The sequence below is a fragment of the Peteryoungia algae genome, from assembly GCF_030369675.1.
In the GTDB taxonomy this organism is placed as follows: domain Bacteria; phylum Pseudomonadota; class Alphaproteobacteria; order Rhizobiales; family Rhizobiaceae; genus Allorhizobium; species Allorhizobium algae.
On record NZ_CP128477.1, the window covers coordinates 1,692,887 to 2,365,000 of the forward strand.

A 672,114-nucleotide genomic window follows, 5' to 3' on the forward strand; every position below is an offset into this window, starting at 1 on the left:
CATGCGGCGGCTGCCACCGGCCAAGGCGCGACCGGAAGGCGTCTTGATGTCGATCAGAGGCCCCTCGATCAGGCCGACGACCTGCTCGATGCGGTAAGCCACCCGTTCCTGCAGGTCCTTGGCATCCAGATTGGCAAGGCCACGTCCCATCATTCGCGACAGGAAATCCCGATAGGTCATGCCCACCAGCGGCACAGGCGGATCGAGTTCCAGCATTTCCACGACGGCAGGATTGGCGAAAGAGATCGTCAGGTCGGCGCCGAGCACGATGATGCCGACCGGAAGCGACGCCATGAGACTCTGGAGCTGCAATTGCAGCGCCTCCGACTCCTGTCGCGCATCTTCCAGCATCTTCTGTTCACGCCGCAGCGGGGATAGATCGGTGATGGAACCGACGATGTAGCGCGCTCCATCGGGACCGGTCACGGCACCGGTCCGGGTGATAACCGGCACCTGCGTGCCGTCTGCACGGACGAAGGTTTCCTGAACCTCTTCCGTGATGCCGCTTTCGAGTACGCGGCTATTTTCCTCGAAGTAGTTCTGCCCCAGGCTCTGGAAGTTCTCCTGCTCGGTGCGACCAAGCAGTTCGTTGATCGGACGCCCGACGATTTCGGCATAGGCACAATTGGCAAAAAGCAGCCGGTGATCGGAACTGCGCACATAGGTCGCGATCGGATACTGCTCCAGGACAGCCTGAAACAGAGCAGCAGGCGGCAAAGCGACAGCGGTCGCAGACGCAGACGAGCCCACGGCAACGCTCTCTTCCATGAAGCCGAACAAATACATCCGGTCGTCGTCGTCGAAAAAGCGCTCGATCCGCAACATCTGGGCCGGACCGTCCGGAGACGGCGTCAGGCGAAGCTCTTCCTCGTCACCGAAAACCAGCACGCGCCGTTCGCGGTCGTCGCGGTGGCCGTCCAGTTCATTGCCGAAGATCTCCCGGTCGCTGCGTCCGGTGAAGCTTTCGGGGACGAGATTGTGAAGTTGGGCGAAGGGTGCGTTGACCGCGACATAGCGCAGCTCGCTGTCCTTGACATACGAAGGCAGGTCAAGCGCGGCAATCTTGTCGCGGACTAGGTCGAGCAAGTCGCTTCCCCGGATCAAATCTCTGTTCACACTTCGATAAATGACTGGTTTCGGTAAACAGCCGGTAAGCAAATCACGATCTGACGCTTCAAAATAGGAGACCGGGGCATACTCAGCTCGTGAAATCCTGCCGCCCCTCTCACTGTTCCAGATGAGCCGGGTTTTCGTCGCAAACGGCAATGCCTTTTGGCTTCCGAACCTGCGAGACTTGATGTCGAGATTGACACAATGGATCGACCATGAGCGACATCATAAGCCCCGCCTTGTCCGAGACTGAACCACAAGCCGCAGGCGGCGAGCGCCGCAGACGCACCGGCGGCCGCGGTGGAGAGCGCAGCAGGAGTGCAGCCCCAGGCAAATATCGCAATCTCGTCAATCGTCTGAGCAAGACCGAGCTTCTCGATCCCTCGGCCCTCGACGAAATGCATGAGGCGTCGCTGACCATTCTCGAAGAGATCGGCATGGATGTCATGCTGCCGGAAGCGCGCGCGATCATGAAGGCGCATGGCGCAGACGTGACGGAGGGATCCGATCGCGTCCGCTTCGACCGCAACCTGATCATGGACATGATTGCGTTTGCCCCACGCGAATTCCAGATGTTTGCCCGCAATCCCGAGCGCAACGTCAAGATGGGCGGCAACAACCTGGTCTTCGCCCAGATCGCCTCGGCCCCCTTCGTCGCCGATCGGGAAGGCGGACGCCGCGCCGGCAACCAGGAAGACTTCCGCAAGCTGGTCAAGCTCGCCCAGTCCTATGACGTCATCCACACGACGGGCGGCTATCCGGTCGAGCCGATCGACATCCACGCCTCGGTGCGCCATCTCGACTGCCTGTCGGACATGGTGAAGCTGACCGACAAGGTGTTTCACTGCTATTCGCTCGGCAAGCAGCGCAATCTCGACGGAATCGAGATCGCCCGCATCGGCCGTGGCGTGACGATGGAGCAGATGGAGAGCGAGCCCTCGCTCTTCACCATCATCAACTCCTCCTCGCCGCTCCGGCTTGACGGGCCCATGCTCCAAGGCATCATCGAAATGTCGTCGCGCGGCCAGGTCGTGGTCATGACGCCCTTCACACTGGCCGGAGCCATGGCCCCGGTGACCATCGCCGGCGCCGTCGTCCAGCAAAATGCCGAAGCCCTTTGCGGCATCGCATTTACGCAAATGGTCAAGCGCGGCGCGCCCGTCGTCTACGGCGGCTTCACCTCGAATGTCGACATGAAGACCGGCGCGCCTGCCTTCGGCACACCCGAATACATGAAGGCGGTCATCGTCGGCGGCCAGCTCGCCCGCCGCTACGGCATTCCCTACCGCACATCGAATACCAATGCCGCCAATACGCTGGACGCCCAGGCTGCCTACGAATCCGCTTTCTCGCTATGGGCGCTCACCCAGGGCGGTGGCAATTTCATCATGCATTCGGCCGGCTGGAGCGAGGGCGGCCTGACGGCCTCCTTCGAAAAATTCATCCTCGACGTCGATATGCTGCAGATGGTCGCCGAATTCCTGACGCCTCTCGATGTCAGTCAGGACGCGCTGGCACTCGACGCGGTTCGCGAAGTCGGCCCCGGTGGCCACTTCTTCGGCACGGCCCACACGCTCGCCCGCTACGAGACGGCCTTCTATTCGCCGATCCTCTCGGACTGGCGCAACTTCGAGACCTGGACGGATGCCGGCCGCCCGACAACCTACGATCACGCCAACCGCGTGTTCAAGGAAAAGCTGGCAAGCTACGAGCGTCCGCCGATCGATCCAGCCGTCGAGGAAGAGCTCGACGCCTTCGTGGCGAAACGCAAGGCCGAAGGCGGCGTTGCGACGGATTTCTGATCCGTCACGAGAGCGTCCTCAAATACGCCTGGTAGGTCTGGTGCAAGTCCGGCTCGAACCGATCCACCATCACCTTCCAGTCCTCGACCCGGTCGAGGCGGAAGTCACGGAAGCCATTGCGCATTTCGCACCAGGCGGTCATCACCCAGATCGCCCCGAAGGCGGCGAACCCCAGCGGCCAGACGACTCGCTGGCTGCGCTCGCCGGGCAAGGAATGATAGGCAATCCAGACCTTGCGTTTGGCCGACAGCGCCGAGCGTACATCCCCCAGGCAATCCGGAACCACCGGCTGCGCCGACGACCGGAAGGCATGGATGGGTGCTGAAATCAGCCGCTCGGCGTGCTCCTTCGGCAGCATGCCGAGCATCTTCTCCTTCGCCTCACGCGCCGCCTGGCCGAGCCGGGGATCGCCGAGCATTTCGACGGCGCGCAGCCCGAAGGCCAGGGCCTCAAGCTGCTCGAAGGTAAAGGTGAGTGGCGGCGCATCGAAGGCCTCGCGCAGCATGTAGCCCACGCCGCGCTCGCCCTCGATCGGCGCGCCCGAGGCCATCAGATGTTCCATGTCCCGGTAGATGGTGCGCGGTGCGACCTCCATCTTCTCGGCGATTTCGGCAGCGGTCATGGCACGACCCGTCGATCGCATCAGCTGGATGATCCGGAAGAGCCGGTCGGCGGGGCGCATGCGTGCCTCCTTCGCAGGTAATGGCCAGAAGGTTGTCAGTTGACCCATGTTAGGTCAAGCCGTGATCAACCACGGGAGCCCCTTATGCGCACCACCACCATCCTAGAACTGGCCGTCTGCACCGTAACCGACAAGCCCGCGGCAGAAGAGGCACGACGCTCCGCCATGGCTGCGGTCAGGACCTATGCCGGCTTCGTCAGCTGGCGGGCGCTCACCGCCCTCGAACAGGGCGACATGATTGCCGATCTCGTCGAATGGGCCGACAAGGCGAGCGCCGATGCCGCCGCCGCCAAGGTACAGGTCGATCCGGCCTTTGCCCCCTACATGTCGGCGATCTCGGGTGTTACCCTGATGCAGCATTTCGAAACGCAAGACACGATCTGACCGATGGCCGAACCGCTGAAACATCTGATCGGCGCCCACACCGCCCGCGACACGGCCAACGCCGTGGCGCGGGCCTGGGGCAAGTTCGACCACCAGGGCTTCCTTGCCGACACCCTGCCGGCCCTCGAGACCCTGGAACTGATGCAGCGCGGACAATGCATTGCAGACGCGCTGCACCGTCACCTCCCGGAGGATTTCGGGTCGGCGGCGGCAATCCTGCATGCCTGCCTGCCAACGCCGAACCACACAGGCCTGAGCGGCTGGGCACTACTTTCCTTCAACCAGTATATCGCCGCGCATGGGCGCGGCGAGCTCAAGACTGCCCTTGGCCTTCTGAAGGCACTGACGCCGCATTTCACCGCGGAATTCGGCATTCGCCCCTTGATCGCCGAGGAGCAGGAGGCAGCACTTGCGATCATTTCTGACTGGGTGACCGATGCGAACCACCATGTCAGGCGCCTCGCCAGCGAGGGAACACGCCCTCGCCTGCCTTGGGCGATGCGCCTGCCCGCCCTGGTCAAGGATCCCTCCCCGATCCTTCCGATCCTGGAAGCGCTGATCGACGACGACGAGGACTATGTTCGCCGCTCCGTCGCCAACAGCCTCAACGACATCGCCAAGGATCACCCGGATCTGGTCGCCGATTTCGTCGAACGTCACAAAGATGGCGCATCGAAGCATAGGCTCTGGCTGCTCAAGCACGCCTCGCGAACCCTGATCAAGAAGGGCCACGGCAAGGCGCTCGCCAATTTCGGCTTCGCAGCACTCACCGATGTGACGGTGACGCTCGCCTTGACGAGTGAGCGCGTCACCTTTCCCGGCGACCTCGGCTTCGAGATCAGCCTTTCCAACAATGGCAGCGCGGCGCGCCCGGTACTGATCGATTACGCGATCCATCACAAGAAGAAGGATGGCGCGTTGTCGCCCAAGGTCTTCAAGGGCAGGAGCCTGACGATTGCCGCAGGTGAAAGCGTGATGATGGCAAAGCGCCATGCCTTTCGGCCGATCACCACGAGAGCCTACAATGCCGGCGGGCACCGGCTGGAAATCCTGTTGAACGGCACAAGCGTCGCAAGCGCCGATTTCGACCTCGTCATGCCGCAGGAAGCGACAGCATGAGCGAGGACGGCCATTCGATCCATTTCGAGGCCGAGGTCATCCGCTTTGACGCGCCCGGCGGCTGGCATGCCGTCTTCCTGCCGCCGGATGCTGCAGCCGAAGCGCGCTTCTTCGGCCGAGCCAACGGTCTGGGCGCAATCGCGGTTCAGGTGCTGATCGGCACAACAAGGGTCCGCACCTCGCTCTTTCCCGACAAGCGCCGCGACAGCTTTCTGTTGCCGCTGAAGGCAGACCTGCGCCGCTGCGAGAACATCAAGGTGGGCAGCCGGATCCCGGTTCATCTGACGCTCAATGCGTGACCCGTGGACGCAGACGTTCACGTTGCATCGCAAAAGAAATCTTGACTTCTGTCGCGAATGGGCCCATTTCCAACTCAGCTTTTACCTTCCGGCCGCCGCGTGAGCGTGCCCAGCGACAACTGAGACGCGACGAAGGATAAGGCGCATGACATCTGGGCGGACATTCCGCCGATGCGCTTGGAAAGCTTTTTTCCAACTTGCAAGTTCCCAAATCACGCGGGGTTCTTGACGCCAATGCCAACCGGTTCGCGAAGAACGCGTTCCGGGGTTTGTGCATTTGGCGCCCCGAAAGGTATGACTTTGACAACTTTCGATGATCTTGGCCTCTCCAAGAATATCGTCGCGACGCTGACTACGCTCGGCTTCACGACCCCCACTCCGATCCAGGAGAAGGGCATCCCCGTCGTTCTCGGCGGCCGTGACCTGATCGGTCTCGCCCAGACCGGCACTGGCAAGACGGCGGCCTTCGGCCTGCCGATGATCGAGATGCTTCTCAAGGATGAGAAGCGCCCTGACAACCGCACCACCCGCGCCCTCATTCTTGCCCCGACCCGCGAACTGGTGAACCAGATCGGCGAGAACCTGCGCAGCTACCTGCGCCGCCTGCCGCTGAAGATCAACCAGGTCGTCGGTGGCGCCTCCATCGGCAAGCAGCAGCTGCAGCTTGAAAAGGGCACCGACATCCTCGTCGCGACGCCTGGCCGCCTGCTCGACCTGATCTCCCGCAATGCGATTTCGTTGCGCGCCGTGCGTTACCTCGTTCTCGACGAAGCCGACCAGATGCTGGATCTCGGCTTCATTCACGACCTGCGCAAGATCTCGAAGATGGTCCCGCCGAAGCGCCAGACCCTGCTCTTCTCGGCCACCATGCCGTCGTCGATCGCAGATCTTGCCGCAAGCTTCCTGACCGACCCGCTCAAGGTCGCCGTGTCCCCTCCGGGCAAGGCCGCCGACAAGGTCGAACAGCATGTGCATTTCGTCGCCGGCCAGAATGCCAAGACGGAAATGCTCAAGAAGATCCTCAACGACAATCCGGATGGCCGCTCCATCGTCTTCCTGCGCACCAAGCATGGCGCGGAAAAGCTGATGAAGCATCTCGACGCCACCGGCTACTCGGTCGCCTCGATCCACGGCAACAAGAGCCAGGGCCAGCGCGAGCGGGCACTGAAGGGTTTCCGTGACGGCGAGATCAAGACGCTGATCGCCACCGACGTTGCCGCCCGCGGCATCGACATCCCGGCCGTCAGCCACGTCTTCAACTACGACCTGCCGGAAGTTCCGGACGCCTATGTCCACCGCATCGGCCGTACTGCCCGTGCCGGCCGCGACGGCATCGCGATCGCGTTTTGCGGTCCCGATGAAGGTCGCCTGCTGCGCGACATCGAAAAGCTGATGAGCATCGACATTCCGGTCGCCTCCGGCGAAGCCCCGGCAAACCTCGCACGCCCGGCCCGTCCGCAGCGTCGCGGCGGCGGTGGCGGTGGCGGTGGCAACAACCGCAATCACCAGGCCCCGGGCCAGGGCCGCGGCAAGCCCGAAGGCGGCGCCAAGGCCGATGGTCGTCCGGCCAAGTCCGGTCACCGCAAGGGTAGCAATGGCGGCGGACAGAACCGCAGCGCCAATGGCGGCCAGGGCCGTCCCGGCAATGGCAATGGCCAGGCACGCCCGGCCCGCTCCGGCACTGCCGGCGGACGCCGCCGCGAAGCCTGAGTTTCGCGATTGGCCGAAGTTTGAGAATCACGATGGCGCGGTCCCCACCGCGCCATTTTTGGTGTCGTCAGTCTTTCAGAATGATCGGTTGAGCCTTGCTCTTGCGGTTGATGAGATAGACCCCGACCATGACCACGCAGGTGCCAATCACCATAGGCACGGTCAATTCTTCTCCAAAGGCGATGGCCGCCTCCAGCGCTGCAAGCGGCGGAACGAGATAGATCAGCGATGCCGCCTTCGACACGTCCCCGCGACGGATGAGATAGAGCAGGAGCGCGATCGCCCCCATGGATATGCCGATCACCGACCAGGCAAGCGTCGCAAAGAAACCGAGACTCCAGTCGACACGCAGGTCTTCCAGCGCAAGCGCGGCGGGGACTGTCACAATCAGCGCCCCGACATATTGCAGCGTGGCGACAGCCCTCAGGTCGCCATCCTTCACCAGACGCTTCTGATAGATCGTGCCTGCCGTGACGCAGACCATGGCAAGAACATTCACGGCAACCGCATAGGCCGGTATCGACGCCGAATCGATCGCCAGCATCTTGGGCAGCACGGCGATCGCGACGCCCAGGAACCCGATCACGAGCCCGACCCGCTGGCCGGCGTTCAGCTTTTCGCCGACGAAATAGGCCGCAGCAACCCCGGTCATGAGCGGTTGCAGGCCGGCAATGATGCCCGAGAGTGCCGCCGGCACACCCTGCCCGATCGCCCACCAGACCATGCCAAGATAGAGCCCGTGCAGGAACATGCCGGATATGATGGCATGCAGCCACCCGGATCGCTGCTTCGGCCAGGAAACGCCGCCCAGCCGACAGACGATGTAGAAGAGCACCACCGCCGTGCCGTAGCGTACGACGAGGAAGGTCAGCGGCTCGGCGAAGAAGGTCGCGTATTTGGCAGAGATCCAGCCCGTCGACCAGAGAAGAACGAAGAGAACGGGCGCGAGCCGGGCAAGGGTCATGATATCGCTGTCTTTCCTGCACCGGAACGCATACCGCCGGCGGTGCGCCTCGATACTGCGGCACCGTCGCGCGGTCAAAAGAGTTTTCTTGCAGGCAAGGATGAATTCCGTGCACGCGAAGAAAGAATTATTCCGGAAAGATTGCCTAAAATTTCAGCGAAGGTCCGAAACCCGGAGCCTGAGAACTTGACGATATGCCAAATCACGCAGGAGTAGAGAGCCGTCAACAGCCAATCGGACAAGATTTTCGCACAAATTTTGCGCTTTTGCCCGATTTTCGACCACTATTGGTCCCCGGCATTTCTGCAAGGTCGGCCCTTGAACATGCTTGCATTGCCAAAATGGTTGTATTCAAATGACAAAAAAAGGGATGGCGTCATTGGCATTTGATGAAATGATCACTGCGGACAACGATCCGCGCGGACCTTACCAGAACTATTTCGATTGGTATTCCAGTCAGGACCCGGCAAGGCTTCTGGCAAAGTCGAGAGATGCCGAAACCATCTTCCGCAAGACCGGCATCACCTTTGCCGTCTATGGTCATGCAGACAGCGCCGAAAAGCTCATTCCATTCGACATCATCCCGCGCATCATTTCCGGCCGCGAATGGCGCAAGCTCGCCCAGGGCATCGAACAGCGCGTGCTGGCGCTCAATGCCTTCCTCGACGACATCTACCACAAGCAGGAGATCATCAAGGCCGGCCGCATTCCACGGGAACTGATCGAGAAGAATGTCGCCTTCCTGCCCGAGATGATCGGCTTTCGTCCGCCGGGCGGCGTCTATACCCATATCGTCGGCACCGACATCGTGCGCACGGGCGAAGACCAGTTCTACGTCCTGGAAGACAATGCCCGCACGCCTTCCGGCGTCTCCTACATGCTGGAGAACCGGGAAACCATGATGCAGATGTTCCCGGAGCTCTTCCAGCTCAACAAGGTACAGCGCGTCGAGGATTACCCCTATCTGCTGCGCCAGTCGCTCGCCTCGCTCGCGCCTCCCGGCTGCAAGGGCAAGCCGCGCGTCGCGGTTCTCACCCCCGGCATCTACAACTCCGCCTATTACGAGCACTCCTTCCTTGCCGACATGATGGGCGTGGAACTGGTCGAAGGCTCGGACCTGCGCGTGATCGACGGCAAGGTGAAGATGCGCACCACGCGCGGCTACGAGGCGATCGACGTGCTCTACCGCCGCGTCGATGACGATTTCCTCGACCCCCTCACCTTCCGTCCGGATTCGGCGCTCGGCATCCCGGGCATCATGGATGTCTACCGCGCCGGCCAAATCACCATCGCAAATGCGCCGGGCACCGGCATTGCAGACGACAAGGCAATCTATTCCTACATGCCGGAGATCGTCGAATTCTACACCGGCCGCAAGGCGCTGCTCGAAAACGTGCCGACATGGCGCTGCTCGGAAGCTGACAGCCTGAAATACGTGCTCGAGCATCTCGAAGAGCTCGTCGTCAAGGAAGTCCACGGCTCGGGTGGCTATGGCATGCTGGTCGGCCCGACGGCATCGAAGAAGGAACGCGCCGAGTTCGCCGAAAAGCTGAAGGCGCGACCGTCCAACTACATCGCCCAACCGACCCTGTCCCTCTCGACCGTGCCGATCCTCGTGAACAAGGGCATTGCGCCGCGCCACGTCGACCTGCGTCCCTATGTCCTCGTCTCCGACAAGGTGCAAATCATCCCCGGCGGCCTGACCCGCGTGGCCCTGAAACAGGGATCGCTCGTGGTCAATTCCAGCCAGGGCGGCGGCACCAAGGACACCTGGGTATTGGAGGACTGACATGGTCATGCTCGGAAGAACCGCCAACGGCCTCTTTTGGATGTTCCGCTACATCGAAAGGGCCGAAAACATTGCCCGTCTCGTCGATGCCGGCCTGAGAATGTCGCTGACCCGCAGCGGTGCCTCGGACGAAGACTGGGACGCCGTCTTGAAAAGCGCCGACGTGCGCCCGCTCTTTGCCGAACGCCATGGCAAGGTCACGGCATCGGACGCCATCGACTTCATGCTGCGTGATCCTGCCAATCCGTCGAGCGTGGTGTCCTGCATCGACGCCGGGCGCAACAATGCCCGCATGGTGCGAACGGCGCTCACCCGCGAAACCTGGGAAGCGACGAACGAATGCTGGATCGAGCTGAAACAGGTGCTCGCCCGCAAACTGAAATCCGCCGACCTGCCCGAGGTCATCGACACGGTGAAACGCCGTGCCGGCCTCATTCGCGGCGCCTTCCACGGCTCCATGCTGAGGAACGAGATCTACAACTTCGCCCGCATCGGCACCTTCATCGAGCGTGCCGACAACACCAGCCGCATCCTGGACGTCAAGTATTACGTGCTTCTGCCGGCGATCACCCATGTCGGCTCCTCGCTCGACAACATGCAGTGGGAATCGATCCTGCGCTCCGTCTCCGCCCACCGCTCCTATCGCTGGGTCTATGACGGAGAATACAAGGCGGCCAACATTGCCGACTTCCTGATCCTCAACGGCCAGATGCCCCGCTCGCTCGCCTATTGTTACGAGAAGATCACCTCCAACCTCGGCTATCTGGCACGGGACTATGCACACCAGCTGCCGGCGCATGAGACGGCGGACAATGTCTTGACCACGCTGAAGTCGACGACGATCGGCACCATCATGGACCAGGGACTGCACGAATTCCTCGACGACTTCATCGCCAGCAACAACAAGCTGGGCAATGAAATCACCGAGGGTTATCGGTTCTACAGCTGAGCAGGAATGATCCCATGCGTCTGCGGATAAGCCACACCACCGAATATCGCTACGACGATCCCGTCCAGTATTCTCTGCAACGGCTCCGGCTGTGCCCGCTCGACGGGCCCGGCCAGAAGGTTGTGTCGTGGAACATCGCGGTCGATGGTGCAACGGTCGAGGCCGGCTTCAACGATCAGTTCGGCAACCACACGCACCTCGTATCGACCGAGGGCGACAGCCACAGCGTCCACATCGTCGCCTCCGGCGAGGTCGAAACGGAGGACCGCTCCGGAGTCTTCGGCCCGCATCAGGGATGTGTACCGCTCTGGCTTTACCTGCGCGAGACGCCACACACGAAGCCCGGCAAGCTCACCCGCGAGCTCGTCCGCAGTCTGACCGGCGACAACGAGCTCACCAAGATGCACGACCTCATGGGCAAGCTGCATTCAGCGATCGCCTTTGAACCCGGCACGACCGGAACCGAAACCACCGCCGAACAGGCCCTGGAGGCCGGGCGTGGCGTCTGCCAGGACCACGCGCATGCCTTCCTCGCCGCCGCCCGGACCATGGGGCTTCCGGCCCGCTACGTCTCCGGATACCTGTTGATGGACGATCGCGCCGAGCAGGTCGCGACCCATGCCTGGGCCGAGGTCAATCTGTCGGGTCTCGGCTGGGTCGGCTTCGACGGCGCCAACAATCACTGCCCGGACGCCCGCTACGTCCGGATCGCGACCGGCCTCAGCTACGCTGATGCGGCGCCTGTTTCCGGCATGCGGATCGGCGTCGCCGGCGAAGACCTGACCGTCACGCTCGTCGTCGAGCCCAGCCAGAGCCAGAGCCAGACGCAAAGCTGACCGCCCCGGGGACAGCAGCGCGCGGCACAAGCCCCGCACCACGTCGATATGGTGATGTCAGGCCGAGACGCGGCTGGGCCGCAGCGGAGGTCGAGGCACATATGCTGTTCGGAAAATCGCTCTTCCAGTCGGTTGTCGACAGGCTCGGCGAAGAGGCGAAGGAAGATGTGCCATCAGAGGACGTGGCCTTCCGCGTCAAAGGACTGGCATCGAGCTTCATTCCGATGACACCGGCAAGCGGCTCCACACCCGTGGATCCCGGCACGGATCAACGGCTCGACGCCTATCTCTTCCTGATGCCCGAAGACCGCGAGCCAGAACCGCCCGAGCCCCCCGCTCCGCCGCAACCGCCGGCCTGGATCAACCGCCTGTCGCCGGAGGAGATTGCAGCCGACCTCGGCCTCGATCCCGGCGATGATCGCGAACGCCTTCAGGAACGCCGGCGCGCATTTGCCCGAGACAACCATCCCGACCGTATCGCCGCAGATTTCCGCGAGGAAGCCACCATGCGCATGAAGATCGCCAACCGGCTCATCGACGACGCGATCAGCCGGTTCGCTACAGGTCTCGGCCGTTAGGGATCAGTCGTAGAGCCGCCGCAAGAGCATGTTGACCGTGTCCCGCTCGGCAACGCCGCCGAGCTGGTCCAGCACCCACTGTTCGTGATCGAGCCAGATTGGCATCAGCTCTTCGAGATAGGCGTCCCCCGCCGGCGTCATGTAGAGCGACTGCACGCGGCGATCGGTCTCCGACTTGCGGCGCTCGATGAACCCCTTGCTCTCGAGCCCGTCGACGATCGCGACAAAGTTCGCCCGCTGGATGCCCAGCGCTTCGGCCACTTCGCTCTGCTTGGCACCCTGATTGTTGGTGAGCAGAAGCAGCACGGCAAAATCGGTCGGACGCATTCCCTTGGAAGAAAACGCTTCGTTGAAATGCTGAAACACCGCGAGTTGCGCTCGCCTCAAGCGATATCCCACGGCGTCGTCCATCATCGAGAAGTCGAGCCTGGACGGGTTGGGTATCAATTCATTCATTGTAAGTTCCGGCATTTCCCCTGCCATTCTTGTATTTTCCCCTCAGCCGGCCCGCTGTTTTCCCCTGCGAGCCGACATTCCGATACTAACCGTTTAAACCCCCGTCACAAGGCGCAACCGCCCTTGCCTTCCCGTAAAACGCCAATTCCTGCGCTTTAGCCACGGGGTTTAGCCGGCATCAACAGCCCAGACCGGCCGGCCAGTCCCCGATCAGCTTGCGATTCGGCCATCCGGCCGCACCATTTGCGCCGATGCGGGATGATTCCGCCGGAGCCAAGTGTTTTTTCCGATTGAAGCTGCCAATCGACTGCGCTATGACCGCTTCAGGAACGGCGAGTCAAACCGTCGTCGGAAGCACCCGTAGCTCAGCTGGATAGAGTGTTGGATTCCGATTCCAAAGGTCACAGGTTCGAATCCTGTCGGGTGCGCCATTTTTCTCCATCAAAATATTGATTTCCTTCGCATCCAGGTGCTGACGGCACTCGGAATTGCCGAGGGCGCTGTCCTCCCTTCCGCTCGCCAAACAAAAAACCCCGCCTCGAAAGGCGGGGTTGCTGTTCCTGCACCGGGTATATGCCGCGGGCTGCTGCTGTCCCGGCCTTAGAGGGCCTGGTAGGCGGCGACGATGGCTTCGACCTGGGCCGCATTCATCGCCTGGATCTGGGCGGTGGTGATCGCCTGGATCTGGTCGCTGGTCAGGTCACCGATGTCGTCGGTCGACAGACCGGCGATGGCGGCTGTGCTGATGGCGGCGATGTCCTCGATCGAGAACTCGACCAGGTCTTCGCTCCCCAGTGCACTGATCGAAGCAGAGTTCAGCGCCGCGACCTGGGTCGAGGTCAGGGCCTCGATCTGGTCCGTGGTCATGGCGACCAGCTGGTCGGTCGAGAGAGCGCCAACGGTCCGCGAACCGAGTGCCGCAATCTGATCCGTCGAGAAGGACACCAGACCGTCGGTCGAGAGGCTTCTCGCCTGCGTCGATGTCAGCGCCGCGATCTGGGCGGTCGAGAAACCGTCGATCTGGTCGGAGGTCAGGGTCTCAACCTGGGCGGATGTCAGCGCAGCCACTTGGCCCGATGTGAGGCCGGCGAGCTGTTCCGAGGTGAGTTCGGCGAAGTTGTCGGTCGACAGTGCCGCGATGGTTCTCGTGCTCAGCAAGCCGAGTTCCGTCGAGCTGAAGGTCGCCATGTCTTCGGTTTCAAGACCGGAGATGGCAGCCGTGCTGAGCGCTGCGAGCTGACCGCTGGAGAGCACCCCGATCTGCTCGGAGGTCAGTGCCGTCACCTGATTGGAGGTCAGGCTTGCAAAGACCCGCGTTCCAAGGGCCGCGACCTGATCGGTCGAGAACGATGCGAGGTTGTCGGTCGACATGGCAGCGACCTGGGCACTCGTCAATGCGCTGACCTGCAGCGTGTTGAGACCGTCGATGTCGTCCGTGGTCAGCACCCCGATCTGCGCCGTGGTAACGGCGGCGATCTGGGCGGTGGTCAGACCAGCGAGCTGGGTCGAGTCGAGTGCGGCGAAGTTCTCGGTCGACATGGCAGCCAAAGCCCGGGAATTGAGGGCTGCGACGTCGGTCGGCGCGAATGTCGCGACATCTTCGGTCGAAAGACCCGCAATGCCCGCAGAGCTGATCGCTCCGAGCTGCGCTGTCGAGAGATAGTCGAACTGGCTGGACGTCAGCGCAGCGATCTTGTCAGAGGTCAGGCTGGCGATACCGGCCGTTGCCAGGCCCGGCAGCTGATCCGAGGTCAGTGCTGCGAGGCTATCGGTCGACAGAGAAGCAATCTGCGTCGACTTCATGGCGGAGATCTGGGCAGAACTCAGACCGGCGACCGTCGTGCTGTTGAGCGTGGCGATCTGTGCCGTCGTCAGTGCTGCGACCTGGGCAGTCGTCAGCCCGGAGAGCTGTGCCGAGTCGAGAGCGGCGAAGTTCTCGGTGCTGAGGGCAGCCAGCGTTCGGGTCTGGAGAACCGCGAGTTCAGCAGAGTCGAGCGTCGCAAGATCTTCGGTTGCAATGCCAGCCACCGCGGCAGAGCTCAGCTGCGAGAGCTGGACCGTCGAGAGGGCTGCGAACTGCGCCGTATCGAGCACCCCGACCTGGCTGGCCGTCAGCGATGCGACGGCGCGGCTGGAAATGGCCGCGACCTGATCGGTGTCGAGCCCGGCAATGGCATCCGTAGACAGGCCGCTGATGGCTGCCGACGAGATCACCGCGATCTCGTCCGTCGAGAACGTGGCGATATCGGCGGCGGAAAGGGCGGCGAGGTCAGCAGAGCTGAGGGCCGCGATCTGACCGGAGGTCAGCGCCAGAACCTGATCGGTGCTCAGTGCATCGAGCTGTTCGGACGTCAGCGCACCGACAGCGCGGGAGTTGAGCGCCGCCACCTGATCCGTCGAGAGCGAGGCAATGTTGTCAGTCGACAGGGCCAGGATCTGCAGGGAGCTGAGGACGCCCGCCTGGGCGGCCGTCAGGCCATCGATCTGGGTTGAGTCGAGCGCGCCGACCTGGGCAGTCGTCAGCGCAGCGACCTGGGAGGTCGTCAGGCCGGAGAGCTGCAGGCTGTCGAGCGATGCGATGTTCTCGGTCGAGAGGGCTGCGATTGCCCGCGAATTCATCGCCGCGAGGTCCGTCGATTCCAGTCCGTCGAGATCCTCCGTCGTGAGACCCGCGACAGCGGCAGTCGAGAGGGCTGCAAGCTGGGCCGTGCTCAGGACGCCGATCTGATCGGACGAGAGGGCGGCAACCGCGTCAGAACCGAGTGCGGAGACGGCGCGGGTATTGAGCACAGCCACCTGATCGGTCGAAAGCGAAGCCAGCGCGTCGGTGGTCAGAGCGCGGACCTGCGAGCTGGAGAGCATGGCGACCAGTGCGGTCGTCAGGCCATCTAGCTGGTCGCTGATCAGCGTTGCGACCTGTGCAGTGGTAAGCGACGTAACCTGGCTGGTCGTCAGACCGGAGAGCTGGGTCGAGTCGAGGGAAGCAAAGTTGTCCGTCGAGAGCGAAGCGAGAGCCCGGGAGTTGAGCGCCGCGAGGTCCGTCGATGCAAAGGCATCGAGGTCTTCGGTCGTCAGGCCGGCGACTGCGGCACTCGTGAGGGCAGCGAGCTGTGCCGTCGACAGCACACCGATCTGGTCGGACGAGAGCGCGGCAATCGCATCAGACCCGAGCGCTGCAACGGCGCGCGTGTTGAGGACAGCTACCTGATCTGTGGAGAGCGATGCCAGAGCATCCGTGGTCAGCGCGCGGACCTGCGCGCTGGAAAGCAGAGCGACGACATCGGTGGCCATGCCATCCAGCTGATCGCTATCGAGCGTGCCGACCTGTGCGGTCGTCAAGGCCGCAACCTGGCCGGACGTGAGACCGGAGACCTGTGCCGAGTCGAGCAGGGCGATGTTGTCGGTCGACAGGGCTGCGATTGCCCGACTGTTGAGAACCGCGATTTCGGCGGAGGTCAGCGTGCCGATGGCGTCGCTGTTGAGACCGCGAACCGCAGCCGAGGTCAGGGATGCCAGCTGGGCGGTCGAAAGTGCGTCGAACTGTGCCGAGCTGAGGACGTTCAGCTGCGCAGACTTCAGCGAGGCGATGGCGCGCGTGCTGATCGCACCCAGCTGATCGGTGCTGAGAGAGGCAACTGCATCGGTGGTCAGGGCGCCGAGCTGGACTGAGGAGAGCGTGGCGATCTGGGCGGTCGTGAAGCCATCGAGCTGGTCGCTGCTGAGCGTGCCGATGATGGCCGTGGACAGCGCCGCGATCTGCGCCGATGTCAATCCGACGAGCTGGTCCGAGGTGAACGATGTGAACTTGTCGCTCGAAAGGGCAGCCAGCGAGCGGGACTGCAGGGCAGCGAGGTCAGCCGAGTCGAAGGTTGCGAGATCTTCGGTCTCAAGGGCTCGGGCTGCCGTCGAGCTGATGGCGCTCAGCTGGGATGTCGACAATGCGCCGATCTGATCGGACGTCATCGCGGCGATCTGGGTGCTGTCGAGAGCCATCATGGCCCGCGTATTGATCGCGGCAATGAGGTCGGTCGACAATTCGCCGATCACGGCGGAGGTGATGCCACGGATGGCAGCAGAGCTCAGCGTTGCGAACTCGGCGGTGGTGAAGGTTGCGATATCCTCGGACGACAGGGCAGCGAGGTCGCTGGACGTCAGGGCCGAGATCTGGGCGGAAGACAGAGCCTCAATCTGATCGCTCGTCATCGCGCTCAGCTGAGCGGTCGTCAAGGCGGCAACGGCGCGGCTGCTGAGAGCGGCAACCTGATCGGTCGACAGCGAAACCACATTGTCGGTTCCGAGCGCGACCACCTGGGCAGAGCTCAGAGCCGCAACCTGGGCCGTGCTCAGGCCGTCGATCTGGTCGCTGTCGAGGACGGCAACCTGAGCGGTGGTCAGGGCAGCGATCTGAACGCTGGAGAGAGCCGTCAGCTGCTCGGATGTCAGGACAGCGACGTTGTCGGTCGACAGGGCGGCCAGCGAGCGGGAGTTGAGCGCTGCGAGCTCTGTCGATGAGAATGTGCCGACATCTTCAGCTTCGAGGCCCTTCACTGCGGCCGAGCTGAGGGCTGCGAGCTGCGAGGTGGTGAGGGCCGCAACCTGGTCGCTGCTGAGTGCGGCGACCTTGTCGGATGTCAGGACTGCGATCACACGGCTGCTCAGGCCTGCGACCTGATCGGTGGAAAGCGATGCCAGTGCATCGGTGGTCAGGGCCTTCATCTGGGCGCTGGTCAGGCCGGCGAGCTGAGCCGTGCTCAGGCCGTCTGCCTGATCCGAGGTCAGCGTGGCGATCTGGGCAGTGCCGAGAGCGCCGATCTTGGCGGCAGTCAGGCCGGCAAGCTGGGTCGAGTCGAGCGATGCGAAAGCGTCGGTCGAAAGGGCAGCCAGGCTGCGCGATGCGAGAGCGGCCACGCCGTCCGAAGTCAGCGTGTCGATGTCGTCGGCGCCGAGGCCCTTGACGGCGACGGAGCTGAGGGACGCGAGCTGGCTGGTCGTCAGTACGCTGATCTGGTCGGTTGTCAGCGCTTCGACCTGGGTCGACTTCAGGACTGCGACAGAGCGGCTGTTGAGGGCCACGATCTGGTCGGTCGAGAAGGAAGCGAGATTGTCGGTCGAGAGGGCCGGGATCTGGCGCGAAGTGAGCGCCGAGATCTGCAGCGAGGTCAGACCGTCAATCTGTGCGGAAGTGAGGCTGGCGATGACAGTGGTCGAAAGGGATGCGATCTGCGCGGTGGTCAGGCCGGAAATCTGATCACTGTTGAGGGCAGCGAAGCTGGCGCTCGACAATCCGGCGAGTGCGCGGGTGCTGAGCACCGACAGTTCGGCGGAGGTCAGCGTTCCGATGTCTTCGGCCTCGAGGCCGGCGAGCGCCAGGCTTCCGAGCGCCGTGAGCTGGGCGGTGGACAGTGCGTCGAACTGCTCGGAGCTCAGCGCGGTCACTTGCGCGGATGTCAGGGCGCCGAGGACGCGGCTGCTGAGCCCGACCATCTTGGCGCTGTCGATGACGGCGAGCTGATCCATCGTCAGACCGCGGACAGCGACGCTCGAAAGGGCGCCGAGCTGGCTGGAGCTGAGACCGTCGAAGTCGTCTGTCTGCAGAGCGCCGACCTGGGTCGACGAGAGTGCCGCAACCTGAGAGGTGCTGAGGGCAGCAACGTCGTCGCTTGTGAAGTTAGCGATCGTCGCAGTGGACAGCGCCTTGATCTGGGTAATGCTCAAAGAAGAGATAATCGAAGTCATATGACGCGCGCCTTCAACGTTTGCGGTTGGCCGTTGCATTCCTTGCCACCGATCAGGGGGGAGCGCATGAGGGCGCCGACCGTCACGACCTCGGGAGCATCCTGCGCCCTGAGTGGCTGCTATCCGCGCACAGACGATCGTCTGGTAACGTCTGTGCACGGTGTCCTTGCGGACGAAATTTTTGCTGGAACATGGCTCGACCGAGCCGGCGTTGGAGAGGGCATCATGCAGCAGAGTTGACCTCTGCTTCCCACACCTTGAAAGGCTCGCATCCGGATCCGGACACGGACCTTGCCTCACCGCACCATGAACAAACGGGTGGGGTGAGACGAGTCTTGCCCAGATGATTAGGGCTCACACTCTAATTTTCCATTAACAGACGGCCCTGTAACGCACTGAACTATTCTTGGGCGTGAGTTACGTTCGTCCTGCCTTTCCGGAAATTCTATCGCGAAGGCGAAGTGATTTGGCAAGCCTCAAGTTTTAGCCGGACTCGTTCACGCAAGCCCAAAGCAAGCTAAGCCGAATAGGTGTTGCTCAGACACCGCTGCGCGGGAACGAAACCTGGCCTCTTGGCCGCCAACAGATGTGATGTCGATGGTGATACATACAGCATTCGCCCCGGAGCAGAACGCACAGCTTTCAGCAGCAACAGACAAGGCAAGACGCCAGAAGCTCTCCCTGCTCGAAGTTCTGCAACTCGCAGAGCAGTGGGGCGCCGCAGGGCAGGCAGCCCTCTCCGCCGAGCTCTACAAGACCTGGACCGCTTTCAACGACCAGAGCCCGCTGCTCCACCTCGCCTTCTTCAACTATTCTGTCATCCTGAAGCAACTCGGTGACACGCCCGGCGCTATCAACGCCCTCAAGGCGGCCCTGAAGGCCTCTCCATTGATGGGTCAGGCGCATATCAATCTCGGCCGAACCTATGAGGATTGCGGACTGGGCGCCCAGGCAATCCAGCAGTGGCGCAATTACGTCGACGCGACCGCGGAAATCACCCCCGACAAATCCGTCCACCGCCTGATGGCACTGCAGCACATCGGACGCGTGATGGAAGGCGCAGGGCTCCTTGAAGAGGCCGAGACCGCGTTGTGGCAGGCGATTGAACTGAGGCCCGACAAGCCGGAGGCAGGCCAGCACTGGATTTCGGTGCGCCAGCATCAGTGCCGGTGGCCGGTGGTCCAGGGTTCGGAATTCGTCACGAAGCGCCAGATGCTCGATTCGATTTCGCCGCTTCCGCTGGCTTGCTATGCAGACGATCCCCTGTTCCAGATGGCAAAGGCCTATCGCTACTACAAGATGCTCGCCGGCCGGCCTGAGCCCGCACATCTCAACAAGCCGGAACCGCGCAAGAAAACCGGCACCGACCAGCGTCTGCGCATCGGTTATGTCTCCTCGGACCTCCGTGACCACGCAGTCGGCTTCGCGCTCAGCGAAGTGCTGGAGCTGCACGACAAGTCTTCGGTCGAGGTCTATGCCTATTACATCGGCGAGGCCCGCAGCAACGACGCGACCCAGACCCGCATGAAAGCGGTCATCGATGTCTGGCGCGACGTCACCGCCATGTCCGACTTCGAGGCAGCTCGGCAGATCATGGCCGACGAGATCGACGTGCTGATCGACGTCAACGGCTATACCAAGCTGGCCCGCACGAAGATCTTCTCCTACCGCCCGGCCCCTGTCATCGTGAACTTCTGCGGCTATCCAGGCACCATGGCGAGCCCGGTCCACCAGTACATCATCTCCGACGAGCAGATCATCCCGCCCGGCAACGAGATCTACTACACCGAGAAGGTTCTCCATATCCCCTGCGATCAGCCGGTCGACCGCAAGCGCGTCATCGGACCGCGCCCGACCCGGGCGGATGTGGGCCTGCCCGAGGATGCCTTCGTCTTCGCCTGCTTCAACGGCATGCAGAAGATCACCGCAGCCGTCTTCACGCGCTGGATGGCCATTCTGACCGCTACGCCCGGCAGCGTTCTCTGGCTACTCGGGGGATCGGACACCGTAAACCAGCGCCTGCGCGATCTGGCGACCTCGGCGGGTGTCGATGCCGCACGGCTCTACTTTGCCTCCAAGGTGCCGAACCCGAACCACCTGGCACGCATCGCGATCGCCGATCTCTTCCTCGACACCTTCCCCTACGGCGCCCATTCAACGGCATCGGATGCGCTGACCATGGGTCTTCCGGTCCTCACCATTCCCGGCAAGACCTTTGCGTCCCGCTTCTGCAGCAGCATTGTGAAATCGGCTGGCATTCCCGAACTGATCTGCGCGACACCGGACGACTATGTGAGGAAGGCGATCACACTGGCGAAGGACAAGGCCGCGCTCGGCCAGATTCGAGCCTCGCTGCAGGCCCAGCGCGACACCTGCGCCTTGCGTGACATCCCTCGCCTCGTACGCCGCCTGGAAGAACTCTACTGGCAAATGCAGGACGAGCGCGAGCGTGGAGAAACGCCGGTTCCAGATCTTTCCAACATGGATATGTACTACGAGATCGGCGCCGAGGTCATGCTGGCGGAAGTCGAGTTCGAAGACGAGGCTGCCTATCGCAAGCGCTACCGGGACCGGATTGCCGACTGGCATGCGTTTCACCCGGTCCCATCAGACACGCGCCTCTGGCAGTCGCAGGACGCATGACCGAAAGCAGACAGACTGACTGACCATTGGGCCGGGAGAGAAGTGTGGCGCCTGTAATACTCGTGACTTTCGCCGGCCGTGAAGCCCGCATGGAGATCCTGACGCGCTATGTGCGCGCGGCAATGGCCGACGGCCTGATTGACGAATGGCATGTGTGGGATTTCACCCGCTCGGACTCCGACCATCAATGGGTGACCCGTGAGTTTGGCCCGGCCCGCTACATGGGCCATGCGGTCGGCTATCAGCCCTGCGGGACGATATCACGTCGCGCGCCGCTCAGGCTGGAGGCCCTAATCAGCAATGATCTACACCTGGCCATCCTGCCGAAAGACGATCAGGAAACGCTCTACGAAGTGGTCGTCGGCGGGTGGAACAACCAGCAGTCCGTGATCCGCAAGGTCTCCCGCGAACGACTGAACGATGCCGACAGAAGCGATGCTACAATGACCTGGGCAAGGCTGACCCCGAGCGTTCTGTCGCCGGGTCGGGCGAACGACATCATCCTGTCGGTCGACGGAACGGGCACGCCGGAATTGACGGTGAACGGCGTCGTGCTCGGCCGCTGGCCGGAGATTTCCCTGTCTGCCGGCGCCGACGTCATGATCCGCGGCGGCTGGGGTGCGGCTCTGGAACTCTGCCACGTCAACGAGCCCGTGCGCCGCTATGTCGGCAATCCCGGCGAACAGTTGCCGTATTTCCAGGCCTATCAATACTACGCCGAGCGGCTCGCCGATTTCGCCGACGCGCTCTTCCTCAAATGCGACGATGATATCGTCTACATGGACCTGGACGGGCTGGCCGGCTTCATCGATCATCGCCGCAAGAACCCGCGCTACTTCGTGACTTCGGCCAATGTCGTGAACAACGGCGTGTGCGCCTATTTTCAGCAGGTCTCCGGTGCCCTGCCGGCTTCACTCGGCCATTTCGAGCGCCCCCCCGGGGGCTTCGGCGGCACACTCTGGACAGACCCCGACAAGGCGAACAACCTGCACGACTTCTTCCTGGCGACGCCGAAGAAGGAGTTCCCCCTGCCCTCGAAGGTCGTCGACTGGCAGGAGCGCCAGTCGATCAACTTCATCGCTTGGCTGGGCCGCGACCTGCAGCACATGGCCTTGGCAAGGGGCGACGACGAAAAGATGCTGACGGTTGACCTGCCGGCTTTCCTCGAACGTCCGACCGCGATCTATTCCGACTTCACCGTGAGCCATCTGAGCTTCGGGCCACAGGAAGAGGGCGTCGACGTCAACCGTTTGATCGCCGCCTATGATAAGCTGATGCGGGAAAAGCTCGCGCTCTGACGGCAACATACATCGACCGGCGGGCAGGCCCGCCGGACCAGACAGGAACGGATGAGGCACGGCAGGCCGGAAGGGCTGGAACCCCGCCCACCCCACAAGCTTGAGGAACATCCAGGTGACGGCACAGGGTCAGAAAATCGGTATCGTCGGCGCAGGCCTGTCCGGCGCCGTGATTGCGCGCGAACTGGCTGAGGCCGGCTTCGAGGTGGAGGTCTTCGACACGCGCCCGCATATCGGCGGCAATTGCCACACGGAACGCGATGCCGACACCGGCGTCATGGTCCACATCTACGGCCCGCACATTTTCCACACCGATGACGCGGAAGTCTGGGATTACGTCAACGGCTACCAGACTTTCCTGCCCTACAAGAACCGGGTGAAGACCACGAGCCAAGGCCAGGTCTATTCGCTGCCGGTCAACCTGCACACGATCAACCAGTTCTTCGGCAAGACCTTCCGCCCGGAAGAGGCCCGTGCCTTCATCGAGGAACAGGCCGACAAGACCATAACCGATCCGCAAACCTTCGAGGAACAGGCACTGCGCTTCGTCGGCCGCGACCTCTATGAGGCCTTCTTCAAGGGCTATACCGAAAAGCAATGGGGCTGCTCACCGACCGACCTGCCGGCCTCGATCCTGAAGCGTCTTCCCGTGCGCTTCAACTATGACGACAACTATTTCTTCCACAAATTCCAGGGCATGCCGGAAAACGGCTATACCGACATGATCGCAAAAATCTTCGACCATCCGAAGATCAAGGTGACACTCGGCCAGCATTTCGATCCGCGCGCGCGCCATGACTATGCGCACCTCTTCTATTCCGGCCCGCTCGACGGCTATTTCGGCTATGAATTCGGCCGCCTCGGCTATCGCACGCTCGATTTCGAGCGTTTCACCTATCAGGGCGATTATCAGGGCTGTGCGGTAATGAACTACGGCGACGCGTCCGTACCTTATACCCGCATCACCGAGCACAAGCACTTCTCGCCGTGGGAAAGCCATGAGGGCTCGGTCTGCTACCGCGAATTCTCCCGCGAATGCGGTGAGGAGGACATTCCCTATTACCCGATCCGTCTGGTCGACGAGAAGGCGCAGCTGGCCGATTACGTCACCCGTGCCAAGGAAGAAAAGGCCGTCACCTTTGTCGGCCGGCTTGCAACCTACCGCTATCTGGACATGGACGTGACGATCCGCGAAGCACTGGATACGGCGCGCCTGTTCCTCGCCAAGGCAAAGGATGCGGCAGCCATGCCCGCCTTCGTCCATTCTCCGCTCTAAGCAGGAAAACGCGCATGACTGCGACACCCATCCTTGTTGTCGGCGGCGCCGGCTATATCGGCTCCCACACCTGCCTCGCGCTCTCCGAGCGTGGCTACCTGCCTGTTGTCTACGACAACTTCACCTCCGGCCATCCGGAATTCGTCAAATGGGGCCCGGCCGAACAGGGTGACATCAGAGACAAGGCCCGGCTCAGGGAAGTGCTCGCCAAGTACCAGCCAAAGGCCGCCATGCATTTCGCCGGCCTGATCGAGGTCGGCCAATCCTTCAAGGAGCCGGAGCATTTCTACGACGTCAATGTTTCAGGCACGCTGAGCCTGTTGCAGGCCCTGAGCGACGCCGACATCCGGAACTTCGTCTTCTCCTCGACCTGCGCCACCTATGGCGCACCGGAATATCTGCCGCTCGACGAGAAGCACGGCCAGAAGCCGATCAACCCTTACGGCCGCACCAAGCACATTGTCGAGCAGGCGCTGGGCGACCTCAACCTCTGCGGCCGCATGAAATCCGTGATGCTGCGCTACTTCAATGCTGCCGGCGCCGATTTCGAAGGCCGCATCGGCGAGTGGCACTCGCCCGAGACCCATGCCATTCCGCTCGCCATCGATACAGCCCTTGGAAGACGCGAATTCTTCTCGATCTTCGGCGAGGACTATGACACCCGCGACGGGACCTGCATTAGAGACTACATCCACGTCAACGATCTCGCCGACGCCCATGTGCGCGCCGTCGAGTATCTGCTGAACGGTGGCGAGACGATCGCCATCAATCTCGGCACCGGCAACGGCACCACCGTCAAGGAACTGATTGCGGCGATCGAAACCGTCTCCGGCCGCCCCATGCCGATCAAGCGCACCGAGCGCCGCGCGGGCGACCCGCCAGGCCTCGTCGCCAGCAATACGCTCGCCCGCGAAGTCCTCGGCTGGGACCCGAAGCATGGCATTGACGACATCATCCGCTCGGCCTGGAAATGGCATTCAACCTTCAATGGCCATTCCGACTGAGGTCGGCCGCCCACGGATCGGACCTCCCCTAAAAAGGCGTCTGAACGGCCTGTACGGCAGGCTGAAACACCTTGACGCGCCGTGATCCATCCGCTTTTCGTCGTGCAGTTTTTGCCGGAGCCCAAACCATGCGCGACAAGCTGAAGAAGATCCTCTCCTCGAACGCGTGGGAGCGGGTAATCATCACGGTCATCCTGATCAATTCCGTGACGCTCGGTCTCGAGACATCCCCCGCCGTCATGCAGGTCATGGGACCGCTACTGCTCGCAGTCGACCGTATCATTCTGACGATCTTCGTCGCGGAGATCGCCGCGCGTCTCTACACCTTCCGCTTCGGCTTCTTCCGCGACCCGTGGAGCATTTTCGACTTCGCCATCGTCGCAATCGCACTCATTCCGGCGAGCGGACCGTTCCAGGTGCTGCGCGCGCTGCGCGTCCTGCGTGTCCTGCGGCTGATCTCCATCGTGCCGTCGCTGCGGCGGGTGATCGGCGGCCTGATCGCCGCCCTTCCCGGCATGGGCTCGATCATCATTCTGTTGTTCATGCTGTTCTACGTCTCGGCCGTCATGGCGACCAAGCTCTATGGCGCAACGTTTCCCGATTGGTTCGGCAGTCTCGGCGCGTCGACCTATTCGCTCTTCCAGATCATGACGCTCGAAAGCTGGTCCATGGGCATCGTTCGGCCGGTGATGGAGGTGCACCCCTATGCCTGGCTGTTCTTCGTGCCCTTCATCCTGCTCAGCACCTATTCGGTCCTGAACCTCTTCATCGGTGTCATTGTTTCGGCGATGCAGGAGCAGAGCATGGCCGATACCGACGCGGACCTGAAAACGCTACACATCGACAACGCCGATCTGCTGCGCGAGATGCAGGCCCTTCGTTCCGAAATCGCGGCACTCCGGACCGAGAGGCCCGCAAACGGCGCCTGAGCGCCGCCGTACCGGCCTTTTCCATGCTCTAGCTGCGCAGACCCGGCGCCTCGTGGCCTGTGCGCTCGACATATTCCGTGTAGCCGCCGCCATACTGGAACACCCCTTCCGGGGTGATCTCCAGAACGCGGTTCGACAGCGCCCCGAGAAAATGCCGGTCGTGGCTGACGAAGAGCATGGTGCCCTCGTATTGCGACAGCGCCTTGATCAGCATTTCCTTGGTATCAAGGTCAAGGTGGTTGGTCGGTTCGTCGAGGACGAGCAGGTTCGGCGGATCGAACAGCATGATCGCCATGACGAGGCGCGCCTTCTCGCCACCGGACAGAACCCGGATCCGCTTGTCGATGTCGTCGCCGGAAAAGCCGAAACAGCCGGCAAGCGCCCGGAGCGGCGCCTGGCCAGCCCGCGGGAATGTCGTCTCCAGCATTTCGAAGATCGTCATCTCGCCATCGAGCACGTCCATCGCATGCTGGGCGAAATAGCCCATCTTCACGCTGGCGCCAATCGCAACAGTGCCCTGGTCCGGCTTCGAATCGCCAGCGACGAGCTTCAGGAGCGTCGACTTCCCGGCCCCGTTGATGCCCATGATGCACCAGCGCTCCCTCCTGCGGACCATGAAGTCGAAGCCGTCATAGATGACCTTGTCGCCGTAACGTTTGGAAACGTTCTTCACCGTGACCACATCTTCACCCGAGCGCGGCGCAGGCTGGAATTCGAAGGCAACCACCTGGCGGCGCTTCGGTGGTTCGACCCGGTCGATCTTTTCCAGCTTCTTCACCCGGCTCTGCACCTGGGAAGCATGGCTGGCGCGCGCCTTGAAGCGCTCGATGAACTTGATTTCCTTTGCCAGCATCGCCTGCTGGCGTTCGAACTGCGACTGCTGATGCTTCTCGTTCAGGGCGCGCTGCCCCTCATAGAAGACATAGTCGCCGGAATAGCTGTTGAGCTGGCCGGCATCGATCTCGATGATCTTGTTGACGATACGGTTCATGAACTCGCGGTCATGCGAGGTCATCAGCAGTGCGCCCTCATAACCTTTGAGGAACTGCTCGAGCCAGATCAGGCTTTCGAGATCGAGATGGTTCGACGGTTCGTCGAGCAGCATCACATCGGGACGCATCAGGAGAATGCGGGCCAGCGCCACGCGCATCTTCCAGCCGCCCGACAAGGCGCCCACATCACCATCCATCATGCTTTCAGAAAAGGAGAGACCGGCCAGCACTTCGCGCGCCCGTCCGTCCAGCGCATAACCATCGAGCTCCTCGTAGCGCGCCTGCACCTCGCCGTAACGCTCGATGATCTGATCCATCTCGTCCATGCGATCGGGATCGACCATGGCGGCCTCGAGTTCGCGCAGTTCGGCCGCGACTTCGCTGACCGGCCCTGCCCCATCCATCACCTCGGCCACGGCCGAGCGACCGGCCATGTCGCCGACATCCTGGCTGAAATAGCCGATCGACACGCCCTTATCGACGGAGACCTGGCCTTCGTCGGGCAGTTCATGGCCGATGATCATGCGGAAGAGCGAGGTCTTGCCCGCCCCGTTCGGCCCGACGAGACCGATCTTCTCGCCGCGGTTGAGCGCGGCGGACGCCTCGATGAACAGGATGCGATGGCTGAGCTGCTTGGAGATATTTTCGATACGGATCATGGACAAGGACGCCTGAAGGGAAATCGGCGCCCTTATGGCATGCCGTGGCCCGTCTGTCCCCTGCTTTTGTTGCAGGGCAGCAGACCGGCTATCCGATCAGGCACCCACCGACACAAGCGACGCCCGATCTCCCGCCGACTGCTCCCGCCGCCGCCTCAGCGCCCGGCAAAGCGTCGCACGGCTGATCCCTTGCCGACGTGCGGCATCGGCCAATGACAGCCCCTCGCGCGCCATCCCGTCGAGCGCCATCTCGACGTCCCCGGGCCGGAGCTTCACGGGTCTGCCGATGCTTTGCCCCCGCAATTTTGCAGCCGCCATACCGGCCGACGTGCGCTCCGAAATCAGGCCACGCTCGAACTCGGCCAACGCCCCCATGATATGGAAGATCAACAGACCACCGGCCGAGCCGGTATCAATCGCTTCGGTCACAGAATACAGCGCGACCCCGCGGCTTCCGAAGTCGTTGACCACGTCGATCAGATGCGAAAGTGAGCGGCCGAGGCGATCAAGGCGCCAGATCACCAGCGTATCCCCAGGCTGCAGGGCCTCCAGGGCTTCGGCCAGTCCTGGTCGAAGCCGCTGCGCGCCGGAGTGACCCAGATCGCTGAAGATCTGCTCACAGCCACAGGAGACCAAAGCTTTAAGTTGCATATCCACGTTTTGGTCCAGCGTCGATACACGCGCATAGCCTATCCGCATGACCTCTCCGATTTTCAGGGAAAACATAAGGTTGTGGCGAAATCTCCACGCGGGAGATCGGGCGGAACCGTATCATAATGGTTCCCTTTTAAGCACAGCGCCAGGATTAGGTCAACACAAAATACTCGCATAAGATGTATATACTTTTCCCCGTGAAAGCCGTGCTTCGGACGGTCGATCGAGCGGATTCACGCCACATCCAGCCACCAACTACAGGCCACTGAACGGGAATTCCGGGTTGCGCAAATGGGAACGGTTTCGAGACGCCGGAAAGCGTCCATCAGGACCATGGATCAATCCGACACCAAGGAGGACTTCCGCATGCCCAACTACTCACTCACCCTCAACATCGACCCGACGGACCTCAACGTGATCAAGGCCGCCGGCCAGCGCATCACGCTTGCCAAGCCGGTCGGCTCCGGCGACCCGAACGTTGTCTGGCTGTCGATCGATCCCTTCCAGTCGACCACGGTCGAGTGGACGGAAGACTACTGGATCTACTCGTCTACCACCGCCATCTCGCAGGGTGCCGCGATCACCAAACTTTCGGAGGTAACGCCGGGCCCGGCAATCGATGCAGGCTACTATCCGTTCACGCCTGCGGCGACCTTCGGCGTCTTCCAGAACGATCCGAGCGTCAATTCCGGGACCTTCGCCGCCGTCAACAACATGCCCTACACCCAGTATCCGACGCTGACATTCGGCCTTTCCCAATCGGCGATGGTCAACAAGACGCTGGCCGAGCGCAAGCCGATCTCGGCGCAGCTGGTGCCGTCGCAGAACCAGATCCAGATGACGCCCTTCACCACGGTCTATGTGTGGCTCCAGAGCCAGTTCGCCAGTGAGACAATCATCACCAAGATCACCAGCAATACGGCTGTCACCAAGTTCGGCGGCGGCGTCAGCGACATCACGCTGAAATACGAGCCCACGCGCGGCGTTTTCATGCCGAGCACGGGTGCAGCGAAAATGCTGGAAATGGGGCTGATCGAGCTGCGCACCCCTCTTCTGCTCTGATCCCCACAGAGATGCGGCTCGACGGTGAGCCGCATCTCGCCATCGTCATCTCCAAACAGCAACAGCGGCGCGCGACCGCGGTGGCGCGATTTGCCGACCTGAAAAAGGAAATCAGCCATGCCCAAGATCGCCAATGCGACCTGCATCGCCCTGCTGAGCCTTGCCTCGGCAACGGGGGCAAGGGCCGCCCCGACAATCGAAAACCTGAAGAACCCGAACATCGGCAAAATGTCTGCAGAGGAAATGACAGATGCAGAGCCCATGCCGCTGCCGGCGATCACGCAGGAAGAGCACGACGAGATGAAACGCCGTTTTCGCGAGCTGAACCCGGCCATTCCCGATCAACGTCCGTTACCAGGCGATCGCGGCGCAATCGCCACGCCCGGCATTCTGGAAAAGATCGCGGCTCCGGACGTATCTGCCCCGTATTGGAGTGCCGGCCGCCTGAGTTTCCGGGATGACACCGGCAAGGCCAGATGGTGTTCGGCGCAGTATGTCGATGATCTGAAGGTCATTCTCACGGCTGCCCACTGCGTCATCAATCACGCAAGCGGTGTCTGGCATTCCGATTTCAGCTTTGCCCGCGCGAGTGTCGATGGCGACTCGCCGCAAACGATCGACTGGCGCTGCATCTCGATCTTCGACGCCTATCACAGACCGAGCGTGAACTACGCTTATGACTACGCCTTTATCCTGGCGAGAAGCGACGACGAGCGCCCGCCGCTGGAGCTTGCAAGCGGGATACCGGCCTCGACCGACCTGACGGCGATCGGCTACCCATCCACGCCGGATCGAGGTCGCTATCTCTACAAGGTCGACGGCTCCTGGCTCGGGGTCGCCGGCGGCATTGTCACCATGGCGGACAATCCGCTGACGGCAGGAAGCAGCGGCGGGGCATGGTTTGCCGATTTCGAGGCGGGCGGCAGCGGCGGCAAGAACCGGGTCGTCAGCCTGAACTCGCATCGGCTGACCAACGATACGCAGACCCTTGGACCGCTCTTCACGAATGACACGCTTGCGCTGAAGAACCATGTCCGGGACGCGCGCTGCCTCGACTGACGCCTCCCGCCCGGCAACCGACAGGGCCGGCCCGGATCGCAACGAAGATATACGGGAATACCGCATATTGCCGCAGCGACTGGCCGGCCGTTTTCCTCGGGCCGAGTTTCGGTTATGAACGCGTCCATGACCGAGACCACACCCCAGGCCGAGCCGGAGACAATCACCCTCTACGAAGCGATCGGCGGAGACCCGACTGTCAGGGCCCTGACGCGCCGCTTCTACGAGCTGATGGACACCCTGCCCGAAGCCGCCCATTGCCGGGCGGTTCATCCGGCGGACCTGACCGGCAGCGAAGAGAAATTCTACGAATATCTGACCGGCTATCTCGGCGGTCCGCCGGTCTACATGCAGAAGCGTGGCCATCCCATGCTCAGGCGCCGCCATTTTGCCGCCGAAATCGGTCCGCTGGAGCGGGACGAGTGGCTGCTCTGCTTCCGCCGTGCCCTTGAGGAAACGGTCGCACATCCCAAGCTGCGCGAAGTCATCTGGCCGCCGATCGAGAAGCTGGCCTTTCACATGCAAAACAGGGAATGAGGTCGATGGCAATCACGCGGGACAATCGTTGGGCCGCGATGGCGGCTGGACTGATCGGCGCTGCCGGCGTGGGTCTTGCAGCGGCTGCGATCCATGCGGGCGGCGATGCCCTGCTTCGCCCGGCCTCGACGATCTGCCTCGCCCATGCGCCGGCATTGATCGCACTTTCGCTGGCTGGCGATCGGATCCGGTTCTCCGGCCTGGCAGCACTCGCCATGCTGGTCGGAACGTTGCTGTTTTCGGGAGATCTCGTCTCCCGTCACGTCCTCGGCACGGGACTATTCCCCATGGCCGCACCCACTGGCGGCATGACGCTGATCGCGTCCTGGCTCCTTCTGGCGGTCGGCGCCGCCATGCGACCGCGCCCCTGACCCTGGAGCGCCAGTCGAGTTGACGGCTCTCGTCCGGCGGACGGCCTCAATGGGCGACGGCAGTCGGCCCCATCCCGGAAAACATCAGCAGGTTTCCATGCGGGTCCCGCACGTGAAACCGGACATCGCCGCCCTGGGTATCGGACGGGCAGATGGCCTCGATCCCCCGTTCACAGAAATCACGATAGATTTCACCGGGCGCCGTTGCCCGAAAGAATACCGAGCTGTTCTGACACTGAAGCGGATCGTCGCTCAGCCAGAAGTGAAGCTCCATCCCGCCGCGCCGAACAACGAGATAGTCGAGGCAATCGAGGCCCACCTCTTCGAAACCGAGATTCTCGACATAGAAATTGCGGGTTTCGACAAAGTTCAGCGAGGGAAGAATAGGAACTGCATTGAGGACAGTCGTCGCAATCGGTTGCTGGGCGTTCATGCGGAAAGTTCCTCTGCTTCCCGCATGATTGGCTCACGAAACGACTACGACCTGGCGTTGGCGTTCCGCTGCCATCGTGGCGCGGGAAAGTCTATGACGAGGGCGGGGGCCCGGTTTGATTTCGGGTAGTTGGTAGTGCGCTCGCCTACGTGCAAGCCCGGCAAAGTGATGATTTCGCATTTCGTCACTTCACGTTCTCGCGAGCGTTGCAGGATTGCATCGGCAAGCTCCGGAAGAAGACCTTCCCCATGCTCTCGCGCAAGGCTGGAGCCTACACCAAAACCGCCCTTGTCGAAACCGTCTCTGCTCATCCGTTCGAATTCCTTTCATTGAGGGTCTGCAGCGCGCGCTCGAGACTGGACTTCGAGCCATTCCGCAGCGGAATGAAAGTCTTGCCGAATTTCTTACACCCACTTTTCACCCGCAGACACGCGTCGTGGCTGATACAGTCGATCGGGCAGAAGACGCAGTCGACAGAAGGCAGCACCGTGTCGATCCGCGAAACCGCTTCCCTCAAACCACCGTCATGATGAATGAGTTCCGCGCCGAAATTGCTGGCGATCTGGCGAAGATGCGCCACCTGGCAGTCGCGACCGCCGACATAAAGGAAACTGCGCACTTCGGCGGGTGTCGGGAAGCGGCCGACCTTGGCCGGGTTCTCCGCAGGCGCCTTTTTGTCCGTATGCTTCTTCTTGTGCTTGGCCATCTCGTCCCTCTCCTCGAATCCACCTGAGCCGCAACGCGCCGCTCTGCTCTCCGGCTAGCCATACAAAACATGACAAACAGAGTAAAGTATATAGTTGACGACAATACTCATGTTTTATCGCCGCCGCTGGCAGTGCTCGATAGGGCACGGGATCTTCAAAGCTGAGCAGGAGAAGAAGACCGAGTTTTGCGGGCTTTTCCGGCCGGATCCGGCAAATTTTTACCGTTTGATAAAACTTTATTCCTGAGCTACTTTCTCCGTATCGCTTCGAAAATAAAAGAGGGAACTGCGATGCGAAGACTGGAACCGGGCCTCAAGGCCGGGCGGCTTGATGCTGCCGATTATGCGAAGAATTTCTCCGACCTCCACCCCCGCCTCGGCGGCCATGAATCCCTTGTCGCATCTGACAGATGCTATTTCTGTCATGACGCGCCCTGCATGACGGCCTGTCCCACCGCCATCGATATCCCGATGTTCATCCGGCAGATATCGACTGGCAATCCGCTTGGTGCCGCCAAGACCATTTTCGACCAGAACATCCTCGGCGGCATGTGCGCGCGCGTTTGCCCCACCGAAACGCTCTGTGAGGAAGCTTGTGTGCGCAACACGGCCGAGGAGCGCCCGGTCGAAATCGGTCGCCTGCAACGATACGCCACCGACATCGCAATCGAGGAAGGCCGCCAGTTCTACCATGCGGCCGCATCGACCGGTAAAACCGTCGGCGTCGTCGGCGCCGGCCCGGCCGGTATTGCCGCCGCCCATCGCCTTGCCCTGCACGGCCACCAGGTAACGATCTACGAAGCGCGCGAGAAGGCCGGCGGCCTCAACGAATACGGCATCGCGGCCTACAAGACCCCCAATGACTTCGCCCAGAAGGAAGTCGATTACATCCTCTCGCTCGGCAATATCGATGTGCTGGACGGTCAGGAAATGGGCATCGACTTCAAGCTTGCCGATCTCCAGGCCAAGCACGACGCCGTCTTCATCGGTGCCGGCCTCGGCAACGTCAACGGCCTCAACATACCAGGAGCCCAGATCAACGGTGTCATCGATGCCGTCGAATTCATCGCCCATCTTCGCCAGGCAGACGACAAGGCAGATGTGCCCGTGGGCCGCGACGTGGTCGTCATCGGCGGCGGAATGACCGCGATCGATGCCGCCGTGCAGGCCAAGCTTCTCGGCGCCGAAAACGTGACGATCTGCTATCGCCGCGGCAAGGAACACATGAACGCCTCGGAATTCGAGCAGGATCTCGCAACCTCGAAGGGCGTCCATATCCGCCACTGGCTGCAGCCGAAGGAAGTGGCCCATCATGGCGGCCACTGTTCGGCGATCACCGTCGAATATACCCATCTCGAAAACGGCCTGATGAAGGGCACCGGTCACACGACCGAGATCAAGGCCGACCAGATTCTGGTCGCGATCGGCCAGAAGCTCGATGCCCAAGGTCTGGACGGCTTGAAAATCGAAGGTGGCAAGATCGCCGTGGACGCCGAGGGACGCACCTCGCTCCCTGGTGTCTGGGCCGGCGGAGACTGCGCCTTCGGCGGCCAGGACCTGACGGTATCGGCCGTCGCCATGGGCCGCGACGCGGCCGAAAGCATCAACCGCTCTCTCGCCGTTTCAACGGCGGGCGTAACAGCTGTCGCATGACGCACCGCTTGGAGAGGATTTGAAAAATGGCTGATCTCAGGAATAACTTCGTCGGCATCAAGTCGCCCAACCCCTTCTGGCTGGCCTCTGCACCACCGACCGACAAGGCCTACAACGTCGAGCGCGCCTTCAAGGCCGGCTGGGGTGGCGTCGTCTGGAAGACACTGGGCTCGGAAGGCCCGCCTGTCGTCAATGTCAACGGCCCGCGCTACGGCGCGATCTGGGGCGCAGACCGCAGACTTCTTGGCCTGAACAACATCGAGTTGATCACCGACCGTCCCTTGCAGATCAACCTGCAGGAGATGAAGCAGGTCAAGATGAACTGGCCGGACCGGGCACTTGTCGCCTCGATCATGGTGCCTTGCGTGGAGGAAGAGTGGAAGGCGATCCTGCCGCTGGTCGAAGAAACCGGCGCCGATGGCATCGAACTCAACTTCGGCTGTCCGCACGGCATGTCCGAGCGCGGCATGGGGGCGGCCGTCGGCCAGGTTCCGGAATACATCGAGATGGTCGTGCGCTGGTGCAAGCAGTATTCCCGCATGCCCGTTATCACCAAGCTGACGCCCAACATCGCCGACATCCGCAAACCGGCTCGCGCGGCAAAGGCTGGCGGCACCGATGCCGTCTCGCTGATCAACACGATCAACTCGATCGTCTCGGTCGACCTCGACAGCTTTGCGCCCTCGCCCACCGTTGGCGGCAAGGGCACCCATGGCGGCTATTGCGGCCCGGCCGTCAAGCCGATCGCGCTCAATATGGTGGCCGAAATCGCTCGCGATCCGGAAACCTATGGCCTGCCGATCTCGGGCATTGGCGGTGTCACGACCTGGCGGGATGCAGCCGAGTTCCTCGTGCTGGGTGCCGGCAATGTCCAGGTCTGCACGGCAGCCATGACCTATGGCTTCAAAATCGTTGAGGAGATGATTTCTGGCCTCAACGACTGGATGGATGCCAAGGGTCATGCGAGCCTCGACGACATCTGCGGCCGCGCCGTACCGAACGTCACCGACTGGCAGTATCTCAACCTCAACTACATCGCCAAAGCCCATATCGATCAGGATGCCTGCATCAAATGCGGCCGCTGCCACATTGCCTGCGAGGACACCTCGCACCAGGCAATCACCAGCATGGTCGACGGCGTCAGGAAGTTCGAGGTGATGGAAGACGAATGCGTCGGCTGCAATCTCTGCGTCAACGTCTGTCCGGTGGAGAACTGCATCACCATGGTGGCGCTGGACGCAGGCACGCTAGACCAGCGCACCGGGCGCCCAGTCGATCCCAACTACGCCAACTGGACGACCCATCCGAACAATCCGATGGCCGTTCAGGCAGCTGAGTGACAGCACACAAGACTTGGCCCGCGCTTCGGATGACGGCGGGCCAAGTCACCCGATCAATAGACTACGAAGTGGGGGAGAGATTCAGAATTTATTCAACGCTTGCTTGCATGATAAACACCGGATTTATTGAACGCCCCCAATATTAGAGGCTTGTAAATTGCAGGATGCTGGTGAGATGCCGGGAACGACCCGAGACATAGTCGATGTCTCCGCATGGCGGGCGCGCATGCAAATCATCATTCCGAGCGTCCTCGTCTGCATCCTTGTCGTCCTATCCGCCTTCTATGCGGACCTGCAGCAGCAACAACTTTCCCTTCATGAGAGCCGCCACGAGGTCCAGCAGCGCCTCGGCCTGATCCGCACCAAGATCGAAGCCAATATCAACGCCAACACCAAGCTCCTGCAGGGCCTCGTCGCGGTGATCGCAACGGAACCGCAAATCGAAAAGACACGGTTCGAGGCGCTCGCAGAAAGTATATTCCAGATTCACTCACAGATCCGGACGGTCGTCGCGGCCCCCGATCTGATCTCGACATACGCCTATCCGCCGGAAATCAATTCTCCATTCACGGATCGGCCGATCCTGCAGGTCTGGGACCGGGACGCCCTGCTGCGCGACATGGTCGAAAAGGGAAAAGCGGTCATCACCGGCCCGACCCACCTCAACAACGGCACGCAGGGACTGGTCATCAGCATCCCCGTGCGCATCGGGAATGACAGCGGACAAATGCAGTTCTGGGGTGCCGTACTCGGTATCCTCGACCTGCCACGCCTTTATGACGACAGCGGACTTCTCGCCAACGAATTGCCGATCGAGGTCGTGATCACGGCGGAAAACAGTGTCAGCGGCGAGTCGGCGGTGATATTCGGGGACGTCAACATCCGGAACTTCGATCCGGTTCTCATGAACATCGATCTGGCGAACCGGCAATGGACGATATCAGCCATTCCGCGCGGCGGCTGGGACGCAGCGTCCAACCGGAGCGAACTGAGCCGCATCGCGATCTTCACGGCAGCGACCCTGATCTGCGGCATCATCGTATGGGTCGCGATGCTGATGAACGAGCGGCAACGCAACTTCAGGGCACTGCACGAGCGCGAAGAAGATCTGCGCACCATGTCCCACCGGCTGGGTGTCGCACTGGAATCGTCGAGAATCGGTGTCTGGGAATTGGATGTCGCCACCGGCGCGATGCAGTGGGACGAGCGGGTTTGCCAACTCTACGGCCTGCCTGCCGATACACCTATCACCATGGATCTGTGGCGCGGCATGGTGCCGGTGGAAGACATTCCGCAGATCGAACGCACGATGAACAGGGCCATAGTCCGGCAGGGTTCCTATACGGGCCAGTTTCGCATCCGGCGGGCGGATGATGGCAAGATTCGGCACATGCGCACTGTCGGCACCACCTATCGCACCCGGGATGGCGCCGTGAAGGCGCTGGGCGTCAATTGGGACGTTACGGAAGATGTCATTCTGCAGGACAATCTGCGTGCCGCCCAGATCCAGACCGAGGAACAGAATGCCGCGCTCGAATCCGCCCGCCAGAGGATGGAGCACAACGCGCTGCACGACGCCTTGACCGGCCTGCCGAACCGCCGCTACCTCGATCAGCGACTGGCGGCCCTTGATGTCCAGGACCAGCCAGGCCCGCAGCTCACCGTTCTGCATCTGGATCTCGACCGGTTCAAGGAAATCAACGACACCATGGGCCATGGGGCCGGCGACGCGATCCTGCGCAATGTCGCCACCGCCTTGCGCACCAATGTCCGCGACCATGATTTCGTCGCCCGTATCGGCGGTGATGAATTCGTCATCGTCTGTTTCGGCGAACCCGGCCAGGATGACTTCGGATCGCTGGGCCAGAGGCTGATTACCGCCGTCAACACACCGGTCCTCTACAACGGCCATGAATGCCGCGTCGGAGCCTCCATCGGGATCGCGACCAAGACCGAAGCGCATCTGGCCGCCGAGCAGGTTCTCGTCAATGCCGATATCGCACTGTACGAAGCCAAGCGCCGGGGTCGCAATCGCGTCGAGTTTTTCAACGACCACCTGCGGGCACAAACGATCAACATCAAGCAGACCGCCGATGCCATCTTGCGCTCCCTCGGAGACAAGGACTTCGTCGCATTCTATCAGCCGCAGTTCGACGCTCGAACGCTGGAGATCAACGGTGTGGAAGCCCTCGCCCGCTGGAACCACCCCCAGCAGGGCCTGCTGCCCCCTTCGGCCTTCCTCGAAATCGCCGAGAGCCTCAATGTCGTCTCGCAGATCGACGCGAGCATTCTGGATCAGGCGCTGTTGCAGCTCACTCGCTGGCGTGCGGCCGACCTCGGCATCGAACATGTCTCGGTGAACATTTCCGCCCAGCGCCTCTTCGAGGATCGCCTCGTCAGCCATCTGGAAACGCTGTCGCTGAAGCCGGGCAGCCTGTCATTCGAATTGCTGGAATCGATCTCCTTCGACGACAAGGCGGACGCCGTGGCCGAGAGCCTCGAGCGTATCCGTGCCCACGGCATTGCCATCGAAATCGACGATTTCGGCACCGGCTATGCCTCCATCCTGTCGCTGATCAAGCTCTCTCCCAGCCGCCTGAAGATCGACCGGCAGCTTGTTGCACCGATCATCGACAATCTCACGCAGCGCCGCCTGATCAGTTCGATCGTCGATATCGGACGATCCTTCGGCATCGGCATCGTCGCGGAGGGCGTCGAGACCATGGAACATGCCGCAATCCTGCGCGATCTGGGCTGTCAGACGCTGCAGGGCTTTGCCCTGGCTCGACCGATGAGCGCCGACGCCCTGATGGACTTTGCCCGCAAGCATGCCCTGGAGCGCGAAACTCTCTGGCAGCAGATGGCCTGAAGGCAGCTGGCGCCCTCAGCCCGTGAGACTGCTGCCGGCCGCATAGGCCACCCAGGCGAGACCACCGAAGTAGAGGATTGTCAGGACCACCAGAAGGTGGCCAGCCAAAACGACACCACCGTCGCGCTGCGAAATCCCCGTGGAAAGCAGCAAGATCGCGACGCCCGGCAGCGTGTTGGAAAACGGGATGAAGCTCAGCGGCATCATCAGGAGCACGGCGGCCAAGGTCAGAACCAGGCCGTTGATCCGGTTGACGAGACCACCCGTGGTCAGCCCCAGAAGACGCGGTCGCACATACCGGTCGACCTTGCGCAGAATCGTCAGCCCGCGCTCCAGCACCGGCACCAGCTTGCTGCGCTCGATTTTACGATCCGCCAGTTTCGACGGAAGCCAGGGCAAGCGATTGAAGGTCACGGCAATGCCGATCAGGACGATACCGGCACCGAAGACGGTCGACACGCCCGGAATGGAAACCGGCACAAGAAATGGCAGCGACAAGAGCCCGCAGAGAAGCAGGAGACCACTTTCCCCCATCTTCTCGAGGATCTGGCGGAGCGTTACATGCTCTTCGTCCATGGAACGGATCACGTCCTCCAGCACAGCGCTGGTGCTCTTGTCCGTGTCGGTAAAGCCGATCGTCGTTGTCATCAGGTCCGCTTTCGATTAACTGCCGTGGCAAGATCTGTGAAGGGTTATGCCGAACGGCATCGCCTCCCGCCGCAGATGAAGGAGAATACCGGTCCGGTCAAGTCACGCCCCGAGATGGCGATCGAGATTGGTCCTCACAAGGCAGATCATGACAGACCAGGTCCAGCGCAGCGCTCCCGCCCAGAACCGTCACACCATCCACGCCACCGGCCGCGAAAAGCTGAAGGCGCATGCGGCCATGCTGCTCTTCGCCGCCCTGATCGCCGGCTCCTTCTCCTTCGGCGGCATGGCGGCCCAGCATCTTGAGGCAGGCCCGCTGACGCTCTGGCGCTATCTGATGACGATGGTGGTCATGGGCATCCTGACCTTCGGCATCCTGCGCGTCCCCTTCACAATCCCCCGCCGCGTCTGGCGCTACGCCCTCCTGGGCGGCCTGATCGCGGTCTATATGCTGACCATGTTCGCGGCACTGGAATTCACCAGCCCGGTGCAGACGGGCGCCGTCTTCACCCTGATGCCGCTGATCAGTGCAGGCTTCGCGCTCCTCTTCATCGGCCAGAGGACCCGTCCCGACGTGATGGTCGCCCTTGTCATTGCGGCACTTGGCGCAATCTGGGTGATCTTTCGCGCCGATATGGCCGCTATCCTGTCCTTCGATGTCGGTCGGGGAGAGTTGATCTATTTCGTCGGCGTCGTCTGTCACGGCGCCTATGTGCCTTTGATCCGGCGATTTGGCCTCGGAGAAAATCCGGTCGCCTTCGGCTTCTGGGTTGTGGTCTTCACGATCCCCTGGCTGCTCCCGACCGGTGGGGTGCCGCTCGCCACCACCGACTTCGCCGCCCTGCCGATGACCGTCTGGGCAACGATCGCCTATCTCTCGATCGTGACGACTGCGATCACCTTCATGCTGTTGCAATACGCCTCCATGCGCCTGCCAGCCCCCAAGGTCCTCGGCTATGGCTACCTGACGCCGACCTTCATCATTCTGCTGGAAGGCCTGCTCGGCCATGGCTGGGCAAGCCCCGCCGTCTTTCTCGGCGCCCTGGTGACGGCGGCAGGCCTGCTGGTGATGGGTCTGCTCAGGGACTGACGGCTGGCTTGAGGATGAGGCCGCTGACAAAAAGGCCTTCCAGGAAGTTTGCCGCCTCGGCGAAGCGATCTGCGCCGTCACGTCCCCCCAGAACCGCCTTCACCTGCACGTCGAAATCCGCATAGTGTTGGGTCGTCGACCAGATCGAGAAGATCATGTGATGCGGGTCGCAGTCGCGTATCTTTCCGTTCGCGATCCAGGCCCGGATGACCTCGGCCTTCTCGTCCACCAGTTCCTTGAGAGGCCCCGCCAGCAGCGCTGCGATATGCGGCGCGCCCTGCAGGATCTCGTTGGCGAAGAGGCGACTTTCGCGCGGGAATTCTCGGGCCATTTCCAGCTTGCGCCGGATGTAGGAGCGAATCTCCTCCTCCGGATCGCCCTCGGCATCGAAGGCCTGCAGCGGCTCCAGCCAGTTCTCCAGCACCCGGTCGATCAGCGCCCGGTGCATCGCTTCCTTGGTGCGGAAATAGTAGAGGAGATTGGGTTTCGACATGCCGGCGACCTCGGCGATCTGGTCAATCGTCGAGCCGTGGAATCCCCGATGCGAGAATACCTCCAGCGCGGCTTCGAGGATGAGCTCTTCCTTCTCCTCCTGTATCCGCGTCCGCCTCTGGGTCTGCGCCGCTCTCGGTATGGCCATCTTCGAGTTGTTTCCAGCTAAACAATTGAACTCACACAAGAATACACGAGCCCAAATTCTGGGCATCTGCTCGATATTTTGTCGCAGATTTTTACCGATTTCGTCTTGAGTGCCGTGACGGAAGTTGTAATGTTTTACCAGTCGGTCAAATTATTGGACAGATGTCAATTAAAGGCAACTGCCGATACGACAGCGGAAAAGACAAACATAAGCCGCTGTCGCTGACCCCGGGAACAAGGGGAACGGGCGGAAGATCCGGGTCCCCGAAAAACAGGTGAGGATCTGCAATGACGGCGCAACCCGGCACAAACCTTCGCGTGAACGGCGATCGGCTCTGGGACATGCTCATGGAGATGGCGAAGATCGGCCCCGGCGTGGCCGGCGGCAACAATCGCCAGACCCTGACGGACGAAGACGCAGAGGGCCGTCGCCTGTTCCAGCGCTGGTGCGAGGATGCCGGGCTCACCATGGGCGTCGACACCATGGGCAACATGTTCATGACCCGCCCGGGCACGGATCCGGACGCTCTTCCCGTCCATGTCGGCAGCCATCTCGACACTCAGCCGACCGGCGGCAAGTATGACGGCGTCCTCGGCGTGCTCGCCGGCCTCGAAGTCATCAGGTCGATGAACGACCTCAACATAAAGACCAAGCACCCGATCGTCGTCACCAACTGGACCAATGAGGAAGGCGCCCGCTTCGCCCCGGCCATGCTGGCGTCCGGCGTCTTCGCCGGCGTTCTGACGCAGGATTATGCCTATGCCCGCAAGGACATGGACGGCAAAACCTTCGGCGACGAATTGAAGCGCATCGGCTGGCTGGGTGACGAAAAGGTCGGCGCACGCAAGATGCACGCCTATTTCGAATACCACATCGAACAGGGACCGATCCTCGAAGCCGAGGAGAAGCAGATCGGCGTCGTCACCCACTGTCAGGGCCTCTGGTGGCTGGAATTCACGCTCACCGGCCGCGAAGCCCATACGGGCTCCACCCCGATGAACCTGCGCGTTAATGCGGGCCTCGCCATGGCCCGGATCATGGAAATGGTCCAGGAGGTCGCGATGAGCGAACAGCCCGGCGCTGTCGGCGGTGTCGGCCAGGTCAAGTTCTCGCCCAACTCCCGCAACGTCCTGCCCGGCACGGTTGTCTTCACCGTCGACATCCGCACGCCAAGCCAGGAGAAACTCGACCGCATGCGCGCAACGATCGAGGCGAAGGGTGCCGAGATCTGTGCCGAACTCGGCGTTGGCTGTTCGGTCGAGGCGGTCGGCCATTTCGACCCGGTCACCTTCGACGAAAAACTCGTCGCCTCCGTGCGCAAGGCAGCGGAAGACCTCGGCTACAGCCACATGAACCTGATCTCCGGCGCTGGCCACGACGCCTGCTGGGCTGCCAAGGTCGCGCCCTCAACCATGATCATGTGCCCCTGCGTCGGTGGATTGAGCCACAACGAGGCGGAGGAGATCTCCAAGGAATGGGCAACGGCTGGCGCCGACGTCCTGCTGCGGGCGGTGCTGGAGACGGCGGAGATTGTCGGGTGATGATATCGACGCTATGTTGGGGGCTTGATGGTCCGATGGAGCACGCAACATGTCCTCGTCCACAGACAATCTTGTCCTCGAACATCTGCGCGCGATCCGCGGCAAGATGGATCGCCTCTCGGACGACATGTCAGAGGTCAAGGCCCGCCTTGGCGTTCTCGAATACCAAATCGGCGGCCTCACTGCACAGAATGCCGGTTTTTCCAATCGACTCGACCGACTGGACGACCGCCTCTCGCGCATTGAGAAACGTCTGGATCTTGTCGACGTGTAGCGTCCACACTCACAGCGCATTCCAAAAACTTCAGGAGGTCGCTCATGAAGTTGGATGAATTCGTCAAACAATCCCTGTTGGACATCTCAAAGGGCGTTGCGGCCGCTCAGGAAACCTCACTGCTTTATGTCGCTCCGGGCTACGTCAACAAAATTCGTCAAGACGGCGCCCAGAACGTGAAATTGGAGGTGGCGGTCACCGTCAACGCAGAGGGCGGCGGCGGGATATCCGTTCTTTCTTTTGGAGATCTGAAAGGATCGATTGCCCGAGAGACCGTGAGCCGTGGCAGCTTCGAGGTACCCGTCCATTTCACAGCGCCCACTATCCACAACAAGCGCCATCACAAGAATGAGGGGCCTCTGGACCCTTTGAAAGAATAGGGAGAGAGCAAATGACCACAACAGTCATCAAGGGCGGCACCATCGTCACCGCCGATCTGACCTACAAGGCCGACGTCAGGATCGAGGGTGGCGTGATCGTCGAGATTGGCCCGGATCTCTCCGGCGACACCGTGCTCGACGCGACTGGCTGTTACGTTATGCCGGGTGGCATCGACCCGCATGTGCATCTCGAAATGCCGTTCATGGGCACATATTCCGCCGACGATTTCGAAAGCGGCACACGCGCTGGCCTTGCCGGCGGCACGACCATGGTTGTCGACTTCTGTCTGCCGGGCCCCGACCAGTCCCTGCTTGAAGCGCTGCAGATGTGGGACAACAAGTCTGGCCGCGCCACGGCCGATTACTCCTTCCACATGGCCATCACCGGCTGGAACGAACGCATCTTCGACGAGATGAAGACCGTCGTGCAGGACAAGGGCATCAACACCTTCAAGCACTTCATGGCCTATAAGGGCGCACTGATGGTAAATGACGACGAGATGTTCGCCTCGTTCCAGCGCTGCGCCGAACTCGGAGCGCTTCCCCTCGTCCATGCCGAGAATGGCGATGTCGTTGCCTCCATGACGGCAAAGCTGCTCGCCGAAGGCAATAACGGCCCCGAAGCACACGCCTATTCCCGCCCCCCGGAAGTCGAGGGCGAAGCGACCAACCGCGCCATCATGCTGGCCGATATGGCAGGCGTACCGCTTTACGTCGTGCACACCTCCTGCGAACAGGCGCATGAAGCGATCCGCCGCGCCCGGCAAAAGGGCATGCGCGTCTATGGGGAGCCGCTGATCCAGCACCTGACGCTCGACGAAAGCGAATATTCCAACCCCGACTGGGATCATGCCGCCCGCCGCGTGATGTCGCCGCCCTTCCGCAACAAGCAGCATCAGGACTCACTCTGGGCCGGTCTGCAGTCGGGCTCGCTCTCGGTCGTCGCCACCGACCATTGCGCCTTCACCACAGAGCAGAAGCGCTTTGGCCTCGACAGCTTCGCCAAGATCCCCAACGGCACCGGCGGGCTCGAAGACCGCATGCCGATGCTCTGGACCTATGGGGTTGCGACCGGTCGCCTGACGATGAATGAATTCGTTGCGGTCACCTCGACCAACATCGCCAAGATCCTGAACGTCTACCCGAAAAAGGGCGCCGTCCTCGTCGGCGCCGATGCCGACCTCGTGGTCTGGGATCCGAAGCGCACGAAGACCATCTCCGCCAAGACCCAGCAGTCGTCGATCGACTACAATGTCTTCGAGGGCAAGGAAGTCACCGGCCTGCCGCGCTACACCCTGACCCGCGGCCATGTTGCGATCGAGGAGGGCACGATCAAGACCCGCGAGGGCCATGGCAAGTTCGTGCGCCGCGAGCCGTTCACGGCGGTCAACAAGGCGCTGTCGACCTGGAAGGATCTGGTCGCCCCGCGCAAGGTGGAACGCTCGGGCATTCCGGCAACGGGGGTATGAGCAGGTCGATGTCGGTCGCGCTTGTGTTCAGCCCCCTCTGTCACCTGGTGACATCTCCCCCACCCCGGGAGAGAGCGAGCCCGCGCGCCGACAGACGCGGAAACCCTCACTCAGGCGAAACCGGCATCCGCTTCGCGCCCCCTCAAGCGGCGCTGCGCGTCCCCTTCTCCCCGCTGGGGAGAAGAACAAGGTCATACCTCGACCAGCCCATCGAGCTCCGGCAAAAGCACGACGCTCTCCTGCTCGTTGGGATCTGTACGCGCGATGATCGCCGTGCAGGGCGCATTCGACAGGTTGGCGGGCAGATGCGGCACGCCGGCCGGAATATAAAACAGCTCGCCAGCGTGAACCACGACATGGTTTTCCAGCCGCTCGCCATACCAGGTATGCGCCTGGCCGGAGAGCATGTAGATCGCCGTCTCGTGGCTCTCATGCAGATGCGCCTTGGCGCGCGCACCCGGCGGCATGGTCAGCACATGCATGCAGATGCCCTTGGCACCCACGGTCTCGGCGGCGATCCCCGCAAAATAGCTCAGCCCCTGCTTGCCCTCATAGGTATGGCCGGGTTTGACGAGCCGGCAGGTGGGTGTCGCTGATGCGTCCATTGTCTGATCCTCGTCCCTTCGGCGGCAAGGCCGCCACTCCCGGTCCGCTACATCCGAGCGACCTTGTCCACGAAGAATGCAAGAGCCCAAAAGTCTTTGCAAGAAACCCGATTGGTTCCCGCGCATGAATGACCCTTATTCCGTCGTCTCGGCAAAAGATCTGAGCCTCACATTCGAGACCGATGACGGCCCGGTCCACGCCCTCTCCAATGTCGACCTGGACGTGAAGAAAGGTGATTTCGTCTCCTTCATCGGCCCGTCCGGCTGTGGCAAGACCACCTTCCTGCGCGTCATTGCCGATCTGGAAAAACACACGGGCGGCGGGATCACCGTCAACGGCATGACGCCGGAGGAGGCCCGCAAGGCACGCTCCTACGGTTATGTCTTCCAGGCAGCCGCCCTCTATCCATGGCGCACGATAGAAAAGAATATCGCCCTGCCGCTCGAAATCATGGGCTACAGCGCCGACGAGAAGAAAAAGCGCATCGAGCAGACGCTCGATCTGGTCAACCTCTCGGGCTTTGCCAAGAAATATCCCTGGCAACTGTCCGGCGGCATGCAGCAGCGCGCCTCGATTGCCCGCGCGCTCGCCTTCGACGCCGACCTGCTGCTGATGGACGAACCTTTCGGCGCGCTTGACGAAATCGTCCGTGACCACCTGAACTCAGAACTGCTCAAGCTCTGGTCCCGCACCAACAAGACGATCTGTTTCGTCACCCATTCGATCCCCGAGGCGGTCTATCTCTCGACCAGGATCGTCGTCATGAGCCCGCGTCCGGGTCGAGTGACCGACATCATCGAGTCAACGCTGCCCAAGGAACGCCCGCTCGATATCCGCGAGACGCCGGAGTTTCTGGAGATTGCACATCGGGTGCGGGAAGGCCTGAAGGCGGGGCATTCTTATGAAGAATAACATCCACCGGGAGAACTCGGTAATCCCCCTCTGCCCTGCCGGGCATCTCCCCCAAAAAAGAAGCGAGTGGAATGCGATTGCCATATCGCGCCTGTGGCAGAGCGCCAGCCTTCACCTATCCCCCTTGCGGCAGAAAGGTCACGGAGTGACAGTGGGGGGTAACGCAGCCTCCAACGGAGGAAGAACCACCCCATGAACCCCAGCTTCCTCCTCTGGCTCGGCGCCGCCATGGCAACCTTTCTCGGTGCCGCCACAGTTTCCCGCGCCTATGTCGACAACGGCAAGGTCTGGGTTCTGCTCGCCTCGCTCGCCCTTTACTGCCTTGGCAATCTGGTCATGGTGAAACTGATGCGCGAGGGCGGCCTCGGCCTGGCGATCTCGGCCTCGGCCATCGCCCAGCTGGTCCTCATCAACGTCATCGCCTTCCTGCTCTTCGGCGAGCGACTGAGTTCCATTCAGGTCGCCGGCGTAGCGCTGGGCATGGTATCCATGGCCCTGATGCTCTTTCCGGCCAAGGGAGGCGTATGACCATGGCCCAGCCATCGAGCTTCCGCGACCGCATCCTCCCCGTCCTGACAATCCTGCTGGCCATCCTCGTCATCTGGCATGTCTTCGTGGTCTATCTGAATGCACCCTTCATCCGCGACCAGGCGGCCCGCGCCAATGAGGCAGTCACCTTTGCCCAGATTGTCGAGCGCAGCTTCGCTCAGGAACGTCCGATCCTGCCAGCACCGCACCAGATCGTTGCCGAGCTCTGGGACACCACCATCAACAAGGCCGTGACCTCCAAGCGCAGCCTCGTCTATCATGCCTGGATCACGCTCTCGGCAACGCTCATGGGCTTTGCCATGGGCACGGTGCTCGGCATCGTGCTCGCCATTGCCATTGTCCATAACCGGGCCATGGACAAATCGCTGATGCCCTGGGTGATCGCCTCCCAGACCATTCCCATCCTCGCGATTGCGCCGATGATCATCGTTGTCTTGAATTCCATCGGCGTCTCAGGTCTCATGCCCAAGGCGCTGATTTCCACCTATCTTTCCTTCTTCCCGATCGTCGTCGGCATGGTGAAGGGCCTGCGCAGCCCCGATACCCTGCTGATCGACTTGATGCACACCTACAATGCCAGCCAGACCCAGACCTTCTGGAAACTGCGCTGGCCCGCTTCGATGCCCTATCTCTTCACCTCGCTGAAGGTGGCCATCGCGATCTCGCTCGTCGGCGCGATCGTCGGCGAACTGCCAACGGGTGCCGTCGCCGGCCTCGGGGCCCGCCTGCTCTCGGGCTCTTACTATGGCCAGACCATCCAGATCTGGGCGGCCCTCTTCATGGCGGCGGGCTTGGCCGCCCTGCTCATCTCGATCGTCGGCATGGCCCATACACGGGTTCTCGCACGCATGGGGGTCAAGCCATGAACGGTTACCTCGTCTTCGCCCTGGTTTTCTGGCTCGGCACCTGGGGTTTGAACCAGTGGCTGGTCGCAAGACATCCAAAGGCCCCATCGACCCGGCGCGCGATCGGGATTGCCGTGCCGCTGCTCTTCGGGATCACCCTTCTCGTCATCTGGGAATGTCTGGTTCGCGGTTTCGACATCCCCTCGATCCTGCTCCCTGCGCCCTCGATGATCTGGGCCCGCATCCTCACCTCCACCCACATCCTCTGGGCGGATTTCCAGCAGACCTTCCTCAAGTCGGTGATAACAGGGTACGTCGCCGGCTGCGGCCTCGGCTTCGTCGTCGCAATTCTGATCGACCGCTCGCCTTTCCTGCAGAAGGGCCTGCTGCCGATCGGGAATTTCGTCTCGGCCTTGCCCGTCGTCGGCATCGCCCCCATCATGGTCATGTGGTTTGGTTTCGACTGGCCGTCGAAGGTCGCGGTCGTCGTCATCATGACTTTCTTCCCCATGCTGGTGAACACGGTTCAGGGTCTGGCTGCCGCGAGCCACATGGAGCGCGACCTGATGCACACCTATGCCGCCAACTGGTGGCAGACACTGGTGCGGCTCCGGCTTCCCGCAGCCTGGCCTTTCATTTTCAATGCGCTGAAGATCAACTCCACCCTCGCGCTCATCGGTGCGATCGTGGCAGAATTCTTCGGCACCCCGATTGTCGGCATGGGCTTCCGTATCTCGACAGAGGTCGGACGCTCGAATGTCGACATGGTCTGGGCCGAGATTGCGGTCGCCGCACTCGCCGGCTCGGTCTTCTACGGATTGGTGGCACTGGCAGAACGCCGGGTCACCTTCTGGCATCCGTCCGTCCGTGGTGGACGGTCGTGAACTGAACCAAAAACAAAAGAGGGAACTGAAATGACTGTCAAACTCGCATCCCTGCTGCTGTCTGCCGCGGTCTCGCTGACCGCCATGCAGGCCGCCGCCGCCGACAAGGTGACCCTCCAGCTGAAATGGGTGACCCAGGCCCAGTTCGCCGGCTATTACGTCGCCAAGGACAAGGGCTTTTACGAAGAAGAAGGCCTCGACGTTGAAATCAAGCCGGGCGGCCCTGATATCGCACCGCCGCAGGTTCTGGCCGGTGGCGGCGCTGACGTGATCGTCGACTGGATGCCTTCCGCACTCGCCACCCGCGAAAAGGGTGTTCCGCTGGTCAACATCGCCCAGCCCTTCAAATCCTCCGGCATGATGCTGACCTGTCTCAAGGAAACCGGGATCACCAAGCCCGATGACTTCAAGGGCAAGACGCTCGGCGTCTGGTTCTTCGGCAACGAATATCCGTTCCTCTCCTGGATGAGCACGCTCGGCATCAAGACCGACGGTTCGGAAGGTGGCGTGACGGTTCTGAAGCAGGGCTTCAACGTCGATCCGCTTCTCCAGAAGCAGGCCGCCTGCATCTCCACCATGACCTACAATGAATACTGGCAGGTCATCGACGCCGGCATCAAGGAAGACGAACTGGTGACCTTCAAGTATGAAGACGAAGGTGTCGCCACCCTCGAAGACGGTCTCTACGTTCTCGAGGACAAGCTCGCCGACCCGGCCTTCAAGGAAAAGATGGTCAAATTTGTCCGCGCTTCGATGAAGGGCTGGAAATATGCGGAGCAGAACTCCGACGAAGCAGCCGAGATTGTTCTTGAGAACGACGCTTCGGGTGCCCAGACCGAAAGCCACCAGAAGCGCATGATGGGCGAAGTCGCCAAGCTGACCGCCGGTTCTGCGGGCGCGCTCGACAAGGCCGACTACGACCGCACGGTGAAGACCCTGCTCGGCGGCGGTTCCGACCCGGTCATCACAAAGGAACCGACAGGCGCCTTCACCACCGAAATCACCGACGCGGCCCTGAAATAGTCTTGGCGGACCAAACCACAACTTGGACACGGGGGGCGACCCCCGTGTCTTTTTTGTAAGTTATACTGATCAATAGTTCGGCACTAGGTCTGGCAAATCGGCAACACTACCGTTCTATATTGAACAATTTTCAAAGCCCGCGTGCGATTCGCGCGCGACTCCTCTTGCAAGCGGTTTTGCAATCCCCCACCTCTCTCGCAAGTCTTCAAATGTCGCAAATGTGATGTAGGATACTACCGTCTGAACGGACCACGGCGATGAGCTGACCCAGCCTCCACGGCGTATCAGGCCATAAATTGCGAAAATTATTCTTTGGGAAGGGTGTTATGTTTCGAAACACGAGCACGAAGGCCGTACTGATGGCCGCGAGCATGGCCTTGTCGGCGTCTGTCGCATGGGCACAGGAGTCCTCTCCCGCACCGGCTCAGAACCTTCCCGCCATTATTGTCACCACGGCAGTTAACCGTGACCTCGTTGACCGCATTGTCGCCACGGGCACCATTGCGGCGGAAGAGGAAGTCCAGATCCAGCCCCAGGTCGAAGGACTGCAGATCAAATCACTGGATGCCGATGTCGGCGACACCATTCAAGCCCAGGCCGTCGTCGCCAAGCTGAACGAGGACACGCTTTTGCTCCAGCGCAGCCAATACGTTGCCAACCGGGCGAAGGCGGAAGCCGCACTCGCACAGTACCAGGCACAGCTGGTGGAAGCCGAAGCGAGCCTGAACGAGGCTGAGCGGCAGTTTGAACGTGCAACGCGCCTGGCCTCTTCCGGTTCCGTCTCCACCTCACAAAAAGAACAGGCGGAAACGGCACTCGCCAGTGCCACGGCGCGCACCGAAACCGCCCGCCAGGCCATTACGGTGGCCGAAGCTGATATCAAGGTGGTCGACAGCCAGATTGCAGACACCGACCTTCGCCTCGCCCGAACCGACGTCAAGTCGCCGGTGACGGGTACGATCTCCGTGCGCAATGCCCAGATCGGCGCCATCGCCACGGGCGCTGGCCAGCCGCTCTTCACCGTCATCCGCGACGGACAGATCGAACTGGTGGCCGATGTGCCCGAACTCCAGATCCTGCGTCTGAAGCCGGGGCAGAAGGCCGCGATTTCCATTGCCGGCAGCACCGAGCCCCTGACGGGCTCCGTTCGCCTTGTCTCCCCGATCGTTGACCCCGTCAGCCGCCTGGGTGCTGTTCACATCGCGCTCGATGACGATGCTGCAGCCCGGGCCGGGATGTATGGCAACGCCGCGATCACCGTGACGGAAGCTGCAGGCATCGCCCTGCCCCTTTCGGCCATCACCACGGAACAGGGTGTGACGACCGTACGCAAGGTCACCGACGGCACCGTACAAATGGTCGAGATCAAGACCGGAATTCAGGACGGCGCCTATATCCAGGTGATCGAGGGTCTGGACGAAGGCGACAAGGTCGTTGCCAAGGCCGGCGTCTTCGTCCGGGACGGCGACCGCATCAATCCCGTCGAAGAAACCAGCAGCGTTTCCAACTGAGAGGCGAGCACGCCATGAATTTCTCTGCATGGTCCATACGCAATCCAATTGCGCCGATCCTGGCCTTCTTCCTTCTGATGGTCGTTGGGATCCAATCGTTCAACGCGCTGCCGATCACGCGTTTCCCGAACATCGACGTCCCCCTGGTCGCCATCACCGTCAGCCAGAGCGGCGCCTCCCCGGCTGAGCTCGAAAGCCAGGTGACGAAGGAAGTCGAAGACGCCGTGGCCTCGATCACCGGCGTGGACGAAATCAACTCGACCGTGACGGACGGCAAGTCCCAGACGCTCGTCATGTTCCGCATGGAAGTGCCGACGGAACAGGCTGTCCAGGACGTCAAGGATGCGATCGACCAGGTCCGCGGCGACCTGCCGGCCTCTGTCGACGAACCGATCGTCACGAAGATCGATGTCGAAGGACAGGCGATCCAGAGCTTCGCGGTCTCTTCTCCCAACATGAATCTCGCCGAACTGTCCTGGTTCGTCGATGACACCGTCAAGCGCGCCCTGCAGGGCCAGCCGGGCATTGGCCGGGTCGATCGCTACGGCGGCTCCGATCGCGAAGTGCGCGTCGAACTCGATCCCAATCGTCTCGATGCACTGGGCGTAACGGCCTCGGACATTTCGAGCCAGTTGCAGGGCACCAATATCGATCTCGGCTCCGGTCGCGGCCAGGTTGCGGGCGCGGAACAGTCGATCCGTACGCTCGGCGACAATCGTGATGTCGAAAGCCTTGCCAACACCACGATCGCCCTGCCCGGTGGCCGCTTCGTCAAGCTGTCTGACCTCGGACGGGTCTTCGACACCTATGAGGAACAGAAGTCCTTTGCCCGGCACGATGGCAAGCCGGTCGTCTCCTTCGCCGTCTTCCGCGCCAAGGGCGCGAGCGAAGTCACCGTCGCAGAGACGGTCGCCGAGAGCCTGGCCCAGGTGCGGGCGGAGAACCCCGACGTCCAGATCGAAATGATCGACGATTCGGTCTATTTCACCTACGGCAACTACGAAGCCGCCATGCACACCCTCGTCGAGGGCGCGATCCTCGCCGTCATCGTGGTCCTGCTTTTCCTGCGCAACTGGCGCGCAACGCTCATCTCTGCCGTGGCGCTTCCGCTCTCTGCCATCCCCACCTTCTGGGTCATGGACATGATGGGCTTTTCGCTGAATCTCGTCAGCTTCCTGGCGCTCACGCTCGCGACCGGTATTCTCGTCGACGACGCGATCGTCGAGGTGGAAAACATCGCCCGCCACATCAAGATGGGCAAGACGCCCTATCGCGCCGCGATCGAGGCGGCCGACGAAATCGGGCTGGCCGTCATCGCGACGACCTTCACGATCATCGCGGTCTTCGTACCCGTTTCCTTTATGCCGGGCATTCCGGGCCAGTATTTCATCCAGTTCGGCCTGACGGTCGCCTTCTCCGTCTTCTTCTCGCTGCTTGTCGCGCGCCTCATCACGCCGATGATGGCCGCCTATCTGATGCGGGCCGAAGACGCGATGGACGATCATCACGACAATGACAGCCTGCCGCTGAAAATGTACACGAGGCTCGTGCGCTTCACGACGCGCCACTGGTATTCGCGCCTCGGTACCCTGGCGGCGGCCATCGCCTTCCTGATCGGCTCCATCATCCTTCTCGCCGGCGTTCCCGGCAGCTTCATTCCCCCGGAAGATGCTGGCCGTATCGTCCTGTCGGTCGAACTGCCGCCTAACGCGACGCTCGACGAAACCGAGCGCAAGACGGATGAGATCTACGCGGCGATCAAGGACGTGCCCGATGTCGCGAGCGTCTTCATCCTCGGCGGTTCTTCGCCGCGCGGCGAGCTGGAGCTGCGCCGCGCCAGCGTGACGATGAACCTTGACCGCATCGAACACTCGCTCAGCAAGACGCTGGTGAACGATGGTCTTGGCGGATTGCCCCTGATCGGCGATTACCTTCCAAAGCTGCCCGAAAACGGCCGTACGCGTCCGCAGTGGGATATCGAGGAAGACGTCTTCGCCAGACTGGCCCCGATTGCCGATATCCGCGTCATCAAGCTCAACGACCGCGGCGAACGCGACATCACCTTCAACTTCCTCTCCAAGAACGAGGAGGAACTGAACCAGGCCGTCGGCATTCTGGAAGCCAAGCTTCGCCAGGCGCCGGAACTCGCCAATGTCAGCGCCGACGGCGCCCTGCCCCGACCGGAACTGCAGATCCGCCCAAGGGCCGACGAGGCAGCCCGCCTTGGCATCACGGCGCAGCAGATCGCACAGACCGTCCGCGTCGCAACCATCGGCGATATCGACGCGGCCCTGCCGAAGATCTCGCTCGACAACCGGCAGATCCCGATCCGCGTTCAGGCTTCGCTGGACTTCCGCACCGATCTGGCGGCCATTCGCAACCTGAAGATCCGCACCTCAAGCGGTGCCACGGTACCGCTCGCAAGCGTCGCCGACATCGACTATGCGGAAGGCGTTTCCTCGATCAAGCGCAACGACCGCAACCGGGTTGTTTCGATCGGTGCCGGCTTGCCGCAGGGCGTAGCACTCGACACGGCGACCGCGGCCTTCCGCGACACGGTGGCGACGGCCGAGATCCCGGAAAGCGTGCGCCTTGCCGAAAGCGGTGACGCCAAGATCCAGGCCGAGATGCAGCAGAGCTTCCTCAACGCGATGTTGCTCGGCCTGCTTCTGGTGCTGACTGTGCTGATCCTGCTCTTCAAGGACGTGATCCAGCCCTTCACCATCCTCTTCTCGCTGCCGCTTGCAATCGGCGGCGTGGCGGTCGCGTTGATCATCACCAACAACGCGCTGTCCATGCCCGTCTTGATCGGCATCCTGATGCTGATGGGGATCGTGACGAAGAATGCCATTCTGCTGGTGGACTTCGCCATCGAGATGCGCCGCCAGGGCATGCATCGCCTCGAAGCCATGGTGGAGGCCGGCCGCAAGCGCGCCCGTCCGATCATCATGACCTCGATCGCCATGTCTGCCGGCATGCTGCCCTCGGCGCTGGGCGTCGGCGAAGGCGGCTCGTTCCGCGCCCCGATGGCGATTGCCGTCATCGGCGGCATCATCGTCTCGACCGTGCTCAGCCTTGTCGTCGTTCCGGCCTTCTTCCTGATCCTCGACGACCTCTCCAGCCTGCTCGGCTGGGTCTTCAGCCGCTTCGTCGGCAAGAAGGAGGAAGAGGAAGAGCCGCTTACGCCGGAAGTCCTGTCCTTCCTCACCCGCAAGAACGTGCAGGCGCTGGAGGCGGTGGAGAGGCGGGTCGCGGCTGTCGAGCGCAGCCAGCCCGCAAGTCGCAAGAGCGACGGCAGCGGCAACGGCAACGTGATCAATCTGCCGCCACTCGCTGCGGAGTAAGATAGGTTCATCACACCAAGAGGCCGGGCTTAGTGCCCGGCCTCTTGCGTTCACATACCGAACCTCACTTTAGGCAATCCTGATTTGCCACCGGATCGATTGATCGAAATCAATCCGAACTTCCCCACCTCGCTATATCGTGACCGGATTGGAAAGGGCGCAATCACCCGGACCTGCAGGCGAAGCGCTTATCGGACAAGGCCGCAGGCCGGCGCGACGACCGCAGCGGTGCATGCCCGAATGCCATTATGGATGGGGAGCCGTGACGACCGTGAACAAGATCCTGAGACTGAACACGCGCGACAAGAACACGCTTCTGCGAACGTCGTTCTTGTCTCAACTCGGCCCGGTGGCCATGGCCTCGATGATGGAGATTGCAAACATCTCCAACTACGAGGCGCGAGATGTGCTCTTCCGCGAAGGCGAGCCCGCCGACTCCTTCTACAGCGTCCTGAGCGGGTATGTCCGGCTCTACCGTCTCAACAAGGATGGCCGCGAAGCCGACATCCGCATTTGTGGCCCCGGCGACACCTTTGCCGAATGCCTGCTCGCCATGGGCGACAAGTATTTGTACAATGCTCAGGCCGCAGAAAACGTGACGCTTGCCCGCTTCGACCTGCAGCGCGTGCGCGCGCTCGCCGAACAGGAGAAGGACATCGCTAAGGCGATCATCCGCTGCCTGTCGGATCATCTGCGCACGACGATGGACTGCATCGCCAATGATCGCCTGCAAACGGCGCCTCAGCGGGTCGCGCACTATCTCCTCACCCATTGCGCAACCGACGGCGGACCGGCGTCCATCCGCCTGCCCTTCCAGAAGAGCCTGCTTGCCGGCAAGCTCGGTCTGGCACCAGAGGCATTGTCACGGGCCTTCTCGAGCCTGCGCCGTGCCGGTGTGACGGTGCGCGGCCGCACGATCCAGATCAGCGACGTCAACACCCTCCGGCAGATCTGAGCGCGGCAAGCCGTGAGCCAGCCTTCCGCTCAGAGCCCCCCGCTCTGCTGCAGGAAGCTGACGATCCGGTCGACGCCCGCGCCGCGCTTGAGATCGGTGAAGACAAAGGGGCGTTCGGAGCGCATGCGCCCCGCATCCCGCTCCATGACCTCGAGATCGACGCCGACATGCGGCGCGAGATCGGTCTTGTTGATGACAAGCAGATCCGACCGCGTAATCCCCGGCCCACCCTTGCGCGGGATCTCCTCGCCCTGGCAGACTGAGATGACATAGAGCGTGATATCGGCAAGATCGGGCGAGAAGGTTGCAGCCAGATTGTCGCCGCCCGACTCGATGAAGACGACGTCGAGATCCGGGATTCGGGCGTTGAGGTCGGCAATCGCCTTCAGATTGATCGAGGCGTCCTCGCGGATCGCCGTGTGCGGACAGCCGCCCGTCTCTACCCCCACGACACGATCAGAGGTCAGGGCCTGCATGCGGATCAGCGCATCGGCGTCCTCACGGGTATAGATGTCATTGGTGACCACGGCGATGGAATAGTCGTCGCGCATGGCCTTGCAGAGTTTTTCCGTCAGCGCTGTCTTGCCGGATCCGACCGGCCCGCCAATGCCGACGCGGAGGGGACCATTCTTCGATTTCATCATGTTCATCCTGTTGGCTCCCACATTCAGGGAGTAGATGGGCTAGGACTGGAAGAGACGTGAATACTGAACCTCATGCCGCATGCTGAGTGTATCCGCGACGATGGTGGCCGACCCGAGATCGTCGAGCCCCAGTCGGCTCACCTCTAAGGCGGCATCAAGGATCGGTGCCTCTGCGGCAGCGAGGATGGCAAGCCCGCGCGTCTGTCCGATGACACCGAGGCGGATCGCCACCGACACATATTGCGAGACCTGGGCATGCAGGAAGGCCGCGATGGCATCCAGCTTGGACACGCCATGCGCCGAAGCGATCGCGCCTACCGCAACACCATAGGGCACGGGCCCCGCAAGCGAATCGATCACCGGATGCGGCCAGGCCGCAGCGGCCTTGACGAAGGCCTCGCCGAGGCGGGTGGTTTCCGCATGCCGTTCGGCAGAGCCGGCCAGCGCCGTAGCGAGCGAGACGATCTCTGCGAGTGTTTGGCCCTCACGGTGAACACGATGCGCCACGGCAAGCAGGATCGCATCATTGCGCAGGCCGCCATGCGCAAGCAATAGCCCGAGCCAGGCCTCGACCCCGTCACCATCGCGCACATGTTCTTCGACGACAGCGCTTTCCAGTCCCGCCGAATAGGAAAAGCCGCCGACCGGGAAGGCGGGCGAAAGCCAGGCCATCAGCCGCAACAGCCCCTGACTACCGGCCCGCTCTTCGGCATGCAGCTCAGCCATGGCCGGTCTCGTGGTGACCTCCAGAATGTCCATGCCCGCCATGCGCGTGATAGGCGCCACGAACCGGCTGGAACGGCTCGATGATTTCGCTGACCGTGGCACCCAATCCGGCAAGCATGTCGCGGATGACATGATCGCGCTGGATCAGGATACGATCGGTCTCGATCTGGGCGGCGAGATGCCGGTTGCCCAGGTGCCAGGCGAGCTCGATCAGATGAAGCGTGTCGCGCGCACGGATCTCGAACAACCGCTCCTCGGCCGCCTGAATCTCGATCGTGGTCCCATCGTCGAGAAGCAGCCTGTCGCCATGGTGGAAAAGCACCGCCTCCTTGAGGTCGAGCATGACCATCTCGCCATTGTCGAGATGCAGCAATTTGCGCCTCAGATGGCGTCCGTCATGGGGAAGAACGACAATCCCCTCGGGCGCATCCGTGATGAACCCGGCAGGTTTGAAAGACGTCGCGCGCTGCATGAATACTCCGACATGGCTGTTTTTTGAACCATGCACAGGAATGAGGCAAGCAGCAAGATGGTTCTTCAGCCTCGTGGCAGCGACGCACGGGAATTGCGCGTGAGGTCTCCCTCCGCAATGACTGGAGCCGCGTCAACGGGCAGGTTCCGCTCATGGATCACTCTGTTGCGCCCGCAGCCCTTGGCGAGATAGAGAGCCCGGTCGGCAGCGGCATAGACCCCCTCCACGCGCCGCCCGGATATGAATTCGGCAACCCCGATCGAGACCGTCACGGCCAGTTCCTTGTCGTGGAATACACCGATGTCGGCGGCCACGATCTGGCGGACCTGTTCCAGCATGGCGAGCCTCTGCTCGATCTCGCCGCCAATGAGGATGACACCGAATTCCTCGCCTCCCAGCCGGGCCACGAGAGGCATGTCACCGAACACGCGGCCAAGAATGATGGCGATCGCCTGGATGACCTCATCCCCCGTCTGATGGCCGAACCGGTCATTGATGCGTTTGAACCGGTCGATGTCGATGATGGCAAGCGATGCGTCGCCATCATCGCCATCGAACGTGGCGAGTGCGTCGTTGAACGCGCGCCGATTGGCAAGCTCGGTCAGGCTATCCGTCTGGCTGAGATGCTCGAATTCGGCGCGAGAACGGTCGAGATCCCGGATGACGTTTCCGGCAACATAGGCCAATGCGCCAGAGAGAACACCGCCGAACAGCCAGGAGAATGCAATGACGAGCCTGGCCATCTGCTCGAGCGGCAGCGTCAGAACATGCAGTCCATAGAGCAATGGCAGCGTAGCGAAGCCTGCAATGCTGGTGGCGATGACGGATCGGAAACTGACCGCAAGGGCGAAATGCCAGACCGCGCCCGGGGCCTCGAAGCCACCAGGATCAATCCTTTGCCAAAGCCAGTTGCAGACACGAATCACCGGATGCTCCCTCATGAACATGAGCACTGGGATAGGCCCGGACACTTCCACAAATCTTAATACAATCTTTCAAATGCGAGCGATCGGGCATTTGAATGCGACCCGACCTAAAATGGCCTGAGGCATCACGAGCGTGGAGGTTGCCTGCTCCATCCCGGCCGTCCCGCGAGCCCGTCAGGCGCCCTGATGCAGATCGATCGACAGGTCCAGCAATTGCGGCAGTGGCGTCCACCAACCGGTTCGAACACCGCCGGCGCGAAGCATGGCTGCGGTCCAGATGTTGCAGCCGAGGAAGGCATTGAACGCCCCGTTCGCCTCGAAAAAGGAGTCGTCAGGGCCGTAGGACGCGCCAGAGATGACAATGGGGATATTGTCCTCCCGCACGAAGCTTGCACGGATCGCGGCGATCATCCGGCTGCGCCCCTCAACTGTGGTGGCAAGGAGACGAACCGTCGGGTGAGACAGATCGATTGGCCCTGCGACCGAGACATGCATCACCGAACGGTCAACGGTCAGTGCTCGCAGAACCGGCAGCGGCCGGATGTCACCCCAGCTCTGCGTCTCGATGTAGAACGACCGACCACCCCAGCCAAAGACGAGATAGTCGACACCGGGCATGTCGACCGGCAAACCGGCCGGGATGAGATCGGCAAACGCGGCGCGCACCTCCTCATCCACAGGCAGGGCGATGTCTGTATGGATCGGATTGGCCAGAAGCAAGATCTCACGGCCGTCACCGGCCGCTGCCGCAGCAGCTGGTGCCAGGGGGCGGGGAACGGCCGTGCCCAGCACGATCAGGATGGCCACCACACCTAGGGTGTAAGCCAGCCCCTTCATAAAATGCTTCATCTCGGTTCGGTTCAATCCACAAGTTCGAGCGGATTCTCCATCCTGCGTACCGCGTCAGCCAACCGGTCCCGGCGCGGACCGTGTTCGGCCACGGCATGTCTCCATCTTCGCACCGCCGAGGATACACCCGCAAACGATGACCGCAACGATGGAGAGATCAACCGCGCATCGGACGCGCGCTGCCTGTCGTCAGAACAGGAAATAGCGCTGCGCCATCGGCAGCTTGGCTGCCGGTTCGCAGGTCAGCAGCTCGCCATCGGCGCGCACTTCATAGGTTTCCGGATCCACTTCCACATGCGGCGTCAGGTCGTTGTGGATCATCGACTTCTTGGAAATGCCGCCACGCGTGTTCTTGACGGCCACGAGTTGCTTGGCGACACCGAGGCGATTGCCGAGACCGCCATCTATGGCAGCCTGACTGACGAAGGTGACGGATGAATTCGTGCGCGCCTTGCCATAGGCGCCAAACATCGGACGGTAATGCACCGGTTGCGGCGTCGGGATCGAGGCATTCGGATCCCCCATGGGTGCTGCCGCAATCATGCCCCCCATCAGGATCATGTCCGGCTTGACGCCGAAGAAGGCCGGGTTCCAGATCACCAGATCGGCGCGCTTGCCGACTTCGACCGAGCCGATCTCGTGGCTCATCCCATGGGCGATCGCCGGGTTGATCGTGTACTTCGCCACGTAGCGCTTGGCGCGCATGTTGTCGTTGTCGCCGGTCTCAGACGGCAGGGCGCCGCGCTGACGCTTCATCTTGTCAGCCGTCTGCCATGTGCGAATGATGACTTCGCCGACGCGGCCCATGGCCTGGCTGTCGGACGAGATGATCGAGAAGGCACCGATGTCGTGCAGGATGTCTTCCGCCGCAATCGTCTCCTTGCGGATGCGGCTTTCGGCAAAGGCGATGTCTTCCGGGATCGAAGACGAAAGGTGGTGGCACACCATCAGCATGTCGAGATGCTCGGCGATGGTGTTGACCGTGTAGGGCCGCGTCGGATTGGTCGACGACGGTATGACATTCATCTGGCCGCAGATCTTGATGATGTCGGGCGCATGACCGCCGCCTGCCCCTTCCGTGTGGAAGGCATGGATGGTGCGGCCGCGGATGGCATTGACGGTGTCCTCGACGAAGCCTGACTCGTTGAGCGTATCCGTATGGATCATCACCTGCACGTCGAATTGGTCGGCAACGGACAGGCAGCAATCGATGGCACCGGGCGTCGTGCCCCAGTCTTCGTGCAGCTTGAGCGAGGTGGCGCCGCCCAGCACCATTTCCTCGAGTGCGCCGGGCAACGAGGCATTGCCCTTGCCGGCAAACGCAAGGTTCATCGGGAAGGCATCGGCCGCCTCGATCATCCGTGCCAGGTGCCAGGGACCCGGCGTACAGGTGGTCGCAAGCGTGCCATGCGCCGGACCCGTGCCGCCGCCGAGCATGCAGGTGAGGCCCGACATCAGCGCTTCCTCGATCTGCTGCGGGCAGATGAAGTGGATATGCGCGTCCATGCCGCCAGCGGTGATGATCTTGCCTTCGCCTGCAATCGCTTCCGTGCCGGGGCCGACAATGATGTTGACGTTGGGCTGGGTATCCGGATTGCCGGCCTTGCCGATCGCGACGATACGACCGTCCTTGAGACCGATGTCGGCCTTCACGATGCCCCAGTGATCGAGGATCAGCGCATTGGTGATGACAGTGTCGACGGCGCCATCCGCACGCGTCACCTGGCTCTGCCCCATGCCGTCGCGGATGACCTTGCCGCCGCCGAACTTCACCTCTTCGCCATAGGTGGTGAAATCCTTTTCCACCTCGATGAACAGTTCCGTATCGGCAAGACGCACCTTGTCGCCCGTGGTCGGACCGAACATCGAAGCATAGGCGGCGCGGGACATCTTGAAGGACATGGCATCAGGTTCCTTGGCTTAGGGAGGAAGCGAAGAGGGGTTGCAACCGCATCACGCGGCCGCTGGCAATGAGCTGATCGACCAATCGGCGCTCGGCTTCGAAGGGATGGCCGTCCCAGCCACTATGGCCGAAACCGGCGAGGATGATCGTGTCGCTGGCATGCCGGGGATCGGACAACAGCGCCTGGATCACGACCATGCCGCTGGACGGCACGACATAGGGTTCCGCACCAAGCCCGAAGAGAGTTTCATCGAGTGCTTCATGCACCGAGCGGTGGATGATCCGGTGTTGCTTGCCGTTTGCCGTCGCAAACGCATCAAAGCCATCGGTGTAATCGTCGCAGAAGTCATCCAGTTCGGGATGGCTGATCGCGAGATCCGGCTTCAGGGCGGCAAACAGGTCGGGATCGCGCACCGACCAGATCGCGGCCGCGCGGCCGACAGCCTCGCTGTCGCGCCAGGCGGCATCGGCGAGCATGCCAGCACCCGGGCGTCCCGTATTGCAGACGGCGATCACATCGGTCTTGCGGCCGGCGGCGCCAAAATTGCGGCTGCCATTGAAGCGGATGACCATGTCGGCCGTGTCGATCAGGGGACCTGCCCCCTCATCCACCGCACCATTGCCCACGATCATGATCTGTCTAGCCCGAGCCATCGCCTCACACCCTCAATAGAGCCCGACCAGCGATTTCAGTTCTTCCGTACGGCGCGTGGTCAGCTCCGCAAGGCAGGACGAAATCGTCAAAGGCTGCATCGAACCACCCTGGACCGAGTAACCTTCGACATCGCAGGCCGCATCGCGATAGGCGAGCCAGGCGCGTTGCGAAACAAGAAGCCGCTTGGCAGCACCTTTCTGGTCCGAAGGTGGCGACGCCTTGTCCCATGCGAGCATGGCGGCGCGTGTCTCGGCCCATTGGGCATTCATCGCGGCATCGGCGTGTCGATAGTCCTCGGCCGCACATTGGTTCATGTCGACCTGGGTCATGGCATTGTTGCAATCGACGTCCCGCACGTCCTCGCCTGAGGCCGGCGCGTCTTGCAGCAATACGCAACCGCACAGCACGAGGATCACGCCCCAATTCATCGCCCGCACCATGATCGGCCTCCCACCTCCTGCATGTTACAGGCTGCCCATGACCTGCTGGCGGAATCCGTAGACTTCGCGCTTGCCCGAGAGCGGGATCAGCGTCACCTGCCGCGTCTGCCCCGGCTCGAAGCGAACGGCCGTCCCAGCGGGAATGTCGAGCCGCATGCCGCGCGCCTTGTCGCGTTCGAAGATCAGCCCGGCATTGGTCTCGAAGAAGTGGTAGTGGCTGCCGACCTGCACCGGACGATCGCCGCTGTTGGAGACTTCGATCGTCACGGTCGGATGGCCGGCATTCAGTTCGATTTCGCCTGGCGCGGCAATGATTTCCCCGGGGATCATCGATCTCTCCTTCAGCAGGTTCAGGCAGCACGCGAGGGCTGGCAGCCCTCGGCTTTGAGGATGCGTTTGGTCGAGGCCGGGTTCTTGGCGAGCTTGGCCGCAGGACGGATCGGCCGGCGCACCAGTTCACCGCCGCAGTTCGGGCAGATGCCGGCAAGCGTGGTCGAGGCGCAGTCGGCGCAGAAGGTGCATTCGAAACTGCAGATCATCGCCGGGCTCTCCGGCGGCAGATCCCGGTCGCAGCATTCGCAGTTCGGCCTCAGTTCCAGCGCCATCATCAGCTCCTCAACGAATGGGTTCGTGCACGGTCACGAGCTTCGTCCCGTCAGGAAAAGTCGCTTCGATCTGCACATCGTGGATCATCTCGGCAATGCCTTCCATCACCTGGTCCCGGGTGATGACATGCGCGCCGGCCTCCATCAGATCGGCCACCATGCGGCCGTCACGCGCGCCTTCGACGACGAAATCGGTGATCAGCGCGATCGCTTCCGGATAGTTGAGCTTCACGCCCCGCTCCAGCCGGCGACGGGCCACCATGGCGGCCATGGCGATCAGCAGTTTGTCCTTTTCCCGCGGCGTCAGATTCATGCGTGCTCCAATAGCGTGATCGTCAGAGGTTCCAGACTTTTGGCACAGAAGCGCCCCCGCGCAAGGCTGAAATGATGGGTAGAAGTATTTTTCTCAAGGCAAATCCGTCGCTGGCCGAGACACGGGCAACAAGCTTGCCTTGCCAATGACTTACGCCGCCCATTTCTTCACCGATCTGCTCACGGATTGGGCGGATCAGCGCTTCGGCGCGCGGGCTGACAAGGATGAGCGTGGCAAAGGCGACGCGACCGGCAAGGACGGCGGGCGCTGCCACGAGGCCAGCGACATCTCCCTCCAGCTTGAGGTCTTCGGCATGCAGCAATTGTCCGTCACGCCGGATCCGCCAGCGGTCGCGCACGAGGCCCCGGCTCATCGCCTCGCCCATGGCCTTGCGACCGAGCAGGATCGCCTCGACGGCGAGGAACTCGGCGTCTTCGGCAAGATCGACGTCCAGTCGGCGGGTGAGAGATGCATTGTCGAAGAGGATGCTTTCCTGTGGCAGCCAGTGCATTTTGGCGCCCGGGCCCACCTCGATACGGGTGGTGATCTGGCCGGTGCCGGCAGAAGCCTTGTAGATCTTCTCGCAGGCCTGCGTCGTCGCGGTGAGAAAACAACCAGGACCCGCCCTGAAATTCCAGTCGAACTGGTCACCGCCGGTGATGCCGCCAGCGGTGTTGATGATGACAGCCTCCAGTTCGTCGCTGAAGGTCTCGGGGAGGCGGATCTTCGCCGCCCCTTCCTGATAGAGCTCGGCGATGCGCGTGCGCCCACCGAGCGACTTGGTTACAAGTCGTCCGACACCAACGGCACGTTGCTGTCTGGTTTGCTGGTTCGCGTGCACCTTGCCCCCTGCCCGCCATCGCTGATCGCGGCGGTTTTCTGTGTGTCGGCGCAGGCAGCATCGATCGCGACCGTCGCAATCATTTCGCCGCCCGACGCCTTGAAGAACTCCCACATTCTATCGGTCGCATCAACCTCGCGGATCGCCTTGTCGTCTTTGCTGGAGGCAAGCTGGAACCGGATCGTCCGGGCGGGCCAGGCATGATCGGCACTCGCGATCACATAGGAGACGACGCTGGTGCCCGCGCGGCAATCGGTATGGGTCGATACGTCAGCGTTCTCGCCCGCCTCGAGGGCTGCCCGCGTCGCGCAGCCATTCAGTTCCGCCCAGCGATTGAGCGCCACTTCGCCGCCATAACGCCAATAGGCCCGTCCACCGCCCTCGAACGGATTGACGTGATCCTTCCTGCCCGAGAAGGCGATGATCGATACGGGCCGGCTCGGCTGGCAGCTTTCGCGACGCGGCTGCCAAACGCCGTTTTCCTCCACCGGCGTGCCGGCACGAAGCCCCATGACGAAGCCAGCCGCGGCAAAGTCGCCAAAGCCGTTGCAGATATACTGAGACAGCATCCGTCCGCCACCGGAATAGCCGGAAGCGTAAACCTTCGTGCCGTCGATGCAGAGCGTTTCCTTCGCAAGCTTCAGAAGCTGACGGATAGCGGCGGATTCATCTGCTCCCTGACCTGCGGTAACACCGGGCACGTTCCAGGCATGCGTATTGGGCAATTCGCCCTTCAGACTTCCGGCGAGCGCCATGACCACGAAGCCCTCGCGCTCGGCAACCTCGTTCCAGTGGCTGCGACCGATCTGAACCGCCGGATTGCTGTTCGAACCGTGGAAATCGAGGACCAGCGGAACCTTCTTCTTCCCTGAGTAATTTGAGGGAATGACATAGATCGCCTCGCGTTCGACGCCTCCGGACTGGAAGGTCAGCCTATGCTGGCCGGGCTCGATCGGCTCTCCGCAGCCTGCCGCATGGGCGGCAACGCTGGAGACTCCCAAGAGAAAAAGCCCCGCGACCACGCGCAATATACCGCGTGCCCGCACGTGTGGGAAAACCGTGCTGGTTGTCATGGATGTGCCTTCTGTTCGCAGATGCGCGTTCAATACCACGCGTGTCCCCAGCATCAACCCGACTTCGCTAATAAATCATCAACCCTGTCTTGCAAAATCATACGGTCAGGTGACGCCGCGCCTCCGGCGTATCGAGCGTTTCGGCCGCCCCCTGATGCACGATCTCGCCGCGATCCATGATGTAAACATGGTCGGCCAGCTCCCGGCAGAAATCGAGATATTGTTCGACGAGCAGGATCGCCATGCCGGTCGTATCGCGCAGATAGCGGATCGCCCGACCGATATCCTTGATGATGGATGGCTGGATGCCCTCGGTCGGTTCGTCGAGCACCAGGATCTTCGGCCGCGTCACCATGGCCCGCCCGATCGCGAGCTGCTGCTGCTGCCCACCGGACAAGTCCCCACCACGCCGCGACAGCATCGTGTCCAGCACCGGGAAGAGAGCAAAGATATCATCCGGGATAAAGCGGTCCTTGCGCTCGAGCGGAGCATAGCCGGTTTCGAGGTTTTCCTTGACGGTCAGAAGCGGAAAGATTTCCCGGCCCTGCGGCACGTAACCCACACCCGTGCGCGCCCGGTTGAAAGGCGCCATGCCGTTGAGCTTTTCGCCGTTGAAGCTGATCGTCCCGGCCGTCACGGCATGCTGGCCTGTGATGGCGCGCAACAGCGACGACTTGCCGACCCCGTTACGGCCGAGCACGCAGGTGATCTTGCCCATCTCGGCATTGATCGACACACCCCTGAGAGCCTGTGCGGCGCCGTAGTGCAGATTGACGTTTTCGACTGTCAGCATGATGCGGGATCCTCGCTTGGTTGGTGCAAGGGGTCACCCCCTGTGTGGGAGAGGCCCGGCAGGGCCGAGAGGCGTAAGCCTGGAAGTGCGCCCATCGTCACCGCCCCAGATAATTCTCGATGACCTTCTGGTCATTCGAGACGTAATCGATCGAACCTTCCGCCAGCACCGAGCCTTCCGCCAGGCACGTCACCTTGACGCCGAGATCGCGGATGAAGCCCATGTCGTGTTCGACCACGACGACGGAGCGGGTCTTGGCGATTTCCTTGAGGAGAATGGCCGTTTCCGCCGTCTCGGCATCCGTCATGCCCGCCACCGGCTCGTCGACCAGGAGAAGCTTCGGCTCTTGGGCGAGCAACATGCCGATCTCCAGCCACTGCTTCTGGCCATGGGAAAGGTTGGCAGCGAGCTCGTCCTTGCGATGGGTCAGGCGCACTGTCTCCAGAATTTCCTCGATGCGCGCCTTGTCCTGCGCCGTCAGGCGGTAAAACAGCGTTGCGAACACGCCGCGCTTGCGGTTGAGCGCCAGTTCGAGATTGTCCCAAACCGTATGGCTGTCGAAGACGGTCGGCTTCTGGAACTTGCGGCCGATCCCGAGCTGGGCGATCTCCGCCTCGTCGCGACTGGTCAGGTCGATCTTTCCTCCGTCGAAAAAGACCTCGCCACTGTCGGGCCGGGTCTTGCCGGTGATGATGTCCATCATCGTCGTCTTGCCGGCGCCGTTCGGGCCGATGATCGCCCTGAGCTCGCCAGGCTCTACGATGAACGAAAGCGAATTCAGCGCCTTGAAACCGTCAAACGAGACGGAGACACCGTTGAGATAGAGCAGGCTGGACGTTGTCTTGTCGCTCATGGTCTCACTCCGCAGCCACGGGGGCCGGTTGGGGTTTCACGTCGCCGTTGGCCACGTCCTTGTCCGCCTCGCGGGCATAATCCTTGCGTTTCGCAAGACTGGCCTGAACCGTTCCGACAATGCCCTTCGGCAGGAAGAGCGTGACGAAGATGAAGAGACCGCCCAGTGCAAACAGCCAGAGATCAGGGAAGGCGCCGGTAAAGTAGCTCTTTCCGACATTGACGAGGATGGCACCGATGATTGGCCCGATCAGCGTGCCGCGACCGCCCACGGCCGTCCAGACGACCACTTCGATCGAATTGGCGGGGGCGAATTCACCGGGGTTGATGATACCGACCTGAGGCACGAAGAGCGCACCGGCAATGCCCGCCATCATTGCGGAAACGACGAAGGTGAAGAGCTTGATGTTCTCGACACGATACCCGAGAAAGCGTACGCGGCTTTCCGCATCGCGCACACCGACCAGCACCTTGCCGAATTTTGACCGGGTGATGCCGGAGGCGATGACCAGGCAAAGCGCCAGGAAGATTGCCGAGAGCGCAAAGAGCACCGCACGCGTCCCGTCCGCCTGGACGGAAAAGCCGAGGATTTCCTTGTAGTCGGTCAGGCCATTATTGCCGCCGAAACCCATGTCGTTGCGGAAGAAGGCGAGCATCAGCGCATAGGTCATCGCCTGGGTGATGATCGAGAGATAGACGCCGTTCACTCTCGAGCGGAAGGCAAACCAGCCGAAGACGAAGGCCAGCAGGCCGGGAACGATCAGCACCATCGCCATGGCAACCGGGAACATGTCCATGCCGTACCAGAACCAGGGCAGTTCCTTCCAGTTCAGGAAGACCATGAAATCGGGCAGGATGGGATCGCCATAGACGCCGCGGCTGCCGATCTGCCGCATCAGATACATGCCCATGGCATAGCCGCCGAGCGCGAAGAAGGCGCCGTGGCCGAGCGACAGGATCCCGCAATAGCCCCAGACGAGGTCGAGCGCGAGCGCCAGAAGCGCATAGCAGAGATATTTGCCGAGCAGCGACATGATGTAGGTCGGCACATGCAGGGCGCTGTCAGGCGGCATCAGCAGGTTGAGGGCCGGAATGAGCAGCGCAAAGGCTACGAGAATGCCGGCGGCAATGAGGATCTTGCCTTCGAGTGCACGCAGGATGAAGCCGGTAATCATGCTTCCACCGCCCTTCCCTTGAGCGCGAACAGGCCGCGCGGTCGTTTCTGGATGAAGAGAATGATCAGCACGAGCACGAGGATCTTGCCGAGCACGGCGCCGACCGAGGGTTCGAGGAACTTGTTGAGAATGCCCAGCGACAAGGCGCCGACCAGCGTGCCCCAGAGATTGCCGACGCCCCCGAAGACCACGACCATGAAGCTGTCGATGATGTAGGACTGACCGAGATTGGGCGAGACATTGTCGATCTGGCTGAGCGCCACACCGGCAATACCGGCAATGCCCGAGCCGAGCGCAAAGGTGAAGGCATCGACCCAGGGTGTGCGGATGCCCATGGAGGACGCCATGCGACGGTTCTGGGTGACGGCTCGCATCTGCAGGCCGAAGGCGGAGCGCTTCATCAGTGCCAGAAGCGCAAAGAAGATGGTGAGCGAAAAGAGCACGATCCACATGCGGTTCCAGGTGATCGTCAGACCACCCAGCGCAAACGAGCCGGACATCCAGGACGGGTTGCCGACTTCCTGGTTGGTCGGGCCGAAAATCGTGCGCACGGTTTGCTGCAGGATGAGCGAAATGCCCCAGGTGGCGAGCAGCGTTTCCAGCGGCCGGCCATAGAGGAAGCGGATCACGCCGCGCTCGATGACCAGCCCGATTGCCGCCGTCACCAGGAAGGCAACGGGAAGCGCGATCGCGAGCGACCAGTCGAAGAGCTCGGGATAGCCGGTACGGATGACCTGCTGCACCATGAAGGTGGAGTAGGCCCCGATCATCACCATCTCGCCATGCGCCATGTTGATGATGCCCATCACGCCGAAGGTGATGGCAAGGCCGATGGCCGCGAGCAAAAGCACGGAGCCCAGAGAGATGCCGTACCAGACATTCTGGCCCATGTCCCAGAACAGAAGGCTGCTCTCGATTTTGGCAATTGCCGAGTCGAGATCGGGTGTGAGGCTTTCGTCGATGGTCGATGACACCGACATTAGGATGCCAATGGCCTCCCGTCCGCCAAGCGAGGCGACAGTATCGATCGCCGCACGCTTCTCATCGACTGAACGATCGGAGGCGAGCACCGAGACGGCGCGCGCCTCTTCCATGCGCGCCTTGACTTCCCGGTCCTGTTCGGTGGCGAGTGCCGTCTCGACCAGATCGAGGTTTTCGGCGCTCGGCGACTGTAGAACGGCCTGTGCGGCAGCAAGCCGAACGTTGCGCTCGGGGCTGAGCAGCGTCAGGCCGCCAAGTGCGGAACGGATTGCCCGTCGGAGATTGTTGTTGACCCTGATCTTGGTGAAGGCGCCTTTCGCCTCCTCGGCGATCGTCTCGCCCGTCAGCGGATCGATGGCCGCAAAATTGCGGCCGGCGGCTTTGGTGATGACCACCTGATTGTCCGACTTGCGGACATAGAGATCACCTTCGGCAAAGGCTTCGAGCGCCGGCACGACACGCGGATCACCCGTTGCGGCGATCTGGCCGAGCAGTTCTTCGGCCTGCTTGAAATTGGCCTTGCCGAGTGCGTTCAGGAGGTCGCGCGGCTCGCTCTGCGCGAACGAAGGCGCGGCAAGCGAGAAAAATAACAAAGTGAGTGTGATGAAACGAATGAGCATTCTCTTGTCCCCCGGATGGCTGGCAGCGGAGCCTGAGGAGCCCCTCATCCGCCGGCCGGCACCTTCTCCCCGCAAACGGGGAGAAGGAAATTTGCCGCGCCCTCGCCCATCGCGACCAGCATGCTGACTGGCCGTCCCCTCTCCCACGCTTGCGGGAGAGGTCGGAGCAACACGTTGCTCTGGAGGCGAGGGGCTGAGACCCAAAGGCTAGCTGATCAGCTACCCTTGCCGCCGCACTTGCCGGTAGCAACGTTGAAGTTGCCGCATTCCATCGGCTTGCGCCAATCGGAGATCAGGTCCTTGGAGTCAGGCAGGTAATCGGACCACTCGTCACCGACGACAGACGGGGTCTGCTGCACGATTTCAAACTGGCCATCCGCCTGGATTTCACCGATCAGGACCGGCTTGGTGATGTGGTGGTTCGGCATCACGGTCGACGTGCCGCCGGAGAGGTTCGGAACGGCCACGCCAATGATCGAGTCGAGAACGGCATCGGTCTCGGTGGTGCCGGCAGCTTCGACGGCAGCAACCCAGGCCTGGAAGCCGATGTAAGCGGCTTCCATCGGGTCATTGGTGACGCGCTTGTCGTTCTTGGTGAAGGCGTGCCAGGTATCGATGAATTCGGCATTCACAGGCGCATCGACGGACTGGAAATAGTTCCAGGCGGCGAGATGGCCGACCAGCGGAGCCGTGTCGAGACCGGCGAGTTCTTCTTCACCGACGGAGAAGGCGACGACCGGAATGTCTTCGGCCTTGATGCCCTGGTTGCCCAGTTCCTTGTAGAAAGGAACGTTGGCGTCACCATTGATGGTTGAGACGACAGCAGTCTTCTTGCCTTCCGAGCCGAACTTCTTGATGTCGGATACGATCGTCTGCCAGTCGGAATGACCGAACGGCGTGTAGTTGATCATGATGTCGGCTTCGGCAACGCCCTTGGACATCAGATAGGCTTTGAGGATCTTGTTGGTCGTCTGCGGATAGACGTAGTCGGTACCGGCCAGAACCCAGCGCTCGACGCCTTCGTTTTCGGCGAGATAGTCGACGGCCGGGATGGCCTGCTGGTTCGGAGCGGCACCCGTGTAGAAGATGTTGCGCGAGGATTCTTCACCCTCGTACTGGACCGGGTAGAAGAGGATCGAGTTCAGCTCTTCGAAGACCGGCAGGACGGATTTGCGCGAGGACGAGGTCCAGCAACCGAAGACGGCCGCGACCTTGTCCTTTTCGATCAGTTCGCGGGCCTTTTCGGCAAAGAGCGGCCAGTCGGAGGCCGGATCGACGACGACGGCTTCGAGCTTCTTGCCGAGAACGCCACCCTTCTTGTTCTGCTCTTCGACGAGCATCAGCATGGCGTCTTTCAACGTGGTTTCAGAAATTGCCATTGTGCCGGACAGCGAATGCAGGACGCCGATCTTGATGGTCTCTTCCTGGGCGAATGCGCCGTGGAAGGCCGTCGTCGACAGCATGGCGCCGAGCAGGGCGCCGGTCAGTTTCATCTTCATGGACATTGTTGTGATCCCCTCTTCTTGGTCGCAACCGGTCGGTTAATGAGTGTTAACCGTTGCTGAAGGGGACTATCGGATGCTGCGACGCAAAAACGTATACGTCGTTTAACGTAGGTCGGGGGGTAAAAGACGGAACCGGCGCCCTCGAATGCCGGTCTCCAACACATAGCGTGGCACGAATACGATAACGGGTTGTTCGCGAGGGCGGCGAGCTTCTATATGGGAAGGGACCAAGTAAGGAAGCATCATGGAATTACCGCCGCGCCGAAGCGCCCTCAAGGAAGCAACATGGAACGCCCATATGGCGCTCGATGCGCTGGTCGGCGGTTTCGCGACGGCTGCCGACTATCGTCGCTATCTCGCAGGGATCGCCGCCTTTCGCCTGCCGGTCGAGGCTTGGCTCTCCCAGCATGCCCTGCCCCAGGCCTTTTCCGACTGGGAACCGGGTCTTGTCCGGGACGAACTGAGGGCCGACCTGTCAGATCTCGACACACCGGAGCCTGAGGCGCCCCGCGCCTTCGCGCCGCCCCAGGGTGACGGTATCGTCGGCTTGCTTTATGTGCTGGAAGGCTCCTCGCTCGGAGCCCGCCTCCTTGCAAAACGTGCAGAAGCCCTTGGCTTTTCAGCCGACTACGGCGCCCGACATCTTTTTTCACAAGCACGGAACTTTTCGAACTGGCGTGCGTTTTCCGAGCGTATGGAGAACGTGTGTGTATACGATGCCCGGGCAGCCGCGGACTGGGCAAACACCGCTTTCGACTATGCCCGTGATGCCTTCGAAAGCGCGATGAATGCTGACCACGCCGTCCGTTGACCTGACCAATTGCGATCGCGAGCCGATCCATATCCCCGGCGCCATACAGCCGCACGGATGTCTTATGGCCTGCGACCCCGCCATCACGACGGTCCGCCGTTACTCGGCCAACGCGCCTGACATGCTTGGCTTGCCGCAGAGACTGGAAGGGCAATCCATAGCGGACCTGTTCGGTGCCGACGTAACCCACGACATCAGAAACGCCATTGCTGCAGCACCCGATGCGAGCCGTCCGGCGGTCATCGCCCATCTGCCGCTCGCCAACGGCCAGCATTTCGACGTTGCCGTCCATCGCCAGGTACAGGGCGCGATCCTCGAATTCGAACCGTCTCTGAGGCGCACCCAGCCCCTGCAGCTTGCGCGCGAAATGATCGGCAGGATCAGGGACATCAACGATATCGATCTCCTGATCTCCGCATCGGCGAAACTTGTTCGCACGGTGCTCGGCTACGACCGCGTGATGATCTATCGGTTCGAGGACGACGGTTCGGGAAAGGTTGCGAGCGAGGCCAAGCGGCACGATCTGGAGAGTTTCCTCGGCCAGTATTTTCCAGCGACCGACATCCCCCGCCAGGCGCGCGTCCTTTATATGCAAAACCCGATCCGGGTCATCTCGGATGCCCGGGGCCTGCGGGTAAATCTGCTGCCGGCGGCAGACGAAGTCGTTGCCCCGCTTGATCTCTCCTTTGCCCATCTGCGCAGCGTCTCGCCGATCCACTGCGAGTATCTGCGCAATATGGGCGTTGCGGCCTCCATGTCCATCTCCGTCATCGTCGATGACAGACTATGGGGCCTGATCGCCTGCCACCACTACGCGCCAAAGACGCTCACTTTGTCGGAGCGGATCGCGGCGGAAATGTTCGGCGAGTTCTTTTCGCTGCACCTCCTTGCGCTCAAGCAGAAGCGCAAGCTCGACATCGCGAACGAGGCCCGCCGCTCGCTGGATCGGTTTCTGCAGGCGGCCTCCCACCACACGGACCTCGACAATATCCTGACGAAAGCCCTGCCGGAGTTTCAGTCGCTCTTTGCCTGTGACGGCGTGGGCATGTGGATGAACGGACGCTGGACCGCCATCGGCGCCGCCCCGCCGCACGGGCGGGAAGTTGATCTCACTCGATTCGTCGGGGAAGTCGCTGACGGCCGCATCTGGTCGACGAAGGCGCTGTCGCGAGACTATCCTCCGGCTGCGGACTATTTCGAGGACGTCTCCGGCGTCATGGCAGTTCCTCTGTCGCAAATTCCGCGTGACTATCTCTTCTTCTTCCGCAAGGAGCGGCTGCAGACCCTGAACTGGGCCGGCAATCCGGAGAAGACCTATGAAAGCGGTCCTCTGGGCGACCGGCTGACCCCACGCAAGAGCTTTGCCATCTGGAAGGAAACCGTGCAGCGTCAGGCGACGCCCTGGCGCGATTCCGACTTCGAGATCGCTGAAGCGATCCGCTCGGCCATCGTCGAGATCGTCCTGCGCCATAACGAACTGATGCATGAGGAGCGCAGCAAGTCGGACGTCCGCCAGCGCATGCTCAACGAAGAGCTGAACCATCGGGTGAAGAACATTCTTGCGGTGATCAAATCGCTCGTCACCTCCCCCTCGCAGGAGGATGGACCGATCCAGGATTACATCGGTTCCCTTCGCGGCCGCATTCACGCGCTGTCGCATGCACATGACCAGTTGACCCGAGGTGGCGGCGGCGGCACGCTGAACGACCTGCTCGACGCAGAACTCCTGCCCTACCGCGCCGGTCGCAGCACGATCGTCGTCAAGGGACCACGCGCGACACTCGACGCCCGCGCCCATGCCGTGGCAGCCCTGGTTATCCACGAATTATGCACCAATGCTGCCAAATACGGCGCCCTGTCTCGCGATGGGGGAAGGCTTGAGGTCACCTGGCAGGTAAATGACGGTGGTAATTGTGTGCTTCACTGGAGTGAGACCGGTGGCCCACCCGTCGGCCCGATCGGCCGAAAGGGCTTCGGTTCGGCGCTGATCGAGCGTAGCATACCCTACGATCTCGGCGGCACGAGCCGGCTGGAATATCGTCCGGAAGGCCTCGATGCAGAGTTCTGCCTGCCGGGACGCTTCCTCACCTGGGAGAGTGAACCGGTGCATGCGGAAAAACTCCTGGAAGCCGAAGGCGGTGTGCTGGCGGGTCCCCAGAGCATCGCGGGCTTGCAGGTGCTGCTGGTGGAAGACCAGGTCCTCATTGCCATGGATGCCGAGATGATGCTTGCCGATGCGGGCATCGAGACGGTCGTCACGGCGAGTTCGAGCGGCGATGCCCTGAACCGCCTGAAGTCGTTTACGCCGTCCATCGCCGTGCTCGACATCAATCTCGGACGCGACACCTCGGTGCCCGTGGCCGAGGAATTGGTGCGCCGTGGCATCCCCTTCGTCTTCGCAACAGGTTATGATGATCGCTCGCTGGTGCCCGACGAACTCCTCTCGGTGCCGGTCGTCCGCAAGCCCTATGACGCCAGCGCTCTCGTCAGGGCCCTCGCGGATCGCCTGGCAGCCACATTGAACTCCTGAGGCAAGGCGGAACCATCCGCTCAGCGATTGTCGCAACGCCGCGGCCGCTGGCGACCATGGTTTCATCGGCACGGAGCGCATCCTCGTCGACGGCCGGATCGCCTATCGGCTGGACTACCACGGTGGCCTGATCAAGCCCTGACAGCCCTTGCTATTCTGGACAATCCCGTGAAAATGCCTAAAGGAAAGCCACCCATAACAAGGCGCTAGATTTTAGGCATGGCCGCACGCCAACGCATCATTCCCGTACGCCGCGAATACAATCGCTGGGTGGCGAACCAGACTCTCGAAGACTATGCCCTGCGCTTCACGGCCAAGAGCGCACGTCAGTTTTCCTCGAGCCGGATTTCCCAGACCGCGATCGGGGCGATTTCCTTTCTCGCACTGGAAGCGATCGGCGGAACGATCACCATCGCCTACGGCACGACCAATGCCTTCTTCGCCATCGTCGTTGCCGCGATCCTGATGCTGCTGGTCGGCGTTCCCATCAGCAAATATGCAATCCGCCACGGCGTCGATATCGACCTCCTGACCCGCGGCGCCGGCTTCGGTTACATCGGATCAACCATCACCTCGCTGATCTATGCCGCCTTTACCTTCATGCTCTTTGCCATCGAAGCCTCGATCATGACCAAGGCGCTGGAACTCGCCTTCGGGATTCCGCTCTGGCTCGGCTACATCATCTCGGCGATCGTTGTTCTGCCGCTCGTCACCTATGGCATCCGGATGATCTCGAAGTTCCAGCTGCTGACGCAGCCTTTCTGGATCATCCTCAATATCCTGCCTTTCGTCTTCATAGCCTTTCTCGACTGGGAGAAGATCGATCTCTGGCGCGCCTTTGCCGGCATCGACCACACCAATGCCAATCTGGGCCAGCCGGCCCCCTTCAACCTGCTGGAATTCGGTGCAGCCTCGGCGGTCATCCTTGCCCTGATGCCGCAGATCGGCGAACAGGTCGACTTTCTGCGCTTCCTGCCGCCGGAAGGGGCCCGCAAACTGCATCACCGCATCGCCATCTTTCTTGCCGGCCCCGGCTGGGTTGTCCTGGGCGTCCCCAAGCTGCTTGCCGGCTCCTTCCTCGCCGTGCTGACGCTCTCCACCGGTGTCCCGATCAGCGAGGCCGCCGACCCCGCGCATATGTATGTCGCAGCCTTCGGCTACATGCTGCCGAACGAGACGGCAGCCATGCTTCTGATGGCCGGTTTCGTGGTCGTCTCCCAGCTCAAGATCAACGTGATGAATGCCTATGCAGGCTCGCTCGCCTGGTCGAACTTCTTCTCGCGCCTGACCCACAGCCATCCGGGCCGTGTCGTCTGGCTGGTCTTCAATGTTGCCATTGCCCTCCTGCTGATGGAGCTTGGCATCTACGGGCTGCTTGAGGAGACGCTAGGGATCTTCTCGATCATCGCCATGAGCTGGCTCTGCGCCATCTCCGCCGATCTCTTCATCAACAAGAAGCTAGGCCTTTCACCGCCCGGCATCGAGTTCAAGCGCGCCCATCTCTACGACATCAATCCGGTTGGCTGCGGCACGATGGCGCTTTCCGCGAGCCTGGCACTGGCCGCCCATTTCGGCGCCTTCGGCTCAACCATGGCCTCGCTCTCGACCTATGTCACGCTTGTCGCCTTTGTCATTTCGCCGTTCTTAGCCTGGCGGACGGAGGGCAAGTACTACCTCGCCCGCAAGCCGCGCCACAGCTGGAAGAACCAGACCGATATCACCTGTTCGATCTGCGAACACCCGTTCGAGCCGGAGGACATGGCCTGGTGCCCCGCTTATGCAGCCCCGATCTGTTCGCTCTGCTGCACGCTCGACAGCCGTTGCCATGACATGTGCAAGCCGCATGCGAAGATCAACGCCCAGGCCGCAACCGTCGCCCGCGCCCTGCTGCCGAAATCGGTGATCGAGACTTTTGCCACACGCCTTGGCCGCTACGCCATGACGGCCATGATCTCGATTTCCGTCATCGGCGTGATCCTTGCGGTCATCGCCCATCAGGTGAATGCTGCAACGCCCGAAATGACCGATGTGGTCAACCGAACCGTGACCGTCGTCTTCTTCATCTTCGCCATCATCGCCGGTATCGTCACCTGGTTCTACGTGCTCGCCCATGACAGCCGCGTCGTGGCAGAAGAAGAATCGTCCCGCCAGAACACGCTTCTGCTCAAGGAGATCGCCGCCCACCGAAAGACGGATGCCGCTCTGCAAAATGCCAAGGAGACGGCGGAGGCCGCCAACCGCGCCAAGAGCCGCTATGTCGTCGGCCTCAGCCACGAACTGCGCACCCCGCTCAACGCCGTGCTGGGCTATGCCCAGATCCTCGAGCGGGATGAAACCATCCCCGTTCCGCGCCAATCCGCGATCAAGGTCATCCGCCGTTCGGCCGACCATCTCTCCGGCCTCATCGACGGCCTGTTGGACATTTCCAAGATCGAGGCCGGCCGCCTGCAGGTCTTCTCCAATGAAGTCAATATCCAGGACTTCCTCGACCAGTTGATAGACATGTTTGCCCCCCAGGCTGCAGCCAAAAGCATTCTTTTCGAACATCAGCGCTCCCGGAACCTGCCGCTCTATGTCCGAACGGACGAGCGTCGCCTGCGCCAGATCCTCGTCAACCTGCTTTCGAATGCAATCAAGTTCACCGACGAAGGCACGATCCGGTTCGATGTCGACTATCGTAGCCAGGTCGCGACCTTCACGATCAGCGACAGTGGCCGTGGCATCTCGGAAACGGACCTGAACCGGATCTATGAGCCCTTCCAGCGCGGCGAAGCAGACAATGTCCGCCCGATGCCGGGGCTGGGGCTGGGGCTGACGATCACGAAACTCCTGACCAACACCCTGGGCGGCGAGATAGCCGTCACCAGCGAACGCGACAAGGGATCCACCTTCAAGGTTCGGCTGATGCTGTCTGCCATCGACCGCCCGAACACCGCCCCGGCCCCGGAGCGCCGGATTGTCTCCTACACGGGGCCCCGGCGAACCATCGTCGTCGTCGACGACAACGAGGATCACCGCGAACTGATGCGCGAAGTCCTGGCCCCGCTCGATTTCGTCGTGCTGACGGCGGCAGGTGGACCTGAATGCCTGACGCTGATCCATGGCGTCAAACCGGATCTCTTTCTCGTCGACATTTCCATGCCCGGCATGAACGGATGGCAACTGGTCGAAAGACTGCGCGACGCCGGTCAGAAGGCACCGATCCTGATGCTCTCTGCCAATGTCGGCGATGCCCCGGCAGCCGATGGCGAAGGCCATGACGACGCCATTGCAAAGCCGGTCGACATCTCCCGCCTGCGCGACAAGCTCGCGCGTTTCCTCGGCCTCGACTGGATCTATGCCGACAATCCGCGCCTCTTGCAGCAGACAGTCCGCCAGGATCGGCCACTCTCGCCGGGCGCGCTGCATCTGGAGGAATTGATCAGTCTCTGCGATATCGGCTATGTGCGCGGCATCGAGGCGAAGCTCGCCGAACTCGGAAGCATGGGAAGCAATGCCGCCTTCATCGAAACCGCCCGCGCTTATGTGCGAGCCTTCGACATGGCGGGTCTGCGCAACTTCCTGACCTCGTTTGAAACCGGCAGGGAGTCGATCCATGGCTGAGGCGAATCGCCGAGACATCGTGCTTCTGGTGGACGACAGTCCCGATGCTCTCGGCTTCCTCACCGAAGCTCTGGAGGCCTCGGGCTATTCCGTCCTGATCGCCACCTCCGGCCACGGCGCCCTGTCGATCGTCGCCCGCATCAGTCCCGACCTCATTCTGCTCGATGCCGTCATGCCTGGCATGGATGGGTTCGAGACCTGCCGCACCTTGAAGGCGGATCCCGCGGTCGCCCAGGTGCCTGTCATCTTCATGACGGGTCTGACGGAAACGGAACATGTCGTGAAGGCATTGGAATCCGGCGGTGTGGATTACCTTACCAAGCCGATCAACATCGACGAATTGCGCGCCCGCATCCGCGTCCACCTGTCGAATGCCCGCTCCGCCCAGAGTGCGCGCGTGGCGCTCGATGCTGCCGGCCGGCATCTGCTCGCCATCCGCGGTGACGGTCAGGTGCACTGGACGACACCTCAGGCGAGCCGCCTGATCGAAACCGCGATCGGCCATGCCGACGGCATTGGCGAAGTCGCAAAGGCCGCAGCCGCCTGGCTCTCCCATCGCCGCGCCAGCACGGCCGCGCAATCCGAATCAAATTTCCCCTTCCCCGGTGCCACCGGGCTGCCACTCACACTCTCGCTGCTGGGCACGATCGGCGCGGACGAATATCTCTTCCGCCTGACCTCCGCCAACCGTCAGAGCGAAGACGAGATGCTGCGTGAACGCTTCAGCCTCACACACCGCGAAAGTGAAGTCCTGCTCTGGATTGCCAAGGGCAAGGCCAATCGCGACATTGGCGAAATCCTGGGGCTCTCGTCCCGCACGGTGAACAAGCATCTCGAACAGATCTATTCCAAGCTCGGTGTTGAAAACCGCGCCTCGGCAGCCGTGAAAGCCGCAGACGTTCTGCGGGAGACGTGAGAGACAGCAGGCAGCAGGCAACTCGCCAGCCGAAGCAATGCCGCTAACACCAATTCGAAGGCTTGCCATCACGCGCCCGGGCGATGGCCAGATCTCGGCCGGCCTCCCGCCTGCTGCTCATTGGCTACGGCCCTTCTCCTACCCTCCAGAAACGCAGAAAGCCCGGCGCGAGGCCGGGCTTTCCGTCGGTCCGATGAAGGATCGAATTAGTCCTGGAAGTACGAGTACTTGCCGTCCTCGCCCTTCTTCCAGGTGTACATGACGTAGTCCGGACGGGTGATGTCGCCCTTGGCGTCGAAGGACAGTTCGCCGATAACGGTCGTGTACGGACCCTTTTCCTTCAGCGCCGTGGCAACGGCTTCCGTGTCGGCCGAGGCAGCAGCCTTGGCGGCGTCAGCGATGACCTGGAGAGCAGCGTAGGAGTACAGCGTGTAGGCTTCCGGCTCGAAGCCGGCATCGCGGAACTTCTTCACGGCGTCAGCAGCGTTCGGGTTCTTGCGCGGATCCGGCGGGAAGGTCATCAGAGTGCCTTCGACTGCGTCACCGGCGATCGAAGCAAGTTCGTTCGAGGTGATGCCGTCGCCGGACATCAGGGTCGCGTCCAGGCCCTGGCTGGCCATCTGGCGCATGATGAGACCGGCTTCAGTGTGCAGACCGCCGAAGTAGACGACGGATACGCCGGCTTCCTTCATCTTGGCGATCAGAGCCGAGTAGTCCTTTTCGCCGGCAGTGATGCCTTCGTAGATGACTTCGGTCACGCCGAGTTCGTTCATGGCCTTCTTGGTTTCGTCGGCAAGACCCTGGCCGTAAGGCGTCTTGTCATGAACGACGGCAACCTTGGCGTCCTTGAAGTTGTCGGAAATGTACTTGCCGGCAACGGCGCCCTGCTGGTCGTCACGACCGCAAACGCGGAAGGTGTTCCACAGGCCGCGCTCGGTGTAGTTCGGGTTGGTCGAAGCAGGCGTGATCTGGAGGATGCCGTTTTCGGCATAGACTTCAGAAGCCGGGATCGAGACGCCCGAGTTGAAGTGACCGATGACGAATTTCACGCCGTCAGCAACGAACTTGTTGGCGACGGAAACACCCTGCTTGGCGTCCGACACGTCGTCGCCGAGGACGACCTTGATCATTTCGCCGTTGATGCCACCGGCAGCGTTGATGTCGGCAGCAGCCTGCTCGGCACCCTTCTGGAGCTGTGCACCGAAAGCCGCGTTCGGGCCGGTCAGCGGGCCGGCGACGCCAACCAGGATATCGGCGTAAGCGTTGCCGCCGAAGGCAACCATGGCCGTCAGCGCAACTGCCGAAAGAAGAGACTTCTTCATATTGTTACTCCCAAGTTTTTTGTGCGGGTTAGGTTGAAAACCCTGCGCAATACCCGCTGCGACTGCGCCGGAAAACTGTTCCACTCTTTGTATACGGCCGAGGCCTTGTCTTATCGCAAGTCGACGTCCTCTGCCGGCAATCTGCGACAGAAAACAACAACTTGTCAATCTTTGTTCTTCCACGAGAAATACGATGTTCTCTCGTAGAGCCAGTAGTAGTTGTCGACCATCTGCGTGGTGCGGCGCGACCGGAAACCGGCCACGGCAAACACCATCAGGATGACCACGTCGAGCACGTAGAAGAAGGGGCTGACGAAGGGACCCGCAAACAGCGAATAGTGCAGGAACCGCATCGCGAAGCCCAAGCCCAGCACGTAAACGAGCACCGTACCATAGCCGCTCCAGCCCTCGGCTGCGGCCTTGCCGGTCCGCCACGCGGTCCATATGCCAAGCAGCATCACGAGGAACCGCAGCACGAGCCGAACGGTGGTGTCGCTTTCGAAAAACAAACCTTGCATGTCAAATTCTCCCCGCGCTCAGTGATGGCCGCCTTCGAGATAAGCCGCGCGAACCGATGGATCGGCCAACAGCTGCTTACCCGTGCCACTCATCGTCACCTTGCCATTGACCATGACATAGGCACGGTCGGACAGCTTCAGTGCGGCGAAAGCATTCTGCTCGACCAGGAAGACGGTCAGACCTTCTTCCTGATTGAGCCGCTTGATCTGTTCGAAGATCCCCTTGACGATCAGCGGTGCGAGACCGAGCGAGGGTTCGTCAAGCAGAAGCAGCTTCGGCCGCGACATCAGCGCTCGGCCGATGGACAGCATCTGCTGCTCGCCACCCGAGAGCGTACCGCCACGCTGGCTCTGACGCTCCTTCAGGCGGGGGAACATGGTGAAGATCTTCTCCACGTCCTCCTTGAAGTACTTCAGATCGTCGAGGCCGGCCCCCATCTGCAGGTTTTCCAGCACCGTCATGCGCGGAAAGATCCGGCGACCTTCCGGGGACTGGGCGATACGGCGGCGTGCGATGAGATGGGTCGGGATCTTGGTGATGTCTTCACCGTCGAAAACGACCTGTCCGCTGCGCGCCTGCGGATTGCCACAGATGGTCATCATCAGCGTAGACTTGCCAGCGCCATTGGCGCCGATCAGCGAGACGATTTCACCCTTGTGGACCTCGACATCGACGCCCGCGAGCGCACGGATATTGCCGTAATAGGTTTCGACACCGGAAACCTTGAGAAGCGGTTCAGAGGACATCAGGCTTCCCCCCCGGCAATCGCTTCGACTTCGTGGATCACTTCGTCCAATTCTTCATCCTCGACACCCAGATAGGCCGCGATGACCTTCGGGTCGTTCTTCACGTGATCGGGCGAGCCGTCAGAGATCTTCTGGCCATATTCCAGCACCACGATATGGTCGGAAATCTGCATGACGACCGACATGTCGTGCTCGATCAGGAGCAGCGATGTGCCTTCGTCGCGGATGTTGCGCAACAGCGAGTTGAGCACCAGGGATTCCTTCGGATTGAGACCGGCCGCCGGCTCGTCCAGACACAAAAGCTCAGGTCCGGTGCACATGGCGCGGCAGATCTCGAGACGGCGCTGGGCCCCATAGGGCAGATCGCCCGCCGGATCGTCGGCGCGATCGGTGAGATCGGCCTTGTCCAGCCAGTAACGGGCCTTCTCGATCGCGTCGTTTGCGGCCTTCTTGTAGGCCGGCAGTCCGAGCAGACCGAGCACGGTGTAACCGGAGGCCTTCATCAGCGCATTGTGCTGGGCCACCAGCAGATTTTCCAGAACGGTCAGGCCCGAGAACAGACGAATGTTCTGGAAGGTCCGCGCGACCTTGGCCTTCTTGGGGATCTCGAAGTCCGGCAACCGTTCCAGGAGAAACTCCTGGCCGGACTTGTGGCGCAACGTGATCATGCCCATCGTCGGCCGGTAGAAGCCGGTGATGCAGTTGAAGACGGTGGTCTTGCCGGCGCCGTTGGGGCCGATCAGCGCGGTGATCTCACCGCGCCGGGCTTCGAAGGAGAAGTCGTTGATGGCCATCAGACCACCGAAGCGCATCGACAGATGCTCGACTTTCAGGATGGTGTCATTGCTCATTGTATTGTTTCCGGAGATCATCAGCCGTGACCTTCCTTGGTAAAGCTACCCGAGACGGTCTTGCGCTCCTTGAGGAAGGCCGTCGGCTCTCTGCTGCCCACGAAACCGCGTGGCTTGAACAGCATGACGATGACCATGGCCAGGCCGAAGAGCAGCATGCGATAGAGTTCAGGCGTGAAGTCGGATCCGAAGATGTGCTTCAGGAACTCCATTTCGCGCAAGGCCTCGGTGCCACCGATCATGACGATCGCAGCGACCGCAATACCGGTCAGCGACCCCATGCCGCCGAGAACGACGATGGCGAGGATGACGGCAGACTCGAGGAAGACAAAGCTTTCCGGCGAGACGAAGCCCTGACGGGCGGCGAAGAAGGAGCCGGCAAACCCGCCGAACATCGCCCCGATCGAAAACGCGGTCAGCTTCGTCGTCACGGTATTGATCCCGAGCGAACGGCAGGCGATTTCGTCTTCGCGAAGCGCTTCCCAGGCCCGACCGATCGGCATGCGACGCAGGCGGATCGTGACATAGGCAGTCAGGCAGCAGAGCGCCAGGATGACGTAGAACAGGTAGATCTTGTAGTAGGCCGACGACATCGGCAGATCGAACATCTTGGCAAAACCGCCAGCTGAGGCGTCGAACGGAATGCCGAAGAAGGTTGCCTTGGGAATGCTGGAGATACCAAACGTACCCTTGGTCACGTCCTGCCAGTTGATCAGCACCAGTCGAATGATCTCGCCAAACGCCAGTGTGACAATGGCGAGGTAGTCGCCCCGCAACCGCAAGACCGGGAAGCCGAGGATGATGCCCCAGAAGGCGGCAAGGATGCCGGCAAGCGGCAAGAGCAGCCAGAAGGACAAGCCAAAATTCTGTGCGAGCAGAGCATAGGAATAGGCGCCCACGGCATAGAAGGCCACATAGCCCAGATCGAGCAGGCCGGCGAGGCCAACGACGATATTCAGACCCCAGGCGAGCATGACATAGATCAGGATCTGGATGCCGAAGTTATCGACATATTTGAGCGATCCCTGCACACCCGTCAGCGCCAGAATCACCGGCGGATAGAGGACGAGCGCGAGAAGCGCGATCTTGAGGAAATGCGTCTTGAAGAAGCTCGGCTTCGCATCGATGTCATGCACCGGCACCGAAGCGGACTTCTTCTCCTTGCGCGCCTGGAACCAGGGCGTGATGAAGGCGACCAGGGCGAAACGACCGACAGCGGCAATCGCGACGAAGGATGCAAGAAGCCCCCAGCGCGGGTACCAGATCAATTCATTCGCCATGTTCTGATCGGTTTTGATGCCGATATAGAGAATGAAGAGGCCGAGCGTGATGACACCAGCAAAGAGACCTTCCTTGATGGCGCGCGTCATCGTGCCGGAAGATACGGCACCATTTACATTTACGGGTTCTGTCATCGGATCAAACCTTCTCGACTTCCGGTCGACCAAGAATGCCGGTCGGCTTGAAGATCAGCACGAATGCAAGGATACCGAATGTAGCGACATCCTTGTAGGCGATGCTGAAGTAAGCGGACCACAGCGACTCGATCAGGCCGATCAACAGCCCACCGAGAACAGCACCTGGAAGCGAGCCGATACCTCCAAGTACCGCCGCCGTGAAGGCCTTGACGCCCGGAATGAAGCCGTCATTGAACGAGGCGACACCATAATACATCAGGTACATCGTGCCAGCGACCGCCGCGAGTGCAGCGCCCATCACGAAGGTCACGGAGATCGTCCGGTCGACATCGACGCCAAGCAGCGCGGCCATCTTGCGATCCTGCTCGGTGGCGCGCTGAGCACGCCCGAGCGGAGTCTTGTTGACGATATACCAGAAGGCGGCGAGCAGGGCGGCGGTCACCACGACAATGATCACCTGCTTCAGCGCAATGGTGACATTGCCGATATGCAGGACATCACTGACCAGAGGCGGGATCGGCTTGTTGCGCGGCCCTTGCGAGATCTGGATGAAGTTGGACAGCACGATCGACATGCCGATCGCGGTGATCAGCGGCGCAAGCCGGAACGAACCGCGCAGCGGCCGGTAGGCCACGCGCTCGATCGTCCAGTTCCACAACCCGGTCATCAGCATCGCGACGATCAGCATGATGAAGAGCGCGAGCGCCACCGGAATTCCGGCGAAAAAGGATGTCAGGATGAGGAAGACGATGAGTGCGGCGAAGCCGCCGAGCATGAAGATATCGCCATGGGCAAAATTGATCATGCCGATGATGCCGTAGACCATCGTATAGCCGATAGCCACGAGGCCATAGATGGATCCAAGAGTCAGCCCGTTGATGAGCTGCTGGATGAAGTACTCCATATATTATCCCCCGGACGCCTGTTTGTTGCGTCTCATTTTGTTGTCCCTTGCGGGCGTAGGCGTTGGAGGATTCCATATCGTTTTGTCCGAAAATGTGAAGCCAAAAAGGCGGATCGGGGACAAAATGTTGCTGTTAACGAGGCAGTTGACCCCGGATTCAACAGGCGACACAAAAAAGCAGCAGAAAAAGCCCACGAAATCAGCAGGTCGCCTCGGGCGACCCGCCGTCGTTGCGATGGAACTAATGCAAGCCCATTTTTGCGAAAAACAGATCAGCTTCTCATTCGCGACCCATTCGCGTCGAAAAGCGACAGAGGCTGCAGCCGGGCGGACAGGATTTCCCCAAGAATTTCCACGCCCCACCCCTCCATTTCGTCGGCAATCTCCTTGGGAACATAACCGAGGGCGACAGACACGCCGCTCGGATGGGCGAAGCCACCGGACGTGACCCAGCCCCGAACCTCGCCATTGTACGAGATCGGCTCGTCGCCGATGACGTCGGCATCCTTCGCCTCGATGATGAAGGTGCGCAGGCGAAGCGTCCCGCCCGACAGCTTTTCTTCGAGCGCCGCCTGCTTGCCGACGAAACTCGCCTCCTTCTTGAGCCCCACGAAACGCGAGAGCCCGGCTTCGAGAGGCCCGTAAAGCGGACGGTATTCGCGCGACCAGCTACCGAAGCTCTTCTCCAGTCGCAGCGCATTGAGCGCCCTCAGCCCGAAGAGCGAGATGCCGAACTCCGCACCGGCCTCCATCAGCGTGTCGAAAACATAGCGCTGGTATTCGGGACGCATCCAGATCTCATAGCCGAGATCGCCGGTATAGCTGACACGGCCCAGAATGACCGGTGCCATGCCGAGATCCATCTCACGGATCGCCATAAAGGGCAGAGCCGCGTCGGACATGTCGAGATGGGTGAGCTTGGAGATCACATCGCGTGACTTTGGCCCGGCGATCGACAGGCCCACGAGGTTGAGGTTCAGCGCCTCGATATCCACCGAGCCGTCATCGGGCAGGTGGGTTTCGAACCAGCGCATGTGGTAATCCTCGGCGATGCCCGAGCCGATCACGAGGAAATCTTCGTCATCGAGATTGGCGACCGTAAAGTCGCCGATCAGCTTGCCGGCCTCGTTGAGCATTGGTGCAAGCGCCATGCGCCCGACCTCCGGCAATGTGCAGGCGAGCATATGGTCGAGCCAGCTGCGAGCCCCCTCCCCGCTCACCATGTACTTGGCGAAGCCGGAGGTTTCCATCAGGCCGACGCTCTCGCGAACGGCCTTGGCCTCGCGACCGACAGCTTCGAAGTCGGTCGAACGGCGCCACGAAAAGGCATCCTCGACACCTTCAGGCGCAAACCAGAGCGCCGTCTCCAGGCCGTAAGACGCCCCGAATACGGCGCCCGCGCTCTTGAGCTTGTCATAGATCGGCGTGGTGAGCAGCGGACGCGCACCCGGCAGCTCCTCGTTCGGATAGCGGATCGAGAAGCGGCGGGAATAGTTTTCGCGCACCTTGGCATTGGTATAGGCCAGCGTCGCGTAATCGCCGTAGCGGCAGACGTCCATGGCAAAGACATCGAAGCCCGGATCGCCTTCGATGATCCAGTTGGCGAGCGCCAGACCCACGCCGCCGCCCTGGCTGAAGCCGGCCATCACTGCGCAGGCCGACCAGTAATTGGTCATGCCGCGCACCGGACCCACGAGCGGGTTGCCATCTGGCGAGAAGGTGAAGGGGCCGTTGATGATCTTCTTGATGCCGGCATTGTTGAAGGCCGGGAAATGCCGGAAACCGATTTCGAGTTCGGTGGTGATGCGTTCCAGGTCTTCGGCCAGCAATTCATGGCCAAAGGTCCACGGCGTCTCGATCGGCGACCAGGGGCGGCAGTCCTTTTCATAGGTGCCCATCAGCATGCCGTTGCGCTCCTGGCGGATATAGATCTCGCCGTCGAAGTCGACGCAGTGCATCAGTTCCTTGCCCGTCGTCTTGTTGAACTCGACGACCTCGGGCATGTCCTCGGTGATCAGATACATATGCTCCATGGCGAGCACGGGCAGTTCCAGCCCGACCATGCGACCCACTTCGCGCGCCCAGAGGCCGGCAGCATTGACGACATGCTCGCACCGGATCTCCCCCTTGTCGGTGATCACCCGCCATGTGCCGTCTTCCAGCTGCACCAGATCCTCGACCTTGGTGTGCAGGTAGATGTCCGCACCATTCTTCTTGGCCGACTTCGCATAGGCATGCGTCGTGCCGTAAGGGTCGAGATGACCTTCATGCGGATCGAAGACGGCGCCGACGAACTGCTTCGGATCCAGGAGCGGCATCATTTCATAGGCTTCCTGCGCCGAAATGAGCGTCGCTTCACCGCCGGCATACTTGCCCTTGGCCAGGAGCGACTTCATCCAGTCGAAGCGCTCCTTGGTGGCGGCCAGCATCAGGCCGGATGTCATGTGCAAGCCGATGTCCTGGCCGGAATATTCCTCGATCTCCTTGTAGAGCTCGACCGTATATTTCTGCAGCTTGGCGACGTTCGGATCGCCGTTGATCGTGTGCATGCCGCCGGCCGCATGCCAGGTCGAGCCGGAGGTGAGCTCCGAACGCTCGAGCAACACCACGTCGGTCCAGCCGAACTTGGTCAGGTGGTACAGGACCGAACATCCGACGACACCCCCGCCGATAACGACGACACGCGCATGGCTCTTCATGGAAAACGCTCTCCTTGGCGGCAAACATTGATGCGACAAAGCTAGATTGCGCACGTGAAAGCCAGAAGACCATGCTGCGACGAAACATGTCGCATCGATAACACCAAGTGTTCTCTGGGCGGCGTGTCACAGCCACGGCCGGGGCGCCTGCAACCGGGGGCCTTCCAACGAGCAAGTCAGCAAGTCAGGTCTGGCGAGGGTTCTGCGCCGCCGACCGCAGCGTAAACTCGGTCAGCTCCGCCGGCACACCGATCCTGAGCGCAAAGCCCGGCCAGAGCCCCGTACCGTTGCTGACGTAGAGCTTCATGTCTCCGACCTGGTAGAAGCCGGAAACATAGCCATTGTTTGCCCGGGCGACGAGCCGGTCGAGACCGCGCACCATGCCGCCATGGGTATGGCCCGAAAGCTGCAGCGTAACGCCCCTCTTCGCGGCCCGCTGTGCCATATGCGGCTGGTGGTCGAGAAGGATGACCGGGGCAGAAGCTGGCGCACCATGAAGCGCCCTTTCCAGATCGGGCTCGACAGCGCCGCTAAACCGCGCCGAAAGATCGGTCACACCGGCAATCACAAGCCGGCCCTCGCCGCGCTCGATGACCGCATGGTCATTCGCAAGGATCCGCATGTTGAGTTCTGGGAAATGTGCCAGCCAGCGGTCGACATCGAAGAAATATTCGTGATTGCCCGGCACTGCCAGCACGCCGTGATGGGCCTTGAGGCCCGCCAGTGGCGCAATGTCGTCGCGCCGGATGTCGAGACTTCCATCAATCAGATCGCCGGTGATGACGATCAGATCGGCATTCAGCGCATTGGTCTTCTCGACGACGGCCTTTGCCCAGGCGGCCGTAAACAGCCGGCTGATATGCATGTCGGTCAGTTGCACCATCCGATAGCCGTCCAGATCAGGCGCAAGACCGGGGATCTCAACCTCGATGCGCTTCACCCGGGGCACGCGGATCGCTTGGCTGATGCCGAAGCTTGCGAGCAACAGCGCGGCAATGCCCATCGTGTAGCGCACCTCAGGCGGCACGACCGGAAACGACCAGGTGACGGCAAAGATCAGGATACCCAGCAGATCGAGGATCACCTGCATGGCCGCCAGCAGCACGATGGCGCCGAAGAACAGATTGAAGGCAATCACCAGTGGTCGAGGAAATTCCGGCGCAAAGACTGATCCCGACGTGAACCGGCTGAACAGATGATATTGCGAGGCAAACAGCAGGAAGACGGCGAGCGAGAGCTTCGCCCACCACGGCCACGGCAAGGGGGCGATGAAGCGGGTTGCCACGATAAGCCATGGCAGCGAAAACATCAGATGAAACATGCGGGGGCGGGGTCCTTTGCGCGGCGAACGCCGAAACGGTCCCCGCAATTCACTGCGAAGAATACACGGTCAGGCGCTCACGCAAACCCCGCCGTCAGCGCAAACTCGCGGCCCATCTCGCAGATCTCGTCGAACAGGAAGCCGGCAAAACTGCGCATGACAGTGATTTCGAACGCATCGTGGCCCGTGCGGGCAAGGTTGGCGGCGACATGGCAGATCTGGCAATTGCTCGACTGGCCGATTTCGAAGAGGTCGGAATGCAGGTCGAGTGCCATGCATTTGGCAAGGATCGCCCGGACCTTCGGGCCCTGGATGCGCAGCACCACGCGGCCGTCGCTCTGGTCGACGAAGGAGGCACCGGCAGCGCCGAGATCTGCGAGCTGGCGGGCAATCGTGTCGGCCGGAACGGTCTCACTGACGACAAGCCATTCGCCGGGGCCGCAGACGCGGACATGCACGTCCTCAAGATTGTCCAGCGCCTCCTCGACATCGCTTTCGTGGCCGGCATGGGCCAGCACCGAGAAGACGACCGGCGAACGCAGGATCGCGAGATGATGCGGATTGGGCGTCGCTTCGAAACCGGAAATGTGGTCCTCGAGCACGTGACGGGCGGTAAAGGTCACCGGCATGGTCGGATCCTCACAGGTTCAGTTTCTTGTTGTCGGGGTCGTAGAAGACCGGGCTGACGACCTCGGCCAGCACCTCCCCGCCCCGCAGGCCGTCCCAGACGACAATCTTCTCGCCCAGTCGCTCGCGGCCGGATTTGAGGAAGGCGAGACCGATCATATGCCCGAGTGTCGGCGAATGGCAGACGGAGGAGACCCAACCCTGGTCATTGAGCGTCGACGGCTTGACGTTCTCTTTCAGCAGATGCGCACCCGCCTTGAACTCCTTGTCGTGGTCGACAGGCTTCAACCCGACGAGTTGCGGACGGTCGGCGGCGGTGAGGCCAAAGCGGCTCGACAGGCGTTTGCCGATGAAGTCGGGCTTTTGCGTCGAGAGCATTTTTCCCAGGCCAACATCGTCAGGCGTCGTGCGGCCGTCGATTTCGCTGTGCGTGATGAAACCCTTTTCGATTCGCAACACGTTGAGCGCCTCGACACCATAGGCGCAGATGCCATGGGCCTTGCCGGCCGCCATGATCGCATCGGCGACGGCTTCGCCGGTATTGGCCGGCACCGCCACTTCAAAGGCCAGTTCGCCCGAGAAGGAAATGCGGAACAGCCGCGCCTTCAAGCCCCCCTTGAGCAGCACTTCGCGGGCCGAGAGGAAGGGGAAGGCCTCGTCGGAGATATCGTCTTCGATAATCTGTTCGAGGATGATCCGCGCCTTGGGACCCGCAACCGACATCTGCGCCCACTGATCGCTGGAGGAGACGAAGCGAACGTCGAGATCCGGCCAGAGAACCTGTGAGCAGAATTCCAGATGCGTCATCACCTCGCCGGCATAGGCCGTCGTTGTGGTCATGAAAAAATGCTCGTCCGACAGCCGGCTCGTCGTGCCGTCGTCGTAGATCATGCCGTCTTCGCGCAGCATCAGCCCGTAACGCGCCTTGCCGACGGGAAGCTTGAGGACGGCGTTGGAATAGATGCGATTGAGGAATTCAGCCGCGTCCTTGCCGAAGATCTCGATCTTGCCGAGCGTCGAGACATCGCAGATCCCGGCGTTGGCCCTGACATTCAGCACTTCCCGGTCGACCGCCTCGCGCCAGGTCTTTTCGCCATCACGCGGGAACCAGGAGGAGCGGTACCAGAGGCCGGATTCGACGAAGACCGCACCGTTGCGCTTCGCCCAGCCATGCAGCGGCGAGGTGCGCACGGGCCGCGAGTGTTCTCCGCGCGAGGTACCCGCCATCGCCCCGAAGGAGACGGGCGTATAGAAGGGACGGAAGGTCGTGGTGCCAATCTCGGCCGGTGAAACACCGCGCATGCCAGCCATGATGCCGATAGTCGCGACATTACCGAGCTTGCCCTGGTCGGTCGCCATGCCGCCGGTCGTGTAGCGCTTGGTGTGCTCGACATGGCCCATGGCCTCGCTCTGGGCAAGGCCCAGGTCCTTCACATGCACATCGTTCTGGAAATCGACAAAGGCTTTTGCCCTGGCCCCGGGCACATACCAGAGCGGCGCGAAGGCAGCGTCGTATTCGCCCTCGACTTCAGGCACGTCGACCGTACCGACAAGGCGACCGAGATCACCAACCGCCTCATGCGCCTTCTCCGCTCCGTCGCGCAGCACAGCGGCAAGCGAAGCAAGCCCGGCAGCGGCGCCGGCAATTCGCAGCCCCTGGCCGACATCGGGCGCAAGAAAAGCCTGATGTTCGTCGGACCAGACAGGCTTGGCGCCGCGCTGGCAGGCGAGATGGACGATCGGGCTGTAGCCGCCGCTCATGGCCAGCGCATCGCAGGCAATGTCTTCCTGATGGCCCATGCGCTCGACGAGCAGGCCCTTGATCCGGTGATAACCCTTGGTGTCGACGACGGCCCCACCGGTGATGATCCGCACGCCAGCGGGCGCAACATCCGAAGACTGGGCACGCCCGTCGATGATAGCAGCAACGCCAACACCGGCGGAGACCAGATCGGCGGCCGTGCGATAGCCCGCACCGCCATTGGTGAAGATGGCGACATTCTGGCCGGCGGCCACGCCATAGCGATTAAGATAGGTGCTGACGGCACCCGACGTCATCACACCCGGTCTGTCATTACCGCCGAAGACCAGCGGCCGCTCTTCCGCACCGGAAGCCAGGATCGCCCGCTTGGCGACGATGCGCCAGACACGCTCGACCGGAAGCTCGCTGGTTGGCTGCGCAACATGCTTCTGCACCTTTTCGACGGCACCGAAGACATTGTCGTCATACCAGCCGAACACGGTGGTGCGCGGCATCAACGTGACATTGGAAAGGCTCTTCATTTCCGCGACGACGGAGGCTGCATAGTCTGCGGCCGGCACGCCGCCGACAGTGACGCGCTCTGACAGCAGCGAACCACCCAGCACGAAACCTTCATCCGCCAGGATGACCCGAAGACCAGCCCGGGCCGCAGCCCGCGCCGCCATCAGACCGGCGGGGCCTGCCCCGATTACCAGCAGGTCGCAATGCGCCCAGGCCTTTTCGTAGCGATCGGGATCCGGCAGGAACGGCGTCTTGCCGAGGCCGGCCGCCTTGCGGATGATCGGCTCGTAGAGCTTCTCCCAGAAGGCTTTCGGCCACATGAAGGTCTTGTAGTAGAAGCCGGCCGAGAGAAATGGCGACAGCAGGCTGTTGACCGAGCCGATATCGTATTTCAGGGACGGCCAGCGGTTCTGGCTGTGGGCCTCGAGCCCCTGATAGAGCTCGGCGACAGTGGCCCGCGTATTGGGCTCCGTGCGACCGTCCTTGCCGATCGTGACGAGCGCATTCGGTTCCGCCGAACCCGCCGTCACGATACCGCGCGGGCGGTGATACTTGAACGACCGCCCGACCAGCATCTGGTCATTGGCGATCAAGGCAGAGGCCAGCGTATCGCCTTCATAGCCCGTGTAAGTCTGGCCATCGAACGAGAAAGAGAGGGTGCGGGCGCGGTTGACGAGCCCGCCGGATGAGAGGCGATATCCGGTCATCGCGCGGCCTCCCTGGCGTATCCGCTCGCGTCGGTGACACTATAGACCTCGTGGCTCGCGGCATTGCCCCGCTCGACCACCAGCCAGCGGCGGCAGCCGGCCGAGTGGTGCCAGTGCTCCATGATCCGGCCCTTCGGATTATCGCGGAGGAAGACGTAAGCGTTCCAGGCATTGTCAGGCGCACCGGGCGCCGGACGGACCGGGCTCGCATCGCCACGAATGCTGAACTCTTCCTTGGGACGGACGCCGCAATGCGGACAGGTGATCAGGCTTGCCATGGCGATTGTCTCAATGCAGGTTCGGTTGTGGACCCTTGCCGCCTTCGTCGACGGCAAAGCCGCGTTCGAAGCGATCAAGGCGCAAGAGGCGGGCCACGGGATGGGCCTCGTTCTTGGCGATCAGATGCGCAAAGCAGAAGCCCGACGCCGGCGTCGCCTTGAACCCCCCGTAGCACCAGCCGCAATTCAGGTAGAGATTGTCGATCGGCGTGCGATCGATGATCGGCGAGCCATCCATCGACATGTCCATGGCGCCACCCCAGGCCCGCAGCACGCGAACCCGCGACAGGCCGGGGATCAACGACACGCCCTCCTCGATCGTATGCTCGACGGTCGCGAGATTGCCGCGCTGGGCATAGGAGGAATAGTAATCGATATCGGCGCCGAAGACCAAGCCGCCCTTGTCGGACTGCGAGATATAGAAGTGTCCTGCGCCATAGGTGATGACATTGTCGATGACGGGCTTGATGCCTTCCGACACGAAGGCCTGCAGCACATGAGTTTCGATCGGGAGATCGAGGCCCGCCATCTTGCCGGTGACGGAGGTGTGGCCGGCGGTCGCCATTGCCAGCTTGTTGCAGCCGATGAAGCCCTTTGTCGTCTCGACGCCGGTCACTTGCCCGAGTTCATCGCGTCGGATGCCGGTCACTTCGCAATGCTGGATCAGATCGACACCACGCTCGTCCGCCCCGCGCCCATAGCCCCAGGCAACGGCATCATGGCGCGCCGTGCCGCCGCGCTTTTGCAGGAGGCCACCGAGGATGGGGAAACGCGCATGGTCGAAGTTGAGATAGGGCATCATCGAGCGCACCTGCTCGCGGTCGAGCAATTCGGCGGCGACCCCATGCATCATCATCGCATTGCCGCGCCGCGCATAGGCGTCGCGCTGCCCGTCCGTGTGGAAGAGATTGACGATACCACGCTGCGAAACCATGGCATTGTAGTTGAAGTCCTGCTCCAGCCCTTCCCACAGCTTCATCGACAGCTCGTAGAAGGGCTCGTTGCCCTCCAGCATGTAATTCGAGCGGATGATCGTGGTGTTTCGCCCGACATTGCCGCCGCCGAGATAGCCCTTCTCGATCACGGCGACATTGGTAATGCCGAATTCCTTGGCAAGGTAGTAGGCGGTCGCCAGACCATGCCCGCCACCACCGACGATAACAACGTCGTAATGCGGCTTGGGCTGCGGCTCACGCCACATCGGCGCCCAGTTCCGGTTGCCGGAAAGCGCCTGGCGGAAGATCGAAAGGGCGGAATAACGCATCGAACAACCTCTGCAAATGTCGCGTCACATTCGCATAGGCATCATAAAGAGCAAGCGCGATCAGGACAAAAACCATGCTGTTTGAGACATGCGCCACAGGTTTCGTCGCAGTGCAGCACAGAAACATCAGACGAGTTTGGCTTGCTACGACAACGCGCACTTCCAAAGTGCATGCCACAGCGGTAAACCGGAGACATGACGCTCGGGAGCCCGATGCAGGTGCATGACAAGACAGACATTCTGAAACTCTTCGAAGACAGCGCGATCGCCGCAGGCCACCTCATCCTCGACGTTTACAGGGCGGGCGCCGAGGTCCGCCTGAAGGGCGACAGGTCGCCTGTGACGGAGGCCGACGAGAAAGCCGAACGCCTGATTCTGGACGCGCTCTCACGCCATCTGCCCGGCATACCGGTCGTCGCGGAGGAAGAAGTCGCAGCCGGCCGCATCCCCGACATTTCCGCCGGTCGCTTCATTCTGGTCGACCCACTCGACGGCACCCGCGAATTCATCGGCGGCCACGACGATTTCACCGTCAACATCGCGCTGATCGAATATGGTGCGCCCGTCTTGGGCGTCGTCCATGCCCCTGCCCTCGGCACGCTTTATCTGGGCGGCACGGGCAAGGCCGAGAAACTTGCAATCGATGCCGAAGGCCGCGTCACGATGCGCCACGAGATCGCCGTGCGCTCGCAACATACCAGGCCCTCCGCACTGGTTTCCCGGTCCCACAATTGCGATGCCACCGACGCCTATATCAAGAAAGCGGAGATCCTGGAGCGCAAGGCGGTCGGATCCTCGCTGAAATTCTGCCTCGTCGCCGAAGGAGCCGCCGATATCTATCCCCGCTTCGGACCCACGATGGAATGGGATACGGCTGCCGGCGACGCCGTGCTGCGGGCGGCGGGCGGCATGGTGTCGACCGAAGACGGGGCACCGCTCACCTATGGCAAACGATTGCCTGGCCTCCGCGCCTTCGAGAATCCGGCCTTCATAGCAACCGGGCATCCGCAGGAGCGGGGATGACTTCGAGATAAAGGCAAGGAAAATCAACGGGGAGACGTGGTTTTCATCCCCCGCCTCCCGACATGCCTCAGACTTTCTCCTTCCATCGCGCTGCGTCTCGCAGCCCAACCGTGAAGGAGAGACCATGACCGACGCCACAGCCAATCTCGACTTGCCCTTCATCCTGCCCGCCCAGGCGCAGAAGCACGTGACACACAATGAGGCACTCCAGCGGCTCGATGCCTTGGTGCAGCTGGTTGTTGCGACAAGTGCTGAGAGCCCTCCGGCCGACCCCGCCGAAGGGCAGATCCATTGGGTCACGGCCCCGGAGACCGGCCCCTGGACCGGCAGAGCAGAAAGCCTTGCGCTCTTTCAGGACGGTGTCTGGGTCTTCATCCCTCCACGACAGGGCTGGACCGCCTTCTTCCTCGACGATGCAAGGCTGAAGATCTTCAACGGAGCCGAATGGATCGAGCAGCCGCTGCCGACGGAAACCCAGTTCGAGCGGCTGGGCATCGCGGCCACGCCAGACAGCTACAACAGGCTCTCCCTGTGCTCACCCGCGAGCCTGTTCAGTCACGCCGGCGGCAGCCACCGCCTGACAGTCAACAAATCAGGCATTGCGGAAACGGCAAGCCTGATCTTCCAGTCCAATTGGCAGGGGCGGGCCGAGATGGGACTTGCGGGCGAAGACCGATTCTCCCTCAAGGTCAATGGCGACGTGACAGGCTGGCGCCAGGCGGTGAGCATCACGCCGGAAGGTTATGTCCGCCACGACCAGCGGCCGCTTGTGCGCGCCTCACTTGCGCCAGCAACACTCACGCCGGCAGCCGGCAGCTTCACCGGCTTCGATATCCTGCACCTCTCGGGCGGCGATATCGCCCTCGGCTCTCCCCTGCCGTCGGGCAACGGACATCCCCTCGTCGTTCCCGCGTCAGGCTATTACCTGCTCTCGCTCACGGTCGCTGCGATCAGCATCGGAAGCCATAAGCTGCATGTCAGCCGCAACGGCTCTGCCGATATTTTGAGCCACGTTGGCGGCGCAGGAACATCCAGCACGATGGCACTGGTCTGGCTCGATGTCACCGACACTGTGGCACTGCGCCACGAGGGCACGACCCAGTATGAGTTCGGTTATGGCAAGACGGAGATCAGTCTGGCCTTGCTGTGAAAGCAGACGCCGGAACGACAAAGGCGCCGCTGAGATGGCGGCGCCTTTGTATATAATGCGGAATCTGTCCGCCCTCAGAGCAGGCGATATCGACAGGCGCGCGCAACCGCCTGCATGCGGTTGACCGCCTCAAGCTTGCGCATCGCACTCTTCAGGTAGCTGACGACCGTATGGCTGGAAATGTCGAGAATGATGGCGATTTCGTCGCTGCTCTTGCCCGCCGCCGACCAGCGCAGGCATTCGACCTCGCGGGCGGACAGCTTCTCCTTCGGCCCGAGCCTTGGAACAAGTGCCTCGACGCCGGCATCGAGCAACTCCATCACGCTCAGCAGAAGTTCCGCGATTTCCTTGCGGTCCGGCGCGGTCTCCCGTCCGGAAAAGACCAGAACATACTGGGTCTGGTTCCGGTCATACAGGCCGTAGGCCAGCGAGCCACCAAGGTCGAATGGCTGGAAATGCGGCGCAACAGGCTGGCGCGCCTCCGAGCCAGCGGTCCCAAGGAAAAGATTGTCCTCGGTATAGATTGGCAGGAGCGAATTCTTGATCCGTGCAACAAGCTGGCTTCGGGCATAGACCTCCGCCGCCTCATAGGCGAGTCGCAGTTCGTCCGGCCAGGTGCAGACGATCAGGTTTGCAGAAAACTCCGGGCTGTCCGCCTTGGGAAAGCGTGCGAGCATGCAGTGTCGGAAACCGTGCTGACGGCCGAGCGCGAAGAGTTCGCGTCCCCACGTACCCGTGGAGAGCGCTTCGCTCTGAAAAACGGCGTCACCGTCACCAAAACTGTGACTGCGCGTCACATCGGTTGGCCTGAACATAGAACTCCTTTTCGACCGGACGCATCGTCCGATCGGGATATGAATGTTTATGGACATTGCTTCGTTCCACGAAGGAACGGGTATCGGCTGGGCCTGTCGCCGGTCTTGCGGTCCATATGTGGACCGCCATGCATGACAGATTTACGCTGGACCGACAGGTCGATCCGCGCCCTTGGCATTGAAGAGACACCAATGCCACAGATGCCGCAAGCGGACCAGTCACCCTTCACGCATAACTCCTATGCAATTGCCGCAAGTTTAATCAAGTTGTCGCAATTCGGGCGAACCCCGTCAGGGGCATGGTCAGGGAAATTATTATCAAATGCTTACAATGCGCTTAGGCAAATTTTAAAGCATCGGTCCTAGGATGAGGGTGTGTGGTCTTGAGTATGTATAGAGAGTCCAATGACCGAAATGATCCGCCCACGAGTGAAATATGTCATCGGCCCCGATGGCAGCCCCCTGACGATTGCCGATCTTCCACCGGCCAACACGCGCCGCTGGGTGATCCGCCGTAAGGCCGAGGTTGTCGCGGCTGTGCGTGGTGGCCTGTTGAGCCTGGAAGAAGCGTGCGAGCGCTATACCCTGACGGTCGAGGAATTCCTCTCCTGGCAGTCTTCGATCAATGATCACGGCCTTCCCGGCCTGCGCACCACCCGTATTCAGCAGTATCGCCATTGATCAATTAGGTGCCGGCTGGCCCGGCACGACAAGCCAATTTTTCCAGACCCCATCCTGAACCGGCACGGCGCACCCCGCCTGCCGGTTTCATGTTTTCTGGATGCCTCCGCGACGTCCAAGGGCACTCAAAGCCGCGACGGCGAGGCTGGAGCCGGCATAGAACCACAGGCCCGGCTGCGTAAAAGCCTCCGCCAGACCACTGGTTTTTGTCGCGAAGATGACGATCGCCACCAGAAGAACGTCCATCATCGACCACTTCGACAGAGCCGGCAGAAGCCGCGCCAGCGCGTCAGGCCGGGCCGGCTGGCTGCCGGCGATCTCCTCGGCGGCGACGAGAAGGATCTTGACGAGCGGAAAGACGACGGAAACCAGCGCCACCAGGACCGCAAGCGCACCATCACCTCCGTCCCACAGCGAAACGACCACCTCGATCAGTGAAGCATCCGTCGAGAAAACGTAGAAACTTTCGAACCGCATCAGCGGCAGGGTGATGCCGAGGGCGAATGAAATCGAAGCCCCGATGAGAAGAAACGCCTTCAACCAGATAAGCAAGCCGTTCCCCTTCTCCGTCGAACACAGCGTCACCCGCAGACGCGTTGCCGGCCGGCGCGGGCGGATGTTAATCAGAAGCGATCAAATCCGGCAACAAGAGGCTGATATGCAGATCAACAGCGAAGAAGCAGGCTCCGGCGGCCGCTATGTCGGACGAATCGATGGCATTGAGGATCCGGCCATCATGACCTTTTCCCGTGCCTCGGCGACACTGATCATCATCGATCACACCGAGGTCCCCGGCGCGATGCGCGGCCAGGGTGCCGGGCTGGCACTCGCGGAATTTGCCGTCGAGGCGGCCCGCAAGGGCGGCTGGAAGATTATCCCGCTCTGCCCCTTCATGAAGGCGCAGATGGATCGTCACCCCGATTGGAACGACGTGCGCCAATAATACACGGTCAGTAGCCCCATAGACGAACGAAGGCGGACGCAGGGTAACCCGCGACCGCCTTTCTTATGGAAATCACAACCAGTCTGAACCGTTTCAGCTCAGGCCCGGACACGCATCTGGCCATCGCGCTCTTCGAGAGCCGCCGCCTTCTGGTACTCCGCTTCTGCCTCTTCCAACGCCAGTTCTGCTGCTTCCTGCTGGACCTTCAGTTCCCGGATCGAGACCTGGAGATTGTCCGCGCGCTGGCGAGCTGCCTTGGCGAAGGTGGGGTAGGCGAAATGATTGGGATCAGAGATGCCCGACTTCTTCTCTTCGATGCCGATCTGAGCTTCGAGCTCCTTCGCCATCCGTTCGAACTCTGACATCATCGACTGCAACTGCTGCAATTGCCGACGCTTTTCGGTAACCTGAAATCCTTTCAGGCGTACCAGGCTCTCACGCGACTTCATACGCAATACTCCCGTGATGCGAGACCCCCCGCCACACTTGCTACTCAACACGCCCGCCACCGATTCGTCCAAAAAAAGTCTTCGGCGTTAACAAAAAGCTACCTTTGGTAACCTTTCGTTTACGGGCATCGTTAATGATAAGCCCGATCACTTAAGGGTCAGTAAATGCCAGAGCCCGAAAAAAGCTCGTGACAATGATGAGTCAAATGAATCGGTTACGGGGTTTCCCTAAGGCGCAGATTCAAGTGTGGCGATGACCGAAAACACATGAAGAATCAGGAGGCTAAAATCTTTGCTTAATAAATTCGATACACCTTGCCAGAGGGAATCAGAATTTGTTAACCAATTGGTGGCAGCCTTCAAATCAGGCAACGACTGGATCCGTATCGCGTAGGGGGCCATCTTGACCTTTCGGCGGCGGTAAAGGGGATAAATATGCGGGTTCTACTCATTGAAGACGATAGCGCGACGGCGCAGAGCATCGAACTGATGCTTAAGTCCGAGAGCTTCAACGTCTACACAACCGATCTCGGCGAAGAAGGTGTCGACCTCGGTAAGCTCTACGACTACGATATCATTCTGCTCGACCTGAACCTGCCCGACATGTCCGGCTATGAGGTACTGCGTACCCTTCGCCTGTCGAAGGTGAAGACGCCGATCCTGATCCTGTCCGGCATGGCAGGCATTGAAGACAAGGTCCGGGGCCTCGGCTTTGGCGCCGACGACTACATGACGAAGCCGTTCCACAAGGACGAACTCGTTGCCCGCATCCATGCGATCGTCCGCCGCTCCAAGGGTCATGCCCAGTCGATCATCATCACCGGTGAGCTGATCGTGAACCTGGATGCCAAGACTGTCGAAGTCGGTGGCCAGCGCGTCCACCTGACGGGCAAGGAATACCAGATGCTGGAGCTTCTTTCGCTCCGCAAGGGTACGACACTGACGAAGGAAATGTTCCTGAACCACCTTTATGGCGGCATGGACGAGCCGGAACTGAAGATCATCGACGTCTTCATCTGCAAGCTGCGCAAGAAGCTCGCAAATGCGGCCGGTGGCGCAAACTACATCGAGACTGTCTGGGGCCGCGGCTACGTGCTGCGCGAGCCGGATGGCGCGGAATACCAGGAAACGGCTTGAGCCTTTTCTGATCTCCTTACAAAAGGCCCGCGTCCCTGACGCGGGCCTTTTGTCTTTGAGCATACCGCCGTCAACTGCCTGAGCCATGAACATGAAAAAGGCGGCGCTCATGGCACCGCCTTCCGGAATTTCTCTCAGTTCTATTGCGATCAGGCAGCGATTGCCTTGTCGCCGAAAGTCTTGGTCAGGATTTCGCGGTCAAAGGGCTTGAGCAGGAAGTCGCTTGCACCGGCTCTCTTGCCAGCCATCATCACCTTCAGCTCGGCTTCGACAACGCAATAGTAGATCTTGACGGCCTTGCCATCGGGAAGGGCACGGACGTTGGAGATCAGATCGAGAGCGTCAGCCATGCCCGCATCGACGATCATGACGTCGGGAAGTTCCCGCTCGCAGCGCGTGAGGCCTTCACGCCCGGAAGCAGCCTCCGAAACCTGATAGCCAAGCTCCGACAGGATCCTCTTGCCGACCTTGCGAACGATGTCGGAACCGTCTGCGATCATCAAGCGCTTCATGGTCAACTCCCCTCCCCTCGAATGGGGATATCATTGTATTGGCCAGCATACGGAGCCTCGCCTAAGGAAAGGTTACCGGTTGCATCGCCTCACCGTCCCGAATCGGGACGGCTCAGGACATGACTTCCGCTGTGAAGGCGATCTCGCCTTCGCTGGGCAGGCATTTCAGCTCCATGCCGCATTCGTCGGCAAGAAGAATGGTGTAATAGGGCTGGATCGTATGGGCGTCGACGGCCTCTTCGAGGTTACCGGAGAGGATCTCCTGATACTTCGGCGGCACCCGCAGCATGCGTCCCTTGGCGACGATCTTGAACTTCGCGTCGGTCTCTGGATTTTCCAGCGAAATGTCGAGCGAGCCGCCGCGCGGAATGGCGCCGTAGGCGACCAGGAAGAGGTTGAGCAGCAGCTTCACCCGGTTCTTCGCGATGATTGCACGCGGTCCGCTCCAGGTGACCTCCGTCTTCTTCTCGGCAATGGCGAAATCCTTGGCGGCCTTCTCGGCCTCACCCGTGTCGATCGAGGCGCCGACCGATCCGGAGGCGCCGAAGGCGAGCCGGGCAAACTTCAGCCGGACCGAAGCATTCAAGGCGCTGGTGCGGATGAGATCCATGGCATCGGCATCGGCGCCGCCCTCGTCGAGCAGTTCCAGGCCGTTGTTGATCGCACCGACCGGCGAGATGACGTCGTGGCAGACGCGGCTGCACAGCAGCGCCGCGAGGTCGGGACCTGCGAGCGTGAGGTTGGGATTCTTCGCCATGATCGTCTCCAGAAGATGTGGACCCTCAGCGCAACAAACGGACCCAGGTCCGCAGGCGCGACTTGGTCGGATGCCGTTCGGTCATAATGACACCATATTTGGTAAACCGATTATTAAGACGATGCTCGCTAGGTTTAATTACCCCCAAGGAAGACGCCGAATCCGTCGGCTTCGCATTCAGGAGGCACCATGCATCACCTGTCCCACCGCTCCATGCCGTCTCTCAAGGCCATGGCCCTGGCCGTTTTGGCGATGCTCAGTGTCGTCATGACACAGCGCCCGGCCGAAGCCGCCGGCGAATACACAATTCAGGAAGTGGTCGATGCCGGCCATGGCTTCTTCGGCGAAACGAGCGGCGCGCTGGCCAAGGTGATCGAGCAGGCCTTCCAGCAACATGGCCTGCCCAACGGCTATATCCTCGGACAGGAAGGCTCGGGCGCCCTGATCGCCGGCCTCACCTATGGCGAAGGCATGCTCTACACCAAGAATGTCGGGCAGCATGACGTCTTCTGGCAGGGCCCGTCACTCGGCATAGACTATGGCGGCAACGGCACACGGGCCATGATGCTGGTCTACGATCTGCCGGATGTCGACACGCTCTATGCGCGCTATGGCGGCGTCAGTGGTTCTGCCTATATCGTTGCCGGCGTCGGCATGACGGTACTGAAGAGCCGCGATGTGATCCTCGTGCCGATCCGCACGGGCATTGGCGCACGGCTGGGCGTTAATGTCGGCTACCTCAAGCTGACCCGCTCCCCGACCTGGAACCCCTTCTGACGTTTCGGGGAGCGCAGCACCCTCAGGCTCACGCAAGCTCATTCTGGTCTGACGTTAGCCATATTCGTTGATGGACGCGGCCCTGCGAGCCCTTCTGCTTGCCCGGCCGCCGTCTGCATGCTTAACTATCTGCTAATTCTTACCGAGTGCAGTGGCCAGACCGTGATTGAATACGCCCTGATTTTTGGACTGGGATTTATGGCGGCGGCGCTGCTGGTGATGCTTGTCGCCCCGGCGGTGCATCAGCGAGTTGTGGTCTATACGGAGAACCGGTTGAAGGCGACCATGCCGCTCAGCCCGCAGGAGATCCGCGCCCAGAAGGACTTGGTGCGCGCTGTCTACGCCGCCGAGAATGCCCGCACCCAGCATGAACTGACCCGCGAGCGCGAAAAATCGATCGGCATCAAGCTGCAGAACGAGGCCCTGAGCAGCGAAGCTGCGCGTCTCGTGTCCGACAGCAAGGAGCTCAAGAACCAGATAGAGGAGATGAGCACGGAAGCCGCCGACCTGCGCTCGAGGCTCCGCCGTGGCGATGTTGAAATCACCTCGATCCGCGAGACGCTGAAGCGCGTCGAAATCGCCGCCGCCGCCAAGGATATGGAGCTTGAGGTTCGCGCCCACAGGATCGCGCGCCTGATGAGCGACATGGACACGATGCGCATCGAGGCGATGAGCCGGGACACCGAGATCGACACGCTGAAGACACGCATTCAGGATATGCGCGACGAGCGCGAGGAACTGCGCCGCGAGAGCAAGCTTCTCGGCAAACGCGCAAAGGATGCCGAGTTGCGCCTCACCCAGGAAGAGCACAAGGTGCTGCGGCTGGAGGACATCCTTGCGCGGGGTGCGGCCGACCGCGCCGATGCGGGTTCGCTGCTCGAACGCCGGACGCGCGAACTCACGGAGCTTCGCGGCAAGCTCAAGGCCGCCACGGCACAGCTGCGCAATGCTCAGCGGGTTCTCCGGGAAGCCGGTCTCGCCTTGCCCGAGACGAAGGATCTGTCCATGGTTGACGAAGAGATTGCCAATTCCAACCTCGCCCTGGATCCGATCGCCCTGGAAAACGACATCCGGCGCAGTCAGACGGCCCTGACTGAACGCCTACTAATGGCAAAGGCCTCGACCGAGGATGATGCCCTGCGCGAGGAGTTGGGCGATATCGCCGCGAAGATGATTGTGCTGACGGCGGCACGCGAACCCGATCAGACGGCCATAGCCGACATCATCTCTGCGCAACCCAAAGCGCTCGAGAAGCCGAAAAGCCTCGTCGATCGGGTGCTCAAGATCGAGCCGTCGATTGGCCGCGGAACCGGCATGGCGAGCCCCGCCGAATAGGCTGATGCGCCGCTCAGCCCTAGGTCAGCCGAGCCTGCCCATGGCACGCGCGATATTGTAGAGTGCAATTCCACTCGCCGTCCCGACATTCAGACTGTCCAGTCCAGGCGCCTGTGCGATGCGGGCGGACAGGAAATGATCGAGGATAACAGGGGGAAGCCCCTCGCCTTCCGTGCCCATGACCAGCGCGACGCGCCGCCCCGGCGTGATGGTGTCGATCTCGACAGTGCCGGCGGGCGACAGCGCCCATATTTCGAATCCTGCTTCAGCCAGCGATCCAAGCACGTCCTGTGCCGCGCCCTGCCGCGCATACGGCACGGCAAGCACAGAGCCGACCGAGACGCGCAGCGCCTTGCGGTAGAGCGGGTCACAGCAGGTCTCGTCGAGCAGCACGGCATCCGCCGTGAAACCGGCGGCATTGCGGAACAGGGAGCCGATATTGTCATGATTGGAGATGCCGCAACCGACGAGCACGAGAGCATCGTCGGGCAAGGCTCCGATCAGTGCGGCGAGATCAGGTGGTGCAGTCCGACTGCCGAGCGCCAGCACTCCACGATGCAGGTGAAAACCCACGACGGCATCGAGCACGGCGGCATCAGCCACATAGACGGGCACATCCTCGGAGAACTGCGCCAGCAGGTCCGATAGCCCCGCCACACGGTTCTTGAGAAGGAGAAGCTTTTCGGCCTTCACCGGCCCGGCCCCGGCATGCGCCTTGGCGAGCATGGACAGCACCACCGTACCTTCGGCGATGAACTGTCCCTGGCGGCCCGTCAGATCGCGTTCGCGGATCGAGATGAATTCAGCGATCCGGACATCGCCGGGATCCGTGATGTCGATAAGGCGCCCGGGCTCCACGTCTGCCTCAGTCGCCGGCAAGCGTGACGTCGGCGATGATCCGGCCGAGCGCGAGATCGAAGACAAAGGCCTTGCGTTCGCCGGATCCCATCTCTCCATAGATCAGCATCTGGCTGCCCGAGAGCGACGTCTGACCCACGCGAAAGCCGGCTGGCAGATTGGCGGTGAGGCTCAGCGGCTGGTCGGACGGAACCGCGAAGGAGGGTGCAGCCGCCGTCACTGGTTCGGCGCCGCCTTCGTCGCGCGTCAGCTTGTAGAAGATCGATACCAGCACCGCGAGGAAGAGCACCGCCATGATGCCGCCGGAGATCAGCTGCAGCTTGACCATCTTGCGCCGCACGCTCTCCATCGCCGGATCGAGCGGCTTGTCTTCCTGGTTTTCGTCGTCCATTTGCGCCATGGCAGCAGTCGTTTCCCATTGCGTTCGCATTGATCCCGACACTTTTTCCGATGCGAACGATCCGGAGAAAATTGCCGGGTCGACCGGCTGTCGATTGTCCCAAAGCCCGGTCTGTGCCAAATGGCAGCAACCAGGGCCGCAGCATCGGCCACCGTGAAACGGGATGACATGATGACCGACCCCTTTAACGAAGCCGCCGCATCAAGGAAAGAGCTGATTGCCGATAGCGATGCCCAAGGCCGCATCGACGCCTGGCTGACGGCAGCCCTTGGGGCCGAATTTTCCCGCAATCGCGTCAAGGCGCTGATCGAACAGGGCGCGGTTCAGCTGAACGCCGCACCGCTCGATTCTCCCAATCGCAAGATCAAGCCGGGCGACACCGTCATCATCGACCTGCCGGCGCCGGAAGACCCGCAGCCGAAGGGCGAGGACATTCCGCTCGAGGTTCTCTACGAGGACAAGGATCTGATCGTCATCGCCAAGCCGCCGGGCCTGGTCGTCCATCCGGGCGCCGGCAATTGGCATGGCACGCTGGTCAATGCGTTGATCTACCACTGCGGCGACACGCTCTCCGGCATCGGCGGCGTCAAGCGCCCCGGTATCGTCCACCGCCTGGACAAGGATACATCAGGCGTCATGGTCGTTGCCAAGAACGACATCGCCCACCGCCACCTCGCCGAGCAGTTCGCCGATCACGGACGGACCGGCCCTCTGGAGCGCGCCTACCGCGCCGTGGTCTGGGGACGTCCCCGCTCGCTCGCCGGCACGATTGACGCAGCGCTCGGCCGCTCCGGCGCCGATCGCACCAAGCGTACGGTGAAGCGCGAAGACACCGACGACGCCCGCGAGGCGATCACGCATTACACCGTGCTGGAGCGCTATGGCGAGAAACCGGACGCCTCCTGCCTCGCCTCACTGGTCGAATGCCGGCTCGAAACCGGACGCACGCACCAGATCCGCGTCCATATGGCCCATATCGGCAATCCGCTGATTGGCGATCAGGAATACGGCGCAGCCTTCAAGACCAAGGCAAACCTGTTGCCGGAAGATGCCAAGCGGGCGGTGAACAAGTTCCACCGTCAGGCCCTGCACGCCTACCTGCTCGCCTTCGAGCACCCGACCACGGGCAAGACCATGCGCTTCGAGGCCCCGATTCCGGCGGATCTGCAGAAGGTGATCGATGCACTGAAGGGAATGTGAGGCCGCCAGGGGCCACAACCAAGCACAATTGAATTGCACGCAAATTATTTTTGGGTTTCACGGCCTCGTGACGGAACGCAAATCTTGTATCGCCGTTTTGCCATACTTATCTGACATACGGATTTCTGTGGGATAGAGAGATCCACGGAGATGGGACTCGCCGGTTTTTGGGAGTCCAACGAAGAAAGAGGGGTGCTATATGGCCCGCAGCAGTTTGCCGTCCATCACCGCCGGAGAAGCCGGCCTCAATCGCTACCTGGACGAGATCCGCAAGTTCCCCATGCTGGAACCCCAGGAAGAATACATGCTTGCCAAGCGTTATGCCGAACACGGCGACCGGGACGCGGCGCATCGCATGGTCACAAGCCATCTGCGCCTCGTGGCGAAGATCGCCATGGGCTATCGCGGCTATGGCCTGCCGATCGGCGAAGTCGTCTCGGAAGGCAATGTCGGCCTGATGCAGGCCGTGAAGAAATTCGATCCCGAGCGCGGCTTCCGCCTGGCGACTTATGCCATGTGGTGGATCAAGGCGTCGATCCAGGAATACATCCTGCGCTCCTGGTCGCTGGTGAAGATGGGCACGACCGCCAACCAGAAGCGGCTGTTCTTCAACCTGCGCCGTCTCAAGGGCAAGATCCAGGCCATCGAGGAGGGTGACCTCAAGCCTGATCAGGTGACCGAGATCGCGACCAAGCTCAAGGTGTCTGAGGAGGAGGTCATTTCGATGAACCGCCGCCTGTCGGGCGACGCATCGCTGAACGCCCCGCTGCGCGCGGCGGAAGGCGAGAGTGGCCAGTGGCAGGATTGGCTCGTCGATGACCATGAGAGCCAGGAAGCGGTCCTGATCGAACAGGACGAGCTGGACACCCGCCGCAGCATGCTGAAGCGTGCGATGAGCGTGCTCAACGACCGCGAGCGTCGCATCTTCGAGGCCCGCCGCCTGGCAGAAGATCCAGTTACGCTGGAAGAACTCTCGTCCGAGTTCGACATCAGCCGCGAACGCGTCCGCCAGATCGAGGTCCGCGCCTTCGAGAAGGTGCAGGAAGCCGTTCAGAAGGATGCGCTGGAAAGCGCCAAGGCGTTGCGGGTCGTCGAGGCCTGAGCCGCCACCGGATCCTTGAGAACGAGAAATAAGCCGCCCGATGAACCGGGCGGCTATCTTTATATCGGTGAAATGATCGATCTCGCCTATTCGACGGCGAGTTGTTGCCGCGAGAACACCGCCAGTCCAAGCCCGTTCAGCACGACGAGCCAGCCCAGCAGAACGGCAAAGCCCAACATTGCCGGGACTTCGGAGCCACCTGCAAGCAACCAGTCGCGGAGCGCCTGGGCAGCATAGCTCGGCAAGGGCAGCCGATCCGCATCCGCCCCCAGGTAAAGCTGTAGCAGCGTCGACCCGATCGCCAGCAGAAAGGCCGACAGCACAGCGGCGATCATCGAGCGGAAGATGACGACGATCACCGCGACCAGCGAAGCAAGCACGGCAAGTTCGAGGAATGCGATTCCCGCAGCGATCAGAAGCAGCGAGAACGAACCCGAAGTGACCAGGAGTGCGCCACCACCCTGCCCCTTGATCAGCGAGAACAGCAGGTTGAGCGCCATGTCGCCCAGCACGACGACGAGGAGCCCCAGCGCAAGCCAGGCGAGGCAGACGATGAGTTTGGCTGCATAGAGTTCGAAACGGGCATGGCGCGGCACCAGAAGGCGCCATGTCGAGTAGCGGTATTCAAGAAAGAAGACCGAAGCGACGCCCAGCGCAAACAGAAGATGCCCGAGGGAATTGCCGGACAGGCTGAGACCTCTTGCCGCCGACAGGAAAAGATCGACGTCTCCGGCACTCCGGTGACCCATGCGAAAAAGAAGGAAGCCCTCGATCACGAGTTTGAGCAGAACCGCCACCAGCGGCACCACGAGAAAGCCCCAGAACAGGATCGCGGGCTGCCGAACGAGCTTCAGCATTTCGGTCGGGATAAGGGTCCCCATCATTTCATCTCCCGCGTCTGCGACAGGAACACCGTTTCGAGGTCCGGTTTGATCCATTTCGCCTCGTGGATGCGCACACCCGACACAGCGAGCGACCGGATCAGGTCCGGCACCTCGGATTGATCGATGCGAACATAGACACCACCGTCGGCTGCCTGGCCGCGGCCGTCCAGCTGCGTAACCAGCCCGTCCGGATGATCGACCCGCAACCAGAAGCGCCCCTCCTGATCGAGGAGATCGGCAACCGCACCTTCGGCGATGAGTCTTCCATGCTGCAGAATCGCCACCCGGTCGCAGACCCGTTCCACCTCATCCAGCAGATGGCTGGAAAGCAGCACGGTCAACCCGTCCCGATGCACCAGATCGTGGATCAGGGCGCGCATCTCGAGAATGCCGTCCGGATCGAGACCATTTGTCGGTTCGTCGAGAATGATCGCCTCTGGTTCCGTGACCAGCGCGCAACCGATGCCGAGGCGCTGCTTCATGCCAAGCGAAAAGCCGGACACAGCCTTGTCCGCTGCCTTCTGCAATCCGATCCGCTTGAGCACCGGCTCCACCAAAGAGGATGTCGCGGAACTGTCCGCCAAGATCCGCAGATGTTCTCTGGCCGTCAGGAAAGGATAGAAGCTCGGCGCCTCGATCAGCATGCCGAGCCGCCGCCGTCCGGCAGGTGTTGCCGCATCGCCGAAGATCCGGACTTCGCCGCGATCGGGCCGGAGAAGCCCTGCCAGGATCCGCAGCAGCGTACTCTTGCCCGCTCCGTTGGGGCCGAGCAGACCATAGACTACACCGCGCGGGATCGAGAGACTGAGCCCGTCGAGCGCCTGCACCGCGCTGGCACCTCGGCCGAAACCCTTGTGCACAGAAACGAAGTCGATCGCCGGGCTCCCGGTCGTCGACATGGGGGCCGTTGCCACACTGGTCTGTGTCATTGCTGCGATCACACCCTAACCTGCACTTGTTGCTCTATGCGGACGCGCGGAAAGGAAGTGCCTTCCTGATCCGCCACCTTCACGCCAGCTCGATATGAAAAATCCGCCGGAAAATTCCGGCGGATCTGGAAGAGACTTGGGAGGGCGACCCTCAATTCGCCGGCGCTGCCGGGGTCAGCGCTGCCCATTCGCGCAGCACCTGCTCGAAGACATTGCCGCCCGTCGTGCCCTTGTCGAGCGTGATCAGCGCCCGGCGACCGTTGCGGTAGGTGAGCGGAATGTCCATCCAGCCGCGGGTCGAGAGCAGTTCGACATTGCGCTTGACGACATCCTCGAAGTCGTTGAGCGCAACCAGATAGGTGTCGTCGGTGACCTTGGCGGTGACAGCGACGAGCGGGTCACCACGATCCTGTTCGGTACGCTTCATGGCGATGCGCTGCAGGTTCTCGATCGCGCCACCTTCAAAGTCCGGTGGCACCGAGAAGACGACCTCGATGATATGGCTTGCCGGAAGAGAATTGTCGGTGTTGCGCTTGATCGTCAGGAGGGCCGTGATACCGCGCTCCGGCACGTTGATGCGCCCCTGGATCTGCGGGTCGGGTCGTCCATCGGCACCGTTCTCGCGAACGGCGGTCCAGCTGATCGAGCCCGGCACGGCAACCGGAGTCGCCTGGCCGATGCGCTCTTCGTAAAGGAAGAGCTTCTCGCCTCCAGCGATCGCTGCAGCATCCCCGGACGTGGCCGGGCTCTGCGTGGCGGCAGCGCCATTGGCGGCAGCCGGTGCATCGCTTGGCTCGACGGCCGAGGCGACCGTCTGGGCGGAAACCGAGCGGCCCTCGGCCGGTGCACCTTCGATCGGCGCAGACCCTGCACCCTCGTCGATTTCGGTGCCATCGGGACGCAGGCGCTGGGTGAACTTCTGGTCGGCAGCCGTCGCAGCGGCAGGCGGAGTGGCGGCCTCTTCGGTCACCGGTTCGGCCGGTGTCTCGGAACCGGCCGGCGTGGTGGCCGGCGGGGCCGTCGTCTCTTCTGCCGGCGCAATCTCGCCGGTCAGGTTGGCGACCATGCTGCCGATATCATCACGCATGCTCCAGGCGAGGTAACCACCGCCAGCAAGCAGGGCAACGATCAGGCCACCGATGATGAGAGGCGCAAGATTACGCCGCTTCTTCGGCTCCAGCCGATAGGAAGGCTGCTGTCCATAACCGCTGACCAGGGTCTCCATGCCGTCGGCCTGTCCGGCAGCGACATCGACCTGGGCACCCTTTGCGCTCGGCGCAAAGCTGTCGATATGCTCGTCCCACTCGGTCGGAGCAAGCGATGCGCCCTGTGCAGACCCAACGTCACCCTCGCGCGGCGAAGCCTTGGCCTCCTCCGCGTGATCCTGGAACCACTGGCTGAAATCGTCTGGTTCAATGTTCGCTGCAGCCGGAGGTTCGCCGATCGTCCCGAGTGTCGCGGGGTCAGCATCCGGAAGGCTGAGCCCCTCCGAAGCGAGGAAGTCATGGCTCGCTTCGACACGAACCGGCTCCTCATAGGCAGGGAATTCGTCGGTCGGTGTATAGGATACGGCCGCAGGGGCCATGTCGATTTCCGGAACTTCCGGCACGCGGTTCGCGGCCGTCTCGGTCGCGACAGGAGGATCCCAGCTCGCAGCGGGGATCGTCGGCAGCGGATCCTGGGCACGGCTCTGCAGCCAGTCATCGACCGAATCGACCGGTACGGCGGCGGCTGGCGTTTGCGCTGCGAGATCGGGTTCGGGTTCCGGCTGGACCTCGGCGGCCAAGAGTTCGGGTTCAGCACGTTCGGGTTCAGCGGCTTCGGGCTCGGCAGGCGGCTCGACCGCCCAGGCCGGCGTGGTCGGCTCGGGCTCGTCCTGCTGCGACCAGGTTTCCTCGGCTGTCGGGGCCTCCTGGAAGGGCTCGGCTTCGGCGGGGGCTTCAACCTCTGCCGGGCTCTCCGGCTCGGCGGCAACGGGCTCTTCGGGACGGTCGTCGTAGAGGCGCTCGTAATCGGTGTCCTGATCATCGGCACCGAATGTCGGCTCGACCCGCCAGCCTGCGTCAACCGGCGCGGCGTCATCCGCAACGGGTTCCGGTTCCTGAACCGGCTCTGCGCGATAGACTTCGAGACTTTCAGGCTCTGGCTCGGCAGCCGGTTCCGCCATATGGGCGTCGGCCCAGTCGTCACCGGTCACAGAGGGACCGTTCTCGGCATAGGTCTCGACGGGCTCGTTGACCGGTTGGACCGCTTCGGGCAAGGCCTGAGCGTCTTCAGGGCCGGCCGCAGGCTCTTCCTCGGCTGCCGGAACAGGCTCGGCCCAGGCGGGCGAAGACGCGGCAACGGCACCAGTCGTTGCCATGTCTGCCGTACCGGCCGCCTCTGGAGGCGCCTCGGCAACGACCGGCACTTCGTCGATGGCTGGCAAGGCTTCGGCATGTTCGGCCTCGACCTCACGGATCGCGGCATCGAGCTTGTCGAGCTGGCGCTGAAGCATGTGTTCGGGCGGGCGCGGCGACATGTTCTCAAGCTGCCGAACGACAGCGGCCCGGGCCTTTTCATAGACCCGTACGCGCATCTCCGGAGTGTTGTTCGAGAGCCCGTCTACGGCCCGTCGAATTACCGCGATAAAGTCTGCCATCAGCACTTTCTCTTGAGAGCCGGCCCGCCACGCCGGCAAAACTTCATTAAAATACTAGATTAGTCCTCGAAAGGGTCCGTCACAAGTATCGTGTCGTCGCGTTCGGGACTTGTCGACAGGAGGGCGACCGGCGCACCGATCAGTTCTTCCACCTGGCGGACATACTTGATCGCCTGAGCCGGCAAATCCGCCCATTTGCGGGCGCCGACAGTCGATGTCTTCCAGCCTTCGAGCGTGATGTAGATCGGCTCGACTCGCGCCTGGGCAGCCTGGGCAGCAGGCAGATAGTCGATTGCCTGACCGTCGAGCTTGTAGCCGACGCAGATCTTCAGCTCTTCGAGACCGTCGAGAACGTCGAGTTTGGTAAGCGCGATGCCGGTGATTCCATTGGTCGCGACCGACTGGCGCACCAGGGCTGCATCGAACCAGCCGCAACGGCGTTTGCGGCCCGTCACCGTGCCGAATTCATGCCCCTTCTCGCCCAGGAACTGGCCGATCTCATCATGCAGTTCCGTCGGGAACGGGCCTTCGCCAACGCGGGTCGTATAGGCCTTGGTGATGCCGAGGATATAACCGAGCGAACCCGGGCCCATGCCAGAACCTGCAGCGGCCTGGCCTGCGACCGTGTTGGACGAGGTCACGAAGGGATAGGTGCCGTGGTCGATGTCGAGCAGCGAGCCCTGCGCGCCTTCGAACAGGATGCGCGAGCCCTTGCGGCGCTCCTTGTCGAGCAGCACCCAGACCGAATCCATGAAGGGCAGAACACGATCGGCGATCGAAGTCAGTTCCTCCATGATCGTCTTGTGCTCGATTTCGGCCACGCCGAAGCCGCGACGCAGCGCGTTGTGATGGGTGAGGATCCGCTCGACTTTTCCGTCAAGCGCGTCGAGATCGGCGAGGTCCATCACTCGGATCGCACGACGGCCGACCTTGTCCTCATAGGCAGGGCCGATACCGCGGCGAGTCGTGCCGATCTTGGTGCCGCTGTTGGAAGCCGCATCTTCGCGCATGCCGTCGAGTTCGCGGTGCAGCGAGAGAATCAGCGTCGCATTTTCAGCGATGCGCAGATTGTCCGGCGTCACTTCGACGCCCTGCTCCTTCAGACGGCCGATTTCGGCGATCAGCGCATGCGGGTCGACGACGACGCCATTGCCGATGACGGCCTTCTTCCCAGGGCGCACGACACCCGAGGGAAGCAACGACAATTTGTAGGAAACGCCGTCGATGACGAGCGTGTGGCCGGCATTGTGTCCGCCCTGGAAGCGAACCACGATGTCCGCACGTTCGGAGAGCCAGTCGACAATCTTGCCCTTGCCCTCGTCACCCCATTGCGAACCAATCACCACGACATTCGTCATCACATAATCCTGTATATCGCGCAGTGTCTGCGCCCTACCCAAACCCGCGCATCTATACTGTGTTGTTTTTCGGAAATCGACCCGTCTTGAGGCCAGATTTGGCTTTTTGCGTGACAAAGCATGCCCCCTCGCCTAATTCGGAGGCAATTCGCGCTGCGCCGGACCAAAGCGATATGGTTTCGGCAACCAGCGGCCGCCTGCAGGGAAGTGATGCCTTTGCCCATACGCGCATACAGCTTTCTCGTCATCACCACCCTCCTTTGGGGTGGCAATACCATCGCCGGCAAGCTCGCGCTCGGCCATGTAAGCCCCATGGTCCTCAGCTTCGGACGCTGGGCGCTCGCGACCCTGGTCATTGCCTCGATCGCGATCCCGCAGATTCGCAAGGACTGGAGCGTCCTCAAGGCCAATTGGAAGCTGCTGATCTTCTACGGTGCAATTGGTTATGCCGCCTTCAACGGTTTTCTCTATACCGCACTCAAATATACCAGCGCCGTCAACGGCGCGATCGAACAGGGTGCAATTCCGGTCCTGATCTTCGTCATCAATTTCCTTTTGTTTCGCATTCAGGTCTCGGCCATCCAGATCCTCGGCTTCCTGATCAGCTTCGTCGGTGCGGCCGTCACGGCCTCGCATGGCGATCTGCAGACGCTGCTGACGCTCACCCTGAACCACGGCGACCTGCTGATGCTCTTTGCCGGCATCTCCTATGCGATCTACACCGTTTCGCTGCGCTGGAAACCACCCGTGCACTGGAAGAGCCTGATGGCCGTCCCGGCACTCGCAGCCGCCGTCACCTGTCTCCCGCTTCTCTGGTGGGAAGCGGGTCGTGGTGAGTTGATCCTGCCCGACATGCGCGGCTGGCTGATCATCCTCTATGCCGGGCTCTTCCCGTCGCTGATTTCGCAGATCCTCTACATCAAGGGCGTCGAAGGTATCGGTGCCAACCGTGCCGGTTTGTTCATCAACCTCGTGCCCGTCTTCGGAACTCTGCTGTCGATCACCATTCTCGGTGAAACGCTGGAAGTCTTTCACGTCGTGGCACTGGTTCTGGTTCTGGGCGGTATCGCGATCGCCGAATGGGGAAAGCCGGCGGTCGAAAAACCGGCCCGCTGAACGGATGGCCTCCCGATTCAGCCAGGCCCGCCGACCGACAGGATCGTGACATCCCCGTCCACAACACGCGCGGCTGCCAGCCGTCCGGTGCGATAGCAGTGGGTGTCGAGGCTCACCCGATCAGGCCCGACATCAGGCTCTTTCACAGGCGTGTGGCCGTGGAAGACGCGTAGGGGAAGACCGGGCCCGAGATCGAGAAACGACCGGCGAATCCACATCAGGTCTTCGTCGGTCTGTTCGGAAAGCGGGCGTCCGGGCCGAATGCCGGCATGGACAAAGACATCATTTCCGACGGTCAGCAGCACCGGCAGACTTCGCAGAAAGTCGACATGGCTTTGCGGAACAGTAGTACGGACCATCTCCCGCAAAGGGCGGCTGGCACCCCGCAATGGATGGTCGTCAACTTCGACGCCATAGGACCGAAACGTCTCTTTCGCACCGTGATCGAGAACCCAATTGCCCGCAGGGTCACCTTCCACAAAGGCAAGAAACGCATCGTCGTGATTGCCGCGCAGGCAGATACGATCGAACCCGACAGGTGGCGCGGCTGTGAGATGATAGAGGACCGCCGCAGACTTCGACCCGCGATCAACATAGTCACCCAGCATCACGATCAGTTTTCGCCCTTCGATCGAGGCCGCATCCTCGCGGATACGCTCCTCGAGGTCGACCAGAGGCTCGAGACAGCCATGCACGTCGCCAACGGCATAGATTGCTGCGTAACGCAGCGGATCGATGGCGAGACGTGACGCACCTGCCCCCTGTGCTACCGCCAGTCCGACATCACCCATCGTCTGTCTCCCTTGATCCGTGGGGAAGATCCCAACAATGCCCAACCAAACGCGAAAGGCCAGCCACCAGCGGTAGCTGACCTCTCAAAGACTGCCTTAAATGATCAAGGCGTTGTCGTCGGCGGCGTCGCCGGGGCCGGTGCCGCCGGGGCGGGGTCAGCCGGGGCCGGATCAGCGGCCGGCGGGGTCGCCGGAGCGGCCGGGGCGGCATCAGTTGCTGGTGGCGTTGCCGGTTCTGCCGGGGTGGTCGATTCCGTGGCCGGCGTCATTGGCGAATCGGTGTCTGCACCACCGCCGAAGATGAAGAAGGCACCGGCGGCGATTACGACGATCAGCAGCACCGCGATACCCCAGCTCGCGCCACTCGTCGTGGTCTGCTGGGTAACATGCGGCCGCTGGTCAAGGCGGGGATCGGGACGTTGATCCATGGTATTTCCTCCTGGATGGGCTGCCAACTGCTGTGCGGCGGCAGCGCGTTCATTCTTTTGCTGAAGTCTTTCGTCCTTACTGGACGACCCCAACAACGACATAGGTCTGTGGGTCGACGATCACGCGCTGGTTGTTGACCACCGCATAGGCATAGGCCGGATCTTCAGGGATCGTCGTCAGGACGATTTCCTGCGGCAAAGGCTCACCGACAACCACCTGTCGTTCGATCACGACGGGCTGCGCGGGCACGGGCTGCTGCTGAACATAGGTGACGACCCTCTGGGGTGGCGGATCGACGGCGGTGCCGGCAATTGCACCGACCACACCACCCACCGCAGCCCCAACCGGGCCACCGACAATAGCACCGGTGACGGCGCCGCCTGCAGCGCCCGTAACAGTGCCTTCCTGCGCCGCGACTGGCGATGCCACGGCACCGATGAGAATGGCTCCGAGAGCAATGATCTTCGTCTTCATGGCTGGATCCTTTCCGTTGTCTGCCATTGACGGAAAGAACGGGCATCACGGGAAATTGTTCCACGCACGCCTTTAGAGCCTGATACTGCAAGCGATTGGAAAAATAGACAAAATTGAGGCAGGCGTGCAGACTGGTCCGCACGCTTTACTTCAGGTGGCAGGCGAGGGCTTGACGCCCCGAGGCGAGTTTACCTGCCGGCAACCGTCCGCGACGCCCGACAGGCTCGCGGTCACTCACCCCAGCCGACGATACCCTTGACTTCGAGGAAATCGTGAATGGCCCAATCGGCATATTCGCGACCATTGCCCGATTGCTTGTAGCCGCCGAAGGGAGCGGCCGTATCCCAGTCGGGATAATTGAGATAAACCGAGCCCGCCCGCATCCGGGCCGCCACCCGGCGCGCATGTTCGATGTTTTCGGACTGCACATAGGCTGCGAGACCATAAACGGTGTCATTGGCGATCTCGATCGCCTGCTCTTCCGTCTCGTAGGGCATGATCGACAGCACCGGCCCGAAGATCTCCTCGCGCGCGATCGTCATGTCAGGCGTGACATGGCCGAAGATGGTCGGGCGGACATAATAGCCGCGATTGAGCCCCTCGGGACGCCCGGGACCACCGCTGACGAGCAGCGCGCCCTCCTCGATCCCCACCTCGATCAGCCGCTGGATCTTGTCGTATTGCATGTCGCTGACGACAGGTCCGAGCACTGTATCCGGTGCCTGGGGATCACCCACCTTGTATTTCTCGGCGGCCTGTCTGGCGATCTGCAAGGCCTCGTCGTGGCGGTCCGCCGGCACCAGCATGCGGGTCGGCGCATCGCAGGACTGGCCGGAATTGCCGAAGCAGCCCTCGACGCCCTTGCTTACCGCCGTGACAAGATCGGCATCCGGAAGAATGATATTGGCGGACTTGCCCCCCAGTTCCTGCGCGACGCGCTTGACCGTATCGGCGGCCGTCTTGGCGACAATGATACCGGCGCGGGTCGATCCGGTGAAGGAAACCATGTCGACATCGGGATGACCCGCCATGACTTGACCGACCTCCAGGCCGCGACCATTGACGAGGTTGAAAACGCCCTTTGGTGTACCGGCAGCTTCCATGACCTCGGCGAAGATCAGGCCGGAAATCGGCGCGATCTCGGACGGTTTGAGAACCACCGTGCAGCCCGCGGCAATGGCCGGGGCGACCTTGCAGACGATCTGGTTGAGGGGCCAGTTCCAGGGCGTAATCAAGGCACAGACGCCGATTGGCTCCCTGACGATCCGGGTCGTGCCGCGCTGCTCGGAAAAATTGAAGGTCTTGAAGGCCGCGATCGTCGCTTCCAGATGCGCCCGTCCTGCCCAGGCCTGCGAGTCCCGGGCGAAGGCAAGTGGCGCACCCATTTCCCGACTCACTGCCTGCGCAATATCCTCGAAACGAGCGTTGTAGGCCTCGAGAATCCGTTCCAGCAGCGCCAGTCGCTCCGCCCTGTCTGTCTGCGAGAAGCTTGTGAACGCCGCCTTTGCCGCAGCCACGGCGCGGTCCACATCGGCCTTGGCCCCGACAGAGATCGTCGTGAACGGCTCCTCTGTCGCCGGATCGGAGACGTCGAGGACAGCCGGGACAATGGGATCCACCCAAGCGCCGTCTATGAAGAATTTCAGATGCTTGGACATACAGACTCCACTTGGGGAAGAATTGACTGTTTCGAACTATTCTTCACGGGATCGATCTCGGCAAGTCCGCAAGACGGCTCGTTGCCCTTTTTCCCAACGAGAATGGAAAGATCAGCGTTCCAGACCATCGAGCAACCTGTACCAGGCAACATGGGCGGCAATCCCGATGCGCCGAAAGCGATTGAGGGGGATGCCGTGAAGCGGCGAGATTGGCAGGGGCAGCATGCCGGGGTCGCCTGTCGCGACATAGTGCGCAATCGGCTCACCGAGCGAGACCATGAGCCCGATGCCTCGCCCCTGGCAGCCGGCCACCATGAGCAGCCCAGGCTCCGGCTCGTGCAGATGCGGAAGATGATCGGGCGTCATGGCGACACGCCCGAACCAGCGATGCGAAATCGCAACGTTGGACAGCATCGGATAGAGCCGCAGCAACGCCCGCTCCAGATGCACCCAGTCTTCGGCCGTGCGCGGCGGACGCATCGACCCGCGACCACCCAAGACGAGGCGACCATCCGGGCTGCGACGGTAATAGACGAGGATCCGCCGACTGTCGGACACCGCATGACGACCCGGCAGGATGGTGTCGAACTCTGGCGGCAGCGGCTCGGTGGCGATCTGGAAGGAATGCAACCAGACGAGGCTTCGTGCGAGCTTCGGGGAAAGCAGGCCGGAATAGGCATTCGTGGCAAGCAGCACTTTCCGGGCGCGAAGCGAGCGTCCGCTCCGGGTTCCCACCCGCCACGACGTCCCGTCACGGACGAGCGATGTCACCGGATCGCGGGTGGCAAGATCGGCGCCCGCCTCCGTCGCGATCCTCGCCAGTTCGTGCACCAGCGCCAGGGGATTGACGACACCCGCGCGCCGGTCAAGGAAACCGCCGCGATAGCCCTCGGAACCGATCAGCAGTGCGATCTCCGCCTGATTGAGCAATGCGACGTCAGCGCCCTGGGCTCGCCATTGGCGATTACGCTGCATGGCGGCCTGCAGTGCGGCTTCCGTATGCGCGGCCTGGATCCAGCCACAGCGCATGTGCTCGACGTCCAGCCTTTCGCGCGCGATCAGGTCGAAGACGACGTCGGCCGTCCTGGCGGCAAAGCGGGTGAGTTGCTTGCCGTCTTCGTCGCCGAACAGGGTGATCAACAGCTCCGGATCCTGCTTCAGCCCGGGGATGACCTGTCCGCCATTGACCCCGGATGCGCCCGTGCCGATGTCGCCCGCCTCGATGACCTGGACCGAAAGCCCCGCGCGCGCAGCATGCAGCGCGGTCGAAAGCCCCTGATATCCGGCGCCGACCACGACGAGATCGACAGTGCCCTCGGCGAACCGGCAGGCAATCGGCGAAACGGGCCGTCGCCAGACAGGCGAAACCGACAATGAGGGCTGCATGAAGCTTAGACCTGCGCCACGATGGAAAGATCGTGGCGCAATCTGCATTGGCTGAAAAAAAGAGACAATAGACGTCAGGCTGTATTTTGGCGCCACGGTAGAGTGAAGCATCGCTACTTAAGAAGAGCGTGAAAGACTTTTCGCGAAACGATATCAGGGCGTCGCGGGCAATTGCCAATCAATGGCGTTTCTGCCCTGCGCCACCAGATAATCATTGGCCTGAGAGAAGTGGCGGCAGCCGAAGAAGCCGTTATGCGCAGACAGCGGCGAAGGATGCGGCGCCGTCAGCACCCGATGCCGCGCCCGGTCGACGAAGGCGGCCTTCTTTTGCGCATAGGCCCCCCAGAGCATGAAGACGACATGTTCGCAGTCCAGATTGACGGCCCGGATCACCGCATCGGTGAATGTCTCCCAGCCCTTCCCCTGATGGGAGGCCGCACGGGCTTCTTCAACCGTGAGCACGCTGTTGAGCAGCAGGACGCCCTGCCGGGCCCAATGTTCGAGGAAACCGTGGCGCGCTGGCGGGATGCCGAGATCGCTCTGCATCTCCTTGTAGATGTTAACGAGAGACGGCGGGACCCGCACGCCCGGCTGCACACTGAAGCAGAGGCCATGGGCCTGGCCCGCGCCGTGATAGGGATCCTGCCCGAGGATCACCACCCTGACGTCATCGAGCGGCGTGAGGTCGAGCGCACGAAAATACTCCACGCCCTTCGGGAAGATGTGCTTGCCATCAGCCTTTTCCCGCTGCAGGAAGGTCTTGAGGCCCTGCATGTAGGGACGACTGAACTCATCGCCCAGCGCGGCTTTCCAGCTGTCACCGAGCCTGACGTCCGCTTCGACCATTGCCGCCACTCCCCGTTCTCGGTTAGAAGGCAAGGATAGAATCCCCGTGACCGGGTCTGTCAACCTTCCGTCGACCGGAGCACACAAGAGAACCGTGAAGCCTTTCCTCAGACTGTGGCGCCGCCACCGGATCCTCACTTCGGCCTTCGTGCTGGCGATGGCGCTCGCGATCTTCTTCGCCGGGCGGACAATCCTGTTCGTCATCTACTGGGCAGACCCGGCGCGTCAGGAGCTGCCGCCCGAACCCTGGATGACGATCGGCTATGTTGCCCATTCCTGGCACGTGCCGGTAGAGAAGCTCGCCGGTGACCTCGATCTTCCGCCCCCGCCCAAGGACGGCCCCCGCCCGTCGCTGGAGCGGCTTGCCGACGAGCGCGGCCAGAGTTTTGAAGAATTCAAGGCTGAGATCGAGGATTCGCTTGCCGATCTCCGCCGCCGAGGTCCGCCGAAATGACCCTGACCGAGACGCTGCTCGCGTCGCTGCCGTCCTACGGACTGTCCCTGCTCGGTCTCGTTGTCTGCGCCAGCTGCCTCGGCGCACCGCTGCCAGCCTCCATCGTGATGATGCTGATGGGCGCCCTTGCCGCAGCCGGCGACTTTACCCTCTGGATCGTGATTGCGGTCGCCCTCGCCTCGGCCGTCTTCGGCGACCAGTTGGGCTATATGCTGGGCTGGACCGCAGGGCGTCGGCTGGTCCCGATCGTCGCCCGCAATCCGGCGCGACGCAAGGCGATCGAACGGGCGCAGCGCGAAATGGACGAGCGCGGCAATATGGCCGTCTTCCTGACGCGCTGGCTGCTCTCTCCGCTCGGCCCCTATCTCAACCTGATGGCTGGCGCCTCTGGCTTCTCTTGGGCGCGCTTCACACTGGCCGGCATCCTCGGCGAAACGGTCTGGGTCGGGCTTTATACGGGCCTCGGCGCGAGCTTCAGCGAAAGCGTCACCGAGATCGCGGAAATCAGCGGCAGCATCAGCGGTTTCCTGGCCGCGGGCGCGGTTGCGGCGATCCTCGGCTTCAAGTTGCTGCAGGCGCTGCGATCCAAGGACTGAAGCCTGCGACTTTGCGGGCCGCTACGGGCTTCGCCGAACTGTCACACAGCGATGTTATCCGAAGCTGAGATACCGGAGACTCGCCATGACACTATTGATCTGGTTCGCCGCGCTCGCACTATTCGCCCAGCTGGCAAGCATCGCCCTCGTCATTGCGGTCAAACTGCGCCACCGGGAGCGCGAACACCGTCCCTCGGCCCGCCCGCCGGTCACCCTGATCCGTCCGATCTGCGGCCTGGAAAACAATCTCGAACGCTGCCTCGCCTCAACCTTCGAACTTGACTGGCCCGTCTATGAAATTCTCTTCTGTGTCTCCAGGGCCGATGACCCCGCAGCATCCCTCGCCCGCCGGCTGATTGCAGAGCACCCGCATATTGCAGCGCGCCTGCTGGTCGGCGAAGACCTGTTCAGCGCCAATCCGAAGCTGAACAACGTGGTCAAGGGTTGGCGCACCGCTCGCCATGACTGGATCGTCATGACCGACAGCAATGTCCTGATGCCGTCGGACACCATCGAGCGAATGATGGCGCGTTGGGACAGCGAGACGGGCCTCGTCTGCTCGCCACCGGCCGGCACCGAGCCGGAGAATTTTGGCGCCCGTCTTGAAAGCGCCTGGCTCGACAGTTTCCAGGCACGCTGGCAGCTTTTTGCCGATGCCGCGGGCTTCGGCTTCGCCCAGGGCAAGTCGATGCTGTTCAGCCGCCAACTGATCTCGCATCTCGGCGGTTTCGAGCGGCTCGGCGAAGAGGTGGCCGAAGACGCCGCCGCGACGATCCTGATCCGCAGTGTCGGCCTCAAGGTCCGCCTCGTGCACCAGCCCTTCCCGCAACCGCTCGGAAGGCGCGACATTGGAGCCGTCTGGAAGCGCCAGCTGCGCTGGGCGCGCCTGCGCCGCGCCTCCTTCCCGGTCTATTTCTTGCCGGAAATCCTCATCGGCGGCGCCCTGCCGACAGCAGCCGTCATCGCACTGGCCGCAACCGGCACCCTGCCTGCCGCAGCTCCACTCGTTTACCTCGCCGCCTGGTATGCCGGCGAGCTCCTGCTCGCCCGTACCTATGGCTGGCCCAGCGAGTGGCGCATCCTGCCGGCCATGCTGACCCGCGACCTCCTGTTGCCAGCCCTCTTCGTCACCGCCTGGTTCGGCAGCGGTTTCGAATGGCGCGGCAATGCCATGACGGTCGCCGACAATGACAATACCCGCAGCGCACGCCTCCGAAAGGCCGTAGCCCGCACCAGGGACAAGGCCCGCGAGAAAGCCCGCGCGCTCGTCACCGCCCGCAGCCACTGACTACCCCTATCGGACAGACAAAAAAGCGGGCAGGACCGCACGTCACGATCGCTGCCCGCAGCAGGGAGGTAGTCTTTGCCGGTCAGATGCTGCCTTGGCCCATCTGTTCGGCGATGTAATCCGCCTGACGGATCGCAAGAGAGACGATCGTCAGGGTCGGATTCTCGGCTGCCCCGGTGGTGAACTGGCTACCATCGGAGACGAAAAGGTTGCTGATGTCGTGGCTCTGGCCCCACTTGTTGACGACGCCATCCTCAGCCTTCTCGCTCATGCGGTTGGTGCCGAGATTATGGGTCGACGGATAGGGCGGCGTCGGGAAGGCACGGGTTGCGCCAACGGCTTCATAGATTGCCACACCCTGTTTGTAGGCATGGTTGCGCATGGCCTCGTCGTTCGGATGGTCCGTGAACCAGACATCAGGGATGGGCATGCCGTATTTGTCCTTCAGCTCGCCATGCAGCTTTACCGCATTCTGTTCCTGCGGCATGTCCTCGCCGACGATCCACAGACCCGCCATATTGGCATACTGGTCCATGGCGGACGCGAACGACCGGCCCCAGCCGCCCGGATCGAGGAAGGCTGCCATGAAGGGGATGCCGAGCGCCAGCGTCTCCAGCTCATAGCCGCCGACGAAGCCGCGCGACGGATCGTGCCGGGCCTCGTCACGGACGATGCCGGCCATGGTCGTGCCGCGGTAGAAATGCACCGGCTTTTCGAAAACTGCATAGACCGAGCCGGTCGTGTGGCGCATGTAGTTCTTCCCCACCTGCCCCGACGAGTTGGCCAGACCATCGGGGAACCTGGACGATGCGGAGTTGAGCAGCAGGCGCGGGCTTTCGATCGAATTGCCGGCGACGCAGATGATCCGGGCCTTCTGGCTCTGCAGATTGCCATCCTTGTCGGCATAGACGACCGCCGTCACCTTGCCGCTGTCATCATGCTCGATCTTGACGACGTGCGAATTCGGCCGGACTTCCAGCTTGCCCGTGGCCTCCCCCTTCGGGATTTCGGTGTAGAGCGTCGACCATTTGGCGCCCCACTTGCAGCCCTGGAAGCAGAAGCCGGTCTGCTGGCAGCTCATCCGGTCGTCGCGATCAGCCGAGTTGATCGCCATATTGCCGGTGTGACACTCCTTGTAGCCAAGCTTGTCGGCACCGGCCTTCAGGATCTTGAAGTTGTTGTTGCCCGGCAGCCCCTCGATACCGTTGGTGCGGGTCACTCCCATCTTGTCTTCGGCCTTGGCATAATAGGGCTCGAGGTCGGCCAGCGTGATCGGCCAGTCGAGCAGATTGGCGCCTTCCACCTTGCCGTAATTCGTCAGCGTCTTGAATTCATGCTCCTGAAAGCGGAGCGAGGCCCCCGCCCAGTGGGTGGTCGTGCCGCCGACGGCTTTGACGATCCAGGCCGGCAGATTGGGAAAGTCCTTCGAAACCCGCCAGCCACCACCGGTGGTGCGGTTGTCCAGCCAGGCGAGCTGGGAAAAGCTTTCCCATTCGTCATTGATGAAATCCTCGTATTCGATGCGGGCGCCGGCCTCGAGCACGACCACATCGATGCCCTTCTGGGCAAGCTCGTTGGCAAGCGTGCCGCCGCCTGCACCGGAACCGATGATGACGACCACGCTGTCGTCGTTGAGATCATAGGGCGCTGCCATGTTTTCCTCCCGGGAAATCGGTCATTGGGGTAAGCGCCGCCGTTCCCATCCGCGATGGGCCTCCTTCCGGCGACGATGAATGCGTGTCCTGGGGCTAGCTCAGAGCCAGGTGATGTCGTCGAATCCGCGCTCGATATAGCCGCCCTTGGAATAGGACTCGCCTTCGTAGCCGAAGATCGGCCAGATCTCCTTCTGGTTATAGAGGCTGACCACGAGGTCGCCTCGCACCGCCTGGAAGAAGGGTGTCGTCTCGATGTCGCGCAGGATGGCGACACGATCGTCTTCCCAGCCGAGGCCGCGATAACCACCGGCACCGGCTCTGCTGTCGAGATCGGCAATGCCCTCTTCGATCAGCATCTTGTGCTTCTCGTCCTTGCCGGCCATCGTGTCCTGGCCCTTGACGGCCGCGGCATAGAAACGGTCGGCAAGCTGGTCATGCGGATAGATGTCGCGCGCCATCTTGATCAGCGTCGCGAGCGTGTCCGGCTTCAAAGCCGTTGCTTCCAGGCCCCAGGCCTGGTCGGGACAGATGACCGCCGTGCCCGTGACCATCAGCACGGCACCGGCCGCACCCGTCTTCAGAAGCTGGCGACGGGACATGCCCCCGCTCTTGTCGAGTATCGTAACCACGTCATTCTCCTCCCATGAGATGATGCGCGACGGCGTTGCACCGTCACCCTTGGAAGGCGCGATCCCGCGCCCGCCGGCTGCTGGAAAATGAGGCCGAGGGCTCCTCTTCCCCCGGCCTCACGATCACTTGTACCGTCCGTGCCGCTGCAAGACCTCGATCTTGTAGCCGTCTGGATCCGTGATGAAAAAGAAGCGAGCGAGCAGCGCCCCGTCCCGGTTGAACTCGACGATCTTGTTCGGGTTCAATCCCAGATCCGTCAGGCGCTTGTGCTCGGCATCGAGATCGGAAACGCTCAACGCCAGATGGCCGTAGCCATTGCCGAGCTCATAGGCCTCCTCGCGGCCCTTGTTGACCGTGAGCTCCAGCTCGAACTCGCTTTCCGAATTGCTGAGATAGATGAGCGTGAAGGTTTCAAAGTCGAGACGCTCCGCGATCTCGAGGCCGAAGGCCTGAGTGTAGAAGGAAAGCGAGCGCTCCTCCTCCAAGACGCGGATCATCGAATGGATCATTTTCGCCAATGGGCTGCTCCTCGCATGCTGACAGCTGTCATGGAAAGAGGATGTCGCGATTTGCCGGAAGGCTGGTAGCAGCCCATTACCGCAGCCGAATTTTTTCGCCGACAGATGTGTCCATTCTTCGCACCCGGGCGAGGCAGTTTAGAAAAGACGGAAATTGACCACAGCAGCGGCGCGCAACATAATGCTCAAAAGACTGCAGACCGAAAAAACGGATACCAGGGAGGAGCATGCCATGTGTGAAGTCTTCGCAGGACAGGACCCGTCCCGCTACCGCGCCGTCAACCGCTCGGTCCGCATCGGTGGCCATTCCACCAGCATCCAGCTCGAAGCCGCCTTCTGGGTGCTGATCGACGAGATCGCAGCCAGCCAGAATTTCTCGACATCCCGCTTCCTGTCGACGCTCTACGACGAAGCCCTTGAGATCAATGGCGCAGTGTCGAACTTCGCCTCGCTCCTGAGAACGAGCTGTCTCATCTACCTGATGAGCAAGGCGCAGAACCCGGGTGCCCCGCAGGAATTCCACATCATCGCCGCCGAGTGATCTGAGCAGGGAAACGCGGCACGCTCAGGCAATCGCCTGGATGGCCGCGACGACCTCGTCCTCGATCGTGATGCCCGCGACCGCGGCGCTCCGGGACAGATCCTGCCCGCGCCGCCCGGGAATGCGCGTCCCCTCCTGCGCACCGATCTCCTCGGCCAGCAAAGCCAGTCGCGACAACACGCCGGGGCCACCCGTCGCCACCGGATCGATGGCGATGATCGTCTGGCCAAGCGCCACCGGCGGCCCCCGGTCGTCGAACAGCGAAGATGCCTCGAAGGCATAGTTGGCGCCGGTGAGGCCGGCCGAGAGGATCTCGACCATCATCGCGAGGGCAGCCCCCTTCGCGCCCCCGAGGGGCGCCATGAAGCCGTCCATCGCAAGGTTCGCATCCGTCGTCGGTTGACCATCGGCATCGAAGGCCCAATCGTCGGGAATAGCCTCGCCCTTCTGTCGTGCCGCCATGATCTTGCCGCGCGCCACTTTCGAAAGCGCCAGATCGACAATAACAGGATCGCCATTCTCGATCGGCACGGCAAAGGCGATGGGGTTCGTGCCGTAAAGCGCCTTGTTGCCGCCCCAGGGCGCCATGGAGGCCGGCGCATTGGCAAACATCATCGCCGCCAGACCTTGCTCGGCAAAGCGCGCGACCGTCAGGCCCATGACCCCGGCATGGTGCGAGCGGTGAATGGTGGCGATCGCAATGCCCTGCTCGCGCGCGATGGCGGGCAGCATCTCGACCGCAAGATCGAGCGCCGGATAGGCATATCCGTTCATTGCATCGATGGTCAGCACACCCGGCCTCGGGCGCTGGGCCCGGGGCTCTGCCCCGCCATCGACCTTGCCGGCCCGCGCCTGGGCGCTATAGGCCTCGACCCGGCGCAGACCATGACCACCCTGCCCGGCGGCTTCGGCGGCCACCAGTGCGCGAGCGACGGAGCGGGCATTGGCATCATTGACGCCGCAACGGGCAAGGGCGCCGACGATCAGCATCTCGGCTTCTGCAAGTTTGAGTTTCATTGAAGATCCATGGACATGTGGCGGGAAAGCAGGATCAGCCGCGCATCGACGCTGCGAGATTGGCGGCCGCCGCGGCCAGGAGACTGACATCGGTCGAGGAGGCGAGGAAACGGATGCCGGCCTTGCGCGCCATGGAGAGCATGGCGGGATCGCCGGACATGATGCCGGCCGGTTTGCCTGCAGCGACGGCCTTGCCGATCACGGTTTCGACCGCCTGCATGACCTCCGGATGCGTGGGATTGCCACGATGGCCCATGTCGGCCGCCAGATCTGCGGGGCCGACGAGGATCGCATCCACACCCGACGTGGCAATGATCGCATCGGCATTTTCGACCCCGAGCCGGCTCTCGATTTGCGCGATGAGGCAGACCTCGGCATTGGCTGTCTCGGCGTAATCGCTGATTCGGCCGAAATCCGAGGCACGGCCGAGGCTCGCGCCCATGCCTCTGACGCCCTCGGGCGGATACCGGAACGCCTTGGCCAATCGCTCGGCCTCTTGCCTTGTCTCGACCATCGGGATCATCACCGTCTGTGCGCCGATATCCAGCGCCTGCTTGATCAGCCAGGTCTCGCCGACCGGCAGACGCACGACCGGATGGGCCGGATGGCGGGCAACGGCCGCCAGCTGGGCGGCCATCAGCGGAATGTCATTGGGTCCATGCTCACCGTCGATCAGGATCCAGTCGAAACCCGCACCCGCGCAGACTTCAGCGACATGCGGGCTCGCCAGCGCCACCCAGAACCCGACAAGGATGTCGTCCGTCTCGCGCAGGGCGGCCTTGAAGGCATTCTTGGGGGCGGGCATGGGCATTCTCCTGCTGCGGAAGGTGATTGGGCGCGGCGTGTTCGATGCGCAAGATGCGCCTCGGCTGACGGGAACCGCAAGGGCCAATCGAGCGGCTTCGGTACGGACGACAATTGCAAGCGGAGTTGAAGCCGGACGGCGCTCCGTGATAGGGGCAGCCGATCATCACGGCAGGAATTGACCCATGCTTCCCTGGATCCAGCTCGATACGGCCAAGATACCCGGAGGCGGCGAATTGCGCCTAAAGAGCCGGGGATCGGAATTCTCCATCATGCTCGGCACCAACGAGCTGATGAACAGCCGCCTCAGCGGCTCGGAGGAGGCGCTCGCCACCCTGGCTTTCGAGCGGATCTCCAACCATAAGCGCCCGCATATCCTGATCGGCGGCCTCGGCATGGGCTTCACGCTGCGCGCCGCTCTCGACGTCCTGCCTGAGGTTGCCAAGGTCACCGTCGCCGAACTCGTGCCCGCCGTCGTCGACTGGGCGCGCGGACCTATGGCCGAGATCCATGCCGGCAGCCTCGATGACCCGCGCGTGACTGTCCATGTAGGGGACGTGGGCGCCTTGATTTCGAAATCAAAGGGCCAGTTCGACGCCATCCTGCTCGATGTCGACAATGGCCCTGATGGCCTCACACGGGAGGCGAACGACGGCCTCTATTCCCATGATGGGCTACGCAAATCCAGGGACGCGCTTACCCGAGGGGGCGTGTTGGGGGTCTGGTCACAGGGTCCCGATCAACACTTCACACGCCGCTTGAAGGACTGCGGCTATGGCGCAGAAGAGATTCCGGTCCGCGCCGGAAAAACCGGTCGCGGCAAGAAGCACATGATCTGGATGGCGACGAACGGGCCCCTGGCTCAGAAGGGCTGACGTCAGCCCCAAAGTCCGCGCGGCGGCAGCGGCATGATCGCGCCGTCATAGGCAATGGCCGGCTCGCGATCCCGCGCCAGAAGCAGCGGTCCGTCGAGGTCGACAAAGGCGGCCCCCTGCCCGATCAGGAAGGCCGGGGCCATGGCAAGCGAGGTGCCGACCATGCAGCCGACCATGATCTCGAAACCGGCCTCGACCGCCGCATCGCGCATCAGAAGCGCCTCGGTCAGCCCGCCCGTCTTGTCGAGCTTGATGTTCACCGCATCATACTTGCCCTTCAGGCCGCCAAGCGACGCCGTGTCGTGACAGCTCTCGTCGGCACAGACCGGCAGGATGCGTTCGAGGCCGCGCAGGGCCCCGTCATCGCCGGCCGGGAATGGCTGCTCCACGAGCATCACCCCGAGATCGAGAAAGACCGGCGCCAGCGCCTTGTATTGATCGATGCTCCAGCCCTCGTTGGCGTCGACGATGATGGCGGAGTTCGGTGCACCCGTCCTGACGGCCCGGATGCGCTCGACATCACCCTCGCCGCCCAGCTTGACCTTCAGCAGCGGTCGGTGCGCCTCCTTCTTTGCCGCCGCCTGCATGCTGTCTGGCGTGCCGAGCGACAGCGTGTAGGTCACCGACAGCGGCTTCGGCTCTTGTAACTTTGCAAGTTGCCAGACCGGCAGCCCCGCTTGCTTCGCCTCCAGATCCCAGAAGGCGCAGTCGAGCGCATTGCGCGCCGCCCCGGGCGTAAGCCTGCTCTGCAACCCCGACCGGTCGAGACCTGCGGCCACATCCGACACGAGTGCTGTGAGCTGCGCGACGACACTCTCTACCGTCTCGCCGTAACGCGCATAGGGCACGCATTCGCCCTGCCCCACATGAACGCCATCCGTCAGCCGGACCGTGACCACCTTCGCCTCGGTCTTCGAGCCGCGCGAGATCGTGAAGCTGCCTGATATCGGAAAGCTCTCACGGGTGACGGTCATCTGGACGGGCATGCTGGGTCCTCCTTGCGGGTCACCCCGCGAATCGCTGCTCTTGCACGAAGAAGCAATCCTTTCTATATCCGTCAACTAAAGGACCGGTACCGGCAGCGCGCGAATACGCCCGCAAGGCCTGAAGCCAGATCCCCGCAATGGGCGGGATAAACGGTCGCATGAAGCACAGAGACGAAGCCCGTGAACACGCTGGATTTTGACAAGAGACCGGAAGATACGCGCGTTGTCGTCGCCATGTCGGGCGGCGTGGATTCCTCCGTCGTCGCCGGCATCCTGAAGCGCGAGGGTTATGACGTCCTCGGCATCACGCTGCAGCTCTACGACCATGGCGCCGCCGTCCACCGCGCCGGCTCCTGCTGCGCCGGCCAGGACATCGACGATGCCCGCCGCGTCTGCGAAACGCTCGGCATTCCACACTACGTGCTCGACTACGAACAGCGCTTCCGCGACACGGTCATCAACCCGTTCATGGAAAGCTATGTTGCCGGCGAAACGCCGATCCCCTGCGTTGCCTGCAACCAGACGGTCAAGTTCGCCGATCTGCTCGCGACCGCAAAGGAACTCGGCGCCGACGCACTCGCGACCGGCCATTACATCCGCTCGAAATCCGTGCCGCTCGCCAATGATCCCGGTCACCGCGCCCTCTTCCGGCCGATCGATTCGGAGCGCGACCAGAGCTATTTCCTCTTTGCCACCACGCAGGAGCAGATCGACTATCTGCGCTTCCCGCTCGGCGCCATGTCGAAGGCGGAAACCCGTGTGCTCGCCGAAGACATGGGCCTCGTCGTCGCCCAGAAGGCCGACAGCCAGGACATCTGTTTCGTGCCCCAGGGCAAATATGCCGACGTGATCAACAAGCTGAAGCCGAATGCAGCACTTGCCGGTGACATCGTGCATCTCGACGGTCGCGTACTCGGCAACCACGAAGGCATCCTGCATTACACGATCGGCCAGCGGAAAGGCCTGGGCGTCGCTACCGGTGAGCCGCTCTACGTCATCTATCTCGACGCCCGCTCGCGCCGCGTCATCGTCGGCCCGAAGGAAGCGCTGGAAACCCACCGCGTCTATCTGCGCGATATCAACTGGCTCGGCGACCGCACGCTGGCCGAAGACGCGGCCGAAGGCCTCGCCTGCTTCGCCAAGGTCCGCTCCACCCGCCCGCCGACACCGGCAGTCCTGCATGCCGACGACCGCGGCATCTATGTCGATCTCGAAATCGGAGAAGCCGGCGTCGCCCCCGGCCAGGCCTGCGTGCTCTATTCGGCAACCGGCGCCGACGCGCGCGTCTATGGCGGCGGCTTCATCGAGCGCTCGGAACGCTCCGGCGCCGCGGAAGCCTCGCTGAAGGCGCTTCTCGCCAGCCCCGTCGCCGCCTGAGGCCAAGGCATTCGGGCCGCAACGGAGGACTTCTCCCAAGCCAGTGGAAAGCCACGCTGTTTTTGGCCAAACCGCGCTTGACTTTGATCGGAGCCTCGCCTTATAAGCCGCCCATCGCTTCGGACGGGCCGCCACGGCCCATCAGGTTTCCGAATGTGTGGCGGGATAGCTCAGGTGGTTAGAGCGTGGGATTCATAACCCCAAGGTCGGCGGTTCAAGTCCGCCTCCCGCTACCAAAATCTCCTCAGTTTCCAAATGCTTGAGACGGTTCATTGAATCGGCGCAGCATTGCCGCGCCGTTCATCGTTTGCGATTCTTGACGCCCAACCCATTTCCCGCAAGGATTGCACCAGTCGTTGTTGAAACGCGATTGGATGATATGACATGGCCAACAATACGCCGAAGCGCCGCGTTCCGATGGCAGCCGCCTTGAAAGACAGTGATGGGGGTGGCACATTTGATGCCATGGAACAGCGCGTCAAAGCTTTCGAAGACGACATGAAGCGGGTCCTGCAGGACACAGCCGAGATCAAGGGCATGCTGCGCGCAGCCCCGTCCGCGATCGAATTCGGCGAGTTGAAAGGCCGCGTGAACAGCCTGCCCACCATGGGCAAGGCCGCTGCCATGCTGTCGATTGCAACGGCCGTGATTGTCATCCTGAACAACTAGACGGCAGTGCGTTCCTGGCTGGTCGGCTAGGCCGCCCTCACCGCGCCGCCCAAACCAACCCCCGCCGCACGATCTCCCGCATCTGCGGCACCTCGAACTCCGCCGCCTGGTGGCCGAGCGAGGAATAGAACACCCGGCCCTGCCCGTGGCGACGCTTCCAGACGACCGGCATCACATGCCCGTCGATCCAGGCATCATGCTCGCCGGTAAAGGTGGTTGTTGCCAGGACCTCGTTGTTGGGGTCGACATGCATGTAATACTGCTCGGAGCGATAGGGGAAATCGCCGATGCCGGAGACGAGCGGGTCCTCGGGCTTCACGATATTGACCGTGTAATCATAGATATTGCCGGGATGGGCGACCCACTGGCCGCCGATCATGTATTGATACTGCACGCAGTCGCGAAAGCTGTCGCCTGCCTGGCCGTGGAAGCCGCCGAGCCCGACGCCGCCGCGGATGGCGAGCTCCAGGTTCTCGATTTCGGGCTTCTCGATTCTGGTCATCGTCAGCATCGGCACGATGAGGCTGTAGTCGCGGATATCAGGGTCGGCAAAGGCCTCCGTGCCCGCTTCGACGCGAACGGAAAAGCCCTCCGCTTGCAGCATGTCGGAGACGACGGCGGCGCATTGTTCGGGCTCGTGTCCATCCCAGCCGCCCCAGCAAATCAGAACCTGACGCATGTGAAATTCCCTGTTTTGTCTTTAGCGGCCGATCAGGCCATCGATGAGCGACTGTTCAAGCGGCGCCGGCCGCTCAACGCTGGTGGTGATGGCGACCGTCTCGCCCCGGTCCGAGGCCGTCTGGAAGGCCTCCATGACCTCAAGCACATGCAGCGCCAGATCGCCATTCGCCCGATGCGGCCGGTTCGACAGAATGGCATGCGCCATGTCGGCGACGCCGAGCGAGCGCCAATTCCCATCGGAGTAGGGCAGCGTTACCGGCTTGCCTTGCGCCTCGCCGGTCAGCGGCAGGACGAAGACATCGCCGCCGAAATGATTGGGATCCGGCACGATCAGCGTGCCATCGGTGCCATAGACTTCGAGCGGCTTGTGCCCGTGGGCGGCGACATCGAAGCTCATGGAGATCTGCACCACAGCCCCATTCGCAAAGGACATGAGCCCCGCGACATGGGTCGGCACATGCACCGGGATCGTCTCGCCCCGGCGCGGCTCGCTGCCGATCTTCCTGATGTCCCGCACCTTGGTGGCAAAGCCCGCGACCTTCGCGACCGGGCCGAAGAGATTGACGAGATCGGTGATGTAGTACGGCCCCATGTCGAGCATCGGCCCGCCACCCGCCTCGTAGTAGAAATCCGGATTGGGATGCCATCGCTCATGGCCGGGGCACATGAAGAAAGCCGTCCCACCAATCGGCTGCCCGATCACGCCCTGGTCAATCAGCCCGCGTGCCGTCTGATGCGCGCCGCCGAGAAAGGTATCGGGCGCCGAGCCGACCCTGAGATTGAGCGACTTTGCTGTCTCGACGAGCCGCTTGCCCTCGGCAAAAGTGACGCCGAGCGGTTTCTCCGAATAGACATGTTTGCCGGCGGCAAGCGCCTTCAGACCCACATCGACATGCGCCTTGGGGATCGTCAGGTTGACGATGATGGCAATGTCGGGATCGGCATGAAGCTCATCGATGGTGCGCGCGGGCACGCCGAATTCCGCGGCCCGGCTTGCGGCGAGATCGCTGTTCAGATCGGCAATGCCGCAAACCTTGAGAATAGGAAAATGCTGGAGCGCCTTGAGATAGGCGCCTGAAATATTGCCGCATCCGATGATGCCGACGCCGACGTGCTGCATGCCTTGGAATCCTCACTCCCGGACCGGGGTCCACCTGCGATCGACGGGCAAGGACGTGTTCGTCCCTCCTCGTTGCCCGAAGATCGGCCGGCAGACTGGGTGCAAATGCGACGGAGGTCAACGCCTCATTGTATTGGATTGACCGTCTGTCGACAGGCATCTTCGCAGGCCCGGCAGGCCTCCGCACAGATCCGGCAATGGGCATGCATCTCGGCATGGCGGCCGCATTCCTCGGCGCAGGCCGCACAGGCGCGCGCGCAGGCTTCAACGAGCCCCTGCAGCACCTGCGCATTGCGCCCCGTGCGGCGGATGGCGGCCCGTCCGGTGGCAAGGCAGATATCGGCACAGTCCTCATTCAACCGGACGCACTGGCGCAGATCGGCCACCATGTCTTCTGCAAGGCAGGCATCCGCGCAGGAGATGCACGTCTGCGCACACTCGAAGCAGGCATCGATGCAGGCGATCAGCGCATCATTTGCCTCCCCATTCATCGAGGGGTGGGTTTCGATCATGGCTCGGATGGACATGGGTCTCGTCTCCTGTCTGTTTTCGGTCATGGAAGGGGAACCCGGGCGGGCGCGCAGTGTTCCACACCCCGGATCGGGGGAGGCGAGATCAGGGGCCAAAGGGAAAACCTTTCGTTAAATTTTAATGAATAGAATGGCAGGCCTGTAGCGAGGTTTTGTCATGCGTACCGCTCTCATATCCGCCCTCGGCGTCATGCTGACGCTGTCGGCCTGTGCCAAGCCGCCATCCCAGACCCGCAATGCCTGCGCGATCTTCGAGCAGCGCGACGGGCTGTTCAACAACTGGCGCCGCGCCGCCGTTGCCACCGAGCGCGAATACGGGGTCCCGGTCCCGATCCTGATGGCGACGATCTATACGGAATCGAGTTTCCGCCACAACGCCAAGCCCCCGCGCAAGATGATCCTCGGCTTCATTCCGGGCAAGCGTGCGTCTTCGGCATACGGCTATTCGCAGGCGCTTGATGGCACCTGGGAACGCTACCAGAAGGAAACCGGTCGCTGGGGTGCCCGCCGCACCGACTTCGCCGACGCCATCCGTTTCATCGGCTGGTACCACCGCGAGAGCGCGACAAAGGTCAACATCCCGCTCAACGACCCCTACAAGCTCTACCTCGCCTATCACTCCGGCCACACCGGCTATCTGCGCGGCGCCTACAACAAGCGCCCCGAGGCTCTGCGCGGTGCAAAGCGCTTCACCGACATCACCTATACCTACGCCAAGCAATTGCAGCAGTGCCCGGGCTAAGGGTGCCGGGGTCGATCAGGTCTGCACGCTAAAATGCAAAAAGCCTCCCCACCGTGACCGATGGGGAGGCTTTTTCATTCAATAGCGTAAGGATCAGTTGGCGCTCTGGATCGCCGAAATCTGCCACAGGGTGGATGGACGACGGGCAAAGGTCCAGAGCTCGACCGACTCCGCCGGCGTGTTCGGATCACCCTCGACGACTGCACCCGTCTGACGGTCGACGACATAGTCGATCGCTTCGTAGCGCATGGCAACGGTGGCATACTCCATCTTGTCCTCGGCCCAGCTTTCCGCCACGTCGCCTTGAACCAGACGGACGTCGCGCACCGTGTTCCGGACGCCCTTCGTCGCGTTCTCGCTCAATTCCTCGGCGAGATAGGACATGGCTTCAGGCGTCGTGATCCGGCGCAGCGCGCCGTAATCTTCCTCCGCATAGGCCCGCTGCATCTCCTGCAGCAATTCCTCGAAGCGCTCCAGATCGCCAGGCGTAATACCGAGTTCATCGGCCTTACCCGAACGGGCGGCAGAAGCGCTGGCGGCGGCACCGCCACCGATCTTCGGGATCTGGAAGCTCGGACGCGGCTGGTCGCCGCTCTGATTGTCGCGTGACATGCCGCCAAAGCCACCGAAGCCCGGCGCATTGCCGGCGCCGGACGCTTCAGGCTGGCGATTGGCGAACATGCGCATGGCAAAGCGGATCAGGAAGAAGATCAGCAGGCCCTGCAGGAGAAGGCCGAGGAAGCCGAAGCCGCCGCCGAAACCCGTTCCCATCAGCATGCCGAACAACCCGCCGAGAAGCAGACCGCCCATCAGACCGCCGGCAAGGCCGCCGAACAGGCCACCCGGACGTGCTGCCTGGTTGGCCGCCGTCGACTGGGCAGCACCGGGCTGTGTCGCATTGGTGCGTGGGGTCATCGTCCGCTCGATCGGAGCGGATGGCGTCGGCGCCGTGCGCGTGATCGCAGGCTGATTGAAGGTGCGCGTGCCACGGCTGCCGAAGCCGCCTGAAGCGCGACGCGCTTCGGCGAAATCGACGGCCATCAGTGTGACCATCATGCCGAGCGCGAGCGTCGCTGAAATCTTTGCGTATTGCCGCATGCGTGTTTCCTGTCCTCCTCGAAACAGTCCCGATGCCCTATGGAGGGCTTGGCTCCCATATGGAGAGAGCTCACTCTCTTTTGAAGAGTGAGCCCTGCGATTTCCATTGAATTTCAAGTGATCGGGATCAGCCATTGAGCCAGAACTTGATGATCAGTCCGATGATCGAAATGGCAAGGACCCCGCCGGCCCAGAGGCCGACGAACCACAGGAGACGGCTGGCAATGATGCGCTTGTCCATCAGTGATAGCCCTCGTCCGGATCGAGCTTGCCGCGGAAGACCCAATAGGCATAGGCCGTATAGCCGAGAATCATCGGCACGAGCACGACCGCTCCATAGAGCAGGAAGGCCAGACTTTCATCCGGCGCTGCCGCCTCCCAGATCGTGACGGAGGACGGCACGATGTAGGGATAGAAGCTGATCCCGATCCCGGCATAACCAAGCACGAAGAGCCCGAGAGCCGCAAGGAACGGCCTGGCGTCGTGCCCCGCCTTCAGCCCGGTGACGATCAGGTAGAGGCAGCCCAGCACGAGCGCGGGCACGATGATCGAGAAGATCAGGGTCGGGTAGCCGAACCACCGCTCAAAATAGATTGGCTCGAGCCAGGGGGTCCACAGGCTGAAGATGCCCATGGCGCCGACGGTGGCAAAGGACAAGGGAAGCGCCAGGGATCGGGCACGTTCAGCCAGATCGCCACTGGTCTTCATTACAAGCCATGTCGCCCCGAGAAGCGCATAGCCGATGACCAGCGCCAGGCCGGTCGCCAGCGAAAACGGGGTCAGCCAGTCCCACCAGCCCCCCGCATAGGCGCGGTTCTCGACGGGAATGCCCTGGACCAGCGCGCCGAGCGCCACCCCCTGGAAGAAGGCCGCGACGACAGAGCCACCGGTAAAGGCCCAGTTCCAGAGATACTCGGCCTTTTTTGTCCGCCAGCGATATTCGAAGGCGACGCCGCGGAATATGAGACCGAGCAACATGAGAACGATCGGGGCATAGATCGCGGGCAGGATCGTCGCATAGGCGAGCGGAAAGACGGCGAGCAGCCCTCCCCCGCCGAGCACCAGCCAGGTCTCGTTGCCGTCCCAGACGGGCGCCACCGAGTTCATCATCAGATCCTTCTCGTGCTTCTCCGGGAAGAAGGGAAAGAGGATCCCGACCCCGAGATCGAAGCCGTCAAGGATGACATAGGCGAGCACCGCAAAGGCGATGATGCCGGCCCAGATGAAGGGAAGATCAATGGGCATGTTTGCCTCCATGGTGACCGGGCTGCGCCGCCGGCGTAATGCCGGAAGAACGGATCGGGCCATCGTCGAGATCCGGCATCGGATCGTGCGGCAGGCGGCCCATCAGGCGCAGAATGTAGAAGGTGCCTGCACCGAAGACGATGAAATAGACCACGATGAAGGCGATCAGCGACGCCGCAACCGCAGGGGCCGCGATCGGCGAGATCGAATCCGCCGTCAGGAGGTGGCCATAGACCGTATAGGGCTGCCGGCCGACCTCGGTGGTGATCCAGCCGGCGAGCACGGCGACGAAGCCGGAGGGGCCCATGACGAGCGCGACACGATGCATCCAGTGGTTCTCGTAGAGCGTCCCCTTCCACCGGCACCACAAGGAAAACAGACCGACGCCGAGCATGGCGAATCCGATCGCCACCATGACGCGGAAGGACCAGAAGACGATGGCAACCGGCGGTTCCTTGTCGTCGGGGATCGTGTCGAGGCCATCAAGCGGGGCATTGAGATCATGCTTCAGGATGAGGCTCGAAAGCTTCGGGATCTGGATCGCGTAGTCGATGCGTTTCTCTTCCGTGTTCGGAATACCGAAGAGGATCAGTGGCGCGCCCTCCGGATGGCTGTCGAAATGGCCTTCCATGGCCATGACCTTGACCGGTTGATGCTCCAGCGTATTCAAGCCATGCGCATCACCGGCTGCGATCTGGATGGGGGCAACAATCGCCGCCATCCACATCGCCATCGAGAACATCACGCCCGCACGGCGTGGCGCCGTCCCCTTCAGCAGATGCCAGGCGCCGACCGCGCCGACGACAAAGGCGGTGGTGAGATAGGCGGCGATGACCATATGGGTCAGGCGATAGGGGAAGGAGGGGTTGAAGACGATCTTCCACCAGTCGACCGGCACGAACTGCCCGACATCGTTCATGGCGAAACCGTCCGGCGTCTGCATCCAGGAATTGACCGAGAGGATCCAGGTGGCCGAGATCAGCGTGCCGAAGGCAACCATCAGCGTGGCGAAGAAATGCAGACCCGGCCCGACTCGCTTGCGCCCGAAGAGCATGACGCCGAGGAAGCCGGCTTCCAGGAAGAAGGCAGTCAGCACCTCGTATCCCATCAGTGGTCCGATAACCGGTCCCGCCTTGTCGGAAAAGACCGACCAGTTGGTGCCGAACTGGTAGGACATCACGATGCCGGAGACGACCCCCATGCCGAAGGCGACCGCAAAGATCGTCTTCCAGAAGTCGAAGAGCTCCAGATAGACCTTGTCCTTTTTCCAGAGATAGAGGCCTTCGAGCACGGCGAGATAGCTCGCAAGCCCGATGGAAAAGGCGGGGAATATGATGTGGAACGATACGGTAAAGGCAAACTGTATGCGTGCCAGGAGTTGTGCGTCGAAGTTTTCGAACATGATCTGTCCTTTCCTCCTCTCCTCCCGGAGATGACGGTCATCAATTATAGCCTCGCATCGGAAAAACAATGCGACAAGCCGCCATGCGTCACATCAACGCATAGCGTTTTCCATATATTATGGAAACTGAGCCACCACCCGCAACAAACAAAGACGGCGCGGGTTTGATCCCGCGCCGTCTTTGTTGATGCATGATCGAACGTCGGTCAGTCGACGTTGAACACCAAAGGCTTGGCCTGCTTGACCGCCGGGTTGGCAATCAGCTGGTCGAGCACGGACTGATCCACCGGGCCGTCGACATAGAGAAGCGCAATCGCGTCGCCGCCTTCCTGGTCACGACCGAGCTGGAAATTCGCGATGTTAACCTTGGCATTGCCGAGCGTCGTGCCCATGAAGCCGATCATGCCGGGAACGTCGGTGTTGGAGATGTAGATCATGTTCTGACCGACATCGGCATCCATGTTGATGCCCTTGATCTGGATGAAGCGCGGCTTGCCGTCGGAGAAGACGGTGCCGGCGATCGACCGGGTCTGCTTCTCGGTCGTGACGGTGAGCTTGATGTAACCGTCGTAGACGCCTGTCTTGTCGCGCTTCACTTCCGAGACGATAACGCCCTTTTCCTTGATCATGATCGGCGCCGAAACCATGTTGACGTCGGCCACCTGCGGGCGAATGAGACCGGCCAGCAGCGCAGACGTCAGCGCCTTGGTGTTCATGCCGGAGGTCACACCGTCATAGAGGATCTCGATTTCCTTGATCGGGTTCTCGGTCATCTGGCCGGCAAAGGAGCCGAGCACGTCCGCAAGACGGATGAAGGGCTTGAGGATCGGCGCTTCCTCGGCGGTGATCGACGGCATGTTGATCGCGTTCGAGACGGCACCCTTGATGAGGTAGTCCGACATCTGCTCGGCGACCTGAAGGGCAACATTCTCCTGGGCTTCCGTGGTCGAGGCGCCGAGATGCGGCGTGCAGACGACGTTGGGCAGGCCGAAGAGCGGGCTTTCGGTTGCAGGCTCGACTTCGAAGACGTCGAAACCGGCACCGGCGACATGGCCGGACTTGATGGCATCGGCAAGGGCTGCCTCATCCACGAGACCACCACGGGCGCAGTTGATGATGCGCACGCCGGGCTTCGTCTTGGCAATGTTGTCCTTGCCGAGAATGCCGCGGGTCTTGTCGGTCATAGGCACATGCAGCGTGATGAAATCGGCGCGCGGCAGAAGCTCGTCCAGCTCGACCTTTTCGACGCCCATTTCCTGGGCACGCTCGGTCGACAGGAAGGGGTCATAGGCGATGACATGCATGCCGAGCCCGATCGCCTTCTTGCAGACGATGCCGCCGATATTGCCGGCACCGATCACGCCCAGCGTCTTGCCGGTGATCTCGACACCCATGAACTTCGACTTTTCCCACTTGCCGGCCTGGGTCGAGGCATCGGCCTGCGGCAGCTGGCGGGCAACGGCAAACATCAGGGCGATTGCGTGTTCGGCTGTTGTAATCGAGTTGCCGAAGGGCGTGTTCATCACGATGATGCCGCGCTTGGAGGCAGCCGGGATATCGACATTATCGACGCCGATGCCGGCGCGACCGATGACCTTGAGGTTGGTCGCAGCGGCGATCAGCTTTTCCGTCGCCTTGGTGGCGGAACGGATGGCGAGGCCATCATAGTTGCCGATGATTTCGGCGAGCTTTTCCTTGTCCTTGCCGAGCTTCGGCTGGAAGTCCACTTCAACGCCGCGATCACGGAAGATCTGGACGGCGGTTTCAGACAGTTCGTCGGATACGAGAACGCGAGGTGCCATGACGAGGCCTCCTTCAGAGAGTTCGTTTGAATGAGATGATGAGAATTCCGGGGCTCCGCCTCTGTGGCGGAGCCGAATTGATCAAGGATCAGGCGGCAGCCTTGGCCAGGGACGCCTTCTGCGTCTCGTAGGCGAAGGAAAGCCAGGGCATCAGCGCTTCCATGTCTGATGTCTCGATCGTCGCACCGGCCCAGATTCGAAGGCCAGCCGGCGCATCGCGGTAAGCACCGATGTCGAAGGCAACACCCTGCTTTTCAAGCGTGCTGGCAATGCCCTTGGCAAAGGCGGCCTGGGCATCCGCGTCGAGTGCTGTCACTGCGGGATCAACGATCTTGACGCAGACCGAGGTGTTGGAGCGCGTGGCATCATCAACGGCCAGATTGGCGATCCAGTCGTTCTTTTCGATAAAGTCGAAGATCACCTTGGCGTTCGCATCGGCACGGGCGATCAGCGCTTTGAGGCCGCCCAGCGACTTTGCCCACTTCAGCGCATCGACATAGTCCTCGACGCAGAGCATCGAGGGCGTGTTGATCGTCTCGCCGACGAAAATGCCTTCGATCAGCTTGCCGCCCGAGGTCATGCGGAAGATTTTCGGCAGAGGCCATGCCGGCACATAGGTCGTCAGGCGCTCGACAGCGCGCGGGGAAAGGATGATCACGCCGTGACCGCCCTCACCGCCCAGAACCTTCTGCCAGGAGAAGGTCGTGACATCGAGCTTGGAGAAATCCAGATCCTGCGCGAAAGCCGCGGAAGTGGCGTCGCAAATGGTCAGGCCCTTGCGGTCAGCCGGGATGAAGTCGGCGTTCGGAACGCGGACGCCCGAGGTCGTGCCGTTCCAGGTGAAGACGACGTCGCGGTCGAAATCGACAGCGGCGAGATCCGGCAGCAGGCCGTAATCGGCATTGAACTTGCGGACATCGGCGAGCTTCAGCTGCTTCACCACATCGGTGACCCAGCCAGCGCCAAAGCTTTCCCAGGAAAGCATGTCGACGCCACGTTCGCCGAGCAGCGACCACATGGCCATTTCGACGGCACCGGTGTCGGAGGCCGGAACAATGCCGATGCGGTAGTCAGCGGGCACGTTCAGAATTTCGCGGGTAAGGTCGATGGCCAGCTTCAGCTTTTCCTTGCCGACCTTGGCGCGGTGCGAACGACCGAGCGGGGCATCGGAAAGCGCATCGAGCGACCAACCGGGGCGCTTCGAACATGGGCCAGACGAAAAATGAGAGTTTGCCGGACGCGCGGCAGGGGCGATCACATCAGCCATATAGATACCCTTCCAGGTAATTAGCCTCTCGTTGGGGAGAGGTGTCCCGCCGTCGGAACTACTCTTGTCGGGCATGTCAGTCAAGCCGGCTCGCGTCGCGAAATGCCAAATTTTTGTTCCCTCCGCGCCCTGGGCAGCGAAAGAGCAGAACGCAAAAGGGCCGCCCGAAGGCGACCCTGTGCTCAATCTCGGAAGAGAGATTACTTGTAGACCGGCAGTTCGACTGGCGGTTCGTAGGCAACAGGAGTTTCGCAACCACCGAAGACATAACGGGCACCGGCATGGACGCTGTGGCTGTAGAAGCCCTTGTCGTAGCCTGGGCCGCCATTCGAGGCGTAGCCGAACATATCGCCACCCATGGTGTGGCGGAAGCGATAGCCGAGGTCAGCCTTGACGTTGCAGGTCACGTCGATCGAGGCGCCGGCCATGAGCTGGTAGGCGAAACGCCAGCTGCCCTTGCCGCCATGTTCAACGGTGGGATCGCAGTTCGATGGATCACCGGTTTCGCATGACGTGTTGCGCAGCTTGTCCCACTTCACATAGGAGCCACCAATACCGCCGCCGACATAAGGCGTGAAGTACGCGTAGGTTCCGAGGTCGACATAGGCGTTGGCCATCAGTGTGTAAGCCTTCAAGGCAGCGACGTCTGCAGAGGTACAAGCGACAGCAACACCGCAAGAGCCCGTCGTCGAGCCCTTGAAGTCAGACTTGAACATGTAGTCGAAAGTCAGGTCGGTGCGCAGATGGCTGTTGACCTGGTAACCGACACCGGCGCCAACCCAAAAGCTGTCCTTGATCGACGAGGTCGTGAAACTGGCTTCGTCGGCATTGGAGCCCTGGAAGAATTTGGCGCCGCGCAGTTTGTTGAAATTGTAACCGAGGTCACCGCGCAGGTACCAGCCGGACGTTTCGGCGACGGCAACTTCCGGCGCGTCGATGTAAGCCGGCTGCGGCTCGGGCTGATAAACGTCTGCGGCATAGGCGGCCGAGCTGGCGAGCAGCGCAGCCGCTGCCACGGTAAGAATGGTTTTGGTCATGACAGGATACTCCAAAGTCCCAGCGTTGTCGCGTCAGGCCGTCTCAAGCCAGACATCCTGAATTGAGACAAATAATGGAGCGGAAAGGTTAAGTTGCGATTAACTACAGATCTTAACTCTAACCCTTATCCAATTGCTTACCTTGATACTTGTGTCGAACTGAACAAAAGCGAAAGGCGCGGCTCCCGAAAGAGCCGCGCCTTGCATCTATTCGCTGCGGTCGTCTCGCCTCAGGCGGCGTGACGGGAAACCGGTGGGCGAACTGTCTCCAGATTGAACTGCCCCAATTGCTGATCCATTTCACGAGCCTCGCCTGCCAGCCTGTGGATCGCCGCGGTCGTCTCCTCGACCATGGCCGCATTCTGCTGGGTCATGGCGTCCAGCTGGTTCACCGAGGAATTGATGTCGACCAGGGTCTGCGCTTCCTCGCGAGTGGATTCCATGATCTCGCCGATATGGCTGTTGATCGACAGAACATGCGAACCGATGCCATCGAGGGCATTGCCCGCCTTTTCGACAAGCTTGACGCCGTGATCGACTTCGCCGCGTGACTTGGTAAGCAGGTTGGCGATCTCCTTGGCCGCACTCGACGAACGCTGCGCGAGTTCGCGCACTTCCTGAGCGACCACGGCAAAGCCCTTGCCGCTCTCGCCTGCACGCGCAGCCTCCACCCCGGCATTCAGGGCCAGCAGATTGGTCTGGAAGGCGATCTCGTCAATGACGGAGACGATCTTGTTGATTTCCTGCGAGGATCCCTGGATCGCCTCCATGGCGGCGATCGTGTCACGCATGATCAGCCCGGACGTCGCCGTGTCGTCCTTGGCGGCACGTGCGATACGTTCCGCCTCCTCGGCGCGGGCAATCTGCGTCTGCACCGCGACGGTGATTTCCTGGATCGCAGAGGCCGCCTGCGAGATGGCTGCGGCCTGGCGCTCCGTGCGTTCGGCGAGCTGGTCTGCCCCTGCCCGCATCTCCTCGGATCCCTCGCGCACCGCCACCGAATTGCCACCGATACCGCCGAGCGTCGTGCTCAGGGTTTCGATCGCCTTGTTGAAATTGGAACGCAATCCCTCGAGATCCGCTGGGAAACCGCGCTCGATCCGGAAGGCCAGATCGCCGGCGGCAAGCCTGTCCAGCCCGTGGTCCAGCGTTTCGACGACCTCCTGCAAGGTCCGGGCCTCGCTGTCACGTTCCGCCATCCGCTGCCGGCGCTCTTCATCGGCGCGCGCCCGCTCTTCACGACGCTCGGCGGAAAGCCGTTGCTGTTCGATCAGGCCGAGCCGGAAGCGTTCCAGCGCCCGGGCCATGCTGCCGATCTCGTCCTGCCGCTGCTGATTTTCCACCGGCTGCTCGATTTCTCCATCCGCGACGGCACCGGTGAAGGCGACGAGGCGATCGAGCGGGGCAAACAGGCGCCGCGTGAAGATCCAGGTTGCGACGGCGAGCACCACCAGCGCAACCAGCCCGGTCAGGAACAGCGTGGCCGCGATGCTCAGCGAACCGGCTTCCAATTCGGCCGTGGTCAGGCTCTCCGTCACGACGAAATCCTGGCCCGCGAAAGTGATCCGTCGCCCATAGACGACTGCGGGGCCCTCCGGGCGCTGGCTCGACTGCACGGCGACCCCATCACCCGAAATCGGGAAATCGGCACGCACATCGACAAGTTTGCCTGCATCATCGAGTGCAATCCCGGCACCAGAACCCGACAGGATCGACGCCCTCTGACTGCTGCCGGCAATGATCCCCTTGGACAGAAGATTGGCGAAAACCTCGGGCTGGACCTGAAACATCAGGCTGCCCTTGTAGCCCCCGAGCTTGACCAGGGGCACGGCAAAATAGATGTCCGGCGCGGTGGCATCCGAACCCACGGCAAGGCCGGAGAAATTCACGCCGACGACGTCGTCCACGGCATTTGCAGCCGCTTCAGCCGACTGCTGGTAAACGCGTCCGAGACCCGTCGCAGCCCAATTCCCTTGTTTCAGGTTCTCTCCGAAGGCCGGACCTTTTCGGAACGAATAGATGACGTTGCCGTTCTGGTCGGCGATCAGCATGTCGAGGAAAGCCGTGCCGGCCAAATAGGCGCCGACCTGCGTCTGGGTCGTTTCATGGGTCGAATAGTAAAAGCCACTCGGTCCCTCGGGCTTGATCAGTTTCTCGCGCTCCCCGACGGGGTGCGGATTTTCGGAAACAAACACACGCTGCAATTCGGCTTTCGCGTCACCGCTGCTCTTGGTGATGGTGTTCCATCCGCTCTTCAGTCCGGTCATGGACTGCTGCAGAGTCTCGATCTTGGCAATCGAGGCTGCCTGGTTCTGAAGCGAGCCCAGCTTCTCGATCAGGAGGTCTCCCCGAAAGGTCAGCGTGCTGGTCATCGCCTTTTCCGTCTGCTCTCCGAAAAGCGCGCTGGAACCCCGATAGGCGAAGATGTTGAGAAGCGCGACGGAGAGGAACGTCAGCAAGAGAAAGACGGCGATGAGTTTGAAGGAAAGCGAATGAATGCGAGCGGTCATGATTGTTGTCCCCTGAGCCGACACGTAGCGGCCGGCACCACCAGGATCAGTCCACCGAACCGAATTCGACGGACTTCCCCATTTTTATACTGAGACAATCAACCCAAAGCGCTTAATCACCGGTAAAAGATCGGGGGCGAAACCCCACATTCCATCAACCCACAATCCATCGGATTGTCATGCGGGCTGGGAAGCCCGCTGAGCAAGGCCCGCAAAGAGCTCGACAGAACGGATCCGCGCCTGAAGGTCGTGGATCGGCGTGGAGACGATGATCTCGTCGGGCCTGACATCCGCGATGAAGCGCGAGAGCTTGTCCGCAGCAGTCTCGGGCGATCCCACGATCGCATAGCGCAGCGTATGCTCCACACCGATGCGCTCGATTTCACTCCAGACCCCTTCCATCGTCTCGACAGGCCGCGGGAACGAGCGGCGGATGTCGCGACGCAGATTGACGAACTGCTGCTGTGCCGAGGTGAAGAGACGGCCGGCCTCGCGATCCGTCTCGGCAATGGCCGCCATCGTGCCGACCATCACATAAGGCTTCTGCAGGCCGGCCGAGGGCTGAAAGCGTTCCCGGTAGATTTCGACAGCATCAAGCAATTGATCGGGGGCGAAATGCGATGCGAAGGCGTAAGGCAGGCCCAGTGCTGCAGACAGATGCGCGCTGTAGAGGCTGGAGCCGAGCAGCCAGATCGGGACATGGCTGTTCATGCCGGGAACGGCGATCAGGCCGCCTTCGTCATCCGGCGCTCCCAACAGCCGCTGCAGTTCGAGGATGTCGTGGGGGAAGCTCTCCGCCCCCGCTTCCATGTTGCGGCGCAGGGCCCGGGCGGTGCGCATGTCCGTGCCCGGCGCGCGACCGAGGCCAAGCTCGACCCGACCGGGATAAAGCGCCTCCAGCGTTCCAAACTGTTCGGCGATGACCAGCGGCGAGTGGTTCGGCAGCATGATCCCGCCGGATCCCACCCGAATGCTCTGCGTCCCGGCCGCCACATGCGAAATGACCAGTGCCGTCGCCGCGCTGGCAATGCCCGGCATTCCGTGGTGTTCGGCGAGCCAGAAACGGCGATACCCGTTCTTTTCCGCCACCTGAGCCAGGCTGCGCGAGGCGTCCAGGGCTTCCCGGACAGAATGTCCGTCGGCGACGGGAGAGAGATCGAGTATGGAAAACGGTATCATGACAACGGCCCTGTTCGGAGTACCCCTTTCATGTAGTCAGGCCTCGCAGTGGTCCCAAGAGGGGAAGCCAACAAATCGCAATCACTTCGCCTGTTTTCGTTTTGTTCACATTTCGCTGGCACATCTGCCCCAGACTGCATTAGGGTTTCTCATGACTTCCGCGATTCGCATTATCGGCATAGACCCCGGACTCCGCCGCTGCGGCTGGGGCGTCATCGAGACGATCGGCAATTCGCTGCGTTTCGTTGCATCGGGCACTGTGACCTCCGACGGCGACATGGATCTCGCCTCCCGACTTTGCCAGCTGCATGACGGGCTCTCCGAGGTCGTGCATGCCTACACGCCGGACGAAGCCGCCGTCGAACAGACCTTCGTCAACAAGGATGCGGTTGCCACGCTGAAGCTTGGCCAGGCCCGCGGCATCGCCATGCTGGTACCCGCCCGCGCCGGCCTGCCGGTTGCGGAATACGCTCCCAATGCGGTCAAAAAGGCCGTCATCGGCGTCGGTCATGGCGAAAAGGCGCAGATCCACATGATGCTGAAGATCCTGATGCCCAAGGCCGAATTCAAGGGCAACGACGCCGCCGACGCGCTCGCCATCGCCATCTGCCACGCCCACAATCGCGGCGGCGACCGCATGCGCAAGGTGCTGACCCGCGCCTGATTTGTTCTTGACTTGTTCCGATGGCGACCGTAAGTAAGACTTATGAGGTATTACCATGCGCGTTACCGAAAAAGGTCAGGTCACAATCCCCAAAGAGATCCGCGATCGACTGGGCATCAAGCCGGGGTCGAATGTGGAATTCGTTGTTGCCGATAAAGGCGTCATGCTGGTCAAGAATGGCGATGCGACGGATGCATTCGAGGATTTCGATGCGTGGGCGCGGAGTGTCGAGGGGACATTCGACACGAATGGAATGACAGCAGACAACTACATTGATTGGCTGCGAGGACCGCGTGATGACCTCGACCGTCATTGACACCCATGCGCTGATCGATGTGCTGGGGCCGGGAAGCGAGACGCGCTCCTGGTCGCTAGATGCAATGAAGCGATGCTTCCATGAAGGCCCACTGGTGATAAACCCGATCATCTGGTCAGAGCTTGCCGCCTCCCCCTTGAGCGAGCAGCAACTCAGCCATGCACTCGATTGGCTCGATCTGAAGAGGGAGCCGATCTCCTACGACGTGGCGTTCCGCGCGGGTAAGGCACACCTTCTGTATCGAAGGAACGGCGGCCAGCGGGAACACACCCTCCCGGACTTCCTGATCGGGGCGCATGCTGCCGTCCGGTCTCACCGTTTGCTGACGCGGGATGCTGCGCGCTATCGAAGCTACTTCCCCGACCTCGACATCATCTCCCCCGAAACCCACCCCCTGTAATGCGACGGACGCTCCCATGATCGGCAAACTCAAAGGCACCATCGACGAAATCGGCGACGACTATGTGCTCGTCGATGTCCACGGCGTCTGCTACATCGCCCACTGCTCCTCGCGCACCCTCGGCCGGATCGGCTCGGCGGGCGAGGCAGTTGTTCTCTTCATCGAGACCTATGTGCGCGAAGACCAGCTGAAGCTCTTCGGCTTCATGAGCGCACTGGAGCGGGAATGGTTCAACCTCCTGCAAAGCGTTCAGGGCGTCGGCGCCAGGGTGGCGCTGGCCGTCCTTTCCACCCTCACGCCGTCAGAACTGGCCAATGCAATTGCCCTGCAGGACAAGGCGGCGATCTCCCGCGCCCCCGGCGTCGGTCCGAAGGTGGCCCTGCGCCTCGTCACCGAATTGAAAAACAAGGCGCCTGCCTTTGCCGGCGAGGCCTCGGCCAATATCGGCCTGAAGCAGGAACTTGGTGAGGGCGTGGCTTCGGCCCCGGTCGCCGACGCAGTCTCGGCGCTGACCAATCTTGGCTATTCCCGCGATCAGGCGGCCAATGCCGTGGCAGCGGCCTTGAAGAACGGCGGCGAAGGAGCCGACAGCGCCAAGCTGATCCGGCTAGGCCTGAAAGAGTTGTCGCGGTGAGAACTGTTCCGCAGCAGCAATGTCGCTATAAGAAAAAGAAGCAGCCCGGCCCGATCCGCATGGAACTCCTCGCATGACCGCTGACAACCCGATCCTGACCCCGGAAAAACGCGGCGAAGACCTGGACGCCGCACTCCGCCCGCAGACGCTCGACGACTTCACCGGGCAGGCGGAGGCCCGCGCCAATCTGAAGATCTTCATCGAGGCGGCGAAGAACCGCGGCGAGGCGCTGGATCACGTGCTCTTCGTCGGCCCGCCAGGGCTGGGTAAAACCACGCTCGCCCAGATCATGGCGAAGGAACTCGGCGTCAACTTCCGCTCGACATCGGGCCCCGTCATCGCCAAGGCCGGCGATCTTGCGGCCCTCCTCACCAATCTCGAGGAGCGCGACGTGCTCTTCATCGACGAAATCCATCGCTTGAGCCCCGCGGTGGAGGAAATCCTCTATCCGGCCATGGAGGATTTCCAGCTCGACCTGATCATCGGCGAAGGCCCGGCTGCCCGTTCGGTGAAGATCGACCTGTCGAAATTCACCCTGGTTGCCGCGACCACCCGTCTCGGCCTGCTGACCACCCCGCTGCGCGACCGCTTCGGCATTCCGGTACGTCTGAATTTCTATACCGTCGAGGAACTGGAATCGATCGTCCGCCGTGGCGCCCGCCTGCTCAATCTTCCGATGACCGAGGACGGCGCCCGCGAAGTCGCCCGCCGCGCCCGTGGCACGCCACGCATCGCCGGCCGGCTGTTGCGACGTGTGCGTGACTTCGCCGAAGTCGCGCGTGCCGAAGCCGTCACCCGCCAGATCGCGGACGAGGCACTGACACGCCTCAACGTCGACAATATGGGCCTCGACCAACTCGACATGCGCTATCTCTCGATGATCGCGGTGAATTTCGGCGGTGGACCGGTCGGCATCGAAACGATTGCTGCGGGCCTCTCGGAGCCGCGCGACGCCATCGAGGACATCATCGAGCCCTACATGATCCAGCAGGGTTTCATCCAGCGCACCCCGCGCGGCCGTGTTTTGACCGCAAACGCCTGGAAGCATCTGGGGATGCAGCCGCCCAAGGATCTGGAAGCTGCCCAATTCCGGCTGACGCTCGAGGACGAATGAGACCGTGTCCAAACGCACTCTGATCACCATCAAGGATGGCCAACGGCGCTTCAACCACCGCATCGCCGGGCTCGCCTTCCGCGACGGTCATGTGCTGGTGCACCGCGCGATCCACGAGACCTTCTGGACCTTCCCGGGTGGACGGGCGGAGATCGGTGAGACCTCGGCGGAAACCCTCATGCGTGAAATGCAGGAGGAACTCGGTGTCGACGCCGTAATCGGCCCCCTGCTCTGGATCGTCGAGAACTTTTTCGACTACGAGGGCAAAGCCTGGCATGAACTCGGCCTGTACTACCGCATGGAGGTCCCGGACCACTTCCCCTTCCATCCGTCCGACATCATCCATCGCAACGAAGACGGCAAGAACAGCCTTGAGTTCAAATGGGTCCCGGCAACGCGGGAAGCACTGATCGCCCTCGACATCCCGCCCTATTTCATTGCCGACGAGATCGAGGCCCTGCCGGCCTCGCCGAAGCATATCGTCTGGCACGATGGAGATCTGGACGACAAATGACCGACCCGCGCCGCAGCTTCATCAAACTTGCCTACAACAACAGGCTCGCCAATGAACGGCTGCACGAAGCGGTCTCCATGCTCCAGCCGGGCGAATTCGAAGCACCACGCACCGGCTTCTTTCCCTCGATCCAGGCGAGCCTCAATCACATCCTGGTCATTGACTGGTTCTACGTGGATGCCCTCGAAGGCGGCAGACTGGGACCGAAAGCCTGGGCCAATGAAATCCCGTTCCCCCATCCTGAAGGACTGCGTGAGGCGCAGGCGGCCGTGGATCAGCGGCTCCTGAACTTCTGTCTCTCGCTCGACATTGACGCCCTGGCGAGCGAGGTTCAGATCCACAGGGGCACCCGCGTTCAAACCGAACGCGTGGACGATGTCTTGAACCATCTCTTCCAGCATCAGACGCATCATCGGGGCCAGGTCCACGCGATGCTGTCCGGCACCAGCGTCGCACCTCCGCAGCTGGACGAGTTCATCGTCTCTGACGACGCTGCTTCTCGGGCAGCAGAAATGCAGCACCTTTCGATCACCGAAGCCGACCTGATGTTGCTGGACAGATCGGCCTGACTTCGGATAGCCACCGGATTTCGGCACAGAAGACTGATTGGCAGGACAAGGCAGGATCAGGCATGACGACCCACAATCACCCGCTGGCGGGCGAAATCATCGACGGCGTGCACCACCTCATCCAGCGCGTCTATTACGAGGACACCGACTTTTCCGGCGCCGTTTACCATGCCCGCTACCTCCACTTCATGGAGCGCGCCCGCACCGATTATCTGCGCTGCCTCGGGGTCGAGCAGTCGAACCTGTTTGCGAGCTCGGACGAAGGCCTCGCCTTCATGGTTCATCGCATGGAGATCGACTTCAAGGCTCCTGCCCGGATGGATGATGTTGTCAGGGTTCTCACCCGCACGGAGAAGGCTGGTGGCGCCAAGATGATCCTTGAGCAGGAAATCCGCCGTGGCGAGCAATTGCTGATCGCGGCAAGGGTGATCATCGCCGTCGTCAATCGCAACGGCAGGCCCCGTCGCCTTCCGGACGATCTCGCCAGACAGTTCCTTGCCTGAGTTCACAAAGCCCGGATCAAGGCCTCGGTAACGCCTTTTTAACCTTAATAGGGTCTTACTCCGAGCCTGGAAGATTGTGCAATGCACGCCTTCCTTTGACCAAATTTTCATCCCAGAAGCACTCTGGGAGCTAAGGCGGGAAAAGGGTTTCGGCGGCTGCGACCGCGCAAGTTTTCCACCAGTTGAGCTCATGTCGCCGCCCGGTCCAACCCACCGGGCGTTTGGATTTCGGGGAATTTTAGGCGATGGAACAAGTTGGAATGGCTGCAGCGACCCATGATGTGAGCCTTTGGGGCCTCTTCATGCAGGCGGGCTTCATCGTCAAGCTCGTGATGATCGGCCTGATGGGCGCCTCTGTCTGGACCTGGGCCATCGTCATCGACAAGTATTTGAGCTACGCTCGCGCCCGCCGCCAGTTCGACCAGTTCGAACAGGTCTTCTGGTCGGGCCAGTCCCTGGAAGAACTCTATCGCACACTCGCCGAGCGCAACAATACGGGCCTCGCGGCGATCTTTGTCGCTGCCATGCGCGAATGGAAGAAGAGCTTCGAACGCGGAGCCCGCTCGCCGATTGGCCTCCAGATGCGCATCGACCGCGCCATGGACGTCACCATGTCGCGCGAATCGGAAGCGCTCGAGTCGCGTCTCTCTTCGCTTGCCACCATCGGTTCGGCCGGCCCGTTCATCGGCCTGTTCGGCACTGTCATCGGCATCATGACCTCGTTCCAGGCGATCGCCGGCTCGAACAATGCAAGCCTTGCAGTCGTCGCCCCCGGCATTGCCGAAGCACTGCTCGCAACGGCCATCGGCCTGGTCGCCGCTATTCCCGCCGTCATCGCCTACAACAAGTTCTCCGGTGAAGCAGGCAAGCTGGGCGCGCGCATGGAAGGATTCGCAGACGAATTTTCCGCCATCCTCTCGCGTCAGATCGATGAAAAGCTGCAGCCCCGCCAGGCTGCCCAGTAAGGGCTGAGGAGCAGGAGACGCATCATGGGCATGTCGATCGGATCGGGAAGCAAGGGCGGCGGACGCCGCGGACGTCGGGGCAGCAGGAAAGCCCTCGTCAGCGAGATCAACGTCACACCTTTCGTCGATGTCGTGCTCGTGCTGCTGATCATCTTCATGGTCGCCGCGCCGATGATGACCGTCGGCGTACCGATCGACCTGCCGCAGACCCAGGCCGGAGCGATGACCAGCGAAAATCAGCCGATCACCGTTTCGGTCAATCCGGAAGGTGAGATCTATCTGCAGGAGACCGCGATCCCGATCGAGGAAGTCGTGCCCAAGCTGCAGGCGATCGCCACCACCGGCTACAATGAACGCATTTTTGTGCGGGCCGACACCGCCGCCACCTATGGCATCGTCATGCAGGTCATGGCGCGGATCTCATCCGCCGGTTTCACCAATATCGGTCTCGTGACCTTGCAGGAACAGCAGAACTGATCGGACGGACATGAAGGGCAGCCTCTTCACATCCAGCTTTCTGCATGGACTGGTGCTCACCGCAGCACTGGTCAGCCTAGGCGCGCCCGAAAAGCTCGAAATCGCACCGATGGAAAGCCTGCCGGTCGACATCGTCCCGATCGAGGAATTCACCCAGATCCAGAAGGGCTCGAAAGACGCACCGATGGCGGAGAAATCCGCACCCGTGCCCACCAAGAAACCTGCGATCGCCGAGCCTGCCGAGAATGTCGGAGACAACGAGGTGGACCTGAAGGCTCCGCCGACACCGTCGAAGCGACCGGTCGAACAGGAAGTGGCCGCAGCCCCGGAAAAAGTCGAGACGCCGGCACCGACGCCTGATGCCAAGCCGAACGAGGTGAAGGAAGTCGTCAAGGAAGAGACGGCACCGCCACCCGAACCGGAGCCGCAGCCCGCGGAACCCGCACCGGCGGAGGCAAAGCCTGCGGAACCCGTCCCTGCAGAAACGGCGGTTGCGGAAGAAATCCCGCTGCCCGAAAATGCACCCGTACCGCCCTCGCGGCCGGAGCCGGAAATCGCCAAGCCCGTCGAGAAGAAGCCGGAACCGAAGGCAACCGCCAAGGCGGATGCCAAGCAGGACACCAAGACCCGCGAGACCGCGAAATCGAAGCCGCAGATGGAAAGCGATTTCAACGCCGACGAAGTGGCAGCCCTTCTCAACAAGACGGATGCGGCCGGCGGTGGCGCGAAGCGTTCCACCGATCCCGAAGCCTTGGGCGGCAAGACCGATACCGGCGGCTCGACACTCAGTCAGAGCGAGATGGATGCATTGCGCGGCGTCATCCAGCAGAACTGGCTGATCACGCCGGGCATGGCGGACGCGGCCGATGTCCGTGTCCGCGTCACCTTCCGCCTCGACCAGAGCGGTGCTCTGGTCGGCGACCCCGAAGCGACTGCAACCGGCGGCTCACCCTCGGCGCAGCAGGTCCTCATGAGCGGCGCCGTGCGCGCCGTTCGCAAGTCCGCCCCGTTCACCAATCTTCCCCCGGACAAATATGACGCATGGTCTGAAGTTGTCGTCAATTTCGACCCCAGCGAACTGATGTAAGAGCTGAAAGGCTTGGTAAGAATGAAAACTCTCCTCCTCCGACTTCTGCTGGTCTGTGCCGGCATCGCAGGTGCCTATGTTGGCCCCGCAAGCGCTGCCGTCGAAATCAACATCAACCGCGGCAACGTGCAGCCCCTGCCGATTGCCATCACCGACTTCATCTCGGCTGATGGGATAGGCGCCCAGATTTCTGCCGTGATCGAGGCCGACCTCAAGCGCTCCGGTCTCTTCGCGCCGGTCAGCCGCGCCGCATTCATCGAGAAGGTGCAGAACCCTGACCAGCCGCCGCGCTTCGAGGACTGGAAGGTCCTTAAAGCCGAAGCCCTGGTGGTCGGCCGTATCGTGCGCGAACCCGATGGTCGCCTGCGCGCCGAATTCCGCCTCTGGGATACCTTTGCGGGCCAGCAGATGATGGGCCAGCAGTTCTTCACCGATCCGAAGAACTGGCGCCGCGTCGCCCATATGATCGCTGACGCCATCTATGAGCGGATCACCGGTGAGAAGGGTTACTTCGACACACGCATCGTCTTTGTTTCGGAAAGCGGACCCAAGATCGACCGCAAGCGCCAGCTTGCGATCATGGACCAGGACGGCGAGAACGTGCGCATGCTGACCAACAGCAACGACATCGTCCTCACGCCCCGCTTCTCGCCGAGCCGCCAGGAAATCACCTACATGTCCTTCGAGGGCCAGCAGCCGCGGGTCTTCCTGCTGCAACTGGAAACGGGCTCTCGCGAGGTGGTCGGCAACTTCCCCGGCATGACCTTTGCGCCCCGCTTCTCGCCGGATGGCCAGCGGGTCATCATGAGCCTGCAGCAGGACGGCAATGCCAACATCTACACGATGGATTTGCGCTCGCGAACGACAACGCGTCTCACGTCCACCGCTGCGATCGACACCTCGCCCTCCTATTCGCCTGACGGTAGCCAGATCGTCTTCGAGAGTGACCGTGGTGGCCGCCAGCAGCTCTATGTCATGGGTGCCGATGGTTCCGGCCAGCGCCGCATCTCGTTTGGCGACGGCTCCTACTCCACGCCGGTCTGGTCACCGCGCGGCGATCTGATTGCCTTCACCAAGCAGTCCGGTGGCAAATTCTCGATCGGTGTGATGAAGACGGACGGCTCCGGCGAGCGCATCCTGACGACGGGCTTCCACAACGAGGGGCCGACCTGGGCGCCGAATGGCCGCGTGCTGATGTTCTTCCGCCAGAACTCCGGCGCCGGTGGCCCGCAGCTCTATTCGATCGACCTCTCCGGCTACAACGAGCAATTGGTGAAGACCCCGACCTTCGCCTCCGACCCGGCCTGGTCGCCGCTAATGGATTGATGACGGCAAAGGGGCGCAATTGCGCCTCTTTCTTGCCGCAAACCGTCTGCATTCGACCCGTTCACTACGTGATTTGACAGTTTCTTAACCATGATTGTTGGAGCCCGGTTAACCGCGATTGGTTAAGGTCAGGCAACCCTAACAAAGAATTCAAGGAGACCGGCGATGAGCCGAATTCATTCCCCGGCCACGAGCCGTCTGCAGAAAATGGCAACCAACCCGGCCATGATCGCCTTCGCCATGGCTCTGGCCCTCGCAGGCTGCGCGAACAAGAAGAACCTGCCGAACAGCGCGGGTGAACTCGGCCTCGGCGCCGGCGCCGGTGCGGCCACCCCGGGCTCTGCCCAGGACTTCACCGTCAATGTCGGCGACCGCATCTTCTTCGACACCGACTCGACCTCGATCCGTGCCGACGCCGCTCAGACGCTCGACCGTCAGGCCCAGTGGCTGCAGCGTTACCCGAACTACGCAATCACCATCGAAGGCCATGCCGACGAACGCGGCACGCGCGAATACAACCTGGCGCTCGGCGCACGCCGTGCAGCCGCCACCCGCGACTACCTCGCCCAGCGCGGTGTCCCGGCCCAGCGCCTGAAGACCATTTCCTACGGCAAGGAACGCCCGGTCGCCGTCTGCGACGACATTTCCTGCTGGTCTCAGAACCGCCGTGCCGTCACCGTTCTCGGTGGCGCCGGCATGTGATCCGGATAGACCCGCGATCACCAGAGCTTGAAGGCGGCCCCAGGGCCGCCTTTTACTTTTCTCCTTACTTTGGCCGAACTTGGTTGCTTTTTGCAGGCAATTGGGAAAACTCCTGTCGGCGCTGGTTCGGCGCAATTCGTCGCGAATACAGGAAAAGGAACATGAACAAACTTGTGATGGCCGCTCTGCTAACGACGGCCACGCTGACGGGACTGCATGGCAGCGCAAGCGCATTCCAGCTGTTTCCGAACGTGCAGCTCGGCCAGAAGAATGCGCCCGGGCACTCGCGGAAGGCCGAGGTCCAACTGGCCCAGGTCACGGATCCGACCTTGCGCGTCCAGCAGCTCGAGGAAGAGATCCGCGCCCTGAACGGCCGGATCGAGGAAATGAGCTTCCAGCTTCTGCAGATGCAGGAAACCATCCGCAAGCAACAGGAAGACAACGAGTTCCGCTTCCAGGATCTTGAGAAGAAGAGTGGCTCGCTGACCCGTCCCGTGACCGGTGGCGAGCAGCAGGACTCGGTTGCCGAGATCATCACCGAAACCCCGGACGTCGGCGCAATCGCCGACGCTTCCGGCGCCGGCCAGGCACCCGGAACAGCCCCCGGTGAACAAACGCTCGGATCGATTGCTCTCGACGAAAGCGGCTTGCCAGCCACAGCGACGCTGAACCCGGATGCTCTGGACAATGGCTCGGGCGCCCTGCCCGGCGTCGACACCGGCGTGACGGCCACCGCACCAGCTGCCCCCCAGCAGACCGCCTCGCTGAATTCCGAAGGCGACGTCTACCAGGTTGCCTATGCGCATGTTCTATCCGGCGACTACAGCCTGGCTGAAAGCGAATTCCGCGACTTCATTGCGGCCTATCCGAGCAGCGCGAAGATCGCGGATGCCCATTTCTGGCTGGGCGAAGCGCTCTACTCCCAGGGCAATTTCAACGAGGCGGCCAAGACGTTCCTCAATGCCCATCAGACCTACAATGCGTCTCCCAAGGCACCCGAAATGCTTCTGAAGCTCGGCATGTCGCTCGCCGCGCTCGAAAACACCGAGACCGCTTGCGCCACCTTGCGCGAGGTCTCCAAACGCTATCCCAAGGCTTCCCGCGCCGTCGTCTCCAAGGTCGCGAGTGAGCAGAAGCGCCTCAGCTGCTGATGGCCGCTCCGCTCGCGGCAGGCTGTTCCCTGCCCGAACTTTCGCCCGAAGCGGCGATCAACCATTTTCTCCACACACTCCGCCGCCCGACACGTCTCCTGATCGGCATTTCCGGCGGCAGCGATTCGACCGGATTGCTGGTCACATTGGTAAGGGCCATTGCCGGGAACGGCTTTGCACACAGCCATACGCTGACCGCCGCCACCATCGATCATGGTCTGAGGCCCGCTTCGGCCGAAGAAGCCCGGCAAGTCTCCAAACTCTGTGAACATCTCGGCATTCCGCATCGGATCCTGCAGTGGACCGGCGAGAAGCCCGCAACCGGCCTGTCCGCTGCAGCCCGCCTCGCACGCTACCGATTGCTCTCAGACGCGGCGGCCTCCCTGGGGGCAGATGCGATCGTCACCGGACATACATTGGACGACCAGATCGAGACAGTCGCCATGCGGTCGGGCCGCTCGGCGAGCGACGCTCCTGGCCTGGCGGGCATGGCCCAGGCGACGCTGTATGCGGGCCGTCACTGGATCCTCCGGCCCTTCCTGCACACACGCCGAAACGCGATCCGCGACCATCTGCACGCCCAGAACATTGGCTGGATCGACGACCCCAGCAACGAGGACCCGCGCTACGAGCGGGTCCGGATCCGCCAGTCCGCGCCCGACACCGATCCGGAAATGATCGTCCGGGCCGGACACCGGCGCGAAACGCTGTCGGCAGAAGCCGCCGCCTGGCTGAGCGGACACATGGCGGCAATGCCGGGACCGGTCGCGATCATTTCACAGTTACATGATGGCCTCACCCCCACCGACGCGCGGGATCATGCGCTCGCCGCCCTTATCGCCGTGCTCGGGGGCAAGCCTCACCGCCCCGCAGCTGCGAGCCTTGCCCGGCTCTGCGCAGCATTGGACGATGGCTCCGATTTCCGCCTGACACTATCGGGCACACTGGCACTCCGCCGCCGCAACCAGCTCTTCCTGCTCCGCGAAAGGCGCGGTCTTTTGCCGCTGTCGCTCGTCCCCGGCGAAAGTGGCATCTGGGATGGCCGCTACGCGATCGGGAACAAAAGCGACGTGGAAATCACCGTCATGCCCGGACCAATGCGGGAGATCGACGCGGATCTACCGGGAGCGGTGCGTGCGACACTGACCGGAACCACACCGCAAGTGCTTGTGAGAAATGGGCTTCTTCCCTCGCGATGCGAGCAGGTGTCAATCAACCCCCGCCTCTCGCTATATGCCGATTTCCTGCCGCTCTTCGACCTTGCCCTCGCTCAGGCCCTCGCAACACGGCTGGGCGCAGAACCGGCACCGCCGGCCCCCGTTTAACACTTATTGACAGAAAACGGTCCAAGGCCGTCCGTTTACCTTGGCAAGGATGCGGCGCGATCCTATGTTAGATGATAATTCTGCGGAACCGAGTTCCGCACTACAGGTTCGGGGAGTTCAATGAACCCAAATTTTCGCAACTTCGCGCTCTGGGCGATCATCGCCCTTTTGCTGATCGCCTTGTTCAGCATGTTCCAGACGTCGCCGTCTCAGACGGCCTCGAGCGAGGTACCCTATTCGCAATTCCTGCGCGAAGTGGATGCTGGGCGCGTTCGTGAGGTGACAGTCACCGGCAACCGCGTTCTCGGCAAATACGCAGAGTCCGGCACCGCCTTCCAGACCTACGCACCTGTTGTCGACGACAACCTGCTGTCCAAGCTGGAAGCCGAGAATGTCATGATCGTGGCCCGCCCGGAAACGGACGGCTCCTCCGGCTTCCTGAGCTATGTCGGGACGCTTCTCCCCATGCTGCTCATTCTCGGTGTCTGGCTCTTCTTCATGCGCCAGATGCAGGGTGGCTCGCGCGGTGCGATGGGCTTCGGCAAGTCCAAGGCGAAGCTGCTGACGGAGGCCCATGGCCGCGTCACCTTCGAGGATGTCGCCGGCGTCGACGAAGCCAAGCAGGACCTGGAGGAAATCGTCGAATTCCTGCGCGATCCGCAGAAGTTCCAGCGGCTCGGCGGCAAGATCCCGCGCGGCGTTCTGCTCGTCGGCCCTCCTGGCACGGGTAAGACGCTGCTCGCCCGCTCCGTCGCCGGTGAAGCCAACGTCCCCTTCTTCACCATTTCCGGTTCGGACTTCGTTGAAATGTTTGTCGGTGTCGGCGCAAGCCGCGTGCGCGACATGTTCGAGCAGGCCAAGAAGAACGCGCCTTGCATCATCTTCATCGACGAAATCGACGCCGTCGGTCGCCATCGTGGCGCCGGTCTCGGCGGTGGTAATGACGAACGCGAACAGACGCTGAACCAGCTGCTCGTGGAGATGGACGGCTTCGAAGCGAATGAAGGCATCATCCTGATCGCCGCGACCAACCGTCCCGACGTTCTCGATCCTGCCCTGCTGCGTCCGGGTCGTTTCGACCGTCAGGTCGTCGTGCCGAACCCCGACATCGTCGGCCGCGAGCGCATCCTCAAGGTCCACGCCCGCAACGTGCCGCTGGCACCGAACGTCGATCTCAAGGTTCTCGCCCGTGGTACACCCGGCTTCTCCGGTGCCGACCTGGCAAACCTGGTCAACGAAGCCGCACTGATGGCCGCCCGCCGCAACAAGCGCGTCGTCACCATGGCCGAATTCGAAGACGCCAAGGACAAGATCATGATGGGTGCGGAACGCCGCTCCTCCGCCATGACCGAAGCCGAGAAGAAGCTGACCGCCTATCACGAGGCAGGTCATGCCATCACCGCGCTGAAGGTGCCGGCTGCCGACCCATTGCACAAGGCGACCATCATTCCGCGCGGCCGTGCCCTCGGCATGGTCATGCAGCTCCCCGAGGGCGACCGCTACTCGATGAGCTACAAGTGGATGGTCTCGCGCCTCGTCATCATGATGGGCGGCCGCGTCGCCGAAGAACTGACCTTCGGCAAGGAGAACATCACCTCCGGCGCCTCCTCCGACATCGAGCAGGCAACGAAGCTGGCCCGCGCCATGGTCACGCAATGGGGCTTCTCCGACGTGCTCGGCCAGGTCGCCTATGGTGAAAACCAGCAGGAAGTCTTCCTCGGCCACTCCGTTTCGCAGTCCAAGAACGTCTCAGAATCGACCGCCCAGAAGATCGACACGGAAGTCCGTCGTCTGATCGACGAGGCCTATACCGAGGCGCGCCGCATCCTGACCGACAACCACGACGCGTTCGTCGCGATTGCCGAAGGTCTGCTCGAATACGAGACGTTGTCTGGCGAAGAAATCAAGGCCTTGATCCGAGGCGAAAAGCCGTCCCGCGACAGCGGTGACGACAGCACGCCAAGCCGTGGTTCGGCCGTTCCCTCGACCGGGCGCAAGGACGCCCCCAAGGGTGGCGAGCCGGAAGGCGGCTTGGAACCGCAGCCGCACTGATCACGATACGATCCGAGATCGACAAAGAGGCCACCCCTGCGGGTGGCCTTTTTTTTCCGTTCGGGGCGTGCCAAACCTTGAGAATTCAGTGGAAGCCACGCCCGTGGTAACGTCGTGTAATCGATTTTAGCGCTATTTTACGTGTCCTCGACAGCGTTCTGTGGCATGAGCAGCACACCACGGATCCCCGCGCGATCGCTGATGGGCGATGATCTTGCGCAGCGGGTGAGATCGACAGGACTTGAAGGAACACTCGATGACACGTCGTTACTTCGGCACGGATGGCATTCGCGGCCTCTCCAACCGCTTCCCCATGACGCCCGATCTCGCCATGCGGGTCGGCATCGCCGCTGGCACGATCTTTCGCCGCGGCGGCCATCGCCACCGCGTCGTGATCGGCAAGGATACGCGCCTCTCCGGCTACATGCTGGAAAACGCCATGGTGGCAGGTTTCACCGCCGCCGGCCTCGACGCCTTCGTGCTCGGCCCCATTCCCACCCCCGCCGTCGCCATGCTGACGCGCTCGCTGCGCTGCGATCTCGGCGTGATGATCTCGGCCTCGCACAATCCCTTTGCAGACAATGGCATCAAGCTCTTTGGCCCCGATGGCTACAAGCTCTCCGACGAGCTGGAACTGCAGATCGAGGACATGCTCGAGAAGGACATCTACGGCCAGCTTGCAGCTCCGAACGATATCGGCCGCGCCAAACGCATTGACGGCGTGCATGACCGTTATGTCGAATTCGCCAAGCGCACCCTGCCCCGCGATGTGACCCTGCATGGCCTGCGTGTTGCCGTCGACTGCGCCAATGGCGCCGCCTACAAGGTGGCACCCGAAGCCCTCTGGGAGCTGGGCGCCGAAGTCGTCACGATCGGCAACGAGCCGAATGGTACGAACATCAACCTCGAATGCGGCTCGACCCATCCGGAGACATTGCAGAAAAAGGTGCACGAGACCCGCGCCGACATCGGCATTGCGCTCGATGGCGACGCCGACCGCGTCATCATCATCGACGAGAACGGCACGGTGGTCGATGGCGACCAGCTGATGGCCGTGATCGCCGAAACCTGGGCACAGGACCAGACACTGCGCGGCGGCGGTATCGTGGCCACAGTCATGTCGAACCTCGGCCTGGAACGCTTCCTCGGCGACAAGGGACTGACACTGGCCCGCACCAAGGTCGGCGACCGCTATGTCGTCGAGCATATGCGCAGCCACGACTTCAACATCGGTGGCGAACAGTCCGGTCATATCGTGCTCTCCGACCATGGCACGACCGGCGACGGCCTCGTTGCCGCCCTGCAGGTCCTCGCGGCGGTCAAGCGCACTGGCCGAACGGTCAGCGAACTCTGCCATCGTTTCGAGCCCGTACCGCAGCTCCTGCGCAATGTCCGCTTCTCCGGCGGCAAGCCACTGGAAGACGCCGTGGTCAAGCAGGCAATCGCGGATGCCGAAGCCGAACTGGCCAAATGCGGCCGCCTTGTCATCCGCCCCTCGGGCACCGAACCGCTGATCCGCGTCATGGCGGAAGGCGACGACCGCGAACAGGTCGAACGCATCGTCAACGAACTGGTCGATGTCATCGGCAGCGTGCGCAGCGTCGCTGCATAATCGGATCAAGATCCGTTGAAACGAGAAAGCCCGGCTGCGAACCAGCCGGGCTTTCTTGTTTTAGGGTATCATCTCTGGCGATCAGGCCGAGAGCTTCGCCATGACCTCATCGGACACTTCGAAGTTCGAGTAGACATTCTGCACGTCGTCATCGTCTTCCAGCGTATCGATCAACTTCATCAGCGAGGTCGCCTTTTCCTCATCGACTTCGATCGTGTTCTGCGGCTTCCAGATCGCCTTGACGGACTCGGCTTCACCGAGCACCGCTTCCAGCGCCTTCGACACTTCGTTCATGTCTTCGAATGCGCAGTAGATCGTGTGGCCGTCTTCATCCGAGACGACGTCTTCGGCACCCGCTTCGATCGCCGCTTCCATGACCTTGTCCGCATCGCCAACGGAGACCTTGTAGGTGATCTCGCCGACATGGTCGAAGGAGAAGGAGACAGAACCGGTTTCGCCCAGCGCACCGCCAGCCTTCGAGAAGGTCGATCGGACGACGGAGGCCGTGCGATTGCGGTTGTCAGTCAGCGTCTCGACGATGACAGCAACGCCGCCCGGACCATAGCCCTCGTAGCGGATCGCATCATAGGTCTCGGCATCGGCACCGGAGGCCTTCTTGATGGCGCGCTCGATATTGTCCTTCGGCATCGACTGCGCCTTGGCGTTCTGGACAGCGAGGCGCAGGGCCGCGTTCATGGTCGGATCGGGCAGCCCGGTCTTTGCAGCAACCGTGATTTCGCGCGCGAGCTTGGAGAACATCTTCGAACGGATACCGTCCTGTTTCCCCTTGCGGTGCATGATGTTTTTAAACTGTGAATGGCCAGCCATGGCACCCCTGATCAGGTCTGAATATTGGGAATGGGCGCCTTATAAGGGCGAAACCGGCCCTGTTCAAGCCCAAGCAGCCGCGACGATGGACCTGTCGCGACAGGAACAAGTCAGCTGCGAACTCGTTGCCTCCCCGAAGAAACGTCAGGGAGACAGACGATATGGCAAGCTTCAGCGAAGCCCGCAAAAACCCGGTTGAACAGCTCTGGGAAGAAATCGACGATGTGCATGCCGGCATGCTCGGCCTTGTCGGTTCCGATCAAGCCATGCGCCCCATGGCGCCGCAGGCCGACCGGTCGACACACACCATATGGTTCTTCACCAAGACGGATACCGATCTCGTCAAGGCCTTGCGCCCGGGCAGTCGCGCGCAGTTCTGCCTTGTCGGCAAGGACCACGACTATCATGCGTCGCTGACCGGCAACCTGACCGTCATGAAGGACCAGACGAAGATAGACGAATACTGGAATTCGGTCGTGGCCGCCTGGTATGAGGGCGGCAAGTCCGATCCGCTCCTGACCATGCTGGCCCTTTCATTGGAAGAGGGCGAGATCTGGGCCTCGACCGGCAGCACGGTCAAGTTCGGCTGGGAAATCGCCAAGGCAAACCTCAACCCGGAAAAGCTGCCGGATGTCGGTGTACACCGCCATGTCCGCTTTGCCTGAGGTGACCCCTCACACCCCCTGAAGCACGAGGATCAGCGGCTTCTTCGGCAATGTCCGCATGGACACGGTGAAGCCGCGGTTCTCCGAAATCTGCGTATCGAACCCACCGTCGAACATCGACAGGAACGTCTCGATCGGGGGACCTCGCCGATGCATCGGCAGGACCACCGCGGAACGCAATCGCTTGACAATGCGGCTCATGCTGTCGGCGCCCAGCGTCAGCCCGCCATCCACGGGCACCATAAGGATGTCCAGCCGTCCGATTTCGCCGTAATGGGTATCGGTCAGTTCATGATGCAGGTGGCCAAGATGGCCAATGCAGAGACCGGCAACCTCGACAATGAAGATCGAATTCCCGTTTGGCTCCATCTCGCCGCCCCAGCTGCGGATGTCGGTGGACACATTGCGCACATAGGCGTCCCCCGCCACGAGCTTGTGCTCGATCGGCTGACCTGGCTCGGCCTCGTTCCATCCCTGCAGCACGGCGCCGATCGCCGGATCCGGATTGAGCGTGTAGTGGCTCGAATGTGCCTTGTTCATCGTCACCACGTCAGGCGTGCGTGAGGTTCGAAGCCAACCGTTGAAATCCGTGGCAATGGAAACGCCGCCGGGTGTGTCGATCTGAAAGGTGGAATGCCCGAGATAGGTAATGACGACATCTTCCTGAACCTGAACCAGCGTCCGTTTCGGCGCCCCGGAGGCCGACGGCGTGTAATTGGCATATTGAACATCAGGGATCTTCTCGGCGATCAGCTGGCACTGGCTCACCTGCGGCCGCGCGGCTTCCTGGGCGAATGTGCCGCTGGCCAGAGCCGCAAGCACCATCGTGGACAACACCAGTCTCAGCATCATGCCGCTCCCTGCACCGTATCCAGATCGAAGCCCAGAGAATGAGCCAGCTTCCACTCGGGGTAAAGACGACCTCTCCTGCGGGGACCTCAATTTGCCGTTATCTGGACGCCACGAAAATGCGTCCGGGCGGTTAGTATGCTTAATCGATCGTTAAGCGCTTATGGTCAATTGTGGCTCTCCCGAGGGAACACAGGTTCCCGCCAAATCGAGAGGAAGATACCATGCCGGCGGCGCAGGCCCTGTTTGATCAAGATACACCGACCACCGGCCATGCCCTCCTGGATTGTATCGAAGCAGCCCTCAAAGATGATTTCAGCAAGATCCCCTCGGGGACAGACGAACTGGACCGTGCAGTCGCCAGTCTGATTGCCCGTTGCCAGGAGCGATCCGCCGTCCAATTGAAGGATGTCGTTGATGTCTCGATCAATCTGAACGAAACCGCGACAATGTCCGCCAACCTTCTCTATGACCTGAAACAGGTCGATCACCGGACCCACGACATAGCGACCGCTGCGGAGGAAATGGCATCGACCGTCGACGAAATCGCACGCCATGGCCAGGAAATTTCTGTCGGAACCCGCAAGGCCGGTGCGGCCTGTGACGAGGCGCGGCAGGCAGCTCTTGAAACCCGCAGCACCGTGGTCGACATCAACCAGGCACTCGGCGACGCCAACGACCGGATTTCGGTGATTCAGACCCTGGGATCACGCATCTCGGAAATTGCCGCCAACATCAAGAAGATTGCCTCTCAGACCAACATGCTGGCAATCAATGCTGCCGTCGAGGCAGCACGTGCGGGCGAGGCCGGCAGAGGCTTTGCCGTCGTCGCGTCCGAGGTGAAGGCACTGTCGGATCGCACGGCCAATGCCACGACGGAGATCTCCAAGATCGTCCAGGATCTTGAACATGGGCTTTCCTCGATGAATGAGGCCATGTCCACCAGCCGCTCGTCTGCGGACGCTGGAGCAACCTCGCTGGACAAACTCACGGCGCGGCTGTCCGATGCGCTTCGGCAGGTCACCGAAAGCGCCGACAGCGCGACCCAGATCGCGAGCGCCCTTGTCGAACAGAAGACGGCGTCGTCCAGCGTCGCGAGCGGCATTACCCACATCGCGACGAGCGCCGGTGATGCCACGCGGCAACTGGGCCGCGTCATGGACGCCGTCTCCCGCGCCCAGTCAGGTCTGGACCGACGGCTGAAGGCACTCGCCGAAGAGGATATCCCTGGCAAGGTCGTGCTGCTGGCACAGTCGGACCATGTGATCTGGAAGCGGCGCCTGGCCAATATGATCGTCGGGCGTGAAACGCTCGACGCCCGCGAGCTCGCCGATCACAAGAACTGCCGGCTCGGAAAGTGGTATCTCGGCGCCCGGACGACGCCCCTCGGACAGGACGCCGATTTTGTCGAACTCGACGAGCCGCATTGTCGGGTCCACCAGCACGGCATCGAAGCCGTTCGGAGCTTCAATGCAGGCGATATCGGGGCGGCTCTCAAGCAGTTGCAATGTGTCGAGGTCGCATCAGGAGAAGTACTGCAGAAGCTCGGCCGCCTGGAACGCAAGACTTCTCGGCGCTAGCCGCTCGTCGCCCTTCAAACCAAAAAAGGATCCCGTCGTCAGGCCCAGAACGGCGGGATCGTTTCAGCCAGTCGCGGGCCCATCCGGAGCGGCGCGATCTTTTCCGCAAGCCCCGTTGCATCGGAGATTTCGACACCGACTCCGCATATGGTCGCCGGACCGCTCGCAGCCTCGAAGCGACCCTTGGGCATTTTCGAGATGAAGCGGTTGAGCGGCTCCTCCTTCTCCATGCCGAGCGAGGAATCGTAGTCGCCACACATGCCGGCATCCGACATATAGGCGGTGCCCCCGTTCAGGATCTGGTGATCCGCCGTTGGAACATGCGTATGCGTGCCGACGACGAAGCTCGCGCGGCCATCGACGAAATGGCCGAAGCACTGCTTCTCGCTGGTCGCTTCCGCATGGAAGTCGAAGACGATCACATCCGCCTGTTCCTTCAGCGGGCATGCCGTCAGGATCGTTTCTGCCGACTTGAAGGGGTCGTCGAGTTCGGGATGCATGAAGACGCGGCCCATGATGTTGGCCACCAGCACCCGCGCGCCGTTGCGGGCATAATAGAGGCCGGATCCCTTGCCCGGTGTACCGGAGGGATAGTTGGCGGGGCGCAGGAATTGGTCGTGCCGGGTGCAGAAGGAAACCGCTTCCTTCTGGTCCCAGACGTGATTGCCTGTCGTCACCACATCGGCGCCGGCATTGATCGTCTCGAGATAGATGTCCTCGGTGATGCCGAAGCCGCCGGCAGCGTTCTCGCCGTTGACAATGACGAAATCGAGCTTCAGGTCGGAGATGAGGCCCGGCAACCGCTCCCACACAGCCGTTCGTCCGGTCTTGCCCACCATGTCTCCGAGGAACAGAAGTCGCATATTCGTCCAATCAATCCGTGAATGTTTTCAGCCCGCTTTCAGTCAGCACGGCCTCCAGCCGGACATCATGAGCCTCGAAGGGCACTTCTGCCACCTCCTGGCAGTCGAAGGCAATGCCGATCAATCGCGGATGCCGGCCTTTTTCCCTCAGACGCGCGATCGCCCGATCGTAATGGCCCGCGCCATAGCCAATCCGATTGCCGGAAGAGTCGAAAGCCGAAAGCGGCACGAGCAGCATGTCGGGATCGAGAACGGCCGCATCCGGCCCAGGGCCGCACGTGCCGAAGCCGGTGTCCACAAGGTCAGCACCGGGTACGAGTTCGCGGAAGACGATCGTCTGCTTGTCCATGACGACAGGCAGACAGAGGCGTGCACCGCGCGCCCTCAGCCGCGCCATCAGCGGGCGAATATCCGCCTCGGACCGGATCGGGAAGAAGCCTGACACGACGAGGCCCGGCTCGACCGGGAGAGTGTCTCCCGCAAATTCGGCCATGGCGAGGCTATGCTCCAGCCTGACATCCGCTGGAATACCATCGCGAGCCGCCAGTCGGGCCTTTCGGAGGTCTGCCTTCAATTCCCGCTTAGCAATCATCAAAATGCCTTTCGACGGCCAAAACCCGCCAATTCTGAGAGGTGCTCAACGAAAACCACGAAATTGTCGATCGTCAAGCTTGTTTCCATTCCCCCTGAAAAACAAAGAGTTAACCCAAGGCCCTTACACTGCCTGCAAGTCAACGCTTCAGGGGCACCAATCTATGCAGTTCTTCTCGCGCTTCGGCATCACGAAAACAATCACTGCGACGACGGTCTTGATCCTCGTCGCGTCACTGGCCGCGGTCGCGTGGGTCATCTCCGGCAGCATCCAGACGCGCATCCAGGAGCAGGCCATCACGGGCCAGGATGCGAGCCTTCGCACCGCCGCCACGATCATCGAACGGGACCTGCCCGGCACCCAGGTTACATGGGCCCAGGACGGCAATGTCCAGCGCATCGTGATGGAAGCGATCCCGACGGAATTCACGGAACACGGCATGATCGACACCATCGGGCGGATGACCGGCCAGACCGTGACGATCTTCGCCTGGGATGCCGAGAGCAAGGACTTCTGGCGTCGCACGACGAACATCATCAAGCCCGATGGCAACCGCGCCGTCGGCACGGCACTCGGCCAGACCGGCGCCGTCTATCCCTTCGCAGTGAAGGGCCAGGTCTATCGCGGCGAAGCCGTCATCCTGGAGACCCCCTATTTCACGATCTATCAGCCGATCTTCTCGCCGGCAGGTGATGTGCTCGGCATTCTCTACGCCGGCGTCCGAAAGGCTGATATCAACAGCATCGCGACCGAAATGACCTATGCGATCGGCACCACGGCGCTGATCGTGCTCCTGATCGCAGCAACGCTCATCGCCCTGCTCGTCCGTCGCATCGTCGGATCGCTGCCGCGCCTGACCGCCGTCGCCGAGCGTCTGGCGTCCGGTCAGCTTGAGACCTCGGTCCCGGGTCAGGAACTGAAGAACGAGATCGGCGCCCTCGCCCGGGCGATCAATGTTTTCCGCGAAAGCGCCATCCAGAAGATCGAGATCGAGCGCGATGCTGCCGAGGCGGCTGCGCAGGGTGAGAAGGACCGCGCCGAACGGGAAGTTGCAAAGGCCGATGACGCCCGCGCCGTGCAGGATGCCGTCGACTGTCTCGCAGACGGCCTCAACAAGCTGAGTGACGGCGACCTGACCGTGCGCATCGACCGCACCTTCGCCGGCAATCTCGACCGCCTGCGTGTCGACTTCAACGCCTCTGTCGAGAAGCTCAGCAGCACGCTCTCGCAGATCCGCGGGGAAACCTCCGGCATCGAGGCAAGCTCTGCCGAGATGCGCTCTGCGACCGACGACCTGTCGAAGCGGACGGAACAGCAGGCAGCCTCGCTCGAAGAAACCTCTGCCGCACTGGAAGAGATCACCTCCACGGTTCGCGGATCCTCCGCCAAGGCCGACGAAGCCGCCACCATGGCGACCAAAGCCCGCCAGAGCACCGAAACCTCCAGCAAGGTCGTGTCTGACGCGATCGAGGCGATGAGCCGCATCGAGCAGGCCTCGAGCGAGATTTCCAAGATCATCAACGTGATCGACGAAATCGCATTCCAGACCAACCTTCTGGCACTGAATGCCGGTGTCGAGGCAGCCCGCGCCGGGGAAGCCGGCAAGGGCTTTGCCGTCGTCGCCCAGGAAGTCCGCGAACTCGCACAGCGTTCGGCAAACGCTGCCAAGGACATCAAGGCGCTGATCCACAAGTCGGGCGAAGCAGTCGCTGGCGGCGTGTCTCTGGTCCAGCAGACCGGCACGGCACTCGGCGAGATTTCCAACCAGGTGGCCGTCATCAACGACCACATCACGGCGATCGCGTCTGCGGCGCGGGAACAGTCCACCGCGCTCAACGAGATCAACGGTTCGGTCAACCACATGGACCAGTTCACCCAGAAGAACGCCGCCATGGTGGAAGAGGCAACTGCCGTAACTCACCGCCTGGCCGACAGCGCCCACAATCTCGGCGCCTTTGTCGCACAGTTCCGGATCGCCGGCGGCACGAGCCACACCCCCGCCTATCAGCCGGCAGCCCCCGCTCCGCGCGCCGCAGCACCACGCCCGGCCGCAGCACCCGCACAGGCCCGTCCGGTCGCTTCTCCGGCACGCAAGATGGTCGGCAGCCTGGCCAAGGCCTTCGGCGGCGGCAGTTCCGCTGTAGCGACCTCGCAGGACAATTGGGAAGAATTCTGAGCCCAGCCTTGGAAACAAAGACAAGCCGTCGCGAGCGATCGCGGCGGCTTTTTCGTTTCGTCTCGAAGAAGAAGGGTGCGATCCACGGCAACCGATGGAGGTTTACGATCCTGGGTGCCTACAAACGTAGGTGGGCGCCGTATGTCCGAGCCCACGGGCCCGGCCAGGGACAGCTCCCTTTGGATCGAGTATGGCCCCAGGGATTGTGGTTCCTGTCGTGAGGCGCAGATCGCTTGTCAGATATAGGTGCTTCGCACGCACTGCGCCAGTGGGCTTGGCAAATAGTCCTCAGGCCTGCGGCTGGGGTGCGGGCCGCTGGGTGAGCTTGCGTGTGATGCCATTCAGCCGGTCCGCGAGATCGACAATCGCATGGGCCACGGCTTCCTCCCGGTCATGGACACCTGATAGCACTGTGTCTCGCCCTTCGCGCAGATTTGCGAGCTCCGCCTCGGCGGCGGCCAGGCGTCGAGTGATCTCGGCCATTTCGTCCATGACCATGATTCCGGCCATCACGGTAATCCTGAGATCGCCGATTTCGCCGAACTGTCCCTTCAGGTGACCGACGTAACGGTCGAACTGACCCGCAAGCTCGGTCAGATGGTCTTCCTGACCTTCCTCGCACGCCATGCGATAGGCTTTTCCGTCAATCGTGACTGAGACCTGCGCCATCGGCATTCCAACTCTTTTCTACGCGTGGCGCCGCAGCGCCCTAAGCAAACAGGGGCCATCCGGCCCGCGATCAGCGGTCGAGCACCGCCCGGATCGTCTCCATGGCCGTGACCAGGCGACGCGACACCTCGCGATTGACCTCTTCGAGCCTGTTGGCCCGAAATTCCGACTGGTCGAGTTCTTGGGCGAGCCGCGAGCGATCAGCATGCACCCGCCGGACCTCGCCGTCGATCTCCGTACTCTCGCGTTCCGCCTCGAAGCGCATGTCGACGGCGTTCTCCAACCCGGCGACAGCCTGGCGAAGCGCCGTGAGCGCGGCATCCACCGAATTTTCCGCCGGCATGATTTTGCCCCTGCTTCACTGACGTCTGTTCGCTACACGAATCGTCGTAGCTGTCGCGATGATCTGAGCCGGGACAGTAAGCCCCGGCCTTGCCGCGCGTCAATAAAGTGCAAGTCATCAGGAGAAGCCAATTCTGTGGAAGACTGACACAAATTGCCGCCCGGAAACTCATGGCGCATTTTCGCACAAGAATGAGGCACAGCGATGATTTCTTGGCTCCGGAAACGCCAGAAGCCGGGCCATTTGTTGACTTGCGCGATGCACCTGCTAAGGATCAGCCCCGTTCAGGCGGCCCACCCCGGCGGGCCGCGTCTCGAAGCCCCCGGAACAAGCGGAAAAGCCATGATTTCTCCCGAAAAACATCAGCGGATGGCGAATGCGATCCGTTTCCTCGCCATGGATGCAGTGGAAAAGGCCAATTCCGGCCATCCAGGCATGCCCATGGGCTGCGCCGATGTCGCGACTGTTCTCTTCACCCGCTATCTGAGCTTCGACCCCAAGAACCCGCTCTGGCCCGACCGCGACCGTTTCGTCCTGTCGGCAGGCCATGGCTCGATGCTGATCTACTCGCTCCTCTATCTCACGGGCTATGAGGACATGACGATCGAGGACATCAAGTCCTTCCGTCAGCTCGGCGCCAAGACCGCCGGCCATCCCGAATACGGTCACGCATCGGGCATTGAGACGACCACCGGTCCGCTTGGCCAGGGCATTGCCACGGCCGTCGGCATGGCGCTGGCCGAAAAGAAGCTCGAAGACGAGTTCGGCTCCGACCTGCAGAACCACTATACCTACGCGCTCGCCGGTGACGGCTGCCTCATGGAAGGCATCAGCCAGGAAGCGATCACGCTCGCCGGCCACCTGAAGCTCAACAAGCTTATCGTCTTCTGGGACGACAATGGCATTTCGATCGACGGCGCAATCTCTCTCGCCGACTCGACCGACCAGCATGCCCGTTTCCGCGCCGCCAACTGGAACACGATTGCCATCGACGGCCATGATCCGGAAGCGATCGCCGCGGCCATCGAGACCGCCAAGAAGTCGGACAAGCCGACCATGATCGCCGCCAAGACCGTCATCGGCTTCGGCGCGCCGAACAAGGCCGGCACCCACAAGGTTCACGGTTCGCCGCTCGGCGCCGACGAAATTGCCGCCACCCGCAAAGCGCTCGGCTGGGAAGAGGAAGCCTTCTCCATCCCGGCGGACGTGCTCGACGCCTGGCGCCTCGCCGGCCTGCGCTCGACCAAGACCCGCAAGGACTGGGAAGCACGCCTCGCTGAGGCCGATGCCGAAAAGCGCGCCGAATTCAACCGCCGCTTTGCCGGTGAACTGCCGGGCACGCTGGCCGGTGCCGTCGACGCTTACAAGAGGAAGCTCGCCGAAACCAAGCCGACCGTTGCGACCCGCAAGGCTTCGGAAGACGCGCTGGAAGTCATCAACGGTGTGGTCACCGAGACGCTCGGCGGCTCGGCCGACCTGACCGGCTCGAACAACACCAAGACCAGCCAGACCAAGTCGATCACCCCGACCGATTTCTCCGGCCGCTACATTCACTACGGCATCCGCGAGCACGGCATGGCAGCTGCCATGAACGGTATTGCGCTGCATGGCGGCCTGATCCCCTATTCAGGCGGCTTCCTGATCTTCTCGGACTATTGCCGTCCGTCGATCCGCCTCGCTGCCCTGATGGGCATCCGCGTCATCCACGTCCTGACCCATGATTCCATCGGTCTCGGCGAGGACGGCCCGACCCACCAGCCGGTCGAGCACATGGCCGCCCTGCGCGCCATCCCGAACCTCATGATGTTCCGTCCGGCGGATGCCACGGAAACAGTGGAATGCTGGCAGGTCGCGCTGGAAACCAAGGATCGCCCCTCGGGTCTTGCGCTTACGCGCCAGAACCTGATCCCGGCCCGCACAGAATATGAAGAACGCAACCTCTGCGCCCAGGGCGCATACGAGCTGATCTCGGCCAGCGACGCCCAGGTTTCGATCTTCGCCTCGGGTTCGGAAGTGGAAATCGCGATCAAGGCCCAGCAGCAGCTGGAAGCCAAGGGCATTTCGGCCCGCGTCGTTTCCGTCCCCTGCTTCGAACTCTTCTTCGAACAGGATGCCGCCTACCAGGAAGCGATCATCGGCAATGCGCCGGTCAAGATCGCCGTCGAAGCCGGCATCCGCCAGGGCTGGGACGCGATCATCGGCTCCACCGGCACCTTCATCGGCATGAAGTCCTTCGGCGCCTCGGGGCCGGCCAAGGAACTCTACAAGCACTTCGGCATCACGGCGGACGCCGTCGTTGCAGCCGCCGAAGCCAAGCTTGCCTGACACCATCCCGCCAGGGCGCTCCTGAGGCGCCCTGACATTGCCCAAGAGCTCAATATTCAATCGGGAGTGCACCCATGACTGTGAAAGTTGCCATTAACGGCTTCGGCCGTATCGGACGTAACGTTCTCCGCGCCATCGTCGAATCCGGCCGCACCGACATCGAAGTCGTTGCGATCAACGATCTCGGCCCGGTCGAGACCAACGCGCATCTGCTGCGTTACGACTCGATCCACGGCAAGTTTCCGGCCACGGTCAAGGTCGAAGGCGACACGATCATCGTCGGCGGCGGCAAGCCGATCAAGGTCACCGCGATCAAGGATCCGGCCACGCTTCCGCACAAGGAACTCGGCGTCGACATCGCCATGGAATGCACCGGCATCTTCACCTCGCGTGACAAGGCAGCTCTGCATCTTCAGGCAGGCGCCAAGCGCGTCATCGTCTCGGCACCGGCCGACGGCGCCGACCTGACCGTCGTCTTCGGCGTCAATGACAAGCATCTGACCAAGGACCACCTGGTCATCTCCAATGCATCCTGCACGACGAACTGCCTGGTTCCTGTCGTCAAGACGCTGGACGACGCCGTCGGCATCGACCACGGCTTCATGACCACGATCCATTCCTACACGGGTGACCAGCCGACGCTCGACACCATGCACAAGGATCTCTATCGCGCCCGCGCGGCAGCCCTGTCCATGATCCCAACCTCGACGGGTGCCGCCAAGGCTGTTGGCCTGGTCCTGCCCCACCTCAAGGGCAAGCTCGACGGCACCTCGATCCGCGTTCCGACGCCCAATGTTTCGGTCGTCGATTTCAAGTTTGTCGCCAAGCGGAACACCACGGTTCAGGAAATCAACGATGCCATCATCGCTGCCTCGGACGGCGCACTGAAGGGCATCCTGGGCTACACCGACGAGCCGCTGGTTTCCCGCGACTTCAACCATGACAGCCACTCGTCGATCTTCGCTCTCGATCAGACCAAGGTGCTCGAAGGCAACTTCGTTCGTATCCTGACCTGGTACGACAACGAGTGGGGCTTCTCCAACCGCATGTCGGACACCGCGGTGGCACTGGCCAAGCACATCTGATAAGACACGGACGTCGTCTCGCATGAAGGCGGGCCAGTATTGGCCCGCCTTTTTTCGTTTTTGGGGATCGCCGCGATCGCGAAATAATTTGTTCCGATCGGGAACAATTGGACCGCTCGCAAGTTGCCTCTCCAAATTGTGGCGCAAATGCGGCTTTTTTCGACAGGCCCGCGCTACCCATCTGGTGCATCACTGCGCCACCTCGGGGCCTGATTGCCCCGTCTCATATCGAAAGGATACCAGAACATTGGCTCTCACACCGACCGAGTCCCCTACAGCCGTCGCCGAAGACGCGATACCGGCAGCCGTCGCCGAAGACGCGATACCGGCGCCCGAAGGGCGGACCGAGATCATCGACACGACCTATGAGATCGGTCAGGACAACATCAATTTTCGCCGCCGCTTCGTTTTCGAACTCGATATTCACAATATTGTCTTCAGCGTGTCGGCAATCGCAATCGTGCTCTTCACCTTCCTGACGCTGGCATTTCAGACCACGCTGGAGCCCGTTTTCACCGGCGTGCGCGCCTTCCTGACAGGCAATCTCGACTGGTTCTTCCTGCTCACCGGCAACATCCTGGTGCTCGTCTGCATCGGTCTGATCCTGTCCCCGCTCGGGCGGATCCGTCTCGGCGGCCCGGATGCGCGTCCGGACTACAGCAGCCTCTCCTGGTTCTCGATGCTGTTTGCCGCCGGCATGGGCATCGGCCTGATGTTCTACGGCGTGTCGGAGCCCATGGGCCACTTCACGGCGGCCCTCGGCGGCCCCGTCTTCGAAGATGGCCTGCGCACGGACTGGGCACCGCTCGGCGGCGCAGCCGGCGATCCGGAAGCCGCACGTCGTCTCGCCATGGCTGCCACCATCTTCCATTGGGGCCTGCACCCCTGGGCGATCTATGCCGTGGTCGCGCTTGCGCTGGCACTCTTCTCCTTCAACAAGGGACTGCCACTCACCCTGCGTTCGATCTTCTATCCGATCTTCGGCGAACGGGTCTGGGGCTGGCCGGGCCATGTCATCGACATCCTCGCGGTCTTCGCGACCATCTTCGGCCTGTCCACCTCGCTCGGCATCGGTGCCCAGCAAGCGAGCGCCGGCCTTGAATTCCTCTTCGGCATTCCGGCCACGCAAACCACGATGATCCTGCTCGTACTGGCGATCACGGGCATCGCCATCGCCTCTGTGGTGGCGGGCGTCGACAAGGGCGTGAAGCTGCTCTCGGAAGTCAATCTCGGCCTCGCGGCTTTGCTGCTTGTCTTCATTGTTGCCGTCGGCCCAACCATGCAGATCGCCAAGGGCTTTTTCTTGAACCTGTCCGCCTACGCGACCTACCTGCCGGCGCTCTCCAACCCGTTCGGCCGCGAAGACACCAACTTCGCTCAGGGCTGGACGGCCTTCTACTGGGCCTGGTGGATCAGCTGGTCGCCCTTTGTCGGCATGTTCATCGCCCGCGTCAGCCGTGGCCGAACGGTTCGTGGCCTTCTGACGGCTGTCCTGCTTGTGCCTTCGCTTGTCTCCGTCCTCTGGATGACGGCACTCGGCGGCACGGCGATCAGCCAGGTTGTCAATGATGGTCTGACCAGCGTCCAGGATGCGGCTCTGGAACTCCAGCTCTTCGAAATGCTGGCCCATCTGCCGATCACGTCGGTGACCTCCTTCATCGGCATCATCCTCGTCGTCGTCTTCTTCGTGACGTCGTCCGATTCGGGCTCGCTGGTGATCGACACCATCGCTGCCGGCGGCAAGGTAAACGCTCCGGTTCCGCAGCGCGTCTTCTGGGCGACCTTCGAAGGCCTCGTTGCCGTCGCACTCCTACTCGGCGGTGGCCTCGTCGCCCTCCAGGCGATGGCGGTCTCCACGGGTCTCCCCTTCGCCATCGTGCTTCTTGGCGCGAGTTATGCGCTGATCAAGGGCCTTCTCTCCGAGCCCAGATAAAGTTTTGTGGGGCGGATTAAAGATTTTAAATTCGCCCCACAATCATCATGATCTTGTTCCATTTCCTTCAGGCCGTTCGGCAAGCACACCATGTCCTGTCTGAAAATCTGCCCGTCTCGGGATGAGAAACGGCGACCATCGGTTTGACACGTTGATGGCCGCGCTAGACAGTGGTGGGTGTTGCCGCTCGGCCGGCATCGGGAAAGGGGGACAGGGTTGAGTGAGTTCTACGCGGTCACGCTGGTTGCAACGGCCCTGGTCTTTCTGGCCGCCTTTTCGAGCCTGATCGCCTTTCGCTTCGGCGCGCCTCTCCTTCTTCTCTTCCTCACGATCGGACTTGGCGCGGGTGTCGATGGTCTGGGGATCGAATTCTCCAATTTTCCCCTCGCCTATGTCGTCGGTTCGCTTGCTCTTGCAGTCGTCCTCTTTGATTCCGGCTACGGCACGTCCCTGCAGTCCTTCCGTCTGTCGGCAGCGCCGGCGCTGACACTCGCCACATTCGGCGTGCTGCTTACGACATTCCTTCTCGGCCTCGCCGCCCATATCCTGTTCGGCTTCAGCTATCTGGAAGGCTTTCTGCTCGGCGCCATTCTTGCTTCGACGGACGCCGCAGCCGTCTTCTTCCTGCTGCGCATCGGCGGCATCAATATCCGTGACCGCGTGCGCTCCACCCTGGAAGTCGAATCCGGCACCAACGACCCGATGGCGATCTTTCTTGCCATAGCCCTCGTCGAACTCATCGCCAGTGGCGGTGGATCGGAGGGGCTCTCGCTCGAATTGTTCAGGCTCTTCGTCGAGCAGATGGGGATTGGCCTCATCCTCGGCCTCGCCGGTGGCGCATCGATCGCCCTGATTCTGCGCCGATTGCATATCGAGCAGGGCCTCGCCCCGATCTTCATGCTGGCGCTCGCCCTGATGATCTTCTCGTTTACCGGAATGATCGGCGGCAGCGGCTTCCTCGCGGTCTATGTCGCGGGCATCTACGCTGGATCTCGCAAGCTGCCTGCAACGGTCGCGATCAAGCGTTTCCAGGATGGCATGACTTGGCTCGCCCAGATCATCATGTTCCTGGTGCTCGGGCTTCTCGCGACGCCGTCGCAATTTCCGGAAATCCTGTTACCGGCCGTCCTGCTTGCCCTGTTCCTCGTCTTCGTCGCACGTCCGATTGCCGTCTGGCTCTGCCTCCTGCCCTTCGACTTCACCCAGCGCGAAACCGGCTTCATCGCCTGGGTCGGTCTGCGCGGGGCCGTGTCGATCCTGCTCGGCATCGTACCGGTCGTGGGCAAGATGGAGAATGGCGAGACCTTCTTCAACACGGCGTTCATCGTGGTGATGATCTCACTCGTGCTTCAGGGCTGGACCATCAAGCCGCTCGCCAAGCGCCTCGGCCTGATCATCCCGCGGCGCATCGGCGCGATCGACAAGGTCGAGCTCGACCTTCCGGGCACGGCGAACCACGAACTGCTCGCCTACCGCGTGGTCGCGGGCAGTCCCGTGCTGCGTGGAGAGCGCATCCCGCGCTGGGCCATGCCGTCACTGGTCATTCGCGACGGCAAGTCGATGCGCTACCAGTATGCCGGACGCCTGCGTGAGAACGACCAGGTCTATCTGTTCATCGCGCCGAGCTATTCCAAGCTGCTCGACCGCCTCTTTGCCACGGAGGCACCGGTCGCGGAGGATGACGGGGAATTCTTCGGCACGTTCGCCATCTCGCCCTCAAGCCATGTCCGCGACATCGATGAGGCCTATGGCCCACTCTCGATCTCTGACAGCGAACGCGGCAAGACAGTCGCCGACCTGATCACGCAGCGCGTCGGCGGTCGTCCAGACTATGCCGATCGCGTCCGCCTCGGCACGATCGTGCTCATCGTTCGCGACATAGACGAACACGGTCACATCGCCTCCGTCGGCGTTTCGATGGAGCCGGTAGAGCCAGCCACGACATGGCCGATCTTCCTGAATATCCGCGAACTCGCCAATGCGCTGCGCGACCACCTGCGTCGCAAACGGGCCGCGATCAGCTCGCAGCAGACCGGCGAAAAATGAGGCGGCGCGCCTTGCGCCGTCACACGAGCGGTGTAAGGTCCGGCCCGTCAGCCCAGTTCAACAGCATTCTAGACGGGTAAATCCATGCCGGCTTTCAAGACACTCGACGATCTCACCGATATCGCAGGCAAGCGCATTCTTGTCCGCGTCGACCTCAACGTTCCCGTCACGGACGGCAAGGTTTCCGACACGACACGCATCGAACGCGTGGCGCCGACGATCCTCGAACTGTCTGAAAAGGGCGCCAAGGTCATCCTGCTCGCGCATTTCGGCCGCCCGAAGGGCGAACCGGTTGCCGACCAGTCGCTGTCGCTGATTGCCCCGTCCGTCGAAGAAGTGCTCGACCAGCGCGTCGCCTTTGCCTCCGACTGCATCGGTGATGCAGCCGCCGCGGCAATTGCCGAAATGAATGACGGCGACGTCCTCCTGCTCGAGAACACACGCTTCCACAAGGGCGAAGAGAAGAACGAAGCCGGCTTTGTCAGGGAACTCGCAAAGAACGGCGACATCTATGTCAACGACGCCTTCTCTGCCGCCCACCGCGCCCATGCATCCACCGAGGGCATCGCCCATCACCTGCCCGCCTACGCCGGTCGCACCATGCAGGCCGAACTGGAAGCACTGGAAAAGGGGTTGGGGCAGCCCACCCGTCCAGTCGTTGCCATCGTCGGCGGCGCCAAGGTCTCGACCAAGATCGACCTGCTCTCCAATCTGGTGAGCAAGGTGGACGCACTCGTGATCGGCGGCGGAATGGCCAACACCTTCATCGCCGCCCAGGGCATCGATGTGGGCAAGTCGCTCTGCGAACATGACCTCGCCGACACCGCCCGCGCGATCATGGAAAAGGCAAAGACCGCCGGTTGCACCATCGTCCTGCCGGTCGACGGCGTCGTCGCCCGCGAATTCAAGGCGAATGCCGAAAACGAGACGGTCGACGTGACGGCGATCCCGGCCGATGCCATGATGCTTGATGTCGGACCGCGTTCGATCGAGCTGGTTAATGACTGGATCGGCAAGGCTGCAACGCTGGTCTGGAACGGCCCGCTCGGCGCTTTCGAGATCCCTCCCTTCGACAAGGCGACCGTTTCGGCCGCCCTGCATGCCGCCGAACAGACCAAGGCCGGCAAGTTGGTCTCCGTCGCTGGCGGCGGCGACACGGTCTCGGCCCTGAACCATGCCGGCGTTGCCGGCGCCTTCTCCTATGTCTCGACGGCCGGCGGCGCCTTCCTCGAATGGATGGAAGGCAAGGAATTGCCGGGCGTCGCGGTCCTGACCAAGGGCTGATCGGCCAACCAGCGGCTCAAATGACATTAAACCGCGTGCCCCCGGTGCGCGGTTTTTTCGTGTCTGGCGTCATGCACTTATATCTTCGCGCGGGCCGCGTCGGCCCACGAAGTAGATCCGCCTTTTCAATGAGTTGTTCCAATCCAACTGGCGCCGCGCCAACCCCACGTCTGGCTTGAATTGAAACAGATTTAAAATTCTTCGAATTTTCAAACGATTGAAATGATTTCAATCGTTTCAGTAGCTTAGCCTGCCATTTTCCGATCATGGAAGTTCTGTTATCGCCGATGTCATCGCAGTCTTGAGAGACTGGAAACGTGCAGGGAGTGATCAGGTGGGCGCTGCCGCCTGGTTGAGAGCGCAAGGAAAACGTGGACGCGTCGCGCGCCACGGTCACGGACAGGAGTGAAGTATGGTGGACGCAAAGATGTTGAACACGATGAGCTCGGCGCCTGGTTTTATCGCGGCGCTGGACCAGAGCGGTGGTTCGACACCGAAAGCGTTGAGCCTCTACGGCGTGTCCGAAAGCGACTACCAGGGCGAGGAGGAGATGTTCCGCCTCATGCACGCCATGCGCGTCCGCATCATGAAGGCGCCCGCCTTCACCGGTGAAAAGGTGATTGGCGCGATCCTGTTCGAGCGCACCATGGACGGCGACGTCGATGGCGAGCCGGTGCCTTCCTTCCTTTGGGGCAAGCGCGGCGTCGTGCCATTCCTGAAGATCGACAAGGGCCTGCTCGACGAAGAGAATGGCGTCCAGCTGATGAAGCCCATGCCGGAGCTCGACGCTTTGCTTGTTCGCGGTCGTGAGAAAGGCATCTTCGGCACCAAGATGCGCTCCGTGATCGCCCATGCCGACAAGACGGGCATATCTGCTGTTGTTCGCCAACAATTCGAAGTCGCACGCCAGATCATTGGCCAGGGCCTCATGCCGATTGTCGAGCCGGAAGTCTCGATCAAGAGCCCCACCAAGACAGAAGCCGAGGCCATCCTGCGTGACGAAATCGCCGCCGAACTCGACAAGCTGCCGGCCGGCGACAAGGTCATGCTGAAGCTGACCCTCCCGACGGTCGCTGATTTCTATGCGCCGCTCGTCTCGCACAAGTCCGTCGTCCGGGTCGTCGCGCTATCGGGCGGCTACAGCGCCGCGGAGGCTTGCGAAAAGCTCAGCCACAACCACGGCATGATCGCGAGTTTTTCGCGGGCCCTGACCGAAAGGCTGCGTACCTCCATGAGCGATGCAGAATTCAACATGAGCATTGCCGAGACCATTGACCAGATTTACGCAGCCAGCGTCACCAAGAGCTGATCGGGTTCGACGGTCCCATCTATCCATCAAGACACGAAAGCCCGGCCACGCGCCGGGCTTCCTGCATCATGGCAAAGCATGGAGCCTCGGGCGCCCGCCGACCGGACAACCCACAGTCCTATTTGCTTTTGCTGAAAAGATCGGCGGCCAATTCTTGCCGCTTTCGGCCTTTGTCCCTATATGCCTTGGCGAGGACGACCTCCCCCTTCAGGGCCATTATCGATTTGCGGGACGACCCGCTTGTTTTCCCGGAGGGAAGAACATGCGCACCGCCGCAGACCGCATTCGCCACGCCATCAGCTTCGAACTACTCGGCCTTGCCCTGATCGTACCGATCGGCAGCTGGGCGTTTTCTATGCCAGTCGCCGACATCGGCATCGTCGGCCTCGTCAGCGCCACCCTCGCAACGGCCTGGAACTACATCTACAATCTCGGCTTCGATCACCTGCTGCAGCGCTATACCGGAACGACCCTGAAGACTGTTGGCATGCGGATCTTTCATGCCGTCCTGTTCGAGGCGGGACTGCTGACGATCCTGATGCCCTTCATCGCCTGGTATCTGGGCATCAGCCTCTGGCACGCCTTCGTCATGGACGCCGCCTTCGCGATTTTCTACATGGTCTATGCCTTCGTCTTCAACTGGGGCTATGACCGCCTCTTCCCCTTGCCGGAATGGCAGAACAAACCGGAAGCGGGCAAGATCTGAAGCTCGTCAGGGCCGAATCAGCAGCGTGACCGACCATGTCACGAAAGCCACCACCGCGAGCTTCCAGAAGTCGCCCCGGCGCCGCAGCCCCGGCAGGCCGATCGGCTTGATCAATTGGACGATCATTGCGAGGATCAGAAAGGCGGATATGGCCTTGGTCATCGACATTCCCTGTGGACGTGCATCTGCGAACGGCTCGGACGGCGCGTGAAGCTGCAGTGCGAGCCACAACCACGTCACATTTGCGCGCCAGAAACTTATCTTGCAAGCGCCAAGCGTCGCATTCAGCTTACGGTAGGAAGATCAGTCTACTGTGAATCAAACGCGCTTCTCCTTCCGGACGCCACCCACTCCAATCGACAAGAATGCCATGAGACGTAATCTTCTGCCGGTAATGGCCCTGCTCCTGGGCACGCTTTTCCTGTTTCTCGGAAACGGCCTTCATGGTCTGCTCTTGCCTGTGCGGGGCGCTGCCGAGGGATACTCGAACGAAGTGCTCGGCTTCTTGGGGACCACCTGGGCCGCCGGCTTCGTGCTTGGCTGCTTCGTCTCCCCGAAGCTCGTGATGCGTGTCGGCCATGTCAGGGCCTTCTCCACCTTCGTCGCGCTCATCTTGGTCAACGCCTTGCTGACAGGCATCATTGTCGACGCCTATTGGTGGGTTGCGCTGCGCGTGATCACCGGTTTCTGCACAGCCGGAACCTCGATGATCATCGAAAGCTGGCTGAACGAACGCGCGACCAATGAAAGCCGTGGCATGATCTTCTCCTTCTACATCTCGATCACGTTGATCGGGGTCGTGGGGGGACAGATGCTGGTCGGCGTCTTCGATCCGGCCACGACCATCCTCTTCATGATCTGCGGCATCGTCTATGGCTTTGCGGTCATGCCGACGCTGATGTCGACCGCAGCCACACCGCAGCCGCTCCGGTCGATCAAGCTCGACTTGCCACTGCTCTACCGCAACTCGCCCGTTTCCTTCGTCGGCATCCTCATGATCGGCATCGCCAATGGCGCCTACGGCACGCTGGGGGCCGTCTTTGGCTCGCGCGTCGGTCTCGATCCGTCGACGATAGCACTGCTGCTCTCGGTCACGATCTTCCTCGGCGCCATCATGCAGTTTCCGGCCGGCAAACTTTCCGATCGCATTGATCGCCGCTACGTATTGGCAGCTCTCTCGGCGCTTGCCGCAGCCGCGGCACTTGCCATGGTCGCGACCACGCCCTCCGATCCGCTGTTGATTTTCATTTTCGTCGGCATTTATGGCGCCGCCGCCAATGCGCTCTATCCGATTGCCGTGGCCCATGCGAACGACTTCGCCAAGCCCGACGAGTTCGTGAAGGTGTCAGGCGGCCTGCTGCTGCTCTTTGGCATCGGGACGATCATCGGGCCGACGCTCGGTGGCCCCGTCATGACGGCTGCTGGACCCTACGCGCTGTTCGCAGTGACCGCGGTCGCACACCTGCTCATTTCAGCTTACGCGATCTATCGCAGCCGCACACGCGCCGCGATCCCCGCCGAGGATCGTGAAAACGTGCCGAACCTGCCTATTTCCGCATCGCCGATGAGCAGCACGCCGGAAGGCTTGAGCCTCGATCCGCGCGCAGCGCCCTTTCCGGAAGAGGAACCATTTGAGGAGCAGGAGCGGAGGGAGGAGCACCCATGATATTGGACGAGGAACCCACCAAGCGGAGCAAAGGTCACGAACTTGGCTGTGACCTGTCGGCCATTTCTTCCGATGAGTTGTGGCACCGGGTCACCCTGCTCGAGGCAGAGATCATTCGAATCAAAAACGAGATCGAGCGCAAGGATGCCGGAAGGAAGGCAGCCGACAGCCTTTTCGGCCCTAAAGTATAACGGGTCAGAAGTTCAGAAACGTCCGGAAATAAACGGCTTCTCACATTTGCGTTTACTGCGTGTTAAGCATTTTACGGGAAACTCTGTTCATCCAGTTCACCTGGATTCAGGCAGTTCATCTCATTCGGTGAGCCTCTGATTTTCCCTGTTTTACCTTGAGAGCCGCATTTGCGGCTCTTTTTTTGTCCCACTTGCCAAAGGTTTCACGAAATTGTGGGAATTAACCTTTCCTTAAGTTTCACCTTGCGGATTTGGGCTATTGGTAGCATCGTAGCCTCACAAAATGCGGCAGGAACAAGTTTGTACCACTGTCGTTAAAAGCCTTAAGTGATGCGTTTACAGGGAAACATCCATGTCGGAACTCGGTATGAATACGGTTAGCTTCGCCGGACGCGTCGCAGCGTCCAGCCAGTTCAAGGCGACCTATGCCGAGGGCATGGGTCTGGTCGAAGAAACGGCTGCCTATCTCGATGGCCCCGGCCGCGCAGCCGCAAAGGTTCTGCCGCGCCAGGCATCGGTCCTCTACGCGGCCGAATCCATGCGCCTGACCACTCGCCTGATGCAGATGGCTTCCTGGCTGCTGTTGCAGCGCGCCGTCAACAATGGCGAGATGAGCCGCGATCAGGTTCTCTCGGAGAAGAGCAAGGTGCGCCTTGACGGCTTCAACGTCGATCGTGCAGCCCCCGGCTGGAACGACCTGCCGGAAGCCTTCCGCGATCTCGTCGAACGCTCGCTTCGCCTGCAGAACCGCATCGCGCTGCTCGACCGCGAAATCTATCGTCCGGCTGAGGAAGAATTCCAGCCCGACAATGAAAACAGCGTTCAGGCTCAGTTGAACCTGCTGCGTACGGCCTTCAACGCAGGCTGATCAAGCCAGCAAGCACCACCTTCAACCCGGCCAGCAAAACCTGGCCGGGTTTTTTGCTGCCATTTTTCATAAAACTGATTGTATGCACCTCATATTTACAACTTTAAATATTATGCGACACTGATCCCGTTCCAGACATCGGGAGAGCGTCCATGACCAAATTCATCCTATCCATTGATGGTGGCGGGATCAGGGGGGTGATCCCTGCCGCCGTGTTGACAATTCTGGTGAAGAAGCTGGCGGACAGGAACAAGACCCTGCCGCTGCATCGCTACTTCCACCTCATCGCTGGCACCTCGACGGGCGCGATCATCGCAGCAGGCCTCACCTGCCCCCGCCCCGGCCACCCCAAGGAGCCCGCAGCCGATCCGCAGACGCTGCTTGCCCTCTACAAGGAAAAAGGCCCGGAGATCTTCGATGTTGGACTGTTCCGGAAGATGGCCAATCTGGGCGGCCTGTTCGATGAACGCTACAGTGCTGCGGCACTTGAGAAGATCCTGATCGACATGCTGGGCAAGAAGGCGGAGATCAGGGACGCGCTCGCCAAGGTTCTGATTACGGCCTACGACATCCACGCACGCCGGGCCGTGTTCATGACCAATGCCGACAAGGGCCACGAGCGTTTCTACGTCTGGCAGGCGGTCCGCGCCTCTTCGGCAGCACCCACCTATTTCGAACCGGGTCTCGTCGAGGATCTCGCGCGCACGGCCCATGGCCAGACGCCGACGCTTCCCTTGATCGACGGTGGCGTCTTCGCCAACGATCCCGCCATGGCCGCCTATGTCGAGGGATCCAAGCTTGGCTGGCGTGAGAACGGCGATGAGATGGTGATCCTGTCGCTCGGAACCGGTTCCGCAAACCGGAAGATCCCGTATCAGCAGGCCAAGAGCTGGGGCGCTGGCGGCTGGATCAACCCGGCCAATGACACGCCGCTGATCTCCGTCCTCATGCAGGGGCAGTCGAGCACGGCATCCTACCAGCTGAACAAGCTGCTCAACCGCGAGCCTCCTTCTTTTGCCGAAGGTGCAACGGTCGTGACCCTCGCGAATCGCAAGGCCCTCAACTACTTCCGGCTCGATGCCCCGCTCGTCGGTGCGAATGACGCCCTTGATGACGCCACGCCGGGCAACATTGCAGATCTCGAGAGATTCGGGCGCACGCTCGCGCAGAAACACGATCTCGCACTGGAAGAGATTGCCGACCGCATCACGGCGATCTGATCCCCGTCCTTCGCAGCCTGTCCTTCACAGCCTGCCCGAAACGACAAAGCCCGGCACGAAGGCCGGGCTTTTCATATGCGAATCGTTCGAAACGATCAGAGGCCGAGGCCACCGAAGCGCTTGTTGAACTTGGAAACGCGACCACCACGGTCCAGCATAGCCTGGTTGCCGCCGGTCCATGCCGGATGCGAGGTGGGATCGATTTCGAGGTTCATGACGGCGCCTTCCGAACCCCAGGTCGAACGGGTTTCGTATTCGGTGCCATCGGTCATGACGACCTTGATGACGTGGTAGTCGGGATGGATGTCAGCCTTCATCGCTCTATTCCTGCTGTGCCGTGGGGTCCATATGCCGCAATTGCCTCGGCAGAACCTATTCAATAGATGAAGCCGCAGTCCGTCTGGGCTACGGCTTCCCAATTCGATGCCGTGCCTATACATGAAGGATGCAAGGATAACAAGTGCCATGGCGCGAAAGCCCGTGAGCGCTGAAGGAGCATGACAGAGTGACCTCGGACGCCAAAAATACAGACAAGAAACGCCGCTCTCTGAAGCCTCTGACCAGTCTCTTCCCCTATTTGAGGAACTACCGCGGACTGGTTGCCGGGGCCCTGATCTTCCTGTGCCTCGCGGCCGCAACAACGCTTGCCCTGCCGATAGCTATCCGTCGCATGCTCGACCACGGCTTCCAAGCCTCCGACAGCACCTTCATCAACCGATACTTCGCCATGATGATTGTCATGGCCATCGTTCTCGCGATTGCGAGTGCCCTGCGCTACTATTACGTGATCACCATCGGGGAGCGCGTGGTCGCCGACCTTCGCCGTGATGTCTTTGCCCATGTCACCCGGCTGTCGCCCTCCTTCTTCGATGTCAACCAGTCGGGCGAGATCGTTTCGCGCCTGACCGCCGACACAACCCAGCTGAAATCCGCGGTCGGTGCGACCGCATCGCTTGCACTGCGCAATACGATTCTCTGTCTCGGCGCCGTCGTGATGATGATCGCGACGAGCCCCAAACTCTCGATCATGGTGCTTGCCGCGATCCCGGTCATCGTCTTTCCGCTGGTCGGCTTCGGCCGTTCCGTGCGTCAACGCTCGCGCGCCGCCCAGGACACGCTGGCCGAAGCCTCCTCCTATGCGGGCGAGGTCATCGGAGCGGCGCGCACCCTGCAGGCTTTCAACGCCGAAGACGCCGCCCGGGAACGCTACGCCTCATCTGTCGAGAGCGCCTACGAGGCTGCACGCTCGGCGATCCGCTCGCGTTCGCTTCTGACGGGTGTCGCCATCGCCCTCGTCTTCGGCAGCGTCGTCGGGGTCCTCTGGTATGGCGCCCAGAGCGTGCTGGCCGGCTCCATGAGCGGCGGCACGCTCGGCCAGTTCCTGCTCTATTCACTGATCGCCGCAGGTTCTCTTGGCACCCTGTCCGAAGTCTTCGGCGAACTCTCCCAGGCAGCCGGCGCCGCAGAACGTCTGCATGAACTGCTCGAAGAACATCCGGCAATCGCCGCACCTGCCCTGCCCCAGTCGCTACCCGAACCGGCCCAGGGCAGCGTCACCTTCGACGATGTGCATTTTTCATACCCGTCCGCCAAGACCAAGTCCGCGCTCAACGGCCTTTCCTTCTCGGTTGCCCATGGTGAGACGGTCGCGATCGTCGGTCCGTCCGGCGCCGGCAAGAGCACGATCTTCTCGCTGATCCTGCGTTTCTACGACCCCGCCACCGGCACGATCCGCCTCGATGGCGTCGATATCCGCGAGGCCGATCCGCAAGCCGTGCGCGCGCGCATCGCGATAGTCCCGCAGGACACAACGATCTTTGCCACGTCGATTCACGAGAACATAGCCTTCGGCTCGCCCAGTGCGAGCCGCGAGATGGTGGAAACGGCGGCAGACGCTGCCCAGGCCACCGAGTTCATCGGGCGTCTGGAAAATGGCTTCGACACCATCGTCGGCGAACGCGGCGTGACGCTGTCGGGCGGCCAGCGCCAGCGCATTGCGATTGCCCGCGCCCTGCTCCGCGACGCGCCGCTTCTGCTCCTCGACGAAGCGACCTCGGCGCTCGACGCAGAGAGCGAGACGCTCGTTCAAATGGCGCTCGACGGTCTGATGCGCGACCGCACGACAATTGTCATCGCCCATCGGCTGGCAACTGTCCTGAAGGCCGACCGCATTCTCGTGCTCGACGACGGCCGGATCGTCGAGGAAGGCACCCATCAAAGCCTGATCCAGCAGGGTGGGCTTTATGCGAAACTCGCTCGCCTGCAGTTCGAGACCGGCGGTCGCGACTTCACGGCCGCCGCTCAATAGGTCCAGGTCTCGATTCTGGTAACCTCTGGGATCGGCTCGACCGGCCTTGCTGGCTGTAACAGATCCGAAGAGCGATGCTGTCAGTCTTTGTCATCGAGCCATGCCATAAGAGCAGTCGGGCTCACCGCCCTGCATTTCGCCCCGCCGCAAGGCCGGAAAACAGGCAGCCTCCAAGGAAAGTGCCTTCCAGGGCATTGTAGCCATGCATGCCGCCACCGCCGAAACCTGAGACCTCGCCGGCTGCATAAAGCCCCGGCACCGGCTTGTTTTCGCGGTTGAGCACGCGGGCCTCCAGATCGGTGTGCAGCCCGCCCAAGCTCTTGCGGGTGAGGATATGCAGCCGAACCCCGATCAGCGGCCCGGCCGCCGGATCGAGCAGCCTGTGCGGCTTTGCCGTGCGCATCAGTTTGTCGCCGAGATAATTGCGGGCGCCTCTGATGGCCACAACCTGCGCATCCTTGGAGAAGCGATTGTCCATCTGCCGGTCGCGCGCCTCGATCTGGGCGCGGACATGGTGGATGCCGAGGCGATGCTCACCGGTGAGTTCGTTCATACCGGCAATCAGATCCTCGAGATTGTCGCGAACGACGAAATCCTCGCCCTTTTCCATGAAGGCCTGCACGGGACCCGGCGGGTTCTTGCCCAGTCGTTTCAGCAGCAGGGAGATGTTCTTGTCCGTCAGGTCCGGGTTCTGTTCGGAGCCCGACAAGGCGAATTCCTTTTTGATGATCGCCTTGTTCAGGATGAACCACGAATAGTCGTGGCCGCGCGACCGGATCGCTTGGAGTGTCGCGAGCGTATCGAAGCCCGGCATGGCCGGCGGCGGGAAACGATTGCCATCGGCATCGCACCAGAAGGACGACGGGCCCGGCAGGATGCGGATGCCGTGGTTCGGCCAGATCGGATCCCAGTTCTTCAGGCCCTCCGTATAATGCCACATCCGGTCGCCATTGATGATTTCGCCCCCGGCCGCTTGGGCGATGGCGAGCATGCGCCCGTCGACATGGACAGGCACGCCTGCCACCATCTTCTTCGGCGGGGTCCCCAGGCGCTCCACCGGCCAGTTCTTGCGGACCAGATCGTGGTTGCCGCCGATACCGCCCGAGGCCGCGATCACGGCACCGGCCCGCACTTCGAAATCGCCGACGACATTGCGCGAGCTGGAACCGCCCCTTGGCGTCGCGTCGCCGGCCAGCAGCACGCCTGCCACTCCGGTCACGGCGCCGTTGGAGACGACCAGTCGATCGACCTGATGGCGGAAGAGGAAGGTAAGCTTGCCCTGGTCGGAGGCTGCCCTGGCGCGGCGCAGGAAGGGTGCGAGCACACCGGGTCCGGTGCCCCAGGTGACATGGAAACGCGGCACGGAATTGCCATGTCCGTGGGCATGACCGCCGCCCCGCTCCGCCCAGCCCACGACGGGGAACCACCTCACACCCTGGCTCCTCAGCCAGCTGCGTTTTTCTCCGGCGGCGAATTGCAGATAGGCTTCCGCCCATTGCCGCGGCCAGAAATCCTCGGTGCGATCGAACCCTGCCGATCCGAACCAATCCTGCCGTGCCAGCTCGAGACTGTCGCGAATCCCCATGCGTCGCTGTTCCGGACTGTCGACCAGAAAGAGCCCACCGAGCGACCAGAAGGCTTGCCCGCCGAGGTTCTGCTCCCCCTCCTGGTCGATCAGGCCAACGCTCAGTCCACGGTCAGTCGCCTCCGTGGCGGCCACAAGACCGGCGAGCCCCCCACCGATGACGACGACGTCGAATTCCAGCATGGCACCCTCCTACTCCGTCACGACCTTACCTTTACGCGCACGTAATACATCCCACAAATTGCGTGCGGAGCAAACGAATTTGCGCAATTCAACGCTCGGTGAGCTTCAGCTCGATGCGGCGGTTCTGGGAAAGGACGTCGGGCGTGTCGCCCTCGGCAATCGGCTGGAATTCCCCGAAGCCCGCAGCAACCAGTCGATTGGCCGGAACGCCTTGGGAAATCAGGTACTTGACCACCGACGTGGCGCGCGCGGAAGAAAGCTCCCAGTTGTCCCGGTAACGTCCCGTCCCTGTCAGCGGCGACGCATCCGTGTGCCCGTCGACACGAAGCACCCAGTTGATCTCGGCGGGTATTTCCTGCGCCAGCTCCAGAATGGCCGCCGCCAGCTTGGCCATCTCCGCCTGGCCCGCGGTGTCGAGATCCGCACCACCGACCGGAAACAACACTTCCGACTGGAAGACGAAACGGTCGCCGACGATCCGGATATTCTCGCGATCCGATAGGATCTCGCGCAGACGGCCGAAGAAGTCGGACCGATAGCGATTGAGTTCCTGGACGCGCTGGGCGAGCGCCACGTTGAGACGACGGCCGAGATCGGAGATCCGGGCTTGCGACGCCTCGTCCTTGGCCTCGGAGGCCTGAAGCGCCTGCTCCACTGCTGCGATCTGCGCCCTGAGGGCTGCGATCTGCTGGTTGAGAAGCTCGATCTGGCTCATCGCCCGGGCGCTGACCTGTCGCTCGGCATCGAGTTCGCCCGTGAGACGTCCTACTTTTTCATTGGCGATATCGGCGGTGCCGGCGCCGCTTTCCAATAACTGCTGAAGTCGCGTCCGCTCGCTTTCCGAGGAAGAGAGCGACGATTGCAGCGAGGCGAGTGCATCTTCCAGATCCTGCTTGCCGCTCTTCTCGAGCGCGAGCAGCTGCGTGAGTTCGGCAATCTGGCTGTTCAGCCGGTTCAGAACCTCGTCCTTGCCCGAGATTTCGCGGCTCAGGATGAACTGGGCGACGACGAAAACCGTGAGCAGGAACATGATGGCGAGCAGGAGCGTCGACAGGGCATCGACGAAGCCAGGCCAGTAATCGACCGCGCGATCACGGCGGCGGTTGCGCCCGAGCGCCATTTACTTCGCCCCGCTGATCTTGTCGTTCAGACGGTCGAGGGTCTTGCGCATGGCGCGGGCGTCCTCCTGCTGGGCTTCGATCCAGTCGCGCAGCATCTGCTGCTCGTTGCGCATGTTCTTGACCAGACCCTGAATGCCTTCGGCAAGGCCGGCGATCGCGGCGACGGAACGCTCATTGCCCTCCCGGCTCCCGAGCTTCTGGATCTCCGCGACGAGCAACTGGATGTCCTCGCTGACAATGGCACCACTGGCGTCGGACACAACTGCCCGCTCCGAATCCACATCGGTAACAGAGGAAAGCCAGTTTTCGAGCTCGACGTAGAACCGGTTCTGCGCACGTCCTGCCTGCAGGTCGAGGAAGCCGAGGATCAGTGAACCGGAAAGGCCGAGCAGCGAAGACGAGAAGGCCGTCCCCATTCCGGCGAGCGGCGCCGTGAGGCCGGACTTCAGCGATTGCAGGATGTCATTGCCATCGCCCGATGCAGGATCGAGATTCTGGATGACATCATTGATCGAGCTGATCGTTCCGAGCAGACCCCAGAACGTGCCGAGAAGGCCGAGAAAGACCAGGAGGCCGATGAGGTAGCGGCTGGTGTCACGCGATTCGTCGAGACGCGTGCCGATTGAATCGAGGATGGAGCGCAAGGCGGTGGTGGATATTGCCATCGCGCGGCGACCGCCGATCAGGGCCCGCATCGGTGCCAGAAGCTTCGGTTCGCGTCCGACCAGAGAGGCATTGTCGCCAGCGGCACGGAAAGAATTGAACCAGCGCACTTCGGGCCGAAGCGCCAGCACCTGGGTGAACACCAGAATGATCCCGACGGCAAGCACGCCGAGGATCAGGCCGTTCAGCCCCGGATTGGTCACGAAGGCCGCATGCGCCTGACGATAAAGAATGGCCGCGATGAAACACACGATGATCAGAAAGATCACCATAGTCGTGAAGAAGGGCATCGGGCTTGAGAGTTTCTGGCCGTATGCACCGGGGCGGGTTTCCCCGACCTCGAGGTCCTCCAACTTCACTTTCACCATAATACGCTCGACCTCCGGAGAATCTTGCTCCGAAGGCTAGTGGAAAATTGCGACGAATTGAAGCCGCGAAGGCAGGATAATTTTCCTGCAGGCTTCCGATCAGCCCTGCGGCACCGGACGATTGACCACTTCTTCCAGCGCTTTACGGATGTATTCGTTGCCAGCAAGAACGGTTCCGTTGTCGAACATGTCCTGGCCACCCTTCATGTCAGAGACGAAGCCGCCGGCTTCCTTGATCAGCAAAATACCGGCCGCGATGTCCCAGGAATTGAGCTGCGCTTCCCAGAATCCGTCGAGACGACCCGCTGCGACATAGGCGAGATCGAGTGCTGCAGCCCCCATGCGGCGAACGCCGGACACTTCACCCATGACATGACGCAATTCGACGAGGAATTTGCCGTGCTGGCCACGACCGAGATGCGGGACGCCGCAGCCGATGACGCAATCGGAGAGCACCTTGCGCGCACCGACGCGAATACGGCGATCGTTGAGGAAGGCGCCGCCGCCCTTTTCCGTCGTGTAGAGTTCATCGGTGGCCGGATTGAAGATGACGCCGGCGACGATCTCGCCATTGCGCTCGAGCGCGATGGACACGGCGAATTGCGGGATGCCGTGCAGGAAGTTGGTCGTGCCGTCGAGCGGATCGACGATCCAGCGATGCGCACCGTCGGTGCCCTTGATCTCTTCACCTTCCTCGCCGAGGAAACCATAGGTCGGACGGGACTTCAGCAACTCTTCGCGCACGATTTTCTCAGCGCGAAAATCGGCCTGCGAGACGAAATCGCCAGGGCCCTTGACCGAAACCTGCAGGTTCTGCACTTCGCCGAAATCGCGCGAAAGCGACTTGCCGGCCTTGAGTGCCGACTGGACCATGACGTTGAGAAGGGCGGAGCGGGCCATAGATAGAATTCCTTGAAACTGGGAGCGCCGGAAGGCGGCAACGGGCAAGCGCGCGTCAGCGGCGGTGTTTGGCGGGTTCAAGACCACAAATGCCGCTGGAATTCAAGGGGGATGGCCGCTCCGGTCCATGCGCGCTCGTCAGACGAGACCTGCAGCAAACGTCACGGCGACGCCCGAGACCACAGCCAGCAGGGATATGGCGGCCAGCCTCAATGCAAAGCCACGGCTTCCGACCGCAGCGGCATAGACGACCTTGGCCAACATGTTGGCTGTGACGGCTATTCCGGCGGCTGTGATTGCAACATCGAGCGGGAGGCCCGGCAGCATGCCGGCGACGGTGACGGTCATCGCATCGACATCGGCGAGTGCAGTCAGGCCGGAGACGAGGTAAAGGCCGCCGTCACCGAAGATCTGGCTCGCCGCGCGTGCGATGAAAGCGATCACGGTGATCAGCAGTGCCATTTTGATGACCTGCGAAAGCTCGAACGGATTTCCGGGCAAATCTGCCCTGGAAGGTCCGGTCCGCGCGACGAGCGCAATCGCGCCCACCAGCATAATTCCTGCAGCGACAAGGAGGCCGGGCAACAGCCGTTCGGCAAGCGCTGGCGCAAGTGCGAAGAGCACGAGCGCCGTCCGGATGAGGGAGACGCTTCCCGCCGCCATCGCGCCGGAAGAAGGACCGGCCGCGTCGACCGCCAGCTCGCTCTGGCGCGCCATCGCGAGCGTTGTAGCGGTCGAGGAGACGAGACCGCCCACGGCGCCGGCGACAAGGTCACCGCGTCCGCCACCGATCAGGCGCACGGCGACATAGCCGGCATAGGAGATCGATGCGAGCAAGATGACGAGAATGACGAGGCTGCGCGGCGACACCCCGCCGAAGGGGCCGGAGAGATCGACAGGAATGAGCGGCAGCAGAACAAAGCTCATCGCGAGCAGGATGACCGCCGAACGCAGCTCTATCCATGTCAGGCGCCTGATCGCGCCATGCAGGAATTCACGGCTGGCAAGTACCGTCACCACAGCGGCACCGGCCGCAGAGGCCACGGCCATATCACCCGTCACGGCAAGCGCTCCGAGGGCAAAAGTGGTGATGCCCGCAATGACGGTGGTCGCACTGAAGGACCCTTCTGCGCGTGCCTCCATCAGTCCGAAGCGCAGCAGGACGACGGCAATCGCAATCAGGAAGCTCGCCACGATCAGGCCGGAAAGGCTGCCCGGTGTGAGGCCGGCATCGAGCAGACCCGCAAGCCCGCCGGTCGTGCCGATCAGCGTGAAGGTGCGAATGCCAGCGATCCGCGCACCTTCCGGCGCATCGCGCTCACGCCAGTGGCGTTCCACTCCAACCGCCGCACCGATCGCGATGGCAAGCCCGAACCGCTGGAAGATGTCGATAAGATCCATGACGGCCGCCTCCCCCGAAGCGGCAGAGCGAGGCCGCCTCAGGTGCGCCGGAACCGGTTGGCGCGATCGATGGCCTGTTTCTGCTGTTCTTCGGTAAGGCCGAGATAGAAATCCTCGAGGCCGGGATCCTTGAGCCCCGCCCGCCGCGACAGGACATACCACTTGGCAGCCTCGATCGGATCGGGAGCCGTGCCGAGCGCGTTGATGTAGAGATGCGCCAGACGGTTCTGCGCCACCACATTGCCGCGCGCGGCGGCAATGCTGAGCCAGCGATACCCGGCCTCGTAGTCGCGCGGCCCGTTATAGCCATTGACGAGCCAAAGCCCCATGTCGAGCTGCGCCGTGTCGAAGCCGGCACGCGCGGCACGCGTCATCCATTCCCGGGCGCGCGCCTTCTTCTCGGCCGGTACGTCCTTGAGTGCCGAATAAACCTGGGCCAGCGCATATTGCGCATCGGCGATGCCCTGTTCCGCAGCCTTCTCGTAATAGGGCATGGCCGCAGTCAGCCCGCGCACTCCGGGCGTGCCGGCAACCAGGATCTGCGCCCAGTTGAACTGGGCCGAAGCATTGCCCGCATCGGCAGCGCGACGCATGTAATCGTCGGCCTTCTCCCTGTCCTGCGGGACTTCCTTGCCCTCCATCAGGAGCAGGGCATATTTGAACATCGCAGCCGGATCACCGCCCTGGGCGGCCTGACCGTACCAGAATGCCGCGCCCTTGAGGTCGCGTTTCACCCCGAGTCCCCGCGACATGATCTCCGCCAGCAGCGTCTGCGCAGCGGGATCGCCGAGCTGGGCACGCGGCAGCGCCCTGTCGACGGCCGTCAGGAAGAGCCCGCGCTGAAAGGCGCCGTAAGCGGTGTCGGGTTCTCCTTCATAAGGTTTTTCCGGTGGCACGTCGGGCAGCGGCGTGCCCATGCGCAGATAGATGTTGATGCCCTGCAGTGCGTCGGGCTCGCCACCGACCATGGGCTTGTCGCCCTTGGTCACGGGCGGCGCGGAATCCCTCTCACCTCGATCGAGCCTGTTTGCGTCACCCGTGCTGCTGCTCGGCCGTGCACCGCGTTCGATCTCGCCTGCGTCCGATGGATCCACCGGCATGATCGCCGGCGCATCGCCGATCTCCAGACCGTCCTCAGCCTCCTGCCCGATCGCCGGACTGGCGAGCGCAAGGCATGCCCCGGCAAGCACGGCGAGAATCAGGCGATGGTGAGACGGGATTGAACGCATGACCTGGTTCAATCTGCAAACCGTGGCGCTTTTTCGTCAAGCTCTGCATTCACACGGGTCACAATCGCAGCGGCTTGCGACGGATCGGCGAAGACCGCCTTGCCGAGCGCCACGAACTCCACCCCGCTTTCGGCAACCGTCACAGCCGAAGACGGGTCCTGTCCGCCCATCACCATGCAGGGGATCTCGATCATCGATGACCACCACTCGCCCAGTGCCACATTCTTCGTATGGGCCTCCGGCTTGATGTCCCCGTCGATCTTGCCGAAGAAGATGTAGTCCGGCTGGATCTCGCCGATCTCCAGCGCATGATGGCGATCCATCGCATTGCCGCCGCCGACGATGAGCTTCGGCGTATGCTTCTCGAACTCTTCGGCCAGCGTCGCCGCATTGCCAGACACATGCAGGCCGTCCGCCTTGACCCGCCCGGCGACCCGGCTGTTGTCGACGACGAGTGCTGCAGCACCCGCTTCCTGGACCACGGGCACGAGCAGCTCGGCATGTTTCTGGAAAACGGTATCGTCCAGACCGTATTGCGGGATGATCACCGAGGCGACGTCACCGCCGCGCAGGGCATTGCGCAGCATCTCGCTGCGCTCGGCGGGATCGGCGATATCGGGAACGATGAGGACGAGGCGGCAGCGATTTTCGGTCATACGCGATGTTTCCGTGTGCGGGACAGGTCCGATAAGGCGGATTCCGTCCTCGTTTTCTCTGGATGAATCCGATAGACCGCTCTTCCGAAAGGATCAACCGCGCAATGCTGACAGACCCGAACTTCTATGCCGTCGCCATTCCCGCTGTTGCCCTTGTCGGCCTTTCGAAAGGCGGCCTCGGCGGAGCCTTCGCACTGATCGGCGTGCCGTTGCTGGCCTTCGCCGTGCCGCCCATGCAGGCCGCCGCGATCTTTCTGCCGATCCTGCTCGTCATGGATGCCGTCGCGCTCTGGGCCTGGCGCGGCTACAATGACCGCAAGACACTTCTGGTCATGTTGCCCGGCGCGGTGATCGGCATCACCCTCGGCTGGGCGACATCCACCTATGTCTCTGCCGATGCCATGCGCCTCGTCCTAGGCGGCATCTCCGTCGTCTTTGCCCTGAAATACTTCCTCGAAAGCTGGGCGGCTTACAAGGGACAGGTGACGGCAGCAGCCAGCCAACGCCCCGTCGCCGGCTCTTTCTGGGGCTCGCTTGCGGGCTATGCCAGTTTTGTCGCCCATGCCGGCGGCCCACCCTTCCAGATCTACGTCCTCCCGCTGAAGCTCGACCCGCTCACCTATACCGGCACATCGACCCGCTTCTTTGCGATGCTGAATGCGATCAAGGTCATCCCCTATTTCGCGTTGGGAGAACTGGACGCCACCAATCTGACCCTGTCGGCGGCATTGCTCCCGGTGGCGCTGGTATCGACGCTCGCTGGCGCCCGTCTCGTCCATTTCCTGAAGCCGAAGATCTTCTATCCCCTCATGTATGGCATGGTTCTGCTTGCCGGCGGCAAACTGCTCTATGATGGGATCGCCGGCCTCTTCGGCGGCTGACATCAGGGTCTTGAACGCCCTTGCTGCAGCGCACATGAGCGCTTGCCGCAGCCCGGCCTTTGACATAGGCTTTCACCATGACGAACGCAGACCCGTTCACGGCGATTGCAGACCCGAACCGGCGACACATCCTCGAGGATCTGCGCCGCGGCGAGAAGACCGTGAACGAGCTCGCCGGCCAGCTGCCGATCAGTCGTCCCGCCGTCTCCCAGCACCTGAAGGCATTGCTGGACAGTGGCCTTGTCGATGTGCGCTCCGAAGGCACCCGCCGCATTTATTTCATTCACCGTCCCGGCTTCGACCGGATGAACATGTGGCTCGACCAGTTCTGGTCGTGAGCCCCAGGCTTTTTCTGATATCGGACAAAATAAAAGGCCCCGAAGTCGAAAACTTCGGGGCCTGGATGGGTTGCTGGCTGCTTCATGAATACATCAGGATCGGTCTTGGAAGTCGCCGGATCCCGGCGCAGCCGGAAGGGGGTATCAGTGGCGTGTGGAAGCCCTAACGCGTTCCATTTCATCCTTGAGTCGCAGTTTGAGGCGCTTCAGTTCGGCAATGTGCCGATCATCGACGGAGGGAGATGCAAGCGCATCATGGAGCTTTTCTTCGAGGGCTCCATGCTTCTTCTGCAGCGATTCAAGATGAGCCTGTATGGTCATTTGATGCGTCCTTCCTTATCGCCTACCTCCAGCCCTCATCCGCTGGAGTTTCAGGCTTTGCGAAGATAATGTGACATGAGAAATGCGGTTTGTCGAAGGCGAATTGGCCAAAAACGACCATCAAAATCGAAGTTAGGGATAACTTCCCGTTACCGGTATTTGGTGATAGGAGCTTGCGCGAATCTTCCGGGCATCCTTAAAGGATGAGCAAACGGCGATAATGGGGAACAAGCATGGCCGATCAGGAACAGGCTGACGTTCGGCTCTCTCTGGCGCGGCTTCGCCAGGAGCATGAAGACTACGATGCCGCGATCAACGCCATGATCACGGTCGGGTGCGATGCCTTGCGCGTTCAGCGGATGAAGAAGAAGAAGCTGTCGATCAAGGACAAGATCACCGCGCTGGAAGACCAGATCATCCCCGACATCATTGCATGACGGCAGAAGGATAGCCTGATGACAGCAGAGTGCCCGCCCGTCGCCATCATCATGGGAAGCCAGTCCGACTGGGAAACCATGAAAAATGCGGCCGACACGCTCGACGCGCTCGGCGTCTCCTACGAAGCCCGGATCGTATCGGCACATCGCACGCCTGACCGCATGGTTGCCTTTGCCAAGGGCGCCCGTGACGAAGGCTTCAAGGTGATCATTGCCGGTGCCGGGGGCGCTGCCCATCTGCCGGGCATGGTCGCCTCGCTGACCACCCTTCCCGTCTTCGGCGTGCCCGTTCAGTCGAAATCGATGTCTGGCCTCGACAGCCTGTATTCCATCGTCCAGATGCCGGCCGGCATTCCGGTCGGCACGCTCGCCATCGGCCGCGCCGGCGCAGTGAACGCCGGTTTGCTCGCAGCCCGCGTTCTTGCTGTTTTCGATGATGAGCTTGAGGAACGCCTCGACGAATGGGTCGAGCGCCAGACGGCATCCGTCGCCGAATATCCCGTGGACGAGGCCCCATGACGATCCGAACCATCGGCATCATCGGTGGCGGCCAGCTGGGCCGCATGCTGGCCATGTCTGCCGCCCGTTTGAATTTTCGCACCGTCATCCTCGAGCCGCAGCCCGACAGCCCCGCGGCCCAGCTGGCAAACCACCAGATCACCGCAGCATATGACGACCCGGCAGCGCTGGCCGAACTCGCCCGTCTCTGCGACGTCATCACCTATGAATTCGAAAACGTGCCGGTCGAGGCCGCCGAGAAGCTTGCCGCCAGCATCCCGGTCTATCCGCCGCCGAAGGCGCTCCAGGTCGCCCAGGACCGGCTGACGGAGAAGCGCTTCCTCAATGCATCCGGCATCGAGACCGCGCGCTTCCACGCGGTCGACAGCCAGGCCGACCTCGAACGCGCACTGTCCGACTTCGACGGGGAAGGCGTGTTGAAGACCTGTCGTCTCGGCTATGACGGCAAGGGCCAGAAGGTCTATCGCAAGGGTGATTCTGCATCAGGCGGTTACGAGGCTCTCGGCTCGGTCCCCCTGATCCTGGAAAGCTTCGTGCCCTTCGTCCGCGAAATCTCGATCATCGCCGCCCGCGGCATCGATGGCGAGATCCGCTGCTACGATCCGACGGAAAACGTCCATCGTAACGGCATCCTGCACACCTCGACCCAGCCCGCCGCGATCACCCCTGAGACGGCCCTGGCTGCCCGCGAAGCCGCGACAAAGCTGCTTGATGGCCTCGCTTATGTCGGTGTCGTCGGCATGGAGTTCTTTGTGCTCGGGGATGGCAGCCTGATCGCCAACGAGATCGCGCCGCGCGTCCACAATTCCGGCCACTGGACGGAGGCCGCCTGCATCGTCTCGCAGTTCGAACAGCACATTCGAGCGGTCGCGTCGCTGCCGCTTGGCGACACGGTGCGCCACTCCGATTGCGTGATGACGAATCTGATCGGTGACGACATCGATTCTGTGCCCGACTGGCTCGCCAAGCCCAATGTCCTAGTCCACCTCTACGGCAAGACGGAGGCGCGCCCGGGCCGGAAGATGGGGCACATCACCGAAATCCTGCCGTTTCGCAGCTGATTTTCCCGGCTTTTTAGCCTGATGTGTCCCGCATTTTCCGCCGGACATGTTGACAGAGCGGCCTCCCTCGGGCTAATTGCCGCCAACTCTTCAGGGGCGCGCCCGGCGGCGCGCTTTTGATTGTTTGATCACAGTGGGTGAATGACACATTCCCCGACAATTGTTGTGGACCAGAAAAATGAAGATCAAGAACTCGCTGAAAGCGCTTAAAGCCCGTCATCGCGACAACCGTCTGGTTCGCCGCAAGGGTCGTATCTACATCATCAACAAGCAGAACCCGCGCTTCAAGGCTCGCCAGGGCTGATGCCCCGGGATCTCCGGATCCCATGAGCCAAGACGGACTGCCCGCCACATCTGCGGCGTGTTGATTTCGGAAATTTGAGTTTGAAAGACGGCGCTGAGGGATTATCTTCCCTGTATGCGCCGTTTTTCATTGCGACTCACCCTCAGTCTCCCGCTTCTCCCTGCCCTGCTGATCGCAGGCACCGTCTCGGCGCAGGCACCCCAAGAGCAGGGGGACACGCAGGCGAGCCAGGCTCCGGTCGAGCAAATTCCGCTGAAGCCACCGGCAAAGGCCAAGACTGTCGATGACCTGCTGGGCGAACTGAAACGCGAGCGCAATCCGCAGGCCGCACGGCAGATTGCCAGCTCCACCATGGCGACCTGGAGCGAATCGGCAAGCCCGACGATCAATCTCCTGATGCAGTGGTCCGCCAAGGCAGCCGCCGAAAAGCGCAATGCCGCCGCCCTCGACTTCATCGATCAGGCCATCACCCTGAAACCGGATTTCGTCGGCGCCTGGAACCAGCGCGCCACGCTGCATTTCAGCATGGGCAACTATCAGAAGTCTGTTTCCGACATCGAGAAGGTGCTGGATCTGGAGCCCCGCCACTTCGGTGCCATCGCCGGCCTCGCCGGCATCCTGACCGAACGCGGCAGCAAGGAGGGAGCACTGAAGGCCTGGGAGCGCTACCTCGACATCTTCCCGGCCGACCGCGAGGCACAGGAGATCGTCGCCAAGCTCTCGGAAGAGCTGGCCGGCCAGCGGACGTGACTTGGTCCTCCCCTTGACGAAGGGCGTCACAGCACGATCTTCTCTACGTCTCGTAAAGCCCGGAAGCACGATCCTTGCTCACCCTCCCCCGAATCGGTCTCGCCTTGCTCATCATTCTCCTCGCCCTCATCGTCGTGCTCGCGGCCTTGGCCATTGCCACACAGCTTCGAGCACGCAGCATCGAGGCCGGGACGCCGAACATAGGCGACCTGACCGATGTCGGCGGCTTTCGCCTGAACGCTCTCCACGTGCCCGCAGGGCCTGACGCAGACCTGCCGCCGATCGTCTTCATCCACGGAGCCTCGGGCAACCTGCGCGATCAGGCGGGCGCCTTCCTGGAGCCACTGCGCGGACGCGCGGAACTCCTCTTCATCGACAGGCCGGGCCACGGCTATTCGGAGCGCGGCGGCCCTGAGAACGACACGCCGGACGGACAGGCGAACGCGCTTGCACGCCTGATGGAAGAGAAGGGCATCACCCGGGCCATCATTGTCGGCCACTCCTTCGGCGGCGCCATCTCGGCGAGCTTCGGCGTGCTTCACCCCGACAAGGTCGAGGGTCTGGTCTTTCTCGCCGCGGCGACCCATCCCTGGCCGGGCGGTGTGGACTGGTACTACCACCTCGCCTCCGCGCCGATCATCGGCCCGATCTTCTGCCACACGCTCGCGCTACATGCCGGCATGATGCGGATCGAGGCTGCGACGGAGCATGTCTTCGCACCCAATCCGCGTCCGGACACCTATCTCGAAGACACCGGCCCCGCGCTCGTGCTGCGCCCGTCTGCCTTCCGGTCCAACGCCACGGACGTGGCCGGCCTGCATGCCTATGTCACCGCCTTCTCGCCCCGCTACGGAGAAATCGTCAGGCCGACAGTGATCATCACCGGCGACGCCGACGAGATCGTGCTTGAGGAAATTCATTCCAAGGGCCTTGCCCGCGACATCGCCGGATCGGAACTCGTCTGGATCGAGGGCCTTGGCCACAAGCCGGATTACATCGTGACGGACATCGTCATCGCCGCACTCGAGAAGATTGCGGGCGAGAAGCGCGACCTGCAGGCCATGGCGCGGCTGGCTGAACCGCGTCTCGCGGCCACCCGTGTCGTGCCCCAAGGGGTAGCGCCCTCGCTGCAGGCGGGCCAATAGCACCAATAAAAAAAGCCGCCCGAAGGCGGCTTTCCAATTCGGAACGTGGCGCCGGGGATCAGATCCCCGTCTGGCCGTCAGAGCCGATATAGGCAATGCGCAGCATATTGGTCGAGCCGGGCGTACCGAGCGGAACGCCGGCCGACATGATGATGCGGTCGCCGGGCTTGCCGAAGCCTTCCTCGACCACGATGCGGCAGGCGCGGTTGACCATATCGTCGAGATCGGTCGGCTCGGACGAGACGACGCAGTGAAGGCCCCAGACAACCGAGAGACGGCGTGCAGTCTGGATGATCGGCGAAAGCGCAATGATCGGCACCTCCGGACGCTCGCGCGAGGCGCGCAGACCGGTATTGCCCGAAGACGTGTAGCAGACGATTGCCTGCAGCTTGAGCGTCTCGGCAATCTGGCGGGCGGCCAGCGAAATCGCATCGGCACCAGTCGCTTCCGGATGGGCACGCTGGGCGTAGATGATACCGGGATAATGCGGCTCGCGTTCGACTGTGTGGGCGATCGAGGCCATGGTGGCGACCGCTTCAACCGGATATTCACCGGAAGCGGACTCGGCCGAGAGCATGATCGCATCGGCACCTTCGAAGACGGCGGTGGCAACGTCAGAGACTTCGGCGCGGGTCGGGACCGGCGCTGTGATCATCGATTCCAGCATCTGGGTCGCAACGACCACCGGCTTGCCCTCACGGCGGCAGGCGCGGATCAGCTGCTTCTGGATGCCTGGAACGCGCTCGAGCGGCATTTCCACGCCAAGGTCGCCACGGGCAACCATCAGCGCGTCGGAAAGTGCGATGATCTCGTCGATGCGCTCGATCGCCTGCGGCTTTTCGATCTTCGACATCAGGCCCACGCGGCCCTTGGCGATCTTGCGCACTTCGGCGAGGTCTTCCGGGCGCTGGATGAAGGAGAGTGCCACCCAGTCGACGTCGTTGGTCGCAAGCACGGCATCGAGGTCGGCGCGGTCCTTGTCGGTCAAGACCCCGGTGGCCAGAATGGTGTCGGGCAGGCTCACACCCTTGCGATCGGAGATTTTCGTACCGGATACGACTTCGGTGACGATCGTCTTGCCGTCGCACTTCACGGCCTTCAGATGCAGCTTGCCGTCATCGATCAGCAGACGGTCGCCCGGCTTCACCGATTCCAGGATTTCCGGATGCGGCAGGTGGACGCGGGTGGCGTCACCGGGTGCGTCATTGCTGTCGAGGGTAAAGGTCTGGCCGGGCTTCAGCTCGACGGTCGTTTCGGCAAACTTTCCCACACGCAGCTTTGGTCCCTGCAGGTCGGCGAGGATGCCAATCGGGCGACCACAGATGGCCTCGACATTGCGAATGCGCTGAATGAGCGTCCGCATCATCTCATGGCTGGAATGGCTCATATTGATGCGGAAAAGATCGGCCCCGGCTTCATGGAGCTTCCGGATCATCGCCTCGTCGGACGAGGCGGGACCAAGCGTGGCGAGGATCTTTACTTTGCGGTTGCGCTTCATCAGTTCTGGCTTTCCTGGGTGCCCGACGTATCGGACAGCTGGACCATCCAGCTCCCCTGCCTGCCGGTGTCGTATTCCTTGAATCCCATTTGCTGATAGCCGCGTGCAAAGCAGTCCTTCACGCCAACGATCTTGAACTCGTTTTCAGCGACACACATGTTGATGTCACCGGTCCAACGACCACCGCGGGCAGCATCCTCAGCATAGAGATAATAATAACGCGATTGGAGCTCGCCCTCGATCAGGGTGGCGCAGGTGCCGGCAGGAACCTGCCACCAGCCTTCCGTGATCCAGCCTTCTTCTGCCCGGTAGCCGATAGCCGCTCCGACGAGATTCTGCGTTCCGTTGCAGACGCGAAATTCTGCCTGGGCGGCCGAGGCTGCCAGCATGGGCGAGAACAGCGCACCCGCGATCAGGAGGGGCTTCACAAAACGTGCCGCAGCACGGTCGAAAGTCTGTCTGATCTGGTGATGCACGATTGCCGCCGGAACTCCAAAAATGCGCATGAGATGCCTTCTTGCGATGCGGACCAGAGAATGTCAACGCAACTCTAATCGATTATATTTTCTGTCTTTGGCCAGTACTGGAACCTTTGTGTGCGATCTTGGCACAAACGTGACAGCCATGAAAGCTTGCGCTCCCCCATTCCCCATGCGATCAAGCGCTTGTACCAGCTGATGGCTTCAAACTGATGAATGTTTCCCCTGTTTTCGAGATTGTGGAAGGCCGTTTCGACGCTGGCCTCGTGCTTCTGGCCGACCATGCGACGAACCATGTGCCCGCCCCCTATGACCGGCTCGGTCTGCCGGAAAGCGCCTTTGGTCGCCATATCGCCTATGACATCGGCATCGAACCGCTGACCCGGTTGCTCGCCGCCCATCTCGGCGTGCCCGCAGTGATGTCGCACTTCTCCCGCCTGCTCATCGATCCGAATCGCGGAGAGGACGATCCCACCATCATCATGCGCATCTCGGATGGTGCGATCGTGCCCGGCAATCATCCAATCACGCCGGAGGAATGGCAGAACCGCATCGAGACCTATCACCGCCCCTATCATCGGGCTGTCTCGGATGTCATCGCTAGGGTCGCGAACGCTTCCGGCAAGGCGCCGCTCGTGCTGTCGCTGCATTCCTATACGCCCGCCTGGAAGGGTGTGCCGCGCCCCTGGCATGCAGCAGTGCTCTGGGACGCCGACGAACGGGCCGTCCGCCCGCTGATCGACGATCTGGAAGCGCCCGGCGACATTCTGGTCGGCGACAACGAACCCTATGACGGCGCGCTGAAGGGCGACACCATGTATCGCCATTGCATGACGACAGGTATCCCCCACGCGCTCCTCGAGATCAGACAGGATCTGATCGCCGACGAAGCCGGCGTCGCATCCTGGGCGGCTCGCCTGGCACCGATCTTCGCTCGCCTCAATGCCGACCCGAAGCTGCACCAATATCAGCTTCACGCCTCGCGGACCGGACCCTATCCGCCGACACCCGTCGCGCCCTGAAGGAGAGAAACATGACGTTCCCTACGAAGGACCAGCAGATCGAACTCGAAGCCGCCGCCTTTCGCCGGCTCGTTTCGCACCTGCGCAATCGTCCGGATGTGCAGAACATCGACCTGATGAACCTCGCTGGCTTCTGCCGCAATTGCCTGTCGAACTGGTATCTCGACGCGGCCCGGGAAAGCGGTCTCGACCTGTCTAAGGACGAAAGCCGCGAGATCGTCTACGGCATGCCCTATGAAGAGTGGAAAGCAAGCCACCAGCGCGAGGCGAGCAACGATCAGCAACAGGCCTTCGAGAAAAACCGCCCGAAGGAATGACAGGCCCTCAAGCATTGGGGCTTGACGCGGGCGCCGCTTCGCGGCACGTGATCGCCACGAAAACCCATCCTGAGAACGCCATCCCTGCCATGAAGGAGATTGCCCATGTCTGATGCCGCCCACGGCGTCGCCCGCGACCAGCTCCGTGCCTTTGTCGAACGCATCGAGCGACTGGAAGAAGAAAAGAAGACGATCGCCGACGACATCAAGGACGTCTACGGCGAAGCCAAATCCATGGGCTTCGACACGAAGATCCTGAAAAAGGTCATCGCACTTCGCAAGAAGGACGACCAGGAGCGCATGGAAGAGGACCTGATCCTTGACACCTACCTGCACGCACTGGGCATGATCGAGAGCCCGCCGGAAGGCTGAGCGACCGCCAGTGTCACGAACAAAAAACCCGCCAATCCGGCGGGTTTCTTTTTGTCTGCAATTCAGTCCGACTGCGGATCAGGGAGCCCCGAAGCGGCTCGGATCGATCGTCGTGGCGTCAAGGCGGAAACCGTCGGGAACGACCGTTGCCGTTGCCGGTGCCACGAGCGAGCGCGGCACGACGCGGGGCGCCTTGACCGGCTTGGTCACGGCTTCGAACTTGCCCTGGTTCAGCGCCCACTGTTCGATCATGCCCTTGGTCAGCTTGGTGCCGCCATACATGGCCATGTGCGCACGTTCGGCGTCTTCCTGACCGGGGCGGCCGCCCTTCTTGGGCATGGTCGCTTCGGCATTGGGCGTGGCATCGGACGGTGCGTCGAACATGTCGCCGAACTGTGTCGTGCCCTCCTCGACGGAGGTGTCCCGGGGGATCGATGCAACCTCGACCGGCTTCTGGCTCGAAGCGGGTACGGGCGCAGCCGTCAGGCTAGCCTGGGATGGTGCGCTCGACGGAATGGGGGCTGCCATTTCCGGGATTGCGCTGTCTTCGAGGGCCGCTGCAGCCTCGGGAGAAAGAATGGCCTGCTCGACTTCGTCGATTTCGGCCTCGGCTTCTGCCTCTGCCGTGGCAAGCAGAGCTTCCGCGACCTGCGGGCGAGCCGTCGGAACCGGAACAGCCATCCCCTCGGCGAGCAGCATGGCGGCAGAATTCGGCTCGATCGAAGCGGTCAACACAGCCTGCTCCGCACCGCCGGCCTGGGGCCGCGGATTGAGCAGCGTCGGGACCGGAACAGTCATCGAGGCAAGATCCGGGAATTCATCCGTCGGCGAAGAGGCGGCATTCGGCACGCCACTGGCAACCTGTTGAAGCGCATCCTCCGCAGCGTTGCGCGGCGGCTGATACAAAGCGACGGCAAGGCTGTTGTCAGCCGGACGCAGCGAAGGGCGTGCCTGCGGAACGGGCGCATCGGCAGCATCGACGCCCGGCAAGGCGGCGACCATGACGGGTTCGGACGCCGTCACGGCTGGCTGCTGGCGCGGCGCGGCCGGAGCCTGCTCCGGTGAAGCGATCGAAGGACGCGGCGCGGGCTCCGGAACATCCTCGACTTCGTCTTCGTCACCACCGCCGAACAGCATGGCAAGGAAATTGCGCGGACGCGACGAGGACTTTTCCTCGGCAATCATGACGGTATTGCCCGAAGCCACGCGGCGCTTGTATTCGGCGAGCGCCTGCTGATAGCCCGGAAGCGGTTTGCCGTCGGAGGGAATGTGCACGGTCTTGCCGTCGGGGAAAAGGCGGGCGAGATCCTGACGGTTCATGCGCGGCCAGGCGCGCACGCCGGCGACATCCATGTGCACGAAGGGAGAACCGGAATTGGGATAGTAACCGACGCCGCCGGCCTGCATCTTGATGCCGAGTTCGCGCAGCGTCTTGAGCGGAACACCGGGGATGTAGAAGTCCATCGCCGTGCCACGCATATGCTGGCTTTCCTTGGCGACACCCTTGGAGCGGGAGCGGAGCATGGAGTTCGTGGCTGGAGAACGATAGCCGGAGACGGCCTTGATGTAACCCTTGGCGCCTGCGCGACGATAGACTTCCCAAACGAGGTCAAAGAGCCGCGGGTCCATCTTCGTGGGCTCGTTGCGGCGCCAGTCGCGGAGAATGTAGTTGAGCTGTTTCAGACCCTTGGGGTCATAGCGGCCATTGCGCTTGAAGGTGATCGAGGCGCGTTCGCCTGTATGCACGAATTCGATGTTGAGCGTGCGGCTCTCGGCGCTTGCCGTTGCGGCGCTCCCGAGCAGACCACCCAGCCCCATGAAAAGCACGGCAATCAGCGAAAACAGCAGCTTCGCTGCCGACTGCGCGAACGCAAGTCGGATTTTGCGCTCACAATGCGTATGGAGCGCGCTGATATCCTGCGATGCCTGCAATGCAATCCCCGTCCGAAAGACCACGTCCCATGCCAGTTCGAATGAACGTCAAATGCGGTCATAGCATGGCAAATTTGCCACATCCGCACAAGCCGTCCATTTATAGTGAACGCTTGCCTAACAAATGCTTAGCCCTTGCGTAAGCGATTAAGCTTACCCCAGAGTTAACACCGGACAGGTGAGGCAGATCAAGCGGCATCCTTCTGCGGATCGTCGGGGTCGATTCCATAATCCTTCAGCTTGCGGTAGAGCGTCGATCGGCCAATTCCAAGCTTCCGCGCCACCTGGCTCATCTGGCCACGATAGAATTTCAGTGCGAAGCGGATCAGCTCTTCCTCGATCTCCGCCAATTTGCGCACATTGCCGGCCTCGTCCGTACTGACGATGACATTGCCCTGTGCCGACGCGCCGTATCCCGTAGCTGGGTTTGAATGGTTCCCGGAGAAGGCGGCTGCACGCTCGGCCAGGGCTGCCTGAACCTTGGCGATCGGGTTCTGCTCCAAAGCGGACGGCGGCTGGTCCGTGGCGGTTGTGCTGCCGCGATGACCGTGCACCTGAGCGGCGATCTGCGGAAAATCCTGCTCTCCGAGGCTCCCCCCCTCGGCAAGCACAACGGCGCGAAAGATGGCGTTTTCGAGCTGGCGCGTATTGCCCGGCCAGTCGAAGGATGTGAGCAGCGCGAGCGCCGAAGGATCGATCTGCAGCGTGCGCGGCAGACGTTGCTCCAGCGAGAAGCGCTCGACGAAGGCCCGGATCAGATGCGGTATGTCTTCCTTGCGGCGGCGCAGAGAGGCAATGGTGACGGGAAAGACGTTGAGACGATAATACAGATCTTCACGGAAGCGTCCGGCCTTGACCTCCTCGATCAGGTCCTTGTTGGTCGCGAGGATCAGGCGCACATTGGCCTTCACAGATCGCTGTGGAGCGCTGCGGTGAACCTCGCCTGTCTGGGCGATCTCGAGCAGGCGGACCTGTCCTGCAGGTGGCAGCTCGCTGATTTCCTCGATGAAGAGCGTGCCCCCATCGGCCTCCATGACCTTGCCCGGATGCGTCTCGTTTCCAAACAGCACATCTTCGATCAGGCTCGGCGAGATCCCGTTGCAGTTGACGGCGACGAAAGGGCGGGAGGAACGATCGCTCGCGGCATGAATGGCGCGCGCGACGAGTTCCTTGCCGACGCCGGCCTCTCCTTCAAGCATGACGGGGATCATCGACTGTGCCGCCCGGCGCCCCAGCTCCACCACCCGCGACATGGCGGAACTGGCGGCGACCACGTCCGCGAAGCTGACGGAACCGCTGCGGGCCCGACGCGGCGTTCTACCCTGCAGGCTGGACCGGTGGATCTTGAGCGCTGAGTCGATCGCACCGATCAGGCGCTCCTGGGTGATCGGCTTGACGAGAAAGTCGAAAGCGCCGGCGCGAACGGCATTGAGCGCCGTTTCGGTCGCTCCTTCCGCCGTCCAGACGATGACAGGCACGGCCGGATTGATCTGTCCGAGCAAGGGGATCACAGTCGGGTCCAGCCCTTCCGTGGACCCCGCGTCGATCAGAACGACGCCGATCGCATCGCGGTGCCGGCGAAATAGCTCGATACCGGCGTGAACTGTCTCTGCGAGATGGACGATATGGCCGTGCGCTTCGATGCCAGCCTTCATGCTGCGGCGCTCGGCGGCATCTTCATCGATGAGTAGAATCTGTGCAGTCAACTTACGCTCCCCGAGGCCGTTCTGGCGCATTTGCGCTCCTGGGTTATTGCGGTGACCCTGCCAGAAAGGCCTGAAGATGTTCTTGGAAGAAAGCCTAACATTTTAACCGTCCTTAACCGTTTATGGGACAATCCACAGACCCCACCCTCACGTCAGGAAGAATGTCGCATCACGCTGGCACATCCGGCTGCTTGCCCATCGGCAGGCGACTGACTACATCTCCGGAACGAACGAGAGAAAGGACATCGCCATGATGATCGACAGCCGCCCCGTCTCGAGCCCCGCTCCCCAGGCCTCCGCGAATAGGGACCAGGCCCTCGGCGACCTTCCCCTCTGGAAGCTGGACGACCTTTATCCCGGCCAGACTTCGGCTGAGTTCCTGGGCGCCGTAGAGACGGCCGCATCCGATGCACTCGCCTTCGAGACCAAGTGGAAGGGTAAGCTTGCGGAAGCACTTGAAACCGTCGGCGATGCGTCGCTGGCCCAGGCGCTGACGGAAATGGATGCGTTGGAAGACCTGCTCGGCCGTATCGCGTCCTACGCTGGCCTCACCTATTATTCGGACATGACCAATCCGGCGAATGGCAAGTTCTTCGGCGATATCCAGGCCAAGCTCACCGACATGTCGTCTCGCCTCCTGTTCTTCCCTCTGGAACTGAACCGCCTGCCCGACGACGCTGTCGACGCCGCCACGGATCGCGATCCCGCACTCGACCATTTCCGCCCCTGGATCGTCGATCTGCGCAAGGACAAGCCCTTCCAGCTCGACGATCGCATCGAGCAGCTTTTCCTGGAAAAGTCACAGACGGGTGCTGCCGCCTTCAACCGCCTCTTCGACGAGACGCTTGCATCATTGCGCTTCACAATCGGCAACGAGGAAATGCCGCTTGAATCGACCTTGACCCTTTTGCAGGACGCCGACCCTGACAAACGCAAGCAGGCGGCGGAAGCCCTGTCAAAAACCTTCAAGGACAATATCCGCATCTTCACCCTGGTGACCAACACGCTCGCCAAGGACAAGGACATTTCCGACCGCTGGCGCGGCTTCGAGGATATCGCGGACAGCCGGCATCTCGCCAACCGCGTCGAGCGCGAAGTGGTCGATGCGCTGGCCGAAGCCGTGCGTGAGGCCTATCCGCGTCTGTCGCACCGCTATTACAAGATGAAGGCAAAATGGCTCGGCATGGACCAGATGAATTTCTGGGATCGCAACGCCCCGCTCGCCGAAACCCCTGACCGTCTGATCTCCTGGGACGAAGCCAAGGACACGGTGCTCTCGGCCTATGGCGGCTTTGCGCCTGAAATGGCCGAGATCGCCGGCCGTTTCTTCGACGGCGGCTGGATCGATGCCCCGGCCCGCCCCGGCAAGGCCCCGGGCGCCTTCGCCCACCCGACCGTGCCCTCTGCCCATCCCTACGTACTCGTCAACTATCTCGGCAAGCCGCGCGACGTCATGACACTCGCCCATGAACTCGGCCACGGCGTGCACCAGGTGCTGGCCGGCGGCCAGGGCGCCCTGATGTGCCAGACCCCGCTGACGCTCGCCGAAACAGCCTCCGTCTTCGGCGAAATGCTGACCTTCCGCGCCCTGCTCGACAAGACGACCGACAAGCGCGAGAGAAAGGCCATGCTCGCCCAAAAGGTCGAGGACATGATCAACACGGTCGTGCGCCAGATCGCCTTCTACCAGTTCGAGCGCAAAATCCACGCCGCCCGCAAGGAAGGCGAACTGACGGCGGAAAAGATCGGCGAGCTCTGGCTCTCGGTCCAGGAAGAGAGCCTCGGGCCGGCAATCAAGATCTCGGAAGGCTATGAAACATGGTGGGCCTATATCCCCCACTTCATCCACTCGCCCTTCTATGTCTATGCCTATGCCTTCGGCGACTGCCTGGTGAATTCGCTCTATGCCGTCTACCAGAACGCTGACCAGGGCTTCCAGGACAAGTATTTCGAACTCCTGAAGGCCGGCGGCACGAAGCATCATTCGGAGCTTCTTGCTCCGTTCGGGCTGGATGCGACCGATCCGTCGTTCTGGGCCAAGGGTCTGTCGATGATCGAGGGCCTGATTGACGAGCTGGAAGCGTTAGATAAGGCAGCCTGAACGGAGCCGCCGATACCCCATGCGTGACCACGCGCCCTATGCGCTCTTCCGCGACGACCGCGCGGGGACGAGCCTCGTCTTTGCCGAGCCGGAGACGCTTGTCGTCGCCCGGTCGGCTAGCGAGGTCGAACCCGCGCTCGCGGCACTGGAGGCGCATCGCCAGGCCGGCAGGTGGCTGGCGGGTTATCTTTCCTATGAAGCCGGTTTCGTCTTCGAGCCGAAGCTGCGGCCGCTGATCAAGGACGGCCGCGAGACGCCCTTGATTGCAATGGGCGTCTTCGACGCGCCGGCGCCGGCAGGGCATCCGCTGGCGCGGGCGCCCTCGAACATCCCCAACGCCCCCTTCCTCACCGATCCCCGGGCAGGTTGGGATTTCGACACCTATCGCACCCGCTTCGATCGCCTGCATCACCATCTGCGCAAGGGCGACTGCTATCAGGCGAACCTCACCATGCCGGTCGAGGCCCGCTGGTCGGGCGATCCGCGCGCCGCTTTCTGGTCGCTCGTCGGTCGCCAGCCCGTGCATTACGGTGCGCTGATCGACTACGGCACCGGCCCCGTCATCCTCTCGCGCTCGCCCGAACTTTTCTTCTCGGTGGACGAAGATGGCTGGATCGAGACGCGCCCGATGAAGGGAACGGCCGCCCGGGGCGCCACCCCGGAAGAAGACGAGGCGATTATCGCCGCCATGCTCGCCGACGAAAAGACTCAGGCTGAAAATCGCATGATCGTCGACTTGCTTCGCAACGACGTCTCCGTGATCAGCGAGGTCGGCACGCTCTCTGTGCCGAAACTCTTTGCCATCGAGACCTATCCGACCGTCCACCAGATGGTGAGCTATATCAGGGCAAAACTCTCGCGCGGCATCGGCTTGGCCGAAATCATGACCGCGCTCTTCCCCTGCGGCTCCGTCACCGGCGCACCAAAAATGTGGGCCATGCGCATCCTGCACGAACTCGAGGTTGGGCCGCGCGATGTCTATTGCGGTGCGATCGGTTGGTGCGACCCTGCGGGGCCCATGCGATTTTCCGTTGCAATCCGCACCATCTCCCTTTTCAACGAAGGGCGCGCCGTTTTCAATGTCGGCGGCGGCATCGTCTTCGATTCGAAAGCCGAGGCCGAGTATGATGAATGCCTTCTGAAGGCGCGCTTTGCCCTGGGTGATCAATGGATTTCTCGCTGATCGAGACGCTACGCTGGCAACCGGAGGCAGGCTTCCTGCGCCTCGACCAGCATCTGCGCCGCCTGTCGCGCTCCGCCGATGCGCTCGGCTTTCGCCAGCCGCAGGATGCAAAGGGCAAGCTGGAAAAGGAGGTCTCCGGCAGCGAAGCTTTGCGCGTCCGCCTGGTCATGACCTATCGCGGCAAGATGGAGGTGACCGCGACCCCTTTCGAGCCGATTCAGGAGGCAACGGTCTGGCGCCTGAAGATTGCAACGACGCGTCTGCAATCCGAAGATAGCCTCTTCCGCCACAAGACCACTCGCCGCGACCCCTATGAGGCCGCACGCGCCGAATTCTCGAAGGACGAGGCCGACGAGGTGATCCTGCTCAACGAGCGGGGCGAGGTCTGTGAAGGCACGATCACCAACATCTTCGCCGAAAGCGCCGACGGCATGCTGCTGACCCCACCGCTGACCAGCGGCCTTCTGCCCGGCGTGCTCCGTGCCGAACTCATTCGCGAACGCCGCGCCCGCGGCGAGGTCCTGAAGCTCGATGACCTGCGTCACCGGAAACTGTTTGTCGGCAATTCCCTGCGCGGGCTCATCCGCGCCGAACTGATCGACTGAGGCCGCCCATGTTCATTCTCTCCCTCACCTATGTGAAGCCGACGGAAGAAGCCGATCGTTTCATGCCGCCGCATATGGACTGGGTAAATGCCGGTTATGACAGCGGCATGTTTCTGGCCTCCGGACGCAAGGTTCCGCGCACCGGCGGCATGATCCTCGCCCGAGGCGATCGCGCCGCAATCGAGGCTTATGTCGCGGCCGATCCTTTCGCGGCAGAGGGCGTGGCAGTCTATGAGGTAACCGAAGTGGCCGTGACCAGGACCGCGCCGGGGCTGGACGGGCTGAAGGGATAGCGTGGCGCAACAGAGCACATGTTGAGATGACACCCTTCACCCACACCCCCTATGCTGGCCCAGCGCGCCCTTTCACCATCGGGCTTACCGCCCTCGATCCCAACCGCTGGATCGAGCCCGATGCGGATCTAGGCCGCTACCTTGCGGAAAAGCACCACCTCGCGGCAGCGCGTTTGAAAGAGGTCTTCCGCGCGACGGAGGATAGCCTTCCGGCCCAGCGGGAATGCCTGGACGCCGTCCTCGGCCATCTCGACGTGCACCACGCCCATCTCTATAACCGCAAAGGTGACAATATCGACGCTGCCGGCCACGCCGTCGATCTTGCCGACGAGGCCCTTCCCCCGCTCCTGCGCGCTGGACTGCTCATCCAGGATGACCTCGTCATCATGATGAAGCGCGAGGCCGGCTGGTTCATTGCCGCGGCCCACCTCTCCTTCCCGTCTTCCTGGCTGCTTGCGGAAAAGTTCGACCGACCGATGGAAGAAGTCCATGAACATGTGCCGGGCTTTCAGGGAGGCACGCGCAATGCCGCCATGATCAACCGCATCTTCGACAATCTCTTGCCCGAGCAGCCGGCAGAGCGCTTCAACTGGTCGATCAACTGGAAGCAAAAGCTCTTCCACCCGGAAACGGGTCGAAACGATGATGCCGAACCCGGTGACGCGGTTGTCCGCGTCGAGCGCCAGACGCTGACGAAACTGCCTGAAACCGGTGCGATCGTCTTCACCATTCGCATCTATCTCGACCCGGTTGCCCTGTTTCGCATGCACCCGGACGGGAGGCGCCTCGCATCGGCGCTCGCTGAGCAGCTGCAGGGCCTGAGCGCCCCTCAGAGTCACTACAAGGGGCTGGATGTCCAGCGCGACCGGCTCGTGTCGCGGCTGCGGCAAGATGCGGCGTCTGAAAATCGTTTGTGACGTCCCTCGGGCGCTTGCAGCCACCCTTTATTGTGTCAGAGTTTTGTGATCTAGAACCGCCATTATCGCTCCGGCCGCACAAGAGGGGCCGGAAACTCGGCCCAGGCAAGAAACCGGGCCTCCAAGGAGACGCACATGAGCGAAATGACCTACCCGGTTTATGGCGAGATCACCGGCCCGATCGTGATGATCGGCTTCGGATCGATCGGCCGCGGCACCCTGCCGCTGATCGAACGCCACTTCAAGTTCGACAAGAGCCGGATGGTCGTCATCGATCCCCGCGGTGACGAGGAAGGCATCCTCGCCAAGCACGGCATCAGGCACATCCAGGCGCATGTCACCAAGGAGAACTACAAAAAGCTCCTGAAGCCGCTTCTGACCGAAGGCGAGGGCCAGGGTTTCTGCGTCAACCTCTCGGTCGACACCGGTTCGCTCGACCTGATCAAGTTCTGCCGCAAGCTCGACGTGCTCTACATCGACACGGTCGTCGAGCCCTGGCTCGGCTTCTACTTCGATAAGAACATGAAGAACTCGGAGCGCACAAACTACGCGCTGCGCGAAACCGTGCGCGCTGAGATCAAGAAGAACCCCGGCGGCTCCACGGCCGTTTCCACCTGCGGCGCAAATCCGGGCATGGTCTCCTGGTTCGTCAAGCAGGGTCTGGTCAACCTCGCGCATGAAATCGGCCTGAAGTTTGAAGAGCCGGATCAGAACGATCGCGAAGGCTGGGCCAAGCTGATGAAGAAGGTCGGCGTCAAGGGTGTGCACATCGCCGAACGCGACACCCAGCGCGCCAAGAACCCGAAGCCGCTCAATGTCTTCTGGAACACATGGTCGGTTGAAGGTTTCATCTCGGAAGGCCTGCAGCCGGCCGAACTTGGCTGGGGCACCCATGAGAACTGGATGCCGAAGAACGCCAAGAAGCACAAGAAGGGCTGCAAGGCCGCCATCTATCTGGAGCAGCCGGGCGCCAATACCCGCGTGCGCACCTGGTGCCCGACGCCCGGCCCGCAATACGGCTTCCTCGTCACCCACAACGAGTCGATCTCGATCGCCGACTACTTCACGGTCGAGAAGGATGGCGAAACCGTTTATCGTCCGACCTGCCACTACGCCTACCACCCGGCCAATGACGCCGTGCTCTCGCTGCACGAGATGTTCGGCAATGGCGGCACACAGCAGCCGGTGCTGCATGTGCTGAACGAGGACGAACTGGTCGACGGCGTCGACGAACTCGGCGTGCTCCTCTACGGCCACGAGAAGAACGCCTACTGGTACGGTTCGCGGCTGTCGCTGGAAGAAACCCGCCGGATCGCCCCTTACCAGAACGCCACCGGCCTCCAGGTGACCTCTGCCGTTCTGGCCGGCATGGTCTGGGCCATCGAGAACCCGAAGGCTGGTATCGTCGAGGCCGACGAGATGGACTACAAGCGCTGCCTCGAAGTGCAGTCGCCCTATCTCGGTCCGGTCGAAGGCCACTACACCGACTGGACCCCGCTCGACGGTCGCCCGGGCCTTTTCCCCGAAGACCTCGACGAAAAGGATCCGTGGCAGTTCCGGAACATCCTGGTTCGCTGAGAGTTCAGCCACATTGGCAAGGCCCGCTGAACCGGCGGGCCTTTGTCATGCGAAAACTTTAGCATCAAGGTCGGGATAACCTTGCCGCGGTGGACCTCCCGCCTTGCTTTGACCAAGGCTTCGCGGCATGGTTCGATTGAAGAATCGAGAGGCGGACGGCAGTGCCGGAACGCCGTGAAGGTGGGAGAAAAGAATGAAAATCAGATCCCTGATCGCGATCACCACGGCGAGCCTCGCCCTTTCGTCCTGCTATTCCAGCCCACCGCGTCAGCTTCCGGCCGTCCAGCAGGGCCCCTCGATCGAAGGTGCCTGGGTCGATCCGAACGGCATCTCCTCCACATTCCAGGGCGGCACGTTCACGACCCGCACCACGGATACCAACCAGATCCTGGCCTCCGGCACCTACACGTTGATCAATGACCGCCTGGTCGAGATCAACATGACCTCACTGGTGCGCAATACCCAGCAGAAGGTCAATTGTGCTCTGGTCACGCCGTCCCAGCTCAATTGCACCTCGGACAGCGGCGCACAATTCTCCCTCGCGCGGCGCGGCTAAGAACAGATTCCAAGACCCTGTCTTGAAGCGGCCCAAGTGGCCGCTTCTTTCGTTTCGGCATTCTCTAACATGTGAAACGGCGGGCGATTTTCGCTTGCCCTGTCCCGGTCTTGATGAAAACATTCGCCATCCGAATTCTGGCGCGCAGCTATCCTCCTGCGTTGCGAGACTGGGGTGACATGGATTGGAACAGGAGAACACGATGTTCAGACATTTGAAGATTGGCCTATTCAGCGCTTCGGCGCTGGCCCTGACGGCAGGAACCGCCCTGGCCGATTTCGAGCTCAACATCCTGCACATCAACGACCTGCATTCACGCATCGAGGCGATCGGCAAGACGGACTCCACATGCTCGGAGGAAGATGCGGCCGCCAATGAATGCTTCGGCGGCATTGCGAGGGTCAAGTCGGCGATCGACGCCCGCCGGGCGGAACTCTCGGGCAAGAATGTCCTGACACTTGACGCAGGCGACCAGTTCCAGGGCTCGCTCTTCTACACCACCTACAAGAGTGCCCCAATTGCCGACTTCATGAATGGCATTGGCTTCGACGCCATGGCGATCGGCAACCACGAATTCGACGACGGCCCGGAAGAACTGGCGAAGTTCATCGACGCCTTGAAGTTCCCGATGATCTCGGGCAACACACTGGCCGGTCTCAATTCCCCTGTCGCCGACAAGTTCAAACCCTACATCGTCAAGGAATTCGGCGATGAAAAGGTTGCGGTCGTCTCAGTCCTCGCAACCGACACTGATGAAACTTCATCGCCGGGCGACGCCATCCTCTTCTCCGACGAGATCGGCTACCTCAAGGAAGCCGTGACGGAAATTGAAGGCCAGGGCATCGACAAGATCGTGCTGCTCTCGCATGTCGGCTATGTCAAGGATCAGGAAATTGCAGCAGCGGTCGACGGCATCGACGTCATCGTCGGCGGCCACAGCCACACCCTGCTCTCCAACACCGACGAAAATGCCGCCGGCCCCTATCCGACGCTGGTGAAGAACCCCTCCGGCAAGGACGTGCCGATCGTGCAGGCCTATGCCTATTCCAAGTATCTCGGCGACCTGACGGTCGTCTTCGATGATGGCGGCGTGGTGAAATCCACCTCCGGCGAGCCGAAGCTGCTCGACGCATCCGTGACACCTGATGCAGGCTACGTGGCCAAGGTCGCTGAACTCGGCGGGCCGATCGAGGATTTGAAGAAGAAGGAAATCGGCGCGACCGCTGACGGCGTCGACGGCTCGCGCGAGACCTGCCGTGCCATGGAGTGCACCATGGGCAACCTCGTCGCCGACGCCATGGTCGATCGCGTCAAAGACCAGGGTATCACCATCGCGATCCAGAATGGTGGCGGCCTGCGCGCCTCGATCGATGCCGGCACTGTCACCATGGGTGAGGTCCTCACCGTCCTGCCGTTCCAGAACACCCTGGCTTCCTTCCAGCTGAAGGGGTCTGATATCGTGGCGGCTCTCGAGAATGGTGTAGGCCAGGTCGAGGAAGGCGCCGGCCGCTTCCCGCAGGTATCGGGTCTCAAATACACGGCCGATCTGAACAAGCCTGCAGGAAGCCGGATCACCTCGGTCGAAGTCAAGGAAGGCGATGCCTTTGTTGCAATCGATCCGAACAAGACCTATGGCGTCGCCACCAACAACTACATGCGCACCGGCGGTGACGGCTACAAGATCTTCGCGACCGCCGGCCAGAACGCCTATGATTTTGGTCCTGGCCTTGAGACGGTCGTGGCCGACTACATCGCCAAGAACAATCCCTACAAGCCCTATACGGACGGCCGCATCACCGTGATTGCCGCAACGGCTCCATCGGCTGCGGAAACGACGGAACCCGCAGCAGCGGCACCGGCAGCCGAGGCTCCGGCAGCAGCAACCGCCACGGAATCCGCTGTTGCGGCAGCCGCGACCGTCTACAAGGTCGTTGCCGGTGACAGCCTCTGGAAGATTGCGGAAGCCACCTATGGCGACGGTACATTCTGGAGCAAGATCGCCGAAGCCAACATGCTTCGCAATCCGAACGTGATTTCCATCGGCCGGGAGCTGCAGCTTCCGGCGAAGTAAGCCAGTTTGCCGCATGACAAGAGCCGGTCCGGACTTTCCCGGGCCGGCTTTTGCTTTTATCAGATGATCTCAACTGGCCATCCCCACGTAACGGTCGAGAAACATTCACCAGGACAACACAATGAACGCACTTCCCGCCCATTGGCCCTCCGACCATCCGCCCGTCAATTTCGGCAAGGTCGGTGTGCTGCTCGTCAACCTGGGAACGCCCGATGGCACGGACTACAAGTCCATGCGCCGTTATCTTGAGGAGTTCCTGACAGACAAGCGCGTCATCGAGTGGTCGCGGTGGTTCTGGTACCCCATCCTCTACGGGATCGTGCTGAACAAGCGTCCGCAAAAGGTTGGCAAGGCCTATGAGGAGATCTGGAATAAGGATCTCGACGAGAGCTATCTGCGCACCTACACCCGCAACCAGGCCGAAAAGCTGGCGGTTGCGCTGAAAGACCTGCCCAATGTGCATGTGGACTGGGCCATGCGCTATGGCCAGCCCGCCATCCAGGCGAAGATGAACGAAATGCAGAAGGCCGGATGCGAGCGCATCCTCGTCTACCCGCTCTATCCCCAATATGCCGCCGCCACCACCGCAACCGTGAATGACGAGGCCTTCAAGGCGCTGTTGAAGATGCGTTGGCAGCCGGCGCTGCGAACGGTTCCGCAATATGCAGACGACCCGGTCTATATCGAGGCACTGGCAAATTCCATCAACCAGCACCTCGCCTCGCTCGACTGGGAACCGGAGCTGGTGATCACCTCCTATCACGGCATTCCGAAGTCCTACTTCATGAAGGGCGATCCCTATCACTGCCAGTGTTACAAGACGACGCGCCTGCTGCGCGAACATCTCGGCTGGGAGAAGGAGAAGCTGATGGTCACCTTCCAATCCCGCTTCGGGCCGGAAGAATGGCTGCAGCCCTATACCGACAAGACCGTGGAGAAGCTCGCCAAGGAAGGCGTCAAGCGCATCGCCATCATGAATCCGGGCTTCGTCTCGGACTGCCTCGAAACGCTCGAGGAAATCGCGGGCGAAGCGGGCGAGGATTTCCTGCACAATGGTGGTGAGAAATTTTCCCACATCCCCTGTCTCAACGACAGTGATAATGGCATGCGCGTCATCGAAAACGTCGTGCGCCGGGAACTGCAAGGCTGGGCTTGAGACCCTTTTTGCCCGGTCTGCGGTGATGGATCAAAAGGGGACAGCCGAGAGGCTGCCCCCTTTTTCTTTGCCCTTGAATCCCGGTTGCAAGAGGAGGAGATCGCGGACGGTCCGGAACCGGCAGAAGGATGCAACCCAGACGATGCTCGCCCTTCGTCCCCTTTCCGACGCCGCCCCATTTTTCAGCAGGCCTGCACAATATTAGTGCATCATTTCATTCAGTTAGTCTCTCACGGCGCCCGCGTCGCCGCAGCCCGAAGGACAACCCGAAGCTGTCTGGAGACACATGGCGGGGCACCGACCACACCCTAAGTCATTGGATTAAAATGCAATTTTAAATGGGTGATTTCTTATATTAATGTTCCATTTATCAATGATCCCTAGAATTAGGGGGGAGTTGAAGGAGACCATCATGAAATTTATCACGTCCGCATTGGCATCGACATTCCTCGCCATGTCGCTGGCGACTGCGCATGCAGAACCGCCTCAGCCAGACATGGACAAGCTTATCTCGCCCGAGCTCCTGCAGCAGATTCAGGAGTTTATCTCTGCCGAAATCGTGACCATATCGGTCCAGGCGCAGAACGCCCGCCTGACCAACTTGTCTCAGGAAAAGATCGATACCCTGGACAATCAGTGGAAGGCCGAGCGTGAGGCTGCCGACAAGCCACTGATCGCAGCCACGCTTTCCAGCCCGCTGTCCGTCTACCTTGCCCGCATCCAGGGCAAGTCACTCGGCCTCTTCCCCGAAATCTTCGTGATGGACCAGAATGGCCTGAATGTCGGCCAAAGTTCAATCACCAGCGATTTCTGGCAGGGCGACGAGGGCAAGTTCCAGAAAACCTACGACGTCTCTGAAGATGCGATTTTCATCGATGAGGCCGAGTGGGACGACGAGGTCAAGATCTGGCGGAACCAGGTGAGCTTCACTCTGGTCGATAGCGCCAAGAAGAAGATCGGCGCCGCGACCGTCGAACTCAACCTGACGGAACTCGAGCGCCGGGCTCTCGCCGGCAGCTGATCCGTGATCACGACCCCATGATGGCGGTTGTCCTGCAAACCATGACCCAATTCGACCCCGACCGGGACAGGAATTCACTATGCTCAAGAACTTATCCGTAAGCGCCAAGGGCTTTCTCGCTTTCGGACTCCTTGCCGCCATCGCGATCGCAGCGTCCACCTTCATGCACAACCGCGCCGTCGTTGCGAGTGAGCAGGTCGCCGAGACCGCCCTCGTGACCAATATGGTGGAAGCCATCGACGAGTTCTCCGAAGACCTCAACATTGCGGACCGTCAACTGAAGACCTTCCTTCTGACGGGCAACCGCGACTATGCAGCGGGCGCGCAGAGCACTGCAGCCAGGATGGACACGGAAAAGTCGAGCGTCGAGGCACTGATTTCGAAATCTGCTCCCGCAGAACTGGCAAAGTTCGGGGAAGCGATCACCGCCTACGATGCGTGGAAGACGAATTTTCTGGAGCGGCAGATCCTGCTCATGCGTGATCCCGCGACGGTCGAACTCGCCCGGGCGATCGAAGTCACCGGCGGGGGCGATGCTCTGGTCAAGGCTTTCGAGGATAATCTCTCCGAACTTAAGGACACACTTTCGGCCCGCGCAAGCACCGCCGCCGATCATCAGAGCGCCGCGCTTTCCCTGGTGGAATCGGTCAGCCTCGCCGCCTCGATCATCATCGGCTTTGCAGCCGTCCTCATGGGCTTCCTGAACTTCCAGCTCGTGTCCAAGCCACTCAGCAAGCTCGCTGATGCCACGACCCGTCTGTCGGAAGGCCATCTCGATGTCGTCATCGATCAGGGCGGCAAGGACGAGATCGGCCGCATGGCGGCTGCCATGCAGGTCTTCCGCGAAGCGGCCATGGCCAACAAGCGCCTCGAAGCCGAGGCCGACGGCAACCGCCGCCAGGCGGAAGCCGACCGCATTGCAGCCCAGCAGCGTGCAGAGGCGGATGCCGCTGCTCGACTGCAGGCGGCAACCTCCGGTCTCGCAGCCGGCCTCAAGCGCCTCGCATCCGGCGATCTCGCCTTCCAGATCAACGAGGCCTTCTCTCCGGATTTCGAAAGCTTGCGGCACGACTTCAACCAGTCCATTCGCCAGTTGAACCAGACGATGGCCGCGATCACCAACAGCGTGTCCACCATGGAAACCGGCACCCGCGAAATCGCTTCCGGCACAGACCACCTGTCGAAGCGAACCGAGCAGCAGGCTGCAGCCCTCGAAGAAACGGCAGCAGCCGTCGAGGAAATCACCGCCAACGTCCAGAATTCGACCAAGCGGACGGAAGAAGCCCGCTCCGTGGCGGCCCAGGCCAACACCTCCGCGACCCAGTCCTCGGATGTCGTCGCGAAGGCCGAAGACGCGATGCGCCGCATCGAAGGCTCGTCGCAGCAGATCTCCAACATCATTGGCGTCATCGACGAAATCGCCTTCCAGACCAACCTGCTCGCCCTCAATGCAGGCGTCGAAGCGGCACGCGCCGGTGAAGCCGGCAAGGGCTTTGCCGTCGTCGCCCAGGAAGTCCGCGAATTGGCCCAGCGCTCCGCAAACGCTGCCAAGGAGATCAAGGCGCTGATCCAGAATTCCTCGACGGAAGTCGCAGGCGGCGTCGATCTCGTCCGCAAGACCGGTGAGGCCCTGCGCACCATTGGCGGCTTCATCACCGAGATGAACACCCACATGGATGCCATCGCCCTGTCGGCCAAGGAACAGGCGACCGGCCTCACGGAAGTCAACCATGCCGTCAACTCGATGGACCAGACGACCCAGCAGAACGCAGCCATGGTCGAGGAATCAAATGCCGCCTCCGGAGCTCTGGCAACAGAAGCTGCAAAGTTGCGGGACCTGATCTCGCACTTCACCATCGACGGCGTACAGCAGGCCCAGGCTTCGGCCCTGCGCGACACCGCGCGCACGATGGCTCAGCCGTCCGCCTCCGCGAACCGCGCTCCGCCAGCACGTGCGGCGCAACCCGCACGCTCCGTCGCCCATGCCCCGCGTAGCCACGGCAATGCCGCGGTCGCCCAGGACAACTGGGAAGAATTCTGAGACGAAACAGCTCGGACGAAACGAGATGAGGGCGGCGGGAGTGATCCCGCCGCCCTTCTTCGTTTCCACCGACCACCACGATCGGCGGGTAATTGGACCATGTGACGGACAAAGCTTGCATTTGCCTTGGCGCCCCACAATGTTAGACCGAAGGGGCGCGGTCCATCTTCGCGCCACAGCTGGAGGATTTCATGCCCATCACCGGTCCGGATATTGTCGTCATTGCACTCGTCGTGCTCGTCATCCTGGTGCTGTTTGCCGGTATCAAGACCGTGCCGCAGGGTTACCGCTATACGATCGAACGGTTCGGCCGCTACACGCGCACACTGGAACCGGGCCTCAACCTGATCATCCCCTTCTTCGAGCGCATCGGCGCCAAGATGAATGTCATGGAGCAGGTTCTCGACGTTCCCACCCAGGAGGTGATCACCCGGGATAATGCCTCTGTGTCGGCCGACGCGGTTGCCTTCTACCAGGTGTTGAACGCCGCCGAGGCCGCCTATCAGGTGGCCAATCTGGAAAACGCCATCCTCAACCTGACCATGACCAACATCCGTTCGGTCATGGGCTCGATGGATCTCGATGAACTCCTCTCCAATCGCGAGGTGATCAACGATCGCCTGCTGCGCGTGGTCGACGAAGCCGTGCGCCCTTGGGGCATCAAGGTCACGCGCGTCGAAATCAAGGACATCCAGCCGCCCGCCGATCTCGTCGCGGCCATGGGCCGACAGATGAAGGCCGAGCGTGAAAAGCGTGCCCAGGTCCTGGAAGCCGAGGGCTTCCGCAACGCCCAGATCCTGCGTGCCGAAGGGGCCAAGCAGTCGGCCATCCTGGAGGCTGAGGGCGAGCGCGAAGCCGCCTACCGCGAAGCGGAAGCCCGCGAACGCCTGGCGGAAGCGGAAGCCACAGCCACCCGCCTGGTCTCCGAGGCGATCGCCGCCGGTGACGTCAACGCCATCAACTACTTCGTCGCCCAGAAATACACGGAAGCGATGACCGCGATCGGCACGGCAAGCAATTCGAAGATTGTCCTGATGCCGATGGAAGCGACCTCGTTGATCGGCTCGCTCGGCGGCATCGGCGCCATTGCCCGCGAAGTCTTCGGAGAAGACAAGCGCCCTGCCCCGGCACGGCCGACGACGCCGACCCGCACCACCCCGCCGATTTCCTCCTTCAACCCCAACGGCGAGTGACGCCCATGCTTGGCCGGATCATCACCGAACTCGGTCCCTGGAGCTGGTGGGTTCTCGGCATGCTGCTTCTGGCGGCAGAACTCGTGATGCCCGGCGTCTTTCTGGTCTGGATCGGTCTCGGCGCCGTCCTCACCGGAGCCGTATCGCTGCTGCTCTGGGACGCCGGCTTCTGGACATGGCAGCTGCAGTCACTTCTCTTCGCCGCCAGTGCCATCGCCTTCACCCTCGCCGGCCGGCGCTATTTTTCGCGGCACGAGACGGACAGCGACCAGCCACTGCTCAACCAGCGCGGCGCAAGTCTCGTCGGCCGCACGGCGGTCCTCGCCGAACCGATCCGCGAGGGCCGTGGCCGCATCCGCCTGGATGACACTTTCTGGCTGGTGTCTGGCCCCGATCTGCCGAGCGGGGCAAGGGTCAAGATTATTTCCAGCAACGGCCGAGATCTGACCGTCGAGGAGGCATGAAAGCCCTCAGGCCACGCCGATCCTGAGCAGGTCATGGAAGTGGATGAGGCCGACAGGCGTATTCTCGTCGTCGACGACGATCAGCGCACCGATCCCGTGCTTGTTGATCATCGCCGCCGCGGTCGTGGCAAGCGCATCGCCCTTGATGACCTTTGGATTGACGGTCATGACATCCTCGACATTGAGGATGGAGAGATCGCGGGCGAGATTACGCGCCATGTCGCCTTCGGTGACGATGCCGCAGAGCTTGCCCCTCGCATCGGTAATCCCGACGCATCCGAAATGTTTGTGGGACAGCGTCTTGACCGCCTCGGGCATGGACGTGCCGAGTGGCACGAGCGGAAGACGATCGCCGGTATGCATGATGTCACGCACATGGGTGAGTGCTGCGCCCAGCTTCCCGCCCGGATGGAAGGTGCGGAAATCGGACGGCGAAAAGCCACGTGCTTCCAGAAGTGCGATTGCGATCGCATCTCCGATTGCCAGCTGAAGGACCGCCGATGTCGTCGGCGCCAGCCCGTGCGGGCAGGCTTCCTGGATCTTTGGCATCAGCAGCACGACGTCGGCATTGCGCGCGAGCGTCGAATTTTCGCCGGCCGTAATCGCGATCAGCGGGATCGAGAACCGGCGCGAAAAGGCGAGGATGCCCTGCAACTCGGCGGTCTCCCCACCCCAGGAGATCGCAAGGATCGCGTCGTCCTGGGCAATCATGCCGAGATCGCCATGATTGGCTTCCGCAGGATGCACGAAGAAAGCCGGTGTCCCCGTCGAGGCGAAGGTGGCTGCGATCTTCGAGCCGATATGGCCGCTCTTGCCCACGCCCGTGACGATCACGCGGCCGGTGATCTCCCCGATCGTCTTTACGGCGTTGCAGAACGGCGCGGCCAACGGCCCAGCCAGCGCCTCTTCCAACATGCGCAATCCCTCGCGCTCTATCGAGACGACCCGGAGAGCGGATTCGGTGGCACTGGCTTCGACGAGATTGACTGCGCGCTTGATCATGCCGTCCCTTACTGCGTTTGTCGGCCGCTGTAAATTCTCGTGCGATGCCGCGGGCTGCGACATCTCGATCAGAAGCACAACCATGCGCCCGAAACCAAACATTAACCATCAGGCTTTACGTTTGGGTAAGTATTGCAGATTGCCGGGCCCAGGAATGAACTCAATCGAAAAACGGGATATGCGCGGCACAGGCCGCCTCGGGCTGCGCGCCTTTGCGGGCGCGCTGGCGCTGTCCGTGTTCGTGCATCCATCCCTTCTCGCCGCCCAACAGACGGCAACGACCGGTTCGACATCGCAAGCCACCCTTCCCACCTGGTCCCCTCTGAACGGGTCGGGACAAACAACGTCCGACGGCACCGCAGCGACGGCCGCATCGGCGGCGCCACAGACCGCCGCGTCCGCATCGGCGACCACAACCGATGCCATGGCAACCGGCACTGTGGCACCCGACAACCAGACACTGGAACCGCTCGCCGATCCGGACGCCATCCCTGTCGAGGAAGATATCGGCCGGCAGAACCTGCGCGTGACGCGTCTCGACAACCCGACTGCCGACCGCATCCGCCGCGAACTCGATACGGAAGACGACAGCGGCATCCGCCTCGGCACTCTGATCCTGCGCCCTTCGATCAGCCAGAAACTGGGCAGCGAAACGGAAAAGAGCGGAGGCGTGAAAGACGACCGCATCTTCTCCGAAACCGGCCTCAAGGGCACGCTCACATCAGACTGGTCGCGCCATGAACTCTCCATTGGCGCCGAAGGCGCATGGCAGGAAACGCTGTCAGGAGACGATACCGACAAGCCCAGCGCCAACATTGACGCACGCCTGCGACTCGATCTTGCCGATGACACCATCGCCACCCTGTCCGGCTCCTACAGCTTCGGCCGCGAAGACAGCGACGATCCGAACGCCGTCACGGGCGCCACGGTCCAGTCCGGGGTCCATCAATATGGTGCAGGCGCATCGATCGAGCGGGACTTCGGCCTGATCCGTGGCTCCATTGCAGCCGACGTCATGCGCTTCCAGTATTCCGACGCCCAGCTTTCGGATGGCTCGACGCTCGAGCGCAGCGACCGAAACCGCAACCGCTATGCCTTGACCGGCCGAGTGGGTTACGAGCTCTCGCCCGCCCTCATACCCTTTGTCGAAGGCACGATCGGACGGATCGATTATGACGATGTCGCGGATTCCAGCGGCTATCGCCGCTCGGCCGATCTCTATGGCGCCAGGACCGGTGTGGCCGTTGATCTTGGCGAAAAACTGCGTGGCGAGATCGCCGTCGGACAGGAAATCCAGAAATTCGAAGACGGGAGACTGGCGGAATTGTCGGCGCTGACCGTGGATGGCAACATCCTCTGGTCCCCGCGCGAAGGCACGAGCATCGACGTGACGCTCGACACGAGCATCGACCCGTCGACAACCGCCGGCGTGAACGGCGCGACGATCCATCGCCTCACGGCGCAGCTTTCCCATGATCTGCGCACGAACCTTGTCGCCCGCCTGACCGGCGGCACGACGTTTACGCGTTATGACGGGGATGCGGCGACGGCTGACACGACCGCTTATCTGGCAGGCGCCGGCCTGACCTGGAAGATCAACCGTCACCTGGACGCCACCGCAGATCTCACCTACGAGCGCACGCACTACACGTCCGGCGTGGACAATGACAGCCTGACGGCGCTGGTGGGCCTGACCGCCAAGCGCTGAGCCCGGCGGTCAGAACGCTATTACTTGAGGGCTGCGAGCAACGCCTTCAGCTGGTCTTCGATCGCCGGGCGGATGTCGGCGCGCTCGATGGCGAAGGCGACGTTGGCCAGGATGAAGCCATCCTTGGAACCGCAGTCGAAGGTCTGGCCCTTGAAGTGGTATCCGGAAAAATCCTGTTCCTTGGCAAGCTTCAGCATGCCATCGGTAAGCTGGATCTCATTGCCGGCGCCGCGCTCCTGTGTCGACAGGATCTCGAAAATTTCGGGCTGCAGGATGTAGCGGCCGTTGATGAAGAAGTTGGAGGGCGCAGACCCCTTCGCCGGCTTTTCCACCATCTGGTTGATCTTGAAGCCGCCTTCCAGCGTCTCGCCGACACCGACAATGCCGTATTTGTGCGCCTGTTCCGGCGCACATTCCTCGACCGCCACGATATTGCCGCCGGTCTTCTCGTAAAGTTCGACCATGCCCTTGAGGCAACCCTTTTCAGCGCGCATAATCATGTCAGGCAGAAGAAGGGCGAAGGGTTCGTGCCCCACGATGTCGCGTGCACACCAGACGGCGTGTCCGAGACCCAGCGGTTCCTGTTGGCGCGTAAAGCTGGTCTGGCCGGCAGTCGGCTGAAGCGAGTCGAGCAGCAGGAGTTCGGCATTCTTGTTGCGGGCTTTCAGCGTCTGCTCGAGTTCGAACTGGATGTCGAAATAATCCTCGATGACCGCTTTGCCTCGGCCGGTCACGAAGACGAGATGCTCAATCCCGGCCTCGATGGCCTCGTCGACCACATACTGGATGACTGGCTTGTCGACGACGGTGAGCATTTCCTTTGGCACCGCCTTGGTGGCCGGCAGAAAACGGGTGCCGAGGCCGGCAACGGGAAACACGGCTTTCCGGAGCTTTTTAGTCTGAACCACTCATCCCTCCTGGAGGATATAATCGATTAACGCCATCATGACGCCGTTACGCCCAGTAACATATAATTGCTTCGAAATGGCAAAGACTAAGCCTGGGCGAACAGCGTGGTAAACGGTTTGTTGACTGAACAGCGTTAACCTGTCGTGAACAGCCTTTGTTCCGGCTGCCCACACGAGAATGCACGGGAGATGCCCATGAAAAGACACCGCCCCAGCCTGCTCGGCGCGATTGCCCTGACCCTGTCGGCGGCGCTCATCCCGCTGGACGCCTTCGCGGACGCTGGCTTCCAGAAATGGATTCGCGACTTTTATCCGACGGCCGCAAAGGCCGGGATTAGCGAACGCACCTATCGCCAGGCGTTCAACGGCGTGAACGAGCCTGATCAGTTCGTACTCGAAAAGGCGGCATACCAGCCGGAGTTCAAGTCGGAGATCTGGGACTATCTCGATAGCCGCGTGAACCCCTATACCGTGAAGGTCGGCCAGGAAATGCTGGCGAAGCATGGCCGGCTGCTGACGGCGCTGGAAAACCATTTCGGCGTCGACAAGCATGTGCTGCTCGCGATCTGGTCGATGGAATCGAATTATGGCGCAGCGCTCGAGCGTCCGGACCGTCTGCACAACGTGCCGCGTTCGCTGGCCACACTCGCCTATGCCGACCGCAAGCGCGCCAAATTCGCCCGCTCGCAGCTGATTGCCGCACTCAAGATGCTGCAGAACGGCGACGTGTCCAACAAGAACCTCATGGGATCCTGGGCCGGCGCCATGGGCCATACCCAGTTCATTCCGACGAGCTACCTGCTGTACGGCGTCGATGCCGACGGCAATGGCGACAAGGACATCTGGCATTCGATCCCCGACGCGCTGGCGACGGCCGCCAACCTCCTTGCCAAGAACAATTGGCAGACGGGCCGCACGTGGGGATATGAGATTGTCGTGCCGAAAGGCGGCCACAAATACAGCGGCCAGACCAAGACCGTTGCCCAGTGGCAGGCACTCGGCTTTGCCCGTCCGACCGGCAAGGGGTTCCGCAATGGCAGCGAGCGCGCCGAACTCAAGATGCTCGGCGGCTCCGGCGGCCCGGGCTTCCTGATGACCAAGAACTTCTTCGTCATCAAGCGCTACAACGCCGCCGACAGCTATGCGCTCGGCGTCGGCCTTCTCGCCGACGAAATCGCTGGATACGGCGGCATGAAACAGCGCTGGCCGCGGCCGAACGGCACGCTCGACATGAAGGAAAAATTCGAGCTGCAGACACGCTTGCAGGCGCTTGGCTACTACGACGGCAAGATTGACGGCAATTTCGGCTCCGGCTCGAAGGCCGCGATCACGGCCATTCAGCAACGCCTTGGCATGTCCGTCGATGGCCAGCCCTCACGCGTTCTGCTCGATGCCCTGCGCAACTGATCGCCACCGCGCAGAGCATTGCATAGATTGACTTGCCGTCCGCCGCGATCCAGAAACATGGGATCGCGGCGGAATGTTTTTCCAGGCAAGGCCGTGGCGACAGCGAAGGAGTTTGACTTGAAGAGCTTGCGCGGAAAACCTGCCCGCTTGCTGTGTTTCGGCCTCGCCCTGATGCTGGCCGCGACGGCCTTTGTCGGCTCGACCGCGCAGGCACAGCAGCCGGAGCGCCGCCGCAACTTGCTTGAGCTTCTCTTCGGTCAGCGCCAGCCGGCATATGTGCCGCCGCAGAACGTCCAGCGTCCGCGAGAGGGCAAGGTCCGCAAGAAAAGCAGTGGCAGCGTCACCACGATCAAGACGCGCGCGCCAACGACACGCGCTGCGGCCGCTCCGCCACCGCCGCCGAAGCTCGACACCGCCAAGAAGGTGCTCGTGGTCGGCGACTTTGTCGCGAGTTCCTTGGGTGACGGACTGAAGACCGCCTTCGAGGGATCCCCCGGTGTCGTGGTCGAGAACCGGGCAAACGGATCCTCGGGCCTTGTGCGCGACGATTTCTACGACTGGCCCGGCGCGCTTCCGGCCATCGTCGCGGAGGTCAACCCCAGCGTTCTGGTGATCCAGGTTGGCGCCAATGACCGGCAACAACTCGTGACCCCGGACGGTCGTCTCGATTTCCGCACCGACCCCTGGTTCAGCGCCTATGGCGAACGCGTCACCCGCCTGGCGACGATTGCTGCTGAAACGCGCGTGCCCGTGATCTGGGTCGGCCTGCCCGCCTTCCGGCCGCAGAACATGACGGCCGATGCGCTGCGTCTCAACGCCATTTATCGATCCAGCATCGAGAAGCTGAACGGCGAATTCGTCGATGTCTGGGAAGGCTTCGTCGACCAGGAAGGACGCTTCATAGTCACCGGCTCCGACATCAACGGCCAGCCGGTGCGCCTGCGCGGCAATGACGGCATCGGCTTTACCAGCCCCGGCAAGCGCAAACTCGCCTTCTATGTCGAAAAATCCGTGCGCCGTTATCTCGGCGACATGACGAGCCCGGATCTGATCCGGCTCGATGCGACGAACCTTCCAGCTCTGGTGAGCTTGCCGCCCTCGGAGAACAAGAGCATCATCACCACCCCGCCGATCGATCTCTTCGATCCGCAACTCGACGGCGCGGACGAACTGCTCGGCGGTACGCTGCCGCCATCATCGACATTTCCCACCCCCCGCGACCAGCTCGTCCAGAACGGCAGTCTGCCGGATCCGCCGGTCGGGAGGGTGGACTATGTAAAGCGCGCGCCGCCGGCGCCAGAGACTGCGACGCCCTGATCATCGCCGAATACGGACCGAACAAAAAAGGCCGCCTCCCGGGCGACCTTTTTCTTTAAATCGGTACATGATTGACGCGCATCAGCGCGGCAAAACACTTTCGCCCATCAGCGCCTCGTCGATGGCGCGTGCGGCCTGGCGGCCTTCGCGGATCGCCCAGACAACCAGCGACTGGCCGCGACGGGCGTCGCCGGCGACCCAGACCTTGTCCACGGATGAACGATAGTCCTTGTCATTGGCAACGACATTGGTCGAACCGCGACGGTCCATATTCAGCTCAAGCTTGCCATCGAGGTCTTTGAGCACGCTGTCGGTGAACGGACCGGAGAAGCCAATGGCGATGAAGGCGAGATCCGCCTTGATGATGAACTCGGTGCCTGGGATCGGCTTGCGACGCTCATCCACCTGGCAACACTTCACGCCGGTCAGCACACCGTCTTCGCCAACGAATTCGAGCGTGGCAACCTGAAATTCGCGGTTGGCGCCTTCGGCCTGGGAGGAAGAGGTTCGCATCTTCGTCGCCCAGAAGGGCCAGATCGCAAGCTTGTCTTCCGTCTGCGGCGGACGCGGACGAATGTCGAGCTGGGTCACCTTGACGGCGCCCTGGCGGAAGGCCGTGCCGACGCAGTCGGATGCCGTATCACCACCACCGACGACGACGACATGCTTGCCACCGGCGAGGATCGGATCGGCCGGCCAGCCGATACTATCGATGTTCTCACGGCCGACCCGGCGGTTCTGCTGCACGAGATACGGCATGGCATCATGCACGCCATGGAACTCGACGCCGGGAATGCCGGCCTCACGCGGGGTTTCCGAACCGCCGCAATAGAGCACCGCGTCATAGTCTGCCCGCAGCGTCTCGACCGTCACGTCGACGCCGACGTTCACGCCACAATGGAAGGTGACGTTTTCCCCCTTCATCTGCTCGACACGGCGGTCGATGAAGTTCTTTTCCATCTTGAAGTCCGGGATGCCGTAGCGCAGCAGCCCACCGGGCTTAGACTCACGCTCATAGACATGCACCTCGTGGCCGGCCCGACCCAGCTGCTGGGCAGCAGCGAGGCCTGAGGGTCCGGAACCGATGACCGCAACCTTCTTGCCGGTATGGATCGTCGCCGGCTGCGGCACGATGAAGCCGAGCTCATAGGCCTTGTCGGCAATCGCCTGCTCGACGGTCTTGATCGCAACCGGGCTGTCTTCAAGGTTCAGCGTGCAGGCTTCCTCGCAAGGCGCTGGGCAAACGCGACCGGTGAATTCCGGGAAGTTGTTCGTCGAGTGGAGGTTGCGGATCGCCTCCTCCCACTTGTTGTTGTAGACGAGGTCGTTCCAGTCCGGGATCTGGTTGTGAACAGGACAGCCGGTCGGACCATGGCAATAGGGAATGCCACAATCCATGCAGCGTGCCGCCTGCTTGGTGACCTCAGCATCCGACATGGGGATGGTGAATTCGCGGAAATGGCGGATGCGGTCGGAGGCCGGCTGATACTTCGCCACCTGCCGGTCGATTTCCATGAAACCTGTAACCTTGCCCATTCTCTTTCCCTCAGCTCACAGAGGCGGCCATTGCGGCCCCCAGTACCAGTAGGCGATAGCGATCACCGCCCCCAGCACTACGAATTCCAAAACAAGCGCACCATTGACGAGTGCGGCGACCGTTGGAACGGCCGCAGCAATTGCCACGGCCATTCCTAGATGGACGATACGTCCCTTGCGATTCACTCCGCAGCCACGCCCATGCGCATGCGCTCCATTTCCTCAAGCGCACGACGGTATTCCACCGGCATGACCTTGCGGAACTTCGGACGATACTCTGCCCAGCTGTCGAGGATCTGCTTCGCACGGTTCGAGTCCGTGTAGTGCAGATGGTTCGAGATCAGCTGGTAGAGGCGCTCCTCGTCGTGGCGGGTCATGTCGCCGGACACGTCGACAAGGCCCTTGTGCATGAGGTCGCCGCCGTGATGGTGGAGCTTCTCCAGCATGTCGTCCTCTTCCGGAACCGGCTCGAGTTCGACCATCGCCATGTTGCAGCGTTTGGCGAAATCGCCGCTCTCGTCGAGCACGTAAGCCACGCCGCCCGACATGCCGGCCGCGAAGTTGCGGCCCGTTTCGCCGAGCACGACGACCACGCCACCCGTCATGTATTCGCAGCCGTGGTCACCCACGCCCTCGACAACCGCAATCGCACCCGAATTGCGCACGGCAAAGCGCTCACCGGCCACGCCACGGAAGTAGCACTCGCCGGAGATCGCACCGTAAAGCACGGTATTGCCGACGATGATCGAGTTTTCCGCGACGATGCGGGCGTTTTCCGGCGGACGCACGACGATGCGGCCACCCGACAGACCCTTGCCGACATAGTCGTTCCCGTCGCCGACGAGATCAAAGGTGATGCCACGCGCCAGGAAGGCGCCAAAGGACTGGCCGGCGGTGCCGTTCAGAGTCACGTGGATCGTGTCGTCCTTCAGGCCCTTGTGGCCGTAGCGCTTGGCGACTTCGCCCGAGAGCATCGCACCGGCAGAGCGGTCGATATTCTTGATGTCGACGTCGAAAACGACGGGCTGCTTGGCGTCCAGCGACGGCATCGCTTTCTCGATCAGCTTGCGGTCGAGAATATCCACGATCGGATGGTTCTGGCGCTCCGTCCAGTAGGTGGCGGACTTCGGCGCATCGACCTTGTGGAAGATCTTCGAGAAATCGAGCCCCTTGGCCTTCCAGTGAGCAAGCATCTCGTCCTTCTCCAGAAGCTCCGAGGCACCGATGATCTCGTCCAGCTTGGTCACACCCAGCGAAGCGAGAATTTCACGCACTTCTTCGGCGACGAAGAAGAAGTAGTTGATGACGTGCTCCGGCGTGCCCTTGAAGCGCTTGCGCAGCACCGGATCCTGGGTCGCGACACCAACGGGACACGTGTTCAGATGGCACTTGCGCATCATGATGCAGCCGGCCGCGATCAGCGGAGCCGTCGCGAAGCCGAACTCGTCGGCGCCCAGAAGGGCACCGATGATGACGTCGCGGCCCGTCTTCAGACCACCATCCACCTGCAGCGCGATGCGCGAACGAAGACCGTTCAGCACCAGCGTCTGCTGTGTCTCGGCAAGACCGATTTCCCAGGGCGAACCGGCATGCTTCAGCGAGGTGAGCGGCGAGGCACCGGTACCGCCGTCGAAGCCGGAGATGGTGATATGGTCGGCACGCGCCTTGGCGACACCGGCGGCAACCGTGCCGACGCCGACTTCCGAGACCAGCTTGACCGAGACATCCGCCTGAGGGTTGACGTTCTTCAGGTCGTAGATCAGCTGCGCCAGATCTTCGATCGAATAGATGTCGTGATGCGGCGGCGGCGAGATCAGGCCGACGCCCGGCGTCGAGTGGCGGGTCTTGGCGACAGTCGCATCGACCTTGTGGCCGGGCAGCTGGCCGCCCTCGCCGGGCTTGGCACCCTGCGCGACCTTGATCTGCAGCATGTCGGCATTGACGAGATATTCCGTCGTCACGCCAAAACGGCCGGACGCGATCTGCTTGATCGCCGAGCGCTCGGGATTGGACGATCCGTCCGCCAGCGGCAGATAACGGTCGCTCTCCTCCCCGCCTTCGCCGGTGTTCGACTTGCCGCCGATCCGGTTCATGGCAACGGCGAGCGTCGTATGCGCCTCGCGGCTGATCGATCCGAAGGACATGGCGCCTGTCGAGAAGCGCTTGACGATGTCCACGGCAGGCTCGACGTCATCGAGAGCAACCGGCTTGCGACCGAGCGCTTCCGCCGACTTGATGTTGAAGAGCCCACGGATGGTGTTCATCCGCAGATTGCTGTCGTTCACCATCTCGGCGAATTCGCGGTAGCGCTCCTGGCTGTTGCCGCGAACCGCATGCTGCAGCGAGGCAATCGAGTCCGGGCTCCAGGCATGGTTTTCACCGCGCATGCGATAGGCATATTCGCCGCCCACATCCAGCGTATTGGCGAGCACCGGGTCCTTGCCGAAGGCGGAACTGTGGCGGGTCACGGTCTCGTCGGCGATTTCGGTCAGGCCGATGCCTTCGATGGTCGTGGCGGTCCCGAAGAAATACTTGTCGACCAGCTCGGATGAGAGGCCGATCGCGTCGAAGATCTGCGCGCCGCAATAGGACTGATAGGTCGAAATGCCCATCTTGGACATGACCTTGAGGATGCCCTTGCCCACGGCCTTGATGTAGCGATAGACGACTTCGTCTTCCGAGACTTCCTTGGGGAATTCGCCATGCTTGTGCATGTCGAGCAGCGTGTCGAAGGCCAGATAAGGGTTGATCGCTTCCGCACCATAGCCGGCGAGACAGCAGAAGTGGTGCACTTCGCGCGGCTCACCCGATTCCACAACCAGACCCACCGATGTGCGCAGACCCTTGCGGATCAGGTGGTGATGTACGGCAGCGGTTGCGAGCAGAGCCGGGATCGCGATCCGGTCCGGGCCGATCTGCCGGTCGGAGAGCACGATGATGTTGTAGCCGCCACGGACCGCCGCTTCAGCTCGCTCGCACAGACGATCGAGCATCTCGGGCATGCCTTCGGCGCCACGTCCCACATCGTAGGTGAAATCGAGCGTCTTGGTGTCGAAGCGGTCTTCCATGTGACCGATGGAGCGGATCTTTTCGAGATCGCCATTGGTCAGGATCGGTTGCCGCACTTCCATGCGCTTGGCGTTGGCCATGCCTTCATGGTCGAGAATGTTCGGACGCGGACCGATGAAGGAGACGAGGCTCATGACGAGCTCTTCGCGGATCGGATCGATCGGCGGGTTCGTCACCTGGGCGAAGTTCTGCTTGAAATAGGTGTAGAGCAGCTTCGACTTCGTCGACATCGCCGAGATCGGCGTGTCGGTGCCCATCGAGCCGATCGCCTCCTGGCCCGTCGTCGCCATGGGCGACATCAGGATCTTGGTGTCTTCCGTGGTGTAACCGAAAGCCTGCTGGCGATCGAGCAGCGACACGTCGCGGCGGAGCGCACGCGGCTCCACCGGCTTCAGGTCTTCAAGGATCAGCTGGGTGCGGTCGAGCCATTCGCGGTACGGATGGCTGCCGGCAAGCTGCGACTTCACTTCCTCGTCGGAAATGATGCGGCCTTCCGCCATGTCGATGAGCAGCATCTTGCCCGGCTGCAGGCGCCACTTCTTCACGATCCGCTCTTCCGGAACCGGAAGCGTACCGGCTTCAGACGCCAGAATGACGCGATCGTCGTCGGTCACGAGATAGCGGGCCGGACGCAGGCCATTGCGATCGAGCGTGGCACCAATTTGGCGACCGTCGGTAAAGCAGACGGCGGCCGGACCATCCCACGGCTCCATCATCGCGGCATGATATTCGTAGAAGGCCTTGCGCTCCTTCGACATCAGCTGGTTGCCCGACCATGCTTCCGGGATCAGCATCATCACGGCATGTGCGAGCGAATAGCCACCGCGCTGAAGGAATTCGAGCGCGTTGTCGAAGCAGGCCGTATCCGACTGGCCTTCATAGGAGATCGGCCAGAGCTTGGAGATGTCGTCGCCGAACAGCGGCGAGGACACCGAAGCCTGACGCGCGGCCATCCAGTTGACGTTGCCACGCAGCGTGTTGATTTCGCCGTTATGCGCAACCATCCGGTACGGGTGCGCCAGTTTCCACGAAGGGAAGGTGTTGGTCGAGAAGCGCTGGTGGACGAGGGCCACAGCCGATTCGAACCGCGGGTCGGCAAGATCCTTGTAATAGGCGCCAACCTGATAGGCGAGGAACATGCCCTTGTAGACGATGGTCGAGGACGACAGGGACACCGGATAGAAACCGGTCTCCTGTCCACCATACTGATCGTAGATGCGGTTGGAGATCACCTTGCGCAGCAGGAACAGCCGCCGCTCGAACTGGTCCTGCGTTGCGGCATCGCGGCCGGCACCGATGAAGACCTGGATTTGACGCGGTTCAGTCGCCGCGATTTCCGGCGCCTTGGACAGGGAAGAATTGTCGACCGGAACATCACGATAGCCCAGGAGGGTCTGCCCCTCGGACTGACAGACTTCCGCGATCACCTGCTTGAAGTGGGAGATTTGCATCTCGTCCTGCGGAAAGAAGAAGTGTCCGACAGCGTATTCACCCGCCTTCGGCAGGGTGACACCCTGGGCAGCCATTTCTTCGCGGAAGAAGCGGTCTGGGATCTGCACGAGGATACCCGCACCGTCGCCCATCAGCGGATCGGCCCCGACGGCACCGCGATGGGTGAGGTTTTCCAGGATGAACAATCCGTCCTTGACGATCTGGTGCGACTTCTGCCCCTTCATATGGGCAATGAAGCCGACGCCGCAGGCATCGTGCTCGTTCTTCGGATCGTAGAGACCCTGCTTCGGAGGCAGGCCGGTGCGCGCGATCACCGTGTCGGCGACAGCCTCCGAACGGGCGGACCGCATGACCTCTTCGGATGACGGAACTTTCGTCATGACCTTTACCTCCATAGTAGCCGGACAGGCCGGGCTGATTGGACCCATTTCCAGGCGCCGATGGGCGCCAGCGACAGCCCTGCCATCCTGCACGGATTGCTTGACTACCCCATGACGCCCGAAAACATGCTGCCTTCGAGACTTTAATTAGGTCAACTAGTCTGACCTAATTTCTGATTTTCCTATGACAGAAAGTAAACGCTCATGCAAGAGTTCGCCGGGAAATTAACCGGCACAGGGATGCGAAATTGCCCTCATTGGCGCATCCGCGAAATTTTATTACGCACAAGCTGCGACCCAGGTCACCTTGTTGCGGACTTGGCTGTCGCCGCCCTCATGATGACCGGGCCGGATTGATAGCGAGCCGGAAATGCCTACAGTCCTCGCACCCGCCTATGCCCTAGGAATATTGCCATGCACTTCGCTTCAGACAACTGGTCCGGCGCCCATCCGAGAATCGCCGAAAACCTCACTCGCCATGCCGCCGGCTTCGCGTCTGCCTATGGCACCAGCGACCTGGACAAGGCGGTCGAGGAGCGCTTCAGCGCGATATTCGAACGCGAGGTCGCGGTCTTCTTCGTCGCGACCGGCACGGCTGCCAACTCGCTGGCGCTCGCCAGTCTCGCCAAGGCCGGTGGCGTGAGTTTCTGTCACGCCGATGCCCACGTCAACGCGGACGAAGGCGGCGCGCCTGAATTCCTGACCGGTGCCACCCGGCTCTTTCCCGTCGAAGGGCCGGAAGGCAAGATCGACCCGAGGGCCCTGGAGACCGCAATCGGCCGCTTCGAACCGGCTTCGCCCCATCACGGTCGCGCGATGGCAGTGTCCGTGACCCAGGCGACCGAAGTCGGCACAGTCTATTCCCTCGATGAGCTGGATGCGATTGCAGCGGTGGCCAAGTCGCGCGACCTCCCGCTCCACATGGACGGTGCACGCTTCGCCAACGCCCTTGTTTCCCTGGGCGTGACGCCCGCTGAAATGACCTGGAAGCGCGGCGTCGACATCCTCTCCTTCGGCGGCACCAAGAATGGCTGCTGGTGTGCCGAGGCGATCGTCTTCTTCAACCCGGACCTGGCAACGGACATGCCATTTATCCGCAAGCGCTCGGCCCAGCTCTTCTCCAAGAGCCGTTTCATTTCCGCTCAGCTCGAAGCCTATCTCGAGAACGGTCTCTGGCTCGAACTGGCAGGGCACGCGAATGCCATGTCCGACCGCCTGCGGGCAGGCCTTTCGGGCAAGAACACGGTACGCCTTGCCTGGGATACGACGGCGAACGAGGTTTTTGCCGTCATGGAGAAGTCGTCAGTTGAACGAGCACGCGAAAAAGGGGCGAAATTCCATGAGTGGCAAGCGCCCCAAGGCTGGCTCCCCTTGCCCCGCGAAGACGAAACCCTGGTACGGCTAGTAACAAGCTTTGCAACCACGCAAGATGAAGTTGACCAATTCATAGACGTCGTTTGAGAGAGCCGTTTCTTACAGTTGAAACGCGCACATTTTCCGCAAATAAGCTTGATTTTTCAATCTGGGAACTTCTCGGCATGATGTTTTTGCCAGACCGACGAGGGTCTGAGCAATACGCAATTCACGATCCGAGGAGACCTTCATGAGCAAGAACACACTTAACGCGACGGCTCTCGCCGCTGCTGTCACCATGGCCATCGGCGGCACCGCACTCCTGTCGGGTCCTGCCATGGCCCAGGAAAAGGAAAAGTGCTTCGGCGTTTCCATGGCAGGAAAGAACGACTGCGCCGCCGGCCCCGGCACCACCTGCGCCGGCACCTCCAAGGTCGACTTCCAGGGCAATGCCTGGACCTACGTCGCCAAGGGCACCTGCACGACCATGGCCCTTCCCGATGGCCGCATGGGCTCGCTCGAAGCTCTCGACCGCGACCTGCCCAAGGCCTGAGCCGATACGGCACCTGCGGCCGCCCGCAGGTGCCGTCCTCTCTGTCTGGAGCGTGAGGAGCCGGTCATGTCCGCAAATGCCGTTACAAAAACCCCTGTTACCGTATCGAATCGCAACGCCCGTGGTGAGACACTGCCCCCACGCGCCGGCGCCGGCTTCAAGCCGCAGCACGCCGATACCATTCTGGCCGATGAATTCCGCATCGGCTTTCTCGAAGTGCATGCCGAAAACTACATGGGCGCCGGCGGCCATCCGCACCGCATCTTGACGCGCATACGCGAAGAATTCCCGCTCTCGATCCATGGCGTCGGCCTGTCGATCGGCAGCCCGACCGGCCTCGACCAGGCACATCTCGCGCGGCTGAAAACCGTCATCGACCGCTATCAGCCGGAACAGGTTTCCGAGCATCTCGCCTGGTCGACTCACGAGAGCCATTTCCTCAACGACCTCCTTCCAGTGCCCTATGACGAGGCGACGCTGGCAAGGGTCTGCGATCACATTGACCAGGTCCAGGAAACGCTCGGCCGCCGCATCCTTCTGGAAAACCCGTCCACCTATCTTGGTTTTGAGGCGTCGACGATGAGCGAGACCGACTTCATCCGGTCGATTGCTCGGCGCACCGGCTGCGGCCTGCTGCTCGACATCAACAATGTCCATGTCTCCGCCACCAATCACGGATACGGCGCCCGCGACTATCTCGCTGACTTTCCTCTCCAGTCCGTCGAAGAAATTCATCTTGCCGGCCATGCGGAAGACGTCGATGACTCCGGCCTGCCGCTCCTCATCGACAGCCACGACCGCCCGATCGACGATCTCGTCTGGAAACTGTACGAACACGTCCTCGCCAAACTCGGCCCGCTGCCGACGTTGATCGAATGGGACAATGATGTGCCGGAATGGCCGGTGCTGAAGAGTGAGGCGCAGCGCGCCGACGCGATTCTCGACAGGCACGCCCCGGTCGAACTCGGTGTACGCCATGCGTCCTGACCCGGTACACAATGGCGCCTTTGCCCAGGCGCTTCTTGCCCCCGAACAGCCGCCGCCGGATGGCCTGACCAGCCGCGATGGGCACATTCCGACGCGCCGCTTCGCTGTCTACCGCAACAATGTCGTCGTCTCACTGGTCGATGCCATGGCCTCGATCTTCCCGACCGTGCAGAACCTCGTCGGCGAAGACTTCTTCCGGGCCATGGCCCGCCTCTACGTGACCGGCCATCCGCCGACCTCGCCTTTGCTCTTCACCTATGGCAAAAGCCTCCCGACTTTTCTGGAAACCTTTGCGCCGGCAGCGGACCTGCCGTTCCTCCCTGACGTAGCGCGCGTCGAACGCCTCTGGCTGGACGCCTATCACGCCGCAGATACCCGACCGCTCGATCCTGCCGCCCTCGCCCAGGTGCGTACGGACGAACTGGCCGGCATCCGCTTTACCCCCCATTCGGCGACCCGCCTCGCGCAGTTCAGCCATGCCGCCGGCACAATTGTCCGGCGCGACCGGGCAACGCTGCCGCTCGACGGCGTCAATCCCATGGCATCGGAAACGGTCTTGCTCACACGGCCCGACTGCGATCCTGCGATCGAAGTCCTGCCAGCCGGAGGAGCCGCGTTCTTTCAGGCTCTTCTGAGCGGCGCTCCACTGGGTGAAGCCTGTTTCGCCGCGCAACACATGCAAGGCGACATTCCCGCTCTCATCGGCCTGACCCTGTCGAGCGGCGCCTTTTCCTCGATACACCTGCCCAACGACACAAAACAGGAAGGCGACCGACCATGACATCCGTCACATCCCTCATCGAGTTCTATCGCCGCACGGTTCGCGGGCTGGAAACGGCACTCGACGGCTGGCTTCTGGGCCTCCTTGCCCGCCTGGTCTTCCTCGCGGTTCTCGTACCCTACTACCTCAATTCCGCCCTGACGAAATTCAGCGGCCCCTTCTCGATCGCTGACGGCGCCTACTACCAGATTGCCCTGCCCGCCGTGGATGCGGCAGGCGGCGACATCTCCGCCGTCTCCTTCTTCCCCTGGGGCCTGATGGTCTTTCTTGGCTCCTACGGAGAAATCGTCTTGCCGCTCCTCATCGTCGCCGGCCTCTTTACCCGCATCGCCGCCCTCGGCATGATCGGCTTCGTGGGTGTACAAACGCTGACCGACATCCTTGTCCACAATGTCGATGCCACAACGATCGGCGCGCTTTTCGACCGCTTCCCCGACAGCGTCATCCTCGACCAGCGCCTGCTCTGGACCTTCCCGCTCGCCTATCTCGCGGTGAAAGGTGCCGGCCTGCTCTCGCTCGACAAGCTGCTGAGCACGCTCTGGACACGCAGAACCGGGACCCAACAAAAAAGCGGCCGGCTTTCGCCGACCGCCTGACTGGATGATGCTTGGCGCTCGCGCCTGCGCTTAGTTCACATGCGCCTCGATCGCCTTCGGTGCCGCGCCCACGGGCTCGGCGGCAATCGAGATGCGGCGCGGCTTCATGGCTTCCGGAATGTTGCGCAGGAGGTCGATATGCAACAGCCCGTTCTTCAGCGAAGCGGCGGTGACTTCCACATGGTCGGCGAGCTGGAAGCGGCGCTCGAAGGCGCGCTTTGCGATGCCACGATAGAGGAACTCGCTCTGCTCGACCTTCTCATCCTCGGCCTTCTCCCCCTTGACGGTCAGCACATGGGCATGCGCCTCGATCGAAAGCTCGCTTTCATCGAAGCCGGCAACGGCCATGGTGATCCGGTAGAGGTTCTCACCGGTGCGTTCGATATTGTAGGGCGGATAGCTCTGCGCCTGTTCCGGCTGGCCGAGACTGTCCAGCATGGTGAACAGGCGGTCAAAACCGACGGTGGAACGGTAAAGCGGGGAAAAATCGACGTGACGCATGATGTCCTCCTTGAAGCGACGTTGGCGTTCTCAAACCCGCGCGCATCCCGTTGGGGCGATGGCGGCGGCGGTTCGCGGACCCGTTTGGCGTCCGCAAACCCGATGTGGGAAATGCTTGTCCCGAATTCAAGATCGCAGCGCTCGCAGGAGGTCTGCGCCGATGAACTGTCGGTGAACGCACGGTTCAAGCCGCATTCAACCGTCCCCACATAGTGTCTTCCCATCGGTTGTCTCGACCGTCCGGGCCGGAGATATCGTCCCTTCCTCTTCGACCGGATTTGGCCGGAACCGCATCCTCCGCATGCGGTTCCGGCTTTTTTCTTTGACTTCGGCTTGGGCTGCAGCCTATCCCGGAGAAACGATAAGCGCTTCAACCGACAGGCAGTTGCAGGCATGGACGCCATTCTTCACGCTACCCCCGGCAACCCCATTCCTGGCACGCCAGTGGTTGGCTTCTTCGAAGGATATCGCGGTGCGCGGCTCCGCTATGCTGTGTTCCGGTCGTCCTCGCCAAAACCAAAAGGCACGATTGTCCTGCTCCATGGGCGCAACGAGACGATCGAGAAGTATTTCGAGACGATCCGCGATCTGAACGAGCACGGCTTCTGGGTGGCGACCTATGATTTCCGTGGCCAGGGCGGCTCCGGGCGTCTGCTGAAGGATCCGCGCAAGGGCCATGTCGGCCGCTTCGACCACTATATCCGCGATCTCGAGATCTTTCTTGAGCAGATCGTCCTGCCGGACACACGCCTGCCCTTCTTCATGCTCGCCCACTCGACCGGCGGCCTGATTGCCTTGAAGGCAGCGCCCCGGCTTTCCAACCGCATCGAGCGGATGGTTCTGACAGCGCCCTTCGTCGGCCTGGGTGGCCAGAAGACCTCACCGGAAAACATCCGCAGGGTCGCAGCGCTCGCCGCCTTCACCGGCTTCGGCCAGATAACCCTGAACAAGGATGAAGCGCTGAAACGTTTCGAAGGCAACCCGCTGACGACGGATGCCCTGCGTTTCGCCCGAAACCAACGCCTGTTCGTCGACCATCCGGAACTGGCGCTTGGGCCACCGACGGCACGCTGGCTTTATGAGAGCCAGAAGGCGATCGATGACGTGCGGCGTCCCGGCCATCTCGCCTCGATCACGGTCCCAACCGTCGTCATCGCCCCCGGCAACGACCCGATCGTACCTTTCCATTTTCAGGAATCGCTGGCGCAATATTTCCGCGCCGGACAGCTTGTCCCCGTACCTGGCGCGCGCCACGAGATCCTGCAGGAGCAGGACCGCTATCGCAAACAGGCCTTGGCGGCCATCTTCGCCTTCATGCCAGGCGGTGAGCCGGACGAGACAGATCCAATCGGGCAGCTTACCGATTCAGCACTGGAGACTTGAGCCACCGACCGAACGCTGGCTCAGCGACGCTTCAACATGTCCATCGCCTGCGCATGCACGGTCTTTGAGCCGGCCGCAATGATCGAGCCGCCTGCTTCAGGCCGTCCGCCATCCCAGGTGGTGATGATCCCGCCCGCCTGCTCGATGATCGGGATCAGCGCGCCGACGTCATAGGGCTTCAGCACCGTCTCGATCACGAGATCGACATGGCCGGCCGCCAGCAGGCAATAGGCGTAGCAATCGACGCCGTAGCGGAAGAGCTTGACCTTGTCCTGGACGGCCTGGAAACTCTCGACCTCCCAATCCTTGAAAAGATGCGGCGAAGTGGTGAAGAGGATCGCGTTTTCGAGGCTGCCGCAGTCGCGCACCGCATTCTGCCGCTCGCCATCAGGACCGAAATACCAGGACCGCTCGCCATCGGCATAGTAGCGCTCGCCTGTGAATGGCTGCTCCATCAGCCCCATGACCGACTTGCCATGTTCCTGAAAGCCGATCAGCGTGCCCCAGACGGGCACGCCGGAGATGAAGGCGCGCGTCCCGTCGATTGGGTCGATGACCCAGAGCTGATCGCTATCCATACGGATATTCTCGTGCTCCTCGCCGAGAATGCCGTGGGTGGGAAACTCGGCCTCGACCAGCTGGCGAATTGCGATTTCGGCGGCCTGATCTCCCTCGGTGACGGGATCGAATCCGGCCTTCTCCTTGTTGACGACCGAGAGGCCCGAACGAAAGCGCGGAAGGGTCTCTGCCTTGGCAGCATCAGCAAGGCGGAAGAAGAAATCTCTGTCAGGGCGCATGAAAAATTCCGTCGTCTGGAGGGTATGTCCCTCTTAAAGCCAGTTGCCGGGAAAGAAAACAACCGACTGGCTGAATGCACCCTGCCTGCGCCCTGCGATCACGAGCCGAGGGCCAAATTGCGTAAATTTTGGCCTTGCTCAAAAAAGCACCAAAATCGGACTTGACAATGGTGCACCGCAACATCTAACCTCTCAATTACAGTCTTCTGACTGTAAATACCCTCCTTGGGTGTTTCCTCCCTAGACTTAGCCGCGCCACGAGCGCGGTTTTTTTTGCCCACCGCAACGCGACAGGTTCCCAAAACAGTTCGATTGGAAAGCCTCACTCGGCCGCGAGCGCCTGGTCGATGGCATAATCCGCCACGAATCCTGCCATCTGCTGCATGAACACGGCGATCGAACCCGCAAGGGCGTCGAAATCGGCCCGCTTCTCCAGCCTCGCCTCGTCGATATAGATCGAGCGATTGACCTCGATCTGCAGGGCGTGCAGCCCGCGGGCCGGACGACCATAATGTTCGGTGATGAAGCCACCGGCATAAGGCTTGTTGCGAACGGCCGTATAGCCGAGCTCTTCGAGGAACTGCAGCGCCGCCTGGCTGAGATCCGCCGATGCACTGGTGCCATACCGATCACCGACGATGAAATCGGGCTTCAGCCCGCTACCGGCCACCCTGATATTGCCGGGCATGGAATGGCAGTCGATCAGAACGCCGAAACCGAACATCGCATGCGTCCGGGCGATCAGTCTGCGGAGGCAGGCGTGATACGGCTTGTAGCAGCTCTCGATCCTGTCCATGGCGACGGACAGCGGCATCCGCCGCTCGTAGATCTCCATGTTTTCAGCAACGATGCGAGGGATCGTGCCAAGCCCTCCAGCGACGCGTGCCGAATTGCTGTTGGCAAAGGGCGGCAGCGGATCGGAAAACATCCGGGGATCGAGCTCATAGGGCTCTCTGTTGACGTCGACATAGGCGCGCGGGAAATGCGCGACGAGCAGCGGCGCGCCCAGCCCGGGTGCCGCCGAGAACAGCTCATCGACGAAATGGTCTTCCGACCGGCGAATCGAGACATCATCGAGTCGCGACTCATCCAGAAAGGATGACGGGTATCGGCGGCCGCTATGCGGGGAGTTGTAGACGAAAGGAATGGTCTGGATCGCGGGCTCTCGAACCTCGAACAGCTCGAATTCGTTGGTCATCCGCTTCCCAGGGCCTCTTCTTTACCAAGTCACAAACTTGTTGTGTCCGCCATGTTGCCAGTCGGCAGGTGCAAAGTCCATACTCCTGGAAATGGCGGAGCAGGCTCACTTTTTCGTTGTTCACCGGTTCTTTACTGAGCCGACCCTAAAGTGAGCGACTGCGAGCTTCCCAATGCAATCGAGTACAGCGGTCCCTAAATGACTCAGAAAATCCTTCTCGCCGAAGACGACAACGACATGCGCCGGTTCCTGGTGAAGGCGCTGGAAAAGGCGGGGTACAAAGTTTCCTCCTTCGACAACGGCGCAAGCGCCTATGACCGCCTTCGGGAAGAACCCTTCTCCCTTCTCTTGACCGACATCGTGATGCCGGAAATGGACGGCATCGAACTGGCACGCCGCGCCACCGAGCTCGATCCGGACCTGAAGGTCATGTTCATCACCGGCTTTGCTGCCGTCGCGCTGAACGCCGATTCGAAGGCGCCGAAGGATGCAAAGGTCTTGTCCAAGCCTTTCCACCTCCGCGATCTCGTCGACGAAGTGAACAAACTCCTTGCTGCGTAAGGCCTTGTCGAGAGGTTGAAAAAATCTCTTCACAAAACTGCAAAATGCCTATTGACGGGCGAACAGGTTTTGTGGTCTTAAGCCGCCATCGGATGGGCGTGTAGCTCAGCGGGAGAGCACTACGTTGACATCGTAGGGGTCACAGGTTCAATCCCTGTCACGCCCACCATTCGAATTCTTTCAAGGGCTTGCCGGAAACGGCGAGCCCTTTTGATTTTCCGGTTTCGCCCGAACATCTCTGCACGACATCAATCGATACCCGACAGGTAAGCGGGGATTGATTCGCCCCGAATTCATCCGAGGGCCCTCCATCAGGCCCGTCGCTTTGGGATCCGCTCATGGCAGGCAAGCCGGCCACCCGCACAGTGACACGCGCCAGGGCTCTGGAACGCGTCAAGACGTCCTCGCGAGTGCAAGGGTCCGATCTGAAGCCCGTCAACGCGTCTGCGCACTCCGGCAGGCTGACTGCGGCTCTGGTCCCCCTTGAGGAACAGAAACCGCAGATCCCGGTCAGCTTGGCAAATACTCCGAGCTCCAGCTCTCGCTGACCACACCGTCAGCCAGCAGCCTCTCGATTTCGTCGCTCGTATAGCCGAGCTCTTCAAGAACCGTCACGGTGGAGGCGCCGTATTTCTCCGCGGGCGGCGGAGAGACGATCGCGCTGCGGCTTGGTCGGATGGCATAGGGGTCGAGTTGTGTGACGACATGACCGCTTGGGTGGTCGGTGTACGTCGAAAAGGAATAGCTTCCCCGGTCGATGCCGTTGGTTCCGTCGGCCTCCCGTGAATAGCGCGACCTCAGGGCGTCAATATTGTCGCAAATGGCCGCGCCGAAACCTGCCGCATGCAATTTTTGCAGCCAAGCCTGAGAGGTATCCTTGGCAAAGATGCTGGAAAGAAACGCATCGCGCTCGTCTTTCGGCAGACCGGCAATGCCCTTGAAGTCCTCCAGACCATCCAGACTTGGCACATCATGCTCGTTCGAGCTGAACAGGAGATAGTCGCCGGACGCCGTGTAATAGAAGCGCGTCAGCGCATCGTATCCAGGAACATACCGGCCGGAGGGTTCATTGAAGAGGCCTCGGTCGCGATAGTCGTAGCAGAAGGGGATCTGCAGCAAGCCGCTATTGGCGGAGAGCGAGGTTCGCCCACGGCCAATCCGACCGGTCTTAAGCTTCTGGTAAAGGGCGGCCGCCACGGCGAGAGCACCGCCGAAGCCACACATGACGTCGATGGTGCCGACATGCGCATGCTCTTCAGGCTCATGCATCGATCCGCCGAAACGCAGCATGATACCGGTCGCCGCCTGCACGAGATCGTCATAGCCGACATAGTCGGTCCGAGGGCCGCGGCTGACCCCGCTGAAGCAGTCGAGTTTGCAGAAGATGGCGTCAGGATTGATCTTCGCCAGCGCATCGGCATCGAGCCCCATCTGACGGACCTGGTTGTCCGGCGCATTCCAGACAATGACATCGACCGACTTCACCAATGCCTCGAACGCCTTGCGCCCCTCGGCGGATTTGATGTCGATGAGTGCCGATCGCTTGCCGCGCATGTGCGACATGCCAAAAATGACGGTATTCCAGCAATCGTACAGAGGTGATGCAGGGTCGAGCTTGATCACTTCAGCGCCAAACCGGGCGAGGTAATACACGGAATGCGGTCCGGCGATGACATTGCACAGGTCGAGCACGCGAACGCCCTCAAGCCAACCGCTGCGATCATTGGAATCGGTAACCCGTGGCAGTTTGGTCTTCTGCTTCTTTAGGAGGTCCAATGCGCTGGAAAATGGCACCCAGCGCCTTGGCACCGGAGACAGGGCCGCCTCGCCGCTGTCCTCAAGCCAGACGACGGGTCCGGGCTGGATCATGGTTCCGTATTCCGGATCCTGAACGTCAATCATCAGACCCGCCGTCTCGGCGTGATCATCATTGATCCATTCCTGCAACCAGCGTTGCGGCGCGCCGGGAAAACCGCCACGTCCGAAGATCCGCTCCCATTCCTTGGCTGTCCGGGTGAGGAAGACCTGCTTCATTCTCGCGGCAATCTTGTCTGCCCAGAACTTGGGTAGCGGGTAAACACCAAGCGAGACGTCGGATTTCCATTCGGAGGTCGGAAGGTATGTATCCTCCTCCTCCATCAATCCGTCGGCAACCAGCTCCTCGTAGATACCGAGGGCCTGCAGACAGCGTTTTGCATGATGCTTGTGGCTGGGGCAGACAACATAGAACATGCGTCCGTCCTTGCAGAGGTAGCTTCGGTAGAACGGATCAAGAAGCTCCTGCAGTTCCTCATAGGCGAGGTTCATCGGCAGGCCCTCGACCCGCCTGCGGGCGATCTCCTGCTCCCGCTGGGTGATGTAGCGAGCCGGCAAGCCATCGATCTGGATCGAGTTGTAGCAGAGCCCTTCCATGACGGCGCTGGCGAGCGGGACTTCGATGTGGTCGCCAAGGCCGGTACGTTCACGCGCCTGCAGGGCGAGCACAGCGGCGGAAGCCGCCAGCATTGCGCCGTAGGCGGAGGCAAGCGGCAGCGGAGAAAATGATGGATTGACGCCCATCAGCACGCGATTGAGGCCCATATCGGTAAACACACCCGAGCTTGCCGCAATGATGCTCTCATAGGCGCGTAGCTCGCGTCGTTCCTCGTCATTCGATGCAAAGCCCGGAATGGAAAGGGTGATCAGTTCCGGCCGCTCCTGCCTGAGACCAGCGAAGTCTATCTTCAGCGCCTCGAGTTTCCCCGGCCTGAAGTTTTCGATGACGATGTCTGCTTCCGCAATCAGCGCCAGCGCCTGCTCGAGGCCTTCCGGCGACTTCAGATCAATGGTGACGATCAGCTTGTTGCGATTGAGTGTCGCATTGGCCGGGCTCTGCCAAAGAGGACCACCGGGCGGATCGATGTGAACCACCGTCGCTCCGAGGTCGCCAAGGATCATGGCTACGGCCGGACCAGCGATATACTGGCCAAAGTCTACGACCTTGACACCGTGGAGGGGGAGTTTGTCTCGAGTGTTGACTACCATTGTCATTGTCCTGATTGAGTCCGGGACTTGCCAGCGCGTCACGCGTTTTCGGCAGCGTCCTGAAGAATAAAAGCGGCCGCTTTTTCGGCAATCATCAAAGTCGGTGCATTGGTGTTGCCGCTGGTGATGTTCGGCATGACCCCGGCATCAACGACGCGCAGGTCGGAAATTCCCCGCACCCGCAACCGGCTGTCGACGACTGCCATCGGGTCGTCGTGTCGCCCCATCCTGGTCGTTCCGACAGGATGGAAGATCGTGCTGGCGATATCACCGGCGAGCGTCGCGAGTTCCTCGTCCGTCTGGTACTGGATCCCCGGCTTCCATTCCTCGGGCTTGTATTTCGCCAGCGCCGGCTGTGCGACGATTTTACGGACCTGTCTCAAGCTGTCCGCAGCAATTTTCCGGTCTTCCTCGGTGCTCAGGTAGTTCGGCGCGATGGCCGGCGCATCCGAGAAATCGGCCGAGCGAATGCGCACGCTGCCGACACTTGTCGGATTGAGATTGCAGACGCTCGCGGTGAAGGCAGGAACGGTGTGCAATGGCTCGCCGAAAGCATCCAGACTGAGCGGCTGGACATGATATTCCAGGTTGGCGTGAGGTTGGCTATCATCCGAGCGGGTGAAAGCGCCGAGTTGCGAGGGCGACATGCTCATCGGGCCACTGCGCTTCAGCACATATTCAAGCCCGATCATCGCCTTGCCGAAAACACTGCCCGCCAGCGTATTCAAGGTTTTCGCTTTGCCGACCTTGAAGACCGTGCGGATCTGCAAATGGTCCTGCAGGTTCTCGCCGACGCCCGGCAGATCATGCGCAACCTCGATGCCATGCTGCTTCAGAAGCCCGGCCGGACCGATACCCGACAATTGCAGGAGCTGCGGCGAGCCGATTGCGCCGGCGGACAGGATGACTTCCCGACGCGCCCGAACTTGCACACTGCGCCCTTGCCGCTGAACCACCACACCCGCGCACCGCTTGCGGCCCGACCCCGACGTTTCAAGGATCAGTCGCTCCACATGGGATTGGGTCCAGACGCTGAGATTGGGGCGCCCCTTTGCCGGGCGCAAGAAGGCCTTCGACGTGTTCCACCGCCAGCCGGAGCGCTGATTGACCTCGAAATAGCCGACGCCCTCATTGTCGCCACTGTTGAAATCTTCGGAGCGAGGAATGCCGGCCTCGACTGCAGCCTCGGCGAAGGATTCGAGAATGTCCCACCGCAGGCGCTGCTTTTCGATCCGCCATTCGCCGCCGTGACCGTGCATATCTGAAAAGCGGCTGTTGTCGCCGGTTTTCGGGTCCGCGCCGTCATCCAGCCGGAAATGATCCTCATGCGCCTTGAAGTCGGGCAGGCAGTTCTGCCAGGACCAGGCGTCGTCGCCGGTGGTGGTCGCCCAGCCGTCGAAATCACGCGCCTGGCCGCGCATATAGATCATGCCATTGATCGAGGAGCAGCCGCCAAGCGTCTTGCCGCGCGGATAACGCAGAGACCGACCGTTCAGGCCGGCATCGGGCTCGGTTTTGAAAAGCCAATCGGTACGCGGATTGCCGATGCAATAGAGATAGCCGACCGGGATATGGATCCAGAGATAGTCGTCCTTCCGGCCCGCCTCCAGCAGCAAGACACGGATTGCCGGATCGCGGCTGAGACGATTTGCGATCAGACATCCTGCAGAGCCACCGCCCACGATGATATAATCAAAAACGTCATCCGACGGACGTGAAGCGCCACGGGTCATGGGCTCGCCCTCCGGTCGCGATGCCACACTCTACACGGAGCAAATCTCGCATCATTCCTTGGCATGCCACACTCCCACCCCGCTTGCTCTCAGCATTAACGTAGAAACAAGCCGGGAATCTAATGACAAATAACGCAAGGCATCATAAGCAGAATTAATATGCCACCATCGATCGACTTGAGAACATTGAAGGCATTCGCCGCCGTTGCACGGGAAGGCAACGTGACGCGTGCGGCAGAGCAGATGCATGTCACCCAGCCGGCTGTCACCCTCCAGTTGAAACGACTTGCCGCGGATACGGGCGTAACGCTGTTCCGGCGGACCTCTTCCGGCCTGGAACTGACCCAGGACGGAGCCCTGCTCGCCGCCAAAGCGGAACAGGTGCTGGCAGCGCTCACGGATTTCGGCCAGACGGCCGGGCATCTGTCGACGCGCGTTCGAGGGAAACTGCGGATCGGCACGATCATCGATCCCGAGTTCACCCGATTGGGCGCCTTCCTGAAAGCGCTTATCGAGCACGGGCCGGGCATTGAAACCACACTGCGCCACGGGATGAGCGGCGAGGTACCGGAGGGGCTGAGGCGAAATGAGCTCGATGCCGGCTTCTATCTCGGCGACCCAAGATACCATGAGCCCTCCTCGGACATCGCGGGAGAGGCGGCCGCCCCCTTGTTCGATTCGCGGGAACTGGCGCAGCTGACCTACCGGGTTGTCGCCCCGCCATCCTTCGCAAGCCTCGTGCGTGGCGCAGACTGGAGACAGCTGGCATCGCTCCCCTGGATCGGCACGCCGCCGGCTTCCGTTCACAATCGTTTGCTGTCGCGCCTATTCGCAGATCTGGGCCTGCGACAGAATGTGGTTGCCCATGTGGACCAGGAAACATCAATGCTTGCCATGGTGCGGACAGGGGTGGGACTCAGTCTCTGTCGCGAGTCCATCGCCCTTCACGAACAGCAGTCGAACGGTCTCGTCATCGCGGAAAACGTCAAGATTCCTACTAAGCTGAGCTTTCTCTCCTTGAGGGCGCGCTCCGCAGATCCAACGATACTGGCCGCAATGGAGGCAATCAGGCGTGTTTGGGGCTGATTGCAGCAACGGGGACCGGCGTCTCCATGACGGCGCAGGAAGAGCAGAGAAAGTGTTGTTGCGCTCGCAGGCCGCTCTCGAAAGAACTCATGATCGACTGGCCGGCCGAACTTGCATCTCCCCTGCAACTCACCCCTTCACCACCGCCACATCCTCCCCCGCATAGACCACGACATAGCCCCCCTCAGCCTTCAGCGTCCGCGCCCTCTCCTCAAGCAAGTCGATATAAGGCGCATCTCGCCACTTCGCGCCCGCCGCCGGCTCCACCAGCACCGTCAGCTGCGCCCCTTGCGCATACAGCATCATCCGGCTCACGCGCGGCTCCCATTCGGGCCCAAGCGTCGGATCGATGCGCCAGAGGCAGTAGAAATCGCGACAGGTCGCGGGCCGCGCGGCATAGGCATCACAGCCGCCACCGGGCAGGCAATGGCGGCAGGGCTGGTTCGCCGGTTTGTCGAATTCTGCGATGTCGGGAAGGATGCAGCAGAGCGAACAGCTGCCACATTCACGGCCTGGCACCAGCGCCAGGCCCTGTCCTTCCCCCGGGAGAGCCATGTCAGGCCGCCGGGCCGATGCTGACCGTGATCGGCGAAAGCCCTTCGACGGCACCGGCGAGCCGGTCGCCCGGCTGGAGTGCACCGACACCCGACGGTGTGCCGGTAAAGATCAAGTCACCAGGCGTCAGATGATAGTAGCGCGAGAGATGACTGACGATTTCAGGCACTGACCAGATCATGTCGGAGAGCTGCCCCTCCTGGCGCAGCCGATCATTGACGAGAAGCGAGATCCGCTGCGCTCCAGGCTTAAATTCCGCAGCCGGCGTGATCGCGCCGATGACAGCCGAGTCTTCAAAGGCCTTGGCGATATCCCAGGGCCGCTGCTTGTCCTTCATCACCTGCTGCAGGTCACGCCGCGTCATGTCGAGCCCCACCGCATAGCCGAACACGGCCGTCATGGCTTCGTCGGTGGAGACCCGGAAGGCGGGTGCACCGATCGCGATCACAAGCTCGATCTCGTGGTGATAGTCCTCCGTTCCCGGCGGATAGGCGATTGTGCCGCCTTCGAGAACGAGCCCTGTCGGCGGCTTGGTGAAATAGAAAGGGGCGACACGATCAACAGTGTTGCCGAGCTCTGCGGCATGCGCCGCGTAATTGCGTCCCACACAGAAGATGCGGTGGATCGGAAAGCCGTCCTCCATCCCGAGGATCGGAACGTGTGGCGCGGATGGAACGGTGAACAGGGGACGGGAAGCGGGCAAGACACACTCTCTTCGGATGGAAACAGGGATGGCCGCAATAAAGGACCGCGACGCGGCCATCATACCCACCTGCAACGACTTGTGCATCAGCCGTGATCAGCAAAGACAATCTTGCGACAGGCTTGGAACATCGGCACAAACATGTAACAAATCTGCCGCGACCGCGTTGCATAATGCGTAAGCAGATCCGTCGAACAGAGCGAGAAGCGAAGACCTCTCGCTCCGGCAAGACATCGAAAGGCAAGAAAAAATGAGCATCAAGATCGTGCCGGTCATCATGGCCGGCGGCAAGGGAACCCGTCTCTGGCCATTGTCGCGCGCAGCCGCCGCCAAGCAGTTCATCCGTTTCCTCGGCGACGAGACCTTGCTGCAGAAGACCTTGGCCCGCGTCTCCGACGAAGCGATCTATGACGCGCCGATCGTCGTCACCAACGAGGACTTCCGCTTCCTGGTGGCCGAACAGGCGCGTGAACTCGGCGTCAAGCTCGACGGCATCATCCTGGAGCCGGAGGCACGCAACACGGCAGCTGCCGTCGCCGCTGCCGCCGTCATCGTCAGCCAGCGCCATGGCAGCGACACCCTCATCCAGATCCTGCCCTCCGACCATGAGATCACCGTCGACGACACCTATCGTGCCTGCGTTCAAAAGGCCGCATCCGCCGCCCGAAACGGCAAGATCGTCACCTTCGGCATCACGCCAACCGAACCTGCGACCGGGTACGGTTACATCGAGATCGGCGCGGACGTCGGCAACGGCGTGCACACGGTCTCGCGTTTCGTCGAGAAGCCCAATGCGGAAGTCGCAGAGGAAATGCTGGCCAGCGGCAACTATGCCTGGAACTCCGGCATGTTTGTCTTTTCCGCCGGCCAGATGATCGCAGAACTGCAGGAACTGGCGCCGGAAGTCCTGGCTGCCGTCGAGAAATCGGTCGAGAACGCCAAGGGCGACCTCGACTTCACCCGCCTCGACGGGGAAAGCTTTGCTGAAAGCCCCAGCATCTCCATCGACTATGCGATCATGGAAAAGACCCCGAACGCCGCTGTCGTGCCCTCGCCGATCACCTGGTCGGACCTTGGCAGCTGGGACGCGATCTGGAAGCTCGCCGAAGGCGACGAGAACGGAAATGTGGTGAACGGCAACGCCACCGTCTCCGACACCACAAATTCGCTCGTCATGTCGCGCAACGCCCATCTCGCTGTTCAGGGCATGGACGGTGTTGCCGTCATCGCCTCCGAAGATGCCGTCTATGTCGGCCGCCTCGATCGGGCCCAGGAGGTCGGCAATCTCGTCAAGATGCTCGCCGCAAATGAGAAGACGGCGCACCTGACCGAGAACCACCCGACAGCGCTGCGTCCCTGGGGTGGCTACACCTCGATCCTCAACGGCGACCGTTTCCAGGTGAAGCGCCTCTTCGTCCATCCGGAAAAGAAGCTCTCGCTGCAAAAGCATCACCACCGCGCAGAACACTGGGTCTGCGTGCGCGGCACGGCGGAAGTGACGATCGACGACAAGGTCACCGTCCTGCACGAGAACCAGTCGATCTATATTCCGCAGGGCTCCGTGCACCGCCTCGCCAACCCCGGCAAGATCCGGCTCGAGGTGATTGAGGTGCAGACCGGCTCCTATCTCGGCGAGGATGACATCATCCGTCTGGTCGATGAATTCGGCCGCAGCTGACATCGGATCATACACCGCATCATGGCGGCCCGGCGGCTTCAACCGTCCGGGCCGCTTGCTTTATGGCGCTGCATTGCACAAGATCGATGCAAGCCGGAAAAAGCGGCAGGGCGAACAGCGAAGTGGTACCGTATGTCAATCAAGGCAAGCATCTATCATCTCACCCACTACACCTATGACAACCCGGTCCAGCTCGGACCGCAGATCATCCGGCTGAAGCCTGCCGCCCATTCCCGGACCAAGGTTCTCTCGCATTCCTTGAAGGTCACGCCCGAGAACCACTTCGTCAACCTGCAGCAGGACCCCTACGGCAACTATCTCGCCCGCTTCGTCTTCCCGGACCCGGTCACCGAGTTCAAGATCGAAGTCGATCTGGTCGCCGACATGACGGTCTACAATCCCTTCGACTTCTTCACCGAGGAAATCGCGGTCAAATGGCCCTTCGACTACCCCGAAGACCTGCGCGACGACCTGAAGATCTACATGACGCCGGAACCTTCGTCTCCAGCGCTGGATGTCTTCATGTCCACCGTCGACACGACGCCCGGCCAGGGCACGATCGACATGGTGGTGGGGCTGAACGCCCGGCTGCAGCACGACGTGGGCTATGTGATCCGCATGGAGCCAGGCGTCCAGACGCCCGAGGAAACGCTCACCTCGGCGCGCGGCTCCTGCCGCGATTCAAGCTGGCTGCTCGTCCAGATCCTGCGCCGTCTCGGTTTTGCCGCCCGCTTCGTCTCCGGCTACCTCATCCAGCTCGCACCTGATCTGAAGGCGCTTGATGGGCCATCCGGCACCGAGGTCGACTTCACCGACCTGCATGCCTGGGCGGAAGTTTACATCCCCGGCGCCGGCTGGATCGGCCTTGATCCGACCTCTGGCCTTTTGACGGGGGAAAGCCACATTCCGCTGGCTGCGACCCCGCATTTCAAGAACGCAGCACCGATCTCCGGCGGCTATGTCGGCCAGGCCAATACAGAATTCGCCTTCGACATGCAGGTGAAACGCGTCGCCGAACATCCGCGCATCACCAAGCCATTCTCCGACGACAGCTGGGACGCCCTGAACGCGCTCGGCCTCAAGGTCGACGGTGACCTGAAGGCACATGATGTGCGCCTCACCATGGGCGGCGAGCCGACATTCGTATCGATCGACGACTTCCAGTCCGCCGAATGGAACACCGATGCCGTCGGTCCGACCAAGCGCGACCTCGCCGATCAGCTCATCCGCCGGCTGCGCGAAAAATTCGCCCCCGGGGGCTTCCTGCATTATGGCCAGGGCAAATGGTATCCGGGCGAAAGCCTGCCGCGCTGGACCTTCTCGCTCTACTGGCGGAAGGACGGCAAGCCGATCTGGCATGATCCGGCGCTGATCGCCGCCGAAGAGAAGGATACGGGCGTCACCCACGAACAGGCGCAAGCCCTGATGGCGGGGATCGCAGCGGAGCTCGAGATCGAAACCGAGATGATCATCCCGGCCTTCGAGGATCCGGCCGAATGGATCATCAAGGAGGGCAGCCTGCCCGAGAATGTCGATCCCTCGAATTCCAAGCTCGAAAGCCCGGAAGAGCGCGCCCGCATCGCCAAGGTCTTCGAGCGCGGCCTGACGAACCCGACCGGCTACATCCTGCCGGTCCAGGCCTGGAATGCCAAGGCTGCTGGCCGACGCTGGGTCAGCGAGAAATGGCGCACGCGCCGCGGCAAGATCTTCCTCATCCCGGGAGACAGCCCGATCGGCTTTCGAATGCCGCTCGGGACGCTGCCCTATGTGCCGCCTTCGGAGTATCCCTACATCCACACCACCGATCCCTCGGTCCTGCGCACGCCCCTGCCGGATTTCGCCCCGCGCGATTTCGGCCCGGTTGTGCGCGAAGGGCGCGCCATGCCGGAAATCTCCCGCAGGACCGGCGAGCCCCAGCAGGACCGCAACGAACAGACCATCGCCGGATCGGTCGAGGACATCAGAGGGGCAGTGCGCACCGCGATGAGCGTCGAGGCTCGCGATGGGCGCCTCTGCGTGTTTATGCCACCCGTCGAAGAAGTCGAGGACTATCTCGAATTGGTGGCAGCAGCCGAAACGGCTGCCCGCGGTCTTGGCCTGCCCGTTCACATCGAAGGTTACGCCCCCCCGCAGGACGAGCGCATCAACGTCATCCGCGTGGCACCCGACCCGGGTGTCATCGAGGTGAACATTCACCCGGCCGAAAGCTGGCAGGACTGTGTGGCGACGACCAACACAATCTATGAAGAGGCACGCCAGACCCGTCTCGGCGCCGACAAGTTCATGATCGACGGCCGCCACACCGGAACGGGCGGTGGCAACCATGTCGTGGTCGGCGGCGCCAATCCCGCCGACAGCCCCTTCCTGCGCCGTCCCGACCTGCTCAAGAGCCTGATCCTGCACTGGCAGCGTCACCCGGCCTTGTCCTACATGTTTTCCGGCATGTTCATCGGCCCGACCAGCCAGGCGCCGCGCTTCGATGAAGCCCGCCATGACAGCCTCTACGAGCTGGAAATCGCCATGGCCCAGGTGCCGATGCCGGCAAGCGGTGAGGAAGCCCCCCTGCCCTGGCTCGTCGATCGCCTGTTCCGGAACCTCTTGATCGATGTCACCGGCAACACCCACCGCTCGGAAATCTGCATCGACAAGCTGTTCTCGCCGGATGGCCCGACCGGTCGTCTCGGCCTCGTCGAGTTCCGAGGCTTCGAGATGCCGCCGAATGCGCGCATGTCGCTTGCCCAGCAATTGCTGGTCCGCGCCCTGATCGCCCGCTTCTGGAGAAATCCCATCGGTGGTCGTTTCGTCCGTTGGGGAACGAGCCTGCACGACCGCTTCATGCTGCCGCATTATCTCTGGCTGGACTTCCTCGAAGTCCTGGCGGACCTGCGCGAGAACGGTTTCGACTTCAAGCCGGAATGGTTTGCAGCCCAGCTCGAATTCCGCTTTCCCTTCGTCGGAGAAGTTACCTACGAGGGATCGAAACTCGAGCTGCGCCAGGCGCTGGAACCCTGGCATGTCATGGGCGAGGAAGGCGCGCCCGGCGGCACGGTCCGTTACGTGGACTCGTCTGTCGAACGCCTGCAGGTGCAGCTGGAGACAGCCAATCCCGAACGCTTCGTCGTGGCCTGCAACGGGCGCCAGGTTCCGCTGCGCAAGTCTGACGTGAATGGTGTGGCAGTCGGCGGCGTACGCTACAAGGCCTGGCAGCCGGCCTCCGGCCTGCATCCGGTTCTGCCCGTCAACACACCGCTAACATTCGACATCTATGATACATGGTCTGCCCGGTCGATCGGGGGCTGCGTTTACCACGTCGCACACCCTGGAGGCCGGACCTATGACACTTTCCCTGTGAATGGGAATGAAGCGGAAGCCCGTCGGCTTGCACGTTTCGAGCCTTGGGGCCATACAGCCGGCTCCTATCCCCTATGGCCCGAAACCGTGTCGCCGGAGTTTCCACACACTTTGGACCTGAGACGACCGCAAGGTATCTGATCTGATGGCACAAAAGACGGCAGCGGAGCTTTCCCCGCCAGACCCGCCGAAAAGCGAGGCCCACACGGCCGGCTATCGCGCGCTGGCGGGCGCTGCCGATGAGATGCTCGATACACAGGGCAATGTGCGGCCTGTCTGGCAGGCGCTGGTCTCGGCCATCGACACGATGCCGGAACACGAACTGCACGAACGATTCGCCCGGGCCGATCGCTACCTGCGTGATGCCGGCGTCTTCTACCGCGCCTATGGTTCTGGTGGGTCGAGCGAGCGGGCCTGGCCCTTCTCCCATATCCCGGTGATAATCTCGGATGCCGAATGGCAGGCTCTGGGCGAAGGTCTGGTGCAGCGCGCGAACCTGCTGGAAGCCGTTGTCGCCGACATCTACTCCGAAAACAGGCTCGTGCAGGAAGGGTTCCTGCCGCCGCAGCTGATCGCCTCCAATCCCGAATTCCTTCGGCCGCTCGTTGGCATCAAACCGGCCGGTGGCCACTACCTGCATTTCTGTTCGTTCGAGATCGGCCGTGGCCCTGACGGCAACTGGTGGGTTCTCGCCGACCGGACCCAGGCCCCGTCCGGGGCCGGCTTTGCGCTCGAAAACCGGGTCGCGACGGCACGCGCCTTCTCCGACATCTATGCCGAGACGCATGTTCATCGCCTTGCCTCCTTCTTCGGCGCCTTCCGCAAGGCGCTGCAGGCACGCACCCGCAACAGCGATGAACGTATCGCCGTGTTGTCGCCGGGCCCGGCCAACGAGACCTATTTCGAGCACGCCTATATCGCCCGCTATCTCGGCATCATGCTGCTCGAAGGTGAGGATCTGACCGTCGTCAACGGCCGGGTGATGGTCCGAACCGTCGCCGGCCTCAAGCCCGTCAGCGTGTTATGGCGCCGCCTGGATGCCGCCTTCGCGGATCCGCTCGAACTCGATCAGAATTCCTATATCGGCACGCCCGGCATGGTGGAGGCCTTGCGCAACGGCGCCGTCACCTTCGTCAACGCACTCGGCTCCGGCATTCTCGAAACTCGCGCGCTGCTTGCCTTCATGCCCACCCTCTCGCGCCATCTGCTCGGCGAAGAGCTGAAGCTTCCCTCGGTCGCCACATGGTGGTGTGGACAGAAGGCAGAACGCGAACACGTGGCAAACCATCTCGACCGCATGGTCATCGGTTCGGCCTTCTCCCGTCTGCCCTTCTTCGACGACGGCGGGCGATCCGTGATGGGATCGCGCTACAAGGACCCGCAGGGACGCACCACCGCCGAGTGGCTGGAAACGGAAGCCGGCAATCTTGTCGGCCAGGAAGTGGTCACCCTGTCGACGACACCGGCCATCGTCGATGGCAAGCTGACGCCGCGACCGATGTCGCTGCGCGTCTTCGCCGCCCGCACGAAAAATGGCTGGCAGATCATGCCGGGCGGCTTCGCGCGCATCGGCAGCGGATCCGATGTCTCGGCGATTGCCATGCAGTCCGGCGGCAATGCTGCCGATGTCTGGATTGTCTCCGACAAGCCGGTCGACCGAACCTCCCTGCTGCCGGACGAGGAAACGTTCACCCGCAATATGCCCGGCAGTCTGCCGAGCCGAGCTGCCGACAACCTCTTCTGGCTCGGCCGATACATCGAGCGCGGCGAAGGTGTCTTGCGCATCATGCGCGCCTGGCATGCGCGCTATGCCGAGAGCGCCAATCCGGATCAGCCGCTGCTCGCCTTTGTCAGCGAGTATCTCTCGAACATCGACGTCGACACCCAGTCGGGCGTGCCGGAAAGCCTGCTGCGCAACATCGACAGCGCTGTTTATTCCGCGAGCAACATCCGCGACCGCTTCTCACCGGATGGATGGCTGGCACTGAACGACCTGTCGAAGACCTCCAAGCGCTTCCACGAGAAGGTGAAGCCGGGTGACGACGCGGCGCATGCCATGACCATCCTCCTGCGCAAGCTTGCGGGCTTCGCCGGTCTGGTGCACGAAAACATGTACCGTTTCACCGGCTGGCGCTTCCTGACGATCGGCCGTCTGCTGGAACGCTGCCTGCACATGACCCGCCTGCTTGGCCACATGACCGGTCCGGACGCTCCGGATGGCGCGCTCGACATGCTCCTGGAGATCGGCGACAACGTCATGACCCACCGTCGACGTTACAACGTCTCGACGGCACGCCTGACGGTGACCGACCTCCTCGCACTCGACCCTCTCAACCCGCGCTCGATCCTCTTCCAGCTCAACGAAATTCGCATCGAGGTCGAGCAACTGCCGAACGCCATGGTCAACGGCCAGATGTCGAGCCTTTTCCGCGAGGCCATGCGTCTGCATTCGGGCCTGGCGGTCATGACGCCAGAGGGCATGTCGGCCGAGGTCTACACCAATCTGGAGCGGGAACTGGAGAAGTTCTCCGACATCCTCGCCCAGACCTATCTGAGCTGAGGCCATGCTCTACGACCTCTCGCTCCATATCGGCTATCGCTACGAGGTCCCGGCCACCGGGGCCCACCACATGCTGCGCCTGCTGCCGCTGTCTCTGCCGGATCGCCAGCGGCTCATCGCCGGTGCCATAAAGGTGACGCCGGAGCCCGACGAGATCACGACATTCAACGACTTCTTCCGCCATCCCGCGAGCCACGCCATCCTGCGCGGACCCCATGAAAAGCTCGACATCCGCATGCAGGCCCGCGTCCTGGTTCAGCCCCAGCCGATGACCGCCGACTTCTCGCCGCTGCTCGACAGCCTTCCGCAGGAGATAGCCGAGACCTGGTCGCTGGACGCCGAATCGCCGCACCATTTTCTCGGCACCAGCCCGCGCCTGCCCCGCGACAAGGCGATCTCGGCCTATGTGCAATCCATGCTGAAGCCAAGCATGACCGTGCGCCAGATCGCCGAGACGCTCTGCAGCCGCATCCACAAGGACTTCAAATACGATGCCGAGGCGACCACGGTCGACACGACGCCGGCCGAGGCCTTCGCAAGCAAGCATGGCGTCTGCCAGGATTTTTCCCATGTGATGATCGTCGCCCTGCGCAGCCTGGGCATTCCCTCGGGCTATGTCAGCGGTTTCCTGCGGACCATTCCGCCTCCTGGCAAGGAGCGGCTGGAGGGTGCCGACGCCATGCATGCCTGGGTGAGGGTCTGGTGCGGCAAGCTGACCGGCTGGCTGGAACTCGACCCGACCAATGACATCGCCGCCGGAACGGACCATATCGTGGTTGGCTACGGGCGCGATTACGCCGATGTGGCACCCGTCATCGGCGTGTTGAAGAGCTATGGCAGTCATCAGACGGATCAGGCGGTGGATGTCATTCCTGTCCGGCAATAGGGCAATAGAGCATCGTTGCATCGAATTTTAGCGATCAGCTTAAACGGATCGCAACAGGTCCCGGTCTATAACCTTCCAAACGCTGATGTTGGATGGACATGATGACGAAACCTGACAGACAGAAAAAATCGATCGTCTCCCGATTCTTGAGCGACCGGGCCGGCAATTTCGGCATTACGACCGCCATAATCATTCCGGTCGTCGCCGCGACCGCCGGGGTTGCGATGGACTACAACAGAATGGTCCAGGTGCGCGCCGCCCTGCAGGACTCGGCCGATTCCGCCGTTCTCTCGGCAGCCAACGCGCTGGCCAAGAATGACAACCTGTCGGACGAGGCCGCTCTCGAACTGGCGCGCAAGTTCATGAAGGCCCAGTTCTACAATGTCGTTCCGGGCGCCAGCGGTGACAGCTCCGACATCCCCGCCGACGAGGACCCGCTTGCAGGCGCGGTCGGTAACGTCGAGCGAAAGTCCAGCTCATCCGGCAAGACTTTCGACGTGACCCTGTCGACATCCTACGTCATGCCGACCAATGGCTTGACCGGTCTTCTGGGCTGGAAGGAAGTGACACTGGGGGTCACGGCCTCGGCCCAAGCCACCACCGAAAGCAAAAATGCCCTGTCGATGTATCTGGTGCTCGACCGATCCGGATCGATGGCCTGGGATACCACGATGGTGAACGAGGCACAGCCGACCAAGACCGTTTATTACAGCTGCGGAAACAAGAAAACCTGCAGCTACCAGGCGACCAACTACGTCGTCAAAATCGATGCGCTCAAACTGGCCGTTGCCAATCTGACGACGCAGTTGACCACGGCTGACCCCGAGAGCAAGTATGTTCGCACCGCGGCAGTCGCGTATGAGGCAAAGATGTATACCCCTGCTTCATTCAATTGGGGCAGCGCGCATACATTGAGTTATGTTCAGGCGCTCGTAGCCAGCGGCGGAACGGACTCGTCCGATGCGATGGCCCGTGCCTATACCGACGTCATAAAGTCGTCCGAGGACACGGCGCATAAGAACAAGAATGGCCAGGTTCCAAGCAAGTTCATCGTCTTCATGACCGATGGCGACAACAACCAGTCGAGCGCCGACACGAAGACCAAGGCGACCTGCGAGAGCGCCAAGAAGGCCGGCGTTGAGATTTTCACCGTCGCCTTCATGGCCCCGAGCAAGGGTCAGGCGCTCCTCGAATACTGCGCGACAAGCACGTCGCACTACTACGACGCACAGGATGCTGCCGAGCTGGTCGCGGCTTTCAAGGAGATCGGCGACAAGGCGGTACAGGCCTCGACCCGCCTCACCAACTGACCACATCCAAAACGTTTTGGATTTTTCTGAAAATTCGACCGCAGTCATCTCGACTGCGGTCTTATCGTATGTTCGCAATGTCGGGATAAAAGAATAAATTCAAGAATTTGCATGCCATGCTGCCCGCTTGAACAATTTTCTCCGCGCCCGCTCGCCGCTGTTGCAACTGTTCCATTTCGATGCGTAAACTGCCGTCCCAGGGTTCGGCGCCTGCGATTGCATCGGAGCCGCCCGGAGAAACGAGCAACGCCAGGCGGACCGATGATCAAGACTCCCCACAAAGTCGACCTTCCCCTTCCCAAGCGCGAAGTTTCCGATCCGGATGCCTTGGCCGGCGAGATCATGGAAAAGCTGACCTACAGCATCGGCAAGGATGCCAAGGTCGCCACACCGCATGACTGGCTGACCGCCACCATTCTCGTGGTCCGCGACCGCATCATCGACAAGTGGATGGAATCCACCCGCAACACCTACATGAACAACGGCAAGCGGGTTTATTATCTCTCGCTCGAATTCCTCATCGGCCGCCTGCTGCGCGATGCGATGTCGAACCTCGGCCTCATCGACGACATGCGGCTTGCACTCCAGTCGCTCTCTGTCGAATTCGACGTGATCGCCGGCCTCGAGCCGGATGCAGCACTCGGAAATGGCGGACTTGGACGTCTGGCGGCCTGCTTCATGGAAAGCATGGCAACGGTCAACATCCCCGCCTATGGCTATGGCATTCGTTATGTCCACGGACTGTTTCGCCAGCAGATGGCAGAAGGCTGGCAGGTCGAACTGCCGGAAAGCTGGCTCGCCCACGGCAATCCCTGGGAATTCGAACGCCGCGAAAGCTCCTATGAAGTCGGCTATGGCGGCACGGTCGAGACGACAGAAGGCCCCGACGGCGAGCCCCGTTACGTCTGGAAACAGGGCGAGCGCGTCATCGCGACCGCCTTCGATACGCCGGCTGTCGGCTGGCGCGGCGAACGTGTCAACACGCTGCGCCTGTGGTCGGCGCAACCGATCGACCCGATCCTGCTCGACGCATTCAACGCCGGTGACCACATCGGCGCTCTGCGCGAGAGCAACAAGGCCGAATCCCTGACCCGGGTCCTCTATCCGGCCGATGCGACATCTGCCGGTCAGGAACTGCGCCTGCGCCAGGAATTCTTCTTCTGTTCGGCCTCCCTCCAGGACATCGTCCGCCGCCACCTGCAGCAGGGCAACACGCTCGCGCAGTTGCCCGACAAGGTCGCCATCCAGCTCAACGACACCCACCCGGCCGTCTCCGTCGTCGAACTCATGCGCCTCCTGGTCGACGTCCATGGCGTCGCCTTCAACGACGCATGGGAGATTTGTTCCAAGACCTTCTCCTACACCAACCACACACTTCTGCCCGAAGCGCTGGAAAGCTGGCCCGTGCCGCTCTTCGAACGCCTCCTGCCGCGTCACATGCAGCTCGTCTATGCAATCAATGCCAAGATCCTGCTCGACGCCCGCAAGAACCGTGGCTTCACCGATCACGAGATCCGTCAGATCTCGCTGATCGACGAAAGTGGCGACCGCCGTGTGCGCATGGGCAATCTCGCCTTCATGGGCTCCCACTCGATCAACGGCGTATCGGCTCTGCATACCGAGCTGATGAAGGAGACGGTCTTCTCCGATCTTCACAAGCTCTATCCGACGCGGATCAACAACAAGACCAACGGCATCACCCCGCGCCGCTGGCTGATGCAGTGCAATCCGGATCTGACAGACCTGATCAAGGAAGCGATCGGCCCCGAATTCCTCGATGACGCCACCAAGCTCAAGGGCCTCGATGCCTTCGCCGACGACGCTGCCTTCCAGCAGAAGTTCGCGGCGGTGAAGTTGGCCAACAAGCAGAAGCTCGCGAGCCTCGTTGCCAGTCGCATGGGCATCAAGCTCAATCCGCATGCGATGTTCGACATCCAGATCAAGCGCATCCATGAATACAAGCGCCAGCTCTTGAACATCATCGAGACGGTCGCCCTCTTCGACCAGATCCGCTCGCATCCGGAACGCGACTGGGTACCACGCGTAAAACTCTTCGCCGGCAAGGCTGCACCCAGCTACCACAATGCGAAACTGATCATCAAACTGGCCAACGACGTCGCGCGCGTCATCAACACGGATCCGTCGGTCCGCGGTCTCCTCAAGGTCGTCTTCATTCCCAATTACAACGTCTCTCTCGCCGAAGTCATGGTACCGGCCGCCGACCTCTCCGAGCAGATTTCCACGGCCGGCATGGAAGCGTCGGGAACCGGCAACATGAAGTTCGCGTTGAACGGTGCATTGACGATTGGAACGCTTGACGGCGCCAATGTCGAAATGCGCGATCATGTCGGCGAGGAGAACATCGTGATATTTGGAATGACCGCAGACGAGGTCGGTCGCGTGAGAGCCGAGGGGCACAATCCGCGCGCCGCGATCGATGCGTCGCGTGAACTGCAACAGGCCTTGTCCTCGATCGCATCGGGCGTCTTTTCGCCTGACGACCGCGACCGTTATGCCGAGCTGATGCAGGGCATATACCAGCATGACTGGTTCATGGTTGCCGCCGATTTCGACGCCTATGCCAAGGCGCAGCGTGAGGTGGACGACATCTGGACTGATACTTCCGCCTGGTATTCCAAGACCATCCGCAATACCGCGCGCATGGGCTGGTTCTCGTCGGACCGCACCATCCGGCAGTACAACGCGGACATCTGGAGAGCTTGATGGCAAAATCACCGAAGAGGAGCGGTGACGAAGTGAAGCCGCACACACCGTCGGCAACAGAAATCGAAGCGATCATCCACGGATCCCATGGCGATCCCTTCTCCTTTCTCGGTGTCCACGAGGCCGGCGAAGGCTACCTCGCCCGCTGCTTTATCCCCGGCGCCGAAACCGTGGTCGCCTACAATCTCGCCGGTGAAGAGATCGGCACGCTGGCCCGGCATCACGATGCAGGCTTCTTCTCGGGTGCTGTGAAGCTTGCCGGTGTCCTGCCGGTGCGCTATCGGGCCACGCGCGGCGACGCCGAATGGACAGTGACCGATCCCTACAGCTTCTGGCCCATTCTGGGGCCGATGGACGATTACTTCATCCGCGAAGGATCGCATTTGCGCCTCTTCGACAAGATGGGCGCCCATCCGATGAAACATCAGGGCGTCGATGGCTTCCACTTCGCCGTCTGGGCTCCCAATGCGCGACGCGTCTCGGTCGTCGGCGACTTCAACGACTGGGATGGTCGCCGCCACGTCATGCGACTGCGCCGCGACACCGGAATCTGGGAAATCTTCGCGCCCGACGTGCGCGCCGGGTCCACCTACAAGTTCGAGATTGTCGGCCCGCATGGCGAACTTCAGCCATTGAAAGCGGATCCCTATGCCCGCCGTGCCGAACTGCGGCCGAAGAATGCCTCGGTTACAACGCCGGAACTGGAGCAGGTCTGGGACGACGAGGACCACCGCAAGCACTGGTCGAGTATCGACCAGAGGCGCCAGCCGATCTCCATCTACGAGGTCCATGCGGGCTCGTGGCAACGCCGCGATGATTGCTCCATGCTGTCATGGGACGAAATGGCGGCTCGGCTGATACCCTACTGCATCGACATGGGCTTCACCCATATCGAATTCATGCCGGTCACCGAGCACCCCTATGATCCCTCCTGGGGCTACCAGACGACTGGGCTCTACGCGCCAAGCGCCCGCTTCGGCGAACCGGAGGGCTTCGCCCGCTTCGTCAACGGCTGCCACAAGGTCGGCCTCGGCGTTATCCTCGACTGGGTGCCGGCGCATTTTCCGACGGACGCGCACGGGCTCCGCCACTTCGATGGTACCGCGCTCTATGAGCATGCCGACCCGCGCCAGGGCTTCCACCCGGACTGGAACACGGCGATCTACAATTTCGGCCGCCAGGAAGTCCTGTCCTACCTGATCAACAATGCCCTTTACTGGGCCGAGAAATTCCACCTCGACGGCCTGCGCGTCGATGCCGTCGCCTCGATGCTCTACCTCGATTATTCCCGCAAGGAAGGCGAGTGGATCCCAAATGAGTATGGCGGTCGGGAAAACCTCGAGGCCGTGCGCTTCCTCCAGCAGATGAACCACCATGCCTATGGCAGCCACCCCGGCATCATGACCATTGCGGAGGAAAGCACCTCCTGGCCCAAGGTGTCGCAGCCCGTGCATGAGGGTGGTCTCGGCTTCGGCTTCAAGTGGAACATGGGCTTCATGCACGACACTCTGAGCTATTTCGCCAGAGACCCGATCTATCGCAAGCACCACCACAACGAACTGACATTCGGTCTGCTCTACGCCTTCTCGGAAAACTTTGTCCTGCCGATTTCCCACGACGAAGTCGTGCACGGCAAGGGTTCGATGATCGCCAAGATGCCCGGCGACGACTGGCAGAAATTTGCCAATCTGCGCGCCTATTACGGATTGATGTGGGGCCATCCGGGCAAGAAACTGCTGTTCATGGGCCAGGAATTTGCCCAGTGGGGCGAGTGGTCGGAGGAGCGCTCGCTCGACTGGAACCTGCTCGATTACGCGCCGCATGAGGGCATGCGCCGGCTCGTCCGCGATCTGAACTTCACCTACCGCTCGAAGGCGGCACTGCATGCGCGCGATTGCGAAGGTGAAGGGTTCGAATGGATCGTCGGCGACGACCAGGAGAATTCGGTCTTCGCCTGGCTGCGCAAGGCGCCCGGCGAAAAGCCGATCGCCGTCATCTGCAACCTGACGCCGGCCTATCACGAACGATACGAATTGAGCTTGCCTGCGGCCGGCCGTTGGCGTGAGATAATGAATACCGATGCCGAGATCTATGGCGGCAGCGGCAAGGGTAATGGTGGCCGCGTGGAGGCGCATGCCACGGGAAGCGGATGGGCGAGAGCAGGTCTGACCCTGCCGCCGCTGGCCGTGATCATGCTGGAATTGGAACAGTAAGGGGAGGATACACATGACGGAAAAGAAAACAAAAAGCCTGTCACGCGACGCCATGGCCTATGTGCTGGCCGGCGGTCGCGGAAGCCGCCTCAAGGAGCTGACGGACCGCCGCGCGAAGCCCGCCGTCTATTTTGGTGGCAAGGCCCGCATCATCGACTTTGCCTTGTCCAACGCCCTCAATTCCGGCATTCGCCGCATTGGCGTGGCCACCCAGTACAAGGCCCATTCGCTGATCCGCCACATGCAGCTCGGCTGGAACTTCTTCCGCCCTGAGCGCAACGAAAGCTTCGACATCCTGCCGGCATCCCAGCGCGTCTCGGAGACCCAGTGGTATGAAGGCACCGCCGACGCCGTCTTCCAGAACGCCGACATCATCGAATCCTACGCGCCGGAATACATGGTCATTCTCGCCGGTGACCACATCTACAAGATGGACTACGAACTCATGCTTCAGCAGCATGTGGACACCGGCGCCGACGTCACCATCGGCTGCCTCGAAGTGCCGCGCATGGAAGCCGTCGGTTTCGGCGTCATGCATGTCGATGCCACCGACAGGATCATCGACTTCGTCGAAAAGCCCGCCGACCCGCCGGGCATTCCCGGCAATGAAGACTGCGCGCTCGCCTCGATGGGCATCTATGTCTTCAACACCAAGTTCCTGATGGAATTGCTGCGCCGCGACGCCGCCGATCCCGACTCCAGCCGTGACTTCGGCAAGGACATCATCCCCTATGTGGTAAAGAGCGGCAAGGCAGTCGCCCACCGCTTTGCCCAGTCCTGCGTCCGCTCCGATTTCGAGCGCACCCCCTACTGGCGCGATGTCGGCACGATCGATGCTTACTGGCAGGCCAATATCGACCTCACCGACATCGTCCCGGAACTCGACCTCTACGACAAGACATGGCCGATCTGGACCTATTCGGAAAACACCCCGCCGGCCAAGTTCGTCCATGACGACGAGGGGCGACGCGGCTCGGCGATTTCCTCGCTGGTCTCGGGGGATTGCATCATTTCCGGCTCTTCACTGTACAAGAGCCTGCTGTTCACCGGCGTTCGCGCCAATTCCTATTCCCGTCTCGAAGGTGCGGTCGTCCTGCCCAAGGTGCAGATCGGCCGTCATGCGCGTCTCACCAATGTCGTGATAGACCATGGCGTGGTGATCCCCGAAGGGCTCATCGTCGGCGAGGATCCGGAAATGGATGCCAAGCGCTTCCGCCGCAGCGAAAACGGGATATGCCTCATCACACAGGCAATGCTCGACAAACTGGGTTAGACATATTCATGAAGGTCCTCTCGGTCGCCTCCGAACTCTATCCTTTGATCAAGACCGGAGGCCTCGCCGACGTTGCGGGCGCGTTGCCGATCGCGCTCGCCGCCCGTGGCGTCGACACGAAAACCCTTATTCCCGGCTACCCAGCGGTGATGAAGGCCGTCAAGAAACCGAGAAAGGTCCACGAATTCGAGGATATCCTCGATGAGCGTGCGACCCTGCTCGAGGTCCGCCACGAGGGTCTCGACCTGCTCATCCTCGACTGCCCGCCGCTCTACGAGCGATCGGGCGGTCCCTATCTCGACAGCCAGGGTCGTGACTATCCGGACAATTGGAAACGCTTCGCCGTGCTCTCCAAGGTGGGCGCGGAGATCGCCTCCGGCGCGCTCCCCGGCTTCAAGCCGGATCTGGTTCACGTTCATGACTGGCAGGCGGCCCTCGTGCCCGTCTACATGCGTTATGCCGAGGCGCCGGAAGTCCCGAGTCTGATCACGATTCACAATATCGCTTTCCAGGGCCAGTTCGGTGCGACAGTCTTCCCCGATCTCGGCCTTCCGGGACATGCCTGGCATGAGGCGCTCGAATATTACGGCACCATCAGCTATCTGAAGAGCGGCCTCCTCACAGCACACGCACTTTCGACGGTCAGCCCCTCTTATGCCGATGAAATCCTGACGCCCGAATTCGGCATGGGCCTAGATGGCGTGATCGCCAGCCGCGCCGACGACCTCTATGGCATCGTCAACGGCATCGATGCCGATGTCTGGAACCCCTCGTCCGACCCGCTGCTGGCGAGCCACTACTCGGCCACGTCATTGAAGAAGCGCGCGGGGAACAGGGCAGCCCTTGTCGAGCGTTTCGCCTTTGACGGCGATGATGGCCCGATCTTCTGCGTGATCTCGCGCCTCACCTGGCAGAAGGGCCTGGACCTCGTGCCAGAGGTGATCGACGAAATCATCGATGCCGGCGGAAGGCTCGCAATCCTCGGCTCTGGCGACAGTAGCATCGAGTCCGCCTTGCAGACCGGCGCCACGCATCACCGCGGCCGCGTCGGCATGGTGCTTGGCTACGACGAGACGCTCTCGCATTTGATGCAGGCCGCATCCGACGTGATCCTCGTACCATCACGCTTCGAGCCCTGCGGCCTGACCCAGCTCTACGCACTGCGCTACGGCTGCATTCCCCTTGTCGCCCGCACCGGCGGCCTTGCCGACACCATTGTCGACGCGAATGAAGCAGCGCTTGCCGCCGGCGTCGCGACCGGCATCCAGTTTGCGCCTGTGACCACGGACGCCTTCCGCCGCGCCATCCGCCGCACGCTCAGGCTCTACCGTGACCAGCGCCTCTGGTCGCAGATGCAGAAGCAGGGCATGAAGTCGGACGTCTCCTGGAACAGGAGCGCAGCCGCCTATGCCGATCTTTATCAACGCCTCGTCGCGAAAGGCCAGTAATCGATGATCTCGACCGTGTCCACGAAACCGTATGCGGACCAGAAACCGGGCACATCCGGCCTGCGCAAGAAGGTTCCGGTCTTCCAGCAGGAGAACTATGCGGAAAACTTCATCCAGGCGATCTTCGACAGCCTCGAAGGCTTCGAAGGCCAGACGCTGGTGATTGGCGGTGACGGTCGCTATTACAATCGCGAAGTCATCCAGGTGGCACTGAAAATGGCCGCCGCCAATGGCTTCGGCAAGGTCATGGTCGGAAAGGGCGGCATACTGTCGACCCCCGCCGCCTCGCATGTCATCCGCAAATACAAGGCCTTTGGCGGCATCGTGCTGTCGGCCAGCCACAATCCCGGCGGCCCGACCGAAGACTTCGGCATCAAATACAATATCGGCAATGGCGGCCCGGCTCCGGAAAAGATCACCGATGCGATCTTTGCCAGAACCCGCAACATCGACAGTTACAAGATCGCCGACGTGGCCGATATCGATCTCGACACGATCGGTGCCTTCGATCTCGCAGGCATGACGGTGGAGGTGATCGATCCGGTTGCCGACTATGCCGACCTGATGGAAGCCCTGTTCGACTTCCCCGCCATTCGCGCTCTGATTGCAGGTGGTTTCCGCGTGGTGATCGACAGCATGAGCGCCGTCACCGGCCCCTATGCCGTCGAAATCCTTGAGAAGCGCCTTGGGGCGCCTGCCGGTTCTGTTCGCAACGAAATCCCCCTGCCCGACTTCGGCCACCACCACCCGGATCCGAACCTCGTGCACGCCAAGGAACTCTATGACGATGTCATGAGCCCCGAAGGTCCCGACTTCGGCGCTGCTTCCGACGGCGATGGCGACCGCAACATGGTCGTCGGCAAGGGCATGTTCGTCACACCTTCCGACAGCCTTGCGATGATCGCCGCCAACGCCACATGTGCGCCCGGCTACAAAAACGGGATTGCCGGTATCGCCCGCTCGATGCCGACAAGTGCCGCCGCTGACCGCGTCGCGGAAAAGCTCGGCATCGGCATGTATGAGACCCCGACCGGCTGGAAGTTTTTTGGCAACCTGATGGATGCCGGCAAGGTCACCGTCTGCGGCGAAGAAAGCTTCGGCACCGGCTCCGACCATGTGCGCGAAAAGGACGGTCTCTGGGCCGTGCTCTTCTGGCTCAACATCATTGCTGCCCGCAAGCAGAGCGTGAAAGAGATCGTCGAGGCCCATTGGGCCGAATACGGCCGCAACTACTATTCCCGCCACGACTATGAAGGCGTCGATACGGACAGTGCCAACGCCCTCGTCACAGCCCTCCGTGCAAAGCTCGACAGCCTGCCCGGCACTGAAATCAACGGCCTGAACGTCAGCGCCGCCGACGACTTCGCCTATCACGACCCGATCGACCACTCCGTCTCGAAGAACCAGGGCATCCGCATCCTTTTCGAAGGCGGCAGCCGCATTGTCTTCCGCCTCTCCGGCACCGGCACCTCGGGCGCCACGCTGCGCCTCTATGTCGAGCGCTACGAACCCGACACCAGCAGCCACGGCATCGAGACGCAGGCAGCACTTGCCGATCTGATCGTGGCAGCCGAGGAAGTGGCCGAGATCAGGCGCTACACCGGCATGAATGAGCCGACTGTCATCACCTGATCCCAGAGATCTTCTCGCGCAGTGAAACCCCGGTGTCTTCGACACCGGGGTTTTTCTTTGGCAGTGGCACGCCCGCAATTGACTCTGCCATCATATCCACTATTCTGGATATATGGATGAAAAAACGACGATCGCGGCGCTGGCCGCCCTGGCCCAGCCGACCCGCCTCCAGACATTCCGTCTGCTCGTGGCGCATGAGCCGGATGGTATTCCCGCCGGAGAACTCGCGCGCCTGATCGGCGTACCGCAAAACACCATGTCGGCGCATCTGTCGACATTGTCCCAGGCCGGCCTGGTCACGGGCGAGCGCCAGAGCCGCTCGATCCTCTACCGCGCCGATCTCGATCGCTTTCGCGCCGTCGCCCTATACCTGCTCAAGGATTGCTGCGGCGGCAATGCCAGCCTCTGCCAGCCGCTGATCGACGATCTCGCCTGCTGCAGCCCTCCACTTCGACCCACACATCCAAACTGAGAGACCGGCCATGTCCGACAAGATCTACAACGTGCTCTTCCTCTGCACCGGCAATTCCGCCCGCTCGATCATCGCCGAAGCGATCCTGAACCGTCTCGGCCAGGGCAGGTTCAAGGCATATTCTGCAGGCTCCCAGCCCAAGGGTGAAGTTCATCCCTACACGCTGCAGCTTCTGAAGGGCATGAATTACGACACGAGCTTTGCTCGCTCGAAGAACTGGGACGAGCTTGCGGGACCGGGCGCACCGGAACTCGATTTCGTCTTCACCGTCTGTGACAATGCCGCCGCCGAAGCCTGCCCGGTCTGGCCGGGCCAGCCGATGACCGCCCATTGGGGCGTACCGGATCCGGCTGCAGCCGAAGGCACCGATAGCGAGAAGCATTTCGCCTTCGCCGACACCCATCGCATGCTCAACAACCGCATTTCGATCTTCGTCAGCCTGCCGATGATGAGCCTCGACAAGCTGTCTTTGCAGAAGCGCCTGAACGAAATCGGCAAGGCGACCGACGCTGCAAGCTCCAATCCCGAGGTCGCCTGAACATGTCCACGTTTGAACGCTACCTGACCCTCTGGGTCGCATTGGCCATTGTTGCCGGCATCGCGCTTGGCTCCCTGTTTCCAGGCCTTTTCCAGCTCATTGGTTCGGCCGAGATCGCCAAGGTAAACCTGCCGGTCGCCGTGCTGATCTGGTTGATGATCATTCCCATGCTGATGAAGATCGACTTCGCCGCCATTCGCGAGGTCGGCACGCATTGGCGCGGCATGAGCGTTACCCTCTTCGCCAACTGGGCGGTGAAGCCCTTTTCCATGGCGGTTCTGGGCTGGATCTTCATCGGCTGGCTCTTTGCACCCTTCCTGCCCAGTGACCAGATCGACAGCTACATTGCCGGCCTGATCCTCCTGGGGGCCGCGCCCTGCACCGCCATGGTCTTCGTCTGGTCCAACCTGACACGAGGCGATGCCCCCTTCACCCTGACCCAGGTCGCCCTCAACGATGCCGTCATGGTGCTGGCATTCGCCCCGATCGTGGCCATCCTGCTCGGGGTTTCCTCGATTATCGTGCCGTGGGATACGCTTCTGATCTCGGTCGCCCTTTTTATCGTCGTCCCCGTCATCGTCGCACAGATATTGCGCCGGGCGCTTGGCAGCGGCGATGGCCGTGCCCTGCAGCGCTTCCAGGACAATATCCAGCCGCTGTCGATTGGTGCACTTCTCTTCACTGTCGTGCTGCTCTTTGCCTTCCAGGGCAATCAGATCCTCGCCCAGCCGATCGTGATCGCGATCCTCGCTGTGCCGATCTTCCTTCAGACCGTCTTCATCTTCGGCTTTGCATATCTGGCAAACCGCATGACCGGTGAAGCCCATTGTATTGCCGGACCTTCCGCGCTGATCGGCGCCTCCAACTTCTTCGAACTGGCAGTCGCTACTGCCATCAGCATCTTCGGCTTCAATTCGGGTGCAGCCCTAGCCACCGTTGTCGGCGTCCTGATCGAAGTCCCCGTCATGCTGATCCTGGTTGCAATCGTCAATCGCAGCAAGCCCTGGTACGAGGCCGGCAGCGCCGTGACCGCCCGAAACGCCACGCAAGCAAAGGCCTGAACATCCATGACCGTCACCATCTACCACAACCCCGCCTGCGGCACCTCGCGCAACACGCTGGACCTCATCCGCCATGCCGGCATCGAGCCTGTTGTCATTGAATATCTGAAGACCCCGCCGAGCAAGGAAGACCTCGCAGCCATGATCGCCGCTTCGGGCCTTTCCGTGCGCCAGGCGATCCGCGAAAAGGGCACGCCCTATGAGGAACTCGGCCTTGCCGATCCGGCCCTTTCGGACGACCAGCTGCTCGACGCAATGATCGCGACACCGATCCTGATCAACCGCCCGCTTGTGGTCACCGACATGGGCACCCGCCTCTGCCGTCCCTCCGAAGTGGTCCTCGACATTCTGCCATCAGACGCTTTTACCGCCGCCTTCGTCAAGGAAGATGGCGAGGCCGTGCTCGATGCGGAGGGCAAGCGCATTGTCTGATGGAGATCCCAACCTGCCGGCCGCCGATCTCGATCACCTGCGCATGCCGGATCTGGAGGCGCTGCGGCAACCCTTCTCCACCCACAAGCCGCGCATCCTGATCCTCTACGGTTCGCTGCGCCAGGTTTCCTTCAGCCGGTTCCTGGCAATGGAAGCCAAGCGCCTGCTGGAGCATTTCGGGGCCGAGGTCAAGGTCTTCGATCCCTCCGGCCTGCCCCTGCCCGACGATGCACCCGTCAGTCATCCCAAGGTGCAGGAGTTGCGTGACCTATCCACCTGGTCCGAAGGGCAGGTCTGGGTGAGCCCAGAGCGTCACGGCACGCTGACCGGCATCATGAAGGCACAGATCGACTGGATTCCCTTGTCCGTCGGCGCCGTCCGTCCGACCCAGGGAAAGACGCTCGCCGTCATGCAGGTCTCTGGCGGCTCTCAGTCGTTCAATGCCGTCAATGCCATGCGTCTGCTCGGCCGCTGGATGCGGATGATCACCATTCCAAACCAGTCCTCCGTCGCCAAGGCATGGCAGGAATTCGACGGCAACGGACGCATGAAGCCCTCGTCCTATTACGAGCGCGTCGTCGACGTCTGCGAGGAATTGATCAAATTCACGCTGCTGACACGCGACATCTCGGATCACCTTACCGATCGCTACAGCGAGCGCAGGGAAGCAGCCGTGAAGGGTGTGAACCTCAAGGCAATGTAAGCGCAGCTGCTCTGGCCGAAAAACGCTCGCCTGCTATGGTTCGGCAAGGCGAGCGAATCAACCGGACCATGGGGCGAAATATGACGGACGCGATGCTCGGAGCCACCCTCGGCAAGACTGGCGCCGATTTTCGTCTCTGGTCGCATCATGCGGATCGCGTGGAGCTCTGCCTCTTCGACGAGCGGGGCGAGGCTGAACTGGTCCGCATCCCCATGTCCCGCGACGAAGACGACGTAAACCACGTCTTCGTTGAAGGCTTGAAGGAAGGCGCACGCTACGGCTTCCGCATCCACGGCCCGTATGATCCGGCCGAAGGCCACTGGTACGACCCATCCAAGCTGCTGATCGACCCCTACGCCACCGAGCTGGACCGGTCTTTTGTTTATGATCCTAGGCTTGGCCAGTTCGGCGTCGAGACGGCCGATCTGATGCCGAAGTCGATCGTGAAGGCGCACAAGCTGCTGAAGCCCATGATGCCACTCGGTGAGCGCACCGGCTTCATCTACGAGGTCAACGTCAAGGCGCTGACCATGCTGCATCCTGACGTGCCCGAGGCTCAACGCGGCACGCTATCCGCCCTCGCCCATCCCGCCATCCTCGCCCATCTGCGCCGCATCGGCGTCGACATGGTCGAGCTCATGCCGATCACCGCCTGGATCGACGAGCGTCATCTTCCACCGCTCGGCCTCACCAACAGCTGGGGCTACAACCCCGTCGCCATGATGGCGCTCGATCCGCGTCTCGTGCCCGGCGGCGTGAAGGAATTGCGCGAGACGGTCGCGGCCCTGCATGCCGAAGGCATCGGCGTCATCCTCGACCTGGTCTTCAACCACACCGGCGAAAGCGATGTCCACGGCACCACGCTCTCCCTGCGCGGCATCGACAATCGCTCCCTCTTCCGCCATGTGGCGGGCGATCCCGGAACTCTCGTCAACGACACCGGCTGCGGCAACACGCTCGCCTGCGACCACCCCATTGTCCGCCGGCTGATCGTCGACACCCTGCGCCACTTCGTCCTCTCTGCCGGAGTCGACGGCTTCCGCTTCGACCTCGCCCCGATCATGGGCCGCCATTGGGACGGCTTCCATCAGGACGCCCCGACCCTCAAGGCCATTCTCGAAGACGAGGTGCTGGAGGACCGCATCCTGATCGCCGAACCCTGGGACATCGGCCCCGGCGGATACCAGCTCGGCCGTTTCCCGCCCGCCTTCCTCGAATGGAACGACCGCGCCCGCGACACCATCCGCCGCCACTGGCGCGGCGATGCGGGAACGACGGGCGATCTTGCAACGGCGCTGGCCGGCTCCGCCGATCTCTTCGCCCATGACGGTCACAGCCAGACCCGCAGCGTCAACTTCATCGCCGCCCATGACGGCTTCTCGCTCTACGACCTCGTCTCCTTTGAGCACAAGCACAACGAGGCGAACGGCGAGGAAAACCGGGACGGCCACAACGAGAACCATTCCTGGAACAACGGCACCGAGGGCGAAACCACAGACAAGGCGATCCTGAAGAAGCGCCGCCAGGATGTCGAAGCCCTGCTCTCCACGCTTTTTGCCAGCCGCGGTGCCGTCATGCTCACTGCCGGCGACGAGTTCGGCCGCACGCAACGCGGCAACAACAATGCCTATTGCCAGGACAATGCGCTCACCTGGCTTGACTGGTCGAAGACAGATGAAGACTTGATCGAATCCACCGCGCGCCTCGCCGCCATGCGCCAGCGCTTCTCCTGTTTCATGGACACGGCCGTTCTGGCAGGCGATGGCGATGTCGAATGGCTGAATGTCGAAGGCCTGCCGATGACCGCCGGCGACTGGCAGACCCCGGATCTCGGCTCCTTTGCCATGCTGCTCACGGCCATCGATCGCGAAACCGGCAAGGATTGTCGCGTCGCTGTGCTGGTGAACCGGTCCGCGGACACACAGGATTATAGTCTGCCGATTGCAGAAAGGCGCAAATGGCGCCGTCTGCACACCGGACGAAGTGCTGCCAAGGCGAGCGTAAAGCCTCGGACGGTGGATTTCTGGGTCGAGAGCTAGAATTCTCGCCGATCTGTGACCGAACCCTATTCCGCATGACACCAAGCGGCTGTAGCCTGCGGGAATTATTGAAGGATCGGGTCTTTTCATGCCGCAAGAGATTTCACTCAGGGACGTGCCGGGCCTCGTCGGAAGCGTTGTCGGCGTGTCTGACTGGATCACCGTCGACCAGACGATGATCGACGCCTTCGCAGGCGCCACCATGGACCATCAGTTCATTCACACCGACCCGGTGCGGGCTGCGGCCGAAACGCCTTTCGGCGGCACGATCGCCCACGGATTTCTGACGGTTTCGCTGCTGTCGGCCATGAACTTCAACTGCCTGCCCAAGATCCGCGAGCAGACTCTCGGCATCAATTACGGCTTCGACAAGCTGCGTTTCATGTCGCCGGTCAGGACGGGCAAACGTATCCGGGGATCGTTCAAACTCGCGGCAGCCCGCTTCCGTGGGGCCGGCATGCTGATGAACACCTATGAGGTGACCGTCGAAATCGAGGGCGAGCGCAAGCCGGCGCTGACCGCCGACTGGATCACCATCTCCCAGTTCGACCCGAAGGATCGGCCGGACAACATCTGATACCTGGAACGAGGACGGCCATGAACGATGAGCGCGCTGAAGTCATCCGGCAGAGCTTTCTCCGTCAGGCCAGGGCCTGTGAAGATCTTGGGTCGCCGTTTACCGCTCGTCTCTGCACGCTCGTGGCAGAGCGGCTGACCGAAGAAACCCCGGTCGGTGCCACGATCCTCGGCTGGCCCGGAAATCCGGACGGCACTGGCGACGCGCTGGCGCTGCGGCTGGCGGGCACGCTGCATGCGCTGGTCCGCTCTCGCCGGGACCCGGCATTGTCAGCCGTCTATCCACCCCATACCGTCGGCGACGACACATTCTGGTCCAGCGTGGAGGCCGCCATCCACCGCGACGAGGCCTTCATTCTCGAGCGCCTTGCATCGGCCCCGCAGACCAACGAGGTGCGCCGTTCATCCGCCCTGCTTCCCGGCTTTCTGACCATCGCGACATTGACCGGAAAACCGCTGGTCCTGTCGGAAGTCGGCGCCAGCGCCGGCCTGAACCTGCAATGGGACCGCTACGCCTATCGGCTGGGCGATTTCAGTTGGGGCAAGGCCTCGTCAGTCGACCTCGCCCCGCGCTGGGAAGGTCCACCTCCCCCCGGGGCTGACATAGAGGTGGCCGAGCGCGCCGGCTGCGACCGCAATCCCCTCGACCCGGCCTCCGAGGACGACCGCCTGCGGCTCTTCTCCTATATATGGGCCGACCAGCAGGACCGCCTCGACCGAACGGCAGCGGCCCTTGCCATGGCTACGGAGAGCGGCCTGAAGGTCGAGAAAGCCGACGCGATCGACTGGCTACGGCAACGCCTCGCCTTGCCGCGGCCTAGCGTGACGCATGTCATCTGCCACACCATCGCCTGGCAATATCTGCCACCAGCGCTGAAGGCCGAAGGCGAAGCCCTCATCGCCGACGCTGGAGGCCGGGCAACGCAAGAAGCGCCCCTCGCCCGCCTGCAGCTCGAAGCCGACGGCAAGCCGGAGGGCGCCGCAATCCTGCTCACGCTGTGGCCGACAGGCGAAACCCGCGAGATTGGCCGCGCGGATTTTCACGGGCGCTGGGTGAAATGGGTTGGGTGGGAAGGTTCAGACGCTTGAGTTGAACAGAGCCGGTCTCACGCCCACTATCGGCCCGAAGCGGACATCAACTGTCGGACATTGGAGTCTTGAAAATCCCAATATTTGAGGAAAGCCCGGCGACTACCTAAAGAGGAGGCTGCCGCCATTGTAGCAAAACATTGAATTTCGCGACAGGCTACTCGGCCTTCCGGTTGATACGCGAACCGGTGGGTAGAACCTCCAAACTGCGTCGGTCCATCTGCGCGAGCACCTCCTCGAATCCATAGTGCGGCGTCCAGGCAAGCCGACGCATGGCTTCAGCGGAACAGTATACGCGATCTATGGTCTTTGGCAGACCCCAGCCCCTTCGGTCGAATTCGGCGGCAAGGGATGGCGCTCGTCGTTTAATGACGGGCACTGCATCAGACGCGAGGGCCTTACAGTCTTGAAGGAAAAATGGGGTGGCCGCCGAGATTACATAGCGCTGGAAATGCGCTCCTTCGTTCATCAGTGCCAACACATGTGCGTCCGCAACATCTCTAACATCAACGCCACGATGCAATCGATAGGCCGCCATCACATCGCACGGTTCAGGAAAACTACGCGACATGCGCAGAACGCGCACGCCCAACTGCGCGCACGCCATGTCTTCCAAGACACGCTCCGCTTCGAGTTTTGTGTGGTGGTAAATACTCTTGGGCTGCGGAGGCGTGTTTTCATCAATCCATGTGCAGGAACCAGAAGCAACAGCGTGACCATACAAAGCTGTTGTGCTGGTGAAGACCAGTCGCTTCACGCCCGAAGCAATTGCGACTTTCGCAACGAGGCGAGTTCCTTCCACATTGATGCGGCGGAATTCCTCGTCGGCAGCGTGTCCGACATGTGGTGCGTGCAGCGCGGCCGTATGAATCACCGCATCAGCGCCCTCGAATGCGCTGCTCAGGAGCCGTTCATCGGCGAAGTCTCCGACAAGATGGGTGGTTGAAAACGGTGAGCGATCGATGCCGACAACATTATGATTGTTTGCCAAAGCGCTGAAAATAGTGCGGCCAACCCGCCCGGAACTACCAGTAATCGCTATGCGCATATATCATATCCCGGCCCTCATTGCCGCAAAGTTCCCAACTAGAGCGACACTTGTATTCCTGACATTCACAACGTTGCAGAATAGGGAGTTTTGCGACAGCCGCAATGACTGCAATTGGCGCAAAGCCGCCATCCGCTCTCCACACTTCCGAGTCGCGTGCTACCTCGCAATGCCGTCACCGCACTTGCGCCGCATCCGCCCTCAAAAAAAAAAGGCCGGGTCACCCCGGCCTCCTCAAACCCCATCGAACATCCCCGCCCCTCAGAGAGAGGCATCCTCTGCGCCCTCGACCAGCATGCCGAAGGCGTATTCGGCAAACGACCGCCAGCATTCGACGCGGAACGTCTCTTCCTCGACGCGGTAGAGGATGATCTCGATCTTGCCGAACACGGTGCGCGTCACGGCACCGACCGGGAAGGCGGCAAGCGTGAGGTCGAGCGGGCTCGCCGCGTTGAGCGTGTCGGCAGCGGCCGGACCCGAGACGATGATCGCAGTGTTGCGATGGGAGATGTCGGTGGCAGAGTGAACCACGCCGGATGTTGCGCAGTCGGCCATCAGCGCATCGCCCTTCTCGTCGATCAGCAACCACTCGTCCGGCCCGATCCAGAATGCCGTGCGCCCCTTGGCAGAGGCCGAAGCCTTCGGCTTCATCGGAAGCTTCACGCCAAGCGACTTGGAGAGGCCGGCGACCGCATCGGCACCCGCACGCAACGACACGCGGGTCGCGGGAATTGCCGGCGTCAACCGCACCTTGGCGCTGCCGCCATGGAAGCCGGCAAGAACGGTCCTGCGGTCTGCAACAGACATATCAACCATGGATGCGGCCTCCTTCCTTGTCTACGAACACCATGTCGGTCACTTCGACCGCGATGGTCTTGTCCTTCATCGGCACATAGAGCGTCTCGCCCATGCGCCCGCGTCCGCCGGCCACCATGGCAATCGCGATCGAGCGCCCGAGATTTTCTGACCAGTAGGACGAGGTCACATGCCCGAGCATGGTCATCGGCTTCGGCTGGTTCGGATCGGCAACGATCTGGCCGCCTTCCTCGAGAACCTCGTTCGGGTCCTTGGTCATCAGCCCGACCAGCTGCTTGCGGCCTTCCTTGACCAGATCCGGACGTTTCATGCCGCGAATACCGACGAAATCGGTCTTCTTCTTCGACACCGCCCAGGAGAGCCCCGCATCATCGGCAGTCAATGTGCCGTCGGTATCCTGACCGACGATGATGTACCCCTTCTCGGCGCGCAGCACGTGCATGGTCTCGGTGCCGTAGAGGCAAGCGCCGAGTGACTGAGCCCGCTCCCAGATCTGACGGAGGACATCAGCGCCGAAGTCGGCGGGAACATTGACTTCGAAACCGAGCTCGCCGGTGAAGGAGACGCGGAAGAGCCGTGTCGGCACGCCACAGAATTTGCCTTCGGCCACGCTCATATGCGGAAAGGCTTCGTTCGAAATGTCGATGCCCTCGACGAAGGGCGCAATGATGTCGCGTGCCTTCGGACCCTGGACGGCAATGACCGCCCATTGTTCCGTGGTCGAGGTGAGCCAGACCTTCAGCTGCGGGAATTCGGTCTGCAGATAGTCTTCCATGTGGTGCATGACGCGCGGCGCACCGCCCGTCGTGGTCGTCACGTGGAAACGATCCTCGGCCAGACGCCCGACGACACCATCGTCATAGATGAAGCCGTCTTCCCGCGTCATGATGCCATAGCGTGCCTTGCCCGGTTTCAGCGTGTCCCAGGCATTGGTATACATCAGGTTGAGGAACTTGGCCGCATCAGGCCCGACAACCTCGATCTTGCCGAGCGTCGAGGCATTGAACACACCGGCCGTGTCGCGCACGGTCTTGCATTCGCGGTTGACGGAGGCATGCATGTCTTCGCCCGGCTTCGGGTAATACCAGGCACGCTTCCAGTTGCCGACGTCTTCGTAGACAGCGCCCTGGGAAACTTCATAGGCATGCATCGGCGTCTTGCGGGTCGGATCAAACAGCGCATCACGCGAGTGGTTGATCAGCGTACCGAAGGTGACAGGCGTATAGGGCGCGCGGAAGGTGGTGAGACCGACCTGCGGGATCTCCTTGCCGAGCACCTCGGCTGCAATGGCGAGGCCATGCATGTTGGACAGCTTGCCCTGGTCAGACGCCATGCCGTTGGTGGTGAAGCGCTTGATGTGTTCGATCGAATGCATGCCCTCACGCACGGCAAGACGGATGTCCTTGGCGCAGACATCATGCTGGAAGTCGACGAAAGCCTTGACGTTGTCCTCACGGCCCGCCCCTTCGGCAGCGCCGATCATGCCGCCGGTCCAGGCATGGGCATTGGAACCGGTGAGCGAAACGGAAGGCGTCTCGGTCGCACCCGCAGCCTTGGCCGAGGAAACACCGGCAGCCGTTGCCTCGTCGAGCAGCGCCTGCAGATCGTCAGTGCCATTGCAGCCACCGACGGAGACGCAATCCTGCGCGTAGACGTCAGGCAGGAAACGGTCGTTGGCGGCATCATATTTCAGCTTGCCGCGCGACTGCGAGAACATGTGCACAGACGGTGTCCAGCCGGCCGACATCAGAAGCGAATCGACCTCGATCTTGCGGGTGGAACCGCCGCCATTGCGGCGTACCGTGATCGAGCGGACGCGCAGGCGACCTGCCGTGTCGACCACGCCATGGCCGGTCAGCACCTCGATGCCGAGCGCACGCGCCTGGGCCAGAACACCCTCGCCCGGCTTCTCGCGGGCGTCGACGATGACCGGCACCGAGACGCCTGCCTTCTTCAGATCGATTGCCGCTTCATAGGCCGAGTCATGCGCCGTATAGACGCCAACTTTCGCACCGACGGCGACGCCGAAATGGTTCAGATAGGTACGGGCCGCAGAGGCCAGCATGATGCCCGGACGGTCATTGTTGGCGAAGACCATGTGCCGTTCGATCGAACCGCTGGCGATGACCACCCGCTTGGCGCGGACCTGCCACAGCCGCTCGCGCGGCTGGTTCCTCGACGGCTTGGCAATATGGTCCGTGACGCGTTCGACCAGCGCCACGTAGTTGTGGTTGTGATAGCCGAAGGCTGTGGTGCGCGAGAGCACGGTGACGTTCGGCATGGCCTTGAGCTTGGCGACCACACTTTGCGCCCAGTCCCAGCCGCTCTGGCCGTCGACGGTCGCGCCCGTGTCGAAGTGGAAGGCGCCGCCCATCTCCGGCTGTTCATCGACGATCATGACGCGCACGCCCGTCTGGGCTGCCGCCAGTGCCGAAGCAAGACCAGCCGCACCGCCGCCCATCACCAGAACGTCGCAATGCGCATAGCGGTTGGCGTAGTGGTCCGGATCCGCTTCCTTGGGCGCATGGCCGAGACCGGCCGCACGGCGGATGAAGGGTTCGTAGATCTGGTGCCAGGCGGCCTTCGGCCACATGAAGGTCTTGTAGTAGAAACCGGCGGCGAAGAAGGGCGAGAGCAGGTTGTTGACCTCGCCGATGTCGAGCGACAGCGACGGCCAGCGGTTCTGCGTTTCGATCTTCATCCCGTCGAAGACCTCCTGCACCGTTGCCCGCACGTTGGGCTGGCGACGGGCAGCGTCCCGCGAGACGTCAAGCAACGCATTCGGCTCTTCCGGACCGGCGGTCAGAATGCCGCGCGGACGGTGATACTTGAACGAGCGGCCGGCGAGATGCATGCCATTGGCAATCATCGCGGACGCGACGGTATCGCCTTCATATGCCGTCAACGTACGGCCATCGATGGTGAAACGGGCCGTCAGGGCGGGCGTCAGGCGGCCCTTGCCGGGAATACGGTTGGCAGCACTCATGCCTTTTCTCCCTTCGATGCAGACGGGGCAACCAATGTTGCGGGATCGGGCATGGGCTCACCAGCCTTGTAGGTCAGCAGGATCTTGTCGGAGATGGTGTCGCGGGCCGCGTTGAAGAAGCGCCCGCAGCCATGGATATGGCGCCAGCGTTCGAAGATCAGGCCCTTCGGATTGTCGCGCAGGAAGAAGTAATCGGCGAATTCCTCATCCGTGATCGAGGCGATATCGGCAGGGCGCGCGATATGCGCTTCACCGGCAGCGCGAAATTCGAGCTCTGCTCGCTCTTCTTCGCAATAGGGGCATTTGATGACCAGCATGTTGGGCTATCCCTAAATTCAGTGCGCCACGGCAGCGGCGGCTGCCTCGTCGATGAGGCGGCCGGTACGGAACCGGTCGAGCGTCAGGCCCTGGGCCAGCCTGTGCGGCTCGCCCTTGGCGATGAGATGGGCAAAGAGATTGGCCGAACCCGGCGTCGCCTTGAAGCCACCCGTCCCCCATCCGGCATTGACGAAGAGGTTCTGAACCGGCGTGACGCTCTGGATCGGCGAGCGGTCGGCCGTGTTGTCGGTGATCCCGCCCCACTGGCGCATCATCTTCACACGACGGAACATCGGGAAGAGTTCGCAGATGGCGTCCAGCGTATGCGTGATGATCTGCATGCCGCCGGTCTGGCTGTAGGAATTATACTGGTCGGTACCGGCACCGATGACCAGCTCACCCTTGTCCGACTGCGAAATATAGGCATGTACGGTGTTCGACATGACAACGCAGGGGAAGATGGGCTTCAGCGGCTCAGACACAAGCGCCTGGAGCGGCGTGGAGTGAACAGGAAGACGCACGCCCGCCATGCCCATGACCACCGAGGAGTGGCCGGCTGCGGAAACGCCGACCTTCTTCGCGCCGATGAAGCCGCGCGTGGTCTCGACGCCGGTCACTTCGCCGTTCGGCCCGCGACGCAGGCCCGTCACTTCGGTGTTCTGGATAATATGCACACCGCGATCGGACGCTGCACGGGCATAACCCCAGGCAACCGCATCATGGCGCGCCGTGCCGCCACGCCGCTGGAGGGCCGCACCATTGATCGGGTAGCGGGCATTCTTCGAGATGTCGAGCGGCGGGCAGAAAGCCTTGGCCTGTTCCGGCGTCAACCACTCATTGTCGATGCCATAGAGACTGTTGGCGTTGACATGCCGCTTGAAGGACTGCTGGTCATGCACATTGTGCGACAGCATCATCACGCCGCGCGGCGAATACATGACATTATAGTTCAAATCCTGGGACAGGCCCTCCCAGAGCTTCAGCGAATGCTCGTAGATGTCCATGCTCTCTTCATAGAGATAGTTGGACCGGATGATCGTCGTGTTTCGACCGGTATTGCCACCACCGAGCCAGCCCTTCTCGATCACGGCGACATTGGTGATGCCGTGCTCCTTGGCGAGATAATAGGCGGCACCCAGGCCATGACCGCCTGCGCCGATGATGATGACGTCATAGGACTGCCGCGGCTCGGGAGAGACCCACTGAGCCTCCCATCCCTTGTGGGCACGCATGGCCTCACGGACAACGGCAAAGACCGAATATTTGCGCATTCGCCTTAAACTCCTGTGGTTCAGGCACTGGGGTAGGACGATACAACTCGCAGATCAACCCTCAACATGACGTCCGTTTTGCGACGCAATGTCACCCGGCTTTCGACACCTTGCCAAACGCACTCTTCGCGACCGAAAATTCTCGGCTACAAGCCTTGCACCATATGGACTTTGCCCACCTCTTCTGGTAATTCGCACCCTTAATCGCCGGACTCAGGGTCCGCGCGAAGCAATACGCTGTTTCCGTTGATGTGACCTCCATCGGCGGAAGGACCAACCCTAACAACCAAAGGAACGGGATAAACGTGCAGGTACTAGTCCGCGACAACAACGTTGACCAGGCGCTCCGCGCTCTCAAGAAGAAGCTGCAGCGCGAAGGTGTCTTCCGCGAAATGAAGATGCACGATTTCTTCGAAAAGCCGTCTGAGAAGCGCGCACGCGAGAAGGCCGAGGCTGTTCGCCGCGTCCGCAAGCTGGCACGCAAGAAGATGCAGCGCGAAGGCCTGCTGCCGGCTGCTCGCGGCCGTTGATCGGCCCCGTTTTAGACGTTTTCCTGTGAAATGAGGGCGGGGGCGAAAGGAATCGCCGCCGCTCTTTTGATATGAAACACCAACTTGCGCTGTCTGGGGCCTGATGCGGCGCAGGCAGCGGCCGGATGATGCGCCTCATGACGAAAACCTCCGTGCTGACGACCGCCTCCAACACCGACCGCAAGCATAGCCTCGCGTCTGCGGTGGCCCTGCTCGCCGCCCTGACTCTGGCAGGCTGCGCGACGACGACGGAAACGACCGATGTCATCCGCCTCGATCGCGCTCAGGGCTCCAATGAAAACATTGCGTCCCTGACCGCCGTCATCCAGGCCAATCCGCGCGCTCCGGAAGGTTACAATGTGCGCGGTTCGGCCTATGGCCGCGCCGGTCAGTTCAAGCCGGCGCTTGACGATTTCAACACCGCGCTGCAGATCAATCCGCAATTCTTCCAGGCCTATGCCAACCGCGCGCTGGTTTACCGCAACATGGGCAAGCCGGTCGAAGCGGCCGCCGACTACAATGCGGCGCTGAAGATCAACCCGAACTACGACGTCGCCTATATCGGTCGCGGCAACATCTATCGCCAGGCCGGCCGTATCGACGAAGCCTTCGGCGACTTCAACCGCGCCATCCAGCTCGACACCACCGATGGCCGCGCCTACCACAATCGCGGCCTGATCTACCAGCTGCGCGGAGACCACGCCAAGGCGATCGACGACTTCTCGAAGGCCATCTCGCTCTCGTCGCGCGCACCGGAGCCGTATAATGGCCGTGGCGTCTCCTATATCGCGCTGAACGACGATGAAAACGCCTTTGCCGATTTCAATCTGGCAATCGAGCTGAACAACAGCATCGCCGAAAGCTGGGCGAACCAGGCGCTCGTCTACGAACGCCGCGGCGACAAGGCACGGGCTGCCAAGTCCTACAGCCATGCGCTGCGCCTCGACCCGAAATATGAGCCGGCCAAGCAGGGTCTTGCCCGCACACGCGGCACCACCTGAAGCCTGGACGAGGCAAGGATATGAGAACGGCGGGGAGACCCGCCGTTTTTTTATGGCCGCGCGTCTCGTTCCAGGCATTCGCGCAAAGAAAAAGACGGCCCGTTTCCGGACCGCCTCTCACAGTTCAGAGATTCTGCGAGGTTCAGCGCATCATGAAGACGCCGGCGACAGACAGAACGATCCAGATGAACAGACCGCCGAGCAGACCAGCGCCTGCGAAGAATCCGGCAGCCATGGCAATCATCAGAGCGATCAGGAGCGCGGTGCCATACTTGGCGCCGGCAATGAAAAGGTCATAGGTCTTTTCGTGCTCCTTGTAGTCCATCGTGGCACCGGTTTCGACCGGACCGGAATGATGTTCGCTCATGTTCGATCTCCCAATTTTCAGGACTGCGGCACCCACGGCAGAATCACACCGGACACGGCTGCGGGCAAAATTTCATCTTTTTCCCGCATACACAAACGCCAGCGGGAGTGCAATCGCATCTGCGGCCTTGCGTCAATAATCCCGTCCGGCGACGGCGCCTGAAATCTTGCCGGCTGCCACAAGCCGCGCCGAGGGGAGGATCGTCAGGGGTGTCGTGGGCAAAGCCCTCTCCCCACGCCCGAACATCATGCGCCGCTCGTAGACGCCCGAGTCGAAAAACGGGTAGCGCTTCAAAAGCTTCTCCCCCGTCGTATGGGTGTTCGTCGCCATGAGGGTGAGCTCCCGCCCATACACTTCCGTCATCCGCCGCTCGACGACGGTCTCAGCATAAAAGACGCGTTTGTAGAAGGCCGCGTGGGCCGGTCGCACGGGTTGGAGGACCCGGTCGGCCTTGAAATAGGCAGCAGCAACGATGCTCGGTCTGAGCGTGATATAGGGAAGAACGGACACCTCGGATGCAAAAGCGGGATCGACCGCAAAGCGCGCAGGGTCGATGAGTGTCAGCCCCGCATCCAGATAGGCTTCCATGACATCGGGAAACACCTGGGCTGACTGCGAGAGCGGATGCTCCGGGGTCACGTGATGGAGCCTGATCGTGCTGACCAGCTCTTCGAAATAGTAGATCCCGAAAACATAGGCATGCGGATCGAAATCGGCCGCGTCGATCATGCTCGGCGCCGCGCGCGGGATCATGTCGGCTGCCTTGTAGGTCTTGTAGCGGAGCTGCTCGATCTCCTCGAAATCCTCGTGAGCCTCGATCCGCCGGTACTCGATGAAATCGAGATGACGCATCAGTCGTTCCGAAAAGCCTTCAGCTTCCATGCCAGACGCTCGCTACGGTTACCGCCGATACTTTTGGGTATCACGCAGTGCGCCGCTTCGCGCCCCTAGATATTAATAATTGATTAAAGTCTTCGCAATTAAGGTTAACGGTGACGTCCGGGACCGATTGCGGATGACGAGCAGCAGTCTGTGCAGCATTTCAGGATCTTCCGCAGGTGTTGGACGGGTCTTGTTTCCGATGCGCCGAACTGTGGCGCCCTACCCGTCAAGCCCGGTGATTTCCGCTATCTCGGCAAGCGACTCCACGGCCTGCGGCGCGATCGGCATCGAAAAAACATATCCCTGCACCAGGTCCGCGCAGTCATGTTTCCTGATCAGCGACAGCTGCTCACGCGTCTCCACGCCCTCAACGACAATCCCGATGTCGAGGCCCCGTGTGAGCGCGACAATGCCGCGCAACAGTTTCAGCCGCCGCGGGTCCTGTCCGATATCACGGACGAAGGAGCGATCGATCTTCACAACATCGACCGGAAGCGTATCCAGGTAGCTGAGGCTTGAGAACCCCGTTCCGAAATCATCGATCGAGATCGTGATACCAAGGCTGCGCAAGCGATCGAGGACCGCACGCGCTTCGGACAATTCTTCGATCAGGCTGCTCTCGGTGACTTCAAGATGCAGACGCTGTGGTGCAAGCCCCGTCTCCCTCAGGATTGCCTCGACCGTGTCTGACAGGTCTTCGTGGCGAAGGTCATGGACGGACAGATTGACCGAGACGCCGATGGTTTCAGGCCAGCTGCGACAGTCGATGCAAGCCTTGCGCAGCACCTGTTGCGTGATGGACGAGACAATGCCCATCTCTTCGGCGATCTGAATGAAGATATTGGGCGGGATAGCCCCCTTCTCGGCATGATGCCAGCGAGCCAGCGCCTCGCAACAAACGAGGCCACGGCCGTCGGGCGTGAACATCGGCTGATAGACGACGGTGATGCCGTGATCATCGACGGCCGCACGCAGATCCGCCTTTAAACGTTGCCGTTCCAGATGGCGCGCATCCATCTCCTCTTCGAAGAGTGTGAACTGGCCGCGGCTGCGCGCCTTTGACTCGAAGAGCGCGATATCGAGCTTGACCGGCCACTCCTCCAGCTTCGGCTCCGCGCTCTCAAGCAGCACGCCGCCGGCCGAGAAGACGACCGGTATCTGAGCTCCATCCACCTTGTAGCGGCTGCATGCCGCGAGATGCAGCTGTCGCATCTCGTTGCCGAGATCTTCGGATTGCTCCGCATTCGGGAAGAAGAGAATGAAGTGATCGCCGACTAGCCGCCCCACCACGGCCTTGCCGGCTGCGAGTTCCGTGAGCCGAGTCGCAATTGCCGAGAGCAGCCTGTCGCCGGCGAGATGACCCTTGAGATCGTTCACATGCTTGAAGTCGGCAACATCGAGAATCATCAGGCCGATCGTGGCACCGACGGCATCGGCCTGTTCCAGGCGTTCGCGCACGATCTGGCTGAAATAGGCCCGTTGCGGCAGTCCCGTCAGGCTATCGTAGCGGGCCATATGCAGGATCTTGCGGTCCGCATGCACGCGCGCAGTGACGTCCTCGAATATCAGGACGACGCCACCCTCATCCCGCCGCCGCGCCGAGAACTCCAGCACCAGATCCTCCGAGAAATGCATCACGGCGCGGTTTGAGATCCCCAGTGTCAGCTGCGAGAGCTGCTTCTGCAGGAGGCGGGGCATGGCACCCTCGACGAAGGTGTGACGCACGCCGTAGCGCAGCACGACATCGAGATCGCAGCCCGTCAGCCGCCGGCGATCTCCGAGATTGAGCAGCTCGCAAGCCTTGCGATTGACCACTTCGATCCTGTTGTCCGGATCGAGCATCAGAAGTCCATGCGTCATGTTGCTGAGCGCCGTGTCGAAACGATCGGCAATCTTCGCCATTTCCCGGGATGCTATGACGTTTTCATAGAGAAAGTCGCGCACCCCGTTCGCCATTGCCCGCGTGGTCAACCAGAAAGGGACCAACAAAAGCGACAGAAGCGACTTGTAGACATCCTGCGACAGCAAACTCCCGATCACCATAGGCGCACAGCAGGCCAGCGTCTGCAGATCCACCGCCAGCCGCGAACCATAATTGCGACCGACAATGGAGACCATTGTCGCCATGGCAACCGAGATGCAGGCAAGTTCTGCAAACGTACCCTGGAACGCCAGCAAGGCGTAGCCACTGCCGATACCCAGGATCGCCATCGTCGCTGCGCCACCCAACACGTAGCGCCGTTCCCATGCGGCGATCTGCGCACGGCTGAGCGCCAGCTTGTCCACGCGGTCAAAAACAAAGAAGGAGCGCAGACGAAAGGCAAAGATCAGGACGAAACAGCCGCAGAGCAGCAGATAGAAAGTTGCGCCGGTTTCCACGAAGACCGTCAGGAAGGTCAGGATATGGATCACCATGCCGGTGAACAGCGTGAAGCGGTTGTCGAACAGAGAGCTTACAAACGACAGGTAGACATCCGTGGGCACGTTACGGTCGCGCCCCTTGTCGGCCCCCATGACTTGCCCTCCCGGCGTGGTTGGACGGAAAACCTCAGCTGTCAAAAAACGTCTCTTCCCATCCCAATGGCCGGCTCCCGGCAGAAAAACCTGTCCTGAAACGTCACAGTAAAAATCACGAAACGTAGCCAAGGCTAAAATGCACTGCTTCGAAGCGGGACGCAAACGCGTACGTCACAAGCCGTTAAGTCCCGCATAGGGAAAATGTTCAAATGCAACGGGACTGCCAGGCGCCCCTCCCGTACCGATGCGGCACACCTGGACCTGCAAGCGCAAGAAAGTTCAACTTTCGTCGGGTGCCCGACAAGCACTGGCCTGTCCGGTTGCGCCCGGTTTGCCATTGCTCTAAGCACGAAAAGACAAGGGGAGAACAAATACAATGACAATTCTGTTGGCTATTTCCCGGCTGATCGACGCGATCAACGGGGCCATCGGGCGCTGGGTTTCCTGGCTGCTTCTGGCCGCCGTCTTGATCAGCGCCGGCAATGCCGTCATACGCAAGCTCTTCGACATTTCTTCGAACGCCTGGCTGGAGTTGCAATGGTACCTCTACGGCACCGTCTTCATGCTCGCCGCCGCCTATGCCCTGCTTCGCAATGAGCATATCCGCATCGACATCCTGTCGAGCGGATGGAAGAGGCGGACACGGGACTGGATCGACCTGATCCTCCACATCATCTTCCTTGTGCCCTTTTCCGCTTTGATGGCCTATCTGGCATGGCCCTGGTTCTGGCTGTCCTTCCGGTCGGGCGAGATGTCATCGAGCGCCGGCGGCCTGGTCATCTGGCCAGCCAAGGCCGTTGTCCTTCTCGGCTTCCTCCTGCTGACCGCCCAGGCCTTTTCCGAAATCATCAAGCGCGCTGCCGTGCTGATGGGCCGGATCAGCGACCCGAACATGGCGCCGCCAGTGACCGAAGGCTCGGAGGCCTGACATGATCGACATTATCGCACACAATCTCGCGCCGATCATGTTCACCAGCGTCATGCTGTTGCTGCTGCTCGGCTATCCCGTCGCCTTCACGCTCGCCGCCGGTGGATTGATCTACTTCGTGCTCGGCGTCGAACTCTCGGTCTTCTCTTCCGAGATCCGCCTCTTCTGGCCCCTTCTGCAATCCCATCCCGAGCGCATCTACGGGATCATGTACAACGACACCCTGCTGTCGATCCCGTTCTTCACGCTGATGGGCATCATTCTCGAACGGTCACGCATGGCCGAAGATCTGCTCGACACGATCGGCCAGCTGTTCGGCCCCGTGCGCGGCGGCCTTGCCTATGCGGTCATTCTCGTCGGCGCGCTCCTCGGAGCAACCACGGGCGTCGTCGCCGCCTCGGTCATGGCCATGGGCCTGATCTCGCTGCCGATCATGCTGCGCTACAAATACAACGGCCCGCTCGTTTCGGGCACGATTGCAGCCTCCGGCACCCTCGCCCAGATCGTCCCGCCCTCGCTCGTCCTGATCGTCATGGCCGACCAGCTCGGCCGCTCGGTCGGCGACATGTATGTCGGCGCGCTCTATCCGGCCCTGATGATCATCGCCGCCTACTGCGCCTACATCTTCGCCGTGACGCTGATCAAACCGGAATGGGCACCGGCGCTTCCCAAGGAAGCCCGCACCCTGGGTGACGGCGTCACCTCGCTTTTCGTGATGATCGCAGTCGGCGCCGGCCTCTATTTCCTTGGCTATCACATTCTCTTCACCGGCATTCCCAGCGCAGAATGGCAGCTCGTTGCCGCACTCGCCTTCGGTGTCACATCCGTCTACGTCTTTGCCCTGATCAACCGCGGCATGAACCTGAACATGATCTCCCGGCTGGCACAGCAGGTGATCATCGTCATGGTGCCGCCGCTGGCGCTGATCTTCCTGGTTCTCGGCACCATCTTCCTCGGCATTGCAACGCCGACCGAAGGCGGCGCGATGGGAGCGACCGGGGCCCTGATCATCGCCACCGCCAAGGGACGCCTGACCCTTGGTATTCTGAAGAACGCGCTGGACGCCACCACGCGTCTCTCCGCCTTCGTCATGATGATCCTGATCGGCGCCCGCGTCTTCGGTCTGACCTTTTACGGCATCAACGGCAATGTCTGGATCGAAGATCTGATGCTCGCCCTGCCGGGTGGCGAATACGGCTTCCTGATCGTGGTGACGATCATCGTCTTCATCCTCGGCTGCTTCCTCGATTTCTTCGAAATCGCCTTCATCATGGTGCCGCTTCTGGTGCCGGTCGCGCAGAGTCACGGGATCGACCTTGTCTGGTTCGGCATCATTCTCGGCATCAATCTGCAGACCTCCTTCCTGACACCGCCTTTCGGTTTCTCGCTCTTCTACCTGCGCTCTGTCGCTCCCGAAGGACAATGGAAGGACCAGGTGACGGGACAGGTGCGGGCCGGCATCAAGACCGGAGACATCTACAAGGGGGTTCTTCCCTTCATCGTCATCCAGTTCCTGGCGATCGTCATTGTCATCGCCTTCCCGGGCATTGTGATGCATTACAAGGGCGATGCCGTGGTGCGAGATCCGAGCACGATCCAGATCACCATTCCGCAGCCGACAGGCGGAGGTGGCATCACAATGCCGGACTTCGGCCTCCCGCCGCTCGGCAGCGACAGTCAGGCACCCGCGGGCGCGACGGGTCAGCAGCCGTCATTCGGCCTGCCGCCCCTCGACCTTGGCCAGCCGCCGGCGGTCGAGCCACCGGCTGGGGCAACACCGGCGCCAGCACCGTCGATGGACCTGAGCCAACCACCTGTCATCCAGTAGGCTGCAGCACCAATCGGCTGCACCACGACCGAACTTCAAAACCCCGGCCTCAGCGCCGGGGTTTTCTTTCGCCGAAACTCGGCACAAAAAAAGCCCCGGTCACGAGGACCGGGGCTATAGAAATCAGAAGTTCAGCGACGTCTCAGAGCTTGTTGGCGCGCTGCTGCATCATCATGAAGGTGTCGAACGTGTAGTCAGGCAGCTGCATCCAGAGATATGCGTCCTTCTTGAACGCCAGCTGACTGTCATAGATCTTCTTGAAGCCAGCATTGGAGCCGTTGATCTCTTCATAAGTCGAGAGCGCAGCTTCGTAGCAGGCGGTCAGGATTTCCTGGCTGAACGGACGCAGGACAGCGCCGGAGCCGACCAGTTCCTTGACAGCGACCGGGTTCTTCACGTCGTACTTTGCAAGCATGTTGGCGTTCGCAAAGGCACAGGCATCCTGCAGGATCGCCTGGTAGTGGGGCGGAAGGCTGTTCCACTTTTCCAGGTTGACCATGGCGTGCAGGGCAGCACCACCTTCCCACCAGCCGGGATAGTAGTAGTACTGCGCGACCTTGAAGAAGCCGAGCTTCTGGTCGTCATAAGGACCGACCCATTCGGTGGCGTCGATCGTGCCCTTTTCAAGCGCCGGATAGATATCGCCGCCTGCGATCTGCTGCGGCACGACGCCGAGCTTTTCCATGACCTTGCCGGCGAAGCCGCCGATACGCATCTTCAGACCCTTGAGGTCGTCGAGTGTATTGATCTCCTTGCGGAACCAGCCACCCATCTGCGCGCCGGTATTGCCGGCAGGCAGGCCGTAGAGACCCTGGGTCGCGAAGAACTCGTTCATTAGCTCATTGCCGCCGCCCTGATAGAACCAGGCGTTCTGCAAGCGGGCATTGAGACCGAAGGGAACAGCTGTCGCCAGGGCATAGGTCGGATCCTTGCCCCAGTAATAGTAGTTGGCGGTATGCGACATCTCGACGGTGCCGGCAGCGACCGCGTCGTTGGCCTGCAGACCGGGCACGATTTCGCCACCAGAGAAGACCTGGATTTCGAAATTGCCGTTGCTGGCAGCCTTGACGTGATCCGCAACGTCATTTGCGGCACCGAAAATGGTATCCAGCGCCTTCGGGAAAGACGAGGTCAGGCGCCACGTGACCTTTGGATTTTCCTGCGCGATGGCGGGCGCGGCGAGAACGGCGGACGCAGCAGCGCCTGCACCGGCAACCCCAGCCTTCTTGATGAATGAACGACGATCCATAAATTACCTCCCAGTTTGTTGCCCCACCGGCGGGCATCGTCGGCCCCTCCCGGCAGCGATGCGCGAGCTAACCATTTTAGCCAAGGCCTTTCAAGCGCTTGGGTCCTATTCTTTTGGGTGAGAAGACAGCATGTTGGAACTGCGAAGTCAGACCCACAGCCATGTTAGCGCGAACATGCAAACCCGGTAACATGAGCACGACCGGCGTTTATCGCGACAGGCGTCTTTACGGACCGAGCCTACCGCCACTCAAGATTGCATACGCGAACAATTGCCACCTGATCCGGACGCGTCAGCACACCGTCAAATCGCACCGTGTTTGAGGTCAAGGCGCTGGCCGACAATGACATTCAGTGCCGCTTGCTCCTGGCTCGGCCGTCGGAAGCCATGCCGAAGATGAAGACTGCTCCGCTCAGGGCAGCATCAGCAGGGCAAGGTCTGCGCCGGGCGCATCTGAGGCTTCGTAGGAAAAATGTCGACCGCGCACGAGCGTCAGCAGCGTCGCGCCATTGGCGTCGGAAATGCTTACACTTCCATCCTCGTTTTGCGTCCAGTTGCTCGCCCGCGCCAGACCAGGCCAGACCTCATCGCAATCCGGGGGCGCGAAGAAATCCCGGCTTCGGCTCGTCAATGCAGCCCCACGCTCCACCAGACACACCGTCTTGAGCGTAAAGTTTGACACCGAGAAAATGGCCGGCGGAGACGCCGAATGCACGTACATCGACAGCGCAACGGGTCGACCCGTCGCGAGAGCATCGGGAATGGTCCCAAGAACGATCGGATCTGCCGCGTCCCTAGCGATCTGCTGCGGCGCAGACCAGAAGGTGATCCCGACGGCAGAAATACACGCACACGACAATGCCGTCGCCACAATGACGAAAGAGGACTTCATCGGAGCATCCTTCAGCGCGAAACCTCATGATCGCCGCAGGATGCGACATCAAGCTTGCGGAAGGCTGGCCACCGAATCAGTGCATCGGGACAGGCGTCTCGGGAACCGGGGTCAGCGGGCGACCGCTGTCGAACCAGGCAATCACGTTGTCGGCCACGAGATCCGCCATGGCATCGCGCGTCGGCATCGAAGCCGAGGCGACATGCGGCAGAAGCGAGACGTTCGGCAGGTCGATGAGCGCCTGCGGCACATGTGGCTCCGCAGCGAATACATCGAGACCGGCAGCTGCGATCGTACCGTTCCGCAGCGCCTCGATCAGGGCGGGCTGATCCACGGTCGAGCCGCGACCGACATTGATCAGGACGCCGCTTGATCCCAGCGCCGTCAAGACCTCGGCATTGATCGCTCCGTTCGTCTGAGGGGTCGATGGGACGATCGAGATCAGGATGTCGACCGCCTTGGCCAGTCCGATCAGGCTGTCATGATAGGCATAGGACACGTCTTCGCGCGGGCGACGGGTATGGTAGGCGAGATCGACCTTGAACGGGGCGAGCCTGGCGGCGATCTCCATTCCGATGCGACCGAGGCCGTGAAGACCGACCTTGCGCCCTTTCAGGGACAGGGGCGAGAGCGGGAAAGCCCCTTCCCGCTCCCAACGCCCCTCACGCAGATAGTGCTCGGCCCGATAGAATTGGCGCACTGTGTTGAGAAGCAGTGCGATCGTGGTGTCTGCCACCTCGTCGTTGAGCACGTCGGGCGTATGCGTCACGACAATACCCCGAGCCGCAGCCGCACCCACATCGACGCCGTCATAGCCGACCCCGAAACTGCCGATCACCTCGAGCTTCGGCAGACGTTCGATCAGGGAAGCAGGGAAGCGCCCTGAGACGGCTGCACCGCGTACGCGCGCCAATTGCTCGGTCGTGGCTTCCGTCGCAGATGCGTCAGTGACGTCCAGAACATCGAAACGTTCTGCCAGACGGGCGCGCACACGGGGATGGATGCGACCGGGGATCAACACGAGGGTACGATCGGACATGACTGTCTCCTGACAATAATAAAATGATGAGGCGGCCGGACGCGAGAGACGGCCGAGGTTCAGCGGCGGATCGGAGCCGTTGACTGACGGATTCGCATCTCGGGCTTGATCAGATGGATGCCGTCGGGCTCGTGGCTGCCGGCAAGTTTATCGAGCAAGGCACGCGCGGCAAGCCGTCCGACCTCCGCCTGCCCGTTCCAAACCGTTGTCAACGACGGCGTTGCGATCGAAGCTTCCTCCAGGTCGTCATAGCCGGTGACGGAAATATCCTGTCCTGGGATCAGTCCCGCGCGCGCGATGCCATTCATCAACCCGATCGCGACCAGGTCGTTCCAGCAGACGGCCGCCGTCGGTTTCTGCGGCAAGGACAGGAAGTTGACTGCCGCCTCGAAGCCACCCTGCTTGGTTCTCGGCCCGGGAATACGCAGCCCCGGATCGACTTCAATCTCCGCCTTGCGCAACGCATTTACATAACCCTGATAGCGGTCTCGCCCTGTCGACGTCTGGTCCGTGCCGCCGATCATGGCAATCGACCGATGGCCAAGGCCGATCAGATGGTTGGTCGCCAGGGAAATGCCATAGGTGTCGTCGCCGCGATAGATTGGCACATCGAGCCCATCCATCGAACGCGCGACGAAGATCGCCGGCATATTGTTGTTCTCGGCCAGCAATACGTCTTCCGGCGGTGTGCCGATGGCCGGCGACATGATCACGCCGTCGCCGCCGAGCTGCAGCAGCGTCTCGATGAACATGCGCTGCTTGTCGACGCTGTCGTAGTGATTGGAGAGAATGAAAGTATGACGGCTGCGGTCGAGCTCGGTCTCGATGGCTTTCAGGATTTCCCCGTAGAACGGGTTCATGATGTCATGCACGACAACACCGATGATTCCGGAACGCGAGGTGCGAAGGCTGGCAGCACGGCGGTTGTAGATATAGCCGAGCGCGCGCGCCTGATCCTTGATCTTTTCACGGGTATCGGCTGCAACCAGCGGGCTGTCGCGCAGGGCAAGCGATATGGTGGCAGTGGAAAGACCGAGCGTTTCCGCAATGGTCGAAAGCTTTACCTTTTGTGCCACGTTTCCTCCCTCGCAGCAGGCCGGCGGGCATTCGAGCCCTTAAACGATTTAATTAAACAATTTAATCCGGGATATCAATCGTCGTCGTCGGCGGTATCGGAGGATCTGGCCGCGGCTTGGCCTGAGAGATTGTCATCGATCACCGACAGCAGCTTCACCAGCGTCTTCAACTCTTTACCCGAGAGGCCCTGGACTGCCTGCGCTTCGCAGGACTGCATGGCTTCCTCGATGCGCGCGACGCTGCCACGCCCCTCGTCGGTGAGATAGACCTTGGTGAGCCGTCCGTCGCGGTCGTCGGTGCGGCGCTGGACGAAGCCCTGCGCTTCCATCCGCCCGATCGTGCGTGTCATGGTCGGCGCCTTGACCCCGAGCTGCTGCGCGAGCGCACCCGGCGTTTGACCATCTTCCTGGGCAAGCAGCTGGACCACCCCATCCTGCCCCGGATAGAGGCCGCTCTGGGCCAAGCCATGCGAGAGCCGCGTGCGAAGAGCCCGTGCGACCTGGGTCACGGCAGCGCTCAGCACGCCGGATCCCGGTGGGTTTTTCTTCTTGGGTTTCTTCTTTTCGCCGCGGTCCTTGTCGGCCTTGTCCTTTTTCGCCATGACTCTCCCCGGTGGACACGCGCTGCAACCCTCGCTTTATCCCGCTGCGATGGCTGGTTGCCATGCATAACGAAGATCAGGAGCTTAGACCAGATGGTGAAACCGGCGTCGTCCTTTGAGCAGAACGATCCGGCCCTTGCGCCCAGGGACCGCGCGGACTGGATTGCCGTGCTGCCGCTCGGCGCCCATGAACAGCATGGCCCGCACCTTCCCTTCGAGACCGACACGATCATTGCCTCGGGCATTGCAAGACGCCTGGCAGATACCCTCCCCGGGCATCTTCCGGTGACCATCCTGCCGGTGGAACCGGTCGGCTACTCCGTCGAACACATGGATGTCCAAGGCACGCGCACACTCACCTATGACGAAGCCATCGGGCGCTGGCTCGGCATCGCCGAGAACCTGAACCGCCGGGGTATCCGCAAGCTCGTGCTGCTCAACGCCCATGGCGGCAACTCACCGCTGCTGACCATCGTGGCGACCGAAGCCCGTGTGAGGTTCAACATGCTGGTCGTCGCCACCAGCTGGACCCGCTTCGGTGTTCCAGCCGGCTGGATGCGGCCGGAGGACAAGGCGATCGACATCCATGGCGGCGATATCGAAACATCCGTCATGCTGGCGCTCGCCCCGGACCGGGTCGACAAGGCAAAGGCCCGCCCCTTCCCCTCCCGCCAGTCGGAGTTTGCCACCCGCTACAAACACCTGCGCGCCTATGGCCCGCATGCCTTCGGCTGGAAGATGTCGGACCTCAACCAGGACGGCGTCGCCGGCAACGCGGCGGCCGCAACGGCAGAGCGAGGGGAGATGTTGATTGCTCATGCTCTTGAGGGACTGCTGGAGCTCCTGGACGACGTGAACAGGTTCGACATCTCCGACCTCGACACACCTTGACGAAAGCCTTTGAACTGGCGAAGCGGAACGCCTATATGGGGGTAATACCATTACAGCCGCATCGCCCGGCGCCCCCTGACATCAGAGGCTTTCATGACCGAAGCATCCGCGAAACCGACACCCGTCACCGTGCTTACCGGCTACCTCGGCTCCGGCAAGACGACACTGCTCAATCGCATCCTCTCCGAGAACCACGGCAAGAAATATGCCGTCATCGTCAATGAATTCGGCGAGATCGGCATCGACAACGATCTGATCGTCGAGTCGGACGAGGAAATCTACGAAATGAACAATGGCTGCGTTTGCTGCACGGTGCGTGGCGACCTGATCCGGGTCGTTGAAGGCCTGATGCGCCGCCCGGGCCGCTTCGACGGCATCATCGTTGAGACAACCGGCCTTGCCGACCCGGTCCCGGTCGCGCAGACCTTCTTCATGGACGACGACGTCCGCTCCAAGACGGAGCTGGATGCCGTCGTGGCTCTGGTCGACGCCAAGCATCTGCCGCTGCGCCTGAAGGACAGCCGTGAGGCCGAAGACCAGATCGCCTTCGCCGATGTCGTCGTGATCAACAAGTCCGATCTCGTCAGCCATGACGAACTGCACCAGATCGAGCACATCGTGCGCGCGATCAATCCGTCCGCTCGCATCTACTCGACAACCCGCTCGGGCGTCGATCTCGCCAAGGTCCTCGACCAGGGCGCCTTCAACCTCGAGCGCGCGCTGGAAAACGATCCCCATTTCCTTGATCATGAGGACCCCGACCATGTCTGCGGTCCCGATTGCAGCCATGATCATCACCATCATGACCATGATCACGGGCATGACCACCAGCATCACGATCACGATCACGATCACGGTCACCATCACCACGATCATGCGCCCTCGGCGATCCACGATGTGACGGTCACGTCCGTCTCGTTGCGCGGCGGCGAAATGAATCCGGACCGCTTCTTCCCCTGGATCCAGAAGGTGACCCAGACGCAAGGCCCGAACATCCTGCGCCTCAAGGGCATCATCGCCTTCAAGGGCGACGAGGAACGCTATGTGGTTCAGGGCGTTCACATGATCGTGGAAGGCGATCACCAGCGCCCGTGGAAGGATGGCGAGAAGCGCGAAAGCCGCCTCGTCTTCATCGGCCGCGAGCTGGATCGCGAGAAGCTCGAAGCGAGCTTCAAGGCCTGCGAAGCCACCGCCTGACCGGGGCAATTTGCCCCTTAACGCCAGAACTCTGCCTGAAAGAAAGCCTGAACGTATGCCTACAGTCGCCCCTCTCGATATCGAAGGTCATGTTGTCTCGACCCATTTTCTCGGAGACATCCCGGTCTTTGCTGCCGCGACGGGCGCCATCCACCGACTGGATGGTGGCGAGAAGGTGACCGAGGCCAATGCCGGCCTCCTCACCTGCGTCAAGGATCCGGCGAGCCAGACGTTGCTGACCGGCGGCGAAGACGGCCGCGTGCTGCGCGTCGCCCATGATGGAACCGTCACCGAACTCGCCCATGTGCCACGCAAGTGGATTTCGGTCGTGGCACCCGGCCCGCAAGGGGCGGTCGCCTATGCCCATGGCAAATCCACCTTCGTGCGCCTTGCCGACGGCACGACGAAGGAATTCACCGAAGAGCGCACGGTCGAGGCGGTCGATTTCGCTCCCAAGGGACTGCGCATCGCGGTCGCCCGCTACAACGGCGTCACGCTCCATTGGGTCGGTACGGCAGGGGCTCCCGTGGATCTCGACTGGAAGGGCGCCCATACGGGCGTGACCTTCTCGCCTGACGGCCGCTTCGTCGTGACGATGATGCAGGAAAGTGCCCTGCATGGCTGGAAGCTCGACGGCAAGGCCGCCGACACCCGCCACATGCGCATGACAGGCTATCCTGCCAAGGTGAAGTCCCTCTCCTGGTCGCCCAAGGGCAAATGGCTCGCCTCGTCCGGGGCGCCGGCTGCAATCGTCTGGCCCTTCTCCGGCAAGGACGGCCCGATGGGCAAGGCGCCGCTCGAACTCGGCACCCGCGCCAACATCCTCGTCACCCATGTCGCGTTTCACCCGATGGAAGAGGTTCTCGCCATCGGCTTCATCGACGGCATGATCCTCGCCGTGCGGGTTACAGACGGCAAGGAGGCGCTTCTGCGCCGTCCGGGCAAGGGTGCAGTCACCTCGCTTGCCTGGAGCAGCACCGGCAAGCTTCTGGCCTTCGCCTCCGAAGCGGGCGACTGCGGCGTCATCGACATCACCGGCTGATTGCTGACAGCAAGGCCTCGAAACCTCTTGTTTGCGTGCAGATCCCGGACGTCATCGCCGCGCCGAATGCAAGATCTGCACTACGCTGGTCGATACCTTCGACCAGCGTTTGCAACCGCTGCGTCAGGACCGCAATCACTCCATTCTGCCGCCTGAACCCGGGCGAGCGGACACAAAAAAGCCCGGCTTCCGCGAGGAAGCCGGGCTTTTCCGTATCCGTTGGATCCGATCAGAACTTGACGGCGAGGCCGACATTGACCGTGTGCTGGCTGAAATCGACGTCTGCGCCGCCGAGGTCGCCGTTGCCGAAATCGTTGTAACGATATTCGACGCGGGTGAACATGCGGTCGGTCAGGGCGTAGTCGACGCCACCACCGATGGTCCAGCCATGCAGCGTGTCGTCGTCGCCAGCACCCTCAATGTTCGTGCCGGTGTAACCACCGGCTGCGAACAGCAGCGCGCGGTCCATGGCATAGCCGACGCGCGCACGAGCCGACCAGTTCATGCCGGTCTCGTAGTCTACGCCGGCTACGTTTTCTTCGTTCCAGTCGTAGTTCAGGTCGCCTTCGACACCGACGACCAGCTGGTTGCCGAGATCCCAGTTGTAACCTGCAAAGCCACCAAAGCGGGCGCCATCGAAGCTATCGTCGATACCGCCGACTTCGCCGTCACCCCAACCATAGCCGGTCAGGATACCTGCATAGCCACCTGCCCAGGAAAACTGCGGCACGGTTTCGACAGACACCGGCGGCTCAGCCGGAGCTTCGTAGATTGCGTCAGCTGCAAAAGCCGAGGTCGAAATCGCCAGAGCGGCGGCAGATCCGAGAAGGATGCTCTTCATCATGTTTTTAACTCCTGTGTTACAAGGCCACTTATAACGCCACCTCTGGTTAAAGTATGTGATGATTATACAACATAACCATCTAAACCCAACCGGCGCTTTTGTTCCCGCCCGTGCGAAATAATTCGCGCCGGACCCCGCAGCAGGAAGCTTCGAACAGCAAAATGGTTCCTTGATATGGCGGAAAAAAGGACAACTGTGTCAGCAACACGTGGCCGATGTCTGAAATCCGCCACACCGGCAGCCGTGCAGCAATACGACGGCGCAGTATCGCGTCGTTCAAGCAACTGCGTTGCCACGCTTTTTCCGCTCTGAGCCCGCAAGGTGGCAGACGGCGGATCAGCAACCTAAAGCGGAACGCGGAAACTCACAAATTTGAAAGCTGCGTCAAAGCAAAGGGCCCGGCGCGACGAGTCGCGACCGGGCCCTTCAGCGAGCATCCGGGAGCCTTGCTCAGGCTGCGCGGCGCAGGTCCGTCGGCTGCGACAGCTTGCGACCGGATGGAACCACCATGCCGGCGGCTCCTTCGAGCCAGCCGGGCACGAGTTCCAGTGCCAGGAAGCGGTCGCGCGCAAACGGACCCGGCATCACCAGATGCTGCGTCTTGTCGGCAAAGAAGCCGAAGCGCTCGTAGTAAGGGGCGTCACCAACGAGAAGCACGGCGCCGTGTCCGCGCTTGCGGGCTTCGAGAAGCGCTGCCCGCATCAATGCGCCACCAATGCCCTTGCCCTCATGCATCGCATCGATGGCAAGCGGGCCGAGCAGCAGGGCATCGATCGCCCTGCCCTCACGGCAGATTCCGGCTTCGACGTTCCACAGGCGCACCGTACCGATGACATGGCCCGCGGCATCGCGCGCGACGAGCGCCAGGCCCTCGGCCGGAATCCGTCCGTGACGGATCTTCTCCGATGACTTCTTGCGGCGATCGCGACCCATGGTGCGGTCGAGCAGCGCCTCGCGTGCGACGACGTCGGCAGGCGTTTCAGTATCGATGACAAAGGCAGGCGCGAAAAGCGCACGCATGCTGGTCAGAACAGCGGCCATGTTGGCCTCCCATCCCAAGCGATGACGATGATTGTGAAGGTCCGCGCCGGTTGTCCGGCGCGGGAGACGTCAGATGACGTAGGACTTCAGCGGGTCGAAGCCGTTGAACGCCACCGCCGAATAGGTGGTGGTGTAGGCGCCGGTGCCCTCGATCAGAACCTCGTCGCCGATCGAAAGCGAGATCGGCAGCGGATACATGTTCTTCTCGTACATGACATCGGCCGAATCGCAGGTCGGACCGGCGAGAACGCAGGGCTCCATGGCATCGGCATCATGGGCGGTGCGGATCGGGTAACGGATCGCTTCGTCCATGGTTTCGGCGAGACCACCGAACTTGCCGATGTCGAGGAACACCCAGCGGTGCTCGTCATTGTCAGACTTCTTCGAGATCAGCACGACTTCCGCCTTGATCACGCCGGCATTGCCGACCATGCCGCGGCCGGGCTCGATGATGGTCTGCGGGATGTTGTTGCCGAAGTGCTTCTTCAGCGACTCCTTGATCGCCAGACCATAGGCTTCTGCCGACGGGATGTCGCGCAGGTACTTGGTCGGGAAACCGCCACCCATATTGACCATCTTCAAGACGATGCCCAGCTTGGCCAGCGAATTGAACACACGCTTGGCGTCGGCAAGAGCGCCGTCCCAGGCATCGACCTTGGTCATCTGCGAGCCGACATGGAACGAGACGCCGAAGCTTTCGAGACCGAGCTGGTGGGCGTAGACGAGAACGTCGACGGCCATCTGCGGCACGCAGCCGAACTTGCGGGAAAGCGGCCATTCGGCGCCGTCGCCGTCCGTCAGGACGCGGCAGAACACACGGGCGCCGGGAGCGGCACGGGCGATCTTCTCGACTTCCTCGTGGCTGTCGACGGCATAGAGGTCAACACCGAGTGCAAACGCCCGGGCGATGTCGCGCTCCTTCTTGATGGTGTTGCCAAACGAGATGCGCGAGGCATCCGCACCGGCATCGAGCGCCATCTGGATTTCGGCAACGGAAGCGCAGTCGAAGTTCGAACCGAGCGAAGCCAGGAGCTGGAGGATCTCGGGCGCAGGGTTCGCCTTGACTGCGTAGTAGATGGCGCTGTCCGGCAGGGCATGACGGAAGGCACCGAAATTGTCGCGCACGACATCGAGGTCAACCACGAGGCAGGGACCTTCAGGACGTCGGGTGTTGATGAAGTCGAGGATGCGTGCAGTGGTCATCGATCTAACCTTCCAAATTCCAGTTATCCGAGGCTGCCAAGCTTCGGATGGACAAAGGACGGCGAGACATCGCTCGAAACCAGTCGGTGGAGACACCGGTACCGTACGAACGCTCGACGCGCGAAACTATGGATCGAAACGCTCGATACCGAGCAAGTAGATCCGCTTTGTCTGCCATGGATTGGAGGGGAACCCTACCGCACTTCCGGCAATGATGGTGTGCCTCTGAAGTAACTCCGGCTGATGGAAAGCCGGAAGAGACTAGAAAGGCCCGCACCGTCGTTGCTTCGTATGTCCTCGCATTTTCCGGTTGGCCGGAATAGCGACTGGAGGGGTTAGTTCCAGGTACCTTACCGATAACCTCACCTTAGGGATAAATCCCAGTTCGAGGGTCGGCGGACACACACGGGCACGTGCGACTTTGGGCTGAACAGGACATAAGAAATGTGTTCGTCATAATCAAGAGGAAATTTTTGCCCTGCTTAATTTTGCTGCCCAGCATACTGTTCATTGAACAATTTCCTCCATACGTTCACAAACAGCGACAAATTGGGGGATTGAGATGGACACGCTCACGCGAATACGGGCCTTCATCGATGTGGTCGAAGCCGAGGGCTTTTCCGCAGCCGCCCGCAAGACCGGCCGCTCGAAGGCACTTCTGTCCAAATATGTCAGGGAGCTCGAAGACGAACTCGGCGCGCTTCTGCTCAACCGCACCACGCGGCAATTCTCGCTGACGGAGGCCGGCCACACCTACTTTCGGACCGCCTCCGACATTCTGAAGGAGATCGACAACCTCGCCGATCTCGTGCGCGAGAACAATGCCGACCTCAAGGGCAAGCTCAAGGTGACGGTCCCCCGCACCTTCATCGACGCGGATGTCGGCCAGTCGCTGATCGATTTCGCCAAGGAAAATCCGCAGATCTCGCTTGAAATCGTCGCCGAAGACCGCTTCGTCGATCTGATCGAGGAGGGCTTCGACCTCGGCATCCGAATCACCAAGCTCGACGATTCCGGAATGATCGCGCGCAAGCTCTCCGACTTCCAGGTCTATGCCTGCGCCACACCCGCCTTCGTAGCCGAGAACGGCCCGCTGACCCATCCGAGCGAGTTGTCGCGCGTTCCCTTCCTCATCGACACCAACTCGCGCTCGCACAACAGTCTGCGTTTCGTCGATACGAACGGCGAGACCATCTCGGTCAGCGTGACAGGCCCGATCGAGGTCAACAGTCCGCTGGCGACACTGCGGGCAGCCCGCGCCGGCATGGGCATCGCGATGATCCCGGATTTCATTGCCAGGCCCCATATCGCCTCCGGTGAACTCGTCTCGCTGTTCGACGACTTCATCGCCAAGGATCGTGGCATCTATGCCGTCTATCCGCATCGCCGCTATCTGCCGGCCAAGGTCCGCGCCCTCGTCGATTACCTTCACGCATGGTTCAAGCGCTATTCCTGAAAGGTATGGCGGGCACGAAGTCCCACTTTCGTCCCAATTATCGGACAGGGAGGGACCGTCAGTGGGAATGCGGGAAGGGTGTTTGAAGCATGCGGAAGAGCCTCGGTTACTGCGCGGCCGGAGCGGCCATGGCGTTTGCAGCGCCGGCCCTCTCCCATCCGCACATCTTTGCCGAAGCACGCGTGGAGATCGTTGCGACAGACGACGGCATGCTGAAGGAACTGCGCAATGTCTGGCGCTTCGACGACATCTTCTCCTCCAGCGTCCTCATGGATTTCGACAAGAACAGCGACCTGAAGCTCGACCATGGCGAATTGAGCGAGATCGCAAATACGATCCGCGACTCGCTCGGCGACTACGGCTACTTCACCTTCATCACCGCGGATGGCGCATCGAGCGAAGTCGCCAAGCCGGAAATCTTCAATGTCGACTTCAAGGACAATCAGCTTCTCGTTTTCTTCGTCGCCAAGCCCAAGACGCCTGTAAAGATCGGCGGCTCCATGACCTTCGGCGTCTATGACCCCACGCTCTACACCGCGATCGACTTCGCCAAGGATGAGGACATGGTTGTCGAGGGCAAGCCATTCGAGGCCTGCACCCACAAGGTCGTCCGCCCGGATCCCGACCAGGTGATCGCCCAGAACCAGTCGAACCTGACGGAGGCCTTCTTCAGTGATCCGGCCGGCACGGATATGGGCAAGCTCTTCGCGACGCGGCTGGAGGTGACATGCTGAGGATCGCGGGGCGCCTGTTACCCGCACGCTTCGCCGTCGCCGCCCTCACCCTCTTCTTGGCCGCCGGCTTCGCACATGCCGCTTCGCCGCTCGGGATCGGCGCTGCCGAGCCGAGCTACCAGCCCGCAAGCGGCCCCTTCGCCGAAATCCTGGTATGGATCAACACCCACCAGCAGGCCTTCTATCGATCGTTGACGAATGCGCTGAAGGCGATGCGCGAGGATCCCTGGAGCCTGGTCACCCTGGTCGGCCTCTCCTTCGCCTATGGCATTTTCCACGCCGCCGGTCCCGGCCACGGCAAGGCAGTGATCTCGTCCTATCTGCTAGCCAACGAGATCGAACTGCGCCGCGGCATTCTCGTCTCCTTCGTCTCGGCCTTCCTGCAGGCCTTCGTCGCCATCGCCGTGGTCGGCGTGACCTACATTTTCTTGCGCGGCACATCGATCAGCATGACCGCTGCGACGCAGACCCTGGAGATCGCGAGCTACGCGATGATCGTCGCCTTCGGCGTCTGGCTCCTGATACGCAAGCTCAGGGCTTCTTTCGCCAGAGGGACGCCGACGGGCGCGAGCGGAGCCCTGTTCGGAGGGGCTGATACCACAGCCACCGGCAGCGTTACGGCCTCGCTCTTTGCCGAGCCGGCGACGCAATCGACACCGCGCGATACGGCCGGCTCCCGCTTCCGGGCCATGGCCGTCGCCCATGACCATGATGCACTGGCGCCGGGCTCCGTCTGCCATGAATGCGGCATAGCCCACGCGCCGGATCCGAGCCTTGTCGGCGGCAATACCTTCAGCCTACGGGATGCCTGGTCGGCCGTGATTGCAGTTGGCATGCGCCCCTGCTCCGGCGCATTGCTCGTCATGACCTTTTCACTGTTGAACGGTCTGCTGCTTGGCGGAATACTCTCGGTCCTCGCCATGGCGCTCGGCACGGCAATAACGGTCTCGGTATTGGCAAGCCTCGCCGTCAGCGCCAAGAGCGTGGCCCTCCGGCTCTCCGGCCCCGGCTCACGCCGCGCCGGTATCGTTGCCGGCTCCATCGAAGTGGCGGCGGCAGTGCTCGTCATTCTGCTCGGGGCGCTGCTGCTCGCTGCGAGTCTGACGGCTTGAGCCGATCAGCTCTCGTCCGGCTCGTGGCTCCGCTGATAACGCGAGCGCAGCCACAGGATCAGGAAGATCGCCATCAGCGCAATGGCGCCGACAAAGGCGCCCAGTTCCGGCGAATAGCGGCCGATCCAAAGCACGACGGTCGGCACGAGCAGCATCAGCCCGAAGATGACGGCAACGACAACTGCGGCCTGTCTCGTCTGTGAGCGGGAGGACGGTGCAGCCGCACCCTGCCTTGCGATCTTCTTCGGCTCCGGCAGAAAGCGGAAGGCATAAACCACGAGCCCTATCACCACACAAAGGCCGACCGACAAGGCGACGGTGGCATTCTTGTAGCTTCCATAGGCCAGTGCTGCGACGACAACGGCGGTGCCGGCATAGAGGATGATGCTGAAGATGTTCGGCTTCACGATGTGATTTCCTATCAGGTCTGGGCCGCGGCCAGCTCGGCCCGCAGGTCTTCCAGCCGGCGCTTCTGGCGTCCGACCTCGTCGAAATTTTGAGGATCGAGCCAGGCCTCGAATGCGGCCCGGTTCAGTGGCCATTCTCTGTCGATCATAGAGAACCAGGCCGTGTCGCGGTTCTTTCCCTTGGACAGCATGTGCTGGCGGAAGACGCCCTCGAAGCTGAAACCGTAGCGTTTCGCCGTCACCTTGCTCGGCACGTTCTCGTTATGGCACTTCCACTCGTACCGGCGGTAACCGAGATCATCGAAGACATGCCGCGCGAGCAGGTAATGCGCTTCGGTCGCGAGAGGCGAACGGCTCATCGCGGGGCCATGTGCGACGCCACCGACCTCGACAACGCCGTTTGCCGGATCGGGCCGCATGTAGTTGGCCATGCCGACGACCGTCCCGGTCGCCCTGTCGAGAAACACCTCGGTGATCCATCCGCTTTTCTGGACGGCAGTCAGCCATGCGTCGAAATCATCGATCCCGGCAAAGTCCGGCTGGGTGAAATAGGTGAGCAGCGAATTGACCTCATGGCCACCCAGGCCCTCCCACAAGGTTTTAAGATGGGTCGCGCGATCATAGGGTTCGACCACGACGAACCGCCCCTCCAGCCGGACGGGCTGTGGCGCCGGACATCCCTTGAAGGTGGACAGGTCACGCATGGCAGAACCTCAGGCTGATCAATCGTCCGAGGCTTAAGTCAGGCAGGCGACAAAGGCAACCGTCGGAGCGGCACCCGGGCGGACCGGATGCCGCAGGCGATCAGAGACTGATCTTGGCGGAGGCCACGGTCGCCTCGATATGATCGACCAGCGCGTCCGGAAGGCCAAGACGGCCGGCGAGCATGTCGAGATAGCCGCGTTCAGTGCGGGTGTCCGGTTCGATGGTGAGGCGCGAAGCGGTGTAGATTTCGACCCGCTGTTCCTCGGTCTGGGCCGAGGCGACAAGCGCATCGAGATCGATCGGCCTTGCGAGCTCCGCGTCGATGAAAGCTTCCGCTTCCGTGCCGAGACCGGACAGATGCACCTTGTCCATGATCCGCGACCGTTCGCCCGCGTCGATATGACCGTCGACCTTGGCGGCCGCGATCATTGCACGCACCAACGACAAGGCAAAGTCGTTGGAAACGGCCTGGGGCTCAGTGCTGAAAGGCGAATCCTTCGGCGGCGGCAGAAGTTCGGGCAGCGCCTGGGACGGTTCAGGTTTCTGACCGGCCTGGTAATTCTTGTAGGCCTGATAGCCGAGACCGGCGATCACGGCGAGACCGCCGAGCTTCAAGGCGTTACCGCCAATCGAGCGGCCGGTCTTCGTGCCAAGCAGAACGGCCGCAAGAGCGCCACTCTTCCAGGGATTGGCCTTGGCCATCCCCAGGAGATCATTGCCCTTCTGGCCGATCGACCCGGATCCTCCCGGCACCTGTGATCCCAGGAACTGATCCAGCAGCTTCTTGGCGTCGAACATCTTGGTCTCCTTGTTGTCTCTGTCGCTCCCTAGATAGGAAGCGACTTCGATTTTACAAAGAGCGTGACGTTGGAGCCGACGTGAATGTCAGCCCTTGAGGGCTGCGGCTTCGCTGGCGAGTTTGGTGATGCCTGCCCAGTCACCGGCCGAGACCAGTTCCTTCGGTGCAACCCACGAACCGCCGACGCAGACGACGTTCGGCAGCGACAGATAGTCCATGGCGTTCTTCAACGAGATGCCGCCGGTCGGGCAGAACAGCGTGCCGGCGAGCGGCGAAGACAGCGCCTTGAGATAGGCGGCACCACCGGCCTGTTCTGCGGGGAAGAACTTCAGAACCTTGTAGCCCTCTTCACGCAGCGCCATGACTTCGGACGCGGTCGCCGCACCCGGAAGCAGCGGAATGTCCGACTGGCGGGCGACATCGAGCAATTCCTGCGTCGTGCCGGGGCTGACGATGAACTGCGAACCGGCATCGACGGCTGCTGCATAATGGGCGGCATTGAGGATCGTGCCGGCGCCGACCACGGCGCCCTCGACTTCCCGTGCCACCAGACGCACGGCTTCGAGCGCGGCTGCGGTGCGCAGCGTGATCTCGATCGCCTTCAATCCGCCTGCGACAAGCGCGCGCGCCAGAGGCACTGCGGTCTTGGCATCCTCGATGATCAGGACCGGAACGACCGGCTGAAGTTTCAGGGTGGAGAGGAGCTTTTCGGTTTTATCGCCCATGGCAGGACCCTCTTTTAAAACGATTAGATCGGCAGTTCACTAACGCGCGTCGACTTCGATGTCGAGCCCGACAGGTAACACGGAATCTTTCGGGTTTCCTAACACTCCGGCCTCCGCTATGGTCCGGCGGCGGAATATTTTCGGGGCGTGAGCATATGGCGAAGGAAATCGAGCGCAAGTTTCTCGTCCGGACCGATGGCTGGAAAAGCTCCGTCACTTCCGAAACGCGAATTCGGCAAGCCTATATCGCCGCCGAGGCGGATCGCTCGGTGCGCGTCCGCACCCGCAATGACGAGACCGCCCAACTGACGATAAAATTCGGCAAGGGCATGCTCACGCGCGACGAATTCGAATACCCGATCTCCCATGACGACGCCTTGGAAATGCTGGCCTTCTCGATTGGAAACGTCATCGAAAAGACCCGCTTTACCGTGAACTTCGAGGGCTTCACCTGGGAAATCGACGTGTTCGAGGGTGTCTATCGCGGGCTCATCACCGCCGAGGTGGAGATGGCTTCCGAAGACGATGCCCCGGCGCTGCCGGCCTGGCTCGGCCGCGAGGTGACCGGGGACAAGCGCTATTCCAACCAGGTCCTCGCCACTGAGCGCACGCGGCCGGAGCTGGTGCATGCCATATCGCATTAGGCCGGACCGCCCGCTTCTCGCCGAAGTGCAAAACGTTGCACGCCGGGAACTGGAAAAGGCGATCGAAACGCTGGAGGCGAGACCGGAGGGGCTGCACGAGGCGATCCATGCGGCCCGCAAGATCTTCAAGCGCCTGCGCAATCTCTATCGCCTTGTGGCGCGGGGCGACAAGGCTTTCTGGCGCCGGGAGAATACGAGATTGCGCGAGGCCGCCCGCAGCCTCTCGAGCATCCGCGATGCCACGGCCCTGATCGAGACGGTCGAGCATCTCTCGGTCCACGCCCTGACCGACGACGAGGCCGAGACACTCGCGGCAGCCCGCGAAGTGCTGGCCCTGCGCCGCGACGACATCGCCGAGAGCGAACGCGACCTTGAGGCCAAAGTGTCCGGTGTCGTTACCGAATGCCGGGCCGCTGTCTCGGCCCTGCACGATCTTTCCCTGCCCTCGAAAGCCGGCCATACCGCTCGTCTCGTCGCCCGGGGCTGGCGCAGAAGCCTCGACGAGGCCCACGAGGCGCTCGACACCTGCAAGGGCGAGAGCCATGGCGAAGCCTTCCATGACCTTCGCAAGGCCTCGCAAGCCTACTGGATGAACCTGTCCCTGCTGAGCGACCTCTGGCCGAGCGCCTTTTGTGCAAAGCGCCGGGACGCAAAGAGACTTGTCGACCTGCTCGGCCACGAACACGACCTGACGGTGCTCATCACCCTGCTCGACCAAGAACCGGAAATCTTCGGCAATGGGGAAGGTCAGTCCTTCCTGCTAGCCATCATCATCCGTCGCCAGATGGACCTGCGCCGCGAGGCTCTGACCTTGGCCGGCCGCATCTTTGCCGACGCCGCGAAGGACGAGGCCGACATCATCGAGACCCTGTGGATGAGGGCAGCGATCCAGCGCCGGACCGGTTGATCCCGGCCACCGCCCGTCCCCAGGCGCAAGAATTGACAAATCCCAAACTTGGCGCGGCCAGCGGAAATCCGTTGCGCTGCAAGGGGAGAGGCGGTATTTCGCAGCCTATGACCGAACACATTGCAGCACCCCGTCACGAAGAAGGCGGCGCTTTTTGCGTCGCCGCGCTCTACCATTTCGCAAGGTTTTCGCGGTTTGAGAGCTTCCAGGAGCCGTTGGAAACGCTGTGCAAGTCGCATGGCGTCAAGGGGACGTTGCTCATTGCCCATGAGGGCATCAACGGCACGATCGCCGGCACCGATTCCGCGATAGCAACCGTGCTTGCCTTCATCCGCAGCCAGCCGGAATTTTCCAACCTCGAGCACAAGGAAAGCCGGGCCTCCAGGATGCCTTTCCTGCGCATGAAGGTGCGGCTGAAGAAGGAAATCGTGACGATGGGCGTCGAGGACATCGACCCCAACGAGATCGTCGGCACCTATGTCGACCCCAAGGACTGGAACGAGCTGATCTCTGATCCCGAGACCATCGTCATCGACACCCGCAACGATTACGAGACCGCGATCGGGCTCTTCCGCGGCGCGGTCGATCCGAACACCAAGACCTTCCGCGAATTTCCGGACTGGGTGAAGAACAATCCCGGCCTGCACAACAAGCCGAAGATCGCCATGTATTGCACCGGCGGCATTCGCTGCGAAAAGGCGACCGCCTTCATGAAGCAGCAGGGCTTTGAGGACGTCTACCACCTGAAGGGCGGCATCCTGAAATATCTGGAACAGGTTCCCGAAGAGGAGAGCCTCTGGGACGGCGCCTGCTTTGTCTTCGACGAACGCGTCTCGGTGACTCACGGCCTGAAAGAGGGCAACCACAAGCTTTGCCACGCCTGCCGTAATCCGATTACGGCCGAGGAAGTGACGCACCCTCACTACGAGGAAGGCGTCTCCTGCAGCCATTGTTATGAAAGCCGCACCGAAGCAGACCGCGACCGGTATCGTCAGCGCCAGCTTCAGATCGCGCTGGCAAAGAAGCGCGGCGACAAGCACATCGGCGGCTAGTGCCGCCGATCAGTCAGAGCCGCTCATCCTGAAATTGCGTCACCGCGCTTCCAGTCTCGGCGCCCCCAGTTGCGCAACCGCATGCGCGGAGCAACGGCAAGAGCAAAGAAAGGTGCGGCCGCAAAGGCGGCGATGACGACGAACGGCAGCAGGATCTTTGCGTGGGCGGCGAGAGCCGGGACTGACAGGACGAGAACAGCACCAGCGCCGAAGATCACGGCATTGATCATCATGCTGCAGACAATTCTGAGCCAGGTATCGGTGGTAAACATCTGAAGTCTCCTTTCAGGGAAGGAGAAGCCCCGAGCCCCGTCCCGGGTTCCCGAATGTTCACGCGCGATGTCAGACCAGCATCGCCCCGTCGCGGTTGCCGGCAAAAGCGAGCTCGGCGGCCTTGGCCCGCAGTTCCATCGGCCGCAGCATCAAGGCACCGATCTCTTCCGGCGATTGTGGGCGGCCAAAGAGATAGCCCTGCAACTGGTCGCAGCCGGCAAGCCGCAGGATGACGGCCTGCTGTTCGGTCTCCACACCTTCCGCCGTCACGGGTATGCCGAGCGACCGGGCCAATGCCACCGTCGCCTGCAGCATTTCGACGGCGCGGTGACCGCGATCCAGCGACTGGACGAGCGACCGGTCGATCTTCATCCGATCGAAGCCGAACTGCCTGAGATAACCGACGCTGGAGAAACCTGCGCCGAAATCGTCGAGCGCGATGCGCAGCCCGAGCGCCCGGAGCCGCTCCATGGCCAGACGCGCGCGATCCGGGCTCTGAATGAAATAGGTCTCCGTCATTTCAAGGACGACACGACCGGCCTCGATATTGGTCTCCTCGAACATGGCAGCGACACGGTCGACGAAGGACGGATCCCGGAACTGCCCCGGTGACACATTGACCGAGAGCTTCAATTCCGGCCAGTGAGAGAGTTGCTGCAACGACTGGCGCAAGACACAGAGACCGAGCTGATCGATCAAGCCGCTCGTCTCTGCAATCGGGATGAAGACATCTGGCGAAACGGGGCCATGCCCCCTGCGGGTCCAGCGGGCCAGTGCCTCGACACTGACCAGCGCAAACGTCTTGGCATCCACGACGGGCTGGTAGACCACCTCGATCTCGCTGCGGGCGATCGCCGCGCGCAGATCGATTTCCATCTGGTTGCGGGTCTCGCGCTCCTCGTCCATGCGCGGGTCATAAACCGTCGACCGGCCCCGCCCGCAATCCTTGGAGGAATACATCGCCATGTCGGCGCGCCGTGTGAGCTCGCCACCGTCGACGCTCCCCCCCTCGGAAACGCACACGCCAATGCTGCATCCGACCACGACGGTCCGCTCTCCGAGAAGCACAGGCTCATCGAAGAAGGCGAGGATCGACTCCGCGAGATGGGATGCCCGCACCTGGGCATCCTTGCCGGTCAAAACGATCCCGAACTCGTCACCGCCAATGCGGGCAAGCCCGGCTTTTTCCTCGACCAGGACCGAGAGACCGGCCCCGACAGCCCGGATCAACCGGTCCCCGGTCGCGTGGCCATAGGCATCATTGACTTCCTTGAACCCGTCGAGATCGAGATAGAGCAGGACGACATCTTCGCCCGCGTCACGCCCGCGCTGGACCGCGTCCTCGAGAAACTGGTTCAATCCCGCGCGATTGAGAAGCCCGCTCAGCCGGTCGGATTGCGCAAGCTTGACGGCATTTGCCTCATCCGCCCGGACGCGCCGCATCTCTGCATTTCCCAGGACCACGAGCAGAAGGCAGTAGATGATGATGATCACAAGCGCCGCCGTGATCAACGGCTTGACCTGTTCACGGCTCTGATCGCCCGGTACGCGCGGAATCCAGGCAAGCGACGCGACCGGCTCGCCTGATGGGGCAGAGATCGTGACGGAGGTCTTGCTTGAGGATGGCGGAATGAGCTCGAGGCCTGGAAGCACATAGGCCTCCGAGATCCGCTCCACGGTCGAGGGCGACAAGTGCCGAATGAAGGAGAGATAGACGAATTCGTCCTGCGGCCTGCCGATGTCGCCGGATTTGGGCCGGATGAGCGCAACGCCGGCAGAGCCAATCCCCTTCTGGGTCCTGACGAAGCCGAGCGCTTGCGGAACAAGCCCACTCTGGCCCGTGCGCACCTTTTCGAAAAGCGCCATGAGTGCCGGCGTCAGATACCCCTCGGCGCGCCCGTCGATCGGGGAACCGTCGGCATAGGCCATCATCGGCTGGCCCTGCGCGTCCAGCACGATTGCGACATCGAAGAGGTCACTGTCGAAGGTCATGTCGCCGAAATTGCTGATCATCCAGGCCATGTCCTGGTTGTCATAGGCATTGGCCGCCGCGTCATCCCAGGCGGTGTAATCGAGCAGCGTGGCACCCAGTTGGTGCTCGAATGTCTGGATGGCGCCGACCAGCGTCTCGCGCGACCGTTCCTCGTCCAGGTGATTGGCATAATTTGCGACGCGCTCGAGTGCGGTCATCACGATCGAGGCGACCATCATCGCCATCGTCGCGAACACCACGAGCAACGCCGCGACTGCCACCCGTCGGGTAGCGAGTGGTTGGAGCCGTCCGTTCAGATCGCGAAGCCGCATACGAGTTACCCAAGGCTGAAACTACACCTTGCGACACAATATGTTCAATTTGGCTTAACATGCTGAACAGCATGCCGAATAACGATTTATCGGGGTATGCGGATGTCTGGCCGATCATGAAAAAAGGCTCCGGTTGCCCGGAGCCCTCACGGCCGACCTGGAGGTGCCGGCGGGAGACTGTTGACCGTCGTCAGGCGACGGTCGAAACGAACTCGTCCTTCGGGCGACGCACCTTCTTCAGGTTCGCAAGCCAATCGCCCTCGGCAGCACGATAACCGATCGGCAGAATGGTGACCGAACGCAGGCCCTTTTCGCGCAGGCCCAGGATCTCGTCGAGCTTGGCAGCATCGAAACCTTCCATGGGTGTGGCGTCGACGCCCTCGAAGGCGGCAGCAGCAACGGCCATGCCGAAGCCGATATAGGCCTGGCGTGCAGCATGCTCGAAGTTCACCGCCGCTTCACGCCCGGGATACATGTCGAGCAACATCTGGCGATAGTTCTCGAAGCCCTCGTTCGTGGTTCCACGCTCTTCATTGGTGAGGTCGAACATGTGGTTGATACGCTCGACGGTGTAATTGTCCCAAGCGGCGAAGACGAGCAGATGCGAACCCTCAGTGACCTGGGCCTGGTTCCAGGCGATTTCCTGAATCTTGGCGCGAACGTCCTTGTTCGTCACCACGATGACTTCGAAAGGCTGCAAGCCGCTGGAGGTTGGCGCGAGGCGGGCCGCTTCGAGAATACGCTCCACCTTGTCTTCGGAAACGACCTTGGCCGGGTCCATCTTCTTGGTGGCATAGCGCCAGTTCAGCTTTTCAATGAGTGCGGACATGCTGTCGCTCCTGGTTGGACCCGTGCGGCGCCTTGGGAGTTGGCAGGACCAGCAGGGTCTGGTATCAATTCGTAACCAGGCCTAAATATGTAACCATCAATTTTGTGCAAGAAGGCACATTCCTGATACCAGGTTACATCGATGGAACGATTGGATCCGCCATGTGCGACAATTATGACCCGACAAAATGCCAGACCGTCAGCGAGATGCTGGCGCGGCTGGGCGACAAGTGGACGGTCCTTGTCATCATGATGCTCGGCGACGGACCACAGCGCTTTTCCGATCTCAAGCGCTCCGTCGTCGGGATCTCGCAGCGCATGCTGACATTGACTTTACGGGCGCTGGAAAGAGACGGCATCGTCGAGCGGACGGTGCAACCGACCGTGCCGCCAAAAGTGGAGTATGCGCTGACGGACCTCGGACGCTCATTCGGCGAACCGATCCGGGCACTGGGAGGCTGGGTCTTCACCCATCACGACCGCATCCGGTCGGCCCGCGCCGAGTTCGACCAGCGCAACGAGGCCGACTCCGGAAACAAGCTGATCAAGCTCGGGTGAGAACGCTAAATTAGGGGCGGTTCGCGCCGCTGCATCAGTCCGGCTTGAAATTCCCCTTGGGAAATTCGAGCGCCAGATCGCGGTACCACTTGCCGCTCTTCTTGATGGTGCGGACCTGGGTGTCGTAGTCGACATGCACCAGCCCGAAGCGCATCTTGTAGCCTTCCGCCCATTCGAAATTGTCCATCAGCGACCAGGCGAAATAGCCCTGCATCGGATATCCCTCGGCAATCAGATCGGCGACCTTGTCGAGATGCTCGGCGTAATAATCGAGCCGCGGCTGATCCTCGACCTCGCCGCCCTCGACGTCCATATTGTAGCAGGCGCCGTTCTCGGTGATGTAGCAGACCGGCAGATCGTAGCGGGCATAGAGCCGCTCGATAAGCGACTTCAAAGCCGGCGCATAGACCTCCCAGCCGATATCGGTCTTCACCTCGGAGACCGGCGGAGCATTTGACGTTGCCGGGAATTCTGCGCCCGGCGTCGGATCGTCGGCGACACGCATCGGCGTGTAGTAGTTGAGCCCCCACCAGTCGAGCTTCTGGCTGATGATCGCGAGATCCCCCTCCTCGCTCTTGGGCATGCGACGACCAAGCGCGGACAGGAAGTCTGCCGGATACTCTCCTTTGAACACCGGATCGAAGAAGACGCCGTTGTGGAACTGATGCGCGCGTTCGGCCGCCGCCTTGTCGGCGGCGCTGTCCGAGCCGGGCAGCGTCTCATGCGCATTCAGCACCAGCCCGACCGGCACATTCGGCGCGATTTCGCGGATCGCCTGCACCGAGAGCCCATGCGCGAGATTGGTGTAATGCAGCGCATGCAGTGCCGCATCCATGTTGCGTTCGCCAGGTGCATGAATGCCGTAGAGATGGCTGAGCCAGACCGAGCACCAGGGCTCGTTGAAGGTTGCAACCGCATCGAGCCGATCGCCGAGCCGCTCCATGACGACCTTGGTGTAACGCTGGAAGGCCTGCGCTGTAGACCGCGCCGTCCAGCCCCCCTCGCCCATCAGCGCCAGCGGCAGATCCCAATGATAAAGCGTCGCATAGGCCTTGATGCCGCGCGCCTTCAGGCCATCGACGAGCTTGTCGTAGAAATCGAGACCCTTTTCGTTGATCGGGCCGGTGCCTTCGGGAATGATACGCGGCCAGGCGATCGAGAAGCGATAGCCGGTGACGCCCATGTCCTTGATCAGGTCGAGATCGCTTTCCCAGCGATTGTAATGATCGCAGGCCAAATCGCCATTGTGCCGCCCGAACACACGGCCCGGCATGTTGGAAAACGCATCCCAAATCGAGGGCTTGCGCCCATCCGCCTTCGACGCTCCTTCGATCTGGAAGGAGGCCGTGGCTACGCCGAACAGGAAGTCACCGGGAAAACGCGAGGCGAGAGCCTTGGGATCGATCATGGGAAATGTCCTTCGTCGGATCGAGGCGGAAGGGCCGCCGCTGGTCAGTCGATGAGCGGTTTAGAGCAATCGGACGACGCGGTGAAGACGGCGGAAATAAAAAACTGCAACGTTTCAGTTTTCACACCCTCCCATTGAGGGGGAGCGTCGGAGCGAAGCGCCGGGGTGAGCAGAATGCCGGCGTGACCTCCTCGCCCCCCGGGGAGAGGATCACCGATCGAAGCGGAGGCGAGGTGAGGGGCGGATCTGCAAAGCTTCTGCAGGGCTCGTGAAAGCCATGCCCCTCATCCGCCCTGCGGGCACCTTCTCCCCGCAGGCGAGGAGAAGACCTAACCCGCAAACGCCTGACATCCCTCTCCCCGCTTGCGGGGAGAGGGTCAGGGTGAGGGGCATTTGCGCCAGCGTGAACCTTACACCTTCACCCAACCGCCATTTTGCTTCGAAGACGCGATGCAAGCCTCGACAAACGCCACGCCCTTCACGCCGTCATCGACAGTGGGATAGACGACCGCCGGATCGACCGCAGCACCAGACTTCGCCGCGTTGATGGCCGCCGCTGCTTCCGTGTAGATCGTCGCGAAGGCTTCCAGATACCCCTCCGGATGCCCGGACGGGATCCGGGTGACGCGGGCCGCAGCGGCATTTGCCCCTGCCCCGCCGCGCGTGATCAGCTGCTTCGGTTCGCCCAGACGCGTGAACCAGAGATAGTTCGGATCTGCCTGCGTCCATTCGATGCCGGCCTTGGTGCCGTAGATGCGAACCTTCAGCCCGTTCTCGTTGCCGGTCGCGACCTGGCTGCACCACAGCATACCCTTCGCACCGCCCTTGAAGCGCAGCATGACATGGGCGTTGTCGTCGAGGCGGCGTCCTTCGACGAAGGTGTGCACATCGGCGGCCAGCTCATCAAGCTCGAGGCCCGAGATGAACGAGCCGAGATTGTAGGCGTGGGTGCCGATGTCCCCGGTCGAACCGCCAGCACCGGACTGTGCCGGATCAGTTCGCCAGACGGCCTGTTTCGCGCCAGTCTGCTCGACGGGTTCGGCTAGCCAGTCCTGCGGATACTCCATCTGCACAAGCCTGATGTCGCCAAGGTCACCCGATGCCACCAGTTCGCGGGCGTGGCGGACCATCGGATAGCCGGTATAGTTATGCGTCAGGATAAACAGCGCCTTTGCCTTGTCGGCAATGGCCTTGAGCGCCTTGGCGTCTTCGAGGTTCGATGTCAGCGGCTTGTCGCAGATGACATGGATGCCCTTTTCGAGGAAGGCCTTGGCGGCAGCAAAATGCACATGGTTCGGCGTCACGATCGACACCGCCTGGATGCCGTCTTCCCGCGCCGCTTCCTTCTCCGCCATCTCCTGGAAGGAACCGTAGCAACGCTCCGGGTCAAGGCCGAGGTCACGTCCGGACGCGAGCGACTTCTCAGGCGTCGACGAAAGCGCGCCAGCAACCAGATCATAGTGGTCGTCCAACCGGGCCGCCATGCGATGCACCGCACCGATAAACGCCCCCTGCCCGCCGCCGACCATGCCCAGCCGGATCTTCGGTGTCCGCTCGCCCGTCTTGCTCGCTTCGATCGCCATGATGCGTCCTCCTTCTTTAAGCTGCGTCTGGAGTTCACGCTCCAGATCCGTTAGACTGACATCCGTAAAGAAGGATGCCCTGACAGTGAACAACTGAGATCCGCCTCTTCTGAGGCAAAGCATTTGAAGCCGGTGTCAGCGATTGACGCGACGCCCAAGCCAAGCTTTTGCAAGGATCTCAACCATGCCTTTTCTCGACCCGAGACAACCCCATCCCATCACGCTCGCCGATGGCACGCCCTATCGCGAGACCGTTCAGCTTGCCGCCGTCATCGATCATCCCCGCATGGAGATCGGCGACTTCAGCTACTTCACCCATTCCCGCACAGTGGAAGAGACGGCGGCGATCCTCGCGCCCTATCTCTACCCCTTCAGCCAGGAACGGCTGCTGATCGGCCGCTTCGTGCAGATTGCCCGTGAGGCGATCCTCATCACCAGTTCGGCCAACCATGCCATGTCGGGCGTAACGACCTATCCCTTCCGCGTCTTCAGCCCTGACACCATCGAAGGCTACCAGGACCTGCCTTTTCAGGACACAATCGTCGGCCACGACGTCTGGATCGGCCATGGCGCAACGATCATGCCGGGGGTCACGATCGGATCCGGCACCATCATCGCCGCCCGCGCCGTGGTAACCCGTGATGTGCCAGCCTACACCATCGTCGGCGGCAATCCTGCAACCGTGCTGCGCCAGCGCTTCACAGACGAGAAGATCGCCGATCTGCTGGCACTGGCCTGGTGGGATTGGCCCATCGACAAGATCGAACGGGCCTTGCCCCACCTCGAGAGCGGCGACATCGCCGCCCTCAGGCAGGTTTAGGGATCAGAGACCCAGCATCCGGCGGTTGGCCGCATCGTCGGTCCCGCCGGAGGCGAAGTCGTCGAACGCCTTTTCAGTCACGCGGATGATATGCGCCCGGACGAAATCTGCCCCTTCGCGGGCGCCGTCTTCCGGATGCTTCAGCGCGCATTCCCATTCGACAACAGCCCAGCCGTCGAAATCATTCGCCGCCATCTTCGAGAAGATTGCGCCGAAATCGACCTGGCCGTCACCGAGCGAACGGAACCGTCCTGCACGCTCCACCCAGCCCTGGTAGCCGCCATAAACACCCTGCCGACCGGTCGGATTGAACTCCGCGTCCTTGACGTGGAACATCTTGATCCGGTCCTTGTAGATGTCGATGTTGTCGAGGTAGTCGAGGCACTGCAGCACATAGTGCGACGGGTCATAGAGCATGTTGGCGCGGGAGTGGTTCTTCACCCGCTCGAGGAACATCTCGAAGGTCACGCCGTCATGCAGGTCTTCACCCGGATGGATCTCGTAACAGACGTCGACGCCCTGCTCCTCGGCATAATCGAGGATCGGCAGCCAGCGGCGCGCGAGTTCATCGAAAGCGGTCTCGACGAGACCGGCGGGACGCTGCGGCCAGGGATAGATGTAGGGCCAGGCGAGCGCGCCCGAGAAGGTCGCATGCGCCTTGATGCCGAGATTGCGAGAGGCCTTCAGCGCGTACTTGACCTGCTGCACGGCCCATTCCTGACGTGCCTTCGGATTGCCGCGCACTTCCGGTGCGGCAAAGCCGTCAAAGGCTTCGTCATAGGCCGGATGCACGGCGACCAGCTGGCCCTGAAGGTGGGTGGAGAGTTCGGTGATCTCAACGCCATTCTGGCGGGCGACACCGGCGAGCTCATCGCAATAATCCTTGGATTCGGCAGCCTTTTTCAGGTCCATGAGCTGCCCGGCCCAGGTCGGAACCTGAACGCCGACATAGCCCTTGTCCGCCGCCCATTTGGTAATTCCATCCCAGGTGTTGAACGGTGCGGCATCACCCGCAAACTGGCCGAGAAAGATCGCCGGTCCCTTGATCGTCTTCATGAATTCTCCTCCCTGAGTATTCCTGCAACGTTTCCGTGAACGATTACAGGAGATGGAATTTCGACACAACCGCAATGATGGCTGCAGCAGAAGTCTGCCCGGGAAAAACCCGGGCAGACTGATGGGGCTCGACTTTCCGGATCAGAACGGAGAATCCGGGAAGTAGTAAGCTTCCGCGTTCTCAGGCGTGATCAGCGTCGCGTCCAGCGTATAGGTCCCGTGGACCGGAACGCTGTCGTAGAGAGCGGCGGCAGTCAGCTCCATGGCCGTGCCGACCATTGACGGCGGATAGAGAACATTGACCGGGACCATCTTGTCGCCATCCATGACCTTCTTGATCATGTCCTTCGAACCGGCACCGCCGATGATGTACTGGATGTCGGTACGGCCGGCCTGTTCGATCGCCTGCAGCACGCCAACAGCCATGTCGTCATCCTGGCACCAGACCACGTCGATCTTCGGATATTTGGTCAGGTAGTCCTGCATCACCTTGAAGGCGTCGTCACGGTTCCAGTTGCCGAACTGGCGATCGAGGATCTTTACGTTGGATCCTTCGATGCCCTTGTCGAAACCGTCCTGGCGCTGCTGGTCGATCGGGATCGGCATGCCGCGGATGACGACGACTTCCGCATCCGGCGTGGTCTCGGCGATGTATTTGCCGGCGACTTCACCGAGAGCAGGGTTGTTGCCGGCGACATAGAGGTCGCGGACGGTGTTGTCGTTGACGGAGGGCGCACGGTCGACGAGAGCGACGAACTTGCCGCTATCCTTGATCTGGCGGATCGCGTTGACCAGCGGATCCGGATCCGTCGGCAGAATGACGAGGGCGTCGATGCCCTGTGTCGCCAGATCCTGCACGGCATTTGCCTGGCTGGACGGGTCAGCGGACGTCTTCACGACGACGTTGAGGCCCGGATGACGCTCCATAAGCTGCTTGGCGATACGCTCGGCGTGATAGATGACACCCGATGTCCAGCCATGTGTTGCAGCCGGGATCGAGACGCCGATCGTCTTGGCGTCCTGGGCCTGCGCGGCGCCGAAGATCGACACGAGCGCGGTCATGGCGACGGCCATGCCCATAAGTTTCTTGTGCATTGGTTTCCTCCCAAAGTGACGAGGGTCGAGTGCGAACGAACCGGGCGACCCTCCTGCCCGGTCGTTTCCTTACGCCTTGCGCGCCAGCGACCGCTGGACGAGCATTGCGATGATGATGATCGTGCCCTGGATGGCGCCGATCAGATATTCGGAGATGAAGTTCGACAGCAGCATGATGTTGCCGACGAGTTCCAGGATGAAGGCGCCGCAGATCGTGCCCCAGACGCGGCCCGCCCCGCCTTTCAGCGCCGTGCCACCGACGACGACCGCTGTGATCGCCTGCAGTTCCCAGAGGATACCTGTGGTGGCAGACGTCGAACCGAGACGCGGCACGTAGAGCAGCACCGCAATGGCGACGCAAAGCCCCTGGATGACGAAGGCGATGGTGCGCACTCGATCGACGGCAATACCGGAGTAGCGGGCGACGTCTCTGTTTGAGCCCACAGCGACGACGTGGCGCCCATAGCGTGTGCGATAGAGCACGAGGGCAGCAATCGCGGTGACGACGAGAATGATGACGATCGGGACTGGCAACCCGAGGATAGAGCCGAAATAGACCGGACGGTAGATTTCCTGCTGGGCCGGATCGCGCAGCGTGATCGCCCCGCCCTGGGAGAGCCAGGTCGTGAGGCCGCGATAAATGCCCATCGTGCCGAGTGTGGCAATGAAGGGCTCGATCTTGCCGACCGTGGTGATCAGGCCATTGGCGAGGCCGCAGAGCGAGCCGATGACGACGGCAAGCACCATGGCAGCCGCGATCATCAGGCCGGGATCGGCAATCGCGCCGGAATTCATGAACAGGATCATCAGACTGGCGACGAAGGCCACCATCGACCCGACAGAAAGGTCGAGGTCTCCGGACGAGATGACAAAGGTCGCGCCCACGGCAATGATCGCGATGAAGGCAGAGCGCGTCGCGACATTGGCGAGGTTGTTGAGCCCGATGAAGTTGGGGTTCACCAGGGCACCGACGATCAGCAGGATCAGCAGCGCTGCAAAAGGGGCCACGGCGCGCAGGTCCACGTCGCGCCAGGTCCGGCCGCCACGGCCAGGTGTGGTCGTTTCAGTTTCGGCAGTCATTGTCTTCCCGTCTCCTCCCGCGCGCCCTCGTCGTCGATGGCAGCGCCGTCCCTGTGTCCGTTTCAAACCCGGATTTCGCCGGGCATGTCAGTCTCGTCAGCTTGCCATCTGCCGCTTGAGGCCGGCGGCATACCGCATGATTGTCTGTTCGTTGATGTCCTCGCCCTCAAGCAGGCCAACCATCCGGCCTTCGCGCATGACCGCCACCCGCGTGCAGAGCCCGATCACCTCGGGCATTTCCGAGGAAATGACGATGATCGACCGCCCCTCACGGGCCAGGGCTGCGACAAAATGATAGATCTGCTGCTTGGTGCCGACATCGATGCCGCGTGTCGGCTCGTCGATGATGATGATATCCGGCTCGACTTCCATGATCTTGGCGAGCAGCAGCTTTTGCTGATTGCCGCCCGACATGCGCCCGACCCGGACCTTCTCGTCGCGCACGCGAATATCGAAGCGGCGCTTGGCCCGCGCCATGGCCTTGGCCTCGCTGCCGGGGTCGAGATAGCCGTGGCGCACATGATTGTCCATCGACTGCAGCGTCAGGTTGGCCGTCATGCTCTCGCCGAGCAGCAAGCCCTTGCCCTTGCGATCCTTGGTCATGTAGGCGAGGCCCCGCCGGTTCGCTTCGCGAAAATCGCCGGCATCAAGGACGGCCCCCTTGAGCCGCACCGCGCCGGAAAGACGGGGACGCAGACCCGCGACCGCCTCCATCAGCTCCGTGCGCCCCGAGCCGATCAGGCCGGAAAAGCCGAGCACCTCGCCACGCTTCAGATCGAAGCTCGCATTCCTGACGAAACCGGTCGTGAGATCCTTGACCGACAGGACGATCTCTTCATCGACATCAGGCTCGTGCTTGTTGGGATAGAGGCTCGATAACTCGCGACCCACCATCAGCTGAGCGATCGCCTCACCGTCGAGTGCAGATGTCGGCGCCGTCTTCACCCACTGGCCGTCGCGGAGGACGGTGACGCGGTCGGTCAGCTCCATCACCTCGTCAAGCTTGTGGGAGACGAAGACGAAGCTGGTGCCCCGGGCACGCAACTTGCGCACCTGGTCGAACAACACTTCGGTCTCGTCGCGCGACAGAACCGCGGTCGGCTCATCCATGAAGACGATCCGCGCCTTGCGGCTGATCGCCTTGGCGATCTCGACCATCTGCTTGTCGGCCACGGCAAGCGAGCTGATCAGCGCATTCTCGTCGATTGCGGAGCCCAACTGGTCGAGCACGCGCCGCGCCTCTGCCCGCATCACCTTGCGATCCAGCAGGCCGAAGCGTGTGACTTCGCGGCCGAGAAACAGACTTTCGGTGACGGTCAGATGGTCGGCAAGATTGAATTCCTGATGGATGAGGACGATGCCCAGCGCCTCGGCGGCCCCATTGGCCGGCAGCGTCACGGGCTCACCATCGAGCAGGATACGTCCAGCCGTCGCCTGCTCGAAGCCTGACAGTATCTTCACCAGCGTCGACTTGCCCGCGCCGTTTTCGCCCATGAGCGCATGAACCTCGCCCGGCATCACGTCGAAATCGACGCTGAACAGCACCTGCACGTCGCCAAAAGATTTGGAGATACGCTCCGCCACGAGCACGGGTGTCCGCACTTCGCCTCCAGTCAAATTCATGCAATCCTCCCAGGCGGCTCCTCAACCGCTTATGCCCTCTTGTGTAAACCTTTACATGCCGGATGTAAAGGTTTACATCATTCAATCACGGGGACAATTTGTTCCGTATCGGCTTTCGCAGTCGCAGCAGTGAATGTAAGGTCTCCAACGATTCCAGACGGATAGGGGATGAGGGCGCGTGCCGGAACAAGCACCAGCGACGATCGAGGACGTGGCCCGCATCGCGGAAGTATCGATCGCGACGGTGAGCCGTGCGATCCACACGCCTGACAAGGTGGCGAAAACCACACGCCAGCGCGTCAATCAGGCGATTGCCATCACCGGCTATACGACCAATGCCATGGCGCGCTCGCTGCGCATGGGCCGGTCGAACATGATCCTGATTCTGGCACCCGATATCGGCGACCCGAACTTTTCCTCGACCCTGATCGGGATGGAGAACGAAGCACGTGCTCACGGTTACGGCGTCCTGATCGGCCACACCCAGAACGATCCCGAGCGCGGCTTGGAATATCTGAAGTTCCTGAGCTCCGGTCAGGCGACCGGACTCGTCCTTTTCACCGGTCACGAACCCTTCGGCCATCAGGTCGTCGGCCAGCGTCTGCCGCCCTCGGTCGCCGTTTTCGAACCCGTCTTCGGCTCCAAGATTTCCTATGTCGGCGTTGACGATCTCGCCGGCGCCCGCAAGGCGGCCGAACATCTGCTGTCGGCCGGGCACCGCTGCATTGCCTTCATCGGCGACAGCAAGACGAGACTTGGCCACCAGCGCCGTCGCCAGGGCTTCGACAAGGCGCTCGACGCCGCCCGCATTCCGCCGCAGCAACGCTTCGTGCTCGAGGGTGACGGCACGATCGAAAGCGGACGGCTGGCGGTCGAACAGCTCTTCATGCGCGACACGCTGCCGACGGCCTTCATGTGCGTCAACGACGCCACCGCCGTTGGCGTGTTGAGCGGCCTTACCGCCCGCGGCTACGACCTGCCGCACGACTTCTCCGTCATCGGCTTCGACGACGTGCCCCAGGCGACCTATGTAAACCCGGCACTCACCACCATCCGCCAGCCGCGCACCGCGATTGGACGGCAGGCCATGTCGCTGCTCATCAAGTCCCTTTCCGACCGCCCGACGGAACGCCAGGAAATCCTGCTGATGCCGGATCTGATCGTGCGAGGATCGGTGACGGGACCTGCTCGGCGATAAGGCGGCATTTGCCCGCCAACCGGGATGGACCCAAAGCCGTCCTTGGCCGTTAGACCTGGATCATCCTATGATACACCAGTATTTTTGGGCGCCACGCGGCGTCACCTTGCCATTTGCCATCGGAGATCATCGTGAGCGTTGCCTTCACCAAGGAAGAGAGTTCGGAAACCGCAGCAGAACTCCATCTGCCGGACCGGCCAATCTCGCAACATCCGAACCTGGTGACGGCAGAGGGACTAAAGCGTCTGGAGTCTGAAGCCGAGGAAGCGCGGGCCGCCTATCTCGCGGCCCAGGCTGTAGACGACGTCAACGAGCGTCGCCGCCAATCGGCTGTGCCCTATCGTGATCTGCGCTACCTGACCGAACGGCTGCGGACCGCACAGGTGATACCGGCACCGGAAAACAATGCCGTCGTCGCCTTTGGTAGCACGGTCACGTTTGAGCGCGACGACGGCCGCGTCCAGACCTATCGCATCGTCGGCGAGGACGAGGCTGACCCCAAGACCGGCTCCATCTCTTTCGTTTCACCCGTCGCGGCCCGGCTGATGGGCAAGGCCGTAGGCGATGTGGTGACGGTGGGCGATCAGGAACTGGAGATTACGGCCATCGCTTGAAGGCCGGTCGTCTAGCGACGCCTTCTCCGGCGCCGTTTCGCCGGGACGCCCTCACTCCGCCGCGCCAACTCCGTCCAGTTCCGCCATAACATCCACAGGCAGATCGATTTCGGCGACGGCGAGATTCTGCCTGAGATGCGCCCGCGACGAGGTACCTGGAATGAGCAGGATGTTTGGCGACCGCTTCAAGAGCCAGGCGAGCGCCACCTGCATTGCTGTCAGGTTCAGCCGTGCGGCCACGTCGGACAGGGTTGACGGCTGCAGCGGCGAGAAACCGCCGAGCGGAAAGAACGGCACATAGGCCGTCCCCTCGCCCGCCAACTGGTCGATCAGCGCGTCGTCGGCCCGGTGCGCCAGGTTGTACATGTTCTGCACGCAGACGATCTCGGCGATCTTGCGGCCATCCGCCACCTGCTTGGACGTGACATTGGAAAGGCCGATATGCCTGACCAGCCCCTGTTGCTGCAATTCGGCAAGCACGGTCAGAGGTTCTTCGAGATCACCTTCCGCCGGGCCATGCACATCGAACATCGCCCGCAGGTTGACGACATCGAGCGCGTCGAGCCCGAGGTTCTTCAGATTGTCGTGCACGGCGCGGGTCAGAGCCTCTTTCGAAAAGGCCGGGTTCCACGAGCCATCGTCGCCGCGCAAGGCACCGATCTTCGTGACGATGACCAGGTTGTCGGCATACGGGTGCAGCGCCTCGCGAATGATCTGGTTGGTGATGTGCGGGCCGTAGAAGTCGCTGGTATCGATGTGATCGACGCCGCTTTCCACCGCTTCGCGCAAGACCGCCACGGCCTCCGCGCGGTCCTTGGGCGGCCCGAAGACACCCGGTCCAGCCAGTTGCATGGCGCCGTAACCGAGACGTTTGACGGTGAGGTTGCCCAGCGTGAAGCTGCCGGCTTTTGTCAGATTGGCCATGTCGATTTCTCCTATGTGTGGTGAACAGCTATGTACTGCGCCGACACTTTCAGGATAATCCGATGCAATCCGGACAGGCCGTCCGGAAAACAGCACAATAATCAGGAGCAGCAATGGCCGATACACCCGAGATGAGCGATGTCAGCGCCTTTCTCGCAGTCGCCCGCGCCGGCGGATTTCGCGAGGCCTCGCGGCTGGGCAATACCAGCGCCTCTGCCCTGAGCGATGCGGTGCGCCGTCTGGAGGCCCAGCTCGGCATCCGCCTGCTCAACCGCACGACACGCGCCGTCGTGCCGACCGATGCCGGGCGCGGACTGATGGAACGCATCGGACCCGCCTTCGGGGAAATCGGTGCAGCGCTCGAACATGTCAGGAGCTTCGATGGCCGTGCCGCCGGCACGCTGCGGCTCAACGTGCCGGCAAGTGCTGCAAGACTGGTGCTGCCGGCGATCGTCCCCGGCTTCCTCGCCGCCTATCCCGACATCCGGCTGGAAATCGACACCGACGAGAGCCTGATCGATGTCATCGCCGCCGGTTACGATGCCGGCATCCGCTATGATGAGCGACTGGCGCAGGACATGATCGCCGTGCCGATCGGCCCGCGCCTGCAGCGCTACGGCCTTGGCGCCTCTCCTGCCTACCTGAACACGCACGGTCATCCGCAGCATCCCCGCGATCTGCTGGCGCATAACTGCATCCGCAGCCGGTTTGCCGGGCGTCCGGCCATGGCCTGGGAATTCGAGAAGGATGGCGAGACACTTGTAGTCGAGCCCAATGGCCAACTGCTCGTGCGAGCCGGGGATGCGACCGAGTTGGGCATCAGAGCCGCGATCTCCGGTGCAGGCATCCTTGCGCTGTTCGAAGACTGGCTGAGACCGCATTTCGCCAGCGGCGAATTGCTGCCGGTGCTGGAACCCTGGTGGTTGAGCTTTTCCGGCCCCTTCCTCTACTACCCGGAACGCCGGCTGATGCCGGCACCTCTGCGCGCCTTTGTCGACTACATCAAGACCAACCGCCCTGGATGATGCGCCAGACCCAGCAACGGGAAAGGCCGGGACGCTTTCGCGCCCCGGCCCTGGTCGTCACGTCAGCAATACCGATCAAACGTAGCGGTTGATGACGTTTTCCAAGAGTTCCTGCTTGCCGGAGACCGGCTTCGGATTGACGTTCTGGGCTTCGACGCGGGCAGCGATTGCATCGAGGCCTTCCTCGCCACGCAGCATCTTCTGGTTCTCGGCCTTGTCCCAACCGGCGTAACGGTTGCCGAGCGGCGCCGACAGCGCCTTGTCTTCCACCATCTTGGCGGCGGCTTTCAGGCCGCGGGCGCAGCAATCCATACCGCCGATGTGAGCGATCAACAGATCTTCGGCGTCGAGCGACTGGCGGCGCAGCTTGGCATCGAAATTGGTGCCGCCTGTCGTGAAGCCGCCGGCTTGCAGGACCTGGTAATAGGCCAGCGCCATTTCCGGCACATTGTTCGGGAACTGGTCGGTATCCCAGCCGGACTGGTAGTCGTTGCGGTTCATGTCGATCGAACCGAAGATGCCGAGCGCATTGGCGAGCGCCAGCTCGTGCTCGAACGAGTGGCCGGCGAGGATCGCATGGCCCTGCTCGATATTGACCTTCACTTCGTTTTCGAGCCCGTAGCGCTTCAGGAAGCCGTAGACCGTCGCAACGTCGTAGTCATACTGGTGCTTCGACGGTTCCTGCGGCTTCGGCTCGATCAGGATCGCGCCCTTGAAGCCGATCTTGTGCTTGTATTCGACCACGAGGTTCAGGAAGCGGCCCATCTGGTCGAGCTCGCGTCCGAGATCGGTGTTGAGCAGGGTCTCGTAGCCTTCGCGGCCGCCCCACAAAACGTAATTCTCGCCGCCGAGCTTCAGCGTCGCGTCCATGCAGGTTTTCACGGTTGCGGCGGCAAAGGCGAAGACGTCTGGATCCGGATTGGTCGCGGCACCCGACATGTAGCGGCGATGTGAGAACATGTTCGCCGTGCCCCAGAGCAGCTTGACGCCGGTCTCTTCCTGCTTCTTCGCGAAGTAGTCGACGATCTCGTTCAGGTTCTTGGTGTTCTCGGCAAAGCTGTCGCCTTCAGGGCGAACATCCGCGTCGTGGAAGCAGTAGTAGGGCGTGCCGAGCAACTGGAAGAATTCGAAGGCGACATCGGCCTTCATCTTCGCTGCATCCATCGTATCCTTGAACCACGGACGCTCGAACGTGTTGCCGCCGAACGGATCAGTGCCCGGCCAGACAAAGGTATGCCAGTAGGCGATGGCAAAACGCAGATGGTCTTCCATCCGCTTGCCCATGACCACTTCGTCGGGATTGTAGTGACGGAAGGCCAGCGGATTGGTGCTGCCTTCGCCTTCATATTTGATCTTCTGGATATTGCCGAAGAAACCTGTGCTCATGGGTAGTCCTCCTTGGTGTGTGTTTGTGTTGGTGTTCACGCGCCTCGCGACGCTGCCCCTTCACCCGCCTGCCGGCCTCTTCTCCCCGTGAACGGGGAGAAGGAATGCGCCGCCGCCGTTTCCGGCCTCTCTTCTCGCTTGCGGGGAGAGAGCCAGGGTCAGTGGCAAATCTTCAAAGTCCCCGGATCGCCGGATAAAGCGCCCGATAGCGGCCGTATGCCGCCTCATAGGCCGAGGTAAGCGCCTTGACCGGCTCGACCGTCTCGGCCGTTTCCGGCGCCCTGCAAACCGACAGCGGATCGGCGCCGGTCGCCGCGATCAGCCCAAGGCGTGCGGCGCCGAAGGCAGCCCCGAAATCGCCGTCGGCCGGGATATCGACCGGCATATCGAGAGCTGTGGCGATCGACGACAGCCAGTAGCGCGAGCGAGACCCGCCGCCGATGGCGGTAACACGGTCGATCTTCGTGCCGGCGGATTTCAGCGCTTCCAGGCTGTCGCGAATGGCGAAGGTTACGCCTTCCAGCACCGCCTGGGTCAGCACCGCCCGGTCGCTTTCATGGCCAAGCCCGATGAAGGCGCCACGGATCTTCGCATCGTTGTGGGGTGTCCGCTCGCCAGAGAGGTAAGGAAGGAAGGTGACACCCGTCGGGGCATGAAGCGCATCGCCGAGTTCGCCGGTCAGTTCGCCGGCCGATTTGCCGGTCACGGTCGAATGCCAGTTGAGTGCATCGGTTGCCGACAGGATGACGCCCATCTGGTGCCAGGTTTTCGGCAGCGCATGGCAGAAGGCATGCACGGCACTTTCCGGCTTCGGGAGATAGGATGCATTCGCCGCGAAGAGAACGCCTGACGTGCCGAGCGACACGAAGGCCTGGCCTTCGGCAACAGTACCCATGCCGCAGGCGGAAGCGGCATTGTCCCCTGCTCCACCGGCGACGACGACGTTTGCGCCGAGGCCCCATTTCATCGCAAGCTCCGCACGCAGCGTGCCGGCCCGATCGGTCCCCTCGACAAGACCCGGCATCTGTTCGACGCTCAGCCCCGTGGCTTCGAGCAGCTCCGCCGACCAGGCCCGCTTGCCCGTGTCGAGCCAGCTGGTACCGGCCGAGTCAGACATGTCGGAGAGATATTCCCCCGTCAGCCAGAGCCGCAGGAAATCCTTCGGCAGCAAGACTTTGGCGACCTTCTCGAAGGTCTCCGGCTCGTTGCTTTTCACCCAGGCAAGCTTCGGCGCCGTGAAACCGGGGAAGACGATATTGCCCGTCAGTGCCCGGAAGCGCGGATCGGCGTCCAGTACCGCAGCCTCCGCATGGCTGCGGGTATCGTTCCAGAGAATGCAGGGTCGCAACACCCGGTCCTTGGCGTCGACAAGCGTCGCGCCATGCATGTGGCCGGAAAGACCGATGCCCCTGACGGCAGCGAGTTCCTTCGGATGCGAGGCCTTGAGCGCAGCAACGGCCTCTTCGGTCGCCCGCAGCCAGTCGCCCGGCGCCTGTTCCGACCAGCCGGGATGCGGCCGCTGCACGGTCAAGGCCGCATGGCCGACGCCGACAACCTTCTGATCGCCATCGATCAGCATAGCCTTGACGCTGGATGTGCCGAGATCCAATCCGAGATACATGGGTGTCCTCCAATGCTCTGCCTTCAGGGCAGATTGTCCTTCAGGAATATGTCGATACGAATGCGCTCCTGGGCGGCCACGACAGGAAGCCCGTCGGCCTTGGCCTTCAGGACGCGGATGGCGCTGCGCACCTCGTGGCCGGCATCCTGATTGAGGACCGCATCGAACAGGCCCGATTGCAGCGCGCCGCGCGTCGTCTCGGTCAGCTCATGCGCGATGACGACCGGTCGGTTTTCCCGCGGCACACGTTCCAGCGCACGCACCAGTCCGCGATTGCCGGCACCGAGGCTATAGAGTGCGACGATGTCGGAGTGGCCCACAAAGAGCGCGGAGACCAGCCGCTCGACCACGTCAGGATCGTCGCGGCCTTCCGACACGGGCAACAGGTCAAGGCCCGCGAAATCCGAAGTGATCACAGAGGCGAAAGCCTCGCAGCGCTCGCGGTGATCACGCACCAGCATGGAACCCGCGAGTACGGCGACCTTACCCCGGCGACCACCAACAAAACGCCCGAGCAGGCTCGCGGCCGTGCGTCCGGCAGCGGCATTGTCGATGCCGGCATAATGATCGCGTTCTGCGCCTGAGAGATCCGAAACCAGCGTCACCAGCGGGATGCCGGCAGAGACCACCTCAGCGGCAGCTGCAGCCACGTCCGGCGCATCGACGGCGACGAAGGCGATGCCCGCCGGCTGCTCTGCTGCAGCGTCCCTGAGTGCTGTCGCCAGCGCCGCCGCATCGAAGGCCGGCACGTCGACAAGGCGGATCGCAATGCGCTCCACGCCTGCCCGCTCCCCGGCCTCGTCGAGTGCGAGCCTCAAGCCTCGCATGAAGGAGTTGTCGTTAGAAGGAATGAGGAAGGTCAGCGGATAGGTTCGACCCTTGGCGAGATTGGCTGCGGCCACATCGCGCACGAAACCGAGCTCGCTGACGGCGAGGTCCACCTTTTCGCGGGTCCGTGCACTGACCCCCGGCCGCCGGTTCAATACCCGGTCAACGGTGGCAAGGCTCACGCCCGCGCGGCTCGCAATGTCATGGACGGTCGGCTTCATTCTCTCCTCCGGCGCCTGTCCTACACCAGCGCCTGAGGTACGTAAATCAGGATTATGATGTACGTACCTCTTCTGGATCAAAAAAAAGGCCGCCCACAGTATGGGCGGCCGCGACCTGGAGATCGGCAAGAAGACTGGACCCGCAAGCTTACGCGGGCACTGTGCCGTCAGTGGCCGGCGCCGGCCGGTGCCGTCGCCGTCGGCTTCTTCAGCAGTAGCGCCAGGAAGACCAGGCAGGCGAAGAGGACCGTCAGCCCGAGAAACACATCCATGAAAGACAGGAGCCAGGCCTGCTGCGTGACAACGCCGGAAAGCTTCTTGATCGCCACGGCCGTTCCATCGAGCCCATAGCTGTCGTAGTTTGCGCCGACGCTGGCAAGCCAGTCCAGCGCTGCCTGATTGCCCCAGTTCAGCTGTTCGGAGAGGCGGGCATAATGATCGTCGGTTCGCTGCGTCAGCATTGTGTTGATGATGGCAAGACCCACGGCCCCGCCGAGGTTGCGGGTCAGGTTGAAGAGGCCCGAGGCATTCTTGATACGATCAGGCGGCAGCGTGCCGAGCGCCAGATTGTTGATCGGCACCATGCACAGCATCAGCGAGCAGCCGCGCAGGATCTGCGGCACGAGCAGTTCGTAAAAGTCCCAGTCCGCGGTAATTCCGGTCATCATGTAGGTGCCGAGCGCAAAGCCGCCAAAGCCGATCATCATCATCACACGCGGATCGAGCTTGCCCGACAGAACCCCGGCAACCGGTGCCGTCAGGAACATGGCCGCACCTGAGACGAACATGGTCTCGCCGATCATCAGGCTGTCATACCCGCGAATGCGCCCGAGATAGAGCGGATAGAGATAGGTCAGCCCGTAAAGCCCGACCCCCATGACAAAGGAGAACAGCGAACCGAAGGCGAAGTTGGCATTGGAGAAGGCGCGCAGGTCGACGACCGGCAACTCCACCCTGAAGACACGGCGGAAGAAGATGAAGCCGCCGATCACCATGGCAAGGGTGCCCATGACAATATGATGATCGTTGAACCAGTCCTTGTTGTTGCCCTCTTCCAGCACGAATTCCATCGAGCCCAGGAAGACCGCCATCGAGACCAGCCCCCACCAGTCGAACTTCTTCAAGAGCTTGAGGTCCGGCTTGTCGAAATCGATCAGGCTCCAGGCGGCTGCCGCGACGATCACACCCGGCACGACATTGATCAGGAACAGCCAGTGCCAGGACATGGCGTGGCTGATATAGCCTCCGATCGTCGGACCGATTGTCGGCGCGAGTGTGGCGACAAGTCCGACCATCGGCGAGACGATGTTGCGCTTCGAAGGCGGAAAGATGGTGAAAGCCGCCGCAAACACGGAGGGGATCATGCCACCACCGATGAAGCCCTGGATCGCGCGGTAGACGATCATCTGCTCGATATTGGTGGCGGTCGCGCAGAGAGCGCTGGCAAGCGTGAAACCGGCCGCGCAGAAGGTGAACAGCACCCGCGTCGATACGATGCGTGCGAGCACGCCCGACAACGGAATCATGATCACCTCGGCAATCAGATAGGATGTCTGAACCCAAGCGACTTCCTCCGAGCCGGCGCCGAGTCCGGCCTGGATCTCGGCGAGTGATGCGGAGACGATCTGGATGTCGAGGATCGACATAAACATGCCGAAGACCATTGCCAGGAATGCGAGGACGCGCCTGGGGTCCATGCGCTCCTCGGCGGGTGCCAGGGAAGCGGCGTCCTGAGTGGTGATTGCGGCCATGACGAGGCCCTTTCGATAACGACTGCCGGTGGTTTACTTCGCGGCAAGCGCCTGGCCGTCAGGGGCCGTGCGGGTGTCGACGTCGACGATGACACTGAGGCCGGCACGCAGATGGCCGCCGGCAAGCGCGTCCTTGGGAAGAGCTATCCGGACGGGCACACGCTGGACCACCTTGGTGAAATTACCCGTCGCGTTTTCAGCCGGCAGCATCGAGAAGATGGCACCGGAAGCGGGGGCGATAGAGGTCACGGTGCCTTCGAGCGGCTGGTCACCGTAAGCATCGACATGGATCGAGACCTTGGAACCCGGGACGAGATCGGCGATCTGCGTCTCCTTGAAGTTCGCCTCGATGTAAAGCTCATTGGTCGGCACCAGGGCTGCAAGCCGCTTGCCGGCGGAAACGAGATCGCCCGCCTGGACGGACAGATTGCCCACAACGCCGTCATAAGGCGCCTTGAGAACGGTGAAATCCAGGTCGCGTCTGGCTTTGGCCACCACCTGATCCTGCACGCGCACGGCATTGATCGCCTCGTCGCGCTGCGCCTTCAGGATCGAAAGATTGGCCTCGGCGGAATCCACAGCCGCCTGACCGGCAACGAGATTGGCGCGAGCCTGCTCGAGCGCAACTCTTGCATTATCGAGATCCGCGGTCGTCCCGACACTCTTCGAGGCAAGTTCGCTGGCACGTTTTTCGGTGATCTCGGCGCCACGCACGGAGGCTTCGAGTGCCCCGAGTTGCGCCTTCGCTTCGGCAACACTCGCCTGGCCGCCGGCGATCTGGGCATCGATACGGCTGACCGCGAGGGAAGAACTCTGCTTGCCGGCGACGGCCTGATCATAGGCGATCTGATAATCGCCCCCATCCAGCGTGACCAGCGGATCACCCGCATGAACAACCTGGTTGCTGGCGACATTCACCTTGGCAACATAGCCGGAAACCTTGGGCGAGATGATTGCAATGTCACCTTCGATATAGGCGTCTTCGGTCGACACCATGAACCGGCCGTCCGTCCACCATCCGTAGCCATACCAGGCGCCGGCGGCGAGCAGTGCGGCGAGAATAACAGGCAGAACCGGACTGCGCCGGGGCGCCGAGGCCGTCGCTTCAGGGGCCTGATGGGACACCCCGATATCCGTCTCTGCCGCAGGCGCAGCCTCATTCCGATCGACTGGAGTGGAGTTGGAACGAAGGGCGGTGGATCTTTGCATCGTTGACATGGCACGGACCGGGGAATGGTTGAAATTATTCGAACTGAACCGTTCGGTTCGATTGACTTAGAGTGTTTCTTCCCCCATATCAAGAGGCACAGGCGAGCTTCTGCGCAGCGGTTGCTCGATTACGTTAATTTTTCTTTGGTCAGGATATGTCGAAACAATCCGAGGAAACTGCCATGACTTCCCCTTGCCACTCCGTTGCCGGAGTTGGCCGCTTTGCTGCGGGCGCGGATCCCGTCAAGCGGGGACAGATCCTGGACGGAGCCAAGCGTGTCTTCATGAAGCTCGGCTATGACGCCGCGAGCATGAACGACGTCACCCGCGAGGCTGGTGTCTCCAAGGGAACCATCTACGTTTATTTCCAGAGCAAGGAAGATCTGTTCGGCGCGCTTGTAGAGCGCGAGAAGAGCGCCTTCGATGCTGCCATCCGGCAGATCCTGGAGGAAAGCGCCAATGTCGAGGAAGGCCTGCGGCGGTATGCGCTCGCCCACGCGCATTTCATTCTCGACACCGAAATGATCCCGACGATGCGAATTCTGATGGGTGTACTCGATCGCATGCCGACGCTGTGTCAGCGCTTCTTCGCGTCTTCGCCCACAAACATCAAGGTGCTGTTGCAGGACTACATCGCGGCAGCAAACGAGAAGGGCGAGCTCTTTGTCGAAGACACGGATCTTGCCGCGCGTCAGTTCATCGACATGTCGACGGCCGGCTATTTCAAGAAGCGGCTGTTCAACGACATCCCCGTGCGCCCCGACGACAAGGAGATCGAGCGCGTCGTGGAGTCCGGCCTGCGGATGTTCATGAACTTCTACGGTCCGAAAACCGACAAAGCCTAAAGCTGATCAGAGACGGAACTTTGTTCCGACCGGAGACTTAATTCGCTGCTTGCCATTCCCCCGGATATGTCTCATGTCCTGGGCTCCCTAGTCCGTTTGATCAGCACGGAAGACATCTATGCAGGATATTATCGCCCTCCTTCAGGATCCCGCTGCCTGGGTCGCCCTCGTGACGCTTGTCGTCATGGAGATCGTGCTCGGCATCGACAACCTGATCTTCATCTCGATCCTGACCAACAAGCTGCCGCAGGAAATGCGCGAAAAGGCAAGACGGATCGGCATCGGCCTCGCCCTTGTCATGCGCCTTGCACTTCTGGGTACGGTTGCCTGGATCGTGCAGTTGACCACGCCTGTCTTCGAGCTGTTCGGCCAGGGCTTCTCCTGGAAGGACATGATCCTGATCGCCGGTGGTCTCTTCCTGGTCTGGAAGGCCACGAAGGAAATTCACCATGCCGTCGATCCGGTCGACAAGGAAGAGGACTTCATCGCCTCGACCGCATCGACCACGTTCGTCAGCGCCATCGGGCAGATCCTGCTTCTGGACCTCGTCTTTTCGATCGACAGCATCATCACCGCCGTTGGCATGACACCGCATGTGCCGATCATGGTGGTCGCAGTGGTCGCGGCCGTGACGGTCATGCTTGTCGCGGCGACCCCGCTGGCGAATTTCATCGAGAAGAACCCGACCATCGTCATGTTAGCACTGGCATTCCTGATGATGATCGGCACCACGCTGATCGCCGAAGGCATGGGCTTCCATGTACCGAAGGGTTACGTCTACGCCGCCATGGCCTTCTCTGCGCTCGTGGAGGTGCTCAACATGTTTGCACGCCGCAAGCGTGAGCGGGACCGCAGGCTCAAGGCCACCACCCACTGACCACGGCTGACATTAGAACTTGGAAAGGCCTGTCGATCGACAGGCCTTTTCCGTGTGGAACGGCGGTTGCGGGATCGATCGGCCCTTGCCAGACTTCTCGCAAGAACTTACGCCTTCTCTCACAACGCCAGCATCACGCCGGAACCCGATGACATACGAGCAGACCCTCGCCTTCGGCATCATCGCCATCATGATGGCGGCATTCCTGTGGGAAAAGATCCGCTACGATGTGGTTGCCTGCTGCGCACTGGTGGCGGCAGTCGCCGTCGGCCTGATTTCGCCAAGCGAGGCCTTTTCCGGCTTTTCCGATGACCTCGTCATCATTGTCGGCAGCGCGCTCGTGGTCAGTGCGGGTGTAGCCCGCTCCGGCGTGGTCGATCTCGCGATCAAGCGTTTTTTTCCAGCACTCACCGGCCTGCATGGCCAGATGCTGCTGCTTCTCGTGACGGTGGCTGTTCTATCCGCCTTCATCAAGAACATCGGCGCGCTCGCGATCATGATGCCGGTCGCGTTCCAATTCGCGCGACGCTCGAATGTGCCAGCCTCGACCTTTCTCATGCCGATGGCCTTCGCAGCCCTGCTCGGCGGCTTGATGACCCAGATCGGCACATCGCCGAACATCGCGGTGTCGCGCCTGCGTGAAGAACTGACCGGCCAGCCTTTCACGATGTTTGACTTCACACCTGTCGGCGCAGTGCTGGCCGCAGCCGGCATCGTCTTTCTGATATTCTTCTACTGGCTGGTGCCGCACCGCGAGAACCAGAACCCGTCATTGCAGGAGGCGCTGGAGAGTTCCAACTTCTCGACGGAAGCCATGATCACCCGCCAGTCGTCAGTCGTCGGAAAGACACTTCATCAGCTCTTGCAGACGTCGGACGGCGAAGTCACGGCAACCGCCATCCTGCGCGGCAACACTCGCCTCTCTCCCTTCCCGGACGTTCTCCTGCACGCGGAGGACACGCTTCTGCTGGAAGGCCCGTCCGAAGCACTCGACCGGATCGTTTCGCAGGGCAATCTCAGCCTCACCGGCAACACCGATGGCGACACCAAGAAGCGCGGCGACATCTCTTCCGTCGAGGCCGTGATCGGGCGTGGATCGCCCCTGATCGGCCAGACGATCAGCGAGCTTTCGCTGGTTCATTCCTACAACGTGAACCTGCTTGCGGTCAGCCGCCAGGGAAAGCGCATCCGCGAACGCCTCGGCCAGCTCACGCTGCGCTCCGGCGACGTGGTATTGCTTCAGGGGCTGCGCCAGCAGATGCCGGCAATTCTGACCGAGCTGGGCTGCCTGCCGCTGGCAGAACGCGAAATCCTGCTCGGCACAAGCCGCAACGTCGTCATCCCCCTTGCCATCCTGGTGATTGCCATGGGGTCCACAGCACTTGGACTGGCACCTGTCGCGATCGCCTTTTTCGCCGCCGCCCTTGCCATGGTCGCGTTCGGGGTCCTGCCGGTGAATGAAGTCTATCGGGCGGTCGATGGGCCGATCCTCGTGATGCTCGCAGCCCTTATCCCCGTCGCCGACACATTGCGGACTTCAGGCGGCAGCGACGTGATCGCCGGCTGGCTGAACATGGTCGCGGGCGGCCTGCCCGTCTGGGGTGCAGTTGCGATCATCCTGCTGACGGCCATGGCCGTAACGCCCTTCCTCAACAACGCGGCGACAGTGCTGGTCATGGCGCCCATCGCCGCAAGCTTCGCGACGGGCCTCGGTTACAAGCCGGAGGCCTTCCTGATGGCGGTCGCGATCGGCGCCGGTTGCGACTTTCTCACTCCCATCGGCCACCAGTGCAACACGCTGGTCATGGGCCCCGGCGGCTACAAGTTCTCGGACTATCCGCGCCTGGGTTTCCCGCTCTCGATCCTGATCCTGATTGTGTCCGTTCCAGCCCTTCTCATGGTTTGGCCCGTTCAATAGGACGCCTGACAGCGCCCATGAAAGCGCAAAGAAAAACCCGCGTCGGCGGACACGGGTTTTCCTTTGGGGCGGGGACTTAGGGGAGAGCGCCAGCTTCGCGATTAAGGGGCTCGCGTGCCTGCTTCAGCGAGGGAAAAAGTGGCGGGGGCACCGACCTTATCTGATCCTCGCATTCGCCAGACCCAGCCGGCGCTCTGCAGCAAATAACGCCGCATCTGCCATCGGGTTCCGTCGCCGAAGAAATTTTTCGTTTTTTTTCTCACGTAGCCCCGGTTGGCTGGTTTCCGTGGTTTTTCTTGACGCAAGGCCATGAATATGGCCTAAGGCCAGCCGGTGGAACAGACGGCACATCTGGCGCCTCATCCTGTCCGCGCAGCCATCACAGGCAGTCTCACAACCTTGTCGATCCGGCGCTTGTGCGTCTGATCCCCGCACGCACCACGAGCTGAGTTCATGACCAATTCCGGCGTCCGCGTCCGCATCGCACCCTCCCCGACAGGCGAGCCCCATGTCGGCACCGCCTATATCGCGCTGTTCAACTACCTCTTCGCGAAGAAATTCGATGGCGAGTTCATTCTGCGCATCGAGGATACCGACGCGACCCGCTCCACGGCCGAATTCGAGCAGAAGGTGCTGGATGCGCTGAAATGGACCGGCCTCACCTGGTCGGAAGGTCCCGATGTCGGCGGCCCCTACGGTCCCTACCGCCAGTCCGAGCGCAAGGACCTCTATCGTCCCTACGTCGACAAGATGCTCGACAATGGCGGCGCCTTCCGCTGTTTCTGCACGCCCGAGCGGCTGGAATCCATGCGCGAAGCCCAGCGCGCCGCCGGCAAGCCCCCGGGCTATGACGGCCTCTGCCTGCATCTCAAGGCCGAAGAAGTGACCGCTCGCGTTGAAGCCGGCGAGCCGCATGTCGTGCGCCTGAAGGTTCCGACAGAAGGCTCCTGCGATTTCCACGACGGCGTCTATGGCGACGTCTCGATCCCGTGGGAGAGCGTCGACATGCAGGTCCTGCTCAAGGGCGACGGCATGCCGACCTATCACATGGCGAACGTCGTCGACGACCATATGATGAAGATCACCCACGTCGCCCGCGGCGAAGAGTGGCTGGCCTCGGTTCCGAAGCACATCCTGATCTACAAGCATCTCGGTCTCGAGCCGCCGGTCTTCATGCACCTGTCGCTGATGCGCAATCACGACAAGTCGAAACTGTCGAAGCGCAAGAACCCGACATCCATCTCCTACTATTCGGCCCTCGGCTACCTGCCGGAAGCGCTGATGAACTTTCTCGGCCTGTTCTTCATCCAGATTGCCGAGGGTGAAGAGCTTCTGTCGATGGAAGAGCTGATCGAGAAATTCGACCCCGACAACCTGTCCAAGGCCGGTGCGATCTTCGACATCCAGAAGCTCGACTGGCTGAACGGCCGCTGGCTGCGTGAAAAGCTGACCCCGGAAGACTTCGTTTCCCGCGTGCTCGACTGGTCGATGGAAAACGATCGCCTCGTCGAAGGCGTGAAGCTTGCCCAGAGCCGTGTGACCAAGCTCGGCGAAGTCCCGCCGCTCGCCGGCTTCCTTCTGGCAAATGATGTCGGCCTGACACCGGCCTCTTTCGGTGGCCTGAAGACCAGCCCGGCCGAAACGCTGGAAATCGTCACCACGGTTCAGGCGGATCTTGAAAAGATCCTCGAATGGAATGTGACGACCATCGAGGAAGAGCTGCGCGCAGTCTCCGAGCGCATGGGCAAGAAGCTCCGCGTCGTGACCCCGCCTCTCTTCGTCGCCGTCTCGGGCAGCCAGCGTTCGCTGCCGCTGTTCGACAGCATGGCACTGCTCGGCCGCTCGGTCGTGCGCCAGCGCCTGAAGGTTGCAATCCAGGTGCTGACCGCGATGGTGGGTGCACAGAACTGATTTGAATGAGTGCCGCCTGATGGGGCGGCGCAGGAACTACCCCCTCTGCCCTGCCGGGCATCTCCCCCACATGGGGGAGAGCGGGCAAGCCCGATCCGGCCGAGACCAGTCTCCTCCCTTGTGGGGGAGATGTCACCAAGTGACAGAGGGGGATGAAACATACTCAAGGCCGATCCGAGGCGATAGACAATGACCGAACAGACCACCGAAACCGCCCTGTCCTCCGACCCGACAGAAGTCCGCCGCCAGAAACTCGCGCTGCTGCGCGAACAGGTCGGCGACGTCTATCCGGCGCATTTCCACCGCACGATGACCAATGCGGAATTCGCCGAAAAATATGCAGGCCTGGAACTCGACGAAACGTCTGACGACATTATCACGGTTGCCGGTCGCGTCTATTCCTCGCGCAATTCCGGCATGTTCATGGATATCCACGACGCCTCGGGCAAGATCCAGATCTTCTCCCACAAGGACACGACGCCTGAAGGCGCCCGCGCGCTGCTGCCGATGATCGACCTCGGTGACATCATCGGCGTCACTGGCCAGGTGCGTCGCACGAAGCGTGGCGAACTGACGATCAACGCCCATGAAATCACCATGCTGACGAAGACACTTCTGCCCATGCCGGAGAAGTATCACGGCCTCGCCGACATCGAGCTGCGCTACCGCAAGCGCCATCTCGATATCCTCACCAACGAGGAGTCGAAGCTCCGCTTCCAGCAGCGCTCGAAGATCGTCTCCGGCATTCGCCGCTTCATGGAGGCCGAAGGCTTCCTCGAAGTCGAGACGCCGATGTTGCAGACCGTTTATGGCGGCGCGACCGCCGAGCCCTTCAAGACGCACCACAACACGCTGAAGATGGACATGTATCTGCGCATCGCGCCGGAACTGTTCCTGAAGCGTACGCTGGTCTCCGGGCTTGCCGACAAGGTATTCGAGGTCAACCGCAACTTCCGCAACGAAGGTGTGTCGACCCGCCACAATCCCGAATTCACCATGATGGAATGCTATTGGGCCTATGCCGACTACGAGGACATCATGGGCCTGGTCGAGCGCATGTTCGAGACGCTCGCCATCGCGATCCACGGAACGACCGACCTCACGTTCGGTGACAAGCAGATCTCCTTCAAGGGCCCGTTCCAGCGCGTTCCCATGCCGGACGCCGTCAAGCAAGCAACCGGCATCGACTTCCTCGCGATGAAGACCGACGAGGAAGCCCGCGCCGCCGCCAAGGCCGCCGGCTTTGCCGTCGAGAAGGACTGGACCTGGGGCGAATGCCTCGCCTTCATCTTCGAGGAAAAGGTCGAGGGCACGCTGATCCAGCCGAGCCACGTCACGCATTTCCCCAAGGACATCTCGCCCTTTGCCAAGGAAGTTCCCGGCGAGCCGCGCCTCGTCGAGCGTTTCGAGACCTATTGCAACGCCTGGGAAGTCGGCAATGCCTTCTCCGAGCTCAACGACCCGGAAGAACAGCGCAAGCGCATGGTCGAGCAGCTCGAACAGGCCCATTCGCGCGGCGAAAAGGACAAGCAACTCGACGAAGAGTTCCTCGACGCGATCGACCAGGGCATGCCGCCGGCCGGTGGCCTCGGCATCGGCGTCGACCGCCTGATCATGCTTTTGACCAACGCGCCCTCGATCCGAGACATCATTCTATTCCCGGCGCGACGCAACAAGGCCGACTGAGCAAGACCGCCATTCAGAACATGCGAAAGCCCCGTCCGCATGGCCGGGGCTTTTGTGTTTCATGACAACCGGACTGCCCTTGGCTGCCACTCGTCTGGCAAATCATGTCCTGCCGCAGTGATCAGTGATCAGCCTTTGCGTGCTCGTCGCCCTTGGCCTTAGCCTTGGGCGGCAGAATGGCCTCGTCCTCGGCAGGCGCGGCATGCTGCTGAACGACTGGCGCGACCGGTTTCGAAACGTGCTGCTCGCCGACAGGCGCATGATCGGTTGCGCCACCATGCTCCTCAGCCTTGCCCGGCGCAGCTGCCGCTCCCGCAGCATCGGGCGAAATCGGCTGCGCCCGCATCTGCTCGAGCCAGGCGGCGCCATGGTCGGTGCTTGCGCCAGCATCTGCGCCTTGTGGTTCCTCGGTCTTGGCAACAACATCCTCGGCAACGGCCTCTTCCTCGGAAGCCCCCAACCCGACCATGCCCTTCAACGAATCCAGCCAGCCCCCTTGAGAAGCAGGGGCCTCTTCGGTTGTGGGTCCATGCCCCACAGCCTTCTCGACAGCGGCGCCATGCTCGACGGCGGCATCATGGCCGGCGGCTTCGACGCCCGTGACCGGTTCTTCTGCGGCCTCATGCGCTGCCTGTTGTTCGCCATGCTCGCCATGCTCGCTATGCTCGGATGACTCGGCATGCGTGGCCACGGCCACCGCTTCCTTGCCATGAGCCTTTTCCGGAGCTGCGTGATCCATCGCGGGCTCGGTCCGGCCATCGCCATGCGCCACGGCCGCAGGCTCGACATGTTCTTCGGCCGGCGCATCGTGGCCATCGGCGACAGCGCCGTGACCATCCGCCGGCGCGTCACTGCCGCCAAGGCCGACCATGCCCATCACCGACGCCATCCAGCCCTTGCTTTCCTCCGCGCCATGTTCGGCAACGGGCGTTTCCTCGCCATGCTCGCCGGCAGGTGCATCGCCGTGTCCTTCGGCCGGCGCTTCGCCGTGGCTGTCGGCCGGGGCGCCGTGACCGTCACCTTCGGCCGCCTTCTCACCATGCCCTGCCGCCGGCGCACCATGTCCGCCACCATCGGGCACCGCCACATCCGCCTTCATGCAATCGGCCTGGTCGTTCAGATTGGCAACGAGACCTTCGATATCGGCTTCGAGCATGTCGATCCGGTCGCCGAAGAACTGGCCGTTCGGCGCGGCAAGACCATCGACATAGCGCGCGGTGAAGACCCGCGCAGAGACTTCCTCAGGCACGTGGGCGGGGTCTGGAACATAGACGACATCTGCACCGACGGCGCGACCGCGCATGCCGGACCGATCCTTCGGACCATTCGCGTCCAGCACGACGACCTGCACCAGATCGGCTTTCTTCGCTTCCTGCACCGCCTTTGCCACGCGCAGCGCCGTCTTGACGCGCGCCAGACCATCGCCGGGTTCATCGGTGGTGACGAATGTTCGAACCCAGAACCGGTCCTTCTTGTGAATTTCGACCGAAGTGACCTCGGTGCATTCGAGCCCGTTGAGCTCCGCATAGGATGGCCCGAGCAGTTTGTCCGCACCGATATAGACGGCGGCCGCACCCGTGCCACCGAGGGTCACGAGAACCCCGCCCAATACCAGCATGAGCTTTCGTGAAAGGTGGATCTTCGGCACCTTCACGCTTGGAACTCCGCCATGACACCGCCCCGACTGTTTACGCAATACTGAGCGGCACCATACGTCCCTCTCCTTGCGGAACCTTTAACCGGGCATTTCCAGTTCCGGCACAGCCAATTTGGCAGCAGTTTTTGCAAATGATTTGCAAGAGCATTGACATCAGCAAGAAGCGCTATAGATTTTAATGCGAATGACTTGCAAGAACAGGAATGAACATGGTGTTGAAGCTTGCCTGCCGTCTATTCGCCCTGGCGCTCCTGCTGCCGGGGGTGGCCTCCGCCGACGACAAACCCAAGGTCGTCACGACCTTCACCGTGATTGCAGATATCGCCCGGAATGTCGCAGGCGATGCCGCGACCATTGAAAGCATCACCAAACCCGGCGCCGAAATTCACGGCTATCAGCCGACACCGCGCGACATATTGAAGGCCCGAGACGCCGATCTCGTCCTGCGCAATGGATTGAACCTCGAAGCCTGGTTCGAAAAGTTCCTCGTCAATCTCGGCGATGTTCCGACCGTGACCGTAAGCGACGGCGTCGAGCCGATGGGCATTGCCGGCGGCGCCTATGAAGGCAAGCCCAATCCGCATGCCTGGATGTCACCGGCAAATGCACTCGTCTATGTCGAGAACATCCGCAAGGCGCTGACCGATCTCGACCCCGCCAACGCGGCGATCTACGAGGCCAATGCCCGCACCTATTCGCAGCAGATCAGCGCCGAAATCGAACCGATGAAGGCCGAAATCGCCAGGATCCCGGAGGACGAGCGCTTCCTCGTGACCAGCGAAGGCGCTTTCTCCTATCTCGCCCGCGACCTCGGCATGAAGGAACTCTATCTATGGCCGATCAATGCCGACAGCCAGGGCACGCCCCAGCAGGTCAAGGCAGTGGTCGACCAGGTGATCGAAAACAAGATCCCCGTCGTATTCTCGGAAAGCACTGTCTCCGACAAACCGGCCAGACAGGTCGCAGCCGAAACCGGCGCCCGCTATGGCGGCGTCCTCTATGTGGACTCGCTGAGCGAGGCGGACGGTCTGGTCCCGACCTATCTGGATCTCCTGAAGGTGACGGTTTCGACCATCGTGAAGGGATTTGCCGGATGATCATGGGTTCGGGCGCAAGACGCAACCGCGAAGGGATCGCCGCAGAAGATGTGACGGTCACCTATCGCAACGGCCACACGGCGCTGCGCCATGCAAGCTTTGTCATTCCGCCAGGAACCATCACTGCGCTGGTCGGCGTCAACGGCGCTGGCAAATCCACCCTGTTCAAGGCGATCATGGGCTTTGTGCCCGTCGCCGCGGGCGAAATCCGTGTGCTTGGCATGAGCGTACGCGAAGCCCTGCGCAAGAACCTCGTCGCCTATGTACCCCAAGCGGAAGAGGTCGACTGGAACTTCCCCGTCCTCGTCGAAGACGTCGTGATGATGGGCCGCTACGGCCACATGAATTTTCTGCGCATCCCCTCGAAACGCGATCACCAGCTGGTCAACGAGGCGCTTGCCCGCGTCGGCATGAGCGACTACCGCAAACGCCAGATCGGCGAACTCTCCGGCGGCCAGCGCAAGCGCGTCTTCCTGGCCCGCGCGCTCGCCCAGGAAGGACAGGTCATTCTGCTCGACGAACCCTTCACCGGCGTCGATGTCACCACCGAGGATCAGATCATCGGCCTGATGAAGGACCTGCGCGCCGAGGGGCGCGTCATGCTGGTCTCCACCCACAACCTCGGCAGCGTGCCCGACTTCTGCGACCGCACCATCTTCGTCAAGGGCACGGTCATCGCCTCGGGCAAGACCGAGGACATTTTCACCGAAGACAACCTCCAGACCGCATTCGGCGGCGCGCTGCGCCACTTCGTGCTCTCGGGCACCGACCTGCACGAGGATGAAGACGGCCGCGAGGTGAAGGTCATCACCGACGACGAACGCCCCTTCGTCATCTACGGCACGCCGAAACAGGGAGCCGCCGATGTTCGCGACCCTGATTGAACCCTTCACCTATGACTACATGCGCAACGCCATCCTGGTCAGCGCGCTGGTCGGCGGGGTCTGTGGCTTCCTCTCGGCCTATCTGATGCTGAAAGGCTGGTCGCTGATCGGCGATGCGCTCTCCCATGCCATCGTGCCAGGCGTTGCCGGCGCCTACATGTTCGGTCTGCCCTTCGCCTTCGGCGCCTTCCTCTCCGGCGGTCTGGCAGCGCTTGCCATCCTCTTCCTCAACCAGCGCACCAAGCTGAAGGAAGACGCGATCATTGGCCTGATCTTCACCTCCTTCTTTGGTCTCGGCCTCTTCATGGTCTCGATCTCGCCCGTCTCGATCGACATCAAGACCATCGTGCTCGGCAATATCCTTGCCATCACGCCTGCCGACACGCTGCAGCTGATCCTGATCGGCGGCGTCAGCCTGCTCGTGCTGACCCTGAAATGGAAGGACCTGATGGTCACCTTCTTCGACGAGAACCATGCCCGCTCGATCGGCCTCAAGCCCGAGCGCCTGAAGGTGATCTTCTTCACCCTTCTCGCCGCCTCCACCGTCGCCGCCATGCAGACGGTCGGCGCCTTCCTCGTCATAGCCATGGTTGTTACACCCGGCGCCACTGCCTATCTGCTCACCGACCGCTTCCAGCGGCTCATCCTCATGGCGCTCGGTATTGGAGCGGGCACCAGCTTCATTGGCGCTTATGCAAGCTACTTTCTCGACGGCGCGACAGGCGGCATCATCGTCGTCCTGCAGACTGTTATCTTTCTTGCAGCTTTCCTCTTTGCTCCCAAACACGGCATGCTCGCAGCCCGCAGCCGCGCCCGCGAAGCACTGGAGCCCGTGCCGATGCATCAAACGGCAGAGAACCATCGCATCGGTGAGGAGCGCCCGGCATGAGCGAAACCCTTGAACTCGCCATACTGCCGTTCCAGCTGCCCTTCATGCAGTCGGCCTTTGTCGTCACGCTTTTAATTGCGATCCCGATGGCCCTCCTCTCCTGCCTGCTGGTTCTGAAGGGCTGGTCGCTGATGGGTGACGCCGTCTCCCATGCCGTGCTGCCGGGCATCGTCATCGCCTACATCGCCGGCATCCCGCTCGCCATCGGGGCCTTCATCGCCGGTCTCGTCTGCGCGCTTCTGACCGGCTTCATCAAGGAGAACAGCCGTATCAAGGAAGATACCGTGCTCGGCATCGTCTTCTCCGGCATGTTCGGCCTCGGCCTCGTGCTCTACGTTCAGGTCGAAAGCTCCGTCCATCTCGACCATATCCTCTTCGGCGACATGCTCGGCCTCCTGCCCTGGGACGTGATCGAAACAGGCCTGATCGCGTTGCTCGCCACGCTGTTCCTGATCGTCCTGCGCAAGGATCTGCTTGTCCACGCCTTCGATCCCCAGCATGCGCAGGCCATCGGCCTCTCGGTGCGCCTGCTGCATTACGGCCAGCTTGCCGTGCTCTCGCTCGTCGTCGTCGGCGCCCTGAAGGCTGTCGGCATCATCCTCTCCGTCGCGATGCTCGTCGCCCCCGGCGCAATCGCCTTCCTGCTGACAAAGCGTTATGGGGCCATGCTGATCACCGCCGTGACGGTCGCGGTCGCGTCCTCTGTGGCTGGGATCTATGTGAGCTTCTTCATCGACAGCGCTCCCGCTCCGACGATCGTGCTCATCATGAGCGGCATCTTCATCCTCGCCTTCTTCCGCACACTCTGGCAAGCCCGGCGCGTCAACCGCATCGCGGCAGCCGAAGTGGAGACCTGATATTTCAGCGTTTGGCATGGATCAAGTCGGCATGCGCAATGACGGGCTAGGCTCGCCCCGTCAATGCGAGGATGGATGACCATGTCGACGATGAAACTGCTGCAGAAGCCCACCCGCCACTTGTTTTTCACCGGCAAGGGTGGCGTCGGTAAAACCTCGCTCAGCTGCGCAACCGCAATTGCGCTCGCCGATCATGGCCTGAAGATCCTGCTCGTCAGCACCGATCCCGCCTCCAATCTCGACGAAATGCTCGGCGTGACGCTGGGCAGCGTTCCCGGCCCCGTGCCAGCGGTGCCGGGTCTGTTCGCCATGAACATTGATCCCGAGGCGGCCGCAGAGGACTACCGCCAACGCGTTCTTGGCCAGATGGGGCCGGACACCACCGACAAGGATCGGGCCACCGTGCGCGAACAGCTCTCCGGCGCCTGCACCACAGAGATCGCCGCTTTCGACGAATTTGTCGGCCTGCTGGCCGATGACGATCCCCGCTTCGACCACATCATCTTCGACACGGCCCCGACCGGCCACACCCTGCGGCTCCTCAGCCTGCCCAAGGCCTGGACCGGTTTTCTCGAGGCCAACGAACGTGGCGCCTCCTGTCTTGGGCCGCATTCCGGACTGAAGATGCAGGAGGAGCGCTTCCGCACGGCGCTCGAATGTCTCGGTGATCCCGCCCGAACAACCATCGTGCTCGTGACCCGCGCCGATCGCGGCGCGATACGCGAGGCCGCCAGAACCGCCGGAGAACTCTCCGAGCTCGGCCTCTCCAACCAGATGCTCGCCGTCAACGGTCGCTTCACGCCGACCGATCCGCATGATCATGTGGCCGAAGCCTTCGCGGCAGAACAGACCAAGGCGCTGACGGACCCCCCTCCTGCCCTGGCATCGCTCCCCCGCGACGAGGTTGCCCTCAAGCCCTTCGATATGGTGGGGCTCGATGCCCTGCGCGGGCTCCTGTCGGACACCGCCATCAACCTTGCCGCTGACCCCGCCGACGACATCTTTGAAATCACCGACCTTCCCGGTCTGGCAACGCTGGTCGATGAAATCGCGGCAAGCGGCAAGGGTCTCGTCATGGTCATGGGCAAGGGCGGCGTTGGTAAGACCACTGTCGCTGCAGCCGTCGCCGTCGGGCTCGCCGCCCGTGGCCACACCGTCCACCTGACCACGACAGACCCGGCGGCCCACCTCTCCTTCGTCGTCGGCCCAGGCGCCATGCCCGGCTTGACCGTTGACCGCATCGATCCCGAGGCAGAGACGGCCCGCTACATCGACAAGATCATGTCGACCAAGGGCCGCGATCTCGATGACGCCGGCCAAGCCTTGCTCCGTGAGGATCTTGCCTCGCCCTGCACCGAGGAAGTCGCCGTCTTCCACGCCTTTTCCCGCGTCGTTGGTGAAGCCCGATCGAGCTTCGTCGTCATTGACACGGCGCCCACCGGCCACACGCTGCTGCTGCTCGATGCAACCGGCGCCTATCACCGTCAGATGACACGCCATCTCGATGACACCGCCCCCGGACGCATGGTGACCCCGCTGATGCGCCTGCAGGATCCCGCCTTTACACGCGTGCTGCTCGTTACACTGCCAGAGACGACACCAGTCTCGGAAGCATCAGCCTTGCAGGACGATCTGCGCCGTGCCGGTATTTCGCCCTATGGCTGGGTGATCAACAAGTCGATGGCAATCACCGGCACCCGCGATCCGCTTCTGCGCGCCCGCATCCGGGGAGAGAAGGCCCAGATCGAAAGGGTCAAACGTGATTGCGCGAGCCGGGTCTACGGGCTGGATTTCCGGGCTGTTGCACCAGTGGGGCTGGACGAATTGCGAAAGGTCTCGGATGACTGAGGGGCGCTCTGGCGTCAGTCTCCACCAAGTCAGACCCGCCCCACTTCCTCCGCCCGCCGCGCGCGGCGCGACACGACCCATTCCCGCCAGACGGTGAACAGCCCGGCGCCGACAACGATGACGGCGCCAACCACTGTGTTCCAGCGCAGAACCTCGCCGAACACCGTTACCGCTATCATAGCTCCGAGCACGAGCTGCCAGTAGGAGATCGGCTGGACGATCACGGCATCCAGTTCTTCATAAGCCTTGATCAGCGCCATATGCCCGATGATAGCGGTACAGCAGAGGCCGATCATCAAGCCCCAGCCGGTGGGCGAAAACGGCGTCCAGAAAAAGGGTCCGAGCAGGCTCGACCCGATGAAACCGACAATCGCAATGTAGAAGAAGCTGGTCGACGGCTGGTCGTCACGACTGACGAGCCGCGTGGCAATCCCGTAGACCGCGCCCAGCACGGCACAGACCAGCGGCAGCCAGATATAGGAATTGAACCCGTCGCCACTGGGCGCCAGCATGATCACCACGCCCACGAGGCCGAACAGGATTGCCGTCCATCGCCGCCAGCCGACCTTTTCGCCGAGAATCGGCATGGAGAGAAGCGCCACGAAAATCGGCCCGGCCGCAAAGATCGCCTGGCTCTGGGCAAGCCCCACCTGTGTGAAGGCGACGATCGAGATCAGGATCTGCGAAAACAGCATGAGCCCGCGCAGGATCTGCAGAAAAGGCCGCTTTGTGTTGACGGCTGCCTGCAATCCGCCGTTCGACCGCATCGCAAGAACAACTGCGAAGGCGACAAAGGCCCAGTAGCGCACCATCGCCACCTGCACGGGTGAATGCGTTTCCCCCAAATGTTTGGACAGGCCGTCCTGCGTGGCGAAGACGGAAAAGGCAAGGAAGGTGAAGAGGTAACCGAGCGGCGTCGATTTCATGGGTAATGGAAGCTTTGCACGAGGAGGGATCCGTGGGCGAACCAACGGCGCGGGCAAGGTGATCCTACACCCTCGACACACTTTGACCAGTGTAGTTTTGCATAGCTGCCCAGTAACCTGACAACCGCTTCACCACCGGCGTGCCGCCCGCCTTGCCTCGGGACGGGTGCCGTGCTTCAAAAGGCCATGGCCTTCACCCTCCGTCAGTTGCAGTATTTCGTCGCCGTCGCCGAACAGGGATCGGTGACCCGCGCCGCCCAGAACCTGTCGATTTCCCAGTCCTCGGTTACCGAGGCGATCAAGGAACTGGAGGGCGATCTCGGCGTCGAACTCTTCGAGCGCCATCCGCGCGGCCTGACGATCACCTATAACGGTCACCAGTTCCTCCGCCACGCGACGAAGATCCTGGCGGATGTCTCCGATGCGCGAAACGTTTTCACCGAGACCCAGAACAGCACTGGCGGCACGCTCAACATCGGCGTCACCTCGCTCGTCGCCGGTTACGTGCTGTCTGATCTGCTCGCACGATACCGCCGCGCCTGCCCGGGCGTGGAAGTCTCGGCCTTGGAAGACAACGGCTCCTATCTGGAACACCTGCTGATCGGCGGCGAACTCGATGTCGCCGTCATGGTGATCTCCAACCTGCGCGACCGCATGGCGCTGCAGGCCGAAATCCTGGAAACCTCGCCCTATCGCCTCTGGCTCCCGATCGGCCATCCGCTCGTGTCCGCCGACATCATCTCGATTGCCGACATCACCAAGGAGCCGCTGATTATGCTGACAGTGGACGAAATCGAAGAGAATACCGGAAAGCTGCTCTCGGCACTCGGCGCCCGCCCGCATGTCGCCTTTCGCACCCGCTCGGTGGAAGCGGTCCGCAGCCTCGTCGCCACCGGCGCCGGCGTGGCCCTCCTGCCCGATCTTGTCTACCGCCCCTGGTCGCTGGAAGGCGACCGCATCGAAAGCCGCGATGTTTCAGGCTCGCTTCCCGTGGTGCAGGTCGGTATGGTCTGGCGCAAGGGCTCCAGCCTGCCGCAATCGGCACGCGATTTCGTCGGCATTGCCGAGGCGAGCCGGAGTGGAAGAGTGAGGTGAGGTAATCACCCCATTGTGACCAACCCGGCTGAAGTGCCCCAGCCATCGGAAAAACCGATACCGCCATTCTGCCGAATGAATTTGCGAATGCGGTAAATTCGCGGCAACTTTCTCCTGGGAACAAATGGCCGCGAAAACGCGACCCTCGCAAACCGGGAGACCTCACGATGAAGTCGTTATTGAAATCCTGCACCGTCCTTGCCTCCGTATTGAGTTTGACCACCGTTACCGTCGCACAGGAGCCGCTGAAGGAACTGGTTCCGGGCGAAGGCGCCCTCTCCATCGTCGCATGGGCCGGCTATATCGAGCGCGGCGAAACCGACAAGAATTTCGACTGGGTCACCGATTTCGAAAAGAAGACCGGCTGCATGGTTTCGGTGAAGACCGCCGCCACCTCGGATGAAATGGTCGCCCTGATGAACGAAGGCGGCTTCGACCTCGTGACCGCCTCGGGCGATGCCTCGCTGCGCCTCGTCGCCGGCAAGCGCGTCCAGCCGATCAACACCGCCCTCATCCCCTCCTGGAGCACGATCGACGAGCGCCTGCAGAACGCCCCCTGGCACACCAAGGACGGCGTGCACTACGGCACGCCCTATGTCTGGGGCCCGAATGTGCTCATGTACAACACCAAGGCTTTCGGCGACAAAGCCCCCGACAGCTGGAACGTCGTCTTCGAAGAGATGACGCTCGCTGACGGCCAGTCGAACAAGGGCCGCGTCCAGGCCTATGACGGCCCGATCCATGTGGCGGACGCTGCCAACTACCTGATGTTCCACAAGCCGGAACTCGGTATCAAGGATCCCTTCGAGCTGAACGAAGACCAGTACAAGGCAGCCCTTGACCTGCTGCGTGGCCAGCGCCAGCTCGTCAGCCGCTACTGGCACGATGCCTTCATCCAGATCGACGACTTCAAGAACGAAGGCGTGGTCGCTTCCGGCTCCTGGCCCTTCCAGGTCAACCTCCTCAAGGCCGATCAGCCGATCGCCTCGGTCTTCCCGAAGGAAGGTGTCACCGGCTGGGCCGACACAACCATGCTGCATGCCGAGAGCGAGCACCCGAATTGCGCCTATATGTGGATGGAGCATTCGCTCTCGCCCAAGGTCCAGGGCGACGTCTCCGCCTGGTTCGGCACGGTTCCCTCGGTTCCCGCCGCCTGCAAGGGCAATGCCCTGCTGACCGACGACGGCTGCAAGACCAATGGCTTTGAGAACTTCGAACAGATCAGGTTCTGGAAGACCCCGGTCTCCAAATGCGAAAGCCAGGACGAATGCGTCCCCTACCACCGCTGGGTCTCCGACTATATCGGCGTGATCGGCGGACGGTAACATCCCGCCTCCCCCTTGAAAGGGGGGAGGTCGCGCGGAACGCGCGGGTCGGGGTGATCAACAGCCTGATGTGACGCTGGTGGTTACCCCAGCCCGGACCTTCGGTCCGACCCTCCCCTCACGGGGAGGGTGAAGACCAACGCTGGCCTTTTGCCGGCACTCATGGAAATTCTGGAGCCCTTGATGTCCGCAGCCGTCTCCTTCTCGAAGGTCTCGCGCCATTTCGGCAGCGTGAAAGCCGTCGATGCCGTCGACCTGACCGTCGAGCCCGGCGAGTTCTTCGCCATGCTCGGCCCCTCCGGTTCGGGCAAGACGACCTGCCTGCGCCTGATTGCCGGCTTCGAACAACCGACGACAGGCCATATCGAGATCTTCGGCGAAACCGCCGAAGGCGTGCCGCCCTATCGCCGCAACGTCAACACGGTCTTCCAGGACTATGCCCTCTTCCCGCATCTCAACATCCTCGACAATGTTGCCTATGGCCTGATGGTCAAGGGCGTGGCCAGGGCCGAGCGCCACCGTGAGGCCGAACAGGCGCTCGACATGGTCAAGCTCCCGGGCTACGGCACCCGAAAACCCGGCCAGCTCTCGGGCGGCCAGCGCCAGCGTGTGGCCCTTGCACGCGCCCTCGTCAACAAGCCGAAGGTTCTCCTGCTCGACGAGCCGCTCGGCGCGCTCGACCTGAAGCTGCGCGAGCAGATGCAGGAGGAGCTGAAAAGCCTTCAGCGCTCGCTCGGCATCACCTTCGTCTTCGTCACCCACGACCAGGGCGAGGCCCTGTCCATGGCCGACCGCGTCGCCGTCTTCAACGATGGCAGGATCATTCAGGCCGGCACACCACACGAAATCTACAACCGCCCCCGCACCCGCTTTGTTGCGGATTTCGTCGGCTCCTCGAATGTGATTGCACCGGACGCAATGAAGGCACTGGGTGGCGAGGCCCGCTGGACAAGCTTGCGCCCCGAAGCCATCCGCATCGTCTCTGAAGGCGGCGTCGAGGCGACCGTCCGCTCGGCCAGCTTCCTTGGCGCCTCCACCAAACTCTTCGTCGAAACGGCGGTGACCGCCCTGACGATCTCCCTGCCTGCCGGCCAGTCCGCGCCGCAAGCTGGCGAAAGCATCCGCATTGCCTGGCTCACCACCGACCTGCATTACATGGAGGCCGGCACATGACGGCAATCTCCTCAACCGCCATCACCCATGGCCGTCAGGGCCTGATGGGGCGGCTCTCGGATCAGCTCTGGCGGCGGCCCAACCTGCTGCTGGTCCTGATGCTGGTGCCGCCCCTGCTCTGGCTCGGCATCATCTATGTCGGCTCGTTGCTCGCACTCCTGTTGCAGAGCTTCTTCTCGATCGATGAGTTCTCAGGGCTGATCAACTACGAATTCACGTTTTCGACCTATGGCGAGCTCCTTCGCCCCGCCAATTTCGACATCATCCTGCGTACGCTTCTGATGTCGGCCGCCGTGACGCTCGCCTCTGCCGTCATCGCCTTCCCCATCGCCTATTACGCCGCGCGGTATGCGAAGGGCCGCTGGAAGGCTGTCTTCTATCTCGGCATCATGCTGCCCCTCTGGTCGAGCTACCTCGTCAAGGTCTATGCCTGGAAGCTGATCCTCGCCAAGGAAGGCATCCTCACCTGGATCTTCGCCAAGCTGCACCTCACCTGGCTGCTCGACGGATTGCTCGCCATCCCCGTTATCGGCGGCAATTCGCTGTCGATCAGCTATCTCGGCACCTTCATCGTCTTCGTCTATGTCTGGCTGCCCTTCATGATCCTGCCCACCCAGGCAGCGCTGGAACGTGTGCCGGGCAACCTGATCGAAGCATCAGGCGATCTTGGTGCAGATTCCCGCCAGACCTTCCGCCATGTGCTCTTTCCGCTGGCGCTGCCAGGCATTGTCGCGGGCTCGATCTTCACCTTCTCGCTGACCATGGGCGATTACATCATCCCGCAGATCGTTGGCACCTCGCGCCTCTTCATCGGTCAGGCCGTCTATGCCCAGCAGGGGACAGCCGGCAACATTCCGCTTGCTGCCGCCTTCTCGGTGGTTCCGATCGTCATCATGGGCATTTACCTCACCATCGCCAAACGCATGGGGGCCTTCGATGCGCTCTGACCGCTCCCAGTCCGCAGGCCTGTCGCTGAAACTCGCGGCCGGCGCAGGCCTCGCCTTCCTGCACCTGCCGATCCTCCTGATTTTCGTCTATGCCTTCACCACCGAGGAGAAGAGCTTCCAGTGGCCGCCGCCGGGCTTCACCACGAAGTGGTTCGCCGTCGCCTGGAACCGCCCGGATATCTGGGAAGCGTTGACGCTTTCGGTGAAGGTCGCGAGCATCGCCACCGTCATTGCCATGGTACTTGGCACGCTCGCAGCCGCCGCCGTCGCCCGCACCAAGTTCTTTGGCCGCGAAGTGGTCTCGCTGCTCGTCATCCTGCCCATTGCGCTTCCCGGCATCATCACAGGCATTGCGCTGCGCTCTGCCTTTTCGCTGGCGGATATCCCTTTCTCCTTCTGGACGATCATCCTCGGCCACGCGACCTTCTGCGTCGTCGTCGTCTACAACAACGCCGTCGCCCGCTTTCGCCGCACCTCCGGTTCACTGATCGAGGCCTCGATGGATCTCGGCGCCGACGGCTTCCAGACCTTCCGCCATGTGATCCTGCCGAACATTGCAACAGCCCTCCTCGCCGGCGGCATGCTCGCTTTCGCCCTGTCCTTCGACGAGGTCATCGTCACCACCTTTACCGCCGGCCAGCAATCGACCCTGCCGATCTGGATGCTGGAAGAACTGATCCGCCCGCGCCAGCGCCCCGTCACCAATGTCGTGGCGATGATCGTCGTGATTGTCACCTTCCTGCCGATCCTGGCCGCCTACTATCTGACTCGCGATACTGACCAGATCGCGGGCAGCGGCAAATGATAAACCACCGGCACCGAGCCGCTTCCAACGCCCGGTCTCGCAATTGAAGTCTGATAAAAGGGAGAACGACATGGACACCCAGATGCTGATCGGCGCCAAGTTCGAAGCTGGCACAGAGACGGACGAAAAGATCCTGAACCCCAAGACCGGCGACACAATCGTCGATCTCCCGGAAGCCTCGCTTGCCCAGGTCGAGGCGGCCGTCGATGCCGCCGAAGGCGCATTCGTCTCCTGGTCGCAGACGACACCCGCCCAGCGCGCCGGTTACCTGCTCGCCATTGCCGATGCGATCGAAAAGGATGCCGCCGGTTTCGCCGCGCTCGAAAGCCTGAACTGCGGCAAGCCGATCAACGCCGTCCTGAACGATGAAATCCCGGCAATCGTCGATTGCTACCGCTTCTTCGCCGGCGCGATCCGCACCTTGCAGGCGCCGGTGTCAGGTGAATACCTGCCTGGCTTCACCTCGATGATCCGCCGAGATGCCGTCGGCGTCATCGGCTCGATCGCACCCTGGAACTACCCGTTGATGATGATGGCCTGGAAGCTGGCACCCGCGCTTGCCGGTGGCAACACCATCGTCTTCAAGCCCTCCGAGCAGACGCCGCTGACGGCCCTGAAGCTCGCCAAGGTCATGGCCGACATCCTGCCGGAAGGCGTGGTCAATGTCATACTCGGCCGCGGCGAAAGCGTCGGCAATGCACTGATCAATAACCCAAAAATCCAGATGCTGTCGATCACCGGCGATATCGCCACCGGCAAGAAGGTAATGACGGCAGCCGCCAAGACGGTGAAGCGCACCCACCTCGAACTCGGCGGCAAGGCGCCCGTCATCGTTCATGACGACGCCGATATCGATGCCGTCGTCCAGGCCATCCGCACCTTCGGCTTTTACAATGCCGGCCAGGACTGCACCGCTGCCTGCCGTATCTATGCGGCCGACAAGATCTACGACCGTTTCGTCGCCGATCTCGCGAGCGCCGTCTCCACGATCAAGTTCAATCAGGCGGATGATGCCGAAAACGAAATCGGGCCGCTGATCTCCAAGCGTCAGCGCGACCGCGTCGAAAGCTTCGTCACACGGGCTGCCGAACACAAGCACATGGAGGTCGTCACCGGCGGCAAGCTCGGCTCCGACAAGGGTTTCTTCTACACGCCCACCGTCATCGCCGGCGCCAGCCAGGACGACGAGATCGTGCGCCGCGAAGTCTTCGGTCCCGTGGTTTCCGTCACCCGCTTCACCGAAGCCGAACAGGCCGTCGCCTGGGCCAATGATAGCGATTATGGCCTTGCGTCTTCCGTCTGGACCAAGGACATCTCTCGCGCTATGCAGACCGCCGCCAAACTCCGCTATGGCTGCACCTGGATCAACACCCACTTCATGCTCTGCAACGAAATGCCCCATGGCGGCATGAAGCAGTCGGGTTATGGCAAGGACATGTCGGTCTATGCGCTGGAAGATTATACGACCGTGCGCCATGTGATGATCGCGCACTAAGTTCCGTGGGGGCCTGCGGGGCGAGAAGGGTGGGATTTCCGATTGCGAAATCCTGCCCTTCAACGGCGCGGTTTACCCTGACATGGCAAATCGGTGGCGGGGACAAAACGCCGCCGATATAATGGCGCTCCAAATCAGGAGCCATGTATGCGCCATCAGATAACCTTGAAGATCCTGACATCCGTCATCGGGATCGCCAGCGCAAGCATCGTTGCTCATGCCCAGCAACCGCAAGTCATCCCCGCTCCCGACATCGACGGCGGCGGGACCTTGATGGACACCTATCTCTGGCATGTCCGCGGCCTGCCCCCCGGTCAGCGCCTCGCCGTCCATTCCGGCGCCGGTCCGAACTTCCGCGTCATCCATGCACTCGACGAGGGCGAGCCGATCGAGCGACTGTCCTGCAGAGACAGCCGTGGCGGCTATTGGTGCCGTGTCGCGACCGTCGACCTTCCCCGCATCTCGGGCTGGGTCGATGGCCGCTTCCTGCTCGAGGAGGCAGGCTTTGCACCGCCGGACGACATGCGCAACCCCTCGTTCGAGCCGGAAATCATCATCGATCCCTTCCCGAGGCCGAGAAGGCCCTGAGCCCTCCGGCTCCGCTTCAATCCTCCTCCCGCCCCTCGCCGGGCCGGTCTCGCTCATGCCGCCGTTCCACCGGGAACTCCGGCAACCAGCTCTCCCGTCGGATCGTCCAGAGCTCGTAGCTCGGCCGGAATTGATTGACGGCGTCGAGAGCCCCGAGATGAAGCTCCACTTCCGCACCGTTGCGATTGAAAACCCGCGATCCGCAGGTCGGGCAGAAGTAGCGGCCCTCATACATCCGCACCGCACCCGTGATCCTCACATGCGTGTCCGGATAGATCGCCGCAGCGTAGAAAAGGGCGCCGTGATACTTCCGGCAATCGAGGCAATGGCAGATGCCGACACGATCCGGCTCGCCCTCTGCCTCGAACCGCACCTTGCCGCAAACGCAACCGCCTGTGATGTTCGCCATCTCCTCCCTCCGTCTCTGCTCGCCGCACAAGAAATGGCCGCAGCTTTCGCCACGGCCATCATCAAACTCGAAATTGTCGGATCGGTTGCCTGATCAGGCAGCCAGCGCCTTTGCGATCTGGCCGCGCAGGGTTCCGAGATCCTTGGCGAAGCCGCGAATGCCTTCGGAGAGCTTTTCGGTCGCCATGGCATCTTCGTTCATCGCCCAGCGGAAGGCCTTCTCGTCGAGCGAGACCAGCGGCTCTGCCTTTGCCTTTTCCGGCGAAAGCACACGCGGCAGGTTACCATCGGTCGCGTTCAGCTCGTCGAGCAGCTGCGGGCTGATCGTCAACCGGTCGCAACCGGCCAGCGCCTCGATTTCGCCGGCATTGCGGAAGGAGGCGCCCATGACGATCGTGTTGATGCCATTCGCCTTGTAATAATCATAGATGGCGCGCACCGACACCACGCCCGGATCGGTTTCCGACGTGTAGTTTTCGCCCGTCGACTTCTTGTACCAGTCGAGGATGCGGCCGACGAAGGGCGAGATGAGAAACACCTTGGCCTCGGCGCAGGCAATCGCCTGGGCCTTGGAGAAGAGCAGCGTCAGATTGCAATCGATGCCTTCCTTCTGCAGCACTTCGGCGGCGCGAATGCCTTCCCAGGTGGAGGCGAGCTTGATCAGGATGCGATCCTTCTCGATGCCACGCTCCTTGTAGCCGGCGACGATCTGGTGCGCCTTGTCGATCGACGCCTGCGTGTCGAAGGAAAGGTCGGCATCGACTTCGGTCGACACGCGGCCCGGAACGAGCTCGGCCAGGGCCGCACCGACGGAGATGGCCATGCGGTCGGCAATCGCGCCGATCACGGCCTCGTCCTGGCCACCCTTGGCCTTGCCCCAGGTGATCGCTTCCTCGAATGCATCCTTGAAGGCGTCGGTGCCGAGCGCCTTCAGAACGATCGAGGGGTTGGTGGTGCAATCGACCGGCTTCAGGCGGCGGACGGCCTCGATATCGCCGGTATCGGCGACCACGGTTGTCATGGAACGAAGCTGTTCGAGTTTCGAGGTCATCGGGTCATCCTTCGGCTGCGCGGAAAGGGTTGGAGACCGGCATCCGGATGTCGGTCTCGTTGCCCGGACTATCACCGTCAGAAGATGGCAAAGTCAAGACATATGTCCTTTGAATTTGACATAAGTATCATTGAAACGGATAGTGGGGTCTGGAACTTCCCGATACGAGAGAGATCTTGGCCAAGCTCCGACGCGACACCCATTCGAGTACCACGGATGCAGCCGCGCTGCGCATCCGCGCCGCCTGGCTCTACTACAACGAGGGCCTGACACAAAAAGACGTGGCCGATCGGCTCGGTGTGAGCCGCTCGACGGTCATCCGCATGCTGGACGAGGCGCGAAAGCGCGCCGAGGTGCAGATCTGGATCAGCGATGGGGTCGCCGATTGTGTGGACCTCGCCGTCCGGCTGGAAAAGGCCTATGGCCTCGACGAGGCGGTTGTCGTGCCGTCGCCCGCCACGGAAGACGCCGCCTCGATCGCCAAGGCCGTCGGACTGGCACTGGGGCAATTTCTTGCGGAGGTCATCACCAATGACATGACGATCGGCGTCGGCTGGGGCCGCACCATGACCGCCTCGCTCGCCGCCTTCCGGTCGCCGGCCCGGGAGAACTGCAAGGTGGTCTCGCTGCTCGGCGGCATCGTCGCGGTGCGCCAGACAAACCCGATCGACTATACCTGGCGGCTGGCGAGCCAGCTCGGCGCCGAATGCTACATGTTCCTGGCACCACTTCTCGTCGATTCCGTCGCCACGAAACGCGCGTTGATCGAAGATTGCGGATTGAAGGCGATTTACGACCTCGCCGAAAATCTCGACCTCGCCATCGTGTCGTGCGGGGATATCGGCCCACATTCCACCTCCCTCTCCGAAGGCTTCATCAGCCACCAGACGCTGTTGGAACTGGTCGACGCCGGCTGCGTCTGCGACACGATGTTCAACTTCCTCGACGCGGACGGGAACTCGGTCGCCCATCCGATCAACGAGCGGGTCATGTCGGTCGATTTGGACACGCTGAAAAAGGCCAAGCACATTGTATTGTCCTCAGGCGGCGCCCATCGCGCCAAGGCCATCAGGGCGACGATCCGGCGGATCGGCTGTAATACGCTGATCACCGATGAGGCGGCGGCGCGGGAGTTGCTGGGGTTGGCGGCGGAGTAAGTCGCCCACTCGTCACCGAAGCTGCGCGGCAGATGTCGCTCCACCTCCATCGCATCATGCGCCACACCCCGATCAGTTCCGGCATGACCTGTCGATAGAGTACGAAGTGCCGCGGCCGGCGAACAATTCCGGTTGGATGGCGCGCATGATCGCGGCTGTGGCGTCGATGGTAGATTTGCATCCCAGGCCCAAGCTCAGGCCGTGGCACGCCAGTTCGAGACGGCGAGATCCGAGAGAACGGTGACGCAGAAACTCGTAGCGGACTAGCGCGTCCGCCGAAGTCAGCATGATCGAAGCGAGCGGACTCGGCCAGACTGTCGATCCGGTGGCTGACGTTGTCGGGGAGTTCAACCGTGTTGCGCATGGCTCATCCTCTCACAGAAGCAGCCATCAGAAAGGCGCAGCGCCTCACCCCTTCCCAGCCTCCCAGCCGAGCATCGCCCGCTTGCGCGTCAGCCCCCAGTGATAGCCAGTCAACGCGCCACTCTTGCCGAGCGCCCGGTGGCACGGCACGACAAACGAGATCGGATTGCGGCCGACGGCGGCACCCACGGCACGGCTCGCGGTCGGCTGACCGATCTTCTGCGCGATGTCGGAATAGGTGACGGCCTTGCCAAGCGGGATCTGGAGAAGGCTTTCCCAGACGCGGATCTGGAAGTCGGAGCCGATCAGCACGACGCGCAAGGGTTCCTCAGCCGACCAGCGTTCCGGGTGGAAGACGCGCGCTGCATACGGTTCCGTCGTACGCACATCCTCGACATAGTGTGCATTCGGCCAGCGTTGCGCCATGTCGTCGAAACAGGCAACCTCGCCGCCCGCATCAGCAAAGGCAAGGCCGGCGAGACCGCGCTCCGTGATCATCACGAGCGCCAGCCCGAAAGGCGACGGGTGATAGCCATAGCGGATGGTGAGACCGGCGCCGCGCGCCTTCCATTCGCCCGGGCTCATCGCCTCATGCGTGACGAAGAGATCATGCAGCCGACCCGGCCCCGAAAGGCCCAACTCCAGCGATGTCTCGAGCAGCGGCAGTTCTTCCCGACCGAGCAGCCGCTTGGCATGGTCGAGCGTCACCGCCTGCAGGAAGGCCTTCGGGGAAAGGCCCGCCCAACGCGTGAATGTCTTTTGCAACTGGGTCGGTGATTGCCCCAGCCGTTCGGCGATAACCTCGAGTGCCGGCTGGCTCTGATAGTCGAGCGTCAGCATCTCGATGACCTGCCGCACGGTCTCGTAGTCAGAGCCGTCCGGCGTAACGTCGGTGCTGCGCGAAAGGTCGATCTGCTGGGCAAGCGTCATGGCGAAATCCTCAATCTCATCAGGACTTCACCACGGGACGGCATCGGATGCCACCCGTTTCTTGCGTGGTGTCTGACCGTTCAGATCCGCTGCCTGGCTGTCGCCAATGCACCCTTGAAAGCCTTGGCGAAGCTTTCGCGATCATCGGGATTGAGGAAGGAGCCGACATCCGTCTGCCGCCCTTCTCCCGCAACCGCCATGGAGGTGATGCCGAATTCCTCATGCCGTCGCACGAAGAAGCGCGCCCAGAGCGTTTTGTAATTATGCTGGGTCATGCGGCCCGTAGGCGTGAACTTGCGGATCGAAAGGCTCGTGCGCGACACCGTGACTTCCTCCCGGGCGCGGGCGTCGCGGTAGTTCAGCCAGAAGGCGCCGTAGAGCAGCAGGAAATCGATCCCGAAGAACAGGCCGATCGGCCAGGCCCCGGTCACCATGAAAAAGATCGCATGCACAAGGCACACAGTCCCCGTGATCGCAAACAGGATGCGATAGCCCCTGCGGCCGAGCGACCGATAGGGTGTCAGTTCCGCTGCGAAAATCGGCTGGTCCGCCGCCTGCTCGAGATTGCCTTCCATCACTGCGCCCGACTATAGGTTTTCCATGACTCTATCGAAGACGAAATCCAGCACCCAAACCTTGAAAAAGTCAAATACCGCGACCCGCCGCAAGCCAGCGGCACGCCGTCGCACCGCTTACTCAAAGGCGGAACTGGAAGAAATCTTCCGCCGCTTTTCGATCCAGCGGCCAGAGCCCAAGGGCGAGCTGGAACACGTCAATCCATTCACGCTCGTCGTTGCCGTGGCCCTCTCGGCCCAAGCGACGGACGCGGGCGTAAATAGGGCGACACGCGCCCTCTTCAAGGTGGCAGACACCCCGGAGAAGATGCTCGCGCTTGGCGAGGAAAGGGTCCGTGACTACATCAAGACGATCGGGCTCTACCGCAACAAGGCGAAGAACGTCATCGCGCTTTCCCAGAAGCTGGTGGATGACTTCGGCAGCGAAGTGCCGCGCACCCGCGAAGAGCTTGTGACCCTGCCCGGCGTTGGCCGCAAGACCGCCAATGTCGTGCTGTCCATGGCCTTCGGCATCCCGACCATGGCGGTCGACACGCATATCCTGAGGATCGGCAACCGCATCAAGCTCGCGCCCGGCAAGACGCCTGACGAGATCGAAGACATTCTGATGCGGATCATCCCCGAGCAATATCTCTTCCACGCCCATCACTGGCTGATCCTGCATGGGCGCTACTGTTGCAAGGCGCGGCGCCCCGAATGCGAGCGCTGCGTGATTGCCGATATCTGCAAGTCACCGGAAAAGACGGTGGACGTGCCGGCCCCGCTTGTCGAACTGCCGCCGCAGGCGATCAACGCAGTCGAGTGACGGTCAACGGACGAGCGACCCGTGCCGTGCGGTCAGCGCCTTGTGCAGGTGGACCATGAGGCCGGCTGCGAAAAGCGGCGTGAGCAGGTTGAGGATCGGTACGGCGAGGAAGCCGGCAATCAACAGGCCGGCCATGAACACCGTGCCGGAATGCCGTGACCGGAGCAGCTTGGCCTCTTCAACGCTACGGAAGCGCATGGCGGCAAACTCGAAGAATTCCCGGCCGAGCAGATAACCGTTCACCAGGAAGAAGGCGAGAATGTTGATCCCGGGGATGAAGAGCAGCATCAGCGCGAAAAGATTGCCGACGATGACCACCCCGAAGAACTTGATCGAGGCGATGATCGCTTGGCCCATCGGCATTGCCGTGCCCGGCGGATCATTCGGGTAGTCCCGCTTCTCGACCACTTCGGCCACATCGTCGAGGAAGAGGCCCGCGATGATCGCGGTCACGGGCGAGAGCAGCAGGGCCAGTCCAAGTGCCAAACCGATGCTGGCGAGGATCCCGAAAATGAGGGTCAGCCAGCCGGCCCAATCCGGAAGCTCGGGAATGAAACCCTGAAGCAGTGGCATGATGAAGGCGATGAAGCTCTCTCGCAGCCCGAACCAGAGGCCGATGAGCACGAGAATCGTCAAGCCCAGCGTCTTCCAGAAGACGCTCCGCGTCTCGGGTGCGAACAGGTTGCGCAAGGACAAGGCGGCAGCGTCGAAAATCATCCGGGTCTCCTTCATCTGTCGCTGTGATGTAGGAGACCGAAGCCCCCGCTGCAATGCGGGGCGTCAGCCGAGACGATAGAGGCCCGGCCGCCGGTCAATCAGATAGGGATTCTGCGCCTTCGCATCGTCATAGGCTGTGGGATCGATCTCCGCGACCAACAGCGTTTCGCGCATGCCGGCCCGGGCCAGTTCGTCACCGTCAGGAGCGAGGATCACCGAACGTCCGCCATAGGACAAGCCATTTTCCGTGCCACAGAGATCGGCATATACGAGGAAGACGCCGTTCTCGAAGGCGCGTGTCGGCACAACCGTATCGGCGACCCGCCGGCTGATGATGCCCTCAGGCAGCGCCGTCGGCACCAGGATCAGTTCGGCGCCGGCAAGCGCCAGCGTCCGTACATTTTCGGGAAACTCGACATCGTAGCAGATCAGCATGCCTGTCTTGATGCCATTCAGATCAAAGACATGCGCGGCCTCCGAACCCGGTACGAAGGCCTCCCTTTCCGCCTCGCCATAGAGATGGCTCTTTCGATAGAACTCCGTGCTGCCGTCGGGTCGGACGAGCACCGAGGAATTGAACACCTGACTGCCGTCACGCTCCGGAAAGCCGGCGCAGATCGCAAGCCCGCAATCAGCGGCAATCTCGGTGAGCGCTTCGATGATCGACCCGTCACGCCCTTCCGCGACCTTCTCGAACGCAGCACCCAGCGCATAACCGCTGGTGCCGAGCTCGGGCGTCACGAGGAGCTCAGCTCCCATTTCCGCTGCCGCAATGGCCGCCTGTGCAATCTTGCCGATATTGCCCGGGACGTCGCCCGAGAGCGGTTGCATTTGATAGAGCGAAATCAGCATCATGCACCTGTATGCCACGGAGGTTGAAACCAAAGGTTAGAGCCGCTTGCCTAGCGGAGGCAAGCGGCAACTCCAAGGCAGACGAAGAGCAGTTGCCTTTCTCGTCTTCAACCTTATCTTCAGGCAATGGAACACGTAATCAAAGCCGACCTCTTCTGATGGCCTTTATCGTCACGGGCGCCATCGCCTTGCTGCTGATCGAGCTCTTCCTCAGGCGCCGCCCTTGGGCGATTGCGCTTACCGCATTCGTCGCCGTCGTTGGTACGGCCGTCTGGCTCTTCAGTGCCGATCAATCTCGCCAGCAGCAGAATGCAGTCTCCGCCGTGACAGTAACGGTAGCCGCTGACCCGACGGTCTGTGTGGATCCGCAATTGCCGATCGCTGCAACCATCACCAATGCGTCGGGCCAAGCAGTCAACCGCCTGTCCTTCGATCTGATCGGACGAGAGCCGGAAGAAACGCGCGTCGCCTATCGCGGAACCCTTCGCCACAACGGGCCGCTCGCGCCTGACGAAGCCATGACGCGGTGTTACGCTCTGCTCTTTCACGGGTTCGCCCATCCACGTCCCCAGATCGTGGATGCGACGAAATACGAATGGACGGCGCATGTCTCTCTGGTCGGCTTCGGCGAGGCACCGGTCGAGTGATCGACACCGACGCTATAGCCGAACGAGATGCCCCTCGGCCACCTGTCGGTACTCGCGCACCGGCGGCTGGTAGCCGACGGGCCTGATCGGGCTCTTGATCTCGTCAATGGATAGGTTCCGCTTCAGCTTGCGCCGCGCAGGATCCGGCACCGGCACGGCAGCCATGAGCTTCTTCGTATAAGGATGCTGCGGATTTTCGAAGACGGCCTGACGGGGGCCGATCTCGACAATCTCACCAAGATACATCACCGCCACCCGGTGGCTCACCCGCTCGACGACGGCCATGTCGTGGCTGATGAACAGATAGGCGAGGTTGAAGCTTTGCTGCAGATCAAGCAGCAGATTGCAGACCTGAGCCTTGATCGAGACGTCGAGCGCCGACACGGCCTCGTCCGCCACGATGATTTTCGGATCGAGCATCAGCGAGCGGGCAATCGCGATGCGCTGACGCTGGCCGCCCGAAAACTCGTGCGGATAACGCGGCATCATGTCGGCTGAAAGCCCGACGCGCTCCAAAAGATCCGCAGCCTTGTCCCGCGCCAGCGCCCTCGAGCCCAGCTTGTGCTCGACAAACGGCTCCATGACGGCGTGCCCGACACTCATGCGCGGATCGAGGCTCGCAAAGGGATCCTGAAAGACCATCTGGATGCTGCGACGCATCGTTCTGAGCGCCGCCTGGTCGAGACTTCCGACATCCTGTCCATCGACGGCGACCTGGCCGGAAGTCGGCTCGACCAGACGGGTGATCGATCGACCCGTCGTGGACTTGCCACAACCCGATTCGCCGACCAGCGACAGGGTTTCTCCCGGCCGCAGATCGAAGGAAACGTTTTCGACAGCATGCACGGCCCCGCTCTTGCGACCGAGAATACCCGAACGGATGTCGAAACGGGTCGTCAGGTTCTTCACCTCCAGGAGCGGGCGGCTACCGTGTACGGGCACGCCCGCCTCTGCTTCCGGGATCAGTGTGGCCCCGGTATTGATGTCGATCACCGGAAAGCGCATCGGCCGCTCGCGCCCGCCCATTGATCCGAGCTTCGGCACCGCCGAAAGCAGGGCGCGCGTATAGGGATGATGGCCACGATTGAAGATGTCGTCGGTTGTTCCGGTCTCCACCGCTTCGCCGCGGAACATCACGATCGTCCGGTCGGAGACCTCGGCGACGACACCCATGTCATGGGTAATGAAGAGAACGGCCATGCCCTCCTCATCCTGCAGCGTCTTGATGAGATCGAGGATCTGACCCTGGATGGTGACGTCGAGCGCCGTCGTCGGCTCATCGGCAATGAGAAGCTTGGGCCGGGAGGCGAGTGCCATCGCGATCATCACACGCTGGCGCATGCCGCCGGAAAACTGATGCGGATATTCGTCGAAGCGGCTCGCGGCGTTCGGGATGCGCACGCGATCAAGCAACCGCAGCACCTCCGTCTTGGCCTCGGCATTGGAAATGTCGCGATGACAGGTAATCGCTTCGGCGATCTGCTTTCCGATCGGGAAGATCGGGTTGAGCGAGGTCATCGGCTCCTGGAAGATCATCGCGATCTGATTGCCGCGCACCTGACGCATCTGCTCGCCATCGAGCGTCAGCAACTCGCGGCCCTCAAGCTTGACGCTGCCCTCGAGGCGGCTCGTCAACTGCGGCAGAAGCCGCATGATGGACAGAGACGTGACACTCTTGCCAGACCCCGATTCGCCGACGATCGCAACCGTCTCGCCGGCCGCGATGTCGAGGTTCATGTTGCGCACCACCGAGCGCCATTCGGTCCCGATCCGGAACGAGGTTGTCAGCCCTCGAACGGACAGGACCGGCAATTCACTCGTCATCGTATCCTGTTCCACAGCAGCCATATCCCGTTTCCCCGTTTTTCTTGTCTGTCGAGATTTGGTCGTTGGTTCAGGCAGCGAGCGCCGTTTCGGCGAGTGTCACCCAGTAGCTGATGCCATAGGGAATGATCTCGTCGTTGAAGTCATAGGCCGAGTTGTGGAGGTTCGCCGTATTGCCGTTGCCGATGAAGACGAAGGAGCCCGGCCGCGCTTCCAGCATGTAGGAAAAATCCTCCGCGCCCATGGCAGGCGGAAAGGCGTCGCTGACGGCATGATTGCCCGCCACCTTGCGCATGATGTCGAGTGCAAATTCGGTTTCGGCCTCGTGATTCATCGTCACGGGGTAACCGCGATGATAGCGAAACGTCGCCTTGGAACCCATGGCCATGGCCACGCCTGAGGCGATCTCGCCGATGCGGGTCTCCGCCATATCGCGGGTCTCCGGCAGGAGCGTGCGCACGGTGCCGGACAGCGTCACAGCGTCGGGAATGACATTATAGGCATCGCCGCCGTGGATTTTGGTCACTGTAACCACGACCGAACCCAGAGGGTCGGTCTCGCGGGACGCGATCGACTGCAGCGCCACGACCACCTGCGCGGCCGCCAACACTGGATCGACGCTCTTGTGCGGCTGGGCGGCATGGCCGCTGCGGCCCTCGATGACAATGTCGAACTGGTCGGCCGCAGCCATCACCGAACCCTTGCGGGTGGCAAATGTACCAACCGCCATGCCGGGATGGTTGTGCATGCCGTAGACCTGCCTGATGTCGAAGGTCTCCATCATGCCGTCGGCGACCATTTCGCGGGCACCACCGCCACCTTCTTCGGCCGGCTGGAAGATGACGGCAATCGAACCCCGGAAATTGCGCGTCTCGGCCAGATATTTGGCCGCGCCAAGCAGCATGGCGGTGTGACCGTCATGACCGCAGGCATGCATCTTGCCGGGCGTCTTGGATGCCCAGGACTTGCCCGACATCTCGTGGATCGGCAGCGCATCCATGTCGGCACGAAAGCCGAAGACCGGGCCATCGCCACGACTGCCCTTGATGAGGCCGACCACCCCAGTGCGGCCGATTCCGGTCTTCACCACGTCGCATCCGAACTCCTGCAGCTTCTCCGCTACGAAGGCGGCCGTGCCATGCACATCGAACAGGAGTTCCGGGTTCTGGTGCAGATGGCGGCGCCACTCAGCGACCTCTGGCTGGAGTTCGCTGGCGCGGTTGAGCACTGGCATGAAATGACCTCTTATTTTCTCGTTGTTCCCCGCAGGATTTCGCGCATACTGTGCAGCGATGCGTAGCTTTGGCAAGCCGCAAAATTCCGTCTTGCATGGAAAATAGGCTTGTGTTTACATGGCCTAAATTTTAGCCAACCCGACAGAAGCGCAGCTGTCCGGGAACGTCCGCCGCGACTCCGAAATTGCGCCATTACCTGAAAATTTTTCCAAGAATACCAAGACGATAGGTGGTTGACATTTGGCGAACAGGCTGGCCACATCGCGGGCCGGCAGATCGGATCACCATCATGCCTGCAAACAAAAATAATGGGGAATGAGCACATGATTGCACGTAAACTGATGCTGGCGGCGTCCGCTGCCGCCTTCGCGCTGACAGGCGCGCCGGCCATGGCCGAACGGGGCACCGATGGCGACCTGAAGATCATCTTCTGGCAGGCCGTCTCGACGATGAACCCGTATCTGTCCGGCGGCACCAAGGAAGTCTATGCCGCCTCGATGGTCATCGAGCCGCTGGCCCGCTACGACGAGACCGGCAACCTGGTCCCGATGCTGGCCACCGAGATCCCGACCGTTGAGAACGGCGGCGTCTCCGAAGACCTGAAGAGCATCACCTGGAAGCTGAAGCCCGACCTCAAGTGGTCCGATGGCTCGGCCGTGACCGCCGAAGATGCGATCTTCACCTGGAAATACTGCACGGCCCCGGATGGCGGCTGCGCACAGGGCGCCTATTTCGAGGGCGTCTCCAATGTCGAGGCTGTCGACGCGTCCACCATCAAGGTCTCCTTCGCCGAAGCCAAGCCTTATCCCTACAGCGCCTTTGTCGGTGCTCAGTCTCCGATCATCCAGGCAGCGCAGTTCAAGGACTGCCTCGGTGCAAAGGCACCGGAATGCACCTCTGCCAATTTTGGTCCGATCGGCACCGGCCCCTTCACCGTCAAGGAATTCAAGCCGAACGACGTCGTGACCTTCGAGGCCAACGGCAATTACCGCGATGCAGCCAAGCCCGCCTTCGCCTCGGTCACCCTGAAGGGTGGCGGTGATGCCGCATCGGCTGCTCGCTCGGTTCTGGAAACCGGCGAATTCGACTATGCCTGGAACATGCAGGTCGAGCCTGAGATCCTTGAACAGATGATGGCCGCCGGCAAGGGCAAGATCGAAGTCGCCTTCGGCACCCAGGTCGAGCGTATCGACATCAACCCCTACGGTGTCGATGCCTCCCTCGGCGACAAGCGCTCGACCAAGGAAGCCGGCCCGCATCCGGCCCTCTCCGACCCGGCCGTTCGCCGCGCGCTGTCGATCGCCATCGACCGCGAGATCATCGACGAAGCCGGCTATGGCCCGAACGGCCAGCCGACCTGCAACATCCTGCCCGCTCCGGATATCTATGTCTCGACCGCCGTCGACTGGTGCCTGAAGCAGGACATCGAAGGCGCCAACAAGCTGCTTGATGATGCCGGCTGGGCCATGGGCTCGGATGGTGTGCGTGAAAAGGATGGCGTCAAGCTATCCTTCCTCTACCAGACCTCGACCAACTCGGTTCGCCAGGGCACCCAGGCCCTCGTGAAGGACATGTGGAGCCAGATCGGTGTTTCCGTCGAACTGCGCAACATCTCGGCCAACGTCTTCTTCGGCGGCGATCCGGCATCTCCGGACACGTTCCAGAAGTTCATGGCCGACGTTCAGATGTACACCAACAACTTCGACGGCACCGACCCGGAGAAGTACATGGCCGGCTGGATGTGCGACAAGATCCCAAGCCCGGCCACCGGCTGGCAGGGTGAAAACATCGTCCGCTACTGCAACCCGGAATATGACGCTCTCGTCAAGCAGCTCGGCACCACCGGCAAGCTCGAAGATCGTGCTGCCATCGCCAAACAGCTCAACGATATGCTCTCGAACGACGTCGCACAGATCCCGCTCATCCATCGTGGCCAGCCCTCGGCTGTCAACAACACGCTGCTCGGCGTCAAGATGAATGCCTGGGACAGCGAACTCTGGAACGTCGCAGACTGGTCTCGCGCGAAGTAATGCCACTGGCGCCGCGCCTGCCTTCACCGGCAGACGCGGCGCCAGCATTTTTCAGTGACAGTCTGGAGACCAGCCGATGTTTACCTTCACCGTCCGGCGACTGCTGTTCGCAGTCCCGACGCTACTGGCCATCAGTTTCATTATTTTTGCCCTGCTCGATCTCTCCCCGGGCGACCCGCTGAGTGATCTGCCGCTGACCATCCCACCGGAAGTGCGCCAGCAGATCCGCGACGCCATGGGTCTCGATCAGCCTTTCATTATTCGCTACATGAAATGGCTGCAGCAGTTCTTCATCAATGAACCGCTCAACATCTTCGAACAGATCACCGGTCTCACCGTCGGCTCCGGCGAGCGCATGCGCGTTCTGTCCTGGGCGACACGCAGCCCTGTGGTCGACCTGATCGTCCAGCGCCTGCCGCAGACGCTCTGGGTCGTCGGCCTCTCCTATCTTTTCGGTGTCCTGATCGCGATCCCGATCGGCGTCATCTCCGCCTATCGCCAGTATTCCTGGTTCGACCAGATCGGCACTTTCGTCTCGATGGTCGGCTATTCCGTGCCGACCTTCTTCACCGGCGTCCTGCTGATCGTCATTTTCTCCTCCTGGCTGCAGTGGTTTCCGTCGATCTACGACACCACGCTGGTGGTCGACAGCTGGTCGAGTTTCGTGCTGCAGGTGAAGCAGATGTTCCTGCCCGTGCTGGTGCTGACGCTCTTCAATGTCTCGCAGATCAGCCGCTTCGTGCGCGCCTCCATGCTCGACAATCTGCACATGGACTATGTCCGCACGGCGCGCGCCAAGGGCGTGAAGGAAAAGGTCGTGCTCCTCGTGCATGTGCTGCGCAACAGCCTGATCCCTGTTGTCACCGTCATCGCACTCGGTGTGCCCACGATCTTCTCCGGCGCCATCATCACCGAACAGGTCTTTCGCGTGAACGGTCTCGGCCAGCTTCTGATCACCGCGATCCAGGGCGCCGACATCCCGCTTGTCCAGACGCTGACCTTCATCTTCGCGATCCTGATCGTGCTCTTCAACCTAATTGCCGACGTACTCTACGGCATACTCGATCCGAGGATCCGCTATGAGTGATGCTGCAATCGCAACCACGCCGTCGCCACAGACGAGACCTCAGAGCGGCGCCTTCTGGCCCATGCTCTGGCGCCAGTTTCGCGCCCATCCGGGCGGCGTCGCCGGCCTGATCGTTTTCGTCTTCATCGTCGCCGCCGTCTTCATCGGCCCTTACATCCACACGATCGACCCGAACAAGATCGATATCCGAGCCAAGAACCAGGGCCCATCCCTGCTCCATCCCTTCGGCACGGACAATCTCGGAAAGGACATGCTGGCCCAGGTTCTGGCCGGCGGACAGATCTCGCTGGCCGTTGGCATGGCGGCCATGGCTCTGGCGCTCCTGGTGGGAACGCTGGTCGGCGTGTTCTCGGGCTATTCCCGAAAGCTCGACGGCCCGCTGATGCGCCTGACCGACCTCTTCCTGGCACTGCCGCTCCTGCCGCTGCTGCTTGTCATCATCATGCTCTTCCGCGACACGCTGCGCGCGGCCTTCGGCCCGGAAACCGGCATCTTCATCCTGATCGTCTTCGTCATCGGCATCACCAGCTGGATGCACACCGCCCGAATCGTCCGCGGCGACGTTTTGGCGATCAAGAGCCAGGAATTCATCCTGGCGGCCAAATCGAGCGGCATGCGCGAACACCGCATCATCATCAAGCACATCCTGCCCAACGTGATGTCCTCGATCATGGTCTCGGCGACGCTCGGCATCGCCACCGCCATCATCACCGAATCCGCGTTGTCATTCCTCGGCCTCGGCTTCCCGCCCGACTTCCCCACCTGGGGCCGTCTCCTTTTCGACGGTGCCAACTTCCTGCAGATCAACCCCTCCCGCGTCATCTGGCCGGGCCTGGCGATCTCGCTGACGGTGTTGAGCGTGAATTATATCGGCGATGCGATCCGCGATGCGCTGGACCCGAAGGCGTTGAAACATTGAGAAACAGCGGGCGCTCTAGCGCCCGCTCGGACTTCCCAGCATCCACCTTGCCACGAACCAGCTCCCACACGCCCATACAGTTCCCGCCGCCCAGCCACCGAGAACGTCAGTCGGGTAATGCACGCCGAGATAGATGCGGGACAAGCCGATGATGAACGTCAGAAAGACGGCGACCAGCGGAAAGAAGTAGCGCAGCGAAGGCCTGTCTTCGAGGCGTGACAGCATGGCGCCGAGCGTCAGATAGGTGATGGCGGACAGCATGGCATGGCCGCTCGGGAAACTCATATCGGTCACCTCGACCAGATGCTGAACCACTTCCGGTCTCGGCCGGGCGATTCCGAGCTTCAACGCACTGCTCAGAGCCCAGCCCCCGAGAATCGAGACGGTAACGAAGGCAGCGGTGCGGAATTTGCGGCGGAGCGCGAGGTAGATCACGACCAACGTGACCAGCAGCGCCAGCACGGTGACCCCGCCGAGAGCTGTAATGTCCACCATCATCTTGGTGAGCCAGGCGGGTCCGGCCGGCATGGCCGGATCGGTGGCATCCCGCAGCATCAAGAGCACGCCCTCGTCGAACGCCCGCGTCTCGCCCTCGAGAACCTCGCCCGTGAGTTCAAACAGGAAATAAGCGACAAGGGCTGCGACCAGCGCCGTCAGCCAGACACGCTTTTCCGCAACCGAGGCGATGCGGGTGAGATGGTGCTTAAGATGGATCATCGGCGAATAGGTCCTGATCGATAACTTGGGCTCTACATCGCGTCGCAAGGCGCGTGCGTCAACCGAGACGCGGGAAGCAAATGTGGGCGGGTCCCGGTTGTTCCATCAACTCGTTGAGCCTCCTTCGTGGTTCCGTCTGGAAAAGGTGGCACGCCCCATAGGCTGAGCACGGTCTTCGCCCATGATCCTCCGCCTCCCCGCAAGGGCAGAAAGTGGCACATGCAGTACCCGTTCGGCCTTCCTCCCGTTTGAGGGGGAGATGGTGCCGGCAGGCGGGATATGGGGCAAACGCCGGGAGCGCCCGCGCTGACTGCATGCCAACATCGAACCACATGCTTGATCTTCTCTCCCACCCCCGCCACTCTCCGCCCACCCACCGGAGACTTTCCATGCCCCCAGGCCCCCTGAACCTCCTCACCGACATCGACGGCCTCTCCGTCGGCCATGCGACCGACCTTGCCCTCGGCTCCGGCGTGTCGGTCATCCTCTTCGACGAACCGGCGACTGCCTCCGGCACGGTGCTCGGTGGCGCACCGGGCGGGCGGGATATGAGCCTGCTCGATCCCTCGATGACCGTGCAGCAGGTCGATGCCTTCGTGCTTTCGGGCGGCTCGGCCTTTGGGCTGGATGCGGCAGGCGGGGTGCAATCGGGGCTGAGAGCAGCAGGCCGCGGCTTTGCCGTCGGGACGATGCGGGTGCCGATCGTGCCACAGGCGATCCTGATGGACCTTCTGAACGGCGGCAATAAGGACTGGGGTCTGCATGCCCCCTATCGCGACCTCGGTTACCAGGCCTTCCTCAATGCGGAAAACGGCGCCTTCCCGCTCGGCACGGTCGGTGCGGGCACGGGAGCGACGACCGCGAACTTCAAGGGCGGCCTCGGCTCGGCCAGTGCCGTCTCGTCGTCAGGCCACACCATCGCAACAATCGTTGCCGTCAATGCCATGGGATCGGTGGTCGTGGGCGATGGCCCGCAGTTCTGGGCAGCCCCCTTCGAGGAGGGACAGGAATACGGAGGCCTCGGCCAGCCTGCGCGTGTCAGCGCGGAAGACCGAGCCCTGAACATCAAGGGCCTGCGGTTGACGGCAACGACGATCGGCGCCGTGGTCACCGATTGCGCCTTGTCGAAGGCTGAACTGCACCGGCTATCGATCTCCGCCCATGACGGCCTGGCCCGCGCCGTTCTCCCCGCCCACCTGCCGCTCGACGGCGACACGATGTTTGCCGCCTCGACGGGCAAGCGCGAAAGCAATGGTGCCGCCGACCTGATGGAACTCTGCCATCTCGCGACACTGGTGACAGCGCGGGCGATTGCGCGCGGGGTGTATGAGGCCGCAGCGCTGCCCTATGCCGGCGCGCAACCAGCCTGGCGCGACAGGTGGGGATGATCTCTTCTACCCATCACCCTGAGGGACCCGACAGTGCTTGGCCGTTTCCCCACAAGGGGCGAAGACGCTGCCCCCAAGACTTTCGTCCGCCCCACCCTTGACCCAAGTCAAGGACAACCCACCCTCCACCACGGAGATTGCCCGCCAAGGTTGGTCATGTCTTTGACGCAGAGCAGCCGCAGGAACAACGGATCGGAAGGGAGGCCGGTCGGACAATGGAAGATGAAGGCGACATGGAAAGACCTGTTCTCACCAACCGCACCTTCGACGAGTTGAAGCTTGGCGATGCTGCGAGCATGACACGCATCATCGGCCCAGATGACATCGAGCTGTTTGCAGCCCTGTCCGGCGACAACAATCCGGCGCCGCTCGGCCAGTCGCTGATCCCGGCCGGCATGATCTCGGCAGTCCTCGACACCCGCCTGCCCGGTCCGGGCACCGTCTATCTCGGCCAGGATCTCGAATTCTGGAAGGATATCGCGACCGGCGACCGGATCACTGCGACCGTCACGCTGATGACCAAGGAAAGCGACGGCCGCACGCTTCTCTTCGACACGCGCTGCGTCAACCAGCATGGCGAACCGGTACTGGCCGGCAAGGCACGTGTCCGCGCGCCGGAGACCCGCATCAGCTGGTCGGAAAATACAGTGCCCGGTGTTTCGCTTCAGCGCCATGACCGCTTCGACGCCATCGTTGCGGAAGCCCGCAGCCTGCCGATGGTCAAGACTGCGCTCGTCCATCCCTGCTCGCCGGAAGCAATCGAGGCAGCCGTGGAGATCCGCGACGAAAACCTGCTCGACCCGATCCTGATCGGTCCCGAGCCCAAGATCCGCAAGGCGGCCGAACAGGCCGGCATATCCATCGACGGCTTCGAGATCCTCCACGCCGAACACAGCCATGCCGCTGCAGCACTCGCCGTCGAACTTGCCGTCGCCGGCAAGGTCAGTTCTGTCATGAAAGGCAGCCTGCATTCGGACGAGCTTTTGGGAGCGGTCGTCGGCAGCGGCTCGGGACTGAAGACCGAGCGCCGCGTCAGCCATGTCTATGTCATGGATGTGCCTGCCTATTCCAAGCTCCTGATCGTGACGGATGCCGCGATCAACATCGCCCCGACGCTCGAACACAAGCGCGACATCTGCCAGAACGCCATCGATCTCATGCATATGCTGGGGGTCCCTGATCCGAAGGTTGCCGTGCTTGCGGCCGTCGAGACGGTCAACGACAAGATGCCGGCAACCCTGGAGGCAGCGGCGCTGACTGTCATGGCAGCGCGCGGCCAGATCAGGGGCGCCAAGGTCGACGGCCCGCTCGCCTTCGACAATGCGATCAGCATGGAGGCCGCCCGCACCAAGGGCATCATCTCCCCCGTCGCCGGCGACGCCGACATCCTGCTGGTCCCGGATCTCGAAGCCGGCAACATGCTGGCCAAGCAGCTCCTCTATTTTGCCAATGCCGATGCCGCAGGCCTCGTGCTCGGCGCCCGCGTGCCGATCATCCTGACCAGCCGCTCGGACAGCCTGCGTGTCCGCATTGCGTCAGCAGCACTGGCCAAACTCGTCGCAGCCAGACGTGCGGCAGCACTCGGACCGATGGCATGAACCAGAAACTGCTGCTGACCTTCAATGCCGGCTCGTCGACGGTGAAGATGGGCATATTCGCCCTGGAAACTGGGGGAGCAAGACGTATCGGCAAGGGTGTCATCGACTTCCGCGCCGAGCCGCTGACCTTTCATCTGGTCGAGGGACCCGCCGTCTTCGACGTACCGCTGGTCGCAAGGACCGATGATCTCCTGCACGACGTGCTGGAAGAGGTCTTCGATTGGCTCAGCGAACACTACGATCTCGACGCAGTCTTCGCAGTCGGCCACCGCGTCGTGCATGGCGGAGATCTCTTCGCGGATGCCGTCAAGGTCGATGACACAAGCCTTGCCGGCATTGAGAGCCTGGTAACGCTGGCGCCGCTGCATCAGCCGCAGAACCTGCGGCTGATCCGCGCCATCACCGAACTGAAACCCGGCATGCTGCAAACGGCGTCCTTCGACACCGCCTTCCATCGCACACAATCCGATACCGTCCGCCGCTTCGCCATCCCACGCGCCTGGTTTGACAAGGGCGTCAAGCGCTACGGCTTCCACGGCCTGTCCTATGCCTATATCGCCGGCGCCTTGAACCGGCTGGAACCGCAGACGGCCGGCGGCCGGGCGGTCGTTGCCCATCTCGGTTCGGGTGCCAGCCTCTGCGCGCTGGAACACGGCTCGAGCCGCGACACCTCCATGGGCTTTTCCACCATTGATGGCGTGCCAATGGCCACCCGCTCGGGCGCAATTGATCCCGGCGTGCTCTTCCATCTGATCGACGCCCATGGGCTGAGCGTGAAACAGGTGGAGGAAATGATCTACAAGCAGTCCGGCTTGCTCGGTCTCTCCGGCATCAGCGCCGACAGCCGGGCGCTGCTCGAGACACCTTCGAAAGCGGCCTGCGAGGCGATCGATGTCTTCACGTTTCGCATAGCGGGCGAAGTGGCGCGGCTCGCAGCCTCGTTGGGCGGTCTGGACACACTGGTCTTCACGGCCGGCATCGGCGAGAACCAGCCGGCAATCCGCCGCTCGGTCGTAGAGCGCCTGCGCTTCCTCGGACTTCAGCTCGACGGCGAAGCGAATGACCGCAACGAAGCCGTCATCTCGCGCGAGGAAAGCCGGGTGAAGATCCGCGTGATCGCAACCGACGAGGAACAGGTGATCGCCGACGACTGCCTGAGACTGCTTGGCTGAAAAGATCCGCCGCATCTGACACCAAAGCGTCATGAAACGCGCCTAGAGACGCTTCCACGAGAGCGGATGGAGATGCGGTCATGCTGAGGCAGACGGATGCGACAGGTGAAGCCATTGAAGCGGCACGCGACGAGGTACTGATCCTCTCGAATGCTCGGGTCGTGACACCAGATCATGTGCTGCACGGCTCGGTGGTGGTCAAGGACGGCAGGATCCTGGAGATACACGAAGGCGCGTCATACCACACCGCCGCACTCGATTTCGGCGGCGACTACCTCCTGCCCGGCCTCGTCGACATCCACACCGATCACTTCGAGAAGCATCTCTATCCGCGTGCCCATGTGCGCTGGGATTTCATGCGCGCGGCCCTCGCCCATGACGCCCAGATCATCGGCGGTGGCGTCACGACCGTCTTCGACAGCCTTTGCGTCGGCGCGACCACCGACAATCCCGAACGCGCCGAGATCCTGACACCGATGATCGAGGCGCTGGAACAGGCACAAGCCGCAGGCATGCTGCGCGCCGAACATCTTGTGCACCTGCGCTGCGAGCTGACGGATCCGGTGACCCCGCAATTGACGGCCGACAATATCGACCGGGACATCGTCCGCGTCATCTCGGTCATGGAGCACCTGCCCGGCATCCGCCAGAGCCGTGATATCGAGGCTTATGTCGCAAGAGCCTGCAAGTCGACGGGTGAAAGCCCGGAACTGGTTCGTGGAAAGATCAAGGTCCTGGTCGCGGAAAAGAGCCATATCGCCGCGACCACCCGGCCGGATATCGTCGCCCTTGCCCGCGCGCATTCCATGCCACTGATGAGCCACGACGACACCGACGTCGCGCATATCGAGGAAGGCATCACCGAGGGTGTGTCCATTTCGGAATTCCCCTGCTCGATGGAAGCAGCGCAAGCGGCAAGGGCAGCGGGGATGTCAATCGTTGCCGGTGCTCCGAACCTCGTGCGCGGCGGCTCCCAATCCGGAAACATCGCCGTGCGCGACCTCTTGGCAGCAAGGCTCGTCGATATCCTCGCCTCCGACTACGTCCCCCGCTCCATGCTCGATGCGGCCTTCATGATCTCCGCCGATCCGGGCCTCGACTACGATCTGCCAAGCGCTGTCGCCATGGTCACGCGCAGTCCGGCCCTTGCCGGGAACCTGCCGGATCGCGGCGCTATCGAGGCAGGCCTGAAAGCCGACCTGATCCGCGTCGGCCTGCAGGATGGTCACCCCTTCGTCAAATCGGCCTGGCGTTCGGGCCACCGCGTCGCCTGACGGAAGGCGCGCCCCGACGCTCACTCGTGCCAGGCGGAGCCCAGCACCCTCAGCCAGTTTTCCCGACAGATCTTGTCGAGCTCGGCCGGACCGTAGCCGCGCTCCGTCAGGGCCGTAACCAGTCGCTGGTTGCCGGCTGCGTCGCCGATGACGTTAGGGATCGTTGCACCGTCGAAATCCGAGCCGAGCGCAACACAATCTATCCCCATGCGGTCGACGAGATAGTCGACATGGCTGATCATCGTTGCAAGCGATGTGTCGGCATCGTCACGGCCATCGGGCCTGAGCATGGTGACGGCATAGTTCAAACCGACAAGGCCATGGCTTGCCTTGATCGCGTCCATCTGCCGGTCGGTCAGATTGCGGGCGACGGGTGTCAGCGCATGCACGTTGGAATGGCTGGCGATCAATGGCTGGTCGCTGAGACGCTCGACGTCCCAGAAACCTTTCTCTGTGATATGGGCAAGATCAATCAGGATACCCAGCCGGTTGCAGGCACGTATCAGATCTTCGCCGGCCCGTGTCAGACCCGCGCCTGTATCGGGCGAACTCGGATAGGCAAAGGGGACGCCGTGGCTGAAAATATTGTTGCGGCTCCACACCGGCCCGAGCGACCGAAGTCCGGCAGCGTAGAAAACCTCGAGCGTCTCCAGATCCGCATCGATCGCCTCGCAGCCTTCCATATGAAGTACAGCCGCGAACACGCCGTCCGCCATGGCTTGCCGGATCTCGGCCGTGCTCCGGCAGAGCCGCCAGCTGCCGTCTTGATCCAGACGGTGGGCAATCGCCGCCATCTGCAGCGCAATGTCGAGCGATGACGTCCGTTCGAGCGGCGGATCGAGCGGTGTCACATAGTGCCCGTTCGCATCCGGCTCACGCAGGCTGAAGTCATGCGGCGATGGGATATAGATTGCGCAAAGGCCACCGGCGAGCCCGCCACGTTTGGCGCGGGGGGCATCGATGTGGCCGGCGCTGGTCCCGTTGCGGAACTCGGCAACGGGATTGCGGCCCTCGTTTCGACTGCGCCAGAGGCGAAGGAGAACATCGTTGTGACCGTCGAATACGAGATTCATGAAGGCTGATCCAGAAATGACATCCGGGCAGTGGAACCGGACGGGGAGGAATGGAGGGACGTCAGAGCAAAACTTTCGGAATCGTTTGACGAAATCATGTCGCGCTTCAGGTCGCACGGCAACTTCTCGTGCAAGACGTCAAGACAGGGCTGGAACGCGCGTAAGCCAGTCGGTGGCAGCCTCATAGGCCGCAGCGACAGAGAGTACGGCAGCATCGCTCCTTGGCGGCCCGATCAGCTGGAACCCGTTGGGCAGGTCCTCGGCTGAGAAGCCGGCCGGCAATGCGGCCACCGGAAGCCCGGCCATGCTGGGGCCGATCACCACCTCCATCCAGCGATGATAGGTATCCATGTGCCTGCCGGCGATCTCGCGTGGCCAGGGAATTTCGGCGTCGAAGGGGAATACCTGCGCGGCCGGCGCGACGAGATAGTCGAAGCGCTCATAGACCTTCATGACAGCCTGATACCAGGCCGTCCGGACGGCCGAGGCCTCGTAGACATCAGCTGCCCTGATGCGCAGACCGGCTCGAACCTCATGGAGAATCTCCGGCTTGAGCGAGCCTCGCCTGCCAGGGTCTTCGTAATAGTCCCGCATGCTTCCGGCGGTGAAAAAGCTGCGCAAGGTCGTCCAGGCCCACCAGAGCCTTTCCATATCGAAATCGATTTTGACGGGCTCGACGGCGTAGCCGAGGCTTTCGAACACGGTAAGCGCCTTTTCGTTCAGCGCCAGCACACCAGGCTCGAAGGAAAGATGTCCGCCGAAATCGCCGAGCCAGCCGATCCGTCCGCCCTTTGCCGCACTGTCCCGGTCGAGGCGGAGCGGTCCGCTCTCGAATGACGCCGGATCACGCGGATCGAACCCGGACTGGACGTTGAGGAGTGTAACCACATCCTCGACAGAGCGCGCCATCGGCCCGAGCGTCGCAAGTTGGTTGAGAAAGGCGTCACGCCCGGGCAGCGCCGGAATGCGCCCGAAACTCGGCCGGAAGCCTATGACATTGTTGAAGGCCGCCGGATTGCGCAGCGATCCCATCATGTCGCTACCGTCCGCGATGGGCACGAGACGCGCCGCCAGCGCTGCCGCTGCCCCGCCGCTGGAACCGCCGGCCGATCGCCTCGTATCCCAGGGATTGCGCGTAACACCGAAAACCGGGTTGTAGGAATGGGAGCCGAAACCCCATTCCGGCGTGTTGGTCTTGCCAATGATGATGGCGCCGGCTGCACGGATGCGCGCAACCTGGATGTCGTCAAAATCGGGCACGTAGTCGTGGAAGAGCGGTGAGCCATAGGTACAGAGAATGCCTTTGGCCTCGCTCAAATCCTTGATCGCAATGGGTACGCCATGCAGCGCGCCACGAGCAGCGCCCTGCCTTCGCTCCACATCCTTGGCCCGGGCTTCGGCGAGCAGCACATCACGCGTTCGCAAGCTCACGAGAGCATTGATCCTGGGATTGAGCCGGTCGATTCTGTCGAGACAGGAGAGCATGACCTCTTCGACCGTCAGCCGTCCCTCGTCGAGGGTCTTGAGGAGGTCGGTCAGGCACAGGGAGATCGGATCGGACACGCATGGCTCCGTTAAAAGGGACGAGCAGATCGGGCAGTTCGAGACGATGGGCTTGCCAATGCGGCCGTGTCAAGCTTCGGGCCGAGCGCTCCATGCACCCCTGCCATGCAGATCGGAAAATCTTCCAGACCGGCCAAAATAAAAATGGTCAAACGACCAAATTAGAGGCAACATGCCCCAAAAGAAGGTGATGCGGGTCTCGTCGAACCGCATGACCGAAATACGGGAACATCGACGAAATCAGGCGAAAGCCGGCAGTTGTCCCTCAGGAGACAGCATTGTGGGCTCCGTCAAAAGGGAGAGATCAGCATGCCCGAAAGCTGGCACGCCACTTGCGTGATACCACCTGCGCCACCCCTGGAACGGCAGCCTTTTGCCGGGCCCTGGGGCGAACGAAGCCTATCGCGCACAATCCGAACGCCAGGGGGCACAGCTTGAGTTCCGCATCTGACAAGGCAGCCATCGAAATCCGCGGCGTCAGCCGCATCTACGGAACCGGACACGACAAGGTCACTGCACTCGACGGGATCTTCCTCGACATCAGGGAAAACGAGTTCTTCACGCTGCTCGGCCCGTCCGGTTGCGGAAAGACGACTCTTCTGCGCTTGATCGCCGGCTTCGATTTCCCCACGACGGGCGGAATCCTCCTCCACGGCGAGGATATCGCGCCCCTTCCCCCCTTCAAGCGGCCGGTCAACACCGTCTTCCAGTCCTACGCGCTTTTCCCGCACATGACGGTTGCCGACAATATCGGCTTCGGCCTGAAGATGCTCGGCAATCCCAAGGCCGAGGTCGAGGCGCGGGTCGCCGAGATGCTCGACCTCGTACACATGACCGAGATGCGCGACCGGCAGGTGAGCCAGATCTCCGGTGGCCAGCAGCAGCGTGTGGCGCTCGCCCGCGCATTGGCCCCGAAGCCGAAGGTCCTGTTGCTGGACGAACCCCTGTCGGCGCTGGATTACAAACTTCGGAAGGAAATGCAGATCGAATTGAAGCGGGTCCAGGCCGAGACCGGGATCACCTTCATTTTTGTCACCCATGACCAGGAAGAGGCGCTGACCATGTCGGACCGCATCGCGGTCATGTCGGCGGGCAGTCTGCGCCAGGTGGGTTCCCCCTGGGACATCTATGATCGTCCGGCCGAACGCTTCGTCGCCGACTTTATCGGCGAGTCGAATTTCCTAGAGGTCGAGGTTGCCTCGGTCACAGGCGACCGGGCAAGCGTTCGTCTGCGCTCCGGACGAGAAATCCCCGCGACTTTTCCCGAAGGCACCACGCCGAAAGACAAGGTGACCATCGTCATCCGGCCGGAGCACGCTGAAATCGTTGATCCGACGGATGAGGCCACATTGAAAGGCGTCATCGAAAACGTCGTCTATCTGGGAACGGACACGAACATCACTGTGCAGCTCGAAGGCGGATCGCTCTTCACCGTCCGCCAGCAGAACAGTCGAAGTGGCAGTTGCGGCCGGACCGAAGGCCAATCCGTCGGTATCCTGGTCAGCGACGATGTCGCGCAGATCCTGAAGGATTGAGCATGAGCGCGATGAAAACGGCCCCCGAAAGCGCCAGATCACGCGACGTCAAGAACCGCTGGTTGCTGAGCCTTCCCGCGCTTGCGATCATCTTCGTCGCAGCCCTTGGTCCGCTCCTCGTGATGGTCCTCTACTCCTTCCTGGAGAAGGGTGATTATGGGGATGTCAAATTCGGCATTTTTTCGCTCGAAGGCTGGACCTCGGTCTTCATGCAACGCGACATTTTCGACGACACGTGGGGCATTGCCGACGCGCATCTGGCGATCTTCTGGCGCTCGATCAAGCTGTCGCTCTACACGACGATCCTCACCCTGATCCTCGGCTTCCCCACCGCCTATTTCATTGCGACACGGCCGGCCCGCACGCGCGAGGTCTGGGTCTTCCTGATCACCATTCCCTTCTGGACAAACCTCCTGATCCGCACCTTTGCCATGCAGCAGGTGATCCGCAACGAAGGCATTCTCAACAATCTGCTGATCTGGCTCGGCATCATCGATACGCCGCTGCAGATCATCTATACCGATACCGCCACCCTTCTCGGGATGACCTATGTCTATCTGCCGCTGATGGTGCTGCCGCTCTATGCCTCGATCGAAAAGCTCGATTTCCGGCTGGTCGAGGCCGGATACGACCTCTATGCCAACCGCCTGCAGGTGCTCAGGCGGATCGTCATTCCTCTGGTAAAGCCTGGCCTGATCGCCGGCTCCATCCTGGTGTTCATTCCGTCGCTTGGCGCTTACGTTATCCCGCGCGTTCTCGGCGGCGGCAAGAATCTGATGCTCGGCAACCTGATCGAACTGCAGTTCGGTGCCGGTCGCAATTGGCCCCTGGGGGCTGCCATGTCGATCACGCTGATGGCGCTCGTCATGATTGCCCTGCTCTTCTATGTCCGCAACGCGGCAAGGTCGGGGGTGCGTCATGGCTGAACGTCGTTTCGACATCCGCTCCCAGCCCGGCTTCGGCATGATTGCGCTCTTCACCTTCTTCGCGCTCTACCTGCCGATCGCCACGCTCGTCGCCTATGCGTTCAACGCGAATGACTCGCTGTCGACATGGGGAGGCTTCTCTCTGCGCTGGTTCGCATCGGCCCTGGACAACGACGCCGTGCAGGCTGCCGCCATGCGTTCGATCATCATCGCGCTCTGGGCGGCAGCGCTTGCAACTGTCGCTGCCACCATGGCGGCCCTTGCAACCACGCGCACCGAGCCCTATCGGGGACTGACCGCCAAATATGCCGTCATCAACCAGCCCCTGATGATCCCGGAAATCGTTACCGCGGTCGCGCTTCTGATCGTGTTTTCGCGCATCAAGGTCTGGACCGGTTACTCCGGTCTTGGCTATCTGATTCTGGCGCATACGGCCTTCTGCATCCCCTTCGCCTATCTGCCCATCCGGGCGCGACTGGAAAGCATGGACCTGACGCTGGAGCGCGCGGCCGCCGACCTTTACGCCACGCCGTGGCAGGCCTTCCGCTTCGTGACACTTCCGCTTCTGCGGCCTGCCATCATTGCGGGCTTCATGCTCGCCTTCGTCATTTCGCTGGATGACGTCGTCATCACCGAATTCGTCAAATCCGGCGGGCAGGACACGCTGCCGACCTACATGCTCGGCCAGATCAGGCGCGAAACGACCCCGGAGATCAATGCCATCGCCACGATCTTCCTTGCGGCCTCCACCGTCCTGATCGTGATCTTCTTCTTTATCAACCGCCGCAAGCCACAAGCATAACGACAACCAAAAAGAGAGGAACGGAGAATGACTATGAAATGGACGACGACCACGGCCATAGCCGCCATCTCGGTGCTGAGTTTCGCAGGTGCGGCTTCTGCCGCCGGCGAGCTGAACATCTACAACTGGGGCGACTATACCAGCCCGGAACTGATCAAGAAGTTCGAGGAAAAGTTCGACGTCAAGGTGACGATCACCGACTATGACTCGAACGACACGGCCCTGTCCAAGGTTCGCGCCGGCGGCCACGGCTTCGACATCGTCGTGCCCTCGGCCAATTACATTCCCATCTGGGTGAAGGAAGGGCTTCTGCTCGAAGCCCGGCCGGACCAGATGGAAAACTTCAAGAATGTCGATCCGCGCTGGGTCGACGTACACTGGGATCCGGGCCGCCACTATTCCGTTCCGTGGCAGTGGGGCGTGACCGGCATCGGCGTCAACACCAAGTTCTATAGTGGCGACATCAACACCTCGGCCATCTTCCTCGATCCGCCGGAAGAGCTGGTCGGCAAGCTGAACGTCGCACCTGAAATGAACGACGTTCTCTTCGCCACGATCAAGTATTTCGGCGGCGACTGGTGCACGACGGACAAGGACGTGCTGCTCAAGGTGCGTGACAAGCTGGTTGAAGCCAAGGGCAAGTGGCTGGCCATGGACTACAGCGTCACCGACAAGCTGCCCACGGGCGACTATGCCGGCGTCTACTACTGGAACGGCGCAATCATGCGGTCACGCCTGCAGAATGCGGACGTCAAGTTCGGCTATCCGAAGGAAGGCTATCCGGTCTTCATGGACAGCGTCGCCATCCTCAAGGACGCCAAGAACGTCGACAACGCCAAGGCCTTCATGAACTTCATCATGGACCCGGAAAACGCGGCGATGATCTCGAATTTTGCAAAATACGCAAACGGCATCACCGGTTCGGAAGCGTTCATGCTGCCGGAAATGAAGGATGCACCGGAGCTGGTCATACCGGCGGAATTCGAAAGTGCCGGAGAATTCTTGCAGAGCTGCGAACCCGAAGTACTGCAGCTCTACACCAGGATCTGGACCGAAGTTCAGAAGTAACCTCGATCCGACAATCGAATTGACACGAACGGGAGGGCCGATGGCCCTCCCGCAGCTGGAGCATACCCGGATGACGACCCAGTTTGCCGAAACCTATGGTTTTGAGAGAAGTGCCGTGACGCTCGCCACATGGCGCACGGCCCCTTTCAGCCGCTTCAGCTTCGGCCATGCCGGAGAAGTCGTTCCGAGCGCCATGATCGAGGCAACCGCCGAGACCACCGAAGGCGCGCCGGTCACGTCCGGCTTGCTGCATAAAAAGCTTGGCGAAGGTCTGGCCGGACAGCAGGATGTCGGTGCCTATCTCGGTTATGCCCATACCGACGCTTTCGTCCTGATGAAGGCGGGTCGCATCGTCGCAGAACACTATGCGCCGCATGCCGGCATCGACCAGCGCCATCTCGTCTTTTCGATCAGCAAGTCACTGACGGCCCTTGTCATTGCGACACTCGAAGCCGACGGGCTGATGGACCCGCAGGCCGAGGTCACAAGCCTGCTGCCCGAGGCCGCCGGCTCCGCCTATGGTGACTGCAAGATCCGCGACGTGCTCGACATGCGCGTCAGCCTGGCCTTCGACGAAGCCTATCTCAACACCGATGGCGCCTATGCCCGCTATCGCCGCGCAACGCTCTGGAACCCGGCCGATCCATCCCGGCCGGATGAAACCTTGCTGGCCTTCCTGCTGACGCTGAAAAAGGACGCTCATGCCCATGGCGGCGCGCATTTCTATGCCTCGCCCAATTCCGACCTGCTCGGGATCCTGATCGAGCGCGCAACCGGCGAGCGTTACGTCGACGTCCTGTCGAAGCGCCTGTGGAAGCCGCTCGGCGCGAAGAACCACGGCAGCGTAACCGTCGATGCCGAAGGCACCGCACGGGCCGCCGGTGGCATTTCGGTCACCGCTCGCGACCTCGCCCGCGTCGGCGAGATGCTGCGGAATGGCGGCATGGTCGACGGCCGGCGCATCATCCCCGAAACCTGGCTCACCGACATGCTCACCGCCGGGGACCACGAGGCCTGGGTGGATGGTGAACCGAACTTCTTCCCGAATGGTCGCTACCGCAGCCAGTGGTACCAGTCCGGCGAGACCGACGGAGCCTTCTGCGCGATCGGCATCCATGGCCAATGGCTCTATGTCGACCCCTCCCATGAGACCGTGATCGTCAAGCTCTCCTCGCAACCCAATCCGCTCGACGACGAACTGAAACACGACAATTTCGCCTTCTTCCGCGCGCTTTCTGCGCTGGATCTCTGACGAAGGCCCTAATGGAAATGCCCATGGCCCAGACCGCTGAACTGATCATCACCAATGCCCGCGTCCTCACCATGGACCCGGATCGCCCGACGGCCGAAGCCGTGGCTGTGGCCGGCAACCGCATTCTTGCGGTCGGGACAGCGTCGGAAGTCGAAGCCCTGGCTAGCTCCGCCACCCACAGGCTTGACGCGCAAGGCGCCACTGTCATGCCGGGCTTCAACGAAGCCCATATGCATATTTTCCCAGGCTCCGTCTCGCTCAGACAATTGAACCTGCATGGCATCCAGGGCTTCGAGGCGCTGAAATCCGCGATCCTCGCCTATGCGGAGAAGAACCCGCAGGAGCCGCTTCTGATGGGATTTTCCGCAGATTACTCGATCATCTCGTTGACCGAGCCCTGCACCCGCCACCACCTCGACGCCATCCTCCCCGACCGCCCCTTCATGATGTTCGCGCCCGACCATCACACCGCCTGGGCCAACACGGCCGCACTGAAGAAGGCCGGCATACTGGAGGGCAAGGATGTCGGTGTCGGCAACGAGATCGTCATGGGCGCGGATGGCCTGGCAAACGGCGAATTGCGGGAGGGCAATGCCTTCGGCCCGGTCTCGGCGCTCGCTTCCACCGGCGGCCGCGAAGAACTCGGCATGGTAACCGGCATGGACCCCGAGAATGTCACGCCGGAGCAGTTCGCGCTCGACCGCGCGATCCTGAAAGCCGGCCTCGACTACTGCGCCTCCTGGGGCGTCACTTCGATCCAGAATTTCGACGGCAATCACTATCAGCTGCGCCTGATGCGCGATCTGGAACTGGCCGGCGAACTTTCCTGCCGCATCCGTATCCCCTATCACATGAAGAATTTCATGGCACTTGAGGACCTCGACAAGGCCGCAAGCTGGAAGGCGGAATTTTCAACCGACATGCTCCGCGGCGATTTCGTCAAGGTCTTCATGGACGGCGTCATCGACAGCCAGACCGCCTACATGCTCGACGGCTATGGCGACCGTCCCGGCTACACCTATGAGCCGCTGTTTACGCCGGAAGCCTTCAACGCGATTGCGACCAAAGCCGACGCGCTCGGCCTGCAGGTGGCCGTCCATGCCATCGGCAGCGCCGCGATCCGCCAGACGCTCGACGGCTACGAAGCCGCCGTGAAGGCGAACGGCCCGAAGGACAATCGCCACCGCATCGAGCATATCGAGGTAATCCACCCCGACGATATCTCCCGCTTCGCCAGCCTCGGGGTCGTCGCGTCCATGCAACCCGTGCATTATCCCGGCGGCACCTGTTTCCCGGCCGAGCCGACGATCGACAAGATCGGCGAGGATCGCTGGGAATATGCCTATGCCTGGCGCACGATGAAGAATGCCGGTGCAACGGTCGTCTTCGCCTCGGACTGGCCCGTCTCCCCGGTCTCACCCTTCCAGTGCATTCAGGACGCCATGACCCGCAAGCCATGGAAGGACGGCCTCCCCGACGAACGCTTCACCCTGCAGGAATCGCTGGAGGCCTATACGGCGATCGGGGCCTGGGTCGAGTTCATGGAAGATCGCAAGGGTCGCCTGAAACCAGGTTTCCTCGCCGATATCGTCATTCTCAACACCGATATCGAAGCCGTGGCACCGGATGCGATCATGGATACGGTGCGCGCCGCCGTCACCATCTGCGACGGCAAGATCACCTATCAGGCGCAACAGCAGGCCTGAGCGCAACATGACCGAAAGGACACCGATGACCGCGATTGCCGACATGGTCATCCTCAACGGCCGGGTCCGCACCATGGACGACAGCCAGGAGGTCGCCGAAGCCGTGGCAGTCTCCGGCAACCGCATCCTGGCTGTTGGCAGCAATGCCGAGATCTCTTCGCTGGCCGGTCCTTCGACGCGCCATATCGACGCCCGAGGCGGCACGGTCATGCCCGGCTTCAACGAAGCGCATATGCACATTTTCGGCGGCTCGGTGGCGTTGGGTGAGCTCTCGCTCTTCGGCGTCAAAGGGTTCGATGCGCTGTCTCAAGCTGTGACCGCCTATGCCGCCGCCAATCCGCATCTGCCTTTGCTTGTCGGCCAATCGACCGACTACACCATCCTCTCCGAAGAAGAGCGCGTCACCCGCCATCATCTCGACCGCATCATCTCCGACCGTCCGCTGCTGCTGGTCGCGCCGGACCGCCACACTGGTTGGGCAAACACCATTGCCTTGCACATGGCCGGTATCCTTGAAGGACGCGATGTCGGCGTCGGCAACGAGATCGTCATGGGCGAAGACGGACTGGCAAACGGCGAACTGCGTGAAACCAATGCCATGCGACCCGTCGCGTCGATGAGCGTGACGGGTGGCCGCGAGGGGTTGGGCGTCGGCACGGGCGGAGAGCCGGAAGCGGTGACGGCGGCAGAACGCGCGCGCGACATCGCAATCCTGAAGAATGGGCTTTCCTACTGCGCCTCGCTCGGCATCACCTCGTTCCAGAACATGGACGGCAATCTCTACCAGCTGGAAATGCTGGAGGAGATCGACAAGACCGACGGCCTGCCGGTGCGCGTGCGCATGCCCTTTCACATGAAGAATTTCATGCCGCTCTCCGACCTCACCGACAAGGCGGTTGCCTGGCGAGCGCGCTTCGACAGCGACAAGCTGCGCTGCAACTTCGTGAAGCTGTTCATGGACGGCGTGACGGAAGGCGAGACTGCCGCCTTTGTCGACGACTATGCGCACAAGCCAGGCTGGAAAGGCGAACCGCTCTTCTCCGCCGAACATTTCGGCCAGGTGGCCGTTGAGGCGAACCGCCTCGGCCTGCCCATTGCGGTTCACGCCATCGGGGACGGAGCTGTGCGTTTGGTCCTCGATGGCTATCAGGCCTCGATTGACGCCAATGGCCCACGCGACAACCGCAACCGTATCGAACATATCGAGGTCGTTCATCCCGACGATATCGCGCGCTTTGCGACGACCGGCACCGTCGCCTCGATGCAGCCGACCCATCCTCCCGGATCCGCCGGCCTACCGCTCGAACCCTATCTCACCTTTATCGGTCGCGGACGTTGGCCTTATGCTTTCGCCTGGAAGACACTGGTCGATGCTGGCGCGAAAATCGTCTTCGCCACGGATTGGCCCGTCTCGCCGCTACCACCGCTTCATTGCATCCGCGATGCGATGACACGCAGACTTTGGGACGACGACATGCCGGACCACCGACTGAGCCTTGACCAAACACTCGCCGCCTACACGAAGACGAGCGCCTGGGTCGAGTTCATGGAAGACCGGAAGGGCATGCTGAAGCCGGGATATTACGCGGATATCGTCGTCTTGACCGGTGATATCGCAACCGTGGCCAGCGAGGAGATTGCAAACCTCAAGGTGGCTCTGACGATCTGCGATGGCAGGATCACACACAAGACACAGTCGGCATGATGGGCGAAACAAAACCGAAAACACGGACAAAAACTGCCTTAACCGGCGCCACGCGCAAGGGCGTCGAAACGCGCAACAGGATCATCAAGGGTGCGCGCGAGGCTCTGGAACAGGGTGGAATGGAAGCGCTCACCACACGCCGCATCGCCGCCTCGGCCGGGGTGAAGCTCGCAACGCTCCACTACTACTTCGACAGCAAGGAAAGCCTCTTGCTCGCTGTGCTCGAAGATCTGATCGCGGACATGGAGGTCACCTATCGCCAGGACGTCGCACTGCCCGAAGCGCCCGAGGACCGCGTTGAGGCTCTGATCCGCGCCAGCTGGCGCTATATCCAGCGCACCCGCAACAAGCAGATCTCCCAGACGGAACTGACCCTCTACGCGCTGCGCACCAAGGGCTCGGAATGGCTCGCAGCCCGCCAGTACAACGCCTATATCGACTTCTACGGGCACCTCGTCTTCGTCGATGACCGGGATGAGGACCTGCGCCGGATCGGCAGAGCCGTCGCCCGCCAGATGCTGATCGGCATCGACGGCATCATTCTGCAAAGTTACGCATTGCAGGACCTCTCTGCCTCGAACGATGACATCGAGGCCCTGATCACGGCGATGCGCGGCTACCTCCGCCGTCTGTTGGTCGAACGCGACAAGGCGCGCTAGCCGAGCTGCCAGAGCTGCCTGGCATTGCCGGAGAAAAGCCTGTTCTTCTCTTCCACCGTGCAGCCGTGCAACAGCGCTTGCGTCGTCGCGACCCAGGTTGAAAGCCCGCCGCCAAGCGTGCAGACCGGCCAGTCCGAACCCCAGATCGCCCGGCCGAAACCAAAGGCGCTGATCGTGTGCTCGAAATACGGCTTGAGGTCTTCGAGTGTCCAGTTGTCGAGATCGCCATAGGCCGGGATACCGGAAATCTTCACCAGAACATTGTCCCGTTTCGCAATCTCCGTGATCCCCGTCTTCCAGACATCGTAACCATGGCCCTTGATGTCGGGCACGCCGCAGTGGTCGAGAACGAAGGTGACATCAGGAGCAAGATCGATCAGCGCGTTTGCCTTGTCGATCTGGTGCGGCAGCATGCAAAGGTCGAAGGTGAGGCTCGTCCCGGAAAGCCGCTTGATGTTCTCCCGGAACAGCGCCCCCTCCGAGACATCGTCGGGCACCACATGCAGCACGCGGCGAAAACCCTTGACGAAGGGATTGGCCTGCTGCGTCTCAAGATAGGAAGCAAAGCCCGGGTCTTCCGGCCGACAGGATGCAATCACGCCACGCAGCAAACTGCCCGGCTCACGCGACAGGTCCTCGACCATCCTGGTTTCGGCTGGAATATCATCGGGCCTGACATCCACTTCCATGTGCAGCACTGAGGAAATCCCGAGCCGCGCTGCTTCGCTGATGTAGCGTTCATAGGTGAAATCGGCATCCAGCGGCGGCACGTCCTGCAACCAGGGATAGGACAGGCGATCACGGTAGATGAGATGTAGATGGGTATCGATGATCATGTCTGGCCCCTCCGAAGGCCGTTTCAGCGGATCCGTCAATCCGGCAAGGCATCACTGACGATACCTGCCCCGGCAAGATCGGACAGACGTTTTGCCGTCTCGCAAAGGCTGAGAATGGTGGTGTCGATGTCAGCGGCACCCGGCGTGTTGATCAGCGTGATATAGGGAACCGTCAGTGCAGCAATCGCAGTGCCGTCGGCGCTGACGATCGGCGCAGAAAGGTTGATGACACCCGCCGTCTGGGCGCTCGGCATCATCTCGTAGCCGCGCTGGCGGATCTGCTCCAGCCGCGCCTCGAAGGTTTCCGTCATCCGTCCCTCCGGTCCGCCGCTTCCGACATGTTCGGCAACCATCATCGCCCGCAGCTCCGGACTGCGGAAGGCGAGCAGCACGTGGCCGGATCCGGTATCGAACAGCCCCATACGCGAACCGACACGGATCGAGATACCCCAGTAACCTGGGGCCTCCTGCTGGGCAATGACAACGGGATGGCCCCGGTCATAGACCACGATATGGTTTGCCTGCTGGGTTGTTTCTCCAAGCTTGCGCATCAGGGGCGTGGCGAAGGAGGCAAGCCGCCGCGTCGGCGCATGCATCTGCGCTAGGCCGAAGAGCTTGAGCGTCAACAAGTAGCGGTCGCCCTCCAGCCGCGCGACGTAGCCGCGCCGCACCAAGCGGTCGAGCATGCGGTAGAATTCATTCGGGCTGCGCTCGAGCCGCTTGGCAATTTCCGCCTGGCTCAATCCCCCATCGACGCCCGCGAGCAGCTCGAGAATGTCGAGCCCCTTGTCCAGTGCCGGCGCTCGGTAGCGATCCCGATCCAGGTCATTCACGCATTTCTCTCCTTGAAGTCTGGCGACTGGCCTTGACGTTCATGAATAAATGTTTTGCATATGAATGATGCTCGCATCGAGAGATCGAATATGCAAGGGGTCGTTTGACGCGGGAGGGAAGACAGTGGATCGGCTGGAGGAGCCAAGAGGATGAACCTACCCCTTGATAACAAGCATGTGCTGGTGACAGCAGCCGGCCAGGGCATCGGGCGCGCGAGCGCGCTCGCCTTCGCGCGCGCCGGAGCAACAGTGGTCGCGACCGATATCAACATGGATGCGTTGGCAAGCCTCGCCGGTGAAACCGGTATCACGACGCACCGGCTTGACGTCCTGGATGACGATGGGGTCAAGGCTCTCGTCTCGCAAAGCGGTCCCTTCGACATACTGTTCAACTGCGCCGGCGTGGTCCACGGCGGGACTGTGCTAGACATGGCCGACAAGGATCTCGACTTCGCCATCGACCTCAACGTCCGTGCCATGATCCGCACCATCAGGGCAGTGCTGCCAGCCATGCTCGAACGTGGCGATGGATCGATCATCAACATGTCTTCGGTGGCGAGTTCGATCAAGGGTGTGCCGAACCGCTTCGCCTACACCGTCACCAAGGCCGCCGTCATCGGCTTGACCAAGTCGGTCGCCGCCGACTACGTGACGCAAGGCATTCGCTGCAACGCCATCTGCCCGGGCACCGTCGAAAGCCCGTCGCTTCAGGACCGCATGCGCGCCCAAGGCGATTATGACGCCGCCCGTGCCGCCTTCATCGCCCGCCAGCCCATGGGGCGGCTTGGCACCCCGGAAGAAATCGCCGACCTCGCCGTCTACATCGCCGGCGCCACCTATACCTCCGGTCAGGCCTTCGCCATCGACGGCGGCTGGACCATCTGAACAATGCCAGGAAAAGTGTGAAGCGGTTTTCCGCCCGGTATTGCGAACAAAAGACACTGAGCGGCTGGGCCGCGACTTTCGGAAAGGAAAAAGACCATGAAACTCATGCGCGTCGGCCCGCTTGGCCAGGAAAAGCCGGCCATCCTCGACAAGGAAGGCAAGATCCGTGACCTCTCCGCCCATGTCGCCGATATCGGCGGTCATACCATCTCACCGGAAGGCCTGGCAAAGATCGCCGCGATCGATCCGGCTTCCCTGCCGGAAATTGCCGCCGACCGCATCGGCGCCTGTGTCGCCGGCACCGGCAAGTTCATCTGCATCGGGCTGAACTATTCCGACCACGCGGCAGAAACCGGCGCTGCCGTGCCGCCGGAGCCGGTCATCTTCATGAAGGCGACCTCGGCCATTTGCGGTCCGGATGACGACGTGCTGATCCCGCGCGGCTCGGAAAAGACCGACTGGGAAGTCGAACTCGGCGTCGTCATCGGCAAGACGGCAAAATATGTCTCGGAAGCCGATGCCATGGATTACGTCGCCGGCTATTGCGTCTCCCACGACGTTTCCGAACGGGCTTTCCAGACCGAGCGCGCCGGACAGTGGACCAAGGGCAAGTCCTGCGACACCTTCGGCCCGATCGGCCCCTGGCTCGTCACCAAGGACGAAATTTCCGATCCGCAGAACCTCAAGATGTGGCTCTCGGTCAATGGCAAGATGATGCAGGACGGCTCGTCGAAGACCATGGTCTACGGCGTCGCCCACCTCGTCTCCTACCTCAGCCAGTTCATGAGCCTGCATCCCGGCGACGTCATCTCCACCGGCACCCCTCCGGGCGTCGGCCTCGGCATGAAGCCGCCGCAGTTCCTCAAGGCCGGCGACGTGGTCGAACTCGGCATCGAGGGGCTCGGCACGCAGAAGCAGACGTTCAAGGCGGATGTCTGAACCCCGAACGTGATCACCGGACCCCGCCCATTTGGCGGGGTCTTGCGTTTCTGGGCCGAACACAGAAAAAGCCGGGCGTCACCACCCGGCTTCTGTTGCGGTCCTGACTTGCCACACACCTGAGCGCGGATCAGAATCTGTAGTTCACGCCCACCCGGATCAGATGGCTCGACGGGTCCGACTCGTAGCTGTCCAACGGGCTGACCGTGCCCAGAGGCGACGTACGCTTGGCATAATCGGTGTAGAGATACTCGGCCTTGAAGCTCAGCGCGTCGGTCATCGCATATTCCGCACCAACGCCGGCGACATAACCGAAATATGTCTGCTGGTCTTCGCCCTCGATCGCACCGACGATCGGGTCGACGCCACCATTGCCCTCGGCGACGGCAAGACCGCCCGTCACGTAGAACAGCGTCCGGTCCATGGCGACGCCGACGCGCGCACGCGCGGTGCCCTGCCAGCCAAGCTCGTAGCGGCACGTCTGCGACGGGAAACCCGCACATGCCTTGTCACCTTGGACCTTGGCCCAGGAAACATCCGCTTCGACGCCGTAGACCATGTTGCCGCTCTGGACGTTGTAGCCTGCGGTCACGCCGACAAGGCCGCCGCGCAACGGGGTCTCGGAAAAGAGCGTGCCGGATCCGGTCTGTGTTTCCACTTCGCCGACCGCGCCGCCACCGACGACGCCAACATAGCCGCCGCTCCAGTCGTGAATGATATCGGCAACCGCACCTTGTGGCGGGAGCGGCCGGGGCGCATCAACCGAACCGAGATCGGCGGATGTCGCAGTCGTGGCAATTAAGCCGACGGAAAGACTAGCAAAAATGAATTTGGTGCTCACGAAAACTCCTGCGGTCACACTCGCCACCAGTTAAGCGACACATGGTTAACGCCCGGTTTCGTCAGCAACCTTTGCAAGAAAAAAAGCCGGGCACTACCACCCGGCTTTAAAGAGCAGAACTGATCCGAAGCTTACTTGATCAACGGCAGGATGCTGTCGATCGACTTTTTCGCGTCGCCGTAGAACATCCGCGTATTCTCCTTGTAGAACAGTGGGTTCTCAATGCCGGAGTAGCCGGTGCCCTGGCCGCGCTTGGAAACGAAGACCTGCTTGGCCTTCCAGACTTCCAGGACCGGCATGCCGGCGATGGGTGAGTTTGGATCTTCCTGGGCAGCCGGATTGACGATGTCGTTCGAGCCGATGACGATCGCGACATCCGTCTCGGGGAAGTCCTCGTTGATTTCGTCCATTTCCAGAACGATGTCGTAGGGCACCTTCGCTTCCGCAAGCAGCACGTTCATGTGACCCGGCAGACGACCCGCGACCGGATGGATCGCAAAGCGCACGGTCTTGCCGGAGGCCCGCAGCTTGCGGGTCAGTTCCGACACCGACTGCTGCGCCTGCGCCACCGCCATGCCGTAGCCCGGGATAATGATCACCGAGTCCGCGTCGTTGAGTGCATTGGCGACACCATCGCCATCGATCGCGATCTGCTCGCCCGTCACCTCCATCTGCGGTCCCGTCGTGCCGCCGAAGCCGCCGAGAATGACCGAGATGAAACTGCGGTTCATCGCCTTGCACATGATGTAGGAAAGGATCGCACCCGACGAACCCACCAGCGCGCCGACAACAATCAGAAGGTCGTTCGACAGCGAAAAGCCGATGGCCGCCGCCGCCCAGCCGGAATAGCTGTTGAGCATGGAAACGACGACCGGCATGTCGGCGCCGCCGATACCCATGATCAGATGGTAGCCGATGAAGAGCGCCAGAAGCGTCATCAGGATCAGCGTCCAGCTGCCGGCGCCATTAAAGTAGAGCACCAGCAGGATCAGGGAGCCGAGGGCGGCACCGGCATTCAGCATATGACCGCCCGGCAGCTTCTTCGCCTTGCCGTCGACCTTGCCGGCGAGCTTGCCATAGGCGACGACCGATCCGGTGAAGGTGACCGCACCGATGAAGACGCCGAGGAAAACCTCGATCTTGAGGACGGCGATTTCAGGCCCCGTCTTCTCGGCGATTTTCAAGGCGAACCCGGTGAAGTCCTTGAAAAGCTCGGTGTGCCCGGCCTGCATGGCACAGGCAACCGCATTGACGGCGGGATCGCAAAACGCGATGCCGGCTTCGGTGAGCGCACTGGCGATGCGCCACATCTCGATCTCGGCATTGAAGCCGATGAAGACGGCGGCCAGACCGACCAGAGAGTGCATGGCAGCGACGAGCTGCGGCATTTCGGTCATCTGGACCCGCTGGGCGACGACCCATCCGATCCCGCCGCCAATGGCGATCATGAGGACAGAGATGAACCAGTTGCCGGCACCGGGACCGAGAAGGGTCGCAACGACCGCGAGCCCCATGCCGACGATGCCGTACCAGACGGCGCGCTTGGCGCTTTCCTGACCCGAGAGCCCGCCGAGCGACAGGATGAAGAGAACGGCTGCGACGACATAGGCCGCTGTGGTGAATCCATATTCCATGTGTGTGTCCCCTCCCCTAACTCAAGACTTCTGGAACATGGCGAGCATGCGCCGCGTCACCATGAAGCCACCGAAGATGTTGATGCCGGCCATCAGGATCGACAGCGCCGCGAGGATGATCACCAGGAGGTTCCCCGATCCGATCTGCATGAGGGCGCCGAGGATGATGATCGAGGAAATGGCATTGGTGATCGCCATGAGCGGCGTGTGGAGCGAATGGCTGACATTCCAGATGACCTGGAATCCGACGAAACAGGCGAGCACGAAGACGATGAAATGGCTCATGAAGCTGGCAGGTGCAAAAAGACCGGCAAGCAGGATCAGCGCGCCACCGCCGGCGAGCATCGCCACCTGGTTGCGGGTCTGCATTTTGAAGGCGGCACTTTCCAGCGCCCGCTTCTCGTCAGGCGTGAGTTCCTTCACCTTTTCCTTCGGCTTGGCAGCTGCGATCGCCTGGATCTTCGGTGGCGGCGGCGGGTAAGTAATTCCACCATCCTTGGTGACGGTCGCCCCACGGATGACGTCGTCTTCCATATTGTGGACCGGCACACCGTCCTTGCCGGGCGTCAGATCCGTCATCATGTGGCGAATATTGGTCGAATAGAGCGTAGATGCCTGTGCGGCCATGCGGCTTGGGAAGTCGGTATAACCGACGATGGTCACGCCATTGTCGGAGACGATTTTCTGGTCGGCAACGGTGAGGTCGCAGTTGCCGCCGCGCTCGGCGGCAAGGTCGATGACAACGGAGCCCGGCTTCATCGCGGCAACCATATCTGCGAGCCAGAGCTTCGGCGCATCACGACCGGGGATCAGCGCCGTGGTGATGACGATATCGATTTCGGGCGCCAGTTCGCGGAACTTTGCGAGCTGCTTTTCCCGGAACTCCGGCGAGGACGGAGCGGCATACCCTCCCGTTGCGGCCCCATCCTGGGCAGCTTCGAATTCGAGATAGACGAACTGCGCCCCCATGCTCTCGATCTGCTCGGCGACTTCAGGACGAACGTCGAAGGCATAGGTGATGGCACCGAGCGAGGTTGCCGTCCCGATGGCGGCAAGACCGGCAACGCCCGCACCGATCACCAGAACCTTGGCCGGCGGCACCTTGCCAGCAGCCGTCACCTGGCCGGTGAAGAAGCGGCCGAAATTGTTGCCCGCCTCGATCACGGCGCGGTAGCCGGCGATGTTTGCCATCGACGAAAGCGCGTCCATCTTCTGGGCGCGCGAAATGCGCGGCACCATGTCCATGGCGACGACGGTCGCACCCTTGTCCTTGGCCTGCTCGAGCAGAGCCGAATTCTGGGCCGGATAGAAAAAGGAAATCAGCGTCTTGTCGGGACTGAGGCGATCGACCTCCGAAGTCTCGGGCGGGCGCACCTTGGCAATGATGTCGGCCGTTTCAAACAGGGCAGCGGCTGTCTCCACCACGGTCACGCCGGCGGTACGATAGGTATCGTCCGAAAAGCCCGCCGCCTTTCCGGCGCCGCTCTCGATCACACAATCATAGCCGAGTTTCTGCAACTGGACGGCGCTATCAGGCGTCATCGCGACGCGGGCCTCGCCGGCATAAATTTCCCTTGGCGATCCGATCTTCAATCCCATCTCCCCAACTCCGTTTGAACGGGTTCAACCACTGTCCCTCGTCTAAAGCCGAAGGACGCTCCGGTCGCGGACACGAACAGAAGTAAGGCCCCCTGTCTAGTCCAGCAGGCGAAGCATATGACGGTTTTCGATCAGGAGGCGACGGCTTTAAACGATTTTTGTTGCGATGCACACGAACGGCTCGGGCGGCAACCATGGAACAATTCGATCTGCTTCCTGTTGTCTGAGGGAACAACGCAAGGAGACACACATGCTGCAATGGATCCTCATTCTTCTTCTCATCGCCGCAGTCGCGAGCCTTCTCGGCTTTCGCGGTGTGGCCGGCGCGTCCGCCGGCATTGCGAAGATCCTGATTTTCATTGTCCTGATCGTCATGATCATCGCGCTGTTTACGGGCGTGATCATCGTCGCGTGACGCCGATTTCATCGACAGCAGGAAGCCCGCAACGCCAACCGCGTCGCGGGCTTTTGAATATTGAAAGGCGCTGTTTCAGATAAAGGGTCTGACGCGAGCTTCCTCGGGCTTCCATTTGGCGAGATCCTGAAGCCCCGCCGGATCCAGCACGTCACAACCACGATCGCGCCACCGGATAAGTCCCCGATCCGCAAGTTTCTTCAGCGTTTTGTTGGTGTGCACGATGGACAGGCCGAGCGTATCGGCAAAGTGCATCTGGGTCACCGGAACATGCCGGTGATTGTCCCCGAGTATGCCGGCGCTCATCCCTCGGTCAAACAGGAAAGCCAGCAGATAGGATGCTCGTTCCAGTGCCGAACGACGGCCGATACTGAGCAGGTGTTCGTCGAGAATGGATTCTTCACGCGCTGCAAGCCACGTCAGATCGAAGCTGAGCCCGGGATGAAGCTCGAACAGGGAAAACAGCCGGCTTCGTTCGAAGACGCAGAGCGTCATCGGCGTCAAAGCCTCCACCGAATGCTGCATCTCCGCCATGACCGCACCCTGCAGGCCGACCATGTCTCCCGGCACGACATAATTGAGGATCTGCCGACGCCCGTCCTCGAGGATCTTGTAGCGGAACCCCCACCCAGCCAGCACCGTGTAGAGATGGGCGCTTCGCGCGCCTTCGGCGAGCACGGTGGTGCCGGTATCGGCGAGCAGTTCCCCGCGCTTGAAGGTCGAGACAAATTCCAGTTCCGAATCGGAGAATGGCCTGAAACGCCTCATGTGTCGCAAGGGACATTCGAAACAACTGACCCTGGTCGGATTTTGGCGTGGTTCGATTGCCATGGGATCACCTCGTTTGTCTGCCAGTGTGTTCCTTATGGAACAACAGGACTTCGACATGTCTTTTTTAAATGACGTTGATCAGGTGGCACCTCATAAAGCGTCCCTGACAAAAGGAAAATTTATGAGCCCAGCGCCGCTCCGTGTTCTCGTTGCAGAGAACCAGTATCTGATCGCGATGGAGGTGGAGCGGTTGCTTGGCGAGACTGTACCATGTGAGGTGACGATAACCCCATTGGCGCATCTTCGCGAAACATTGGCCAGAGAAAAGTTTGATGTGGTGATCGTGGAAGCCGTTCTTGCGGAATCCGAGAACGTTGAGCGAACGCGCGCCATCATCGATGCCGGCGCCCGACCGGTCTTTTTGTCGTCCTATGATCACGTGGCGGCCAAGGGCACAGTGGTCTCTGCCCATCCAGTTGTGCCAAAACCGCCGCAATCCGAAGAACTGGCTGCGGCGGTCTTTGAAGCGGCGCATCATCGCTGATCCCTAGACTGCAAACGCCTTCTTGATCACTGCAGAACTGTGGGAATCGGGGCCATAGTCGCCCTCGCCGCTAACGCCGAGGATTTCCTGCAGCTTGTTGCGCGCGCGATTGATACGGCTCTTGATCGTACCGACGGCGCAACCGCAGATTTCGGCAGCTTCCTCATAGGCAAAGCCCGATGCACCCACGAGGATGATGGCTTCACGCTGGTCGCTCGGCAGCTGGTCGAGTGCGCGCTTGAAATCCTGCAAGTCGAGCGACCCATATTGCTGCGGATGCGTCGACAGCTGCGAGGTGAAAATACCGTCCGTGTCGGACACTTCACGGCCGCGCTTGCGCATCTGCGAATAGAATTCGTTGCGCAGGATGGTGAACAGCCAAGCCTTCATGTTCGTGCCCGGCTCGAAATGGTCCTGCTTGGCCCAAGCCTTCATGATCGTATCCTGCACCAGATCATCCGCAACATGATGACGTCCGGTCAGAGAAACGGCAAAGGCGCGAAGATTTGGCAGTGCTGCCAGAAGGTCGCGCTTGAACGAGTGGTCGGTCGACTGATCGCCAACGGTCATCGAGCAGTGTCCTTGATGCGGTTGTCTTCACCGGCCTGGCGTTCCGCCATATCCAGCCGCTCGAGAAGCTGGAGAAACCGGTCCGGTATCCCCTCCTCCTCTACCGATTGATAGAATTCGCGCAATTGCGCGGAGACACCTGGATGAAACGCCGCCAGTCCAGGCAGGCCGTTCGAGACAGGCGCTTTCTTCGAATGTTCTGTCATTGGGTCCAACGGGTTTGATACAGTATGGCCTGACAACGCCTCGAATCCTAGAAGGTTCCGTGGCGAGGAAGTTTTTTGAACGCATTCCGGCACTTGCCCTCAGGCTGGCGAAACCCGGGTCAGGATGGAACAAAGCCTCAGATCCGACGTTCTTCCGACATCGAAACAGGGAGAACCAAACATGCTTTATTACGCCCTTGTCTTTCTCGTAGTCGCCCTCATCGCAGGTGTTCTCGGCTTCGGTGGCATCGCAGGCGCTTCCGCCGGCATCGCCAAGATCCTTTTCGGCATCTTCATCATCCTTTTCCTGATCTCGCTCGCCATGCGTCTGTTCCGTCAGGCGTGATAGGAAGAGAGGATCATGAAAAGAGGCCGTGCCCAAGGGCGCGGCCTCTTTCTATTTGAGAATGCAAAATCAGATGAGGATCCAGATCAGCGCGGCAAACAACAGCACGAGAATGACACTGAGCGTTGTGACCGTAAACGCGCCATACCGGGGAGGAACCTGAGATTCGAGATCCAGATCCAACCCGGCCTGTTGCGCGATATGACGGTTTTGCGCGTCGATACCGGGCGCCTCGGAGGGTGTCGAAGTGGGTGAATTCATCGCATTGCTCCATACCGTTCAGCGGGGATGGGTGGCACCAGAGCCAAAGCCTGGGCTTGAGCCTGACCTCCCGAAGCGGCGGGGCCGTCGAGAGCGGCAAGTTTTTCGGGACTGATGGTCTGACGAATGCTGCGCCCCGCAACGAGATCAGCGGCGACCGGGAAACAATCTCCATAGATCACGTCAGCCATGGCCTTCGCGCGCTGAAGTTCCATTGGCAGCGCCTGATAGCAAGCTTCATCGGTATCGTAAGAAATGACAGCGACCGGATCCTGCAGACAAGTGGTGTCTTGGGGATGGCAGGCCACAATGACCAGTAGGGCAGCCATGCTATTCATCATCGGTCTCCGTGTTACTTAAACGTTAACGCAGAGACTTGGCAGAGGTTCCGGTTGGGCCTCCAGGTAGAGCCCCACCCTCGATCAGAAGTGGATCAGGAGTGGATCAGGGCGTGAATGAACCTCAGCTTGTTGAAAACAGGTTCGGACAAAACGAAGGGATAGAGATCCGGCTGCCCCATGCTGCGATTGATACTGTTGATCGCAAGCGTGAGCGGCACCCAGGCGCGAATGAGCGCCTCAGTCCTCTCGACGGTATAGCTGTCGAAGGTGCGCTTGAGTTCGACTTCCGGCATGTCGGCTTCGATATCGGGGTTCGTCCTCAGCCCGAAGGCATCGGCGGTGTCCAGTGCGTCGACGATATGGAAGTAATGGGCAAAGGTCTCTGCAAAATCTTCCCACGGGTGACTGGCCGCATAAGCAGAAATGAAGTTGTTCTCCCAGCCAAGGGGAGGCCCTTCCGCATAGTGCCGCTTGAGCGCTGCGCCATAGTCCTGGCGCTCGTCGCCGAACACGGCGCGGCAGGCATCGAAAGCACCGCGATCGCGCACGAGCACGTTCCAGTAATAATGCGCCACCTCATGGCGAAAGTGACCCAGCAGCGTGCGAAACGGTTCACCCAGCGCCACACGCCGCGCTTCCCGCTCGGCATCGGAAGCCTCTGCGATGTTAAGTGTGATCAGACCTTCGGAATGGCCGGTCAGCACCGGCCCCTCGCCTCCCACCGCAGTGTCATCCGCCAGAAATTCAAAACCGAGCCCGCTTTCGGGAGCAGCGGTCCGCGTGGTGATCGGCAGCCTGAAGCGGAGAAGCGAATAGAAGAGGCCGCGCTTGGCGAGTTCAATTCTTTGCCAGTTATGAAGGTTTTCCGGCAAAGACAGGTCTGGAATTGTCACATTGTGCCGGCAAGCGACACAGAAACCGCTGTCGTCACCGTCATCGACGAGCCAGTTGCATCCCCCGAGCGCGGCATTCGCGCAAGGGCGGACAGGATCTGGTAGAACCTCGCCACGATCGAGGACATGTGTGCCCGACGCGTCCAGCGCCACCATGTCGAGCGCCGCCGGCCGAAAAGCCAGGCGAGCACCGCATGTGACGCAGCCGTCGTTTTCGAAATGCACGACATTGGCGCAATTGCTGCAGCTGAACAGGCGCATGGAATCGTTTTCTTTCAGGTAGACGCCGGACCTGGCGCGGGCAGGGTCAGTCGAAGATTTCGAGGGGGAAGCGCAATTCGTACCGCACGCGGCCATCGCTCAATTCATGCCTGGCCTCACCATTGACCGAGGATGGCACGACGCGTTCCAGAACGGTGCTGCCGAACCGTGCGGCCTTGGCCTCTTCATCAGCGCGAGGCGTGAAGGGTTCGGTCCAGATGATCACGACCGCCGGGCCATTCTTCGTATCAATCTTTTCGCAGGAAACCTCGATGGGCTGGCGTCGCTGCAGGAAGTCCCCGTGACTGACCGCATTGACGACAAGCTCATGCAGGGCAAGCCCGATATGCAGCGAAGCGTTCGGGGTCAGCAACACATCGTCGCCGGAAACCTTCACGAGATCGGCATTCTCCTGAACATAACGGTCGACCTGCTGCTTGAGCAGATCGCGGAAATAGGCCCCACGCCAGCTCGAATCGGTGATCAGATCCTGCGACTGCGAAAGCGCATGCAGCCGTCCACGGAACTTGCCCAGGAACATGTCGAGCGTGCCGGAGTAACGCGCCGTCTGCGAAGCGATGCTCTGGATGATCGCGAGCAGGTTTTTCGAGCGGTGGCTGACTTCGCGCAACAGGGCACGCAACAGTCTCTCACGACGCCGATCCTCGGTACGGTCGATCACCACGGTGATGAGGTGCAGGTCGTGATCCGTCATTTCGACCATGCGACAGCGGAACTCGAAGAAGGTATCGTCGCCCGCTTCGATTTCCAGCTCCGCCCGGTCCCCAGCCTTCACCAGTCCGGATTTGAGATCGGCCAGCTTTTGGCCGATCTCGGGTCCGAAGACAGCACTGTCGGAAGGGATTGTGCCGGGCGCCAGGCGCCAGCGGGCCGGCAATGATGTGATGCACACATAAGTCCCGTCCTTATCCTGGAGGATAAGGCTGGCGCCCATGTCGATGAGCGCGGTTATGAAGAACTCCCGCAGCTGCTCGTCGCCGCGCTGAGGTTCAAACCATGTCAGTCGATGTACCAAGTGTCCTGCTCCGCCGTGTTCGGCTTACTGGCCCGGCGGGCAGCATGGCGCTGCAACCTCGCCCTTCAATCCCCATTCTGAGTTCAAGCCCGTTCTGTCACACGCTCGTTGAAGAACAGCGCCTGGCTGATCAAGGCCTTGACCATGTCGGGATTGAACGGCTTGGTCACGAGGAAGGCGGGCTCCGGTCGCTCGCCAGTCAGAAGGCGCTCCGGGAAAGCCGTGATAAAGATGACCGGGATGGTATCAACCTTGAGGATGTCATTGACCGCATCGATGCCGGACGAGCCGTCGGCAAGCTGGATGTCGGCCAGCACCATCTTTGGGCTGGTCCGTTTGTAGAGGTCGACGGCTTCGGCATGCGTTCGGGCGATGCCGGTGACCCGATGACCGAGATCCTCGACCATTTGCTCGATATCGAGCGCAATCAGAGGCTCGTCCTCGATGATCATGATATCGGTTGCGACCTGCCGGGAGATCTCCATCGACGCCTCGTTGAACAGGGCGTTGAATTCGCTTTCGCTGACACTGAGAATGGCGGCTGCCTCGTTTGTGGAGAAGCCTTCGACAGTGATCAGAAGGAATGCGTGACGCGCACGTGTCGGCACCGATGCGAGATTTGCTGCGGCGCGCTTTTCCCACGCAAACGGCGAGGTGATCGGGGGAAGCTCGACCTTCGTGGAATCATAGATCGTCACGAACAGCTTGTAGAGGGCCACGCGATCGTCGCCGGTATCCGGGAAGATCGAGATGTCGGCAATGAGCGCTTCCAGAACGGCGGCGACATAGGCATCCCCGGATGTCTGCGAGCCGGTGACGGCGCGCGCATATCGCCTCAAATAGGGAAGATGGACAGCGACGCGGGCAGTAAGGGACATGCAGTTCTCCAATCGATATGGAACAAGGTGCGGACTCGGTTGAAAACGTGGCTCCTGCAAAAAAGTTCCGGCCGTGTGGAACTTTTTTACATCCAAAATCTTATAGGGGTAATTCTCACTAGGCCTAGAAAAACAATGGAACCGATTGACCATGGCTGAAGGCCCCGCGGACAAGCTGGCTAAACCGAAAAAAAAGCCCTCCGAAGCACAACGCCAGAACGCCAATGCGATGATCGCCTCGAAGCTGCGAGGCTATTATGACGGCATCATCGATGAGGGAACGCCCTCTCATCTGCTCGATCTCCTGGAACGGTTGCACGACGCGGAATCCAAGACGACGAAATAGTCACGCAGACAAAAAACGGCCAGAGCCTTGCGGCCCTGGCCGTGTAATTTTCGTTCGGCTATCAGTCGTCACGTCCGTCACGACCAACACCCTGCATTTTGGCTACGCCGAAGACGAGCGCGGCAATCGCTGCGGTGGTCAGCAAGGATCGTCCCTTCATCATTCCAGGAACGCCCGCGAGGAGTTGCAAGGTCATCGGATCCGGCAGCTGCGACTTCGCGGCGCGGCGTCGCGCCTCCATCCGGCGTTCGGTCGCCTTGTTCATGGCCTGAATCACGAGAATGACGATGACGCCACACATGGCGGTCAGACCGGCGATGATCAGTGCGGCATAGATCGCCCCAAGTTCACCGGACAGGTAGATCCCGAGAGCCAGGAGCAAAGCCACGTAGGCGGTGAGCGCCAGAATGCCGACAATCGCGCCCCCGATGAGGGAGCGCGTGATCCGGGTGGCCGTCGGCTGTACCTTGCCGAAGGCAAGGACGCCGAGATGTCTGAAGAGTGGCAGCATGATCAGCGCCGGGTGAGCAGTGCGAGCACGTAGCCGACGCCGGCTGCAATGGCGAGCGACTGGAACGGGCGTGCGTGCACATAGGCTTCCAGATCTTCCTCGACATTGGCGATGCCCTCGCGGGCGCTGTCGACATATTGCTGAGAGGTCTCGCCAGCCTGGCGGATCTTGCTGGTGCCGAACGACGCCATGGTCTGCGTCAGCGCGGCGATATCGCGGCGAAGGGCTTCCAGATCGGCCTGGATGTCCTCGCTGGTGGCGCCACCGACGGTGTCGGCTTTCGCTTCGATCCGATCGGCGAGGTCGTTCGCCTTGCTCTCTACCTTGTTGCCGGAAGCGCTCGGTATCTGGGCCATGGGGATATCCTTCATTCGTTCAATCGATTGCTGTTCCCCTCAGCAACGCCGAGCGCGGGGCGAGTGTTCCACCGGTCCCCAATATATTCTCGGAAGCCTCGTTCTGGGGCGCACGAGCCCCTACCACCCGAAGATGGCGAAGGAACTTCCGGGGGCAGCCGGCGTTTCCAGACCCGAGGACACCGAGCCTCGACAAACACCAGACACGGGAGATTTCCGATGAATTGGAATGAGATCGAAGGCAATTGGGAGCAGTTCAAGGGCAAGGCCCAGACCCAGTGGGGCAAACTGACGGGAGACGATCTCGACGTCGTCGCCGGCAAGCGCAAGGAACTGTCTGGCAAGATCCAGGCAGCTTACGGCAAGACCCAGGAAGAAGCCGACCGCGAAATCGACGACTGGATCGCCCGCAGCTAAGACCATCCAGCTTTAGTTGGAAAAGACCCGGGGTCTCTGGCCCCGGGTCTTTCGCTGCGTTCAGTTGGCAGTCGTCGTCGCCCCGTAGGTCACACCCTTTTCCTTCAGCCAGCGGCGATAGGCGATCGAGGATGCATCTGCCCGTGTCGGGATTTCCTTGCGCGGCTCAAGTGGCAGGAGCACCGGCCGCTGGTTTTCCAGAATGATCCGGTCCTGCAGGAAGATCATCTGCTGGAAATGGATGAGCTCTGTCGTCGTCGACACGTCGTCGATCAGATACATGATCGGATGTGCCCGGCAACGGCCCGGATCGAGCGGCTGGACGAAGAGGCCGATGACATCCCAGCGATTGGCCGCATTCGGGCAGGTCTTGTAGAGGATCGTCGTAAACGGCGTCATCACCCGGTACATGTATTGCGTGGCAATCCCATCCTGCGCGGACAAGGCGGCCTGTGGCTGGAAGAAGGTGCAGTTCGTCGCCCAGACCTCGTCCTCCTCACGCCGGATCTCGACGTCATAGCTCTCCACTTCCGTGTGCGGCTCAGCGCCAAGCACATCCGTATGCACGAACGGGAAATGCGCCATGTCGAGAAAATTCTCGACGATCCGCAGACCGGACGCCTTCACCGTCACCACGCCGCAAGGGACGTAGCGGCGATCTGGCTCGTCGGCCTCGGGCAGCGGAAAGATCTCACGCTCCGGCTGGCCGAGCGTCGCCCAGAGAAAGCCGAAGCGATGACGGATCGGCAGCGCATGAGGACGTCCTTCCGCAAAGACCTCGATCCCCCCGTCCGCCTGTTTGACGACTGTTAGATCCGTTCCGAGCAGCCGGTTGCCCGACACCCCCACCGGAATGACCGTCTCGGTATCGAGCACATACCATTGGTCGAGCGAAGCCTTGTCAATTCCGTCCTGCATGGATCAGTCTTTCCTCTGGAGCAGGGGAGAAAGCACTTGAACCCCTATCTCGTCGCCCGCTAGATTGCCCAAAAATTAGAGCGCGCACAATTGCAAGGCAACACTGATCCCCATCCGATGACGCCGAAGACCGGCGAGACGACGGTCGGCTTCACCTTTTCCGGTAGGCTGGAACCGGCTGGTTTCATCGCCTTTGCCGAGCACCGCGCAGCACGACTGTCGCTCGGGCTCGCTATCAGCGCTTGCGACAAAGAGCACTGTCGCCTGACCCTGTCAGGACCGGAGGCGCTGATCGACGCCTTCGAGATGGCCGCAAGCCTCGGCCCCTATGACAGCATCGTGCTCGACGTGACCCGTTTCTCTCCGTCAAAAGACACGCCCGAAAAGGCCCCATCATGACATCAGCTTCTGCCTGGATCCCCGTTGCTCTCTCCGCCGACATCGAAGCCGGCACCTCCGCGGGCACGCTCGTCAACGGCGAGGAACGCGTCGTCTGGCGCGACGAGAAGGGCGAAATACATGTCTGGGAGGACCGTTGTCCGCATCGCGGCATGCGCATGAGCTTCGGCTTCGTGCGCGGCGACCACATCGCCTGCCTCTATCACGGCTGGCGCTACGATACCGGCGGACAGTGCCGCCACATTCCGGCCCATCCCGATCTGGAGGTGCCCAAGACCATCAAGGTCCCGACCTTCGCCGCCATCGAACGCGCCGGCATCGTCTGGATGGCGTGTGAAGGCGCCGACCCGGCCAGCCTCGCCGGATTGCCGGGAAGCGGCGAACCGGTCCGCAGCCTCTTCCTCGAACTGTCAGCAAATGCGGCGCTGCTGGCGGTGACGGCAGCCCCGCCCGAAGGGTATCGTCCCGTTCCAGGGGCTTCCGGCACGGTGACCCTGCAAGGCAATGAGGGGAGCGTGTTGATCGCTGCCCAGCCCCGCGATGCCGGACGGACAGCCTTGCACATCACGGTGTCCGACGACACCTCCGCTGCCACCCGCCGCAGCCTCGCGCTCTGGGCTGCCGACCTGCGCAACCGCATCGAGGCTCAGGCCATGGAGGCGGCATGATGATCAAACTTTACGACTACCACCTCGACGAAAACGGCTTTCGCGTCCGCCTCCTCCTCTCCATGCTCGGCCTCGCCGTCGAGACCGTTGCCGTCGACAAGGCACCGGGCCGCGAGCAGGAAAAGCCGCATATGCTGGCGCTCAACCCGACCGGCACGCTGCCTATCCTCGAAGACGGAGAGGTCAGGCTCTTCGGTACAGCCGCAATCCTTGCTTATCTTGTTCGCGCCCACGCGCCGGATAGCCCCTGGCTGCCGGCAGATCCCGCCGATTTCGGTCGTGTCCAGCAATGGCTGGGCTTTTCCGGCCGCGAGCTGAAGCCCGCAATCGACGCCCGCGAGGCGGCCCTCTTTACCTCGGAAGGCGCAAGCGACTGCGACCTCAAGGCCGCGCGCAAAGCCTTCCGCATCATGGAGGAGCACATGACGCTGCGGCAGATCGACGGCGCAGGCTGGTGTGTCGGCGACACCCCGACGCTTGCGGATCTCGCGCTTTTACCGAGCTTTGCGCTCTCGCGCGACTGCGGCATCGATCACGATGAATATCCCGCACTTCGTCGCTGGCTGCGCCGCTTCCGCGCACTACCGGGCTTCATCACCATGCCAGGCGTACCGGATTACCACTGACCTGCCTTGATGGCAGAGATCAGAGCGGCTAGGTCGGGGAACCAGCAGGGAGGTCCGCCATGATCCGCATCGTCTTTCTCGACCGGGATACGCTGTCGCCGGAAACTGTGGTTCGCGCGCCCGCGATGCCGCATGAGATGGTGGTGCATGACCGGACTGCCCCGCACGAAGTCGCCGAACGGATCCGCGACGCCGATGTCGTCATCACCAACAAGGCTCCTGTACGAGCCGAGGCGCTGGCGGGAGCCTCGAAACTGAAGCTGATCGCCGTCTCCGCCACCGGCACCGACATTGTTGACCTCGTCGAAGCCAAGGCACGCGGCATCGCTGTCTGCAATATCCGGAACTATGCCAGGCACACCGTCCCTGAACACACATTCGCGCTGATGCTGGCCCTGCGCCGCTCGATCCTGCCCTATCGCCAGTCGGTGATCGAGGGACGCTGGCAAGAGGCGGCGCAATTCTGCTATTTCGATTATCCCATCGCAGACCTCGGCGGCTCGACGCTCGGCATCATCGGCCACGGCACGCTCGGCCAGTCGGTCGGGAAGATCGCCGAAGCCTTCGGCATGACGGTGCTGGCCGCCGGCCGTCGCGGCGCGACTGATCTGAAACCCGGCCAGACCGCCTTCGACGAGGTGATGGAGCGCGCAGATGTGATCACCCTGCACTGCCCGCTGACGCCAGAAACGCGCGGCGTGATCGGCGCCCGCGAATTCGCCCTGATGGCGCGCAAACCGCTCCTCATTAACACCGGTCGCGGTGGGCTCGTCGATGAACACGCCCTCGAACAGGCGCTCGACAAAGGCCAGATATCAGGCGCCGGCTTCGACGTGACGGACGGCGAACCGCCCGCGCCCGATAGCCCGATGATGCGAATTGCGAACCGTGAGAACGTCATTCTCACCCCGCATGTCGCCTGGGCAAGCCGCGAGGCAATCCAGGCGCTGGCCGACCAGCTGATCGAGAACATCGAGCTCTTTCTGGCGGGAACCCCACGCAATCTCGTGACCTGATCCTGCTATCGCAGCCCTTGCCCTTTCTCAGCGACGCATGTCTAACTCTCTCAAAAGACAGGGAGGACGGCATGCGCTATCTGGAGGCGGATTATCAGGGCAGTGAGATCCTGACGGCAAGAAAAGGTGCGCTCGGGCTAATTGCGCTCAACCGGCCCCGGGTCCTGAACAGCCTGTCACACGACATGATCCTGGATTTCGGCAAGGCGCTCGACACATTCGAGGCCGATCCACACGTCGCGGCCGTGCTCATCACTGGCGAGGGCGAACGCGGCCTCTGCGCCGGCGGCGACATCCGGATGTTCTACGAGAGCGGCAAGGCCGGTGATGGCAAGGCCTCCCACTTCCTCAAGGCCGAGTACCGCCTGAATGCGCGTATCGCCGGCTTCAAAAAGCCCTATGTCGTCGTCATGGACGGCATCACCATGGGCGGCGGCGTTGGCGTCTCCAGCCACGGCAGCCACCGCATCGTCACCGAAACGACGAAACTCGCCATGCCCGAAACCGGCATCGGCTTCTTCCCCGACATCGGCGCCACCTGGCTGCTCTCCCGCGCATCCGGCGAACTCGGCACCTGGATGGGGCTGACTGGCGAGGCGGTGAACGGCGCGGATGCCATCACCGCAGGCTTTGCCGACTGGTATGTCCCGCAGGACCGGGTGGCCGAACTCCTGGAACGGATCGCCGCCCTGCCCGCCCCGGCGCTGGCTCAGTCGATCGCCTCGACGATCCGCGATTACACGGTGGACGGCCCGGAAGGCATCTTCTGCGAAGGCCGTGACATGATCGACCGCTGCTTCGGTTTCGACACCGTCGAAGAGATCATCGCCGCTCTCGAAAAGGAAGGCGGAGACCTTGCCGCCAAAACCCTCACCGCCATGCGCGCCAAGTCGCCGACCAGCCTGAAGGTGGCGCTCAAGATGCTGCGCGAAGCGCGCCATTCGACGGATCTCGAAACCTGCCTCGAACGCGAATTCGCCGGCACCTGCCAAGTGGTCAAGGTGCCCGATTTCTATGAAGGCATCCGCGCGGCGATCATCGACAAGGACAGGAACCCGAAATGGTCCCCGGCGACGCTCAAGGATGTGAAGCCGGAGAGTGTAGACGCGTTCTTTCTGAAAAGGCGTGAGCGACTCTTCGGCTAGTCGGCCGTAGCTCGGCTCTTACTGGCCGGGAGGCATGCGCTCGAACCTCGTCAGGGTCGGGTCAATGCAGTCCCATGGCTGGGCGGAGGCGGTCCAAGTGACGAACTGAGGTGCATATCGCTCCGGTTCGTCGAGGCTTGCCGCTCTAACAGAAAATATCTGAGGAGCATCGGGGAAGACCAGAAAAACCGGTGATCCGCAGACCGGGCAGAAGCCGCGGCGTTTGCGCGTTCCGCCATCTCCGACCAGATCCCAGGTCTGAGCCTCGCCCTCAAGCTTCACCTCGGCACCAGCGAAGACCACATGCGACGCATGGCCGGTTCCGCTGTCCATCTGGCATTGCCGGCATTGGCAATCGACCATGGCGACAGGCTCACCGATCACTTCATAACGCACGGCTTTGCAGGCGCATCCGCCACGAAAGGGCTTGGACATCGCTGTACTCCTTGTTTGATGACGCAGTTTGAGTGAAGGCACCCCTAATCGGGTTGCCGGATTGTCGCTTCGAGGCGCGGCACGACCACGTTCCAGCCGTCTCCCATATTGCGGAAGGCAACCTCGTTCTTCGGAAGCTCGAAACCGGAATGAACGAGGCGCACACGGGTGCCGTCTGCCACCGGTTCCAGAGTCCAGGTCACGACCGTATCCAGCTTCGATCCATAGCCCGGATTGGAGGCATCGCCGCCACGCCAGGCATGGGAAAAACGCCGGTTTTCAATCACCTCCAGCACTTCGCATTCAATGGTGCCATCCCAGGCGCCGGCCGGCTTGGTCTGGTAGCTGAAGCGATTGCCGACAACCGGCTCAAAGCCTTTCGGCTCCATCAACCAGCGCGCCATGATCTCGCCCGAGGTCAGGGCACGCCAGATGACATCAGGCGCATGCGGAAAAAACTCGTCAACGACGATCTGCTGTCGAGAAGAAACGTGAGCGGCGTCGGTCATGGGTCGATGTCCTTGAGAAGGGTGCGGAGATTGCCGAAGCGCTCCCGCCAGAAGACGCCGTAATGACTCATCCAGTCGAACAGGGGTTCGAGACCTTCCGGGCGGACTCGGTAAAAGGTGCTCCGCCCTTCCGGACGCTCGACGACGAGCCCGGCCTGCTTCAACGTCTTGAGATGTTGGGAGATCGCGCCTTGCGTGACCCCGCTGCCCCGGGTCAGTTCGACCACGGTGATTTCGCTCGTATTGGCAATGCGCTCATAGATGCCCCGCCGGGTAGGGTCGGCGAGTGCGCGCATGACGGTGTTGACGGCTGTTGTTTCGATCATGAGAAATCATTAGCACGGACTATTTGATGAGTCAACACTAATGATTTTTGACTACCCCTCTGCACAAGCTGGGGTAGGATGCTCACTCAATCTCATACGGCATCGGGTTCCTGACCCGGTGATCCACCACCAGCTTCCGCTTCAGCGGCGGCACGGCGCGGCTGGTGCATTTGACGCGCTCGCAGATCCGGCAGGAAATGCCGATCGGGTCGAAGGCGCCGCGATTGCTGAGGTCGAGGTCGTCGGCATAGACGAAGGCGCCGGCATAGGAGATCTCGCAGCCGAGCGCCAAGGCATAACGCGGATTGGCGGCGCGGAAGCCGGCGGAGCCTTTCGACACCTGGGTGGCAATGCAGAGATAGCGCACGCCATCGGGCGTTTCCGCCGTCTGGCGGATGATCCGGCCGGGCGTCTCGAAGGCCTGGTGCGCATTCCACAGCGGACAGGCCGCCCCGAAGCGGGCGAATTGCAGGCGCGCGGCACTGTGCCGCTTGGTGATATTGCCGGCCCGGTCGATGCGGGCAAAGAAGATCGGCACGCCCTTGAGGCCCGGCCGCTGCAGGGTCGAAAGCCGGTGGCAGACCTGCTCCAGCGAGGCCTCGAAACGGGCGGCGAGCAGTTCGATATCGTGGCGCAGGTCGCGCGCGGCGGTAAGGAAGCTACGATAGGGCAGGATCAGCGCCCCGGCGAAATAGTTGTAGAGACCCATGCGACAAATCTCGACCGCCTCTTCACTGCGGAAATTCGCCTGTTTCAGCACCTGGTCGATCTTGGTGGCCGCCGCCAGCTGGGCGATCTGGATGGCGATCTGGAAATCGCGGGTCGGAGCGGATGCATAGCGGCTGACGGTCAGGATGCGCCCCACCGGATCAAAGCGGCGGATCGCCTCGTCGCCGGCCTCGCCGCGCACCACGCGCACGCCGTGTTTCGCTTCAAGATGACCTGAAAGTGCTGCGTAATTCTCCCCCTCCCCGAGCGTCAGATCGTCGGCCAGTTGCTCGGCGGCGAGGTCGAGATCATGGATGTAATTGTCGACGAAGTGGAAGAAGTCGCGCACCTCGTCATAGGGCGTCACCTCCTGGCTGGGCGCTGCCCCCAGCCGGTCGTCGAGGCTCGCCAGCTGCTCGTTGCCACGCCTGTAGGCCTGATGCGCTGCAATCAGCGCATGGGCAAATCCCGGCGCATTCTGGGTCACGAGCTTCAGCTCCTGCAGGCTCGGCGAATAGGTCTCGAACAGGGGATCGGAAAGCGCCTCCGTCAGCGCCGACAGCAACCGGTCGTTCTGGCCCGACGACAGCTCGGTGATGTCGATGCCGAACTTTTCCGCAAGAGACAGAAGTACAGAGGCCGAGACCGGGCGCTGATTGTTTTCGATCTGGTTGAGATAGCTGGTGGAAATGCCGACCATGTCGGCAAACTGCGCCTGTGTGGCCCCGTTTGCCTGGCGGATGTCGCGGACCTTGCGGCCGATGAAGAGTTTCCCGATGGCCATTTCGCAAATTCGCAATTTTCAATTTGCAAATTCATAAATCCACAGATGCACCTGTTCAACCGTTTTCTTCTGCGGCACAGTGGAATAGGTGTCACATCAAGGCTCAGAAGCCAGAAGACCTTCGGGAGGACTTATGCTTACAATCCTGGACCAGCTCGAAGCCCGCCGCAAAGAGGCCCGCCTCGGCGGCGGCGAAAAGCGAATCGCCGCCCAGCACGGCAAGGGCAAGCTGACCGCCCGCGAACGCGTGGAAGTCCTGCTCGATGAAGGGTCCTTCGAAGAATACGACATGTATGTCACCCATCGTTGCGTGGACTTCGGCATGGCCGAGCAGAAGGTGCCGGGCGATGGCGTCGTCACCGGCTGGGGTACGATCAACGGCCGCCAGGTCTATGTCTTCTCCCAGGATTTCACCGTGCTCGGCGGCTCGCTGTCGGAAACCCATGCCCAGAAGATCTGCAAGATCATGGACATGGCGATGAAAGTGGGAGCGCCGGTGATCGGCCTCAATGACTCGGGCGGCGCCCGCATCCAGGAAGGTGTCGCCTCGCTTGCCGGTTATGCCGATGTCTTCAAGCGCAATGTCGATGCCTCGGGCGTCATCCCGCAGATCTCCGTCATCATGGGCCCCTGCGCCGGCGGTGCGGTCTATTCGCCCGCCATGACCGATTTCATCTTCATGGTGCGGGACTCATCCTACATGTTCGTCACCGGCCCCGATGTGGTGAAGACGGTCACCAACGAGATCGTCACGGCGGAAGAACTGGGCGGCGCCTCCACCCACACGAAGAAATCCTCCGTCGCCGATGGCGCCTATGAGAACGACATCGAGGCGCTCGAACAGGTCCGTCTGCTCTTCGACTTCTTACCCCTCAACAACCGCGAAAAGCCGCCGGTCCGCCCGTTTCACGATGATCCGGCCCGCATCGAAATGCGGCTGGACACGCTGATCCCCGACAGTTCCAACAAGCCTTACGACATGAAGGAGCTGATCTACGCGCTGGCGGATGAAGGCGATTTCTTCGAGATCCAGGAAGCCTTTGCCAGGAACATCATCACAGGCTTTATCCGCATGGAAGGCCAGACGGTCGGCGTCGTCGCCAACCAGCCCATGGTGCTCGCCGGCTGCCTCGACATCGATTCATCGCGCAAGGCCGCCCGCTTCGTCCGCTTCTGCGATGCCTTCTCGATCCCGATCCTGACGCTGGTCGACGTGCCCGGCTTCCTTCCCGGCACCGCCCAGGAATATGGCGGCGTCATCAAGCACGGCGCCAAGCTCCTCTTCGCCTACAGCCAGGCGACGGTGCCCATGGTAACCCTGATTACCCGCAAGGCCTATGGCGGTGCCTATGACGTCATGGCCTCCAAGCATATCGGCGCCGACGTCAACTACGCCTGGCCGACCGCCGAAATCGCCGTAATGGGCGCGAAAGGTGCTGCCGAAATCCTCTACCGTTCGGAACTGGGCGATGCCGAGAAGATTGCCGAGCGGACGAAGGAATACGAAGTCAACTTCGCCAACCCCTTCAAGGCGGCCGAGCGCGGCTTCATCGACGAAGTGATCATGCCGCACTCCTCCCGCCGCCGCATTGCCAGGGCATTCGCCAGCCTCAGGAACAAGCAGGTCGGCACCCATTGGAAGAAGCACGACACCATCCCGTTGTGAGGGGCCGACAATGACCTCCAGCTTTGCCGTGAGAGCATTCGCATCGTTTTTGTTATTGGGTACCCTAGTGGCAGACCTGTCGATGGCGCAACCGACCGAAGTGGAGATGGTCCACATCGATCCTAGTCAAATCCAATCTCTGGTCGTGCCCCCATGGGAAAGACCGACGAATGACAAAACGAGAGCATGGGAAGATAGTGTTCTAGCATCTGTCACCGATGAGTTTGGTGGGGACTTCAGGAAAGCAGCTGGTGCGGCAGCAAACAAAGGGTTCCAAGCTCTGGATGAGCTGGACTTCGCTTCGGCTTCGAAAGCTTTTAGCGAGGCGGCCGTGCTCGACCCCAAGAGCCCTTACCCATACATTGGTTTTGTAGACATCTATCGTTTGATGAACCAGTTGGAAAAGAAGGAATTTTGCCTACAAGCCGCTATCGACCGTAGTGAAAGACAAAGAGCAGCGCTGATCATGATCGGAACCCACCTGGGGATCGATGGTGATTACGGGAAGGCTGTGGAGTTCTTTAACTCGGTGTTGGAGCTTGACGCCAAGGATCAAGGGGCTCACCTGATGCTGGCGAAGACATATCGACTTCTCAAAGATCCCGAGCGAGCCGAGTATCACGAACAGCGTGCGAAAGAGTGAGCGGAAGTCGTCTTCGACCCTTCGTGAACCAAGGAACAGAGGCAATCCATGACCGAGACAAAATTCCCGCCCGAGAAGAACCTGCCCGCTGGCTACGTGCCGCCGAAGGTCTGGACCTGGGAGCCTGGCAATGGCGGCGCCTTTGCCAATGTCAACCGTCCGACCGCGGGCGCGCAGACCGAGACCGAACGCCCGGTCGGAAAGCATCCGCTGCAGCTCTATTCGCTCGGCACGCCGAACGGCCAGAAGGTGACGATCCTTTTGGAAGAGCTGCTGGCGGCTGGTCACGAGGGCGCGGAATACGATGCCTGGCTGATCAATATCGGCAAGGGTGACCAGTTTGGCTCGGGTTTTGTCGAGGTCAATCCGAACTCCAAGATCCCGGCCTTGATGGACCATGCCCCGAAGGACGGCGGCAAGCCGATCCGCCTGTTCGAATCCGCCTCGATCATGACCTATCTGGCGGAAAAATTCGGCGCCTTCCTGCCGTCGGAAACCCGTGCCCGCGCCGAGACGCTGAACTGGCTGTTCTGGCAGATGGGCTCGGCCCCCTTCCTCGGCGGCGGTTTCGGCCATTTCTATTCCTACGCGCCGATGAAGATCCAGTATGCCATCGATCGCTATGCGATGGAGGTGAAGCGCCAGATGGATGTGCTGAACCGCCACCTCGCCGACAACGAATTCATGGCCGGCAAGGACTACACCATCGCCGACATGGCGATCTGGCCCTGGTACGGCCGTCTTGCCCTGCACGGCGCCTATGACGATGCCGGCACTTTCCTGTCGGTCGACGAATATGAGCACGTCCAGCGCTGGACCAAGCAGCTCGCAGCACGCCCGGGTGTGAAGCGTGGCGCCATGGTCAACAAGACCTCCGGCCCGCTTTCCGAACAGCTGCATGAACGCCACGATGCCCCCGACTTCTTGACGAAGACGCAGGACAAGATCGCTGCGGCGTAAGGAGAGACCATGCCGAGCTTGCCCGACATGACCAAACATCGCGGTTTCCCCGGCGGTATGCCGGGGACCGGTGTGCAATTCACCATCCGCCGCGCCAATCCGCGTGGCGTGACCCCCATCAAGGCCTTTCCCCGCAAGGCACGGCCCGGCACCAAGGAACACCGGATCGACGCGGCCTTCCTGCATGCGCTCTGGCACCATTTCGGCGCGGAACCCTTCGAGCGCGGCAATCTCGATGCCGCACGCCTGAGCCTTCTCTTCGGGCGCGAAGTGATCCCCGCCACCAAGGAGTTCGACCCGCTCTCCTACGAGGCCATGCTCGTCATCGACGAAAAGGTGGCGCGCAAGAGCTTCCCCGAATCCTTCGACGACGTGTTCGAGGTGTAACGCCATGGCAAAAGATCCGCTCATGCCGAAACACCAGGGCTTCCCACTCGGGCTGCCTGGAACGCAATGGCAATTCACGATCCGCCGGCCGAACCCCAAGGTCACGCCACTCACCAACTGGCCGCGCCACCGGACCATGGATCCGACGGTAGCACTGGCCGACCTCGGATTCATGCAGGCGCTCTGGCAGTTCTTCGGCACGGAATCCTTCGAGCGCGGCAACCTCGACGGCGAACGCCTCTGCCGCCTGTTCGGTCGTGAAATCATCGCCGCCGAACGCGGATTTGATCCGCAATCCTACTTTGCCAAGCTGAAGATCAACGAGCAGCTGGCGCGCAAGAACTTCCCGGAAGCCTTCGGCGACGTGAAGAACGAGCAGAGCGTGGCGAAGGGCTTGAAGAAGAAGGCGCAGGAATAGCCCGACGTTTGGGATCAATGCTGGGAGAAGGTGGGAATGATGAATTTGACCTGTGACAAGTACGTGAGCGCCAAGGCGCTCATCATCGGGGGCGCTGCTCCCGGCGCCATCCCGCCTGCTCAAGCTGCCGAGTGACAACAATGATCCAGAAAATCCTCATCTCCAACAGGGGCGAAATCGCCTGCCGGGTCATCAAGACCGCCAAGAAGCTCGGCATCAAGACCGTTGCCGTCTATTCCGATGCGGACCGCAACGCGCTGCATGTCGAAATGGCCGATGAGGCCGTGCATATCGGCCCGGCGCCGTCGAACCAGTCTTATATCGTGATCGACAAGATCCTCGACGCGATCAGGCAGACCGGCGCGGATGCGGTGCATCCCGGCTACGGCTTCCTGTCTGAAAACGCAGCATTTGCCGAGGCGCTGGAGAAGGCGGGCGTGACCTTCATCGGTCCGCCTGTGGGCGCGATCCAGGCCATGGGCGACAAGATAACCTCGAAGAAGCTTGCCGCCGAAGCCGGCGTGTCGACCGTGCCCGGCCATATGGGCCTGATTGCCGATGCCGACGAGGCGGTGAAGATCTCCGATCAGATCGGTTATCCCGTGATGATCAAGGCCTCGGCCGGTGGCGGCGGCAAGGGCATGCGCATCGCCTGGAACGCAGAGGAGGCCCGCGAAGGCTTCCAGTCCTCGAAGAACGAGGCGAAGAATTCCTTCGGCGACGACCGCATTTTCATCGAGAAATTCGTCACCGAACCGCGCCATATCGAGATCCAGGTGCTCGGCGACAAGCACGGCACCGTGCTTTATCTCGGCGAACGCGAATGTTCGATCCAGCGGCGAAACCAGAAGGTCATCGAAGAGGCCCCCTCGCCTTTCCTGGATGCCGCCACCCGCAAGGCTATGGGCGAACAGGCCGTCGCACTCGCCAAGGCCGTCGGCTATCACTCGGCTGGCACGGTTGAATTCATCGTCGATGGCAAGCAAAACAAGTTCTACTTCCTCGAGATGAACACCCGCCTGCAGGTCGAACATCCCGTGACCGAACTGGTGACCGGCCTTGATCTTGTCGAGCAGATGATCCGCGTCGCCTCGGGCGAGAAACTCGCCCTCGCCCAGGACGACGTGAAGCTGAATGGTTGGGCGATCGAAAGCCGCCTGTACGCCGAAGACCCTTATCGCAACTTCCTGCCCTCGATCGGCCGTCTCACCCGCTACCGTCCGCCGGCCGAGGGTACGACCGCCGACGGCACCGTTATCCGCAACGATACCGGTGTCTTTGAGGGCGGCGAGATCTCGATGTATTACGACCCGATGATCGCCAAGCTCTGCACCTGGGCGCCCGACCGCATCACCGCCATCGACGCCATGAGCGAGGCGCTCGACAGCTTCGAGGTCGAAGGTATCGGCCACAATCTGCCTTTCCTCTCGGCGGTCATGGGGCAGGAGCGCTTCCGCTCCGGCAAGATCACAACGGCCTATATCGCCGAAGAATTCGGGCAAGGCTTTACCGGCGTCACGCCGGATGCGACCTCCGCCGAAACGCTCGCGGCGATTGCCGCCGTCATCAACCACCGTCTGCAGGCGCGTGCCATCCAAATCTCCGGCACAATCGGCAACCACGCCCGCAAGCTCGGCAAGGACTGGGTTGTGAACCTTGCGGGGTCGGATCATGCCGTGACGGTCGCCGAAGGCACTGGCAACACGCGCGTCTCGCTCGCCTCCGGCACCGAGTTTGTTATCGCCACCGACTGGCAACCCGGCCAAACGCTGGCGATCATCGACAACGGCGGCGACATGCTTTCGGTCAAGGTCGACCTCAAGGGTGCCGCCATTCGGCTACGTTGGCGTGGCATGGACGTGACCGCCCGCGTGCGCTCGCCGCGTGTCGCCGAACTCGCCAAACTCATGCCGGAAAAGCTGCCGCCGGACACCTCCAGAATGCTGCTCTGCCCGATGCCCGGCGTCATCACCGGCGTCGCGGTCAAGGAAGGCGAGACCGTGGAAGCCGGTCAGCCGCTGGCCACCGTCGAGGCAATGAAGATGGAGAACATTCTGAAGGCCGAACGGCGTGGCACTGTGAAGACGATCCTTGTCAAGCCGGGCCAGAGCCTGGCCGTCGATGAGCTGATCATGGAATTCGAGGGGTAGCGTTCTTCTTTGAATGCAAAATTCCTCAACCGTCTGCCGGCACCGTCTCTGCCCGGAACGGGGAGCAGGCCGAGATGGCGCCAATTGTGCCTCCCAGTCCAGGCTTGCGTGGAGAGGGCAGGCCGAGGGGCAAACAGGAACACTAGTCGTCGGCCCGCAGTCCGTGCGGAGCAGGGAGAAGACCGGATGACCAAGAAAACCATCGCCGACTGGCAGGCGCTTGCCGAGAAGGAATTGAAGCGTCCGGCAGACAGCCTTGTCTGGGAGACGCCGGAGGGCATTCCGGTAAAGCCGCTCTATACGGCAGACGATATTGCCGGCATCGACCATCTCGACAGCCTGCCAGGTTTTGCGCCCTTCACCCGCGGTCCACGTGCCACCATGTATGCCGGCCGTCCCTGGACGATCCGGCAATATGCCGGTTTCTCGACGGCAGAGGAGAGCAATGCTTTCTACCGGAAGGCCCTTGCTGCCGGCCAGCAGGGGGTCTCCGTGGCCTTCGATCTCGCCACCCATCGCGGTTATGACTCGGACCATCCGCGCGTCGAGGGCGATGTCGGCAAGGCGGGCGTGGCAATCGACAGTGTCGAGGACATGAAGATCCTGTTCGACGGCATTCCGCTTGAGGATATCTCCGTCTCGATGACCATGAACGGTGCCGTCATTCCGATCCTCGCCAATTTCATCGTGACCGGCGAGGAACAGGGTGTCTCGCGCGACAAGCTCTCCGGGACGATCCAGAACGACATTCTCAAGGAGTTCATGGTCCGCAACACCTATATCTATCCGCCCGAACCCTCGATGCGGATCATCGCCGACATCATCGAATACACGGCGAAGGAGATGCCCAAGTTCAACTCGATCTCGATCTCCGGCTATCACATGCAGGAGGCCGGCGCGACGCTGGTGCAGGAGCTCGCCTTCACGCTGGCCGACGGTCGCGAATATGTCCGCGCGGCCATCGCCAAGGGCCTTGATGTCGACGCCTTTGCCGGCCGCCTCTCCTTCTTCTTCGCCATCGGCATGAACTTCTTCATGGAGGCAGCAAAGCTGCGCGCCGCCCGCCTGCTCTGGACCCGCATCATGCAGGAGTTCGAGCCGAAGAAGGCATCGTCTCTGATGCTGCGGACGCATTGCCAGACTTCGGGCGTGTCGCTTGCCGAACAGGACCCCTACAACAACATCATCCGCACCGCCTTTGAGGCGATGTCCGCCGTGCTCGGCGGCACACAGTCGCTGCACACCAACTCGTTTGACGAGGCGATTGCGCTGCCAACCGAATTTTCTGCCCGCATTGCCCGCAACACCCAGCTGATCCTGCAGCATGAGACTGGGGTGACCAAGGTCGTCGATCCGCTCGCCGGCTCCTATTATGTCGAGAGCCTGACCAATGACATGGCAGAAAAAGCCTGGGCGCTAATCGAGGAGATCGAGCGGCTGGGCGGCATGACCAAGGCCGTCGATGACGGCCTGCCGAAGCGCCTGATCGAAGAAGCGGCGACCCGCCGCCAGGCAGCCGTCGACCGCGCCGAGGAGGTCATCGTCGGCGTCAACAAGTACCGCCTGGAAAACGAGGCCCCGATCGATATCCTGCAGATCGACAACTCGGCAGTCCGGCTGTCGCAGATCAAACGCATCGAGCAGACGCGTCGCCAGCGCGATCCGAAGCGGGTCAGCGAAACGCTCGCCCGACTGACGGAGGTCGCCAAGACCGGTCAAGGCAATATCCTGGAAGCTGCCGTCGACGCCGCCCGCGCCCGCGCCACCGTCGGAGAGATTTCGGACGCCATGCGCGCCGTCTTCGGCGATCACGTCGCCGTGCCCGAAGTCGTGCACGACATCTATGGCAAGGCCTATGAAGGCGATCCGGAAATGGAGACGCTGTCGACCCGCCTCAAGGACTATGGCAAGGCGGCCGCCAAGCCGCGCATCCTGATCGCCAAGCTCGGCCAGGATGGCCATGACCGGGGGGCCAAGGTGATTGCCTCGGCCTTCGGCGATATCGGCTTCGATGTCGTGGCCGGTCCCCTGTTCCAGACACCGGAAGAAGCCGCAGACTTGGCCGTCGCCAACAAGGTGCAGGTCGTCGGTTTGTCCTCACTTGCCGCCGGACACAAGACGCTCGCCCCACAGCTGGTTGAGGCGCTGAAGGCCAAGGGCGCGAATGACGTGATCGTCGTCGTCGGCGGGGTCATTCCGCGCCAGGACTACGATTTCCTGCTGGAGCATGGCGTCTCCGCCGTGTTCGGCCCCGGCACCAATGTCATGGATGCCGCGCGCTCGGTGCTCGATCTGCTCGAGGGTCGCCTGCGCAACAGTTGAGGATGCCGACAATCGCAGACGGCATCACCCACGCCCTCCATGATAGCAGCCCAAAGCCCCGGCTGCGGTGATCTTTCAGGATCACCGCAGACCACTTCGATCAGCTGCGGTCGTCTGCATTGGCCCCGAGCAGCTTCGGCAGATCGCCGAAACGGGCAACGAGGCCGAAGACGACAGCCGCGAGCGCGACGAAGAGGATCGTCACCGAAGCCATGACCGGCGTATAGCCGTAGCGCAGCGCGTTGAAGATCTTGATCGGCAGCGTCTCCATCACGAAACCGACCGTCATGTAGGCGACGATGTATTCGTTGAGCGAGAGCACGAAGGCAAAGGCATAGCCGGAGACGAGATAGGGCGCGATCAGCGGCAGCACGACCGTGCGGAAAATTGTACGGTCGTCGGCGCCCATGGTGGCGGCCGCCTCGACCAGGGAGCGGTCGATGGCCGAGAAGCCGAGTGACAGCGTCACCAAAGGCAGAGTGACGAAGAAGATCGCGTGACTGATCACGGCCGTCCAGGGCTGGCCATAGAAACCGGTCGCTGCCCAGAAGGTGAGAAGGCCCAGCGCCGTGATGACGGGCGGCAACGTGAACGGGGCAATGCCAAGCAGCTGGAAAATCTGCGCCCAAGGGGCAAGACGCCGCCACAGGAACCAGGCCAGCGGCAGTGCGATGGCGACGGCAAGTGCAGCCGCGCAGAGCGCCAGGATGACCGAGGCGAATAGGGCCGCGCGCCAGCCCGGATCGGTGAAGATCGCGCTGTACCAGGATAAGGAAAAGCCCTGCGGAGGAAAATTCAGGCTCTGCTTGGCATTCACCGAGACACCCGCGACGACCACGATGGGGGCGGCGAGAAAAATGCCGATGAGGGTGAAGTAGAGACGCGTGAGGACCGTGTTCATGCTGCCTCTCCCTTGCGACCAATCAGCAGCGTCAATGCTACCATTCCGAGCGTGACAAGCACGAGGAACACCGCCATCGCCGCTGCGAATGGCATGTTGGACTGGTAGATCGCCTGGTCGGTGATCAGCACCGAGAGCGTCCAGTGAGAGGGACGACCGAGGATCTGCGGCAGGAGATAGGAGCCGAGCGCGAAGATGAAGACCATGATGAGCGTGGCGATCAGCGTGTTGCGCAGCGCCGGGACAACCACCGTGAAGAAGGCCTTGAGCGGCGAGGCCCCGAGCGTACGCGCCGCTTCCGTCAGCGTCGGATCGAGCCGGACGAGTGCGGGATAGAGCACCAGCACCGTATAGGGCAGCGCCTGATAGGCCATGCCCGTCAGGACCGCGCCGAAATTCGGCATCAGCGCCACCGGACTGTCCATCAAACCGATCATGACCAGAAGATTGGTGATGCCCGCGGTGCGCGAAAGCAGTGTCGACCAGGCGAAACCGATGATGACTTCCGAAAGCGACAGGATGGAGAGCAACGCCACCAGCCACAGCACCTGAGCCTTCCGCGACATGCGCGCGAGCAGATAGGTGAAGGGCAGCGCAAGGGTCACGCAGACCACGGCGACTGCGATCGCCAGGCCAAGCGAGAAGCTGAGCACGCCACCGAAGAAAAACGACAGGAAGCGGGCGTAATTGTCGAAGACGAAGTCGGGCGAATAGAAGCCGGCCGGGTCACGGCGGAAGAAGGAAACGGCGATCATCGTCGCGAAAGGCACGACGAAGAACAGGATCAGCATGCCCGCCGGGAAAACGAGCGGCGCATAGTCGAGCGCAGTTTTCGGGGCCTCGCGTCTCATGCTGGCAGCACCACGGCGGTTTCCGGGTCGATGATGATGCCGACATCCTGGCCGACGGTGACGACCGGCCGCTCGCGTGGTGTCGAAACGGCAACAACTTCGGTGCCGGCGACATCGAGAAAGGTCTCGATCGTGCCGCCGAGATCACGGATGAAAGTGACTTTGCCGGTGATCCGGCCTTCGCCGGGCGCGGAGAGCTTCACGTCTTCAGGGCGAACCGAAAGGCTGGCCTGCGCCTGGCCTGACGGTGCCGAGATCCCGGCGACGGCATGCCCGAGCACGAGCGCCGTTCCCGCCTGCGCTGTCAGCGGCAGCAGATTGGTCGACCCGATGAAATCCGCGACGAAACGATCGGCCGGCTTGCGATAGATTTCGATCGGGCTCGCCGCCTGCCGGATCTTGCCGCCATTCATGACGACCACGGTATCCGCCATGGTCATGGCCTCGCGCTGGTCATGCGTGACGACGATGGTGGTGATGCCGAGCTGCTGTTGCAGCTTGCGCAGCTCCACCTGCATCGCCTCCCGCAGCTTGGCATCCAGCGCCGACAAGGGCTCGTCGAGCAGGAAGAGTTTTGGCGAGATCGCAAGCGCCCGGGCGATCGCCACACGTTGCCGCTGGCCGCCGGAGAGCTTGTGCACCGGACGGTCCGCATAGCCGGTGAGATGAATCATCGCGAGCAGTTCGTCTACCCGCTTCACTTGCTCCTCCCGACCGATGCCGCGGATACGCAAGGGATAGGCGATGTTTTCGCCGACGGTCAGATGCGGAAAAAGCGCCAGCGACTGGAAGACCATGCCAAGATCACGCTTGTGCGTCGGCACCTGCGTGATGTCCTGGTCGTCGAGTACGATCGAACCCTCTGTCGGACTGTCGAGCCCGGCGATCATCCTTAGCAGCGTGGTCTTTCCACATCCCGAGGGGCCGAGCAGACAGACGAAGGTGCCATGCGGGACGGAAAGCTGGACATTATCGACCGCCGTGAAGGGGCCGAACTGCTTGGTGATGGAATTGAGGGCGAGGCCGGACATCATGTCTCCGAAATCATAGGATGCAGGCTCGAAGCCCGTTGGCGCGGCGATAGCATCTCACGCACGAATTGTCTTGCAATGGTGAGCGGCCCTTTGAGGGCGTCACAGCGTTTTGGCATTTGAGGCTTTTGCCTCACCCTAACCTCCCCCCGCAAGCGGGGAGAGGCACAGTTGGCGCCGAGTAGAAATCAGCCGACGATCAGCTCGGTCCACTTCTGGTTCAACCAGTCCGACTTGGTCTGGTAGAGGTCGTAACGCGGCGTGATCGGCTCGATATCCGAGGAGACGGACGCGAATTCGGCATCTGTCAGGTCGAGCAGCTCGCGCTTGACCGTCGGGGCCGTGCCAACCTTGCGCGACAGGGTCGCCTGGATCGACGGCTGGCACATGTAGTCGATGAACACATGCGCTTCCTCGGTCTTGGCCGAGGCGCGTGACAGCGCCCAGCAACCCGAGTCCTGAATGCCGCCTTCCTTCGGGAAGGTCGAGCGAACCGGCTGGCCGTCGGCGGCGGCAAGGCCCGTGACGTCGTGGTAATACTGGCCCATCGGGATTTCGCCCGACTTCAGCGACTGCTCGAACTGCGCTTCGTCGCGGTACCAGAGGCGCACATTCGGCTTCACTTCCGCCAGCTTCTCAAGCGCCTTCAGGATACCCTCTTCGGTATCGAGTGCATTGGTGCCCCCCATATACGTCTTGGCGGTCACTTCCAGCAGGAAGGAGTTGGAGACGAGGGCAAGCAGGCCGAGCTTGTCGGCATTTGCCGGATCCCACAGCGCTTCCCAGGAGGTCGGGGCTTCCTTGAAGACATCGGTGTTGGTGACCAGCGTGATGTACCAGGCAACGGCACCGACGCCGGCGACGCGGCCATCCGGATACTTGTTGACGAAGCGGTCGATCAGGCCTGAGGCATTCGTGATCTTCGCCATGTCGATCGGCGCCCAGAGCTCGGTTGCCTGGCCCTTCAGCATGGCCACCTGCGACATCATCGAGAGGTCGGCCGGCGCCTGGCCGGCCTTGGCGGCCTGCTCGAGCTGCACCAGCCAGGCTTCACCCGTCGGCTCGGCGATCGATTCGACGGCAATGCCGGTCGCCTTGGTGAATTCCGGGAAGATATTCTTGTCGAACGAATCCTTGAAGTAGCCGCCATAGACGCCGATCTTGATCGACTTGTCCTGCGCCCTGAGGATTGTCGGCATGGCGAGTGCGCCGGCAGCTGCGAGCGAGCCGGCCAGCACGCCGCGACGGCTGACGGAATTGGAGAAGATGTCTTTCATGGTCCTGTTCCCTTGTTGTGGTTGAGGCGTTTTCGCCCTTTGAACTGCCTCTGTAGCCGGCCAGAAAAACTGCCCGGGATAAGCGCCCTCAGCGCGCCTTGATGGCCGGACTATAGACCATCAGGCTGAGGATTTCGAAGAGGATTTGTGCGCCGACATGAGCGGTATTGTGGTTCGCGTCATATTGCGGCGCGACTTCGACAACGTCGCCGCCGACGAGATTCACGCCCTTGAAGCCGCGAATGAGTTCCAGCGCCTCGCGCGACGTCAGGCCGCCCACTTCGGGTGTGCCGGTGCCGGGTGCCACGCTCGGGTCGAGACTGTCGATGTCGAAGGACAGATAGGTCGGGCCGTCTCCGATCACAGCCTTGGCCTTCTCGATGATCGCGGCAATGCCGAGACCGTTGATTTCTTCTGCGTGAATGACGGTCATGCCGGATTCGTAGGAGAACTCCCAGAGATATTCGGCCGGGCCGCGAATGCCGATCTGGATCGTCCTGACAGGATCGAGCACGCCGTCGAGCACGGCATTGCGGAAGGGACCGCCGTGGTGAAATTTGGTCTGGTCGAACGCGCCGCCGGTGTCGCAATGGGCGTCGATATGGATCATGCCGACGGGCCCATGCTTTTTCGCGATCGCTTTCATGATCGGATGGGTGATCGAGTGGTCACCGCCGACAGAAAGCGGCAGAACGCCTTGGCTCACAAGCTTCGTGTGATAGGCCTCGATGTCGTCATGGCTCATTTCCAGCCGGTATCGGCTGGAAAACGGCACGTCGCCGATATCGGCCACCTTGAGATCGAAGACCGGCGCACAATCGAGCACATGGTTGTAGGGTCCGATGCGATCGATCGCCCGCAAGGCGCGAGGTCCGAAGCGCGACCCGGGCCGGTTGGTGACGCCGAGATCCATGGGCACGCCGACGATCGCGACATCGAGATCGCGGACATCAGGGTCACGCTGGTCGACCTGGCGATAGGGGGCAGACACGAAGGTCGGCACACCGGCATAGGGTGCCGCTCGCGTCCCGTTCGAAAAAATCTTCTCGCCGACCTTGGCAAACTTCGGGTCGAAGATCTCGCCGGCCTTGTCGTTTCCGTATTTCTCGCGCAGCGCCGCTAGGCGCTTTTCGTCGAAGGTCATGTCTCGTTCCCTGTTTGTGAACGACGGGCCAGCCATCGTCCATTTTTACGGCACGGTCCTTGCCTGCCCTTATTGTGAGCATTAACCCGCAACCCACTTGGAAAATCAATTCACGATGTTATAGCAATCCATGTGAGAAAAATTCACGGATATTGAATCGCCATGGCAAGCCGCCTGCCCCCGCTCAACCCCTTGCGTGCCTTCGAGGCTGCAGCCCGACGCGGCTCCATCTCGGCCGCGGCGCGAGAACTGAGCGTGACCCATGGCGCCATCTCGCATCAGATCCGCAGTCTGGAAGAAACGCTGAAGACGGCGCTGTTCGAGCGCGGCGGCAAGCGGCTCAAGCTGACGCCGCAGGGCGCACTTCTCCTGCCGGCCGTGACCCAGGCCTTCGACGGCATCGCGGCAGCAACCGCCCTGATGAACCGACCATCGACCAGCGGCAACCTGCGCATCTCCTGCGTACCGGCACTGCTCTCGCTCTGGCTGGTGCCCCGCCTCGGTTCCTTTGTCGATCGTTACCCCGAGATCAGCCTGACCCTGACATCGAGCAACGATTCCAGCCTCATCTATTCGCCCGACATCGATATCGCGATCCTCTATGGCCCTGGCGGCTGGAAGGATTGCTGGACGAGGCTCTGGAGCAATTTCGACCTTTTCCCCGTCGTCAGCCCGACGCTGCTCAACACGCGGCCGCTGCGTTCCGTCCGCGATCTGCACGACCATGTCCTGCTGCATGGCGATGACGGCCGGGAATGGCGCAGCTGGCTTGCCGCCGCCGATCAACTGGACATGCCCAGGGCGCGCGAACATTTCATGGGCGACGCCAGGCTCTCGACCGAGGCTGCCCGCCATGGCCAGGGCGTGGCGCTCGGCGACAGCATCACGGCTTCCAGCCTGATTGCCGCCGGCGAACTCGTGATCCCCTTCGATCTCGCCGTCCCCGCACCTGACGCTTTCTACGTCGCCGCCCGCAACGACGTGCGCTCAGCCCCGATCGCCAAGGTTTTCATCGACTGGATCTTCGACATGATCGAGACCGAGCGGGCCGCCCAGCCGCGCCCGGCAAGCCGCAGCGCAGGACGAGGCATGACCTCCCCGCGCAAGCGAAACACCAATACCAGTACCACTGCCACACTCTTGGAAGAGAGCTGACAAAGCCGAGGACCCCGCCATGCCCGCCGCCCCCTTCAATCCGCACGTTGCTGATCTCTCGGCCCCGCCAGTGCCTTCGGTGTTTGCCTGGGCGCGCGCCTATGATGGCGCAGCCGGCCCGATGATCGACTTGAGTCAGGCCGTGCCCGGTTACCCACCACATCCCGATCTTTTCGCCTGGCTGGCGGAGGCCGCGTCCGCTCGCGCGAATGCCGGCTATGGTCCGATTGAAGGCGAGACGCCCCTGCGCGAGGCCTATGCGGCAGAGGTTGCTGCGGTTTACGGCGCACCGGTCAAGGCGGAAAACATTCACATCACGGCCGGCTGCAACCAGGCCTTCATGGCAGTGGTCTCGGCCATCGCAGCCAGTGGCGATGCGGTGGCGCTGACCGATCCCTTCTACTTCAACCAGGAAACCACGCTGGCGATGATGGGCATCCGCCGCGAGCTGATCCCGCTTGATCCAGCCACCGGTTTCGTGCCCACCATCGAAGGCATCGAAGCGGCTCTGGCGAAAGGCGTAAAGGCCGTGGCGCTGGTATCGCCGAACAACCCGACAGGCGCAATTTACCCGGCCGAGCTGCTGCACCAAGCCTTCGACGCCTGCCGCAAGGCAGGTGCCTTCCTCATCCTCGACGAGACCTACCGCGACTTCCTGGCCAGCGCAGACCGCCCGCATGACCTCCTGTCGATCACAGGTTGGGAAGACAACCTCGTTCTCCTCTATTCCTTCTCGAAATCCTTCTGCATCCCGGGCCACCGCCTCGGTGCGATCACGGCCGGTCCCCGCGCCGTCTCCGAGATCGCAAAAGTCATGGACAATCTGCAGATCTGCGCGCCCCGCGCGCCGCAGGCTGCCGTCGCCAGGGCCATTCCGGCGCTGAAAGACTGGCGCAAGGAAAATCGCATCGAGATCCTGAAGCGCGCCGACACGCTGAAGAGCGTGATGGCAGAGCTCCCTGCCTGGAAGATGGACTCACTTGGCGCCTATTTCGCCTTCATCCGGCATCCCTTCCCCGGCAAGAATTCCGCTGATGTCGCGGAGAGGCTGGCGAAGAAGGCAGGCGTGCTCTGCATTCCCGGCGCCTATTTTGGCGATGACTGCCAGGACTACCTGCGCTTCGCCTTTGCCAATGCCGACAGCGCGACGATCGAAGGTCTGGTCTCCCGTCTATCGACTTTCACTCTGGACTGAGCAGACATGAAGAAAAGCGTGGCGATCATCGGCGGCGGTCCGTCGGGTCTGATGGCGGCGGAACATCTCGCCGGCAAAGGCCATGCCGTCACCGTCTATGACGCGATGCCCACGGTGGGGCGCAAGTTCCTGCTCGCCGGCAAATCCGGCCTCAATATCACCCATGCCGAGGACTATGCGCGTTTTGTTACGCGCTTCGGCGCGGCGAACGACCGGTTGCGCCCCGTGCTCGATCTGATGACGCCGACGGCGATCCGGAACTGGGCCGCAGGTTTGGGTACGGAAACCTTCGTAGGCTCCTCCGGTCGGATCTTCCCGAAAGCCATGAAAGCCTCGCCTTTGCTGCGCGCCTGGTTGCGGCGGCTGGAAGGAATGGGGGTGATTGTTCTCACCCGCCACCGCTGGACGGGCTTCGATGGTGATGCCCTGCTCTTCGACACACCCGAGGGATCGAAGCGCGTGGCCGCCGACGCAACGCTTCTTGCGCTTGGCGGCGCAAGCTGGCCGAAGCTCGGCTCGACTGCTGCCTGGGTGCCGCTGCTGCAAGCCTCAGGCGTGGACGTCACCGCGCTTCGTCCAGCCAATTGCGGCTTCGACTGCGACTTCTCCGACAGCTTCGACAGCCGCTTCTCCGGCCATCCGGTAAAATCGGTGAAGGCCACCTCGACCGCCGGCACCACCCAGGGCGAATTCGTCATCAGCCGGGGCGGGATCGAGGGCAGCCTGATCTACGCGCATTCGGCGGCATTGAGGGACGTGCTCGACCAGGAAGGTCATGCTGCGCTTACGCTCGATCTCACCCCGGGGCGAACGGCGGAGAAGCTATCCGCGGACCTCGCACGTCAGGATCGCAAGGCGAGTTTTTCGACAAGACTGAAAAAGGCCGCCAATCTCGACAAAGTAAAGATCGCCCTGCTGCGGGAGGTGAGAACCGACGCCAACCAACTCGATCCGGATGGCTTGGCAAGCCTCATCAAAGCCCTGCCGCTGACCGTAAATCGTCCTCGCCCAATCGAGGAAGCGATATCGACGGCAGGCGGAGTAGCGCTAGAGGCTATCGACGAGCGCTTCATGCTGAAAAGCCGCCCTGGCACCTTCATCGCCGGAGAAATGCTCGACTGGGAAGCTCCAACCGGGGGATATCTGCTCACCGCCTGCTTCGCGACCGGCATTGCCGCGGCACGTGGCATAGACCAATGGCGCACGGCGCCGGACGGCTGAGCCTTAGCGGCGAGCCTTGTCGTCCTATTTTCCCGGCTTGCGGAACTCGACGGTGGTCTTTGCGACCGGGAAACCGAATTTGGTGACGAGCGCCGTGTTGAGCACCGTACCGTCCTTGCGCAGCACCATCTTGTCCCAGAAGTGAACCTTGTTGCCCTTCGTCTCGGGGCTCAGATAGACGAGGTAGTTGAAGCGGGCAACAGTGCCATTCAGAGTCACTTTCGTCTCACCGATGACATCCTCGCGCGTGCCCAGATAGGTGGTCGGGCTTGTCTTGACGAAACGCCATGTCTTGCGGTCCTTGGTGCCGTCGTCAAAGACAAAGTCTTCGCGCAGTGTCAGCGTCTTGCCGTCCCACTTGCCGGTCAGATCAACGGTGAACTTGCGCTTCATCCCGTTGATCGCGCTGAACGAACCCACCGCTTCCGTCCGACCGGTGAAATAGTCCTCGAAGGTGAAATTGTCGGCTGCCTGTCCGGTGGACGGCAGCAGGCTCATGGCTAGCCCGACAAGGGCCAAGGTGAGCTTCGGCATGATTGGCATCTCCATCATTGACGTTGTGCAGACCACTACGCAAAGGATGGACGGCCGGATTTTGCCCCGGCCCGGCAAACACGTTTGTGAAGGCGGCACACACGCCGCCTTTGCATCCTGTCAGCCGTTGTCGCGCTGGTAAATCCAGTCATGCTGCGGATGATTCTGGAAGCGCCATTTGCGCAAGGGTCCGGCCATGACATTGAGATAATACATCTCATAGCCATGCGGCACGCCGCAGGGGTGATGCCCCTTCGGCACCAAGACCACATCACCGTCCGAGACGGCCATGGTCTCGTCCAGCGAGCCGTCCTCGGTGAACACGCGCTGGAAGCCGAAGCCCTGAGCCGGGTTGAGGCGGTGGTAATAGGTCTCTTCGAGATAGGTCATCTCGGGGAAATTGTCCTCGTCGTGCCGATGTGGCGGGTAGGACGACCAATTGCCCGAGGGCGTAAAGACTTCCGTCACCAGGAGGCTGTCGGCGACATCCCGGTCTTCCATGGCAATCGGATAGATATGCCGCGTATTGGCGCCCTTGCCACGCTCGACAAGCGAAATGCCCTCTGGCCCGATCCGCTGGGCCTCGCGGCCCGGCACGGCGGGCGCCGTGCAGATTGCAAGCACGCAGTCGGTCGTGGCCTTTGCCGCCCAGTCGGCACCCGCCGGCACATAGACGCAATGCGGCGGCGTCTTCTCGAAGACCGACATGCGGTCGCCGAGTTCGCCAAAGTCCTTGCCGCCACCGGAGACCGTTGCCTTGCCTTCGACGAGAACGAGAATGACTTCCGTCTCACCCGTGGCCTCTGCGGCACTCTCGCCCGCCTTCAGGCGATAAAGCCCGAAACCGACATAGCCCCAGCCTGCGCTGGCAGGTGTGATGTCGTGCACCTTGCTGGATGTGCCCGTAGGCTTGCGCAACAGATCGGTCATTCCTCGTCTCCCGTGTCTTAAGCTCAGTCGGCGTCGGAGCGCTCGGCCTCTGCCGCGATCCTGATACGCTCGGCCTCCGCCTTGGCTTCGGCCTTTTTCATCGTGTGGTCGTACATGAACAGCAACTCATAGCCCGCATAGAGGCCGGCCACGACGAAGACCATCGTCCAGCCGGTGGCGCCGTTCCAATACTCCACTCCGGCCCAGGCCAGCGGCAGCACAACACAGAGAATGCGGCGCCATAGCGGCTTGAAGAAAGGGTGGGTCGGGTCGAGGATCTGGAACTTCAAGGCTTTGCTCCCGGCAGTCTTGTGAATGGGTCGCCTGCAATAGAGCCCAAATCTTCCATCTGTCAAAACACGGGGCGAAGATAAGTCTCCGCCCCGGGGTTTCCATTCAGATCAGCCCGGCTTCCCTGGCAAAGCTCTTGAGCGACTTCAGACCCAGGCTTTGATAGTCAAAGGGATTGCGCACGTCCGGATCCTGCTCGGCCTCGATGACGATCCAGCCCTCATAGCTGTGCTCGGCAGCGATCTTCAGCACTGGCGGGAAGCTTACCCCACCTTCCGTGTCGCCAGGCACGGTAAAGACACCGCGACGCACGCCTTCGAGAAAGGACAGATTTTCGCTGCGCACCTGATCCGCAATCACCGGGCGTACATTTTTCGCGTGGATATGGCCGACGCGGTGCATGTATTTTGTGGCAATCGCTTCCGGATTGCCGCCGCCGAAATAGCAATGACCGGTATCAAGCAACAGCTTCGTATGCGGGCCGGTGTGCTCCATCAGTTTGTCGATTTCGGTCTCGGTCTCGACCACCGTGCCCATATGGTGGTGATAGACCAGCGAGATGCCCTGAGAGGCCGAGAACTCGGCCAGCGCCTCGACGCCGGCGCCGAACTTTGCCCATTCGGCGTCGATGAGCTTTGGACGGTCGGCAAGAGCCGTGTCATCGGCGCCATGGATGGCGTTCGAGGTTTCGCAGACGATGATCACCTTGCAGCCCATGGCCTTCAGCACGTCGAGGAAAGGCTGCATGGCGGCCTTTTCCTCTTCGATCGAGTTCGTGAGCAGGTTCAACGAATGCCAGCCGGAAACGAATTTCAGGCCGCGCGGCTCCAGCACCGACGTCAATTCGGCCGGATCGGTCGGCAGCTTGTGGCCCTTCTCGATGCCGTCGAAACCGATCTTTGCGGTTTCGTCGAGGCATTGTTCGAGGCTGATATGGGCGCCGAGGCGGCGGTCGTCGTCGTTGGACCATGCAATCGGATTGGTACCGAACAGGATCATCTCAGTTTCTTTCCTTGAGTGCGGCTTCATATGCTGCGCGGGCTTGCGTGACTTCCTTGCGGGCCGAAACCTCCGGCACCGCGACATCCCACCAGTAGCCGCCGGCTCCTGTGGTCGGATAAGGATCGGTATCAATGACGATGACGGTTGTCTCGGTCGCCGCACGGGCGGCATCGAGTGCGGTTTCCAGCTCTGATATCGACGACACCTTGTGGGATCGCGCACCCATCGACGCAGCGTGGGCGGCAAAGTCGATGGCCATCGGGCTGACATTCGTATGGGCGTAGAGATTGTTGAACTCAGCACCGCCGGTGCCCATCTGTAGCCGGTTGATGCAGCCGTAACCCCTGTTGTCGGTGATCACCAGCGTGATCTTCACGCCCATGCCGACTGCGGTCGCGAGTTCCGAGTTCATCATCATGTAGGAGCCGTCGCCGACCATGACGATAACGTCACGATCGGGCTCTGCCATCTTGATGCCGAGACCGCCGGCGATCTCATAGCCCATGCAGGAGAAGCCGTATTCCATGTGATAGGAAAGCGGCAGCTTGGACTTCCACAGCTGGTGCAACTCGCCCGGCATGGTGCCGGCGGCGCACATGACGACGGTGTTGTCGCGCGAGGCGCGTTGCACGGCGCCGATCACCTGCATGTCCGTCGGAAGCGAATTGCTATCGACCGGGGCAGCGGTGACGGCATCCGCCTTGGCGAACCAGGAGGCCTTGAGACCGGCATCGGGCGCACCGAACTTGTGATCGCCGAGCGCAGCCGAGAGCTTTTCCAGCCCGATCCTGGCGTCAGCCACGAGCGGGATCGCATCATGCTTGGCGCTGTCATACGCCTGCACGTTGAGCGCGAGGATCTTTCGGCTGGGATTCTTGAACAGTGCCCAGGACCCGGTGGTGAAATCCTGGAAACGTGTGCCGACGCCAATCACGAGATCGGCCTTTTCCGAGACCAGATTGGCGCTTTCGGCACCGGTCACGCCAACAGGGCCGAAGTTCAGACCATGGTCCCAGGCGAGCGCAGACTTGCCGGCCTGCGTCTCGACGACGGGGATCTGGTGCTTCTCGACGAAAGCCTTCAGCGTATCGGTCGCGCCGGAAAAATGCACGCCGCCACCGGCCACGATCACAGGGTTCTTTGCGGCCCTCAGGGCCTCGACCGCCGCCTCGAATTCCACGACATCGGGTTCGGGACGACGGAAGCGCCAGGTTTTCCTGGCGAAGAAGCTTTCAGGGTAATCGTAAGCCTCGGCTTGCACATCCTGGCAAAAGGCAAGCGTCACAGGACCGCAATCAGCGGGATCGGTGAGCGTGCGCATGGCGCGCGGCAAAGCGGTCAAAAGCTGCTCCGGCCGCATGATCCGGTCGAAGTAGCGCGACACGGGACGGAAGCAGTCGTTCGCCGACATGGTGCCGTCGCCAAAATCCTCGATCTGCTGAAGCACGGGATCCGGGCCACGATTGGCGAAGACATCGCCGGGAATGAGGAGAACCGGCAGGCGGTTGACATGGGCGAGAGCCGCAGCCGTCACCATATTGAGCGCGCCGGGGCCGATGGAGGACGTCACCGCCATCGCGCGACGACGGCCGAGCTGCTTGGCATAGGCGATGGCCGCATGCGCCATCGACTGCTCGTTCTGCCCGCGATAGGTGGGCAGCTCCTCGCGTATGCCATAGAGCGCCTCGCCGATGCCGGCCACGTTGCCGTGGCCAAAGATCGCCCACATGCCGGCGATATAGGGTACGCCATCCTCGTTCAACTGATTGGCGAGATAACGCACCATCGCCTGAGCGGCGGTCAGCCGGATCGTCTTCATGCTTGTCCTCCCTTGGCGGCAGCCGCCGCCTTCCGCGCCGCATCCCAGATTGCACAGAGGCTTTGGTAACGCGCCGCCATATCCTCCACAGCCTGGGTATCCGTAATGCTTCCGGCAAGCCACTTGCGCGCCGCGTCACCGAAGATGGTGCGCCCGACAGCAAACCCCTTGACGAGACCAAAGCCGGCAGCAAGCTGGAAACTCGCCTCCAGTTCCGCCTGCGGCGCATCGAGACCAAGCACAACGATGCCACGTGTATAGGGATCATGGCGCTCGATCGCCGCGCAGGCATTCGCCCAGGAGGCCGTCGTCTTCATCGGCTCCAGCTTCCACCAGTCGGGGTAGACGCCGATCTCGTAGAAGCGGTCGATGATCTTGGCCGTGGTCTCGTCATCACAGGCACCGACCTTGGACGGGATGACCTCCAGCAGGAATTCCAACCGGTTGCGGCGGGCCGCATGGAAGAGCCGCAGAACCGTCTGCTCCTGATCGGCTTTCATTTCGGCCGTGTCATCCGGGTGATAGAAGGCAAGAACCTTCACGACATGATCGATCGGCCATTCGACCAGACCGCCGAAATCCGGACCAATCTCCGGCTCCAGCGTCAGCGGGCGCGAGCCCGGCCATTCGACGGGACGGCCAATCCACAGGCCCGTGCCGGCAGCGCGATAGAGTGCATCGCGCCCCAGGCGGCTGTCGCAGAGCAGACCATACCCGGCTTTGCCATCGGAAACCCGCAGGGCGGCATCGAGGCAGAGGGTCTTGAACGCGCCGATCCTGTCGTCCGAAACATCGGCCTCCCTGGCCATGGCTTCCAGCTGCATCCGGTGGTCGAAGGCGAACACCCGCATGGTCGACCAGTCAGCCTTGCGATTGGTCGACCAATGCACCTGCTCGAGCGCTGCATCCTTGCGCAGCGCCTTGTTCTTGATGCCGGTCTTGAAGAAATACTGCAGTTCTTCCCAGCTCGGATAGGCCGGTGTGCAGCCATGGCGGGAGACGGCGAAGGCGCCGCAGGCATTGGCAAATTTCAGCGATGTCGGCCAGTCCTCGCCCGTCAGCCAGCCCTTGAGCAGCCCGGACATGAAGCCATCGCCGGCGCCCAGCACGTTGAAGACTTCGATCGGAAATCCCTCGCCGGCCTGCCCCTCGTCGAGACTGTCAGGGATAGCATCCTCGAAGACCACGGCGCCCATCGGCCCGCGTTTGCAGACCAGCGTCGCCGGCGAGACCTGCCGCACGGCTCTCAGCGCCTCGATCGTATCGGTCGAGCCGCCGGCGATATGGAATTCCTCTTCCGTGCCGACGATCAGGTTGAACAGATGCAGCGTCGACTGCAGCTTTGCAGTCACCTTTTTGGATTCGACGAACCGGCTCTCGCCATCGCCATGGCCAGCAAGACCCCAGAGGTTCGGGCGGTAATCGATGTCGAGTGCGGTCAACCCTCCCGACTGCCGGGCGATTTCCAGCGCCTTCAGAACGGCCTGTTCGGTCCGAGGGTTCGAGAGATGCGTACCCGTCACACACACGCAACGCGCTTCGGAAACGAAGTCCGGGTCGATGTCCTCTTCCGACAGCGCCATGTCGGCGCAGTTCTCGCGGTAGAAAATCAGCGGAAACTGGTATTCGTCGCGGATGCCAAGCAGCACCAGCGCCGTCAGGCGCTCCTTGTCGGTCTTGACGCCGCGCACATCGACGCCCTCGCGCACCAGCTGTTCGCGAATGAAGCGACCCATATGCTCGTCACCGACTCGGGTGATCAGCGCCGATTTGAGGCCAAGCCGCGCAGTTCCGGCCGCGATATTGGTCGGCGACCCGCCAATATACTTGTTGAAGGAGGCCATGTCCTCCAGCCGACCACCAACCTGTGCCCCGTAAAGGTCCACGGACGAGCGGCCGATCGTGATCAGATCGAGCGAAGCCAAGCGATTTCCTCCCTGTGACGCGGGATCTCGCGCCCCGCCTCGAGCCCCCGTCCGCGATTTGGAACGGCGCCCTTCTGAAATAGACTATAAATTCTATTTTTCAGAATTTCAATACGAACATTCAGTCATCCTGTCGCGCAGTGCCGACAGCAACCGAGAGCGTGATTGCCAGGCAAAGCGTGGCCGACAGCGAGCGGAATGCCCCGAAATCGACTTCCGAAACCGACAGCAGCGTCGCCCCCATGCGCCGGAGCGGGCTGACGACCGTATCCGTGACCGCAATGACGGGAATACCGCGCCCTCGAACCTGTTCGACGAGCTCGAGTGTCTCGGTCGAATAGGGCGAAAAGGTTACGGCGAGGAGCGCGTCGCCTTCGCGGATTGCATGGTGATTGTCGAGCCGCCCGACGACGCTGTGCAACATGGCAGGAACGCCCATCTTCTCGAAGGCATAGGCCATGTAACTCGCGACCGGAAAGCTCCGCCGCAGACCGATGATATGAATCATCCGCGCCTCGGAAAGCTGCCTGACGGCAGCCTCCATCGTCGGCGGATCAACTGTTTTGACGAGATTTTCCAGCGAGAGTCGGCCCGCCTCCACAAATTCGGCCAACAGCGCCGAAGGTGAGCCCTCGGCCTTTTCTCGCAGATGCTGGAGGCGTGTCGAGTAATCGGGCCACCCCCCGACAAAGCTCTCTCGAAACAGCTTTTGCATTTCGGAGAACCCGGAGAACCCCATGATCTGGCAAAACCGCATGAAGGCAGACGGCTGCACGCCCGCACCCTCTGCCATCTCTGCGACGGTAGAGACGGCGATGCGGTCCTTGTTGGCTGCAACATAGTCAGCGCATTGCTTTAGTCGCTTGGGCAGGCTGCCGGAGACTTCCAGCAACCGGTCCTCGAACTCCTTGATCGTCTGCGCTCCGCCGCTCTCGCTCATTCCGCCCCTCACCCTCATCCGGACACATCGTCACGCTTGACAGAATCCGTGTCACGATCTAGCAAAATAGAACATATATTCCAAAACGCGGTTTTTGCCAGCGTGAAATGGAACATTGATCAGGTGCCTCCATATGGAGCGCCCAACGACATCACGATCGCCTCCTCTTGACGAGAGACCAGGGCGTGGCAGGGAGGGAATGAACATGGTCACGAGACTGGCACTTCTGGGCGCTGGCCGCATCGGCAAGGTGCATGCGAAAGCCATCGCGGAAGACAAGCGCGCGAAACTCGTCGCTGTCGCCGACGCATTCGCGGAAGCCGCAAATGCCATCGCCACGCAGACCGGATGCGTCGTGAAGACGATCGAGGAAATCGAGGCAGACAAGGCTATCGACGCCGTCATCATTTGCACGCCGACCAACACCCATGCCGACCTGATCGAACGTTTCGCCAAGGCCGGCAAGGCGATCTTCTGCGAAAAGCCGATCGATCTGGATGTTAACAGGGCGAAGGCCTGCCTTGAGACCGTGCGCGCTGTTGGCGGAAAGGTCATGCTCGGTTTTAACCGTCGCTTCGACCCGCACTTCCAGGCCGTGCGCAAGGAAATCGACAAGGGCTCGATCGGCAAAGTGGAGATGGTGACGATCACCAGCCGCGACCCGGGCGCGCCTCCTGCCGAATATATCAAGGTCTCCGGCGGCATCTTCCGCGACATGACCATCCACGATTTCGACATGGCCCGCTTCCTGCTGGGCGAAGAAATCGAAACGGTCCAGGCCTCGGCCTCGGTGCTGGTTGACCCCAAGATCGGCGAGCTCGGCGACTACGACAGTGCCTCGCTGATCCTGACGACAAAGAGCGGCCGCCAGGCGATCATCTCCAACTCGCGCCGCGCATCCTATGGCTACGACCAGCGCATCGAGGTGCACGGCTCGCTCGGCTCGGTCTCGGCCGAAAACCAGCGGCCGGTCTCGATCGAGGTCGCCAACAAGGACGGCTATACCCGCCCGCCGCTGCATGATTTCTTCATGACGCGATACACGGCGGCCTATGCGGCCGAGATCTCTGCCTTCATCGACGCGCTCGACAACGGCACGCCGATGGCGCCGTCAGCCGAAGACGGCCTGATCGCGCTGGCGCTCGCCGACGCGGCAGTGAGGTCGGCCAGGGACAAATCCGCAGTCACCGTCGCCTACTGACGACGAAGAGCTCCCGCGCTGCCGCAAGGCGGCGCAGATTGGAAACGCCGCCCGAACCTCCTCGGGCGGCGTTTTCCGTTTCTCATGATGACTGTCAGACGACGAGTTCGCGGCGTTCGACTTCGGTCAACATGGCAAGGTCGAGGATCTTCTGCAGGTTGGCCGCATGGCGGAAGCTCGGCTCCTGCGCATAGCCGGAACGGATCGCGGTGATGAACTTCTGATAATTCGTTTCCACCGGATCGACTTCGATCTCGCGCCAGACGGCCTTCTCGACATCCTCCTGGAGGCAGGCCCTGAGGCTGGACTTGTCCAGACGATGAATGACTTCCAGCGCGCCTTTGTCGCCATGCACGCGCAGGCGAAGCTCGTTCAAATGGCCCGTTGCCCAGCGGCTCGCATGGATGACGCCCATGGCACCATTGGTAAACTCGGCCGTCATGGTGAAACTGTCATTGGCGTCGAGATCATATTCGCCGATCTTGTTGCCCGGCGCCTTTTCGAAGGCTTTCATCCGGGCAAAGACGTGATCGATCTCCGTCACCGCGCCAAAGCCGACAAAGTCGAGGATATGGATGCCGACATCGCCGAGCACGCCGTTGGAGCCATGTTTCGTCGACAGCCGCCACAGCCACTGGCTTTCGGTCGCCCAATCCCCCCAGGCCTTGGAGACGAGCCAGCTCTGCAGATAGGAAGCCTCGATATGACGAACCTTGCCGATCTCGCCGGCCAGCACCATCTGCCGGGCCTTCTGCACCTGCGCCACATTGCGGTAGGTGAGGTTGACCATGTTGACGAGGCCGGAATTCTCCGCCGCCGTCGCCATTTCGTCGGCCTTGGCGTAATTCTCCGCGAGCGGCTTCTCGCACATGACATGCTTGCCGGCAGCAATCAGCTTGAGCGTCGTCGGATAATGCACCTTGTCCGGCGTTACATTGGTGACGGCATCGAATTCACCCCAGGCGATCGCCTCGTCGAGCGAGGTGAAGGTGTTGGGAATGTGGTGCCGAGCCGCAAAGGCGCGCACTGTGGCCATATCGAGATCGACCGCCGCCACAAGTTGCACGTCGGATATCGTCGAAAAGTTCATCGCATGGGAATTGGCCATGCCCCCGGTGCCGAGCACCAGAAGACGGATAGGGGCAGCGCTCATTTATAGCCTTCCTCGCCAGCCTGGTGCAAACGCGGCCCTCGCTCGGTGATTGGCTCCAGCGCCTCTTCGACCGGGACATTCGGCGCATCGTGCACGGCGCCGTAACGCGGCATCGGATTGTAGGCCCACTTGACCCCGTTGCGGATGACCTGCTGCACATTGGCATCGTGGTATGTCGGATAGGTCTCGTGGCCCGGACGGAAGTAGAAGATGTTGCCGGCCCCACGCCGCCAGGTCAGGCCCGAGCGAAACACCTCGCCACCGGCGAACCAGGAGATGAACACGGTCTCCAGCGGCTCGGGAACGGAGAAGAATTCGCCGTACATTTCCTCGTTTTCCAGCACGAAATTCTCAGGGATACCGGCGGCAATCGGGTGGCCGGGATTGACGGTCCAGATCCGCTCGCGCTCGCCCGCTTCGCGCCACTTCAACGCGCAGGGAGTGCCCATGAGCCGCTTGAACGGCTTGGCGAAATGCCCGGAATGCAGGACGAGCAGACCCATGCCTTCCCAGACCCGTTTCGCAACCCGCTCGACAACCTCCTCAGAGACTTCGCCATGCGCCTTGTGACCCCACCACACGAGCACATCGGTCTCGGCGAGCCGGTCCAAAGGCAAACCGTGTTCCGGCTCCTGCAGGGTCGCCGTCGTTGCCTCGATCTCGGAATCCGTGTTCAGCGCAGCAGCAATCGTCGCATGCATGCCATCGGGATAAATCTCCCGGACGGTTGCGTTTTCCCGCTCGTGAATATTTTCACCCCAGACAACAGTTCTGATCGCCACGTGCTTCCTCCTTGATTAAGACCGGAGCGACCGGCCATGCGCCACGCCCCCATGGGCCCGTCGCTCTGTCTCACCTAGGCATGAAAACGAACGAAACTAGGGCATGTCGGCAAATAATTGAAACCGCTTTGGCCGTCATCATTTGCAATCCGGTCAACGTCTGTCAAATGGCAATTTCCTGACTTCAAGCACTCGCGGGCGTGCCCTGCAGACAGCCCCTCTCTCCCGGATCAGCACCGCTTTGGAAGCGCTTTGACAGCCGGGGTCGAGAATTGCCAGATGTCCGGGAGCATGTGATAAGCGGCAGCAGCCGGGGTGTTCCCGCAGGAGTTCGACGGCACGAATGAAGCTCAAGGAATTCGCCCAGCAGATCGGATTGTCACCGACAACGGTGAGCCGCGCTTTGAGCGGCTATCCGGAGGTGAACGAAGCGACACGCACCAGGGTGTTGCAGGAGGCCGCCCGCCTCGGCTACCGGCCCAACATCAATGCCGTTCGCCTCGCGACCGGACGGGCGGGCGCCATCGGCGTCGTCATGACCAAGACCGGCGACTACCAGTTTTCCGAATTCATGAGCGGCATGGCCGACCGCCTGAGCGGCGAAGACATCGACATGCTGATCACGCCGATGGCCGAACACGACACGGGCGATGAAATTCAACTCTACCGACGCCTCGCAGAAAGTCGCCGCGTCGATGCTGTCGTCATTCATTCGCCACGCCCCAGGGATCCGCGCATCGCCCTGCTGTCCCAACTGAAACTTCCCTTCATCGTGCACGGCCGCTCATCCACCGAGGTGCCGCATGCCTGGCTGGATATCGACAACGAGGGCGCCATCCGGCGCAGTACCGAACACCTGCTCGATCTCGGCCACCGGCGCATCGCACTGTTGAACGGGCGCGAGGGTCTGACCTTCACCCTGCATCGGCTCGCCGGTTACACGGAAGCGCTGCGCGACCGTGGCATCGACTTCGACCCGAAGCTTGTCACGCATGGCGATTTCACCGACGAGATCGGCTTTCACTTTGCCCGCGCGGCACTCGAGCAGCGCCCGCGCCCAACTGCCTTCGTCGCCGGCTCGATGATGACGGCACTCGGTGTGTACCGCGCGGCCAGGACGAGGAACCTGATCATCGGTCAGGACATATCCGTCATAGCCCATGACGACGTCTTCCCCTATCTGACCGCGGAGAACATGACGCCGTCGCTATCCACCACCCGTTCTTCGATCCGCGCTGCCGGAAGCCGGATCACTGACCTCCTTCTGCAGATTTTGGCAGGCCGTGAGGCGAGCGATGTCAGGGAACTCTGGCCGGTTGAACTCATCCTGCGTGAAACGAGCCGCCCCGTATCGAGGGAACAGTCGACATGACGGACAGAAGATCAACCCGGGTCGTCGTGATCGGCCACATCAACCACGATCGCATCTGGCGCCTGACCGAGCCGCTGCGTCCCGGCGGACGCATCGCCTGGTCGTCGCGTGATACACGCCTCGGCGGCGGTGGATATTTCACCGCCAAGCGTCTTCTCGATTTCGGCCATGACGTGGCACTTCTCTCGAACTTGATGACGGATGACCATGGCGAGACTGCGCTTGCGGACCTGGAGGCGACAGGCTTCGACACAAGCCTGATCGCCCGCCGCGAAGGCGCAACCGACTTTGCCGATATCCTGCTCGATCCGACCGGCGACCGCACCATCCTGTCGAGCGAGCGCCGCCTGTCTCGAACCTTCCTGCTCGACAAGCCCGTGCATGCCGATGCCTTTTACGTGAATGCGCCAAAGCTGCCGCAGACCATAGTGGACTCGCTCGAACGAGCCCCTCTTGTCGTGTCGCAACTGCCGATACGTGAGGGTGGGCCGCGACCGGCCGATGTCATCGTGGGGTCGAAGGCCGATCTTCCAGGGATGGCACTGGCGGATGTCTGGCGCGTTGCAGCAGAGCTCGGGACAAAGCGCCTGACACACCTCGTGATGACCGACGGACCGGATAGGATTTCGCTCTTTGACGGACATCTCGAGCAGACCTTATCTCTCGCCCGCACGGTCAGCGTTCCGGACACGATCGGCGCCGGCGACACCTTCAGCGGTGCCCTGCTGCATGGATTGCTCGAAGGTCGCGGCATTGTCGAGGCGACAAGGCTCGCAGGAGACACGACGACCGATTGGCTGGAGCAGCGCGAACAGGCTGCCCACGTCTCGGCAATCGAGAAATCAATCTCTTAACATCTTTATTTGATCGCCTTCCGGGAACCGGTGAGCCGCCTGTGAGTTCATGGCAGCGAAATGGAGGAAGGCATGACCGAAGCCGATATCACCTGGACCCGCCCCGTCGAACTGGAACTTCCCTGCGGTCTGACACGGCGGTTCCTGAATGCCTATGACGCACTCGATTTTCTCGATGCCGAATGGCCAACGCGACGTGGCTACGCCTATGAGCGTGCCATTCGCCTGTGCAGGCAGGCCCTGCGTGGTAGCCGCTCCTCGGAACTGGCCCGCAGCGCTTTTCTCGCGGCGGCCGCCGAAGCGGGAATTTCGCAATGCTTGAATCCGGCGCGCCGCGTCAGCTTCCGTCCGCAACGAAATCGTGACGTTGCCTGACCGGCCTGCGCGCGGGCGCTGCTGCCCGCACTGAACGCTCTGATTTCTCCGCAGTCCGAGCACAGCCAAACGCTCCGCAGTTCGCTCTAGCGCAGCGCCTCATGAGGCGGCGGCTAGCAAGGCCGCGCGCCCATTCGGTGTTGCGCAAGCGTCGCCGCCGTCATTCATCAGAACTCAGGATAGCCACGGTCTGACCATCCATCAGAGCCCGCATCAGCAAGGCTTCGCCCCCCGCCACTGATCGCCTTGAGAGAATCTCGCTCCACGTTCGATGGTGCATGTCCTCGGGCAAAGCGAGCCTGGTGTCACCCCAGAACTGATCCGCCTTCAACCCTTCGCCATCCCGGATCATGGCCAGGGGCCAACGGCAGGCAAGGGTGACGACCAGTTGTTCGGCATGCCTGCGCGCAAAGGCGATCACATGGCGCATTCGACGACCTTCGCAGCGCAGCGGAATATAGTCTCCCCGCAAGAAGAGATCCGGGCGTTCATTGCGCAGGGCAAGCCCGCGACCCACCAGGGCCTGTTTCAGCCAACCCGCCTCCAGTGCCTTACGGTCGGTCCAGGACACCGGCGCAACCGGATCGAACTCCGACAGCGCGGAAAATGCCGGAGGGCGGCGGTTGTCGGGATCGACGAAACTGAGATCAATGCCCTCACTGCCTTGATAGATGTCGGGAACGCCCGGAGCGGTCAGCTTGATCGCGGTGAGGCTCAAGCCGTTGATCAGTCCACCCTGGATGATCGGCCTGATCTCTTCGGAGACGCCCCGAACGAAGGCATGGTTGTCGAGCATCAGGGACCGGACATGGTCTCTCACCGCGCTCTCGAAGACATCATTCACGTCGTTCCAGTCAGTGCGCAGCTTGGCCTCGCGCATGGATTTCCCCAGGAAAGCGAGCAGACGTTCGGTGAAATCGGCAATGCCTTCCCGATCTTTGATATCGAGTTCTGCTGGCCAATGCGCGATGATTGCCTGGAAAATCGCCCATTCCAGCTCGGGATCCGGAGCCGGGCCGCCATCTAGAACCTGGACAGTCCCCCTGTTCGTCTCCCGCCATCGTTGGAAGAGGCTGACGAACCGTCCGGCATCTTCCGCCAGCGCAAAGAGCCGCGCCCTCGCATCCTCGCCGCGCTTCGTATCATGGGTGGACGAGGCTGAAAGGCCGAAGGGCTGGCTCGCCTGCCGCTCTCGCATCAATGAATGGAAATGTTCGAGACCTCCCTCGTCCGGCTCCAGTTCGCCTCCCACCTCATTCAGGGCAAGAAACTCGACATGCCGGAAGAACAGCGTGTCCTCGAGTGATTTCGCCATCAGCGGCCCGGTCAACTGCTGAAACCGGCAGCGGAAAATGTCATCCGCCACGCGATGATCCTCGAAGCGCCCGGCCCCCTTGAGAAGATCGACGATTGACCAGGCAGCATCGGCGGCGGTCTCATCCAGCCGAGTTTTGATTGCGGCAAGCACCTGATCGAGAAGATGGTGGTCCGACGAGGACATCTCCCCCTGCACGCTGTAGGTCCGATACCGGGGAAAGGCCAGAAGAAGCTCTTCCAGCGCCCTGCGGATCGTTTCCTCGTCCAGCCCGAGCAATTCTCTTCCCTGCTTGACCAGCGCATTCACTTCTCCGGCGAAATTCACCCGGATCATCCGAAGCTTCGCCTCGCGCATGCGCTCCGGAATGGACAAGGTCTCACCGGCGAGCTGATTGTAGGTCTGGCGTAGCGTGATGAAGCCCTCCAAGTCGAGGAAGGCTGGCACCTGCGCCGCGATGAACTCGTATCCTGTCGATCCCTGGACAGGCCAGTCGGCTGGCAGTTGCTCACCCGGTGCCAGGATCTTTTCGACGACAATAAACACGTCCTTGCCGACGCTGCGGCGCAGGCGCTGCAGATAGCCGGCCGGATCGGCGAGACCATCGACATGGTCGATGCGCAGTCCATCCACATGGCCGGATCGGACCAGCTCCAGGATGGTTCGATGGGCATCGGCGAACACGTCCTCCGCCTCGACCCGGAGCCCGACCAATCCAGCGATTTCGAAGAAACGCCGATAGCTCAGGCCCTTGGCCGCCTCAGACCACGACATCAGTCGATAGGGCTGAAGGTCGTGCACCGACATGAGGAATTGCGGCTCGTGCGCGCGTTGGTTCAGAGCCGCAATCAGCGGGTCGCAGTCGTCCCCCGCGCAAAGCGCACGAACCGCAGCGTGAAAATCGTCCTCCGCGCCGGCATCGGCGTGCCGCCCCAGATCGGCAAGCCGTTCTGCGAGCGGATCGGTGAATTCTTCAAGGACAAGCGGATAGGTCGAAGGGTGCAACGGGTAGAAACTGTCGAAATACCGGATCGCCAGAACCCCGTTTTTGCGGTCGAGCGTGAGCGTGATCTCCCCCTCGGCCACCGCCTGCTCGAAAGGCTTGCCGAGGAAAGGCAAGGTCAGTCGCTGGCTCCAGTCGATATCGAAGTAATGACCATAGCGGCTCGCCTTCCCCCACTCGATCACGCTACGCCACCAGGGATTCTCCAGACTCGCCGCCATATGATTGGGCACGATGTCAAGGATCAGGCCGAGCCCTTCTGCCTTCAGCGTAGCTGCGAGCTCTTCGAGGCCTTCACGCCCTCCAAGCACCGGATCAACGAGATTGGCATCGGTGACATCATAACCATGCGTCGACCCTGCCGTGGCAGCGAAAACGGGCGCAGCATAGAGATGCGTTATTCCGAGCCGCTTCAGATAGGGCACGAGGCCGATGGCGCGGTCGAAATCCATGCCGCCGCGAAATTGCAGGCGGTAGGTCGAAACGGGAACTCGCATGCTGGCATCCTTGGCGTGGGGGTGACCGACGTCAGCTAACGCCGACCTGCCACCCTTGTTCCACCCGGAACGATGGGATGCACAACTGCTCGTGCAAGCCGAGTTCTCCGTATGGCAACTCCGCTGAGCATGGCATGCGTCCGTCTTGCCACGGATGAGTTTTCTTGACCTTTTTTGGATCGCGGATTTAAATAATCGAGATAATCAAATATCTTGGAAAGGTGAGGCTGATTCGAGAAAGCCTCGCAGGCTAAATGATTTAGCTGGGGATGCGGACATGCGGGAACAGACGGATATAGAGACCTGGGCGATGGTCCGGGCTCATCAGATCATTATGCAGCAGGGCGCAAATCTGGTCGTGGCTGCTCAGAGACTGGACCACAAGAAGACCACCGCCAACACCTATGCGTTGCGGACTGCGATCATGGCTTCGCTGATCGAGGCGCTGAAGTCCCCACCGGCAGAGACGGTCTCGCCGATGGAAGCACGGATCGTCACACCGGCCTGATCACCGACAAGCGTCACGACCGGCGGGCAGGCAGAGCCCACTTGTCTCCGACAAGACGATCATATTCCGGCGGTTCAAACGCTTCGAAGCCGCCGCCGGGATAGAGCGTTAGCTCGCCGACATAGAGATTGTCGCCGGTATCGAACAGATCGACCCGAACGAAATCCAGGTCGCGTCCAAGAGCCTCCGACAGAGAGACCATCATCTCAAGCAATTGCGGACGTGGGATTTCATGCGGATAGGGCGGATAATAGTCCGGGTCATGGAACGGCAGGCGCTCCCAATCGCGGGAATAGGTCGCTGAGTAGCCCTGATTGTCCGTGCGCGTATCGATCATGATGTACGATAGCCGCCCATTGAAGACGAAACAGCGATAGTCCCAGGGAATGCCGCCGTCCTTGTTCAGCATCTGCTCGATGACCACCTTGCGGTCGACCTGTGAATAGGCCCATTCCCTGTTGTAGCGGGCATGGTCGATGGACAACCACTCGGCGCAGGGATCATTGCGCTTGAGCGCTTCGACATCCTCGGGCGTATAGAGAAACTCACCGAGCCCGCTCGCATGGTTTGGCTTGATGACGACCGGCAGCGGGATCGTCGACCAGTCGACATCCGAAAGCTTCGTGCCGGCCCAAAAGGTCGGGATCACATGCTGGGCTCCGACCTTCTCGGCGACGTAGTCCTTCACCGCGAGCTTGTCGACCAGCTTTCCATAGAGCGGATTGCGGTCATGTATCTTCCGGTACTGGACCTTTTCCGAGAACGTCTTCGGCTGATCGACATCGGGCCATTCGCCCTTGATGCTCCAGAATTTGAGTTGGATATAGAGCTTGTCCGGCAGCGGCGCGATCAGGCGCCAGAAGATGCGCTTCATGAGATAGCGAAACGAATTCTGGTCGTAACCAGCCCGGATGAAGCTTTCCTTCTGTTCTTCTGCCAAGACCGCGTCTCCCGTTCCCGTTGCCGGCGAAGTCTAGAGGCCCCGGTTTATCGTCGAGTTAACTGGAAGCGCTGAATACAGGCTTTCCTTCAGCTTGATCGGAGACATCAGACATGCGAGCGTCCGGCCATGCGAATTCTGCTCGTGGAAGACACGCTCGACGTCGGAGAGGCAATCTCACGCCGCTTTGAAACCATCGGCCATACGGTCGACTGGCAGACTGACGGCCGTGCTGCGGCGGACATCCTGGTTTTCACCGAATACGACCTCGTCATTCTCGATGTCATGCTGCCGGGCATGGACGGTTTCTCGATCCTGAAGCGATTGCGCGATGGGGGCAGCACCGTGCCAGTTCTGGTGCTGACGGCCCGGTCAGAAATCGACGATCGTGTCGGCGCGCTTGATCTCGGTGCCGACGACTATCTCGTGAAGCCCTTCGACTTTCGTGAACTGGAAGCCCGCGCGCGCGTCCTGATGCGTCGCCGTACCGGAGGCGAAGCGACCAATGTCATCGTCTGTGGCGATGTGCTGCTCGACAGAAGCCAGCGCTCCGTCAAGGTCGGCAATCGCGAAGTGCCACTCAAGCGCCGGGAAATGACCCTGCTCGAAATCCTCGCGAGCCGGCCGGGCCGTGTGTTCAGCAAGGACCAGCTTCTTGACCAGATCTTCGGCTTCGACGAGCCCGCAGGGCCCAACGCCATCGAGCTCTATGTCGGACGCCTGAGGAAAAAGCTGGAAGGAGCAAAGGCACGCATCGTGACCGTCCGCGGTGTCGGCTATCAACTGGTGTCAGATGCAGAGGACTAGGCGCTCTCTTTTCGCCCGCCTGGTCATTCGCGTGGCTGCAGTATTGGCAGGCGGCGCAGCGATTTTGATGACTGCTGCCTGGTTCTATGCGCGGGCCGCCGCCGACGAGGCCTATGATCGCCTCCTCCAGGGCGCAGCCATCCAGATCCTCGACAGCCTCGTGGTCGAGGAAGGTCGAATTGCAGTCGATCTGCCGCCGAGCGCCTTCGAGCTGCTCGGCCTCGCTCCGCGCGACAAGATCTTCTACCGCGTCGTGGCACCCGATGGCACCACGTTGACGGGATACGAGGACCTCGACTTTCCCGCCGACGTGGCCAATGCCCGGACACAGGCGCTTTTCGAGACCGCGAGCTTCCGCGACCTGCCGGTTCGCATGGTTGCCGCGAGCCGCGCGATCGCGGATCCCTCTATCGGTGGATGGGCGAATGTCCTGATTGCGCAGACGACCGAAGCCCGGCAGGAACTGACCACGGAACTCACCACCCGCGCGCTCGTTCTGGTCGGCGTGATGAGCCTTCTGGCCCTCGGCGGCACCATTTTGGCCGTGCGGTATTCGCTCCACCCGCTGGATGCGCTCGGCGACACCCTGCGGCGCCGCGACAGCCAGGACCTGACGCCGCTGGCCATCGACGTGCCCCGCGAACTCTCTCCCTTCGTCGAGTCGATCAACCACTTCATGCGCCGTCTCGACGATCGCCTACGCCTCCTGCAGCGCTTCATCGCCGACAGCGCCCACCAGATCCGCACGCCGCTGACGGCACTTTCGGCTCAGGTGAGCCTGATCGACGAGGACGCACTCTCCGATGACGATCGCCGCCACCTGAACCGGGTGAAGAACCGCGCCTCCGAACTTGCCCGTTTTACCACCCAGCTGCTCAACCACGCCATGGTCATCCACCGCTTCGACTCGGTCCAGCTCTCGCCGGTGGATGTGGTCGACGTGGCCCGCAAGGCTTTCCGCGCCGCCGTTCCGATCACCATCGATCCGGATATCGTCGTTTCCTTCGAGGCCCCGCCAGAGGCGCTGATGGTGCTCGGGGATGCTTTGAGTCTGCGCGAGGCCATCGTCAACGTCATCGACAATTCGCTCCGCCACGGCGTTATCTCCAGCCTTGCCGTTCGGATCGTCAGGCGCGGCAACTTCGTGCTGGTCGAGGTGGAAGACGACGGTCCCGGCATTCCCGCACAGGACTGGCCACAGGTCACCCGCCGCTTCGTCTCCTCGAAGAGCGGCGAAGGCAGCTCCGGCCTCGGCTTCGCAATCGCATCGGAAGTGGCCACGACATTGAGCGGGGCCCTCGCATTCCGCGAGCCCACGCCTCAGAGCGGCTTCACCGTCTTCCTCGAACTCCCCCTGCTAGACAAGAGGTCCGCGCCATGAACCTGAAGCGCAAGATCGCGTCATTGATGGCTTGCCTGCTGACGAGTTCCCTCGCCTCGACATCCGTTCTGGCGCTCGAGGGCGACCGGTCCATCTTCCCGGCGCCGGGTACGGAACGCGCCCGGCTGGTCATCAACGGCGTGACCGACGCGGAGGTGATCGCGCCCCTGATCCGCGACTTCCAGCAGAAGGCACCGGATGTCGCGGTGGAGTTCAACGACTATGTCAGCAACGATCTGTTTCGCGAGGCGGAATTGGCGTGTCGCGAGAAGCGCAGCCATGGCGACCTCTGGATTTCCTCCTCGGTCGACCATCTGGTGAAGCTCGCCAATGACGGCTGCGCCCGGTCCCATCGATCGGCAGAGACCGAACGGGTCTCTGCCTGGGCCAACTGGCGAGACGAGATATTCGGCTTCGCCTTCGAACCCGCCGTCATCGTCTATGACGCCTCCCAGGTCCCCCCGGAAGACGTGCCGCGTTCGCATGTGGAAATCGCCGAACTGCTGCGCCGCAAGCCGGACGAATACTGGACCCGGATCGGCACGTACAACGTCAAGCTCTCGGGCGTCGGCTATCTCCTGGCCTTCCATGACGCCCTGCAGGCCCCGACCAGTTACGGCCGGCTTCTGGAGAGCTTCAGCCGTGCCGAAGTCGTGACCAGTTGCTGCAACAAGGAAGTGCTCGACCTGATCGAGACCCGCCGCCTGAAGATTGCCTACAACATCCTCGGTTCCTATGCCTATGCACGCTATCTGCGCAACAACGACATGCGGGTCGTCGTGCCGCGCGATTACACCCTGATCTTGACAAGAGGCGCGATGATCCCGACCCACTCGCCGCAACCAGACCTTGCCGCCCGCTTTGTGGATCATCTGGTGTCGGAACGCGGGCAGAAGGTCGCGCGAGAAAAGGCCTTTTACTTCGCCGAAAACGCACCTTTGCCACCCGGCGTAGACGGGCCCATCTCGCTGATCGAATCCGGTATCGGCCGCCCCATTCGCGTCGGCCCCGCACTCCTCGCCGCGCAGGACCGAGCGACCCGGGAAGAATTCATCCGCAACTGGACATCGCTGCTGGCGCCCGGCGCCCAATGAAAACGCAGGAACCCGCGCCCGTACAGCCAGCATCAACGAAAGAGGCGGCACCATCGGATGATGGCGCCGCCTTTATGGTCTTGTCGAAGCCGATGGCGCCAGCTTAGTCGACGCCGCGAGCAATCACCACGGGGGTGACGTATCGTCTTTGATAGGCAAAGAGCGAACCGCCGACCAACAACCCGATCAGATCCGAGATCAGACCGCCGCTGATCATGCTGAGGGCGGCGACTAGCAGCACCAGACGAAGCGGCACCCCAAGCCGACCGAAGAACCAGCCCTGAACCGCGGACGCGAGCATGTAGATCCCAAGGCTTGCCGTCAGGAACACGTGCAAGATCTCGAGCCAGGTTCCCTGCATCAGCATGGCCTGGGAATAGAAGAACATGAACGGCACCACGAAGGCGGCAAGACCGATCTTGAAGCTTTCCACGGACGTCTTCATCGGATCGGACCCCGAAAGGGCTGCCCCTGCATAGGCGGCGAGCGCCACCGGCGGCGTGATCGCGGACATGACGGCGAAGTAGAACACGAAGAAGTGCGCCGTCAGAACCGGAATGCCGAGATTGACGAGACCCGGTGCAACCACGGCTGCCGCGACCGCATAGGCGGCGGTCGTCGGCATGCCCATGCCAAGCACGATGGAAATGCACATCGCGAAGAACAGCGCCAGCAACTGGTTCTGTTCCGCAATCCCCAGCAGAAGGCTGGAGAAGCGCGCCCCGACGCCGGTCAACGCAATGACGCCGACGATGATGCCCGCGCAGGCGCAGACTGCCACCAGCTGTATCGACATGCGTGCGGCGATGTCGAATGCCTTCGCCAGCAGCCGCGGCCCCATGCGATGCGGCGTCAACCAGCTGACCGCGGCGGCCGCCATCATCGACACCGTGCCGGCGCGGATGACAGAGTACCCCGCAAACAGGGTGTAGATCAGCATGATGATCGGGATGAACAGGTAGACCTGCTTCAGGAGTTCCTTGAAGACCGGCAATTCTTCCTTCGGAAGACCCTTCATGCCGAGTTTCGTGGCCTGCAGATCGACCATGAAGTAGACGGAGGCAAAGTAGAGGACCGACGGAATGATCGCCGCAATCACGATGTCCGTATAGGGAATGCCCGTGACTTCCGCCATGATGAAGGCCCCTGCCCCCATGATCGGAGGCATGATCTGGCCGCCGGACGACGCTGCAGCTTCGATAGCTGCCGATGTCTTGGCCGGATAGCCGACTTTCTTCATCAGCGGGATCGTCAGCGAACCGGTCGAGACCACGTTGCCGGCAGACGTTCCATTGATCATGCCCATCAGACCGGAGGCGAGAACGGCCACCTTGGCCGGACCACCACGCGCACGCCCAGCCGCGGCAAAGGCGAAGTTCACGAAGTAGTCGCCCACTTTCGACGCCTGCAGGAAGGCCGCGAAGGTGATGAAGAGAATGATGTAGGTCGACGACACCGCCACGGGATCACTGAGGATTCCCTGATCGGTGAAGATATAGGTGAAGAAGCGCCGCGGGTCGTATCCGCGATGCGCCAGGAAGCCGGGCAGATAGGGGCCGGCGAAGGAATAGAGAATGAAAATCGAGGCGATCACGACAAGGGCGAGACCCGCAACGCGACGCGTCACTTCGAGAATGAGGATGACGCCGACGAGGGCGGCATAAAAGTCCGCCGGCTGCGCCATGGCCGTTCCGGCCCTCAGACGAAGCGGTCCGACGTTGAACAGGATGTAACCGAGGACGGCGATCGAGGCGAGACCGAGCGCATAATCTGCCCAGTCGACACGCGTACGGTCACGACTGGGGAAGAACCACACGGCCGCGAGGGCTGCCACCGTGCCGGCCAGAAGCGGCAGACCGAAGCTCGAGAAGACGAAGACGGGTGGCCGGGCATTGCCCGTCATCCAGTAGGCGCCCCAGGCATAGGCAATCATGGCGAAGCCATAACCGATGCCACCGATGCCCGCCAGCAAGAGAAGCCATGCGATCGGGTTGCGTCGCGCCTGCCCAGGTGCGGTGGTCGGCAATTGCACGGCAGAATAGATCAGGAAGCCGAGAAGCAGTCCGCCGCAAACGTGGATCAGGCGATAGGTCCAGGTTTCGAGCGGATAGAGGTTCATCACCCCGATGTGGAAAGCGGTATAGGCGATGCAGAGAACTATGATGGCCTTGTTGAGCCAGCCTGCATGGAGCCGCTGGTTGCTCGCAACCGGCTCCTCATCGACATTGTGAGCCAGGATGGGCCCAGCGGCTTGCTGCGCTGAGATATTGTCAGCTTGTGTCATGATTGTGTGTCCCGATAAGGAAGCCGGATCTAGCACGAAGGAGGCGGCAGCCGATGCCGCCGCCTCCTGCCTGCGCATCAAGGCGCAGGTATGGGCGTTACTGGCCCTTCAGAGCATCGGGAATGGTGATGCCTTTTTCCTCGAAATAACGCACGGAGCCGGGGTGGAACGGCAGGAACGAGTTCTTCTCGATGTTCGCCGGGATGGTTTCCGCAGCCGTGGCATGGATCTGCATCATGCGATCATTGCTTTCCATGACCAGCTTGGTGATCTCATAGGCCAGCGATTCCGGCATTTCGGCATTAGCAACAGCGAAGTTCCAGAGGCTGACAGTGCTCTGCGGATCAGGGAAGCCCTCATACAGGCCGCCGGGCACTTCGAAGGCTGCCAGTTCCGGCATGGCTTCGAGGATCTTCGTCTGCTCGTCAGCATTGAAGCCGAAGATGTTGACATCGTTTTCAGCCGCGATCTGCGCGAAGGCAGAAATCGGAACGCCGGCAGCGAAGGCGAAGGCATCGATCAGACCATCCTTGACCTGGCTCGTCGCGTCGTTTGCACCCGAGAACGAAATCTCAGGCTTCACGCCGACGCTTTCGAAATAGCGCGGCCAGTAGGTCGCGGCCGTGCCACCGGCCGGACCGACGGAGACGCGCTTGCCATCGAGATCTGCAACGGAGGTGATGCCCGACGACTTCAGTGCAACGACCTGAAACGGGGTCTGGTACATCGGGAAAAGGGCGCGCAGGCTCTTGTGCTCGACGCCAGGCGCAAGCTCGCTATTGCCGGTCCAGGCCTCGTATGCCGGGCCCATGGTCACCAGGCCCATGAGGTGGTCACCGGTTTCGATCAGCGTGGCATTCTGCACCGGGCCACCGGTCACTTCAGCCGATGTGTTGACGCCGAGCTTCTCCGTAATCAGGCCGGCGAGACCCGTGCCATAGATGAAGTAGGTACCGCCCTGGCTGGCGGTGCCAATGGTCATGCTGCCCGGCCAATCGGCCTTGTCCTGAGCGGAAACGGGTGCAGCAAACGTCAGAGCCATGGCACCGGCCATAGCGATCACGAACTTTTTCATGAAGTCCTCCCTGTATATTGAATGCGACTGAATTCGGCGCCTCCTCAGGGCCGAACCTGATATGAGCTAAGCCTCGGCTGGGTCGGAGAGGCAACGCGCGACCGGGCGTGTCAGCCGTCTCGCGCGATTTTCACGCAGGTCGTGGGGGGAGATCGTAACATTTTGTCGACTCCGTGGGTGGAAAGTCACCCATCCGACGATCAAGAGTGAGCCTGTTGATCGATCGCTAGTCGCGTCCATCCAGGGCCAGGCTCTTGTCCAGACCGTGCTTCTGCATCTTCTCGTAGAGCGTCTTGCGAGAGATGCCGAGCTGTTCGTAGACCGGCTTGAGCGCTCCACCATGCGCCGCGATGGCGCTGGCTATCAGCTGCTTCTCGTAAGCTGCCATCTTTTCTGCAAGACGTGTCGCAACCGCTTCGTGGTCTGCCGTACCGTCAAGTCCTGTCTCCAGGCCGAGCACCAACCGGTCAGCCGCATTGCGCAGCTCTCTGACGTTTCCGGGCCAGTCACGTTCCGCAATCTGGGCGAGGATCTCCGGTTCGACTTCGATGTCTTCGCGGCCGTATCGCGCCGAGGCTTCACGCACCAGATGCAGGAAAAGCAGCGGAATGTCGGCGCGACGCTGTGCAAGCGACGGGACATGGATTGTCACGACATTCAGCCTGTAGAAGAGATCCGCACGGAAGCGACCCGCCGCCACCTCGCTTTCTAGGTCCACCTTGCTTGTGGCAAGGAAACGCACGTCGAGCGGAACCGTCTCGTTCGACCCCAGACGCGTGATCGTGCGCTCCTGCAGGACCCGCAGGAACTTCGCCTGCAGCTCGAAGGGCATCGAGCCGATCTCGTCGAGCAGGATGGTGCCGCCGCGTCCGTGTTCGAATTTTCCGTAGCGCGCTCGGAGCGCACCGGGAAAGGCGCCAGCCTCGTGACCGAAGAGTTCGCTCTCGATCAGGGTTTCAGGAAGCGACGCGCAATTGATCCCGAGGAAGGGGCCCTTCGAACGGGAACTGACATCGTGCAAGCCGCGCGCGACGACCTCCTTGCCGGCACCGGTCTCACCAATGATCAGCGCATCGGCCTCCGTCGCTCCGATCGCCCGGAGACGGTAGCGCAGGTCGACCATGACCGGCGTACGCCCGGGAAGCCGCGTCTCGATATCATCGCGCTTGCCCGCAACAGCTCTCAGCCGTCGGTTCTCCAAGACGAGCGAACGACGGTCGAGTGCGTGTCGAACGACGCCGGCCAGCGCCTGGCTGGCGAAAGGCTTCTCGATGAAGTCATAGGCGCCTTCGCGCATTGCCTTGACCGCCAGTTGCACCTCGCCATGCCCGGTGACAAGGATGACCGGGATCTCGTGATCGAGCTCCCGGATCCGATGCAACAACGTCATGCCGTCGAGCCCCGGCATGCGGATATCACTGACGACAACGCCATCGAAACCGAAGCCGACCCGCGACAGGATTTCCTCGCCCGATGCGAAGGCCTTCACCTGGAGCCCGTGCAGTTCCAGAGCCTGACTGGTGGAGAAGCGCAGCTCCTCCTCGTCATCGACGAACAACACCTGTCCTGAGCTCATTCCGCCGCCTCATTCATTGCTTCCGCTTCCAGCAGCTCGATGCGGAACAGCGCCCCACCACCGTCACGCTGCCCGACCGTCAGGCTGCCGCCGAAATCCTTGATGATGTTGTAGGAGATCGACAGACCGAGGCCGAGCCCCTTGCCCACGCCCTTGGTCGTGAAGAACGGGTCGAAGATGCGCTGCATGATGGCGGGCGGAACGCCTGGTCCCCGATCCCCGATCTCGATCACCACGGAACCGCTTGCCTTGCGGGCGGAGAGCTCAATTTTGCGGTCGTCCAGCCCTTCCACGGCGTCGCAAGCATTGGTCAGAATATTGACAAGCACCTGCTGGAGACGAACGGGCCCGCCTCGGACTGACGGCAGGGCAGGCTGCAGATCGATGATGAGCGTCGCATCGGCCGTGCCAAGGCGGGCCGAGACGATCTCGAGCGTCTCCTCCACCACGTCCTCGATGGCAATGGCGCCCAGTTTCTCATTCGGCTTGCGGGCAAAGTTGCGCAGATGCCGCGAGATCGAGGCCATCCGATCGATCAGGTTGGAAATCCGGCCCAGATTGTCGCGCGCTTCCGAAATCCGGTCTCGGTCGATCAACATCGTGGCGCTGTCGGCATAGGTCTTGGCGGCAGCGAGCGGCTGGTTGAACTCGTGCGACAAAGCGGCCGACATTTGTCCGAGCCCGGCGAGCTTGCCGGCCTGAATGAGGTCCGCCTGGGTCTGCCGCAGCTGCAGGTTAACCCGCGCGAGGTCGGATGTGCGCTCCTCGACGCGGCGTTCGAGCTCAGCCTGCGCCTCGATCTGCATATGCATGCGCTCCTGCAGCCGCGCGCGGCGCTGGATGACGACGGCAAGCCCCAGAACGAAAAGGCAGAGGAAAAGAAGGATGGCGACCAGCATGGTCCGCGCCTGCGCGTGAATGTTGCCCGTGTCGAACAACACCTTCACCGTCCAGTCTGCATCCGGCATATATTGTTCGAGCACCAGATATTCCCGCGCCCCGCCCGCCTGGTCGACAGTCATCAACGTGTGCTCGCTGATCCTGCCGGCCCCGATGGGCAGTTCCCGGAGCGTCGCGTCGGAATATCGCCGGGACGCGGTCGTGCGCTCCAGCCGTTCGGGCGTGAGCGGAAGTACCGAGGCATAGAGCCATTCCGGATTGCCGGTCATGAAGATGATCCCTTCGGGATCATGAACGAGGATCTTGTACTCGCCGCCCCGCCAGGATGTCTCGATGTCCTCGATGTCGACCTTGAAGGCGATGACACCCCGCACGGCTCCGTTTACCCTGATCGGGGAGGAGAAATAATAGCCGCGTTTCGCCGAGGTCGTGCCGAGGGCGTAGAAGCGCGCCTGCATTCCGGCCGCCGCTTCGTAGAAATAGGGCCGGTAGATGAAATTCTCGCCGACGAAGCTTGCCGCACCGTCGAAATTGCTCGCCGCGACCGTGTTACCATCCATGGTCATCACATAGATGTCCGAGGACTCCAGCAGGGCGTTGATGTCCTTGAGATAGACATTGGCCGCCTGTCGAAGCGCCGGGTTGGAAGGGTCGAGCACAAGCTCCTTCATGTCATCATGGTCGGCGATCAGGGCCGGCAAGGTCTCATAGCGGCTCAGATGACCGGCCAGGGCCGACGTCGCGAGACGCAGCGCGCTGTTGGCCTGCAGCGAGGCTTCTTCCATGACATTGCGGGTCAAGAACCGATTGCCGACGGTCAGCAGCGCCAGACTTGCCGCAACGAGAACCAGAACAAGCGCCATGATCATGCGTCGGGCAGCAGCCAATCGTCTTGCGGGTGGTACCGTTGCCGTCATCAAATGCACTGTCCTCCTGGCGTGAGGATAACCGCCTGTCCGCCGCATTCCAAGCGGGCTTGAAAACGCGGCCTCCTGGCCGCGAAAAAGCCGCCGGCTTTCAAGGTCCGGCGGCTCTGGATTCTTGCGGCACCTGAACCAGTCACGCCGCGTGGCGTTGCGACTGCGTCGCCGGACGGCCGGCCTCCGGCGCGAGCTTGAACTGATCGATCAGTTGCATGAGTGCATCGGCCTCGTCAGCCAGTTGCCGGGTCGCCGCATTGGTCTCCTCGACCATCGCCGCGTTGCGCTGGGTCATCTGATCCATCTCGTTGACCGAGGAATTCACCTCCGCCAGCGCATTCGACTGGTCGCGGCTTGCCATGGCGATGACCGAGACGCGGTCTGCAACCGTGATGATGTTGGCCGAGATGTCGGCAAGCACAGATCCGGTCTGCTGCACCAGCTTGGCCCCCGAAGAGACTTCCGTGCTCGACTTGTGGATCAGGTCCTTGATCTGCTGGGCGGCACCCGCCGAGCGTTGGGCGAGTTCGCGGACTTCCTGTGCCACGACCGCAAAGCCCTTGCCCGCCTCGCCCGCACGCGCCGCCTCGATGCCGGCGTTGAGCGCAAGCAGGTTGGTCTGGAAGGCGATCTCGTCGATGACGTCAATGATCTGGACGATCTGCCCCGAAGCGTCCTCGATCCTGCCCATCGCGTCGATGGCGCTGGCCACGACGGTGGACGAGGTGTCCGCTCGGCCCTTCGTGTCGGCGACGATGGTGTTTGCTTCTTCGGCCCGTTCGGCAGACGATTTCACCGTGACTGTGATCTCTTCGACGGCAGCCGCTGTCTCTTCCAGTGAGGCGGCCTGCTGTTCGGTGCGCTTGGCCAGTTGGTCGGCCGCAGTGCTCATCTCGGCAGCGTTGCGCTGGATCATGTAGGTGTTCGAGCGGATCTGCCTCATCGTATCCTGCAGATGCTCGAGAGACTGATTGAAGTCGTTGCGCAACTGCTCGAGACGGCCGTGGAACGGCGTATCGATGGTTTCCGAGATATCGCCTTTGGCGAGCCGACCGAGGCCGGTGGCAAGCGCATTGACCGCAAAGTCGATCTGATGGTCGATCTCCTGCTTTTCGAGATCGTTGCGGCGGCGTTCTTCCTCGGCCTGAACCCGCTCGGCTTCGCTGCGGCTCTCGATTTCGATCTTCGACAGGGCATTCTGCTTGAACACGCCAAGCGCACGGGCCATCTCGCCGATCTCGTCGACGCGGGCCTCACCATTGATCTTGGTGTCGAGCACGCCTTCGGCCAGCCGGCGCATGGCACCGGTGATCTGCCCGATCGGGCCCTTGAAGGTAAGCACCAGACCGATGCCGGCAAAGATCGAGATCAGGATGCCGAGCCCCGTCGCTCCGAGGGAGATCGAATTGGCCTCCTGCCGCTCCTGGCCGGCCGAGACCTTCTGCATCTCGGCAAAGGCGGTGAGTTGCTTCCAGATGACGTTGAGTTCGGAAGCAGCCTGCTCGAAGCTCGACTTGCGCTCCTGACTGACCTTCACGAGTTCTGCACTCGCGCCGAGCATTGTGTCGACAGCCGGGCCGAGATCCTTCTTCACCTGCATCAGGATCGGCTGATCGGCGGCGGTCTTGTCGAGTTCTGCAAGGAACTTCTTCACAGCGTTGAACTGCTGCGCAAGCAGCATGCGGTTCTGTTCGGTGGGATCGAGAAGGAAGCGCGCCATCATGATCTGCAGCGCATAGCCTGCTGCCATGACCTGACGACCGTCTTCGATGACGGCCTGGGCCTTGGCCAGCGGCGCGTCGAGTTCCCCGAACTTGATCGTCGCATCCTTCATCTTCTGCTGGGCGGCAAGGCCGAGATAGGCATTCAACTGGGTGAAATTGCGCAGTTTGCCGGCGAGATCCGTCATCACGGCCTCGGACTTGTCATTAGCGGCGACCGCCGCTTTCAATTCGCCGCCGATCTTGTCCAGCGTCTTGGCGGCCGATTGGTTCGCCTTTGGCAGGACAGCAGCCAGCACCTGCTGGCGGGCGATGATTTCATCCACCCGTCCCGCTATGACCGCAAATTTCTCGTCCGGTGTCTTGGCCTTGGTAAAGGCGGAATTGGTTTCGGTCAGGAAAGTGCCAGTGCTGCGGATGCTTTCGGCGTCGCGCAGCATGGTCTTGGCGGACGCATCATCGGCCTGCACCGCACGCTCCATGGTCGCCATGGCAGCGTTCACGCGACCCTGGGCGATGATGACCTGCTTGCTTCCTTGCTGCAGCGTATCGACAAGGCCCGTCTCGCTGGCATGCAGCGTCCAGAGATCGTCGATATGCATGAAGACCTTGTCGATGAGCTTGCCGGCCTCTTCCAGTTCGGCTCGACCATCGGCATCCGGAGCAAGCTGGGCAAGGGTTGCATCGAGGTCACGCCGCTGCTGTTCGAGCCGCCCTGTCAGATCGGCCTTCGCCTCGTCCGTCGTATTGGCGAGGAAGGTGGACATCGAGGCCGAGACATCGCGGAAACCGCTCAGGGACTGAAGCACGCTGTTGGAAATCTCGATCCGCCCCTGCAGCAGGCCCGATGCATAGAGCCCTGTAAAGCCGACGGCGGAAATGCTGATGACAAACGGCAGGATGAAAATCAGGACCTTTGTCTGAATGTTAAAGCGCGACAATACACGATCGATGAACACGAAATGTCTCCTCCAACGCCGACGGTCCGCAAATGGCGGAGCCGAAGCGCCCACGTCTAAATCCTGCTGATCATGGGCAAGGAAGACTAATAGGCGCTTAATGGCGGGCCTCACTGACCCATCCCCCGAGGCAAGGATGAGGGGTAGTACCGGCGGCAAAGCCGATCACCCACCACTGCGCCAGGCGACTTCCGTGTTCCCCAACTGGATCAACGTTTTCCTAGGACCTCTCCCCTATATTTGTCTCGGCCCGGACGACTTTCCTCATCGCTGGAACTCCCCGTCGGAAGCAACAGGGAAGAAGTGCATTGCAGGCAAGCCGTCATCGTTCCAATTCGGGAGGACGCAGAATGAGAACCTTGATCATCGCCGCCGTATTTGTCGCGGCAAACGGCCTTGCTACGGCCTCTGCCGCGGATCTGCGCATGTCATGGTGGGGCAGCGAGGACCGCCATATCGCCACGCAGGAAGCGTTGAAGTTCTGCGGCGACAAATTCGGCCACACGATCGCGCCGGAAATGACCGGCTGGACCGGCCATCAGGAGAAAATCGCCACCCAGCTCGCCGGGCGAACCGAAGCCGACATCATGCAGATCAACTGGCCCTGGCTCCCGATCTTCTCGAAGAGCGGCAACGGCTTTGCCGATCTCAACCAGTTCAAGGACGTCATCGACCTCGGTCAATGGTCGGAGGCCGATCGGAAAAGCGGCAGTGTCGATGGCAAGCTGAATGGCCTGCCGGTGTCCATCACGGGCCGCGTCTTCATGTTCAACAAGGCCACCTATGACAAGGCTGGCCTTGCCATTCCAACCACCTGGGACGACTTGTTCGCCGCAGCCCCTGTCATGAAGCAAAGGCTCGGCCCGGACTACTATCCATTCGAAGGAAACGGCCCCGACGCGCGTCTCATCGTCATTCTGCGCACCACGCAGAAGACCGGCAAGGATTTGATCGACCCGGCCACCCGGCAGGTCGCCTGGACCGTTGAAGAACTGGCAGAAAGCCTCGACTTCTATCAATCCATGGTCGAACAGGGCGTCGTCAAGTCCTGGCAGGACGAGGCTGCCGGAGGCAACGCGCCGCTGCATGAAAACCCCGAATGGGCCAGCGGCAAGATTGCCGGAACATATCAGTGGAGCAGCACATACAGCAAGATCGTCGGCCCGATGCAGGAAGGCCAGCAACTCGTGCCGGTCGAAATGCTGAAGGTCGATGGCGCAACCACGGAAGGCATCTATCGCAAGCCCTCGATGTTGTTTGCCATATCAAAATGCAGCAAGGAGCCGAAAGCGGCCGCCGAGATTATCAACTGCTTGCTGAACGATCCCGAAGCGATCCGTAAACTCGGTGCAACGCGCGGCGTGCCCTCCAGCAAAGTCGCCCTTGAAGTACTGACCAGTGCGGGCACGATCGAGCCGGCGCAGATCGAGGCAAACAAGATTGTCATGCAAAGCACGGGCGTCGACGTCTCCCCGCTGAATGAAAATCCGCGCGTCGCAGAAGCCTTCGACAGCACATTCGAAGCTTTCGCCTATGGCCAGCTCAACGCCGAGACCGCGGCCGCCGGTATTATCGACAGGATCAACGGCATCTTGACGGGCATCTGAGCAACGATCTCGAACGACAGCTCCGCGAAGCTGCAGCTTCGACCGAAAGCAGTCCGTGGGTCCAGAGGGGGGGCACGCGGCCTCAGCGGCTCCGGCCGGCCGCCGGAGGCCCGCCGGAGGCAATTTCACAGGCGCCTGTCAGCTCGCGGCCTTGTGGATGATGTCAGACCCCGCATCCTGACGCATATCCATCCAGGCGAGACTGCCCGTATAACGCCATGCCATCTGGCCCCGTTCGTCGAGCGCAAACAGGCTGAGCCAGCCATTGTCGAACAGCGCCTGCACCTGGGCATGCCGTTTGAGGATGTCGGTGATCGCCTCTTTCGGCGCCTCGACGGCGACCGTCAACCGCAGCGGCTCATGCACGAAATGCTCGCCGTCATGCACTGACTGCCAGGGAAGCCCTGCGCGCATATTTCCGCCATTGCCCTCGACCACGCCGATGCCACCGACGACATTGTGCAGGAGCTTGTTGCCGGCCCCGAAGAGCGACGGCGCGACGCAGGAGCCGAAATATTGCAGGCTGATCCAGCTCGCGACGACGACGGGTGCCGTCAGGATGAGTTCGAGGATCTTGAAGCCCTCGTCCGTCTTCCAGACATAGTCGTGTAGGAAGGCCTGGCCTTCCAGCGATCGACCAGCCGTCCGGGTGCGCGGTGCGGCGATGAAGGCACGGCAGCCGGCAAGCCCGAGTTCGGGCCGCACTTCCGACCAGTCCCGACTGCGCTCGATGACACTGTCGGCTGTCGCCCGTGGCAGCCGCCGTGCCCGCTCCGCGCGCGTCAGGTGGCCAGCCTGGGCCAGCCACTGCCGGATGCGGACAATATCCTCCGGCTGAATGTCGGTCTCAAGGTCTTCCTCGAAAAGCGTCACGGTATCGGTTGTCGTATCATGCAAACCACCGAGGAAGACGGTGTCGGCCGGGATGGTGATTCCGTTGATCGCCAGCGTCTCCCGCACGGCGCGGTCGTTCAGAAGATCAGCCAGCAGACGCGCGTTGACGTCACCCGCATAACCGCCGCAGGCGCCGCAGTGAAGTGCGCTGGCATAGGGGTTGTTGACCACATTCGCCCCATGACCGGAGATCAGCACGAAGCGGCCGAAACCTTCCGTCAGCGACATGGCCTTCAGCACCGTTTCGGCGATGACGACACGCGTGTCGAGATCAAGGCTGGGCGCAAGGCGAGGCTTGGCGGCATCCGGGCCTTTGCCCTTGTGAAGGCCGAGACCGTCGCGGATCAGCTTGCCGGCATAGACCGGCCCCATCGCTTCGACAAAGGCGAAGGAGGAAACGGCGGCCAGCTTGAACCGTCCCCAGGCGCGGGTGGCGCGGGCGCTGAACCGCGCCTGCTGATCGGCATCGCCGTCGTGATCTACCGCGCTGCAGCTGAAGACGGAGGGCTTCAGGAGAACCGGCAGACGATGCTCGGAGACGTCGGAGGCAAAGCCTTTGTGGCTTGCGCCGAGACCAAAGAAGCCGGCGAAGCCGAGCGTCCTGACACCCGGATCAACGCTTTCGAGCGATCGGCGAAAGACCTCCGAGCGCACGTCGATGCAAAAGGCAGCCTGCAACACAGGCCGCAACTCGGCAACCTTGATCGTCGAGGGTGCGGCGAGCGTAGCCGCGAGCTTCCGCTGTGCTGCCCGCTCGGCAGCAACCTGCAGCAACCCGTCAATGACGGTATCGAAATCCGGGCTGACCGGCTCGACATGCTTGTGTCGCACCTGCTGCCACTCGCGCTCGATCTCAGTCTTGTGCCGGGCATACAGCACCTCTTCGAAGACGAGCCGGATCGCCAGCAACTCGAGCGCCGTGGTATCCGTGCGGCCCTCGATCTCGGCCTTGAACTGGATGTGTCGCGCATACTGCGCCCAGCCGCCGACGGTCAGCAGCAGCTGGTGGAAATAGGTGCCGGGTTCGGCGCCGAGGCCCAGCGAAACGGCCGCCCGCTCGATCGCCCCGTCAGGGGTTTCCGGCGTTTCATCGACATGGATGCTGAAGCCCTTCAGCCCCAGGATTTCTGGCGTCAGATCATGGGTCGCAAAGGCACGCCAGGCGGCATAGAGCCCGTTGCGCCGGGACGCGGCCCAGAGGGCCTGCCCCTGGTCGAAGAAACCGGCTGCAAAGGTCCCGATCCGCTCGGAGACCAGCCCGGGCCAATCCTTGCCCGTGGCCCGCGCGGCAAGATCCGCGATCGTCGGCAGTGCGATAACCGGCTGCGGTTCTTCGCCAACGGCCGCCTTGAGCGCCGGCAGGTCGATGCGGTTGAAGAGCGCGCTCGACTGGAGGGCAGCGATCAGATCCTCATCGGTGATCTCCCCCTTGGCGATCTTGTCGGCATAGTGCTTGCGTGGCAAAGCGAGCCTGACGCCACCGATCCGGGCAAGCCGGGCCGCGGTGTGGTCCAGCGTTTCGCTGACCTGGCCGAGGAAGGGGTTGACGGCAACGGTCGCCGTCAGCGGCCAGGCCGGCGGGATCGCCCGCACCGCCTGATTGGCTGCCCGGGCAAGCGCTTCACCATGCAGTGTATCGACTGTGGTCATCTTGGTCATCGGTTCACTCTTTCACGAAAGCGGGCGTTGCGGAGGTAGTGCGTGGAAGCGTCCAGCCACCAAGCAGGCGATCGAAGAGGGCATTGACGTAGAGGCCGTTGGCGAGATGCACCCTGAGGCCCGCCGCTGCCGGATGATAGGCCCAGAGCGGGAAGAGCGACTGGGCGACCGCCACCACACCGAAGGTGACGACGGCCAGCAGCATCAGCGTCCATTCGAGCGGCCCTGGCTGTGGGGTTGCGGGCAGCGTGTCGAGCATCAGCTTGTCGGCGATCCGCTGCAGGGCGAAGTAGGCCGTGGCCGCTGAGATCGAGTAGAGCGAGGTCCGCCAGGTGAGCGCCCAGGGCGCCGCATCCGCCAAGCCTTGCGCGATCAGATAGGCAACGCCGAAGATCAGGATCGCTCCGAGTGCGAGCGCCTGCGGCGTCTTGTCCGCAAAGCCGAAGAGCACACCGATAACGGCGTAGATGGCCAGCGCCAGTAGAAAGGCGCGTCCGACAGCCTTCGCGTTGGGGATCGCGACCGGACCGGGGCGCCGGATCGAGGCGACCGTCTCGATGGCCGAACCGGATGCGAGGAAGGCATGCGCCTTGTAGAGCGAATGGGCGACGATGTGCAGAAGCGCGATCGGGAAGAGTGCCAGACCACATTGCAGGATCATGAAGCCCATCTGCGCGACCGTCGACCAGGCGAGCGAGGTCTTCACCGCCGACTGGGTGAGCATCACGAGACTGCCGAACAGCGCCGTGAAGCCACCGATCATGACCAGCACCGCAAGCACCACGGGGGCTTGCAGCATGACATCGGCAAAGCGGATCAGCAGGAAACCGCCGGCGTTGACGACACCGGCATGCAAGAGGGCAGAGACAGGGGTCGGCGTTTCCATAACTTCGGTCAGCCAGCCATGGGTCGGGAACTGCGCGGACTTCAGAAGCGCTGCGATTGCCAGCAGGGCCGCAGCGGCAATCGTCAGCGGCAGGCCCTCGCCCTCGCGGGCAGCGGCCAGAATGGTCGCAATGTCGCCGGTGCCGAAGGAGATGGCGAGCAGGATGACGGCGCCGATCAGGGCGGCGTCGCCGGTGCGCGAGACGATGAACTTTTTGCGCGCGGCGCGTTGGGCAGCGATCCTGCCAGGATAGAAGAGCAGGAGCTGATGCAGGAGCAGGCTGGTCGCAACCCAACCGACGACGAGCTGCAACAGCGTGCCGGACTGGACGAGCAGAAGGACGGCGGCAAGTGTCGCCGTCATCCAGCCGGTGAACTGACCCTGACGAACCTCACCGTCGAGGAAGGTGCCGGCATAGCGCAGCACCACCCATCCGATGAAGGACACGAGCAGCAGCATCACCATGCTGACAAGGTCGAGCCGCGAGGCGAACGCGAAGGGGCCGTAGCCGAGGGCCGGGCTCGTGCCCGGACCCTGCAGAGCGAGGACGGCGCCGGACAAAAAAACGACGAGCATGGAACCGAGGGCAGCGAATTCGACAACGCGGATCGCCCGGCGCGGGCGAAGCCCCGGCGCTTTGAATGCGTAATACGAGGCACCGGCAAGCAGGAGCGGTGCGAGAAGCGGCAGCATGTGGATCACTTGACGTCTCCGGTCTGGACCGCTGCTTGGGAGGAGGCAACGGCGATCTCACGGACCTGTTATCAGCGACGTGATCACAAGAAAAATTCATTGTTTCTCCGATTTCGTTCTATAAAATAGAACAATGTCCGAGCTGAACTATCACCACCTCCGCTATTTCCGCGCCGTCGCCCATGATGGAAATCTGACGCGCACGGCCGAACGGCTGAACCTGTCGCAATCGGCGCTCTCCATCCAGATCAAGCACTTGGAGGAGCGTCTGGGCCACGCTCTCTTCGAGCGTCGCGGACGACAGCTTTATCTCACGGAAGCCGGCCGCATCGCGCTCGACCATGCCGACACGATCTTTTCGGCCGGCGAAGAGCTAGTCGAAACACTGAAGGAAACAGGAAGAACCCGCCGCGCGATCCGCATTGGGGCGCTCGCGACCCTGTCACGCAACTTCCAGATGGAATTCCTGCGGCCAATCCTCGGGCGATCCGATGTCGACATGATCCTGCGCTCCGGCAGCACCAGCGAACTGCTCGGCGCGCTCGAAGCGCTCAATCTCGACATTGTCCTCCTGAATCAGGCGCCCATGACCGATTCCGTCACGCCCTTCATCGCCCAGCATGTCTACCAGCAGCGGGTCAGTCTCATCGGCAGGCCATCCTACGGCAAGCCGGGCGCTAACCTTGCCGACCTGCTGGGCGAGCATCCCGTCATCCTGCCCACGCTCGAAAGCGGCGTGCGCTCGCAGTTCGAGGCGCTTGTGGCAAGGCTGGGGATCACGCCACAGATTGCCGCCGAAGTGGACGACATGGCGATGATGCGTCTTCTGGCACGCGAAGGCGCGGGCCTTGCCGTTTTGCCGCCAATCGTCGTGAAGGGCGAACTTGAGGCTGGTACACTGGTGGAGTTCGATGCCCTGCCCGGTATGATCGAAGCCTTCTTTGCGGTGACCGTAAAGCGTCGTTTCCCCAATCCGCTCATCCGGCCGTTGCTCGAAGCGAATGGCGACGGCAAATCCACTGATGCCGGATCTACGTAAAGTTTGAGCGTATAAACGCTTGAAAAGGGGACATCGTGAAGACTTCCATAGCCATCATCGGAGCCGGCATCGCTGGTATCACCCTTGCGCAGGCGCTTGTCCCATACGCGAACGTCACCATTTTCGAGAAGAGCCGAGGCCTCGGTGGCCGCATGGCGAACCGCCGCCGCGAGGGTTTTGCTTTCGACCATGGCGCCCAGTATTTCACCGCACGTTCGCCAGCCTTTCGCGCGGTTGCGGAAGCAGCGGTTGAGGCGGGCCATGCCGGTATCTGGCCAAGGGCGGTGCACACGCTGAAGTCCGGCGGATTGCTGACCGACAATCGCCAACCGGAACCGCGGTATGTCGGCTTGCCCGGAATGAGCGGGTTTGCGAACGGACTGGCTGACGGTCTTGAGATCCGCAAGCAAACGACCGTTGCAGGGCTTCAGCAGTGCGGACATGGCTGGGCGTTGACCGACGGCGAAGGTCAGGATCTTGGCCGCTTCGACACGGTCATCTCCACGGCGCCGGCACCACAGACAATCCGGCTGATGCCCGAGACATTTTCCGGACACGACGCTTTGGCCATTGTCCGGATGAGTGGTTGCTTCACCCTGATGATCGGTCTCGACGAGCCCCTGCACCTCGACTTCCACGCCGCCCGTATCGAGGACGACATCCTGAGCTGGATCGCCGTCGAGGACAGCAAACCCGGCCGCCGAGACAAGCTGGCGCTCACCATCCACAGCCGCAACGATTGGGCTGAGGCAAACCTGGAACGCGACCGCGACGAGGTGAAATCGGAGATGCTTGCGTCGCTGAAGCGCCTGCTTGGACTAGACTTCTCGAACGCCGCCTGGCTCGACCTGCATCGCTGGCGCTACGCCAATGTCGAAGAACCCGCCAGCCAACCCTTCCTCTTCGATGAAGCCCTCGGCCTTGGAGCCTGTGGTGACTGGTGCCTCGGCAACCGGGTTGAGGCCGCTGTGGAAAGCGCCACCGCTCTCTCGACGAGAATGATCACTCGCCTGCAAGGAGCCTGACAATGTATCGCGATCCGGCGCTCACGAAACTTCTCACCTATGCCGGCGCCCTACCCTTTTGGGCGCTCGCTCTGGCCCAGGTGCTCGGCGGCGATCCAGCACTTACCGCTGAGGCCTTCATTGCCTACGGAACCGGCATCGCCTGTTTCATGGCCGGCACGCTCTGGAGCCAGGCACAGATCCGCACTCAGGATCCGAGGCTCATGCTGATCGTCAGCAATATTGCAGCCCTCGCAGCCATCGGCGGCCTGCTGGTCTACGCCCATGCTCCGGCCGTCACGATGGCATTGCATGTTACGGTATTTCTGGTCCTGCTTGCCGCCGATCTCCGCATTCACAGAAAAGGCGCCCAGCCCGCCTGGTATCTGGCACTTCGGCGCAATGTCACACTGCTGGTGATCGCCGCTTATGCCGTGGTCATGATCCTGACATGAGATTTTCAGGGTAAGTGCTGTAAGATAGCAATGAATTCCGCGAGGAACGGAGGCGTGCTGCGGGGCGCGCCGGATCTTGACAGGCGCGGCCAATGTGCGGGGGATCATGATGGGGAATGCGGGCGAGCAGAAGTTGAACGGCGGAGACGGTGCGGCAGCGCCGTTTCTGGCCGATGCGACGTATATGGCGGAACTCCGTCAACGCATGCTGAAATTCGCAAGCCTCCAGCTTGCGGATCCCGGCTTCGCCGAAGATGCTGTGCAGGAAGCGCTGGCCGGTGCGCTCCGCAACGCCGACGCCTTTGCCGGCCGTTCCGCTTTTCGCACCTGGGTCTTCGCCATCCTGCGCAACAAGATCGCCGACCAGATCCGCTTCAAGCACAAGCAATCGCAGATGATCGCCATGCCGCTTGGTCACCTCCCCGATGAGGATGAGCCTCGCTACTTCGACGCCAATGGCTCTTGGGCTCCGGAGAACCGCCCCAGTGGCTGGGGCAATCCGGAAGTCGAACTCTTGGGCAAGGATTTCTGGCGGGTCTTCGAAACTTGCCTCGATCATCTGCCGCCCGACCAAGGCCGCGTCTTCATGATGCGCGAATTCGTCGAGATGGACACAGCCGAGATCTGCGCCGAGGTCGGCATCACCACCACCAACATGCATGTCCTGATGCACCGCGCGCGGCTTCGCCTGCGCAATTGCCTGGAAGGACACTGGTTCGCGCCGGAGGAGAAATTATCATGATGTGCGACAAGGCGACCAAACTTGCCTCGGACAAACTTGACCGGCGCCTGTCCATTCCGGAGACCATCCGCCTGCGCCTGCATCTTGTCGGTTGCGATGCCTGCTCGGGCTTCGTCCGGCAAATCGGTGTGTTGCGCAAGGCAAGCCGCCGCTACGTCGCGACCGACGCCTCCGATCCGGGAGAGACCTAATCAGCGGGTGCCGAGTTCCTCGATCGACTGCAGGATCTCGGTGCCAAGCCGCGTGGCGGCACCGGTGGCGATCGCCATCTGCGGCAGGATCATCCACTCAAGCGTCCAGGCGGCCCCCGACCGTTCCTGTTCATGCACCAGGGACTGATGCAGACCCGAGATCTGCACGGCGTTGAACCGGGCAAGCGTTACCAGAACTTCCGCCTTCACCGGATTGCGCTTGTGCGGCATGGCTGAGGACGCCCCGCCGCCGCCGATCAGCGCCGTGCCATTATCCGCCATCAGCGCCAGATCTTGACCGATCTTGCCGAGGACGCCGGTGACCTGGGAGAACAAGCCACCGATCTCGGTGATTATCGCCCGTTGACTGTGCCATTGCGGCCGATCGGACAGTTGAAGGAGGTCGGAGAGCCGGGCTCGGACAAACGGCGCCTTGCCACCGAGCTTGTCGAGTGTGCCGACGGCACCCCCGAACTGAAGCGGCAGGCCGGCTTTCAGCATGCCCTGCAGCGCTGCCTGGTGGGCGACGATCGGCCCTTTCCAGCTCGACAGGCGACCTGAAACCGTGATCTGGATTGCCGCCTGCATGCGCGTGCGCCCCATCAAGGCCCGGGTGCCAAAGCGCTGCTCCAGCCCCTGGAGGGACGAGATAATGGATGTCAGCCGCTGATCGAGGATCGCAAGCACAGCACCCAGACGCAGCATCAGACCTGTATCGATGGCGTCCTGGCTTGTGGCCCCGAAGTGCAGATGCTTGCCCTGTTCAGCGAGCATTGCCCGCCACTGGCGAACGAGATCCGGGATGACGACCCCATCGCGGCCGATCGCCTGTTTCAGGGCGTCGAGATCGGCAAGAAATGCTTCCGGCAGGGCCGCGATCGCCTCGGCCGCCTCGACAGGGATAACGCCTTCCGCTGCCTCCGCCTCGGCCAGTGCCACCTCGAAACGCAGCATGGCCGAAAGCTCGGCAGCCGCCGAGAACTGAGCACCGATTTCCTCATCACCCAAGAGGCCGGACAGAAAAGGATGGTCGAAGACGGATGCGGTCATGCTGTTGCCGGTGCCCTTTTCAGATATCGAAGAAGATCGTCTCCTTCTCCCCCTGCAGGTAGATGTCGAAGTGATAGGTCGATCCCTCGCGCTGCGCAATCAGTGTGGGCACGCGCACGCGGTGCTCGATACGCGCAAGGATCGGATCCTCGCCATTTGCCGCCTCTTCGTCGCCAAAATAAAGGCGCGTGTTGAGGCCGAGATTGATGCCGCGCGCGACGATCCAGAAAGATATATGTGGCGCCATCAGGCGGCCATCGCGGAAAGGCACCCGACCTGGCTTGATCGTCTCGAAACGATACTCGCCGGTCGAGAGGTCGCAAGGGCAGCGCCCCCAGCCGGTAAAGTTTGGATCAGCGCTGCCGCGCGTTTCCGAGGGACTGTTGTAGAGGCCATCGGCATCTGCCTGCCAGAGCTCGATCAACGCATCCTTGAGCGGCGTGCCGGATCCGTCGATGACACGACCGGTTACGGTGATCCGCTCGCCGCGCGTCCTGTCATTGACCATGGTGGTGCCGAGATCGACGGGATAGACACCCTTGATATCGGCAAAATTTGGCGTCAGGCCGATATGAACGTAAGGGCCGGCCGTCTGCGAGGCACTTTCCTTGAGGTAACCGAGATCCTGGACCATCAATTTCCCTCCATCCGGTTTTCGAACAGGGTCGAACGCCGACCACGCAGCACGATATCGAATTTGTAGGCGCGCGCATCCATCGGGATGGTCGCCGACCAGTCGAGGGCTGCGACCAGTTGTTCGATCGCGGCACGATCCGGGATCGTCAGCACGATCGGACATTTCCAGATCAGCGGATCGCCCTCGAAATACATCTGGGTGATCAGGCGCTGCGAAAAACCATGGCCGAATATGGAGAAATGGATGTGCGCCGGGCGCCAGTCGTTGACCCCGTTCGGCCAGGGATAAGGACCCGGCTTGATCGTGCGGAAGGCATAATACCCGTTCTCGTCGGAGATCGTGCGGCCGCAACCACCAAAATTCGGATCGAGCGGCGCCAGATAGCTTTCCTTCTTGTGACGATAGCGCCCGCCGGCATTGGCCTGCCAGAATTCGATGAGAGCACCGGCAACGGGACGACCGCGTTCGTCGAGGACGCGACCATGCACGATGATGCGCTCGCCGATCGCGCTCTCGCCGGGCTTGGCAAAATTATGGATCAGGTCGTTGTCGAGTTCGCCCAGCATAGAATGACCGAAGACCGGGCCTGTGATTTCCGACTTCGTGCCGTCCAGCGACAGAAGCGCCTTTTGCGGCGAGCGCAAAACGGAGGTCTTGTAGGTCGGGGTATAGGCCGGCGGATGCAAACTCCGGTCGCGCGGGAAAAAGGCGCCCGTCTCCGGCTTCTTGTTCGAAAGATCAGTCATGGCCCTCTCCCCCGGTCTCGCCGGCATCCACCATGTCAAACACCTGCTTGGCGATCTTGAATGCCCTGTTTGCCGCGGGAACGCCGGCATAGACGGCAACATGCATCAATGCTTCGGTGACATCTTCCCGGCTGGCCCCGGTATTGGCGGTGGCTCGGACATGCATGGCGACCTCTTCGTCATGACCCAGTGCCGCAAGCAGCGCGATGGTGATCATCGAGCGCTCGCGGGGACTGATACCCGCCCGTGACCAGACGGTCCCCCAGGCTCCCTCGGTGATCATCTCCTGAAAGGGTTGATCGAACGACGTGGCCGACAAGGACGCGCGATCGACATGCGCATCGCCCAGCACGCGGCGACGCGTTGCCATGCCCTGCCGGTAGCGATCTGATGAACTGCGGGCATCAGCCATGGGCTGCCTCTCCTGATATGATGGGCGCGAGGAAGGCCTCTATGATGGTTGTGAGCATTTCCGGCTGCTCCACACAGGGGAGATGGCCGGCATCCTTTATGACTTCATAGCGCGCCTTCGGCACGAGCTTGGCGAGCGACAGCACGAGATCGGGTGGCGTCGCCCCGTCCTGATCGCCGACAACACAAAGTGTGGGAACGGCGATCCTCGTTGCGGCCTCGGTGAAATTCGCATCCCGGATCGCGGCACAGGTGCCAGTATATCCCTCGACCGGCTGGCGGAGCATCATGTTGCGATAGCCCGGGTAAGCCGGATCGCTGGCGCGGAAGGACGATGTGAACCAGCGCTCCATCACACTGTCGACGATGCCCGAAAGCCCTCCTTCTTCGATGGCTGTGATGCGCACTGCCCACATCTCCGCGGTCCCGATCTTGTGCGCTGTATCGCAAAGGATCAGCGCCTTCACCAGATCCGGACGCCGCGCACAGAGGCCCTGGGCGATCAGCCCTCCGACAGACAGTCCGCAGATGACGGCGCCAGAAACATTGAGGTGTTCGAGCAAGCCGATCAGGTCGTCGACATGGTCATCGATCGAATAGGGCGCTTGCCCGACATCCGACAGGCCGTGACCGCGCTTGTCATAGGTGAGCAGCGGATGGCTGCCAGCGAGCCGGACGATCACGTCGCGCCAGATACGAAAATCGGTTCCGAGCGAATTGATGAAGACGATGACCGGCTTGTTGCCCGGCCCACCGATGATCTGGTGATGCAGGCTGACGCCGTTGATCTGAACGAACTGCACGGGTTCCTCCCTCCGTTGCCGACATATTGCTCATGCGGTTTGGTTAGGTAAAATGATGTTTTCCATCTTATTCCTAACCGTAGGGTTATGTTTCCACATGATCGACAACAGAGTGAAGTTTCGCCACCTGCAGACCTTCGTCGAGGTTGCGCGCCAGAAGAGCGTCATGAAGGCGGCGGAACTCCTGCATGTCAGTCAGCCTGCCGTAACCAAGACCATCCGCGAACTCGAGGAAGTCTTGGGTGTCGCCGTGTTCGAAAAGGACGGTCGCGGCATCCGGATCACCCGCTATGGCGAGGCCTTTCTCAAGCACGCGGGTGCGGCCCTGACCGCGCTCCGCCAAGGCTTCGATTCCGTATCGCATGCCCTTCATGCGGATGCGCCACCGATACGCGTCGGGGCCCTGCCAACGGTCTCGACCCGCATCATGCCGCAGGCAATGACCCGGTTCCTGCGCGAGGACGTGCCCGCCCGCATCAAGATTGTCACCGGTGAAAATGCGGTCCTTCTCGAGCAGTTGCGGGTCGGAGACCTCGACCTCGTCGTCGGACGGCTGGCCGCGCCCGAGCAGATGGCGGGCTTCTCCTTTGAACATCTCTATTCGGAACAGGTGATCTTCTGCGTGCGCGCCGGTCACCCGCTCCTGCTGGACGCTTCCGACCTGTTTGGCGAACTGGAAAAGTATCCAGTGCTGATGCCGACGCGGGCCTCGATCATTCGCCCCTTCGTCGAGCGCTTCCTGATCGCCAACGGCATTTCTGGCCTGCCGACTCAGATCGAGACGGTCTCCGACAGCTTCGGTCGCGCCTATGTCCGCCAGACGGATGCGATCTGGATCATCTCTGCGGGCGTCGTGGCAACGGACCTCGCAGACAAAACGCTGGCGGCATTGCCGATCGACACAAGCGAGACAAAGGGGCCGGTGGGCCTCACCGTTCGGGCGGATGCGGTGCCGTCCATGCCGCTGGCGCTCCTGATGCGCACGATCCGCGAGGCCGCGGCCGAGGTGGGCAATGCCTGACGATCAGGGCAGTAGCGGCGTCAGCCTCGCTTGAAGCTCCAACATCGCGGGCAGGCAATGGGCAGGCAATTCGGCTGCTGGCAGGATCGCAGCCGGCGCACCGACATTGATGGCAGCCACAACACGACCGCGATCATTCCGGACCGGCACGGCAATTGAACAGAGCCCAATCTCAAGCTCCTGATCGATGACGGCATAGCCTCGCTCCCGGACACGTGCGATCTCTGCCTTGAGTGCCGACGGCTCGATGAGAGTAAGCGGCGTATGTGCCTTGAACTGGGTTGCCGCCAGAATGACGTCGATCTCTGCATCGGATAGCGCGGCCAGCAGCACGCGCCCCATGGAGGCGCTGTAGGCCGGCAGGCGCGAGCCCGGCATCAGGTTGATCGACATGACGCGCTTCTGTGCAGCGCGTGCAATATAGACGATCTCGGTGCTGTCGAGAATGGAGGCCGAGGCGCTGTGGCCGACGCGTTCCGACAACTGATCAAGATGCGGCTGCAACAGCACAGGCAGTGGCGTCGCCGACAGCCAGGAATGGCCGATACGCAGGATCTTCGGCGTCAGTGAGAAGAACTTTCCATCATAGTCGGCGTAACCGAGATCCGCGAGCGTCAGCAGGCAGCGACGCGCAGTCGCCCGGTCAAGACCACTGGTTTCGGCAGCCTCGGTGATGCTGAGCCGCTGGCGCTCAGGGCCGAATGCTTCCAGCACCCTCAAGCCTTTGGCGAATCCACCCATCAGGTCACGCTCGCCCGCTGCCATAGGTCACTCCAATTTCGTGCGATTATCGAACAAATATCAAATATCGCACAAACCACTTGCTGTCGATGGTTTCAAGGTCATATTTGGCGACAGGTTTACGAGGCACACCGCGCGTGAGGAGACGGGAGTTCCCATGAACAAGACAATTTTAAGCCTGGTGGAAGCCGTGGCCGAGATCCGCGACGGCGCGACCGTCATGATCGGCGGCTTCGGCGGCTCCGGCGCCCCGATTGAGCTGATTCACGCCCTCATCGACAACGGCCCGAAGAACCTCACTGTCATCAACAACAATGCTGGCAATGGCCGCATCGGCATCGCGGCAATGATCGATGCGGGCCTGGTGAAGAAGATGATCTGCTCTTTCCCGCGGTCTTCCGATCCCCGCGCCTTTACCGATCGCTACCTTGCAGGCGAGATCGAACTGGAACTGGTGCCGCAAGGCACGCTGGCCGAACGCATCCGCGCCGGCGGTGCCGGCATTCCGGCCTTCTACACGCCGACCGGCTTCGGTACGGAACTGGCGGAGGGCAAGGTGATCGCGGAGTTTGACGGCCGCGAATACGTGCAGGAACGCTGGCTGAAGGCCGACTTCGCCATCGTCAAGGCGCATCTCGGCGACACCATGGGCAACCTCACCTACCGGATGGCCGGCCGCAACTTCAATCCGCTGATGTGCATGGCAGCCGCCAAGACGATCGCCCAGGTTTCGAAGATCGTGAAGCCAGGCGAGATCGATCCCGAGCAGGTGATCACCCCGGGCATCTTTGTCGATGGCGTCGTCGAAGTCGCCAACCCGCAACAGGAAGAACAGCTCATCCGAGCCGGAGTGGCCTACGCATGACCGACGCAGCCGCAATCGACACCCGCGAAGACATCAAGCTCTCCAACGCACAGATCGCCTGGCGTGCCGCCCAGGATATCGCCGACGGCGCCTATGTGAACCTCGGCATCGGCTTCCCGGAAATGGTAGCCAAGTTCCAGCCTGAGGGCCGCGAAGCGATCTTCCATACCGAAAACGGCGTGCTGAACTTCGGCGAAGCACCGGCCGCAGGAGAAGAGGACTGGGACCTGATCAATGCCGGCAAGAAGGCGATCACGCTAAAGCCGGGAGCCGCCTTCTTCCACCATGCCGACAGCTTCGCCATGGTTCGCGGCGGCCATCTCGACGTCGCAATCCTCGGCGCCTACCAGGTCGCCGAGAATGGTGACCTCGCCAATTGGCGCGTCGGTTCCAAGGGGGTTCCGGCCGTTGGCGGCGCCATGGACCTCGTACATGGTGCAAAGCAGGTCGTCGTCATCACCGAACACGTGACCAAGGACGGCAAGCCGAAGCTTGTCGAGCGCTGCACGTTTCCGCTGACCGGCGTCGGCTGCATCACCCGCGTCTATACGAGCCATGCCGTAATCGACATTGCCGATGGCAAGTTTGTCGTGCGCGAAAAGCTTGCCGCCATGAGCATGGACGAGTTGCAGGCCATGACCGGTGCCAAGCTGCACACAGATGGTCCCGTCGCTGACCTCGTCGTTCCCAAATTGTGAGTTCAAGCCATGTCAGAAGCCTTTATTTGCGACTACATCCGCACGCCCATCGGCCGTTTCGGCGGCTCTCTCTCCTCGGTGCGCGCCGATGATCTGGGCGCCGTACCGCTGAAAGCGCTGATGGAGCGTCATCCCGGCATCGACTGGGAGGCAGTAGAAGACGTGATATACGGCTGCGCCAACCAGGCAGGCGAGGACAACCGCAATGTCGCCCGCATGTCAGCCTTGCTTGCCGGTCTGCCAGTCTCGGTGACAGGCACCACGATCAACCGGCTGTGCGGCTCCGGCATGGATGCCGTGATCACGGCTGCCCGCGCGATCAAGTCGGGCGAGGCAGAGCTGATGATCGCCGGCGGCGTCGAGAGCATGAGCCGGGCACCTTTCGTCATGCCGAAAGCCGAGACCGCCTTCTCCCGCAATGCCGAGATCTACGACACCACGATCGGCTGGCGTTTCATCAACCCGCAGATGAAGAAGCAGTACGGTGTGGATTCCATGCCCGAGACGGGCGACAATGTCGCCATCGACTTCGAGGTCTCGCGTGAGGATCAGGACGCCTTTGCCGTGGACAGCCAGGCCAAGGCGGCAGAAGCGCAAGCCAATGGCAGATTGGCCAAGGAAATCACGCCCGTCACCGTGCCCCAGCGCAAGGGCGATCCTGTGATCATCGACCGCGACGAGCATCCGCGCGCGACCTCGATCGAGGCGCTGGCCAAGCTGAAGCCGATCAACAGACGAGAAGGGGCCACTGTCACCGCAGGCAATGCCTCGGGCGTCAACGACGGAGCCGCCGCGCTGATCATCGCCTCGGAAGCTGCAGTGAAGAAATATGGCCTCACCCCGATCGCCCGCATTCTGGGTGGTGCAACCGCAGGCGTTCCGCCGCGCATCATGGGCTTTGGTCCGGCCCCGGCCTCCAGGAAGCTGCTCGCCCGTCTCGGCCTGACACAGGAGCAGATCGACGTCATCGAGCTGAACGAAGCCTTTGCGTCCCAAGGCATAGCGACACTCCGTGACCTCGGTATCGCCAGCAACGATCCGCGCGTCAACCGCAATGGCGGCGCGATCGCGCTCGGCCACCCGCTCGGCATGTCGGGTGCCCGGATCGCGGGAACGGCAGCATTGGAGCTAAAGGAAACTGGCAGGCGCTACGCGCTTTCCACCATGTGCATCGGCGTCGGCCAGGGCATTGCAATCGCGCTGGAGCGCGTCTGACATCCGAAGGCGGCGGGAAACCGGCGCCTGTCTGCTCAAGGATTGAGGAAGGCCAGGATGAGCTGATGCACGGCCCCGCCGGGTGACATTTCCACCCGATCATATTCGCTGTGGCGCGCCACATGCGCATCCGAGATTGGCTTCAACTGGGCCTGCAGCGCTGCACGCACTTTCTGGCAGCCCGGGTCGTTTTCGTGGCGAAGGCCGATCGACACATCCTGAATCTGCTGCGTCAGATCCCGCATGAATTCACCATGCAGCTTCTCGTGCGCGACGATACCCTCGTAAAATGCGTCCCACTTCGCCGCCACATCCGACGGAAGCTTCTGTGCGGGCTTCGGCAGGGTGTAGGTGACGACAAGCTTGGGTTTCGCCGTTGCGAGCACGCAAGCCGCCCCCTGCTGCTGATAGTCGCGCTGCCAGGTCAGCTTGAACGTCGTATGGGCGATCACCCGCCCGAGGCTGAGCTTAGGCCCCCGCTCGCCGACCGACTGATACAGGGCCATCGGCGTTGTTCCGTTCACCGGGTAGTGAGCGACCTTTTCTGTGGCCCGCCACTCCTGGCCGGCAGCGGGAAACGCTGCAACCATTGAGACAAGAAGGCCGTTAAGCAGGCGAAAGACAGTGGTCACGGACAGAAGGCTCCCAAGATCATGAACCTGATACCGGTGGCCATGCCCGACCGCAATGACCAACTGCAACCTCGACAACCGCCTCGCCGTATTTCGATGGACCGCAGTTTCCGCAAATTTAACTGATCCTCATATATATGAAACCGGACAGGAGAGACGGGGAGAGTACAAAGGCGTGGAAAAAAAGGTGACGAAGCATGCTTTCCTGAGCCGTGCAGCGGGATGGGTGGACCTGCTCAAGGTTCCCAATGGCAATCCGGCGCTGACCGCAGCTCAGTTCGAGGCCTTCTCCAAACAGGTACCGCTTCTTTATTTCATCCTCGCGACGAACATGATCTCGCTCTCCTGGACCCACCTTGGTTCAGCGCCGGATTACCTGGTCGTTTATTTGCCCGCCATTCTCACCACGCTTTTTGCACTCCGATCGCTGATCTGGCTGCGTGGCCGCAATCTCCAGCGCACGCCGCAACAGGCCTATCGCCAGCTCCGGGCCACAAACCTCCTGTCTCTCCCGATCGCCGTCTTCTGCACTGCCTGGTCGATTTCGCTCATACCTTATGGCGACGCCCATCAGCAGGCTCATGTCGCCTTCTTCATGGCGATCACGGTCATCGGCTGCATCTTCTGTCTGATGCACCTGCGCTCGGCCGCCCTGATCGTTACGGTGACGGTCAACTTGCCCTTTTTCGTGGTCATGTGCCTGAGTGGCGAGCCCACCTTCATCGCGACAGGCGTCAACGTGATCCTCGTGACGATGGCGATGATCATGATCCTTGTCTCGCACTATCGCGATTTCCGCCAATTGCACGAGTCTCGCAACGTCCTGATGCTGCAGCAGCAGGCGCTGCAGGAGCAGAACAAGGCCATGCAGGCACTCTCGGATGAAAACCTGCGCCTCGCCAATCTTGACAGTCTGACCCTGCTCGCCAACCGCCGTAGCTTCTTCCAGATGCTGGAGACGACCTTCAGCCGAGCGAGTGCCGCCAGTGGCAAGCTCGCGGTCGGCGTCATCGATCTCGACGGCTTCAAGCCGGTCAATGATCTCTATGGCCACTCGGCAGGCGACAAGGTGCTGATAGAGATCAGCAACCGGCTGTCCACGCTCGCGGACCAGCGCCTCTCCGTCTATCGCCTCGGCGGCGACGAATTCGGCCTCCTGCTCCAGGGGGATGTTGAAGAAGCCGATGCCATGGCGCTCGGTGAAAAGGTTTGCGAACTGATCGCCGAACGCATCAACATCGGCAGCGGCATGGTCCAGGTCACCGGCTCGGTCGGCTTTGCGCTTTATCCCGATGTCGGCCAGACCGGTCAGGAGATCTACGAACTCGCCGACTACGCGCTCTATACCGCAAAGCGGCACCACCGCGCCGGGACGGTTATCTTCAACGCCGTTCAGGCGAACGAACTGAACCGCCAGAAGATTGTTGAGGAAGCACTGGTCGCTGCCGATCTGGAGCAGGAACTCTCGCTCGTTTTCCAGCCGATCACCTGCGTCGACAGCCACGTCAGCATTGGTTTCGAAGCCCTTGCCCGGTGGGAAAGCCCGCGTATCGGTCAGGTCTCGCCGGCCGAATTCATCCCGGTCGCCGAGCATAACGGGCGCATCACGCTGATCACCCGCCTTCTGCTCGAACGCGCACTCGAAGTGTCCTGCCTGTGGCCGGACGACGTCTACCTCTCGTTCAACCTTTCGGCTCACGATCTCAGCTCGCCGGAAAACACCTTGAAGATTGTCTCAATCGTGCTGAAAAGCGGCTTCGACCCGCGCCGGATCAATTTCGAGATCACTGAAACTGCGGTCATGCACGACTTCGAACAGGCGAGCGCCTCGATCCAGATGCTGCGTGAACTGGGCGCCGGCATCTCGCTCGACGATTTCGGCACCGGTTATTCCAGCTTGAACCATGTACACAAGCTGCCGCTCACCAAGATCAAGATCGATGGCAGTTTCGTTCGCAACATCCACACCCGCAGGACCAGCTTCAACATCGTCAAATCGGTGCTGGCGCTCTGTGCCGAGATGGAACTGGAAGCGATCGTCGAGGGTGTAGAGACAGAAGAGGAACTGCGCATCCTCGAAAATCTCGGCGTCCGAGCGGTTCAGGGCTATTACTTCGGGAAGCCGATGGTCGCCGCTGAGGCCATGAAGCTACTGTTGGCGCAACGGCAGGCACGGGCCTCGTAAGCTTCAGCTCGCCCGCACATTGATTTGCGCCTTGAGCTGCCGCACGATCGCGGCATCCGTTCGCCGCGGCATCTCGCTCAAGAAACCGAGTTCGACGAGCCGCCCAGCGCCGACATACGCCCCGCTGCAGGAGGCATGCAGCTCGGTTACTCCGGGGATCGCCAGAAGGCGTGCCGCATTTTCCGGTCGTACGCCACCGCCCGGCATGATCGAGATCCTGCCTGCACTGCGCTTGACCAACCGCGCGATGATGTCGATCCCTTCTTCCGCGTGACGCGCGCCCCCAGACGTCAGAACACGTGAGAAGCCCAGGCTGATGGCGAGATCGAGGGCGCGCTCCATATCCGAGACGACATCGATCGCCCGATGCAGGGTGAGGTCCAGGCCCACCGCTGCGTCGACGAGCTTCCGGTTCACCTGTTGATCGAGGGCGCCGTCGGCAGTCGTGGCCCCTATCACGACACCGGCCAGTCCGGCGTCACGAGCGGCCGCAATATCGGCCTCCATCACCGCCACCTCCGCCTCGGAATAGACGAACCCGCCGGCGCGCGGACGGATCAGGGCAAAGACGGGGATCGGCACCTGCGCAGCAGCGGCCATGAAGCCGCGAGACGGTGTGAGTCCACCCGAACCGAGCGCAGAGCAGAGTTCGATGCGATCCGCGCCACCGGAGACGGCCGCCTGAAGGCCTGCGATATCATCGACGCAGACTTCGAGTAGAGGAGCTGAAGCTTTTTCCTGGGACGTCATGAAATCGATCCCTCAACCCTGTGCTTTTTTCCGTGACTTCCCGTCAAGCAGCCAGAGCAGGCAGACCCCGACAAGACCGGCAATCGAGGCTATGATCGCCGTACCCGCATAGTCGCTGATGCTGGTGCCCAGCGCAAACATCAGCGAGGCCATACCGCCGCTCAGGAAGATGTTGACCGCAATCAGCGAACTGCCGAGACCGGCGCGGTCGGCGATCAGGTTCTGCAGATAGGTGATCGGGATTGCAATGATACCGGCGGCGCCAAGCCCTGCAACCACCGTGAGCAGATAGACATCGACCGGACGGTCGGCGAGACCGAGGAAGACGAGATAGCTGCAATAGATGAGTGCTGCGGTGACCATTGCGAAGAGGATGGAGGTTCGCGCTTCGACCCATCCCCAGAAGAGGATGAAGATGATCTCGAGAAAGGCGACGATCCCGACGATAACGCCGACATCAGCTGGTGTTCCACCCGCCTTGCCGGCAACGATCAGCGGCAGGACGGTGCCATTGGCATGCAGCATGGCCGAGATCAGCGAAATCGCCAGAAGCCGAGGCAGGACGCTTGCCGAGCCGATCTGGCGGATGGAACGGAAGAAGGAATAGTGCTGCCGCTCTCCCTCCTGCACGGGCTTTTGACGATCAAGCCCGAAGACGAAGAGCAGGAGGCAGACGGCAGAAGCGAGGCTCGCGAGCAGAAAGGCCGGCAGCATGCTCGGCTGACCGATCAGAAGAGCACCGACGATTCCGGGTACCAGTACCCAGGAGGCAGAGAGAATGGCCCGGACGGCAGAATTCACCGCCATCAGTTCGCGCACCGCCATGCCGGTGGAAACCGCACGGATATTGGCGAAGATGAGCGAATTGATCGTGCCGAAGACCGGGATCAGGACCAGCGTCGCGATCGCAAACATCACCGGCGTCGGGACCACATAAACCAGCCCGAAACCGACGATGCCGAAGACGGCGGCCAGGATCATCGGCGACCGGAAATGTCCGAGCCGATCCGCAACAATGCCGGCAGTGACGCTGGCCGAAACATTCACCACGGCAGCCAGGAAGATCAGCACAGAATAGACGGCGTCCGACAGTCCGAGTTCCCGGATGCCGATGAGCGACATGTAGGGCGACGTCGCGGCGCCGGAGAAGCCGAAGAAGAAGATTGCGGCCGCACTGACCCGGATCGGCTTGTGGCGATAGACCACCGAAAAGGAGGACAACATGAAGGGAACTATCGGTCTGGAGTTCGTGCCGCCGGAAGGACGGCACGGTGATCATGGTCTCAAGGGAATCGCGTCGAGAAAAAGACCTTTGCCGTATAGCCGAAATCCTTGACGAAGGGATAGCTCGGCTGATGTCGGCGATGGCTGGGCAGGTTCTCGATATCCTGGTTGATCACGCCGTCCGTCAGCGCCATCAGGTTCGGATTGGCGACCGGCGAAAGCTCCGGCGACAGATAGCCTGACTTCACCACCAGCAGCCGCACCTTGGTCGGATCGAGGCCAAGCCGGGTGAAATCCGCGATGTTGTGATAGGGCCGACGCCGCGCGGCAAGCACCAGCGTGATGTCTCCGATCCGCACGACCGCCTGCTGATCGGCAGCGGAGCCGGGATCGTCGAGAAAGACGACAGTTGCCTCCACTTCGACAGGGCCGCTAGCCGGGTCCAGAGACCCGCCGACCATGAGCGTGACCCGCGAACCGACGCCGGCTGTAAAACAGCGTTCGATGGCAGGTCGATCCGTAATACCGGCAATCAGGACGTTATCGATTGACCGCGTCAGAAGCGCCTTCAGCACATCCGCCCGATCGCCGACGCCACCCCCGGTCGGGTTATCGCCGGAGTCGGCGAGGATTATCGGCCGTGTCTCGGTGCTTTCGGCAATATCGAGCATCTCCGCCAGCGGGCCGGTCACGGGACCGAAACGGAAATCCTCGCGCGCATCCCAGTATGACTGCGCGATGGCAGCCGCGACCTTCTCAGCCGCAGCCTTGTCGACCGCCGTGACCACGGCACAGGCCGTGCCGCGCGGTTCGTCGGCCCAGACATAACCCACCATCAGATTGGCGTCCCAGATACCAGGGACTGCATCATGCTCAGGCAACTTCAGATAGAGGCTCCTGGCCGGCTCGTCCTCGGTCGAGGTCCGCTCGCCGGGCAGGAGAACCGGCACCGGCGCCCAGGCGACACCGGGTTTTTCGCCCGTGCGCAACGTGCGGACCAGCATCGACCAGGCCCGCACCATGGTCTCCCGCACATCGATATGCGGCGCCGTGCGATAACCGGCGAAGATGTCCAGCTGATCGACGATCTTCTGGGTGACGTTGCCATGCAGGTCATAGCTTGCCGCCACCGGCACGTCCGGACCGACAACGGCGCGCGCCGCCGAAATCCAGTCGCCCTCGGCATCATCCATGCCTTCCACATTCATCGCGCCATGCATGGCGAGATAGAGCCCGTCGATCGGCAGTGTGGCCTTCAGCTGCTCCAGAAATTCCGCCTTGAACCCCTCGTAAGTGGCGCGCGCCAGAGGCCCACCGGGAACGGCACGAGCATGCAAAAGCGGAAGGTGCTCGACATCCTCGGCATCGAGGAAGTCGAAATACTCATGCGCCAGCAGATCCGGCCCGCGCAGCACACGGAAATCCTCCGGCTGCATCAGGACGGGAGAGGAGGTCGAGCATTCGGTATGGATACCGCCAACGGCAATGCGGAATGTCATGGGACTGGGATCCTCAGTAGCGGGGGCTCAAACGGACGGTGGCGGCAAATCGCAGCCAGTCCTTGTTTTCCTTCGGCGTCCAGGCCGCCTCGGCAATGGCTGGAAGCCGCGGGAAGACGAGGTGGTTGAAGTAGTCGCGGGTCAGGAAGTGTTCGCACCAGATGCAGGCCTGGACACCCCGCATGCGGGCCGCAAGCTCGGTTGGAAACTCGGCGACCGCCTCATAGGCGTAGGTGTGCTTCGGCGGCACGGTGCCGGCCCAGCTCGCACCCGGCTCCTGAAACGCCTCGTCCTGCACCATGTCGAGATAGTAAGCCTGGCCCGGCGTCATGACGACGTCGTAGCCCTGTTCTGCCAGTTCCAGCCCGACCTCCGGCTTCTGCCAGGCCATTAGCACTGTCCCCTTGGGATCGACACCGCCGCCATGACTGACTTCGTCCCAGCCGGCGAGCTTGCGGCCGCGCTCGGCCAGCATCTTCTGGATCCGCTTCATGAAATAGCTCTGTAGCCCGAAGGTCCCCTCGATACCCTCCTGCTCCATCAGTTTCTTGGCGAGTGGCGATGCCATCCAGGTATTGGCCGCCACCTCGTCGCCGCCGATATGGATAAGCATCGAGGGGAACAACTCGACCATTTCGTCGAAAACCTTGCCCAGCACCTCGTAGGTGTATTCGATCGCCGGGTTCAGCGCATTGTTCGGATAGCCCTGAACCGAGCGATAGCTGTCGGGCGCTTCCTGGCCATCGACGAGCTCCGGCAGGGCAACAAGCATGGCCGTGCTGTGGCCGGGAACGTCGATCTCCGGCACCACCTCGACCTGCAGGGCTGCTGCATGGGCAACGATATCGCGCACCTCGTCCTGCGCATAGAAGCCGCCGACCGGTTCGGCCCCGTTGCCAAGCTGCGGCAAGAGCGGCTCGTCGGGTCCGCGCAAAACGCCAAGCGTTGTCAACTGCGGGAAGGCCTTGATTTCGAGACGCCAGGCTTCGTCGTCGGACAGATGCCAGTGGAAGGTGTTCATCCGGAACCAGGCGAGGATGTCGATGAGCCGCTTGACGTCGGCAACGGGGAAGAACTGGCGGGAGACATCGAGATGGCAACCGCGCCAGCCGTAGCGCGGCTTGTCCGCAACGACGCCGGAAGCCGGGAAGCGGAAGGTATCCGGCTGCGTGCGGGCTCCATGCAGCATCTGGGCAAGCAGTGTCAGCGCATATTGCAGGCCGGCGACATCACCATAGGCGAGCGTGATGCCGTCACCCGCAAAGTCCAGCCTATAGGCGGAGACACCAAGGGCCTCGTCCGACTTGAGGGTAATTGCCCGCCCCTGATGAACCGGCGCCAGCGACAGCGGCGCATGGCCGACGGCAAAGAGACGGCAGAACAGACGCAACACGTTTTCGACGGCGCGCAACTCAACCAGCGAGGCACCTTCGGTAGGATAGAGCGCGACAGGGAAACCTTCGCCCGGCACCAGTTCGGCCGACGCCGGCCAGGGCAGCATGGCGAAAGGCTGGGAGACTTTACCCTTAGGCAGGAGGGCCGGCGGTGGCGCGCTGTCACCGCCGCCAAGCATCAGGTCGGCCACCGCAACGGCCGTATGCTGGCCGGTGGAAAGAGTGATGTAGGCGGATTTTGCCCCGTCCGTCCGGTGTTTGGCCGGCCGCCACAGACCGCCGACGCGGAAAGTCCAGGAGGCTCCCGGCTGCAGCACGAAGCCAGCAGGTGGCGCAAACTGGTGGAAATTGGCATTGCGCTTCAGAAAAACGGCATTCTCCAGGATCGGCTCTTGCACGTCTTTCAAGCGGGTGAGTGAGGTGTAGGCCAGCTTGAAATCGGCAAGCGCGACATCGGAGAGATTGACCAGCGTGAAGACGAAGGCGCCGCAGTCGTCGCCCTCCACCGGATGCCACGCATTTTCGAGACGGAACTGAACTTCGTTTGCCATGGGGGAATGCTCCGGGCTTTTCGGTATCAATAGTTGTCGGATTGCGAGAATGTTCGCGCGAGTTCGGCCTGACCGGCCGTCAGGCCACAGTCGACGGGAAGGCAGACGCCTGTGATGGCGGCCGCCTGATCGCTCGACAGGAAGAACACGGCATTTGCAATATCTTCAGAAGTCGCGATGCGTTGCAGCGCGTACCAGCGTTTGGCCTCTTCAAAGACATCAGGGTTGGCGGCGGCCCGCGCCTCCCAGGCCTGGGTGCGCACGGTACCCGGTGCGACCGCATTCGATCGGATACCATGTTTGCCATATTCGACGGCAATCAGCTTGGTGAGGTGAATAAGCCCGGCCTTGGCCGCGCTATAGGCCGGGTGACCGAAGACGGCCATGCCGTTGACCGAGGAGATGTTGACGAGCGAACCTTTGGACGCCTTGAGCGCCTCCTCAAACGCGCGGAAGCAGAGGAAGGGTGCTTCGAGATTGAGTGCACTGTCCTTGCGCCAGATCTCGCCATCGGTATCACCGAGGCTGACGGCCCGCGCCGCGCCGGCATTGTTGACCAGCGTATGCACGAGGCCATGGGTCGCGATGCGTGCGGCGGTCTCGGCAAGATCCTTTTCGTCCGTCACATCGCAGACGAGCGAGACGAAGCGAGCTTCATCATCGAGCTCGATCATCGCTTGTTCCAGCGCCTGACAATCCAGATCCAGCAGTACGACAACGTCGTGGCTGTCGGCAAGGCGTCTTGCGATCGCCCGACCGATATCTCCGGCAGCTCCGGTCACGACAGCAACCTTATGCGTCACGGCGGGTCTCCGACATCGATGCGGGCATGGTTCAGTCTCCGAGAAGTTGCCGGTCATCCCCACCATCGCGGTGCTCGACCAGCTGTTGTTTGATATGGCGCAGCGTCACCTGCGACTGCTTGCGATTGCGATAGGCAACCAGGCTTGCGATCACGTCGACGACGGCGAGATAGGCAAAGCGCGTCGAGGTCGGCCGGAAGATGTTTTCGCCCTCCGGAAGGTCGATGCCGATGACAAGTTCGGAGGCTTCCGCCACCAGGCTGTTGCTCTGGGTGAGCGCGATAGTCGTGATGCCGTTCTCGCGCGCGAGCCTGAAACACTTCACCAGCTCGGTATTGCGCCCCGAAAACGACGAGCCGATCAACACATCATTCGAGCGTGCAGCCGCTGTCAGCATCAGCTGCATATTATGGTCTGCTGAGGCGGTGACCCGCGAGCCGAGGCGAAAAAGACGGTTCTGCAATTCGCCCGAGATCATCGAGGAGTTGCCGCCGGAGCCAAAGGCATAGACCATCTCGGCTCGCGCAAGCCTGTCCGCGACCTTGTCAAGCATCACGGGGTCGAGCGCCCGATGCACCATGAACATGGCATTTTGCGCCTTGGTGATTACATCGGTCGCGACATCGGCCGGCTCGGTGCTCTGTGCTTCGGGATTGAGATAGCGCACGCCGACATAGGCAGTCCGCGCGAGGCTCACTTTGAAATCTGCGAAGTTGTGGCAGCCAAGACGACGGCAGAAGCGCGTGACCGTCGGCGGCGAGACCTCTGCTTTCTCGGCCAGTTCGATGATCGAGGCATTGACCGCGAAATCGAAGGAATTGAGCAGGATATCCGCGATGCGTTGCTCGGAGGCCGAAAACTGCCCTGCCTCTTCCTGAATGCGTGCGAAGATATCCAATGCCCTGCCCTCTCTCTTATTTCGAAGGCTTGAAGGCTACGCAGTCGATTTCGACCTTGCAATCGACCATCATCGAAGCCTGAACACAGGCGCGCGCCGGCGGGTGCTCGCCGAAATACTGCTGGTAGATCTTGTTGAAGGTCCAGAAATCGCGAGGGTCATCCAGCCACACGCCGCAGCGCACGACATGTTCAAGGCCGTAGCCGGCCTCGTCAAGAATGGCGATGACATTGGCGATCGTCTTGTGGGTCTGCTCGACGATGCCGCCCGGGATGATTTCCCCGTCTTCCATCGCCACCTGACCGGAAACATAGAGCCAGCCATCGGCCTCGACGGCGCGCGCAAACGGCAAACGCTGACCACCTGCACCCGCCTTTTCGGCCCCGTAACGCTTGATCGTCATGGATACCCCTTATGCAAATTATTTTCTTCGATCGTTGACAAGCGACCATAAAAAACCGATTTTGACCAGAGAAAATTGACATCCATGAAAAGAATTTAAAGACGGGGAAGAAATGCGCGACCCATTCCAGAATCCGTTTCCGGCCACGGACGAAGCCCGCCACGCCATTTGGGAGATGCTCGTCCCTCGCGACATCGATGCTTTTCTGGCCGCCGACTGGAGCATGGTCGCACATGATTTCGTCGAGGACGGCTTTATCGGCATCAGTGGCAATCGCGAGGAGGATGCGGACAAGTGGACGCTGGCCTTCCCCAATCTCACCGCCTATCGCGACGAATGGCTGAAGCAGGCCAAGGATTTTGCCGCCCAGAGCTACGGCGAGGATCCGCGCACCGCGATCTTCACCACGACGACACTCGAGGAGATCGAGATTTCCGGAGAGACGGCCCTCGTGCGCAAGAAGTTCGACGGTGGCATCAAGAAGGCCGACGGCACGCTCGATGTCATGCGCTGGCAGACACTCTATTATTGCCGACTGCATGAAGGCAGCTGGAAAATCTCCGGCTTTACCGGTTATCTGCCCAATCCGATGGGCAAGCGCTGAACCTGCCCTCGAACCCTCAAGACCCCGGAGGTCGGCCCTTGCGCATCTTCACCGCCGCGCTTGCAACGGAAACGAATACCTTCTCCCCGATCTGCATCGACCGGCGCGCCTTCGAGGATTCGCTCTATGCGCCTCCGGGTGAGCACCCCGCGACACCAACGCTTTGCACGGCGCCGATCACCGTCGGTCGCAAGGTCTGCGCCGAGAAGGGCTGGATGCTAATCGAGGGCACCGCAACCTGGGCGGACCCGGCGGGACTCGTCAATCGGCAGACCTATGAGAGCCTGCGCGACGAGATCCTCGACCAGTTGACGGCAGCACTGCCCGTTGATGCTGTCGTGCTCGGCCTGCATGGCGCCATGGTCGCCGACGGCTATCTCGACCCGGAAGGCGATCTCTTGACCCGGATCCGCGAGATCATCGGCCCGGACATCCTGCTCTGCGCCGAACTCGATCCGCATAGCCACCTGACGGCGAAGCGCGTCTCGGCCGCTGATTTCTTCGTCGTCTTCAAGGAATTCCCGCACACAGATTTCGTCGATCGCGCCGAAGATCTCTGGCGTATCGCGGTCAACACGCTGGAAGGCCGGGTGAAACCCGTTATGTCGGTCTTCGACTGCCGGATGATCGATATCTTTCCGACATCGCGCGAGCCGATGCGCAGCTTTGTTGACAGGCTTATGGCCATCGAGAAAATGGATGCAGAGGTTTTGTCGCTCTCTGTCATTCATGGTTTCATGGCGGGCGATGTGCCGGAGATGGGAACGAAGACAATAGCCGTGACCAACGGCCATCCGGAAAAGGGCGCCATGCTTGCCCGCGACCTCGGCCTCGAACTATTCGCCCGGCGCGGTACCTTCATGATGCCGCAGATCGACGAAAAGACGGCCCTCGACCAGGCGCTCGCCTATCCGCAAGGGCCCGTGGTCATTGCGGACATGTGGGACAATCCGGGTGGCGGCACAGCGGGTGACGCGACGGTGATCCTCGCGGAAATGCTTGCGCGTGGCGTGACCAATGCTGCAATTGGCATGATCTGGGATCCGATCGCCGTGCAGATCTGCATGGCGGCCGGCGAAGGTGCTGAAATCCCGCTGCGCTTCGGCGCAAAGTCTGCGCCCGGCACCGGCCATCCGATCGATGGTCTCGTCAAGGTGGTCAAGGTCGTGCCCAATGCCGAGATGCGCTTCGGCGACAGCATCGCGCCCTTCGGCGATGCGGCCCATATCCGGCTTGATGGCATCGACATCATCCTGAGTTCGGTCCGCGTCCAGAGCTACGACCCGTCGCTCTTCACCGCCCTTGGCATTGACCCGACGAGCAAGCATCTCCTCGTCATCAAGTCGACCAACCACTTCTACGCGGCCTTCTCGCAGATCGCCTCGGACATCCTGTACTGTGCCGCCGGCACGCCCTATCCGAACGACCCGGCCAAGACAGCCTATCGCCATGTGCGCCGCGATATCTGGCCGATCATGGCAAACCCGCATGATACGCCCGAGGGCAATGAGGCCGCATGATGCAACTTCCCCGCCCGAGGATCGGTCAGCCGATTGCAGAACTGTCGACCCCGCTTCCCCTGGTCGATGAGGACAGGCTTGCCGCCAACATCGCCCGCGTCCAGGACTATATGGACGATCATGGCCTCGCCTTCCGTCCGCACATCAAGACGCACAAGATCCCGGCAATCGCCGCCGAACAGGTCAAGGCGGGCGCGAAAGGCATCAACTGCCAGAAGATCACCGAAGCAGAGGTCTTTGCCGATGCCGGGTTCGAAGACCTGCTGATCACCTTCAACATTCTTGGTCCCGAGAAGCTGAAACGCCTCGTTCCGCTCAATGCCCGCATTTCCGGCCTCAAGGTCGTGGCAGACAGCGAAACCACCATCCGCGGCCTCTCTGCCGCCTTTGCTGCTGAACGCCCGCTCAGCGTTCTCGTTGAATGCGACACGGGTGGCGGACGCTGCGGCGTCCAGAGCCCGGAGGCGGCCATTGCGCTCGCCGAGACGATCGCCGCGGCCCCCGGCCTGACCTTCGGCGGCATCCTGACCTATCCAAAGGCGAATAGCGAAGAAGCCGTGGAGGCCTTTTTCGCGACGACACGCGAGGGCCTCGCCACCCGTGGCCTCCCCTGCCCCATCGTCTCCAATGGCGGCACGCCCAGCCTCTTCTCCGCCCACAAAGTACCCTCGGCAACCGAGCACCGGGCCGGCACCTATGTCTACAACGACCGCGCCATGGCAAGGGCCGGCCATTGCAGCCTTGACGACTGCGCCATGTCTATCCTTGCCACCGTCGTCTCCCGCCCGACCGAGGATTGTGCCATCCTCGACGCAGGCTCCAAGGCCCTGACCTCGGACCTCCTCGGCTTCTCTGACTACGGCCTGATCGTCGAGTATCCGGACGCTATAATCTCCGGCCTCTCCGAAGAGCATGGCACGGTCGATCTGTCGAAGGTTCAGGGACGGCGACCGGAGATCGGCGAGAAGGTCAGGATCATCCCCAACCACACCTGCGTCGTCTCCAACCTCTTCGACCTCATGACCTTCCACCGCGACGGCATCGTCACCCGGGTGGAAGACGTCGCGGCTCGCGGGCTCGTCTGGTAACAGCGCGACTGTTGCAAAGCCGTCCCCGAGCGCATGCCGGCGGGCAACTTGCGGAATCTCGGACGCATTCCAGGTGGAGAAGTCCGCTCCCTCCTTATAAAAAAAGGTCCGCCCGAAGGCGGACCAGGGGATTGGCCTTTGGCAGGGCCGGGAGGAGCTTTAACTGGCGGCCTTGACGGACGCCGGGAGGTCGAGGGTGCGCCAGTCGATGCGCCGTTCGAGAGCCTGGCCGTTGGCGTCGAACAGATGGCAGTCGCCAGCCATGATGCCTGTTGTCATAGGCTGTTCGGGACGCACCGGGGCAGAGCCAGGGAGCAGCGCGCAGTAAGGCTCGCCATTTGGCAAGGCCGCATAGGCGATGGTATTGATGCCAAGCCGCTCGATGACGGCGGGCGTCACCATGATGTTGATGTCACCATCGCTGAGACGTGTGTGTTCGGGGCGAATACCGAGCGTCAGCGTCTGGCCGACAAGATCGGAGCGCCCGTCGACCGGGATCAGCGCCGTCTGGCCTTCATAAGAAATAGTGACCCCGATGGCATCGACACCGACACAGGTGACCGGCACGAAGTTCATCTTGGGATTACCGATAAAGCCGGCAACGAAGGTGTTTTGCGGCTTGTGATAGAGTTCGAGCGGCGCGCCTACCTGGGCGATGTTGCCGGCATTCAGCACCACGATCCGGTCTGCCATGGTCATGGCCTCGATCTGATCATGGGTGACGTAGACCATCGTTGCTTCGAGGTCGCGGTGCAGTTTGGTCAGCTCGATGCGCATGTCGGCACGAAGCGCCGCATCGAGGTTGGAGAGCGGCTCGTCGAAGAGGAAGATCTTCGGTTCGCGCACGATGGCCCGGCCGATCGCGACACGCTGGCGCTGGCCGCCGGAAAGCTGGCCGGGACGCTGCTGCAGGCGCTGATCAAGCTGCAGGATCTTCGCGACAGCCCCCACTTTCTCGCGGATCGTCGCCTCGGAGAGCTTCTCGACGCGCAGTGGAAAGGCAATATTCTCGAAGACCGACATATGCGGGTAAAGCGCATAGGACTGGAAGACCATGGCGATGCCGCGCTCGACAGGCGGCTTGTCGTTGACACGCTCGCCATCGATCACGATGTCACCATCGGTTGTGTCGTCGAGACCCGCGATCATGCGGAGCAGCGTGGACTTGCCACAGCCCGATGGCCCGACGAAAACGACGAACTCACCGTCATTCACCTCGAGATCGACACCCTTGATGACCTCGAAATGCCCGTACGACTTGCGCACCTTTTTCAGAAATAGCTGACCCACGACCCTTAGTCTCCACTGCCGGTCCGTCGTTGACCGGCCAAATATGCCTGATGAAATCCGCGGGCCGGACCCGGCCCGCGGAGCCTCGGTCGCCCGAGATTATTTGTACTGCTCGAGATCAGCTGCAGCCTTCTTCAGCGCATCGGCCGGCTCGGTCTTGCCGGTGACGACCGACTGGACCATCTCGATCATGACGTTCTGGAAGCCCTTGTAGTCGGTGAAGAGGGGCTCGGGACCGCCATAGGCGATGCCGTCAATGAAAGGCTTCCAGAAAGGCTCGTTGGTGACGAACTGGTCGACGACCGCACCTGGGCGCAGCGGGGTGAGGCCAGCGCCGCCCTGCAGCTCGTATTCGTGCTGGATATCGGTCGAGGTGATGTACTTGGCGAACTCGATCGCCTTTTCCTCGACGCCCGAACCGGAGAAGATCGCCAGGCTGTCGGTGATCAGCAGTGTGCCTTCACCCTGGGCCGATGGGCCGCGCGGCAGCGGGGCGACACCCCAGTTGATCTTCGTGTCTTTCAAACGATAGGCGGCGCCCGAACCCGACTGGATCATACCGACCTTGCCGTCGAGGAAGATGGCGCGGATTTCGTTCTGCTCGTACGCGGTCGCACCCTCGACGGAGTAAGGTGTGATATCCTTGTAAGCTTGGAGCGCTGCAAGTACTTCCGGGCTGTCGATGACGATCTTGTCGCCGTCGATGACCTTGCCATTGTTGGTGTAAACCCAATGCATGAACTGGTGCATCGTGTTGTCGAAGGTCTTGGCGGGCAGACCGTAGCCGGCGACGCCAGCCTTTTCCGTGATCTGCTTGGCAAACTCGATCTCTTCAGCCCAGGTCTTCGGCGGGGTTTCCGGATCGAGGCCGGCAGCCTTGAACAGATCCTTGTTCCAGTAGAGTGCCTTGGTCGAGAAGGCGACGGGAACACCCCACTGCGTGTCTTCAAAGGTCACTGTTTCGACGATGTTCGGGTAGTAGGAGGCTTTCTCCTCATCCGTCATCGGAACCGGAACGATCAGTTCGTTCTGGGCGAATTCCTTCAGCGTGCGCGAGCCGACATAAGCCATGGCAACGGGCGTACCGGCGACGGCAAGCGTCGTGGCCTTGTCCTGGCACTGTTCCCAGCCGACGACCTCGGGCTTGACCTTCCAGCCTTCGTTCTTGCCTTCCCATTCGGCGATGTACTTCTCGTGGATCGGGTCGATCTTGTCGCCGCAATAGATCCAGCTGATCTCCTGGTCAGCCGCAAGCGTGGTGAGCGCGGAGCTGGCGAGCAGGGCAAACGAGCCTGCGAGCATGGTCAGTTTTCTTGTCATCGATAGTTCCCCTTTGTTGACAGGTTGAAAGCGTCCGGTTGACCCGAATTTTGTTGGCAGCCCTACTTCACCGCACCGGCGGTAAGCCCGCTGACGAGGTAGCGTTGCAGGAAGAAGATCACGATCATGGCAGGCGCGATCCCGACGAAGCTCGCCGCCATCAGCTCGTTCCAGATGACCTCCTGACGGCCGAAATAGGCAAAAAGCCCGATCGGCAGCGGCATGTATTCGGTCTTGGAATTGAAGGTCAGGGCGAAGATGAACTGCTGGGCATAGGCGCCGATGAAGGTGGTGATGGCGACGACGGCGATGCCCGGCATTGCGAGCGGCAGAACGACCCGACGGAACGTATAGAAATAGCTGGCACCATCGACATAGGCTGCTTCTTCCAGCTCGCGTGGGATGCGCATCATATAGGTGCGCAAGAGCCAGATGGCGGTCGGGATGAGGAAGGCGACACCCGGCACGATCATGGCAAAATAGGTGTTGAGGACCCCCATCGAGCGCATCAATCGGAAGAGCGGGATAAGCAGCACCGCGCCCGAGAACATGTTGACGGCGAGGAAGGCCCCGAGCAATTGCCCCCGGCCGCGAAACTCGAACCGGGCGAAGGCGTAGGAAGCCGGCACGACAAGCAGCAGCACGACAAGGGTCGCGATCGTCGAGATGAAGAAGGAGTTGAAGATGTATCGCGCAAAGCCTGGCACGCTGTCCCACATCGTGATGTAGGCGTCGAACGAACCATTCTCCGGGAAGAACCGATAGGGCGAGGAGAAGAGCTGGCTGAGCGGCTTTAGCGACACCAGGAAACCTTCGACGAAGGGCGCGAGCACAAAGGTCAGGAACACGGCGATACCTGCATAGATGCCGACCAGTTCATACCAACGATAGCGGTTGATCAGGGCTGTCTTGTCGTAGCTCATCGTGCATGCTCCTGCGAAAGACGGCTGGTCACACGAAAATAGGCGACGCAGAAGATCGAGAGGAAGATACAGATCAGGACCGCCCGGGCAGCACCCTCGCCGTATTTCTTGGACCCGATCGCCGTGTGATAGGTGTCGATGATCATTGTCGTGGTCTCGCCGCTCGGGCCACCGCGCGTGAGGATCCAGATGATGTCGAAGGAGTTGAAGGTGGAGATCAGCGAAATCATCGACATGGTGATCATGGCGGGCAGGATCAGCGGCAGGGTGATCCGGCGAAAGCGGTAGAAGCGCCCCGCGCCATCGGTCCATGCGGCTTCGTACAGATCCTGCGGGATCGCCTGCATGGCGGCGAGCATGTAGAGCGTCACCATGGGCACGCCGATCCACACATCCGTGAAGATCGTCGCCCAGAAGGCCGTCGAGCCATAGGCGAGGAAGGCAACCGGACCATCGACCACGCCGGTCCGTTGCAGGACGCCGGAAATCATCCCGAACTGGCCGTTATACATCCAGCCCCACATGAAGATGCCGATCGCCATGGGTACGATCCATGGTGGCATGGTCAGCACGCGGAAGAGCGTACGACCCGGCACGGCCGTGTTCAGCATGGCAGCCCCGAAGGTGCCGATGATCATCTTGATCGACACCGAGAAGAAGGTCCAGATAAACGTCCTGACGATGACGGTCGCGAAGGTGTCGTTGAAGATCTTCTCGTAATTCACCCAGCCCACCCAGTTCGTCGTCTTCCTGAGCGACGCGTCCGTGAATGAGAGAATGAAGGTATCGACCAGCGGATAGGCTACGATGGCCGTGATATAGAGAAGGGCCGGCGCGATCAGCAGCCAGGCGAAGGTGATGGCGCTTTGGCGAGCTTGCATCCGACCGCTCCCTTATGCCGAACGCGCGCGGGCGGAAACGCCGGCGGGTCCATGAAGGCATGCATCGAACTTTTCCCAGACGGGTTTCAGATCGACAACCTTGCGGCCGAGGCGGGCCTCGTCCATGGCAAGGGCGAGCATGCCGGCTTCGAGCGCATCGATTGCAGACACCGGCTGCTTTGCCCCCGAATTGACGAAGGCGATGACGTCTTCGGCCATCTGCTCATCGGCGCCGTAATGCTGGGAAAGCGCGGAAGGCGCCTTGTAGGTGTTGGCGATGACCTTCTCATTGGTGTGGGCGTCATGCACATCCATGAAACCACGCACGAAATCGCCTTCCGCCATGCCCTTGGATCCGATCACGCAGAAGCGGCGGAATTCGTCCGGCACATTGAGATTGGTATGGAAGGTCATCGACACCCCGTTCTCGTATTCCACGATGGCAGTCTGGTAATCGATGATGTCGCCGTCGCTGTCGAAGACCTTGTCGGAGCCCTGCCAGCCGCTCGGCTTGCGGTGATAGACATTGAGGTCGTTGATACCGGCGGCCTCGGGCGCATTCTCCGGCACGAAGCTCTTGCGGCCGCCAAAGCTTGCGACGAAACGCGGACGGGCACCGACCACGCCGTTGTAGAGATCGAGGTCGTGGCAGCATTTTTCCAGCATGAAACCACCGGCATATCGGCCGTAACGGCGCCAGTCGCGCATGAAGAAGGCACCGTGATAGGGCTGAATGTGCTCGGAAGCTTCGATCGACACGACATTGCCGAGACGCCCCTCCTCCTGCGCCTTGCGCAGATCGCGATAGAGCGGGGAATACCGCAGAACCAGGCCGACGAGCAGCCGGTCATGTCCATGCGTGTGGAGCAGCGAGGCCAGCGCATAGCTCTCCTCGATGCTGGTGACGATGGGTTTTTCCGTGAAGACTGTGAGCCCTGCTTCGAGACCGAGACGAATATGCTCCAGATGCATGTGGTTCGGCGACCCGATCATCAGGAGGTCGAAGCTTTCGCCTGCGATGAGCGCCTCGGGGGTGTCATAGGCTTTGCCGGGGGAAATACCGTATTCATCGAGCGTCGGCATGCCGGCCGGAGCCGGATCGACATAACCAACGATCTCGAAGCTCGGATCAATCTCCCTGAACACCCGACCCAGATATCCGAGACGGAATCCGAGTCCGATAATCGCGACCTTCATGATACATTCCCCTGCTTTCGTAATTATTTTTCGCAGACTGCGTCACTTTTCCAAGATCGTCAACACAGGAAGCGAAAATCCCAGCATTGATGAAAATTGTTTTCATGACCGTTCGCGATACTGGATGAAGATCTGGCACTCCGCTTCCCAGCCACAGCAGAAACCTCACGGGCATGCCAGCGCAAAGGATTTGGATTGTGATCTTCCCCAATCGTTAATTTAAGATACCAAAACTAGTCCAATCGTAAAGCTGAGCTCGCCGAAAATCTTTGAAAAACGCGCAAAATGCTGTTTTCACGGCGAAATTTCTAAAACGCCTCAGAAATCAGGTCAGAGCTTCAAAACCATTTGCGAAATAGGTCTCTGGTTGGTATTGTATCGCAAAGACCAACGCCGGGACGGAAGCATGCAGAAGTTGATGAGGATTGCCGTCGCTGCCATCTGCTTGCAGCCACGCCATCGCTGGGGCAGATTTGCCGCATGAGCACAGCCCTCCCCCTTGAACAGCTCCAGATGGTGCGCGGCGGACCGCTTTATGTGAAGCTCCGCAAGATGATCGAAGACGCCGTCGCCTCGGGGCGCCTGAAGCACGGCGACGCCCTGCCGGCAGAACGCGACATTGCCGAAGCGGCAGACATCAGCCGCGTGACTGTGCGCAAGGCGATCGACGAACTGGTGGAAGAAGGCCTGCTCGTTCGCCGCCGCGGCTCCGGGACCTTTGTGGTCAAGCCCGTCCCGCGCATGCAGCAGCCGCTCAGTCAGCTCACCTCCTTCACCGAGGACATGCGCCGGCGCGGCATGGTCGCAGGCTCCCGCTGGCTGGGGCGCGGCCTGTTTTATCCCACGGCCGAAGAAACCATGATGCTGGGCCTTGTCGGCGGCGCGCGCGTCGCGCGGATCGACCGCTTGAGAACCGCCAATGACATGCCGATCGCATTGGAACGCACCAGTCTGCCGGACGACCTTCTGCCCGATCCGGAAAAAATAGAGGATTCCCTCTACCTCTGCCTGCTCGATGCCGGTATCCGGCCCGTCCGCGCCAATCAGCGTATTTCCGCCGTTCTGCTGAAGGACGAGGAAACCAAGCTGCTCGGTGTCCCGCCGGGCTCTGCGGCACTGTCAGTGCAGCGCATCGCCTATCTCGAAACCGGTCGCGTGATGGAAATGTCGCGCGCCCTTTATCGCAGCGACGCCTATGATCTGGTTGCCGAACTCGGCATCGGCTCGCCCATGAAGCCCCAAGACTGAAAGCGCGTACCATGACCACCAAGATGCGTGAGGAGATCAACGAGATCCCCGCAGCCGCCGCCCGTTTGCTGGACAGCTCGAAATCCGTGATATCAGACGCGGCGAACGCATTGCGCGACAAGGATCCCGCCATCGTGGTGACGATTGCCCGCGGCTCGTCCGATCATGCGGCATATTTCCTGAAATATGCGATCGAGCTGCAGATGGGCCTGCCGGTCGCCTCGCTCGGTCCCTCCCTCGCCTCGATCTACGAGGCTCCGATGAAGCTCGGCAGCGCGGCCGCCTTTGCCGTGTCCCAATCCGGCGCCAGCCCCGATATCGTGGCCATGGCCAAGGGCGCCCGCGACGGCGGCGCCACGACGATCAGCCTGGTGAACACGCTCCCCTCGCCGCTGGCGGACGCGGCGACATTCGCCATCGACATCAAGGCGGGGCCGGAGATCGCGGTGGCTGCGACCAAGTCCTACGTGAATTCGATCATCGCGGGGCTTGCAATCCTCGCGAGCTGGAGCCGCGACGTAGCGCTCACTCGCGCTGTCGAGGCCCTGCCCGAGCATTTCGAACAGGCCCTCGGCCTCGACTGGACCGCGTTGCTCGAGCCGCTAAAATCGGCCGACTCTCTCTACATGCTCGGTCGCGGACCCACGCTGGCGATTGCCGCTGAAGCGGCCCTGAAATGCAAGGAAACCTGCGAACTGCATGCCGAAGCCTATTCCTCGGCAGAAGTGCTGCACGGCCCGGTCTCGATCGTTGGCCGCAACTTTCCCGTCGTTGCCTTTGCGGCAAGGGACATGGCCGAGGCCTCGATCGCCGGAACTGTCTCGAAGCTCGCGGCCAGCAATGCCACCTGCTTCATCACATCGGACCAGGCGACGGCCGGGCACAAGCTGCCGATCATCGCAACGGGCCATCCGATCACGGATGCGCTGGCTCTGATCGTTCCCTATTATGGCTTCATCGAATCCCTCTCCCGTGCGCGCGGTTTCAATCCCGACAAGCCAGTCGCGCTGAAGAAAGTCACCGAGACACAATGACGTCCGCCTTCGCCATCACCGCACGCCGCATCTTTGATGGGCACATGTTCCACGAGGATGCTGCACTCCTGGTCGAGAACAGCCGGGTGAAGGCTGTTCTCGCCAGAGCGGATTTGCCCGGCGGCATGATGCACCACGATGCCGGCGATGCACTGATCACCCCAGGCTTCATCGACCTCCAGGTCAATGGTGGCGGTGGCGTGCTCTTCAACAACGATCCCACGGTGCCGGGCATCCGCACGATCTGCGAGACCCATGCTCGTTATGGCACGACCGCGCTGATGGTCACGCTGATCACCGATGCACCGGAACTCAAGAGAGAAGCGATCGCCGCCGGCGCGGCCGCAGCCGCAGCGGGAGAGCCCGGCTACCTCGGCCTTCATCTCGAGGGTCCGCATCTGTCGATTGCCCGCAAGGGCACGCATGATCCGGCCCTGATCCGCCCGATGACCGAAGCCGATCTCGCCTATCTTCTCGAACAGGTACCGCGTTTCGGCATACCGATGATCACGATTGCCCCCGAGAGCGTGACGCCGGATCAGGTCCGGCGTCTGGTTCAGGCCGGCTACCGGGTGAGCCTCGGCCACACCGATACCAGCTGCAGTGACGTTGCGGCTTACATCAAGGCGGGCGCCACCCTCGTCACCCACCTCTTCAATGCCATGAGCCAGCTCGGCAACCGCGAGCCTGGCCTTGTCGGCGCTGCCCTTGCTTCCCCCTCCCTGCATTGCGGCCTCATTGCCGATGGCTTCCATGTCGATCCGGTCACCATGAAGATCGCGCTCGCCGCAAAGACAGGGCCCGCCCATATTTTTCTGGTCACCGATGCCATGTCGACCATCGGCACGGGGGAGAACGGCTTCGACCTGAACGGCCGAACCGTTTACCGCCGTGATGGCCGGCTGACGCTCGCCGACGGAACGCTGGCCGGTGCGGACATCGACATGCTCTCCTGCGTCCGCTACGTGCGCGAACAGCTTGGGCAGCCGCTGGAAGAGGCGCTGCGCATGGCCTCGCTCTATCCGGCCGAAGCGATCGGCGCCCCGAGCAAGGGCAGCCTCACTGCCGGCAAGGATGCCGATTTCGTCGTGCTCGGTGCAGACCTCGACATCAGATCCACCTGGATTGCAGGCACCTGCGTCCATACTGCTGACACCAAGCCGAGCTGGGCCTTCGCATGATCGTCTGCTTCGATATCGGCGGCACGGCCATCAAGGGCGCCATGGCAACAAGCCGCGAGGACATCCGTCCCTTCCCGCGCCAGCCGACTCCCATTCATGATTTCGACGCCTTCGTCACCACACTCGCCTCCGTCATTGCGGAAGCCGAAGCACTCGCTGGCAAGCGCGCTGCCTGCATCGCAATCTCGATTGCGGGCGTGATCGACCCGGACACCGCGAACGCCGTCGTCGCCAATATCCCTTGCATCCACGGACGGCCGCTGCAGGCCGATCTCGAAGCCGCCTTGGGCCTCCCGGTGATCGTCGCAAACGACGCGGACTGCTTCGTTCTCGCCGAAGCCGGCATTGGGGCGGCCCGCGGTCATCGTGTCGTGTTCGGCGTGATCCTCGGCACCGGCGTCGGCGGTGGCCTCGTCATCGACGGCAAGCTGATCAACGAGAGCGGCTTTGCCGGCGAATGGGGACACGGTCCGATCCAGCCGACAGAGGCCGGCTCTCCACCAATCCGCGTGCCGCGCTTCCAGTGTGGCTGCGGCCAGATTGGCTGCATCGACGCGGTCTGCAGCGCCAGAGGCCTCGAGAAACTACACAAGCATATCCATGGCAAACATCTGACCAGTGAGCAGATAATCACCGACTGGCAGAAGGGGGAGGCCATGTCCGAGCGCACGATCGACGTTTACGTCGACATCCTCACGGATGCGCTTTCGGTCGTCGTCAACGTCACCGGCACGACCATTTTACCCGTCGGCGGCGGCCTTTCAAATGTGCCGGCACTTCTGGCACGCATCGATACGGCCCTGCGTGCGCGCATTCTGCGCAAATTCAAGGACCCGATCGTCGTTCCTGCCGCCTGCGGCGTGGAGCCGGGCCTCATCGGGGCCGCGATCCTGGGGCTCGACTTCGCCAAAGAGCATGGAGGAGGCTGAGAATGGCTACGGACATGCTCGTGAAACTCTACGATCTGCAGCCAAACCCCGACCTCGACAGGCGCATGCATGCCGAAGGCGTGACGATCCGGCGCGCGCTCGTGCCGGAACTCTCGGGGATCTGTGCCTGGATCGAGCCGCGTTTCGGCGCCGGCTGGGCAGCCGAGGCGACGGCAGCAATCATGCGCCAGCCCGTCACCTGCTGGATTGCCCATGAAGGCGAGACCCTGCTGGGCTTTGCCTGCCACGAGGCAACGATGAAGGGGTTCTTCGGTCCAACCGGTGTGGACGAGAATGCCCGAGGTCGGGGCATCGGCCATGCGCTGCTGATCCGCACCCTTCTCGACATGCGCGACCAGGGTTACGGTTATGCCATCATCGGCGGTGCCGGCCCCGAGGGTTTTTATGAGAGGAGCGTGGGTGCAATCGCAATTCCCGGCTCGTCGCCCGGCATCTACAAGGACATGCTGCCGCTTGCCGCACCGGCAGGCATGACGGACTGAAGCACCTCAGCCGAAGTCCGATGTCGGGGGATGCCGACGCCCGGGCACATTGAGGCCGATCTCGGACCTGTCGGTGGCAGAAACCCCGATGCGCAAGAATGCACTCGCCCTCTGAACCCACCAGCCCGGCCTGGAACTAGCCGGACCACTCCGCCACCATCCGGTCATGTTCGATGGTTTCGAGCATGGCATTTCGCGCTCCGGCTTCGTCGCCATATTCGATCCGGTTCACCAGGAGCCGGTGCTTGTCGAGGATCGCGTCCAGCACACAAGCGTCAGGAGCAGTCATCAGTGCCTTGTAGGCCAGCGCATGCGCGAGCTCGATGACACCGTAAAGCGCCCGCACGAATGGATTGTGAGCGGCGTCCGCGATGATCCGGTGCAACTCGAAATCGGCAAGCGCGAAGTTCTGTAGGGAGCCCAGCGAGGTCTCCATCTGGTGGATCCAGTAGAGCATCAGGCGGATCTGGTCCGCCGTGCGGCGTCTGGCAACTTCAGCTGCCGCCTGCGGTTCCATCGAGCGGCGCACCTCATGCAGGCCGGAGAGAAACTCCGGGTCTAGCGGCGCTTCGAGATGCCAGGCCAGCACCTGAGGATCGTAGAGGTTCCAACGGCTTTTCTTGGCAACCTTGGTGCCGACTTTTGGCCTTGCTTCGAGCAAGCCCTTGGCCTCCAGGGTCTTCAATGCCTCGCGCAGAACCGTACGCGACACCTCGAACTCTTCCATGAATTTGGCGTCATTCGGAAGGGTCGTCCCAACGGGATAGCGACCGGAGATGACCCCGGCCCCGATCTCGTTGATGACATGCGAATGATAGTTACGCGCCGTCAACCGCCCTGACAGGGAGCGAAGAAGGCTCCCCGGCTCGCTCATGCAGGGGCCTTCTTCAGGCGCGTACGCCCGGTCTGTGCGGTAAACACCAGCTTCTGGAGCAGGATGAACATGAACAGCAGGAACCCGATGGCGATTTTAGTCCACCAGCTGGAGAGCGTCCCGTCGAAGACGATATAGGTCTGGACGAGGCCCTGCAGCATGACCCCGATCAGGGTTCCGAAGATGAAACCGTAACCGCCCGTCAACAGGGTCCCGCCTATCACTACGGCTGCAATCGAGTCAAGTTCGATACCCACCGCCGCCAGCGGATAGCCGGCCGAGGTGTAGAGCGAATAGACGATGCCCGCGAGCCCGCCCAGGAAGGACGACAGCGCATAGATGCCGACCGTTACCCGCCCGGTCGGCACCCCCATCAGCGACGCCGAATTGATGTTGCCGCCGATGGCATAGACATAGGAGCCGAACCGCGTCTTGTGGGCGATAAAACCGAAGACGAGGAAGGTGCAAAGCATCAGCAGTCCGATGAAGCTCAGGCGGCCGCCACCGGGCAGCCGGTAGTAGAGGCTGGAGATCGTCCGGTAGAACTCGTGGTCGATCGGGATCGAATCCTGGCTGAGCACCGAGGCCAGACCGCGCGCCAGGAACATGCCGGCCAGCGTCACGATGAAGGGGGGCACCTGCAGAAAGTGAATGACCGCTCCCATGGAGGCCCCGAAGGTGGCCGCAAGCGCAAGCACGATCGCAAAGACCGCCAGCGGATGGATGCCGACCCAGGAGATCAGGATGGCCGTGATGACCCCCGTCAGGCCGATCACCGCGCCGACCGATAGATCGATGCCGCCGGAAATGATGACAAAGGTGGCGCCGACGGCGGCGATGCCGAGAAAGGCGTTGTCCGTCAGGAAGTTTCCGAACACCCTGGTCGACCACATGGCCGGGAACTGGAAAATGCAGATGGCATAGGCGACCACGAAGATGAGGGTGGTCGCAGCGAGTGGGCGATAACGCGGATTCATCGTGCCTGTCCCGAAGTTTGGCCTGAGGTCTTGGGGGGTGTTGTCGCAACGGCCTGGCGCGGACCGAACTTGCGGCCGAGCAGATGGGCGATCCGGGCCGACTGCAGCACCAGGATGATGATGATCATGCCGGCCTTGACGATCAGGTTGAACTCCGGCGGGAAGCCCGAGACGAGCACGCCTGTGTTCATCGCCTGGATGATGATCGCGCCGAGCACCGACATCGGGATCGAGAAGCGTCCGCCAAGCAACGAAGTGCCACCGATGACGACCGCGAGGATGGCGTCGAGTTCGAGCCAGAGACCGGCATTATTGGCATCTGCCCCGCGGATGTCCGCAGCGGCGATAATCCCCGCTGTCGCCGCACAGAAGCCGCCGAAGGCATAGATGCAGAGAATGAAAATCTTGCTGCGCAGCCCGGTGTAATTGGCGGCGGAAAGATTAATGCCGATGGCCTCGATGAACAGACCGATCGCCGTGCGCCGCATCACAAGATGGACGAAGAGCATCAAGACGATGGCGATCACGGCCGGCATGGGCAGACCGAAGAGATTGCCGGTGCCCACGAAGATCAAGGCCGGGTCGGAAAAGGTGACGATCGACCCCTCCGTGATCAACTGTGCCACCCCGCGCCCGGCCACCATGAGTACCAGCGTGGCGACAAAGGGCTGGATGCCGAGATAGGCGACGAGAATGCCGTTCCACATGCCGCACAGGATCCCGACGGCAAGGGCAGAGAAAAGGGTGACGATCAGCGGCTGGCCGGCAACCGCACAGGTCGCGGCAACCGCGCCGGCCACCGCCATGACCGCACCGACCGAGAGATCCACGCCCTTGGTAGCGATGATCGCGGTCATCCCGATCGCAAGGATCGCGACGGGGGCGCCACGGTTCATGACGTCGATCAGGCTGCCGAACAGGCGCCCGTCCTGCCAGGTGATGTTGAAGAAGCCGGGAAAGACAAGCCAGTTGAAGAACAGCACGCCGGCGAGCGCCAACAGCTGCGGAGAAATGATACGGGACATTGAAAGCCTTTTCATGCCTCGGCCTCCGCCGGAAGGGCGGCGATGGTCTGGACAATGACGCCGGGCGTGATATCGGCGCCATGCAGTTCTGCGACCATCTTGCGATCGCGCATGATGACGACGCGCGAGGAATAACTGACGATCTCGTCGAGCTCGGACGATATGACGACGAGTGCGAGACCGTCTTCACGCAACCGGCTGATCATGCGGACGATTTCGGCGTGGGCGCCGACATCGATACCGCGCGTCGGTTCGTCGAGGATCAGGAAGCGCGGATCGGTGGCGAGCCAGCGGGCAAGGATAACCTTCTGCTGGTTTCCGCCGGACAGGAGCTTGACGGGTAGCTCGGCCGATGCCGTGCGGATGTCGAGCGCCTCGATAAAGTCGCCGGCGATCTCCAACTGCTCGTCACGGTTCAGTGCCTTGAACCAGCCCAGCCGCGCCTGCATGGCGATGACGATGTTCTCGCGGACCGAGAGATCACCGAATATGCCGTCGATCTTGCGGTCTTCCGGACAAAAGCCGAAGCCGAGCTCCACCGCATCGCGCGGATTGCGCACCTGCCGTGTCGCGCCGTCGATCTTGAGCGAACCACTGTCGGCATGGTCGATACCGAACATCAGCCGTGCCATTTCCGTGCGTCCGGAACCAAGGAGACCGGCAACACCGACGACTTCACCGCGGTGGATCTTCAAATCGAAGGGTTGAACACTGTTGGAAAGCCCGAACCCCTCGAACTCCATCAGCGTCTCGCCCACCTCGCCCTCTTCGCCCAGCACCTCGGGATGATGGAAGGCCAGATCCTTGCCAAGCATCATGCGCACGAGGCTGGTGCGGTCGAGCGAGGCGATGGCCTCTGTCCCGACGAGGCGCCCATTGCGCAGGACCGTCACGCGATCCGACAGCTCGAAAACCTGATCGAGAAAATGGGTTATGAAGACGATGGCAAGGCCACGATCACGCAACTGGCGGACGATGCCGAAGAGCTTTTCGACCTCGGAACGATCAAGGCTCGCGGTCGGCTCGTCGAGGATCAGAACCTTGCCGGAGAGTTCGACGGCGCGTGCAATCGCGATGATCTGCTGGACAGCGACGGAAAAGGTCGAAAGTTCGGCCTTCACGTCGATATCGAGGCCATAGCTCGTCAGGATCTCGCGAGATTTCCGCTCCATGTGGCGCTTGTCGACCAGACCGAAGCGGTTGGTCGGCTGGCGACCGATGAACAGATTGTCGATGACGGTCATGTTGGGCAGGAGGTTGACCTCCTGATAGACCGTGCCGATGCCGAGCGCCTGGGCCTGCTGTGGCGTGGTAAAATGGACGGTTTCGCCATCGACGGAAATCGTCCCGCCATCGGGAATATACGCTCCCGTCAGGATCTTGATCAGCGTCGATTTTCCGGCACCGTTCTCACCGAGAAGCGCATGCACCTCGCCGCGATGAAATGCGATGTCGACGTCCGCGAGCGCCGTGTGATTGCCGAATGTCTTGGTGATGCCCGCCGCCGCAAGCACGATCGATGGATGCTTGGTCATTGCCTCTTCCCCCTCTCCCACGAAGCTACCCCCTGCTGACGCCGGGAGAAAGCGACAGCGACCCCGCCACGAGTATTTGGCGGGGTCCTGCCGGGAGGGTTACCTTAGTAACCGAGGCCCTTGCGGTTGTCATACTCGCCCTGCGGATTGTCGGCAGGCGTGTAGAGCTTGGATTCCGTGATGATGAACTTCTCCGGCTGCTTGCCGTCCTTCATGAAGGCATCGATCGCATCGAAGGCAGGTCCTGCCATATTCGGGGTCAGTTCCACGGTCGCATTGGCTTCGCCAGCAACCATGGCGGCGAAGATATCCGGAACAGCGTCAATCGACACGACCAGAATGTCTGTACCCGGCTTCAGCCCGGCATCCTTGATTGCCTGGATGGCACCGACGGCCATGTCGTCGTTATGGGCATACATCGCGCAGATGTCCTTGCCGCCATTTTCAGCTTTCAGGAAGCCTTCCATGACTTCCTTACCCTTGGCGCGTGTGAAATCGCCGGTCTGGCTGCGGGCAATGCTGATATTCGCCTTGCCAGCAATGGCTTCTTCAAAGCCCTTCTTGCGGTTGATGGCAGGCGTCGAACCGACGGTGCCCTGCAGTTCAACGACCTTGCACGGCTTGTCGCCGACGGTGTTGACCAGCCATTCGCCTGCAACACGACCTTCCTTCACCTGGTCGGATGCGACAGAGGTCAGGTAGAGATCCTGCGGAGCATCGACGCCGCGGTCGAGCAGGATGACCGGGATCTCGGCTTCCTTGGCTTCCGTCAGAACATCTTCCCAGCCGGTTGCGACGACGGGAGCAACGAGGATGGCGTCAACGCCCTGAGCGATGAAGCCCCTGATAGCCTTGATCTGGTTTTCCTGCTTCTGCTGTGCGTCGGCAAACTTCAGTTCGATGCCGCGCTTTTCAGCTTCCTGCTTGGTGACGGATGTTTCAGCAGCGCGCCAGCCCGATTCAGAACCGATCTGCGAGAAGCCGACGGTGAGGTCTGCCGCCAGGGCAGACGAGCAGCCGAGTGCAATCACGCTTGCGCTGAGCGCAAGCTTGCGAAGAAATGTCATGATGTCCTCCCTTGAAAAGACACCGCCTCCACGGTGCCTGCCGTTATGCATAGGCAACGGCTCAACCGCTGTAAAGAGAAAAAGTACTATTATATGTTGTGCACTGCAGCATAGACTTGCGACACGCCCCTGATGCATGCCACTCTACTTCAAGATGCCAAAAGTTAATATCCATTCACTGCGATGCTGAACGGTCGTCCGCGAAAGGCCGAAGGATGCTTGAAGTTTAGCCAAAGGGCATAACCTCCCTAAAAATCGCAATATCTTATTAACCACGTTTCTTTACAACTTCGACTGCACGATTCCTGTGCCTTGCATGAGCAATTCCGGCTCCCGATACACGAACCAGGAATACACCATGGCAGTAATCACTTTCGCAAACACGAAAGGCGGCGCAGGCAAGACGACCGCAGCCCTTCTGCTCGCCACCGAACTCCTGCATCAGAATCATCGCGTTTGCGTTCTGGACGCCGACCCGCAACGGTGGTTCTCGCGCTGGCAGGAAGGTGCACCACTCATTCCACGCCTGTCTGTCGAGACCTATGTCTCCGCCTCAACCATACAAAAGATCGTCCACGAACGTCGGCAGGAATGGGATTTCGTCATCATCGACCTTCCCGGCATCCAATCCCCGCTTCTCGCTTCCGCAGTCGGCCTCTCCGACCACGTCATCGTTCCGATCCAGGGCAGCAGCATGGATGCGCAAGGCGGCGCGCAGGTTCTCGATCTGCTGCGCTATCTCGACCGCAAGGCCGGTATTTGCATCCCCCATTCGGTCGTGCTTTCCAGGGTCAACCCCGCCATAACCACGCGTTCGATGACGGCCGTGAAACGGCTTCTGGCCGAGCAGCAGATCAATGTTCTCGATACGCCGATCGCCGAAAGGGCAGCCTTCCGGGAGATGTTTGACCTCAATCGCCCCCTGCGCAAGCTTGAGGGCACGACGACGAGCGGCGGCGAAAAGGCAATCCGCAACGCAGAAGCCTTTGCCGCTGAAATTCTCACCTTGGTCACGCCCGGCAAGACCCAGGACCGATCCTTGGTGAGCCGGCGGAATATGGCCCGTTACGAAACGGCTGCCTGACGCCTTTCGAAACAAGTTGGATTGTCGTCCTGAATGGAGGCCCGGCGCTCGCCGGCGGACAGGAAGCCGGGCTACCAGTCCTGTCCGGAGCGAGCCGGCTGGTCACCTGTTGCGAGACCGAGAAGTCAGCCCACAAAAACCATATCAATTGCGGATATAGCGGCGTCGTCCAGAAGACCCTTGAGGGTCTCCGCTGACGGGATGAGATCGCATGTCTTCGTGGCCGCTGCTGATGCGCCGCATCACGTCACGAATTTGGACAAAAGACTGACGGGAGATCGGGCGCAATTGTCGCCCTGAAAGGAAACGGGGCTTCAATCGCCCCGCCCCGAATGATCAGGCTGCCATGCCCCAGGAAGAAGGATCATCCTCGCCAAACATGCGCTCGAGGCTGAGGAAGCAGATCATGCTCTTGTCATGCGCGATGATACCGTCGGAAAAGGCGGCACTTGGGCCGGTCGCGGCTGGAAGCGGCTGCAGCGTGCTGCCGGCGACGGTCAGAATGTCCGATACGCCATCGACGAGAAGGCCGACCGTCATGCCATTGACTTCAGTGACGACCACGGCGCTGCGTTCCGTCGCCTGCGCCGCCGGCATGCCAAGCTTGACCGCCAGATCGACGATCGGGATGACCGTGCCGCGCAGGTTCATCACGCCGAGGACTTCGTAGGGAGAATGGGGGATCGGCGTCACCGGTGCCCAGCCACGGATTTCGCGGATGGAGGTCGTCTTGACACAGAATTCCTGCTGGTGAAGGCGAAAAGCGATGATCTCGAGGGCATCTGTGGCATTCGACGTCGTGTTCATCTGCAATTCTCCTCGGCAAGCCCGACCGGCTGGCACCTTGTCACGATGATGATCGCCCGGTTGGACCGGCGTGCAATCCTGAGTCTGCAACTCGGAATCAATCTAGCCCACCAGCAATTAAATAATTTCTAAATCAACGCATAGATTCTGCCATATACGTCAACCGGATGACGATTCCCGCGCAACCATCTGATAATGCGCCATCTGTCCGGCGCTCCACCAGAAGAACTCGGTGAGCAATCCTCCGTCGACATCCTCGATCCGGCCGTTCTGGATGCTGAAGAGACCACGTTTCACGGAGGGCGTCAGGACATTGCCCACGTGCTGGCGGGAGACCTGAAAACGCTGCGAAAGAGCATCATAGCTCAGCTGAAGGTCCCAGCTTTCGCCTCCGGATCGGGAGAGATGAGCGCCAATCACGGCGCACAGAATGAGATAACCACTATCCCGGCCGGAGAAATCGACGATTGTCGGAAAGGGAGCGAAAAGCACGTCCTTGGTCAGGATGGCATCCATCGATCGCGCGAGAAGATCACCCATCCGTAAAGGATCAACGGCCATCCAGTCATGCAACGCATGCTGTTCGAGCAGAGCGGACGACGCGAGGAAGGCCAGGGGCGAGCGCGCGATCTTGAGGATCAGCGCTTCAGTCGGGCGAAGGATCAGTTCGCGCCGATCGCTCGGATTTTGTTCGGCTGTGACATAGCCGCCTGCCCTCAGGCCTGCAATCAGATCGCTGGCTTGCCGCCCGCTGCCCGGCACGACGCTCTTGAGCAGGGTCATCGTCGGCGCCGGGCCGATCCCAAGGTCGAAACGCCCCGCAAGTGCTATCAGCATGTAGCAGGTGATGTAGCGCGTTTTCTGGGCGAAGATCTTGTTTGCCGGCCAGCGAAAGTCGTTCGGTTCGACCATTCTGCGGCAGTAGGCGAGCACTGCACGCTCATAGCCCGGGCGTGCGAGAAGCGGCATGGCGGCCTGCCAGACCGGCTCCTGGAGGTGTTCTTCGACACCGCCGTAAACGATGCGTGGATTGCCTGCAAAGTGTTCTGTATGCATCTGATCCATTGCCGCCGCTCCTCGATTGACGGACATAGGAGAACAAATCGCCGGCTGCGTCGAGCCCTGGCCTTGTGCGCTGCCTCACCGAGCCCAACTGCAGGCAGTTGGGGATCCGCGCAAATCAGGCCCGCTTGGCAAGGTCGTAGGCAGCGATACAGCGCATGCCGGAGGCACAATAGGCGAGAACCGGGCCAGTTTGCCTGGAGAGCAGATCCCTGAGTTGGCGCGCCTGATCGAAAGAGAGCGATCCGGGAACAACAGGCAGGTAATGTGCTTCCAGCCCGACACCGCGCGCAGCTTCCTCCACTTCCTCGAAGGAGGGCTGGAAAAAGCCTTCCTTGTCCGGACGCATGCAGATCACGGTCTTGAAGCCCAGATCTGCGAATTCGCGCAGTTGCGAAGGTTTGATCTGGCCGGTGACATGAAAACTGGGATCGATGCTGCGAATGCTCATGCAGGGCTCCTTCGAGAGATAAATGCGGACGCGAGGCTGTCAACGCACAATACATAGTATTTTTATTATATTTATGGTGCCCACGCGGCATGTCAACACTTGCCAGCACTGATTAATGATATACATTCGTATCTATGAAGATTGATCCTGAACAGATGAAGCTTGGTGCCGATATGGCCAGCGAACTCCTGAAGTCGCTATCGAACCGGTATCGCCTGCTGATCCTCTGCCGCCTCGCTGATGGCGAGCATTCCGTCGGCCAACTGGCGGAATTCCTTGGGATTCGCGACAGTACCGTCTCCCAGCATCTGGCACTCCTGCGTCGCGAGAAGATCATTGCGGGGCGGCGTGACGGCCAGACAATCTGGTATCGGATTGAGAGCGAACCGGCCCGCGCCGTGATTGGCACCCTCTACGACAGTTTCTGCAAGACCTCGGATTGCGTCACCTGACAGCCGCGACCATGGAATGAGCCCCGCCTCCGCTTGACTTCCGCTTGCCCATTATCTACGTATTGTCGTAGATATGTACATTAAGGAGAAAAATATGTCGATCGATCGCGCCGTCCTCGCCTTTGCCGGCCTCATGGTCCTCCTCTCGCTGCTGCTCACGCACTTCGTCCATCCAGGATTCGTCTGGTTTACCGTCTTCATTGGCGTGAACATGCTACAGTCCGCCTTCACCGGCTTCTGCCCGGCAGCCATGATCTTCCGCAAGCTGGGTCTTCGACCCGGCACCGCATTCTGAGGACATTTGTCATGCAGCCCACCGCCTTCATCACCCTGATCGCTGCCCTCACGGCAACCGGAATGAGCGTCTCCCATGCAGCCGACACCGAGCTGACGCCGGTCAGCATACCGGAGATGAAGGCGGTCTATGGCCAAATCCAGCCGCGCAACAGAGTATTGGCACGCGCAAGACTCGGCGGCACGGTAGCACGCCTCACCGTGACCGAGGGCGACCTCGTCAAGGCCGGCGATGTGATTGCCGAGGTCAAGGACGACAAAATCGACTTCCAGATCAAGGCTGTGGATGCCCAGCTTCAGGGCCTGACCGCTTCGGTGAATGATGCACAGGTTGAACTCGACCGTGCAGACAGGCTGGTCCGCAGCGGCGCGGCCAGCACCCAGCGGCTCGATCAGCTTCGCACCCAGCTGGACGTGATCACCAATCAGGTTCGCCAGGCCGAAGCCCAGCGATCCCTTCTTGTCCAGCAATCCTCCGAAGGCGCCGTTCTTGCGCCGTCGGACGGCCGCGTCATCTCAGTGCCTGTCACCCGCGATGCCGTGGTCATGGCCGGTGAAACGGTCGCCACGATTGCTGGTGGTGGCTTCTTCCTGAGACTCGCAGTCCCCGAACGGCACGCCCATGAACTTTCTCAAGGCGCCCAGATCCGCATCGAGGCCGCAGGGGAAAAGCTCGAAGGCGAACTCGTGAAGATCTATCCGCAGATCGAAGGCGGTCGGGTCACGGCGGATGTGGAGGTCGACGGCCTCGACACCGATTTCGTCGCAGCGAGAGTGCTCGTTGAACTGCCCGTCGGCAATCGCCAGGCGCTGTTGGTGCCTCCGACATCCGTTTCCAGCCGAGCCGGCATCGACTTCGTCGCCGTCCGCGAGGGCGACAAGGTGGTGGATCGCACCGTGGTCGCCGGCAATGCCGTGGAGATCGACGGGGAGGAAAAGATCGAGATCCTGTCCGGCCTCGCGGCCGGTGATGTCGTGGTGACGAAATGACTGATCATATCGATAGCGCGCCTGGTGGCGCGGACCCGGAAAACGATACCCCCATGGGCAATCTGGGCATTGCCGGCAATCTCACACGCGCCTTCATCAAGTCACCGCTCACACCGCTTTTCCTGATCGCCGCCTTCGCCTTTGGCCTGATCGCGCTGCTGACCCTGCCGCGCGAAGAGGAACCGCAGATCTCCGTGCCCATGGTCGACATCATCGTCGAGGCTCCGGGATTGCGCGCCGATGACGCCCAGAAGCTGATCTCAGAACCACTGGAAACGATCGTCAAGAGCATCAACGGCGTCGAGCACATCTACTCCCAGTCCATGGACAACATGGTCATGGTGACCGCCCGTTTCCTTGTCGGCACCTCGTCCGACACGGCGGTGCTGCGTGTCCACGACAAGGTCCGCGCCAATATCGACCGTATTCCCGTCGGCATTGCCGAACCAAGGGTTGTCGGGCGCGGCATCGATGACGTCGCGATCGTCACGCTCACCTTCTCCCCGACCAAGGTCGCCAGTGGCCATATCGGCGCCAACGACCTGACCCGCATCGTGCGCGAAGTTCGCAACGAGATCGCCAAGGTCCCGGACGTCGGCCTGACCTATGTGGTGGGCGAGACCAACGAGATCATCCGCATTTCTCCCCAGCCGGAAAAGCTCGCCCTCTATGGGATCACCCTGCAGCAGCTCGCCGGCAAGGTTGGCGGCGCAAACACGGCCATGCCGGCCTCGCAGGTGCGGGAACAAGGCCGCCAGATCGACGTCATCGCCGGTGAGACCTTGTCCACCCCGGCCGAGATCGGCAATCTGCTGCTGACGTCCCGCGATGGTCGCCCGGTTTATGTCCGCGACGTGGCCATGATCGACTTTGCCACCGACACCAGCGAAGCCCTGGTGTCCACGCTGAGCAAGGATGGCGAGAGCGTCGAGCGCGTGCCCTCGGTCACGCTCGCCATCGCCAAGCGCGCCGGCTCGAATGCCGTGATCGTCGCGGAAACCATCCTCGAGCGGATCGAAGCCCTGGAAGGCAAGCTCATTCCTGAGGACATCCATGTCGAGGTGACCCGCGACTATGGCGAAACCGCCAACGAAAAGGCGAACGAGCTTCTCTACCACCTCGGCCTCGCAACCGTCTCGATCATCGCCCTCGTCTGGCTGGCGATCGGCCGTCGCGAAGCTCTGGTCGTTGCCATCGTCATTCCCGTGACGATCCTGCTCACCCTTTTCGCCTCACGCCTGATGGGCTACACGCTGAACCGCGTCTCGCTCTTTGCCCTCATCTTCTCGATCGGCATTCTCGTCGATGACGCAATCGTCGTCATCGAGAACATCGCCCGTCACTGGGGCATGGGTGACAAGCGCTCGCGCCGCCGCAGCGCCATTGAGGCCGTCGCCGAGGTCGGCAATCCGACGATCGTTGCAACCCTCACAGTCGTCGCCGCCCTCCTGCCGATGCTCTTCGTCTCCGGCATGATGGGTCCCTATATGAGCCCGATCCCGGCCAATGCCTCGGCGGCGATGATCTTCTCCTTCTTCGTTGCGGTCATGGTGACGCCCTGGCTGATGCTGAAGGTCGCAGGCAACGCGCCCGTCCACGCTCATGAGGCTCACGAGACGGGCGGGAAACTCGGACGGCTCTATGCGGCGACCGCCCGCCCCATCCTCGCCACCAAGACCCGAAGCTGGATCTTCCTGGTACTGGTCGGGCTGCTCACGCTCGGTTCGCTGAGCCTGTTTTACACCAAGCATGTCACGGTGAAGCTCCTGCCCTTCGACAACAAGTCGGAACTGCAGGTGACGATCGACCTGCCGGAGGGCTCGTCCGTCGAGGCGACCGATGCCATTGCGCAGGCCGTCGGCCGCACCGTCCTCGACATGCCGGAGGTGGTGTCCGTGCAGACCCATGCCGGCACTGCCGCACCCTTCAACTTCAACGGCCTCGTGCGCCACGCCTATATGCGTGCGGCCTCCTATCAGGGTGACGTCGCGATCAATCTGACGCCGAAATCGGACCGTGATCGTTCGAGCCACGATATTGCCCTCGACATCCGTCAGAAAATTGCATCGATCCCGACACCCGAAGGCACAAGCCTCAAGGTCGTCGAGCCCCCACCGGGTCCGCCGGTCATGGCCACCCTTCTTGCGGAGATCTACGGCCCCACGGCGGAGATCCGCCGCCGTGTCGCGGCCAAAGTCGAGGCGGCCTTCCGCTCGGTCCCCTTTATCGTCGACGTCGACAATTCCTACGGTGTCGAGGCCCCGCGCAAGCGTCTGGTCATCTCGACCGACGATGCGGAATTCTACCGCGTCGAAGAGGGCGACGTCTTCGATACGATCTCGATCCTGTCGAACGGCAAGACCATTGGTTATTCCCATCGCGGCAAAGGCCGCCCGCCGATCCCGATCCGGCTTGAGCGGGCGAAAGGCGAAAAGGTCATCGACGAGCGTTTCCTCTCGACCCCGATGCCGGCCAATGTCTTGCCGGGCGACAAGGGCGTTGTCGAACTCGGCGACGTCGTGCGTGTCCTCGATGAGAAGACCTCACTGCCGATCTTCCGCCACAATGGCATCAGCGCCGAGATGGTGACGGCCGAGCTGGCCGGCGACTTCGAAGCGCCGCTTTACGGCATGCTCGCGGTTCAGGACGCGATCGATGCGCAGGATTGGACGGGCCTCCCCAAACCGGTCATCTCCCTGAGCGGTCAACCGACCAACGAGGACGAGGCAACCCTGCTTTGGGATGGCGAATGGGAAGTCACCTGGGTGACCTTCCGCGACATGGGCGCTGCCTTCATGATCGCGCTGCTCGGCATCTACATTCTCGTGGTCGCCCAGTTCGGCTCCTTCAAGGTGCCGCTGGTCATCCTGACGCCCGTGCCGCTGACCTTCATCGGCATCCTCGGCGGCCACTGGCTCTTCGGCGCGCCGTTTTCGGCGACATCGATGATCGGCTTTATCGCGCTCGCCGGCATCATTGTCCGCAATTCGATCCTGCTTGTCGATTTCATCCGCCATGCCGACCACACGGGAAGGGGCCTGACAGACGTTCTGGTCGAGGCGGGTTCGATCCGCTTCAAGCCGATCCTCCTGACAGCACTTGCCGCCATTATCGGTGCCGCCGTCATCCTGACCGACCCGATCTTCCAGGGGCTTGCGATCTCGCTGCTCTTCGGCCTGATCTCCTCGACACTGCTGACGGTGCTGGTCATCCCCGCGATCTACCGGGTGCTGCGGACCTGAAGCAGGAATGGTTCCTGATGCCAACGGCCGCGCCTCGAGCGCGGCCGTCTTCGTTCAGATCCGGGGCTCCCCATCGCCTCCATGAAAGGAAGGTGGGGGCGAAGTTTCAAACTTGGGCCGAGGCAGGACCCATGGCCGACCGCGACTGAAACCTGGTCGCAATACGGCTCCCGAAAGCAAGACAGGACGTGAGATGTCGTTGTCGGCGATGGCGCGTCCCCGGAGAAAGCCCCCCGGGGATCGCGCCATCGCCGATGCCCATTCAGCGTGGCGCGAACGAAAGCGGGAAGGTCACAGCCTGGCCGGTCTGCGCCGATTGTTGGGCCGCAAGCCCCATGGCCACCGCCCACCAGCCATCGTCGAGAGCAACGTCCACCACCCCTTCACCCCGCACAGCCTTCTGGAAACGCTGGTGCTGATAGAAGGTGGAGCCGTTGTGATCACCGGCCTCCAGCAGTTCCGGATCGACCGGAATTTCCACCACATGGGGTCCCTTGGGATCGCGTGGCGACACGATGACCTGGGCGATCGGCGGCTCGCCGAGATGTTCCGGCCAGAAGCGACCGGGACCGGGAACCAGGCATTCGATCTTCCCTTCCGGTCCCACGGCCGAGATTTCCTCCTGATAACGAGCGCCTTCCGCGAACATGCAGAGCTCGAGCATGGCCCGGGCCCCTGACGCAAAATCGACGATGACATAGGCATTGTCCCAGATGTCAGAGGACTTGCCCTCGTAGACTTCGTCGAGATGGTTCACCGCCTGACCGCCGGACGCCATGACACGCACCGGATCCGATTTCAGGATGTGCCGCATGAGGTCGAAGAAATGGCAGCATTTCTCCACAAGCGTCCCGCCGGTGTTGCGGTTGAACCGGTTCCAGTCACCGACCTTTTCGAGAAAGGGAAATCGATGCTCGCGAATGGTCAGCATCCGGATGCCGCCAGTCGCCTCTTCCGCCTGCGCGATCATTCGCGCGACGGGTGGCATGTAGCGATATTCCATGGCGACCCAGATGGGGGCCGGATAGGCGGCACGCAAGGCGGCGAGACGCGGCGCATCGGCCGGATCGGTGAAAAGCGGCTTTTCGACCAGCACCGGCAGCGGGCGGATCGCGGCAATCTTTTCCAGCTGGTCAAGATGGAGGAAGTTGGGGCTCGCGATCAACAGGCAGTTCACCGCCTCGACGGCGAGCAATTCCTCGATCGAGTCGACCATTTTGGCCATAGGAACCGCCTCTGCCGACAGTGCACGCATGCCGGCATCCGGCTCAAAGATCGCCACCACCGTTGCATCCTGCAAAAGGGCGATGTTGCGCAAATGCTCCTGCCCCATCATGCCGCAACCGATGATTCCGTAATTCAGTCCTGCCACTCTTTCCTCCTGGGTTGGTCTGCCTTGTGCCGTGCCGTCATTTCAGCCGCGACACGTAGCGGGCGATGTTGTGGTCGAGCCAGGTCCGCGAAACTTCGGCGCGAAACCCTTCCTGATCCTGGCTGATGCGTTGAATGTGGGTGACCGCTGCTCCGGGCGCCTGGCCGAAGATCGACGGCGCCCAGTCGGGCACGAGATCGAGGCCGATCTGGTCCTCTGCCCGCGCGATCCACAGCGACAGTTTGGTCCTGTAGAAGAGATAGAGCGATTCCGACACCGCCTCGCGCTCGATCGCATCGATATAAGATCCGTCCAGCCAGATCTCCTCGAGCGCAGCGGGCTTGCCTGAAAGGCGGCGCAGACGGCGGATGCGATGCGCCTCGCCGGAACGCCCAAAGGCAGGCAAATCAGCCGGTTTTTCAAGGCGATCAATGGTCAGGATCTCTGCCGTCGGCAATCCACCTCCGCCCAGCAGTTCAAGCCGGAACAGCGCATAGACCGACTGCGGGTCCGAGATCGCCCGGACATAATTGCCGGACCCCTGGACTCGCTCGAGAAGCCCCCGATTTTGCAGCTCAGCCAGAGCCTTGCGCAACGTTCCCACGGCAATTCCGAGTTCCTCGGCCATGTCCCGTTCCGGCGGCAGTTTCTCCCCGTCGATCAGCCGCCCCGCCGCGATATCGCGAACGAGAAGTTCGGTGATCTGCACATAGATCGGAAGGCTGCCGGGCGGCTGGGTCGCGTGGTTCTGTGGCATTTCTGTATCGCCGAGAAAAAATTGATACACTATTGATCTACATCAAATCCGGTGTTAGGCAAGAGGAAAGTTGGAGCCTTGGAGGAGACCTCAATGACCATCGTACCCGTTACATCGGCAGACCTGGATGGCGCGGAAGTGTCGTGGTTCGCCGCGCTCTGCTCTGACGATTATCAATTTCTCGGCGTGCCGGACGGAGCCCTGCGCTCGAGCTTCGAACACTGCTCGGACATTGTGCAGAAGGCCGAACAGCTCGGCTTCCGCAACATCCTTTGTCCTTCCTCCTATCAGGTGGGTCAGGACACGCTCAGCTTCGTTGCCGGTTGCGCACCGATCACCTCCAGCATCAACATGCTGGCCGCCATCCGCTGCGGTGAGATGCAGCCGATCATGCTGGCGCGTACGGTCGCGACCCTCGACCACATGCTGAAGGGTCGTCTGACCCTCAACGTGATCAGCTCGGATTTTCCCGGCGAAGTGGCAGACAGCGCCTTCCGCTACAAGCGCAGCCATGAGGTCGTGGAGATCCTGCGCCAGGCCTGGACGCGCGAGACGATCGACCATGAAGGCGAAGTCTACCAGTTCAAGGGTGTATCGACAGAACCCGCCCGTCCCTATCAGCAGAATGGCGGCCCCCTTCTCTACTTCGGCGGCTACTCGCCCGACGCGCTCGAACTCTGCGGTGCGCAATGCGACGTCTATCTGATGTGGCCCGAGAAGAAGGACCAGCTTGCAGAGCGGATGAAGGCCGTCCATGCCAGAGCCGAGGCCCATGGCCGCACACTGGATTATGGTCTGCGTATTCACATGATCGTCCGCGACACCGAAAAGGAAGCGCGGGAATACGCCGAATACATCGTCTCGAAGCTCGATGACGAATACGGCAAGCTGATCCGCGACCGTGCGCATGACTCGATCTCGCTCGGTGTCGCGCATCAGGCCCGTGCTCGCGAACTCGCCGACCAGTTCGGCTATATCGAACCGCACATGTGGACCGGTATCGGCCGTGCCCGTTCCGGCTGTGGTGCAGCGCTTGTCGGCTCCACGGACCAGATCCTGTCCGAACTCGAAGCCTACCGGAAAATGGGCATCCGCGCCTTTATCCTGTCGGGATACCCGCATATCGACGAGGCCGTCCACTTTGGCACCAAGGTGCTGCCGGAACTCAAGACCGTCTCGCTCCCCCATGCTTATGGCCGCGTTCCCTCGGAAACGCCGCCCACACCTCTCGGAAATGGAGTTCGCCGCTAATGCAGCGCGTCAATCTCACCCCAGACCTAACTTTCAGTCGCCTTGTCTACGGCATGTGGCGCATCGGTGACGATGCCGACACGTCGGCGAAACATGTCCAGGCCAAGATCGAGGCCTGCCTCGCCCAGGGCATCACCACGATGGACCAGGCTGACATCTATGGCGGCTATACGGCGGAGGCCGTGCTCGGCAACGCCTTGAAGGCCGCGCCTGGACTGCGCGACAAGCTCGAAATCGTGACCAAATGCGATATCGTGGCACCTGCCGGCCGCCATCAGGCAGCACGCGTTAAGCACTACGACACGTCGGCTGCCCATATCACCGCGTCCGTCGAAGCCTCGCTTTCTGACATGGGCACGGATCACGTCGACCTGCTCCTGATCCATCGTCCCGATCCGCTGATCGACCCCGACGAGACAGGTCCGGCGCTCGATGCGCTGGTCGCCTCCGGCAAGGTGCTCGCGGTCGGCGTTTCCAACTTCCGCCCTTGGGACATCTCGCTCCTGCAGTCTTCGATGGAGAACAATCTCGTCACCAACCAGATCGAGATGAGCCTGCTGGCAACAGACACCTTCGTGAACGGTGATCTCGCCTATCTGCAGGAGCGCATGGTCCCGCCCATGGCCTGGTCTCCGCTTGGCGGCGGGCGCCTCATGGACGGATCAAAGCCGGAACTCTTGGCCGCCTTGAAGCGGATCGGCGTCGAACACGGCGTCGATGAAACGGCGGTCGCCGTCGCCTGGCTGCTGCGCCATCCTGCGACCATCCTGCCGGTCATGGGCACCAATTCGCTCGAACGCATCGCCAGGATCGCAGACGCGACCAAGGTGGATATGGATCGCCAGACTTGGTTCGAACTTTACACACTCGCGATCGGACGGGAGGTTGCCTGATGATGGCTGCCAATGACATTCATGCACTGGAAGCCGTCTTCGTTCCAGGAGGCGACAATCATCGCGCCTTTCGCAACGCGCTCGGCAGCTTCACCACGGGCGTGACCGTGGTGACCGCCATGACCGACGACGGTCCAATTGGCATGACCGTCAACAGCTTCGCCTCCGTCTCGCTAGATCCACCGCTGGTGCTGTGGTCGCCGGCCAAGAGCTCGTCGAGATATCGCGCCTTCACCGGCGCCGGGCATTTCGCGATCCATGTTCTGGGCGCAGATCAGGATCATCTGAGCGCCGCGTTCACACGCGGGGGCAGCGGTTTCGATGGCATCGAGGTTTGCCTCAACGACGAGGAGGTACCAGTCCTGCCGGGCACGCTCGCGCGTTTCGAATGCATCCAGCAGGCACAGCACGACGCAGGGGATCATACGCTCGTCATAGGCAGGGTGTTGAGAGTTGCGCATCGGCAGGGAGAACCGCTGTGTTTCTCGGGTGGACGGTTCGGACGCTTCGCCGTCTGAGTTAAAATGGGAGGACGTCGTCGGCGCATGCCGTGCATGCTGCGGCGAGACGATCGAGGAACACAGGAACAAGTGAACGCGGGAGATTTTGCTCCCGCGGAATCTGGAACCGGAACGACCGTGCTTGCGCGGGCTGGAGTTGTCTTCGATCGTTTTGCCGATTTGACCGATGACAAGAAATGGGTGGAGTCATGACGGCACTTTCGAATCTGACCAATCTGCTCGGACGGCTGAATGCCGCCGTCCTGACCCTTGGTCTCTGGCTGGGAGCCGGAGCTCTCGGCATTATGCTCGTCTTTATATTGGTGCAGGTTTTCTTTCGCTACATTCTCGGCGACGCCCTGGCATGGAGCGAAGAAGCATCACGTTTCCTCATGCTCTGGATGACCGGATTGATGGTCCCGACGGCCTTCCGTCAGGGCGGCTTCGTCGCGATCACGATGATCCTCGACATCTTTCCGCGCGTGATCGGCACCATCATCGCCTTGCTCTTTCTCGGCCTCTCGGCCGTGCTGCTCTTTGTCGGTATGCGTATCGGCTGGGCCGAAGCGACAGGCTTGGGCGGGCGTTTCGCCATGCCCGCGATTGCCGTGCCCACGTCGCTTGATCTGAGCACGTGGATGAAGGTGCCTCGTAGCTGGATGATGGCGTCGCTCGCGGCAGGCGTAACCATGATGTTCGTGGTCAACATCGAACTGATCCTGCGTGGCCTGCTGGAATTGTTTGGACGTGGTGAGAGGCTGCAGCCCATCACCACCTTCGGCGGCCTGGGAGCTGAATGATGCTCAGCCTTTTCCTTCCGCTCTTCATGGTTCTTCTGCTGCTCGGTTTCCCGATCGTCTTCGGCCTGATCGCAGCACCCGCCATCCTGCTCTGGCTGAATGGCCAGGAGCGCGACATCGTGCTGCTTTACCGAAACGTCTATAACGGGATGGATAGCTTCCCGCTGATGGCGATCCCCTTCTTCATGCTGGCCGGAGAGTTGATGAACCGGGCCGGCATTACCATGCGCCTGGTCGAATTCGCCCAGGCCGTCATAGGGCATCTGCGCGGCGGGCTTGCCCACGTCAACATCCTGTCGTCAATGCTGTTCGCCGGTCTCTCCGGCTCGGCCGTTGCGGATGTTTCGGCGCTGGGCTCCATGCTGATCCCCGCCATGGAAAAACAGGGCTACAGCCGTCGGTTTGCAACGGCCGTCACGGCAGCATCGTCCATCATCGGTCCGATCATCCCGCCATCCGGCATTATGATCATCTATGCCTATGTCATGGGTGAGAGCGTCGCGGCCCTGTTTCTCGCCGGCATCGTGCCCGGTGTCCTCATCGGCATCAGCCTGATGGTGATCGTTTATCTTCTGGCGGATCGCGAAAACCTCCCGGCCGCGACGAAGCGTGCCTCCTGGTCGGAGCGCGGGCGCGCAAGCCTCAACGCATTCTGGCCGCTGATGACCCCCGTCATCATCATGGGCGGCATTCTCGGCGGCATCTTCACCCCGACGGAAGCGTCTGCGGTTGCCGTCGGTTATGCCATCTTCATTGGCCTGTTCGTGCTGCGCACCCTCAATGTCGCCGACATGCCGAAAATCCTCATGCGCGCTGCAATGACGTCGGCCGTCGTCCTGTTGCTCGTGGGAGCGGCAATGGCGTTCAAGACTGTCGCCAGCCTGTCGCACACGCCGGAACTGCTCGCTTCGATTATCCTGAGCCTGAGCGACAACCCGCTCGTCCTGCTTCTGCTGATAAACCTGCTGCTGTTTGTCGTCGGCATGTTCCTCGATGCAGGCCCCGCGATCATCATCCTCGGACCGATCCTCGGCCCGATCTTCACCCAAATGGGTGTGGACTCCGTTCACTTCGCCATCATCATGGCGGTGAACCTGACAGTCGGCCTCCTGACCCCACCCATGGGTCTGGTGCTCTTCGTGTCCTCGTCTGTTTCGGGGCTTCGCGTCGAGACGATTGCAAAAGCCACCTTGCCATTCCTGGCGGCGGAAATCGTGGTGATCTTCCTGATCACCTACTTCCCCGCCTTGACCCTGACGGTCCCGCGCCTTGCGGGCTTCGTTGACTAACTTGAGAAAACGGGAGGAACCAGAATGCTCAAGTCCATGTTTAAGACCCTGCTGCTCGCCAGCGCATTGACAATCACGGGAGTGGCGCAGGCAGCAGACATCACGCTGCGCGCTACCGCCAATTCCAACGAGAACGACGAGGACTATGACGGTCTCGTCGTGTTCAAGAACTATATCGAGAACGCCTCGAATGGCACGATGGCCGTCGAGCTCTTCATGGGAACGCAGCTGTGCGCCACCGGCGAGGAATGCCTGCAAGGCGTCGCCGACGGCTCGCTCGACGTCTACATCTCGACCTCGGGCGGGGCTGCCGGCCTCTTCCCCTATATCCAGGTGCTCGACCTGCCCTACCTGATGAGCGATGACCGGATTGCAGAGGAAGTGCTGACCGGTGACTTCACCCGCAAGCTGCGCGAGAAGGCACTGGCCGACAGCGACAACAAGATCCGCCTGATGACGATCGGTAACACCGGCGGCTGGCGCAACTACGCCAACACGAAACAGCCGGTAAAGTCGCCGGAAGACCTCAAGGGTCTGAAGATGCGCACGGTCCCGGCAGACCTGCCGCAGCAGGTTGCGACCGCCGTGGGTGCAGCACCCACCCCGATCCCGTGGCCGGAGCTTTTCACCTCGCTGCAGACGGGTGTAGTTGAAGGAACTGCCAACGGCATCACGGACATCATGTCGATGAAGTTCCCGGATGCGGGCCTGAAATACCTGACGCTCGACGGCCACAGCTACATGGGTGCCTTCTGGTGGATGTCCAACGACCGTTTCCAGGGCCTGACGCCCGAGCAGAAGCAGATCGTCGTTGACGGCTTCGCCGCGCTTCAGCAGGCGACGTTTGCATCACCGAAGCGCAAGGAAATCGCCGCCTATCAGGACTTCCTCAAGGCCGGCGGCGAGATCTACGTGCCGACACCTGCCGAGAAGGAAGCCTTCAAGACCTCCGTCTCGCCTGTCTTCGACTGGTTCAAGACAAACGTCACCGGCGGAGCTGAAGTGTTCGACCAGTTCACGGCAGCGGTCGCCGATGCTCAGGCGAAGGTCGACGCCGACCGCGCGGCTGATCTCAACTGACAACCAGGGATGCGCGGTATACCCGCGCATCCCACCCGCCCCCGGCATCTGGTGATGCCGACAATCCCCCGGGCGAAATTCCAGAGGTGATCCATGCCAGAACCGTCAACCGTCTCGCCCGATCCGGAGCGGGAGCGCCAGTCTCCGACCAGGAGCGCGCGCTGGCAGATGCTGTTCCCCGGACTTTCGGTGACCGTTCTCATCGCATTGGCATCGGCCTTCCTGTCGGAACACTATGGCGCACCGGCCATGCTGCTTGCGATCCTCATCGGGCTTGCCCTGCATTTCCTGGCCGAAGACCCGAAGACCACAGCCGGTCTCGACTTCGCTTCGCGTACCGTTCTTCGCCTTGGCATCGCCCTGCTCGGCCTGAGGGTGAGCGTTGCAATGTTCGCCGAACTGGGTGCCGCAGTGATCGTGATGATCGTCAGCGCCGTCCTTCTCACCATTGCATTCGGCATCCTCGCCTCACGCCTCTCTGGACAAGGCACGCCCTTCGGCGTCCTGACCGGTGGCGCGGTCGCAATTTGTGGCGCTTCTGCCGCCCTCGCGATTTCGGCGGCCCTCGGCAACCGCAGCAAGGAAGCCGACCAGCAGATGGTCTTCACGGTCATCGGCGTCACGATGCTGTCGACGCTCGCGATGATCTTCTACCCGATCCTCGCAAGTCTGGCGGGACTGGATGATCACCAGACCGGCATATTCCTCGGCGCGACAATCCACGATGTCGCACAGGTTGCCGGCGCCGGCTTCTCCGTATCCGTGCCAGCAGGTGAGACTGCCGTATTCGTCAAGCTCATCCGCGTCACCATGCTTGCACCTGTGGTTCTGGTGGCAGCACTCGCCTTCCGAAGCACTGTCTCCGGCGATCTCAAGCGCCCGCCGATGTTGCCGGGCTTCGTGGTGGCCTTTCTGCTGCTTGCCGCTGTGAACTCGATGATCGCCATTCCGCCAATCGTCGCGGATTGGGCAGGCACACTTTCCCGTTGGGCCCTTCTCGTCGCCATTGCTGCCGTTGGCGTGAAAACCTCCCTGCCCGAAGTCTTCAAGATCGGTGGTCGAGCCATTGGCCTTCTCGTCGCAGATACCGTGTTCCTGGCCGCACTCGTGCTGGCAGTTCTGCTTTTCGTAGGGGTTTGATCGGGCACGTTGCCCATTGGGTACAGTGTCAAAATCCGCTAGAGCATGAGCTGACGCCGGCATTACTGGCGAAGCATGTGGAGGACCGATGGCCAAGACCCCGAAGGCAGCGCCGAAAGAACGTAAGCCTGCGCTGACGCAGGATCCCCATGCCGTGCGCGAGCCCCGCGCCAACAATCTGGAAATGGCAATCGGCCACGAGGTCCGCACATATCGCAAGAAACTCGGGATCACGGTCGCCGATCTCGCCGCGTCCACCGGCATGTCGGTCGGCATGCTCTCGAAGATCGAGAACGGCAACATATCGCCTTCGCTGACAACGCTTCAGGCGCTGTCGAAGGCGCTGGGCATGCCGATCACGGCCTTCTTCAAGGGATTTGAGGAGCCGAAGTCGGCAAGTTTCGTCAAGGCGGGCGAAGGTGTGAATCTTGAGCGCCGGGGAACCCGTGCCGGTCATCACTACAGCCTGCTCGGGCATATCGAGAACAATAGCTCAGGCGTGGTCGTCGAGCCCTATATCATCACCCTGAATGCTGAATCCGACGTCTTCCCGACCTTCCAGCACGAAGGCATGGAGTTCCTCTACATGCTGGAAGGCGAAGTCGTCTATCGTCACGGGGACAGCCTCTACCGCATGCGGATGGGCGATAGCCTCTTCTTCGACGCCGATGCACCGCACGGCCCGGAAGAACTCGTCACCCTGCCTGCACGCTACCTCTCGATCATTTCCTATCCCCAACGGCGCTAGTTGCCCACGAAGAAAACTTTATTCCTTACGATTGATTTTCACCTGTGTGACTGCTAGCCCTACCTCATCAAGTACGGAGGTCGCAGCATGTGCGGAATCGTGGGTCTGTTTTTGAAAGACAAGTCGCTGGAGCCTCGGCTGGGCGAATTGCTCTCTGACATGCTGATCACCATGACCGACCGTGGGCCGGACTCGGCCGGCATCGCCATTTACGGCAGCGTGGATGGAAAGACCGCCAAGATCACTATCCAGTCGGCGACCCCCGAAGGCGATTTCGCCGGGCTGGTCGATGATCTCGCCCAGGCCGGCATCGACGCCGAAGTCTGCCTCAAGAGCACCCATGCGGTCATCGCGATCGACATGGGACAACTGGCGGCAATTCGTCCGGTCCTTGCCGAAATCCGGCCGAACGTCCGCATCATGGGCTCCGGCGAGAGCGTCGAAATCTTCAAGGAAGTCGGTCTGCCGAAGGATGTCGTACAGCGCTTCGGCGTCCGCGCCATGGGCGGCACGCACGGCATCGGCCATACCCGCATGGCAACGGAGAGCGCCGTAACCACCCTTGGCGCACACCCCTTTTCGACGGGGGCAGACCAATGCCTGGTGCACAACGGCTCTCTGTCGAACCACAACAACCTGCGCCGCGAGCTGATCCGTGAAGGCATGCGTTTCGAGACGCAGAACGACTCCGAAGTGGCCGCCGCCTATCTCACGGCACAAATGGCAAAGGGCAAGGACCTCGGCCAGGCCCTGACCGGCGCGTTGGACGATCTCGACGGCTTCTTCACGTTTGTCGTCGGGACCAAGACAGGCTTCGGCGTCGTGCGCGACCCGATCGCCTGCAAGCCCGCCGTCATGGCCGAGACCGACCAGTATGTCGCCTTCGGTTCCGAGTATCGCGCCCTCGTCAACCTGCCGGGCATCGAGACCGCCCGAGTCTGGGAGCCGGAACCGGCGACCGTCTATTTCTGGGACCACGACAAGGCCGCCTGATCCGCTCCCCTTCGAGAAAGCTTGCCGAATGCCAGTCTTCGACCTCTCCCAAACCCCGCTTCGAGAATTGAACAGCGCGCTCCACAATCTCGGCGCAAGCTCGAATGACACCCTGTTCGAAGTGGTAAACCCGCGCGGCCACCATGCGGTTGCCGTCGGCATCGATGGTCCTGTGACGGTCGAGGTCAAGGGTTCCGTGGGCTACTACTGCGCCGGCATGAATGATGGCGGGACGGTCACCGTTGATGGCTCCGCCGGTCCGGGCGTGGCCGAAAACATGATGTCCGGCACTGTCGTGATCGAGGGCGACGCCAGCCAGTATGCCGGTGCCACAGGTCGCGGCGGCCTGCTCGTCATCAGGGGCAATGCAGCCTCCCGATGCGGCATCTCCATGAAGGGCATCGACATCGTCGTGCACGGCTCGATCGGCCATATGTCCGCTTTCATGGGTCAATCGGGTCACCTCATTGTCTGCGGCGACGCAGGCGAAGCGCTGGGCGACAGCATTTACGAAGCAAAGCTCTTCGTTCGAGGCTCGGTGAAGAGCCTCGGCGCCGATTGCATCGAGAAAGAGATGCGCCCGGAACATCTTGAAAAGCTCGCCGAACTCCTGGGCAAAGCGGGTGTGACGCAGGCCAAGCCAGAAGAGTTCAAGCGCTACGGATCGGCCCGCAAGCTCTACAATTTCAACATCGACAATGCCGACGCGTATTGAGGCGAGGAAAAGCTGATGAGCTACCACAACCCCTTCACCCCGCCGCGCAAGTCTGCCACCTTCGATGACCATACGCTCGCCGAGATCCGCCGTGCGGCCGCAACCGGCATCTACGACATCCGCGGCGGCGGCACGAAGCGGAAGGTGCCACATTTCGACGACCTGCTCTTCCTCGGCGCCTCGATCTCCCGCTATCCGCTCGAAGGTTATCGCGAGAAGTGCGACACCTCGGTTGTCCTCGGCACCCGCTTTGCGAAAAAGCCGATCGAACTGAAGATCCCGATCACCATCGCTGGCATGAGCTTCGGCGCGCTCTCGGGCAATGCCAAGGAAGCGCTCGGACGCGGCGCGACGCTCGGCGGCACATCGACGACGACGGGCGACGGCGGCATGACCGACGAGGAGCGCGGCCATTCCGAAAAGCTGGTCTATCAGTATCTTCCGTCCCGCTATGGCATGAACCCGAAAGACCTGCGTCGCGCCGATGCGATCGAGATCGTGGTCGGCCAAGGCGCCAAGCCCGGCGGCGGCGGCATGTTGCTCGGCCAGAAGATTTCCGATCGCGTCGCCCAGATGCGCAACCTTCCGGTGGGCATCGACCAGCGCTCCGCCTGCCGCCACCCGGACTGGACCGGCCCCGATGATCTGGAGATCAAGATCCTCGAACTGCGCGAGATCACAGACTGGGAAAAGCCGATCTATGTGAAAGTCGGCGGCGCCCGACCCTATTATGACACAGCCCTTGCCGTGAAGGCCGGCGCGGATGTTGTGGTGCTGGATGGCATGCAGGGCGGAACGGCTGCAACGCAGGACGTCTTCATCGAGAATGTCGGCATGCCGACGCTTGCCTGTATCCGCCCCGCCGTTCAAGCGCTGCAGGATCTCGGCATGCATCGCAAGGTCCAGCTGGTGATTTCGGGCGGCATCCGCTCAGGCGCTGATGTCGCCAAGGCTCTGGCCCTCGGCGCAGACGCCGTGGCAATCGGTACGGCAGCACTCGTTGCGATCGGCGACAACGATCCGCAATGGGAAGAGGAATACAGACAACTTGGCACCACCGCTGGCGCCTATGACGACTGGCATGAGGGCAAGGACCCCGCCGGCATCACCACCCAGGATCCCGAGCTTGCCGCCCGCCTCGATCCGGTCGCTGCCGGACGCAGGCTCGCCAACTATCTGAAGGTGATGACGTTGGAGGCGCAGACCATCGCCCGCGCCTGCGGCAAGAACAAGCTGCACAATCTGGAGCCGGAGGACCTCTGCGCGCTCACGATGGAGGCCGCCGCCATGGCCCAGGTGCCACTCGCCGGCACCAGCTGGTTTCCCGGCAAGGGAGCTTTCTAGAAATCCTGATGGCCGCATCCGACTCCCACGGATGCGGCCATTCTTCTTATCTGAACATGTGTCTCAATCCATAAAAACAGGGGAACGACGTGACACAGGATCTGGCAGGCTTCGCTGCGGAGCGGGGCATCAAATATTTCATGATCAGCTATACGGACCTCTTCGGCGCCCAGCGCGCCAAGCTGGTCCCCTCACAGGCGATCGCCGAGATGCAGAGGGACGGCGCGGGCTTTGCGGGCTTTGCCACCTGGCTCGATCTGACACCGGCCCATCCCGACCTCTTTGCCATTCCCGATGCATCATCGGTCATCCAGCTGCCGTGGAAGCAGGATGTCGCCTGGGTCGCCGCCGATTGCATGATGGACGATCAGCCGGTGGCCCAGGCGCCGCGCGTGATGCTGAAGAAGCTGGTCGCCGAGGCAGCGGAGCTCGGGCTTCGCGTCAAGACCGGCGTGGAACCGGAATTCTTCCTGATTTCGCCGGATGGCGAGGCGATTTCGGACCCGTACGACACCGCCGAGAAGCCCTGCTATGACCAGCAGGCGCTCATGCGTCGCTACGATGTGATCGCCGAAATCTGCGACCACATGCTCTCACTCGGCTGGAAACCCTATCAGAACGACCACGAGGACGCGAACGGCCAGTTCGAGATGAATTGGGAATATGACGACGCGCTGAAGACCGCCGACAAGCATTCCTTCTTCAAGTTCATGGTCAAGTCGGTGGCGGAAAAACATGGGCTGCGCGCCACGTTCATGCCCAAACCCTTCAAGGGCCTGACGGGTAACGGCTGCCATGCCCATATCTCGGTCTGGGACCGCGACGGGAAGGTCAATGCCTTCGCCGACAAGGACATGCCCTTCGGCCTCTCCGCCAAGGGCAAGACCTTCCTTGGCGGCATCATGAAACATGCTTCCGCCCTGGCCGCGATCACCAATCCGACGGTCAACTCCTACAAGCGCATCAATGCGCCGCGGACGGTTTCCGGCGCCACATGGGCACCGAACACGGTGACATGGACCGGAAACAACCGCACCCACATGGTCCGCGTGCCCGGTCCTGGCCGCTTTGAACTGCGACTGCCTGACGGCGCCGTGAACCCCTATCTTTTGCAGTCGATCATCATTGCGGCGGGCTTGAGCGGGCTGAAGAGCAATGCCGATCCCGGTCCGCATTATGACATCGACATGTACCGCGAAGGACACATGGTGAAGGATGCGCCCCGGCTGCCGCTGAACCTCCTCGACGCGCTCCGCGCCTTCGAAAAGGACGACGAGCTGAAAGCTGCGCTCGGCGCGGAGTTTTCAGAGGCCTATCTCAAGCTCAAGCATGACGAGTGGAACGGCTACTGCACGCATTTCACCGTCTGGGAGCGCCAGACGACGCTGGACATCTGACGGTCTGGCTGTGGATCATTCCGTAAGATCGATCCGCGTTTCGGTGACGGCATCGAACAGATGCAGATGCGCCGGATCGAAGCCGAGCGACATTGTCTCGCCATGCCGGAGAGACTGCCGCTCCGAGACGACCACATTGATTTCCGACTGACTGGCCGACGTAATGTAGGTCATCGAGCCCGTGCTCTCGACGACGCCGACAGGGAGCCGGATTTTGGCCTCGTGATCGGGCACCAGTCGCAAGTGCTCTGGCCGCAATCCGACGATCAGGTTTGAAGCCGTCGGGATGGGCCGATCGAGAGCGATGGCCTGGGGGCTTTCGAGATCGAGCACGAGCGACTTGCCATCTGCACCGATCGTCGCCGGAATGAAATTCATGGCCGGCGAGCCGATGAAACCAGCGACGAACTTGTTGACCGGCCGATCGTAGAGCTCAAGCGGCGGCCCCTGCTGTTCGATCACACCCTGGCGCATGACGACGACATGATCCGCCATTGTCATGGCCTCGATCTGGTCATGGGTAACATAGACGGAGGTCGCGCCGAGCCGGTCATGCAGCGAACGGATCTCCTTTCGCATGTGAACGCGCAGCGCCGCGTCGAGATTAGAAAGCGGTTCGTCGAAGAGAAACGCCTTGGGATGACGGATGATCGCCCGGCTCATGGCGACACGCTGGCGCTGGCCGCCGGAGAGTTCGCGTGGGTAGCGATGCAGCAGGTTTGAAAGCCCCGTGGTTGCCGCCACCTCCTCCGCGGCCTTCCTGGCTTCGGCCTTCTTCACGCCGCGAATGCGCAGCGAATAGGTAAGGTTCTCCTCGACGGTCATATGCGGATAGAGCGCATAGGACTGGAAGACCATGGCAAGGTCGCGCTTGCGCGGCGGGACCCCGTTCATCCGCTTGCCGGCGATCACCAGGTCGCCGGCAGAAATGCTCTCAAGACCGGCCAACGACCGCAGAAGCGTGGACTTGCCGCAGCCAGACGGGCCGACAAGCGCGACGAAAGAGCCTTTGCGGATCTTCAGGTCGATGTCGCGCAGGGCGTGATAGGCGCCATAGTATTTGTTGACGCCGGATAGTTCGATCTGATGGGTCATTTGAGAGCTCCAGACGTGAGCCCGGAGACAATCCGGCGCTGCAGAAGGACGAAGGCTGCGAGGATCGGCGTCACATAGATCGAGGCAAAGGCCATGATGTTGTTCCACTCGTTGGTGTTCGGCCCCATGAAGGAATTGAGGCCCACGCTCGCCGGCTGGAATTCCGCATCCTGAATGATCGACTTCGAATAGACGAATTCGCCAAAAGCCTGCATGAAGATCAGGATGGCGGCGACCAGGATGCCGTTGCGAGCAAGCGGCAGCGCAATATGGAAGAAGGCGCCGATCCGCGAATTGCCATCGACAAGTGCAGCCTCCTCAAGTTCGATCGGCACGCTCATGAACGTGGCGCGCACCAGCACGACGAAGAAGGGCATGCTTTTCGCGGCAATTGCGATGATGACGGCAGTCCGGGGATATTCCAGCATCCCGACCTGCGAGAAGCCGACAAAGATCGGCGTGATCATCAGGGAAGCCGGCAGAACCTGCAGCATGAGGATCAGGAAAAGCCCGACATCGATCCAGCCGTTGCGGTAGCGGGCAAGCACATAGGCACAGCCCGTCCCCAGCAAGGTGATCAGCGCCACCGCGCCGAATGCGATGACGAGCGAATTCCACATGTACCGGGCGAGGTTTCGGCTCTCCCAGACATACACGTAGGCGCCCCACTGCGGATCGCTCGGCCAGAAGCTGGGCGGAGTCGCAAACATCGCTGAACCCGTCTTCAGCGTGGTGAGGTACATCCAGTAGAGCGGGAACAGATAGATCGCCGCAAGCAGGATCGCGATCGTCAGCATCAGTCGGTTGCGCCAGATCTCGCTCATCCGCGCACCTCCTGCCGGGTCGAACGTACATAAACGACCGAAGCCAGCATCACGAAGATGATCATGATGACGGATATCGTCGCACCGCGGGCAAAATCATATTGCCGGAACGATTGGTCCCAGGCCCAGTACTGCGCAACATTCGAGGCGTTGTTGGGCCCGCCGGAGGTAATGGCGGCGAAGAGGTCGAACTGCTGAAGCGTGAAGATCAGCCCGAGCGAGATGATTGCACCGATCGTGGAGCGCATCATCGGCAGGGTGATCGTCCAGAACCGCTGCCAGACATTGGCGCCGTCGAGTTCGGCCGCCTCGTAGAGGTCTTTCGGGATGCCGGACAGGCCGACGGAGAGCAGGATCATGTTGAAGGAAGTCCCGAGCCAGATATTGGCGATGACCACGGCCCAGAGCGAATAGTTCGGGTCAGAACGCCAGAAGATGTTTTCCGAGATGAAGCCTGCTTCCCGAAGAAAGAAATTGAGGACACCGAAGTCACCGGACAGGATCCAGTTCCAGACCGCACCGACGACAAGGCCGGGCATGACCCAGGAGACGAGGAACAGCCCGCGCAGCCAGGATGCTCCGGGAAAATTCGTCCAGAAGAACAGGGCAAGCCCAAAGCCGAAGAGAAACTGGCCGGCGATCGAAGCGCCGACGAAGATGGCGGTGTTGGTAAAGATCGGCCAGGTCTCCCGCTGGGAAAACAGCGAGACATAGTTCTTGAAGCCGACAAAGGGGCGAAAGAACGTGCCCAGCGAAAACATGTCGACTTCCTGGAAACTCATCAGCACGTTGTAGAGAAGCGGCAGGCCGGACAGGACAAAGAGAAAGGCGAGCGGCAGTCCGACGAGGCCGATGTCGAAGCCACGGCCATCAGTCAGGCTGGACAGGATCTTGCGCATGAGGGTCTCCGCATCGCGATGGAAATCTCCGGTCGGGCCGCCCCCGCGATTTGGGAACGAGGACGGCCCTCCGGGAGGTTGACGAGGTACGGGCAGCCTCTTTCCACATGGACGGGGAAAGGGTCCGTACCGTTTTGTTACCCGGTCACGGCAGCGATGGTTTCAGCCGCCTGGTCGAGCGCTTCCTTCGGGGTCATCTGGCCGGTCAGTGCCGCCTGAATGGCATCCTGGATCGCCTTGGAGATCTTCGGCCATTCCGGATGCGGACCACGAGCCTTGGCGAACTGCAGCTGCTCCTGGAAGACCTTCAGCGCTGCGTCCTTCTTTTCGTTGCCGGTGGCCGGCAACGTGATGTCGGAGCGCGCCGGGAGCTGGCCGTATTTCTCGAACATCACATTGTCCTGCGAAGCAAAGTATTCGAGCGCCTTGAAGGCTTCCTCGGGATGCTTGCTGTTCGAAAAGATCGCGTAGTTGAAGTCGCCCATGGCCGAGGAGCGCTCGGCGCCGGGTTCCGGCACCGGCAGAAGCGTCACACGCCAGTCGAACTTGGCTTCATCCGACATGCGGTTCAGCTCCCACGGGCCGGAGACGGCCATCGCCGCATTGCCGGAATTGAAGGTACCGGTTGAGTCCCACTGTCCGCGGGTCAGACTGTCAGGCGAGGCGAGCTTCTCGTCCATGATTGTCTTCCAGGCTTCAAGTGCCTTCACGGCACCTTCAGCATTGATCTTCTCGTAGCCACCTCCGCCCATCTGCGCCCAGGGCAGGAACTGGAAGGTGCCCTCTTCGCTCGCCTTTGCAGAGAAGGCGAGGCCGTAAACATTCTTTGCTGGATCAGTCAGTTTGCGCGCGGCATCGATGAGTTCTGCCCAGGTCTGCGGCGGCTTGTCGGGATCAAGCCCCTTCTCCTTGAACATGTCCGCATTGTAGTAGAGCGCAATCGTGTTCGTCGCCTTCGGCACGCCAAAGATCTTGCCGTCCCAGGTGACGGAATTCAGCGGGCCAGGAAAATAATTGTCCGGGCTGATGACTTCGGATTTGGCAATGCGGTCCGTCAGGTCGAGGAAGGCGCCACGCGAGGCAAAGAGCGCATGCTCCGGATTGTCGACGGCAATGATGTCGGGCGCCTGGCCTGTCGAATAGGCGCGCATGGCTTCGCTCACCACATCGTCAAACTGCACGAGGCGATATTCGACCTTGATGCCCGGCTCCTTCTCGTCGAATTCGCGGGCGAGGTTCCAGGCCGGCTGCTCCGGCTTGTCGAGGCTCCAGATGGTGATGGTGACTTCTTCCTGTGCATGGGCCGCCATAGCGAGCCCGGACACGGAGGCCAGCGCCAGCGCGCCAGCCATCAGGCAATTCTTGATAGACATGCTCTCCTCCTTGGGGTTTGACCTTGTCGTTTCGCCGGCTTCCTCCAAGCCGACAGGCAGTCTCATTGCGGATCGGCGACGAAGTCTCCGCCCCGGCAATTCTTCAGATAGTTCAGGCCATGCACCTGACCGGTCATCTCCAGCGCGTCGCGATAGACGGGATCATGCCAGCCCTCGATATCGATCGAGCCAGACCAGCCGGCGAGCCGAAGCTCCGAGATCACATCCGTCCAGTTGGTGTCGCCGAAGCCCGGCGTGCGCATGAAGACGAAGGGGTGCTTGCCGAAGACACCGTGTTCGCGAATGACGTCCCAGCGGATCGTCGCGTCCTTGCCATGGACGTGAAAGAACTTGTGCGCCCATTTGCGGATCTGCGGGATCGGGTCGATCAGATAGACCATCTGATGGCAGGGCTCCCATTCGAGCCCGATATGATCATCCGGTGTCTCGTTGAAGATCAGCTCCCAGGCATCCGGATTGTGAGCGATATTCCAGTCGCCGGTCTGCCAGTTGCCGTCCATGGCGCAATTTTCAAACGCGATCTTCACGCCCTTGTCGGCTGCGCGCTTCGCAAGCTCGCTCCAGATCTGGCGGTAACGCGGAAGGCTATCCGTCAGTGGACGGTTACGAATGCGTCCCGTAAATCCGGCGACGCAGGTCGCGCCGAAATGATGCGCATTGTCGATGCAGTCCTTCCATCCCTGCAGCGTCTGAAGGTCCATGTCGGTTTCCTCGAGGGGGTTTCCGAACATGCCGAGCGTCGAGATCGTGATGTCGCGATCGCCGATCGCCTCGACACAACGCTTGCCGAGCTCGGCGAGATGCTGGCCATTCGTAGTTTGCCAGAAAAATGGCTCGAAGCTCTCGAAGCCCATGTCGGTGATCTGACCGATCCGCTCGGCCGCCTTGCCGCCGCTGGCGCTGACCATGGTTCCGATGCGGATGGATTTTGCAGGATTGCTCACGGGCTCAATGTCCTTCGACTGAAATGCTGACGGGAAGTCCGGTCCGGGCGCTTTCGATCGCGCCGAACACCATGGAAAGGCTCTTGATATTGTCGTCGCTCGCGGTCTCCGGTCGACGTCCGGATTTGACCGCGCGGATGAAATCAACGAGCACGCTTGCGTGCCCATGTGTTTGGTTCTCGTCGGGTGCCGATGGGATGGCCAGCACCTGATGGCCGCGCAGCAAACCTGGCTCGCCGCCGGCGATTGTCGCCTCGAAGGCCTCCTCCCCGTCCCAGGTGATCATGCCCTTGGAGCCGACCAGCCTCCAGGCGCTCTCCCAGCTCGTACGTCGGCCCTCTGCGCACCATGAGCCGCGATAGGTGAAGACGGCGCCGCCGGAAAGCTTGAAAATGGCATTGGCCGATGCGCCATGCGCGTACCATGACCCTGAAGGATTGCTTTCGACACAATAGACCGTGAGCGGCTGCCTTCCCGAGATGAAACGGGCCGCATCGAAGGTGTGGATGGCCATGTCCAGCAGGAGGACATTGTCCATCGCCTCGCGGAAACCGCCGAAATGAGGCCCGATGAAAAAGTCGCAGTGTATGCCGCTCACTTCTCCGACGAGCCCGTCCTCCACGGCACGGCGCAGGCGCCGGATGCCGGAGATGAAGCGGCGGTTCTGCACAACGGCATGCACGCGGCCTGTTTCCGCAGCAAGCGCGAGCAGAGCCTTTGCCTCCGCCATGGATGCCGCAAGCGGTTTCTCCGAGAGAACGTGGCAGCCGCGCCGGAGCGCCGTCGAGACGACGGTAGAGCGGGCAGACGGCACGACCACGTCGAAAACCATGTCCGCCTGCGTCGTCTCGATAACGGTGGCCAGATCTGTTCCGATATCGGCACGATCAAGACCGAACTCGGCTGCAAGTGTTCTTGCCACCGAAAGGTCGAGATCAACGAGGCCGACGATCTCGACCTCGCTCCGAAGCTCGGAAGACTGAAGCGCCCGGAGCCAGCCCTTGGCCATAGCTCCGCATCCGCACAAAACGGCCCTTAACGTCACTGCTATCCTCCCAAAGGATGAGCGGAACTCCCTCTCCGCACATATCGTAAACGTTTACGACACTATGAAGCAGACGATCGATGTGTCAATAGAGATTTCGTAAACGATTACGGACGGCGTTTCAGCGGAGGGATAGATGAAGGGCATCCGGCAACTGGCCGAACACCTCGACATATCGATTGGCACCGTGTCCCGCGCCCTGAACGGCAAGCCCGATGTCAATGAGGAGACGCGGCGGCGCGTACTGGAAGCGGCCGAACAACTGGGCTATGTCGCGAACCAGGCAGGACGCTCTCTGCGCAAGGGCGCGACCGGCATCATCGGCTTCATGATGCAGACCGGCCACGACATCACCGGCCAGGGCGACACGTTCTTCTTGCGCGTCTTCGACGGCATGCAGACCGTGCTCACCCGCCACAAGCTTGATCTGGTCGCCCTGCTCTGCTCGTCGGAAGAAGATCCCGATGACTATCTGAAACGTATCGTTGCGCGAGGCTTCGCCGATGGCATTATCCTGTCGGCGACCCGATTTCAGGATCCGCGCTTCGAGCTCCTGCAGAAAACGAAGATTCCCTTCATCACACTGGGGCGAAGCCAGACCGATGTCGGACAGCCCTGGTACGATCTGGATTTCGAGGGCATGGCAGAAGATGCGGTCGAACGTCTTGTCGCCAAGGGTCACAGGCGGATCGCGATGAGCCGACCGCATGGCGACATCAACCTTGGCCACGTCTTCGAAAACCACTGCCGCGTCGTGCTTGCCCGTCACGGGCTCGAGCTCGACCCGGCCAATGTCTATCGCTCGGGCCCGAACGAGCCGGGCGGCTACAACGTTGCCCAGCAGGTGATGAAGTCGCGCGATCGGCCATCCGCGATCATCCTCCTCAACGAGGCAACCGTGGTCGGTTTCTATCGCGGCCTGCAGGAAGTCGGATTGAAGCCTGGAAAGGACATCGCCGTCATTGGCCAGTACAGCCCCCAGGCACAGTTTCTGAACCCGGTTCTCACCTGCTTCCGTCCGGATTTGAGGGCGCTCGGCGTGGCACTGGCCGAAAGCCTGCTCGCCACCATGCCGGACTTCGCCCATCACTACCCAGACGCTGTCCGCCGCCGCCTTTGGCCGATGACGCTGATCGAGGGCGAAAGCGGCTGAGGCGCCGCGCACGCCATGTGCTCAGACGCGACGCGCTTCCAGACGATAGCCCGTGTCGATCGTGACGTTGCCGCCCACGGCCCGCGAGACACAGGCGCACATCTTCTCGCCTTCGTGCCGCTCTTCGGGAGAGAAGAACACATCGCGATGATCGAGCGGCGCCGAGGCGTCGACGATGTTGACAGCGCAGAGCCCACATTCGCCGCGCCGACAGTCATAGACCATGTCGATGCCTGCCTCCGTCAGCGCATCCAGCATGGTCTGGTCGGCACGCACCTCGAACGTCCGGCCATATTGCGGAATGGTGACCGAAAAAGGCTGCTCGGCGAAACGCCCACTGTCCCCGAAGACCTCGAAGCGCAGACGGCTCATGGACCGCCCACTTTTCCGCCAGGCATTTCGCGCAGCCTCGAGCAGACCATGCGGACCGCAGATATAGGCCTCGCCATCGGCCGGCAGCGCTGCGAACTCGGTTGCGAGATCGAAGGTCCGCCCTTCATCCTGGATGTAGGCTTCCAGCCCGTCCCCGAGCAATTCGCCCAGTTCGTCGGCAAATGCCATCTGCGCCCGGCTCTTGGCGCCATAGATCAGCCGAACGGATTGCCCGCGCCCGACAAGCGCCTTCGCCATCCCGTAGATGGGCGTGATGCCGATACCGCCGGCGATCAGCAGATAGCGCGAGGCCCGCCAGGACAGCTCGAAGCGGTTCTCCGGTTCGGTCATCTCGGTTTCGTCACCGACCGCCATGCCCCAGATGAAAGCCGATCCGCCGCGGCTGTTGGGGTGCAGTTTGACCGCGATCGTCGAGGTCCCCGGCGCACTCGGCAGCACCGTATAAGTCCGGATGGCCGGCTCGCCTCGGATGACGACCTTGATATTGGTATGCGAGCCGGGATCGAAGGCGGACCGCAGCCCCTCGACCGCAAAGGTCACAGCCCGCACATCCTCGGCAGGGGTCTCGATCTGAATGACACGCGCCGGGCGCCATTCCAGCTTGGAACGCATGAAGTCCTCCCTCAACTTTACCTTGCCAAACCGATCAGCCCGCCATCAAGGCAAGCGCCAGCACCTTACGGCGCAGATCGGGTTGCTCCTCAAGCACGAAATCCAGGTTCTGCCGCGCCAGGCGCGCATGTTCACGCGCCAAGGCCTCGGCGCGTGCGCCCTCCCGCAATTCTATCGCCGCCACGATCGCCTTGTGCTGCGCCTGCGCCACGATCAGCGTCCTATAGAAGGCCGGCGCATTCGATTCCGTGTTCACGAAGGCATTGGGGCTCGCAAAGGGCAGGCTCGTCATGCGCTCGACTTCCCGCCGCAAAACCTCACTGCCGGCGAGAGCCCAGAGCAACCGATGGAACTTGCCGTTAAGCGCCTCGTAACGCTCGAAATCCATCGCGCGGGCCTCGGCTTGCAGGACCTCGTCCAGCTGGGCCACAACCTCGCGAATGGCCTTCATCCGTGCCGGCGTCACACCCCGCTCGGCAGCAAGCCGCGCAGCAGTGCCCTCCAGAACACCGCGCAACTCGATGGCATCGATCACCTCTTGCCGACTGAAGGAGCGCACGGCATAGCCGCCGGAGGGGATAAGCGCGACCAGCCCCTCCTGCTCCAGCCGCTGCAGGGCGGCACGCAGCGGCGTGCGGGACACAGAGAGGCGCTCCGCGAGTGCGACCTCCGACAAGCGTTCGCCCGGTTCGATCTCGCCGGTCAGGATGAGATCCCGGAGCCCCAGAAGTGCCTTGGCAGTCTGCTGCTTGGGGGCTTTTTCTGTCTCGGGACCCATGCCGTCACTCCGCCGCAACGGAATGGGGGCCAAGCTGTGGTGTAAGCTCCGCATCGATCATCCGGTCGATGAGCTTACGGGCCCACATCGACCCGGCATCGATGTTGAGGTTGTAGAACTGATGATCGGGATTGGCCTCGATCGCCCGCTGCTGCGCCTCGAGCACAACCTCATCCTCACGGAAAACACCAGCGACCCCTTCCCGAAGCTCATGGGTACGAGCCTGATTGCCGAGATCATAGTTGCGGGCAAAGGCCCAGAAGTAGAGACAGGTATTGTCCGTCGACGGCGTGATCGTGTTGAGCACATAACCGTTCACACCCTGGGACCGGTCGCCTTGTTTGGCTCCCGTGCCTGCCTCGGCAACGCCGACGTCGATGGTGACCGTGCAAGGCGCCTCGAAGCGGATGATCTGCCAGCGGTCGACCTTGCCCGGTCGGCCATACTGCTTGCGCCAGAAGGGTGGCGGCTCGATGTCATCCATCCAACGGGTGATATAGGCGAAGCGATCCGAATGGCTCGCCTCGAACGGCGCCTCGGCGACAGCACGATTGCCGATGGAGGACCCGTGCACGAAGGTCTCGTGGGTGAGGTCCATCAGGTTGTCGACGACGAGGCGATAATCGCACTTCACCTCGATCATCTTGCCGTCGGCCGCCCAAGCGGGATCATTGTTCCAATGCATGTCGGGCACGAGCGCGGGATCGGCGAGAGCCGGATCGCCCGGCCAGATCCAGATGAAGCGATGCCTCTCGGCGATCGGATAGGACTTCACACAGGCCGACGGATTGATCGTGTCCTGCGAGGGCATGTATACACAACGGCCTGTATCGTCGAATTCGAGGCCGTGATAGCCGCAGACCACATTGTCGCCCTCCAGCCGCCCCAGCGACAGCGGCACCAGCCGGTGCCAGCAGGCATCGGCAAGCGCGACGGGCGTGCCATTTTCCTTGCGATACAGGACGACTGGCTTGTTGCAGATGGTGCGCGGCAGAAGCTGACGCTTCAGTTCGACATCGTATGCCGCAGCATACCAGGCATTCAGCGGAAAGGTGGGTTTGGACATCACAGCTCCTCCTCAATCGGCACACAGGAAGCCATAATGTATACAACGAGTCAACCCCAGCCTGCCTCAATGCATATAACCTGCCAAAACACACTCAGGATTGGCCATGCTGTATACACCCCGGACTACGCTCCGACATACGCAGCGCGCCGCGTCTGCCGGTCAGGTCGCCATCTCCATGAACGGCGCTTTACTGCCGGTTGATGGCAACAGAACCGATGAGCGTCGAACCGGGCGGGCGCGATCACCCCAGCGAGGTCGACCGTCATCACGAGCCGGCGCCCCAGGGGGCGTGAAGTGTTAAGCGATTAGCCTTCGCCCATGCCCGTCAAATTGACCCAATCGGGCCCTGATCGCGCATCCGATCGGACTGTCCTTGCCGACCGGGAGGCGCAAGGCGCCCGGTTCCTCAGGTGCGCATCAAGCGTTCGCAATTCTGGATCGAAAGCGCTCGGCGCCCGTCGCGATATGGTCGAGGATCGTTTCCACGGCCCAGTGACGCTCCGTGATATCGTGGGGAACGGCGCGGCTGTGGACATGGGCGAAGGTGCCCATGCGCTGGTGATAGTGCTTGGCGAGCTTCGGGTAACCGAAACTCTCCGACATTGCGGACAGGACGAGGAATGTGTCGAGTTCCGCCGCCAGCTCCGGATGAGCGGCACCGTGATCATACAGCCAGCGATAAAGGTCGGGATGAAAATTGTTCATGACGCCCGAGAAACCGTGACCGCCAGACTGCAGGAAGGGCCAGACAATTGCCGCATTGGCATTGTTGATCGCCAGCGGCGTGTTGTCGACAATGGCAAGACGGCGCTTGATGTGGTCGAGATTGCAGGAGACATCCTTCAGGAAGGCGAAGCGGCCGCTCTCGGCACACCATCTCACCTCGTCGTCCGTCAGCAGGCGGCGATACGGCGCCGGGCACTCGTAGAGACCCAGCATCATCTCGGTGGGCAGCGACCCAAGCAGGTCCTGCATGCGCGCCATGAAGACGGACGCATCTTCGTCGGCGGCCGCGAGCCGGTTTGTGACCAGCACGACCGCATCGACGCCCGTCTGCACCATGGCCCGCAATTCCGCCTTCTGGTCGTCCATGCTCTGCGAGATATGCCCGGAGGCAACGACCGGCACGCGCCCCTTCACCTGCCGGACCGTGAAGTCTGCCAGGGCACACCGCTCTTCCAGCGAGAGAAACATCATCTCCGAAGATTGGCAGACCGCAAACAATCCATGCGAGCCGTGGTCGATGTACCACTCGATCAGCCGGGAATATCCATCCCAGTCGATCGTATTGCCTTCGTCGAAGGGCGTGATCACCACAGGGAAGATCCCGTGAAAATTATGCGGCATGGGAGGCACCTCGAAATGGGAAATAATATTGATCAGCCGGCATAGCCGAGGGCTCGCGGCAGCATCAGGGTGATGTCGGGTATGAGGATCAGCAGCAGGAGCGCCACGAGAAGTGCGGCGAGAAACAGCCAGATTTCACGGATGATTTCCGCAAGCGGTATCCGGGTCACGGCGTTGATGACGAAGAGCAGGATACCGTAGGGCGGGGTGATCAATCCGATCATGCAATTCACCACAGCGACTACGCCGAAATGCACGAGGTCGATACCAAGCGCACGGCATGTCGGGATGAACAGCGGAATGATGACGAGGATGATCGTCGACGCATCGAGGAAGCAGCCGAGAACCAGGAGCAGAAGGTTGATGCCAAGCATGAAGACGAGAGGATGCACATCCAGCCCGACAAGCGCATTGGCGACCACTGTCGGGATGTTCTCGGACGCAACGATGTAGTTGAGGATGAGTGCACCGCCGATGATCAGGCCGACAGCCGCCGATGAGCGCGCACTGCTGACCAGGATCTCGTAGAAATGCTTGAAGCTGAGAGACCGGTAGAAGATCGTGGCGAGGATCAGCGCATAGAAGGCCGCAACGGCCGCGGCCTCCGTCGGCGTCGTGACGCCGCCATAGATCCCATAGAGCAGGATCGCAGGCATCATCAGCGCCGGACCTGCATTGATCGTGAGCGCCGGGAAATCCTTGAGCGGAACGGGTTCATGCTTGGCAAAGCCCCGCTTCCGGGAAATCCAGGCATTCATAACCATCAGCACGCCCCCCATCAGCAGGCCCGGCACGATCCCGCCGAGAAAGAGGAAGCCGATTGAGGTGTTCGAGACCAGCGCATAGAGGACCATCGGGATTGACGGGGGAATGATCGGCCCGATGGTGGCAGACGCTGCCGTGATCGCCGCGGCATAGCCGCGCGTGTAGTGGCCAGACTTCACCATCATGTCGATGATCATCTTGCCGATGCCGGCGGCATCGGCGATGGCCGAACCCGACATGCCGGAGAAGACGAGCGAGGAGAGGATGTTCACATGGCCGAGACCACCCCGGAAACGTCCGACCAGCGCAACGCAGAACTGCAGCAGGCGATCGGAGACAGACCCGGCATTCATGATGTTGGCGGCGATGATGAAGAGCGGCACCGCAAGCAGGATGAAGCTCTGATAAAGCCCGTCGATCAGGATCTTGCCACTGATGCCGACGCTCTGGCCGGTGGCCGCCAGATAGGCAAAGGATGCAACCAGGATCGCATAGGCGATCGGCGTCCCCATGACGGCCAGGCCCAGAAGAATGACGATGCAGAGAAGAAAGGCGACGCTCATGCCTGGCCTCCCGCCTGACCCGGATTGGCAGGATCGTTGAGGCTTTCACGGAGCGCCCTCCAGACCTGCCAGAAGTAGCGAACTGCAACGGCGACGAGAAAGACAATGTAGATCATGTAGACGTCCCGCATCCGGATCCAGTCGCCGAACAGATCTCCCAGGGTAGCGGTCTTCTTCAGCCGAAGAATGTAGAGCCGATCCCAGGTCGGAGCGATGGAGATCAGAAGCGCGACCGCGACAGCAAGCCCGGTGATGACTGTGAAGATGCGCTGGACCCTGGGGGATACGGACACGAAGAGTACATCGAACGTGACGTGGTCCTCCACTCGAACGACAAAACTGTTCCCCCAGAAAATCAGCCAGACCCATACGGCAAGGCAGAACTCGAGCGTCCATCCGAAATTGGCCGGCTCCAGGAACGGGATGTTTTCGGCCACCCAGGGCATGCGCGCCGTGTAGCGCACGAGCACCTGCAGGATGAACGTCGCGAACATGGAGGCCATCAGGACTGCAGCGACCGCCTCTGCAGATGTACGAAACAGTTTGGATAAAGAGGACACATCGTCACCTTTGCCAGGACGCAGCGTTGGACGAGCGGGCTGGAGATGTCTCTCCAGCCCGCTTCACTGGTTATGTCGCTCAGTCGGCGAGAGCATTGATCTTGTCGAGCATGCCTTCCGGCCAGGCCTTGGCGAACTCCGACCCGACATACTGTGCCTGCACATGCGTGCGGAAGGCATTGAGATCGGGCTCGTAGACTTCCAGACCCTGCTGCGTCAGGAAAGCGACCAGCTCGTCTTCCTTCTTCAACTGACCTTCACGGCCGGACTGGGCTGCGTCTTCGGCAGCCTTCTGAACCGCCGCCTGCTGTTCTGCGCTCAACTTGTCCCAAACCGCCTTGGAGAAGGCGATGTAGTTCAAGTCGACGAGATGGGCCGTCAGACTGACCTGCTTGGTCACTTCGTAGAATTTCGCATCGACGACGGTGGGCAGCGGATTGTCCTGGCCATCGACGGAGCCGGTCTGCAGACCGGTGTAGATTTCGGTGAAGGCCATGGGCGTCGGGTTCGCACCGATGGCGCGACCGAGGAATTGCCAGGCGTCACTGCCGGGCATGCGCAGATTGACACCAGCCAGATCAGCCGGAGTCATCACATTCTTTTCCGAACGCGGGAAGCGCAAGTTTACGTGGCGCTTTCCGAGATACATGACGGCGAGCAGCTTCACGCCGAGATCGCTTTCCACCTTCTGCTTGAGCGGATCCATCAGGGGGTCGTTGAACACGTTGACCTGATGCTGTGCACTGCGGTGAACGTAGCCGGTGGCGAAGATGGAGAATTCCGGCAGAAAGTTCGCAAGCTCCTGCGCCGATGTGATCGACATTTCCAGGTCACCCGCAGCGATTGCTTCGAGTTCGGACCCCTGCGGCACGAGCGAGGCGTTGTAGTGCGGCTGATAGGTAGCAAATTCGTCGATCGCGGGACCGAAGACGGTCGCAAGCGCGACTGAACGTTGATCGGTCTCGGATGCCGGTGTGGACATCCGGATGACCGGCTTGTCCTGCGCCAGCACGGACGAAAGCGGGCCGCCTGCCGCCAGAGCCGTGAAAGTGATGGCCGATGCCATCAGGAAGCGGCGTGTCATTGTAAGTTTCATATCGTAGTCTCCTCCCGTTTTGACTATAGAAAATGCCGGATTTCTTCGTTGCCTTTCCGCGCTCCCGTTCCTCCAAACGTTCTGAAACGCGCTCTGGACAGCGATCTTGCCTTACTGATATCGAACTAACATGTTAGTGTGCTGCTATCAACCCCGAACGCGAACAGTGTGAAGCCATGAAAGACAGATCGACGGCACGGCAAGCCTCGGCCGGAAGCGAGAGCTCCCTCCGGCAACTGGCCTACAGCCGGATCGAAGAACTTCTCAACTGGGGCCAACTCAGGCCGAGCCAGGTCATTTCCCAGCGCGAACTGGTCGAGACGACCGGAATGACGCTGAGCGCCATACGCGAGGCCATCCCGCGCCTCGAGGCCGAGGGCCTTCTGCAGACCCTGCCCCAACGAGGACTGATGGTGCCGAGCCTCGACGTCACCTTCATTCGGGAAGCCTACCAGATGCGGCGCGTGATCGAGCTCAGTGCGATTCCTGATCTGATCCAGCGGCTCGACCGGGCCATCATCCGGGACTGGGTGGACTGGCACAGAGCGGCAAGCGACCGACTGACCACGGACGACACGGTCGATCTCCAGACTTTCCTGCGCGACCTTCAGGTCTATGACTGGCAAATGCATGCAGCCATGGTCGACTCCATGGAGAACAGCCTGATCTCGAACGTCTATCGGGTGACGGCCATCAAGATCCGGATGACGGCACAGGCCAGGGTTCGAGTAACCCGGGACAACGCAAAAAGAGTGATAGCGGAGCATATCGCCTTCCTCACGCCCATGCTCGAAGGCTCGGCCGATGCCGCCGCCTTGGCGCTTTCCCGCCACATCGATCAATCCCTGACGATTGCGCTCGGGGGGACGGTGGCAAACTGAAGCTGCGCACAGGCCCGGCAAGGAAGCAGACAAGCGATGCGACCCTACGGATCGGAGCATAGGGGCTGTCATCTCGGCATCCCCTTCGGACGAAGGTGACGCTTGAGGGCTGCGATCCGGAAGATTGCGTTCGGCGCGCCATAGCCCCGATAGCCGCGCCGCTCGACGATTTCGAAGAAGAAGCCCTCTCCATAGGTCGGCGAGTAGAGCTGGAAATACTCGCCTGCATCGTCACGATCATAGAGAATGTTGGCAAGCTTCATCCGCTCGACCACCTGCGGATCGAGACCGAACCGCGCCTCGATGTCGTCGTAATAGTTGGGGGAGATGGTGAGGGCGTTGAAACCCCTGGCGGCGAGAGCCGCAGCCGTCGCAAAGATATCATTCGTTTCGAAGGCGATATGCTGGATGCCGGAACCGAAGGTCTCCGCGATGAAGCGGCCGGCAAGCGTGTTGCGATTTTCGGCTCCGTTGAGGGTAATCCGGAGCCGCCCGTCCCGTGTCTCGACCACCTGGCTCCGGACGAGGCCCGCCGGGTCGACAATGTCCACCACCGGCGTCTTGTCGGCGTCGAGCTGTGACGTGTAGAAGAGAAGCCAGGTCAGCATTTCATCGTAACGCGTCGTCTGGGCGAGATGGTCGATCCGGGTCAGGCCGACATCCGCATCTACTCCAGGCCGCCCTTCGATCTTGACGAATTCCACGTCGAAGATGCGAGCGAGATCGCTCTTCTGGTCAAGGAAATAGACGATACCCCCACCCACACCGCGGATTGCCGGCACCTGCAACTCGCCCGGCCCAACCGACTGCCTGAAATCCTCGGCTCCGAGTTTCAGGGCACGCGCATGCGCCAAAGCCGCATCGTCGACCATGAGACCGAACGCATAGGCATTGGCACCATGAACGAGATAGGAGGCGTTGGCGAAGCCCTTCTCCTCCCTGTTGAGGATGAGATTGATTTCGCCCTGACGGTAGAGTGTGACGGCCTTGCTGCGGTGCCTGGCGACGGCATCAAAGCCCAGCACGCCGAACAGCGCCTCCAGCTCCCGCTCCTCGGCGTCGCCAGCTGCAAACTCAATGAAGGAGACACCCGAGACCTTCGCACGATCCGGCATGGCCGGGACCGGAATGCGGATCCCCGGTTCCGCTCGCGCCACCTGGTCCATGAGATTGACGAGCGAGCGTCGACCATCCTTTGAAATGGCATCGGGCGATCCGCCACGAAACTGGTCGTTGAAGATCTCCAGCGAAAGATAGCCGTTGTAACCGGTTGCCGCGACAGCCGCCATGAAGGCCACAACCGGCAGGTCCCCCTCGCCCGGCATGTTGCGGAAATGGCGCGACCAGTAGAGCAGATCCATCTCGATCAGCGGCGCATCGGCAAGCTGCACGATGAAGATACGATCGCCAGGGATCGTGCGGATCGAGTTCAGGTCTATCTTGCGCGACAAGGTATGGAAGCTGTCCAGGATCAGGCCGATATTGGGATGATCCGCACGACGCACGATCTCCCAGGCGTCGCGGTGATCATGGATATGCCGCCCCCAGGCGAGGGCTTCATAGCCCACTTTCAGACCACGGCGGGCCGCCCGCTCGCCCAGCGCATGAAAGTCCTCCGCAGCCCGATCGACCCCACCGAGAGAGACAGGTGACGTGTTGGAGCAGATCAGCATCATGTCCGTGCCGAGCTCGGCCATCAGATCAAACTTGCGCTCGGCACGATCGAAATTGCGTGAGCGGAACGGTTCGGGCATGCCCTCGAAATCGCGAAACGGCTGAAAGAGTGAAACGGCGAGGCCGTGATCGCGGACCATCTGACCCACTTCCGCTGGCGACCGATCGAAGGCGAGGAAGTCGTTCTCGAAGATCTCGACCGCATCGAAACCGGCCCGCGCGATCGCTGCGAGCTTTTCTTCGAATTCACCACTGATGGAGACTGTTGCAATCGAGGTCTTCACGCCGGCTCTCCCTGGGTCAGAGCCTGGAAATGATCAAGCATCCGGTTCGCATTGGGCTCGATACCGGTAAACAGGGAGAATGCCCCGACCGCCTGGAAGACGGCCATGCCGCCGCCGTTCGCCACCCGACATCCACACCGACGTGCAGCCTGCAAAAGCGCCGTCTCCAGCGGGAAGTACACGATCTCGGCAACCCAGAGCGACGGGCTGAGCAGCTCCGCTGGCAACGGCATGCCCGGATGCTTGTCCATACCCATCGGCGTAGCATGCACCAGCCCCGTCGCCTTTTCGATCCCGGCCGAGAGATCACGAACCGGCTCTACGCGCGCGCCGGGGAAAAGACCGGCCATCAGCGACGCCAGCTCGGCAGATTTCATCTCGTCGATATCGAAAATCGCAAGCGCCTTCGCCCCCATCTCCAGCGCGGCAAAGGCCGTAGCCGCACCAGCACCCCCGGCACCGATCTGGACCACGGAGGACAGGTCCGCCTCGGGCAGCTGCCGTCGCAGACCCTGGGAAAATCCCCACCAGTCTGTGTTGTGACCGATCCGCCTCCCGTCCCGCAGCACCACGGTGTTCACCGCACCCAGCTTGCGCGCATCGTCGGTGATGTCGGTAAGCAGCGGCAAAATTTTCTGCTTGCAGGGATATGTGATGTTCAGCCCACAGAAACCCCGCTCCTCCGCCTCGACAACCAGGCTTTCGAGGTCATCGGCACTGCGCTCGCGCTCGTTGAGGTCGAGAAGTTCGTAAGAATAGTCGAGCCCATGAGCCCGCCCCTCCTGCACATGCATGGCAGGCGTCAGTGACCGCTGGATGCCATATCCGATCAGACCGGCCCGCAATGTGTCACGCTGTCTTGTCATGACGGCTCCCATTTCCGAAGCAAGACGATGCCATTGCCTCAGGCCTCCCAACCTGCACTCGACGATAATGTACTAACTAGTTAGTGTCAATGGCGGGCGGCTTGATGCGCTGTTGCGGTGGCTCTATGAACGAGAAGATCGGCGCGCAGCATGAATGCCGGGAGCGTCGACCTGGGTGGAGCAATATGACGAAGACGGCGAGGGAAACGCGCAGGAATGATCCCGAACGGACGCGGGAGGACATTCTCGATGTCGCGACGGAGGAATTCGCCGAATTCGGCCTGTCCGGCGCGCGGGTCGATTCGATTGCGGAAAAGACGCGCACATCCAAGCGGATGATCTATTATTACTATGGCAGCAAGGAAGGCCTCTATCTCGCCGTTCTGGAAAAGGCCTATCGCAAGATCCGTACGCTGGAAGCGGACCTGCAGCTCAAAGAACTACCGCCGGATGAAGCGCTTCGCCGATTGATCAGCAGCACCTTCGATCACGACGAGCACAATCCCGACTTCGTCCGTCTGGTCAGCATCGAGAACATACACCACGCCATGCATATGAAGCGATCAAGCGAGATCGCCGAGCTCAACATTTCCGTCATTCGCACCCTGCAGGACATCATCGACCGGGGTCTGGCAAGCGGGATCTTCAAACGCCGTGCCGACGCGATCGACGTGCATATGCTGATCAGTGCCTTCTGCTTCTTCCGCGTTTCCAACCGCTACACCTTCGGGACGATCTTCAAGCGTGACCTGTCCGAACCGGAACTCTACGGCCGCCACAAGTCGATGATTGCGGATGCTGTCCTGGGATATCTGCGCACGAGCGAGACTGCTGCATCGTGATTAGCGCCGGCTGGGTACTGTTGGGCCGGCGCTCGCCGCGCCGACACCAGACCGCCCCCCTGACTAGACGATGCCGCCGGAACCACCCTTGACGGTCGGCCGTTCGCTGGCCACCTGCGCACGATAACCGCTCGCCCGATAGGCGGCCACAGGATCGATGGCGCCGCCCGAACGACGACGAGCTTCGGCCAGGATCGGTTCAACATCGGTCCGATAGGCCTTCTTCAACGTCTCGGACGCCATGAGAGCGTCATTGTCGCCCTGATAGCCTTCCAGGGCGACCCGATCCACCAGCAGGGCCTGTGCATAGGCGCGGCGGATTTCGTTGGCGCTGGAAATGAGGCTCTCGATCGGATCGGTGACGTTGTGGCTCTGGTCGATCATGTGGGCCGGATGGAAACCCTTCACTCCGCGATATTCCGCATCCACCAGCTCGTTGAACACCAGGAACAGGCGATAGGGCTCGACCGAACCGGCATCGAGATCGTCGTCACCATATTTGCTGTCGTTGAAATGGAATCCGCCGAGCTTGCCGAACTGAATGAGCCGGGCGACGATCATTTCGATGTTCGTGTTCGGCGCGTGGTGGCCGAGATCGACGAGGCAATAGGCCTTTTCGCCGAGTGTCTGCGCGATCAGATAGTTCGTGCCCCAGTCCTGCACGACCGTCGAGTAGAAGGCCGGCTCGTACATCTTGTGCTCGGAGAACAGGCGCCAGTCGTCCGGCAATGCCTTGTAGATATCCGCCATGGCAGCCAGGTAGCGCTCGAACTGCCGGGTGAAACTGGCCTGGCCCGGGAAGTTGGACCCGTCTCCGATCCAAACGGTCAACGCCTTGGAGCCGAGCGCACGGCCGATCTCGATGCATTCCAGATTATGCTCGACGGCCTGGCGGCGCGTCGCAGCGTCCACATGGCTTAGGGAGCCATACTTGTAGGAATGCGCCTGATCCGGGGCGTCCGAGAAGGTGTTCGAATTCATCGCATCGAAACCAAGCCCGAGCGCATCCGCCCTGTCCTTCAAGGACTTGGGGTCCGCCTTGTCCCAGGGGATATGCAACGACACAGTCGGTGTTGCGCGGGTCAACTGCTGGATCACCCCGCAATCGTCCAGCTTGTCGAAGATGTGACGCGGCTCGCCCTGCCCCGGGAAACGGGCAAAACGCGTCCCCCCGGTGCCGACGCCCCAGGAAGGGACAGCGACAAAGAACTCGGCGACCTTTGCCGTGACCGCCTCGATGTCGATCGAGCTGCGGGCAAGCTTTTCACCCAGCCTCTGATAGTCGCTGCGATGTCCGGCCTCGCGCCGATCATTGTCGGCCGCGACAACCTCGACGGCAATTCGTGTCTCGCTCATTCTTTCCTCCACCTCGCGCGATCGGCTGTGATCAATGCGCCTGTCTACAGCGCCGATGGCGCCACCCTCGCCATCAGGTTCAGTCTTGGCAAACCGCCTTCCGCTGCGGCGCCCGCGCCGCGCCCTCGCGAAATGTCAGCGCGGGAAGCTTTGCGCATTGCCGGCATCGACATTGATGATGTTGCCGGTCGATTTCGCCGAAAGATCGGACGCAAGGAAGTAGATGGCTTCGGCAATGTCTTCCGGGAAGACGTTGAGCTTCAGCATCGACCGCTTGCGGTAATGCTCTTCGAGATCGTCCACCTCGATCTTCGAAGAGGCCGCGCGCTGTTCGCGCCACTCACCGGTCCATATCTTCGAGCCGCGCAACACGGCATCCGGATTGACCGTATTTACCCGAATGCCGGCATCGGCACCTTCGAGCGCCAGGCAACGGGCGAGATGAATCTCGGCCGCCTTGGCCGTGCAGTAGGCCGACGCATTTGGCGACGAGGCAAGGCCGTTCTTCGAAGCAACAAAGACGATATTACCGCCGAGCCCCTGACGCCGGAACAGGCGGAAGGCTTCCCGCGAAACCAGGAAATAACCGGTTGCCAGGATGCTGATATTCTTGTCCCACATCGCAAGCGTGGTGTCTTCCACCGGTGCCGACGAGGCAATCCCGGCATTCGAGACGAGAATGTCGGCGCCACCGAATTCCACGCAGGTCTCCGCGAATGCCTTGATAACCGCATCTTCGCGCGTCACATCGAGTTGCGCAGAGCGCACGGCGTCGGCACCGTGACGCTTCCGGAAATCCGCCACCGTCCGGTCGAGCGCATCGGCATCGATATCAGCCAGCACCACGCAGGCCCCTTCGGCCATCAACCGGTCCGCCGTTGCCCGACCAATCCCGCCGGCACCGCCTGTGACGATGGCAACCCGCCCAGCAAGGCTCTTCGGCTTCGGCATGCGCTGCAGCTTCGCCTCTTCAAGGAGCCAGTATTCGATGTCGAAGGCTTCCTGCTCTGGCAGCCCCTGATACTCGGAAACGGTCGAGGCACCGCGCATCACATTGATCGCATTGACGTAAAACTCGCCGGCGATCCGGGCTGTCGCCTTGTCCTTGGCAAAGGAAAACATGCCGACGCCGGGAACCAGGAAAATCACCGGGTTCGGATCGCGGATGGCGGGCGAATTGTCGTGACGGCAAGCCTCGTAATAACGCGTATAATCGGCGCGATAGGCCTCGAGCGCCTTGTCGAGGCCAACAAGAACGGCGTCCACATCAGGCTTTGCCGGATCGAAATCGACGATCAGCGGTCGGATCTTTGTGCGCAGGAAGTGGTCCGGGCAGGACGTCCCGAGCGCGCCGAGCGGCTGCAGGCTCTTTGAATTGACGAATTCGAGCACGGCATCCTGATCGTCGAAATGACCCAGCTTGCGCTCACCCGTGCCAATGCGCCCCCGTATTTCCGGCATCAGGCGCGCAGCAATCGCGCGACGTTCCTCGGCGGGCAAGGCCTTCGACACTGCGCCGCCGAAGATGGTCTTGCCTTCGGTCTCTTTCGCAAACCATGCGATCGCCTTGTTGATGATTTCAAGCGTCAGCAGATAGCAGTCCTTGGCATCATCGGCCCAGGTGAACAGGCCGTGGCTTTCGAGAACCACGCCCTTGGCAGCAGGGTTTGCCTTCACGAAGGCTTCGAGATCGAGACCGAGCTGGAAGCCGGGACGGCGCCAGGGCAGCCAGCCGATCTCGGATCCGAAGATCTTTGCGGTCAGTTCCCTGGAATTCTTCGAAGCCGCGATCGCGATGATCGCATCGGGATGCATGTGATCGACATGTGTGAAGGGCACGAAGCCATGCAGCGGCGTATCGATCGAGGCCGCGCGCGGATTGAGGTTGAAGGTGCAGTGCGGGAGGAAGCCGACCATGCGGTCTTCGTCCGCGACGCCTTGGTAGATACCCTTCAGCGCTTCCAGCTTGTCCTGATAGAGCGTCGCGAAACCATCGATCTTGATCGTGCCGACATCGCCGCCCGATCCCTTGACCCAGAGAACCTTGACCGTCTGCCCCGACAGCGGATCGATTTCCATCACCTTTGCGGATGTGTTGCCGCCCCCGTAATTGGTGATGCGCTTGTCGGCACCGAGCAGGTTGGAGCGATAGAGAAGCTTGCCGGGCTCATCGAGCGTTGCAGCATGCTCATCATCCCAACGGCTTTCGAGAAGGCGGGTTTGAGCCGTCATGTTCTTCCTCCCTGCAAATATGCCTCACGGACCGCCATTGGCAGACCATCTTCCTTGTGTCCGAAGGTATCGCGCAGGGCTCGGCCAATTGTCAATCAATTTCGATCATTTCTTTTCATTGTGCGTTGCAATATTATTATTTTTGATCGTTTCTGATTGACAGCGTAAAAACATTGCGAATAAATCACCATCAGGAGGACCCCATGCACGAACGTGAACGCCATCGCATTATTCTGAGCGCGATCCAGGAAAAGCCTGTGATCACGGTGCAGGATATTGCCGAGCTGACCGAGGCTTCGGAGGCCACGATCCGCCGGGATATTGCGTCACTTCACGTACAGGGAAAACTGAGACGCGTACGGGGTGGCGCGGAAGCCGTCCATCCGCCGCAGCTCGGAAATCTCGCCGCCCGCCCTTTTCGCGTCTCCGAATCGGTCAATATCGACAAGAAGCGCGCAATAGCGCGCGCTGCGGTCGATCTGTGCGAAGAAGGCGATTCGATCATCATCAATGGGGGCACCACCACCTTTCAGATGGTGCATTTCATGTCGGCCCGCCGCCTGCAGGTCATGACCAATTCTTTCGCAATCGCCGAACATCTGGTGAAGCATTCGAAATGCACGGTCTCGGTTCCCGGCGGCGCGATCTATCGGGATCAGAGCCTGATCCTGTCCCCCTTCGAAAACGACGCGATCCGCAATTTCTACGCCCGCCGCATCTTCATTGGGGCGCAGGGGATCAATGCGCTGGGGGTGATGGAATCGGATGCGCTCGTCATCCAAAGCGAGCAGAAACTTGTCCGCCAGGCCGAAGAGCTCATCGTCATGGTGGACTCGAGCAAGTTCGCCAAGCGATCAAGCCTGATCCTGTGTGCGCTCGACAAGGTCTCCACGATCATCACTGACGACGGAATTTCCGACGAGGCGGCCGCCATGGTCACCGACGCCGGCGTAAGGCTCATGACCGTGAAGCCGATGGCTTCCTCGGCAAGGGAGGATACCTCGTCGGTCGCATAGAGGAGGCGGCCGGGAGGAAGGCAAAAGCAGTTCATCAACCTGGGAGGAAAACATGAAACTGACGAAAATCTTGCTGGCCAGTGCGGCCATTGCACTCGCGACCATGGGCTCGGCTGCGCAGGCCGCCGACATGAAGATCGCACTCGTGGTCAAATCGCTCGGCATCGGCTTCTTCGAAGCTGCCAACAAGGGCGCTCAGGAAGCCGCCCAGGAGCTGGGTGGCGTCGAAGTCATCTACACCGGCCCGACCTCGACCACGGCTGAGGGCCAGATCGAAGTGATCAACTCGCTGATCGCGCAGGGCGTCGATGCCATCGCAATCTCCGCCAATGACCCGGATGCGGTTGTCCCGGCCCTCAAGAAGGCCATGGACCGCGGCATCAAGGTCATCTCCTGGGATAGCGGCGTCGCAGCCGAAGGCCGCATCATGCACCTGAACCCGTCCTCCAACGCGCTGATCGGCAAGATGTGCCTGCAGCTCGCGGCAAACCACCTGCCAGACGGCAAGGGTGACTTCGCCATCCTGTCGGCCACGACGACCTCCACGAACCAGAACATCTGGATAGAGGAAATGAAGGCGCAGCTGAAGGACTTCCCCGGCCTGAACCTCGTCACGACAGTCTATGGTGACGACCTCGCCGACAAGAGCTACCGGGAAGCCAATGGCCTCCTGACCTCGCAGTCCAACGTCAAGGTCATCGTCGCCCCGACGACAGTCGGTGTTCTCGCGGCCTCGCAGGCCGTCAAGGATGCAGGCAAAATCGGCGACGTCTATGTCACCGGCCTTGGCCTCCCCTCCGAAATGGCGGGTGCCATCCAGTCGGGTGCAACGAAGGAATTCGCCATCTGGAACCCGATCGACCTCGGTTATTCCGCAACCCAGATCGCCTATCGCCTTGCCAAGGGTGAGACCGATGCTGCTCCGGGTTCGGAAATCGAAGCCGGCCGCATGGGCAAGATCAAGATCGGTGACGGTGGCGAAGCCGCCATGGCTGATCCCTTCGTCTACAACGCCTCGAACATCGAGGAATTCTCCAAGATCTTCTGATCTCGGCGGACCAGACCCGGCGGCCCGAGCCGCCGGGATTTCACTCATTTGGTAAGCACATGATGACCGTTCAATCTGCCAAGCTCGCGGCGGGCGCGATCCCGGCTGGCGAGCCCGTTCTCGAAATGCGGGGCATCTCGCAGATCTTCCCGGGCGTGAAGGCCCTGGATCGGGTCGACATCGCCCTCTATCCGGGCAAGGTGACCGCACTCATCGGCGAGAACGGCGCCGGCAAGTCGACGCTCGTCAAGATCCTGACCGGCATCTATCGCCCGAACGAAGGCGAGATCCTGATCGACGGCAAGCCGGCCACTTTCGCCAACGCTCAGGATGCGATCGATGCGGGCGTCACCGCCATTCATCAGGAGACGGTGCTGTTCGATGAGCTGACCGTCGGCGAGAACATCTTTCTCGGCCACGCACCGCGGACCCGCTTCGGGCTGATCGACTGGCGCACGATCAATGAGCGCTCCCGCGTCCTGATGAAGGCGCTGGAAAGCGACATGGATCCCACGACGAAACTCAAGGACTTCTCGATCGCCCAGCGTCATCTGGTAGCAATCGCCCGCGCCCTTTCGGTCGACGCCCGCATTGTCATCATGGACGAGCCGACGGCGGCACTTTCCCGCAAGGAAATCGACGATCTCTTCCGCATCGTCGAAGGCCTGAAACGCCAGGGCAAGGCGATCCTCTTCATCAGTCACAAGTTCGACGAACTCTACGAGATCGCCGACAACTACGCCGTCTTTCGGGATGGCCGCATGGTCGGCTCCGGCGTTCTCAAGGACACGCCCCAGGACGAGATCGTGCGGCAGATGGTCGGTCGCGATGTACACGACGTCTTTCCCAAGACCGAGGCCGTGATCGGCGCGCCGGTCCTGAGCGTCCGCGGTTACAGCCACGAGACCGAATTCCGCGACATCAGTTTCGACCTGCGCAAGGGCGAAATCCTTGGAGTCTACGGCCTGATCGGTGCGGGCCGCTCCGAACTCTGCCAATCGATCTTCGGCATTACCCGCCCCAAATCCGGCACGCTGCAACTCGAAAGCCGGGAGATCACCATTCGAGACACCTCGGACGCGATCGCAGCCGGCATCGTCTACGTGCCCGAGGAACGTGGCCGTCACGGCTTGGCGCTCGAACTGCCGATCTATCAGAACATGTCGCTGCCCTCGCTGATCCGGACCTCGGTGTCAGGGTTTCTCAAGGCAACCAACGAGCTGAATCTGGCCCGTCGCTTCGCCGAGCGGCTGGACCTGCGGGCCGCCGCGCTTTCTGTTCCGGTCGGCACGCTCTCCGGCGGCAATCAGCAGAAGGTCGTGATCGGCAAGTGGCTTGCCACCTCGCCCAAGGTCATCATTCTTGATGAGCCAACCAAGGGCATCGACATCGGCTCCAAGGCGGCTGTTCACGGCTTCATCTCCGAGCTTGCCTCGGAAGGCCTCTCAATCATCATGATATCCTCCGAGCTTCCTGAAATCCTCGGCATGTCCGACCGCGTCCTGGTGATGCGCGAAGGCCTGCAGGCTGGCATCTTCGAGCGTGAAAGCCTGACGGCCGAGACGCTTGTGCGCGCAGCGACCGGCAATGCGTAAGGAATGACAATGCAAAACCTGCTCAAGAACCGGGAAATATTGCTGGCCCTGATCATCATCGGCATGATCTTGAGCTTCACAACGCGCGCGCCGAACTTTGCCTCGCCCGCCAGCCTGGCCAACATCTTCAACGACACCTCGATCCTGATCATCCTGGCGCTCGGCCAGATGGTGGTCATCCTGACCAAGTCGATCGATCTCTCGGTGGCGGCCAATCTCGCCTTCACCGGCATGGCTGTCGCGATGCTGGACAGCACCTATCCCGGCATGCCGCTTGCCCTCCTCGTCCTCATGGCGATCGCGATTGGCGCAGCGCTTGGAGCAATCAACGGCTTCCTCGTCTGGGCTTTGCAGATCCCCCCGATCGTCGTCACGCTGGGAACGCTCACCATTTACCGCGGCATGAGCTTCGTCCTGTCGAGCGGCGCCTGGGTCAATGCCCACCAGATGCAGCCCGACTTTCTCGGCGTGCCGCGCCTGCCTGTGCTGGGCCTGCCGATCCTCTCCTGGGTCGCCATCGCAGTCATCCTGCTGATTTGGTTCATCCTGGCCCGCACCCCCTTCGGCCGCTCAGCCTATGCCGCAGGCGGCAATCCGGTCGCTGCCATCTATGCCGGCATCGATGTCGGTCGCGCCCGCTTCCTCGCCTTCGTGCTGTCAGGCGCTCTTGCAGGTCTCTCCGGCTATCTCTGGGTCTCGCGCTACGCCGTCGCCTATGTCGATATTGCTGCAGGTTTCGAGCTCGACAGTGTTGCTGCCTGCGTCATCGGCGGCATCTCGATCGCCGGCGGGATCGGCACCGTGATCGGCACGGTGCTGGGCGCCCTTTTCCTCGGCGTGATCAAGAATGCCTTGCCCGTCATCGGGATTTCTCCCTTTGCCCAGATGGCGATCTCCGGCATCGTCATCGTTCTTGCCGTGGTGTTCAACGCGCGAGCCGAACGCAAGAAGGGACGTATCATCCTGCGTGATCGCGCGGCCAGAACAGAGGGGGCAGCATGAGCACGTCGACCAGCCAAACCCATGAGACAAGGGTCATTCCCGATCGTCTCCAGACACCGTTCCGCCGCCTGCTGGGCAGCTGGGAGGTTCTCCTCTTTGCTGTCGCCATACTGATCTTTGTTGCGAATTCGCTGGCCTCGCCCTACTTCCTCAATGCCTGGAACCTGTCAGACGCGACGTTCAACTTCACCGAAAAGGCACTGATTGCCTTCGCCATGGCGCTCCTGATCATCGCAGGCGAAATCGATCTCTCCGTCGCCGCGATCATTGCGCTCGCCTCGACCGCCATGGGATATGCCGCCCAGTTCGGGATCGGCGCCCCCGGCCTAGTTGCGATCGGAATTGCCACCGGTCTTGCATGCGGCGCGTTCAACGGCCTGCTCGTTGCCGGCCTGAAACTGCCGTCGATCGTCGTCACCATCGGCACGATGAGCCTCTTCCGGGGCATTTCCTATCTCGTGCTGGGCGATCAGGCTTTCGGCAAGTATCCGACAGACTTCGCCTTCTTCGGACAAGGCTATGTCTTCTGGGTCATCTCCTTCGAATTCGTCCTTTTCCTGATCGTGGCCTGTCTCTTCGCCATCCTGCTGCATCGGACGAACTTCGGCCGCCATGTCTATGTCATCGGCATGAACCCCCTGGCCGCGCGCTTCTCCGGTATCCCGGTCGAACGGGTGAAGTTCATCCTCTTCCTGCTGACCGGACTGATGAGCGGCATCGCCGCCGTCTGCCTGACATCCCGCCTCGGCTCCACCCGCCCTTCGATCGCGCAAGGCTGGGAGCTCGAAGTCGTCACCATGGTCGTGCTTGGCGGGGTCTCGATCCTTGGCGGTTCCGGAACGATTGCCGGCGTCATGATCGCCGCCTTCGTCATGGGCCTCGTCACCTTCGGGCTCGGCCTCCTCAACGTGCCCGGCATCGTCATGTCCATCTTCATTGGCCTGCTGCTGATCATCACCATCGCGCTGCCGATCATCGCGCGTCGGATCAAGAATGCGAGGAACGCCGGATGAGCGAAACCGAGCGGCACGTCTTCAAGATGAAGCTCAATCCCGGCATGGAAGCGGAATACCGCAAGCGCCATGACGAGATCTGGCCGGATCTGGTCAATCTTCTGCATGAAGCCGGAATCAGCGACTACACCATCCATCTCGATCCGGAGACCAGCCTGCTGATCGGCGTCCTGACGCGCACGAAGACCCACGACATGGCAGACCTGCCCTCCCATCCCGTGATGCAACGTTGGTGGGCCCACATGGCAGACATCATGCAGACCAACCCGGACAACTCCCCATGGACGATCGACCTGAAGCCCGTCTTCCATATGCCATGACTGTATCCTTCGAGCGCATAGCCATCATCGACATCGGCAAGACCAACGCCAAGGTGGTTATCGTCGATGCCCGGACGGGCGCGGAAGTGGCAGTCCGCAAGACTGCCAATATCGTGCTCGCCAGCCCACCCTACCCGCATTTCGATACGGAGCGGCTATGGACCTTCATCCTGGAGACCCTGTCCGAATTTGCAGGTCATCCCGGATTCGACGCCCTTTCCATCACCACTCATGGCGCGAGCGCGGCCCTGCTCGACGACAGGGGCGCGCTGGCGCTCCCGGTGCTCGACTACGAATATGTCTACCCGGACGAGGTGAACCGGGCCTATGACCTGATCCGACCGAATTTCGACGAAAGTTTTTCGCCCCGTCTCACCGGAGGGCTCAATCTCGGTGCACAGTTCCACTTCCAGCGCGACCGCTTTCCGCAAGAGTTCGCACGCGTATCGACCATCCTCACCTATCCGCAATACTGGGCATTTCGCCTGACGGGTGTTGCCGCGAACGAGAAGACGTCACTTGGGTGCCATACCGATCTCTGGCGTCCCTTCGCAGACAGCTACTCGGCTCTCGTCGACCGCCTGGATATTGCTGACAAGATGGCGCCCATCCGTTCCGCATTCGATATCCTGAGCGATATCCGCCCGGAAATCGCACAAAAGATCGGCCTGTCGAAATCGGTGCCGGTCTATTGCGGCATTCACGATTCGAATGCATCGCTCCTGCCTCACCTCGTTGACTTCGGCCTTCCCTGCACGGTCGTTTCGACAGGCACATGGGTCATCTGCTTTGCGCCCGGCGCAAAGCCTGACGCGCTGGACAGCAAACGAGACACACTCGCCAATGTTGATGCCTATGGCACGGCCGTACCCTCCGCGCGTTACATGGGCGGCCGCGAATGGGAAATCGTGACGAAGGACCTGGCAGCAGTCACGGCGGAAGCGGAATGGGCGGCCGTCGCAGACGTGGTCTCGCACAAGCGCATGCTGTTGCCGAGCAGCGTGAGCGGCACCGGACCGTTTCCGCAGATGAAAGGCCGATGGCATCTGGAGCCGGAGAATGCGGCAGAGCGCCGGGCCGCAGCCAGTCTTTACCAGGCCTTGATGACCGTGACCTGCCTCGACATGATCAGTTCCCAGGGGTCGATAATCGTTGAAGGACCCTTCACATCGAACCGCGTCTTTGTTGCGGCCCTGCATAGCCTGACAGGAAGACCTGTCTACGCATCACCCTCCCAGACTGGCACGTCCTCGGGTGCGGCCCTCCTCGCCGGGATCCGGCCATCATCACCACTCCGTCTTGTCAACGAAACCATTCCCGGGCTCGACAACTACAGCGCAACATGGCGGGAAATGATCGAATCTGAAATCAGCCGGTGAACTGTCCAATCCGTTTGGACGTTCCACGCTGCTCGAGCTCGTCCTGCCGGAAGCACGGCAAATGCCGGCGATCATAAATATGATAAGTTTAGTCATATTTCTTGACCCGCGACGTTTTTCCGGCAAATGCTACCGCTGTTTTTGAAAGCGGGGCAGGCGAGCGACGATGGGCGAGAGGCGAGAGAGTTGACCTATCTACACCAGATGCAGGCCGAGCTGGACGGAATTCGTGCACTCCTGCCAGCCAAATGGCGTTGCCTCGACGGCATTGTCGGCGTCCATTGGGATGCGGAGGGCCATGCAGGTGCCAGTGGCTACTATGTGTCGCCCGATCCACGCATCATGTTCTTCTTCAACGATGTGAGCAGCCACATTCAGGTGGCCGATCAACGCGGAGCAACCGACCAAGGTGAGCGGGGAATGGCACGGGCGATCTATGTGCCAGCGGGTGTTCCGATGTGGACAAGGTTCACGCGGCGTCACCGCTTCTCCCACCTCGACCTGCATCTGCACCACGATCGCCTGATGCGCTACATCTCGCCTGTGATCGGCGCGTCGGCTGCTCGCGCAACCCTGAAACAGCCGGCTGAACTGCACGACCCTGGACCATTGACCAGTCTCGCGGACCTCGTTGTCGAGGAGCTCTCGACCCATGTCCGGCACCCGGCCTTTGCCGAGAACCTGATCGGCAGCATCGTCACCGGGTTCCTGGATCTGCAGGCGGGTGACACAAGTGGCGCGGCCGCCGGTGGGCGGCTGACCCAGGCACAACTGAATAGGCTTTCGACCTACTTCGCCCATTGCGGCGGGCGGCGCCTTGCCGTGAAGGAAATGGCGGATGTGGTTGGCCTGTCGGAAAGCTGGTTCGCGACCGTATTCCGGCAGACGACGGACATGACCCCGCTCCAGTGGCAACTGGCGCGCCGCATCGACCTCGCCCGAAAGCTGCTTGGCGACACAACGATGAGCATCGCCGAAATCAGCGGCCAGCTCGGCTTCACCGACCAGGCGCACATGACCAAGGTCTTCCGGGCAGTGACCGGCGACACCCCCGCCGCCTGGCGGCGCACACATCAGGCCAATTGAAAAATAGGCCCCGTCACCTGCGAAAATGACGAGGCCCGTTGAACTTACCAGGTCTGGCGGATGGTCGCGTAGATGGTGCGTCCCGGATTGTAGTAAAGTGCTCCACCATCATTGTTGGCGACATGCTTCTCGTCGAACACGTTGCTGACGTTCAGCTGGAAGTTCGTGTTCTCCTTGATCGCGTAGGATAAGGATGCATCGAAGATGACCGCACCTTCCGACTTCCGTGTGTTCGCGTTGTCGAAATAGTAGGATCCGGTGAACCGGGCGCCGGCCCCGAACGTCATGTCACCTCGATCACCCTCTCCTGCAAGGGTATAGGTACCCCAGAGCGACGCCATATGCTCCGGCACCTGGGCAAATCGCTTTCCATCATATGTGCCGCCTGCATCGACAATCTGTGAATCGATATAGGAATAGGCTGCGATCAGGCTGACGTTCGAAGTCAACTCGACCTTCGCTTCGAGGTCGAGCCCGCGATGGTGAATTTCCTCGACCGTGTTGGGCAGATAGACGGGCGCCTCGTAAGTGGTGATGTTCTCCAGCGTCAGGTCGTAGATCGACGCGGTGATTATCGCAGGGAATGCATCCGGACGATACTTGATCCCGGCCTCGTACTGCTTCCCGTATGTCGGCTCATTTCCGGTGCTCGGTGGCGCAACGGATTCGGCATAGCTGACATAGGTTGCGAGCTCCTCGGTGATCTTGTAGCTGAGCCCGACACGCTTGCTCAACTCGCTGTAGTCACCACTGGATGTCGTGTTCGTCAGGAGATTTCTGTCGTCGAGCTTGAGCCAGTCATTGCGCAAACCGACACTGGCGGTGACACGGTCGAAGAAGATGAGGTCCTGCTGAAGGTATACGGCTCGAGTGGCCTGATCCTGCTGCGAATTGCTATAGGGTGACAAGGCTCCCGGGCCGCCCGAATAAACGGGATTTGCCCAATCGATCTGCGGAGCGGCGGTATAGTAGTTGGCCCCGGTCGAATCGAGACTGCTGTAGTCGATGCCGACGAGCGTGCGGCTTTCGACCTGATCGAATTGCGCCTCGTAGAGAAGATGAGCATCGGCGACAAACTGCTCGGTGGAGCGCTCGCTGCCGAAGTAATTGCGGTTCGCCAGGGTATCGGCGAGACTGCCAGCCCCCGATGCGTCCCAGATATAGGCATAGCCGAAACCGGTTTTGGACTTGCTGTAGCGAGCATTCGAGCCGAGAGACAGGCCATTGCCGAAATCGTGCTCAAACAGGAAGTTGTAGGTGTTGCGATTGGTTGAATTGTAGTTGTAGTCCGGTTCGCCGAAGAAGCGATCTCGGTCGAAATCGGTGTATAGCGGGTGACCGCCGCCACTGGGCGTGCCATCGCGGCCCAGGTGATCGAAGACGAATGTCAAGGCAGTCATGTCCGTCGGACGCCAGGTCACCCCGGCCTGAATGAAGTTCTCGTCATTCTCTGAAAAGTCGAACTCGCCGTCGGCACGCTGGACCTTGCCTGTCAGACGATAGGAGAGCGTATCGTCCTCGGTGAGATTATCACCAAAGTCAAAGCCCATTTCCTTATGCGCGAAGGAACCGGTAGTGCCATAAACTTCTCCGAAACGCTCGCTACGCGGGGTCTTCGTGACATAGTTGATCGCTCCACCCGGATCGGAAACGCCGTACCCGGTAGAATTCGCGCCCTTGAGGACATCCAGTCGTTCGAATGCGTAGGGTTCTTCCCTGACGCCGGTCCAGGTTCTTCCGACCATGAGGCCATCGCGATAGGTGAAGGGTGTGAAACCGCGGATCTTGACGTAGTCGAAACGGTCGTCCGAGCCGTAATAGTCGGTCGTCACGCCCGCCGTGTACTGCACCACTTTCTCGACCGAATCTGCGGCGCGCTGCTCGATTTCCTTCGACGTAATGACCGAAACGGTCGCCGGTGTCGTCAGGATTTCACCCGGCATTTTGCCGACGGCACTCGATCGATTGGCAACCACCGTCTTCGAATCCGCGTCGCCCTGGCCGGCGCCCTCTACCGTGATGGTCTGCAGCACGGTGGAATCGCCATCGGCTTCAGCATCTTGCGCCCCGGCAATTGCAGGCATCAAGGCAATGAAAGCTGTACAACCGAGAAGAACGGCAGTGCGCTGGCGGATGGAAGCTCGGCTCGTGCCTCGGGAAGAAATGACTCTGATCATGATGTTTCCAGAATTTGACGTTCAGACATTCCGTCTCGACGAACCCCAGGGATCATCGTCGGGAGCCAACCGACATGCAGGGTCAATTTGCAGTCTCCTTTGGCCATGTCCGCAAGCCCGGCTAGACGCAGATTGAACCCTCATTCGGTCCAACGGCCATTAACTGGATAATTTTAATCCAGTATTGTAGAATCCCCTTTTTTGTAAATTCCTCCGGAAAATCAAGAGGCACCTCACCACCAGGGTCTAAAAAGCTTGACCCCACATCGTGAAGCTGAGAGGGACACTCAACTTAAACAAGGGATGATTGAGACCCATGCGGATCAACTTGCATCATGTGGCGCTCACCACCGCCCTGCTCTGCCTGCCCTGGACCATCTCGGTGCGAGCTGCCGACCAGGCAGCCTTTCCGCTCGAGATCTCGCACGCGCTCGGAAATACCACCATTGCCACAAGGCCGAACCGCGTGGCGACAGTCGCCTGGGCCAATCATGAAGTGCCTCTCGCTCTGGGCATTGTTCCAGTCGGCATGGCTGCGGCAAATTTCGGCGATGACGATGGCGATGGCTTGCTGCCCTGGGTGGCTGAGCGTCTGAAGGAACTTGATGCCCAAGCCCCGCAGCTCTTCGATGAGGGCGATGGCATCGATTTCGAAGCTGTCGCCGGCACCCGGCCTGACGTCATTCTGGCCGCTTATTCGGGGCTCAGCCAATCCGACTACGACACATTGAGCCAGATCGCCCCCGTCATTGCCTATCCACAGGCGCCCTGGTCGACGGACTGGCGCGAGATGATCCGCTTCGACAGCGCCGGTCTCGGCCTCGCCAAAGAAGGCGAAATGCTGATTGCAGACATCGAGCGGAAGATTGCCATGGAGGTGGCGAAATATCCGGAACTGAGGGGCAAGACGGCCATGTTCGTCACCCATCTCGACGCCAGTGATCTGAGCATCGTGAATTTCTACACGACGCAGGACACGCGCGTCCGCTTCTTTGGGGATCTCGGTCTCTCTCCGCCGAAAAGCGTGGTCCAGGCATCCTCCACCGGCAGCTTTGCCGGCTCGATCAGTGCCGAACAGATCGACCTTTTCGACGACGTCGACATCCTCGTGACCTATGGCGATCGTGGATTGATCGAGGCCATGAAGGCCAATCCCCTGCTCGCCCACATGCCGGCCGTCAAGCACGATGCCATCGTCATGCTGGGCCGCGACCCTGTCGGCACCGCCGCCAATCCCACGCCGCTCTCGATCACCTGGGTCCTGCCCGCCTATGTCGCCATGCTGGCGGAAGCGGCCAGAAAGACGGAATGACGGCACCTGCGAGACATCAGGCGCCCCGGCAATCGCCCGGTCGCGTGGCAGACACCGGCCGGTTGATCTGGCTCGGTGCAGTCGTCGCGATGGGCATCGCGGTCGCGATCCTGTCGCTTATGATCGGCACGCGCGATGTCCCAGTGGCCGATGTTCTGGCCGCAATCGCGGGCGACACCTCGACACTTGATCGCGCGGCAGTAGCGACCCGAATTCCACGGACCATCCTCGCCGTTATGGCCGGCGCGGCCCTCGGCCTCGCGGGAGCGGTCATGCAGGGCGTCACGCGCAATCCACTTGCCGATCCCGGCATTCTTGGCATCAACATTGGCGCCTCGCTTGCTATTGTGGTCGGCGTCGCATGGTTCGGCATGAGTTCCGCCCTCACCTTCATCTGGGTCGCGATCACAGGCGCTGCGGCCACTGCGATATTCGTCTACGTCATCGGCTCGATGGGGCGCGGTGGTGCGACACCGCTGAAGCTCGCACTGTCGGGCACCGCGACGTCGATTGCCTTTTCATCGCTGGTCATCGCCGTCGTTCTTCCCCGGGCAGACATTGCCGGCGGCATTCGGTCCTGGCAGATCGGGGGCGTTGGCGGCGCCACGTTCGAGCGCATGGAACCCGTCTATGTCTTCCTCCTGATCGGATTCATCCTCTGCCTCCTCTCCGCAAGACGGCTCAATGCGCTGGCCCTCGGCGACGAACTCGCAGCCGGCCTCGGGGAACGCATTGCGCTTGCAAGGGGATTGGCGACGCTTGGTGCCGTAATGCTCTGCGGCGCGACGACAGCCGTCTGCGGTCCCATCGGCTTTGTCGGCCTCGTCGTTCCCCACGCCTGTCGGCTTCTGGTCGGCGTGGATCACCGCTGGCTGTTGCCGTTTTCGGCCCTCGGGGGCGCCATTCTGCTGACCGCGAGCGATATTCTGGGACGCCTCGCGGCACGTCCGTCCGAGCTGGAAGTCGGCGTCGTCACCGCCCTGATCGGCGCACCCTTCTTCATCTACATCGTTCGGCGACAGAAGGTGAGAGACCTGTGAACGACCTCCGGATCCCTCCGCTGACGGCTGCGATGATCGCATCGAGCCGAGGCCGTCAATCCCGACGTCGCCATACACTGCTGGCACTCATGCTCGTTCTGCTGGCGCTCGGATTTCTGCTGACGCTGATGGCAGGCCAGACCTTCACGCCCCTCGACGAGGTCATTCGCGTGCTGGCAGGCGAGAGTGTTCCCGGAGCCGATTTCACTGTCGGCCAGTTGCGTCTGCCACGGGCTGTCCTCGCGATCGGCGCTGGCATCAGCTTTGGGCTGGGCGGCGCAGCCTTCCAGACCATGCTGCGCAACCCGCTCGCCAGCCCCGACATTATCGGCATTACGTCGGGAGCCAGTGCCGCAGCAGTCTTCGCCATCGTGACACTATCGCTGAGCGGCCCGGCCGTCTCCGTGCTCGCGGTGGGCGCCGGCCTGGCGGTCGCGCTGGTGGTCTATGGGCTCTCGGCCAAAAACGGCGTGGCCGGCGCGCGCCTCATCCTCGTCGGGATTGGCGTTTCAGCCATGTTGGAAAGCATGATTGCCTATACGCTTTCCCGCGCACCCGCCTTCACCCTCCAGGAAGCCATGCGCTGGCTGACCGGCAGCCTCAATGGGGCAAAGCTCGAGCAGAGCGTCCCGGTGATGGCATCCCTTCTTGTCTTCGGTGCGCTCATCCTCTCAAAGGCGCGTGACCTCGAAGCCATGCGAACGGGTGACGAGACGGCGACGGCTCTCGGGGTGGATGTTCCAGCGACGCGCCTGATCGTGATGATATCAGCGGTGGGAGTGATCGCCATGGCCACCGCGGTCACCGGGCCGATCGCCTTCATTGCGTTTCTCGCGGGCCCGATCGCCACCGGCATGTTCGGGCGGCGCAGTTCCATCCTCCTGCCGGCCGGCCTGGTCGGCGCCTTGCTGGTTCTGATCGGAGACTTCGTCGGCCAGTTTCTGCTTCCTGGCCGCTACCCGGTCGGTGTCGTCACCGGCGCGCTCGGCGCGCCCTATCTCATCACCCTGATTATCCGGAACAACCGCCGTGGAGGCACGCAATGACCGGTTCCCGCCTCGAGGCGCAATCGATTTCGGCCGGCTATGGTGAGAACCGGGTGCTGCAGGACCTGGACCTCGTCATTCCCTCAGGCCGGATCACCGCGATCGTCGGCGCCAACGCCTGTGGCAAGTCCACTCTGCTCAAGGCCCTGTCGCGGCTGATCAAGCCCCAGAGCGGCGAAGTCCTGCTCGATGGCCGGGCGATCCACCGGCTCCCGACCCGTGAACTGGCCCGGCGGCTCGGCCTGCTTCCGCAGTCCCCCATTGCGCCGGAAGGCATCACGGTCATGGATCTGGTGAGCCGGGGCCGACACCCGCATCACGGTCTTTTTGCCTCCTGGACCAAGGTTGACGACAAAGCCATTGCGGACGCGCTGGAGGCCACCCGGACCACAGACCTTGCAGAGCGTCCGGTGGACGAACTGTCCGGCGGCCAGCGGCAGCGGGCATGGATCGCCATGGCACTGGCGCAGGAAACCGAAATCCTGCTGCTCGATGAACCCACGACCTTCCTCGACATCAGCCACCAGATTGACGTGCTCGACCTGCTGACGGATCTCAATCGCTCCCGCGGCACGACCATCGTCATGGTCCTGCACGACCTGAACCTTGCGGCCCGTTACGCGGACCATCTCGTCGCCATGCTCGACGGCAAGCCGTTCCGGACGGGGGACCCTCTGTTCGTGCTGACCGAGGACATGGTGCGCCACGTCTTTGGTCTCGAAAGCAAAATCCTCACCGACCCGACCTCGGACAGACCGATGATGCTTCCCATCGGACGTCACCACATGCAACAGCCCCCCGTTTCCAATCGTCAGGTACGATCATGACCGATTTTCAGCCCTCCCGTCTTTCAGGCATCGCACGCCCCGCCGATGTCAGCGTCATGCTCGACGAGATCTGCGAACATTTCGTCGAGCACTCGGACGTCGTTCAGAAAAACGGCATCGCCACCCTCAAATCGAAGGACTGGACGATCGACATCGCAACCGTGGACCACCATCTGGCAATCGAGATCAGCACCAGTTCCGACGAAGCGCTGGCGACAACCCGCACCATGTTCGCCGAGCACCTCTTTTATTTCGCGGGCGACGAACCTTTCTCGCTCGAATGGTCCAAGCCCGCGCCGAAGGTGAGGCCACCCGGTTTCGTCGAGGCAACGGTCGTGTCAGCGCATGACGTGACCGCTCGCATGCGACGCGTCACCCTGTCTCTTGCGGATGTGTCGCCTTTCATCGGCGGCAATATGCATGTCCGGTTGCTGGTGCCGCCAAAGAGCCGTGCGCCGGTCTGGCCGAACCTCCAGGAGAATGGCCGGATAGGCTGGCCCGAGGGCGAGGATGAACTGGTCGTCAGGCTATACACGATCCGCTCCGTCGACCCGCAAGCAAACCATGTCTGCATCGACATCCTGCAGCATCCGGCCGAAGGCATAACCACGCCCGGCGCGGACTTTGCACGCGATGCAATGCCCGGCGAGCAGATAGCGATCATGGGCCCTGGCGGCGGCGGTTTGCCGGAAGCACAGGACATCATCTTCGCCGGGGACGAAAGCGCGCTTCCCGCCATCCTGCGGATGGTCGAGGAAGCACCGTCAGGGGTGACGATGAAAGCGATCATCGAGGTCGAGAATGCCGGCGAGGAGCAACCAATATTTGGTCCGGGTCTCGTGGAGGTCGTGTGGCTCCACCGATCATCCTATGCCCCTCATGGCAGCAACCGTCTGGTGGACCGGGTGAAGGCCGCGATCGATACCGTAGACGAAAACACCTTTGTCTGGTTCGCGGCTGAGAAAGCGGACACTCGCACGATCAAGCGTCACCTGGCTGACCGAAAGCGCGATCGACGGCGGCAATACGTTGCCTGGTACTGGGAAAGGGATGCCTGACGACAGAGGCGCGCCCAACGCCCGTCAAATGACCAACTTCCGGCATCCTGATGCGCGCGAAGGCGCATCCACCATGCGGCCAGGTCCTGATCAACAGGTTCGCCAAAAATTGTCTTCAGCCGCTGGAAACGGGATCCGCGCCGATGGCATCGAGGGCTGCGCGCGCGACCTCCTCATCCTGGTCGCCGCTGCCGGAACCGATCCCGACACCCCCGACAAGAACTCCGCCAAAGCGGATCGGCAGGCCGCCCTTGAGCCCTGTCACTTCGCCTTGGGTGGCGCCCGAAATGAGCACGCGCGCATGTTCAGGAATGGCGGTCGACGGCGCATTGATGGACGCGGCCGTTCGGGCCTTGGCCAGCGCACTTTTCAGCGACAGAAAACGGGCACCCTTCATGCGGAAGGACCCGAGCACGACACCGCTCTGATCGACAATGACGATGCATTGCGGCTGCCCCATCCCGGAGGCCGTGTCGATCGCGGCCTGCAGCATGACGAGCACGCCCTTGTCCGTGAGTAGCGCCGAAGGCTCGAAGAAGCTGCTCATGCATCTGTTCCCTGATCAGATTTTCAACTGGTCGCGGCCGGCACGGAGGAGCTTGTGCCGGCCGCGAAGAGCAAATTCTTATTTGCCCCAGATCTTGGCATACTGATCACGGTAACCGTTACCGGGATCGAAGATGTTCTTGTCACCACCGTCGGAGCTGATGTTCGCCTTGGTGACGACATGCAGCGGCGAGGTGTAACCCGACCACTCTACCTTGCTGACGGCGCGGTTCAACTCGTCGATCAACTGCCAGCCCTGCAGGTTGAGAGGCTCGGCGACCGTGACGGCCTGATATTGGTCGGACCGGATACGCTGATAGGCGGACTCCGACCCGTCACCGGCAGCGACGGCCTTCGGCGCGCCATCACCGGGAATGCCGGCCGCAGCCAGGCTCGGCCCCATGAAATCGAAGTAGATGTCGTTGATCGCGAGCGCATGCGTCCAGCTGGCACCATACTTCTGCAGAAGCGAAGTGGTCAGCGTCGGCATGCGGTTGGACGTGTCGGCAATCGGCGTATCGACATATTCGAGCACGGTGCCGCCGAGCTTCTCGATTGTCTCCTTGATCTTGTCGGCCTTGGCAATGGCGATCGCATAGGTCGAGTCGGTGAAGATCACGACACCCGGCTTGCCGCCCGCATCGGCAAAGGCCCATTTTCCGGCGGCGGCCGAGACTTCCATGGCGTCGGTGGAGACATTGGCGAAGAGGCAGTTGGCCGGATCCGGGCCGATGACTGGACCGGCATGCCAGCTCACCATCGGGATACCGGCATCGCAGGCCTGCTTGAGGGCTGCCTGCTGTTCGACCGCGTCAAAGCCGTTGATGATGATACCATCGGGTTTCAGGGCAAGCGCCTGGCCGAAGGCCCCGGCACGGCTCTGGACGGATCCTGCGCCATCGAGAACGGTGACATCCCAACCGATCTTGGCAGCAGCCTCCTCGATGCCATTGGTAACGCCGAGAATGCCGCCATTCTTCATGTCGGCAGCGAGCACGACGACCTTCTTGGCCGAGGCAGCGGTCGGGCCGCTGGTCGGACCATCCCAGGCGGTCTTTTCGCCAGCATATTTCTGGACCTCTGCCATCGCGTCCGAAATCGCGTCGGCATGGGCAGGCATGGCGGCCGTCAGCGCCAGAATTGAAACGGCTAGGGCACTCTTCAGCATGGTTTCCTCCCAAAGTAGCTGAATGCAGTTATTTCGACTTCGCGCCTTTCTTTCTTTGCGCGTAACCGGCGATCCCGATGGCGATCAAAAGGGTCGTGCCGTTGAACAGCGGCTCCACCCAGAAGCTCCCGCCAAACTGCTGGATGCCGGAAATACCGACGGCGAGGATCATGACGCCGACGATGGTGCCCCAGACATTGACCCGTCCGGGTTTGATGGTGGTGGAGCCGAGGAAGGCGCCGACAAGTGCCGGCAGCAGGAATTCAAGACCCACCGAGGCCTGCCCTATTCTGAGCTTCGAGGCGAGCAACACGCCTGCGAGTGCGGTCATCAGACCTGATATGACAAAGGCGCCGATGACGAATTTACGCGTCGGAATGCCGTTGAGCTCGGCTGCCCGCTGGTTGGCACCGATTGCATAGAGATAGCGGCCGACCGGCGTGTATTCGAGCGCGATCCAGAGCACGAAGGTAATGATCAGGACGTAGATTGCGGTGATCGGCAGGCCGAACACGAAGGTGCCGTTGATCGCGTAAAAGGCATCCGGCAGGGCTCCGACCATCTGGCGGCCACCAGTATGCCAGAGCGCGACGGCATAAAGAACCGTCCCCGTCCCGAGCGTCGCGATGAAGCTGTCGATCCGTGCGACTTCAACCAGCAAGCCATTGAGTGCGCCGATCAGCACGCCGAGCACGAGCACGATGGCCACTGCGACCGGCCACGGAAATCCGTACAGCGTCTGCAGGCTGATCGCCAGGATATGCCAGAGAACGATGCCGTATCCGACTGTGAGATCGATGCGTCCGGCGACCATGGGGATCATGGCCGCGAGCGACAGAAGCGCGATGATCGCCTTGTCGGAAAGGATGGCCCTGACATTCAGCATGGTCGGGAAAGTTGTCGGCAACAGGATCGAGAACAGCAGGATAAGGCCGAACATCAGAATAACGAGCCCATAGGTGGGCGCGAGACGCACGAGCTTGCGGCCGGGCGAAAGGCCCCGCAATTCGTCCTTTGTGGGTTCGACGGCGTTGGATTGGATACCGGGCATGGCGGTCCTCAGGCGGCTTCACCGGCCGATGCGGCCTGGATCAGGGATTCGGTTGACAATTCGACGCCACTCAGTTCGGCCACGGGCAGGCCACGACTGAAGACGATCGCGCGATGGCAGATATTGGCGGTCTCCTCGAAATCGGTGGACACCACGAGGACGCCCATGCCGCTTGCGAGAGCCTGGTAGAGAAGGTGGTAGATTTCAGCCTTGGCTCCCACGTCGACGCCGGCGGTCGGGTCTTCCGCGATCAGCAGGCGACGCTCGGAATCGAGCCAGCGCCCCACCACGACCTTTTGCTGGTTGCCGCCCGAAAGCGCCTCGATCGCAAGTGTCGGGTCATTCGGCGACAGCCCCACGCGACGACCGAGCTCTTCAGCGAGAGCGTCTTCTGCCTTGGGTGACAAGAGGCTCAGCAGGCGCCGGCCAGTAGCGGACGGATTGAGAAATGCATTCTCCCGGATGGTGAGCCCCGGCGCGACACTCTCGGCGACGCGATCGCGCGCGACGAGACCGATCCCGGAACGCATGGCAGCGCCCGCGTCTTTCAAGTCCGGTGCGACACCGTTCAGCGTGATCTTTCCCGCATGCGGGATGAGGCCGAAGAGGGCCCGACCAACGTCCTCGTGACCGGCGCCGCGAAGTCCCGCAAGACCGAGAAGTTCCCCACGCCTTATCTCGAAGCTGACAGGACCGACGGCATTCGTCGCCAGACCAGAGACTTTCAGGATGGACGGCCCCTCGAGGATGGCGGGCCGGGCAATTTCGCGGGCTTTTCTGCCGACGATGAGCCCAACCAGCTCCTCTGGTGTCGTATGTTCAATGTCGCGCATTCCGACCATCTGGCCATCGCGCAGAACGGCGACCCGGTCGGCGATCCGAAAGATCTCGTCCAGTCTGTGACTGACATAGATCATGCCGACGCCACGCGCCTTCAGCGGACGCAGGGCCGCGAACAGCCGTTCCACTTCGTCTGCCGGAAGGCTGGCGGTCGGTTCGTCAAGAACGAGGTAATCGCAATCGGCAGCCAATGCCCGCGCGATGGCGACCAGAGACTTCTGTGTTCGGGTCAGACCGGAGACGCGCGCGGTCGCCGAAAAGTCGGCCTCGACAAGCGAAAGCGCCTTGTCAGCCAAAGCTTCCGTCGCCGTCCAGTCGATCCGACGACCTTTCTTCACGTAGCCGAGCGAAAGCGCGATGTTCTCGGCAACGCTCATCCACTCGATCAGACCAAGGTCCTGGTGGATGAAGGCCACTCTCTGGCCACCGGCCTTGCCGGCCTCATGCGCATAGGGCGTACCGTCGATAAACACGCCGCCCTCGTCGGGGCGGTGAATGCCGCCAAGGACTTTGATCAGCGTCGATTTGCCGGCTCCGTTCTCACCGAGCAGGGCGACGATTTCGCCGCGCTCGACCTTCAGTGAAACACCCTTTAGGGCCTGTGTGCCACCAAAGGATTTCACGATGCGATCGAAGAGCAGGCCGTCTGCGGACGGTTGCATGATGTATCTCCTCCCGAGCCGGATCCAGATCTTGCGTCAGGTTTACCGGTAACGTAACTAACCTATCGCCATCAATTGCCGAGTCAAGAAGAAAGTTATCGATAACATGAATTGCGCCGCTCATCATTCTCCGGCGGAGAAGCTCACGTGAAGGCCAATCTCGAGGATATCGCCCGCGCCGCAGGCGTCTCGAAGATGACGGTCAGCCGCGTGCTCCGCGATGGATCCGGCTTTTCCGATCAGACACGGCAAAAGGTCATGGAGATCGCCGAGCGGCTGGGTTACGTGCCTAACCGGTTGGCCGCCGCCTTCGGCTCAGATCAGGCCGAAACGCTCGTCGGCATGTGCGTCCCGCGCCTGACATCCGGCCTGTTCGGCCATGTGCTCGATGGTGTGGACAGGGCCCTGGGCCGCCTCGGCTACCAGTTGATCATTGGTGCCAACGATCACTCGATGTCGGAAGAAGAAGCCTGGATCCGGCAGGTCGTCAGCTGGCGCCCGGCGGGTCTCATTCTCTCGGGTCGCCACCACACGCCGGGGACGATCGAACTCTTGCGCAGCGCGGCCATGCCTGTCGTCGAAATCTGGGATCTGACCACGAGCCCGATCGACATGGCTGTCGGCTTCTCACACGCCGACTGTGGCGCCGAAATGGCCAGGCATCTCTTGGCGCGTGGCCGTCGAAAGGCCGGCTATGTCGGCGCACTCGCCCGCTCCGATGTGATGGGACAGGCACGGTTTGAAGGGTTTCGTGACGCCCTCGCTCGTGCCGGCCATCCGCTGGTGGATGCTGAAATGCTGCACGACGCGCCGGGCTTTTATGCCGGCTACTACGGCCTTGAGACCCTGCTCAGCCGAAAGAACGATTTCGACGTGGTCTATTTCCACAATGACGAAATGGCGATCGGCGGGCTCGCCTTCTGCCAGTCGCGTGGTCTGAGCGTACCCGAGCACATCGGCATTGCCGGCTGGGGCGGCATGGAAGCGGCCTCGATCCTTCAGAAGCGCCTGACCACAACCGTCGTGCCGACGACCGCCATTGGCAAGGCCGCGGCGGAGGCGCTGGTGGCGAAGCTGAAGGGTGAGCCGGTGCAGACCATCACCTTCGTTCCGACGCGGCTCGTCCCGGGCGAAACAGTTTGAGGCAATAGCAGGCTTTACGGTGTCTGGATGCCGCGCCGATTGAGCACGACCGAGTAGAGGCTCGTGGTCGCCGTAATGAACAGGCGGTGCTTGGAGCGCCCGCCAAAGCAGATATTCGACACCACTTCCGGAACCAGGATCTTGCCCATGAGATGCCCGTCAGGCGCGATGCAGTGAACGCCGTCGGCTGCAGACGACCACAGGTTCCCGTCGCTGTCGACCCGCATGCCATCGGCGCAGCCGGGCGTGACTGCGTGAAAGTGCCGATCATTCACCGGCCGGCCATCGACCATGTCGAAGACCCGGATATGTTGCGGATCGGTAGAGAACATCCGGCCTGTATCCGCAACATAGAGACGGCTGCCGTCCGGACTGAAGGCGAGACCGTTCGGCCCCTGCATGTCGGTAATGACGGCCTCGATCCTGCCGTTCGGCGAGACCCGATAGACCGAGCAGGGCAGTTCCTGCTCCGCCTTGGCCCCCTCGTAATCCGTCATGATCCCGTAGTGCGGATCGCTGAACCAGATCGATCCGTCAGGCGCAATAATGACGTCGTTCGGACTGTTGAGTCGCTTGCCTTTAAAGCTGTCGGCGATAACGGTGAGCGACCCGTCCCATTCCGTGCGGGTCACCCGGCGCGTTCCATGTTCGCAACTGACGAGCCGCCCCTGTAGATCCCGGGTGTGACCGTTGGCGTAGTTCGAAGGCTGGCGATAGGTGGTCACGCCATCCTCGCTCCAGCGAACGACCCGGTTGTTGGGAATGTCGGAGAACAGGAGGCAGCCGGCATCGCCGAACCACACCGGCCCTTCCGTCCAGTCGAACCCCGTCGCCAGCCGCTTTAGCGGTGCATTGCCGAGCACATAGGTCGCAAACACCGGATCGATGACTTCGAAAAACGACATGAATGAAATCCTCCCTGGACGATCCGGGCACTCAGGCCGAAAAGTCGATCTGCGCCTTCATCGCCTGGCTCCGGTCCGAGGCGAGCAGGAAGCCCTTCTCTGCCTCGGCCAGCGATACAGTATGGGTGATCAGCGGCTTCACGTCGATGAGCCCCTTGCGCATCAGTTCCACACCGGTCGCAAACTCCTGATGAAAGCGAAAGGAGCCACGCAGTTCGAGTTCCTTGGCCGTGATCGCCATCATCGGCAGTGTCATGTCGCCACCCAGGCCAAGCTGGAGGATGATCCCACGCGGCCTCAGGGCAGGAATGGCGCCGGCAAGGGCTGCGGCTACACCCGTGCATTCGTAGAGCACATCGAAGGTGCCCTTGTCCTCCGCATAGGCAGACAGAGCATCCGGCTCCTTCGCCGTGTTGATCACCCTGTCAGCCCCGACCTTGGCCGCCAGCGCCAGAGTGAAATCGGAAAGATCGGTCGCGACGATTTCTGCCGCACCGGCCCGACGCGCCGAAAGGATCGAGAGCACGCCAATCGGCCCACAACCGGTGACGAGAACCCGCTTGCCGAAGAGACTGCCCGCCCGTGTTGTGGCATGCAGGGTGACGGCCAGCGGCTCGGCCATGGCAGCTTCGCCCGAGGAAAGGCCCGTGGCGTCGACGCATTGATAGGCGTCTGCCACCAGGCTTTCTCTGAAAGCGCCCTGAATGTGGGGGAACGGCATGGCACTGCCATAAAAGCGCATGTTCAGGCACTGATTCTGCAGGCCTTCTGCACAAAACCGGCAGTGACCGCAGGGCCGCGAGGGAGAAACGGCGACGAGCTGTCCGATTTCAAAACCCGAAACGCCGGGACCGATCGCCTCGACCCTGGCCGAAACCTCGTGTCCGAGGATCATGGGCTCGCGCAGACGCACAGCCCCGAAACCGCCGTGATTGAAGTAATGCAGGTCGGAGCCGCAGATTCCGCCCGTCGCCAGGCTCAGTCGCAACTGGCCTGCCTGGGCTTCTTCAACCGGACGATCTTCAACCCGGAGATCACGGGCGGCATGAATGACAATGGCTTTCATCAGAGCACCGGAGTAAGGAGGGTTTCACCGGCGAAATGCGCGGTGAGATTGTCACGGACGAGCTTGCCCATGGCCTGGCGCGTTTCCAACGTACCGCTGGCATGATGCGGCTGGAGCAGTACATTCGGCAAGGTGAGAAAGCGCGGATTGAGGTTGGGCTCGCCCTCGAAGACATCGAGCGCAGCAGACCCGAGTTTGCCCGCCTCGAGAGCGTCGAGCAGAGCGTCCTCATCGATGTTGGAGGCGCGGCTGATATTGATCAGCATACCCTCCGGCCCCAGCGCCTCGATCACGTCTCGCCCGACGATGTGCCGGGTCACAGCGGAGGCCGCCAGTGTGACAAAGAGGAAGTCGGAGCGGGCAGCCAGCGCCACGGGGTCGGCGATGAATTCCCAATCCCCGGCAAAATCCTTGGCTGAAACATCGCTATAGGCGATCTCCATGTCGAAACCGGCGAGACGTTTGGCAACTTCATAGCCGATCCGCCCGAGACCGAGCACCCCTGCCCTGCGTCCCCAGACCCTGCGCTTCAGCGGATAGAGGCCCTTGGCCGCCCAGGACCCGTCCTTTACCCAGGTCTCGGCGCCGATCATCCCGCGCGACTGGACGAGCATCATTGCGACCCCGAGATCGGCGACGTCGTTGGTCAACACGTCGGGCGTGTTCGTCACCCGGATCCCGCGCTCGCGGCAGGCAGACAGATCGACAGCATCAAAGCCGACGCCATAGACCGAAATGACTTCGAGATTGGGGCAGGCCGCAATGATGGCAGCATTCGCACCGAGTTCGCCGCGGGTTGCAATACCGCGGATTTTCGGACCGACTTCGGCCAGAAAGCCTGCTTTGTCTGAGGCCTCGAAATAGCGGTGCATGTGGAAGTTTTGCTCCAGCGGAACCTGGTCCCAGTCCGGATAGGGTCCCATCTGAAGAATGTCGGGCTTGGTCATGGTGTCTCCCCAAGAATGCTTGACTTTCGATTGTTATCGATAACATATACAAATCAAACACCGCTTGTCGAGAGCGAAAACAGAAGGAGTAAGGCGTGGCACTGAACCTGTTCGACCTGAAGGGCAAACGCGCCCTGATCACGGGATCTTCGCAAGGGATCGGCTTTGCGCTGGCAGAAGGCCTGCGGGCGGCTGGCGCCGACATCATCCTGAACGGACGTGACGCGGCGAAGCTGGAAGATGCGGCCGCCCGGATCGAGGGCGCTGACACGCTGGCATTCGACGCGACCGACCATGAGGCCGTGCGCGCTGCCGTTGATGCCTACGAGACGTCCGGCAAGGCGATCGACATCCTGGTCAACAATGCCGGCATGCAGCATCGCGCGCCGCTTGAAGACTTCCCGGCAGATGCTTTCGAGCGTCTGCTGCAGACCAACATCGCCAGCGTCTTTCATGTCGGACAGGCTGTCGCCCGCCACATGATCGCCCGTGGACGCGGCAAGATCATCAATATCGCAAGCGTCCAGACTGCCCTCGCCCGCCCCTCCATTGCCCCCTACACCGCCACCAAGGGTGCGGTCGGCAACCTGACCAAGGGCATGGCCACCGATTGGGCAAAATACGGCCTGAACTGCAATGCGATTGCGCCCGGTTATTTCGACACGCCGCTGAATGCAGCCCTGGTTGCAGACCCGACCTTCTCGGCCTGGCTGGAAAAACGCACACCGGCCGGCCGCTGGGGCAAGGTCGAGGAATTGCAGGGCGCCTGCATCTTCCTCGCCTCCGACGCGTCCAGCTTCGTCAACGGACATATCCTCTATGTCGATGGCGGGATCACGGCATCGCTATGAGCTTGCGCCTCGTCATCATGGGTGTCGCGGGTTGCGGCAAGTCGACCGTTGGCGCGGCCTTGTCCGAACAACTCGACATTCCCTACCAGGACGGCGACGACCTCCACAGCGCCGAAGCGGTTCGAAAGATGAGCTCGGGAACACCGCTTGCTGATGACGATCGCTGGCCCTGGCTCGACCGGATTGCCGAAACCTTGAGGAACGAGGCGCCGCTTATCATCGGATGCTCGGCGCTTCGACGGGCCTATCGTGACCGGATCCGTGCGGGCGCCGGGGGAGACGTCACATTCGTCCATCTCGCAGGAGACCGCGACCTCATCGCATCCCGCATGGCATCACGCGCCGGCCACTACATGCCCTTGTCACTGCTCGACAGCCAGTTCGCCACCTTGGAACGACCGGGGCCCGACGAGGCAATCGAAGTGGCGATTGAACAACCAATGGAAGCCATCGTCGGACAGGTCCTGTCCACGCTCGGAGGAAGCCGCAATGACTGACAAAATCGCCTTGATCGGTGCCGGCGCCATGGGCGGCGCAATCGGCGCACGCCTCGCCGAAACAGGAACGGATCTGATTGTCTACGATCGCGATCCGGAAAAGATTGCGGCGCTCGTTGCAAAAGGGGCTGTGGCGGCCTCGTCCGCTGCTGAGGCCGCAAGCCAGGCCAAGGCCGTGATCCTCTCGCTCAATTCCGCGGCCATCGTCCGCGCCGCTGTCTTCGGGCCACAGGGCGTTGCGGACGGCGCCAAGCCGGGCACGCTGATCATCGACATGTCGTCGATTGACCCCGAGACCACCAAGGCGCTCGCAACGGAAGGCGCGACCCGTGACTTGCGCTGGGTGGACAGCCCGCTCTCCGGCGGCATCCCGAAGGCAGCGATCGGCCAGCTCACCCTGATGCAGGGCGGCGCGCAAGGCGATGTGGAGGAAACGCAGGGCATCCTGTCGAAGCTGGCCGGCAACCAGACCCATATGGGTGGCCCGGGTGCCGGGCAGACCACCAAGATGATCAACCAGGTCCTCTGCGGCCTTGGCTTCCTTGCTGTCGCGGAGGCAACCGCCCTCGCCGAAGCAGCTGGTGTCGATGTCGAGAAGATCCCGCAGGCGCTGAAAGGTGGCCGGGCCGACAGCGCACTGCTGCAGGAATACATGCCGCGCTTTGCCACCCGGGATTATCGCCGCACCGGCCGCATCGACAACATGGTCAAGGACCTGAATGCAGCCCAGGACCTGGCAAGACTGAGCAACACCTCGATGCCGCTCACCGCGATCTGCGCCGAAGTCCACCGCATGCTGACGGCCGCCGGCCTCGGCGGCGAAGACCAGGCCGCACTGATGGAATATTTCAAGGGACCCAACAAGGAGCTTGCCCCATGATCACCCGCTACGCACTTTTCGATGGCCAGATTAACGAAGGTCAGTCCGAGGCGTTTCGCGCCGCCGTGCTCGCCGAGATCCTGCCGAAATGGCGGGCCTTCCCCGGCGCTCTTTCCGTCCGCGTCACCTTTGCGGAAAGCCGCGATGAAGGCGCACCGGAATACCCGATGATCCTCGCCATCAGCTATCCCGATCTGCCGAGCGTCGACGCTGCCCTTGCAAGTCCCATTCGCAGCGAGGCAAGAGCCGCGACCGAGTCCGTACTGGCACGATTCTTTACCGGAAAGATCCATCATCACGTCACAACGGCGCACGAATACGGACCCGTGTGAGGCCTTGTCGGCGAGACTGGATTTTCACCAGAGATAACGATAACAAAGTGGTATGAGCACGCCCCGCAAAGCACCGACCATGGCCGATGTCGCCCGCCTCGCGGGCGTCTCGCCCATGACGGTCAGCCGGGCGTTCAAGCGTGACTCCTCGGTAAGCGATGCGACACGCAGCGCGATCCTGGAAGCAGCCGATAACCTTGGCTATGTCTTCGACAGCACCGCCTCGAACCTGCGTTCACAGCGCACGGATTTTGTCGCCGTCACGATCCCGTCGATCAACAATGCGAACTTCGCCGATACCGTAAGGGGTTTGTCGGACGGGCTGAAGGAACGCGGCCTGCAGATCCTGCTCGGCTACACCGATTACGACATTCAGGAAGAAGAACGGCTGGTCGAGCAGTTGCTCCGCCGCCGCCCGGAAGCGATCGTCGTCACCGGCGGCCGCCACACGCCGCGCACCCGGCGTCTGCTGGAAAATGCAGGCATCCCAGTCATCGAGACCTGGGATCTGCCCGACGATCCTGTCGGCCATGTCGTCGGCTTCTCCAACGCAGCCGCAGTTCGCACCATGGTCGACCACTTCGTGTCAGCCAAGATCACAAGGATTGCCTTTATCGGCGGCGATGCCGATCGCGACACCCGCGGCACCGATCGCCGCGCCGGCTTCATCGCGGCCATGCAGGCCCACGGCCTGGACGCCGACCGGCTGATCGCAGCGGGAACACCGCCGATCTCCATGAGAGAGGGCGCCGATGCCATGGGCCGATTGCTCGACACGCTTCCGGACACACAGGCCGTCATCTGCGTATCCGACCTATCCGCCTTTGGCGCCCTGACGGAATGCCAGAGGCGCGGCATCGATGTGCCCGGGCAGATGGCCGTCGCCGGCTTTGGCGACTATGAGATCGCCGGGATCTGCGTGCCGTCGCTGACTACGATCGACCCCCAGCCGCGCGAGATCGGCAAACGCGCCGCCGATCTCATCCTCGAAGTGCTCGATGGCAGGCAGTCAGATCCCGCGACCATCGCCCTTGAACCCATTCTGATGCGTCGCCTGTCGAGCCCTTGATTGCATACAAAAAAGGGGCGCGTTGACCGCGCCCCTTTCATTGGCATTCAAGGCTTCACTTCTGGGTGGCAAGCACCGCATTGACGACAGTGTCGCCATTCGCAGCGGTATAGCCATCCCAGACCGACTTGACCGCGGCCTGGAAGGCGGCAGCGTCGACATCCGTGTTGACCTCCATGCCGGCGGCCTGCAGCTCAGCGATCATCGACGCCTCTTTCTCCTGCGCCAACTTGCGCTGCATGGCGACAGCCTCGGCAGCCACATCGAGGACCACCTTCTGCTCGTCGGCAGTCAGACCGTTGAACTTGGCGTCGTTGATGGCGAGCGCGAGCGCGGAGTAAGCATGCTGCGTCATGCTCAGATACTTCTGCACTTCATTGAACTTGAACGACAGGACGATGCCGATTGGATGATCCTGTGCATCGACCACACCGGTCTCAAGTGCGGTGTAGAGTTCGGCGACCGGCAGCTGTGTCGGATTGGCGCCGAGGGCCGCGAACATGTCGTTCAGGGCCTTGGAGTTGTTGACGCGCATGTTGAGCCCGGAAACATCGGCCGGCACGCGGATCGGACCCCGATTGTTGGTCATGTTGCGGTAGCCGTTTTCCGGATAGCCGAGCATCTTCAGACCGTGCTGGGTGAACTGGGCGGATACTCCCTGCCCGACCTCGCCGTCGAGAACCTTGTAGGCAAGCTCACGGCTGGGGAACATGAAGGGCAGTTCGAAGGCGCCGGCATCCGGCACCAGGCCGGTCAGGTTGTTGAGACCGGTCATGACGATGTCGATGATGCCGGAACGGGCGCCGTCGATCATTGCCTGGTCGTTGCCGAGCTGCCCCTGCGGGAAGATCGTCACCTTGACCGATCCGTTCGTGCGGGCCTCGACCTGCTCCTTGAAGAAGACGGAAAGGGTCTGTTGCAGATCGGTATCGGGGGCGGCATGGGCAAGTTTCAGTTCTGTTTCGGCATGAGCCGAAACGCCGGTGAAGGCGATTGCGGTTGCCAGTCCAAGCATTTTCAAGATTTTCATGTCAGGCTCCTCCCTGTTGTGAAGTCTCACCCGCCAAGGAATTTGGCGGGAACGGTAATGAGTTGTGGAAAGATGATGAATAGGCCGAGCAGCGTGGCGTAGGCGAAGAGAAATGGCATCACGCCGCGCACCGCCACGCTCATTGGCACGCGTCCGACCCCGCAGATGACGTTGAGCACCGTACCGACCGGGGGTGTCAGAAGTCCGATCGAGCAGTTGAGGATGAACATCAGTCCGAAATAGACCGGATCGATGCCCGCCATCTTCACCACCGGCATAAACAGCGGCACGAGGATCAGAACGGTTGGAGACAGGTCCATCACCATTCCGACCGCAAGCACGATCAGCATGATGACCAGCATCAGAAGGCGCGGACTGTCGATGAGGGGCTGGAGCATTACAGCCAGCTGTTGCGGCAGTTGGGCAACCGTGATCAGCCAGGCGGCGACCATGGCCGCACCCACGAGGAACATGACCATGGCGGTCGAACGCCCGGCCGTGACCAGCACTTCGAGCAGGATCTTCCAGGTGAGCGCACGATAGACAACCGTCGAAACAACGATCGCATAGACAGCGGCCACCACTGCGGCTTCGGTCGGCGTGAAGGCGCCGGAGCGTATGCCACCGATGATGATGACCGGCAGGAGCAGCGCCCAGATACCATCTTTCAGGGCTGCAAGCCGTTCCTTGCCACTCGCCTTCGGCAGTGTCTCGATCTGCTCCTTGCGCATGATGAAGGACCAGACCGCCATGAGCGTTACGCCCATCATCATCCCTGGCGCGATGCCGGCCATGAACAGCTTGGCAATGGAGATATTGCCGGCAACGCCGATGAGGATCAGCGGCAAGGATGGTGGAATGATCGGCGCGATGATCCCGCCCGAGGCCAGCAATCCCAGACTGCGGCCTTCCGGGTAGCCGGCCTTGCGCATCATGGGATAGAGGATCGCGACCAGGGCCGCGGCATCCGCGACGGCCGAGCCGGATAGCCCGGCCAGAACGATCGCGGTCAGGATGGCGACGTAGCCGAGGCCGCCGCGCTTGTGGCCGACAAGCGTCATGGCGAGCCGGACGATCCGCTCCGAAAGCCCACCCTTGGACATGACTTCGCCAGCCACGAGGAAGAAGGGGATGGCAAGCAGCGGAAAGCTGTCCACGCCGTTGATCAGCCCCTGCGCCAGGATATCCGGGCTGAACGTGCCCAGATGCAGCATGAGTGCCATGGCAGAAAGCAGGAGGGCAAAGGCGACGGGAAGACCGGCAAGGATTGCGACAAACAAAACGCCGAGGAACAGGATGAGTGTCATTCCTTGGTATCCTCCGGAAGGCGGGCATCAACGCTCATCGGATCGATGAAACGAACAACGGCGATCGAGGCCATCAGAACGGCCGAAACGACACCAGCGAGATAAAAGAGGCCGGACGGAAGGCCCGTGAGCGGAGACAGGTTGTTCCAGTTCGCGATCGTCTGATTGAGCGCACCGATGAACAGCATTCCGACAGCGATGAGCACCACGACCCAGCAAATGCGGCGCAGGATCGGCACCGCCCTTGGCATCAGGGATTCGGAGAACTCGGCGACAGCGAGATGCTCGCCACGGCGCAAGACTACCGCGGCTCCCAGCATGACGACCCAGACGAACCACAGTCGGGCCAACTCGACGGATTGCCGTATGCCCGACGAAAAGCCGTAGCGCAGGACCACATTGGCAAAGACGAGGGCGATCATGGCCGCGAGGATGACAGCCATCAGGATGTCGATCATCGACCAGATTGCCCGGATCAGACGTCGCATGAAATCCTCCTCCCCGAAGACTCGTTGCGTTGAACCCATCATTGGGTTATCGTTAACCCAATTTGGTATCGATAACATTGCCATGAGTCAAGCCCCACATTTCCCTCGCACGATCACAATCGCCGATGTGGCCAAAGCCGCAGGCGTCAGCAGCATGACAGTTTCGAAGGTCCTGCGTGGAACGGGGCGCATTGCGACAGAGACGCGTGCCCGCGTCACGCAAATCGCCGAAGAACTGGGTTATGTACCCAACCGGCTGGCAGGCTCGCTCTCGTCACAGACGAGTTCCCTGATCGGCATCGTCATCCCCTCCATTGGTGACCAAGTGTATACCGGCGTGCTGGCCGGAATAAACGAGGTTCTGAACGGCCGGGGCTATACGGCCTTCATCGGTGAGAGCTTTTTCGATCCCGAGATCGAGTTGCGTATCGTGCACATGATGCTGACGATGAAACCGGCCGCGCTGATCCTGACGGGAGGGCTGGCGCGTGACGAACGCACAATACGTCTACTGCGCCGCTCCGGCATCCGCGCCGTGCATCTCTGGGACGGCGACCATCCGGATCTCGACGCGACGGTCGGCCTGTCCCATCGGACAGCAGGCCAGTTGGCGGCCCGGGTCTTCCTCCAGGCAGGCCTCACCCGTTGCGCCTACATCGGAGCGCAACTCGACCGGGATCTCTGTGCGGCCTGCCGGCTGGATGGATATTCGGACGCGCTGTCGACAGCCAATGCGACCTTGCAGTGCCTGACGGACGCTCACCTGTCGCGGACGGCGGAAAGCGGATACGAACTGACCAAAAGACTGCTTGAGCAAGGCGAGCCCCCGCAAGCCATCCACTACCTCAATGACGCCATGGCGATTGGCGGCCTGCGCTTCCTGAGCGAGGCGTCGATTACCGTTCCCCAAGCCGTCTCGGTCAACGGTTTCAACGGCACAGCGCTGCCCCATTCTCTCTCGACGCGACTGACGACCATCGAAGTACCGCTCATGGAGGTCGGCCGCAGGGCCGCCACCGCGGCCCTCACCCGCCCGCCGACGGATGCCGAGGCAACAGTCGACCTGATCGAAATTTCACTGACCATTGGGAATACGACAGTATCCCGTCCCTGATCGCACAGGCCCGCGCCGGTCACACTTTAGTCTCCGTCGCCCTCGGGAGACAGAAACCATGCGCGTAGATGCACGCGCATTGTTCGGCCTAGCCGAACTGTTATTTCCGAAAAAAATGGATACCCGGAACAGTACGGCACGGATAGATATTCCTGGCGACACGAGAGAACACGATCATGAAGGCGAGCACTTACTTCACTACGGATAATGCCCAGCGCTATCTGGGCACGCTTTGCAAGCATTTCGGTCACAAGGTGCCGGTAACCCATGAAACGGCTTCCGGCCGGATCGAACTGCCATTCGGACAGTGCGACTTGCGCACAGATGAGGCTGGACTGACGCTGATTGCCACCGCAAGCGACCGACCGCAGCTCGACAAGACCATTGAGGTTATGTCCGGCCATCTGGACCGGTTTGCCTTTCGCGAAAACCCGGAGCTGACATGGACGTTCGAGGGCGCGGAGGCCTGAACCCGGCCATCTGTCCCCTGATCGCCCCAAGCCATGCCCCAGCGCGCGTCCTCCCTGGACCGTGTCAGAGGGAGCATGCCCATGGCCAACAAATTGGAGACGATTTGAAACGCAACCACATCCCGGGATCAGCTGCGACTGTCACGACCCTGCCGCACCGAAGCCGGGACATTTCGACCGAAACAGCCGTTGCGGGGCCACGCCGCAGCGCGCCTCACAGGAGCAGACAATGAATCGCAGAACTCTTTTGACCACTTCGCTGGGCGCATCGCTCGCGATCATCCTTGGACAACATGCTGGAGCACAGGACATGGACCAACAGACAAAAACAAGCTTTGACACCGTCATGGGCTTCATGGGCGCGATGGGATCGGGCGACATGGAGAAGATGAATGCGCTGATGGCCGATGACATGGTCTGGCACAATGAGGGCGACACGACCATCCCATGGGTCCACGGTGGCATTCAAGGCAAAGAGGCAATCTTTGAGTTCCTCGGCGTCTTCGGCGCAGGGCTTCAGACAACCAAGTGGGAAAACACCGATGCCTTTGCCTCGGGTGACACTGTCGCGGTCTTCGGCGTCATGAACGGCATCACCACCCATTCCGGCAAGGCAATCGGGGACTTCAGCTTCGCTTTGCGTGCCAAGGTCCGCGACGGGCAAGTGGTGCTCTGGCACTGGTTCGAGGACAGCTTCGCACTCAGCAAAGCCTATCACACCGCGTAATCGACAATCAGAGGCACCGGAGAAAACGCCGGCCTCTCGATCTTGAGGCACTCAACAATGCTCAAAAAACCCTACCTCATATCCCGGGTTCTGATCGGCCTGATGGCCTTGATCATGCTGGGGGCCACCCTGATGGCCTATGGCAACCCGACCTCGAACCCCGGGTTGATCAATCTGGCCGGTCCAGCTCTGTCGCTTGGGCAGACGGCGGGCGCCTTCCTGGGTCGCCAGATGACGGTCATCATCATCGCGCTGATTGGCGCATTTACGGGGGCACGCCACTTGGTGATGATCGGCGGTTTTGGCATGATGTTCATGAACGGCCACGACGCCATCCTGATGTGTCTGGTGGGCGGCGCAGATGTGCGTATCGCGGCAATCGCGGGACTGCTCTTCGCTGTCTTGGGCGCGATTTCCATTGTGCTCGTCTGGCGCAAACCGGCGTGACTGCAAGTTCACCCCACCGGAGGATCCCGACATGACAATCGCCGTTGCGGCAGTATCGGGCCAACTAGGGTCCACCATCGCGCGCAGCCTGATGGCCCGCCAGACCGGAACTCCGATCATCGGCCTTGCCCGGTCTCCCGACGAGGTTCGGATTGAGGGGATCGAAGTCAGGCAAGGGGACTATACCGACAGGGAGGCGATGGTTCGGGCCCTGTCAGGCGTCGACACGCTTATGATGGTGTCATTGAACACACCGCCCAGCATCCGCACAGGCCAACACCAATCCGCGATTGCGGCGGCCAGGGAGGCAGGTGTCAGGCGCGTCGTGTACACGAGTATGCAAGGCGCCGAAACGGGCACGGCCTTTTCGCCGGTGATCCAGAGCAACCGTCAGACCGAGGCTGATCTCAGGGCCAGTGGCATGGAATGGACGCTCGGCCGCAACGGCATCTACATTGAGCCGGATGTCGCCTATGTCGACAATTATGTTCGCTCCGGCTGCATCGAAAACTCGGCGGCCGAGGGCCGCTGCGGATACACAACCCGCCCGGAATTGGCCGAAGCCTACGCCAGTATGCTGCTGGATGATCGGCACAATGGCCAAACCTACAATCTGCATGGCCCGTTGCTGACCCAGGCAAAACTGGCGGCCCATTTGAACACGGCCTTCGAGACCCATCTGACCTATCGGTCCCTCTCGGTGGAAGAATACCACGCGGACAGGGTTGCCGAGCTTGGCGACATGATGGGAACGATCATCGCCGGCATATACGAAGGCATACGGTGCGGGGCAATGGACCGTCCAAGCGACTTCGAGGTCGCAGCAGGACGTCCGCACCAGGCCTGGGAGGACTATTTCGCAACCTTGCGCGCCTGACCAAGACGCACACGCTGCACCGCGGCGTGTAGCGGCAGAAACAACGATCCGGCCGCCCGGCCGACCCTTATTCGAAAGGCGACAGACATGCTGTCACGATTCTCTCCTTACGGGCTCTGGGCGCTGATGGCGCTGCCGGGCGTCGCGATCCTCGCAAGTATTCTTGGCGCGACAGACGCCGAGACCACGCGGACGGCCATTCATGAGGGGCTGCATCCCACCGGTGAATTTGCGGCACGCTTCATGATCATCGCCATGCTGGCCTCGCCGCTGGCCCTGGTCTTCAAGGGCTGGCGCGGGCCCAACTGGCTCAGGAAGAACCGCCGTTACTTCGGCGTCGCGGCCTTTGCCTATGCACTGGCGCACACGGTCCTCTATCTGATCGACCTTGGCGCCGTACCGAAGATCGTGGCCGATCTGCCCAAGCTCTACATCTGGACCGGCTGGATCGCCTTCCTGATCTTTGTGCCCTTGGCCATTACCTCGTCAGATTATTTCGTTCGCAGGATGGGCCGGACCTGGAAGACGCTTCAACGCTCGACCTATGCCGCGGCGGTGCTGACCCTGTTGCACTGGGGAGCACTGCACGACTGGGGCGGCCTTGGCCCGGCGCTGGTCCACTTCGTACCGCTCGGACTGCTGGAGGCTTACCGTATCTGGTACTGGTACCTGCGCCCAAGGCCGCAAACCGCCTGAGCGCTTCACCTGTGACCGCAGAAGGGGCGTACTCACTCCGGGGCCCGCATGGGGCCTCGGATGGAAGTGTCCCGAGCTTCACTCTGGTCGAAGGCAAATAATTCGGATATTGGCGGGTTTCAGGATGCAATGGTTGGCCAAGCAGAACAATGATTGATCAGCTGAGGCAAATGGCAATTTTTGCGCGGGTCGTCGACGAAGGCTCGTTTCGGGCCGCAGCGAAAGACATCGGCTTGTCCCCGTCGCGGGTCAGCGAAACAGTCTCGGATCTGGAGCACTATCTTGGTGTCACGCTGCTGAACCGCACGACCCGCAAGATTGCCCTGACCAACGAGGGCCGCATGTTCCATAGCCGCGTGGTGGAGATGTTGCGCAGCGCCGAAGCCGGCCTGAACGAATTGAACGCGCTCTCGCTCGAGCCCGTGGGGGCATTGCGCATTTCGCTGCCCGCCTTCCTGTCCGGTGGCCCCCTGACCTCCGCAATCGCCTCATTCACCAAGCTACACCCCAACGTCGCCTTTTCGGTTGTCTACAGCGACAATCGGCTCGGTCTGGTCGACGACGGCTTTGACATGAACGTGCGCGTCGGCTGGCTCGACGATAGTTCCATGATGTCGCGCAAGCTGGGAGACGGCCAACGCGTGCTTGTCGCCGGCGCCGGCTATGCAGCCAGCAGAGCAGCACCTCAGCGGCCGGGGGATCTCGAAGACTGGGACTGGATCCGCTACAAGAACAGGCCCGACACAACGACCCTCACCAGCCCCAAGGGCAAGGAAGAGAGCGTCACCGGACATTCTCAGATCGAGGTCGACAGCATCGATGCGCTGTATCATCTCGCGATCCAGGATGTCGGCGTAACGATCTTGCCGTCATTCCTGGCCGAGCGGGGCGAAGCAACAGGCGCACTGGTACGTCTTCTGCCCGATTGGACATTGCGCCCACTTGGGATTTACGCCGTCTGGCCTGATAAATCCCGACGCGAGAGCCTGACGCTGTTGTTTGTCAGATATCTGGCCGAGCAGGACATCTACTAGCGAACGGGCCGCGATGAAGATGTCCGGCGGCAAACTGGAGAGCCATCTCCAATCCCGTAGCGGTAGGCGTGACGCCCGCAATCCGTGACGATTTCAAATCGTCATCCTTCAGGCAGACTGGATCGGCAATACCGTTTGATTTGCGTTTGACTGCTGCTGATCCCGGATGAGCTGGCCTGCATCCTCACCGCTCATGGGCCGGCCGAACAGGAACCCCTGGATCAGATCAGGCTCGAGGCCTGCAAGAACAGCCATCTCCTCTTGGGTCTCGACGCCTTCAAGCACACACCGCAAGTTGAGCTTGGAGCATAGGGCAATGATGGCGGCCACAATTTCACGCGATATGATGCTGTGGGGAACCTTGCGAACGAAACTCCTGTCGATCTTGACCTTGTCGAGCGGAAGCTGGTCGAGATACTCGAAGCTCGAATAGCCAGAGCCAAAATCATCGAGTGCGACCCTGCAGCCGCTGCTTCTCAGCCTGTCAAGAACGGTGCTGGCTGTTGCCAGATCAGACATGACGGCCGTTTCCGTGATCTCGAATTCCAGACGGCTCGGCGAAACCTCCTCCTTCATGATCTGAGCGAGAAGAGAAAGGACAAAGGCCTGGTCCGAAATGTCCCGTGCCGAAAGATTGAAAGACAAGCTGATGTCGTCGGGCCATTTTTTCAGCTCCGCCAATCCCTTGCGGAACAGGATGGCTGTCACTTTCTGGATAAAGCCGGAGCGTTCGGCCACGCGAATGAAGTCGTTGGGACTGACGAGCCCAAGCCTTGGGTTGTGCCAGCGGGCCAGCGCTTCGAAACTGATGACGCGCTTCTTGCTCGGCGAATATTGTGGCTGAAACAGAAGGACGAGCTCCTGTTCGAGGTTGCCCTCACGCAACTCCCGTTCGATGGCGATGGTGTTCTTCATCTCCTCGCTGTCGGTGGCGTCGAAAAAGATGCATTGTCCGCGGAACCGGGCCTTGGCCTTGTAAAGAGCAAAGTCGGCCTGTTCGTAGATCTGCGTACTGTTCGTTCCCATGTCTGGAAAATGAGAGAAACCCGCCGTAGCGCCCACTGAGAGTGACTGATTGTCGATCACATAGGGGGCCGTGATCGCTTTGATCCACCTGCCGGCAAGCTCCCTGACCTGCAGTTCTGTGACGCCGCCGGGAAGAATGGCGGCAAATTCGTCACCACCGATCCGGCCAATCATGCCGCCTTCGCAAGAGAGTTCCTCCATGGCCCGCGCGACCGATGCGCGCAACAGACGGTCGCCCATCGAATGGCCGTACACATCGTTGATACCCTTGAAGCCGTCGAGATCGAATATTCCCAGCCAGAACGGCGTACCTTGCTCGATGAGATGGTCGATCTTTTCGAAAACGGCGCGCCTGTTGGGTATGCCGGTCAGCATGTCGGCATCGGCAAGCGCCTGCGCCTTGACTGTCAGTTCATCGGCAAACAAACGCGCATCGATTTGACGAATGATCGCGTGCCGGAGCAACCCCGTCATGCTGACGGAAGCGAAAGCTGTCGCAACGACGATGGAGGCGTACTCTGCGTGGAGGTCGCTCGGAAGAGACGTGGAGAACAGGTAAAGTGTCCCCAATGTCAGTGGAACGCTGATCATCACCGTGCGCGTCGTTGCGCCGGTGATCGCGAAAATGAATGCCAGCAGCACGAAGTATATGTAACGCGGCTGTACGTTGTAGACGAGAAGGTAACTCAACAGGTTGAGGTACATGAAAAGGTGCATGGCCAAGTTATGCATTTCGAGCCTGGCCAGAGATATTGTCCGGTTTTTCGTCAGAAGTTTGTGAAACAGGTAGAAGCTGAAAGCCGTCGTCATGCTGATGAAGGAGAAAACGGCCAGCATGAAGCCGGTCTGCGTCTGCGAGTGCTCCCAGGTGACGAATAGGTAGTAACCGCAGGCAGGGATCAGGATAGGCCGCAGGATCGGGATATAGGCATCAACCATTGCCTGCTGCCGCACAGGGTCGCTCGACAGCCTGAACTGGTCGAGCAGTGTGGCGACTTTCATGGAGAGAGCTTTTCTAGCCCCTCCCAATCCATATCCTCGGTGCTCTACTCGGGACGAACGCACAGATTATTCTCATCTCTTCATTTGCCAGTATGGCGTGCCACAGCGATGCGGCCCAGCTTCTCGTCAGGAGTCGGGGTATATATCAGCGGGATTTAAAACAGGTTTACGGCAATCCCCGTTGGGGGCGGCGCTCTATGCTTCAGTCGGCTTACTGTAACTCCCGAGGCGATTGTCACGCGACGGGCCAAGGCATTTCCATCTGTACGGGGAACCCTGCTTTCATCGGCAACTGAGGATGTTCCGAGAGCAACAACCCCGCCTCATGGAGATCTGAAATCGTCTTCACCTCGCAGAGGCACTGCCTCACGCGATCGGCGGTTCGGGAATTCTCAGTGACGACCGGCCGGACACCGGACACGCGCCGCCGCTTGGCAGCTCAGTCGTGGCCGAGAATATCCAGGAGGAAAGAGCGCAAGAACCTTACCAATTTGTAAGTTCAGCTTGCACCCCTGCACTTCTATAGAGAATGCAAGACGCGGCCTCGCGCCCAGAAAAACAAGGAATACGATAATGCGCTTCAGCCTCGTAGTACTGACGTCTTGCCTGGCCCTCACCAGCGCGGCCCAAGCCGAAACCTTCTCGGTCGACATCTGGGCGGACAACTGGTTTTCCATGAGCGTCAATGGGCAGCAGGTCGCTGAAGACAGCGTACCGATCACAACCGAACGGTCCTTCAACGCCGAGAGTTTTGTCTTCGAGGCCGAGCGGCCCTTCGTCATCGGCCTGACGCTGAAGGACTTCAAGGAAAACGATACGGGCCTTGAATATATCGGCAGCCGTCGTCAGCAGATGGGCGATGGCGGAGTTATCATGCAGGTTCACGATGCCGATGGCGAACTCGTATCGGTGTCGAATTCGGGCTGGCAATGCCTCGTCGTTCACAGGGCGCCGCTTGATGCGACTTGCGCCGAGGAAAGCGACCCTGTGGCCGGCGAAGGGGCCTGTAAATTCGAGATCAGCGAAGAACCCGAAAACTGGGATACCGCAGAATTCGACGCCACGGGCTGGAGTGCTGCAACCGAGCATAGCGCCCGTGAAGTTAGCCCAAAGGACGGCTATGACAAAATTGACTGGGCGCCGTCCGCCAAGCTGATTTGGGGACCGGACCTGAAGACGGACAACACAGTCCTTTGCCGTCTGACTGTCGAGTAATCCCCGTCCCTCGTGACGACCTTGGGCTCCTCCGGGTGCCGGCATACCGCCGGCGACCTATCCGAAAGGATATCGTGTGAAACATCTCTCCTCCGTCAAATGCCTTGGCCCACTTGCTGTTTTTCTTGGGTCTGCCGCGTTCTTTGCAATCCCTGCGCAGGCCCACGAAGACCAGTCCCATGATGCACAGGCACATTGCGAAGCAGTCATGACCTCGGTCGAAAAAGCCGGTTTTGCAGATACGGTAACGGTGACCTGTGAGGACGACCGCGCGATCATCTCCTCCGACACCTATCCTGCTCATGAGCTGATGACCGGCATTGTCGGCACGAACGAACAGGTGCCGCTCCCCGCCAAAAAATATGATGCGCCAATCCCGTTGAAACCAGTGCTGGGCGACACGCCGCAAACGCGCGACGCGGCACTTGGAGTTGCGGTCAATGGCGTTCCGATTTTCGACTATACCGGCGGCGGGGAGATGACAGAGAAAGACCTTCATCATCACCAGACCGAGCACGACACCTTACTGACCCAGCAACTCGACATCTGCGGTGGCCATGCGGGTCGCGGGGATGACTATCACTACCACATGAAACCCGTCTGCATGATCGCGCAGATGGAAAACGCGGGCAATGATGCCATCATCGGCTGGGCCTTCGATGGTTTCCCGATCTATGGTGACAACAACCCCGACGGAACACCTGTTGTCGAGGGCATGCTGGATGTCTGCAATGGTCAAACGGACCAGACATATGGCTATCGCTACCACACCTCCGAAGATGCCCCATATATCATCCAATGCCTGATGGGGGAGGTTGGTGACCTGCGCGAACTGCCACGCACCGCTCCGCTGACCAGCGCTGCCACAGGACAGACGGTCGAGCCGGGGCAGCCTCCGGCCGGGGGCGTCGAGAACCTGATCTTCACCCAAGACAAGAACGGCAGCCGCAGCATGGATTACCGTTACCACGGTGAAGACTATTACATCCGCTACAGCCCCTCTGGCACCGAGGACTGCTACAATTTCGAGACCAAAACCGTCACCAATGACGGTGAGATCCGAACCGGCGAGTTCTGCCGATAAGGTCGCCACTCCCTGTCGTGGCGATCAAGGATTCTCGCAACGCATGGCGACATCGCGGGGACCAGCAACAGCAGCGCCACCTTTCAAGCCCACGAGCACGGCCTCCCAGAATAGGGACCGTCTCCCTGCCCGCATGGAATACGTGCAGGTTGGAAGCGATGGCAGCTCCCCACTACCGTGGCGCACGCGCCCAGAGAAGGAAGCAGTCCACGACGATGGGGTCGCGGACTGCATAAGCTCAGACTGCCCGGCGGCGCGTAACCCGGTCAATCCGAGGCACGCGCACCGCCTGTCGCCGAGTGGCACACATTAGCGGCTGCCGTTCGCAATCTCGGCTCCAAAGGTACACCAATCAGGTGTTCGTCTGGCAAGGATCGACTCAACGCTTTGAGACGGGGGTCCAGCTGTACTTTTCGAAAGGCGCATCGACCGGCGTTTTTGCGATATGGTTGGTGTAGTTGCTCATCAGTTTCTGCGCCAGGCCGAGAATAACCTCCAGGACTTGCTGATCCCCGTATCCCTCGGCATAGAATGCATCCATCTGCTCTTCGGTCGGGTTGCCACGGCTCTCCAGCATTGCCAGTGTGAACGTGCGCAAGGCCTCCAGCTTGGATGTCGGCAGAGGCGTTTCATCGCGCAGCGCGTTCGTCACGTCGTCGCTGACCTGCATTGCTTTTGCGATGCCTGTATGCGCTGGAACACAGTAATGGCATTCATGGGCAACATTGATGGTTTGCCACACGACGGTCTTCTCCTCGGCATCGAACGAGGTCTCTTCCGCAAACAGGCGATGCAGGACCTGATAGCCGTCCAACAGCGCGGGCGCACCCGCCATGACAGCGTGCAAACCTGGCAAACGTCCAAATGCTTTCTTCGATTTCTCGATCAGCGGGATGGATGCAGCCGGCGCGTTGGTTTCATTGAGGCGTTCGAATCTGCTCATCTGATTTTCCTTCCGTTTCAAGTCCGTCGTCAATCTGCTCATTTTGAGTGATCGCTCAAGTTATTTTTGAGCGTTCACTCAACAAATATTTGTGATAGTGCTGACAAGGTCATGGAGTTGGGATAGTTTGCGCTCATGTCACGCACTGCTTCATATGATCGCGCCGACGCGCTGCAGGCCGCGATGGAACTTTTCTGGGCCAAGGGCTACCACGACACGTCGATGAAAGATCTCGAACGGGCGCTGTCTCTCCGGCCCGGTTCGATCTATGCCGCCTTCCAGAGCAAGGAAGCACTTTTCCGCGAAGCGCTGGAGCGCTACTCCGCGCAAATGGAGGCCAACTTGCTTGCATTGGTGAATGACAGCCCCTCCCCGCTCATCGCCTTGCGGATGCATCTGATTTCATTGTCGGATCTCAGGCCAGCAGATCGCCCATCAAGCGCCTGCATGCTCGTGAAATCGCTGCTCGAGGTACCAGGTGACGGCAAACTGCGGGACCTCATTCTAGCCCACCTGGACCAAATAGAGAGCGTAATTTCGAAGGTTTTACAGAAGGCACAATTGGCGCGCGAGCTACCTGTAGACGCCGATCTGGATCGGCTGGCGATACGCATTCAGACTTATATTTTTGGTTTGAAGATACAGGCGCAGCGCCAGATCGACCCCCAAAAAATGCGGCTGCTTTGCCTCGATCTTGCCGAGGAATTGCACGCCCTGTCGCCCGATTATGCCGCCATAACACCTCTGAGAACAGGCGAAACGCCGGTTTCCGCCGGGAAGACGGTCGTCACCGAGCGGTGAGCCAGGCCGCGCACTCATCAAACTTCCGGACAGGACGAAAACCAAAAGGCTCGGCGCATAAGGCCTCACAGTCCGAGACGTCTTGTGTCCGAAGACCACGTCACCACGCGCCCCTTAAGTCCAGCTCCGCGTGGCGACCGCTACTGGTGCACTGAACAGCCAGTCAGTTATGTGCATACTCGCTGCACGATCGCGCGCGATGAGGGAGTATGGACTGCTTGCGTACATCACTGACAACCAAGATCTTCCTGGCCATCGCGTCCACTTCGGTTCTGGTAATAGGCACAATGGCCTTGCTGGTGGCGCTGTCCATGCGTGATGGCTTTTCCCAATATCTGCTGAGAGGTGAGATCGCTCGCTTCAACACATTGGCGCAGGAATTGGCACTGGCGCACGACCCGGCCGCGCCGGGCTGGCCAGAACTCAAGGCAGAGGGCGAGGCTTGGAACGCTTTCGTCATCAAACATTTCAGACCACCCGGCAATCCAGACGGAGATGACGTGAAGGCGGATCCCCTGATGATCGGGGACCGGTTAACGCTGCTGGATGCCCAAGGCGACCGCATTGCCGGTGCGACCGCACGCAGCGCGATTTACGAGCAACGTCCGATTTGCGTCGCCGCCGATTGCAAAGATGGCGCGCCGCTTGGCTATCTCCATCTGAATGCTCCCGAATTCTCCGACAGCACTTCGGATGGCTTCTTCATTCGAGGGCAATACACGTCGCTTGCGTTCTCCGCCTTGATCGCCCTGCTGCTTTCAGCCGCTGCGGCATTCTTGATCGCTCGCCAAATTCTTATTCCGATCAAACGTTTGGAAGGCGGAGCAAAGACCCTGGCATCCGGCGACTACAGCCAACGGATCGAAAAAGACCGGACAGATGAACTGGGCGATCTTATCGCCTATCACAATGCACTTGCCGAGACGCTGGCCAAAGCGTCCCAGGCTGAACGTGAATGGATGTCCAATACGTCACATGAACTGCAGACGCCGCTTGCGGTTTTGCGTGCGCAGATTGAGGCATTGCAGGATGGTGTGCGTCAGCCCAACCAGGAAACGCTGGCCGAGATGCACGCTGCACAAATGCGGCTATCGCGACTGGTCCAGGACCTCAAGATCCTCACTCATTCCCGCGAGCCCGAGCATGTGGCCAGTTTCAATCAAGAGGATCTGGTCGAGGTCGTAACCGACGCCGTGCGGGTCGCACGCCCGATGCTCGAAATGGCCGGACTTGAGATTGACTGCGCATTTCCCGAAACGCTGACACTCAAATGTGACCGAACGCGCATCTCGCAGGTGATCGACAATCTTTTGCAGAACGCCGCGAGATACACCGATCCGCCGGGCAAGATACGTTTGCGGATCTGGCGCGCCAAGGGGTTCGCCCATGTATCAATTGAAGACACGCCACCAACGGTACCGGATGACGTGCTGCCGCGGCTGTTTGACCGCTTCTTCAGAGCCGAAGGCTCCCGTTCGCGCGCTCTTGGCGGTTCGGGTCTCGGCCTTTCGGTCTGCGAGGCCATCGTTGAGGCACACGGGGGCAAGATCTCTGTTGCGACATCAGAACTGGGTGGCCTGAATGTGACCTTCACCCTGCCGGAGAGACGATCGTGACCAAGCCACATATCCTCATTGTCGAGGATGAGACCGCACTTGCCGAGGTAATGCGGGATTATCTGCTTTCTGACGGCATGTCCGTGGACATCCTGTCTACAGGCACCCATGCCGTGAAGACCGCTCTCGACGGGGCGCCCAACCTCATCATCCTCGATCTAATGCTGCCCGGCGTGGATGGCTTGACGATCTGTCGCGAACTGCGCCAAACCTCCGATGTCCCCATCATCATGACGACCGCCAGGGTCGAAGAGATCGACCGCCTCCTCGGGCTCGAACTGGGAGCCGACGATTATGTCTGCAAACCATACTCTCCGCGCGAGCTCCTGGCGCGGGTGCGGGCGGTGTTGCGTCGACGCCCCACCGGTGAGCAGGTGGCATCCGAAGACCCAAAGTCGCGGCTGCAGATCGATTCTGAGAAATGGCGCGTCACCCTTGACGGCTCCGATCTGGACCTGACCCGCCGCGAGTTTTCGCTTATCGCGGCCCTGGCTGCACGCCCTGGTCGCGTGTTTTCGCGCGATCAGCTTCTCTCACTGGCATTTCCCGACGATACTGACGTCATTGACCGGACAATCGATAGTCATATTCGCAACATCCGTCGAAAATTCCATTCAAAGACAGACTGGGATCCGATCCGCTCTGTCTATGGTGTCGGCTATGCCTATGAGGACTGATGCGACAGACGAGCGCTCTGCAGCACACAGGAATTGTGTCTGCATATTCCCTGCATACTCCTTCCATGCCCCGTCCCTGATAAGCTGGCATCACTCCGCCATTGATTTCTGCAAATGGCGTTCCGGGAAGAGGCGTTTCCGGTACATATAATACTCAAAAGAGAAGCCGCATCATGCCCAATGCCCTCAGGTTCATCTGTCTACCCATTCTGGTAGCCATGGGATTTCCAGCAACGGTTTCCGCCCATACCCAAACAGGTGCCTTCCAAGAAACGGCCCTCCTTCGCGCGCCGGAGGTTGTCGATTGCACTCTGGAAAACGGCGCCAGAACCAAGTGCCAGAAACTTTCGATGGGATACTTGCCCGACGGATTGGAAATCGGACCATTCTGCCCGGCAACGGTCAATGATGCGGGTGGCCTTTGGGAGTGGACTGGCGAAAATGCGGGGCTTTACAGGATCGATGGAAACTTCCTGCGCATGCTCGACGGTCTTGGATATCGCTTCTTCGACGACGAAGGCAATGTTTACTCGGTCGACAATGCCACGGAGCGCCCCACGGTCGATCACGCCTGCATCAATGTCTCGCTGGATGAAAGCGTCGAGATCACGATGCTGCTGCCGGTCCAGCCCGTCATGGCTGACACACCAACGGCCCTAGGGGTCGTTTCAAAGGTCGGCGTCGCGCTGGATGGCGTGCCAATCTTTTCTGATGCGCCGCCAATTCAGGTGACGGGCCACATGCCTGCACTGGACACCTGCGGCGGTCATGTCGATCCCGGCGGATGGTATCATTGGCACGGAACTTCGACAGATGTGGCAACTGTCTTCAAAGAGGAAAACATATCTGCCGATTGCGCACTCAAGCAGGACGCCAGCGCACAGTTCGGATACGCCTTCGACGGCTTCCCGATGTACGGCTCGCTTGAGGCTGACGGATCAACCCCTGTGGGACTGGATGCTTGCGGTGGTCATGTTGGCACCACCACAAATGGCAAAACCTATCACTACCATTCTTCGAAGGACTTCCCGAACCTCCCCGCCTGTCTGGTGGGTGTCGTGGCCGAGAACAATTTCACCACAACGGCAACCGCCGGCATCGGCGCACAGCGCGCAGGCGAAGACAGGCGCAACGAGCCCCCGCGTCCGAATGGCGGACCTGGTGGAATGCCCCCGGGCTTTGAAGATGCCGCCAAAACCCTGGGCGTCACGCCCGAGGCACTTCTCCATGCAATGAATGAAGCAGGCGGCCCGCGCGCCGACCTTGCCGCCGCAGCGGCGGCTCTGGGGATAGATGAGGCCACCTTGCGCAACGCCCTGCCACGGCCACCCCGCCCATAAAAGCGCTGAAATTGGAAGGACAGGACATGCTACGCCTCTCACACATCGCTCTATTTTTCGCCGTGTCGGCCGTCAATGCTCACGCTCAGGACATCACCTATCCGGTGGTCGACACAATGCAGGATAAGTGCTTCGACCTACTGGGTGACGAGGTTGCCTGCCCCGCGAAGGGTGACGATCTTTTTGGCCAGGATGCGCAGTATTCCCGTGTTGAAGCGTCGTACACGGCCCAAGGCGACGGCACCGTTCTTGATAACAATACGGGTCTTGTCTGGGAAAAAACGCCGCAAGACGACCGCCTTCAGTATAGCGAGGCCCTGAGCTACTGCAGCGCGCTCGAGCTGGGCGGACGCGACAACTGGCGCGTACCCTCCATCAAGGAACTCTATTCGCTCGCCGATAACCGTGGCGAGTTGCTGAAGCCTGAGCAGGGCGAACCGACGCCCTACATTGACACCGAATACTTCGACTTTTCCTATCCCAAGGGGCATATGGCCTTCGCTGGCCAATACTGGAGCAGCACCCTCTACGTGAAGGGGCCCGTTCAGAACGGTCGCAACCAAGCCGCGTTCGGCTTCAATTTCGCCGATGGACATATCAAGGCCTATGGCACGGGACTGGACTTTTATACTGGCGCCGCAGCAACCGGCGGATTGACCGGAGAAGACGGAAAAGCGCCCGGCAATTACGTGCGCTGCGTGTCGGGCCAGGAAGACGTCTACGGCATGAATGCCTTTTCAGACAATGGCGACGGCACCGTTAGCGACAGGGCCACGGGCCTGATGTGGCAAAAGGCCGACGACGGCACCCGCCGGGAATGGAAAGAAGCACTTGCCTATTGTGAGGCGCTTGATCTGGGCGGCTACGACGACTGGCGACTGCCGACCTCCAAGGCCTTGCAAAGCATCGTCGACTACAAGCGCACTAGCTTCCCGGCCATCGACACCTCCGTGTTCACGATCACCGAAGATAATGAGACTCTGGACTTCTGGACGAGCACCACATTTGGCGATTGGAAGAACTACGCCAACGTCATCGCCTTCGGCAAGGCCCTGAGCAAAGCCGGCGATCAGACCGAATATAGCGATTGGCACGGCGCAGGTGCGCAACGCTCTTCGATCAAGACGATTGTTGGTCAGGAGACGACCGAGGATACAACCTGCTCGGTGAACGCCTGCGACTATAACCGATCTGACAATCTCGTGCGCTGTGTGCGCTAAGCGTGCGGGCCACTCGATGGCCCGCTGTTTCGCAGGCTGAAAGGATACCGACATGAAGCGCCTCATCATCAGCTCTGTTCTGGCTGTCATCACTCCATCGATCGCCAGCGCCGAGACTTTCTCTGCCGATGTCTGGGCCGATAACTGGTTCGAAGTGCGCATCGACGGCACTCAGGTTGCCGAAGACAGCGTGGCGATCACAACCGAACGGTCTTTCAATGCCGAAAGCTTTACCTTCGAGGCCGAGCGACCTTTCACCATCGGGCTTGTCGCAAAGGATTTCATCGAGAACGACACCGGCCTGGAATATATTGGGACCAGACGGCAGCAGATGGGTGACGGAGGAGTGATCGCGCAGATCAAGGATGCGTCAGGCAGCATCGTTGCAGTCACCAATGCCGACTGGCAGTGCCATGTCATTCACACCGCCCCGCTGGACAAGGCCTGCGAGAATGAAAGCGACCCGGTCGCCGGCGAGGGCGTTTGTGCCTTTGACATATCCGATGAGCCCGACAATTGGGACCAGGCCGCATTCGATGCCTCGGACTGGCCTCGGGCCAGCGCTTACACATCCGAGCAGGTCGACCCCAAACTCGGCTACAACGAGATCGACTGGTCTGAGGACGCGCAATTCATCTGGGGACCCGACCTTGAGCAAAGCAACACGATCCTGTGCCGCCTAACCATCGAATAAGCACCCGATCAGACTTCCATATCACGCCAACACAGGAAAACCTCCAGCATGACAAATCGATTGATAAGCGCGACCGCCATTTCTCTCCTGCTCTCCACCGGAATTGCCCATGCAGGGACAGTCGAGATCTATCTGCTTGACAGGCTCGACAACAAGCAGAACGGATATTGCCTAGATATTTCCGGCGGACAGGGCGCGGATGCCGATCCCTCAAACGGTCTGCAAGGTCACACCTGCTACTCACCCTCCGGACAGATCTTCGTCGACCAAGGCTTTGATTCCGAAAAGTTTGCAAACGGTGTTCTCTACATGCCGGAATTCGATGTCTGCGCAACCGTGGCTGCGACCGAGCCCGGCAGTTCCGTTGGGCTCGCAAGTTGCGACGGCAGCGAGGCGCAGAGCTTCGTCTTCTCCGGCGAAGGGACGATCGTGCCCGCCTCTGCGACGGACATGTGCCTGACACTTGGGGAAGATACCCGCTCTGGCCGCAGCGACACCAATCAGATCAAAGCCCTTTCGCTGGAAGCCTGCAGCACGGACAACGCAGCATCTCAGACTTGGGGCAATCGAGGCGCGAATTGACAGGTGAGTTCTGTTGACAGGTTGAAGTCTCAATCCAGCAGGACGCGCGGCGGGCCACCGTGTCCGCCGCGCGGCTCTGACGGTTGGCCAAATCCGGGGAGGTCGACCTCTACGCCGATAGGACCGTATCCGACACCCGCACTGGCGCGGCCGCTGTCTGATCTGCGGCAATGGCCGCCGCCCACACTTACGCCCTCACCGGCAGTCCCCTAGTTGACCTGCCCATACGCGGTGTCACCGATGATGGTGACGACAGGGTCGAGCCGAAATCCACTTAATAAATTTTCCAGAAGCTGTTCAGACCAATCGCGCCACCTCCATGCGAGCCGCAGCCCTCGTGCATGGCCCATGGCCTGCACTATCTTATTGTTTTACATGAATTTTTTTAACTTAGGCGGCATTGGCATCCACCTTATTCGAATGACAGCAACGTCTGCAGAAGAAGGAAAGTGAAGAAAAAATTCTTTATGACATAAGTTTTTTAGCATATGCGCAACGGGCGATAGTGCCTGCTCCCCGAAGAGCCGTCATGCCGCACCGATCTCATCCGTTGTCGCTTGGCTTCGGGATCATGCGAACACCCAGCGATGCAGGACCCACCAGCAGAACCATGGTCAACGATCCACACCACATCGGCTGCCCGAACTGTGACACCGTGCATCGGTTCTCGGCGCAGGAACTGACTGTACCCACACGCTGCGCCCGCTGCGGCTACAGGCTGACACTCGGTCGGAAGGATGCCGTTTTGCGCGTAACCATGCTGGCGCTGACCTCGCTTGTGCTGATGGGGCTGGCGCTGTTTGCACCCTTTCTGACGCTCAATGCCGGACCGTTTGAATCGCGAGCCTCCGTGATTGATGTCATCTTTGGATTTGCGGAAGGCATCATGGTGCCGTTGTCGTTTGCGGTGCTGTTCTTCATCGTGATCATTCCGGCAATGCGATCCGGGCTGCTGATTTATGCGCTCGCCCCGAACCTCGCCGGAGTGGCACATGCGCCGCTGGCCAGACCTGCCCTGCGCCTTGCTTTCACGCTGAAGCCCTGGGCGATGGTGGAAATATTCATGGTTGGAGTGGCAGTCGCACTCGTCAAGCTGGCCGGCATGGCAACGGTCGACACCGGTGCGGCGTTCTGGGCATTTGTTCTTTTGGTGCTCGTGAACGCGGCGCAAGACGCGTTCATGTGCCGCAACACGCTCTGGACAACCGTCGGGACACCACCATCATGATGACTGCGCGCGATCATGGCCTTCTCACCTGCCGATCCTGCGGGCTGCTCGCGGAGCCGCAGGCATCATCGTGCAAGCGGTGTGACAGCCCCCTTGCCAGCCGCGATACGGCAAGCCTGCAGCATGTCTGGGCCTGGCTGGTGGCGGGGCTGATCATCTATGTTCCCGCCAATCTCTATCCGATGCTGCGGACAACCCAGGCCTTCCGATCGCAGGAGAGCACGATCGTCGGCGGCGTGGTCGATCTCGTACATCACGGTGCCATTGCCATTGCAGCCATCGTCTTTATCGCGAGCGTCGTTATCCCGGTCGGGAAGTTCATTGTCATCGCCTACCTCGCCGTGCTCCTGTCACAACCTGGGCCAAAGAACGCCCATCGCCTGCACATCTTGTATGAGGCGGTCGAATTCATCGGACGTTGGTCCATGATCGACGTGTTCGTCGTCGCCATTCTGGTCGCCCTTGTACAGTTCGATGTGCTGGCGTCCATTCAACCCGGATTCGCCGCGGCCTGCTTCGCGCTTTCCGTGGTTTTCACCATGCTTTCGGCCCAAGCTTTCGATCCAAGGATGATCTGGGACGCAACCGATGAAGGAGCGCCACATGACGCCTGAGGACAACACGACAGTCACCCGACCGAAGGTGGAGACCAGGAAGCGGAGGTTTTCGCTCGTCTGGCTGATGCCGGTTCTGGCCATTGCCATCTCCGCCTATGTCGTATGGAACAACTACAATCAACGCGGTCCGCTGATCACCATTGTCCTTCAGTCGGGTGCAGGCATCAGTGCCGGCGCGACGGAAGTGCGTATCCGCGACCTGAAAGTCGGCGTGGTCGAGGATATCGGCTTCTCCGACGGCATGGCGGCGGTCGAGGTGAAGGTGCGGCTGGACAAGGACATCGTCGGCTACGTCGATGAAGACGCGCAATTCTGGCTTGTGGAACCGCAGGTCACCGCGCGCGGTGTGACGGGGATTGGGACGCTACTTTCCGGCGTCTATATCGCCGCGAACTGGGACGGCGTGGAAGGCGAATTCAAGGACCGTTTCACGGCACTGACCGTGCCCCCGCTCGCCTCCGTCGGCGAAGAAGGCACGCGGATCGTCCTGCGCGCGCGGGCCGGCGGGCAATTGGCAGCAGGTGCGCCTGTTCTGACCAGCGGCCTCGAAGTCGGACGGATCGGTCAACCAGAATTGTCCAAAACCGGCAACACGGTCACCATGGAGGCCTTCATCTTCAAACCGTACGACGCCCGCCTGACGAGCAACACACGCTTTTGGGATGCCTCGGGTCTCTCACTCAATCTGGGTGCTCAGGGCTTGGCTTTGAAGGTCGATAGCTTGGCAGCGCTCATTGAGGGTGGCGTCACCTTCGGTGAGCCGGTGACCGGCGGCCAACTGGTTTCGGATGGCCATGTCTTTGACGTCTTTCCGACCGAAGCCGCCGCGCGCGAGAATGCGTTCGAAGCCAACGTCCTGCCGAGCATCAATGTTTCCGTTCTCCTTGACGGCGACATCAACGGCCTGAACCTCGATACGCTTGTCCGTTTTCGTGGCATCAAGGCTGGCGAGGTGGCCGATCTCGTCGGTGTGGCGGTCGAGGATGGCAGCGACAATCCGGTTCGGCTGCGTGTCGATCTGCGGCTATCGCCGACACGGCTCGGCCTTTCGCGCGATCAAACGGCAGATGAAGCCATTGCACAGCTCAAGACACGGGTTGCCAACGGTCTCCGCGCGCGTGTCGGACAGGAAGGCTTGTTCGGGCAAACCGTCATTCTGGAACTGGTACGGTTGCCGGAGCAACCGACCGCCGAGATCACCCAGGGCGAAGACGGACGACTGTATCTGCCGACGGCACCAACCGCAGAGGTTGATCCAAATTCCGGCGTCAACGGTTTGGTTGCCCGGCTTTCAGGTCTTCCGATAGAGGAATTGATGGCGGCGGCCACGGATGCACTGGGCAACGTGTCACGCCTGACGACCACGGCAGACGGACTGCTGCAGTCCGAAGGACTGGACCGCATCCCGCTCACCCTCGACAAGACATTGGGCGAAATGCGCACGCTTGTTGAAGCGATCCGCAACGGCGGCGCCATCGACAATCTGAATGCCACACTGCAAAGCGCAGACAGCGCGCTCAAATCTGTCGACAGCGCAGCCGCCAGCCTTCCTGCGCTCTCCGCGCGCCTCAACACGGCTGCCGGAAATCTTGAGGCGGTGATTGCGGGCTACGGCGACCAGTCACGGCTATATGGCGACCTGCGCGGAGTCTTGGGTGACTTCGCCAGAATGGCCGAATCTTTCCGTTCGCTGGCCCGCAGCATCGAACGCAATCCCAGCTCGCTCATTCGAGGACGGTAACCCATGCGTATTGTCATATCAGCTTTTCTAGGACTGTCCCTCGCAGCATGCAGCGCAGCCGCGCCTGACCGCTTTCTGATCGAACCAGTTACAACCGGACAGACGGTCAAAACCAGTGCAGGCACGATTTCGGTCATGACCGTCAACCTGCCGAGCTATGCGAAAGAGACCGGGATCTATGTCCAGAACCAGACGAGCGCAATTGTCGCGATCCCCAAGGCCGATTGGGCGGATGACACCGAGCGTGCCATGCGCCTCCATCTGGTGCGCAGCCTCGCCGACATGACCGGCGCGGATGTCGCCTCTGATCCCTGGCCGCTCGGTGGAGTTCCCGAAGCCGAAGTCCGTGTCGATGTCGAGCAGATGTATGTCGACAAATCCGGCATCATGCGACTTTCAGGCCAATTCTCGATCCGTCGTGATCGCGCCGAGAGCCGCAACCGGATCCGGCAGTTCGACATAGAGACACGGGCAGCGGCCCAGACACCCGCGGCCATCGTTGATGCGCATGGCAAGGCTTGGCAGCAACTCGCCGACGCGATCGCGAAATCGCTCTGAACTCTTGCGAAGGATGACCAGATGGAGATTCTCGCGCCATACATCGACATGTTTCCGGATCAGGTCGAGCAGTTGCGGGCCTTCTTTGCACGTGCGACCGCAACCTGGGTCGTTTACCAGGGTCTTGCGATCGTCTTTGCGGTCATCTGTTCGTTCACCTTCACACGGGCAGTGTCACGTCGTATCGAGGCTTTTCTGGACGGTGACGACGGTCATTGGCTGAGGACCTACAAGCGGGGGATCGTTGAGCGTATCGCCCCACTGATTTTCCTTGTTGTCGTCTGGTTGTTCTGGACAACGTTCCGCCAGATCACCTGGACCAGCAACACGCTTCTTCTGGGCAGCGTTACCAAACTCGCGACGGCCTGGATCCTGATCAATATCCTCGCAAGTGTTATCCGCAATCGCTTCGTGTTCCGGATCGTTTCCATTTCGCTTTGGATCATTGCCGCATTGTCGATCCTCCGGTTGATGCCTGCCGTGACCGTCTATCTCGACACCATGGCGATCTTGGTTGGCGACACACGCCTATCGGCGCTGCGACTGATCAAGGCCGTGATCCTGCTCGGCCTTCTTCTTTGGGCGGTCGGATTTGCTGCCCATCTGCTGGACACGGCCCTGAGGCGATCGACCGAACTGTCGCCCTCGATGAAGGTTTTGATCGGCAAACTGGTGCGGATCGTCTTCTTCTTCATTGCGGTGATGATCGCATTGCGGGCCGTTGGCCTCGATCTGACGACCTTCGCCGTATTCTCGGGCGCTATCGGTGTCGGCATCGGATTTGGCTTGCAGAAAAGCGTTTCGAACTTTGTCTCGGGAATTTCACTGCTGATGGACAAATCCATAAAGCCCGGAGACGTGATTTCGCTCGGCGACACGTTCGGCTGGATCAACCAGTTGAACACCCGGTACACGTCCGTGGTCACCCGTGACGGGCGTGAACACCTGATCCCGAACGAACAATTGATCAGTCAGGAGGTCGTGAACTGGTCCTACAGTGATCAGAATGTGCGGATCGAGGTGCCATTTGGCGTGAGTTATGATGCCGATCCGCATCAAGTGAAGTCGCTGATCGAAGCCGGACTGGTGAAGCATCGCCGCATCCTCGCCAAACCGGCGCCCATCGTGCATTTTTCCGCGATGGGCGAGTCCTCGCTTGATTTCATCTTCCGCTTCTGGATTCGAGATCCTGCCGAGGGCGTCGCCAATATCAAGAGCGACGTGCTGTTTGCCATCTGGGACATCCTGAAACAGAACAACATCGAGATCCCGTTCCCGCAGCGCGTTGTGCATTTGCGACACGAATGACTGAGCCAGCATTCACTCTTTGAACGGAACAAGAAGGTCCGCCTATCCCATTACACGACAGGATTGCAGGTGATCAGCATCGCAAGAAGCGCTCAAAGCTTCCACTAGATCGCCTCTGGCTTGTGGATATGAAAGCCTTGGGCATAATCGACACCGATCGAGGCGAGCTTGGAGAGTATCTCGGCGCTTTCAACATACTCGGCCACCGTCTTGATACCCAAAACGCGTGCGACTTCAACGAAGCAGCGAACCGTTGCATCGTTAAGCGGATCTTCCGTAATATCGCGAATGAACTGTCCATCGATTTTAAGGTAATCGACGGGGAAGCGCTTCAGATAGCCGAACGATGACGCTCCTGCACCGAAATCATCAAGAGCGACCCGAACGCCCCTCCTCCGAACCTGATCTATGAACGTCGTCGCATCCGCCATATTCGTGACGGCGGCGGTCTCGGTTATTTCAAAGCAAAGTCGTTGGCAAACGGACTCGCCGGCATCCTTGAGAATGGCAATGGCCTGCCGATGAAACGAACGATCACCAATGGAATGCCCCGATAGATTGACGCTGATTGTCTCCAGCTCCGTTGCCGGCGGCAGGCTCCTGATCCAATCGATCGCATGTTTGAGCACCCATTGATCCAAGCGTGTCGCAAGATTGAACCGTTCTGCAGATGGCAGAAAGGCAGATGGCGAAATCAAGCTGCCATCTTCATCCTTCATACGTATCAAGAGCTCAAGATGTCGGCCGGCGAGCTTGCCTTGAATGGGCCTGATATTCTGTGCGAACAGCACGAACTGATTGTCATCCAGCGCACGCTCGATACGCGACGCCCACCGCATCTCGCCGGATCGAGCCGCGATGGCCTGATCGGTATCGATCCAGACATGGACACGGTTGCGCCCCGCCTCTTTGGCCGCATAACAGGTATTGTCCGCGGCCTGCAGGATGGAGGCGAGAGTAGGCATCGTTCCGTCGATTGGAACAAGACCGATGCTTGTGCCGACGCGAAACCTTTTGTCATCATGCACAAAACGGAAGTCTCGCATCCGATCGCACATCGACTGTGCGATTTTTTGTGCCATTTCTACCGAGCACGATTCAAGTATCACGCCGAATTCGTCACCGCCCAGGCGAGCGAGTGTGTCGCCCGACCGGATGGCGCCGGCCAGAAGCTTGCTGACCTGTTTCAACAAGTCGTCACCGACGGCATGACCGCATGAATCGTTGACGATCTTGAATTGATCCAAATCGATATAGAGCAGCGAATTGGAAGACCCGTCAGAATGCGATTTTTCAAAAACGGTCTGTAGCCGTCTGTCAAACTCCGAGCGGTTGATCAGGCCGGTGAGGGGGTCGTGGCTTGCTCTGTAGCGCATCTCACGCGAAAGACGCCGCTGTTCGCTGACGTCGTGGAAGACGAGTACGGCACCCAGCACATCCCCCTCTGCCCTTCTGATGGGAGCAGCAGAATCTTCAATGCCAAATTCCCTTCCATCACGGGCGACGAGAACCGTATTCTCGTCGAGACCGACGATGCCAAAAGTACGCAGACAAGCTGTAATGGGATCCGGAGCTCTTTGCCGCGTTTCTTCATTGATCACATTGAACACGAGACTGCTTGGTTGCCCCTTTGCTTCAGCAGCCGACCAGCCGGTCATACGTTCAGCTACGGGGTTGAGCCACTGCACAATGCCGAGCGCGTCAGTCGTTATGACAGCATCACCAATCGAATGGAGGGTGACGCGCATCAGTTCGTGTTGCTCCGACAACTCGATCGCTAGCTTTCGCTGACTGGTCACATCCCAGGCAGCACCGATCAACCGTATTGGCTTGCCCAATGTGTCGACAATGATCTTTGCCGATATACGGATATAGTGGGTCGAATGATCCGGCCTTATAATCCGGTATTCTTCGTTGAGTGGCGACTTGTCTCTGATCGCTCTGTAGACAGCGCCTTCGATACGCTCGTAATCATCTTCGTGGATGTGCCGGCGCCATAGGTCGGGAACCCGCTCGCCCGTCCTTTCCGGCAGACCAAACAGACGGTACATCCATGGATCCCACGTGACGGTATCGCCGACCAGGTCGTAGTCCCAAATCCCGATGCCGCCGCTGTCGGTTGCGATTGCCATGCGATCGGCAAGAAGGCGTCGCTCCTCTTCTTCCATCTTTCGCCGCGTTATGTCGACGTGAGTTCCGATCATCCTGACTGGATTACCGTCGTCGTCCCGTGCAACGACCCTGCCACGGTCAAGTATCCACACCCAGCCGCCATCCTTGCGGCGCATGCGGAATTCCTCCTCGAAAAACGCTGTCTTTCCCGCGATGTGGTCGCGATCGGCAGTTTTTGCTCTTTCCCGATCATCGGGATGAACCAGCTCCAACCAGTTGTCGATGGCATCCCCGAACTCCTCACGCGAGTAACCCAACAACTCGCACCACATATCGGAGTAATAGGTCCGCCCACTTGCAAGATCGGCATCCCATATGCCGATACGGCCGTTCTCCGTGGCGGCAGCCATTTGCTCGTTGAGGCGTTCCAATGCCATACGCTGGCGAACTCTTTCCGAGATATCCTGGAAGGCACCGCTGATGCGGACCGGCTTGTCTCCCTGGAATTCGACCGAGCCCACGGCGCGAACCCAAATTCGCTCCCCGCCAAGTTTGATAAATGGCAATTCAAGATCCCAGCCCTCGCCCGTGGCCATGCTCTTGCTGACCGCCTCCTGGACCAGGGGCCTGGCCTCAGGGGCATAAAAGGCAATTGCCTCATCCATCGTCGGCACATATCCCGGCTCAACACCGTGGATACGACAGGTCTCGTCGGACCAGACGATATCGCCGGTTTGAAGATTGACCTCCCAGCCACCGACTCCGGCCACCTTGCCGGTCCGGTCGAGGAAAATCTGATTCTTGCGAAGCATATCTTCCTGGGTTTTTCGAAGCGTGATGTCCTGATGCGTGCCGAACATCCACTCCGGCTTACCGTCATCTGTCCAGGTGATCACCTTTCCGCGGTCAAGAACCCAGACCCAATGTCCATCCTTGTGGCGGAGCCGTGCTTCAAATTCGTAAGCGGGCGATTTGCCATCGAAGTGCTCTTGCAGGTGTTCGCCCGAGGACAAGAGATCGTCGGGATGGCCGTGCTTCATCCACGTGTCGATGGACACGGGCTGGAGCTCATCGAGCGTGTAACCGATGATTTCGGCCCACCGTTCGTTGAAGCGCGCTTCTCCTGTCTGAACATTCCATTCCCAGGTTCCGGCCCGCGTGCCTGCAATAATGTTGGCGAGACGTTCCCTTTCATCGGCGAGGCTTCGCTCCGCCCGAAGGCGAAGGGTAACGTCTTCAATGATCGCCATTGAACGAAGTGGCCGACCTTCAACGTCTCGTTCAAGGGTCGCCGACACCAGCACGTCTATGACCTCACCCCGGCTGCTGACCATTTGATATTCGACTTGTTCGCAATGGCCGGTTCGAAAGAACTCGGGAAGTACGGTGCGCGCCTTGATGCGCGACTGCGCAGTCAGGAATTCCGACGAGAGACGACCGATCACATCGTCACGGCGATAGCCCAGAACCTCCAGCCACCGATCACTGACACTCAGCAACCGCCCGCTGGCATCTATGGAATGCATCATCGCCGGAGTAGTCTCATACAGTCGCCGAACGCGTTCCTCGTTGTCGGACGCCTTTTTCCGGGCCATCACCAGATCGCCGATGTCTCGAATGATCGCAGTCAGGCCAACGATTTCGCCGAGCTTCGACAGAATTGGACCGATTGCGATCGAAGCGGGAAACGCGGTCCCATCCGCACGCAAGCCGGTGCATTCCGCCAATTTCCCGGCCTCCCGCTGCAACCAGGCCGTCGCGTCGAGCATCCCTCCATCCTCGAACCCGGCGGGCACAAATCGAGCAATAGGCTGGCCGATCAGACTGTCACGAGAGCACGCAAACAGCAGTTCCGCTGCCTCATTGGCATGCTGTATCAAGCCGTCCAGACCGATCGCCACGATCGCGTCGGGGCTGCTCTGGAGTATCGACGCCGCTCTCGACTCAACGAGACGCAGGTAATTCTCGTTCTTGACAGCGACACGGGCTTCAAGTGCCCGCGCTGCCGTGTAGCCGAGTTGGTTCAGCACATCGCGCTGATGCTGCGTCAGCTTCCGGGGCTTATGATCGATAACGCATAATGCGCCGACGCTTTGTCCGTTTGTCAGCGCAAGTGGTACACCCGCATAAAATCGGATCTTGGGGTCACCGGTAACGAGCGGATTGTCAGAAAATCTCGTATCCTGTGTAGCGTCCTCGACTTCCATCAGCGCATTTTGCTGCATGGCATGCGCACAGAACGACAGGTCTCGAGAGGTTTCCGTGACGCCCGGGAGACCTACATTGGCCTTGAACCACTGCCGGTCTTGATCGACCAGGCTGATCAGGGAGACAGGTGTACCGCACACCAGCCCGGCCGCCTTGACCAGGGCATCAAACTCCCGTTCCGACGCGCTATCCAGCACCTCAAGGTCGTGCAGAGCCTGTAGGCGCGTCTCCTCGTTGAGGGAGGGAGGTATGTTGGTCAACTTCATTTTCCTAGGCTAATTTTGAATCCCCTACTTAATCTAGGTCGATTTCCGATGTTTCGATAGTGCATGATTGGCCTGCTGCCGGTTTTTGGGGCCCCGAGTCGAGCTGGGCCCACACACGCGCGATTTCCTGCGCGGCAAGGCAACCTGTATTGACCGACACATGAGCATCGCGCACGAAATACCCGACAGGCACGGGATCAATCCTGGCCGGAAGGTGCCGGACAAGTTGGAAGGCTGAGAGGTTCCAAGCGCATCTCCGCTCGACGGGTTGCGCGACGCAATCGATCGGGCGAATGGCGGCCTTCTGGCGGATGGCGGGATCTGACAGGTGTGACGACCGACCATCGAAACGGTTCACGAATAGCGACGCCGCCGGGGATCAACACCCCGGCGGCGGCCAAGAAACATGCACCAGCGGATGATTTTACTGCGCAGCCGCAACGGCTGCATCTATCCGCTCACGGGCCTTCTTCGGCAGCAACTTCCGGATGACGCCTGCAATTCATGGCGCGCGCTTTGTACAGGCGCCAAGAAATTCGCCGACGATCTCGTGCCGCACATGCACCTGGAAAATAGACTCCTCTTTCCCCGCATCGCTGTCGATACGGTTGAAGCAAGGCGATCACCTTGGGGTGATCATACTGAATAATCAAATCTGCGCGGAGACGTGGAAATAGTCGGCTTGCTCCAGACACTGCAGATGCGATCAATCTGCTGCTCTGGCAATTTCCCGCGCCATTGCTGCAATGAGGTCGGTTCTGGTGACAATGCCGATGAGCTTTCCGTATTCCAGAACCGGCACCGCATCGACATCCGTATCCCCCATCAACGGCAGCAATGCACCCAAGGGTGTCGTGGCTATGGCGCGAGGCACCGTGACGCTCATGACGTCGATTGCCAGGACCGGCTTGTCTCTTTCAGGGTCGATCAGCCGACGCAGAGCCGGCATCAGGCCCCGATCGAGGCGCAGCGCATCGTCTCTTGCACGACTGATCAGATGTATCTGGAAAATGACACCAAGAAACCGCTGCTTTTCATCGACCACGGGAAGCGATGTAAAACGATGGCGCCTGAAGAGATCGGCAACCTCGCCAAGCGCTGTGTCCGCTCTTACCGTTATCAAGTTGGTCGACATGATGGCGCCCGCCGTCGGAGCGCCGGTCTGGTGTGCGGCTGCCTGGAGCTCGGCCGCGCCGATAAGGCGTGCCAGGTCCTCAACGCCAAGATTGAATGACTGCCGGTAGCGCTGAAGGATATCGCTCAACTCGGTCTCGGAAAGCCCGAGCCGTTCGGCCGGAACGCGATCACCGGTGCCATATCTGTTCTGTTGTTCGAATTGACGGAACGGATAGCGACGCCCCGTCAGTCTGGCATAGGCGACGGCAATCAGGACAAGACTGGCAGTCCCCGTTGCAATCGGCGCAAGTGCAAACCAGAAGCCGAGATGCTCCACCGCGTCCGGGCTCATTGCCGCCGTCATCGCAACGGCACCCGCAGGTGGATGGACCGCCCTCAACATGAATGTCACGACAATCGCCAGCGCAACAGCAAGGGCAATCCTCAAGGTTGGTTCGTGAACGACCAGTGAGACTGCGACGCTGACGAGAGCCGCCGCCGTATTGCCGACGACCGCAGACCAGGGCTGAGCGAGAGGACTGTTGGGAACTGCAAACAGGAGCACAGCGCTCGCCCCCAGGGGAGCAACAAGATACAGGCCATATTCGAGATCAACGCCGGTGGAAAGCAAGCAAAGACCGGTGATCCCCAGACCGATAAAAGCGCCGAAACCGGCGCGAAACGCCTCCACCGGAGCAGTGCCTGGCACTGCCGGCCCAAGTGAACGTAAGAACTGCAAGATGGCGCCCCCGATGAATTGAGAGCACAAAGTTTCAGCAAATGATCAAAATATCAACCGTCGTACTGAGCACCAAAGACCGGAGCCGAGGACACCGAAACGCCACCGTCGCACTCTTTCAGCAGACGATCTGGAAGGGGCAAACGCGAGCAGCGATCTGACCAGCCCTCACAATTCGAGCTCCAAATCCTCCTCCGTTTGTGCCGGGACCGAACAGCAGATCAGTGCCTCGCCGTCTGCTACGGCATGGCCAGGCGCTGATCGATAACTGACGTCGCCCTTGACAATCCTGGTTCGGCAATCGCCGCAACTGCCGGCCCGGCAGCCATGATGCGGAGTGAGGCCACACTGCTCGGCGAGGTCCAGCAAGGATCCGCCGCCTGGCGTCCAGAGCGCCTCTTTTCGCGATCGTGTGAAGACGACGCGGGTCGGCGCCTGAGCTGCGGGCCTGGGCGGCTGCGAGGACAGGCAAATGCCGGGATCGCGCTTCAGGCCGGAAGGGCCGAACGCCTCCGCATGAACATGGTCGTCAGCGACGTTCAGTTGGCGCAATCCGTCATACATTGACTGCATGAAGGATGCCGGTCCGCAGATGTAGAAATCATGGTCGCCAGATGGCAGATGGGCCTTCAACAGCGTCATGTCGATCCGACCGGCTGTATCAAAAAGGCCCTCGTCGTCTTCATCAGGCGCTCCGAGCACCCTGACATCGCGAACCGTCCCTTCGCTGCGCGCGACCAGTTCGACGATTTCGCGATCAAACGCTCTTTCGGCAGAAATGCGCGATGACCGGAACAGCCAGACCGGCCGGCGATAGCGCGTCCTGTCGCCCGTCTGGACGATATGGCGCAGCATGGACAGCAACGGCGTAATGCCGATGCCTGCCGCAAGGAGAACGGCCGGTCGGTTGCGTTCCAATGCGTCGATGGTGAATGCTCCGGCCGGTGCGAGTGCCTCGATCTCGTCGCCTTCCTGCATTGTATGCAGGAGCGTGGATGCCCGCCCCTCACGCTTCACGCTCAGTCTGTAGAAGCCATCCGCTGGACCACTGGATATCGTATAGCTGCGGCGGAGCGAGCCCTCCCCCTCCTTGATCCTGATCGGCAAATGCTGGCCTGCAAGGTGCGGAATGAGCGCCTCTTCATCGACCGGTGCAAGGTGAAGCGAACGGATGGTTGAGCTTTCCTGGATCGCCCTCTGCAGGCGGAAGCGCCTCCATGTCTTTGGCTTGGCCACGATCTCGAGGCGCCTTGCTGCCTCCCTCCATCCTCCCGTCATCAGGCTGCTCGGTGACATGCCGTCTTCGAGAAGGCTCCATCGCAGCGGCAATGCATCTCTGCGCAGAACGACCTTCTCCGGCATCACGCGCCAGAGACGTTCGGCGCCCTCGAAGGCGGCAATTTCGGGTGAATCCAGTATGATTTCGACAGTGCCGGCAATCTGCAGCATGTCCCCCGTCGCATGATCAACAAACAGAAGTCCGGCGCGCGGATTGATGACGAAATTGCCGAGCGTGTTGAAGAACAGGTTTCCATTGAAATCCGGCACGGTCAGGCCACCATCGGCATCGACGCGAACGAAACCGGGTCTGCCACCCCGATGGGAGACATCCACCTGCCGTCCTTCCCCGTTGCGCTCCACATAAGACGCAACAAAAAAGGTGTCGGAAGCTTCGATGATAGCCCGTTCATCTGCGCCCAGACGATCTGAAACCATCACGTCGGAGCGCGCCGGGGTCGCCGGATCGCGCACAAAGCTGAATTGCCGATTTTGGATGTAGCGCGGACAATTGCCAAAGCTCTGCCCGACGGAAACGGAAAACCGGTCATTGCCGCTGCGGACAACGGTACCGTTCAACCGATTGCGCCGGCGCGTGATGAGATCGACGCCCACCAGACCGATCGGTTCCCCGTCGATGAGCCCGGCTTCGGCGGGATCATCAGGATCGCTGGCGGCCTCGATGTCCAGTGTGAGAGGGTCGGGCGAATGCAGAAAGCCTGGCCTTCCGCTGCGGATCGTAGCCCATGGCCTGCCATCGCCATCGACAGAGCCGATGACGATGAACGGCAACAGCGGATAGAAATCCCGGTGCTGATCGATCAGGAAGGTTCGCAAGACCCTGCGCCCGACTGGGTCCATCTGCTCGATCACACCGGCGTGCTGTTGCAACTGCAATTCGCCCGCATGCCATGGTGACGGTGGTAAGGCTTTTTCAGCAGACATTTGAATGTCCTGTGAGACGGCGGCCGTGACCAAAGCCGCGACCGCGAGATTATCTCAGGCTGCGAGGCCGACTGCCGTTTTTGGCAGAGCGATGAAACCGGGCAAGGCTTCGATCCGCGCCAACCAATGGCGAACATGCGGGTGCGGTGCCAGGTCGACATTGCCTTCCGGAGCGCCGGCGATATAGCTGTAGAGCGCGACATCTGCGATTGTCGGCGTGTTGCCGATGATGAAGGGGTGATTTTCAAGTTCGGCATTGATGAGGGCAAGAACCCGCTGAGCGCGTGCAATCACCTCATCGGCGCGGAAATCTGCGCCGAAGACTGTAATCAGTCGTGCCGCGCACGGGCCATATGCAATTTCTCCGGCCGCCACGGAAAGCCACTTCTGGATCTTCGCGATAGAAGCCAGATCATCCGGCAGCCAATCTGTGCGGCCAAGCTTCCTGGCGACATAGACAAGGATAGCATTGGAATCATTGACAACGACATCGCCATCTTCCAGCACCGGCACCTGGCCGAACGGGTTAAGCTTCAGGAATTCCGGCGTCTTGTGCTCGCCGTGCGCCAGATCAAGGTCGATAATCTCAGCTTTCACATTGAGCAGAGAAAGGAAGAGGCGAGCGCGGTGCGCATGGCCCGAAAGTGGAAAGTGATAGAGTTTCATCGCTGGCTCCCTTGAGATCCGGACACAATCATCCGGCGATGGGAGAAATCTAGCGACATCCAATTTTTTGTAGTAGGGCGTTATTTCTGAAACCAACCTCTCGTTTTATGGAAGGCAACTATGGATCGGCTTGATGCCATGGCGGTTCTGCTGGCTGTGGTGGAACATGGCAGCCTTTCCGCTGCGTCGCGCGCATTGCACACGCCCCTACCGACGGTCAGCCGCAAGATCGCCGAGCTGGAGGCGCATCTCGGCGTTCGCCTGATGACCCGCACCAGCCGCCGGATCCTGCTCACTGAGGCAGGGGAGAGCTACGTCGCTGCGACGCGCGAAATTCTCGAGCGAGTAGAAGAAGCGGAACGGCGCGCATCCGGAGAATATGTTGCGCTGAAGGGAGACCTGACCATGACGGCGCCGCTTGTCTTCGGTCGCCTGCATTTGCTGCCAATCGTCGCGGATTTCCTGAAGGCTTTTCCGGAGATCAACATTCACCTGACGATGAGCGATCGAACGATCAGTCTAGCTGACGAACATATCGATATCGCGCTGCGCATCAGCGAGCTCCCGGACAGCAGCCTGATTGCGATCCGTCTGGGGTCGATCCGCACGACGACCTATGCCAATCCCGACTATCTGAAGCGGCACTCCCGTCCTTCAAACCCTGACGAACTCAAGGACCACGATTGCATTGCGTTCAAAGGGGTACTTTCAACACGGTTGTGGACGTTCCGAGACGGGGCAAAACATATCGAAGTGCCAATCCGGACGCGCCTGTCCGTCAACACGGCAGAAGCGGCGGTCGATGCTGCAGCGGCCGGTCTCGGGATAACCCGCGTCATGGCCTACCAGGCAAAACGGGCCGTCGATGCCGGTTTGCTGGTGCCATTGCTGGAGGATTTTGAACCCAAGGCCTCATCGGTTCACCTCCTCCACTTATCGGAAGGCCTGATGCCGCTGAAACTCAGAACATTCCTCGACTTTGCAACGCCCCGACTGAGGGAATTGTTGAAATAGCGCATGGCTATACTGCGCGCCCGTGCCGCATATTCCCACGATTGACGGCCGCTGACAGTAGGCTCTCGCGCCTAATTGGGAGACCGACGAGGTGTCCCAAGCTTTGTAGGCTCACCACGTCAGCACAGGGGCTGCTTTTTCGACCAGATCGATATTGCCCCTTTACGGGCGGCTCGAAAGCGAAATTGCAGGTTTCGATCACGGCTCGGCGACCCTCATCTCGTGGTGGTGCAGGGATGATCAGGCCGTCATCACCCAGCCGCGAAACGAAAAAGCGCCATAGAACATGCTTGGCTGCTGGAAACCGGCTTCGCGAAAACACGCCTCTTCCCGGAATGGCGAAAGCAGCGACAGCCGCTCGGCCATCGCCTTGGCCGAGGCTGCCGCTTGACCGGGCGCCAAGTTCAGGCCCCTGGCGAAGGTCGCAGATCTCTCCAGCCAGAGATCCGCTTGTTCATCGATCCCGGTGTGATGGGCGGCAACGAAAACGCCGCCCGGTTTGAGACGTTTTTGGATTTCCCTGAGCGTCTCCAGCCGCTCGCGCCATTCGAGGAAGTGCAGCGTCAGGAGGCACACCGCCCCGTCGAAAGGACCAGCAGGTGCATCGACCGCAGTGCCATGAAGAAGATGCGTTCGCTCGGCCCAAAGCGCGGTGGTTTGGCGGGCGATATCCAGCATGGCGGGCGAAGGATCGACGCCGGTAAATCGCCAGTCCGGGCGCATCTCTGCCATGGCCCTGATCTCCAGGCCGCCGCCGGCACCCACGACCAGCACTTCCGCGGCGCCCGACGCATGTTCGGCAAGAAGCAGCGTCGCCATTTTGTGCAGGTCTGCGAAGCCTGGCACCTTGAGCGGCGTTTCGCGGACATAGTCGCTTACGGCCGCCGGCTTGAGGAATGGATTGGGATCGCCGCTCATGAACAATATCCTTATGTATCAGTTGAAGTTTCGTAACATGACGCCTCATCTTGTATCAAATGAAGATACATGAATTCGGAGGGCATCTGATCCGCATGGATCGGGGCGGGCAATGAACAAGGATACGAGATTGTCTGACGTGCTGCATGCGCTCTTGCACATGGCGCAGGTGAAGGAGCCGCTGACATCGGCGGTTCTGGCCGCGGTTTGGGCAGGTGACGCTCGGTTGATTGAGGCCGTCGCAGGTGAAGGCCTTGTCGCAGACTTGCGGAAGCGCTGTGCCGATCACGCCGAGCTACACGGGGGCAGACTAGTCCCGCTCCCGCATGGCGTCGCTCACGGGCCTGCCACAAATGTTGGGCAAGCCGGAATGAGAACGCAAGGGTGTCGGGCACTGCCGTCGGTCGAACGACCGGGCTGTTTGATCAAACGTAAGCCACTGAAAACGTGAATGCAGCGGAAGGCTCTTTGCAAACCGCAAAGTTGCCTGGGATTATACAGACTGGCTGCGCACATAGTTGATGATCGCCGAAAAATCTTCGCCTCCATGCCCAAGTTGGTCGAAGAGATCGTATAGCTCGGTCGCATGCGCCCCAAGGGCAGTCACCGTACCGGTCGAGTTGGCAGCTTCCTGCGACAGGCGCATGTCCTTGAGCATCAGGGCTGCTGCAAAACCGGGCGTATAGTCTCGATTGGCCGGAGAAGTCGGCACCGGTCCCGGAACCGGGCAGTTTGTGCTGATCGCCCAGCATTGGCCAGATGATGTCGAGGCGACGTCAAACAGGGCCTGATGCGAAAGCCCGAGCTTCTCACCCAGCACAAAGGCCTCGCAGACGCCCGCCATGGTGATGCCGAGGATCATGTTGTTGCAGATTTTCGCAGCCTGACCGGCTCCGGCCGAACCGCAATGGACGACACGTCGTCCCATGGCCTCCAGCACCGGGCGCCCCCGGCTCAAAGCATCCGCCTCCCCGCCGACCATGAAGGTCAGCGTGCCGGCACTTGCCCCAGCCGTTCCTCCGGAGACCGGCGCATCGAGCGACAGGCAGCCGGCCCCGGCCGCAAGCGCATGACATCTCCGGGCGCTGTCGACATCGATCGTCGAGCAGTCGATCATCAGTGTCCCCTCATCGACAACTTCGACGAGCTCGCTCCAGACCGACAGGACATGATGACCGGCAGGCAGCATGGTGATGACGATCGCGGCGCCGGTCAGGGTGTGTGCCGCCGTATCGCAGAGCGTGATGCCGCTTTCTCTCGCGGCGAGCTTCGCCGCTTCAGAAAGATCAAATCCGCGCACCGGATATCCCGCCTTGACGAGATTGACAGCCATCGGCCCACCCATATTGCCAAGACCAATGAAGGCGATCGTCTCAAGCATAGCGTTTCCTCCCTGTTTTCACGTCCGTCCCCGAGCGCTGCCAATGTGGCATCCTACAGATTTCTGGCGATCACCATGCGCTGCACGTCGCTCGTGCCCTCGTATATCTGGCAGATACGGGCATCCCGGTAGATCCGCTCAACCGGATAATCCCGCATATAGCCATAGCCGCCATGGATCTGGATCGCATCCGAGCACACGCGCTCGACCATCTCGGAAGCGAAGAGCTTTGCCATGGAAGCTTGAGAAATACAGGCAATGCCGGCCTCGCGCAGCGAAGCTGCATGCCAGACGAGCTGCCGGGCGGCCTCGATCTGTGTCGCCATATCGGCCAGGCGAAAGGCGACAGCCTGATGCTCGGCAATTGCTTTGCCAAACGCCTTTCGCTCACCGGCATAGTCGCGTGCCGCCTCGAAGGCCGCCTGCGCCATGCCGACCGACTGGGCCGCGATCCCGATGCGCCCACCTTCCAGGTTGGAAAGTGCGATGCGATAGCCTTCCCCCTCCTCGCCGAGCCTGTTCTCGGCGGGAATTTTCAGTCCATTGAAGGCAATCTGGCAGGTGTCCGACGCGTTGAGACCGAGCTTCTCCTCGACACGCAGGACCTCGTAGCCCGGTGTGTCCGTCGGCACGATGAAGGCCGTAATCCCGTTCTTAGCCGCGCTTGGATCGGTTACGGCAAAGACGATGATAACATGGCCGTTCTTGCCCGATGTGATGAACTGCTTGGCGCCGTCGATGATGTAGTGATCGCCGTCGCGGCGGGCGCGGGTTTTCAGGTTCGAGGCATCCGATCCGGCCTGTGGCTCCGTCAGGGCGAAACCGCCGATCCATTCGCCCGAGGCCAGTTTCGGCAGGAAGCGCTGCCGCTGCTCTTCCGTCCCGAATTTCAGGATCGGCACGCAGCCCACCGAACTGTGCACGCTCATGATCGTCGAGCAGGCGCCATCGCCTGCGGCTATTTCCTCGACCGCAATCGCATAGGCAAGCGCACCGGTGTCCGATCCGCCATAGGTTTCCGGAACCAGCATGCCAAGCAGGCCAAGCTCACCCATTTCGGTCAGTTCCTCGCGTGGGAAGCGGTGCTGGCGGTCGCGTTCGGCGGCACCTGGGGCAAGCCGCTCGCGCGCGAAGCTGCGGGTCATCTCGAGGATCTGCTGTTGAAGCTCTGAAAGAACCATCCTGTCTTCCTCCAATCAGGGCCGCTCGATGGCGATAGCCGTTGCCTCGCCGCCACCGATGCACAAGGCTGCCATGCCGCGTTTCAGATCGTATCGTTCAAGTGCTGCAATCAACGTCACCAGGATCCGCGCTCCGGATGCTCCGATCGGATGGCCGAGTGCGCAGGCACCGCCATGAACATTGACCTTGTCATGCGGCAGATCGAGATCGCGCATCGCGGCCATGGCGACGACGGCGAAGGCTTCGTTGATCTCGAACAGGTCGACCTTCGAAAGTGGCAGGCCTATGCGATCGGAGAGCTTTTGCAGAGCACCGATCGGCGCCGTGGCGAAGAGGCTGGGCGCCTGCGAATGCGTGGCGTGTCCGAGGATTGTGGCAAGCGGGGCAAGACCGCGCCGCGCCGCTTCCGAGCGTCGCATCAGGACCAGCGCCGCGGCACCGTCGGAGATCGAGCTGGCATTGGCAGCCGTCACCGTGCCGCCGTCGCGGAAGGCGGGCTTCAAGGTCGGGATCTTTTCTGGCTTTGCCTTGCCCGGCTGCTCGTCGCGACCGACCACATGCTCCGCCTTGCCGGCTTTGACGACAACCGGCACGACCTCGCGATCGAAGGTGCCATCGGCGATAGCCTTTGTTGCGCGGGTGAGCGATGCAATTGCATAAGCATCCTGCGCGTCTCGGGTAAACTGATAGGCCTCCGCGCAATCTTCCGCGAATGTGCCCATCAGCCGGCCCTTGTCATAGGCATCTTCGAGCCCGTCGAGAAACATGTGATCCAGCACACGCCCATGTCCGAGCCGATAGCCAGCACGGGCACGGTCGAGCAGATAGGGCGCATTGGTCATGCTCTCCATGCCGCCGGCCACCGCAATTGATGCACTTCCGGCGGCAACAAGGTCATGGGCGAGCATGGCCGCCTTCATGCCGGAGCCGCACATCTTGTTCACAGTTGTGGCACCCGTCGAGAAAGGCAGACCGGCACCGATCGCAGCCTGGCGTGCGGGCGCTTGGCCCTGCCCGGCCGGCAGAACACAGCCAAACAGGATCTCGTCGACGGCCTCGGCTTGAAGTCCGCTGCGGTCGAGCGCCGCCCGTATGGCAGCAGCACCCAGCTCTGCGGCTGTCATCGCCTTCAACGCGCCCTGAAAGCTGCCGATCGGGGTTCGGGCAGAACCGACGATGACAATTGGATCCTGGCTTCCCATCTTTCCTCCTCCGGCAGCGATCAGCGCGCGCCCATGCGGATGGCTCCATCGAGGCGTATGACCTCCCCGTTGAGCATCGTGTTTTCAATGATGTGCCGGACAAGGGCTGCGAACTCCGCAGGTCTGCCAAGGCGCGGTGGAAATGGAACACTGGAGGCCAGCTTCTCGCGCACCTCCACCGGCATCCCAGCCATCATCGGCGTCTCGAAGACACCCGGCGCAATCGACATCACCCGTATGCCGAACCGTGCGAATTCGCGGGCAATCGGCAGGGTCATGGCGGCGATCCCGCCTTTGGACGCAGCGTAGGCGGCCTGACCGATCTGTCCGTCAAAGGCGGCAACGGAGGCGGTATTGATGATGACGCCACGTTCACCCTCGGCATCGGGTTCGTTCGTCTGGATGGCGGCAGCAGCAAGCCGGATCATGTTGAAGGTGCCGACGAGATTGATCCCGATGGTCCGCTCGAAGCTCTCCAGCCCGTGCGGGCCGTCGCGCCCGACAACCTTCTCCGCCGGAGCGACACCTGCGCAATTGATCAATCCCCGCAGATTGCCGAAGGTGTTTGTCGCGGCCTCGATTGCCGCGGCGCCATCGTCGGCACGCGTCACGTCCGTTTCAAGAAAGGCAACCTGATCGCCGAGCTCCCGTGCAAGAGATTGCCCACGCTCGCGATCACGGTCCGCAATCAAGACGCGCCCGCCGGCCTCGGTGATCATGCGCACAGTCGCCGCGCCGAGCCCGGAGCAACCGCCGGTCACGATGAAACAGGCATTGTCGATGCGCATCGACCCTCCTCCCCTCCAGTTGTCGTCTGAAGCTGCCGATGCCGTAAACTCTACTGCGTTTCACAGTTGCAACCGATGACGAAATCGATCCATTCTCGAGGCCACTTTTGCCACTGATGCGCTTGAGGTCGAACGGAAACCATGGCTGAAACCGAACGACATATGATCTCGACCGGGTTCGTCGAAGAGGCTCTCGACAGTCTCAGACGCGCCGACCGCCCCACAGAGCCGCTTCTGTCTCGTCTCGGTCTTCCGCCTGTCGTCGACCAGCCGGTCTCGACGCAGACCTTCGGGCGTCTCTGGCTCGCAATTGCCGAAGAACTCAATGACGAATGTTTCGGCCTTGGTGAACGACCGATGCCACGCGGCAGCTTCACGCTTCTGTGCCACTGCGTGCTCCACGCCCCGACGCTCGATCGGGCTCTACGCCGGGCACTGCGTTTCCTCAATATCGTGCTGGGCGAGCCGACGGGTCGGCTTGACGTGCATGACGGCACGGCAGTGATCGAGCTTTGCGAGACCGGAAAACCCCGCTCCGCCTTCGCCTATCGCAGCTACTGGATTATCCTGCATGGATTGACCTGCTGGCTGGTGGGCAGGCGCATTCCAATCCGCCTTGTGGATTTTCGCTGCAGCGAACCGAAACTGAGCGCGGAGCACCGGCTTTTCTTCGGCGCTCCCATTCGCTTCTCGCAACCGGTGAGCCGCCTCGGATTCGATGCCTCCCTGCTAGCCTTGCCGATCGCGCGCAACGAACAGGCCTTGCGGCAATTCCTCCGGGGAGCGCCCGCCAATATCTTGATCCGCTATCGCTATGACGCCGGCACAGCTGCGGCCGTCAGGCGTCGATTGACCCAGAAGGGACCTGCCGATTGGGGCAGCTTCGGTGATCTGGCCAGCGACATGCGCATGTCGTCATCGACGCTTCGCCACCGTCTGCATGACGAAGGACAAAGCTATGCCGGCATCAAGGACGACATTCGCCGTGACCTTGCCCGCGACATGCTGATCAACACACCAGACACCATCAGCGAGATTGCCGCCCGTCTGGGGTATTCGGAGCCGAGTGCCTTTTACCGCGCCTTCAAGAAATGGATGGGGGAGAGCCCAGAGGCATTCCGCAAGAGCGCCCGATCCATTCAGGCCCCCTAAGGGACGGCAGAGCCCCTACGCAGAATATGGCAAAACTGGCCAAAGAATTGGATGCAGTTTTGTCATGGCTTGCCACACGCAAGAGGCTTACCATTCACGTCGATTGAACTGCTCCTTGGGAGAGGAGCAGGTTTTCACGGGAGGAGACTGATGGTGCAACCTGCGCATCTGAGCCTGCATGTCCCCGAACCTGCTGTTCGGCCGGGGGGACAGCCCGATTTTTCCAACGTCAAGATCGCCAAGGCGGGATCAGTGCCGAGGCCTCCGGTCGATGCGGCCGCGGAGGATATCCGCGATCTGGCCTATTCGATTATCCGGGTTTTGAATCGCGACGGTGAGGCGGTCGGCCCCTGGGCGGGCCTTCTGAACGATGACGACCTGCGAACCGGCCTGCGCCACATGATGACGTTGCGCGCCTTCGACGCCCGGATGCTGATGGCACAGCGGCAGGGCAAGACCTCCTTCTACATGCAGCATCTCGGCGAGGAAGCTGTCAGTTGCGCCTTCCGCAAGGCTCTCCAGAAGGGCGACATGAACTTCCCGACCTATCGGCAGGCCGGACTCTTGATCGCCGACGACTATCCGATGGTCGAGATGATGAACCAGATCTTCTCGAATGAGGCCGACCCTTTGCGCGGGCGGCAATTGCCGATCATGTATTCCTCCAAGGAGCATGGCTTTTTCACCATTTCCGGCAATCTCGCCACCCAGTATGTCCAGGCCGTCGGCTGGGCCATGGCATCGGCGATCAAGAATGACAGTCGTATTGCTGCCGCCTGGATCGGCGACGGTTCGACGGCCGAGTCGGATTTTCATTCGGCTCTGGTTTTCGCCTCGACCTATCGGGCGCCCGTGGTCCTCAACGTCGTCAACAATCAGTGGGCGATCTCCACCTTTCAGGGCATTGCCCGCGGCGGTTCGGGCACCTTTGCCGCACGAGGCCTCGGGTTCGGCATTCCGGCGCTCAGGGTCGACGGAAACGACTATCTGGCGGTCTATGCGGTCGCATGCTGGGCCGCCGAGCGGGCACGCCGCAATCTCGGGCCGACCCTCGTTGAATATGTGACCTACCGTGTCGGCGCGCATTCAACCTCTGATGATCCGGGCGCTTACCGGCCCAAGACGGAATCGGAAGCCTGGCCTCTCGGCGATCCGGTGCTGCGCTTGAAGAAACATCTGATCGTCAGGGGCGCCTGGTCGGAGGAACGGCATGTGCAAGCCGAAGCCGAGATCATGGACGAGGTGATCACGGCCCAGCGCCAGGCAGAAGAACACGGCACGCTGCATGCCGGCGGTAAGCCTTCTGTGCGCGATATCTTCGAAGGTGTCTATGCCGAAATGCCGCCGCATCTACGCCGCCAGCGACAGCAGGCAGGATACTGATATGGCCAGAATGACGATGATCGAAGCGGTCCGCAGCGCCATGGACGTATCCATGGAGCGTGACGACGACGTTGTCGTGTTTGGCGAGGACGTCGGTTATTTCGGCGGCGTCTTCCGCTGCACCCAGGGGCTGCAGGCAAAATATGGAAAGACCCGCTGTTTCGACACGCCGATCAACGAATCCGGCATTGTCGGAGCCGCGATCGGCATGGCGGCTTATGGCCTGAAACCCTGCGTCGAGATCCAGTTCGCCGATTACATGTATCCCGCCTATGACCAGTTGACCCAGGAGGCGGCCCGCATCCGCTATCGGTCGAACGGAGACTTCACCTGCCCGATCGTCGTGCGCATGCCAACCGGCGGCGGCATTTTCGGCGGACAGACCCACAGCCAGAGCCCGGAAGCACTGTTCACCCATGTCTGCGGTCTGAAAGTCGTTGTCCCGTCTAATCCCTACGACGCCAAGGGTCTGCTGACCGCTGCGATTGCCGATCCGGATCCGGTCATTTTTCTCGAACCCAAGCGTCTCTATAACGGCCCCTTCGACGGCCATCACGACCGGCCGGTGACGCCCTGGTCCCGCCACGAACTGGGTGAGGTGCCGGAAGGTTACTACACGATCCCGATCGGCAAGGCGGATATCCGCCGCGAGGGTTCCGCCGTCACCGTGATCACCTACGGGACCATGGTGCATGTGGCGCTTGCCGCAGCCGAAGACACCGGCGTGGATGCCGAGGTGATCGACCTCAGAAGCCTGATGCCGCTCGATCTCGACACAATCGTCAAATCCGTCGCCAAGACCGGCCGATGCGTCGTGGTGCATGAGGCAACGCTGACATCCGGTTTCGGCGGCGAAATCGCGGCACTGGTGCAGGAGCACTGCTTCTACCATCTGGAAGCCCCGGTCATGCGCGTCGCCGGTTGGGACACGCCCTATCCGCATGCGCAGGAATGGGACTATTTCCCCGGCCCCACCAGGGTCGGCCGCGCGCTCATTGACGTGATGGAGGCCTGAGCGATGGGTGAGTTCACGATCAAGATGCCCGATGTCGGCGAAGGCGTGGCCGAAGCGGAACTGGTCGAATGGATGGTGAAGATCGGCGATCCCGTCCGCGAGGACATGATGGTTGCCGCTGTCATGACCGACAAGGCGACCGTGGAAATCCCCACCCCCGTCAGCGGCACGGTGGTCTGGCTCGGCGGCGAGGTCGGAGACACAATCGCGGTCAAGGCGCCCCTCATCCGGATCGCAACGGATAGTGTCGGCGAGTCTTCACCACCACCGGAGGCGGCTGTTCTGCCGACGCCCGAGCCTCAGCAGACCGAGACCGACGAACAACCCCGTACGCAGCAAGAATTCGCGCCGCCGCCAGCCCCCGCCCGGCAACCTTCGCCGGAATTCGACAAACCGCTCGCGGCACCCTCGGTGCGATTGCTGGCCCGCGAGAACGGCATTGATCTGCGCCTTCTGCGGGGAACCGGCCCGGCGGGACGCATCCTGCGTGAAGATGTAGAACAGTTTCTAGCCCGTGGTACCGATCCAGCACCCGCGGTCTCCGGCCTCGTCAAGAAGACCGCGCGGGAGGAAATCAAGCTGACCGGCCTCCGGCGCCGGATCGCCGAGAAGATGGTCGTCTCCACCTCCCGCATTCCCCACATCACCTATGTGGAGGAAGTGGACGTGACAGCGCTCGAAGAACTGCGCGCCAAGATGAATGCCGAACGTCGGACCGACCAGCCGAAGCTCACACTCCTGCCCTTCCTGATGCGCGCCATGGTCAAGGCGGTCGTCGAGCAACCTGATGTCAACGCCACCTTTGACGACGACGCCGGCATGCTCACCCGTTTCGGTGCGGTGCATATCGGCATTGCCACCCAGACCGCAGCCGGTCTCGCGGTCCCGGTGGTCAAACACGCCGAGGCGCGCGGCATCTGGGATTGTGCGAGCGAGATGAACCGGCTTGCGGACGCCACGCGCGCCGGCACTGCGACCCGAGACGAACTGACCGGATCGACCATTACCATCTCCTCACTCGGGGCGCTTGGCGGCATCGTCTCGACGCCTGTCATCAACCATCCGGAAGTTGCGATTGTCGGCGTCAACAAGATCGCCACACGGCCCGTATGGGATGGAGCGCAATTCGTGCCGCGCAAGATGATGAACCTGTCCTCCAGCTTCGACCACCGCATCGTTGACGGCTGGAATGCGGCGACCTTCGTCCAGCGCCTGCGGGTGCTGATGGAGACCCCGGCACTGATCTTTATCGAAGGCTGAGCCATGAAAGAGATTTTTTGCAAGCTTCTCATCATCGGCGCTGGTCCCGGCGGCTATGTCTGCGCCATCAAGGCCGGCCAGCTCGGGATCGATACCGTCATCGTGGAGGAGGGCCGCCCCGGTGGCACCTGCCTGACGGTCGGCTGCATTCCCTCCAAGGCACTCATCCATGCGGCAGAGACCTTCGACAAGACCCGCGCCCTTTCCGCAGGCGAAAATGCCCTTGGCATTCGCGTCGAGGCACCTTCGCTCGATCTGTCCAAAACCATGGCCTGGAAAGACGCGATTGTCGGCCGATTGACCGGCGGTGTCTCCGGCCTCCTGCAGAAGGCACGGGTGAAGATCGTTCATGGCCGCGCCCGCTTTCGTGACGGCAAGACCGTGGAAGTGGCAACTGAAACCGGACAGCAGGTCATCCGCGCCGAGACCGTGGTGATTGCGACAGGCTCCGATTCCGTCGAGCTTGCAGCCTTGCCATTTGGCGGGCGAGTGATTTCCTCCACCGAGGCCCTGTCGCTGACGGAACTGCCCAAACGGCTCGTCGTCGTGGGCGGCGGCTATATCGGGCTCGAACTCGGAACCGCCTTCGCCCGGATGGGGTCCGACGTCACTGTGGTCGAGGCAACATCGCAGATCCTGCCGCTGTACGACGCCGATCTGGTCAAACCGGTTCTGCGCAGGCTTGGCGAACGCGGTATCAAGGTGCTGACCGAAGCAAGGGCCGTCGGACTTTCTGACGCGGGCGAGGCGCTGGTCGTCGAGACCGCCGAGGGACGGCGCGAACTGCCGGCTGATCGCATTCTCGTGGCCGTCGGACGGCGACCACGCACCACAGGCTCAGGACTGGAAGAACTCGACCTCGACCGTATCGGAGCTTTCCTGCAGGTTGACGACCGCTGCCACACATCCATGCGCGGGGTCTATGCGATCGGCGACGTGACCGGCGAGCCGATGCTGGCGCATCGTGCCATGGCGCAGGGCGAAATGGTCGCCGAGATCGTCGCCGGGCGCAAGCGCGCCTGGGACAAGCGCTGCATCCCCGCCATCTGCTTCACCGATCCGGAAATCGTCAGCGCCGGCCTCTTGCCGGAGGAAGCCCGGAGACACGGCTTCGATGTGAAGATCGGCCAGTTCCCCTTCACGGCGAACGGGCGGGCGATGACGGTGGAGGATGAAGATGGCTTTGTGCGTGTCGTCGCGCGGTCCGACACTCACGCCGTACTGGGGCTGCAGGCAGTTGGAGCAGGCGTTTCCGAACTCGCCTCGACCTTCGCCATGGCCATCGAAATGGGGGCACGGCTGGAGGACATAGCCGCGACCATTCACGCACACCCGACGCGCGGTGAGGCGCTGCAGGAAGCCTCTCTGAGGGCCTTGGGACACGCGCTGCACATCTGACCGACTTGGGCCGGCCGCATGACACGATCTCGGTGAGGAAGCCACATGACTGAAATGGACTTCGGGCTTGGCGAAATGGCGGAGGCGATCCGCGAGACGACCGCGCGTTTCGCGCGCGAGCGCATCGCGCCGATCTCTGCCGAAATCGACGCGCAGGATCGCTTTCCGCGTGAACTCTGGCCAGCCATGGGCGCTCTCGGCCTGCATGGCATGACTGTTGCAGAAGAGGATGGCGGTCTCGGGCTTGGCTATCTCGAACACGTTGTTGCCTGCGAGGAAATCAGTCGCGCCTCAGCCTCGGTCGGCCTGTCCTACGGCGCACACTCCAATCTGTGCATCAACCAGATCGCGCGCTGGGGTTCGACAGAGCAGAAGGCGAAATACCTGCCCGGACTGATTTCCGGAGACCATGTCGGCAGCCTTGCCATGTCCGAGGCCGGCGCGGGATCCGACGTCGTTTCCATGCGGCTGCGCGCCGACAGGGTCGAGGGCGGTTTCCGCCTGAACGGCACCAAGTTCTGGATCACCAATGCTCCCTATGCTCAAACGCTCGTAGTCTACGCAAAGACCCAGCCTGAAGCGGGATCAAAAGGCATCACGGCCTTCCTCCTCGAGAAGGATTTCCCCGGCTTCTCGATCGGCCAGAAGATCGACAAACTCGGCATGCGCGGTTCGCCCACGGCCGAACTTGTTTTCCAGGACTGCTTCGTTCCGGACGAAAACGTCATGGGGCAGCTCAACGGCGGGGTGAAGGTGCTGATGTCCGGCCTCGACTATGAGCGGGTCGTGCTGTCCGGAATCCAGCTCGGCATCATGCAGGCCTGCCTCGACGTCGTCCTGCCCTATGTCAGGGAACGCCAGCAGTTCGGCCGACCGATCGGAAGCTTTCAGCTGATGCAGGCCAAGATCGCCGACATGGTCGTGGCGCTCAATTCCGCCCGCGCCTATGTCTATGCCGTGGCGCGCGCCTGCGATGCCGGCCAGACGACGCGTCAGGATGCCGCCGGCGCAATCCTTTATGCCTCTGAGAACGCGGTGAAGGTGGCCGAACAGGCGATCCAGGCCCTGGGCGGTGCAGGTTACACGAAGGATTGGCCCGTCGAGCGCTACTGGCGTGATGCAAAGCTCCTCGATATCGGCGCCGGCACCAACGAGGTGCGCCGCATGCTGATCGGCCGGGAGGTGATTGGTGCGGAGGCCATGAGCTGATGCCCGTTCTCTCCACTCTGCTCGATCCTGGCAGCGAAAGTTTCAAGGCCAATGCAACACGCAACGCCGCACTTGCCGAAGAACTGCGGTCGAAGGTGGCAACCGCCGCCTTGGGCGGGGCGGAAAACCATCGCCAGCGTCATGTTGCGCGCGGCAAGCTTCTGCCCCGGGATCGCGTCCTGCGGCTCCTTGACGCCGGTTCTCCCTTCCTCGATATCGGCCAACTGGCTGCCGGCGGCATGTATGGCGACGAGGCGCCTGGCGCCGGCATGATCACCGGCATCGGCCGTGTCTGCGGTCGCGAATGCATGATCATCGCCCATGATCCGACGGTAAAAGGCGGCGCCTATTTCCCGATGACGGTAAAGAAGCACCTGAGAGCACAGGAAATCGCTTGGGAAAACCGCCTGCCCTGCATCTATCTCGTGGATTCCGGCGGCGCCAACCTGCCGCACCAGGCCGAGGTCTTTCCCGACCGCGATCATTTCGGTCGGATCTTCTACAATCAGGCGCAGATGTCTGCCGCCGGCATTCCGCAGATCGCCTGCGTCATGGGAAGTTGTACGGCGGGCGGCGCCTATGTGCCGGCCATGTCCGATGAAACGGTGATCGTCCGCAACCAGGGCACGATCTTTCTCGCCGGCCCACCTTTGGTCAAGGCCGCAACCGGCGAGGTGATCTCGGCCGAGGATCTGGGTGGTGCGGAGATCCATGGTCGCAAGTCCGGCCTTGTCGACCATGTCGCCGACAACGATGAACACGCGCTGCTGATCGTGCGCGACATTGTTGCAACATTGAACCGGCCGAAGAGAGTGGACATCGAGCTTGCCAATCCGCGCCCGCCCCTGTTCGACGCAGACGATCTCTACGGCGTGGTCCCCCAGGACCTGCGTACACCCTATGATGTGCGCGAGGTGATCGCCCGTCTCGTCGATGGTTCCGAACTGCAGGAGTTCAAGCCGCTTTTTGGTGCGAGCCTTGTCTGCGGTTTCGCGCATCTCTGGGGCATTCCGATTGCCATCCTTGCCAACAATGGCGTCCTGTTTTCCGAAAGTGCGCTGAAGGGCGCCCATTTCATCGAACTCGCCTGCCAGAGACGCATTCCGTTGCTCTTCCTGCAGAACATTTCCGGCTTCATGGTCGGCGGAAAATACGAGGCGGAAGGCATCGCCAAACATGGCGCCAAGCTGGTGACAGCGGTCGCAGGCGCGCAAGTGCCGAAGGTCACCGTGCTGATCGGCGGCAGTTTCGGGGCCGGCAATTACGGCATGTGCGGCCGCGCCTTTCAGCCGCGCTTCCTGTTCTCCTGGCCGAATGCACGCATTTCCGTGATGGGGGGCGAGCAGGCCGCTTCCGTGCTGGCGACCGTCCATCGCGACGCCGAAGGATGGACGCCGGAGGAAGCCGAGTCCTTCAAGGCGCCGATCCGTCAGAAATACGAGGACGAAGGCAACCCCTATTACGCCACGGCGCGGATGTGGGATGACGGCATCATCGACCCGGCCCAGACCCGCGATGTGCTCGGCCTCGCCTTTTCCGCAACGCTGAACGCCCCGATCCCCGACCGGGCGCAGTTCGGCATCTTCCGGATGTGAGGCGAAGATGATCGAAAGTCTCTTGATTGCCAATCGCGGTGAAATCGCCCGGCGGATCATTCGCACGGCCAAATGGCTTGGCATCCGGACGATCGCCGTCCATTCGGATGCGGATGCCGGCATGGCCTTCGTGCGCGAGGCCGATGAGGCTCTGCCGATCGGTCCGGCGCCGGCACGCGACAGCTACCTGCGGCAGGATCGCATCCTCGAAGCCGCGAGGAGGAGTGGAGCAAGGGCAATCCATCCCGGTTATGGCTTCCTGTCGGAAAATGCCGAGTTTGCCGAAGCCGTGATGGCCGAAGGTCTCGTCTGGGTCGGGGCGCCGCCCGCTGCCATCAGGGCCATGGGCCTGAAACATGCTGCAAAACAACGGATGATCGCGGCGGGCGTGCCGGTCACACCGGGTTATCTTGGTGACGACCAGAGCCCGGAACGACTGCAGCGCGAGGCCGATGCCATCGGTTATCCGGTGCTGGTCAAGGCGGTGGCCGGCGGTGGCGGCAAGGGCATGCGCCGCGTCGAGCGGTCGGCGGACTTTGCGGTGGCACTCGCCAGTTGCCGGCGCGAGGCGTCGTCATCCTTCGGCGATGACCGCGTGCTGATCGAGAAATATATCCTCTCGCCGCGTCATATCGAGGTACAGGTTTTCGGCGACAGCAAGGGCCAAGTCGTACATCTCTTTGAACGCGATTGCTCGCTGCAACGCCGTCACCAGAAGGTGATCGAAGAAGCACCGGCGCCCGGCATGGATGCCCTGACCCGGGATGCGGTTTGCCAGGCGGCCGTGAAGGCAGCACGTGCGGTAAACTATATCGGCGCTGGCACGATCGAGTTCATCGCCGATGCCTCTGAGGGCCTGCGCGCGGACCGCATCTGGTTCATGGAAATGAACACACGTCTCCAGGTCGAGCATCCCGTGACCGAGGCGATCACCGGACAGGATCTGGTGGAGTGGCAATTGCGCATTGCGTCAGGCGAGCCTCTGCCATTGGCTCAGGATCAACTTTCCATCACCGGCTGGGCCATGGAAGCGCGGCTCTATGCGGAAAATCCCGCAACCGGCTTCCTGCCGTCGATAGGCCGGCTCGACCATCTGCGCCTGCCGGACACGCTGAGGATCGACAGCGGCGTCGAAGAGGGAGATGAAGTGACCCCGCATTACGATCCGATGCTGGCCAAACTCATCAGCCACGGCGCAAGCCGGCAAGAGACGGTCCATAAGCTTTGCGACGGCGTGAGGAAGGTCGAGATCTGGCCGGTGCATAGCAATGCCGGTTTCCTCGTGCGCGCGCTCGCTCATCCCGACTTCCTCGCTGGCGCCGTCGACACAGGCTTTATCGAGCGACATGCCAAAGACCTCGTGCCACCGGGCAAACCGGCTGAAGCGGTTTTGCAGGCCGCAGCGACGGCCCTTTTGCAGAAGCGCTCGCCGGATGTCTGGGCCATGCTGGCTGGATTTCGTCTCAATGCCGAAATTGACCGACGGGTTGCCGTCGACGTGGGAAAATGGCCCTATCTGGTTCAGGTCAATCCGGCACAGGCGACCGTCCGAACGGAAAACGGCGTCCTCTTCCATGATGGCGAGGCCTGGGAGTTCGCGGCACCGCGCGCGGGACATAGTGGCTATGGATCCGGCTCAGGCGACGGTGCCATCGTCGCGCCGATGCCGGGCATCATCATCGCCGTTTCCGTTGCCGAGGGAGACGTGGTCAAACGCGGTCAACCGCTGATCGCCATCGAGGCCATGAAAATGGAGCAGGTGCTGCAAGCGCCTTTCGACGGCACCGTGGCTGAATTGAAAGCCTGCCTGGGCAGTCAGGTGGTCGAGGGCAGCCTGCTCGTCAGGATCGAGGGAGAGGGATGATGGCCGGACGCTATTTTGACGACTGGACAGTCGGTGACAGGATCTCTCACGAGATCCGGCGTACGGTGACCGAAACGGACAACCTGCTGTTCACCCTGATGACCCATAATCCGCAACCGCTGCATCTCGATGTCGAAGCGGCGAAGGCGAGCGAATTCGGCCAGATCCTCGTCAATGGCACCTTCACCTTTTCGCTGATGGTCGGCCTGTCCGTGGGTGATACAACGCTCGGCACGCTGGTCGCCAACCTCGGCTATGACAAGCTCGTCATGCCGAAACCCGTCTTCATCGGCGACACGATGCGGGCCGAAACCGAGATTGCCGACCTTAGAGAAAGTCGATCGCGCCCGACCGCCGGCATCGTCACCTTCCGCCATGAACTCTTCAACCAGCGCAACGAAGTGATCTGCCAGTGCCTGCGCTCCGCACTCGTCTCACGGAGACCGCAATGAGGCTGCGCTCGCTGCTCTTCGTGCCCGGTGACAGGCCCGACCGAATGGAGAAGGCACTCGGCTACGGCGCCGATGCCCTGATCCTAGACCTCGAGGACTCCGTGACACTTGACGCCAAGCCTGCGGCACGAGTGGCGACGGCCGATTTTCTGAGAAAGGCCAAAGGTAAGATCCGGCTCTTCGTCCGCGTCAATCCGCTTCAGGGCGACCTCCTGGACGCCGATCTCTCCGCGATCCTTGACGCCAAGCCGGAGGGGCTCGTGCTGCCAAAGGCAGAGGGAGCATCAAGCGTTGAAGCCCTCATCGCAAAAGCACCCGGCATTCCGGTCCTGCCGATTGCGACGGAGACCCCGGCCGCGATCTTCCAGTTGGGATCCTATCCATCGGTCAAGGCCTGCCTTCTTGGCCTGACCTGGGGCGCCGAAGACCTTCCCGCCGCCATCGGCGCGCTTGGCGCGCGCGACGAGACGGGTCGCTATACCGCACCTTACGAACTGGCACGCTCTCTCACCTTGTTGAGCGCCCATGCGAGCGGCGTCGCAGCGATCGAGACCGTGTATCCAGACATCTCCGACGAAGAAGGCCTGGCAGCCCATGCGAGACGTGCGCGCTTTGACGGCTTCAGCGGCATCATGGCGATCCACCCCACGCAGATCCCTCTGATAAACCAGGCATTTACGCCGACACTGGAAGAATTGGCCGAGGCGCAGGCGATTATCGACGCTTTTGAGGCCAATCCCGGCAAGGGAGCACTGACATTCGCCGGCCGCATGATCGATGCCCCCCATCTGAAGGCAGCACAGCGCTTGCTCGGCCTTGCCGACGATCCATCCAAAGGCTGATCGGCATGACAGCCCTATACGGCCCAGCAGCTCAGGGGCCGAGATTCGCACCGCTGAAGGTAAGGGATCGACGGTTTCTCACTGCGGCAGGCAACGATCTGATGGCGCGCATTGCATCCGGTGAGATTGACACGGAAGAGAAACGCCAACAGCTTCTCGATCGCTACTGTGAGGAGATTAAAGTCAATATTTGGAATGACTGGTCGCGGGGCCTGAGTGTACGGAGTCCTAATCTTGTGCTCGAACCTCTGTTTTCACGATACGACCGTCCTCCAGCGTGAGGATACGGTCAGCACGATCGAGGATGCGATTGTCGTGGGTAACGAGCAATGTTGTCGTACCCCGGGCCTTACCCAAGCGTTTGAGAAGATCGACGACCTCTGACGCACTGTCTTTGTCCAGCGCGGCAGTGGGCTCGTCTGCCAGCACCAGCGCCGGGCTGGAGACAAGGGCGCGGGCAACGGCGACGCGCTGCTTCTGGCCGCCTGACAGGTTCGCGGGCAGATAGGTGGTACGGTCGGTCAAGCCGACCAGCCCAAGCGCATGCTCAGCCGCGCTCTGCGCCACCCGATCGGCCACTTGACCATGCACCTGCACCCCCATCATGACGTTCTGCACCGCAGTCAGGCTTTCATGCAGATTATGGGCCTGGAATATGAAGCCCAGGCGGCGGCGCAGACTGACAAGCTGCGCCTGCGATGCGCCGTTCAACTCGCTTCCCAGAAGCCGCACAGATCCATCCTGTACGGCTCGAAGACAGCCGACAAGCGTGAGGACAGTCGTCTTGCCAGACCCGGAAGGCCCCATCAGCACGGTGAAGCTGCCGCGTTTCAGCATCAGATTCACGTCAAACAGCGCCTGTTTGCGGACGTCGCCACTGCCAAACCAATGATTCAATCCGCGCACATCGACAATTGTCTCGCTGTCCATTGCAGCCTCCTAGAAGAGATCGGCAGGGTCGGCAGCGCCAAGCCGACGGGTCGCAATGGCGCCGGACAGGGCGGAAAAGATGATGGTGCCGAGAAAAACGGTCACTGCCATCGAAGGTGTCATTCCCAAGGGCAGGGTCGTGATCTTCCCCATGAGCGTCAGGATGGTCGTCCCGACAACAAGTCCTGGAATGAAACCCATGATCCCGAGCACCAGCGCTTCTTCGAAGACGATACCGAGGAAGAAGTGGGGGCCGTAGCCCATGGCCTTGAAGGTTGCGTATTCGCGCAGGTGGTCGGCCACATCGGTGGACAGCACCTGATAGACGATAACGATGCCGACGAGAACGCCGATCAACACGCCGAATCCGAAGATGATACCCGTGGGCCGTTTTGTCTGCTGATAGCGCAGATCCTCCTGCGCTGCCTCTTGATAGCTGCGGATGCGAAGGGACGGGTCGGAAATCAGCGTTTTCAGGCGCGCGATCACACTCTCTGTCTCAGCGCCGGGGCGCAGACGCAAAAGAACATGGTCGGGTGCGGAGGAACTGCGCGTCGGGTATAGCGACAGGAATGTCTGATCCGAAACCAGCATATAGCCATCACCACCGAAACCGCCGCCGCCGGCGAATGTGGCATAGGCGGTGATTGTGCGGCCTTGCGTCTCAAAGGAGAGCGGCGTTTGCGGACGGATTGAAGCAGCTTCCTCCTTGGCCAGACCACGGGCGAGCCGATCGAGCAATGCCGCGTTTTGCACCCGCAGGAGATTGAGATCGCCGGCTATATCCCTGGACAGAAACCCGGTCTTGACCGGATCCACACCGAAGGTCGTCAGACTGATATCCTTCTCGCCGCGATCCCAGGGAACATTGGCGATGAACAGACCCATGCCATCGGATACATCCGGATCCCCCATCGCCTGCAGCAACCACTGCCGAGCCACATTGCCCCCGTCGGTCAAGGTGCTCGCATCGCTGGCCGAGATCATGATATCCGCCTGGAAGAAGTCATAGGGACGCAAGGTTGCGGCCCCCATCGAATTCATGATCCCAAGCTGGACGAAGACCAGAACATTGGCAAAGGCCACCCCGGCGAGTGCCGCGGCGAAACGAGTGCGGCTGTGGGTCAGTTGCAACCAGCCGATGGGCAGCCGCCCGAACAGGCGTTGCAGCAGGTAGCTCATGGAATGGCCCGTCCCGTGGTATCAATGCGGGCGATGACCTCGAGATTGGTGAAGCGTGCGGCGACATCCGAGGAGGCTTTGTCCAGCACCACCAGGACCTGGATGACGCGCGCGTCCTTGTTTTCCGCTGCATCGTCTGAAATCAGGCCCTGCCGCCCCACCGTCAGCCCGATCCGGTCCACCCGGCCTTGCAGCGTGGCGCCAAAAGCGGGGGTTACCAGTTCCACCGGCTGGCCAACCATGACGGCACTGATGCGATCCTGCCAGACCTCGACCTCGGCCATCATCTGATCCGTATCTCCCATATCCATGATTCCGTCGGTGGGAGGTCGCTGTCCGGGCGTGACATGGATGTCGAGGATCGTTCCCGTGATGGGCGCCACCACCTCGGCGCGTGCAAGGTCGAGACGAGCACGGGCCAACTCAGATTGGGCTGCATCGACATTGCGTCGCGCGACGATCACATCGGGCTGTTCGTCCAGCGTGACTGAAGCATAGCGCGTCAGCGTTGCCTCTGCGCGGACAACGGAAAGTCTCGCGTCTTCTGCCGCAGCCCGGGCCGCATCGAGTGCCGCCTGTGTGCTGACGGCGTTCGAAGCAAGCGCCTCCGTTCGTGCCAGGGCCGATGCAGCTTCGGCAGCCGTAGATATGGCTTGATCGAGTGCGGCTTGTGCTTCGTTGCGGCTTGCCTCGACCGCCGCCCGCGTCTGGATGAGGGTTGCTTCTCGCACGGCGAGGTTTGCCTCTGCGGTGAGCACGGCACCGGCAAGCGCCGTGTGATTGTCGAGCCTCGCCAGCAAGGAGCCTTTCTCCGCCCGGTCGCCCACGGAAACGAGAATCTCCGCAATGCGCGCATCGCCAGCCCCATAGGGTGCTGCGACGACCGAAACGTCGCCACGCGGCATCACCCGCGCCAATCCCACCACGTCAGATGGCAGCATGGTTTCTGCCATCTTGGGCGGCAACTCGATGTCAGGCGGCAGCGCAATCGGCGCATCCGAGCCACCGCCGGGCTGAAGCCCCGTCAGCGCGTAAAACTTCTGCAAGCCTGTCGGTTGGAAATACATTCCCAGCACCGCACCTGAGAACATGAAAACGGGGACCAGCAGCACGAGCAGGTACCGCTTGCGAAACCAGCTGCGCTGCCGAGGTGATTTTGGCTCCGACAGATTCAGATTGATCGGGAGGCTTTTCTCATCAGTCGCTGACATTGCAGTTCACTCGTTCCTGTCGATCTTTGAATGCGAGGTTGACCCTTCGTCCCGGTCCTACCAACTGGCAAGGATGCCTCGGCGGCAACCAAGCTGCAACAGATTACATATCACAGAACATATATGTTATTGTTTGTTACAGTGCATTCGTGAGCCTGACCAGACTCCAAGCGGATGTCCCGAAGTTCTTCGCCTCGTCAGAGCCTTGCAGACGAGCCTGACGAATGGCGTCGCGACGCCGGAGGCCTGGCAACCCGGCGAGAAAGTCATAGTCGGCTCGCCGAAGACGATGGCTGAAGTGGAGAAGCGGCTAACCGAAGGCCTGGAGACCACGGACTGGTACTTCACCGTCAAGGACCTTGCCTGAGCACGCCTTGGCAATCCGGCACCAAAACGGTGACGGCAGCAGATCAACCTTCGTGCCTCTTCTGAGTGCGAAGGTCGATCCTTGAAGCCGGCGCCAGAACTGAAAATCACCGATATTGACGAAGGAACTCAAGATGACTGCCAGACCAGATGTGAAAGGCTTTTTCGACCAACGCACATTCAGCATCCAATATGTCGTCAGCGATCCAGCGACAGGAAAATGTGCGATCATCGATCCGGTGCTGGACTACGAGGCAAAGTCGGGCGCAACCGCGACCCGAAATGCCGATGCGATCCTGGATTATATCAAGGAAAAGCGGCTCAGCGTCGAATGGATCCTCGACACCCACCCCCATGCAGACCATTTCTCCGCCGCCCGCTATCTGAAAGAGAAGACCGGAGCGCAGACCGCCATCGGCGCGCGCGTGGTCGAGGTGCAGGAGCTCTGGAAGGAGATTTACAACTGGCCAGACCTGCCAGCCGATGGCTCGCAGTGGGACAGGCTGTTCGAGGCCGGCGAGACCTTCTCGGTGGGCGACATCACGGGCCGCGTCCTCTTCTCACCCGGCCACACGCTGGCTTCGATCACCTACGTGATCGGCGACGCCGCCTTTGTGCACGATACCCTGTTCATGCCGGATAGCGGCACGGCCCGCGCCGATTTTCCCGGTGGCAGTGCAAAGCGGCTCTGGGCGTCGATTGGGGAAATCCTGTCGCTGCCCGACGAGACGCGCCTGTTCACGGGCCATGATTATCAGCCGGACGGGCGTGAACCCCTCTGGGAAAGCACCGTCGCCGAACAGAAGCGCAGCAACCCCCATATTGCCGGCAAGGACGAGGCAGCTTTCGTCGCACTTCGCGAAGCACGCGACAAAACACTGCCCATGCCGAAGTTGATCCTGCATGCGCTGCAGGTCAACATTCGCGGAGGACGCCTGCCGGAACCGGAAGCAAACGGCAAGCGCTATTTGAAGATTCCGCTGGACGCGCTTGCAGGGGCAGCCTGGGAATGAACGACATCGTCACCCAGGCCCTGACGGCGATCGGCTCGGGCGGCCTCGTGGGCTTTACGCTTGGACTGATCGGCGGCGGCGGCTCCATCCTGGCAACGCCCCTGCTGCTCTATGTGGTCGGCATCTCGCAACCGCATATCGCAATCGGCACCGGCGCTCTGGCCGTATCGGTCAATGCCTATGCCAATTTTGTCGGCCATGCCCGCAAGGGGCATGTCTGGTGGCGTTGCGCTTTCGTCTTCGCCGCCACCGGGACGGTCGGAGCACTCGCGGGCTCAACACTCGGGAAAGCTTTCGACGGGCAGAAGCTGCTTTTCCTGTTTGGCCTGTTGATGCTGGTCGTCGCCGGCCTGATGCTCCGGCCCCGGACCGCAATTGTCTCAAATGTCGTCAAGACGGATGGCCTGACATGCTGGAAAACGGCGGCTGTGGCCATCGCAGCAGGAGCAGCATCAGGCTTCTTCGGAATTGGCGGAGGGTTCCTGATCGTACCAGGCCTGATGCTCGCGACCGGCATGCCGATGATCAACGCGGTCGGATCGTCGCTTCTCGCCGTCGGGACGTTTGGCCTTGCCACCGCGATCAATTACGCGGCCTCGGACCTGATCGACTGGGCGATCGCGGCCGAGTTTATCAGTGGCGGCGTGATCGGTGGCTTCGGCGGCATGCTGCTGGCAACCCGTCTTTCAACCCGCAGAAACCTTCTCAACCGCATCTTCGCCGTGCTGATCATCGGCGTCGCTTTCTATGTGCTGTACAAAAGCAGCGCTGCGATCCTGCCGCTCTGGTGAAAGGTTTGGAAATGTCGTTGTCAAAGCAGCAGAAGTTCTGGAACCGTATTGCTGAACGCTATGCTGCACGCCCGCTCAAAGACGTAGCGGCCTATGACGCCATGATCGGCGACGTCTCATCGCACCTCAAACCCGCAGACCACGTCTTGGAACTCGGTTGCGGCACAGGCGGCACCGCCATCCGGCTGGCGCCCTGCGTGTCACACTGGACGGCGACAGATTTCTCCGCCGAGATGATCAGGATCGCTCGGAGCAAGCCAGCGGGAGACAACCTGACCTTCAAGGTGGCGGACGCCGAGAATGCCTATGACGGTGGTCCATTCGACGTCATCTGTGCCTTCAACGTTCTGCACCTGGTGGAAAACCAGCCAGCCGCCTTGGCGCAGATCTTCGCCAACCTGAAACCTGGCGGCCTGCTCATCTCCAAAACCTGGTGTTTCGCCGATCTGAGTTTCAAGTTTCGTCTTCCGTTTCGTGCGCTGCAGTCGGTAGGCTTATTTCCTGCGGTCAAGCCGCACAGCATCTCCGACCTTCGGCAGTCGATGACAGATGCTGGTTTCGAGATCACAGACGAGCGGCTCTTTGGCAAGCATCCGCAAAACCCCTATATCGTCGCGCGCAAGCCTGAGCCGCAAGATCTGGCTTCGTGACCGAAGACCCACTTTCCTTCCAGTTTTCGGGAATCAGAGCACCTGTGAAATGGCATCCTGGGTTCCGAGGGTCGTTGAATCCAGAACCGGAATCCCGAGGGTTTTGGAAAGGTCAGTTGCAAGGCGACTGCCTGCGAGGTTCGTGCTCCAGATCAGCACGGCATCAAGCGGGGCTCTGGCCAGTTCCTTCACAAGACGGTCCAGCGTCTCGCTTGAGACCATCGATGCTTCAAAGTTGTCTGTGATGCCAAGATTGCGGCCCGCGACGATCTCGATACCTTCGCCGCCGAAGGTCTGCACGAGCCGCTTGCCTTCCAGCTCATCGCCCTGAGCAAGCAATCCTATTTTCTTGAGGTGATGCCGGTTGAGAAAGCTGGAGGTCGCCAAGGCTGTAGTCGTGGCGGGGATTCCAGTCTGCTCCTCGAGCATGTGACACAACTGTCGATCGGGCTCAAAGCCCAACAGGGCGCCACGTGTTGCATTCCAGAGGATGATTTGGGGCCTGGCCTGGGCGAGCAGGTCAGCGGCCTGCCGAAAATGGGCGAGAGCATAGCCCTCCGGCGGATGGCCATCGTAGGGTACCCGGGAAAAGCAGGCATCGAGACCCGGGTAGTCGGCAATAATCGTCTGCGTGATCCGCTCGACGACGCGATTTGATGAGGGAAGTATGACGCCGATAGCTGGAGCAGGCAGGGAATGCGACATTGTCATTGGTGATCACTGCTCCCGGACGATCAACGTCCGCTCAGAGGACCAACTGGCGGTCCAGACATCGCCCAGCTGAGGCGTGTTGGCGCCGAGGCTGTCGATCGGCAGCGAGCAGATGAACTCGGTGCCTTGTATCTCCAGCCAGATGGAAAGCGCCTGCCCCTTGAAGACAGTTCGAATGACCTGGCCTCTGACGGTATTGACTGTCTCACCGGATGTCTCGACAGGCGAAAGCCGGATACTTTCCGGCCGCACCGCCATGATAGCCTGTTGACCGACACCCAGCGCGCTCGGCAGAAGGCTTTCGAATATCTGTCCTGTAGCGCTTCTCAATAGGGTCTTGTCTTCCTGCTTGCCGATAATGGTTGCGGGCATGAAATTTGATGTGCCGATGAAGTCTGCGACGAAATGCGATGTCGGACGCTCGTAGATTTCGCGGGCCGAGGCGACCTGCTCAATACGGCCGCCCCGCATGACGGCGATCTGGTCTGCAAGGACCAGCGCCTCCTCCTGGTCGTGGGTGACGAGGATTGTGGTCAGCCCGAGCTCGTTGCAGAGTTGGCGCAACTCGATCTGCATGGCCTCGCGCAGCTTCTTGTCGAGCGCACCGAAAGGTTCGTCCAGAAGCAGGACCTTGGGGCGGTAGACGATCGCGCGGGCAAGCGCGACCCGCTGCTGCTGACCACCGGAAAGGGCCGCCGGCATCCGGCCCTCGAAGCCGGTCAGGTGGGTCAGGGCCAAAGCCTGTCTGGCTCTCTGCTCCGTCTCCGCTCTGGAAATACCTCGCATCGACAGGCCAAAGGCAACGTTTTCAAGCACGGTCATGTGCGGGAAAAGCGCATAGTTCTGGAACAGCATGCCGATATTGCGCCGATGGACTGGAAGATCCGTGATCGGCTTGCCGTCGATGGAGATGTCGCCGGATGTTGGCTGGACGAGGCCGGCGACCATCCGCAACGTCGTGGTTTTGCCGCAGCCGGAAGGACCAAGAAGCGCAAGGATCTCGCCGCTGCGGGCTTCCAGTGTGACGTCGCTGACGACCTGGTTTCCACCATAGCTACGGCTGATGCCGCTGAGCTTGACGCTGCCACCGCCGATTTTTGCGGTTATCGCAGGATTGTCCATCGGCTCTTCTCCATCGACTTGGATTGTTGGCGGCCGGCCCGCAAGGCCAACCGCACTCTTTGTGGCGATCAGACAGCGAAGATGCCGTTCATCTTTTCGGTCCAGGCTGAGCGCTGGGCATTGATGAATTCCCAGTCGGGCGTGAACAGGCCGCGCTTGTCCATTTCGGCGAGCGGATAGGCGAGATATTTGAGGGTTTCGGGCGAGAATTCGATGCCGCTGACCGGCGGAGCGGTCAGGGCGAACTCGCTGAATTCCTTTTGGGTTTTCTGCTCCAGCATGCGGTTCATGAAGGCGACGGCGACATCCCTGTTGGGACCACCCTTGACCAGAACCTGGCAATTGTTGCCGGCAAAGCTGCCTTCCTTCGGGAAGCTCATGGTCACCGGAGCGCCCTTGGCAGTATACGGATAGACGTATTTCGACAGCTCAAGAAGACCGATGTCGGCCTGGCCCTGTGCCACTTCGTTGGCGGCCTGCGGACCGTTGTCGAACAGGTTCATGATATTCGGCTTGAGTTCGGCGACCTTGTCGAAGCTGTCGTCGATCAGGTACTGGGCTTCGGCGAAAGGCTTGCCCGACTTCACGGCTGCGGCGACGATCAAGAAGAAGACCGATGGGGTATTCTTGGGGCTAACCAGCTTGAGCTTTCCGGCATATTCTGGCTTCCAGAGATCAGCATAGCTGTCCGGGGGCGTGACCGACGTGTTGTGGAACATGCTGCCGACGGAGATCGCAAGCGCGGTTGCCCAGCCGTCGAACCCGAATTTTGGGTAGAGGTTGGCCATCGCCGGCATGTCGCCCGCCGGAAGCTGCTCGATCAGGCCTTCCGACTTGCAGATGGGAATGGCAACGTCATCAATGAACATGACCGAAAACTTCGGATTGTCCTTGGTCGCACGCATCTTGCCGACATTTGCAAGGGTGAAGCCTTCTTCGGCGATCACCCGGCAGCCGAAATCCTTCTCGAAGACCGGAATGATCTCTTTCTTGACGAACTCGCCCTGCGAGCCGCCCCAGATGCCGATCTGGATTTCCTTATCCACGGCCCAGCTATTGCGTACGAAGCCCATGGGGGCTGCCAAGGCGGTAGCGCCCAGTGCCAACTTGCCGAATGTGCGTCTTGAAATATTGGTCATATCATTTCCCCTTTTATGGTTGAGCGAATTTTCTTGAGCGCGATCAACTCGCCAAACGGGCAAGGCTGATCCCGAAAACCTTCTCGATGACGAGCACGAGAAGAAGCGCGAAGATGATCATCAGCGAGGCGATGGCAGCGATCGACGGATCGAAAGAGCGTTCGATGATGGTGTAGAGGTAAAGCGGAATCGGGAAATGGTTGCCGTCGGCAAGCCACATCGAGATTGGGTAATCGTCAAAGGAGACGATGAAGCAGAAGATGCCGCCGGCCAGAATACCGGGCCGAACCTGCGGCCAGATCACTTTGGTGGCAACGAGATGCGGCGCTGCGCCCAGCACCGAGGCCGCATCCTCGAGGTTGCGGTTGACCAGCACAAAGCTCGCAGACACCGACCGGATGACATAGGGCAGGCAGATCACCGTGTGGCCGATGACCAGCTGCAGCATGGTGGCACGCGAAGCCATCATCGAGAACAACTGGAGAAGTGCGACACCGGTGACGATCAGCGGCACGATGAGCGGCGACAGGATGACGCCGAGCACCATATCTTGCCCCGGCACCTTGAAACGGGTGAGGCCGACTGCGCAGGGAATTCCGAGGATCAGCGATACGATCGTGACGATCGCGGCCAGTTCCAGGGAGAACAGGAAGCTGCCCTGTGCTTCCGGATTGGTCAGCACCGCCGCATACCATTTGAGGGTGAAACCCTGCGGCGGAAAGACGATGTAGGCTGTGTCGGAAACCGACATCAGCAACGGCACGATCAGGGGGGCGACGACAATCAGCAGGATGATGCCGACAACAATCTTCAGGAGTGGGCTGACGGTCTCCGTCATCGTGTGGCCTCCGTCCAGCGGGCGAAGCGCCGGTTGACGATTTTGAGGAAGACGAGATTGGCGCCAAGCACCATGGCAATCAGCAGCGTTGATATCGCCGCGCCGAAGGGCCAGTCGTTGAGTGTCAGGATCTGCTGTTCGATCAGCGTGCCGAGCAGTGGCGAGAAATTGCCGCCGAGAACCTGCGGTGTCACATAGGCGGCCGAACTCAGCGAGAACACCAGCGAAGCACCGACGGCAAGTCCCGGAAGGCTGAGCGGCAGGATCACCCGCAGGAAGACGCGCAGCCGCGTGGCGCCGGCAACGCGGGCGGCTTCCTCGACCGTCCGGTCGATCCGGGCGATCGCCGAGGCCAGCGGCATGACCATGAAAGGCAGATAGACATGCACGCACGCAATCAGCACTGCCCATTCGGTGTAGAGGAGAACCGGCGGATTGCTGATGCCGACCAGTTTCAACAACCAGGCCAGCGCACCGGTCTTGTTGAGGATGGCCTGCCAACCGTATGAGCGGACAACCACATTGACCAGAAGCGGGGCAAGGATGGTGAGAGTGACCAGCCTCGCAAGTGATGGCCCACCGCGGGCGATGGCAATGGCGAGCGGGTAGGCGAAGATCGCGGCGCAAACACTCGTCAGCAATGCGATGCGGATGGTGCGCAGCAGGATGCGGAAATACAGATCCGAGGAAAATAGCCGAGTATAGTTCTCGAGGGTAAACCCCTGCACCATGGTGCCGTTGATGCTGTGGGCCGAAAAGCTGGAGAAGATCATCACGAGCACCGGCCAGAGAAACCACACCGCGAGAAACAGAAGCGCTGGCAGAACCAGAAAGATGCCGGTGTGGCGGGTCGATGAAAACGCCGACCAGAGCCATTCAGTGAGCCTGGAGAGTGTACCGGCATCGTGCCGGTCGGTCGTCTCGCCGACCTCCGCAGTGGTGTCAAACATCATCGTTCTGTCCACGCTCCGCATCCAGGCACCTCGTCGGACTGTTCCTGAAGGTCCAGTGCGCTTTGTTCGATGCTCCGACAATCGGTAAATTTCCCGTTGCCGTCTATCGCAGAATAGGCAATCATCCATTCGAATAATTAGAATGATTGCGAGAGTGAGGCTATGCGCGGATCCCTGGTGCCAGCGTCCTTGCGTTATGCGGATCAGGTGGCCCGCTCCGGATCAATCCAGAAGGCGGCCAAGGAGTTGAACGTTGCGGCATCCGCCATCGATCGGCAGATCCTGTTGCTGGAGGCGGATTTGGGTGTGGAGCTGTTTGAACGCATGCCGCGCGGCATGCGACTGACTGCCGCCGGCGATGCGCTGATCGCCTTGGCCCGGCGCTGGAAGAGCGATGAGCGCAAGGCGGCTTCGGATATCCGGCAGTTGCAGGGCATCCACCAAGGGCATGTGCGGCTGGCGGCAATGGACAGTCATGCCAACGGCTTCCTGCCACTCTTCATCGAGAAGCTTGCGATAGAGCACCCGCGAATTTCTCTCGAGGTCGAGATTGCCAGCCCCGACAATGCACTGTCGGCACTGGTGGCCGGCGATGTCGACATCATCGCCGCGTTCAATCTTTCCCCGCGGCGTGACGTTCACGTACTTTGGAGTGCCGACCTTCCATTGGGCTGTGTCGTCGCCCCGGGGCATGAACTTGCGAATGGAAAAACGACGAGCCTGCAGGAAGCGGTTCATTATCCGATTGCCCTCCAGAGCAAGGCATTGTTCATCCGCCGCTATCTCGATGCCCGTTATGGCTGGCTGTTCACAGACCCGCAGAAGGCCGTGGTGACCAATTCCTTGCAACTCGTCAAACAGCTGGCGTGCAGCGGTCGCTACATTGCCTTCACCTCGGAGCTGGATGCTGCGCCGGAAATCACCGAGGGTTCGCTCATTTTTCTGCCCGTCCGTGACAAGGGGGCGGAACCCCAGACGGTCGGCTTGGCGATTGACGCACGAAAGCCACTGTCCCGTATCGGCCGAATTGTGGCGGATATGCTGAAAGACGAAATCGAATTGTGCCTCGAACGAGTACGCCTGACGCGCCCGCGTCACACTGAGACATCTTGAACCGGGGCATTCCGCTTGTGATCCTTGCGGGGAAGAAGTGAAGAGTTCGATGAAGGGCTCGAAGCTTTCGGAAGCGCAGGTCCGGCAAGTGCGCACAAGACGGAAATTTCCGATGTGACGGTCCGCAATTGGCGCAAGACGTATGCGGGCATGATCCAGTCGGAGATGAGGCATCTTCGCCAGCTTGAGGAGGAAAACGCCGAGCTCACGAAGATGCTGCCGACCTGTCGCCGACCAAGGCCCTGCTGCAGGATGTGCTGACAAAGCTCTGAGGCCTGCCAGCAAGCGCAAGCGTGTCGACAACAGGCAACCTTAAGGAAGTAGGACGGCCCCGCCCACCAATATCACAGCGTCAAAGCAGTAGTGTCGCTCGAAATTAGCGCCCTCAGAATACCTTTCTGGGTGTGCTCGCTATGCTCCACCATAGCGGCTCGTGCGAGATCGGGATCCCGCAGACGTAGCACATCGACAATACGCCGATGATCGGCGCTGGTTTCCGGATTGACGTCTCGACTGACGGCGCCGAGATAGAAGAGACGCGTGCACTCATCAAGATGCGCAGCGACCAGCGCCAACAGCCTGCTATTGTTCGCTCCCTCGGCGATCGCAAGGTGGAAATCGCGGTTAGCCTTGACGAAAGACTGTACGCTCTCGCCCTGCTGCGGATCGTAGCGAGCCTCCGCCAGAGCTTCGAGCCGATCAAGGTCTGCAGCGGATAGATTGAGAGCGGCCATAGCGGCGGCCGTGCCCTCGGTCATCGCGCGGATAGCAAAGAGATCGTTGATGTCCTTTACCGTCACGGGCGTGACCCGGTAACCTCGTCTAGGAAAAGCTTCGATCAGGCCTTCCGCCACCAATCGACCAAGCGCTTCCCGCACCGGCGTCTTGCTCATGGCAAGCTGCTCTGCCAGTTCGAGCTCCGAAAACTCGGCCCCGGGCCTTAAGGAGCCGGAGAGAACCCGCGCACGCAGAGAAACATATGCGGTCTCCGTCAAGGAAATTTTCTTCTGCCGGGCCGGCGAGTTATCACTTTCGACGCTAAGGCTCTGCAAGACGGCTTCTCTCCAAGCTCGATGGGTTCTGTCGGACCCGCTCGTGGATCATATGGCTTCACGCCCCTTTCTGTCTTCCTCCACTTTTTCTGACTTCGCAAGGCAGCCAGCCTTTGACATGAGATATTTCGTAGTATACCACAAGAGATATCACAGTTTGACGGCACGGGAGAGCCGTATTTGGAGGAACCGTGGCGCAGATCCTGGTGATCAATCCGAACAGCTCGAAAGCCGTCACACGCTCGATGGAGGCGTGCCTGAAACCGTTCGAAGGCAATGGCCATGAGATCCACTGCACTGAGCTCGAAGGCGCACCGACTGGCATCGAGACGGATGCCCATGTGGCCGAAGTCGTACCGTTGCTGGTTGAGGCCGTGCAGACGGCGAGAGCAGACGCCATCGTGATCGCATGCTTCTCAGATCCCGGCATTGCGGCCGTGCGAGCTGCCACGAATGTCCCGGTCGTCGGCATTGCCGAAGCGGCCTATCTGACGGCGCTCGGCCTTGGACAGCGCTTCGGCATCGTGTCGATGGGCCCGTCCTCGATTGGTCGTCACCGGCGCTACCTTGAGGCGCTGCAACTCGATCGCAGGCTCGCAGGCGATCGATCGATCGACATGACCGTTGCTGAACTCATCGCACAGGACGCGGTCATGCCCGTCACACGCATTTCCTCCGTGCTTCGTGATGAGGACGGTGCCGAGGCAGTCATCCTCGGCTGCGCCGGCCTCGGAACCTACCGGGAGGCTTTGCAGACGGCGCTGGGTTTGCCCGTCATCGACCCGGTTCAGGCCGGCGTCGCCCTTGCCTGCATGCAGGCTGAACTAGGCTACCGTGGGAGAGTGTCGTGAGCATTGATCTCGTCATTCGCGGGCGGATCGTCACGCCCCAGATGACTATTCCCAATGGCTGGGTCGCTATCTCAGGCTCGCTCATCCACGCAGTCGGAGAAGGGGATGCCCCGGCCGCAGCCACCGTTCGCGATGCTGGAGACGCTTTCGTATTGCCGGGCATCATCGATGGACAAACGCATGCGGGTAGCTATCTCGGCCTCCCGGGGATCGAGCCGACGACCCGATCCGCCATTGCCGGCGGGGTCACGACGATCGTCGACATGCCCTATGACAACCCGACCCCGCTGAGCGCCCGGGAGCACCTGGACGCCAAGGTCGAAGCCGTCGAACGCTTCGCCCATTGCGATGTCGCGCTCTACGGGACTGTCATGCCAGGGCAATCCGTCGACGAGATGCGAGCGCTTGCCGCTGGTGGCGTCGTCGCCTTCAAGATCTCCGCTTTCGAAAGCAGTCCGACCCGTTTTCCGAGGATCGATGCGGCACTCGCCCTCGACCTGCTGGAAGCGCTTTCGGCAACCGATCTGCCGCTTGGATTGCACAACGAAGATCAGGAAATCGTACGCTCACGGGTTTCGCGCGCAAGAGCTGAGGGGCGAAACGGCATTACCGCTCACTCGCCGAGCCGGCCCGAAGTCGCAGAACTGGCATCAACCGTGCATTTCCTCGAACTCGCTGCCAATGCCGGTGGGCACGCACATATCGTGCACATCAGCACGCCGCGCGGCTTCAAGCTGGTCGACAATTATGTGCAAGAGGGTGTCAGGGCGACCGGCGAGCTCTGCGTCCACTATCTCTGGTTCGATCCCGAACGCGACGGTGAAGAGCTCGGCGCGCGGATGAAGGTAAACCCACCCATTCGGCCCGGTCAGATCGATCGGCTCTGGCGGGAACTGATCGAAGGCCGGATCGCCTTCGTCAGCTCAGATCATTCCAGTTGGCCGATCGACAACAAGTTCACCGATAGCATCTTCGATGCCGGTGCCGGCGTGCCCGGAATGGAGACGCTGTTGCCTGCCTTCTTCACCGTCGCAAAGGAGCGCGGCGTTGATGCAGCTCATTACTGCGCTGAATATCTCGCCGAACGTCCTGCGCGCTTCTTCGGCCTTTATCCGCGCAAGGGTGCCCTCGTCCCCGGTGCCGATGCTGACATCACGATCCTCGCCGAGGGGGACGATGTCTGGGACGCCAGTCGCGCCCAGGATGGCCTCAACTGGAGCCCTTACGACGGACGGCGCTTCGCCGCCCGGGTGGCCGCAACCTATCACGCCGGCAGGCTCGCCTATGACGGCCGTGCAGTCCTCAATACGCCCGGCAGCGGACGCTATCTGCGCCGCGGCGAAAGCAAATGGTTTCCGCAGGATCTCACAACATGACACAGCCCCCCGCCCGGCCCGATGACGGTATAGTCGAGAAGGCTATCACCTTCCTCTATTACGTCGATCTTCCCCGTGCATTCGGCTTCTACACAGAAGTTATGGGATTTCCGCTCGAGATCGATCAGGGGTGGTCGAAGATCCTGAAGATTGCCGAGCATGCCTATGTCGGCCTCGTGGACGAGACCCGAGGAATGCATCGCGCCAATCCTATCAAGCCCGTGCAGCTTTGCATCCGCGTTCCAGATGTCGATGCCTGGCATCGCTTTCTCTCGAGCCAAAACGCGACCGGGCTGACCGAACCAAAGGACAGCGTCTCCTTGGGAATTCGAGCCTTCGTGCTGGAAGACCCGGAAGGCTACCAGATCGAGGTGCAATCCGTACTTCGGTGAAAACGCGCATGCAAACGTGTCGGCATACCAAAAAGGGGAACTAAAAATGCTGAATCTTCGCATGAAATCCGGACGCATCGTGGCACTTGCCGCTTTCGTCCTCCTGAGCTCGACGGCCTTGGGCGGCCTGGTCCAAGCCAAGGAACTGACCGTCGGCCTGACGTCGGACGCCGTCAATCTCGACCCCCAGGCAGGCGAGGAGTTGTCCAGCAACATCCTCTTCTACCACATCTACGATCCACTGGTCCGCCGCAATGCCGACCTGTCCTTCGGACCCGGCCTTGCAGAAAGCTGGGAGCTCAAGGATGACACGACCTGGATGTTCAAGCTACGCCAGGGCGTCAAGTTCCACAATGGCGAGGACTTCAAGGCGTCCGATGTTGTCTTCACCCTGGACCGGCTGAAGAAGTCGCTGATGGCCAATCTTGGCGCCAACATCGCCTCCTTCACAGCGGTCGATGATTACACTGTCGAGATCAAGACTCCCAAGCCCTACGCAGTCCTGCCGAACGATCTGGCAGCCGTCCTGATCCTCAGCGAGAAGTATGCGAAGGAAGTGGGCGACGAGCAGGTGGATTTGAAGCCTGTTGGCACCGGCCCCTACAAGCTGGTCGAATGGATCAAGGAAGATCATATCACGCTCGCCGCCAATGCTGACTATTTCGCCGGCGCGCCTGAGATCGACGAGGTCACGTTCCGCCCGATCACCAATGGCGCCACCCGTACGGCAGCCCTGCTGACCGGCGAAGTCGACGTCATCCAGGATCTCAACGTCCGCGACGTCGACCGCGTCAAGGCAGATGACCGCTACAAGGTCATGTCGAAGCCAAGCCTGCTAAACGTCGTGGTGTCGATCGACCATCGTGAGAAGAGCCCTACCATCGCGCTCGACAAGAACCCGATGATGGATCGTCGCGTCCGTGAAGCCATGGTTCGCGCGATCGACGTCAATGCGATCAGCAAGATCATCATGAATGGCCTGTCGACGCCGTCGGAGCAATATGTCCCTGCTTCCCATACGGGCTATGTCGACGGTGCAAGCTTCCGCGACATGTATCCCATGGATCTTGAGAAGGCGGCAGCGCTCATGGCCGAGGCCGGCTATGCCGATGGCTTCACGGTGACCCTCGACACCACCAACAATCGCTATGTCAATGACCAGCAGATCGCGCAGGCACTTGCTTCGATGCTCGGCAAGATCAAGATCGATCTCAAGCTCAACCTGATGCCGAAGTCCAACTTCTTTGGCTACATCCGGGTACCCAGCGAGCAGTCGAGCATGATCATGAGCGGCTGGGACGTTCCGTCTGGTGACGGCGGTTCGATGTACAGCGTGATGTTCTACTCGCGCGACAAGAAGGAAGGCTATGGTCAGGTCAACCGCGGATCTTATTCCAATCCGAAAGTGGACGAACTGATCGACAAGGCTGATGCAACCTCCAAGCTCGAAGAGCGCGACGGTTACCTGCAGGAAGTCACCAAGATCCTGATGGAAGACATCCCGATGATCCCGATCCACTACGAGCAGGATCTTTATGCGGCAAAGACCAATGTCGAGATGACACCGCGTGCGGACAAGTTCCTCTGGGCCTACGAGATCGACATCAAGGAATAACCCCAACCCGAACGAGCGCGGGGCTGTCGACCTTGAAAGGGGACAGTCCCGAATTTCTCACTTCTTCATGACGGGACACTGCCTTGCTGGGTTACACGATCAAGCGGCTCCTGCAGATGGTGCTGGTACTCTTTTGCGTATCGGTCATCGTCTTCCTGATGATGAGCTTTACCGGCGATCCCGTCTTCATGGTGATCCCGATTGATTCCACCACCGCCGAGATCGAACAGGCCCGCCGTCTCCTGGGTCTCGATCGATCCCTGGTGAGCCAGTATTTCATCTTCCTTGGCAACATGTTGCAGGGCGATTTCGGGCGTTCCTATGTGTTCCGACAGCCGGCCATGGACCTCATCCTGGAGCGTCTACCGGCAACGATCGAAATGGTGCTGGTAGCAATCATGCTGGCGACCGTGATTGCCGTCCCGCTCGGCGTCTATGCCGGGGCCAATCCAAACAAGCCGGTTTCTCGCGGCATCATGGCGGGCTCGCTGCTCGGCATTTCCCTCCCAGGCTTCTGGGTGGGCATGATGCTGATTTTCTTCTTATCTGTCCGCTATCAGCTTCTGCCCTCCTCCGGACGCGGCGATACGGTGGAAATCTTGGGCCTGCGCATATCCATCTTCACGGCGGACGGCTGGTCCCACATCATCCTGCCATCCGTGACACTGGCGCTGGCCACCCTTGCCATCATGCTGCGCATGACCCGTGCGGGCATGATGGAGGTGATGCGTCAGGACTATATGCGGTTTGCCCGTGCAAAGGGCGCGTCCCGCCAGAACATCCTGTTCAGGCATGGCCTGAAGAACGCTCTCATTCCGGTCGTCACGATCTTCGGCCTGCAGCTCGGGGACCTCATCGCTTTTGCAACGATCACCGAAACCATCTTCGCATGGCCTGGGACCGGCAAGCTGCTGATCGATTCCATCTACCGCGGGGATCGCCCGGTCATCGTCGTCTACCTGATGCTGACCGCGTTCATCTTCGTTGCCATCAATTTCATTGTCGACATCGTTTACACGCTGATCGACCCGCGCATTACCGTGAAGTGAGGATGGCATGACCGGGTTCTTCTCTTCGGAATTCTTCTTTCACTACCGCCGAAACCTGCCGGCGGTCTTCGGAAGCGTACTGCTCGTCTTCTTCGCCCTGCTTGCGACCTTCGGGCCACTTCTCGTCGCCCAGGACCCCTATGACGTTTCGCAGTTGGAACTGATGGACAGCTTCAAGCCGCCGGTATGGCTCGAGGGCGGGGATGTCAGATACTTGCTCGGGACAGATGGTCAGGGCCGCGACGTCCTTGCATCCATTGTCTACGGTGCGCGAATTTCCGCCTTCATCGGCCTCGCCGCCATGATCTTCTCCTGTGGGATCGGGACCGCACTCGGGCTGATTTCCGGTTACTACGGGGGGATCGTCGATAGCATCATCATGCGCATCGCAGACATCCAGCTGTCGTTTCCCTCGATGCTGATTGCGCTTTTCCTGATGTCGGCATTCGGAACCGGCATCGGCATGGTTCTCATCGCCCTCACCGCCGTCGGCTGGGTGGTTTACGCCCGCACCGTTCGCGGATCGACCTTGAGCGAAATCCAGAAGGAATACATTCAGGCGGCAAAGGTGGCGGGGCTTGGAAACGGCGAGATCATCCTGCGCCACGTGCTGCCAAACGTGATGACGCCGCTCATCGTGGTTGCCACGATCCAGGTCGGCACCTTCATCCTGATCGAGGCATCCTTAAGCTTTCTCGGTGTCGGCGTCCCCATCACCGAGCCTTCGCTCGGCCTGCTCGTAAAGGAGGGCTTCGATGTCCTGTTCTCGGGCATCTGGTGGACCTCTGCCTTCCCCGGTCTGTTCATCATGTTCCTCGTCTTCGGCATCAACCTGTTCGGCGACTTCCTGCGGGACGAACTCAATCCGCGGCTGAGATGACGAAGGAGACAGCGACCATGGGCGAAGCACTTCTCGAAGTCCGGGATCTCAAGACACATTTCCATACCTTCGGTGGCGTGGTGAAAGCCGTCGATGGCGTGAGCTTCGACGTTCGCCCGGGAGAGGTCGTCGGCCTCGTCGGCGAGTCCGGTGGCGGGAAATCGGTAATCGGCTTTTCCATTCTCGGCCTGATCGATCCACCCGGACGGATTGAGGCCGGCCGTATTCTCTTTGCTGGCGAAGATCTGACCCGCAAGAGCGAAGACCAGATGCGCGCAGTGCGCGGCGGCGAAATCGCCATGGTGTTCCAGGACCCCATGACGTCTCTCAATCCGGTCTACACGGTCGGACGCCAGATGGACGAAATGCTGCGCCTGCATACCGACCTCGATCAGAAGGCGCGGCGTGCACGCTGCATCGAGATGCTCGAGGACGTCGGCATCTCGGAGGCCGCCAGCCGGCTCGACGCCTATCCGCACCAGTTCTCTGGTGGCATGCGCCAGCGCGTCGTGATTGCCATCGCCCTCCTGGCCGGTTCCCGCCTGATCATCGCGGACGAACCGACCACGGCCCTCGACGTCACCGTCCAGGCCCAGATCTTGAAGCTCATGCGCCGCCAGATCCTTGATCGCGGGGCCGCCATGATCCTTGTGACCCACGATCTCGCAGTTGTCTCCGAGATGGCGGACCGGGTGGTCGTGCTCTATTGCGGAAAGGTAGTGGAACGGGGCCTGACGACGGAGATCATCCAGTCCCCTGCCCATCCCTATACGCGCGGGCTCTTGGACAGCATTCCGAAGATCACCGATCGCCGGGCACGTCTGAGCCAGATTCCAGGCACCGTGCCGGACATCCGCACCCTCGGCCAAGGGTGCAGCTTCAGGGATCGGTGTTTCCGGGCCCAGACCATCTGCACTGAACATACACCGGTCCTGTCTCCGGTTCGCGGATCGCTGGACGCCGCATGCCACTTTCCTCTGGAGGAGACTGTTCCATGACGCCCCCCGTACTCGAGGTCCGTGGCCTGGTGAAAGCCTTTCCAGTTGGAGGCATTTTTGATCGGCTGCAATTCGGAAAAGGAAAGCTGCTTGCCCCCCAGAAGCAATTGCGCGCCGTGAACGGAGTCGACTTGTCGATTGCCCCCGGCGAAGTCATGGCCCTGGTGGGCGAATCCGGCTGCGGAAAGTCGACCGTGGCCAAAACCATCGCCCGGATCTACGAGCCGACCGCAGGCGAAATCCGGATTGATGGCGAAGACATCTCCCGCATGAAGTTTCGGGAAATGCGTCCGATCCGCCGCAAGCTGCAGATGATCTTCCAGGATCCATATGCCTCACTCGATCCTCGGCAGCGGGTCAGGGACATCGTGATGGAGCCGAGACGCGCTCAAGCCGGGGGCAAGATCAGTCGACGCGAACTCCATGATGAGGCGATCGCACTTCTGGCGAAGGTTGGCCTCAATGCCGAACAGGCGGGACGCTACCCGCATCAGTTTTCGGGAGGTCAGCGGCAGCGGATCGGCATCGCCCGCGCATTGTCGGTCCGGCCAAAGATCATCATTGCCGACGAGCCGGTATCGGCGCTCGACGTCTCGATCCAGGCGCAGATCCTCAACCTGATGATGGACCTGCGCGACGAGTTCGGCCTCTCCTATCTCTTCGTCTCGCACGACCTCTCGGTGGTTCACCACATCGCCGACCGGATCGGCGTCATGTATCTCGGCTTCATGGTGGAGACGGCCAGCCGCGACCAGTTGTTCAGCCAGCCGAAACATCCCTACACGCAGGTTCTGCTCTCGGCCGCGCCGACCATCGACAAGTCGCTGGCTAAGCCGAAGATCGAGATCGTCGGCGAAGTGCCAAGCGCACTGCGCCTGCCCTCCGGCTGCTGCTTCAGAACGCGCTGCCCCATGGCATTCGATCGATGCGCGGTCGACCGTCCGGTGTTGACGCCCCAGCCGGATGGCAGCGCCGTCGCATGCCATCTCCATGATCGGAATGATGCCGAAAGGAAAAGCCAGTGAGTTCGTCCGCCGTCATTGTTCAACCGCGCCTCGCCGTCGAAGATCCGCATGACTGTACCGATGCGAATGACATGCTGGCTGTATTCGACGCCCTGTTCGACGGACTTGTGCGCTATGGCAAGGATGGTGGCTACGTGCCAGCGCTGGCAAGCTCCTGGGATGTCACACCGGATGCGCGACACTGGACATTCAGGCTAAGGGAAGACTTGAGCTTTCACGATGGCAGCCCATGCGATGCGGCGGCCGTCTGCCAATCCCTGACACGCATGGCCCGTCCCGACAAAGGCTACACGCTGGGGGCGCCCGGTGTCTGGCATCAGTATCTCGGTGACGCAGAAATCGAGGCAATCGATCCTCACACGGTCGCCATCCGCTTGTCGAAGCCGATCGCCGATCTCCTCGACATCCTGGTTTACGGCTATGTGATCGCTCCCTCCGCACTGGCACGCTACGAGGCAGGAGACACATCACAACCGGTCGGCACGGGCCCTTATCGCCTGGTATCCTACGAACCCGGCCATGCCCTGCACCTCCAGCGTTTCGATGGCTGGCATGGGGAGCGACCAGCCAATGCCGAACTCACCTTCCGCCTGGAACAAAACCGGGAAGCGCGGCTGGACATGCTGATCTCCGGCCAGGCGCAGGTGGCAAACAGCCTTGATTTCGAAGCATCCAAGGCGCTCGAAGATACGGGCCGGCATACGCGGGTCACATCTCTCGTCCCTGTCGCCATCATCTATCTTTTCAACGCCTTCAAGGGACCGCTGACCGACAGCCGCGTTCGCCGCGCTCTCAATCTGGCGATCGACCGCCAGGCCCTGATCGATCGTGTGGTGAGAGGTGCAGCAAAGCCACTGACCGGCTTCGTCAGCCCCGCACATTTCGGCAGCCTGCCATCGGAGGATCTGCGCCCTGATCGCGATCAGGCACAGAGGCTGCTTACCGAGGCCGGCTTCAGCGACGGCCTGACCATCGAGGTCGATTGCCCGACACGCCTTCCCGATGAAGCCGAGGCACTGACGGCCGCTCTTGCCGAGCAGCTTTCCGCAATTGGCGTGACGCTGAACATACACCTCCACACGGACCGCGAGGCCTATGCCCATGGCGTGCGCCTGAAACAGGTGCGCGACATGTGCGTCTTCGATTCAAGCCCCTTGAGCACCTTCCGCATCCTTGCTGAAAAGATCGATCAAAGGGCCAATGGCTCCTGGTGGCTGGGCTTCCACAATGCCGAGGTCGAAGACTTGCTCGATAGGGCACGGGCAACTGTTGATCCAATTGAACGTGCGGAGATCTTCAAAAAGGCCTTCCACGCGCTGCAAGTGGATCCTCCATGGCTCTATCTCTACAATCCGCTGAGGGTGACAGGCCTGTCCGGATCCTGGCCGGACTGGCGCATGCGCCAGGATTGCGTGCTCGACGTGACGCGGCTTCCTGATTTCCAGACCGGGAAGAGAGCACCATGAGGCACGTCGACCTGATCATCATTGGCGGCACCGTCCTCACCATGGACGGCAGTCGCCGCGTCCTCGACAAGGGTGCACTCGCCGTCCACGAAGGTCGCATCGTGGCGGTAGGGCACGCGGTCGAGATCGACAGAGAATACCAGGCCGAGCGGCAGATCGACGCCAGCGGCAAGGTGGTGATGCCCGGAATGATCGACGTCCATGCCCATGCAGGCCACGGCTTGATCAAGACTATGGGCATGGAGCAAGGCAATCACTGGGAAGAGATCTGCAACGCTGCCTATACCGTCGGTTCGACACCGGAATTCTGGTTCGCGGAGGCGCGGCTTGCAGCCCTTGAGCGGCTGCGCTTCGGCGTCACCACCGGCGTTTCGCTTCTCGGTGGCGGCGACACAATCATGCGGACGGATGACGTCGCCTATGGAAGCGCGCATTGCGAGGGCGTCGCTGAAATTGGCACGCGCTCAGTCGTCGCCGTCGGACCAACCCGCCCTCCGCATCCGCGAACCTATGCGTCGTGGCACGACGGCAAGGCGTCAGAAGGGCCCGTGACATACGAGGAGCAGTTGATTGTCAGCCGCAAACTCCTCGAGATGTGGCATGGGCGCGGACGCCTCAACATCGCCTTGCTCACCCCTGTGCTGCGCGACGAACATCAGCGCGACATGTCTGCCGCAGACTACGAGGCTGCGGTCGCTCAGACGAAGACCGTGCGGGCGCTCTCGCGCGAGGCGGGCGTGGTGTTCACCCAGGATGGTCACTGGAAGGGCTCGGTTTCCCGCGCAGAGACGCTCGGCATCCTCGGTCCGGACGCGCTTCTATCTCATGCCATCGACATCACGCCAGAAGAGATCCGCATCATCGCCGACACAGGTACCCGCATCGCCCACAATCCCAGCGCCATCGCCTCCATCCTCGGCCGATGCCCGGCGATCGAACTGATCGAGGCGGGTGCTGTGGTGGCGATTGGCTCCGATGCAACTGCGCCGGACAGATCGGCGGACATGTTCCGGCACATGCAGCAGTGCATGCATTACCACCGCACGCATTTTCGCGATCCCTCCGTCCTGCCTCCAGGCAAGGCCCTTGAAATGGTGACGATCGATGCCGCGACCGCCTTGGGGCTCGACCGGGACCTTGGGTCCCTCGAAGTCGGCAAGAAGGCCGACATCGTGGTGGTCGACATGATGCGCCCGCACCTCGCGCCCTACCAAATGCCGATCTTCCGCCTTTCCTACTTCGCCAACGGCAATGACGTCGACACCGTTGTGATCGACGGGCAGGTTCTGCTCGAAGGTGGCCGCCCCCTGCTGACCGACCTTGATGAGGTCGTCGCGGAAGCCGACAGGCAAGCCTGCCTGCTGATCGAGCGCATGGGCCTCGAAAAGATGATCGGCCAGCCGCACGGCTTTTTTGGCCATGCAAGATACCCAAAACATCAAGGAGACAGCCAATGATGAGGCTGAATGAAAAGGCAAAAGGCGTCTATGTTATCGCCCTCACCCCTTTTACGGAGACGGGTGAACTCGATCTGGATAGCACTGACCGCATGGTCGATTTCTACCTTGAGCGCGGTGCGACTGGACTGACCGTGCTTGGAATGATGGGGGAAGCGCAAAAGCTCACCATCGAGGAATCGCAAACCTATGTCCGACGGATCCTTCGCAGGGTCGATGGCCGCGTGCCTGTTGTAGCGGGTGTCTCTGCTGCGGGCTTTGCCCAGATGCAGGCCTTGACCACGATGGTGATGGATGACGGCGCTGCAGGTGTCATGATTGCTCCGCCATCCTCCCTGCGCAACGATCAGCAGATCGTCACCTACTACAAGCAGGCGGCGGAGTTCATTGGCGACACGCCTTTCGTGCTGCAGGATTTCCCTCTCGTCACAAGCGTCACCATCCCCGTCTCCGTCATCCAGACGATCATCGATCAGATCCCGACCTGCGTCTGCCTTAAACACGAGGACTGGCCTGGTCTTTCCAAGATTACCGCACTCAGGACCGCGTCGGAGCCCCCCGGCAAGAGACGCATATCAATCCTGTGCGGCAATGGCGGCGTCTTCCTGCCGGAAGAGATGGCGCGCGGGGCGGACGGCGCCATGACCGGCTTTGCTTATCCGGAGATGATGCGCGACGTCGTCCTCCACCATGAGCGCGGGGATGCCGAGCGCGCCCAGGACATCTTCGACGCCTATCTCCCACTTGCCCGCTACGAACAGCAACCGGGCCTCGGCCTCTCCATCCGGAAATACATCATGGCCAAACGCGGCGCGATCGCCACGCCGACACTGCGCAAACCGGGGGGATCGCTTTCTCCCGCCGATATCAATGAGGTCGAGCGCCTCATCGCGCGCCAGGACAGAAGATTGAAGGAACTCCGCTGATGGAACTGGGCTTGAAAAACAAAACCGCTCTTGTGATGGGTGCAAGCCGCGGACTGGGCGCCGCGATTGCCCGCGGGCTCGCCGAAGAAGGGGTGACAGTCTATGCCGCCGCCCGCAACATCTCGGCCATTTCGGCCTGGGCATCCGAGCTCGCACCGACGTCCGGTACCGTCATTCCGCTGCAGCTCGACCTTTCCGACATCGACAGCGTGGACGGGGCAATTGCCTCTCTGGTTGCGGCAGGGGGTGTCGACATTCTCGTCAACAATTCTGGTGGCCCGCCGCCGGCTGCAGCCATCGATGCGAAACGAACGGACTGGATCGGCAATTTCGAGACGATGGCTGCCAACATCTTCCATCTGACCACTAGTCTTCTGCCCGGGATGCGGGAAAAGCGCTGGGGTCGGATCATATCGATCGCCTCCTCAGGAGTAGAACAGCCGATCGCACGGCTGGCGCTTTCGAACGGTATTCGCTCGGCCCTGATAGGCTGGTCGAAAACACTTGCTGCGGAAGTAGCCTCAGAAGGTGTCACGGTGAACGTGCTTCTTCCGGGGCGCATTCACACACAAAGGGTGGACGAACTCGATGCAGCCGCAGCCAGCCGTTCAGCCAAGAGTGTCGAGGAGATCGCGGCCGCATCCGCTGCCGGCATTCCGACCGGGCGTTATGGTCGGCCTGAGGAATTTGCCGCAGTTGCCGTGTTCCTGGCCTCCGAGCCCGCCTCGTATGTGACGGGAAGCAAGATCAGAGTGGATGGCGGTGCAATCCGATCCGTCTGAAAGCTAGCCTGGCTGACACACCTTACGGCTCCAGTCCCGCACAACGGGCGGTATTGCGGATATGGGTTTCCATCTCGAGTTTAGCCCGCTGGCCATCATTCGACCGGAGCGCCGAAATGATCTTTCGGTGCTCACTGATCGATTCCCGCATCCTCTCGGGATCAGTGATCGGGATCGGCTGCCGCTGAGTCTCCGTCACCTGATCCCGCACCGTTTGGTAAAGCGCCTTGAGCATGGCATTCGAACAGGCGGAAACGATTGTACCGTGAAATTCGAGATCGGCCTCGACATTGGCCAGCAGATCCTGGCTGGCCCAGCAGTCCTCCATCGTTCTGGTCGCCTGCTCCATTTTGTCGAGCTGCAACTGGGCAAGACGGCCTGCGGCTAACCGCGCAATTTCGCCTTCGAGCAGGATACGGGTCTGGAAAACATCGAAGACCGAATAGCTGTCGGAATAACGCCAAGGCGCCATATGACCGCTCGTGCCGGCCGTGGCTGCCGGACTGGCAACGAACGTCCCCCTGCCCGCTTCCGTCTTCAGAAGGCCCAGCGTTTCCAGGGTCAGCAAGGCTTCGCGCAAGGACGCGCGACTAATGCCGAATTTCTGTGAGAACTCGCGTTGCGACGGGATTTTCTCACCCGGCTTCAACTGGCCGGACTGGATCATGCCCTGGATCTCGCGTGCCACGGATTGTGGCACGAGCGTCTTGTTGAACATGCGGTCTCTTCCCCGGCAGCCTGTTTCGAAGCGCAAGTGTATTTTTTCTGGCCGCCCCTTGCCAAGCAGAAAGCAGCATGCTTGTTTGGCCTGACTGGTCTGACCAGTTAGACCAATGTAGATTGAGTCATGTTCAAAAAACAAGGGGAACTCTCATGACACGTTCATCCACAGTCAAGGCAACACTGGTGGCAGGCCTGCTGGCCACCTTCGGCAGCCCGGTGCACGCAGCAGACCTGACGGTCGGCGCGAATATCGGCAATGTGCCGTGGGAATTTGAAGACGCCAGTGGCAAGGTCACCGGTTTCGAGGTCGACCTCGTCAACGAGATCGCAAAACGCCTCGGCAAGACAGTCGAATTCGTCAACACGCCATTCAACGGCCTCTTCCCGGCTGTCCAGTCTGGCCGCATCAACATGGCGATCTCGTCGATCACCATCACCGAAAAGCGGCTGGAATCAGTTTCGTTCGCCCAGCCATACTATGACAGCGACCAGTCGCTTACGGTAACGGCCGCCTCGGGCATCACCGGCCTGGCCGACATGGGCGACAAAGTCGTCGGCGTGGATACCGGCTCGACCGGCGACATGTGGGCCGATGCCAACAAGGGCGAGTACAAGCTCGGAGAAATTCGCCGCTTCGAGGGTCTCCAGCCCGCGATGCTCGACCTGGTTGCCGGCCGCATCGACGGCTACATTTCCGACATTCCGGCCCTTCTCTACTACGTCAAGGACAAGCCGGAACTGAAGGTGGTTGAACGCATCCCGACGGGCGAGAAATACTCGATCATGTTCAACAAGGATGATCCGCTCGCAGCCGAAGTGAACACCGTCATCACCACACTTAAGCAAGAGGGCTTCATCGCCCAACTGCATGAGACCTGGTTCGGTGCCAAGGCCGAGGACACCACCTCGACAGTCACCGTACTCGACATGCCCAAGGCCATGTAACGCTCGAAACGCAACCGGTGGAACGGTCTCGTTCCGCCGGCCTGCCATGGGAGCCGAAACGGCATGACACTCATCAATACCTTCTTCAACGTCGACGTCCTGCTGAACAGCCTTCCGGCCCTGCTCTGGGGTCTGGTTGTGACCTTGCAAATCGGCATCACGAGCATTCTCGTCGGTCTCGCCGGTGGTCTCTTTCTGGCGGTAGCACGCCTTTACGCGCCGGCCTTCTTCAAGCTCCTCATCCGCATCTATATCGACATCTTCCGCTCGATCCCGCTGCTGGTGCTGCTGATCGTTGTCTATTACGCGCTCCCCTTTGTTGGCATTCGGCTTTCGCCTTTCCTGTCTGCCGTAACCGCATTGTCGCTCGTCTCGGCAGCCTACACGGCGGAGATCTTTCGTGCCGGTATCGAGGCCATCCCCCATGGCCAGTTCGAGGCCTCGGCGGCACTCGGCCTATCCAACCGTCATACGATGGTCGACGTAATCCTTCCGCAGGCGATCCGCATCGTCATTCCGCCGCTCACCAATAACTGCATCAACGTGATGAAGGACACGGCTCTCGCCTCCGTCGTCGCCATGCCCGACCTTCTGAAGCAGGCGACCCAGGCGCAGGCGCTCGCCGCCAATCCGACGCCGCTGATCGGCGCGGCGCTTATCTACATCGCCCTGCTTTGGCCGATGGTCGCTGTCGTCTCACGACTCGAGAAACATTTCAGCCGGGGGAAACGCTGATGACTGAGACGAACACGCCCCTCATCTCCGTCCGCGGCCTGACCAAGGCCTATGGCACCTTCACCGTGCTGCACGATATCGACCTCGACATTGCCGAAGGCGAAGTCGTCTGCGTCATCGGCCCATCCGGCTCCGGCAAATCTACGCTCATTCGTTGCATCAACCATCTCGAAGCCTTCGCACCTGAAAGCCGCATCACCGTCGACGGCATCCGCGTCGAACCCGGCCCTGCCCTTGCCAAGGTGCGCGCCGAGGTCGGGATGGTCTTCCAGTCCTTCAACCTCTTCCCGCACATGACGGTGCTGAAGAATGTCATGCTCGCCCCGATGCGGGTCCGTGGCACGGGGAAAGCGGAAGCAGAGCGCAAGGCGCGCGAATTGCTGGCCCGCGTCGGCATATCGGAGCAGGCAGAGAAATATCCGGGCCATCTCTCCGGCGGCCAGCAGCAACGTGTGGCGATCGCCCGAGCCCTGGCCATGGAGCCGCGCGTGCTGCTTTTCGACGAGCCAACCTCGGCGCTCGATCCGGAAATGGTCGGCGAAGTGCTCGACGTCATGCGCAAGCTCGCCGGATCAGGTGTCACTATGGTCGTCGTGACACACGAGATGGGCTTTGCCCGCCAGGTTGCCGACCGCGTGATCTTCATGGATGGCGGACGGCTGGTCGAGAGCGGGCCTCCCGAAGAGATCTTCGACACCCCGAAACATGAGCGGACGCGCGGCTTCCTGCGCGCAGTCCTCAATCACTGAACAAGAACAAGACCGGAGGACACACCGCCATGGCAAACAGTTCAACCAAGACGCTCGATCTCGACTACGTGCGCAGCCAGTTCCCGGGGCTTGCCCGCGGCTGGACTTTCTTCGACAATGCCGGGGGATCGCAGATCCTCAAGGGTGCCGTCGAACGCATCAACACGTTCCTGTTCGAAAAGAACGTCCAGATCGGTGGGTCCTACGAAGTCTCGCAAGCCGCAGCCGCAGCGCTTTACGAAGCGCGCACTGCCGCCATGCATCTCGTCAATGCAGGTCGCCCGGAAGAGATCGTCTTCGGCAACTCCACCACCGCGTTGCTGCAGAATCTGGCCAAGGCCATGCACAGCCAATTGTCAGCGGGCGACGAGATCGTCATCACCATAGCGGATCACGAGTCCAACATCGGTCCCTGGGATAGGCTGCAGGAACGCGGTGTGGTGCTCAAAGTCTGGCCCCTCAACAAGGAAAACTTGACGCTCGACCTCGCTGACCTTGCGCCGCTGATGACCGAGCGGACCAAGCTCGTCTGCGTCACCCACTGCTCGAACCTCCTGGGCTCGATCAACCCGATCCGTGAGATCGCCGATTTCGTCCATGCCAGAGGTGCAAAGATTTGCGTCGATGCCGTCGCCTATGCCCCGCACCGCGCCGTCGACGTTCAGGCCTTGGACGTCGATTATTATGTCTTCAGCCTCTACAAGACCTACGGCCCGCACTACGCGCTGATGTACGGCAAATACGATCTCCTGCTCGCACTCGACCCGCTCTATCACTACTTCTACGGCTACGACAAAGTCCCAGGAAAACTGGAGCCGGGAAATCCGAACTATGAGCTTGCCTATTCGACCTGCGGGATCGTCGATTATCTCGTCTCTCTGGGAGAACGGGCCGGGGAGACAGGATCGGCCCGCCAGAAGATCGAGGCCGGTTATGCCGCCATCACAGCCCAGGAAGACGCGCTCACCGAACGGCTGCTGACCTATCTGCGTTCCCGCAATGACTGCATGATCGTTGGCCAGTCCGTAAACCGCGAGAGCCAGCGCGTGCCGACGATCGCTTTCCGTTTCGACGGTCGCGAGGCAGGCGATCTTTGCAAGGCCATGGATGCAGAGAAGATCGCCATGCGTTTCGGCGACTTCCACTCCCGCCGGCTTGCCGAATATCTTGGCCTCACCGACCACGGCGGCATGCTGCGCGTCTCGATGGTGCATTACAACACGATTGAGGAGGTCGACCGTTTTACAGCTGCCCTTGACCGCATCCTCGCTGGGGACGTGGGCCTGGCAAGGGCAAGCTGACGGCTGCAACGAAAGGATTTCATGAGATGCGCTTCGATACGGTGATCCGCAACGGAACGGTGGTAACGGCGAGCGATACCTTCGTCAGCGACGTCGGCATCAAGGATGGCCGTATTGCCGCACTCGCCGCAAACATCACGGATGCCGAAGAAGTCATCGACGCCACCGGCCTTTTCGTGCTTCCCGGCGGCATCGACAGCCATGTGCATCTCGACCAGCCCTCCGGCGACGGCATTGTCATGGCCGACGATTTCGACAGCGGCACGCAGTCAGCCGCCATTGGCGGCAACAGCACGGTCTTGGCCTTCTGCATGCAGGAAAAGGGTCAGTCCCTGCGTGAAGCGCTGAAGATCTACCATGCCAAGGCCGAGGGAAAATGCCACGTCGACGTTTCCTTCCACCTCGTGATCACCGATCCGACGGCCGAAGTGCTCGGCCAGGAACTGCCAGCCCTGGTCGAGGACGGCTACACCTCGCTCAAGGTCTTCATGACCTATGAGGGACTTCGCCTGCGCGACGACGAGATCCTCGCCACGCTCGACACGGCAAGACGAACCGGCGCGCTAGTCATGGTTCACTGCGAGAACGAGGACGCCATCCGCTACCTGATCGGACGGCACGAGGATGAAGGCAAGTTCGCGCCGAAGTACCACGCCACGACCCGACCCGTCGCAGCCGAACGGGAGGCAACCCATCGCGCATTGTCGCTCGCCGAAATCGTCGACGTGCCCATCGTCATCGTGCATGTCTCGAACCGCGAGGCCATGGAAGAAATCCGCCGCGCCCGCCAGCGGGGCCAGAAAATCGCTGGCGAAACATGCCCGCAATATCTGATGCTGACGGCAGACGACCTCGATCTCGAAGGGCTGGATGGCGCGAAATTCGTCTGCTCGCCGCCACCGCGCGACAAGGCAAGCCAGGACGCTTGCTGGGAAGGGATCGAGCAGGGCGTCTTCGACCTGTTCTCCTCCGACCACTGCCCCTTCCGCTTCGACGATCCGGAAGGCAAGCTGAACGAGAAGGGAAAGCGGCATTTCCGCTGGATCCCGAACGGCATTCCGGGCGTCTCGACCCGCCTGCCGATCCTGTTCTCCGAAGGGGTAATGAAAGGCCGGATCGACATCAACCGTTTCGTCGCGGTGACCTCGACCAACCACGCGAAACTCTACGGCATGTACCCGCAAAAGGGCACGATTGCGATCGGTTCCGATGCGGACATAGCGCTCTGGGATCCGACGCAGCGGGTTACACTGACCAACGACATCCTTCAGCACGGTGCCGACTACACACCCTATGAGGGCCTGGAGGTGACGGGCTGGCCCGTGCGTCTCTTCGTTCGCGGCAAGACGGTCATGGAACGCGGCTCGCTCGTGGATGCCGGACACGGCCACTATCAAAGCCGCAAGCGGTCGAGCCTGATCAAGGCCGCCAGTTTGGACGCAACAAGGCGCCCATAAATCAGCAGGCAGCCCTTTCTTGGGCTCGATTGCAAGAAATCAGCGCGCTGTAGAAGTCGTTCGTGCGCGGGCACGAATGTCTTGGATCGATGCAAGGGCGCTGGTCCAGATCGTCAACAACACGGCAGATATCGAGTTTGAATGACCTTGCCCCCTGTTGCATCTTGGAAAGCTGCCCCCCCCAACCCGAGCAACGATCATCTGCAGCATACTTTTTGCCTGACGGATTCCGCCGCAAGCTCCCTCCCCGCATGGTGGCACCGAAAGCCCTATGCTGTCATCGGTGAATATATCCAATTAGGTATAAACGATTTGCTCCTCGGATAATCTCAGTACAATTTTTCCCGGGCGGGAACCAATGTCGCCGTCACGCGTTCGTGTTCGGGGCAATTGTAAGGGCGATGTGCGTGGAACAAGTCGATCTTCGGAAATCCGTCGCGGCTGCGAAGCTGGTTGAGTGCGGGAGAGTGGTTGGAGAGCAGCTCTTCCCCCTGTTGGTCGGCGCGATCGCCGAGTCATTGTCAGTCCGTTGGGTGCTGCTGTGTGTCGTGGATCAGCATGACGCGCAGAAGGCCCACACCCTCGCATTCTGGGACAATGGACCAGCGGAGAATTTTGCTTACGACCTCGCGCACACTCCGTGCTCGCAAATCGTGGAGCAGGGAACATGCGCTTACGCGAGCGATGTCGTGCAGCTATTCCCGCGTGATAAGATTCTGCAGAAAATGGGGGCGGAAAGCTATGTTGGGACGCCACTGCGGGCGATCAACGGCCAGGTGGTTGGCCTGATCGCTGTCCTTCACGATGAGCCAATCGAAAACACCCAACTTGCGGCAGATGTCTTGGAAATCTTTGCAGGACGTGCAGCCGCTGAGATCGAGCGCGTTCGTAGTACTTCAGTAAATGAGCGCCTGGGCAGAGTGGTCGAAGATTCCGTCAGCGAAGTCTATCTGTTCAATGCCGAGACCTATTGCTTCGAGCTGGTGAACCGCGGCGCACGAGAAAACCTCGGCTACACGATGGATGAGCTCCGTCGGCTGACACCTTGGGACTTGAAGCCAGACCTTAGCAAAGAAGCTTTTATCAATATGGTCGCTCCACTTCGCGATGGGAGCGAACGCGTGCTGCAATTTGAGACGCGCCATCGACGGAAGGACGGGACCCGCTATGATGTGTCGGTCCGACTTCAGCTTCTTGGTGACCTCGACAAGGTTTTCTATGCAGCTATCGAGGACATTACAGCCCGCAACCAAGCGGCTCGAGAACTCGGCCTTACCACGCAACGATTAAACGCCATCATCAACAACACGATGATGGCGATATTCATGATGGATAGCCGACAGCATTGTGTGTTCATGAATTCTGCTGCTGAGCACCTCACCGGCTATAAACTTGAGGAAGTTAAGGGGCGACCCCTTCACGACGTCATCCATCACACCCACCCCGATGGCCGGCATTTCCCTTTGGAGGATTGCCCGATCGACAGAGCTTTCCCCGAGGAAAACCAGGTACAGGGAGAGGAAACGTTTATTCATAAAGACGGCAGGTTCTACCCTGTCGCATTCACCGCCTCACCAATTCGGGATGACGAAGGCATAGCCATTGGGACTGTCATTGAAGCGCGTGAGATCACGGAAGAGCTTCGTGCACGAGAAGCACTTCACTCCTTCAACGACGCTTTGCAGAAACGCGTAGCCGAGGCAATTGAAGCGCGGAGCAAGATTGAGCTTCAGCTCTTGCAAGCGCAGAAGATGGAAGCAATCGGTAAGCTTACGGGCGGCGTCGCACACGACTTCAACAATCTGCTTCAGGTAGTCAGAGGCAACCTTGAATTTCTGGCGCGAGACGTTGCCGGCAACGAAAAAGCGGAAGCACGTGCACGAAACGCACTGACTGCGGTTGTCAGAGGTGCGAAACTTGCCTCGCAGCTTCTTGCATTCGGCCGCCGGCAACCTCTCGAACCGAAGCCCATCAATCTTGCCCGTCTCATGCGGGAACTAGACGACATGCTTCAGCGGGTTTTGGGGGATGGTGTCGAGATTGAGACGGTCACAGCGGGTGGCTTGTGGAATTGCCTGGCTGACCCGACCCAAGTCGAAAATGCCGTGCTGAACCTTGCTATCAACGGACGCGATGCCATGGATGGACATGGGAAGCTGACCATAGAGGTTGGGAACGCTTCCCTTGACGACGCTTATGCTGCCCAGCACGTCGACGTGACCGCGGGGCAGTATGTGATGATCGCAGTCACGGATAACGGCTGCGGTATTGCGCCAGACAAATTGGAGCACGTGTTCGAGCCGTTCTACACGACGAAGCCCGAAGGCCAGGGAACCGGCCTGGGACTGAGCATGGTCTACGGCTTCGTAAAGCAGTCCGGCGGACATGTAAAAATCTACAGCGAAGTGGACCATGGAACAACGGTGAGGATATATCTGCCACGCACCCGTCAAGACGAGGCAATGGTGGTGCAGAGCACCTTAGAGGCAGTCGCGGGTACTGAGACCATCCTTTTGGTCGAGGATGATCTTGGAGTGAGAGAGACGGCAGCTGAGATGCTATCCGATCTCGGCTACCGCGTGCTTAAATCGAAGAACGCCGACAGCGCCTTGGCCGTGATTGAGTCTGGCGCTGAAATCGATCTGCTGTTCACGGATGTGGTGATGCCCGGTGTCTTGCGCAGTACTGAGCTGGCGGACCTCTTCATTCAACGCTTACCGAACGCGGCTGTGCTCTACACCTCGGGCTATACACAGAACGCCATCGTCCACGCAGGGCGGCTTGACCCGGGCGTAGAGCTTCTCAGCAAACCCTATAGTCGCGAGGATCTCTCGCGGAAGATCCGGCAGGTTCTCGATCGCAGGAAAGTCCCGTCCACTACCGAAACGGGTAGAAAGCCGATGGCGAGACCACGAACGGTTCTGCTCCTTGAGGATGAACCATTAATTCGCATGAGCACCGCAGACATGCTGGCTGAGCTCAATCTGACCGTGATTGAAGCTGGTACAACCCGCGAAGCCAACAGACTCTTGCAAGATAGCGCGATTGATGTGCTTATCGCAGACCTGACGCTTCCCGATGGCTCAGGATTTGATGTCGCGCGGGTCGCAAAACAAGCCAATGCGAATGTGCTTGTCATCTTTGCGACCGGCAAATCGGTCAATATCCCTCCGGACCTCAGCGGAGCAAAATGGCTTTCAAAACCCTACGATTTTACAGCTTTGGCCAAAAGCCTCTCGGGTGCCAATACTGATTGATCAGTGTGCCAAAGGGGGTAGAGCGATTGATCTCAGACGGTCGCATTCGACTGCGCGCAGCTATTGGGTCGCGGTCTTCGGGACCTTGAACATATTGGCGTCAGCTTCCGGCGGTCCAAAGTTTGGTCCCAGGGCAAGAAAACCCAAGACTCCCCCGAAAACTGGAGGGGAGTTGGGTCTCAGGTCAGGCGATATCGCCAACATCATGGCGTCCATGGATGTGATCGACGTGCTGCAGCAGCAGTTCGTGGCCGCCGCCCAAAACGATCTGATGGCGCGCATGGCATCCGGTTGAGATCGACACGGAGCTCAAACGCCAAAAGCTCCTCAGCGAATATGCTGAGGAGCTTTTGAAGAAGTTTCCCGAGTGGGAGAATTTGCGCGTTTGGTTGGTTGCGGGGGCAGGATTTGAACCTGCGGCCTTCAGGTTATGAGCCTGACGAGCTACCGGGCTGCTCCACCCCGCGTTACCAGCGTAAATCCCGGAGGGATTTATCGCGACAGAGCAAACTCGTAAGAGTTTGCGTCTCTACCGGTGCAAATCCGAGGGGATTTGCGCCCTTTTCGGCATTGTACCAAGCAAAAAGGACCGCTTTGAGCGGCCCTTGGATTTCGGCAGGGCCGAATGCGTGATTTGAGAAGATTTTCAGGTTCGAATTCGAACCGGACAACATTGCCTTTAGCAGACCTGGCAGCGACCTACTCTCCCGCGTCTTGAGACGAAGTACCATTGGCGCTGGGGCGTTTCACGGCCGTGTTCGGAATGGGAACGGGTGCGGCCACCCCGCCATGACCACCAGGTCGGCTAAGGGCAATGTTGTTGAGAAGCTGGTGAGGTCGCAAACCGCATGCGGTTTATCGCGAGAACCTCTTTTTGATGAACACGTATTTGGCATCATCGCCCGGTTTTTCCGGGCCGATGAGCATGGTCAATGAGAACGATCAAGCCAATCGGGCTATTAGTAACGGTAAGCTTCACTCATTACTGAGCTTCCACACCCGTCCTATCAACGTGGTAGTCTTCCACGGCCCTGATAGGGAATACTCGTTTTCAGGTTGGTTTCCCGCTTAGATGCCTTCAGCGGTTATCCATTCCATATATAGCTACCCTGCTATGCCGTTGGCACGACAACAGGTCCACCAGAGATATGTCCATCCCGGTCCTCTCGTACTAGGGACAGATCCTGTCAATATTCCTACACCCACGGCAGATAGGGACCGAACTGTCTCACGACGTTCTGAACCCAGCTCACGTACCGCTTTAATTGGCGAACAGCCAAACCCTTGGGACCTGCTCCAGCCCCAGGATGCGATGAGCCGACATCGAGGTGCCAAACAACCCCGTCGATATGGACTCTTGGGGGTCATCAGCCTGTTATCCCCGGCGTACCTTTTATCCGTTGAGCGATGGCCCTTCCACACGGGACCACCGGATCACTATGACCGACTTTCGTCTCTGCTCGACTTGTCAGTCTCGCAGTCAGGCGGGCTTATGCCATTGCACTCGACGACCGATTTCCGACCGGTCTGAGCCCACCATCGCGCGCCTCCGTTACTCTTTCGGAGGCGACCGCCCCAGTCAAACTACCCACCATACACTGTCCCGGATCCGGATGACGGACCGCGGTTAGACATCCATGACGATAAGGGTGGTATTTCAAGGATGGCTCCACGGAAACTGGCGTCCCCGCTTCAAAGCCTACCACCTATCCTACACATGCCGACACGAATGCCAGTGTAAAGCTATAGTAAAGGTGCACGGGGTCTTTCCGTCTGACCGCAGGAACCCCGCATCTTCACGGGAATTCAATTTCACTGAGTCTATGTTGGAGACAGCGGGGAAGTCGTTACGCCATTCGTGCAGGTCGGAACTTACCCGACAAGGAATTTCGCTACCTTAGGACCGTTATAGTTACGGCCGCCGTTTACTGGGGCTTCGATTCAAAGCTTGCACCTCTCCTCTTAACCTTCCAGCACCGGGCAGGCGTCAGACCTATATACGTCGTCTTGCGACTTCGCAGAGCCCTGTGTTTTTGATAAACAGTCGCTACCCCCTGGTCTGTGCCACCCCATCATACTTGCGTATAAAGGGGTCACGCTTCTTCCGAAGTTACGCGTGCAATTTGCCGAGTTCCTTCAACATAGTTCTCTCAAGCGCCTTGGTATACTCTACCTGACCACCTGTGTCGGTTTCGGGTACGGTCTATACGGTGGAGCTATTTCCTGGAACCGCTTCCCCGCCCAGACAATCCAATAAGTCTGAACGAGTTACGCAATCCGTCACTACCACCAGGCCCACGAATATTAACGTGGTTCCCATCGACTACGCATTTCTGCCTCGCCTTAGGGGCCGGCTAACCCTGCTCAGATTAACTTTAAGCAGGAACCCTTGGTCTTTCGGCGAGGGGGTCTCTCACCCCCTTTATCGTTACTCATGTCAACATTCGCACTTCCGATACCTCCAGGGCCCCTCACGGGTACCCCTTCACAGGCTTACGGAACGCTCCGCTACCACGTGGATAAATCCACATCCTCAGCTTCGGTGCATGGCTTTAGCCCCGTTACATTTTCGGCGCAAAGACCCTTATTTAGACCAGTGAGCTGTTACGCTTTCTTTAAATGATGGCTGCTTCTAAGCCAACATCCTGGTTGTTTTGGGATCCTCACATCCTTTCCCACTTAGCCATGACTTGGGGACCTTAGCTGGAGGTCAGGGTTGTTGCCCTCTTCACGACGGACGTTAGCACCCGCCGTGTGTCTGCCGACTAG

General features: G+C 61.5%; 613 protein-coding genes, 4 tRNA genes, 2 rRNA genes, 1 other RNA gene and 2 pseudogenes (2 of these 622 only partly in view). 342 read left to right on the forward strand and 280 right to left on the reverse strand.

Annotation, left to right across the window (positions count from 1 at the left end; genetic code table 11):
- Positions 1 to 1,086 carry the start of a response regulator gene (locus tag QTL56_RS08315; RefSeq protein ID WP_245136306.1) on the reverse strand. The gene continues 2,898 nt to the left of window position 1, outside the view, so only the first 1,086 of its 3,984 coding nucleotides appear in the window; its start codon is at positions 1,084 to 1,086; its stop codon lies off the left edge, out of view.
- 239 nt (positions 1,087 to 1,325) lie between these two features.
- Between QTL56_RS08315 and QTL56_RS08320 the strand changes: the two genes are divergently transcribed.
- Positions 1,326 to 2,912 carry a trimethylamine methyltransferase family protein gene (locus QTL56_RS08320; protein WP_245136305.1) on the forward strand — a complete coding sequence of 529 codons (1,587 nt, stop codon included), beginning with the start codon at positions 1,326 to 1,328 and terminating at the stop codon, positions 2,910 to 2,912.
- Positions 2,913 to 2,916: 4 nt separating this feature from the next.
- Here the strand turns inward: QTL56_RS08320 and QTL56_RS08325 are convergent, their stop codons facing one another.
- Positions 2,917 to 3,594, reverse strand: coding sequence for a helix-turn-helix transcriptional regulator (locus tag QTL56_RS08325; protein WP_245136304.1), 678 nt, complete (start codon positions 3,592 to 3,594; stop codon positions 2,917 to 2,919).
- A gap of 84 nt (positions 3,595 to 3,678) precedes the next feature.
- Between QTL56_RS08325 and QTL56_RS08330 the strand changes: the two genes are divergently transcribed.
- The 4 genes from QTL56_RS08330 to QTL56_RS08345 all read left to right on the forward strand — a co-directional run bounded on the left by QTL56_RS08330 (position 3,679) and on the right by QTL56_RS08345 (position 7,106).
- Positions 3,679 to 3,978, forward strand: coding sequence for a hypothetical protein (locus QTL56_RS08330; protein ID WP_229574314.1), 300 nt, complete (start codon positions 3,679 to 3,681; stop codon positions 3,976 to 3,978).
- Between the two features lie 3 nt (positions 3,979 to 3,981).
- A complete protein-coding gene (locus tag QTL56_RS08335; protein ID WP_245136303.1) occupies positions 3,982 to 5,097 on the forward strand; it encodes a DNA alkylation repair protein in 1,116 nt (371 codons plus the stop codon).
- On the forward strand, positions 5,094 to 5,396 hold the full coding sequence (locus QTL56_RS08340) for a DUF1905 domain-containing protein (protein WP_245136302.1): 303 nt from the start codon (positions 5,094 to 5,096) through the stop codon (positions 5,394 to 5,396). The genes QTL56_RS08335 and QTL56_RS08340 overlap by 4 nt, the downstream gene beginning before the upstream one ends.
- Before the next feature lie 294 nt (positions 5,397 to 5,690).
- The gene (locus QTL56_RS08345) at positions 5,691 to 7,106 is read left to right on the forward strand and encodes a DEAD/DEAH box helicase (RefSeq protein ID WP_245136301.1); all 1,416 of its coding nucleotides are present in this window, start codon (positions 5,691 to 5,693) and stop codon (positions 7,104 to 7,106) included.
- 67 nt (positions 7,107 to 7,173) lie between these two features.
- Here the strand turns inward: QTL56_RS08345 and QTL56_RS08350 are convergent, their stop codons facing one another.
- Positions 7,174 to 8,070, reverse strand: coding sequence for a DMT family transporter (locus tag QTL56_RS08350; protein WP_245136300.1), 897 nt, complete (start codon positions 8,068 to 8,070; stop codon positions 7,174 to 7,176).
- 379 nt (positions 8,071 to 8,449) lie between these two features.
- Here QTL56_RS08350 and QTL56_RS08355 point away from each other — a divergent pair, with 379 nt between their 5' ends.
- The 4 genes from QTL56_RS08355 (at position 8,450) to QTL56_RS08370 (ending at position 12,222) form a co-directional block, all read left to right on the forward strand.
- Positions 8,450 to 9,859 (forward strand): circularly permuted type 2 ATP-grasp protein, encoded by a 1,410-nt coding sequence (locus QTL56_RS08355; protein ID WP_245136299.1) that lies wholly within the window; start codon positions 8,450 to 8,452, stop codon positions 9,857 to 9,859.
- Between the two features lie 7 nt (positions 9,860 to 9,866).
- Positions 9,867 to 10,808 carry an alpha-E domain-containing protein gene (locus QTL56_RS08360; protein WP_229574939.1) on the forward strand — a complete coding sequence of 314 codons (942 nt, stop codon included), beginning with the start codon at positions 9,867 to 9,869 and terminating at the stop codon, positions 10,806 to 10,808.
- 14 nt (positions 10,809 to 10,822) lie between these two features.
- Entirely contained in the window at positions 10,823 to 11,644 is an 822-nt protein-coding gene (locus QTL56_RS08365; RefSeq protein ID WP_229574320.1) for a transglutaminase family protein, read from the forward strand.
- A 101-nt stretch (positions 11,645 to 11,745) separates the two neighbouring features.
- On the forward strand, positions 11,746 to 12,222 hold the full coding sequence (locus QTL56_RS08370) for a hypothetical protein (RefSeq protein WP_229574322.1): 477 nt from the start codon (positions 11,746 to 11,748) through the stop codon (positions 12,220 to 12,222).
- Between the two features lie 3 nt (positions 12,223 to 12,225).
- On the opposite strand, the gene QTL56_RS08375 is transcribed toward QTL56_RS08370, so the two are convergent.
- On the reverse strand, positions 12,226 to 12,678 hold the full coding sequence (locus tag QTL56_RS08375; RefSeq protein ID WP_245136298.1) for a MarR family winged helix-turn-helix transcriptional regulator: 453 nt from the start codon (positions 12,676 to 12,678) through the stop codon (positions 12,226 to 12,228).
- Between the two features lie 354 nt (positions 12,679 to 13,032).
- On the opposite strand from QTL56_RS08375, the gene QTL56_RS08380 reads away from it, so the two are divergent.
- A tRNA-Arg gene (locus tag QTL56_RS08380) sits at positions 13,033 to 13,109 on the forward strand.
- Between the two features lie 169 nt (positions 13,110 to 13,278).
- On the opposite strand, the gene QTL56_RS08385 is transcribed toward QTL56_RS08380, so the two are convergent.
- Positions 13,279 to 18,414: a beta strand repeat-containing protein gene (locus QTL56_RS08385; protein ID WP_245136297.1), complete on the reverse strand. Its 5,136-nt coding sequence runs from the start codon at positions 18,412 to 18,414 to the stop codon at positions 13,279 to 13,281.
- 597 nt (positions 18,415 to 19,011) lie between these two features.
- On the opposite strand from QTL56_RS08385, the gene QTL56_RS08390 reads away from it, so the two are divergent.
- The 5 genes from QTL56_RS08390 to QTL56_RS08410 all read left to right on the forward strand — a co-directional run bounded on the left by QTL56_RS08390 (position 19,012) and on the right by QTL56_RS08410 (position 25,564).
- Entirely contained in the window at positions 19,012 to 21,057 is a 2,046-nt protein-coding gene (locus tag QTL56_RS08390) for an O-linked N-acetylglucosamine transferase, SPINDLY family protein (protein WP_245136296.1), read from the forward strand.
- A gap of 44 nt (positions 21,058 to 21,101) precedes the next feature.
- Positions 21,102 to 22,355 (forward strand): DUF6250 domain-containing protein, encoded by a 1,254-nt coding sequence (locus QTL56_RS08395; protein ID WP_245136295.1) that lies wholly within the window; start codon positions 21,102 to 21,104, stop codon positions 22,353 to 22,355.
- Between the two features lie 115 nt (positions 22,356 to 22,470).
- Positions 22,471 to 23,631, forward strand: coding sequence for a UDP-galactopyranose mutase (gene glf, locus QTL56_RS08400; protein WP_245136294.1), 1,161 nt, complete (start codon positions 22,471 to 22,473; stop codon positions 23,629 to 23,631).
- A 14-nt stretch (positions 23,632 to 23,645) separates the two neighbouring features.
- Complete coding sequence (gene galE, locus QTL56_RS08405) at positions 23,646 to 24,635, forward strand: UDP-glucose 4-epimerase GalE (protein ID WP_229574358.1); 990 nt, start codon at positions 23,646 to 23,648, stop codon at positions 24,633 to 24,635.
- Positions 24,636 to 24,763: 128 nt separating this feature from the next.
- A complete protein-coding gene (locus QTL56_RS08410) occupies positions 24,764 to 25,564 on the forward strand; it encodes an ion transporter (RefSeq protein ID WP_245136293.1) in 801 nt (266 codons plus the stop codon).
- Positions 25,565 to 25,592: 28 nt separating this feature from the next.
- Here the strand turns inward: QTL56_RS08410 and QTL56_RS08415 are convergent, their stop codons facing one another.
- Together QTL56_RS08415 and QTL56_RS08420 are read right to left on the reverse strand one after the other, a co-directional pair.
- On the reverse strand, positions 25,593 to 27,215 hold the full coding sequence (locus QTL56_RS08415; protein ID WP_245136292.1) for an ABC-F family ATP-binding cassette domain-containing protein: 1,623 nt from the start codon (positions 27,213 to 27,215) through the stop codon (positions 25,593 to 25,595).
- Positions 27,216 to 27,311: 96 nt separating this feature from the next.
- On the reverse strand, positions 27,312 to 27,914 hold the full coding sequence (locus QTL56_RS08420; protein ID WP_245136291.1) for a recombinase family protein: 603 nt from the start codon (positions 27,912 to 27,914) through the stop codon (positions 27,312 to 27,314).
- A gap of 321 nt (positions 27,915 to 28,235) precedes the next feature.
- Here QTL56_RS08420 and QTL56_RS08425 point away from each other — a divergent pair, with 321 nt between their 5' ends.
- The 4 genes from QTL56_RS08425 (at position 28,236) to QTL56_RS08440 (ending at position 30,898) form a co-directional block, all read left to right on the forward strand.
- Complete coding sequence (locus QTL56_RS08425) at positions 28,236 to 28,931, forward strand: hypothetical protein (RefSeq protein WP_245136290.1); 696 nt, start codon at positions 28,236 to 28,238, stop codon at positions 28,929 to 28,931.
- Between the two features lie 117 nt (positions 28,932 to 29,048).
- Entirely contained in the window at positions 29,049 to 29,990 is a 942-nt protein-coding gene (locus tag QTL56_RS08430) for a trypsin-like serine peptidase (RefSeq protein ID WP_245136289.1), read from the forward strand.
- A 126-nt stretch (positions 29,991 to 30,116) separates the two neighbouring features.
- On the forward strand, positions 30,117 to 30,527 hold the full coding sequence (locus QTL56_RS08435) for a globin domain-containing protein (RefSeq protein WP_229574371.1): 411 nt from the start codon (positions 30,117 to 30,119) through the stop codon (positions 30,525 to 30,527).
- A gap of 5 nt (positions 30,528 to 30,532) precedes the next feature.
- Positions 30,533 to 30,898 (forward strand): DUF423 domain-containing protein, encoded by a 366-nt coding sequence (locus tag QTL56_RS08440; protein ID WP_245136288.1) that lies wholly within the window; start codon positions 30,533 to 30,535, stop codon positions 30,896 to 30,898.
- 46 nt (positions 30,899 to 30,944) lie between these two features.
- Here QTL56_RS08440 and QTL56_RS08445 read toward each other — a convergent pair whose 3' ends face one another.
- Together QTL56_RS08445 and QTL56_RS08450 are read right to left on the reverse strand one after the other, a co-directional pair.
- Positions 30,945 to 31,331 carry a VOC family protein gene (locus tag QTL56_RS08445; RefSeq protein ID WP_245136287.1) on the reverse strand — a complete coding sequence of 129 codons (387 nt, stop codon included), beginning with the start codon at positions 31,329 to 31,331 and terminating at the stop codon, positions 30,945 to 30,947.
- Between the two features lie 307 nt (positions 31,332 to 31,638).
- The gene (locus QTL56_RS08450; protein WP_229574377.1) at positions 31,639 to 32,037 is read right to left on the reverse strand and encodes a DUF2325 domain-containing protein; all 399 of its coding nucleotides are present in this window, start codon (positions 32,035 to 32,037) and stop codon (positions 31,639 to 31,641) included.
- A gap of 291 nt (positions 32,038 to 32,328) precedes the next feature.
- On the opposite strand from QTL56_RS08450, the gene QTL56_RS08455 reads away from it, so the two are divergent.
- The 3 genes from QTL56_RS08455 (at position 32,329) to QTL56_RS08465 (ending at position 37,899) form a co-directional block, all read left to right on the forward strand.
- On the forward strand, positions 32,329 to 33,690 hold the full coding sequence (locus tag QTL56_RS08455; protein ID WP_245136286.1) for an NAD(P)-dependent oxidoreductase: 1,362 nt from the start codon (positions 32,329 to 32,331) through the stop codon (positions 33,688 to 33,690).
- Between the two features lie 26 nt (positions 33,691 to 33,716).
- On the forward strand, positions 33,717 to 35,030 hold the full coding sequence (gene preA, locus QTL56_RS08460; protein ID WP_245136285.1) for an NAD-dependent dihydropyrimidine dehydrogenase subunit PreA: 1,314 nt from the start codon (positions 33,717 to 33,719) through the stop codon (positions 35,028 to 35,030).
- A 226-nt stretch (positions 35,031 to 35,256) separates the two neighbouring features.
- Complete coding sequence (locus QTL56_RS08465) at positions 35,257 to 37,899, forward strand: bifunctional diguanylate cyclase/phosphodiesterase (RefSeq protein ID WP_245136284.1); 2,643 nt, start codon at positions 35,257 to 35,259, stop codon at positions 37,897 to 37,899.
- Positions 37,900 to 37,914: 15 nt separating this feature from the next.
- Here QTL56_RS08465 and QTL56_RS08470 read toward each other — a convergent pair whose 3' ends face one another.
- Positions 37,915 to 38,547 (reverse strand): exopolysaccharide biosynthesis protein, encoded by a 633-nt coding sequence (locus QTL56_RS08470; RefSeq protein ID WP_229574382.1) that lies wholly within the window; start codon positions 38,545 to 38,547, stop codon positions 37,915 to 37,917.
- Between the two features lie 148 nt (positions 38,548 to 38,695).
- Between QTL56_RS08470 and QTL56_RS08475 the strand changes: the two genes are divergently transcribed.
- A complete protein-coding gene (locus QTL56_RS08475) occupies positions 38,696 to 39,637 on the forward strand; it encodes a DMT family transporter (RefSeq protein ID WP_245136283.1) in 942 nt (313 codons plus the stop codon).
- Here QTL56_RS08475 and QTL56_RS08480 read toward each other — a convergent pair.
- Complete coding sequence (locus QTL56_RS08480) at positions 39,627 to 40,277, reverse strand: TetR family transcriptional regulator C-terminal domain-containing protein (protein ID WP_245136282.1); 651 nt, start codon at positions 40,275 to 40,277, stop codon at positions 39,627 to 39,629. The two genes, QTL56_RS08475 and QTL56_RS08480, sit on opposite strands and share 11 nt — an antisense overlap.
- 287 nt (positions 40,278 to 40,564) lie before the next feature.
- On the opposite strand from QTL56_RS08480, the gene QTL56_RS08485 reads away from it, so the two are divergent.
- The 4 genes from QTL56_RS08485 to hydA (QTL56_RS08500) are packed head-to-tail and all read left to right on the forward strand — an operon-like array spanning position 40,565 to position 43,941.
- Complete coding sequence (locus QTL56_RS08485) at positions 40,565 to 41,818, forward strand: Zn-dependent hydrolase (RefSeq protein ID WP_245136281.1); 1,254 nt, start codon at positions 40,565 to 40,567, stop codon at positions 41,816 to 41,818.
- A 49-nt stretch (positions 41,819 to 41,867) separates the two neighbouring features.
- The gene (locus QTL56_RS08490; protein ID WP_245136280.1) at positions 41,868 to 42,092 is read left to right on the forward strand and encodes a hypothetical protein; all 225 of its coding nucleotides are present in this window, start codon (positions 41,868 to 41,870) and stop codon (positions 42,090 to 42,092) included.
- A gap of 44 nt (positions 42,093 to 42,136) precedes the next feature.
- On the forward strand, positions 42,137 to 42,472 hold the full coding sequence (locus QTL56_RS08495) for a hypothetical protein (RefSeq protein ID WP_245136279.1): 336 nt from the start codon (positions 42,137 to 42,139) through the stop codon (positions 42,470 to 42,472).
- Positions 42,473 to 42,483: 11 nt separating this feature from the next.
- Positions 42,484 to 43,941: a dihydropyrimidinase gene (gene hydA / locus QTL56_RS08500; protein ID WP_245136278.1), complete on the forward strand. Its 1,458-nt coding sequence runs from the start codon at positions 42,484 to 42,486 to the stop codon at positions 43,939 to 43,941.
- A 191-nt stretch (positions 43,942 to 44,132) separates the two neighbouring features.
- On the opposite strand, the gene QTL56_RS08505 is transcribed toward hydA (QTL56_RS08500), so the two are convergent.
- Positions 44,133 to 44,546: a cupin domain-containing protein gene (locus tag QTL56_RS08505; RefSeq protein ID WP_229574389.1), complete on the reverse strand. Its 414-nt coding sequence runs from the start codon at positions 44,544 to 44,546 to the stop codon at positions 44,133 to 44,135.
- Between the two features lie 124 nt (positions 44,547 to 44,670).
- On the opposite strand from QTL56_RS08505, the gene QTL56_RS08510 reads away from it, so the two are divergent.
- The 8 genes from QTL56_RS08510 (at position 44,671) to QTL56_RS08545 (ending at position 54,570) form a co-directional block, all read left to right on the forward strand.
- Positions 44,671 to 45,459 carry an ABC transporter ATP-binding protein gene (locus QTL56_RS08510; protein WP_229574390.1) on the forward strand — a complete coding sequence of 263 codons (789 nt, stop codon included), beginning with the start codon at positions 44,671 to 44,673 and terminating at the stop codon, positions 45,457 to 45,459.
- Between the two features lie 192 nt (positions 45,460 to 45,651).
- Complete coding sequence (locus QTL56_RS08515) at positions 45,652 to 45,987, forward strand: hypothetical protein (RefSeq protein WP_229574391.1); 336 nt, start codon at positions 45,652 to 45,654, stop codon at positions 45,985 to 45,987.
- A gap of 2 nt (positions 45,988 to 45,989) precedes the next feature.
- Positions 45,990 to 46,874 carry an ABC transporter permease gene (locus QTL56_RS08520; RefSeq protein WP_245136277.1) on the forward strand — a complete coding sequence of 295 codons (885 nt, stop codon included), beginning with the start codon at positions 45,990 to 45,992 and terminating at the stop codon, positions 46,872 to 46,874.
- Positions 46,871 to 47,737, forward strand: coding sequence for an ABC transporter permease (locus QTL56_RS08525; RefSeq protein WP_245136276.1), 867 nt, complete (start codon positions 46,871 to 46,873; stop codon positions 47,735 to 47,737). Before QTL56_RS08520 ends, QTL56_RS08525 begins: the two co-directional genes overlap by 4 nt.
- Positions 47,738 to 47,767: 30 nt before the next feature.
- Entirely contained in the window at positions 47,768 to 48,760 is a 993-nt protein-coding gene (locus tag QTL56_RS08530; RefSeq protein ID WP_229574394.1) for an ABC transporter substrate-binding protein, read from the forward strand.
- A gap of 326 nt (positions 48,761 to 49,086) precedes the next feature.
- The gene (locus tag QTL56_RS08535) at positions 49,087 to 50,271 is read left to right on the forward strand and encodes an efflux RND transporter periplasmic adaptor subunit (RefSeq protein WP_245136275.1); all 1,185 of its coding nucleotides are present in this window, start codon (positions 49,087 to 49,089) and stop codon (positions 50,269 to 50,271) included.
- A gap of 14 nt (positions 50,272 to 50,285) precedes the next feature.
- A complete protein-coding gene (locus QTL56_RS08540; RefSeq protein ID WP_245136274.1) occupies positions 50,286 to 53,615 on the forward strand; it encodes an efflux RND transporter permease subunit in 3,330 nt (1,109 codons plus the stop codon).
- A 232-nt stretch (positions 53,616 to 53,847) separates the two neighbouring features.
- Positions 53,848 to 54,570, forward strand: coding sequence for a Crp/Fnr family transcriptional regulator (locus tag QTL56_RS08545; protein ID WP_289393511.1), 723 nt, complete (start codon positions 53,848 to 53,850; stop codon positions 54,568 to 54,570).
- 29 nt (positions 54,571 to 54,599) lie between these two features.
- Here the strand turns inward: QTL56_RS08545 and ureG are convergent, their stop codons facing one another.
- The 18 genes from ureG to urtA form a co-directional block, all read right to left on the reverse strand.
- Positions 54,600 to 55,211 (reverse strand): urease accessory protein UreG, encoded by a 612-nt coding sequence (gene ureG / locus QTL56_RS08550; protein WP_229574943.1) that lies wholly within the window; start codon positions 55,209 to 55,211, stop codon positions 54,600 to 54,602.
- Positions 55,212 to 55,253: 42 nt separating this feature from the next.
- Positions 55,254 to 55,940 (reverse strand): urease accessory protein UreF, encoded by a 687-nt coding sequence (locus QTL56_RS08555; RefSeq protein WP_245136272.1) that lies wholly within the window; start codon positions 55,938 to 55,940, stop codon positions 55,254 to 55,256.
- A complete protein-coding gene (ureE, locus tag QTL56_RS08560) occupies positions 55,933 to 56,412 on the reverse strand; it encodes an urease accessory protein UreE (protein WP_229574399.1) in 480 nt (159 codons plus the stop codon). The genes QTL56_RS08555 and ureE overlap by 8 nt, the downstream gene beginning before the upstream one ends.
- A 65-nt stretch (positions 56,413 to 56,477) precedes the next feature.
- On the reverse strand, positions 56,478 to 57,338 hold the full coding sequence (locus tag QTL56_RS08565; protein ID WP_245136270.1) for a GGDEF domain-containing protein: 861 nt from the start codon (positions 57,336 to 57,338) through the stop codon (positions 56,478 to 56,480).
- A 174-nt stretch (positions 57,339 to 57,512) separates the two neighbouring features.
- Positions 57,513 to 58,187: a TIGR02117 family protein gene (locus tag QTL56_RS08570; protein WP_245136268.1), complete on the reverse strand. Its 675-nt coding sequence runs from the start codon at positions 58,185 to 58,187 to the stop codon at positions 57,513 to 57,515.
- Between the two features lie 189 nt (positions 58,188 to 58,376).
- A complete protein-coding gene (ureC, locus tag QTL56_RS08575) occupies positions 58,377 to 60,089 on the reverse strand; it encodes an urease subunit alpha (RefSeq protein WP_245136266.1) in 1,713 nt (570 codons plus the stop codon).
- 4 nt (positions 60,090 to 60,093) lie between these two features.
- The gene (locus QTL56_RS08580; RefSeq protein WP_245136264.1) at positions 60,094 to 60,744 is read right to left on the reverse strand and encodes a glycosyltransferase family 29 protein; all 651 of its coding nucleotides are present in this window, start codon (positions 60,742 to 60,744) and stop codon (positions 60,094 to 60,096) included.
- A gap of 12 nt (positions 60,745 to 60,756) precedes the next feature.
- Complete coding sequence (locus QTL56_RS08585) at positions 60,757 to 61,185, reverse strand: lysozyme inhibitor LprI family protein (protein ID WP_245136263.1); 429 nt, start codon at positions 61,183 to 61,185, stop codon at positions 60,757 to 60,759.
- Positions 61,186 to 61,209: 24 nt separating this feature from the next.
- Positions 61,210 to 61,515, reverse strand: a complete 306-nt coding sequence (locus QTL56_RS08590; protein ID WP_153762644.1) for an urease subunit beta — start codon at positions 61,513 to 61,515, stop codon at positions 61,210 to 61,212.
- A gap of 20 nt (positions 61,516 to 61,535) precedes the next feature.
- Complete coding sequence (locus QTL56_RS08595) at positions 61,536 to 61,790, reverse strand: DUF1272 domain-containing protein (protein ID WP_245136262.1); 255 nt, start codon at positions 61,788 to 61,790, stop codon at positions 61,536 to 61,538.
- A gap of 10 nt (positions 61,791 to 61,800) precedes the next feature.
- A complete protein-coding gene (locus QTL56_RS08600) occupies positions 61,801 to 62,103 on the reverse strand; it encodes an urease subunit gamma (protein WP_054148370.1) in 303 nt (100 codons plus the stop codon).
- A gap of 22 nt (positions 62,104 to 62,125) precedes the next feature.
- A complete protein-coding gene (locus QTL56_RS08605) occupies positions 62,126 to 62,944 on the reverse strand; it encodes an urease accessory protein UreD (RefSeq protein ID WP_229574407.1) in 819 nt (272 codons plus the stop codon).
- Positions 62,887 to 64,017 (reverse strand): CE1 family esterase, encoded by a 1,131-nt coding sequence (locus QTL56_RS08610; protein WP_245136260.1) that lies wholly within the window; start codon positions 64,015 to 64,017, stop codon positions 62,887 to 62,889. The genes QTL56_RS08605 and QTL56_RS08610 overlap by 58 nt, the downstream gene beginning before the upstream one ends.
- A gap of 97 nt (positions 64,018 to 64,114) precedes the next feature.
- Positions 64,115 to 64,810: an urea ABC transporter ATP-binding subunit UrtE gene (gene urtE / locus QTL56_RS08615; protein ID WP_229574409.1), complete on the reverse strand. Its 696-nt coding sequence runs from the start codon at positions 64,808 to 64,810 to the stop codon at positions 64,115 to 64,117.
- Positions 64,811 to 64,907: 97 nt separating this feature from the next.
- On the reverse strand, positions 64,908 to 65,663 hold the full coding sequence (gene urtD / locus QTL56_RS08620) for an urea ABC transporter ATP-binding protein UrtD (RefSeq protein WP_229574410.1): 756 nt from the start codon (positions 65,661 to 65,663) through the stop codon (positions 64,908 to 64,910).
- A gap of 4 nt (positions 65,664 to 65,667) precedes the next feature.
- Entirely contained in the window at positions 65,668 to 66,837 is a 1,170-nt protein-coding gene (gene urtC, locus QTL56_RS08625) for an urea ABC transporter permease subunit UrtC (protein ID WP_245136258.1), read from the reverse strand.
- Positions 66,834 to 68,438, reverse strand: a complete 1,605-nt coding sequence (gene urtB / locus QTL56_RS08630; protein ID WP_245136256.1) for an urea ABC transporter permease subunit UrtB — start codon at positions 68,436 to 68,438, stop codon at positions 66,834 to 66,836. Before urtB ends, urtC begins: the two co-directional genes overlap by 4 nt.
- Before the next feature lie 215 nt (positions 68,439 to 68,653).
- Complete coding sequence (urtA, locus tag QTL56_RS08635) at positions 68,654 to 69,943, reverse strand: urea ABC transporter substrate-binding protein (protein WP_229574413.1); 1,290 nt, start codon at positions 69,941 to 69,943, stop codon at positions 68,654 to 68,656.
- A 244-nt stretch (positions 69,944 to 70,187) separates the two neighbouring features.
- Here urtA and QTL56_RS08640 point away from each other — a divergent pair, with 244 nt between their 5' ends.
- The 4 genes from QTL56_RS08640 to QTL56_RS08655 all read left to right on the forward strand — a co-directional run bounded on the left by QTL56_RS08640 (position 70,188) and on the right by QTL56_RS08655 (position 77,803).
- Complete coding sequence (locus QTL56_RS08640; RefSeq protein ID WP_245136254.1) at positions 70,188 to 70,754, forward strand: biliverdin-producing heme oxygenase; 567 nt, start codon at positions 70,188 to 70,190, stop codon at positions 70,752 to 70,754.
- Positions 70,732 to 73,284, forward strand: coding sequence for an HWE histidine kinase domain-containing protein (locus QTL56_RS08645; protein ID WP_245136252.1), 2,553 nt, complete (start codon positions 70,732 to 70,734; stop codon positions 73,282 to 73,284). The genes QTL56_RS08640 and QTL56_RS08645 overlap by 23 nt, the downstream gene beginning before the upstream one ends.
- A 219-nt stretch (positions 73,285 to 73,503) precedes the next feature.
- Positions 73,504 to 76,887 carry a hybrid sensor histidine kinase/response regulator gene (locus tag QTL56_RS08650; protein ID WP_245136249.1) on the forward strand — a complete coding sequence of 1,128 codons (3,384 nt, stop codon included), beginning with the start codon at positions 73,504 to 73,506 and terminating at the stop codon, positions 76,885 to 76,887.
- Entirely contained in the window at positions 76,880 to 77,803 is a 924-nt protein-coding gene (locus QTL56_RS08655; RefSeq protein WP_229574417.1) for a response regulator transcription factor, read from the forward strand. Before QTL56_RS08650 ends, QTL56_RS08655 begins: the two co-directional genes overlap by 8 nt.
- Before the next feature lie 206 nt (positions 77,804 to 78,009).
- Here the strand turns inward: QTL56_RS08655 and QTL56_RS08660 are convergent, their stop codons facing one another.
- From QTL56_RS08660 to QTL56_RS08715, 12 genes are all read right to left on the reverse strand, one after another.
- Entirely contained in the window at positions 78,010 to 79,125 is a 1,116-nt protein-coding gene (locus tag QTL56_RS08660) for a branched-chain amino acid ABC transporter substrate-binding protein (RefSeq protein ID WP_229574418.1), read from the reverse strand.
- Between the two features lie 164 nt (positions 79,126 to 79,289).
- A complete protein-coding gene (locus tag QTL56_RS08665) occupies positions 79,290 to 79,643 on the reverse strand; it encodes a DUF6867 family protein (protein ID WP_229574419.1) in 354 nt (117 codons plus the stop codon).
- An 18-nt stretch (positions 79,644 to 79,661) separates the two neighbouring features.
- Positions 79,662 to 80,390, reverse strand: a complete 729-nt coding sequence (locus QTL56_RS08670) for an ABC transporter ATP-binding protein (RefSeq protein ID WP_229574420.1) — start codon at positions 80,388 to 80,390, stop codon at positions 79,662 to 79,664.
- On the reverse strand, positions 80,390 to 81,262 hold the full coding sequence (locus QTL56_RS08675; RefSeq protein WP_370660335.1) for an ABC transporter ATP-binding protein: 873 nt from the start codon (positions 81,260 to 81,262) through the stop codon (positions 80,390 to 80,392). The genes QTL56_RS08670 and QTL56_RS08675 overlap by 1 nt, the downstream gene beginning before the upstream one ends.
- Positions 81,262 to 82,611, reverse strand: coding sequence for a high-affinity branched-chain amino acid ABC transporter permease LivM (gene livM / locus QTL56_RS08680; RefSeq protein WP_370660355.1), 1,350 nt, complete (start codon positions 82,609 to 82,611; stop codon positions 81,262 to 81,264). Before livM ends, QTL56_RS08675 begins: the two co-directional genes overlap by 1 nt.
- 49 nt (positions 82,612 to 82,660) lie before the next feature.
- Positions 82,661 to 83,563: a branched-chain amino acid ABC transporter permease gene (locus tag QTL56_RS08685; RefSeq protein ID WP_229574423.1), complete on the reverse strand. Its 903-nt coding sequence runs from the start codon at positions 83,561 to 83,563 to the stop codon at positions 82,661 to 82,663.
- A gap of 272 nt (positions 83,564 to 83,835) precedes the next feature.
- The gene (locus QTL56_RS08690; RefSeq protein WP_245136245.1) at positions 83,836 to 86,262 is read right to left on the reverse strand and encodes a GcvT family protein; all 2,427 of its coding nucleotides are present in this window, start codon (positions 86,260 to 86,262) and stop codon (positions 83,836 to 83,838) included.
- Positions 86,263 to 86,446: 184 nt separating this feature from the next.
- Positions 86,447 to 87,583 (reverse strand): metallophosphoesterase, encoded by a 1,137-nt coding sequence (locus QTL56_RS08695; RefSeq protein ID WP_245136243.1) that lies wholly within the window; start codon positions 87,581 to 87,583, stop codon positions 86,447 to 86,449.
- Positions 87,584 to 87,660: 77 nt separating this feature from the next.
- Positions 87,661 to 88,212 (reverse strand): sarcosine oxidase subunit gamma, encoded by a 552-nt coding sequence (locus QTL56_RS08700; protein ID WP_245136241.1) that lies wholly within the window; start codon positions 88,210 to 88,212, stop codon positions 87,661 to 87,663.
- Positions 88,213 to 88,222: 10 nt separating this feature from the next.
- Entirely contained in the window at positions 88,223 to 91,180 is a 2,958-nt protein-coding gene (locus tag QTL56_RS08705) for a sarcosine oxidase subunit alpha family protein (RefSeq protein WP_245136239.1), read from the reverse strand.
- Positions 91,177 to 91,458: a sarcosine oxidase subunit delta gene (locus QTL56_RS08710; protein WP_245136237.1), complete on the reverse strand. Its 282-nt coding sequence runs from the start codon at positions 91,456 to 91,458 to the stop codon at positions 91,177 to 91,179. The genes QTL56_RS08705 and QTL56_RS08710 overlap by 4 nt, the downstream gene beginning before the upstream one ends.
- Positions 91,459 to 91,468: 10 nt before the next feature.
- Entirely contained in the window at positions 91,469 to 92,722 is a 1,254-nt protein-coding gene (locus QTL56_RS08715; RefSeq protein WP_229574429.1) for a sarcosine oxidase subunit beta family protein, read from the reverse strand.
- 195 nt (positions 92,723 to 92,917) lie between these two features.
- Here QTL56_RS08715 and cysQ point away from each other — a divergent pair, with 195 nt between their 5' ends.
- Positions 92,918 to 93,745 carry a 3'(2'),5'-bisphosphate nucleotidase CysQ gene (gene cysQ / locus QTL56_RS08720; protein WP_245136236.1) on the forward strand — a complete coding sequence of 276 codons (828 nt, stop codon included), beginning with the start codon at positions 92,918 to 92,920 and terminating at the stop codon, positions 93,743 to 93,745.
- Positions 93,746 to 93,869: 124 nt separating this feature from the next.
- A complete protein-coding gene (locus QTL56_RS08725; RefSeq protein ID WP_245136235.1) occupies positions 93,870 to 94,895 on the forward strand; it encodes a DUF2793 domain-containing protein in 1,026 nt (341 codons plus the stop codon).
- Positions 94,896 to 94,969: 74 nt separating this feature from the next.
- Here the strand turns inward: QTL56_RS08725 and QTL56_RS08730 are convergent, their stop codons facing one another.
- Complete coding sequence (locus QTL56_RS08730; protein ID WP_229574432.1) at positions 94,970 to 95,710, reverse strand: LuxR C-terminal-related transcriptional regulator; 741 nt, start codon at positions 95,708 to 95,710, stop codon at positions 94,970 to 94,972.
- 405 nt (positions 95,711 to 96,115) lie between these two features.
- Here QTL56_RS08730 and sciP point away from each other — a divergent pair, with 405 nt between their 5' ends.
- Complete coding sequence (gene sciP / locus QTL56_RS08735; RefSeq protein WP_006725852.1) at positions 96,116 to 96,391, forward strand: CtrA inhibitor SciP; 276 nt, start codon at positions 96,116 to 96,118, stop codon at positions 96,389 to 96,391.
- 87 nt (positions 96,392 to 96,478) lie between these two features.
- Here the strand turns inward: sciP and QTL56_RS08740 are convergent, their stop codons facing one another.
- Positions 96,479 to 96,943, reverse strand: coding sequence for a paraquat-inducible protein A (locus tag QTL56_RS08740; RefSeq protein WP_245136234.1), 465 nt, complete (start codon positions 96,941 to 96,943; stop codon positions 96,479 to 96,481).
- Positions 96,944 to 97,049: 106 nt separating this feature from the next.
- Between QTL56_RS08740 and QTL56_RS08745 the strand changes: the two genes are divergently transcribed.
- The gene (locus QTL56_RS08745; RefSeq protein WP_245136232.1) at positions 97,050 to 97,334 is read left to right on the forward strand and encodes a GNAT family N-acetyltransferase; all 285 of its coding nucleotides are present in this window, start codon (positions 97,050 to 97,052) and stop codon (positions 97,332 to 97,334) included.
- A gap of 98 nt (positions 97,335 to 97,432) precedes the next feature.
- Here the strand turns inward: QTL56_RS08745 and QTL56_RS08750 are convergent, their stop codons facing one another.
- Positions 97,433 to 97,783: a flagellar export protein FliJ gene (locus tag QTL56_RS08750; RefSeq protein WP_102018277.1), complete on the reverse strand. Its 351-nt coding sequence runs from the start codon at positions 97,781 to 97,783 to the stop codon at positions 97,433 to 97,435.
- Positions 97,784 to 98,218: 435 nt separating this feature from the next.
- Between QTL56_RS08750 and ctrA the strand changes: the two genes are divergently transcribed.
- Positions 98,219 to 98,920, forward strand: coding sequence for a response regulator transcription factor CtrA (ctrA, locus tag QTL56_RS08755; RefSeq protein WP_006725856.1), 702 nt, complete (start codon positions 98,219 to 98,221; stop codon positions 98,918 to 98,920).
- 149 nt (positions 98,921 to 99,069) lie between these two features.
- On the opposite strand, the gene QTL56_RS08760 is transcribed toward ctrA, so the two are convergent.
- Both QTL56_RS08760 and chpT read right to left on the reverse strand, forming a co-directional pair.
- The gene (locus QTL56_RS08760) at positions 99,070 to 99,432 is read right to left on the reverse strand and encodes a response regulator (RefSeq protein ID WP_229574435.1); all 363 of its coding nucleotides are present in this window, start codon (positions 99,430 to 99,432) and stop codon (positions 99,070 to 99,072) included.
- A gap of 112 nt (positions 99,433 to 99,544) precedes the next feature.
- On the reverse strand, positions 99,545 to 100,189 hold the full coding sequence (gene chpT / locus QTL56_RS08765; protein WP_229574436.1) for a histidine phosphotransferase ChpT: 645 nt from the start codon (positions 100,187 to 100,189) through the stop codon (positions 99,545 to 99,547).
- 252 nt (positions 100,190 to 100,441) lie between these two features.
- Between chpT and QTL56_RS08770 the strand changes: the two genes are divergently transcribed.
- On the forward strand, positions 100,442 to 100,966 hold the full coding sequence (locus tag QTL56_RS08770) for a DUF1134 domain-containing protein (protein ID WP_370660356.1): 525 nt from the start codon (positions 100,442 to 100,444) through the stop codon (positions 100,964 to 100,966).
- A 198-nt stretch (positions 100,967 to 101,164) separates the two neighbouring features.
- On the forward strand, positions 101,165 to 102,301 hold the full coding sequence (locus tag QTL56_RS08775) for a coiled-coil domain-containing protein (RefSeq protein WP_245136230.1): 1,137 nt from the start codon (positions 101,165 to 101,167) through the stop codon (positions 102,299 to 102,301).
- Positions 102,302 to 102,325: 24 nt separating this feature from the next.
- On the opposite strand, the gene QTL56_RS08780 is transcribed toward QTL56_RS08775, so the two are convergent.
- Both QTL56_RS08780 and QTL56_RS08785 read right to left on the reverse strand, forming a co-directional pair.
- Complete coding sequence (locus QTL56_RS08780; protein WP_245136228.1) at positions 102,326 to 103,159, reverse strand: TrmH family RNA methyltransferase; 834 nt, start codon at positions 103,157 to 103,159, stop codon at positions 102,326 to 102,328.
- 7 nt (positions 103,160 to 103,166) lie between these two features.
- Positions 103,167 to 103,559: a hypothetical protein gene (locus tag QTL56_RS08785; protein WP_245136227.1), complete on the reverse strand. Its 393-nt coding sequence runs from the start codon at positions 103,557 to 103,559 to the stop codon at positions 103,167 to 103,169.
- A 171-nt stretch (positions 103,560 to 103,730) separates the two neighbouring features.
- On the opposite strand from QTL56_RS08785, the gene QTL56_RS08790 reads away from it, so the two are divergent.
- Positions 103,731 to 104,759, forward strand: a complete 1,029-nt coding sequence (locus QTL56_RS08790; RefSeq protein ID WP_245136226.1) for an RluA family pseudouridine synthase — start codon at positions 103,731 to 103,733, stop codon at positions 104,757 to 104,759.
- A 199-nt stretch (positions 104,760 to 104,958) separates the two neighbouring features.
- Positions 104,959 to 105,861 (forward strand): RNA polymerase sigma factor RpoH, encoded by a 903-nt coding sequence (gene rpoH / locus QTL56_RS08795; RefSeq protein WP_229574442.1) that lies wholly within the window; start codon positions 104,959 to 104,961, stop codon positions 105,859 to 105,861.
- 86 nt (positions 105,862 to 105,947) lie between these two features.
- Here the strand turns inward: rpoH and QTL56_RS08800 are convergent, their stop codons facing one another.
- The 4 genes and pseudogenes from QTL56_RS08800 to QTL56_RS08815 form a co-directional block, all read right to left on the reverse strand.
- Positions 105,948 to 106,745, reverse strand: a complete 798-nt coding sequence (locus QTL56_RS08800) for an ABC transporter permease (protein ID WP_245136225.1) — start codon at positions 106,743 to 106,745, stop codon at positions 105,948 to 105,950.
- A pseudogene (locus QTL56_RS08805) lies at positions 106,742 to 107,551 on the reverse strand (ABC transporter ATP-binding protein); the annotation flags it as partial. The pseudogene QTL56_RS08805 and the gene QTL56_RS08800, both read right to left, overlap by 4 nt.
- Before the next feature lie 274 nt (positions 107,552 to 107,825).
- Positions 107,826 to 110,315 (reverse strand): hypothetical protein, encoded by a 2,490-nt coding sequence (locus tag QTL56_RS08810; RefSeq protein WP_245136222.1) that lies wholly within the window; start codon positions 110,313 to 110,315, stop codon positions 107,826 to 107,828.
- 59 nt (positions 110,316 to 110,374) lie between these two features.
- Positions 110,375 to 111,673 carry an adenylosuccinate synthase gene (locus QTL56_RS08815; protein ID WP_245136219.1) on the reverse strand — a complete coding sequence of 433 codons (1,299 nt, stop codon included), beginning with the start codon at positions 111,671 to 111,673 and terminating at the stop codon, positions 110,375 to 110,377.
- A gap of 216 nt (positions 111,674 to 111,889) precedes the next feature.
- Here QTL56_RS08815 and QTL56_RS08820 point away from each other — a divergent pair, with 216 nt between their 5' ends.
- Positions 111,890 to 112,789, forward strand: coding sequence for a DMT family transporter (locus tag QTL56_RS08820; protein WP_229574447.1), 900 nt, complete (start codon positions 111,890 to 111,892; stop codon positions 112,787 to 112,789).
- A 17-nt stretch (positions 112,790 to 112,806) separates the two neighbouring features.
- On the opposite strand, the gene QTL56_RS08825 is transcribed toward QTL56_RS08820, so the two are convergent.
- From QTL56_RS08825 to ung, 6 genes are all read right to left on the reverse strand, one after another.
- Entirely contained in the window at positions 112,807 to 113,580 is a 774-nt protein-coding gene (locus QTL56_RS08825) for a metallophosphoesterase family protein (RefSeq protein ID WP_245136217.1), read from the reverse strand.
- 104 nt (positions 113,581 to 113,684) lie between these two features.
- Positions 113,685 to 114,008 (reverse strand): flagellar basal body-associated FliL family protein, encoded by a 324-nt coding sequence (locus QTL56_RS08830; RefSeq protein WP_245136214.1) that lies wholly within the window; start codon positions 114,006 to 114,008, stop codon positions 113,685 to 113,687.
- 76 nt (positions 114,009 to 114,084) lie between these two features.
- Entirely contained in the window at positions 114,085 to 114,483 is a 399-nt protein-coding gene (locus QTL56_RS08835) for a DUF1236 domain-containing protein (protein ID WP_229574450.1), read from the reverse strand.
- 230 nt (positions 114,484 to 114,713) lie between these two features.
- Positions 114,714 to 116,141 (reverse strand): aldehyde dehydrogenase family protein, encoded by a 1,428-nt coding sequence (locus QTL56_RS08840; RefSeq protein WP_245136212.1) that lies wholly within the window; start codon positions 116,139 to 116,141, stop codon positions 114,714 to 114,716.
- A gap of 111 nt (positions 116,142 to 116,252) precedes the next feature.
- Positions 116,253 to 117,527 (reverse strand): NAD(P)/FAD-dependent oxidoreductase, encoded by a 1,275-nt coding sequence (locus QTL56_RS08845; protein ID WP_245136210.1) that lies wholly within the window; start codon positions 117,525 to 117,527, stop codon positions 116,253 to 116,255.
- A gap of 153 nt (positions 117,528 to 117,680) precedes the next feature.
- Entirely contained in the window at positions 117,681 to 118,373 is a 693-nt protein-coding gene (ung, locus tag QTL56_RS08850) for a uracil-DNA glycosylase (protein ID WP_245136208.1), read from the reverse strand.
- Between the two features lie 46 nt (positions 118,374 to 118,419).
- On the opposite strand from ung, the gene QTL56_RS08855 reads away from it, so the two are divergent.
- From QTL56_RS08855 to QTL56_RS08865, 3 genes are all read left to right on the forward strand, one after another.
- The gene (locus QTL56_RS08855; RefSeq protein WP_229574454.1) at positions 118,420 to 118,827 is read left to right on the forward strand and encodes a hypothetical protein; all 408 of its coding nucleotides are present in this window, start codon (positions 118,420 to 118,422) and stop codon (positions 118,825 to 118,827) included.
- Positions 118,824 to 119,423 carry a DedA family protein gene (locus QTL56_RS08860; protein ID WP_229574455.1) on the forward strand — a complete coding sequence of 200 codons (600 nt, stop codon included), beginning with the start codon at positions 118,824 to 118,826 and terminating at the stop codon, positions 119,421 to 119,423. The genes QTL56_RS08855 and QTL56_RS08860 overlap by 4 nt, the downstream gene beginning before the upstream one ends.
- 85 nt (positions 119,424 to 119,508) lie before the next feature.
- The gene (locus QTL56_RS08865) at positions 119,509 to 120,711 is read left to right on the forward strand and encodes a ceramide glucosyltransferase (protein ID WP_245136207.1); all 1,203 of its coding nucleotides are present in this window, start codon (positions 119,509 to 119,511) and stop codon (positions 120,709 to 120,711) included.
- A gap of 82 nt (positions 120,712 to 120,793) precedes the next feature.
- Here the strand turns inward: QTL56_RS08865 and QTL56_RS08870 are convergent, their stop codons facing one another.
- The 3 genes from QTL56_RS08870 to QTL56_RS08880 form a co-directional block, all read right to left on the reverse strand.
- Positions 120,794 to 122,365 carry a GMC family oxidoreductase gene (locus QTL56_RS08870; RefSeq protein ID WP_229574457.1) on the reverse strand — a complete coding sequence of 524 codons (1,572 nt, stop codon included), beginning with the start codon at positions 122,363 to 122,365 and terminating at the stop codon, positions 120,794 to 120,796.
- A 99-nt stretch (positions 122,366 to 122,464) separates the two neighbouring features.
- Complete coding sequence (locus tag QTL56_RS08875; RefSeq protein WP_229574458.1) at positions 122,465 to 122,995, reverse strand: twin-arginine translocation signal domain-containing protein; 531 nt, start codon at positions 122,993 to 122,995, stop codon at positions 122,465 to 122,467.
- Between the two features lie 123 nt (positions 122,996 to 123,118).
- Positions 123,119 to 123,514 (reverse strand): VOC family protein, encoded by a 396-nt coding sequence (locus tag QTL56_RS08880; RefSeq protein WP_229574459.1) that lies wholly within the window; start codon positions 123,512 to 123,514, stop codon positions 123,119 to 123,121.
- 232 nt (positions 123,515 to 123,746) lie between these two features.
- On the opposite strand from QTL56_RS08880, the gene QTL56_RS08885 reads away from it, so the two are divergent.
- On the forward strand, positions 123,747 to 124,055 hold the full coding sequence (locus QTL56_RS08885; RefSeq protein WP_229574460.1) for a ribbon-helix-helix domain-containing protein: 309 nt from the start codon (positions 123,747 to 123,749) through the stop codon (positions 124,053 to 124,055).
- A gap of 24 nt (positions 124,056 to 124,079) precedes the next feature.
- Here QTL56_RS08885 and QTL56_RS08890 read toward each other — a convergent pair whose 3' ends face one another.
- Together QTL56_RS08890 and QTL56_RS08895 are read right to left on the reverse strand one after the other, a co-directional pair.
- Positions 124,080 to 125,072, reverse strand: coding sequence for an Ldh family oxidoreductase (locus QTL56_RS08890; RefSeq protein WP_245136204.1), 993 nt, complete (start codon positions 125,070 to 125,072; stop codon positions 124,080 to 124,082).
- A gap of 34 nt (positions 125,073 to 125,106) precedes the next feature.
- The gene (locus QTL56_RS08895; protein WP_245136203.1) at positions 125,107 to 125,877 is read right to left on the reverse strand and encodes an HpcH/HpaI aldolase family protein; all 771 of its coding nucleotides are present in this window, start codon (positions 125,875 to 125,877) and stop codon (positions 125,107 to 125,109) included.
- A gap of 184 nt (positions 125,878 to 126,061) precedes the next feature.
- Here QTL56_RS08895 and QTL56_RS08900 point away from each other — a divergent pair, with 184 nt between their 5' ends.
- Entirely contained in the window at positions 126,062 to 126,751 is a 690-nt protein-coding gene (locus QTL56_RS08900) for a spermine/spermidine synthase domain-containing protein (protein WP_245136201.1), read from the forward strand.
- Between the two features lie 2 nt (positions 126,752 to 126,753).
- Here QTL56_RS08900 and dgcA read toward each other — a convergent pair whose 3' ends face one another.
- Complete coding sequence (dgcA, locus tag QTL56_RS08905; protein ID WP_245136199.1) at positions 126,754 to 127,737, reverse strand: N-acetyl-D-Glu racemase DgcA; 984 nt, start codon at positions 127,735 to 127,737, stop codon at positions 126,754 to 126,756.
- Positions 127,738 to 127,917: 180 nt separating this feature from the next.
- Between dgcA and mnmA the strand changes: the two genes are divergently transcribed.
- From mnmA to QTL56_RS08920, 3 genes are all read left to right on the forward strand, one after another.
- Positions 127,918 to 129,114 carry a tRNA 2-thiouridine(34) synthase MnmA gene (mnmA, locus tag QTL56_RS08910; protein ID WP_245136197.1) on the forward strand — a complete coding sequence of 399 codons (1,197 nt, stop codon included), beginning with the start codon at positions 127,918 to 127,920 and terminating at the stop codon, positions 129,112 to 129,114.
- Positions 129,115 to 129,273: 159 nt separating this feature from the next.
- Positions 129,274 to 129,350, forward strand: a tRNA-Met gene (locus QTL56_RS08915).
- A gap of 148 nt (positions 129,351 to 129,498) precedes the next feature.
- Complete coding sequence (locus QTL56_RS08920; RefSeq protein WP_245136195.1) at positions 129,499 to 129,783, forward strand: hypothetical protein; 285 nt, start codon at positions 129,499 to 129,501, stop codon at positions 129,781 to 129,783.
- Positions 129,784 to 129,820: 37 nt separating this feature from the next.
- Here the strand turns inward: QTL56_RS08920 and QTL56_RS08925 are convergent, their stop codons facing one another.
- The 3 genes from QTL56_RS08925 to QTL56_RS08935 all read right to left on the reverse strand — a co-directional run bounded on the left by QTL56_RS08925 (position 129,821) and on the right by QTL56_RS08935 (position 132,111).
- Positions 129,821 to 130,462, reverse strand: a complete 642-nt coding sequence (locus QTL56_RS08925) for a ThuA domain-containing protein (RefSeq protein ID WP_245136192.1) — start codon at positions 130,460 to 130,462, stop codon at positions 129,821 to 129,823.
- 21 nt (positions 130,463 to 130,483) lie between these two features.
- Entirely contained in the window at positions 130,484 to 131,584 is a 1,101-nt protein-coding gene (locus QTL56_RS08930; protein WP_245136190.1) for a Gfo/Idh/MocA family protein, read from the reverse strand.
- Between the two features lie 125 nt (positions 131,585 to 131,709).
- On the reverse strand, positions 131,710 to 132,111 hold the full coding sequence (locus QTL56_RS08935; RefSeq protein ID WP_229574470.1) for a four-helix bundle copper-binding protein: 402 nt from the start codon (positions 132,109 to 132,111) through the stop codon (positions 131,710 to 131,712).
- A gap of 160 nt (positions 132,112 to 132,271) precedes the next feature.
- On the opposite strand from QTL56_RS08935, the gene QTL56_RS08940 reads away from it, so the two are divergent.
- Positions 132,272 to 132,856 carry a transglycosylase SLT domain-containing protein gene (locus tag QTL56_RS08940; protein WP_229574471.1) on the forward strand — a complete coding sequence of 195 codons (585 nt, stop codon included), beginning with the start codon at positions 132,272 to 132,274 and terminating at the stop codon, positions 132,854 to 132,856.
- A 93-nt stretch (positions 132,857 to 132,949) separates the two neighbouring features.
- Here the strand turns inward: QTL56_RS08940 and QTL56_RS08945 are convergent, their stop codons facing one another.
- The 8 genes from QTL56_RS08945 to QTL56_RS08980 all read right to left on the reverse strand — a co-directional run bounded on the left by QTL56_RS08945 (position 132,950) and on the right by QTL56_RS08980 (position 144,396).
- Positions 132,950 to 133,954, reverse strand: coding sequence for a Tim44 domain-containing protein (locus QTL56_RS08945; RefSeq protein ID WP_245136188.1), 1,005 nt, complete (start codon positions 133,952 to 133,954; stop codon positions 132,950 to 132,952).
- 240 nt (positions 133,955 to 134,194) lie between these two features.
- Positions 134,195 to 135,199: a cytochrome d ubiquinol oxidase subunit II gene (gene cydB, locus QTL56_RS08950; RefSeq protein ID WP_229574473.1), complete on the reverse strand. Its 1,005-nt coding sequence runs from the start codon at positions 135,197 to 135,199 to the stop codon at positions 134,195 to 134,197.
- A complete protein-coding gene (locus tag QTL56_RS08955) occupies positions 135,189 to 136,601 on the reverse strand; it encodes a cytochrome ubiquinol oxidase subunit I (RefSeq protein WP_245136186.1) in 1,413 nt (470 codons plus the stop codon). Before QTL56_RS08955 ends, cydB begins: the two co-directional genes overlap by 11 nt.
- A 206-nt stretch (positions 136,602 to 136,807) precedes the next feature.
- Positions 136,808 to 138,403, reverse strand: coding sequence for a phosphoglycerate dehydrogenase (serA, locus tag QTL56_RS08960; protein ID WP_245136184.1), 1,596 nt, complete (start codon positions 138,401 to 138,403; stop codon positions 136,808 to 136,810).
- An 88-nt stretch (positions 138,404 to 138,491) separates the two neighbouring features.
- Positions 138,492 to 139,670: a phosphoserine transaminase gene (locus QTL56_RS08965; RefSeq protein WP_245136183.1), complete on the reverse strand. Its 1,179-nt coding sequence runs from the start codon at positions 139,668 to 139,670 to the stop codon at positions 138,492 to 138,494.
- A 200-nt stretch (positions 139,671 to 139,870) separates the two neighbouring features.
- A complete protein-coding gene (locus QTL56_RS08970; RefSeq protein ID WP_245136181.1) occupies positions 139,871 to 140,707 on the reverse strand; it encodes an outer membrane protein in 837 nt (278 codons plus the stop codon).
- 230 nt (positions 140,708 to 140,937) lie between these two features.
- Positions 140,938 to 143,217 (reverse strand): methyl-accepting chemotaxis protein, encoded by a 2,280-nt coding sequence (locus QTL56_RS08975; protein ID WP_245136179.1) that lies wholly within the window; start codon positions 143,215 to 143,217, stop codon positions 140,938 to 140,940.
- A gap of 177 nt (positions 143,218 to 143,394) precedes the next feature.
- Positions 143,395 to 144,396 (reverse strand): LLM class flavin-dependent oxidoreductase, encoded by a 1,002-nt coding sequence (locus QTL56_RS08980; protein WP_245136175.1) that lies wholly within the window; start codon positions 144,394 to 144,396, stop codon positions 143,395 to 143,397.
- 151 nt (positions 144,397 to 144,547) lie between these two features.
- Here QTL56_RS08980 and ruvC point away from each other — a divergent pair, with 151 nt between their 5' ends.
- From ruvC to glmM, 17 genes are all read left to right on the forward strand, one after another.
- Entirely contained in the window at positions 144,548 to 145,060 is a 513-nt protein-coding gene (gene ruvC, locus QTL56_RS08985) for a crossover junction endodeoxyribonuclease RuvC (protein WP_245136173.1), read from the forward strand.
- A 55-nt stretch (positions 145,061 to 145,115) separates the two neighbouring features.
- Entirely contained in the window at positions 145,116 to 145,376 is a 261-nt protein-coding gene (locus tag QTL56_RS08990) for an AbrB/MazE/SpoVT family DNA-binding domain-containing protein (RefSeq protein WP_245136172.1), read from the forward strand.
- The gene (locus tag QTL56_RS08995) at positions 145,357 to 145,776 is read left to right on the forward strand and encodes a type II toxin-antitoxin system VapC family toxin (RefSeq protein WP_245136169.1); all 420 of its coding nucleotides are present in this window, start codon (positions 145,357 to 145,359) and stop codon (positions 145,774 to 145,776) included. The genes QTL56_RS08990 and QTL56_RS08995 overlap by 20 nt, the downstream gene beginning before the upstream one ends.
- A 16-nt stretch (positions 145,777 to 145,792) precedes the next feature.
- Positions 145,793 to 146,410, forward strand: a complete 618-nt coding sequence (ruvA, locus tag QTL56_RS09000) for a Holliday junction branch migration protein RuvA (RefSeq protein WP_245136168.1) — start codon at positions 145,793 to 145,795, stop codon at positions 146,408 to 146,410.
- A 73-nt stretch (positions 146,411 to 146,483) separates the two neighbouring features.
- The gene (gene ruvB / locus QTL56_RS09005; RefSeq protein WP_229574484.1) at positions 146,484 to 147,524 is read left to right on the forward strand and encodes a Holliday junction branch migration DNA helicase RuvB; all 1,041 of its coding nucleotides are present in this window, start codon (positions 146,484 to 146,486) and stop codon (positions 147,522 to 147,524) included.
- 4 nt (positions 147,525 to 147,528) lie between these two features.
- Positions 147,529 to 148,038: an NUDIX hydrolase gene (locus tag QTL56_RS09010; RefSeq protein WP_245136166.1), complete on the forward strand. Its 510-nt coding sequence runs from the start codon at positions 147,529 to 147,531 to the stop codon at positions 148,036 to 148,038.
- On the forward strand, positions 148,035 to 148,607 hold the full coding sequence (locus QTL56_RS09015; protein ID WP_245136163.1) for a DinB family protein: 573 nt from the start codon (positions 148,035 to 148,037) through the stop codon (positions 148,605 to 148,607). Before QTL56_RS09010 ends, QTL56_RS09015 begins: the two co-directional genes overlap by 4 nt.
- 62 nt (positions 148,608 to 148,669) lie before the next feature.
- Complete coding sequence (ybgC, locus tag QTL56_RS09020; RefSeq protein ID WP_229574487.1) at positions 148,670 to 149,110, forward strand: tol-pal system-associated acyl-CoA thioesterase; 441 nt, start codon at positions 148,670 to 148,672, stop codon at positions 149,108 to 149,110.
- A gap of 245 nt (positions 149,111 to 149,355) precedes the next feature.
- Complete coding sequence (tolQ, locus tag QTL56_RS09025; RefSeq protein ID WP_229574488.1) at positions 149,356 to 150,075, forward strand: protein TolQ; 720 nt, start codon at positions 149,356 to 149,358, stop codon at positions 150,073 to 150,075.
- 24 nt (positions 150,076 to 150,099) lie between these two features.
- Entirely contained in the window at positions 150,100 to 150,552 is a 453-nt protein-coding gene (gene tolR, locus QTL56_RS09030; RefSeq protein ID WP_229574489.1) for a protein TolR, read from the forward strand.
- A gap of 10 nt (positions 150,553 to 150,562) precedes the next feature.
- Positions 150,563 to 151,639, forward strand: coding sequence for a cell envelope integrity protein TolA (gene tolA, locus QTL56_RS09035; protein WP_229574490.1), 1,077 nt, complete (start codon positions 150,563 to 150,565; stop codon positions 151,637 to 151,639).
- A gap of 21 nt (positions 151,640 to 151,660) precedes the next feature.
- A complete protein-coding gene (tolB, locus tag QTL56_RS09040; protein WP_229574491.1) occupies positions 151,661 to 152,965 on the forward strand; it encodes a Tol-Pal system beta propeller repeat protein TolB in 1,305 nt (434 codons plus the stop codon).
- 165 nt (positions 152,966 to 153,130) lie between these two features.
- A complete protein-coding gene (gene pal / locus QTL56_RS09045) occupies positions 153,131 to 153,667 on the forward strand; it encodes a peptidoglycan-associated lipoprotein Pal (protein ID WP_229574492.1) in 537 nt (178 codons plus the stop codon).
- Positions 153,668 to 153,828: 161 nt separating this feature from the next.
- On the forward strand, positions 153,829 to 154,818 hold the full coding sequence (gene ybgF, locus QTL56_RS09050; protein ID WP_245136162.1) for a tol-pal system protein YbgF: 990 nt from the start codon (positions 153,829 to 153,831) through the stop codon (positions 154,816 to 154,818).
- A complete protein-coding gene (tilS, locus tag QTL56_RS09055) occupies positions 154,818 to 156,143 on the forward strand; it encodes a tRNA lysidine(34) synthetase TilS (RefSeq protein WP_245136160.1) in 1,326 nt (441 codons plus the stop codon). Before ybgF ends, tilS begins: the two co-directional genes overlap by 1 nt.
- 120 nt (positions 156,144 to 156,263) lie before the next feature.
- Positions 156,264 to 158,195 carry an ATP-dependent zinc metalloprotease FtsH gene (gene ftsH / locus QTL56_RS09060; RefSeq protein ID WP_229574495.1) on the forward strand — a complete coding sequence of 644 codons (1,932 nt, stop codon included), beginning with the start codon at positions 156,264 to 156,266 and terminating at the stop codon, positions 158,193 to 158,195.
- Between the two features lie 256 nt (positions 158,196 to 158,451).
- Positions 158,452 to 159,807: a phosphoglucosamine mutase gene (glmM, locus tag QTL56_RS09065; protein WP_245136158.1), complete on the forward strand. Its 1,356-nt coding sequence runs from the start codon at positions 158,452 to 158,454 to the stop codon at positions 159,805 to 159,807.
- Between the two features lie 81 nt (positions 159,808 to 159,888).
- Here the strand turns inward: glmM and QTL56_RS09070 are convergent, their stop codons facing one another.
- Complete coding sequence (locus QTL56_RS09070; protein ID WP_229574497.1) at positions 159,889 to 160,635, reverse strand: YebC/PmpR family DNA-binding transcriptional regulator; 747 nt, start codon at positions 160,633 to 160,635, stop codon at positions 159,889 to 159,891.
- 161 nt (positions 160,636 to 160,796) lie between these two features.
- Here QTL56_RS09070 and QTL56_RS09075 point away from each other — a divergent pair, with 161 nt between their 5' ends.
- Entirely contained in the window at positions 160,797 to 161,300 is a 504-nt protein-coding gene (locus tag QTL56_RS09075; RefSeq protein ID WP_229574498.1) for a pyridoxamine 5'-phosphate oxidase family protein, read from the forward strand.
- Positions 161,301 to 161,309: 9 nt separating this feature from the next.
- On the opposite strand, the gene QTL56_RS09080 is transcribed toward QTL56_RS09075, so the two are convergent.
- On the reverse strand, positions 161,310 to 162,152 hold the full coding sequence (locus QTL56_RS09080; protein WP_245136156.1) for an MBL fold metallo-hydrolase: 843 nt from the start codon (positions 162,150 to 162,152) through the stop codon (positions 161,310 to 161,312).
- Between the two features lie 221 nt (positions 162,153 to 162,373).
- On the opposite strand from QTL56_RS09080, the gene QTL56_RS09085 reads away from it, so the two are divergent.
- Positions 162,374 to 163,729 carry a methyl-accepting chemotaxis protein gene (locus QTL56_RS09085; RefSeq protein ID WP_245136154.1) on the forward strand — a complete coding sequence of 452 codons (1,356 nt, stop codon included), beginning with the start codon at positions 162,374 to 162,376 and terminating at the stop codon, positions 163,727 to 163,729.
- Between the two features lie 38 nt (positions 163,730 to 163,767).
- Here QTL56_RS09085 and QTL56_RS09090 read toward each other — a convergent pair whose 3' ends face one another.
- Complete coding sequence (locus QTL56_RS09090; protein ID WP_229574501.1) at positions 163,768 to 164,592, reverse strand: TIGR00282 family metallophosphoesterase; 825 nt, start codon at positions 164,590 to 164,592, stop codon at positions 163,768 to 163,770.
- A 10-nt stretch (positions 164,593 to 164,602) separates the two neighbouring features.
- On the reverse strand, positions 164,603 to 165,181 hold the full coding sequence (locus QTL56_RS09095; RefSeq protein ID WP_245136634.1) for a 5-formyltetrahydrofolate cyclo-ligase: 579 nt from the start codon (positions 165,179 to 165,181) through the stop codon (positions 164,603 to 164,605).
- A 166-nt stretch (positions 165,182 to 165,347) separates the two neighbouring features.
- Between QTL56_RS09095 and QTL56_RS09100 the strand changes: the two genes are divergently transcribed.
- On the forward strand, positions 165,348 to 167,360 hold the full coding sequence (locus QTL56_RS09100) for a methyl-accepting chemotaxis protein (protein WP_245136152.1): 2,013 nt from the start codon (positions 165,348 to 165,350) through the stop codon (positions 167,358 to 167,360).
- Between the two features lie 75 nt (positions 167,361 to 167,435).
- Here QTL56_RS09100 and ssrS read toward each other — a convergent pair.
- From ssrS to QTL56_RS09115, 3 genes are all read right to left on the reverse strand, one after another.
- Positions 167,436 to 167,594: non-coding RNA, 6S RNA (gene ssrS / locus QTL56_RS09105), on the reverse strand.
- Between the two features lie 54 nt (positions 167,595 to 167,648).
- Positions 167,649 to 168,029, reverse strand: coding sequence for a cell division protein ZapA (locus QTL56_RS09110; RefSeq protein ID WP_245136150.1), 381 nt, complete (start codon positions 168,027 to 168,029; stop codon positions 167,649 to 167,651).
- Positions 168,030 to 168,099: 70 nt separating this feature from the next.
- Positions 168,100 to 168,372 carry a DUF4164 domain-containing protein gene (locus QTL56_RS09115; RefSeq protein WP_229574506.1) on the reverse strand — a complete coding sequence of 91 codons (273 nt, stop codon included), beginning with the start codon at positions 168,370 to 168,372 and terminating at the stop codon, positions 168,100 to 168,102.
- A gap of 342 nt (positions 168,373 to 168,714) precedes the next feature.
- Here QTL56_RS09115 and tkt point away from each other — a divergent pair, with 342 nt between their 5' ends.
- From tkt to QTL56_RS09150, 7 genes are all read left to right on the forward strand, one after another.
- Positions 168,715 to 170,697, forward strand: a complete 1,983-nt coding sequence (gene tkt, locus QTL56_RS09120; RefSeq protein ID WP_245136147.1) for a transketolase — start codon at positions 168,715 to 168,717, stop codon at positions 170,695 to 170,697.
- A gap of 74 nt (positions 170,698 to 170,771) precedes the next feature.
- Positions 170,772 to 171,782 (forward strand): type I glyceraldehyde-3-phosphate dehydrogenase, encoded by a 1,011-nt coding sequence (gene gap, locus QTL56_RS09125; RefSeq protein ID WP_245136145.1) that lies wholly within the window; start codon positions 170,772 to 170,774, stop codon positions 171,780 to 171,782.
- A gap of 247 nt (positions 171,783 to 172,029) precedes the next feature.
- A complete protein-coding gene (locus QTL56_RS09130; protein ID WP_441295312.1) occupies positions 172,030 to 173,715 on the forward strand; it encodes a BCCT family transporter in 1,686 nt (561 codons plus the stop codon).
- A 216-nt stretch (positions 173,716 to 173,931) separates the two neighbouring features.
- Positions 173,932 to 175,761, forward strand: a complete 1,830-nt coding sequence (locus tag QTL56_RS09135) for a potassium/proton antiporter (protein WP_245136143.1) — start codon at positions 173,932 to 173,934, stop codon at positions 175,759 to 175,761.
- 84 nt (positions 175,762 to 175,845) lie between these two features.
- Positions 175,846 to 177,045 (forward strand): phosphoglycerate kinase, encoded by a 1,200-nt coding sequence (locus QTL56_RS09140; RefSeq protein WP_229574511.1) that lies wholly within the window; start codon positions 175,846 to 175,848, stop codon positions 177,043 to 177,045.
- Positions 177,046 to 177,457: 412 nt separating this feature from the next.
- Positions 177,458 to 178,354, forward strand: coding sequence for a fructose bisphosphate aldolase (locus QTL56_RS09145; protein WP_229574512.1), 897 nt, complete (start codon positions 177,458 to 177,460; stop codon positions 178,352 to 178,354).
- A gap of 262 nt (positions 178,355 to 178,616) precedes the next feature.
- Complete coding sequence (locus QTL56_RS09150) at positions 178,617 to 179,060, forward strand: PACE efflux transporter (RefSeq protein WP_245136142.1); 444 nt, start codon at positions 178,617 to 178,619, stop codon at positions 179,058 to 179,060.
- Positions 179,061 to 179,066: 6 nt separating this feature from the next.
- Here the strand turns inward: QTL56_RS09150 and QTL56_RS09155 are convergent, their stop codons facing one another.
- Positions 179,067 to 179,222, reverse strand: a complete 156-nt coding sequence (locus QTL56_RS09155; protein ID WP_229574514.1) for a hypothetical protein — start codon at positions 179,220 to 179,222, stop codon at positions 179,067 to 179,069.
- Positions 179,223 to 179,430: 208 nt separating this feature from the next.
- Between QTL56_RS09155 and QTL56_RS09160 the strand changes: the two genes are divergently transcribed.
- The 4 genes from QTL56_RS09160 to QTL56_RS09175 all read left to right on the forward strand — a co-directional run bounded on the left by QTL56_RS09160 (position 179,431) and on the right by QTL56_RS09175 (position 183,005).
- Entirely contained in the window at positions 179,431 to 180,726 is a 1,296-nt protein-coding gene (locus QTL56_RS09160) for an MFS transporter (protein WP_229574515.1), read from the forward strand.
- Positions 180,723 to 180,917: a DUF1192 domain-containing protein gene (locus QTL56_RS09165; protein ID WP_229574516.1), complete on the forward strand. Its 195-nt coding sequence runs from the start codon at positions 180,723 to 180,725 to the stop codon at positions 180,915 to 180,917. The genes QTL56_RS09160 and QTL56_RS09165 overlap by 4 nt, the downstream gene beginning before the upstream one ends.
- 352 nt (positions 180,918 to 181,269) lie before the next feature.
- Positions 181,270 to 181,785 (forward strand): protease adaptor protein RcdA, encoded by a 516-nt coding sequence (gene rcdA, locus QTL56_RS09170; RefSeq protein WP_229574517.1) that lies wholly within the window; start codon positions 181,270 to 181,272, stop codon positions 181,783 to 181,785.
- A 152-nt stretch (positions 181,786 to 181,937) separates the two neighbouring features.
- On the forward strand, positions 181,938 to 183,005 hold the full coding sequence (locus QTL56_RS09175; RefSeq protein ID WP_245136140.1) for a patatin-like phospholipase family protein: 1,068 nt from the start codon (positions 181,938 to 181,940) through the stop codon (positions 183,003 to 183,005).
- Positions 183,006 to 183,100: 95 nt separating this feature from the next.
- Here QTL56_RS09175 and rpmE read toward each other — a convergent pair whose 3' ends face one another.
- Positions 183,101 to 183,322, reverse strand: a complete 222-nt coding sequence (gene rpmE / locus QTL56_RS09180; protein ID WP_229574519.1) for a 50S ribosomal protein L31 — start codon at positions 183,320 to 183,322, stop codon at positions 183,101 to 183,103.
- Between the two features lie 188 nt (positions 183,323 to 183,510).
- On the opposite strand from rpmE, the gene QTL56_RS09185 reads away from it, so the two are divergent.
- Positions 183,511 to 185,313, forward strand: coding sequence for an ABC transporter transmembrane domain-containing protein (locus tag QTL56_RS09185; RefSeq protein ID WP_245136138.1), 1,803 nt, complete (start codon positions 183,511 to 183,513; stop codon positions 185,311 to 185,313).
- Positions 185,314 to 185,434: 121 nt separating this feature from the next.
- Here the strand turns inward: QTL56_RS09185 and QTL56_RS09190 are convergent, their stop codons facing one another.
- The 7 genes from QTL56_RS09190 to QTL56_RS09220 form a co-directional block, all read right to left on the reverse strand.
- Positions 185,435 to 187,081: an FAD-binding dehydrogenase gene (locus tag QTL56_RS09190; RefSeq protein ID WP_245136135.1), complete on the reverse strand. Its 1,647-nt coding sequence runs from the start codon at positions 187,079 to 187,081 to the stop codon at positions 185,435 to 185,437.
- Between the two features lie 88 nt (positions 187,082 to 187,169).
- Positions 187,170 to 188,201, reverse strand: coding sequence for a peptidoglycan -binding protein (locus tag QTL56_RS09195; protein WP_229574522.1), 1,032 nt, complete (start codon positions 188,199 to 188,201; stop codon positions 187,170 to 187,172).
- Entirely contained in the window at positions 188,202 to 189,233 is a 1,032-nt protein-coding gene (locus QTL56_RS09200) for a flagellar motor protein MotA (protein ID WP_245136133.1), read from the reverse strand.
- 99 nt (positions 189,234 to 189,332) lie between these two features.
- Positions 189,333 to 190,133, reverse strand: a complete 801-nt coding sequence (locus QTL56_RS09205) for an inositol monophosphatase family protein (protein WP_229574524.1) — start codon at positions 190,131 to 190,133, stop codon at positions 189,333 to 189,335.
- A gap of 138 nt (positions 190,134 to 190,271) precedes the next feature.
- The gene (locus tag QTL56_RS09210) at positions 190,272 to 191,534 is read right to left on the reverse strand and encodes an MgtC/SapB family protein (RefSeq protein ID WP_245136130.1); all 1,263 of its coding nucleotides are present in this window, start codon (positions 191,532 to 191,534) and stop codon (positions 190,272 to 190,274) included.
- 38 nt (positions 191,535 to 191,572) lie between these two features.
- The gene (locus QTL56_RS09215; RefSeq protein WP_245136128.1) at positions 191,573 to 192,763 is read right to left on the reverse strand and encodes a tetratricopeptide repeat protein; all 1,191 of its coding nucleotides are present in this window, start codon (positions 192,761 to 192,763) and stop codon (positions 191,573 to 191,575) included.
- Between the two features lie 8 nt (positions 192,764 to 192,771).
- Positions 192,772 to 193,419 (reverse strand): thiamine phosphate synthase, encoded by a 648-nt coding sequence (locus tag QTL56_RS09220; RefSeq protein WP_245136125.1) that lies wholly within the window; start codon positions 193,417 to 193,419, stop codon positions 192,772 to 192,774.
- A gap of 104 nt (positions 193,420 to 193,523) precedes the next feature.
- Here QTL56_RS09220 and QTL56_RS09225 point away from each other — a divergent pair, with 104 nt between their 5' ends.
- Together QTL56_RS09225 and QTL56_RS09230 are read left to right on the forward strand one after the other, a co-directional pair.
- Positions 193,524 to 194,300, forward strand: coding sequence for a sulfite exporter TauE/SafE family protein (locus QTL56_RS09225; protein ID WP_229574528.1), 777 nt, complete (start codon positions 193,524 to 193,526; stop codon positions 194,298 to 194,300).
- A gap of 77 nt (positions 194,301 to 194,377) precedes the next feature.
- The gene (locus tag QTL56_RS09230) at positions 194,378 to 194,638 is read left to right on the forward strand and encodes an ArsR/SmtB family transcription factor (protein ID WP_136557613.1); all 261 of its coding nucleotides are present in this window, start codon (positions 194,378 to 194,380) and stop codon (positions 194,636 to 194,638) included.
- Between the two features lie 144 nt (positions 194,639 to 194,782).
- Here QTL56_RS09230 and QTL56_RS09235 read toward each other — a convergent pair whose 3' ends face one another.
- Positions 194,783 to 194,959, reverse strand: coding sequence for a YdcH family protein (locus tag QTL56_RS09235; protein ID WP_229574530.1), 177 nt, complete (start codon positions 194,957 to 194,959; stop codon positions 194,783 to 194,785).
- A gap of 233 nt (positions 194,960 to 195,192) precedes the next feature.
- On the opposite strand from QTL56_RS09235, the gene QTL56_RS09240 reads away from it, so the two are divergent.
- The 6 genes from QTL56_RS09240 (at position 195,193) to QTL56_RS09265 (ending at position 199,175) form a co-directional block, all read left to right on the forward strand.
- The gene (locus QTL56_RS09240) at positions 195,193 to 195,396 is read left to right on the forward strand and encodes a YdcH family protein (protein ID WP_112244269.1); all 204 of its coding nucleotides are present in this window, start codon (positions 195,193 to 195,195) and stop codon (positions 195,394 to 195,396) included.
- A gap of 18 nt (positions 195,397 to 195,414) precedes the next feature.
- A complete protein-coding gene (purE, locus tag QTL56_RS09245; protein ID WP_229574531.1) occupies positions 195,415 to 195,915 on the forward strand; it encodes a 5-(carboxyamino)imidazole ribonucleotide mutase in 501 nt (166 codons plus the stop codon).
- On the forward strand, positions 195,912 to 196,976 hold the full coding sequence (locus tag QTL56_RS09250) for a 5-(carboxyamino)imidazole ribonucleotide synthase (protein WP_245136123.1): 1,065 nt from the start codon (positions 195,912 to 195,914) through the stop codon (positions 196,974 to 196,976). Before purE ends, QTL56_RS09250 begins: the two co-directional genes overlap by 4 nt.
- Before the next feature lie 178 nt (positions 196,977 to 197,154).
- Entirely contained in the window at positions 197,155 to 197,280 is a 126-nt protein-coding gene (ykgO, locus tag QTL56_RS09255; protein WP_006726873.1) for a type B 50S ribosomal protein L36, read from the forward strand.
- A gap of 114 nt (positions 197,281 to 197,394) precedes the next feature.
- Positions 197,395 to 198,030 carry a tetratricopeptide repeat protein gene (locus QTL56_RS09260; protein ID WP_245136122.1) on the forward strand — a complete coding sequence of 212 codons (636 nt, stop codon included), beginning with the start codon at positions 197,395 to 197,397 and terminating at the stop codon, positions 198,028 to 198,030.
- Between the two features lie 104 nt (positions 198,031 to 198,134).
- Entirely contained in the window at positions 198,135 to 199,175 is a 1,041-nt protein-coding gene (locus QTL56_RS09265; protein WP_245136632.1) for an alpha/beta fold hydrolase, read from the forward strand.
- Between the two features lie 58 nt (positions 199,176 to 199,233).
- Here QTL56_RS09265 and pyk read toward each other — a convergent pair whose 3' ends face one another.
- Together pyk and QTL56_RS09275 are read right to left on the reverse strand one after the other, a co-directional pair.
- Complete coding sequence (gene pyk, locus QTL56_RS09270) at positions 199,234 to 200,673, reverse strand: pyruvate kinase (RefSeq protein WP_229574534.1); 1,440 nt, start codon at positions 200,671 to 200,673, stop codon at positions 199,234 to 199,236.
- Complete coding sequence (locus tag QTL56_RS09275; protein WP_229574946.1) at positions 200,673 to 201,062, reverse strand: DUF1036 domain-containing protein; 390 nt, start codon at positions 201,060 to 201,062, stop codon at positions 200,673 to 200,675. Before QTL56_RS09275 ends, pyk begins: the two co-directional genes overlap by 1 nt.
- A gap of 302 nt (positions 201,063 to 201,364) precedes the next feature.
- On the opposite strand from QTL56_RS09275, the gene QTL56_RS09280 reads away from it, so the two are divergent.
- The 3 genes from QTL56_RS09280 to QTL56_RS09290 all read left to right on the forward strand — a co-directional run bounded on the left by QTL56_RS09280 (position 201,365) and on the right by QTL56_RS09290 (position 202,863).
- Positions 201,365 to 202,174, forward strand: coding sequence for an N-formylglutamate amidohydrolase (locus tag QTL56_RS09280; protein ID WP_245136121.1), 810 nt, complete (start codon positions 201,365 to 201,367; stop codon positions 202,172 to 202,174).
- An 11-nt stretch (positions 202,175 to 202,185) separates the two neighbouring features.
- The gene (locus QTL56_RS09285; protein WP_245136120.1) at positions 202,186 to 202,491 is read left to right on the forward strand and encodes a DUF1244 domain-containing protein; all 306 of its coding nucleotides are present in this window, start codon (positions 202,186 to 202,188) and stop codon (positions 202,489 to 202,491) included.
- A 105-nt stretch (positions 202,492 to 202,596) separates the two neighbouring features.
- Complete coding sequence (locus QTL56_RS09290; RefSeq protein WP_054148241.1) at positions 202,597 to 202,863, forward strand: DUF2312 domain-containing protein; 267 nt, start codon at positions 202,597 to 202,599, stop codon at positions 202,861 to 202,863.
- Between the two features lie 78 nt (positions 202,864 to 202,941).
- Here QTL56_RS09290 and QTL56_RS09295 read toward each other — a convergent pair whose 3' ends face one another.
- Both QTL56_RS09295 and QTL56_RS09300 read right to left on the reverse strand, forming a co-directional pair.
- A complete protein-coding gene (locus QTL56_RS09295) occupies positions 202,942 to 204,795 on the reverse strand; it encodes a peptidoglycan L,D-endopeptidase MepK (RefSeq protein WP_245136119.1) in 1,854 nt (617 codons plus the stop codon).
- 188 nt (positions 204,796 to 204,983) lie between these two features.
- Positions 204,984 to 206,501: a sigma-54-dependent transcriptional regulator gene (locus QTL56_RS09300; RefSeq protein WP_245136117.1), complete on the reverse strand. Its 1,518-nt coding sequence runs from the start codon at positions 206,499 to 206,501 to the stop codon at positions 204,984 to 204,986.
- Between the two features lie 250 nt (positions 206,502 to 206,751).
- On the opposite strand from QTL56_RS09300, the gene QTL56_RS09305 reads away from it, so the two are divergent.
- The 13 genes from QTL56_RS09305 to QTL56_RS09365 all read left to right on the forward strand — a co-directional run bounded on the left by QTL56_RS09305 (position 206,752) and on the right by QTL56_RS09365 (position 221,680).
- Entirely contained in the window at positions 206,752 to 208,602 is a 1,851-nt protein-coding gene (locus QTL56_RS09305) for a M3 family oligoendopeptidase (RefSeq protein WP_245136115.1), read from the forward strand.
- Positions 208,603 to 208,621: 19 nt separating this feature from the next.
- A complete protein-coding gene (locus tag QTL56_RS09310) occupies positions 208,622 to 209,785 on the forward strand; it encodes an aminodeoxychorismate synthase component I (RefSeq protein WP_245136113.1) in 1,164 nt (387 codons plus the stop codon).
- Complete coding sequence (locus tag QTL56_RS09315) at positions 209,770 to 210,390, forward strand: aminotransferase class IV family protein (protein WP_245136111.1); 621 nt, start codon at positions 209,770 to 209,772, stop codon at positions 210,388 to 210,390. The genes QTL56_RS09310 and QTL56_RS09315 overlap by 16 nt, the downstream gene beginning before the upstream one ends.
- Before the next feature lie 8 nt (positions 210,391 to 210,398).
- Positions 210,399 to 210,683 (forward strand): YciI family protein, encoded by a 285-nt coding sequence (locus tag QTL56_RS09320; protein ID WP_245136109.1) that lies wholly within the window; start codon positions 210,399 to 210,401, stop codon positions 210,681 to 210,683.
- A gap of 26 nt (positions 210,684 to 210,709) precedes the next feature.
- Entirely contained in the window at positions 210,710 to 211,600 is an 891-nt protein-coding gene (locus QTL56_RS09325; RefSeq protein ID WP_245136107.1) for a heme-dependent oxidative N-demethylase family protein, read from the forward strand.
- 135 nt (positions 211,601 to 211,735) lie between these two features.
- The gene (locus tag QTL56_RS09330) at positions 211,736 to 213,178 is read left to right on the forward strand and encodes a homospermidine synthase (RefSeq protein ID WP_245136106.1); all 1,443 of its coding nucleotides are present in this window, start codon (positions 211,736 to 211,738) and stop codon (positions 213,176 to 213,178) included.
- A 193-nt stretch (positions 213,179 to 213,371) separates the two neighbouring features.
- Positions 213,372 to 213,734 carry an outer membrane lipoprotein Omp10 gene (gene omp10 / locus QTL56_RS09335; protein WP_229574545.1) on the forward strand — a complete coding sequence of 121 codons (363 nt, stop codon included), beginning with the start codon at positions 213,372 to 213,374 and terminating at the stop codon, positions 213,732 to 213,734.
- Positions 213,735 to 213,936: 202 nt separating this feature from the next.
- Positions 213,937 to 215,805 (forward strand): 5'-nucleotidase C-terminal domain-containing protein, encoded by a 1,869-nt coding sequence (locus tag QTL56_RS09340; RefSeq protein WP_245136104.1) that lies wholly within the window; start codon positions 213,937 to 213,939, stop codon positions 215,803 to 215,805.
- A 121-nt stretch (positions 215,806 to 215,926) separates the two neighbouring features.
- Positions 215,927 to 216,961: a ferrochelatase gene (hemH, locus tag QTL56_RS09345; RefSeq protein WP_245136102.1), complete on the forward strand. Its 1,035-nt coding sequence runs from the start codon at positions 215,927 to 215,929 to the stop codon at positions 216,959 to 216,961.
- Between the two features lie 412 nt (positions 216,962 to 217,373).
- Positions 217,374 to 217,982, forward strand: a complete 609-nt coding sequence (locus QTL56_RS09350) for a hypothetical protein (RefSeq protein WP_245136101.1) — start codon at positions 217,374 to 217,376, stop codon at positions 217,980 to 217,982.
- Between the two features lie 79 nt (positions 217,983 to 218,061).
- The gene (locus tag QTL56_RS09355; protein ID WP_245136099.1) at positions 218,062 to 220,023 is read left to right on the forward strand and encodes a methyl-accepting chemotaxis protein; all 1,962 of its coding nucleotides are present in this window, start codon (positions 218,062 to 218,064) and stop codon (positions 220,021 to 220,023) included.
- Between the two features lie 191 nt (positions 220,024 to 220,214).
- On the forward strand, positions 220,215 to 221,216 hold the full coding sequence (locus QTL56_RS09360; protein WP_245136097.1) for an SPFH domain-containing protein: 1,002 nt from the start codon (positions 220,215 to 220,217) through the stop codon (positions 221,214 to 221,216).
- Between the two features lie 5 nt (positions 221,217 to 221,221).
- The gene (locus tag QTL56_RS09365; RefSeq protein ID WP_229574551.1) at positions 221,222 to 221,680 is read left to right on the forward strand and encodes an NfeD family protein; all 459 of its coding nucleotides are present in this window, start codon (positions 221,222 to 221,224) and stop codon (positions 221,678 to 221,680) included.
- Positions 221,681 to 221,686: 6 nt separating this feature from the next.
- Here the strand turns inward: QTL56_RS09365 and QTL56_RS09370 are convergent, their stop codons facing one another.
- Positions 221,687 to 222,682 carry a KpsF/GutQ family sugar-phosphate isomerase gene (locus tag QTL56_RS09370; protein ID WP_245136095.1) on the reverse strand — a complete coding sequence of 332 codons (996 nt, stop codon included), beginning with the start codon at positions 222,680 to 222,682 and terminating at the stop codon, positions 221,687 to 221,689.
- Between the two features lie 154 nt (positions 222,683 to 222,836).
- On the opposite strand from QTL56_RS09370, the gene QTL56_RS09375 reads away from it, so the two are divergent.
- Positions 222,837 to 224,390 carry an outer membrane beta-barrel protein gene (locus tag QTL56_RS09375; RefSeq protein ID WP_245136093.1) on the forward strand — a complete coding sequence of 518 codons (1,554 nt, stop codon included), beginning with the start codon at positions 222,837 to 222,839 and terminating at the stop codon, positions 224,388 to 224,390.
- Between the two features lie 20 nt (positions 224,391 to 224,410).
- Here the strand turns inward: QTL56_RS09375 and galU are convergent, their stop codons facing one another.
- Entirely contained in the window at positions 224,411 to 225,298 is an 888-nt protein-coding gene (galU, locus tag QTL56_RS09380) for a UTP--glucose-1-phosphate uridylyltransferase GalU (RefSeq protein ID WP_229574554.1), read from the reverse strand.
- A 195-nt stretch (positions 225,299 to 225,493) separates the two neighbouring features.
- Between galU and QTL56_RS09385 the strand changes: the two genes are divergently transcribed.
- Positions 225,494 to 226,705, forward strand: a complete 1,212-nt coding sequence (locus QTL56_RS09385) for a lytic murein transglycosylase (protein WP_245136091.1) — start codon at positions 225,494 to 225,496, stop codon at positions 226,703 to 226,705.
- A gap of 117 nt (positions 226,706 to 226,822) precedes the next feature.
- Positions 226,823 to 228,022, forward strand: coding sequence for an SGNH/GDSL hydrolase family protein (locus QTL56_RS09390; protein WP_245136090.1), 1,200 nt, complete (start codon positions 226,823 to 226,825; stop codon positions 228,020 to 228,022).
- An 81-nt stretch (positions 228,023 to 228,103) separates the two neighbouring features.
- Here the strand turns inward: QTL56_RS09390 and QTL56_RS09395 are convergent, their stop codons facing one another.
- Together QTL56_RS09395 and gltB are read right to left on the reverse strand one after the other, a co-directional pair.
- Positions 228,104 to 229,558 carry a glutamate synthase subunit beta gene (locus QTL56_RS09395; protein WP_245136089.1) on the reverse strand — a complete coding sequence of 485 codons (1,455 nt, stop codon included), beginning with the start codon at positions 229,556 to 229,558 and terminating at the stop codon, positions 228,104 to 228,106.
- A gap of 182 nt (positions 229,559 to 229,740) precedes the next feature.
- Complete coding sequence (gene gltB / locus QTL56_RS09400) at positions 229,741 to 234,459, reverse strand: glutamate synthase large subunit (protein WP_229574558.1); 4,719 nt, start codon at positions 234,457 to 234,459, stop codon at positions 229,741 to 229,743.
- Positions 234,460 to 234,873: 414 nt separating this feature from the next.
- Between gltB and QTL56_RS09405 the strand changes: the two genes are divergently transcribed.
- The 5 genes from QTL56_RS09405 (at position 234,874) to QTL56_RS09425 (ending at position 238,729) form a co-directional block, all read left to right on the forward strand.
- Positions 234,874 to 235,920 carry a threonine aldolase family protein gene (locus QTL56_RS09405; protein ID WP_245136088.1) on the forward strand — a complete coding sequence of 349 codons (1,047 nt, stop codon included), beginning with the start codon at positions 234,874 to 234,876 and terminating at the stop codon, positions 235,918 to 235,920.
- A gap of 142 nt (positions 235,921 to 236,062) precedes the next feature.
- The gene (locus tag QTL56_RS09410) at positions 236,063 to 236,365 is read left to right on the forward strand and encodes a BufA1 family periplasmic bufferin-type metallophore (RefSeq protein ID WP_229574560.1); all 303 of its coding nucleotides are present in this window, start codon (positions 236,063 to 236,065) and stop codon (positions 236,363 to 236,365) included.
- A gap of 66 nt (positions 236,366 to 236,431) precedes the next feature.
- Positions 236,432 to 237,352 carry an MNIO family bufferin maturase gene (gene bufB, locus QTL56_RS09415; protein WP_245136086.1) on the forward strand — a complete coding sequence of 307 codons (921 nt, stop codon included), beginning with the start codon at positions 236,432 to 236,434 and terminating at the stop codon, positions 237,350 to 237,352.
- Positions 237,342 to 238,133 carry an HvfC/BufC N-terminal domain-containing protein gene (locus QTL56_RS09420; protein ID WP_245136084.1) on the forward strand — a complete coding sequence of 264 codons (792 nt, stop codon included), beginning with the start codon at positions 237,342 to 237,344 and terminating at the stop codon, positions 238,131 to 238,133. The genes bufB and QTL56_RS09420 overlap by 11 nt, the downstream gene beginning before the upstream one ends.
- On the forward strand, positions 238,130 to 238,729 hold the full coding sequence (locus QTL56_RS09425; RefSeq protein WP_245136082.1) for a DoxX family protein: 600 nt from the start codon (positions 238,130 to 238,132) through the stop codon (positions 238,727 to 238,729). Before QTL56_RS09420 ends, QTL56_RS09425 begins: the two co-directional genes overlap by 4 nt.
- 30 nt (positions 238,730 to 238,759) lie before the next feature.
- On the opposite strand, the gene QTL56_RS09430 is transcribed toward QTL56_RS09425, so the two are convergent.
- A complete protein-coding gene (locus tag QTL56_RS09430) occupies positions 238,760 to 239,230 on the reverse strand; it encodes an Hsp20 family protein (protein WP_229574564.1) in 471 nt (156 codons plus the stop codon).
- 393 nt (positions 239,231 to 239,623) lie between these two features.
- Here QTL56_RS09430 and QTL56_RS09435 point away from each other — a divergent pair, with 393 nt between their 5' ends.
- Positions 239,624 to 240,613, forward strand: a complete 990-nt coding sequence (locus QTL56_RS09435) for an alpha/beta fold hydrolase (protein WP_245136081.1) — start codon at positions 239,624 to 239,626, stop codon at positions 240,611 to 240,613.
- A 20-nt stretch (positions 240,614 to 240,633) separates the two neighbouring features.
- On the opposite strand, the gene hisN is transcribed toward QTL56_RS09435, so the two are convergent.
- Both hisN and QTL56_RS09445 read right to left on the reverse strand, forming a co-directional pair.
- Entirely contained in the window at positions 240,634 to 241,410 is a 777-nt protein-coding gene (hisN, locus tag QTL56_RS09440; RefSeq protein ID WP_245136079.1) for a histidinol-phosphatase, read from the reverse strand.
- Between the two features lie 322 nt (positions 241,411 to 241,732).
- Positions 241,733 to 242,608, reverse strand: a complete 876-nt coding sequence (locus QTL56_RS09445; protein WP_229574567.1) for an N-formylglutamate amidohydrolase — start codon at positions 242,606 to 242,608, stop codon at positions 241,733 to 241,735.
- 198 nt (positions 242,609 to 242,806) lie between these two features.
- Between QTL56_RS09445 and cpdR1 the strand changes: the two genes are divergently transcribed.
- On the forward strand, positions 242,807 to 243,169 hold the full coding sequence (gene cpdR1, locus QTL56_RS09450; RefSeq protein WP_006726917.1) for a response regulator CpdR1: 363 nt from the start codon (positions 242,807 to 242,809) through the stop codon (positions 243,167 to 243,169).
- 94 nt (positions 243,170 to 243,263) lie between these two features.
- Positions 243,264 to 243,338: transfer RNA gene (locus QTL56_RS09455), tRNA-Val, on the forward strand.
- A gap of 341 nt (positions 243,339 to 243,679) precedes the next feature.
- Here QTL56_RS09455 and QTL56_RS09460 read toward each other — a convergent pair.
- Together QTL56_RS09460 and QTL56_RS09465 are read right to left on the reverse strand one after the other, a co-directional pair.
- Entirely contained in the window at positions 243,680 to 246,193 is a 2,514-nt protein-coding gene (locus tag QTL56_RS09460; RefSeq protein WP_245136078.1) for a CoA transferase, read from the reverse strand.
- A 38-nt stretch (positions 246,194 to 246,231) separates the two neighbouring features.
- Positions 246,232 to 247,926: a GMC family oxidoreductase gene (locus tag QTL56_RS09465; RefSeq protein ID WP_245136077.1), complete on the reverse strand. Its 1,695-nt coding sequence runs from the start codon at positions 247,924 to 247,926 to the stop codon at positions 246,232 to 246,234.
- A 159-nt stretch (positions 247,927 to 248,085) separates the two neighbouring features.
- On the opposite strand from QTL56_RS09465, the gene QTL56_RS09470 reads away from it, so the two are divergent.
- Entirely contained in the window at positions 248,086 to 249,012 is a 927-nt protein-coding gene (locus QTL56_RS09470) for a LysR family transcriptional regulator (protein WP_245136076.1), read from the forward strand.
- A gap of 129 nt (positions 249,013 to 249,141) precedes the next feature.
- Here the strand turns inward: QTL56_RS09470 and QTL56_RS09475 are convergent, their stop codons facing one another.
- Positions 249,142 to 249,567, reverse strand: a complete 426-nt coding sequence (locus QTL56_RS09475) for a hypothetical protein (protein ID WP_245136074.1) — start codon at positions 249,565 to 249,567, stop codon at positions 249,142 to 249,144.
- A 1-nt stretch (position 249,568) separates the two neighbouring features.
- Positions 249,569 to 250,210, reverse strand: coding sequence for a fumarylacetoacetate hydrolase family protein (locus QTL56_RS09480; RefSeq protein WP_245136631.1), 642 nt, complete (start codon positions 250,208 to 250,210; stop codon positions 249,569 to 249,571).
- Between the two features lie 310 nt (positions 250,211 to 250,520).
- On the opposite strand from QTL56_RS09480, the gene QTL56_RS09485 reads away from it, so the two are divergent.
- The 18 genes from QTL56_RS09485 (at position 250,521) to QTL56_RS09570 (ending at position 276,255) form a co-directional block, all read left to right on the forward strand.
- Positions 250,521 to 251,948 (forward strand): mannose-1-phosphate guanylyltransferase/mannose-6-phosphate isomerase, encoded by a 1,428-nt coding sequence (locus QTL56_RS09485; protein ID WP_245136071.1) that lies wholly within the window; start codon positions 250,521 to 250,523, stop codon positions 251,946 to 251,948.
- A gap of 132 nt (positions 251,949 to 252,080) precedes the next feature.
- The gene (locus QTL56_RS09490) at positions 252,081 to 255,440 is read left to right on the forward strand and encodes a transglutaminase family protein (protein ID WP_245136069.1); all 3,360 of its coding nucleotides are present in this window, start codon (positions 252,081 to 252,083) and stop codon (positions 255,438 to 255,440) included.
- A gap of 4 nt (positions 255,441 to 255,444) precedes the next feature.
- On the forward strand, positions 255,445 to 257,859 hold the full coding sequence (locus QTL56_RS09495) for a circularly permuted type 2 ATP-grasp protein (protein WP_229574575.1): 2,415 nt from the start codon (positions 255,445 to 255,447) through the stop codon (positions 257,857 to 257,859).
- 4 nt (positions 257,860 to 257,863) lie between these two features.
- A complete protein-coding gene (locus QTL56_RS09500) occupies positions 257,864 to 258,745 on the forward strand; it encodes a transglutaminase family protein (RefSeq protein ID WP_229574576.1) in 882 nt (293 codons plus the stop codon).
- Positions 258,746 to 258,846: 101 nt separating this feature from the next.
- A complete protein-coding gene (locus QTL56_RS09505; RefSeq protein WP_245136067.1) occupies positions 258,847 to 260,055 on the forward strand; it encodes a TadE/TadG family type IV pilus assembly protein in 1,209 nt (402 codons plus the stop codon).
- Positions 260,056 to 260,316: 261 nt separating this feature from the next.
- Positions 260,317 to 262,779, forward strand: a complete 2,463-nt coding sequence (locus QTL56_RS09510; protein WP_229574578.1) for a glycogen/starch/alpha-glucan phosphorylase — start codon at positions 260,317 to 260,319, stop codon at positions 262,777 to 262,779.
- The gene (glgB, locus tag QTL56_RS09515; protein ID WP_245136066.1) at positions 262,779 to 264,992 is read left to right on the forward strand and encodes a 1,4-alpha-glucan branching protein GlgB; all 2,214 of its coding nucleotides are present in this window, start codon (positions 262,779 to 262,781) and stop codon (positions 264,990 to 264,992) included. Before QTL56_RS09510 ends, glgB begins: the two co-directional genes overlap by 1 nt.
- Before the next feature lie 13 nt (positions 264,993 to 265,005).
- On the forward strand, positions 265,006 to 266,265 hold the full coding sequence (gene glgC, locus QTL56_RS09520) for a glucose-1-phosphate adenylyltransferase (protein ID WP_229574580.1): 1,260 nt from the start codon (positions 265,006 to 265,008) through the stop codon (positions 266,263 to 266,265).
- 8 nt (positions 266,266 to 266,273) lie between these two features.
- A complete protein-coding gene (gene glgA, locus QTL56_RS09525; RefSeq protein ID WP_245136063.1) occupies positions 266,274 to 267,713 on the forward strand; it encodes a glycogen synthase GlgA in 1,440 nt (479 codons plus the stop codon).
- A 3-nt stretch (positions 267,714 to 267,716) separates the two neighbouring features.
- The gene (locus tag QTL56_RS09530; RefSeq protein ID WP_245136062.1) at positions 267,717 to 269,345 is read left to right on the forward strand and encodes an alpha-D-glucose phosphate-specific phosphoglucomutase; all 1,629 of its coding nucleotides are present in this window, start codon (positions 267,717 to 267,719) and stop codon (positions 269,343 to 269,345) included.
- A gap of 112 nt (positions 269,346 to 269,457) precedes the next feature.
- The gene (locus QTL56_RS09535; RefSeq protein WP_245136060.1) at positions 269,458 to 269,817 is read left to right on the forward strand and encodes an ArsR/SmtB family transcription factor; all 360 of its coding nucleotides are present in this window, start codon (positions 269,458 to 269,460) and stop codon (positions 269,815 to 269,817) included.
- 10 nt (positions 269,818 to 269,827) lie between these two features.
- Entirely contained in the window at positions 269,828 to 270,355 is a 528-nt protein-coding gene (locus tag QTL56_RS09540; RefSeq protein WP_245136058.1) for an arsenate reductase ArsC, read from the forward strand.
- Positions 270,356 to 270,357: 2 nt separating this feature from the next.
- Positions 270,358 to 271,416 carry an ACR3 family arsenite efflux transporter gene (gene arsB / locus QTL56_RS09545; RefSeq protein WP_245136055.1) on the forward strand — a complete coding sequence of 353 codons (1,059 nt, stop codon included), beginning with the start codon at positions 270,358 to 270,360 and terminating at the stop codon, positions 271,414 to 271,416.
- A 6-nt stretch (positions 271,417 to 271,422) separates the two neighbouring features.
- Complete coding sequence (arsC, locus tag QTL56_RS09550; protein WP_245136053.1) at positions 271,423 to 271,848, forward strand: arsenate reductase (glutaredoxin); 426 nt, start codon at positions 271,423 to 271,425, stop codon at positions 271,846 to 271,848.
- Positions 271,823 to 272,551: an arsenical resistance protein ArsH gene (arsH, locus tag QTL56_RS09555; protein WP_267498968.1), complete on the forward strand. Its 729-nt coding sequence runs from the start codon at positions 271,823 to 271,825 to the stop codon at positions 272,549 to 272,551. The genes arsC and arsH overlap by 26 nt, the downstream gene beginning before the upstream one ends.
- 80 nt (positions 272,552 to 272,631) lie before the next feature.
- Entirely contained in the window at positions 272,632 to 274,590 is a 1,959-nt protein-coding gene (glgX, locus tag QTL56_RS09560; protein WP_245136051.1) for a glycogen debranching protein GlgX, read from the forward strand.
- 88 nt (positions 274,591 to 274,678) lie between these two features.
- Positions 274,679 to 275,167: a MaoC family dehydratase gene (locus tag QTL56_RS09565; RefSeq protein WP_245136049.1), complete on the forward strand. Its 489-nt coding sequence runs from the start codon at positions 274,679 to 274,681 to the stop codon at positions 275,165 to 275,167.
- Between the two features lie 20 nt (positions 275,168 to 275,187).
- On the forward strand, positions 275,188 to 276,255 hold the full coding sequence (locus tag QTL56_RS09570; RefSeq protein WP_245136047.1) for a DUF2332 domain-containing protein: 1,068 nt from the start codon (positions 275,188 to 275,190) through the stop codon (positions 276,253 to 276,255).
- A gap of 157 nt (positions 276,256 to 276,412) precedes the next feature.
- Here QTL56_RS09570 and QTL56_RS09575 read toward each other — a convergent pair whose 3' ends face one another.
- The 5 genes from QTL56_RS09575 to QTL56_RS09595 form a co-directional block, all read right to left on the reverse strand.
- Positions 276,413 to 277,303 (reverse strand): NAD-dependent epimerase/dehydratase family protein, encoded by an 891-nt coding sequence (locus tag QTL56_RS09575; protein ID WP_245136045.1) that lies wholly within the window; start codon positions 277,301 to 277,303, stop codon positions 276,413 to 276,415.
- Positions 277,304 to 277,564: 261 nt separating this feature from the next.
- Complete coding sequence (locus QTL56_RS09580; RefSeq protein WP_245136044.1) at positions 277,565 to 278,119, reverse strand: sarcosine oxidase subunit gamma; 555 nt, start codon at positions 278,117 to 278,119, stop codon at positions 277,565 to 277,567.
- Positions 278,112 to 281,105 carry a sarcosine oxidase subunit alpha gene (locus tag QTL56_RS09585; RefSeq protein ID WP_245136042.1) on the reverse strand — a complete coding sequence of 998 codons (2,994 nt, stop codon included), beginning with the start codon at positions 281,103 to 281,105 and terminating at the stop codon, positions 278,112 to 278,114. The genes QTL56_RS09580 and QTL56_RS09585 overlap by 8 nt, the downstream gene beginning before the upstream one ends.
- On the reverse strand, positions 281,102 to 281,422 hold the full coding sequence (locus tag QTL56_RS09590; protein ID WP_110791586.1) for a sarcosine oxidase subunit delta: 321 nt from the start codon (positions 281,420 to 281,422) through the stop codon (positions 281,102 to 281,104). Before QTL56_RS09590 ends, QTL56_RS09585 begins: the two co-directional genes overlap by 4 nt.
- An 18-nt stretch (positions 281,423 to 281,440) precedes the next feature.
- The gene (locus QTL56_RS09595) at positions 281,441 to 282,694 is read right to left on the reverse strand and encodes a sarcosine oxidase subunit beta family protein (RefSeq protein WP_229574594.1); all 1,254 of its coding nucleotides are present in this window, start codon (positions 282,692 to 282,694) and stop codon (positions 281,441 to 281,443) included.
- 305 nt (positions 282,695 to 282,999) lie between these two features.
- Here QTL56_RS09595 and rpsU point away from each other — a divergent pair, with 305 nt between their 5' ends.
- Both rpsU and QTL56_RS09605 read left to right on the forward strand, forming a co-directional pair.
- Entirely contained in the window at positions 283,000 to 283,224 is a 225-nt protein-coding gene (gene rpsU, locus QTL56_RS09600) for a 30S ribosomal protein S21 (protein ID WP_062280187.1), read from the forward strand.
- Positions 283,225 to 283,361: 137 nt separating this feature from the next.
- Positions 283,362 to 284,225 carry a tetratricopeptide repeat protein gene (locus QTL56_RS09605; RefSeq protein WP_245136039.1) on the forward strand — a complete coding sequence of 288 codons (864 nt, stop codon included), beginning with the start codon at positions 283,362 to 283,364 and terminating at the stop codon, positions 284,223 to 284,225.
- A 142-nt stretch (positions 284,226 to 284,367) separates the two neighbouring features.
- On the opposite strand, the gene QTL56_RS09610 is transcribed toward QTL56_RS09605, so the two are convergent.
- The 3 genes from QTL56_RS09610 to QTL56_RS09620 form a co-directional block, all read right to left on the reverse strand.
- Complete coding sequence (locus QTL56_RS09610; RefSeq protein ID WP_229574595.1) at positions 284,368 to 284,592, reverse strand: aa3-type cytochrome c oxidase subunit IV; 225 nt, start codon at positions 284,590 to 284,592, stop codon at positions 284,368 to 284,370.
- 132 nt (positions 284,593 to 284,724) lie between these two features.
- On the reverse strand, positions 284,725 to 285,444 hold the full coding sequence (locus tag QTL56_RS09615; RefSeq protein ID WP_245136037.1) for an N-acyl amino acid synthase FeeM domain-containing protein: 720 nt from the start codon (positions 285,442 to 285,444) through the stop codon (positions 284,725 to 284,727).
- A gap of 249 nt (positions 285,445 to 285,693) precedes the next feature.
- A complete protein-coding gene (locus QTL56_RS09620; RefSeq protein ID WP_245136035.1) occupies positions 285,694 to 287,988 on the reverse strand; it encodes a putative bifunctional diguanylate cyclase/phosphodiesterase in 2,295 nt (764 codons plus the stop codon).
- A gap of 379 nt (positions 287,989 to 288,367) precedes the next feature.
- On the opposite strand from QTL56_RS09620, the gene QTL56_RS09625 reads away from it, so the two are divergent.
- Positions 288,368 to 288,919, forward strand: coding sequence for a TRAP transporter small permease subunit (locus QTL56_RS09625; RefSeq protein ID WP_229574598.1), 552 nt, complete (start codon positions 288,368 to 288,370; stop codon positions 288,917 to 288,919).
- Between the two features lies 1 nt (position 288,920).
- The gene (locus tag QTL56_RS09630) at positions 288,921 to 290,747 is read left to right on the forward strand and encodes a TRAP transporter large permease (RefSeq protein ID WP_245136033.1); all 1,827 of its coding nucleotides are present in this window, start codon (positions 288,921 to 288,923) and stop codon (positions 290,745 to 290,747) included.
- 142 nt (positions 290,748 to 290,889) lie between these two features.
- On the opposite strand, the gene QTL56_RS09635 is transcribed toward QTL56_RS09630, so the two are convergent.
- The 5 genes from QTL56_RS09635 to QTL56_RS09655 form a co-directional block, all read right to left on the reverse strand.
- Positions 290,890 to 291,996 (reverse strand): TRAP transporter substrate-binding protein, encoded by a 1,107-nt coding sequence (locus QTL56_RS09635; RefSeq protein WP_229574600.1) that lies wholly within the window; start codon positions 291,994 to 291,996, stop codon positions 290,890 to 290,892.
- A gap of 412 nt (positions 291,997 to 292,408) precedes the next feature.
- Positions 292,409 to 292,888 (reverse strand): hypothetical protein, encoded by a 480-nt coding sequence (locus tag QTL56_RS09640; protein ID WP_229574601.1) that lies wholly within the window; start codon positions 292,886 to 292,888, stop codon positions 292,409 to 292,411.
- A 76-nt stretch (positions 292,889 to 292,964) separates the two neighbouring features.
- On the reverse strand, positions 292,965 to 293,927 hold the full coding sequence (locus QTL56_RS09645) for a 2-hydroxyacid dehydrogenase (RefSeq protein WP_245136032.1): 963 nt from the start codon (positions 293,925 to 293,927) through the stop codon (positions 292,965 to 292,967).
- Positions 293,928 to 293,986: 59 nt separating this feature from the next.
- Positions 293,987 to 295,003: a LacI family DNA-binding transcriptional regulator gene (locus QTL56_RS09650; RefSeq protein ID WP_229574603.1), complete on the reverse strand. Its 1,017-nt coding sequence runs from the start codon at positions 295,001 to 295,003 to the stop codon at positions 293,987 to 293,989.
- 74 nt (positions 295,004 to 295,077) lie between these two features.
- Positions 295,078 to 295,605: a MarR family winged helix-turn-helix transcriptional regulator gene (locus tag QTL56_RS09655; RefSeq protein WP_229574604.1), complete on the reverse strand. Its 528-nt coding sequence runs from the start codon at positions 295,603 to 295,605 to the stop codon at positions 295,078 to 295,080.
- Positions 295,606 to 295,698: 93 nt separating this feature from the next.
- On the opposite strand from QTL56_RS09655, the gene QTL56_RS09660 reads away from it, so the two are divergent.
- From QTL56_RS09660 to QTL56_RS09670, 3 genes are all read left to right on the forward strand, one after another.
- The gene (locus tag QTL56_RS09660) at positions 295,699 to 296,496 is read left to right on the forward strand and encodes a creatininase family protein (protein WP_245136029.1); all 798 of its coding nucleotides are present in this window, start codon (positions 295,699 to 295,701) and stop codon (positions 296,494 to 296,496) included.
- 93 nt (positions 296,497 to 296,589) lie between these two features.
- Positions 296,590 to 297,693 carry a CobW family GTP-binding protein gene (locus QTL56_RS09665; RefSeq protein ID WP_245136028.1) on the forward strand — a complete coding sequence of 368 codons (1,104 nt, stop codon included), beginning with the start codon at positions 296,590 to 296,592 and terminating at the stop codon, positions 297,691 to 297,693.
- 55 nt (positions 297,694 to 297,748) lie between these two features.
- Positions 297,749 to 298,735 (forward strand): WD40 repeat domain-containing protein, encoded by a 987-nt coding sequence (locus QTL56_RS09670; protein ID WP_229574607.1) that lies wholly within the window; start codon positions 297,749 to 297,751, stop codon positions 298,733 to 298,735.
- A gap of 229 nt (positions 298,736 to 298,964) precedes the next feature.
- Here QTL56_RS09670 and QTL56_RS09675 read toward each other — a convergent pair whose 3' ends face one another.
- The 3 genes from QTL56_RS09675 to odc2 form a co-directional block, all read right to left on the reverse strand.
- Positions 298,965 to 299,576: an outer membrane protein gene (locus QTL56_RS09675; protein WP_229574950.1), complete on the reverse strand. Its 612-nt coding sequence runs from the start codon at positions 299,574 to 299,576 to the stop codon at positions 298,965 to 298,967.
- Positions 299,577 to 300,029: 453 nt separating this feature from the next.
- Complete coding sequence (locus QTL56_RS09680) at positions 300,030 to 300,620, reverse strand: GNAT family N-acetyltransferase (RefSeq protein ID WP_245136025.1); 591 nt, start codon at positions 300,618 to 300,620, stop codon at positions 300,030 to 300,032.
- A gap of 69 nt (positions 300,621 to 300,689) precedes the next feature.
- Positions 300,690 to 301,823, reverse strand: coding sequence for an ornithine/lysine decarboxylase (odc2, locus tag QTL56_RS09685; RefSeq protein ID WP_245136023.1), 1,134 nt, complete (start codon positions 301,821 to 301,823; stop codon positions 300,690 to 300,692).
- A gap of 562 nt (positions 301,824 to 302,385) precedes the next feature.
- On the opposite strand from odc2, the gene QTL56_RS09690 reads away from it, so the two are divergent.
- The 3 genes from QTL56_RS09690 to QTL56_RS09700 all read left to right on the forward strand — a co-directional run bounded on the left by QTL56_RS09690 (position 302,386) and on the right by QTL56_RS09700 (position 305,125).
- A complete protein-coding gene (locus QTL56_RS09690; RefSeq protein WP_245136021.1) occupies positions 302,386 to 303,279 on the forward strand; it encodes a LysR family transcriptional regulator in 894 nt (297 codons plus the stop codon).
- An 89-nt stretch (positions 303,280 to 303,368) separates the two neighbouring features.
- The gene (locus tag QTL56_RS09695) at positions 303,369 to 304,013 is read left to right on the forward strand and encodes a DUF1007 family protein (protein WP_370660336.1); all 645 of its coding nucleotides are present in this window, start codon (positions 303,369 to 303,371) and stop codon (positions 304,011 to 304,013) included.
- A gap of 2 nt (positions 304,014 to 304,015) precedes the next feature.
- Positions 304,016 to 305,125, forward strand: coding sequence for a nickel/cobalt transporter (locus QTL56_RS09700; RefSeq protein ID WP_370660357.1), 1,110 nt, complete (start codon positions 304,016 to 304,018; stop codon positions 305,123 to 305,125).
- A gap of 5 nt (positions 305,126 to 305,130) precedes the next feature.
- On the opposite strand, the gene QTL56_RS09705 is transcribed toward QTL56_RS09700, so the two are convergent.
- The 4 genes from QTL56_RS09705 to QTL56_RS09720 form a co-directional block, all read right to left on the reverse strand.
- Positions 305,131 to 305,532, reverse strand: coding sequence for a hypothetical protein (locus QTL56_RS09705; RefSeq protein ID WP_229574612.1), 402 nt, complete (start codon positions 305,530 to 305,532; stop codon positions 305,131 to 305,133).
- Positions 305,533 to 305,546: 14 nt separating this feature from the next.
- Positions 305,547 to 306,236 carry a GNAT family N-acetyltransferase gene (locus QTL56_RS09710; RefSeq protein WP_229574613.1) on the reverse strand — a complete coding sequence of 230 codons (690 nt, stop codon included), beginning with the start codon at positions 306,234 to 306,236 and terminating at the stop codon, positions 305,547 to 305,549.
- Between the two features lie 100 nt (positions 306,237 to 306,336).
- Positions 306,337 to 307,035, reverse strand: a complete 699-nt coding sequence (locus tag QTL56_RS09715; protein ID WP_229574614.1) for a tellurite resistance TerB family protein — start codon at positions 307,033 to 307,035, stop codon at positions 306,337 to 306,339.
- Positions 307,036 to 307,122: 87 nt separating this feature from the next.
- On the reverse strand, positions 307,123 to 307,761 hold the full coding sequence (locus tag QTL56_RS09720) for a 2-dehydro-3-deoxy-phosphogluconate aldolase (RefSeq protein WP_229574615.1): 639 nt from the start codon (positions 307,759 to 307,761) through the stop codon (positions 307,123 to 307,125).
- 155 nt (positions 307,762 to 307,916) lie between these two features.
- Between QTL56_RS09720 and QTL56_RS09725 the strand changes: the two genes are divergently transcribed.
- From QTL56_RS09725 to trhO, 3 genes are all read left to right on the forward strand, one after another.
- Complete coding sequence (locus QTL56_RS09725) at positions 307,917 to 308,405, forward strand: CYTH domain-containing protein (protein ID WP_229574616.1); 489 nt, start codon at positions 307,917 to 307,919, stop codon at positions 308,403 to 308,405.
- Entirely contained in the window at positions 308,389 to 309,312 is a 924-nt protein-coding gene (locus QTL56_RS09730; RefSeq protein WP_245136016.1) for a CHAD domain-containing protein, read from the forward strand. The genes QTL56_RS09725 and QTL56_RS09730 overlap by 17 nt, the downstream gene beginning before the upstream one ends.
- Before the next feature lie 107 nt (positions 309,313 to 309,419).
- Positions 309,420 to 310,364, forward strand: coding sequence for an oxygen-dependent tRNA uridine(34) hydroxylase TrhO (gene trhO, locus QTL56_RS09735; protein ID WP_245136015.1), 945 nt, complete (start codon positions 309,420 to 309,422; stop codon positions 310,362 to 310,364).
- Between the two features lie 23 nt (positions 310,365 to 310,387).
- On the opposite strand, the gene QTL56_RS09740 is transcribed toward trhO, so the two are convergent.
- From QTL56_RS09740 to QTL56_RS09750, 3 genes are all read right to left on the reverse strand, one after another.
- Positions 310,388 to 310,636: a hypothetical protein gene (locus tag QTL56_RS09740; protein ID WP_245136013.1), complete on the reverse strand. Its 249-nt coding sequence runs from the start codon at positions 310,634 to 310,636 to the stop codon at positions 310,388 to 310,390.
- Between the two features lie 70 nt (positions 310,637 to 310,706).
- Positions 310,707 to 312,941 (reverse strand): putative bifunctional diguanylate cyclase/phosphodiesterase, encoded by a 2,235-nt coding sequence (locus QTL56_RS09745; RefSeq protein WP_245136011.1) that lies wholly within the window; start codon positions 312,939 to 312,941, stop codon positions 310,707 to 310,709.
- 190 nt (positions 312,942 to 313,131) lie between these two features.
- The gene (locus tag QTL56_RS09750; RefSeq protein WP_245136008.1) at positions 313,132 to 313,770 is read right to left on the reverse strand and encodes an NAD(P)H-dependent oxidoreductase; all 639 of its coding nucleotides are present in this window, start codon (positions 313,768 to 313,770) and stop codon (positions 313,132 to 313,134) included.
- A 161-nt stretch (positions 313,771 to 313,931) separates the two neighbouring features.
- On the opposite strand from QTL56_RS09750, the gene QTL56_RS09755 reads away from it, so the two are divergent.
- Positions 313,932 to 314,327 carry a winged helix-turn-helix transcriptional regulator gene (locus tag QTL56_RS09755; protein WP_245136006.1) on the forward strand — a complete coding sequence of 132 codons (396 nt, stop codon included), beginning with the start codon at positions 313,932 to 313,934 and terminating at the stop codon, positions 314,325 to 314,327.
- 34 nt (positions 314,328 to 314,361) lie between these two features.
- Here QTL56_RS09755 and QTL56_RS09760 read toward each other — a convergent pair whose 3' ends face one another.
- Together QTL56_RS09760 and QTL56_RS09765 are read right to left on the reverse strand one after the other, a co-directional pair.
- Positions 314,362 to 315,735 carry a GH1 family beta-glucosidase gene (locus QTL56_RS09760; protein ID WP_245136004.1) on the reverse strand — a complete coding sequence of 458 codons (1,374 nt, stop codon included), beginning with the start codon at positions 315,733 to 315,735 and terminating at the stop codon, positions 314,362 to 314,364.
- 410 nt (positions 315,736 to 316,145) lie between these two features.
- A complete protein-coding gene (locus QTL56_RS09765; protein ID WP_245136003.1) occupies positions 316,146 to 317,318 on the reverse strand; it encodes a Gfo/Idh/MocA family protein in 1,173 nt (390 codons plus the stop codon).
- A 184-nt stretch (positions 317,319 to 317,502) separates the two neighbouring features.
- Between QTL56_RS09765 and QTL56_RS09770 the strand changes: the two genes are divergently transcribed.
- A complete protein-coding gene (locus tag QTL56_RS09770) occupies positions 317,503 to 318,138 on the forward strand; it encodes a CatB-related O-acetyltransferase (RefSeq protein WP_245136001.1) in 636 nt (211 codons plus the stop codon).
- Between the two features lie 3 nt (positions 318,139 to 318,141).
- Here the strand turns inward: QTL56_RS09770 and QTL56_RS09775 are convergent, their stop codons facing one another.
- The 4 genes from QTL56_RS09775 to QTL56_RS09790 form a co-directional block, all read right to left on the reverse strand.
- A complete protein-coding gene (locus tag QTL56_RS09775; RefSeq protein WP_245135999.1) occupies positions 318,142 to 319,194 on the reverse strand; it encodes a sugar phosphate isomerase/epimerase family protein in 1,053 nt (350 codons plus the stop codon).
- Between the two features lie 141 nt (positions 319,195 to 319,335).
- Positions 319,336 to 320,289 carry a substrate-binding domain-containing protein gene (locus QTL56_RS09780; protein WP_229574627.1) on the reverse strand — a complete coding sequence of 318 codons (954 nt, stop codon included), beginning with the start codon at positions 320,287 to 320,289 and terminating at the stop codon, positions 319,336 to 319,338.
- A gap of 69 nt (positions 320,290 to 320,358) precedes the next feature.
- Positions 320,359 to 321,369: an ABC transporter permease gene (locus QTL56_RS09785; protein ID WP_229574628.1), complete on the reverse strand. Its 1,011-nt coding sequence runs from the start codon at positions 321,367 to 321,369 to the stop codon at positions 320,359 to 320,361.
- 96 nt (positions 321,370 to 321,465) lie between these two features.
- Complete coding sequence (locus tag QTL56_RS09790; protein WP_245135997.1) at positions 321,466 to 322,992, reverse strand: sugar ABC transporter ATP-binding protein; 1,527 nt, start codon at positions 322,990 to 322,992, stop codon at positions 321,466 to 321,468.
- A 178-nt stretch (positions 322,993 to 323,170) separates the two neighbouring features.
- Between QTL56_RS09790 and QTL56_RS09795 the strand changes: the two genes are divergently transcribed.
- Entirely contained in the window at positions 323,171 to 324,190 is a 1,020-nt protein-coding gene (locus QTL56_RS09795; protein WP_245135995.1) for a LacI family DNA-binding transcriptional regulator, read from the forward strand.
- A 131-nt stretch (positions 324,191 to 324,321) separates the two neighbouring features.
- Complete coding sequence (greA, locus tag QTL56_RS09800) at positions 324,322 to 324,804, forward strand: transcription elongation factor GreA (RefSeq protein ID WP_229574631.1); 483 nt, start codon at positions 324,322 to 324,324, stop codon at positions 324,802 to 324,804.
- Positions 324,805 to 324,855: 51 nt separating this feature from the next.
- Here the strand turns inward: greA and QTL56_RS09805 are convergent, their stop codons facing one another.
- Positions 324,856 to 325,728: an aldo/keto reductase family oxidoreductase gene (locus QTL56_RS09805; RefSeq protein ID WP_245135993.1), complete on the reverse strand. Its 873-nt coding sequence runs from the start codon at positions 325,726 to 325,728 to the stop codon at positions 324,856 to 324,858.
- Between the two features lie 113 nt (positions 325,729 to 325,841).
- On the opposite strand from QTL56_RS09805, the gene QTL56_RS09810 reads away from it, so the two are divergent.
- Positions 325,842 to 326,753: a LysR family transcriptional regulator gene (locus tag QTL56_RS09810; RefSeq protein WP_245135991.1), complete on the forward strand. Its 912-nt coding sequence runs from the start codon at positions 325,842 to 325,844 to the stop codon at positions 326,751 to 326,753.
- A 75-nt stretch (positions 326,754 to 326,828) separates the two neighbouring features.
- On the opposite strand, the gene xylA is transcribed toward QTL56_RS09810, so the two are convergent.
- From xylA to QTL56_RS09835, 5 genes are all read right to left on the reverse strand, one after another.
- Entirely contained in the window at positions 326,829 to 328,139 is a 1,311-nt protein-coding gene (xylA, locus tag QTL56_RS09815; protein ID WP_245135990.1) for a xylose isomerase, read from the reverse strand.
- A 172-nt stretch (positions 328,140 to 328,311) separates the two neighbouring features.
- A complete protein-coding gene (gene xylB, locus QTL56_RS09820; RefSeq protein WP_245135988.1) occupies positions 328,312 to 329,760 on the reverse strand; it encodes a xylulokinase in 1,449 nt (482 codons plus the stop codon).
- A gap of 23 nt (positions 329,761 to 329,783) precedes the next feature.
- Positions 329,784 to 330,809 carry a LacI family DNA-binding transcriptional regulator gene (locus QTL56_RS09825; RefSeq protein ID WP_245135986.1) on the reverse strand — a complete coding sequence of 342 codons (1,026 nt, stop codon included), beginning with the start codon at positions 330,807 to 330,809 and terminating at the stop codon, positions 329,784 to 329,786.
- Between the two features lie 167 nt (positions 330,810 to 330,976).
- Positions 330,977 to 332,560, reverse strand: coding sequence for a DHA2 family efflux MFS transporter permease subunit (locus QTL56_RS09830; protein WP_245135984.1), 1,584 nt, complete (start codon positions 332,558 to 332,560; stop codon positions 330,977 to 330,979).
- 33 nt (positions 332,561 to 332,593) lie between these two features.
- Entirely contained in the window at positions 332,594 to 333,769 is a 1,176-nt protein-coding gene (locus QTL56_RS09835) for an HlyD family secretion protein (RefSeq protein ID WP_370660337.1), read from the reverse strand.
- A gap of 182 nt (positions 333,770 to 333,951) precedes the next feature.
- Here QTL56_RS09835 and QTL56_RS09840 point away from each other — a divergent pair, with 182 nt between their 5' ends.
- The 5 genes from QTL56_RS09840 (at position 333,952) to lysS (ending at position 341,006) form a co-directional block, all read left to right on the forward strand.
- The gene (locus QTL56_RS09840) at positions 333,952 to 334,614 is read left to right on the forward strand and encodes a TetR/AcrR family transcriptional regulator (protein WP_245135979.1); all 663 of its coding nucleotides are present in this window, start codon (positions 333,952 to 333,954) and stop codon (positions 334,612 to 334,614) included.
- Between the two features lie 118 nt (positions 334,615 to 334,732).
- Entirely contained in the window at positions 334,733 to 335,491 is a 759-nt protein-coding gene (locus QTL56_RS09845) for a TerC family protein (protein WP_229574640.1), read from the forward strand.
- Between the two features lie 148 nt (positions 335,492 to 335,639).
- Positions 335,640 to 337,409, forward strand: a complete 1,770-nt coding sequence (locus QTL56_RS09850; protein ID WP_229574641.1) for an SLC13 family permease — start codon at positions 335,640 to 335,642, stop codon at positions 337,407 to 337,409.
- A 453-nt stretch (positions 337,410 to 337,862) separates the two neighbouring features.
- Positions 337,863 to 339,320 carry a glutamate--tRNA ligase gene (gene gltX, locus QTL56_RS09855; protein ID WP_245135977.1) on the forward strand — a complete coding sequence of 486 codons (1,458 nt, stop codon included), beginning with the start codon at positions 337,863 to 337,865 and terminating at the stop codon, positions 339,318 to 339,320.
- Between the two features lie 189 nt (positions 339,321 to 339,509).
- Complete coding sequence (gene lysS, locus QTL56_RS09860; RefSeq protein ID WP_245135976.1) at positions 339,510 to 341,006, forward strand: lysine--tRNA ligase; 1,497 nt, start codon at positions 339,510 to 339,512, stop codon at positions 341,004 to 341,006.
- Between the two features lie 121 nt (positions 341,007 to 341,127).
- Here the strand turns inward: lysS and QTL56_RS09865 are convergent, their stop codons facing one another.
- Positions 341,128 to 342,624, reverse strand: coding sequence for a putative sodium/potassium/calcium exchanger (locus tag QTL56_RS09865; RefSeq protein ID WP_245135974.1), 1,497 nt, complete (start codon positions 342,622 to 342,624; stop codon positions 341,128 to 341,130).
- 248 nt (positions 342,625 to 342,872) lie between these two features.
- Here QTL56_RS09865 and QTL56_RS09870 point away from each other — a divergent pair, with 248 nt between their 5' ends.
- The 5 genes from QTL56_RS09870 (at position 342,873) to arsA (ending at position 348,238) form a co-directional block, all read left to right on the forward strand.
- The gene (locus tag QTL56_RS09870; RefSeq protein ID WP_245135972.1) at positions 342,873 to 343,760 is read left to right on the forward strand and encodes a metal ABC transporter substrate-binding protein; all 888 of its coding nucleotides are present in this window, start codon (positions 342,873 to 342,875) and stop codon (positions 343,758 to 343,760) included.
- On the forward strand, positions 343,757 to 344,644 hold the full coding sequence (locus QTL56_RS09875) for a manganese/iron ABC transporter ATP-binding protein (protein WP_370660338.1): 888 nt from the start codon (positions 343,757 to 343,759) through the stop codon (positions 344,642 to 344,644). Before QTL56_RS09870 ends, QTL56_RS09875 begins: the two co-directional genes overlap by 4 nt.
- Complete coding sequence (locus QTL56_RS09880; RefSeq protein ID WP_245135970.1) at positions 344,625 to 345,533, forward strand: metal ABC transporter permease; 909 nt, start codon at positions 344,625 to 344,627, stop codon at positions 345,531 to 345,533. Before QTL56_RS09875 ends, QTL56_RS09880 begins: the two co-directional genes overlap by 20 nt.
- Complete coding sequence (locus tag QTL56_RS09885; RefSeq protein WP_229574647.1) at positions 345,530 to 346,390, forward strand: metal ABC transporter permease; 861 nt, start codon at positions 345,530 to 345,532, stop codon at positions 346,388 to 346,390. Before QTL56_RS09880 ends, QTL56_RS09885 begins: the two co-directional genes overlap by 4 nt.
- A gap of 81 nt (positions 346,391 to 346,471) precedes the next feature.
- Positions 346,472 to 348,238 carry an arsenical pump-driving ATPase gene (gene arsA, locus QTL56_RS09890; RefSeq protein WP_280640720.1) on the forward strand — a complete coding sequence of 589 codons (1,767 nt, stop codon included), beginning with the start codon at positions 346,472 to 346,474 and terminating at the stop codon, positions 348,236 to 348,238.
- A gap of 29 nt (positions 348,239 to 348,267) precedes the next feature.
- On the opposite strand, the gene QTL56_RS09895 is transcribed toward arsA, so the two are convergent.
- Complete coding sequence (locus tag QTL56_RS09895) at positions 348,268 to 349,164, reverse strand: DMT family transporter (protein ID WP_229574648.1); 897 nt, start codon at positions 349,162 to 349,164, stop codon at positions 348,268 to 348,270.
- 186 nt (positions 349,165 to 349,350) lie between these two features.
- Between QTL56_RS09895 and QTL56_RS09900 the strand changes: the two genes are divergently transcribed.
- The 7 genes from QTL56_RS09900 (at position 349,351) to QTL56_RS09930 (ending at position 356,592) form a co-directional block, all read left to right on the forward strand.
- Positions 349,351 to 350,259: a LysR family transcriptional regulator gene (locus QTL56_RS09900; RefSeq protein ID WP_229574954.1), complete on the forward strand. Its 909-nt coding sequence runs from the start codon at positions 349,351 to 349,353 to the stop codon at positions 350,257 to 350,259.
- Between the two features lie 167 nt (positions 350,260 to 350,426).
- Entirely contained in the window at positions 350,427 to 351,584 is a 1,158-nt protein-coding gene (locus tag QTL56_RS09905; RefSeq protein ID WP_245135968.1) for an ABC transporter substrate-binding protein, read from the forward strand.
- A gap of 183 nt (positions 351,585 to 351,767) precedes the next feature.
- Positions 351,768 to 352,757, forward strand: a complete 990-nt coding sequence (locus QTL56_RS09910) for an ABC transporter ATP-binding protein (RefSeq protein ID WP_245135965.1) — start codon at positions 351,768 to 351,770, stop codon at positions 352,755 to 352,757.
- On the forward strand, positions 352,754 to 353,704 hold the full coding sequence (locus tag QTL56_RS09915) for an ABC transporter permease (protein WP_245135963.1): 951 nt from the start codon (positions 352,754 to 352,756) through the stop codon (positions 353,702 to 353,704). Before QTL56_RS09910 ends, QTL56_RS09915 begins: the two co-directional genes overlap by 4 nt.
- Positions 353,694 to 354,509 carry an ABC transporter permease gene (locus QTL56_RS09920; protein WP_245135961.1) on the forward strand — a complete coding sequence of 272 codons (816 nt, stop codon included), beginning with the start codon at positions 353,694 to 353,696 and terminating at the stop codon, positions 354,507 to 354,509. The genes QTL56_RS09915 and QTL56_RS09920 overlap by 11 nt, the downstream gene beginning before the upstream one ends.
- A 70-nt stretch (positions 354,510 to 354,579) precedes the next feature.
- A complete protein-coding gene (locus QTL56_RS09925) occupies positions 354,580 to 356,004 on the forward strand; it encodes a gamma-aminobutyraldehyde dehydrogenase (RefSeq protein ID WP_245135958.1) in 1,425 nt (474 codons plus the stop codon).
- Positions 356,005 to 356,151: 147 nt separating this feature from the next.
- A complete protein-coding gene (locus QTL56_RS09930; RefSeq protein ID WP_245135957.1) occupies positions 356,152 to 356,592 on the forward strand; it encodes an SH3 domain-containing protein in 441 nt (146 codons plus the stop codon).
- Positions 356,593 to 356,608: 16 nt separating this feature from the next.
- On the opposite strand, the gene QTL56_RS09935 is transcribed toward QTL56_RS09930, so the two are convergent.
- Together QTL56_RS09935 and tal are read right to left on the reverse strand one after the other, a co-directional pair.
- A complete protein-coding gene (locus QTL56_RS09935) occupies positions 356,609 to 357,001 on the reverse strand; it encodes a GFA family protein (protein WP_245135954.1) in 393 nt (130 codons plus the stop codon).
- Positions 357,002 to 357,094: 93 nt separating this feature from the next.
- Positions 357,095 to 358,051 carry a transaldolase gene (gene tal, locus QTL56_RS09940; RefSeq protein WP_229574656.1) on the reverse strand — a complete coding sequence of 319 codons (957 nt, stop codon included), beginning with the start codon at positions 358,049 to 358,051 and terminating at the stop codon, positions 357,095 to 357,097.
- A gap of 176 nt (positions 358,052 to 358,227) precedes the next feature.
- Here tal and QTL56_RS09945 point away from each other — a divergent pair, with 176 nt between their 5' ends.
- Complete coding sequence (locus tag QTL56_RS09945) at positions 358,228 to 359,208, forward strand: sugar-binding transcriptional regulator (RefSeq protein ID WP_229574657.1); 981 nt, start codon at positions 358,228 to 358,230, stop codon at positions 359,206 to 359,208.
- A 408-nt stretch (positions 359,209 to 359,616) separates the two neighbouring features.
- Here the strand turns inward: QTL56_RS09945 and QTL56_RS09950 are convergent, their stop codons facing one another.
- Together QTL56_RS09950 and QTL56_RS09955 are read right to left on the reverse strand one after the other, a co-directional pair.
- Positions 359,617 to 360,501: a methylated-DNA--[protein]-cysteine S-methyltransferase gene (locus tag QTL56_RS09950; RefSeq protein WP_245135952.1), complete on the reverse strand. Its 885-nt coding sequence runs from the start codon at positions 360,499 to 360,501 to the stop codon at positions 359,617 to 359,619.
- A gap of 80 nt (positions 360,502 to 360,581) precedes the next feature.
- Positions 360,582 to 361,076, reverse strand: a complete 495-nt coding sequence (locus QTL56_RS09955) for a DUF2244 domain-containing protein (protein WP_245135950.1) — start codon at positions 361,074 to 361,076, stop codon at positions 360,582 to 360,584.
- Positions 361,077 to 361,101: 25 nt separating this feature from the next.
- On the opposite strand from QTL56_RS09955, the gene nth reads away from it, so the two are divergent.
- Complete coding sequence (gene nth, locus QTL56_RS09960) at positions 361,102 to 361,881, forward strand: endonuclease III (RefSeq protein WP_245135949.1); 780 nt, start codon at positions 361,102 to 361,104, stop codon at positions 361,879 to 361,881.
- Positions 361,882 to 361,884: 3 nt separating this feature from the next.
- On the opposite strand, the gene QTL56_RS09965 is transcribed toward nth, so the two are convergent.
- On the reverse strand, positions 361,885 to 362,598 hold the full coding sequence (locus tag QTL56_RS09965; protein WP_245135948.1) for a sulfate transporter family protein: 714 nt from the start codon (positions 362,596 to 362,598) through the stop codon (positions 361,885 to 361,887).
- Between the two features lie 63 nt (positions 362,599 to 362,661).
- The gene (locus QTL56_RS09970) at positions 362,662 to 363,453 is read right to left on the reverse strand and encodes a carbon-nitrogen hydrolase family protein (RefSeq protein WP_245135947.1); all 792 of its coding nucleotides are present in this window, start codon (positions 363,451 to 363,453) and stop codon (positions 362,662 to 362,664) included.
- Positions 363,454 to 363,608: 155 nt separating this feature from the next.
- On the opposite strand from QTL56_RS09970, the gene QTL56_RS09975 reads away from it, so the two are divergent.
- The gene (locus QTL56_RS09975; RefSeq protein WP_245135946.1) at positions 363,609 to 364,097 is read left to right on the forward strand and encodes a hypothetical protein; all 489 of its coding nucleotides are present in this window, start codon (positions 363,609 to 363,611) and stop codon (positions 364,095 to 364,097) included.
- A 12-nt stretch (positions 364,098 to 364,109) separates the two neighbouring features.
- Here QTL56_RS09975 and QTL56_RS09980 read toward each other — a convergent pair whose 3' ends face one another.
- Positions 364,110 to 365,945: an ABC transporter ATP-binding protein gene (locus QTL56_RS09980; RefSeq protein ID WP_245135945.1), complete on the reverse strand. Its 1,836-nt coding sequence runs from the start codon at positions 365,943 to 365,945 to the stop codon at positions 364,110 to 364,112.
- Between the two features lie 46 nt (positions 365,946 to 365,991).
- On the reverse strand, positions 365,992 to 367,155 hold the full coding sequence (locus QTL56_RS09985; RefSeq protein ID WP_229574665.1) for a M20 aminoacylase family protein: 1,164 nt from the start codon (positions 367,153 to 367,155) through the stop codon (positions 365,992 to 365,994).
- Positions 367,156 to 367,479: 324 nt separating this feature from the next.
- Between QTL56_RS09985 and QTL56_RS09990 the strand changes: the two genes are divergently transcribed.
- From QTL56_RS09990 to QTL56_RS10000, 3 genes are all read left to right on the forward strand, one after another.
- Positions 367,480 to 369,186 (forward strand): peptide ABC transporter substrate-binding protein, encoded by a 1,707-nt coding sequence (locus tag QTL56_RS09990; RefSeq protein WP_245135944.1) that lies wholly within the window; start codon positions 367,480 to 367,482, stop codon positions 369,184 to 369,186.
- Positions 369,187 to 369,262: 76 nt separating this feature from the next.
- On the forward strand, positions 369,263 to 370,273 hold the full coding sequence (locus tag QTL56_RS09995; protein WP_229574667.1) for an ABC transporter permease: 1,011 nt from the start codon (positions 369,263 to 369,265) through the stop codon (positions 370,271 to 370,273).
- Positions 370,266 to 371,192: an ABC transporter permease gene (locus QTL56_RS10000; RefSeq protein ID WP_229574668.1), complete on the forward strand. Its 927-nt coding sequence runs from the start codon at positions 370,266 to 370,268 to the stop codon at positions 371,190 to 371,192. The genes QTL56_RS09995 and QTL56_RS10000 overlap by 8 nt, the downstream gene beginning before the upstream one ends.
- Before the next feature lie 15 nt (positions 371,193 to 371,207).
- Here QTL56_RS10000 and QTL56_RS10005 read toward each other — a convergent pair whose 3' ends face one another.
- Complete coding sequence (locus QTL56_RS10005; RefSeq protein ID WP_245135943.1) at positions 371,208 to 371,909, reverse strand: phosphatase PAP2 family protein; 702 nt, start codon at positions 371,907 to 371,909, stop codon at positions 371,208 to 371,210.
- Positions 371,910 to 372,298: 389 nt separating this feature from the next.
- On the opposite strand from QTL56_RS10005, the gene QTL56_RS10010 reads away from it, so the two are divergent.
- The 4 genes from QTL56_RS10010 (at position 372,299) to QTL56_RS10025 (ending at position 377,341) form a co-directional block, all read left to right on the forward strand.
- Entirely contained in the window at positions 372,299 to 373,297 is a 999-nt protein-coding gene (locus tag QTL56_RS10010; RefSeq protein WP_245135942.1) for a P1 family peptidase, read from the forward strand.
- 233 nt (positions 373,298 to 373,530) lie between these two features.
- Positions 373,531 to 374,895 carry a bifunctional enoyl-CoA hydratase/phosphate acetyltransferase gene (locus QTL56_RS10015; RefSeq protein WP_245135941.1) on the forward strand — a complete coding sequence of 455 codons (1,365 nt, stop codon included), beginning with the start codon at positions 373,531 to 373,533 and terminating at the stop codon, positions 374,893 to 374,895.
- The gene (locus QTL56_RS10020; protein ID WP_245135940.1) at positions 374,892 to 376,067 is read left to right on the forward strand and encodes an acetate/propionate family kinase; all 1,176 of its coding nucleotides are present in this window, start codon (positions 374,892 to 374,894) and stop codon (positions 376,065 to 376,067) included. Before QTL56_RS10015 ends, QTL56_RS10020 begins: the two co-directional genes overlap by 4 nt.
- 80 nt (positions 376,068 to 376,147) lie before the next feature.
- Positions 376,148 to 377,341: an alpha-D-ribose 1-methylphosphonate 5-triphosphate diphosphatase gene (locus tag QTL56_RS10025; RefSeq protein ID WP_245135939.1), complete on the forward strand. Its 1,194-nt coding sequence runs from the start codon at positions 376,148 to 376,150 to the stop codon at positions 377,339 to 377,341.
- Between the two features lie 20 nt (positions 377,342 to 377,361).
- On the opposite strand, the gene QTL56_RS10030 is transcribed toward QTL56_RS10025, so the two are convergent.
- Both QTL56_RS10030 and QTL56_RS10035 read right to left on the reverse strand, forming a co-directional pair.
- Positions 377,362 to 378,414, reverse strand: a complete 1,053-nt coding sequence (locus QTL56_RS10030; RefSeq protein WP_245135937.1) for a dipeptidase — start codon at positions 378,412 to 378,414, stop codon at positions 377,362 to 377,364.
- A gap of 138 nt (positions 378,415 to 378,552) precedes the next feature.
- Positions 378,553 to 379,977: an amidase gene (locus QTL56_RS10035; RefSeq protein WP_245135935.1), complete on the reverse strand. Its 1,425-nt coding sequence runs from the start codon at positions 379,975 to 379,977 to the stop codon at positions 378,553 to 378,555.
- A 434-nt stretch (positions 379,978 to 380,411) separates the two neighbouring features.
- On the opposite strand from QTL56_RS10035, the gene QTL56_RS10040 reads away from it, so the two are divergent.
- From QTL56_RS10040 to QTL56_RS10075, 8 genes are all read left to right on the forward strand, one after another.
- Positions 380,412 to 381,512: an ABC transporter ATP-binding protein gene (locus tag QTL56_RS10040; RefSeq protein WP_245135933.1), complete on the forward strand. Its 1,101-nt coding sequence runs from the start codon at positions 380,412 to 380,414 to the stop codon at positions 381,510 to 381,512.
- 11 nt (positions 381,513 to 381,523) lie between these two features.
- Positions 381,524 to 382,438, forward strand: coding sequence for an ABC transporter permease (locus QTL56_RS10045; RefSeq protein WP_370660358.1), 915 nt, complete (start codon positions 381,524 to 381,526; stop codon positions 382,436 to 382,438).
- Positions 382,431 to 383,240 (forward strand): ABC transporter permease, encoded by an 810-nt coding sequence (locus tag QTL56_RS10050; protein ID WP_245135929.1) that lies wholly within the window; start codon positions 382,431 to 382,433, stop codon positions 383,238 to 383,240. Before QTL56_RS10045 ends, QTL56_RS10050 begins: the two co-directional genes overlap by 8 nt.
- A 33-nt stretch (positions 383,241 to 383,273) precedes the next feature.
- Positions 383,274 to 384,308, forward strand: coding sequence for an extracellular solute-binding protein (locus QTL56_RS10055; protein ID WP_245136627.1), 1,035 nt, complete (start codon positions 383,274 to 383,276; stop codon positions 384,306 to 384,308).
- A 70-nt stretch (positions 384,309 to 384,378) separates the two neighbouring features.
- Positions 384,379 to 385,560, forward strand: a complete 1,182-nt coding sequence (locus QTL56_RS10060; protein WP_245136626.1) for a serine hydrolase domain-containing protein — start codon at positions 384,379 to 384,381, stop codon at positions 385,558 to 385,560.
- A gap of 23 nt (positions 385,561 to 385,583) precedes the next feature.
- Positions 385,584 to 387,266 carry an amidohydrolase gene (locus tag QTL56_RS10065; protein WP_245135926.1) on the forward strand — a complete coding sequence of 561 codons (1,683 nt, stop codon included), beginning with the start codon at positions 385,584 to 385,586 and terminating at the stop codon, positions 387,264 to 387,266.
- A 7-nt stretch (positions 387,267 to 387,273) separates the two neighbouring features.
- On the forward strand, positions 387,274 to 388,971 hold the full coding sequence (locus tag QTL56_RS10070) for an amidohydrolase (protein WP_245135925.1): 1,698 nt from the start codon (positions 387,274 to 387,276) through the stop codon (positions 388,969 to 388,971).
- Positions 388,968 to 389,630, forward strand: coding sequence for a TetR/AcrR family transcriptional regulator (locus QTL56_RS10075; protein ID WP_245135923.1), 663 nt, complete (start codon positions 388,968 to 388,970; stop codon positions 389,628 to 389,630). Before QTL56_RS10070 ends, QTL56_RS10075 begins: the two co-directional genes overlap by 4 nt.
- Here QTL56_RS10075 and QTL56_RS10080 read toward each other — a convergent pair.
- Together QTL56_RS10080 and QTL56_RS10085 are read right to left on the reverse strand one after the other, a co-directional pair.
- Positions 389,627 to 390,466 carry an amidohydrolase family protein gene (locus QTL56_RS10080; RefSeq protein WP_245135921.1) on the reverse strand — a complete coding sequence of 280 codons (840 nt, stop codon included), beginning with the start codon at positions 390,464 to 390,466 and terminating at the stop codon, positions 389,627 to 389,629. The two genes, QTL56_RS10075 and QTL56_RS10080, sit on opposite strands and share 4 nt — an antisense overlap.
- A 35-nt stretch (positions 390,467 to 390,501) precedes the next feature.
- Complete coding sequence (locus tag QTL56_RS10085; RefSeq protein ID WP_229574683.1) at positions 390,502 to 391,299, reverse strand: IclR family transcriptional regulator; 798 nt, start codon at positions 391,297 to 391,299, stop codon at positions 390,502 to 390,504.
- 150 nt (positions 391,300 to 391,449) lie between these two features.
- Between QTL56_RS10085 and QTL56_RS10090 the strand changes: the two genes are divergently transcribed.
- Positions 391,450 to 392,184, forward strand: a complete 735-nt coding sequence (locus QTL56_RS10090; RefSeq protein WP_245135918.1) for an SDR family oxidoreductase — start codon at positions 391,450 to 391,452, stop codon at positions 392,182 to 392,184.
- A 96-nt stretch (positions 392,185 to 392,280) separates the two neighbouring features.
- Positions 392,281 to 393,123: a fumarylacetoacetate hydrolase family protein gene (locus QTL56_RS10095; RefSeq protein ID WP_245135916.1), complete on the forward strand. Its 843-nt coding sequence runs from the start codon at positions 392,281 to 392,283 to the stop codon at positions 393,121 to 393,123.
- 130 nt (positions 393,124 to 393,253) lie between these two features.
- On the opposite strand, the gene QTL56_RS10100 is transcribed toward QTL56_RS10095, so the two are convergent.
- The 3 genes from QTL56_RS10100 to QTL56_RS10110 form a co-directional block, all read right to left on the reverse strand.
- On the reverse strand, positions 393,254 to 393,964 hold the full coding sequence (locus QTL56_RS10100; protein WP_245135914.1) for an outer membrane protein: 711 nt from the start codon (positions 393,962 to 393,964) through the stop codon (positions 393,254 to 393,256).
- Between the two features lie 131 nt (positions 393,965 to 394,095).
- The gene (locus QTL56_RS10105) at positions 394,096 to 395,598 is read right to left on the reverse strand and encodes an NAD(P)(+) transhydrogenase (Re/Si-specific) subunit beta (RefSeq protein WP_245135912.1); all 1,503 of its coding nucleotides are present in this window, start codon (positions 395,596 to 395,598) and stop codon (positions 394,096 to 394,098) included.
- A gap of 21 nt (positions 395,599 to 395,619) precedes the next feature.
- Positions 395,620 to 397,191, reverse strand: coding sequence for a Re/Si-specific NAD(P)(+) transhydrogenase subunit alpha (locus tag QTL56_RS10110; protein WP_245136625.1), 1,572 nt, complete (start codon positions 397,189 to 397,191; stop codon positions 395,620 to 395,622).
- Between the two features lie 256 nt (positions 397,192 to 397,447).
- Here QTL56_RS10110 and QTL56_RS10115 point away from each other — a divergent pair, with 256 nt between their 5' ends.
- A complete protein-coding gene (locus QTL56_RS10115; RefSeq protein ID WP_148166894.1) occupies positions 397,448 to 397,612 on the forward strand; it encodes a DUF1328 domain-containing protein in 165 nt (54 codons plus the stop codon).
- A 75-nt stretch (positions 397,613 to 397,687) separates the two neighbouring features.
- On the opposite strand, the gene QTL56_RS10120 is transcribed toward QTL56_RS10115, so the two are convergent.
- Positions 397,688 to 398,443, reverse strand: a complete 756-nt coding sequence (locus QTL56_RS10120) for a Crp/Fnr family transcriptional regulator (protein ID WP_245135910.1) — start codon at positions 398,441 to 398,443, stop codon at positions 397,688 to 397,690.
- On the opposite strand from QTL56_RS10120, the gene QTL56_RS10125 reads away from it, so the two are divergent.
- On the forward strand, positions 398,379 to 398,927 hold the full coding sequence (locus QTL56_RS10125) for a response regulator (RefSeq protein ID WP_245136653.1): 549 nt from the start codon (positions 398,379 to 398,381) through the stop codon (positions 398,925 to 398,927). The two genes, QTL56_RS10120 and QTL56_RS10125, sit on opposite strands and share 65 nt — an antisense overlap.
- Before the next feature lie 3 nt (positions 398,928 to 398,930).
- On the opposite strand, the gene QTL56_RS10130 is transcribed toward QTL56_RS10125, so the two are convergent.
- Together QTL56_RS10130 and QTL56_RS10135 are read right to left on the reverse strand one after the other, a co-directional pair.
- The gene (locus QTL56_RS10130; RefSeq protein WP_229574689.1) at positions 398,931 to 399,497 is read right to left on the reverse strand and encodes an RNA polymerase sigma factor; all 567 of its coding nucleotides are present in this window, start codon (positions 399,495 to 399,497) and stop codon (positions 398,931 to 398,933) included.
- Positions 399,494 to 399,703 (reverse strand): NepR family anti-sigma factor, encoded by a 210-nt coding sequence (locus QTL56_RS10135; protein WP_229574690.1) that lies wholly within the window; start codon positions 399,701 to 399,703, stop codon positions 399,494 to 399,496. The genes QTL56_RS10130 and QTL56_RS10135 overlap by 4 nt, the downstream gene beginning before the upstream one ends.
- A gap of 181 nt (positions 399,704 to 399,884) precedes the next feature.
- On the opposite strand from QTL56_RS10135, the gene QTL56_RS10140 reads away from it, so the two are divergent.
- Positions 399,885 to 400,049: a DUF1328 domain-containing protein gene (locus QTL56_RS10140; protein ID WP_069043330.1), complete on the forward strand. Its 165-nt coding sequence runs from the start codon at positions 399,885 to 399,887 to the stop codon at positions 400,047 to 400,049.
- Positions 400,050 to 400,118: 69 nt separating this feature from the next.
- On the opposite strand, the gene QTL56_RS10145 is transcribed toward QTL56_RS10140, so the two are convergent.
- The 5 genes from QTL56_RS10145 to QTL56_RS10165 all read right to left on the reverse strand — a co-directional run bounded on the left by QTL56_RS10145 (position 400,119) and on the right by QTL56_RS10165 (position 403,719).
- Positions 400,119 to 400,310, reverse strand: a complete 192-nt coding sequence (locus QTL56_RS10145) for a hypothetical protein (RefSeq protein WP_245135908.1) — start codon at positions 400,308 to 400,310, stop codon at positions 400,119 to 400,121.
- Positions 400,307 to 400,639, reverse strand: coding sequence for a hypothetical protein (locus tag QTL56_RS10150; RefSeq protein ID WP_245135906.1), 333 nt, complete (start codon positions 400,637 to 400,639; stop codon positions 400,307 to 400,309). Before QTL56_RS10150 ends, QTL56_RS10145 begins: the two co-directional genes overlap by 4 nt.
- Positions 400,640 to 400,743: 104 nt before the next feature.
- On the reverse strand, positions 400,744 to 401,805 hold the full coding sequence (locus QTL56_RS10155; protein WP_245135904.1) for a zinc-binding metallopeptidase family protein: 1,062 nt from the start codon (positions 401,803 to 401,805) through the stop codon (positions 400,744 to 400,746).
- A 46-nt stretch (positions 401,806 to 401,851) separates the two neighbouring features.
- A complete protein-coding gene (locus QTL56_RS10160; protein ID WP_229574694.1) occupies positions 401,852 to 402,841 on the reverse strand; it encodes a sensor histidine kinase in 990 nt (329 codons plus the stop codon).
- 83 nt (positions 402,842 to 402,924) lie between these two features.
- Positions 402,925 to 403,719 carry a response regulator gene (locus QTL56_RS10165; protein ID WP_245135902.1) on the reverse strand — a complete coding sequence of 265 codons (795 nt, stop codon included), beginning with the start codon at positions 403,717 to 403,719 and terminating at the stop codon, positions 402,925 to 402,927.
- 151 nt (positions 403,720 to 403,870) lie between these two features.
- Here QTL56_RS10165 and QTL56_RS10170 point away from each other — a divergent pair, with 151 nt between their 5' ends.
- On the forward strand, positions 403,871 to 404,065 hold the full coding sequence (locus QTL56_RS10170; RefSeq protein ID WP_245135900.1) for a NepR family anti-sigma factor: 195 nt from the start codon (positions 403,871 to 403,873) through the stop codon (positions 404,063 to 404,065).
- 61 nt (positions 404,066 to 404,126) lie between these two features.
- Here QTL56_RS10170 and QTL56_RS10175 read toward each other — a convergent pair whose 3' ends face one another.
- Positions 404,127 to 404,576, reverse strand: coding sequence for a hypothetical protein (locus tag QTL56_RS10175; RefSeq protein ID WP_229574697.1), 450 nt, complete (start codon positions 404,574 to 404,576; stop codon positions 404,127 to 404,129).
- Positions 404,577 to 404,578: 2 nt separating this feature from the next.
- Positions 404,579 to 404,932: an ElaB/YgaM/YqjD family protein gene (locus QTL56_RS10180; protein WP_229574698.1), complete on the reverse strand. Its 354-nt coding sequence runs from the start codon at positions 404,930 to 404,932 to the stop codon at positions 404,579 to 404,581.
- Between the two features lie 219 nt (positions 404,933 to 405,151).
- On the opposite strand from QTL56_RS10180, the gene QTL56_RS10185 reads away from it, so the two are divergent.
- Positions 405,152 to 405,349: a CsbD family protein gene (locus tag QTL56_RS10185; protein ID WP_229574699.1), complete on the forward strand. Its 198-nt coding sequence runs from the start codon at positions 405,152 to 405,154 to the stop codon at positions 405,347 to 405,349.
- A gap of 60 nt (positions 405,350 to 405,409) precedes the next feature.
- Here QTL56_RS10185 and QTL56_RS10190 read toward each other — a convergent pair whose 3' ends face one another.
- Positions 405,410 to 406,267, reverse strand: coding sequence for an aromatic ring-hydroxylating oxygenase subunit alpha (locus tag QTL56_RS10190; RefSeq protein ID WP_229574700.1), 858 nt, complete (start codon positions 406,265 to 406,267; stop codon positions 405,410 to 405,412).
- 117 nt (positions 406,268 to 406,384) lie between these two features.
- Here QTL56_RS10190 and QTL56_RS10195 point away from each other — a divergent pair, with 117 nt between their 5' ends.
- From QTL56_RS10195 to QTL56_RS10215, 5 genes are all read left to right on the forward strand, one after another.
- Entirely contained in the window at positions 406,385 to 406,666 is a 282-nt protein-coding gene (locus QTL56_RS10195) for a hypothetical protein (protein ID WP_245135898.1), read from the forward strand.
- Complete coding sequence (locus QTL56_RS10200; protein WP_245135897.1) at positions 406,663 to 407,334, forward strand: Rieske 2Fe-2S domain-containing protein; 672 nt, start codon at positions 406,663 to 406,665, stop codon at positions 407,332 to 407,334. The genes QTL56_RS10195 and QTL56_RS10200 overlap by 4 nt, the downstream gene beginning before the upstream one ends.
- Complete coding sequence (locus tag QTL56_RS10205) at positions 407,334 to 407,960, forward strand: glutathione S-transferase family protein (RefSeq protein WP_245136624.1); 627 nt, start codon at positions 407,334 to 407,336, stop codon at positions 407,958 to 407,960. Before QTL56_RS10200 ends, QTL56_RS10205 begins: the two co-directional genes overlap by 1 nt.
- Positions 407,961 to 408,019: 59 nt before the next feature.
- Positions 408,020 to 408,976: a D-2-hydroxyacid dehydrogenase gene (locus tag QTL56_RS10210; protein WP_245135895.1), complete on the forward strand. Its 957-nt coding sequence runs from the start codon at positions 408,020 to 408,022 to the stop codon at positions 408,974 to 408,976.
- Between the two features lie 71 nt (positions 408,977 to 409,047).
- Complete coding sequence (locus QTL56_RS10215) at positions 409,048 to 410,121, forward strand: enoyl-CoA hydratase/isomerase family protein (protein ID WP_245135892.1); 1,074 nt, start codon at positions 409,048 to 409,050, stop codon at positions 410,119 to 410,121.
- Positions 410,122 to 410,139: 18 nt separating this feature from the next.
- Here the strand turns inward: QTL56_RS10215 and QTL56_RS10220 are convergent, their stop codons facing one another.
- The 4 genes from QTL56_RS10220 to QTL56_RS10235 form a co-directional block, all read right to left on the reverse strand.
- Positions 410,140 to 410,556, reverse strand: coding sequence for a GFA family protein (locus QTL56_RS10220; RefSeq protein WP_245135891.1), 417 nt, complete (start codon positions 410,554 to 410,556; stop codon positions 410,140 to 410,142).
- A 44-nt stretch (positions 410,557 to 410,600) separates the two neighbouring features.
- The gene (locus QTL56_RS10225) at positions 410,601 to 411,065 is read right to left on the reverse strand and encodes an SRPBCC family protein (RefSeq protein WP_245135889.1); all 465 of its coding nucleotides are present in this window, start codon (positions 411,063 to 411,065) and stop codon (positions 410,601 to 410,603) included.
- Positions 411,062 to 411,391, reverse strand: coding sequence for an ArsR/SmtB family transcription factor (locus tag QTL56_RS10230; RefSeq protein WP_245135886.1), 330 nt, complete (start codon positions 411,389 to 411,391; stop codon positions 411,062 to 411,064). The genes QTL56_RS10225 and QTL56_RS10230 overlap by 4 nt, the downstream gene beginning before the upstream one ends.
- An 82-nt stretch (positions 411,392 to 411,473) precedes the next feature.
- Positions 411,474 to 412,883: a helix-turn-helix domain-containing protein gene (locus tag QTL56_RS10235; protein WP_245135885.1), complete on the reverse strand. Its 1,410-nt coding sequence runs from the start codon at positions 412,881 to 412,883 to the stop codon at positions 411,474 to 411,476.
- A 133-nt stretch (positions 412,884 to 413,016) separates the two neighbouring features.
- On the opposite strand from QTL56_RS10235, the gene QTL56_RS10240 reads away from it, so the two are divergent.
- From QTL56_RS10240 to scpA, 7 genes are all read left to right on the forward strand, one after another.
- Positions 413,017 to 414,549 carry an acyl-CoA carboxylase subunit beta gene (locus tag QTL56_RS10240; protein ID WP_245135883.1) on the forward strand — a complete coding sequence of 511 codons (1,533 nt, stop codon included), beginning with the start codon at positions 413,017 to 413,019 and terminating at the stop codon, positions 414,547 to 414,549.
- Between the two features lie 10 nt (positions 414,550 to 414,559).
- Positions 414,560 to 415,192, forward strand: coding sequence for a tetratricopeptide repeat protein (locus tag QTL56_RS10245; protein WP_245135881.1), 633 nt, complete (start codon positions 414,560 to 414,562; stop codon positions 415,190 to 415,192).
- A gap of 48 nt (positions 415,193 to 415,240) precedes the next feature.
- Positions 415,241 to 416,152, forward strand: coding sequence for a glutathione-dependent disulfide-bond oxidoreductase (gene yghU / locus QTL56_RS10250; protein ID WP_245135880.1), 912 nt, complete (start codon positions 415,241 to 415,243; stop codon positions 416,150 to 416,152).
- Positions 416,153 to 416,161: 9 nt separating this feature from the next.
- A complete protein-coding gene (locus QTL56_RS10255; protein ID WP_245135878.1) occupies positions 416,162 to 416,539 on the forward strand; it encodes a hypothetical protein in 378 nt (125 codons plus the stop codon).
- A gap of 4 nt (positions 416,540 to 416,543) precedes the next feature.
- Positions 416,544 to 416,957 carry a hypothetical protein gene (locus QTL56_RS10260; protein ID WP_245135875.1) on the forward strand — a complete coding sequence of 138 codons (414 nt, stop codon included), beginning with the start codon at positions 416,544 to 416,546 and terminating at the stop codon, positions 416,955 to 416,957.
- Between the two features lie 140 nt (positions 416,958 to 417,097).
- Complete coding sequence (locus tag QTL56_RS10265; RefSeq protein WP_245135872.1) at positions 417,098 to 419,107, forward strand: acetyl-CoA carboxylase biotin carboxylase subunit; 2,010 nt, start codon at positions 417,098 to 417,100, stop codon at positions 419,105 to 419,107.
- Between the two features lie 186 nt (positions 419,108 to 419,293).
- Entirely contained in the window at positions 419,294 to 421,429 is a 2,136-nt protein-coding gene (gene scpA / locus QTL56_RS10270) for a methylmalonyl-CoA mutase (RefSeq protein ID WP_245135870.1), read from the forward strand.
- A gap of 100 nt (positions 421,430 to 421,529) precedes the next feature.
- On the opposite strand, the gene QTL56_RS10275 is transcribed toward scpA, so the two are convergent.
- The 5 genes from QTL56_RS10275 to speB all read right to left on the reverse strand — a co-directional run bounded on the left by QTL56_RS10275 (position 421,530) and on the right by speB (position 426,633).
- Positions 421,530 to 422,330: an ABC transporter permease gene (locus QTL56_RS10275; RefSeq protein WP_245135867.1), complete on the reverse strand. Its 801-nt coding sequence runs from the start codon at positions 422,328 to 422,330 to the stop codon at positions 421,530 to 421,532.
- On the reverse strand, positions 422,327 to 423,181 hold the full coding sequence (locus QTL56_RS10280) for an ABC transporter permease (RefSeq protein ID WP_245135865.1): 855 nt from the start codon (positions 423,179 to 423,181) through the stop codon (positions 422,327 to 422,329). Before QTL56_RS10280 ends, QTL56_RS10275 begins: the two co-directional genes overlap by 4 nt.
- Positions 423,178 to 424,212, reverse strand: a complete 1,035-nt coding sequence (locus tag QTL56_RS10285) for an ABC transporter ATP-binding protein (RefSeq protein WP_245135859.1) — start codon at positions 424,210 to 424,212, stop codon at positions 423,178 to 423,180. The genes QTL56_RS10280 and QTL56_RS10285 overlap by 4 nt, the downstream gene beginning before the upstream one ends.
- A 188-nt stretch (positions 424,213 to 424,400) precedes the next feature.
- Positions 424,401 to 425,489 carry an ABC transporter substrate-binding protein gene (locus QTL56_RS10290; RefSeq protein WP_370660339.1) on the reverse strand — a complete coding sequence of 363 codons (1,089 nt, stop codon included), beginning with the start codon at positions 425,487 to 425,489 and terminating at the stop codon, positions 424,401 to 424,403.
- A gap of 88 nt (positions 425,490 to 425,577) precedes the next feature.
- On the reverse strand, positions 425,578 to 426,633 hold the full coding sequence (gene speB / locus QTL56_RS10295) for an agmatinase (protein WP_229574720.1): 1,056 nt from the start codon (positions 426,631 to 426,633) through the stop codon (positions 425,578 to 425,580).
- 162 nt (positions 426,634 to 426,795) lie between these two features.
- Between speB and QTL56_RS10300 the strand changes: the two genes are divergently transcribed.
- Genes QTL56_RS10300 through QTL56_RS10310 form a run of 3 tightly spaced genes read left to right on the forward strand, consistent with a single transcriptional unit; the run spans position 426,796 to position 430,204 of the window.
- Positions 426,796 to 427,788: a LysR substrate-binding domain-containing protein gene (locus QTL56_RS10300; protein ID WP_245135858.1), complete on the forward strand. Its 993-nt coding sequence runs from the start codon at positions 426,796 to 426,798 to the stop codon at positions 427,786 to 427,788.
- 19 nt (positions 427,789 to 427,807) lie between these two features.
- Positions 427,808 to 428,983: an aminotransferase gene (locus QTL56_RS10305; RefSeq protein ID WP_245135856.1), complete on the forward strand. Its 1,176-nt coding sequence runs from the start codon at positions 427,808 to 427,810 to the stop codon at positions 428,981 to 428,983.
- Between the two features lie 6 nt (positions 428,984 to 428,989).
- A complete protein-coding gene (locus QTL56_RS10310; protein WP_245135853.1) occupies positions 428,990 to 430,204 on the forward strand; it encodes a TIGR03862 family flavoprotein in 1,215 nt (404 codons plus the stop codon).
- Between the two features lie 24 nt (positions 430,205 to 430,228).
- On the opposite strand, the gene QTL56_RS10315 is transcribed toward QTL56_RS10310, so the two are convergent.
- The 7 genes from QTL56_RS10315 to QTL56_RS10345 form a co-directional block, all read right to left on the reverse strand.
- Positions 430,229 to 430,738 (reverse strand): DUF3833 family protein, encoded by a 510-nt coding sequence (locus QTL56_RS10315; protein ID WP_229574724.1) that lies wholly within the window; start codon positions 430,736 to 430,738, stop codon positions 430,229 to 430,231.
- Between the two features lie 120 nt (positions 430,739 to 430,858).
- The gene (gene iolB / locus QTL56_RS10320) at positions 430,859 to 431,668 is read right to left on the reverse strand and encodes a 5-deoxy-glucuronate isomerase (RefSeq protein WP_245135851.1); all 810 of its coding nucleotides are present in this window, start codon (positions 431,666 to 431,668) and stop codon (positions 430,859 to 430,861) included.
- Between the two features lie 23 nt (positions 431,669 to 431,691).
- Positions 431,692 to 431,958 (reverse strand): hypothetical protein, encoded by a 267-nt coding sequence (locus tag QTL56_RS10325; protein ID WP_229574726.1) that lies wholly within the window; start codon positions 431,956 to 431,958, stop codon positions 431,692 to 431,694.
- A 106-nt stretch (positions 431,959 to 432,064) separates the two neighbouring features.
- Complete coding sequence (gene iolE, locus QTL56_RS10330) at positions 432,065 to 432,958, reverse strand: myo-inosose-2 dehydratase (protein WP_245135850.1); 894 nt, start codon at positions 432,956 to 432,958, stop codon at positions 432,065 to 432,067.
- Between the two features lies 1 nt (position 432,959).
- The gene (gene iolD / locus QTL56_RS10335; RefSeq protein WP_245135848.1) at positions 432,960 to 434,780 is read right to left on the reverse strand and encodes a 3D-(3,5/4)-trihydroxycyclohexane-1,2-dione acylhydrolase (decyclizing); all 1,821 of its coding nucleotides are present in this window, start codon (positions 434,778 to 434,780) and stop codon (positions 432,960 to 432,962) included.
- Positions 434,777 to 436,705: a bifunctional 5-dehydro-2-deoxygluconokinase/5-dehydro-2-deoxyphosphogluconate aldolase gene (locus QTL56_RS10340; RefSeq protein WP_245135845.1), complete on the reverse strand. Its 1,929-nt coding sequence runs from the start codon at positions 436,703 to 436,705 to the stop codon at positions 434,777 to 434,779. Before QTL56_RS10340 ends, iolD begins: the two co-directional genes overlap by 4 nt.
- A 121-nt stretch (positions 436,706 to 436,826) precedes the next feature.
- Positions 436,827 to 437,645, reverse strand: coding sequence for a MurR/RpiR family transcriptional regulator (locus QTL56_RS10345; RefSeq protein WP_229574730.1), 819 nt, complete (start codon positions 437,643 to 437,645; stop codon positions 436,827 to 436,829).
- 205 nt (positions 437,646 to 437,850) lie between these two features.
- On the opposite strand from QTL56_RS10345, the gene iolG reads away from it, so the two are divergent.
- Entirely contained in the window at positions 437,851 to 438,846 is a 996-nt protein-coding gene (gene iolG, locus QTL56_RS10350) for an inositol 2-dehydrogenase (protein ID WP_245135843.1), read from the forward strand.
- 94 nt (positions 438,847 to 438,940) lie between these two features.
- Here the strand turns inward: iolG and QTL56_RS10355 are convergent, their stop codons facing one another.
- Positions 438,941 to 439,999 (reverse strand): Gfo/Idh/MocA family protein, encoded by a 1,059-nt coding sequence (locus tag QTL56_RS10355; protein WP_245135842.1) that lies wholly within the window; start codon positions 439,997 to 439,999, stop codon positions 438,941 to 438,943.
- Positions 439,996 to 440,781 carry a ThuA domain-containing protein gene (locus QTL56_RS10360; RefSeq protein WP_229574733.1) on the reverse strand — a complete coding sequence of 262 codons (786 nt, stop codon included), beginning with the start codon at positions 440,779 to 440,781 and terminating at the stop codon, positions 439,996 to 439,998. The genes QTL56_RS10355 and QTL56_RS10360 overlap by 4 nt, the downstream gene beginning before the upstream one ends.
- A gap of 343 nt (positions 440,782 to 441,124) precedes the next feature.
- Here QTL56_RS10360 and QTL56_RS10365 point away from each other — a divergent pair, with 343 nt between their 5' ends.
- The 3 genes from QTL56_RS10365 to QTL56_RS10375 all read left to right on the forward strand — a co-directional run bounded on the left by QTL56_RS10365 (position 441,125) and on the right by QTL56_RS10375 (position 443,382).
- Positions 441,125 to 442,153, forward strand: a complete 1,029-nt coding sequence (locus tag QTL56_RS10365; protein ID WP_245135839.1) for a substrate-binding domain-containing protein — start codon at positions 441,125 to 441,127, stop codon at positions 442,151 to 442,153.
- Positions 442,150 to 443,007, forward strand: a complete 858-nt coding sequence (locus QTL56_RS10370; RefSeq protein WP_245135837.1) for a PfkB family carbohydrate kinase — start codon at positions 442,150 to 442,152, stop codon at positions 443,005 to 443,007. The genes QTL56_RS10365 and QTL56_RS10370 overlap by 4 nt, the downstream gene beginning before the upstream one ends.
- A 72-nt stretch (positions 443,008 to 443,079) precedes the next feature.
- Positions 443,080 to 443,382 (forward strand): DUF982 domain-containing protein, encoded by a 303-nt coding sequence (locus tag QTL56_RS10375; protein WP_245135836.1) that lies wholly within the window; start codon positions 443,080 to 443,082, stop codon positions 443,380 to 443,382.
- Positions 443,383 to 443,542: 160 nt separating this feature from the next.
- Here QTL56_RS10375 and treY read toward each other — a convergent pair whose 3' ends face one another.
- Complete coding sequence (treY, locus tag QTL56_RS10380) at positions 443,543 to 446,197, reverse strand: malto-oligosyltrehalose synthase (RefSeq protein ID WP_245135834.1); 2,655 nt, start codon at positions 446,195 to 446,197, stop codon at positions 443,543 to 443,545.
- A gap of 277 nt (positions 446,198 to 446,474) precedes the next feature.
- Between treY and QTL56_RS10385 the strand changes: the two genes are divergently transcribed.
- Entirely contained in the window at positions 446,475 to 446,705 is a 231-nt protein-coding gene (locus tag QTL56_RS10385; RefSeq protein WP_229574738.1) for a hypothetical protein, read from the forward strand.
- Between the two features lie 13 nt (positions 446,706 to 446,718).
- On the opposite strand, the gene QTL56_RS10390 is transcribed toward QTL56_RS10385, so the two are convergent.
- Positions 446,719 to 447,645, reverse strand: a complete 927-nt coding sequence (locus QTL56_RS10390; RefSeq protein ID WP_245135832.1) for an ATP-grasp fold amidoligase family protein — start codon at positions 447,643 to 447,645, stop codon at positions 446,719 to 446,721.
- A 129-nt stretch (positions 447,646 to 447,774) separates the two neighbouring features.
- Between QTL56_RS10390 and QTL56_RS10395 the strand changes: the two genes are divergently transcribed.
- The 3 genes from QTL56_RS10395 to QTL56_RS10405 all read left to right on the forward strand — a co-directional run bounded on the left by QTL56_RS10395 (position 447,775) and on the right by QTL56_RS10405 (position 450,927).
- The gene (locus QTL56_RS10395; RefSeq protein WP_229574740.1) at positions 447,775 to 448,452 is read left to right on the forward strand and encodes a response regulator transcription factor; all 678 of its coding nucleotides are present in this window, start codon (positions 447,775 to 447,777) and stop codon (positions 448,450 to 448,452) included.
- Positions 448,453 to 448,519: 67 nt separating this feature from the next.
- On the forward strand, positions 448,520 to 449,833 hold the full coding sequence (locus tag QTL56_RS10400; RefSeq protein ID WP_245135829.1) for a sensor histidine kinase: 1,314 nt from the start codon (positions 448,520 to 448,522) through the stop codon (positions 449,831 to 449,833).
- A complete protein-coding gene (locus tag QTL56_RS10405) occupies positions 449,830 to 450,927 on the forward strand; it encodes an ABC transporter substrate-binding protein (protein WP_245135827.1) in 1,098 nt (365 codons plus the stop codon). The genes QTL56_RS10400 and QTL56_RS10405 overlap by 4 nt, the downstream gene beginning before the upstream one ends.
- Before the next feature lie 103 nt (positions 450,928 to 451,030).
- Here the strand turns inward: QTL56_RS10405 and QTL56_RS10410 are convergent, their stop codons facing one another.
- The 5 genes from QTL56_RS10410 to QTL56_RS10430 form a co-directional block, all read right to left on the reverse strand.
- A complete protein-coding gene (locus QTL56_RS10410) occupies positions 451,031 to 453,211 on the reverse strand; it encodes a TRAP transporter permease (RefSeq protein WP_245135825.1) in 2,181 nt (726 codons plus the stop codon).
- Between the two features lie 97 nt (positions 453,212 to 453,308).
- Positions 453,309 to 454,286, reverse strand: coding sequence for a TAXI family TRAP transporter solute-binding subunit (locus QTL56_RS10415; protein ID WP_245135823.1), 978 nt, complete (start codon positions 454,284 to 454,286; stop codon positions 453,309 to 453,311).
- Positions 454,287 to 454,512: 226 nt separating this feature from the next.
- Positions 454,513 to 455,862, reverse strand: coding sequence for a sigma-54-dependent transcriptional regulator (locus tag QTL56_RS10420; RefSeq protein WP_229574745.1), 1,350 nt, complete (start codon positions 455,860 to 455,862; stop codon positions 454,513 to 454,515).
- Positions 455,859 to 457,679, reverse strand: coding sequence for a sensor histidine kinase (locus QTL56_RS10425; protein ID WP_245135822.1), 1,821 nt, complete (start codon positions 457,677 to 457,679; stop codon positions 455,859 to 455,861). The genes QTL56_RS10420 and QTL56_RS10425 overlap by 4 nt, the downstream gene beginning before the upstream one ends.
- Before the next feature lie 142 nt (positions 457,680 to 457,821).
- Complete coding sequence (locus QTL56_RS10430) at positions 457,822 to 460,362, reverse strand: methyl-accepting chemotaxis protein (protein WP_245135820.1); 2,541 nt, start codon at positions 460,360 to 460,362, stop codon at positions 457,822 to 457,824.
- A gap of 350 nt (positions 460,363 to 460,712) precedes the next feature.
- Here QTL56_RS10430 and QTL56_RS10435 point away from each other — a divergent pair, with 350 nt between their 5' ends.
- Positions 460,713 to 461,969 (forward strand): ABC transporter substrate-binding protein, encoded by a 1,257-nt coding sequence (locus QTL56_RS10435; protein WP_245135818.1) that lies wholly within the window; start codon positions 460,713 to 460,715, stop codon positions 461,967 to 461,969.
- 138 nt (positions 461,970 to 462,107) lie between these two features.
- Here QTL56_RS10435 and QTL56_RS10440 read toward each other — a convergent pair whose 3' ends face one another.
- Positions 462,108 to 464,522: a YbcC family protein gene (locus QTL56_RS10440; protein WP_289393564.1), complete on the reverse strand. Its 2,415-nt coding sequence runs from the start codon at positions 464,520 to 464,522 to the stop codon at positions 462,108 to 462,110.
- A 4-nt stretch (positions 464,523 to 464,526) separates the two neighbouring features.
- Complete coding sequence (locus QTL56_RS10445) at positions 464,527 to 466,101, reverse strand: proton-conducting transporter transmembrane domain-containing protein (protein ID WP_245136621.1); 1,575 nt, start codon at positions 466,099 to 466,101, stop codon at positions 464,527 to 464,529.
- Positions 466,102 to 466,234: 133 nt separating this feature from the next.
- On the opposite strand from QTL56_RS10445, the gene QTL56_RS10450 reads away from it, so the two are divergent.
- The 5 genes from QTL56_RS10450 (at position 466,235) to QTL56_RS10470 (ending at position 469,532) form a co-directional block, all read left to right on the forward strand.
- Positions 466,235 to 467,140 carry a LysR family transcriptional regulator gene (locus tag QTL56_RS10450; RefSeq protein WP_229574750.1) on the forward strand — a complete coding sequence of 302 codons (906 nt, stop codon included), beginning with the start codon at positions 466,235 to 466,237 and terminating at the stop codon, positions 467,138 to 467,140.
- Positions 467,141 to 467,175: 35 nt separating this feature from the next.
- The gene (locus QTL56_RS10455) at positions 467,176 to 468,165 is read left to right on the forward strand and encodes an NAD(P)/FAD-dependent oxidoreductase (RefSeq protein WP_245135816.1); all 990 of its coding nucleotides are present in this window, start codon (positions 467,176 to 467,178) and stop codon (positions 468,163 to 468,165) included.
- 2 nt (positions 468,166 to 468,167) lie between these two features.
- Positions 468,168 to 468,599 carry a DUF3429 domain-containing protein gene (locus QTL56_RS10460; RefSeq protein WP_245135815.1) on the forward strand — a complete coding sequence of 144 codons (432 nt, stop codon included), beginning with the start codon at positions 468,168 to 468,170 and terminating at the stop codon, positions 468,597 to 468,599.
- A gap of 106 nt (positions 468,600 to 468,705) precedes the next feature.
- Complete coding sequence (locus QTL56_RS10465) at positions 468,706 to 469,341, forward strand: sigma-70 family RNA polymerase sigma factor (RefSeq protein WP_289393565.1); 636 nt, start codon at positions 468,706 to 468,708, stop codon at positions 469,339 to 469,341.
- Positions 469,338 to 469,532: a zf-HC2 domain-containing protein gene (locus QTL56_RS10470; RefSeq protein ID WP_245135813.1), complete on the forward strand. Its 195-nt coding sequence runs from the start codon at positions 469,338 to 469,340 to the stop codon at positions 469,530 to 469,532. The genes QTL56_RS10465 and QTL56_RS10470 overlap by 4 nt, the downstream gene beginning before the upstream one ends.
- Here the strand turns inward: QTL56_RS10470 and QTL56_RS10475 are convergent, their stop codons facing one another.
- The 5 genes from QTL56_RS10475 to pcaD are packed head-to-tail and all read right to left on the reverse strand — an operon-like array spanning position 469,533 to position 473,179.
- Positions 469,533 to 470,582 carry a 3-carboxy-cis,cis-muconate cycloisomerase gene (locus QTL56_RS10475; protein ID WP_245135811.1) on the reverse strand — a complete coding sequence of 350 codons (1,050 nt, stop codon included), beginning with the start codon at positions 470,580 to 470,582 and terminating at the stop codon, positions 469,533 to 469,535. It lies immediately after the preceding gene.
- A 19-nt stretch (positions 470,583 to 470,601) separates the two neighbouring features.
- Positions 470,602 to 471,216, reverse strand: coding sequence for a protocatechuate 3,4-dioxygenase subunit alpha (gene pcaG, locus QTL56_RS10480; protein ID WP_245135810.1), 615 nt, complete (start codon positions 471,214 to 471,216; stop codon positions 470,602 to 470,604).
- Entirely contained in the window at positions 471,216 to 471,965 is a 750-nt protein-coding gene (gene pcaH / locus QTL56_RS10485) for a protocatechuate 3,4-dioxygenase subunit beta (RefSeq protein ID WP_229574757.1), read from the reverse strand. The genes pcaG and pcaH overlap by 1 nt, the downstream gene beginning before the upstream one ends.
- The gene (gene pcaC, locus QTL56_RS10490) at positions 471,958 to 472,377 is read right to left on the reverse strand and encodes a 4-carboxymuconolactone decarboxylase (protein ID WP_245135806.1); all 420 of its coding nucleotides are present in this window, start codon (positions 472,375 to 472,377) and stop codon (positions 471,958 to 471,960) included. Before pcaC ends, pcaH begins: the two co-directional genes overlap by 8 nt.
- Positions 472,370 to 473,179: a 3-oxoadipate enol-lactonase gene (gene pcaD / locus QTL56_RS10495; RefSeq protein WP_245135804.1), complete on the reverse strand. Its 810-nt coding sequence runs from the start codon at positions 473,177 to 473,179 to the stop codon at positions 472,370 to 472,372. Before pcaD ends, pcaC begins: the two co-directional genes overlap by 8 nt.
- A 97-nt stretch (positions 473,180 to 473,276) precedes the next feature.
- On the opposite strand from pcaD, the gene pcaQ reads away from it, so the two are divergent.
- On the forward strand, positions 473,277 to 474,200 hold the full coding sequence (pcaQ, locus tag QTL56_RS10500; protein ID WP_245135802.1) for a pca operon transcription factor PcaQ: 924 nt from the start codon (positions 473,277 to 473,279) through the stop codon (positions 474,198 to 474,200).
- A 3-nt stretch (positions 474,201 to 474,203) separates the two neighbouring features.
- Here the strand turns inward: pcaQ and QTL56_RS10505 are convergent, their stop codons facing one another.
- Positions 474,204 to 474,965, reverse strand: a complete 762-nt coding sequence (locus QTL56_RS10505; protein ID WP_245135801.1) for an IclR family transcriptional regulator domain-containing protein — start codon at positions 474,963 to 474,965, stop codon at positions 474,204 to 474,206.
- A 133-nt stretch (positions 474,966 to 475,098) separates the two neighbouring features.
- Here QTL56_RS10505 and QTL56_RS10510 point away from each other — a divergent pair, with 133 nt between their 5' ends.
- Genes QTL56_RS10510 through pcaF form a run of 3 tightly spaced genes read left to right on the forward strand, consistent with a single transcriptional unit; the run spans position 475,099 to position 477,719 of the window.
- Positions 475,099 to 475,806: a 3-oxoacid CoA-transferase subunit A gene (locus tag QTL56_RS10510; protein ID WP_245135800.1), complete on the forward strand. Its 708-nt coding sequence runs from the start codon at positions 475,099 to 475,101 to the stop codon at positions 475,804 to 475,806.
- The gene (locus QTL56_RS10515) at positions 475,803 to 476,504 is read left to right on the forward strand and encodes a 3-oxoacid CoA-transferase subunit B (protein WP_245135799.1); all 702 of its coding nucleotides are present in this window, start codon (positions 475,803 to 475,805) and stop codon (positions 476,502 to 476,504) included. The genes QTL56_RS10510 and QTL56_RS10515 overlap by 4 nt, the downstream gene beginning before the upstream one ends.
- A gap of 9 nt (positions 476,505 to 476,513) precedes the next feature.
- The gene (gene pcaF / locus QTL56_RS10520; RefSeq protein WP_245135797.1) at positions 476,514 to 477,719 is read left to right on the forward strand and encodes a 3-oxoadipyl-CoA thiolase; all 1,206 of its coding nucleotides are present in this window, start codon (positions 476,514 to 476,516) and stop codon (positions 477,717 to 477,719) included.
- A 35-nt stretch (positions 477,720 to 477,754) separates the two neighbouring features.
- On the opposite strand, the gene QTL56_RS10525 is transcribed toward pcaF, so the two are convergent.
- Positions 477,755 to 478,351: a DUF922 domain-containing Zn-dependent protease gene (locus QTL56_RS10525; RefSeq protein ID WP_306424866.1), complete on the reverse strand. Its 597-nt coding sequence runs from the start codon at positions 478,349 to 478,351 to the stop codon at positions 477,755 to 477,757.
- A 187-nt stretch (positions 478,352 to 478,538) separates the two neighbouring features.
- Here QTL56_RS10525 and QTL56_RS10530 point away from each other — a divergent pair, with 187 nt between their 5' ends.
- The gene (locus tag QTL56_RS10530) at positions 478,539 to 480,536 is read left to right on the forward strand and encodes a putative bifunctional diguanylate cyclase/phosphodiesterase (protein ID WP_245135794.1); all 1,998 of its coding nucleotides are present in this window, start codon (positions 478,539 to 478,541) and stop codon (positions 480,534 to 480,536) included.
- Between the two features lie 3 nt (positions 480,537 to 480,539).
- On the opposite strand, the gene QTL56_RS10535 is transcribed toward QTL56_RS10530, so the two are convergent.
- Genes QTL56_RS10535 through QTL56_RS10565 form a run of 7 tightly spaced genes read right to left on the reverse strand, consistent with a single transcriptional unit; the run spans position 480,540 to position 488,058 of the window.
- The gene (locus QTL56_RS10535; protein ID WP_245135792.1) at positions 480,540 to 481,286 is read right to left on the reverse strand and encodes a copper homeostasis protein CutC; all 747 of its coding nucleotides are present in this window, start codon (positions 481,284 to 481,286) and stop codon (positions 480,540 to 480,542) included.
- A 12-nt stretch (positions 481,287 to 481,298) separates the two neighbouring features.
- Positions 481,299 to 482,510: an MFS transporter gene (locus QTL56_RS10540; protein ID WP_245135790.1), complete on the reverse strand. Its 1,212-nt coding sequence runs from the start codon at positions 482,508 to 482,510 to the stop codon at positions 481,299 to 481,301.
- A gap of 59 nt (positions 482,511 to 482,569) precedes the next feature.
- Positions 482,570 to 484,009, reverse strand: a complete 1,440-nt coding sequence (locus QTL56_RS10545) for a M81 family metallopeptidase (protein WP_245135788.1) — start codon at positions 484,007 to 484,009, stop codon at positions 482,570 to 482,572.
- A gap of 13 nt (positions 484,010 to 484,022) precedes the next feature.
- Entirely contained in the window at positions 484,023 to 485,954 is a 1,932-nt protein-coding gene (locus QTL56_RS10550; RefSeq protein WP_245135786.1) for a beta-N-acetylhexosaminidase, read from the reverse strand.
- Between the two features lie 26 nt (positions 485,955 to 485,980).
- Entirely contained in the window at positions 485,981 to 486,757 is a 777-nt protein-coding gene (locus tag QTL56_RS10555; protein WP_245135783.1) for an SDR family oxidoreductase, read from the reverse strand.
- 31 nt (positions 486,758 to 486,788) lie between these two features.
- Entirely contained in the window at positions 486,789 to 487,655 is an 867-nt protein-coding gene (locus QTL56_RS10560) for a MurR/RpiR family transcriptional regulator (protein WP_229574771.1), read from the reverse strand.
- A gap of 16 nt (positions 487,656 to 487,671) precedes the next feature.
- Complete coding sequence (locus QTL56_RS10565) at positions 487,672 to 488,058, reverse strand: RidA family protein (RefSeq protein WP_229574772.1); 387 nt, start codon at positions 488,056 to 488,058, stop codon at positions 487,672 to 487,674.
- A gap of 112 nt (positions 488,059 to 488,170) precedes the next feature.
- Between QTL56_RS10565 and QTL56_RS10570 the strand changes: the two genes are divergently transcribed.
- Genes QTL56_RS10570 through QTL56_RS10580 form a run of 3 tightly spaced genes read left to right on the forward strand, consistent with a single transcriptional unit; the run spans position 488,171 to position 491,270 of the window.
- Positions 488,171 to 488,662 (forward strand): hypothetical protein, encoded by a 492-nt coding sequence (locus QTL56_RS10570; protein ID WP_245135780.1) that lies wholly within the window; start codon positions 488,171 to 488,173, stop codon positions 488,660 to 488,662.
- Between the two features lie 38 nt (positions 488,663 to 488,700).
- Positions 488,701 to 490,182: a M81 family metallopeptidase gene (locus QTL56_RS10575; protein ID WP_245135778.1), complete on the forward strand. Its 1,482-nt coding sequence runs from the start codon at positions 488,701 to 488,703 to the stop codon at positions 490,180 to 490,182.
- Positions 490,179 to 491,270 carry a D-TA family PLP-dependent enzyme gene (locus QTL56_RS10580; protein ID WP_245135776.1) on the forward strand — a complete coding sequence of 364 codons (1,092 nt, stop codon included), beginning with the start codon at positions 490,179 to 490,181 and terminating at the stop codon, positions 491,268 to 491,270. Before QTL56_RS10575 ends, QTL56_RS10580 begins: the two co-directional genes overlap by 4 nt.
- Before the next feature lie 159 nt (positions 491,271 to 491,429).
- On the opposite strand, the gene QTL56_RS10585 is transcribed toward QTL56_RS10580, so the two are convergent.
- The 5 genes from QTL56_RS10585 to QTL56_RS10605 form a co-directional block, all read right to left on the reverse strand.
- The gene (locus QTL56_RS10585) at positions 491,430 to 492,560 is read right to left on the reverse strand and encodes an ABC transporter ATP-binding protein (RefSeq protein ID WP_280640718.1); all 1,131 of its coding nucleotides are present in this window, start codon (positions 492,558 to 492,560) and stop codon (positions 491,430 to 491,432) included.
- Positions 492,561 to 492,659: 99 nt separating this feature from the next.
- Positions 492,660 to 493,880, reverse strand: a complete 1,221-nt coding sequence (locus QTL56_RS10590) for an ABC transporter substrate-binding protein (protein ID WP_229574776.1) — start codon at positions 493,878 to 493,880, stop codon at positions 492,660 to 492,662.
- Between the two features lie 62 nt (positions 493,881 to 493,942).
- The gene (locus tag QTL56_RS10595) at positions 493,943 to 494,803 is read right to left on the reverse strand and encodes a carbohydrate ABC transporter permease (RefSeq protein ID WP_229574777.1); all 861 of its coding nucleotides are present in this window, start codon (positions 494,801 to 494,803) and stop codon (positions 493,943 to 493,945) included.
- Entirely contained in the window at positions 494,800 to 495,684 is an 885-nt protein-coding gene (locus QTL56_RS10600; protein WP_229574778.1) for a carbohydrate ABC transporter permease, read from the reverse strand. The genes QTL56_RS10595 and QTL56_RS10600 overlap by 4 nt, the downstream gene beginning before the upstream one ends.
- 12 nt (positions 495,685 to 495,696) lie before the next feature.
- Entirely contained in the window at positions 495,697 to 496,881 is a 1,185-nt protein-coding gene (locus tag QTL56_RS10605) for a Gfo/Idh/MocA family protein (RefSeq protein WP_245135775.1), read from the reverse strand.
- 480 nt (positions 496,882 to 497,361) lie between these two features.
- Here QTL56_RS10605 and QTL56_RS10610 point away from each other — a divergent pair, with 480 nt between their 5' ends.
- The 5 genes from QTL56_RS10610 to QTL56_RS10630 are packed head-to-tail and all read left to right on the forward strand — an operon-like array spanning position 497,362 to position 501,776.
- Complete coding sequence (locus tag QTL56_RS10610) at positions 497,362 to 498,129, forward strand: GntR family transcriptional regulator (protein WP_245135773.1); 768 nt, start codon at positions 497,362 to 497,364, stop codon at positions 498,127 to 498,129.
- An 11-nt stretch (positions 498,130 to 498,140) separates the two neighbouring features.
- Positions 498,141 to 499,163 (forward strand): SIS domain-containing protein, encoded by a 1,023-nt coding sequence (locus QTL56_RS10615; protein WP_245135771.1) that lies wholly within the window; start codon positions 498,141 to 498,143, stop codon positions 499,161 to 499,163.
- Positions 499,160 to 500,344: an N-acetylglucosamine-6-phosphate deacetylase gene (gene nagA / locus QTL56_RS10620; RefSeq protein ID WP_245135769.1), complete on the forward strand. Its 1,185-nt coding sequence runs from the start codon at positions 499,160 to 499,162 to the stop codon at positions 500,342 to 500,344. The genes QTL56_RS10615 and nagA overlap by 4 nt, the downstream gene beginning before the upstream one ends.
- On the forward strand, positions 500,341 to 501,273 hold the full coding sequence (locus QTL56_RS10625) for an ROK family protein (RefSeq protein ID WP_245135767.1): 933 nt from the start codon (positions 500,341 to 500,343) through the stop codon (positions 501,271 to 501,273). The genes nagA and QTL56_RS10625 overlap by 4 nt, the downstream gene beginning before the upstream one ends.
- Positions 501,274 to 501,275: 2 nt before the next feature.
- Positions 501,276 to 501,776 carry a GNAT family N-acetyltransferase gene (locus QTL56_RS10630; RefSeq protein ID WP_245135764.1) on the forward strand — a complete coding sequence of 167 codons (501 nt, stop codon included), beginning with the start codon at positions 501,276 to 501,278 and terminating at the stop codon, positions 501,774 to 501,776.
- 136 nt (positions 501,777 to 501,912) lie between these two features.
- On the opposite strand, the gene QTL56_RS10635 is transcribed toward QTL56_RS10630, so the two are convergent.
- The 5 genes from QTL56_RS10635 to ytfQ all read right to left on the reverse strand — a co-directional run bounded on the left by QTL56_RS10635 (position 501,913) and on the right by ytfQ (position 507,254).
- Positions 501,913 to 502,650, reverse strand: coding sequence for a FadR/GntR family transcriptional regulator (locus QTL56_RS10635; protein WP_245135763.1), 738 nt, complete (start codon positions 502,648 to 502,650; stop codon positions 501,913 to 501,915).
- Positions 502,647 to 503,627, reverse strand: a complete 981-nt coding sequence (gene yjfF, locus QTL56_RS10640; protein WP_229574786.1) for a galactofuranose ABC transporter, permease protein YjfF — start codon at positions 503,625 to 503,627, stop codon at positions 502,647 to 502,649. Before yjfF ends, QTL56_RS10635 begins: the two co-directional genes overlap by 4 nt.
- Entirely contained in the window at positions 503,624 to 504,667 is a 1,044-nt protein-coding gene (locus QTL56_RS10645; RefSeq protein WP_245135762.1) for an ABC transporter permease, read from the reverse strand. The genes yjfF and QTL56_RS10645 overlap by 4 nt, the downstream gene beginning before the upstream one ends.
- Positions 504,664 to 506,187: a sugar ABC transporter ATP-binding protein gene (locus QTL56_RS10650; RefSeq protein WP_245135761.1), complete on the reverse strand. Its 1,524-nt coding sequence runs from the start codon at positions 506,185 to 506,187 to the stop codon at positions 504,664 to 504,666. Before QTL56_RS10650 ends, QTL56_RS10645 begins: the two co-directional genes overlap by 4 nt.
- 104 nt (positions 506,188 to 506,291) lie before the next feature.
- On the reverse strand, positions 506,292 to 507,254 hold the full coding sequence (ytfQ, locus tag QTL56_RS10655) for a galactofuranose ABC transporter, galactofuranose-binding protein YtfQ (RefSeq protein ID WP_229574789.1): 963 nt from the start codon (positions 507,252 to 507,254) through the stop codon (positions 506,292 to 506,294).
- A 358-nt stretch (positions 507,255 to 507,612) separates the two neighbouring features.
- Here ytfQ and QTL56_RS10660 point away from each other — a divergent pair, with 358 nt between their 5' ends.
- A complete protein-coding gene (locus QTL56_RS10660) occupies positions 507,613 to 508,338 on the forward strand; it encodes an AAA family ATPase (RefSeq protein ID WP_245135760.1) in 726 nt (241 codons plus the stop codon).
- Positions 508,339 to 508,674: 336 nt separating this feature from the next.
- On the opposite strand, the gene QTL56_RS10665 is transcribed toward QTL56_RS10660, so the two are convergent.
- The 3 genes from QTL56_RS10665 to QTL56_RS10675 all read right to left on the reverse strand — a co-directional run bounded on the left by QTL56_RS10665 (position 508,675) and on the right by QTL56_RS10675 (position 510,658).
- On the reverse strand, positions 508,675 to 509,145 hold the full coding sequence (locus QTL56_RS10665) for a chemotaxis protein CheW (protein ID WP_229574791.1): 471 nt from the start codon (positions 509,143 to 509,145) through the stop codon (positions 508,675 to 508,677).
- Between the two features lie 159 nt (positions 509,146 to 509,304).
- Positions 509,305 to 510,210 carry a MarR family transcriptional regulator gene (locus QTL56_RS10670; protein WP_245135758.1) on the reverse strand — a complete coding sequence of 302 codons (906 nt, stop codon included), beginning with the start codon at positions 510,208 to 510,210 and terminating at the stop codon, positions 509,305 to 509,307.
- Between the two features lie 115 nt (positions 510,211 to 510,325).
- Positions 510,326 to 510,658, reverse strand: a complete 333-nt coding sequence (locus tag QTL56_RS10675; RefSeq protein WP_245135756.1) for a protein tyrosine phosphatase family protein — start codon at positions 510,656 to 510,658, stop codon at positions 510,326 to 510,328.
- Between the two features lie 134 nt (positions 510,659 to 510,792).
- Between QTL56_RS10675 and QTL56_RS10680 the strand changes: the two genes are divergently transcribed.
- From QTL56_RS10680 to QTL56_RS10695, 4 genes are all read left to right on the forward strand, one after another.
- Positions 510,793 to 511,110, forward strand: coding sequence for an ArsR/SmtB family transcription factor (locus tag QTL56_RS10680; protein WP_229574794.1), 318 nt, complete (start codon positions 510,793 to 510,795; stop codon positions 511,108 to 511,110).
- Positions 511,111 to 511,204: 94 nt separating this feature from the next.
- Positions 511,205 to 511,405: a YgaP family membrane protein gene (locus tag QTL56_RS10685; protein WP_245135755.1), complete on the forward strand. Its 201-nt coding sequence runs from the start codon at positions 511,205 to 511,207 to the stop codon at positions 511,403 to 511,405.
- 11 nt (positions 511,406 to 511,416) lie between these two features.
- Positions 511,417 to 512,394: an efflux RND transporter periplasmic adaptor subunit gene (locus QTL56_RS10690; RefSeq protein WP_245135753.1), complete on the forward strand. Its 978-nt coding sequence runs from the start codon at positions 511,417 to 511,419 to the stop codon at positions 512,392 to 512,394.
- Between the two features lie 53 nt (positions 512,395 to 512,447).
- Positions 512,448 to 515,636 carry an efflux RND transporter permease subunit gene (locus tag QTL56_RS10695; protein WP_245136617.1) on the forward strand — a complete coding sequence of 1,063 codons (3,189 nt, stop codon included), beginning with the start codon at positions 512,448 to 512,450 and terminating at the stop codon, positions 515,634 to 515,636.
- A gap of 262 nt (positions 515,637 to 515,898) precedes the next feature.
- Here QTL56_RS10695 and QTL56_RS10700 read toward each other — a convergent pair whose 3' ends face one another.
- Together QTL56_RS10700 and QTL56_RS10705 are read right to left on the reverse strand one after the other, a co-directional pair.
- Positions 515,899 to 516,972: a Gfo/Idh/MocA family protein gene (locus tag QTL56_RS10700; protein ID WP_245136616.1), complete on the reverse strand. Its 1,074-nt coding sequence runs from the start codon at positions 516,970 to 516,972 to the stop codon at positions 515,899 to 515,901.
- Positions 516,973 to 517,045: 73 nt separating this feature from the next.
- Positions 517,046 to 517,765: a GntR family transcriptional regulator gene (locus tag QTL56_RS10705; protein WP_245135751.1), complete on the reverse strand. Its 720-nt coding sequence runs from the start codon at positions 517,763 to 517,765 to the stop codon at positions 517,046 to 517,048.
- A 93-nt stretch (positions 517,766 to 517,858) separates the two neighbouring features.
- Between QTL56_RS10705 and QTL56_RS10710 the strand changes: the two genes are divergently transcribed.
- From QTL56_RS10710 to glnT, 12 genes are all read left to right on the forward strand, one after another.
- A complete protein-coding gene (locus QTL56_RS10710; RefSeq protein WP_245135750.1) occupies positions 517,859 to 519,016 on the forward strand; it encodes an LLM class flavin-dependent oxidoreductase in 1,158 nt (385 codons plus the stop codon).
- Entirely contained in the window at positions 519,016 to 519,909 is an 894-nt protein-coding gene (locus QTL56_RS10715) for an aldo/keto reductase (RefSeq protein WP_245135747.1), read from the forward strand. The genes QTL56_RS10710 and QTL56_RS10715 overlap by 1 nt, the downstream gene beginning before the upstream one ends.
- Positions 519,909 to 520,427, forward strand: coding sequence for an NADH-dependent FMN reductase SmoA (smoA, locus tag QTL56_RS10720; RefSeq protein WP_229574800.1), 519 nt, complete (start codon positions 519,909 to 519,911; stop codon positions 520,425 to 520,427). Before QTL56_RS10715 ends, smoA begins: the two co-directional genes overlap by 1 nt.
- A gap of 191 nt (positions 520,428 to 520,618) precedes the next feature.
- On the forward strand, positions 520,619 to 521,209 hold the full coding sequence (locus QTL56_RS10725; RefSeq protein WP_229574801.1) for a TRAP transporter small permease: 591 nt from the start codon (positions 520,619 to 520,621) through the stop codon (positions 521,207 to 521,209).
- Positions 521,209 to 522,498: a TRAP transporter large permease gene (locus QTL56_RS10730; RefSeq protein WP_229574964.1), complete on the forward strand. Its 1,290-nt coding sequence runs from the start codon at positions 521,209 to 521,211 to the stop codon at positions 522,496 to 522,498. The genes QTL56_RS10725 and QTL56_RS10730 overlap by 1 nt, the downstream gene beginning before the upstream one ends.
- A gap of 24 nt (positions 522,499 to 522,522) precedes the next feature.
- On the forward strand, positions 522,523 to 523,578 hold the full coding sequence (locus QTL56_RS10735) for a TRAP transporter substrate-binding protein (RefSeq protein WP_229574802.1): 1,056 nt from the start codon (positions 522,523 to 522,525) through the stop codon (positions 523,576 to 523,578).
- A 93-nt stretch (positions 523,579 to 523,671) separates the two neighbouring features.
- Positions 523,672 to 524,718, forward strand: a complete 1,047-nt coding sequence (locus QTL56_RS10740) for a YeiH family protein (RefSeq protein ID WP_245135745.1) — start codon at positions 523,672 to 523,674, stop codon at positions 524,716 to 524,718.
- Positions 524,719 to 524,806: 88 nt separating this feature from the next.
- Positions 524,807 to 525,466: a helix-turn-helix domain-containing protein gene (locus QTL56_RS10745; RefSeq protein WP_245135744.1), complete on the forward strand. Its 660-nt coding sequence runs from the start codon at positions 524,807 to 524,809 to the stop codon at positions 525,464 to 525,466.
- Between the two features lie 87 nt (positions 525,467 to 525,553).
- Complete coding sequence (locus QTL56_RS10750) at positions 525,554 to 526,459, forward strand: class II glutamine amidotransferase (RefSeq protein WP_245135741.1); 906 nt, start codon at positions 525,554 to 525,556, stop codon at positions 526,457 to 526,459.
- A 28-nt stretch (positions 526,460 to 526,487) separates the two neighbouring features.
- Positions 526,488 to 527,174 (forward strand): GXGXG domain-containing protein, encoded by a 687-nt coding sequence (locus tag QTL56_RS10755; RefSeq protein WP_245135739.1) that lies wholly within the window; start codon positions 526,488 to 526,490, stop codon positions 527,172 to 527,174.
- 15 nt (positions 527,175 to 527,189) lie between these two features.
- Positions 527,190 to 528,518, forward strand: coding sequence for an FMN-binding glutamate synthase family protein (locus QTL56_RS10760; protein ID WP_245135738.1), 1,329 nt, complete (start codon positions 527,190 to 527,192; stop codon positions 528,516 to 528,518).
- A gap of 89 nt (positions 528,519 to 528,607) precedes the next feature.
- Positions 528,608 to 529,915 carry a type III glutamate--ammonia ligase gene (gene glnT / locus QTL56_RS10765; protein ID WP_245135736.1) on the forward strand — a complete coding sequence of 436 codons (1,308 nt, stop codon included), beginning with the start codon at positions 528,608 to 528,610 and terminating at the stop codon, positions 529,913 to 529,915.
- Between the two features lie 15 nt (positions 529,916 to 529,930).
- Here glnT and QTL56_RS10770 read toward each other — a convergent pair whose 3' ends face one another.
- From QTL56_RS10770 to QTL56_RS10795, 6 genes are all read right to left on the reverse strand, one after another.
- Positions 529,931 to 531,010 (reverse strand): ABC transporter ATP-binding protein, encoded by a 1,080-nt coding sequence (locus QTL56_RS10770; protein WP_245135734.1) that lies wholly within the window; start codon positions 531,008 to 531,010, stop codon positions 529,931 to 529,933.
- Positions 531,007 to 531,834, reverse strand: coding sequence for a carbohydrate ABC transporter permease (locus QTL56_RS10775; protein WP_229574810.1), 828 nt, complete (start codon positions 531,832 to 531,834; stop codon positions 531,007 to 531,009). Before QTL56_RS10775 ends, QTL56_RS10770 begins: the two co-directional genes overlap by 4 nt.
- Positions 531,831 to 532,733: a carbohydrate ABC transporter permease gene (locus tag QTL56_RS10780; RefSeq protein WP_229574811.1), complete on the reverse strand. Its 903-nt coding sequence runs from the start codon at positions 532,731 to 532,733 to the stop codon at positions 531,831 to 531,833. Before QTL56_RS10780 ends, QTL56_RS10775 begins: the two co-directional genes overlap by 4 nt.
- A 137-nt stretch (positions 532,734 to 532,870) precedes the next feature.
- Positions 532,871 to 534,106, reverse strand: coding sequence for an ABC transporter substrate-binding protein (locus tag QTL56_RS10785; RefSeq protein ID WP_245135732.1), 1,236 nt, complete (start codon positions 534,104 to 534,106; stop codon positions 532,871 to 532,873).
- A gap of 62 nt (positions 534,107 to 534,168) precedes the next feature.
- Positions 534,169 to 535,071 carry a sugar phosphate isomerase/epimerase family protein gene (locus tag QTL56_RS10790; protein ID WP_245135730.1) on the reverse strand — a complete coding sequence of 301 codons (903 nt, stop codon included), beginning with the start codon at positions 535,069 to 535,071 and terminating at the stop codon, positions 534,169 to 534,171.
- Positions 535,072 to 535,075: 4 nt separating this feature from the next.
- Positions 535,076 to 536,116, reverse strand: coding sequence for a Gfo/Idh/MocA family protein (locus tag QTL56_RS10795; protein WP_245135728.1), 1,041 nt, complete (start codon positions 536,114 to 536,116; stop codon positions 535,076 to 535,078).
- 136 nt (positions 536,117 to 536,252) lie between these two features.
- On the opposite strand from QTL56_RS10795, the gene QTL56_RS10800 reads away from it, so the two are divergent.
- On the forward strand, positions 536,253 to 537,269 hold the full coding sequence (locus tag QTL56_RS10800) for a LacI family DNA-binding transcriptional regulator (protein ID WP_245135726.1): 1,017 nt from the start codon (positions 536,253 to 536,255) through the stop codon (positions 537,267 to 537,269).
- Between the two features lie 21 nt (positions 537,270 to 537,290).
- Here QTL56_RS10800 and QTL56_RS10805 read toward each other — a convergent pair whose 3' ends face one another.
- From QTL56_RS10805 to dctP, 7 genes are all read right to left on the reverse strand, one after another.
- Positions 537,291 to 538,274 (reverse strand): PDR/VanB family oxidoreductase, encoded by a 984-nt coding sequence (locus QTL56_RS10805; protein WP_245135724.1) that lies wholly within the window; start codon positions 538,272 to 538,274, stop codon positions 537,291 to 537,293.
- Positions 538,275 to 538,308: 34 nt separating this feature from the next.
- Complete coding sequence (locus tag QTL56_RS10810; protein ID WP_245135722.1) at positions 538,309 to 539,052, reverse strand: GntR family transcriptional regulator; 744 nt, start codon at positions 539,050 to 539,052, stop codon at positions 538,309 to 538,311.
- A gap of 4 nt (positions 539,053 to 539,056) precedes the next feature.
- Positions 539,057 to 540,118 (reverse strand): aromatic ring-hydroxylating dioxygenase subunit alpha, encoded by a 1,062-nt coding sequence (locus QTL56_RS10815; protein ID WP_245135721.1) that lies wholly within the window; start codon positions 540,116 to 540,118, stop codon positions 539,057 to 539,059.
- 420 nt (positions 540,119 to 540,538) lie between these two features.
- Positions 540,539 to 541,468 (reverse strand): dihydrodipicolinate synthase family protein, encoded by a 930-nt coding sequence (locus QTL56_RS10820; protein ID WP_245135720.1) that lies wholly within the window; start codon positions 541,466 to 541,468, stop codon positions 540,539 to 540,541.
- A 32-nt stretch (positions 541,469 to 541,500) separates the two neighbouring features.
- A complete protein-coding gene (locus QTL56_RS10825; protein WP_229574820.1) occupies positions 541,501 to 542,796 on the reverse strand; it encodes a TRAP transporter large permease in 1,296 nt (431 codons plus the stop codon).
- Entirely contained in the window at positions 542,793 to 543,290 is a 498-nt protein-coding gene (locus QTL56_RS10830) for a TRAP transporter small permease (protein ID WP_245135719.1), read from the reverse strand. Before QTL56_RS10830 ends, QTL56_RS10825 begins: the two co-directional genes overlap by 4 nt.
- Positions 543,291 to 543,435: 145 nt before the next feature.
- On the reverse strand, positions 543,436 to 544,452 hold the full coding sequence (gene dctP, locus QTL56_RS10835) for a TRAP transporter substrate-binding protein DctP (protein ID WP_229574822.1): 1,017 nt from the start codon (positions 544,450 to 544,452) through the stop codon (positions 543,436 to 543,438).
- A gap of 176 nt (positions 544,453 to 544,628) precedes the next feature.
- Here dctP and QTL56_RS10840 point away from each other — a divergent pair, with 176 nt between their 5' ends.
- Positions 544,629 to 545,333 (forward strand): GntR family transcriptional regulator, encoded by a 705-nt coding sequence (locus QTL56_RS10840; protein ID WP_245135718.1) that lies wholly within the window; start codon positions 544,629 to 544,631, stop codon positions 545,331 to 545,333.
- Positions 545,334 to 545,401: 68 nt separating this feature from the next.
- Here QTL56_RS10840 and QTL56_RS10845 read toward each other — a convergent pair whose 3' ends face one another.
- Complete coding sequence (locus tag QTL56_RS10845) at positions 545,402 to 547,291, reverse strand: bifunctional sugar phosphate isomerase/epimerase/4-hydroxyphenylpyruvate dioxygenase family protein (protein WP_245135717.1); 1,890 nt, start codon at positions 547,289 to 547,291, stop codon at positions 545,402 to 545,404.
- On the reverse strand, positions 547,288 to 548,157 hold the full coding sequence (locus QTL56_RS10850; protein WP_245135716.1) for a shikimate dehydrogenase: 870 nt from the start codon (positions 548,155 to 548,157) through the stop codon (positions 547,288 to 547,290). The genes QTL56_RS10845 and QTL56_RS10850 overlap by 4 nt, the downstream gene beginning before the upstream one ends.
- 185 nt (positions 548,158 to 548,342) lie before the next feature.
- Here QTL56_RS10850 and QTL56_RS10855 point away from each other — a divergent pair, with 185 nt between their 5' ends.
- Positions 548,343 to 548,999 (forward strand): TetR/AcrR family transcriptional regulator, encoded by a 657-nt coding sequence (locus QTL56_RS10855; protein WP_229574828.1) that lies wholly within the window; start codon positions 548,343 to 548,345, stop codon positions 548,997 to 548,999.
- A gap of 63 nt (positions 549,000 to 549,062) precedes the next feature.
- On the opposite strand, the gene rhaI is transcribed toward QTL56_RS10855, so the two are convergent.
- Both rhaI and QTL56_RS10865 read right to left on the reverse strand, forming a co-directional pair.
- On the reverse strand, positions 549,063 to 550,355 hold the full coding sequence (gene rhaI / locus QTL56_RS10860; RefSeq protein WP_245135714.1) for an L-rhamnose catabolism isomerase: 1,293 nt from the start codon (positions 550,353 to 550,355) through the stop codon (positions 549,063 to 549,065).
- A 135-nt stretch (positions 550,356 to 550,490) separates the two neighbouring features.
- A complete protein-coding gene (locus QTL56_RS10865) occupies positions 550,491 to 552,587 on the reverse strand; it encodes a bifunctional rhamnulose-1-phosphate aldolase/short-chain dehydrogenase (RefSeq protein ID WP_245135712.1) in 2,097 nt (698 codons plus the stop codon).
- 203 nt (positions 552,588 to 552,790) lie between these two features.
- Between QTL56_RS10865 and QTL56_RS10870 the strand changes: the two genes are divergently transcribed.
- The 8 genes from QTL56_RS10870 to QTL56_RS10905 all read left to right on the forward strand — a co-directional run bounded on the left by QTL56_RS10870 (position 552,791) and on the right by QTL56_RS10905 (position 561,046).
- Positions 552,791 to 553,603, forward strand: coding sequence for a DeoR/GlpR family DNA-binding transcription regulator (locus QTL56_RS10870; protein WP_229574832.1), 813 nt, complete (start codon positions 552,791 to 552,793; stop codon positions 553,601 to 553,603).
- 52 nt (positions 553,604 to 553,655) lie between these two features.
- A complete protein-coding gene (gene rhaS, locus QTL56_RS10875) occupies positions 553,656 to 554,651 on the forward strand; it encodes a rhamnose ABC transporter substrate-binding protein (RefSeq protein ID WP_229574834.1) in 996 nt (331 codons plus the stop codon).
- A gap of 59 nt (positions 554,652 to 554,710) precedes the next feature.
- Positions 554,711 to 556,246: a sugar ABC transporter ATP-binding protein gene (locus QTL56_RS10880; RefSeq protein ID WP_245135710.1), complete on the forward strand. Its 1,536-nt coding sequence runs from the start codon at positions 554,711 to 554,713 to the stop codon at positions 556,244 to 556,246.
- A gap of 9 nt (positions 556,247 to 556,255) precedes the next feature.
- Positions 556,256 to 557,248 (forward strand): ABC transporter permease, encoded by a 993-nt coding sequence (locus QTL56_RS10885; protein WP_245135708.1) that lies wholly within the window; start codon positions 556,256 to 556,258, stop codon positions 557,246 to 557,248.
- The gene (locus tag QTL56_RS10890) at positions 557,245 to 558,261 is read left to right on the forward strand and encodes an ABC transporter permease (protein ID WP_245135706.1); all 1,017 of its coding nucleotides are present in this window, start codon (positions 557,245 to 557,247) and stop codon (positions 558,259 to 558,261) included. Before QTL56_RS10885 ends, QTL56_RS10890 begins: the two co-directional genes overlap by 4 nt.
- On the forward strand, positions 558,258 to 558,581 hold the full coding sequence (gene rhaM / locus QTL56_RS10895; RefSeq protein ID WP_229574839.1) for an L-rhamnose mutarotase: 324 nt from the start codon (positions 558,258 to 558,260) through the stop codon (positions 558,579 to 558,581). Before QTL56_RS10890 ends, rhaM begins: the two co-directional genes overlap by 4 nt.
- Complete coding sequence (locus QTL56_RS10900; protein ID WP_245136615.1) at positions 558,578 to 559,960, forward strand: FGGY-family carbohydrate kinase; 1,383 nt, start codon at positions 558,578 to 558,580, stop codon at positions 559,958 to 559,960. Before rhaM ends, QTL56_RS10900 begins: the two co-directional genes overlap by 4 nt.
- Before the next feature lie 186 nt (positions 559,961 to 560,146).
- Positions 560,147 to 561,046, forward strand: a complete 900-nt coding sequence (locus tag QTL56_RS10905) for a helix-turn-helix domain-containing protein (RefSeq protein WP_370660281.1) — start codon at positions 560,147 to 560,149, stop codon at positions 561,044 to 561,046.
- Between the two features lie 44 nt (positions 561,047 to 561,090).
- Here the strand turns inward: QTL56_RS10905 and QTL56_RS10910 are convergent, their stop codons facing one another.
- A complete protein-coding gene (locus QTL56_RS10910) occupies positions 561,091 to 563,223 on the reverse strand; it encodes a TonB-dependent siderophore receptor (protein ID WP_245135703.1) in 2,133 nt (710 codons plus the stop codon).
- 316 nt (positions 563,224 to 563,539) lie between these two features.
- Here QTL56_RS10910 and QTL56_RS10915 point away from each other — a divergent pair, with 316 nt between their 5' ends.
- From QTL56_RS10915 to QTL56_RS10935, 5 genes are read left to right on the forward strand one after another with little or no spacing between them, the layout of a single operon-like run.
- Positions 563,540 to 564,535, forward strand: a complete 996-nt coding sequence (locus QTL56_RS10915) for an iron-siderophore ABC transporter substrate-binding protein (RefSeq protein ID WP_245135702.1) — start codon at positions 563,540 to 563,542, stop codon at positions 564,533 to 564,535.
- Positions 564,532 to 565,575: a FecCD family ABC transporter permease gene (locus tag QTL56_RS10920; protein ID WP_370660282.1), complete on the forward strand. Its 1,044-nt coding sequence runs from the start codon at positions 564,532 to 564,534 to the stop codon at positions 565,573 to 565,575. Before QTL56_RS10915 ends, QTL56_RS10920 begins: the two co-directional genes overlap by 4 nt.
- A gap of 32 nt (positions 565,576 to 565,607) precedes the next feature.
- Positions 565,608 to 566,621, forward strand: a complete 1,014-nt coding sequence (locus tag QTL56_RS10925; RefSeq protein ID WP_245136612.1) for a FecCD family ABC transporter permease — start codon at positions 565,608 to 565,610, stop codon at positions 566,619 to 566,621.
- Positions 566,618 to 567,448, forward strand: coding sequence for an ABC transporter ATP-binding protein (locus tag QTL56_RS10930; RefSeq protein WP_245135700.1), 831 nt, complete (start codon positions 566,618 to 566,620; stop codon positions 567,446 to 567,448). Before QTL56_RS10925 ends, QTL56_RS10930 begins: the two co-directional genes overlap by 4 nt.
- The gene (locus QTL56_RS10935; RefSeq protein WP_245135699.1) at positions 567,445 to 568,506 is read left to right on the forward strand and encodes a DUF2218 domain-containing protein; all 1,062 of its coding nucleotides are present in this window, start codon (positions 567,445 to 567,447) and stop codon (positions 568,504 to 568,506) included. The genes QTL56_RS10930 and QTL56_RS10935 overlap by 4 nt, the downstream gene beginning before the upstream one ends.
- 115 nt (positions 568,507 to 568,621) lie before the next feature.
- On the opposite strand, the gene QTL56_RS10940 is transcribed toward QTL56_RS10935, so the two are convergent.
- From QTL56_RS10940 to QTL56_RS10955, 4 genes are all read right to left on the reverse strand, one after another.
- Positions 568,622 to 569,053: a GlcG/HbpS family heme-binding protein gene (locus tag QTL56_RS10940; protein ID WP_245135697.1), complete on the reverse strand. Its 432-nt coding sequence runs from the start codon at positions 569,051 to 569,053 to the stop codon at positions 568,622 to 568,624.
- A 78-nt stretch (positions 569,054 to 569,131) separates the two neighbouring features.
- Positions 569,132 to 570,220 (reverse strand): substrate-binding domain-containing protein, encoded by a 1,089-nt coding sequence (locus QTL56_RS10945; protein ID WP_245135696.1) that lies wholly within the window; start codon positions 570,218 to 570,220, stop codon positions 569,132 to 569,134.
- A gap of 28 nt (positions 570,221 to 570,248) precedes the next feature.
- Positions 570,249 to 571,271 carry an ABC transporter permease gene (locus QTL56_RS10950; protein WP_229574847.1) on the reverse strand — a complete coding sequence of 341 codons (1,023 nt, stop codon included), beginning with the start codon at positions 571,269 to 571,271 and terminating at the stop codon, positions 570,249 to 570,251.
- 8 nt (positions 571,272 to 571,279) lie between these two features.
- Positions 571,280 to 572,773: a sugar ABC transporter ATP-binding protein gene (locus QTL56_RS10955; RefSeq protein ID WP_229574848.1), complete on the reverse strand. Its 1,494-nt coding sequence runs from the start codon at positions 572,771 to 572,773 to the stop codon at positions 571,280 to 571,282.
- A 147-nt stretch (positions 572,774 to 572,920) separates the two neighbouring features.
- Here QTL56_RS10955 and QTL56_RS10960 point away from each other — a divergent pair, with 147 nt between their 5' ends.
- Entirely contained in the window at positions 572,921 to 573,916 is a 996-nt protein-coding gene (locus tag QTL56_RS10960) for a LacI family DNA-binding transcriptional regulator (RefSeq protein WP_245135694.1), read from the forward strand.
- A 14-nt stretch (positions 573,917 to 573,930) separates the two neighbouring features.
- Here QTL56_RS10960 and QTL56_RS10965 read toward each other — a convergent pair whose 3' ends face one another.
- From QTL56_RS10965 to QTL56_RS10975, 3 genes are read right to left on the reverse strand one after another with little or no spacing between them, the layout of a single operon-like run.
- On the reverse strand, positions 573,931 to 574,821 hold the full coding sequence (locus tag QTL56_RS10965) for an SMP-30/gluconolactonase/LRE family protein (protein ID WP_245135692.1): 891 nt from the start codon (positions 574,819 to 574,821) through the stop codon (positions 573,931 to 573,933).
- Positions 574,822 to 574,852: 31 nt separating this feature from the next.
- Positions 574,853 to 575,887, reverse strand: a complete 1,035-nt coding sequence (locus QTL56_RS10970) for an L-idonate 5-dehydrogenase (RefSeq protein ID WP_245135690.1) — start codon at positions 575,885 to 575,887, stop codon at positions 574,853 to 574,855.
- Positions 575,887 to 576,834 (reverse strand): 2-hydroxyacid dehydrogenase, encoded by a 948-nt coding sequence (locus tag QTL56_RS10975; protein WP_245135688.1) that lies wholly within the window; start codon positions 576,832 to 576,834, stop codon positions 575,887 to 575,889. Before QTL56_RS10975 ends, QTL56_RS10970 begins: the two co-directional genes overlap by 1 nt.
- A gap of 95 nt (positions 576,835 to 576,929) precedes the next feature.
- Between QTL56_RS10975 and QTL56_RS10980 the strand changes: the two genes are divergently transcribed.
- The 5 genes from QTL56_RS10980 to QTL56_RS11000 are packed head-to-tail and all read left to right on the forward strand — an operon-like array spanning position 576,930 to position 580,463.
- On the forward strand, positions 576,930 to 577,685 hold the full coding sequence (locus tag QTL56_RS10980) for an SDR family oxidoreductase (protein WP_245135686.1): 756 nt from the start codon (positions 576,930 to 576,932) through the stop codon (positions 577,683 to 577,685).
- Positions 577,682 to 578,182, forward strand: a complete 501-nt coding sequence (locus tag QTL56_RS10985) for a gluconokinase (protein ID WP_245135684.1) — start codon at positions 577,682 to 577,684, stop codon at positions 578,180 to 578,182. The genes QTL56_RS10980 and QTL56_RS10985 overlap by 4 nt, the downstream gene beginning before the upstream one ends.
- On the forward strand, positions 578,175 to 579,062 hold the full coding sequence (locus QTL56_RS10990) for an NAD(P)-dependent oxidoreductase (RefSeq protein WP_245135682.1): 888 nt from the start codon (positions 578,175 to 578,177) through the stop codon (positions 579,060 to 579,062). Before QTL56_RS10985 ends, QTL56_RS10990 begins: the two co-directional genes overlap by 8 nt.
- The gene (locus QTL56_RS10995; protein ID WP_245135679.1) at positions 579,059 to 579,394 is read left to right on the forward strand and encodes a hypothetical protein; all 336 of its coding nucleotides are present in this window, start codon (positions 579,059 to 579,061) and stop codon (positions 579,392 to 579,394) included. The genes QTL56_RS10990 and QTL56_RS10995 overlap by 4 nt, the downstream gene beginning before the upstream one ends.
- 52 nt (positions 579,395 to 579,446) lie before the next feature.
- Positions 579,447 to 580,463: a LacI family DNA-binding transcriptional regulator gene (locus QTL56_RS11000; protein WP_245135678.1), complete on the forward strand. Its 1,017-nt coding sequence runs from the start codon at positions 579,447 to 579,449 to the stop codon at positions 580,461 to 580,463.
- A gap of 55 nt (positions 580,464 to 580,518) precedes the next feature.
- Here the strand turns inward: QTL56_RS11000 and QTL56_RS11005 are convergent, their stop codons facing one another.
- Genes QTL56_RS11005 through QTL56_RS11015 form a run of 3 tightly spaced genes read right to left on the reverse strand, consistent with a single transcriptional unit; the run spans position 580,519 to position 583,288 of the window.
- Positions 580,519 to 581,493, reverse strand: coding sequence for a TRAP transporter substrate-binding protein (locus QTL56_RS11005; protein ID WP_245135676.1), 975 nt, complete (start codon positions 581,491 to 581,493; stop codon positions 580,519 to 580,521).
- A 26-nt stretch (positions 581,494 to 581,519) separates the two neighbouring features.
- Positions 581,520 to 582,800: a TRAP transporter large permease subunit gene (locus tag QTL56_RS11010; protein ID WP_229574861.1), complete on the reverse strand. Its 1,281-nt coding sequence runs from the start codon at positions 582,798 to 582,800 to the stop codon at positions 581,520 to 581,522.
- The gene (locus tag QTL56_RS11015; RefSeq protein WP_245135674.1) at positions 582,797 to 583,288 is read right to left on the reverse strand and encodes a TRAP transporter small permease; all 492 of its coding nucleotides are present in this window, start codon (positions 583,286 to 583,288) and stop codon (positions 582,797 to 582,799) included. The genes QTL56_RS11010 and QTL56_RS11015 overlap by 4 nt, the downstream gene beginning before the upstream one ends.
- A 154-nt stretch (positions 583,289 to 583,442) precedes the next feature.
- Here QTL56_RS11015 and QTL56_RS11020 point away from each other — a divergent pair, with 154 nt between their 5' ends.
- The 7 genes from QTL56_RS11020 (at position 583,443) to QTL56_RS11050 (ending at position 588,653) form a co-directional block, all read left to right on the forward strand.
- Positions 583,443 to 584,402 carry a LacI family DNA-binding transcriptional regulator gene (locus QTL56_RS11020; RefSeq protein ID WP_245135672.1) on the forward strand — a complete coding sequence of 320 codons (960 nt, stop codon included), beginning with the start codon at positions 583,443 to 583,445 and terminating at the stop codon, positions 584,400 to 584,402.
- 176 nt (positions 584,403 to 584,578) lie between these two features.
- Positions 584,579 to 584,872, forward strand: a complete 294-nt coding sequence (locus QTL56_RS11025) for a DUF2218 domain-containing protein (RefSeq protein WP_245135670.1) — start codon at positions 584,579 to 584,581, stop codon at positions 584,870 to 584,872.
- A gap of 229 nt (positions 584,873 to 585,101) precedes the next feature.
- Positions 585,102 to 585,599, forward strand: coding sequence for a nuclear transport factor 2 family protein (locus QTL56_RS11030; protein WP_245135669.1), 498 nt, complete (start codon positions 585,102 to 585,104; stop codon positions 585,597 to 585,599).
- 57 nt (positions 585,600 to 585,656) lie between these two features.
- Complete coding sequence (locus QTL56_RS11035; protein ID WP_245135666.1) at positions 585,657 to 586,046, forward strand: hypothetical protein; 390 nt, start codon at positions 585,657 to 585,659, stop codon at positions 586,044 to 586,046.
- Positions 586,047 to 586,077: 31 nt separating this feature from the next.
- On the forward strand, positions 586,078 to 586,923 hold the full coding sequence (locus QTL56_RS11040) for an NAD(P)H-binding protein (RefSeq protein WP_245135663.1): 846 nt from the start codon (positions 586,078 to 586,080) through the stop codon (positions 586,921 to 586,923).
- Between the two features lie 87 nt (positions 586,924 to 587,010).
- The gene (locus tag QTL56_RS11045) at positions 587,011 to 587,619 is read left to right on the forward strand and encodes a protein-methionine-sulfoxide reductase heme-binding subunit MsrQ (RefSeq protein ID WP_245135661.1); all 609 of its coding nucleotides are present in this window, start codon (positions 587,011 to 587,013) and stop codon (positions 587,617 to 587,619) included.
- A gap of 170 nt (positions 587,620 to 587,789) precedes the next feature.
- Positions 587,790 to 588,653: a LysR family transcriptional regulator gene (locus QTL56_RS11050; protein WP_289393181.1), complete on the forward strand. Its 864-nt coding sequence runs from the start codon at positions 587,790 to 587,792 to the stop codon at positions 588,651 to 588,653.
- A gap of 108 nt (positions 588,654 to 588,761) precedes the next feature.
- On the opposite strand, the gene QTL56_RS11055 is transcribed toward QTL56_RS11050, so the two are convergent.
- Positions 588,762 to 590,681, reverse strand: coding sequence for a putative bifunctional diguanylate cyclase/phosphodiesterase (locus tag QTL56_RS11055; RefSeq protein ID WP_245135658.1), 1,920 nt, complete (start codon positions 590,679 to 590,681; stop codon positions 588,762 to 588,764).
- Between the two features lie 573 nt (positions 590,682 to 591,254).
- Between QTL56_RS11055 and QTL56_RS11060 the strand changes: the two genes are divergently transcribed.
- Positions 591,255 to 591,896, forward strand: coding sequence for a PEBP family protein (locus tag QTL56_RS11060; protein WP_245135656.1), 642 nt, complete (start codon positions 591,255 to 591,257; stop codon positions 591,894 to 591,896).
- A gap of 208 nt (positions 591,897 to 592,104) precedes the next feature.
- Positions 592,105 to 592,980, forward strand: a complete 876-nt coding sequence (locus QTL56_RS11065) for a YHYH protein (RefSeq protein ID WP_245135654.1) — start codon at positions 592,105 to 592,107, stop codon at positions 592,978 to 592,980.
- Between the two features lie 379 nt (positions 592,981 to 593,359).
- On the opposite strand, the gene QTL56_RS11070 is transcribed toward QTL56_RS11065, so the two are convergent.
- The gene (locus QTL56_RS11070; protein ID WP_245135652.1) at positions 593,360 to 593,923 is read right to left on the reverse strand and encodes a carboxymuconolactone decarboxylase family protein; all 564 of its coding nucleotides are present in this window, start codon (positions 593,921 to 593,923) and stop codon (positions 593,360 to 593,362) included.
- A 135-nt stretch (positions 593,924 to 594,058) separates the two neighbouring features.
- Between QTL56_RS11070 and QTL56_RS11075 the strand changes: the two genes are divergently transcribed.
- The 12 genes from QTL56_RS11075 (at position 594,059) to QTL56_RS11130 (ending at position 606,305) form a co-directional block, all read left to right on the forward strand.
- A complete protein-coding gene (locus QTL56_RS11075; RefSeq protein ID WP_245135651.1) occupies positions 594,059 to 594,724 on the forward strand; it encodes a TetR/AcrR family transcriptional regulator in 666 nt (221 codons plus the stop codon).
- 218 nt (positions 594,725 to 594,942) lie between these two features.
- Positions 594,943 to 596,340 (forward strand): ATP-binding protein, encoded by a 1,398-nt coding sequence (locus QTL56_RS11080; RefSeq protein WP_245135649.1) that lies wholly within the window; start codon positions 594,943 to 594,945, stop codon positions 596,338 to 596,340.
- Positions 596,337 to 597,017 (forward strand): response regulator, encoded by a 681-nt coding sequence (locus tag QTL56_RS11085; protein ID WP_229574881.1) that lies wholly within the window; start codon positions 596,337 to 596,339, stop codon positions 597,015 to 597,017. Before QTL56_RS11080 ends, QTL56_RS11085 begins: the two co-directional genes overlap by 4 nt.
- A 173-nt stretch (positions 597,018 to 597,190) precedes the next feature.
- Positions 597,191 to 598,357, forward strand: a complete 1,167-nt coding sequence (locus tag QTL56_RS11090) for a YHYH protein (RefSeq protein ID WP_289393182.1) — start codon at positions 597,191 to 597,193, stop codon at positions 598,355 to 598,357.
- A gap of 26 nt (positions 598,358 to 598,383) precedes the next feature.
- Positions 598,384 to 599,577 carry an Lcl C-terminal domain-containing protein gene (locus QTL56_RS11095; protein WP_245135646.1) on the forward strand — a complete coding sequence of 398 codons (1,194 nt, stop codon included), beginning with the start codon at positions 598,384 to 598,386 and terminating at the stop codon, positions 599,575 to 599,577.
- A 52-nt stretch (positions 599,578 to 599,629) separates the two neighbouring features.
- Positions 599,630 to 600,271, forward strand: coding sequence for a PEBP family protein (locus QTL56_RS11100; protein WP_245135644.1), 642 nt, complete (start codon positions 599,630 to 599,632; stop codon positions 600,269 to 600,271).
- Between the two features lie 48 nt (positions 600,272 to 600,319).
- A complete protein-coding gene (locus tag QTL56_RS11105; protein WP_245135642.1) occupies positions 600,320 to 600,853 on the forward strand; it encodes a ricin-type beta-trefoil lectin domain protein in 534 nt (177 codons plus the stop codon).
- A gap of 610 nt (positions 600,854 to 601,463) precedes the next feature.
- Positions 601,464 to 602,081 carry a paraquat-inducible protein A gene (locus tag QTL56_RS11110; protein WP_245135640.1) on the forward strand — a complete coding sequence of 206 codons (618 nt, stop codon included), beginning with the start codon at positions 601,464 to 601,466 and terminating at the stop codon, positions 602,079 to 602,081.
- Positions 602,078 to 602,695: a paraquat-inducible protein A gene (locus QTL56_RS11115; RefSeq protein WP_245135638.1), complete on the forward strand. Its 618-nt coding sequence runs from the start codon at positions 602,078 to 602,080 to the stop codon at positions 602,693 to 602,695. The genes QTL56_RS11110 and QTL56_RS11115 overlap by 4 nt, the downstream gene beginning before the upstream one ends.
- Positions 602,685 to 604,439, forward strand: a complete 1,755-nt coding sequence (locus QTL56_RS11120) for a PqiB family protein (protein WP_245135636.1) — start codon at positions 602,685 to 602,687, stop codon at positions 604,437 to 604,439. Before QTL56_RS11115 ends, QTL56_RS11120 begins: the two co-directional genes overlap by 11 nt.
- 3 nt (positions 604,440 to 604,442) lie before the next feature.
- Entirely contained in the window at positions 604,443 to 604,997 is a 555-nt protein-coding gene (locus tag QTL56_RS11125; RefSeq protein WP_245135634.1) for a PqiC family protein, read from the forward strand.
- 21 nt (positions 604,998 to 605,018) lie between these two features.
- The gene (locus QTL56_RS11130) at positions 605,019 to 606,305 is read left to right on the forward strand and encodes a mechanosensitive ion channel family protein (protein ID WP_245135632.1); all 1,287 of its coding nucleotides are present in this window, start codon (positions 605,019 to 605,021) and stop codon (positions 606,303 to 606,305) included.
- Between the two features lie 104 nt (positions 606,306 to 606,409).
- Here QTL56_RS11130 and QTL56_RS11135 read toward each other — a convergent pair whose 3' ends face one another.
- From QTL56_RS11135 to QTL56_RS11150, 4 genes are all read right to left on the reverse strand, one after another.
- The gene (locus QTL56_RS11135) at positions 606,410 to 610,885 is read right to left on the reverse strand and encodes a PAS domain-containing protein (protein ID WP_245135630.1); all 4,476 of its coding nucleotides are present in this window, start codon (positions 610,883 to 610,885) and stop codon (positions 606,410 to 606,412) included.
- A 712-nt stretch (positions 610,886 to 611,597) separates the two neighbouring features.
- Positions 611,598 to 612,746 carry an HPP family protein gene (locus QTL56_RS11140; protein WP_245135628.1) on the reverse strand — a complete coding sequence of 383 codons (1,149 nt, stop codon included), beginning with the start codon at positions 612,744 to 612,746 and terminating at the stop codon, positions 611,598 to 611,600.
- A 168-nt stretch (positions 612,747 to 612,914) separates the two neighbouring features.
- Positions 612,915 to 614,969 carry a 2Fe-2S iron-sulfur cluster-binding protein gene (locus QTL56_RS11145; protein WP_245135626.1) on the reverse strand — a complete coding sequence of 685 codons (2,055 nt, stop codon included), beginning with the start codon at positions 614,967 to 614,969 and terminating at the stop codon, positions 612,915 to 612,917.
- A gap of 54 nt (positions 614,970 to 615,023) precedes the next feature.
- Positions 615,024 to 615,635: a glutathione S-transferase family protein gene (locus tag QTL56_RS11150; protein ID WP_229574968.1), complete on the reverse strand. Its 612-nt coding sequence runs from the start codon at positions 615,633 to 615,635 to the stop codon at positions 615,024 to 615,026.
- Between the two features lie 120 nt (positions 615,636 to 615,755).
- Here QTL56_RS11150 and QTL56_RS11155 point away from each other — a divergent pair, with 120 nt between their 5' ends.
- On the forward strand, positions 615,756 to 616,649 hold the full coding sequence (locus QTL56_RS11155; protein ID WP_229574899.1) for a LysR family transcriptional regulator: 894 nt from the start codon (positions 615,756 to 615,758) through the stop codon (positions 616,647 to 616,649).
- Positions 616,650 to 616,889: 240 nt separating this feature from the next.
- On the opposite strand, the gene QTL56_RS11160 is transcribed toward QTL56_RS11155, so the two are convergent.
- From QTL56_RS11160 to QTL56_RS11180, 5 genes are all read right to left on the reverse strand, one after another.
- Positions 616,890 to 617,567, reverse strand: coding sequence for a class I SAM-dependent methyltransferase (locus tag QTL56_RS11160; RefSeq protein ID WP_245135624.1), 678 nt, complete (start codon positions 617,565 to 617,567; stop codon positions 616,890 to 616,892).
- 493 nt (positions 617,568 to 618,060) lie between these two features.
- Positions 618,061 to 618,948, reverse strand: coding sequence for a 3-hydroxyisobutyrate dehydrogenase (gene mmsB / locus QTL56_RS11165; RefSeq protein WP_245135622.1), 888 nt, complete (start codon positions 618,946 to 618,948; stop codon positions 618,061 to 618,063).
- A 53-nt stretch (positions 618,949 to 619,001) separates the two neighbouring features.
- On the reverse strand, positions 619,002 to 620,129 hold the full coding sequence (locus QTL56_RS11170; RefSeq protein ID WP_245135621.1) for an acyl-CoA dehydrogenase family protein: 1,128 nt from the start codon (positions 620,127 to 620,129) through the stop codon (positions 619,002 to 619,004).
- Positions 620,130 to 620,144: 15 nt separating this feature from the next.
- Positions 620,145 to 621,332, reverse strand: coding sequence for an acetyl-CoA C-acyltransferase (locus QTL56_RS11175; protein ID WP_245135618.1), 1,188 nt, complete (start codon positions 621,330 to 621,332; stop codon positions 620,145 to 620,147).
- Positions 621,333 to 621,352: 20 nt separating this feature from the next.
- Positions 621,353 to 622,120: a 3-hydroxyacyl-CoA dehydrogenase gene (locus QTL56_RS11180; RefSeq protein WP_245135616.1), complete on the reverse strand. Its 768-nt coding sequence runs from the start codon at positions 622,118 to 622,120 to the stop codon at positions 621,353 to 621,355.
- A 141-nt stretch (positions 622,121 to 622,261) separates the two neighbouring features.
- On the opposite strand from QTL56_RS11180, the gene QTL56_RS11185 reads away from it, so the two are divergent.
- From QTL56_RS11185 to QTL56_RS11230, 10 genes are all read left to right on the forward strand, one after another.
- A complete protein-coding gene (locus QTL56_RS11185) occupies positions 622,262 to 623,272 on the forward strand; it encodes an AraC family transcriptional regulator (RefSeq protein ID WP_245135613.1) in 1,011 nt (336 codons plus the stop codon).
- Positions 623,273 to 623,422: 150 nt separating this feature from the next.
- On the forward strand, positions 623,423 to 624,655 hold the full coding sequence (locus QTL56_RS11190) for a 3-methyl-2-oxobutanoate dehydrogenase (2-methylpropanoyl-transferring) subunit alpha (RefSeq protein WP_245135612.1): 1,233 nt from the start codon (positions 623,423 to 623,425) through the stop codon (positions 624,653 to 624,655).
- Position 624,656: 1 nt separating this feature from the next.
- Complete coding sequence (locus tag QTL56_RS11195) at positions 624,657 to 625,670, forward strand: alpha-ketoacid dehydrogenase subunit beta (protein WP_245135607.1); 1,014 nt, start codon at positions 624,657 to 624,659, stop codon at positions 625,668 to 625,670.
- Between the two features lie 3 nt (positions 625,671 to 625,673).
- The gene (locus QTL56_RS11200; protein WP_245135605.1) at positions 625,674 to 626,930 is read left to right on the forward strand and encodes a dihydrolipoamide acetyltransferase family protein; all 1,257 of its coding nucleotides are present in this window, start codon (positions 625,674 to 625,676) and stop codon (positions 626,928 to 626,930) included.
- A 3-nt stretch (positions 626,931 to 626,933) separates the two neighbouring features.
- Positions 626,934 to 628,328 (forward strand): dihydrolipoyl dehydrogenase, encoded by a 1,395-nt coding sequence (gene lpdA, locus QTL56_RS11205; RefSeq protein ID WP_245135604.1) that lies wholly within the window; start codon positions 626,934 to 626,936, stop codon positions 628,326 to 628,328.
- 45 nt (positions 628,329 to 628,373) lie between these two features.
- Positions 628,374 to 629,537, forward strand: a complete 1,164-nt coding sequence (locus QTL56_RS11210; RefSeq protein ID WP_245135602.1) for an isovaleryl-CoA dehydrogenase — start codon at positions 628,374 to 628,376, stop codon at positions 629,535 to 629,537.
- Positions 629,537 to 631,132 (forward strand): carboxyl transferase domain-containing protein, encoded by a 1,596-nt coding sequence (locus tag QTL56_RS11215; RefSeq protein WP_245135601.1) that lies wholly within the window; start codon positions 629,537 to 629,539, stop codon positions 631,130 to 631,132. The genes QTL56_RS11210 and QTL56_RS11215 overlap by 1 nt, the downstream gene beginning before the upstream one ends.
- Positions 631,133 to 631,139: 7 nt before the next feature.
- A complete protein-coding gene (locus tag QTL56_RS11220) occupies positions 631,140 to 632,996 on the forward strand; it encodes an acetyl/propionyl/methylcrotonyl-CoA carboxylase subunit alpha (RefSeq protein WP_245135598.1) in 1,857 nt (618 codons plus the stop codon).
- Positions 632,996 to 633,448: a MaoC family dehydratase gene (locus QTL56_RS11225; RefSeq protein WP_229574925.1), complete on the forward strand. Its 453-nt coding sequence runs from the start codon at positions 632,996 to 632,998 to the stop codon at positions 633,446 to 633,448. The genes QTL56_RS11220 and QTL56_RS11225 overlap by 1 nt, the downstream gene beginning before the upstream one ends.
- The gene (locus QTL56_RS11230; protein ID WP_245135596.1) at positions 633,445 to 634,290 is read left to right on the forward strand and encodes an HpcH/HpaI aldolase/citrate lyase family protein; all 846 of its coding nucleotides are present in this window, start codon (positions 633,445 to 633,447) and stop codon (positions 634,288 to 634,290) included. Before QTL56_RS11225 ends, QTL56_RS11230 begins: the two co-directional genes overlap by 4 nt.
- Before the next feature lie 228 nt (positions 634,291 to 634,518).
- On the opposite strand, the gene QTL56_RS11235 is transcribed toward QTL56_RS11230, so the two are convergent.
- From QTL56_RS11235 to QTL56_RS11245, 3 genes are read right to left on the reverse strand one after another with little or no spacing between them, the layout of a single operon-like run.
- Positions 634,519 to 635,220 carry an ATP-binding cassette domain-containing protein gene (locus tag QTL56_RS11235; protein ID WP_245135595.1) on the reverse strand — a complete coding sequence of 234 codons (702 nt, stop codon included), beginning with the start codon at positions 635,218 to 635,220 and terminating at the stop codon, positions 634,519 to 634,521.
- Positions 635,221 to 635,229: 9 nt separating this feature from the next.
- Positions 635,230 to 636,402 carry an FtsX-like permease family protein gene (locus QTL56_RS11240; RefSeq protein ID WP_245135593.1) on the reverse strand — a complete coding sequence of 391 codons (1,173 nt, stop codon included), beginning with the start codon at positions 636,400 to 636,402 and terminating at the stop codon, positions 635,230 to 635,232.
- Entirely contained in the window at positions 636,399 to 637,613 is a 1,215-nt protein-coding gene (locus QTL56_RS11245; RefSeq protein ID WP_245135591.1) for an HlyD family efflux transporter periplasmic adaptor subunit, read from the reverse strand. Before QTL56_RS11245 ends, QTL56_RS11240 begins: the two co-directional genes overlap by 4 nt.
- Before the next feature lie 205 nt (positions 637,614 to 637,818).
- Between QTL56_RS11245 and QTL56_RS11250 the strand changes: the two genes are divergently transcribed.
- The 4 genes and pseudogenes from QTL56_RS11250 to QTL56_RS11265 all read left to right on the forward strand — a co-directional run bounded on the left by QTL56_RS11250 (position 637,819) and on the right by QTL56_RS11265 (position 640,433).
- Entirely contained in the window at positions 637,819 to 637,980 is a 162-nt protein-coding gene (locus QTL56_RS11250; protein WP_289393183.1) for a thioredoxin domain-containing protein, read from the forward strand.
- A gap of 142 nt (positions 637,981 to 638,122) precedes the next feature.
- A pseudogene (locus QTL56_RS11255) lies at positions 638,123 to 638,992 on the forward strand (MBL fold metallo-hydrolase); the annotation flags it as partial.
- Entirely contained in the window at positions 638,989 to 639,783 is a 795-nt protein-coding gene (locus QTL56_RS11260) for a sulfite exporter TauE/SafE family protein (RefSeq protein ID WP_245135590.1), read from the forward strand. The pseudogene QTL56_RS11255 and the gene QTL56_RS11260, both read left to right, overlap by 4 nt.
- A gap of 11 nt (positions 639,784 to 639,794) precedes the next feature.
- The gene (locus QTL56_RS11265) at positions 639,795 to 640,433 is read left to right on the forward strand and encodes a class I SAM-dependent methyltransferase (protein WP_245135588.1); all 639 of its coding nucleotides are present in this window, start codon (positions 639,795 to 639,797) and stop codon (positions 640,431 to 640,433) included.
- A 33-nt stretch (positions 640,434 to 640,466) separates the two neighbouring features.
- On the opposite strand, the gene QTL56_RS11270 is transcribed toward QTL56_RS11265, so the two are convergent.
- The 5 genes from QTL56_RS11270 to QTL56_RS11290 all read right to left on the reverse strand — a co-directional run bounded on the left by QTL56_RS11270 (position 640,467) and on the right by QTL56_RS11290 (position 645,196).
- Positions 640,467 to 641,144, reverse strand: a complete 678-nt coding sequence (locus QTL56_RS11270) for a maleate cis-trans isomerase family protein (RefSeq protein WP_245135586.1) — start codon at positions 641,142 to 641,144, stop codon at positions 640,467 to 640,469.
- Positions 641,145 to 641,150: 6 nt separating this feature from the next.
- A complete protein-coding gene (locus QTL56_RS11275) occupies positions 641,151 to 642,266 on the reverse strand; it encodes an ABC transporter ATP-binding protein (protein WP_245135583.1) in 1,116 nt (371 codons plus the stop codon).
- 68 nt (positions 642,267 to 642,334) lie between these two features.
- Entirely contained in the window at positions 642,335 to 643,405 is a 1,071-nt protein-coding gene (locus QTL56_RS11280) for an extracellular solute-binding protein (RefSeq protein ID WP_245135582.1), read from the reverse strand.
- A gap of 43 nt (positions 643,406 to 643,448) precedes the next feature.
- A complete protein-coding gene (locus QTL56_RS11285) occupies positions 643,449 to 644,243 on the reverse strand; it encodes an ABC transporter permease (protein ID WP_229576207.1) in 795 nt (264 codons plus the stop codon).
- Positions 644,240 to 645,196: an ABC transporter permease gene (locus tag QTL56_RS11290; protein WP_245135580.1), complete on the reverse strand. Its 957-nt coding sequence runs from the start codon at positions 645,194 to 645,196 to the stop codon at positions 644,240 to 644,242. The genes QTL56_RS11285 and QTL56_RS11290 overlap by 4 nt, the downstream gene beginning before the upstream one ends.
- 207 nt (positions 645,197 to 645,403) lie before the next feature.
- On the opposite strand from QTL56_RS11290, the gene QTL56_RS11295 reads away from it, so the two are divergent.
- The gene (locus QTL56_RS11295) at positions 645,404 to 646,309 is read left to right on the forward strand and encodes a LysR family transcriptional regulator (protein ID WP_229576209.1); all 906 of its coding nucleotides are present in this window, start codon (positions 645,404 to 645,406) and stop codon (positions 646,307 to 646,309) included.
- A gap of 150 nt (positions 646,310 to 646,459) precedes the next feature.
- A complete protein-coding gene (locus tag QTL56_RS20925) occupies positions 646,460 to 646,570 on the forward strand; it encodes a hypothetical protein (RefSeq protein WP_370660359.1) in 111 nt (36 codons plus the stop codon).
- Positions 646,571 to 646,653: 83 nt separating this feature from the next.
- On the opposite strand, the gene QTL56_RS11305 is transcribed toward QTL56_RS20925, so the two are convergent.
- The gene (locus tag QTL56_RS11305) at positions 646,654 to 647,361 is read right to left on the reverse strand and encodes a GntR family transcriptional regulator (RefSeq protein WP_289393184.1); all 708 of its coding nucleotides are present in this window, start codon (positions 647,359 to 647,361) and stop codon (positions 646,654 to 646,656) included.
- A 191-nt stretch (positions 647,362 to 647,552) separates the two neighbouring features.
- Here QTL56_RS11305 and QTL56_RS11310 point away from each other — a divergent pair, with 191 nt between their 5' ends.
- From QTL56_RS11310 to QTL56_RS11365, 12 genes are all read left to right on the forward strand, one after another.
- Positions 647,553 to 648,212, forward strand: a complete 660-nt coding sequence (locus QTL56_RS11310; protein ID WP_245135576.1) for an aspartate/glutamate racemase family protein — start codon at positions 647,553 to 647,555, stop codon at positions 648,210 to 648,212.
- Positions 648,209 to 649,588 carry a dihydroorotase gene (locus QTL56_RS11315; RefSeq protein ID WP_245135574.1) on the forward strand — a complete coding sequence of 460 codons (1,380 nt, stop codon included), beginning with the start codon at positions 648,209 to 648,211 and terminating at the stop codon, positions 649,586 to 649,588. Before QTL56_RS11310 ends, QTL56_RS11315 begins: the two co-directional genes overlap by 4 nt.
- A complete protein-coding gene (locus QTL56_RS11320) occupies positions 649,585 to 649,980 on the forward strand; it encodes a VOC family protein (RefSeq protein WP_245135572.1) in 396 nt (131 codons plus the stop codon). Before QTL56_RS11315 ends, QTL56_RS11320 begins: the two co-directional genes overlap by 4 nt.
- A 46-nt stretch (positions 649,981 to 650,026) precedes the next feature.
- Complete coding sequence (locus QTL56_RS11325) at positions 650,027 to 651,595, forward strand: ABC transporter substrate-binding protein (protein WP_245135570.1); 1,569 nt, start codon at positions 650,027 to 650,029, stop codon at positions 651,593 to 651,595.
- 83 nt (positions 651,596 to 651,678) lie between these two features.
- Entirely contained in the window at positions 651,679 to 652,644 is a 966-nt protein-coding gene (locus tag QTL56_RS11330) for an ABC transporter permease (protein ID WP_245135568.1), read from the forward strand.
- Positions 652,645 to 652,651: 7 nt separating this feature from the next.
- Positions 652,652 to 653,524, forward strand: a complete 873-nt coding sequence (locus QTL56_RS11335) for an ABC transporter permease (RefSeq protein ID WP_229576216.1) — start codon at positions 652,652 to 652,654, stop codon at positions 653,522 to 653,524.
- A gap of 17 nt (positions 653,525 to 653,541) precedes the next feature.
- The gene (locus QTL56_RS11340) at positions 653,542 to 654,522 is read left to right on the forward strand and encodes an ABC transporter ATP-binding protein (RefSeq protein ID WP_245135566.1); all 981 of its coding nucleotides are present in this window, start codon (positions 653,542 to 653,544) and stop codon (positions 654,520 to 654,522) included.
- Positions 654,519 to 655,547, forward strand: a complete 1,029-nt coding sequence (locus QTL56_RS11345) for an ABC transporter ATP-binding protein (protein ID WP_245135563.1) — start codon at positions 654,519 to 654,521, stop codon at positions 655,545 to 655,547. Before QTL56_RS11340 ends, QTL56_RS11345 begins: the two co-directional genes overlap by 4 nt.
- On the forward strand, positions 655,544 to 657,013 hold the full coding sequence (locus QTL56_RS11350; protein ID WP_245135561.1) for an ABC transporter substrate-binding protein: 1,470 nt from the start codon (positions 655,544 to 655,546) through the stop codon (positions 657,011 to 657,013). Before QTL56_RS11345 ends, QTL56_RS11350 begins: the two co-directional genes overlap by 4 nt.
- On the forward strand, positions 657,010 to 658,470 hold the full coding sequence (locus QTL56_RS11355) for an amidohydrolase family protein (protein WP_245135559.1): 1,461 nt from the start codon (positions 657,010 to 657,012) through the stop codon (positions 658,468 to 658,470). The genes QTL56_RS11350 and QTL56_RS11355 overlap by 4 nt, the downstream gene beginning before the upstream one ends.
- Positions 658,467 to 659,396: a dihydrodipicolinate synthase family protein gene (locus tag QTL56_RS11360; protein WP_245135557.1), complete on the forward strand. Its 930-nt coding sequence runs from the start codon at positions 658,467 to 658,469 to the stop codon at positions 659,394 to 659,396. Before QTL56_RS11355 ends, QTL56_RS11360 begins: the two co-directional genes overlap by 4 nt.
- Complete coding sequence (locus QTL56_RS11365; RefSeq protein WP_245135556.1) at positions 659,396 to 660,178, forward strand: SDR family oxidoreductase; 783 nt, start codon at positions 659,396 to 659,398, stop codon at positions 660,176 to 660,178. Before QTL56_RS11360 ends, QTL56_RS11365 begins: the two co-directional genes overlap by 1 nt.
- A 22-nt stretch (positions 660,179 to 660,200) precedes the next feature.
- Here QTL56_RS11365 and QTL56_RS11370 read toward each other — a convergent pair whose 3' ends face one another.
- Positions 660,201 to 660,896 carry a FadR/GntR family transcriptional regulator gene (locus tag QTL56_RS11370; protein WP_245135554.1) on the reverse strand — a complete coding sequence of 232 codons (696 nt, stop codon included), beginning with the start codon at positions 660,894 to 660,896 and terminating at the stop codon, positions 660,201 to 660,203.
- A 155-nt stretch (positions 660,897 to 661,051) separates the two neighbouring features.
- Between QTL56_RS11370 and QTL56_RS11375 the strand changes: the two genes are divergently transcribed.
- The 7 genes from QTL56_RS11375 to QTL56_RS11405 all read left to right on the forward strand — a co-directional run bounded on the left by QTL56_RS11375 (position 661,052) and on the right by QTL56_RS11405 (position 669,640).
- Complete coding sequence (locus QTL56_RS11375) at positions 661,052 to 661,846, forward strand: ABC transporter substrate-binding protein (RefSeq protein WP_245135551.1); 795 nt, start codon at positions 661,052 to 661,054, stop codon at positions 661,844 to 661,846.
- Positions 661,847 to 661,909: 63 nt separating this feature from the next.
- A complete protein-coding gene (locus tag QTL56_RS11380) occupies positions 661,910 to 662,581 on the forward strand; it encodes an amino acid ABC transporter permease (RefSeq protein WP_245135549.1) in 672 nt (223 codons plus the stop codon).
- Positions 662,581 to 663,330 carry an amino acid ABC transporter ATP-binding protein gene (locus tag QTL56_RS11385; protein ID WP_245135547.1) on the forward strand — a complete coding sequence of 250 codons (750 nt, stop codon included), beginning with the start codon at positions 662,581 to 662,583 and terminating at the stop codon, positions 663,328 to 663,330. The genes QTL56_RS11380 and QTL56_RS11385 overlap by 1 nt, the downstream gene beginning before the upstream one ends.
- Before the next feature lie 29 nt (positions 663,331 to 663,359).
- Positions 663,360 to 664,631 carry a cysteine desulfurase-like protein gene (locus tag QTL56_RS11390; protein WP_245135546.1) on the forward strand — a complete coding sequence of 424 codons (1,272 nt, stop codon included), beginning with the start codon at positions 663,360 to 663,362 and terminating at the stop codon, positions 664,629 to 664,631.
- A 26-nt stretch (positions 664,632 to 664,657) separates the two neighbouring features.
- Complete coding sequence (hydA, locus tag QTL56_RS11395) at positions 664,658 to 666,088, forward strand: dihydropyrimidinase (protein ID WP_245135544.1); 1,431 nt, start codon at positions 664,658 to 664,660, stop codon at positions 666,086 to 666,088.
- 407 nt (positions 666,089 to 666,495) lie between these two features.
- Positions 666,496 to 669,345: a PAS domain S-box protein gene (locus tag QTL56_RS11400; protein ID WP_245135542.1), complete on the forward strand. Its 2,850-nt coding sequence runs from the start codon at positions 666,496 to 666,498 to the stop codon at positions 669,343 to 669,345.
- Between the two features lie 172 nt (positions 669,346 to 669,517).
- Complete coding sequence (locus tag QTL56_RS11405) at positions 669,518 to 669,640, forward strand: hypothetical protein (protein ID WP_280640715.1); 123 nt, start codon at positions 669,518 to 669,520, stop codon at positions 669,638 to 669,640.
- 95 nt (positions 669,641 to 669,735) lie between these two features.
- Here the strand turns inward: QTL56_RS11405 and QTL56_RS11410 are convergent.
- The 3 genes from QTL56_RS11410 to QTL56_RS11420 form a co-directional block, all read right to left on the reverse strand.
- Positions 669,736 to 669,812 (reverse strand) — tRNA-Met (locus tag QTL56_RS11410).
- Between the two features lie 219 nt (positions 669,813 to 670,031).
- Positions 670,032 to 670,146: ribosomal RNA gene (gene rrf / locus QTL56_RS11415) — 5S ribosomal RNA — on the reverse strand.
- Between the two features lie 137 nt (positions 670,147 to 670,283).
- Positions 670,284 to 672,114: ribosomal RNA gene (locus tag QTL56_RS11420) — 23S ribosomal RNA — on the reverse strand; it runs 969 nt beyond the window's last position.

Coding starts and splice junctions, on each gene's coding strand:
- QTL56_RS08320 (WP_245136305.1), top strand. CDS start 1,326: ATGAGCGACATCATAAGCCCCGCCTTGTCCGAGACTGAACCACAAGCC.
- QTL56_RS08325 (WP_245136304.1), bottom strand. CDS start 3,594: ATGCGCCCCGCCGACCGGCTCTTCCGGATCATCCAGCTGATGCGATCG.
- QTL56_RS08330 (WP_229574314.1), top strand. CDS start 3,679: ATGCGCACCACCACCATCCTAGAACTGGCCGTCTGCACCGTAACCGAC.
- QTL56_RS08335 (WP_245136303.1), top strand. CDS start 3,982: ATGGCCGAACCGCTGAAACATCTGATCGGCGCCCACACCGCCCGCGAC.
- QTL56_RS08340 (WP_245136302.1), top strand. CDS start 5,094: ATGAGCGAGGACGGCCATTCGATCCATTTCGAGGCCGAGGTCATCCGC.
- QTL56_RS08345 (WP_245136301.1), top strand. CDS start 5,691: ATGACTTTGACAACTTTCGATGATCTTGGCCTCTCCAAGAATATCGTC.
- QTL56_RS08350 (WP_245136300.1), bottom strand. CDS start 8,070: ATGACCCTTGCCCGGCTCGCGCCCGTTCTCTTCGTTCTTCTCTGGTCG.
- QTL56_RS08360 (WP_229574939.1), top strand. CDS start 9,867: ATGCTCGGAAGAACCGCCAACGGCCTCTTTTGGATGTTCCGCTACATC.
- QTL56_RS08365 (WP_229574320.1), top strand. CDS start 10,823: ATGCGTCTGCGGATAAGCCACACCACCGAATATCGCTACGACGATCCC.
- QTL56_RS08370 (WP_229574322.1), top strand. CDS start 11,746: ATGCTGTTCGGAAAATCGCTCTTCCAGTCGGTTGTCGACAGGCTCGGC.
- QTL56_RS08375 (WP_245136298.1), bottom strand. CDS start 12,678: ATGAATGAATTGATACCCAACCCGTCCAGGCTCGACTTCTCGATGATG.
- QTL56_RS08385 (WP_245136297.1), bottom strand. CDS start 18,414: ATGACTTCGATTATCTCTTCTTTGAGCATTACCCAGATCAAGGCGCTG.
- QTL56_RS08390 (WP_245136296.1), top strand. CDS start 19,012: ATGGTGATACATACAGCATTCGCCCCGGAGCAGAACGCACAGCTTTCA.
- galE (WP_229574358.1), top strand. CDS start 23,646: ATGACTGCGACACCCATCCTTGTTGTCGGCGGCGCCGGCTATATCGGC.
- QTL56_RS08410 (WP_245136293.1), top strand. CDS start 24,764: ATGCGCGACAAGCTGAAGAAGATCCTCTCCTCGAACGCGTGGGAGCGG.
- QTL56_RS08415 (WP_245136292.1), bottom strand. CDS start 27,215: ATGATCCGTATCGAAAATATCTCCAAGCAGCTCAGCCATCGCATCCTG.
- QTL56_RS08420 (WP_245136291.1), bottom strand. CDS start 27,914: ATGCGGATAGGCTATGCGCGTGTATCGACGCTGGACCAAAACGTGGAT.
- QTL56_RS08425 (WP_245136290.1), top strand. CDS start 28,236: ATGCCCAACTACTCACTCACCCTCAACATCGACCCGACGGACCTCAAC.
- QTL56_RS08430 (WP_245136289.1), top strand. CDS start 29,049: ATGCCCAAGATCGCCAATGCGACCTGCATCGCCCTGCTGAGCCTTGCC.
- QTL56_RS08435 (WP_229574371.1), top strand. CDS start 30,117: ATGACCGAGACCACACCCCAGGCCGAGCCGGAGACAATCACCCTCTAC.
- QTL56_RS08440 (WP_245136288.1), top strand. CDS start 30,533: ATGGCAATCACGCGGGACAATCGTTGGGCCGCGATGGCGGCTGGACTG.
- QTL56_RS08445 (WP_245136287.1), bottom strand. CDS start 31,331: ATGAACGCCCAGCAACCGATTGCGACGACTGTCCTCAATGCAGTTCCT.
- QTL56_RS08450 (WP_229574377.1), bottom strand. CDS start 32,037: ATGGCCAAGCACAAGAAGAAGCATACGGACAAAAAGGCGCCTGCGGAG.
- QTL56_RS08455 (WP_245136286.1), top strand. CDS start 32,329: ATGCGAAGACTGGAACCGGGCCTCAAGGCCGGGCGGCTTGATGCTGCC.
- preA (WP_245136285.1), top strand. CDS start 33,717: ATGGCTGATCTCAGGAATAACTTCGTCGGCATCAAGTCGCCCAACCCC.
- QTL56_RS08465 (WP_245136284.1), top strand. CDS start 35,257: ATGCAAATCATCATTCCGAGCGTCCTCGTCTGCATCCTTGTCGTCCTA.
- QTL56_RS08470 (WP_229574382.1), bottom strand. CDS start 38,547: ATGACAACGACGATCGGCTTTACCGACACGGACAAGAGCACCAGCGCT.
- QTL56_RS08475 (WP_245136283.1), top strand. CDS start 38,696: ATGACAGACCAGGTCCAGCGCAGCGCTCCCGCCCAGAACCGTCACACC.
- QTL56_RS08480 (WP_245136282.1), bottom strand. CDS start 40,277: ATGGCCATACCGAGAGCGGCGCAGACCCAGAGGCGGACGCGGATACAG.
- QTL56_RS08485 (WP_245136281.1), top strand. CDS start 40,565: ATGACGGCGCAACCCGGCACAAACCTTCGCGTGAACGGCGATCGGCTC.
- QTL56_RS08490 (WP_245136280.1), top strand. CDS start 41,868: ATGTCCTCGTCCACAGACAATCTTGTCCTCGAACATCTGCGCGCGATC.
- QTL56_RS08495 (WP_245136279.1), top strand. CDS start 42,137: ATGAAGTTGGATGAATTCGTCAAACAATCCCTGTTGGACATCTCAAAG.
- hydA (WP_245136278.1), top strand. CDS start 42,484: ATGACCACAACAGTCATCAAGGGCGGCACCATCGTCACCGCCGATCTG.
- QTL56_RS08505 (WP_229574389.1), bottom strand. CDS start 44,546: ATGGACGCATCAGCGACACCCACCTGCCGGCTCGTCAAACCCGGCCAT.
- QTL56_RS08510 (WP_229574390.1), top strand. CDS start 44,671: ATGAATGACCCTTATTCCGTCGTCTCGGCAAAAGATCTGAGCCTCACA.
- QTL56_RS08515 (WP_229574391.1), top strand. CDS start 45,652: ATGAACCCCAGCTTCCTCCTCTGGCTCGGCGCCGCCATGGCAACCTTT.
- QTL56_RS08520 (WP_245136277.1), top strand. CDS start 45,990: ATGGCCCAGCCATCGAGCTTCCGCGACCGCATCCTCCCCGTCCTGACA.
- QTL56_RS08525 (WP_245136276.1), top strand. CDS start 46,871: ATGAACGGTTACCTCGTCTTCGCCCTGGTTTTCTGGCTCGGCACCTGG.
- QTL56_RS08530 (WP_229574394.1), top strand. CDS start 47,768: ATGACTGTCAAACTCGCATCCCTGCTGCTGTCTGCCGCGGTCTCGCTG.
- QTL56_RS08535 (WP_245136275.1), top strand. CDS start 49,087: ATGTTTCGAAACACGAGCACGAAGGCCGTACTGATGGCCGCGAGCATG.
- QTL56_RS08540 (WP_245136274.1), top strand. CDS start 50,286: ATGAATTTCTCTGCATGGTCCATACGCAATCCAATTGCGCCGATCCTG.
- QTL56_RS08545 (WP_289393511.1), top strand. CDS start 53,848: ATGCCCGAATGCCATTATGGATGGGGAGCCGTGACGACCGTGAACAAG.
- ureG (WP_229574943.1), bottom strand. CDS start 55,211: ATGAAATCGAAGAATGGTCCCCTCCGCGTCGGCATTGGCGGGCCGGTC.
- QTL56_RS08555 (WP_245136272.1), bottom strand. CDS start 55,940: ATGGCTGAGCTGCATGCCGAAGAGCGGGCCGGTAGTCAGGGGCTGTTG.
- ureE (WP_229574399.1), bottom strand. CDS start 56,412: ATGCAGCGCGCGACGTCTTTCAAACCTGCCGGGTTCATCACGGATGCG.
- QTL56_RS08570 (WP_245136268.1), bottom strand. CDS start 58,187: ATGAAGCATTTTATGAAGGGGCTGGCTTACACCCTAGGTGTGGTGGCC.
- ureC (WP_245136266.1), bottom strand. CDS start 60,089: ATGTCCTTCAAGATGTCCCGCGCCGCCTATGCTTCGATGTTCGGTCCG.
- QTL56_RS08580 (WP_245136264.1), bottom strand. CDS start 60,744: ATGGCTCGGGCTAGACAGATCATGATCGTGGGCAATGGTGCGGTGGAT.
- QTL56_RS08585 (WP_245136263.1), bottom strand. CDS start 61,185: ATGGTGCGGGCGATGAATTGGGGCGTGATCCTCGTGCTGTGCGGTTGC.
- QTL56_RS08590 (WP_153762644.1), bottom strand. CDS start 61,515: ATGATCCCCGGGGAAATCATTGCCGCGCCAGGCGAAATCGAACTGAAT.
- QTL56_RS08595 (WP_245136262.1), bottom strand. CDS start 61,790: ATGGCGCTGGAACTGAGGCCGAACTGCGAATGCTGCGACCGGGATCTG.
- QTL56_RS08600 (WP_054148370.1), bottom strand. CDS start 62,103: ATGAATCTGACGCCGCGGGAAAAGGACAAACTGCTGATCGCCATGGCC.
- QTL56_RS08610 (WP_245136260.1), bottom strand. CDS start 64,017: ATGACAACCAGCACGGTTTTCCCACACGTGCGGGCACGCGGTATATTG.
- urtE (WP_229574409.1), bottom strand. CDS start 64,810: ATGCTGACAGTCGAAAACGTCAATCTGCACTACGGCGCCGCACAGGCT.
- urtD (WP_229574410.1), bottom strand. CDS start 65,663: ATGAGCGACAAGACAACGTCCAGCCTGCTCTATCTCAACGGTGTCTCC.
- urtC (WP_245136258.1), bottom strand. CDS start 66,837: ATGATTACCGGCTTCATCCTGCGTGCACTCGAAGGCAAGATCCTCATT.
- urtB (WP_245136256.1), bottom strand. CDS start 68,438: ATGCTCATTCGTTTCATCACACTCACTTTGTTATTTTTCTCGCTTGCC.
- urtA (WP_229574413.1), bottom strand. CDS start 69,943: ATGTCCATGAAGATGAAACTGACCGGCGCCCTGCTCGGCGCCATGCTG.
- QTL56_RS08640 (WP_245136254.1), top strand. CDS start 70,188: ATGGAATTACCGCCGCGCCGAAGCGCCCTCAAGGAAGCAACATGGAAC.
- QTL56_RS08645 (WP_245136252.1), top strand. CDS start 70,732: ATGCTGACCACGCCGTCCGTTGACCTGACCAATTGCGATCGCGAGCCG.
- QTL56_RS08650 (WP_245136249.1), top strand. CDS start 73,504: ATGGCCGCACGCCAACGCATCATTCCCGTACGCCGCGAATACAATCGC.
- QTL56_RS08655 (WP_229574417.1), top strand. CDS start 76,880: ATGGCTGAGGCGAATCGCCGAGACATCGTGCTTCTGGTGGACGACAGT.
- QTL56_RS08660 (WP_229574418.1), bottom strand. CDS start 79,125: ATGAAGAAGTCTCTTCTTTCGGCAGTTGCGCTGACGGCCATGGTTGCC.
- QTL56_RS08665 (WP_229574419.1), bottom strand. CDS start 79,643: ATGCAAGGTTTGTTTTTCGAAAGCGACACCACCGTTCGGCTCGTGCTG.
- QTL56_RS08670 (WP_229574420.1), bottom strand. CDS start 80,390: ATGTCCTCTGAACCGCTTCTCAAGGTTTCCGGTGTCGAAACCTATTAC.
- QTL56_RS08675 (WP_370660335.1), bottom strand. CDS start 81,262: ATGATCTCCGGAAACAATACAATGAGCAATGACACCATCCTGAAAGTC.
- livM (WP_370660355.1), bottom strand. CDS start 82,611: ATGACGCGCGCCATCAAGGAAGGTCTCTTTGCTGGTGTCATCACGCTC.
- QTL56_RS08685 (WP_229574423.1), bottom strand. CDS start 83,563: ATGGAGTACTTCATCCAGCAGCTCATCAACGGGCTGACTCTTGGATCC.
- QTL56_RS08690 (WP_245136245.1), bottom strand. CDS start 86,262: ATGAAGAGCCATGCGCGTGTCGTCGTTATCGGCGGGGGTGTCGTCGGA.
- QTL56_RS08695 (WP_245136243.1), bottom strand. CDS start 87,583: ATGTTTCATCTGATGTTTTCGCTGCCATGGCTTATCGTGGCAACCCGC.
- QTL56_RS08700 (WP_245136241.1), bottom strand. CDS start 88,212: ATGCCGGTGACCTTTACCGCCCGTCACGTGCTCGAGGACCACATTTCC.
- QTL56_RS08705 (WP_245136239.1), bottom strand. CDS start 91,180: ATGACCGGATATCGCCTCTCATCCGGCGGGCTCGTCAACCGCGCCCGC.
- QTL56_RS08710 (WP_245136237.1), bottom strand. CDS start 91,458: ATGGCAAGCCTGATCACCTGTCCGCATTGCGGCGTCCGTCCCAAGGAA.
- QTL56_RS08715 (WP_229574429.1), bottom strand. CDS start 92,722: ATGCGTTATTCCGCCCTTTCGATCTTCCGCCAGGCGCTTTCCGGCAAC.
- cysQ (WP_245136236.1), top strand. CDS start 92,918: ATGACGCTCGGGAGCCCGATGCAGGTGCATGACAAGACAGACATTCTG.
- QTL56_RS08725 (WP_245136235.1), top strand. CDS start 93,870: ATGACCGACGCCACAGCCAATCTCGACTTGCCCTTCATCCTGCCCGCC.
- QTL56_RS08730 (WP_229574432.1), bottom strand. CDS start 95,710: ATGTTCAGGCCAACCGATGTGACGCGCAGTCACAGTTTTGGTGACGGT.
- sciP (WP_006725852.1), top strand. CDS start 96,116: ATGACCGAAATGATCCGCCCACGAGTGAAATATGTCATCGGCCCCGAT.
- QTL56_RS08745 (WP_245136232.1), top strand. CDS start 97,050: ATGCAGATCAACAGCGAAGAAGCAGGCTCCGGCGGCCGCTATGTCGGA.
- QTL56_RS08750 (WP_102018277.1), bottom strand. CDS start 97,783: ATGAAGTCGCGTGAGAGCCTGGTACGCCTGAAAGGATTTCAGGTTACC.
- ctrA (WP_006725856.1), top strand. CDS start 98,219: ATGCGGGTTCTACTCATTGAAGACGATAGCGCGACGGCGCAGAGCATC.
- QTL56_RS08760 (WP_229574435.1), bottom strand. CDS start 99,432: ATGAAGCGCTTGATGATCGCAGACGGTTCCGACATCGTTCGCAAGGTC.
- chpT (WP_229574436.1), bottom strand. CDS start 100,189: ATGGCGAAGAATCCCAACCTCACGCTCGCAGGTCCCGACCTCGCGGCG.
- QTL56_RS08770 (WP_370660356.1), top strand. CDS start 100,442: ATGCTCAGTGTCGTCATGACACAGCGCCCGGCCGAAGCCGCCGGCGAA.
- QTL56_RS08775 (WP_245136230.1), top strand. CDS start 101,165: ATGGCGGCGGCGCTGCTGGTGATGCTTGTCGCCCCGGCGGTGCATCAG.
- QTL56_RS08785 (WP_245136227.1), bottom strand. CDS start 103,559: ATGGCGCAAATGGACGACGAAAACCAGGAAGACAAGCCGCTCGATCCG.
- QTL56_RS08790 (WP_245136226.1), top strand. CDS start 103,731: ATGACCGACCCCTTTAACGAAGCCGCCGCATCAAGGAAAGAGCTGATT.
- rpoH (WP_229574442.1), top strand. CDS start 104,959: ATGGCCCGCAGCAGTTTGCCGTCCATCACCGCCGGAGAAGCCGGCCTC.
- QTL56_RS08800 (WP_245136225.1), bottom strand. CDS start 106,745: ATGATGGGGACCCTTATCCCGACCGAAATGCTGAAGCTCGTTCGGCAG.
- QTL56_RS08810 (WP_245136222.1), bottom strand. CDS start 110,315: ATGGCAGACTTTATCGCGGTAATTCGACGGGCCGTAGACGGGCTCTCG.
- QTL56_RS08815 (WP_245136219.1), bottom strand. CDS start 111,673: ATGACGAATGTCGTGGTGATTGGTTCGCAATGGGGTGACGAGGGCAAG.
- QTL56_RS08825 (WP_245136217.1), bottom strand. CDS start 113,580: ATGGGTGATGTCGGACTGGCGGTAGCACAGGGGGCAGGTGCGTCACGT.
- QTL56_RS08830 (WP_245136214.1), bottom strand. CDS start 114,008: ATGGATCAACGTCCCGATCCCCGCCTTGACCAGCGGCCGCATGTTACC.
- QTL56_RS08835 (WP_229574450.1), bottom strand. CDS start 114,483: ATGAAGACGAAGATCATTGCTCTCGGAGCCATTCTCATCGGTGCCGTG.
- QTL56_RS08840 (WP_245136212.1), bottom strand. CDS start 116,141: ATGTCCAAGCATCTGAAATTCTTCATAGACGGCGCTTGGGTGGATCCC.
- QTL56_RS08845 (WP_245136210.1), bottom strand. CDS start 117,527: ATGCAGCCCTCATTGTCGGTTTCGCCTGTCTGGCGACGGCCCGTTTCG.
- ung (WP_245136208.1), bottom strand. CDS start 118,373: ATGGTCGAAGCGGACGTCAGGCTCGGTGACAGCTGGAAAGCCGCGCTG.
- QTL56_RS08860 (WP_229574455.1), top strand. CDS start 118,824: ATGACCCTGACCGAGACGCTGCTCGCGTCGCTGCCGTCCTACGGACTG.
- QTL56_RS08865 (WP_245136207.1), top strand. CDS start 119,509: ATGACACTATTGATCTGGTTCGCCGCGCTCGCACTATTCGCCCAGCTG.
- QTL56_RS08870 (WP_229574457.1), bottom strand. CDS start 122,365: ATGGCAGCGCCCTATGATCTCAACGACGACAGCGTGGTCGTCATCATC.
- QTL56_RS08885 (WP_229574460.1), top strand. CDS start 123,747: ATGTGTGAAGTCTTCGCAGGACAGGACCCGTCCCGCTACCGCGCCGTC.
- QTL56_RS08890 (WP_245136204.1), bottom strand. CDS start 125,072: ATGAAACTCAAACTTGCAGAAGCCGAGATGCTGATCGTCGGCGCCCTT.
- QTL56_RS08895 (WP_245136203.1), bottom strand. CDS start 125,877: ATGCCCGCCCCCAAGAATGCCTTCAAGGCCGCCCTGCGCGAGACGGAC.
- QTL56_RS08900 (WP_245136201.1), top strand. CDS start 126,062: ATGCTTCCCTGGATCCAGCTCGATACGGCCAAGATACCCGGAGGCGGC.
- dgcA (WP_245136199.1), bottom strand. CDS start 127,737: ATGCCCGTCCAGATGACCGTCACCCGTGAGAGCTTTCCGATATCAGGC.
- QTL56_RS08920 (WP_245136195.1), top strand. CDS start 129,499: ATGGCCAACAATACGCCGAAGCGCCGCGTTCCGATGGCAGCCGCCTTG.
- QTL56_RS08925 (WP_245136192.1), bottom strand. CDS start 130,462: ATGCGTCAGGTTCTGATTTGCTGGGGCGGCTGGGATGGACACGAGCCC.
- QTL56_RS08930 (WP_245136190.1), bottom strand. CDS start 131,584: ATGCAGCACGTCGGCGTCGGCATCATCGGATGCGGCAATATTTCAGGC.
- QTL56_RS08935 (WP_229574470.1), bottom strand. CDS start 132,111: ATGTCCATCCGAGCCATGATCGAAACCCACCCCTCGATGAATGGGGAG.
- QTL56_RS08940 (WP_229574471.1), top strand. CDS start 132,272: ATGCGTACCGCTCTCATATCCGCCCTCGGCGTCATGCTGACGCTGTCG.
- QTL56_RS08945 (WP_245136188.1), bottom strand. CDS start 133,954: ATGCGGCAATACGCAAAGATTTCAGCGACGCTCGCGCTCGGCATGATG.
- cydB (WP_229574473.1), bottom strand. CDS start 135,199: ATGCCCATTGATCTTCCCTTCATCTGGGCCGGCATCATCGCCTTTGCG.
- QTL56_RS08955 (WP_245136186.1), bottom strand. CDS start 136,601: ATGTTCGAAAACTTCGACGCACAACTCCTGGCACGCATACAGTTTGCC.
- serA (WP_245136184.1), bottom strand. CDS start 138,403: ATGGCACCTCGCGTTCTCGTATCCGACGAACTGTCTGAAACCGCCGTC.
- QTL56_RS08965 (WP_245136183.1), bottom strand. CDS start 139,670: ATGGCTGATGTGATCGCCCCTGCCGCGCGTCCGGCAAACTCTCATTTT.
- QTL56_RS08970 (WP_245136181.1), bottom strand. CDS start 140,707: ATGACCAAAACCATTCTTACCGTGGCAGCGGCTGCGCTGCTCGCCAGC.
- QTL56_RS08975 (WP_245136179.1), bottom strand. CDS start 143,217: ATGACCGCTCGCATTCATTCGCTTTCCTTCAAACTCATCGCCGTCTTT.
- QTL56_RS08980 (WP_245136175.1), bottom strand. CDS start 144,396: ATGATACCGTTTTCCATACTCGATCTCTCTCCCGTCGCCGACGGACAT.
- ruvC (WP_245136173.1), top strand. CDS start 144,548: ATGACTTCCGCGATTCGCATTATCGGCATAGACCCCGGACTCCGCCGC.
- QTL56_RS08990 (WP_245136172.1), top strand. CDS start 145,116: ATGCGCGTTACCGAAAAAGGTCAGGTCACAATCCCCAAAGAGATCCGC.
- QTL56_RS08995 (WP_245136169.1), top strand. CDS start 145,357: ATGACCTCGACCGTCATTGACACCCATGCGCTGATCGATGTGCTGGGG.
- ruvA (WP_245136168.1), top strand. CDS start 145,793: ATGATCGGCAAACTCAAAGGCACCATCGACGAAATCGGCGACGACTAT.
- ruvB (WP_229574484.1), top strand. CDS start 146,484: ATGACCGCTGACAACCCGATCCTGACCCCGGAAAAACGCGGCGAAGAC.
- QTL56_RS09015 (WP_245136163.1), top strand. CDS start 148,035: ATGACCGACCCGCGCCGCAGCTTCATCAAACTTGCCTACAACAACAGG.
- ybgC (WP_229574487.1), top strand. CDS start 148,670: ATGACGACCCACAATCACCCGCTGGCGGGCGAAATCATCGACGGCGTG.
- tolQ (WP_229574488.1), top strand. CDS start 149,356: ATGGAACAAGTTGGAATGGCTGCAGCGACCCATGATGTGAGCCTTTGG.
- tolR (WP_229574489.1), top strand. CDS start 150,100: ATGGGCATGTCGATCGGATCGGGAAGCAAGGGCGGCGGACGCCGCGGA.
- tolA (WP_229574490.1), top strand. CDS start 150,563: ATGAAGGGCAGCCTCTTCACATCCAGCTTTCTGCATGGACTGGTGCTC.
- tolB (WP_229574491.1), top strand. CDS start 151,661: ATGAAAACTCTCCTCCTCCGACTTCTGCTGGTCTGTGCCGGCATCGCA.
- pal (WP_229574492.1), top strand. CDS start 153,131: ATGAGCCGAATTCATTCCCCGGCCACGAGCCGTCTGCAGAAAATGGCA.
- ybgF (WP_245136162.1), top strand. CDS start 153,829: ATGAACAAACTTGTGATGGCCGCTCTGCTAACGACGGCCACGCTGACG.
- tilS (WP_245136160.1), top strand. CDS start 154,818: ATGGCCGCTCCGCTCGCGGCAGGCTGTTCCCTGCCCGAACTTTCGCCC.
- ftsH (WP_229574495.1), top strand. CDS start 156,264: ATGAACCCAAATTTTCGCAACTTCGCGCTCTGGGCGATCATCGCCCTT.
- glmM (WP_245136158.1), top strand. CDS start 158,452: ATGACACGTCGTTACTTCGGCACGGATGGCATTCGCGGCCTCTCCAAC.
- QTL56_RS09070 (WP_229574497.1), bottom strand. CDS start 160,635: ATGGCTGGCCATTCACAGTTTAAAAACATCATGCACCGCAAGGGGAAA.
- QTL56_RS09075 (WP_229574498.1), top strand. CDS start 160,797: ATGGCAAGCTTCAGCGAAGCCCGCAAAAACCCGGTTGAACAGCTCTGG.
- QTL56_RS09080 (WP_245136156.1), bottom strand. CDS start 162,152: ATGATGCTGAGACTGGTGTTGTCCACGATGGTGCTTGCGGCTCTGGCC.
- QTL56_RS09085 (WP_245136154.1), top strand. CDS start 162,374: ATGCCGGCGGCGCAGGCCCTGTTTGATCAAGATACACCGACCACCGGC.
- QTL56_RS09090 (WP_229574501.1), bottom strand. CDS start 164,592: ATGCGACTTCTGTTCCTCGGAGACATGGTGGGCAAGACCGGACGAACG.
- QTL56_RS09100 (WP_245136152.1), top strand. CDS start 165,348: ATGCAGTTCTTCTCGCGCTTCGGCATCACGAAAACAATCACTGCGACG.
- QTL56_RS09110 (WP_245136150.1), bottom strand. CDS start 168,029: ATGGCGCAGGTCTCAGTCACGATTGACGGAAAAGCCTATCGCATGGCG.
- QTL56_RS09115 (WP_229574506.1), bottom strand. CDS start 168,372: ATGCCGGCGGAAAATTCGGTGGATGCCGCGCTCACGGCGCTTCGCCAG.
- tkt (WP_245136147.1), top strand. CDS start 168,715: ATGATTTCTCCCGAAAAACATCAGCGGATGGCGAATGCGATCCGTTTC.
- gap (WP_245136145.1), top strand. CDS start 170,772: ATGACTGTGAAAGTTGCCATTAACGGCTTCGGCCGTATCGGACGTAAC.
- QTL56_RS09140 (WP_229574511.1), top strand. CDS start 175,846: ATGCCGGCTTTCAAGACACTCGACGATCTCACCGATATCGCAGGCAAG.
- QTL56_RS09145 (WP_229574512.1), top strand. CDS start 177,458: ATGGTGGACGCAAAGATGTTGAACACGATGAGCTCGGCGCCTGGTTTT.
- QTL56_RS09150 (WP_245136142.1), top strand. CDS start 178,617: ATGCGCACCGCCGCAGACCGCATTCGCCACGCCATCAGCTTCGAACTA.
- QTL56_RS09155 (WP_229574514.1), bottom strand. CDS start 179,222: ATGACCAAGGCCATATCCGCCTTTCTGATCCTCGCAATGATCGTCCAA.
- QTL56_RS09160 (WP_229574515.1), top strand. CDS start 179,431: ATGAGACGTAATCTTCTGCCGGTAATGGCCCTGCTCCTGGGCACGCTT.
- QTL56_RS09165 (WP_229574516.1), top strand. CDS start 180,723: ATGATATTGGACGAGGAACCCACCAAGCGGAGCAAAGGTCACGAACTT.
- rcdA (WP_229574517.1), top strand. CDS start 181,270: ATGTCGGAACTCGGTATGAATACGGTTAGCTTCGCCGGACGCGTCGCA.
- QTL56_RS09175 (WP_245136140.1), top strand. CDS start 181,938: ATGACCAAATTCATCCTATCCATTGATGGTGGCGGGATCAGGGGGGTG.
- rpmE (WP_229574519.1), bottom strand. CDS start 183,322: ATGAAGGCTGACATCCATCCCGACTACCACGTCATCAAGGTCGTCATG.
- QTL56_RS09190 (WP_245136135.1), bottom strand. CDS start 187,081: ATGCTGGAATTCGACGTCGTCGTCATCGGTGGGGGGCTCGCCGGTCTT.
- QTL56_RS09195 (WP_229574522.1), bottom strand. CDS start 188,201: ATGGCGCTCGGGCGCAACCGCCGCCGTGATCGCGCGGTCGATTACTGG.
- QTL56_RS09200 (WP_245136133.1), bottom strand. CDS start 189,233: ATGGTGAAAGTGAAGTTGGAGGACCTCGAGGTCGGGGAAACCCGCCCC.
- QTL56_RS09205 (WP_229574524.1), bottom strand. CDS start 190,133: ATGGCCCGCTCCGCCCTTCTCAACGTCATGGTCCAGTCGGCACTCAAG.
- QTL56_RS09210 (WP_245136130.1), bottom strand. CDS start 191,534: ATGGATCTTATCGACATCTTCCAGCGGTTCGGGCTTGCCATCGCGATC.
- QTL56_RS09215 (WP_245136128.1), bottom strand. CDS start 192,763: ATGCGTTCAATCCCGTCTCACCATCGCCTGATTCTCGCCGTGCTTGCC.
- QTL56_RS09220 (WP_245136125.1), bottom strand. CDS start 193,419: ATGACCGAAAATCGCTGCCGCCTCGTCCTCATCGTTCCCGATATCGCC.
- QTL56_RS09225 (WP_229574528.1), top strand. CDS start 193,524: ATGCTGACAGACCCGAACTTCTATGCCGTCGCCATTCCCGCTGTTGCC.
- QTL56_RS09230 (WP_136557613.1), top strand. CDS start 194,378: ATGACGAACGCAGACCCGTTCACGGCGATTGCAGACCCGAACCGGCGA.
- QTL56_RS09235 (WP_229574530.1), bottom strand. CDS start 194,959: ATGACCATACAGGCTCATCTTGAATCGCTGCAGAAGAAGCATGGAGCC.
- QTL56_RS09240 (WP_112244269.1), top strand. CDS start 195,193: ATGGCCGATCAGGAACAGGCTGACGTTCGGCTCTCTCTGGCGCGGCTT.
- purE (WP_229574531.1), top strand. CDS start 195,415: ATGACAGCAGAGTGCCCGCCCGTCGCCATCATCATGGGAAGCCAGTCC.
- QTL56_RS09250 (WP_245136123.1), top strand. CDS start 195,912: ATGACGATCCGAACCATCGGCATCATCGGTGGCGGCCAGCTGGGCCGC.
- ykgO (WP_006726873.1), top strand. CDS start 197,155: ATGAAGATCAAGAACTCGCTGAAAGCGCTTAAAGCCCGTCATCGCGAC.
- QTL56_RS09260 (WP_245136122.1), top strand. CDS start 197,395: ATGCGCCGTTTTTCATTGCGACTCACCCTCAGTCTCCCGCTTCTCCCT.
- pyk (WP_229574534.1), bottom strand. CDS start 200,673: ATGAAGCGCAACCGCAAAGTAAAGATCCTCGCCACGCTTGGTCCCGCC.
- QTL56_RS09275 (WP_229574946.1), bottom strand. CDS start 201,062: ATGCTGGCAGCCTCGGCCGCCCAGGCAGAATTTCGCGTCTGCAACGGA.
- QTL56_RS09280 (WP_245136121.1), top strand. CDS start 201,365: ATGAATGTTTCCCCTGTTTTCGAGATTGTGGAAGGCCGTTTCGACGCT.
- QTL56_RS09285 (WP_245136120.1), top strand. CDS start 202,186: ATGACGTTCCCTACGAAGGACCAGCAGATCGAACTCGAAGCCGCCGCC.
- QTL56_RS09290 (WP_054148241.1), top strand. CDS start 202,597: ATGTCTGATGCCGCCCACGGCGTCGCCCGCGACCAGCTCCGTGCCTTT.
- QTL56_RS09305 (WP_245136115.1), top strand. CDS start 206,752: ATGATGATCGACAGCCGCCCCGTCTCGAGCCCCGCTCCCCAGGCCTCC.
- QTL56_RS09310 (WP_245136113.1), top strand. CDS start 208,622: ATGCGTGACCACGCGCCCTATGCGCTCTTCCGCGACGACCGCGCGGGG.
- QTL56_RS09315 (WP_245136111.1), top strand. CDS start 209,770: ATGGATTTCTCGCTGATCGAGACGCTACGCTGGCAACCGGAGGCAGGC.
- QTL56_RS09320 (WP_245136109.1), top strand. CDS start 210,399: ATGTTCATTCTCTCCCTCACCTATGTGAAGCCGACGGAAGAAGCCGAT.
- QTL56_RS09325 (WP_245136107.1), top strand. CDS start 210,710: ATGACACCCTTCACCCACACCCCCTATGCTGGCCCAGCGCGCCCTTTC.
- QTL56_RS09330 (WP_245136106.1), top strand. CDS start 211,736: ATGAGCGAAATGACCTACCCGGTTTATGGCGAGATCACCGGCCCGATC.
- omp10 (WP_229574545.1), top strand. CDS start 213,372: ATGAAAATCAGATCCCTGATCGCGATCACCACGGCGAGCCTCGCCCTT.
- QTL56_RS09340 (WP_245136104.1), top strand. CDS start 213,937: ATGTTCAGACATTTGAAGATTGGCCTATTCAGCGCTTCGGCGCTGGCC.
- hemH (WP_245136102.1), top strand. CDS start 215,927: ATGAACGCACTTCCCGCCCATTGGCCCTCCGACCATCCGCCCGTCAAT.
- QTL56_RS09350 (WP_245136101.1), top strand. CDS start 217,374: ATGAAATTTATCACGTCCGCATTGGCATCGACATTCCTCGCCATGTCG.
- QTL56_RS09355 (WP_245136099.1), top strand. CDS start 218,062: ATGCTCAAGAACTTATCCGTAAGCGCCAAGGGCTTTCTCGCTTTCGGA.
- QTL56_RS09360 (WP_245136097.1), top strand. CDS start 220,215: ATGCCCATCACCGGTCCGGATATTGTCGTCATTGCACTCGTCGTGCTC.
- QTL56_RS09365 (WP_229574551.1), top strand. CDS start 221,222: ATGCTTGGCCGGATCATCACCGAACTCGGTCCCTGGAGCTGGTGGGTT.
- QTL56_RS09370 (WP_245136095.1), bottom strand. CDS start 222,682: ATGATCAAGCGCGCAGTCAATCTCGTCGAAGCCAGTGCCACCGAATCC.
- QTL56_RS09375 (WP_245136093.1), top strand. CDS start 222,837: ATGAACTCAATCGAAAAACGGGATATGCGCGGCACAGGCCGCCTCGGG.
- QTL56_RS09385 (WP_245136091.1), top strand. CDS start 225,494: ATGAAAAGACACCGCCCCAGCCTGCTCGGCGCGATTGCCCTGACCCTG.
- QTL56_RS09395 (WP_245136089.1), bottom strand. CDS start 229,558: ATGGGCAAGGTTACAGGTTTCATGGAAATCGACCGGCAGGTGGCGAAG.
- gltB (WP_229574558.1), bottom strand. CDS start 234,459: ATGACGAAAGTTCCGTCATCCGAAGAGGTCATGCGGTCCGCCCGTTCG.
- QTL56_RS09405 (WP_245136088.1), top strand. CDS start 234,874: ATGCACTTCGCTTCAGACAACTGGTCCGGCGCCCATCCGAGAATCGCC.
- QTL56_RS09410 (WP_229574560.1), top strand. CDS start 236,063: ATGAGCAAGAACACACTTAACGCGACGGCTCTCGCCGCTGCTGTCACC.
- bufB (WP_245136086.1), top strand. CDS start 236,432: ATGTCCGCAAATGCCGTTACAAAAACCCCTGTTACCGTATCGAATCGC.
- QTL56_RS09420 (WP_245136084.1), top strand. CDS start 237,342: ATGCGTCCTGACCCGGTACACAATGGCGCCTTTGCCCAGGCGCTTCTT.
- QTL56_RS09425 (WP_245136082.1), top strand. CDS start 238,130: ATGACATCCGTCACATCCCTCATCGAGTTCTATCGCCGCACGGTTCGC.
- QTL56_RS09430 (WP_229574564.1), bottom strand. CDS start 239,230: ATGCGTCACGTCGATTTTTCCCCGCTTTACCGTTCCACCGTCGGTTTT.
- QTL56_RS09435 (WP_245136081.1), top strand. CDS start 239,624: ATGGACGCCATTCTTCACGCTACCCCCGGCAACCCCATTCCTGGCACG.
- hisN (WP_245136079.1), bottom strand. CDS start 241,410: ATGCGCCCTGACAGAGATTTCTTCTTCCGCCTTGCTGATGCTGCCAAG.
- QTL56_RS09445 (WP_229574567.1), bottom strand. CDS start 242,608: ATGACCAACGAATTCGAGCTGTTCGAGGTTCGAGAGCCCGCGATCCAG.
- cpdR1 (WP_006726917.1), top strand. CDS start 242,807: ATGACTCAGAAAATCCTTCTCGCCGAAGACGACAACGACATGCGCCGG.
- QTL56_RS09460 (WP_245136078.1), bottom strand. CDS start 246,193: ATGGTAGTCAACACTCGAGACAAACTCCCCCTCCACGGTGTCAAGGTC.
- QTL56_RS09465 (WP_245136077.1), bottom strand. CDS start 247,926: ATGACCCGTGGCGCTTCACGTCCGTCGGATGACGTTTTTGATTATATC.
- QTL56_RS09470 (WP_245136076.1), top strand. CDS start 248,086: ATGCCACCATCGATCGACTTGAGAACATTGAAGGCATTCGCCGCCGTT.
- QTL56_RS09475 (WP_245136074.1), bottom strand. CDS start 249,567: ATGGCTCTCCCGGGGGAAGGACAGGGCCTGGCGCTGGTGCCAGGCCGT.
- QTL56_RS09480 (WP_245136631.1), bottom strand. CDS start 250,210: ATGGAGGACGGCTTTCCGATCCACCGCATCTTCTGTGTGGGACGCAAT.
- QTL56_RS09485 (WP_245136071.1), top strand. CDS start 250,521: ATGAGCATCAAGATCGTGCCGGTCATCATGGCCGGCGGCAAGGGAACC.
- QTL56_RS09490 (WP_245136069.1), top strand. CDS start 252,081: ATGTCAATCAAGGCAAGCATCTATCATCTCACCCACTACACCTATGAC.
- QTL56_RS09495 (WP_229574575.1), top strand. CDS start 255,445: ATGGCACAAAAGACGGCAGCGGAGCTTTCCCCGCCAGACCCGCCGAAA.
- QTL56_RS09500 (WP_229574576.1), top strand. CDS start 257,864: ATGCTCTACGACCTCTCGCTCCATATCGGCTATCGCTACGAGGTCCCG.
- QTL56_RS09505 (WP_245136067.1), top strand. CDS start 258,847: ATGACGAAACCTGACAGACAGAAAAAATCGATCGTCTCCCGATTCTTG.
- QTL56_RS09510 (WP_229574578.1), top strand. CDS start 260,317: ATGATCAAGACTCCCCACAAAGTCGACCTTCCCCTTCCCAAGCGCGAA.
- glgB (WP_245136066.1), top strand. CDS start 262,779: ATGGCAAAATCACCGAAGAGGAGCGGTGACGAAGTGAAGCCGCACACA.
- glgC (WP_229574580.1), top strand. CDS start 265,006: ATGACGGAAAAGAAAACAAAAAGCCTGTCACGCGACGCCATGGCCTAT.
- glgA (WP_245136063.1), top strand. CDS start 266,274: ATGAAGGTCCTCTCGGTCGCCTCCGAACTCTATCCTTTGATCAAGACC.
- QTL56_RS09530 (WP_245136062.1), top strand. CDS start 267,717: ATGATCTCGACCGTGTCCACGAAACCGTATGCGGACCAGAAACCGGGC.
- QTL56_RS09535 (WP_245136060.1), top strand. CDS start 269,458: ATGGATGAAAAAACGACGATCGCGGCGCTGGCCGCCCTGGCCCAGCCG.
- QTL56_RS09540 (WP_245136058.1), top strand. CDS start 269,828: ATGTCCGACAAGATCTACAACGTGCTCTTCCTCTGCACCGGCAATTCC.
- arsB (WP_245136055.1), top strand. CDS start 270,358: ATGTCCACGTTTGAACGCTACCTGACCCTCTGGGTCGCATTGGCCATT.
- arsC (WP_245136053.1), top strand. CDS start 271,423: ATGACCGTCACCATCTACCACAACCCCGCCTGCGGCACCTCGCGCAAC.
- arsH (WP_267498968.1), top strand. CDS start 271,823: ATGCGGAGGGCAAGCGCATTGTCTGATGGAGATCCCAACCTGCCGGCC.
- glgX (WP_245136051.1), top strand. CDS start 272,632: ATGACGGACGCGATGCTCGGAGCCACCCTCGGCAAGACTGGCGCCGAT.
- QTL56_RS09565 (WP_245136049.1), top strand. CDS start 274,679: ATGCCGCAAGAGATTTCACTCAGGGACGTGCCGGGCCTCGTCGGAAGC.
- QTL56_RS09570 (WP_245136047.1), top strand. CDS start 275,188: ATGAACGATGAGCGCGCTGAAGTCATCCGGCAGAGCTTTCTCCGTCAG.
- QTL56_RS09575 (WP_245136045.1), bottom strand. CDS start 277,303: ATGCGCATAGCGATTACTGGTAGTTCCGGGCGGGTTGGCCGCACTATT.
- QTL56_RS09580 (WP_245136044.1), bottom strand. CDS start 278,119: ATGGTTGATATGTCTGTTGCAGACCGCAGGACCGTTCTTGCCGGCTTC.
- QTL56_RS09585 (WP_245136042.1), bottom strand. CDS start 281,105: ATGAGTGCTGCCAACCGTATTCCCGGCAAGGGCCGCCTGACGCCCGCC.
- QTL56_RS09590 (WP_110791586.1), bottom strand. CDS start 281,422: ATGCTGGTCATCAAATGCCCCTATTGCGAAGAAGAGCGAGCAGAGCTC.
- QTL56_RS09595 (WP_229574594.1), bottom strand. CDS start 282,694: ATGCGCAAATATTCGGTCTTTGCCGTTGTCCGTGAGGCCATGCGTGCC.
- QTL56_RS09605 (WP_245136039.1), top strand. CDS start 283,362: ATGACGAAAACCTCCGTGCTGACGACCGCCTCCAACACCGACCGCAAG.
- QTL56_RS09610 (WP_229574595.1), bottom strand. CDS start 284,592: ATGAGCGAACATCATTCCGGTCCGGTCGAAACCGGTGCCACGATGGAC.
- QTL56_RS09615 (WP_245136037.1), bottom strand. CDS start 285,444: ATGCGTCATCTCGATTTCATCGAGTACCGGCGGATCGAGGCTCACGAG.
- QTL56_RS09620 (WP_245136035.1), bottom strand. CDS start 287,988: ATGGGGGCCGACAAGGGGCGCGACCGTAACGTGCCCACGGATGTCTAC.
- QTL56_RS09625 (WP_229574598.1), top strand. CDS start 288,368: ATGACAATTCTGTTGGCTATTTCCCGGCTGATCGACGCGATCAACGGG.
- QTL56_RS09630 (WP_245136033.1), top strand. CDS start 288,921: ATGATCGACATTATCGCACACAATCTCGCGCCGATCATGTTCACCAGC.
- QTL56_RS09635 (WP_229574600.1), bottom strand. CDS start 291,996: ATGGATCGTCGTTCATTCATCAAGAAGGCTGGGGTTGCCGGTGCAGGC.
- QTL56_RS09640 (WP_229574601.1), bottom strand. CDS start 292,888: ATGAAGTCCTCTTTCGTCATTGTGGCGACGGCATTGTCGTGTGCGTGT.
- QTL56_RS09645 (WP_245136032.1), bottom strand. CDS start 293,927: ATGTCCGATCGTACCCTCGTGTTGATCCCCGGTCGCATCCATCCCCGT.
- QTL56_RS09655 (WP_229574604.1), bottom strand. CDS start 295,605: ATGGCGAAAAAGGACAAGGCCGACAAGGACCGCGGCGAAAAGAAGAAA.
- QTL56_RS09660 (WP_245136029.1), top strand. CDS start 295,699: ATGGTGAAACCGGCGTCGTCCTTTGAGCAGAACGATCCGGCCCTTGCG.
- QTL56_RS09665 (WP_245136028.1), top strand. CDS start 296,590: ATGACCGAAGCATCCGCGAAACCGACACCCGTCACCGTGCTTACCGGC.
- QTL56_RS09670 (WP_229574607.1), top strand. CDS start 297,749: ATGCCTACAGTCGCCCCTCTCGATATCGAAGGTCATGTTGTCTCGACC.
- QTL56_RS09675 (WP_229574950.1), bottom strand. CDS start 299,576: ATGAAGAGCATCCTTCTCGGATCTGCCGCCGCTCTGGCGATTTCGACC.
- QTL56_RS09680 (WP_245136025.1), bottom strand. CDS start 300,620: ATGGCCGCTGTTCTGACCAGCATGCGTGCGCTTTTCGCGCCTGCCTTT.
- odc2 (WP_245136023.1), bottom strand. CDS start 301,823: ATGACCACTGCACGCATCCTCGACTTCATCAACACCCGACGTCCTGAA.
- QTL56_RS09690 (WP_245136021.1), top strand. CDS start 302,386: ATGGACACGCTCACGCGAATACGGGCCTTCATCGATGTGGTCGAAGCC.
- QTL56_RS09695 (WP_370660336.1), top strand. CDS start 303,369: ATGCGGAAGAGCCTCGGTTACTGCGCGGCCGGAGCGGCCATGGCGTTT.
- QTL56_RS09710 (WP_229574613.1), bottom strand. CDS start 306,236: ATGCGTGACCTGTCCACCTTCAAGGGATGTCCGGCGCCACAGCCCGTC.
- QTL56_RS09715 (WP_229574614.1), bottom strand. CDS start 307,035: ATGTTCGACGCCAAGAAGCTGCTGGATCAGTTCCTGGGATCACAGGTG.
- QTL56_RS09720 (WP_229574615.1), bottom strand. CDS start 307,761: ATGGGCGATAAAACCGAAAAGCTCCTCTCCACCCTGAAACTTCAGCCG.
- QTL56_RS09725 (WP_229574616.1), top strand. CDS start 307,917: ATGGCGAAGGAAATCGAGCGCAAGTTTCTCGTCCGGACCGATGGCTGG.
- QTL56_RS09730 (WP_245136016.1), top strand. CDS start 308,389: ATGCCATATCGCATTAGGCCGGACCGCCCGCTTCTCGCCGAAGTGCAA.
- trhO (WP_245136015.1), top strand. CDS start 309,420: ATGACCGAACACATTGCAGCACCCCGTCACGAAGAAGGCGGCGCTTTT.
- QTL56_RS09740 (WP_245136013.1), bottom strand. CDS start 310,636: ATGTTTACCACCGATACCTGGCTCAGAATTGTCTGCAGCATGATGATC.
- QTL56_RS09745 (WP_245136011.1), bottom strand. CDS start 312,941: ATGCGGCTTCGCGATCTGAACGGACGGCTCCAACCACTCGCTACCCGA.
- QTL56_RS09750 (WP_245136008.1), bottom strand. CDS start 313,770: ATGTCCGCACTCATTGAAAAGCTGAACTGGCGCTATGCCACCAAGAAG.
- QTL56_RS09755 (WP_245136006.1), top strand. CDS start 313,932: ATGTGCGACAATTATGACCCGACAAAATGCCAGACCGTCAGCGAGATG.
- QTL56_RS09760 (WP_245136004.1), bottom strand. CDS start 315,735: ATGATCGATCCCAAGGCTCTCGCCTCGCGTTTTCCCGGTGACTTCCTG.
- QTL56_RS09765 (WP_245136003.1), bottom strand. CDS start 317,318: ATGGCGATCGAAGCGAGCAAGACGGGCGAGCGGACACCGAAGATCCGG.
- QTL56_RS09770 (WP_245136001.1), top strand. CDS start 317,503: ATGCCTTTTCTCGACCCGAGACAACCCCATCCCATCACGCTCGCCGAT.
- QTL56_RS09775 (WP_245135999.1), bottom strand. CDS start 319,194: ATGAAGACGATCAAGGGACCGGCGATCTTTCTCGGCCAGTTTGCGGGT.
- QTL56_RS09780 (WP_229574627.1), bottom strand. CDS start 320,289: ATGCACAAGAAACTTATGGGCATGGCCGTCGCCATGACCGCGCTCGTG.
- QTL56_RS09785 (WP_229574628.1), bottom strand. CDS start 321,369: ATGACTGCCGAAACTGAAACGACCACACCTGGCCGTGGCGGCCGGACC.
- QTL56_RS09790 (WP_245135997.1), bottom strand. CDS start 322,992: ATGAATTTGACTGGAGGCGAAGTGCGGACACCCGTGCTCGTGGCGGAG.
- QTL56_RS09805 (WP_245135993.1), bottom strand. CDS start 325,728: ATGGCCAATCTGACAAAAGCCGGCAGCTTCACGCTGGGCAACCTCACC.
- QTL56_RS09810 (WP_245135991.1), top strand. CDS start 325,842: ATGGCCGATACACCCGAGATGAGCGATGTCAGCGCCTTTCTCGCAGTC.
- xylA (WP_245135990.1), bottom strand. CDS start 328,139: ATGAGCACAGGTTTCTTCGGCAATATCCAGAAGATCAAATATGAAGGC.
- xylB (WP_245135988.1), bottom strand. CDS start 329,760: ATGTATCTCGGATTGGATCTCGGCACATCCAGCGTCAAGGCTATGCTG.
- QTL56_RS09825 (WP_245135986.1), bottom strand. CDS start 330,809: ATGAAGCCGACCGTCCATGACATTGCGAGCCGCGCGGGCGTGAGCCTT.
- QTL56_RS09830 (WP_245135984.1), bottom strand. CDS start 332,560: ATGGCCGCAATCACCACTCAGGACGCCGCTTCCCTGGCACCCGCCGAG.
- QTL56_RS09835 (WP_370660337.1), bottom strand. CDS start 333,769: ATGCAAAGATCCACCGCCCTTCGTTCCAACTCCACTCCAGTCGATCGG.
- QTL56_RS09840 (WP_245135979.1), top strand. CDS start 333,952: ATGACTTCCCCTTGCCACTCCGTTGCCGGAGTTGGCCGCTTTGCTGCG.
- QTL56_RS09845 (WP_229574640.1), top strand. CDS start 334,733: ATGCAGGATATTATCGCCCTCCTTCAGGATCCCGCTGCCTGGGTCGCC.
- QTL56_RS09850 (WP_229574641.1), top strand. CDS start 335,640: ATGACATACGAGCAGACCCTCGCCTTCGGCATCATCGCCATCATGATG.
- gltX (WP_245135977.1), top strand. CDS start 337,863: ATGACCAATTCCGGCGTCCGCGTCCGCATCGCACCCTCCCCGACAGGC.
- lysS (WP_245135976.1), top strand. CDS start 339,510: ATGACCGAACAGACCACCGAAACCGCCCTGTCCTCCGACCCGACAGAA.
- QTL56_RS09865 (WP_245135974.1), bottom strand. CDS start 342,624: ATGCTGGTATTGGGCGGGGTTCTCGTGACCCTCGGTGGCACGGGTGCG.
- QTL56_RS09870 (WP_245135972.1), top strand. CDS start 342,873: ATGGTGTTGAAGCTTGCCTGCCGTCTATTCGCCCTGGCGCTCCTGCTG.
- QTL56_RS09875 (WP_370660338.1), top strand. CDS start 343,757: ATGATCATGGGTTCGGGCGCAAGACGCAACCGCGAAGGGATCGCCGCA.
- QTL56_RS09880 (WP_245135970.1), top strand. CDS start 344,625: ATGTTCGCGACCCTGATTGAACCCTTCACCTATGACTACATGCGCAAC.
- QTL56_RS09885 (WP_229574647.1), top strand. CDS start 345,530: ATGAGCGAAACCCTTGAACTCGCCATACTGCCGTTCCAGCTGCCCTTC.
- arsA (WP_280640720.1), top strand. CDS start 346,472: ATGTCGACGATGAAACTGCTGCAGAAGCCCACCCGCCACTTGTTTTTC.
- QTL56_RS09895 (WP_229574648.1), bottom strand. CDS start 349,164: ATGAAATCGACGCCGCTCGGTTACCTCTTCACCTTCCTTGCCTTTTCC.
- QTL56_RS09900 (WP_229574954.1), top strand. CDS start 349,351: ATGGCCTTCACCCTCCGTCAGTTGCAGTATTTCGTCGCCGTCGCCGAA.
- QTL56_RS09905 (WP_245135968.1), top strand. CDS start 350,427: ATGAAGTCGTTATTGAAATCCTGCACCGTCCTTGCCTCCGTATTGAGT.
- QTL56_RS09910 (WP_245135965.1), top strand. CDS start 351,768: ATGTCCGCAGCCGTCTCCTTCTCGAAGGTCTCGCGCCATTTCGGCAGC.
- QTL56_RS09915 (WP_245135963.1), top strand. CDS start 352,754: ATGACGGCAATCTCCTCAACCGCCATCACCCATGGCCGTCAGGGCCTG.
- QTL56_RS09920 (WP_245135961.1), top strand. CDS start 353,694: ATGCGCTCTGACCGCTCCCAGTCCGCAGGCCTGTCGCTGAAACTCGCG.
- QTL56_RS09925 (WP_245135958.1), top strand. CDS start 354,580: ATGGACACCCAGATGCTGATCGGCGCCAAGTTCGAAGCTGGCACAGAG.
- QTL56_RS09930 (WP_245135957.1), top strand. CDS start 356,152: ATGCGCCATCAGATAACCTTGAAGATCCTGACATCCGTCATCGGGATC.
- QTL56_RS09935 (WP_245135954.1), bottom strand. CDS start 357,001: ATGGCGAACATCACAGGCGGTTGCGTTTGCGGCAAGGTGCGGTTCGAG.
- tal (WP_229574656.1), bottom strand. CDS start 358,051: ATGACCTCGAAACTCGAACAGCTTCGTTCCATGACAACCGTGGTCGCC.
- QTL56_RS09950 (WP_245135952.1), bottom strand. CDS start 360,501: ATGACGCTTGCCCAGCAGATCGACCTTTCGCGCAGCACCGACGTTACG.
- QTL56_RS09955 (WP_245135950.1), bottom strand. CDS start 361,076: ATGGAAGGCAATCTCGAGCAGGCGGCGGACCAGCCGATTTTCGCAGCG.
- nth (WP_245135949.1), top strand. CDS start 361,102: ATGACTCTATCGAAGACGAAATCCAGCACCCAAACCTTGAAAAAGTCA.
- QTL56_RS09965 (WP_245135948.1), bottom strand. CDS start 362,598: ATGATTTTCGACGCTGCCGCCTTGTCCTTGCGCAACCTGTTCGCACCC.
- QTL56_RS09970 (WP_245135947.1), bottom strand. CDS start 363,453: ATGATGCTGATTTCGCTCTATCAAATGCAACCGCTCTCGGGCGACGTC.
- QTL56_RS09975 (WP_245135946.1), top strand. CDS start 363,609: ATGGCCTTTATCGTCACGGGCGCCATCGCCTTGCTGCTGATCGAGCTC.
- QTL56_RS09980 (WP_245135945.1), bottom strand. CDS start 365,945: ATGGCTGCTGTGGAACAGGATACGATGACGAGTGAATTGCCGGTCCTG.
- QTL56_RS09985 (WP_229574665.1), bottom strand. CDS start 367,155: ATGCCAGTGCTCAACCGCGCCAGCGAACTCCAGCCAGAGGTCGCTGAG.
- QTL56_RS09990 (WP_245135944.1), top strand. CDS start 367,480: ATGATTGCACGTAAACTGATGCTGGCGGCGTCCGCTGCCGCCTTCGCG.
- QTL56_RS09995 (WP_229574667.1), top strand. CDS start 369,263: ATGTTTACCTTCACCGTCCGGCGACTGCTGTTCGCAGTCCCGACGCTA.
- QTL56_RS10000 (WP_229574668.1), top strand. CDS start 370,266: ATGAGTGATGCTGCAATCGCAACCACGCCGTCGCCACAGACGAGACCT.
- QTL56_RS10005 (WP_245135943.1), bottom strand. CDS start 371,909: ATGATCCATCTTAAGCACCATCTCACCCGCATCGCCTCGGTTGCGGAA.
- QTL56_RS10010 (WP_245135942.1), top strand. CDS start 372,299: ATGCCCCCAGGCCCCCTGAACCTCCTCACCGACATCGACGGCCTCTCC.
- QTL56_RS10015 (WP_245135941.1), top strand. CDS start 373,531: ATGGAAAGACCTGTTCTCACCAACCGCACCTTCGACGAGTTGAAGCTT.
- QTL56_RS10020 (WP_245135940.1), top strand. CDS start 374,892: ATGAACCAGAAACTGCTGCTGACCTTCAATGCCGGCTCGTCGACGGTG.
- QTL56_RS10025 (WP_245135939.1), top strand. CDS start 376,148: ATGCTGAGGCAGACGGATGCGACAGGTGAAGCCATTGAAGCGGCACGC.
- QTL56_RS10030 (WP_245135937.1), bottom strand. CDS start 378,414: ATGAATCTCGTATTCGACGGTCACAACGATGTTCTCCTTCGCCTCTGG.
- QTL56_RS10045 (WP_370660358.1), top strand. CDS start 381,524: ATGAAAACGGCCCCCGAAAGCGCCAGATCACGCGACGTCAAGAACCGC.
- QTL56_RS10050 (WP_245135929.1), top strand. CDS start 382,431: ATGGCTGAACGTCGTTTCGACATCCGCTCCCAGCCCGGCTTCGGCATG.
- QTL56_RS10055 (WP_245136627.1), top strand. CDS start 383,274: ATGAAATGGACGACGACCACGGCCATAGCCGCCATCTCGGTGCTGAGT.
- QTL56_RS10060 (WP_245136626.1), top strand. CDS start 384,379: ATGACGACCCAGTTTGCCGAAACCTATGGTTTTGAGAGAAGTGCCGTG.
- QTL56_RS10065 (WP_245135926.1), top strand. CDS start 385,584: ATGGCCCAGACCGCTGAACTGATCATCACCAATGCCCGCGTCCTCACC.
- QTL56_RS10070 (WP_245135925.1), top strand. CDS start 387,274: ATGACCGAAAGGACACCGATGACCGCGATTGCCGACATGGTCATCCTC.
- QTL56_RS10075 (WP_245135923.1), top strand. CDS start 388,968: ATGATGGGCGAAACAAAACCGAAAACACGGACAAAAACTGCCTTAACC.
- QTL56_RS10080 (WP_245135921.1), bottom strand. CDS start 390,466: ATGATCATCGATACCCATCTACATCTCATCTACCGTGATCGCCTGTCC.
- QTL56_RS10090 (WP_245135918.1), top strand. CDS start 391,450: ATGAACCTACCCCTTGATAACAAGCATGTGCTGGTGACAGCAGCCGGC.
- QTL56_RS10095 (WP_245135916.1), top strand. CDS start 392,281: ATGAAACTCATGCGCGTCGGCCCGCTTGGCCAGGAAAAGCCGGCCATC.
- QTL56_RS10105 (WP_245135912.1), bottom strand. CDS start 395,598: ATGGAATATGGATTCACCACAGCGGCCTATGTCGTCGCAGCCGTTCTC.
- QTL56_RS10115 (WP_148166894.1), top strand. CDS start 397,448: ATGCTGCAATGGATCCTCATTCTTCTTCTCATCGCCGCAGTCGCGAGC.
- QTL56_RS10125 (WP_245136653.1), top strand. CDS start 398,379: ATGTGTCGCAAGGGACATTCGAAACAACTGACCCTGGTCGGATTTTGG.
- QTL56_RS10120 (WP_245135910.1), bottom strand. CDS start 398,443: ATGGCAATCGAACCACGCCAAAATCCGACCAGGGTCAGTTGTTTCGAA.
- QTL56_RS10130 (WP_229574689.1), bottom strand. CDS start 399,497: ATGACCGTTGGCGATCAGTCGACCGACCACTCGTTCAAGCGCGACCTT.
- QTL56_RS10135 (WP_229574690.1), bottom strand. CDS start 399,703: ATGACAGAACATTCGAAGAAAGCGCCTGTCTCGAACGGCCTGCCTGGA.
- QTL56_RS10140 (WP_069043330.1), top strand. CDS start 399,885: ATGCTTTATTACGCCCTTGTCTTTCTCGTAGTCGCCCTCATCGCAGGT.
- QTL56_RS10145 (WP_245135908.1), bottom strand. CDS start 400,310: ATGAATTCACCCACTTCGACACCCTCCGAGGCGCCCGGTATCGACGCG.
- QTL56_RS10150 (WP_245135906.1), bottom strand. CDS start 400,639: ATGGCTGCCCTACTGGTCATTGTGGCCTGCCATCCCCAAGACACCACT.
- QTL56_RS10155 (WP_245135904.1), bottom strand. CDS start 401,805: ATGCGCCTGTTCAGCTGCAGCAATTGCGCCAATGTCGTGCATTTCGAA.
- QTL56_RS10165 (WP_245135902.1), bottom strand. CDS start 403,719: ATGTCCCTTACTGCCCGCGTCGCTGTCCATCTTCCCTATTTGAGGCGA.
- QTL56_RS10170 (WP_245135900.1), top strand. CDS start 403,871: ATGGCTGAAGGCCCCGCGGACAAGCTGGCTAAACCGAAAAAAAAGCCC.
- QTL56_RS10175 (WP_229574697.1), bottom strand. CDS start 404,576: ATGCTGCCACTCTTCAGACATCTCGGCGTCCTTGCCTTCGGCAAGGTA.
- QTL56_RS10180 (WP_229574698.1), bottom strand. CDS start 404,932: ATGGCCCAGATACCGAGCGCTTCCGGCAACAAGGTAGAGAGCAAGGCG.
- QTL56_RS10185 (WP_229574699.1), top strand. CDS start 405,152: ATGAATTGGAATGAGATCGAAGGCAATTGGGAGCAGTTCAAGGGCAAG.
- QTL56_RS10190 (WP_229574700.1), bottom strand. CDS start 406,267: ATGCAGGACGGAATTGACAAGGCTTCGCTCGACCAATGGTATGTGCTC.
- QTL56_RS10195 (WP_245135898.1), top strand. CDS start 406,385: ATGACGCCGAAGACCGGCGAGACGACGGTCGGCTTCACCTTTTCCGGT.
- QTL56_RS10200 (WP_245135897.1), top strand. CDS start 406,663: ATGACATCAGCTTCTGCCTGGATCCCCGTTGCTCTCTCCGCCGACATC.
- QTL56_RS10205 (WP_245136624.1), top strand. CDS start 407,334: ATGATCAAACTTTACGACTACCACCTCGACGAAAACGGCTTTCGCGTC.
- QTL56_RS10210 (WP_245135895.1), top strand. CDS start 408,020: ATGATCCGCATCGTCTTTCTCGACCGGGATACGCTGTCGCCGGAAACT.
- QTL56_RS10215 (WP_245135892.1), top strand. CDS start 409,048: ATGCGCTATCTGGAGGCGGATTATCAGGGCAGTGAGATCCTGACGGCA.
- QTL56_RS10220 (WP_245135891.1), bottom strand. CDS start 410,556: ATGTCCAAGCCCTTTCGTGGCGGATGCGCCTGCAAAGCCGTGCGTTAT.
- QTL56_RS10225 (WP_245135889.1), bottom strand. CDS start 411,065: ATGACCGACGCCGCTCACGTTTCTTCTCGACAGCAGATCGTCGTTGAC.
- QTL56_RS10230 (WP_245135886.1), bottom strand. CDS start 411,391: ATGATCGAAACAACAGCCGTCAACACCGTCATGCGCGCACTCGCCGAC.
- QTL56_RS10235 (WP_245135885.1), bottom strand. CDS start 412,883: ATGGCCATCGGGAAACTCTTCATCGGCCGCAAGGTCCGCGACATCCGC.
- QTL56_RS10240 (WP_245135883.1), top strand. CDS start 413,017: ATGCTTACAATCCTGGACCAGCTCGAAGCCCGCCGCAAAGAGGCCCGC.
- QTL56_RS10245 (WP_245135881.1), top strand. CDS start 414,560: ATGACCTCCAGCTTTGCCGTGAGAGCATTCGCATCGTTTTTGTTATTG.
- yghU (WP_245135880.1), top strand. CDS start 415,241: ATGACCGAGACAAAATTCCCGCCCGAGAAGAACCTGCCCGCTGGCTAC.
- QTL56_RS10255 (WP_245135878.1), top strand. CDS start 416,162: ATGCCGAGCTTGCCCGACATGACCAAACATCGCGGTTTCCCCGGCGGT.
- QTL56_RS10260 (WP_245135875.1), top strand. CDS start 416,544: ATGGCAAAAGATCCGCTCATGCCGAAACACCAGGGCTTCCCACTCGGG.
- QTL56_RS10265 (WP_245135872.1), top strand. CDS start 417,098: ATGATCCAGAAAATCCTCATCTCCAACAGGGGCGAAATCGCCTGCCGG.
- scpA (WP_245135870.1), top strand. CDS start 419,294: ATGACCAAGAAAACCATCGCCGACTGGCAGGCGCTTGCCGAGAAGGAA.
- QTL56_RS10275 (WP_245135867.1), bottom strand. CDS start 422,330: ATGAACACGGTCCTCACGCGTCTCTACTTCACCCTCATCGGCATTTTT.
- QTL56_RS10280 (WP_245135865.1), bottom strand. CDS start 423,181: ATGAGACGCGAGGCCCCGAAAACTGCGCTCGACTATGCGCCGCTCGTT.
- QTL56_RS10285 (WP_245135859.1), bottom strand. CDS start 424,212: ATGTCCGGCCTCGCCCTCAATTCCATCACCAAGCAGTTCGGCCCCTTC.
- QTL56_RS10290 (WP_370660339.1), bottom strand. CDS start 425,489: ATGAAAGACATCTTCTCCAATTCCGTCAGCCGTCGCGGCGTGCTGGCC.
- speB (WP_229574720.1), bottom strand. CDS start 426,633: ATGACCTTCGACGAAAAGCGCCTAGCGGCGCTGCGCGAGAAATACGGA.
- QTL56_RS10300 (WP_245135858.1), top strand. CDS start 426,796: ATGGCAAGCCGCCTGCCCCCGCTCAACCCCTTGCGTGCCTTCGAGGCT.
- QTL56_RS10305 (WP_245135856.1), top strand. CDS start 427,808: ATGCCCGCCGCCCCCTTCAATCCGCACGTTGCTGATCTCTCGGCCCCG.
- QTL56_RS10310 (WP_245135853.1), top strand. CDS start 428,990: ATGAAGAAAAGCGTGGCGATCATCGGCGGCGGTCCGTCGGGTCTGATG.
- QTL56_RS10315 (WP_229574724.1), bottom strand. CDS start 430,738: ATGCCGAAGCTCACCTTGGCCCTTGTCGGGCTAGCCATGAGCCTGCTG.
- iolB (WP_245135851.1), bottom strand. CDS start 431,668: ATGACCGATCTGTTGCGCAAGCCTACGGGCACATCCAGCAAGGTGCAC.
- iolE (WP_245135850.1), bottom strand. CDS start 432,958: ATGATCCTGTTCGGTACCAATCCGATTGCATGGTCCAACGACGACGAC.
- iolD (WP_245135848.1), bottom strand. CDS start 434,780: ATGAAGACGATCCGGCTGACCGCCGCTCAGGCGATGGTGCGTTATCTC.
- QTL56_RS10345 (WP_229574730.1), bottom strand. CDS start 437,645: ATGAGCGAGAGCGGCGGAGCGCAGACGATCAAGGAGTTCGAGGACCGG.
- iolG (WP_245135843.1), top strand. CDS start 437,851: ATGGTCACGAGACTGGCACTTCTGGGCGCTGGCCGCATCGGCAAGGTG.
- QTL56_RS10355 (WP_245135842.1), bottom strand. CDS start 439,999: ATGAGCGCTGCCCCTATCCGTCTTCTGGTGCTCGGCACCGGGGGCATG.
- QTL56_RS10365 (WP_245135839.1), top strand. CDS start 441,125: ATGAAGCTCAAGGAATTCGCCCAGCAGATCGGATTGTCACCGACAACG.
- QTL56_RS10370 (WP_245135837.1), top strand. CDS start 442,150: ATGACGGACAGAAGATCAACCCGGGTCGTCGTGATCGGCCACATCAAC.
- QTL56_RS10375 (WP_245135836.1), top strand. CDS start 443,080: ATGACCGAAGCCGATATCACCTGGACCCGCCCCGTCGAACTGGAACTT.
- treY (WP_245135834.1), bottom strand. CDS start 446,197: ATGCGAGTTCCCGTTTCGACCTACCGCCTGCAATTTCGCGGCGGCATG.
- QTL56_RS10385 (WP_229574738.1), top strand. CDS start 446,475: ATGCGGGAACAGACGGATATAGAGACCTGGGCGATGGTCCGGGCTCAT.
- QTL56_RS10395 (WP_229574740.1), top strand. CDS start 447,775: ATGCGAATTCTGCTCGTGGAAGACACGCTCGACGTCGGAGAGGCAATC.
- QTL56_RS10400 (WP_245135829.1), top strand. CDS start 448,520: ATGACTGCTGCCTGGTTCTATGCGCGGGCCGCCGCCGACGAGGCCTAT.
- QTL56_RS10405 (WP_245135827.1), top strand. CDS start 449,830: ATGAACCTGAAGCGCAAGATCGCGTCATTGATGGCTTGCCTGCTGACG.
- QTL56_RS10410 (WP_245135825.1), bottom strand. CDS start 453,211: ATGACACAAGCTGACAATATCTCAGCGCAGCAAGCCGCTGGGCCCATC.
- QTL56_RS10415 (WP_245135823.1), bottom strand. CDS start 454,286: ATGAAAAAGTTCGTGATCGCTATGGCCGGTGCCATGGCTCTGACGTTT.
- QTL56_RS10420 (WP_229574745.1), bottom strand. CDS start 455,862: ATGAGCTCAGGACAGGTGTTGTTCGTCGATGACGAGGAGGAGCTGCGC.
- QTL56_RS10425 (WP_245135822.1), bottom strand. CDS start 457,679: ATGACGGCAACGGTACCACCCGCAAGACGATTGGCTGCTGCCCGACGC.
- QTL56_RS10435 (WP_245135818.1), top strand. CDS start 460,713: ATGAGAACCTTGATCATCGCCGCCGTATTTGTCGCGGCAAACGGCCTT.
- QTL56_RS10440 (WP_289393564.1), bottom strand. CDS start 464,522: ATGACCAAGATGACCACAGTCGATACACTGCATGGTGAAGCGCTTGCC.
- QTL56_RS10445 (WP_245136621.1), bottom strand. CDS start 466,101: ATGCTGCCGCTTCTCGCACCGCTCCTGCTTGCCGGTGCCTCGTATTAC.
- QTL56_RS10450 (WP_229574750.1), top strand. CDS start 466,235: ATGTCCGAGCTGAACTATCACCACCTCCGCTATTTCCGCGCCGTCGCC.
- QTL56_RS10460 (WP_245135815.1), top strand. CDS start 468,168: ATGTATCGCGATCCGGCGCTCACGAAACTTCTCACCTATGCCGGCGCC.
- QTL56_RS10465 (WP_289393565.1), top strand. CDS start 468,706: ATGATGGGGAATGCGGGCGAGCAGAAGTTGAACGGCGGAGACGGTGCG.
- QTL56_RS10470 (WP_245135813.1), top strand. CDS start 469,338: ATGATGTGCGACAAGGCGACCAAACTTGCCTCGGACAAACTTGACCGG.
- QTL56_RS10475 (WP_245135811.1), bottom strand. CDS start 470,582: ATGACCGCATCCGTCTTCGACCATCCTTTTCTGTCCGGCCTCTTGGGT.
- pcaG (WP_245135810.1), bottom strand. CDS start 471,216: ATGGTCCAGGATCTCGGTTACCTCAAGGAAAGTGCCTCGCAGACGGCC.
- pcaH (WP_229574757.1), bottom strand. CDS start 471,965: ATGACTGATCTTTCGAACAAGAAGCCGGAGACGGGCGCCTTTTTCCCG.
- pcaC (WP_245135806.1), bottom strand. CDS start 472,377: ATGGCTGATGCCCGCAGTTCATCAGATCGCTACCGGCAGGGCATGGCA.
- pcaQ (WP_245135802.1), top strand. CDS start 473,277: ATGATCGACAACAGAGTGAAGTTTCGCCACCTGCAGACCTTCGTCGAG.
- QTL56_RS10505 (WP_245135801.1), bottom strand. CDS start 474,965: ATGGCAGCGGGCGAGCGTGACCTGATGGGTGGATTCGCCAAAGGCTTG.
- QTL56_RS10510 (WP_245135800.1), top strand. CDS start 475,099: ATGAACAAGACAATTTTAAGCCTGGTGGAAGCCGTGGCCGAGATCCGC.
- QTL56_RS10515 (WP_245135799.1), top strand. CDS start 475,803: ATGACCGACGCAGCCGCAATCGACACCCGCGAAGACATCAAGCTCTCC.
- pcaF (WP_245135797.1), top strand. CDS start 476,514: ATGTCAGAAGCCTTTATTTGCGACTACATCCGCACGCCCATCGGCCGT.
- QTL56_RS10535 (WP_245135792.1), bottom strand. CDS start 481,286: ATGACGTCCCAGGAAAAAGCTTCAGCTCCTCTACTCGAAGTCTGCGTC.
- QTL56_RS10540 (WP_245135790.1), bottom strand. CDS start 482,510: ATGTTGTCCTCCTTTTCGGTGGTCTATCGCCACAAGCCGATCCGGGTC.
- QTL56_RS10545 (WP_245135788.1), bottom strand. CDS start 484,009: ATGACATTCCGCATTGCCGTTGGCGGTATCCATACCGAATGCTCGACC.
- QTL56_RS10550 (WP_245135786.1), bottom strand. CDS start 485,954: ATGGCAAACGAAGTTCAGTTCCGTCTCGAAAATGCGTGGCATCCGGTG.
- QTL56_RS10565 (WP_229574772.1), bottom strand. CDS start 488,058: ATGACGATCAAGCGTTACGGGGCCGAAAAGGCGGGTGCAGGTGGTCAG.
- QTL56_RS10570 (WP_245135780.1), top strand. CDS start 488,171: ATGCGCGACCCATTCCAGAATCCGTTTCCGGCCACGGACGAAGCCCGC.
- QTL56_RS10580 (WP_245135776.1), top strand. CDS start 490,179: ATGATGCAACTTCCCCGCCCGAGGATCGGTCAGCCGATTGCAGAACTG.
- QTL56_RS10590 (WP_229574776.1), bottom strand. CDS start 493,880: ATGACAAGAAAACTGACCATGCTCGCAGGCTCGTTTGCCCTGCTCGCC.
- QTL56_RS10595 (WP_229574777.1), bottom strand. CDS start 494,803: ATGAGCTACGACAAGACAGCCCTGATCAACCGCTATCGTTGGTATGAA.
- QTL56_RS10600 (WP_229574778.1), bottom strand. CDS start 495,684: ATGCAAGCTCGCCAAAGCGCCATCACCTTCGCCTGGCTGCTGATCGCG.
- QTL56_RS10605 (WP_245135775.1), bottom strand. CDS start 496,881: ATGAAGGTCGCGATTATCGGACTCGGATTCCGTCTCGGATATCTGGGT.
- QTL56_RS10610 (WP_245135773.1), top strand. CDS start 497,362: ATGAGCACAGCCCTCCCCCTTGAACAGCTCCAGATGGTGCGCGGCGGA.
- QTL56_RS10615 (WP_245135771.1), top strand. CDS start 498,141: ATGACCACCAAGATGCGTGAGGAGATCAACGAGATCCCCGCAGCCGCC.
- nagA (WP_245135769.1), top strand. CDS start 499,160: ATGACGTCCGCCTTCGCCATCACCGCACGCCGCATCTTTGATGGGCAC.
- QTL56_RS10625 (WP_245135767.1), top strand. CDS start 500,341: ATGATCGTCTGCTTCGATATCGGCGGCACGGCCATCAAGGGCGCCATG.
- QTL56_RS10630 (WP_245135764.1), top strand. CDS start 501,276: ATGGCTACGGACATGCTCGTGAAACTCTACGATCTGCAGCCAAACCCC.
- QTL56_RS10635 (WP_245135763.1), bottom strand. CDS start 502,650: ATGAGCGAGCCGGGGAGCCTTCTTCGCTCCCTGTCAGGGCGGTTGACG.
- yjfF (WP_229574786.1), bottom strand. CDS start 503,627: ATGAATCCGCGTTATCGCCCACTCGCTGCGACCACCCTCATCTTCGTG.
- QTL56_RS10645 (WP_245135762.1), bottom strand. CDS start 504,667: ATGAAAAGGCTTTCAATGTCCCGTATCATTTCTCCGCAGCTGTTGGCG.
- QTL56_RS10650 (WP_245135761.1), bottom strand. CDS start 506,187: ATGACCAAGCATCCATCGATCGTGCTTGCGGCGGCGGGCATCACCAAG.
- ytfQ (WP_229574789.1), bottom strand. CDS start 507,254: ATGACATTTCTTCGCAAGCTTGCGCTCAGCGCAAGCGTGATTGCACTC.
- QTL56_RS10660 (WP_245135760.1), top strand. CDS start 507,613: ATGGCAGTAATCACTTTCGCAAACACGAAAGGCGGCGCAGGCAAGACG.
- QTL56_RS10665 (WP_229574791.1), bottom strand. CDS start 509,145: ATGAACACGACGTCGAATGCCACAGATGCCCTCGAGATCATCGCTTTT.
- QTL56_RS10670 (WP_245135758.1), bottom strand. CDS start 510,210: ATGGATCAGATGCATACAGAACACTTTGCAGGCAATCCACGCATCGTT.
- QTL56_RS10675 (WP_245135756.1), bottom strand. CDS start 510,658: ATGAGCATTCGCAGCATCGATCCCAGTTTTCATGTCACCGGCCAGATC.
- QTL56_RS10680 (WP_229574794.1), top strand. CDS start 510,793: ATGAAGATTGATCCTGAACAGATGAAGCTTGGTGCCGATATGGCCAGC.
- QTL56_RS10685 (WP_245135755.1), top strand. CDS start 511,205: ATGTCGATCGATCGCGCCGTCCTCGCCTTTGCCGGCCTCATGGTCCTC.
- QTL56_RS10690 (WP_245135753.1), top strand. CDS start 511,417: ATGCAGCCCACCGCCTTCATCACCCTGATCGCTGCCCTCACGGCAACC.
- QTL56_RS10695 (WP_245136617.1), top strand. CDS start 512,448: ATGGGCAATCTGGGCATTGCCGGCAATCTCACACGCGCCTTCATCAAG.
- QTL56_RS10700 (WP_245136616.1), bottom strand. CDS start 516,972: ATGATGGGGCAGGAGCATTTGCGCAACATCGCCCTTTTGCAGGATGCA.
- QTL56_RS10705 (WP_245135751.1), bottom strand. CDS start 517,765: ATGCCACAGAACCACGCGACCCAGCCGCCCGGCAGCCTTCCGATCTAT.
- QTL56_RS10710 (WP_245135750.1), top strand. CDS start 517,859: ATGACCATCGTACCCGTTACATCGGCAGACCTGGATGGCGCGGAAGTG.
- QTL56_RS10715 (WP_245135747.1), top strand. CDS start 519,016: ATGCAGCGCGTCAATCTCACCCCAGACCTAACTTTCAGTCGCCTTGTC.
- smoA (WP_229574800.1), top strand. CDS start 519,909: ATGATGGCTGCCAATGACATTCATGCACTGGAAGCCGTCTTCGTTCCA.
- QTL56_RS10725 (WP_229574801.1), top strand. CDS start 520,619: ATGACGGCACTTTCGAATCTGACCAATCTGCTCGGACGGCTGAATGCC.
- QTL56_RS10730 (WP_229574964.1), top strand. CDS start 521,209: ATGCTCAGCCTTTTCCTTCCGCTCTTCATGGTTCTTCTGCTGCTCGGT.
- QTL56_RS10735 (WP_229574802.1), top strand. CDS start 522,523: ATGCTCAAGTCCATGTTTAAGACCCTGCTGCTCGCCAGCGCATTGACA.
- QTL56_RS10740 (WP_245135745.1), top strand. CDS start 523,672: ATGCCAGAACCGTCAACCGTCTCGCCCGATCCGGAGCGGGAGCGCCAG.
- QTL56_RS10745 (WP_245135744.1), top strand. CDS start 524,807: ATGGCCAAGACCCCGAAGGCAGCGCCGAAAGAACGTAAGCCTGCGCTG.
- QTL56_RS10750 (WP_245135741.1), top strand. CDS start 525,554: ATGTGCGGAATCGTGGGTCTGTTTTTGAAAGACAAGTCGCTGGAGCCT.
- QTL56_RS10755 (WP_245135739.1), top strand. CDS start 526,488: ATGCCAGTCTTCGACCTCTCCCAAACCCCGCTTCGAGAATTGAACAGC.
- QTL56_RS10760 (WP_245135738.1), top strand. CDS start 527,190: ATGAGCTACCACAACCCCTTCACCCCGCCGCGCAAGTCTGCCACCTTC.
- QTL56_RS10770 (WP_245135734.1), bottom strand. CDS start 531,010: ATGACCCATCAGATCGAACTATCCGGCGTCAACAAATACTATGGCGCC.
- QTL56_RS10775 (WP_229574810.1), bottom strand. CDS start 531,834: ATGAGCGAGATCTGGCGCAACCGACTGATGCTGACGATCGCGATCCTG.
- QTL56_RS10780 (WP_229574811.1), bottom strand. CDS start 532,733: ATGCGCAAGATCCTGTCCAGCCTGACTGATGGCCGTGGCTTCGACATC.
- QTL56_RS10785 (WP_245135732.1), bottom strand. CDS start 534,106: ATGTCTATCAAGAATTGCCTGATGGCTGGCGCGCTGGCGCTGGCCTCC.
- QTL56_RS10800 (WP_245135726.1), top strand. CDS start 536,253: ATGAAGGGCATCCGGCAACTGGCCGAACACCTCGACATATCGATTGGC.
- QTL56_RS10805 (WP_245135724.1), bottom strand. CDS start 538,274: ATGCGTTCCAAGCTGGAATGGCGCCCGGCGCGTGTCATTCAGATCGAG.
- QTL56_RS10810 (WP_245135722.1), bottom strand. CDS start 539,052: ATGGGTCCCGAGACAGAAAAAGCCCCCAAGCAGCAGACTGCCAAGGCA.
- QTL56_RS10815 (WP_245135721.1), bottom strand. CDS start 540,118: ATGTCCAAACCCACCTTTCCGCTGAATGCCTGGTATGCTGCGGCATAC.
- QTL56_RS10820 (WP_245135720.1), bottom strand. CDS start 541,468: ATGCCGCATAATTTTCACGGGATCTTCCCTGTGGTGATCACGCCCTTC.
- QTL56_RS10825 (WP_229574820.1), bottom strand. CDS start 542,796: ATGAGCGTCGCCTTTCTTCTCTGCATCGTCATTCTTCTGGGCCTGGCC.
- QTL56_RS10830 (WP_245135719.1), bottom strand. CDS start 543,290: ATGTTCGCGACGTTCATCCTGCAGGTGCTCGTGCGCTACACGGCGCGC.
- dctP (WP_229574822.1), bottom strand. CDS start 544,452: ATGAAACTTACAATGACACGCCGCTTCCTGATGGCATCGGCCATCACT.
- QTL56_RS10840 (WP_245135718.1), top strand. CDS start 544,629: ATGAAAGACAGATCGACGGCACGGCAAGCCTCGGCCGGAAGCGAGAGC.
- QTL56_RS10850 (WP_245135716.1), bottom strand. CDS start 548,157: ATGACAAGACAGCGTGACACATTGCGGGCCGGTCTGATCGGATATGGC.
- QTL56_RS10855 (WP_229574828.1), top strand. CDS start 548,343: ATGACGAAGACGGCGAGGGAAACGCGCAGGAATGATCCCGAACGGACG.
- rhaI (WP_245135714.1), bottom strand. CDS start 550,355: ATGAGCGAGACACGAATTGCCGTCGAGGTTGTCGCGGCCGACAATGAT.
- QTL56_RS10865 (WP_245135712.1), bottom strand. CDS start 552,587: ATGACGGCTCAAACCCGCCTTCTCGAAAGCCGTTGGGATGATGAGCAT.
- QTL56_RS10870 (WP_229574832.1), top strand. CDS start 552,791: ATGCACGAACGTGAACGCCATCGCATTATTCTGAGCGCGATCCAGGAA.
- rhaS (WP_229574834.1), top strand. CDS start 553,656: ATGAAACTGACGAAAATCTTGCTGGCCAGTGCGGCCATTGCACTCGCG.
- QTL56_RS10880 (WP_245135710.1), top strand. CDS start 554,711: ATGATGACCGTTCAATCTGCCAAGCTCGCGGCGGGCGCGATCCCGGCT.
- QTL56_RS10885 (WP_245135708.1), top strand. CDS start 556,256: ATGCAAAACCTGCTCAAGAACCGGGAAATATTGCTGGCCCTGATCATC.
- QTL56_RS10890 (WP_245135706.1), top strand. CDS start 557,245: ATGAGCACGTCGACCAGCCAAACCCATGAGACAAGGGTCATTCCCGAT.
- rhaM (WP_229574839.1), top strand. CDS start 558,258: ATGAGCGAAACCGAGCGGCACGTCTTCAAGATGAAGCTCAATCCCGGC.
- QTL56_RS10900 (WP_245136615.1), top strand. CDS start 558,578: ATGACTGTATCCTTCGAGCGCATAGCCATCATCGACATCGGCAAGACC.
- QTL56_RS10910 (WP_245135703.1), bottom strand. CDS start 563,223: ATGATCAGAGTCATTTCTTCCCGAGGCACGAGCCGAGCTTCCATCCGC.
- QTL56_RS10915 (WP_245135702.1), top strand. CDS start 563,540: ATGCGGATCAACTTGCATCATGTGGCGCTCACCACCGCCCTGCTCTGC.
- QTL56_RS10920 (WP_370660282.1), top strand. CDS start 564,532: ATGACGGCACCTGCGAGACATCAGGCGCCCCGGCAATCGCCCGGTCGC.
- QTL56_RS10925 (WP_245136612.1), top strand. CDS start 565,608: ATGATCGCATCGAGCCGAGGCCGTCAATCCCGACGTCGCCATACACTG.
- QTL56_RS10930 (WP_245135700.1), top strand. CDS start 566,618: ATGACCGGTTCCCGCCTCGAGGCGCAATCGATTTCGGCCGGCTATGGT.
- QTL56_RS10935 (WP_245135699.1), top strand. CDS start 567,445: ATGACCGATTTTCAGCCCTCCCGTCTTTCAGGCATCGCACGCCCCGCC.
- QTL56_RS10940 (WP_245135697.1), bottom strand. CDS start 569,053: ATGAGCAGCTTCTTCGAGCCTTCGGCGCTACTCACGGACAAGGGCGTG.
- QTL56_RS10945 (WP_245135696.1), bottom strand. CDS start 570,220: ATGCTGAAGAGTGCCCTAGCCGTTTCAATTCTGGCGCTGACGGCCGCC.
- QTL56_RS10950 (WP_229574847.1), bottom strand. CDS start 571,271: ATGCCCGGTATCCAATCCAACGCCGTCGAACCCACAAAGGACGAATTG.
- QTL56_RS10955 (WP_229574848.1), bottom strand. CDS start 572,773: ATGCAACCGTCCGCAGACGGCCTGCTCTTCGATCGCATCGTGAAATCC.
- QTL56_RS10965 (WP_245135692.1), bottom strand. CDS start 574,821: ATGTCGTTTTTCGAAGTCATCGATCCGGTGTTTGCGACCTATGTGCTC.
- QTL56_RS10970 (WP_245135690.1), bottom strand. CDS start 575,887: ATGAAAGCCATTGTCATTCATGCCGCCCGTGATCTCCGGGTTGAAGAT.
- QTL56_RS10975 (WP_245135688.1), bottom strand. CDS start 576,834: ATGACCAAGCCCGACATTCTTCAGATGGGACCCTATCCGGACTGGGAC.
- QTL56_RS10985 (WP_245135684.1), top strand. CDS start 577,682: ATGAGCTTGCGCCTCGTCATCATGGGTGTCGCGGGTTGCGGCAAGTCG.
- QTL56_RS10990 (WP_245135682.1), top strand. CDS start 578,175: ATGACTGACAAAATCGCCTTGATCGGTGCCGGCGCCATGGGCGGCGCA.
- QTL56_RS10995 (WP_245135679.1), top strand. CDS start 579,059: ATGATCACCCGCTACGCACTTTTCGATGGCCAGATTAACGAAGGTCAG.
- QTL56_RS11000 (WP_245135678.1), top strand. CDS start 579,447: ATGAGCACGCCCCGCAAAGCACCGACCATGGCCGATGTCGCCCGCCTC.
- QTL56_RS11005 (WP_245135676.1), bottom strand. CDS start 581,493: ATGAAAATCTTGAAAATGCTTGGACTGGCAACCGCAATCGCCTTCACC.
- QTL56_RS11010 (WP_229574861.1), bottom strand. CDS start 582,800: ATGACACTCATCCTGTTCCTCGGCGTTTTGTTTGTCGCAATCCTTGCC.
- QTL56_RS11015 (WP_245135674.1), bottom strand. CDS start 583,288: ATGCGACGTCTGATCCGGGCAATCTGGTCGATGATCGACATCCTGATG.
- QTL56_RS11020 (WP_245135672.1), top strand. CDS start 583,443: ATGACAGTTTCGAAGGTCCTGCGTGGAACGGGGCGCATTGCGACAGAG.
- QTL56_RS11025 (WP_245135670.1), top strand. CDS start 584,579: ATGAAGGCGAGCACTTACTTCACTACGGATAATGCCCAGCGCTATCTG.
- QTL56_RS11030 (WP_245135669.1), top strand. CDS start 585,102: ATGAATCGCAGAACTCTTTTGACCACTTCGCTGGGCGCATCGCTCGCG.
- QTL56_RS11035 (WP_245135666.1), top strand. CDS start 585,657: ATGCTCAAAAAACCCTACCTCATATCCCGGGTTCTGATCGGCCTGATG.
- QTL56_RS11040 (WP_245135663.1), top strand. CDS start 586,078: ATGACAATCGCCGTTGCGGCAGTATCGGGCCAACTAGGGTCCACCATC.
- QTL56_RS11045 (WP_245135661.1), top strand. CDS start 587,011: ATGCTGTCACGATTCTCTCCTTACGGGCTCTGGGCGCTGATGGCGCTG.
- QTL56_RS11050 (WP_289393181.1), top strand. CDS start 587,790: ATGGCAATTTTTGCGCGGGTCGTCGACGAAGGCTCGTTTCGGGCCGCA.
- QTL56_RS11055 (WP_245135658.1), bottom strand. CDS start 590,681: ATGAAAGTCGCCACACTGCTCGACCAGTTCAGGCTGTCGAGCGACCCT.
- QTL56_RS11060 (WP_245135656.1), top strand. CDS start 591,255: ATGCGCTTCAGCCTCGTAGTACTGACGTCTTGCCTGGCCCTCACCAGC.
- QTL56_RS11065 (WP_245135654.1), top strand. CDS start 592,105: ATGACCTCGGTCGAAAAAGCCGGTTTTGCAGATACGGTAACGGTGACC.
- QTL56_RS11070 (WP_245135652.1), bottom strand. CDS start 593,923: ATGAGCAGATTCGAACGCCTCAATGAAACCAACGCGCCGGCTGCATCC.
- QTL56_RS11075 (WP_245135651.1), top strand. CDS start 594,059: ATGTCACGCACTGCTTCATATGATCGCGCCGACGCGCTGCAGGCCGCG.
- QTL56_RS11090 (WP_289393182.1), top strand. CDS start 597,191: ATGCCCAATGCCCTCAGGTTCATCTGTCTACCCATTCTGGTAGCCATG.
- QTL56_RS11095 (WP_245135646.1), top strand. CDS start 598,384: ATGCTACGCCTCTCACACATCGCTCTATTTTTCGCCGTGTCGGCCGTC.
- QTL56_RS11100 (WP_245135644.1), top strand. CDS start 599,630: ATGAAGCGCCTCATCATCAGCTCTGTTCTGGCTGTCATCACTCCATCG.
- QTL56_RS11105 (WP_245135642.1), top strand. CDS start 600,320: ATGACAAATCGATTGATAAGCGCGACCGCCATTTCTCTCCTGCTCTCC.
- QTL56_RS11110 (WP_245135640.1), top strand. CDS start 601,464: ATGGTCAACGATCCACACCACATCGGCTGCCCGAACTGTGACACCGTG.
- QTL56_RS11115 (WP_245135638.1), top strand. CDS start 602,078: ATGATGACTGCGCGCGATCATGGCCTTCTCACCTGCCGATCCTGCGGG.
- QTL56_RS11120 (WP_245135636.1), top strand. CDS start 602,685: ATGACGCCTGAGGACAACACGACAGTCACCCGACCGAAGGTGGAGACC.
- QTL56_RS11125 (WP_245135634.1), top strand. CDS start 604,443: ATGCGTATTGTCATATCAGCTTTTCTAGGACTGTCCCTCGCAGCATGC.
- QTL56_RS11130 (WP_245135632.1), top strand. CDS start 605,019: ATGGAGATTCTCGCGCCATACATCGACATGTTTCCGGATCAGGTCGAG.
- QTL56_RS11145 (WP_245135626.1), bottom strand. CDS start 614,969: ATGTCTGCTGAAAAAGCCTTACCACCGTCACCATGGCATGCGGGCGAA.
- QTL56_RS11150 (WP_229574968.1), bottom strand. CDS start 615,635: ATGAAACTCTATCACTTTCCACTTTCGGGCCATGCGCACCGCGCTCGC.
- QTL56_RS11155 (WP_229574899.1), top strand. CDS start 615,756: ATGGATCGGCTTGATGCCATGGCGGTTCTGCTGGCTGTGGTGGAACAT.
- QTL56_RS11160 (WP_245135624.1), bottom strand. CDS start 617,567: ATGAGCGGCGATCCCAATCCATTCCTCAAGCCGGCGGCCGTAAGCGAC.
- mmsB (WP_245135622.1), bottom strand. CDS start 618,948: ATGCTTGAGACGATCGCCTTCATTGGTCTTGGCAATATGGGTGGGCCG.
- QTL56_RS11170 (WP_245135621.1), bottom strand. CDS start 620,129: ATGGTTCTTTCAGAGCTTCAACAGCAGATCCTCGAGATGACCCGCAGC.
- QTL56_RS11175 (WP_245135618.1), bottom strand. CDS start 621,332: ATGGGAAGCCAGGATCCAATTGTCATCGTCGGTTCTGCCCGAACCCCG.
- QTL56_RS11180 (WP_245135616.1), bottom strand. CDS start 622,120: ATGCGCATCGACAATGCCTGTTTCATCGTGACCGGCGGTTGCTCCGGG.
- QTL56_RS11185 (WP_245135613.1), top strand. CDS start 622,262: ATGGCTGAAACCGAACGACATATGATCTCGACCGGGTTCGTCGAAGAG.
- QTL56_RS11190 (WP_245135612.1), top strand. CDS start 623,423: ATGGTGCAACCTGCGCATCTGAGCCTGCATGTCCCCGAACCTGCTGTT.
- QTL56_RS11195 (WP_245135607.1), top strand. CDS start 624,657: ATGGCCAGAATGACGATGATCGAAGCGGTCCGCAGCGCCATGGACGTA.
- QTL56_RS11200 (WP_245135605.1), top strand. CDS start 625,674: ATGGGTGAGTTCACGATCAAGATGCCCGATGTCGGCGAAGGCGTGGCC.
- lpdA (WP_245135604.1), top strand. CDS start 626,934: ATGAAAGAGATTTTTTGCAAGCTTCTCATCATCGGCGCTGGTCCCGGC.
- QTL56_RS11210 (WP_245135602.1), top strand. CDS start 628,374: ATGACTGAAATGGACTTCGGGCTTGGCGAAATGGCGGAGGCGATCCGC.
- QTL56_RS11215 (WP_245135601.1), top strand. CDS start 629,537: ATGCCCGTTCTCTCCACTCTGCTCGATCCTGGCAGCGAAAGTTTCAAG.
- QTL56_RS11220 (WP_245135598.1), top strand. CDS start 631,140: ATGATCGAAAGTCTCTTGATTGCCAATCGCGGTGAAATCGCCCGGCGG.
- QTL56_RS11225 (WP_229574925.1), top strand. CDS start 632,996: ATGGCCGGACGCTATTTTGACGACTGGACAGTCGGTGACAGGATCTCT.
- QTL56_RS11230 (WP_245135596.1), top strand. CDS start 633,445: ATGAGGCTGCGCTCGCTGCTCTTCGTGCCCGGTGACAGGCCCGACCGA.
- QTL56_RS11235 (WP_245135595.1), bottom strand. CDS start 635,220: ATGGACAGCGAGACAATTGTCGATGTGCGCGGATTGAATCATTGGTTT.
- QTL56_RS11240 (WP_245135593.1), bottom strand. CDS start 636,402: ATGAGCTACCTGCTGCAACGCCTGTTCGGGCGGCTGCCCATCGGCTGG.
- QTL56_RS11245 (WP_245135591.1), bottom strand. CDS start 637,613: ATGTCAGCGACTGATGAGAAAAGCCTCCCGATCAATCTGAATCTGTCG.
- QTL56_RS11260 (WP_245135590.1), top strand. CDS start 638,989: ATGAACGACATCGTCACCCAGGCCCTGACGGCGATCGGCTCGGGCGGC.
- QTL56_RS11265 (WP_245135588.1), top strand. CDS start 639,795: ATGTCGTTGTCAAAGCAGCAGAAGTTCTGGAACCGTATTGCTGAACGC.
- QTL56_RS11270 (WP_245135586.1), bottom strand. CDS start 641,144: ATGACAATGTCGCATTCCCTGCCTGCTCCAGCTATCGGCGTCATACTT.
- QTL56_RS11275 (WP_245135583.1), bottom strand. CDS start 642,266: ATGGACAATCCTGCGATAACCGCAAAAATCGGCGGTGGCAGCGTCAAG.
- QTL56_RS11280 (WP_245135582.1), bottom strand. CDS start 643,405: ATGACCAATATTTCAAGACGCACATTCGGCAAGTTGGCACTGGGCGCT.
- QTL56_RS11285 (WP_229576207.1), bottom strand. CDS start 644,243: ATGACGGAGACCGTCAGCCCACTCCTGAAGATTGTTGTCGGCATCATC.
- QTL56_RS11290 (WP_245135580.1), bottom strand. CDS start 645,196: ATGATGTTTGACACCACTGCGGAGGTCGGCGAGACGACCGACCGGCAC.
- QTL56_RS20925 (WP_370660359.1), top strand. CDS start 646,460: ATGATCCAGTCGGAGATGAGGCATCTTCGCCAGCTTGAGGAGGAAAAC.
- QTL56_RS11320 (WP_245135572.1), top strand. CDS start 649,585: ATGACACAGCCCCCCGCCCGGCCCGATGACGGTATAGTCGAGAAGGCT.
- QTL56_RS11325 (WP_245135570.1), top strand. CDS start 650,027: ATGCTGAATCTTCGCATGAAATCCGGACGCATCGTGGCACTTGCCGCT.
- QTL56_RS11335 (WP_229576216.1), top strand. CDS start 652,652: ATGACCGGGTTCTTCTCTTCGGAATTCTTCTTTCACTACCGCCGAAAC.
- QTL56_RS11340 (WP_245135566.1), top strand. CDS start 653,542: ATGGGCGAAGCACTTCTCGAAGTCCGGGATCTCAAGACACATTTCCAT.
- QTL56_RS11345 (WP_245135563.1), top strand. CDS start 654,519: ATGACGCCCCCCGTACTCGAGGTCCGTGGCCTGGTGAAAGCCTTTCCA.
- QTL56_RS11355 (WP_245135559.1), top strand. CDS start 657,010: ATGAGGCACGTCGACCTGATCATCATTGGCGGCACCGTCCTCACCATG.
- QTL56_RS11360 (WP_245135557.1), top strand. CDS start 658,467: ATGATGAGGCTGAATGAAAAGGCAAAAGGCGTCTATGTTATCGCCCTC.
- QTL56_RS11365 (WP_245135556.1), top strand. CDS start 659,396: ATGGAACTGGGCTTGAAAAACAAAACCGCTCTTGTGATGGGTGCAAGC.
- QTL56_RS11370 (WP_245135554.1), bottom strand. CDS start 660,896: ATGTTCAACAAGACGCTCGTGCCACAATCCGTGGCACGCGAGATCCAG.
- QTL56_RS11375 (WP_245135551.1), top strand. CDS start 661,052: ATGACACGTTCATCCACAGTCAAGGCAACACTGGTGGCAGGCCTGCTG.
- QTL56_RS11380 (WP_245135549.1), top strand. CDS start 661,910: ATGACACTCATCAATACCTTCTTCAACGTCGACGTCCTGCTGAACAGC.
- QTL56_RS11385 (WP_245135547.1), top strand. CDS start 662,581: ATGACTGAGACGAACACGCCCCTCATCTCCGTCCGCGGCCTGACCAAG.
- QTL56_RS11390 (WP_245135546.1), top strand. CDS start 663,360: ATGGCAAACAGTTCAACCAAGACGCTCGATCTCGACTACGTGCGCAGC.
- hydA (WP_245135544.1), top strand. CDS start 664,658: ATGCGCTTCGATACGGTGATCCGCAACGGAACGGTGGTAACGGCGAGC.